This window comes from Haloterrigena turkmenica DSM 5511, from assembly GCF_000025325.1.
Lineage (GTDB): Archaea > Halobacteriota > Halobacteria > Halobacteriales > Natrialbaceae > Haloterrigena > Haloterrigena turkmenica.
On record NC_013743.1, the window covers coordinates 1,514,996 to 2,419,113 of the forward strand.

A 904,118-nucleotide genomic window follows, 5' to 3' on the forward strand; every position below is an offset into this window, starting at 1 on the left:
ACAAAGAGTTCGGCGAGGCGCTCGCCGGCGGCCTCCGGGATGCCAGCCACGGCGCGCTCACCATCTCGACGTCCGAAACGAAATTCCTCGAGCGGCACGTCACCGGCTCCGAGCGCGACTACTCGGTGTTCGTCGGGGAGATCACGGGGACGCCCGATCCGGACACCCATCTCTACCCGACGTTCCACGAGAACATGACCGGCGTGACGAACGGGACCTTCTACCGCGAGGACGCGGTCATGGAACGGCTCGCGTCGGCGCGAACGACGACGGATCGCGAGCAGCGGCGCGATCTCTACGAGACGGCGATCACCCGATTGCTCGAGGATCGCGTCTGCCTGCCGATCTGCTCGTTCGAGAACAGCTTCGCCGTGGATGCGGGCGTCGAGAACTTTCGCGTCCACCCGATCGCGCGGGTCAATCCCCGGCTCGTGTGGGAGGACGGCGTCGTGACAGTGGGGTCGGAATCATGAGCGACGACGGAGACGACGGGGGCGGAGACGACGGATTCGGCGTCGGAACGGCCGTCGCGCTGGGCGTCGGCGGTATCGTTGGCGGCGGCATCTACGCGGCGATCGGTATCGTCGTGGCCGCCGCGGGGATCCTGACCTGGTTCGCCTACAGTCTCGCGACCGTCGTCGTCCTCTGCTGTGCCTACTCGTACGTCAAGCTCAACGACGCGACCGACAGCAACGGCGGCTCGGTCACATACATCGAGGAACTGACCGGTAGATCGACGACCGCGGGTGTCGTCGGCTGGACGCTCGTCGTCGGCTACATCGGGACGATGGCGATGTACGCCTACGCGTTCGGGATGTACGGCCAGATGCTGATCGGCTTCGAGTACGTCTGGGGGCTTCCGATCCGGCAGTTCCTCTCGGTCGGGATTCTCGCGATCTTCATCGGACTGAACCTCCTCGGCGCGGGATCGTCGGCGGCGGTCGAGCGGTATCTCGTGTTCGTCCAGGCGGGGATCATCGCCGTCTTCGGACTGATCGGCCTGTGGTACGGCGCGGCGAACTTTCAGCTGCGGACCGGCTTCGCCGAACTCGGACTCAATCCCGTAATCGCTGCCTCGGTCGGCTTCGTCTCCTTCGAGGGCTGGCAGCTGCTGTTCTACGATCAGGAGCAGTTCGACGATCCGGACGAGACACTCGCGAAGGGCGTGTTCATCTCGATCCCGATCGCGGCCGCGATCTACATCCTCGTCGGATTCGTGATCACGACCCTCCTACCCGAAGAGGTGATCGCCGCCCAGCCCGAACCGGCGCTGCTCTACGGCGGTCTGCTGATCTCGAAGTGGCTCGCGCTGGCGGTCGGACTCGCCGGGCTCATCTCGACCGCCAGCGCGATCAACTCGACGCTGTTCAGCGAGGCTATCTTCGCCAAGAACCTGATCGGCGACGACATCCTCCCCCACGAGATGGGCGATCCGGACGCCGACGCCGCACCGAAGCGGACCGTGATCGTCATCGGCGTCCTGACGGCCGCCTTCGCCGTCCTCGGGAGCCTCGAGGCCGTCGTCGAGTTCGCCTCGCTGGCCTTTATCGTCGTCTTCGGCACGATGTGTGCGCTGGCGCTGACGGTGCGCGATTCCGACGACGTCGACGTCAATCCGATTCCGCCGCTGCTCGGCGCGATCGGTTCGGCCGCCTTCTTCGTCATGCTGACGTGGTACCTCTACTCACAGCTCCCGGCGGTCTTCTGGCTGGTCGTCGTCATCGCAGTTGCGGTCTTCACGGTCGAGGCGCTGTACTTCAAGCGGGAGACGCTCTCGGAAGGAGTTCGAACGGTCGAAAAACGGATCTGAAGCCAGTTCGGACTACGCCTTCGCCTGCCAGGTTCGGACTCGATCGGCGCTGACGCCGTCGACGTCCTCGGCGACCGCGTCCGGATCGGCCTCGGTCAGATCGTCCAGGCTCTCGATGCCCGCGTCCGCGAGTTTCTCGACGGTCTTGGCGCCGACGCCGTCCAGCGCCTCGAGGTCGGAGCCGGAGTCGCTCTCGCGGGCCTGAAACTCCTGGTAGTTGCAGATCGGACAGCCCAGTTCCCAGGGGTCGTCGCCGCTGTGGACGACCAGTTCGGGCAGGCCGTGTTCGTCGCAGCGCTCGTCGGTGACCTCGATCTCGCCGCGCCGGGGCAGCGGCAGCGAGTACTCGCAGTCGGGGTAGCGCGTACAGCCCACCAGCCGAGAACCGCTCTGGAGGGTCTTGACGGCGAGTTCGCCGTCGTGTTCGTCTCCGCATTCGGGACAGGTTCCCAGCACGGGCCCTTCGCCGGCGTCTTCGGCCTTACAGAGCGGACAGCCGTGGACGAACGTCTGCCGCCCGGCGAGCATCTTGACCTCGTTCAAACCGTGGTCCTCGCACTCGCTCTCGAGGATGAGCGGCTTGCCCGTCGAGGGCAGCGGAAGGGTGTTCTCGCAGTCCGGATAGCCGTCGCAGCCGACGAAGTAGGAGCCGTGGCGGCTGCGCCGGACGAGCAGGTCCTCGCCGCACTCGGGGCAGGGACCCAGCCGCTTGTCGTCCTTGAGCGACTTGCGGAGGTGGTCACCGATCTCGTCGCGCGAGTCGGCGAGGTTCGCGAAGATCTCTTCTAGCATCTCGCGGGACTCGTCGGTGACGTCGTCCAGCGTCGCCTCGCCGCTGGCGATGGCGTCCATGTCCTGCTCTAGCTGGGCCGTCATCTCCTCGCTGACGACGCGGTCGGCGTAGTTCTCGGCCGCGTCGACGACGGCCATCGCGAGCTTGGTCGGCCGCGGCGGGTCGCTCTCGATGTAGCCCCGGTCGTACAGTTTCTCGAGGGTGTTGTGTCGGGTCGACTTCGTCCCGATCCCCATGTCCTCCATGGTCTCGATGAGCCGCGACTGGCCGTAGCGTCGGGGCGGCTGGGTCTCCTTCTCCTCGAGTTCGACGTCGGTCAGCGCGAGCTCCTCGCCCTCGGTGACGTCGGGGACGTAGTTCTCGGACGTGCTGAAGTAGGGGTAGACGTCGTGGTAGCCGGGCTCGACGAGTCGCTTGCCGTTGGACTTCATGCGGTAGTCGTCGACCTCGGTGACAACCTTGAGGTGTTCCCAGACGGCGGCGTCGGCGACGGTCGCGTAGAACCGACGGACGACGAGTTCGTACACCTCCCACTCGTCGTCGCTCACGTCGCCGCCGCGGCTCGGGATTTCGCCGGTCGGGTGGATCGGCGGGTGGTCGGTCGTCTCCTCGTCGCCCTCGGTGGGAACGATCTCGTCGGCCTCGAGCAGCGACTCGGCGGACTCGCCGAGCGTCGGATGGCTGACGAAGTCGTCGAGCAGTTCCTCGGGATCCAGATCGTCGGGGTAGACGGTGTTGTCGGTCCGCGGGTATGTGATGTAGCCGGCGGTGTAGAGATCCTCGGCGATCGACATCGCCCGCTTGGCGGAGTAGCCGATAGCGCCGGCCGCGCGGATGAACTGGGTAGTGTTGAACGGCTCGGGCGGCGTGTCCGTCCGCGTCCGGCGGTTGACGTCGACGACGGTCGCGCTATCGCGCTCGGCGAGGGTCTCGTAGACCTCGTCGGCGACGGCCTCCTCCCAGACGCGCTCGGCCTCGTTGTCGTCCTCGTCGCGGTAGAAGTACTGGGCCTCGAACGTGGTGTCTTCCTTGGTTAAGTCGCCGAACAGCTCCCAGTAGGTCTCGGGATCGAAGGCCTGAATCTCGCGCTCGCGGTCGACGATCAGCTTCAGCGTCGGCGACTGCACTCGCCCGACGGAGATGAAGTCGTTGCCGAGCTGACCCGCCGACAGCGAGAGGAAGCGGGTCAGGGCGGCGCCCCAGACGAGGTCGATGATCTGGCGGGCCTCGCCCGCGGCCGCCAGATCGAAGTCGAGGTCGTCCGGGTCGTCGAAGGCGCTCTGGACCTCGTTTTCCGTGATCGAAGAGAACCGAACGCGGCGGATAGGGACCTCCTCGTCGACGTCGCGGACGATGTCGTAGGCCTCCTTGCCGATGAGTTCGCCCTCGCGGTCGTAGTCGGTCGCGATGGTGACGCGGGTGGCCTTTCGCGCGAGGATGCGCAGCGTCGCGACGATGTTCTCCTTCGTCGCCGTCTTCTCGACGCTCGCGTCGATGAGTTCGACGGGTTCGACGTCGCGCCAGTCCGAGTACTCGTCCGGGAAGTCGACGCCGACGACGTGGCCCGACAGCCCCACGCAACGCTTGCCGCCCCACTCGTAGACGTTGACGCCGTTTTCGCGACTCGAGTCGTAGGTCCCGCCGCTCAGAATGTCGGCGATCCGTCGCGCGGCGTTGTCCTTCTCCGTGATTATCAGCTCCACGACGGGTCACCTCCTCGAGCGATCGGTTCCGGTACGGACGGGCGAGTGTCCTGCATCGTCGCTCGCTACGACCGAGGATCTGATAACGCTTTCGCCGAAAAACGACCGACAGCGCGGGTGTGCGTGCGGTGTGCGCGGTCGTGCGGTCGCGCGTGTGCGAGGACCACTTGTGTCCCCTTCGTGATCGAGCGGACGCCGATCACGGTGGCGAGGCTGCGGTCACGACGGCCGCGCTCCGTCGTCGTCCCGACCGAGCAGTCGCGAGACGTGTCCCGACGGTCCCGTCGCGGCCCGCGCGGCCACGAGGATCGGGTTTCGGTTCGATCGATGCCGACCGAGATACTCGCGCGTGACCGAGAAGCCGAATTCGGTCAGTATCGCCTCGAGTTCGTCGGTGTTCTCGTGAGGTTCGACGTAGACGCGGCGCGGGGCGCCGTTCGACAGCGTCGACTCGAGGCCCGCGAGCACCGCCGGGCCGGCGCCCTCGGCGTCGATCTTCAGCACGGTCGGTTCGGGCAGCGTTCCGTCGTCGACGAGGGTATCGCCGCGACGGACCGGTACCGTCACCGTGTCGACGATGTCCGCGGACTCGCGACGGTCGGGGGCCAGCGTGTGCTCCTGCGAGCCGGGTTCGTCGTCGTAGCGCACTGCCAGTTCGGTCGTTTCGTCGGCGTTGCCGAGCGCGAACGGGACGACAGTCGCGTCGACGTCGTTCCGGCGAAGGTTCCGTTTCAACAGGTCCACCGTCGGCGGATACGGCTCGAACGAGACGACGGCACCGTCACCTGCGAGCCGCGACCCGACGAGACAGCTGTAGGTGCCGGCGTTGGCGCCGACGTCCCAGAACACGTCGTCCGGGCGGACGTGCTCGAGGAGGTCCCGATAGATCGGCCGTTCGACCGTCCCCGCGACGCTCAGAACGCCGAGGGCCGACCGCGTCGGCACGGCGAACGTCGTCGTTTCGCCGCCGATTCGGAGCGTTTTCTCGCCGCCGTTGAGCGTCCGGTAGCCCGCCCAGAGTCCCCACTCGAGGAGTTCGTTGATCCCCGTCGCGTGGGCCGCTCGCTTGACCGGCCCCCTGTAAACCGTCTGGAAAAGCCGTTCGATGGAGTCGATCGCCGCCATAACCGACTCACGCGGTCGCGATCCATAAGCGATAACCACGAATAGTACGCGTCAGTCGCACGCAATGACGGTCGTCAGTCGGTGACGGTTCAACGAAAAATGGGATGGGTGGAACTAGGTCAACCCGAGTGTGATCGTCGCCTCGAGTATTCGTCGGTGGGCCAAATCCGGGCTCGGACACCCGACCGAGTTTGGGCCCGTCCGGGCCGATCACCGACGACGGCTACCGACGCGCGAGCGAGCGATCACAGCGGGACGAACGGGAGCGTCGCCAGCGAGTCCGCGTCGTACGCGAGCGCGTCGGACTGATCGACGCCCGGTGGCGTCAGGTGGTCGATGATCCGCGGGGCGTTCTCGATCGCGTCTTCGCGTGCGCCGCCGAAAACGTAGCCCTCGGCCTCGACGTCGACGGCACGGAACGTCCCGCGGTCCTCGGAGCCGACCACGGGGACGACCTCGGCGTTCGCGATGTCCACGCTGAGCGTGCCTTTCTCGACGGAGAGGATGGCCGTGTCGCTCTCGAAGTCGACGACGGTCGTCGGCGATCCGAGGCTGGTACCGGCCGCGTCGACGACGCTCGAGCCGAAGCCGCTGGCGGCGACGCGGTAGTGCCAGGGCTCTTCGAAGGCGGCGGTGACCTCGAGGTCGCCGAGTTCCGTCGTTCGGCCGCCGTCCCGGGACGGATCCCGGAGATAGACCGCGAAGTAGTGGGGCGAGAACTCCCCGCCGAAGGTGTCGTAGAGCTCCTCTACTTCGAAGACGAACCGATACGCGTCGTCGGCCTCGTAGACGGCGAACGAGCGCAGGTCGAACGCCCCGTCCCGGAAGTCGTCGCTGGTCGGGTAGGTGTACTCGCCGGGACCGTGGTCGTCGCCGGCCGGATCGTCGAACTCGGCGACGAGGTCGCCGGGGGCGACGGTGACCGTTTCGGACGCGAGGACGGTCCCATCGTCCGGGTCGCGCAGGACGACGTCGTACGTGCCGATCGACGTGATCGCGTAGCCGAGCTCGACGGTCTCGTCGGTCGCTCCGGGCGAGAGCCGGACGTTGTCGACGGTCTCGCGCTCGCCGTCGATCTCGATCGCGACCGTCGTCCCGCCGACGAAATCGCCGTCGTTCGAGCCGGTGGCCGCGATGAACGGCTCGCCGAGTCCCGCCTGATCGTCGATCTCGTAGCGCACGTCCTGGGTAGGGCGCTCGTAGGTCGGGAGTCTCTTGCGCTCCGTCCCCGTCGCGGGGCGGAGCCGGATCGCGGTCCCGCCGCTGCGGGCCATCGAGGCGAGGACCGTCGCGCTCGGATCGACGACGGCTTCGTCGATCCTGACGGCCTCGGGATCGGACTCGTAGCCGCCGCCGAGGCCGTCCGAGTAGATCTCGGCGACGTACTTGGGTTCCTTGGGGCCATTACCGTGCCCTTTCGATCCCATGCCGCGCCCCTGACAGCCCGAATTCCCCGGAGCGAGGAACTCGAGCGGCACGTCGACCGCGCGGCCGCCCTCGTCGGTCATCGCGCCGACGTACCACTCTTCGCCCTTTCGGCGGGCGGTGACGACGTAGTCGCCGATCTCGCTATCGACGACGTTCGTCTCGTCCCAGCCGGCCGCGGGAACCGACTCGATGAACTCGAAGGCGGGTTTCGCGTCGAAGTTCTCGTTCTCGGGCGTGTAGCCCTCGTACTCGGCCGGCATCGGGGACCGATCGCCGGGTTCGGTGATCCCGATCGTGTTGAGGTTGAAGCCGCCGACGTCGCCCTCGAATTCCTCGCCGTCGTCGTACTGCAGTTCGATCGCGACCTCGTTGTCGCCGTCCTCGAGGTCGATCTCCGTCGTGAAGACCTCCCACTGGTCCCAGTAGTCTGTGAAGTCTGGGTTGATGGTCGTCGTCTCGCCGTTGACGCGCAGCGTCGCCTGAGTTTCGCCGGCCTCGACGACTCGCTGGGCGTTGTCTTCGGGCGCCGCCGCGTATCGGAGATGGAGTTCGTGTGTCCCCGCGTCGGCGTCTTCGACGATGAAGGAGACCGACGATCCCGACGGAACGCGATTGGGGTCGACCGCGACGTAGTTCGTGCCGAAGGCGTTTCGCCACTCGTCCAGCGTGACGAAGCCGTCGATGTCGCCCGAGGCGGCCTGCAGACACTCACCGACCGCGAGGGTCTCGTCGACGTAGGCCTCGACGCGGTCGGCGACCATCTGCAGCCCGCTCAGGTAGTTCGGGTAGAGGGCGAGTTGCTTCGCCCGCGTCGTCTGGATCTGTCCGCCTCGATCGTCGTTGAACGTGATGTCGAAGATGCCCGGCTGGTAGCTGACCGGACCGGCCAGGTTCCGGGTGAACGGCAGCGTGACGTGGTGATCCGGAGCGACGTCCGCGCTCAACTGCTCGAAGCCGTCGTACTCCTGGGCTTTCACGACCTCGCGGTTGGCCACGTTGGGGTAGGTCCGGATCTCTCCGGTCGGCTTGATCCCCTCGTGGATCTCGAGCAGCTGGCGATTGGCCGCGGCGGCTTCGATGACCAGCCGGTGGTGGTTGACCGCCAGCTGATTGTGCTGGTTGTGCGTCGGCTCGGCGCCGTCGCCCTCGATGCCCAGCCCCTCGTCGGAGACGTAGCCGTTCTTGATCGAGTGAATGCCGACGTCCTCGTACTGCCGGAAGATGTCGTCGTTCAGGAACTGGTCCTCGTAGTGGGGCAGCGCGCCCGCGGTCTCGTTGTGGATCGTCATCTCCACGCCGGACTCGAGCGAGCGCCCGAAGTCGGTCACCTCGCGGACGTCGAAGTCCGGATAGGAGTCGTCAACGCCGAACTCGAGGCCCGTGCCGTCGCCGGGGTAGGTGTCCCAGCCCTCGTTCCACCCTTCGACGAGGACGCTGTCGATGCCGTTCTCCGCCGCGAAGTTCATGTACCGCTTCATCCGCTCGGTCCGGGCGCCGTGGACGTATCCCGCCGCGTCCTCGGGACTGTCGAACGAGTCGTCCGGCCGGTACTCCCAGTTGGCGGAGCCCGCGATCATCGTCCACCAGATGCCGACGTACTTTCGCGGCTCGATCCAGTCGGTGTCCGGCTCGCCGTCGACGGTCGGCATGGCCGACTCCTCGAGTTCGGCGCTCAACAGCGGAATCAGCTCCGACTCGATCAGGTCGCCCGGTCGGCGGCCGATCTGAATCGTCCGCCACGGCGTCGCGTTCGGGAGCGAAAGCGACGCCTTCGTCCCGTCCGGTAGCGGCGTGAGTTCCGTGACGAGCTCCGTTCCGCCCTCGTCCGATCGCGGCGCGAGCGTCGCGGCCGCGTAGTCCTCGAGGTCCGCCTCGTGGACGCTCAGGTAGACGTCGCCGTCGCCGGCCTCGACCGTCAGCGGCGTGTGCGCGCCGTTTCGCATCGGCGTCCCCGTGGGTCGAGTCTCCCGCGAGCTGCCGGGAATCTCGCTGAGCGGCGTCTCCTCGTACTCCTGTTCGAACCGGGGGTTGGTGACTTCGTTTCGGATCCACCAGGCGGTGTCATCGTCGGCGAACGCGAACGCGGTGTTCTCCGACGTGACGACGGCCCGTCCGCTGTTGCTCGCGAAACTGTCGCCGAACACGACTCGGAGACCGACCCCGTCGTCGAAGACGCGGACCTCGAGGTTCGCCGACCGGCCCGGTTCGGCCGTCTCCTCGAGTCCGATGATCAGCGCGTTGTACTCGGCGCTCACGCGGTCGTACGAGCCCCAGACGGGCTCCCAGACCTCCGTTTCCGACGCGCGCTCGCTTCCGGTGACCGCGACCTCGGAACCGGTCGTGCCGTCCGCGCTCGCTCCGAACGACGGCTGGTTCCGGAAGTCGAATCCGACGGTCGACGGCTCGAGATAGGTTGTGCCGTCGACCGCCACCGCGTAGCGGGGGGTCCCGTCGGAGACGTCGACGGTCATCTCGACGGTGCCGTCCGGCGAACTGACGCGCTGGACGGCGTCGTCGTCGCCGTTCGAGACTCGCGCCGCCGCGCGTTCGGGGACGGCTCGCGTGTACGCTGCCGCGGCTAGCATCGCCGATACGCCCCCGAGGAACCGGCGCCGACTCGCGTGTGAGCACGGCTGTTGTAACATTTCATCACGCATTCCAGGTAGTGCCTGTCATACCCTCGCACATAAATGTGATGGATGTTCACAACTGCTGTACTCCTCGTTTCGGTTCGCGAACTCTAGCGGTCGGGACTCGAGTGTGGGCTCACCGCGAAGCGGCAATCCGCTCGCGGGGGCGAGCCCTTTTCACTCGAGTCGGCGACTCTCGAACGAGAGGCGACACGTGGCAGAGACTGACTCGCAATCTGATCGCAAGCGCGTCGACATGACGACGGGGCCGATTCCCCCGAAACTGACGCGGCTCGCGTGGCCGCTGGTGCTGGGGAACCTGCTCCAGACCGTCTACAACCTCGCCGATATGTTCTGGGTCGGTCGCGTGAGCAGCGAGGCCGTCGCCGCCGTCTCCCTGATGTTCCCGCTGTCGTGGCTGTTCGTCTCGACGGCGATGGGGATCACCGCGGCGACCATCGCGCTGGTCTCTCAGTACGTCGGCGCCGGCGACGACCGGACGGCCGACCGCGTGGTCGCTCAGACCGTTCTGCTGACGCTGGCGGTCTCGGCGATCCTCGCCACCGTCGGCCTCCTCTTCCGGCGGCCCCTGCTGACGCTGATCGGCGCCCGCGGGACGGTGTTCGCCGACGCGCTGGCGTACATCGAGGTCATCTTCCTCGCCTTACCGTTGACGTTCCTCTTCTTCGCGTTCCGGTCGTCGCTGCAGGGCGCCGGCGACACGAAGACGGCGATGTGGCTCGTCGTCGTCTCGGCGGGGATCAACGTCGTCCTCGACCCGTTCCTCATCCTCGGCTGGGGGCCGTTCCCCGCGTGGGGGACCCGCGGCGCCGGCGTCGCGACGTTCGTCTCCCGCGGGTTCGCCGCGCTCGCCGGCATCTACATCCTGCTCGACGGGCGCTTCGGCGTGCGCCTGCGGCCGCGGGACCTCGCGCCCGACTCGAGCGTCCTGAAGCAACTCGTCGACGTCGGCTACCCGTCGACGATCGACGGCTGGGCGCGCAGTTTCGCCTCGGTCGCGATGGCCGGACTGGTCGCCCGCTTCGGCGCGACGCCGACGGCGGCCTACGGGATCGGCGTCCGGCTGATGTCCGTGACGTGGGCGGTCGCCGGCGCCGTCGGCAACGCGACCGCGACCGGCGTCGGCCAGAATCTCGGCGCGGAGACGCCCGAGCGAGCGGCGGCCGTCGCTCGGACCGCGACCGCGGGGACGATGGTCCTGATCGGCGCCGTCGCGGGAGTCCTGATCGCGTTTCCGGCCCAGGCGATGCGGATCTTCGTCGCCGACCCCGACGTGATCGCCGAGGGCGTCGTCTTCTTGCGCATTATGGCGCCGTTCTGGACCCTCTTCGCGGGCGTCATGGTCGTCCAGGGCGCCTTCCGCGGCGCCGGGAACACGCGGGAAGCGATGGTCCTCTCCTTCCTCTCGCGGTGGATCTTCCGGGTCCCCGTCGCGCTCGTGCTGGCGTTCGCGTGGACGGTGACCGTTCCCGGTCTCGGCCTCGAGATCGCCGGCCTCGGCTGGGGCGTCGAAGGCATCTGGTGGGCGTACTCGTTCGGGATGGTCGCCTCGTTCGTCGTCGCCATCGTCTGGTTCCGGCTGGGAACGTGGCGCGAGGGCGTCATCGACGACGCGGGCGACGAGGGGCCGGTCGACACGCCGACTCGAGACGAATCGGCGACGGGCGAGAGTGACACGGACCCGACGGACGATTGAGTTCCTCGCACCCTGTATCGCACGCATCTCCCGTTGCTGGAAGAGACCAGTCTCATCAGATACGACAGGGAACGAGATTTCGTCACGGTCACGGACCGAATAGACCAGTGTGTGCGCCACTTAGAGACGATCCGGAGCGCGGAACCTCGAGAGATACCGGCCGAGTGAAGTACCCATCCGCTTACTTCGAGGAAGTCTGGACAGCCCGTAAACGGCACGAGAACGGCAACTGAGAGGAAAGAACGACTATCCTACGTAACCCTCCCTAGTCGTCAGCATTCGGATGAATAGAGGCGACGGCAGATACTATCATCACGGTTAATTACTGACATATGCCCGTAACACGTCTGATAACTGAATATCCGTGGCTCATCACGATAGACTTTTCACCACGCGGTGCTACCACCAAGTTGTATGAGCGAATTCGAGCAGTTCAGTCAGGTGGGAGAGGCCGACGTTACCCGCGCGATCGGACAGGAGTGGACCGAGGAGTTCATGGACTTCTCGGACAGCGACGTCATCATCGTGGGCGGCGGGCCCTCGGGACTGACGGCCGCGAAGGAACTCTCCGAGCGCGGCGTCAAGACGATGGTCGTCGAGAAGAACAACTACCTCGGGGGCGGCTTCTGGCTCGGCGGCTTCCTGATGAACAAGGTCACCGTCCGCGACCCCGCCCAGCAGATCCTCGACGAGCTCGACGTCTCGCACAAACAGTCCGAGGACAGCGAGGGGCTCTACATCGCCAACGGCCCCGAGGCCTGTTCCGGCCTCATCAAGGCCGCCTGCGACGCCGGCGCGAAGATGCAGAACATGACGGAGTTCACGGACATCGTCATCCGCGAGGACCACAAGGTCTCGGGGATCGTCATGAACTGGACGCCGGTCCACGCGCTGCCCCGCGAGATCACCTGCGTCGACCCGATCGCCGTCGAGGCCGACCTAGTCATCGACGCGACGGGCCACGACGCGATGGCCGTCAAGAAACTCGACGAGCGCGGCGTCCTCGACGCCCCCGGTATCGCCGACGCGAAGGAATCGGCGACGGGCATGGACCAGACCGACGACGACACGTACGGTGCGCCCGGCCACGACTCGCCAGGACACGACTCCATGTGGGTCGGCAAGTCCGAGGACGCCGTCGTCGAGCACACCGGCCTCGTCCACGACGGCCTGATCGCGACGGGGATGGCCACCGCGACGACCTACGGACTCCCGCGCATGGGCCCGACCTTCGGCGCCATGCTCGTCTCCGGCAAGCGCGCCGCCCAGGTCGCGCTCGACGAACTCGAGGTCGACGCCGAACCGGTCGACATCACCTCGCGCGCGGCGACGCCGGCCGACGACTAACCGCCCCTGCGAATATCGTATTTTTCGGCCGTATCGACGCTTGCCCAGTCGTTGGTCCAGCCGTCGTCGGATAGGGATTCTTCGCAGTACTCGCCGACGTCTCTCTCGGCCAGGAGCCGCGTCCCGCACGACGGGCAGTTGGTTTTCGATTTCGGCGCCGCGTCGCCGTCTCCGTCGCCCTTCATCCGCCAGCGCTGGAGCGATCGCCCCATCACTCTCGTTCACTCGAGCCCACACGTTCGCCGTCGATCGCAACTGTTTCACTCCATGGTACAACTAGGTTGTATATGGTCGATACTGTCGTCTGCTATCGCGCTCCCTCGACCGTCGCCGACGTCGACGCGATCGGCGACTGGCTCGAGGCTCGCATCGACGCCTCGGTCTCGGTCCGCGACCGATTCCTCGACGTCCACCGAACGGACAACCTCGCCGAGCGGTTCGCCGAGGCGCGAGTTCCCTCGCCGTACGACCGCAAGACCGGCAACACGATGCTCGGAACCATCCGCTACGAGGAACGGGCCCTCGAGCACCCCGAGCGCGAGGGCGGCGTCCTCTACGACGGCGCGCAGGTCCAACGGGCGCTCAACAGCGCGCTCCCGGCGGCCGAACGGGACCTCGAGACGCTCCACGTCGCGATTCTGGACCGCGCGATCGGCACGTGGGGCGACCACGACGGCCGCTGGCACAAGCGCGTCAACGTCCTCGGCCAGCCGGCGTTGATCTCGGTTCCCGGGCTCTACGAGGCTCCCGCGAAGCCGGAAGAATACTACAAGGAAAAGCAGCGCCACGCGCTGCTATCGGGCGACGCGCCGCCCCGCGAGGTTCTCGAGAACCAGGTCGAGGGCGAGTTCCTGATCGAGGACGACCCGCGAACGACGGACGCGCTGAAGGGGTACGTCCTGCAGGCGTACCACTACCTCGAGACGGGCGAGGCCTTCTGCGCCCAGGAGGGCTGTCGCCTCTACAACGCCCACTACCACGAGGACCTGATCGAGGCACAGTTACGCGAGCCGGCGTTCTGTACGGCACACGCCCGCCTGTACGAGCAGCGGGAGGCGTGAGCGGCGGTTCCGCTATGACGCGCGAGAGCGCCGCTCGGAATTGCCAGAACCGCAGTCCTCTTTTGTGACAGCCGACTTCGAAAACGTACAATGAGTGCTCCGTTTACCGTCTCGGTTCCCGTCCGGTATCGCGATCTCGATCCGCTTGATCACGTCAATCACGCCGTCTTCGCGACCTACCTCGAGATCGCGCGCACCGACTATCTGGAATCGGTCGTCGACATCGCCGCCGAGGAGATCTCCTTCGTCATCGCGAATCTCGAGATCGACTACGAGCGGCCGATCGTCAAAGGCGACGAGCCCGAGGTCTCCCTCCGCGTCTCCCGGCTCGGCGACTCGAGTTGCACGATGACCTACGAGATCCGCGTCGGCGACGACGTCGCCGCGACCGCGGAGACGACCATGGTCTATATCGACCCTGAGACGAAACGACCCGCGCCGTTCCCCGACGAGATCCGCGAGCCGATCGCGGCGTACGAGGGCCTCGAGACGATGGCCTGAGGCCGCCTTCGCGGTCGATATTTCCCGTTCGTCACTGAGACCTACGCGTCGATCGCCTCGAGGACCGTCTCGTCCAGTTGTTTCGCGTCGGTGAACACGTACCGACTGACCAGCAGCGTGCTCGCCGTGCTCGTCAGGCCGGCGGCGGCGAACAGCATGAGCATGATGACGAACTGGTACTGCGCGGCGTAGATCGGATTCTCGCCGGCGATAATCATCCCGGACATCAGGCCGGGGATCGAGACGATGCCCAGACTCTTAATCTTGTCCAGCACCGGGATGAGCGCGCCGTAGACGCTCGTGGAGACGTACTCGCTCACGACGCGCTCCGGCGGCGCGCCGACGCTCAGGACGGCCTCGATCTCGGCGCGGTTCGACGCGAGTTCGCCCGTAAATCGATCGAGTGCGAGCGAGTTCGTCTTCATCGCCATTGCGATCACCATGCTGCCGATGACGATCAGGTCTCGCATCGTCCGCTCGATCGCGCCGGCCAGCGCCATCGAAGCGATGACGACGCCGGCTCCGAAGCCGATCGCTACCAGCGAGGCCCGGAACGCGCCCGGAATCGCCCGCCCTCGTTTGTGCGATATCCGCGCCGCCGCACAGACCATGAACGCCAGCACGACGCCGGCCCACGCGAGGTGGGCCGCCAGCAGAATCCCGATCACCGCGCCGGCCGCGAGGATCTGGACGAGCCCCCGCCCCGCCGTCGTGACGATCTCGCGGCCGAAGCCGAGGTCCCGCAGGTACGTGACGGCCAGCACGACCGCGGCGAGGCCGACCGCGATGGCGATCTGCAGGAATCCGGTCAGCACCACGGGCTCGCTCGCGTACTCGAGGAACGTCGCGAGCGCGTCCTCGCTCATCGCATCACCTCCTGTGGCGTCCCGACCGCCGTGACGCGTCCGTCCTCGAACGCGACGATCCGATCCCCCAGCCGACGAGCCTGATCGGTATCGTGAGTGACGACGACGCAGGTGAGATCGTCCTCCCGGATCAGTTCCGCGAGCAGCCCTTCGATCCGCGCCTCGGTCTCGGAATCGAGGTGGGCGGTCGGTTCGTCGAGCAGCACGACCTCGGGATCGACGTACAGCGTTCGGGTGACCGCCACCCGCTGGCGCTCGCCGCCGGAGAGGTCGTCGACCCGTTCGTCGCGATAGCCGTCCAGTCCGACACGCTCGAGGAGCCGATCGATACGCCGGTCGTCGACGGGCTCGTCGCGCAGTCGGTCACCGATCCCGACGTTGTCAGCGACCGTGCCGGACTGCAACGCGGGCGCCTGCGGGACGAACCCGACACGGCGCCGTAACCGCAGCGGATCGATCTCGCGGTAGTCGCGACCGTCGAGATACACCGTCCCTGCAGTGGGCTCGTCGAGTCGATTGAGCAACCGCAGAAACGACGACTTGCCGGCGCCGGACGGGCCGACGACCGCCGTCACCTCGGCGGTGGGGACGCGGACGGAGACCGAATCGACGATCCGCTCACCGTCGACGACCCGCGTGAGGTTCTCGGTCTCGAGTTTCGCCATTCTAGCCGACGTACGGTCGCTGGATACAAGTGCTACTCGAGGTCGCGGCGGCTACCGCCCGACGGCCGTCCGTCACTCGAGTTTCCCGCCGGTCAGTCGCACGACGCCGAAGACGTGGCGCTCGTCGGCGACGGCCGTCGACCGCTCGCGGAGGCGCGCGTGAGCCGCCCGGATCTTCTCGTCCAGTCTGCGGTGTGGGTCGTCCTCGTAGCGCAGTTTCGTCGTCGGTGGCGTCGAGAGCACGACGATCGCTCGGAAGACCGCGTTGACCGGCGGCGCGTACCACTCGCGGCTCGAGGCGGCGTTGGCGAGGACGACGCGGCCGCCGGGACCGACGAGGTCGCACCAGTCGTCGACCGCGCCCGCGGGATCGGCGAGCATGCCGACGACGAACGTCGCGAGGACGGCGTCGACGTCCGAATCAGCGGCCAGCGGCGGCTGCGTCGCGTCGCCCCGAACGACGTGGACGTTGTCGTACTCGGCCGTCAGCTCCCGGGCCCGCTCGAGCACCGGGCCAGTAAAATCGATCCCGACGACGGTCCCCTCGGAGCCGACCTGCTCGCGCAGATAGGGGAGGTTCGCGCCCGTTCCACAGCCCATCTCGACGACGGTGTCGCCGGGCTCGAGACGGCAGGCGGCGGCTCCGCGCCGTCGAAGCTTCGGAATGCCGGGTGTCCGGCGCGCGACGAGATCGTAGAGGTCGGCCCAGCGGCCGTAGAACTCCTGGGCGCTCTCCGCGTCGGCCTCCCGACGCAGCGTCCGGAGCCGCGAGCGCAGTCCCGCCATCTCAGAGCAGCGAGCGGACCGCGTCCGCGACCGATTCGGCGTCCGATCCCAGCACGTAGATCAGCGGTTCGATCCCCATGCCGCCGGTCTGGTAGAGCACCGTCGCCTCGGGCTCGTCCTCGATCGCGGCGCCCACGCTCGAGGCGACGTCGCTGGATTCGTCGAACTCGGCGGTCACGTGACCCTGTTCGGTGAGTTCGGCGAGGAGGTCCGGATCGTAGCGGATGTTGATCGCCGCCGACGCGTTCGCGCCGTGCTCGCGGGCGGCCAGCAGGACGCTCGCGACGTGTTCGGAGACGCCGAACTCGGGATCCGACGGCACCGTCGCCTGCCCCTTGACGTCGAAGATCCGGCCGGGGACGCCCGCGACGTCGTCGACGTCATCCGCGTCGGGCGTGCAGGCGACCAGATTGGAGCCGACCGCCGGGATCAGGGTCGCGAAGCCGCCCGCGTTCTCGAGGATGCGCAGTCCGCGACGCAGCGACGAGAGGACGCGTTCGCTGGTTCGCAGGTCGTTCTCGGGGTCGTGGACGCGGAAGCTCGCGCCGTGGTCGGCGAGTTCGGGAACGGCTTCCTCGTGGAGTTGGGCCAGGAGGTCGCCGCCGCTCTCGAGGTCGCGCACGAGGACTTCGATCTCGATCAGCGCCTGGACGGGCGTGACGTCGCCGGCCGCGAGCCCGTCGGCGAGTTCGGAGACGAGCGCCTCGACGCGCTCGTCGTCGGCGATACGTTCGTTGGTGGTGACGTCGCCGTGGGCGTACTTCGAGACGGCGCTCTGGCTGATGCCGAGAACGTCGGCGACCTCGCTCTGGGTGAGCCCGCGGTCGCGGAGCTCCCCGGCGAGCAGCGACCGGACCGTCGGGAGGAACTCGTCCACGACGATTTCTTCGACGAATTGCATTTGCGACCCCTATGTCCGCCGGCGGAATAACTTGTGGGTCACGAACCCGGTATGCGCCTGAGAGACACGGAGCGGACGCAGAACGGAGACCGGTCGATCGCGATGGCGCGCGCCGCGTCGCGACGAGCGGTAGCGAGGCGCTCACTCCGTTCGCGCCTCGGAATGCGAATAGCGCGGGACCGACGGGAGCCGTGAGCCAAGCGAGGCGCGGCGCAAAGCCGTGCGAGGATGAGCGAACGAGCCCGTGAGTGAGCGAATCGGCTGGGGAGGATGTGGCACTCCCCGGTGCCACGATAGCAGGGGCACTCGTGTTGATGACCGCAACGGTGCAACGAACGGGCCGTGCTCTATCGGTATCCCACAGAATTCAGAATTCAGTACCGAACCCGAACTACTCGCGCTCGAGTTGGTCGCCGCCGAACTCGTGGTCGCTCTGGATTCGGGAGGCCTGCGGGCCGTCCTGATCCTGATACTTCGAGCCGCGCTCGCTGCCGTACGGTCGCTCCGCCTCGGTCTTCAGTTCGGTGAACGTCAGCTGGGAGATCCGCATCCCGGGCGTGAGCGCGACGGGCGCGGTGCCGAGATTCGACAGCTCGAGGGTGATCTGCCCGCGGTAGCCGGGGTCGCACAGTCCCGCCGTCGCGTGGACGACCACGGCGAGGCGTCCCAGGGACGACCGGCCCTCGACGTGGGCGATCAGGTCCGGCGGGATCTCGACGCGCTCGTGGGTGGTCCCGAGCACGAAGTCGCCCGGATGCAGGATGAAATCGTCGCCGTCCTCGACGATGGTTTCGGTGACGTACTCGTCGACCTCCTGTTCGGAGTTCGGGTGAATACATGGGATGTTCGTCCGCTGGAACTCGAGGAACTCCCGGCCGAGTCGGAGGTCGATGCTCGCGGGCTGGATCTGCAGTTCGGGGTCGTCGAGAGGGTCGACGACGAGGTCGCCGGCCTCGAGTCGCTCGAGGATGTCCGCGTCGGAGAGGATCATATCGAGTAGGGGCGGCCCACGGGTTCCTAAATCACCCGATCCGATTCGGCGGCCCTCCGGACCGTGACGGAAATCCGAACATTCTGTGTTCAATTACACCTTCGAATACACTTTCCGGCTCGCGGCCCGAATCAATTAGTAGGTGGTACCCCGAACGGGTTCCTATGGAGGGGAAACAGGAGCGGTTCAACGGCGATGCACGGATCTTGCATCAGCGAGCGGTCAGAGTCCCGCTTCCCGACATGGAGGCCGAGCGTGTCTTTCACGAGAACATGCGAACCATCGCGGAGGCCCACGAGCGGAAGGCGGACCTGCTCGCCGATCCGGACGTCCCGTTGCTCACCGCCTACGAGGAGGAGTACGCACACGCCGCCGAGAGCTTCGAGCGGCGACTGAGACGGGTCGCGGGCGACGACTACGACGAGGTCGCGATGGCGTACTTCCGGGGTGACCGCGACGACCGGGTCGCGAAGATCGCCGCGTACTACGTCGAGGGGGGCTGGCGGGTCCAGCAGTGGGCCACCGTGACGGAGATGGTCTACGCCCCGCTGGTCCTCCGCTATCCGGACAGTTTCACGGTGAACGTTCGCTTCGCCAGCGGCTACACCACGCCGACGGCGATCTACTACGAGTCGCCGGAGCACTCCTCGGAGGAGTTGGCCGACGAACACGCCGAGACGTACTACGAGGAGAGCCAGTACACGCAGCGACAGGCGGCGGAGTACGTCCGGGGGACCGCGGACCTCATTCGGGAGGAGTTCCCGGATCCGGACGAGACTCCCCTCGAGGAACGCAAGTACGGCGGCGTAGCGTTGGCGGGAGGACGGCGGGGATCGGTCTTCTCGGAGCTCTCAAAGCGCGTCGCGCCCGACCCCGATCGGTTCTCCGAGTCGATTTCGAAACCGACGCTCGTCGACGCGGGGCCGGAGGCCCGGCGAACCGAGTGCGAGTTCGGCCTCGAGAGCGAGATCGTCCACTGATCGCGATAGTCAGGGATAAAGGCGTTCCCGTCCTCTCCTCGGCCATGAAACAGGCCATCGTCGCCCGCACGGACATCGGCATGGGACAGGGAAAACTCGCCGCGCAGGTCGCCCACGCGTCGCTGTCGGCCTACGAGAAAGCCGACACGCAGCTTCGCGACCAGTGGAAACAGGGCGGCCAGAAGAAGGTCGTCCTCAAGGGCGAGAGCGAGCGCCAACTCCACGAACTCGCCGCGATCGCCGACAGCGAGGGTATCCCCAACGCGATCGTGCGGGACGCGGGCCACACGCAACTCGAGCCCGGAACGGTCACGGCGCTGGCCGTCGGTCCGGCGGGAGACGACCGCGTCGACAGCGTCACGGGCGAACTCTCCCTGTTCTGAGACTCCGTCGAGCCGATCACCGACTCGGAGTCCGCGACGACGCCGACCGCAGTAGCGAGGGCTGAGCCGTTGCCCGTCAGGCCGCCAGCCAGAGCGCCGCCCCGACGAGTCCGCCGCCCACGACGATCGCGCCGATTCGCGCCGTCCGCGCCTCGAGCGGCCCGTCGATGCGCTCGAACGCGATGATGGTGATCGGAACGAGGCCGATTCCGAGCAGGAACCCGAATCTGGGCCAGTCGCCCGTCGCGAGCGCCACGAGCCCGATTCCGATCGCCAGGCCGGCCGATAGCTCGAGCGGCCGCCGGAGGTCGGCCGCGTCCATACGACTGCGTTCGGTCAACAGTCCAATAACTCGTTCGATCACCCGTCTCATCGCTCTCCGGTCGACTCGCTCGCGTTCCGCTCGAGGCGAGAACGAACCGATTTATCCCCGGCCGCCTAAGCGCCGCCATCCAGCATGCGCCCGGCACATCCCACGGAGCAGGCCGTCGGCATGGCACACTACGTCACCGATACCGACGGCGTCGGCGGCCGCCTTCGCGAGGACGACGATCACTTCCGCGTGCGCGAACGCGAGCGCTTCGACACCCAGCCCGTCGACGCGGCGACGGACGCCTACCCCTACCTCGTCGTTCGCGCGACGCTGTCGGGCTGGGACACCAACGACTTCGCCGGCCGGCTCTCGGACGCGCTCGGCGTCTCCCGCGAGCGGGTCAACTGGGCCGGGACGAAGGACAAGTACGCGGTCACCACGCAGCTGTTCTCGATCTACGGCGCCGACCCCGAGGACCTCCCCGAGGTCCGCGGCGCCGACATCGAGGTCGTCGGCCGGGCGGGCCGGTCGCTCGAGTTCGGTGACCTCGCGGGCAACGAGTTCGAACTGATCGTCAGCGACGCCGACGCCCCCGAGAATGCGACCGCCATCACCGAGGAGCTGCACGCGTTCGGTGGCCACGAGGAGAGTGATGCCGATGCTGCCGACGGCTCGAGCACCGCCGTCGGCGTCCCCAACTTCTTCGGCCAGCAGCGCTTCGGCAGCCGCCGCCCGGTCACCCACGAGGTCGGCCTCGAGATCGTCCGCGGCTCCTGGGAGGGGGCCGTGATGGCGTATCTCGGGAACCCCACCGACGCGGAGCCCGAGTCCACCCAGGAAGCCCGCAGATTTATCGAGGAGACCCGCGACTGGCAGGAGGCCCTCGAGCGCTTCCCGAATCGCCTGCGCTACGAGCGCTCGCTCTGTCACGGCCTCGCCGAGGTCGACGGCGACCCCGAACCCGACGACTTCCGCGCGGCCCTCGAGCGCCTGCCCTCCAACCTCCAGCGGCTGTTCGTCCACGCCGCCCAGTCGTACGCGTTCAACCTGATGCTCTCGGCGCGCCTCGAGCGCGGGCTGCCGTTCGACGAACCCGTCGCGGGCGACGTGGCCTGCTTCGCCGACACCGACGCCCCCGCGGGTCTCGAGTTGCCCGACACCGACCGCCTCCAGCGGGTCACCGACCGTCGCGTGCGCTCGGTCCGGCGTCACTGCGAGCGCGGCCGGGCGTTCGTCACGGCGCCGCTCGTGGGCACCGAGACGGAGCTCGCCGACGGCGAGCAGGGCGAGATCGAACGCGCCGTCCTCGACGACCTGGGCCTCGAGCCCGCCGACTTCGACCTCCCCGGCGAGTTCTACTCGAGTGGCACCCGGCGCGCGATCCTGGTGCGGACGACCATCGAACTCGAGACCGACCCCCTCACGCTCTCGTTCGCGCTGCCGAAGGGGTCGTACGCGACGGTCCTCCTTCGGGAGTACCTGAAGGTCGATCCGGTCGACCTGGGATGAAGCGGAGGTTTTTGAGGCCGTGCGGCGAAGCGGATATATGACCTCGGGAGGCCACGGATTCGTCGCGGATCGAAGCGACCGGAGCGACGGTACCGACGGGAGCGATCGCAACGAGCGCCACGTCCGACGGGGTTCGAACGATAGCGGCGTGATCGGCACCGGCGAGGACCGCGAACTCGTCGACTGGCGTACGCTGGAGGTCGACGGAACGACAGTGTACGAACTCGAGTATGACCGACCGGCCCCGGAGCCGACGACCCGCGCGCCGACGTTCGGGCCGACCAGCGGCGGGACGGTGCCCTGCCGAGAACAGTCAGTTCGGCTGCCCGACGGCGAGCGGATCCCCGCGACCGAAGCGGCCTCCGAGGCCGAGGGGACGACGCTGCGCGTCCGCCGCGACGATCCGTCGATTCTCGCCCGCCTTCGTCGGTTCGTTCCGTGGTAACTGGGCCCGTGTCCGTCTCTCAGGCGAGCGCGTCTCGAAGGACGATACCGAAGCCGGCGGCGCCGACGCAGAGCGAAATCAGACCGCCGATTCCGGTCAGCGCGAGCGCCCCGTTGAGGACGGCGGCGACGAGTAGCGGCGTCAGCCAACCGTCGGTGTGGCCGACCAGCCGATCGGCGATGGCGAGGTAGCCGACGGCGGCGCCGACCGCCCACACCAAGTAGGCGACGAGGATGAGCGGAATTGCGACCAAGATACCGATGATCGTGATGACCAGCAGGACGGTTAGGAGACCGAGGGCGAACAGCGAGAGGATCCCGTAGAGAAAGCCGCCGACGGGGTTCTCGAGGACGGCGGCCATCATCCGCTCCGTGTACCCGGGAGCGATTGCGACCAGAATCGCGCCGACGACCAGCGTCGTCAGGAACGCGCCGACCGCGCCGCCGACGAGACCGACCGGCGTGCCGACGTCGACGTCGACTCCCGGGTTCGGATTTGCCTGTGCGATCGAGACGGCCATTGTGACGGACTGAACGAAATCGATCATGCGTCCCGTAGGACGCCCTCGAGGGTAAAGTGGTGCATTCGATCAGTGAGTGCGAACGTCTACTCGGCGAGCGGGTCTCGAGCCGTGAACGACGCCCGCGGCGAACCGCGATCCGCGACGGCGTAAGCGACGGCCGCTAACAGGCTTTTGTCCGCTCGAGTCCTACGGACCCCATGCGCAGAACATCCGCGCGAAGCACGCGACTGCAACGGGAGATCGACGAACTCGTCGCCCGCGGCTGGACGATCGAAGAGGAAGCGCCCGACCACGTCGTGATGATCGATCGGGAGTTCGGGTCGCTGGTTTCGCACCTGCTGGTCGCGATCCTGACGTTCTGGTTCTCGATGGGGGTGGGAAACGTCGTCTGGGGCGCGTACAACTACGTCTCGAACTCCCGACGACGCGTCCTCTGGGAGGACGGCCGGGAGTGTCCGAACTGCGGCGCCGGCGCCTCGCCGGAGGCCGCCTACTGTCCGGACTGCGGCGAGGAACTCGCGAGCGGGCGCGACTCGAGCGCCACGGTCGCCTGTCCCGACTGCGAGGCCGTCGTCGACGCGGGCTCGCGGTACTGTCCGAACTGCGGGACGAGACTCGACGACGCGGTCGGTGACGTGGCTGACGCGCTCAACGGCGATTTTTGAGCCGCCCGCGGACGCGTCGCCGCGGAACCGAACCCGATAGGTAGCTCGCCACTCTTTCCACGCGTACGACGAATGGATCCCCACGACACACCCCACGTCCTCCTGACGAACGACGACGGGATCGACGCGCCCGGCATCCGGGCGCTGTACGACGCCCTGACCGAGGTCGCGACGGTCACCGTCGTCGCGCCCGACCGCAACCGGAGCGCCGTCGGCCGGTCGCTCTCCTACGGGCGGACCGGTTCCGAGAGCGACGACTTCTCGATCGACCTCGAGGCCGACGGCTTCACCTCGCCGGTCCCCCACGCCGACCACGAACTCGGCTACGCCGTCGACGGGACGCCCTGCGACTGCGCCATCGTCGGTGTCAACGCTCTCGAGCCCCGACCCGATCTCGTCGTCTCCGGCTGTAACTCCGGGGCGAACCTCGGTGCCTACGTCTTCTCGCGGTCGGGCACCGTCAGCGCCGCCATGGAGGCCGCCTTCCTCGGGACGCCCTCGATCGCCGTCTCGATGGACACGCTGGGCATGGAGTCGGAACTCGAGCCCGCGGACTTCGCCCACACCGGCGAGATCACCGCCGCGCTCGTCGAGGGCGCGCCCGGAACCGGCCTGTTCGACCGCGTCGACTACCTGAACGTCAACGTCCCGCGGCCGGACGTCGAGAGCGAGGGGGTCGAACTCACCCGCCCGACAGAGGTCTACGAGATGGACGCCGCCCTCGAGAACGGGGAGTTCCAGCTCACCAATCGGCTCTGGCAGCAGATGGCCAACCGAGACATTCCCGACCCCGAGGACACGGATCGCCACGCCTTACTCGAGGGAGCGGTTTCGGTGTCGCCGATGCGGGTCCCCTACGACGTCGTGGACACGGACGCGGTTCGGACGATTCTCGAGGACGTTCTGTAGCGGCCGCCGGTCCGCAGAACGAGGGAGTGCGGAGCGTTGCCGACGACGCGTCCCGTCGTCGGAAGCGGGTCGTGAACCGAACGTGGTCGAAAACGCGCCTGTTTTACATCCGTCAGCCGAACGGCCGTTATGGAGTGTCGTCACTGCGCATCGCCGCTCGAGAAACCCGGCGATTTCTGTCTCGTCTGCCGGGAAGCCAACACGGAAGCGATCGTTCTCGAGGCGGCACGCGAACGCGCGACGCTGACGATGCTCGCGGCCGACGGTGACGGCGGTGACGGCGACGACGGACCGGCGAGACGGGACGACGATCCGATTCTGGGCGAAACGACGATCACCACGATGCCCGAAGACGGCGAGAACGAGGTCGTCGAGCTTCGGAACTTCGCGGGGTTGATCGGCGACGAGATCCGCCGGAAACGCCCCGAAGAGGTCTACGCCGGCGGCGACCGTGCGGTGATTCAGGCCGTTCGCGAGGACATCCACCACCAGTTCTACCGTGTCGAAGACGAGGATCCCGTTGAAGCCGTCCTCGAGCGGCGGAGCAACCGCGCGCTGGACGTCGTCCAGACGCCGCCCGCCGAAAAGATCGGCGGCAGCCACTCGACGCTGATCGGCGGCCGGACGGGCATGCGGGCGATCCGAACCGTCGCCGGCCACCCCCACGTCAAGAAGGTCATTCCGGGTCCGATCGACGCCGGCGGGAAGGGCTCCCAATCGGGGCTTCGCGCAAAAGTTACCCGCGCCGACGACGGCGGCAACGTTCGCATGCTCCTGCGAGACGGCTCGAGCGTTCAGGAGAACCGCGTGGTCACGACCGCGCGCGATCGGGAGATGGGCGAACGGATCCGCGAGGATCTCAACGAAGTGCTGACGGACGCCGAGTTCCAGTAGCTCGCGCCCTCGTCCGCTGCGAGCGTCCGGTATCACCGTCGCCGTTATCGTAGCCGGAGGGCTGTCGGCAGTGACGGCCGCGCCTGCTCTTGACGTCTCCCGCGTAAATATTGTCACTACCTGATGGAAGAGACACTCTCTGCTGGTTCTCGGGTCCTTATCCGACCGGGTGTAATTAGATATAATTAGCCATGTTCGAGCGTCCCGACGCCGTGCTGACTGCGATTCCGCTGCTCGCGTTGAGTGGGCTCGCCCTCCGATCAGCCATCGCGCTGACGGGCATCGGGACGGGACTGCTGGCCGCTCCCCTCGCCCCCGTCGGCTACCTCGCCGCGCTGTCGCTCGTCTTCCGGGAGCTGTTCACCGGGCCGGTCGCCGAGGAGGCGACGGAGTGACCGCGGGTGGGTCGACCGCCGCCGTCGCGTTCGCCCCTCACGCGGCGCGTTCGAAGCCGGCCGAACTCAACAGGTTTAAGAATCCGCTGCCGATAGCTAGCCCTACTATGGCCAAGAAAGGAAACGTCGGTAGCGCGGGCCGGTTCGGTGCACGCTACGGTCGCGTCGCCCGACGTCGCGTCAGTGAGATCGAAGACGACATGCAGAGCGCCGAGGTCGACGGCGACGACGTCACCCGCGTCGGCACCGGCATCTGGAAGAACGAGGAGACCGGCGAGGTCTTCACCGGCGGCGCTTACCGCCCGGAGACCCCCGCCGGCCGCACCGTCAAGCGGTCGATTCGCGCGGCGCTCGCCGAAGACGAATCCGACGAATAACTCCTCTCGTACACTCAGAATGAGTTACAAATGCTCCCGCTGTAAACGCGACGTCCAGCTCGACGAGTACGGTGGCGTCCGCTGTCCCTACTGTGGCCACCGCGTACTCCTGAAAGAGCGCAGCCGCGACGTCAAGGAAGTCGACGTCCAGTAACCGCGCGTGCCTTCTCACGACGCGACCCTCGAGTTCGACTACGAGACGCCGTCTCGCGCACGGCTCGTCGCCGAGAGCGTCGCCCGCGAAATCGGCGAGATCGACGACGAGCGCTCGCAGACAACCATCGACCGCGACGGCTCGGTCGTCCGGATCGAGATCGATGCCGCGGACGTGATCGCCCTGCGAGCGGCGCTGAACACCTGGTTTACGCTGGTCGACGTCGCCGAGCAAGCGGCCGATATCGGAACGGCGGCCCTCGAGTCGTAGGTGGCTGCAACCGGTACTGCAGGCGCTGCGATCGTCGTCGGCTGCGACAGCGCCGCTACCGACGGTGCAGGTGCCGGTTTCCGATTTTTCCCCGTCGACGCCGACGTATCGGTATGGCGACGGCTGACAGCCTGCGACGGCGACTCCTGCTTGCGGGGGGAACGATCGGCTTCGGATTCGGCGCCGTCGTCGACACCGTGCTCTTCCACCTCACGTTACAGACCCACCACCTCCTGTCGGGCTACTACGACCCGTACAGCCTCGACGGCTACCGGACGAACGTGTTTTTCGACGGGCTGTTCCTGATCGCCACGCTCACCATCACGTGCGTCGGCTTCGGACTGCTCTGGCGCGTGGTCAACGGCACGGACCGCCGCTTCTCGACGACGTACTTGCTCGGCTCGATCCTCGTCGGCGCGGGCGTGTTCAACGTCTTCGACGGGATCGTCGACCACTACGTGCTCGACCTGCACAACGTCGTCCACGGGACCGAAGCGTGGAACCCCCACTGGGTCGTCGTCAGCGTCGTCATGCTCGCACTCGGGCTGGGCCTCCTGCGAGTGGCCGACGGCGCCGTTCGCCCGAGAAACGCCGACGCCGGGCACCTAGAGTGAGAAATCGCGGCGCGTCGACCGTCATTGACAACGCATCGAACGCCACACTCGACGCACCAACCCACACTTAGGGCGCGTCGAGCGCCATCGTCACCGAATCGCCCTCGAGAAACGCGGTTTCGTACCCCTCGTGGCGGGCCACCTGCGGCGGCGTCTCGAGGTCGATCGCGAGTTCGTGGCCGTCCTCGACGAGGATCGGCTCGACGGCCGTCCGGTAGCAGTGGCCGAGCCGGGCGTCGAGCGCCGCCTCGAGTTGCGCGCTCGCGACTCGCTCGCCGTCTCGGGAGACCGCCGCGGAGAGCGAGGCAAAGGGGAGCGGATACGCGTTGTAGGCCGTTCGCGCCGTCACCGCGAGCGTCGGCCGGTCCGCTCCGGATCGATCGGCGCCGAGGAGCGTCGCGGTGTACTCGATGTCGCCGCTCGTCTCGCTGCCGAGGACCCCGGACTGCTCGTGGGTTCGGTCGTCACCGTGTCCGGAACTGACGGCGTGGTCCATCGGCTCGAGCGCGTTGGCCTCGCCGCGGCCCTCGTCTTCGTCGATCAACCGGCGCTCCACGTTCTCGATCTCGTCGGTCCGGAACTCGAAGTCGATTTCGACGCTCGTCTCAGCCTCGAGACCGTCGGCGATGCCGCCGATCGCGTCCGCGGTCGTCGCCCCGACTCGAATCGTCACGGTGTACGGGCCGTCGCCCTCGAGCGAGACGTTATCGCCGTAGTGGGGGCCCATCCGCTGAGAGAGCATCGGCCAGAGCGATCGCTCATCGACTGTGGCGTCGGCGGCGTTAGTGGCGTCGGCGGTGTCATCGCGAGCGTCTGTCGCGTCGCCGCGTGTCCGAATCGCCGTCCGCACCGACGCCGGGACGAAAGTCCCGGTCTCGGCGTCGCGGACGGTCACCATCAGGTGGACGTCGTGGCGGGAACGGATGTCCGCCCGATTGCGTTCGGCGTCGGTGACGATCCAAAAGGAGTGCGGGCGGGACGCCAACAGGGCGATCTCGCGTCCGCCGGCGGTCGCGGTCCCGTAGGTCACCATCCCGTCAGCGTGGGGCGGGACGTAGACGCCCTCGGGCGGATCGACGACGAGTTCGCGCCAGGCGTCCTCCCGCCGAAACGTCTCGAGACAGCCGGCCGACAGTCCTGCGAGGAGGGAGCTACCGGTCGCGAGCGCCGTACGTCGTCGCATCGGCCCTTCCACGCCGCCGCAACGGATAGGCCTGCGGGCTGCCCTTGCCGACTTCCCGGCCGATGTCAAAGCTTGGCTTTATCAGTCCGGAGGGCGACGGTCGAGACATGCAGGGTAATCTGCCGCCGGAAGCACAAGAGAAAATCGAACAGCTTCAGGACCTTCAGGAGACCGCACAGCAGGTCGCCGTCCAGAAGCAGGAAGCCGAATCGAACCTCACCGAAGCCGAGAACGCTCTCGAGGAGCTCGACGAGATCGACGCCGAGACGCCGATGTACCGAAAGGTCGGCGAACTGCTCGTCGAGACCGAGTACGACGAGGCCGAGGAGGACCTCGAAGAGAAGGTTGACTCCCTCGAGATCCGACTCGAGACCCTCGAGAAGCAGGAAGAGCGCGTTCAGGATCAGTTCGAGGAGCTCCAGGACGAGCTCGAGGAACTGCTCGGCGGCGCCGGCGGCGGCATGGGCGGCCCGGCCGGTCCGGGCGGTCCGGGCGCAGGCGGCGCGTAAATGTCGACTGACGAACCGACTGACGAGGAGGTCGTCCAGACGGCCTCCGACGCTGCGGAAGGCTACGTCTTCTCGCAGTACAAGCAATCGGCGGTGCGCGATCTCGACGTCACCGTCACCTTCGAGGACGGCGTCCTCGAGGTCGACGTCTATCTGAACGCGCCCGGAGGACCGGACGAGGACGATCCCGACCCCGAACGGGTCGCCGACGACGCCGCGCTCGTCGCGCGGAACGCCGTCGACGAACTGTTCGGCGAGTAACGGCTCGGAACCGTCCCCTTCTCGATTGCTCTCTCGACGGCGAGCGACCGCTATCGCGGTCACTCATCGGTTCAGCGGTTCGCTGGCCGGTAGCTGGTACGGTACCACGTGTCGTCCGAAACGGTGCCGATATCCACGCGGCCACTCGCGTCGGCGACCCGAGGCGACCGAAGCCGGTCAAAACGGGTGAGAGAACCGTCGGACGGTCGAAATCGGAACGCGGGACGAAACGATCGGCTACAGGCGGAGCAGGCCGAGGCGGTTCACTGCATCGCCTTGACCCAGCCGGGGACCGAGGCCATGCCGTCTTTGTCCTCCCAGCCGTTCTCGCGGAGGTACGACTCGAGGTCGGTGAACGCGAAGCCGAATCGCTCCTCGAGCGCGCCGATGTCGGCGTCGTAGCCGACCTCGTTGAACCACTCGCACATGACGGTGAACTCCTCGCCGAAGCTCTCGTAGGCGTCCTCGATGGGGACGTGAACCGGTTCGACGTTCTCGCCGGTGACCTCGGAGAGTGTCTCGGCGGTCTCGGCCAGCGTCTTCTCGTCGCCCGCGAGTTCGATCCGTTCGCCGACGAACTCGTCGGGGTTCGCGAGCGCGACCGCGGCCGCGCGGCCGACGTCGTCGGTGTCGATCATCTGGAGCGAGACGCCCTCCTCGAGGGGCAACGCCAGCTGTCCGTCCTCAACGACGTCTTCGGCGAAGGCCTCGAGGTTCTGGAAGAAGAACACGGGCTGGAGGACGGTCAGCGGGAGGTCGAGTTCCTGAGCGTATTGGTCGATCTCCCAGGCGGAATCGAAGTGCGGCACCCCGGTATCGCGCTCGTGGCTCCCGACGCCGCTGAAGACGAACTGCTCGACGCCTTCCTCGCTCGCGACCTCGGCGAGGTTCTTCCCTTGTTGGACCTGGCCGTCGTACCCCTCCGTCCAGAAGTTGGTGACCGCGAAGACGGCGTCGACCTCGGCGACGTGGGGCGCCAGCGACTCCTTGTCGTTCAGGTCGCCTTCGACCATCGTCACGCCGCGGTCGGCGAGTTCCTGCGCCCGTTCGCTCGAGGCGTCCCGCGTCAGTCCGGAGACGTCGAACTCGGTCTCTGACGCCAGCAGGTGGTCGACAACCGAGCCGCCCTGATTGCCGGTCGCGCCGGTGACGAGTACGCTGGTCATCTCAGTTCGCCTCCGTCCGCTTTCGGTCGGTGGTCGGTGCCGGTACGGTCGGGATCGAACCGTCGTTCGAAGCTGGTTGCATCACGTTATCTGGTTCGGCTCCGTAGCCATATATAAGCGTGGCAACACTAGTACTACTAACTGACACCAGTGTTACCGACACCCATGCGATGGAACACATCGGCGAGGATCCTCGAGACAATTGCATCGCTGGCGAACGAGAGAGAAAGCGACAGATGAGAGACTGAACGGTAGCGAAGCGTATCGGCCGGATCGGCCGACGAGACGACTCGAACCGGTCACCGACCTGTCTCAGACTCGAGTCGCCCTACTGAGACTCGCAGATCTCGAGGAAGTTCTCGAAGATCTCGTCGCCCTCTTCGGTGTGGGCGACCTCCGGGTGCCACTGGACGCCATAGAGGTCGCGGTCGGTGTCGCTCATCGCCTCGACGCCACAGACGTCGCTCTTGGCGGTGAGTTCGATCCCGTCGGGCAGTTCTTTGACCTCGTCGGCGTGACTCGCCCAGACGCGCGTCTCGGGGTGGAGCGACCCGGTCAGCGGATCGTCGTCGTCGACGATTTCGACGTTCACGTCGGCGTAGCCGCCGTACTCGCCGCTGCCGACGCGGCCGCCGAGTTCTTCGGCGATCAGTTGCATGCCGAGGCAGATGCCGAGTACCGGGCTGTCCTCCTCGAGGTAGTCGGCGGAGCGGCCGATACGGTCCATGTCGGGGCCGCCGGAGAGGACGACGCCATCAGCGTCGACGTCTTCGGGCGGTGTCTCGTTGTCGATCAACTCCGTGTCGACGCCGAGGTCGCGAAGGGCCCGGCGCTCCAAGTGGGTGAACTGTCCGTGGTTGTCCACCACGACGATCTTCGTCATTGGAGGAGCCTAGCCAGTCACCCGGTAAAAACGGACCGGAAACCGTCGTCGCCGCGCGCCGGTCGCCGTCCGTCCTGTCGTTCGCCATCACCCGATCGATGGTTTACTTTCTCAAAATATACTGGCATTATGCTCGACCTATCGACAATAGTGGCCAAGAATAAGAAGAGTTCAACCACTGTATCATTCTATACCAAAACGTTCATACATACTCCTAGTGTATCATGTACTATGACACTCGAGGCCGAATCGGTCGGAAGTGTGTCGGTGACCGACGGCGACGTCGTCGCCGCGATCGACGAGATCGGCGGACAGCCACACCTCGTGATCGCCGATATCGGACGGGACGACGTCTGGCTCTCGATGACCGAGCGGGACGCCGTCTCGCTGGACGAGTGGCGATAGCGCCACGCTGTGGGTTTTCTGTACGATGACAGTGTTCGGTTCGCAACTGCCAGCAACTAGTTCCGGGTTCCGGTACGCTTATACGCGTCTCACCGGACGGTACCAGTATGGCAATCGATCTCAGTGAGTTCGATCATCCGGCGTGGCTCACCGCGGCCGGCGCGGGTATCGGATATCTGCTGATCCTCGCCGTGCTCACGGTCGCCCTGTTCATCGTCCCGTACGTCGTCTTTACGGCGCTGTAGTCGGTTTGCGCCCAGATTCGGACCCACACGTTACGGTTTCGCGTCGCTGCTCTGGTTCGATGTTGCATCCTGCTTTTCGAAGTCGTAGCGCGGCACTCGAGGCAGCGTGCGTTCGAATCAAGATCTCAAAACGCGTCGCTCTCGAGGGGTGAAAACGGAGAGAGAAACTCGTCTAGGCGAAGGTCTTCGAGACGTCCTCGGTCTCGTCCGAGTCGGCTTGGACCTTGTCCCAGGCGCTGTGGAAGTCCTCCATACGGATTTCCGTGCGGTCGTCGCGGATAGCGAACATGCCGGCCTCGGTGCAGATCGCCTTGATGTCGGCCCCGGAGGCCTCCTCGACGTCCTCGGCCAGTTCGCCGAATTCGACGTCGTCGGCGACGTTCATGCCGCGGGTGTGGATCTTGAAGATGATCTCACGTCCCTCGGCGTCGGGCTTGGGGACCTCGATGAGGCGGTCGAACCGACCGGGCCGGAGGATCGCGCGGTCGAGCATGTCGAAGCGGTTGGTGGCGGCGATGATGCGGATCTCGCCACGTTCTTCGAAGCCGTCCATCTCCGAGAGGAGTTGCATCATGGTCCGCTGGACCTCGGCGTCGCCGGAGGTCTTGGACTCGGTCCGCTTGGCGGCGATGGCGTCGATCTCGTCGATAAAGATGACCGCGGGCTCGTGCTCGCGGGCGACGTCGAAGAGGTCGCGGACGAGTTTCGCGCCCTCACCGATGAATTTGTGGACCAGCTCGGAGCCGGCCATCTTGATGAAGGTGGCGTTGGTCTCGTTAGCGACGGCCTTGGCGAGCATCGTCTTGCCAGTCCCCGGCGGGCCGTACAGCAGGACGCCACTCGGGGGATCGATCCCGACGTCGTCGAACATCTCGGGCTTCTCGAGGGGCATCTCGACGGTCTCGCGGACCTCCTGCATCTGCTCTTCTAAGCCGCCGATGTCCTCGTAGCTGACTTCGGGGCTCTCGGTGACTTCCATCACGCGGGCGCGGACGTCGGTCTCGTTCGAGAGCGTCTTGACGATCGACAGCGAGTTGTTGACGGCAACTCGGTCGTCGGGGCCGAGGTCCTCTCGCATCTCCTCGGTGACCTCCGTCAGCGCCTCCTGGTTGTTCCCGTGCTGTTTGATGATGACGCCCTCGTCCGTGAGCTCCTGGACGGTGGCGACGAACAGCGGCGACTGCTTGAGTTTCTTGTTCTCGTGGGTCAGTCGCTCGAGTTTCTGCTGGTACTTGTTGTTCTCGGCGTTCGCATCGAGGAGCTTGTCACGCATCTCCTCGTTTTGCGACTCGAGGACCTCCAGCCGTTCCTCGAGCGCCTGGATCTTCTCCTGTTGGGACGCCTCGTCCTCGTCGTATGGGAGGTCGACGTCGTCCACAGTGTCGCTCATCACCCGACCTTTGGGGGCTGGTTCATAAGAGGCTTCGGGTAGGTACACTCGTCTCGGAATATGAACGTCGCGCATTTTTTGAAACAGAAAATATTATCAGCCTGTATTCGAAACGGGAAGGTGATGAGTGCTTCAGAATCGCTTCGACAGGAGCCCGAGGAGCGGGGAACGTGGGACGACGTCAGAGAGCTTCCGCCGAGTGCCAAACTCGTCGCGAAGGTCCTCGAGTACAACGATACGATGACCCAACAGCAGATCGCCGACGAGACGCTGCTGCCCTCCCGAACCGTGCGGTACGCCCTGAACCGCCTCGAAGAGGAGAACGTCATCGACTCCCGGTTCTCGTTTTCCGACGCCCGCAAGCGTCTGTACAGCCTCGAGATCGAGTCCTAAGTCGTACTCGGACTACTCCGGATCGATCGGCGCGTCGGCGTCGGCCCGCTCTTTCGGCTTTCAGTTCTCCCATTCGCTATCGCGCTGATCTCGAGTCGTTTGATCGGCAGTTACTGCGACACCGGCCGTCGAACTGGATGCGACTGCTTCGAAGTAGCGATCCGCGGTGGCGCGCGCTGTCGATCGCGTTTGAGCGATAGTGAAGACCGATCGACGACACCGTGCGAGCGAATCGGTTGGGGAGGGATGTGGAAACCTCTATTGTCACGATAGCAGACATGACGAGGATCACGTGAATGGGGAAGCGACGGTGAAACGGGAGTTCTGCTTACCCTGGCAACCGGGAGTTACCACGCCCTCCCCAACCGATTCGTTCGGTCGCTTTGCTCCCTCACTCATCCACTGGAAGACGCGCCGCGTCTTCTAAGCCTTCGCTCACTCCGTTCGCGAAGACCTCGCACGGTGTTATCGTCCGACCGAACGGGAGTGAGGGCGGACGAAAGCGCGCGCCACCGCACCGCTGCACTACTCCGTCTCCGGTGAATCACACTCCTAACTCCTCCCCTGTCTCCCCGAGCGAACTGTCCCGTTCACTTTCACGTCGGTCACGGAACCCCTTTAGGGAGCGCCTGCCAACGACTGTGCAATGACGCGGGTTATCCATACGGGCGATACCCACATCGGGTATCAGCAATACAACTCTCCACAGCGCCGGGAGGACTTCCTCGAGGCCTTCCGCTCGGTCGTCGAGGACGCGGTCGCCGACGACGTCGACGCCGTGGTCCACGCCGGCGACCTCTTTCACGACCGGCGCCCGGGACTGGTCGACCTCCAGGGCACCGTCGAAATTCTCCGGACGCTCGCCGACGCTGACATCCCCTTTCTGGCCGTCGTCGGCAACCACGAGTCGAAGCGCGATGCTCAGTGGCTCGATCTCTTCGCGGATCTCGGGCTGGCGACCCGACTCGGCGCCGACCCCGAGGTCGTCGACGGCGTCGCCCTCTACGGACTCGATTTCGTCCCCCGGTCGCGCCGCGACGACCTCGAGTACGCGTTCGAACCGGTTCCCGACGAGGCCGAGCACGCGACGCTCGTGACCCACGGCCTCTTCGAGCCCTTCGCCCACGCTGACTGGGACACCGAGGAAGTACTCGAGGCGTCGACCGTTGACTTCGACGCCGTCCTACTCGGGGACAACCACAAACCCGATACCGCGGAGGTGCTCGACACATGGGTCACCTACTGCGGGTCGACTGAGCGCGCGAGCGCAAGCGAACGCGAGGACCGGGGCTACAATCTCGTGGACTTCGACGAGGACGGTGGCGTCGCGATCAGTCGCCGCGGGCTCACGGACACCCGCGAGTTCGTCTTCGTCGACGTCGAACTCGAGGCCGGCGAGGGCGTCGACCGCGTCCAGGAGCGGGTCCGACAGCACGATCTCGAGGACGCCGTCGTCATCGTCACCGTCGAGGGCGAGGGGAAGGCGATCACCCCCGCGACGATCGAGGAGGCCGCTATCGACCGCGACGCGTTAGTCGCCCGGGTCAACGACCGCCGGGAACTCCCCGACGAGGACGAGGAGGTTTCCGTCAGCTTCGCCGACCCCGACGCGGCGGTCCGCGAGCGCGTCCGGGAACTGGGGCTCAGCGACGCCGCCCGGAGCATCGACGAGACCGTCCGCGACGACGATCTGGTCGACTCGAACGTCCGCGAGACCGTCGAGCGCCGCGTCCGCGACCTGCTCGAGGACGACGAGTCGGCGTTCGATCCCGCGCCCGAACGCGCCCCCGAGGACGAGGACGTGACGACCGTCGCGGACGAACTGGTCGGCGACAACGGCGCAGGCGAAGATTCCTCGGCGGCCGCCGATTCCGAATCGGTAGCCACGAACGGCGGGGAACCCGAAGCCACGAACGGTGGCGAATCCGTAGCAACGGCCGACGGCGACACCGCCGAAACCGACGCCACCAAACCCGACGCCGTCGACTCCGACGCCACCGAATCCGCTCCCGCAGCGGAGGACTCGAGCGAAGAGCCAACGGACGACTCGAGCGAGGAACCGACGGACGACCCGGCCGACGCCGACACCGCTTCGCTGGGTGATTTCGCGTGAGGGTCGACCGCGTCCGCCTGCTGAACTTCAAGTGCTACGGCGAGGCCGACCTCGGCTTGGAGCGGGGCGTCACCGTCGTCCACGGCGTCAACGGCAGCGGGAAGTCGACGCTGCTCGAGGCGGTTTTCTTCGCGCTCTACGGCTCGAAGGCCTTAGACGACCGCACGCTCGACGACGTGATCATGACCGGCGAGGAGGAGGCCGAGGTCGAACTCTGGTTCACCCACGACGGCCGCGAGTACCACGTCGAGCGACGGCTCAAGCTCCGCGGCGATCGAGCCACCACGACGAAGTGCGTCCTCGAGACGCCGACGGAGACGTTCGAGGGCGCCCGCGACGTCCGCCGCGAGGTGACCGAACTCTTGCGGATGGACGCCGAGGCGTTCGTCAACTGCGCGTACGTCCGACAGGGCGAGGTCAACAAGCTCATCCACGCCTCACCGAGCGATCGCCAGGACATGATCGACGACCTCCTCCAGTTGGGAGCGCTCGAGGAGTACCGCGAGCGGGCCAGCGACGCCCGCCTCGGCGTCAAGACCGTCCTCGACGGCCAACGAGAGGTCCTCGAGGACCTCCACAAGCAGGTCGAACAGAAGGAGGAGAAGGATCTCCACGAGCGCCTCAACGGGCTCGAGTCCCGCCGGGCCGACGTTCGTGAGAAGATCGACCGCTTCGAGGAGCAACGCGAACAGGCCCGACAGACCCTCGAGACGGCCGAAGACGTCCTCGAGCGCCACGAGGAGACCCGCGAGGAGATCGACCGGCTCGACGAGGAGATCGAGGAGCTACGGTCGAAGATTACTGAGACCGAACGCAAGCGCGAGAACGCGAAAGACGAAATCCGAGATCTCGAGTCCCGACGGGAGACCCTCGCCGACGAACGCGAGGAGTTGCTGGCCGAGGTGGATCTCGAGGATACGGACGGAGCCAGCGACAAGGCCGTCGAAGACCGAATCGAGGACCTCGAGGCCCGCGACGAGGAGCTTCGGGACGAACTCGAGGAGGTCCGGGTCGCGATCACCGAGACCAACGGCGAGATCGAACGCCTCCGCGAGGAGGCCGACGACCTCGAGGGACAGGCTGCGGACGCCCGCGAGGAGGCCGCCGATCTCGAGTCGAAACTCGAGGCCGACGAGGAGGCCATCGCGGACCGCGAAGGGAAACTCGAGGAGCTCGACGAACAGATCGAGGCGGCGCGCGAACGGTTCGCGGACGCGCCGGTCGACTTCGGCGACGCAGCCGACCACCTCGAGTCCCTCGAGAGCGAACGCGACGAGCTAACCGGCGAGATCGGCGACGTCACCGCCGACATTCGGACCGTCGAGAACGCCATCGAGGAGGGCGAACGCCTCCTCGAGGAGGGGAAGTGTCCGGAGTGTGGCCAGCCCGTCGAGGACTCGCCCCACGTCGACGTCTTAGAGGAGAAACGCGAGGAACGCGACGAACTCGAGGAGCGACGCGACAAACTGGAAGACGAGCGCGACGACGTAGACGAGCGGATCGAACGCGCCGAGGACCTCCGCGAGGCCGAGCGCCGCGTCGACCGCCTCGCGGAGAACCGCGAGAACATCGAGCAGTTGCTCGCAGAGAAACGCGAGACCCTCGAAGAGCGCCGAGAGCAGCGCGACCGACTCCGCGAGGAGGCTTCGGAGTATGAGGACGAGGCCGCAGAGAAACGCGCGCAAGCGGACGATCTCGAGGAGGAGATAGCCGACCACCGCGGCGAGCTCGGCGCGATCAACACCGAGCGCGGCGAGATCAAGGAGTCGCTCGAGTCGCTGCGCCGTATCGCCGAGATCGACGACGAGCGGACGGAGCTCGCAGCCGAGGTCGAGAATCGACGGGAGCGCCGTGACGACTGGCAAACGATGAACGACGAGCGCCGCGAGACGCTCTCGAGCAAACGCGAGCGCAAGCGCGACCTCGAGTCGGAGTTCGACGAGGAGCGTATCGAGACGGCCCGCGGGGACAAGGAAAACGCCGAACAGTACATCGCGAAGGTCGACGACAAACTCGAGGAACTCGAGGAGAAACGCACCGAGATCCAGAACGCCATCGGCGCCGCCGAACGGGAACTCGAGGAGCTCGAGGAGCTCCGGGACCGGCTGGATACCGTCGAAAATCGGTGTGACCGCCTCGAGTCGCTGTACGACGAGGCCGAGACGCTGCAGGCGACCTACGCGGACCTGCGGGCGGAACTGCGCCAGCGCAACGTCGAGACCTTAGAGCGGCTGCTCAACGAGACGTTCGATCTGGTCTATCAGAACGACTCCTACGCGGGGATCGACCTCGACGGCGAGTACCGGCTGACGGTCTACCAGAAGGACGGCGAGGCCTTAGAGCCCGAACAGCTCTCCGGCGGCGAACGAGCGCTCTTTAATCTCAGCCTGCGGTGTGCCATCTACCGGCTGCTCGCGGAGGGCGTCGAGGGATCAGCACCGATGCCGCCGCTGATCTTGGACGAGCCGACGGTCTTCCTCGACTCGGGCCACGTCACGCAACTCGTCTCGCTGGTCGAGTCGATGCGCGATCTGGGCGTCGAACAGATCGTCGTCGTCAGCCACGACGAGGAACTCGTCGGCGCGGCCGACTCGCTGGTCCGCGTCGAGAAAGACGCCACGTCGAACCGCTCGCGACTCGAGCGCGGCGAACCGCCGGAAGTCGAACTGCTCGCGTCGGACTGAGGAGCGTCGGTCGAGTCACGGTCGCGACGACCGGGATCGAACTCGAGGCCAGCGACGATGGACTCGAGTCCGAGCCGCGCCGCTCGAGGCGGACGACGTATTGACCAAAACGAGCTGTGCTCCTTCCCTAGGAGGCGCTATCGGGTGCCTCGCTCGAGGCGGGACTCGAGGGCTCGACCGCGTCCTCGGACGCGTCGATCGCGCCGATTTCCTCGAGCGCGCGCCGGCACTCGTCGGTGATTCGATAGCCACGCTCGCCGGCGACCTCGGTCTCAGCGAGCAGTCCCGCGGACGTCAGGACCGTCAGTCGGCCGTGGAGGTCGCTCTCGCAGAAGGCATCGACATCGAGGATCGTTCTGACCCCCAGTGGCCCACGCTCGGCGAGTTCGACCAGGAGTCCGAGGGTCGCCTCGTCGTGGACGGTCGTCAGCAGCGTCCGCACCGGCCCGGAAACGGTCCGGGCGGCCGTCTCGAGGGGCGACTCGTCGACGTCCTCGAGGCGGTCGTTCTGGACGTAACACTCGTTGCCGTTCCGTGGATCGCGCACCAGGCTCGCGTGTTCGGATCGCTTGAGAAGCAGGTATCGTTTGCCGGTGTCGTCTTGGACGGATTTCATGATCGATCGATATCGCCCGGTGGCTGGTGTTGGGAGAGCCCGACTGAAGTAGTTTCGGCTATGTTCACGAATGACAATAGAGCGTTATGTATCGTCGTTCGTCTCGGGAGCCGCCGCGTCTCCGGCGTCGCTCGAGGCGTCGGACTCCGATTCGTCGTCGTTGGCGTCGACGTACCGCTGGTAGTGTCGATACCGGCGCGCGGTGAAGACGGTACAGGCGAGTCCGATCGCGAAGAGCATGCCGGCGGTTCTCGTCGCGCCCTCGAAGACGAGAAACAGCGCGGCGAGCGCGTACGTGAGCACCGCCCCGTTGACGAAGAGAACCATCGCCCAGAAGGTTTCGCGTAGCTCCGTCGGGACGTCGGTCTCGTCGGTCGAAATATCCGGTTCGGCGGGCTCCTCGGACTCGAAATCCTCGCGAATATCCGACCAGATCCCGCCGCCCGCGTCCTCGGTCGACACGCGGGGAATCGTGAGGGAATCGCTCTCGGGGTCGCGAAACTCCTCCTCCGGATCGTACTCGTCGTGTTCGTCGTCGGGCCGGTCGGATCCCACATGTCGACGGTGGAGCAGCCAGCAAAAAAGGGTTCGCGTTCGGAGCGATCGGCCGGGCGGCGCGGCCGGGAACGGGGACCGTCAGGCCAGTTCCGACAGCGTGAGGGTTCGAGAGGTCTCCACCCACGCGAGCGGGTTCTCGGCGTCGTAGAAGACGACACCGTCCTCGATCTCGTAGGACTCGATCGTCGCGGTGCCCTCGGGCTGGCTACGCGGCTCGCTTCGATCCGTCATGTCGTCTGCGTTGGTGGACACTTCGATCACCTGACCTCATGGTATGTGTTACCACATTATATGTCTTGTTGCTCTTGCAAAACTCAGAGACGCGCTCGGGAAGCGCGGCGGTCGGCCGAAGTGTGGGGGTTTTTATTCGGCGACTGCCAACCCCGATACCATGACTGAGGCGGGCCAATCCGGACTCACGGACTTCGGCGGCGAGTCCGACGACGCGGACGAGCGGCCGGAGGAAGAGGCGGTTGCCGTCGCCGGCAACGGCGGCTCGAGCGCCGCCGAAGTAATCGACGTAATCGAGGAGACCCTGCCCGAATCGCAGGGGGAACTCGAACTCGCGGTGATGCAGGTCGATTACACCATCGCGGGCTACGGCGACGAGGAGCGGCCGATCATGCACGTCTTCGGGCGCACGCCCGACGAGACGCTCGAGCACGTACAGATCGTCGGCTTCCAGCCGTACTTTTACGCGCCGACGGACAGCCTCGAGCAAGCGCCCGAGGAGCAGTACGACCGGCTGACGGGCAGCCGAGAGGTCGGCGAGGACGGCGAGCCCTACGAGAGCATCCGGGGAGAGGAACTCACCAAAATATTCGGCCAGACGCCCCGGGACGTCGGACAGATCCGCGATGATTTCGAGCACTACGAGGCCGACATCCTCTTTCCCAACCGGTTCCTGATCGACAAGGACATCCGCAGCGGGATGCGGGTGCCCGAACGCCGCGCCGACGACGACTCGCTCGTGGTTCCCCACGATGAGGTCGAGGCCGTCGACGTCGACGCCGAGCCCCGCGTCAACACGTTCGACATCGAGGTCGACGACCGCTCGGGCTTCCCCGAGGACGGCGAGGAGCCGATCGTCTGTCTCACCAGCCACGACTCCTACCGCGACGAGTACATCATGTGGCTCTACGAGGCCCCGATCGGCGACGGCCCGATCCCCGAGGAAATCGAGGAGTACGACCCGATCGAGGGCGAGATCGATCACGAGGTCCGCGCCTTCGAAGACGAAGAGGCGATGCTCGAGGCCTTCATCGAGTACGTCGAGGAGACCGATCCCGACGTCCTCACGGGCTGGAACTTCGAGGACTTCGACGCGCCGTACTTCCTCGACCGCCTCGAGGAACTCGAGGGGCCCCACCACGACTACGACCTCTCGATCGACCGCCTCTCGCGGGTCGACGAGGTCTGGCGCAGCAACTGGGGCGGTCCGGACATCAAGGGCCGAGTGGTCTTCGACCTGCTGTACGGCTACCAGCGGATGGTCTTCTCGGAACTCGACTCCTACCGGCTCGACGCCGTCGGCGAGGAGGAGTTGGGCGTGGGCAAGGAACGCTACGCCGGCGACATCGGCGACCTCTGGGAGGACGACCCCACGAAACTGCTCGAGTACAACCTCCGGGACGTCGAACTCTGCGTCGAACTCGACCGCCAACAGGAGATCATCCCGTTCTGGGACGAGGTGCGATCGTTCGTCGGCTGTAAACTCGAGGACGCCCCGACGCCCGGCGATGCGGTCGACATGTACGTCCTCCACGAGGCGTACGGCCGCTTCGCCCTCCCCTCGAAGGGCCAGCAGGAGGCCGGCGAGGAGTACGAGGGCGGCGCCGTCTTCGAGCCGATCACGGGCGTCAAGGAGAACGTCACCGTGCTCGACCTGAAGTCGCTGTACCCGATGTGCATGACGACGATCAACGCCTCGCCCGAGACGAAGGTCGACCCCGACGAGTACGACGGGGAGACCTACGTCGCGCCGATCGGCGACGACGAGATTCACTTCCGGAAGGAACCGGACGGCGTCATGCGCGAGATGATCACCGAGTTGCTCGCCGAGCGCGAGGAGAAGAAGGAGCTGCGAAACGAGCACGAGCCCGGGAGCCTCGAGTACGAGCAGTACGACCGCCAGCAGGGCGCGGTGAAAGTCATCATGAACTCGCTGTACGGCGTCTCCGGCTGGGAACAGTTCCGGCTGTACGACAAGGAGGCCGCTTCGGCGATCACCGCGACCGGGCGCGAAGTCATCGAGTTCACGGAGACCGCCGCGAACGAACTCGACTATCAGGTCACCTACGGCGACACCGACAGCGTGATGCTCGAGCTGGGCCCCGAGATTTCGAAGGACGAGGCCATCGAGCAGTCGTTCGAGATCGAGGAGCACATCAACGGCCGCTACGACGACTTCGCGCGAGAGGATCTGAACGCAGAAGCCCACCGCTTCCAGATCGAGTTCGAGAAGCTCTATCGGCGGTTCTTCCAAGCGGGCAAGAAGAAACGTTACGCCGGCCACATCGTCTGGAAGGAAGGCAAGGACGTCAACGACATCGACATCGTCGGCTTCGAGTACCAGCGCTCTGACATTGCGCCAATCACCAAGGAGGTCCAACACCGGGTCATCGAGATGATCGTCCGCGAGGGCGACGTCGAGGGCGCCAAGGAGTACGTCAACGGGATCATCGAGGACGTCCGCACGGGCGACATTTCCCTCGAGGAGATCGCCATTCCGGGCGGGATCGGCAAGCGCCTCGATAACTACGACACCGACACGGCACAGGTTCGCGGCGCGAAGTACGCGAACCTGCTGTTGGGGACCAACTTCCAGCGCGGGAGCAAGCCCAAGCGCCTCTACCTCGACCGCGTCGATCCGTCGTTCTTCGCGCGACTCGAGGACGAAGGGAAATTCGACGCTCGAACCGATCCCCTCTACGGCGCGTTCAAGCGTGACCCTGACGTGATCTGCTTCGAGTACGAGGATCAGATTCCGCCGGAGTTCGAAGTCGACTACGACAAGATGCTCGAGAAGACCCTGAAGGGACCGATTTCGCGGATCCTCGAGGCGCTGGACGTCTCGTGGGACGAAGTGAAAAGCGGCCAGGAGCAGAAAGGCTTAGACAGCTTCATGTAGGCGATTACGCCCCCTCAGGGCGTTAGTGTGTTTGAATAGCTGGTATTCGACCGGCTGGAACTCGAGATCGAGAGACCCGCTCGACCACAACGTGAGTTTCCCTTTCAGAAAATTATTTTGCTAATGTGGAACAGTATCCAAATGGATACGAAACCGTTATCAGTCATACGACCCACTCTTCGGACGAGCGAATACTATGGCACGTCTCGAACTATCCAACCTGCACGCGGAAGTGGCGGAGGGCGACGAGAAAATTCTCGAGGGCGTCGATCTCGAGGTCGAGTCCGGCGAGATCCACGCCCTAATGGGCCCCAACGGCTCCGGGAAGTCGACGACCGCGAAGGTCATCGCCGGTCACCCGGCCTACGAGGTCACCGAGGGCGAGGTCCTGCTCCACCTCGAGGACGAGGAGTTCGGCGAGGACATCGAGATCGACGAGGACCAGCGAACCTGGGACCTGCTCGACCTCGAGCCCAACGAGCGCGCCGCGCTCGGTATCTTCCTCGGCTTCCAGTATCCCGCCGAGATCGAGGGCGTCACGATGACGAACTTCCTCCGCACGGCGCTGAACGCCAAGATCGAGGAGCGCGAGGAACTCTTCGAGGAAGAGGAAGGCGAAGAAGCGGAGGAGGAGGACGAAGGCTTCGAGTCCTCGCCGATGGAAGGCCCCGCGGACGAGGGCGAGGTCGGCGTCGCCGAGTTCCAGCAGATCCTCCAGGAGAAGATGGAGCAACTGGACATGGACGAGAAGTTCGCCCAGCGCTACCTCAACGCCGGCTTCTCCGGCGGCGAGAAGAAGCAGAACGAAGTGCTGCAGGCCGCCATCCTCGAGCCCTCGATCGCCGTGCTCGACGAGATCGACTCCGGGCTCGACATCGACCGACTGCAGGACGTCTCGGAGGGCATCAACGCCCTGCGCGACGAGCAGGGCACCGGCATCCTTCAGATCACCCACTACCAGCGCATCCTCGACTACGTCGAGCCCGATCACGTCCACGTGATGCTCGACGGCCAGATCGCAAAGAGCGGCGGTCCCGAGCTCGCCGAGAAGCTCGAGGACAAGGGGTACGACTGGGTCCGCGAAGACGTCTACGGCACCGCGTAACCGGATTCGACTAGAACAACCGTAATAACGCTACAGCCGTAACCATAAACCACATCAACCAATGAGTTCCGATCAAGACCACCTAAAAGAGACAGACACTGAGGCCCGGTTCGAGTTCAAGAAAGAGGAGAACTCCGCGGTCAGATCCGGCAAAGGCCTGACTGAAGAGGTCATCCGCATGATCTCCGAGGACAAGGACGAGCCCGACTGGATGCTCGAGCGACGCCTCCGCGCGCTCGAGCAGTACCAGAACATGCCGATGCCGTCCGGCTGGCCCGGCATGCCCGACCTCTCCGAACTGGACGTCGAGGAGATCATCCCCTACATCCGCCCGGACGTCGACAAGCGCGAAGGCGTCGACGACTGGACGGAGCTGCCCGACGAGATCAAGGATACCTTCGACAAGCTGGGCATTCCCGAGGCCGAGAAGAACGCGCTCTCCGGCGTCGGCGCCCAGTACGAGTCCGAGGTCGTCTACCAGAACATGCAAGAGCAGTGGGAGGAGAAGGGGGTCATCTTCTGTAACATGGACAAGGCCGTCCAGGACCACCCTGAGCTCGTCAAAGAGCACTTCATGACGACCTGCGTGCCGCCGAGCGACAACAAGTTCGCCGCGCTGCACGGCGCCGTCTGGTCGGGCGGCTCGTTCGTCTACGTCCCCGAGGACGTCACCGTCGAGATGCCCGTCCAGGCCTACTTCCGCATGAACTCGGAAGGGATGGGCCAGTTCGAGCACACGCTCATCATCGCCGAAGAAGGGTCCGAGGTCCACTACATCGAGGGCTGTTCGGCCCCGAAGTACGGGACCCACAACCTCCACTCGGGCGGCGTCGAGGTCTTCGTGGGCGAAGACGCCCACGTCCAGTACTCGACCGTCCAGAACTGGTCGAAGAACACGTTCAACCTGAACACCAAGCGCGCCATCTGCGAGGAGAACGGCACGATGGAGTGGGTCTCGGGCAGTATGGGATCGAAAGTGACCATGCTCTACCCGTGTACGATCCTCAAGGGTCGCGGCTCGACGGACACCCACATTACCATCGCTCTGGCGGGCGAGGGTCAGGACATCGACACCGGTGCGAAGGTCTACCACAACGCGCCCGAGACGAGTTCGACAATCGAGTCCAAGTCGATCGCCAAGGACGGCGGCCGTACCAACTACCGCGGTCTCGTCCACATCGCCGATGGCGCCGAGAACTCGAGCACCGCCGTCGAGTGTGACGCCCTGATGTTCGACAACGAGTCGACCTCGGACACCATGCCGTACATGGAGATCGAGGAGTCGAAGGTCGACGTCGCTCACGAGGCGACCGTCGGCAAGATCGGCGACGAGGACATCTTCTACCTCCAGTCGCGCGGACTGGACGACGACGACGCCAAGAAGATGATCGTCGCCGGCTTCATCGAGCCGATCACGGAGGAACTGCCGATCGAGTACGCGGTCGAACTCAACCGTCTCATCGAACTCGAGATGGAGGGGAGCCTCGGATAATATGAGCGCAGGAACACAGGTACACGCCAATCTGACCGAAGAACAGGTACGCGAAATCAGCGGCGATCTCGACGAGCCCGAGTGGCTCTTAGAGACCCGTCTCGAGGCCCTCGAGGCTCTCGACTCCCTCGACATGCCCGACGTCATCAAGACGCCGGGACGGGAGTGGACGAACCTCCACGAGCTGGACTTCGAGTCGCTGGTGGACCCGCTGAACGCGGCCGAGAATAAGGACCAGGTCGGTCCCGACGAGGCGGACGTCCTCTCGTGGGCCGACGCGGTCCAGGAACACGAGGAGCTCCTCAAGGAGCACTTCGGCAGCATCGTCGATCCCCAGGAAAACTACCTGACGGCGCTCTCGACGGCGCTCTTTAGCACCGGGACGGTCATCTACGTCCCCGAAGGCGTCGACGCCGAGGACGTCGCTATCCGAACCGAGCAGAACTCCCGCTCGCTGTTCAACTACACGCTCGTCGTCACCGAGGAGTCGTCCTCGGTCACAATCCTCGAGCGACAGTCGACCGGCGAGGAAGCCGAGGAGCAGTACTACAGCGGCGTCGTCGAAGTCGCCGCCGGCGAGAACAGCTACGTCCAGTACGGCAGCCTCCAGAACCTCTCGGAGGAGGCCTACAACTTCACCGTCAAGCGCGGCGTCACCGACACCTACGCCACGATCGACTGGATCGAGGGCAATCTCGGCACGCAGCTGACCAAGACCGAGGTCTCGACGGAGCTTCGCGGCGACTCCTCGGAGACGCAGATCGTCGGGGCCTTCTACGGCCACAACGATCAGCACTTCGACCTCGATGCGAAGGTCTGGCATCGTGCGGAGCACACGACTGCAGACCTAATCACCCGCGGCGTCATCGACGACATCTCCCGATCGGTCTACGAGGGCGTCCAGGACGTCGGTGCCGACGCCTGGGACACGAGCTCGTACCAGCGCGAGAACACGCTGATGCTCTCCGACGAGAGCGAGGCCGACGCCTCCCCCCAGCTGATCATCAACAACCACGACACCGAGGCCAGCCACTCCGCGACGGTCGGCCAGATCGACGCGGAGGACCTGTTCTACATGACCTCCCGCGGTGTCGACCCCCGCTCGGCTCGCAACATGCTCGTCGAGGGCTTCTTCGTGCCCGTCCTCGAGGAGATCGACGTCGACGAACTCCGCGACGATCTCGAGGAACTGATCGGCGCGCGTCTTCGCCAGCGCGACTAACCGCCGGGCGATAGCGCGGTTTTTGCGTTCTTTTGTTGTTCTTTCGACTCTCGAGCCGCGGCTGCGTTCCGTCGATAGCGTCTGACGACTACTTTTATAGGATGATCGGCTATCCGGAGACGATGCAGGCCCTCTCCATCGAACTCGAGGACGAGACCGTCGACGCGCTCGAGGCCGAGCGGGAACTGTTCGGCTTCGAGAGTCGACAGGCGTACGTCCGGTGGATCGTCGAACACCGCGGCTCGATCGAAGCCGGACAGGGGAAGCGGCCTGACCGCGGTCGGAAACGGGAGCGCGATCGCCTGCTGGCCGACCACCGCGAGCGTATCGCTCGCCTCGAGGAGCAGGTAGCGACGCTCTCGCAGGCGGTCGAGAGCGACGGCGCGGACGGCGAGCCTCGAGCGGCCGACGACTCGGCGACTGCGACCGACGACGAGGGCGCCGAACGGGCAGCTGATGGGAACGAGACCGAGGGCGACGAGCGAGACCGACGGACTGAGGGGACGCCGGTGAACCGCGAGCCGGTGCTCGAGGTCCATGGATCGCCCCGAACGGTTCGGCGGGGGCCCGACTCGGCCCCTCGAGAGGAACCGACGGAGGCCGACGCGACGGCTCGAGCGCAACGAGACGACGGCGGAGACTCGAGTCCGACCGCGGACGAGACGCACGATTCCGAGTCGGACGATGGGAAACCCGCCGGCCTGTCTCCCGAACGCGTCGCGCGCATTCGGGAGGACCCGGTCCACGAGGACGCCGGCGTGCTCGGCTCCGTCGAGACCGAACGACTCGACGAACTCTCCCGGCGCGCGGTTGCGACCACGCGAAAGCGCCTGAACCGGGACGTCCAGACCGGCCTCGAGTACACGTCCTCGACCGGACTGGCCGGCGCCGGCGTCCGGCCCGGGGAGGACATCACCGATCTCGACGATCTGTCGATTCCGGGTCGATCGGCCGAAACGATCGAGAAGCGCCGCCGCGCTATCGGGCGGGCGCTGGCCTACCTGCGAGACGAGGACGAGGCGCGTCGTTCCGATTTCGTCGACACGCTTTACGGGGAGTGTCCGGCCGGCTACGACACGAGCGACGGTTGGTGGCGCTGTGTCAAGGAGGGGCTCAAACAGGTCGATGCGGTCGAGGGCGGTGAGGGAACGCGCGTCTGGCGGTACCGGGGTTGAACGGGTCGTTCAGCGGAATCACTCGCTGTTGAGTCGTTGGTCGTCGCCCGTCCACCGGCGGACGCCGATATCGAACCGCTCGAGTAGGGAGGGTTAAGTATCAGCGGCCCTGACGACGTGATATGAGTCTGGGACAGCGCGTCTCGAGCGACCACCAGCTAACCCGATTGCTCCAGATCGGGGTCGTGCTGGAGGAGGTCGTCGAGTCACGCGCCGCCCACCACCTCGATTCGCTGCCCCCCGAAGAGCGTGCGGCAATCGACGAGGAGGTGCGGGAGTTGCTCGAGGAGGCCGCCGACGAGTCGGCCGACCACCGCGAGCGGCTCGAGGCGCTGATCGACGATCTCGAGGCCGACACCGTCGCGTACGAGGAAATTAATGCGTTAGTCGACGCCCAGTACGGGCCGCCGGAGGACACCGACGGCGTCCTCTACGATCAACTGGCCAACGAGGAAACGGCCTACAAGTTCTACGACGACCTGATCGATGCGATCGAAGCCTCCGACGGCGAGTTCGCCATCGAGCGCGAGCGCCTCCTCGAGACCCTCTACGAGATCCGCGAGGAGGAAAAAGAAGGCGTCGAAGAAGTGACCGAGATCATGGAGCACAGAGCATGATCAGGACGGCGGCAGTGCGGTCCCCCGCAGGTCCGACGCCGTCTCCACGCATCGAATCCCGGACACGGGAACGCCGGCGAGGGAGCGACGCGGCACCGAGCGGTACTGACGGAGGGATGCAATGAACACTGCAGACCAATATCTCAAGGCGATCTATCTGGCTCAACGCATCGAGGACGGCCCCGCATCGACCGGCACGCTCGCGGACTTGCTCGAGGTCAGTCCGGCCAGCGTCAATGAGATGATCGGCAAACTCGAGGACCGGGGACTCGTCGACCACGAGAAGTACAAGGGCGCGAGTCTGACCGACGAGGGACTCGGGCGCGCCCACGACGCCCTCCAGACCTACTGTATCATCGAACGCTTTCTCGCGAACGTCCTCGAAGTCGAGGAGTATCAGGACGAAGCTCGCGCCTTAGAGAGCGTCATCGACGACACCGTCGCGGAGCGCCTCGACACGATCATCGACCGACCCGGCGAGTGTCCCGACTGTTTCGACGCCGACCGGGACGCCTGTGAGCGACTCGAGGTCGGCGACGGCTGTGCGGACTAACGTGGAGCGACTGGTTTTCGCCGATAGGCAGTATTGATATGGACCGATACCGGGTGGGTGTAACTTTCCGAGCTACCGGCGCGAGCGGACTGCTCACCGCAGTCTAGTTTCGATAGCGACTGCGCGACACGCCCCTCAATGTGGATCGCCGAACCGAACGTACCGACGCCCGACCAGCGCCGCGAGGGCGAGCGCGGCGATAACGGCGAGCGCGACACCCACGGTAAGCCTCGACCGACCGTTGTCTCCTTGCCAGTCGGCCTCGAACACGTCCGCGTAGTAGCCCGCGATCTCCTCGCCGTGTAGCGCCAGCACGACCTCGCGATTGTTCCGAAACGAGTTGTCGTTCCAGTTGGCGCTGCCGACGACCGCGACCTCGCGGTCGATCACGACGCCCTTGGCGTGAATCTTCTCGAAGGTGTCTGTCTCCTCGACCAGTTCGACCTCGAGCGGAATGGACTCGTCGTCGGCGAGTCGCTCTAAGTCTCGCGCCAGTGCCGCGTTCTCGTCGGCGTTGTACTCTGCCGATCCGAGCAGGATACGGACGTCAACGCCGCGACGGGCGGCCTCGAGGGTCGCCTCGAGCAACGACACGTCGTCGGCGATCGACGGCTGCAGGACGAGGATCTCGTCGTCGGCGCTCTCGAGCAACGAGCCGAGACGACGTTCGGCGTTGTCCGGTGCGAGCAGGAGTTCGGCTGACTCGACGGGGACCGTCGACGGCCCGTGAGTCGTCGGGAACTCGGGGTCGGGCGCGGAAAAGACCGGGCCGTCGTCTGCGAACGTGGTGTTTCTGCGATAGGCCGCCCCTGAAGTCGTATCGTGTCCCTCGAAGTCCGCGTCGAAGACGGTCGCGAGATCGGCCGCGAGGGACTCGGACTCGAGGCGCACACCCCAGCCGCGGCTGCTCTCGCCGCCGACGCCCGACGGCTTCCAGTTCTCGGTCGTGACCAGCACGCGGTCGTCGGCCACCGCGTACTTGGGGTGGTGATAGCGGTACCGCGAGTCGGCGCCGCCGATAACGCGAACGTCGACGCCGCCGTCGGTGAGCGTCTCGAGGACGTCTTCGGTCGCCGCGGGCGTGCCGCCGACGGGGCTCGCCTCGAGGAGGACCGCGACGTCGACCCCGCGGTCGGCGGCGGCGACGAGTTCGTCGGCGACCGCCTCGGACGTAAACGTGTAGCCGGCCAGCAGCAGGCGGTCGTCGGCGTCACGGAGCGTCTCGAGGGGGACCGCGGGCGAGTCGGGGAGGACGAACGCGGTCGCGTTCGTGACGGTCGCGGTCGAGACCGGAAGGCAGGTCGCGCCGCGGGGGTGCCAGTCACCGGCTGCGGGGTTGCCGGGGGTCGAATCGGTAGTCTCGCCGTCGCTGCGGTACCACCGTTCGGCCGTCGGCGCTCGATCGTACGCGACCGCGTCGACGGTCGTCGTCTCGTTCCGGAGTTCGAGCGTGTCCCCGTCGACGGCGAGTCGAAGCGTCCCCTCGAGTTCGACCACCGGATACTCGGTCAGTCCGTCGGTGACGTTCGGCGCTGTGCTCGCAGCGACGCGGCCGGAGACGGTCTCGTTCGGCAGTCCGGCGGTCGTGTGTCCGTCAGTGAGCGTCCAGTTCTCGAGTCGGGTCTCCGGTGAGACCTCGAGGACGAGATACTCGCCGACGTTGTCGCGAATCGTCGGATTCGGGTAGAGTTCGACGATCCGCGGCGCGGTACCGGTCGCGTTCGCCGGTCGGTTATCGGCGTCGGCGTTCGGGACCCTCCCGTTGCTGTCGGTTAGGCCGTCCGACGAGGGCGGTGATTCCATCGCACCGATCGGACACGCGGGGCTGGTCCCGTCGCCGTTAGCGTCGGCTCGAGAGAGCGCTGCGTCACCTCGAGACGTCACGTCCCCGGGATGACCGTCGCTCGTCGCGGTATCGACGGCAACGATTCCGAACCCTAGCAGGGCGCCGGCGGTGAGGCCGACGCTCACGAGCGCGACGAGGACCGCACGCCGATGCTCCATCGGGCGCTCTGGCCGCGCATTCGGATATAAAGGTCAGGTTGAAAACGGAACGGAGGATTCAGAAGCGGGGCGGAAATCGGTCCGTCGTACGTTCGCTTCGCGTCGCGTTCAGGCCGCGGGCTCGGTTGCGGCCTTCTCGGCCTCGGCCTGGACGAGATACGCGCGGTCGTCGCCGTAGTCGGCGACGATCTCGAGGGCCTCGGCGGTGCCGATCTGGTTGAGTGCCCAGGCGGCACTGGCGCGGACGCGGTCCTCCTCGTCGTCGGCCAGCACATCCGCGAGCGGCTCGATGGCGCGGGTGTCGCCGATCAGGCCGAGCGCGCGGGCGGCCCAGCTGCGGACGTCCGGTTCGTCGGCGACCAGCTGCTGGGCGAGCGGCTCGACGGCGTCCTCGGCGCCGACCTCGCCGAGCGCGCGGAACGCGGGCCGCTGGAGGTTGGGGTTCGAGTCGACGTAATCGATCAGCGCCTCGACGACCTCGTCGTCGGCGATGCCGATCTTGCCCAGGATGCGCATCGCAGCCTGGTCGCGGCGACCCGCCTTCTGGATCATGGGTTCCATGGCCTCCTCGGGGCCCATGCGTTCCAATGCCTCGAGGCAGTGCTCCTCCATGTAGTCGGAGTCGAAGGTCTCGTAGGCCAGCAGGATCTGATCGACGTTACCGCGTTTCTCGTGGACCTTCAGCGCGTGCCACTCCGGCGGGAAGTCCTTGACGTGGTCGAGCACGTCGTAGAACCCCTCGCGGCGCAGTTGCTCGCGGATCTCGAGGTCGGTCCACTCGGTCGCATCGTCGATATCGGACTCGAGGTCGTCCGTGGCCTCGAGCAGGCCGGCGATCGTCTCGGCGTCGTCGTCGGCGTCGAGTTCGGCGTCCTCGACGGCCTCGGCCGCGCGGTCGAGAGTCGCATCAAGCTGGTCGGGGACCGCCTCGCCCTCGTTGCTCAGCGTGACCGAGGTGCCGAGCAGTTCGTTCAGGTCGTCGAGGAAGTCGTCGACGGCTTCGATCAGTTCGGCGTTACCCTCTTCGGTCCAGCGGGTGCCCGTGATCGTCCCGCTGGCGCTGTTGATCTCGCTGACGACGTCCTCGCCGTAGGGACCGCGCTGGTCTTCCAGATCGGACTCGAGGTCCGAGACGTCGCTTTCGATCTCGTCGTAGCGCTCCTGGAGTTCCTCCTCGGGCGTTATTTCGTCTTCCTCGTCCTCGTCGTCTTCGTCCTCGGTCTCCGGCGGGTCGGGGATCTCGATCTCCTCGAACTCCTCGCGGAACGACTCGATGTCGGCCTCGACGACGTCGAGGTCATCCTCGGTTTCGGCGGCCTCGAGGTCGCTCTCGAGGGCTTCGACGTCGTCCTCGAAGGCCGCGAGGGCCTCGCGGATGGCCTCGAGGTCGACCGGCTCTCGCTGATCGTCGTCCGCTCCGTCCTCGGCTGCCTCGTCATCGCTCATGGTACCACCCGGTCCTGGCGCTGGACCCGGAGATGACGCCGACGCGTGGCAGTGTACATACCCTACGGTCGTCCCAGCAGCGCCCTAAGCGTTTCCATGCGCGTCGGGCGCCGTCGTCTGGCGCTCCTCGCGCCAGTAGAACCAGGGGCTCAACGTCATGTACGCGACACCGAGCGTCAACAGCGCGTAGGGGAACGTACGACCGGCGAATTCGGGGATCAGGACCGCCAAAACGTGGACGACGCCCATGATGGCCGCGTCGCGAGCGAGCAGGTCGGGGTACTCGATGCGCGAGACCATCAGGTAACAGAACGCGCCCGTCACCGCGAGGACGAGCTTCGGGTGAGTCTCCCCGGCCAGAATCGCCGCGCCGAGGATCGTCGCCGCCAGCGTCGTCTGGATGCCTTCGGTGTAGTTACCGCTGACATCGAAGGCCGTGTACATGCCGAGCCGGGTGACGGCCATCGCGACGAACAGCGCACAGATCCCGGTCACGAGGAGGAGTTCGCCCGTCACCGCGTCGAATCCGAGCGCGAGGCCGTCGGTGATGACGACGAAGGCGACGACCGCGGGGGCGACCGCGAAGGAGGCGACGTCGGCCAGCGAGTCGAGGTAGGGACCGGCGTCGGTGCCGCCGTAGCGGCGGGCGAGGATCCCGTCCAGCCCGTCCGCGACCGCCGCCAGTAGAATGAGCCGCGCGGCGAGCGCGATGTCGACGAAGGCGACGACCACGGCGATAAACCCCAGAGCCGCGTTGGAGACGGTCACCGCGTCGGCGACGCCCAGTCGCCCGACGAACCGGGGGAGCATACTCCCGGATTCGGCGTGGAGGTCCCTTACGTGTTTTCGTTTCGCCACCGAACCGGGGCGCTACTCGAGGTTTCGACGATCGAACCGGGGCGGTTATATTCGGATGCTCCCAAGTCGCTGGTATGAATCGGCGCGTCTATCTCGCCGCCGTCGGCTCCGCCGTTTCGGCCGGACTGGCGGGCTGTTCGGCCGTCACCAGCCCTTTCGAGAACGACGATCCCTGTGACGGCCAGGGATGTACCATCGGGATGAACCGGAACGCGTTCCTCCCCGACGAGTACGAGGCCAGCGTCGGCGAGACCGTCGTCTGGAAGAACACCAGCGAAGCCATCCACACGGTGACGGCCCGCGAGGCGAGCCTCCCCGAGGGCGCCGACTACTTCGCGACCGGCGGCTTCGAGGACGAACAGACGGCGATCGACGCCTGGCACGAGTCCCAGGGCGGGAAACTCGAGACCCGCGAGACGTTCGAGCACACGTTCGAGGTGCCGGGAACCTACACCTACATCTGCGAACCCCACGTCAACGCCGGGATGACCGGCCAGATCATCGTCTCCGAGTGAGACGGTCGACGGACGCGCGTTCTGCCATCGTTCTGGGCCGCCCTCGAGCGCACGTCTCTCGAGAACCGATCTGTGGCCCATCGATCCGGATGTAGCCCGTCGACGCTGGTCGATACGGCCCTGTGAGAGGGATCGGTATCGAACCGATTGCTCTCGCGTAGAAATTATTTCGGTTTCGAGTATCTTCCCCATTTGTATCTGGTTTCGTATATTTTGCGGGAAGTCGACGAATCACCTACACACCGCCACTGCGGCCCGAAATCGGTGCTCTTCCACAGTGATTGGTGAAGACGTGACACACAGCGAGAAGAATCCTTCATGTTTATACATTGCGGCGATGATGAGTTACGTATATGTCCGAAACCGGGGCGGAGACCCGTCCGCTGGTCCGAGAGCTTCCTGACCCGACGACAGCGTCGAACGTGCGGTACGACCCGTCGTTCGAGGAACTCCGCGACCTCGCGGCCGACGACGAGACGACGACCGAGTTCGGATCGCCGTCGTACGTCAGTGAAACGCGATCCCGCAGCGCCGATCTGACGAAAAACGCCGTCGACGCCGCGTTCGACGAGCGCGACCACGCATTCGTCGACGACGCGATCGCCCGCGCGGGCGACCGCGAGATGGTCTGCGTCGATCGGCTGATGGGACGCCATCCCGATGCGACCTTCTGTTGCCGACTGTTCATCCCCGTCGAGCACGCTCACATCGCACTGGGCTGGCGGGACCTGTTCGAACCGTCGGACGGTCGAGAGCCCGACCTCTATACGGTCATGGACCCCGACTACGACGAGACCGCCGTCCGCGTCCTTCCCGACGAGGGCTTTACGGCCGTGCTGGGGACCGATTACATCGGCGAGGCCAAGAAGTCGTTCCTCCGGCTGTACATGTACCGGATCAAGGAACAGGGCGGCCTCGGCCTCCACGCGGGCAGCAAGCGCGTTCGCGTTCGTAACGAGGAGGGGGACCTCCAGACCGTCGGTCAGGTGTTCATGGGCCTGTCGGCGACCGGCAAGTCGACGCTCACCTCCCACGGCTGCTGGCTCGAGGACCCCGAAGACGCCACGATGCTCCAGGACGACGTCTGTGGCCTCCTGCCCGACGGCACCGTCGCCGGCAGCGAGGGCGAGGGGCTGTTCATCAAGACCATCGGCCTCGACGACGAGGAACAGCCCGAACTCTACGAGGCCGCGACCCACGAGTCGGCCGTCTTCGAGAACGTCGCCGTCGACGACGACGGGACGGTCCACTTCGACGAGGATCGCTACACCTCGAACTCCCGAGCGGTCGTCCAGCGCGACCGACTCGAGAGCGCCGACGAGAAGATCGACCTCAAGCGGATGGACCAGGCCTTCTTCATCACCCGAAATCCGCTGATGCCGCCGGTCGCGAAGCTCACGGACGATCAGGCGGCCGTCGCCTTCATGCTCGGCGAATCGATCGAGACCAGCGCCGGCGATCCGTCCCGCGCGGGCGAGTCGATCCGCGTGGTCGGAACCAACCCATTCATCATCGGCCCCGAGGGCGAGGAGGGCAACATCTTCCGAGACCTCATCGAGGCGCTGGACATCGAGTGTTACGTCATCAACACGGGCTATCTCGGCGAGAAATCCAAAGACATCGGCGTCGAGGAGTCCGTGACCGTCCTCACCGAAACCGCCCGCGGAACGATCGAGTGGACCGACGACGACCGCACCGGACTGACGATCCCCGAGAGCGTGCCCGGGTTCGACATCGGCGAGTACTACGTCCCCGACCACGTCGAGGACTACGACGAGGCCGTCGCAGAGCTGCGAGCCGAGCGTCGCGACTACCTCGAGCAGTTCGATGAACTCCGCGAGGAGATCGCGGACGCCGTCTACTGATCGGGACCGCCGACAGAGCGAGTCTCGCGTCGGTTTCAGTGGTACCGGTTTCAGTTCGGACTCTCGTTTTCGGTTTTCCGGTGTCGCAGTTCCCAGCGTGCGATCGCCTGCCCGCTACCGACAGGCGCGTGACCGCTGGGACCATCTCTCACCGTCGGTCAGAAACTCTCGAATCAAAACTCGCTCGAGACGGAGTCAGCCGACCGATCCTAACCGGAAAGCTATTTACTCAGAACTGAGTATTCATTGTATGTCCTGGCAAGATCTCGTCTTTCTCGGCGGCAGTGTACTCACTGTCGTCGCATTGCTCCCGACGTTACGCGATCTCGACGCGCGAATTCCGCTGGCGACCAGCGTTCCCAAGTTCGCGCTCGCGGTGATCTATACCGGGACGTTCTACTCGCTGGGGATGACGTTCTCGGCGATCGGATTGCTCGGGACCGCAGTGATGTGGGCGCTCGTCGTCCGATACCGCTCCCCAACGGGGCGATACTCCTCGATCGGTCGGTCGGAGACACCGATCGACGGCGCGACGGTCGCAGAGCCGAGCCAGCGTCTCGGTGCCGATGGCGATCGGCTCTAAATCCCGCTCGAACATTTCGCACGGTCCACGACGAACGCTCGAGCGCTGTTATCGGGCCTCGAATTTTAAATTCTGTAATGATCGTGAACGAATCTGGGGCAGAAGTTGCCGCACACGGATAGTGTTATATGCGTTCAGTTCCCACGGTCGATAATGAGCGCGCAAGTACAACCGCCGACTGCCCGCGTCTGCGAACGGTGCGGTCGAACCGAGCGATGGGATGACAACCTCGAGGCCTGGCAGATCGCTCGCGAGGATGGCGAAAAGCAGGTCGGAAATCCACACTGCATTCACGAGTGGGACATCAACGGAACGTTCAATCCCGTCACCGGTAACGTAAACGCGGACTGAGGAGGGCGCGGCCGTCCGGACCGATGCGGATCTCCGGTGCTAGAGCTTTGCGGTCATCTCGTGACGACGGCGTCACGGGACTTTTCTCCGTCTCGAGCGTAGCCGACGACACCCATGCCGACGGTCTACATTACGACACCACCGGCCGAAGCCGACCGGATCGCTGAGACGCTCGTCGAAGACCGACTCGCGGCCTGCGTTAATCGGCTGTCGACGACCTCGACTTACCGCTGGAAGGGCGAGGTTCACCGCGACGACGAAGCCGTCCTGCTCGCGAAGACGACCGCCGACGCCTACGACGATCTGGTCGACTGCGTCGAAGAGCTCCATCCCTACGACGTCCCCTGTATCGAACGCTTCGACGAAGCGCACGTCCTCGAGTCGTTCGCCGAGTGGCGGACCGAAACCGTCGAGTGACGGCCGAGCCGCGAGGCGCACGACACCGTATCACAGACTTCACTGCCCGAATTAGCAACCCTTAAAACTCGCGCACGGGTTGTGACGGGTATGGCTGGAACCATCGAAGTGCTCGTTCCGGGTGGCCAGGCCAACCCTGGCCCACCGCTCGGTCCCGAGCTCGGACCGACCCCTGTCGACGTGCAGGCGGTCGTACAGGAAATCAACGACCAGACGGAAGCGTTCGACGGGACCGAGGTCCCCGTCACCGTCGACTACGAGGACGACGGATCGTTCTCGATTGACGTCGGTGTCCCACCGACGGCCGAACTGATCAAGGACGAGGCCGGATTCGACACCGGCAGCGGCGAACCCCAGAAGGACTTCGTCGCCGACCTCTCGATCGAGCAGGTCAAACAGATCGCCGAGCAGAAACTCCCCGATCTGCTCGCCTACGATCCGAAAAACGCGGCGAAGGAAGTCGTCGGCACCTGCGCCTCGATGGGCGTCACTATCGAGGGCGACGACGCTCGCGAGTTCAAGGAGAAGGTCGACGCCGGCGAGTACGACGACGTACTCCTCGAGGAAGCCGCAGCGTAGTCGGCGAGCGCTTTATCGTTCTTGCAGTCGACGCCACCGTGTAGTTGCGAGTGCTCGGACCACGAGCAGAACGAGTGTGTCGGAGTGTTTCGGTGACGGATCGACGGTGTACCCGACGATCCCTCGAACCGCGAACGCACCGAGTATTCTTCGTTCGTATCGCCGACCGATAGCGTACCCCCCGGCAGTCGAACATGGGCCGTTTACTCGGCGATTACGGCTATTTTGCCGGTCCCTATCCGTATCTGTACGCCGATCTCCGGGACGCCGACGGTGGACGACCGGGACCGTAGCCGTGACCTATCCCGCGTTCGGGTGGGCGTACCGGTTCATATTGTGGTAATAACAAATGATTCGTGGCTGTTGGAGGTTCGGTATGCGAGTGACCTATCTCGAGTCGGCAGCGATCCTCGTCGAAGACGAGCGGACATCGATTCTCTGTGATCCCTGGCTGGTGGACGGCGCGTACTACGGCTCGTGGGCGCACTATCCCGAACCGGAGTTCGACCCCGAGGACTTCAACGACGTCGACTACATCTACATCTCGCACATCCATCCGGATCACTTCGATCCCGACACGCTCGAGCGCATGGACACGGACATTCCGGTGCTCATCCACGACTACCGGTGGGACTACCTCCACGACGCCATCGCCGCACTGGGCTTCGACGTGATCGAACTGTCCCACGGCGAGCGCACGCCGCTCGAGGGCGACATGCACATCAACGTGCTCGCGGCCGACGGCTGCGATCCGGAGCGCTGCGGGAACTACTTCGGCTGTACGTGGTACGATGACGAGGCGGAGGACCCGGGCTCGACGCAGGTCGACTCGATGGCAGTCATGGATAACGGGGAGCAGACGGTCGTCAACACCAACGACGTGCCGTTTTCGATCGCCGAGTCGGTCTGCCGGACGGTCGCCGACGAGTACGGGACGGTCGACCTCCTCTGTCACCAGTACAGCGCGGCGCAGTTCTACCCCCAGGCCGTCACCGACTACAGCCACGAGGAGAAGATCCGCGAGCGCGACCGCGTTATCCGCGAGAAACACGAGCGCGCGCTCGAGTTCATCGACATCTTCGAACCCCGCTACTACATGCCCTTCGCTGGCGAGTACGTGCTGACGGGCGATCTCGCCCATCTCAACGAGTACACGGCAAACCCGCCCCGCGAGGAGGCGCTCGAGTTCTTCACCGAGGCCGTCGATCCCGACGACCACGAGTGCGTGTTCTTGAACTCCGGCGAACACATCGACCTCGAGACCGGCGAGCGATCCGCGCCGTTCGAGCCAGCGGATCCGGAGGCGAAGCGCCGCTACATCGAGGAAGAGTTGGCGCCGCGATCGTTCGAGTACGAGAGCGATCCGATGCCGACGCTGTCGGAGCTCCAGGCGTACGTTCCCTACGCCTACGAGAGTCTCGAGGAGAAGCGCGAGCGGATCGGGTACAGCACCGAGACGACGGTCCTGATATCGCTAGTCGACGACGTCTACCTCGAGCTCTCGATGAACGGCGGCGGCTACCGGTACGTGTCAGATCCGCGCCCCGTGGAGTACGACGGCTACGTCACACTCGAGGTCGACGCTCGACTCCTGAAACGACTGTTCGAGGGCCCCCATAGCGCCTACTGGGCGGACGCGAAAATCGGCTCGCACCTCGGGGTCCAGAAGGAGCCGGACATCTACGAGCGTGGGTTGTACCTCTGTCTCGGATCGTTCCACACACACGGCCACGACGTGCCAGTCGAGGCGGACGCGACAGCGAGTGCGAAAGCGACACAGGAGTAGTCACGGCGTCTGCGGCGACGGTCGGGTGTGACGTCTCGGCCGTCGATCGACTGCTGCGGTCAGATCTTGTTCGCGGGAGGGACGGTGCGGTCGTCGGGCTGAGACGTGCCGCCGGTGGCCATGACCACGCGCACGCCCGCGCCGATCCCGAGGGCGCCGGCGAGACCGGCCACGACGACGGTCAGCGCCAGCGAGAGACCGGCGACGCCGGCGAGCACACTGCCGAGGAGGATACCGACCGAGAGCCGGTCGCAGCCGAGCCGCGCCGCGAGCGATCGTCCGAGCGCGACGAAACCGAGGTCCGTGAACGCGGGCACGATCGTCCCCCCGAAGACGATCATCGGAATCCCGAAGAACGGCCCCAGATCCGTATCGAGTATCAGGTATCCCGTGCTGCCGAGCCCGACGACGACGAGCAGGCTCGGCAGGCCGACGCAGATCGAAATGACCGGACTCCGGCGGGCCTTCGTCACCGTTCGCGGGGCGTACCCCTGGAGCAATCCGAGCACCACGGCCGCGAACACGAACGTCCCGGCGAACAGGAACCCCGCTCGCTCGAGCGAGCCGACCGTTTCCAGCGCCTCAAGGCTGATTCCGCCGACCGTTAGCGGCGTGATCGTCCCGGTTCCCGTCGCCCAACTAACACTATATAAATCTAATGGCCACATATACGAAATGTACACAATCACAAATTATAATATTTTCGCTCGTCGGCTAGATTTCTGCGCCTCTCGTCGAGACGAGCGTCGCGTTTCTCGAGCGAACCGGAGAGCGCGGGGTTCGTCAGCTATAGTAGCCGCTGAAAGTCAATGCACACCTGATCGCACGACGGTGTTGCGATCAGTGTGTGAATAGTTTCAGTGGCTACTATAGTGGCATGAGCGGTCCGGACACTCACGGACAGCGAGGGGGCCAGCGCTGGCAGTTCGACGGGTTTAAGTTCGCCATGGCACTCCGTTCAAAGGAGACAGGCCTCGCCTGTTTCACTGACCCGTAGGAGCACTCCTGCGTACTACGGAGGTGAACGATGGCAGATTCGGATATTGAAACAGCAGTCGCTCGCGCACTCGAGGACGCCCCCGATCGGAACTTTACCGAGACGGTCGACCTCGCGATCAATCTGCGCGACCTTGACCTAAACGAACCGTCGAACCGAGTTGACGAGTCTATCGTCCTGCCGTCCGGAACCGGCCAGGATACGCGAATCGTCGTCATTGCCGAGGGAGAAACCGCCGTCCGCGCCGAAGAGGCCGCGGACGAGGTGCTCTCGGTGGACGACGTGGCCGATCTGGACGATGACGACGCCAAGGACATGGCCGACGAGACGGACTTCTTCATCGCCGAAGAGGCGATGATGCAAGACATCGCCCGGCACCTGGGTACCATCCTCGGTCCCCGAGGGAAGATGCCGGACCCGCTCGCGCCCGACGACGACGTCGTCGAGACCGTCAACAGACTCAAAAACACCGTGCAGCTTCGCTCCGGCGACCGACGAACGTTCCACACGCTCGTCGGCTCCGAGGAGATGGACGCCGAGGACGTTGCCGACAACATCGACGTCATCCTGCGTCGCCTGCACGCCGACCTCGAGAAGGGGCCCCAGAACATCGACGCCGTCTACGTGAAGACGACGATGGGGCCGTCCGTGGAGGTGGCCTAACATGAGCGCACAGGCCGAACGCAAGACCGAGAACCTTCCCCAGTGGAAGAAAGAGGAAGTCGACGAGCTCCAGGAGATCATCGAGAGCTACGACAGTGTCGGCATCGTCGGCATCACCGGCATTCCGAGCAAGCAGCTCCAGGATATGCGCCGGGATCTGCACGGGACCGCCGAGCTCCGCGTCAGCCGCAACACTCTGCAGGTCCGCGCGCTGGAGCAGTCCGGACTCGAGGACCTCGTCGAACACGTCGAGGGCCAGGTCGGAATCGTCGGCACGAACGACAACCCGTTCACGCTCTACAAGGAGCTCGAGGCGTCGAAGACGCCCGCCCCGATCAACGAGGGCGAGGTCGCCCCGAACGACATCGTCATCCCCGAGGGTGACACCGGGGTCGACCCGGGGCCGTTCGTCGGCGAACTCCAGAGCATCGGTGCCAACGCACGGATCGAAGAGGGTTCGATTCAGGTCATGGAGGACTCGACGGTCCTCGAGGCCGGCGGCGAAGTCTCTGCTGATCTGTCGAACGTCCTCAACGAGCTCGGGATCGAGCCCAAGGAGGTCGGACTCGACCTTCGCGCCGTCGTCGCCGACGGCGTGCTCTTCGACCCCGAGGACCTCGACATCGACGTCGAGGCCTACGAGAGCGACGTGTCGACCGCCGCGGCTCGCGCACGGAACCTCGCGATCAACGCGAGCTTCCCGACCGCGTCGACGGCGCCGGCGCTCATCGCCAAGGCCACGGGCGAGGCCAAGAGCCTCGGCCTGCAGGCCGCGATCGAGGACGAAGAGCTGATGCCCGACCTCGTCAGCAAGGCCGACGCACAGCTGCGTGCGCTCGCGGCTCAGATCGACGACGAGGAGGCCCTGCCCGAGGAACTGCAGGGCGTCGACGCGGCCGCTGAGCCGGCCGCCGACGAGGGCGACGAGGAATCGGCTGACGAACAGGACGACACCGAACCGGACGCCGACGAGGCCGACGCCGACACCGACGATGACGACGACGACGGCGGTGACGGCGGGGCCGGTCTCGGCGAGATGTTCGGATAATCACTACTGGAGGACACTACAATGGAATACGTATACGCTGCACTCATCCTGAACGAATCGGGCGAAGAGATCAACGAAGACAACCTGACCGACGTGCTCGACGCTGCCGGCGTCGACGTCGAGGAGTCCCGAGTCAAGGCGCTCGTCGCCGCGCTCGAGGACGTCGACATCGACGAGGCAGTCTCCGAGGCCGCCGCGGTCCCCGCTGGCGGAGCCGCCGCAGGCGGCGCCGCAGCCGGTGACGCCGGTGGCGACGAAGGTGGCGACGAGGAAGAAGCCGAAGAGACCAGCGACGTCCCGGACACGACGGACGAGGACGACGACGAAGACGACGACGCCGGCGGCGAGGGCCTCGGCGAACTCTTCGGCTAAGTCGCGACGCGACGATTTCAGCAATCCCGTTTTTCTTTCGACGCCATCACCGACAGCGACGGCTGTCCACATCCCGTCCGAGCGGCACTCGAGTCATGTCTGACAGCGATCCCCGGCGTACCAATCACCACCCTCGAGTTTATCCGACGGGACGCGGCCAGAGGGAGCGATGGCCGCTGTCCCCGCGTCGGTCGAGTTCCTCGCCGAGCCGTCGCTGACGCTGGGACTGCTCGCGTGGATCCTGGCCGGCGCGGCGCTCGGCTGCTGTAGCGGGCTCGTTCCGGGGCTCCACGCGAACAACTTCGCCCTCCTGCTCGCCGGCTTCGCGCCGTCGATCCCCGGCCGGCCGCTGTTCGTCGGCTGTGCGATGCTCGCGGCGGGGGTCGTCCACACGTTCGTCAACGCCGTCCCCGCGATGGCGCTCGGAGTGCCCGACGCCGAGATGGCGATCACCGCGCTGCCGGGTCACCGGCTTGTCCTCGAGGGCCGGGGCTACGAGGCGATCCGGCTCTCGGCGCTGGGCAGTCTGCTCGCGGTCCTCGCGGCGGTCCCGCTCGCCGTCCCGGTCACGCGGGGCGTGACGGCCGCATATCCGACGATCCGGACCCACCTCTCCGTCGTGCTGGCGATGGTCGTCGTCGCGCTGATCGCGTCGGAACGGACGTGGCGGACCCGCCTCGGCGGCCTGGTTTCGTTCGCGCTCGCCGCGACGCTCGGGGTCCTGACGCTCGATCTCGCGACGGACGCGCCCCTCGAGGCCGGCGGGATGCTCGCGCCGCTGTTCGCGGGCCTGTTCGGCGCGCCGGTGTTGATCGACGCGATCCGCGGCGGCGGGGTGCCGCCACAGCGCGACGAGTCGATCGCGATGTCGCGCCCGCTCGTCGGCGCGACGGCGATCGCCGGAGCGCTGGCGGGCGCCGTGGTCGGCTACATCCCGGGCATCTCGGCGGCGATCGCCGCCGTCGCGGTCCTGGTGGTCGTCCCGGGCCGATCCGGCGACCGCGGCTACATCGTCGCAACGAGCGGCGTCGACACGGCGAATACGATTTTCGCGCTGTTCGCCCTGGCCGCCATCGGTCAGCCCCGGACCGGCGTGATGGTCGCCTTCGACACGGTGAACGCTCCCCTCGAGTTGCCGGTGCTGGTCGCCGGAATCGTCCTGGCCGGCTGCGTCGGTTTCGTCCTCGTGATCGTCGTCGGCGACGTCTATCTCGACTTCGTCGGTCGGACGGCCTACTGGAAGATCTCGGTCGCCGTCCTCGCCCTTCTGTGCTGTCTCTCGTATCTCTTCACGGGATTCGTCGGGATCGGCGTCTTCGCCGTCGCGACCGCGATCGGGCTGGTCCCGATTCGCGTCCGCGCTCGACGCGTCCACCTGATGGGCGTGCTGATCGGTCCCTTGCTGATCGGGAGCTAATCGGCCATCGAGTCCCGGCTCGAGACCAGCGCTTTGACGCGCTCGCGCGAGACGGGATTCGTCGTCTCGCCGCCCTCCTTCAGCGCCGTGCCGACGATGACGCCGTCGGCGCCGGCCGCGAGACAGTCGCCGACGGTCTCGCTCGTGACGCCGCTGCCGACGAACACGGATGTGCGCCCGGCGGTTCCGGCTCCGTCCAGCGCAGCCGCGACCCGTTCGACGTCCTCGAGTGCGGTCTCGTCGCCGGTTCCGGGGCCCGAGACGATGACGCCGTCCGCGCGGCCGCGCTCGACCGCCTCGAGGGCCGCTCGGTCGATCGAGCGGTCGCCGATCGGCGTCGCGTGCTTGACGTGGACGTCCGCGAGGATGGCTACGTCGGCGTCGATTCGGTCGCGGAGTCGGAGCGTCTCGTGGGCTCGGCCCTCGAGGACGCCCTGATCGGTCGCCGCGGTGCCGACGTGGACGTTCACGCGGACGAATTCGGCGTCGACGGCCGCGGCGATCGAGAGGGCGGCATCGGCGTCGTTCCGAAGGACGTTGATCCCGAGAGGGACATCGACGGCGTCGGTCACTGCCGTCGCGACGGCGGTCATCTCCGCTACGACGTGCTTGGGGACGTCGTCAGGATAGAACGGCGCGTCGCCGAAGTTCTCGAGCACGATCCCGTCGACGCCGCCGGCCTCGAGGCGACGGGCGTCCTCGAGGGCGCGGTCGCGGACGGCGTCGCGGTCGCCTTCGTATCCCGGTGCACCCGGAACGGGCGGGAGGTGGACCATTCCGACGACGGGCCGATCGGCGTCGAACCGCGTACGGAGCGGCGTAATCGCGGGCATAGCGGTCTTGACACCGCCAGCGAGATAAGTGGTCGTAGATAGCCTCGGCGCAGCGTCGGACCCCGACGCGAGTCGGTCCGTGCTCTCCGCCGCCGAACCGGGTGACGGAGGGCTTAACTGGGGGACCGGGCTCTCTTCGAGCATGCAGATCGAGGGAACCGCACTCGTCACCGGCGGCTCTGGCACGGTGGGGCGGGCGATCGCGACGGAACTGGCTCGAGCGGGCGCGGACGTCGCGGTCGGCTACCACACCGACGAGGCCGGTGCGGAGCGGACCGCCGACGTCGTCGAGTCCAGCGGGCGAACGGCGACGGTCGTCGGCGGAGACGTCGCCGATATCGACGACGCAAGGGCGCTGGTCGACGGCGCCGCCGAACTGGGTCCGCTGTCGACGGTCGTCAACGCCGCCGGCATCGTCGCCCCGGGTCCGGCCGAGTCCGCGCCGTCGCGAGTCGGCGACGTCCTCTCGACCAATCTCGAGGGGGCGATCAACGTCGCGGCGGCCGCGGTCGATCCGCTTCGCGAGACCGAGGGGGCGATCATCAACGTCGGCAGCGTCGCGGCCGAACTCGGAACGGTCGACGTCACGTACGCGGCCTCGAAAGGAGGCCTCGTGGGAGCCACGCGAGCGCTGGCTCGCGAACTCGGTCCCGACGGGATCCGCGTGTCGGCAGTTGCACCCGGCCCCGTCGACACGCCGATGAACGACGAGATCACCGAATCGCTCGAGGAACGGCGCTTCCGGGGCCATCACACCGTCGACACGCTCCTCGATCGCTACGAGGCGACGCCGGCGGAGGTCGCGACGGCGGTCCGGTTCCTCGCGACCCACGAGTTCGTGACGGGAGAGGTGCTCCGCGTCGACGGCGGCATGTCGATCGACTGAGCGGTACCGGCGGCGCTACGCCGGATCGTAGGTGGTCGTCTCGTAGAGGAACGACGCGAGGTACGTCTCGTGGGTCTCCCGGAGGTCGACGCTCGCGGGATAGCCGCCGCCGTAGACCTTTCTGAACGCGGGCGAACGAACCAGCCGCCGTTCGAGGTCGTCGTCGCCGATCGCGACCGCGAGGTAGGCGCCCTCGAGGCAGTCCGGCAGCGCCGACCGCTCGCGTTCGGTCACGCCGACGAACGGGAACGGGAACTCGGGCACGAGTTCGTCGGTTCGGAGGACGGTGGGTAGCAGTCGGGCGGCGCCGGCCCGCTCGACGAGGCGCGTCTCGCGGTCGGCCGCGGTGACGTCCGTTCCGTCGATGGCCGTGATCGCGTCGTCGATTCGGACGGCCGCCTCGCGATCGACGAACCCGGGAACGTCGGTGCGCTCGTCGTGAAGCGGGCCCGCGTCGGCCTCGGCCAGCCGATCCGCCACTCCCTCGGCGAGGGCGTCGGGATCGCAGTCCCCGGTCGCGACGATACGGGTGAGATTGAAGCAGGCCCGTCCACCGGCGCGGCGGACGCCGCGGGCCAGCGTGTCCAGTTCCCGGTCCGTCGGATCGCGGCCGAGGATCGCGATACTCTCTCCGGGCCCGTACGTCTCGACGGTCGGATCGTCTCGAAACGGCGCGACCGCCTCGGCGCCGCCGAACGCGAGGGCGTGGTCGGCCTCCCGACAGATCGTCTCACCAACGGCCCGATCGCCCGGCAGGACGTGGACCGCCGTCGGCGGGATCCCGGCGGCGAGCAGCGCTCGAGCCAGCCGGATCGCGGTGAACGGCTCCCGATCCGAGGGACGGAGGACGATCGGAATCCGCATCCCGAGCGCCAGCGCCGGCCACGCGTAGACGGTGGGATCGTTCGCCGGCATCGACGCGCCGAGGGCCCGGACGCGTGGGGTGAACGCGAGTCCCACGGTCGTCTCCCGCGTGTAGGTCGGATCGCCGTAGACGTCGAGTTCGCCGGTCGGCGACTGCGCCCGGAGCGACTCGGCGGCGTGTCGGAGCCCGACGGCGAGCCAGTGGGCGCTCGTTCGGACCCAGCCGGCCGGCAGCCCCGTCGTCTCGGTGACGCGTCGGCGGTACGTCTCGAACGGCTCGAGCGAATCGGTGCTGGCTGACGGAGCGCCCTCGCCGAGGAACAGCGCGCCCGCGGTCGCGAGGCGGTCGAGCAGTTCCGCGATCGGAACGTCTGCGAGGGCGTCGAACCCCGCCTCTCGAGCGATCGAGAGCGCGTCGTGGACGCGGACGGTCGGCGCCCGCGCCGCCTCGGCGACGGGACCGTCGGTCCCCTCGACCGTCGTCGACCGGACCGTCTCCCGCTCGCCGTCGGAGACGACCGGGAGCACGTCAGTACACCCCTTCGACGGCGTCCTCGCTCGCTCGGTCGCTCGTACCCGGCGTGCGGACCCAGTCCCACGGCAGGTCGCCCGCCCCTTCGATCCGGATCGCCGCGTCGCGCTCCGGCAACAGTGGGAGGAAGAACTCCTCCGTCAGGACGGTGAGTCGCACCGTTCCCCGCTCGCCGTAGGGGACGACGTCGCCGTCGTCGTCGACGATCTCCGGGACGAAGTACGGGTAGCAGGGGACGTAGTCGAGGTGGTACGCTCGCTCGGACGGCGCTCGGAGCGACGGCGGCGCCTCCGGGGCGACGCCCATCAGCGTGTTGCCGTACTCGCCGGCGAGGGCGACGTCCGCGTACCACTCCTCGCGGAAGACGCGGTGGGTGTCCCGATCGAGCGCGGTGCCGCCGTGGACGATCCCCTCGATCGAGGAGTCGGCGACGAGGTCCCGAACGCGCGGCCGCTCGAGCAGACGCGCCGTCGTGAACAGCACCGCGATCGGCTGACTCTCGAGGACGCGCTCGGCCTGCTCGAGGAGGTGGTCGACGTAGTCGTCGAACTCGCGGTCGTCGGGTCGCTCGGAGAGGCGCTTGGCCCATCGGGGGTCCATCGTCACGTGGTACGGCAGCGCGTCCCATTCGTGGGCGAGGTGCTGGACGAACGTGCCGGCGTTGTTCGCGCCGCCCGGCGGGGCCAGTCCGAGGACGTTCCCGGTCGGGAACTCCCACTCCGCCAGCAGACGGGCCGTCCAGCGGGCCTGCTCGCGCCAGTAGTCTCGCATGACGACCCGCTTCGGCGCGCCGGTCGTCCCGCCGGTCTCGTAGACGCGCCGATCGCCGTCGAGCGACTGCGGCGCGAACTCCGCGGCGGAGAGCGTTCGGAGGACGTCCTGGTCGAACGGGTCGAAGACGTCCCGGAGGTCCGCGAACGAGTCGACGCGTTCGCGAACGTCGATTCCGCGGTCGTCCTGCCACTCGAGCCAGTAGGGGGTGCCGCCGTCGGGATCGAAGTGGGTCGCGACCACGGTTTCGACCCACTCGTCGAGCGTGGCGTCGGTCGGTGCGTGCGGGTTCGTGTACGTCGTCTCCATCATGATGGTGAGTGTGATCGTCTGTTCGTGACGTGAGGTGGAGTCAGGACCTGTTCGTCGCTACGAGCGCGGTCGTCTTCGACTGCGCTGAAAGCAGCGATCCGGCGACGAGGGCGCCACAGGCGACGAGCAGCGCGGGGACGAACGGGAGGAACGCGAACGACGGCGCGGGACCGAACTCCGCCGCGACGAAGTACGCCTGGCCGCAACACACCGACGCCAGCGCGCCCCACGCGGAGGCCCGCCGCCAGTACAGCGCGCCGAGGAACGCCGGAAGCAACAGCGCGTTCCCCTGGATGAAGTAGACCGCGAGGTCGATGATAGTCCCCTGCTGGACGAGCGCGATCGCCAGCCCGAAGCCCAACAGGACGACCGCGGTCAGCCGGCCGACCCACGTCTCCCTGCCACTGCTCGCGTCCGGGTTCAGGTGGGCGCGATACAGGTCTCGGGAGACGATCGACGACAGCGTGAGCACGAGGCTGTCGGCCGTGCTCATCATCGCCGCGAGGGCGCCGCCCATGACGACGCCGAAGATCCACGGCGGCGCGTGCGCCGAGAGCAGCGCCGGCAGGATCGCGTCCGGGTCCTCGAGGCCGGGAATCGCCGCGGCGCCCCACACGCCGAGGAGGACGGGGACGAGCGCCGCGACGACGACCATCACGGGCCACCAGACGAGCAGCGACCGAAACGCGCGCTCGTCCTCCGCGGCGAGGAACCGCTGGAACATCTGCGGGTAGGCGATCATCGCCATCGCGTTCATCAACAGGAACGAGACCCACACGCCGGGGGTGAAGAGGCCGAGTTCGCCCGCCGGCGTCAGCAGCTCGGTCTCGCCGGCCAGCTCCGCCGTCACCGCGGCGGGCTCGAGCGCGGGGAGCAGGTAGCCGATCGCACCCCCGAGGAGGACGACGACCGCGACGCCCTGCAGGACGTCGGACCAGGCGACGCTCCGAAGCCCGCCGAGCGTGAGATAGATTCCGGTGACGACGGTGAGCAGGACCGCGCCCTGCGTGAACGTGATCACACCGTCGGTGATGGACTCGAACAGCAGGCCGCCGCCCATCGCCTGGATCGCGAGGTACGGAATCGCCCAGACGAACTGCGCGACGAGGACCGCCAGCTTCACCGCGTCGCTGTCGTAGGCCGTACCGATCAGTTCCGTCGGCGTGAGAAAGCCCCGATCGCGGCCGACCCGCCACACGCGGAGGCCGATCAGCGCGAGCGGGATCCCGGCGACCGCCTCGACGCCGAGGAGCGCGAACCACCCCATTCCGTGCTGGTATCCCCAGCCGGCGCTCCCGAGGAAGATGAAGGCGCTCATCAGCGTCGCGAACATCGTCAGCGGGAAGACGACCCGTCCGAGGGTTCCCCCCGCGAGGAAGTACTCGGCCGGCGTCGTCCCCGTCCGGACGTATCCGTACCAGCCGATCGCCAGCGTCGCGACCAGATAGAGGCCGACGATGGCGAGGACTGTTCCGTTCATCGTCCCTCACCCGGCCAGCCGTAGCCGATTCCCGCGATCGCGGCGACGACGACGGTCGCGAGCATTGCGAGCAACGCCACCATCGACCAGAGCGGAAACACGCCGACGATCGGTTCGACGGGCGCGTACACCGACGCGGCCATCACCGCAAACAGTCCACCGAAGACGATCCAGAGACCGCGCTCGAGGCGGCCGTCAGTCGAAGTCTTCATAATTGAGTTGTATAACCGCGTTTGGACGATTTGAATCTGTTGACCGGCGCGTCGCTCGATCGCTCCCGCGGAACGGACGTGCGGTGGTCACGGCCGCGAGACCGACGAGTACGCGCTGCGCACGGACCGCGTCACGCCGATATCCAGGCGGTACAAACCGGCTCGCGCCGCCGCGCCGCTGCGCCTTCGAAACGGGCAATCCCCGCTCCCTCCACGGTCGTTTTCCCGCCGCCGTGAGTACTACCGCGCCGATGTCAGAGTTGTTCTCTCCGCTTTCGCTGCGCGACCTCGAGATACCCAACCGACTCGCCGTCTCGCCGATGTGCCAGTACTCCTGCGACCCCGACGGCCTCCCGACCGAGTGGCACCGCGTCCACCTCGGGAGCCGAGCCGTCGGCGGGGCCGGGATCGTGATGACCGAAGCGACCGCCGTCGAGCCCCGCGGACGGATCACGCCCCACGACCTCGGCATCTGGAGCGACGAGCACGCCGAGGCGCTCGAGCCGACCACCCAGTTCATCCGCGAGCAGGGTGGGGTCCCCGGCATTCAGCTCGCCCACGCGGGCCACAAGGCCAGCAAGCGGCGCCCGTGGGACGGCAACGTCCCGATCGCGCCGGACGAGACCGACCCCGACGGCGCGGACGGCTGGGAGGTTCTCTCGCCGTCGCCCGAAGCCTACCCGCCGTTCGACGGCGATCGGCCGGCGATTCGGAAGGCCGATTATGACGACATTCAGACCGTGATCGACGCCTACCGCGAGGCGGCCGAGCGCTCGCTCGCGGCCGGCTTCGAGATCGCCGAGGTCCACGCGGCCCACGGCTACCTGCTCCACGAGTTCCTCTCGCCGGCGACGAACCGCCGCGAGGACGAGTACGGCGGCAGCTTCGAGAACCGCACCCGACTCGTCCGCGAAGTCGTCGAGGCGGTCCGCGAGGTCTGGCCAGACGACAAGCCCGTGTTCGTCCGCATTTCGGGCACCGACTGGCTCGATGACCGCGAGTCCTGGGACATCGACCAGTCGGTCCGGCTGGCCCGGGAGTTCGCCGACCTCGGCGTCGATCTGGTCGACGTCAGTTCCGGCGGGCTCCACCCCGACCAGCGGGTTCCCGGCGGGCCGAACTTTCAGGTCCCGCTGGCGGAAGCGGTCCGCGAGGGCAGCGACGTCGCCGTCGGCGCCGTCGGCGGCGTCACCGAACCCGCACAGGCCGACGCCATCGTGCGCAACGGCCGTGCGGATCTCGTCCTCGTCGGCCGGCAGTTCCTCCGGGACCCGTACTTCGGACTGCGCGCGGCCGGCGAACTCGAGGACGACGCCGCCCCGCACTGGCCCGTCCAGTACCGGCGCGCCGTCCGGTAGTCGACCGAGGTTCGAAACCGGTCGCGTCCGGCCCCGTCGTCTCGACCCCGAACATGGTCGAACGTACTCCCACCCTCCGGGAATATACGTCCCGCTCAATGTCTCCTAGTCGGTACTGTTCGGTGAAGCTACCATGACCGAACACACTCGACGGACCGTGCTGAAGGCCGCCGGCGCATCGACGCTCGCCGTCGCCGTCGCCGGCTGTACGGGCGGTGACGACGACAGTGACGACGAGAACGGTGACGAGAGCGGCGACGACACCTACGAGATCGACGCCGGCGAGACGATCATGCTCGAGGCACAGATAAGCGGTTGGAAGGGGCTCCAGCCTGCAGCGATCGAGAACGTCGAGAACCCGACGCTCGTCCTCGAGGCCGACGCCGAGTACGAGATCAGCTGGGAGCCGGGCGACAGCGCGGAGCACAACATCGAGCTCTGGGACGAAAACGAGGAACTCGTCGACGAAGCGTACAAACTCGAGCTGACCAGCGACCCCGACGAGACCCTCTCGTTTACGGCCAGCGAGGATATCGCGTACTATCGCTGTAACCCCCACAGCAACATGCAGGGGGAGATTCAGGTCGAGTGACGATCTCGACCGCGACGCGTCTGCCTGCCGTCCGCTGGGTTTCGCCGTGATCTGTCGTCGGTCGAATCCCGTTTTCCGACCGTCCATCGCATCCGTTCTCCGACCGACCGTCGTCCCCGTTCTCCGACCGTCGGCCCGCTCGAGCCCGCCGGTTCAGTCCTCGAGCGGCGAGACCGCGCTCCCGCGATCGATGCCGCCGTCGACGGGGAAGCTCTCCTCGCGCGGCGCGTGGACGCGATGCGGGTAGGGGATGTCGATCCCCTCGCGCTCGAACGCCGTCGTGATCGCCTCGATAACGTCCGTCCGCGCCTGGTGCCTGCGCCGCATCGTCGGATCGGCGATCCAGACGCGACACTCGAGCAGGATTGCCGACTCGCCGAACTCCGTCGCGATCACCTGCGGGTTCGGGGCGTTCTTGACCGGCTCGAGGTCCTCGGTCGCGTCGACGACGACCGATCGGGCGCGGTCGATATCGGTGTCGTAGTCGATGCCGACCTCGACGTCGACGCGGAGCTGGTCGTTCTGTGAGTAGTTGATCAGCTGGCTGTCGGTCACCTCGTCGTTCGGAACGAGGACGTGTTTGTCGTCGAACGTCTGGATCTTGGTGGTGAAGATGGTGACGTCGGTGACGATCCCGGTGGTCTCGTTGACCTCGATCCAGTCGCCGACGTAGAACGGCCGCGAGAACAGCAGGATGAAGCCGGCGAGCATCGCCGTCAGCGTCTCGCGGGCCGTCAGCGCGACGACGGCCGTGATCGCCCCCGCGCCGATGAAGATGTTCGTTAAGTCGATCCCCCACAGGGTCAGGATCACCGTGGCGGCGAAGGCGACGATCGCGACGTCGGAGACGTGGTAGGCCACCTCGCTCTGGTGTTTCGTGAGCGCCCGCGTCTGCGCGAGCTTGTCGATCGAGCGGTTGACGAACCGCATCGCGAGGTAGGCAGAGAGGGCGATCGCCAGTGTGACCAGTTGCTGGGCGGCCAGCCACCGGTCGATCATCATCGCTGAAAGGGTGTACTCGAGGACGTACGTGACCCGCCAGATGACGCTGAAGCCGTAGACGCCGCCTGTGACGAGGCCGCCGAGGACGAACACGTAACTCGCCTCGGCGATCTGTCGGCCACGCCGTCGGCGGGCGAGGTCTCGCACCCGGGAGGCGACGCCGATCCCGGCGATGAGGAGCGCGACGAGGAGTACAGTCGCGAGGAGTTGGACTCCCGGCAAGTCGAGGTACGTTCGCTGCAATTCCGGGATCGGCGACGGTCGAAGGGAAAACCCGACCACGAGAAGGACTGAAGCGAACCAGGCCATTCGTCCTCCGTGATAGGAATGCAAGCGCCCTTAACGAACGCCCGGCAATCGCAACCCGTCGTCGCGACCGCGTTCACAACTGCCTAAAGCGGTCGTCAGTTCCGATCGGCGATCGGTCGGCCGCTCGAGGCGGTTAGCCGTCAATCGTGCGAGGAAATCGGTCGTCGGTCGATCGGTTTGAGTAGTCAGTCCGCCGAGACAGTCAGTCGTCGGTCCACTTGATCGAACAGCCCTGCGACGGTTGCCACTCGAGGTCGACGGACTCGTCAGCCAACACCGCGTCGATGGCTTCCCGGATCTGGAACCGCGTCGGTTCGTCGTCGGGGTTCAGCGCGTCGTCGAGGCGGCCCTGATAGACCAGCTGGAACTCCTCGTCGGCGTCGGACCACGCAAAGAGGAACGGGTCCGGCGTACAGACCGCGCCGTACGCTCGAGCGACGGCCTGGCTCTCGTCGCGCAGATAGGCGTCGTACCGGATCGTTCCGTCCTCGACGTACTCTCGCATCTTCGCTATGGAGTCGTCGGGGTACTCGTCGGCGTCGTTGGGGTTGATGCCGACGACGGCGACGTCGTCGTACTCGTCGGCCAGCTCGTTCAGCAGGTCGAACTTCGCCTTCGCGTAGGGACAGTGGTTACAGGTGAAGACGACCAGCAGCGCCTCGTTGTCGGCGAACTCCTCGAGTGCGTGCATCTCGCCGTCAGCGCCCTCGAGTTCGAAGTCGGGGGCCGGATCGCCGGCGTCGAGTTCGGTGTCGGACTCTTTCAGTACCATATCTGATAGTTCGGTTTCCCGGCCCTTAACGGTCCCGTTCGTCGCAATCCGCGGGACCAGCAGCCCGATGTCGGACGACACCCGGAGATCGTCCCCGGGTCGGCGGCCCCTCCGCCCGGCGTGCTCGAGCCGCGCTCCGACGTGACGACTTACCTATTAGTACCCCCGGCCGCATCGACTGCATATGCAAACGCTCGAGGTCACTGACGAACAGTACGCGGTCATCCAGCAGCTTCGCGAGGAGATCTCCGAACAGGTCGTCGGCAAGTACGGCTTCGTCCGCGAACGCGACGCGGTCCAGTTTCTGATCGACAACCTCGAGGGCAACCCTGACCTCGACGTCGATATCGACACGGATCTGGACTCCTCGGCAACCGATGACGTTGCCGCCTCGGTCGGCGCCGCCATCGACGGCGAGTCGGCTTCAGACGACCTCGAGGAGGTCACCTACATCGAAGACGACTCCGTCGACGCCGACGGGACGGCGGCCGACGCCGAGGCGGATGCGAATGTAGATGTCGTCGATCCCGACTCCGAGCCGGAACCGGAGTCCGACGCCGAGGGCGGAGACGAAACGGCCGACTCGAGCGACGAGGACGCCTCGAGCGAGAACGACGACGGTGAACCGACGGGCGCCGACGACGACGGGGACGACGACTCGAGCGACGGCTCGGCCGACGACGACGATATGCTGGACGAGATGATGAGCCTGCTCGAGACCCACGACGACAAGTGGTCGGAATCGAACTCCGCGGACTACCGCTACGAGGTCGAACTGCCGGACGGCACGACGGAGCAGGTCCAGACGAAAGACGACGTGCGGGCGCTCCTGTTCAAGAACTACCGGTAGCCCCATTCCCGTCTCTTCTCTCTCGAGACGCCGATACCCGTCCGAGAGCCGTCGGTCCCTCGAACCCGGCCGTCGACCGACTGGTCGCCGCTTGATACTGTTTGATATACCGTAATATGATTTATCATAGGGGCCGTGGTACCACCGACGACGATGAGTCGAGCATACCGATTTCAGTTGGAAGAGGACATCACCTGCCCCGATTGCCAGTCTCGAGTCCCCGTACAGGCACAGATCTGCCCGCGCTGCGAAGTAGCACTCCATTAGTCTGCCGTGCGGGTCAACGGCTTGATCCGCCGAGCGAACAACGTTAGAACTTTACTCGCGGTCGCGCTTCGCGTTGGTATGAGCGAACGCGAGGTGCTCGAGTTGCTTCGTGAGAACGCGCGGTACTCGACGGCCGATATCGCGCGAATGACCGACCTCGAGGAGGACGAGGTCGAAGCAGCCATCGAGGAACTCGAGGCAACGGGCGTCGTCCGCGGCTATCAGGCGGTCGTCGACTGGGACAAGCTCGAGGACGAGCGCGTCCGCGCCGAAGTCGAGTTGAACGTGCGCCTCGACCGCGAGACTGGCTACGACGACATCTCCCAGCGCCTCGCACGATTCCCGCAGGTCAAAGCGCTGCGCTTGGTCAGCGGCGACTACGACTTCGATATGGAGGTCGAGGGCGACTCCATCCGCGAGGTCTCGCAATTCATCAGCGAGAAGGTCGCGCCCGTCCCCGAGATCACTCAGACGGTCACCCACTACGTGATGACCTCCTACAAGGAGAACGGGATCGAGTTCGGCGACGGCGAAGACGACGAACGGCTCTCGTTCTCACCCTGACCATGACGTTCGAACTGTCCGATCGCGTCCAGACGGTGCCGCCCTCGGGGATTCGGCGGTTCTTCGAGATCGCCGAGGAGCGCGACGACGTCATCTCGCTGGGCGTCGGAGAACCCGACTTCGCGACGCCGTGGGCGGCCCGCGACGCCGCGATCACGTCCCTAGAACAGGGGAAGACCTCCTACACGGCCAACCGTGGCCGACGCGACCTCCGGGAGGCGATCGCCGACTACGTCGCCGACCGGTTCGACCTGGGCTACGACCCCGACGAGGAGATCATCGTCACCGCTGGGGCCAGCGAGGCCGTCGACCTGGCCTTCCGGTCGTTCGTCGACCCCGGCGACACCGTCGCCATCGCCCAGCCGTCGTACATCTCCTACGAACCCGGCGTGATCTTCGCTGGCGGCGAGGTGCTTCCCGTGCCGACCTACGAGGAAGACGACTTCCGGCTTACCGTCGAGGGTCTCGAGGAAGCGGGCGCCGACGAGGCCGACATGCTGGTCCTCTGTTACCCGAACAACCCGACGGGGGCGATCATGTCCGCCGAGGACCTCGAGCCGATCGCCGAGTTCGTCCGCGAACACGATCTGATGGTCCTCTCGGACGAGATCTACGCCGAACTCACCTACGACGGCGAGCACACCTCGATCGCGACTTTCGAGGGGATGCGCGAGCGCACCATCGTCTTCAACGGCTTCTCGAAGGCCCACGCGATGACCGGCCTCCGACTCGGCTACGCGCTCGGGCCGGCCGAGGCCATCGGCGCGATGAACAAGATCCACCAGTACACGATGCTCTCGGCGCCGACGACGGCCCAGTACGCCGCCCTCGAGGCCCTAGACTCCTGTGAGAGCGACGTCCGAGAGATGGTGGCCCAGTACGATCGGCGCCGCCAGTTCGTCCTCTCGCGGTTCCGCGAGATAGGGATGGACGTCTTCGAGGCCAAGGGCGCCTTCTACTGCTTCCCCGAGGTGCCCGAGGGCTTCACCGCCGAGGAGTTCGCCGAAGAGGTTCTCCGCGAACAGGGCGTCGCCGTCGTCCCCGGCGACGTCTTCGGCGCCGGCGGCGACGGCCACCTCCGGATCTCGTACGCGACGGGCCTCGAGGACCTCCGTGAGGCGCTGGCTCGCATCGAGGCGTTCGTCGACGGACACGCCTGAGACGGGCGTCGTCCGTTCGATCGCCCGCTATCAGTCCCGCTCGGGGCCTGCGAGGTATCCGACCACGCTGTAGGCTTCCCATTCGGTAGCTTCTTGCTCCGCGACTAGTTACTATACCATCATGAGTCCGTTGCCACGCCGCGAAGTGTACCTGTACTACGTTTCGATGGCCGTCTGCGGTGGCTCTCTCGGCTTCATCGGGCTCTCCGGACTGCTCTCGGGCGGCCTCGGCGTCGTCCCCGTCCTGCTGACGATCGGCGGCCTCGGAATGGTCGCCGGGTCGGTTTTCGAGGCGCTCTCGGGGGCGCCGAAGAAATCGGTTCCGGATCGGCGACTGCTCTGGCTCACCGTCGCTGGCGCGGTCCTCGCGATCGTCGGGGGTGTACTGATCGTGCTTGACTGACGGACGGCCCGCTGAACGCGCCTCGAGTCGCTACGCGTCGATGCGATCACGAAGGGTTTTCCCGGTCGCCCTCGCTCACGTTCGCATGGTCGACTACCGTCCCATCACGGACGAACGGGACGTCTTCCACGAGTACCGTAGCTACGCGTTCCAGCCCGAAGACGGGGTCCCGGCGTACGATCCCGACGAGCACGAGATGCCGCGGGCGACGCTGGGCTCCCGGCGCGGCCTCTACGCGAGCGAGGCGGCCGACGACGCGGACCCTCGCTGTGTCTGTCGGCACTACTGGCTCGAGTCGCACGTCCGCGGCGACGTCCATCGGACCGCCGGGCTGGCGTCGGTCGCGACGCCCCCCGAGTATCGACGCCGAGGCCACGTCCGGCAGTTGCTCGCCCGCTCGCTGGCGGAGTACCGCGACCACGACGTCCGCTTCTCGGTGCTGTGGCCGTTCCGCTACCGCTTTTATCGGCAGTACGGCTGGGACACCGCCAACCGGGTCCACGCTCACGAGTTCGAGCCGTCACTGCTGTCGGTCGCGGCGGACGCGACCGGTGTAACGAACGCCGAGGACGCCTCCTTCCGTCGACTCGAGGCCGACGAGTACGACCGACTCGAGGCGGCCTACGCGACCCACGCGGACCGCTACGGGCTGGCCCTCGAGCGCGACGCGGACTGGTGGCGCTACCGCATCTTCGGCGGCAGCGACCGGGATCCGTTCGTCTACGCGTACGAGCGCGACGGCGACATCGCGGGATATCTCGTCTACACGATGGACGGCGAGCAGGGCGACCGGCGGATGGACGTCTCCGAACTCGTCTTCGTCGATCACGACGCCCTGCTATCGCTGCTGGCGTTTTGCTACCGACACGAGTCACAGGTCCAGCGCGTTCGCTTCGACCTCCCCGCTGACGTCCCGCTGCGCGACCTCGTTCGCGATCCCGATGAGATCGAGACGTCGGTCTCGGACGGTCCGATGGTCCGCATCGTCGACGTTGCAGCGACGCTGTCCGCGCTCTCCTATCCCGGCCGCGACGCTAGCCTGACGATCGCCGTCGAGGACCCGCTGGCCGACTGGAACGACGGACCGTTCGCCCTCGAGATCGCGGACGGGACCGCTACCTGCGAGCGCACCGACGACGGAACCGACGCGGCCGACGTCCGCCTCGAGATCGGCGCGCTCTCCCAACTCGTCGTCGGCACCCGATCGGTACGGGATCTCGAAGGAACGGGCCGACTCGAGGTCGGTGATTCGGCGGCGCCCGAAGCGTTCGAAACGCTCGGGACGCTGTTTCCCGAGACCGACGTCTACCTCGGCGAATTCTTCTGAAGGCGGGTCGCCGCCGACTCGTCGGTCCCATGCGGTCGTCGGCTGATCGTGCGGTCGGACGGCCGAAGGGTCGCCGTCGGCCGGCATCGGCCGCCGTCGCGTCCACACTGAAGTACTCGAGCGCCGATGCTCGACTATGGTTCGCGTGCTGTCGGACGGCGACGTCGCGTCGGTCCTCGACCTCGAGGAACTGCTGCCGGTCGTGGCCGACGCCTTCGAGAAGCAACGCGCGGGCGAAGTCGAGCGGCCCGAGCGGCCCCACTACCCGATCGGAACGGGGCTCGACCCGGACGCCCCGGACGACCCCGCCGGAACCGGACTCTGCATGCCGGCGTACGTCCACGGCGCCGACTACGCCGCGACGAAGCTCGCGACCGTCGTCGAGGACAACCCCGAGCGCGGACTGCCGACGGTCACGGCGCAGATCGAGGTGATCGACGCCGAGACCGGCCGGTCGGTCGGCTATCTCGCCGGAAATCGAGTCACCAGCGCCCGGACGGGCTGCATCGGCGGGCTGGCCGCCCGCGAACTCGCCGTCGACGGCCCGCTCGAGGTGGCCGTCATCGGCGCCGGTACGCAGGCCCGCTGGCAGATCCGAGCCATCGCCGCCGCGGCCGGCGTCGACCGCTTCGAGTCGATCCGCGTCTTCTCGCCGAGCGACTCCCGGATCGACTGTGCCCGGGACCTCGAGTCAGAACTGGGCGTCGCGGCGACGCCGGTCGAGAGCCCGCGGGAGGCCGTGACGGACGCCGACGTCGTCGTCACGGCGACGACGAGCACCGAGCCGGTCTTCCCGGGCGAGGCCCTCGCCGACGGAGCGCTCGTGGTCGCGGTGGGCGCGTACACGCCCGAGATGCGCGAACTGGACGACGAGACGATCGCCCGCGCGGCTCGCGTCTTCGCCGACGTCCCCGACGAAGCCCGCGAAACCGGTGACCTGCGCGGGCACGAGGACCTCGAGGTCCGACCGTTCGGGGACGTGGTGGCCGGCGCCGACGGCCGCGAGTCGCCGGCGGAGATCGTCGTCCTCGAGAGCGTCGGGACGGCGGTTCTCGACGCCGCTACCGCCGAGTTCGTCTTCGACCGGGCCGTCGAGCGCGGCCTCGGAACGACGGTTTCGCTGTACGAGCGGGTGTGACGTGCCAATGCTCGGCCACGACACTGAAATACGCGGTCCGCGAAGGAAGGGAACAACTGGCTGTCGATGATCGCAACGAGGGTGCGAGCCGATCGGCTCGCAGAGGGAGGTATCGTCGCGCCGTCACCGACCGGAAACGGGGGTGGACAGTCGTGACGCTGCGATCCGTACCGATCGTCGACCGAGTGACCGACGCCTTCTTCGCGCTCGATACGGACTTTCGGTTCACGTACGTAAACGAGCGCGCCGAGACGCTGCTGAAACGCTCCCGCGAGGAGCTGATCGGCCGGGTCATGTGGGACGAGTTCCCCCAGACCGTCGAGACGCAGTTCCCCGACGGCTTCCACCGGGCGATGGACGAACAGGTCCCCGTCTCCTTCGAGATCTACCACGCGCAACTGGAGACCTGGTTCGAGGCGCGGGCCTACCCCTCCGAGAGCGGCCTCTCGGTCTACATGCGCGACGTCACCGACCGGAAGGTCCAGGAGACGACCCTGGCCCAACACGCCGCCGTCGTCGAGGCCGTCAACGACGCCGTCGTCACCCTCGATCGGTCCCGAGAGATCGTCACTGTCAATGACGCCACCGAGACGGCCCTCGGCATCGACCGCGCGGAGCTGGTCGGCGAACACGTCGAACGGCTCATCGACTGCGCGGGGATCGCCGCCGAGGACGCCGTCGAGATCGGCCGCGCGATCACCGATATCGACATCGGCAGCGCGGTCGAGCGAACGCTCGAGGTCCCGTTTACCGACGCCGACGGTATCGATCGGATCGGCGAGTTCCGCTTCGTTCCGATCGAGGACGACGTCGCGACCGTCGCCGCCGTGATCCGCGACGTCACCGACCGCCGCGAGTACGAGCGCGTCGTCACGTCGCTCCACGAGGTGACTCGCTGGCTGCTCGAGTCCGACGACCCCGAGGAGATCTGTGCGATCGCGGTTCACTCCGGGAGCGACCTGCTCGAGCTGCCGATCAGCGGCGTCTGGCTGTTAGAGGAGGAACACGGCTATCTCGACCCCGTCGCCGGGACCGCAGGGGCCCACGACGAGTTCGGCGGCCTCCCCCGATTCAACCCGGGCGAGGGGCTCGTCTGGGACGTCTTCGAGTCCGGCGACGTCGAGCGGTTCGACGACCTCCGGGAGGTCGAAGACATTTACAACCCCGACACGCCGATCCGGTCGGAGATCATCGCACCGATCGGCACCCACGGCGTCCTCATGACCGGCTCGCTCGAGCCCCACCGGTTCGACGAGACCGACGTCGACCTCATCTCGACGCTTGTCGAGAACACCCGCGCGGCCCTCGACCGGGCCGACCGGGAGCAGGTCCTCCGGGAGCGGACCGCCGAACTCGAGCGCCAGACCGAACGCCTCGAGTCGGTCGCGAACGTCCTCTCGAGCGATCTCAAAGCCCAGCTGTCGACCGTCGCCGACGCCCTCGAGAGCGACGGCTCCCGCACCGGCACCGACGGTGAAACCCACGAGGAGTGGGAGTTCCCGCTCGCCGAGGACTCCGTCGAAGCGACGCTCGACCGGGCCGAAGGGCTCGTCGACGACATCCGCGAGTTCGCCCGCAACGCCTCGACCGTCGGCACCCGCAGCCGGATCACCCTCGAGTCAGCGATCGACGAGGCGCTGGAGCGCTCCCGGCTCGATTACGACTCGGTCGTCGTCGAGGAGCCGGCGACGCTGCGGGCCGACCCCGACCGGTTCGTCCACCTCCTCGAGACGGCGTTCGACGACGCCGCGGCCCGTGCCGACAGCGAGGTGACGATCCAGGTGGGGCTCGTCGGCTTCGAGAACGACGATCGCTCCCGCGGCTTCTTCCTGCACGACGACGCCGCCGAGATCCCGCCGGCCGCTCACGAGCGGGTCCTCGATCCGACGACCGGTCCCGACGGCGTCGAGACCGGCGACGCGGTCGCGACCGACGGGCTGGGGCTGGCCCTCGTTCGAGCGATCGCCGAAGCCCACGACTGGGAGCTGTCGATCGACAACGGCGAAAACGGCGGCACGCGACTCGAGGTTCGGGACGTGACGACCCTCGAGCGCGACTCCTGATCAGTCCGAGTCCTGAAGACGCCTGATCAGTTCGACTCTTGGAGGATCGAATCCCGCGCGATGTCCTGACAGAGCTGTCGGTAGCCGTCCTGCTCGAGCAGTTCCTCCATCGTGTCGTTGACCTGGACGCGAAGCACCGCGAGCCGGTCCCGAAGCTGCGCGTACTCCTGACTGGACTTGAGCTCGGCGTCGGTCTTCTGGGCGTCCAGCAGCGCCTTCTTCGAGGCCAGCGCGAAGAACTCCTGGAGCTGTGCGTCGTAACTCGAGCGCAGGGTGAGCTGGTCGACGATCCGCCGCAGCTCCGCCTTCGAGACGGGTTTGACCAGGTAATCGTCGAACCCCATCTCGATGATGTCGAAGTCCGGTTCGACGGCCGTGACCATCGCGACCCGGCAGTCGAGCTCGCGGTCGCGGATCGTCTCGAGGATCGTATCGCCGGACAGCCCCGGCATCCGCCGGTCGAGGAGGACGATGTCGACCGTCTCGTCGATGGCGTCGAGCGCGGTCTCGCCGTCGTAGGCCGTCTCGAGGTCGCAGGTGTCGCCGAGCCAGGCGGCGTAGAGGTTCGCGAGATCGGGCTCGTCTTCGACGATCAGGACGGACGGGGTATCAGTGGCCATTGACGGTGTCCTCCGGTGTAGCGATTCGTGGAAGCAATTGTACCGGGAGTATATCAAGATATCGGCAGACCGCAAGAGGAAGCGACTCCCCGACCGGACCTGACGGCGTCGAGATCGGTCGGCCGCGACGGACGCGACCTCGTCCGTCGGCTCACTCGAGTTCGCGCTCGATCGTCTCGCGTCGCTCGCGGATGGCGGCCGCGTCAGTTTCGATCGTTCGGTCGCCGACCGTCACCTCGAGTCGACCGTCGTCGGTCGCCGACCCGAGTTCGACGACGGGTGCGACACCGTCGAACGCCTCGCGGACCGCATCGGGCGAGTCGGTCTGGATCAGGGCGCGACCGGGCTGTTCGTGGAATAGCGCCGCGGCGGCGGCCGTCTCGTCGGCCGATTCGGGGACGGGAATCGAGACCTCGAGGCCCGCGTCGTCGGTGACCATCTCCGCCAGCGCGACCGCGAGGCCGCCGTGGCTGACGTCGTGGACCGCGCGGGTGGCGTCGTCGTCGGCCACGTCGGCGAGGGTTTCGACGACGCTAGCGGGGTCCTCGGGGAGTTCGGGGAAGGCGTCGCTGCCGTCGAACCGGGCGAGGTACTCGGAGCCGCCCAGTCGGGCGTCGCCCTCGAGGCCGAGATCGCCGACCAGCAGGAGGTCGCTGTCGTCCTCGGCGTCAACGGCCAGCGGCGGCGCGTCGTAGCCCGCTTTCGTTCCGACCATCGCGAGCGTCGGCGTCGGCGGAATCGGTCCCGCCACGGAGTCGTTGTACAGCGAGACGTTCCCGCCGACGACCGGCGCCGACAGGCGCTCGCACATCTCGGCGAGGCCGTCGACGATGCCCGTGAAGCCGCCGTAGACGTCGGGCTTCTCCGGGTTCCCGCCGTTCAGGCAGTCGACGGCCGCCAGCGGCGTCGCACCCTTGGCCGCGATGTTCGTCGCGTTCTCGAGGGCTACCGCGCGGGCGCCCTCGTAGGGTGCGGTGTCGGTCCAGTTCGGTGCGGCGCCGGAGGAAATCGCGAGCCCCTGCCCGGCTTCCCGCACTGCGACGATCGCCGCGTCGTCGCCCGGCCCGACGCTCGTGCGGACGCCGACCTCGTGGTCGTACTGGCGGTAGATCCACCGCTTCGAGGCGGTGTTCGGACTCGAGACGACGGCGTCGAAGGCCTCCTCGAGGTCGACCTCGGGGAGGTCGGTCTCGGGCTGTTCGGGCTCCTCGCTGGGGAGGTCGTTCATCGGCGCACCCTCGCCGAGGAAGTAGGCGTCGACGTCGACGACGGTCTCGCCCTCGAAGGTGCAGGTGTAGTTGCCCTCGGTGACCTCGCCGATGACCGAACAGCCGAGGTCGAACCGCTCGGCGATCTCCGCTACGCGATCGACGTTCTCGGGCTCGACCTCGTAGCACATCCGCTCCTGGGACTCGGCGAGCAGGATTTCGAGCGCGTTCATGTTCGGTTCGCGCTGGTGGACCCGCTCGAGTTCGATCTCCGCGCCGAGGCCGCCCTTGGCGACGAGCTCGCTCGAGGCACCGCCGAGACCGGCGGCGCCGAGGTCGCGGGCCGACTCGATCAGGCCTTCGTCGACGAGTTGCTCGTTGGCCTCGATGAGCAGTTTCTCGGTGTAGGGGTCGCCGACCTGCACGGCGGGTCGGTCCTCGGTCTCGGCGTCCTCCGCGAGGTCCTCGCTGGCGAAGGAGGCGCCGCCGAGGCCGTCGCGACCGGTGCCGTTCCCGACGAGGACGAGTTTGTTGCCCGGTTCCTGCGCTTCGGCGGTGACGAGTCGCTCCTCGTTCGTCAGGCCGACGCAGGCGACGTTCACGAGCGGGTTCCCCTCGTAGTCGGGGTGGAAGTCGACGCTGCCAGCAACTGTGGGAACGCCGATGCAGTTCCCGTAGTGGCTGATCCCCTCGACGACGCCCTCGAGGAGGTACCGGGAGTGATCGGCGTCGAACTCGCCGAAGTACAGCGAGTCGGCCAGCGCGATCGGGTAGGCGCCCATCGAGAGCGTGTCCCGGACGATCCCGCCGACGCCCGTCGCGGCGCCGTCGAACGGGTCGACGTAGGAGGGGTGGTTGTGGCTCTCGATTCCCATCGTGATGTACGTCTCGTCATCGAGCGCGACGACCGCCGCGTCGTCGCCCGGCCCGACGACGACCTGCTCGCCCTCGCTGTCGAACGCGGAGAGAAGGGGTCGCGAGGAGCGGTACGCGCAGTGTTCGCTCCAGAGGTTCTCGAACAGCGCCGCCTCGGCCGGGGTGGGCTCCCGGTCCAGTTCCTCGACGACGAGTTCGCGGTCCGAATCGGCAAGACTCATTCACGTCAGTGGTGGAAGTCGGGGAGTAAAGGGGTTTCCATATACACGTTCGTGTATCGACTTCGGCACCCGATCGAACCGCCGCGGCGGTTCGCGATTCGGTTTTGGGGCGAGAACCCGCCGCTCGGCCGCGGGCGTTCCCGGCGGCACCGTCGCGATGGTCGCCGCGTCCGTCCCGGTTCTCAGGAGTTCTTCATTCGGGTGATCGTGACGTCCCAGTCGGGATACGAACGGTCGGTGTAGCAGCAAAACGACCGCTCGAGGTCGACGTCGTGGTCGTGCGCGACCTCGAGTATCGGCCGCAGCGCGTCCGCCACTGTCTCCGCGTCGAGGCCCGTCTCACCCGCCGCTTCGGCGTCGACCTCTTCGAGTCTCGCCTGCTCGAGCCACGCTCGCTTCGGGAGGTCGTTCCAGAACCGGATCGTTCCGGTCCGGGGATCGAAATCGACGATTCCGTGGGCTTCCAGTTTGGGGAGGTGCTGGTGGCGGAGCGTCCGCTCGACGTCCGTCAGGTAGTCGTCCGTCGGTTCCGTTTCGGGCGGCGTCTGCCAGTCACCGACCGTCGATACGAGTTCGTCGAGCGCCACGACGTCGGTGGCGGATCCCTGCAGATAGTACACCACGTATCGCCGTCGTTCGTGGGACAGTACGTCCATCAGTTTCCCGAGTTCGAGTCCACCGTCCGACACGAGCGGCCGCGTACCGGCGTCTTCCCGCTCGGAATCGCGGCCCTCACCGTCCGGTCCGGTGGCCGGCGGTTCCGGGTCCTCCTCGGGCGATCTTCGGTCGTCGGTCATCGTACGTGGGGTACCGGGCCGGATAGTAAAGTCGCCGGGCCTAAAGAGAACGATACTCCGGCTCGCCGTCACGAACTCTCCGACCCTCGACCGGAACGCTCTCACGGGGGCCGTGGCGGCCGATTTGCGATTGAACGAACCGTAACGGCGATTATGATTTCCGTATTGCACTCGGCCGGCGATGGACGATCCCGGGACGGACGGCGCCGACCTATACGAATTGGCCGCCCGGCGGAATCGGGGTTCACGTGCCTGCCACCGGTCTGACCCGGCGACGAGCGTCAGAATCGTCGGTAACGGGATTTGATCGGCCGCGAGGTGACTCCCGGCACCCGATATACTTTGGTCTCCCGTCGTTCTCCGGTCCCGATCTGCGCTCCCGAAGCGGTCGGCCGAACCGTTTGAATTCGTCGCCCGCTCGATCGGTGCGGTCCGCGCGGCCCGACCGTCACGCGGCCGCGGCGCCTTCGATCAGCGTTTCGACCAGCTTCTGAACCCCCTCGCGAATGTGCTGGTGGAACGTCGCCGGTGCGACGTCGAGCGAATCGGCCACGTTCTCGCCGGAGCTGTCCCGCGGCCACTCGAAGTAGCCCGCGTAGTACGCCGTCTCGAGTACCGTCCGCTGGCGTTCCGTGAGCAACTCCTCGAGTGCGGTCCGGAACTCCCGACCGGTGTGGACCGATCGCTCGCGTTCCCGCTTGCCGACGAGTTCCGTCCGAGCGAACGTCGACCGGGCGGCCTCGACGACCTCCCTGACGTCGGCCGTCTGAGAGAACGCCGAGACGCAGGTCCCACGTCCCTCCGCGAACCGTGCGGACCGGACAGTGCCCCCGTATTCGGCGAGCGCGGTCGCCAGCGACGAGTCACCGACGATGAACTCGACGAGCGCCCCGTTCTCGTCCTCGTCTTCGGCGACGATGCGAGCGCGCTCGATGCCGGGCTCGTCGCCGGCGCGTTCGAGCACGCGGTCGGGCTTGCACCCAGTGACGGTGAAATACTGGAGATACGTCCCGTCGGACTGCGACGTGATGCCCTCCATTTCGAATTCGACCCCGAGCTCGTCCGACGCGCTCACGAAGAACACGTCCGGATCGCGGATCTCGAACTCGAGTTCGACGACCGCGTCGGTGAGCAGCGCCGCCTTCCGTTCGACGGCGTTGATCGCGAGTCCGATCGTCTTGCCGAGTTCGAACAGCACGGCCTGCTCCCTGACGCTGAACGCGTTCGCGCGCGACGAGTACGCGACGAGCACGTCGTAGACCGTCTCCTTGTAGATCAGCGGAATCACCGCTGCGGACGAGTGCTCGCTCTCGAAGGCACCGTTGGGACTGGCGTCGGTCACGGGAAGTTCCTCGGGGAGCGCCGCGACGTTCCGGATGAGCTGGATATCGCCCGATTCGACCGCCATCGAGATCGCGTCGACCGCGTCGATGTCGAACGACCGATCGATCGACGCCGTCTCGAGCCCGTCGTCCGTCTTCGGGGTGACCTCGCGGGTCCCGGTATCGACTTCGCCGGTCCACGCCGCGTGATACAGTTTCGAGTCGGTGAGCGTCTCGCAGACCTCTCGTTCGATCGCCGCTCGGTCGGCCGCCTGCACTACCCCCTGGTTGATGCGTCGGATGACCGTATTGATCTGGTTGAGCGTCTCCAGTTCGTCGCGCTGACGGCCGAGTTCCAGCTGCTGTTCTTTCACCTCGGTGATGTCGTCGATGACGCCGACGAACCGGTACACGTCGCCGTCGTCGTTCTGCAGCGGGAACGCGAAGCTGGTGACCCACCGGATGCTGCTGTCGGGCTGGACGATGCGGTACTTCTCCTGAAACCGGATCGCGGTGCCGTCGTTCCGGGGCGTTTGCGTCACTTCCTGCATCGCCGTTTCGACGCGGTGTCGGTCCTGCGGGTGGACGTCGTCGAGGTGGTTCATCAGGTTGTCGTACACGGAGTCCCGCGAGCGGCCGGTGATGTTCTCGTAGGCGGGATTGATGTACAGGATCTCGCTCAGGTCCGCGTCCGCCATCCAGATGGCGCTGTTGATGTTCTCGGCGATCTGACGGAGTCGCGCCTCGCTCTCTCGCAACCGCTTCTCGCGCTCCTTGCGGTCGGAGATGTCCGTCGCGATGACGACCGCTTTCTCGACGTCGCCGCCCTGGTTCTCGATGGGCGCGATGCTGAGCGCCGTCCAGACGCGCTCCCCGTCGGGACGCTCCAGTCTGAACTCGGAGTTGAGAACGTGTTCGCGGTCCTCGAACACCCGGCTCAGCAGGTCCTCGGGCTGTACCTGCTGGCCGCTCGCGCCGTAGAACCTGCGCTGAGTGACGTCGAGCGTCTGATTCGTGATCTCCCCGATCGTCAGCCCCAACAGCTCCTCGGCCCGGTCGTTGACGCGGGAGATGTCGCCGTCGGCCGTGATCACGCCGATACCGACGGGGCTCGTCTCGAGGATGTGCTCGATGACGTCGCGTTCCTCCCGGAGCGTCTCCTCGCGCTCCTTCCGATCCGTGATGTCCGTCGCGATGATCGCCGCCTTCTCGACGTCGCCGGCGGCGTCCGTCATCGGTGCGATGCTGATGGAGGCCCAGACCTGGTCGCCGTCGGGTCGCTCGAGGGCGAATTCGGTGTCGATAACCTCTTCGTGGTCGTCGAACACCCGGCTCAGCAGGTCTTCCGGCGAGATCCGATGGCCCTCCGAATCGTACAGCTTCCGCTGGGAGACGTCGAACGTCTGGTCGGAGAGTTCCTCCATGGTCAACCCCAGTAGCGCCTCGGCCCGGTCGTTGACGCGGGAGATATCGCCGTCGGGCGTGATCACGCCGATGCCGACGGGACTCGTCTCGAGGACGTGTTCGTTCAACCCCCGTTCTTGCCTGAGTTCCTCGGCGCGTTCCTTCCGATCGGAGACGTCGCGGACGATGCCGACCGTGCCGCAGTCCGTCCCTTCGGGCTCGATCGCGGTCACGCGAGCCTCGCAGGGGATCGCGTCACCGTCGGCGGTGTGCGCGGCGAACTCGACGGTGACCGTCCGCGGTTCCCCGTCAGTGAGCAGTCCCTCGACGGCGCTCCGACACTCCGGGAGGTCGTCCTCGTCGACGACTGCCGACGCGTGCTCGCCGAGCAGTTCGTCTCGAGAGTAGCCGAGCGCGTCGACGATCGTGTCGTTGACCATCTCGAAGCGCCCGTCGCGATCCAAGTGATAGACGCCGTACTCCGGGATCCCGGTGATGGCGTCGTAGCGGTCGATCGTTCGCTCCTCCGGCTCGCGCGCCGACGAATCGCGAATCACCGCGGTATAGTACCGTTCGCCGTCGAACTCGAACCCGCGAACGTCGATGCGGGCGCGGACCGTCTCGCCGTCCGCGCAACGCAGGCGCCCGTCCAGTCGGTCGCGGGTATCGTCAGCGGGCGCGATAGCCGACCCGTCCGCGTCGACGACGAAGTCCGCGAACGGTTCGTCCGCGAGCTCGTCCGGCGAGTAGCCGAGCACGTCCGCGACCGATTCGGTGGCGAACACGACGGTCCCCTCGCCGTCGACGACGATCGCATCGATCGGCGCGGCGTCGATCGCGGTCCGGACGAATCGTTCGCCGTCGCCCAGTTCGGTGCGGATACCGAGGCCGGCGCGCTCGTTGGCCCCTCCGCTATCGGTCGATGGAGTCTCGGTCATTACCGTGCGTCGTGACGCGACGAGGCCGTAAAGAGATATATTGCCGGTACCGTGAAAGTCGCCGACCCTTGAACGACGCCGCTCGACCGACGGAGACGTGACGGGATCTCGCTCCGATCGCGGACTGCGTCGATCGGCCGATCTACCGCAAGCGCGAGCGACGGCGTCGGGCCCGCTCGAGCCGTCGACCTCGACGCCCAGCGTCGCTCAGTTCTGGCAGCTCTCGAGCCACGAGCCGGCCCAGCACTCGATCTCGTCGAAGACGGGCTCGAGGGACTCGCCCTTGTCGGTCAGGCTGTAGTAGGTCGCGATCGGGGCGTCCTCCTCGAGGCGGCGTTCGACGAATCCCATCTCGCCCAAGTCGTCGAGTACGCGCGAGAGGGTGCGGGCGTTCGCGCCGGTCGAGCGCTTGAGTTCGTTAAAGCGCTGTTCGCCGGAGAGCAGTTCGTGGAGGACCGCCAGCCGCCACTGGGAGCCGATCTGCTCGAGCGATTCGATGACGGGGCAGGCGTTGGGGCCGTCGTTCTCGGGCGTCTCGACCGTCTCGTCGCTGGGTTCGGTCTGCGGGGATGACATTCGATTCGGCCTACGACGGGAACCGCTTTAGCAGTTCGGATTCGAACCAGCTAACACGAGGTCAGTAGCTTCGACGCGTACAGTAGGCCGTCTCGAGCGTCGTCGCCCTCTCACAGGTCGTCGACCCCGAAATCACTTCGATCGTCCCCGGCGATACCTGACGGGACGGGAGACGTGAACGAGACGACGGAGAGACGGCTGGCGGTGAGTCGCTACGCGCGGACCGAAGCCCGGTTCGGACCCGAACGGCCACGTAGCGGGCAGTGACGATAGCAGTTCGAAAAGCCCCCAGCGGTTCCGCTGGGTGACTCCAGCCAGAGGCGGTACTGAGGGTGAAGCGTCCCTGCGAAGCTAACGCTGGCACCGCGATCGGCTATCGGAGACGGTGACGGAACCGTGTCGAATAGACCGTGCGTCTCTCGCCCCACCGTTCCATTGGATTAGTTGGCGATAATCCGGGCGAGTAAGACGATCGGGATCACCGGAATGGCTAACCCGGTGACCAGAAGTACGATAGCGATCACGACTTTCTCCGCGCGGCTCGAGTCGTGCCATATCGACTGCCACATCTCATCGATTGCCTGTGCTGTTCGCTGGAGTAATCCGGCCATAGGCGGTGCTGAAGGTAGATAGATGGAAAACCCCACGGCCTGCCATCGATGCCACCTGAAGAGATTATCCCGCTCGACCACCGAGGGCCGGTATGCAGTGGTGCGACCAGCCAACGAGATCGTCCGGGAGCGAGAGTGTGAGGGTCTGGAACCGAAGCCCGAAGGGTAACCTGGCATGACCGACGACCCTCTCCCGGCCGAACACCGCTCGCCGCTCGCCGCGCTCGTCGACGAGGTACTCGCGGGGTTCGGCTACGAGGTGGCGGCCGCCACCGACGCCATCGACGACGCCGTCCCCGGGTACGGCGGTCTCTTTGACCCCGAGACCTCCCCAGACGAGTTACGTGCCGCGCTCGAAAGCGTACTGGACTCGGGACTCTCCCGGCCACCCGTCCCCGAGCCGACGAGCGACGCGTTCGTCCTCTACGTCGACGGCAGTTCACGCGGGAACCCCGGCCCCGCAGGGGCGGGCGCCGTCATCATGGACGCCACGGAGGACCAACTCGCACGTCTCGCTCGCCCCGTCGGCTCCCGGACGGGGAACAACACCGCCGAATACGTCGCACTCCAGCTCGGGCTCTCTGAACTGTTGGCTCGCTACGAGCCGCGCAGGCTGGACGTGCGCATCGATTCGATGACGGTCATCCGAGACGTCTGGGGCGGCGACGACCCGACGGAACCGGGCGTCGAGACGTACAGCGAGGGCGTCGCGGCGGCGCTCTCGAGCGTCCCGGACCACCGGTACACGCATCTGGCCGACAGCGACCCGAACCCCGCCGACGCGCTGGCGACGGTGGGCGCCGATATTGCGGCCTTCGGACCGGGATAGGAGCGGTACGTCGCGTCTCATTCGAAATTCCGTCACCGTCGAAATCCACAGCAGCGACTAGAATTCACTCGATCCCTTCTTGCTCGAGCACCTCCTCGAGTCGCTCGAGTGCGCGCAGACAGACGGGCGCGTAGCCGGTCGCGGTCGGGGGCAGTTCGAAGGCGATCCGACAGCGGTTCGCGCCGAGGTCGTCGACGCGGTGGCCGGCACCCGGCAGTCCGAGCACGCGCCAGCTCCAGCGCCGTTCCGCGGGGACGTACGCCGTGATGCGAAACGGGACCCACGCGCCGGGGATCCGAACGCGACCGCTCGTGTCCAACTGGATCCGCCGCTCGGTCGCCTCGACGCCGGTCACGAGGGGCGACCACTCCGGCCAGCGGGTGGTGTCCACGAGCAGGTCCCACGCGTCGGCCGCCGGGGCTTTGACCACGTGGGAGGCCTCGAGTCGCCGGCCGTCGGGCGTTCGCGTCCGCCGGAGACGAGTCATCGTAGGCGTCGCTACGGCGGCCTCGACAATGGGGTTTTCCCGGGACGTTCAGGGGCCACTAGACTTTACTGGGGTGGCTCCCTCCCTCGGGTAACGAATGGCGATACTCGAAGTCGACTCCCTCCGCAAAGAGTACGGCGGCTTCACGGCCGTCGAAGGCAGTTCTTTTGCAGTCGAACGCGGTGAGGTCTTCGGCGTCGTCGGTCCCAACGGCGCGGGAAAGACGACGACGCTGAAGATGCTCGCCGGGCTCATCGAACCGACCGCCGGCGCCGCCGTCGTCGCCGGCCACACTCCCGGCGAACCCGCGATGCAGCGTCGACTCGGCTTTCTCCCCGAGGAGTCCCCGCTCTACGAGGAGATGACCGCGAACGGCTACCTCGAGTTCTTCGCGGACCTCTACGACGTCCCCGCCGAGGCCGCCCGCGAGCGGATCGATCGCACGCTCGAGCGCCTCGATCTGGAACACCGGGATCGACGGCTGGGCAACATGTCGAAGGGGATGAAACGGAAGGTCGCAATCGCGCGGGCGCTGGTCAACGATCCCGACGTGCTCATCTTCGACGAACCCGCGTCGGGCCTCGATCCGCTCACGACGAACTACATCATCGAGTTCACGCGCGAACTGAGCGACGAGGAGAAGACGATCCTCTTCAGCGCGCACAACCTCTTTCACGTCGAGAGCGTCTGCGACCGGATCGTCATCATGAACGACGGGCGAATCGTCGCCCGCGGGACCGTCGACGAGATCCGCGACGCCCACGGTGGCACGGAGTACTACGTCTACGCGACCGTCGACGCCGACGGCGACCCCGTCGCGGGCGAACCGATCGACGACGACCGCCGCGACGGCGACGCGGCGACTGAGTACTGCCACGTCGTCGGCGATATGGCCGCCGTCGAGGCCGTCCGCGAGACCGTCGAAGGGGCAGGCGGACGCGTGACCGACATCCAGACGGAGACGCCCAGCTTAGAGGAGATCTTCCTCGAGGTCGCCAGCGAACCGGCCGGGAACGGCGACGGGAGCGCGAGCGACGGTCCAGCCGGACGAACCGGAACGGACGCCGCGGAGCGGACGGACGACGAGGCGGTGACCGAGGACGCGGCGGAGGCGGAGACGTGAGCGACGAGGCGGACCCCGATTCGGACCGTCGGTCGCGGCGTCGTCGACTCCGCGGTGCGCTGGCGCGGACGGCTCGGATCGCCCGCTGGGAGGTCTCTCGGAGCGCCGGCACCGTCGATCGGAAGACGGTGCTCGTGCTGGCGGCGCTGGCGCTCGTCGTCGGCGTCGTCGGCTTTTCGGCCGCCGGCGAGGGGCTCGGCCTCGAGGACGAGATCTACGTCGTCGCGGTCGACGAGGACAGCCGGTACCACGACGTCGCCGTCGAGAGCGAGGCGTTCAGACCGATGCCCCTCGACGAGCTCGTGATCGAGAACGGGGACGACGCCAACGCCGACGTGGTACTGACGCGAAACGGCGAACTCGCCCACTACGGCCCCCACGGGGAGGCCGCCCACGACGCGTTCATCGATGCGATCGACTCGTACAACGAGCAGCGGTTGCGCCAAGAGGCCAATCAGACGGCGGCCTATCCGGTCCACGTCGAACTCGACTACCAGAAGCGCGATTTCGACGGATCGGCGGAGCCGGACGAAAGCGACGGGGCGTCGAGCGACGGCTCGGACGACGGGACGGACGCCGGCTCCGGAACCGGGACCGAGACGACCGACGGGTCCGGCGGCGAGGACTCGAGCGACGGCGGCTCCGGCGACGATACCACCAGTGGAGGCGCTACCGGTGGGGACGCCGACGGTAGCGGTCAGAGCGACGGGACCGACGATAGCGGTGACGGTCGACTGCAGGTGCCGAACGTCGGCGCCAGCGGCGCAGTCGACGGGACGTCCGGACCGCCGGGATCGATCTCGCCGCCGTTTCCCTTCCAGTCGCTCCTGTTGGCGTTCCTCTTCGTCGTCCCGATGAACTTCGTCATTCAGGCCTACGGGAGCACGATCATGGACGAGCGGGTCAAGCGCCGCGGCGAACTGCTGCTCGTCTCGCCGGCCTCGAGACGCGAAATCGTTGCCGGGAAGACGCTGCCCTACCTGCTGGGGCTGATCGCCGTCGCGGTCGGGATCACCGTCGCGGTTCAGGGTGGCCTCCTCTCGATCGCCGCGGCGATTCCCATCGCGCTGCTGTTCCTCGCGGCGACGTTCGCCGGCGCGATGCTCGCCCGCTCGTACAAGGAACTGACGTTCGTGACGGTCACGATCAGCGTCTTCCTCACGACATACACGTTCATCCCGGCGGTGTTCGCCGACGTGAACCCGATCGCGCTGATCTCGCCGCTGACGCTGATCGTGACGAATCTGCAGGGCGAGTCGGTCTCCCTCGGGGAGTACGTCTTCTCGACCGCGCCGTTCTACTGCAGTGCCGCGGTCTGTTTCCTGCTCGGAATCGGCGTCTACCGCGAGGAGGACATGTTCGCCCAGAAGGCGCTCCCGGCGAAGGTGCTCGACGCGATCGCGAGCCGCCTCCATAGCTATCGGAGCGTCGCCGTCCTGACGATGCTGTTCATCCCCTTCGTTTTCGCCGGCCAGTTGCTCGCCGTCGCTGTGCTGTTCGCCGTCCCCGAGCAACTCGCCGTGCCGATCGTCATCGTCCTCGCGGCGGCCATCGAGGAGGTCGCCAAGAGCGTCCACGTCTACGCCGGCTTCGTCCGCTCGCGGTTCGACGCCTCGCTTCGCGTCGCCGCCGTCCTCGGCGTCTGCTCCGGCGCCGGCTTCTTCCTCGGCGAGAAGGTCACCCACGTCGTCCAGTTCGTCGGCCTCCCCGAGCTGACCGTCGGCGCCGCCGCGTTCGGTCCCGACCCCTCTGGGGGACCGCTCGTGCTCGTCGCGGTCTTCCTCGCGCCGCTGGTCTTGCACGTCGTGACGGCCGTGATATCGGCGATCGGCGCGAGTCGCGGGCCGAACGCGTACTCCGTCGGATTCCTGATCGCGACGCTCGTTCACGCGGGCTACAACCTGGGGGTGATCGCCCTTGTCGCGTGATCGCGATCGAAGCGACGGCCCCGCTCGCTCGAGCGACGAGTCGACGCCGATCCGACGCGGGCCGAATCCGCCGACGCCGACCGACGACGGCGACTCCCGCTTCGGTCTGCCGTTCGGTCCGCGCTGGGCCGTCGCCCGCCGCGAACTCGGCTCGCTGCGCTCCGAGAAGACCATCGTACTCGCGCTGGCGATCCAGCTGGTCATCGCGGCCTTCTCCTCGTTCCTGGTCGTCGGGCTCGTCTCGCTGTACGATCCGGGCTCCGTCGACGGCTACGGCAACCGGGTCGCCATCACCGGTGTGAACGAGGCGGATGTCGAGCGACTCAGCGGTCTCGCCAGCGAACAGGAGGGGCTCGAGCCGACGGTCGCCCAGTCCAGGGCCGACGCGTTCGCGGCCTTCGACGAGGGACAGGTCGCGGCCGTCCTCGAGGTGAGCAGAACCGCGGACGGGCGGCTGGTCGTCGACGCGACCGTCCCCGACGGGGGACTGGAGACAACGCTGCTGATCAGCCAGCTCCAGGAGCTGCTCGAGACCCTCGAGCACGAGGAGCGACTCGCCAACGCCGACGCGCTCGAGGCGCCGCCGCTCGACGTTCCCGACGAGGTCGGAGCGAGCCCGTACCTCGAGTTCACCTACACGATCCTCGTTCCGCTGTTGCTGTTCCTGCCGGTGTTCATCAGTGGCTCGATCGTCGTCGACTCGCTGATCGAGGAGCGCTCCCGCGGGACCCTCGAGTTGCTCCGAGTCAGTCCGCTCTCGCTCGTGGACGTGGCCGACGCGAAGCTCCTGACGATCGCCGCGCTGGCGCCGCTACAGGCGGTCGCCTGGCTCGCCCTGCTCGCGTTCAACGGGACCGTGATCGCCGCGCCGGCGGTGCTGATCGTCCTGGTCGCGGCGCTAGCGCTCACCGTCACCGCGGCGGCGGCCGGCGTCGCGCTCGTCGCCCCCGACAGGCGTCAGGCCCAACTCGCCTACTCCGGCGGGATCGTCGGCGCGCTGGTCCTGTCCACGTTGCTCCCCGAGCACCCGGCCAACACCGTCGCCAAGTTCGCCATCGGTAGCGCCACGGCGACGACGTGGCTGTCGCTCGCGACCTACTGTCTCGTCGCGGTCGGCGGCTACCTCGCGGTCAGGGCCGGTATCGAGCGGCTCAACAGCGACTCCCTGTAGCGTATTCGCCGTCGCTCACGGGATCGGCCGCGTATCTGATTTCGGAGCGCGGAACGAGATTCGAATTCGGATGTCGGCGGTGAACCGAGGTACGGCGGCGCGGTGGCGCGCGCCGGGCCGCGGTGAACAACCAGTGAACCGCGGCGTGAAACCGTGCGAGGGATGAGCGAGGGAGTGAACCGACCGAGCGAATCGGGTGGGGAGGATGTGGAAATCCCCGTTGCCACGGGTGCAGCGTGATCGAACCGTCTCGCAGCGTCGACAGCAGATCCCGTCCAGTCACACGGAACTCGGTCGAAGTCGTCCGCTGAAGTGTTCGAAGGGTCGTTCGGTGTTCTGCTATCGTGGCAACGGGGATGGCCGTGCCCTCCCCAACCGACTGCGGTCCTCGCTCCCACTGGTCGCTGCGGTCCTCGACCCTCGCGCGTCTCCGTGCCGCCGTACGTCGATTCCACGGTTCGGAGAACACCGTCTCGAGACCGTACTGCGCACAGTTCGAGCCGCTCGAGCCTACTCGTGATCACTGACACGGGAAAAACGATGAAAAACGGCTGAAACGGCGATAATGGCGGCCGGTTCAGTCGTTGCGACTGAACACGCTCTTGATTCGCGAGACGATCCCACTGTCGTCGTTGCGGTTCGCGTCTCGGTCGGTATGTTCGTCCGCCATAGGCGGGCGGCAGTACGATACGATCGAACTAAAAAATAACGGGGATCCGACCTGTCGCGTTCGCTGTCGGTCGTCTCGAGGTGGCAGTTGCCCCAGCACGTACTGTTTTTTCGACGGCGGCCGTCCACCCGGTATGGAGTACACCACGCTCGGTTCGACCGGCATGGAAGTCAGTCGCCTCTGTCTGGGTTGTATGAGCTTCGGCTCGAGCGACTGGCGCGAGTGGGTCCTCGAAGACGAGGAGAGTAAAGCGATCATCGAGCGGGCGATCGATCTCGGGATCAACTTCTTCGATACCGCGAACATGTACTCGCGGGGCGAGTCCGAGCGGATTCTGGGCGAGGCCCTCGAGGGCCACCGCGAGGAGTCGGTCGTCGCGACGAAGGGCTACTTCCAGATGCGCGAGGACGATCCGAACTCGGGCGGACTCTCCCGGAAGGCGATCGAGCAGGAACTCGCGGCCAGTCGCGAGCGTCTCGGGATGGACAGTATCGACCTCTACCAGATCCACCGCTGGGACGACGACACGCCGATCGAGACGACCATGCGGGCGCTCGACGACGCCGTTCGCCGGGGTCACGTCCGCTATCTCGGCGCCTCCTCGATGTGGGCACACCAGTTCGCCGAGTCGCTGCACACGAGCGACCGGCTGGGGCTCGAGCGGTTCGTCACGATGCAGAACCACTACAACCTCGTCTACCGCGAGGAGGAGCGAGAGATGTTGCCCCTCTGCGAGAAGGAGGACATCGGCGTCGTCCCGTGGTCGCCGCTGGCGCGGGGCTACCTCACGCGCCCGCACGAGGAGATCGACGCGACGACCCGCGGCGAGACGGAAGAGCACCTGTACGACCACCCCTACCGCGAGGGCGGCGGCCGGGAGATCAACGAGCGCGTCGCCGAGATCGCCGCCGACAAGGGCGCGACGATGGCCCAGATCGCGCTGGCGTGGCTGCTCCACAAGGACTGGGTCGATGCCCCGATCGTCGGGACGACCAGCGTCGAACACCTAGAGCAGGCCGTCGAGGCGCTCGAGATATCGCTGTCGGCGTCGGACATGGCCTACCTCGAGGAGCCCTACGAGCCGGTGTCGGTGTCGGGCCACAGCTGAGGCTGCGGCTGAGAGGGCGACGCCGGCTCGGGCTTACGGAATCTCCGTGAGGACCTCGCGTAGCTCGTCCTCGGTCCGCCACTCGTAGAGCCGCCCCTCGGACTCGAGCAAGTCGAAGACGCCGTCCTCCATCCAGCCGTAGGGATGGCGCTCCTCGGGGTACTCGCGCTTGAGCACGTGAGTTTTCTCGAAGTACTCCTCGGTGCCCGCGAGCAGCCCCTGTTCGACGAGGAAGCCGCTGGGTTCCCTCTCGGCGACGCCGACCACGTGGCTCACGAGGTCCGCGATCAGGCAGAACTTCTGGATGCCGTTGTCCCAGCCACCGTTCACGTCGTTCATCCGGAAGGCGTAGGCGTCCCGACGGCGGTTGAGCCGGTCGACGACGAGGTCGAGACGGCCCATCGGCTCGGGGTCGTAGTTCCCGAGGACGAAGTACGAGCGGTCGGTCTCGTAGATTGGCGTCAGCTCGCTCAGGGCCCGGAGGATCTCCTCGTTGTCCGCGATCGAGAGCTCCTCGGCCTCGAGTCGCTCCGTCGCGCTCGTGAGCACTGCCTCGGGAACTGGCGGCGACTCGTCGGTCATATCGCTCGATTTAGCGGAGACGACAATAGGGTTTTCTCCACCGTTTCCGTTTCCGAAACACGACCCCGTTTCGGAATCCACACGGCCAGTAGTTCACTCGGAGGTAATTTAGTCCAGGGTAAACTACTTGGTCGCGGGATCCGTACGCACTCGCATGAGCACCGACGTGGGTACGGCCAGCGGGACGGAGACGCGGGAACTCCTCCACTTCGTCACCCAGGAGACCCGGTTCGCGCTCGTCGCCAACATCCTGCAACACCCCGAGGGGCTGCCCTCGATGTACGAACTCGAGGAGCTAAACCCGAGCGTCAGCGAGGCCACCGTCTACAAACACGTCCAGAAGCTGATCGACGTCGGCATCGTCGAGGAGGTCGCGCTGCCCGACGACGAGCGCCGCCAGGGCTACCCCTGGAAGTTCTACGGCCTAACCGACGAGGGCCGGGCGTTCCTCGAGCGACACAACCTGCTGCAGGCCGAGGCAACGCTTAAACGTATCTACGGGACGATTTCCGATAAATCCGAAAAGATGGAGAAGTACGAGAACGCGCCCCGGCCCGAGCGCGACTGAGCCCGAGACGATTACCGACGCGTCTTCGACCGTTCGAGAGCCGGCCGCTCAGCTCATGAACAGCCGCCGGCCCGCGCGCTCGTGGCGCATCCCCATGATTTCGGCCAGCGGTGCGAACGAAACCATCGCTTCCGGCGCGTCGTCGACGTGGCGCTCGCAGACCGCGGTGATCACCGACTCGAGGTCCGCGAGCACCGACTGGATCTCCGTGTGGCCGAACCGGCCGAGCCGCTGGGCCGCGCCCAGCAACCCCGTCACGAACGAGTGGGCGTGGGCCAGGCAGGCCTCGCGCCGCGAGAGGCCCCGCGCCTGCGCGACGACGCCGAAGGCGATCGGGTAGTGGCCCGGCGTCTCGCCGGCCGCGACGGCGTCGGCGAAGGCCGTCTCGAGGCCGGGTCCGTCGACATCTGTCCCGTCGGAACCCTCGGCGTCGACATCGTCGCCGTCGGTCTCGGCCAGCAGCTCGCAGAGCTTCGCCCCGGCTTTCGTCGAACTCTCGCGGAACTCGCGGGGCATCGTCACCGCGTGGAGGCGCCCGTCGACCGCCAGCAGCGCCTCGAGATCTCCCGCCGCGCTCGCCGCGTGGGCGTTGGCCAGCGCCACGGTCTCGCAGGGGCCGACCACGCGCCGGAGGTAGGCCGCGATCAGCTCTCGGAGGTCGTCGCCGTCCGCGATCCGATCCTCGTTGATGTACTGCTCGAGGCCGTAGGAGGCCGTGTATCCGCCGACCGGCAGGAACGAGTCCGAGAGCCGAAGAGCCGAGAGGAACGCGCTCGCGTCTGCACTCGAGTCCGGTGTTCGGTCCGAGTCCGCGTTCGGATTCGCATCCGCGTCCCGGTCAGTGGTCATGGTCGTGTTCGCGGGAGTGGTCGTGGCCGTGACTGTGCTCGGCGCGCTCGTGGCCGCGTCCGTCGTGTGCGTGGGAGTGTTCGCGATCGCCGCCGTGCTCGTGAGCGTGATCGTGCCCGTGTTCGTGCTCACCGCCGTGACTGTGCTCGTGGTCGACGTCGTGAGCGCCGGCATCGTCGATATCCGTCACGAACAGGTCCGCCTCGACGGTCGTCTCCCGGATCTCCGAGCCCGGGACGACGTCGGCGACGACGCGCTCGACGATGTGGCGGTCGGCCTCGAGCGGGACGTAGACCACCCCGTCTTCGACCGCCAGATCCCAGTGCTGGTTGCCGATGCGGTGGCCGAGTTCGACCGCGGCCTCGAGCGCCTCGTCGGTCGCGTCGGGCAGCGAGACGGCCAGCGCGTCCCGCGGTTCGAAGGCGACGACGATCATGCGGTCGTCCTCGACCAGTAGTACGTCACCGGCCGAGACCGCGGCCGTGTCCACGACAACGCCGACGTCCGTTCCGGCATCGGTCGTCGCTCGAAATCGCGAACGCCGGCGGTTGTCCGCGTCGATGACGACGCGCTCGAGGGTCCCGCGCTCGTCGTGTTCCGCCCGTAACGCGGCCAGTTCGTCGTCGGCGTGGACGTTGCCGACGACGCCGTCGATGCGCTCCATCAGTATCGCCGGTCGGCGGGCGCGCCGACCCCCAGTAGCCGCCGTCTGGTCTCGTCCCACGCGGCCCGCAGCGTCTCGGTCACGTCGGCCTCGCGGTCGCCGAGGATACGGACGATCGCGCCGACCTCGTGGGGAAGCGTGGAGACGCCCGCTTCGACGTCGTCGCGGTCCGAGAGACGCTCGTGGATACCCTCGATCAGGGACTCGAGGAGATCCGACTCCTCGCTCGAGGCGGGCGCGAAGACATACAACGAGCCGACGACGCCGTACTCGCCGACGCTGGCCGGATCACGGGGCTCGCGCTCACTCGGCCGGAGGTCGACGGCGTCGGCACAGACCAGTCGGCCGTCGTGCTCGGCCTCGACGCGCGCGTGGTAGTGGTCGAACCCGAACGGCTCGTGGTCGGTCAACCCGTCCGGGACGAGCACGTCCGCGACGACGACGCAGGCGTCGTCGGCGAGGTCGACGTCGATCGTCTGGAGACACCGCGCGTCCTCGTTGACGATCGTCGGGCCGGGGAGGTACTCGAGGTAACTCCCCGACTGCGCCCGGAACGAGGCGTCGAGGTGGGCGTAGTTGGCGTCCATGCTGTGGACCTTCGTCGCGCTCTGTGTCGTCACGTGCGCGCGAGCCCCCTCGCGGGTCTCGACCCGCAACCGGTGTCGGTCGCCCTGCGCCACGCCGCCGGTGGGCTCCTGCGCGACGAGGGTCGTCAGTCCCGGCGCCGGATCGGTCTCGAGGGTGCCCGTCAGGTGGTAGGGGACCTTCACGCGGTCGCGGATCAGCCGGGTCGGGCCGTCGCCCCGCCGAGCGAACGTCGCCTCGAGCAGCCCGTTCTTCCCCGGACCGCCGGCGGGCGCCTGCGCGAGGGATTCGCCGGTGTAGCCCTCGAAGGCCGGCGGCAGGGGCGTCCCCTCGTCCGGCGTCGGAGAGCGCCCCGCGCTCACGCGAACAGCACCTCCTGCTCGACGTGCTCGAGCACGGCGTCGATCCCCTCGGCGTCCTTGCAGTCGGTGAAGACGAAGGGGTCGTCGCCGCGCACTTCGCTGGCGTCGGCCTCGATCACGTCCAGATCAGCGTCGACGTGGGGCGCGAGGTCGGTTTTGTTGACGACCAGCAGATCGGCCTGCGTGACGCCGGGCCCGCGCTTGCGCGGGATGTCCTCGCCTTCCGCGACCGAGATGACGAACAGGAAGTAGTCCGCGAGTTCGGGGTTGAACGTCGCGGCGAGGTTGTCGCCGCCGCTCTCGATCAGGACGATGTCCAGTTCGGGGTGGCGCTCGGTGAACTCGTCGACGGCCGCGAGGTTCATCGAGGGGTCCTCGCGGATGCCGGTGTGCGGACAGGCGCCGGTTTCGACCCCTTCGACGAGGTCCGCGGGCAGCAGGTCGGCGAACGTCTCCCGGAAGACGTCGGCGTCCTCCTGGGTCATGATGTCGTTGGCGATGACGCCGACCTCGTAGTCGCGCTCGACGAGTTCCGGCACGAGTCGCTTGACCAGCGCCGTCTTCCCGGAGCCGACGGGACCGCCGAGGCCGACCTTCGCGACGTCTCGGTACCCCATTATTCGACCTCCCCCTCGAGGTCCTCGCCGGGGCCCGGATCGACCGTCTTGAGTTGCTCGGGGCCGTCGGCCCGGATCGGGTCGTGGATCGTCACGAGCTTGGTGCCGTCGGGAAAGACGGGTTCGATCTGGATCATGTCGACCATCTCGGGGATGCCGTCCATCACGTCCTCGCGGGTGAGCAGCTGGGTCGCCTCCGAGCGGATCCGCGAGACGGACTTGCCCTCGCGAGCGGCCTCGCAGGCCCAGTCGGAGATGTAGGCGACCGTCTCGGGGTGGTTGAGCTTCACGCCGCGGTCCTTGCGTCGCCGGGCGAGTTCTGCGGCCATGAACACCGTGAGCCGCTCCATCTCCTTCGGCGAGAGGTTCATTCCCATCGAATCACCTCCCGGGACGGGTGTCTCGAGGCTGGTCGCGTCGGCGATACCGTCGTCGCGGGTGTCGTGGCTGTCGTGTCGTAGACCATAGGTTAGAGTAGGTAGCGCTGTGCGAGCGGAATCTCGTCGGCCGGATCGCAGGTGACGTGTTCGCCGTCCACTTCGACCTCGAACGTCTGGGCGTCGATCTCGATATCGTCCGGACAGTGGTCGTTGTGGACCATGTCGGACTTACAGACCTCGCGCGTGCCTGTGACGGGTCGAACGGGCGTTTTCAGGTCGTAGGCGTCGCCGACCTCGTTCTCGTAGGCGGCCTCGCTGACGAACGTCACCGAGAGGCCGTGTTTCGCCCGGCCCTGCGCGCCGGCGCGCTCACGGCCGATCACCGGTTCACAGGTCATCAGCGAGCCGTTGGCCTCGCCCATCTGGGACCAGACCGGGAAGCCGCCCTTGATCACGGCCTTCGGCTTGACGCCGAAGAAGGCCGGATCCCACAGGGCGATGTCGGCGAGTTTGCCGGGCTCGAGCGAGCCGACGTAGTCGTCGATCCCCGCCGTAATGGCGGGGTTGATCGTGTACTTGGCGACGTAGCGTTCGATGCGGGCGTTGTCGGCGTCGGTCCCCTCGTCGGCGGAGAGCGGGCCGCGCTGGGCCTTCATCTTGTGGGCGGTCTGCCACGTCCGACTGATTAGTTCGGCCATCCGGCCCATCGCCTGGGAGTCGGTGGTCATCATCGAGATGGCCCCCGTGTCGTGGAGCACGTCCTCGGCGCCGATCGTCTCCGCGCGGATGCGCGACTCGGCGAAGGCGACGTCCTCGGGGATGTCCGGATCGAGGTGGTGACAGACCATCACCATGTCGAGGTGCTCGTCAAACGTGTTCTCGGTGTAGGGCATCGACGGGTTCGTCGACGACGGCAGCATGTGCTCGTGGCCGATCAACTCGAGGACGTCCGGCGCGTGGCCGCCGCCGGCGCCCTCGATGTGGAAGGTGTGGATCGCGCGCCCGTCGATGGCGTCGAAGGTGTGCTCGACGAAGCCCGACTCGTTCAGCGTGTCCGTGTGGATGCAGACCTGAACGTCCTCCTCGTCGGCGACCTCGAGGCAGGTGTCGATCGCGGCGGGCGTCGACCCCCAGTCCTCGTGGAGCTTCATGCCGCAGGCGCCGGCCTCGATCTGCTCGACGAGCGCCTCGGGCCGGCTGCTGTTGCCCTTCGCGTAGAAGCCGACGTTGACGGGCCACTCTTCGGCGGCCTGCAGGAACCGCTGGATGTTCCGCGGCCCGGGCGTACAGGTCGTTGCACCGCCGCCGAAGCCGCCGCCGAGCATCGTCGTGACGCCCGATCCGAGCGCGTGATCGACCAGTTGCGGGCTGTTGAAGTGAACGTGGATGTCCAGCGCGCCGGGCGTCGCGATCAACCCGTCAGCGGGGATGGTATCGGTGCTCGGACCGATTACCATGTCGACGCCGTCCATGGTGTCTGGATTGCCGGCCTTCCCGACGCCGACGATCTTCCCGTCGCGGACGCCGATATCGCCCTTGCAAATCCCCAGCACGGGATCGATTATCACGACGTTCGTAAAGGCCCAGTCGAGGGTCCCTTCGGCCTGGGTCGTTCCCGACTGCATCCCCATCCCGTCGCGCATCGTCTTCCCGCCGCCGAAGACGGCCTCCTCGCCGGGAACGCCGTAGTCGGTCTCGATCTCCGCGAAGAGGTTCGTATCGCCGAGTCGGAGGCGATCGCCCTCGGTCGCGCCGAACAGTTCCGTGTACTCCTCGCGGGAAAGGTTGCGGCTCATTCGTCGCCCTCCGTCGCATCGTCGGTCACCGGAGCTTCCTCTGTCGTCGACTCCGTGATGTAGCCCCGTTCTCGAGCACGCTTTATCGCCCGCGCTTCGATCGCCTCGTCGTCGAGGTCGCCGCCGACCAGTCCGCCCATGCCGTGTACGATCCGGTCGCCGCCGATGGCGACGAGGTCGACCTCGCGCTCGCAGCCGGGTTCAAAGCGGATCGCAGTTCCCGCCGGAATGTCGAGTCGCATGCCGTAGGCGGTTTCACGATCGAACGTCAGACCGGGGTTCACCTCGAAGAAATGAAAATGCGAGCCGACCTGTACGGGCCGATCGCCGGTGTTCTCGACGGTCACCGTTCCCGTCTCGCGGCCCTCGTTGATCCGAACCGGTTCCTCGGCCGGGCGCAACTCGCCCGGAACGAACCCGCTCATCGGTCGATCACGCCGGCCGGCCGGCCGCCAGGTTGACGAAAACGATAGTTCATCACGGCGCAAAATAGGAGGACGAACGACGTAAATAGCTTCGGGAACAACAATACTTGCCCATCCGATTACGATATTCTACCACGATAGTCTAAATACCCCGTTCCTCAAATATCCACTCATAAAGGATATATTAGGATTGGGCGTTCGTTCGTCACCTCGCTCGCCGACGCGGCCCGACTCCCGCCGTCAGCGCCGGCTATCGCGCGCGATTCGTCTCGCCGCCTGCGGTATCGGAGTGTGGTCGCTATCGGAGCAGATCACCGCCTGCGAGTCCCGAGCGGCCGATCGAACCAACTCGTGCGGTGACGTTCGCCCGGATTCGGCGAATTTGACAACCCAGCAGAATAATACGGTGATTGGAGCGCCGGTACAACACCATCGTCCTAAAACGGTCACATCGACCGCGGACGGACGATGTGGTACTGTGGACGAATCTGATGACCATTCATCGAATATTATCGCCATCGACTTCAGTTCGTCAATCGAATCTCGAGTCAGATCCGTTCGTTCGATCTCCCCTCGAACGTGAACGTTCGATAAATCTGCTCGTAGAAGCCGAGGATCGGGAGAGTACCGACGGTTAGGCGGAATACTACTAGTCAATGAAAAGTAACGGTCCTCGGAGATTTTCGTCGAATCACGGACGCTACCGGCTGCCTTCGACCGATCGAGTATAATTTGACGATCGTCGAGACGGAGACTACCGGTTCGTGACGGCGAAATCTGGCCTATTCGCCGAACGTTTGCAGCTATATTCGGACCGAACCGGATATTCGTCTGGAATACTAGGGACTACTGTCCCATTGCGGACGTTTACCCAGTTCCCAATACCACTATAGCGATTGTACTCTCTTGAGACAATCCTTTTATACCTGCTCTATTTTCAAGTATTCAGTGATATGATCGGACAATCGTTGTCCACAATCCGGAATCAGTTCGGGAAGAGCGGAGGAACGAAGTCGACGGTCGACGGAGGGAGGCCGAGATGAGCGCGTCGACCGATTCGACGGGTGTGACCGGCACCGGTGATCGCGCGTGACCGGCCGTCGGTGCTCCCGACGCGACGTTCTCGCCGGGGGCTCTGCGAGCGTCCTCGCCGGACTCGCCGGCTGCGTCGCAGAAGGCGGCCTCGTCGGGCTCAGCGACGGCTCGAGCGGCCCGACGGTCGCCATTCTCGAGGACCGCTCCGGAACGTTCGCGCTGACGGGGACGGCCAAGTACCGGACGACGAAGCTGGCCATCGAGGAGATCAACCGCGACGGCGGGATCTTGGGCGAGGAGATCGAGGTCTTCGCCCCGGACCCGCAGTCGGACAACATGCGCTACCAGGACCTCACCCGGTACGCGATCTATCGGGAGGACGTCGACGTCATGTGGGCCGGCTACTCGAGTGCGACCCGGGAGGCGATCCGGCCGATCGTCAACGAACACGAGCAGCTGTACTTCTATACGACCCAGTACGAGGGCGGCGTCTGCGATGAGACGGTGTTCCCGCTGGGCGCGACGGCCCGCCAGCAACTCGGCGCGGTCGTCCCCTACATGATCGAGGAGTACGGTGACGAGATCTACACGATCGCCGCGGACTACAACTTCGGACAGCTGTCGGGCGACTGGGTGAAGATCATCGCCGAGGAACACGGCGCCGAGGTCGTCGGCGAGGAGTACATCCCGCTGGGCGAGTCGCAGTTCGGCTCGACGATCAACGACATCCAGTCGGCCGATCCCGACTTCGTGATGTCGATGCTCGTCGGCCAGGACCACTCCTCGTTCTACGAGCAGCGACTGGCCAGCGGGCTCACTGACATCCCGGTCGGGACGTCGACGAACATGGCACAGGAGCGCGAACACCTGCGGATCGATCCGCCCGCCCTGGAGGACGTCTACGCCGGCGTCAGCTACATGGAGGAGCTGCCGACCGAACGCAACGAGGCGTTCGTCGAGCGCTACTACGACCGCTGGGACGACGCCGAGTACATCAACCAGGAGGCCCAGAACAACTACTTCTCGGTCTACCTGTACAAGGAGGCGGTCGAACGCGCGGGCACGTTCGATCAGGAGGCGGTGATCGAGGAACTGGAGGGCGGAATCGAAGTCGAAGCGCCGGAGGGCGACGTCACGCTCGATCCGGCGACCCATCACGTCGAACACAACATGCGAGTCGCACACGCGGACGAGACCCACGAGATTACCTTCGACGACGAGCGGACGATCGAACCGTCGTTCCTGCACGACGTCGGCTGTGATCTCACGAGCGAAGCCGAACAGACCCAGTACGAACCGGCGGACTATTACGAGGTGATCTGACCGTGGCGACACCGGAACTCCTGAACCTCGGCTTCGAGTTCGTCGAGATCTTCGCCTTCATCGTCCTCGCGACGGTGGGACTGGCGGTGATCTTCGGCATGATGGGGATCATCAACCTCGCCCACGGCGAGTTCATCCTCGTCGGCGCCTACGCGACCTCCTTCGCCGTCGCCGCCGGCCTGCCGCTGGCGGTCGCGATGGCCGTCGGCGTCGTCGCGACGGCCGCCTTCGGGCTCGTCCTCGAGCGGCTGATCATCCGCCGGCTCTACGGCCGGCTGCTCGATTCGATGGTCGTCACGTGGGGGATCAGCCTCGTGATGATCCAGCTAACCCGGATCGCCTTCGGCAACACCGCGCCCGGCGTGGGGATCCCGTTCGGCCAGCTCCCGGTCGTCGACGGGCCGGTCTACTACCTCGTGCTCGCGGTCGTCGCGGTCGGCGTGCTCGGCGGGCTGTACGCGCTGTTCACGTGGACCGACTTCGGCGTCCGCGCACGCGCGACGATGCAAGACGAGGAGACCGCCCGCAGCATGGGCGTCGACACCGACCAGATGTACATGTCGACGTTCGCCATCGGCTCCGGGCTCGCCGGACTGGCTGGCGCGCTGTACGCGCCCGTGATGACCGTCACGCCCGAGTACGGGACCAGCTTCCTCGTCGAGTCGTTCGTCGCCGTCGTCGTCGGCGGCTCCTCGGTCCTCCTCGGGACGATCCTCGCAAGCGGGTTCCTCGGCACGGTCAACGCCGCGTTCACGAACATCGCCGGGACCTTCATGGGACAGGTCGCGATGCTGGTCGCCGCCATCGTCGCCATCCGTCTGATGCCCGACGGGATCACCGGGCTGCTGTCCGATCTCCGCGAGAAGTGGGGTGAGAGCGAATGAGCATCGGCTCGAGCGACGGACTGCTGGCCGGGCTCCGCCGGCCGTTCGAGGGGCCGAACACGATGGGGAACACGCCGGGCTTCTGGCTCGGATTCGTCGCCGCCGTAGCCGTCCTCGCGGCGCTGCCGGCCCTCTTCGGCTACTACGCCGCCGAGATCGGCGCCGTGTTCCTCGCGTACGCCCTGCTGGGCGTCAGCCTCGCCTTTATCTGGGGCTACTGCGGAATCTTGAGCTTCGGCCAGGTGGCGTTCTTCGGCATCGGCGGCTACGCGTTCGGCGTCGTCGCGATCAACGTGCCGACGCTGACCGGGGCGACGCTGGGGCTGCTGGCCGCGGTCGCCGTCTCGACGCTCGTGGCCGCCGCGCTGGGCTACTTCATGTTCTACGGCGGCGTCCGGGACGTCTACGTGACGATCTTAACGCTCGTCGTCGCGCTGGTCCTCTATACGTTTATGGGCCAGACCGCCGGCGGCGAGTGGGCGATCGGCGACGCCCGTCTCGGCGGGTTCAACGGGATGAGCGGCGTCCCCGACCTCGGGATCGGAATCGGTTCGATCGGCCTCGAGATCGGCATCGTCGGCCACTACTACGTGACGCTGGGCGCGCTCGCGGCGACCTACCTCGGCCTGCGCGCGCTGGTCAACAGTCGGTTCGGGTACGCGATGGTCGCGACCCGCGAGGACGAGAGCCGGACCGAGATGTTCGGCTACAACACGACGTTCATCAAGTTCGCCGTGTTCACGATCGGCGGTGCGATCGCCGGCCTCAGCGGCGTCCTGTTCACCACGCAGAACAACTACATCGATCCGAGCGTGTTCGGCATCACCGCCGCCGCCCTGCCGGTCGTCTGGGCCAGCGTCGGCGGCCGGACCTCGCTTCTGGGCACCGTCGGCGCCGCGCTCGCGATCCAGTTCGTCGACTATCAGCTCGCGCTCTCGGGCAGCGAGTGGGCGCTGGTGATCATCGGCTCGCTGCTGGTGTTCGTCGTCCTCGTGATGCCCGAGGGGGTCGCGCCGCGGCTCCGCGATCTCGTCGTCGACTACCGCTCGTCCGAGCCGACGCCGGCAGACGCGCCGGCCGGCACTGAGGAGGTGAGCGACTGATGGGGGCCAGTGATCCGACCGTCATGACGACGCAGGCCGTCGACGAGACCGGCGAGGGCTCCTCGCGGATCCTCCAGACGCGGGATCTGCGCAAGGAGTTCGGCGGCCTCACCGCGACCGACGATGTCGACTTCAGTCTGGAGGAAGGGGAACTGCGCTGTCTCATCGGTCCCAACGGCGCGGGGAAGAGCACCTTCCTCAACCTGCTGACGGGCCAACTCGAGCCCACGGCGGGGGCGATCTATTACGACGGTCACGACATCACCGACCTGCCCTCGTACGAGCGGGTCGACCGCGGCATCAGCATGAAGTTTCAAGTGCCGAGCATCTACGAGGGGCTGACCGTAGCACAGAACCTGCGGATCCCGCTCCAGCAGGTCGCCGACGGCGACGCGTTCGAGGCGCGAACGAGCGAGATCCTCGAACGCTTCGACCTGCTCGCCGAGCACGGCACCGTCGCCTCGAACCTCTCGCACGGCCAACAGCAGCGACTGGAGATCGGGATGGCGATGGCGCTGGAGCCGAACCTCATGTTGCTGGACGAACCGGTCGCCGGCCTCTCGGTCGAGGAGACCGCCGAGATCGCCGACCTGCTGCGGGAGATTTCGGACGACGACGGCGTCGCGCTGATCGTCATCGAACACGACATCGACTTCGTCGAATCGATCGCGGATCGCGTCACCGTCCTCGATCAGGGCTCGATCTTCCGAGAAGGAACCATCGAGGCGGTCGAGAACGATCCCGAAGTCAAGCGGATTTATTTGGGGGAAGATCACTGATGCTCGAACTCACGAACCTGCGCGCGTCGTACGGCAAGACACCGATCCTCCGCGACGTCGACATCACCGTCGACGAGGGGGAGATCGTCGGCATCATGGGGAAAAACGGCGTCGGGAAGACGACGCTGATCAAGGCCGTCATGGGCCTGCTCGAGGCCGACGAGGGAACCATCGTCTTCGACGGCGAGGACGTCACCGACGAGCCGGCCGACGTCCGCGCCCGCCGCGGGATGGGCTACATTCCGCAGGGTCGGGACGTCTTCCCCGAGTTGACCGTCGAGGAGAACCTGCGGATGGGCGAGACGATCAACGAGGGCAACGACTGCCTGCAGTACGAGGCCGTCTACGACTACTTCCCGATCCTCGAGGAGCGCCGCGAGCAGGAGGCGGGGACGATGAGCGGCGGTCAACAGCAGATGCTCGCGATCGGGCGCGCACTGATCGGCAACCCCGACCTGCTCCTCCTCGACGAGCCCTCCGAGGGCGTCCAGCCTTCGATCGTTCAGGACATCACGCGGGACCTGCGGGGCGTCAACGAGGAGCTCGGGACGACGATCTGCTTCGTCGAACAGAACCTCCACGTCGTGCAAAACCTCGCGGAACGCTGCTACGCCATCGACAAGGGAGAGATCGTCGACGAACTCGGACCCGACCGCCTCGAGTCCCGCGACGCGGTGACGGAGTATCTCGCGGTATGACCCGCGAACTCGAGCGTCGACGAGAGGAACCGCCAACTCGAGGACTGACCGACTAGGAGAACCGCGAGGCGATGTCGGCCTCGGTGATGATCCCGACCGTCTCGCCGGCCTCGGTGATCATCACGGCCTTGTAGTGTTCGAGCAAGTTGCTGATTTCGTCTAGCGTCGCGTCCTTCGACACCGTCGGGAAGCTCTCACTCATGTGTTCTTCGACGGGTTCGTCGCGGGCCTCCGAATCGAGGTGGACGAGGTCGCCCTGGCTGATCGAGCCGACCGGAATGCCGTCCTGAATGACGGCGAGCTGGGAGTAGGCTTCCTCCTCCATCTTCCGGGCGGCTTCTTTGACGGCGTCGTCGGGGGCGACGTTGACGACGGCCTCGTTCATCAGGTCCTCGGCGCGGACGACGTCGCTCTCGGCCTTCTCTAAGGCGTTGACGATGCGGCGCAGCGTCGAGAGCCGTGGGTCGACGTCCCCGCCCTCGATTCGGGCAATCAGCGGCTGGGAGACGTCGGCCGTCTCCGCGAGTTCGCTCTGGGTCAGCCCGAGTTCGGTACGGCGCTGGCGCAGATCCGCGGGCGTCGGAAGTTCCATACGGATCAATAACTGCGGGTTATCAAAAATACTTTGGGTCGGTCGACGCGCCCGTGACGGTCGGCCGATACCGCCGATCGACCGCCGAGGCGCGCTCAGTCCTCCTCTTCCGTCTCGATGATGTCGACGACCGAGAGGGGAACGTCACGCAGCGCGCCGCCGACTTCGCTCTTGGCGATTCGGGAGGCGTGTTCCTCGCTGTCGGCGTTGTACACTTCCATCTCGAGGGCGAGGCCGACGAGCGCGGTGTCGGCCGCGATGAACGCGGAGTCGAAGGGTTCCCCGCAGGCGGGACAGCCCGTCGCGCCGACCTCGACCTCGACGTAGTCCATGTCTTCGCTGTTGAGTCGTTTCCCGGCTTCGCTGACGGCGACGCCGATCGCGTCGTCGATCTCTTCGACGTCACGAACGAGCCACGCGGCTTCCATCGCGACGAGATAATTGCCCATACGTGGTGGTCGTTCCGGGGGGTTTCCTGTCTTGCGGTTCGTCGCCGGCAAACGGCCGCGTTCTCGAGCCCGGTTCGTTCTCGACGAACTCGCGACGAGCGCCGGGTGGAGGGCGTCCGCAGCGGCGCGCGACCGCCGCGGGCCGGGTGCGCACGTGAGCCGAATCGTTCCCATAAGTTACGAGAATTGACCGGGTCAATTGCCGCCTGCATAGCCGTACATCGACTCGAGTGCGCCTCGAGTGGTTCGAACTACAACTACAGTTGAATCGCAAGACTGCGTCGACCTTAAACACGATTATCGATCGTTATAGTCAGTGAATTACGAGAAGATTTATATATCCCCATAGTCTGGCCATGGCTGAACGTCGATGATATCCCGCGTGTACCACGCGACCCTGTTCGCCCTGTACCAACTGTGCATCCTGATCGGCATCGTCGCGATGCCGCTCGCGATCGCCGCCCGCCAGGCCGGCGTCACGCTCCCGATCCACCGCGTCCTCGCGAACGTCGAGGACGCTCTCGAGGCCCGCCAATCCGAGGAGTAATAGAATCCAACCGAACTGACGACGAATCGCCGTTTCTGTGGGCTCTCGACTCGAGAGCCACCGGTCCGAAAAGCGGAAACCCCCGAGGTGACCGCCGGTGTTTTATACCGTGCCGGTCGTAACGTTTCGTCAATGCGAGCACCTCAGCATAATTCGGACTTCTCCCGTACCGTCGACCAGTTGGCCGACGATCCGAACCCCTACGAGCCCGAGATCGGCTCGATGCCCCAGAACGACCTGACGCGGGCCGACCTCGACAACGTCAACAAGACCGGAACGACGACGATCGGCATCTCGACGGCCGACGGCGTCGTCATCGCGACGGACATGCGCGCCAGCCTCGGCGGCCGGTTCGTCTCGAACAAGAACGTTCAGAAGGTCGAGCAGATCCACCCGACCGGCGCGCTCACGCTCGTCGGCTCGGTCGGCGGCGCCCAGTCGTTCATCTCGAGTCTCCGTGCCGAGGTCAACCTCTACGAGTCCCGACGCGGCGAGCAGATGAGCATCGACGCGCTCGCGACGCTGGCGGGCAACTTCGCTCGCGGCGGCCCGTTCTTCGCCATCCACCCGATCCTGGGCGGCGTCGACGAAGAGGGCAGCCACGTCTACAGCATCGACCCCGCTGGCGGGGTCATGGAGGACGACTACACCGTCACCGGCTCCGGGATGCAACTCGCCTACGGACACCTCGAGCAGGCCTACGAGGAGGACATGTCCAACGAGGAGGCCGTCTCGGTCGCGGCCCACGGCATCAAGTCCGCCGTCGAGCGAGACACCGGCTCCGGGAACGGCGTCTTCCTCTGTGAGATCACCGACGAGGGCGTCGACATCCACGGCCACCACGACTTCGACGAAGTCCTGTAAGTCGGCTCGAGACGAGCGGGATCCGATTTTTCGCTGTTACAGTGGGCAGAGCCGCGGCTCCGTTCAATGCAGTAACCGTTTGGTATCGATCGTCGCAGGACTGAGAGAGAAATTCAGAGCCGAGACGGACCTACGCGGTCACTCGAGTCGGGTCGCCTGCTCGAGCTGGAACTCCGAGACCTGTGGTTCGGCGAGCTCGGTCGCGCGTCCCGTCTCGCTCGAGCGGTAGATCGCGTCGATGACGCGCTGGACGGTCAGGGCCTCCTCGACGGTGTTCGTCTCGGGCGTCGCGCCCGCGGCGATCGCCGCGAGGAACTGCTCGTCCTGTTCCGCGTAGCCGGTCACCGACTCGTCGCCGGTCATCGTCACGTCGGCGTAGTGATCGCCGCCCGCGGTGCCGGCCTCGAGGATGTTGAGAGTGGTGTCACCGATGTCGAACTGCGCGCCGGCGTCGGTCCCGCGCACGCGGAAATCCATGCTCTCCTCGCGGTTGGTCGCCCAGGCGGCCTCGAGCGAGATCGTCTGGCCCTCGGCGGTGCGGATGAAGGCGCTGACGGAGTCGTCGACCTCGTAGGTCTCCGCTTCGGCGTCCCAGTTGTCGCCGAAACCGTCGGGGTCGGCGTACTCCGTGTCGGTGCCGAACGTCGTCCGGGTGACGCCGGACACTTCGGTGATCTCCGGGAAGTCGAGCGCGTAGAGGGCGAGATCGAGCGCGTGAACGCCGATGTCGAGCAAGGCGCCGCCGCCGGCAAGTTCGGGGTCGGTGAACCAAGAGCCGGGGCCGGGGACGCCCCGCCGGCGGACGTAGTTGGCCTCGACGTGGGTGAGGTCGCCGAAGCGGCCGCGGGCGTGTTGTTCGTCGAACATCGCCATGGACGCGGCGTGGCGGTTGTGGAAGCCGACCATACAGATCCCGTCCGCGCGCGCGGCGGTGCGGGCGACTCGCTCGGCGCTCTCTATCGTGTGAGCCAGCGGCTTCTCGACGAGCACGTGACAGCCGGCCTCGAGGGCGTCGACGGCGATCGGTTCGTGAAACCGGTTGGGCGTCGTCACGATGACGGCGTCGACGTCGTCTTCGACGACCATCTCCTCGTGGGTCTCGTAGGTTCGCGCGCCGAACTCGTCGGCGAAGCGCCGTCGCTGCGCCTCGACGAGGTCGGTGCCGGCGACGACGTCGGCACCGAGATCGGCGATGCTACGCGCGTGCAGGTTCCCCATCCCACCCAGACCGACGATCCCGACGCCGATACCGTCGCCGATCATCGCGAAACCTCCGATTGATGAAGAGTCCAGGAGGAGATGGTAGCGGAAACGAGCGATTTCGAGGGCATTTGTGTGCGGTCCCAGTCCATAGAGAGAAGCAGTCGGCGATCGAAATAAGGTTTGTGACCGATTAATCTGTACAATTGTCCTGTGGTTCAGTAATAGTTATACGATCGCTGTCTGACATCGGGGAACCAGTCCGAATAATCGTATCGTTAAGCCGAACCGTCACAGGCCAGTATCACCTCAGCTAAGGGCGTTCGTGACGATAGCCGTTCGATGGCCGACGTTACGATCTGGAACGAGTACCGCCACGAGCGCGAGGACGACGACGTCGCGGCCGTCTATCCGGACGGCATCCACGCGACGATCGCCGACGCGCTGGACGACGGCGGCGACGAGCGAGACGACGGGCCCGATCACGAGATCCGTACCGCGACGCTGGACGACCCCGAACACGGCCTTCCGCCGGACGTCCTCGAGGAGACCGACGTCTTGCTGTGGTGGGGCCACGAGGCCCACGACGAGGTCTCGGAGGCGGTCGTCGACCGCGTCCAGCAGCGGGTGCTCGAGGGGATGGGCCTGGTCGTCCTCCACTCGGGGCACTACTCGAAGGTCTTCAAACGACTCATGGGGACGACCTGTAGCCTGCAGTACCGCGAGGACGGGGGGACCGAACGGCTCTGGGTCGTCGACCCCGGCCACCCGATCGCCGATGGGCTCGACGAATCGATCGAACTCCCCCGAACGGAGATGTACGGCGAGCCGTTCGACGTCCCCGAGCCCGACCGGCTGGTGTTCACCAGCTGGTTCGAGGGCGGCGAGGTGTTCCGCAGCGGCTGTTGCTACCGGCGGGGCAGCGGCAGGATCTTCTACTTCCGGCCGGGCCACGAGGAGTATCCGATCTACGAGCACGAGGACGTCCGACGGGTGCTGCGCAACGCCGTCGACTGGGCGACGCCGACGGAGGGGGCGCCCCGGACGTTCGGCGAACGCGATTGAATTCGGGCGAATTCCGCCCAAGCGGGCGCCATCGGGTTAGAACGTCTGTCGTCCCTCGTCGGTGACGACGCTCTCGAGCAGTTCGATTGGCGTCGCGTCGTAATTGGGGTTTTCGACGGCGAAGCCCTCCGCGGGTTCCGGCATCACCTCGCTTCCCGGCCGAAACTCGTTTTCGAAGACGAACCCCTCACTGACGATCTTCGACGCCGAGCCGAGGACGGTGACGGGGACGTCCAGTCGCGCGGCCGTCGACGCGATCGGGAACGTGCCGACGCGGTTGTACAGCGTGTCCTCGACGATGCAGTCCATGCCGACGACGACGCGGTCACACTCCTCGAGGTAGACCCCGTGGGCGCTGTCGGTGATCAGCGTCGTCTCGACGCCATCGAGGTCCGAGAGCGCTCGCGCCGTCTTGCGCCCGATGAAGCGCGGTCGGGCCTCGGTGATGTAGACTTCGAACTGCTTGCCGTCGGCGGTCGCCCGCTCGAGGGCCTCCAGCACCGTCGAGGAGTAGTCGTGAGTCAGCAGCGTCGCGCCGTCCGAGAGGAACTCGGCGGCGTTCTCGGCCGCGAGTTCCTTCCCGGACTCGACGCGGGAGACGACCGCGTCGATCTTATCCTGAGTGTACTGTTTGGCCTCCTCGACGCTGTCGGGGTCGGCGTCGGTGACGTCGTCGACGACCTCCCGGACCGCGTTCTGCAGCGAGGCGTGGGAAGGGTTCGCTCGGCGAAGCACCGAGCCGTTGCGCTCGAGGGCACGCGTGTACTCCTCGACGGTAGCGAACTCCCGCTCGAGTAACTCCTCTAGGGCCCGCGTCGCGCGGACGGCCACCACCGAGGAGCTGTGGGTCTGCATCTCCTGGATCTGCTCGACCGTCTCGTCGATCATACCTGCACGAATTCCCGTCAAGGAGAAAGGTGTTCGGGTGTCGGTAGCGGCCGCGGGCGCGGGGTCAGGCGTCCGGTTCGAAGCCGAAGATCCGCTGCAGTTCGGTCTCGATTCGAGTGGTGAGTTCCTCGAGGACGGTATCGAATCGCTCGTCGTCGCCGACGGCGGCCCGGACCTCCTCGACGCGCTCGTCGGGGAGGGCGACGCGGAACTCCCCATCGCCTTCGTAGAACGGTTCGCTCTCGCTCAGGACGTTCCGGTCGATCGCTTTGAGAATCGCTGAGTCGTATCGGCCGTGGAGTTGATTGTAGGCGTTCGAGTAGGCCTCCTGGAGTTCCTCGAAGTAGTGGACGTACTTGTCCTCGAACTTCTCGGGGTCGAACTCGGTCATACTCGGGCCTTGAGCAGCAGGCAGGTAAACGGTTCGGGACGACAGAGACGTACAGATACGAGCCAGCGACCGACTGCTCGTGGACGTGTCGATTCCGCTCTGCTATCGTGGCACCAAGGGATCGCCTCGCCCTCCCCAACCGGTTGCGGTCCTCGCTCCCGTCAGTCGCTGCGGTCCTCATCCACTGGAAGACGCTTTGCGTCTTCCAAGCCGTCACTCGCTTCGTCTTCGCGCGGCGTCGCCGCGCGAACGGCCCGCGGGACCTTCGGTCCCGCGCTGCTCGCGACGACCTCGCACGGCATCGTCGGCCGGTCTCGTCGTCACTCGACCGGCCGACAGCGCGCGCCACCGCACGACGACAGCGGGGGCCCGGGACCGAAACCCACGAACCGCGTTTGGCACCGCTGACCGCAGACTTACGTCCTCGAGTCCCCTAGATCCGCCGATGACCGTTACCGTTCGCTACACCTGTCCTCACTGCAACGCCGTCGTGAGCCTCGAGCGGCCGCCGGATCTGGCGGATCGGTCGGTCACGAAGCGCCCACAGCCGGGGTGGGAGTACGCCGACCCGGACGATCCGGACCGCGAGTCTGCTGATGGAATCGAATTCCTCTGTGGCGAGGACGGTCCCGTCACCGACCTCGAAGGCGAGCCGGTCGAGGGCTGTGGACGGCCGTTTTATCTGAACTTCGTGCGCTACGAACAGGGGGTCGAACTCGAGCCGGATCCGCCGACCTACGGCGGGCCGCGGTTCGATTTCAACGCCTGAGACGGGTTCGCGGTCAATTCGCGGATCGGCCTGGGACCGGCCCGTACCGAGTCGTCGCCTCGAGAACGACAGGGGCCTATACCAGCAGTTCGGACCCTCGAGTCGAGTATGTCCTGGTATCTCTTGGTGCTCGCGGGACTGTTCGAAATCGGCTGGGCGATCGGGCTCGGGTATTCTGACGGGCTCTCGAGGCCGCTCCCGACGCTCGCTACCGTCGTCTCCCTCGTCATCAGCATGGGGCTGTTGGCCCTGGCCGTTCGGGACCTGCCGGTGGGGACGGCCTACGCGGTCTGGACGGGGATCGGCGCCGTCGGAACCGCGTCGCTCGGAATCGTCCTCTTCGACGAACCCGCGTCGGCGACTCGAGTCGCCTTCCTCAGCGTGATCGTCGTCGGCATCGTCGGACTACACCTCACCGGGGGCCACTGACGACCGACCGACGGCGGGCCGCGGGTCGAGCGAACGAAGTGAGCGAGATCGTTCGAAACGGCGGAGCCGTTTCGTGGGAACACAACCCTTTTCGACGCCCGGAAGTAGCTAGTGACATGGACGAAGCCGCCGTTCGCGACCGACTCCGGACGGTTGAAGATCCGGAACTCGGCGACGATATTGTCTCACTCGGACTCGTCAACGACATCACCGTCGACGGCGAGCAGGTCGATATCGATCTCGCGCTGGGGGCGCCCTACTCTCCCACCGAGACCGATATCGCCGGCGAGGTGCGCAGACTACTCGAGGACGAGGGTCTCGAGCCGGACCTCTCGGCGAGCGTTCCCGACCGGGACGACGTCGCCAACGAGGACCAGGTGCTGCCGGGCGTCAAGAACGTCATCGCCGTCGCCTCCGGGAAGGGCGGGGTCGGCAAGTCGACGGTCGCCGTCAACCTCGCGGCCGGCCTCTCGCGGCTGGGCGCGACCGTCGGCCTGTTCGACGCCGACGTCTACGGCCCGAACGTGCCGCGGATGGTCGACGCCGACGAGCCGCCGATGGCCACCGAGGACGAGACGCTCGTGCCCCCCGAGAAGTACGGCGTGAAGCTGATGAGCATGGCCTTCCTCACCGGCGAGGACGACCCCGTCATCTGGCGCGGCCCGATGGTCCACAAGGTCATTACCCAGCTCACTGAGGACGTCGAGTGGGGCCATCTCGACTACCTCGTCATCGACCTCCCACCAGGGACCGGCGACACCCAGCTGACGATGCTCCAGACGATGCCCGTCACCGGCGCCGTGATCGTCACGACGCCCCAGGACGTCGCCTTAGACGACGCCCGCAAGGGCCTCGAGATGTTCGCCAAACACGACACCGTCGTGCTCGGTATCGCCGAGAACATGTCGACGTTCGCCTGCCCTGACTGCGGCGGCGAACACGACATCTTCGGCTCCGGTGGCGGCCGGGAGTTCGCCGACGAACACGAGCTGCCGTTCCTGGGCTCGATCCCGCTCGATCCGGCCGTCCGCGAGGGCGGCGACGGCGGGAAACCGACCGTCCTCGAGGACGAGAGCGCCACCGGCGACGCCTTCCGGACGATCACCGAGAACGTCGCGAACAACACCGGGATCGTCCACCGGCGCGGCGTCTCCCAGGCGAGACGGAACGAGGCGGCCTCGGCCGATCGATGACGGCGGACGACGACGCCGGTTCGGCGAACGGAAACACCGGATCGAGCGACGGAACGGACGCTGACGCACCCGAGTTCGAACCCGATCCCGAACGCGTCGCGGCGCTCCGCGACGTCGCCGACGACGTCCGCGGCGAGACCGGCGAGAGCAAACAGCTCGCCAACATCCTCTATCGGACCAGCGACCTCTACGATCCCGACGAGGAGACCACGCCGGAGGAGATCGTCCGCAACGTCAAGTTCATCCTCGAGGTCACCGAGCGCGGCGGCCTCGATCGCTGAACGGCCGCCGAAGCGCATGACTCGGCTGGTCGCCGATGTCGAGTATGTGTTCGTCACGCGCGAGCGATGATTCGGGGACGACTGCCGTACTCGCAGATATCGGACCACCCGTACTATCGTTGACACTGCGACGGAAAACCGCTAGCTGTAGCTACGATGATGTATTTCCCCATTCTGTGGTATCAAATGGTGTCTAAAACCATTTAGGGGTGTCACTTATCCCGCTGGCGGTTGTCGGTAGAGATAGCGATGACCGACGCCACCACACCGATCGAAGCCACGTTCGAGTTGCAGCGCCAGTCGATCAGACAGAGCCAACAGCTGTTCGAGCAGGGCATCGAGTTCCAGGAGAACGCGATGGAATCGTTCCTGCGCAACGGACTCGCGGCCCAGCGAAGCGCCCAGCGGCAGGGAACCGAACTCGCCCGTCGGTTCCTCGACGCCCAGCTCGAGGCCCTCGAGGACGCCGTCGACGAGGACGCCTACGACGTCCGATCGACCGTCGACGACGGGTTCGAAGAGGGGACGGCACAGACCAAGCAGGCGTTCAACGAGGGATTTGATCAGCACGCCGACCTCGTCCAGCGGATGCTTCACGCGCAGTTCGACGCCCTCGAGTCCATCATGGACGGCGACGAGTTCAACGTTCGCTCGGCCGTCAACGACGGATTCGACGAGTTCGAACGGACCCAAGACGAGACCTGGGATGAGTTCGAGGACGGGTTTATCGAGGCGGTCGGCGAACTGACCGACCAGCAACAGCAGGTGCTCGCCGACTCGACGCAGTCGATGCTCGAGGCCCACGAGGAGACCGAACAGCAGACCGTCGAGGGCGTCCGCCGCGCCGAGGAGGCCGCCGAGACGGTCCAGCAGCAGACCGAAGACGTCGCCGACACCGTCCAGCAGTCGACCGAAGCGGTCGCACAGACGGCCCAGGAGTCCACCGAGTCGATCGCGGAGACGAGCCAGCGCAACGCGCAGGATCTGGTCGGCGAGGCCGCCGAAGCGACCGAGGACCTCGCGGTCGAGACGACGGACGCGATCGAAACCGCGACCGAACGGGGCGACAACGCTGAGGAACAGAACCTGCAGTCTCTCGAGGGCGTCGGCCAGACCTACACCGACCGTCTCGCCGAGGCAGGCATCGAGACCATCGCCGACCTCGCCAGAACGGAAGCGACCACCGTCGCAGAGGCCGCGGAGATCTCGCAAGCCCGCGCGGCCGACTGGATTCAGGCCGCCCAGTCCCAGGCGTAGTCGGACAGCCGAGCGCGCTGAAATCGCCGCCGTGACCGTTCGTTTTTCGGGCGACGCTCCGTCGACGTGAGCCGCAGCAGCCGCGTCGTTTTTAGGTCCCTCCCTCGAGACTCGAGTGTGGACGCGAATCAACAGTCTCGGGTGAACCCGTTCGGCATGGACGAGGAGTGTCGGAACTGTCCGGCGCTCTGTGAGACGCGCACGCAGGTCGTCCACGGCTACGGCGACGTCGACGCGGACTTCCTGTTCGTCGGCGAGCGACCGACCGCGAGCGCGGACGCGATCGGCGTCCCGTTCGCCGCGGGGACGGAAGACGGGACCGCGGCCGACGGCGCCGAGTCCGAAACGACGCTCCGGCGAATGCTCGAGCGCCTCGGGCTCTGCGACGCGACGTCGCCGGCGGACGAGCCGGTCCTCGAGAACGTCTACCTGACGAATCTGACTCGCTGTCGCGACCCCGACCGGCGGCCGACCGACGAGGAGATCGGCAACTGCGATCCCTATCTCAACGCCGAAATCCGGATGATCAACCCCGAAATCCTCGTCCCCGTCGGCGAGCGACCGCTGCGGGAACTCGGCGTGGAGTACACGACGACGCCGGCCGACGACCTCGCGCTGCCGGACGACCACGCGCGGCGAATCCGCGGGCGCGGGTTCGAACTCGTACCGATGGTCGATCCCCGCGAGCAGTCCGACGCGCAGACGCAGGCGTGGCTCGAGGAGTTCGTCGATCTGATGGCCTCGGACTACCGCCAGACGAAGGGGCGACGCGAGCGGTAAGCGGTCGACTCGTCACCAGTAGGGGTTGGCGAGCCACTCGCGGGATCGCGCGCCGAGGGCGGCCAGCGCGCCGACCGCGACGACGACGACCGCGAGCATGCCGAGCAGCGGCGCGAGGTAGTCGCCGGACCCGATCAGATTGCTGTCGACGAAGCTCCAGGCGCCGAGCGCCGCCAGCAGGACGACCGTCAGGACGCCGAGTAAGCCGACCGACCCGGGAATCGATCGCGGGAGCGTTTGGTCTTCCATGGCCGATAGCTGTCGGTCCACCACCATAATTCGTCCGCCGCCGGCGCGAGCGGCGGGGGCGCGCTGCCGAAAGCGCCGCGTTCAAGGGTCGCGTCCGCGGAGAGCCGTGTATGATCGTCGTCGTTCCGGTCGATCCGCCTCGAGAGGGTCTCGTCCTGTCGTCGCTCGTCGACGAAACGCCACTGTCGGCCGCCGACGCCGTCGCGCTCTACGAGGCCGCCGTCGCCGACGTCTGCTGGGCCGTCGCCGAGAGCGGCGGCGACCTGCTGGTCAACTACCGCGACGCGGAGACGCTGCCCGACGAGTTCGCCGCCGACGACGCCGACCCCGAAGCCGAGGTCCGCGCGCTCGTCATCGACGCGCTCGGGGAGGACGCCATCGCCGGCGACGGTGACCGCGACGAGGGCGTCCGATTCGAACGTCAGGTCGGCTCGAGTCGCGCCGCGCGAGTCGGCAACACCGTCACGCACCTCCTCGAGCGCGAGGGCGCCGACAGCGTCGGTGTCCTCGAGCCGACGGCCCCGCTGGTTCGGCGCACCGAGATCGACAGCGTGGCGATGTCGGTCCGGCGCCACGAGGTCGTCCTCGGGCCGTCCGACGAGGGACGGACCTACCTCGCCGGCTTCCGGGAGGCGATCGATTTCACCGACGCGTACGCGACGCCGGAGGTGACCACGCTGGCCGCTCGAGCAGCCGACGCGGATTTCGGGGTCGGGTTCGCTCCGATGCTCCCGACCGTCGATACGCCCGCGGGACTGCGCTCGACGCTGACGCTGCTCGAGGCGCGACGCCTCGCGGACCAGCCGGGCAGCGAGGCGACGGCCGCGGTCGTCGACGAACTGGGGCTGGCGGTCGGGGACGACGGCTCGCTCGAGCGATCGTAACCGACAACACTTTTTGAACGTACGGAGAAGGTGACGATGAGGTGGGGTAGCGAAGCGGCCTAACGCGCCTGCCTTGAGAGCAGGTGGCTTCTAGCCTCATGGGTTCGAATCCCATCCCCACCGCCTTCTCGCGAGTACTATACGACGAGCGAAGCGTGGCGCGTAGCGCCACGGAATAGCGAACGGCGAAGCCGTGAGCGAAGCGAGGAGTCTCGCGAGCGAGAAAGCGACACGTTGGGATTCGAATCAGGGAGTGAAGCGAACGGAGTGAGCGGAACGACCGTGGTTCGAATCCCATCCCCACCGTTGCTGTCGCGAACAATCTCGTGAGCGACAGCGAGACGGTTGGATTCGAAGAACGGAACGAGGGAGCGAAGCGACCGGCGTTCCGGTAGTTCGAATCCCATCCCCACCGTCTTCTCAGGAGCATCATACGGCGAGCGAAGCGAGGAGTAGCGCGAGTGAGACGACGACACGCCGAAAGACGAATCGGAACCGGCCACGACTGGCGTCGGTTCGTCGCCTGTACTCGCAGGTGGAACACACACTCGCGTCCGATGTGAACACTCCGCAATGAGCGACGCCGACGACTCCGGACCGGATACGCCCGGAACCGACCAAGAAGAGATCGACGAGGACGCCAGACTCCTCGGCAACGAGCCCGATGAGGAGGCGATCGACGAACCGACCCGAAGCCAGGAGCAGGAGGCCCAGGAGACCTACTGGATGGTCAAAGAGATGGTGGCCATCGGGATCTTCTCGATTCTCGGCGTCATCCTGCTCGGGTTCGGACTGCTGCAGGCGGGGGGACTCGTCGAGATACCGGGCCCGTTCGGCGACTGGATCACGTTCATCGCGCTCGCGGCGCTCCTCGTCGCGGCGTTCGCGTGGACCCAGCGGGGAACGTAAAGCCGTTCGGACCGGTCACGGTCTCGAGGCGTACGCCTCGCCTACGCAGACACGGAGCGCCCGCGGTCGGACGCCGATCTCGACGCGGTCGTACTCGCGGCGCTCCCCGTCGAGACTGAACCGCACCGGGTCGTCCTCGAGAGCGACGACCTCGAGTTCGGACGCCTCGATCGTCGTGACGTGGGGCGTCTCTCGATCGAAGAGTCGCCGTTCGACGGCTTCTGCGATCGCGTCTGTGGGCGGGAGTCGATCGACGACCGTCACCTCGAGCCGTCCGGTTTCGGCGTTCGACGGCTCGTCCGGACCGGTGAATCCTCGAAGGGTGCCGACGAGCAGGCAGAGCGCCTCTCCCTCCCAGATGTACTCCTCGCCGTCGGCGACGGCGTCGACCGCGACCTCGAGGCCGTCGAACTGCCGCGCGGTCTGGACGCCCTCGATCACGAACGCGAGCGTGCCGATCCGCTCTTTGAGCTCCCCGGAGGTGCTCGTGCTCGCCGACGCCGGCAACCCCGCGATGGCCGAGAGCACGAACGGTTCCCCGTCGGCGACGCCGAGGTCTAGTCGTCCCGTGGTCCCTCGTCGCGCGGCCGCGAAGCCGTCGTCGATGCTCTCGATTCCGAGGCCCGACGCGTAGATGTTGGCCGTGCCAGCCGGGATCACCGAGAGGGTCACGTCCTCGAGCGCGTCGGCCGCGACGAGCCCCTGGACGACCTCGTGGATCGTTCCGTCACCGCCGCAAGCCGCGAGGAGGTCGACGCCGTCGGCCGCCGCTGTGGCTGCGAGTTCGGACGCGTGACCGGCCCGCTCGGTCTCGACGACCGAAAAGCCGTGCTCGGCAGCGAGTCGCCGCACTCGCTCCGCGTGATCGGCCTCACCGCTCGTCGGGTTGAGAACGAGACGGTGCGTGCGTTCGGCCGCCCCGCCCGTCGGAGCCCCGCCACGATTGATCACGCCGGTATCGAACGGGATCGACGCTCAAGTACGCTCGGCCGGACTCGGCCGGGCGGCGACGGTTCGCCGCGTCGGTCACCGGCGGTCAGTCGTCGGACGAGCGCGCTCCTTCGACCTGCGCGATGTGACTGAACGTGACGAGACCGAGTCCGCCTATCACGTTTCCGGCCGTCACGACGACGGTCGTCGTTCCCAGCGCGCCGACGCCGATATCGGCGCCGAACCGCATCCCGAAGAAGACGTGGAGAACGGTGACGATGACGTGATCGAAGGGGCCGAGCGCCAGCAGGATGCCGACGATGTACGCCACAGCGATCCGACCGCCGACGCCGTCGACCGCCGCGAGGAGGTGGGAGAGCAACGCCACGAGCGCACCGCCCGCGATGGCGTCCGCGAACACCCCTCTCGGCTCCCGGTGGACGATCTCCTCGGCGACCGTCACCAGCGCCTCGCCCGTTCCGGAGGGTAGCGCGCCGGGAACCGACAGCACGAGCACCATGAGGGCGCCGCCGACGAGATTTAAGGCGAACGTGACGGACCACAGGCGAAGCAGCGGTCCGATCAACCACGAGTCGTCTCGTTCGATCGCCGTCGCGACGGGATCGAAGAAGTTCTCGTTGAACAGCTCCGACCGCCCGACGACCAACATCACGAGGGCGAGGCCGAACGCGAGCGATCCCGGGAGTTTCGCGACGTCACCGGCCCGCGGTTCGACGACCGAGTGGACGATACCGAGCGCCGCGAGGCCGAAGACGATCGTGAACCCGGCGATGAACCCGGTCGAGATCAGTTCGAGCAGCGACTGATCGAGGCGACGCTCTCCCTCTTTGGCCGCGCGATGGAAGATCTCGGAGGGATCGGGCGCGATAGGCATGGACTGACAATCGTTGCATCTGACAGGAGAAATAGGACGTGCCTGCGTCCCCGTACACGTATCACTCGACGGGAACGCCCGGCTACCTCGTCGCTCGAAGCCGGTGTCCCGGGTCGCCGGTCGATCGGTCGAAGCAGGTGCCTCGAGTCGGCGGTCGACCGTCCGCGACGCCCTCGCTCGTCTCGATCGTCTGGGGCCGGGCCCTCCGAACGGACGATCGAGAGCAGAGAGGGGTCGAGTGGTGTTCAAATACTTATAATTTACTGTATGAAATCAATCTTCTCGAGCGATATAAGCTGCTTTCGTAAACGCGCGCGAGCTTTTCAACTCCACCTCGACTATGGGGTGTGATGGCAGAGCACACGCGAACGCTGGACTTCAAGATCGCCTTCGCGATCGGTCTCGGGACGATGATCGCAGCGGGGATCTTCTCGCTGTCCGGGGCCGCCGTCGCGATGATCGGCTCGAGCGCCATCATCGCGTTCGTCATCGCGGCCCTCGTCGCGGGCATTACCGCCGCCAGCTACTCCGAGTTCGCCTCCATCTACTCGGAGAACGGCGGCGGCTACCTGTTCAACTCCCGGACCTTCGAGGAACGGCGGCTGCTGACGTACGGAGTCGGAGCGTCGCTGTTCCTCGGGTACACGGGGACGACCGCCTTTTACCTGGCGACGATGGACGAGTGGTTCGTTCGGTTCATCATTCCCGAGTCGCTGCACTGGCTCCCGCACGGGACCGCCGGCGTGGTGACGGCGGTCCTGCTGGGCGTGCTCAACGTTCGGGGGACCGAGGAGTCCGGGACCTTCCAGTTGCTGGTGACCGGCGCGAAGGTGGCGGTCCTGCTGGCGTTCATCGCCGGGGCGTTCGCCTATCGCGGGCCGGCCACGGCGACGGCGAACTTCGCCGGCCAGTTTCAGGCCGACGCCGTGGGGATCGTCACGGTCGCGGCGCTGGCGTTCATCACGTTCTTCGGGTTCTCGGCTATCGCCGCCAGCGCCGGCGAGATCATCGAACCCCGTCGGACCGTTCCGAGAGCCATCGCCGCCAGCATCGTCACGGTCACGATTCTGTACGCGCTGGTCATCGTCGCCATGACGAACTCGACGGTGCCGCCGGAGATCGTCGCCGAAGAGGGCGAGACGGCGATGGGGCTGGTCGCGGAGGGGTTCCTCGGTCCCCCCGGGCAGGCGCTGATCGTCGCCGGGGCGGTGTTCTCGATGGTGTCGGCCTCGAACGCATCGATCCTGGCCGCCACCGGTATCGGCTCGCTCATGGCCCGGCGCGGCCAGGCCCCTCGCCCGCTCTTTCGCATCCACTCCGACTACGGGACGCCGTTCTGGAGCGTCGTGACCGTCACCGCGACCATCGTGGCGATGATCGTCTTCTTCATCGGGCTGTTCCCCGCGGAGAACGCGCCGCTGGGACTGGACCTCGGGTTGACGGCGCTGACGGGGTTCGCGACGCTGAACCTCCTATTGCCGCTGTCGGTGGTGAACGCGGCGCTGATCGTCCATCGCCGGCGGTTTCCGGACGTCGAACGGGGCTTCCGGGTCCCCGGGGTCCCCGTCGTCCCCGCCCTCGGCATCCTGGCGAACCTCGCACTGATCTACAACCTACCGGTCCGGGGCGTCGTGACGGGGATCGCACTCGTGGCAGTCCTCCTGGTCGCGTACCTCACGTGGGGCGGTGCACCGGAGGTCGAAGAGCTACTCCGAGAGGTCGTGCCAGCCGAGCGCGGCGGGACCGAACCCGCGACCGCTGCGGGCGAGAGCGGATCCGGGGCGAATCCGGCGACCGAGGGCGCGGCCGAGACGTCCGAAGAGTCCGAGACTTCCGGCGAGCGATTCCGCGTACTCGTGCCGATCGCGCGTCCGGAACGGGCCCCGGGATACGTGCGGCTGGCTGCAGCACTCGGCCGGGGTCGCGAGCGCGAGCCGTTCGTACAGGTGCTCAACGTCACCGAGATCCCGGATCAGACGCCCCACGAGGTGGTCGCAGAGACGGCCCAGGGACGCGCCGACCGCATCGCGGACGCCCTCGCCGACGAATCGCTCGACGTCGAGTACTCGGTCGAGGGTCACACCTCCCGAGATGTCGCCTTCGACGTCGTCCAGACCGCCCGAAACGGCGACGCCGACCTGATCCTGATGGGGTATCCCGACGAACACCCGGGGCTCACCGAGGCGGTCGAGTACGATGCTCCGTGTGACGTGGTGTTCGCCGCGGGGTTCGACGACGTCGATCCCGATTCGATAGCGACGGTGACCGTCGGCGCGGGCGGGGGTCCGCACCACCGCGGATCGCTCTCAACGGTCCGATCGCTCATCAAACGAGGGGGCGACGTGCAGGTCGTCTCCGTCACGCCGGGCGACGGAGGCACGCCGGAGGACCCTGCCGACACCGTCGCCGCCCTCGACGGGGTGGACGTCGACGTCACCGAGGTAGCGGCGGCGACGGTCGCCGACGGGCTGGTCGAGGCCGCCGAGACCGACGGCGGCGTCCTCGTCGTCGGTGCGTCTCGCGACCGTCGCCTCAGCCAGTGGGTGTTCGGAAGCACGCCCGACCGGGTGGTCGACCGCGCCGAGGAGGCCGCCGTTCCGGTGCTGGTCTACGCCAGCGCCAGCGGTGTCCCCGGGCGAATCGAGGACTACCTCTTCCCCGTCTACCGGTACCTGCGCAGACGACTTCGCAACGCCGGTATTCGCCCGTTCCGCAGGTTCGATCCGAGTCACGCCGACTGAAGAACCGGAAACCATCCCGTCTGTCCGTCTCCGCCTCGGCTACGTGTCGGAACACCTTCGAGGAACGGAAGACGCGCAATCGCCGAGAGCGGGAGCGAAGTCGCGTGCGCTCACCCCGCGCCGCGGACGACGTGGCTGTACTTCAACAGGCCGACGAACACGCCGCCGCCGACCGCGTTCCCGAGCGTCGAGAGGGCGAGGAACGCGACGTAGTCCGCGAGCGTGACCGACGGTGAGAGGGCGAGGCCGAACAGCACCTCGACGTTCCCGACGATGGAGTGGGGGAGGTGGAGGATGCCGATCGAGGCCGTGACCATCCAGACGATCAGCACGCGGCTCAGCGTCTCCTGTGCGGCGGTGACCAGCCACGCCAGCAGGCCCATCAGCCATCCCGCGAAGATGCCGGCGACGAATAGCCAGCCGAGGCCGTGGTCGACGAGTTTGTGCGCGATCGTCACGAACGCCGCCGGCGAAGCGACGCCGAGGTTCGGCATCAGGGTGACGACGAGCACCGTGAACACCGCGCTGCCGACGACGTTGCTGGCGTAGACCAGCCCCCAGAGTCGCCCCAGTCCGCGGACCGATGCTCGACCGTCGAGGACCGGCATCACCGCCACGGTCGTGTGCTCGGTGAACAGTTCCGAACGGCCGATGATGACGAAGATGAACCCAACCGAGTACGCGCTCGCCAGCAGTAGCTCGGTCTGTAGGTCGCCGTAGCCGCCGGTCGAGAGCGTCAGCATGACCGCCATCAACAGCGGACCGAATCCGATGTCGAGACCCGCCGAAAACCCGGAGAGGACCAGCCCGGTCGTCTCGCGGTAGATCTCGTGTAAGCCGCTGTCGATCAGCGACTCGAGGACCTCCGGCGTCGGGGTCTGTTCGGTGACGATCGAGCCCTCAGGGATCTGCTCGGAACCGGAGTCGACGTTCGAGTCCGCCTTCGACTCCGGGCTGCCGTCGCTCACGGAATCACCACCGAGGACAGACGAGACGTGCGGTCGTTCGGTCGATCCGTCCGCGGTTAATGGTCGGCTCAACGGTCCCCACAGCATTGGATTTGGTGTTTCACGTGTCACTTTCCGTGCCACCGCGACTCGCCCCGTCCAGCGAGCTCGCCGTCGCCGACGTCGTTTCGCCGCTCGAGCAGCTCGCTTGCAGCGAACCGAAGGCGGTCCCGATCGAACGGCCCGTATGGAACTGTGGTCAGCGACCGCGGGACAGCCGTCGCCGATCGATATCCTCTCGACATCGAGTGCCGCGTTCGGCATCGTCGACGCGCTCACCGCGACGTTCGCGATCGGCCTCGCGCTGGTCCACGTCTTCGCCGGGCGACTCCGGTTCCTCGAGGCGATCCCGCGCAGCCGATGGCTCTCGGTCGCGGGCGGGGTCTCGGTTGCGTACATCTTCGTTCACCTCCTGCCGGAGGTCGGCGCCGCCGCGGCCGCCATCGACGAGAGCGGGACGGTCCTCGCTACCGTCGACCGCCACGTCTACCTCGTGACGCTCGCTGGATTCGTCGTTTTCTACGGCCTCGAGCGGTTCGCCGTGATCGGAACCGACGCCGACGACGCGACCGGGACGGAAACCGACGGCGGCGACGAACCCGAACGGTCGCCGGACGACGTCTTCTGGGTCCACGCGAGTTCGTTCGCCGCCTACAACGCGCTCATCGGGTACCTCCTCGTCCACCGCGAGGAGCCCGGCGTCGCGAGCCTGACGTTCTTCTTCGTCGCGATGGCGCTGCACTTCGTCGTGAACGACTTCGGGCTCCGCGAACACCACGGGCGAATCTACCACCGGTACGGCCGGTGGCTGCTCGCGGCGGCGGTGCTCCTCGGCGCCACCGTCGGCTACGTGACGCCCGTGAGCGAGTTCGTTCTCGCGCTCCTCCTGGCCTTCCTCGGCGGCGGCGTCATCCTCAACGTGATCAAAGAGGAGCTCCCCTCGAAGCGTCGCAGCCGGTTCTGGGCCTTCGCCGTCGGCGCCGCCGCGTACACGCTCCTCTTGCTCGCCGCGTAGGTCGAAGGGACGCCGTCGGAGCCGCACCGACCCGTTCGCGGCGACGCTCTGGCTCGGACGCGTGCAGTCGCACGCCGGACGTTTTTGCACGGCGCCGTCGGAGCCGTACTATGTCCGCGCTCCGCGGCTGGGACGGCCGTCGCGCCGTCTGGGTCGGCCTCGGTTTGCTCATCGCCCTCGCGATCGGATTCGCCCTCTATGCCTACGTCGGAACGGTCTTGTTCGCGATCTTCCTCTACTACGCCACGCGACCGTTCTACCGCCTGCTCGATCGACGCCTCGAGCATCCGAACGTGACGGCGACGGTCACGATCCTGGCCGTCGTCGTCCCCATGTTCGTCGTCGTCGGCTACGCGGGACTCGTGGCCCTCCAGGAGCTCGACCGGTTCCTCGCCGCGAGCGATCTCGAGGCCTATCGGTCGGCCCTCCAGCCGTACCTCTCGATCGCTCGAGAGCGGAACCTAGATCGGCTCCGACGACTGCTCACCTCCGATACGGGCCGGTCGATCACCTCGGTCCTTCGTCGGGGCCTTCCCGGGCTCCTCGAGCGGCTCTCGACGATCGCGGGGCTCGTCTTCTCTGTCCTCGCGCGATTTTTCCTCATGCTCACGTTCCTCTTTTACCTGCTGCGCGACGACGAGACGCTCCGACGGTGGTTCGCTCGGAGCGTCGACGGCGACGAGCAGATCGTCTCGTTTCTCGAGGCGGTCGACGACGACCTCGAGACGATCTTCGTCAGCAACCTCGCGATCGTCGGCGTGGCAGCCGCCATCGCCGCCGTCACCTATCTGGCTCTGAATATGGTTGCGTCGGGCGGAGCGGTCGTCGGAACGCCGGTGTTGCTCGCCGTCCTGATCGGGGTCGGGACACTGATTCCCGCGGTCGGCATGAAGATCGTCTACGTCCCGTACGGCCTGTACCTCCTCGGCCTCGCGCTCGCGACGCCGACGCCGATCTGGCAGCCGATCGCGTTCTTCGTCCTCTCGTTTACCGTCGTGGACACGATTCCCGACTTCTTCGCCCGATCGCTGCTCTCGGCGCGCAGCGGCGTCCACATGGGGCTGGTCCTGCTGGGATACTTCCTCGGGACGCTCGCGTTCGGCTGGTACGGGCTCTTCCTCGGCCCGATCGTCGTGGTGCTGGCGGTCCACTTCGCCGATCGAATATTCCCCGACCTCGCGACCGCGCTGCTGGCTCGCTGAGTCGAGCCGGCCGCGACGGCCGTCGAGCGCCGCGCCGTTGCAGCTGTCACCCGCGTAACTATGTGGTCGGCGTCACGAGTGCCGTGTATGATCGCTGCTGCCACTGCGTCCGCAGTCGGTACACGCTCGTCGGCTCGAGGGGCCGGTACGAGCGCGGCCTCCACCTCGAGTCCGCGCGTCCCGATCCCGGACCCGACGCCGACGGACCGCGGGTGTTCGGACCGAGACCGAGGCACCGCTCGAGTCGGGAGGGAACGACGATGGTAGACCTCGTCGTCGACCTCGCGCGGCTGTTGGGAGCGTTCGTACTGGTCGCCCTGAACGGCTTCTTCGTCGCCGCGGAGTTCGCCTACGTCCGCGTTCGCTCGTCGGCCGTCGAACGGGCGGTCGCGGAGGGGAAGACCGGGGCGACGCTCCTGCAGGAGGCCGTCGACAACTTAGACGACTACCTCGCGACCACCCAGCTGGGAATTACCCTCGCCTCGCTGGGGCTGGGGTGGCTGGGCGAACCGGCCGTGGCGGCCCTCCTCGAGCCGGTGCTCGCGCCGGTTCTCCCGGCGAGCCTGCTCCACCTCGTCGCCTTCATCATCGGATTCAGCTTCATCACGTTCTTGCATGTCGTCTTCGGCGAACTCGCGCCGAAGACGATCTCGATCGCCCAGGCCGAACGCGTCGCACTGCTGGTCTCGCCGCTGATGAAGTTCTTCTACTTCATCTTCATCCCCGGGATCATCGTCTTCAACGGGACGGCCAACGCCTTCACGCGACTGATCGGGATTCCGCCGGCCTCGGAGACCGACGAGACGCTCTCCGAGGAGGAGATCCTGACCGTCCTGAGCAGGTCCGGGAACGAGGGCCAGATCGACGCGGAGGAGGTCGAGATGATCGAACAGGTCTTCGAACTCGACGACACGACCGTCCAGGAGGTGATGGTGCCCCGGCCCGACGCCGTGACGATCACCGACGACCTTCCGCTCTCTGACCTTCGCACGCTGATCCTCGAGGAGGGACACACTCGCTATCCGGTGCTCGACCCCGACGGGGACGATCAGGTGATCGGCTTCGTCGACGCCAAGGACGTGCTGCGAGCGGGCGAGTCCGCGGGCGACCTCGCGGACGTGACCGTCGGCGAGGTCACCCGCGAGATGCCCGTCGTGCCGGAGACGACGCCCGTTACCGATCTCCTGGAGCAGTTTCAGGGAGACCGGGCACAGATGGCCGCGGTGATCGACGAGTGGGGCGTTTTCGAGGGAATCGTCACGGTCGAGGACCTCGTCGAGCAGATCGTCGGCGACCTCCGCGACGGGTTCGACGCCGACGAGCCCTCGATCGACCGGCGGGGCGACGGTTCCTACGTCGTCGACGGTGCCGTCACCGTCTCGGACGTCAACGAGCGACTCGACGCCGACTTCGAGTCCGACGAGTTCGGCACGATCGGCGGGCTCGTGCTGGATCGGCTGGGTCGGGCCCCCGACGTCGGCGACCACGTCGAGGTCGACGGCTACGCGCTCGAGGTCGCCGCCGTCGAGGGCGCACGAATCTCCTCGCTGGTCGTTCGCGAGAACCCGAAGGCGGAGGAGACGGCCGAATGAGTCGTCAGTCGTCGGTCGAGAAGTCCCGGTTCGGGAATCGGGCTGTCAACCTGTCAGGGAACCGTCGAGCGTCACGACGGGGAGATCCGGGTCGAGTCCGAGCTCGGTGACGGATCGACGTTCTCCGTCACTCCACCCTCCAGTAGCGAACCAACGGTATCGATGTCTTACCGATCTATCCGCGCTTACAGAGCGATTCGATCCGGTGCCATTATCGGGCCGATTTCGCCATTTCCGTCCGTGCCGGCGATTGGTCGACGGTGAGCGCTTCGACCTCCCGCTCGAGCCTGTCGGCGTACCGGAGTCGGAGCCACTGTGCTCGCCCTCGGGACATCTGAGACGTGTTGCCGAGTTCCGCCGAAATGGGACGATAGGCGGTCGTATCGAAGCCCATCGTTTCCAGATATCGCCTGACGGCGGGCGCTTCGAGCCCGCGGTCTATGGCCAAACTCACGTACTGCTGCAGCCGATCGAACGCTGGCACCGAGACGGTCGACGCCGTGACACCAGCGCGTCCACCGATCTCGACTCGCCTATCCGCGACGAGGTTCAGGATGTCCCGGACGTCTTCGACGAGTCGCAGGATCTGTCCGGGTAACGCGATGTCCGGCGCCCGCCACTCGATCGTGCCAAACTTCTCGCGCAAGCGAACCGGCGCCCAGATCGAGTCTTCCGGCGTGAAGTGCGTATCGAACGTCGCCGGTTCGACGCCGAGGCCCAGCGCCTGTCGACGGAAGCGATCGAACGTGGCGTCGATTCGATCGTCCCACTCGGCGACGTCCTCGACGTAGGGCCATAACTGGCCGAGCCGGGGATGGTCGCCGTAGCACGCTCGCCGGTAGACGTGGGATCGCGCGCAGGCAGCCACGTTGTGCCCCTGGTCGTACGAGGAGCTCGCGACGAGCGCAAACGCCGGATCCAGTGCGGTCAGCAGGTTCAGCTGATCGGTTTCGGCACCCTCGATCTGGTCGACGTGCAGATGTGTGCCGGCGCAGTGGGTGGCATTGTCGAACGCCTCACCGAGGACCTGTCGCTGAATCCGCGTTCGGGGGCCGTCGCTCGTGCTGACCGAGGCGGCGCCGAGCGGCGTGCCGAGCGGGACGAGGTGGCGTCCCTCTTCCCGAGCGACCTCGATCACCTCTCGGAGTCTGACGGTGACCTCCTCCCGGAGTTCGGGCACGTCGATACAGGGATCGGTGACGACCTCGAGCATCGGGTCAGCGCTCTCGGCGTGGAGATCATCGATGCGGTCGAGCACCGGCCTCGCTGACGCGAGCGCTCCCGTATCGTCGACGGTCCAGTATTCGAGTTCGAGACTGAGTTGCATGGTATCGATGGTGTGCCGCACATCGGGGTTTCGTTTCACAACGTCGCCGACGCGGGATCGGTCCCGAAAATCGTCAGTCGATCGTATCTACTCTAGTCGGCTGAACGCGAAGACGTGACCGCCGAAGTACGTAGGTCGGACGCCGCTACGTCGTGAATACGGTCGAGTCAACATCGGCGAGAATACGAGTCGAAACCGATGTACTGAGAGCGCGAATCGACGCCCGGTCTCGAGGCGCGAGTGCCGTGAGAGCGCCTACTCGTAGGACAGTTCGAGTTCGAGCGTGCGCTCGAGCAGTTCGTCGTCGTAGTATTCTTCGGTCTGGCCGGAGCGCATCTCGTGGATCGCGCAGACCTGTTCGACGGTGTTCACGAAGTTCTTGAACGTCGCCTCGTCGACCATCTGACCGTCGAGCGTGACCGCGCCGGTGCCCTCGCGCTTGGCCTCGTTGAACCGCTCGATCTTGCTCACGTCGCGCTCGAGTTCGTCGGGCGTCGGCATGTGGATAGTGTTGGCCTGGATCGTCTGCTTGGGGTACAGCGACCAGGAGCCGTCGAGGCCGAGCCGGGCCTCGTGTTCGACCTGATCCGCGTACTCGTCGGCGTTGTAGTAGGTCAGCCCGGCGCGTTCCTTGAACAGGTCGTCGAAGGGACCGCCGATCGAGACGAGGCCGGCGGCGCTGGCCTCGTTGGACATCGCCTCGAGAAGGCCGTCCCAGCGCGGCCGGCCGTCGCCGAGGTCGCGGCCGCCGAGTTCAGCGGTGTAGTCGACGGGGCCGAAGACGAGCCCGGTGAGTCGGGAGTCCTCGCCGAACTGGGCGATCTCGCGTAAGTCCGAACGGGCGCGGCCGGTCTCGACGATGATCGAGAGGCCGATCGAGCCGTCGTCGTAGCCGTGTTCGGCCTCGGCCTCGGCGACGGCCTCGGCGGCGCGCCGGACGTCCTCAAGACGGCCGACCTTGGGGACGACGACGCCGTCGATTTCGTCGCCGATCTCCGCGACGAGGCGGTCGATCTGGGCCCGTCCCTTCTCGCGGTACTCCGCGTCCTCGTAGCTCCACTCGACGCGGGGCCAGATCTCGCCGGGGAAGTCGTGTTCGGGCACGTTCTCGATGGTGTTCTCGAGGCCCTCCGCTTTCATGTTCGGCGCAGTGCCGTCCTCCATGTCGGGGACGAGCCAGTCGGGCGCCTGGAACCCCTCCGCGGTGAGCGCGGAGACGAGGTACTTCGCCGAGTCGTCTTTCGGAACGGCGGCCGGTGCGGTCTGGAAGGTTCGACAGAGTCGGATGTCGTCGGTCATGTGTCTGGATCTGGGTGGATCTGCGGTCGGTATCGGTTGGTTGCGGTCGACAGCGGTCGGTATCGGTCGTTGGCAGTCGGTATCGATCGTTCGCGGTCGGTTCCCTGTTCAGTCTGATCAGCCGGAGCGCTTCCGGATCTCCGCGGTTCGCGTGCCGGAGTAGACGGGTTCGTCGTCCTGGTTGAACGCGATGTGCTCGAATTGGACGGTGCCCGCCTCGTCGCTCGAGGCAGTATCTTCGGCCTCGAGCACGCGCGTGAACGCGTAGACGGTGTCACCGACCGCGACGAACGTGTGGAAAGATTCGTTGTCGAAACCGACCTCGCGCCAGGTCTCTTCGTCCGAGCGGGCGTGACCCAGCGCGGTCGAGCGGGTCACGTCGCCGTAGGTGACGATGTCGCCTGACGGCGAGTCGCTCATCACGTCGACGTTGTGGTGTTGTTTGGCCGTGTTGAGGGTCGCGAGGGGAAGGGAGGCGACGGTGACGTCGTCCTGCGTGCGGCCGCGCTCGTGGCGGTAGGCGACGGCCGCGTTCTCGTCGTCGGCCTCCTCGAGCGCTTCCACGAAGTCCTCGAAGTAATCGCCCTCGGGAGCGACGAACTCCTCGGGGAGGTCGGGACCGTCGTCTTCGCTCTCCTCGGCGGCCGCGGCACTGCCACTACCGTCCGTCGCCACGGGCTCGCGCCGCGGGATCATGTTCGTCCGCTCGTAGGAGCAGAGCACTTCGCCGGTCTCGGCGTCCGTCCCGCGAGTGCGCCAGGAGACGATGCCGTACTCCGGCCGGGAACTCGAGATCGCGCAGTTGACGACCTCGCTCTCGACGTGGAGTTCGGCGCCCGCGTAGACGGGCGTGCCGGGGAACCGGACGTCGGTGCGCCCGAGGAAGTAGCCGCCCTTCTCGCTCAGATCCTCGACGGTGATCCCGAGCGTTGCGGCGGTGAGGTAGTCCGGATGGATCGGCGGCTCGTCGAAGCCGCGGGCTTCGGCGGCGTCGGTCCGCCAGTAGGCGGGATCGTGGTTGAGCGTCTGGCTCATCCACTGCTCGTTGCCGAACCGCGTGAGGGTGAGGCCGGGATCGTGTTCGATGACATCCCCCTCTTCGAAGTCCTCGAAGCAGTTTCCCTTCTCCCTGGTCTCGGCCTGCTCGAGCGCCCGTGCGAACGTGTCTGGGTCGGTCCACTCAGTCATCTGCGGTCACCTCGTCCGTCTCGCTCCCGGGCCGTCGCTGTTGGCGATTCCGTCGTGCGATCGTCCGTCGCATCTCGTTTTCGACGATCATGTAGCCCTCGTCGAAGCCCATCCCGGGCTTGGCCAGCACCTGCGCAGCGTTCGTCGCGAGCGCGACGTGGGCGCAGGCCCGCGCGGAGGTCTCCGTCTCGTTGCAGGTCCCGCCGAGGTAGGCGCGGGTCTCGGTCCCCTCGCAGTAGCGAACCGCCTGTCCGCTGCGATGGATGCCGCCGAGATCGGGGGTCTTGACCTGCACGAGGTCCGCGGCCTCGGCGTCGACGAACGCCCGCACGTCCTCGAAGGTGTTACACCACTCGTCGGCGACGATATCGACCCCGACGCCGGCGTCCGCGAGCCCCTCGCGGAGCTCGACCATCGCCGCGATCTGGTCTTCGCGGTTGCCGACGTCCATCGGTCCCTCGATCTGGATCGGGTACGGTGCGGCCGCGTCCTCGAGGTCAGCGAAGTAGTCGACCACCTCGTCGCGGTCGTAGGGCGCGCCGAAGACCTCCCCGATCATCCCGTAGACGTCGATGTGGAACCGGGGCTCGTAGCCGTCCGGTCCGAGTTCCTGTGAGCGCCCGGTGAGCCACTCCACGTACTCGAGCAGCGTCTCGCCGTTCTCGCCGATCTTCTCGACGCTGTTGATGAGCGCGTGGGGCAGGACCGGGACGCCCTTGACGAACATCTTCTCGGTGTTGTTGTAGCGGTCGTCGCCGGACTGGCCGAAGACGGGCACCGGCTCCGTCGCGGGCTCGGTGCCCAAGGCGTCGGCCAGCACGTCCGTTCGCGTGGTGTGCTGCGCTTCGGCGGCCGCGGACAGCAGGGCCTGCGAGACGCCGTAGCGGATCGCCGTGTGGAGCCGGTCGCCGTCTACGTGCATGTTCTCGAGCGTCTCCGCATTCTCGAGGAAGTCGGTCGCGTCCCGTCCCTCGAGTTCGTCGGCGACGGGGCCCTCGATGACGGGGGCGTACTCGTCGGCCTGAAAGAGCGGATCGCGTCCGCCAGCGCCGGAGTACTGGACTGCGGCGCAGTCGCCCCGAACCACGGTGCCGTCGGCGAGTTCGATGTCGACGATGATCGTCTCGCCGGCCTGACGAATCTCGTCGAAGCCGTCGGTGACGGGCTCGCCCTCGTAGGTGAACCCGTCCTGCTGTGCGCCTCGCTTGATCGCGCGCTGGTCGTCGAAGAAGAACCCGGAATAGCCGGGCGTCGCGTGAATGCCTGTGAGTTCCATGTTAGACGTCACCCGTTGACTGCGGTCGGCCGATGAGCTTGCCGTCGCTGATCGCGTCAACGTCGTCCGCGACCATGCGGAACGACTGTTTGCGGCCCTCGGTGTCGGCCCGGCGCGAGAGCCGCGCCTTGTGGATCTCCTTGATGTCGTCGTCCATCTCGAGGTCGGCCCACTCGAAGATGCGGACGCGACCGTCGTCGTCCCGCGCGGGGAGGACGGCGCCCTTCGCGCTATCGCTGGGGGCGAAGGGCACGTCAAGCGCGCCGGAGTCGAAGGCCTCGATCGTGCCCTGAACGACGTCGCCGTCGCCGTGCTCGAAGATGGTGTCCATCAGACACCGCGTTTCGCGCTCGATCAAGTCCTGTTCCTCCGCGATGCCGTCGATGTCGATCTGTTGCTCGATGGCCATGTCGATGACCTGCCGCGTGGTGCGCAGGCCGGCGGAGTTGGCCTCTTTGGTCGGCACGCCCTGAAACTCCTGTGGGGACTTGGTGATCACCTTGTCCGGCTGGGCGATGGCGGCGGTCATCCCGCCGAGGCCGATCACGCCGTTGGCGCGGGCCTCGTCCGGCGGGAACCCGCCCATCCACTCGTGGAAGACCGTCGTGACGACGACCTCGTCGGGGAGGTACTCGTTGCCCAGCTTCTTCAGCGCGTTCAGGGCGGCGACGTCCTGGACGACGTTGCCGACCTGCCCGTAGCCGAGCGTGATCGACCGGACGCCCTGCGTGGCCGCGAGCTGGCCCTCGACGATCATGATCGCGATGGCGATCGACGGCGGGACGAGGGTGCCGGTGAGGGGGCCAAAGGGCTCGCGGTTGATGCGAACGCCGCGTTCGGTGTAGGCGCCCGCCAGCCGGTCGACGAACTGCCACTTCTCGATGGTCTCCTCGAGGCCGTGGCGTTTCGTATAGGGGATGTTGTACGAAATCGGGCCGCCCTCGAAGCTCTGGAAGCCGCCGGCGAAGGTGATCGCGGCCAGCAGCCGGGCGTCGGGCGTCCCGTGACGGACCTCGATCGGCGCGTCGATCGAGTCGATCAGCTCGCGGCAGCCGTCGACGCCGTGGTTGACCGCCGGAAACCCGTTGAGGGTGTCTTCGCCGGTCTCGCGGGCCTTCTCGAGGCCCTCTTGGGCCTTCCCGTACTCGTTGTCGCGCGTGTACGAGTCGATAGTCGTCGGCAGGAGGTCCGCCTGCCCCTCCCGGTGGAGGTACTCGAGGAGTTCGATCTGGTCGTCGAGCCGGGGGACGCCGGCCCGTGGTTGGAGGAGCGGTTTGTCGGCCGACTCGAGGACGTCCGCGAATCGCTTGCCGTCGGGCAGCGACTCGTGGTAGGCGATAGCGTCCTCGAAGTCGACCGCTTCGCCCGTCGACCAGTTCGATCGGATTTCTTCGTCGATACGCCGTAGCTCGTCGGCGGGAATGCGTTCGTCTCGTATCATCTAGGAACTGATGGTAGCCCGTTCGGACTCGGTCGGTCTGATCTGCAGGTCCTCCCGCAGCGCCGCGATCGCGTCTTCGGGATCCGTCTCGGAGTCGAAGACTCGATCGAAGCCGAGCTTCCGGAAGGTGCGCCGGGTCCGCTCGAACTCGTCCTGACCGACGGCGAGGTTGCCACCGATGTAGGTGACGGCGTCGACCCCGGCGTCCTCGAGGACCTCGTGGAATCCCTGGCAGTCCTGCTCGGCGTGGCCGTAGAGCGAGGAGACCAGTACGGCCTCAGCGTCGTGTGCTACGGCTGCCTCGGCGAACTCCTCCTGGGAGGTCTGGACGCCGAGGTTGATCACGTCGAAGCCCGCTGCGCTGAAGGCCTGTTCGAGGATTGTGATTCCAACGACGTGGGCGTCGGAGCCGATCACGCCGAGGACGACCGTTTGGGACATCGTATGAAGAACCATGAGGAACTGCACTATAAAGTTAATGATCTTCCATGATAATACACCTTAACCGTCCTAATAGCGTCCCTATGTGACTGTGGCACAATGTACATGATCGATGATAAGGTTTAGGTGCCGCCCTGAAAAAGGGTCCGGTACATGGGAGCGCTTTCGAACCTGCGCGTGCTCGACCTGACCCAGGTGCTGGCCGGGCCGTACTGTACGATGTTGCTCGCGGACATGGGCGCGGACGTCGTCAAAATCGAGCGGCCGGGCGGCGACATGATCCGCTCGAACCCGCCGTTCGTCGACGACCCCGAGACGGAGGCCTACGGCGGCTACTTCCAGAGCGTCAACCGCGGCAAGCGGAGCCTCGAGCTGAACTTAGGCGACGAGGACGACCGCGCGGACTTCCTCTCGCTGGTCGAGGAGGCCGATATCGTCGTCGAGAACTACCGCTCGGGGACGATGGAGAAGTACGATCTGGGCTACGAGACGCTCAAAGAATACAACGAGGACCTCATCTACTCCTCGATCCGCGGCTTCGGCGACCCACGGACGGGCGAAACGGAGCGGCAGGGTCAGCCCTCCTTCGACCTCATCGCGCAGGCGCTGGGCGGGGTCATGGAGACCACCGGCCAGCCCGACGGCCCGCCGACGAAGACCGGCCCCGGCGTCGGCGACCTCTTCACCGCCACGCTGAACTGTATCGGCATTCTGGCGGCGGTCAACCACCGCGAGCAGACCGGAGAAGGCCAGTACGTCGACACCGCCATGTACGACTCGATGCTCAGCTTCACCGAACGCGCCGTCTACCAGCAGTCCTACACGGGCGAGGCGCCGACTCGACGGGGCAACTCCCACCCCACGCTCTTCCCCTACAACGCCTTCGAGACCGCCGACGGCTACGCCGTCATCGCCGCGTTCAACGACAACCACTGGGCCGAACTCTGCGATGTGATGGGCCGCGAGGAGCTGGCCGAGGAGTATCCGACGACCGCCGAACGCCTCGAGCACCGTGAGATCCTCCGCGACGAGATCGCCGACTGGAGCCTCGAGCAGACCAACGACGAACTCGTGAGTAAACTCGAGGGCCGCGTCCCGGCCGCCAAGGTCCAGACCACCGAGGAGATCTTCGACGACCCGCACGTCCACGCGCGGGACATGCTCGTGCCGGTCGAACAGCCCGGCGCCGACCGCGACGTCGAGATCGCGGGCAACCCGATCAAGATGAGCGAGACCGAGCCCAGGCCTCGCGGTCGCGCGCCGCTGTTAGACGAGCACCGCGAGGAGATTTTAGGCGAGAAAGCGGAGCGGGCGGCCGACGACTGAGCGACGATATCGATCGAACAGCCGATTCGAACCCTACAGAATCTTCCGGAGCACGCGCTCGAGGTTCCGCTCTAACTCCGAGGCCTGCAGAATCGTCACCGGATTCTCAGACTGCTCCTCGAGCGAGGGCGGCTCGTCGTCGCGGTCCTGGACGACGAGGAGCCCGTTCCACCCCGAGCCGAAGTAGTCCGCTTCGTCGGGACCGAAGACGTGCTCCTCGTTGACCCGGAGGAATGCGAGGTACTCGAGCGTCTCCTTGACCCTCGACGGATCGTGTCGACGTTGGTGCTGTTTTTGACCTCCACGATCAGGTACTCGTGCTGATCGTCGTCCTCGGCGATGACCTCAAGGACGATGACGTCGGGACGGCCGGTGTGATTCCGGAAGTCCCGTTCGAAGTAGTCGCCGGCGATCTCCTGGGCCTCGAGTTGGACCTTGTCCGTTCGCGAGAGATGGGTCGCGTCTTCGTCGGGTTCAGCGACGAACGAGAGGTTCCGATCGCCCGCGGAGTTGTCGTGATAGAGGACGATCTCCGTGTCGTCCTCGAACCGGGCCACCTCCTGTCGACCCGTCGCGATCGTTTTGTACTCCGGCTGGCTCTCTCGAAGGCGCTCGAGCGTCGCGACGAACCGGAAGAGGACGAACAGTTCGAACAGCGAGTCCTGATCGTCGGGGGCGATGACGGAATCGGGCCTGAGACTGGATGGTGAGTCACGTTTTCTCGGGCCTTTCGAAGCCGGCCTACTCGAGTCGTGCTTCCTCGAACGACGCGCGAGGGCGACCACTGCACAGGCGCAGCGGCAGATTCCCGTCATCGGCCTATCCGCGGCAGAGAGTAACTCTTTTGCGGGACCCCTGCACACGTCGGAGTATGAGCAACGATTGGCCCGTCGATCCCGACGGCGAGGAGGGCAGCGAGGGGATGCGCAAGTACGACATGCGGATCATCGCGGACAAGGTCGACGAGGAGGAGGACTTCCCGATGGAGCGCGACGAGTTCGTCGCGGAGTACGGCGACTACCCGATCCGGATCAACTACAAGCGCGTCGTCCCGATGCGCGAGATCTTCGAGTACGTCGAACCCGAGCGCTTCGAGACGATCCTCGACATGCACAAGGCCGTCGGCGATGCCATGCGCGCCGGCGACTTCTGGGAGTACCACCCGCAGGGCAAGAACCCCGAGCGGAAACACGCCTGAAGCGGCCGCCGTCGCGTCTCGCCTCCGTTCTCGACTCGAGACCCGTTCCCTACTTGAGAGTTCCCTCGAGTCTCCCGTTCGTGCCCCCATCACGAATCTGGATTACGTATCGCTTATACGACGGCGTTCGAAACCCACTGCTACCGTGACTAATACGCAGGTTACGCTCGTTCAGATCGACAACTACGGGCCGTGGACGGTCACACCGGAGCCGCGGCGGGAGGCCGACCTCCAGACGATGCAGTCTCGGCTCTACGCCGACATCTCCCAGTTCGTCGGCAACCGCGGCGGCTACACCTTCTTCACTCGCTTCGACAACATGATCGCCGTCACGAACGGCCTCGACCTCGAGGATCACGCGCTCCTCCAGGAGTCCGTCGGCAACCGGTATCCCGTGACGCTCAGCCTCGGCGTCGCCGCCGACGCCAGTCCCGTACAGGCGCTGGCCGACGCGACCGCGCGCGTCCAGGACGCCGGCAGCGCACAGGACGAGGACCGACGCGAGTGCCTCGAGGGCCGGGCCGTCGACGCCACCGACCGAACCGCAGAGGACGTCCAGATCGCCCACTTCGACGTCATCAACGCGACCGGCACCTACACCGACGAACTCAACGCCTTCGACACGTTCATCGAGATCGAACAGGGGTACGCCGAACTCATGCGGCACATGCGCCACGCCCACGAGAGCCTCTCCTTTTTCGTCGGCGGGGACAACATCATCGTCACCTGCCCGGACCTCGACGAAGGCGACTACGAAGAGGCCATCTACCACGTCGAGGAGGCCGTCGATGTCGAACTGCAGGTCGGCGTCGGCCGCGGGGAGTGCGCCCACGATGCCGGCTTCGCCGCGAAACACGCCCTCGAGACCTGTCGGTCCGACGGGACCCGCGTCGAACTCGAGTGGTAATCGAGTCGAGCGACGGTGCCGGGAGGGCGACCGTCCGACGGCGGGTAAACGCCGGCGCAGCGGACAGTTTCTCGCGGTAGAACGGCCGAGAATCCGGATCACGAAACTTCGACCCCGATTCGCTTAAGGGTGGCGGGAGTAGCTTTTAGCCAGTGTGTGGTTATCGTTCACACATGGAATCGGAACTGTCGGTCAGGGAGGTCCTGACGAACGACTACGTCGGCGTCAGCGAGTCGGACACGGTTCGCGGCGCCGTCGAACTCATGCGCGAGGAGCGCTCGAGTTGCGTTCTCGTCGTCCGCGGGAGTGAGCCGGTCGGAATTATGACCGAGTGGGACGTCCTCGACGTCGTCGCCGACGAGCGCGATCCGTCCGAGACGACCGTCGGCGACGTCATGAGTTCGCCGGTCATCACGTTCGGGCCGGACCGGTCGCTCACCGACGTCGCTGACGCGATGGCCCGCGAGAGCATCCGCAACGTCGTAGTCGAGGACGACGAGGGCGTGGTTGGCCTGCTCACCCAGCGCGACGTCATCGCCGCCGCGGGCTCGTTCCAGGCCACGATGACGCCCGGGCGAACGGCCAACACCGCGACGGGACTCGAGGGCGCGCAGCCGTCGGACGAGCGCTCCGCTCAGTCCCAACCCGCCGGCGAGAGTCTCGACTCGCGGATGCTGGCCAACGGCGGCGACGAGTACACGACTCAGGGCGTCTGTGAGGCCTGCGGGTCGCTCGCCGACGCGCTGTGGGACGCCAACGGCCAACTCGTCTGTGCGGACTGCCGAACGGTGTGACCGCCGAGTCGCCAACGGCGGTCCGCACCGCACCGAGTGGACGCGTACCGATCCGTGTCAAACAGTAGCGTGATACAGTCACTGACAGCGATTTCTCCGATGGAAAGACCTTTCGGGGGCCGCGGTGCACCCATGGATAATGATCGATACCCTCGACGACCTCGACGTCGAAGGGACCACCGTCGGCGTCCGCGTGGACATCAACAGCCCGATCGGCGACGACGGTACCCTCGCCGACGACGCCCGACTGCGTGCCCACGTGGACACCCTCTCGGAACTACTCGAGCGCGGCGGCCGGGTCGCCGTCCTCGCCCACCAGGGTCGACCCGGCGGTGACGACTTCGTCTCCCTCGAGTCCCACGCCGAGCGGCTCTCGAAACTGCTCGAGCGGCCCGTCGACCACGTGGACACGACGTTCAGCGACGCCGCCTGCGAAGCCGTCCGGAACCTCGAGAACGGCGACTGCCTCGTCCTCGAGAACACGCGCTTCTACAGCGAGGAGTACATGGAGTTCGACGCCGAACGCGCCGCCGAGACCCACCTCGTGGAGGGGCTGGCGCCGGCGCTGGACGTCTACGTTAACGACGCCTTCGCCGCGGCCCACCGCTCCCAGCCCTCGTTGGTTGGCTTCCCGACCGTCCTCCCCGGCTACGCCGGCCGCGTGATGGAGTCCGAACTCGACGTCCTCGGGACGATCGAGGAGACCCCCGAACCGCGGATCTACGTCCTCGGCGGGGCGAAGGTCCCGGACTCGATCGACGTCGCCTGGTCCGTCCTCGAGAAGGGGCTGGCCGACCACGTCCTCACCGCCGGCGTCGTCGGTAACGTCTTCCTCATCGCCGACGGCGTCGACGTGGGCGACGCCAGCTCCGACTTCATCTACGATCAGGGCTACTGGGACGAGATCGACCGCGCCGCCGACCTGCTCGACGCCTACGGCGACAGTATCGCGCTCCCGCGGGATGTCGCCGTCGAACGCGACGGCGAGCGCCACGAACTCGGCGTCAACGCCCTCCCACCGGGCGACGAGGAGGCCGCCATGGACATCGGTAGCTCGACACTGGCCTACTACGAGCGCCTGCTCGAGGACGCGGGCACGGTCATCCTCAACGGCCCCGCCGGCGTCTTCGAGGAGGAGGCGTTCGCGACGGGCACCCGACAGCTCTACGGCGCCGCGACCGACGTCGAGATGAGCATCGTCGGCGGCGGCGACACCGCCTCCGCGCTGCGCAGTCTCGGCGTCGACGGCTTCACACACGTCAGCACCGGCGGCGGCGCCGCCCTGCGGATGCTCACCGCGGAGCCGCTGCCCGCCGTGACCGCACTCGAGGATGGACCCAAACGACAACAGCCGGCCGACGATTGAACGCGCCACCGCCGACGACGTCGAGACGGTCGCGGACCTGTGGGTCCGGCTGGCTCGAGACCAGCGCCGGCACGACTCCTACGTTCACGCCGACGCCAACCGGGAGACGATGCGGGACACGCTCGCGGCCCACCAGGTCAACGACGGGCTGCTCGTCGCCCGCGACGGCGAGACCGTCATCGGCTTCGCCTCGTTTTCCGTCGAGCGGGGCTCGCTCCAGCTCGACGCCACCCGCGGCGTGCTCTCGAACATCTACGTCGTTCCCGCCGCCCGCGAGAAGGGCGTTGGAACGGCGCTGCTCGAGGCCGTCGAGGACGAACTCGCGTCCCAGGGCGCCGAGGTCGTGGTGCTCGAGGTGATGGCCCGCAACGAGGCCGCCCGGCGGTTCTACGAGCGGAAGGGGTACGAGACCTATCGGGTCGCGATGGAGCGCGACCTCGAGGACGACCGCTCCGAAAACGATACACATTCAAAGGAGGACGGCTAACCCGAAACTGCGCCAGGGGAGCATGGGTGGTTCATGCACTCGACTTGTAATCGAGACTCCCGGGGTTCAAATCCCCGCCCTGGCTTACTGACGCGAACAGATTCGTGAGCGTCAGCAACGAGACGGGATTTGAATCAGGGAGCAGCTCTGCTGCGACCGTGGTTCAAATCCCCGTCCTGGCTTGAATCCCTAGGCTCAAATCCTCTACCGACAGGTATCGTTACTTCCAGAATTAACGGAGATTCCGGCAGATCCCCTCTCGAGCAACGAGAATCGTCCGCAACAGGCACGACTCACGGCTCGAAACGCCCCGGACTCTTATTACAGACTCGCCAATACTGGATACTGTCCGGGTCACACCTCCCTGAGAACGCCAGATCTCACATCCACTCCCAAGCCCCCTTCGACTCGGACACTTCGGTATCGGCACGTAGTGTCACCCAAAACGCCGACGGAAGTCGGCGGCGGAACCCCCCTTTCGACTGGTGATGTGTCAATCGGTCGGGGTTGCGATCGAGAGTAACTAGTGACGTTGGAGCGATCTCGATCGGTGGCGGGCGATGTGGTCGTTTCGAATGTCTCAGTTCGAACGGTAGCCGTCGGCAACGACGGACTCCCCATCCCGCCACTCGAGTATTCGACTATCGCGAATTAAGCCTACTGGCCGGGTAGTCGAAGGCTGGCGCCGGATTTCGGAAGATCCAGAACGCGCCGAGTGACAACGCAGCCAGTCGATCGGTCGCAGCCGTCGCCGACGCGTTCGGAGACGGATACTCAACAACTTCTGGTGATTCGCTCGTTCACGACCGGATCACCGACCGGCCCGTCCGCGTCGACCGACTGCTCGAGGTGATAGATCGTCACTGACTCGAGGTCTCGATCCGACGCCTCGCAGACGTACGCCGCCGCCGGCTCGTACTGCGACTCGCCGGCGTAGCGCATGTCGACGCCGTATCGGTGCCAGAGCGTCGTCGGGTACGTCTCGGCGGCGTCCGGCGGGCGGTCGAACGCGACGTCGCCGCCGTCGACCGCGTCGATCGTCTCGCCCGACTCGAGGGTCGCCTCGATCGCGTACCAGCTCGAGGCGTCCGGCGGGTTCGGCGCGAAGAACGACCAGCTCACGTCCGAGAGCTCGCCGTCCAGATCCGGAGTCGAGTCCTCAGCGATTCCGAGACTCGCCGCCTGCCAGAGGAGTATCGCGACGAACGCACCGACGAGCAAGGCGGTGCTCCCGACCCGGGCTGCCCGCCGAACGCGAGGGAAGCGTGGCCTCGAGTCGGGCAGTATCCGTCCGACCTCGCCGGTTCGATCTGCCCGAATCGAGGACGGGAGCCGGTGACGGAAGGCTGGACCGACGGTTGCTGTGGCCCCCTCGAGTCGGTCCCAGACCGGCGCCGGGAAGAACAGGAGCAGGCCAGCGATCATGACAAAGGGGAAGACGCCCAGCCGCATCGTCGCGGCCATCCCGAGATGGGCGCAGACGAACGCGGCTGCGAGTGCGGTCCGCGGCCGGCCGGTATAGCAAATCAGGAACGGCGAGACGGAGAGCATGGCGACCCAGAGCCAGTTGATCGCGGTGAGCACCGCCCCGAACTCGGCGAGGGACGGTCCGAGCAGCACGGTGTACTCCTCGAGGTGGAAGATTCGGGGCACCGCCGTCCCGGACAGCCACGCCTCGCTCTGGAACTTGTGGACCGCGCTCGCCGCGTAAATAGTCACGAAGTGGACGCAGAGGATCGCCGTCCCGAGCGAGTAGACCGGTCGGCCCCGGCCGCGGCCCTCGTCGCTCCGCCGACCGCCGCCAAGCGACCAGCGCGCCTCGAGGGGCAGGAACAGGCCCAGAAACAGGAGCGTGAGCAGGATGGTGTCGCCGCCGTTGACCACGTACGGGTTCCGGGCGAACAGCGAGGCGAGCAGGAGCAGGGAACACCCCAGCGAGAGCTTCGTCCGGTAGCCGGCGAGGAGACACGCAGCGGCGACGCCGGCGATCGCGAACAGTAACCCCTGTACCCACGCCGCGCCGGACACCGCGTGGAGCGACGCGGCCGCGAACGTCGGATAGGCGTCGGCGAGCGCCGATCGCGGGAAGACGCCGTCGTCGGTGTAGAAGGTCACCAGTCCCGGCGCTCGGAGGAACGCCAGATCGGCGAGCAAGAGCACTCCCAGCACGATCCGAAACGCGCCGAGCGCTCGCGGATCGACGCCCAGGCGCGGCCTCGCGAGCGCGTAGAGTCGCTCGAGCGCCGCGCGGGATCGATCGGTCGGTTTCGAGTCCTGTGGTGACGAACTCATCGGCGAGTGACGTTCGGCAGATTCGAGTGCTAGTATAAGTGCTTTGTAGTGTCATCCTGACCGTCACGTTGTGGCGCTATCGGAACGGCCCGAGAACGAACGAAACGACGGCCTCTCGAGACGGACGAACGCCGCAGCGACGATTACCCGAGGGGACCCGCTCAGCCGACTCGGCTCGAGCGAACGGAGTCGACACTCGCTGGTGGTCGGGTAGGTACCGATTCGGGCGCCTGAAAAAGTCGGCTGGCGAAGGCCGACGGTGGAACGGTGATAACCGAGGACGAGGGAACTGTCTCAGAGTCGGAACCCCCCTACTGGCAACGACTAGGCGTTCCTCCCTCGTCAGTAACGTGAACGTCCCAGATACTGATAGCTCCATTGCCAAACTGTGTAGGTGGTGATACGGTGGGACGGCGTCCCGAACTCGTTGCTGGCCGACTCGAGTCGGAACGCGGCGGAATAGACGGCGACGCGCCTCCGGCCTGACCGGTAGTATCACGTGCCCGGTTACTCGGGTCGCGTCGCGGTTCGCGCCTCGCCCGACACGGCGTCGACGTGGACGTGGACGGTATCGGTCGCCGTCCCGAGGGGGACGATCCAGGAGGCGCTGGTTCGGTGGGGCTCCTCGAGGACCGTGATCTCCGCCGGGTCGAGCGAGCCGTCCTCCTCGGCGAGCGCCTCGCGGGCGATCCGCGTCGCCTCGTCGGCGTCGTCGATCCGGACGTTCTCGGTGAGGCGAACGGTCACGACCGGCACGTCGGCCATCCGGACGACGCGTTCGGTGACGCTCCCGACTAGCACGCGATCGAGGCCGGTCCGGCCCTGTGTTCCCATGACGATCATGTCGACGTCGTGTTCGTCGGCGTACTCGAGGATTTCCTCGTGGGGAACGCCCTGCTCGACCGCCGTCACGACGTCGACGCCCTTGCGGGCGGCCTCCCGCTCGACGCGCTCGACGGCGCGGTCGGCGGCGGCGATGGCCGTATCGTTCTGCAGCGTCCCGAGCGGCCCCTCCGGAACGACCGACAGCGCGTGGACGGTCGCCCCGAACTGCTGTGCGATGGCCATTCCGTGGTCGATCGACCGGCGGGTCCCGTCGCTCCCGTCCGTCGGAATGAGCACGTCCTGATACATGGTATCGGACGTTAGGAATCCGGACGTATATAGCCTCGAGTCGCACTCTCGGGGACTCGCGTCGCCGTTCCGGTGCCTAGCTATTTATCGATCGATGTGGTCACATCCATCGAGTATGGTACCTGTTACCGACCTACAAGAGATGTACGAGGCCATGGTAACGGCGCGCCACTACGAGGAGCGCCTCCAAGAGGAGTACCTCGAGGGAAAGCAACCGGCGTTCGACATCTCCGCCGGGCCGATTCCCGGCGAGTTACACCTCGCTGCGGGTCACGAGGCCTCGGGCGCGGGCGTCTGTCAGCACCTGCGCGACGACGACACGGTGACGGCGCCGCACCGACCCCACCACATCGCCGTCGCGAAGGGCGTGGATCTGAAGCGGATGACCGCCGAGATCTTCGGCCGTGAGACGGGGCTGAGCAAGGGGAAGGGCGGCCACATGCACCTCTTCGATCCCGACGTCAACTTCGCGTGTAGCGGGATCATCGCCGAGGGCTGTCCGCCCGCGGTCGGCGCCGGCCTGGCCGCGAAGAAGCGCAACACCGACAGCGTCGCGGTCGCGTTCCTCGGCGAGGGGGCGATCGATCAGGGCGCCTTCCTCGAGTCGCTTAACATGGCGGCCGTGCAGGACCTCCCCGTCGTCTTCGTCGTCGAGGACAACGACTGGGCCATCAGCATGCCCAAAGAGCGGGTCACCGACGTCGAGAACGGCGCCCAGCGCGCCGGCGGATTCGATCTGCCGGGAACCCGCGTGGACGCCGACGACGCCGTCGCGGTCTACGAGGCCGCGCGGGAGGCGATTGGCCGCGCTCGAGACCGAAACGGCCCGTCGCTGCTCGAGGTACAGGTCCACCGACGGATGGGTCACTTCATGGGCGATCCACAGGCGTACCGCTCCGACGAGGACGAGGAGGCGGCCCAGCAGCGCGACTCGATCGACCGACTCGAGGCGGACCTGCGGGCCCACGGCGTCGATAACGAGACGGTCGCCAGCCTGCGCTCGAGCGCTCAGGAACGCGTTGAAGAGGCGATCGAGTGGGCCAAAGAGCAACCGGAGCCCGAGCCGGCGGACGCCCACGAGGACGTGTTCACGAATCCGCCGTCGGGCGTAACGGACAGCGAACCGAACGCTGCGAAAACGGAGACCGGAGGTGACGACTGATGGCACAACAGGAGACGGATCCCGAGACCGAACGGCAGACCGACCGATCCCTGACGATGAGCCGGGCGATGGTCGAGGCGATCGCCCACGAGATGCGCGAGGACGAGGAGGTCTTCTACATGGGCGAGGACGTCGCCGACTACGGCGGCATCTTCGACAGCACCGAAGGGCTGCTCGAGGAGTTCGGCTGCGACCGGATCATGGACGTCCCCATCAGCGAGACGGCGTACCTCGGCGCCGCAGTGGGCGCGGCCCAGGCGGGAATGCGGCCGATTGCCGAACTCATGTTCGTCGACTTCTTCGGCGTCGGCATGGACCAGATCTACAACCAGATGGCCAAGAACACCTACATGAGCGGCGGCTCCGTCAGCGTGCCGATGGTGCTGACGGCCGCCGTCGGCGGCACGTACAACGACGCCGCCCAGCACTCCCAGACCCTCTACGGGACGTTCGCCCATCTGCCGGGGATGAAGGTCGTCGTGCCGTCGACCGCCTACGACGCGAAGGGGCTGATGCACAACGCGATCCGCGACAACGATCCGGTCGTCTACATGTTCCACAAGCGGCTGATGGGGATCGGCTGGCTGCCGGCGCCGGACGGCCCGAAGACGCCCGTTCCGGAAGACGACTACACGATTCCCTTCGGCAGCGCCGACGTCAAGCGCGAGGGGGCGGACGTGACCGTCGTCACGCTCGGCCTGCACGTCCACCGCGCGCTCGAGGCCGCGGACGACCTCGCGGACGACGGGATCGACGCCGAAGTGGTCGACCTCCGAACGCTGGTGCCGCTCGACACCGAGACCGTCCGCGAGTCGGTGGCCAAGACCGGCCGCCTCGTCGTGGTCGACGAGGACTACCGCTCGTTCGGCGTCACCGGCGAGATCGTCGCGCGAGTGGCCGAGGACGGGCTTGCCGACCTCGAGGCCGTCGAGCGGGTGGCCGTTCCGGACGTCCCGCTTCCCTACGCGCGGCCGATGGAGAACGAGGTCGTCCCGGACGCCGAGGACATCACGAGCGCCGTCCGTGCGGCCCACGGTGACGAATGAGTACGGACGACGACCGCGTCGCCGTCGACACCGGCGACGTCTGGCCCGAGGACACCGACGAGGACGAGGGCGTCGTCGTCAACTGGTTCCTAAGCGAGGGCGCCGGCGTTGAGGCGGGCGACGACCTCTGTGAGTTTCAGGTCGAGAAGGTCAGCGTCGACGTCCCGGCGCCGACGGACGGCACGATCGACGAGATCGTCCTCGAGGAAGACGACGAGTTCGAGCGCGGGGCCGTCCTCGCCTGGATCACCCCAGCGTAGCGGCGCCGCGTTCGACTCCTCTCGACAACTGATCCCAGATGCCACCGACCGATACAGAATCCGACGGGAGCGACGAACGGGAGACCGAGACGAACGGCGACGGCGGAGCGGAGAGCGACGACGAGACCGCGAACGCCGACGAAACGGACCGAACCGTCCGCGAGGAGCGATCGCTCTCCCCGATGCGGCGGACGATCGCGAACCGCCTGCAGGACAGCTATCGGAACGCCGTCCACGTGACCGCCAGCCGGGAGGTCGACGCCGAGGCGCTGTTCCGTGCGACCGAGACCGCGACCGACCGCCTCGAGGCGGACGTCTCGCTGATCGATCCCGTGCTCTGTGCGCTCTCGGCGACGCTCGAGGAGCATCCGGCGTTCAACGCGACGTTCGAGGACGAGACCCACCGGCTGTACGAGGAGCACAACGTCGGCGTCGCGGTCGATGTCGAGGCGGGACTGGTGACGCCGGTCATGCGCGATATCGGCTCGAAATCCCTCGGCGAGATCGCGGCCGAACGGCGCCGGCTGACCGAGACCGTCCGGTCCGGCGAGTACACGATGCGAGACTTCCGCGGCGGGACGTTCACCGTCACGAACCTCGGCGTCCTCGGCGTCGACTCGTTCACGCCGGTCATCAACCCGCCGGAGGTCGCGATCCTCGGGATCGGCCGGGTGCGAGAGCGCCCGCGACGGAGCGGCGACGGACTCGAGTTCCGTCGCGAGTTGACCTACGACCTCAGCTTCGACCACCGGGTCGTTGACGGCGCGGACGCGGCCCGGTTCCTCGAGACGCTCGCGGAGTACACCGAAAGCGCCGAGCGGTTCGGTCCCGACGGCTGATCCGACACGGCGGTTTCGTCGCCGCCCACGATATGGTTAGGGATCCGACAGGAATATATATTCAGCGAGACTAGGGTGGAATATGCGCGAACGATATCGCAACGGACTGGCCGTGATCGACGCCAGTCTGGACGTCTTCCGCGCCCGCCCCCGGCTCGCGGTCCTCCCGCTGTTGAGCCTCGCGACGGTCGGAACCGCGTACGCGGCGGTCGGCCTCGCGTTCCTCCACTACGGGCTGCTCGAGGCGGTCCTCGAGAACGAGTTCGTGAAGTACGGCGCGCTGTTCGCCGCTCTCGCGATCTCCTCCGGCGTCGGCGTCTTCTTCAACGCCGCGGTGGTCCACTGCGCGACACGACAGTTCGACGGGGAGGAGACGTCGGTCCGCGACGGCCTCGCCGCCGCGTGGGACGCCCGCCGGGAGATCGCGAAGTGGGGACTCGTCTCCGCGACGATCGGGACCGCCCTCTACATCGCCGAGGACAACGTGCCCGGCGTCGGATCGCTCATCCAGTCGATCCTCAATCTGGGCTGGAGTCTGCTGACGTTCTTCGTCGTCCCGGTGATCGTCACGGACCGAACGGGATCGCTCCGGTCGGAGATCCGGAAGAGCGGCGACGCGTTCGCCCGGACGTGTGGCGAGTCGATCACCGCAGCGTTCGGGATCGGACTGGCGCTGCTTCCGGTCACGTTGACCGGAATCTGCATGCTCGCCGTCGCTTACGTCTCGGCGACGGGCCTCACTGCGTACGCACTCGGTGCGCTCGGCGGCGTCCTCGTCGTCGCGACCCTCGTCGTCACGCAGGTACTGGGCATGATTGTCCGGGCGGCGCTCTACCGGTACGCGACCGACGGCGAGCGCGTCGGACCGCTCGCGGAACTCGATCCGGACGGGATCTTCGTCGATAACTGACTCGCTCGGATCGGCCGGTCGCGGTCACCCGTTCGCACCAATCACCAGTCGACCCGATTCTCGCTCGAGGACGGTCGACCGCGGTCGGCGAACCGGAACGATCCGCTAACACTGACTGTATTGATTGGGTGAGTGGTTACCGTCGGAAAGTTGGACTCGGGTACTTCTTTGACAATCTTTTTTACGGTACACGGAAACGTATCGCACGGAGCATGACAAATCTTGTCACTAACGTCGCGGACGCCGTCGAGGACCACGGCGAGAACACCGCGATCGGCTTTCAGGGCTCGGAGACGAGCTACGAGGAGTTCTGGGGTCAGACCGGGGCGTTCGCCACCGCGCTCGAGGAACGGGGGCTGGGTGCCGACGATCGGGTCGCGCTCTATCTACCGAACGTGCCGCCGTTTCTCATCGCGTTCCACGGGACGTTGCGGGTCGGCGGCGTCGTCGTGCCGATGAACCCGCAGTACAAGTCCCGCGAGATCGGTCACCTTCTCGGGGACAGCGAGGCCGAGGTCGTCGTCGCGCTGGCCGATCTGGTCCCCTTCGTTCGGGGGGTAGAGGACGAGACGAGCGTCGAACACATCGTCAGCGTCGGCGGCGACGCCGAGGGCGCCACCGCGTTCGAGGAGTTCCTCGAGCCGGGCGATCCCGGGATCGCCGAGCGCGACGACGACGACGACGCCGTCCAGCCGTACACCTCCGGGACGACGGGCCAGCCGAAGGGCGTCCAGCTCACCCACGGGAACCTCGCGTCGAACGCGAACGCGGCGTCGAAACTCATCCCCGACGGGATCCGGCCGGACGACAAATCGCTCGGCGTGTTGCCGCTGTTCCACATCTACGGGATGACCGTCGTGATGAACGCGTCGCTGTTCAACGGCGGCGCCTACTACCCGATGGCCTCGTGGGACGCACAGGAGGCCGTCTCGCTGATCGAGGACGAGGAGCTGACGATTATGCACGGCGTGCCGGCGATGTACAACGACGTCATCAATCAGCCCGACGCCGAGGAGTTCGACATGTCCTCGCTGCGCCTCTGTGGCGTCGGCGGCTCCGGGATCCCGGTCGAGGTCCTGCGCCAGTTCGAGGAGCTCTACGAGCCGAAGATCTACGAGGGGTACGGCCTGACCGAGACCAGTCCGATCACCCACTTCAACAGCCCGATCGAGGGCCGGCGCGTCGGCAGCATCGGCAAGACCGTTCCCGGCGTCGACTCGAAGGTCGTCGACGACGACTTCGAGGACGTGGATCCGGTCGAGGAGGGACCGGTCGACGAGGAGGAGGCCGACCTCCACGAGATCACTGGCGAGATCGTCGTCGCCGGGCCGAACGTGATGAAGGGCTACTACGGCCTGCCCGAGGCCAACGAGGAGGTCTTCACCGAGGAGGGCGGCCGTCGCTGGTTCCACACCGGCGACGTCGGCTACCGCGACGAGGACGGCTTCTTCTACGTCGTCGACCGCGAGAAGCACATGATCGTCACTGGGGGCTACAACGTCTACCCGCGGGAGGTCGAGGAGCTCCTCTTCGAACACGAGGACGTCGCCGACGCCGCCGTCGCGGGCATTCCCGACGAACGTCGCGGCGAGACCGTCAAGGCGTTCATCGTCCGCACGCCCGACGGCGACGTGACCGAGGACGAGATCAAGGAGTACTGTCTGACCAACCTCGCGGAGTACAAACACCCCCGCGAGGTCGAGTTCGTCGAGGAACTACCCCGGACGACCACGGGCAAAGTCCAGAAGTTCAAGCTCCGTGAGCAGGACCAAGAGAGCGAAGCGGAGGCCGAATAATGGCGCTGGGCGAGGCGGTCCACCTCGAGATCGAGGCCGACGGTCCCGCGACGATCACGCTCGATCAGCCGGATCGACGCAACGCCCTCTCCGCGGAGATCAGCGCCGGGATTTCGGAAGCCCTCGACGAGATCGAGGACAGCGACGCCCGCTGCGTGCTCGTCCAGGGCTCGGGCGGGTCGTTCTCGGCCGGCGGCGACATCGAACGGATGGTCGAGGGCATCGAGAACGACGTCCCCGCCGACGAACGGGTGCGTCGACTCGAGCGCTCGACGAACGCGCTCATCGGGCGAGTGGTGGAGTTCCCGATCCCGACGATCGCGCTGGTCGACGGCCCCGCCGTCGGCGCCGGTGCGAACCTCGCGATCGCCTGCGACGTGCAACTGGCCAGCGAAAACGCCGTTTTCGGCTTCGTCTTCCGGCAAGTGGGACTGAGCGTCGACGCCGGCACGTCCTACCTGCTGCCCCGTATCGTCGGTGAGAACGTCGCTAAGGAACTCGTGTTGACCGGCGACATCATCGACGCCGACCGCGCCGAAGAAATCGGCCTCGTCAATCACGTCTACGGCGCCGAGGAGTTCGACGAGCGGGTCGACGAGTTCGTCGAGAAGGTCGTCTCCGGGCCGCCGATCGCGCTGCGACACGCGAATCGGCTGGTCGGTGAAGGGCTGGACAAATCGCTCGAGCAGGCCCTGACCGACGAGGCGACGGCCCAGGGGATCGTCTTCGACACCGCGGATCACGCCGAGGGGGTCGAAGCCTTCTTCGAGGACCGCGATCCGGAGTACGAGGGCCGGTAATCGGTCACAGCTCGGTTTCGGCCGTCTCGTTCCGTTCGTTATTGAACGCTCTGTCCGTTCCGAAGGGGTACTTCCGGAGTTCAGTCTGTCGCGTCGTATCGTTCGTGAGACGGTAGGTGGCCGAGTAGATGAACTCCTCGGATTCGGACGGTTGCCATGAGTCGGTGACCCCACCCTGACACTCCAACTGGACGTGAAATCCGTCCATACTAGCGTTCGAAACTGAGATCGAGGTACAGTTGGCTATCACTCGTTCATCGGCCTCGAGACGGTGGTTCTGGCTCGCGAGTAGGTCGTTGTAGAACAGGCGCTCTTCGTACGTACCAGCGTAGTCCGCGACGTTCGAGGCGGTCAACGGGGTCGGTCTCTCCGGATCGACCGGATAGCTCTCGACATGCGCGACATCCTCATTCGTCGCATTCGGCCCTCCAAGAAACATGGTGATGAGACCCATTCCAACGAGAAGTAGCGTGAGAAGGAACCCGAGCGAAACGAGTCCCCGATTCGAATCCATTAGTTCAAGTCACACTCCTAATATGATAGCTGTTATGCAGTTCAGGAATCGTCGTACCGAGGGTTACGTCCACCGCGTCAACCGCCTCTACCGTGCGGTCGCGTCGATCGCACCGGGCTATCGCGACCGAGAACATCGGTTCGCTCGAGAACGGCTCCGATCGATCGCGTGAACGCGACGGGGTGCCGGGATCCTACTCGGACCGAGGGGATCCCCCACCGACCGCACCGGACGGGACCAGCGTCGAGACCCGCGCGTTCTCCTTGATCCGCAGGCCGCCGTCGGCGACGGTCAGCGGGATCAGCGGCAGGTGCGACGCGACCAGCATCGAGGGGTGGGAGCCGCCTCGAGCCAGCAGTTCGTTGCGCGGCTGCAGCTGGACGGGCTCCTCGAGGTCGGTCAGGAACTCGTTGTGCTGGAGGACGTACTGGCCGCCCTCGAGATTCCACCAACCGTACTCGTCGTCCGGATCCCGGAGCTCGGTGGGCACCGGCTCGAGGTCGGCGTCCTCGAGTTCGTCGCCGCCGAAATCCAGTCGACCGGGCGCGGCGACCTCGTAGATGGCGCTGACGGTCAGATCGATACCGTGCTCATGGACCTGTGCGGGTTCGTACACGAGGTTGTCGACGACCTCGGCGAGCGGATGCTCGGCGGACATTTCGGTCGGAGTGATGGTTTCCCAGCGCAAAAAACGTGTCCTCGTCGCATCGAATATCGTCGGCGCATCGAGCGCCGTCGGAGCCAGCGGGACCCGGGCCCCGATCGAGGTACCCTCGCCGTCGATTTGAATCACGACTGGCGGCTCGCTGTCAACCACAGTGACTTTCCACTATTCTTTCCAAAACGAACACATCTAAAAGTTAGGCCGTCAACAGTAGGGCCGATGGTACACCTCGAGCGGATTCGGATTCGGCCGGTCGCGTCCCTCGATGCGGTCTCGGTTTCGGAACGGACGCTCGTCGACCGCGGACCGGAGTGGAATCGGCGGTATACGATCGTCGAGCGAACGCCGGGAAGCGACGCCCGACCCGCGCCGGTCACCGAGGAACGCGACCCCCGTCTCCGCAGGCTCGAGACGACGTACGACCTCGAGCGAGAGACGGTGACGGTCCGCGAACGAGGAAGCGACGAGACCGCGACCTTCCACCTCGACCTCGATCGGGAGTGTTTCGCCTCGTGGCTCTCGGAGTTCCTCGACTACCCGGTCGAAATCGTTCGCACCGACGAGAGCGGCGGCCCGGACGCCGCGGCTCCGTCGGGACTGACGGTCGTCAGCGCCGAGACGCTCGAAACGGTCGCCGAGTGGTACGACGAGATCGACGCCGACGAACTGTGCCGTCGCGTCCAACCGACGCTCGTCGTCGGCGGCGCCCCGCCGTTCTGGGAGGACCGACTCTACGGGCGGGCCGATCGGATCGTTCCCGTCGAGGTCGGGTCGACGACGCTGTACGGCATCGGGCCGTCGCAACTGAGCGGCGTCTCGGCGCGCGACCCCGAAACCGGCGCGCAAACCGACGGGTTCCGAGAGACGTTCGTCGAGCGCCGCCGGGCGACGCTGCCCGACTGGGCGACCGCGGTGCGGTTCGACCACTACTTCCGGCTGCTGGCCGAGACGCAGGTCCCGCAGGCATCGGTCGGAACGACGCTCTCGGTCGATGAGCCGATCACCGTCGGGGAGCCTGTCCCGTCTCCAACGCCGGCCGACTGACTCGAGCGTCACGGCCGATGCGTCGCTATCCGATGATCGGAGTGGCGAAGCGAAACTGCCGTCTCTCGGCCGAACACGGCGAGACGCGTCCGCACTCGATTTTCACATCTGGTATTCGGAGCCAAAGCTCAAAGAGGGCGCTCTGATTTGCCGGTGTCATGGGAACGGGTCTCGATATCGGACCGGGAGCGCTCAGGGTGGCCGCGGAACCGGCCGGGGACGCGATCGAATCGGTACCGCCGGTCGTCGTTCCGGTCGACGACGCTGCGGCGAGCGATCTGACGGATGACGGACTGTCCGTGGAGCGAGAGGGAACGACCTACGCAGTCGGCGAGACAGCCGAGGCGGTCGCCGATGCGACCGGCGCGGCGCCCGAGTCGCTGTTTTCCAACGGGGTTCTAACGGTCGACGGCTACGCCGAACCGGCCCTCGAGGCGCTGCTCGAGGACGCGCTCGAGAGCGACGCGAGCGACGGGCGACTCTGCTATACGACGCCGGGAACGCTGGTCGACGCCGCGGAGCCGACCGAGGCCCACCGCGAGGCCGTCGAGTCGGTCGTCGCCGAGCACGCGGCCGACGCCACGCCGATCAGCAGGGGCTTCGCCGTCGTCTACGACCAGCTGGCCGAGGACAACTACACCGGGCTCGGCATCTGCATCGGCTCGCAGACCACCAGCGTCGCGCTGGCCTACTACGGCGTGCCCGCGCTGGCGTTCTCGCTCGCGAAGGGCAGCGAGTGGATCGTCGAGCGAGCGGCGGCCGAAACCGGCCGCGAGCCGGCACAGGTCGCGTCCGTCCTCGAGGAGTTTACGCTCGATCCCGACGCCGCGTCGGGAGAAATCGAGAGCGCGCTCGCGCAGGCCCACGACGCGCTGATCGGCGACCTCGCCGACGCGATCGCGGCCGAGGCCGACGAGAACGACGTGCAACAGGGGCTGGCCGTCCCGATCGCGGTCGCCGGCGACGGCGCGATCGAGGGCCTCGAATTCCTGCTCGGCGGGCGGTTCGACGCGGCGGCGCTCCCGTTCTCGGTTCGCGGCGTACGGCTGGCCGACGACCCCGCCGGGAGCGCCGCCCGCGGCGCGCTCGCGGCCGCCGAGGACGACGTCGACGCCTACGAGGACGTCACCTGGTCGACGGCCGAGACCGACGGGGACGGCGGCGACGAGCCGAACGGAGTTCCGGTCGGGTCCGACGCGAGCGGTTCGACGGCGCTCTCCTTCGACGAGGACCTCGGCGGCGGGGCCGACGCGGACCGCGACCGCGCGGACGACGCCATCGAGCAACTGTTCGACCGGCTCGCCGACCGCGACGCAGAGATCGAATCGGTCCGAACCGACCTCGAGTCGGCGTTCGAGGACATCGCGTACGTCGAGGAGCGGACGGCCGAGGCCGAGACAGTCGCGAAACTCGACGAGCGCCTCGAGGCGTTCGCCGACGACCTGCGCGACCTCGAGGCCGAGAGCGAGACGCACGCGAGCGACGAGGCGGTCGACGAACTGGGCGACGATCTCGAGGGGCTCTCGACGGCCTTCGAGGACTTGGAGGCCGACGTCGACGGGCTCGCGACCGAGCTGGAAGCTGACCTCGAGGCGGTCGAATCCGGGCTGGAGGACGACATCGACGAGTTGGAAGCCGAGCTGGCGGACAACCTCGACGAACTGGAGTCCGGACTCGAGACTGACCTCGAGACGCTGTCGGAGACGACGGCAGACGAACGCGCGGCCCTCGAGGAGCGGCTCGAGGAGCTCTCCGACGATCTCGAGGGAGTCGCCGACCGGGCGGGCTCGCTGGACGAGCGACTCGAGACGCTCCGAACGGAGCTGGAACGCCTCGAAACGGAGACCGCGTCCGCGGCCGATCTCGAGGACGCGATCGAGACGATCGATCGACTGGACGAGACGCTCGCGGCGATCGACGAGGATGTCGACCGGATCGATACCCGTCTCGACGATCTAGACGACGGCCTCGAGGAGCAGGCGACCCAGATCGACGGCGAACTCGAGTCGGTCGACGACCGGATCAGCGACGTCGACGACCGGCTTGAGGACGTGATCGATGACGTCGACGATCGAATTCGGGGCATCGACGATCGACTCGAGACAACCAGGACGGACCTCGAGGGCGTCGAGGAGGATCTCACGGTCGTCGACGATCGCCTCGAGGCCACGGATGACCGCGTCGAGACGGTAGCCGACGACATCACCGACGTCCGCGAGACGCTGAGTGCCCGAGCCGACGATCTGGAGGCGCGCCTGGAGAGTGCTCGGGAGACGGTCGGAGGCCTCGAGGCGACGGCGGCCGACGACGAGCGGGTCGACGCCGTCGAAGACGATCTCGAGGCCCTCGAGACGGATCTCGAAGAACTCGGAGACGGTGTCACGAGCGTCTCGGAGCGACTCGAGGACCTCGCGGAACGGACGGCGCTCGAGGACACCGTCACCGCACTCGCGTCCGACCTCGACGCCGCCGAGAGCGAGCTCGCCGATCTCGGCGACGCGTTCGACTCGCTCGAGACCGATGTCGACGACCAACTCGAGGCGACGACCGCCGAGTTCGATGCCACGGCGACCGAACTCGAGGCGCGACTCGACGACCGGACGGACGACGTCGAGACGAGACTCGAGGGCGCGGTCGGCTCGATCGAGGACGATTTCGCGACCCTCGAGTCGCGCCTCGATCGCCTCGACGAAGCGGCACCGGAGGCTGACGCGGTCGACGAACTGTCCGATTCGCTCGCGGAGACGCGCGAAACGGTCGAATCGGCGACGGCGGAGGTCGACGCCCTCGCGGAGGATCTCAACGCGCTCGAGTCGCGGTTCGGGGAACTCGAGACGGCGCTGACCGATCGGATGGACTCAGTCGAGACGGAACTCGACGACGTCGCGTCCGATCTCCGATCGACGGTAGCGGACGAGACCGACGCGCTCGCGGACCGTCTCGAGGGGCTCGGTGACGAGTTCGACTCGCTCGAGGCGGACGTCGAGACCCGACTCGAGGACGTCACCGAAACCGTCGACGGCGTCGACGCCGACGTCGAACGAATCTCGGCGCGCGTCTCAGAATTCGACGAGCGCTTCGAATCCCTCGACGAGACGGCCGCGTCCGCGGACGCCGTCGCGACGCTCGAGGAGTCAATCAGTACGCTCGAGGGAGAACTCGAAACGCTTCGGGCAGCGTCCGACGAAACGCACGAGGCGATCGCGGCGCTCGAGGCCGACCGCGAGGCGGCGCCGGCGGACGTCGCGGAACGTCTCGAGCGCGTCGAGGACCAAACTGACGATCTCGAGAACCAGACCGATGTGCTTGCGAACCGAGTCGGTCGACTCGACGACCTCTCGACGCGGGTCGATGACCTGGCCGACCGCGCGGACGGACTCGACGACCGGACGAGCGAACACGGGTCGCGGCTCGATCGGCAGGGCGATTCGCTCGCGGCCCACGACGAACGCCTCGAGTCGGTCGCGAGCGAGGTCGACGACCTCGCGACGGCCCTCGACGCGACGCCAGACGAGGCAGCCCTCGAGTCGACGGACGATCGACTGGACGCGCTCGCGGATCAGGTGGACGGACTCGAGTCGGCGCTCGACGACGTGGAGTCGGAGACGGTTCGCGGGGAGCAACTCGAGGCACTGCAGGCCGACGTCGCCGAGTTGCGAGAGCGCGTCGAGACGGAAGCGCGACCCCACGAACAGAACGAGTCGTCCGGGATAGCGGAGACGGTCGTTCCGATCGCTGCCGGCGGGGGCGGCGCCGGTGTCGTCGCCGGCGGCTCGCTCGCGCTCGCGGGCGACGGGACGATCGGCGCCGTCGCCGTCGTGCTCGGGGCCGTCCTGATCGCCGGCGCTATCGCGGCGAGTCGGTAAGGAGATCCGCGTGGGTCGCTCGCGCAGTCGCTCCTTCTCGAGGATTTTTCGCGGTCGCGAACGCTGACGCTACGCGTACGGAACCGCGGGAAAACGGTTCCGTCGGTCGTCACGAGGGCTGCGATCGCTCACTCGCGGATCGGATCGACGTTCCGCATCTCGCCCCCGCAGCGCCGACAGGTGCTGACAAGCGCGTCGGCGACCGTCTCGCGGTGCCCGCACGCGACGCACTCGTACTCGAGTTGCTCGGCAACCGTCATGTGCTAACGTTTGTAACGGGTCGTGTTAACTCTTTCCACGGTAAACGGTATCGGTGACTGTCATCGAAGGCGACTACTCGAGCAGCCAGAGTACGGCGCCGAGCGCCGTGGCGGCAGCGACCGACGCCGCGAGGAGGACGAAGGCGGGCCGAAAACCGACGAGTTCCGAGAGCGTGCCGACGATCGCGGGGGCGATCGCCCCGGCCGCCATCAGCATCGTCCGGACGACGCCGAGCCCGCCGCCGGCGACGTCGTCGGGGATCGCCGACATCAGGTAGGCCCCTCTGACGGGCCGGAAGCCGTGGGAGCCGATCCCGACCGCGACGAGCGTCGCGCCGAGAACCAGCGGCCCGGCCGTCCCGGTCAGCGCGATGAGGGCGGTCAAGGCGATCGACGCGAACCCGAGCGTGCCGACGATGAGCGGGAGTCGCCCGACCCGGTCGCTGAGATCGCCGGTGACGAGTTGGACCAGGCTCGCGAGGAAGAGGGCGCTGTAGAGCAGGCTCGCCGTCGCGTCGGTCAGCCCCGCCTCCTGCGTGAGATACAGCGGGGCGAACGCGACGAACCCGTTGTAGGTAAACGAGAACAGCACCGTCAGCAGCGCGAACACCGCGAACCGCGGGTCGCGAAGGAGCGTCGTGTACTGTCCGATGCCGCCGGCCGAGACGGCGGCCGTGGCAGCGTCGCCCGCGGAGTCGTTCGGCAGTCGTCGCGGAACACGCACTCGAAACGCCGCGCCGAGGCCGAGTCCGAGCACTCCGGCGCCCAGGAAGAGCAGCCGCCAGCTATCGCCCAGCGGGAACGAGACGCTCGCGACGGCGACGATCACGGCCGGCGCGACGACGCCCCCGAAGGCGCCGAACGTGTCGAGCACGCCGAGGGCTCGGCCCGTTCGCGCGGGGTAGGCCCGCGACAGCAGCCGAACGGCGACGGTCTTGTGCGCGCCGGTGCCGGCGCCCATGACGAGCATCGCGCCGACGAGGACGAGAAACGGCGAGTCGACGACCAGCGCGAGCGCGGCGACGGCCGCCACGACGACGCCCGCCGTGATGACGCCCACCGAGCCGAAGCGATCCGCGAGCACGCCCGAGGGAAACTGCATGGCCGCGTAGACGAGCATCAGCCCGGTGTAGGCGGTCCCGAGCACTGCGTTCGAGGCGCCGTAGCTCGCCCCGAACGAGTCGAACAGCGGCGGGAAGGCGTAGCGGAGGAACTTCGCGAGAAACCAGATCGTCGCCGTCAGGACGAGGACGTCGTAGCCGCGGAGCCGATCGACCGTCTCGCGAAGCGCCATGTGGGTCGGGGATATCCGAACGAGCGACGAATACCCACCGATTTCGGCGCCGCGATCGAAGCGGGAGCGGCGGGTGCAGTGACTGCGACGGGGTCGGTCGACAGCGGTCACGACTGATCCCGGGCAGTCTCGTAGCCGATGTCATTTCGTAGTCGATCGTCCCGTAGTCGGTCGTCGCCCCGCTGTGTTCGGCCTCGAGTCCGCTCGAGTCGGCCGCTTGTCGCTGCCCCCAGCGTCGAATACCGGCGGCGCGTCGTCACTGCGGTATCCCCACACTGGGTAATTGGACGGACGTCTACCGATAGCGTTCTCGAGCCATCGATCAACGCGATAGTATCCGTCTGACTGCGCTGAATCAGGGACCTGAACGATTAGATTCTGCTGTCGGCGGCATCGAGGACAATCGGACAAGCGAACACTATTCTAGGAGATCTATCCAAGTATGATTGTGGAATGGGGTACTATCCGTACCAGCACAACGCTTTTTCGTGGTAAGTTATCTCATTCCACCATGGTACTCCCTGCCCCACACGCGCCGGATCGATCGTACTACGAATGCCGTGACTGTGGCTACCGGGAGATGACCGACTCGCTCGAGTCCTGTCCCGAGTGCGACGGGCGAACGAGAAACATCGCGGTCGCCCGAGCGTAGGGCGACGTCGCGTCGGTCCGCGGCAGTAGCTCACGCGTTTCTGTGCCGGTAGCGCGGCCCCGACGGCCGCCGTCGTCAGTCGAAGTCCGGGAGATCCTCCGGCGGTTCGTACTCGGCCTCCCAGTCGATGTACTCCTCTTTGAGGATCACCGAGACGACCTGACCGAACTCGGTCAGTTCGGCGTTGATCGAGGAGACCGTCCCCCACGTATCGAGGCCCGGGTGATACTCCCGTGCCTGCCAGTCCTCGGGGATGCCGGGCGCGTGGTAGCCGACCCTGTCGGCGAAGTCGTCCCAGAAGAAGTCGAAGCCCGCGAAGAGATCCATCTCGCGGGCGATCTCGTACTCCCGTTCCTCGAGATCGGTGTCCTCGCGCCACTCCTCGAACGCCTCCTCCCAGGCGCCCGTCTCGAGGAACTCCTGGAGTTCCTCGCGCCGATAGTCGACGTCCCCGTCGGCGCTGATCGTCGCGTCCTCGTACTCGTTCGGGTCGACGAAGTTCAGTTCCGGCGGCTCGGGGGGTTCGACCTCGAGTGTCATGGCCGGACGTAGGACGGGTTCGCGGATAAGAATTCCCACCTCGGCGTCGCTCCAGGGCGCTCGGCCGGCGACTCGTTCGCCTACTCCCAGTCGTACCCGAACTCCTCGCTCCCCCGATGGATGTAATCGTTCTCGAGCACTTCGCTGACCGTCCGCGCGAGGTCGTCCAACTCCTCTTCGACGTCCTCGACGTCGTCCGACTCGAGACCCCCGTGAGCCGCGAACAGATCCTCGGGGACCGGTGGAACGCGGTAGCCGACGTCCTCGGCCGCCGGATTCCAGTAGAAGTCGAGTCGGCGGAGCAAGCCCGCCTCGCGGACGATCCGAAACGCCGCGTCAGACAGGTAGGTCCGGTCAGACCAGTCGTCGAAGGCGTCCTCCCAGGCGCCCGCCTCGAGCAGGTCGGCGAGGTCCTCGCGGTACGTGTCGTCGCCGGTTCGCTCCTCGGGTTCGTCGACGGCGTCGTAGTCTCCCGGATCTTGCGGTCCCCGAAGCGCGGGGGGATCGGGAACCTCGGTATCGAGCGTCATATCCGACCGTTCGGTCGACAGCGTGATGTGGATTGCCCCGGCGAGGGACCGGGTTCTCTCACAGAGTGTCCCCGCGATGGCCCCCACCGAACCGCGCGACGACCGCTGGCGCGGACGGACACGCTCCGCAGTCCCGCACAGTTATTTCGAACGACACCCAACTGTCACGTATGGGCAGCGAGAGCGGCGGCAGCTACACGCTGACGGAAATCTTCGCCATCAAGTTCGTCCTGGCCGACGTAGTGATTATCGCCGCCTTGCTACTGGCGGGGCCGCTGTGGGCGCTCGGACTCACCGCGCTGTTCGTGGCCAGCACGTTCCTCATCTGGTATCTCACCCGCCGCAGCGAGCGCGCCGACGCCGACCGTGCGGCCGAGCGAGACGCCGCCGAAGCCGCGTCCGAACGCCCGGAGGATACGAGCGATCCCGTCACGAGGCTGCAGGAGCGGTACGCCGACGGCGAACTCTCCGAAGCGGAGTTCGAGGCGAAACTGGACCGGCTGATCGAGTCCAACGAGCGGGCCGACGCCGCCGGAATCGAGACCGAAGAACTCGAACTCGAGCGATCGAACTGATCGGCGTCGCTCGACTGCGGGCCATCCCAACACTCAATCGCCGCCCGGCCGTAGTCCCGGCCGATGACCGACTACGAGGCGGCGATCCTCGACGTCGACGGCACGATCGTCCGCGGTGAGGAGTTGCTCCCGAACGCCACCGACGCCCTCCGCGACCTCGAGGACGTCGGCGTCGATCGACTCCTGTTCTCGAACAACCCGACGCGGGGCAGCGATCACTACGGGACGAAACTCGAACCCCACGGGATCGACGTCGATCCGGCGACCGTCCTCACCTCGGCGACGGTCTCGGCGGAGTACCTCGCGACGACCCATCCGGACGCGACGGTCTACCTCGTCGGTAGCGATCGGCTCCGGGCCATCCTCGAGGACGCGACCGTCGGACTGACCGACGACCCCGACGCCGCGGACGTCGTCCTGGGCTCGTTCGACGACGAGTTCTCTTTCGGCACGCTCTGGGAGTCCCTGCGGGCCCTCGAGGGGGACGTGCCCTTCTACGGGACCGATCCGGACGCGACGATCCCGATCGACGACGGCGAGATCCCCGGCTCCGGGGCGATCCTCGCCGCGATGGAGGCCGTCGCGGGCCGAGAGCCCGACGCGATCCTCGGGAAACCCTCGTCGGTCGCCGCGGCGGCGGCGATGGACCGCCTGAACGCCGCTCCCGACCGAACGCTGGTCGTCGGCGACCGGCTCAACACTGACATCGCACTGGGAGAGCGAGCCGGCATGACGACGGCGCTCGTGTTGACCGGCGTGACCGACCGAGCCGACGTCGAGTCGGCCGAGATCCAGCCCGATTACGTCCTCGAGTCCCTGGCCGACGTCGCGACGCTGCTATAGCGGCGCGATCGGCGACCGTTCGGTGTGAAATCTCCGGAATGGCCTCGAGTCCACCCTGATCGAGCCCGGAGCGACGATTCCGAAAATCGCGTGCTCGAGAGACATATTTATGAGTGACAGTAACGAACATCAAGCTATGAAACAGCGAATCAAGCACGTCTTGCTTCGAGCTCGGTACGCCGCAATCGGCGCGGCCGTCGGGGCCGCGATCGGCTCCGTCTTCAGTCGAAACGCCGCGAGCACCGGCGGTGCGATCGGTGCGATGGCCGGTGCGACCATCGCCGACACCCGTGAAACGGTGACGGCGATCCTCGACGAGGCGAAAGAACGGGATCTCGGTCCGCTGTCGGAAGACGCCGATACCGATCCGAACTAAGTCGGTTCCGTTTTCGCTGTGCGGCCGAGTCGACTGTTCGTTCGTCTCGATTCCGATCGTCAGGTCCGTTTGTAGCGTCGACTCCCGGTAGCATCCACTTCCCGCGGTCTCGAGCGACGGCGCTCACGGGCGGACACCCCGATCGCGGATGTAGGCCGTCGCTGCTCCGGCGGAGCCGCTCGGAATCGGTCGATCGCCGACGGACTCCACGCCGACGTTCGTCCCGGCTGCTCCGTCCTCGATCAGCGGTCGCTGTCGCTCTCGAGGGCCGCCTGCCGTAACGCTACCTCCTGTTCGCTGTCGGTGGTCAGGTCGGGCACCGTCGTCGGATTCTTCTCGTCGTCGATCGCGACGTAGACGAAGTACGATTCGGTCGTCGTCTCCCGCTCGCGCGTCCGCAGATCCTCGCGCTCGGCGACCAGCCGGACCTTCACGCTCGAGGTGCCCGCGTCGTAGACGTAGGCCGTGATGTAGGCGGTGTCGCCGACGTGGATCGGCCGCTCGAAGTTCATCCGATCGACGCGGGCCGTCACGCAGGTTTCGCCCGAAAACAGCATCGCGGACATGGCGCCGACCTCGTCCATCCACTTCATCACGTTTCCTCCGTGGGCCGTATCGAGCATGTTGGCGTGATTTGGCTGGACCATCTCGCGGTTCTCGACGAGCGTCTCGATGAGCGCAGTCATCGACCGTTCGTTCGGGACGGGCACAAACAGTCTTGTCGCCGCCTCGGCCCGCGATTATCCAGAGGGGCCGCTGCGGAAATCAATTATGTGCAATCGGATTGAAATCGGAATTATTATTTCCACCGGCTTCGATACTGGTAAAAGTCGTCGCCGAGTTGAACCGCTAATGAGCGATGCAGGTGACGCCGATGTGCCGGCGCCCCCCGACCCACCGGACGACGACCAGGGCACCGTCACCGTCCTCGGGACAGCCCATGTCTCGCAGTCGAGCGTCGACGAGGTCCACGAAACGATCGATCGCGAGCAACCGGACGTCGTCGCCGTCGAACTGGACGAAAACCGGTACCGCCAGATGCAGGGCGGTGCGCCGGACGACATCGAGGCGGGCGACCTCCTCTCGGGGAACACCGTCTTCCAGTTTCTGGCCTACTGGATGCTTTCCTACGTCCAGTCGCGGCTCGGCGACCAGTTCGACATCGAACCCGGCGCGGACATGCGCGCCGCCATCGAGGCCGCCGAACGCAACGGGAGCGGCGTCGCGCTGGTCGACCGAGACATCCAGGTGACGATCCAGCGGTTCTGGCGCGGGCTCTCGATCACCGAGAAGCTGAAGATGGTCGGCGGGCTCGCGCTGGGGGTCACCGATCCCCGAACCATCGGGCTCTCCTTCGGCGCCATCGGCGGCGCCCTCCTCGGGCTCCTCTTCGGCGCGTTCCTCGCCCCGCTGCTCGGACTGGGCGACACCCTGTTGCTCGGCATCACCGGCTCGACGACGCTGGCGGCCGCCGGCGCCGTCACCGCCGGTTCATTCGGCGGCGCCCTCGTCGGCCTCCTCTTTCTCCCCTCGCTCGAGTCGGTCGGGAGATCGAACGGCATCGCCGGCGGGTTCACGATACGGATCCTCGCCGGGATCGGACTCGGAATCGCTGCCTGCCTCGCGCTCGTCGCGGCGGAGGTCTCCGTCGGGCCGTTCTCCGCGGGGGCCTTCGAGAGCGTCGGTACCTACGCGGTCCGCGGGACGGTCGGTCTGTTGGCCGGCCTCGGCGTCGGCGTTCTCGTCGGCGCCGTCGTCGGGCTCTTCCTCGACGGCGTCAGCGGCGACGTCGACGAGATCGACGAAGTCGACATCGAGGAGATGACCGACGGCGACGTCGTCGCGGCGATGATGGAGGAGTTTCGTCAGTTCAGCCCGCGCGGCGCCAACGCCCTGATCGACGAACGCGACGCCTACATCGCCACCCACCTTCACCAACTCCGCGAGCAGGGGTACGACGTGCTCGCCGTCGTCGGCGCCGGGCACAAGGCCGGCATCGAGCGCCACCTCGAGAACCCGTCGGAAATCCCCTCCCTCGAATCGCTGTCGGGGACGACCTCGAGCAGCCGGTTCTCGCCGCTGAAGATCGTCGGCTACCTGCTGACGCTCGGCTTCGTCGCCTTCTTCTTCCTGCTGGTCATGGCCGGCGTTCAGGACACCTTCCTGCTCCAGTTGTTCGGGGCGTGGTTCCTGATCAACGGGATCTTCGCGTTCACGCTCGCTCGTCTCGCCGGAGCGCGCTGGATCAGCGCGGGCGTCGGCGGAGCCGTCGCCTGGCTGACGAGCATCAATCCGCTGCTGGCTCCGGGCTGGTTCGCCGGCTACGTCGAACTCAAATACCGGCCGGTCAACGTCCGGGACATCCAGACGCTAAACGAGATCATCGACGACACCGAGCGCCCGATCGAGGAGGCCTTCGCCGACATGTTCGAGGTGCCGCTGTTCCGGCTCATCATGATCGTCGCGCTGACCAACATCGGGAGCATGATCGCGAGCTTCCTGTTCGTGGTCGGCGTGTTGCCGTGGCTGGCGCCCGAAATCGGCGGTATCAACGCCCTGTTCGATGAACTCTTCCGCGGGGCCGAGAACACGCTCGAGTTGCTCCGGGGGCTGTTGACATGAGCACGCGAACGCGACAGCGGGCCGGGTCCGGCCCGGAACTGACCTTCAGCGACCGGGAGCTGATCGATCTCGCCGTGGCGTGGCTGACGCTGTCGGTCGCGTTCTCGCTGATATTCGTGCCGATCCACCGCGGCGGGAGCAGCGTCGGCTACTTCCTCGGAATGGTCGGATTGAGCCTCGTCACCGTCGGCGTCGCCTTCCTGTTACACGAGCTCGCACACAAGGTCGTCGCGATCGAACACGGCCAGCTCGCCGAGTTCCGCGCGGACTACCAGATGCTGTTTCTGGCGCTCATGGGCGCGCTCGTCGGCTTCCTCTTTGCCGCCCCCGGCGCCGTCTACCACCGCGGTCGGATCACCCAGCGGGAGAACGCAATGATCGCTCTCGCCGGACCCGTCACCAACCACCTGCTCGCGGTCATGTTCCTGCCGCTGGTGCTCCTGCCGGCCCCGCTCGGGACCATCGGCCAGATGGGCGTCTGGATCAACCTCGTGCTGGCCGCGTTCAATATGATCCCCTTCGGTCCGCTGGACGGCAAATCGGTCTACGACTGGCACAAGGGCGTGTTCGCGCTCGTGTTCGTCCCGAGCGTCCTGCTCGCGGGGTACGTAGTCCTGTTCGTCAATCCGTTCTGACGGCGATCGGCGATCCGTTCGGCGCCGAATCGGTTTTTCCGCCCATGGACGGTCTCGAGTCGGACAGCCCCCAGCGTCGACCGTGACGACGATCGACGGCGAACGACAGTGCCCGCGGCGACGGTTGCTGTGGAGACGCGGACTCGCGGTCGCTCGCCCGGACCGGTGACCTTTTGCTCGCCCCGGGAGGTCGTTCAGACATGACCGATTCAGCGGACGACGGGAGCGAGGAACGACTCACCTACGCGGAGACGGGCGTCGACATCGAAGCCAGCGAGGACGCGACCGCGGCCTTGCTCGAGGCCTTCGGCAGCGACCTGCGGACCGAGTACGCCGGCCTAATCGACATCGGCGACCGCTATCTGGCGCTGGCGACCGATGGCGTCGGCACCAAACTGCTGGTGGCGGAAGCCATCGAGGACTTCTCGACGATCGGCATCGACTGCATCGCGATGAACGTCAACGACCTCGTGGCCGCGGGCGTCGAGCCCGTGGCCTTCGTCGACTACCTCGCGATCGACGAACCCGACGAGGAGCTCACGAATCAGATCGGCGAGGGGCTCGCCGTGGGCTTAGAGGAGGCCGATCTGACGATGCTCGGCGGCGAGACGGCGGTCATGCCCGAGGTCGTCAAGGGATTCGATCTCGCGGGGACCTGCGCCGGCCTCGCCGGGAAAGACGAGATCTTCGAAGGCGAGGCGCAGGTCGGCGACGTCCTCGTCGGCTTCGCCTCGAACGGGATCCACTCGAACGGGCTCACCCTCGCCCGCGAGGCCGCGACGCGGGAGCACGACTACGCCGATCCGTTCCCGCCGAACCCCGAGCGGACGATCGGCGAGGAACTGCTCCGGCCGACCCGAATCTACACGGACTTGCTCGAGCCGATGCGCGACCACGGCGTGCGCGCGGCGGCCCACGTCACGGGTGGCGGCTGGACCAACCTGCACCGAATGGGCGAGTTCGAGTACGTCGTCGACGACCCGTTCCCCGCCCAGGCGGTTTTCGAGTTCGTCCAGGAGGAAGGGAACGTGACTGACGAGGAGATGCACCGGACGTTCAACATGGGAACCGGGTTCGTCGTCGCACTGCCCGAGGATCGCGCCGAGGACCTCGCGGCCGCCACCGACGGACGGATCATCGGCCGCGTCGAGGAGGGCGATTCGGTCGAGATCCGCGGGCTCTCGCTGTCCTGATCGAGACCCACCGCTCGGACTCGAGCGGTCGAGACGAAGAAGCGATCGTCGCGGCGCGATCAGAGCGTCGTGACCGGCGCGCTGGCGTTGCGGGCGACCGACTCGGGGACCGATCGGAAGACCGGCCGGAACGCCGTCGGCGGGTGGTCCGCGATGACGATGTGGTCGACCCCGTGCTCCGCCGCGTAGTCGGTGATCTCCCTCGCCGCGCCGCCCGAGCGGACGACCGGTTCGATCTCTCGGTCGTGGCGCTCGGCGAGTTCGTGCGCGCGGGAGAGGACCTGCTCGGCCCGTCGGCACTGGGCTCGCGTAAAACGATCCGGCGTCGGGAGCAGTTCCGCGCTCCGTTCGGCAGTCAGTTCGGGGATCACGTACTCGCAGGGATCCCGGCCGCCGAACCGGGCGAGCGGACCCGCCGCGTCGGTGACGTGGAGCACGGAAATTCTCGCCACGGGATACTCTCCGAACGCGTACTCGAGCGCCGCGTCCGACGCGTCTGTCCTGCCCATCGCCACCAGTACGTGCCGCCCCATACGCTCGGCTTCGAGCACCGGTGAGTTATTTGTTCCCGACAACAGATGGCGTCTTGAAGGCGGACGGACGAGAGCCCGGCTCGAGCGGACAGCGGACGCGTCGACGTGATGTGCGGCGATATCGCCCTGAACGACGTCGAACGCCGCGCGCACGGGCACGGCGTCGACCAGTGTGAGGGAGTGGTCCGAGCTCGCACGTACCAGTCGGTTCCCAGAGAGTTAGGCCGACCAAAACCTTTTTAGATTTAGGTATACCTAACTCCACGTGATGGACGTACCCGCCCGCAGGCAGGATTCCGACGCCGACGAAGAACCCGAGGAGCAGGCAGCGGTCGTTACCAGCCACGAGACGCGCCCCGGCAAGACCGTCTTCACCGAGCGCGACAACAACGACGGCTGGATCGCGACCGACCTCACCGTCGACCTCGAGCGCTGACCGTCGGGACGGGTCCGACACGACCTCCACGGCTCGACCGCACCGCTCGGCCGTCGCTGACCCGACGGACCGAACCGCCACGCCGACTGACCTCGGCAATGGATCCTCCCTCTTCGGTTTTGACGCCAGATAGCGTCTGCGAGGCGTCATCTTCAGTCCCCCGTTTCGGTTGGATTCGAGACCGAATCGGCTAGAGAGAGCCGAATGCATCGGTTCGTTCTTCGTACCGTTCGCGGTCCCGGCTTCGGTCACCGACTGAAAGCGGCTCGAACGATGCAGCGTTCTGCTACTTTCGCTGACACTGGGGATCTCCACACCCACCCCATCCGATTTCTGCTCACGGGCGCGCAGCGCCCTCTGCTCACGGCCTCCGGCCGTTCGCACGGTATGCGAGACCGCCGGTCTCGCACTATTCGCATGGTCCGCGGAACCGTTGGTTCCGCGCTACGCTCGTTTCACTCACTCGTTCCTCCGCACCATCGTCGGCCGACCTCGCAGTCGCTCACGGCTCCCTGTGGTCACCGTTCGCTTTCCGAGCTGCGAGCAGCGCGAGCATCTCGCGTCGCTCGGCCGACCGACAGCGCGCGCCGACCGTATGCCGGTTCAGCGGTTCGAAATAATACGTTGCGGAACGGACTCCGGGTATCGGTGTCACCCCTCGAGTGCAGAGGCTACTCGCTGACGTCTCGAGACGTCGTCGAAAAAACGCGGAGTCGATCGGCGACGCGGTTCGGTGACTGGCGATTCCGTCGCCCGATTACTTCGTGGCCTCCTCGAGGACGAGCGTGTCGTCCTCGAGGTAGTGTTCGAAGTGGTGGCCGTCTTCCTCGAGGTGGACGAGGATCTCGCGCAGCATCTCGCCGGTGGCGGGGTCGCCGAGGTTCTCGGCGAGTTCGATGCTGCCGCGCATCGACTCGATGATGTCACCGTACATCTCGAGGTCGTTCTCGAACATCGTGCGGACGTCGTAGACGTCCTCGCCCTCGAACTCGACGGTGGCGCGCTCCTCGAGGTTCGACGGGCCGGAGACGGGAACGCCGCCCAGCGCCTGGGCGCGCTCGGCGATGTGGTCGGCACCCTCTTCGACGTGCTCGTAGGCCTCTTCTAAGAACTCGTGGAGCGGCAGGAACTCGGCGCCCTCGACGACCCAGTGGTGCTTCTTGAGCTGGTGGTAGAGGACGTACGAGTTCGCGAGCTCCGTGTTCAGCGCGTCGACGATCTGTTCGGACTTCTCCTGATCGAGTCGGAGTTCGTTCCCCTCGACGCTGTCTGCCGACTGGCGGACGGTCTCTTGAGTGCTCATTGTATCCGAATAGACGCGCGCGTTCCCCTTAAAGATTTCCCATGCAAGAACATTTTTTCCGTAATCGAAAAGCACACTTCATCATATGCGCCATAGATTTTGGTCTACCTAACAACCACGCGTTACCGACCGAGGGCATCAACACCTACGTTATTTTTTCAACCATGAGTAAACTCTTTCAGTATGGCCCTCCAAGAGATAGGTATGGCAACGAGAGCCGCACAGCGGAGAGAGCGACTGTACATCGACGGTGAGTGGCTCGAGACCGAAAACGCGATCCCGGTCTCGGATCTCGCCGACGGAGGCACCTTCGCACAGGTGACCGCTGCGGATCCGGCTGCGGCCCACGCCGCCCTCGAGGCAGCCCACGAGATCAAGCCGCGCATGCGCGAGACGACGGTCGTCGAGCGCGCGACGTGGTGTGAAACGATCGCCGAGGGGCTGCGCGAGCGTGAGGAGGAACTCGCGGAGGTCATCGTCCGCGAGGCCGGGAAACCGATCTCCTCGGCCCGCGGCGAGGTCGGGCAGGCCGCCGAGCGATTCGACCGCGCGGCCGAGGAGGCTCGCAACGTCGTCAGCCAGGGCGAGTACCGGGAGGGCTCGACGGCCGGCCACGAGGGCTGGCAGGCGATCGTCAAACACGAGCCGATCGGCGCGGTGCTGTGTATCACGCCGTACAACTATCCGTTGGCGACCACGGCATTACAGGTAGCCCCTGCACTCGCCGCCGGTAACAGCGTCCTGCTCAAACCGGCCAGCAAGACGCCCATCTCGGCGGCGATCCTCGCCGACGTCATCAGCGAGGTCGACGGCATCCCCGACGGCGCGTTCAACTTCGTCCCGGGTGAGGCCAGCGAGATCGGCGACGTCCTGTCGGGCGACGACCGCGTCAACGCCATCGCGATGACCGGGTCTTCGGGCGCCGGCAAACACGTCGCCCGCGAGAGCGGCATGGTCAACCTGCACATGGAACTGGGCGGCAACGCCCCGGCGATCGTCTTCGAGGACGCCGACCTCGCCGACGTCGCGGGCAACTGCGCCAAGGGCTCGTTCAAGTACGCCGGCCAGCGCTGTTCGGCCGTCTCCCGGGTGCTCGCCCACGAGTCGGTCCACGACGAGCTCGTCGACCTGATCGATGGCCAGATGGACGCCTGGACCGCCGGTGACCTCTTCGAGGAGGACACCGCCTTCGGCCCGCTGATCAGCGTCGATCAGGCCGACTGGGTCGAAACGCTCGTCGAGGACGCTGTCGAGAAGGGCGCCGACCTCGTCCGCGGCGGGAGTCGCCACGCCCCCGAGGGCGTCCCGGATGAACTCGGCGACCAGTTCTTCGAGCCGACGCTGCTGGCGAACGTCCCCCACGACGCCCGCATCGTCGACGAGGAGCAGTTCGGCCCCATCGCCGTCGTCACGACCTTCAGCGACGAGGAAGAGGCGATCGAGATCGCCAACGGCTCCGATCTGGCCCTCGACGCGGCCGTCTTCACGAACGACCACAAGCGCGCGATGAACGTCGCGAACCGCGTCGACGCCGGCGCGGTCCGGATCAACGGCGCGCCGAGCCACGGGCTGGGCGACATCCCCTTCGGCGGCAACAAGGACTCCGGTATCGGCCGCGAGGGCCTCGACGCCTCGATCCACGAGATGATGCGCGAGAAGAGCATCATTCTGTAAGGCGACACCGATCTCTCTACGCTTTCTCTCGTTTCGACCGGCCGCTCGAGAGCGATAGCGCCGGCGCCGCTGCCAGCGTCGCGCCGCCGACGATCCGCCAGCGCTCGGTATCCATAAACCGCCGGCCGACGGATACGCAGACATGACTCGCGACGTACTCGTAGCCGGCGAGACGCTGATCGACTTCATCCCTGAGCGCCCCGGACCGCTCGAGGACGTCCCCGGTTTCGACCGCCGGCCCGGCGGCGCGCCGGCCAACGTCGCCGTCGGCCTCGCGCGACTCGAGGACCCGCCGCTGTTCTGGACCCGCGTCGGCGCGGACCCGTTCGGTCGGTACCTCGAGGGCGTCCTCGCGGACGAGGGACTCCCCGATCGGTTCGTCGAGCGCGACTCCGACGCGAAAACGACGCTCGCGTTCGTCACCCACGACGAGACCGGCGACCGCGAGTTCACCTTCTACCGCGAGGACACCGCCGACACCCGCTTCGAGCCCGGCCGGATCGACGACGCGACGCTCGAGTCCCTCGAGTGGGTCCACGCGGGCGGCGTCACCCTCGCCAGCGAGCCGGCTCGCGAGGCGACGCTCGACCTGCTCGAGCGGGCCGCCGCCGCGGGCTGTACGACCTCGTTCGATCCGAATTTCAGGCCCGAGCTCTGGCCCGACGAGGAGACGTTCGCCAGCGTCGGCCGCGAGGCGCTGGCCCACGTCGACGTCTGCAAGGCGACCGTCGGCGAACTCGAGCGGCTGGGCTTCGAGGCAACCGCTGACGGGTCCCGCTCGGCGCCGGACGCGATCGCTCGAGGGGTCCTCGAAGGCGGGACCGGCGGCGACGGACCGCACACCGTCTTCGTCACGCGCGGGAGCGAGGGCGCCGTCGCGGCCGCGTCGGAACGCGCGCCGTGGACCGACTCGCCGGGGAACGCCGAGTCGAACGTGCGCGTCGCGAGCCACGCCGGGTTCGACGTCGACGTGATCGATACGACCGGTGCGGGCGACGCGTTCGTCGCCGGCGCCATCGCCGCGTTTCGCGACGGCAGGTCGCTCGAGGAGACGCTCGCGTTCGCGGGCGCGGTCGCCGCGACGGCGACGACTGACGCGGGGGCGATGGCCGCCCTGCCGACCCGAAGCGCGGTCGAGTCGCTGCTCGAGGACGGCCCGAACTCGTAACGGAATCTCCGATTACCGGCGTCGAGGGAAATCCACACGGTCGCTGCAAGCCGACGGCATATCGCCGTTCGGGTCCCGTATGTGCCTATGTCTACGGATCTTCGCGACGGCCTCTCCTTCGGGAAGACGGTCGTCGGCGGTATTCAGGAGAAGAACGTGCCGTTCATGGCGGCGAGCATCGCCTATCAGGCGTTTATCTCGCTACTGCCGCTGCTCGTGCTCGTGTTCTTCCTCGTCACGTTCGTGGGCGGCGACGCGTTCGCCGATCAGGTCTCGACCGCGACGGAGGGCTTTCTCCCCGATAGCGGTCAGTTGTTAATCGAGAACGCGATCGAGGACTCACCGGCGTCGGCGGGGTCGACGATCATCGGTCTCGTCGTGCTGCTGTGGGGGTCGCTGAAGATATTCCGCGGGCTCGACACGGCGTTCTCGGAGATCTACGGGACGACCAACGAGAACTCGTTTTTCGACCAGATCCACGACGCGCTGATCGTCTTCGGCGTCATCGGCGGCGCACTCATCTTCGCGGCCGTCGCGACCGCGATCGTCGCGCTCCTGCCGGAGATCCCCTTCCTCGGCGTCGCGCAGTCGATCCTGCTGTTCGTCGTCCTCGCGATCGCGTTCTTCCCGATGTACTACTACTTCCCCGACGTCGGCTCCTCGAAGCGACAGGTGATCCCCGGCGTCGTCGTCGCGGCCCTCGGCTGGACGCTGCTCCAGTCGCTGTTCCGCGTGTACGTCTCTTTCGCCTCCAGTTCGGAATCCGCGGGCCCGCTTGGCGCCATCCTCCTGCTGTTGACGTGGCTCTACTTCGGCGGGATGATCCTGCTGGTGGGCGCCGTCATCAACGCCATCGGGACGGGCTACCTCGAGCCCGGCGCCGACGAGGAGGCAGCGGATGAGACCGGCGACGAGACGGCCGCTCTCGAGGAGGACTCGATCGCCGCGACCGACCGCGACCCCTTCGTCGACGACGGCGCGCGGGAGCGCGAGCAACTCGCCGCCCAAGTCGAGACCCTCCGGCGCGAGCGCGACCAACTGGAAAACGACCTGAACGCCCAGCGCGAGCGCCGCTACCGGCTCGAGGATCGCGTCGACGACCTCGAGGCGAGCGCGGAGCGCCTGGAGGCGACGGTCGAGAACCTCGAGACCGAGAACGAACGCCTGCGTCGCGAACTCGAGGAGCGACGGGAGACGGAGCCGGCGTGGCGACGCGGGGCTCGAACGGTGTTGCGCCACGTCCGGACGCTGAACGTCGGCACCGTCGAGCGACGGAAGTAGCGACTGTCAGCCGTCGATCGAACACACTCTCTCCGTTCGACGGGAGAGTCGAGACATCTTAGTGATTCCCGCCGCCACTCACACTCGTGTCGCATCCGGTTCGAGACGCGCGCCGTCGGATCCAGACCGAACACGCCCCGGTCGTCGAGGCGATACAGGACTGCGCCGACCGGATCGCCGAGCCCTGGGATACGTCGCGGACCACCGACCGGACAACCGTCACCGACGGCCTCCGGTCGGAACTCGAGGCGTCCGGGCTGCTTGAGCGACTGCCGGTGGTGCTGGCCGACGTCGTCGCGGCGACGGGCCACGAGCTGTCGGCCCAGCCGGTCGCCGGGCCGCCGTACGTCGTCGTCACGAGCCGTGGCCCCGTCCTTCGGGCGACGATCGGTCCCGGACGCCTGGTGATCCGCTTCGACGTCTTCGACGTCGTCCGCGATGCCGACCCCGGCCAGCCACCGGCGTACCGACGCCACAACGGCGTCGAACTCGGCGTCTCGCTCGAGTGAGTCCGCCGATTTTCGCGGAGTCATTTCTCGTCGTTCGGTTTCCTCGCCACCGGAACCCGCTCGTCGCTCGGTTAGTAACAACGCCCCCTATAGCTACCTCGAGTTAATAACTCGCATCAGTGGTATAATAACGCTTTTATCCGACCGGACGTATTTCCGGATATGAACCGAACACGGCGGTCGCTGCTGGGTGCCGGTGGGACCCTTCTCGCTGCGAGCGCGTTTGCCGGCTGTCTCGACGATTTAGACCTCGCAGAACAGGAGTACGACACGGGGTACGCCGCCCTCTTTAGCCTCTGGGACTGGGCCGATCAGGTCAGCGGCGAGACGATGACGTTCAAGAACCCGGTAGGAACCGGCGAGTCGGGCCACGGCTGGAGTCCGCCGGGCGACCTCACCCGCGACGTCGCCGACGCGGGCGTCTTCGTCTATCTCGACACGCCCGAGTTCTCGTGGGCCCAGGACATCGCGTCGACGCTCGAGGGGGACTACGACGACGTGATCGTCGTCGACGGCTTCGCGGGACTCGACGATCAATTGCTCGAGTGGGACCACGAGACCGGGTCCGACGGACACGATCACGAGAGCGATAACGAGACGCACGAAGACGGTGAGCACAGTCACGAAGACGAGAACCACAGCGAGGACGGCGACCATGAGCACGATCGCTCTTCGTTCGATCCCCACGCCTGGCTCGATCCCGTCCTCGCGCGGGACATCCTCGAGAACATCGTCGACGGCCTCGTCGAGGCCCATCCCGACGAAGAGGAGACGTTCCGAGCCAACGCCGACGAGTACGCCGCTGTCCTCGAGGACGTCGATCAGCAACTCGAGGCGCTCGTCGAGGACGCGGAGCGCCAGACCGCCGTCTTCGCCGGCCACGATTCCTTCACCTATCTCGAGGAGCGCTACGGCTTCGAACTGCACACGCCCGTCGGGGTCTCCCCCAACGAGGAGCCGAGCCAGGGAGAGATTTCGGAGACCATCGATCACATCGACGAGAACGGGGTCGACACGATCCTCTACGACGCCTTCGACGCCCCCGAAGGCCAGTACCCTCCTCTCGTCGAGACGCTCCTCGACGACAGCGACGCGACCGACGCGATGCCCCTCTCGACGGCTTCGGGGACCCTCGCCTCGTGGGAGGACGAAGGCTGGGGCTACCGTGAGCAAATGGAAGAGATAAACATCCCCGCGTTCAGAGAAGCACTAGACGCACAGTGACCGTCGTCGACATCCAGAACGTGACGTTCGCCTACGGTGACCAGCCCGCGGTCCGCGACGTCTCCTTAGCCGTCGAGGAGGGCGATCTGCTCGGACTGATCGGCCCCAACGGCTCCGGGAAGACGACACTCTTGCATCTCATGCTCGGTCTTCTCAGCCCCGACAGCGGCCGGATCGAACTCTTCGGCGAACCGGTCGACGAGTTCGACGACGGCGAGCGGATCGGCTACGTCTCCCAGCAGGCGACCAGCGGCGGCGGGACGATGCCGGTCACCGTCCGCGAGGCCGTGACCATGGGTCGGTTCGCCCACGTCGGCCACGGCCGGATTCGGGAGGAAGACCGCGAGATCGTCGCCGACGCCATCGAGACGGTCGGCATCGAGGACCTCGCCGACCGACAGGTCAACCAGCTCTCGGGCGGCCAGCGACAGCGCGCCTACATCGCGCGGGCGCTGGCCTCCGAGGCCGATCTGCTCGCACTCGACGAGCCGACCGTCGGGGTCGACGCCGAGTCCCGCGACGCCTTCTACCAGTTGCTCGAGTCGCTCAACGAGGACGGGATCACGATCATCCTGATCGAGCACGACATCGGCGTCGTCACGGACCGCGCGAACCGAATCGCCTGTATCAACACAGAACTGTACCACCACGGCGACACCGAGTCGTTCGTCGAGAGCGACGCGCTCACCGAAGCTTACGGGGCGACGGGACAGGTCGTCCACCACCACCATTGAGACGCTGATATCGAGAGACTGAGATACGAGTTATGCACCGCGAGACGAGACTTCGGCTGGAACTGATCGGAATCGGCGCGACGGGACTGCTGGCGGCGGTTATGATCGGCTTTCTCGCCCTCGACTATCTGCAGGACTACACCGTCGCGGGAGCGCTGTACGAACAGTACCGCATCGCCGGCCGGCTGCTGGACTACGTCCTCGGGACGAACGTCTTCAGACATCCGTTCATGTGGCGCTCGATCGCGACGGGGGTCCTGATCGGGATCGTCGCGCCGCTCGTGGGGACGTACCTCGTCCACCGCGAGATGGCGCTGATCGGCGAGACGCTCGCCCACACGGCCTTCGCCGGCGTCGCGATCGGCTTGCTGTTCAGCGCCACGACGGATCTGGGCGTCTCGCTGCTGCTGGCGGCGCTGGTCGTCGGGATCCTCGGCGCGCTCGGCGTCCAGTGGCTGACCGAACACACCGACACCTACGGCGACGTGCCGATCGCGATCATGCTGACCGGCAGCTTCGCCGTCGGGACGCTCATCATCAGCTACGGTCGGGGCATGACCGGGATCAACGTCGAGGACTACCTCTTCGGGAGCATCTCCGTCGTCACGCCCGGCGGCGCGCGGCTGATGGCCGTACTGAGCGTCCTCGTCGTCGCCGTCGTCGTCGCGACCTACAAGCAGCTCCTCTTTATCACGTTCGACGAGCAGGCCGCCCGCGTCGCGCGGCTCAACGTGACCTGGTACAACACCCTGCTGATCGTCATGACGGCCGTGGTCGTCGTCGGCGCGATGCAGATCCTCGGCGTCATCCTCGTCGCCGCGATGCTCGTCATCCCGGTCGCGGCCGCCACGCAGATCGCTCACAGCTTCCGCGAGACGCTGTTCTGCTCGATCCTGTTCGGGCAGGTGTCGATCCTCGGCGGCTTCGCCGTCTCGATCGGCGGCAGTCTGCCGACCGGCGGCTCGATCGTCGTCGTCGCCATCGCCTGTTACCTGCTCGCGATCGCCGCCTCGAGTCGGTCGACGGCGGCGATTTCGACGCACTGACGACCTCAGGCGCGGCTATCGGAGCGAAATTCGTCGACGAGTTGGACGACCGCGCCGAGCCCGGAAGCGATAACGCCGATCGGAACGAGCAGGAGCCCGATACCGACGACGGAGCCGAGGGGGAGGAACAGGTCGAACACCAGCGAGGCCAGCATGGGAACGACCAGCAGAACGATCGAGAGGCCCCCGGCGACGGCTCCCAGCGTGAGTAACCGTCGCGGCAGATTCGTCGGATCACGGAAGTGAGTGACCAGGAACAGGAGTCCCGCCTCCGCGATCGTCAGGACGCCGACGATCGCGCACAGCATCACGAAGAGACCGGTGAGACCGGCCGCGAACCCGTCTCCGGGGGGATTGTCTGGAATCGTCTCGAAGAACAGCACCGCGGTCAGGAGGCTGATCGCACCCAGCACCGCGGTGCCGGCAGCGATCGCGCGGGGACGGTGAACGGACATCGGTTGAACGTGTTCCATTCCCTACAGGTAGGTGTTAAACGTTCGCATCGTCGCGTCCGGCGGCACCGAACACGGTCGTATCGATCCCCCGATCGCATGCGGGCGTCGGCGATCAAGTTGCGGATCTTCTCTCCCCGCTGGAACAGGCCCCACCCTTAACACGCCGCTGGGCGAAGCCTCGAACGATGGGACGGTTAGCCGAACTTTTCGACCCCGAGACCGTCGCCGTGGTCGGCGCGACCGACCGCGAGGGCGCCGTCGGCCGCGCGATCACCGCGAACCTGCGAGACCGGTTCGACGGCGAGGTCGTGCCGATCAATCCCGGCCGCGACGAGGTGCTCGGGCTCGAGTGCTATTCGGACGTGTCGAGTGCGCCGCCGATCGATCTGGCGGTGGTCGTCGTACCGCCCGACGCGGTGATCGACGCGCTGAACGATCTCGGCGAGGCCGGGACGCGAAACGTCGTCGTCATCACCGCCGGCTTCTCGGAGACCGGCGGCGAGGGGGCCGACCGCGAACGGCGGCTGCGCGAGGTCGCCGAGGAGTACGACCTCAACGTCGTCGGCCCCAACAGCCTCGGGGTCATGGCCACGCCGAGCGGCATGAACGCCACCTTCGGCCCCGAGCACGCCCTCGAGGGCTCGATCTCATTCATGAGCCAGTCGGGCGCGTTCATCACGGCCGTCTTAGACTGGGCCAACGAGCAGGAGATCGGCTTCCAGGACGTCGTCTCGCTCGGGAACAAGGCCGTGCTCGACGAGACGGACTTCGTCCGCGAATGGGGCGACGACCCAGATACCGACGTCATCATCGGCTACCTCGAGGACATCGACGACGGGCAGGAGTTCATCGAGGCCGCCCGCGAGGTGACCGACGACACCCCGATCGTCCTCGTCAAGTCCGGCCGGACCGACGCCGGCGCGCAGGCCGCCTCCTCGCACACGGGCGCGATCGCCGGCAGCGAGCGCGCCTACGAGGCGGGGCTCGAGCAGGCCGGCGTCCTCCGCGCCCGCTCGGTCCAGGAGCTGTTCGACTACGCGCGAGCGCTCGCGGGACTCCCCGAACCCGAATCCGACGGTGTCGCCGTCGTCACCAACGCCGGCGGGCCCGGTGTGCTCACCACCGACGCCGTCGGCGACTCGACCCTCGAGATGGCCGGCTTCACCGACGAAACGATCGACCGACTCTCCGAGGCGATGCCCGACGAGGCCAACGTCTACAATCCGATCGACGCCATCGGCGACGCCGACGTCGACCGGTTCGGCGAGGCCTTAGAGATCGCACTCGAGGACCCCAACGTCGGCAGCGCGGTCGTCGTCGCGGCGCCGACGGCCGTCCTCTCCTACGACGAGTTGGCGGAGACGGTCATCGACAAGCTCGAGGCCCACGACACGCCCGTCGTCACCTGTCTGATGGGCGGCGGGCGTGCCCGCGACGCCGAGGAGACGCTGCGCGAGTCGGGGATTCCGAACTACTTCGACCCCTCGCGGGCGGTCTCCGGACTGGACGCCCTCGCCCGGTTTCGGGACATCCGCGAGCGGACCGTCGGCGAGCCCGAGCGGTTCGACGTCGATCGGAAGCGTGCCCACGAGATTCTCGAGCGCGCCCGCCGACGGGACGACAACCGGCTCGGCGTCGAGTCGATGGAGCTGCTCGAGGCCTACGGAATCCCGACGCCCGACGGCGAGATCGTCGACGATCCGGATCGAGCGCGCGAGGTGGCCGAGTCCATCGCGGGCGACGTCGTGATGAAGATCGTCAGCCCCGACATCTCCCACAAGTCCGACATCGGCGGCGTCAAGGTCGGCGTCCCGGACGACGAGGTCTACGACGCCTACGAGGACCTCGTCGCTCGTGCGCGCAACTACCAGCCCGACGCGACGATCCTCGGCGTTCAGGTCCAGGAGATGCTGGACCTCGAGACCGCCACCGAGACCATCGTCGGAATGAACCGCGACCCGCAGTTCGGCCCGCTGTTGCTGTTCGGCCTCGGCGGTATCTTCGTCGAGATCTTAGAGGACACGTCGGTCCGCGTCGCCCCGATCGGCGAGAGCGAGGCCCGCGACATGATCGACGAGATCCAGGCCGCGCCGCTGTTGCGTGGCGCCCGCGGGCGCGAGCCCGCCGACGTCGAGGGCGTCGTCGAGACGATCCAGCGGCTCTCGCAGCTGGTGACCGACTTCCCGGCGGTCCTCGAACTCGACGTTAACCCGCTCGTGGCGGGGCCCGATGGCGTACAGGCAATCGACCTGAGACTCACCGTCGATCCGGACGAACTCCCGGACGAGACGGACACGGAGGACGAATACGTATGAGCGACACTGACCCCACTGACACCGACACCACTCCCGACGACACCGAGACGACCGACGGTCGGCAGCCCGACGAGCAGCAGGGTGACCGACGGTCGACTGACGCCGCCACGACTGCGAGTGACACCGATACGATCCTCGTCAGTTCGCTCGCGGAGAGCACCGGCAAGACGGCGATCACGCTGGCACTGGCCCGGCTCGCGGCCGAGGAAGGCGACAGCGTCGGCTACATGAAACCGAAGGGCACCCGACTCGAGAGCAACGTCGGAAAGACCCTGGACGAGGATCCGTTGCTCGCACGCGAACTGCTCGACCTCGAGGCCGAGATGCACGATCTGGAGCCCGTCGTCTACTCGCCGACGTTCGTCGAGCAGGCGATCCGCGGCCGCGAGGACCCCGACGAGATCCGCGAGCGCGTGGTCGAGGCCTTCGAGACGCTCGCCGACGGCCGAGACCGCATGTTCGTCGAGGGCGGCGGCGAGTACGACGTCGGCGGTATCGTCGACCTCACCGACGCCGACGTGGCGGAACTTCTGGACGCCCGCGTCGTCCTCGTGGCTTCCCACGAGGTTCCGGGCGATATCGACGACGTGCTCGCCGCGGTCGACGCCTTCGGCGACCGACTCGCCGGCGTCATCTACAACGACGTCGCGGACGCCGTCTACGATACGCTCGAGACCGACGTCGTCGCCGCGCTCGAGGAGCGCGGGATTCCGGTCTTCGGCGTGCTCCCTAGCGAGCGGACGCTCTCGGGGGTCACCGTCGGCGAACTGGCCGAAGAGCTCGGCGCCTCGATGCTCGTCGAAGACGGACGGGACGCCTACGTCGAGCGGTTCAGCGTCGGCGCGATGGGCGCCGACAGCGCCCTGCGCCACTTCCGCCGGACGAAAGACGCGGCCGTTATCACCGGCGGCGACCGCGCCGAGATCCACACCGCCGCGCTCGAGGCGCCGGGCGTGCGCTGTCTCATCCTGACCGGCGGCCACCGCCCGTCGGGCGCGATCATCGGTCAGGCCGCCGAGAAGGGGATGCCGATCCTCTCGGTGCAGACGGATACGCTGACGACCGTCGAACGCGCCGAGGACGTCGTCCGGAGCGGCCGCACGCGCGACGCGGAAACCGTCGACCGGATGGCGGAACTGCTGACCGACCACACGGCGGTCGACTCGATTCTGGACGGTTCTCGCTAGGGCCCTCGAGTCTCGGTTCGGCCGTCGATCACACCTGAACGGATCGTTTACGGCCGGCGTCGGGTCACCGAGAATTGACCCACCCGAATCGGGGAGGAGGTGCCGTCTCCGCTGTGGCGTCGTCCGGCATCAATTCGAGGAGAGTCCGATCGTTCTTGGCACCCTACTTACATGTGAGTGATACACAACCGATCCAAATCGTGTTGGGAAACCGCTTATCGCCCTGTAACGACATTCACTGGATACGGAACAGAAACCGATACCCTCTCACTCAGACTTCGCTGCCCAGTGGCGCCTGAATGGCAGAACACACTAATTCAGGACCATACGTAACGATATCCCATTCGTTTTAATTAGATACATCCATAGTAACATTTTGGTCATGAGGGGCAAACAGAAGGTTTACGTATCCTTGGTTTTCTTCTGAGAATGTACGATATGATGCCCAAAACAGACCGCCGCTCCTCCACGGGCACGCCCTCCCACGACCCTCCGTCCGACGAACCCGAAGCACTCTCGCCGGACGATATCTTTCACATTCTCCAGACGAACCGCAGACGAGACGCGATCTCGTATCTTCTGGACCGGGAGGGACCGGTCAAGATGAGTGACATCGCCGAGCACGTATCGGCGAAGGAACACGAGACGACCGTCGCGGAGTTGACGTCGACCCAACGGCAGCGCGTGTACATCCCGCTCTATCAGTCCCACCTCCCGAAACTCGATGAGAAGGGAGTCATCGACTACAACAAGCCCCGCGGTATCGTCCGGCCGACCGAACGCATCGAAGTGTTCCGACCGTATCTCGAGGCCGCCGAGTCGAACGAGAGTCCGGATCAGCCGGACGCCGACGATGGACTCGTCGATCAGTTGTTCGATGGCACCCACGCGATGTTCGTCGGGGCGAGCGTCGGCCTGCTCGCGGCGTCCGTAAGCGGACTCCTCGTGATTCCCCAACTGACGCTCGTGGCCATCATCGGGCTCCTGTTCGTCCTGACGACGATCAAGACGAATCTAGTCGACTCCGCCGCGACGAAGCACACCGGCGACGGACGACTCTCGTAGTGACGAGCGCTCGAGCCGAACCGGTCCGATCGGCTCGTACACGAGTCGCGGACCACTCACTCCGTTTTGCGCATCGATTCAGGAGTCGGTAGTATCGTGGTCGAAACCAGCTCTCGATTTCGTGCAGGGTCTCGACAGCGGAACGTCTGACCAAGAATTAAGAGTCCGCCCTGCATGAGGCCAGACATGGACGACACTCCCCAGGAAATCACTTCCCTCGTTGGACGCGAGGTCTATTCGAACAACGGCGTTTTCGTCGGCGAAGTCGAAGACCTGCGGCTGAACGTCGACGGACAGGCCATCACCGGACTCGCGCTCGGCAACCTCAACTCCGAACTGTTCACCGATGCCACCCGCAGCGGGCAGGGCGTCATCGTTCCCTACCGCTGGGTCCGCGCCGTCGGTGACGTGATCCTGATCAACGACGTCGTCGAACGCGTCCGCCAGCCCGACGAGGAAGAAGAAGAGCTGATCGCGTAGGTTCGATTGGCACGCGGTTCGTCTCCGCTTCCGCAGTTCCCGTCCGCTGAGCGATTTGTCTCTCGGTTCGCGGTCGTTTTCGCGACGTCGACTCGCCGTCCCTGCGTGTCACTCGAGACGAGCAGCCGGTGTGCGGTGGCGCGCGCTGTCGATCGTCGAGTGATAGCGAGGGGCGATCGATGAAACCGCGCGAGGTCGTTGTGAGTAGTGCGAGACCGCCGGTCTCGCCGACCATGTGAACGAACGCTTCTCGCCCGTGAACAGACGGCGGCAAAGCCGCCGTGAGCAGCAATCGGTTGGGGAGGTCGTGGCACTCCCCGTTGCCACGATAGTAGTGCACTTCTTTTCAGTACTACTCTCTTCAACAACACCGGTCCATGCACCTGCGAGTGGAACATTGCGGACGGATCCACCATCCGCGAGCGAAGCGAGCGGTTACCCGCCGGAGCGGGGTGAAACCCCGCGGAGGCGGCCTTTTGGCATCAACGGGTTTTGCCGAGGGCATCGGCGAGCGTCAGAGACGCTCGCCTCAACCCCGGCAAAAGAGGTTGCTGTACTGAACGATCTGTCCAACTCTATAGGAACCCGAAACACACCCGCTCGAACTCGAGAGAGCCGATCGTCAGCTCCCGTTCGACCCCTCGCTGCTGCTGCCCTCGACGCCCATCGCGTCGAACAGCGTCCGTTTGACCGCCTCCTCGGTCAACTCGAGCAGCGTGTCGCGGGTGTCGTCGGAGATCTCGATCCCGGTGAAGATGCCGAGCGGGATCTCCGCGCTGGCCTGGGTCGAGTGGCCGGCCGTCTCGCCCATTTCGCCGTAGGCGTCCTCCAAGACCTTCCCGATGTTGATGCGGATGTCCTTTGATCGACCGGCGAGGAAGATGGTCTCGTCGGCGATGCCGAAGACGGCGGTGGTGGTGACGCCCTCGAGGTTCAGCAGGTGGCTGGCGGCCTGGGTCAGGGCCTCGCGGTCGCGGACGAAGCCGGCGTTGGAGACGAGGTGGCTCCCCTGAACGTCGCGGTTGGTGATCGCCTCCGCGAGGACGTCGAGCGTTTCGGGGGACATCGACGGCGACTCCACCTGCTCTAAGGTATCGTGGTTCGCGAACGGGTAGAGATAGGCGGCTGCGGTGAGGTCGGCGGGGGTCGTATCGCGTTTGAAATCCAGGGTTTCGGCGCGGATGCCGTAGAGGAGCGCCGTCGCAACCTCCTCGGAGACGTTCATGTCGAACTCCTGGATGTACTTCGTCATGATCGTCGACGTCGAGGACATGTTCGGGCGGATGTCGACGAACTTGGGTTCGAACTCCGCCTCCGGCTCGTGGTGGTCGATGACGACGTCGACGGGCAGATTCATCTCGCCGGCGGTCCCGTGGTCGACCAGCGCGACGGTGTCGTAGACCGCGTGGTCCTCGATCTCGTCCCACTGGACCAGATCGATCCCCAGCAGGTTGACGAACGCTCGGTTCTCCTGGTGGCCGACGTCGCCCAGGTAGATGATGTCCGACTCGATGCCGAGGTGGCTCGCGATCGCCTGCAGGGCCGCCGCCGACGCGATCGAGTCCGGATCGGGGCTGTCCTGGGTGACGATCGCCAGCCGCGTCGAGGTCTCCTCTAACAGCTGGGCGAGTTTCCCCGCGTTGTACTCGAGTTCGCCCGACTCGAGGGCGCGCAGGGCGGACTCGGCGATCACCGAGGAGGGGTTGATGACGATGTCGGCGCCGAGTTCCTCGAGTTCGTCCCCGGAGACGGGGTCGCTCGCGCGGGCGACGACGAACTGGGTGTCGTCGACCGCGCGGATGTGTTCGACGGCGCGTTTGTTCGATTCGACGTCCGAGGCGAGGATGAGGACGACGTCCCGGTCGGCGACGAGGTCGGCGGCTTCTGGCTCGCGAATGTCGGCGGTGCGGGCGTCTAAGTCCTGGTCGCGCAGCGATTCGACGCGGCTCTCGTCGCGGTCGACGATGAGGACGTCCTTCCCCTGCTCGACGAGTTCCTCCGCGACCGCGTAACCGACGCTTCCACAGCCGAGAATCGCGTAGTCAGAGATCGACGAGATCGTAACCCCCGTACTCATTACATCTGTGGTCGGAGCGACCACACTTAACGCTCCCGAAGATCCTTATTCTGCGTAGTCCCGGGAGAGAGCGGACTCGAGGACGGTGTCGTGGTGTGTGTCCGTCCGTACCACGACGCAATCCAAAGGAAACGTATTTTAACGGCCGACGAAAAGTCGTAGGTACAGGGCCGGTAGCTCAGTCCGGCAGAGCGTCTGACTCTTAATCAGACGGTCGCGTGTTCAAATCGCGCCCGGCCCGCTTCTCGCCGCGAGCAAATCCGTGAGCGACAGGTAACGGACCCGAAGCGATTTGAAGTAGACCAGAAAGGCGCAGCGGAGCGAGCATTTCTGGGCGTAGTTCAAATCGCGCCCGGCCTGCACCGTCCCAGTTCCTAACTCGCCTTGAATACGCAGCGCTACTGTCAATTATATTGAGTAGTGGACCCCTCATTTAAGAGTCCTCGAGTGAACAGTTCGACACATGTCAGCCATACAAGTGGATGGTCTGACCAAGCGCTTCGGCGACGAGATCGCCCTCGAGGGGCTCGATCTCGCCGTCGAGCGGGGTGAGGTGTTCGGCTTTCTCGGCCCGAACGGCGCGGGGAAGTCGACGACGATCAACCTGCTGCTCGACTTTATGCGCCCGACCGCCGGCAGCGCGTCCGTATTGGGGATGGACACGCGAACCGAGACCGAGGCGATCCGCGCCCGGACCGGCGTCCTCGCGGAGGGGATCGACCTCTACGGGCGGCTGACCGGCCGGCGCCACCTCGAGCTCGCCCTCGAGTGGGCCGACGGAAAGGAGACCCCCAAAGAACTGCTCGAGCGCGTCGGGCTGTCGGTCGCGGACGCCGACCGGAGCGTCGACGAGTACTCAACGGGGATGAAACAGCGTCTCGCGCTCGCGATGGCGCTGGCCGGCGATCCGGACCTGCTCGTGCTCGACGAACCTTCGGCCGGGCTCGACCCCAACGGCATCCGGACCATGCGCGAACTCGTCCGCGCGGAAGCGGCGTCGGGGACGACCGTCTTCTTCTCGAGTCACGACCTCGGACAGGTCGAGGCCGTCTGCGACCGCGTCGCGATCCTCAACGACGGCGAACTCATCACGGTCGACACCGTCGACGGGCTCCGGGAGGCCATCGGGGCGCGCTCGGAGCTGTACCTCCGCCTCGCCGACGAGCCCGGTGCGGACCTCTCGGCGATCGACGGGATCGCTGACGCCGAGTACGAGGACGGCCGGCTCGTGGTGACCTGTGCGGATCCGCGCGCGAAGGCCCGCGCCATCGGGCGGCTCCTCGACGCGGGCGTCGAAGTGCTCGACGTCGACGCGTCGTCGGTCGCCCTCGAGGACGTGTTCGCGGCCTACACCGACGACGAGGTGGATATCGTCCGCGAGGAAGAGACCGCAGCCGACGATAGCCGCGGCCGCCTCTCGGGGGTGCTGGGATGACCGTCACGTGGCGGGACGTCGCGCGCAAGGACTTCGAGGACGTCGTCCGGTCGAAGCTGCTGTGGGCGATCACCGGCGGTTTCGTCGGCCTCCTCGCGTTCTTCCTGCTCGTCGGCTACGTCTCCGGTAATACGGACGAGGCCTCGATGAGCGACCTGTTGGCCGTGATGGGGCAGTTCGTGATCTTCTTTATCCCCCTGATCGCGCTGATCGCGGGCTACATGGCGATCGTCGGAGAGCGTCGGTCCGGGAGCCTGCGCGTCCTCCTGAGTTATCCGTTCTCGCGGGCGGACGTGGTCACCGGCAAGGTCGTCGGACGCAGCGTCGTCGTCGCGGCGACGATCCTGGTCGGATTCCTCGTGGTGACCGCTCTCGGCGTGCCGCTGGCCGACGAATTCTCGGCCGTGGAACTCGCGCAGGTCACCGGACTGACGATCGGACTCGGCGTGACGTTCACGGCGCTCGCCGTCGGTATTTCCGCAGCCACGTCCTCCCGGGGAACCGCCCTCGCGTGGGCCGTCGGCGTCTTCATCCTCCTGCTGGTGATGTGGGAGGCCGTCGCCGTCGGGATCTACTACCTCGTCGCCGGCGCCCGTCCGGGCCTCGAGGTAGAGGCGTGGTACTTCGCGCTCTACCAGGCGAACCCCCTCGAGGCCTACCGGTTCGCCGTCGATCAGGTGACGGGCAACTACGTCTGGCCGATGGTCCAGCTGGGCCTCGAGGACGTGTCGTTCGCCGAGGCCGGCGCGGCGGACCTCCGCGTCGAATCGCGCGTCGACGGCGATCTGCCCGTCTACCTCCGGCCGTGGACCGCCGCGCTGGTATTCGTCGGCTGGATCGCGGTTCCCCTGGCGATCGGCTACCGGCGGTTCGACGCGGCGGACCTCGAGTGACCGACGATCGAAACGGCTTAGTCCGGTTCGTCGGACGCTCGGATATGAACGCTGACGGGCTCGATCCACAGGCGAAGGCGGCCCTCGAGCGTCAGGGGCGACTCCCCTTGCCGCACAATCGCTACGGTCTGAAACTCCTCCGGCTTCTCACCGGCCCGATGATGCGGCTCCGGAACCGAAACGGTCCGAATGTCGGGCGAACGATCGACCGAACGATCCCCGGTCCTGCGGGCGATCTCGACGCCCGCCTCTACCTCCCGGCCGCGTCCGGACCGTACCCGACGATCGTCTTCTTCCACGGCGTCCACGAGAGCGGAGCTCTCGTGCGGTCCATCAGAACTCTTCGATTTCTGAGGAGGGCGGATTCGTGCTGGGGAGTATCGAGACGCACGACTGGCTCTGCCGACACCTGACTCGAGAGAGCGGCTGCGCCGTCCTTTCGGTCGACTACCGTCTCGCCCCCGAACACCCCTTCCCCGCGGCGGTCGAAGACGCCGTCGCCGCCGTCGAGTGGGCCGCCGCACATCCCGACGCAGTCGCCGGGGACGGGCAGGTCGCGGTCGCGGGCGATTCCGCCGGCGGGACGCTCGCCGCCGTCGCCGCGCTCATGGTTGCCGAGCGCGACAGCCCCGAGATCGACTATCAGACGCTTCTCTACCCGGCCGTCGGTATCGACGCGGACCAGCCGTCCGTCAAGGAGCACGCCGGCATCGTCCTCAACGAGGACGACATGGAGTGGTTCAACGAGTGCTACTACCGGACCGAGATCCACAGGCGAAACCCATACGCCGATCCGACGAACACCTGCGACGTCTCCGGAGTCGCCCCGGCGACGATCGTCACCGCCGGCTTCGATCCGCTTCGCGACGGCGGGAAGGCCTACGCCGAACAGCTCGTCCGCGACGGCGTCCCCACGCGCTACGAGAATTATACGGACATGCCACACGGCTTCATGACCCTCCGCGACGTCGACCGCGCTCGCGACGCGATCGCGGCCGTCGCTGACGATCTCGCCGACGCACTTGGGGGCGACTGACCGCACGATTGCACGGTCGAAGTGCGGTCGACTTGCGCCGGCGAGGAACCGCCCACAACGAGCGAACCGACCGGTTCGTTACCGGTCGTCGCGCACGCCGTCCGGGAAGTCGTTGTTCGCGAGTGACACGGACCCGGAATCGCTCGTGATGCGGAGGGAGTTGCCGTCCTCGAGCGAGTGGCTGTAACAGTCCTCGATCTGCACGCCGCTCCCGCCGTTGACGACGATGGGCGTCTTCGTCGTCTCGAACTCGCTGTCGGCGACGAGGTAGTCCTCACCGCGGAGTTCGAGTCCGCGTCGCTTGTCGTCTCCCGGTTGATCGACCGAGAGGCCGACGAACCGACACCCGTCGCGCTCGCAGTAGATCGCGTGGCGGTTCCGGGTTCCGCTCGCGTCGCCGGTGATACGGACGTTCTCGACGTCGGCACCGGTGCCGTCTCCGCCGATCAGACGGATTGCGTTGGCGCTGCCGTGGATCTCGATATCGGTATTCTCGATTGTCACCGGTCCGGCGGCGGGATCGACTCGAATTCCGGCGCTCGGCCGGTAGCCGACCTTGATCTCCGAGTCGGAGATCACGGTGTTCTCGACGTCGTTCATGATTCGTATCGCGTCGCCGTTCGGCTGCGGCGTGTCGACGGTGACGCCCTCGAGCTCCTGCTCGCCGCCGTCGAGTCGGATCGCGTGCTGCCCCTTCGCGTCGTGGGGGTTCTCGTTGACGACGGCGACCGCGTTCCTGATCACGCCGGTCGTTCCGGCGAGGCGGATCGACGCGGTGGCGCTGTTCTCGAACCAGCCCCGCTCGATGCCGACCCGTCCGGTTTCGTTGGACGCGTAGAGTCCGTTGTCCGGGAAGCCGCCGAGACTGCAGTTCTCGAAGACGAGCGTGCCGCGGTGGGGTTGGTTGACGACGATGCCGGTCGGGCCGCGCCACATATTCCCCTCGTTGGGGGTATCGTCGGCGTGGAGGCCGCCGTCCGACGCGCGGAAGGAATAGACGTGCCCCTCGCCGTCGGGGTCGAGGACGTTGAACAGTCCCGGCCCCCACGTCCCGCTGTCGTGGACGCCGTGGATCGTGATTCGCCGCACGGAGAGGCCGTCCTCGACCTCGGCGCTGATGACTCGAATCCCCGTCTCGTCGGCGGTCTGGTCGACGTCGAAGCCCTCGAACCGGAGGTCCCGGCCGGGCCGATCATTGGTTCCCAGCCGGAACAGGCGATACTGCGGCCCGTCGAACTCGTGGTAGTCGGCCGGGACCAGCGTCGCGTCGTAGCCGACGAAACCGACGTTCTCGAAGTCCGTGAACCGCAGCTGTTCGTCCATGTAGTACCGGCCCTCGGGGAACTTCAGGAGCGTGTCGTCGTCGACGAGCTCCTGCAGAACAGGCGTGACGGACTCGTTCCCTTCGGTATCCGCCCCCGCTTCGGCCACGTCGATGACGGTCCCGTAGTGCTCCTCGAGCGGGTGCGCTGACGCCACTCCCGCGACCGAAAGCGCCCCGAGCCCGGCGAGACAACTACTCAGGTACGTTCTTCGACCGATCCCCCGACTTCGTGAATCGTCTGAAGTCACGGCTCTCCGTCGTCTACAATCGGTCTTACATATAGGCTGAGTAATGGATCCGAAACGGTCGCAGCAGCCGACCGACTCTCGGAAGCGGTTCGACGACGGAGCACCCGTTCAATGGCGTTTTAACGCGCCGATCGGCGAGACTTAGCGGCAAACTAAGCGAATCGCCAAGATGTCGGCGACGTGCACAACAGTTGCACTGGCTCGAAGAGTACGGTCTCGAGGCGGTTGCGTCGGATGTCCACCGAGACCGTCGGTCGGCGCTCCCGCGGTCGTAGCGGATGAGTAATAGTACGGCGTCGCGATCGGCGCGACGACGGCACCGAGCTATAAGCCCGCCGTTCCCGTACGTTCGAGCGGCCATGTCCACGACATACGAGGAAATCACGTTCGAGCGGCTGGGCCACGCGAGCAAGCGCATCGAGACTGCTGACGGAACGGTCATCTACGTCGATCCGTGGGGCGAGCAACTCGAGGGGGAACCCGGCGACGGCGATATCGTCTTCGTCACGCACGACGACTTCGACCACTACGATCCCGAAGCGATCGACGCGGTCGCGGGGCCCGCGGTCACCGTCGCCGCCTACGAGGCGATCGACACGAGCGACCTCGCGTCCGACGTGATCGATCTGCCCCTCGAGGGCGAGGTGACCGTCGACGGGATCGACGTCGAGACGGTGCCCGCGTACAACGATCCCGACGGGGAGCACGTCGACGAGGACGGCGAGCCGTTCCACGCCGAGGGCGAGGTGATCGGCCTCCTGCTGGACCTCGAGGAGACGACCGTCTTCATTCCGTCGGACACGGACTTCCTCCCGCACCACGAGTCGATCACCGCGGACGTGTTCGTCCCGCCGATCGGCGGCCACTTCACGATGGACCGCCGCGAGGCCGCCGACTTCGCCCGGAGCGTCGAGGCCGACCTCGTGCTGCCCGAACACTACGACACCTTCGACCCGATCGAAACCGACGCCGACGCCTTCGCCGCCGACCTCGAGGCCGACGGAATTCGCGTCGACCTGTTTTGATCGGGGGTGCAGTGCCGGTCGTCCGCGAGCGATCCGCGGACCCACGGGCTCGTCCGGTTCGTCGTCTCTCGGGTTCGTCGACGCTGTCGGAGACCTTCCGAACGGACTTACAGTCGGCATCGAGTATCGATGTCCGCTGTGAGATGTGTGGACGTACCGAACGGCGGACTCGACGGATCGAAGGGAAACCGAAGTGTTCTGCTATCGTGGCAACCGGGAATCGCCACTCCCTCCCCAGCCGATTCACTCGCTCCCGCTGGTCGCTCGTTCACCACTGGAAGACGCTTCACGTCTTTCAAGCCATTCGCTCGTGCGACTCGCGAAGACCTCGCACGGCTTCCCGCCGCGTCTTCGCTGTGCTCAGACGCGCCGTAAGCGCGCGCCACCACCACTGGATCGGCGCTCTCGAGCCGCTCTTCCCACCCCGTGGGAACTCTCGACGGGTGAAATACCGGTCCGCCGTGTACGAACGGATATGACCGACGAGACACCGCGGACGGACGAGGAGATCAGACGAGCGGTCGTCGATCGGGTCCGTGAGGTCGAGATCATGGGCGGCGATCCGATCGGCGAGCAGTTGATCGAGGACGTCGACGTCGCGGACGGGATCGTCACCTTCACCGTCGACTTCGAACCGGTCGGTCGCGTACTGGCCGACCGGTTGACCGACCAGCTTCGGGGCGCCGGGCTGGCGACCGACGGCGTCATCCACGTCCGGGTCGAGGCCGCCGGCTCCGACGTGCCCGAGACCGGGTTGCCGGTGTCGGGCGTCGACTCGATCATCGCCGTCGGCAGCGCGAAGGGCGGCGTCGGCAAGACGACGATCACCGCCGCGCTCGCGCGGGCGCTCGCCGAGGACGGCCTCGACGTCGGCGTCTTCGACGCGAACGTCTACGCGCCCGACGCGCCGGACCTCCTCGAGGCCGACGGGCCGGTCGCGACGTCGCCGACGGGGAAGCCGATGCCCGTCGAAACCGACGACGGCATTCAGGTCGTCAGCATCGAACTGATCGCCGAGGACGGGCCGGTCGCGTGGCGCGGGGCGATGGTCCACGACGTCGTCAAGGACCTGCTGGGCAACGCCGCCTGGGACGACCGGGACGTGCTGCTCGTCGACCTGCCGCCGGGGATCGGCGACGCCGTCTACACGATCGTCCAGCAGGCGCCGCTGGACGGCGGTCTGCTGGTCTCCACGCCGACCGACGAGTGCGTACGGGCGACCCGACGGACCGCGGCGCTGTACTCGGCCAACGACGTGCCGTCGATCGGCGTCGTGCCCAACATGGTCGGCGCGGCCGAGGGCGAGTCGACCCCCTTCGACGGCGACGCGCTCGCCGAGGACGTCGCCGAGGCGGCCTACGCCGAGATCGACCCCGTCCCGTTCGATCCGGCGCTGCGCGAGCCGACCGCGCGCTCCTTCGCCGACCCCTCGAGCGCCGGCGAACGCGCGATCGATTCGCTCCGCGAGACCGTCCTCGAGTTCATAGAGACGGAGGGCGGACCGGCGGTCCCCGAGGACGCGGTCGACCTGCGCGGGCTCCCGCCCGAGAGCTGCCAGCGGCAGGTAGTCACCGAGTTCGGCGTGGCCGACGAGGAGCCGGTGTCGGTGGTGTTGCGGGGCGATCCCGACGACCTCGTCGACGTCGTCGACGAGAGCCTCGCGCGCGACGGCCGCTCGCTCGAGCGGACCGATGTCGACGATCTGGGCTACGACGGCTGGCTGGTCGAACTCGAGGCGGCGGGTCGGTCGGCGGTCGAGCCGGCGACCTGAGGGCGGCCGGCGACCGACCCAGGAGGCGCGAGCGAACGGCGCCGGTGTGAGACCGTCTCACGGCCACGGGAGGATCCAGAGGAGATCGATGAGACGGTCGAGCCACGATCGGTCGTCGTCCGAGCCGTCGTCTCCGCCGGCGGTTGTGGAGGACATAGTTTTGTTTTTGACACATCGAGAAATAGGTTTTTCTCCGTCCGAACGCGATCGGCGACCGGACCGACCCGTCGAACTACCGTCGGCGATCCCTCGCGGACGAACCGCGTTCCGTCGAAATACTCCTCGAGGCGAGGACGCTGCGGGACGTTCGGGGCGAGGACACTGCCATCGGTTTTCCCGCAATTTTCTCGTCGACTCGAGCGGTACTTCGGCCTCCGCCGACCCCGTTTTAAAGACCCACTATTCAGAGGATTTCGGCCGCAGCGTCCCCAACGCGTGGGAACGGGCGGATCTGGTTAATGAGTGGCTGCGTGAGTATCGACCGTGATGGCATACGGACGACCCACGGACGATCCGCGCTATCCGAACCGCTCACTGAGGGGTTCAGCTGGTGACGATCCGCGCACCACGCGTGCGGGGTGGTACGATGAGTGACGAGGAACCCGACGGGCTCGAGCTGACCCGTCGGGAACTCGGCGCCGCGGCGGCGGGTATCGCCGGCGCGTCCGGCCTCGGTTTCCTCGGCTACCGGCGGCTGACCGGCGAGGAAACCGCCGACGAGGACGGCGAGGGACCGATGAACCCCCTCGAGGAGTACCCAAACGAGGAGTGGGACCAGAAGTACCGCGACATCTGGGAGCCCGACGACTCCTACATGCTCACGTGTACGCCCAACGACACCCACAACTGCTACCTCGAGGCCACGATCAAGAACGGCCAGATCACGCGCCTCGGTCCCTCGATGAACTACGGCGAGGCGACCGACCTCGACGGCAACCAGGCCTCCCAGCGGTGGGACCCCCGCGTCTGTAACAAGGGGCTGGCGATGGTCGAGCGCTTCTACAACGAACGGCGCGTCAAGGCCCCGATGATCCGTCAGGGCTTCAAGCAGTGGGTCGACGACGGCTTCCCGCGCGATTCCGACGGCTCGATGCCCGAGGAATATGCCCGGCGCGGAGAGGACGACTTCGTCGAGGTCTCCCACGAGGAAGCCCACGAGTACGCCGCCCGCACCTTCCTCGAGCTCGCCGACCAGTACAGCGGCGAGAGCGGGATCCAGTCGCTGCTCGATCAGGGCTACGACGAGCGCGTCGTCGAGGAGACGCAGGGCGCCGGCGTCCGGACGATGAAGTTCCGCGGCGGGATGCCGCTGCTCGGCGTCATCAAGCTGTTCGGCCAGTACCGAAACGCCAACTCGATGGCGTTGCTGGACAACTACGTCCGCGACGTTAGCGAGGACGAAGCCCTGGGCGCGATGGGGCTGGACAACTACTCGTTCCACACCGACCTGCCGCCGGGCCACACGATGGTCACCGGTCAGCAGACGGTCGACTTCGACCTCGCGAGCATCGAGTACGCGGACCACATCGTGCTCGACGGGATCAACTACCTGACCTCGAAGATGGCCGACTGTCACTGGCTGACCGAGGCCAAACTGAAGGGGTCGAAGGTCACCGGGATCTTCACCGACTACAACGCGACGGCCTCGAAGTGCGACGAACTCATCACGGTCCGGCCGGCGTCGGACACGGCGCTGTTCCTCGGCGCTGCGCGCGTACTCATCGAGGAAGAGCTCTACGACGAGGAGTACGTCCGGCAGTTCACGGACCTCCCGCTGCTGGTCCGCATGGACGACAACGAACTGCTCCGCGCCAGCGACCTCTCCGCGGACTACGAGCCCGCGGACTTAGAGAAGACCGACGCCGTCGCCGACGACGCGGACCGCCCCGGCGTCGACGTGACGAACATCGACGATCAGGTCATCACGGAGGAGCTCCGCCGCGAGTGGGGCGACTTCGTCGTCCACAACGCCGAGAGCGGCGAGTTCGAGCCGGTCACGCGCGACGACATCGGCGACGACTTCGACGTTCCCGCGACGATCGAGGGCGAGTTCGAGATCGAGCTCGCCGACGGCGAGACCGTCGAAGTGCGGACGGTGTTCGACCTGATCAAGGAACACCTCGTCGGCACCTGGGACCTCGAGTCGACCGCCGAAGTCACGGGGACCGATCCGCAGGCGATCGAGAACCTGGCCCAGGACTTCGCGGACAACCAGCAGAGCACGATGCTGCTGACCGGGATGGGGCCGAACCACTACGCGAACGCCGACCAGCACGGCCGTGCGGTGTTCCTGCTGGCGTCGCTGACGCGGAACGTCGGCTACCAGACGGGGAACGTCGGTTCCTACTCCGGGAACTACCGGATGGCGTACTTCAACGGCGTCGGCCAGTACGCCAACGAGGATCCGTTCGACGTCGAACTCGATCCCGAGGAGCCGGCCACCACCGAGAAGCGCTGGGACGCCCACTCGGCGCACTTCTACACGAACCTCGACAAGCCGCTGAAGGTCGACGGCGAGTACTTCCAGGGCGACTCGCACATGCACACGCCCACGAAGTCGATCTGGGTGTCGGGGTCGAACTCCATCCTCGGCAACGCGAAGGGGACCTACAAGATCATCGAGAAGGCCCTGCGCACCGGCGACATCGAGGCCTTCTTCACCAACGAGTGGTGGTGGTCGATGACCTGCGAGTACTCCGACATCGTCTTCCCGGCGGACTCGTGGGCCGAACACCACGTCCACGACATCACCGCCTCCGTCACGAACCCCTTCATCACGACGATGCCGGAGACGGAGATCGACCGGATCTACAACACGCTCAACGACACTCAACACTACAAGGGCGTCGCCGAGAAGCTCGCCGAACTCACCGGCGACAGTCGCTTCGAGGACTACTGGGCGTTCATCGACGAGGAGGAGTACCAGGCCAAACCCTACATCCAGCGCATCTTCGATCACTCCAACGCCGTCAAAGGGTACGACGTCGAGAACCTGCTGGAAGACGCCCGCGAGGGGACACCGGCGATCATCATGACCCGGACCTACCCCAAGCACGTCGGCAACGAGCAGACCCAGGACTCCCAGCCCTGGTACACGAAGACCGGGCGCCTCGAGTTCTTCCGCGAGGAGGAGGAGTTCGCCGAGGCCGGCGAGCACATCCCCCTCCACCGGGAGCCGATGGACGCGACGCCCTACGAGCCGAACGTCATCGTCGACGACAGCGACAGTCCGGTGATCGCGCCCGAGACCCCCGGCGACCGCGGCTGGGACAGCGAGGCGAAGGCCCGCGACACCAACGACCGACAGGTCCGCAATGAGATCCGGTCGCCGTCGGAACTGGTCGACACGACCCATCCCCTGACCGATGTCGACGACGGCTACGACTACGTCTACATGACGCCGAAGTACCGCCACGGGACCCACACCTTCGGCGCCGACCTGAAGGACATGGCCGTCTGGTGGAGCAACTTCGGCGACATGGGCCGGGAGACGGAGCGCGACTCCTTCGACCAGCGCAAACCGTTCGTCGGCGAGGGCTACGTCGAGATGAACCCCGAGGACGCCCGCGAGGAGGGGCTCCAGGACGGCGATTACGTGTGGGTCGACGCCGACCCCTCGGACCGTCCGTACCCGGGCTACGACCCCGACGACGAGAAGACTGAGTACACGCGGGCGATGATGCGAGTCCGCTACCAGCCGAGCATCCCGCGAGGGGTCACGCGGAGCTGGATGAACGTCAGCCAGACCTCCCACAAGTCCTACGAGGCCCAGGAGGAACGCGAGGACGGGAAGGCCCAGTCCGAGGACACGAACTACGTGTCGATGTACCGCAGCGGCGGTCACCAGTCGATGACCTCGACGTGGCTGCGACGGACCTGGCTGACCGATACGCTGCCCCGAAAGGGCATGTTCGGACAGAACGTCGACGTCGGCTTCGAGCCCGACGTCCACGCCGCCAACGGCGCGCCCAAGGAGTCGTTCGTCAAGATCGAGAAGGCCGAAGACGGCGGCGTGAACGAGGACGGCGAGCCCGATGGTGACTGGCGACCAGTCGGAGAGGGCGTCCGTCCGACCCAGGAGAACGACCGGATGAAACAGTACCTAGAGGGCGGTTTCACGAGCGAATCAGACTGAGGTGACTCACAATGGCAGAAGTTTACAACTGGCAGATCGGCCGCGAGATGGAGTACCCGTACCCGGAAGCGCGTCCGGAGAAACAGTGGGGCGCAGTGTTCGACCTGAACAAGTGTATCGCGTGCCAGACGTGCTCGCTGTCGTGTAAGACGACCTGGACCAACAACGAGGGCCAGGAGCACATGTTCTGGAACAACGTCGAGACCAAGCCCTACGGCTCCTACCCGCTGCAGTGGGACGTCGAGATCCTCGACCGACTCGGCGTCCACGAGTGGGGGTCGGACGGCGTCTACGACGGCGACACGATCTTCGAGGCCCGCGACTTCGACTGGGAGTCGATGGCGGCCGACGACGATCCGGAAACCATGCACAGCGAGGGGATCGAGGGCTTCCGTCCCGACGACGAGGACTGGGCCCAACCGAACCTCGGCGAGGACGAACCCACCGGTCAGGAGTTCGAGTCGGATACCCACATCGACGAGGACCACCACCCGACGTGGTTCTTCTACCTTCCCAGAGTCTGTAACCACTGCACGTTCGCCGCCTGCGCCGGCGGCTGTCCCGTCCAGGCCATCTACAAGCGCCAGGAGGACGGTATCGTCCTGCTCGACGAGGACAGCTGTCAGTCCTTCCAGGAGTGCGTTCGCGCCTGCCCCTTCGGGAAGTCGATCTACAACTCCGTCGCGATGAACTCCCAGAAGTGCGTCGGCTGCTACCCGAAGGTCGAGCAGGGGAAGGTCCCGCAGTGCTTCGAGAACTGTCTCGGCAAGATCCGGATGCACGGCTGGGTCAACACCCCCGAGAACGCCGACACCTCCGCGCCCGTCGACTACATGGTCCACGACGCCGAGGTCGCGCTCCCGCTGTACCCCCAGCTGGGGCTCGAGCCCAACGTCTACTACATCCCACCGATCAACGTCCCGACGGACTACTTGGAACAGATGTTCGGCCCGGGCGTCGAGGAAGCCCAGGAGACCTACCGGAAGGCCCGCCGCGGCGACGAGGAGTACCGCAAGCTCCGCGGCGTCTTGCACCTGATGGGATCGACCGAGTGGCGCATCGAGGAGTTCGAAGTGACCGACGAGGAAGCGATCGGCTACGACCAGGACGGCCACACGGTCGCCCGCGTTCCGATGGAGGAACCGACCTACCAGCGCGATCGCTTCGACAGCCAGCACGACGCCTACCGGCTCGACATCGCGTAACGACTACGAACCCACCATAGCCACACCAATGTCACGACCAGACCACCACGTTCACCGCGCGCGACTGTACAAGCTCGCGTCGATGGCGTTCGACCGGCCGACCGACGACCTTCGCGAGGCGATCCGCTCCGACGAGTTCGACGACCAGCTCGTCGAGTCCGCCGCGGCGCTCGGCGACGACGACCTCCGCGAGCACGCCGAGACGGTCGCCGAGTTGAGCCCCGACGACGCCGACGAGATCGAGGACTGCTACTCGACGTACGCCGCGCTGTTCGGCTTCGAGCAGGGCGGCGAGATTCAGCAGTACGAGGTCGAGTACGGTTCGGGCACGCTCGTGACGAACACCGACACGCTCGCCGACATCGCCGGCTTCTACGGTGCGTTCGACCTCGACCTCGAGGACGGCAACCGCGAGCGGGTCGACCACCTCTGCATCGAACTCGAGTTCGTCTCCCACCTGGCCCTGCAGACGGCCTACCTCGAGCAGTCGGACGATCAACAGGGCGTCGACATCGTCTCGAACGCCCAGGCGGACTTCCTCGAGGATCACCTCGGGCGCTGGGTCCCGCGGTTCCGAGAGACGGTCCACGACGACGCCGACGACCCGTTCTATCGGGCGCTCGCGGATCTCGTGGTAGCGCTGGTCGAGACTGACGCCGACCGGTTCGGGATCGAACCGGACGTCTTCCCCGAGGTGCCGCCGGCGCCGACCGAGGGGCTCACCGGCGGCGGCGACGGGGACTTCCGGTGTGGAACCTGCGGCTCGAACGGATCGGGGACGCCGACCCCCTCGCCCGGCAGCGCCGAGATGCCGATGGGTGACCGCGACGGCCCGCACTGACGGCGACAGCGGCCTCGCGGCGGGGCGTCCGTCGAGCGGCGTCGTCGACCCGGTCTCGAGTGGCAGCGCCGTCACGCCGTGACCCGCACCCGTCTCGTGCCACAGTTCGGGTGAGCGCCATCGCCGCCGCTGACCGGAACGACGATACCCGCGACGGCGCGTGCCCGCGTCGAACGAGTCTTCCGTTCGTCCCCCGAAGCGACCCTACCAGAGATGAGTCAGGAGCCACCGTTTCGCGTCGTCTGTCTTGCCGGGCCGAGCGATTCGGGGAAGACCACGCTCGTCGAACGGCTCGTTCCGCGACTGGCCGATCACGGCCGCGTCGCGACGGTCAAGTCGATCCACCACGACATCGAGATCGACACGCCGGGCGCCGACACCCACCGCCACCGAACCGCGGGCGCCGAGACGGTCGTCGGCGTCACCCCCGAACTCACGTTCGACATCACCGCTCGCGGCAAGCGCGACCCGCCGGACCGATCCGACGGTGACGCCGTGCTCGAGGGCGAGGCCGACGATCCGGAGCTCCGAGCGCTCGCGAGCACGCTCCAGCGCCTCGAGGAGCGGGGATACGCGTTCGTCGTCGTCGAGGGGTTCTCGGCGGCCCCATTGGCGACGATCCTCGTCGGCGACCGCGACCCGAGTGCGGTCGGCGGCCCCGTCGTCGGCCGCGGCGCAGACGACCTCGAGGCGCTCGTCGAGACGATCCGCGGGCTCGAGCCCCTCATCAAGCGCGAGTGACCGGGCCTCCGCTGGCCGACGGCGACGAACGAACGTGGGTCGACAATCGAACTCGTGCCGATCGTCGATCTACCGCCACCGCGGGCCGTCCCGCGATCGAGTACCGGGCGTTCCTCGGATCGATCGAGTACCCGCTATCGAAACCTGTTTCGGTTATCTTCCCGCAAAATAGGAACGAGAACCAGTTATATTGAACGGCGGGTTCGAGTGAGACGTATGGTGACTCGCGGCGACGATCCCCGGACGAAACGCGGTGCCGGACCGGCCGGCGGCGGTCGCCGGGCCTTTCTCGCGGCCGCGAGCGCGACGGCGGCCGGCATCGTCGGGACGGCCGGCTGTCTCGGCACGGCCGACCGCGTGCGGGTCCTCTCGGCCGGGAGCCTCGCCGTCGCGCTCGAGGAGACGGTCGGTCCGGCCTTCGAGTCCGAGATGGGACGCAGCTATCAGGGCGAGTACCACGGGTCGACCGTCGTGATGCGGATGATCGAGGAGGGGACCAAACACCCTGACGTGGTCGTCAGCGCCGATACCGAGCTGTTGCGAGACCGGCTCTACCCCGAGCGGACGGACTGGGACGTCGAGTTCGCCGCTAACGAGGTCGGCATCGCCTACGATCCCGACACGGCCCTCGGCGGCCGACTCGCGGGGGACGAGCCGTGGTACGAGGTCATCGTCGATGCCGGTGCGAACGACCTCGCGATCAGCGATCCCGACCTGGACCCGCTCGGCTACCGGGCCGCCCAGCTGTTCGAACTCGCCGAGCGTCGACACGATCTCGAGGGGTTTCGCGAGGCGATGCTCGATACCGCCTCCCGCGAGCCCGACGAGTCGAAGCTACTGACCGGCGTCGAGGCCGGAAACCGCGCCTGTGCGGTCGTTTACCGGAACATGGCCGTCGATCACGAACTGCCGTTCTGCGAGTTGCCCGACGCGTACAACTTCGGGGATCCGACGCACGCCGAGACGTACGCGACGGCGACGTACACGACCGACGAGGGGTACGCGGCCCGCGGTCGGCCGGCGGTCTACAACGCGACGGTCCGGGCCGACGCCGACAACCCCGACGCCGGCCGGGAGTTCGTTTCCTTCCTGCTCGAGGAGCCCGCGCTCCTGGAGGACTGCGGGCTCCGCGTCGGCGATGCGCTCCCGCGATCGAACGGGAACGTGCCGGAGGCGATCGAGCCGTGACCGATATCGGTGCGCGGACGGACGATGCGAACGCGTCCCCGTTCGGGAGCGGCCTCGAGCGCCTGACTGACGGGATGGCCGTTCCGGCACTGCTAGGCGCGGTGTTGCTCGCGTACTTCGTCGTCCCGTTCGCCGTGTTCTTCGCGCAGGTGGGCTCGGTCGACGTGATCGGCGGCCTCGCCGACCCCGCCACGCGAGACGCAATCAGGACCTCGCTGGTGACGGCACCGATCTCGACGGCCGCCGCGACCGTCTTCGGCGTCCCGCTCGCGTACGTCCTCTCGCGGGCCAACTTTCGCGGCAAGCGCCTCCTCGAGGCCGCCGTCTCGCTGCCCCTAGTCCTGCCGCCGATCGTCGGCGGCGTGATGCTGCTGACCGTCGTCGGCCGGTATACGCCGATCGGTTCGACGGCGGCGGCGCTCGGCGTGCCGCTGACCGACAGCTACGCCGGCGTGATCCTCGCCCAGACGTTCGTCGCCGCGCCGTTTCTCGTCGTCACCGTCCGCGCCGGCTTCGACGACGTCGATCCGCGCGTCGAGGAGGCCGCCCGGACGCTGGGGTACGGGCGCCTCGAGACGGTCCGACTGGTCTCGTTGCCGCTGGCGCGAAACGCCATCGCTGCGGGGATCGTCCTGACGTTCGTCCGGGCACTCGGCGAGTTCGGCGCCACGATGATGGTCGCGTACAACCCGCGGACGATGCCGACGCGCATCGACGTCTTGCGAATCGCCCGCGGTCTCGAGGCGATCGTCCCGATCGCGCTGGCGCTACTGGTTATTACAGTCGGCGTGGTCGCGCTCGTTCAGGTGCTCGTCGGGTCAGCGCGTCGGTACTGACGGTGAACCGGTAATAGCTTATGGAAGACGTGCTTGCAAGATACATCAGTAATAGTGTAATTCGGTTTCATCACCGCTAATCTCTTTGGAAATGGGGTTATTGGGATCCCCGTCGTACTCATGGTTGAACTCATGACATCGATCGCAGACATCGAGATTCCGGCCGACGGAACCGGAACCGGCGAGCTGTTCGAGGCCGTCCCCTCACTGACCTGTGAAATGGAGCGCGTGATCGCCTCGAGCGGCCACGGCCTCTGGCTGTCGGGCCCATCCCAGGAGGATATCGAGACGGCGCTGAACGACGCCTCGGCGATCGGTGCCTACGCGCTGATCAACAGCGAGGACGACCGGTGGCTCTACGACATCGAGTTCGAACCGGACACCATCGACATCTTCGAGCTGATCCTCGAGGAGAACGGCACCGTACTGAGCGCCTCGGCCTCGAGTGACACGTGGCTGCTGAGCATTCGGTTCGCCGACCGCGAGAGCGTGAGTTCGCTCTACGACCGGTTCGACGAGGCCGGCGTCACGCCGACGATCGTTCGCCTGTTCGATCTCGCAGAGGAGACGAAAAGCCAGTGTGGCCTCACCGCTCGGCAATACGAGACCCTCGTCGCGGCCATCGATCACGGCTACTTCGAGATCCCCCGTGAGGTCTCGATGCAAGAGCTGTCGGAGGAGCTCGGCATCTCCCACCAGGCGCTCTCCGAGCGCCTCCGCCGGGCCTATCGCGCGCTCGTCACCTCGGAGCTAAACGTCTCCGAGGACGAGACCGTGGCCCCGCCGGTGCCCTCGAACTGAGCAGGTCAACACTGGTCCAGCCGACTCGCGGTTCCGCCGGCCACTTCCGGCGGCACTCGATGTTTTCGCATCGGCATCACACGGTTCTCGCAGTTTGACACCCGTTGATCTGTTGGGCGCGTAGCGGCGTCCTCCGAGAGGTGTAGCCGTTGTATTCAGCGTTCCGTGTGTGCTGTTGAATTCAGCGTCCCGCGTAGACCGTTCATCCTGTAGACGACTGACAGAACCGAGGTCAGAGAGACAACTGGAACGCGTCGGAGAGTGGTGGGACAGTCGGCACGCTTCGGTCCGCGTGAGCGACGAGTAACGCGTTCCGTATCCGGGACGCTTCTCCGTAGGATAGAATGTTACATCACTGGTTCAATTGGCCAAACATCATCACAAATTCCATGTAAAATCCATTTCGTTCGTTGAACCAGAACGGAGTTACGAAGTCGTGAATAACAGCCAGTGATGGCAACAGAGGATCAACGGTCGAATCGAACTACCACCGATCGCACCGAATCGAATCGTAAGATCGTCATTACACGGAATCGGGTATTTCGGTTCCTATTCACGAATAAAAACGTTCAGCACGCGGTCAACCTGATTACGGTCGCGATTTTCTTCTACGCGATCTATCGGGCCGCGGTGGGCCCGACGGACTCGAGCGCGAACTTCGGGAACGTCGCCTTTTTCGGCCTCTGGTGGGCCCCAGTCATGGTTCTCGGCCTCGTGTTTCTCGGACGGATCTGGTGTTACGTCTGCCCCATGGGAGCCATCGTTCGGTTCACTCAGCGATTCGGTCTCCACCGTCACTTCCCGATGTACACGCGGAAATGGCTCGTCTTCGGGCTCCCCGTCTCCGTTCTCTCGCTGACTGCGCTTACGTTCGCCATGGCTCGGTGGCCGATGTACAAAGTGGGCGTCGCGTACACGCCGCGACTCATCCCGGTGTACTGGCTCACCATCCTGGGCGTCGCCGTCGGCGTCAGTCTCGTCTACCAGCGACAGGCTTTCTGTCGGTATATTTGCCCCGCCACGGGCGTGATGAGCGTGACCTCGAAGTTTTCGCCGCTCGAGATCGCTCAGAACAGGGACACCGGCGTCGCCTGTGCCACCCTCGAGTACAAGAGCGACTTTCTGAGCACTGACCGCCGGTGTACGGCATGTATGAAGTGTACGACCGAACAGCCCGAGGAGGACGTGGAGTTGCGGTTTCGCTGGCCGGGCGCGAAAGTCGTCACCGAACGCATTCCGCTCGTGGACGAAGCGCTTATCGCGCTGCTCATTTGGGCCGTATTCCCAATCGATCACGTGCTCGGTGACGCCGTCGAGGGGATGGCGGTCGTTCAGCGGTTGCCGGGAGTGCTCTCGCCGACCGCGGCCTACCTCATCAGCATCGCGGCGACGATTATCGGATTTACCGCCGTCAACCGACTGGCGAGCGGTTGGGGCGGTATCGACTGGGAGCGGTCGTTCACGAAGTTCGGGCTCGCCTACGCCCCGTTGGGCATCATGTTCACGCTCGGGTCACACGCCATCGGCGGACTGCTCGAAGACGGCGGGCACGCGTTGAACGTGTTCGCTCGAGGACTCGGGCTTCCACTGGGTCTCCCCGCGGGAGCGAGCCCAGAACTCGTCTCGGCCTGGGAGCAGTTTTTCGTCACCGGCTGGCTCTGGCTCGCCGTCCTCTGGAGCGCGCTAATCGCCTGGCAGGTAGCGAAAACGATGACCGATTCGAGAGAACGCGCACTGAAAGCGTTCGCGCCCCACGCTGCACTGATGACGGGGAGTACCTACGTCGTCGCCGCCGTCCTCGCAACGCACTGATACCGATCCGCGCTCGTCGCTTTCCCTCGAGACACGGACTAGTCATCGTTATGAATCCGGCGACTGACATTCGAGTATGCACGTCGACAGCGACGACGACGTTCTTCGGATCGCGTTCGACCGGCCGGCGGCGCTCAACGCCATGACGAAAGCGATCGCCACGGAGCTAGCCGACACGATCGAGGCGGCCTCGCCGGCGGAGTACGACGCGATCGTCCTCACCGGCGAGGGCGACGCCTTCAGCGCCGGCGGCGACCTCGAGGCGCTGGCGGAACAGCCCGAGTCGGCCCGCGAGGCGTATACGGAGGTCGAGGAGAGCTTCGGCCGCGTCGTCGAGGCGATGCTCGAGTGCCCCCTGCCGATCGTCGCGAAGGTCAACGGCGACGCCATCGGCGCCGGGCTGTCGCTCGTCGCCCTGGCGGACATCGCCTACGCCGCCGCCGACGCGACCTTCTCCTGTGCGTTCGTTCGGATCGGCCTCGTCCCCGATACCGGCGGGACGTTCATGCTGCCCCACATCATCGGCCTCAGAGCCGCCAAGAAGCTCGCGTTCACCGGCGAGTTCTTCGACGCCGAGCGGGCGGCCGACCTCGACCTGATCAACGAGGCGGTTCCGCCCGAGGAACTCGACGACCGCGTCGACGAGACCCTCGAGCAACTCCGGGGTCGCCCGACGGAGATCATCGGCCTGATGAAAGGAGCCATGCACGAGAACATGGCTCGCCACTGGTCGGAGGCGCTAGACCACGAGAACCTGTTGCAGGTGCAGGCGCGTACCTCCGACGCCCACGCGGAGGGGGTCGCCGCGTTCCTCGAGGACCGAGAGCCGGAGTTCGACGACTGACGGCGGGGCTCGGCGTCCACCAGTGAAGAACTATCACGACTCGAACCGCAAGCCACCGCAAGCACCACCGTCATCCTTTTCTTTGGTGTCTAGTTTATTGCAATGTCCCCACAGTTTACCGACGACGATATCGGCAAGACCGTCGTCAACGCGAACGGCGAGGAGGTCGGCCTGATCGCGGACGTCGAACACGGTACCGCGCACGTCGAACCGGATCCGGGAATCACAGACACGATCAAAGCCAAACTCGGCTGGGGCGGAACCGACGAGGACACCTACCCGCTCCAGGAGGGCTCGGTGGCCCGCGTCACGAACGACGAGGTCCGCCTCGAGAGCGATCTCTCCGGCAGCGCCGGTGGCGGCGCGACCAGCGCCGGCGGCGCGACGGATATGGACACGGATCGGACCACGACGACCGACCGTAGCGACGACGACCTGATCGGTGACGACGACGACCGTCGCTCCGACGACGACGGCCTCATCGGCGACGATAACGACGATTCGCTGATCGGTGACGACAACGACCGTCGCTCCGACGACGACGGCCTCATCGGTGACGACAACGACCGTCGCTCCGACGACGACGGCCTCATCGGCGACGACAACGACCGCACCTCCGATGATGACGGACTCATCGGTGACGACAACAACGACGACTCGCTGATCGGTGACGACAACGACCGTCGCTCCGACGACGACGGCCTCATCGGCGACGACAACGATCGCCGCACCGATGACACTGATCGTCGTACCGACGATGACTCGCTGATCGGTGACGACGACGATGACGGTCTCATCGGTGACGATGACGACGATGATTCGCTGATCGGTGACGACACCGACCGCGACTCCGACGATGACGACGATCGCATCGGCAACGACACGCGCTAGTCACGCTCGCCCGACCCATCCTCGCTGAGCCCTCGCGATGCTCGAGCAAGCGGGGCCTCACGACCCCGCGGTCGATATCGCTACTCTTCTGTTTCCTCGAGTGAGTCGCTATCGGTGTCCTCGTCGGTCTCGTTTTCGCTTCGCTCGGCCGAGGGCACCGTGTCGTCCTGTGGCGTCTCGTCGGGATCGGCGTCGTGTTCCGCGTCGGTTGGAGACGATTCGAACCCTCGCGTCGGTGATTCACCCTGTCGGCCCTGTTCCTGCGCGATCGACTGACGCTGTCGGCCGCGGTCGCCTCCGCGCCGGTCGGTGTCGATTCGCTGTGAGTACTGCTCTCGAGACTGGCCCTGCTGGGACTGCGGCTGGGTCTGCGTCCGCTGTTCGGTTCGCTGCGGCGGCTGGTGTCGTCCCTGCTCCTGCTGGGACGACCGGAATTGCGAGCCCCCCTGGTCGTGCTGAGACGACTGGAAGCCGCGCTCCTGCTGGCCGTACTGACCCTGCGTCTCGGACGGGCTCTGCATGGGCGTGCGGATCGACGGCCCTGCTGTGTCTCCGTTTCCATCTGTTCGCCCTGTGACGGACTCCGATACCCGGGCTGACCCTGTGACTCGTAGCCGGTCTCCGACTGGCCGGACTGGGGCTGGTTCCGTCCCATCGTTCCGGCCGCCTCGCCGCCGTAGGTCTGCTCCTGGGAAACCCACTCGCCGGTCTGTGGATACTGTTGCCGTGTCGACTGCTGGCTGCGACCGCCCATCTGCTGGCCAGTCGGCTGCTCACCCGTCCGTTGGCTACCCATCTGCTGTGAGCGATCGCCCATCCCCTGACTCGAGTGGCCGGGTTGCTGGCTTCCCATCTGCCGGCCGCCCGTCGGTTGGTTGGTCATCCGACCGCCGGTCTCCTGTGGGTTCCACTGGCCACCCGTCCGACCGCCGGATTGCTGGCCGCCCATCCGCTGTCCGTTCGGCTGCTGGCCGCCCATCTGGTGACTGCTCGTTCCCGTCGGCTGCATGCCGCCGGTCATTCCCTGCTGGCCCACGCCCTGGCTCGCGTGCTCCATTTGCTGTCCGGCCCGCTCCATCTGCTGGCCCATTTCCATCCCCGGCTGGGCGGCGGCCTGCATTCCCTTCTCCATCGCTCGCTCCATGTCCGGCACGACGGCCTCGAGACCCTGCAGATAGCTCTGCATCATCGACTGGGTGAACTGCTGGCCCGGAAACCCCTGCATCATCGACTTCGTCATCTCGAGGCCCTGCTGCTGGGCCGTCTCCTGCCACTGCATCGCGCTCAGGGCCATCCGGGCCATGTTCCGCTGGAGATCGATCGCCTGCTCGATGGCCTCCTGGCCCTGATTCATCGTCGTCTGCTGTAGTCGCTCCGTCGACTCCTGGGTGGACTGCTGGTGATCTGTCATGGTGTACTCGAGGAGTTACTCCTCGCCGGCACGGGCGACGGAACTCGCAATAAAGGGCCTCGTCAGTTCCGCGCAGTAGGCCGCGACCAACTCCTGAAACAGCGTTCCGTGGACGAACGAGGGCGAGAAACGAGGCACAAGGAGCGCGCCGCACCGCCGAACGCGTCGCGCAATAGTGTTATTGTGCCATCATGAACGAGGCAGGCGATAATCGGCCACGATAGCGACGGTCGTCGCGGTAATATGCGCTTGGATGGCCCGCTCGAGGCAAGGTGAGCGGACTACGACTCGGAACTCGGTTCGCCGTGGGTGACCCCCTCTCGCTCGTCGGCCCGCCGCCGTCGCAGCGCCGCCCGTGCGTTGCTGGCTTCGTAGCCGAAGAAGACGCCGTTTCCGTACTCCTCGGCGACCTCGAGGGCGTGGATCAGGTTGTCGACGTCGACGTTTACCGCGTACAATTCGATATTGAACGGCGTTTCGAGCGCGCTCTCGAACCCCTTCGCGATCGTTTCGAGCCAGTAGGTCGTTTCGTAGGCGGTATCGTAGAGCGGGACAACGAACTCGTCGACGTACTCCTCGATGGCCTCGAGGTCGATGCCGGCCCGCTCGTAGAGGTGGCCGGGGTAGGGGTCGGGGTAGAGAGTCATGTAGACGTCGCCGGGGATGCGGTCGGCGGCCTCGGCGACGAACTCGGTGATGACGCTCGCGCGCCACTGGTCCCGGTCGTCATACTCGCTTTCGGCGAAGCGCTGCTCGCAGATGCCACAGCGACAGTACTCGGCCCGCGGGAAGCCGATATCGTCGAGTCGGACGTCCGGATTCGCCTCGACGCAGTCGTCGATAATCTCGAACAGCCCCTCGCGGTAGTCCTCTCGGGAGGGACAGATGTAGGCCCAGTCGAAGTACTCCCGCTCGCGGTCGGCCGGTCGGCCCATATCGTCGACGGGGACCAGCGACGGGTCGGCGTCCGCGGCGGCGTTGTCGCCGAAACAGGAGACCATGTTCACGCCGTCCTCGATGGGGTCGGCGGACCGGCCGGTCACGTCCTTGACCTCGTAGAAGCCGCGGTCGAACTCCGGCCAGCGGACCTCTTCAGCGTTACGCGTGACGACGCCGTACATACCTCCGCGTACGGCGCCGTTCCTGTAAGCCGTTCGGATTCGAACGAAAATCTAGCCGGCGAGTCGCGGGCTCGAGGAGAAACCGTCGGTAGTCGCCGAGCGACGAACGCCGACTCGCCCTCGAGCGGTAAACGGGATTATTCGGCCGGTTCGTACTCGATTTCCTCGATATCGACGTCAGAAGAGCCGCCACTGACGACTTTCCAGAGGACGACGATAGCGAACAGGGCAACCAGGAGCTTCACTGTACGGGACATGTACAGTATACCGGTCGCTCGGCAACCACTTAGATATTCTGGATAACGCTCTAGAAATGAAGAAACGATTGCCGGTTCTAGGGAACCGTCGCCGTTCGGCGAGACACCGGTAGCGGGCCTCAGGTGTCGATCAGCGCGGCGATCTCGTCCCGAACGATCGTCCCGCAGTAGTCACACCGCACGCCCTCCTCGAGCACCTCGAACCGGGAGTCGACCGGCTCGCCGCTGGTCGTGATACAGCCGGCGTTCGGACAGGACAGCACCCCTTCGACGATCTCCGGCGGCTCGACGCGGTGTTTCTCGATCACCTCGTAGTCGCGAACGATGTTGATCGTCGCATCGGGCGCGATCAGCGAGAGCACGTCGACCTCGTCCTGGCTCAACTCGCGGCCCTCGACCTTCACGATGTCCTTGCGCGCGAGTCGGTCCGACGGGACGTTCATGCCGACGGAAACCTCCTCGCCCTCGCTGCCGTCGATGCCGAGGATCGCCAGCACGTTTAGCGCCTGTCCCCCGCGGACGTGGTCGATCACGGTCCCGCTCCGGATCTTGCTGACCCGCAGTTCGTGCTCGTCGCCGTCGTGGTGGTCGTGATCGTCACTCATCGGACCCACCTCCGAGTCGGTCGGCCGCTCCGTCGTCGCTCAAGAGCAGATCCAGCAGCGCCATCCGGACCGGCACGCCGTTGTGGGCCTGGTCGAAGTAGGCCGCGTGGTCGGTCTCGTCGATCTCCGGCGCGATCTCGTCGACGCGGGGCAGCGGGTGCATGATCGTCAGGTCGTCGCCGGCCGCCTCGAGCGTCTCGGAACCGATCTGGTACTCGCCGGCGACCTTCTGGTACTCCTGCTCGTCGGGGAACCGCTCGCGCTGGATCCGGGTGACGTAGAGGACGTCCAGCGACGGGAGGACCTCCTCGAGTGACTCGTGTTCGCGGATGCCGGCACCGCCGTCTTCCTGGTGGAGGTCGTAGACGACCTCGCGGGGCAGTCGGAGGCTCTCCGGGCTGATGAAGTGCTGCTGGGCGTCGAAGTTCGTCAGCGCGTGGGCCAGCGAGTGGACGGTTCGGCCGTACTTCAGATCGCCCATGATCCCGATCGTGAGGTCGTCCAGCCCAGCGTTCTCCCGGATGGTGTATAGATCGAGCATCGTCTGGCTGGGGTGATGGCCCGCCCCGTCGCCCGCGTTGACCAGCGGAACGTCGACGAACTCGCTGGCCATCGTCGCCGATCCCTGCTTGGGATGGCGCAGGACGAGCGCGTCGGTGTACCCCTCGATGACCCGGACGGTGTCGGCGAGTGTCTCTCCCTTCTTGACGCTCGAGGACTCGACCGACCCCATGTCGACGACGTCGCCGCCGAGCCGTTTCATCGCGGTCTCGAAGCTCATCTTCGTGCGCGTGCTCGGTTCGAAAAAGAGGAGGCCGAGCAACGTGTTCGTGTGCCGGTCGGCGACGGCCGACGGATCGGCGTCGATCTCGGCCGCGCGGTCGAGGATGGTCTCGATATCCCCCCGCGTGAGTTGTTTGCTCGTGATGAGGTGATCGTGGCGCATTCGTTCGTGTTGGGACCTGCCTCCACCTTGAATCTCTCCCTTCGGCGACGATCCCATCGCGAACCGAACCGATCCCGCGACAGTCTCTCGATCGCGAACTAAACGGAAGCCAAAGAGTTATGCGGCCGCTGCGGTAATTGGTCTCAATTGTATGGTCGGTCGGCTGGACACCGGAATCGACGTGCTGGACCGAAAGCTCGATGGCGGGCTCCCACCGGGATGTATCGTCGCGTACACCGCCGATCCAGCCAGCCAGTCGGAGCTGCTCCTCTACGAGCTCACCGCCGCCCGAGGCACCCTCTATCTTACGACCGAGCGCTCCGACGACGCCGTCCGCCACGCGATCGAGAGCTCCCCCTCGGAGGTCGGCAGTCCGACCGTCCGCCAGGTCACCGGCGACGCCCCTCTCGAGGAGGCGACGCGGCTCATCGGCGCGCTCCCGGACGGCGCGAACCTCATCATCGACACGATGGACGTCTTAGAGCGGACCGACACCGACGACTACATCGAATTTCTCAACGAGCTCAAGTCGCAGATGCTCGAGACCGGCTCGATCGCCGTCCTCCACTGTCTGAAAGGCGGTGACGAGCCGGCGAACCGGTCGCGGACGTACCACGCCGTCGACGCCGTCTTCGACCTCCGAACCGAAATCGCCGGCACGGAACTCGAGAACCACCTCACGGTCCCGAAGTTCCGCGGCGGCAGCCAGCCGACCGAGGCGATTAAACTCGAGTTGACCGAGGAAGTGGCAATCGACACGAGCCGCGACATCGCCTGATCGGGGGCCGAACGCGGCGGGGCCAGCCGTCCGCTACACCTCCTGTTCGGGCGTCGTGAACGGCGTGATCGCGGCCGTCCGCTCGGTCACCGTCGCCGTTCGCAGAATATACGCGAACAGCAGCGCGAGGGGGAACGAGCCCACCGCCGCGGCGATCGGAAACACGATCCGCTGGAGCGGTCGCCCGAACGTCGGCCCCGACAGCCCGGTCCGGTTCATGACCGACTCGACCGCCTCGCGGTAGGCGACGGTCTCCTCGATTTCGGACTCGAGGTCGCCCGGCGACTGCAGCTCCCGCGAAAGCAACAGCTGATTAATCGAGACGACGACCGTGATCAGCGTGAAGTTCCCCGAGATCAGCCCACTGAATGCGTAGAACAGCGACTGGGGGTCGGCCAGCGGCGCGAGGTTGCTGACCGTGAGGGACAGCAACGCCAGCGCGAACGCGGCCGCGAGAACCGCCGCGAGCAGGAACCGATTGCCGTCGAGCAGGATCCACTGTTTCAGATCGTCGATCCCGATGCCGGAGACCGGATTCGCGTCGCTCTCGCCAGTCGAATCGACCATCCGTCGGTGACGCGGTACGGGCCTGCGGGCGAAAAATCCGATCCGCGCACGTGCACGTCCGGGTGTCGATCAGGGACCGCAAAACGACGGTCGGTTACGGCGCGATACGAAATCGAGAGCGGACGAGCGGTTACTCCTCGGCGCCTTCGAGCTCTTCGACGATCTCGTCGGCGTCGACGTCGGCGTCCTCGAGGGCTTCCTCGATGTCGCCGCCGCCCATGCCGCCCATACCGCCCATCATACCGCCCATTCCGCCCATGCCCATGCCGTCGATGACTTCCTGGACGATGACGCGGTCGACGCCGATCTGGTCGATGATCTGCTGTCCGATCTGCTGTTTGCCCATCATCCACTGCTGGTTCATCGTCATCTGGGGCGTGGCCTCGAGGTAGAGCGTCTCCTTCTCGACGGTTTCGGTCTCGAACTCGGGCTCTGCGTCCTCGTCGTCCTCGTCGGGCTCGACGGGGACCTCTTCCTCGACCTCGTCCGTCTCGATCCAGAGCTCGGGCTCCATCCCGAGGAACATCTCGAACAGGCCGGCGGCCTGCTTCTCGCGGTCGTCGACCTCGCCGAGAATCTCGTACTCGTACTCGACGTCCTCGCCGGCGAGCGGGTGGTTGAAGTCGACGCGGGCGCGGCCGCCGATGATCGTGCTGATGTAGCCCTGCTGGCCGTCGATCTGCACGTTCGCACCGGGGTAGCGGTCGTCCTCGTCGATCTTCTCGGCGCTGACGGTCTGGACGTCGTCGGGGTCGTACTCGCCGAAGGCCTCCTCGGCGGGCACGGTCACGGTCCCCTCGTCACCGGGCTCGGAGCCGATGATGTCGTCTTCGACGGCCCCGAAGATGTGGCCCTCGCCGAGGACGATCGTCCGCGGCTTGAACTCCTGGCCCTGGTCGTCGACACCTTCCTCCTCGGCGACCTCGGGATCGGTCGTGTCGACCAGCTGGTCGTCGTCGGCGGTGTACGCGGTATACTCTAGTTCGACGAAGTCGCCCTCCTGAAGCCCCTCGGCCTCGTCGGCGCCTTCGTCCTCTACTTCTGCTTCGACGTCATCGGCCTGCTCCTCGAGCTCGGCCTCCTGTTCCTCGGTCATACGTTGTACGTCCCGCCGTCTACATTTAAGGACGACGCTTTTGCGCGAGCGGGAGAACGACCGATACTTACGGCCGGTCCGCGTGCGCTCACCCATGTACGAGGTCGAAGTGAAGGTTCCCGCGGATCTCGAGGCCGTCCGGGATCGCCTCGAGGATCTCGGCGCGACTCGAAAGCGGACCGTCGTGCAGGCGGATACGTACTACGACGCGCCCCACCGGTCGTTCCCCGAGACCGACGAGGCCTTGCGCATCCGACGGGAGTCGTCCGACGGCGCGGGCGCCGAGAGCCGGATCACCTACAAGGGACCGCTGCTGGACGACGAGTCCAAGAGCCGCGAGGAGTTCGAGACCGGCGTCGGCGACGGCGAGACGATGGACGCCGTCCTGACGAGCCTCGGCTTCGAGGCGGCCGCGACGGTCCGCAAGGAACGCGAGCGTTACGGGCTCGAAGGCTACACCGTCACTCTCGACGCGGTCGACGACGTCGGCGAGTACGTCGAGGTCGAGACCGAGGTCGCCGAGGAGGTCGACCTCGAGTCGGCCCGCGAGGGGGCCTACGAGATCCTCGAGCGACTCGAGCTCGATCCGGACGACCAGCTCAGGACCTCATATCTGGGGCTGTTGCTCGAGTCCTGAGTCGACCCGTTTGTGACGGCTGGACGCACGATAACTCCTGTCAGTTATGATCGGACTGTGAAATCATATCCGCAAGTTATAGAACGACGCTCCGCCAATCCCCGGTAATGAGCGAGCGGAACATTCGGGTCGAGTCGATCGACCGTCAGGCAGTGGAAGACCAGGAAGTCGAAGTCGTCGAGCGAAAGGGGATCGGCCATCCCGATTCGATCTGTGACGGGGTCGCCGAGGCCGTCGCCGGCGCGCTGGCCCGCGAGTACATCGACCGCGTGGGAGAAGTGCTGCACTTCAACACCGACGAGACGCAACTCGTCGCCGGCCGGGCCGCGCCCGCCTTCGGCGGCGGCGAGGTCGTCGATCCCATCTATCTCCTGATCGTCGGCCGCGCGACCAAGAGCTACGAGGGCCAGACCATCCCCGCCGAGACCATCGCGCTGCGGGCTGCCCGCGACTACCTGTCGGAGACGATCCCGCAACTCGAGCTCGGCGAGGACATCGTCGTCGACGTCAAGCTCGGCGAGGGCAGTGGCGACCTCCAAGAGGTCTTCGGCGAAGACGAGGTGTCCGTCCCGATGGCCAACGACACGAGCTACGGCGTCGGCCACGCCCCGCTGACCGAAACCGAGCAGATCGTCCTCGAGACCGAGCGGCGGCTCAACGGCGAGTTCGCAGACGAGAATCCGTATCTGGGTCCCGACGTGAAGATCATGGGTAAGCGCGAGGGCGACCGGATCGACGTCACCGTCGCGGCGGCGATGATCGACGAGTACATCGCGGACATGGACGCGTACGCCGACGCCGTCGACGAGGTGCAGGCGTTCGTCGAGGAGATCTCCGGGGAGTACACCGACCGCGAGGTCGCCGTCCACGTTAACAACGCCGACGACTACGACGAGGGCTCGATCTACCTCACCGTGACCGGCACCTCCGCCGAGCAGGGCGACGACGGCTCCGTCGGCCGGGGCAACCGCGCCAACGGCCTGATCACGCCCAACCGATCGATGTCGATGGAGGCGACCAGCGGCAAGAACCCCGTCAACCACATCGGGAAGATCTACAACCTGCTCTCGACGGAGATCGCCGAATCGGTCGTCGACGACGTCGACGAGATCCGCGACCTGCGCGTCCGACTGCTCTCCCAGATCGGCCGCCCGATCGACCGGCCCCACGTCGCCGACGTCGAGCTGGTCACCGAGGAGGGCGTCGCGGTCGGCGACGTCGAGGACGACGTCGAGGCCATCGTCGACGAGGAACTCGCCAACGTCACGGACATCACTCGCCGCGTGATCGACGGCGAGCTTTCGACGTTCTGAGACGGTCGATTCGCCTCTTTGCGGATCGATATTCGGCCGCTCGAGGCGGTCTCTACCGCCGGTTCCGACAGATCCTTGAGCCCCAACGCGTTGCTATGTAGGTAGCGACTACCGAGATTCTCGAGAGCGATCGCCAGTGAAACTGCCCTCCACCGTCACCGGTTCCAATCGCGTCGTCCTCGCCGTCGTCGCCAGTACCTTCTTCGTCGGCTTCGGCGGCGGCGTGGTCTTTCCGATCCTGCCGAACCTGGGTACGGTACTGGGTATCTCTCCGTTTCTGGTCGGCCTGATCCTGAGCGCCAACCGGATCACGCGGCTCGTGGCCAACGCGCCGGCGGGCGTGCTCATCGATCGCATCGGCACCCGAACGCCGTTCGTCGCGGGGCTGGCGATCGAGGGGTTGGCGACGTTCGGCTACGTCGTCGCCATCGTCTCGTCGTTCCCGGAGGGCTGGTTCATGCTCGCCCGCGTGTGTTGGGGGATCGGCAGCGCCCTCGTCTTCGCGACCGCCTACACGATCACAGCGGACGTCAGCGAGGCCGACTCGCGGGGGACCAGCATGGGAATCGTCCGCGCGGGAATTACCTTCGGCTTCCCCGCGGGGCTGGTCATGGGCGGGGTCGTCAGCGACCTCTGGGGGAACGTCGAGGCGTTCGTCCTCGCGGCCTCGTTCGCTGGCCTGGCGAGTATCATCGCCTACCTGATCGTCCCCGAGACCCACGTCGAGGGCGAACAGCGCGCGGTCAAACCCTGGGACGTCGAGCGGAGCCTCCCGGCGCTGACGATCGGCCTCGTCAACTTCGGGCTCTACTTCGCGTACATCGGCGTCCTCTTCTCGACGCTGGTGCTCTTGATCGACGTGCGCGCCATCTCCATCTTCGGGCTCGACGCACAGGGCTCCTCGGGGATGCTGATGGCCGTCACCGTGCTGTCGGGGTCGGTGTTCACCCTCGGCGGCGGCGCGCTCTCCGACTCGGTCGGCGCGCGCGTCCCCGTCATGCTCGGCTTCCTCGTCACCTCCTGTGTCGGCTTCGCCGTCCTCGCCTTCGGCTCGAGCTTCGAGGTGCTGGTGCTGGCCTGCGTCCTGATCGGCGCCGGACAGGGCGGCGTCGGCGGCCCGCTGACGGCGCTGCTGGCCGACCTCACGCCCGAGGAGCGGGTCGGCCGCGCGATGGGGACGAACAACGTCTTCGGCGACGTCGGCGGCGCGCTCGGGCCGCTCGTCTCGCTGCCGCTGATACAGGACCTCGGGTTCGGGTTCGACGGCCTCTACGCCGCCAGCGCCGTCATCCCGATGCTCGCGGGGATCGTCCTCGTCGCCGGCATCTACGTCCACACCGGCCACGTGAGTCCGACCGTCGGCGAATCGGTGAGTTGAACCCTCGGATGTGCCCTCGAGTCCGTGCCTCGTAACCCCCTTATAGCTACGACCTGCTATCCACGTTCATGTCCCCCCCGGGAGCCGATACCGTCCTCGTTCGTCACGGGGATCTCAACACCAAGAGCAACACCGTCAAGCGGTACATGGTGGACGTCCTCTGTGAGAACCTCGAGGCCCTCCTCGCGGACCGCTCGATCCCAGGCGACGTCGAGCGCAAGTGGAATCGACCGCTGATCCACACGACCGAGGACGCCGTCGAGGAGGCAACCGACGCGGCCACCGACGCCTTCGGCGTCGTCTCGGCCAGCCCCGCCCTGACCGTCAGTACCGAGAAAGAACGGATCATCGAGGCGCTGACCGAGGCCGCCCGCGAGTGTTACGACGGCGGAGCGTTCGCGGTCGACGCCCGCCGGGCGAACAAGGACGTCCCCTACAGCAGCGAGGATCTGGCCCGCGAGGGCGGCGACGCCGTCTGGGCCGCCGTCGAGGACGAGTTCGAGCCCGAAGTCGACCTCGACGATCCCGACGTCACCTTCGGCGTCGAAGTCCGCGACGAGTGCACCTACGTCTACCTCGAGAAGCGCCCCGGACCGGGCGGACTACCGCTCGGTTCCCAGGAGCCCGCGGTCGCGCTGGTCAGCGGCGGGATCGACTCGCCGGTCGCGGCCTACGAGATCATGAAGCGGGGGAGCCCGATCGTGCCGGCCTACGTCGACCTCGGCGACTACGGCGGGATCGACCACGAAGCGCGCGCGATGGAGACCGTCCGGCTCCTCTCCGAGTACGCGCCCAATTTCGACATGGACGTCTACCGGATTCCCGGGGGCGAGACGGTCGACCTGCTGGTTCGAGAGATGGACAAGGGGCGGATGCTCTCCCTGCGCCGCTTTTTCTACCGGGCCGCCGAGACGCTGGCCGAGCGCGTCGACGCCCATGGGATCGTCACCGGCGAGGCCGTCGGCCAGAAGTCCAGCCAGACCCTCCAGAACCTCGGCGTCACCAGCCGCGCCGCCGACCTCCCGATCCACCGCCCGCTGCTCACCCGCGACAAGCAGGACATCGTCGCCCAGGCCCGCGAGATCGGCACGTTCACCGACTCGACGATCGACGCCGGCTGCAACCGCGTCACCCCCGACCGCGTCGAGACCAACGCCCGCCTCGAGCCGCTGCTCGCACACGAGCCCGACGACCTCCTCGAGCGGGCCGAGGAAGCGGCGAAGAACGCGACGCTGGTCGCGCCCTGATCGCGAGTCCACTTGACGCCGTCCAACGCCGCGCATCGATCGCGCTGAACTCGGAGCCGAAACCCACATTACGGCCACGGGCGGATCACAACGTAGTGACTCGCGTCTGTCTCATCGGGGACCCCGACTGTAACCTCCAGTACGAACTCCTCTCCCGGGAGACCTCCCGCGAGGCCCTCGCGACGTACGATCTGCGCCGCCCGTTCGAGAACTCGATTTCCCTGCGGACGGTCAGCGTCGGCGCGGCCGTCTCCCTGCTGAACGATCTGAACTGGTATCTCACCCGGTTCGTCGACGAGGCGCTCGTCCAGGAGCCGAGCGTCAGCGAGGACGAGTGGCTCTCGCGAGCGCTCGCGACGGAACTCCGCAACGGCGACCTCGAGCCCGCCGACACCGCCGAGTTCTGCAAGATCTACGGCCTCGAGCGGGTCGGCCCGGACCCCGACGCCGAGACCGAGGCCGACGGCGATACCGCCGCGTCGACCGCGAATGGAGGGAATACCGCGACCGGAGATACCGCCAAGTCGGACGAATCGGCGGAAGCGGGCGAGACGCGCGACACCGCGACGAACTGGCGACTCGTCGAACCGCTGTACGTGCGCCGGACCGGCGGCGAACTCCCGACGTACGATCTCCGGGACGTCGAGGAGACGCTCGTCGTTCGTCTCACGGAAGCGGAACACTCGCCGTGAGTTTGTATCGGTTACTACCGCTCTCACATACTCGTCGCGAATCTCACGCTCGAGACGCACAGCCGTCGGCGTCGTCAGCAAACGCCAGCGACTGTCCTCGGTCGCCTCCGTCCATCGTCAGGCGTCTTCGTCCGGTTCGGGCGCCGATTCGCTCGAGCGCTCGACGGTCATGGTGAATCCGTGTGAGTCGCCGTGGTGGTCGACGATCGACGCAGCGGCCGTAGTCACCGGTTCACCATCGAACGTCACCCGGACGAGCTTGCCGACGGAGATCACCTGGGTTCCCCCGACGTCGTTCGATTCCTCGCCGTCGGCCGCCTCGGTGACCACCGCTTTGATGGCGAGGCTCGCTCCGTGAGCTTCCTCGCCGTCTTCCGTTTCGTCGTCTCCCCCCTGGTCTGCCGGCGCGTCGAGCGCGACCGTCTCGAGTTCGAGTTCGTAATTTAACTGCGGCGCTTCGGCCTCGAGGGCCAGCAAAATAGAGTCGTCGAACAGGGTATCGTCGACGAAATCGACGTACTGCTCCTCGTCGAGCCCGCGCTCTATGAGCCAGCTATCGGCGCCGCCGGCGTCGACGAAGAGTTCACCGGTGGGATCGACGGCTTCGTTTCGCGTATACGAGACGGTGTCGTACGTCTCGATACTGCTCGGCTCGGTTCCGTCGTCGGGATCGTCGTCGCCCGTTGCCCCCTCGGGGTCGTCGTCGGGATCGCCGTTCTCCGATGCGACGTCCATCTCGTCGAGACAGCCGGCAGTGAGGGCGAACAGTCCAGCAGTGCCACACAAGATCGTCCGCCGCGATCGATCTGTCATTACTCGAGGGGACACCCGGATACCTCAAAGGAGTTCGCCAAGGTAAAAGAGCGATTTCCGCGTCCCGAAAGGGCTAGTCGAACGGCGACGCGAGCAACCGACGTCAGTCGAACAGGCCCGTCGAGAGGTAGCGCTCGCCGCTGTCCCAGAAGACCGTGACCACGAGCGGGCAGTCGTCGACCCGGCCCCCGTCGGGCTCGGGCGCGGCCGCCGGCTCGTCGAACGCGCCCGGCACCTCCGGACACTCGAGGCCGGGTTCGGCGATCTCGTCGGCGATCCGCTGGGAGACCAGGCTCGTCGCGCCGCTGGACTGGCCGACGAGGACGCCCTCGTCGCGGGCGAGGCGTCGGCACTCGTCCTCGGCGTTCTCGAGTTTCACGGTCTCGACGCGGTCGATCAGGTCGAGATCGAGGTTGTCGCTGACGAATCCCGGCCCCATCCCCTGGAAGTCGTCGCTGCCGGACTCGCCGGTCGAGAGGACGGCATTGCGCGCCGGCTCGACGGCAATGATGTCCATGTCGGGGAACTCCTCACGGAGCCGCCGGCCGGTGCCGGAGATCGTGCCGCCGGTGCCGACGCCGGCGACGAAGGCGTCGATCTCGCGGTCGCCGACCTGTTCGAGGATCTCCTCGCCGGTCGTCTTGTAGTGGGCCTCGGGGTTGGCGGGATTCTCGAACTGGCCGAGCTGGATCGCGCCCTCGGCCTCGAGTTCGTCCGCTCGAGCGCGGGCGTCCTCCATGTTGCCCTCGACCAACTCGAGTTCGGCGCCGTAGGCGGCCATGATTCGGCGCCGCTCTTCGGACTTGTCCGCCGGCATGACGATCGTCAGATCGTAGTCGCGGGCGGCCGCGACCAGCGCGAGCCCGATGCCGGTGTTGCCGCTGGTCGGTTCGACGAGCCAGTCGCCGGGTTCGATCCGCCCCTCGCGTTCGGCCGCCCGGATCATCTCGCGGGCCGGCCTGTCCTTCGCCGAGCCGCCGGGGTTGAACGATTCGATCTTGGTGGCGATCGTCGCCCCTTCCGGCGAGTCGACCTGGACGAGCGGCGAGCCGATTGTGTCCAGGATGCTGCCTTTCATTGGCGACCCCTAAGAAGTCGAGCCATATACTGTTTATTGTACCGAGTTACGCGAATTCACCGATAGTCGGTGAATTCGCTCACCGACGTACGATAATCGGTATAAAACCAGTTCTGGACTCAGGCAGGACGGGCCGGCTATTCGTTCCCGTGACGGAAACACCGTCGTTAAGCCCCCGGACGCGCTATCGGGAAGTATGAGTCTCGAGACCATGGAGCCCAATCCCGCGTGGGACGAGGCCTCCTACGAGGACGCGATCGACACGCTCGAAGCGCACAACGACGAACTGGTGTACAAGGTCTGGGGCGGCGACTGGTGTAAGGACTGCCGGAAGCTTCTGCCGGATTTCGGCGCGGCACTGGACGCCGCGGAAGTTCCTGAGGATCGCATCGAAGAGATCGCGGTCGACGAGGACAAGCAGGGTCCCGGCGTCGAGGAGTACGGTATCGAGTACATCCCGACGGTCGTCGTGCTGGATGACGACGGCGAGGAAGTCACGCGGTTCGTCGAAGAGGAGGACCAGCCGCCGGCGATCTGGCTGGCCCAGCGACTCGAGGACGAACTGGCGTAAGCGATTCAGGTCGGTCCGGCCGTTTCGCTCGCGTTTTACTGGCGTTCGAACGCTCAGTCAGCGGCGCGTCTCGTCTCCGAGCAGGGACCAGCACTATCCGTTCCGGCGTCGGACGTGAACCGTCATGACAGGCGACAGCGATGATCCGGTCTACTACGTGATCAGCGACCTCCACATCGGCGGCGACGAACAGCTCGGCGAGGTCGACTTCCTCGGGGAGTTACTCGACTTTCTCGAGCGGCTCGCGACGACCGACGAGGACGCAGAGCTCGTCATCAACGGCGACGCGTTCGGGCTGTGGGAGTTCACCGAAGTCGACGGACTGGCGAAGTTCGACGTCCTGACCGATCGGTATCCCGAACTGTTCGACCAGTTGCGCGAGACCGGCGACTCGATCCCGATCACCCTGTTGCCGGGCAACCACGACAACGAACTCGCGGCCTACGACGAGTACGTCGAGCGGTTGAGCGAGTACAACGTCGACCTCGTTCGGGCCGAGTCGATCACCAGACCGGTCGGCGATCGGGTGATTTACTTCGAACACGGGCACCAGCGCGATCCCAACAACCGGTTCGAGGACTTCGGCAATCCCTACGAGACGCCGCTCGGCTACTACTACAACACCAACGTCACGAGCAGGGCCGGCCGGCTGTCCGAACGAGGGCGATTCAACTGGTTAAAAGACGTGCAGGCGGTGACGCCGACCGAACGGGTCCCCCGCTGGCTCCTCTCGAAGTACTTCTACCGCGAGATGAACCCCCTCCTTCGCTACGCCGCGATCCCGATCCTCCTCTTGCTCAATATCAGCGTCCTGCTCGCGGCGCTCGCCGGACTGGACGTGGCCGGCGTCTGGACGATGCCCGTCGAGACGGCGGACGCGGTGCTCGCCCGGCTGGGTCTCGTCGGGGAGGCGGTTCACTTCCTCCTCGTCGTCAACGCGGCGATCGCGGGCGTGTTGGTGCTCGCGGGCGTTCCGCTCTACTTCATCCTCCGCGACGTCGGTACCACGGTCGATCGGTTCGGCGTGTTCGAGACGGATCTCACCGTCGACCCCGACGAGCCGTACACGGCGGCCGCCCGCGAGCTGTTCGCCGAGCGGCCCGAGACGGCGGTCTTCTGCTACGGACACACCCACCGCCCGCTGCTGAAGGAGGTCGACGACCGGGCGCTCGTCAACACCGGGACGTGGTTGAAGCGCCTCCACCGCCGGGACGTCGTCGCCGGGGTGCTTCCGCCGGTGTTCTATCCGTCCTATCAGCTGTGCGCCGTTCGAATCGCCGCCGAGTCCGACGGCGTGGCCGTCGAGTTCGAGGAGATCGAGAAGGCCGATCCGAGCGCGGACGAGATCACCCGCACCGAGCGCCTGCTCACGCTGGGGCGGGCGCCGACGCAGACCCTCCCAGACCGAACGGTCGTCGCCGACGCGGGCCCCGAATCCGCCTCTGCACCGGACGAGTGAGGGGACTCGAGCGAGCGGGGATCCCCCTCAGAACGGGCTCTCGTCGTCGCCGAGCGACGGGTCGTCCGCGCTCGATCCCTCGACCGCCGCGTTGTCGCCCAGCCACTCGAGGGCGTCCTCGACGTCGTGGGTCGGCGGCGAGCACGTCCGGTCGCGACAGACGTACAGCGTCGGCTCGCCGTCGCGGGCCTCGCGACCGGCCCAGATCGCCGGCGGTTCCTCGAGCCCTAACTGATCGAGCCAGGCCTCGAGTCCCTCCGCGGTCGGCGGTCGGAGTGCAAACAGCCGATCGGGGTGGTACTCGTCGGCGAAGCGATCGCGCCACTCCGCGGGCAACTCGTCGGCAGCGACGGTGACCTCGAGCGCGCCGGCCTCGAGGCGGTCGGCGGCCAGACACAGCGAGGCGTGCTCCAGGGAGTTGGCTTCGATCTTGTTCGCGTGAGTCTCGAGGACCGTTGCGGCGATTTCTCCGAAGTCGTCTTCCGCGAACTCGTCGAGCGCAAGCAGTGTCTCGACCGCGACGCCGGCCGCCGACGGCGTCGACTGATCGGTGAGTTCCTGCGGGCGCGTCACGAGCGACTCGCCGCTCTCGGGGGTGAAGTAGATTGTGCCCTGCTCTTCGTCCCAGAACTCGGCTTCGATGGTCCGAGCGAGATCCAGCGCGAACCCGAGGTGGTCGACGTCGCCGGTGGCCTGATAGCAGCCGAGGGCTCCGCGAGCGAGGAAGGCGTAGTCCTCGAGATAGCCGTCGACCTTGACGTTTCCGTCCTTGAAGCGGCGCGAGAGGCGCTGTTCGTCCTCATCCCAGAGTCGGTCGCGGACGAACTCGAGGGCATCGACGGCCTGGTCGGCGTACTCGTCGTTCCCGACGACGAGCGCGGCCTCCGCGCACGCGTTGATCATGAGGCCGTTCCAGCCGGCCAGCACCTTCTCGTCGCGGTTGGGGCGCGGGCGCTGTTCTCGGGCCTCGAACAGCTGCTCGCGGGCGTCCTCGAGCCGGTCTTCGATCTCGGCTTCTGCGAGGTCGTACTCGTCGGCCAGCGACTCGAGCGAGCGCACGCGGTTGGGCTGGTTCCGCCCCTCGAAGTTGCCCGACTCGGTGATGTCGTAGCGGGCACAGAAGAGGTCGGCCGTCGTTTCGTCCTCGAGGACCTCGCTGACCTCGTCGGGCGTCCAGACGTAGAACACGCCCTCCTCGCGCTCGCCGGTCTCGGGGTCCTCGCTCTGGGCGTCTAAGGTGCTGAAGAAGCCGCCCTCGTCGTGAGTGAGTTCGCGCTCGAGGAACGCGAGGGTCTCGTCGACGACCTCGGCGTAGCGCTCCTCGCCAGTGAGCTGGTAGCCGGCGAGAAAGGCCCGCGGAATCTCGGCGTTGTCGTACAGCATCTTCTCGAAGTGGGGGACCGTCCAGTCCTTGTCGACGCAGTACCGGTGAAAGCCGCCGCCGACGTGATCGTAGAGCCCGCCCGCGGCCATCGCGTCGAGCGACTCCTCGACCACCTCGAGGTACTCCTCGCGGCCGGTTCGGTCGTACGCGCGAGCGAGGACGTGGAGCCGCGAGGGCTGTGGGAACTTCGGGCCGCCGGAGCCGAAGCCGCCGTACTGGCGGTCGGCACTGCGGAGGGCCGCGTCCGCCGCGGTCTCGAGAACCTCGCTCGAGGGCGGTTCGGCGGCGCCGCCCGCGGTCCCCGCATCGTCTGGGGTCTCCTCGAGGCGGTCCTTCGCGGCCTCGGTCCACTGGTCGGCGCGGTGTTCCATCTCCTCGCGGTCCTCCCCGCTCTCCCAGGAGTCGCTGATCCGCTGGCAGAGCTCGAGGAAACCGGGCTGGTTGCGCTGGCTCTCCTTCGGGAAGTAGGTCCCGACGAAGAACGGTTTCCCCTCGGGCGTAAGCCACGCCGACAGCGGCCAGCCGCCCCGTCCGGAGACGAGCTGGGCGACGGTCATGTAGATGCTGTCGATGTCCGGGCGCTCCTCGCGGTCGACCTTGATCGGGACGAAGTTCTCGTTGAGCACCGCGGCGACTTCGTCGTCCTCGAAGCTCTCGTCTTCCATGACGTGACACCAGTGACACGCCGAGTAGCCGATCGAGAGGAAGATGGGCACGTCGCGTTCCTTGGCGGCCTCGAGAGCGTCCTCGTCCCAGGGCTGCCAGTTGACGGGGTTGTCCGCGTGCTGGCGCAGGTAGGGACTCTCTTCGTCCTCGAGCCGATTGCGCGTCGTTGGATCGGTCATGTCACTCTCTACGGCCGGCCGTTGTAAAAGGTCGGCGTGCGACGCTCGAGGACGTCCGTCAACGGTGGGGCGAACTCACGCCACGGACAGCGGTTCGCACGAACGTCGCCGATCATTCTTTCAGTTCGGATCCGGGCCTCGGCCGGTCCGGGTCGGTGCCACGGGGCCCGGTCGCGGAATCGTCAGTACGGGTCGGTATCGGAACCAGATCCGGTCTCACCGGTCGACTCGTTGGTTTCGGGTTCGGATTCGAGGTCGGAATCGTCGGTGGGACCACCGCGACCCATCATGCTCGACGGATCCAATGGGACGAGCGGCCCGGCGATTTCGCCGCTGGGGTTCTCCTCCGTGTGGATGTTCACATATGCCTCGCCGGCCTCGATCTTGCCGAGCAGGTCTTCGACGGTCTCCGATTCGGCCTCCGACACGCGTCCCTCCGCGACGGTCTCGTCGGTGATCGTCCCGGCGTCCAAGAGACCGGAGAATCGCCCCTCCTCGAGGCGCTCGCCTTGGGTGTGGAAGTCGTACAGCCAGACAGCGATCGGGCCGAGAGCCTCGTCCTCGTGAATGTGACCCATAAACGCGTTCTCGAGGTTCGAGACTTGAACGACGAACTTCAGCCCGTCATGACGTTCCTGGACCATCGCCATTCCTCGCGCGTCCGTTTCGACACCCTCCTGCGGCTCGAGATGGGCGACGAAGAGGCCGGTAGGGGCTGCTTGCCCGTCGTCTCCGGAAGCGTTATCGTGGTGTTCGTCGGCCGTCGCAACGCCGATACCGGTCGTACCGACGCCGAGAAGGGCGAGCCCTTTTAGCGCTGTCCGTCGAGTGGAAGCGTGATCTTGCATCGTTTTGACACCTCCTGCCGAGAAACGACGGGCTCCGACATAGTTCTCTCACGCCTACGCAGAACGCCCGCCGGTAATGCGGCGTTCACCGCACCGAACTCGATCGTTTATCGCCGCGCCCGCCGGCAGATGGACCACGACGCGGTTCGAACCGCGACCCGAAGACCGGAACCGTCGGTCTCGACGTCGCTACTGCGTTTCTTCCTGCAGCAGCCGCCGGAGCACGAGGTGAAGGACGCCGCCGTTCTCGACGTACTCGACTGCCATCGGGGTGTCGACCTGTGCGGTCACGTCGAACTCGGTCGTGTCGCCCTCGTCGTCCTCGGCAGTGACGGTCAGTTCTGCGTTGGGCTCGAGACCATCTTCGAGTCCCTCGATCTCGAAGTACTCGTCGCCCTCGAGGCCGAGTTCTTCCCAGCCCTCGCCGTCTTCGAACTGGAGGGGAAGGACGCCCATCCCGATGAGGTTGTCGCGGTAGATGCGCTCGTAGCTCTTGCCGATGGTCGCGCGGATCCCGAGCAGGTCGGTCCCCTTCGCGGCCCAGTCGCGACTCGAGCCAGTTCCCAGTTCCTCGCCGGCCATGACGATCAGCGGCGTGTCCTCGGCGCGGTAGCGCTCGGAGGCCTCGAACACCGTGGTCTCCTCGCCCGTCGGATGGTGGATCGTGTAGCCGCCCTCCTTGCCGTCGAGCAGCTCGTTTTTGATGCGGACGTTGGCGAACGTGCCGCGCATCATGACCTCGTGGTTGCCGCGTCGCGAGCCGTAGGTGTTGAACTCGTGGGGTTCGACGCCGCGTTCTTTGAGCCACTGGCCGGCGGGCAAGTCCTCGCCGAAGAGGCCGGCGGGGCTGATGTGGTCGGTCGTGACCGTGTCGCCGAGCGTCAGCAGCGCGCGGGCGTCTTCGACGTTCTCGACGCCGGGGGCCTCGAGCGGGAAGTCCTGGAAGAACGGCGGCTCGCGGATGTACGTCGACTCGTCATCCCAGTCGTAGACGTCGCCGGTGGGTGCGTCGAGCGCCTCCCAGCGGTCGTCGCCCTCGTAGACGCTGGCGTACTTCTCTTCGAACATCTCCGGCGAGACGCTCTCGTGGATCGTCTCGCGGATCTCCTCGCTGTCCGGCCAGACGTCCTCGAGGTACACGTCTTCGCCGTCGTCGTCGGTGCCAATCGGTTCGTTCTCGAGGTCGATATTCATCTTCCCCGCGAGGCCGTAGGCGACGACCAGCGGCGGGCTGGCGAGGTAGTTGGCCTTGATCTTCGGGTGGATGCGGGCCTCGAAGTTACGGTTGCCCGAGAGGACGCTGGTCGTCCAGAGGTCGTGCTCGTCGATGGCGTCCTCGATCGGCGCGGGCAGCGGTCCGGAGTTTCCGATACAGGTCGTACAGCCGTAGCCGACGACGTGGTAGCCGAGTTCCTCGAGGTCGTCGAGCAGGTTCGCCCGCTCCAAGTACTCCGTGACGACGCGGCTGCCGGGCGCGAGGCTCGTCTTGACGTAGTCGGGCACCTCGAGTCCCCGCTCGGCCGCGTTGCGCGCGAGCAGGCCCGCGGCGACCATCACCGACGGGTTCGAGGTGTTCGTACAGGAAGTGATCGCGCTGACGAGCACGTCGCCGTGGCCGATCTCGATCTCCGTGCCGTCCTCGAGTTCGACGGGGACCGTCTCGTTCAGTGAGAGGCCGGGGCCGGACGCGGTCGAGTCCGCAGCGGACGCGCCACTCCCGTCTCCGATCGCGGGTTCGCCACCGGGACCGATCACGCCCTGCTCTTCGAGCAGGCTCGGGAAGTGCTCGTCTAAGTCGCCCATCGGGATGCGCTGGTGGGGCTTCTTGTGGCCCGCGAGACTCGGTTCGACCTCGTCGAGGTCGAACTCGACGGTTTCGGTGTACTCGGGCTCCTGTTCGCCGAAGAGGCCCTGGGCCTCGAGGTACTCGCGGACGAGTTCGACGTGATCCTCGTCGCGACCCGTCAGTTCGAGGTACTCGAGGGTCTTCTCGTCGACGGGGAACATGCTGATGGTCGAGCCCTGTTCGGGCGCCATGTTCGAGATGGTCGCCCGGTCGGCGACCGAGAGCTGCGAGACGCCGGGGCCGAAGAACTCGACGAACTTGTCGACGACGCCGACCTCGCGGAGCTTCTCGGTGATGTGGAGCACCAGGTCCGTCGCGGTCGCGCCCTCGGGGAGCTCGCCCGACAGGCGGACGCCGACGACCTCCGGCAGCGACATGTTGATCGGCTGGCCGAGCAGCGCGGCCTCGGCCTCGATGCCGCCGACGCCCCAGCCGACGACGCCGATGCCGCCGATCATGGGGGTGTGGCTGTCCGTGCCGACGAGCGTATCAGGCAGGAGCCACTGCTCGCCGTCGACCTCGCGCTCGTGGACGACGCGCCCGAGGTGTTCTAAGTTGACCTGGTGGACGATTCCCGTCCCCGGCGGGACGACGTTGAAGTCCTCGAAGGCCCCTTCGGCCCACTTGATCGCACGGTAGCGCTCCTCGTTACGCTCGTACTCGATCTCGACGTTCTTCTCGTAGGCGTCCGCGCTGCCGAAGTGGTCGACCTGCACGCTGTGGTCGATCACGAGGTCGCAGGGGACTTCGGGCTCGACGACCGTCGGGTCGACGCCCTCGCGTTCGGCGGCCGAGCGCAGCGCCGCGAGGTCCACCACAGCCGGCACGCCGGTCAGGTCCTGCAGGACGACCCGCGAGACCGTAAACGGAACCTCGGCGTCCGGCACGTCGGGCTCCCACGCGGCCGCCGCGCGGACGGCGTCGGCGTCGACGGTGTCGCCGCCGGTCGCCGCGTTTCGAAGCACCGACTCGAGCAGTACTCGGACGCTCACGGGCAGTTTCTCGAGATCGCAGAGGCCCTGTTCCTCGAGAACCGTGAGATCGGCCATTTTGTACGTCTCGCCGTCGCGTTCGAACTCCCGAATGGCGTTCGAGAGCGGATCGGTTGACATTACGTCCCGTAAGGGACCGCGACATTTGAATCTGCCTAGATGTGGCAGTAGAGCGTATATACACCCGCAATATGGCGGTACTCGCGACTCGATACGATACCACCGGCGATCGACTCGAGCGTTCACTTTCGGTTCGGGGCGACGGCTCTTGGTCGTGGAGCGGCTACGGATGGCGAACGTGTGATATTCGTTACCAGAAAGGATAATGGACGGTGCTGGTGGACGTTCGCACATGCCCAAACGCCGCACCATCGCCGTCGCGGGAATGACCTGCACCGGCTGCGAGGACAACATCGAGAACGCACTGAAGAACGTTCCCGGCGTCCGTCGCGCCGAGGCGAATCACGACGACGAATCGGTCGAGGTCGTCATCGAAGACGACGTGGACGATCAGCGAATCGGCGACGCAGTGTACGACGCCGGCTACGAGTTCGTCGGCTGAGTCAGGACGAACGCCGGACGTACTCGACGAACGCGAAACCGTCGCGGTCGTCTCGAGAAACGTCGTCGAACGACGCTCGGTCCCAGTCGGGGAAGTACGTGTCCCCGTCGGGTTCCTCGTGGACTTCGGTCACGATCAGCCGGTCGAGCGCGGACAGGAACTGCTCGTAGACCGTCGCGCCGCCGGCGACGAAGATCCGATCCGCGGCGTCGTGTCGTTCGCGCGCAGCCGTCTCCGCCGCCTCGAGTGCCTCCTCGAGACTCCTCGCTGTGACGGCGTTCTCGGGAGTCTCGAGGTCCCGACTCGTCAGAACCACCGTCGTTCGGCCGGGCAGCGGTTCGCCCAGCGCCTCGAGGATCCCCTCGTAGGTGACCCGGCCCATGATGATGGGATGATCCATCGTGGTCTCCTTGAAGTGCTTCAGGTCCGCGGGAATGTGCCACGGCATGTCGCCGTCCTTCCCGATGACGCCGTTGTCGGCGACGGCGACGATACCCACGAGTTCGCGGTCGGTCTCGACGGGAGCGGAGTCGTCGATCGCGGTCATTCGGCCACGGCGAACTCGATGCCCTCGTGGGACTCGTAGTTCTTCAGTTCGACGTCCTCGTAGGCCAGTTCGTCGATCGAGACGTCGGCGACCTCGAGCGTCGGCCGCTCGAGCGGCTCTCGCGAGAGTTGCTCGAGCAGCCCCGGAACGTGATCGAGCCGCTCGTCGCCCTCGGCTTCGTCGGGGGCTGCGGACTCGAGCCACGACTTGACCTCGAGGTAGTCCTCGCGGTCTTCGACATCGTTGAGACGGGACTGAAGTGTCTCGAGGTTATCGGCGTACCACTCGCCGCGGTCGCCGCGGCCGCAGTAGACGTGCGTGTCGACGACGGTGTGGGCGAACGTGCCGGGCTTGAAACCGGTCTGCTGGGCGATGACCTTGGTCAGCAGCGCGTAGGCCGCGATGTTAAACGGAATCCCCAGCGCGGTGTCGCCCGAGCGCTGGGTCAGGTGGCAGTTCAGGCGGTCGCCCTGCGCGTTGAAGACGAAGGAGTAGTGACACGGCGGGAGCGTCGAGACGGCCGCGTTGGCGGGGTGCCACGCATTGACGACGAGTCGGCGTGAGTTCGGCGAATCGGAGAGCGTGTCGATGACATACTGCAGTTGGTCGAACGTTCGGCGGCCGTCCGCTTCTTCGGTGACCCACTGGTGAGTCTCGTCGGGCCAGGACTCGCCCTCGAGTTGCGCATCATCTTCCGGAATCGGGAACCGCCGCCAGAAGCGACCGTAAGCGGTGTCGAGCCGACCCTCGTCGTCGGCCCACGCGTCCCAGATCTTGGTCTCCTCACGGAGGTCGCGAATGTGTTCCTCGCCGGAGAGATACCAGCAAACTTCGTGGAGCATCGAGTTCCAACGGTAGCCGTCCATCTGCTTCGTGGTGAGCAGCGGGTAGCCGTCCTGAAGATCGACCTCGTAGTGCTCGCTGAACGACGAAATCGTGTCGACGCCGGTTCGGTTGGGCTTGTAGGTGCCCTCCGAGAGGACCGTGTCGACTAACTCGAGGTACTGTCGCATTGAGAGTGACGTTCAGACCGTGCGAATTTATCCGTATCGGTCCCGCGTATCGCGCCCGTCGAGGGACGAAGAACGTCTCACCGCCTCTCGATTCGTCCGCCAGCGCCCACTGCGAGCGTTCACCGCACACCCACTGTGAATCCGGCTGCGGATTTTAGTGGCTGCACGTCGGGCTAACAGGTTGTGGCGCTCGATGGTCTCGTTCACGACGAGCGGACGAACGCCGTCGTCGGCTGGCTACTGCTCGGTATCGTGACTGTCGATGCGGTCGAAAATCTCCTGCGAGACGTTCCCCTGTGGGGCGGGTTCGAACTCTTCGTCGTCGCCGTCGCATCGGTGCCGGCATTGGTGACCCGCGACTGGACAGCGATGGTCCCGTGGCCGATCCTCTCGATCACCGCGTTCGCGGTGCTCGCCGGGACGACCGTCGTTCCGTTCGAAACGACCGTCTATCTCGCCATCGCGTCGCTCGCGTTCGTCGTGGTCGTCGAACTCGAGGCGTTTACGTCGGTGCGACTGACCTCTCGATTCGCGGTCGGCTTCGCGGTGCTGACGACGCTCGCGCTGCAGGCGCTGTGGACGATCGCGCAGTTCTACTCGGACGCGTGGCTCGGGACCGACTTCCTGCGCACGCAGACGGAACTCCAGTGGGACTTCGTCGTCGTCACGGCCGTCGGACTCGTGCTGGGGGCGATTTTCCAGTGGTATTTCGTCCGATTCGAATCGGTCGGCACCGCCGGCGAGCGAACGAACGGGACGGGATCGCGATGACGCTCAGCGATCGGCTGGGGCTGTCCGATTCGCAGGAGCGACGCGCCGTTCGGCTCCTCCAGCTCGCATTGGTCGGACTCGTCGGGTACGGACTGGTGTCGATGCGGTTCGCCATCGCCGCGACCGGCGGATTCGCGCTCGCGATCACGCTCCTGCCGGCGGCGTTGCGCCGGGAGTACGGCTACTCGATGGACGTCGGCCTGGTCCTCTGGATCACCGTCGCCATGATCCTCCACACCGTCGGCTCGATCTGGCTGTACGCGTGGTTCCAGTGGTACGACGAGATCACACACACGGTCTCGGCGACGATCATCGCGGGGATCGGCTACGCCTCGTTTCGGGCGTTCGAGTTGCACTCCGACGACATCGACGTCCCGCCGGCGTTCCGAGCGGTATTCATCGTCGTCTTCGTCCTCGCGGCCGGCGTCGTCTGGGAAGTGCTGGAGTTCGCCCTCGGTGGGGTCGTCACCGTCTACGGCATCGACGACATCGTCACCGATTTCGTCTTCAACGCGGTCGGGGCGGTGATCATGGCGGTCTGGGGGACCGGTTACGTCGGCGGTCTCGTCGGGTTCTTCCGCCGCCGGCTACGGTCCGACGCCGAGGGCTAGGCGAGCCACCGACGCCGAACACCTTCACTTCCACTCCGGTGTCCAAACCCTCTTTGTCGCCGCCCGCCTCCCGACCATCAATGACCGCTCGAGCCGGCGTCCGCCTCCTCGCCCTTCCGCCGTCGGCGCTGGCCAATCGTCCTATCGCGACCCTCGAAGACCTCGATCGAACCCTCAAGCCCGACGCCGTCTGGGTGCTGGGGCCGGCCCGCGAGCCGCAGGCGTTCGCCCGGGCTCGCAGCGCGTTCGACGCGCCGGCGTTTCACCCGCCGCTCGAGACCGGCGGAAGCGAGCCGGTTCACCGGCGCGTGATCGCCGACAGCGATGGAACCGAACTCGAGATCGCCGTCGCCCAGAGTCTCCGAGCGCTTCGGTCCGCGCCCGAAGCCGCCTCGAGCGCGCTCGGCGATGGGAACGACCGCAGTGCGCTCGTCTGCGACGACGTGACGACGACCGTCCGGCCGACGGCCCTCGAGACTCGCCTCGAGGGCGCCGAGACGCTAGCCAGTGCGCTTCCGGCGGGAACGGTCACGTCCGTCCTGACGGGGTCCGAGCCCGCGGAGTACGACGAGTTGTGGCACCTTGAGCCCGAAACCGGCGCGGTCCGTGGCGTCGACCACGAGTTACGCGCCGAGGTCGGACCGCTCGACGAGGACTGCGTCTCCGTCCGCGTTCGGGGTGCCGGTCCCGTCGAGGGGTACGGTCGTTCCCGATCGATCGCGGTGCTGACGCTCTCCGCGGACGGCGTTGAGCGCGTCGAGACGCACGACGTGACCGACTTCGGCCTCGAGGCCGTCTCCGGAATCGGACCGAAGACCGCGGAGCGACTCGCAGAGCGCGGCGTGACGACCCGTACGGAACTGCTCGAGACGCCGCTGGAGACACTCGCGGCGCTGCCGAACGTCGGCCGCGACGGCGCCCGGACGATGCACGAACACGCGCGAGTCCTCGAGACGGGCGAGCCACGACGGCGTACCGACGAGTCGCTGCCGGGGGAGGACTGGCACGAGCCGCCGCTGTGTGTCGACATCGAGACCGACGGCCTCTCGCCGACGATTATCTGGCAGATCGGCGTCTACGACCCCGTCGCGGACACCTACCGGGCGTTCGTCGAGCGCGACGATCCAACGGACCCAGGGTCGGTGCTCGAGGCCTTCTGCGACTGGTTGCTGGGAATGCACCCGAACCGTGCGCTGCTCACGTGGAACGGCTGGGGATTCGACTACCGACATCTGGGCGCCTTTATCGCGAAGCACGTCCCCTACTACGCCGACGAGTGGGAGTCGATCCCCAAGTTCGATCTCTACCTCTGGGCCGTGAAAAACGACAACGCCCTGCTGCCCGGCCGGACCAACAAACTCGAGGCCGTCGCCGACGCGCTCGGCTACGAGGACGCGGCGACGGGACTCGACGGCGCGGCGACGGCGGCGGCCTATCAGCGGTTCATGCGCACGGGCGCGGAACTCGAGTGGGACCGCCACGAGGCCTACTGCGAGGACGACTGCCGGGCGCTCTGGCACGTCTACGAGCGCCTGCGGGAAGCGACGACGCCCTCAGAATCGTCGTTCGAGGGCGGTTCGGTCCCGAGTCGGACCGACCCGAGCGGTTCGGCCTCGTCGGCTGCGTCCTCGCGCACGAGCGCATCTGGGTCCGGGGCGACCGACTCCGGATCGAGAGGAACAGCGACGCAACGCGACGCGAGCAGCGATACCGACAGCGAACAGACCGGACTGAGTGATTTCTAACGCATGAGTAGCGACCACGAATCCGAACGGTACGACACCGACGGGGCGGACGTCCCGGTCACGGGCGACGAACTGGTCGACACCTTCCCCGGCTACCGCGACGAGGGCGATATCACGGTCCTCGAGCGTCCCGGCCGCGAGGCGTCAACGGTGCCCAACGAGCGCGCGCTCCGCCCCGAACTGGCCGAACCGCTCGAGCACGACCTCTACGCCCACCAGGCCGAGGCCCTCGAGGCGCTGGCCCGTGAAGAGAACGTCTGCGTCGCGACGAGCACGTCCTCGGGGAAGACCCGAATCTACGCGCTCCAGATCGCCAGGAACTACCTCGAGGCCCGCGCTCGGGGCGAGGACGCCACGGCGTACGTTCTCTACCCGACGAAGGCGCTCTCGCGCGATCAGGAGCGCGAGTTGAACGACCTCTTCGACCAGTTGGGCCTCGAGATCACGGTCCGCGTCTACGACGGCGACACCGAGCGCGGGAGCAACCGCAAGCGGATCCGCGAGGAGGCCGACGTCATCATCTCGAACTTCGCGGGCGTGAACACGTACCTCCACGACCACGACCGCTGGGCGCGGTTCCTCTCGGCTTGTGACCTCGTCGTGATCGACGAGTCCCACACCTACACGGGCGTTCACGGGATGCACGTCGCCTGGATCGTCCGCCGGCTGAAGCGGGTCCTCGAATACTATGACGCAGACCCGCAGTTCGTCCTGACGAGCGCGACGATCGGCAACCCGGGCGAGCACTCCGCGGCACTGATCGACGAGTCCGTGACCGTCGTCGACGAGGACGGCTCGCCGACGGGGCCGCGGGATCTGGTGCTCTGGAATCCGCCGCCGCGGGCCCGCGAGGACGAGCGAAGCGAGTCCTCGGAGACGCGAACGGGAGCGACGCGGGCCGAGCGCAGCGAGGGCCGCGAGGATTCAGACGACGAGCGAGACGAATGGGGCGAGAACGATGCCGACACCGAATCGGACGACCCCGCGGACGCCGTCGTCGAGCGCGTCCCCGCCACCGTCGAGGCCCCGCGAATGCTCTCGCATCTGACCTACCACGACGCCCAGACGCTGCTCTTTGCCCCCTCGAGGAAGCTCGCCGAACTCTCGGTCAAGCGGGCGTCGAAACACCGCCACGACAACCGGCGCTACTACGCGAATCCCGACCGCGGCAGCGCGATCGAGCCCTACCACGCGGGTCACTCGCGGAAGAAGCGCCACGGGACCGAACACCAGCTCAAGACCGGCGTGCTCGACGGCGTCGCCTCGACCAACGCCCTCGAGCTGGGGATCAACATCGGCGAGATGGACGCGACGGTCCAGCTCGGCTACCCGGGACAGCGCCAGTCGTTCTGGCAGCAGATCGGCCGCGCGGGTCGCGGGACCAAGCGCGCCCTGTCGGTGCTCGTGGCCGAACACCGCACCCTCGACCAGTACGTCGTGAACAATCCCGACTACCTCCTCGAGTCCGACGTCGAGGACGCGGTCGTCGACGTGGACAACGACGCGGTGTTCGCCCAGCACCTGCGCTGTGCGGCCGACGAACTCGCCGTCGACGACTCAGATATCGGCGGGCTCGCCGACCGCGAGCGCCTCGAGCGGGCGATCGAGATGTGGCGACGCGCGGGCCAGTTGCGAGGGAGTCTCGAGACGGGCGTCTCCTACGTCGGCCCGCCGCGACCACAGCAGACGATTTCGCTGTACGCGACGACGGGCGAGGAGTACGAGGTCGACCTCGCGGACGGCGTCGACGAACGCCACGATCCGGGAATGGAGCCGCTGGCGAGGGAGCGCGTGCTGCGGGACTTCCACGAGGGCGCGGTTCGGCTACACCAGGGCCAGCAGTACGAGGTCGTCGACGTCGACCACGACGCGCCTCGGCCCTCGGTGACGGTCCGCCCGACGGACGTCGACTACTACACGCGGACCCGGACCGACGTCACGGTCCTCGACGCGGTCTCGGAGGAGTCGCGGGACATCGGCAACTTCACGCTGCACTTCGGCCGCGGGCGGGTACTCGTCTACCATGGCACCTACGACAAGGTCGCGGTCCACGGCGGCAAGCGCAAAGAGCAGGGGATTCCCACGGAGAACCCGCCGCTCGAGATGGAAACTCAACTGTGCTGGCTCGAGGTACCACAACGAATCGAGCGGGCGCTGATCGAGAAGTACCGAGAGTTCGAGGTGCCCGAACTCGAGGACGGCCTCGCCGGAACAGCCCACCTCGGCTACGCGGGCGGGCTCCACGCCGCTGAGCACGCGACCATCGGCGTCGCCCCGCTCGAGTTGATGGTCGACAAGCGCGACCTCGGTGGACTGGCGACGCTGACGATCGACTCGCATCTCGATCAGGACGCGGGCGCAGATAGCGGGGGCGGTATGGGTCCGGGTACTGGGCCCGCGGGCGCGAGCGGCGACGGCGCACCGCGAAACATCGCCGCGGCCGAGGCCACGGTCCGGGAGATCGCACAGGGCCTCGAGCGCACCCCCGCCAGCGGCTGGTTCATCTACGACGGCATCGAGGGCGGGCTGGGCTTCGCGCGGGCGATCTACGAGAACTACGAGGCCGTCGCCGAGCGCGCTCGAGACCTCATCGCGGACTGCGACTGCGGGAACGTCGACGGCTGTCCGGCCTGCGTGATGGACGATCAGTGCGGCAACGACAACCAGCCGCTGCACCGCGACGCGGCCGTCGATGTACTGGATCAGTTGCTGGGTGAGGCGGACGAGACCGCGCTCGAGGCACACCTCCCAGACGAGGAGTACGGCGGGGACCGACGGCCGCCGCTGTTCTACGCCTGACGGAGGTGCTCACGGTCCGTTCGCCGCCAGCCACTGCAACGTCCACGGACTTGTGAATCCGTTCGGTACGTAAGATATGGCACCCCACGTTCTCGTTCCGTACGACGACCCGGAGCTAGCCGCTGCCGCGCTGGAGCACGCGTTGACCGAGTTTTCGACCGGGGAAATCACGGTCCTCCACGTGTTCGAGCCGGCGGACAACTACGACGGGACGAACACGGCGGTGGTCTCCGAAGCGGAGACGGAGGACGAATCCCTCGACGAGGGCGACGACTCGATCCTGAGCCGGGCTCGAAAACGAGCGATCTCACAGGACCGAACGCTGCTGACGGCGCGAACGGCGGGTGATCGACCGAACGCCGTCCACGAGTACGCCGCCGAACACGACATCGATCACATCGTCGTCGGTGGCCGAGAACAGGACGGCGAGAGCCAGTTTCTCGAGCAGCAACTCGCGGACGACGTCGCCTCCGGGTCGCCGGTCCCGGTAACGATCGTCTAACCCATCCACAATCGTGTATACTTTTAGCTCACGGAAAGAGCAACGCTTACAGGTTCGTGCGTCCCGCTTTCGATCATGCGAGAGAACGTGCTCCTGATCGGCGGCGGTGGCCGCGAACACGCCATCGCTCGCGCGCTCGAGGACAGCGAGGCCGACCTCTACGCCTGTGCGGGGAACCGAAATCCGGGCATCGCGGAGATCGCGACCGACTTCGAGACGCTCGAGACGACGAATCCGAAGGCCGTCGTCGAGTACGCGGAGGACGTCGGCGCGACGATCGCCGTCATCGGCCCCGAGTCGCCGCTGGAAGCCGGCGTCGCGGACGAACTCGAGGCCGCGGGGGTCTACCCGTTCGGCCCGAAGGAGGAAGATGCCCGAATCGAGACGGACAAGGCGTTCCAGCGCCGGTTCATGCAGGAGAACGACGTCCCGGGCTGTCCGGACTTCGAGACCTTCGACGACATGGACGCGGCCTGTGACTTCATCGACGAGTACGACGGCGACCTCGCGATCAAGCCCGCCGGCCTCACTGGCGGGAAGGGCGTGAAGGTCATCGGCGATCAGGTCACCGCCGAGGAGGGCAAGGAGTACATCCGCGAGTCCGACTACGACCGGATCGTCTTAGAGGAGCGGCTGATCGGCGAGGAGTTCACGATCCAGGCGTTCGTCGCCAACGGCGAGTTCCGCACCGCGCCCGCGGTTCAGGACCACAAGCGCGCCTACGAGGGCGACGAGGGGCCGAACACGGGCGGGATGGGAAGCTACTCCGACGCGACGACCCACCTCCCCTTCATGACCGAGGACGAGTACGACGAGGCCGTCTCGATCATCGAGGCGACCGTCGACGCCCTCGAGGACTATCGGGGCATCCTCTACGGCCAGTTCATGCTGACCGAGACCGGCCCCCGCGTCGTCGAGTTCAACGCCCGCTTCGGCGACCCCGAGGCGATGAACACCCTGCCAGTCCTCGAGACGGACTTCCTCGATGTGCTCACCGCGGCCCGGGACGGCGAGGCCCCCCCGGAGCTCGAGCTCGCCTCCCAGGCGACGGTCTGTAAGTACGCCGTCCCCGAGGGCTACCCGACCGATCCCGGGGCCGGCGCGAAGGTGCAGGTCGACGAGGACAGCGCCGGCGACGCCCTGCTCTACTACGCCAGCGTGAACGAGCGCGACGACGGCATCTACACGACCACGTCGCGCGCGTTCGCCCTCGTCGGCGTCGCCGACTCGATCACCGAGGCCGAGGAGATCGCGGAGGACGCCCTCGAGGTCGCCGGCGACGAGGGGCTCCACGTGCGCCACGACATCGGCAAACCCGACCTCGTCCAGCGCCGCATCGATCACATGAACGAGATCCGCGGGGAGTAACTCGCGGGTCGTCGCGCGCGGTTCCCTGATAGAACCGCTTCTCTGCGGGCCGAGAGAACGGACCGCCGACGCACGCGCGATCGGCGAAACGGTGTCGGCCGCAGTCCTACGCCTGTTGATCCTGCCCGCCGGTGAATTCCTCGGTCTCGTCCGACACCGACGACTGGACGTCGTCCGTATCGACGGGCGATCCCAGTTCGTCCTGGTTGATCGCGTCGTCGAGCGTCTGCGTGTCGGTTACGGCCTGCAGGCCGTCCTCCTGAACGGCCGATTTGATCGACTCGGCGTCGATGGCCGAATCGAGCGTCGCGTCGTCGGCGTTGGTCTGCGATTTCAGCGCGCGGCGAACGGCGACGTATCCGGCCAGGACGATCCCTCCCGACGCGATCGCGCCCGGAATGCCGTACCGTTTGTACCCGAACTTCACCGCTTTCTTGCCGACCGTGAATGCGCCGATCATTGTACGCCGTGTTCGCACGGACGGCGGAAGTGCAGCGGGCTTTCGTACGACGACGTGCGGATTCAGCCGCCCGACGACGGGCCGTCACTCGAGTCGCGACTCGGCGTCCGCCATCGCCTCGAGCAGCAGCTCCGTTCCAAGATCGATCTCGCGTTCGGTGACGGAAAGCGGCGGCAGCAGGCGCAGCGTCTTGTAGCCACAGCCCAACGTGAGCAGCCCGCGCTGGAAGGCCGCCTCGAGGACGGCCTCGCGGCGCTCCTTGGTATCGAACTCGACGGCGAGCATCAGTCCCCGACCCCGGACCTCGAGAGCGCCGGGCGCGTCGCCGTCAGCGATGGCGTCCTCGAGGCGCTCCCGTAACTGTCGGCCGCGCTCGCGGGCGTTGGCAAGCAGGTTCTCTTCGTGGATGGTATCGATCGTCAGCGCGCCCTGTAGCGAGGCGATGATGTCGCCGGCGCCCCACGTCGAAGAGAGGCGGCTCTTCTCGGCGGGAAACACGTCCGATCGGGATATCGTCGCGCCGACGCGCAGCCCCTTCCCGGCCGTGATGACGTCCGGCGTGAGATCGAGGTGGTCGACGGCCCATAGCTCGCCCGTCCGGCCGATTCCGGACTGGATTTCGTCGGCGACGATGTTGAGATCGTACCGATCGCGAAGCGCCTCGAGGTCTCGCGCGAACTCGGGGTGGGCGACCCGGTAGCCGCCCTCGCCCTGGATCGGCTCGAGGATCAGGTAGGCGACCTCGTCGGGATCGATCACGCCGCGCTCGGGGTGGAGTTTGTCCGCGACGACGTTGCCGCCCGGACCGTCGGTGCGCCAGCGACGCTCGTACTCCCCGTCGGTCGAAGGGTAGGGAACGCTGACGACGCCCGGAATCTCGGGGTATCCTCGGCGGTGGACGGCCTTCGAGCGGTTCAGGGAGAGCGCGCCCAGCGTACGGCCGTGGAAGGCCCCGTCGAAGGTGAATGCGCGGTGGCCGCCCGCGGCGTAGCAGATCTTGATGGCGTTCTCGACCGCTTCGGCGCCGGAGTTCGAGAGGAAGACCCGATCCATATCGAACTGGTCTGTCATCGCGACCAAGCGATCCATCAACTGGGTCGGCCCCGGAAAGTCGGGGTCCTCGGGGGCGCCCCCGCCGCTGACGTAGAAGTCCTGACCGGCGATCTTCAGCGGATCGACGAGATCGAATTCCTCGAGTTTCTCGCGGACCGCGGGGTGGTTGTACCCCAGCGGCGCCGCGGCGACGTGACTCGTGAAGTCCAGCAGGACGTTGCCGTCGACGTCGGTACAGAACGGCCCGACGGCCTCGGCGGTCGCGTCCCAGACGAACTCGTAGACGTATGTACTCGGCGCGGCGAACTCGTGGTGGTAGTCGGCCCACTGTCTGGCGCGTTTGTCGGGGATCGTCCCGACCTGCGGTTCGACCGTATCGCGGTCCATACCCTGTGTTATCACGCGAAAGTGAAATAGGCGCCGACGGACGAAGGCATCTGAGACCGGACCGCCCTGCGCCGACGGTTCGTTCGCGACCGGAACGGTCGCGCTCGGTCCGCTGATCGACGATCACCCGTTCCACGGCCGGCGATGGCTGAACTCTCAGGCTGTGTACTGTGTTAACATCCCGTATATCTTCGGACGGGGTGGGAGACAATGGCAGAAACGACATCGGATCCGAAGGGCCTCGCGGAGGAATACGCGGCGATCTGGAACGAGCAGGAGTTCTCGCGGCTGTCAAACGTCGTCGCCGACTCGTTCACGTTCACGTCGCCGACCAGCGGGACAATCGAGGGGCGCGAGGACTTCGAAGCGTACGCGAGAGAGACCGTGGCGGCGTTTCCGGACTTCGAGATCACCGTTCACGAAATGCTTGCCGGAGAGGACCTCGTGATGGCGGAAGGGACGCTCTCGGGAACCCACGAGGGGGAGTTCGACGGGATCTCACCGACCCACGAGACGTTCGAAATTCGAGACATGGCGCGGTTCGTCGTCGAAGACGGCAAGCTACAGGAAGAGCGCGCGTTCTTCGATCGGCAGGAACTCTTCGACCAGCTCCGGCTCCTCGAGGAGTGACGGCGGTCCCCTTTTCCCATTTGTCGCTCGGATGCTCACGTTAGACGACGATCGCGACCGTCGCGAGCGCACCGCCGAGCAGCAGTAGGCCGCTGTAGATCGCCACCTGATTGCGGAAGCCGTCGTTCGAAGACGTCGACGCGAGCAGGGCCTTGACGACGATGCTCGAGACGGTCGCCAGCAGGATGGCGATGGTCGCCTCCGCGGGCCCCAGCTGGCCGCCCCGATAGAGGACGACCGCCGAGGTAGTCGCGCCGGCGCTCGAGACGAAGCCGCTGGCGACGGCGGTGGCGTAAAAGCCGAGCGTCCCGAACCAGGTCTCGGCCAGCGACCCGAAGACGAGTACGACGAGGAAGACGGCGCCGAAGGCGAGGGCGTTCTTCATCGAGAAGGGGCTCTCGAGTTCGATCGGGCCGGACTCGTCCCAGTCGGCGGTCCAGGCGGCGACGGCGAACGCGACCAAGATCACCGCGCCCAGCGGGACGATCGCCTCGAGGAGGACCGGGGTCCCGCTGCCGACGGTGAACCCGACGGCGATGGCGAGGTTGCGAACGGCCATCGCCGCGTTGGCCAGCAAGATCGCGGCGACGGCATAAGAGGCGGCCTCGGGGCGCTGATTGACGTGATCGAGCATCGTCCCGACGACGGCCGTCGAGGAGGCCAACCCGCCGAAGAACCCGGTCACGGCGATGCCGCGGCCGCCGTAGGTGGAGACGATCGCGTAGTTGGCGATGCCGATGCCGGCGACCGCGACGACCATCAGCCAGATCACCTGGGGCTCGAGCGGGATCGAGATGCCGCCGACCTCCGCGGTGACCTTGGCAGGGAGGACCGGGTAGATGACGAACGCGAGGATGGCGAACTCGATCGTCGAGCGCATCTCCTCGTGGGAGAGCCCCCACGCGAACTCGTGGAGCTCCCGCTTTAACACCAGTAGGAGCGACGAGAGGACGGCGACGGTGACCCCCTCGATGATGAAGCCGGCGGCGACCAGCACGCCGACGCCGTAGGACATGAGCATCGAGACCGACGTCGTCAGCGAGAGGCCGGCGTCATCATCGCTCATCAGCCCCTGGACCGCCAACAGAACGCCCTGTACGATCACGAGCAGGCCACCGAGGACCAGGAGGGCCTCGCCGACCTCGCTCTCGAAGACCAGGATGGTAAAGACCGCCCCGAGGAGACTGATCAGCGAGAACGTCCGGATCCCGGCGGACTTCTGGGACCACTCCCGCTCGAGGCCGAGGAACATCCCCAAGGCCCCGGCCAGCGCGATTCGGACGACCGTCTCGTCCAGCGGCGCGTCGGCGATCTGCAACGCAATCTCGTTCACTGTCGGTCGTTCACGGCGAATTACCATAAACGGCGCGCTGACTCTCGCGGCGACCGTCGCCTCGAGAGGCGGACGGAAACGCGCAAAAACGACGCGAGGTTCGAGAGCAGCAGGTGACGAGGCGACCGGCTACGCCGAATCGCGAACCCGCGAGCGAAGCGGTCGGGCGCGATCGAGCCACGCGTTTCGTGCTACGGAGCGGACGGCCCGTCGATCACAGATCGACGTACTGTCCTTCCCACTCGCGACGGGCCTCGAGTTCGCGGCGACCGCGCCGGGTCAGCGTATAGAAGTTCGTCCGGCGGTCGCGCCGCCCCTTCTCGACGAGGCCCTTGTCGACGAGGGTATCGAGGTTCGGGTAGAGTCGACCGTGGTGGATCTCCTTCTCGTAGTAGTTCTCGAGTTCCTCCTTGATCGCCAGTCCGTGGGGCTCCTCCTCGCCGGCGATGACGTACAGCAGGTCTCGCTGGAATCCTGTCAGGTCGTACATTGGGAAAGTACCAGTTGCACTTACTGTCGAAATTTAATAAGGCTATCGGGTTGTTTCGATCGAAACAGGGATATTACCGACGGACCGCGTCGTCTGCGTTCGGTTCCGAATAGATAACAGCCGTGATGGGTTTTCACTCTACTTCACGTAACGTGTAGTTCATGTTTACACACCGTCTGTATCGTTTCGGTATTTTTATGCTATTGAAGTACGAGAAAGTCGGATCCGATTGGCAGTGAGTATCGGCTGTGATCGAGAACGCAGTCGCTCTGAGACGTACGATCGAAACAGGAAAGCAGATCGCGTGACGGGAAAAGTGTCACGCGATCGCTTGCCGCCCTGAATTGGTCCCCGCTGACGCTTCGGCCCTCCAAGCGAAGCGTCATCTGAACGCTTTCGCCGAGTGTACTTAAAAGTAACGACACCGGATCGGCGTTTGATACGTTCCGCGGCTCAGATGTGCTCCTCCTCGAGCACCCAACCGATGGCGCGCTTGTAGTGGGTGAACATCTGCCTGACGCCCTCGTGGCGCATGTCCTCGCTCTCGAGGTGTTCGGTGAGGAACTCGTACTGCTCGCGGATTTCTTCTTCGTCGCGCATGCTCGACGCTAGGGCCGGAGAACGGAAAAAACGGTCGCCGGAGGGAACCGTCCGTTCGAAATCGCCCGTCGCGTCGGCCTCGAGCGATCGACGAACCGAACGGTAACTGGGGATTGAGACGGCGGACGGTACGCCGACGTCGACACTTTCGTCGATAAGAATGCGATTGGCGAACGACAACAGTTTACGAACCGTTTGCGGGTGGGCTCGATCGTTCGGACGGAGACCGCCGGATCTGAATTCGTCGCCGTCGCTCCGCGACGAGCGTCTGAAAAAGCGATGGGACACGACGACTGCGGTCGATCGCTCGGTTCCTATCGGATGCCGCTACGCGCTGTCGACCGATCTGCGTCGACCGATCAGAGTCCGTCGTCGGAGTCGTTGGATTCGTTGGACTCGTTGGACTCGTTGCCTTCGGTCTCGTTACCCATGCCGCCGTCCTCGCCGAGGGTCAGCGTTACCTCCTCGTCGTCGCCGTCGATTTCGACGTCGTCCTCGGCTTCCTCGCCTTCGCTCTCGGCAGAGACGGTGTACTCGCCGTCCTCGAGTTCGTCGAACTCGACTTCGCCGTTCTCGTCGGTCTCATCCTCTCGCGGCCACTCCTCCTCGCTAGTGCCGAGTCCGCCGTCCTCGCTCTCGTTACCGGTCTCGTTGTCCGACTCGTTTTCTCCGCCGTTGCCGCCCAGCATGTCGTCGTCGGACTCGTTGGACTCGTTGTCCTCCTGGACGAACGAACCGACTTCCGACTCGTTGGACTCGTTGTCCGATTCGTTGGATTCGTTGTCCGACTCGTTTTCTCCGCCGTTGCCACCCAGCATCCCGCTGTCGGCCTGCTCGAGCATGACGGTCGCGCCCTCGACGGGCTCCTCCTGATCGTCCTCGACGGTGACCGTCAGGGAATACGTCTCGTCTCCCGCCCCGTTCTCGGTCTCGTTACCGTTGCCCGCTCCGGTGTCGTTCGTCTCCTCTCCGTTCTCGGTCTCGTTGTCTCCTCCGCCGGGTCCGCTGTCCGCACAGCCAGCGAGTACGAGCGCGCCTGCGGTACCTGTCGCGGCGACGAACTTGCGTCGATTGAGTTCTGAATCGGACATATTCCTGGAAAGGACGTTCCATGTGGTTGCAGTGTGGCCTGCAACTGCCGCCTGTTAATCACCTATTGAACGTCCACTAGCCCTTCGTGAGCGTCATCGATTTCATACCGTTCGACCGGTAAATCCGACGGTAGGCGGTAGAACTGTCAGAATTCAAGGTTTCAAGTCAACGAACGGACCGATCGTGGACGCGTCTCGCTCGCGTCGGTTCCGGGACTCGGGCGGGGCGGCTCAGACGGTCGAACGGATGGAACGCCGTCACCCGGTTCGCGTGTGAAACGGACGACCATCCCCGCAGTGTTCGGTCGACTCCGGTGTGATTTTGGGTCGTCCGCGCGTAGGATCGTCCATGAAGATCAGGGGCGAGCGCGAGTGCAAGGAGTGCGGGACGCGGTGGTCGTACTACGAGACCGGCAGCGTCGGCTGTCCGGCCTGCGGGAGCCTCCACAGCGTCGGCGTCGATGACCGGACCGAACACACCGATCTCCAGGTCACGTTCGATCTCACGGCGATCCGCAACGCCATCGACGACCAGCCCATCGACGACCTCGCCGAGCAGGCCCGCGAGGAGTGTCGGGAGTACGTCCGGCGGCGCGGCTTCGTCAACGCGGGCACGCTCCGGGAGCTCGACGACGACTATCTGGCCGCGAACGAACTCCTCCACGTCGCCGATATCGTCCGCCGGGAGATCGACCTCGAGGAGCGCGAAGAACTCTACTTCCTCTCGTTGCTCCGGGACGCCGACGGCGGGGGCCCGCGATCCGACGACGGTCAGCGGCCGCCCGCCGAGGAGGTTCCACCGGGTCTCCGGAGCGCGCGCGGCCTCGCCGCCGCGAACGCCGTCCGCGACTACCGCCGAGACGTCCGCACTTGGGCCGCGGATCGCGACCTGACGGCCGCCGAACGCGGCGCCCTCGAGACGCTCGGCGAACACGTCACCCGCATCCGGATGCTCGACGGCGACGTCGATCCCCGGACCGCCCATCGGCTGATCGAGGCCGCCCGCGATCTGGCGAACGGCCTCCGCGGCGACGAACTCGCATTCACTCGCGCACGAGACCGCCTCGAGGACCTCGAGTTCGGAACCGGGGGTTCGGACGGCCGGTTCGGGGACTGAGTCGACGACCGCGACGGGACCGGAAGCACCGACCGCACGAACGCCGGGCACATACCTGTTAATTATCCTATCGGCTAGTCGTAAATCTTTCCGCTCTTATACCGTCGATCGAGAACGTTCCAACTGAACGCATGGACCGCCCTCGATCGGCTCGGATCGCGTGACGGAACGGGTTCCCGCGCGAGCCTGCAGCGGCCGACGCGAGCGACCGCTCGCGGGGGTCCTGCACAACCACACTATGGCGCACGGACCATCCGAAGAGAAACCGGACACGAGCGAGAGTCGCACAGCGCGCGAACGGGCGGAACGCGGGCCGTCGCCGTACGTCCCCGCGGGGAGGAGCGTGGCCGAACTCACGATCAAGGCGGTCGCGATCGGCCTCGCGCTCAACGTGGTGATGCTGACCGCGAACATGTATCTCGGGATGCGCTCGGGCATGACGATCAGCGCCTCCATCCCGGCGGCGGTCATCAGCATGGGTCTCTTCTACGGACTCCGGCAGGCCGGGATCGGCGGGACGATCCTCGAGAACAACATCGTCCAGACGATGACCTCCGCAGGCGAGGCGCTCGCGGCGGGCGTCATTTTCACGATCGCGGGCGTGACCTTCCTCGACCAGCCGATCGACATCGTCAACACCGCGATCGTGGCGGTTCTGGGCGGCCTGCTCGGGGTCCTCTTTATGATTCCGATGCGCCGCTACCTCATCGTCGACAAACACGAGGAGCTTCCCTATCCGGAGGGGACGGCCTGTGCCGACGTGCTCGAGGCGGGCTCGCGCGGCGACGAGGGCGTGAGACTCATCTCCTTCGGCTTCCTCGTGAGCTTCGTCTACATGTGGCTGGCCAGCGGGATGGCCGCCTTCCGGACGACGATCCAGACGGCGTTCTCGGTGGGTGAAACCGACGGGTTCGCCATCGGCGGCGACTTCACGCCCGCCCTGATCGGCGTCGGCTACATCATCGGGCCGCGGATCGCCGGCTACGTGTTCGGCGGCGGGCTGATCGCCTGGATGATGCTGATTCCGCTGCTCATCACGGGCGGGTTCGTCCCCGAGTCGGCCGCGGACGCGGCGCTGATGACCCAAGCCGAGGCGGTCTGGGACGAGTACATTCGCTACGTCGGCGCGGGCGCGATGATCGTCGGCGGGTTCTACGCCATCCTCTCGATGCGCAGGACGATCGCCGACGCGCTGGGAACCGCAGTCGCGGAGATTCGCGGTTCCGGGGCGGCCGCGACCGGGGGTCGGAAACGCACGCAGCGGGACCTGCCGATGAAGGTCGTCGTGGTCGGCGCCGTCCTGATCGCGCTCGCGCTGGTCGCGGTCCCGCAGGTCCAGGTCGGCTTGCTGGGCGGGTTCATCGCCGTGATCGCCGCGTTCCTCTTCGTCGCCGTCTCGGCGTACCTGGTCGGGGTCGTCGGCAGCTCCTCGAACCCCGTCTCCGGGATGGCCGTGGCGACGATTCTGATCGCCGCGCTGGCGCTGCGATCGACCGGCGTCACCGACCCCGTCGTGGTGCTGGTGACGGCCTCGGTCGTGGCGATCGCCGCAGCGGTCGCGGGCGACACCTCCCAGGACCTGAAGACCGGCTACCTGCTCGGCGCAACCCCGCGGAACCAGCAGATCGCGCAGATGATCGGGATTGCCCTTTCGGCGCTCTTTGCCGGCTGGGTGCTGTACTTCTTCCACCAGGCCTACGGCATCGGGAGCGAGACCATCCCCGCGCCACAGGCCGGGATGATGGCGCTGATCTCCGAGGGCGTCCTCACGGGCACCGCCCAGTGGGGGATGATCCTCATCGGCGCCGTCTTTGCGTTCGTCCTGATCCTCATGGACGTCCCCGTCCTGCCCTTTGCGGTCGGAATCTACCTGCCGATCACGCTCGCCACGCCGATCTTCCTCGGCGGCCTGCTGCGGGCCGGCATCGACCGCTACGTCTCGCGACGGGACGACGAGGACGGATCGCTCGCCGAGCACACGACCTCGAGGGGCCGGATCGTCGCGGCCGGACTGATCACCGGCGAGGCGATCATGGGGATCGTTATCGGCGCGCTCTACATCACCGGGACCGGGAACGCCGAGGGCGCGCCGTTCCCGCTCGGACTCGGTGGCCAGACGCAGACGATCCTCGGCGTCGTCGCGCTCGCCGCTCTCGTCGGTCTCTTCGCCACCAGCGTGCTCCGGAATGCTCCCGACGCGGCGGACCAATGAGTTCGCACGGGCCGACCGCCGTCCCGATCCGGACCGCGGACGACTGGACGGAGACGGTCGTCGACGGCGAGCCTCGAGTCACCATCTACTGGACGAAAACCCCGCGGAACCGGCTCGACCGGTTCCTGTTCGAGCTCCTCGGAACGAGTCGGGAGCGGGAACTCACGCTGGATCCCGTCGGAATGACCGTCTGGCGCCACTGCGACGGCGACCATACCGTCGCCGAGATCGCATCGGTCGTCGCGGACTCCCACGCCGACGAGCGCGTCGCCCCCGTCGACGAGACGCTCGCGCACTTCCTCATGCAACTCGAGGAACGCGGGCTGATTCGGTTCGACGACGGGTGAACGGAGAGACGAGTCCAAGCCCCACGGTCGAGCGACGCACCCGAGCGCCGGGTTCACAGCGGGCTCGAGAACGATCCGGCGGCTCGAGGAGAACAGAGTACTGAAGCCTCGAGAAACCAGTCAGGGATCGATCGCGTCGTCCGATCAGGGCAGGTCGACGTCGACGTCTTCCTGCAGGCTCGCGGCCTTGACCGTGTTGTAGAGTAACATCGCTCGCGTCATCGGACCGACGCCGCCCGGGACGGGCGTGATCGCGCTCGCTTGTTCCTTCGCGCTCTCGAACTCGACGTCGCCGACGAGTTCGTACCCCTTCTCGTTGTCCGCGTCGACGCGGTTGACGCCGACGTCGATCACGACGGCACCCTCGCCGATCATCGAGCCGTCGACGAGTTCCGGTGCGCCGGCGGCGGCGACGACGATATCCGCGCTTCGGGTCTTCGCGGCGAGATCGTCCGTTCGGGAGTGACAGACCGTCACCGTCGCGTTGCCGTCGTCGGCCTTCTGGATCAGTAGGTTGGCCAGCGGCTTGCCGACGATGTCCGAGCGGCCGACGATCGTCACGTCCTTGCCCTCGGTGTCGACGTCGGCGGACTCGAGCAGTTTCTGGACGCCGTGGGGCGTGCAGGGACGGAAGCGGGCGTCGCCGGCGACGAGCCGGCCGACGTTCTCCGGGTGGAAGCCGTCGACGTCCTTCGCGGGGTCGACCCGACGGATGACCTCGCGGTAGTCGACGTGGTCCGGGACGGGCGCCTGCACGATGTAGCCGTGGACGTCGTCGTTCGCGTTGAGATCGGCGATTTCGTCGTACAGCGTCTCGGGCGAGGCGTCTCCCTCGACGTCGACGTGGTAGCTCTCGATGCCGACCTCCTCGCAGTCCCGTTGCTTCATGTTCACGTAGGTCTCGCTGGCGGGATCGTCGCCCATTAGCACCGTCGCCAGCCCCGGTCGCGCGCCCGCGTCGGCGAGCGTCTCGATCGCGTCGGTCAGGTCGTCTCGAATCTGACTCGCGACGGCGTCGCCGTCGATGTTCTCGGTCATTACTCGAGTGGGCGACCGCGAGGCTAATCAACCCTCGGATTCGTGCCCAGAACGACCTCCATCACGGTACCGAATGCGCACGAACGTGGGTATCGATCCGACTGGAGCCGTGCGGCGGGGCGCGGTCGGATCGCCTCGGAATCCGCGACGTCGCTCGAGAATCGAGTCGCAAGCCGCCTCCGGTTCGGGGTTCGGTCTCAGCTCCGATCGGCCGTGTCCGGCTCCGAAACCTCCCACTCGGCGGTGTCACGCTCGGCGGTGACGACCGGCTCGTACGTCGCCTCGAGGTCGCCGTACTCGGTCGTCTCCGCGGCGTCGATCAATCGAAGCGCCTGTCGCTCGTGACACTCTCGCGCGGCCTCGAGCGCGTCCGGGTCGACGTCGACGGCGTTCGACTCGAGCGCCGGCCTCAGTCGCTCCGTCCACGCGCCGTCCGCGAGCAGAATGACCGCTCGATCGTCGACCGTCAGGGGCGGTTTGCCGGCGATGTGATCGTCCGAGCCGACGATATCGTGGGTTTCGATCCCCTCGAGGATCGCGACGACGTCGGCTTCGGGAACGTCGGCTGGGGCCTCGGCCATGACCTCGTCGAGCACGAGCGCGTCGATCGGCGCGTCCATCGTCTCGGGGCGGGGCGTCGGATCGCCGTCGCGCTCGTGAGCGATGGTCTCCTCCGCGACGGGGTCGCTGTCGTCGGGCGTCTCCGGCAGCGGTTCGGGACGGTACGGGTCGCCGTCGTCGAACCGGACCGGTACGAGGCCGATCGTCTCCGCGGCGGTCATCGCGTCGAACAGGAGCGGTCGATCGGCGTCGTACGACTCGAGATCGAGTCCCAGTCCCTCGGGCGGGACGGCACGCACTAGCGGGTCGGGAACGGGCGCGACGATTTCGCCGTCTTCCTCGCGAAGCTGACGCGGGTACGGCGCATCGCCGGTCTGCGGGTCCGGGATCGCACTGAGAACGAGCATCGGTTCGTCCTCGTACTCGTCGACGCCCCAGTCGACGTGATCGCCCGGCTCGGCGCCCATGGACTCGGCGACCGGCGTCAACTCGAGGGCCAGCTCCGAGGCCGGCGTCTCCTCGGTCTCGCGAAGCTCGAGCAGTCGATCGTCGTCGAGAACGGTTCCGGTCGGATTCGTAGCCATCGACGGCGGTACGTCCAGCCGGTGGAAAAGCCGCGTGCCGGCGAATGACAGGAAACTCCGAAATCGAGCGGCCGCGGCGTCGTTCGCTTATTCGTACAGCGGGTTCGCTTCACACAGCGTCGCGACTTCCCTCGCGGACCTCCTCGAGGACGGCCTCGTCCTCGGGGGCGTCGACGACGCGGGTGATCAGGTCGGCCACCGTACGGCAGTCTTCCTCGTCGAAGCCGCGCGAGGTCAGCGCGGGGGTGCCCGCGCGGATACCCGAGGGATCGAACGGCGAGCGCGTCTCGCCGGGAACCGTGTTCCCGTTGAGGACGATGTCGGCCTCCTCTAAGGCCTCCTCGGCGTCGCCGCCGGAGGTGTCGGGGTGGCTCTCGCGGAGGTCGACGAGCACGAGGTGGTTGTCCGTGCCCTCCGAGACCAGCGAGAAACCGTTCTCCGAGAGGCGCTCGCCGAGCGCCTTCGCGTTGGCGACGGTCTGTTCGGCGTAGTCCTCGAACTCCGGCTGGAGAGCCTCCTTGAAGCCGACGGCCTTGCCGGCGATGTTGTGCATGAGCGGGCCGCCCTGCCCGCCGGGGAAGACGGCGGCGTCGATGTCGTCGGCGTACTCCTCGTCGCACATGACGATGCCGCCCCGACCCGATCGGATCGTCTTGTGGGTCGAGCCGGTGACGAAGTCGGCGGTGCCGACCGGCGAGGGATGGACGCCGGTGGCGACGAGGCCGGTGATGTGGGCGATGTCCGCGAGGTGAAGCGCGCCGACGCTGTCGGCGGCCTCCTGGATACGTTCCCACTCGATTTCGCGCGGGTACGCGGAGTAGCCGGAGACGATGATGTCCGGCTCGAACTCCTCGGCGTGTTCGGCCAGCCCCTCGTAGTCGAGGTAGCCCGTCTCGGCGTCGACCTCGTACTGCTCGACCTCGTAGAGCTGTCCGACGAAGTTCGCCGGGTGGCCGTGGCTCAGGTGGCCGCCGTGGTTGAGATCCAGCGAGAGGATTTTGTCGCCGGGCTCGAGCATCGCGAAGTAGACGGCCTGGTTGGCCTGCGTGCCCGAGTGGGGCTGGACGTTGACGTGCTCGGCGCCGAACAGCTCCGTCGCGCGGTCGATGGCCAGCTGCTCGACCTCGTCGGCGTACTCGCAGCCGCCGTAGTACCGCGAGCCGGGATACCCCTCGGCGTACTTGTTCGTCAGGGCGCTGCCCTGCGCATCGATGACCGCCTGACTGACGTGGTTCTCGCTGGCGATCATCTGCAGTGTCTCTCGTTGGCGGTCGACCTCTCCCTCGAGTGCATCGGCGACGGCGGGATCGACGTCCCGTACGTGGTCGTGCTCCATGTCCGATGTGGCGGCTGGCGACTGTATAAGTGTACCCGTCTTCGGCGAATCTCACCGCTGCAACCGATACCCCGGGACGACACGATCCGACCCCAACCGGCAGAAATTGCCCAAACGACGACCGCTCTCGGCATCTCGTCGGAATTATCAAAATTTTGCCACCCGATACAACTAACTTTCCCGGGGAACATTCAGCGTACCGAATGATAGAGTGGGCGGTAGACGACGGGGCGCTCCGCGTGACTGACGCCGACAACGCCGAGCTGTCGGTCCGCGGTGGCGACCTCGTCGTCGGCGGAACCGGACCCGATATCCCACGTCCCGTCGACGAGACGGTCGTCGTGACGACGGACGAACTCCGATTCCCCCACGCGGTCGCCTACGCGTTTTCGCTCGGATCGGACGCACAATACGAACTCGATCCCGACGGCGCGCCGCTCTCGCTGTCCCCCGGCGAGTACGTCGTCGACATCGACACGGAGATCAAGACGTACCTCCGGTTTTCCGGGACGGCGACGATCGAGAAGGCCGGCGGTTACGAGGAGACCGTCGTCACGTTTCCCGACCGCGTGCGCGTGATCGTCGGCTTCCGGAGTCGCCACGAACTCCCCGCGGGAACCATCACCGTCCCCGACACGCCCGAGGGAATCGCGACCGGTCTCACGCATCTCACCACCTCCCACAAGACCGACGGCCCGGATCGCACCTATCCGACCCTCCGAGGTCACCCCTCGCTGCTCGAGCGCGGCGACAGTCTCGAGATTCCGGACTGCATCCGGGATGACTTCTCGCCGTCGGGGATCGAACTGATCGTCCCGGCCGACTACGAGTCGCTGTTCGTCGTCGCGCCGCTGGCCTACTACCTGCAGGCGACGATCGAACCCCGCGAGCGTCCCGCGACCGGGCCGAACCACGCGATGCTTCGGGTCCCGGAGTACGCCGTCGAGAAGCGGCTGTCGCCGATGCCCGGTCTCGAGCGCGACGTCGATCGGCTGCTCCGGAAGGCCTTCTTCTTCGACTGTCTGGTCCGCAACGCCGGCCCATACGGGACGAACCTGGCCGAGCAGAGCATGCTCGAGGTCCTCGGTTTCGACGCCGAGGAACTCTACGAGGCCAGCCCCCAGCGCCGGCTCGCGACCTACCTCGAGGTGCCCGACGCCGCCATCGATCACCGCCTCCCCGATTGGCACCTCTCGACGTACGTCCGCCCCGAGTACGACAGCGTCGAGGCGTTTCCCTTCCTGCTCGACCGCATGAGTCTGATCCACATGCCCCGGACCTCCGAACTCGAGGGGAAGGAACTCGTCGAGCGCTCCCTCGAGGACTTCTACCGCGGCGGAAGCGGCGACCACGATGGAAACGACGGCCGCGACGGTCACGGCCGGGCGAGCACCGGACAGGTCGCGTCAGTCGACATCGTCAAACCCGAACTCCGCAGCGGACGGGTCCACGGCTGGCTCGCCGACGGCGTGCCGATCGACGTCTTCAAGACGACCCAGGAGGCCTACCACAACCGACTGGACTACCTCGAGCGCGCGACCGACTCGACGTCGATCGCCGTCGTTCTGAACGATCCCGAGATGGCCGGCGAACACGACGATGTCGCCGAAATCTACCGCCAGCGATCCGAGGAGCTCTCGATGGAAGTGACCGTCGACGAATCGCTCTCGACGGCCGACCTCGCGAGAATCTTCGAGGACGACCACGACTTCGTCCACTACATCGGTCACTGCGAAACCGACGGCCTGCGCTGTCCCGACGGCTACCTCTCGACCTCGAGTCTCTCTCGCTGTAACACCCAGACGTTCTTCCTCAACGCCTGTGGCTCCTACTACGAGGGGATGGGGCTCATCGAGCGGGGGAGCGTCGCGGGCGCGGTGACCTTCTCGAAGGTCCTCAACGACCACGCCGTCAAAGTCGGCTCGACGTTCGCCAAACTCCTCGTCCACGGGTTCAGCATCGAACGCGCGATGGGGCTCGCACGCAGGCGCATCATGATGGGGAAAGACTACGCCGTCGTCGGCGACGGCACGCACTCGCTGACCCAGGGCGAACACCGCGTCCCGACCACGCTCACGCTCGAGGAACTCGAGAACGAGCGCGCCGAGTATCTGGTCACGTTCGACTGTTTCTCTACGCGGGTCACGGGCTCGTACTACTTCCCACACGTCGAGGGCAACGAGTTCGCCTACCTCTGTGGCACGCAGTCGAATTTCACCGTGACGAAGCCGGAGCTGGCCACGTTACTCGAAGAGACGAACGCGTCGGTGATTTTCAACGGCGACGTCTACTGGTCGACGGAGTTGGCGTCGCACTTTGTCGAGTGAGTCCTACGGACCGCCGTACGTGCTGATGCGCTTGGCTCGCATTGCCGGTCGATTCGCTCTATCGGCCGTCTGTACCCGATAACAGAACTCACGCGTGACCCACCACAGTCGATCAAAACTGACACCCATACAAACCTACAATAACAGATCGATACTATATATTTATCGCCAGTTTTCCCGCTCGTTCACGAGCGGCTGTCGGCCCCATCGCCGTGCCGTCTGACGGTTCTAGACAGATTTCCGACAAGACATCGATTCGGCGCAATCTCGTCGGAGAACTGACGAGAGTGCGGACAAAAATTACCGTCGTTGTCGTCGCACGCGATGTTCTGGTGTGGAATCGGCCACCAAAATTAAGTAATATCCGCACGTTTACTTCTGTATAGACATGACCTCGAATTTACTCAACCACCAGATTGACGATATCCTCGACTCCGTTCTCGAGGACGCGACCGGGGACGTCTACATGGTCAACCCGTCGGGGGACGCCATCGAAGAGTTCGTTTCCGTCGCGACCGCGTTCGACGGCGACCGGCCGTCCGTTCACATGCTCGCCGACGAACGAACGCTGAAAGACGTCATGGACGACTTCATCGTCGCCTCGAACGCCGCGGACCTCATCAGCGAGGACGCGCTCGCACTCCGCACCCTCGAGGAAGCGCCCGAGAACTCACTGCTGGTCACCGAGGACCGCGTGATCGCCATCGTCCACGCCGGCGACCGCGTCGGCGGCCTCGTCACCGACGACGAGAGCTTCGTCGACGACACCTACGACACGTACGCGGCCCGCTGGGAGGCTGCCTCGCAGTTCAACCTCCGGACGCCGCCGATCACGGCCGTCCGCGAGACCCTCTCCGAGGAGATCAGCGCCGACGCCGAAGAGGACTTCACGTCGATCCTCAACTCGCTCGAGACCGCCCGCGGCGACGGTGACGGGCTCGACGAAGTGACGATCTCGCTGCTCGTCGCGGCCAAGAACGAAGCCCTGCTGTACGACATCAGCAAGTGGGGCGAGGACGTCGGCATCGCGAGCAAGGCCACGTTCAGCCGCACGAAGACCAAACTCGAGGACATGGGCCTCATCGACACCGAGAAGGTCCCGATCGACGTCGGCCGCCCGCGCCTGCGCCTGAAGATCGGCGACGACCGACTCCAGGAAGCGGATAACGGGCAGCTCGCGACGGTCGCGCAGTCCATACTCAACTAACAACCTTTTACGCTGCGATCTATCGCGGTCGCGAACCGCCGCGACCGCGATATCCCTCGGTAAAAGGTTGATCAAAAGCACTCCTCCTTCCGTTCGTTCGTCCCTCCAGTCCTCACTCACATCAGTCGTCGGCCCGCTCGCTCGGCCTTCGGCCTCGCTCGCGGTTGCTAGCGGGTGATAGCCTGCCCTTCCCCGGGTCGCGCGTCTCTCGCAACGCTCGAGACGCGTTCCCGGCCACGTGATTTTGCGAACGACTCGACGCTGAGTACCGTCGCATGACGCAAACCCCAAGTCGCCGCCGCGAGACGACTCGAGTATGTACGAGGCCGTCCACGCCCGCCCCGACGGAGCAAGCACGGTCGCCCGGTTCGCGAAAACGGCGGCCGACTACGGCTTCGAGGGCGTGGTCGTGCGCAACCACCACGACTCGCGCGCAGAGTACGACGCCGAGGCGATCCGCGAGGAGTACGGGATCGACGTCGTGGAGGGCCTCGAGATCCGCGCTGATGACCCGCAGGAGGCCAGCGGCTCCGTCGGCAACTACCGGACGACCGAGACGATCGTCGGGGTCCACGGCGGGACGAACGCCATGAACCGATTCGCCGTCGAAAGTGAGAAGGTCGACGTGCTCGCCCACCCGATGGCCGACAACGGCGACGTGAACCACGTGCTGGTGAAGGCGGCGGTCGAGAACGGCGTCCGCCTCGAGTTCGACCTCTCCGGGGTGCTCCGGACCAGCGGCGGACGTCGAGTCAGAGTTCTCCAGTCGCTGCGCAAACTCGAGGAGATCGTCGGTCATTACGACGCCCCCTACGTCGTGAGTGCGAACCCGCGCTCGCACCTCGAGTTGCGCGCCCCTCGCGAACTGACGGCGATCGGCGAGGAGATCGGTCTCTCGACGGCGTTCGTCGAGCGGGGGCTAGAGGAGTGGGGCCGACTCGCCGAGCGCAATCGCCACATCCAGTCCGAGTCGTTCATTGAGCCCGGGGTCGAACGGGGCAGGTATGAAGAAGAGCCTTGAGGATCACGCCACCCGATTCGACGAGAAGGCCGGCGAGTACGACGAGTCGAAGTCCGACGAGTACCGCGCCTGTGCGAACCTCGTGATCGAACACGCCGCGCCGGAGGTCGACGACGTCGTCCTCGATCTCGGAACCGGAACCGGAGCCATCGCGCTCGCGCTCGCCCCCGACGCCGACCGCGTGGTCGGCCGCGACATCAGCGAGGGGATGATGGAAGAGGCCGAGCAGAAGGCCGACGACGAGGGCCTCGAGAACCTCGAGTTCGAGTACGGGACTTTCCGCGAGCCGGAGTACGACGGCCCCGTCGACGTGGTCACCTCGAACTTTGCCATGCACCACCTCTCGGACGACGAAAAGCGCGAGGCGATCGACGTCATCGCCGGCCTCGAGCCGCGCAAGTTCGTCCTCGGAGACGTGATGTTCTTCGGCGAGCCGGATTCCGACGCGCCGTTCTACTCGCCCGAGGTCGACGATCCCGCGACGGTCGGCGCGCTCGCAGACGCCTTCACCGACGCCGGCTTCTCGCTGACCGCCGTCGAACGCGTCCACGACCAGGTCGGCGTGCTGGTCGCCGAGCGATCGCCGACCGCCGCCGACGCGGACGAGGTCGGCGATCCCGACGACCCCGCCGCGGACGCATGAAACACCTCCCGAAACACCTCCAGCCGCGCTGGCGGTATCTCGCCGTCGAACTCGAGACCTGGCCCGACGCCGAGATCGACCGCCGGGCGTTCCAGCGCGAGTGCTGGTACGCGGCCCAGAACCTGCTGGGGGATCCGGGTAGCGCCCGCGCCGATATGACCGTCGTCAGGTTCGCGTTCGCCGGCGAAACCGGTGAGGCGATCGTTCGCGTCCGCCGCGGTGAGACCGAACCGGCCCGCGCGGCCATCGCCTGTATCGACGAGATCGACGGCGCTGCGGTCGGCCTGCGGGTCTGCGGTATCAGTGGCACGATCCGTGCCGCTGAAGAAAAGTATTTAGGACGCCGCGGGCAAGATTCCGAAGAGAGAAACGTCGTGTTCGGGAACGAGGAGCGAGTCGCCGTCCTGCGGGAATGCGTTGCAGACGTGCGACTCGATGAGGCGTTCGCGGGTGCGACAGACCTCGATTACGATTTAGCGTGATACTATGCAGGGACAAGCCCAACAGCAGGCGTACGACCGCGGCATCACGATCTTCTCGCCCGACGGCCGACTCTACCAGGTCGAGTACGCTCGCGAGGCGGTCAAGCGAGGAACGGCGAGCATCGGCGTCCGAACGAGCGACGGCGTCGTGCTGGCCGTCGACAAACGAGTCCCCTCCCCGCTGCTCGAGGACTCGAGCGTCGAGAAGATTCACAAGGCCGACGACCACATCGGCATCGCCAGCGCGGGCCACGTCGCCGACGCCCGCCAGCTGATCGACTTCGCGCGCCGCCAGACGCAGGTCAACCAGCTGCGCTACGGCGAGCCGATCGGCGTCGAGACGCTGACCAAGGAGGTCACCGACCACATCCAGCAGTACACGCAGGTCGGCGGCGCTCGTCCGTTCGGCGTCGCGCTGATCGTCGGCGGGATCCAGAACGGCGAACCGCGCCTGTTCGAGACCGACCCCTCGGGGACGCCCTACGAGTGGAAGGCCCTGGCCGTCGGCGCCGACCGCGGCGAACTCCAGGACTACCTGGAAGAGAACTACGACGAGGAAGCCGACCTCGACGGCGGCATCGCGCTCGCACTCGACGCCCTCGCGTCGGTCAACGACGGCTCGCTCCTCCCGACCGAGGTCGGCCTCGCGACGGTCGACGTCGAGACCGAGTCCTTCGAGCAGTTCGACTACGACCGGATCGAATCCCACTTAGAGGAGAACGACATCCTCGACGAGGGCGACGACGCAGCCGACGTCGCGGACGAAGAAGAGTAACCGACCGACTCGCTCGGCTCGGGTCCGACTCGAGTACCGCCGTTCGTCCCGTGCGTCGACGACGGGTTCGATCCCCGGAACGATTCGCTTCTTCCGTCTTCCACGTGTCTACACGCGTAAGCGTGCGAACTGTCTTTGTGCGCTCGAGCTTCGACCGCGATGGATGACCCGATCCCTGCCCGCTCAGCGGCGGTGTTCGCGAGCGGCGGCTCGCCTCAACCGAGCGGGCGTCGCCGGTTCGCGGCGGGCTCGAACCCGGAACCATGCCGTGATATCGGGAAACACTCTTTTCACTGGCGGGGGAAGCAACCGATATGATATCGCTCGACGAGGCGGTGACGGCGCGACTCGAGTCACACGGGGCGCGCTTCGAAGTGCTCGTAGACCCGGACGCGGCACTGGCGATCAAACGCGACGAGTTCGACGGCGAACTCGAGGACGTGATCGCCGCCGAGGACGTCTTCGAGGACGCCTCGCGGGGCGACCGACCCGCCGAGGACGACCTCGAGACGGTCTTCGACACGACCGATCCCCTCGAAATCATCCCCGAGGTGATCAAGGAGGGAGAGATCCAGATCACGGCCGATCAGCGCCGCGAGATGCAAGAACAGAAACGAAAGCAGTTGATCGACACCATCGCGCGCAACGCGGTCAACCCGCAGATGGACAACGCGCCCCATCCCCCAGAGCGCATCGAGAACGCCCTGGAGCAGGCCGGGTTTACAGTCGATCCGATGGAACCCGTCGAGAGCCAGGTCGACGACGCGCTCGACGATCTGCGGCCCGTGATCCCGATCCGCTTCGAGGAGGTGACGATCGCCGTGCAGATTCCCGCCGAGTACGCCGGCAGCGCGCAAGCGCAGGTCCGCCAGTTCGGCGACTTAGAGCGCGAGGAGTGGCAGGCCGACGGCTCGTGGGTCGGCGTCATCACCTTCCCCGCGGGGATGCAAAACGACTTCTACGACGTCGTCAACGAACACTCCAGCGGCGAGGCCGAGACGGAGATCATCAAGGACAAGGACGACCTGAAGACGCGGTAGGGCGTTTCAGTAGGGGGATCTTCTCAGCCGCGGTGGTAGCCGATCAGGAAGCCGCTGGCGAATCCGGCCCCGACCGAGACCATCGAGAGCACCGATACGAGCCAGTGAACGCCCTCCTGTGCGCGGTCGCCCGTCTTGAGCAGTCCCGCGGAGAGGCGGTTCCAGTCGACCGTGACGATGTCCTGGGACTCGAGGTAGCGAAAGGCCATCAACTCGACTCCGACGATGATCGCGAGCAGTTTCGCGATCTGTTTCGTGGCGAATCCGAGCAGTCCTCCAACGACCGCGCTGCCCCCGAACTCGAGGCCCATCGTCGTCGGATCGACATCTAGCATCACGGCTTCGTATTCGAGTCGTCTCCAATGACTGTTATGGCTTCGTGATTCTTCGAACGACTGATGTTCGCTTTCGATCTGGACACACTGCTCGCCGCGGATCGAGTCGCGTTCCGGTGCGTCGACTCCGCCGCGCGGCCTGCGGACACGCCACGGGATTCAAGACCGTTGGGGGCGTACGGGAGACTATGTGCCGCACGCGTCGAGCAGTAACGGAGGTGTTCGGCCGCCATCCGTAGCGCGATCGAGCAGCCGCGGTCGCGAGCATCGAGCCGCCGTACCCAGCCCGTGGGACCGACGGGCCGTCGGGTCGCCCAGCGATCCGTCTCGCGTCGTCTCGAGGGTTCTTCTCCGAGCAAGAGCTACGAGCACGTCTTTCCATCCGCATGAGAGCAATCATCGCCAAGCGCGTCGATTCGGGAACGCCCGACACGAGTGAGATCCGCGACCTCGCCGCGGCGGCGGGGTACACCGTCGTCGGTGAGATCACCCAGTCCCGGAAGGCCGACCCCGCCCTCCAGCTGGGCGAGGGGAAAGCCGAGGAACTCGCCGACGAGGTCGCCGCGACCGACGCGACGACCGTCATCTTCGACAACCGGCTCGGCCCCTACCAGACGTACAACCTCGGGCAACTGCTCCCCGAGGGCGTCGAGGTGATCGACCGGTTCACGCTGATCCTCGAGATCTTCGGCCAGCGCGCCCAGACCCGCAAAGCCCAGCTGCAGGTCGAACTGGCCGAACTCCGGTACGAACTACCCCGCGCCGAGGCAAAGACGAGCCTCGCCAAGCGCGAGGAACACCCCGGCTTCATGGGGCTCGGCGAGTACGACGAGAGCCGCGAGCAAGACATCAAAGACCAGATCAGCCGGATCAAAGACGAGCTCGAGCGGATCGAGCAGACCGAGCAACACCGCCGGGAGCGCCGGCGCGACTCCGGCTTCGATCTGGTCGCGCTGGCCGGCTACACCAACGCCGGCAAGTCGACGCTGCTGCGGCAGCTCGCGGATGACCTCACGGTCGAAGAAAACGAGGACCTTCACCCGGATCTGGACGCGACCGCCGAGTCACAGGACAAACTGTTCACGACGCTGGGGACGACGACCCGCCGCGCGGCCATCGAGCCCCGCGACGTGCTGGTGACCGACACCGTCGGCTTCATCAGCGATCTGCCCCACTGGCTGGTCGAATCGTTCAAGTCGACGCTCGACTCCGTCTACCGGGCCGATCTGGTGTTGCTCGTCGTCGACGTCAGCGAGCCGATCGACGAGATCCACGAGAAGCTCGTCACCAGCCACGACACCCTCTACGAGCGCAACGAGGCACCGATCGTGACGGTGTTGAACAAGATCGACACGGTCGACGACGCGGAGCTCGAGGAGAAGCGCGAGGCCCTCTCCGCACTCGCCCCAAACCCCGTCGCCGTCAGCGGCCGGGAGGGAACGAACGTCGACACCCTGCTCGAGCGCATCGACGAGGAACTGCCCGACTGGGAAGAAGAGCGGCTCCTCCTGCCGATGACCGAGGACACGATGAGCGTCGTCTCGTGGCTCCACGACAACGCCCACGTCGAGGAGGTCACCTACGGCGACGAGGACGTCGTCGTCTCCTTCGAGGCCCGGCCCGCGGTCATCTCGCAGGCGCGTTCGCGCGCGAGCGAGTTGCGGACGGCGGCGGCCGAATCGGCCTGATCGAACGGCACGAGACAGTCGGTCCGTCCTCCTCCCGGCTCGGTTCCGGCCGGTGACATCGCGGTTTCGGAGTGCTAACCCCACCTTATAAATCGGAGACTCGAGTCCCCTAGGTTATGGAACGTGTTGCAATCATCGGTGCGTCGATGACGCAGTTCGGGCAACGCGAGGGGGAGTGGGTCCTCGACCTCCTCGCGGAGGCCGGCCTCGAGTGTCTCGAGGATTCCGGCGTCGACGCCAGCGACGTCGAGCACCTGTACGTGTCGAACATGGCAAGCGGCGAGTTCGAGGGCCAGACCGGGATTCCCAACGCCCTAGCCCATGACATCGACGCGATACCCGCGTACACCCAGCGGGTCGATCAGACGAGTTCCAGCGGCGGCGCGGGCATCTACGCCGCCTGGCAGTCGGTGGCGAGCGGCGCCAGCGACATGACGATGCTCGTCGGCGGGGAGAAGATGACCCATCGGACGACCGGCGAAGCGACCGACGTCATCGCGTCGCTGACCCATCCGGTGGAGTACAAACACGGCGTGACGCTCCCGTCGTTCGCGGGGCTCACCGCTCGACACTACTTGGAGCGGTTCGACGCGCCGCGAGAGAGTCTGGCGAAGGTGGCCGTCAAGAATCACAAGAACGGCGTCGACAATCCCCACGCCCAGTTCCAGAAAGAGATCGACGAGGAGACCGCCCTCGAGTCGCCGATCGTCGCCGATCCGCTCCGGCTGTACGACTTCTGTCCGATCACGGACGGCTCCGCGGCGCTGATGCTCTGTCCGGAGTCCGTCGCCGAGGAGTACACCGACGACTACGTCGTCATCTCCGGTATCGACGGCGCGACGGACACCCACGTCGTCCACGAGCGGGAGGATCCGACCGTGATGGGCGGCGTCGTCGAGAGCGGAAAGGGCGCCTACGAGATGAGCGGCTACGGCCCCGACGACATCGACGTCGCCGAACTCCACGACATGTTCACCATCCTCGAGTTCCTCCAGATGGAAGGGCTCGGATTCGCCGAACAGGGCGAAGCCTGGGAACTCGTCGAGGACGGGTACACCGAGCGCGACACGGGTGAACTGCCGATCAACACCTCCGGCGGGCTCAAATCGAAGGGGCATCCGCTGGGCGCCAGCGGCGTCGCACAGGGCGTCGAGATCTACGAACAGCTGATGGGCGAAGCGGGTCCCCGACAGGTCGACGCCGACGTCGGCCTCTGCTGTAACGTCGGCGGCTTCGGCAACTGCGTTATCACCACCATCATGGAGGCGGCACGATGACTATGGAAGCGTACAAGTACGAGGACGGTTCGATCAGCTACCCCGGCCATCCGCGCGGTCCCGGCGGCACTGAACCGGTAGACACGATCGATCTCAGCGAGTATACCGGCGAGATCGTCACGTGGACGACGAGCACGGCGACGCCGCCGGGCGTCCGCGAACCGAACACGCTCGCCATCGTCGAATTCGATGTGGAAGGTGAGACGGTCCGTGCGCTCGGCCAGGTGACCACTGACGACGTCGAAACCGGCGACGAGGTCGAGCCCGTCTACGTCGAGGAGCTCCGCGAGCCCGGCGCCGGCATCCGCGAGCCGGAGAGCCAGGACTGGGACGGGTACCGGTTCCAACCGGTCTAGGCCGCGTCGGAACCGTTTTCGCTCGAGTCGGAATCGTCGTCATCAGCGGCGGCGCCGTCGTCGTTAGACGCGTCGGATTCAGCGCTATCGTTCTCGCCGGAGTCGTCAGCGTCGGCGTCGTCGTGCCCGTACTGATCCTTCAGGGTCTCGAGTTCGGCGTCGACGTCGACGCTCGGATCCGGTTCCGGGTCCGGATCCCGCTCGTCGTCGCCCGTCGCACCGTTGCGCGGGTCGCCGTCCTCGATATCGATTCGGACTGCGTCCGTCGCGTCGGTCGATCGGCGCTCGAGGTCGTCAGCGGCGTCCCGGAGCCGTCGGTCGACGTCGTCGCGCAGTTCGCGGGCCTCCGAGAGCAACTCGCGAGCGCCCTCGTCGGCGGGGAGGTCGCCGTCCGACGCCGCCCGCTGGAGTTCGGCGAGAACGGTGTCGAGTCCGGAGAGTGTCGACCGTCGGAGGTCGTCGGCGCGCTCTCCGGCAGTCTGCGTGGCGTCGGTCGTCCGATCGCGAACGTCTCGTTCGGTCCGGGCGAGTTGCAGGACTCGCTGGAAGCCGGAGAGCGCGCGGACGCTGGTCTCGAGAGCCGCGATCGCGGCGGGGATCGCGACCTCGTCGGTAAACGCGAGGAGTTCCCGCGGGGTCGGCGGTCGGGGCGCCGGCGGGCGAAACGGCGGCCGGCGTCGGGTCGACTCGAGTTCCGACCGGAGTTCCTCGATCGTCCGTGTGAGTTCGCGGACGGCCTCGGCGAGTTCGTCGTCGGGATCGGCCATAGTTCAGCTACGGCGGCCGAAAGGAAAAGCCGGGCGATCAGATCGACCGCTAGTATTCGCTCGGCAATCGTGTAGGTGGATCCCGGCCGCAATATTTATTATAGTACCGCGAACTCGATATAAAGTATGGGAACTGAACGAGGGGGCGTCGCGGTGGGGCAAGCCGACTTCGCCCAGACGCTTGCGAGACTCAAGCGCGACGGGAGCAACGTTTTGCTCGTCGGCGCGGAGACGACCGACATCCATACGGCGCTCTGTCATCGGCTGCTGGGAGAGACGGACGACGGTGCGCGATATCGACTGTTCGTAACCGACGGTTGCGAACCGCTCGCGAAAACGAACGACGAAACGGACGAGCGAACCGTCCGAACGATCGACTACTCAGCGCTCGACCCCGCCGCGACCGCCGACGCCGAACTGCGCGGTCGCACGCCGCTCGGGACGCTGGGGATCGAGATCGCCGACGCGATCGACGGCTTCCAGGGCGACGCCGACGGCCTCGAGCCGTCCCAGCTACGGGTCTGCGTCGACTCGCTGGTGGCGCTGCTCGAGGAACACACGGTGGAGAAAGTGTTTCGACTGTTGCACATGACGACGTCGCGGGTGGATACGCTTCAGGGGATGGGACACTACCACCTGCCGCTCGATCGAGATCACGAGGCGGTCCACCTCTTCGAACCGCTGTTCGATGCGGTCGTCGAGACCCGCGTCCGCGACGGCGTCGCCGAACAGCGGTGGGAACTCAGGGATCGAGAGGCGCCGACCGACTGGCTCTCCGTCTGACCAGATTCGCATCGGACCGGTAGATTAGCGGCGACGGCGGAGCCTCCTCGATCGTTCTCTCGCGTCCACAGTCACGAAAACAAGAGAGTTATCGACGCTGTCGATACGACTGTAACCTAATGACCGTAGAGTGATAATAACGATCAGACTAGAAACGGATAATGGCCCAGAAATCGCGTGTAGCTCCCGTCTTCGGCCCGTATCGCTCCAGGAATATTGGTGTTACGGCACAAGGACTATATACGGAACGACCTATCGGATTAGAGAGTACAATATATGGAAGTCAATGCTGAGCTTCTCGGTGGAGCCGCCATCACCGTCTTCCTCGCGCTCCTCTTCTTCGGCGTCGTCGTGCTGTGGGACGTCGCGCTGGCGTTACGGAGTGTCGGGGACAAGATCGACAAGCTAGAGGACAATATCGACGACGATCTGACGGATATCGGCCACTCATTGGACAACATCTCGAACGGTCGAGGCGGCGGTGGCGGGACCCAGCTGCACCTCAGCGGCGGGACCATCAGCTCCGGCCCGAACCCCCGACAGGCCCAGGGACAGCCGGCACAGGCGACACAGAGCCCGGGATCGCAAGCAGCCGGCGGGCCACAGCCCGCAGAACCGCGGCAGGCGGCCCAGCACTCCCCCAATGGGAACGGTGGCGCCGCCGCTGACGCGACGACGGCGACGGCTCCCGGTGCCGAAACGGGTCCGACGAGAGCCGATACCGCGGCGGGAGCGGCGCGCGATACCGGCGGCGTCGAAGTCGGATCGGCCGACGCTCGTGCTGCCGATCGAGCCGCCGACAGCGGAACCGAAACGACGGCCAACGGCACTGATGTTGCCGCGGTCGACGAACCGTCGGCGGAACCGGCCGGGACAGCAGCTGAGTCCGACGCTGACGACGGCGAGCGCGACGTCGATGTAAACGACGTGGCCGACGAACTGGACGACGATTCCGGCCACGAGACGGCGACGGACAGCGACGTCGCGACCGACGAAGCGGGGAGCGATCAGGTGGCCCACAACCAGGGCCGGTTCGTCACGCACTCCGACGGGACGGCGTGGTACGCGGTCCGGCTCGATCGCGACGCGATCGCCGACCCGGGACCGACGATCGCCGGCGAGCTAACCGACGGCTCGGAGACGGACGACGACGCGGTCATCGCCGCCGGCCCGGTCGACTCGAGCGCGACGAGCGAGACGGTCGTGGCAACCGCGGACACCGACGAGTCCGAGACCGACGAGACCGATTCGGTCGTGGCGGCGCCGCCGGCCGAGCCGTCCGAAGACGACTCCCTCGAGCGGGAATCGACAGCGTCGACGACCGACGACCCGCCGAACGACGATCGCGAAGCGGCCTCGATCGACGCCGACGCGGAAATCGATGAGACGGACGACGGTGAACCCGCTGTCGACTCGGACGGGGACGATTCCGTCGCTGACGGTGACGATCCCGCGACCGACGAGGGGGAGTCCGAACCGGGCGACAACGAGATAGCCTCGAACGCTTTCGCGTTCGAGGAGACCGATTCGGTTGCCGAGTCGCCGTCGGACGCGGCGGTCGAGGCGGAGGCCGACGAGGAAGACGAGAGCGAGACAGACGAAGCTGCTCCGGACGATCGGCCGACGGCGGAGATGGGCCTCGAGCTCGACGACGCTGAGACGGACGAAACGGATGCTGGAGTGGCCGAGACGGACGCCGACGGCGAGAGTGGGAAGTCAGATGAATCCGGTCTGGAAACCGTCGACGACGTTTCGGGCGACGAGGCCGACAAGTCCGACGACGAACCGACGGTCGACGCGGCCGATCCGCTCGCCGGCGACGTGGCCGCCTTCGAGTTCGACGACGAGGACCTCGAGGACGTGACCGTCGAGGAGGCCGTCGACACGATCAACGAGGAGGCGCCGGCGCCAGAGCTCTCGAGCCACCGGTTCGACGTCTCGGCGGAAGTCTACGGGGCCGACGAGGACGCCGACGGAACTGCTCCCGACGGCGTGGAGCGCGACGACGGCGGCGAAAACACCGTTCTGACTTACGAGTTCGAGACGGACACCGTCGAGATCAGCGGCTCGACGAAGCGGCTGCTCCAGTACCAGCTGCGGAGCTTCGCCGACCGCGACGCGACACCCGAGGCCGACGTGACGATCGGTCGAAATCGGATCGTCATCGAACTCCCCGACTCGGACGGCGACGCCGTCCAGCGCTGGAGCGAGGCGGCCGTCGATATCATCGATCGGACGCTCTACCTCTCGGACAACAGCTCCGACGACAGCTGAGATACGACTCCGACGATATCTTCTTCTCACTTCGACTCTGACGACGTTCGATTCTCGGTCTGGCGCGTCGTTCGATCCCGCTGCCGTGCGGTCGTTCGATCGATCCGTCGCCGTCGATCCAATCGCTTTTAGTTCGCTCGCCCCCCTCGAAGTGGTGTGCGAATCGAGAACAGTTTCATTCCCGTCCGCGGTGTCGGGGAGACCACCGAACGCAAACTCTGGCAACACGGAATCACCCACTGGGACGAGTTCGACGGCAGCGTCGTCGGCGACACGTTGGCCGACCGCATCCACTCGTTCATCGAGGAGGGACGGACCCACCTCGAGCGCGGCGACGTCGCCCCGTTCGCGGAGCAGCTGCCGGCCGCGAGCCGCTGGCGGTGCTACGAGAACGTCCGCGAGGAGACCTGCTTTCTGGACATCGAGACGACCGGACTCGACGCCTCCTGCGAGGACGTCACGACCGTCAGCGTCCACCGCGGCGGCGAGACCGAGACCTTCGTCAAGGATCGAGATCTGACCGCCTGTCGGCTCGAGACCGAACTCGAGGAGTCGTCGCTGCTGGTCACCTTCAACGGCCAGCGGTTCGACGTCCCCTTCCTCGAGACGTGCTACGACATCGACGTGACGACGCCCCACGTCGATCTCATGTACCCCTGCAAGCAACTCGGACTCGACGGCGGGCTGAAGGCGATCGAGCGCGATCTGGGCATCGATCGAGACATGCCCGACCTCAGCGGTCGGGACGCCGTCCGGCTCTGGCACGAGTACGAGCGTGGCGACGACGGCGCTCTCGAGACGCTCGTGGAGTACAACCGGGCCGACACCCGGAATATGGAACCGCTGATGGAGATCGTCGCGGATCGGCTCCACGAGACCGTGTTCGAGGCGGCCTGTGCCGACGAGTAGCGCCGTCGTCACGCTGTCCGAAGCCGGACCCGCCTCTCGTGTCCGATACTCGTCGATACGCAGTCGAACGGTCGACTACGCGGGGTGGGGCGGGAACGAGGCGACCAGCACCCGATGCTCGCCGCTGACGGGATCGCTATCCGCCTCGGTCGAACGACCGATTATCGACCGCCCTTTTCCTCGAGAACGTCGACGTCACCGTCGCTGGTGACGACGACGTGATAGCCACAAAAGACGAATTCTACCCGCCCGGAGCCTCGGCTCGTGCCGTCCTCTCGGGGCGCAAAGAGGGAATCGAGCGCCTCCGGATTGATGACGTCGTACAGCGCGTCGTACTCCGGCGGCTCGATGTCCATCGGATCGATCCCTTCCTGCTCGGCGACGGCACTGATAACTTCAAAACTGAGTGAGTGTACGGCGGTCGCATCCGATGAATCGGCTGAGAGTAGCATTGCCCGGACCGTTACAGTCGTCGAATATAAATCCACCGGCCCTAATGGAGGGTTGTCGTACATAAACAAGCAGTAGTGAGCGGAAATATACATCAGCGAATATTTTTAGTGTGAGTTCCAGTTTAATGTTATCATAGAGCTATGATCTGGAACGATTCAGGGAGTAATTTTCACGACACAGGCGTCCCTTGCGAACGGTCGGAATTCGTTTTCAGGCAAGAATTGTGAGGGTGAGCGGATCGAATTCGAGTGGGCGAACCGCGGCTACTGCGTCCCGTCCTATCGAGTTCCAAGTCACGACCCGACGGAAGCAACGGGGAATATGTTCGGGAGAGGGTACTGGACCGATGCGGCCGTTTTCGCTACCGTGATGAATCCCTTCACTCGGTCCACGACGCCCGGCGGCGACGGATTCGAACCGTGGGACGCCTTCGATCCGGACCACGCACCGGCTCCCGGCCCGTTCCTCGAGGGTCACGACGTGCTCGCGGGCGACGACCACCTCGCCTTTCACCGGCTCACCCGCGAGCTGTTCGAGGAGCGGGGCGTCTACGACGCGACGTTCGGCTACAACCTCGCGCGGCTCAACCTCGACCGGCGCCACCCCGAGGCCGGCTTCCGGTACGCGGTCGACGCCGACGATCCGTCGATCCTGCGCGCGGAGTTCACGCCGACGACCGAGTTCTGCCCGCAAGCCGAGGCGCTCGTCACGGGCGCGTTCCGGGCGTGGAACGGGCTCGCAGACCGCCACGAATACGAACTCGTGCGCGTGCGCGCCCACCCGTCGCACCATCAGTCCGACGCGCTCGACGCCGAACTCGAGCGACTCGAGACCGAGTTCCGCGAGACGGGAACCGTTCCGGGCGCGGAGGCAGACGCCGATGCGGCTACGGACGACGGGACGACCCCGCAGTCGCCGTTCTAATTGCGCTTCGGCTCGCGACCGACCGTTTCGAGTCGTGCACTCTCCTCTTTTGGGCGAATAAACTCGATTCCGTGGACCTCGCGACGGGTTCTACCACTGATCCTCGATGTGGACAACCGAGCCCGCACCGGACTTGCGAAGGACGGGAAGACGTTGATGCGATTACTTCTGGACGGGACAGTTAACCGGTCGCGGGGTCGGTGACTCCGAGGCGCGAGCGCGGCGGATCGAACGGGCCGCGAGCGGCGGTCGGGACAGCACCCGAGCCGTTCGGTTCCCGTCGTCGTCGGTGATCGCCGACGACGGCGTAGACGACGTCACCGTCTGTTAGGCCGCTCGAGGACGATACCGACGGCCCGACCGGTTACACGCGCAGTCGCGGTACGGGTCCCCGATCTGCGCGCACCGAGCCGACCCGGAGTTTCAACGATGTCAGACGACGACTCTACGCCCATCGAACGAGACGAGGAGCAACCGCAAGCGACCGACGGCGGCGAGACCGACGAGTCCCGCTCCGACGCCGAATCCGGTCAGGCCGGAACCAGCCGCGACGACGATAGCGACGAGAACAGCAAGCAAGAGCAACTCGACGAGGTCCGCGAGAATCCCGAGGGCGAACGGCTGACCAGCGACCACGGGGTCAAGATCAGCGACACGGACAACTCCCTGAAGGCCGGCGAGCGCGGGCCGACGATCATGGAGGACTTCCACTTCCGGGAGAAGATGACCCAGTTCGACCACGAGTCGATCCCGGAACGGGTCGTCCACGCCCGCGGCAGCGGCGCCCACGGCTACTTCCAGCCCTACGAGGACCCCGACCTCGGCGACGAGTTCGACGACATCGAGGAGCTAACGAAAGCGAAGGTGTTGACCGACCCCGATCAGAAGACGCCCGTTTTCACCCGGTTCTCGACGGTCGTCGGCTCGAGAGGGTCGCCCGACACGGTTCGGGACGTCCGCGGGTTCGCGACCAAGTTCTACACCGAGGAGGGGAACTGGGATCTCGTCGGGAACAACATTCCGGTCTTCTTCATCCAGGACGCGATGGAGTTCCCCGATCTGGTCCACGCGATCAAGCCCGAGCCCGACGACGGGGTTCCTCAGGCCTCAGCGGCCCACGATACCTTCTGGGACTTCGCCTCCCTCAAGCCCGAGGTCACCCACATGATTATGTGGGTGCTGTCGGGACGAGCCCTGCCCCGCGCCTACCGCATGATGCAGGGCTTCGGCGTCCACACGTTCCGGCTGGTCAACGACGAGGGCGACGCGCGGTTCGTCAAGTTCCACTGGACGCCGGCACTCGACACCAGCCAACTCGTCTGGGACGAGACCCAGAAGATCGCCGGCAAGAACCCCGACTTCAACCGAATGGACCTCTACGACGTCATCGAGGCGGGCCACGAACTCGAGTGGGAGCTGGGCGTCCAGATCTTCGACGAGGAGGACGCCGCCGAGTTCGACTTCGACGTCCTCGACCCGACCAAGATCGTCCCCGAGAGCGAGGTTCCGGTGCGTCCGATCGGGAAGATGGTCCTCAACGAGACGCCGGGCAACTTCTTCGCGGAGGTCGAACAGGTCGCGTTCCACCCGGGGAACGTCGTGCCCGGAATCGACTTCTCGAACGATCCGCTCCTGCAGGGGCGGCTCTTCTCCTACCAGGACACCCAGCTCAACCGCTTCGGCAGCGCCAACTGGGACGAGATCCCGATCAACCGACCCGTCACCGAGCGACACAACAACCAGCGGGCCGGCTTCATGCGCCAGGAGATCAACGAGGGGAAGGCCTCCTACAAGCCCAACTCGATCGGCGACGACGATCCTCAGGAGGTCCCCGAAGGTGAGGGCGGGTACGAACACCACGCCGAGAAGATCAACGGGAAGAAGATCCGCAACCGCTCGGAGAGTTTCCAGACCCACTTCGACCAGGCGCGGCTGTTCTGGAACAGCATGACCGAGCCCGAGAAGGAGAACATCATCGACGCCGCCCACTTCGAACTCGGGAAGGTCGACCGGGTGGAGATCCGCGAGCGGATGGTCTACGACCTGTTCAACAACGTCGACCACGAGTTCGCCGAGCGGGTCGCGGAGGGTATCGGCGTCGAGCCCCCCGAAGAGCCCGGCGACGAGATGCCGACGCACGACCGCGAGGACTCGCGCCTGAGCATCGAGGAACGCCGCGACGCCGACTCCATCGAAACCAGAAAAGTCGCCGTTCTCGTCGACGACGGCTACGACGGCGAAGCCCTCGAGACCGTCAAATCGACGCTGGAAGACGAGGGCGCCCGCGTGAAGATCGTCTCGAAGATCCTTGGCGACAAGACGTCCGAGAACGGCGACATGGTCGAGGCCGACGAGAGCCACGTGACCACCGAATCGGTGCTGTTCGACGCCCTCTTCGTCCCCGGCGGCGAGGACAGCGTGGACGCGCTCGTCGAGCAGGGCGACGCCAAGCACTTCGTCGCGGAGACGTTCAAACACAAGAAGCCGATCGCCGCCGCCGGCGCGGGGACGGAACTCCTCGAGGCGGTCGAACTACCGGACGTGGAGATCGCCGACGACGGCGAAACGATCACTTCGGACGGAGTAGTGACGGGACAGGGAGACGACCTCGAGGAGTTCGCCGAGGCGTTCGTCGACGCAATCGCCGAACACCGTCACTGGGAGCGCAGTCCGAAAGAAGTGCCCGCGTAACCGTCCGCTTCGGCGAACTATCGGAGCGAGCGGCTCACTCGCGGGCTTCGGCCCGTTTCTCGAGCCAGCGGACCGCCGGCGTCGCGGTGATCCCGTGGACGACGATGGAGATGAGAACGACGGCGCCGACGACCGCCCACAGGCGGTCGGCGTCGGGGAACGCGGCCTGATTGAGGCCGTAGGCGAGGTAGTAGAACGAGCCGATCCCGCGGACGCCGAAGGCGGCGATCGTCGCCCGCTCGGCGATATCGCGTTCGAAGCCGAGGAATCCGACGATGCCGGCCAGCGGCCGGACGAGGAAGACGATCGCGACCGCCGCGGCGATCCCCTCGAGCGTCAGCGGTTCCAGGAGGCCGCCGACGATCGCGCCGCCGAAGAAGAGCATGATCAGCCCCATCATCACCTGTTCGGCGAACTCGCTGATCTCGTGGAGCGAGCGGTTGTAGTCGTGGGTGCGCTCGTAGTGGCGGACAATCAGGGCCGCGACGAAGACCGCGATGAAGCCGTAGCCGCCGACGAGTTCGGTCGCCCCGTAGACCAGCAGGGTTCCGGCGATCGCCTCGAGACCCTGTACCGACTCCGCGACGGGGGTGTCGGGCTCCGTCGCGAAGACGAGCCGCGCGGTCAGGTAGCCGAGGACGACGCCGGCGATTACGCCGACGACGATCTTGTAGCCGACGTCGATCAGGAGCCACTCACCGAGCCAGTTGCCGGGCGCGAGGCCGACGAGCGCGAACGCGATCGCCAGGTTCGTAAACGGGAAGGCCAGCCCGTCGTTCAGTCCGGCCTCGGAGGTGAGCGCGAATCGAACCTCGTCTTCCATCCCGGCCGTCTCTTCGGCCTCCTCGGCCTCGCTGCCCATCCCCGGACCGCCGACCTGCACCTCCGACGCCAACACCGGGTCAGTGGGGGCGAGACACGCGCCGAGCAGGACGGCCGTCGGCACGACGAGACCGAGCCACCAGCCCAGCAGCGCCGCGCCGGCGATCGATAACGGCATCGTGATCGCGAGCAGCCGCCACGTCGACGCCCACGCGCGCAGTCCGGGGACCCGATCGATCTTCAGCCCGACGCCCATCAGGGCGACGATGACGCCCAGTTCCGCGAGGTGTTCCGTCGTCGTCCCCTGCTCTAGGGGATCCGGCGGGGGGAGTCCGATCGGCAGCCCGAAGGCGAGCATCCCGAAGCCGACGAAGAAGATCGGCATCGAGATCGCCCGATCGGAGACGAACCGGGGGAGGACGGCGATACCGAACAGCGCGATCCCGAAGACGACGAGGCCGACGTTGTACAGCTCGAGTGCCATCTGGGACAGTCGTGGGCGCGTCTACGGCAAATCGGTCCTTTAGCCCGATGCCGGCGTTTGCCGAACGAATTCCTTTGCCCTGAGACAACGAAGGACGCGTATGAAGCGGTCAGCGTCGGAGTCAGCGGATCAGACGAGCCGGCGACGGCTGTTGCAGACGAGTGCGGTCGCCGCGACCGTCGGCCTCGCCGGCTGTATCGAGGAGATGGGAACCGAGTTCCCGCAGAACACGGAGTGGCCGGTGTCGGAACGAGTACCCGATCTCCCCGTCCGCGAGCGGATCGAGATCGTCGAGGAGCGAATTCACGAACTCGCGGAGGAGGACATCGCCGGCCCCGACGAACTCGTCTCGGCGCTCGAGGAGTACGATCTGACGGTCGAATCGATCGAGCGCGATCGGGACGTGCTGGCGCTCGAGTACGTCAACACGGATCGCGACGACGAGGGGGACCTCCACGACGTCGGGCTGCTCGCGGGCGGCTACGCGGCGCTGATCGACGGGGGGTTCGAGGCCGCCGCGTTGGGAGCGACGATCCTCGACGACGCGCCGGCGTCGTACGGCTCGGCGACGGTCGAGACGCCGTGGGCCGTCGAGTACAACCACGGCGAACTGACGGCCGCCGAGTACGGCGAACACGTCGCGGGCACGATCGAATCGCAGCGGTACGAGCCGGAAGTCGGGGTCGACCCCGAGAAGTAGGACCCGTCCAGTGTCGCCGCGGTCCGAGCCCGGGAACGGTCACCGCTCCGGCGCGGGATCGACGTCGAGTTCGGGGTCGCCGCCGGTTCCGGCGCCAGCCGTCGACTCGCGGACCCCTGTCAGGACGCCCGCGAGCCCGTTCGGCCCGTGGCGGTGAATCGTTAGAAGCACGTTCGCCACGAACAGGCAGAGCCCGAGCGCCGCGAGCGCGGTCCCGGCGGTCGCGACCGCCTCGGGGAGATCGAACAGCGGAGCGGCGGCGATCCCGAGGAAACCGACCGCGGTCAGCCCGAAGTCCGCGCGCTCGAGACGGTCGTCGTAGAGGTCGTCGATCATCGGCACCTGCTCGAAGCCAAGCCGGTCGCTGTAGCGCTCGTGCCAGATGATGAAGGGGACGATGTGGTACAGCGAGCCGACGACGACGAAGGCGAAGACGCCGACGACCAGCACGGCGCCGCCGTCGGGGTGGCCGAACAGCGTGCCGTACTCGAGCGGCTCGAGCCACCACGCCGGCGCGGTCAGCGCCAGCCAGGCCCACAGCGACGCGACGACGACCCAGTAGCGGTCGATCATCGGCGAGCGGTCGACCGTTTCCCCCAGAAGCTGGCGGGCGACGACGACGGTGAACGCCGCGAGGCCGACGAGAACGGCAACCGCGCCGACGCGAGCGAGCGGAAGCGACTCGAGGCCGCGCCCGACGGCCAAGACGACCACGCCGACCGGGAAGGTCAGCTGCTCGAGGCCGAGCAGTCGCTCGTCGACCGCGGTTCGGTCGGTCTGGGTGAACATCGTCGCGAGCTGGGCGAGGGCGCCGACGATCGTCGCCGTGATGGCGCCGAGCAGCGCTAGCGTTGCGTGGACGAGCAGGACGTCGCCCCGCGTCAGCGCGGTCGCGTCGAAGACCGGCGTCGTGAAGTCGACGGCCAGCAGGAAGCCCAGCGGAACGACGAGCGCGAAGGCTCCGAGCGCGACCGCGAAGTGGCGTTCCGTGAAATCGAGCGGGCGGGCCCGCCACAGCGTCCGACCGACGTTGTAGACGAACGTCCAGATCCCCAGCAGGAGCGCCGCGCCGGCGACGGGGAGGACGGAGAGCGCGCCGGCCAGCAGCGCCGCGCCGAATCCGATCAGTCCGGCGGCGACGAGGACGAGTTGGACGACCGCGAGCCGCCTCGAGTACAGCGACACGCCGGACCAGACGGGGACGAACTGGGTCATCGCGCCCATGATGGTGATCGCGATCCAGCCGATCAGGAGGACGTGGACGTGCGCGAGGCTCGCGAGTCCCGGCAACGTCGTGACCGCCATCGCGATCGCCGCGCCGATTCCGACGACGAGGAAGGCGAGTCCGAGGACGAAGTGCCCGAGAGGGATCGCCATCGGGGGCTGCTGATCGGTGCGGAGACCGCCAGGAATTCGGTTCATATCCGTCGGTAGGCGCTCCACCGCCGTCCCGTTGGACCCGAACATGTTCGCAGCAGAAGGGTTGCTCGTCGCGGCCGTACGATCGCGTATGACCGCCGAAACAACCGAGGCGACCGAGACGGCCACAGGCGAGGCTCGAGAGCGACGAACAGCGCAGGGAGAGTCGACTGGGACGACGCCGCAGACGACCGTCACCGTCCGCTGTACCGGCCACGTCCGCGACGCCGTCGGCGCCCACGAACTCGAGTACACCTTCGAGGGGACGCGTCTCCGGGAGTTCCTCGAGGCCTTCTTCGACGACTACGACGTCGAGGAGCTGCTGATCGCGGAGACCGAAGCGGACGCGACCCACAGCGGCTGGGCGCCGGTTCCCGACGACCTGCCCGGCACGTGGCGCAAGAACCCAGAAGGCGAACAGACCCGGCCGTTCGCCCGCGTCTGCATCAACGGCCGGTTCAACGAACATTTCGAGGGATTCGAGACGGAACTCGAGGACGGGGACCGCGTCGCGCTGATCTATCCGTTCATGTTCTGCTGCTGAACGGGAACCGCGTCCGATCGCGCCAGAACCGACGACCGCCGTCGGTCGCGGACCGAACGAGTTCGTCTCAGCCCTTACGTCCGCTCGAGTCCGACGAACGCGTATGCGCAACAGTAGTGCGGATCCCGACATCGAGCCCGTCACCCGCCGCGAACACGACGTCTCGTGGTCGGCGAACCTCGAGAAACCCCGCCACGCGGCCGACCGCGACCTCGTCGTCTCGCAGGCCGAAGACGCGGTCGAAGCGACCGCCGCGGGTACCCACGTCAACCTCGTCACGCACGGCGACCACGGCCGGCCCGAGAACTATCTCTGGGACGAACTCGAGGCCGCGTTCGAGGGGATCGACCTCGAGTACGTCGATCGCTGTGGCTGCGGCGGCCACGTGACGCGAGTGCACGTCAGCGAGTGAATCGTGGTCACGTCGACGGCGTCCGAGCGGATCGGCCGTCGGTACTCGGTTTCTCGGTCCGCGACCGCGGAATCGCGACGGAAAACGTCGAGCCCTCGCCGGGTTCGGAGTCGACGCGAATCTCACCGCCGTGACGCTCGACGATGCGTTTGCAAACCGCCAGTCCGATCCCTGAGCCGACGCTTTCCTCGACCGAGTGGAGCCGCTGGAAGAGCGCGAAGATCCGGTCGGTGTCCGCGGGATCGATTCCGATCCCCTCGTCGCGGACCGAAATCACCCACTCGGAGTCGATCTCCGCCGCCGACACGGCCACGCGTGGCGGGTCGTCGCCGCTGTACTCGAGGGCGTTCGACAGCAGGTTCTGGAACACCTGCCGCAGTTGGCCGGCGTCGCCGGTCACCGTCGGGAGCGGGTCGCGAGCGATCGCGGCGTCGGTCTCCTCGATCCGAAGCTGGAGATCGGTGAGCACGTCGTCGAGGACCGCCTCGAGATCGACGGGTTCGAACGGATCGCCCTGCGTCTCGACCCGCGAGTACTCGAGTAAGCCGTCGATCATCGCGCGCATGCGGTCGGCGCCGTCGACCGCGAACTCGATGAACTCCCGGCCGTCCTCGTCTAACTCGTCCGCGTACCGGCGCTCGATCAACTGGAGGTAGCTCGAGACCATCCGCAGGGGCTCTTGCAGGTCGTGGCTGGCCGCGTAGGCGAACTCCTCGAGGCGTTCGTTCGAGGCCTCGAGCAGAGCGTTGGCGCGCTCGAGCTGCGCCTTGGTCGCCTCCAGTTCGTCGTTGCGCCGCTCGACGGCGTGTTTCTCCTGCAGTTCCTCGTTCTGTCGCTCGAGCGTTCGGGAGTGGGTGATCGCGCGGGCCTCGTGGACGCCGACGGCCAGCCCGACGATCGACCCGGTCGCGACCGACGCCGTCTGCGTGCTAACGGTGAACGTCACGTCGACGTCGGGATCGGCCGCGCGCAGTGCGATCAGGCCGACCATCACCGCGATTCCGCCGACGATCCACGCGGCGATCCGCGGATGGAGGTCGGCGTCGATATCGGTCCCCGGGAGCCAGACGCCGACGGACAGCAGTACCAGCCCCGGGGCGCTGATCAGGAAGACGTCGAGCACTGTCTCGAGGACGGTCCCGCCGTCGGCGAGCGTCGCGGCCGCGGTGGCGAGCGCGACGACAACGAGGACGAGCCCGGCTACGGTGATTACGCGGTGCCAACGGACCATCGTCGACGGTAGGAGACCCGACAGCATCAACGGTGTGGATAGCGGGGCTGAACGTCGCGAAACGGAGAGTATTGCCGTCGGCGCTCAGTCGGCGGCGCCGCCCGCGACCGATCCCGGGTGCTCGCCGCGGATCTCCTCGTCCCGGAGGTAACACTGCGGGTCCGGCGCGAACAGGTCCCCCGTCGTCGCGAGCGCGCGCAGCCGCGACGCGCCCCGACAGATCGACTTATATCGACAGTCCGCACACTTCCCGGTGAGCCGGTCTTCGCGCTCGCGCAGCGCCGACAGCAGCGGGTTCGACTCATCCTCCCAGATCTCGCCGAACGGCCGGTCGCGGACGTTGCCCAGGCTGTAGCCCTGCCAGAACTGCGTCGGATGGACGTTGCCCGCGTAGTCGACGTCGGCGATCCGCTCGCCAGTCGGATCGCCGCCGTTTCGCTCGAGGTAGTCGTAGACCGCTCGCGCCTTCGCCTCGCCGAACTCCTCGCGGGCGTACTCGACGAGGAAGGCGGCATCGGCGTAGTTGCCCACGAGCAGGGTCTCGATCTCCTCGCCGCGGTCGTGGTACTCGATCGTGAGGTCGGCGACCTGCTCGATGGCCTCGCGTTTCTCCTGCGGGGAGAGGTCGACGTCGACGATTTCGGCGCCGCGGCCGCCGTAATCGAGGTGGTAGAAACAGAACCGGTCCAGCCCCTTCTCGACCAGCAGGTCCACCACCCCCTCCAGGTCCGGGGCGTTGGCCTCAGTGATCGTGTACCGCAGGCCCGTCTTGAGGCCGACGTCAAGACAGTTCTCGATGCCGCGGACGGCGGCCTCGAACGCGCCGTCCTTGCCGCGGAACTCGTCGTTGCGGTCGGGCAGGCCGTCGACGGAGATGCCGGCGTACTGCAGGCCCGCTTCGTTGAGCGCCTCGGCCTTCTCCCGCGTCAGCAGGGTCCCGTTCGAGGAGAGCACCGGGCGCAGGCCGAGATCGGCGGCGTAGTCGACCAGTTCGGTCAGGTCGTCACGAACGAGCGGTTCGCCCCCCGAGAAGAGGATGACGGGCGCGCCGAAATCGGCCACCCCCTCGAGGAAGGTCTTCGCCTCGCGCGTCGAGAACTCGCTGGGGGCCGCCTTGAGATCGGCGCCGGCGTAGCAGTGCGAGCAGTAGAGGTTGCACCGCCGCGTGGCGTTCCAGACGACGACCGGCCGGCGCTGTTTCTCCTCGGTGATCTGGGGCTTCGAGGAGCCGTCGGCCGCGTCGTAGCGCAGTCCGTCCCCCTCGGCGTCGAGATCACAGAGGAGTTTACTGATCGAGATCACAGGCTGTTCACCTCCGAGGCGCCGGCGGTTTCCTTGTAAACGCGCGGTTCTCCGTCATCGCCCTCGCGGTCATCGTCTCCGTCACCGTCGTCGGCATCGGTACCGTCGCCATCGTCGTCGGATCGCTCGGCCTCGGACTCGAGGCCGCGCGTCGAGTACCGCCCGACCGCGTCGGCCGGGCAGAGCCAGACGTCGACGGCGTACCAGCCGAACAGCCGCGAGGCGTGTTCGTGGGCCTCGCTCTCGCTGCCGGCCGCCACGCTGCCGACGTGTCGCAGCGGATCGCCGGGCTCCTCGCGCAGGAACACTTCCCACTGTCGCGTCGGGTTCCCCCGTTCGTCGGCCTCGACCCGATCGCGTCGTGCTTTCTCGACCATACCGGCTCGTAGGAACCGGTGCCGTAGAACCGTCCCTCAAACTCCCAGGCCGTGGGAACACCTGCCTGCGCCGCCGAATCCGTTCGTCGTCGTTCCCGCCGGCCGGGAAGTCCGGCGACCTTTTCGACCGTTTGGCGCCGACTCCCGATAATGCGCCCCGGCACTCTCGATACGTCCGACCGACCGATGGTCCTCATCTGGGAACTCACCCAGGCCTGCGGGCTGGCCTGCGATCACTGTCGGGCCGACGCCCGGCCGAACCGCCACCCCGACGAGCTCCCGACCGCCGAGGGGAAACGCCTGCTCGAGGACGCCGCCGAGTTCGGCGACGGCCAACTGGTCGTCCTCTCGGGCGGCGACCCCCTCGTGCGCGACGATGTCGAGGAGTTGATCGCCCACGGCGACGACCTGGGACTTCGGATGACGATCACGCCGAGCGGCACCGGCTCGCTGACCGCCGACCGCATTCGGGCGATGGCCGACGCCGGGCTCAAGCGGATGGCCGTCAGCATCGACGGCGCCACCCCCGAGAGCCACGACGAGTTCCGCGGCGAAACCGGCAGCTTCGAGGAGACCATCCGCGCCGTCGAGGACGCGAAGGCGGCGGGACTGCCTGTCCAAGTCAACACGACGGTCTGTCGCCAGACGGTCGGCGAACTCCCCGAAATCCGGGACCTCCTGCGGGAAATCGGCGCCGTGATGTGGAGCGTCTTCTTTCTCGTTCCCATCGGCCGCGGCCGGATCTTAGAGCCGATCAATCCCGACGAGGCCGACGCCGTGATGGCCTGGCTCGACGAGGTCAGCGACGAGGAGCCGTTCGGGCTCAAGACGACCGAGGCGCCCCACTACCGGCGCGTTTCGATGCAACGACAGCGCGCTCGAGCGGACGAGAACGGCAAAGACGATGGCAGCGACGGCGGACCACCCGCGCAGGGAATCAAGCGCCGCGGCGGGATCGTCGCCGGGGACGGCTTCGCCTTCGTGAGCCACACCGGCGAGGTCTTCCCCTCCGGCTTCCTGCCGGAATCCGCCGGGAACGTCCGGCAACGACCCGTTACCGAACTCTACCGCGAGTCGGAGCTCTTCCGAAACCTTCGCGACCGCGATACCCTCACCGGCAAGTGCGGAGCCTGTCCGTACCGCCACGTCTGCGGCGGGAGTCGCTCGCGGGCGTTCGCGACGACCGGCGACCCGTTCGCGAGCGACCCGCTCTGTCCGTACGTTCCCGACGACTACGACGGGCCGCTCCCGTGGGACGGCGACAATGAGTGGGACACTGCAGTCGGGGACTGACCTCGAGTCGGCAGCCGGCGGCGAGTCGTCGCCACACCGGTTCCGTTCGGCGCAGGCGCATATTCTAATACGGAGAGGGTATCAGAGAACTGGTCTCATACCCACTACGCGGGCATCCTGATTCGATAAGTACAGGGAACGAACTGTTTCCGCCTCGGGTTCGCCTCAGCGAACCACTCGGCGCAAAAACGTCGATGAAAAAGGCCGACGGTTCGGCCTTCGACCTCACCGTCGGTGAACCGCTCGCTTCGCTCGCGGATGCACAGTGTTCGATACGCACATCTACGTATCGGTCAATTCACCACCGGAGTGAGTGTGATAAAACCGAGAGAGGAATTCTATGACACCCTCGTACGGAGCCGAGGTTCGAAACCGAAAAAACCGGAGCCGCGGGCGAAAGCCCAATGACTGACCAGAGTCCGTCGGATTCGGGCACCACCCCGAACCGACGTGGCTCCACGCCGCGAGTCGTCCGGCTCGAGACCGTATCGACGCGCTGACCGTTCCGTCGCCGATCCGGTCGCGCGGTCCCGGTACGGGAGCGGTCCCGAACGCGTCGGAGCCGCGCGTGGGACCGTTCCGATGGCGGCTACTTGGCGGTTCGTCCGCACATATTCACCGATGTCGTACGGGGTCGACACCCTCGAGCGAGCGACGGCGTCGCCGCTGCCCGATCTCGAGGCGAAAACGGAAAAGTCGACCGCGCGGGCTTACTCGAGGACGACCAGCGTATCGCCCATATCGACGCTCTGGTCTTCCTCGACGGCGATCTCGGTGACAGTGCCGCCCTTGGAGGCGACGATGTCGTTTTCCATCTTCATCGCCTCGAGGACGACCAGCACGTCGCCGGCGGCGACCTCGTCGCCGACCTCGACCGTGACGTCGAGGATGGTGCCCTGCATCTCGGCGTCGACGGTCTCGCCGCTGCCCTCGAGTTCGTCGCCGCCGCTGGAGCCGCCGCCGGGTTGTGGCCGTTCGGCCTGTCCGCCGCCGACGTCGACGTCGCCGGCCGGGATGGCTGGCGCGCCGTGTTCCTCGAGTTCGACCTCGAAGCGCTTCCCGTTGACCTCGACGGTGAACTCGCGTTCGACGGACTCCTCGTCGTCGCCGGCTCCGTCGCCGGTGTCGCCGCCCCACTGTTCCTGGGCCTCCTCGATGCGGGTCTCGTCGAGTTCCTCGTCTAGGTACTTCGTCGTGTGCGTGCTCGCGACGAACTCCTCGTCGGTGAGCATCAGCCGGTGGAACGGGATGATCGTCGGGATCCCCTCGATCTCGTACTCTCGCAGCGCGCGCAGCGAGCGCTCGATACACTCGTCGCGGTCCTCGCCCCAGACGACCAGTTTCGCGATCATCGAGTCGTAGTCGGTGACGAGGTCGTCGCCCTGCCGCAGGGCGTCGTCGAGTCGGACGCCGATCCCGCCCGGCGGGTCGTAGGTCTCGAGGGTTCCGCCAGTCGCGGGCGCGAAGTCCTCGGCCGCGTTCTCGGCGTTGATCCGGAACTCCATCGCGTGGCCGTCGATGTCGACGTCGTCCTGTGCGAAGTCGATCTCCTCGCCGGCGGCGACCTGAATCTGGCGCTTGACGATGTCGATCCCGGTGATCTCCTCGGTGACCGTGTGCTCGACCTGGATCCGCGTGTTGACCTCGAGGAAGTAGAAGTTCGCGTCGGGACCGAGCAGTTCGCCCGCCTCGCGGTCCTCCTCTTCGACGAGGAACTCGACGGTGCCGGCGTTGGTGTAGTCGGCCGCAGCGACGCCGCGGCGGGCGGCCTCGCCGATCTTCTCGCGGAGTTCGTCCGAGAGGGCAGCCGACGGCCCCTCCTCGATGACCTTCTGGTGACGGCGCTGGAGCGAACAGTCCCGCTCGCCGAGATGGCGGACGTTACCGTGTTCGTCGGCCAGAATCTGGACCTCGATGTGACGGGGTTGCTCGAGGTAGCGCTCGAGGTAGACCGAATCGTTATCGAAGTAGGCCTCGCCCTCGCGCTGGGCGCTCTCGAGTTGGTCCTCGACTTCGCTTTCCTCCCAGACGACCTTCATCCCGCGGCCGCCGCCGCCGCCCTCGGCCTTGATGGCGATCGGGTAGCCGTGTTCTTCGCCGAACTCTTTGACCGCTTCCGGATCGGTGACGGGGTCCGTGGTCCCGGGGACGATCGGCACGTCGGCCTCGCGCATGATCGTGCGGGCCTTGGTCTTCTCGCCCAGCGACTCCATCGCCGAACTCGAGGGACCGATCCAGGTGATGCCCTCCGCCTCCTCGACCTTGCCCGCGAACTCGGCGTTCTCCGCGAGGAAGCCGTAGCCGGGGTGGATGGCGTCGGCGTCGGCTTTCCGGGCGGCCTCGATGACGGCCTCGTGATCGAGATACGAGTCGGCCGCGCGGGCCGGCCCCACGTTGTACGCCTCGTCGGCGTAGCGGACGTGTCCCGAGTCCTTGTCGGCCTCGGAGTAGACGGCGACGGTCCCGATGTTCAACTCCTCGCACGCGCGCATCACTCGAACCGCGATCTCCCCGCGGTTCGCCACGAGAACCTTCCGAAACATTCCTGATTAAACCACATGCGAACCCGCTACGTTACTTTTTCGCAATGGGTCGTATATTGACGAGAGTCCGCGAAAACGACGGGTGTCGCCGCCGAACGCGGCGCTTCTCGGGCGAAAAGTACCGAAAGGGACGTGGACGAGGGAGAGGCGGACGCGGGCGAGAGGTGCTCGTTCCCGGGAACGAGCATGCGACGGGCCGGAGCGACGCGCAGTTGCCGGTCGTGACGTGAAAAGCGCCGTAAACCGGCATCCGGACAAATGCCGTGACGGAATAAAAAGTCAGCGGTCGCCGAACCATCTCCGATCGAATACGTCACGAAACGTGATGACTCGAGCAACCACGTTGCCGAGAGCGGGTCTACTCCGTGAGGAACGAAGTGCGTACCGAGCGACGAACTGTCGTCCGCGACGGCACAACCTCCGTTACAGGCGTCGGTCCCGCAGCGCCGGAAACTCCTCGCGAATCCGGTCGACCGCGCCGAGGTCGAGGTCGGCGACGACCAGCGTCGGATCGTCGCCGCTCGAGGCCAGGGTCGTCCCCCACGGGTCGTAAACGGTCGAGCGACCGAGCAGCGTCGCGTCTTCGTCAGGGAACCGACCCGAGCCGTTGATCGTCGCGACGAAGGCCTGATTCTCGATCGCCCGCGCGCGCGAAAGCGTTTCCCAGTGTTCGATCCGCGGGTAGGGCCACGCGCTCGGGACGAGGACCAGTTCCGCGCCGGCGTCGATCAGCCGCCGGTACAGTTCCGGAAACCGCAGGTCGTAACAGGTCGTCGCGCCGACGGGGACGCCGGCGACGGTCGCCGTCTCGATGCGCTCGCCGGGGACGAGCAGCTCCGACTCGGCCGACTGGTAGCCGAAGAGGTGGTGTTTCCGGTAGACCAGTTGCAACCCGCCGTCGGCGTCGAACAGCGCCGCGGTGTTGGCGAGCCCCTCCTCGGCCGGGGTGTCGGCGGTCTCGGTGGCCGCGAGGTCCTCGACGATACTCCCCGCCAGGACTGCGATCTCGTGGTCCGCCGCGGCCTCGCGAAGTCGCGTGAGCGTCTCCCCCTCGAGGGGTTCGGCGAGACGGTTGTAACTGTCGAACGCGAAGTAGCCGACGTTGAACAGCTCCGGGAGCGCGACGAGGTCGGCGCCCCGCTCGGCGGCACGGGAAATCGCCTCGAGCGCCCGCTCGACGTTTTCGTCGACCGCGGTCGGTTCGACCTCGAGTTGGGCGAGCGCGAGTCTGAGCGTCTCGTCGGTCCCCCCGGTCATGGTTCCTCGGAGGGCGACGACCGCAGGTCTCGCTCGAGCGCCCGCTGGAGGTTCCGGAGCTCGTCGTCCAGATTGCGCTTGAAGAACTTCTCGACGCCCGGTAGTTTACCGTCGACGATGAAGCGGTTCTCGAGGCGGGTGCCGTCGTCGGTCTCGACGATCTCGTGTTCGCCGGTGACGTCCATCACTTTCGAGTTGCCGACGAACTTGACGTACGACGGCGGCTCGCGCGTGACGTCCTCGGTCTCGACGGCGATCGTTTTCCGGACGAGCGGGATCGGGAGCTCGACGTGCCAGGTGACCCGTCGGGCCTCCGAGTCCTCGACGGTGTACCGCTGGACCACGCTGATCGCCCGGGCCCGGTTCTCCGGATCGGCGATGAACTCCCAGACGCGCTCGGGCGAGGCGGCGAGTTCGAACGAGCGGTCGACGCGTACAGTCATGGCACTACGTGGGACAGTCGGTAATAAAAAGACCGCGGACCGGGAGTCAGCCGTCGTCTGGGTCGACTCCCGCTCCCGACGCGAGCGGGCCGCGGGCGAGGTCAACTGAGGGAGACTTTCCAGGTCGTCGACCGAGCACGTCCCCATTTCTCGATGTCGACGTCGTCTGATTTCTCCGCCAGATGGGGGAGTCGCACGCCGACCTGTTTCGACGAGAGTCCGATCGCGTCCGCGATGTTCTTCGCCCGGAAGTACTGTTCGCCTCGGGCGGCACTCTCCCGGAGGTACGAGAGAATTCGCTGCTCTTCGTCGGAGTAATCGGTCATCGTCCGTATCTCTTCGTAGGGCGTCAGTGCTCTTAACTGTTAACGGTTGTTTCGGTCTCGATCGCCCTCGAGACGCCCCCGACTCGAGTGCGATCAGTCCCAGTAGAGGTGGATGCCGACGACGGCGAGCGCGCTAAAACCAATCGCTGCAGCGAATCCCCAGGCGGCGGTGACGTCCGGCGCGCCGGTAAACATCACCAGCGCACCGATCGTCGCGACCGCGCCGAGTGCGAGCGCCAGTCCAACACCCATGTCCGTCGTTGACTCGGTTTCCGTGGCCATGCCAGGGATTTGCGTATGGGGTCTCTTAAGCGCACTCATTCAGCGTCGACGAAACGAACGGCGAGTCGCGTTCGCGGCAAACGATGTCGCTCTCGAGGGGCGGACGAACGGAGGGGCGGCGGCCAGAACCGATCATAACGGTCAGAACCGGTCGGTGCGACCGGCGGCCGTCCACGGATCGGTCGGCGCCTCTCGCGGGACGCGGACGGTCCGGTGTTGCTGGGAGCGGATACGACCGGCGAAGGACCAGCGTCTGTCGTCCCAGGTCTCTTCGCCGTTGGCCGCGGCAGCCGCCGCCGCGAGCGCCTGATCGTGGAGGTGGGCGCCGATCGCGGCCGCGATCGCCGCGGTCTCCTCGTCGCTCGCATCGTCGGGAACGTCGAGTTCGACGTCCGAGAGGAGATCCTCTGCATCGGGCACCGCGTCTGCGGTCGCGGCGTCGCCCGACGCTGCGGTCGTGTCGGCCGGCCCCTCCTCGAACTCGACGTTCGACTGGTTGGCGGTCATTGCTTACAGCGGGATATTGCCGTGTTTCTTGTCCGGGTTCTGTTCGCGTTTGGTCTCGAGCATCTCGAGATCGTCGATCAGCCGCGGCCGCGTCTCGGTGGGAACGATGACGTCGTCCAAGAACCCTTTATCCGTTGCAGTGTACGGGTTGGCGAACTCCTCGCGGTACTCCTCGATGAGTTCGTCCCGGAGCTCGTCGGGGTTGTCGGACTCCTTGAGCTCTTCCCGATAGAGGATGTTGACCGCGCCCTGGGGCCCCATGACCGCGATCTCGGCGGTCGGCCAGGCGTAGTTGACGTCGGCGCCGAGGTTCTTGGATGCCATGACGCAGTAGGCGCCGCCGTAGGCCTTCCGTGTGATCACGGTGAGCAGGGGGACGGTCGCTTCCGCGTACGCGTAGAGAAGCTTCGCGCCGTGACGGATGATCCCGCGGTGTTCCTGATCGGTGCCGGGCATGTAGCCCGGGACGTCGACGAAGGTGACGATGGGGATGTTAAAGGAGTCACAGAAGCGGATGAACCGCGACCCCTTCATCGAGGAGTCGACGGTGAGCGTGCCGGCGTTGACGCGGGGCTGGTTGGCGACGAGGCCGACCGAGCGCCCGTCGAGGCGGCCGAAACCGACGACGATTTCCTTGGCGAAGTTGCCCGCCACTTCGAAGAACGAGCCCTCGTCGACGACGCTGTCGATGACGTCGACCATGTCGTAGGGCTTCTGGGGGCTCGGCGGGACGATCGACTTGAGTTCCTCGTCGCGCCGATCGGGGTCGTCCCACGGCTCGACGCGGGGCGGGTCTTCCATGTTGTTCTGCGGGAGGTAGGAGAGCAGGCGCTTGATGTCGTCCAAGGCCTGTTCCTCGCTCTCGCAGGCGAACTGGGCGACGCCGGTCTTACCGGCGTGGGTCATCGCGCCGCCGAGCTCCTCGTGGGTGACCTCCTCGCCGGTGACGGTCTTGGTGACGCCGGGCCCGGTGATGTACATGTGGCTCGTGTCCTTCACCATGAAGATGAAGTCGGTGATCGACGGCGAGTACACCGCGCCGCCGGCGCAGGGCCCCATGATGGAGGAGATCTGGGGGACGACGCCGCTGGCTTCCTGATTGCGCCGGAAGATCTCCGTGAATCCGGCCAGACTCTTGACCCCCTCCTGAATTCGGGCGCCGGCGGAGTCGTTGAGCCCGACGACGGGCGCGCCGACCTCCATCGCCATGTCCATGACCTTGCAGATCTTCTCGGCGAAGACCTCGCCGAGCGAGCCGCCGAAGACGGTGAAGTCGTGGGCGAAGACGAAGGTGGTCCGCCCGTTGACCTCGCCGTAACCCGTGACGACGCCGTCGCCGGGGATCTTCTTCTCCTCCATCCCAAACTGGCTCGTCTGGTGGGTTCGAAGCTGATCGAACTCCGTGAAGGTGCCCTCGTCGAGGAAGTAGTCGATCCGCTCCCGAGCGGTCATCTTCCCCTTGTCGTGTTGCTTCTCGATACGGGCCTCGCCGCCGCCCAGTTCGGCCTCCGCGCGGAGGTCCTGGAGTTCGTCGATGCGGTCTTCCATCGTCATTGTTGATGAACCCTCCCGCTCATTGCCCGAGGAAACGACCACATCCCCCAAAAACGTTCGGTAAATCTGAGTGATATCCCGCCGACGGTGTGCGAAATTATGCCACAATGGTCCGGTTACGCTTACCGTCGGCTTCGGTGACCCGTGAACGGACGCGATCGTCGCCGCGGACTCGTTGCGGCACAAACATCTATATAGGATACCTTGTCACTATTACCCATGGTACGGCAAGTCAAACGGAGGTGGGTACTTAGTGGGATCGGTAGTGCAGGTGCGATCGGTCTCGCCGGATGTATCGGCGACGAAGGGGCCGTCGAAGGAGGCGGCCCGGCCGTCCTGAACATCATCGGCTACCCGGAGAGCGGCATTCAGATCTTCCGGGACTTCTACGCCGACTTCGACACCGGGACGGAGATCATCGTTCCCGACGGCCTGCAGGACGGCGATCTCCCCGACGAAGTCGGGAACGACATGACGAACGTCACCGGCACCGCGCCGGCGTCCCAGGGCCCGCACGAAGACGCCTTCGCAGAGCTCTACGAGGACGAGTACGGCGAATCACCGGGCGTGTTCACCTCGCACACGTTCGACGCCGTCGCGGTGTGTACCCTCGCGAACGTCGCGGCCGGCGAGAACGACGGCCAGACGATCCGAGATCAGATGCGCCGGGTCGCGAACCCCGGCGGCGACGAGTACGGACCCGGCGAACTCCAGGAGGCCGCCGAAGCCGCCGCGGCCGGCGACGAGATCACCTATCAGGGCGCTTCGAGCGCGGTCGACTTCGACGACGTCGGCGACCCCGCGGAGGCCGCCTACGACGTCTGGGGGTTCAGCGACGGTGACATCGAAACGGTCGATACGATCACTTTCGAGGGGGACGGCCCCGGCGGCGAGATGGCCGACGAGTCGCCCGGCGGGACCGGTCGCGACGTGATGGTCGCGATGTTGCTCCCCGAGACGGGGGACCTCGGCGAACTCGGCACCCCGATGATCGACGCCGGCCGCCTGGCCATTCAACGGATGGAGGGAGTCGACCTCACGTTCGATCTGCAGGTCGAGGACACGGAGACCGACGAGGACACGACCCTCAGCAACGGCGGGGCGCTCATCGACGCAGGGTATCCCGCGATCGTCGGCGCCGCGTCGTCCGGCAACTCCGTCCCGCTGGTCGGCGAGACCAGCAGCGCGGGCGTCGTCCAGTGTTCGCCGGCCAGTACGGCGCTGTCCCTGTCGAACGTCGAGGATGACGGCTACTTCTTCCGGACCGCGCCGAGCGACCTGCTGCAAGGGCAGGTGATGGCGGAGGTCTCCGCGAATCGCCTTGAGGCGGACCAGGTGGCCACGCTGTACGTCAACAACGACTACGGGCAGCAACTCTCGGAGCAGTACGTCGAGTCCTTCGAGAACGATCAGGACGGCGAGGCGCTCAACGAGGTCTCGTTCGAGCCCGGACAGGGCACGTACACCGGCGAACTCGAGTCCGCACTGGCCGAGTAGTAACGCGGCGCCGCGGTGGCCGGTCACGACCGGACTCCTCTTTCGTCGCCCGCCGATACGCGTCGATACCTCCCGACGACCGCCGAGTCGCGCGCGGACCGCGAGCTACCCGCCGAGGAACTGCTGGCGGACCTCGTCGTCGTTCAGCAGAACCTCGCCGGCGTCCTCGTATCGGTTCGATCCCTGAACGAGGACGTAGCCCCGGTCGCAGCGGCGCAGCGCCTCCTTCGCGTTCTGTTCGACGACCAGGACGGCGGTGCCGCTGGCGTTGATCGCGTTGACATGGTCGAACATCTCGTCGACGAGGTCGGGGGCCAAGCCCGCGCTGGGTTCGTCGAGCAACAACAGGTCGGGATCGAGCATCAGCGCGCGCCCCATCGCGACCATCTGCTGTTGGCCGCCGCTCATCGAGCCCGCCTTCTGATCCTGTCGCTCGCGTAGTACGGGAAACTGATCGAATACGCTCTCGAGTGCCGCCTCCGGTACCTCGTCGAGGATGTACGCGCCCATCTCGAGGTTCTCGCGGACCGTCAGTGACGGGAAGACGTTGTCGTTCTGGGGAACGTAGCCGATTCCCTCGTGGATGATTTCGTCGGGCGAGCGGCCGGTGATGTCCCCCCCTTTGAACTCGACCGTCCCCCCCATGTACGTCGTCAGTCCGAAGACGGACTTCATGGCCGTCGACTTCCCGGCGCCGTTGGGGCCGACGATGACCACGTACTCGTCTTCGGCCACCTCGAGATCGACGCCGTGCAGGATCTGCAAGTCCCCGTAGCCGGCGTCGAGGTCAGTGACGTCGAGCATCGCCATCAGACCTCACCTCCGAGATAGGCCTCGATGACCCGCTCATTCGAGGTGATCGCTCCGGGGGCCCCCTCGGCCAGGACCGATCCCTGATGCATGACGATGACGCGCTCGCAGTTCTCCATGATGAGGTCCATGTCGTGTTCGACGATCAGGAACGTGTACCCCTCCTCGCGGAGGTCGTGGACGTGCTCGAGCAGCTTCTTCTCGAGCGTGGGGTTGACGCCCGCGAACGGCTCGTCGAGCAGGAGCATCTCCGGGTCGGTCATCAACGCGCGCGCCAGCTCGAGGAGCTTCCGCTGGCCGCCCGAGAGGGTCCCCGCTTTCTCCTCCGCGAGGTGCTGAATCTCGAAGAACTCGAGGGAGTCCCATACGCGCTCTAAGAGTTCGCGCTCCTCTCGGACGACTTCTCGGCGGGTGACCGGCAACACCGATCGCCAGAGCGCTTCGCCCCGCTGGCGCTTCGCCGGCAGCATCAGGTTCTCGAGGACCGTCATGTTCGCCATCTCGCGGGCGATCTGGAACGTCCGAACGAGCCCGTATTCGGCGCACTGGTAGGGCCTGATGCCCGTGATGTCCTCTCCCTGGAACGTCACCGTTCCGGCGTCGGGTTCGTGGATCCCCGTGATGCAGTTGAACGTCGTCGACTTCCCGGCGCCGTTGGGACCGATCAGTCCGGTCATCGATCCCGACTCGACTTCGAACGTCGCGCCGTCGACGGCCGTGATCCCGCCGAAGCGCTTGACCAGGCCGTCGACGGCCAACTCGACGTCGTCCGTCGGTCGATCCGGGCTCTCGCTCGTCAGGGAGCCGGTCGGTTCGGCGGTCGTATCGCTCACTGGGAATCACCGCCGTGATCGGAATCTGTCCCTCCGGGACGGGGTCCGGCACCGGTCTCGGCGGCGGGTCGATCCGTCAGGGGGATCGCCGCCGCCGTCTCCTCCCGATGGCCGAGCAGCCCGTCGGGCCGTCGATGCATGAGGAGGACGAGCGCGACGCCCATCAGCACGAACTGCAGCGTCAGGAACTCGTCGAAGGTGTAGCGCAGGAACGGCGCCGGGTTCGCCGAGAGCAGCGGCGCCACGGCGCCGGCGAACGTGTTCGGCGCGTCGCCGACCGTGATGACCTCCTCGATCAGGCGGCGCACGTAGCGTGGTCCCTCGAACAGCACCGCGACGAAGAGCCCGGAGCCGAGGACGCTGCCGGTGTTCGAACCGGCGCCACCGATTATCAGCGCGATCCAGATGTAGAACGTGACGTGCGGTCGGAACGCCGTCGGCGTCACGCCGGTACGGCGGACCCGCCAGAGGATGCCGGCCAAGCCCATCAGGGCACAGCCGAGCACGAACACCTTGATCTTGAATCGGTTCGTGTTCTTCCCGAGCGATTGGGCGGCCTCTTCGTCCTCGCGGATCGCTTTGAGGACGCGTCCGAACGGCGACCGACTGGTCCGCTGGATGAGCCAATAGAACCCGATCAGGACGAGCACGAGCACGATCGAATAGACCAGCGCCCGCGCCTGCGTCGGCCCAAATCCGAACAGGGCGTTCGTGAGGTCGACGAACGAGGAGAACGCCTCGAGCTCGAAGATGACGTTCATCGGATCGCCGTAGTTTCGAGTGAGACCGCGACCGCCGCCGGTCCCCAGTTCGGCCCCGAGAACGCTGAACTGCTGGGCCATACCCGAGGTGAGCCCCAGCCGGACGATCTCCGCGAAGGCGATCGTCGTGATCGCGAAGTAGTCGGCCCGGAGGCGCAACGCGGGGATCGCGACGACGAGGCCCGCCAGGCCGGCGGCGACGACGCCGCCGGCGATCGCGATCGGCATCGGGAGCCCGAGCCCCGGGTACTGTGCGGCGCCGGTCGGATCGACCGGTTTCGCCAGCATCATCGTCACGTACAGACCGATCGCCATGAACCCCGCGACGCCGATGTTGAACAGACCGGTGTACCCCCAGTGGAGGTTCAGCGCCAGCGTGACCATCCCGTAGACGGCGATCAGATAGGTCATCCGCCGCAAGGTGTTGACGATCCCGTCGAGGGAGTAGCCGAGCGCGAGTCCGATCGCCGCGTAGACGAGATAGATCGCCGCGAAGGCCACGAAGATCTTCACGGCGTCCCGCTCCCAGAGCGCTTCCAATTGGGTCCGTTCGTCCGTCGCGTTCGCGGTCGTATTCGCGCTCATGCCGTCGTCTTCCCTCCGAAGAGTCCGGACGGTCTGATCAGCAGGACGAGGATCATCAGCAGGAACGCGGTGATCGTCGTGAAGTCACCGCCGGGGAGCCAGATCATCGACATGTGCATGCCGACGCCGATGACTAGACCGCCGAAGATGGCCCCGTAGATCGAGCCGATCCCGCCGAGGATCACGGCCGCGAAGATCAGCAACAGCAGCAACCACCCGAACTGCCAGTCGATGGTCCCCGTCCACAACACCATGAGATAGCCCGCGGTGCCGGCGAGTCCGCCGCCGATCATCCAGGTCCACCGGATCACCCGTTCGGTCGGGATGCCGGTGACGAGGGCCAGGTCGCGGTTGTCCGACATCGCTCGCATCGCTTTCCCGAGTTTCGTCCGCTGGAGCAGGAAGTGAACGCCGAGCATCAACGTGACCGCGGCGACGATCAACGTCGCGTCGTGGGCGCCGATCGACACGTAGCCGTCGACCAGTAGGAAATCGACGGACGGTACGCTCGCGGTCGTGCCACGCGTGCTGCTCGAGTAGACGAACACGAGGACGTACCGGAGCGCGAACGCCACGCCGACACTCGTGATCAGCAGCGGAATACCGCCCGATCCGCGGACCGGTTTGAAAGCGAATCGGTCGATCAGCAGCACGAAAAGCGCCGTCGCGACGCCGGCTACGAGTAGGCCGGCGAGGACGGCGATCGGCGTCGCGGTGATCGCGACGTCGAGTTGCGCTCCGGAGACCTCGCGCTGAGGTGCGACGAGGACGAGCGGACCGACGCTCGCAACGCCCCAACCAGCGACGAGGTACGTGACTCCCCACCCGAAAAACGCCCCCGTCGTCACGTAGTCCCCGTGAGCGAAGTTCGCGAAGTTGAGGATGCTGTAGGTCATCGAGAGCCCGATCCCGGCTAGCCCGATGATCAGCCCGTAGAGAATACCTTCCGTCACGTATCGGGCGACACGTGAGATGCTGTACGTCCCGCTCGCGAGGCCGAGAATCAGGTCCCCCAGCAACGCCACGGCACCGATCCCCACGACCAGTAGCAGGAGCTGCTCGGACGAGAGACTTCGACCCCGATCGACCGCCTCATCTACTGTAGACATGCACAGGCCTCCGTACGAGTCGATACTTTCAGCGTACCGTGTTATACGTTATGGAGGACCTTGATAATGTATGCCAATCCGACGGCGAATAAGACAATTTCCTTACAGATATACACGTGAGAAAACGTTCGAGAGGGTCCGCGGTCGGTGTTTCCCCGCTACTGCCCTAGATGCAGGCCTGTCGAAGTGTTCACCGCCAATTTCACGATTTATTATGAAGATTGTTCATTATCAGCGATGATAAATTCGGACTGCGAATGTAAGTCTTTAGGACCCCGGGGGGCAGTCGCATAACGTATGGCACAACGTGAATCATGGGCAACGCGAGCAGGGTTCATCCTCGCTGCGGTCGGGAGCGCAGTGGGGCTCGGAAACATCTGGCGATTCCCGTATCAAGTCGGAGAATACGGCGGCGCAGCGTTTCTCGTCGTCTATCTCCTGTTGGTCGCACTGATTGGATTCCCGGTAATGCTGGTCGAATTTACGATCGGGCGACGCACAGAACGCAATCCCGTCGGGGCGCTCAAACAGATCGGTGAAGGTGCGTGGACGAAAGTCGGATGGGTGTTCGTTCTCGCCGGATTCGTCATTCTGTCGTACTACAGCGTCGTCGCCGGCTGGATTCTCCGGTACACGGCTATCGGACTGCAGGGCAATTACGCGGCCGGCGGTGCCGGCGCACAGTTCATGTCGGTCGCCGGTGGGATGGATTCTGTCGTGACCCACGCCATCTTCATGGCTGCCATCGTCACCGTCGTCGCGTTCGGCATCCAGCAGGGTATCGAGTTCTCCGTGAAGCTCATGGTCCCCGCGATCATCGCGCTACTGATCGGCCTGGCGGTGTACGCCGGAACGCTCTCCGGTGCCGGAGAAGCGTACGCGTACTACCTCTCTCCCGATCTGGGAACGATCGCGGCGAACTGGACCGAGATCCTCCCCGCGGCGGCCGCACAGGCGTTCTTCACGCTGTCGCTCGGGATGGGCGTGATGATCACCTACGCGTCGTATCTCGGCGAAGACCGGAATCTCGCCAAGGACGGTACCATCATCGTCGCGCTCGACACGGCGATCGCGTTTACCGCCGGTCTGGTCGCGTTTCCGGTGCTCTACACCGCCGAGTTGACGGACGTCGCCGCCGGACCGAGTTTCATCTTCGTCAGCCTCGCCCAAGCCTTCAGTAACATTCCGTTCGGCGGGATCATCGGCGCCATCTTCTTCGCCATCGTCACGATCGCCGCGCTCTCGAGTGCGATCAGCATCATGGAAGTCGTGGTCTCGTACCTGATCGACGAACACGGGGTCGACCGCCTCCCGGCGACGATCGCGCTCGGCGTCGTGATCTTCGTCGTCGGTCTCCCGGTCGCCTACGAGCCGGAGGGGCTGAACTGGCTCGTCGTGTACGACGGGTTCGCCAATTCGATTCTGCTCATCCTCGGCGGCCTGCTGCTCGCCATCTACATCGGATGGGTCGCGACCGACCTCGGAATCGAGGAACTCGGCAAAGGTATTCACAATCTCGGATCGTGGGGAATGGTCTGGATCTGGACGCTCCGAGTGCCGGTCATCATCGTGCTGCTCATCGTCCTCACGCAGAACACGATCGGCTACTACGAGAGCCTCGTCGGTATCTTCGGCTGAGCGGCGACCGGCCGCCGAGCCGCTTCGGTATCGACGTCTACAGTTTTCAGAACTAGTGACCGTGCGTGCGCCGCTCGCATCGAGCGATTGCCGTTCGCGGCAGTGTCGGATCGATGATCGCACGTCGCGCACAGTCCGTCTACCGTCGGCGCGAGCGTTCTCAGGCCTCGCCGTACACCGGCACAGCGGCGCCGGTCGTCACCGCCGCGCCGTCGCTACAGAGGAAGGCCATCACGTCCGCGATCTCGGTGGGATCGACCCACGAGTCGTGGTCCGCGTCGGGCATCATCTCGCGGTTCATCGGCGTGTCGATCACGCTTGGCATCACGCAGTTCGCGCGGACGGTTCCTTTGTTCTCCTCGGCCAGCGTCTCCGTCAGCAGCCGGATCCCGGCCTTCGTGATCCGGTAGGGGCCGTCGCCCTCACCGCCCTCGAGCGACGAGCGCGCGCTGACGCTCACGATCGAGCCCTCGCTGTCATGCAGGTGCGGGAGCGCGTGTTTCGAGGCCAGAAACGCCGTTTTGAGGTTGATATCGACGAGCAGCTCGAACTCCTCGAGGTCGGTCTCCTCGATGTGGTCGCCGCCGCGCCACGTTCCGGCGATGTTCACCAGATGATCGAGCCGACCGTGATCGTCGACGACGGCAGTCATCAGTTCCTCGACGTCGCCCTCGTCGGTCAGGTCGGCCTCGTAGAAGTGCGTCTTCGAATCGGGCTCGAGCAGGCTGTCCTCGTCGTCCGGCGCGACGACGTCGACGGCGCAGACGGTCGCGCCGGCCGTTCGGAACCGCTCGACCGCGGCGCTGCCGAGCGCGCCGCTCGCGCCCGTAACTACGGCGACGGTATCGTCGAAGTCGACGGAGTACGCTGTCGTCGGTGCCATGCTCTAGCGTTCGACGGCGGGCGACGTAATAACGTGGCCTCCGTCAGTCGAAGACGAGAAGTAGCGCCGAGGGCGTCGGCTCGATCACGCCATCATCGGCGGCAGCGCGGCCCGCTGGAACCAGAAGTCCGCGACGGCCTCGACCATTCTGGTGTACTCGACCGGATCGGTCGGCTTGGTCAGGTAGGCGTTGGCCGCGAGCTCGTAGCTCTCGTGGACGTCCTCGATGGTCTCGGAGCTCGTGAGGACGAGGACAGGGATGCGAGCGAGCTTCGGTTCCTCCTGGATCGACTCGAGGAACTCGAGGCCGCCCATCCGCGGGAGGTTCAGATCGAGGAGCACGAGGTCCGGCAGCGGGGCGGTGCCGTCGTCGCATCGCTCCGTGAGGAAGTCGATACCCTCGTCGCCGTCGGTCGCGACGTGAATCGTCGTCTCCGTGGACAGTTGCCGGAACGCTTCCTGAGTGAGGCGGACGTCGCCGGGATTGTCCTCCACCAGGAGGATATCGATCTGCTCGTCGCGTCGATCGTTCATGGGTTGGTTACCTCCAGCAGCGGTCTTGTCGCAGTTGATGAGAATGCGGTCGGGACACTAACGAATGTTCGTAGCAGGAGTACCCGTATAACAGTACTTGCTAAAGGCTTTGGAACCCGCGACGATTCGGGCCCTAGAGGGACTGAGAGAGCCGATTGTCGCAACCGATGCGAACCGCCCACAAGCGATAGCTCGGAACCACCGGCTCGCGAGCGCGCGTGAGAATCGGCGACCGACTGAAGCCGCTCGCCGTCCTTCTCTCGCCCAATGCGTCTGATCGCCCACCGCGGATTCGCCGCGGCGGCGGCCGAGAACACGATCCCGGCGCTCCTGTCGGCGGCCGATTACGCGGACGCCGTCGAGTTCGACGTCCGTCGCTGTGGCTCGGGCGAACTCGTCGTCGTCCACGACGAGACGATCGACCGCGTGACCGACGGCACCGGCGCGGTCGCCGACAGCAGCCTCGACGCGCTCACATCTCACACCGTCCTCGATTCCGGCGAGCCCATCCCGACCCTCGAGGAGGTGCTCGAAGCGCTTCCGCCGTCAGTCGAGATCAACCTCGAACTCAAAGACGCCGGTATCGCGGCGGACGTTCTCGAGGTCATCGACGGCGCGGAGAACCGGGTCGTCGCGACGTCCTTTCTGACGTCCGAACTGCGGTCGATCCGCGAGCTCGATCCCGACCAGTCGATCGGGCTGCTGGTCGACCGTCACGTCGAGACGCCGGTCACGACCGCCGTCGAACTCGATTGCGACGTCATCGGCGCGAGCTACTGGCGCTGTCTCGTGACGGGGCTGGTCCCGCGAGCCGACGTCGTCGGCCTCGAGATCCACGCGTGGACGATCGAGCGGCCCGCGCTGGCGCGACTCCTCGAGTGCCGCGGCGTCGACTGCGTCTCCGTGGATCGGCCGATTCCGGTGTGATCGGGTACGGATCTCGAGTCTGACTGGCTATTTTCCGGCGGTCGTCAGTCTGACTGGCTACTCCCCGACAGTCGTCACGGAGACCGACCGCGTCCGCGGCCCGTCACACTCGATCAGCAGGACGGACTGCCACGTGCCAAGCGCCGGCTCGCCGTCTTCGACCGGAATCGTCACGTCCGGCCCGACGAGCGTCGCTCGGAGGTGCGAATCCGCATTGCCGTCCAGCCGGTCGTGCGCGTGGCCCTCGTCGGGAACGAGATCGCGGAGGAACGTCTCGAGGTCGCCGCGCAGCCGCGACTCGTTCTCCTGAACGGCGAGTCCGGCCGTTGTGTGCCGGACGAACGCGGTCGCGGTGCCCGACTCGAGGTCGTCGGGGACGGCTGCGGCGACGCGGTCGGTCACATCGACGGTCGTCAGGCGCGCGTCGGTCTCGACGGAAAACGTCGACTGGCTCATACTCGACTCGAGGCGGGCCGGCCACCACTGTCTTGCGGTCGCGCGCCTCGCCTACGCCGATGAGACCTGATCCAGCGCCCAGCTCGCCCGCTCGCGGACGTCCGGGTTCGGATCCTCGTGGGCCAGCGTCGAGAGTCGGTCCGCGGCCGCGTCGACGCGGCCGTGCCCGAGCGCGACGGCGGCGTTGGCCCGCACGCGGTCGTGGTCGTCGTCTAACCGCTCGAGCAACGGCTCCCGGACCGGCTCGAGAACCGACGTGAGCTCCGCCGTCACGCGCGCGATCGCGACGGCGGCGTTGGCCCGGGTCTCCCCGTCGTCGTGCTCGAGTGCGGTCGCGAGGGCCGGAACGGCCGGTTCGACCGCGGTGGGCGTCCGGCGGGCGACGTCGGCCAGACAGCCGACGGCGTTCCGGCGGAGTGGGACGGCGTCGTGGTCGACGAGTTCCAGGGCCGGGTCGACGAACTCGAGGGTCGGCAGCGGCGTCTCCGACCGGGCCAGGCGGCCGACCGCCGACAGCACCGCCACGCCGTGGCGCTCCGGATCGTCCTCGAGGGCCGCGGTGAGAAGCGGGACCGCGGACTGAATCGCGCCCGGTTGCGCCGCCGAGAGCTGCTGGAAGATCTTCAGCCCCCGGTGATCGTATCCGGAGCGGCGATCGATCACGTCGGCGATCGCGTCGGCGTGATCGACGACGGCCGAGGGCTGGTCGGCCGTGATCGTCGCGAGACAGCGAAGCAACTCGGCGGTCGCCGGCCGTTCGGGGTTCTCGACGGCGAACGCGACGATCTCGTCGGTCGACGGCGCGACGTCGGCGGTCGATTCGGTCGCGAGCTCGGCCAGACAGTAGGCGACCTCCTCGTGGAAGTCGACGTCGGCGTCGCCGAGCAGCCGACGCAGTTTCGGGACGGTCGGAAGACAGACCGCCGGATCGTCGGCCAGCGTGTCGCGAACCGCCGCGACGGCGGCTCGCTGCTCGTCGCGATCGTCCGTATCGAGTCGTGCGAGGACGGCCGGCAGCTCGAACGCGTCGTCGGACTGTGGCGTTCCGACTGTCCGGCCCCCTTCCCCATCCATTGTATCCCGAGGATGTGCGATGGGGAGTAAAAGCCTTCCGAGTGTTTTATGCGCAGATGAAAATTCGAAACGAATATTAGGCGAGCCACTCGTCCGGTTTCGTGTCGTAATCGACGTCGTCGGCGGCGAGGTGGTCGACCTCCTCCCAGGGGACGTCCTCGACGGTCACCTCGTCGCCGTCGTACCGGATCAGTTTCCCGCGCTCTTCGGGTTCGGGTTCGCGGTTCCGGCGCTTGGCGACCTCGATGTCGTGGTCGTCGACCTCCTTGACGATCGTCAGCAGGTTCACCGGCCGGCCCCAGAGCTCGAAGATCCGTTTCAGGGTCTCCCTGGCCTGACCGAGATCGAGCATGACGCCGTTGTACTGGTGGCCGAGCAGGAGTTCGTTGGCGTTGTTGTAGTTGCCGTCGTAGACCGCGATCGTCGGCTTCCCGAAGTTGGTGAACTGCAAGAGGAGTTTCTTCTTGACGTCCTCGGCGGCGTCGCTGGCGACGTGGAACTGGCCGGTCGCCTGCGAGTGCTCGTAGGTGAAGTAGTTGTTCTCCGTGATGAACTCCTGAGTGAGGAACTCATCGAGGAAGGTCACGTCGTTGTGGTTCTCGCGGATGTCGAACATGCGGTCCCAGCCCGCGCTGAAGTCGATGTCCGCGAGCGCCTCCTCGACGGTCTCGTAGCGGGCGTCGTCGAAGAGATAGCGGCCGATCTGCTCGAGATCGTTCTGACTGACCCGAGTCAGGAACCCGCGGTGCTGGCGCTTGACCAGCGAGTAGTGGCGCCGGGCCAGCCCCTCCCCGGTCAGGACCTTCCACGGATACTTCGCGACGTCGATCTCGCCCTCGCGGGCGGCCTCGAGGGCCTCGCGGTCGACGTACTCCTCGGGGACCTCCTCGAGCGCGTCGAGCGTCTCGGGCGTGATCGTGTCGATCGCTTCCGGCGGCTCGAGCCGTTCGAGCACCGCATCGAAGTCGACGACGTCCATTAGGTTCCGCCAGGAGATGCCCTCGACGCGCAGCAGGTGTTCGAGGACCTCGCGGCGGTTCGTCCGGTTCTCGACGTACTCCCAGAGCTCCATCCCGAGGCTGTAGGGGTTGAGCCCGCCCGAGGCGAGGACCTTGGCCATGTGATCGGCGTAGTTCATGAACTCGTCGTCGCCGGCGAAGGCCTCGTCGGTCATCATCGTCGACTCCCAGTAGGCCGCCCACCCCTCGTTCATCACCTTCGTCATCTTCTGAGCGGCGAAGTAGTAGGCCTCCGCGCGCATCATGTCGAGGACGTCGCGTTGCCACTCTTCCATCTCGACGGCGCGACCGGCCTCGCCGTCGTACTGCTTGCCGTGCTCGCGGACGAACGCGAGCACGTCCTTCTGGGGCTCTTCGGGGAAGCTGACGGACTCGTCCGCGTCCTCGAGTTTCTCGAGCCACTCCTCGTCGAAGACCTCGCCCTTCACCTCGTCGGAGAGGCCGAGTTCGTCGAGTTTCTCCGCGAGGTCGTCGTCCAAGTCGTCGACCGGCCCGTCGACGTCGAGGCGGCGCTCGAAGACGCGGTGCTGGTCGATGTTGTCCTCGAGCGAGAGGCAGTGGTCGATCCACTTCTCGACCTCGGCGCGGTCGATCTCGGGGTCGGCCATGTACTCGTCGATCGCCCGCGCGTGGCGCTCGAGCATAGCGGCGGCGTTGACCTGATCCTCGTCGGCGCGCCCGCGGGTGAACATGCCGAACCACTCGTTGTTCGCGAAGAAGTCGGAGTGGGCCTCGACGTGGGTGATGACCGCCTTCTGGTCGGCGATCGTGTTCGACTCCTGGAGGAACGCGTGGGCCGGATTGTCGTTGTTGACGATCTCGAAGGCCTTCCCGCCGCCGTACTGGCCTTGCTTTTGCTGCTTGTCGTACTGCATCCCCCACCGCCAGTGGGGGTATCGCGACTGAAAGCCCCCGTAGGCGATGAGTTCGTTCATCTCGTCGTAGTCGATGATCCAGTACTTCACCGGGTAGGGATCGAGGCCGAGCTTCCGGGCCAGGTTCCTGGCCTCCGAAACCGGTTCCTCGAGTTCGCCGGCGATCGCTTGCTTGCGGAATCGGTCCGCGTTGGAGTTTCGTTTACTCATGAAAACCACCGCTTTTCGTGAGTTCGATGCGCGCTTTGCGTGCATCGGTCCTCGCGCTCGCGCGAGGACCAGAAGCGAACGGAGTTCACTTCGTTACTCATCTGCTTCGCCCTCCGTCGAGAGGATCTCGTAGATCGCGTCGGTCACGTCCTCTTTGCTGTTGACGTAGGCCACGGCCACGTCGTCGGCGTCGGTGCCGAAGTGGCGTTCGAGCTCCTCGGCGTGGGTGGCGTTGATCGCGTTGCCCGACGGCTGGGTCTCCACGTAGGCGTGGAGGTTCGCCGGGATCTTCTCCATCATCGGGATCACGCGCTCTTCGGTGTCGTTCGAGGAGTTCTCGGAGTCGCCCGCGGCGAACACGTAGCGGTTCCAGTCGCTCCAGGGGTACTCCTCTAACAGCTGATCGGCGAGTTCGTAGGCGCTCGAGATCTTCGTCCCGCCGCCGCTGCGGATGCCGAAGAAGTCGTCGCGTTCGACCTCCCAGGCGTCGGCGTCGTGGGCGATGTAAACGAACTCGGCGTTGTCGTACTTGCCTTGGAGGTACCAGTCCAGCGGCGTGAAGGTCCGCTCGACGAGTTCCCGCTTCTTCTCGCGCATCGAGCCGGAGACGTCGCGGATGTTGACGACCACGACGTTCTTCTCCTTCTCCTCGATGATCTCCGGGTGGCGGTAGCGCTCGTCCTCGCGGCGGAAGGGGACCTGCTTGATCCCCTCCCGGCGGATCTTCTGCTGGACGGTCTCCCGCTCGACGTTCTCTTCGACCTCCTCGATGGAGTCCCACTTCCCGCGCTCGTCGGAAACGTCGCCGTAGGCCTCCTCGACCCAGGCCATCGAGACCGGGAGGTTCTCGCCGCGAGCCCACTCGAAGACCTCGCGAGGCTCGATCCCCTCGACCTTGCAGAGTTCGCGCAGGAACTCCTCGTCGAAGTCCATCGTGAGCTTCCGCTTGAGACCCTCCTTGAACATCCGCTCGAAGTCGAGCGTGCTGTCGGGGCCCGTCCGCGTCATGTCGGTGAAGGGACCTTCCTTCTCCTCGATGACCTTCTTCCCCTTCGGATCGAGGTCTAAGCCGAGTTCCTCGTCGAGTTCCTCGGCGAACTCCTCGGGGTCCATCTCGTAGTACTCGTGGTCGCCGCCCTCCTCGCCGGGTTCGCCGTCCTCGCCGTCGCCGTCGCCCGGTTGGGGCTGGGGCTGGCCGACCGGCTGGCCGGGCTGGGGCGTACCGTCCTCGCCCTGTCCGACGCCGCCCTTGTCCCGCTGATCGTACTCGAACTCGGGCAGCGAGACGATCTTCACCGGGATCTGGATGTCGCTGCGGCCGCCACCGCTCAGATCGCCGTACTGGATGAAGTCGGCCAGATCCTCGCGGCGCTGTTCGCCCACTTCGCGGAATCGCTCGAGGTCGTCTTTCAGTCCCATCTGTAGCTCACCTGTCCCATGACGTGTCGGCTGGTTAGCTCGGCCGAGGCCTCCGAGTAGTCGAAGAGGTCGACCATCGTCTCGATCGTTCGCTCCTTGACCGACGCCGTCTGCGTGCCGCTCGGCGGGTCGTCCCACTGGCGCGGATCGAAGTCCTCGAAGGTCCGCTGAACGTCTTCCCAGTCGTGGCTCTCGAGGACGGTCTTGATCACCGGGATCGCCGTCAGGTCGACGTCCTCGACCGAGAAGTCCTCGTTGCGGTGTTCCCACGCGTGGCGGTTCAGCGAGGTGATCACCTTCTCGCGGCGGAAGTTCCGGACGCTCTCGCGGGGGAGGTTCCCCTCGTACTCGCCCTCGGAGAACCGGCCGAGGTGTTCGATCTCGAACAGCTTCATCTTTAGCGGATCCGGCTCGACGCGCTCACCGCGGTCGTTGTACAGCGGCTCCTCGGTCTCCCAGGCGTAGACGTGCTCGACGTACTCGGCGACGGTCTCCTCGTCGACCCGCTTGTCGTGCATGATCGCCTCGATGACGTCCGATTCCTGCTGGTCGAACAGATAGTTCTTCACGGGCACGATTCGGTTCTCGAACTCCGAGCGCTCGCCCGTCGAGAAGACGGGGGCGTCGGCCAGTCCCTCGGCCATCGCGTTCAGGACGTCCCGTGGCATGACGACGTTCTCGACCGGCAGGTCGGGGTGGTGGCGATCCCGCTCGGTCTGGAGCAGTTCGGCGAGGGTGTCCCGCGTGTAGGTCACCGGGATGCCGTGTTCGCCGTCGTGGGCCTCGCCGTCGAAGTCGAACTCGTCCTTCTCGCGGCGGGAGTCGCCCTCCTGGAGGTAGCCCTGGTCGTAGATCAGGGCCTTGTCGACGAGGTCCAGCCCGTTGGGGAGGTTCTCTTCGTCGAGGCGCGTGGCGACCGCGTACAGGCCGGCCGCCTCGATCGCGTGGGGCGCGAACTCTCGCGTGTGCGTCTCGCCGTCCTGATCCCTGATCGTCACCGACACCGGTTCGCGGATGCGATCCTCGAGTTCGTCGTAGCTCTCGGCCTCCCAGACGGACGTCTCGTTGGTCAGTTCGCGCCGGATGAGTTCACACTCCAGCGAGAGGTTCGTCAGGTAGCCGAACTGGTGTTTGTCCAGTCGGCGTTTGAGGGCTTTCAGGGGGTCCATGCCGTTGCGGTCGGAGTGCTGGTTGAGCTGGGCCTCGAGGTCGGGGTTCGAGATGATCAGCAGCTGCGAGTCGACGTCCATCCCGATCCCCTTGTCCAGTTTCACCGACTGCTCGTCGGGGACGTTCAGCAGCTTCTGTAGGAGGTCAGCGTGTTGGGCCGCGTCCTCGACGATCGTGAGGACGCCGTTGCCCTGCGAGAGCACGCCGTCGTAGCTGAATGCCTGCGGGTTCTTGCGCCCGCGCGAGTCCAGTTCCTGGAGCATGCCGTGCATCCAGGAGCCGACGAGCCGTTCCTTGGGTCGACCCTCGTCCTCCGAGTGGAGGACGCCGACGCCCTGACCGATGTCGACGACGTAGTTCTTCACGCGCAGGTGGTCGTCGTCCGTGATCGCCGAGAACAGTTCCGCCTCGCCAGCCCGGCGGTAGCGCTCCTCCAAGAAGTCGTACGCCTCCCGGGAGAAGGGGTCGAGTTCCGCGTCGACCTGGACGGGGACGTGGTCGTCGAGTTGGCTATTGAGGTCCTCGAGCAACCGCTCGCGGACGTCCTGGGGAAACACCGACAGTGGGTGGGTCTGGACGGGGCTCTCGTACCAGTGCTGGTCGTCCGTCGCGGTCGGGTCGCCGCTGCCGTAGCTCAGGCCGCGGTCGTCGGACTCGGCGGTCGTGACGTTCCACTCGACCGTGTACCGGCGTCCCGCCGGCGTCTTCGAGTACTCGCGCAGCCCGTTGACCAGACAGCGCTTGAGTTCGGACTTGCCCGTCGCCGTGGGCCCCTCGAACCAGATGATCTTCTCGTCTTTCGCCCGACCCGCCGCGATCGAGCGGAGGTCGTCGACGAACCCGTTTAGGACCTCAGTGTTACCGAGGATGGCGTGTTCGCCGTCGTTGTGCGGATCGTCGAAGAAGCGGTACCGCTCCTTCTCCTCGCCCTCCTCGACGACGGTCCGCGTGCCGGCGGCCTCGATCGCCTCGAGCAGGTACTTCGAGGCGTGGGAGGCGATCGTCGGGTTCTCGAAGATCCGATCGACGTAGGTCGCGAGGTCCATCGGCTCCTCGTAGGTCTCCTCTAAGGTCCGGTCGGCCTCGGTGACGTAGTCGTCGCCGGTCATGTTAGTCGACCCCGATCATGTTAATCGTCCATCTCCGCTTTGGCGACCTCCGCGCCGGCGAACTCGAGCACTTCCTTGGCACCCTCCTCGGAGTAGCCCTGCTCCATCAGGGCGTCGATCCACGCGGAGCGCTCGTCGTCGTCGAACTCGTTGGCGCTGACCAGCGCGGAGAAGTTGATGTTGTGCTTCTTGTCCTCCCAGAGTTTGCGCTCTAACGCGCGGCGCAGGCGTTCGTTATCCTGCGGGTTGAACGCCTCGCCCTCGCGGGCCCGGCGAGAGACCCAGTTGGAGACCTCCTGGCGGAAGTCCTCCTTGCGGTCTTCGGGGATGTCGAGTTTCTCCTCGACGCTGCGGAGGAACGTCTCGTCGGGCTCCTGCTCGCGGCCCGTGAGGTCGTCCTCGATGGTGTCGTCGTCGATGTAGGCCATCACGTGGTCCATGTACTTCTCGCCCTGGCGCTGGATCTCGTCGATGTCGTAGGCCAGCGCGTGGCGGACGTCCTCGATGGCCCGCTCCTTGTACTCCTCGCGGACCGTCTCGAGGTAGCGGTAGTACTTCTCGAAGTTGTCCTCGGGGATGGAGCCGTGGTGCTCTAAGTTCTCCTCGAAGAAGTTGAACACCGTCAGCGGCGAGAGGAACCCGCGCTGGCGGTGTTTCGAGTCCATGATGGCCTCGGCGATCTCGTCACCGATGAACCGGGGCGAGACGCCGACCATCCCCTCGCCGATCTCGGCCTTCTGTTCGGCCTCTTCGCGGAGCTTCTTGACGTCGATGTCGTCGCCCTCGTCGATCTCGCCGTTGTAGGCCTTGGCCTTCGAGAGCAGATCGATCGTCTCGGTGTCGGGCTCCTCGATGCGCGTGAGGACGCCGAACAGCCCCGCCATCTCGAGCGTGTGTGGCTCGACGTTGATGTCGGGGACGTCGGCGTTGGAAAGCATCTTGTTGTAGATCTCGGCCTCGTCCTCGTAGGAGAGGACGTACGGGAAGTCGATCCGCTTGGTGCGGTCGTTGAAGGCCTCCATCTTCTCGTCGCCCTTCTTGTCCTTGTACTCGGGCATGTTCGTCCGGCCGACGATCACCTGGTCGATGTCGATCCGCGGGTTGTTCTTTGGCTTGATCGTCTGCTCCTGGGTCGCGTGCAGGAAGTCGTAGAGGAACTCCCGCTGGAGTTTGAGCAGCTCCTCGCCGGAGAAGATGCCGCGGTTGGCGTTACAGAACGCCCCCGAGTAGTCGAACGCGCGCGGGTCGGACTCGCCGTAGATGGCGATCTTCGAGTAGTTGACGTCGCCGGTCAGCTCCGTCTCGTCCTGGTTCTTCTTGTCCTTGGGCTCGAAGGTCTCGAGTCCCTGGCGCTTGTTCTCGTCGGCGACGAAGCGGACGATCTCGACGTGGTTCTCTAAGACCTGCTGGAGGTCGTCGTCGTAGTAGGCCAGCAGCTTGTCCATGTAGAACTCGCTTTCCGGATCCAGCGCCTGCTCGTTCTGGATCGTGTACGGCGCGTCCAAGTTCTCGTTGAGGTCGTCGATGACCCGCTGGCGCTGCTCTAAGGGCAGCAAGACGAGGGGATCCTGGTTCATCGGGGACCGGACGGTGTCGTCGGACGGATCCTGGTCCTGGATGACGTCACAGAGGTTGGTCCACCGGAACGTGTACATCCGGCCCTCCTCGCGGAGCGTGTAGTCCTCGAAGTACTTGCGGACCTGCTTGTCGAAGTGGGACTTCCCGGAGCCGACCGGTCCGAGCAGCAGCTTGATACGCCGCTCGGGGCCGAGTCGACGGGCGCCCGACTTGACCTTGTTCACGAACTCGTGGATCGACTGGTGGATCACCCGTCCGTAGAAGGTGTTCTCACCGTCGTTCAGCGGATCCTCGCTCGCGAGGAGGTACTCGACGACGCCCTCGGTCTCGTCGTAGGTCGTCCCGTAGTAGTCGAACATGTCCGCGACGCGCTGGTGGGCGTTGCGGGTGATCTTCGGGTCCTCGTAGCACTCCTCTAGGTACCAGTCGAAGGACTTGGTCTCCCGCAGGTCTGCGGGCATCGATTCCTTGTAATCCGTGCTGAGCGTCTCGAGTGTCTCGATGTCACCGGTCATGGTATCATTGCCAGTTACGGGTCCCCCGTCTGCAGCGTCCGTTGTCACACGGACCGTCAGTTGCGCGGACGTCGTTCGACCAGCCGTGGCGTCGTGGCCGAACCGTCGGAATCCGTCGAACCGCGTCACCCGACAGCGTGACGTCGCTACCGCCGTTGCGTCGCTCCGCGAGCGGGGCGCTCTCGGAACGGACCGAACGGCGGCGGGCGGCGATCTGTCGTGTCATGTGTGGTCGAGTACCACTCTCCGTTGCGCGACGAGCGCGTCGGGGACTCGGGCAACGGTGCGCCGGGGACGGACGCGGAGTGGATCGGTCCGGCGAACGGATACCGATAGTATTTAATGAGTGAGTAATCCAGCTACTTAGCCTTGGCCCCAAAAGATATTTATCGGGACTTTATTGCAGGCAAATTCTACCAGTATCGTATTATGATACTCGATACCACACCTCATCTTCGAAGGTTAGCGGCATAAACCACTGCCCAGCAATGGCCAGTGACGCTCGCGCGCGCCGACCGCGCGGTTCGCGCGACACGATCTTGTCGCCGTATCTGCATGAAACCGGACCGATCGCCGCCGAATCGGCGGCCGACGACGAGGCTTTATGAGTGCCGTCCGTAGCGTCGGCCATGACCGATCCGGCTGTCGACGCCGATTCCGACGCGCTGTCGCCGCTTCCGGACGGCTGGGACGTCTGGAACCGGAGCGAGGACGGACGACTCGTGCTCGCCTACCGACCGGACGTCTTCGACGGCGACGCGTTCCCGGCGGCCTGTCTGCCCACGCTCTACCTGACACACGGGAAACGGACGCGTCGGCCCGGCACCAACCCCGCCAGCCGAGCCGATGACGACGACTGGTACGTCAACCTCTACCTCGAGCCCGACGTCTCGGCGGACACCGAACGGTTCGCGACGCGGGAGGCGGCGCTCGAGCGAGCCGGCGAACTCGCGCGGGCGTTCGACGGCGGCGAGATCGACTACCGCGGGCTCTACCAGGTCCCGCGCGAGACGTACTTCGAGCGACTAGACGAATTGACGGGCGAGGACGAGGCCGACGCCGCGTCTGCCGAGTGATCGCGCGCGAGCCGGTCACTGATCGACCGCGGCAGACCGCCAGCGACCGATTACGGCGGGCCGAGGATCCGTTCGGTATCGGACATCGACGACGACCGAATCCGTTCGGTATCGGAGCGGCTAACGCGTGAGTCTTAACCGCTACCGCCGACTACGTAGCGCTATGTCGACCGTCACGCTCATCGGAACCCGGCTGGCCGAACCGGGAACCGAGTTCGTCTACCACGGCGAGGCCGACGCCTGCGCCGGCTGTCCATACCGCAGTCAGTGTCTCAATCTCGAGTCCGGCACCAAGTACCGCATCACGTCCGTTCGGGAAAACGCCCAGACGCTCGAGTGTGCGATGCACGACGGCGGCGTTCGCGCCGTCGAGGTCGAACCCGCCGACGTGCGCGCGAACATCACCTCGAAGGGCGCCTTCGCCGGCAGCAAGACCAGCCTCCCCGGCCCCTGTCCCTACGTCGAGTGCCCCAGCCACGAGTACTGCGAACCCGACGGCGCCGAGTTCGACGAGGAGTATCGCATCCGCGAGATTCTCGGTGAACCGCCACACGACGTCTGTCATCTGAATCGGGCACTCGAGTTGGTCGAACTGGATACCGACGACTGACGACGACCGCATCGATCCGCTCGTCGCGTCCCGCGGGACGGCGTTCCGTCGCTCCTGAGGATCTTCTCTTCCGTTTCGATTCACCTTGCTCGATCACGGCCGAGTCAGCGTTCGAGCTCGGAGCCGTTTCGTTGCGCCCCGTCTCACTCGAGCCACAATGTATCATGCGGTGGCGCGCGCCGTGCTGCGCCGAACGGAGAGTGAGGCGCAGGTCGAAGCTGCGCGAGGGATGAGCGAGCCTGCGAGTGAGTGAATCGGCTGGGGAGGGAGTGGCAATTCCTTGTTGCCAGCAGCAGTAGTCTACTCGTTTTATCACGGTTGCCTCGAGTAGAGCGATCGGTTCTAGCAGTATTGAACGGCGGACTTGAAGCGATCGAACGTGAAGATGAGCGTTCTGCTACCGTGGCAACGGGGATTTCCACCTCCTCCCCAGCCGATTCGCTCGCTCCCGCAGTCGCTCGCTCATCCCTCGCGCACTGTCGACGGCAGCCCTCACTGTCGTTCGGTCCGCCGACAGCGCGCGCCACCGCACCTCGGTGTCGCGTCTCGAGTCGATTGTGGCGTCTCGAGTGAGACGGCGGTTCCGCTCGTCTGTACGCGGAGGACACTCGCCGGAACCAGTTACAGTCGCAGTCGAAGCGGACGCGACTCGTCCGTGCGGACCGAGGTGTTTTTGATCGATCCACCCTAACGCCGAGACAGACACGTGCTGTCGGTTGAACTCCACACTCACTCGTCGCTGTCCTACGACGGCCGCGACCCGGTCGAACTCATCCTCGAACAGGCCGACGCCGTCGGGTTGGACGCGATCGCCGTCACCGACCACGACGAGATCGACGCGAGCCTCGAGGCCGCCGAACGCGCCGCCGACTACGGACTGCTCGGGATCCCCGGCATGGAGATCTCGAGCAAGGCCGGTCACGTTCTGGGCTTCGGCCTCGAGGAGGCCGTCCCGCCGGGACTCTCCTACGAATCGACGCTCGAAGCGATCTGGGAGCAGGGCGGTCTCGCGGTGATCCCCCATCCGTTCCAGGAGTCGCGCCACGGCGTGATGGCCCGCATCTCCCGCGAGGAACTCGCTCGGGGCGACGCCATCGAGGTCTACAACTCCCGGCTCCTGACCGGTCGCGCGAACCGACAGGCCGAACGGTTCGCCCGCGCCCGCGACCTGCCGATGACCGCCGGTAGCGACGCCCACATCAGCGAGATGGTCGGCCAGGCCGTCACCCGCGTCGACGCCGAGGAACGCTCCGTCGACGCCGTCCTCGAGGCGATCCGCGAGGGTCGGACCACCGTCGAAGGGAAGCGGACGCCCTGGCACATCAGCTTCCGGCAGGCCGCCGGCGGCGTCACTCGCCGCGTCAGAAACACCATGCTCGGGCTGTTCCGATGACGCTGCGCGGCGCCGCCCCCGAGACCGTCCGCACGGCCCTCGAGACCGGCGATCCCCTCCCCGGGACGAGCGGTTTCGCCGGCGAACTCGAGGGAACGCTCGTCCGGGACGTCCTCGGCCGCGTGCCGATCTACGTCGAGGCCGACGGTGAGGCCGACGCTCGAACCAAAAGCGACAGCGGGAGTCGCGAGTGGGCCTTCGAACCCGGCGCGCTCGAGACACCGGAGCTCCTTCCGGCGGGGACCGCGCTCGATCTCACAGTCCCCGACGCCGCGCCCGAGCGTCGCTGGACGCTGCCCGACCCGACCCCAGAGAGCGACGAAACGGCAGCCCTCGAGGCCCTCACCGACGCGATCGAGACCGCTGCGACCGACGCGCTCGCTCCCGATCGAGAGATCGCCGTCGCCTTCTCCGGCGGCGTCGACTCGGCGCTGGTCGCCGAACTGCTGGACGCGCCGCTGTACGTCGTCGGCTTCTCCGACAGCCACGACGTCGAGGCCGCCCGGACCGCTGCCGACGCGATGGGCCGGGAACTGACCGTCGTCGACCTCGAGCCGGCCGATTTGGAGCGAGCCGTCCCCCGCGTCGCCGCGGCGACCGGGCGCACGAACGCGATGGACGTCCAGATCGCGCTGCCGCTGTACCTGGTCGGCGAGCGCGTCGCCGCCGACGGCTTCGACGCGCTGGCGGTCGGCCAGGGCGCCGACGAGCTGTTCGGCGGCTACGAGAAGGTCGTCCGCCTCGATCACCGCGTCGACGCCGAGACGACCCGGGCCGCGGTCCGCGAGCAGATCGCCTCCCTGCCCGACCAGCTCCCCCGAGACGTCCGCGCGATCGAGGCGACCGGCCTCGAGCCGGTCGCGCCGCTCCTCCACGATACCGTCGTCGACGCGGCGCTGCGGCTCCCGGACTCGCTGCTGGCCGACGAGGACGAGCGGAAGCGCGCGCTTCGACGCGTCGCGGCCGGTTATCTGCCCGAGGAGGTCGTCTCGAGGGAGAAGAAGGCCGTCCAGTATGGAAGCCTTGTCGCCCGCGAACTCGACCGCCTCGCCAGGCAGGCCGGCTACAAGCGGCGCATCGACGACCACGTGACGAAGTACGTCCGCTCGCTGACGCCGGGCGTCGGGGCGCCCTCACCACCGACCGAAACCGAGTCCTGACTGTCTCGAGCGTTGATAGCTCACCGGACGAACGCTCTCGACGGCGGCCCTGCCTGCCGATTCCCAGCCAATCTATTTACATCCGCTCGGTGGCCGTTCAGCCATGGCTGAGAAAACCGCCAACGAACAGACCGTGACGCGAGAAGAGGCCGCGGACCTCGTTCAGGAGCTCGCTCGCGAGTTGCGAAACGAGGGCGCCGCCGAAGTACGAGTCGGGAACAAGATGCTGACGCTCTCGCCGACGCCCGAAGTCGAGTACGGGATCGAAGTCCAGGAGCGTTCGCCGATGCTCGGCGGGCCCCGAGAGGAGATCACGGTGACCCTCGAGTGGGAGGTCGAAGAAGAACCGTCGCCGTAACCGCATCGCACGGACGTCCCGCACCGCATTGCGCGGGCGTTCCGAATCTCGAACGCCGACGTCGTTCGACCGAGCCGTTAGTCTTCGGTCTCGGTCGGCAGCTGGTTGTCCGGACCGCCCTCGACGTTGTCGGCGACGCGCTGTCGATTGGTCATTCCGACGCGGTCGGAGACGTCCGCGACGAGGTCCGAGAGGGTCTCCTGGACCTCGCTCGTCTCGTCTTTGACGAGCGCGCCCTCGCTGCCCTCGGCGCCGAAGTCGGGGTGGATCGGGATCTGAGCGAGCAGCGGCGTGTCGTACTTGTCGACGATCGTCTGTGCGCCCTCGGTGCCGAACAGGCCGTGCTGGTCGCCACAGGACGGGCAGATGAACGAACTCATGTTCTCGACGACGCCCAATACGGGCGTGTCGTGCTTCTGGAACATCTGGATCCCCTTTCGGGTGTCGTCCAAGGACATCTCCTGGGGCGTCGTGACGACGACCGCGCCGGTCACCGGCATCGACTGCAGGAGGTTCAGCGTCGCGTCACCCGTCCCCGGCGGCAGGTCGACGACGAGGTAGTCGAGGCGACCCCACTCGACGCCCTCGAGGAACTTCAGCATGAACTTGTTGACCATTGGGCCGCGGAGAATCGCGGGGTCGTCCTCGTCTTCGGTCAGCATGCCCATGCTGATGACGCGGACGCCGTCCGAACGGGGCGGGACGATGTCTTCGTTCGGCGTGACGCCGGGCTCGCTCTCGGGCGGGAGGATCCGCGGGATGTTCGGCCCGTGGATGTCGGCGTCGAGCAGGCCGACCATCGCGCCGCGCTTCTCGAGGCCGGCCGCGATGTTCGCGGCGACCGTCGTCTTGCCGACGCCGCCCTTCCCGGAGGCGACGGCGATGACGTTGCGAACCCGCGGGAGGACCTCGTCGTCGAACCCGTGTTCCTCGCCGACGTGGGCCCGCAGATCCGCCTCGAGGCCGGCCTCGTCACAGACCTCGCGGATCCGGTTGCCCAGCTCCATCTCGGCGGGCGCGTAGGGCGCGTTCAGCGCGAGGTCGATCCGCGCCGTTTCGTCCTCGATGCGGACGTCGTTGACCAGGCCGAGCGAGACGATATCCTCGCCGAGATCCGGATCCTCGATGCCCTCGAGTTTGATCTTGAGTTCGTGCTCTGTGATGCTCATAGCGGATGTTACTGCACGTAAGGCATCGGAACGGGATACGTGTGATGGTTCGATACTCGAGTCGCGCCGCTGGCGTCGATTTCCGTACCGGTTGAGGGGGTTGGGACACCGTACGGATCGATATCGCCGATCGCTTACTGCCCCGGTAGTTCGCCGAAGAAGACGAGCCCGAGTATCACCGTGAGAACGAGCATTGAGACCCACATCGACGTGGTAATGCCGACGAGATACGAGACGCCGAGCAGTCCCGTCCGCGTGTCGCGCGGGGTGCCGACGAACCACGCGACGAGCATCACGTAGATCGGGACCAGAATGACCGCGAAGATGATCCAAGTCCCCTCGTTAGCGAAGCCGGTCCAGCCCTGTGTCCCCCCGTAGCCGTGATAGAGGACCGTCGCCAGCGCGTCGACGAGCGTCATAGGGGAGGTTTTCCGTTCGACGGGGTCGTGGTTTCCCCTGCCTGTGCATGGTTGTCATAGCACACTGCGCATCCGTCGCTCGCGGACGTCGATGACGAGCGAACCAAAAAAGCGAATCGCGAAATCGGAGCCTCGAGCGGTCTTACGGCCCGGGGGCGCCGATGGGTTCCGGCGCGCCGCCGTAGAAGACCAGCCCGATGATCACGGTCAGCACGAACATGCCGATCCACATCGACGAGGTGAGCCCGACGAGGTAGGAGACGCCGAGCAGTCCGCTTTTCGTATCGCGGGGTTCGCCGGTAAACCACGCGACCAGCATGATGTAGACCGGGACCAGGATGATCGCGAAGATGACCCAGGTCCCCTCGTTGACGAACCCGGTCCACCCTTCGGTGCCGTTGTAGCCGTGGTAGAGGAGTTGCTGTGAGAGGCTCATCAGTGACATTAGGCCTTCACCTCCGGTTCAGTAGCGTGTTCATCGTCCTCGCCGTGCTCGTGATCGCCGCGCATGTGTTCGACGGCGTGGAGTTCGACCACGGGAACGAGCTTCGAGAGGTTGAGGAACAACAGCGCGACCAGACCGGCCGTCCCGGCGAGGGACAGCCACTCGATGAGGCTCGGGAAGTACGTCCCGGGCGTCGCCGCGTAGATGTCGAACGTCGGATGCAGGAATCCTTCGACGACGAACAGGACCTTCTCGGTCAGCGTTCCCGTCAGGATGATACCGCTAGCGAGAAGCGCCCGTTTCTTGCTGAACAGCGACGGACGGATTCCCTGCAGGAAGATGAACACGAGCGTGCCGAACATCATCGTCATCGCGACCTGATAGGCCGGGTGCGCCATCTTCGCCTCGGCCGCTTTCTGGCTCGAAAGCGGCCCCATGAACACGCCGTTGAGGACGGACTGGAGCTGGAACCACAGGAACAGCAGAGTGAAGAAGCCCAGCCACAGGAGCAGTCCGCGGAAAATGTCGTCAGTGATGATGTGCTCCCAGTCGTAGGCGCGGCGGAACGAGTAGGAGATGATCATCACGCCGCTGATCGCCGACATCAGCGCGATGCTGAGGAACATCGGTCCCTGAATGCCGCCGGACCAGGCGGGCATCGCCGGGAGCAGCGCGAACAGCCACGGAATGACGCCGCCGTGAAGCAGGAGCGGCGCCATGATGATGACCGCCGCTGCGAGCCACCAGACCATCCGGTCGATGACCTCGTCTTCACGCTCGGTGTAGCCGAGCGTCATCAGCTTGTAGACCGGCTCGAACATGTCGGGCAGATCGTCGCGCAGACGGCTAATGTCGTATCGAAGCGTCAGACCGAGATACGTTGCCGACAGCACGAAGTACGCCGTAATGACGGTCACGTCCCACACCAGCGGCGAGTTGTTGACCGTGATGTGATAGTGACCCAGGACGCTCGTGACCATCCGGTCCGGGCGACCCATGTGGACCAGAATGTAGAACCCGGCTGCCGAGAGGCCACCGATCGTGGTCATCTCCGCGAGTCGGGCGATCGGCATGTATCGATCCATACCGAGCAGGCGAACGGCGGCCGAAAGGATGATCCCGCCGTGTGCCACACCGACCCACCAGATGAACGCGCCGATATACAGGCCCCAAGTCGAACCGCCGCCCGAGCCCCAGTCACCGAGGCCGGTGACGATCAGCCCCTTCTGGAGCTGGTACGCCCAGCCCACGAGGAAGGCCAGCAGCGCCAGGGAGGCGATACCGTACAGGATGAAGTATTTCTTCGTGAGGGTGTTGATCGGTCGGAGGATGTCCTCCTCAGTGGGCAGTTTCGTGCTCACAGCGACCACCCGACGTCACCGACGGTCCCTTCGTCAAGGATCTCCTGACGTTTGTCGACCAGATCCACCTCGGAGCCGTCCGAGCGCTCGTACGAGATATCACTGTACGTCGACGGCCCCTCGACCTGATGGGCTTCCGGACCGGGTTCCTGGCCGATGTACGTGATGTTCGGATGCGTCCCGATGTCTTCGAGCAGCTTGAACTTCGAACTCGGGTTGCCGGCGAACTCCCGGAGCCGAGCGTTGGCGTCGTCTTCTTCGCCGTCTCCGAGTCGCAGTTCCGTCAGCACCTCCTCGCTCTCGAGGTCGACGTACTGTTCGAGCGCATTGAGGGACTCGAGGATCGTCTCTTCGCCCTCGAGGATGCTGTTGTTCTCCTCGTCGCCGGATTCGAGCCCCTCGCTGGCGAGACCGATCGCCTTCATGATGCTGACCACTTCAGCATCGAGCTCGAGTTCCTCGTTCTCGAGCGCGGTCTGGAGGTCGTCGCCCTCGCTGAGCTGCTCGTTGATCGTCGACGGGTCCGGCACGCCGCCTTTAATCTCGATGATCGCGCGGCTTTTGCTCGGGTGCTCGCCGTGCTGATACGCGTCGCTGCGCTCGTCTTTGACGTTGCCGAACTGGATCGCGTTCGGCGGACAGGCGCGCTCACAGGCGGTCGTCCCGACTCTGTCCTCGCCCTGTCGGCCGTCCTGCATCGACGGACACATCGTACACTTGCTCATCGTCCCGCGGGGTGAGCGACTGTCGACCCACCGTTCGGTGCCGTTTTCGTACTCGGCGTGGGTAATCTCTTTGGGGTCTTCACCGTTCTCCCCGCTGATCTCCTCGTGGGCCACGTCGGGTTCGTCCCACTGGAAGTAGTTGACGCCGTAGGGACAGGCGACCTGACAGTAGCGACAGCCGATACAGACGTCGTAGTCGGTCAGCACCAGACCGTCCTTGTCGCGGGTGTGACGGGCCGTGGTCGGACACACCTTCTCACAGGGGGCGTCCGTACAGTGCTGACACGGCCGAACGAGCATATTGTGGTCGCTCGTTCCGCCGACGATGTTGTCGGGCGCCGGAGAGCCGCCGGACGTGAGCTCGTCCTCGAAGGCCATGACGTACATCCAGTTGACGCCCTGGTCCAGATCGTTCTCGCTGGCACAGGCCTCCATACAGGAGAGACAGCCGTCACAGCGCTCGAGGTCGATAGTCATCCCCCACTGGAGATCCTCGTTCTGCTCGGCCTGGGAGCCGCCACCGTGGCCTTTCTCGGCGAGCGAGGGTTGGCCGTCGACGGTGCTACCGAACGCACCCATGCCGACGGCGGCCGCGCCGACCCCCATTTTCTTCATGACGTCGCGGCGACTCTCCTCGCTGTCGCCGTCGAACGCAGAGAGCATGCGGGAGACGGTCCCCTTGGCTTCCTCCTGGGCCGCTTCGAAGGCCTCCTGGGTGGGACGCTGGTCCTCGCCGAACTCCTCCATCACGTCGTCGTGATACATCTCGTGGAACTCGGCTTCGGAGAGCTCGCCCTTCGTGACCCGCATCGCGTCCTGGGCCATCTGCATACCGAGATCCGTATCGTACTCGGTATCGTCGAGCATCTCCTCGAGCTCGCCCTCCCACTCCTGACCGAGCGGGTGGAATGATTCGTCGTCCGTGCTCATGCTGTTAGAACACCTCTGGACGAGAATCCGTACGATGCAAAGCGATTACACGCCGACACGCACGTCAATATGGTCATATATGGATCCTCTACACCGGACTCACAACTAGACGACGTTGAAATATAGAGCCGATTTCCATCGCGTGAGAATCGACGCGAATATGTTCGTGAGTATAATACGCGACTTAATAGCTGTTACTTGTGCTGGCCTGCATTCCGAATCGGGTAGTAGTATAGACGGCTGATATGACGGGTGTCGAAATCCCTCGAAAACTCCGCAAGAGTTTCTCGAGTCGGATCGAGTTCGTCGCAGCTCGCAGTCGGGATACCGGCCGGGATATGGACTCCCGAACCTGTTCGCGCCAGCCCTCACGGGCCTCCGTCCCGTCGAGACGACCGTATGACCGATACCGATCAACTGGCGACGCGGACGGAACGCCGACGCCTCGACGACCTCGAGGAGACCCCCCACGCTCACGTGTTCGACGGCGAGCCGCGGACGGTTCGACTCGAACTCGCCGCCGGCGAGGGGGTGCCGGCGCATCGACATCCCGAACGGACCATCGTCTGCCACGTCCTTAAGGGAACTCTCGAGATACGACTCGGTGACGAGGAGTACGTGCTCGAGGCGGGAGAACTACTCAAATTCGACGGGCGACAGGAGATCGCGCCCGAGGCCCGAACCGACGCGACGGCGCTGCTCGTGTTGGCGCCCAGAGCCGACGACTAACGCGTCGCGAGTTGTTCCTCGAGGGAGTCCCCCTCGACGCCCGGCAGATCTTCGACGAATCGCTTGATGATCGCCTCCTCCGCCCGGTGGAGGGTCTCGCTACAGGTCGACTTCGCGATACCCAGCTGTTCGGCGAGTTCCGTCAACGAGGACTCTCGGGGGGTGTCGTAGTAGCCCTCGTCGACGGCGGCGACGACCACCTCGAGCTGGCGATCCGAGAGCAGTTGGCTCTCGTGGAGCCGCTCGCGGACGTGTTCGATCCGGTACTGCAGCCCGAAGTGCTCGAGCTGTTCGGCGAGTTCGGCCAGCCGGTCTCGCGAGCCGGTCACCTCGATGGTCGCCTCACCGTCGACGATCTCGACGGGGAGTTCAATCGGCATCCCCGAGTCCCGCGAGGAGAACAGCAACAGCGGGGCCGTCGTCTCGAAGTGGACCGTCACCTCGTTGTCGCTGTACTGGGCGAGAGAGAGTTCAGTGATCTGGTCGTGATCGCGCATGTCCTCGACGATGTCCGCGACGTCGGAACCGGCGATGCGGACGAGCGCGAATCCCGTATCGGAGCCGGGAACGGCCGCCAGTACCCGAAAGGTCGCCCCCGGATACGCCGTCGAGAGCTGCTGTATCCAGATCTGTTCGGGCATCGTGATAGTGAGTGTCGCCTGAGCCATACGAACGTGTTCCGTTCGACGGTATATCCCCGTACCGTCGAATATATTCGCCGTAGTTCCCAGGCCGTGGGAACACCCCCAGATCGAACACGTTCGCCCGAATAGCCACGCCCGCTCCGTCCCATAATCGACCTATGGCAACCGATTCCACCGCTTCCGAGACGATCCTCGACGTCCGCGAGATCGACGGCCCGCCGTTCGACGACATCGTGGCCGCCCTCGAGGACCTCCCGGCGGACGGCCGCCTGCACCTGATCGCCCCCTTCGAACCGAAGCCGCTCTACGAGGTCCTCGAGAGCCGCGGGTTCACGCGCGAGACCGAACGGCTCGACGACGTCTGGCACGTCTTCGTCGAGCACGCCTAGACGCGACGGTCCGCCGCTTGCGAGCGAACACGTTCGGACGAACACCCATACGACCGGGATACCCACCACTACCTATGACACGACTCGACGTCAGGGACGTGCCGCCGATGAACCGCCATCCCAAGATCCACGACGCCTTCGAGGAGCTCGAGCCCGGCGAGACGCTGACGATCGTCAACGATCACGAGCCGAAGCCGCTGTTCTACGAGTTCCAGGCGGAGGTCGACGCGTTCGACGCCGACGGCTACGAGGTCGAGCGCGTCGAGGCCGACGAGTTCGTCGCTCGATTCCCCAAGGTCGAGGCGTAGCCGGCCGCGAACCGCGTCGCTCGAGTCCCCGGCTCGGCCGCCTCGCGTCATGTTTCGCGCTGTCTCGAGCGTCTACCCAGCTTCGACGGCCGAACACGTACGGGACGAAAGCGAGGTATCGTCGCCGTGAACGACCACGTATGCAATCGCCCGAGACCGTCGTCGACGGCACCGATGCACCGAGCGACCGACCGCGGACGGTGATCGACGTGCGGTCGCTCGGTCCGCCGGAGCCGCTCAAAAACACCCTCGAGAAACTGGTCGAACTACCCGACGAGACCGTCCTCGTCCAGCGCAACGACCGCGTTCCGCAGTTCCTCTTCCCCAAACTCGAGGACCGCGGCTACGCGTACGAGACCGTCGAGGACGGCGAGGCGTCTGAGGACAGCGAAGGACGAAGTCCCGTGAGCAATCGGACGCAGTCCGGTGACGAGGTCGTGACCGTCATCTGGCGGCCGTAGTCGGTTCGACAGGCGCGACTACGCGCCGTTTTCGAACGTCTCGAGCAACAGCTCCGTCAGTCGGGCCGGTCGTTCGTGTTGCACCCAGTGGCTCGTCTCCGCCAGGAGTTCGAGACGGCTCCGGTGACACCGCTGGTCGCTGTCGACCGCGAGCGGCGTCGTCAAGGCGGTGTCGTCCTCGCCCCAGACGATTAGCGTGGGCGTTTCGACCTGTTCGAGCGGCGGTGACGGCGGATTCCGTCCGTTCGCTCGATACCAGTCCAGCATCCCGCTGATCGCGCCGTCCCGCCGCCACGCGCGGCGGTATCGCTCCAGTTCTACATCGGTGAACGTTCCCGGAGCGGCCGTCTCTCGGAGCGCACGCTCGAGGAACCGGAAGTCGCCCCGACGACAGACGAATTCGGGCACCAGCGGCAGCTGGAAGCACGCCGCATACACGCTTCGCCGAAGCTGGTCGGGGTTGGCGAGCAGGTGCTGGCGATAGACAGTCGGATGCGGCGCGTTGACGATCGCGAGCCGATCGACCGCCGAGGGGCGCCGGAGCGCGAGATCCCAGGCGACCATGCCGCCCCAGTCGTGGCCGACGACGCGTGCGCTGTCCCGTCCCTCGGTCGCGATCAGATCGACGATATCCCGCGAGCACTCGCTAATTCGGTAGGCCCGTACGGCCGCCGGTTTCTCGCTCAGATTGTAGCCCCGCTGATCGGGCACGAGCACCCGATAGCCGGCATCGACGAGTGGCTCGAGTTGGTGGCGCCAGCCGTACCAGAACTCCGGGAAGCCGTGAAGGAGGACGACCAGCGGATCGTCCTCGTCGCCCGCGACGACGACGTGCAACCGGACCTCGTTGACCTCCCGAACGGTCGACTCCGCGTCGACCGTCGACAGTAGCTCCGCGTCCGTCTCGGTCCACGTCGACGGCATCGTAGCCATACCTCGACCGACGACGGAGAGCGTGATACCGGTTCGGGGGCGACCGTCGCGAGTCGGCGTCTCAGATCGGAATCCACCGGTCGACCCGGTAGCGCCGCGCTACGTCCAGACGCGGAGGCACTCGCTTGAGCAGAAGTGCAGTTCGACCCGCTCGTCCGGCGCGTCCGCGACGTGGGTCGTCAGCGTGTAGGCGACCTCCTCGGCTCGGCAGTTGTCGCAGTTCATACGCGACCGGTTGCTATCGATGTCTTTCAGTATACGGTTACTATATTCGGTTCGTGTCGGTTAGCGGTGTAATAACTCGAGTCAAGCCGGTATTGACGACCGACCGTGATCGACGGCCGGCGGCGCCCTGAACGGGTCGAGCCCACACGCTCCGTCTTCGATCCGCAACGACGGTATCGAAACCCTTACTCTCTGCCCGCCGGTTCGAGCAACCATGAGCGACGACGCCGTCAGCCCCGAGGAGGTCCGCCACGTCGCGGGACTCGCTCGCGTCGACCTCGACGACGACGAGGTCGACCGGTTCGCGCGACAGTTCGCGGACATCCTCGAGTACTTCGAGACGCTGGACGAGGTGCCCGAGGTCGACCGCGAGGCCGACCTCACGAACGTGATGCGCCCGGACGAGGAACGCGACTCGCTGGACCGCGAGGCGGCCCTCGAGAACGCCTCGGAGTCCGAAGACGGCTACTTCAAAGGCCCCAACGTATCGTGATCATGTCGGAGAACATCTACATCACCGAGGAGCGAATCGAGGGGACCGACGACGGGCCGCTTTCGGGAACGACCGTCGCGGTCAAGGACAACATCTCGACCGAGGGCGTCCGGACGACCTGCGGTTCGAAGATGCTCGCCGAGTACGTCCCTCCCTACGACGCGACGGTCGTCGAACGCCTGAAGGAAGCGGGCGCGACCATCGTCGGGAAAGCGAACATGGACGAGTTCGGGATGGGGACGACCAACGAGACCTCGTACTTCGGGTCGGTGGACAACCCCGCCGCGCCGGGTCGCGTCCCCGGCGGCTCCTCCGGCGGTTCCGCGGCCGCGGTCGCCGCCGGCGAGGCCGACGTCGCGCTGGGCTCGGACACCGGCGGCTCGGTCCGCTGTCCCGCCGCGTTCTGCGGCGTCGTCGGGATCAAGCCCACCTATGGGCTGGTCTCCCGATACGGGCTCGTCGCCTACGCCAACAGCCTAGAGCAGATCGGCCCCTTCGGCGAGACCGTCGAGGACGCCGCGCAGTTGCTCGACGTCATCGCCGGCGACGACGAGCGGGACGCGACGACGCGCGAACTGCCCCTCGACGAAGACGAGACCTACGCCGACGCCGCGACGGGCGACGTCGACGGCCTGCAGATCGGCGTCCCCACCGAACTGCTCGAGGGTGCCGACGAAGGTGTCGTCGAGACCTTCTGGGACGCTATCGCCGAGTTGGAGGACCGCGGCGCGGAGTACCACGAGGTCTCCCTGCCCTCCGTCGAGCACGCCGTCGAGGCCTACTACGTGATCGCGATGTCGGAGGCCTCTTCCAACCTGGCGCGGTTCGACGGCGTCCGCTACGGCCACTCGGCCGACGCCGAGGGCAACTGGAACGAGACGTTCGCCCGGACCCGCGAGGAAGGGTTCGGCGACGAGGTCAAGCGTCGAATCCTGCTGGGCACCTACGCCCTCTCGGCGGGCTACCACGACAAGTACTACAAGAAGGCTCAGGACGCCCGCGCCTGGGTCAAACAGGACTTCGACGAGGCGCTGTCGGAGGCCGACGTGCTCGCCAGCCCGACGATGCCCGTCCCGCCGTTCGAACTCGGCGAGAGCCTCGACGACCCGCTCCAGATGTACCTCGCCGACGCGAACACGGTTCCGGTCAATCTGGCCGACCTCCCCGCGATCTCGGTGCCGGCCGGCGAGACCGACGGCCTCCCCGTCGGGCTCCAACTGGTCGGTCCCGCGTTCGGCGAGCGGCGGCTGATCCGCACCGCGAGCGCGCTGGCCTGAGCCGCGACTCACGTCTCGAGTCGGAAGATAGCTTTTTATACTGATTTTGCTAACAGTACCCATAGCTAACCGATCGCTCGGTGACCGTTCAATGCAAATTACACACAATCAACAGGTCGAATTCGACGAGTTCTCTCGGGCGTGTGATCTCGTCGAAGGCTACTTCGGGGAGACGGTCGACGACGTCGCGCTGCACGCGCCGGTCTCGCGGCGCCAGCTCGTGGCCGTCCTCGCGCGAGCACAGCTGTCGGGACGCCAGCTCGCGATCGACGGGCTGACCGAGGAGGGAGAGGTCGTCTACCAGTCCAACGACGAGACGCTGCTCTGGCTCGACGGTGGGTTCTGGAACGACATGCGGGGTCGACACCACTTAGAGCCCGACGAGGGCCGGGCCGCACGCGAGGTCCACCGTCGGCTCATCGAGGCCATCGACGGCGACGTTCCCTACTACAACCGCGAGCGGGATCCGTTCGTCCTCATCGAGCGGTTCGATCCCTACGAGTAGCCGTCGCTGGACGGTCGAAGAAGTCGAAAACTGCGTGCTCGAGGCCCGAGCGATCCTCGATTCGGCGTCGGTCGCTAGTCCTCGTAGGCGAGGTTCATGATCCACTGCGAGAAGGCGTCGCTGTTGGGATCGACCTCCTCCTCGCCGATAAACGGCGAGAGCATGTCGCCGGCCATCAGCAGCGTGAAATCCAGGTCTCGAGCGGTCGGCGCGATGTAGTAGGTGTTGTGACCGTCGTAGACCGTGTCCTCACGGTCGACGAGTTCCTTCTCGACCAGCGACTCGACGATTCGGCTGCCCTTTCGCGAGGAGACGCCCAGTTCCTTCCAGAAGTCGCTCTGGTGGATGCCGCCGGTCTCGCGAACGAGTTCGAGCCCGGCGCGCTCGTCCTCGGAGAGTTCCGCTTCGGCTGTCGACATGCTCACGGTGACCACCTCTCCGTACTCGTCGCTAGCGGCAGGAGTGCGTCCATGTGCGTATGAGATGGACGGAGGCGCATGAATCTACCGCTCCCCGGTTCAGTCCACCGCCGGCCGCGCTCGAGGACGGCGACTCGACGAACGTTATCCCCGCCCATCGGAGGCGAGATCGGTCTCGAGGGAGACGGGTTCGTACGCCGTCTCGCAGGGCGGCCCCGGTGCGAACTCGTAGCGAGGCCCTGCAGGACCGAGCGCGATCAGCGACGACGACCGCGTCCCGAATCCGTTGCGATGGATGCAGACGCCGTACTCGTGGTCGCCTAAGACCTCGCCGGCCCGCTCGAGCCACTCGTCGACCGATTCGTCGGCATCGTCGTCATCGTCGCCGCGGTCCCCATCGCCGTCGACCGACAGCGCCTCGCGGACCCCGCGGGCGTTCGCGGCCTGCATTCGCCCCGCGTCCGCCCGGAACTCGGGCACGTCGACCGTCTCGTCGACCGCGACGTTGACCACGACGTGAACACCGGGGTCGAAGTCGATCCGCTCGAGGGTGCCGTCCCAGTAATAGCAGTACGCGTCCGTCTCGTCGGCGACGACGAGATAGAACCCGTCGTACTCGTAGTCGTCCGTCTGGGCCTCGACGATCGCACCCGCCTCGGCGGCCGACGCCGCCTCGAGGACGTCGGCGACGAGCAGGCCCCGCGAGCGCTCCCCCGCGAGATCCGCGTCGGTCCACTTGTTCGTGATCCCCGCGAAGACGCCGCGCTCGTTGTAGCCGATCCACGTCCCGCCGGCCTCGGCGTCTCTGGGCGCGACGGTCAGCGGCTCCTCGCGGTAGACGCCCGGCGGGAACGACTCGCGGCCGACCGCCTCGTCGCGGTTGGCGGCGACCGCGACCGGCGCGTCCTCGAAGACCTTCCAGGCGAGGGTCAGTGTACACACGGCTCGAGATACGGACGCCAGCGGTTTAACTTCCGTTTCGGCGGCAATCCGCTTCGGTGGTTCCCCGCCGTAGACCGCCCCGTGAGATGCGATATCACCCCTGTATCAGGGGTCGAGACGAAGGGTATTTCAAGAACTAGCCGCGGGATTGGAGACACATTTGATGGTAGCTCGCGAGCCTGCGAGTGACGGCGGTGTGCAGTTGAACAACTGCTCCAGAGACGGTCGTATCGAGGGGACCAAGCGATGAACGCGGCGAAAATCCTCGGTCTCGAGGAGGCGTCCTGGCCGGAACGAGCCCTCTTCGCCGTGACGATGTGTGTGATGCTCTCGCTCGGGGCGGTCGGATTTTTGCGCCCGTCGGCGCTGAGTAGCGCGCTCACTGGCGCGAAGGGGTGGATACTTACCTACTTCGGCTGGTGGTTCATCCTCCTCGGATTCGTGCTGCTCATTGCCGTCTTCGCATTCACTGCCTCGCGATATGGCCGACTCCGTATCGGCGGCCCGGACGCCGAACCGGAGTTCGACAGGTTCTCGTGGCTCTCGATGGTGTTCACCGTTGGCTTCGGTGCCTCGGTTCTCATCTGGGGCGTCGCGGAACCGGTGTCGATCGCCCAGCATCCGCCACCGGATCCGGCTCCCGTTCAGGGCGCGTCCGTCGAGTCGATGGCGCTGGCGTTCATGTTCATCCACGAGGTGTTCCCGGGGCTGGCGATGTGGTATCTCCCCGTCGCGATCGCCTTCGGGATCGTGGTCTACACGGAGGGCGTCGGTGACTACAAGATTAGTTCGATGCTCACCGGCATCGTCGACGAGGATCGCATTCCCGGCCTCTACTGGCTGGTCGACTTGGCGGCGCTCGTCGCCACGATCGGCGGTATCTCGACGACGCTGGGCTTCAGCGCACAGACGATGTCGGCAATCCTCGGGCGCGTGTTCGGACTCGAGGCGACGATCCTGACGTACGCGGTGTTCGCCCTCATCGGCGTCGTCTTCCTCGGCGACGTCTGGCTCGGCCTCCGGAAAGGAATCCGCAACGCCGCGCGCGCGACCGTAGTTCTCATCGGCGTCGCGATGGCCCTGCTCGTGGCGGTCGGACCGAGTCTCTACATGGTCGAACTGAGTCTGGACGCGACGGGCGTCTGGCTCAGCAATATGTTCCGGTTAACGCTGTACACTGCGCCGGAATCCGGCGGGAACTGGGCGGCCAACTGGACCGGCTTCTGGTGGGCCTGGTGGGCCGCCTGGAGCATCTTCGTCGGGAGCTTCGTCGCCCGCGTCTCGAAAGGGCGGACCATCCGGGAGATGTTCGCCGTCCTCGTCATCGTCCCGACCATGTTCACTTGGATCCAGCACGGCCTCATCGGCGGCTGGGTGCTCGCGCCGGGATATCAGGAACCGGTCGCCGAAGCGATGGCCTCGGGGGGGAACCCCGCAGCGATTGCGACAGCGCTCCAGATCACCCCGTTCGGAACGGTGCTCGCGGTGCTGTTCGTCTTCATCATCGCCGGCTACATCATCACGTCGCTCGACTCGGCGGTATTCATGATCTCGGCCATCACGCTCGGCGACGAGAATCCGAACGCGCGGAACCGAGCATGGTGGGGTGCACTGCTCGCGCTGTTCGGGATGCTGTCGCTCAGGCTCGAGGAGTTCAGCGCCATCGAGTCGCTCTCGGTGACGATGGCGCTCCCGTTCTCGCTGTTCCTGCTGCTCGTTCTGTACGGGAGTTACGTCGTCGCCCGGGACTACGTCCGTGAAGGCGAGGACGAGATGCCCCAATCGGACCCGCAGACGTCCCGTCCGCAGTCGGCTGATCACGGCGTTCCCGACGACGATTGAGCGCCGCCGGCGATCGGCTCGATCCCGTTTCTGTGACCGAGATTACATCGACTCGGTTACGTCGATTCCGTCCTCGAGCAGTCGCTCCCGGACGGCCGCCCGGTCGACGGTCCCCGACGCGGTCCGGGGGAGCGCGTCGATGGTTCCGATCGTCTTCGGACGTTTGAATCCCGCGAGCCGCTCGTCGCAGTGGGCGAGCAGCGACTCGAGATCGATCGCGTCGGTCACGCTGGCGGCGCCACTCGCGGCGTCGGCAGCAGGGACGATCAACGCAGCGACGCGCTCGCCCCACTCGGGGTCCTCGAGGCCGACGACCGCTGCCTCCTCGATGTCCGGATGAGAGCGCAGCGCCGCGAGCACCTCGCCGGGATCGACGTTCTCGCCGCCGGTGACGATCCGGTCGCTCCGCCGGTTGAGGATCCAGAGTCGACCGTCCTCGTCACGGTAGCCGATATCGCCGGTGTGCAAGCCGTGCTCGCCGAACGCCGCCTCGGTCTCCGCATCGGAGAGGTACCCCGGAGTCACCGTCGGCCCGGCGACGACGAGTTCGCCCGATTCGCCCGCCGGAAGCGGGGCACCGCTCTCGTCGACGACCGTCACGTCCGTACAGACGAGCGGGCGGCCGACCGTCCCCTCGTGACTCGCGATCTCTTCGGGCGTCGCCGTCGCGATCTGGGAGGCCGTCTCGGTCATCCCGTAGGTCGGGTGGACCGGCACGCCGGCCTCGAGACAGCGCTCGAGCAACTCGCTCGAGGCGGGCGCACCGCCCAGCAGGACGAAGCGAAGCGAGTCGGGCGGGCTCCAGCCGGCGTCGAGCAGCCGCTTGCACATCGTCGGGACGAGCGAGACGCCCGTGATATCGTCGGCGTCGAGAACGCGGGCGGTCGCCTCGGGATCGAACGACCGCTGAATCACGACAGGCGTCCCGTAGAGCGTCGAGCGGACGACCGGAGCCAGCCCGCCCATATGGTACATCGGGAGACAGCAGAGCCACCGGTCGTCGGGCGTGACGCCGAGCCGGAACGCCGAGGCGGTCGCACTCGAGACGAGGTTTCCGAGGGTCAGCCGAACGATCTTCGGTTCGCCCGACGTGCCCGATGTGAACATGAGCAGGTGGGTCCGGTCGCGCTCGAGCGCGACCGGCTCCAGATCCGGCTCCGGCGTCGTCCCGCTATTCGAGCGGAGCGAGTCCACGCCGTTGCGTTCTGGATCGTCGACCGAGACGACGGGACAGTCCGCGACCTCGAGCGACAACCCCTCCGTTCCGGCCTCACAAACGAGCGCGTCGAGGTCAGTCCGCCGGACCTTCGACTCGAGTTCGGCGGCCGTCTCGCGGACATTCAGCGGGACGACCGTGACGCCCCGGCGCATCGCAGCGAAGTAGAGTTCGGCGAACTCGACGCGCGTCTCCATCAACACGCCGAGTCGGTCGGGGCCGTCGGATCGTCCATCGGAGTCCGTGAGGAGCGACTCGAGGCTGGCGGCGACGGCGTCGACCCGCCGATCGAACGCCCCGAACGTCCACGACTCGTCGGCGTCGGCGTCGATCACGGCCGTCGCGTCCGGCGTCGTCGACGCGCGGTGGGCGAGGAGGTCCCGCGTCGGCCAGTCGACCGGCCCGGGCGTCACTCCTCCCACACCCCCTCGACGCCCAGCCCCTTCGCCTGCGGGACGACCGCGGACCCCTTCTCGAGGAGGACGGGATCCTTGCCCAGATCGTCCGCGAGCAGGTCCGCGGTGGCCAACCCGCAGGCCGACACGTCGGGGATCGACGCGGCCAGGTGGACCGCCCCCGTCCGAGCGACGACGGCGTCGATCGTCGTCGTCACGATCGGGTCGATGTCGAGTTCGCTCACCCACGCCGCGACCGTTCGGGCGACGTCGACGCCGCCCAGCGCCATCGGCTTCAGGACGAGGGCGTCGGCCGCCTCGGCCTCGCAGATCGCGTCGACGCCGTGCTCGAGCAGCCCCTCGTCGAGTGCGATATCGACGCCCTCGCCCCGGTCGTCCGTCCGGAGGTCGGCGTGACCCTCGAGGGCCCCCGCGGGGAGCGGCTGCTCGAGGATCGCCACGTCGAACTCGGCGGCGGCCTCGAGCGCTGTCGCCGCCTCCTCGTACGTCCAGGCCTCGTTGGCGTCGACCCGCAGTTCGACGTCGGGGCCGACGGCCTCGCGGACGCGCCGGACGCGTTCGATGTCCTCCTCGACGCTCCGCCGGCCAGCTTTGAGCTTACAGCAGTTGAACCCGCGGTCGACGGCGTCGGTGGCCTCCCGGACGGTCTCGACCGTCGGGCCGTCGCCGATCGTCGCGTTGACCGGCACCCGGCCGACCATCGGCCCCTGTCCGATGTACCGGTACAGCGGCGTCGACTCGCGTCTCGCGGTCAGATCCGTCAGCGCGAGCCCGACCGCGTGTCTGGCCGCGACCTGCTCGTCGACCGCCTCGATCGCCGCGGCCGATCCGGACTCGATCGCCTCGGCGGCGCGGGCGAGCGCCGCCTCGCAGTCGGCGTGGGACTCCGTCCAGCCCTGCAGCGGCGTGGCCTCGCCGTAGCCCGCGGGACCGTCGTCGGTCCCCTGCTCCGTAATCCGAACGAGGAAGCCGTTTCGGGAGTCGATCGTCCCGTCGGCCGTCTCGAGCGGGTCCGCGAGATCCAGCGAAAACGGCCTGTACTCGAGTTCGAGATCCCGGTCGTCGTCGGACATGCTACGTCGCCACCCCCGCGGCGAACAGGATCGCGTAGATCGCCAGCAGTTTGCCGGTTCCCTCGAGGGCCGGGTTCAGCGCCTCGCCGTCGGTCCGCGTACAGACCGTTCGGGCGACGACGGCCGCGTAGGGCAGCGAGGCGAGCGGGAGCAACACGCGCGGGCCGAACCCTTCGGCCAGCCAGAGCCACGGCGGTACGAGGTAGGCGAGTCCGAGCAGCGCGACGTACTCGACGCGGCTCCAGCGGTAACCGATCCGAACCGCCAGCGTCCGCTTGCCGGTCTCGGCGTCGGTCTCGCGGTCGCGGATGTTGTTCACGACGATGATCGCCGTCGAGATGCCGGCGACCGGGAGACTCGCGAGGAACGCCTCGCGGGTAACGGTTCCCTCGGGGATCGTCGTCGTCAGCGGTTCGGCGACCGTCGCCGCGGCCTGGACGTAGAACGTCCCCATCACGGCGACGAGTCCGAAGAAAATGAAGACGAACAGATCCCCGAGGCCGTGGTAGCCCAGCGGATAGGGGCCGCCGGTGTAGGCCCAGCCGCAGACGACGCTCGCCAGTCCGACGACGAGGATCGGCAGGCCGCCGACGTAGACGAGGTAGGTTCCCGACAGGATCGCCAGCGCGAAGGTGACGAACGTCGCCAGCTTCACTTGTTCCGGGGAGATAATCCCCGCCTGGGTGACCCGCGTGAATCCTTCTCGGTCGTCGGTGTCGGCTCCCTTGATCGCGTCGTAATAGTCGTTCGCGAAGTTGGTCCCGATCTGAATCAGCGCCGCGCCGACGAACGCCAGCAGCGCCGGTAGCGGGGCGAACACGCCCTCGTGGATCGCGACCCCCGTCCCGACGATCACCGGCGCCGCGGCCGCGGGCAGCGTCTGTGGGCGTGCGGCCATCAGCCACGCCTTCGTCCGTGAGATGTCGACCTCGGCCGTACTCATTGCTCGAGTGTCCCACTCGCGGGAGTGTCAACGTTGGCATTGCGATCGACCGACGCCGCTCGAGCGGGTCGCTACCGGAGACCTCCCGCGGACGGTCGCTCACCGCGATCGTCGGGCCCGCAGCCAGAGCGCCGCACCGAGACCGGCCAGTCCCGAAAGCGGCGTCAGTCCGGGGACGGGATCCTCGAGACCGCCGTCGCTCTCGTCGCCCGCGGCGCCGTCGACGACCAGCGTCGCGTTGCGTTCGATCGGGTCGACCGAGTAGCCGCTCGGGAACATCGCCGAGTCGTTCGTGATCGCGAGGGTCTCGTTGGTCGTCGACGCGTCGTCGCTGACCTCGAGGGTGATCGTCGACGTCGTCCCGGTTCCCTTCGTGCCGTTTCCTGGCGGAGTCCGCTCCTGCTCGACGGTTATCACGCCGCTTTCGTCGTCGATCTCGACGTCGCCGTCGACCGTCGCGTTCTCACTCCCGTTCTCGCTTTCGTCCTCGTCTCCGCCGGCCAGCATCGATCCCTGTTCGACGTCGGTCACGGTGAGTACGTCGGGATCGTACTCGATCGCGTAGGAGAGCCCGCTGATTCCGTTGCCCGCGGGGTTCCCGTGCGTGCTCGCCACGAGATCGAGCGTCACGGTCTCGCCGGCCGCGACGTCGAGTTCCGTCGTGTCGTCGTTGAACCCCTCGGAGTCGAAGTACAGCAGCGTCGCGCTGTCGATGGCGCCGGCCGGCGCGGAGACGACCGCGAGCGGGGCGAAGAGGAGCCCGCAGGCGACGGCGGCCGCCAACGCGGCCGAGATGACGGCCGCGAGGCGTTCACTCGGCATCGTCACTGCCCTCCGGCACCCGCAGTTCGATCGGCGGCATTTCGAGGAAGGCCGTGTCGTACCCCTGGTGGCGGGCGACCTGCGGCGGCGACCGAATCGTCAGCGTCACCGTATCGCCGGCCCGGAGATCGACGTCCTCGAGCGACGCTCCGTAGTGGAGCCCGTACTCTCCGTCGATGGTCTGCTCGAGGGAAACCGGTTCGGCGGTGACCGACTCCCCGTCGCGTTCGATCGTCGCGTCGAGGCTCATGTTCGGAAGCGGGACGCGGTTGTACGGCGTCCGCGGCGAGACGAGCAGGGAGCGCCCGTCACCGCCGGTCAGTCGGTGGTCCGACTCGAGGACGGTCGCGAGAAACGCCGCGTCGCCGCTTCGGGGCAGTTCGGCCGTCGATTCGGGACGTCCCTCGCGAATCTCGCCGCTCTCGTCGGTTCCGACGAGGAGCGTCCCGGGGAACGCGTCGACCTCGGGGAGCCGTGAGTAGGGAACGTGATCGTGAGCCATCGGCTCGAGGGCACTGCGTTCGCCCCACCGCTGCTCGTCGAAGTAGTCGACGTCCGAGACCGTCTCGCGAAAGTCCTGATCGTAGTCGAACTCGAAGGTGGCCGTCTCGCTCTCGTCGAATCGGCCCGCGAGGTCGCCGGTCGTCCGCGCCGACAGCGGTGGCAGTTCGACCTCGACCGTATAGGTGCCGTCCTCCTCGAGGGGGACGTTGTCGCCGAAGTGAAAGCCCATCTCCTGGGAGAGCATCGGCCACATCGACTGCGGGGACCCGACCCGTTCGCCGTCTCGAGAGAGCCTGACGACGTTGCCGCTGTCGACCGGCAGGATGACGCCTGTCTCCGCGTCCCAGAGAGCGAACATCATGTGGACGCCCCGCATCTGATCGGGCGGAACGTGCTGGACGTCGTCCTCGCCGTCGCCGGTCACGAGCCAGAACGGGTGGGGGTACGATAGCATCGGCGCGAGCCGGTAGTCGCCGGCCGCAACCGGCTCGAGAGCGCGCATCGACTCGCGGTGGGTCGGCACGTAGACCGCGTCCGGTTTGTCCTCTATTTCGGGAAGGCGAGGCCCGACGTTGGCGGTCTCGTCCGATTCCTCGCCGGTTTCGTTCCCCTCACCGTCGGATTCGTTTTGCTTCTCGCCGTTTCCGTCGTCGCCGCCGAGTCCCAGACAGCCAGCCAGCGCGAGCCCGCCGGTCGCCGCCCCCCAGCCGACGAACGTCCGTCGATCGATTTCGTGGCCCATGTGGATGGTCGTAGGTCGTCGTCTCCGATTTCGTCCTCGCGTCCTCGAGTCGTCACTCCGTCTCCGTCGGGTCCGCCGGCGGCAGCGCCCGCAGCAAACGCGGCGGGACCAGATAGTTTCCGCGCCGATTCACGAAGATGTAGCCAGTGATGCCGTTGTTCAGGTTGGTCACGGAGAGGTCGTCACCCTCCATCGCCCGGCGAACGCGGACGAAGTCCTCGATCCCCTCCTGAAGGGCGAGGAAGTGGATCCCCGGCCGGTCGTCGTCGACCGTGCTGAAGTCGCGGCGCAACAGCGGCGGTTCTCCGTCCACCCGCCCGCGAGCGGCCTTCTGGGCGTGGCCGACGACGCCGCGATCGCTGGCGTCGGATTCGGTCGCCGCGATGCGCTCGTCGGTCAGGCCGTTGGTCGTCGTCAGTTTCTCACCGGTCGCGCCGACCGCGTCCTCGTCGGCGTGTTCCGGGCTGAACATCTTCTGAACGCGCTGGTGCTGGCTGTCCTGTTCGAACCACTGGCGGAGGTTGAGTCCCATCGAGGAGACGTGCTGAGTCGTCGCCCCCTCGAACGGTCCTTCCGTGATCGTCACGCGATCCTCGGTGGCCTGGCTCTCGGTGAAGCCCGACCGAAAGCCCATCAGCGACGGCGCCTCGTCGGGGATCGAGTCCGGGACGCCGTCGAGATCGGTGTGGTTAGCCGGCAGCCCTTCCCCGATGAACCCGGTCCGGCGCCGCTCGTCGACGCGCTCGAAGACGCCGGTCAGGTCCGTCTCGATCCCGCGGCCGTTGTACGCGTCGCGCTCGCCGAACAGCCCCTGCTCGGCCTCGAGGGCGACCTCCGGGTGGTCGCTGGCGAGGTGGAGGACGGCGTCGAACTCGTCGAACCTGTCGGCGTCGCCGACGACCGGCTCCGGGTCGGGGAGATCGACCGAGTCGGGCAGTGAGCCGTCGAATCGATCGAAGTACGCCGGCGTGTAGCCCATCGTGAAGACCAGCCCCTCGTTGCTCCACTCGTAGGCGCGCTCGAGGGCCCGAAGCGCGTCCTCGACCTGCGTTCGAGCGTCGTCGGTCGGCTCCGCCTCGAGCGACAGCGCTACCAGCACGTGGTGTTCCGGCAACTGGACGTTCCCGTCGTCATCCGTCGAGAGGAACTCGTTCCAGGCGTGCTGTCGCGACGGCAGCGAGTCGGGATCGTCGGTCCCGGACGGGACGTCGACCTCGTCGTCCCCGCCGTTCTCGGAGAGACAGGCGCTGAGCGCCGACGCGCCGCCGACGGCCACCAGCGCTCGGAGGTAGTCCCGGCGGGACAGCGCGGACCGATCGGGAAGTGTCACTGGTCGGAAGTCGGGTGCCGATGTTCAAATGGTTTTCTCCCTTGATCGCAGGGTCGAAGAGATGGGACTCGAGGAGTGTTGTCGACCCACACGAAAGTGCTCTTGACTGGCGATCCGACGTTCGGTGGCGCGCGCTGTCGGCGAGACGCGACCGAAGGGAGCGCCTCGAAACGCGAATCGCGCGGGACCGACGGTCCCGCGAACCATACGAACGGGCGCGGAGCGCCCGTGAGTAGACGGGGAACGAAGTGATCCGTGAGCGAGGTCGGCCGAACGCCAGTGAGGGCGGACGACGATTCGTGCGAGGGATGAGCGGTGAGTAGCGCGAACGAGCGAATCGGCTGGGGAGGGTGTGGCGCTCCCTGTTGCCAGTAATAGCAGAATGTTCGAGTCACCTCCCGTACGGCCGAAACCCGATCTGAGACGTTCCTCGACCGAATAACGCGTTCAGACGTTCAGTAGTGCCACGGGAAGTCGTCGAAATCGGGATCGCGGCCCTCGACGAAGGCGTCCCGGCCCTCCTTCGCCTCGTCGGTCATGTAGCCCAGTCGCGTCGCCTCGCCGGCGAAGACCTGCTGGCCGATCATGCCGTCGTCGGTCATGTTGAAGGCGTACTTGAGCATCCGCATCGCCGTCGGGCTCTTGGCATTGATGCGCTCGCCCCACTCGAGGGCCGTCTCCTCGAGTTCCTCGTGGGGGACCGCTTCGTTGACCATTCCCATCTCAGCGGCTTCTTCGGCGTCGTACGTTTTCCCGAGGAAGAAGACTTCGCGGGCCTTCTTCTGGCCGATCTGTTTCGCGAGGTAGGCCGAGCCGAAGCCGGCGTCATAGCTGGCCACGTCGGGATCGGTCTGGAGGAACTTCGCGTGCTCCTCGCTCGCGAGCGTCAGGTCGCAGACGACGTGCAGCGAGTGGCCGCCGCCGACGGCCCACCCGGGAACGACGGCCACGACGACCTTCGGGATGTGGCGGATGAGACGCTGGACCTCGAGAATGTGCAGACGACCCTGCTCCGACGCCCGTTCTTCGTCGCCCTCGTACTGGTAGCCGTCCTCGCCGCGGATGGTCTGGTCGCCGCCCGAACAGAAGGCCCAGCCGCCGTCCTTCGAGGAGGGGCCATTGCCGGTCAGCAGGATGCAGCCGACGTCGGTCTGGCGCTTGGCGTGGTCCAAGGCGTCGTACAGCTCGTCGACCGTCCCCGGCCGGAAAGCGTTGCGCACGTCGGGCCGGTCGAAGGCGATCCGGACCGTGCCGGAATCGACCGCTCGATGGTAGGTGATGTCCCTGAACTCGTCGTTCAGCTCCGCGACCGGCTCCCAGCGCTCGGGGTCGAACAGTTCCGAAACCATTGGCTCGACGTTGGTCCGCGGGCTGTGAAATAGGTTCGCGTCGCGCTCGAGGGGCTTGCGGATGCGGTTACGGTTTCGGTGTGACGCCCAAGCAACCGGTCCGCTGTGTTCGAGCCGTCGTTTCGTTCGGGCGACCCGAATCAAGTCACTCTCGAGTCGCGTTCAGTCCCCGCTGGATATCGACCGCGTAGGTGTCGTCGATCTCGATCGGTGCGGGACTGTTCCGGATCGTGTTCGTCGCGACGACGCCCGCCTCGCCCGAGCGGATCCGGATGCCGGCGTCCGCGGCGTCGCTGATCGCGTTCCCGGTTACGGTGAAGCTGTAGGGACGCTCCGTCTCGCGGGCGACCTCGTCGTCGGCGTCGGCCGGGACGGTCCGCGCGAGCACGCCGACTGGACAGTTGTCGACCTGATTGCCGGAGATCGTGATATCGTACGAACGCGCCAAGGGCGTGCCGGCGATCTCCTCGCGGACGTGGGTCTCCTTGTACTCGATCTCGATGCCCGCCTCGCCGCCGGGATCGGGGGCGTACTCCTCGAGGTCGCGACAGACGTTCCCGACGATCGCGCCCTGCTGGGCGGGCGAGCAGGCGATGAGGCTGTGGCCGCCGTCCTCGACGACGTTGCCGTAGATGGTGAAGTTGCTGACGTTGTAGGTGGCGATGTTGTTGTAAGTCACGCCGGCGACGTAGTTGCGCGCGACGACCACGTTCTCGGAGCGGCGCAGATCCCGCTCGCCGCCGGTCGGCGCGGCTCGGGCGGTGATGCCGTACCAGTTGGGTTCGAGCACTTCGTTGCCGACGACCTGCACGTTCGTACACCGCGAGAACGAGATGGCCATCTGGAAGCCGTCGACGGTGCGGGTGTTCGCCACCAGCAGGCCGTCGCAGTCGTCGGCCTGGACGGCGTGGTTGTCGAGTTGCGTTCCGTTCGCGTCGAACTCGATATTGGCGACCGTCGCGTCGTCGCCGCGGACGCGGATCAGGTCGTGGCCCGACGGTTCGTCGGTCGTCGCGGGGTCTTCCCCGTCGGCGACGACGAACCGCGTTCCCTGCTGGCCGATCAGCGCCGTGTCGTCGCCGACCGTGGCCGGGCCGCCGAAGCGGAAGTCGCCGCCGCCCGCGACGACGGTGCCGCCGCTCGAGGCGAGTTCGTCGAAGGCGTACTGGAACGCCTCGTCGGCGGTGCCGTCGGTCGAGAACGCGACGCGACCGGACCCGGCCTCGAGGACGAGGTAGCTGGCGCCGTCCTCGTCGCGGCCGCGTTCCGAACCGCGGTTCCACCACCCGCCGCGGCCGTTCGGTCCGCGGCCGTCGCTGCGGACGACGTAGTAGCTCGCACTCGAGAGCGCGCCGGCGTCGCGTCCTCGCGCTTCACCGAGTCCGGTCAGCGCGCCGAGTCCGGCGGTCGCTCCGAGACCGCCGAGGAACGTCCGTCGCGTCGACCGTCCGAACCGCCGGCCGCTGGTGACGTTGGTGTCGTTGGACATCACCCGTCACTGTCAGCGTATCAGTCATATTATCTTATAATACATCTATAGTTGAATTTCATCGTACCTTGCCCGGAACATGCTGGTCCCGAGAAGTGTATAGCGGTCTCGATTCAATCGCCTCATATCGATTCGAACAGCGCCAGCGGCGGTCGCGACGTCGTCCCCCGGCCTCGAGTCGCGGCTCGATCGAGCGCTGCAGTCGGAGGAGACACGGCTCGCCGGTCGCCAACCGAGGCCGTCGCTTTCAGACGCCAGATCCTCCGATATCGCCGTCAGAGCGGCGAGACTCCGTCTCTGCCCCACCCTCGATTTGATATAGCGTTATACAATACATAAGTCCGAAATACGACGCAGCGGAACGGCGCTTTCAGTTTCCAGCCCGCGCTCGAACGGCGATCACCTAAGCCGATTGATTTTTCAGCCGGCCGTTCGATTCCGCAGGCGATGGGCGAGACGTACTACGAGGTCCTCGAGGTCGATCCGGACGCGACTCGCGAGGAGATTCAGACCGCCTACCGCGAGCGCGTCCTCGAGACCCATCCAGACCACAACGACGCGCCCGACGCCGCCGAGCAGTTTACGCGCATCTCGACGGCGAAGTCGGTGCTGACCGACGGCGCCGAACGGGCTCGGTACGACCGCCTCGGGCACGAGTCCTACGTTCGTCTCGCCGACCACGCCGGCGGCGATGGGAGTTCGGACGACTCGAGTGCGGCGAGCGATTCGGACGCCGCGACGGCGAACGAGTCAGACTCGTCGACGACCGGTGACTCGAGTACCGATGCGAGTGCGAATGCGGCGGGGTCGAGAACGACACAGCGTACGAACTCGAGCACGGGATCGAAGCGCGGCCGGCGTCGGACGAGCAATCGAACCGCCGCCGACTCGAGTCGGGCCGACTCGGGACGCTCCGGCTCCCAGCGCGGTGCGCGAACCGAGAGCCATCACGCGCGACAGCGCAAGCGACGACGTCAGCAGCGGGCCCGACGACGGGCGACGAGTGGCCGGTCGGTCGACGACGAGACGACGGCGTCGGCGTCCTCGACCCGCGGCGGGTCGAGCGCGACGGCCACCGGAGCCGACCGCGACAGCGAGGCGTCGGCGTCCCGGTACGCCGTCCACGACTGGACGGACGACGTCGACCTCGAGTGGGAGGGCCAATCGCTCGAGTACTCGACGGCGGTGACGATCGGCTGTTGCTGGCTGCTGTATCCGGTGTTCGTCGCGACGGTGCTGACACCGGTGTTTTCGATCGCGGTCAGCGCCATCGTCGCCGCCTGTACGCTCGGCCTCGTCGGCTACCTGCTCACCAGACCGCGAGTCGCGGCTGTGGTGTTTGGCTCCTGGAGCGTACTGTTCCCGGTCGGGATCTACTGGCTGGCACCCGTGTCGCAGTTCTCGCTGGTCGGGCTGGTCGCGCTCAGCTTCGCCTGGATCCCCTTCGGCTACGCCCTCGCGCTCTGGTGGGCCCTTCGTCCCTGATCGCTTGGGTGCTCGTTTTCAATCGGTATCCGACGCAATACGCTCGGATCCATTTTCGTGGGGACTACGTAGAAACTGGACACTCGAGCGTTTTGCTCACGCTGGCAACGGGGAATCGCCACACCCTCCCCAACGATTCGCTCGCTCCAGAGAGTCACTCGCTCATCCCTCGCACGGCTTCGTGCCGTGGTTCGTCTCAGGCTCGCGGGTCACTCCGCTCCCCGCTCGCTTCTCGAGGCGCTCGGTTCCCTCGCGCCTCGCATCCCTCACCGCGGCACGGCGCGCGCCACCGTAGGCCAGAGCAAATGCAGGAAAATCTATAGCGAACCTACGCGTCCTCGCCACGGAGTTCGTCACGAACTCGCTCTGCGAGCACGTCTCGGCGTCGATGACTCTCTTCCGAGTCGAATTCGACCGCGAGCACCTGCGTCCCCGCGGACTCGAGCGACCGCCGGTAGGCGCTCGCGAAGTCGGCGGGAGCGACGCGCTCGAACGCGAGGTCGTAGCAGTCGGCCAGCGCGTCGAACTCGAGGCCGTGGGGCGTCTTGAACTGATCCGTAAAGGGCGGTTCGAACTCTTCGATAGGGAGTTCGTGGAAGATGCCGCCGCCGTCGTTGTCCAGCAGGACGATCGTGGCGTCGACGCCGCAGCGGTCGACGGCCAGCAGCCCGTTGGAATCGTGGTAGAAGGCCAGATCGCCGGTGACGAGCACGAGCGGCTCGTCGGTCGCGCTGCCGGCGCCCAGCGCCGTGCTCGTGATCCCGTCGATTCCGCTGGCGCCGCGATTCGAGAGCACCGTCAGGTCGGCGTCGCGGGGCCGACCGAACCGGTCGGCGTCCCGGATCGGCATGCTGTTGGACACGAAAACCGTCGCCGGATCGGGTGCGCCTTCGAACACGTCGGCGAGAACGGCTCCCTCGAACGGCTCGGACTCGAGCCTATTCGGCTCGAGGGCCGCGTCGCGAACCGACCAGTGGCGACGCTCCGCATCGGCGAAGGCGGCCAGCCACTCGTTTTCGGAGCCCGTTTTCGACCCAGTGTCGACCTCGAGACGCTCACACAGCCCCTCGAAGACGGATCCGGGCGCGGCCGCGAGCAAGTCCGTCGCGGTGAACGTCGCCTCGCGCCAGTCGCCCGCGGGGTCGACCAGAAACTGCCGCGCGTCCGAATCCCGCAGCGCGTTCCGCAGGGGTTTCGAGGTCGGCGACGCGCCGAACCGGACGACGACATCGGGCGCCGGCAGCAGGTCGATGTAGGCGTCGTAACCGCCGTACACCGGCCCCGTCGCGGACTCCCGGTTGACGTGCGGGCCGAACCGCAGGTTCGAGAGCGGATCCGCGAGGATCGGCGCGCCGACGCGCTCGGCGACGGTCACGACGTGGCCGGCCTCGAGCGCGGGCAGATCGGCGGGATCGGCCGGTCCCGCGACGATCAACGGTCGGTCTGCGTCCGCGAGCGCCTGGACGAGGTCGGCGTACTGCGCGTCCGCGAGCGAGCGCGTTCCCGACTCGGTTTCGACGAACGCGCCGTCGCGTCCGCGTCCGGCGGGCGTCTCCGCGAACGAATCGGGGACGGCGTCGGGAACCTCGGTCGGCTCGAGGGGCTTGCGAAACGGACAGTTCAGGTGGACGGGTCCGGGGTCGACGCCGCCGGTCTCGGCCAGCGCCCGGGCGGCGGTCGTCCGGAGGCCCCGGACCTTGCGCTCGTCGGCCTCGGGATCTGGGAGTTCCGAATACCAGCGGACCGCGTCGCCGTAGAGTTTGACCTGATCGACGGTCTGGTTCGCGCCGCTGTCCCTGAGTTCGTGCGGCCGGTCGGCCGTGAGCACGAGCAGCGGGACGCGGGCCTGATCGGCCTCCATTACGGCCGGATGAAAGTTCGCGGCCGCCGTCCCGGAGGTACAGACCAGCGCCGTCGGTTCGCCGGTCCGGCGCGCCCGCCCGAGCGCGAAGTAGGCCGCCGAGCGCTCGTCGAGGTGGGAGTAGACGTCGACCGCCTCGTGTGCGGCGAAGGCGACCGTCAGCGGCGTCGACCGGCTGCCGGGGGCGATACAGACCGCCTCGAGGCCGCCCTTCGCGAGTTCGTCGACGAGCACGCGGCCCCACAGCGTCGCGCGGTTCGGTGCGCTCATCGGTCGTCCAGTTCGTCGAGGATCGGTCGGAACTTCAGCTGTACCTCCTCCCACTCCTCGTCGGGGTCGCTGTCGGCGACGATACCGCTGCCCGCAAAGAGCGTGACCGTCCGGTCGGTCGCGATCCCCGAGCGGAGGCCGACCGCGAACTCGCCGTCGCCGGCGGCGTCGAACCAGCCGATTGGTGCCGCGTACCAGCCGCGATCGAACGTCTCGGCGTCGCGGATCGTCTCCCAGGCCGCCGCGGGCGGCACGCCGCCGACGGCGGGCGTCGGGTGCAGCGCCTCGACGATTTCGAGGACGTGGCGATCGCCCCCGAGGGTCGCTTCGATCGGCGTCTGGAGGTGTTGAATGTTCGCCAGCCGCCTGATCGTCTGCTCGTCGATCGTCAGGTCGCTCGCGAGGGGCGCGAGTTGCTCGCGGATCGCGTCGGCGACGAGGCCGTGTTCGCGCTGGAATTTCTCGCTGTCGCGCATCTCGTCGGCGTAGGCTCGATCCGCTTCGGGGGTCTCGCCGCGAGGGACCGACCCCGCGAGCGCCTCCGTCTCGACGCGGTCGCCGCGCTTGGCGACGAGCCGTTCCGGCGGCGCGCCGAAGAACGTGCCGCCGTCGTCGCGACCGATCAGGAACCGGTAACAGTTCGGATACCGACGGCGCAGTCGCTCGAGCGTTTCGGGGACGTCAACCGGCCCCTCGAGGTCGACCGACAGCGCCTGCGCGAGGACGACCTTGGTGAGTTCGCCCCGACCGATCCGTTCGAGGGCGGTCTCGACCTGGGCGGTCCAGTCCTCGCGCGACGTGGTTCGCCGGGTCGATTCGACGCCGGGGCCGTCGCCGCTCGGTCGCATCGTCGGCAGCCCCCGGAGCCGGTCGGTCCAGCGCTCGAGTCGATCCGCCGCCGTCTCGGGGTCCGACGCGACGGCCGTCAGCCAGGTGTCCGCGTCGCTCCGGACGACGAGTACCCGCGGAACGACGAACTCGGCCGCCCGAAACCCGGACCACGGCGGCGTCGGCTCGTGGCCGTCGTGAAAGGAGAGGCCGCCGAAGGCCCGCGGCCGGGCGACGCGCGGGCCGTCGTGTTCGAGGCCGTCGAATATCCGGTTCGCGCGAGCCCGGAGTCGGTTGAAGCGCTCGATTCCGTCGGCAGTGAGGCGTGCGGCGACGCCGCGGCCGACGATCTCCAGTCCGTCGGGCGTCGACCAGAGCACTCGCGACTCGTCGTCGGCGTCGATGACCGCGCCGAACGACACGTCCTCGAGTTCCCGGCTGGCGCTGACGAGGGGGGTCGCGTCGGCGTCCGGCAGCGAGCCGGACTCGCTCGCGAGCCGACGCTCACCCGACGATCGATCCATCGAACGCAGTTCGGGACCGCCGCGCCTTCAGCCTAACTATCCCGGGCGCCGGCCCGCGCCTCCCGCTATCGATTCCCGCTCGCGTCTAGCTGTACCGCTCTTCCTCCCACGGGTTCGCCGTCTCCGAGTAGCCGCGTTTCTCCCAGTAGCCCCGCTGGGCCTCGGTGAGGAACTCGACGCCGTCGACCCACTTCGCCCCCTTGTAGGCGTACTTGTGGGGGGTGACGACCCGCAGTGGCCCGCCGTGGTCTTCCGGGAGATCCTCGCCGTCGTAGGCCCACGCGAACAGGACCTCCTCGCGCATGCAGTCCTCGAGGGGCAGATCGGTGGTGTAGCCGTCGAGCGCGGAGAACATGACGTGGACCGCGTCGTCGTAAACGCCCGCGCGCTCGGCGAGAGCGGGGAAGGAAACGCCGGTAAACCGGCAGTCGAACTTGCTCCAGCCGGTGACGCAGTGGAAGTCCTGCTGTTGGGTCTCGCTGGGCAGGTCGCGGAACTCGTCCCACGAGAGCGAGAGCTCCTCGTCGACGGCGCCGGTGACGGTGAACTCCCACGTCTCGGGATCCCAGTCGGGCGTCCCGCTCTTCGAGAGCACCGGAAACGCTGAAGTCTCCCGCTGGCCGGGCGGCAGCCGCTCGTCGCCGAACTCCCGGTAGAGATCCGTGACGTCGATGGCGTCGTTGGTCATACGCGTGCGTACGTCCCGACGGACGTAGATGTGACGCCTTCGTCGAGCGGGCGAGCCGACGACCCATCCGTCGACGTGTCGCGTGCGACGGAGACACACCGCTCGAATGAAACGATCGTCGACACGTAAGCCCGTATTTCCGGGCCGGTAGCGGGGGTGAAACGAACTGTAACAGTCGGCTCGACATCACAATTCAGGGCCTTCTTCGCGAAACCCTCGCCATCCCTTAGTACAGTCTCGACCACGCTCACCTGTATGGCGAGCAAACCGCAGATAGCCGAACGAGAAGTCACCGAACAGGCAGCAGAAGAAGTCGGCGAAGAGGCCATGGGCCCCGCGTTCGTCGCGTCGGCCGCGTCCGTCGGACTCTCACTGTACTACTACTTCATGCGCGGAGAGCGCCAGCTCGGCACGTTTATCGGTCTCTGGCCGCCGACGATCCTCGCGTTCGCGAGCTATTTCAACCAGCGAAAGATGCTCAACCAGCTTCAGTCGGTCACCCAGCCGGGGACGACGCTGAAGAACGCGTTCGACTCGATGATGGGCAACCGCTAACGGAATCGAACGAGACCGATAACCGCGACTGCGATCGCGATTCGATCGCTGCGACTGCGACGCCGTCAGCGGTCCTTTCTGGACGAGCGCTACTGACCGTCGATCACCGACGGTTCTCCGATCGGTCGAGCACGGTGAGACCACTGACCTCCCGACTCGAGATCGGTCACAGCGAACTCGAGATGACCGAAATCCTGATTCGCGAGCGGTGACGACGGCCACGACCTCCGGCGCCGGGATCGCCGATTGGGGGCGATTCACAGCGTATGGAGTCCCCGTCAGACCTAAATACCCCCTCGCCGAAAGCCGAATCAGATGCCGAAAGTAGAGATCACCATCCCGGAACACCTCGAGATGCAGATCGCCCAGATGGTCGAGCGCGGCGAGTTCGTCAACCGCGAGGAGGCGATCGAAGACCTCCTCTCGACGGGGATCAAAGCCTACAAGACCAGTGGACCGATGGACGAGGAAGAGGGGACGAGCGGTGGTACCGGCCTCGAAGACGACGGTATGATGGGTCACGACGACGAGTACGTCTTCTAACGTCGCCGATTTTCGCTCTCGACCACTCAGTCAGACCGTGAGCAACGGGATTCCGAACGCGACGGCCAGACCGAGAAGGGCGACGACGAGGCCGATGCCGACCTCGCGCAGTCCGTACTCGCTCATCGGTGCGGTCGTCCGCTCGGCCTCGAGGTCGTGGCCGACGTCGGCGCCCGTATCGCCGTCTTCCGTCTGGTGCGTGTCGTCTGCCATACTCAGCTGTTGCCGACTCACCGCCTTAAAGACACCTCTCTCGTCGGCGAGCGGGCGCCTCGATCGTTCCCCGAGGTCGTCGAACGGTCGGTAGGCGCGACTCAGCGTCTCGCAACGAAACGCGTCGCGCGGGGCGAGCGCTCCCGCATCGCGTCACGTCAGTCACTACGTATTTACACTCCGGCTACCAATACGGTGTCGATGCCCTCCACATCGATCTCTCGCCGGCGACTGCTCGCAGCGGGCGGCGGCTGTCTCTCGGCTGCGTTCGCCGGCTGCGTCGAGTTCAGCGAAGGGGAATCGGTTTCCGGCCACTCCTCCGAGGGAGGCACGTTCGAGTCGACCCACGAGTACGAGTCGCTGTCGATCCGCTCGGCGGACGATACGCCCGTCGCCTACTCGAGCGAGGACGCCGCTGAAGACGGCGACGAGAACCGAGAGCCGCGACATCTCGATACGGTCTTCGTCACCAACGAGGACGACGCCACGGCGCTGTGGTTCACCGACGCCGCCGCGGACGACGACGTCGACACCGCTCGAGCGTTCGTCGAGGAGACCAACTTCGAGAGCGAGACCGTCGTCGTCGACCAGCGCTCGATCGACGACTGCTATCGCCGGCACCTGCTGGGCGTCCGCGCGGCGGACGACGAGTTTCGGACGAGCTACTGCCGAGAAATGAAAGCCGCGACGGAGCCGTGCGAGGCCGACAAGACCGTCGTAGAGGCGATATTCGTCCGCGTTCACCGGCCCTACGGCGATCCCCCCTCGAGTCGGGGGAGCTCCGAACGCACCACCTGCCCGAGCGATGCCGGCGTCGCGAACGGCTCCGCGGCGAACGAAACGGACGGAAACGGCACTGAGACCGGCGCGGACGGAACCGGAACCGAAAACGAGACGCACGAACCCGACACCTCGAGCACGGAGGGCCAGCGATGAGAGGAGACGGTCGAAGCCATCGCCGGCAATTCCTCGTGGGACTCGCCGCGACCGGCAGCGCCGCGCTCGCCGGCTGTAGCGCTCTCTCGTGGATCGACGACGGCGGGTCGTCGTTCACCGCGGCCGACGCGGCCGACGTGCTCGCCGACGGAACCGAGGCGCCGGAGATCGAGTGGCCGGCGCCGGTGGTTCCGGCGTCGGACGCCATCGACGACGGCCTCGAGCGCGTCGAGACCCTCCTGGCGGACGTTCCAGACCCGCTCGAGGCCGAGACGGTCCCCAACGGCGTCGTTCGGCAGTCGATCGGCGAGCGTCGGGACGAGGCCCGCGACCGCCGCGACGAGGCCGCTGCGGCGACCGGGGACGATCGCTACCGCGCGCTGCGGACGACCCGCGAGGCGCGCGACGCCGCGCGGGCGGCGACGACCACGCTCGACGCCATCGACGCCGAGAACGAAGCGATCATCGCGGACCTGCGCGAGGAGCGTACCGAGACCCGCTCGAGCGTTCGCGATCGGCTCGAGTCGATCGCCTATCGGGGCGACGGCGCCGGGGACGAACTGCTCCGCGCGGCGCTGTTCTACGCGCGCCGGGAATCGGACCTCCGACGTGCGGCGGATCGGCTCGGTCGAAATCGGTGGGAGGTCGACGGGGACGCCACCGTCATCGACATCGGCGACGGTGCCGGTGCGGTCGAGTTCGGGACGGCCACGCGGACCGTCTGGGAACACCTCGCGGAGCGCTTCGACGAGCGAACCGACGAGTCGACGGATCTGACGCCGGTCTTCGAGGCCGCCCTCGAGGCGTCGACCGAGCGCGTCGAGAGCATCATCATCCCCGACCGATCCGACGAGGACTGGCTCGACGGCATCGTCGACGGGGAACTCGACCAGCACACGGAGCAGGTGCTCTGGCGGACGGTGGATCCGGTCTCGAGCGCGGGGGACGGCCTGAACCGGGCCATCGAAGACGGTAACACGGGTATCGCACTCTACGAGGCCGTCCGGTTCGAGGTGCTGTACCGGGCCTTCGAACGCATGCGCGGTCGAATCGACGGCGGGACGCTGGCAACCCCCGAATCGGCCGCGGAGCTCCGCGCGGAGCGAACGGCCGCGATCGAGGCGGCCGACGCAGCCGCCTCGTCGGTGACCGAGCCGTCGATCGGCGCGTACGTCCTCGCAGAGACGCTTCGGTCGCTCGAGTGGACCGACGAGAGCGTCCGCCGGGCCGCGGACAACGATCCAGAAGTCGGTGTCTCACTGTTCACCGAGTACGGAGATTACGCGCGCATCCGGGCCCAACTCGAGGCGCTTCCCAACGCAGTCGAGACCTTCCGGGAGCGACTGCGGTCGGCGTGAGGGCGGCGCCGTTGCGACGGCAGTGATAACTCGCCATCGGGACGGAGACCCGTCCGTCGCTCGAGACACCGATGGGGACCACTTTACTATCCCGGGTTCCAAGGCTCGCACAACGACCACATGCTGACAAAGCGAATCATTCCGTGTATCGACGTGGACTTAGACGAGGACGGGAACCCGGCAGTCTACACCGGCGTCAACTTCGAGGACCTGAAGTACACCGGCGATCCGGTGGAGATGGCCAAAGCGTACAACGAGTCCGGCGCCGACGAGTTCGTCTTCCTCGACATCACCGCCTCCGCGGAGGGCCGCGAGACGATGCTCGACGTCGTCGAGCGCGTCGCCGACGAGGTCTTCATTCCCCTCACGGTCGGCGGCGGCATCCGCACCACCGACGACATCAAGGAGACGCTGCGGGCCGGCGCCGACAAGGTCTCGATCACGACCGGTGCGCTCGAGCGCCCCGAACTGATCAACGAGGGCGCGAAAGCCTTCGGCAACCAGTGTATCGTCATCAGCGTCGACGCCAGACGGCGCTTCGACGAGGAGGGCGAACACTACGTCGAGATCGACGGCGAGTCCTGCTGGTTCGAGTGCACCAAGAAGGGCGGCCGCGAGGGGACCGGCATCGACGTCCTCGAGTGGGCCCAGGAGGCCGAGTCCCGCGGCGCGGGCGAACTGTTCGTCAACTCGATCGACAAGGACGGCACCAAAGACGGCTACGACCTGCCGCTGACGAAGGCGGTCTGTGACGCCGTCGACACGCCCGTCATCGCCTCCTCGGGCTGTGGCGGCCCCGAGGACATGTACGACGTGTTCACTGAGGCCGGCGCCGACGCCGGCCTCGCGGCCTCGATCTTCCACTTCGACGAGTACTCGATCGAGGAGACCAAGGAGTATCTGGACGAGCGGGGCGTTCCGGTTCGGCTCTGAGCCGCGAGCGAACGTAACGGCGAACGGCCGTCGGCCGTGAGCCAGTGAGGGAGTGGCTTTTTGGTGCAGGTTTTTGTGCGAGTGGTGGCGTAGCCACCTGAGCGGAAAAAGGTGCCAACGGAGTATCTGGACGAGCGGGGCGTTCCGGTTCGGCTCTGAGCCGCGATTCTCGCACGAGGCGACGCAGGCCGTTCGTTCCGACTTCCAACACGCTTATATCGACACGGTTGTGCGTTACGACCAGTGAAGTGGCGGTGCACGTGGTGTGGGAAACCGCACGCGGAAAACGACCCTCCCTGTGACAACTGCGGACACAACACCTTCGAGAAGGCGGTCGTCCGCGAGGGCGAGAGCGAAAGCGAGGCCGAGCGAAACGAGTCCGCGAGGGCGGCCTCGAGCGACCCGGCCGTCGATACCGGCGTGACTCGAACGGAGACGGTCGACACCGGCACCACCTACGTCTGGCGCTGTCAGGACTGCGGTCGCGACCACGTCAAGTACAACCCGCCATGCTCGCGCTGTGGGAACCACGACCTAGAGAAGATCGAGCAGCGCTATGACGACGTCGACGGCGACCTCGAGACGTCCAGTTGGCTCGAGGTGGCCAAGCCGTACGCGCCGATTCTGGCGGTCATCGTCGTGGTCGCCGCACTGTTCGCGACCGGCGTCGTCCCGCTGTCGATTATCCCGGGCGTCGGCGAGCCGTCGCCGCCAGATGCGCCGGGTGAGGGCAGTCAGGCCGCGGGAATCGACCTCGAGGCGACCGAACTTGAGGTTCACGACCGACTCGAGGCCGAACGCGATAGCGCGCGCTCGTACGACGACGGGCTCGCGGCCTACGCCGAGTACAACAACCGCGCGCACGTGGCGAGCCAGCACGACGGCACGGGATCGGAGGGAGTCGAGCCCGGCGATTTCGGCGCCGATTGCGGTAGCGCAGGTGCCAGCGGCCAGTTGACGCCCCCGCTATCGATCGACGACTACGACGACGAGGCCGCCCTCGCCGACGACATCGCCAGCGGACTCGAGACCAGCGACGCGGTCACGGATCCCGACCTCGAGCGCGAGGGACTCGACCTACACGTCCTCGAGGGGGCGGTCTACGTCCACTACGCGGCCTGCTAGACTCTTTAATAATCCGTTGGAGTTTTGCTGAAGGGAAACGCTACAAGACCTACTCACGCTGGCGACAGGGGATCGCCACGCCCTCTCCAGCCGATTCGTTCGCTCACTTCGTTCACTCTCCTCGAGAGACGTTTCCGGTGAGAAGACGAGGACTTGAGCCCCCGAGATCGGGTGTCGAAATCGTTCAGGCGGCCGCTTCGAACGCCTCGCGGAAGGAGACGGCCTTCTCGCGGACGTTGACTGCCGCATCCTCGAGGGCCTCGAGCGGATCGACGCCGCCCTCGGTCTTGATGGTGAGGATGGGTTCGGTCTGGCCGCCCGACTGTTCTGGGTTGACGTCGTAGGTGGCCGCGCTGACGTTCTCGTGCTCGAGCAGCGCGCCCTTGAGGACGTTCATGAAGGTGTGATCCTCGCCGGCGATCTCGATCGAGAGTTCGGTGTCGGTGCTCTCGGTGACCCGCAGTTCCATGTCCACCGTTCCGGTCGTCGGCCGCTTGTAGCTTTCTGTTCGGGCTCGAGGGTCGGCGATCGGTGGTGGGTGATCGAACGTGCGTGCGTGATCGACACTCGCGCAACTGCGATAGGACGAACCTAAACCCATATACAGTCGCGGCCGAACCACTGGATATGCGCTCCCAGGAGGCCCTCCTGACGATCGCGCTGTCGGTCGTCGTCCCGCTGTTCGTGGTGGCCGCGGTGCTCGCCTCCGTCGCCGTCGTCCGCCGACTCCACGGTCCCGCCCGCCGCTGGGGCGACGTCGCCCGCTCGCGGCTCGTGATGGGGGTCCCGTGGGGATCGTTGCTTGTGATCGCGCTGGTCTACTGCGTCTACCTGTTCGTCCAGGACGGAATCACCGCGTTCGGGAACCCGGTAACGCTCCCCTACCGGGCGTATTCGTACTTCTACCCGCTGGGGATGCTGACGGCGTCGTTCTCCCACGCCGGACCGGGCCACCTCATCGGGAACCTCGCCGGCGCCGCCGTCGTCGCGCCGATCGCGGAGTACGCCTGGGGCCACTACCCCGACGAACGGGGCGAAACGGCGTTCGCGTCGTGGCGGACCGACCCGTGGATCCGCGCGCTGGTGATCTTTCCCCTGATCGTCGTCGCGATCACGATCGGCTCGAGCCTGTTCGCGCTCGGCCCCGTGATCGGCTTCTCAGGAGTCGTCTTCGCCTTCGCCGCCTTCGCGCTCGTCCACTATCCGATCGTGACGCTCGTCGGCGTGCTCGGCGTGCAAGGCGCGCTGCTGACGCTCTACCGCGCGCTCCAGACGCCGATCGGCGTCTACGTCTCCCAGTCCCGCCCCCCGTCGGCGCCCTCGTGGGCGGGCATCGCCATCCAGGGCCACGCGCTGGGGTTCTTCATCGGGCTCGTCCTCGCGATCGGGCTCCTCCGGCGGCGGGGGCGCCGTCCCGATGCGCTCCGGGTCTGGATCGCGATCCTGCTGTTCGGCTTCGCCCAGGGCCTGTGGCAGATCTACTGGTTCGGCAGCGCGAACGTCTACTACCTCTTCCAGGGCCCCGGCGTCCTAATCGTCGTCGCCCTCGCGCTCGTGGTGACGGTCGCGATAACGGCCTCGGAGCGACCGGTCGTCCCCGCCCGACTCGAGCGCCGCCTCGCTCGATTTGGCGGGTCGGGTTCCGGATCATCAGATGGCCCGACCGTCGCACGGCCGCTCGAGCTCGCCCGCAGTAGCGATCGGCGGTCGACCTCGTCCCTCGAGCGGATCGGCGAGATCGCGACGGCGGCGGCCGATCGCGGATCGACGCGGCTCTCGTCGGTCACGCGGCGCAAGACGGCACTGTTGGCCGTGTTGGCCGTCTTCGCCGTCGTCGCCGGCACGGCGGTCCCGGTCAACCTCTTCGTGATCGAGGACGCGACCGTCTCCTCCGAGTCGGCCGTCGAGATCGAGGACTACACGATCCAGTACGCCGAAGAGGTCGAGAACCAGAAGGTCTCGCCGGTCCAGGTGGGACCGCTCGCGGAGGCCGTCTCGCTCGAGTCCAGCGGGGTGATCGTCGTCAGCGAGGAGCGCCAGCTCTGGGTGGAGGTGGTTCCGGCCAACCGGCTCGCCTTCACCGGCGAGGCGGAGGTCGTCGTCGGCGGCCCGGGCTGGCGCGAGACCGTCCACGTCGAACGGACCGGCTGGGAGCCGGTCGGCAACGACACCGTCTATCAGGTCGAGATCTGGCCCGACGGTGGCGACCGACGGCTCGCCCACGAGTCGGAGGGCTCGCAGGCGGACGTCCGTATCGACGATCGAAACGTCACGATCGAGTCCCAGGACGGCGAGTTCGTCCTCGCGGTCGAGTCCCAGGATGGCGAGACCGTCGAGACGACGCCGGTGCCCGCCGCCGGCGAGTCGGAGACCGCGGGCGGACTCACGCTCGAGCGAGTCGACGACACGATCTACGCGAGCGCCGACGGAACCAGGGTCGCAGTCGCGAGCCGAGAGACGTACAGATAGGTCCGACGGACCGCGCGGAACAGTCGTTTCTCCCGTCTCCTCGTAGCGCCGACACCGCCCCCGTAAACCGATTCGTACGGACGACAGTCAGTAATACGTTCACGTTTCGACCGCCGAGCGCCGGGGCTCGAGCGCGTATCGCTCGCGTTCTCGAACAATCAGGTCTCGATAACGGTGCGTTCGTGAAGACGTTCTTGCGGCGATCACAACGTCCGTTAACGACCGCGTGGCTTCGGGAAGCCGGAGAGAAACAATGACCCGCTGCGTGGTCCGTTCGATCGAGTTGACCTACGGACCGATGAGCGACCATGCACTCCGGCGGACGACCCCCCAGGCCGGCCCGACGACCACCGACGAGCGCGAATCGCCGACGGCCGTTCGCCTCGAGGACGTCACCCACGAGTACGGCTCGAGCGGCGGCCGCGGTCGCTCGAGCGAGGACCGGACGGTGACGGCGCTTCGAGACGTCACGCTCGAGGTGGGCGCGGGCGAGACCGTCGGTCTCGAGGGGCCGAGCGGCAGCGGTAAGTCGACGATCCTCCACGCGGTCAGCGGACTGCTGGTGCCGACCGCGGGGCGGATCCAACTGCTCGACACGGCCGACCTCACGTCGCTTTCGGACCGCGAGCGAACGCGGCTGCGACGCCACCATGTCGGCATCGTCTTCCAGCGCTTTCACCTCTTGCCGTCGCTGTCGGCCCGCGCGAACGTCGCCCTCCCCCTCGTACAGGCCGGGATCGGCCGATCGACGCGACGCGAGCGGGCCGAGTCGCTGCTCGAGCAGGTGGGCCTCGGCGATCGGATCGACCACTCCCCGGGCGAACTCAGCGGCGGCGAACGCCAGCGCGTCGCGATCGCCCGGGCGCTCGTGACGGATCCGGACGTGATCGTCGCCGACGAGCCGACGGGGGAGCTCGACACGGCCACCGGCGCGGACGTGCTCGATCTCCTGACGGACATCGGACGCGACCGGACCGTGCTGGTCGCCTCCCACGACGACGCGACGCTGGCCGTCGCCGACCGCGTGGTCACGCTTCGCGACGGGTGGGTGGTCGACGATGGCAGGTGACGATCGGTTCGAGACGACCGCGGGCAGTCGCCGCGCCCGCTGGTGGGGGGTCGTCACCGTCTCGGTCGTCCGCCTCTGGAAGCGCGCGACGGGGACCAAATCGCGGCGGCTCGCGGCGACGACGGCCGCCGTCGCGCTGACCATCGCTCTCCTGATCGTCGTCACCGGAATCGCGCTGGGGCTCGCCGACGGCGCCACCGTCGATCAGGACGACGCCGACGTCCGCGTCGCTCCCGCGGAAAGCGACTCCCTCGCGGCGGTCGACGGCGTCGAGAAGTCCCAGCTCGGCGAGGCCAACGCGCGCGCCGAGCGGATCCGGAATGGGGACGGCGTCGACCACGCCTCGCCGGTGCTCGTCGAACCGGTCGCGCTCGAGTCGCCCGACGGCGAGTCAAAGCGCATCCTGCTCGTCGGCGTCGTTCCCGACGACGAATCGCGGACCGTCGCCGGGCTCCCCACGGACGAACTCGAGGCCGGCGATCCCCACTACGCCGACGGCTCGTACGACGGCCCGCGTCGGGGCGAGATCGTGCTCTCGGCGGCCGCGGCCGATCGACTCGAGGCCGAGGCCGGGGACGAACTCACGCCGGGCGGCGAGCAACTGCCCGACGGCGCGGCGCCGTCGTCGACGGTCGCCGCGGTCGAGACGGCCGGCGACGGCGAGGCGGAGACGCCGGTCGCGCTGATCCACCTGAGCGAACTGCAGACGCTGTCCGGGGCGTCCGACGGCGAACTGGCCGACCAGGTGCTGGTGTGGGGCGACGGCGCCGCCGCAGAGTCGGCCGCCGCCGACGCCTATCCCGAGGCGACCGTCGAGTCGGTCGACCGAACCAACCCCTCCTCGCTGTTCGAGGATGAACTGGCCTTCGCGACGAGCCTGCTCGCGCTGATCGTCGGCGTGGCGATCTGCGCCTCGTTCGTCGCGACGACCATGGGGATGACCGTCAACGAGGACCGGCGGACGCTGGCCGTCCTCGAGTCGGTCGGCTTCACGACCCGCAGCCGGCTCGCGATCGTCGCCGTCTCGACGCTGTTGACGACCGTCTGCGGCGCGCTCGTAGGGGTCGCACTCGGCGCGGGCGGAATCTACACCGTCAACAGGATTGCCACCGCGACCGTCGCGCCCGGTGCCGTCGCCGAGATCCATCCGCTGTTCGTTCCCTACGCCATCGGCGTCGCGCTCGTTGCGGGGCTGGTGGCCGTCCCCTACCCGCTCGTCGTCGCGGCTCGCACGTCCGTCCTGACGGAGGTGGGGCGATGAGCCCGCGACTGCGCCGCGCGGCGGTCAGAGCGCGGGCCGTCGTCGGCCTCGCGTTCGCACAGCTTCGCCGATCTCCCGGTCGGACCGCGCTGACCGTCCTCGCGGTGACACTGGCCGTGCTGTCGGTGACGCTGCTGGCGAGTCTCGGCGTCGGCGTCGTCGAAACGGGAGAGAACGGCCTCGAGAACGCCGGCCGGGACATCTGGGTCACGAGCGAATCGATCGATCCCGAATCCAGCGACACGGCGAACCCGATCGTCGGCGCCCACGGGATGTCGGCCGAGATGACCCAGCGCGACGACGTCAGCTCCGCCTCGCCGATCGCGATGCACGAACTCTACGTCGCGACGGACGACGACGTGGTGCGGACGACGGCGGTCGGGGTCCACGAGACCCACGACGGCTTCGGCTTCGAGGCCGGCGGCGGGTTCGAGACCGAGATGAACCACTCGGACGGCAACTACTCCGCCGCCGACCGACCGAGCGAACCGACGACGGAGGAGATCGTCCTCGACCCCGGAACGGCCGAGTCGCTGGGCGTCTCGGTCGGTGATACGGTCTCCATCGGGACCAGCCGTCAGACGGCCCGGGACAACGAGTTCACCGTCGTCGGCATCGCGTCCTACTACTCGCAGTTCCTCGGAACGGACGTCGAGACGGTGCCGCTGACCGACCTGCAGGCGGTCGCCGGCACGACCGGCACCGACCGGGCGACGTTCGTCACGGCCAGCGTCGAGGACGGGGCCGACCGCGACGCCGTCGCCGCGGACCTGGACGCGGCGTATCCGGGCTACGACGTCCGCACCAGCGACGAGCAGATCGGGTCGATGGTCGAGGAACGGCCGCTCGTCCTCGCCAGCGGCGCGACGCTGGTCGGGCTCTCGCTGGTCGGCGGCGTCGTCCTGACGGTCAACCTGTTCGCCCTCGTGGCCTACCAGCAGCGGGACGAACTCGCCGCGCTCCGGGCGGTCGGCCTCTCGAGGTGGGTCCTCGCGGGGACGATCGGCGTCCAGGGGCTGGTCATCGGGCTGATAGGCGGCGTCGTCGGGCTCGCCGCGACGCCGTTGCTCACGCGTGGGCTCAACTATCTCACCGAAACGGTCGTCGGCTTCGAGTCGCTCCTGCGGACCCCCCTCGAGGTGTACGCCGTCGGCCTCGCTCTGGCGATCGTCGTCGGGACCGTCGTCGCGCTCCTGACGGGCTGGCGAGCGGGTCGGTACGCCCGGCTCGAGCACCTCGAGGCCTGACGACGGTTTCTAGGGTTTCTTTCTCTCAAGATGTTACAATCGATGTGCGGTGGCGTGCGCTATCGGCTGCTCGAGCGATAGCGAGGGGAGCCGACGAAATCGTACGAGGGATGAGTGAGGGAGCGGAGCGCGGCGCTTCGCGCCGCGGAACGGCGAACGGCACAGCCGTGAGCCAGCGAGCGAACGAATCGGTTGGGGAGGGAGTGGCCACTCACCGTTGCCACGATAGCAGAACGCTTCTTTCTGACCACCCTTCCTCGAGCACACCGCTCAATGATCAGTCTCCCGTTACGTAGCTCACCACTCGATCCGGAACACTTCCGCCTCGAGCGTCGCCTCCGCCTCGGTGTGAAAGTCGAACCGCTTCGCGATCGGGAACTCGGCCCGGAACGCGTGGGTCACGTCGGCACCGGCGTCGGCCGCGTACGACTCGACGAACGCCTGGCTGCCCTCGTTGTGAATCGTATAGGAGACGCGTGCGATCGAGCGGGCGGTCTCGAGGAACTCGCGGTCGGCGTGGCGGTTCCCGCGCTGGGCGCCGAAGGGCGGGTTCGAGAAGACGGTGACATCGCTATCGAGGTCGCCGGCAGAATCGTCAGAATCCGGTGAGAGAGGAGGTCGAGTCGCATCGCCGCGAACCCACTCGAGCGGACCGTCGCTGCCCGCCTCGTCGATCCGCGCGGCGTTGGTCCGGGCCAGTGAGAGAGCCTCGGGATCGACGTCGATCCCGACGACGCCCTCGGCGCCGGCCAGCGAGGCGGCGATCGCGAGCATCCCGGTTCCGGTCCCGAGATCGACGGTCCATCCCTCGAGATCGCCCTGTATCCGCGCCTGGTGGGCGATGTGGGCGGCGATCTCCGGCGGCGTGAGATACTGCTCAAGGGCGGGTGACGGATCGGCGAAATCGGCGAGCGCTTCGAGCGCTCGAGCGAGCGTGCGCCGCGACGGACCGGACATGCCGACGCGTTAGGCGTCGATCGTAATAGGCCCCTCGAGTTCGAGCGCGAGCCCCTCGCGTTCGGCCCGTTCGGCACACGCCGCGAGCGCGGGGCGGACCTTCGCCGGATCGGCGACGTCGTCGATGCGAACCGTTACGCTCCCGACGCCGAGGAACGAGCCCGCACGCACGTAGCCGCGCACGCGTTCGATCTCGTCCTGGGTGGCCAGCGAGCAGTCCTCGTCGAAACAGGCGTCGACGGAGAGGCGGGCCGGGACCAGTCCCTCGTCGGTCAGTTCGCGTTTCAGATCGCGGAGGTACTCCGGCGCCGTCGAGTCCAGCGTCTCGGCCTCGAGCGTGACGGGGGTGGCGTCTGCGGGTCGACAGCGGTCGATCGTCGATTCGAGTTCGGGAGTCGATGACGTACTCATTGCGATCGGATACACTAGTTGCATACAAAAACCTTTGTAAATGTTCAGTAGTAATACCACGTGAATTGACTCGGCGACGAGCCGGCGCTTCCGACGGTCGAAATATACTTTTTCGTGATAGTTTCGAATAGAGTTAAGGAGAGTCCGTGTGAGTGAGTCGGATATGAACTGTCCACGGTGTCAGGGCTCGCTCGAGGAACTCTCGTTGGGCGACGTCTCGACGACCATGTGTCCCCACTGTGGATTCGCGGACATCCCTGTCGAGCACATCCGGGACGGGGAGGAGCCGGAATCCTGGCGCGACGCGTTCAACCGGTTCTACGAGCGCTGAACGTCAGTGGGGGCCGTCGAACTCGAACGCGAACTCGAACCGAGTGCGTCGATACGACAGGCTGAACGGTGAGAATCAGACGGAAAGAAACGGTAACGAGGGCGACTTACTCGGCTTCGGCTTCCGCTTCGACGTCCTCGTCGGCCTCGTGGTCGACGTCTTCGTCGGATCGGGCGGCGACGAGGCCACCGCGTGCGACGCTGTAGAGGGGTTCGTTTGCGTGCGTGACGCCGCTGATCGAGAACGGAATGTTCGCGTCCTGCAAGTGGTCACGGAACAGCGCCTCGAAGCCGCTGGGGCTCGAGGTGCCGCCGGTGACGACGACGGGGACGTCCAGTCCTTCCTCGACGTCCTCCTCGTCGACTTCCTTGACGATGTTCTCGATGACGTAGTCGAGCAGGTTCTCGTAGTAGATCGAGAGCGCGCCCTCGACGCCGCCGACATCGGTCGTGAAGTCGAGTTCGAAGTCGTCCTCCTTGATGGAGGTGACTTTGTCGACGGGCGTACCCGTCGCGCGGGCGGCCTGCTCGTCGACCCAGTCGCCACCGCGGGCGACGGAGAACTTCATGACGGGCACCGCGTAGTAGGCCAGACAAACGTTCGTCATGCCGGCCCCGAAGCTGATACCCAGCCCGGTGAAGTTGTTGTCCGCGAGTTCGCTGTAGATGACGGACATCCCTTCGTTGATCGGTTCAGAGTCGTATCCCATGTCGTCGAGGAACGACTCGATCGTTTTCTGGTGGTACAGCGTCGAGAGATCCGAGTCGATCGGATCCGCCGGAGAGGAGAAGTAGAGCTTCTCGTCCGGATACGCGGGCTCGCCGACGACCTGCTCGATGATGAGCTTCATCATCGGGATCGCGCTTTTCTCGTCGTTCGAGAGGATCCCGTGTTTCATCGGTCGGCGGGTCTCCTTGTTGAAAATGTTCGCGAAGTTGAGTGCGTCGTCACCGACGACGTACACCTTGTCGTCCTTTCGGATGTGGAGAACTTCACTTCGCGAGAGCATCTGCTCGGCCATATCCGAGTACTCGATTTCTACGAAGGAGTTACGCTGCTGCACGAATACCGTGTCGTTCCCATCCTGCTGTGCTGACAGGATGTTCATCGTTCCAACGTCTAGGCCTTTCGCCATAGTTGGCCAAGGTGGCCCACGGATTATAAATCTATGTGAATTGCTTACAGATCAAACTACGTGGCAATAAGGATATTTTAACAGTGGGTAGCGAAGGATTACTCCCGACCCAGTAGCTGACGTAACCGGCCGAACAGGCCGGACAGCGGTGACCCGTCGTCGTCGGCCGTCGCCATCTCCTCGGCCCGCTGCTGCTCGCGGAGTTCCTTCAGTTTCGCCGTCTGATCGTCGACCGTCGATTGCGAGGTCGTTTTCTTCGTCTCGCCGCCTTTCAGCCCCTTGAGTCCGGCGACCTGCGCGTCGACGCCGGTCGAACGGGTCGTCTTCGTCCCGGCGTCGGCGTCGATCGAGACCTCGTCCAACTCATCCTCGGAGAAGCTCAGACGCTTGTGTTCGGTCTTCTGGACGCCGCCCCAGGAGAGTTCGACGTCCTCCATCGCCTCGTCGATGTCGCCCCGAACGTCGGCGTCGGTGAGTTCGTCTTCCTCGTCCCCGTCGTCGGTCTCGACGGCCTGGACGCGCTGGGCCATATCGAGATAGTGGGCGATCAGCGCCGCACCGGTCGACGCTGTCAGTCCGGCGAGACCGATCGCGTAGATCGCGACGATCTGTGCCGTGTAGTCCGCTCCATAGCCGTTCCAGTCGTCGGGGTAGGCGTACAGGAAGCCGCCAACGGCCACGAGCGTGACGACCACGCCCGCCACCGACGTGTACAGGACCCGGCGCTCGGATGGCAACAGGACCACGATCCCGAGCATGAGAAGCGGGAGTGCGATCATGACGATACCATACGCGGGTTCGGCCCACGTTATGTGGGCCGCGCTACGGGCCTCGAACGTACTGCTCCACAGGAAGAGCAACAGCGCGATGCTCGCCAGGCCGATGCCGCCGAGGAACAGACCGAAGCCGACGTAAACGTCGGTCCGATCCTCCGGCTCGCCGATGTACCGACGGTAGAGGTCGAAGAAAAATCCGTCTGGAGACTGTTCCGCTGACATTAGCTCCCCGTTTACACTCCAGTACTATGACTGTTGGGTCGCGAAACCAATCCGTTTTGGCAGGGTTCTGAGGTTACATCGAAGCCACCAACCGCGGCCAATTTTTCCCTTTCGCGCGCCCGCACAGGAACGCGCAAACACTCTCAGTATCGCCGACAGCGGACCCCGCACGGAGCCGTCCAACGACGGGTCGAAAAGCGCGGCCGTTTTACGTCCGTGGCCGCTAGGACTGCTAATGAGTCAGGAGTCGGAGTACACCGAGGGGGACCTCCGGAACACCGGAATGCAGCTCAAACACGACCGCGAGTGGGACTACGAACTCGAGCAGATCGTCGAAGCCATCGAGGAGCGAGACGCGAAGAAGGTCGGCCTGCAGTTCCCGGAGGGACTGAAACGGCGCGGCCCGGCCGTCGCCGACGACCTCCGCGAACTGTCCGACGACGACGTGACGTTCATGCTCTCGGGTCAGCCCTGTTACGGCGCCTGTGATCTCGACACCTATCTGATGAAGCGCACCGACGTGTTCGTCCACTTCGGCCACTCGCCGATGAAGAACACGGACAAGGTGATCTACGTGCCGCTGTTCTCGAACGTCGAGGTCACGCCGATCATGGAGGAGGCCCTCGACACCTTAGAGCCGCCCGAAGAGACCGAGGACGTCGGCCTCGTGACGACCGCCCAGCACATGAACCGCTACGAGGAGATGAGCGAGTTCCTCGAGGAGCGAGGCTACGACGTTCACAGCCGTCGCGGCGACGAGCGGCTGACCCACGAGGGGCAGGTGCTCGGCTGCAACTACGCGAGTGCGGACGTGCCCGCCGATCAGGTCCTCTACGTCGGCGGCGGCAAGTTCCATCCCCTCGGACTGGCGATGGAATATCCCGACAAACACGTCGTCATCGCCGACCCCGTCAACAACGTCGTCACCGTCGCCGACACGGAGAAGTTCATGAAACAGCGGTACGGCGCGGTCCACCGCGCGATGGACGCCGAGAAGTGGGGCGTCATCTTCTGTACCAAGATCGGGCAGGGTCGCTGGGAGCAGGCGCAGGAGATCCTCGCGGACAACGACGACGCCTACCTCATCACGATGGACGAGGTGACGCCGGACCGCCTGCGCAACTTCGACATGGACGCGTTCGTCAACACCGGCTGTCCGCGGATCACGACCGACGACGGCCCGCAGTTCCACAAGCCGATGCTCACGCCCGGCGAGTACGAGATCGCCGTCGGCAACAAGTCCCTCGAGGACCTCTCCTTCGACACGTTCCACGGAACCTGGTAGCGGCCCGGCCGCCGTCGCGACGAGTTCGATCGGAGCGTTCCCGCCGTTGTCGCAATCATTCCTCTCATCTCGATACTCGACGGTATCCAACTCGACAGACGGGTACCTGAGGCTGATAGTAATCGGCCATCTATACCACGAGCGCGACCGTCACGAGCGCTTGAACTCCATCGTCGAATGTACTATTATATATACAATACCGAAATTCGGTTCTACTATTTTCGGGAATTTAGAGGTATAATGAAGATATTCAGGAAAAGGATGGTAATCTGGCACTGATTCCAAAGTGGTTTGGAGCAGTTCTTTAGCCCCCTTAGCACAGACCAGTAGTTGATGAGTAATCTTGGTGTTAGCGGACGACCGATGTCTCGAGACGAGGTTTTCGATGCGCTCGCCGACGGAACCCGGCGCGAAGCCCTCCGTATCGTTCACGAGCGATCGCCGGGCGGCGTCGCGAAAACGGACCTTGCCTACGAGCTCGCGGCGGTAACCGATGATAAACCGCTCGCAGCGGTCACCGAGGACGACCACCGGCGCGCGCGCCTCGACTGCACCCACCGCATCCTGCCCGCCCTGCTCGGGGCCGACATCCTCGTCGAGACGGACGACGGCCGACTCGTCACGGCCGACCGTCCGCTGTTCGACGACGCCGAACTCGCGGCCCTCCTCGAGCTCGAAACGACCGATTACGCGGGCGATCTCGACGGGCTGTTCGCCGCACTTTCGGACTCGCGACGCCGGACGATCCTCACCGTGCTGGCCAACCAGTATCACCCGATCTCGGCCGAGACGCTCGCTCGAGACGTCGCGGCCCGCGAGGACGGGACGGCCGAGCGAGCGGTGTCCCGGGAGCGCGTCGACGAGGTTCGACTCTCGCTGCACCATCTCCACCTGCCGCTGCTGCGCGACGCCGGGCTGATCGGCTACGACGGCGAGAGCGAGACCGTCTCCTACGAAGGCCACCCCGATCTCCGCGTCGAGTGGCTCGAGACCGACGCCGACGGCGCGGACGAGACTGCGGTCGACCCCGGAGCCGACAGCGAGAACGAACGATCGGCGACCGACGAGTCAGCGGCCGACTCGAGCGACAAGGGCGTTCGCACGCTGGAAGGCCGCGAGCGGATCGTCGCGACCGGCCAGTCGCTGTGCGAGCGGGCCGACGACGAGCTGTTCATGATGTTCACGACGACGGGCCTGCTCGAGGAGGGCTGTATCCGCCGGATCGAGGATGCGCTCGACCGCGGCGTCGACGTCTACGTCGGCTCGCCCGACCCGCGCGTGCGCGAACTCGTCCGCGAGCGGGTGCCGGAGGCGACCCTCTGGGAATCCCAACTCGACTGGCTCGACCTGCCGGCGAACGGCGAGTCGGTCGGCCGGCTCGTGTTCGCCGATCGCGAGGCGGTGATGCTCGGAACCCTCGGGACGCCGGCCGGCGACAACGAGTACGACGAGACGGCGATCCTCGGCGAGGGGCCGGGGAACGGGCTCGTCGTGCTCATGCGACAGCTGCTGGGTTCGCGACTCGACAGTCGGGACGCGATCGACGAGACCGTCGAGTTCGAGATTTCGCTGTAGCAGCGGTCCGATCCGTCGACGGTACCCTCGAGGCGGTCGATACCGCTGCACAGGGCCCTGAAAGCCCGCATCGATCGTCCCGTCTCGATCGCGACACCACCGATTACTCTTCGTTTCCGGCTCCCACTCCCCGGTAGACTCGAGTCCCTTCGCGTCCGTCGAGACAATAACACTTACCCAGTCGGTCCTCCCACCCTGGCACATGGTTCAAAGTGATTGGGGAGACTGGCTCGTCCGCGACATCGAAGACGCCTCGCCCGATAGCGTCGGGATCTGGTATCTCGGCTGCAACGGCTTCGTCCTCAAGGGACGGGAGGGAACGACCGTCTACATCGATCCGTACCTCGGGCTGGGCACGCCGCCGCGGACGATCCGGATGATCCCCGTGCCGTTCGACCCCGAAGACGTCACGGAGGCCGACGCCGTGCTCGCGACGCACGAACACTCCGATCACGTCCACGGCGAGAGTCAGGCGCCGATCCTCGAGTCGACGGATGCGCCGTTCTACGCCCCCGACGACAGCCTCGCGGTCGCCCGCGAGGAGAACTGGACCGACGAGTGGGAGCTCGACGACGACCAGTTCGTCGACGTGAGCGAGGGCGAGACGATCGAAATCGGCGAGTTCACGGTCCACGTGGAAACGGCGCACGACCCCGACTCGACCCAGCCGGTCAGCTACGTCTTCGAACACGAGACCGGGACGATATTCCACGGTGGTGATACGAAGCCGAGCGATGAGTTCGATCGACTCGGCGAGGAGTACGACATCGACCTCGGTATCCTCGCCTTCGGCACCGTCGGAATGATCCCCGACAAGGAGACCGGCGAGCCGAAGCGGACGCGCTGGTACAACGACGAGAACCAGATCATCGAGGCCGCCGAGTCGCTCGAGTTCGAGCGACTCCTGCCGAGCCACTGGGATATGTGGAAGCGACTCACGACCGATCCGACGGTCCTCCACCACCACGCCAAGAGCTTCGACCATCCACAGGAATTGGCGATCGTCGAGATCGGCGATCGGATCGATCTCTAGACCGTCGTCGCCGGCCACGGAGTTCGTGAACAGATCTGATACTGTCCGTATCATTTATAGTAATGCTGTGGTAACGTTGGCCTCATGAGTAGCACCGCCGACACGGACGACGAAGTCGAAGTCAGCGCCGACGGATTGTCCGTTCGGAAGACATTTGCGGCGGACGAGTTTCCCGTCCCTGCAATCCGGTTCGAGATCGAATCGGATCGCGAGGATCAGGTCGAATTTCGTCTTTCCGAGGAGATCCCGGAATCGTTCCCGATGGACAAGGTCGGGTTCCACCCCGAGTATCACAGCGACGACTGGACCGCGTTCCAGGACAACCACGTCGAGTTCACCGGCAGTCTCGAGGCGAACGAACAGCTCGTGACGGTCTACGGTATCCGAATCGAAGACGAGAGCGAGGCCACCGAGTTCCTGACGAAGCCGGAACTCGTCGAGGTCAGCTCCGACGCCGAGAGCGACACCGAGGCCGAGGAGGTCGACGACGACGTCATCGGTAACATCGTCTCCGACGACCGGAATCAACCGGTCAAGGACATGATCGCCGGCGACTCGGAGTCGGTACCCGGACTCGAGGAAGCGGACGACGACGCGGACGCTGCGGCCGACGATACCGAGGACGAGGGCGACGATGCTGACGACGTCGAGGACGAGACCCTCGAGGGCGACTCCGTCGACGACTCGTCCGGCCTCGATCTGAACCTCGACGACGTCGACCCCGAACCCGACGACTCGGTCGTCGACGAGCACGACGCCGAGGATGCGCCGGACATCGATCTCGGCTTCGAAGAAGAGGAGATTCCCGGCCCCGAGGACTCGGCCGCGGATACTGACGAGGAGACCGAGGAGCCGGACACGGAAGTCGAACTCGATCTCGGAGCCGACGAGACGGACGAGACCGATGAGGAAACCGTGGCGGACGAGGACGACGTCGACGGCGCGGCCGATGAGACGGACGAACCCGAGATCGAACTCGATCTCGAGGCCGCTGCGGCCAGCGCCGAGACGGACGACGCCGATGCGGCGGGGGTCGACCTCGGAACCGCCGAGCCGGACGACGAAGCCGCCGAGCCGGACGTGACCGACGACGAGGGCGAGGAAACGACCGAACCGACTACCGGCGAGAGCGACGAGGACACACCCGAGATGGAGGCGGACGAAACCGACGACGGGGCGACTTCGCTCGAGGACGACGAGGCGGAAGCGAGCGAACCTGACGCCGAGCCGGCCCCCGCCCCAACGTCGACGGCGGATGCCGACAACGCGGAACCTGAGCCCGCGACCGTCGAGGGATCGATCGGCGCACGTCTCGCGGCCGAGATTCGCGAGGACGAACTCGAGGACGACGATCTGGCGGCCCTTCGCTCCGCGCTCGACCTCGAACCGTCGGGGCCGGAGATCGCGAAGGTCGACCACCTCCAGTCGCGCGTCGAGGAGGTCCTGGCCTACACCGACGCCCTGGAAGCCTTCCTCGAGGAGAACGGCACCGGCGAGCAGCTCATCGAGGAGCTCCAGTCGGATCTCGCGGCGCTCGAAGACGAGTTCGACGCGATGGGGACTCGAGTCGAGGACACCGAGGAACGGCTCGACGACGTCTCTGAGGACGTTACCGCCGTCGAAGCGGACGTCGAAGAAGTCGCGGACGACGTCTCGGCCGTCGAGGGCGACGTCGACGAACTCTCGACCGACGTAACCGACCTGGAGACGGACATCGAGACGGTCGAAGCGGACGTCGAGGACGTTTCGGACGATCTCGACGATCTCGAGGGCGAGGTCGACGACCTCGAGGAGGACATCGAGGACGTCCGCGCCGACGTCACGGACATTCAGGACTGGCGCGACCAGCTCGGTTCGATGTTCTCGGAGTAACGGGCTCGTCACCGTTCTGCTGGAAACGCAACTCGTTTATCCGTCGGCGGTCGAGAACGGAGCGATGGGCGAGACGATCCCGATCGCAGTGCCACGGAAAGGACGACCCCTCGAGTCGGTGCTGGACCGACTCGCGCGTCGACTCGACGTCCCGGAGCTCGCGGACGACATCACGTCGACGCTCCGCCACGAGAAGGCGGTCACGAAGGGAACGGTCGATTCTGAACCCGACGCCGAAGAACACGTCTACCATCGTCTCGCCGACTACAGCGCCGTCGACGATCCCACCGAACCGGAGTACACCCTGTTGCGCGACGACCGCGCCGGGAAACCCCGCCGGATCGTCTTCGACAGCGTCACGATCCCGCTCGAGGGCGTCGACGGCGTCCCCGACGACGCGGCGGTCCAGTTGATCGGCCGCGAGGAACCGTTTCGAGCGCTGCGGACCCACGAGTTCGCGCTCGGGTTCGACAGCGCCGACCTCATTCTCGAGGAGGTCGTCGAACTCCGGCCGGAGCCGCTGGATCGGATCGCCGATATCAACGCTCGGATCGACCCCGCGGACACGGACGTCCGCGTTGTCACCGGTCTCGGCGACACCGTCTACCACACGCTGATGGCCACGCCCGACGTCGCCCCGTCGGGCAACTCGCTCGACCGGTCGTTCCTCGAGTCCTACGAGGGACCGCTGTGTATCGAACCGCGGTACGAACGGCTCGTCCAGGCCGTCCTCGGCACCCGAACCCTCGATGGCGTCGGCTTCGAGTATCCCGCGGAGGGCCGCGAAGAGGAGGCCGCGATCGCCGACACCGGACTCGGGGTCTATCTGACCGTGACGGGGTCGACGGCACGGGAGCACGGCCTCCTGCTGGGCGAGCAACTGTTCCCCAGCGAGACCGTCCTGCTCGAGACGGGGCCCGAAGTGACCGACACCGCAGCGGCCGTTCGGGCGCTGCTGAACGGAGCCGACCTCGAGACGGAACTCGCGGTCGAGACCTGACTCGAGGTCAGTTCTCGAAACGGACGACCGCGTACAGCCGTCTCGCGTGCGGTTTTCCGACTGGAGGGATCGAACGGTTCGGTCGCGATCAGTACCAATTGGATATAGCCACATACAATTTATGAGACTGGTTTCGGACGTTACGAACAACTACTCGAGTAGTGATAGTTCATCATTACCTCGAGCGGCGTGACGAAATTCGCCAGTAGCAGCCGTCAGCGGGCCAGCGACACGATAGCTAACCTCCGCCGTGAGACGGTCGAACTCAGAATATGATCCGCCTCAGGGCGTCACGGAATAGATGTGCTCGAGGTAGGTCTCCCGGACGCGGTCGCCCCAGTTGTGGGTGTAGGTGTCGATCACGTCGCTGGCGACGTCGCCCCGGAGGTACTGGACGATCCCGCGGTCGCCCGTCCGATCGCGGAGGTGGGTCGTGAAGAAGTGCCGGAAGTAGTGGGGCGTCACGTTCTCCGCGGCGCCGCCGCCGGTGCGGTACCAGCCGCGGTCTCTCGCGTACCCTTCGACCACGTGATGGACGATATCCGGCGTGAGTCGCTCGCCCCAGCTGTCGGCGGTACCGACGAACAGCGGCCCCGTCGCAGGGGCTGACGGCGCGCTCGAGGGCGTCTCCGGACGGACGGCGAGCCATCGAAGCAACGCCTCCTTCAACTCCTCGTCGATCGGGACGACGGTCTCGCGTTTCCGTTTGTTCGATGCTGTCCGCCGCTCGCCGCCGGATTCGCGTCCGTAGGTGTGCTCGGTCGCGATAAACAGCGAATCCGGGCGGCCGGCGATGTGGGCCCGCGGCTGCCAGCTCTGGGCCTCGTGGTCGATGTGGAGGTCGATCAGGTCCAGATTGCAGAGTTCGCCGGCCCTGATCCCGGTCTTCAGCAGCATCGTCACGATAGCCCGATGCAGCGGGTGACGAATCTCCCCGACGAACGACCGCATCTCGGGCAGTGTCACGTCGCGTCGAGTCGGGTTCGACTCGATCGACTCGTTCATCTCCTCTAGGACGACGGTCATCGGGTTCTCGTCGGTGTGTCCGACCCGCTCGAGGTAGCTGTAGAACCGGTTGAGATACGAGGCGTACGTCGCGACGGTGCTTTCGGAATGGGTAGCACGAAGTTCGTGCACCCAGGCCATGCAGTCCCGGTAGCTCGCCTCCGGTGGGGTCTTCTCGAATCGAGCGGCGAGGAACTCTTCGTAGTCCGAGAGGACCCGTTCGTAGGCCGCTGCGGTCCGTTCGTTCCGGCCGTGGTGCTCGATGTCCTGTAGGAAGTATTCGACCGTGTTTGGCTCCTGACGGCCCTCACTCATCGTCGGTCACCACGTAGCCGCCGTCGCGACCGCTGTAACGGATCCTGTTCTCGTCCTGTAGCCGCTGGAGTTCCGCGTCGAGGTCGGCCTCGACGTCGTCGATCAAGGCGTCGACGAGGTCGTCCCAGTCGAGAACGCCGCGACGCTGGAGCACCTCGAGAATCCGATCCGCGAAGTCGTCGCCACCGGCGGCGCCGGCGTCGGAGCCACCCTGCTCGGTCGTCCCGTCCGTCGGTATCTCGTAAGACGTGCGTCCCGCCTGCACCATCGTCCGGACGAACTCGCTTTGACTCATCTCGAGTTCCTCGGCCTGGGCTTCCCAGATCTCTTTCTGGTATCGCGGCACGTAGGTCTTGACGGCGACTCGTTCGTCGTCGGCCATACGGGGTGGCTCTCAGCGGAGCCATATCAATCTATCCCACATTCACAAATAAGGGCATTTATTTGTACTCGAGGGACCTCGTCAACGGCCATCCAATAGTATTATTTGTGCGAATGTGCCTCCAAAATCCCCCATCGTAGTCCCACTCTCGGGAATAAAGAAATGGTCCGAATGAGGTGCCGAGGAGCAGAGAGAAAGACAAGATAGAAGAGCAACATGAACGAGTGGCTCGTATCGAGAGGTTCGACGAACTGGTTCGAATCGGAGTTCGTTTGATTCAGCTCTAGACTAGAACCGGCAAAACTTGAACGGCATTCTCCTGGGTTAGACCCTTGGGGTTATGACTCGAAAACAGGGTTCCAGAATGATTTTCTTCCACTGAATAATAATTGGGTTTTTAATATGATAGCAGAGTGTGAGTGAGTAACGCGATATGTCATCATCGGATGGATGGCTACCGGATCGGTGACGGTCACGCAACTACCGCCGATCCCTGGTCGGACTCGACTCGAGGCATCGGTTGGACCGAGTGAGAAGACACGATCAGGTCTCCTTGTCACGGCGTCCCGTGTCTCCGCGAACGGGGACTGAGAGGAAACGAACGGAACTCGTGACGGGGCAGTACTACTCGAGTCCGAGAGACGGTGCTCAATTTCACTCGAGGCCACCCGTTCCGAAACAACCGAATGAGGTCGTCGGTGGTTCTCGGTCGCGACCGGTCCCCGTGATTGGAGGAGAGACTCACGTCGAACGGCGAATGGTGAGTCCCCAACTGTGCAACGTCCGCGTACCGGATAGTCCCGTTCGTGTCTCCCGCGGAATGTGGAATCGCTGGGCGGCTCCCAGAAGTCGGTATTCGGCCGCCGCCGCTGTCGCATTCGACGTGAGAATTGGATTTGATGGCTGCCTGGTGTCTCGAGAAAACGGACTCAGCGGCAGCTCAGGGTGAATGCACGGGGCGGGTGGAACCGTGAACCGTCGGCAGGGTGAGCGGCGTGAGCAGAACTGACCTGAGACGGTGGGACCACTTTACTGGGTACGGGACCATCCCGAATCACGTGACGATTGCTCGTAGATCCAACCGAATCTCGCCGGCTCACGGGCGGGTTGTGTCGGTTGATCGATAAACGGGGTCGCTGTCAATCCCGACACCAACAGGTCGCCTGATTGATCTAGACTGTTCGAGAGGAGTCAGCGTGGCTCTCCGCTCAGACCGGTATTGAAACGAGGGGTCCGTTGTCGACCCTGCCCCGCTGTCCGCTCACGAGCGCTATACGCTCGTTCGCCTGCTCTCGAGGTCGTCGTTGCCGAACTCTTCGAGCATCCGGGAGCGCGGCCGTCAATTCCGTTCTGGTTGCGCTCGGAAATCGCGGCGCGACGTTCGAGCCTAGCGGGATCGAAGAATTGGGATGGCAGCGAGTTATCTGTAGCCCGTATTCTTCGCGGCCACCAGACACCGTCCGGCGGCAGCTAGAAATTTCCGCACTGTTACTTGTGTCGTCAGCGTGATTTTCGTAGCCGCAGTTCACGTACTCGAGGCCTCATATCGTGGCTATCGGACGGCGTGAACCTGCGGTGTGAACCGCTGCACGCGTTCTCGAGATCTGCTTGCTCGACTGCGATATCGTGTTCGGTTGCCCGTGCTCAGCTATCTCGAGCCCACCAGTCGAACGCCTACTCGTCCCCCGTGACGCTAATGCGTTCACGAACAGCAACCGGCCCGTCGGACAGGGAACGGTGCTCGCGAAACTCGAGGAGCGACTGCGATCGACGAACTGAATCCTCCGACAGCAACAAACTTCGAACCCGTACGCGAATGGACGGACAACGATTCGCAGTCGATCTCGAGTCGGTCGAGCGATCGCGATCGAATTGGTGTCGCTGAAGCGGTTGTGGGATTCGATGAATGGTACTTGTGATATGGTATCTCATCCCCTAGTCTGGTCGAAGGACGACGAATAAATTCTATAGCGCTATATCGAATGTCCAGGAGACGCCTACCGAACACGGCCGGCGATACAACCCGTCTCGAGGGTAGCAACGGCTACAGCCGGTTTCGACCGTCCTCGTTGACTCGATGGAACCGCTGGATTGCACCCGCCATATCCGGGAAATTCGTCTCTCTGCTCGAGTCAGGCATCGAACTCCGGAACAGGCTCGTCGATCCATCCGACGACGAAACTCGAGGCCCGATCGGACGATCGCTGGGTCGAGTCGAGGAGCGATCCCGATCTCGAGGCCATACTACCGTCACTGACGAAATCAACGACAAAATCGAGGGGTCCGCGAGTCGACCGTCGCATGAACACACGTGACACGCCCGGTGGCGCACACGAAACACGAGTCGCAGCCGGTTTCCAGTCAGAAAACGAGAGTGGACCGAGTTCGCCGCTCGGTCTTAGTGCGTCGTCGTCGTTCGGACGTCGTTGACGCGATACAGGTCGTCCGTGAGTCCCTCACCGTCGCAGTCCTCGTTCGGACACTCGTAGTGCCATCCGTCCTGCGTGGCGTCGCCCTCCCGGAATCGCTCGCCACATACCTGACAGAGGAGCTGTCCCTTTCGACACGTATCGCGGTGAAGTTCGAGGGCGAGTTCGGTCTGGAACGACTGGTTGCAGTTGCGACAGGTGTGCATATTTCGTCAGACGCGAGCATTCGCCAAAACTGCTTGGGTTTTTTATTCCGCCAGATAGCGGCCTGATACGGCTTCGATACCCCGATTTGCCGGCAAATGATCGGGAAAAAAGACAGACCGAACGGGGTGATTACTCGGTCTCGAGTATTCCGTCGGTTGGTAGATCGACCGAACAGTGTTCCCTGTGAACGCGGCCACTGGAATGGTGTCACATCACTGGTAGTACGGTCGATAGTTCTGATTTCGCTCGGCCATAATTTCCCCGAGCGATTTGTGTGCGGAGAGTCAAAGCCGAAGTAATGAACTCGCTCGTCATCGGTGGGCGGCTGTTCGCAGGCGTCTTGCTCATTCTGGCGAACGCCTTCTTCGTCGCCATCGAGTTCGCGCTGACCCGTGCGCGACAGTTCACGGAGGAGGAGTTCGTCGACGGCAACCCCAAACTGGAGCGGGCGTGGGCGATGACCGACGACCTCGAGCTCTACCTGACGACGTGTCAGGTGGGGATTACGGCCTCGAGTATCGCCGTCGGGATCGTGGCGGAACCGGCGCTGGCGGCCATCTTCGAGCCGCTGTTCGAGAACACGGTACTGGCCACGGTCGGAAGCGGCGCGATCCTCGCGTTCCTCATCATCAACCTCGTCCACCTAACCCACGGCGAACAGACGCCGACGTATCTGGGCGTCGAACGCTCGCGGCTGGTCTGCCGGTACGGTGCCACGCCGTTGTACTGGTTCTACCGGATCATTTCGCCGGTCATCACCCTCGGCGACGGGGTCGCGAAACTGACGCTCAAGCTGTTCGGGATCGAGATGACCGGCGCGTGGCTCGAGACCGAGGAGGACGTCATCGAGTCACGAGCGGACCTCCGGAATCGGCTGGGTTCGATCCTCGAGAAGGGCGACCTCTCGGACGAGCGCCGCGAGGAGGTGATGAACGCCTTCCAGATCGGCGAACAGTCCGTCAGCGAACTGATGGTACCGCCCGAGGAAATCGTCGCACTGTCGACCGAAGACGATACCGAAGAAAACTTCCGGAAGATGGAGGAGCGACCGCAGACGCGGTATCCGTTGGTCGGCGAGGAGCTGACTGACTTCCGCGGGATCGTCTACACGCCGGTTTTCGTCAGACACCGCGAGGAGTTGGCCGAGGGCGATATCGACTTCACCGAGCTAGCGGCGCCACCGATGACGCTCTCACCCGACGCGGACGTCAGCGACGCGGTCGACCAGTTTCAGGCCGAGAATCAAGAACTGGCGCTGGTGATCGAAGACGGTGAGGTCGTCGGGCTGGTGACCGTGACCGACCTGCTCGAGGCAGTGATGGGCGATATCGAGGACCCGCTCGACGAGGGGCGAATCGATCCGATCGACCGCTGATCGTCGCGGGCGACCGGAATGAGAGGGTGCACACTCGTCAGCGAAACGGAGAACGGACAGATCAGTCGTTTCAGTCGTCCTGTCCGAGGATACCGCGCTCGGTCATCTTTCGGGGGTCGAGGACCTCGTCGGCCTCGTCTTCGTCTAAGTAGCCCTTCTCGAGGACGACCTCCCGAACCGTTTTGTCCTCCTTAAGCGCGGTCTTAGCGACCTCGCTGGCCTTGTCGTAGCCGATGTGGACGTTCAGCGAGGTGGCCATCGCCATCGACTCCTCGACGCGCTCGGCGCAGTACTCCTCGTTGGCCTCGAGTTCGGCGACGAAGCGCTCAGCGAACACCTGGCTGGCGTTCGAGATGAGCTCGGCCGACTTGAGGAAGTTGTGGGCCAAGACGGGCTTGTAGAGGTTCAGATCGATCTGGCCCTCGGCGGCGCCGGCGGAGACGGCGGCGTCGTTGCCGACGACCTGCTTGTGGACCTGGTTGACGGCCTCGGCGACGACCGGGTTGATCTTGCCGGGCATGATCGAGGAGCCGGGCTGGTTCTCGGGCTGTTCGATCTCACCGAGGCCGTTGCGCGGCCCTGAAGCGAGCAGGCGCAGGTCGTTGGCGATCTTGTTCAGCGAACCCGCGACCACGCGCAGGGCACCGTGGGCCTCGGACATCGCGTCGTGGGCGGCCTGGGCCTCGAAGTGGTTGTCGGCCTCGCGGAACTGGACGCCGGTCTCTTTCGTGATGTACTCGGCGGCGCGGCCGGGGAACTCCTCGTGGGTGTTGAGTCCCGTCCCTGTCGCGGTGCCGCCAAGCGCGAGCTCCGCGAGGTGTTCGCGTACTTTGTCTACGCGCGCGAGGCCCTTCTCGACCTGCGTGCGGTAGCCGGAGAACTCCTGGCCGAGCGTGACCGGCGTCGCGTCCTGGAGGTGCGTGCGGCCGGTCTTGACGACGTCGTCGAACTCCTCTTCTTTCTCCTCGAGTGCCTCGCGGAGAGTATCGAGGGCGGGAATGACGTCCTTCTCGACGGCCTCGAGGGAGGCGACGTGCATCGCGGTCGGGATGACGTCGTTGGAGGACTGGCCGTAGTTGACGTGGTCGTTGGGGTGGACGACGCGGTCGCCGATTTCGCTGCCCATGATCTCGGCGGCGCGGTTGGCGATGACCTCGTTGGCGTTCATATTCGAGGAGGTGCCGGAGCCGGTCTGGAAGACGTCGACCGGGAACTGGTCGTCGTGCTCGCCGGCGATGACCTCGTCGGCGGCCTCGACGATTGCCTCGGCGACGTCGTCGTCGACCAGACCGAGGTCGCGGTTGGCCTGCGCGGCGGCCTTCTTGACGACGCCGAGTCCCCGGATGAACCGACGGCTGAACGAGATCCCCGAGATGGGGAAGTTCTGAATGGCCCGCTGGGTCTGGGCGCCCCAGTAGGCATCCGCGGGGACTTGCATCTCGCCGAGACTGTCGCGTTCGACTCTGTAGTCCTCACTCATGTGCGGAGGATTGACGGGCGGGTGCGTAAAATCCACCGGTCTGATCCGGGGTGCGTCGTGACCGTATTACCGTGTGGCATCGCGGCGTTTCTGGTGGAAGCGGCACCGTTCCCCCTGTTCAGTGGATTCACTCAGAATGTAATTAATTATGGAAACTATTAAGTGGTACTCGGGCTATTAATTGTGTGTGATTCAGAGTGTCCGATGGTAACAAGATACCACGAAGGACGATGCTTAAGGGTGCAGGGATAGCAGGGACGGCGAGTCTCGCGGCTCTCGCGGGCTGTACCGGCGGTGGCGGCAGTACGCTCGAGGTCCTCCACGGATGGACCGGCGGCGACGGCGCCGAGGCCGCCGACGCGCTCTTCTCGGCGTTCGAAGAGGAGCACTCGGACGTCGACTACAACGAGAAGCCGATCGGTGGCGGTGGGAACACGACGCTCGACCAGACGGTCGCCAACCGCCTCCAGGGCGGCGACCCGCCGAGTTCGTTCGCCGGCTGGCCGGGTGCGAACTTAGAGCAGTACGAGGACGCCGTCGGCGACATCGAGTCGGAGGTCTGGGACGAGGCTGGCCTGAAGGACGCCCACGTCCAGGAAGCGGTCGAACTCTGCCGGCACAACGACGGCTTCTCGGCGGTCCCGCTCGGCTCCCACCGCCTGAACGACCTCTTTTACAACGTCGAGGTCGTCGAGAGCGCCGGCGTCGATCCGAGCTCGATCGACAGCGCCGACGCGCTGATCGACGCGCTGGACGCCGTGGAGTCGGAGACCGACGCGACGCCGTTCGCGTTCTCGCTCGCGCCGTGGTGTATCCTCCAGACGTGGGCGCAGACGATGCTCGGCGAACACGGCTACGAGGCCTACATGAACTTCATCGAGGGCAACGGCGACGAGAGCGCCGTCCGCGACACCTTCGAGAAGCTCGAGCAACTCCTCGGCTACATTAACAACGACGCAGCCTCCGTCGACTTCACCGAGGTCAATCAGGACATCATGAGCGGCGACGCCGCGTTCATCCACCAGGGCAACTGGGCCGCCGGCGCGTACATCTCGGGCGACCAGGATATCGAGTACGGCACCGACTGGGACGCGATCCGATACCCCGGGACGGAGGACTACTACACCCTCCACATCGACTCGTTCATCTACCCGAGCGACAATCCGACGCCCGACGACACCGCGACTTGGCTGCAGTTCGTCGGCTCCGAGACGGCACAGGTCGCGTTCAACCAGTACAAGGGGTCGATCCCGACGCGGACGGAGGTGTCCACCGACGAGTTCAACGCCTATCTCACGGACACGATCGAGGACTTCGATAACGCCTCGGAGAAGCCGCCAACGCTCGCACACGGACTCGCCGTGGATCCGAGCACACAGGCCGACCTCGAGGACGTCCTCAACAACAGCTTCGCGGACCCCTACGACGTCGACGGTGCGACGAGCGGGTTCATGGACGCCGTCTAATCCGTTCCATAAACATGAAACGTTTTTTAGCATTACTGCGTAGCGTCCGGCGTAAACGAGACGAGGGCGACGAGCACCGCGTCAGGACGGACGGAGGGACCGCCGAGGAGCGCTCGACGCTCCGACGCTGGCTCGACAGCGACATCGTGCAGTCGTCGCCGTTCTGGCTGCCACCGTTCCTGTTGATGGGCTTTTTCGTCTACGCCGCGATCGGCTGGAACCTCCTGCTCTCACTGACGGAGTACTCCGGATTCGGAGATCCCGATTACAGCAACCTCGGTCTGCACAACTACCGGGCGATGCTGGACGATCCGGGGATGTGGGCGGCGACGCGAAACACGTTCGTCCTCCTCATCGGATTCACGGTCGTCTGTCTGATCGTCGGCCTCCTGCTGGCGCTGCTGCTCGACCGTGAGATCCGGTTCAGCAGGTCGTTTCGGACGATCTATCTCCTCCCGTTCGCCCTCTCGTTCATCGTCACGGCCCAGTTCTGGCGATGGATGTACAACGTGAACAACGGTATCGTCAACCAATTCATCGGGCTCTTCGGCCTCGGGCCATACAACTGGCTGGGGAGTCCCCGTCTCGTGTTGGGGGCGGTGATCTTCGCGCTCGTCTGGCAGTTCAGCGGGTACACGATGATCATCTACCTCGCCGCGCTCCGGTCGATCCCGAACGACCAGTACGAGGCCGCGCGAGTCGACGGAGCGAACACGCTTCGGATGTATTGGCGCGTGATTATTCCGCAGTTACGGCCGGCGACGGTCAGCGCGTCCGTCGTGTTAGTGCTGTTCGCGCTGAAGGCCTTCGACTTCCTGTACGCGACCTTCGACGGCTACCGACCCCGTCGTGGGGCCGACATCCTGGCGACCAAGATGGTCCGCGAGTCGTTCGGTCGATCCGAGTGGGCGTACGGGTCGTCGATCGCGATCATGTTGTTCGTAGTGTCGCTGGCAGTCATCGCGCCGTACCTGTACAATCAGTATAAGCGAGGGAATCTATGAGCGAGAAAACAGTTACCACCGAACAGGCGGCGTCGACGGAACACGAGACCGGCGGGATTTCGATCGGCCACGTCGGACTGTACGCGACGCTGATCGGTCTCGTCGGGTTCTACCTGCTCCCGATCGAGTCCGGACTCGTGACGTCGATCAAAACGCCGACCGCACTCCAGGAGACCTTCCCGTTCCTGCCGCCCCTCTCCGCGAGCGGGGTTACGGTCGAGAAGTGGCAGGTCGCGTTCGAGTACCTCGCGCCCGGGATGGTCAACAGCGTGCTGTTCACTATTCCGTCGACGATCCTGTGTGCGATCCTCGGCAGCATGGCCGCCTACGGACTGACGCTCGTCAATTGGCGCGGTCAGATCGCCGTGCTGGCGCTGTTCATCGCGGGCATCTTCGTCCCGTACCAGGCGGTGATCGTCCCGCTCTTCCAGTTCTGGAGTCAGTACATGCAACTGAGTGCACGGCTCTCGTTCCTGTGGGGCCTCCCGCTGCTCGAGCGACACCACGCGACGATCCTCGAACTGATCATCACGCACACGGCATACGGGGTTCCGATCGTGACGCTGCTGTTCCGATCGCAGTACAAGACGATGTCCGGGGAGATGATCGAAGCCGCGAGACTCGATGGCGCGTCGGTCTGGCGGGTCTACCGACGGATCGTCCTGCCGCTGTCGATACCGATGTTCGCGGTCGTGTTCATCTTCCAGTTCACCCAGATCTGGAACGAGTTCCTGTTCTCGCTGACGATCATCGGGAGCGTCAACAATCCGGCCGCGTCCGCGACCCTCATCCTGTCCGGACTCGGCCAGTCGCTCGAAGGAACCGACTACCCGCTCCGAATGGCGGGCGCGTTCATCACGGCACTGCCGACGCTGCTCGTCTACGTGCTGTTCGCCGACAAGTTCGCGGAGGGGGTACAGACATGATCGACCGACGACTACTGGTACGAAACCGGAGGATCTGACGATGGCAGAAACCCAACTCGACGACGTACGAAAAGTATTCACAGAAGACGACGGCAACGAGATCGTCGCCGTCGACGACGTATCGATCGACATCGAGGACGGGGAGTTCCTCGTCCTCGTCGGCCCCTCGGGCTGTGGCAAGTCGACGACGCTGCGGATGATCGCGGGACTCGAGACGATCACGGACGGCGAGATCCGCCTCGACGACCGGGTGATCAACGACCTGCCGGCGAAAGAACGGAACATCGCGATGGTGTTCCAGTCCTACGCGCTGTACCCGCACATGACTGTGCGGGAGAACATGGCGTTCGGACTCGAGGAGTCCACCGACCTCTCGGACGACGAGATCGCCACCCGAGTCGAAGAGACCGCCGAGATGATGGGCATCGATCCCCTGCTGGACCGGAAACCCGAGGAGCTCTCGGGCGGCCAGCAACAGCGGGTCGCGCTCGGCCGCGCGATTGTCCGTGAGCCGGCCGTGTTCCTGATGGACGAGCCCCTCTCGAACCTCGACGCCAAGCTCCGCGCGCAGATGCGGACCGAGCTCCAGCAGCTCCAGGAGCAACTCGAGACGACGACGGTCTACGTCACGCACGACCAGACGGAGGCGATGACGATGGGCGACCGGATCGCCATCCTCAACGACGGCGAACTCCAGCAGGTCGGCACGCCCCTCGAGTGCTATCACGAACCCGCGAACGCGTTCGTGGCGGACTTCATCGGCGAACCGGCGATGAACTTCTTCGACGTCACGCGCCGCGACTCGGACGGCGACGGAGCCGTCCTCGTCGGCGAGACCCTCGAGTACGCCGTCTCGAACGACATCGCGACGGCGATCGGCGATCGGAACGAGCTCGTCCTCGGCGTGCGGCCGGAGGATATCGACATCGAACACAGCGAGGGTGAGCCCCGGCGCGCGGACGGCCACACCGTCCCCGCGACGGTCACCGTCGTCGAACCGACCGGCGACGAGAACATCGTCTACCTCGATCTCGGCGAGGATCGAAGCGAGACGGCCATCGTGACGATCGACGGGATGAGCCGGATCGAGGCCGGCGACCGCGTGGTCGCGCACATTCCCGAGGACGCGATTCACGTCTTCGACGGGAAAACCAACGAGGCGCTCCACAACCGCCGCGTCGAGAGCAGCGAGCCTCGAGCGCCGAACATCTGATCGACGACGACCGACCCACCGGTTCTCGAGACTGGTGACAGCGGCTCCTTCTCTCGAGGCGGTTCGACGTTCGATCGGCCGTTCCTATCCGATCCGATTCTATCTCGGCCGGCCGCCCGACACTCGAGCGTAGCCGACGCCGACGGCGCGGGCGCCTGCGACGACGGCGTAGGCGGCGGCCCCCGCGGCGAGCAACCCCACCACGTCGCCGCGACGGACGGCCGTGACGACGAGCCACGCCGCGAACACGACGAACGAAAACCCGACGGTCCACCGCAGGAAGTACGTCGGATCGGTCAACGCGGGCAGTACCGTCTCGCTTTCGACGGCCGCACGCAGCCGGCCGGTCGAGACGCTCGCCGCCACGGCGGCCGGATACGCGTACGCACACGCGGCGAAGAAGAAGATCGCGATCGTCGAGGAGACGAGCGAGAACAGTCCCAGTCCGGCGCCGTTCTCGCTCGCGAGCGCTTCCGGCGTCTCGATCAGCGACCGCGTCAGCAGGGCGATCGCCGGGACGAGGACGACGACCGACAGGGCGAGCGCCTCGAGACCGGGGCGGACGACCGCCCGCACAGACGGCAACGGGCGTCGGTCGTCGGAGCCAAGGATGACGGCCGTCGTTCCGAAGAGGACGACGGCGCCGAGGAGCGCGACGGCCGCGGGGACGAGCGCGACGATCGACGGCGCGACCGCGACCGCGTACCGCACCCCGACCGCGAGCGCGACGACGCTGACACCGCACCTGAGCAGCGCCGCTCGTCCGAGCTCGTCGCTGACCGGGTACCGAAGCGCATCGCGAATCATGTCCGTCCCCGATGGCGCTCCTCGGTCGGTCGATCGGTGCGATCTGAAGCCATACTCGGCGAGTCGAACGGTCGGGGCAAAAACGTCGTGGTCCCTCGCGGCACCGCGGCGGCGCCGGACGCCGGCTCGGGTTCGGTGTCGGCGCGGCGGCTCACGGTCGGTCGCCGGGATCCACCGGGAGCCCGACGTCGTCTCCGGCCCGCTCTCGCAAGGCCGTCTGCAGTCGCTCGCCGCAGGTTTCGTGGAGCGTCCGCGCCGTCTCGAGATCGATATCGTCGACCGTCGGTTCCGACCAGGAGAACGTCTGGGAACTGGCCGTATCGACGACCAGCGACGCGAGGCCGAGGCGACGCTGGAAGACCGATCGCCGCGTCGAGACCGTCTGGACGCGGTAGTAGGGGATCACGGTCGTCCGGCGCCGCCAGAATCCGCGCCGAATCACGATGTGATCGTCGTCGACGTGGTAGCCGATGTTGACGTATTTGAGGTGTGCCGCGGGCGGTACCGCCGCGACGACGACCGCGGCGAGATACCAGCGCTCGAGGCCCGTCACTCGACTGGCCCCGAAGGCGAGGGCGACGACGCCGACGGCCAGCAGCGAATAGCGCACGAGGTACCGACGCCGGGCCAGCGGCGACGCGCCGCGAAAGTCGGGGCGGTCGGCGCCGGTCAGCGCCGTCGCGAAGCGATAAATCCGGGAGCGGGCGGCCATCGGAACGGCCGACTGATTTCCGCTGGTGCTCTCGGGCCCGTAGCCGGCGGTCTCGATCCAGAGACCAGCGTAGCCGACCAGCCGCTGGAGCGGGTTGTCGGTGATCGTCACCGACTGGATCTTGTCGGTCGGGATCGACCCGCTGTAGCGCTGGAGCAGGCCGCGTTCGTAGAGCAGGTCGTTCCCCTGCCGGCCGAGTCGGAACCCGTAGTAGTTCACGATCGTGTAGAGCGCGCTGGCGACGTACGTGGCGACGAACCACTGCAGCGCGGCGACCGCAGCCAGGACGAGGAGCGCGTCGACCGTGGCGCCGTCGATCGATCCGGGGCCGCCGACCGCCCGGGCGGTCTCGAAGACGAAGTCCGGAACGAAGCCCGCGCCCGAATCGGCGTCGGTCAACAGGGTCACCAGCAGAATCGGGAAGACCGCGGCGCCCCACCGGAACGCCGTCGCGGCGTAGACCAGCAGTTCGCCGACCTCGAGTTCGAACAGGAGCGTCGTCGACCGGTCGCCTCGAGCGGCGCCACTATCGCTTCGGGGCGCTGCGACGTCTGCGTTCGCAGTCTCAGAGGCCGAATCGGTCGCCGCGGCTCCCTCGGCCGCGCCGCTCGCGTCGTCGACCGCGGCCGTCCGCCGGCGGATTTCGGAGCGGATGCGGTCGGCCTCGTCGTCGCTCACGAATCGCAACGTCGCCTCGGTGCTGCCGCCGCCGGCGGTCTCGACGGAGACGACGGCGAGGCCGAGCAGGCGCTGGACGATCCCCTGCGAGACGTCGACGTTCTGGACGCGGCGGTAGGGGATCTCGCGGGCGCGCTGGGAGAACACGCCCGACGTGACGTCGAACGTGTCGGCGGTGAGCGCGTACGTAAAGCGATAGTAGTACGCGAGGCCGTAGCCGGCACCGACGACGAAGCCGAGCGGAACGGCGACGAACATGAGGTCGACGGCGAAGTCGACATCGACGCCGAGGACCGTCGGGACGATTCCCGTGAGAAACACGGGGATCGAGAGTCCCGTGACGCCTCGCTGGAGGGCCATCATCGCCCCGCTGAGCGGGTGGAGACGGTTCGTCTCAGACGCCATCGTCGGCCTCGCTTTCGACGGCCAGTTTCCGAAGCGTGTCCTGCAGGTCTCGGGCCCGATCGGGGGTCAGTCCCGGAATGCGGACGTCCGCGTTCCGGGAGCCCGCCGTGTAGACGACCACGCTCGAGAGCCCGAGGGCGCGCTCGATCGGCCCGAACTGCGTGTCGACGTGCTGGACGCGAACGAATGGCACCGAGGTCTCGACGAAGGTGAGGACCCCCCGTTCCAGGTAGAGCGCGTCGGACTGGACGTCGTACTGCCAGACTCGATAGAGCCGGACGGCGTAGGCGATCCCGAGGCCGAGACCGAGGAGCACGACGGCGCCGATAGCGACGAGCGGAACGTCGGTTATCCACCGGTCCGCGGCGGCGAGCGCGACGCCGAGGGCGATCGCCCCGATCGCTCCCTTCGCGATCCAGAACAGTCTGATGCGGGGATGGAGGGCTTCCATACGAGAAAAATGTTATCGTGGTTAGATAAATTCTCGGGAATCGACGCGAGTCAGGTGAAGTCAACGGTGAGTCCGGGACCGCCGTCGTCGGCCCGAGCGCGCTCGCGAAGGGCCGTCTGCAGGCGTTTTCGACCGGTGCCGTGGACGTCTCGCGCGTCCTCGAGATTGACGTCGTAGATCGTCGGCGACGCCCGGGAGAAACTGCGCGAGCTCGCGGTGTCGACGACCAGCGACGCGAGTCCGAGGCGACGCTGGAAGATCGATCGCCGGGTCGAGACCGTCTGGATGCGGTAGTAGGGGATCACGGTCGTCCGTTGCTTCCAGAACCCGCGGCGGACGACGAGGTGATCCTCGCCGACGTAGTAGCCCAGGTGGACGTACTTCAGGTAGGCCGCGGGCGGGACTGCGACGAAGACGACGGCGGCGACGTACCAGCGTTCGAGGACCGTTACCCGCGTGACGGCGAACGCGGCCGCGACGACGACCGTTGCGACGATGGCGTACCGGACGAGATACCGTCGGAGCGCCGTCGTCGGTGGGCTCCGAAAGCGCGGCGATTCGACGCCGGTAAGCGTCTCGGTGAATCGGTGGACGCGACCCCGTTCCGCCAGGGGCACGGCGGACTGGCTGCCACCGCTGTCGCTGTCGGGGCCGTAGCCGGCCGTCTCGACCCACAGCCCGGCGTAGCCGAGCAGCCGTTGGAGGGGGTTGGCACTCACCGTCACCGACTGGACCTTCTCGACGGGAATCGACCCGCTGTAGCGCTGGAGCAGCCCGCGCTCGTAGACGAAGTCTCCGCCGGCCCGACCGAGCCGGAAGTCGTAGTAGGCGGCGAACGTGTAGACGACGCTCAGCACGTACGCGGTCACGACGCCGTTGACGACCGACACGACCGTGAGGATGCCGTAACTGGTCGGCGATCCCTCGCCCAGATTCGCGGGACCGCCGAACGGCCGCGCGGCGCTCACGAGCAGGCTGATAGCGAGGTCGGTCGCGAAGAAGAACAGCCCCAGGAGGGCCGCGGCGGCGGCGGGACGGAACGACGTAAACGAGTAGAGCAGGAGTTCCCGCGCCTCGAGTGCGAACAGGTGCTGTCGACGCGGTCCCCGCGAGTCGGGTCCGGCGACGCGATCGCGACTGTCCGAGACCGGTCCCGAGTCGCTCGTTGTCGTACCGTCCGTCGAGTCGGGTTCCGCCGCTGATTCCCCGGCGTCGGGTACCGGTTCGTCAAGGTCGGTCGTGGCGTTCGTCCGCTCGGTCTCGGTGTCGCTCGAGGCCTCGTCGATCGTCCGTTCGTCGGTCGTCGCCGACGCGTCGCGCCGCCCGCGCTCGTGCCGGCGATCCCTCACATCGGCTGTCCGCGTTCGGATCTGGTGTTGCAGTCGGGTGGCTTCCGATTCGCTGACGAAGTTCAGCGCCGCCTCGGTGCTGCCGCCGCCGGCGGTCTCGATCGAGACGACGGCGAGGCCCAGCAGTCGCTGGACCACTCCCTGCCGGACGTCGACGTTCTGGATGCGTTCGTACGGGATTTCGCGCGATCGGCGAGCGAACACGCCCGACGAGACGTCGAACGTGTCCGGAGTGATGCCGTACTCGAACCGGTAGAAGTAGGCGATCCCGTAGGCCGCGCCGGCGACGAGTCCCACCGGTGCGGCGATCGGAACCCAGGCCGAATCGATGGGACCGAAGATCCCGCCGAGGACGAGCGTGAGGATCGTCGCGGCCGACAGCCAGAGGAACCCGTACTGGAGGGCGTAGGCGGCCGCGCTGAGTGGGTGCAGACGGTTCATCGCGATCAGACGGCGTCGGTGGCGTCGCTCTCGGTGGCCAGTTGACGGAGCGTGTCCTGAATCTTCTCGGCTCGATCCGGCGTCAACCCGGGGATGCGGACGTCAGCGTTCCGCGAGCCCGCCGTGTAGACGATCACGCTCGAGAGGCCGAAGACGCGTTCGACCGGGCCGAACTGCGTGTCGACGTGCTGGACGCGGACGAACGGGACCGCGGTTTCGACGAACGTGACCACGCCCCGCTCTAAATAGAGCGCGTCCGATTCGATCTCGAACCGCCAGACGCCGTAGCGCCGGACGGCGTAGGCGACGCCGAGGACGAAACCGAACGCGACGACGCCGCCGAGGGCGGCCGTCGGAACGTCGACGAGCCACCGGTCGACGGCCGCGAGTCCGACGCCGAGAGCGATCGCCGCGAGCGCCCCCTGTGTGATCCAGAGCAGTCGGACGCGGGGGTGAAGCGATTCCATACGGGTATCTTTCAGGAATGGCGGATAAAACTGGGGTTCGGCCGTTCGGCGTCGCGGCCGACGGTCAGGGGATCGCCAGCCATGGCAACCCGTCGGTTAGCCCTCGTACTCCTCGTATTCCTCGGGCGTGTAGGTCGACAGCTCGAGGGCGTGGATGTCGGTCGTCATGTGGCCATCGAGGGCGTCGTAGACCTGCTGGTGTTGCTGGACCAGCGGCAGCCCCTCGAACGCGGGCGAGACGACCGTCGCCGCGAGGTGGTCGTCGTCGTGTTCGTCTCGCGCGTGCGTGACCTCCGCCTCAGCGTCCTCGAGGTTCGATTCGATGAGTTCCTCGACGTCTGCCAGTTGCATGGTCGAAACGACGGGCGCTCGAGGCAAAAACACGGCGGTCCCGATACGTCCGAGCGAGCGTCCCGACGACCGAGTAGTCCGGGAGCGAGCGAGCCGACGATCGGACGACCCGCGATCGGCGAACGGCGTCGTATTTATTGTGTCGGCCGCCCCGATGGGCGGTATGTCACTGGCCGCCGAGACCCGACGCACGGCCGAGGAGCATCCGTTTCTCGTGACGGCGCTGCGCGCGGGAATCGTCAACTACACCGCTGCCGCTCGGTTCCTCGAGGTGGACGGCGAGACCGACGCGATCGCGACGGCGCTGCGCCGCTACGCCGAGGAGTTGTCGGCTTACGAAACGGACTCACGCGACGTTCGCGTGCGCATGGAAAGCGGAATCGGGTCCGTCGTCGGCGACGCAGAGGCGGAGGCGCTGCTCACCGTCGGCGGAGCGGCCTTCGGTCCCGAGGGCGGCGATCATACGGCGATCATCGCGGCCGGGGCCGTCGACGCGGCCGCGCTCGCCGCAGTCCTCCAGCGGTTGTCGCTCGAGGAGATCGCACCGATCGCGGCCGGCGTCGGCGAAGGGACGTTGCTGGTCGTCGTCGATCGGCTAGCGGGAGCGAACGCGTTGCGGGCCGTCGAGGACGCGCTCGCGGCCGTGCCGACCGAATAGCTGCTCGCGTTGCCGTACATATATTTACAGGAGGACGTTGGCTATCGTGGTTGCTGGATGACTTCTCGCACCACGGCGACGCGCACGAACCGAGTACCGACCCGATCACTGGTTCGACGGGCCGAGCGAAACGGCGGCGCGGGGGCCCTCACTCGACGACCAGGCGGGTGTGATGGCGGATGAGCGACGAAAACGCCGACGCGAGTCGGCCGGACGCGACGCCCGAATCGACGGCGGACTCGAACGGGCCGCGACGGATCGCGATCGCCTGTCAGGGCGGCGGGAGCCACACCGCATTCGGGGCAGGTGTGCTCCGCGAGCTCCTCGCGAACTGGACGGCGGGCGAGGAACGGTTCGAACTGGTCGGTATCAGCGGCACCTCCGGCGGTGCCGTCAACGCGCTGGGCGTCTGGTACGGGCTGCTCACCGGCGGCCCGTCGACGGCGGTCGAGATCCTCGACGGGATCTGGAGCGATCTCGCGGCGAGCGACGCGTTCGATCGACTCCTCAACGACTGGGTCCGGATCTATACCCGTCTCGACAGTATGGGCGTCGGGCTGCCGAGCGTGAGTCCGTACCGCCTCCCCTACGACGACGCGGCACAGCGACGACTGGCCGAGATCCTCGAGCGGTACGTCGACTTCGACGCGATTCCCGAACTCAGCGGCGCCAAGCGAACGGAGCTCGTCGTCGGCGCCGTCAACCTCGAGCGCGGCGACTTCGAGACGTTCACCAATGAGGACGTCACCGCGTCCGCGGTGCTCGCTTCTGCGGCGCTGCCGACGTTTTTCGAAGCCGTCGAGATCGACGGACAGCACTACTGGGACGGGCTCTTCTCACAGAATCCGCCGGTGCACGACCTGATGTCGGTCCCCGGCGATCGGACACCCGACGAGCTCTGGGTCGTCCAGATCAACCCCCAGCGACGGTCGGAGACGCCGACGACGCTCACGGAGATCGCCGACCGGCGCAACGAACTCGGCGGAAACATCTCGCTGAATCAGGAGCTTCGGTTCATCGAACGGATCAACGAGTGGATCGAGGCGGGCCACTTCGACCATCCCGACTACACGGTGACGACGATCCACCGGATCGAACTCACGGGGTATCACCACGCGACCAAACTCGATCGCGATCCCGATTTCCTCGAGGAACTGATGTCGCGGGGAGAGCGGCAGGCCGCGGCGTTCCTCGCCGATCGGACCTAAGCTCGCCACCGTCGATCGCCGACGCGTGCGCCCGGGGTTTCGGCCGTCACGCTCCCGAAGGAGGTCAAACGCTTTAACTACCGGCCGCGGGAAGTGTCGCTAATGACCCTGCACGTGACGAACACGTTGACGGGCGAGAAGGAGCCGTTCGAGCCACGGGATCCCGAGAGCGTCCTGCTGTACTACTGTGGCCTGACGGTCTCCGACCCGCCCCACCTGGGCCACGCGCGGTCGTGGGTCCACGTCGACGTCATGCACCGCTGGCTCGAGTACATAGGCTACGACGTGCGTCACGTCGAGAACTTCACCGACATCAACGAGAAGATCGTCGCCCGTGTCGGCGAGGACGACCTGGGCGAGGACGAACTCCACGTCGCCGAGACCTACATCGAACGCACCCTCGCGGACATGCGCTCGCTGAACCTCCTGCGGGCCGAGGTCTACCCCCGCGTCTCCGAGCACGTCCCCGAGATCATCGACCTCGTCGAGACCTTGGTCGAAGAGGGCTACGCCTACGAGTCCAACGGCTCGGTCTACTTCGACGTGACGAGCTTCGAGGAGTACGGCAAGCTCTCGAACCAGGAACTCGACGAGATCGAGTCCCAGGGCGACCCGGACGAGCGCTCGGAGAAGCGCCACCCTGCGGACTTCGCGCTCTGGAAGGCCGGCGGCGTCGACGAGAGCGCGATCGAGGAACACCGCCACGAGGGCGCGGCGCCGGCCGAGGAGGCCTGCGAGACGTCCCAGACGTGGGAGTCGCCGTGGGGCGAGGGCCGACCCGGCTGGCACATCGAGTGCTCGGCGATGAGCATGACCCACTTAGACGAGACCTTGGACATCCACGTCGGAGGACGGGACCTCGTCTTCCCCCACCACGAGAACGAGGTCGCCCAGTCCGAGGCCGCCACGGGCCAGGCGTTCGCGAACTACTGGCTCCACTGCGAACTGTTCCAGATGGACGACGAGAAGATGTCCTCGAGTCTGGGCAACTTCGTGACCGTCGACGACGCGGTCGACCAGTGGGGGACGAACGTCCTGCGGACGTTCCTGACCGCGGGCTCGTACAACAGCAAACAGCTCTACTCCGACGAGACGATCGCCGAGGCCGAAGAACGCTGGGATCGCCTCGAGCGCGCCTACGAGGCCGCAGTCGAGGCGGTCGACTCCCCCGATGCGCGAACGAAAGTCGAGGACGCGTCGTTCCGCGACGAGATCGAGACCGCCCGGGAGTCGTTCGTCGCGGCGATGAACGACGACTTCAACACGCGCGAGGCCCAGTCCGCGCTGCTGTCGGTCGCGACGGCGATCAATGCTCACCTCGAGGACCGCGCGGAGTACGATTACCGCGGGCTTCGGGACGCCGTCGACGTCCTCGAGGAGCTCGGCGCCGTGCTCGGCCTCTCCTTCGCCGGCGAGACGACCGGGACGGCCGACCTCGCGGGCGACGTCGTCGACCTCGTCCTCGAGGTCCGCGAGCGCGAACGCGAGGCGGGCAACTACGAGCGCGCCGACGACCTGCGCGACGAACTGCAGGCGCTGGGAATCGAGGTCCAGGACACCGACGACGGCGCGACCTATCGGCTGCCCTCCGGCGAGTAGCGGTCGGCCGACGGTCCGCGAACCGTCGATTCCGACGCCGGCGTCCGTCTCTCCGTTCCACGACGTGACGAAGACCACGAAATTTATACTTCAGAATACGGTCGACCAGAATAGTATGAATCGACGACGTTTCCTCGCCGCGGCTGCAGCCGGTGCCGTCGGCGCATCGGCGGGCTGTCTCAGCGATCTCATCGACGACGCCACGACGTTCGAGGCGTCGCCGATCCGCGTCAGCGAGGACGCGGCCGGCGAGGCCGGCTACGAGTACAAGGGAACCGAAGAGCTCGTCGAAGAGCGGGAGTTCGCCGGCGAGTCGGTCGAAGTCACGAACTACATCACCGAGTACACGCGGACCATCGACTTCCCGCTGGACGCGCTCGGCGACGACCCGGAGGCCGGCGTCTTCGCGCTCGTCTCGACGCCGCAGGTCTCCGTCGCCGGCGAGGAGTTCAACCCCGTCGGGGAGATGTCCAAGGCCGAGCTCGTCGAATACCTGCAGGGACAGTACGAGGGCCTCGAGGTCGGCGATAACGTCGGCGGCCGGGCCATCACCAAAGACGAGATCGACGGCCTCGACGCGGCGGTGCGGTTCGACACGTGGGAGGGGACGGCGACGCTGCAGGGCGAAACCGAGGTCGACGTCTACGTCGACGTCGCCCGGGCCGAACACGGCGGCGACCACGTGGTCGTCGTCGCCGTCTATCCCGACGACGAGAACGTCCCGATGGAGTCCGAACAGGACCGCGCCGATACCATGACCGCCGGAATCCAGCACGGCGACGACGTGGACGTCGATCTCAAGGACAGCGACGAGTAACTCGAGCGGACCCCGATCGTACTCGGTCCGAGCCGGTGTAATTCAGCGCGATTCGTTTTCCCGCAGACTAGCATTCTCGAGGCCGGAGCGGCCGCCAGCCGCGATCAGAGGCCGAGCGCCGTCGCCAGCGAGAGCCCGCTCGCGAGCGCGCCGATCAGGTAGCCGGCGATCGCACCGCCGTTGAGCAGCGGCAGTCCCGCGTGGGGTCGCCCCTTGAGAACCATGTGCATGAGAACGAGTAGGCCGGCGATCGTTCCGAGCAGCGCGCCCAGCGCCGGGACGTTCAACGTGATCACGGGGACGTCGATCGTCCCGACCTCGAGGAAGTACGCCGCGCTCGCGACGAGGACGGTCGGGATGACGGCGTCGCCGAGTCCGATGAAGAGTGCGTCGCGCTCGAGAGCGCCGTCCCCGTCGGCCGCCGGGTCGGCGTCGGTCTCGTCCGCCGCCGACGCGTCGTCGGGACGCGACCCGCCGTCGGTGCTCGAGGCGGTGGCTGGACTCGAATCGCCGGCGCCGCTCGAATCGCCGGTGTCGCTTCCAGCGTCGGCCTCTTCGTGGCCGTCGACGACGCCCTCGGTGCTCTCGGGGTCGAGGTAGGAAAACGAGAGCGTCGTCGGGACGACGAGGACGACGGGGATCTTGAGGGCCATCACGCCCTCCGCGAGGTCGAGCATGTGCTCGGTGCCGTAGACGCTGATCGCGTCGTAGACCGCGAGGACGGAGAGCAACAGCAGTGCGGGAAGGAGCCCGAAGCTGATGCCGAACAGCGCGGCCGCACCGGCGCCCATCACGACGCCCGTGATGTCGATGACGTACCACTCGGGATACAGCAGGAGGGCGCCGCCGACGGCCACGGCGGCGGCCGCGGCGACGGCGTTAACCGAGCCCACCGTGATGACGGACGGGACGAGTTCGGCGAAGACGTACCACGAGATCATTACGCTGACGCCGATGATCATGGCCTTGATGAGCCACTCGACGTCGTACTTGATGGTGACGAGCATGAGCGCGGTCGCGACGAGAATGATGCCGAAGTAGACGAGACTGTTGGTCGGATCGTCGGGATTCTCGACGGACTGGTGGCCACCCTCGTAGAAGGGCTGGACCAGCGCCAGCGCGCCGAGTTGGACGCTCAAAAAGAGCGCGACCGTCAGTCCGACGGCGAGGAGGACTCGCGTCCGATCGTTCATAGCCCGCGGTTCGCACCCGCCTCCTATGGGTGTTTTCCTCTCCCCTCGAGTCGGTTCGAAGAATCGCCGACGCGAGGCTGAGACGACGCTACCGCGCGTACAGCGTCGATCCGACCAGCGATGGCAGATGGACGTCGTCGTCCGGCGTCACCGCGAGATACGGGCGGTCGACCGGGCCGAAGACGTCGACGACGCGACCGACCGACTCGAGCGAGTCGTCGAGGACCGACGTCCCGATCTCGTCGCGGAACCGGTCGCCGGAGTCGCCGTTCGATCCGTCGTCGGTGTCCTCCGCCCGCAGGACGGCCAGTCCCTGTGCGGTGCGGACGACGGAGCCGATCCGACGCACGTCAGTCCCGCATCGCGACGACGTACGCCGCGACGGCCTGAACGAGGTCGTTTTTCGTCGAGTCGTCGGCGCCGCGGACGACGACGCGACCGCGATCGGCCCAGTGCTCTCGAGAGTAGGCCTTGTCTCGCTCGATCGTGGCGTCGTAGCCGATCTGCTGAACGGCTTTCGCGATTTCGTCGACCGTCGGTTCGTCGACCGCGAGGTCCTGGGAGACGCGCCGCCCCTCCGAGCGGGTGCGGTTCGCGTCGAGATAGGCGGGCCAGATGACGTTTTCGACCATACGCTCATCTCGGCGGTCCGACGGGTAAATGCTTTTCAAAACGGGGCGCCGGGGACGGCGATTGCGGTTCGGCGGCTATCGACGGCGCGCGAGGGCGCCGACGGCGGCGAGCGCCGCGGCGACAGCGACGGGTGCCCCGAAGCCGGGGATCGTCTCCTCGCTCTCCTCACCGTCGGCGCTCGTCTCGTCCTCCTCTTCCGCTTCTGCCGCCTGTTCTTCGGCGGCCTGTGCGAGGCTCTCGACGATCTCGACGATCATCGGTCCGGGCTGGCTCATGAAGTTGTCGTTGACCGCGACGGTGTTCCCGTTCTGATAGGCCGCCGTCGACTCGACGGCGTCGGGAACGGGCGGTTCGTCCTGGTAGTCCGGGTAGACGATCAGATCCGGATCCGCGTCGACGACCGACTCGGGGTCGATCTCGCCCCAACCCTCGACGCCGGCCTCCTCGGCGATGTTCTCGAGTCCGGCGGCCTCCAGCACGTCGTGGTTGAACGTTCCCGGGCCGGCCGTGGTTCCGTCGTCGCCCATCGCGTAGTACGCGGTCGGCGCCTCGTCGACGTCCGGCTCGATAGCGTCGAGGCGCTCCTTCATGTCCTCGATCGTGTCGTTCGCACCCTCGCACTCGCCCGCGAGCTGTCCGGTCACGGCGACGTTGTCGTAGACGTCGTCGATCGACGTCGCCTGGTCGACGACGTAGACGGTCAGGCCCGCTTCGTCGCGGAGCTGCTCGATCAGCCCCTCCTGGTACAGCGCCGTGTTGGCCGCGATCACCACGTCCGGCTCGAGGTCGATTACCTGCTCGGAATCGACGCTCGACCCGTCGTCTTGGCTGATATCGGTCGCGTGGTCTTCGACTTCGAGATAGTCCGTGTACTGGCTGATCGGCATCCCGACGACCTTCGCTTCGGCGCCGATCGCGTAGGTCGTCTGGGCGTCGCTCGGCTGTAACGCGACGATCTCTTCGGGCGGTTCGTCTATCGTGACCGTTTCGCCGGTCGCATCAGTGAGCTCGAGCGGGTACTCGCACTCCAGGTCAGCGTCCTGTTGTGCCGACGCACCGTCGGTGCCGACGGCGGCGCCGCTTCCGGCAGCTACGGCCGGAGCGAACGCTGCAGTAGCAACGAGCAGCACGACGAAAACGGATAATACAGTTCGCATACCTCGAGTTCTAGGGGTACTTCAACAAATATTTGCCTAAACCAACCGTGGTTGGATCCATGTACCAGCGAGGCCGCGTCGTCGCGTGGTCGACCGGCTTGATCGCGCTACTGGCGGCCGTCGTCGTCGCCAGCGCCGCGCTCGGCTCGGTCCGGATCGAGCCGGCGACGGTCGCGATGGCCGTCCTCAACGCGATCGCCGTTCCCGTCGGCCTCACGGTCGAGAGCGCGACGATCCCGGGAATCGGCGTCGGGGTTCCGGTCCCCGGCCTCGAGTACGCGCCGCTCTTCTCGTTCGACGTGCAGTCCTCCCACCAGATCATCGTCGAAGACATTCGGCTGCCTCGAATCGCCCTCGCGGCGACGGTCGGGTTTTCCCTGGCGGCCGCGGGAACGGTGATGCAGGGCTTTTTCAGAAATCCGCTGGCCGATCCGTCGATTATCGGCGTCTCGTCGGGGGCCGCGGCGGGCGCGGTCGCGGCGATCGCGTTCCCGGCGCTGGTCCCGTTCGGGAGTCTCCATCTCTCGGCGTTCGTCGGCGCGCTGGGAACGGCGTTTCTCGTCTACGCGATCGCGACCGAGGGCGGCCGGACGCCGGTCGCGACGCTCCTGTTGGCCGGCGTCGCCGTCCAGGCGTTTCTCGGCGCGATGATCTCGTACATGCTCGTCCACAGCGGCGACGACCTCCGCCAGGCCGTCATCTGGATGATGGGCCACCTCAGCAACAGCACGTGGGGCGACGTGAAATTCGCGCTCCCGGTGACGGTCGTCGGGGTCACAATTTTGCTGGCCTACGCTCGGGACCTGAACGTCCTCCTGCTGGGCGAGGAGGACGCTCACCACCTCGGCGTCGACGTCGAGCGGACCAAACTCCTCCTGCTCGCGCTCGCGAGTCTCGTTACCGCTGCGGGCGTCGCCGTCGCCGGCGTCATCGGCTTCGTCGGCCTCGTCGTGCCCCACGTCATGCGGCTGCTCGTCGGTCCCGACCACCGGGTTCTGTTGCCCACCAGCGCCCTCGCCGGCGCGTCGTTTCTGGTCGCGACCGATACGATCGCGCGACTCGGGACGCTGCCGCTGCCCGTCGGCCCCGCGATCGACACGCCGATCGTTCCCGTGGGCATTATCACGGCCGCGCTCGGCGCGCCCTTCTTCCTGTTCCTGCTGACCCGTCGGGAGGTGCATTCGGTGTGAGCCTCTTCGGGGACGAGCATCGGACCAGCGATGACGGACGGCGAAACGACAACGACGGGCAGCGAACCGACGACGTCGACAGCGAGTCGCCCCTCGAGCCAGCGTCGATCGCCGTCGAGGACGTCTCGCTTTCGTTCGGCGACCTCTCGGTGCTCGAGGATGTCTCCCTGACCGTCGACCCCGGCGAGTTCGTCGGCTTCGTCGGTCCCAACGGTGCCGGGAAGACGACGCTCCTGCGGGCGATCAGCGGCGCGCTCGAGGTCAATTCGGGAACGGTCACCGTCGACGGCGTCGACGTCCACGACGTCCCTTCGAAGCGCTCGAGTCAGTTGATCTCGGTGGTGCCACAGGACACGACGCTGTCGTTTTCCTTTCCCGTGCGCGACGTCGTCGAGATGGGGCGCCATCCCCACCGCTCGCGGTTCTCGGGGCCGACGCGCGAGGATCGAGCGGCGGTCGAACGGGCCCTCGAGCGCACGCGGACCGTCGAGCTCGCGGACCGACCGATCGACGAGGTCAGCGGGGGCCAGCGCCAGCGCGTCGTACTCGCGCGGGCCATCGCGCAGGCGACGCCGGTCATGCTGCTCGACGAGCCGACGGCCAGCCTCGACGTCAACCACCAGCTCGAGACCCTCGAGCTGGTCCGCGAGCTGGTCGCGGAGGGCCGGACCGTCTGCGCAGCGATCCACGACCTCGAGCTGGCCGCGCGCTACTGCGACCGGCTGGTGATGCTCGCCGACGGCGAGGTCTATCGGAACGGACCGCCGGCAGACGTCCTGACCGGCGAGTCGCTTTCCGACGTCTTCGACGCGACGGCGGCGGTCACGCGGAATCCGATCACGGGGACGGAGACGGTGACGGCGTTCCCGAACGACGCCGGAGTCGAGGTCCGCAGCGAGGACGGAACCGACCGTCGCATTCGCGTCCACGTCCTCGGAACCGGACAGGCCGCCGCGGGCGTCGTCGCTCGACTCGCGACGGCGGGAGAGCGGTTCGACGTTTCCGTCGGCCCCGTCACGAGCGGCGATACGGCGGCCGAAACCGCCCGTTCGCTCGAGATCGATCGGCTCGAGGTGGCGCCGTTCGAGTCGCTCTCGCCGGCCGACCTGACGGCGTTCGAGGACCGCGTTCGGAACGCCGACGCGACGGTCGTGACCGAGAGCGTGGTCGACTCCGATGGCGCGGGGACGCGGCGGCTCCTCGAGTCGGTCGAGACGATGGCCGACGCGGTCGTCATCGCGACGCGGGCGGAAGACGACACGTCTCGAGGGGGACCGACCGCGTCTCCGGAACGGGAGCGAGGGGTCGTGGCGACCCCGGAGACGGTCCTCGAGGCGATCCGGAACGCGCTCGAAAGCGACCGGAACTCGGCGCGCTCGGTCGTCGATTTCGACTCGTCGGAGACCGGCTCGAGTTCGTCGGACGGCGACTCGGGTTCGGGCGTGTCGGCCGAGTCCTCGAACGACTGAACCGGTCGGTGACGCCGACCGCGACGACGCCGACGCCTACTGACGCTGCACGTATTTCCCGATCGATCGAACGCTCGGGAGGTGGGAGCCGCCGATCTCGATCGCACCGACGCGATGTGCCCCGATATAGACGACCAAGGCCCCGAAGAAGGTCGCCGGAGTCAACACGAAGTGCCACAGGAGCGTGGTTTGAATCTCGTATCCCATTCCCTCGAGCACGTCGGCCGTCGTCTCGAGCGCGAACAGAACGGCGGGATGCGCGACGTAAACGCCGACGGCGTACTTCCCCCACGCGGGGAGCGGCGTCCGCGCGCCGAGCGTCGGACGTGACAGGAGAAACAGGAACAGCGAGAGCGTGACCAACGCCGTCGCGATCGTGTAACTCGACGTGTAGACGCCGTGACCCAACGTCTCGTCCGCCAAGACGTATCCCAGAACGTATCGTTCGCCGACGTGGAGCGCGCCGAAGAGGACGGTCGCGCCGAGAAAGAGCGCGCTTCGATCGGAACTCGGTCGCCACTCGCTCGAGTGGAGCGCGTACCCGAGGCTGGTGTAAAAGAATCCGAAGAACAGCGCGTCTCTGATTTCGAACGGAACGTTCGCGAACATCGTGTAACTCGAACCGAGGAGGCCGACGACGTGGAAGCCGAGCGAAATCGGAATCAGGTATCTCGTGGCGCCGAAGACGACGAACGAACAGATGATCGCGAGCGAGAAGAGCAGCGCTGGAAGAAACCAGAGGATCTCACTCACCGAATTGCCGTAGTACAGGAGCGCGAGCGGCGAGACGAACTCGGTCAGTTTGAGTACAGCGGTGCTCGCGATGTCTCGATTCTCGATACCGGCGCGGACGACCGTTCCCGCGAGGAACACCGGCGCAGAGAGCAAGAGCCCGAACACGTAGATCGACGAGATCGTCGCCGCTCGCTTGGCGAAATAGCTGACCGGATCCCGGCGAGCGATCTTGCGGGCGAAAAAGTATCCGGACGTCACGAAAAAGAACGGAACCGCGAATCGCGCCGAGGAATCTATAACGAAGTTGAGAATATTGCCGTACGCGCCGACTCCTCTGAATGGGTCTGTGTGTATTGTGACAATAAACGCCATCGCGACGATGCGCATTGCGTCTATACTGTAGATGCGCTCGGACATTGTCCGGGCAGATTTCGTTCTGATATATTGCTTTTGGGCCTCAATTACGAGATTTTCAGACCAGCAAACAGATGTGGTGGGACGCACCCCACCTATTACCTAACTCACTTGACTGGATTTCGGTGGAAAGCCGCCCCGTTCGATACCGCTGCCGATACTTCCCATTACGTAATCCGATTATGACATAATTTTCTGACGGAAGACCGGGCGACCGTCGAGTCGCAGTCGGACCGAGCGCGATCGCGGAAGATACCGATCGATCCCGCCGCCGACCGAGAGTATCGCTGTCGACCGAGAACACTCGAAACGCGCACGCGCTCGAGCGGAAATCGCGGCCGTTTCGCCGAGCTAGAGATAGTTTACCACAGTTTCGCGCACAAATCGCACGCTAACCGGAAACAGAACGTCGTTTCTCGAGAGACGGGTGCGTGGCTTTTTTTCCGGCCGCCGGATCTCGCGACCCAATGAGGGACCACGATCCGACCCGACGGACGGCGCTGCGGCTCATCGGTGCGACGGCCGCCGCGAGCGGACTGGCGACTGCGGCGACTGCCCAAGAGAACGAGAGTAACGAGAGCGACGCGGACGCTCCCGGGGGCATGGGTGACGACGCCGACCAGAAACCGATCATCCTCGCCGGCCGGAGCGAGTACTGGTACGGCATCGCACCCGAGGAGATCGAAGGCGAGGAGAACCCGACGCTGGACCTCGCGGAGGGGACGGAGTACGAATTGGTCTGGATAAACGTCGACGGCGCCGAACACGAACTGATCATCGAGACCGAGGGCGGCGAGGAACTCGAGGAGTCCGACTCCTCGGAGGAAGCGGGCGAGGCGGTGTCGATGACGTTCGAAGCGAGCGAGGACGCCGCGGAGTACTACTGCGAGTACCATCCCGAGGCGATGCGCGGCGACGTCGAACTGGGCGAGGGGTTCGACTTAGCGTCCCACGAACACGAGGGGCACGGTCACGGAATGGAGGGCAACGAGTCGGCGGCCGAGAACTCGAGCGAGTGATCGAACGGGCGGAGTCGCGGTCGCCACTCGTTCGGCGTGATCTCCCTCGAGTGTCGAGTGCGGGCGTTCCAGCGGGGTCCTCGAGCGACTGCGCTCAGTGCCCGAGGACTCGGAGGATGATGCCGATCACGATCCCCGAGATCCCGACGACGATGCCGACGCCGGGGATGACGGGGATCGGGATGAGACCGATACCGAGGACGATCGCGAGCACGATGACGATCGTGGAGAGTCTGACCATACTCGAGTGAGCGGACAGCGGGGCGTAGCCGTTGGGCTTGCTCGTGCGACGGCAACGCGGCGATCAGCCGACGATCTCCCCCTCGAGACGGAGCGATCGTTCCGTCCGCCTCGCCTCCGGCCCCGCTTCGACGAGCGTCGGCACGTCGACCGGTTCCGAGAAGCGATCCGAATCGGGCTCGACGCGCTCGAGTATCGCGGAGAACACCGATCCGCGACGACCGCCCGCCGAGACGATGCCGCCGTACTTGCGCTCTTCGAACGTCGTTTCGTCGGGGTCGGGGAACTCCTTGCGGATGATTTCAGCGGTTTCCCTGAGATACGTCGCTGCTCGCCGCTGGGAGTAGCGGCTCTCCTCGTAGTAGGTCTCGGCGTAGTCGTCGGGCAGTTCGTCCGACGAGTGCTCCGGTGACTCGTAGCGGATCGACTTCGGCGTGGTGTACCCGCCGGCGAATCGGATGTTCGTCGTGAAGCTGTCGGGGTAGCGGAGGATAAGCGGCGAGAACAGCATGTCCGTCACGGTCGTTCGCTGCTGGATGCGCCAGAGCCCCTCGACGTAGTACGCGGCGAGTTCCCCGAGTCGATCGTCGCGCTCGCCGCGGTGGTGGGCCATGGCGACCTCGCGGTAGTCGTCGCCGACGATCCGGCGGAGCCGCCGCTCGAAGCTCTCGGCGACGCGCTCGAGTTCCGCCTCGTAGGCGTCCAGCAGCGGGACGTCGGGGTCGGCGAGCAGGTCCGCCTTCCGCTCGCGGGCCGCCGCGACGGTCATCATGTTCTCGTGGAACACCCGCTCGGCCTCGAGGTTCGGCAGCGGCGTTCTGACCGCGCGCTGATGGAGAACTCTCGTGTCCCCGTTGAATCGGTCCCGTTGCCCCATGATAGGCAAGCGTACGTCGGAACGCGCTAATGAATGTACCGCTCCCTACTTCGCTCGTTCCGCAGACCCGCTCGTTGAGGAAGGTGCTGCGTCAACTCGAAGAAACACACGAACCCGTGCAGAGGCCTCGAGTCGATCGGCACACGGGAGTCTCCGACGAGGGACGAAACGGGACCACCGTCGGTCCGACCGTAACTGGACGGTTTTTTACCGTTCCGCCTCCGAGTGGCCGTCAATGAGCGAGTACGATTACGACGAGCTCGGACTCGTCGCCGGGCTGGAGATCCACCAGCAACTCGACACGGCGACGAAGCTGTTCTGCCAGTGTCCGACCGAGCTCCGCGAGCCGGAGGAATCGACGCGCAGCTTCACGCGCTACCTCCATCCGACGCGGAGCGAACTGGGCGAGATCGACCAGGCCGCCTTAGAGGAGAGCAAGGTCGACCGCGAGTTCGAGTATCTCGCGTACGACACGACCTGTCTCGTCGAGGAGGACGACGAACCACCCCACGAGTTGGACGCGGAGGCCCTCGAGACGGCCCTCGAGATCGCCCAGCTGATGGACATGAAACCGGTCGATCAGGCCCACGTCATGCGCAAAATCGTCGTCGACGGCTCGAACACGACGGGGTTCCAGCGCTCGACGCTGATCGCCACCGAGGGCGCGATCGAGACCAGCGAGGGCGCGGTTGGAATCGAGGACATGCTGCTCGAGGAAGAGAGCGCCCAGCGCGTCGAAGAGACCGAGGACGGGGTGCGCTACAGCCTCGATCGGCTGGGGATTCCGCTGGTCGAGATCGGCACGAGTCCGGACATCTCGACGCCCGAACAGGCCCTCGAGGCCGCCGAGCGCATCGGAATGCTGCTTCGCTCGACGGGAAAGGTCAAGCGCGGACTCGGGACGATCCGCCAGGACGTCAACGTCTCCATCGAGGAGGGCGCCCGCGTCGAGATCAAGGGCGTCCAGAGTCTCGACGACATCGACGACATCGTCCGCAACGAGGTCGCCCGACAGGCCGAACTCGTCGACATCGCCGAAGAACTCACCGAGCGCGAGGCCTCCGTGGGCGAGGTCCAGGACGTGACGGACGTATTCGAGGACACCGAGAGCGGCGTTATTTCGGGGGCGCTGAACTCGGGCGGCTCCGTCACCGCAGTGCCGCTCTACGGCTTCGACGGCATCGTCGGCCGCGAGATCGCGCCCGACCGCCGTCTGGGAACCGAACTCTCCGATCACGCCAAGCGCCACGGCGCGGGCGGGATCTTCCACACCGACGAGTTGCCCGCCTACGGCGTGACGGAAGACGAGGTCGACAACCTGCGGGACGCGGTTGGTGCCGGTCCCGAGGACGCCGTCGCCATCGTCGCCGCCGACACCGACGTGGCGGAGGCGGCCATCGACGCCGCCGCCGAGCGCGCCGCGACCGCCCTCGAGGGCGTCCCCGAGGAGACCCGCGACGCGAACGACGACGGGACGACCCGCTACCTCCGTCCGCTCCCGGGCGCGGCGCGGATGTATCCCGAGACGGACGTTCCGCCGGTCGAGCCGGATCCGAGCGAGGTGCCCGAGCCCGAACTGCTGACCGAGAAGGTCGAACGCTACCAGGACGAGTACGGCCTCGGCGAGGGGCTGGCCGAGCAGGTCGCCTACGGCGAGTACATGCCGCTGTTCGAGGACGTCGTCGCCGACGGCATCGATCCGACGCTCGCGGCGTCGACGCTCGAGTCGACGCTGACCGAACTTCGGCGGGACGATGTCCCCGTCGAGAACCTCGAGCGGGAGCACCTCGAGGGCGTGTTCGAGATGGCCGAGAGCGGCGACCTCCCCAACGAGGGCGTGCCGGACCTGCTGACCGCGCTGGCCGAGGAGCCGAACCGAACGGCCGAGGAGGCAGCCGAAGAAGCCGGCCTCGGCGGCGCCGACGAGGAAGAGGTCCGCGACGCCGTCGTCGACGTCGTTGAACGTAACGAAGCGCAGGTCGAAGAAGAAGGAATGCAGGCGTTCTCGGGCCTCATGGGCGAGTGCATGGGCGCGCTGCGCGGGAAGGCCGACGGCGACCTCGTGAGCGAACTGCTCCGCGAGGAGATCCAGAAGCGCGCGTAGGAACCACGCCTCGAGTCCGTCTCAATTCGGGTTCCGTACTTCGGCCGGGTCCAGTCGATTCTCACTCGTCGGTTAGCTCCTCGAGCAGCGTCTCCAACTCGTAGCTCTGGAGCGCGTCCCGTTCCTCGATCGCCGAGATGACGAACGTCGAGTCGGTCCGCTCGACGCCCTGGATCTGCTCGAACTCGGCGATCAATCGCTCGACCATCTCGCTGCCGCTCAACCGCGCGACGACGATGAAGTCCGTCTCGCCCATCGTGAAGTAGACGTTCGTGACGCCCTCGACGGTCAGCAGTCGGTCCGCGAACTCCTCGTACGACCCCTGATAGTCGGCGTGAACCTCGACTAAGACGGTGACGCCGAGTCCGAGTTCCTCGAGATCGATCTCGTAGCGATCGTTCTCGATGATCCCTTCTTCTCGGAGATTGTTGAGCCGGTAGTGGATCGTCGAGACCGGGATCCCGGTCGCCTCGTGGAGCCGCTCCGGGCTCCCCGTCTCGAGTTCGGCAATCGCCTTCAGCAGGCGCACGTCCCGTTCGTCGATGGCCATGGATCGGCGTTCGGTAGCCAGCGAAATGTGTCTTGTGACCGATGTAATTAGAGATATCTACAAGAGAGTGACTGGATATAGGCAGTCATTCGGAATACATCCATATGTGTGGTTTCCCATTCAGAGAAATCGGCTCGCTTGTAGAAGGGTCTAAATATAGCGACGATTTCCGAAGCGGATATGAAACTGTTCGATTCAGTGCCGAACGGGTACCGCGAAGCGGTGCTCTTTTCGATGCTCGCGCTCTGCTGGGGAACGTCGTTCGTGGCGATCGAGATCGGACTCGAGCACGTGCCGCCGCTGCTGTTCGCCGGGCTCCGCTACGCGGTTGCCGGCGTGATCGTCTTCGGATACGCGGCCGTCGTGACCGATCGCACGCGGCCGCGAGGTCGGGCGGAGTGGCTGGCGGTGACCGTGGCCGGCGTCTTCGTCATCGCGCTCTATCACGGACTGCTGTACCTCGGCGAACTGTACGTCTCGGGCGCGGTCGCGGCGACGCTCGTCAGTACGGCCCCAATCCTCACGGCGGCGTTTGCCGGCGTCGTCCTTCCGGAGGAACGGCTCTCGCTCGGCGGCGTCGTCGGCTTCGTCCTCGGACTGGTTGGCGTCATCGCCGTGGTCCAGCCGTCGCCCGGGTCGCTCGGCGACGACGTCACCGTCGGGGCCGCCCTGGTGTTCGCCTCGGCCGTCGCGTTCGCCCTCGGCAGCGTGTTCGTGCGACCGATCGACTCGGAGCTCCCGCTCGAGACGCTTCAGGCCTGGGCGATGCTCGTCGGCGGCGCGGTGCTGTTGGGCTGGGCGGCCCTGCGGGGCGAATCGGTCGCGGCGATCGATCCCACCCTGTCGGCGCTGGTCTCCTACGGCTACCTGACGGTCGTCTCCGGCGTGTTCGCGTTCCTCTGTTACTTCGAACTGCTCGATCGAAGCGGGGCGACGCAGGTCAGTCTGGTCAGCTACGCGGAACCGGTCGTCGCGATGGGCGTCAGCTGGGTCGCCCTCGGCTACGTCGTCGACTCGGTGATGCTCCTCGGGTTAGCGACGATCCTCGCGGGCTTCGGCATCGTCAAGCGCGGCGCGCTCCGGACGCTGTTGCGGTCGGCGCTCGAAACGCGCTCGACCGCGGCCTCGAAGTAGGGGTGTCCCGCCGGCGAAAGAGGGGAAAATACCGTCCGGTTCCGATTCTCGTCGAATTTCGACCGAGACGAACAGTCTCGCTGGATGGCTAGTGTCGGATATCTGCGGCGTCGATAATCTTTATCAGGACACACGTTGGTCGAACGAACACTGAATCAATGACGCCAGACACACAACCAACCGAGATCACGGCCGTTTGCCACGTTCGAGCGCCGCTGCTGCTCGAGCCGGTCGACAGGCAGGTCGAGACCCTCCGCGCCTGCGAGTCCGAAGGCGCAGTCGACGATCTACTCCTGCGCAGTTGGCCCAAGGAGGTCACGCTGACCGACGAGACGCCCTATCAGGAAGCCCTCGAGAGCGTCGAGCGATTCGAGGGGTGGGCGGACCGCCGAGGCGTGAGCATTCGACCGCCGTTCCGAGAGCGCACCGCGACCAACCAGATCAGCGGCGAGACGACCGACGTGCTGATCATGCCGATGCTCTGTCTCGAGCTCTACGCGGACGACGAACTGGTCGGCGTGTTCCCCCACACCGACGAGAACGCCGACGAGACGTACACGACCGACGAGGCTATCGCCGCGCTCCGAACCGGGGAGCTACCCACGCCGCTCGGCGGCGAGCCAGAAGAAACAACGGAGTCGACGCCCGCGGATGCGGGGGCAGGGGCCGACGACTGTCCGGACTGCGGCGCCGCGCTGGTCGACGGCCAGGGGCTGTTCGCCTGCCCCGAGTGCGGTTGGCTCGGAACCGTCAGCGAGACGGGTCAACTGGTCGCCAAGGAGGAAGCGCCTCGGGTGACCGAACGCGAGACCGCGACTGCCGACTCCCAGTAAGACGTTCGGCTCGGCGGTCCGAGGGATTCGGCGTCCGAATCCTGTTTCTCGAGTCGGGGCGGTCGCCTCGCTGGTCGCGTCCGACGTCAGAGATCGCCGTCGTACTCGGCGTTGATCGACGCCACCGGTCCGTCTCGCACCACATCGACGGTGTCGGCCTCGGTTCCGAGCGACGACTCGAGGCGGTCGACGTCGACGCGATCCTCGGCCGCGTACGTGACGATGGCCCCGGCGCGAGCGCCGTTGTCGTCCGCGAGGGCGAGGTGCTGGTGGGCACCGTTTGCGCCCTCGAACGGGCCGTACTCGGACTCGAGGGTATCGGTTCCGTCGTCCGACTGATCGGTTCCGAGCCACGTCGCGTCGAACTCCTCGGCGTCGGTGTAGATCCCCGTCGTGATGCCGCCGTTGTGACCGGCCCGGAGCAACCACTCGAACTCATCGTCGGTGGCGTGTTTCGGCTCCCGCCGTCCGACCGCGGTCTCGAGCGTTCGTCGAACCGCGGCGGTCGGATCGAACTCCGAACCCCCCGCGTTCGGGTTGGGGAAGGCGAACACCGCGTCCGTGACGCCGACGACCCCGCCGGTCTCCTCGTGAACGTAGATCGTGTAGCCATCGTCGGCCACCTGCGTTGCGTATCCGTCCTCCTCGAGCGTCGCCTCGAGGCCGTCGCGATCGTATTCGCCATCGATCGCGTAGATGCCGTTCGCGTACACGAGCGTACTCTCTCCGGCCGGCGTTTCGTCGTGCGTACTGTACGCGTTCGCTGCGGGCGAGTCCCTGAGCCGCGTCAGACCGTCGAAACACAACAGGGCGATGACGACGGGGTTGACGACGAGCGGATCCGTCGGATTCTCCCCCGATTGGACGTCTTTCTCCTCGAGAAGCGTCACCATCGTCTCGATGTCGATAGCCCCGTAGAAGTATTCGGACCGGCCGAGGTCGGGAAGCAGCGACGCGTACGACGGGAGCGCTCCGGCTTCGATAGTTCCCTCGTACTCAGTGGTCTCGCCGGGATCGGCGGGTTCGTCCGCGCCGTCGTCGGGCGTTTGATTGGTCGGATCGTCTGCAGTACCGTCGGACTCGTCAGACGAGGTCGAGCAGCCGGCCAACGCCGTCATCCCCATTCCCGTGAGATACAGTGTCTGCCGTCGATTGATCTCGGTCATTTACTCGTATTGGCCACTACCCCGATATCACTGTGGTGGCCACGTGACGGCGGAGGAAAACGACTGCAGGGCGATCACGGGTGCTCTCGAAGGCGAGTTGCGTCGCGACGCGTTCCGAATTCGCGGTCGGCTCGAGACCGGTGCTCGCGCTCGGTCAGTTCTCGGCGGGTCGTTCGGTCGCTCGGCGGAGGATGCCGAGCAGCGTGTTCGCCTCGCGTTCGGTCAGATCCGCCCGGCCGAACACGCGCCGGAGCATCCGCATCGTCTTGTCGCGTTTCTCCTCGGGATGGTTGATCTCGGCGAGTAAGTCCGCCCACTGGTCGTAGAGGCGATCGACCGTCGGTTCGGGAGCCCGGACGCGTTCGACGTCCGGCAGTTGAGTCTCGTCGTCGGCGAGGGTCAGCGAGCGCAGTTCGTACAGCGTGATCGTCGCGGCCTGGCCCAGGTTGAGAACGGGGTACTCGTCGCTGGCCGGGATCGAACAGATCTCGTCGATGCGGGCGAGTTCCTCGTTGGTCAGCCCGACGCGTTCGCGCCCGAAGACCAGCGCCGTCGGCGCCTCGACGGTCGGGAGTCGCTCTGCGAGGTCGGCGGGCGTCGAGAACGGGAACCGGACGTGGCTGCGGTCGTCCTCATTGGTGACCGCCGTACAGCCGATGGTGTGGTACTCCGTGACGAGCCGGTCGAACGAGATTTCCGTCGCGTTCGGAAGCACGTCCTCGCGGGCGTGGCCCGCGAACCCGTAGGCCTCGCCGTCGGGATCGAGTTCCGGCGGATCGACCAGCAGGAGGTCCTCGAATCCGAAGTTCTTCATCGCTCGAGCGATGGTACCGACGTTGCCCGGGAACTGGGCGTCGACGACGGCGACCGCTGGCGGGGTCCGATCGGACGGCGGCTCGGTCGCGGACGGCTCGGGAGTCATCGTTCGATGGAGGATATCGACTCGAGGAGCCGTGTATCCGTTTCGGTTCCGTCCGTTCGCAGACGTCGGCATGGAAGTCTATCGCTCGAGGCGACAGACCGAGAGGGCGGCGACTCGAGAGACGTGTCGGTCATACCTCGACTATCTGCTGCGGTGGCAAAAGGGACGCGTTCGGGAGTCTGGGAGTTCCGTTCGGAACGGTGTTAGAACCGACTCGGAAGGAGCACACTGACGGCTACCTTGACCCTATTTTGTCTATCACTCTTTATCGACCTACTTTGTCCACTCTACTTTGTCTACTACTCTACTTTATCTACCCTACTTTAGTTCTAGACTAGCTAGAACTAGATCTAGATGCGGTCGAAGCCGATTCATCGATCTGTTTGATCCGTGTTTCTGGGAGTCAGTTGGTTCTCTGGAGTCGGTTGGATCCCTGTTTCCCGACGTTGTGGTTTCTCTGTGCAGTTCTGGACTGATACGTCCTCGAGCGATCGGGTATCGGCCGAGTTGTTGAGGGGACACACACCCCCATCGCGTTTGTAACGCCGTCTAGGTGTGGGGGTCTCTTCGTGGAACACACCAGTGTCGCGGATGTAAATTTGGGGAATCAGTGGCCCGAATCTCGTCGAAATCCGGAATAATTCTGCATCCCCCTCCCCACCTTCCCCGTTACAAACGCGACGGGGGTGTGTGTCCCCTCCGTGTCAGACGGACGTCTCACATGGGGCAAAATGACCCGCTATCCGGGCTCTCGGACGGGTTCTTCTCACTTCCGTGATGTCTCCGCTCGGTTTTCCCGACTTCGACGGCGAATCGAAGTTCGGCGGCTGACCAATGTCAGCGTTACATCCGCGACGGGGGTGTCGGTGTTTGACACGCTCGAGTCACCGTCGTGGTTAGAAGCGCGAGGCCGCCGTTTCCTGTCAGAACGATCTATGTGGGCACAGACGGCTGCCTTACGGCTGTTCCGCCGCCATTTACATCCGCGAGCGATCTCCATACCTTTATTTCAATCCAGCGGGAAGGCACGGGGTACCGCAATGTCCGCAGACGACGATCGAGACCCGCTCTTTCGGTACGACGATCCGGTCTTCGCCGACGAGCGCCTGCTCGAGATTACGCACCTGCCCGGTCCGGATCGGATCGTCGGGCGCGACGAGCAGATGCAACGGGTTGCGGACGCCCTGAACCCGGCTATTTTCGGGAGCGAACCCAACCACCTGTTCATCTTCGGCAAGACCGGCACCGGCAAATCACTCATTTCCCGTTCGATCACCCAGCGGGTGATTTCCGAAGCACAGCGCGACGACATCACCGTCAAGTACGCCTTCATCGACTGTGGCGAGCAAAACACCGAGGCGTCGATCGTGAAGACGATCGCTCAGATCGTCAACGAGCCCGATCGGAGCGGCATCTCCGTCCCTGATCGCGGCCTCGGCACCGGTGACTACTACAAGCGACTCTGGCAGGCGATCGATCACTGCACCGACGTCACCATCGTCATCCTAGACGAGATCGATATGCTCGAGGACGACGAAGTCCTCCGGAAACTCTCTCGCGCGGGGGAAAACCGGCGGATCTCGGACTCGAGTATCGGTATCATCGGCATCTCCAACAAGATCGACTTTCCCGACCACCTCTCGGAACGCGTCAAATCCAGTCTCTCCCGCGACGAACTCGTCTTCTCGCCGTACGACGCCAACCAGCTGGTCGAAATCTTGGAGAAACGTCGCGACGCCTTCCACGACGGCGTGCTCTCGGACGACGTCATTCCCCTCACGGCGGCGCTGGCGGCCCAGGAACACGGCGACGCACGCAAGGCGATCGACATCCTCCGCAACGCCGGTCGCATCGCGAAGAAACAGAACGCGACGCGGGTCACTGCCGATCACGTCCGCGACGCCAAGGAGAAGACCGAGGCCGATCGCTTCAACGAACTCATCGAGGGCTCGCCCCAGCAGGCCAAGGCGATCCTCTACTCGCTGACGCTGCTGACCGAGAACAGCACGGAAAAGGAGTTCCCGACGAAGATCATCTACAACCAGTACAAGGAGGTCGCGCGGCAACTCGACTTCGACGTGCTCTCCGAGCGGCGCGTCCAGGAGATCCTCCAGGAGCAGAACTTCCTCAACGTCATCCAGTCCGAACGCGAGGGTCGCGGACGCGGCCGCGGCGCCCACGCCAAACACCGACTGCTCGAGAACCCCTCGATCGTCAAGAAGGTACTCCTGCGGGACTCGCGGCTGGCCGTCCTCGAGGACGACGGGGGCGAGGCCACGTAGTCGTCTCGCGGAGAACGCAAAGTCAGATGCGTGGTGAATACCGCAGCCGGATGCTTTGGGATGCCGGAACCGGGGCTCATTTCAGTCTCTGCTTCTCAGGTCGGATATGCACAACGTCGACGCTGCGGGGCTGGGGATCGGTGACGACTACCCGCCCCGCATTATGGGCGTGTTGAACGTCAGCGAGGAGTCCCCCTACGACCCGAGCGTCTATGACGACCCCGGCGAGGCGGCCCGATACGTCGACGAGGAACTCATCGGTGACGGCGCCGACATCGTCGATATCGGCCTCGAGTCGGCGAACAAACGGTTCGACGTGCTCTCCGCCGACGAGGAACTCGAGCGCCTCCATATCGCTCTGGAGACGATCGAGAGCGTCTCCGGGGACGCCGTCTTCTCGATCGAGACCCGCTACGCCGAGGTGGCCGACGCGGCCCTCTCGAAGGGGTTCGACATGGTCAACGACATCGCCGGCTTCGCGGACCCGGAGATGCCGGTCGTCTGCGAGGAGTACGACGCCGCCGTCGCGAAGATGGCCAGTCCGCCGAACCTCGAGCGGCCGGGGGCCGTAGAGGAAACCGACTGGGCCGCGCGCAAGTCGGTGGACTGGGCCGAGCGGGCCGACTACGTCGATCAGGTCTACGAGGCCCTCAAGCAGAACGGCCTGACCGACAAGACGATCGTCGACCCCGCCTTCGGCGGCTGGAGCGAGGCCCAGACCCTCGAGAACGACCGCGAGACCTTCCGTCGACTGCGCGAGTTCCGCGCGCTCGACCGGCCGATGCTAGTCTCGATCAACCGGAAGAACTTCCTCGGTGAGGTCGCCGGTCGCGAGACCGACGAGCGGCTCCCGGTCAGCCTCGCGGCCACGTCGATGGCCGTCGAGCGCGGCGCGCACGTGATCCGGACCCACGACGTCGCCGAGACGCGGGACGCGGCCCTGATCGGCGACGCGTTCACCGAGCGCTCGCGGACCGTCGACGACGACCTCTCGGTGACCCGACTCGACGTCCACTCGAGTCGGGAACTGCGAACGTACCTCGACGAACGCGGCGTCGATCCCACCGTCGCCGACGACTGGTACGCGCTCGCGATCGAGGTCGAGGGACTCCGGAGCGAGGATCGGGACCGTATTCGGTCGATCGTCGACGACGCCGACGCGTCCGTGTATCGTGGTACCAATAATCAGATATTGATTGTCGGCTCGGTAACCGGAATTTCCGCCGTCAAAACGCGTCTCCGCGACGAACGGGGAGATCTGTCTTCGGTCGGGGAGTCGCTCGCGCAAATGCTTGAGTAAGAGAAAGCTTATACCGGAGGCTTCAAAAAGAGGGAGTGGACGCCGGGCGGCCTCCCGGGTAGGGGTACTTTGGAGGCGACTCCCGGCCCACAACACGGAATTATTGTGGCCTTACGTCGACCAGTGACGACTCGACTGGGCCGACGGTTCTCGTACCGGCCAGCGACGAGTCCGAACACGGATAGGACTCCGGCCGTCAGTACGACCATGGAGTTCGACGAGTGGGAGCCCGTCTACGAGGCGATCTGTCGCGATTTCGGCTACGATCGAACCGACGACGAACGAGCCCGCGACGTCCTGGCCTCGCTGACCGACGACTTCGATCTCGACCGCCTCTCGAGCCTTCGAGACGCCACGGTAGCGGTCACCGGCGCCGGCCCGTCACTCGAGTCGGAGTCGGCCCTCGAGCGGGCGCGGGCGGCCGACGCCGTCGTCGCGGCTTCGACGGCGGTCGATACGCTGGCGGCGAACGGGATCGACACCGACTGCATGGTGACGGATCTGGACAAGAACCCCGAGACCGTCCGCCGGTTGACCGACGCGGGGACGCCGGTCGCGATCCACGCCCACGGTGATAACGTGCCCCTCGTTCGGGACGTCGTCCCCGACTGCGCGAGCGAGTTCGTCCTCCCGACGACGCAGGCCGCGCCGCACGGGCCGGTCCGAAACGTCGGCGGGTTCACCGACGGCGATCGGGCGGCCTTCCTCGCCGACCACCTCGGCGCCGCGGAACTCGTCTTCGTCGGCTGGGACCTCGAGGACCCCGCCGTCGCCCCGCCCAAAGCGCGCAAACTCGAGTGGGCCGAGCGACTGCTCTACTGGCTCGAGTCGCGGCGTGCCGAGCGTTTCCCGGTGCTGGACGGCCGGCGGGACGCGATCGACACGAGTGCCCTCCCCCTCGAGTGACGGCTCGTTCGACGCGGTCGACCGCGTTCGTCACTCGATTCGGTACCGCGCGACGCCGTCGCAGCCACAGGTCGGACAGGACACGCCCTCTAACTCGCGGGTCGTCCCGCAGCGCCGACACTCCTCGATGACCCTTTGTCCGTCATCGCGCCCGAAAACGGTCTCGAGTACGATTCGCAGTCCCGTCGATGCCGACTCCCAATTCGGTCTCCCCTGACCTCGCATACCCATCGCTCCCATCATATCCGATTTCGTTATGGTCCTGTTACCGTGAATAACACGAATATTGATAGAAGTGTGGACCCAATACCCACGCTATCCGTTACGTAATGCGGCGCTTACCCCGTCGTACACCGCCGAACGACGCCGATTCCTTTCGGTTTCGATTCGGTACGACGTTCCCCTCTCTCGAGTCGCCGATGTTCTCGGCTGCGTGTCACTGCGAGACGGCGCGAACCTATCGGAACGACGGTAATAACGGTTAAGACGAATAGGTCGCCATCGTAGTACGTGGATCCCCGACTCATCGTCACGGTCCCGGTACTGACGTACTACGTCATTGTAGGGTTGTTCGCCCTCGCCCAGTCGACGGTGGGCGCGACGTTTACGCAGGGCCAGCCCGCTTTTCTGCTGGTCGTCGGCGTCGTCGGCCCCCTGGTCGCGCTCGGACTGATATGGCTGCGAAACTACATCTACGGAGCGCCGTTGCTCGTGGGCGCGTTGTTGCCGACCGCGTGGTTCGTCTGCTACTTCTTCTTCGTCCACGACAACCCGGCGAACGTGTTCGCAGTCGGCGGCGACGGATCGACGGCGTATCTGGCGGCGACGTTCGGAATCGTCGCCACGTCGCTGATCGCCGCGGGCGTCAGTTGCTGGCTCTGGTATCAGGTGAGCCCGCAGTTCCGGACCGCGGTCGATCGGTTCATTCGTCCCGAGGCCGCCGAGTAGTCGGCCGGCATCGCTCCGACGATGTCTCTCCGGACTCGAATTTCGTCAGACGCTCCTCGACGGCCGATTTCAGAACGGCGAAATACCGTCGTTTGATGGCTTCTAAAGGTGCTTTGTCACGTGGGTTTGAGAGCCGCTACGCTTATCGGGCCGTTCGATGTAGCGACGGCTATGTCCGCTTCGTCCGACCCGTCGTCCGATGCGGTGGCACCCAGCCAGGCCGTCATCGAGGCGATCGCCGCCCACGAAGGCGTCGACGTTACCGACGTCGAACCGCCGGCGTACGAGCCGCTGTACACGGTGGTCAACCCCGAAGCGTTAGATCGACTGTTTCAGCCCGCTGCCGGTTCGACGACCGCCCGAGTCGTCCTCGAGTACGAGGGGTACGAGATCACGGTCTTCAGCGACGGGCGCGTCGACGTGAGCGACCGATCGGTCGCCGACGGCTCCATCGAGTTCTCGCTGGAAGACTAGGCACGCACTCGAGACTCGGGGACCGCCCTCCTAGTCGGCCCAGTAGGCCTCGCCCGGCTCGGTCTCGAAGATCGCTCGCTCGAGCAGGTCGACAGCCTTCTCTAAGCCCTCCCGGGAACTGGTCAGCGAGTCCTCGTGCTCGATCGAGAGGGCGCCGTCGTAGCCGACCATCCGCAGCGTCGAGACGATGTCCTTCCAGTGGCCCTCGCCGTGGCCGTAGCCGACCGAGCGGAAGAGCCACGAGCGGTTCGGCTCGTCGTCGTAAGCCGTCGTGTCCAACACGCCCTTCTCGCGAGCCTGCGCGTCGTAGATCTTGGTGTCCTTGGCGTGGACGTGGTGGATCGCGTCCCGCTCGCCCAGATAGCGGATCGCGTCGGTGATCGTGATCCCCTGCCAGTAGAGGTGCGATGGATCGAAGTTCGCGCCGATACGCTCGCCCGTCTCCTCGCGCAGCCGAGCCATCCCGTGGGGTTCGTAGACCAGCATGTTCGGATGCATCTCGATCGCGACATCGACGCCGTGCTCGTCGGCGTAGTCGTTGATGTCGCTCCAGTAGGGTATCGCTTGCTCCCACTGGTACTCGAGGGCCTCTTCGTGTTCCGGCGGCCAGGGGGCCGTGATCCAGTTGGGGACCTCGTCGTTCGGTCCCCCGGCGGGGAGGCCGGAGAAGCAGGTGACGGCGTCGACGTCGAGCTGGCCGGCCAGTTCGATCGCCTCGCGCAGTTCCGTGTCCGCCCGCTCGGCTCTCTCGTCGTTCGGATGCAGCGGATTGTTGTGCGTCGCGAGCGCGCTGATCCGCATATCGTACTCCTCGAGGAGGTTTCGCACCTGCTGTTGTTCGGCGTCGTTGTCGAGGTACTCGGCCCGCGAGAGGTGGTCCTCTCCCGGATGGCCGCCGACGCCCGGTTCGATCGCGCTCACGCCGAGGCCGTCGAGGTACGAGAGGGCCCCCTCGAGCGATTCGTCCGCCAGCGGCGGGGTGTGTACGCCGATGTCCATATCGACCACCAACTACGGCGGGAGAGATAAAACGCGGGCCAGCAACGCGGGGTCTCGATTACCGGGATTATCGCGGCCACCGGAGGGAGTTCGATCCGTCTCCGGCGGAGCGAGACGACGCTGTTCGGTTCGTTCAGTTCTCTGTCTGGCACGCTACCGGGTGGCGTGCTATCTCGTCGGCGGACCGACCCGCCGCGGCCGCCGGTCCGTCGTCGACCGCGGGATCGCGCGGACGAGCGTCGACGCCGATCGGTAGCGGACCCGTTCGGTCGGCGACTTGGTCGCGACGAGTTTCCAGAAGCCGGGCGAGCGAAACGCGATCTCACACCGGCCGCGGCCGTCCGTTTGCTTTCGCTTCGAGCCGGCCTCGACGAGCGCCCCCTCGATCGGGTTGTTCCCCTTGTCGCGGACACGGACGGTGATCGGCCGTCCGACGGGCACCTCGTGGCGGCTGATCTCGAGCACGAGGGATCGTTCGATCTGCATGCGAGTTACTACCACGAGTGCGGAGAAAACGGCGTATCTGCAATCGCAGGCACCGGCGTCGACGCCGCAGTTCACTCCTCGATCGTGATCGTGTGGCCGTCGTCGCTGGACCGGTAGATCGCGTCGATGATCCGCTGGACGGAGAGCCCGTGTTCGACGCTTCTGTCGTCGGGATCGTCCCGGAGGATCCGATCATAGAACTCCTCCTGTTCCGCCGAGTGCGTGTCGTTCTCCCGCGTCTCGATGGACGTGTTCTCGAGGTGGTCGGGCCCGGCGGTGCTCGCCGAGTGGATGGTCAAATCGCCCTCGAGCAGGTCGAACCGCGCGGCCGCCTCGGTGCCTCGAACGACGAACTCGTGGTTCGCCGGCCGGTTGGTCGCCCACGCGACTTCCAGCGAGATGGTCCGGTCGCCCCTACACCGGATGAACGCGCTGGCGGAGTCGTCGACGTCGAAGCCGGCCGGACCGGCGTCCTCGCCCCACATGTCGAGGTAGGCGTACTCCTCGTCGGACCCGAACTCGCCGCGGGCGACGCCGGTTACCTCCGAGACGGGAGGGAACTCCAGCAGGTAGAGGGCCAGATCGATGGCGTGGACGCCGAGGTCGATGAGCGACCCGCCGCCGGCGATCTGTCGGCGAGTGAACCACGAGCCTCGCCCCGGTATGCCTCGGCGTCGGACGTAGTTGGCTTCGACGTGGGTTACCTCGCCCAGGTCGCCGCGTTCGATCCGGTTGCGGACGATCCGGACCGTGTTCGAGAACCGATTGTTGAAGCCGACCATCGCGTGGCCGTCCGAGTTGGCGGCGGCGTCGGCGATCCGTTCGGCGCTCTCGAGGGAGTGTGCGAGGGGCTTTTCCAGCAGGACGTGCAGATCGCGCTCGAAGGCGTCGACGGCGTACTCCTCGTGGTACTTGTTCGGCGTCGTGATGACGACGGCGTCGACGGTATCGTACAGTTCGTGGTGGTCTTCGTACACGTCGACGTCGTAGCGCCGGGCGAACCGCGACCGCGCTTCGGCGGCGACGTCCATCCCTCCCACGAGCGGCACGTCCAGTTCGATGAGACGTTCCGCGTGATACTGGCCGATGTTCCCCAAGCCAACGATTCCCGTTTTGATGTCGCTTCGATCTGTTGTCATCGGAGTGTCGATAGCTGCAGTCTGTTCTCGGACTGATACACCCAATACCGTGATATTGAACCTTTGTACTCGAACGTCTTCTGTCCGTTGCCAAACGGCAGCGGCTGATACGCCGATCGGCGATCGCTCGCCGCTGACGGTCGAGGCGGGTCAGCTATCGGCTTCCGTCGGCGTCGTCCCGGGCTCTCGTTCCGAGCGGTCGGTCAGGCCGTGGAGCAAGGCGTCACCGGTCGCGGTGTCGAAGAGGTGAATCTTCGATCGATCGAGCACGACGTCGACGTCCTGGCCCGCCTCGATCTCCGTATCGGGGGTGACGCTCATCAGCAACTGGTTCGGCGACGTGGCGGGATCCTGATCCATCGAGCCCGTCGCCGCTTCGGAGAGCAGCAGATAGACGAAGACCTCGTCGCCCATCGGCTCCAGGACGTCGGTCCGGGCGTCGATGGGATCCGTCGCCGCGGCCAGCGAGTCCGCGTACTGGGTCAGGTGGACGTCCTCCGGTCTGACCCCGAGGGTGACCTCGTCGCCGATCGACACGCCCGAAAGCCGGCCCGGATCGAGGTCGATGATAAAGTTGTTCGTCTCGAGCCCGCCCTCGATGAGCGTCCCCTCGACGAAGTTCATCGACGGCGAGCCGATGAAGCCCGCGACGAAGAGGTTCGTGGGTTCGTTGTAGCAGACGAGCGGCGGCGCGATCTGCTGGAGTTTCCCGTCGTTCAAGACGGCGATGCGGTTGGACATCGTCATCGCCTCGGCCTGATCGTGGGTGACGTAGATGACCGTCGCGTCCAGCTCCCGGTGGAGCCGCTGGAGCTCCGTCCGCATGTGGACCCGGAGTTTCGCGTCTAAGTTCGCCAGCGGCTCGTCCATCAGGAACACGTCCGGGTTGCGAACGATCGCGCGGGCGATGCCGACGCGCTGTTGCTGGCCGCCGGACATCTCCGCCGGCATCCGATCGAGCATGCCCTCGAGCTGGACGATGTCGGCGGCCTCCTCGACGCGCTGACGGATCTCCTCGTCGCTGTACTTGCGCAGTCTGAGGCCGAAGGAGATGTTCTCGTAGACGTCCATGTGGGGGAACAGCGCGATGTTCTGGAAGACCATCGCGACCCCGCGATCCTTGGGGGCGAGGCCGGTGACCTCGTCGTCGCCGATGTAGACCCGACCCTCGGTGGGCTGGGTCAGCCCCGCGACCGTCTCCATCGTCGTCGACTTCCCGCAGCCCGAGGGGCCGACGAAGGTGACGAACTCGCCGTCCTCGACCTCCAGACTGATGTCGTCCACTGCCGTTTCGTTTCCGTATCGTTTCGTGATGTTCTCGAGTCGTACTCGTGCCATTGTGTTACTCCTTGAGTGCTCCTGCGGTGAGTCCGCTAACGATCTTCTCCTGTGCGATGACCACGAGTATCGCGACCGGAATCACTCCGATGATACTCGCGGCGGCCATCAGATGGTACAGCACCTCGTACTGGCCCTGGTAGGCCAGGATCCCGTCGAGGATCGGCGCCCAGTTCTGGGGCTGGCCGTCGGTCATCAGGAACGAGAAGAAGAACTCGTTGTAGACTGCGATGAACGTCAGCACGCCCGCCGTCGCGACGCCGGGGGCCGACAGCGGGATGATGACCCGGAACAGCGCACCGAGTCGGGTCGTTCCCTCGACGCGGGCGGCGTCCTCGAGCCCGTCGGGGATCTGCGAGTAGAAGGTCGTGAGGATGAATATCGCGAGCGGCATGAAGATCGCCGACAGCGGCGTCACCAGTGCGAAGGGAGTGTTGTAGAGCGTCCCGTCGCCGGTGATCGGCTCGAGGAAGAAAAACGACGTGTTGAACAGGTCGTTCAGCGGGATAAAGAACGCCGCCGGCGGGAAGAAGGAAATGATCAGCACCAGCAGCATGAGCGGCGTCCGACCGGTGAACTCGAGGCGACCGAAGGCGTACCCCGCGAGGCTGGCGACGACGAGGACGACGGCCGTCGAGGCCAGCGCGATCACGAAGCTGTTGAACATGTAGACGTGGAACGGGATGACCTCGAAGACCTCGATGAAGGCGCCGGGGTTGAACCCGTTCGGCGTGAAGACGATGTCCTGGAGCTGTCCTTCGGGCGTCAGCGCGACCATGAGCAGCCAGTAGAACGGGAACAGCGTCGTAAAGAGGAAGAAGATCGCCGCGACGTAGAACAGCGCCCGGTAGACTCGTTCGGGGTTCTCGATGGAGTTGGCGGCCCACTGCTGGAGCGGGCCGCGGTCGAGCTCCGCGTCGCGGCCCTCCTTGAGGACGTTCCTGCCCCCGTCGGGGCGGCGGAGCGTCGGATCTCTCGGTCGGTCACCGTCGTCGGTACCTCTGGCGTCGTTCGGATCGGTGGGTTCGTTCGGATCGGACATCAGTACATCCCTCCTTCGGTGTCGCGGAAGAGCACGACGTAGCCGCCGATGATCAGGCCGATGACCAGCGCCGTCGAGAAGGCGACGGCGGCGGCCGTCGCGTAGATTCGCGTGCCGCCGAACATCGCCTCGACGACGAGGCAGGTCAGCGACGGCACGGTCGTACAGCCGGCGGTCGACTCGATCAGTCCGAAGACGCGCATCGCGTCCATGGTTCGGAACAGCATCGCGACCAGCAGCGCCGGCATCACCAGCGGAAGCGTGATCAGTTTGAACCGCTGCCACGGCGAGGCCCCGGCCACGCGGGCGACGTCGTACAGACTCCGGTCGACGCTCTGGAGTCCCGCGAGGATCAGCAGGGCCATGAACGCCGACGACTTCCAGATGTCTGCCACGAGGATGATGACGAACGCGTCCCGGCTGTTGGCCAGCGGCGTCGAACTGAAGAGCCCGATGCTCTGCATGAGATCGGAGCCGAACCCGACCGTCGGCTGGAACATCAGGAAGAAGATCATCCCCTGGATGACGATCGGCACCGCCCACGGGAGGATGATCGCGACGCGGACCCAGCGGCGCCCCGTGAAGTCCTGATCGAGCACGTAGGCCTGTCCGAACCCGATCAGCGTCTCCACGATGACGCTGATGATCGCGAACGCGAGCGTGACGAACAGTGCCTGCTGGAAGAACGGCGTCCCGAGTTCGATAAAGGGGAACGAACCGGTCAGCCCGACGTCGAGGAACTGCCGAGCCAGCCGCGCGTTCCCGGTGAGGATGTCGACGTAGTTCTCGATGCCGACGAACCCGCCGAGCGGGTCCATGCCCCGCGTCTGGTCGGCCTGGAGCGACATGACGAACGTCCGAATCATCGGATAGAACGCGACGAGCGTCAACAGCGCGAACGCCGGCAGCAACAACAGGTACGCGTAGGCCCCCTCGCTCAGGCCCTCCATCCAGTTGATGACCGCATTGCCGGTCCGCTCTCGATCCTGGCTCCGTCCGGATTCACCGCCGGTCAACACGTCCGTGTCGGTATCAGTTGCCATTCGTTTGCACCTCCGATTCGCTCTGCTGGAGTTCTTCCGCGAGATCGTTCATCGCCGCCTCTGGCGCATTTGCGCCGCGGTAGGCCGAATTGACCGACTGATAGATCAGCGCCGACTGCTCGGGCCAGAGGTCGGTCGCCGGCCGCGGAATCGCGTTGTCGCTGGCCGCCTGCACGACGTCGCCGTAGCGGGCGACCGGGCCGACGTCGTCCGGGCTGGCCTCCGCGACCAGGTCGAGATTCGGCGGGAGGTATCCCCCGAGTTCGAAGATCGTGAGCATCACCTCTTCGTTGGCGAACGCCTCGAGGACCTGCAGCGCTTCCTCCTTGCGATCCGAGAACGGGCTCACGACCAGGTTCCAGCCGCCGAGCGCCGCGGCGGTGCCGCCGGTGCCTTCGAACTCGGCTTCCTCCTCGGGGACCCCGACCGGACTCGTCGTGACGCCGAGGTCCTCACCGAAGGCCTCCTCCGCGCCGGTCTGGGCGATCGCGAACGACCAGTTCCGGTTCGAGACGGCGTTGCCGGCGTCGAACGGGCTGAGCGACTCCTGTTCGGTCCACTGGACGATCGGCGACGGACTGATCTGGGCGTAGCCGTCGAGAGTGTTCTGATTCTCGCCCTCGATGAACGAGCGCATCATTCGAATCGCGTCGATGACCGGCTGTTCGTTGACGGTGACCGGGCGGTCGCCCGCGGTGAAGAGGTTGTCCACGCCGCCGTAGTACGCTCCGCCCCAGCTCGTCATCACCTCGTTGAACGTACAGCAGGACAGCCCCTCGTAGGCGGCCGCCTGCGTCGTGTACCCGTAGTTGAGGTCGGCCTGGTCTCTCGCGTCGCTGACCGCGTTCGCGAACTCTTCCCACTGCGGCGGGTCCGTCCCCCAACTACTGGTGTCGTAGCCGGCGTCCTCGATCAGGTCCTGTCTGTAGAGAGTGAACCCGAGGTCCGGGAACAGCGGCAGCCCGTGGAGGTCGCCGGACTCGGGGTGGCGAGCCGTCTCGAGGATCGCGTCGAGGTAGTTCTCGTTGACGAACGAGACCGTCTCCTCGGGGAGCTCTTCGGTCAGGTTGACCGTCTGATTGCGCAGAACGAACGGGACCGTCCAGCCGCTGTCCATCATGTGGATGTCCGGCGGGGCGCGACCCGCCTCGAGGGCCGACTGGGCCGTCTGCATCCGCGACGCGGAGTCGCTGACGACGGTCTGAATCTCGAGGCTGATGTCGTCGTCGAGACCGGCGTCCCAGAGCGCCTGCTGGACCGAGGGCCCGTCCCCGTCGCTGTGTATGATCCCCTCGACACCCGAGTCTGCGGTCATTACCACTGTCCCCGGTTTTCGACCCCGGCCGAGACAGCCGGCAACGGCGACCGTTCCGGCCGCAGCGGACGCTGAGGCGGTCTTCAGGAACGATCGCCGCCCGAGCCGATCCCGGCCGTTGCGACCGGCAGTATCACGTCCCATGACCTGTGGGCCGTCCACGGTTGGTAACTTAGCTGTTGGCAATAAATGACATACTAAGGAGTGAGAGTCCGGTTCGCGGCTCCATTACGCCCTCCTTGTCAGTAACGACGAACCGAGGGATGTAGGTGGGTAAGTTAGACAACAGTACCGCACCGTCGCCCAATCAGCCATTGCCGACTGACAGTCGGCAGATGCCGGCCGTCGAGCGATGTACTAGCCGAATGACACCGGTCGGGTCAGTTCCGTCTCGAGAATCAACGACGAATTCGAATTCGAACCGCCCGTGACGGAAGCGAACCGTCGACGATGTGGGCCGTCGACGGCGCCGACGATCAGCCCTCGAGCGTCGGGGGCTCGTTGCGGCCGATGTGGATCTCGTGGGCTTCGACGTCCTCTAAGGCGGCGACGCGACCGCCGACGGTGACCTCCTCGCCCTCCTCGGTCTCCAGGGTGAGGCTGGCGACCTCCTCGCTGACCTCGAAAGAGACGTCGAGGATGCGGCCGCGGACGACACACGGACCACCGACGTCGACGTCTCGGCCCTCGATCGTCGCGTAGAACTCGCCGCCGGCCTCCATGATGTCCTTGACGCAGCGACGGATCGTTGCGTACTTGCGCGGGTACGTCCGCGAGCTGCCGTCCTCGCCCAGGGTCCGTTCGGCGGTCGTCCAGAGGACGGTTCCGAAGAAGCCGGAGACGAGAAAGCCCAGCGCCGAGCGGTTGAAGATGACGCCGTAGCGGTCCTGATCGTCGCGCAGGGCGTCCTGGGTCGCGTAGATCGAGTAGTTACCGTCGGCGACGGCGATCACCGGCGTCGTGATCCCGCGTCGCGCGCGGGCGGTCGTCGCGATCTCGCGGTAGTCGAACTCGGCCGGATCGGGCGCCTCGCTGGCCGGCGTCACGATCAGGTCGACGCTGACGCCCGCCTCGACGGCCGCCTTCAACTCGTCCTCGAATCGGGTCAGCAGATCCGGCGTCAGCGACAGGGAGAGTTCGTAGTCGGCGGCGTCGATGACCTCCTCGAGGTAGCGCAGGATCGTCGAGCGCGATTTGACCAGCGAGACGGCCTCCGTGTCGCGGGCGGGCGCGGTGTACCGGGCCTCGAGTTCGTCGATCATCTCCGAGAGGGACTGCTGGACGTTCTCGAAGGCCTCCTCGGGATCGATCGCGACGACTTTCATCGGGCGGGACTCGCGGAGTTCGACGAGCCCGCGGTCGCTGAGACTGCGGACGGTGTCGTAGACCCGCGGCTGCGGGATGTCGGTCCGATCCGCGATTTCGCTCGCGGTGAGCTGTCCCTGCTCGAGAACGGTGAGATAAGCGTCGATCTCGTACTCGCCGAGATTGAATCGCTCGCCGACCCCTTCGACGGTCGAGCGGAGCTCGTCTGGTGCCATACGAGCCCCTACGCTCCCGACGGATATATGATTTATTATAACCCGAGTAGCACCTGTTTTCGAAATCGGGTAGTTTCGGTCAGTGAGAGGCGTTCTCAGTTGGCAAGGTGTCCGTGACAGTCAGAACTCTTAACCACAGCGGTCCAGAGTGTGCTGCTATGCGCGGGGTGTTACAGGGAAACGAGAGCGAGGCCAGCGAAGCGGCCGAGGGAATACGAGGTATGTTGCCGTTCTCCGTCTCGCAAACCACGGTCAATATCGTCCTCTCGCTTCTCGTGGTCGTCGCCGGCTGGTACCTTTCGAAGTACGTCGTTCGGATCGCCGGACGGACAGTCGCTCGCCGGATCGAACGCCCCAGCGTCACTCGGACCGTCCTTCGCGCCGTCAGACTCTCCGTGCTGTTGTTCTCCCTGTTCATCGCCGCGGCCATCCTCGGCGTCGGCGACACGCAGATCCTCCTCTCGGTGACCGTCATCTCGGCGGTCGTCGCCGTCGTCCTCGCGCCGCTGGTCGGCAGCCTGATCAACGGTTTCTTCGTGCTCGCCGATCGCCCCTACGAGATCGGCGATATGATCGAAATTCCCGATCAGGGCCACCGCGGGTTCGTCGAGGACATCACGATCCGGTACACCAAGATCTTCACCCTCCAGAACACGTTCATCGTGATCCCGAACTCCGCGATTCAGGAACGGGACGTAATCAACTACTCCGCGGAAGACGAGCGAACGCGGATCTCGCTCTCGTTCGAGGTCACCTACGGGAGCGATATCGAGGCCGCGCGCCGACAGGCCGAACGAGCCGCCAGAGCCGTTGGAACGGTTATCTCCGGTGGGCCGGACATCCGAATCGGTAGCGCGCGGTACGGCGCGGCGCCCCTCTGTAACATCGAGGAGTTCGCCGATCACGGCGTCGTCCTCGAGCTCTTCTTCTGGGTCAAAAACCCCTACAAGCTAAACGTCGCCCGGTCGGCAGTACAGACGGAGCTCCGTGAGCGGTTCGCGGACATCGACGCCGAGTTCGCCTACCCGCGGCGCCATCACGTCTTCGACGAGACGAGCGGCGTCGCTCGCATGTCCATCGAGGAACGGGGCGTCGAGCGGCCGGCGCCCGAGTCGTCGGTCGAACGGGGCCCGCAATCCGAGGGTGAGGGCAAAGGGGGTGACGGGGCCGACGTCGGCGAACCGGCCGATCAGTGACGCCGGACCGATCACCCGCACCGTCCATCTGGTGAGAAACTACCGCCGCGGGAGAACTGTGACCGTCTTTTATCCGGGTTCCCGTCTAAGTCTGCGGTAGCCGACGATGTACGACGACATCCTCATTCCGACCGACGGGAGCGAGACGATCGCCGAGACGCTGGCCCACGGCCTGCCGATCGCCGAGCACAACGACGCGACGGTCCACTCGCTGTACGTGGTCGACAGCCGCGTCACCGCCGCGGCGACCGACGAGACGGGGGCCGAACTCGAGTCCTCCCTCGAGGACGAGGGTCGCGAGGCCGTCGCTGACGTCGCCGAGCGGGCCGAACACCGGGGACTCGAGGCCGCCACCGACGTCCGGAAGGGGACGCCGTCGAAGGCGATCCTCGAGTACGCCGACGAGCACGGCATCGACCTCATCGTCATCGGGACGCGGGGGAAAAGTCCGCGGGAGAAGATCGCCTCGCTGGGCAGCGTCTCCGAGCGGGTCGTCGACAACGCCGAGATTCCGGTGTTCGTCGTCCGCGATGCGGGCGGGACCGACTAACGGACCGTCCGGACGATAACAGTCAGCAGTAACGCGAGAACCGATGGAGAAGAACCGCGACGCGGTCGAGTCGCCGTCGCTACGCGCGGGCGCCTTCGATCGTAATGACCTCGCACTCGAGGTGACTCCGCAGGTACTGGTCGATATCCGGGTTGTCGGTAAAGCGCCGGAAGAGCCGGCGGAGTCGGCTCGCCTGCTGGCTGCCGATGACGACCGCGTCGGCGTCCTCCGCCGCCACCTCGTCGAGGATGCTCTCCTCGACGAGGAAGCCCGTCCGTACGACGTAGCGAGCGTTCTCGAGGTGGCCGAACGTCCGCTCGACGGCGGTCTTCAGGTCCACCCGCGTCACTTTCCGTCCGTTCTGATAGAGATCGACGTGGAGGACCGTCAGCGCCGCCTCCCGCTCGCGAGCGATCTCGATGGCTCGCTCGAGCGTGCGTTTGGAGCGTTTCGACAGGGGATACCGAACGGGGACGACGACCAGCGACATTACTCAAGCGAACGGCACCCGCCCGGGTAAACCTTTCAGTTAGGACAATCACGACTGTGAATGTATATCACGATCGGTCGCGACCGCTCTCGGAGTTCCGAGCGCGGAAGACGGAAGGACAGTCATTTATCTCGAGCGACGATAGCTGGTGGTATGCAATCACGGTCCACTACGGACGGGACGACCGTCTACGTGACGGAGACCGAGGGCGACCGCGGCTCGAAGGGACCGTTCCTCGTCGCCTACGAGTCTCCCGACGCCGACCGACGGTACGGCTGGTTCTGTACCAACTGCGAGAGTTTCGACAACGCGATGGATTCGATGGGGCGGATCAAGTGCAACCAGTGTGGTAACTTCCGGAAGCCGACCGAGTGGGACGCCGCCCACGAGTAACGACTGTCTCGCGCACGTACCGTTCGGCGGCCGTCGTCCGGACGTCAGTGGACGACGCGGACGACGGCAAGCGACGGCCGATCGAACGCGACTGCCCGCGACCCGTCGATTCACCACGTTTCTGTAGAGTTGGTCGGTTTCCGACCACTGATCGGCGAAATACTGTAGCGCTTATCGTCAGTTAGACACACGAGGCACTGTTCGTTGGAGAATCGCGCACCCCTTGGTACGGACTAACATTTATGGTGGGGGCCGTCGTATACGGTAGTGAATGGGTCCTGTTAACATGCGACTCGTCGAGCAGGCCAGGTCGATCTTCGCAGAGCTCGGTTACACCGTCGAAGGAACCGGCCCGACGTTCCGCGCCGAACGCGAGTGGAAAGTCGTCCACGTAAACACCGTCCTCGAGACAGGGGAGTTGCCGTCCGAATCGGGGCAGTTCCACTGTTTCGTCGCTGAACCCGAGGACGCGGACGACCTCGAGAACAAGCTCCGGAGCCGGAACCCGGACTACGAGTGGGCTATCATCGTCGTCGACGGGGAAGACTATCAGGTCGAACGAGCCCCGCCAGGACCGCGCGTCACCGCGTAACGACGCAGACGAGAATCCGAACCGCTTTTTTCGCCGCTACAGCGCGTCTCGAGTCGCCGACACGCCGGCGCCGGGATCGACGTCCGCACCCATCGACTCGAGAACGTCGCCCAGCGCCGTCACGACGTAGATGACGTTCTCCGGGCACGCGGAGTGACCCATACAGCCGATGCGGAAGATCTCGCCGTCCAGATCGCCCAGCCCGCTGGCGATCTCGAGATCGTACTGCTCGAGCAAGGCGTCACAGACCGCGCTGTCATCGATGCCGTCGGGGACGCGGACGGCGTTTAAGCTGGGCAGCCAGTACTCGTCGGGGGCGTTCATCTCGAGGCCCATCGCCTCGACGCCGGCTTTCAGCGCACCGGCCAGCCGCTCGTGGCGCGCCCAGCGCTCCTCGATTCCCTCTTCGGCGACCAGCCGGAGCGCCTCCCGGAGCGCATAGACGTTCGTGATCGGCGCCGTGTGGTGATAGGATCGCTCGTCGCCCCAGTAGCCCTCGAGCAGGGAGAGGTCGAGGTACCACGAGCGGGGCTCTTCGTCGCGCGCGAGAACCTTCTCCATGGCCTCGTCCGAGAGCGTGAGGGGGCTGGCGCCGGGCGGACAGGAGAGACACTTCTGAGGCCCCGAGTAGGCGACGTCGATATCCCACTCGTCGACCCGTAGCTCCACTCCCCCCAGGGAGGTGACGGTGTCGGCGATGACGAGCGCGTCGTGATCGTGGGCCGCTGCCGTCAGTTCGGGGACATCGGGCTGGAGGACGCCCGTGCTCGTCTCCGCGTGGACGAACCCGAAGACGTCGGGATCGTGCTCGGCCAGTGCGTCCGCGACGTCGTCGGGATCGAGGGGCTCTCCCCACGGCGCGTCGACTTCGACGACCTCGCCGCCGGCTCGGCGGGCCATCGACGCCATGCGGCCACCGAAGTAGCCGTTCGTGGGCACCAGCATGGTGTCGCCCGGCTCGACGACGTTGCCGATCGCGGCCTCCATGGCCGCCGACCCGGTCCCCGAGACCGGGATCGTCCACTGGTTGTCGGTGCGGAACGTGTAGCGCAGCAACTCTTGAACCTCGTCCATGATCTCGACGAACGACGGATCGAGGTGGCCCACGAGCGGCGTGCTCATCGCCCGGAGCACGCGCGGATTCACGTCGCTCGGTCCGGGCCCCATCAGCGTGCGATCCGGAGGAGTGAGTTCGCCGACGGACGGCGCGCGAGCCGACTCGTTCAACGGAGTCTGAGCCATATGGACGTGTGCTCGAGTGCCACTCGCAAAGGCCTACCGGCATCGGAAGTTCTGGACGCCGGACGGCGAATCCCGTCTACTCCCGGCTATACCCCGATCGAGCGAGCGTTGCGGGGGCTCGAGAACTGCGGGACGGTAGCACAGTTCGCGGCTGCGAGCCGTTTAAGACGACTCGACACATAATCGAGCCATTGTGTTCGTCGGTCACGCCCTCCTCGCGTTCGCCGTCGCAGCGCTGGTCGCCGACTGGCGAGGCTGGGAGCGTAGACCGGCGCTGGTCGTCGGCGTCGTTGCCGGCGCATTCGCCGCGATTCCCGACGTCGACGTCGCGTACGCGTTCGTCGGTCTCCTCCGGTGGCAGGTCGCCGACGGTGTCCTCGGTGCGTCAACGGCCTTCTGGGACGCGAGCCGGGTCGTCCACCGCTCGGCCACCCACTCGCTGGTCGTCGGCGCCGTCGCCGCGCCGGCGTTCGGACTGCTCGCCGTTCGCGGCCGCTCCGATCGCGCTCGAGTCGCGTATCTAAGTGCGCTCGCCGTCCTTACGGCGCTCGTCGCGGTCGCGCTTCTCGCCGACGGCCCCCTGGCCGCGGTCGTCGTGGTCCTGTTCGCGGTCAGCGGCGCTCTCGTCGCCCGCGGCGTCGCTCGACGGACGACGCTCTCTCCGTCGACGGTCGCCATCGCCGCGCTCTGGGGTCTCTGGTCGCATCCGTGGGGTGACCTCGTTACCGGCTCGCCACCCGACTGGTTCTTCCCCTTCGATTCCCCCATGCTCGAGTCGCGGGTCGTCCTGCACCCGGACCCGACGCTTCACCTGCTCGGCGCGTTCGCGATCGAACTCGCGACGATCTGGCTCGCCGTCGCGGTCATCTGTCGGCTCACCGATCGGGCCATCCTCGCGTCCGTCGATCGGCGTGCCGGCGTCGGTGCGGCCTACGGCCTCGCCGCGCTCGCGGTCACGCCGCCGACCCTCGACGTCTCCTACCACTTCGTCTTCTCGATTCTCGGTGTCGGCCTGCTCTGTGGCGCCGTTCGGGGGACGCGCTCGATACCCGTCCGTCGCCCGCGACGCCGACGACTGCCGCGACCTCGGGCGGAGTCGACCCTCGAGGTCGCGCTCACGGCACTGGCCGCCGTGACTATCGCGCTCGCGGCGTACGCCGCAGTGTACTTCTTCGTCACGCCGGTCGGGTAGCGACGGAGCGTCCCCCGCGCCGTCCGCTCCTTTCAATCCAAGCCGAAATACGCTTTTGTGAGAACGGTCTGTACCAGTCACTGTGTCTCAAACTCCACTCGAGGAACTGCTCGCTGACGGCCGCACCAACGCGGTGATCGCGTGGACGCTGGTCGTCGCGATCGCGGTCGTCGGCATCAGCGAACTGGTGACCGGCGGGTTCCTGTGGGCGACGTTCGCGGCGGTGCTCGTCGCGCTGGCAGTTCTTCCTCCGGCCACCTATCGATCGTCACTCGTGATGCTCCCCTGGGAAGTCTTGCTCATGGCGGCGCTGCCCGTGCTCGGAATGGCGATCGGTGCGGAGCGGTTGACCGGCCACTTCGCGTCCTACCTCTCGGTCGCGGCTATCGCACTCGTTCTCGCCGTCGAACTCCAGTCGTTTACGACCGTCCGGATGACCTCCGGCTTCGCCGTCGTCTTCGTCACCGTGACGACGATGGCCGCGGCGGGGCTGTGGGCGCTGCTCCGGTGGAGCGCCGCCCAGACGCTCGGTATCCCGTTTACGGCGGACCACGACGCGGTCATGTGGGAGTTCGTCTACTCCGCCGTCGCCGGACTCGGCGCCGGCGTCGTCTTCGAGCTGTACTTCAGGCGGTACGCTCGCCCGGAACGGCGCGTTCCGGCGACGGTCCAGCCGATCGCGGAGGGTGACGATGCGTAATCTCGTCCGCGAACTCTCGTCTCAGCGCCGCCAGCGCCAACTCACCTACCTCATGGAGATCGGGCTGATCGGCATGCTGTTCGTCGGTATCGAGCGCGGCAACGGCGGGATCGTGATCAATACCGGCGTGGCACTGATCGTCACCCAGCTTCCCCCGCTGCTCGAGCGCGACTACGAGATTCCGATGGACCCGCGACTCACGCTGTGGATCACCGCCGCCGTCTTCCTCCACGCCTTCGGGACCGTCGGGCTGCCGGGCGCTACCGTCACGCTCTACAGCCAGATCTGGTGGTGGGACCACATGACCCACGCGCTGTCGGCTTCGCTGGTCGCCGGCGCGGGCTACGCCACCGTCCGCGCGCTCCACGAGCACGCCGACGGGATCCACTTCCCCCGGCGGTTCGTCGCCGTCTTTATCCTGCTATTCGTCCTCGCGTTCGGCGTCCTCTGGGAGATCCTCGAGTTCGCCATCGCACTGGCGGCGCAGGCGCTGGGGACCAGAGCCGTGCTCACGCAGTACGGCCTCGAGGACACGATGCTCGACTTCGTCTTCAACTCGATGGGTGCGATCGTCGTCGCGTTATGGGGCGGCGCCTACCTCGCGGACGTCTCCGGGGCGATCCGCGAGCGACTCGAGGCGCGGGCCGACTGACGGCGGGCCGATATCTCGGGCCCGATTCACGTGCCGAAACTGACGACCAGCTTTACGTCCGCGTACGGTGTAGCGATCCGGGCCATGGTCTTCAAAAAGATCACCCTGATCGGCACGAGCACGGAGAGCTTCGACGACGCGGCCGACAACGCGATCGATCGCGCGGAGGACACCCTCCAGAACCTCTACTGGATCGAAGTCGACGAACTCGGCGTCGAACTCGCCAGCGTCGAGGATCGACAGTACCAAGCGGAAGTCACCGTCGCGTTCGAACTCGAGGAGTAGTCGTCGACCTGCCGGTGCCCACGCAGCTGTCGCGTCCGGTCGGTAACGCACCGGCACACCGGCCAGCGTAGCCCGTCCGAGCGACAGCCGGTATCGACGGACGGCCGCTTTCGACCGACGGCCTCCCGCGGCGGTCCCGCCGCTGGTCGAGCGTGCGAGACCGCAGCGAACGGACGGCGAGAAGCGTCGACCGGCGTTACGTTCGGAACGATTCGCCGCAGCCGCACTCGCTGACGACGTTCGGATTCTCGACGTGGAACCCCTCGGCCTGCAGGCCGTCCTCGTAGTCGAGGACGCTGCCCTCGATGTACTTCAGGCTGGCCGGATCGACGAACACCCGCAGGTCGTGGTGTTCGTAGATCGTGTCGTCCTCGTCGGGCGCGTCGTCGAAGCGCATCCCGTAGGACAGTCCCGCACACCCGCCCTGCTGGACGAACAGGCGCAGCCCGGCTTCGCCGTCGTCGAGCCCTTCTCCCTCGAGCAGCGACAGTGCCTGCTCGGCCGCGTCTTCGGTCACTTCGATCTCGGGACGCGTCTCCGTCTCCCCGCCATCCATGCTGTCCGTGCTCATGTGTATTCCGTACCGGCGCTACGATGTTAACTGTGACGCCACCGGTACCGCTCCTCGACCTGTGATCGTCCGGAGAGACATTCGATACAGCCCGCCTCGAGTGTGGTCGTCGGGTCGGGGTCGGTGACGGACGCCGCGGGGCTACTCGCCTTAGCCGTTCGCGTGTCGTTTCACTGTCCGATAGTACGTCCCGAACTGCCGTTCGTCGTTGCGCGACAGTTCGATGTCGTGTTCCGCCAGTAGCTCGAGCATTCGCTTTGGCTCGCAGTCGTACCACATCGACAGGAGCCGGACGTTCTTCTGCGCGTAGTCGTAGTTCCGCTCGAGCACGCGTCCGTCGGTCGGATCGACCACCGACTCGCGATCGGGCTTACGGTCGCGCTCACGCCGTGCCATCTCGACTCGTACTTGCGGATCCAGCACCGTAAAAACTCGGTTGGACGTTCCCAGAACTCGGGCGGCGGCTGTAACTGCTGCTTACGCCCCGTCGCCCTCGCGATCTTCGAGTCGCTGTCGAACGCTTTCGGCGTGGGCCTCGAGCCCTTCGGCGTCGGCCAGCGTCGTGATCGTGTCGCCGATGTCGGCCAGTCCCTCGGCGGACAGCCGCTGGACCGTCGTCGACCGGAGGAACGTCTCGATCGAGAGGCCACCGGTCACGCGCGCGCCGCCGTTGGTCGGCAGGACGTGGTTCGTTCCGCTGGCGTAGTCGCCCGCGGCGACCGGCGTGTTCGGCCCGAGGAAGACGCTGCCCGCGCTGTCGATTCGCTCGAGGATCGACTCCTCGTCGTCGGCGATAATCGAGAGGTGTTCGGGGGCGTACTCCTCGGTGAACAGGATCGCCTCGCTCATCGACCGGGCGAGCAAGACGCCGCTCGCGTCGTTCTCGAACGCACCGCGTATCACGTCCTCTCGCTTGCGCGCTTCGGTCTGCCCGTCGACGGCCGCGGCAACGGCATCGGCGGTCTCCGCGTCGTCGGTGACGGCGACCACGGACGCGTTCGGGTCGTGCTCGGCCTGTGCGACCAGTTCCGCCGCGACGAGGTCCGGATCGGCGGTCTCGTCAGCGACGACGACCACTTCACTGGGCCCCGCGAGGAAGTCGATCTCGACGTCGCCCCGAACGGCCGCTTTCGCGGCCGTCACCCACTTGTTGCCCGGACCGACGATTTTCTGAACCCGCGTGATCGTCTCGGTGCCGTAGGCCAGCCCGGCGATCGCCTGCGCGCCGCCGACGCTGTAGACCGCGTCCGCGCCCGCGACGTGGATCGCCGCCAGCGTGACGGGGTTCAGTTCGTCGGCCGGCGGCGTGACGACCGCGACGTGGTCGACGCCCGCGACGACCGCCGGGACGACGCCCATGATCGCACTCGAGGGGTACGCTGCCGACCCGCCAGGCACGTAGACTCCGACCCGCTCGATCGGCCGAAACCGCCGGCCGAGTTCCCGTCCGGGACCGAACTCGCGGCGCCAGTCCTCGGGGAGTTGGGCCTCGTGGAACTCCCTGACGTTGTCCGCGGCCGTCTCGATCGCCTCCCGAACATCGCCCTCGAGATCCTCGTACGCGCGCTCGCACGCGTCAGTGATATCGATGTTGCCCAGCTCGACGTCGTCGAACTCGCTCGTAAACTCGCGAACCGCGACGTCGCCTTCCTCGTGTACGCGGTCGACGATCTCCCGTACGTCGTCGCTGATCGCGTCGATACCGGCGTCACGGTCGAAGAACGCGGTCCGATCGGCCGGTCCGAGGTCGGCGAGTTCCCGTACGTCCACAGTCATACCATCCGATTCGTGGGGTGGCGGAAAAACGGTTTCCTTAGTCCCGCCTCAGGCCTCATCGTTCTCGACCGTCCAGACGCCGACCGCGTCCAGCGTCGCCCGGACGAACAGGTAGACGACGATGAGAAAGCCGACGACCGCGAACGGCGCCTGGAGCAGTTCCGCGACGTCGCGGCCGAGGACCAGCTGGCCGAACCCGCGGACGAAGAAACTCAGGACGACCAGTCCGATCCCGGCGACCGCGAGTTTGACGAACCCCGATCGATCCATACGCGAGCATACGACGCCGATCGGTAAATCGTATCGATTAGCCGGAGTCCAGTTCGACTGCCCCGCGTTCCATCACCCATATGAGTCCGTGACGCGTTCAGTTGCTCCGTACAGCCCGAATCGCATCTCCGAGCGCGGTAAATCGACCGTTTCGAACGGCAGTACGGTATCGCGATCGTCCCAGCCAGCGATACGTTTCCTCCGACCGATAGCGCGCGGACAGTCGGCCGCGCGGTCAACAGGCGCTGCATAACTATTCACTCCCCACCGCACCGCCCTCGTATGTGGCCGTGGGAACACGCGATCGTCGCCTACCTCGCCTACTCGACGTTTTGTCACGCGATCTATCGGGACTCGCCCTCCGGACTCGAGGCGATCGCCGTCGTCTTCGCGTCGGTCTTCCCGGATCTCGTTGATAAACTGCTGGCCTGGGAATTCGGCGTCTTCGACGCCGGCTACGCGATCGGTCACTCCGTTTTCGCCGCCGTTCCGATTTCGATCGGTATCGGCCTTGCGGCTCGCTCGGTCGGTCGCTCTCGAGCGGGAATCGCGTTCGGGCTCGGCTACCTCCTGCACCTGCCCGCGGACGTGCTCGATTCGTACGTCCGCGAGGGGATCTTTCAGCCGGAACTGATGTTCTGGCCCGTGGTCGTCGTCCAGGGTCACGGTGCGAACCAGGGGTTCGTCGAGCAGTTCCTGCTGTTTTTCTCCCGGTATCGGGACGAACTGCTCGCGGGGAACCTCACGACGTACCGCTGGCTCCAGATCGCCCTCGCCGTCTTCACCGCCCTCCTGTGGCTCTACGACGGCGCACCCGTACTGCGGGACTTCCTCCGTGGCTGTCGTCGGCTGCTCCTCGGAGCGATCGGCTCGAGTCGCCGACTCGATGAGTCCACTGGCCGCCGCTAGCGTCTCCAGACCGTACCCCGGCCCCGACAGTTTCGTCCTCCTGACAGTCCCTCGGTACTGATCAACGTACGACAGACGTCTCTCGAGACGACGGCCTTATATATGTCCCCGGCTTCCGTCACTAATGCGAACGACGTGGCCCACGCCGCCACGTCCCCTCCGGCCGTATTCCGGCGCGGAGGTAGGCACAATATCCCACCTCTCGTCGCGAGCCATCGATTCGATCGATTGGTTCGCTCGAGGGCACGCGGATCACTTCGCGATCGACGCCGACCGGCGTCGTGAGACGACGGCCTTATATGGGCTGGCGTCGTACACTGAAGTACGCGAAACCCGATGCCGGATGTGGTTTCCGGGGTTAGGTTGATCCGATGCCCTTAAGTGTATGAGGGCGTTGGGATATGAACGCAAACGCGTGATCGACGAGACGTTCAACTCGTCCCGTCATCCCGGGCCACTCGAGTCCGAAGGGGTTAAGTACCCTTCGTGGCTTACGAGTAGGTCCGAAGGAGATGAGGATTCCACCCCTGCGGTCCGCCGTACAGATGGGATCTGATGTTAGCCTTGGTAGTTCGGTGACGCCCGATCGGTCGGCGATCTGTGGTCACCGAACGTGGACCCATGTGTGAGTGTGTATCTTAACATTCACCGCCAACAAACCCTCCCCAACATTGGGGAGAACATATAGCATTCCGGTTGATCCTGCCGGAGGTCATTGCTATTGGAGTCCGATTTAGCCATGCTAGTTGCACGAGTTCAGACTCGTAGCAGATAGCTCAGTAACACGTGGCCAAACTACCCTATGGATCCGAATAACCTCGGGAAACTGAGGCTAATTCGGAATACGAATCCCAGGCTGGAACTGCCGGGATTCCGAAACGTTACGGCGCCATAGGATGTGGCTGCGGCCGATTAGGTAGACGGTGGGGTAACGGCCCACCGTGCCAATAATCGGTACGGGTTGTGAGAGCAAGAGCCCGGAGACGGTATCTGAGACAAGATACCGGGCCCTACGGGGCGCAGCAGGCGCGAAACCTTTACACTGCACGCGAGTGCGATAAGGGGACTCCAAGTGCGAGGGCATATCGTCCTCGCTTTTCGCGACCGTAAGGTGGTCGCAGAATAAGTGCTGGGCAAGACCGGTGCCAGCCGCCGCGGTAATACCGGCAGCACGAGTGATGACCGCTATTATTGGGCCTAAAGCGTCCGTAGCTGGCCAGCCAAGTCCATCGGGAAATCCGCGCGCTTAACGCGCGGGCGTCCGGTGGAAACTGGATGGCTTGGGACCGGAAGACCAGAGGGGTACGTCCGGGGTAGGAGTGAAATCCCGTAATCCTGGACGGACCACCGGTGGCGAAAGCGCCTCTGGAAGACGGATCCGACGGTGAGGGACGAAAGCTCGGGTCACGAACCGGATTAGATACCCGGGTAGTCCGAGCTGTAAACGATGTCTGCTAGGTGTGACACAGGCTACGAGCCTGTGTTGTGCCGTAGGGAAGCCGTGAAGCAGACCGCCTGGGAAGTACGTCCGCAAGGATGAAACTTAAAGGAATTGGCGGGGGAGCACTACAACCGGAGGAGCCTGCGGTTTAATTGGACTCAACGCCGGACATCTCACCAGCATCGACAACGTGCCGTGAAGGTCAGTGTGATGAGCTTACTGGAGCCGTTGAGAGGAGGTGCATGGCCGCCGTCAGCTCGTACCGTGAGGCGTCCTGTTAAGTCAGGCAACGAGCGAGACCCGCACTCCTAATTGCCAGCAACACCCTTGTGGTGGTTGGGTACATTAGGAGGACTGCCAGTGCCAAACTGGAGGAAGGAACGGGCAACGGTAGGTCAGTATGCCCCGAATGTGCTGGGCGACACGCGGGCTACAATGGCCAAGACAGTGGGATGCAACCCCGAAAGGGGGCGCTAATCTCCGAAACTTGGTCGTAGTTCGGATTGAGGGCTGAAACTCGCCCTCATGAAGCTGGATTCGGTAGTAATCGCGCCTCAGAAGGGCGCGGTGAATACGTCCCTGCTCCTTGCACACACCGCCCGTCAAAGCACCCGAGTGGGGTCCGGATGAGGCCTCTGTAACAGAGGTCGAATCTGGGCTCCGCAAGGGGGCTTAAGTCGTAACAAGGTAGCCGTAGGGGAATCTGCGGCTGGATCACCTCCACAGACCGAGACCAGGCCGTCGTGCCTGGCTCACCACGCGTGGCGCGTTGCGCCACGCACTCCACGTTCGATCGACCATCCGTTTGGCCGATCGGGCACCTTAGAACTACCAAGGCTAACACTTTCGCGCTCTGTCCACCCTCCGGGGTGGACGTGGGCCCATAGCTCAGTGGTAGAGTGCCTCCTTTGCAAGGAGGATGCCCAGGGTTCGAATCCCTGTGGGTCCATGACTCGGAGCGGATCGAGACCGTGTCCCTTAAGTGGGACAGGCGTCTTCGATCTAATCCGAACGAAAACCGATGCACCAGCCCGTGTAAACGTGGCTGGGAAGGGTTAATGCATGCCGCGTCTACGGCGTGCAGATGAGACCGTGTGTACGTGTAGTCCAGGCGTCCACTGGACCCGTTCCCGGGTCACATACCATTGCACTCTGTGCAATGCCGATCCGATGAACGTGGCTACTGTGCCAGCTGGTGGATCGCTCGGCTTGAGAGCTGAAGAAGGACGTGCCAAGCTGCGATAAGCCTGAGGGAGCCGCACGGAGGCGAAGAACTCAGGATCTCCGAATGGGAATCCCCACCGCAATTGCTTCGCGCAATGGGGAACGTCGAGAATTGAAACATCTTAGTATCGACAGGAAAAGAAAGCAAACGCGATGTCGTAAGTAATGGCGAATGAACGCGACACAGTCCAAACCGAAGCCTTCACAGGCAATGTGGTGTTCGGACTGACGATCACTTCCCGAAACATGACACGAAGTCTCCTGGAACGGAGCACGAAACAGGGTGACAGTCCCGTATTGTCCTGAAGTACGGAACGAGTCAGCTCCAGAGTATCGGGGGTTGGATATCCCTCGTGAAGATCGCGGGCATCGACCGCGAAGACTAAACACTCCTCAAGACCGATAGCGAACAAGTAGCGTGAGCGAACGCTGAAAAGCACCCCACGAAGGGAGGTGCAATAGGGCGTGAAATCAGTTGGCGATGGAGCGACAGGGCATACAAGGTCCCGGACATAATGAATCAGGTGCAAACCTGTAGTAAGCAGTTTGGGAAGCCGGTGTTCTGTCGTACGTTTTGAAAAACGAACCAGGGAGTGTGCCTGTTTGACGAGTCTAACTCGATTATCGAGGAAGGCGTAGGGAAACCGACATGGCCGCAATGCTTTGCATGAGGGCCGCCGTGTTCAAGCGCGGGGAGTCAAACGGGCACGACCCGAAACCGGATGATCTAGGCGTGGGCAGGGTGAAGCGTGCCGAAAGGCACGTGGAGGCCCGATAGCGTTGGTGTCCTACAATACCCTCGCGTGACCTACGTCTAGGGGTGAAAGGCCCATCGAATCCGGAAACAGCTGGTTCCAACCGAAACATGTCGAAGCATGACCTCTGCCGAGGTAGTTCATGGGGTAGAGCGACGGATTGGGGGACCGCACTCCGAGAGGAGTGCGCCCCCCTGTCCAACTCCGAACCTATGAACGCCGTTTGACGCAGGGAGTCCGGTGCACGGGGTAAGCCTGTGTACCGTGAGGGAGACAACCCAGAGCTGGGTTAAGGTCCCCAAGTGTAGACTAAGTGCGATCGAAGGTGGTCGCAAGCCCTAGACAGCCGGGAGGTGAGCTTAGAAGCAGCTACCCTCTAAGAAAAGCGTAACAGCTTACCGGCCGAGGTTTGCGGCGCCCAAAATGATCGGGGCTCAAGTCTACCACCGAGACCTAGCGGCACTCTTGATCGAGTGATCCCGTAGGTTGGCGTTCTGTTCGGGTGGAAGCACGGCTGAGAAGTCGTGTGGACCGTTCAGTAACGAAAATCCTGGTCATAGTAGCAGCGTTAGTCGGGTGAGAACCCCGACGGCCGAACGAGTAAGGGTTCCTCAGCAATGCTAATCAGCTGAGGGTTAGCCGGTCCTAAGTCAGCCCGTAAGTCGAAGCTGACAACAGGGAAATAGGTTAATATTCCTATGCCAGTGTGCACTCAAAGCCGACGCTTTGGGGCCGCCTCTCCCGAGCTTTCGCTCGGGCGAACAGTCGAAATTCGTGGAAGCCGTAATGGCACGAAGCGAACGAATGGCTGAATAGCGCAAGAGAGGTCAACCTAGAGCCCGTGAAAAGGCAAGCACACTGTCCGTACCGAGATCCGACACAGGTACTCGTGGCGGCGAAAGCCAAGGTCTGTCGGGATCAACCGACGTTAGGGAATTCGGCAAGTTAGTCCCGTACGTTCGCAATAAGGGATGCCTGCCTCGCAACGAGGCAGGTCGCAGTGACTCGGGCGCTCCAACTGTCTAGTAACAACATAGGTGACCGCAAATCCGTAAGGACTCGTACGGTCACTGAATCCTGCCCAGTGCAGGTATCTGAACACCCCGTACAAGGGGACGAAGGACCTGTTAACGGCGGGGGTAACTATGACCCTCTTAAGGTAGCGTAGTACCTTGCCGCTTCAGTAGCGGCTTGCATGAATGGATCAATGAGAGCGCCACTGTCCCAACGTTGGGCCCGGTGAACTGTACGTTCCAGTGCGGAGTCTGGAGACCCCCAAGGGGAAGCGAAGACCCTATAGAGCTTTACTGCAGGCTGTCACTGAGACGTGGTCGCCATTGTGCAGCATAGGTAGGAGGCATTACACAGGTACCCGCGCTAGCGGGCCACCGAGCCAGCATTGAAATACTACCCGATGGTGACTGCGACTCTCACTCCTGGCGGAGGACACTGGTAGCCGGGCAGTTTGACTGGGGCGGTACGCGCTTGAAAAGATATCGAGCGCGCCCCAAGATTTCCTCACCCGCGTCGGAGACGCGGGAAAGAGCGCAAGAGCATAAGGAAGTCTGACAGTGTCCGGCACAACGACGGACGCTGACGCGAAAGCGTGGTCTAGCGAACCAATGCGGCTGCTTGATGCGGCCCATTGCTGACAGAAAAGCTACCTTAGGGATAACAGAGTCGTCACCCGCAAGAGCACATATCGACCGGGTGGCTTGCTACCTCGATGTCGGTTCCCTCCATCCTGCCTGTGCAGAAGCAGGCAAGGGTGAGGTTGTTCGCCTATTAAAGGAGGTCGTGAGCTGGGTTTAGACCGTCGTGAGACAGGTCGGCTGCTATCTATTGGGGGTGTTACGGTATCTGACAAGAACGTTCGTATAGTACGAGAGGAACTACGAATGGGTGCCACTCGTGTACCGGCTGTCCGAGAGGGCACGTGCCGGGCAGCGACGCACCACGGGGTAAGAGCTGAACGCATCTAAGCTCGAAACCCACTTGGAAAAGAGATACCACCGAGGCCACTCGTAGAAGACGAGTTCGATAGACTCGGGATGTACGCACCAAGGCAACGAGGTGTTGAGTCCGCGAGCACTAACCGGCCAAGCCACACACTCATAACTACAATCGCATTGGATCCGTGACGCGGTGAACGGGTCCGGACGCAAACTGGACTACACGTATACTACGGTCGACCACCACCGATATTGGCATGATCACGGTTCGATTCCGTGAATCGGCGTTCGGCGGCCACAGCGGCGGGGAACCACCCGTACCCATCCCGAACACGGACGTTAAGCCCGCCTGCGTTTCGGCGAGTACTGGAGTGCGCGAGCCTCTGGGAGAGCTGATTCGCCGCCACCACTCATACTTCATCATCAGGCCCCACACAGCCGCTGCTGTGTGGGGCTACTCGTATTTACCCCAGTAGTGGCATCACTATCAATCGAGGAGATCGTGTTTGTCTCTAGCTCTGGGAACGATGGTCGCCGTACAATCGTACCAAATATTTTTGGAACGGGGCTTATTCGGATGTGTGAAAAACTGGGTGAATATGAAAACAGAACGTCCTTCCTTGGACGCCGTATACGGACTTCTCTCCGAGTCGCGCTGTCGATACCTCCTGTACTACTTTTTAAAGAGCAATCACGCGAACATCGAGAGCGTTTCCTTACAGATCGCTGCTTGGGAGCAGGGTGAGTCGATCGAAGCCGTCACCGAGGCGCAAAAACAACGTGTGACGACATCGCTGGTCCACAGCCACCTTCCGAAACTCGAGGACCACGGTCTCATCGAGCACGACAGTCGGACGGGTGACGTGATCGTTAGCAGCGAGTTCGACGAGGTCAGCGAGACCGTTCGTCAGGCGCGGGCAAGCGAAGACGAGATCACGATAACAGGATCATCGATGGAGTCGTTCCTGTACAGCGAATCGGTTCCCTCGTCAAACAGAGAGCGACAGTAGCGCACGGGTGACTCGGTTTGCGGTCGAAAACCGTGAGTGTCCACCACGAGTCGGGCGGCGGAGACGGTTGTCCAAGGGAAATGGAGCGTGTGGGTGTGTTACCCACAGTGATGAATGTTAACACACAGGGTATTACACGTTTTCTCGACTTGCAGCGGATGAAAGCAGAGCTGCTGGTCGAAATCGGTATCGCCCGGAACACTAACGTCCAGCCTCATCCCGTGGCGGCGTGCCGCGTCGGCTGGCTAACCCTCGTGCCGGGCGGAGGTGCAATCGTGCTCCTCGAACGGGTGGGCGAGGCCCACCGAATATCGCGTGCCCGGGTTCGCCGTGCTGTCATCGCACCCGGATGGGTAGACTCGGACGGGGACTAAAGGCACGCACTCGCCCTATGAGGTCGTCCGGTTTAACTCTTCCACCGTCCGATCGATATCGGATCCGTCTCAGTCGGGATCCGGCGCTTCGGCGACGGTCCCCTCGTTTTCCGAAAGCCATTGGTCGTAGGTTTCGGAGTCGACGACCACGATCTCACCTTGCATCCGTGAGTGGCCGGCGCCGCAGAACTCCGCACAGACCACGTCGTAGCGGCCGGGTTCGTCGACGATGGTCCGTGCGCGAGTGTAGTCGCCGGGGAACGCGTCCTGTTTGACGCCCAGATCCGGGACGAAAAGCGAGTGGATGACGTCGTCACTAGTCAGCCAGAACGTCACGTCCTCATTGGCGGGGATCACGATCTGATTTTCCGTCGTGACGTTAGCCTCGGGATAGGTCGCTTGCCACTCCCACTGATAGCCGCGGACGTGGACCTCCTCGTCGCCGGTATCGGGAAGGTCCTCGAAGGAGTCAAACCCCTCCTGACTTTGGTTGTCGGTATCGAGCGCCTGCGACGGCGAGATATAGGGATTGACGAGAACGGAGTAGCCGGAGAGGCCGACGAACAGCAGGATAATCGCCGTCGCGGCGGTCCAGGTGATCTCGAGCGAGGGATCCTCGGTCGTCGGCTGCGGATCGTCGTTGTCGTGGAACTTGACGGCCGCGTAGATCAGGATCATCAGGACGAACAGCGTCAGCGGCAGCGCTGCGTAGAGCAACTGATACTCGAGGCCGTCGATGAGTTCGCGGTTGGGTGATTGCGCCGCAACTGTGCCGGTCAGCGCGAGGAGCGTCGAGAGCGCCGCGGCGGTGAACGCGACGGTCGTGCGACGACTGCTCATTGACGGCGGTTCAACGACCGGTGTGATATATGTCGTTCATCGTTCCGTGAACAGTCACTGTTTCGGACAGTTTTGAACGGATACTGGAGTTCGAAGGAATGTCAAAATCGACGACAGTCACTCTCTCATCAGTTCATATTTATTGGGATCGGTGGTGAGCCTACCGCTATGTACGGCGACGAGCGGTGCGGTCGGATCGGCGGTGGTGGGCGTCGATGAATCGCGCGCTCACGGAGGTCTCGTTGTTCGCTGTCGTCGTCGTCGGCTGTCTCCTGACGATCGTCCTGGCGCGGCGAGCTCGAGGCGAGCCGTCACCGGACGGAGGGTACGCGACGGGCCACCGTCGCGAACTGAGTCTGGCCGAGGCGAAGGCAGCCGCGGTTCGCTGGACGACGACGACGAATCACCGCGAAATCGGGCTGCTTTATATCGCCTTTGGCACCGTCGCGGCGATCTGGGGCGGAATCGACGCGATGATGATTCGGACGCATCTGTTGACGCCGGAGGCGAACCTCTGGACGGAACAGACGTACAACGAACTGTTTACGATGCACGGGCTGACGATGCTGATCTTCTTCGTCACGCCGGTGTTCTTCGGGATCGGGAACTACTTCCTGCCGCTGCTGATCGGCGCCGACGATATGGCGTTCCCGCGGCTCAACGCCATCGGCTTCTGGCTCCTCCCGCCGTCGCTGTTGCTCGCCCGACTGGGAATCGTCGCCGAAGTCACGGGAGCGATGCTCGCGGTCGTCGTTCCGGGCGAATGGCTGTCGGTTCTGCTGGCGTTCCAGGAGCCGGCGATCGGGTGGACGATGTATCCGCCTCTGTCGCTGGCGCCAAATCCCCAGACGAACTTCCTCCTGTTGGGCCTCCACCTGAGTGGAATCGCGACCACGATCGGCGGGATCAATTTCATCGCGACGGTCGTCTACGAACGCGACGAGTCGATCGGCTGGGCGAACCTCGACATCTTCTCGTGGAACATGCTCATCACGAGCGCGATCGTCATCTTCGCGTTCCCGCTGCTCGGGACCGCGTTGCTCATGTTGTTGCTCGACCGCAACTTCGGGACGACGTTCTTCACGGTCGAGGGCGGCGGGCCCATCCTCTGGCAGCACCTGCTGTGGTTCTGGGGCCATCCCGAAGTGTACATCATTTTCCTCCCGGCGACCGGCCTGATGAGCCTCATACTCCCGAAGTTCGTCGGCCGGAAGCTGTTCGGGTTCAAGTTCATCGTCTACTCGACGATCGCGATCGGCGTCCTCTCGTTCGGCGTCTGGGCCCACCACATGTTCGTGACCGGCGTCGATCCCCGAATCCGGGCGAGTTTCATGGCGACGTCGATCGCGATCGCCGTCCCCAGCGCGATCAAGGTGTTCAACTGGATCACGACGATGTGGAACGGCGATGTCCGGCTGGCCGCGCCGCTGATCCTCTGTGTCGGCTCCGTCGGCCTGTTTATCGTCGGCGGCGTGACCGGTATCTTCCTCGCGGTCATCCCCGTTGACGTCATCTACCACGGCACCTACTACGTCGTCGGTCACTTCCACCTCATCATCATGGGGATCATCCCGTTCATGATGTTCGCGGCCAGTTACTACTGGTACCCCCTGATTACCGGTCGGATGTACGACCGTCGGCTCGCGATCTTTCAGTCGTCACTGCTGGTCATCGGCTCCGGACTCACGTTCATGACGCTGATGGCGCTCGGCTTCCTCGAGCACCCCCGTCGGTACGCGACCTACCCGGCGGAGTACTCGGGGCTGCACGTCGTCGCGACCGTCGGTTCGTTCATCATCGGAATCAGCGTCCTCATGTGGCTTTATAACATGCTCTGGTCGTACTTTCAGGGGACGCCGGTCGAGACCGCGGACCCGTGGGAGCTGAAGGCGACCCAGCAGTTCACGCCCGAGTGGCAGTGGTTCGAGGACCGACTCGAGCGCAAGCACGGGATTCCGCCGAGCGAACCCGAGGAAGTCCGGCCGTCGTACGTGCCCGCCCAGGAGGAGCGGCCGCCGTCGCTGTACGGTCGGATCGTGCCGGTCGCTCGACGCGCCCTGAGCGACGCGGGCGCGGGCGCGGCCGGCGGTTTCGTCGGCACGGTACTGATGACCGGCGTCCTCCTCGTCGCGGTCGCGCTGGGCGTCTTCGACCCCGAGTCGTTCGCGAACCTCGCGACGCTGGTCGGACTACCGGCGAACCTCGCGCTCGGCTACAGCCTGTTCCTCTTCGCTGGAATGACGGTCTGGCCCCTGCTGTTCCTCTCGCTCGGGGAGTACCTGCCGGGCGAACTCACGTTCATCACTGGGCTGTGGTACGCGACGGTCATCGCCTCGGGGTTCGTCATCGCCTTCTACACCGGCCAGACCGGGCTCGAGCTGGTGACCTACCTCGTCTTCGCACTGCTCGCCCACTGGATCTACGGGCTGGGACTCGCCGGGATGATCACGTATCTCGGCGGTCGTCGACCGACGTCGTCGGAGGGGCCGCGATGAGCGACGACGCCTCGCCGTCCGACGCGGACGAGCCGTCGGCCACCGACAGCACCGGACCGGTCGAGCCGACCGCGTCGTCGGAGTCGCTCGTGTTGACCTACGCCGCCCCCTTTCTCGGGGTCCTCCTGATCTCCGTCGGTCTCCCGCTCTCGATCGTCGGCGGCTACGTGGTCGTCCAGGACGGCCTCGGGCTGTGCGGCGAGCCGGCGATCACGGCGACGCCCGCCGACGAGTACGACGACTCGCTGGCGACCATCGAAGAGATCCCCGCCGAGCAGCTTTCGTCGGCCGAACGGGAGGCGCTCGAGGAAGCGATCGACAGCCCTCTACAGGAGGGACGAGTTTCGGGCGAGCTCGAGAACCGGGCAGCGTTGCTCGAGGGGGTCGTCGTCGAGTATGAGGGGACGCATTACTACGTCCAGATCACGTCCCAGAACTCCTGTCTCGAGGTGCAGCCGTTGCTGTTCCCGATCGGTGCGGTGGCAATCCTCATGGGGATCGGCGGCGTGTTGACGCCGCCGATCTACCGAAAACTGGCTGGTTTCGAGGAACGGATGCGGCGATAGCGCGGACGATCGGCGGTCCTCGTCGCTGCGGTCGCGGAGACGCTTCGACAGGGGCCGCGTGACGGTTGGTCGCGCTCGGCTTACTGGTTCGAGTCGGTCGCGTTCCCGTCGGACGAACTCGAGTCGCTCGTCTCCGAGATGCCGGTCGCGTTCGAATCGCTGGCGGCGGACTCGTCGGGCCGGTTCGGCGTGTCGTTCGTCATCGGGCTCGGTTGCGGGGCGATGACTTCTCCGTCACCCGGCTGCTCGGGGAGATAGGAGAACTGCCCCTTGCCGTCCGGCGACTCGCCCTGCGTCCAGGGGTAGCTGGGGTCGGGCTGCTGTTCACGTCGGGTCGACATGAACGCGTAGTTGAACTCCTGGTTTTCCTGTTCCTGCGGGAAGCTCGCGGGCACCGGCACCGGGTCGTCGAGCGACTCGAGGGCCTCGAGCCACTGGTTCTGGTGCATTGTGTCCCGGGCGATGAGATAGGAGAGCATGTCCTTCATGCCGGGATCGTCGGTGTACTCCCAGAGTCGCGTCGCGAGGGTGCGACCGGTCGCCTCGGACATCACGTTCGCGTAGAGGTCGCCCGCGAGGTTGCCGGACGCGACGATGTAGTTGCCGGTGAAGGGGACGCCGTTGCTGTCGACGGGCATCGCCGACTCGCCCGCCGAGAGGAACTGGCGGGGATTCTGCCCGGTCATCGCCGCGGCTGTCGCCGCGGTCTCCTCGGCCTCGTCGCTCATCTGCTTGGCCGAGCCGCGGAGGTTCTTGGTGACCGCGGTGGCGAGCATTTCGATGTGACCGAGTTCCTCCGCTGCGGTCTCCATCAGGAGGTTCCGATACTCCTCGTAGCCTTCGGGGAGCGCCCACGCCTGGAACATGTACTGCATCGCGACGCGCATCTCACCTTCCTGTCCGCCGATCGCCTGCTGGAGAAGTTTCGCGAAGTGCGGATCTGGTTCTTCGACGGTAACCTCGTACTGGAGTTCCGGTTCTTGGAAGAACATCCGGGGATCACTGGCCAGAGCCACTGAAATAATGCTGTCACTTGCCAGTGCGTCGTTGTGTCAGCATGGGAAACAATTATCCCATCGTCGATGGTCGAGAGCACGGAGCGTACTCATGCGTCAGGATACGTCAGGATCGACGACGCGGCGAACGTTCGTCAAGTGTGGTCTCCTGTCGAGCGGAGCGCTCGTCGGCACCTCGAGTACGGGGACGGCCGACGGGTCGCGGACCGAGTCGACCGAGAGCGCGGTGCGACCGATCGAGCAGGGAGTGATGCGTTCGTACCAGCACATACCCAACAGCGCGGTCACGGTCGGAGAGGCCGTCGACTGGCGGCCCCAGGGACTCGACGAGGCGGCCGGTCGTGTGGTCTCGTACGACGCCGCACCCTCCTTCCGCGCGCTCCTGTTTACGACCGCCGGCGGTGGCGGCGACGGCGACGACGGCAATGACAACGACGGCGGATCCGGTCCTGATCTCCTCCAGCCGGGCGGTTCGCTCTCACTGGGTTCCGTCCGCGGGTCGCCGGAGACGGCGACCTCGCAGTACGTCACCGTCGACCTCGAGGTCGACGAGACCGTCGGTTCGACCGCCGACTGACCGTCGACGAGCGATTTGATCCCGCACCCGCGGCGGCCGGGCCACCGGGGTTTTTCCACACTGGCCCTCGTACGCGGACTCGAGGTGATATCAGTGGTCGAACACGACGAGCGGCGGCGTGCCGCGGCGAAGTGTGCGGGCTGTGGTCGGATCGGGATCGTCCACGTCTGGCCCGACGGCACGCATAAACCGCTCGGGCAGACGACCTTCTGTGACTGTCCCGACCCGACGCTCCGACTCTTAGAGGAAGAGCGCGAGGCGGGCGACGACCTCCCGTAGCGACGGAGACGCCCGTCGGGGACACGAGGTAGCGCGACGGTGGTAGCGAGTGCATCCTCGCGCGACCGAGTTCGCCGGTCAAACGGTCGCGCCCACGTAGAGGACGAGCACGAGGAACACCCAGACGAAATCGACGAAGTGCCAGTACAGCGAGACGGTCGCGACAGAGGTGTCCCGATCGGGGCCGTAGTGGCCGCGGAGCGCGCGCCAGCACAGCACGGCGATCCCGCCGACGCCGAGCGCGACGTGAAAGCCGTGGAGCCCGGTCAGCCCGTAGAAGGCCGTCCCGAAGACGCCGCTGGTGATCGAGAACCCCTCGTGGGCGACGAACTCGTAGTACTCGTAGACCTGGCCGCCGAGGAAGACGATCCCGAGGACCAGCGTCGTCCCGAGCAGTCCGAGGAAACGGCGGTGGTTCCCGTCCTCGAGCGCTTCGTGTGCGTAGTGGAACGTGACGCTGCTGGCGAGCAGGATCGCGGTGTTGACGATCACGAGCGATCCCAGTAGCGGCGGTAACTCCTCGGGAGGCCACGTGCCGATTCTGACGAAGAAGTAGTAGATGAACAGCGCGCCGAACGTCGAGACGTCGGTCGTCAGAAAGAGCAGCGTCGTCCAGACGTACGACTCTCGAGACGACCCGCCGACGGCTCCCTCACGCGCGGGCGCGAGAAAGACCTCGTCGACCCAGCCGGCGATGCCGGCCAGCAGGACGATCGTCCCGACGACGGCGAGACCGACGCCCACGAGCGGCGGTAGCAGGCCCGTTTCGTTCCTGAGGATGGCGATCGCGGCGCCGCCGTAGAGACCGCCGGCGCCGACGGCGGCGACGAGCGGCCAGCGGCTGCGGTGTTCATGCTCGTCGTGGTCGATGTCGGGTTGATGGGGGCTATCGGGGCCGACGGGCCCGTCCGGATCGTGCCCGGCCGTCGAGCCGTCGCTCGAGACGCCGTGGCTACCGCCGTCGGTTCGAACCGGAGCCGTCTCGAGCGACGCGGCGACGTCGTCGCCCGAATCACTCGCGTCGGTGCGCCAAGTCATACCCGAAGTTCTAACGTCGAGCCGGAAAAAGGATCGCCGCTTACGCGCCGGTAGGGTGTTCGTATAGTCCCACGAGTGTTTGCGATTCGGACATCCCTCGAATAGCCGTCACACGTCCGTTCCTCGAGCGTCAGTCGGTGCGGGGGTTCGATTCTCGGTCCGTCGTCCCGCGGTCGTCCGTCGCGGCGGGGAGCGTAAACGAGAACGTCGTCCCCGCGCCGGGTTCGGAGTCGACCCATATCTCGCCGCCGTGGCGCTCGACGATGTGCTGACAGAGCGCCAGGCCGATCCCGGTCCCCGACTGGTCCTCGGTCGCGTGCAGCCGTTCGAAGATCCGGAAGATGCGATCGGCGTCGTCCGGATCGATCCCGATCCCCTCGTCCGCGACCGAAATCACCCATTCTTGGCCGTCGCCGCTCGGTCCCGTGGCGTCCGCGGGCGCGCCTCGCGTGGCTACCGGATCGCGAGAATCGTGCTGTGGTTCTCGAGCGCGTGTCGACCCCCGTCTCTCGGCGGAAACGCGGATGCGGGGCGGTTCGTCGCCGCTGTACTCGATCGCGTTCTCCAGCAGGTTCTGGAACACCTGCCGCAGCTGGCTGGCGTCGCCCTCGACCCGCGGGAGGTCGCCGACGGCGAGATCGGCGTCCCGCTCCTCGAGTTTCACCTGCAGGTCCTCGCGGACGTCCGCCAGGACGGCGTTCAGGTCGATCGGGTCCAACGAGTCGCCCTGGGTCTCGACGCGCGAGTACTCGAGCAGTCCCTCGATCATCTCGCGCATGCGGTCGGCGCCGTCGACGGCGTAGTCGATGAACTCCTCGCCATCCGCGTCGAGGCCGTCGGCGTACCGATCCTCGATCAACTCGAGGTAGCTCGAGACCATCCGTAACGGTTCCTGCAGGTCGTGGGAGACTGCGTAGGCGAACTGCTCTAAGCGCTCGTTCGAGGCCTCGAGCCGTCGCTGGTACGTGATGAGTTCAGTGATGTCTTGGCACATCAGGAGGCCGGCGAACACCTCGCCGCGGTCGTCCGTGACGGGGATCGTCCGAACGAGCCAGTGTCGGCCCGCACACTCGATATCCACCCGTTCCCTGTTGCCGTCCAGTGCGGCCTGAAGGGCCGGTTCCACCGCCTTGGCGACCTCCGCTCGGAACACCTGATGCGGAGCTTTCCCGTCGAGGTCGGCGGGATCGAGCGGCAATTGATCGAACGCCTCTCCCGCCGAGAGGTAGAACGTCGGCTGCTCGTCGAACAGGGCGACGATCCCGTCGGGGAACCGCTCCGCGAGCGTCCGGTATCTGCGTTCGGACTCCGAGACCCGGTCGTACATCCGCTGGAGCTCTCGTTCCCGCGCCCGGAGCTCGTCGGTGTGTCGCTGTCGGCTGGCGTTGTAAACGCCGACCCCGAACGCGGCGACCACCCCGAAGAGGACTCCGTTGAGCGCGAGCACGTACGGCTTCGGCTCCTGCATGACGCGAAGCTGGATGGCGACGATCCACAGGAACAGCGCCGCGATCCCCCCACCGACGAGGAGGTTCCACTTGGCGACGGTCACGACGTACTTGCTCTCCCAGTCCAGCCGGACGATCCACACGCCCGCGAGCACGAGTCCGCTCGCGAGCACGAGCAGCGCGCTGTTCTCGAGCAGCGTCCAGAGCAGTCCCCACGAGAGATTTCTGAGGTCGTCCCAGATATCGTAGAGGGGAACGAGCAGGATGAGGAGCCCGAGTCCGGAGACGCACGCGCCGGAGAGATACCGACGAGTGCGGTCGCTGTCGATAGCTAGCACGTGTCCCCATACGATCCGCCTCCCCCTAAGTGCTGGTTTCCCTACAACTGGCTGGGAACACGAAATCGCGGGCGAACCGAGGCGAGCGGAACGCGAGACTCAGTAGAAGTACTCGTCCTCGCGCAACTGGACGTAGCCGCCGTCGCGGTAGGCGAACTTCCGGCGCTTGTACTCGAGAAGGACTTTCGAAGCGCCCAGCCCGGCGGAGTAGCCGCGGCTGACCAGGCCCTCGACGTCGTCACCCTGCATTCGGTTGACGATCTCGAACGTGCGGTCCCAGTCGGCGGGCTCGTACTCCTCGACGATGTCGGCGAAGGCGACGTTGCGCAGGATCTCGTCGCCGATGGCTCCCTTCCAGACGTCGTTGTAGTTCGCAAGCGAGTCGGTTGCGGCGAGTCGGCCGGCGATCTTCCCGGTGCGGACGGCGACGTGGTAGCCGCCCTCGTGGAAGGCAGAGGTGGTACCCATCGCGCCGCCGGCGACGGCGATGTTGGCGCCGACGGGTGACTCGATCGGTCGCGTCGAGGAGATCGGGTACGTTTCGGTCCCCTTCGACTTCCCGCGGTCCTCGACGCGCGGGATGTCTTCCGCGATGTCGTACTTGTCGCCGTACTCGCGCTCGAGCAGGCGCCGGATGTACTCCGCGCCCGAGGGGAGCTTATCGTCGTCGGGCTCGAGCAAGGCGTAGGCGGCGGGGTTTTGGACGTCCTCGAGTTCCATCCCGATGGGCATGGTCAGTCCGACGCGGGCGACCGTGCCGTCGTTGGGGAAGACCCACGGATAGGCGGTCTCGCCGGGCATGTACCCCCACCAGAACTTGAGGGTGTCCTCGAACTCCTCGAACAGTTCCTCCGGGAACTCTCGGTACTCCTGGTAGGCGATGTGGTTCGCCTCTGGGGGCGAGAGGTAGTCCGAGACGCTTCGGCCGGGCGCGGTGAACTGGTCGAGCGCGTCCAGCGTGATTCGTCGCTGCGGGCCGTCCGCGAGGACGACGTACTGGGCCTCGAGTTCGTCGCCGTTCGAGAGGGCCAGCGTGTGAGTCGGTCCCTTCGGGCTCGAGGCGCGGAGGTCGGTCTCTACGTCCTTGACACCCGTGCCGACCCTGAGGTCGGCGCCGGCGTCCTCGGCGCGCTCGTAGAGCCAGTCGTCCATGCGCGCGCGGTGGAAGGTGTAGCCGAAGTTGGGGTAGCTGGCCTCCATCCCCGTACTCGTCAGTTCGACCGACGTCGATGGGCCGACGAACTCGGTGGACTCGAGCTCTCGGAGGATGACGTCGTCGGGAATCTCCCGGTAGTCGAACTCCATGATATCGATCCAGTAGTCGAGCATGCCGGCGGCGTCGGTCGAGTCCGGCCCGAGGCCGTCGCGGTCCTCCCGCGGGACGCCCTGTTCGAAGAGGACGGTCTCGGCGCCGTGTGCCGCGGCCCGTTCGGCCGCGGAGGCCCCGGCGGGTCCGCCACCGACGATCGCGACGTCTACGCGTTCCATACTTCGTTGGGACTCAACGGCCCATTATTAAATTGCCTGAACGTCCCGCTGATTGGAACGGCTCTCGAGGCCGCGCTCCGCGGCTTCGCAGTCTTCTCGCGGGCTGGGGGACGGCGAAGCCGTCCCGTTCGAGGCGGCAAAGCCGCCTCGCAGCCCGCTCGAACGGTACGTGGAGCGTTGCTCCACGCAACTCCGCCTCGAGATCCTGCGGACCTCGCACCGCTCGCGGGCTGTCACAGTGCGTTCCGGGAGACGAACGCTTTTGGGACCGCTAACCGACGCCACGGATATGAGCGACAGCGACACCAACCAGCCGGACGTACTCGTCCTCCGGAAAGGAACTCACGGGATGCCGGTCGAACAGTACGCGGACGCGCTCCGTGGGCGACTCCCCGATCGAACGGTCGAACTCGCCCGCACGCCGACGGCGGAGCGCGACCGTATTCGAGACGCCCGCTTCGTCACCGGGATGACCCTCGAGGACGAACTGCTCGAGGCCGCCGAGAACCTCGAGGTCTTCGCCTGTGCCTACGCGGGGACCGGCCACCTGCCCCTCGAGGAACTCGAGGCCCGCGGCGTCGCCGTGACGAACGCCTCGGGCGTCCACGGCCCCAACATCGGCGAGCACGTGCTGGGCGCGATCCTCCGCTTTACCCGCCGGTTCCACGTCGGCGCGCGCCAGCAGCGCCGTCAGAAGTGGCGCCACTATCAGGCCGAGGAACTGCAGGGGTCGACGGTGACGATCGTTGGCCTGGGCGCGATCGGCGAGTCGGTCGCCGACCGCCTCGAGCCCTTCGGCGTTGAGACGATCGGCGTCCGATACACGCCCGAGAAGGGCGGCCCGACCGACGAGGTGGTCGGCTTCGAGGGCGAGGGGTTCGAGGACGCCCTGGCGCGGACCGACTATCTCGTACTCGCGTGTCCGCTCACGGAGACCACGCGGGGGCTGATCGACCGCGAGGCGTTCGTGACGATGGATCCCGGCGCGGTCCTCGTCAACGTCGCCCGCGGGCCGGTCGTCGACGCCGACGCGCTCGTCGAGGCCCTGCGCTCGAGTTGGATCCGCGGCGCATCGCTGGACGTCACCGATCCCGAACCGCTGCCGGAGGACCACCCGCTGTGGACCTTCGAGAACGTCCAGATCACGCCCCACAACGCCGGCCACACCCCCGAGTACTACGAGCGACTCGCCGATATCGTGGCCGGGAACGTCCGCCGGTTCGCCGACGACCCCGACGCGGCCCTCGAGAATCAGGTCCGGCCCTGAACGCCCGGGGTCCCGACCCGTCTGCGGTCTGCAGTTTTTTCACGTCACCGTCCGAACTCCAGGTATGGAACCGACAGTCACCGGCCGGTCCCGTCGTCGTCTCCCCGATCGACCGTCACCTCGTGCGAAGCGCGATCGAACGGGTGGTGGCCGATGACGCTGTCGTTCGACGGACCGATCCTCGTCCCCGTCGCGACCCCCGAAGACGGCGAGCGGACGGCCGCGGCGCTCGCCCCGTATCTCACCGACTCGAGTCGGGCGATCGTCGTCAACGTGATCGAGAAGGCCGGCGGCGCGCCCGACAAGGCCGGCGTCGAACAGCGCGAGGAGTACGCCGAGGAGATCTTCGACCGCGCACGGGGGCCGCTCGAGGCGACCGACGCGACCATCGAGACGGAGGTCCTCTACGGCACCGACGTCGTCGAGCGGATCTTCGCCGAAGCGGAGGACCGCGAGGTCGACGCCGTCGTCTTCGCGGCTCGAAAGGGGAACCGGCTTGCGGAGCTACTGACCGGCGACGTGGCGCGACGGATGGTCAAGGAGGCGGCCATCCCGGTCGTCGCCTTACCCCACGACGAATCCTGACCGGGAACGGACCCGTCGGCTGCTCGGCGGGAAGCAGACGTGCGTAGATAGCCGTCCGTCCGTGATTGTCAGCGGACGGCCGAACAACGGTAGCAGTACCAGCGGAAGCGGACGTTCGCGTTCCGATCTCTCGAGTTACGGCGCCGTCGTTTCGGCGACCCGGTCGGCTGGTTTCGCATCGGTTTCGGCGTCGTCGTCGGCGTCCTCGCCGCTTCCGTCGATCGTCTCGGCTCGAGCGAGCAACCGCTCACCGCGCTCGGTCAGCGCGACGGTGTTGGTCTCGTGGTCGAACGCGACGGCCCCGGCGTCCGCCAGCTTCGGCACGTGGCTGTGTCGGAGCGTGATCGCAACGCGTCGCCGCGTCCCGAACAGGGCGTCGCCGCAACTGGCCAGCGCGCCGCCGTCGCCCGCGTCGGCCTCGAGCACGAGGTGATCCGCGAGGTCGGACAGCGAGACGGACCCCTCGTCGCGGGCGTCCAGATATCGGAGGACGGCCCGGCGACGCCGATCCGCGAGCGCGTCGAACTGCGGGCCGTCGCCGGCGGCCTCGCCGGTAACGGGAGTCAGCGACGCGGGATCGGAGATGACTGGGAGCATACCCGTCGTAGGGGTCGTCCCTACTTGTGCCCCCCGCCAAATCAGTCAGGTATTCTCGCGAACGGACCGATCGAAAAGTCGGAGCTCTGCGGGCGAACAGCGCTGGCGGGTTAGATGTAACCCTGCTCGAGCAGCAGTTCGCCGTTCAGGACGCTCGCGCCCGCGGCACCGCGGATGGTGTTGTGCGCGAGGCAGTTGTACTGGAGCCCGAAGGGCGTCTCCTGGAGGCCGCCCGCGGCGATGGCCATCCCGTCGCCGAGCGTGCGGTCCATCCGGGGCTGGGGCCGATCGGGTTCCTCGAAGACGTGGATGAGCGGCTCGGGCGAAGAGCGCAGGTCCAGCGAGGGGTACTCGCGCATGGCCTCGGCGGCCGCGTCGACGGTCAGTTCCTCTTCGGTCTCGACCCAGACGTTCTCGAGGTGGCCGTCGATCGTCGGAATGCGGTTACAGGAGGCCGAGACCGCCATGCTGTTGTGGCTCAGTTCGGCGCCGTCGAACTCGCCGAGGAGCTTGCGGGACTCGGTCTCGAGCTTGTCCTCCTCGCTGCCGATGTAAGGGATGGCGTTGTCGATGATCTCCATCGAACTGACGCCGTCGTAGCCCGCGCCGGAGACGGCCTGCAGCGTCGAGACGTGGACCTTCTCGAGGCCGAAGTCGGTCAGCGCGGCCAGCGTGGGGACGAAAGTGATCGTCGAGCAGTTGGGGTTCTTGACCATCGCGCCGTCCCAGCCGCGCTCGTCGCGCTGGACTTCCAGCAGGTCGATGTGCTCGGGGTTGACCTCCGGGATCACGAGCGGGATGTCGTCGTCCATCCGCCCGTTCGAGGAGTTCGAAGAGACGACGTAGCCTGCCTCACAGAACGGCGGTTCGACCTCCGCGCCGACGCTCGAGGGGAGCGACGAGAAGATCAGGTCGACGTCGTCGGGGACCTCGTCGGGGTCGGTCGCCACGACGGTCATGTCGGCGACGTCGTCGGGGATGGGGCTGTCGACGCGCCACTTCGCGGCCTGCCGGTAGCTCTTGCCGGCGCTGGATTCGCTTGCGGTCAGTGCTGCGATCTCGAAGTCGGGGTGGGGATCGAGAAGCTGGATTAGTCGTTGTCCCACGGCACCGGTCGCGCCGAGGACGCCTACTCGTACTGCCATTTTCCCGCACTCAGTTGCGTGTCCGCAAAACCGTTTGGGTTTTCGTCGCGCGCGAGCGGCGACCGAGCGACGACGCGCATAGAAGACGTTAAGAAAACGGAGTGAAATTGATTCACCGATGCACACGCAATACGTTCGATCCGGCTCGGACGCGGGGTGGTCCCGATGACGAGTTCGACCGCGAACTCGAGCGGCGTCGGCCCGTTCGACGGCGGGTTCCAGGTCGGAGCCGCAGTCGTCTCGGCGGTCCTATTCCTCGTCGCCATCGTGTTCGCCTGGACGGGGTTTCAGGGCATGCAACTGTTCGTCGTCGGCACGCAGATGGACATCATCACCGGCGCGGTCGGGTTCATGCTGACCATGTTCTTCGCCATCGGCGCGCTCATCGTCGCCCTCTTCATGGACTCCGGCTTCGACCACTGACCGTTCTGCCGACTCGAACTCGACGCACCGTCCGTTCGTCGACGGCGCCCGACCGCCGTCCCTCTCTCTATTGACGTCATCCGTTCCTGGTGAGTCATCGCGATACCGGCGGCTCGCGGCCGCGAAACTCGAGAGAAGACGCTCCGATTACGCTGCGGCTGCCTGCGAACTCTTCTTGCGGGTGACGTAGCCCGCGATGCGGTTGCGAACGCCCTTGGATTCGACGTTCGTGAGCTTCTCGACGCTTTCCTTGTTCTGCTCGAAGTCGGTCGTGAACGCGTCCGGGTACCGCTCCAGGAGGATGGTCCCGGTCTTCTTGACGTAGGCCGGTTTGATTGCCATGTAGGAAGGTTCCGTCCAGAGGCTCTTAATGCCTTTCTCTTTCGCTGTCGGTCGAGGAGGGAACCGCGGGTCGACGACGACCGTCTCGCGGAGCAGTCGATCTCACCACGATGAATGCTCGCGCACGCGCTCGAGCGCCTCGCGCTCGCGCGGGTCGCCCGCCCGGTCGACGACCGAGGCGTAGTACTCGAGGCGCTGGCGGAGTTTCGCGTCATCGTAGCCGGCGACGCCCAGCCGCGAGGCGGCGACGGTGGCCTCGACGACGGCGCCGAACCCGCGGTCGATCGTCGGCACCGTCGTCGATTCGATGGCGGTCTCGACGGGCCGGAGGGCCCACCGTTCCCACTCGGTTCCCTCGTCGACGCCCGTCTCGAGGGACTCGACGGAAACACGGGCCCACGCGTTCGCGGCGTCCGGGACCGGTCCCTCGCGCTCGACGATCGAGAGCGCGGCGTCGGCGAAGAGGACGGGATCGTCGACGAACAGGACGTATCCTTCGCCCTGCCGGCGGAAGTTGCCGCGAGTGCGGGTGGAACCCCACGTGCGCGCGGTGACGGGATTATCGCCACTGCCGTCACCGTTCGATTCGCCGTCCGAATCCGGCGCGAACAGGCCGAGCGCGGCGAGGTTCCACAGTTCGTTCGGCCCGCGCGTGGCGACGATAGTCTCGGTAACCCCCGATAGCGAGACGGGCCACTCGACGATGTCGGCATCCCCACCGCTCGTCTCGAGCGCGTCGGACGCCTGCTCTGGCTCCCGCTTTCGTCCCCGCTCGTCGCCGGTCATACGTCGATCGCCTCGTGCTCGAGGGCGACGAACAGCCCCGCAGCCGCAATGTCGGCGGTCGTCCCCGGGTTGACGCCGCGAGCGACGAGCTCCTCGGCGAAGACCTCGACAGCTTCGGGGTCGGTCTCGAGCGCGTCGCGCTTGACTAGCTCGGCCGCGCGGTCGGTGACCTCCCGCGCGACGGCCTCGCCGCTGCGGTTCGCGACGAGCGTGTCCGGCCGCTCGGCGAGTTCGGAGAGAAAGACGGCCGCGGTTCGGTCGCCCAGCGGGCCGTCGGCCGCGGCGAGGCGTTCGGCGGCCCGGAAGGTGCGCTCGAAGCCCTCGACCCACTCGCGCGCGACGTCGTCGCCCGGGACGCTCCGGCTCATGATATCCAGCAGCGTCAGGCCGCGTTCCTCGAGGACGGGGACGGCGTCGCTTCCGCGGCGGACGTCCAGCGGCTCCATGTCCGCGGGCGGATCGTCCACGAAGACGTCGACGTGGTCGAACGCTCGGTAGAAGTCCGCCGCGTCGGCGACGGTAGTGTCCTCGCAGACGGCCTCGACGACGGGCCCGGAGAGGTCCTCGCGGGCCGCGCGTACGAGCGGGACGAGCAACAGCAGCGAGCCGAACTGGGTGTTGCCGCCGCGCTGGCCGGCCATTCCCGCCACGGCGCGCTCGAAGGCCGCGCCGACCGCGCCGCCGTTCGCCGCCGTCTCGAGGCCGTCGCGGGCGCCGACGGCCCCCGCGAGGAAGTGTTCGAATCGCAGGTCCTCGAGGTCCCGGTGCCGGTCGACGTTGCCGGGTTTCGGCGTGCCCGCGACCTCGAGGAGGAGAGCCAGTTGTGCGTTTGCGGCTGGCGTTTGCATACGTCTCGCTACGTACGGGGAGGGTTTATGGATGCGCTTCTTCGGCCGGATTTCTGCGGCTGACCGTCCTCGGTGGCACGGATGGCCGTCTGTCTCGGAACTGAAACTGACTGTAGAGCGGGAACCGAATCTAAGGCGTGCCGCTCACGCTGACGGTTAGGGATCTCCACGTCCTCCCCAACCGACTCGTTCGCTATCCGCGGCGCAAAGCGCCGCGCTCTCGCTCACTCGTCCCTCGCACAATTTCGGCGTCACACGCTCGTAGATATTCGGGTGCGACGCCAGCGCGCGCCACCACAGATGGTTTACCGATTCAGAGTCGTACTTCGCTCGTCCCGGTAGTCCTAGAAGAGCACGACTCGAGACGCCCACCGGAGAACGCGCGATTATCGGTAGATGTTCTGGTAGGCTTCGCGATACTCCCGGAGCGCGATCCGCGCCCGCCGCCGCGAGGAGAAGCCGAATCCGGCCGACGGACAGTCCTCGGTGGGACACGCCCAGAGGAACGTCTCCGAACCGGCATCCCTGGTGACCGGTACGTCCGCATCGCAGCGGGGACACTGCCAGCCCCACCGCAGGTCGCCTGCGTAGTCGTTCGGACGGCCCATATGGTACTACGTCGAGATTGTACCGATACCTGAAAAGGGGCCGTCTACACGGATCGCCGTTTTATAAGCCGGATCGCGTTACCGCGACGGGGGTTCCTCGAGAGCGAGGTGTCGATCCACGGCCTCGCGGACGCGCTCGAGGACGACCGGGTTGTCGCTGGGGCGGCCGACGCTGACCGCGTCGGCGCCGTAGTCGACGTACTCGCGGACGGTCGCGTCGTCGCGGACGCCGTTGTTGGCGACGACGAACAGGTCGGTGGCCGCGGCGATCTCGCGGACGATCGACTCGGAATCCATCGCGTCGACGTGGAGGTAGTCGGCGCCCGCGGTCTCGATCGCGGCCGCGAGCGCGGGGAGGTCGACGCCGGGGACTTCGGCGCGGACCTTCACGCCGACGGTGGCGCCGGTGTCGGCGGCCCGCCGGACGTAGTCGCACAACCGCTCGCGGTCCCGCAGGAGCGTCTCGCCGCAGCCGGCCGCGCAGAGTTCGTCCTGTCGGCAGTGGGCGTTGATCTCGAGAAAGGCGTCCCGGTCCCGACAGACGCGAGCGGCGTCTGGGATCGGATCTGGCGTCGCGCTCCGGACGTTGAACGCCGGCTGGATCGGAACGTCCTCGAGGGCGGCGAGCTGTCGGTCGATGAAGGCGATGGGGTCGTCGGGGAGGAACTCGGTTCGGTCGCGCGCGACGAGTTCCCGCGCGGCTGCGCGGGACTCCGCGTCGATGGCGATGCCGCCGAGCACGGCGGCGCCCGCGTAGTCGGCGCCCGCTCGAGCCCACTCGGCGTCGGCTTCCCCGCTGAGGCTGGCCAGAGCGAGCGGCGGCGTGAACATACTCGAGCGTCGGCACCGAGGGCCCTTGAACGTAGTCGTTCGTGGCTAGCGGTCGACTGCGATCGGTCGGGAAGCTGCGACGAGGTCGACGCTCAGTCGACGATGTCGATCGCTTCCTCGACCGTCCGGGCGACTCGCGCGGCGTCGTCCGAGGAGTCGATCCTGATGTCGGTCTGGATCGTCGGCCGGTCGAACTCGGCGTCGTCGTCCTCGTCGATGACGAAGGCGTCGGCGAACGGATACGCCGTCGCGAGCCCCTCGGTGCTGGGGTCGGCGTTGACCGCCGACATGAGATCGCCTGCCGGCCCGGAGAACGCGTCGTCACCGAGGAACGGCGAGACCGCGACGACCGTCGACTGGTTGAGCGCGTCGGCGACCCCCGGCAGCGTCAGCATCGGTCCGATGCTCGTGACGGGGTTCGAGGGACCGATGACGACAGTGTCCTCGAGCGCGTCGATGACGCCCGGCGCGGGGTCGGCCTTCGACGAGCCCCGGAACTCGACGGTCTCGACGGTCGGCTCGCCGCGTCGGGCCACCCAGTACTCCTGGAAGTGCATCATCCCCTCGTCGGTGTGGACCAGACTCGCGACGGGATCGTCGCTCATCGGCAGGACGTCGATCGTCAGCCCGAAGGCGTCCGCGAGTCGCGTGGTCGCCTCGCTCAGCGTGTAGCCCTCGTCAAGCAGGCTCGTCCGTGTGATGTGGACGGCCCGGTCGCGGTCGCCGATCGTCATGAACTCGGCGACGCCCGAGAAGCGCCGCCAGTCGGCGAGGTCGCGTCCCTCGGTCTGTCGCTCCTCCGAGAGGTACTGCGGGCCGTCGGGCAGTCCCGCGGCCGCGGCGATATCCGACAGCGCGGCGTTGGTCCGGTGCGTGTCGCCGTCGATTCCCCACCACGTCTCGCGGTCGAGCACCCCGCCGCCCTGGAACAGCAGCGTATCGACGTCCGGCGAGACGAACAGCCCACCGATCTCGATGTCGTCGCCCGTGTTGGCGACGACGGTGGTCTCCTCCGGCGAGAACGCGGCGGCGGCACCGTCTAACAGCTTCGGCGTTCCGGTGCCCCCGGAGAGGAAAGTTACCATACCCAACACTCTCGAGCGTGAATACTTAATCACTTGTGGCTGGTTCCGAGGCGATCTGGCGCCGCGCTGGGGCGGTTGCGCCGAAATCGCGTCAGTCGTCGCCGACGCTCCCGCTGCTCTCGGCGCCGACCGCGGCGCCGGTTTCGACCGACGCCGAATCGAGCCAGTCGCCCCAGTTGAACCAGGCGTAGGCGATCACGCCGCCGATCACGGTCGAGACCGCGAATGCGGCCCAGACGCCGTTCGAGCCGACGGCTTGGGCTCCGAACCACGCGAGCGGGAAGCGGATCACGCCGAGAGTGAGCACGGAAATCGCCGCGGCGATAAGCGTCTTGCCGGCCCCGCGGAATCCGCCGCTATAGGCCCGCATCACGCCCATAAAGCCGAACGTCAGGGCCGTATAGCGGAGAAAGGTCGCGCCCTCGGCGACGACCGCGGCGTCGGTCGTGAACACCGAGACGATCGGCGCGGCGGCCAGGAAGACCACGGCGCCGAGGCCCGTGAGCGTGACCAGCATGACCTTCGCGCCGAAGTGGTTCGTCCGCTCGGCGCGCTCCCGTTTCCCGGCGCCGATGTTCTGGCCGGTCATCGTCTCGATTCCCTGAGAGAAGGCGATCGCGGGGAGGAAGATCACCGAGAACACGCGGGTCCCGATCCCGAAGGCGGCGACGACCGTCTCGGGGAACATCGCGATGATGACCAACAGCAGGTTGATCGAGAGGGCCCGTGCGGTCCCCTCGACCGACGCCGGCGTCCCGATCTCGACGAGTTTCCGCGCGTACTCGAGGTCGGGTTTCATCTGCGAGAGGCGGATCCGGACGCCGTGCGTGCCCCGGAACATGATCGCGAGGCCGACGGCGAAGGCCAGCGCCCGCGAGAAGACGGTCGCGATCGCGGCGCCCTCGATCCCCGACCCGGCGTAGCCGGTGGCGGCGAGCAGCTCGCCCTCGAGGCCGCGGAGACCGAGGTAGCCGAACAGCGGGTTGCCCTCGAACCCGAAGATGAGGAACGGGTCGAGGACGATGTTGAGTACGACCGAGCCGAACATGACGAGCATCGGCGTGACGGTGTCGCCGTACCCCCGCATGAGCGCGAGGAAGACGAGGAAGCCGAAGACGGCCACCAGCCCGACGGAGTAGACCTCCATGTAGGCGGTGACCAGCGGCTCGATGTCGGCCTCGGCGCCGAACAACGCGAGGATGTCTCCGGCGAAGACGTAGCCGACGGCGCCGAGCGCGAGCGACGCGAGGATCGCGTACATGATCGTCTGTGAGGCGGCGTACTCCGCTCGCTCAGGGTTGTCCGCGCCGGTGTGCTGGGCGACGAGGACGCTCCCGGCGACGGAGACGCCCAGCGCCAGCGCGATGAGGAAAAAGACCATCGGGAACGCGAAGCTGATCGCCGCCAGCGACGTCGTGCTGTGCTGGCCGAGCCAGAACGTGTCCGCGAGGTTGTACGTGACCTGCAACACGTTCGTGATGATCAGCGGAATCGAGAGGTAGATCAGCGGCCGCGCGATCCCGCCCTCGGTCAGGTCGAGTTCGTCGGCCGATTTGAAGATCGCCTCGAGGTGATCGCGCACCGTCACTCGAACTGTGCCTCCGGATCGTCGGTATCGTCTGCGACTAGTTCGCGGCGGACGTAGGTCTCGAGCGCGTTCCGGGTCCGCTCGAGCGGGTGATCGACGGCCACGTGGCGCGTCTGGGCGCCGTTCAACACGGTGACGATGAACTCGGCGGTCTCGTCGGGGTCGACGTCCGACCGGAAGATGCCTTCGTCGCGGCCGTCCTCGATCAGCGATCGGATCCGTCCGCGGAGCATCCGGTCGAACTCGGCGAGTTCGGCCCGAAAGCGGTCGTCGTACGGCCCTTGGGCTTTGATCTCGAGCAGCGCGGTCCGGAACTCGGGAAGCGAATCGTCCGCGGCGGGCTCGAGGTAGCTGTCGACGAGCGCCAGAATCTGTTCGGCCGCCGTCTCGCCCTCGAGGGTCTCGATCTGCTCGGCGAACGAATCGGTGAGATAGTCCAACAGCGCGTAGAGGAGGTTCTGCTTGCTCTCGTAGTGGTAGTGGAGAGTGGCCTTGCTCTTGGATGATTCGGCGGCGATGTCTCGCATCCGGAGCGACGCGTAGCCGTGCTTGCAGAGCGCGGCGTAGGTCGCCTCCATGAGTTCGTCGGTAGTTGCTGTCGTCTCAGTCATTAGAATCCTCGGGTCCGAAGGCAGTTGTTCTCGTCGTAACTGACTGGCCAGTCAGGGAAGTATTTTGGGGTTCGAATTCGGCCACCGAGCGGGCTGCGAGCGCTTCTCACGGCTGATTCGCCGACTGGAAGGAGGGGCGATGAGCGTTCGGCGCCGCCGGCCGTTCGAGCCGAGTCACGCGACCGAAGCAACGAATCGCCCGCTTCGAGACGGGTCGAAGAACTACCGGATCGAGATCGTTCCGAGAAACTGCCGGAAACGAGACGGTCTCGAGGTCTCGACGGACGTGGCCGATCTCGAGACCCGACTAGTCGCCGATCCAGTCGGCGAAACTTCCGTCGAGGAGCGTCTCCGACTGTCGGTGGATGTACGCCTGCTGCATCGCCTCGATCGCCGCGTCGAGGTCGGCGCCGTCCGCGAGCGCCGACCGAACCCGCTCGCGTTTCCAGCTGGCGGGCGTCACCGTCTGCCGGACCCGTCGTCGGAGCGGATAGAGGTACTTCGCGGCCTCTTCCTCGCTCAGGCCGCGGTTCGTCAGCCCGTCCTCGGCGTGGGCCAGCAAGTCCTCGTAGAGCGCGAGCGTATCCGAGGTCTCCTTGCCGTCGTTGGTGATCCAGTTCAACTCGGCCTCGAGGCCGTCGACCATCGCCGCGTAGAAGTTCTCCCGAGCGCGCTGCCAGTCGAGTTCGAGGACGGGGTGCTCGAGGCGGGTCAGGCTCTCCATCAGGCCGGCGAAGGCGGCGAGGAAGGCCACGGAGTCCCGGACCGTCGGCTGGGCGGGGATGGGACGGAACTCGATGCGGGCGTTGGCGGCCGAGCGCGTCGGCCCGCCGAACACCGGTCGAATCCACCGCCAGTAGGTGCCGTGTTTGCGGCTGAAGTGGGGAAACTGGTCGTCGAAGCGCTCGCCGGCTTCGATAGGCATCGGGACGATGGTGTCGTCGTCGGCGATCCGATCGATCGCCTCCTCGACGGTCCCCAGATCGCGGGGGAAGCGGACCTTCCCTTCACCGGTCGTGGGATCGTTGAGCACGGTCTCGAAGACGCTAATCCGGTGTTCCATCCAGCCGTCCCGGAGGATCTCCTCGGGGGTCGCCTCGTCGTCGTAGAGGTCGGCCGGGAAGAACGGCGAGTTGACGCCGAGCGCGAGCAACGGCCCCGCGATGCGCAGCGCGTAGTTGAAGTAGTCCGGGAGATCCGGCGCGTGGGCCACCTGATAGTGGGGCTGGATCGAGGTGATGAGGCTCTCCGGCATGACGGTGTCGGCCTGGAGCGACACGTGGGGGGCCTGAATGCACATGCCGGCGGACTCGGCCTGATCCGTGTTAGCCATCGCGTGGTAGCGCGCGGAGTCGCTCATGTTCGTCGCGATGCGAAACGAGCGCTCGGTGCCGTCGTCGTCGGTCGTCGTCCGCTCGACGCTGTCGGTGAGGTACGTCGTCGCGTCCTCGCCCTCCGGCGGCAGCGTCCAGAGCGCGTCGCTGACCAGCCGCATCCGCTCGGACTGGGTGACGTTCAGCGCCGTCTGCAGTCGCGCCTTCACTTCCGACTCCTGGGCCGCCAGCCCGTGGGCGTTCATCGGCTGCGGACTGGTCGTCATCTCCGCGTTGTGCAACCCGAGTTCTTTCTCGAACCCGATCAGCTCGAGCAACCGGCGGGGAACCCGCCGCAGCGCGCAGTCGTCGTTCTTGACCGCGTAGAACTCGTACTCGAGGCCGACGATCGCCTGCGGGTTATCGAAGACGCCCTCGTCGACGGCCTCTTTGATCACCTCGGCGTCCGCCTGGGCCTGCTCGCGAAACCCCGCGGCGTCGACGGTCAGCACGTCGGCGACTCGCTCGGCGAGCTCCTCCTCTGGCATACCTCCGAGTGCGAGCGCGATTGTCTTTAAAGCACAGCCTCGCGCCCGCACCGCGGCGCTCGGGACCCGTCACTCGAGCGGTCTCAGAACCGTTTTACTCCCGCCGCCGGTACACTCCGCCGATGGAGTTCGCCACGTTCGCCGACCGCGCCGCCGCGATCGAAGCCGAGCCGGCCGACCTCGAGATCGTCGCTCGAACCAGCGAGTTGCTCGCGGACGCGGGCGACGACAGCGAGGACCGACGCTCCGCTGGCTCTGCGGTAGACCCGCAGACCCTCGAGGTCGTCGCCCGGTTCGTCCAGGGACGTGTCTTCCCGGCCTGGGACTCGACGAAACTCGACATCGGCCCGACGACGTGCTACGAGGCGATCGCCCGCGCGGCGGGGACGAACGTGGGAAGCGACGACGTCGAGGAGCGACTGGCCGAGGTCGGCGAGATCGGCGAGGTGGCCGCGAGCTACGACTTCGGCGGCCAGCAGGGACTCGGCGCGTTTACGGGCGGCGGTGGCGGAAACGGTGCCGGCGGCGCCGCCGGGAACGATCTCACGGTCCGCGAGGTCTACGAGACGCTCGCCGACCTCGCCGCCGCGGAGGGATCGGGGAGCCAGGACCGCAAGATCGACCTGCTGTTCGGTCTCTTCAATCGCTGCTCGAGCGAGGAGGCCCGCTACCTCGCGCGACTCGTCCTCTCGGAGATGCGCATCGGCGTCGGCGAGGGCTCCGTCCGGGACGCGATCAGCGAGGCGTTCGACGTACCCGTCGAGCATGTCGAGCGCGCCCTGCAGGTCTCGAACGACTACGGGCAGGTCGCCCGAGTCGCCCGCGACGAGGGCCGCGAGGGGCTCGACGCGATGGATCTCGAGGTCGGCCGGCCGGTCCAGGCGATGCTCGCTCAGGCGGGAACGGTGACCGACGCGCTCGAGGAGTGGGACGAAGCCGCCGTCGAATGGAAGTACGACGGCGCTCGCGTGCAATTGCATCATCGGATCGGCGATGACGGAACTACCGAGACCTGCGTCTTCTCGAGAAACATGGAGGAGGTCACCGACGCCTTCCCCGAGGTCGTCGAGTTCGCCGACGAAACGCTCGAGGAGCCGGCAATCCTCGACGGCGAGGTCGTCGCGATCGACGAAGACGACGAGCCGCTGCCGTTCCAAGAGGTACTCAAGCGCTTCCGCCGGAAACACGACGTCGCGAAGGCCCGCGAGGACGTGACGGTTCGGCCGGTGTTCTTCGACTGTCTGCACGCCGGCGGCGAGGACTTACTCGAGGAGCCGCTGACGACGCGCCACGAGCGGTTGCGGGCGGTGCTGGCCGATGCCGACGATAGCAGCGACGCGACCGTCGAGGACGAGCGCGACATCGAGGCCCTCTCGCTGCTCTGGACGACCGACGATCCCGACGAGATCGAGGCGATCGACGCCGAGGCCCTCGAGGCGGGACACGAGGGGATCATGCTCAAAGACCCCGACTCGGCGTACTCGCCGGGCCGGCGGGGCAAACACTGGCGCAAGCGCAAACCCGACGTGGAGACGCTGGACTGCGTGGTGACCGGCGCGGAGTGGGGCGAGGGCCGGCGCGCGACGTTCCTCGGCACCTTCGAACTCTCCGTGCGCGCGGGCGACGACTTGGAGACCGTCGGCAAGGTCGCGACGGGAATCACCGACGAGAAACTCGAGGAGCTCACGGCGTTGCTCGAGCCCCACATCGCCACCGAGGAGGGCCAGGCGGTGGACATAGAGCCCGCGGTCGTCTTCGAGGTCGGCTACGAGGAGATCCAGAGCTCGCCGACCTACTCGTCGGGCTACGCGCTTCGCTTCCCGCGGTTCCTCGGCGTTCGCTCCGACAAGGACCCCGACGACGCGGACACGCTCGAGCGCGTCGAACGGCTGCGAGCGTAGCGAGCGATAGGGGAGGCATCGTCGAGGACGACCCAGAGAACTAGTGTACTGACACTTCCGCTTTCGGAACGCTTGAGAGCGACTGTCGGAAAGCGTGACCGTGTCCCGCACCCGACTCTTCGCGTCTCTCTGCGGTCTCGTCTTCCTCCTCAATCTCGCCAGAATCGTCTTCGCTCCGCTGCTGGACGTCTTCATCGCTGAGTTCGCGATCGGCGAGGCGACGGCGGGACTCATCGTGACCCTCGTGTGGGTCGGGAGCGCCTCTCCGCGACTCCCCACCGGCTGGCTGCTCACGAAAGTCCCGAGACATCAGGTCGCGATCGGCTCCGGATCGGTTCTCGCGGGCTCCTCGGCGCTCGCCGCGACCGCGACGACCGTTCGACACCTGATGGTCGGCGCCTTCCTCATGGGCATCGCCTCCGGCGTCTACTTCGTCGCGGCGAACCCGCTGCTGAGCGAACTGTTTCCGTCGCGGGTCGGTCGCGCGATGGGGATCCACGGCGCCGCCGCTCAGATCGGCGCGGTGGCCGCCGCCCCGTTCGTCGCGCTCACGCTGGTGGTCGACTGGCGACTCTCGCTGTGGACGATCGCCGCCGGCGCGGCGCTGCTGACGGCCGTCACGTGGGCCGCCGCGCGCCGGACCGAGATGCCGACCGCGGGCGAGGCCGACCGCGACTTCGTCGCCGGCGCGCTCTCGGAATGGAAACTCATCGTCACGGCGCTGGCGATCGTCGGCGCGGCCTCGTTCGTCTGGCAGGGGCTGTTCAACTTCTACGAACTCTATATGCAGTCGAAGGGTCTCTCGGCCGGCACGGCGGGGACGCTGCTCACGATCGTCTTCGCCGCCGGCGTCCCCGCGTTCTTCTTCAGCGGTGATCTGGCCGATCGGTTCCCCCACGTGCCGTACCTGCTCGGCGTCGTGGGGACGTTCGCCGCGACGTTGCTCCTGTTGACGGCGGTCGAGGGCTTCCTCGCGCTGGCCGTCCTCAGTGCTGCCGTCGGGATCGTCATCCACGCGCTGTTCCCGGCCACCGACGCGTACCTCCTCGATACGCTCCCGGACTCGACGCGGAGCAGCGCCTACGCCGTGTTCAGCTCCGCCTGGATGCTCACGCAGGCGCTGGGCTCGTCCGCCCTGGGGTGGGTCCTCGAGCGTGGCTACACCTACGACGGCGTGTTCGCCGGCGCCGCGCTCCTCCTCGGGGCCATGGCCGTCGTCCTCCTAGGTCTCGAGCGAATCGGGCGGCTTCCGAACTGAACCGGCGCCGTTCGGGGGCCTCGGCCACCGGGACGGGGAACTCCCCGTCTCGGGGACAGGTAAGCACCCTTAAGACCCACGCCCGACAGGATGCTCGTATGCAACCGCGCGACCTGTCCGATCACGTCGCCTACGAGGCGGGTCGAGGCATCGAGGAAGTCGCCCGCGAACTCGGGCGTGACCCCTCGGAATTCGTCAAACTCGCCTCCAACGAGAACCCGCACGGCCCCTCCCCCGCGGCCGCCGTGGCGCTTCGCGACGCCGCCTCGAGCGTCAGTTCCTACCCGAAAGCCGCCCACGCCGACCTGACCGCCGCTGTCGCCGACCGCTGGAACGTCGGCGACGAGCAGATCTGGCTGGCCAACGGCGGCGACGGGGCGATCGACTATCTCCACCGGGCGACCCTCGAGCCCGGCGACACCGTCTGCGTCCCGACGCCGGGCTTCGCCTACTACGGGATGAGCGCCCGCTACCACCACGGCGAGGTCCGGGAGTACGCCATCGAACGCGAGACCGATTTCGAGCAGACCGCCGAGACGGCCCTCGAATCCTACGATGGCGACCGCGTCGTCTGGGTCACCAGCCCGCACAACCCGACGGGGTCGACGATGCCACTGGCCGAAATCGAGCGACTCGCCGACGAGACCAACGACGAGACGCTGCTCGTCGTCGACGAGGCCTACGGCGAGTTCGCCGACCGCGACAGCGCCGTCGCCCTGATCGAGGGCCGCGAGGGGTACGACGCTCGCGACGATATCGCCGTCCTGCGGACGTTCTCCAAGGCCTACGGGCTGGCCGGCGTCCGCCTCGGCTACGCCGTCGTCCCCGAGGAGTGGAGCGAGGCCTACGCCCGGGTGAACACCCCCTTCGCGGCCAGCGAACTCGCCTGCCGGGCCGGCCTCGCGGCCGTCGACGACGAGGAACACGTCGAGCGAACCGTCGAGACCGCCCGCGAATCCCGCGAATACATGCGTGAGACCATCGACGCCCACGTCTGGGAGAGCGAGGGCAACTTCGTCCTCGTCGACGTCGGCGACGCCAGCGCGGTCGCCGAGGAGATGCAACGGCGCGGCGTCATCGTCCGCGACTGCTCGAGTTTCGGTCTCCCGGCCTGTATCCGCATCACCTGCGGCACCGACGAGGAGACCGAGCGCGCCGTCGAGACGCTCAACGACGTGCTCGCGGATCTCGAAACCGACGGCGACACGGACGCCGACGGCGAACCCGCGATGGACCCGGAAGCGGAGGTGTCCGACACGTGAGGATTGCCGTCACCGGGACCCCGGGCACCGGGAAGACCACCGCGACCGAACTGCTCGAGTCGCGGTTCGCGGACGACGACGCGACGCCCGACCTCGACGTCGTCCACCTCAACCGCGTTCTCGAGGACGAGGGCCTCTACACCGAGGTCGACGCCGACCGCGAGAGCAAGATCGCGGACCTCGACGCACTCGCGGCCTGGCTCGAGGGCCGGGGCGACGTCGTGATCGAGTCCCATCTCGCCCACCGCTTCGCGGCCGACCGGGTCGCTGTCCTGCGGTGTGCGCCGGAGCAACTCGAGGCGCGACTCCGCGAGCGCGGCGAGACCGAGGCGAAGGCGACCGAAAATGCCGAGAGCGAGGCGCTGGACGTCATCCTCTCCGAATCGGTCGACGAACACGGCCTCGAGTCGGTCTACGAGATCGATACCACCGATCGCGATCCCGAGGCCGTCGCGGACGCCCTCGAGGCGGTCGCGACGGGCGAGCGAGAGCCGAGCGCCGGCGACGTCGACTACGTGGGGTACCTGGCATGACGCTGGACAAACTCAGACCGTACGTCTCCCGATTCTTAGATCCGTTCGTCAAAGGCTTCGACCGCGTCGGGCTGACTCCCGACGGCGTGAGCGTTCTGGCCTTCGGCATGGCCGTCCTCGCGGCGGCCGCGTTCATGCTGGGCGGTCGCGCCGATCCGATCTGGTACGTCGCGGCCGCGACGCTGGTCTTCCTCAACGGCTGGCTGGACATCATCGACGGCGCGCTCGCCCGCGAACAACAGGTCGCCTCCGCGGGCGGCGACCTCCTCGACCACGTCCTCGACCGCTACGCCGACATCGTCGTCATCGCCGGCCTCGCCGCGGGCGTCGACGACTACCTGCTCGGCTTCCTGGCCGTGACGGGGGTCGTGATGACCTCCTACCTCGGCACGCAGGCCCAGGCCGTCGGCCTCGACCGCGTCTACGGCGGTCTCGTCGGCCGCGCGGACCGGCTGGCGATCATCGGAATCGTCGGCTTCGTCGCTTACCCGCTGGCCGACCTCGAGGCGGGCGGGCTCACGGTGATCGGCTGGCTGCTCGTCTTCCTCGCGGTCGTCGGACATCTGACCGCGCTCCAGCGGTTCGCCTACTCCTGGGCGGCGCTGGACTGATTTCCGCGCTCTCGAGGCCGCGTTCCGCTTTTCGATGTCTCGTTTTCGTGCGTCTCGCTCGAGTTTGCAGTCGCTCTCGAGTCGCAAGCAGCGACCGACGCGTCACAGACTACTGAGTCACCAGTGTCAACTCCAACCCATCGAGACCGCGCCGCATGGTTTATGACTCGCCGGGATATACGTACCTCCATGGTCCAGTGCGAGATGTGTGGCGCCGAGACGTCGTCTCCGAAGACAATCAAGGTCGAGGGCGCGAAGCTCGACGTGTGTTCAGACTGTACCGATTTCGGTACCGAGGTCAAGCAGACCTCCAGCTCGAGCTCCTCGACGAAGTACTCGACCGGCTCGAGTTCGTCGTCCAGCTCTGGGGGTAGTTCGGGTGGCTCTGCATCGAGTTCATCGTCCCGTTCGGGCGGCTCGAGTTCCCAGCGTCGGTCGGACATGTTCGACGACATGGACGAACTCGCGACCGACTACGACGACCGCGTCCGCAACGCCCGCGAGCAGAAGGGGCTCAGCCAGTCGGATCTGGCCAACGAACTCAACGAGAAGGCGAGCCTGATCCGCAAGATCGAACGCGGGGATACGCTTCCCAGCGACCGCGTCCAGTCGGAACTCGAGAGCTTCCTCGAGATCGACCTGAGCGCCGAGGGAAGCTCCGGCGACGATTCGGAGTGGTCGGGCGGGTCGGCCTCGGGCAGTTACACGCTCGGCGATGTCGTCAAGCGAAAGGACTGACGGACGGCCGATCCGCGCGCCGACGCCGATTCGCGGCGACGACTCGCAAGCTATTTCTTTCGGGCGGCTGGCTGTGCTCGTATGTTCGTTCTCGTTAACCTGAAGACGTATCCCTGTGATCCCGTCGCGGTCGCCGACGCCGTCCGCGACGTCGACGAATCGACCGACGCGCGCCTCGCGGTCGCGCCCCAGGCGGCCGACCTCGCACGCGTCGCCGAGACGGGCGTCGAGACGTGGGCCCAGCACGTCGACCCGATCGAGCACGGCAGCAACACCGGCCACACGCTCGCCGAGTCGGTCGCCGACGCGGGCGCGGTCGGGACGCTGATCAACCACTCCGAGCGGCGGCTGAAACTGGCCGACATCGACGGCTCCGTCCGCGCCGCCGAGCGCGCGGGCCTCGAGACGGTCGTCTGCGCGAACAACCCCGAGCAGATCGGCGCCGCGGCGGCGCTGGGTCCGGACGCGGTCGCCGTCGAGCCGCCGGAACTGATCGGCACCGGAACGCCGGTCAGCCAGGCCGATCCCGATATCGTCGAGGACGCCGTCGAGGCGGCCGACAACGTCGATAGCGAGGTCTCGGTCCTCTGTGGCGCCGGCATCAGCACCGGCGACGACGTCGTCGCGGCCGGCGACCTCGGCGCCGAAGGCGTCCTGCTGGCCAGCGGCGTCGCGAAGGCCGACGATCCGCAGGCGGCGCTGGAGGACCTCGTCGACCCGCTCTGAGCGGGTCCCGATCGATTCGGCGGCGACGGCTCCGAACCGACGACTTTTCCCCCTGGTCGCGGTATCACCCAGCATGACCGACGAGCGTCCTCTCGACGTCGCGCTCGAGAACCGCCTGATGGGGAAGGGAATCTACGTGACAGACTGCGAGTACCGCCCGTCCGACGGCGACGTGGACGATGCCGACTCGCCCGATAGCGACGCGGGCGACAACACGGATTCTCCCGACGCGGACGACGATCTCGAGCCGTCCGGCGACGGCGTCGTCACGCCGCCGGACGGCACCGGACTCGCCCTCGAGTACGAGACTGTCGCCGAGACCGATGCGATCGGCAGCGGCGAGGTCGGTACCGTCGTCCGGACGCTGCTCGACGTCGCCGCCGAGCGCGAGTGGGCGCCGGGCCGCCTCGAGGCGACGTCGCTGACGACCGACGGGGACGTTCGGGGCCGCTGGCACGTCGAACGGGACTGGTTCGATCGGCTCGGCCTCGGGTTGGACGACCTCGAGTTCTCGCAGCGCGTTCTCGAGACGAGACAGCCGGAATCGGCCGACGAGTAGATAGATTAATAATATCTCACACACCAGTCGTCGTCAATTCGCCGATGACCGGAGAACAGATCTACGTCTCGCACGCGCCCGGCGACCTCGATCTCGTCCAAGAGCTGTTCTCGACGGTCAAGAACTTCCCATTCGGCGTCCACATCGCCCTCGAGGAGGTCGAATCCGGCCGCTCGCGGAAACGACTCGAGGGACGACTCGCGAACAGCGACGTCGTCGTCGCGGTGATCACCGACGACGCGGCGACCGACCGGTGGATCAACCAGGAGATCGGCTACGCGGTGGCCAAGGGGATTCCGGTGCTCCCGCTCTACGAGGACGAACGCCAGCGGGGCGGGTACGTAAGTGACATCGACGGCGTGACGATCGATCGGGAGAACCCGTCGTTTACGATCTTCAATCTGCTCAGTCGCCTCCGGAGCGAACTCGCGCCCCTTGGGGCGCTCTCGGTGCCCAACTGGTACATCCGGTTTCCCTGTACGATTCCCGACTGCGGTCACCCGGTCACGCTGGATATCGAACAGGACCAGACGAAGCTGTGGAAACAGTACAACCACGGGAAGCTGTTGACGGCCTCGTGTGCGGACTGTCGCTCGACGTACTACTTCGATCCGGCGACGATCGGCTTCGTTCGCCGAGAGGAGCGGCCCCAATAGCGGTCGTTGGGGTCGCCCGGAGCTCACCTCGCCCGGCTCGAGTCAGGTTCGATCGACGAACTCGACGATGCGCTCGGCGATCTCCTCACCGGCGTCCTCCTGTAGGAAGTGGGCCGCGTCGTCGATCCAGACGTCGGGCTGCTCGGTCGCGGTCGGGATGTGGTGTCGGAGCGGATCGCGGTCGTGGGACGTGATCGGATCCTCCCTTCCGAACAGCACGAACGCCGGTTTCTCCCACTCGCCGAGGCGCTCCTGTGTTTCGGCCATCAGCTCCGCCCCGGGGTCGTCGGGCGATGTCGGGACGAGGCCGGGGAACGTCCGTGCAGCCGCCATATACCGCTCGTTCGGGAACGGCGCGCGGTAGGCGTCGACCACTTCCTCAGAGAGCTCCCGATAACAGCCGTTCCGGACGAGTCTGCCGATGTCGAGGTCGTCGGCGGTCGCCACCATCTCGGCGAACTCGTGCCACCGGTCGCTCATCTCCTGGGTCCCGTCCGGAACGCCGGTGTTCATCGGGACGAGACGCGCGAACCGCTCGGGCCGGTGGACTGCGAGCGGGAGTCCGAGGACGCCGCCCCAGTCCTGGCAAACGAGCGTGACATTCGTCAGATCGAGTTCCTCGACGAACGTCTCGAGCGCGTCGTAGTGCATCTCGATCGAGTAGGCGTCGCGGTCCTCGTACCTGTCGGAGCGCCCGCAGCCGATCAGATCGGGGACGACGACACGACCGCGCTCGGCCAGGATCGGCATCATCTTTCGATAGAGAAACGACCACGTCGGTTCGCCGTGGAGGCAGAGGAACGTCTCCTCGTCTCCGCCGTCGTCCCCGTTCCCGCCGGCTTCGACGTACGCCATTCGCAACTCGCCGACGTCGACGTACTTCGGCTCGTAGTCGAAATCGGGCACGTCGGCGAATCGTTCCTCCGAGACGCGAACTACCATGAACAGTGTGACCACACAGCAATATTAAACGGTTGGGGAACCGACGTGAACGGGCTGCGCGTTGTCAACGCTCAAGCCCCCGAATCTCGAAACGGAACGCATTCGTACGGCGCTCTATGGGACGCAACCGACGCTTTCAGACGCTCGCTCCGTCCGTTTTCTCTCGAAGCGAACATCCAAAAACGTTATATTTTCGTTAACCACCTCTAGGAGTGTGGTTTACGAGACGAACAACCGGACGGTCGACGACGCGCTCGAGCGGGTACTGGCCGGCGAGCGGCTCGATCGCACCGACGGGCTGGCGCTGATGGCGCAACCGGTCGAACCGCTCGCCGAGGCCGGCGCCGTCGTGCGCGACCGCTTCGGCGACGGCACGGTCGACGCCTGCTCGATCGTCAACGCGAAGGCCGGCAACTGCGCCGAGGACTGCGGCTTCTGCGCCCAGTCAGTCCATTTCGACACCGGCATCGACACTTACGGCTTCCTCGGCCCCGAGAAGATCCTCGAGGCCGCCAAGCGAGCCGAGGCCGACGGCGCCCAGCGCTTCGGTATCGTCGTCGCCGAGAAGGGCGTCTCGAAGGAACACCGCCCCGAGGAGTGGGCGGAAGTCCTCGAGTCCATCCGGCTCGTTCGCGACGAGTGCGACCTCGAGGTCGATGCCTCTCTCGGAATTCTGACCGAAGAGGAGGCCGCGATCCTCGCTGACGAAGGGATCAACCACTACAATCACAACATCGAGACCTCGCCGCGGTACTTCCCCGAGATCGTCGACACCCACAGCTTCGAGGATCGGGTGGCGACCCTCGAGGTGGCGAAGGAAGCGGGGATGGACCTCTGTGCCGGCGTCATCCTCGGGATGGGCGAGACACCCACCGACCGCGTCGAGGCCGCGATCGCGCTCCAGGACATCGGGATCTCCTCGCTACCGGTGAACGTGTTGAACCCGGTCGAGGGGACGCCGCTGTACGAGCAGGGCGCCGACATCACGACCGAGGAGATCGTGAAGACGGTCGCGGTCTACAAACTGCTCCACCCCGAGTCGCGGGTGCGCCTGACCGGCGGGCGCGAGGCGAACCTCTCGCCCGAGGAGCAACACCTGCCGTTGGAGGCCGGCGCCGACGGCCTGCTGACGGGCGATTACCTGACCACGGAGGGCCAGTCGCCCGGCGACGACCTCGAGATCGTCGAACGGGCTGGACTCGAGCCCAACATGGAGGCCAACGAGTTCGATCCCGAGGCGGTCAAAGCGCGCCACAGTGACGCGGCGGAGTCGTCGACCGAGACGGCAGCGAGCACGAACGCGGGCACTGAACCGAGCGACGACTGACGATTGCGAATTCAGACAACTATGGACGAAGTCACGTTTGCAGTACTTGGCACGGGAGGTATCGGCCGACGAGCGCTCGAGGTCAGCCAGCACAAGGATCATCTGACGCCGGTCGCGGCCTGCGACCGTCACGGCACCGCGATCGACTTCGACGGGCTGGACGTCGACGAGCTCCTCGCTGCAACTGAGGGCAACATCGACAACGAAGTCGCAACCGACGGCGGTGAGCGAACCGACGGTTCACGATCCTCGTCAGAGCTTCGATCTGACGGCGGATCCGGCGCGACGACCACCGAAAGCGGGGACGGCGTCAAACAACACGGCGAGGACAGGGGCGTCGTCGCCTCCGAACAGGCTCGGGCCAGCGACGATCCCATCCAGGACGTCATCGATCACGGTGACGGGATCGACGCGGTCCTGCTCGCGCTGCCGAACTACGAGCACGACTTCATCCCGCGGGTCGCCGACCGCTTCCTCGAGGGCGGCTACTCGGGCGTGCTGATCGACGTCCTCAAGCGCTCGCGCGTGATCGACATGCTCGACGAGCGCAGCGAGGCGTTCGAGGACGCGGGAATAACCTTCATCTGCGGCGCTGGCGCGACGCCCGGCCTCCTGACGGGCGCCGCGGCGCTCGCCGCCCAGTCGTTCGTCGAGGTCACGGACGTCGACATCTGGTGGGGCGTCGGCCTTAAGTCGGGCTACGAGGACAACCGCGGCACCGTCCGCGAGGACATCGCCCACCTCCCCGAGTACGACATCGAAACGGCCCGCGACCTCTCCGACGCGGAGATCGAGGCGATCATCGACGAGCACGACGGCGTCATCGAGTTCGAGGACATGGAGCACGCCGACGACGTCCTGCTCGAGCGCGCCGGCGTCTGTGACGCCGAGGACGTCACGGTGGGCGGAATTCTCGACGTGCAAAGCGACGAGAAGCCGACGACCACGACCGTCCGCGTGACTGGCCGAACGTTCGACGGCGAGACGGCGACGAACACGTTCCAGCTCGGCGACGAGACGAGCATGGAGGCCAACGTCAACGGGCCGGCGCTCGGCTATCTAAAGGCCGGGGTTCGTCGCAATCGCGCGGGCGAGTACGGCGTCTTCGGCCCGGCCGAACTGATGCCCGGGTTCTGAACCGTGGATCCGTACCGCCTTCGAGCTCGGACGCTGACACGTCAAGCGCACCGTTTGAGCGGCTGTATCCGTAGCGAGCGCCGGGAACGACCGCGCTGAACGGAACCGTGAGAGTCATACCATGGCACTGTTACCCTTTAGCCGAATGGAAGATCGCGGGTTCGACCTCGAGGGCCGACTCGACGACCTCGAGGACGCCGATCTGAAACGCACGCTGTCGCCCGTCGACCGGGTCGCCGAGCGGGGCTATTTCGCCCCGCCCTCGGGGAGCGAGCTACCGGTTCTCGACTCGACCGAAGCGCTGGTCTTTGCCTCGAACAATTACCTGGGGCTGACCGACGATCAGCGCGTCGAGAACGCCGCCCGACAGGCCGCCGCGACCGTCGGCACGGGCGCCGGTGCGAGTCGGCTGGTGACCGGCGATACGATGGTCCACCGGGACCTCGAGCGCCAGCTCGCCGAGACGAAAGGCGCCGAGCGCGCGCTCGCCTTCTCCTCGGGGTACGCCGCCAACGTCGGGACGATCACGGCCCTCGAGCCGGACGTGATCTTCTCCGACGAGTACAACCACGCGAGCATCATCGACGGCTGTCGGCTCGCGGACGCCGAGACGGTCGTCTACGACCACTGCGACGCCGCGGACCTGCGATCGAAACTCGAGGAGCGGGCCGACCGCGACGGCGCGAGCGAGGAGTCATGGCTGCTCGTCACCGACTCCGTGTTCAGCATGGACGGCACCGTCGCGCCTCTCGAAGCAATCTGCAACGCCGCCGAGGCCCACGGCGCGTGGGTGATGGTCGACGAGGCCCACGCGACCGGGCTCTACGCCAACGGCGGCGGGGTCGTCCAGGCGGAGGGTCTCGCGGATCGCATCCACATCCAGTTGGGGACGCTCTCGAAGGCGCTGGCGAGTCAGGGCGGCTACGTCGCGGGCAGCGAGGACCTGATCGAGTGTCTCGTCAACGACGCCCGCTCGTTCGTCTTCTCGACCGGCCTCGCACCGCCGGCCGCCGCCGCCGCCAGCGAGGCGCTACACATCGCTCGCCATAGCGACGTCCGCGAACGACTCTGGGAGAACGTCGCCCATCTCCGGGACGGCCTCGAGTCGATGGGCCTGGAGGTACTGGGCGACTCGCAGATCCTCCCCGTCATCGTCGGCGATCGAACCGATGCGCTCGCGCTCGCGGAGGGCGTGCGAGAACGAGACGTCGTCGCGCCCGCGATCAGGCCCCCCACCGTCCCCGAGGGGACCAGCCGCATCCGTGTCGCTCCGATGGCGACCCACGACCGCGACGACATCGTCGCCTGCCTCGAGGCGTTTCGGGCGACCGGGGACGAACTCGGACTCCTATGACCGACCCCATCGCAGTCGTCGGCACCGGAACCGGAATCGGAAAGACCGTCGTCACCGCGGGGATCACCCGCTGGTTTCGCGAGCGAGGCGTCGACACCCGAGCGATCAAACCCGCCCAGACGGGGCATCCGCCGGACGACGACGCTGCGTTCGTCGCCGACGCCTGTGGGGACTCGGAGGCGGCGACCTGTCCCCGCTATCTCGAGCCCGCGCTGGCGCCGCGCGTGGCCGCCGAGGTGGACGATGCGGAACTCTCCTACGACGAAATTCGAACGGCCTGCGAGGACGCCGTCGCCGAGACGCGCGCGCCGATCGTCGAGGGGATCGGCGGCCTCCGCGTCCCGCTGGCCGGCGACCGCGAGGTGATCGACCTCGTCGCTGACCTCGAGGCGACGGCCGTCGTCGTCACCCGGTCGGGGCTGGGCACGCTGAACCACACCGCGCTCTCGATCGAGGCCTTAGAGCGCCGCGGCGTCGACATCGCGGGGATCGTCTGCAACGAGTACGCCGGTGCGACGGTCGCCGAGCGGACGAATCCCGCCGAACTCGAGCGCATGACCGGCTACAGTGTCGAGACGGTGCCGCCGCTCGACGGCGAGTCGCCGGCGGCGTTGGCCGCCGGTGTCAGTGACGCGCTCTCTACGTCGTTCCTCGAGGGACTCTCGAGTGCGGGCGACTGACTCTCGGCTTGGTTCGCTGACGCGGGTAGAACAGAACGGGACCCTCAGTCGGCCGACGGCGCCTGTCGGTCCTCTCCGACGACCGCCGGATCGCCGTCGACCCGGCTCCCGGCGCCGGCGTCGTGCAGGTCGACGAACTCGGCGACGATCTCCGACTTCCGGTGTTCGACCTCGAGGTGAACCCGGAGGCTCGTTCGATCGTCGTACGTCTCCGTACAGAGGGGACAGGGGCGTTGGCCAGTCATTCGGTCGGTCACCGAAAGTAACTGTCGTCGTTCTCCGAAGTAATAGTGACGGTCGTACTATGTATTGATATGTCGCCCTCGAGGATCGTTCCGAGAGCCGGAACGGCGGCGTTACATAAAGTCGCTGAGCCCCGACTGATCGTCGTCGGGTTCGGCGTCATCGGTGTCCGGCTCCGACTCGGCGGTCGTCGCGTCGTCGGTAGAGCCGGCCGCCGCGAGGGTCTCCTGACCGTCGTCGCCGCTCGAGTCCGTGGCGTCGGGCTCGTCGCCGTCGTTCGCGTTCTCCGCCCCGTCTCCGGCGTCGAAGAAGGCACTTCCGGAGTGTTCGACGGTCTCCTCGGTTCGCAGCTCTTCGGCTTCCTCGACGATGGACTCGACCTTGTTGGTGTCCTTCCCGCTGCCGGTGACGAACGAGACTTCCTTCTCGTCGAGTTCGTACACCGCGGCCATTCGGACCGTCAGATCGCGGTTCTTGCAGTGGTGGGTCATCGCTGAGAGGAACGGGAGGATCTCCCGCCGGGCGGTCGCGACGCTGGTGCCCTCACGTTCTGCGATGCGCTCCGCGATGGCGTCGCGGGTGTTCCGGGTGCCCTTGGTCCGGCCGAGTTTCGACCAGTAGCTCGGCGGCCCGTAGCGGGTCCAGCCGCCTTTGGGCTCGCGGCGGGAGGCGGCGACCCCGGCGGTCATGTTGTCGGTCGCGTAGCGCCAGTAGGAGTAGTCCTGGGTCGCCCGTACGCGGCCCAGCCAGCGGTCGGCGTTTGCGAGGAATTCGTAGGCGTCCGCGAGTTCGCCGCCCGCGTAGTCCTTGGGAACGTTGTCCTCGATCCAGTTCAGCATCTCGTCGGGGTTCTCATCGACATCGTACGACGCGCGAAGGGCGCCCTCGGCGTCTTCCTCCTTGATGAGCGCGTCGAGGAAGTCGAAGATCCCCTCCGTGGTGTCGCGCTGGCCGGTGACGACGTCTTCGACGGTCAGTCGCTCGGCCTCCTCGGCGACCGCCTGCAGGTCGTTGACCGCCGACCGCAGGTCGCCGCTGGTGTCCTCGGCGATCTTCTCCAAGGCCTCCTCCTCGAACTCGACGTCCTCGCGCCGGCAGATATCGCGCAACACGGGGACGATCGAGCGCTTCGAGACGTCGCGAAATTCGATGGTCTCGCAGCTGTTGCGCAGCGACTGACTCATGTCGTAGAACTCGTTGGCCACGAGGACGATCGGCTGGTTGGCGTCCTTGACGACCCGCGTGACCTCGGCCGAGCCGCCGTAGTCGGCGTTGCCGTGGAAGTTGTCCGCCTCGTCTAAGATCACCAGTCGCCGGCCGGCCTCACCGCCCGTGAGCGTGCCGCTCTTCGAGGCCTCGCCAGCGATGCGCTCGATGACGTCGGCCCCCCGGCTGTCGCTGGCGTTGAGCTCCATCACCGGCCACCCCATGTCGCCGGCCAGCGCGTGGGCCGCGGAGGTCTTCCCCACGCCCGGACTCCCGTGGACGATCACCGCGTCCCGGTGGCCGTCCCACGTCTCGGCCCACTCCTCGAGTTTGTCGCGGGCCTTGTTGTTTCCGCGTACCTCCGACAGCGTCGTCGGGCGGTACTTCTCCGTCCAATCCATTGAGGGAGCATTGGTTCGACCCGCGTTTAGTGGTTGCGGGTCTACCATCAATGCCGTTCGCCGAATCAGACCGCTTGGTTCGATTCTGAGACGACTCCGCCGAAGTGGGGCTCGTTCATACTGGGAAGTCACACAGGCGTGTCGGGCAGTGGCTCTACACGGCCGGCCGGGTCAGACTCGTTCCGAAGGAGGTAACCGATGCCCACGTGGGCAAGTGCTTGTCCCCCGGAGAGGACGACGGCTGACCAAGCCATACGGGCCTCCGAGAACAGTCCGAACTGGGCGAAGAGAGCAGCCTGTACGAGCATCACGCAGAAGACGGCAGGAGGGGCTAGCAGGAGCAGACCGAGGTACCGCGAGTGGATTCCGGTCCGAAGGCTGGCAACGCCAGTCCCGACGTATGCCAGAATCATCGCGACACCCGACAGGAGGATGATGGCACCCCCGAACGCACCTATCTCTTCGAGTGCAGGGAGAATTCCGGCGGCCTCGATGAGAGCGAACACCGTGATTAGTAACCACCCTACCGCGGCGACCGCTGCTCCGGCGGCACTGACGCGCGCCAGTCGAGGGACCCGGTCAGCGAGAGCCGGATAGATCCCGAGCAGACCGACCATTGCCAGGAAAAATCCGGGAGGTCCGAAGATGTCTTCCGGGGCGGATATGTCCGTGAGAGCCTCATAGCCGAGGAGCGCCGCGAAAACGACCAATGACGCTCCGGCGACGAGGAACGCCGTCGGACTCCACTGTTCGAGCGATTTCCCTCGGGTCGTACCGGTGGTCATATCAGCCATGGCGGACCTCCCCCGGAGCGGGCTCGAGACGGCCGGATAACTGAGGACTGGACCGGAGAACGTACCCGATGGCTAGCATCGCCAGCGCGTCGCCGATGACAATAGCGAGGGTGAGCGTCGCGGCTTCCAGCCCTGCGACGAACCTGAGGATGTTCGTGGCGACCAGAATGGCCGGAACGAGCAGGAGGACGCCGAGCGTTCGGGAATAGGCATCGGTCCAAAGACTGGCGACACCGAACGCGACGAACCCGAGGACGCTCCCAACCAACACTCCCGGGATGAAGAACACACCAATCGAATCGAACTCCCCGGCCAGGATCCCTACGTAATCGACGAGCGATACCACGGCCATGACCGCGAAGGTCACCACGCCGATACCGGCGAATACGACGCCAGCGCGGGACAGCCAGCGACTCCGGTCGGCAAGCCCGGGATACAACCCGAGCAATCCGATAAGCGCGCCAGTCCATGCAGCCCCGACGAACGCTTGGCCCAGGACGAGAAAGCCTTCTTCGCCCGTGACGATGTTCGTCGCTACGATGGCTGCGTCGACGACCATCAGGAGACCGGCGACTAGAAACGCCGTCGCGCTCCATTTGGCGAACGACCCCCATTGTGGTTTGGTAACACTCGCCATAGTGTAGCTCCGCAGACTGAGACGATAGTTTTTTCGATTCGTTAACAATATTCGAAATATCACACACGGTGGTTCGTGATACGGTCGCGTTCGCTCTTGCCGTCGTCCCTACGGCCTCGGAGAGTTGACCGGCGATCGGACTCGTCATTTAACTTTGACGGGATGCTTACTTGCTGTGGTAAGTGAGGAGGGAGACCGAGGCGAGGACCACTGTATTAGAGGTACATCGATTGTATATTGGTTATATCACAATTTCCGTCCAGTCGGTCATCGTGACGTCCTTGGGGTGTTCGGCGTGTAGTGGTTGGGGAGGGCACGTACGGACGCCATGCCATCGTCGGCGACGAACCTGACGCCAAGCAGTAAGCGGCTCGAGACCGAATCTCACGACATGGAGGATCACTCGAGCCACGGGTCGAACGACGCGAATCGGGGGGACGCACCGCCGGGACACGCCGCGCTCGGCGGGCTGGCGCTGGCCGCGAACGGACTCCGTCTCGAGCCGTCGGAGACGCGGTTCGAGCCGGGAACGCCGGCCCACTGGACGTTCCGCGTCACCGACGGGGACGGGGACGTCGTGACCGAGTTCGAGGAGGTCCACGGACGGCCGAGCCATCTCGTCGTGGTTCGGCGGGATCTGACCCGGTTCCAGCACCGCCATCCGGAACTGCAGGCCGACGGAACGTGGCTCGTCGAAGACCTCGCGGTGCCGGATCCGGGCGTCTACCGCGCGTTCGTGGACGTCGTCGTCGACGGACACCCGACCACGCTCGGCTTCGATCTGCTCGCATCCGGGACGGGGACGCACGACGCGCGCCCGGACTCGTCGCGCCGCGCGTCGGCGGACGGATACGAGGTCGAACTGCTCGCCGGCGACGTCACCGCCGGCGAACGCGAGCGACTGTCGTTCGCGGTCCGACGCGACGACGATCCGGTGCCGGAACTCGAGGCGTACCTCGGTGCGCGCGGTCACCTCGTCGCGCTCCGCGAGGGCGACCTCGCGTATCTGCACGTCCATCCCGAGGCGACGGCTCCCGACAGCGGCCGCGTCGAGTTCGAGGCCCGATTCCCGACCCCGGGTCGGTATCGGCTGTTCTTACAGACCAAGCCGGAGGGGAACCTGATCACGGCGCAGTTCGACGTTCGCGTCGATCCGTAGCGCCGATTCGGCGCGTCGGAGCGGCCGGTCACCGTCGCGGCGATAGCAACGGGACGCGGCGCAGGTTCCGGCGGACGGTCACACCCCGGTTTGATGCAACTGGCTCGAGTCGGTTCCGTAATGGCGGATCCCGTCGCCCTCGTCGCTCGGTCGCTGGCCGACGAGACCCGACGCGAGTTCGATCGGCGCGTCGATCAGCAGGCCGCCCAGCTCACCGACGCCCTGCGGGCCGGCCGGCTCGACAGTCCCGGCTTCGGACTGGGGCTCGAACTCGAGGCCTACGCCGTCGACGAGGCGGGACGTCTCGCTCGCGTCCCGGACGCCGTCTTCGAGGGCCGCTGCGAGCGGGAACTCGGGCGACACAACGTCGAGTTCAACACCGAACCGACGCCGTTCGACGGGTCGGGTATCGCCGTGCAGGCGGCGCAACTCGAGCGTCGCGTCCGGAAGGCGCAATCGGACGCCGAAGCGGACGGCCTCGAAATCGTGCTGGACGCGATGTGGACGCGACCGCCGCCGGAGGGCGCTCGCGAGTACCTCGCGGCCACGACGGAGCGCGAGGGCGTGGCGCTCGCCGAGAACATGACGGAATCGGCGCGATACTACGCGATCGACAACGACGTGCTGGCGCGAACGGGGGGCGAAATCGCGCTCTCGGTGCCGGGCGTCGAGGAGACGTTCCCGTCGCTCCTGTTCGAGTCGCTAACGAGTTCCGTCCAGCCCCACGTCCAGATCCCCGACGTCGAGGCGTTTCCACGGTACTACAACACCGCGCTCGGGACCCTCGGTCCGGTGCTGGCGCTCGCGACGAACTCGCCGCTGTTGCCGCCCGATCTATACGATTTTGAGAAACGGGACGAGTCCGCCGGTCCCACTGATCCGTACGCGCTCCTCGAGGCGACCCACCACGAACTCCGGATCCCGGTGTTCGAACAGTCCGTCAATCGGGCCTGGGAGAAGGTTCGCGTCCCCCGGCGGATCGAGCGCACGACAGACGCCATCGACAGGCTCGTCGCCGACCAGACCTGTGCACCGTTCCTCCGCGAGTGGCTCGCCGACGGCGATCGAGAGGAGTTCGCCGATCGGTTCTGGGAACTCGACCACAAGCGCGGGACCTACTGGCGGTGGCTCCGCACCGTCGTCGGCGGCCAGCCGGTCGCGGAGGGGGATCGCTGGTCGGTCCGACTCGAGTACCGACCGCTGCCGACCCAGCCGACGGTCGCCGAGACCGTCGGCCTCCAGTGTCTCGTCGCCGGCCTCCTCCGCGGGCTCGTCGGGGCCGCCCATCCGATCGCGACCCTCGAGCGCGAGGCCGCCGCGGCGAGTTTCTACGACGCGGTCGCGAACGGTCTCGAGGCCGATCTCGCGTGGATCACCGCCGACGGCGATCGCACATCCGATCGGGACGTGATATACGACGAACTGTTCGCGTTCGCGCACCGCGGCCTCCGGGAGCAGGGCGTTTCCGACGGGACGATCGAGACGTATCTCGGCCCCTTCGAGGCCCGCTGGCGCGAGCGAACGACGCCTAGCCGCTGGAAACTCGAGCGCGTACGGGACGAGCTCGATGCGGGCGAGCGGTTCGCCGATGCGGTCCACGAGATGCAGGCCGCGTACGTTCGTCGAGCGGGAGCCGGCGAGCCGATAACGCAGTGGTCCTGATCGCGGCGCTGGTACGGGTTCGGGATCGGCGATCCGGCGTCGCGACGACGGTTCCGCGGGCGGAGCGGCTAACTGACTCGAGGTCGAACGGCGGCTATGCACGTCGCGATCGTCACCGTCGGCGACGAGTTGCTGGCCGGAGCGACGACGAACACGAACGCCTCGTGGCTGGCCGAGCGGATCACCGAGCGCGGGAGCACCGTCGATCGCATCCTGACGATTCCCGACGACCGAGCGCTGATCGCTGACTACGTCGCCCGCTGGAACGACGCCTTCGACGCCGTGATCGTCACCGGCGGGATCGGCGGCACGCCCGACGACGTGACCGTCGAAGCCGTCGCGGACGGCCTCGACCGCGAGTTCGTCGTCTTCGATCGGATTCGAGAGCGGTTGTTCGAGAAGGCGGCCGAGTTCCGCGACGAGAATCCGGACCTGGTCGAGGAGTACGACCTTGAGCTCGATCTCGACGCCGCGGCGTCGCTGCCCGAAGGCGCGACGCCGATCGCGACCGACGCGGGCTGGGCGCCGGGCTGTATCGTCGAGAACGTCTACGTCTTCGCCGGCATCCCCGACGAGATGCGGGCGATGTTCCACGCGGTCGAAGACGAGTTCCGGGGCGACGCCGTCGCCGAGACGATCTACACGCCCGCTCCCGAAGGGTCGCTGCACGAGGTGCTCGAGGAGATCACCGAGGCGTTCGACGTCAGCGTCGGCAGCTATCCGCGGGGCGAGAATCGGCCGGGTCGGATCCGCGTGCGAGGGACCGACGAGGCGGCCGTCACGGACGCGATCGCCCGGCTCGAGGAACGCGTCGAGACGACCGAGCCGCCGTCGACCGAGTAGTCACCGGTACAGCGAGACGTAGAGCATGCCGAAGCCGACGATAAACGGTACCGTCTCGACGACGCGAAACAGCGTCATCGGATCGGGGAACTGCGAGACGATCGTCGTGAATCCGACGCCCATACTGAGAAACGCGAAGCCGATGAACGCGGACTCGAGGCGCTTGGACTGGCGTTGGCGGTAGGACTGGAAGCTGATGAGCGTCAGCCCGAGCGAGAGCGCGAAGACGGCCATCTGCATCACCATGAGCAGCGCCTGACTGAGCCCGGCGACGGTCATCGGGCCTCACCGACGCGCCGAGCGGGTGTCGCTGTGTCTCCTGTCATGCTGTCTCGAGTCGCTATTTCACGCCGAGTTCGTCCCAGAGCTGGGAAAACCGGTCGGGGAGGTTCTCCTCCCGGAAGATACGAACGTCGTACTCGTCGTCGTCGAGCGAGATGACCGTGCTGTTGAAGTTACACGTGTACTCCTTGTAGTGGTTCCCGTCGTCCGCGACGAGGGTGCGATACTGGATGAGATCGTTCGCTTCGAGGAGTTCGAGGCGGCGATAGATCGTCGGTTGGGAGAGATCGAGCCGTTCGGCCAGCTCCTTCGCGGAGCCGGGTTCGCGGCTGATCGAGGCGAGGACGGTCCGGGCGTGCTCGTCCCCGATCGTGTTGAGAATCTCCTCGATGGAGGATTCGTCGTCCATACGTGACCGCTTTGGAGATTCATTGCTAAAGGTTTTCCGAGTAGAAGAGACTGTATCTGTGATTGATATATCGTATCGCCCGTCACCGTCTTCGCTCGAGGACGGTGTGAAACGATCGCAACAGCGTCGTTTTCGCCGACGAACCGACTGGGTTCGATTCGTCTCGAACTGTCACCGCGAGCGTCACGTCGCGTTTTCAATTTGCGAAAACACCTATATATACCCCTTCTCCCGCTCCGCAGTCGCTGTCAACGATATATGCGGATGCAGTGTGAGAACCGGGTATGGCAACGACGAACGGCGTATCAGACGGGATGACCGAACCGTGTGCCGTCTGCGGAACCGATACACTCCACGAGATTTCGATCCAGCTGATAACCGAGGGCGACGATGACGAAACCGCTCAGTACTCCCGCGAACCCTACCGCGTCCGCGAGTGCTCACGCTGTGGCAACCGCGAGAGCAAGCGGATGAACAACGCGTGACGTAACCGATGGGGCGCTGACCGGTCGGTCGCGTCGATTCGCTTCGGCTCGAGGATTCGATTCGCGACCATCTGAAGCCTGGCGACGACGAGACGAGTTATTCTCCCGGTTGGCGACCGGGACTGTTCGTTCGGCTCCCGACGTGATTTCGCTGGGTAGTAGCGTACTGCAGATCGCGTACTCCGCCTTTTCCGTCGTTCCGCGAACCGGGCATCGTCGACCGTTCGGTCGGCCGTCTCGAAGACGACGAACGTCTTCGATTAGTTCCGGCTGGCCACCCGTCAGTGGGTTCCGTTTCGGCTGGTCGGTTCCGTGACGTATCACAAACAGAATACACTGTCTCGAGGAGGTGACAAAAGCATGGACGATAATTATATATAGACACTGTCTGTATTTGCTTCGATTGGTTCAGTGCCCCACTCTCGTCCTGCGATTAGCAACGTGGGATGTTGAAATAATATAACCTGTATTATCGTAACTAGTCGGGAACGCGGCCAACCTATCGATTTCGAGACGCGCGATAATGAACTCATAAGTTATGCGAATCCAGCACGCTATATACGGATGAGAAATAGATCCAGTATCGGCTAATTATGGAAAACGCTTATATGCCTATTCCTCATATCATAGTATAGATTATGACTGGATATTACGACATTGTTCTCGGCCTCATCCCAGTCGCACTGCTCGGCATTACCGCAGCCCTCTCGCTCGTGGGACTCTCGTTGACGGCTGCGGTGCCTGTCGGCGCGTTCGTCGCGATGGCGATCATCGGGCACGCGATGTTCGTCAACACGCCCGCAGACGGTGCGGACGAACCCAAGTCCACGCGGCCGCCGATGAACGCCGACTGATCTCCGTCTCGTCTCCCCGGTTTTTATCTCCGCTCGCGTTCCGTTTTCGTTCATGACTGCGACCCTGTTTCTCTCCAGTGAGGACGTCAGTGACCTCGCGGCGCCGGCCGACTACGTCGACGCCGTCCGCGAGGGCTACCGCCAGCGCGGTGAAGGCGCGCCGGCCCAGCCGCGGTCGAAGTTCTTTCGTGCCGATCCCGAGGGGATGCTGACGAGTTACGCCGCCGTGCTCCCCGAAACCGGGGCAATGGGCGGCTACATGTACAGCGCCGGCTTCGGCGCCGGAGACGCGTGGTTCATGACGCCGCTGTTCGACGCCGCCAGCGGTGCGCCGCTCGCGCTGCTCGACGGCGCCAGCATGAATCCCCACAAGACCGGCGCGGCGGGCGCCGTCGCTGTCGACGAACTCGCACGCGAGGAGGCGGACACTCTCGCGGTCATCGGCAGCGGCGCGCAGGCGCGGGGCCAACTGCGCGCGACGGCGACCGTCCGCGACTTCGCCGAGATTCGGGTCTACTCCCCGACCCCCGAGAACCGCGAGGCCTTCGCGGCCGACTTCGACGACGACCTCGAGGCCGACGTCCGGGCCGTCGACTCGAGTACGGCCGCCGTCACCGGCACAGACGTCGTCATCACGGCGACGAAAGCCAGCGAGCCGGTCTTCGACGGCGACGACCTCGAGCCGGGCACCCACGTGACGGCGATGGGCCAGTACTCGCCGGACAAGCGCGAGGTGGACACGCGGACGGTCGAGCGGGCGACCTACGTTCCCGACCTGCGAGAGCGGGCAACGTTCGACTCGGGTGAGTTCATGACGGCACTCGAGGAGGGGGCCGTCACCGAGGACGATATCCACGCGGAACTGGGTGAGGTCGTCGCCGGCAAAGAGCCCGGACGGACGAGCGACGACGAGATCACGCTCTTCGACAGCGGTGGGACTGGCATCGAGACCGTTGCCGCGGCGCACATGCTCTACGAGCGCGCCGAGCGCGAGGGCCGCGGGCAGACGATCGAGTTTGCGCCCGCGAGCGAGGCGCTGACCGGCGACTGAACGGCTGGTCGGGTACCTCTTCGTTGTACGAGAGCAGACTCACTTCCGTCGAATCGAGGGTCCATTCCGCGGTCATGACGTAGCGACCGTTCGCTCGAACTGTTGGATCGCGCGGTCGCTCCCCGCGACGATCACTTCGTCGTCGGCCTCGATAATGATGCGTTCGTCGGTACGGACGGTACCGTCGCGCTCGACGCCGACCACGGTCCATCCGCGCTCGGTGTTGCGACGAGCGTCTGCCAGCGACTCGCCGGCGAAGGGGGCCGCGTCGGCCTGAATCAGTCGGATTTGACTCGTCGGAGCCATCACTCGTTCACCGTAAACCTCTGCCGCGACCAGTCGAGCGGATATCTGCTGGGTGGAGAGAACGTAGTCGGCACCCGCTCTGAACGCCGGCTTCGTCTTCTCCCTATCGGTCACCCGCGCGAGAATCTCGATTCCGCTAGAGAGCGAACGGGCGATAGCGATCGTTAACAACGCGACCGAATCGTCATCGACGGTGACGATCAGCGCCGAGGCGTCATCGGTGTCGGCTTCGCGGAGCGTTTCGGGTTCGGTGACGTCTCCGACGATGTCTGGATCCAGTTCCGCTGATTCGTCGATAGTCGTCACCGAAACGTCCTCCGGAAGCGCTTCGGCCGCCGCGGTTCCGCCCTCTCCGTACCCGGCGACGATGATCTGTGAGGGGGATCGGATGCGGCGCGACCGGACGCCCGCGATCTCGTTCGTTATTTCGTCGAGTTCGCTCTCCGGACCCGCGACGACCAGAACGGTATCGGGGGCGAGTTCGTCGTCGGGCGACGGCGGCAGACGCAGTTCCCCGTGGAACCAACCGGCGACCAGCGTCAGGTTCGGATGGTTCGCGATCGGTGAATCGCGCACCCGAACGCCGTGAAGCGGACTGTCTCGCCTGACGAGTATCTCGCTGACGTCGACCTCGTCCTCGTCGGACCAGTCCCTCGAGAGGGGGATCGTCGCCTTCTCAGCCAGTCGCTGGCCGATCAGTGCGTGCGGGGCGACGCTCCGATCCACCCCGACTTCCGCGAGCGCGGCTTCTCTGCGCGTCGACTCCGTGAAACTGACCACCCGCAGCTCCTCGTTGGCCTCCAGCGCGGTCAGGACGATGCTCGCGGTCCTATCGGCGGCGTCGGTGATGAGCAGCGACGCTCGCTCGATATCGGCACGCTCGAGGTCGTCCCGATCCTCGGGGTCGCCGTTGATAGCCTGATAGCCGTCATCCGAGAGGCGTTTCGCTTCCTCGTCGTCCGATTCGATGAGAACGTAATCGATGTCGAGTTCTTCGAGTTCGTCGAGGAGCAGGTCGGTATCGCGCTGGTACTCAGCGATGACGACGTGGTCGTTCTTGGTCGTGAGGCGGTCGTCGAGGTTCAGCGGCGTCCGCTCGAACAGCGGGATGACCAGGACGCGCAGCGTAACGAAACCGATGACGACCCCGGTCACCTGGATCGTCACCATCAGCACGTTCATCGCCGGCGTCGCCCAGGGCGAATCCGCGCCGTACCCGGTCGTCGTCATCGTCTCGACCACGGTCTGGAACGATCGGAAAACGGACTGGGGACGGTTTTCGAGCGCTCGCATCCCCCAGTTGTAGATACCGGTGTAGAAGAGGACGACCGAGACGAGACCGACCACGAAGAGCACCAGTAATCGCTGGCGTTTCGTGAGATCGCGCGGATGCAATCCCTCGATATCTCTGAGTTCGCGCATTCGGTACCCTCCAATCACCCACGATAGGCCGTCTGACCGATTAAGTAGTCTGCTTGAGTCAGAACGCACCACGGATGAAGCCGCTTTTCGGCCGGTCGCGAACTGACGACGGCTCACTCCGCGGGTCGGACCTTGAACCCGTAGCGGGTCACGCCCTCCTGGGTGTAGACGCGGCGGATCGTCGTCTCGATCCGTTCGCCGACCGCGAACTCCTCGGGGGCCGCGTCGGTACCCATCGCGGAGATGCTCACCGACCCGGTTCCGGCCTCGTCTTCGAGCGCGACTATCGCCGCCGCGTAGTCGCCCGAACGGGCCTGCTGCTCGGCGAATTCCGGTGGGGCGCCGCCCTGGGAGATGGTCGTGATGGCCTCGACGGTTCCCGTGCCGGGCAGCTCGACCGGCTCGTACTCCACGAGCGACCCACAGTCGGTGCAGGCCCCTTCCGGTGGGAACGAGAGCGCGCCGCAGTCGGGACAGCGGCCGGCCTCGAGGCGGTAGCGCTGGGGAATCGAGCGCCGCCACGAGGGGACGCTGACGTAGGCGCCGCCGCCCGAGGGCGGGCCGGTCGTGACGACGCCGCGCTGGCGCAGGTACTCGGCGTAGGAGAGGGTGTCGCCGCCCTCGAGCGCCGTTTCCGCGGGAACCTCACCGCTTGACTCCACGACGAACGCGTCCGCGCCCGCGCCGCTACCGTGGGAGACCGCGAGAACGGAGTCAAAGCCGTCCTCGAGGGCAGTCGCCAGCGAGACGGGAACGCTCGCGGCGCCCAGATCACCCAGTTCGTGGACCGTCGCGGCGGCCTGGATCTCGTCGGTGCCGACGCTCGCCGCGCCGGCAGCTCGGTACGGAAGCTTGCCGTCGGGCGCCTGAATCGCGACGGCGTCGGGGTCGGGATCGGTCTCGAGGCCGTCGATGGCGCCGCCGACCGTCTCGGTGAACGCGGCGCGGTCGTACTGGGTGACGCCGAGCCCTCGCGTCTCGTCCTCGCCGGTGTTTCGGAACCTGGTTCCCGGGTAGGGCGTCGCGTACTCGGCGCGGTCGACGATCTCGGCGGGGCCGCCGGGCTCTACGACGAACGCGGCCGCACCCGCTCCGGCGGCGTGGCCGACCCCATCGTCGGGATCACCCTTCGGGGCGTCGGCCGCGACGACGAGGCCGGCGGTGGCGTCGGCGCCGATCGCGTCCATGCCGGCCCAGAGCGCACGCGTCCCGGCGCGCGTACTGCCGGTGAACAGCTGCCGGGTCGCGGACTCGTCGAGGGCGAGCATCGCGCCCAGCCGGGCCGTCAGGTCCTCCTCGGCCTCCGGCGGTCGCGAGGACGCGAAGGCGAGCCAGTCGACGCTCGAGGGGTCGACGGCGGCGGCCTCGAGCGCCCGCGTGGCGGCCTCGTAGCCCATCGTCAGCGCGTCCTCGTCGGCCGCGGGAACGGCCTTCTCGGTGATGCCGGCCGCGTGGAACTGGCCCCAGGCCTCCTCGAAGGCCTCGGCCGTGATGCGGAACCGCGGCGCGTAGGTGCCGACACCGGTGATCGCGGTCATCACGCGCTCACCTCCCGTTCTTTCTCAAATACGTGCACGACGGCCGCACCGCCGCTGCCGCCGACGTTATGCGTGAGTCCGCGTGTCGGGTCCTCGACCTGTCGCTCGCCGGCTTTTCCGGAGAGCTGTTTGAACGCCTCGACGACCTGCCCGGCGCCGGTCGCGCCGATCGGGTGGCCCTTGGACTTGAGCCCGCCGGAGGTGTTGACGGGGAGCTCGCCGCCGAGTTCGGTCGCGCCGGAGTCGATCAGCTCACCCGCCTCGCCGCGCTCGCAGAAGCCCAGATCCTCGTAGGCCAGCAGTTCGGCGATGGCGAAGCAGTCGTGCACTTCGGCGAAGTCGAGGTCGTCCGGCTCGACGCTGGCCATTTCGTAGGCCTGCTCGCCGGCCCGGCGGCTCGCGGGGACGCCGGTGTAGGTGTCGCGCTGGAAGAGCCCGACGTTGTCGCTGCCCGCGCCGACGCCGGCGATTCGGATCGGGTCCGACGTGTACTCCTCGACGACGTCTTCGCTGACGATCAGCGCGCACGCCGCGCCGTCGGAGGTCGGACAGCAGTGATAGAGGTTCAGCGGGTCCGCGACGACCGGGGCGGACTCGGCGTCCTCGAGCGAGCACTCGAACCCCAACTGGGCGTGGGGGTTCTTCGCGCCGTTCGAGTGGTTCTTGACGGCGACCCGCGAGAGCTGTTCGCGAGTAGTGCCGTACTGCTCCATATGGACGGAGGCCATCTGGGCGTAGACGCCGGAGAACGTCGTTCCGGAGAGGCGCTCCCACTCGGTCTCGCCGGAGACGCCGAGCCAGTACTTCGTCGCGTCGGAACTCGTGTCGGACATGACCTCGAAGCCGCCGGCCAGCACGACGTCGGCCATCCCCGACTTGACCGCCTGGACGGCCTGGCGGACGGCGAAGCCGCTGGCCGCGCAAGCGTTCTCGACGCGCGTACAGGGGACGCCGTCGAGGCCGACGTGTTCGGTGACCGCGGGCCCGGAGAGGCCGAGCTGTCGACCGCCGACCCCCAGGTGGCCGACGAAAGCCTCGTCGATCTCCTCGCCGTCGATCCCGTATGGTACGCTCTCCGTCGCCGTTTCGAACGCCGTCCGGAACAGGGACCGGTAGCTCTCCTCGGGGAATGCCCCGTAGTCCGACTGCCCCGCGCCGACGAGATACGCGTCTCGCATAGCCGTGAATGCGGTTTCCAACGTGAAATAAGTGCGCACCCGAGCCGAAAACTGTTAAGCAACGAGACGGGACGGCGTCGGCTTTGGGAACGCAGTGCCCTCGGTCGACAGTGTCCGCTCGAGGAGACTATCGGTCACGCCGAACCGAAACAGCCCGAAACCAGTCTCTCGCAGTGCGGGTCGACACGGGATTCAAGCGGCTCGCACCCGTATTCCGTTTCATGTCCCGCGCAGACGAACTCGTGGCCGTCCTCGAGACGGTGGAGTCGCTGGCGATCGTCTGCCACGACAACCCGGATCCGGACTGCCTGGCCAGCGCTCTGGCCCTCAAGGCGATCGCGATCGACCACGACGTCGAGGAGGTGACGATCGCCTACGGCGGCGAGATCTCCCACCAGCAGAATCGGGCGCTCGTCAACATGCTCGACATCTCTCTGCAGGCGCTCGAGGACACGGCCGTCGACGACTACGACTGCATCGGCTTCGTCGATCACTCCCAGCCGGGTGCCAACACCGAACTCCCGACGGAGATCGAGCCCGGGATCATCGTCGATCACCACCCCGGCGAGCCGGTCGGTGCGCCCTTCGAGGACGTCCGGACCAGGATCGGCGCGACCGCGACGATCTTCGTCGAGTACCTCTGCGATCTCGAGATCGAGTTGACGACGCGGCTCGCCTCGGCGCTGCTGTTCGCGCTCCACCGCGAACGGCTCGACTTCGTCCGCGAGCCGACCCGCCGGGAGTACGAGGCGGCGCTGGCGGTCTACCCGCACGCGGACTTAGAGACCCTCGAGCAACTCTACAGCAGCGCGTTCTCGCCGGGGACGCTCGACGCGATCGGAAAGGCGATCGCGAGCCGCGAGCGCCGGGGCTCCTCGCTGGTCGCGAGCGTCGCCAAGACGACCGAGACCGACGCCTTACCCCAGGCCGCGGACTACCTGCTGAACCTCGAGGGCGTCGACACGGTGCTCGTCTACGGGGTCGTCGGCGACTCGATCCGGTTGAGCGCGCGGTCGATCGATCCGCGGATCCACATCGGCGAGACGCTCCAGGCCGCCTTCGACGATCTCGGACAGGTCGGCGGTCACCACGACATGGCCGGCGGGCGGATCGAACTCGGCCTCTTCGCCGACGAGGCCGACGACACGGACGCGCTGCTCGAGTTCGTCGACGGTCGCCTCACGCGTCGGTTCTTCGACGCCCTGAACCTCGACGACGACCGGTGAGCGCGCGCCAGTCGATCCGCGCACACACCTGATGGCGCGGCCGGCGTGATCCGTCGGTGGGTGTCGGCTGTGGCATCGCTCGTCAGTCGATGTCGATCGTCCGCGTCTCGCCGTCCGACTCCAGTTTCGGGAGCCGAACCGTCAGGACGCCGTTGTTGACGGTCGCGGTCGCGGCATCGGTGTCGACGGGATCGGGAAGTCGAACCTGTCGGCTAAACGACTGCAGTTCGCGCTCGCGGCGAATGTAGGTTCCCTCGGGCTCGCTCGTCTCGTGTGTCTCGTCGCGCTCGGTCGTTTCGGGCTCGCCTTCGAGGTCGTGCTCGCTTCCTTCGAGGCCGCCGTGCTCGTCAACCCCGTCGCTCTCCTCGAACGTTTGCTGGCGTTCGCCGCTGATGGCGAGCGCGTCGTCGCGGAGTCGGATCTCGAGGTCGTCGCTCTCGTAGCCGGGGACGTCGACGGTGGCGACGAACTCGTCGCCGTGGTCGGTCAGGTCCAGCCGGATCCCCCCTCCGCTCATCGAGAGGTCGAGTCGACTACGGTCGTCGATCTCCGACTGCCAAGTCCGGGCGGCCGTCTCGAGCCGGCGGTTCAGTTGATCGAACAGTTCGTCGAGACCGTCGAACGGAGTAGGGCGATCGGACATGGTATAGTGTAACATACTACGCGGGTGGCGAAAAAGGCCACTCTCGTCGTCGCGGATTGTCACGCGAGCGGACGTATCGCGGCGAAACATTGCGGCAGAACCGAGGGGTGGGCTGGTCGTTTTTAGGCTCCGTCCCGTACGGAGGCGTGTGAGTTCTGCACTGTTCGTCGTCAGCGAAGAGGGGTATTGGGGAGAAGAATGCGTCGAGCCGCTCGAGTCGCTCTCGGAGGCGGGCTTCGAGATCACGGTCGCGACGCCCTCGGGGAAGCCGCCGTCGGTCGACGAACGCTCGATCGACCCCGATGAGGTCGGCGAGGAGACCGCCGAGCACGTTCGAGAGGTCCACGAGAACGACGAGCGACTGAACGATCCGATCCCGACGGCTCAGGCCGAGGCCGAGGGCTACGATGCGGTCGTCTTCCCCGGCGGCCACGGCACCGAGTGGGACGTCAATCAGGACAGCGACGCGCGACGCCTCCTCCGCGAGGCCGTCGCCGGCGACGACGGCAAGGCGCTGGTCGTCTGCCACGCCGTCGGCATCCTCGCGTTCGCCCGCGACCGACAGGGCGCGTTCATCGTCAACGGCCGCGACGTCACCGGCTTCCCCAACGAGTGGGAGGAGGGCATCGTCGACGAGAACGACCTGATGCCCAGCGGACGCAAGCTCCCCTACTGGGTCGAAGACGAGGTCAAGGCGGCCGGCGCCAACTGGGACGCCGAACTCGACGCGGACACCAGCGTCACCGTCGACGGCGACCTGCTGACCGCCCGCGGTCCCGGCTCCTCGAGCGCGGCGGCCGAGACGCTGCTCTCCGAACTCGGTGAGTAACGGCCCCACCGTACGCACCGACGACCCGATAGCGTCCGTCGATATCCGATTTCCACCCTCGGTCGGACGACTCTCGTGTGACCGTTCGCGGCTCGGGCCAGTCCGGATCGACCGCCGACCGAGCGAGTTATCCCCGCTGGTTCCCGAGCACGACTGTGGTCCCCGCTGAATCGAACCCGTCCGCAGAAGTCCGCTTAGAGAGCCGTAGCTACCGAATTACGGTCGACGACGGCCGCGAGTCGTTCTTCGCGCTCAGCATCGAAGACGCCGCCAACGAGGACGCGTGGCTCATGTCGGACACCGTCGTCGCCCTCGAGAACATGCGATAGTTCGACCGTGCCGTACTCGGCGGACGGTCGCATCGGGTCGCTCGAGTCCGTCCCACGTCGGTCGCGACGTCGCGCGTCGTCGATGGGAAAGCGCTTCAAGCGGGACGCCGTTTTCCGATCCGATGAATCGTCGGACCCTGCTGGCCACCGGCAGCGTTGTCGCCGGAATGGTTACCGCTGGCGTCGCGAGTCAGCCGTCGGGTAACGACCGGCTGCTCGCGGCCGCTCGAGCGCCGAGCGACGCGGGCGAGGCTGAGACGCACACGGAACGACTCCTTCCTGATACCGATCACGAGACGCCGCTGTACGAAATCGAGTCGCCGCGGGACGGTCCGACGGCGATGGTGTTCGGCGGCGTCCACGGCGACGAGCGAAGCGGGATCGCGGTCGCTCGCGAGGTCGTCGACTGGCGTCCCGACGCGGGCACGCTCGTCGTCGTCCCCGAAACGAACCGCGTCGCCGTCGAGAACGACGAGCGGGAGGGCCCCGACGGCGATCTGAACCGCCAGTTCCCGGCCGGGCAGGAGCCGACGAGCGAACTCGCACGCGGGATCTGGGACGCCGTCGAACGCCGCGAGCCGGACGTCGTCCTCGACCTCCACCGCTCGCTCGGCGTCTACGGACTTCACCGGGAGTACGTCGGGCAGGCGGTCTTTCACTCGCCGGACGCCCGCGGCGACGAACTCGCCGACGCGCTCGATACGGACGGCGTCCCTTGGTATCTCCCCTTCCACCGGTTCACGGCCCGGGAGACCGACCTCTCGAGTCCCCTGCTCTTTCAGAAGGCCGCCCGCGAACTCGAGTCGACGGCCTACCTCTTCGAGACGACTGAGTTCTTGCTCGACCGCGAGACGAGGGTCGAACTGACGCGGTTGGCAGCGGCACACGTCCTCGCGATGCACGGCCTGCTCGAGGTCGAGGCCGGAGGTGCCGAATGACGACCGAACGCGAGCGTCCGAGGGACGGTGCGAGTGCTGCGCTCGAGCGGTACCTGCCGGCGTCGCTCCGCCGGGCCGTCGCGAGCCCCGCGACGTTCGTCGCCTTCGCGGCGCTGGTCGTCCCCTTCGCCCTCGGTTGGCTCGAGACGCGGTTCTTCTCGCCGCTCGCGCTCCCAGGATATCTGCTCTACAGCGTCGGAACGGCGATCGGAAACGCCCTCGCGCCGCGCTTCGAGTTCTGGATCTACTGGGTGCCGTTCCTCGGCGCGAACTATGCGATCGCGGTCACCGTCGGGTACGGATACGAGCGGTGGCGCAACCGGGCGACGAACGCGAACGACTGAATCAGTCCCTTTTTACGCGACGGCGGGGAACCATCGGGTATGAGCTTCGAGGAAGACGATCGCGTCGTCCTGAACGACGAGCACAGCGAGTTCGACGGACAAACGGGCACCGTCAGCCAGACGATGGAGTCAATGTTCGGCGACGTCACCTACACCGTCAGCTTCGAGGACGGACAAGAGACCGGCGTCCCCGAGGACGACCTCGAGGCGGCCGACGAGGACGAGGACGCGGACGAAGACGAGGAATAACGACGCCCCCGATCGCGCGGTTCGGCGCGACCGGTTCACGGACACGAACGCGAACAGCTTCAGATGCCACAGATCCCGCTTCACTACGTCGACTTACGCACGTTCTGCTACGCCACCGAGGACGAGAAACGCGTCGAGGAGGCCCTGCGCACGTTTCTGCCCGACGGCGACGATGACGAACCGTTCGAGATCGAACGCGCCGAGAGCGAAGGCCACTACGGCGACCGCATCCTGGTCCTCTCGGCCCGCGTCGAGAAGGCCGACGACGTCCGCCACGTCCTCTCGCGGCTGGCCGACCTCGAGAGCTTCGACGACGTGATCGACGAACTCAACGAGCGGGTCACCGAGAACACCGAACTCTTCTTGCGACTCGACAAGCAGGCCGCCTTCGAAGGGGACGTCCGGCTCGGCGACGGGATCACCTTCCGCGGGAAGGTCGAGGCCTATCCCGCCAAGAAGGAGCAGGCCGTCGACAATGCCCGCGAGGTCCTCGAGCGACTGCGCGAGCAGGACTGATTCCGATTCTCGCCGCCGTCGAGCCGTGATCGCTCGTCGTCGGTGAGGCGATTTTGCCCCGTACGGCCGACCGTAGTCGTCCGGTTGCGAAGCCCTTTTGACTGGCCAGTCAGTAAGTTCGGGTAACACGATCTCGAATGTCCGACGATACCGTCGACGATCTCATGGAGGCGACGTACCGGGCGCTGTGCAAACACGGCTACGCGGAGTTGACGATGCAGGATATCGCCGCGGAGACGGACAAGAGCAAGGGCACCTTGCACTACCACTTCGACGGCAAGGCCGATCTCCTCGAGTCCTTTCTCGGCTTCCTGCTCGATCGGTTCGAGGACCGACTTGAGACGCTCGCCGGCGAGACGCCGGCCGAGCGGCTCCACGCGCTGTTCGACGAGTTGCTGACGGCGAGCGACGACGACGCCGAGGAGTTCCGGACGGCGATCCTCGAGATCAAGTCCCAGTCGCCGTACAACGAGGCCTACCGGGAGCGGTTGACCGAGTTCGACCGGACGATGCACGACCGAATCGCGGACTTCGTCGGGGACGGAATCGAAGCCGGACAGTTCCGCGAGGACGTCGATCCCGACGAGACCGCCGAGTTCCTCGTCACCGTCTTCCACGGCGCCCAGACGCGCGCGGCGGCCGTCGATCGGTCCCTCGAGCGGACCCGGCGGTACGTCCACGCGTACATCGACGACCTGCGGGTCGACGACTCGAGTCCGGACGGAGATGACGCGTCAGCGGCCGACGGGACGGCGGACGCCTCGTCGGCCGCCGAGACCAGCGCGACGGCGGAGGACGGCTCGGAGAACGCGGGCGGAGACGAGTCGGAGGGGGAATAGATGAGCCTCGCGGACCGCCTCTCGACCCTCTTTAAAGGCCGCGAGGAGTTCGACCTGACCGAGGGCGGGATCGCGCGGCCGCTGTTCTACCTCTCTTTGCCGATCATCGTCACGAACCTGTTGCAGACCGCCTACAACCTCATCGACACGTTCTGGCTCGGCCAGTACAGCACGGACGCGCTGGCGGCGATCAGTTTCGCGTTCCCATTGGTCTTCCTGTTGATCTCGGTCGGGATGGGGCTGTCGGTCGCCGGGAGCGTCCTCGTCGCCCAGCACATCGGTGCGGACGAAGAGAGCGAAGCGGAGTACGCCGCCTCCCAGACCGTCGCGCTGTCGCTGCTGGGTGCGACCCTCATCGGGGTCGTCGGGTTCGGCTTCGTCAGGGAACTCCTCGGGCTACTGGGCGCCTCACAGGCCGTGTTGCCGCTGGCGACCGACTACATGCGGGTCATCTCGCTCGGCATGCCCTTCATGTTCGGCTTCTTCGTCTTCATCGCGCTCATGCGGGGGTACGGTGACACGATCACGCCGATGCTCGTCATGTTCGGCTCGGTGTTGCTCAACGTCGTCATCGACCCGTTCCTGATCTTCGGCTGGGGGCCGTTCCCCGAACTCGGGATTCAGGGCGCGGCGATCGCGACCGTCTTCTCCCGGGGGCTCGCCCTCGTCGTCGGCCTCGCGATCATGTTTCGCGGCGCGAGGGGCGTCGAGATTCGACTACGGCAGATGCGCCCGGACCTCTCGTACGCGCGGAAACTCGTCGAGATCGGCATCCCGGCGTCCGTCGAGGGGATGGGCCGGGCGCTGTCGATCAACCTACTGCTGGTTATCGTCGCCTTCTTCCCGGACACGGTCGTCGCCGCCTACGGCGTCGGAACGCGGGTGTTCTCGGTCATCTTCCTGCCGGCGGTGGCGGTCGCCCGCGGCGTCGAGACGATGACCGGCCAGAACGTCGGCGCCGGCAAACCGGACCGCGCGGCCGACGCCGCCAACTTCGCGGCTCGAGTCATGTTCGTCGCGCTGGGCGCCCTCGGCGTCGTGGCGTGGCTCGGCGCGCGGCCGATTATCGCCGTGTTCACCACCGATCCCGAGGTCGTCGACATCGGGGCGACCTTCCTCCGGTACGTCGCGCCATCGTTCGGCTTCATCGGCGTGATGCGGGCGTACAACGGGAGCTTCCGTGGAACTGGCAAGACGCTCACGGCGGCAGCGATCGTCCTCGTGATCTACGCCGGCGTCCGACTGCCGATCGCGTACGGGCTCTCGACTGCGACGGCGATCGGCTACGAGGGCATCTGGATCGCCTTCGCCGTCTCGAACGCCGTCGGCGCCGCCCTCGCCTACGGCTGGTACCGACGGGGCACCTGGCGGGACGCCGACGTGCGCGATGCCGATGCCGACCCCGGGCCCGAAGGGATCGGCGACGAACTCGAGGTCGGGGAGACGAGTACCGATGACTGACGGTCGAACCCCCGTCAGTGAAGTGTCCGAGAGACGACGGATAGAACTGAGTGGTGTTGCTATGAGCCGCGAGGATCAGCGGATACGCCACCGTCTCAGCGGGCAGGCACAGGGACGTGGCCGTCTCGTCACCGGAGCGAGGTGGTGACCGATGGTCGAAGCCGTCCAGATCGACATCCTGAGCCTCCTGCTCGTTCTGACGGTCGCGTGGATCTTCGGCGCGGTCGCCGAGCGCTTCGGCTACCCGACGATGATGGGGGAGCTGTTCGCCGGCATCGTGTTCGGGCCGCCGCTGCTCGGGCTCTTACACCCATCGGAGCTGTTGACCGTCCTCGCCGAACTCGGCGTGTTCCTCCTGATGGTGTTCGTCGGGATGGAGGTCGACCTCCGGGAACTGTTCCGGCTCGGGCCGCAGTCGCTGCTGATCGCCTTCGGCGCCTTCGTCATCCCGTTCGGGCTCGGGTACGGCGCGGGGATCTGGCTCGACGTCTCCGTCGGCGCGGCCCTGTTCCTCGGGCTCGCGATGGCCGCCACGTCGCTGGCCACGAAGTCCCGGATCCTCGCGGACCTCGAGCTTCTGGACACGCGGATCGCGAACGTGTTGCTCGGCGGGGCGTTGGCCTCCGACGTGGGGGTGCTCGTCGCGTTCGCCGGCGTCGACAGCTACGTGACCGCGGGCGCGTTCGACGCGACCGAGATCGCCCTGATCCTCGCCAAGGCGCTCGGCTTCTTCGTGATCACGCTGGTGCTGGGCTACCGCTTCCTGCCCGTCGCGTGGCACCACATCGAACGCCAGCGCGAGCGGTACGGCTTCGTCGATCACACGACCGCGTTCACCTTCGCCTTGCTCGTCTCGCTGCTGTTCGCCTACCTGGCGACGCTCGCGGAACTGCACATGATCATCGGCGGCTTCATGGCCGGCATGTTCCTCCGGCAGGCCGACGTCGAGCCCTCGCTCTACGAGCACATGCACACGGTCATCTACGACCTCGCGATGGGACTGTTCGCGCCTATCTTCTTCGTGACGGTCGGGTTCGACATCACGTTCGGCGTGTTCTCCGACTCGCTGGGAATCCTCGTCGTCCTCGTCGCCATCGCCTTCCTCGGGAAGATCGTCGGCTCTTGGCTGTTCTCGCTGCCGACGTCGCTGACCTCGAGAGAGGGACTCGTCGTCGGCTTCGGGATGAACGGACGGGGGACCGTCGAGATAATCATCGCCACCGTCGCCCTCGAGGCCGGCGTCATCGACACCGAAATGTTCTCGATTCTGGTCTTCATCGCGATCTTCACCACCGCGCTCGTCCCCGTGACCGTCACCTGGGGCGTGCGCCTGCTCGAGCGGGCCGACGAACTCGTCTACGTCGACGCGGACGCCGCCTCGAGCGACTGATCGAACTCCGTTCTCGAGCGACCGATCGGTTCGAGACTCGTTCTCGAGTCGCTCTCGGTTCTCACGTGGGCGGTGTCGAATCGTCGCTCGAGGGCGCTGGTTTATTTCGTTTGGGCCAAGCGTTATTCGGTTCGGTACCGTATCTCATATATGACACCACTCCCGTTCGATCCCTTGCAAGTGGGTGCCGCAGACCCGCTCCTGTTCGTCGGCGCGCTGGTGCTCGTCGTCGTGATCGCCACCGTCTGGTCGATGGTCGAAATCGTCGACGCCTACGACAGGGGCGCGCTCACCGTCCTCGGCGAGTATCGCAAACTGCTCGAGCCCGGACTGAACATCGTCCCGCCGTTCGTCTCGCGGGTCTACGACTTCGACATGCGGACCCAGACGCTCGACGTGCCGAGTCAGGAGGCGATCACGCGCGACAACTCCCCGGTCACCGCCGACGCGGTCGTCTACATCCGGGTGATGGACGCCAAGCGCGCGTTCCTCGAGGTCGACGACTACGAGCGCGCCGTCTCGAACCTGGCCCAGACGACGCTGCGCGCCGTGATCGGCGACATGGAACTCGACGACACGCTCTCCCGCCGCGAGATGATCAACGAGCGGATCCGGCAGGAACTGGACGAACCCACCGACGAGTGGGGGATCCGCGTCGAAAGCGTCGAGGTCCGCGAGGTCACGCCCTCGAAGGGCGTCAAGGGCGCGATGGAGGAACAGACCTCCGCCGAGCGACGCCGCCGTGCGATGATCCTCGAGGCCCAGGGTGAACGCCGCAGCGCCGTCGAGAAGGCCGAGGGAGACAAGCAGTCGAACATCATCCGCGCCCAGGGTGAAAAACAGAGCCAGATTCTCGAGGCCCAGGGTGACGCGATCTCGACCGTCCTGCGTGCGAAGTCCGCCGAGTCGATGGGCGAACGCGCCGTCATCGAGAAGGGGATGGAGACGCTCGCCGAGATCGGCCAGGGCGAGTCGACGACGTTCGTCCTCCCGCAGGAACTGACCTCGCTGGTCGGCCGCTACGGCAAGCACCTCTCGGGGAGCGACGTCGAGGCCGACGGGGCGGACCTCGAGAGCCTCGAGTTCGACGCGGAGACCCGCGAACTGATCGGGCTGGACGATATCTCCGAGATGCTCGGCGAGATCGAGAACGTCGAGATGGACGTCGAGGCGATGGAACAGGAGGCCAAGGCGATCCAGGAGGGCGAGGACATGCCGGAGGCGGGCGGCGAGACGATCGACATCGCGGAGACGCGCCAGGAGACGGACGGCGACGGCGATTCCGACGACGACTGACACCGACGCCCTCGCGATACTCGCGACCGATCGCGACCGAGCGCGGCCCTTTTGATGCCGGCCTGTGAGTAATTCGGTATGAACGTACACGTCGTCGGTGACGATCCGGTCCGCGAAGCGGTCGTCACCGCGCTGGGAGACGTCGACGTCACCGTCGAAGACGCGACAGCCGACGACCTCGAGGACGCCCGCTTCGCGGTCGTCAGCGACGTGGCCGGCGCGGCCACGTTCCGGCGAGCGAACGCCGCCGCGCGCACCGGCGGCACGCCGTGGATCGCCGTCGAGGTCGGCGGCGTCGGCGGCCAGCCACTCGCCGGCGTCGACTCGGCCGTCTCGGGCTTCGCGCCCGCGACGGGCTGTTTCGACTGTCTCCACCAGCGCGTCGCCGCGAACCTCGAGGAGGGCGAGCGAAGCGACCGACCGCAGGCCGACCGCAGCACGGCCCGTCTCGCCGGCGCGCTCGCGGGCCGGGAGTGCGTCCGGGTCCTGTCGGGCGACGACCGGTCGGTGATCGGCCACGTCGTCGAACTGCCCCATGCGAGGCGGCGGGTCCTCCCCGTACCCGGCTGTGAGTGTCAGAACGAACCGCGGGATCGGACCCTCGAGCGGGACGACGACGCGCTCGCCCTCGATGCGGCCGTCGAGCACGCCGAGGAGACGATCGACGACCGCGTCGGGATCGTCAGGACCATCGGCGAGATCGAATCGTTCCCCGCGCCCTACTACCTCGCGACGACGACCGACACGCAGGGGTTCAGCGACGCGAGCGCGCCGACGCAGGCGGCCGGCGTCGCCGACGACTGGAACGCGGCGCTGATGAAAGCCGTCGGCGAGGGCCTCGAGCGCTACTGCGCCGGCGTCTACCGGGACAGCGAGTTCGTTCACGCAAGCGAGGACGACCTCGAGAACGCGGTGTCCCCGACGGATCTCGTGCGGCCGGACGACGCGCCCGCCTACGACGCGAGTGACGAGCACCGCTGGGTACCGGGCGAGAATCTCTCGACCGGCGACGACGTCCACCTGCCGGCCGCGGCGGTCCAGTTCCCTCAGCCCGGCGAGGCGCTCGTTCCCGGCATCACGACGGGACTCGGACTCGGCTCGTCGACCGTGGACGCCCTGCTGTCGGGCCTGACCGAGGTCATCGAGCGGGACGCGACGATGCTCGCGTGGTACTCGACGTTCGAGCCCCTCGGGCTGACCGTCGACGACGACGGCTTCGGCGTCCTCGAACGCCGCGCCCGCGGCGAGGGGCTGTCGGTGACACCGCTGTTGGTCACGCAGGACGTCGACGTCCCCATCGTCGCCGTCGCCGTCCACCGCGATCCGGACGCTCTCGAGGGGGCCGTCGAGCCGACCGCCGACGAGTGGCCGGCGTTCGCCGTCGGCTCCGCCGCGGACCTCGACGCCACGGCCGCTGCCCGGTCGGCCCTCGAGGAGGCGCTGCAGAACTGGATGGAGATCCGGAACCTCGGCCCCGAAGACGTTTCCGACGCTTCGGGCGCCATCGGGGAGTACGCGGCGTTCCCCGAGGCCGTTCGCGGGTTCGTCGACGTCGAGCGGACGGTTCCAGCCGAAAGCGTCGGTCCGGAGACCGCGCCAGAGGGACGGGCGGCACTGACGGAACTCCTCGAGCGGACGACCGACGCCGACCTGACGCCGTACGCGGCGCGGCTGACGACCCGAGACGTCGCGGAGACCGGCTTCGAGGCGGCCAGAGTCGTCGTCCCCGGCGCCCAACCGCTGTTCACCGGCGAACCGTTCTTCGGCGAGCGGGCGCGGACGGTTCCGGCGGACCTCGGCTTCGAACCGCGCCTCGAGCGCGCGTTCCATCCCTACCCCTGAGCGATCGGGGGAGCGGGTGAGTGCTCTGGGGCCGGTGTCCGGAGCGAGCGCTCGGGGATCGGCGTCCTCGTCGAGAGAATCAGTGTCGACGCGAGGCGTCGATCGAGTTACTCGTCGGCGCTGTCGGGGTCCGCATCGGTCTCGTTCCCGTTTGCCGTCTGGTTTTCGCTCGCATTGGATTCGGTTTCGGTTCCGTTCGCGGCCGTTTCGTTCCCGCTGGCAGCACCGTCCTCGCCGTCGACGATCTCAGTATCGCCGTCCTCGAACTCGAGTTCGACCACGAGATCGTCGTCGTAGAGCCGAATCATCACGAGATCGGTCTCCGGCGTCACCGACGCGGTCCTGACGGTCGTCACTGATTCGTTTTCGACCTTGGAGACCTGAAAACTCTGTTCCGTCTGGTCGAGGTGGGGCGCGCTGACGGTCTCCTCCGGCGTGACGGAGTAACTCTGCTCGTAGCTCTGGCGGCCCGACTCGCGTTCGCGCGACTCGAGGAGGATGTTCTGCGTCTCCTCGGCTTCGCTCTGGATCTCGACGGGGATGACGCCTTGGAGCCCGAAGTGCTCCTTGACGCCCTCGATACAGCCCGCGAGCCCTGCGAGGGCCGATGTCGCGGCGAATCCGAGTACCGTACGGCGGTTCACACTCGGTGCTCGGGAGCGGACGACCGTATGCGTTTCTCTTCGCGTACCGTCAGCGCTCTCCATGACTGTGCGTGGTACAGTATAGCGTGGCATTTTATGCCGTTTCGGGTGAATGTGCCGCTATGGAGAAGACCGCGATCGACGACGTCGAGATCGAACGCAATCCGATGGAGGTGCACTCCGTCAGACGGCCGATCTCGCAGGCGCTCGGCTTCACGGATTTCGCGATGAACTACTTCGAACTCGAGCCCGGCGAATCCTTCTCGGGCGGACTTCACACCCATCACGACCAGGAGGAAGTCTTCTACGTGCAGGCGGGCACGGTGACGTTCGACACGTGCTCGCCGGACGACGAGACGGACGCGCGGGAGGTCACCGTCGACGCCGGCGAGGTGATCCGCTTCGCGCCGGGAGAGTTCCAGCACGGCTACAACGATTCCGACGAAACGGTCGTCGGCTTCGCCTTCGGCGCACCCGACGCGAGACACGACTGGGACCAGCTCGAGTCGCTGCTCTACTGCCGGGAGTGCGAGGCCGAGGTCGGCCACGGCCTCGAGCTCACCGACGAGGGGACCTTTCGCATGACCTGTACCGAGTGCGGCCATTCGTTCGTCGCCGACTGATCGCCGGTCATCCGATCCGCCGGTAGTCGCCGCGCGCTTCTCGCAGCTCGAGGCGCTGGACTGGTTCTCGAGGGCGGCCTCGAGCCCGCTGTTGACATGTTAACGAGCACTTTCTCGGGAGTCTGTGATGCGATATTACGTATCACGGCAGTCGGTGGCGTACGACGGCATGTCGGGCGACGACGACCCGCTGTGGTGATAGCTATGGGCCGGGGCTCGGTCCCGGTAGGGTTGACCGCAACTACGGTGACACGGATCAATGGCACGAAATACCACGATGGCTGCGATCGGTGTGCTCTCGTTGGGTGCACTGGCAACGGCGAGTCTCGAGTTGTACAGGGCGTTCTCGGTCGTCGCGGCGGCGCTCATCCTCGCGGTGATCGCCTCGGCGACGATCGAGCGAGGGACCGGCGATCCCGATCTGGAGCCGTACACGGCGCTCATCGGCGCGCTGGCGGCCTTTTTCCTGATCGGGCTGGCCGGCATCTGGCTGACGTGGGAACCTGGGGTCGTCGAGTACAGCTACGTCCTCGGCGTCCCGGTTCCGACGCTGCTCTACTTCGCGTTCATCTGGCTGTTGCCGCTGACCGCGGCGATCTACTACTCGCTGCTCTTCGACCGGATCGCGGGCGAGGAGATCGTCGACGACATCATCGAGTCGGCTCGCGAACGCCAGCGCCGCGAGTCGTTCCCGCTGGCGCCGGAGCAACCGTCCCGGAGCGCCGAAGTGGCTGACGGCGGCGAAGTAGCGGACGGAGGTGAGGTCGATGAGTAGCCCGCTCGCGCCGCTGCCGCTTCAGGAGGGCGGGATTCCCGTCGCCGACGACCCCGTGATTCTGGGGTTCGGGGCGGCGTATCTCTTCATCGTCGTACTGATCGGCGTCTGGGGCTGGATGCAGACCGAGTCGACGAGCGACTTCCTGATCACGGGCAAGAGCGTCGGCACGTGGGTGCTCGCGATGACCGCCTTCTCGGTGATTCAGTCAGGGTTCGGCTTCGTCGGCGGCCCCGAACTGGTCTACGCGTACGGAACGACCGCGCTGTGGATCTTCTTCACCGCGCCGATCGGGTTCCTGCTGACGTGGATCGTCCTCGCCAAGCGGATGCGACTGCTCGCGGACGTCCGCAACGTGTTGACGCTGGCCGACGGGATGTACGTCCGCTACGAGAGCGACACCGTGCGGGGCCTGACCGGCCTCGCGGTCATCGTCGGCGTGATCGCCTACCTCGCGACGAACCTCGCGGCGCTGCAGTTCGTCATGCGCGCCATCTTCGGCGTCCCCGTCATCTGGGGGCTGCTCGGCGGCGCCCTCATCCTGCTGCTCTACAGCATGCTCGGGGGCATGATCGCCGGCGTCTGGACGGACTTCCTGCAGGCGCTGACGATGATCACGGGCGCCGTCTTCGTCTTCGCGTACGCGCTCTCGTTCGGCGGCGGGATGGAGAACATCTCGCGGAACCTCGCGAGCGCGGACCCGAACCTGATCTCGCCGTTCGGCGCGATGGGCGGCGCGACCACGGCCGTCCTCGTCGGCGTCGCGTGGTGGATCCTGTTCTCGGTCGGATCGGCCGGCCAGCCCCACCTGATCACGAAGTTCTACATGAGCCGCGACATGAATATCCTGAAGTGGGGCGCCCCGATCGCCGCCATCTCTTACGCGATTTCGAGCCTGATCGCCTTCTCCGCGGGCCTGTCGATGCGCGCCATGGTCGAGGCCGGCGAGATCGGGGAGACGTTCAGCGCCAGCGAGGTCGGGCCGGTGTTCGTCTTAGAGCAGACGCCGAGCGTCGTCGCGGGGCTGATCCTCGCGGCGCTGCTGGCGGCGATCATGTCGACCAGCGACTCCTTCCTCAACATCGGCGCGGCGGCCGCCTCGCGGGACATCCCGCGGGCGCTGGGTCGGCCGATCGAGGACGACAAGACGGAACTGCGCGTGACGCAGGTCGCGCTGGCCGGGTTGACGATCCTCTCGACAGGGGTCGTCTACTTCTCCGATACGCTCGTCGGTATCCTCGGAACGATCGGCTGGGGCTTCTTCGCCGCCGCGTTCGTCCCCATCGCCGTCTTCGGGCTGAACTGGAAGGGCGCGACCAAGGAGGGAGCGATCGTCGCTGTCCTCGGCGGTCTCGCCGTCAACATCGTATTCAGTGCGCTTCCGATGGCCCTCGAGGTCGCCGGCCTTCAGGGGATCGCAGACGCGATCATGACGTTCTACGTCTTCCCCGACGTGTTCCCCGTCGGGACGGTCGCGCTGCTGGTCGCTATCGTCCTGTTCGTCGGCTTCTCGCTGCTCACCCAGTCTCGACGGACCGTACCCAGCGATCTCCACGCCCTGCTCGAGCGATGACGGCCGATACATCCACCGACGCCGAGGCGAGGACGGACCGGAAATCCGATCCGGTACCTGAGACCGACGGTCGCGGCGAAACCGAACTCGCGCGGCTCACGCAGTGGCTTCGCCAGCGACCGAACTCGATCGAGCTGTGGGAGCTCGTGGTGACCGACGAACGCCTCGTCTGGTGTTTCGTCGGCGAGTCCTACCGCTCGATGCTGCTGCGGGCCGACATGGGGCAACGCGACCGCGCGCTCGTCGACGACAGCGGGCTCGAGGAACTGCTCGACCTCGACGAGGCGAACTTCGCGGTCCCCCTCGAGCGCCTCGAGTCGATTCGACTGACCGAGGGGACGCGGTTTCGCCGCGCTAGGCTCGAGATCGAGTGGGACGACCGGGCGGGCACGCGCTACGACGGCTCGGTGACGCTGGTCAGCACCAGCGATGCCGACTCCCAACGCGAACGGGTGGCCGCGCTGGCCGAGGAGCCGCGACTCGAGGGCGTCGCGGTCGGAGTCGAGTCGCCGCGCTGGTCGCTGTTCTGACCGGCGCTCGGCCCCGAGCGGTTCGGTGTCGTCCCACAACGAACGCGAGAGTCGCATTATTTTTCACCCTGAACCGAGAGCGGGCACACATGTCCACGGGAGCGACGACGACGGTCGAGATCGATACGACACTGTTTATCACCGTCTCCGGCCCGCCGGGCTGTGGCGCGACGACGCTCTGTGAGCGACTCGCCGACGCGATGGGCTGTCCGTACGTCTCGGGCGGGGAGGTCTTCCGCGAAATCGCCGAGGACCGGGACATGAGCCTGAACCAGTTGACGGCGAAGGCCGACGAGAACGACGAGATCGACCGCGCGATCGACCAGCGTCTCCAGCAGATCGCCGAGAAATGGGGGATGGCGAACAAACCGTTCATCCTCGAGTCCCGGCTGGCGGGCTGGCTGGCCGGTGAGCGCGCAGACCTGCGGATCTGGCTCGACGCACCCGAGGACGTCCGCTTAGCGCGCATCGAGGAGCGCGTCGAGACCGAGGCCGAGATGCGGGTTCGCGAGGTCAGCGAGGCCGGTCGCTATCAGTCGTACTACGATATCGATATCGACGACCGTGAGTTCTACGACCTCAATATCAACACGGCCCGGTGGGGGAAGGAGGGCGTCTTCAACCTCGTCCGCACCGCGCTCGAGGAGTACGACCCCGACGTCGACGAGGGCGCGTTCTCGACACCAAACCTGAACCCGTAGCGATTTTCAGTCGTTTTCGTTGAGTCGTGATCGAGTGGTCCGTGTAGCCAGCGGACCCGATACTGGCGACAGTTCTTTCTTGTCGTGTGTGGGCAGCTAGCACGACATGGCGTACACCGTCACGCTCGAGGGCGAGACGTACGACGCGGCGTCCGAATCGTTCGCGTGGGACGTGCCGGACGAGTTCAACGCGGCCGCGGATCTGGTCGGGAAACACGACGACGGCGAGCGGGTCGCGCTGTATCAGGTCGACGACGACGGGGGTCACGAGGAGTACACGTTCGACGATCTCGACGAGCGGTCGAACGCCGTCGCGACCGCGCTCGCGTCTCGCGGTCTCGAGCGCGAGGACCGAGTCGCGGTCGTCGTCCCGCAAAAGCCCGCGAACGTCCTGACGCATCTGGCCGCCTGGAAACTGGGCGCGATCTCGCTGCCGCTATCGGTGCTGTTCGGCGACGACGCGCTCCGCTATCGGCTGACCGACAGCGAGGCCCGCGTCGCCGTCGTCGACGCGAGCCAATGGGAGACGATGCGTGAGGTCGCGCCCGACTGTCCCGCCCTCGAGTACGTGTTCGTCGTCGACGACGGAGAATCAGTCGACGGAGACGCGGACGAGGCGGCGCTCGAGGACGTAACCGTCGAACGATTCGACGAAGCCATCGACTGGGACGAGACGGCGTTCGACCGCGCCGACACCGACGTCGACACGCCCGCGATCGTCATGTACACCAGCGGAAGCACCGGCGAACCGAAGGGCGTGCTCCACACCCACGGCGTCTGGCTCGGCCACTGTCCCGCGTTCCAGATGTACTTCGAGCGCGACGTCCGCGACGGCGTCTACTGGACGCCCGCCGACTGGGCCTGGATCGGCGCACTCGGCGACCTCGTCTTCCCCGCCTGGCACTACGGGCAGCCGGTCGTCGGCTACCCGATGGGCTCGTTCGATCCCGAGCAGGCCTACGAACTCATGGCCGAGTTCGACGTGACGAACGCGTTCGTCCCGCCGACCGCGATCCGGATGCTCATGAACGTAGCGGACCCGACCGACCGGTACGACCTCTCGCTCGAGGCGATCTGTTCGGGCGGCGAACCCCTGACTCGGGAGATCCTCGAGTGGGCCGACGAGGAACTCGCCGGCGTGGTCGTCAACGAACTCTACGGCCAGACGGAGGCGAACCTGCTCGTGACGAACTGCCGGGAGTGGTTCCCCGCGAAGCCGGGCAGCATGGGGCAGCCGGTGCCGGGCCACGACGTCGCCGTCCTCGATCCGGAGACGGGCGAGCGGGTCGAATCGGGTGAGATCGGCGAGATCGCGGTCCGCCGCGGCGACGATCCCGTGATTTTCGAGGAGTACTGGAACGCCCCGGAGAAGACGGAGGCGGTGACGCTTAAGGACGGGCCGGACGGGACCGTCTGGCACCTGACCGGCGATCTGGCCAAACGTGATGAGGACGGCTACTGCTGGTTCACCTCGCGGGACGACGACCTCATCATCACGAGCGGTTACCGGGTCGCGCCGCGGGAGGTCGAGGAAACGATCCTCGCACACGACGCCGTCGAACAGGTCGGCGTCGTCGGCGTCCCCGACGAGACCCGCGGGGAGATCATCAAGGCGGTCGTCCAGCCGGTCTCGGGGGAGACGGGGTCGGACGAACTGCGAAGCGAGATTCGCAATCGCGTCCGCGAGAAGCTAGCCGAGTACGAGTATCCGCGCGAAATCGAGTTCGTCGACGAACTGCCGACCACGACGACCGGCAAAATCCGGCGAACGGAACTGGTCTGAGTCGGCGAGCGGGCGGCGTCGGATAGCGCTCGAGGACGTGTGGCCTCGAGCGACCGGGCGCTACTCGAGACAGACGGCGTTACTCGCTGTCGGGCGAGTAGTTGGGTGCCTCGTCGGTGATGACGACGTCGTGGGCGTGGCTCTCGGCCTGACCGGCCGAGGAGACGCGGACGAACTCGCTACGCTGCTTGAACTCGGGAATCGTTTCCGCACCGACATAGCCCATGCCCGACTGCATTCCGCCGGCGAGCTGGTGGAGTTCGGACTTGAGCGTGCCCTTGTACGGCGTCGCGGCCTCGACACCCTCGGGGACGTACTCGTCTTCCTCGTCGGGTTCGTCCTTCAGATAGCGGTCGCTGTCGCCGGACTTCATCGCGCCGACCGATCCCATGCCGCGGTACTGCTTGTACTTCTTGCCGTTCATCGTGACCACGCGGCCGGGCGCCTCGTCGGTGCCGGCGAAGTAGGAACCGAGCATGACCGCGTCCGCGCCGGCGGCGACCGCCTTGATCGCGTCGCCGGAGTACCGGATGCCGCCGTCGGCGATCACGGGGACGTCGTTCTGGCTCGCGACGTCGGCTACCTGGGAGACCGCCGTGATCTGGGGCATGCCGGCGCCGGAGACGACGCGGGTCGTACAGATCGAGCCCGGGCCGATACCGACCTTGAGTCCGTCCGCGAAGTCGACGAGGTCCTCGGCCGCCTCTCGAGTGCCGATGTTGCCGACGACGACGTCCGCATCGACGGACTCCTTGATTTCGCGAGCGCCCTCGACGACGTTCATGTTGTGGGCGTGTGCGGTGTCGATGAAGAGGATGTCCGCGCCAGCCTCGTCGGCGGCCTCGGCTCGGTTCTGCTCGAACGGACTGACGGCGACGCCGCAGCGGAGGCGACCGTCCTCGTCGCGGACGGCCTCCTGGTACTCGCGGCGCTGGAGGATGCCCTGCATCGTGACGAGTCCGACCAGGAGGTTCTCGTCGTCGACGACCGGGACGCGCTCGATCTTGTGCTCGTACATCAGGTCGAACGCGTCGCGGGCGTCGATGTCCTCGTGGGCCGTGATGACCTCGTCGGTCATCGCTTCGGTCACGGGGTCGTCCTCGTTGACCTCGAGGTGGGGCCGGATGTCCGTACTCGAGATGATCCCTAGAACTTCGCCGTTAGTGTTGACGACCGGCGCGCCGCCGACGCCCTGGCGGGCCATCCGTTCGTCGACTTCCCGAACCGTCATCTCGGGATCGGCGGTGACGACCTCGTCGAGAGGGATGATGAGTTCGTCGGCGCTCTTGACGCGCTCGATCTCCTCGACCATCTCGTCGATGTTCATGTTCCGGTGGAGCACGCCGAGACCGCCGTGGCGGGCCATCGCGATGGCCATGCCGCTCTCGGTGACGGTGTCCATCGCGGCCGAGAGGATCGGGACCGACACCTCCACGTTCTTCGAGACGCGCGAGGTGAGGTCGGCGTCGTCGGGTTCGACGCGGCTTTCCTTCGGCCGAAGGAGTACGTCATCGAACGTCAGCGCCTCTGGTACGTCCAGTTTTGCAGAATAGGGCTCGTGCTCAGGAATGTCGTTCGCCATGTAAATCGTCCGGCCCCGTCGCGGAAAAACGTTGCGAGTTAGCGTCGGATGAGAAGGGGTACCGGGGCTCTCGAGGGCGGACGCGGTCGACGCGGTCGATTACGGGCTGGTGCGGTTCCAGCTTGCCCGTCGCTCGGTAGCCGACCGCACTCGAGGTGAGGTCGGTCATCCGAACGGCGACCGAAGGTCGTCACCCCGGTCCGCAACGATGTACATCTTCGCCCGCATCTGGTTTCCAGTGTCCGGAATACGGCGGGTTGTGGGACCATGTCCCACACAACGTTTATTGAGAGTCCAGTCATCCATTCGGGTATGATCGCTGTGAGTTTCAGTGCACCCCGAACCGCTGGTCGGACGAGCGTCGAGAGCGACGCCGCCAAATTCCAGTTCGGGAACTTTACACAGAAACTCACAGCGCGAGGCCGCGGTCCGAACCCCACGAATTGGTGGCTCGCCCACCAGTCCGTCCGGGATCGTCCACCCTATTACCCACCGGCCTCGGGTCATGGCCACCAGCCCTGACCGATGAGTACGTCACGACACCCGGTCGCACTCAGTCTCGAGCGCATCATCGGCGGTGACGCGAAGCTGTTGGCGCTGGTGATGATGCTGCCGCTGATCGACGGCGTCTTCCCGGCACTGATCCTCGCGGGCGCCCTGAACGACCCGCTGGGGGCCGTTCAGGTCGGCCTGCTGATCTTCGGCGGCAGCGCCACCGTTGCGGTGATCCTCGCTGAGATGTCCGGCACGCCCCGCGAACAGGCGGCGATCGTCCTGCTGGTCGGCATCCCGCTGATACTGCTGTCGGCCGTCCAAGCGGCGCTGGCGCCGTCGTTCGAGAGCCTGATCGACATCGTCATCTTCGAACGCTTCGCCGCGCTGGTCATCGCCGCCATCGCGGCCAAGACCGCCAGCGCGACGATCGGCGAGTACCTTCCCAACCCGATCGTCATCATCGGGCTGGGCCTGGTCGCCAGCGTCGACCCCAGCGGGGCCACGTTCACCGTGATGAACGACCCCGCGCTCGTCGCGAACGCGACCCTCGCGGCGGCCATCGGCGTCGCCTTCGCGCTGACGATCGCGCTCGGCGCGCCGTACCTGCGCGGCTGCATGGATATCGACCGCTTCCGCTTCGGTAGCGCGGTCGCGCTCGGCCTGCTCCCGCTGTCCCTGCTCGGGATGGCCTTCGGACAGGCTCCACTGGCCGCCCTGATAGTCGCCGCCATCTTCGCGATCGATTTGCCGCTCGAGCGCGACTCGAGCGACGCGGCGGATGACGGTCCCGCGATGGCCGTCGATCCGGTCGCCGACGGCGGTGACGCCGACGAGGGCGTGGAACTGGACGTCGAACCGGTCGAGGAGCCCGACGACGCCGACGCGGGAACGTATCCGGGTGACGATACGACGGACACCGAAGGGCGCGCCCCGTGGCTGTAGGACGGTTCGGAATCGAAACCACTTTAGGCGGGATGGCCCAACTGGAGAGCGAGGGGTCGTGGCCAAGCCCGGCATGGCGACTGACTCCAGAGGCAACGCGCCCGGGACGAAACTCCAGACTGATATACTGATCGGGCACCTGATCAGTGTCCGTGTGATGACCCTCTGGAGTTCCGAGGCGCACCGGAGATATCAGTCGATCGGGGGTTCAAATCCCTCCGACCCCATCTGAAATAAAAACCGAAGAGCGACTTCTCTCGGATTCTCGATACACTCCGAACACGGGGTGGTCGGCGTGACGGTCGCACCGTGGCCGTCGGCCGGCAGCGAGTCGGTATGCGAACACTGCGGAGCGTACGTCTCGGATCAATTCTGCCGCGTCTACGGCGATAACAGCGACCGCGTTCACCGCTGTCCCGAGTGCGATACCTACTGTCGGTTGACCCGTGGGTCCGCTGCTGGGATCGACGTCGCGATTCCAGACCCGGAGACGTCACCTGGTCGCCACGGAGGTGAGGCCGATGTCTGAGGCGTTCGTCCCCGCGAGCGAACGCTACGACGTCGGGAGTCGGACGCTCATCGCCCATTCGGCTCATCAAGCGACCGATGCCGAGGTTCGCCGCGCGCTCGAGCAGTTAGAGACTTGGGCTGGATTCTCAATCCGTGCGAATACAGCTTGCATGCGGGGGGATCGATGACGGTCGCCGAGAACCGCGAGCGCGGCCACAACGTCGAGACCGCCGCCTGTGATCGCTGGCCTCTCGAGCGGGTCGCCGATGATCGCGCCGAGTGGTACGACCTCGAGTTCGTCGCGGACGTCGTCGATGAGCTGGCCGGGACGATCGCGACGGTCGGCGACGTCGTCGAAGCGAAGTCCTGTTACGCGACCTACGACGGTCGCGCGGGCCGCTGGTGGATCCGTCGAGAGAACCACGAGCGTCTCGTCGACGACGGCGGCTGGTACGTTCTCGTCGTCCTCGAGCGCGACGACCTCACTTACGAGCAGCGCACGGAGATCGCTGAGACACTCTCGACGAGAGCGACGACCTTCGAAGCAGAACAGTCTGGGGACGTCGATCGAGATTAGAAACAGTAGATAGGAACACGGTTTCTTTATTCAGCGTGGCTCGCGAAACTCGCGGTAAGTACAGGTGAAGCATCTAACGGAGTATCGATCGATTCAGGACTACATCATCCAACTTTTGTCATCACTGAAAAGTCCGACAGAACCTGCTGTCTATCGCTATCGATAGGCGCTTACCGGTCGTGTGAGCGGACAGTCAACTCGTCACCTTCAAACAAAATCCGATAGCGGTCAAAAGTAAAGGAGACGGTGACCTGCTCGGGTTTTTGATCCCGGACGAGCCCATCGAGTGCGTCCGGGTCAACGTGATCGTATAAGGTGGTTTCGAGCTCAATGGCAAGCTCGGTTGGATCGATACCCGTGACGGTTCCGAGAGCGGTGACTGTGGCGATGCTCGGTGGTGTGGCCGACCAATCGTACGCTCTTTGGAAGTGAATAGTGGTCAAATCAGATCCGTGCCCGTCGCTCGCTTGGGTGTCCTCACCCATAGTCTGCCTATGCCAATAAACTCCATAAATGTACTGTGATTTTCCGAGTGAAGGCCGATGTGAATTCACGCTGCTTGTTCTCCGTTGAGTCGCCACGTGAAGATCGCCCGGAGGACGACAACGAGACTATTTCGATCGCCTGCGCCCCAGATTGCCGTTTCTTCGATCTCATTAGCGCCGCTGGAACCATTTACGAGAGCACTGACGAGTGCCGTCTTTTCGTCAGTGATCAACAGGCTCCCGGCGGGCGTATCCCGCCATTCCCATAAGGTTTCGAATAGTTCTGCTGACGGTATTATTTCCTGAATTTGATCTTGAACATCGTCTGAAATTCCTGCGAGATAGATGTCTACTCCACGGTCATCGGCGGCCTGAAGCTGATCGAGATGATCGTCGGTGAGTAATTCATCGACGGTCATGTAGACGATTTGCTCGTCTGCGTCGGCGATGAACTCGTTGACACGAGACGCTACCGCCTCCCGACCGGTCACCGTCCAGACACCGAACTGTTCGCGTTGTGGTTGGGCTGGTCCGATTACCTCCAAACACTCCGCAAGTTCAGTAATCGTGTTTTCACGTTGGGTATTGAGCATGCGGATGATCGTCTCCTCCGAGATTACCGTGAATTTCCGTGGCGTCGTATGCTGGATGTCAATGAAGCCCAGTTCGTGGAGCCGATCAGTCGCCTCGTACACGCGAGTACGGGGGACACCATTAATGCGGGTAATGTCCTGTGTGGTTCCTGTACCGAGGCGAAGGAGGTTGATTAGTGTCTGGGCTTCGTATTGGGATAACCCGAGATCTTGTAATCGATTGAGAGCCTCAGCTTCAGCCTGCTCTTCGTCAAATGATACCATGTCTGGTGGTATGGCACGGAGTCGAATAAAGCCCGCCCGACGCTCAAACAGAGGCCGAGCAACTCCCTCCGACCCCATTCCTCATCGCGAACACCATCGTGAGCGATGCGTATTGGAAACGGAGGATTTGAATCAGGGAGCAGCGCGCTGCGACCGTGGTTCGAATCCTGACGCGTTCGAACGCGAAATCGAGAGGAAGGTTGATAAACGGTCACACAGCTACGAGTGACCGCTGTGATTGAGCACGAGTGATCCACCGGCGCGTGTATCGCACTCGGTAGCTCGTCGTGGAGTCGGCATCGAGCCGACACGCTACGTTTCTTTCTGTCCAACAATAAAGCTGTTCCTCGAGGTATATTCAGCACTATCTGGGATATTGGTGGTCATACGGTCCATAGCTCCCATATATACTAATCAATTGGACATAGTTCGGTTGATAGGCAGAGAAAAATAGTCGTCTGTTCGACTCGCGTCTCGAGGTCGGACCGGTGAGACGAGCCCAGCGACTACGGATCGATCGCGGTCGGCCGCAACTCGCCGGTCAACTCCGCGCTGACGAGCGCGGCGTGACACCGGCGGAGCCGTTCCGACAGCGCCTGGTGTGAGACGTCGAGTTCCGCGGCGAGTTCCTTGAGCGTGATCCGGCGCGGAACCTCGAAGTAGCCGAGCTCCTGGGCCGTCCGGATCGTCTCGTACTGGGTCTCGGTGAGCGGCGTCCCGGCGCTCGCCAGATCGTCGATCCCCGTCAGACGGGTCACGTCGACGCCGAACTCGTACTGCTCGAACAGCGAGTAACACGCCGACAGCGAGTCCCGATCATGGAAGAGCAACGTCACCGACCACGATCCGGCACTCCCGCTGGCCTCTAAAATCGCCCCACCGTTCTCTGCGACGATCCGTTCGAAGAGTTTGAACCGGTCGCCGAAGACGAGGCGGAACAGCCACCGCTCGCGGTCGTCGGTCTCGTCGGTACTCGACCGGTCGGGTTTCGTCTCGTCGGTCACGCTCGCGATCACGTCGATCGAGGGATCGGTCTCGAGTGCCGCCCGGACGGTCTCCCGATCCGGACCGGAGAGCCAGACCAGCGGGGGCGCGTCACCGATCGTCCCGCCGATCTGGTACTCGAGTTCCGGTACTCGTTCGAACGACCGAGCGGCCGCGAGACGGTCGGCCGGGATGTCGAGTTCGACGACCGTCGTCATTACCGTCATCAACCACGACGGGGCATAGACTCGTTGGGTTTCCGGTAGCCTTTCCCGCCACCCAGACGCCGTGACAGTCAGGAAAGACTGAATACAGTACCCCGATCGGATAGACGAGATTATCGCGGACTACGAGCAACCCCTATCAGCGGTTGCACTTTCTGAAACCACCGAAAAACTATAATATTAGTGGCCGTCAATAGTTATCCGGCCAAGGTGTCGAGCTTGGTCGACAGGGAATGCAGGCCGGCTTGTGCTGCGTTTTCTTGGGAACCTCGCCCGTCAAGCGCTGCTTGTAGCCGATACTACCGCTCGGTTTGGCGACCCGGCGTCGCCGTCGAGAGACGTCAGTGACGGCCGACGGGTTCGGCGGCTCGTCAGGCGCTGGCAGTTGCCGACCCCGTCGATCGGCGGCCTCCGACGATGCTGCCGGCGGCCAGCAGCGCGACGAGGGCGCCGGCGATGACGTTACTCCAGAGGACCCGGTCCAGGGTCACCTCGAGCACGAAGGGAGCGGCCACCACCCAGAGCCCGAGGAGGACGACGAGCGCCGGCGCAGCGATACTCGGGAGCCGACCGCCGTCTGGCCATCCCGCGGTGTAGGCGGCGAAGAAGGCGATCGCCGCCCCGAAGACGGCGTTGTTGACGACGACCAGTCCAGTAGCGGTCAGCACGACCCCTGACCAGAGAATCCAGGCGCCGATCGCGGCGGCCAGTCCGACCAGTCGTTCCGGCAGCGGCGAACGGGCGTCGGTCGTTCGGCTGGTGCTCATACGCGCTCGTACGTGCGCCATCGGTCTAAATGATACCCACGCATTATGCCACGCGGTGACGAGCGTCCGTTTCCCGACGCCCGAGCGAGACGGCCGCGTTCCGTCGGCCGAGATACTTGTCCGCGGGCGGCACCCGCGTCGTTTTATGGTCCGGCGCGAACTATGCTCTATGACCAGCGGCAACGACAGCATCGAGGACGTAATCGACATCTTACTCGTCGAGCCGAATCCGGGTGACACCCGGCTGTTCACGGAGAACTTCAGGGACGCGAAACTCATGAACACCGTCCACGCCGTCTCCGACGGCGACGCCGCTCTCGATTTCCTCCACCAGCGCGGCGAGTACGCCGACGCGTCTCCGCCCGACATCATCCTACTCGAGCCACAGCTCCCTGGCACCAGCGGCATGGACGTCCTCGCCGAACTGGACGGCGAACCGATCCTCGCCGACATTCCCGTCGCCGTACTCACGAGTTCGGAGATGGGTGAAGCGATCGTTCAGTCCCACGGCCTCGAGGCGGACTTCTACGTTCGAAAGCCGGTCGAGCCGGCGGACTTCGTCTCGTTCGTCGACGAGATCGAGGAGTTCTGGTTCGCGATCGTCCGCGAACCGTCGGAAACGTGACGAACTTCGGGGCCGCGACGGCGACTGATGCGGTCTCGCCGCGGGGGTGCGGACCGGCGTCGGTGGACGGGACCACGCACCGAGTGTCAGGGAGAATCATGACTGTCAGCCGCTGACGTGGTCGAAATCGAGCGGCAATCCTTCTCGGGGCCAACACCGTTTTTACCGTTCGGCAGCTAGCGTTGGTGATGAACTCCACCGTTACGGACACCAGCCGACCGCCCGATAGCAAAACCCTGCTGTTTTGCTTCGAGTGCGGCCACGAGAGCGCGGTCGACGGCGACTGGAACCTCGAGCAGTGCGGCGACCGAGAGCACTACAGCTGTCCCGAGTGCGGGACGACGATCACCGCTCGCCCGGCGGACGAGAGTGCGCCGGCGGCGGACTCGAGCGGCTCCCGGTCGTACTGCGCCGGCGACTGATCGCTGACCGGCCGACGGCCACGGGTGTGCCCACTGGCAACCCGTCTGAACACGTGTTCTTCGTTTCTCGATAGGATACTGGACCGGATGCCTCATCTGGAGGGATCGGGTGCTCATCTCGAGTTCCCACTCGCGGGTCACGTATCGACTCACGAGATTCAACCAGTATCGCTAAACCGCCGGTACAGCACGTACGAGTGTGCGAAGACCGAGGGTCTCGCGGATGACGCAGGCCGATGACCGTATCCTCGAGACCCTCGCGGACAGCGGTCTCGTCCTCTCCCCGCGCGTTCTCTCGGCGAATACGGACTACTCGCGTCACTACCTGAGCACGCGACTCGGAAACCTTCGAGACGCCGGGCTCGTCGACCGTATCGACGAGGGACTCTATCGGATCACCGATCTCGGCCGTGCGTACCTGGAGGGAGACCTCGAGGCCGACGAGTTGGAAGAATAGCAGTAGACGGTAGCACAGTTTCGTTATCGGAATTCCCCACGAAACTCGCGGTAAGTACGGGGGACGCCGTTATCGAACTCGGTCGCCACAGCGAGACCGCTGCTCACGTTTCAAACGGAAGACCTTCGAGAAACTCGTCACTCTGATAATCGAGATGGTCCAATCGAGCACCGAGCAGTTCGCGGGTGAGGACCACCAGCGGATTGGTTCGTCCCTCTCCGATCATCGCGACCTCCGTTTGCGCACCGGTGGCATCCTCCTCCCAGAGGCCGACGACGACGGTCTCTCGATCGGCGACGATGAGCCGGCTCACCTTGGGATAGTTCGCCTGCTCGTACATCCAATCCATCTGTGGCTCCCAGATCGTCGCTTCCGGGAGACGCTCCCGAAAGAACTCTCGAGCGTCTCGGTTTTTCGTCCCGGCGTAAAGGTCGACGCCCCGATCGATGGCGTTCTCCGCGTACGGGAGACACTCCTCGTCGAGTAATTCGTCGGACGCGTAGATCAGAAAGAGTTCGTCGTCGGCTCTGTCAGCCAGGTCTCGGCAGTAGTCGTACACCGCTTCGCGACCCTCGAGCCGTCCGACAGTACCCTCGTCCGGTCTCCGTCCTGTCCCGAACTGCGAGAGCAGTTCGTCGAGCGCTTCGACGTCCATCCAGTCGGCGTCATCCGTCGAGCGATGGCCGGTGGTGACGATATTTTCATCGTGGTCGTACGCGACGAGTCCGGCTTCGTCGAGTCGGGGCAGGTAATTGTGGTGTAGCGAGATGATCGTCTGGTCGAGTTCCGTCTCGTCCGCCGAAGAAAGTTGTCCAGCGATCTCCGTTACAGAGAGGCCGCGAGGGGTACCATTGAGAGCTGTTAAAATTTCACGATTAGTGGGATCTGTAAGTAGTCGAATGATTTCTTCGTCTTCCGAATCCATTACTGATGGATATTCCTGCGTGGGTATTAAGAAGCAGGCTTCAATATTACACCATGGCAGGATTATAGCTTATCAGTTTCCATTGTAAGTCGTCGCTTTTCGGTACTCAGTTCGTACCCTCTATGTAACGAATCCACCTATTCAGATTCAGCCTCAGTATTGAATGAAGAAATCATATCACTAACTACTGATAGCGTCCGAAACTCGATTCTACTCCGCCGTTTCAGACCGAACCCGATACCGGGGCTGTAATCCGAGCGAGCGAGCAGCGTCTGCCGAGATCGTCACCGTTCGGTCACCGGACGTCACCGGTTCCTTCGCGATGTCTTCGATGAACGCGGCCAGTTCGTCGCGGTAGGACTGCGAGCGCTTCTCCTGAATCTGAACCGTGTCCTTCGTCCGCTGGTGGATCGCCCGGTTCGCGAGGTACGCCAGGACGAACATTTCGCGCACTTCGAACGGGGCGTCGTCGAGATACTAGGGCAGCGAGAAATCCTCGAGTTGCGCTTTCGGACCGGCCGGCGCACCGAGGACGGCGAGCGTCCGCCCGAGCACGGTCGCGTCTTTCGCGGGCCGAACTTCGGTCGCCCTCGAGTCGTCGTCCACGCGGTAGAAATCGTACTCGACGCCGGTGGCCTCGAGCGCGTCGATTACGTGGGTGCGGTGGTCGCGATGGTTCAACGCGAAGGACGGGACGAAGTTCGCTTTCGCGATCGGCCGCCGGAGAACACGTTCGCGACGAGCGTGTTCAGCGCCTGGAAGACGTCGTCGCGATAGGTCGCGTCCAACCATCCGTACTCGCGGGCGGTTTCGATCCCGCGCATCGCGTCCGGTTTTCCATCGGCGTCGACCCAGCCACGAACGCGACCGCGGGGCAAATCCAGTGCGCTCGAGATCGCGGACGATCCCTTGTTCGGGTGGGTGCTCGAGTACCGAAGCACCGCCTGGTAATCGAGGACGGCGGTCCACGGATCGCTGTACGCCCCGCCGTCGTAGGTGCGCGCGAGGTCGCGCTCACCGATCACCGGCTGGTCCCAGTCCATAGCTGGCGGTCACATCGGATGGCCAAAATCTTTATCGTCCATCTCGGTCGGTTTCAAAATCGCAGGACTGCGCGGCTTCAAGGTGGTGCTGGAAGCGTTCTATACCCCCTTGATTATCACTACTGAAACCGATTCGTGAATTTCAATATACACGAACATTCTTACTATCGATTAATTATATATACCCTGAATTCTCTGGTTGCTATCAGCACCGGACGACGGGAAGAAGCCGACGCCGAGGATCAATCCAATCCCCCTCGAGCGCCACCGGGTGCCTACCACAGACCCCAGAATAAGTCTTCCCACCGTTCACGGGTGCGTGAAAGAACACAACTATGGATCTAAGCAAATACAGAAACAAGCTGATCGGAAGCGAAGAAGAACGGGCAGTCTCGCCTGTTATCGGAGTCATCCTCATGGTCGCGATAACTGTCATTCTCGCGGCTGTGATCGCAGCATTCGTACTGGATATGGGCGACGATCTCGGTAGTGAGGCACAGGCGGGTTCCCAGATGAGCTTCGACGAGGACAAGGGTGTGATGTCGATCGAGCTCACCTCTGAGGGTAACGCAGACACGTACGAACTCCGGGGAGACTACCGATATAACGCTACATCCGGGAATAATGAATCGGTAGGATCCGACGAATACATTGCACTCTCAGGAGCGGGTGACACAGTGACGCTTGAATGTGGCGCTCAGAACGAATATAGTACATCAGACGGTACTACGAACAAATACGTGCTGAATGAGTCTACTCCTGAGAGCGGTACGGTGACCTTTGTTGCCTCGAACGACGGTGGCGACAGTTGGACCAACGTCGGTAGCCAGGAGTGGAGTTGCTAACATGGATCTACGCAAATACAGAAACAAACTTGTTGGATCGGAAGACGAGCGGGCGGTGAGCCCGGTCATTGGAGTTATCCTGATGGTCGCAATAACCGTCATTCTGGCGGCAGTCATCGCGGCATTCGTGCTGGATATGGGTGATGATCTCGGTAGTGAGGCTCAGGCAGGAGCACAGATGAGCTTTGACGAAGGAGACGGCGTGTTCTCTACCGAACTTACTTCCGAAGGCAATGCGGATAGTTACGAGCTCCGTGGAGATTATGTCTACAGCACCAATGGTACCTCAGTGAGTAGCTCCGATTATATTGAACTTGATGGTGCTGGTGATACGGTGACGCTGGAGTGTGGTTCGAGCAATAAATACGACGGAATAAACTACCAACTGAATGATTCCGCTAATGAAAGTGGGACTGTAACATTCGTCGCTTCGAACGACGGTGGCGATTCGTGGACAAACGTTGGGAGTCAGGACTGGAGTTGCTAACGCAGTAACACTCCACCATCGATATTTTTCGCGCCTTCACGGCAGTAAGGGCTATATTTTAGTTGTATTGAACATTATCGGTGGAATACCTGGCTCTATTCAAAATCCGTAGATAGTCGAAGTAAACCGATTACGGGTGCGTTATAGTTCTCTTCTAACATGCCTGAATCAAACCACAGGGAATCAAGATCTGGTTTTATGGCACTCGGTCATCAGTCTGTGCCCACTCCGAACTCAAGGCCGGCGAGTTCACGCGCGTGCTCGAGGTCGTCGGCTTCTTCGAGGAACTGGGCGGTCGCGTCGCGGACGACGTACGGTATCTGTACGCGGAGTTCGATCACGGCCATCGCTTCCCGCCCAAGTTCGCGACGGTGCTCCCGCTCGGCCTCCAAGAGGTGATCGTCGACGCCGGTCATGGCTCGATCCTCTCGACTAACTCGAGGGTCCATTCGCCATCGCCGATGTGGCGGACGTGCAGATAGTTCTCGCCGTCGACGTCGCCGTGTTCGTCAAGAAGTCCCTCAAGGCGGAGGTCGTCTTTCGGGAGGGTGATGCCGGCGGAGTTCTGGTCTAACTGTCTGAGTTTGTTCAGCGCCATGAGATGGGCGGCAACCCACCTTGGTATAAAGTTCGGTGAACCTTAGTTTTCCAGACCTTTTCGTCGGGCCGGGTTATTCGGCTGGTCGTATGGCACTGAGCCTCCCGCAGAACATGGTTCCCGACTCAGTACGTCGGGAAAACGGAATTGATCTGACAGACAGTATCCTCGCGCCGCTGTTCGTTCTGGCGTCGATCTCGGTCGGCGCCGTCGGGACGCTTCAGTTCTCGGCGCCGCTGAACTTCTCGCTGGTCGACGCGCTTTGGGCGTCCAACGGGACGGAGGTCACGTACGCCTTCATCCTGAGCATGGGTATCCTGCTCGTCAGGTGGCTCACGAACGAGTCGACGCCGGAGGACTGGACCGACGTCGAGACCGTCGTGGCCGCGCTCGCGGTTCTCGGCGACCGTCATCGGCCGCCTCGCTCGCGTTCAGTGGCCAAGTGTAGTGCTTGTCCAAAATAATTAGGGCTGAACCTGAATATCCAGAGCAGTGTATTGATAAACTGGGTGAATACGATGGCAGACCCCGAACGGGTCGTCGCCGTTTGCGACTGTTGTGGATCAGTGTACGCTGCAAAGGTCCTTCTATCGGGCCAAATTCGTCCGATCGGAACAGAGCACTGTTCGTGTGGAAGTGGGGACTTCCGAAAGCTCCAGTGATCAGTATCGCTTGAGGCGGTACCACCGTCAGTTCGAATCTCCCGCTGCTCGAGCGCGCGGCGAACCTCGGCATCGGTCGCGTGATGGGCTGGATGGGCGATGGGCGTCCGACTCTCGACGTCGTAGCGTTCGCTCGCGGGGACGAACGCCTCAGACATCGGCCTCACCGCCGTGACGGCCGGGCGACGTCTCCGGGTCCGGGATTTCGACGTCTTCGCCGGCAGCGGGCCCGCGGCTCAGTCGGGCGTACGTATCGCACGCTCCGCAGCGATGGGCTCGGTTACGGTTGTCACCGAAAACCCGACAGAACTGGTCAGAAACGTGCGCTCCGCAGTGTTCGCACGTCGACTCGGTGTCGACCGCCGGCCACGGGGCGATCGTCACGCAGACCTCCCCGTGTTCGGAGTGTATCGAGAATCCGAGAGAAGTCGCTTCTCGGTTTCTATTTCAAATGGAGTCGAAGGGATTTGACCGCGATGCGGTCATTGGCCGGAACGACCAAGTTATTAACCGGCCCCGCCGACACGTCTCCTATCAACGATGGCGAACACTGCGTCCCGAAGCGGGTGCACCGACGCGGGACACTCGTCGCGAGGAGCCGAACCGAACGGCGAACAGTCGTCACTCGAGCCGGACGATATCTACCATATCCTCCAGACCAGCCGTCGGCGCCACGTGCTCCGATACCTCCGGCGCGCCGGCGAGCCGATGACGCTTCGCGACCTCGCCGAGCGGATCGCCGCCGACGAACACGAGACGACCGTCGAGAACCTGACCTCGGACCAGCGCCAGCGCGTCTACATCTCCCTGTACCAGTCGCACCTGCCGAAACTCGACCAGCGCGGGATCGTCGACTACGACAAGGATCGCGGGATCGTCGAGTCGACGCCGATGGCCGCCCAGTTCGATCCGTATCTCTCGGGACTCGAGGCGGGGTCGACCGATCCGTGGCCGCGTCGGTACGCGGGAACGGTAGGCGGCTGTGCGCTGTTCGTGGTCGCAACGGCCGGCGGCCTGTTGCCGATTCCGTGGCTCGCTACCTCGTCGGTCGTCCTCTTGGCGGTCGCCGCCGTAACGGCGGTCCACTGGTATTCGGAACTGATCGCGTCGTAAGCGGCACGCGGAAGCGTCTCACCGACGGCTATCGGGTGTATGAAAGTACGATCGAAAACGCGGCGGCGCTCGACGGAGTCGACGACCGTCAGTCGGCGCGGGAGCCGAGCGCCGTCGCGTTCGGATCGGCGGCGATCTCGGTCTCGAGGGCGCGGTGGGCGTAGAAGACGACCGAGAAGTCTTGCGGACTGGGAACCGAACAGGCGAGCCAGCCGATCGCGACGGCCATCGCGATCGGCGAGTCGGCCGGGATGGCGCCCCCGAACCCGGCCGCGAAGACGGGGACGGCGAGGAGGACGGGCGCCAGCGCCGCGGCGCGAAGGTGGACCGCCGGTTCGCGACCGGTCGGTCGGGGCTCGACGACGGCCCACGGACAACACGTCAGCAGGCCGATTATTCCGTCGGTTCGGTCGGGGAGGTAGGTGATCGTGTGATCGATCCCGGCGAGTCGCAAGAGGAGGGCGTGGGCCCACTCGTGGACCGCCAGTCCGACGACTACTGCGAGGGCGAGGGCGGGGGCGGCGACGACCACATCCGTACCGATCATAGGGGAGAGACGTGAGATGCACACCTGTTCGCTCGACCCGAACCGGGTCGAGAGCCACCTCACGCAACCGGTGAGACGAACCAGTCGAGGAAGTCGATCCGGATTCACCTGTTGGTCCATTAAGTCCAGTGCGATGCCGTGCGCCGTCTCCACCCTGTTTTGCCGCCGGCCGCTGCCGCTCGCCAAGGGTTAAGTACTGTTATGTGGCAACATCCACCATGGTATCTTCCCAACCACTGGAGTTCGACCACGACGACCGGAGACGGATCTACGAGTACGTCGAGCGCCACGGGGCGGTCGATCCGGACGACGCCCAGTCGGAGCTGCGCATCGATCCCAGCGGCTTTCGCCACCACGTCGCGATCCTCAAACGCGACGGGCGCCTCGAGGCGGCGGACGGAACGCTCCGGGTGGTTCTCGACGCGGGCGCCGAGGAGGAGTACGTCGCCGACGACCTCGAGTTCCACGTCCGGCCGGCCAAACAGGAGGACCTCTCGGGGATCGTCGGCGCGATCCGGCAGGTCGCCGAGGAGAAGACCTACATCGAGGCCGAGAGCGTCGCCGACGAGATCGACCACGAGGAGGCTCTGCTCCGGCACAACGAACTCGAGTCCCGGATGTTCTTCGTCGCGACCGTCGACGCGGACGTCGTCGGCTGGGTGCACCTCCACGCGCCGGAACTCGAGAAGCTCTCGCATACGGCTGAGCTCACCGTCGGCGTCTTGGAGGAGTACCGCGGCCACGGGCTCGGCTCGCACCTCCTCTCGCGGGGCCTCGAGTGGGCCGGCTCCCGCGGCTACGAACGGGTCTACCAGAGCGTCCCCTCGAGCAACGACGACGCCATCGCCTTCCTCGAAGAACACGACTGGGAGATCGAAGCGATCCGCGAGGATCACTACAAACTCAACGGTCACTACGTCGACGAGGTAATGCTGGCTATCGAGCTCTGAGTCGACAATTCGTTTTATATAACCGTCCCTGAAACGGGGAGGTATGCGTTTTGCTACCCTCGCTCGGTTCGACCGGGTGGATTGGGGCGAATCGACCGCCGCGATCGTCGCCATGGGGCTCGTGCTGGCGGTCGCCGGGATCGTCCGGACACTCGAGACGCCGGTCTCGCAGCCGGTCGTCGCGTTCGAACTGTTCGTCTCGTTGCTCGTTCCGACCGGGCTGGCCACCGGCGGCTACTGGCTCGCCAGCCGGAACGTCTCGTCGGATCTCCGCTGGCGAGCCGTAACGCGGGTGTCGATCGGGATCGTCGTCGCCTGCGGGCTCGCCGCCTGGCTGACGGTGTACGTGGCCCTCGAGGGCGGCGCGGTTCGCGATCCGCTCTCGCTGACGACGACGCTGGCCGCCGTCGGCGGCGCGACCGGCTTCGCCACCGCCGTTCGGGAGCCATTGGGCGTTGCAACCCCCGATTCTCTCGGCTCGAGCGTGCCCGCTCACACGGCCGAGACCGAGTCGCCAGCCACGGCCGAGTCGGCCGACGCGACCGCGCGGTCGTCGACGGCGGGAGCCGACGCGTCGCCCGAACCGACGATAGAACGACCGACGGCGGCCGCTGCCGCCACCGTGACGACCGCGCTCGGGTCGACGCCGACCGATATCGTCCCGGCGAGCGATCGGTCGACCGACGGTGCGACGGCGGATTCCGATGCGTCGACGATCGCTGGGACGGCAGCTGATTCCGAGGTGTCGAAGACGACCAGCACGCCGACCCCTTCGGAGTCGGAGGCGGGAGCGTCGCCCGCCATCTGGGACGACAGCAGCCCCGAGGGTCGAACCGCCGCTCCCGCGCGTCCCGTGGAGCCGCCCGAACCCACGGCGGGCGACGATTCCGGCTCCGAGACGTTCGAGATTCCGGGTCGCGACGCGTTCGACGACGGTGCCGACTCGCCAGACCCCCTCGAGTCGCCGACGCCGAGACGGGATCCAGGCGTCGGCGCCGTCGCGGCCGTCCCGTTGACGGCGGAGACGGTCCTCGACGTTCTCCGAAACGAACGCGTCCGACTCGCCCTCGCAGTCCTCTACCACGAGTGGGACGGCCAGGCGCGCTCGGTCGACGCGCTCGCCCGCGCCGTCTCGTCTCACACGGACGACTCCGCTGACGCAGTCGCGGCCGGACTCAAGCACGCGACGCTTCCCCGACTCGCCGAGATTCGGGCCGTCGACTGGGATCCCTACGCGGATCGCGTCTCGGCGCCGGACCACGCCGTCTTCGAAGAAGGCGTTCGCGAGGCGTCCGCGCTGCTCGAGTCGTTCGAACCGGGAACGAGATAGCGATCGCGACCGGCGGCCGGTTCGCGTCGCTCCGCTACGCGGGATGCTCCTCTTCTTCGTCGGCGATTTCGAACAGCTGCTCATAGCCCTCGTCGTCGGGCAACTGCCGTTCGACGTCCTCGAGTTCGCCGCTGGTGACCGCCTCCGCGACGACGCTCAAGTCGTCGTATCGGATATCCGACAGTGGCGTCGTCGCGGGGAACGCCGTGATCCCTTCAGGCGACGGTCGACCGATCAGCGCTCGTCCGCGGGCGCCGTCGGGCCGTCCGACGCCGCGGGTGCGTCGCCGTCTGGTACCCGCTGGCCCCAGAGGCCGTCGTACTTTCGGACCTCGAGATCGCCGTCGACCCGCGTCTGGCACGACAGCCGGAGGCCGCCGTCGGGATCGTGCGGGGGGAGGGAGAGACGGCGGCGTTCGGCCGCGGTCGGCTCGCTCGCGTCGCCCTCGATCGCGACGGCGCAGGTCCCGCAGGTGCCGTGTCCGCGACAGTTGAGCCAGTTCGCACGACCGTTGTGCGGCGACTCGCCTGCTTCGAGGAGGACGTCCCGGAGGATTCGTCCGCGTTCACACTCGATTTCCCGTCCGCGAAACTCGATCGTTGGCATGGCAACCAGTAGGACACGCGGCGGCTTCGTTCTTTGCCGCCCGCGACCTCTCGGATCGGGTCGCCTCTCGACTGGTAGCGCCCACCGTCGGAGAATCCCCAATCGAAAGGCAATTTTGCGCCACGCGAGTACCGAACGGTATGCTTTCGATCGCGCTTGCCGGGAAGCCCAACGCCGGCAAGTCCACGTTCTACACCGCGGCGACGATGGCCGACGTCGACGTCGCCAACTACCCCTTCACGACGATCGACGCCAACCGCGGCGTCAGCTACGCCCGGACCGACTGTCCCTGCCTCGAGCGCGAGGAGCGCTGTAACGCCGACAACTGCGAGGACGGCAAGCGCTACGTCCCGATCGAGCTAATCGACGTGGCGGGGCTGGTGCCGGGCGCCCACGAGGGGAAGGGGCTGGGCAACCAGTTCCTCGACGAACTCACGAACGCGGACGTGATCGTCAACGTGATCGACGCCTCCGGCGGGACCAACGAGAAGGGCGAACCCGTCGACATCGGTGAGCACGACCCACTCGAGGACATCGACTTCGTCGAGGAGGAGATGGACCTCTGGCTGGCGGGCATCGTCGAGCGCAACTGGGAGTCCGTCGAGCGCAAGTCCCGCTCTCCCGATTTCGACATCGACGACGTCCTCGCGGACATGCTCTCGGGCTTCGGCGCCTCTCCCAAACAGATCGCTATCGTCCTCCGAGAGCTCGACTACCCCGAGGACCCCATCCAGTGGGAGGACGCACACCGCGAGGAGCTCGCGCGGCTGGTCCGCGAGCGGACCAAGCCGATCGTCGTCGCGGCGAACAAGATCGACGTCGCCCCCGAGGAGAACGTCGAGAAACTGCTCGACCTCGACAAGCCGGTCATCCCCACGACCGCCGAGGGCGAACTCGCCCTTCGACGAGCCGCCGACAACGGGTTAGTCGACTACGACCCCGGCGACGAGACCCTCGAGATCGGCGACGACGTCAACGACGCCCAGCGCGACGCCCTCGCGGACTTGGCCGAGACGATGGCCGAGCACGGCGGCACCGGCGTCCAGGGCGCGCTGAACTACGCGGTCTACGACCTGCTCGAGCACCTCACCGCCTACCCGGTCGAGGACGCCGCGAAGTGGTCCGACGGCAGCGGCAACATCCTGCCCGACGCCTTCCTGCTGCCCGACGGCTCGACGCCGGTCGATCTGGCCTACGCCGTCCACTCCGACATCGGCGACGGTTACCTCCACGCCGTCAACGCGAAGACGAACCGGGAGATCGGCGAGGAGTACGAACTCGAGGAGGGCGACGTGATCAAGATCGTCAGCACAAACTAGCACGGCTATTTTTCTCTGTGTTTTAACCGACTGCGGTGATCAGTACAGGGAACGCACTTATTGTGAATCATTGAACAATTTTCACTATGGGATCATCGCCACCGACTCTCTGTCCGCGTTGTGGCAAGCGAGAGACGTATTCAGCTCGATATACGACACCAGGATGGCGAATACAATTCTACGAATGCGATAATTGCGGTCGAAGATATGACCCGTATCTCGACGCAGAATACAGCATAGACCGATGAAAAGTTCGCATCTATAGTGACTACGGAAGTCAGTCGAGGGTAGATTGGAATTTATGAATTGTGTATATCCTCGGGGTAGTAATCAGCGTCATTATCGTCGGCTATCTCCTGTCTGTTCGAGATAAATTCGACTGAGAACTGCGGCCCGTTCGATAGCCCTCCGTCGTCAGGCATACGACTTATTGCGAGATCCGTGGGACCATCGAACATGGTAGATAAGACACTCGCTGCCGAGGAACTCACTCGCGACGAGGCCGCCGAACGGCTTCGAGAACTGGCCGACGCGCTCGAGGGCGACGGCCCGGCGTCGGTCCGGACGGGGAACAAGACGGTCTCCCTCCGGCCGTCGCAGTCGATCGCCTACGAGCTGGGCGTCCGCGAGCGGTCGTCGATCCTGCGGGGCTCGCGCGAAACGATCTCCCTCAAAATGGACTGGAAGCCGCCGAAGTCGTCCGGCGAGGAGTGAGCAGCGCCGCCGCCGACTCGCTTCGCGATCCGCTCACGGGAACCCGACGCCGGCGAGCGGCTCGAACCAGACCGCGGTGACGAGCACGGCCAGAAAGACGTAGGAGCCGCGGACGAGCAGCATCGTGGCGAGCGTGGGCTCCGCGCGACGCGCGACGAGCGCGACCGCGCCGAAGGCGAGCGCGGCCAGCGCCGTCGTCGGCGGGAAGACGCGAGCGACGGCGAAGGCGAGGACGGCCAGCAGGGCCGTCAGCATCAGTCCGTAGGCCAGCGCGTACGCGCGATCCGGACCGACGGCGACGGCGACGGTGCGCTTCTCGATCGACCGGTCGTAGTCGTAATCCTGGGTGTCGTCGATGACTTTGATCCCCGACAGGAGCACGAGGAAGACGAGGGCGAACCCCGCCGCGACGGCGCTGATCGTCCCGGCCTGCACGTAGAACCCGCCGAGGATCGCGAGGGCGATGCCGAGCGGGTAGCCCGTCGTCGCGGTAAGCGGGTTCGTGTCCAACTGCGGCGCGTGGTGGTACGCGATCAGCCACGTCGGCAGCGTCAGGACGACCGCGACTGGATCGACGAGCACCCATAGTAGCACGCAACAAGCGGCGAAGACCGTCGTCGAGAGCGCCAGTCCCACGCGACACCCGCGCTCGGTCAGCGGGTGCTCGTCGTCCTCGCCGCGGATGTGGAAATCGACGTAGCCGTCCTTGACGTGGGCCGTGTAGACCGCGGCGAAGATCGCGACGGCGTGGATCGCCGCGATGGCCGGATCGATCCGCCCGACGAGGACTGCACCGAACAGCGCCGCTGCGACCGGCGGCGTCATGAAGACGGGGTGGACCTGCGACAGGAACGCTCGCACCGTCGCTCGCGGGCCTGTGCCGGTTCTCGCGAGGGCCATACTCGAGCGACAACGAACTGATACATAATACCCGTGCCGGCACGACGTTCGCTGCGGGTCGGGCGCCCTCGACCCCTCGATGGGCGCCGCCGTGGGTGCAGGTCGGCACTCCGTGCAACCGGCGCGCCACTCCGTAACGCACAGTTTGATGTGCCGTCCCGTGCCACTGACGGGCATGACAGCGGGCTATACCGGAGCCGATCTCTTCACGGACGCGCTCGAGTCCTACGGCGTCGACTACGTCTTCGGGAATCCGGGAACGACGGAGCTGCCGATCATGGAGGCGATCGGCGAGAGCAACCTCGAGTACCGGCTCGGGCTCCACGAGGACATCGCGGTCGGGATGGCCGGCGGCTACGCCCAGCGGCGTCGGTACCACGCCCACCACGACGACTCGATCACGCCGGTCGGGGTGGCGAACCTCCACATCGCGCCGGGGCTGGCCCACGGCCTCGGAAATCTCTATGCGGCCAAGGTCGCCGGCGCGCCGCTGGTCGTCACCGCGGGCAACCACAGCACCGACTTCCGCCACGAGGAGCCGATCCTCTCGGGCCGACTCGCCGACATGGCCCGCCAGTTCTGCAAGTGGTCCGACGAGGTGCTCGACGTCGCCGCGCTGCCGACGATGCTGCGACGGGCGTTCAGAGTCGCGATGACGCCGCCGACCGGCCCCGTCTTCCTCGCGCTGCCGCTCGACGTCACGATGGCCGAGACCGACGCCGAGCCCGAGCGGCTGGGACCGATCCCGAACGCCGGCAGCGGTGACCCCGTGCAACTCGAGCGCGCCGCCGATTTGCTGGCCGAGGCCGACGATCCGGTGTTGGTCGTCGGCGATCACGTCGCCCGCTCGGGCGCCGATGCCGTCGCCGCGGCGGTCGAGCTCGCGGAGGCGACGGGGGCCCGCGTCCACGGCGAGATCCTCTCCTGCGAGGTCGACTTCCCGACCGACCACGATCAGTGGGTCTCCTACCTGCCGACCAGCGAGGACGCGGCCGCAATGTTGATGGACACCGATACGATCTGCTTCGCCGGCGTGTCGACGAACACGACGCTGACCCGCCACGAGGAGGCGCTGGTCGATCCGGAGACGACCTGCATCCACCTCAGTGACGACGCCTGGGAAGTCGGCAAGAACCAGCCCGCCGACGCGGCCGTCGTCGGCGATCCCGGCCTGGTCATGCAGGAACTGACCGAGCGCGTCCAGGGGAAGCTCTCCGACGACGTCGTCGCCGACCGCCTCGAGTCGGTCGCCCAGATGAAGGAGCTGGTCGAATCGAAGATGTCTGGCTACGGCGAGGGCGACGGCGAGGACGACCCGCGCGCCTCGAAGGCCGAGTTAGTCGACGCGATGGAGCGCGTCGCCGGCGACGCCGCCATCGTCGACGAGGGCGTCACCTCGAAGTACGCCATGCTGACGCGGTGGGAGTTCGCGCCCGAACAGTACATCTCGAACAAGGGCGGCGGCCTCGGCTACGGGCTCCCGGCGGCGGTCGGCGCAGCCGTCGCGGAGGCCCAACGGGACGACCCTCGCGACGTGGTCGGCTTCATCGGCGACGGCTCCTACCAGTACTACCCCCACTCGATCTACAGCGCCGCCCGCTACGACCTGGATCTGACGGTCGTCATCTCGGACAACCGCAACTACCGCATCCTCAAGGACAACACCCTCCACCTCATGGGCGGCGAGGAGGAGGATTACGAGTTCGTCGGCATGGACTTCGAGCCCGGCGTCGATCTCGTGCGAAACGCCGAGAGCCACGGCGCCCGCGCCGAACTCGTCGAAACGCCCGACGAAATCGACGAGGCGCTCGCGGACGCGCTGGCCCGGGACGGCCCGGACGTCCTCGACGTGCTGGTCCACGACTGAGCCGAGCGCCGAACGGCCCGGTCCTCGAGGCCGGGCGACGACTGCTCGAGGCCCCGGTCGCATCAGTCCCGCAACAGTAGGCCGGTAGACACTTAGCCGTCGTCGGTGCAGAGAGAGGTATCACGGATGGGCTGGATCATCAACCCGTACAGCATCGTGCTGTTGCTGTCTCTCGCCGTCGCCGTCGGGACCGCGGTCGCGGCGTGGCGATCGCGTCCGGCCGCCGGTTCGGTCCCCCTCGCCGCGCTGATGGCGAGCGTCGCGCTCTGGCTTGGGATGCACGTCCTCGAGATCGAGTCGACGGCGTTCGTCTGGAAGGCCCGCTGGGCGGATCTCCAGTGGGTGTCCGCTGCTATCATCCCGTCGCTGTTTCTCGTCTTCGCTCTCGCGTATACGGGCCGAGACCGCTGGCTCACCCGCCGCCGACTCGGGCTGTTGGCGATCGAACCGCTGGTCATGGTCGGCCTGTTGGCGCTCAACGGCCGGACCCGCGTTCTGTGGGGGCCGCCGCACGAGGCGATGGTCCCGCTGAACGTCCCGTGGGCCCAGCCAGCGACGGTCGTCACCGCGGAGCCGAACGTCGGGCTGTTCGTCCACCTCGCGTACGCGACGCTCTGTCTCGCGGCCACCGCGATCGTCGTCCTCGACGTCGCGGTCCGGAGCAACAGCCTCCACCGCTGGCAGGGGATCGCCGTCCTCGTCGCGGTGGCGGTTCCGTGGGCGTCGGCCGTCGTCGCGAGTTCGTCCCTCGAGATCATCGGGACGACCCCGATCGGACTGACGATCACCGGGCTCGCGATCACGTTCGGCCTCTACCGCTACCGCCTGCTCGAGCTCGCGCCGATCGCGCGCAACGAGGTCGTCGCCAACCTCGAGGACGGCGTGCTCGTCGTCGATGCCGACCGGCGGATCATCGACAGCAACCCGGTCGCACAGCGGCTCTTCGACCGGGACCGTGATGCGCTCGTCGGCACCCCCGTCGTCGACGTCGTTCCGACGGTCGACGTCGACGCGGTAATCGATGCATCCGCCGACGGCGGCGACGGTCACGACGCCCAGTTCTCGCTCGGCGACGGCGCTGAGCGTCGCATCTACGAGCTCTCGGCCTCGCCCATCGACGGCCGCGGCGGCCCCCTCGGCTGGACGCTCGTCGTCCACGACGTGACCGACCGCGTCCGACGGGAGCGCGAACTCGAGCGCAAGAACCGAAAGCTCGACGAGTTCGCCAGCGTGGTCAGTCACGACCTGCGCAACCCGCTGACGGTATCGAAGGGGTACCTCGAGTTACTCGAGGAGGAGTACGATCCCGAGCACGTCCGCACGATCGCCCGGTCCCACGAGCGGATGGAGGAACTGATCGACGACGTCCTCACCCTCGCCCGCCAGGGGCAGGCCGCCCTCGAGCCCGAACCCGTCGCCCTCGGGCCGGCGGCGAGGACGGCCTGGGAGACAGTCGACACGGGCGACGCCGCGCTTACGGTCGCCGACGACCGGACGATCCGTGCCGACCCCGCGCAGTTCCGCCAGTTGCTCGAGAACCTCTTTCGGAACAGCGTCGAGCACGGTTCCACGAACCCTGACCCGCGGGCTCGTCAGGACGACGAAAGACGCTCCACGTCTTCCGAGCCCTCGGTCGCTGACGCTCCCGAGGACACTGTCGAGCACGGCTCGACGAGCAGTCAGCGCGAGAACCGCTCCGACGACACTGTGGAACACGGCTCAGCGTCCCTCGAGTCGCGGCCTCGTCAGCAGATCGAACGCGATGGCGTCGCCATCACCGTCGGCGCGCTCGAGGACGGGCTCTACGTGGCGGACACGGGTCGGGGCTTCGAAGACGAACCCGATCGCCTCTTCGAGCCGGGATACACGACCGGCGACGGGGGAACGGGACTCGGACTATCGATCGTCGCCGACGTCGTCGACCACCACGGCTGGTCGATCGCGGCGAGCGACGCCGACGGCGCGCGGTTCGAGATTACCGGCGTCGAGTTCGTCGATTCGGACACGGACCCAGATCCGACTCCGAACTCGAGCGACGAGCAGCGGCCGTCGTGACTCGAGTCGCCGCGCTCAGCGCCGCGGCTCCCGCACGCCCTCCCCGTCTTCGGTCTCCGGAAAGAGTTTGCCCGGGTTCAGCGTTCCCGTCGGATCGAGCGCGTGTTTGATCGACCGCATGGCGTCGACGGCGCCCGCGCCGTGTTCCGGCTCGAGGTACTTCCGTTTCCCCTGGCCGATGCCGTGTTCGCCGGTCGCGGTGCCGCCCATCTCGATCGCCAGTTCGACGACCTCGCGGTAGACTCGTTCGCCCCGCTCGAGTTGGTCGGGGTCGTCCGGATCGACGAGCGGGCTGTAGTGGAGGTTGCCGTCCCCCGCGTGCCCGTAACAGGGGACGAGGAGGTCGTGTTCGTCGGCGAGCCGTTTGACCTCGCGGACGATCTCGGGGTAGGAACTGATCGGCACCGTCACGTCGCCGGGGTGGAGCGGTCCGCGGTCGGGATCGTAGCTCCGCATGGCGTACGCCAGTTCCCGCCGGGCCTCCCAGAGATCGGCCATCGCCGTGTCGTCGGCGCTCACTTCGAACTGGCGGACGCCGTGGCCTTCGAAGATCGTCCGACAGAGGTCGATCTCCGTCTCGATCCCGTGGTTGGCGTGGAACTCGAGGAAGACCATCGGCGCGTCGGGGAGATCGCTGCCGAGGTAGCGGTTCGCCATTCGGGCGCTCAGCCCGTCGACGAGTTCGATCTTGGCGACGTCGACCTCAGTGCGCACCGCCTCGGAGATGGCCTCGGCCGCGTCGTCGAGCGTCTCGAAGATCGCCCGGCCGCCGCGGATCTGTTCGGGGCGGCCCGCCAACTCGAGGGTGGCCTCGGTGACCACCGCCAGCGTTCCCTCGCTGCCGACGAGCAGGTCGGTCAGGTTGTAGCCGCTCGAGGTCTTGCTCGCTCGCGACCCGGTCTCGATGACGGTCCCGTCCGCGAGGACGGCCTCGAGACCGAGCACCCAGTCGGCGACCTCGCCGTACCTGACCGTCTGCATCCCGCTGGCGTCGGTCGCGATCATCCCGCCGATCGTGGAGATGTCGCCCGAGGAGGGCAGCGGCGGGAAGAAGAGGCCGTCCGGTGCGACGTGCTCGTCGACGGCCGAGCCGATGATCCCGGGCCCGACGTCGATTTGGAAGTCGTCGGGCCGATAGTCGACGATATCGTCCATCCGCGTCAGATCGAGGCTGATCCCGCCGCGGGCCGGGACGGCGTTGCCCTCGAGTCCCGTGCCGGCCGCGTAGGGCGTGACGGGAACGCCGTGTTCGGTCGCGGCCTCGAGAACGGCCGAGACGTCTGCCGTGCGTTCGGGGTAGACGACCGCGTCCGGGAACACGCCGCCGCTCTGCTCGGTGCCGAAATCGGTCGCGTGCGAGTCTCGGCGTCCCTCTGCGAACGAGACCTGATCGTCCGCGAGGTCGAGACCCTCGAGGAACGAGCAGTTATGTGTCATACGTGGTCATCATTCACGACTCGTATCAACGTTACCCACCGTCTTGACGAGTACCGAAAGATACCACTACGGGACTCCCCGCCGTATCGGTGCGTATGACCGACGAGTCGCTTCGCGAACGGGCGCAGGAACTCCACCGACACCTCGAGGCGACCGCCGAATTGCCGATCGATCGGACGGCGAACCGGTGGCTCGGCGAGGCCGAAGCCGTCGCGCGCGACGTGGCGACGAGCGACCTCGACGAAGCGACGACCCTCGAGCGCGTCGCGAAGGTCCAGCATCTGCTCGCCGAAGTCAACGAGACCGGCCACGAGGGAGCCGACGATCACCTCGAGGCGGCGAAGGAGGTCTGTGCGGGGATTCTCGAGGACGACGGGTCGACGCCTCCGTAGTCGGTCCAGTCCCGTTCGACGCGGTCCGACCGTGTGACGCAGCGATTCTTTCTTCCATGGAATAGCCGCCGGCACTTATTGCAGGGCGCGCAAAATGGTGGAAGTATGACAGGTTCTCCGTCAGCGCCGGCGCGTACGTTCGAATGGGTCGACGGCGCGATCCCGCGTTACGAGTCGTTCTTTACGGTGGACGAACACCGCGACCGCGACCGGGCCCTCGCGGCCGAACACGACCTCCTCGAGTACGACGAACGCGGCGAGAGCGCGAACGGCGAGACGCTGTGGACGGTGACCGTCGGCGACGGCGACCGGAGCGCGCTCCTGTTCGGCGCGCCCCACCCGAACGAACCGATCGGGTCGATGACGATCGATTTCCTGCTCCACGAACTCGCGACGAACGACGAGTTACGGGGGTCACTCGACTACGAATTCGTCTGTCTGCCGGTCGTCGACCCCGACGGCGTTCGGCTCAACGAAGGCTGGTTCGACGGCCCGTTCACGCTCTCGAACTACGCGCAGAACTTCTATCGAACGCCGCCGGACGAGCAGGTCGAGGCTACGTTCCCGGTCGAACGCGAGGGCTACGTCTTCGACGATCCAGCGCCGGAGACGCGGGTGCTGATGGACCTGATCGAGACCCGCCGCCCGGAGTTCGTCTACAGTTTCCACAACGCCGCGTTCGGCGGCTGTTACTACTACCTCACCGAGCCCCTCGAACGGCTCTACGACGTGCTCTCGTCGCTCCCGGGGGAGTACGACGTTCCGCTCCACCGAGGCGAACCCGAGTGGTTCGCGATGGAGGCGTTCGACGACGCCGTCTATCGGCTCCCGACCTTCGCGGACCGGTTCGACGACATTCGGGACCGTGACGACGTCAACCCCGAAGCGGCGCTCCTCGGCGGCAATTCCTACGATTACGCCGACCGATTCAACGAGGACGTTGTCGAACTCGTCGTCGAACTACCGTACTTCCGCGACCCGCAGATACAGGATCAAACCGAACTCGAGCGCCCTCGCGCGGACGTCATCCGGGACGGGGTTCGAAAACGGCAGACGCTCCTCGAAGAGATGCGAGACGGGGCCGATGCCGTCGCCGAGCACTTACCGGAGACGCCGATGGCCCGGGAGGCGACGGGGGCTATCCCCCACTTCGAGAACGAACTCGAGTCGAAACTCGAGTGGGCGGAATCGACCGCGGAGACGGACAGACCGGCGACAGTCGCCCAGCGCGTCGACGAGCACTTCCTCAGGCAGTACCACCTGCTGACGTACCTGGGTATGCTGTTACGATCGATCGACCGCGCCGCGATGAGCGCTGACGAGGGCGCTCGCGAGACGCTCGCGGAGACGAAAGCCGCACTCGAGGACGTCTTCTTCGAGCGACTCGAGGATATCCGAGCGCGACTCGACTACGAGACGATCCCGATCTGGAAACTCGTCGCGATCCAGGCCCGCGCGGGACTGCTCTGTCTGGACTACCTGCAGAACCGACCCGATAGGTGACGGCGAACGGGAACCGATATCTCGACCCGGACGGGCCGCGTACGCGAACGCCCGCGACTCGCGTCGGGACGATCGGCGTCGCTCGAGCGTTGGGTCGGTGTCTCGGCGATACCGCGAGCGGCTCGTGATCGTCCCGCGATCGGTCGAGCGTGCGGCTGAACGAAAATATCATAATTTTATGTGACTGGCTGTCGCGGTAGCGGACGATGACAGTCAGCCGACCGATTCGACCGCTGTGGAGGGCGGATCCGTGAACGCCGAGTTGGACCTGCTGGTGCGGCTCACCGACTACGAGCGGCCGCAGGACGTCGCCGACCGCGCCGTGCAGGCCGAGGAATTGGGCTTCGACCGCATCACGGTCGGCGAGACGACCGGCTGGAACATCATCCCGCCGCTGACGCTGGCCGCCGACCGCACCGACGAACTGGGCATCTCGAACGACGTCGTCTCGCCGTACGGCCGCTCGCCGGCGCTGCTCGCCCAGACTGCGCTGACGATGCACGACGCCTCCGACGGGCGATTCCGCCTCGGCCTCGGCCCGAGTTCGCCCGCGATCACCGAGCGCTGGCACGGCCTCGAGTTCGACCGGCCGCTCCGGCGCACCCGCGAGGTCATCGAGGTAATTCGGTCGGTCTACGAAGACGGAAATCCCGCCTACGAGGGCGAGATTTTCGACATCGCCGGGCTCAACTACGAGCGCGAGGTGCCCGAGAGCCCGCCGCCGATCGACCTCGGGACGCTCGGCCCGACGGCCACCGAGATGGCCGGTCGCTTCGGCGACGGCTGGGCGCCCCAGCTCTTCACGAAAGCGGGCCTCGAGGACCGGCTGGCGGACCTTGAGCGCGGTTATCAGATGCGATCTGATAGGCCGTCAGAACGTACCCGTTCTGACGACGGTGCCGAACTCGCGGACAAGCGCCTCGAGGACCTGCGCGTGGCCCCGATCGTCCGCGGGATCGCCAGCGAGGACCGCGAGACCGCGCGGGCGAAGGCGCGGTCGACGATCGCGTTCATGCTCGGCGCCTACGGCCCCTACTACGGCGATTCGGTCGCCGAGCAGGGGTACGCCGACGTCGTCGACGAGATCCGGGTCGCCTGGCAGGAGCGAGACACCGACGCGATGGCCGCCGCCCTCCCCGACGACGTGCTGGACGACCTTGCGCCCGCGGGGACGTCCGCGGAGGTCCGCGAGTGGGTCGAGGAGTACGCGAGCCTCGAGGCCGTCGACGCGGTTCGGATCGGCTTCGTCAACGAGATGAGCGAAGCGGAGAAGGAGACGACGATGGAAGCGGTCGCCGATCTCTCATAGACTCCCGCCGCCGGACCGATATCGGCGATATCGGGCGATATACGGCCCATATGCGGGGTATGTGGTCGTGTGTTTCGATCGAACTCACAGGTTGGTTAAATACCTCGCGCCGCCTATAGCGGCTATGACCCCACCCATCAACTCACCGGCGGCGGACCTCGAATTCGACGATTCCAGCGCCGACGCCGTCGATACGGCGATGGGGATCCTGGCGGACCGCAACCGCCGAGCGGTGTTGCGGTATCTCGACCGGTCCGACGGCACCGCCACGCTGACCGAACTCGCAGAGGCGATCGCGACCGACACCCGAAACCCGGATCCGACGACGATCTCTGACCTCGCTGACGTCTCCTCGCGGGACGTTCGAGAGGTCCGCATCTCGCTGCACCATCTCCACGTCCCGAAGCTGGACGCCGCCGGTGCGATCGACTACGACCGGAAGACGGAGACGCTGACGCTTCTCGATCAGGGGCGGACGCTCCTGGAGCGACAGGAGGCCGTCCGCGGTCCGCTCCGATAGCGCCCGCCTCGAGTTCGCTCTTCTCCCGCGATCGGTCCGCCGTTACGGCTCGAGGACCAGCTTCCCGAGGAAGCTGTCGCTCATCACGTCGCGCTGGGCCTGGGCGGCCTCCGCCAAGTCGTACGTCTGTGCGAGTTCGATCGACAGCCCATCGGTCGCCATGAGGTGGGCGACGCCGCGCAGCGGAACGCGCAGGTCCGGCGTGTTGAACATGCTCATGAACTGGTAGCTGACGTCCTTCGAGCGGGCGGCGCCGTCGTTCGAGAAGCCCGGATCGGGACTGTTCTCGCCGATGCCGACGACGCGACAGCCCGTCGCGGCGACGTCCGCGTCGAACTGGAGGTAGTCGTCCAGCCGGTGGTCCAGTACGGCGTCGACGCCGCCGTCGCTGGCCTCGAGGACGGCGTCCGCGAGGTCGTCGCGCGCGTAGTCGAGGACGGTTTCGGCGCCGAGGTCCTCGAGGGTCTCGTGATACTCGTCCGAAGCGGTAGTGATGACCCGGGCGCTGACCGCGTCGGCGATCTGGACCGCGGCGTGGCCGACGCCGCCGGAGCCGCCGTGGACCAGACAGTACTCTGCGGGGTCGAGCGCGGCGTGGTCGACCAGCGCGCGCCAGGCGGTAACGGCGGCGACGCCCGCCGCGCCGGCCTCGGCCAGATCCGCGCCGTCGGGCAGCTGGACCACTCGGTCCGTCGGCACCGTCGCGTACTCGGCGTAGGCGCCCTGGAAACCGCCGTTGCCGATCCCGGTCCCGAAGACGCGGTCGCCCTCCGAAAATTCGTCGACGCCTGCGCCGGTCTCGGCGACGACACCGGCGAAGTCGACGCCCGGGGTGAAGGGGACATCGACCGGCTCGTACGACCCGTCCCGGAAGTAGGTGTCGACGGGGTTGACTCCCGCCGCGGCCACCTCGAGGAGGAGTTCGTCCGCGCCGGGCTCGGGTCGGTCGACGTCGTCTACTTGCAGTACGTCCGCGTCGCCGTGTTCGTGAAGGCGTACAGCGCGCATCTCGTTGGTATCATGCCCGCAGAGGCGTATAAGGCTACAGTTCCCAGTGGCACGCGGAACCGTCCGATCGGGCGAGCCGCTTCGGCTGCACCAGCAAGTCAAACGCTTGTCCGCTCGCCGCGCCTGTTCGAAAATATGGTAGATATCGACGTCGACGGCAGCGAACTCGAGGACGTGACGGTCGCTGTCTTCCTCGCGCAGGAGGGCACCGAGGAGGTGGAGTTCGTCGAACCGACGGACCTCGTCACCGACGCCGGTGCGACGGTCGACGTGGTCGGCAGCGAGACCGGCGAAGGACAGACTGTGAACAACGACTTAGAAGGGAGCGAGAGCTACGAAATCAAGAAGTCCTTCGACGAGATTTCCGCGGACGACTACGACGCGGTGATCGTCCCCGGCGGCACCGTCGGCGCGGACACCCTCCGGACGTACGACGAGGGCGTCGACCTGCTCCGTCAACACGTCGAGGCCGGCAAACCGACGGCCGTCATCTGTCACGGCCCGTGGACGCTGGTCGAGGCCGATGTCGTCGACGGAAAGCAACTGACCTCCTACCACAGCCTCCAGACCGATGTCCGCAACGCCGGCGGCGAGTGGGTCGACGAGGCGGTCGTCGTCGACGACGGCCTGATCACGAGCCGGAATCCGGACGACCTCGAGGTCTTCTGTGAGACGATCCTCGAGGAATTCGCACAGTAGGGAACTGACGGCGTTTTGTTACTCGGTTACTCAAAACAGCGGTCGGCGATGAAAATGTTGCCCGTTTAACGGCATTGGGTGTGTTACGGAAAAACTGGGTGAAACACCGAATGACCGATCGCATGTTCGATGCGCTCGCGGACGGCTATCGGCGGGAGCTGCTGGTCGACCTGCTGGATCACGCGCCACGGCGGGTCTCACAGCCCGCCGGCACCTCGTGGGAGATCACCGAGTCGAACGACGGGCTGCTTCGCAGACACCTCTCGAGTTCCCGAGCGATACCGGACGCCGACGAAGCGCTCCTTCGCGCCCACCACATCCACCTCCCGAAGCTGGACGACTACGGGTACGTCGAGTGGGATCGGGACGAGCACCGCGTGACGCGGGGCCCCCGATTCGACGAGATCAGGCCGATCGTCGAACTCCTGGACGGACGGCGGGACGAACTCCCCGCGGAGTGCCTCCGAGACCCCGAGGAGGCGCCTCGAGTCGTCGGTCGATCGTCGAAGTGACTGGCGGATCGCCGGCACCCACCCCGTTCTCGGATCCTATCGAACCGCTCGCGTCGCGTCGTCGATGATCTCGAGGGCGTCCTTCAGGTCCTCGGTACCCGTCGCGTACGAGAGCCGGGCGTACCCCTCGCCGTGCTCGCCGAAGGCGTCGCCCGGAACCACGACCACGCCGCGGTCCAGCACTTCCTCGCACCAGCCCTCGGGCACCTTCGGCATCGCGTAGAAGGCCCCCGCCGGCGTCGGCACCTCGAGGCCGGCGTCCTCGAGGCCGTCGACGACGAGGTCGCGTCGCCGCTCGAAGGTCTCGACCATCTCTTCGACCGGCTCCTGCGGTCCCGTCAGGGCCGCCTCGGCCGCGTACTGGGCGGGCGCGGAGGCACAGGCCTGGCCGTACTGGTGGACGCGCAGCATCCGCTCGATGCGGCGGTTGGAGGCGGCGACCCAGCCGAGTCGCCACCCGGTCATCGAGTAGGTCTTGGAACAGGCGCTGACGACGACCACGTTGTCGGTCTCGGCGAACTCCATCGGCGAGTGATGTGCGCCCTCGAAGACGATGTGTTCGTAGACCTCGTCGGAGAGACAGAGCACGTCGTGTTCGTCGGCGATGCGGGCGAACTCGCGCATATCCGCCTCGCTCTGGACCGCGCCGGTCGGGTTCGCCGGGCTGTTGACGATGAAGACGGCGGTGTCGTCGGTGATGGCTTCCTCGACGGTCGCGGGATCGAGCGTGAGGTCCTCGCGCAACGGCACCGGTTTGGTCGTCCCGTCTGCGATTTCGGTCAGCGCGTCGTAGGAGACGAAGCCGGGATCTGGGAAGATGACCTCCTCGCCCGGATCGACGTGGGCCTGAAGGACGAGGTGCAGCGCCTCGCTGCCGCCCGAGGTCGCGATGACGTCCTCGGGATCGATCTCGAGGCCGTAGTCCCGGTCGTACTTCGCCGAGATCGCTTCTCGGAGGCTGCGCGTCCCCTTGTTCGACGTGTATGCGTCCGTGCGGCCCGATTCGATCGCTTCGATCGCCCCGCGGCGAGCGTGGGCGGGCGTCGGAAAGTCTGGCTGTCCCAGCCCGAGGTTGATCGCGTCCTCGCTCGCGGCTTCGAACACTTCGCGGATCCCGCTGATCGACACCTGCTCGACTCGGTTGGCGAACTCGGTCATGCCTAAACCGGTGGGGTCGACCCCGATAACGCTTGCTGTGTTCGCCGTCGCCGCCGCGCAGCGGGCCACGCCGATTCGACTAATTTCGCCGCGCTGACAGCCGAGCCGGCCTGCCACAAGGAATATACAGTTGCTGACGAAGGTCAGAATGATGACTACGTTTCGCCGAACGGTTCTCGCGACCGGAGCGACTGGCGCGCTCGCGCTCGCGGCCGGCTGTCTCGATTTCGCGCTCGGAAACGGCCCGCTCGAGGTCACGGCCGAACGCGCGGCACCGACCGACAGCGCGCTCGAAACGGCCGGCTACGAGGAACGCGCGACCGAGCAGCGATCGATCGAGGAGCGCGTCGACGTCGGCGTCGAGCGCGACGTCGAAGCGACGGTCTGGCTCTCGACGTACACGAAAGAAATCGAATTCCGCGGCACCGCGGGCGAGGGCTGTGCGTTCGCCGCGATTTCGATCCCCGACGTCTCGGTCGCGGGCCGGTCGTTCAACCCAATCGGGGAGTTGAGCAACGAGGAACTGCTCTCGGAGTACGGCGGCGAACTCGAGCGCGGCGGCGCCTCGATCGAGAACCTCACCCACCGGGAGTCGTTCGGCCTCGAGATTCTCGGTGACGGACGGTCCGTCGACGTGTTCGAGGGAACGACGACGTTCGAGGGCGAACGGATCGACGTCGACATCGTAGTGACGTCGTTCGCACACGAGGGTGATCGGCTAGTGCTGGTCGGCAGTTATCCGGCCGCGCTCGCCGCGGAGTCGGCGACCGCCGAGGAACTAATGGAGTCCGTCGAACACCCTGTCTGAGCGGGCTGCCGCTCGATATCCGGGCTCGAGTCCATCGAATTAACAGCGAGAGCGATACGTCTCAACCGTCCGAACCACTCGTTCTGTTTCCGTTTTCCAACACGGCGCCGTCGCTCCCTCGATCGCGCGCGAAAAAGTAGGTCGATTCGTCGGCCGTTAGTAGAACTCGCGGACGAGGTCCATCGCGTCCTCGGGCGCACCGTCGGGGATCTCGGACATGTCCTCGGTGACGCCGTGTTTCTCGTGGTACGGGACGGAGTTTTCGTCCTGGTACATGACGCCCTGGTACTCCTTGTCGCTGTCGAGGATGACCTCCTTGGCGGCCTCGTAGTCGTTGGGGTCGTGACCTTCGTCCTGGAGGTCGACGAGGTTGTCGCGGAAGTAGTCGTAGGTGTCGACGTCGTTGAACGTGACGCAGGGGCTGAAGACGTTGACGAAGCCGAAGCCGTCGTGTTCGATCGCTTCCTGGATGATCTCCTGGTGGCGCAGCGCGTCGGAGGCGAAGGACTGGGCGATGAACGAAGCGCCCGAAGCCAGCGCCAGGGCCAGCGGATTGACCGGCGGCTGCTTGGGGCCTTCGGGGGTCGTCGACGTCTCGAAGTCCGACCGCGAGGTCGGCGAGGCCTGTCCCTTCGTCAGGCCGTAGATGCGGTTGTCCATGACGACGTAGGACATGTCGACGTTCCGGCGGACGGCGTGGACGAAGTGACCGGCACCGATCGAGTAGCCGTCACCGTCCCCGCCGGCGGCCATGACCTCGATGTCCGGACGGGCCATCTTGACGCCGGTGGCGACCGGGAGCGCACGGCCGTGGACCCCGTGGAGGGCGTAGCTGTGCATGTAGGTCCCGATCTTGCCGGAACAGCCGATCCCGGCCACCACGAACGTGTTGTCGGGGTCGTTGCCGGTTTCGGCGAGGGCTTTCATCATGCCGTTCATCGTCCCGAAGTCGCCGCATCCGGGACACCAGGTCGGCTGCTTGTCGGATTTGAAGTCGGTGAATCGTACGTCTGAGCTCATTGTGCAGGCACCTCCGCGGAGAGTTGCTCGGTGATCTGTTCGGCGAGTTCGTCCGCCTTGAAGCGGACGCCGGTGTACTTGTTGATGCGCTTGACGCGGGTAAGCACGTCGTGTTCGATCAGGTCGGCGAACTGACCGGTCGCGTTACATTCGACGACGATCACATCGTCGGCGGCCTCGATCTCCTCCGAGAGGTCGGGCCGCGGGAAGATGTAGGGCACCGAGATCACGCGGACGTCGATCCCGTCGTCCTCGAGGTAGTCGAGCGCTTCGACGAGCGCGCCCTCGTTCGAGCCCCAGGAGATGATGAGGTTGTCGGCGTCTTCGTCGCCGAACTCGCGGTAGTCCCAGTCCTCTTCTTCCTGTGCGGTCTCGACCTTTCGGTAGCGCTTGTCGACCTGCTGGACGCGCTCGTCCTGATCCTCGGTCCGCCGACCGAGCTCGTCGTGCTCGAGGCCGGTGGACATGTGAGCGCCGTCGACCGTGCCGGGGATCGCGCGCGGGCTGACGCCGTCGTCGGTGACGGCGTGGGCGCGGAAGTGACCCTGCGCGTCGAGCCACTCGTCGACCTCGTCGTCGTCGACGAGTTTGCCGCGGTCGATCTCGACGTCGTCCATGTCGAAGGCTTCCGGCGGGAACGTCTGCTCGGTGACCGACATCGCCAGGTCAGAGACCAGGAACACCGGCGTCTGGTACTTCTCGGCGAGGTTGAACGCCTCGACGGTCTTCCAGAAACACTCGGTGATCGACGTCGGCGTGATGACGAACCGCGGCACCTCGCCGTGGCCGCCGTACAGGGCCATGTTGAGATCGCCCTGTTCCTGCTTCGTCGGCATCCCCGTCGAGGGACCCGACCGCTGGACGTCGGCGATGACCAGCGGCGTCTCGCTGGTCGCGACCAGTCCGAACGTCTCGGTCATCAGGTCGATCCCGGCGCCGGACGTCGCGGTCATGGATCGGGCGCCGGCTCGCGCGCCGCCGAGCGCCATGTTGATCGCCGACAGCTCGTCCTCGGCCTGGACGACGTGACCGCCGTAGTCCTCGATACGCCCGGTCAGGTACTCCATGATCGACGTCGCGGGCGTGATCGGGTAGCCGGCGTAGAACCGGCAGCCGGCGGCGATCGCACCCATGCCGATCGCCTCGTTGCCGTTGAGCAGGACGTAGTCGTTGTCCGTGGTCTCGACGCTGTAGCCGAGATGCTCGAGGTCGTAGTTCTCCGCGACGTACTCCTGGCCGAGGCGGGCGGCCTCCTTGTTGTTCTCGACGATCTGCGAGCCCTTGCCGCCGAAGCGCTTCTCGAGGGCTTCGTCGAGGTACTCGACGTCGAAGTCGGTGATCTCACACGCGGCGCCGAGCGCGACGATGTTGCGCATGATCGCGCCGCCGGCGTCCTCGGCCAGCGACTTCAGCGGGACGTCGACCGCCGTCATCTCGTCGGGAATCTCGGCCTCCCAGGAGCGCTCGCCGTCGTAGATGATGGCGCTGCCCTCGTGGAGTTCGTCGAGATTCTCGTCGATCGTTCGCTGCGTGAGCGCGACCAAGATGTCCAGGCGATCGACGACGCTCTGGACCTCCTCGACGGAGGTTCGAATCTTGTAGGCCGTGTAGCCACCGCGGATACGCGACGCGAAGTCTTTCGACGTGAATACGTGCCGTCCGGCTCGGGCGAGTGCCTGAGCGAAGATCTTGCCCGTGGAGTCGATACCGTCCCCGGCCTCGCCTCCAACCGCCCAGTTGAGGTCCTCAGCCATGTTATGTCGACCCTTGCTCCCAGTAAATGAAAAGGCTTCTGAAAGCACAGCCGGACCGCCGCAACAGTCGCTGATATGTTCGGCCCGGAAGGACAGTTTTTCTTACTCAGTACCGAATTAATCGTAGAAACGCAACACGGACTCGAGTGACAGAAGTCATGGCAGAGGTGTTCTAAAGCCGGATTCGTGTTATCGTTCCGGGTGCGATCCGCGGTCGATCGAATCCCTCGGTCTCGGTGGTCGCGAACGGCGACTCGTCGGGGAACGGAACGCCTTTTCGACCGGCCGGTAAACGTAGACGACATGCCAATCGAGGGGACGCCAGTCACCGTCGAATCGATCCGCGAAGTAGGTCCCGACACCGTCGCGCTCGAACTCGAGACGCCCGACGAGTTCGACGCCCACCCCGGGCAGTTCGTTCTGCTCCGAGCTGTGCCCCGGGACGTCAACGACGACGAGACGGTCGACGACGACGAGGTCGTCATGCGCCACTACACGCTCTCGTCGCCGTCTGTCGACGAGACCTTCGAGATCACGGTCGGGATCGACCCCGAGGGCAACCTCTCGCCGTGGCTTGCCGACCTCGAGGGCGGTGAGACCGTCCACGTCGAGGGGCCGTTCGGGACGATCGCCTACGAGGGCGACGAGGACGTCGTCGCCGTCGCGGGCGGCCCGGGCGTCGGCCCCGCGGTCGCCATCGCCGAGGCGGCCCACGAGTCGGGCCACGACGCGGTCGTCATCTATCAGGCCGACGTACCGGCCCACACCGATCGCCTCGAGGCCCTCGAGGACGCGGGCGCGGACGTCGTCGTTCTCGACGGCGACGACGACGCGGGGCTCGAGGACGCGCTCGAGCGCCACCTCGAGGACGGTCGGATCTACGCGTTCGGCTTCGAGGAGTTCGTGACGCTCGTCGCGGACACCATCGAGGACGCCGGCGGAGATCCCGACGACGCGCTGATCGAGAACTTCGGCTGAGGTCGGAGGCGGCGGGGGAGACGCTCAAAAGCGAGACCGGTCGCTCGCAAGCAGTGAGGCTACGCGCACCCGCGTGCTAGCACGGCTATGGTAGACGAGGACCTCGAACTCGAGCGCGACATCGGCGAGGCGACGATCGTGTACGACGAACACGACGAGACCGTCGAGAAGTCGGTACCCAACGAACACATCGCCTACTTCCAGGACCACTGGATCATCAAGACCGGCGAAGACAACGAGGGCCGGGATATCGTCCGTCGGATTCCGGCCCAGCGCGTCCACTACGTTGAGCGCACCGTCGACGAGTTCGCGGAGGAAGTCGAGACGCTGGTCGATCAGGTCCAGTCGTTCGCCAGCGAACTCCGGACGAAGATTCCGGTCGGCGGGAACGGCGGCGAGAGCGAGCGGCCGGAACCCCACCGCATCGACGTCGACCGCGGTGAACCGGGCGAGAGCGAGAACCGACTCGAGTAGCGTCGATACCCGTCGCTTCCCGCTCGTTCCATTCCATCCCGTCCCGTTCTGTTTCGCACTCAGTGTTCGACCAGTTCGATCAGAATCCCCCCGGTGTCCCTGGGGTGGAGGAACGCGACCGAGTGGCCCCACGCGCCGGGTCGCGGTTCGTCGTCGATCAACGCGACGTCGTGTTCGCGCGCGGTCTCGAGGGCCGCCTCGATATCGTCGGTCGCGAGCGCGAGGTGGTGGATTCCGGCGCCGTTGTCCTCGAGATAGCGCGAGATCGTGCCTTCCTCGAGAGGCTCGAGCAGTTCGAAGTAACCATCGCCGCACTCGAGGAAGACGACGCGCAGTCCGTCGAACTCCTCCTCGTGGGCGACCTCGAGGCCGAAGAGGTCGCCGTACAGGTCGGCAAGTTCCCGTACGTTCTCCGTCGCGATCCCTGCGTGATCGAAGTGCATGGGTGCTCTTTTCTCGGGATCGACAAATAGCGCTATGGTTCTCGGCGATTAATCGTTTTATTTCAGGTTCAGGTAGTCTCTCGAGTCCAATCTGAACGATGGAATCGAACGGTACTACGTCACGAACGCGTATCCATCAGGATTGTGGCAACAGGGAATCGCCACACCCTCCCCAACCGATTCGCTCGCTCCGAAGTCGCTCACTCATCCCTCGCACGGGATCATCGGCCGCCCTCACTATCGTTCAGGCGGCCGACAGCGCGCGCCACCGCACACCGTCGGTCGGAGCAGTCTGTAGGCCGACGAAATTGATCGTTCGACCCGAGAAATCTCTCACCGCAGTCCGAGCGTGACAGCCAGCTGATCCCAGAGTCCGTCGCCGACGTCGGCGACCGCCGCCAGCTCGTCGTCCGAGAGTTCGAAGTCGAAGATGTCGGCGTTCGCTTCGATGTGCTCGCGGCTCGAGGCCTTCGGAATCGCCGCCACGCTGGGCTGCTGGACGAGCCAGCGCAGCGCGACCTGCGACGCCGACTTGCCGGAGGGATCGCCGATCTCGGCGAGTCGGTCGTCGCCCGGAACGGTCCCCTCCGCGAGCGGGCTGTACGCCGTCAGGCAGACGTCGTGCTCGACGCAGTACTCGAGCAGGTCGTCCTGGTGGTGATACGGGTGGTACTTCACCTGGTTCGCGACGATCGGCGTCTCGGACAGCTCGCGGGCCGACTCGAGTTGCTCGACGGAGAAGTTGCTGACGCCGACGTGATCGACGGCTCCCTCGTCCTGCAGGTCGTTCATCGCGGTCAGCGTTTCCTCGAGGGGCGCGCGGTCGCTCGGCGCGTGGAGCAAGAGGAGATCGACCGCCTCGAGTCCGAGTCGCTCGAGGCTCTCGCGGGTCGATTCGAGGACGTCGTCGCGCGCGGCGTTGTCGGGGTGGACCTTGGTGACGACGAAGACGTCCTCGCGGTCGACGTCGCTGGCGGCGAGGGCCTCGCCGACGGCGCGCTCGTTGTCGTACATCTGGGCGGTGTCGACGTGTCGGTAGCCGACCTCGAGGGCGGTCTCGACGGCCCGCCGACACTCGTCGCCGGTCATTCTGGCGGTGCCGAATCCGAGCACCGGAATCTCGGCGCCCCCTGCAGTAACGGTCGCTGTCGAGGCGGTCTCGCGCATGGCTCTGTTTTTCACGTCGGGAGCCATCAACCCCGGGCCGGCGAACGGAGCCCGCGGTTGTCCACAGTTCGAGGACGGGCCTCGCCCGGTGACTCGAGGGCGGTCCTCGAGCATGACCAGCCTCGAACCGGCGAGCATGGGCGATGCGGCGACGGCGGGATCAGGCGCCGTCGGCGGTCACGTTCTCGCTCAGCGTCTCGTTGTCGGTCGCGTTCTCACCGTCAGTGACGTTCTCGTCCGCGACGCTCTCGTTGTCCGTGGCGTTCTCGGCGATCGATTCGTTCTGAGTGTCTTCGGTCGCGTTCTCGTCCGTCTCTTGCTCCTCGGGTTCGACCGCTTCGTCCGCTTCGAACGGTTCCAGCGACTCGCCCTCGCCCGGTGGAACGATCTCGAAGACCGTGCCCGTGTCGCCCTCCGGAACGCCCACCTGATTTGCGAGCACGTACACGTTACCGTCGAGGTCCTGACCGAACTGCCGGACGAAGTACGGAAACGAGCCGTCTTCGGAGCCGGCGAGCTGGAGTTCCTCCATATCCCAGAGTTCGTCTCGCGGAACGACCTGCTCTTGGCCGCCACCGCCGACGTCCGCCGCGCCGTCGTCGGGCGTCTCGTTGGTCGCGTTGGTCGCGTTCGTCTCGTTCTCGAAGCCTTCGCCTTCGATACCCTCTTCGTCGGGCGTCGCGTTCTCCGGCATCTCCTGGTCGTCGGGACTCATCCCTTCGGTCTGGTTGCCACCGCCGTCGCCGGTCATCCCTCCGGCCCCGTCACTCGGCTCCGAAGCGGCGAGGATTCGCCCCTGCGGGGACTGTCGCGCCGGATCGGCCGTCCAGTCGCCGAAGACGTACTTCCCGTCGAGGTCCCCGATATCGCCGGCCTCGTAGACGTGGCCGCCGATGATCGTGATGCCGACCACCTGTTCCTGGTACACGTGGGGATACTCGACGATGGGGTCTTGCAGTTCCTGCCCGTCATACGGCGCTTCGTCGGGCGCCGAGTCGGGGCAGTCCTCCGGCGGCTGGCTGGGACTCTCAGTGCTGAAGCAGTGGGTCCCCTCCTTGACGTTCCAACCGTAGTTGCCGCCAGCCTCGACGAGGTTCGCCTCCTCGAAGAGGTCCTGGCCGGCGTCGGAGACGAACAGCCGTCCGTCGCTGTCGAAGGAGATCCCGAAGGGGTTTCGGAAGCCCCACGCGTAGTGTTCGTCGAGTCCCTCGTCCGAATCGACGAGCGGGTTGTCCTCCGGGATGGCGTACGGTCGGTCCTCGCCCTCCTCGTCGGCGGCGTCGCCGCTTCCGTCTCGAGACGTCTCCGACATCTCGCTATCGACGTCGACTCTGAGGACACTTCCGAGGAGGTTCTCGCTGACGTCCTGTCCGTTCCCGCCCTCGTTCCCGTCGTACCAGTCCTCGACGTGGCCTTCCATGTTGTCGTTGGCACCGCCGCCGTCGCCCATCGGGACGTACAGGTAGCCGTCGGGGCCGAACGCCATCGGTCCGGCGTCGTGGTTGTACTGGGGCTTCTGGAACTCCATCAGAACCCGTTCCGAGTCGGGGTCGCCGGCGCTCAGGTCCTCGGTAGCCTGCAACTCGGAGACGACCTCGACGTGGCTCCAGCCCTCCGGCGTCTCGTCGTTCGGCGGCGCGCTGTAGTGGACGAAGAAGCGGCCGTTCTCCGCGAACTCGGGATGGAACTCGACACCGAGCAGTCCCCGCTCGTCGTAGTCCTGATTCGGATCGGCGTAGTCGCCCTCGAACGTGCCGAGTTCGACCAGCCGGTCGCTGACGTCGAGGAACGGTTCGTCCTGCAGGCCGTCTCCCGTAACGACCCAGAGCTCGCCCGTCTGGTCGGCGACGAAGTACCGCTCCTCGTCCTCGTCGGCGACCGCCATGTCCGTCGGCGCCGTCATTCCCTCCGCGAGCGTTCGTACGCCGATCTCCGCGCCGGGATCGAAGAAGGCCTCGGGCTCTTCTTCGGCCGCTTCGTCTTGCTCCGCCCCGCCCCCACCACCGTCGCCGACCGAAATCTCCCCGCGCATCGTCGCCGAGTGCGGTTCGCAGTAGTACTCCGCCATCTCGCTCGTCGCCTCGAACTCGAGGGTCTGCGTCTCGCCCTGTTCCATCAGCAGGTCGGTTCGCTCGAGTTGCTCTCCGCCCTCGCTCTCGATGACGAAGTTGTGCGGTTGCCCGTCGAGGTTCTCCCACGTGAGTTCGTAGGTCGTTCCCGCCTCGAGTTCCAGCGTGGGGTTCGTCTCGCCCGCGATGTCGTCGGGCGCGACGCCCTGCCAGCCGCTGGTCTCGCCGCCCAGTTCGATCGTCTCTACCCCCTGAGCGGCCGCGAGATCGCCCAGCGCGACGACGCCGCCGGCGGCCGCGGCGGCCTTCAACAGGTGCCGACGGGACGTCGCGGTATAGTCGGTCGCTGATTCGGGTACCGGATTCGGCCGCTCGTCAGATCGCTCGCTCATGGGTGACTCACGGCACCGCCGTCGGCCGATATTCGGATAAATAGAGCCCACCGTTTCCTCGAGTTCCCCGCTCAACGGAGTGTTGCCTCCGAATCGCCCGACGGAAGCGTCTGTAAACGAGTGTTACTCGAGACACATCGGTAGCGTTACTCGAATCAACTCGTAGGTTCAGTTCGTCAAACCGTGCCGCCGGGCTGGTACTCGCCGAACTCGTCGCGCATGACGTTACAGATCTCGCCGACCGTCGCGTACACCTTCACCGCCTCGATGATGCGGGGCATCAGGTTCTCCTCGCCCTGCGCGGCCTCGCGCAACGCCTCGAGTTTTGCGTCGACGGCCTTGTCGTCGCGCTCGGCGCGGACCGTCTCGAGGCTGTCGATCTGGCGCTGCTGGTCTTTCTGGGTGACTTCCTCGACGTCCATCTGGGGGTCCTCGTCGACTTCGAACTCGTTGACGCCGACGATGATCCGCTCTTTCTCCTCGATCTCCTTCTGGCGGTCGAACGCGGTGTCCTGAATCTGGCGCTGAACCCACTGCTGCTCGACGGCCTCGAGCATCCCGCCGCGCTCCTCGACCTCCTCGAGAATCTCGTAGGCCTCTTCTTCGACCTCGTCGGTCAGCGATTCAACATAGTAGCTGCCCGCCAGCGGGTCGATGGTGTCCGCGGCGCCGGACTCGTGGGCGAGGATCTGCTGGGTTCGCAGGGCGGTCCGAACCGATTCCTCGGTGGGCAGCGCGAGCGCCTCGTCCTTGCCGTTGGTGTGGAGGCTCTGCGTGCCGCCGAGCACCGCGGCCAGCGCCTGATAGGCGACGCGGACGACGTTGTTCTCGATCTGCTGGGCGGTCAGCATCGAGCCCGCGGTCTGGGTGTGGAACTTCAGCTGCTTGGACTTGGGATCGTCCGGATCGAACCGCTCCTCGATGATGTCGTGCCACATCCGCCTCGCGGCGCGGAACTTCGCGACCTCCTCGAAAATGTTGTTGTGGCCGTTGAAGAAGAACGACAGCTGCGGAGCGAACTCGTCGACGTCGAGGCCGGCTTCGATGGCCGTCTCGACGTACTCGATGCCGTCGCCCAGCGTGAAGGCCAGTTCCTGTGCGGCCGTCGAACCCGCCTCGCGGATGTGATAGCCCGAGATCGAGATCGTGTTGAACTTCGGCGTCTCCGAGGCGCAGAACTCGAAGATGTCCGTGATGATCCGCATCGACGGCTCGGGCGGATAGATGTAGGTGTTGCGCGCGATGTACTCCTTCAACAGGTCGTTCTGGATCGTCCCCCGGAGCTCCGAGCGGTCGACGCCCTGCTGGTCGCCGACCGCGATGTACATCGCCAGCAGCACCGACGCGGGCGCGTTGATCGTCATCGACGTCGAGACCTCATCGAGCGGGATGCCGTCGAAGACGGTCTCCATGTCCGAAAGCGAGTCGATGGCGACGCCAGCCTTGCCGACCTCGCCGGCGGCCATCGGATCGTCGGAGTCGTAGCCCATCTGGGTCGGCAGGTCGAAGGCCATCGAGAGCCCAGTCTGCCCCTCGTCGAGCAGGTAGTGGTAGCGCTCGTTGGTGTCTTCGGGCGTCGAGAAACCGGCGTACTGGCGCATCGTCCACAGCCGACCGCGATACCCCGTCGAGTACACCCCGCGCGTGTACGGCGGCTCGCCGGGATTTCCCAGATCCTCCTGATAATCGAGGTCGGCGACGTCGACGGGCGTGTAGAGTCGATCGACCTCTTGGCCCCCGGTATCGGTAGTGAACGTCTCCTTCCGCTCGCCGAAGCGCTCGAGGACGGGCGCGACCTCCTCCTCGTGCCACTCCGCCTTGCTGGCACGGATCTCCTCGAGATCGTCCTGATCGAACATTATCGTTACTGATCGACGGGCTGGGGCTTGAAGGTTCATGAAGGCGGCCAGTATCGTCTCGAGTCGCGACGGCGATTCGGCGAAATCGCCTCGAGTGGCGCGACTGTCGCCTCGCACACATCCGATTTCGTGACCGTCGCCTGTCCCGGCACGACCGTTTTTCAGCGATGCCGTGGTAGGGCCGCTATGGAGCCGCCGGTACCGACCACCGACGACCGGAACCGCCGTCGAGCGGCGCTGTACGTCGCCCCGTTTCTGGCGATCGGGCTGGCGAACCTCGTTCTGTTACTCGGATGGGGACTGGATCCGCTCTGGGGGTTCGCAATCTTGCCGCCGATCCTCGCCGTCTCCGCGATCGCGTGGGTCGCGTTCGCCCACGGCTTCGACAGGCAGCCACAGCAGTTGCACGATCGGCGCGACTGAGCCGTCGTCCGATTCTGGTCGAGACCGAGCGCGCTCGAGGACGGCGTCGCGGCGCTACCGCCCCGTATCGTACTTGTAGGTCGCCGATTCGGTGTCGATCCCGAAGTCCTCGGCCGACTCGTCGTTCGACACGTCCTCGCGGCCCTCGGGAGCGCGTTTGAACGCCTCACGGAGTCGGTCGGGCATCCGGAACTGATCGACGTCGATCGCGAGCGGCACGGCGTCCGGATCGACGCCCTCGCGCTTGTCCTCGAGTCGGTCCTGCAGAACCGCCGGCAGTTCCGACTCATCGATGCGTTCGAAGCCGAACTGGGCGAGATAGGCCCCCTCGCCGGTCAGTACGTAGACGGTGTCGAACCCTTCGTCGCCAGCGTACTCAACGAGCCGTTCGACGACGTGGGCGCCGACGCCCTGTTCGCGCCAGCCCTCGAGCACGCCGATACTGGTCAGTTCGCAGACGTCGTCCGCGCGCCCGCTGGCGCGATCGGAGTCGGTTTTGTGGATCCGGATCCGTCCGAAGCCGGCCTTTTCGCCCGACGCTTCGTCCACTGCGACGACGTAGTCGCGCGAGCGGAACGCCGTCTCGTCGAGCCCCATTGCCTCGATGTGATCGAGCAACCAGACCTCTTCCCTGTTTTTCGCGTCCCGCACGTACATGATTCGAGGTACGACCCGTGCAGCCAAAAGTATTTGCGGGTTCGCGGGCGGCCGATTCGGCCTCCCGTAGCGCGAACGGTATCGTTCGTCGCATCGATCGAACCCGTTCCTCTCCCCCTATGGATGGACAATCGAACCATTTTATCGATATATGGCCTAACATTGACCTATAGTTCTTCGATAAGGGTATCGGACTAGCTAAGAACTCTCGAATACATCAATATGTGGGAAACACTTATACTGTCGTGTGGTGATGGTTGGCACACAATGGTCGAATGTGAACGCTGCGGTGACGAGGTATCCCGTCTCTTCGAGCACCGAACCCGAACGGAGACCATGACTCATCGGCGAACCGAGCGCGTCTGTGCGAGCTGTCACCCGACGCTGCCGGCCAAACGAGCGCGAGCGGACGCGTGAGCGCGCGGTCACCGACGGCGGCACGCGCGTCAGTTCCTGCCCGACCTGTTCGGGAACGACGATCGACGACGGCGGCGTTCTCAGGTGCGTCGATTGCGGCTGGACCGGTGTGTGAACGGGCTGTCCCGTCCGATTCTGTCGAGTCCCTTCCTCGAGTCATCTCACCGGCCGCTCTTGTTCGCCGATAGTCACTCGTCGCCCGAAACGCGGTCTCGAACGGCTCGAGACGATCGTCGCTTCCGCTCTCTGATTCTACGCCTCCAACGGCCCTGCTACAGGATCGTTTTCGCGACTCCGGGCCGACTCGAGGCGCTTACTGAACCCGCTGCGGTCGGCCGTCCGACGAACCGGTCCGCGCCCGTTCGACCAACCGTTCGACCCGCTCACTCGTGTCGGGGTGCGTCGAGAACAGCCGCGTCCAGTCGTCCTCCTCGGTGTGGACGTACAGCGGCGAGAGCAGCCCTCGGCGCGGATCGGCCACGCGCTGGATCTTCCGGAGCGCGCGAGCGAGCGCGAGCGGGTTCCCGGTGACCGCGGCCGCGCGGTCGTCGGCGGCGTACTCCCGCCGGCGCGAGTGGGCGCGGACGGCGAGGGTCACCAGCAGGAACGCCAGCTGGACGCCGCGCTCGAGACGCCGGAGGAGGCGACCGAAGATCGTGTGCGGCCACGCACCCGGGCGGCCGCGCATCCACGCGATCGCTCGCGCGGCGCCGACGGTCGCCAGCAGGAGCGGCGAGACAAGCAAGAAGAGGAATCCGGCGACCGTCTGGAACACGCTCAGCGCCAGCGTCTGGACGAACGCGTCGTACCCCTCGAGGTGGGCCAGTTCGTGGGCGAGCAGTCCCTCGAGTTCGTCGACGGTCAGGAAGCGAAGCAGCGATCGGTCGAGGACGATCGCACCGCTGCGCGCCGAGCCGATGGCGAACGCGTTGGGCGCCGGGAGTTGAGCGACGTAGAGTGTCGGCGCGTCGACGCCCATCCGGTCCTCCAGACGGTCGAGGCGGGAGTAGAGTTTCGGGGCTCGCGACCGCGGGATTTCGACGGCCTCGAGCCGCGAGAGGACCGCTGACGTGCCGAACCGGTAGCTCAGGTAGCCGACCAGCAGTCCGGCTCCGACGACGACGAGCGTGGTCGTCGCGGGGTCGGGGGCCGCCCGCCAGAGGGCGGCGAGCGCCAGGTAGCCGATCCCGGCGACCCCGAGATACGTCAGGAGGAGCAGGCAGCCGATGGTGACCATCAGGAATCGGGTGCCCGTCGAGCGGGAACGCATGGCTGTCGGTCGGTAGGACCGGCTCTCGGAAACGGGTATCGGATTTCGCGGCCGTGATCGTCGGCGGCGGACGGTACCGAACGGGCGACCGCCCGCTGGCGCCGGGTCGGGTCAGTTCGGATCCGGTCCGGTTCGCTCGGATCAGCTCAGCTCAGACCGGGGTGGGTCGGGCACCGTCGGACCGGGAAACTACCCCGTCGTCAGCGCCTCCTCGAGACGGTCCTCGAGCGCCTCGAGGTCGTCGGCCAGCGCCTCGCCGTCGGCGTCCGCGAGTTCGTCGATGCGGTCGGCCAGCCCCTGCAGCCGCGAGTACTTCTCGTCCTCGTCGACGCCGATCTTCTGGACGTAGACGTCCTCCTCGGCGTCGAACACCGCGTCCTCCTCGAGGTCGGTCACCGAGAGGACGACGTCGAGTTTGTCCGGATCGACGCCGAGGACCCACTCGCGGGGGATCCCGCGCTCGTCGAGCGCGGCGAGGACGGTCTCGTCGTCCTTCGGACGGCGACGAGTGCGGGTCGTCCGCCGGACGGTCCCGAAGCGGCCGTGGAGCTCCTGGTCGGGGCCGAGTCGCTCGAGCAGTTCGTCCCGAGCCGTCGCGCGGACCCCGTCGGCGCCGCGCTGGACGTCCGAGGCCATGACGTAGTAGTCGGTCAGGGCGTCGGTATCGAGCGACTCGAGGGCGGCGTGATCGTCGACGTCCAGGTGTTCGACGAGGTGGGCCAACAGGAGGGCGTCGTCGTGGAGCCGCTCCGGCGGCGTTCGCGCGTCGGCCGCCGAGACGAGAAACGGGCTCTCGCCGCCCGTCGCGTCCTCGTCTCTGACGATTGCGTCATCCTCGACGGCATAGGAGTCAGAGAGCGTGAGGACCGTCGCGTAGGGTTCGACGCCCGGCTGCAGGTCGTCGACTGCCATCCCCCGGTCCTCGAGCTGGTCGTCGAAGACGCCGAACTGCTCGCGCCAGAGCGGGCGTTCCTCGGTGCTGTCCGCGAAGCGGACGACGATCCGGTCCTCGGCGGTGGTCTCGATTCGAAACGGCCGCTCGGACAGCGGCGTCAGGAGCTGCGAACCGGACTCGAGGGACGTACACTGCGATCGAAGGTCGGTCCAGTCGTCGTCGTTCATAGCGCTCGCTCCCACGCTCGAGCGCAAAAAGCGATGGCCGGAATCTGCGGCGAACTCGAGCGGTCACCCCGGTCGGATCGTGTTAAACTCCCGCATAGTGTATTGTTCCCTGACAGTTCGTGGGAAACCGTTACACACCTCCTCGGCGCACGGCCAGCTATGGACTGTCTCTTCTGTAACGCGGCGGTGCCGTTCACCCAACATAAAATGGCGTATCACATCTTTGAACTCGCCGACGTCGACAATCGGTGGCGGCTCTGTCGCGACTGTGCCGAGTTCCGGACGGCGGGCGAGGAGTACACGGGCGCCGGTCACCGGAGCACCGGCAGCCAGCACGGACCCGGGACCTGCGTCGACTGCGACGAGGACGCGGCGTACGGCGTCGCGCTGTTCAAGGAGACGCCCGCGGGCGATATCGTTCCCGGCGACAGCGTCTACCACGTCCTCTGCGAGGAGCACGTCGAGGAACGCCGGGCGTGACCGGAGTGACGTCGGCGGTGATCGGGCCGATAACGGCGGTGACCGGGCCGATAAGGGCAGCGGCTGGTCGACGATTGCAATTCGTCAGAAGCGAACGCTCGATTACTCGAGGGCCGCCGGTAACTGGGTGAGCGAGGCCAGCCGGTAGGTGGGAGCGGCGTCGGGCGACTCCGCCGTCCCCATCTCCATCTCGTCGTCCGCACGCGCGACCAGCGCCGAGTCGATGCCCGCGTTGTGGGCCGCCTGCACGTCCACCGGTCGATCGCCGACGTACAGCGCCGACTCGGCCTCGAGGGAGTCCATGGCACGTTCGATGTTGGTCGGATCGGGCTTGCGCCGGGCGAGGCCGTCGGGGGTGAGCGGACAGCCGTAGACGGTTTCGAACAGCGACCGGAGGCCGAAGCGATCGAGCAGTCGCGAGACCACGGTCGGGTGGTTGTCGCTGACGACCCCCAGCGGCGCCTCGAGCGATCGCACGGCGGCGACGTCGTCGTACATCGAACGTAGGCCGCGCTCGACGTCCGCGAGCTGGGTTCGGATCATTTCGCTGGCCGCCTGCGAGCAGAAGGTATCGGTGTCGACCTCGAGCCGTCGGCAGCGGTCGGCGATCGATTCGAAGTCGCCGCTCAGTATCTCCTGGACCGTCTCCGCGGCGGGATCCGAGCGGCCGAGCTGCTCGTAAGTCCGCGCGAGCGCGTCGTACATGCGCCGTGGCGAGGGGTTCTCGACCACGACGCCGTCGAAGTCGAACAGAACGGCGTCGTACTGCATTCTTGCAGGTTGTTATGCAGTCGAGACCAAAAAGATATATGTGTGAAAGTTACCCACGCCAGAGCGGCACGCTCCTCGAGTCACGGGGCTCACGGACGAGAAGTGGAGAAAATGCGGCGAATCCGAGAGCGGGGTCGGTTCCGACGCGAACCGCGAGTCGTCCCCGCTCCCGGTGAACTGACCGGTGAAAAGGTTGCATCGTTCGTTGCGTCTCGACGGAACCACGGAAACGGGCCGCGCGATAACGGGTCCGGAGCGACGATGGACGCCCGTTGCAATACGCCACGAAGGTGCGCGGCCCGCCGTCGAGTACGGTGCTCCCATCGGCCGTCGGACTTGCTATCGCCCGACTGTACCAGACATTGGGACTGCCACGATCATAAATCGTACGGGTGACATACTCATGCACGGGCGGTAGCGAGGCGATAGCGCCAAGTCTCAACGGACTGCTCACTGTCTGCGTTCCGAAGCGGATCGAAGAAAACGGACTCGAGACGGGTTCCGCGGTGACCGAGGCGAGTGACTCGGACGCGGCGACAACGAGGTTATGACGGTGTTAGCCGGTCCCACAGCGACTTCATGTCCGAGGCCGTCTCCATCGCGGACAGTTCGCGGTAGGTCGACTCCTCCTCGTCGTGGTTGGACTTGAGGGGTTTCTTGATCTCGTTGTCGTACCCGATCTTGTTCGCCATCGTCGTGAGGCCCTCATAGGACGTCATCTCGATGCGCTCGGTCATCATCGCGGCGTTCAGATAGGCCATGTTGAGCATGTCGTCGTCCTCGATGGCGTCCTCGAGGGTCGCCCGCTCCTGCTCGAGCGCGTCGAGGACGGGATTCTCCCGTCGCTCCGCCGGCCGGTCGAGAGCCGCGAAGACCTCCTCCAGGCGCTGGACGTGCGTCCGGGTCTCGTCGCGGTGGTCCGCGAAGCCCTCGCTCATCCGATCGTTGCTCGCGTTGATCGCCATCTCGTCTAACGCCTCGACGAGTTCCTGCTCGGTGTAGTACATCTGGGCGAGTTTGTGGTGGAACAGTTCCTCGAGGTCGTCGATGTGGTCGACACTAGTTGTTCCCATACGTGAACGGGCGTCGAGGATTCGCTTAGTCGTAGGGCCCGAACACGCAGGCCTCGTTCCGTCGCCATCTCGAGTTCCGAAATAACCCCCCTCACGGCTGGTATCGGCCGATCAGTTCAACGGAGGAACTGCCGCGCGTCGCTCGCTCCGACGCGAGTCACGGCACGTCGTCCGGGACGTCGAAGTCGTGGAAGTGCTCGCCCTTCTCCTTACTGAGGATGTCCAGCGCCGCCGAGGCGCCGTCGCCCGCGGCGATGACGGCCTGCCACTCCTCGTCCCGGACCATCGCACCCGTCGCATACAGGTCGTCGACGCTCGTCTCCGTGTCCAGGTCGACGGCGACGGTGCCGTCCTCGTCGAAGTCGACCTCGAGATCCTCGGCCATCGATCGGTCGGCGCCCGTCGCGAGGACGACGTAGTCGGCTTCGTAGGTGTCCGCCTCGTCGACGGCTTCGCCGTCTGCTCGTTGCGTCTCCGACGCAACGCTGGTCTCGACGCTGAAGCCGTCGCCGTCGGGGTCGACGTCGGTCACTTCCTCGCCGACGCGGACGTCGGCGCCGCGGTCGCTGACCTGCCCGCGGGTCAGTTCCATGAACTCGCTGCCGCTGATGCTTCGGATGCCGGGATAGTTGAACAGATGGGCCTTGTGCATCCAGGTCTCGTCGGTGTCGAAGACGACGGTCTCGAGGTCGTTCTTCGCGGTGAACAGCGCTGCGCTCAGACCGGCGGGACCGCCGCCGACGATTACGACGTCTGGCATGGTCGGAACGACGATGAACGACGGGATAAAAATTCTTACAGAGTACCTGACTGTGTCGAATTCCGTACGTTCGCCGCTTCGTACCGGCCAAAACGTTTGCCGATACCGGTGGAAGCGCTCCCCATGACGACACTCGAACTCGCGGAGTTCGTCCAGGCAACCGACTACGAGGACCTCTCGCCCGACGTTCGCGACGCGCTCAAACGCCGCGTGCTCGACTCGGTCGGCATCGCCGTCGCCGCGGAGGTCGCCGATCCGACGCAGGTGGTGTTCGAGACCGTCCGGGACCTCGAGACGGACGGAGCGTGCACGCTCTGGGGACGGGACGGCGACGGCGCCTCGCCGGTGCAGGCGGCGATGCACAACACGGCGCTGACCCGCTACCTGGACTACATGGACTCGTTTCTCGCGCCCAACGAGACGCCCCATCCGAGCGACAACGTCGGCGCCGTCGTCGCCGCGGGGGAGTACGCCGACCGGTCGGGCGAGGACCTGCTCGCGGGGCTGGCCGTCGCCTACGAGATCCAGGGGGAACTCGCGTGGAACGCACCCGTTCGCGACCGGGGGTTCGACCACGTCACCCACACCGTCGTCTCGGCGGCCGCCGGCGCGTCGAAGCTCCTCGGCCTCGATCTCGAGGAGACCCGGAACGCCATCGGCATCGCGGGGACGGCCCACAACGCCCTGCGGGTGACCCGGACGGGCGGGATCAACGAGTGGAAGGGGATCGCGTCGGCGAACGCCGCGCGGAACGCCGTCTATTCCGCGATGCTCGCGAAAAACGGGATGGAAGGACCGCGGGACCTCTTCGAAGGCCAGAAGGGGTGGCAGGACGTGATCTCGGGGGCGTTCGACGTCGATCTGACGCCCGGCGAGCGCGTTCACGACGCAATGACCAAACGCTACGTCGCGGAGACGTACGCCCAGTCGGCCGTCGAGGGTGTGATCGAACTCGCCGAGCGGGAGGACCTCGACCCGGACGACATCGCGGGGGTCAAACTCGAGACGTTCGCCGGCGCGAAGCTCATCATCGGCGGCGGCGAGGGGAACCGGTACGAGATCGATAACCGGGCGCAGGCCGACCACTCGCTGCCGTACATGCTCGCGGCGGCGCTGATCGACCGTGACCTCTCGCTCGAGCAGTACGAACCCGATCGCATTCGGCGCGAGGACGTCCAGGAACTGCTTCGAATCGTCGACGTGAGCGAGGACTCCGAACTCACCGAGCGCTTCGAAAACGGCGAGATGCCGGCCGTCATCGACGTCACGACGGACGACGGCACCACCTACCGGATCGAGAAGGAGGCGTTTCACGGCCACCCGCTCGACCCGATCGGCTGGGAGGGGCTCGAGGCGAAGTTCGACGCTATCGCGGGCGAGCACCTCGAGGACGACCGCCGCGACGAACTCGTCGAGACGATCAGGACCCTCGAGGACCAGGACGTGGCCGATCTGACGGCGCTGTTGGAGTAGCGCGCCGCCGACTCGGTCCGCGTCGTCGACTCGATCCGCGCCGTGGACGGGGATCCCCGGCGGCCCGCCGTCGCGCCGAGCCGGGGGACCCTGTCAGCTTGAAGTCGCTGCTCGTGGTTCGACGCTCCGTATGTCCGACCGCGCGTTCGACTTCCTGCACGTCAACGACCGCGAGGAAAAGCCCCGAACGAACGGCATCACCGAAATTCGCGGGCCGTACTACGATCCCATGGGCCCGCGAGAGCTGCGTGACATCCTCGAGACGATGGGCGCGTACGTCGACATCTACAAGTTCTCGGGCGGTTCGTTCGCGCTGATGCCCGAAGACGCCGTGCGGGAACTGATCGAGGTCTGTCACGACCACGACGTGCTGGTCTCGACGGGCGGTTTCATCGAACACGTGCTGATCCGAGACTACGAACAGGTCGACCGCTACGTCGAGGAGGCCGCCGACATCGGCTTCGACATCGTCGAGGTCTCGAGCGGGTTCCTCGCGATCGACGTCGACGACATGGTCGCGCTCACGGAACTCGTTCAGGACCACGGCCTGAAGGCCAAACCGGAGATCAACGTCCAGTTCGGCGCCGGGGGCGCCTCGAGCGTCGAGGAACTCGAGTCCGAGACGACGATCGATCCGACGAGCGCCATCGAGGAGGGGCGGCGCCACCTCGAGGCCGGCGCGTACAAGATCATGGTCGAGTCGGAGGGGATCACCGAGCAGGTCCGCGACTGGCGGACCGACGTGGCGTTCAAGATCGCCGACGGCCTCGGCGTCGAGAACTGCGTCTTCGAGGCCGCCGATCCCGAGGTCTTCGAGTGGTACATCAAGCAGTTCGGCCCGAAGGTGAATCTCTTCGTCGACAACTCCCAGATCGTCGAACTCGAGTGTATGCGGTCGGGGCTGTGGGGCAAGAAGTCATCGTGGGGCCGAATCGCGAGCTACGAGCGCGATGGCGAGTGACCGAGCGGTGTCAGAGCGGGGCGGTCAGTCGTCAGTGGGGTCGACCGTCGCGGATTCGGTCTCCCCGACGCCCGCCTCGGGAACGGCGTCGAACAGCGGGCTCGAGGGGCCGGGGACGAACGTGTTGAGCGCGAGCCCCGACAGCGCGGTCACGATGACCGGCTGGCCGAAGAACAGCTCGGCGCGGCTCGGCAGCCCCGCGAGGGCATCGGGCGTCGTCGCGACGCCCAGTCCGAGGCCGATCGAGGTGGCGACGATGACCGTGTTCCGGCGATCGAGATCCACGTGCGTGACGATCAGCCGGAACCCGCTCGCGGCGACCATCCCGGCCATCAGCAGGACGGCGCCGCCGAAGACCGCGCTGGGGATCGTCGTGACGGCGGCGCCCACTTTGGGGCTCAGACCGAGGACGGCGAGGAAGACGCCGCCGATGCCGACGACGTGGCGGCTCATCACGCCGGTGAAGTTGACGATGCCGACGTTCTGGGAGAACGAGGTGATCGGGAACGCGCCGAAGATCGAACCGATCGAACTCAGCAGCCCGTCGTTGAACAGGCCGCCGCGGAACTCCTCGTCGGTCGGATTGCGGCCTTCGGCGGCCGTGACGCCGGACATGTCGCCGACGGTCTCCATCGACGAGACGAGAAAGAGGACGGCGAACGTGGCGATCGCAATCGGCTCGAACTCGAAGCCGAAGCGGGTGGGCGAGGGCAGCTCGATCCACGCGGCCTCGCCGACGGCCGAAAAGGTGACGAGCTCGAGGCCCGTCGCGACCGTGAGGGCGATGGCGGCCGCGTAGCCGACGACGATCGCGACCAGCACGGACAGCAGTCGCGTGACGCCGCGCGTGAACATGTTGAGACCGACGGCGATCGCCAGCACGAGCGCGGCGAGTCCGATGTGGTGGAGGGCGCCGAAGTCAGACGCGCCGACCCCGCCGGCGGCGTAGTCCATCGCGACGGGGATCAGGTAGAGCCCGATGATGACGACGACGAGGCCGGTCACCAGCGGCGGGAAGAAGGGTTTGATGCGTTTGAACTGCCAGCCGATCAGGCCCTCGACGACGAAGCCGGTGACGAGAATCGCGCCGAAGACGGCAGCCATCCCGAAGCTGGCGCCGATATCGATCGTCGCGCCGACGAAGGTGAAACTCGAGCCCATGACGATCGGCAGCCGAGCGCCGACCGGGCCGACGGTGTAGGCCTGGACCATCGTTGCCAGCCCGGAAAACAGCAGGACCATCTGGACGAGATAGGCCGCGTCTGCCTCGAGACCGACCCCGTTCGCGACGACGTAGGCCACCGCCGTCGCCGGCACGATCATCACCGCGACGTGTTGCAAGCCCAGCAGGATCGATTTCGGTAACGGCGGTTTGTCGTCGACGCCGTACTCGATCTGAATGCCCCCATCAGTTTCGTTCGACATACTATACCCACCCCGTTGCGAATCGATGTACAAAAACTCTCGTATATGCGCCCATCGAGCGGTCGATTAGGGGTTAATCTACCCACAATCGTGCATAGAAATGCGATATCAGCGACGCGGAACCGCCGCTACCCACTGCTCTCGTGGGACGAACGACGGACACGAACGAGCGCCGATCAGTGGACGGTCACATCGCCGTCCTCGACGGTGATGTCGAGGAGGCTCGTGGCATCGAACTTCGTGTCGTCGAGCGCGGAGTCGCCGACCTTCCGAAGCACGACCACGATGTCGACGATCTCGGCGCCGATGTCGTCCAGCGCGGTGCAGATGGCCGCCAGCGTCCCGCCGGTCGACAGCATGTCGTCGACGATCAGAACGCGGTCGCCCTCCTCGACGTCGTTGATGTACATCTCCGACTCGGAGTAGCCCGTCTGCTGGTGGAGCGACACCTCGCCCTCGAGGCCGTAGGGTCGCTTGCGGATCACGACCAGCGGAATGTCGGTCTGCAGGGAGAGGGCGGTCGCGAGGTGGATCCCCATCGCCTCCGGGGCGACGATCTTGTCGACGTCCAGGTCGGCCGTCTGCATGACCTCGACGACGACCTCGCGCAACAGGTCGGGGTCGAGCATCGGGACGCCGTTGCTGATCGGGTGGACGAGGTACTCGTAGCCGTCCTTGTCGATGATCGGGGCGTCGGAAAGCGATTCGATGAGCTTCTCCATACCGCCGATTGGGGGAATCGGTGCAAAAACGGATCGTTCTCCGGTTCGGTCTGCAGCGGTCGGCCCGCAGAGTTCAGTCGTCGGCCTGTTGCGGGCGCTCTTCGCCCCCGAACGCGCTGGTTATCGTCCCGACGCTCCGCTCGAGGAGCAGCCGGAACTCATCGCGTCGGCGGACGAACAGCACCAGGCCGAGGACGATGTAGACGGCGCTGTAGATCAGTAACATTTCGTAGGTCGTGATCGGAAGCGCGACGACCTCGCGAATGACGGCGAACTCGAGCAGGACCTGCGAGACGAACAGCACCAGCAGTGTGACCGCCTCGCGGGCGGTGATCTCGAGGTCGATCAGGAGGGCGAGCGCGAAGAACGACTGGGCGGCCGTGAGCCAGATCTCGCCCGACTGTTTCTGGTCGAAGGGCAACGCCCCGTATTGACCCAGCGCGAGCGAGTAGACGACGACGAGCGTCCCGATGAGCAGCGTCCACTGGTTGAGCTTCGACGAGATGAGGGCGTTGAAGCCGGCCGTCGACCGCGCCTTGTTCACCAGGTAGGCGACCACGATGAGTTCCGGCGACTCCGAGGCCAGCGGCGCGATCCACTGGATCATGAAGAACGGCGGGATGCCGGCTTCGGTCCCGAGGTCCTCGAGGCCGTGGGCGAACGGTTCGACGGCGACGAAAATGACGAACCCGGAGTAGACGAACAGCAGGACGACGCTGGCGATCCGCTTGGGTCTCGAGAGCGCCTGAAGCGCGGCCGGCACGCCGGTGTGGACGTCCTCGGGCTCGATGTCGCCGCGGATCACGATCCCGATGTACGCGACGTAGAGGCCGACCAGAACGAGCATGTCGAAGATGTCGATCCCGCCGTTCAGCGGCACCAAAAACGCCCACAGCGTCGCGAGCAGGAGGAAGACGATCTCGAGGCTGATGTCCGGGTCGATCGAGACCGCGTCCCGCAGGAATCCCGCGCGGTCCGTTACGGCGGGATCGACGTCCGACTCGCGACGGAACATGGTAAACAGCGCGATGCCGGACCAACCCAACCCGATGAGGATGCGGTTCGCGCCGGTCATGTTCGCGACGGCGAGGTTCCCGGCCTCGATGCCGCGCTCGGTCCCCGCGAACTGGCCGGCGTTCCAGGCGTAGAGGGCGTCGACCGCGTACTCCGGCGCGACCGCCAGCACCGCGAGGATCGCGATCGCGAACGCGCTCGGGACGTCCTTCTCGGCGGTCTCGGCGGCCCACGCGAGCAGGAACGCGGCTCCGAGGATCGAGACGCCGCTGATCGCGACGGTCGCGAGCGTCGGCGGGTGCGCGAACAGCGCCGGATCGTATCCGACGGCGGGGAGACCGACGGTCAGCATCCAGACGACGACCCACGGCACCGTCAGGGCGACAGCCACCGCGATCGTTCCCAGCAGTCGCCTCTTCACGGCGAACGCCCCCGCGCGACGTCCCATCTCAGCGGACCGCCTCGGCCAGCGATCGGACCGGAACCAGCGTCGGCTCCGTCTCTGCCGCGACGCGTCGGCCGCCCCATCGGGCCGGACGCGAGTAGCCCACCCGGAGTCCGTCCTCGATCACTGGTGTGTCGGCTCTGTCGCTGCTGCTCGCACATAGATACACTCTGATCCACGAGTGAGTAATACCTGCCGCCTGCTACTCCGCGCTCGAGCCCGCGACCGAACGCGAGCGACCGTCGCGAAGAGAGCCACCGTTCCGACTGCGAGGCGAGCGTGCGTTATCACCCCACACCCCTTTTGTCCCGAGTGTCGATAGCACGAGCCGTTGATACCCCATGTCGAATGATTTCGACCCCGAATCTGCGTCCCCGCGCCCGGAATCGCTGTGGCTTGCCACGACGCCGACCACCGACTACGACCCGCTCGAGGGCGACCTCGAGGTGGACGTCGCCGTCGTCGGCGGCGGCATCACCGGGCTGACCGCCGCGATCGAGTTACAGGAGGCCGGAAAGACGGTCGCGGTCCTCGAGTCGGACCGCATCGTCGAGAGCACGACCGGCCACACGACGGCTAAACTGACCTCCCAACACGGGCTGATCTACGATACGCTCGTCTCCAAATTCGGACGGAAGCGGGCCGGACAGTACGCCCGGGCGAACGAGGCGGCGATCGACGCCGTCGAGCGCCGCGTCGAGGAACACGATATCGACTGCGACTTTCGGCGGACGCCGGCCTACACGTACGCGGCGTCGTCCGACGACGTCTCGAAGGTCAGCGAGGAAGTGGAGACGGCCCAGCGGCTCGGGCTCCCGGCCGAGTACGTCGAAGAGACGCCCCTCCCGTTCGAGACCGACGGGGCAGTTCGGTTCGACGAGCAGGCGGAGTTCCACCCGCGGAAGTACCTGCTCGCGATCGCCGAGCAGATCCACGAGGATGACGGTGACAGCGCCGTCTTCGAGGAGACTCGCGCGGTCGATGTCGATCCCGGCGAGCCCTGTCGCGTCGAGACCGAACGCGGCGCGGTCGTCGCCGACGACGTCGTCGTTGCCACGCACTTCCCCGTTTTCGATCGGGTCGGCTACTTCTCGCGGATGCACCCCCACCGGGCCTACCTGTTGGCGGTCCGCGTCGACGAGGAGCCGCCCGAGGGGATGTACTACAACACGGCGTCGCCGCCGGCCACGATTCGAACGCAGCCGGCCGAACCGGCGGACGACACCGACGAACCAGAGGAACTCGTTCTCGTCGGCGGCCAGAGCCACAAGCCGAGCGTCAGCGGGCCACCGACCTCCGAGCGGTATCGCCGCTGCGAGCAGTTTGCCCGCGAGCACTTCAGCGTCGAATCGATCGAGTACCGGTGGTCGACGATGGACTACTCGCCGGTCGACAAGGTACCCTTCATCGGGCAGATCGATCCGCTGGCCGAGCACGTCTACGTCGGCACCGGATTCAACGGCTGGGGGATGTCCGGCGGCACCGCCGCGGGGATGATCCTCGCCGACCTGATCGTCGACGGCGCGAACCCCTGGGCCGACGTGTTCGACCCCCAGCGGTTCACCCCGAAGGCGTCGGCCAAGAGCTTCCTCGAGGAGAACGCGAAAGTCGGCGGCAGTTTCGTCGGCGACCGCATCAAGTCCTTCCTCGCCTCGCTGGGCGCCGACGGGAGCGATATTCCCGACCCCGGCGAGGGCGGGATCGTTCGCCGGACCGGCCGCCCGATGGGCGTCTACCGCGACGAGGGGGGCTCGGTCCACGCCGTCTCCGCGGTCTGTCCGCACATGGGCTGTCTCGTCCGGTGGAACGACGCCGAGCGGACGTGGGACTGCCCCTGTCACGGCTCGCGGTTCACCCACGAGGGGGACGTGCTCTCCGGGCCCGCGCTCGAGGGACTGCCGTACCGGAAGCTGTGAATTCCGCGGCGTGAAGTCCACAGAAGAGATCAATCTTGAAACAGTCCCTGAACACCGCCCGTCGGTAAGGGATATCCGTCGAAATCGACGCTGTGCGGCCGTCACGGCGAACGCCCGGTTCCGATAAACTGGTGCGATTATTCACACTACGTCAACGATAATCCTTATGCGCGCCGAGTTGGTTCGCTGAGACAGCATGGCACGTGAGAGTTGGGCGAGTCGCGCCGGATTCATTCTGGCCGCGGTCGGAAGCGCAATCGGATTGGGGAACATCTGGCGGTTCCCGTGGATGACCGCGGAGAACGGCGGAAGCGCCTTTCTACTGTTGTATCTACTTATCGTCCTCGTCGTCGGAGTGCCGGGATTGCTGGCCGCGTTCGTGATCGGTCGGCGGTCGAATCGGAACCCGGTCGGGGCGTTCAAATCGCTCGCCGGATCGCGCTTCTGGACGGCGTTGGGCGCGCTCTGCGTCGTCACCTCGATTCTGCTGATGTCGTTCTACAGCGTCGTCGGAGGGTGGATCCTTCGGTACTTCCTCGAGAGCGCGACGGGCGCCTATTTCGCGGCTCCCGAGACCCACTTCGCGGCGATCAGCTACGGTGCCGAAGCGTTCGGCTACCAACTCGCCGTCCTCGCGGCCACGTCGTTGATCGTCGCCGCGGGGATCAGACGCGGTATCGAGGCGACGACGAAGGTGATGATGCCCGGCGTCGTCGTGTTGCTCATCGGACTCGCGATCTGGGCGGCCCGACAGCCCGGCGCTGCCCAGGGATACGAGTTCTACCTCGGGTTCGACGGCGCCTACCTCGCTGAGAACTTCCTCTCGGTGCTGGCGTCGGCCGCCGGCCAGGCGCTGTTTACCCTCTCGATCGGCAGCGGAACGATGATCACCTACGCCTCCTACGTCGACGACGACCGCTCGCTACCCCTCGACGCCTCGGCCATCGCCGTATTCAATCTCGGCATCGGCATCCTGGCCGGACTCGTGGTCTTCCCACTGCTGTTCTCGTTCGCGCCGGGACCGACCGAGGGCGGCCCCGGCGCCCTGTTCGTCGGGATCGCCGGCGCGTTCGCGAACCTACCCGGCGGGCGACTCCTCGGCGCGGTCTTCTTCCTCGTCGTTCTCCTCGCAGCCTTAACGAGTCTGATCAGCATGCTCGAGATCCCGGTCTCGTTTCTGGTCGACGAGTTCGACCTCGAGCGGTCGACGGCGACCTGGGGGCTATTCGCGCTGGTCGCAGTTACCGGCGGCGTGAACGCGTTCAGCCCCGCGGTGTTCACGCTGTTCGCGGACCAACTCGTCGATCTCCTCTTGGTGCTCGGCCTGACCGGGTTCATGGTGTACACGGCCTGGGTGCTCGGTCCGGCCGCGATCGAGGAGTACCTCGAAGGCGCGGGACCGATCTCGAGCCCGCTGGTGATCCCGTGGCGGTACGCCATCGGGACCGTCTTCCCGGCGTTCCTCCTCTTTACGTTCTACGCCGATGTCGCGGCCTTGACCGGGCTCTCAACGGGAACTGGGCCGTTGTTGGTCGCGACGCTGCTAACGGTGCTAGTGCTCGTCTTCGTGGCCCGCCGTTCCGTCTCCGAAAACCGACCGGAACCGAGCGAGAGCGCGGACTGACGATCTGTCGATCACGTCAGTTCCCTAAACGGTCGTTCGAACGCGACCCTTTTGCGCGGAGCGATCCACCACACGCTACTCGAGGAAAACGAGTCAGAGTCCGACGTCGCCGAGATCGATCCGCGTCGGTTCGGGTACAGTCCCGTCGCCACTTGAGTCCGAGACGGCGTACGCGCCGCGCTCGACCGCCGTCTCGTCGGTATCGCCGGTGAGGACGATGGCCCCGTCTGCCAGCAGCGGCGCGAGCACGCCCGCCGCGACGGCTCGGGGGTCGGAGAGCGGCGCCCGAACGACTACGCGGTCGCCCGCCTCGAGTCCGTAGTCGTCGACGACTTCGCGAGCGGCCTCGAGGACGTCGGCGTGACTCGCCGTCCGGTCGCCGTCGGTCAGCAGCGCGGTCTCGGGGTCGATAGAAAGCGGCGGGAACGAGGGGTTCTCGCTCCAGAGGCCGGCGTCGAAGTGGTGGACGTCGGGCTCGTCGGGTTTCGCGCCGTAGCCGACGCGCTGGGCGCCCGGCGGCAGGTCGTAGACGTCGGACTCGAGGTCTCGAACCGGCGCCACGAGCGCCCGAAAGTCCTCGGCGTCGGCGAGGTCTGCGGGCGGATCAAAGCGGGTGGTCCCCTCGAGCAGCGCCGTTCCGAAGAAGGCCAGCAGCGGGAGCGGGGCCTCCCCGACGACGCCGACGGTGACGCCCTCGCGAACGCCCGCGTGTCGCAGGAAGTTTCCGGCCTTCCACGCGGTCGTACACAGCCAGTGGTGGTCGAACTCCCGTCCGGTCGCGTCGACCAGCGACGTGTGCTCGTCCCGGAGTTCGCGCGTCAGCAGGTCGTCGACTGTCGCGGCGGTCATACTACTACCTCGCGAGTCGGTCGAAAAAAGCGCGCCGACTCGAGTCGGCGAGCGACCGTCAACGGCCGTCGTACGACGGGACCGTCGCTCGTGCGCGCCGAGCCGTCGTCAGTCTGCGCTCGCGAGTACAAGACGTCGTCAGTCGTCCGCGGCGGCCGGCGCGGCGTCCGCGTGATCGATCTCGGTGCCGAGCACGTCGAGGAATTCAGCGAGCCAGTCGGGGTGGTCCGGCCAGGCCTGTCCCGTCACGAGGTTGCCGTCGCGCGTGACGCCATCTTCCCACTCGCCGCCGGCGATCGTCACGTCGACCTCGAGCGCCGGATAGCCGGTGCAGGTCCGTCCCTCGAGGACGTCCGCGGCGGCGAGGAGCTGGACGCCGTGACAGAGCGACGCGACGGGTTTCTCCGCCTCGAAGAAGTGCCGGACGATCTCGATGATCTCGTCGTAGGTTCGGAGGTATTCGGGTGCGCGGCCGCCGGGGACGACCAGCGCGTCGTACTCTGACGGATCGACGGCGTCGAAGTCGTGGTTCAGCTCGAAGTTGTGGCCCGGCTTCTCGGTGTAGGTCTGGTCGCCCTCGAAGTCGTGGATCGCCGTCGGACAGGTATCGCCGCTCTCCTTCTCGGGACAGACGGCGTGGACCTCGTGGCCGACCATCTGGAGCGCCTGGAACGGGACCATTACCTCGTAGTCCTCGACGAAGTCGCCCGCGAGGAGCAGAATCTGTTGTGACATGGGTATCCCCACGTGTTCGTTCGGCGACAGTCGCCATAGCTGTGTCGGGTGTTCCCGTGACCCGTACGGGCGGCGACGCTCGAGTCGACCGTATCGATGGTGTTCCAAAGAAAGACTGTGACCGGTGTCCCGGTCATTCAGTCGTCGCTCGGCGCCGCGGCCTGCTGATCCCTGACGTGGTCGACGATCTCCTTAGTCTCGGAGACGAACGTCTCATGGTCGATCTCCGCACCGTGTAACACCGTCGAGAAGTATCGCACGCTACTGGCGACCCCGATCGCTTCGGACAGTTCCTCGTCGGTCACCTCCTCGAGTTTCGCCTCCTCCCTGTGGAAGTGCACGCAGTACGGACACTGCATCGCCGACGCCGCGCCGAGGGCGACCAGTGCCTTTTCCCGCCCTTCGAGTTCGGTCTCTTCTAACTCGAGGTCGCGGACGATTCCCCAGCTGTGGTCGGCGGCCGGCTCCGGAAGCGCGTCGATCCAGCTCGGAACGCGTCCGAGGTACTCTTCGATCTCCGCTCGCGTTTCGGTTGTTACCATTTTCTCCCTCCTGTGGATCTCCCGCATCGTTTCGAACTGCCCCGACGCTGCGATACGATACCGGGGATATCCGTCTATACTACGCGCCGCGAGGTGATGAACCCGACACACAAGTATCCGATAGCAGGAGTCAGAGAGTTACGACGAGTCGTGCTGACGAGAAAACCGGTCTCGTCGATGACGCGTTCGGTGGTGGATCGACGAAACTAAGACGGATTCGCCGACGGGTCGGAACGACGCTGTCGCGATGGCGATTCGGAGCGAGGAACTGTCTGTGCGTCGCGTCCGCCTAGAACGCTCGCTTGATCTTCTCGAAGAAGCCTTCGTTGACCTCGATCTCGTCGCCGCCGGCCTCGGCGAACGCCTCGAGGGCCTCGCGCTGTTCCTCGTTTAAGCTCTCGGGGGTAACGACCTGCACCTGCACGTGGAGGTCGCCGTGCCCGCGGCCGCGCAGTCGGGGCATCCCCTCGCCCTCGAGACGGAAGGTCTCGCCGCTCTGGGTTCCCTTCGGAATGTCGAGTTCGACGGCGCCGGAAAGCGTCGGGATTTCGACGGTGTCGCCGAAGGTGGCCTGCGGGAACGAGATGGGGAGCCGGTACTGGAGGTCGTCGCCCTCGCGTTCGAACTCCTCGTGGTCCCGAACCGAGACGTCGATCAGGAGGTCGCCGTGCCGGCCGCCTTCGGGACTCGGCGCGCCCTCGCGCTCCATCCGAAGCGTCTGGCCCTCCTGAATACCGGCGGGGACTTCGACGGTCAACTGGGCCTCGTTGCGGACGTAGCCCTCGCCCCGACACTCGTCGCAGGACTCGGAGTACAGCGTTCCGTCGCCTTCACAGCGCGGACAGGTGGTCGTCTGCTGGACTCGGCCAAGCGGCGTCTGCTGGACCTGCGTCACCTGACCCCGGCCCTGACACTCCGGGCAGGTCTGGGAGTCCGCCTCCGGCGGATGGCCCTCGCCCTCACAGACGTCGCACTCCTCGGGTCGCTCGACGGTGAACTGCTTTTGAACGCCCTCGTAGGCCTCCTCTAAGTCGATCTCGAGTTCGGTTCGCAGGTCCCGACCCTTGCGCGGTCGCCGGCGGCCGCGCCCGCCGCCACCGCCGCCGAAGACCTGCTCGAAGATGTCGCCGAGACCGCCGCCGCCCATGCCGCCACCGCCGCCCATCCCGCCGAACGGGCCGCCGCCCATCCCGCCGGCACCGCCCTCGCTGGCGTCGAAGCCGTGTTTCTCGGCCTGCTCGTAGCGGTCGTGGCCCATGCGGTCGTACGCGCTGCGCTTTTCCTCGTCGGTGAGGACCTTCTTCGCCTTCTGGATCTTCTTGAATTTCTCCTCGGCGTCGGGGTCGTCGCTCACGTCCGGATGATATTCGGTGGCCTTCTGCCGGTAGGCCTGTTTGATCTCCTCGGCGGACGCGTCCTGGTCCACACCGAGTACGTCGTAGAAGTCCTCGCTCATTCGTTGTACACCGATTGTCGATTGAGACACTTGAAACGAACGTTCCCGGAGTATGCGGTCTAGTTCGATCTCTCGGCTCACGATCGACCGTAACAGTACTGGGTTCCACGCATTCCCGTTTCAACTGAGAAAACCGTTTTCTCGTACGATAACGCATGATCGATTTGACCTTGCAAAGTGTGGGAAATAGCTAATAGTTCGGTAAATCATTAGTCGATTGGACTGCGACCGTATCATGTCGCCAGTTGCTATCAAAACACATATCGGTAGTTCTAACAGCCTGACTACCACAAATTGGAGAGCAAAAGAGCACTGGAAATGGGTGGTACGGACATTGCCATATTATATTTTCGAACGAGGTAATAGCTTATCCTTCGATCCAGACATACCATATGACTGCTGCGAAGACACTTGCAAATATAATTGAAGTCCAAATTGCTTCTGCTATAGATAATCCTCTAGAGATATTGGCTATGAATGACACGCAAAAAGTTATAGAAAAATATAATATTGCCTTTCTCAACCTATTAGAATAAAACTCGCCGTTTGATTTCTGATCAGACATCAATGGTGAATTCATAGTGGGTCCGTTAACGACTCCTACACGACGCAGCGCAATTCGGCTTACGGTTGATGAACCGCAAGAGTCGGTTAGCAGAACCCACCTTCTTCACAAAGGTTTTCGTGCTTAAGGCTATCGCTGACAGTACAGTCATTCGGGACTGCAACATGAGCGCAAATCATCGTCGCAGCAACCCCACAGCCGATCCCGAGCAGAGGCGTACCGACGAAACTGACTCCTGCACAGATAAGTCCCGTATTGGCGCTGCATCCAACCCTACACAATTCCTTCATTATCGTTGTACATTGGCCACAGCTAACACCATTCCGACCCGAAGGAGTCACAAGTCCATCACGATCACTAATGGAAGTGATAATCCTACCATTTTCCAATGTGGCTTCAGTAGTTGTCTTCTTTATCTCTCCATTATGTAGTCGAAATTCAGTTATTTCGTATGTCTCTTCGGCTATGGGCTCCGACATCAACGCTTTAGAGTATATGATAGATTCATCTTCAAGAGTGAATGTAAGGTCAGCATCGACCGATGAATCAGAGAACTCTAATGGAAACGAAACTATCGTTCCTGTTCTATCTTCTGCAGTTTTACTATCCGTTATTTCATGGACGGATGGATCGTCTAGAATATCGATTCGACCATGATTGTCGAAGTACTCATCATAGGCCCTATATTCGTTTGATTGGCGAACTCTTGACACGATATTTGTTTTCTTATATTCATTTATTTCTTCTATCTCACCGGTTATATCACCTACGGAACCAGCACCTATACCACTGAATGTGCCTATAGCAACTGAACTTGCTGCAGTGCCTTTCAAAACCTTCCGACGAGTGAGTGGGGAGCTCTTTTCGCTATCTTCTGGCATACAAATATCGATTTCTGGAACAGATATTTAAATTCTCCTAAGTAGTTGAATTATCCGACTACCGGACTTGTCTCCGAGTTCAAAAATCCACTCTGTTCAGTTTCGAAACTCGATGGTCCCGTTCACAACTCGGGTGCTCCTTCGTCATATCTTGCACCGCTCTTCCATCGGGCCGAAGAAAATGACTTCTCGCGTTATCGTCGTCTTCGTCAAATTCGAAAACTCACTGCGTTCGTTTTCGAAACTACGATGGACTCGTTGCACTCGTCCATCGAGCCCAAGAAGACGACTCCTCGCGTTACTCGTCGTCGTCTTCTTGGACGTCTTCGAAGTCGGCGTCGACGAACTCCTCGTCCTCGCCGCCGGCAGCCGCGCCGGCGTCGGGACCGGGGTTCGGACCGCCGCCCATGCTGGCGCCCGCTGCGCCACCGGCCGCACCACCAGCGCCGCCGGCGCCCGCGGCGCCGGCCTCCTGGTAGATCTGCTTGCCGATTTCCTGGAGTTCCTTGCTCAGGTCCTCGGTCGCGGCCTCGATGTCCTCGGCGTCGGCGTCGCCGTCGTCGATCGTCTCCTCGAGATCCTCGATCGCGGCCTCGATGTCGGCGCGGAGATCGTCGTCGACCTCCTCGTCGTTCTCCTCGAGGAGGGTCTCGGCGCGCTGGATCGTCGCCTCGGCGGTGTTGCGAGCCTCGATACGCTCGCGCTTCTGCTTGTCTTCCTCGGCGTGTTTCTCGGCCTCCTCCTGCATCTTCTCGATCTCGGAGTCGGAGAGCCCGGCGCCGCCCTCGATGGTGATCTCCTCGCTCTCGCCGGAGCCCTTGTCCTCGGCGGAGACGTTGACGATCCCGTTCTCGTCGATGGAGAACGTGACCTCGATCTGGGGCGTTCCGGCGGGGGCCGGCGGGATGCCGGTCAGGTGGAACTCGCCGAGCAGTTCGTTCTTCTCGGCCAGTTCGCGCTCACCCTGGAAGACCCGGACCTGCACGGAGGTCTGGTTGTCCGCCGCCGTGGTGAAGATCTTCGACTCCTCGGTCGGGATCGTCGTGTTCTTCTCGATGAGGCGCTCGAAGAGACCGCCCTTGACCTCGATACCGAGCGAGAGGGGCGTGACGTCGAGCAGGACGATGTCGTCGACCTCGCCGCCGAGGACGCCGCCCTGAATCGCCGCGCCCAGCGCGACGGCCTCGTCGGGGTTGACGTTCTTCTGGGGCTCCTTGCCCGTCAGTTCCTCGACCTTCTCCTCGACCTGGGGCATTCGCGTAGAGCCGCCGACGAGGAGGACTTCGTCGATGTCGTCCTTCTCGTAGCCCGCGTCCTCGAGGGCCTGCTCGGTCGGTTCGACGGTGCGGTCGATGAGGTCGCTGGTCAGCGACTCGAACTTGGCGCGAGTGAGCGATTCCTCGAGGTGGATCGGGCCGTCGTCGGTCGCCGTGATGAACGGCAGGTTGATCTCGGTCTCCTTGCGCGAGGAGAGTTCGATCTTGGCCTCCTCGGCGGCGTCCTTGAGCCGCTGGAGAGCCTGTCGGTCGTCACGGAGGTCGATGCCGTGTTCCTCCTCGAACTCCTCGGCGAGCCAGTCGATGATGGCCTCGTCCCAGTCGTCGCCGCCGAGGTCGTTGTCACCGTTGGTCGCGACGACCTCGTAGACGCCGCCGCCGAGATCGAGAATAGAAACGTCGAACGTGCCGCCACCGAGGTCGTAGACGAGAACGGTCTGGTCGGAATCGTCGTCGAGGCCGTAGGCCATCGAGGCGGCCGTCGGCTCGTTGATGATGCGCTCGACCTCGAAGCCGGCGATCTCGCCGGCGTCCTTGGTCGCCTGGCGCTGTCGGTCCGAGAAGTACGCCGGGACCGTGATGACGGCCTTCTCGATCTCGTCGCCCAGATAGTCCTCGGCGTCGCGCTTGATCTTCTGGAGGATCATCGCCGAGATCTGTTCGGGCGTGTACTCCTCGTCCTCGATCTCGACGGTGTAGTCCTCTTCGCCGATGTGGCGCTTGATCGACTGAATCGTCTTCTCGGGGTTCTGAACGGCCTGGTTCTTCGCCGGCTTCCCGACGAGTCGCTCGTCGTCGGTAAAGGCGACGACGGAGGGCGTCGTCCGTTCGCCTTCGGAGTTGACGATGATCTCCGGATCGCCGCCTTCCATCACCGCGAAGGCGCTGTTCGTCGTCCCGAGGTCGATTCCGAGAATTTTGTTGCTCGCCATCGTGGGCGGCTATTGTGCGCACTTTGTTTTAAAGGTTACTAGGGAATATCGTAGGCCGAATAAAATCTCCCGACCGGGACGTAGAAACCACTCTAACGTCCAAAAACGGGGCCTTGTGAATTCGTCACGAAGTCGAAAATCGGTCGATAATCGACGCAAAATCGGCGGGAAAACTGGCAGTTCGCTATCCGGTCGACGACCTCACTCCGAGTCGGCGGTCGCTTCGTCGGACTCGGTTCCGCCGTCCTCGTCTGCGACCTCACCGCCGAGTTCGATCGCACCCTCGCTCTCGTCGTCCGACTCGTCCGATTCGTCCCCGTCGGAACCGGCCGTCGATCCGTCGTCCGCAGCCTCGTCGCTCTCGCCCGTCCCGTCGTCCGCGCCGTCCTCGAGTTCGCCGTTGGAAACGGTCACCTGCGCGTTCTGGATGACCTTGTCGCCCATCTCGTAGCCGGGGGTGTAGACGTCGGCGACGGTCCCTTCGGGCTGGGCGCTGTCGACTTGCATCATGACCTCGTGGCGCTGTGGATCGGTCTCGGTACCGGGGTCGGGGTCGATTTCCGAGACGTTCTCGTCCTCGAGGATGCGGTCGAACTCCCGGAGGGTCATCTCGACGCCCTCGCGGAGGCTGTCGGCGTCGTCGCTGTCCTCCTCGAGGGCGCGTTTCAGGTTGTCCCGGACGCCGAGCAGTCGCTCGACGAGGTCCTCGGTCGCGCGGTCTTTGATCTGCTCCTGGCGCTTCTTGGCCCGCTTCTTGTAGTTCTGGAAGTCGGCCTGTTTGCGCTTCAGCCGGCTCTTCAGGTCCTCGACCTCGTCTTCGGTCTCCTCGAGTCGCTCCTCGCGGGCCTCGAGTTCGTCCTGAAGCTCCTCGATCGTCGCGGCCTGTTCCTCGACGCGTTCGGTCAGGTCCTCGAGTTCCTCGCGCTGGTCGGAGACGGTCCCGTTCAGCTCCCGGGCCTCCTCGACGATCGCGTTGACCTTGTGCGCGAGTTCGTCGTCGTACTCCGTGACGCGATCGAGGAGTTGCTGGACGTCGTCGCTCGTTTCGGGTCGCGACGCCGTCTCGCCGGTCGCGTCCGCGCTCGATTCGTCGCCCGCGTGCTCCTCCGAGCCCTCGCCGGCGGCCGACGAGTTCGACGAGTCGGTCTCCGTCTTCGTCGCGTCGGCGTTGACGGCCGATTCGTCGGCGTCCGTCGTCGATTCGCTGTCGGACGGATCGGCGTCGCCGGAGTGGTCCTCGGACGGGACACCCTGGGCGGGAGCGTCCGTGCCCTCGTCTTCGCTCATGTGGCTGTCAACGAACAGCGGTAATAAAAGGGTTGAGGTACGGTGATCGTCGTCCCGCCCGTCGCCAGTCCGACAGTATTTGGTCGTCCGGCCGCGAGTGGGGACCGTGACGCGGCCCCAGAACGACCGTCCGGAGTCGCCGCCGATCGCGCTCCGGTACGAGGACGGCACCGTCCGGATCGACGGCCTCGAGAGCGACGCGCTCACCGCCGTCCGCGAGGCGGTTCCCGACCTCGCGGCCGATCCGCGCACCGACGGGCGGCGCGTTCCCGCGTTTCGCTACGCCGACCTTCGGGCTGCCCTGGTGGACGCGACAGAAGACACCGACCGAATCGACGACCGAGTGCTGGAACTCGAGTCCCCTCCGAATCTCCACTCAGCGTACGAACTCCGCGAGTACCAACGCGAGGCGCTGTCGGCGTGGCTCGAGACGGACCGCTGGCGCGACGGCCTCGGATCCGGGGCCGATCCGGCCCCGGAACGAGCGCCCGCGGGCGTCCTCGAACTCCCGACGGGCAGCGGCAAGACGGTCATCGCGCTGAAGGCGATCGAGCGGCTCGCCGTGCCGACGCTCGTCGTCGTGCCGACGATCGACCTCCTCGAGCAGTGGCAGCGCGAACTCGAGCGAGAGTTTCGGTGTCCGATCGGACGCTTCGGCGGCGGCGAGCAGCGACTCGAGCCGATCACGGTCTCGACGTACGACTCGGCGTACCTGAAGGCTGACTCGGTCGGCGACCGCTTCGGACTGGTCGTCTTCGACGAGGTCCACCACCTCGGGGGCGAGGGCTACCGCGAGATCGGGCGCCTGCTCGCGGCGCCCGCCCGCCTCGGGCTCACGGCGACGTTCGAACGCCCCGACGGCGCCCACGAGGTGATCGCGGAGATCGTCGGGCCGCTCGTCCACCGCGTCGGGGCCGACGAACTGGCAGGCGACCACCTGGCGAACTACGATATCAAGCGCCTCGCGGTGTCGCTCACCCCCGACGAACGCGAGGCCTACGAGCGTAACCAGGAGGTGTTCACCGACTACCTCGCCCGATCGGGGATCCAGATGCGCAGCGGCTCGGACTACCAGGAACTGGTCAAGCGGTCGGGATCGGATCCGGAGGCCCGGGAGGCCCTGCTCGCTCGCCAGCGCGCACGAGAGATCATGTTCGGCAGCGCGGCCAAACTCGAGGCCCTCGATGAAATCCTCGACGACCACCGCGGCGAGCGGACGATCGTCTTCACGGCCCACAACGACCTCGCGTACGACGTCAGCGAACGATTTCTGATACCGACGATCACCCACCAGACCGGCGCCGCCGAGCGACGGGAGATCTTAGAGCGCTTTCGGGAGGGGACCTACACCCGAATCGCGACCTCGAACGTCTTGGACGAGGGGGTCGACGTCCCCGACGCGTCGGTCGCAGTGGTGCTCTCGGGCAGCGGCAGCGAACGGGAGTTCACCCAGCGACTCGGTCGAATCCTCCGCCCGAAAACCGACGGCGGTCGCGCGCTCCTCTACGAGGTCGTCGCCGAGGACACCGGCGAGGAACGGATCGCGAGACGGCGCCGTGACTGACGGTCAACGAGGACGGTGAACGCGGTTAGTTCGAAACCGAGCGGGGCTGTACTCGTTCGTGGAGGGAGGCGAGATAGCGGGCGACCTCGCGCTGCGTGTGGGAGCCGACGAGGTGCGTCTCGAGCGTCTGGTCCAGTTCGAGCGTTTCCCGACAGAGCGGACACTCGACCGGCGGTTCGTATGGCATTTGCTTACTCTCCGTCGGTTCGAGACAAATCGATGCAGCATGCATACGCTCGTCCCTCATCCGTTTCGGGCGACGCGTCGATGAGACTCGAGCGATACGGCGTCGATCCGTCTTTACCGCTCGGTTTCGGGCGAAACGGCGAGAGTGGGTTCGTACTCAGTCCGTCGTTCGCCACCGGACGGCTCAACCTCGAACTCCGGTTTCGGTATCGGCAGAGGCGGTCGACCGGAGTTGTCCCCGAAGGTACCGCTCGCCGCGCCGCGTCAGCCGATACTTGCCCCGTTCGACCTTTTCGACGAACCCGTGGTCCGCGAGTTCGATCAGGCGCCGGTTCACTTCCTTCCGGCTGAATCCGGTGTTGAAGGCGACGACCGCCGGCGTCAGCACGAGCTCAGTGCCGTGGAGCGCACCGAGGATTTCGTCGTCCATCGGCGTCATCCACCCGGCCGGCCGCCGGACCCGCGACGGTTCGCTCAACAGCACGCGCTCCCACTCCGTCGTTCGCACGTCGTTCGTCACGGGATCGTAGAGACCGTAGACGACCAGCAACGCGGCCGTGCCGTGAACCCAGTGGACCAGCTGCGGCGCCACCAACTCGACGATCGGGCCGCCGATCACGGCCAGCACCAGCCCGGCGACGGTGACGAGCACGAACCGACGGTACGCCGTCACCGACTCCTCGAGCGAGAGGAGGTACAGGAGCTCGAGGGAGACGACGACGCCGATCGCCAGGTTGTAGCCGACGACGGGGGTCAGTCCGTCCACGCGGCCTCACCTCCCGATCGATCGCGTCGGAGCTGCCGGTGTCGGAGTATCAGCAGGCCGATGAAGATCGCGACGATCGTGTTCGCCGCGCTTCGGAGAACGTCCAGGACCGGCGATGCCGGCTCGACGACGAGTAACATCGTGTGGTAAATCGTCAGCGCGACCATCCCGACCGAGAGAAGCGCGATCGCCGTGCCGAAGGGCGAATCCCGGAAGATTCCCCAGGACAGGAGCGCGAACACTCCGGCCCCGGTGCCGGCGATGATCGCGAACGGAATGCCGAGGAGGTGGACGACGGAGTGGGTCACACTGCGGGCTTCAGTTTCGGCGGTCGTTAAGCTGCGGCATGGTATTTCATCGGTGCGACGACCGAGTCGATACCGTCTCTAACGCGGGACGATAGCGGCCAGCAATGGCAGCGATCCTCGACGAGCCTGTCGTCGGATCCGCGGTAATCGTCCATGAACCGCTCCTCACCGATCGGCCATCCCGCGGTTCCCACCGCGGGTATCGATCCTCACCGTTCGGTCGGATCGCCGTGGCCTGTGGATAACAAAGCCGGTCGCCGGCGCTCCTTCAATCGCAATGGCACTGACTCAGATCGACCACGTCAGCGAGAACGAGAAGATGCAGGAGTGCATCGACAACTGCTTCGAAGCCGCGCAGGCCTGCGAGTGGTGTGCCGACGAGTGCGCCGGCGAGGGCGAGGAGATGGCCGAGTGTCTTCGACTCTGTCGCGACGTCGCCGACTTGACGACGATGCACGCGCGGTTCATGGCCCGCAACTCGAATTACAGCGCGGAACTCGCCGAAGCCTGCGCCGGCGCCTGTGAGGAATGCGCTGAGGAGTGTGAACGCCACGACGCCGAGCACTGTCAGGTCTGTGCGGACGCCCTCCGCGAGTGCGCGGAGACCTGCCGAGACATGGCGTCGGCCTGATCGGAGCGGCCACGTGCCCCGAATCGGCGACTACGAGTGAGACTGCCGTTCATCGAGCCACGATCCCGGATCATGGACGCGACAACGAAAGTGACCGCCGGCGGGAACGGGATACTCGGGGGCTGGCTGATCGCGGCCCCGTTCGTCTTCGGGGCACCAGCGGTCAGTCGCTGGAACGACGTTGTCGTCGGCACGGTAGTGCTGCTCGTCGTCGGCTACGACCGCATTGGAACCGACGGCCGAGGTCCCGCGAGCGCGACCGGTGCGAGACTCGTCGCGATCCTCGGGCTCTGGCTCCTCCTCGCCCCGTTCGTCCTCGGCTTCGGGGGGCTGCCCCTGTGGAACGACGTCGCCGCGGGGACCGTCGTGACGAGTTTCGGCAGCTACGACGCGTACGCTTCGGCCGCCGGCCACGAGCGGTCCGTTCGCGGCACCGCCGAATAGTGCCCGCCGAAGCGATAGCGAACCGAACGCCGACCATGCCGACCATGACCGCATTCTCGCGGTCGGATTGCGGCTCTGGAACCGACTATTCCGAGGCGGAACCGTCCCGACTCTCGTCGTCGGGCTCGAGCCTTCGGTGTCGCTCGAGGAGCTGTCGGACGCCGGCCCGGAGGGCTTCGCTCCGGGAGTGGTAGACGCCGTCGTCGACGAGCGACTCGAGGGCCGCGAGCTGCTCGTCCGTGGCACGGAAGGTGACACGGTCGAGCGTTGGACCGTCCTCGAGTCGAGAGTGAGTGGGCTCGGCGACGATATCGTCGGGCGACGAGCTACGCGACACTATCGGTCACCTCATTGGGGTCGCGACCGACTCGCGAGTCGGCTGTTCGTTCGTCACCCGTCGCTGCGTGTCCCATGCTCGTTTTCGTGGGGACCATACGCTGGGGAGGGGATCGCCAGTAAAAAGGACTCGCGTACCGAAGTGAAAGTGAAACTGAAGGGTTCGGAGCGAGCTGACGTGGAACGTCGGTTTTCAGTCACCGCGAACCACCGGTCGATCGCCGTCGATCCGTCGGGTCGGACCGTGTGATTTCGGTGTCCGGCGGACAGCGTTATGCCCGTCGGACCCCTGTACGTGACGCGGGCAACCGCAGAAACCAACCATGCCCGAAGATACGCATTCATCCGCCACGAGTAGTGCAACTGACACCGATCGATTCGAACGACTCGAGGGCGCCGACTACGACCGCGTCACCGAGTTCCTTCGCGACCGCGTCGCCTTCACGGCCCGCGAGTGGGCGGTCGCTCGCCTCTGTGCCGACTTTCGAACCGGGACGGGCGTCGAGATGACGACTATCGGGGAACACCTTCCCGACCTCGTCCCCTTCATGGACGACCAGTACACGCGTCAGGCCGTCTACCAATCTCGGCGATCCTTCGAGGACAAGGTTCGTGAAGCGGGCGCGACGTTCCTCTACGGCGCCTACGCCGACTTCTTCACGGCCGACGAGGTCGACGATATCGTCTACGAAGCGACGGAGGTCGCGCGGTTTCTGATCGAAGTCGAAGGAGCTTCCCTCTCACCGACCGGCGAATCGGACGCGGAAGAACGGATTAAAGCGGCGATGGAAGCCGTCCACCGCTCGAGTCGCGACCTTCGATACGACCGCTGTCCGAACTGCGGCGAGCGACTCGGGGAGGACGCGATCGAATCGGAGTGAAATGATAGAATCGAGGTTCACGAGACCGTTACCGAGGTCAGTACTGCTCCCGACTGATAGGACGATGCTCCGAGCGAAACGGGACGACTGACCGTCGGTACGAGCGAATTCCGCTCGAGACAGTGACTTCGGATCGGCCACAGGATACTTACCGCTAAGGCAGAGTCTCTCTGCATCGAATGGATTCTGAGGGCGATATTACTCGACGGCGGCTGCTCCGAACCGTTCCAGTGGCCGGCAGCGTCGGCCTCGCCGGCTGTGCCGAGCAGACCGGCGACGAGACTGGCAACGGAACAGATACCACTGGGAACGAAAGCGACGAAGAACCGACGCAAACCGAATCCGAGACCGAAACCGACGACGAACCCGAGGAAACGCCGGATCCACCGAACGTTGAGAGTCAGATCATCCAGCGGGACAAGCCAGCGATAACGAACGTCCGCCACGTCGTCGAAGGGACGATGACGTGGCCGTCGATCGGCTGGGAAGACCTCGTCGATTCCGATCTCCTCGGCGTCTGGGAAACGACGGACGAACGGCTCTACTTCTCATACAATCGTGAGTTCGTCGTGAATGGGGCAGATTACCAGTACAGTGGCGGGTACGCCACACGGAACGGCTATCTCTATCTCAAATACGAGTCAGGGGCCTCGCAGGAGTTCCAGTACCGAATCGAGGGCGGTCGATCAGCACCGATCCTCGAGCTATACCAGAACGGGGAACGCAAGGCCACGTACGAACAGACGGAGACGGAAGACGATCAGCGAGGTCCAGTTGCGGTAGCCGAAGATCAGATCGCCGTTCCCGAACAGAATGCGACCACGAAACGCGAAGACGTCCAGACCGGTGCAGTGGGATCAGGCTTTATCGTCTCGCCTGACGGTACCGTCGTCACGAACGCACACGTCGTCGGCGCGCATCAAAACTCGGAAGAGACGGCGTACGAGCGGTTCGCAGTGAAGCAGAGCGAAGCGCTCCGACAGGACCTCTCGTCGAGTGGAAGCTTGACCGACGAGCAGGTGGAGGAGACGGGTCGGATACTGTACGAGGAGATAATGGGCTACTACGAGGAAAACGGAACCCTCCGAGACGTCTCCGAGTCGGTACACGTCCTGAACGGGAAGGCGACGACCGACGACGACCTCGAAGTCGAGAGCTGGTCCGCCGAGGTCGAGACCGCGGGGACCGTCTACAAGGAGGACGACGGAGAGCCGTCGATGGGCCGCGACATCGCGGTACTGGACATCGACGGGGAGAACCTCCCGACGGTGACGCTCGGTAGCGCGAACGACCTCAGCACCGGCGAAAACCTCTACATCATCGGCTATCCGGACATCGGTATCAGCGAGTTCTTCGATACCACGAACACTACTCTCGAGCCCACGATGACGACCGGCATCGTCAGTGCGCGGCGCGAACTCAACACCGGAATCAACTCGATCCAGACCGACGCGGCGATCAACGGCGGCAACAGCGGCGGTCCGATGTACAACAGCGACGGTGAGGTCGTCGGCGTCGCGACGTTCAGCCCCAACGATGCTCAGATCCAGGACATCCAGTTCGGCCTCCCGATCGAAATCACGACGGGATTCCTGACCGAACTTGGCATCGAGAACACCACGGGCGAGATGCAGTCCGCCTACGAAGCGGGTCTCGATGCCTACTGGCGTGGCGACTGCGAGACGGCGACGGCGAAGATGGAGACCGCCCTCGATCTGTATCCAGATCATCCGCAAGCGCAGTCGTACATCACGGACTGCGAGAACGGCGAGGCGCCCGGACAGGGGTCGTAATTACGAGTACGTTTCTGGGTTCCACTCGCCACCGAGTTCCGTCCGTTTAGTGGTCTCGAACGAGCCGCCTTCGAAGATCGTCACGCGACCGGTCTCCTCGCTCAGCGTCAGCGTCGAGATCACGTTCGTCCGTCTCGAGGTGTCCAGCGCGCTCATGTGCCGGGACCCCATCCACTCCTCGTACTCGTCTCTCTGCTCGTCGAGGGTCTCGAGTTCCTCGGGCATCAGATCGGTAAAGCGGACCATCTGTTCCTGCACGACGCCGTCGACGCTGACGACGAGCGCGCCGTCCCGCGTCATCGCGACCTCGCGGGCCGTCTCGTAGAAGCTCTCCAGATCCAGACAGACGTCCCGGCAGCGGTCGGTCGGCCACGTGTTCCGCCCCATCGGGTCCGCGAAGTCCGCGACCGACGGGCCCGTGACAACCGCGACGTACATCCCCGGCCCCTTCACGTACTGTTCGCCCCACCGATCGAAGTTCAGGCTGATCGACTCGAGCGCGTGGTGGAGACAGTCGATCAGCTCCCGGACCCCGTCGTGGGTCTCGTAGGCGATTCGCAGCTCGTCGTCCATACCGGCTTTTGGGACCGGCACGCCGTAACCCCGGTGCCTGAACGGCCCCGTCGGGTCCGTCGGGCGGTTCGGGAGCGGACCACTTTTTGCCGCGCCGCGCCGATAGCGACCGAATGCTGACCAAGGACCTGCTCCGCGTCTCGCGGGCCGGAGGCGGCTACCACCTCCAGTTCGCCGATCGGGAGCACCGTCCGCTCGCCGCCCGCGTCATTGGGACGTATCAGGGCCACGTCGGCGAATCTCGCGCGGAACTCGAGGCGGCCGTGACTGAACTTGAACGCGGTGCGGACGATTTCAAGCTCGTCAGAGGGCTGTCGGCGCTGCTCGAGCGCGACGCGACGTTCGAGACCGACGCCGAGATCGATCCCGAACGCGCTCGTCGGGCTGCCTTCGAGGCCGCCGAGGCCGTCGGCGTCGTGACCGAGGACGAGCGTGCGATGGCCCTCGTTCGCGCCGGCGAGTCGCTGGGCGTCTCGGCCGACGACGTCGCGGGGGCGCTGTACGCCGACCTCGAGGAGCGGCAGGTCCTCATCGAACTGGCGTCGCGGTGGGAGCCGGACGAGCTGGTGGCCCAGTACAACCTCTCGCTGGCACAGACCGCCCTTTTCGACGCAACCGAGCTTCGGGTCCGCTCGAGCGATCCGAAGGCGCTCGTTTCGGCGATCAAGCGACTGCGACTGATGTACGAAATTCGACGGCTGGAGAACGACGAGGTCGGCGAAGCGCCCGATCGAGGCATCGCCGAGCGCGAGGTGATCGTCACCGGGCCGACCCACCTCTTCCGGGCGACCCGCCGGTACGGCACTCGGTTTGCCCGCCTCTTGCGGACGGTCGCGAAAGCCGAGGAGTGGCGCCTCGAGGCGACGATCGACGACCGCGGGACCGAACGGACGCTCCGTCTGTCCCACGAGGATCCCGTCCGCGTCCCCGACGCAGAGCCAGTTGCCGAGGTCTCCTTCGACAGCGGCGTCGAGGCCGATTTCGCCGCGCGCTTCTCGACTCTCGATCTCGAGTGGGATCTCGTGCGCGAACCCGCGCCCCTCGCGACGGGAACGCGGGTGATGATCCCCGATTTCGCGTTCGACTATCGTCCTGGGGGCAGCGCCCGCAGGGACTCGTCGGACGAGTCCGACGGAGGGCACAGCGAGTTCCGCGTCTACTTCGAAATCATGGGCTTCTGGACGCCCGAGTACGTCGAGAAGAAACTCGCACAGCTGTCGGACCTCGAGGACGTCGAACTGATCGTCGCCGTCGACGAGTCCCTCGGCGTCGGCGAGGAAATCGCGGCCCGAGACTTCCGGGCGATCCCCTACTCCGGAAGCGTCCGGCTGAAGGATGTCGCCGGCGTCCTCCGGGAGTACGAGCGCCAACTCGTCGCCGAGAGCGCCGCCGCGCTGCCGGACGAACTGTGCCCCGACGAGGACGTACTCTCGCTCGAAGCGCTGGCCGGCCGGCGGGGCGTCAGCGAGGACGCGCTGGTCGACGTCGCGTTTCCGGACCACGTGCGGGTCGGCCGGACGCTCGTCCGGCCGGCCGTCCTCGAGTCGCTGGCGGACGAGATCGAGGCCGGAATGGCGCTGGCCGACGCCGAGAAGATCCTCGAAGCGGCCGGATTCAGCGATTCGAGTGCGATCCTCTCGGAACTCGGTTATCGCGTCGAGTGGGAGGGGCTGGCCGGCGGGACGCTCGTCGAGCGGTAGTCGGACCGTCGCGTCGTCGGTGCGAACGACGACGTACGGAAGCCTCGAGCGCATTGGAGCGGCGGTTCGAGAGGTGTTCGCGGATCGATAGCTCGGATCCCCAACTCGAAATCTACTAGGATTCCGAGAGATGCCCCATCAACATCATCTTTAGTTATATACGTTTTTTCGGTCGGCTTCGTCGGGTCACGTTCACACGTGTCGGACTCCGGAGAGGGTTCGATCCAATTTCTTTAGTACGCAGACTTAACCGAGTGAGGTGTCAAAGAAGGAATGTGCATCCCTGTGACCAACCACCGTGATACCGAGCCGATACAGATCCTGCTCGTCGAGGACAATCCCGGTGACGTTCGGCTGGTGGAGGAAGCGTTCCGCGAAGCGGGCGTCGAGACGACGTTCCATACGGCCCACGACGGCGATACGGCCCTCGAGTTCCTTCGCGATCAGCGGGCCGACGTCGACCCCTCCGACCTGAGTCTGGTCCTCCTCGATCTGAACCTGCCCCGGACGAGCGGGTTCGACGTCCTCGAGGCGATCAAGACGGAGCCGGACGTGAGTGCGCCGCCGGTGCTCGTGCTCACGAGTTCGGAGGCGACCGAGGACATCGCCCGGAGCTACGAGCTCTGTGCGAACGCCTATCTCACCAAACCGAGCGATCCCGACGAGTTCACCGAGATCGGCCGAGCCGTCGAAGCCTTCTGGTTCGACGAGGCGACGTTACCCCCCGCGTCCGCGTGACTCCGTTCTGCGAGCGCCGACCGTCGATCCGACCGCCAGCCGAGCGTCGGCCCCAGCGTTATCCCGCCCGCCGTCCTACGATCGACTATGCCGACGGCAACTCCCGGCCTCCACCACGTCACCGCCATCGCGAGCGACCCGCAGCGAAACTACGAGTTCTACACCGAGACGCTCGGCCTCCGACTCGTTAAACGGAGCGTCAATCAGGACGACGTCTCGGTCTATCACCTCTTCTACGCCGACCACGAGGGGACGCCGGGGACGAGCATGACTTTCTTCCCCTACACCGACGCCCGCGACGGACAGGTCGGCGCGGGCCAGGTCAGCGCGGTGTCGTTTCTCGTCCCCGACGGCTCGATCGACTACTGGCGCGAGCGACTCGCGGACGCCGGCGCCGACCCGGACGAACCGCGCGAGCGGTTCGGTGACACCGTCCTCTCGTTTACCGACCCCGACGGGTTGCCGCTGGAACTGGTCGCTCGTGCGGACGCGCCGGCGGCGAACCTCCCGGAGAGCCCCGTTCCCCACGCCCACGCGATTCGGGGCTTCTTCGGCGTGACGCTCTCGCTGACCGGCGCCGATCCGACCGGCGACCTGCTGAAAGAGATGGGCTACCGCCAGACAGACCGCGACGGCACGCGCAAGCGATACACGGCCGATGGCGACCTGGGCTTCGTCGTCGACATCGTGGAGGATCCGCAGGCGCGACGCGGGATCCCCGGCGCGGGCACCGTCCACCACATCGCGTTTCAGGTCGCCGAGGACGAACAGGACGAGTGGCGCCAGTTCCTGATCGATCACGGCCTGCGACCGACCGAGATCATCGACCGCAAGTGGTTCAAATCGGTCTACGCTCGCGAGTACGGTACCGTGCTCTTCGAGTACGCCACGAAGGAGCCGGGGTACACCGTCGACGAGGAACTCGAGGACCTCGGCGACCGACTCGTCCTCCCAGAGTGGCTCGAGGACCGACGCGAGGAGATCGAGACCGGATTGCCGGACCTGTCCCATTGACATCCTCCCCGCGCTAAAGCGCGAGGATTCTTCCGTTGGGAGCTCGGCTATACCGATTCCACGGAGGCAACTTGCGGGTTTGTGCGCACTTCTCTGGGACTTTCGTAACCGTCGGAACGTGATTTCGGGATTCGTCGAGTCGCGACACTCGTGGTCGGACGGAAAACACGTCCACGATTCACGTCGCCCGCGCACGAGTCGTGACGTAGATCCCCGCCAGTACGACGACGCCACCGAGAACCGTCACGACTTCCGGAACCTCCCCGAGCAACGCGAGCGCGAGAATCGCGCTCCCGACGGGTTCGCCCAGTAACGAGACGCTCACGACGCTCGACTCGACGTACTTCAGCGCCCAGTTGATGACCGTGTGCCCGAACATTCCCGGTACGAGCGCCATCGCGAGGAAGAGCCCCCACTCCGTCTGGGAGTAGCCGAGCAGCGGCTCACCGGTCCCGACGGCGAGGAAGCCGAGGGCGACGGCACACGCAGCGTAGACGACGAACGTGTACGCGAACAGCGAGAGCCGCTGGCGAAGCGAGCGTCCCGTGAGGGTGTAGACGGCGCCGACGACCGCGCCGGCGAGCGCGAGGGCGTTGCCGTAGAGTTGGGTCGAGCTATCCGCGAACGCGGTGGCGAGCGCCGCGACGATGTCGCCGCCACCGAACAGCGGGCCGACGACGAGCGGACCGACCGACATCGCGAACGCGCCCGCGAGCGCGACGGCCATCCCGCCGACGATCCGCGGCGTGAGTCGTTCGTCGAGGAGGGCCGCCGCGCCGGCGCCGACGAATATCGGCTGGGTGGTGATCAGCGTCACTGACGCCGCCACCGTGGTCCACTCCAGACTCTCGAAAAAGCTCGCGAAGTGGGCGGCGAGCGCCAGCCCGGAGCCCGTAGCGAAGACGAGGTCGCGTCTCGAGATCGCCCGGAGGTCATCGACGTCGCGGAGCGCGAACGGCGCGACCGCGGCCGTCATGAATAGCACGCGGTAGAACGCCTTCACGACGCTCGGCGCCCCGCTCCACCGGACGAGAATCGCGCTCGTGCTGATGGCGGTGATCGCGACTGCGACGCCGAGCATCGGGTCGACCCGCTCTTCCAGCGGGAGCGATGCCGTCCACCGAGTCATACCGTGAGTGGGTATCGGCCCGCCCTAAGTGTGCGGACTTCGAGACCTGAGAGGTTGACCGTGCGTAGTACGCGCGTATTCGCCGGCGAGATGCTATTGACGCCCACGGCGACCGGAGGTGAGTCGACTCGCGGCGCTACGGCACGGGCGCGTCCAACTGTTTTACCCGCCGGCGATGACCCTCGACTCGAGAGGATTCGAATGGGAGCCGAACTGACGCGACGATTCGACACCGGACAGTTCGACGACCGGTACCCGTACGTCCGCGTCGGCCACGGTCCGGAGACGCTGCTCGTGATCCCCGGCATCGGCGACGCGATGTTCGACGGGGAGTACGGCCGTACCGACGCGGTGACGACCGCCGCGACGTTCCGTCGGTTTCTCGCCGACTACACCGTCTATCTGGTCAGCCGGCCGCGCGGACTCGAGGACCGCCGGTCGATCGACGCGATGGCTCGTGACTACGAACGCGTCCTCGCGGATCACGTCGGAGCGGCGTCCGTGCTGGGACTCTCGATGGGCGGGCTGATCGCCCAGGAGCTCGCCCGCGAGCGGCCCGACCTGGTCGAGCGACTCGTCCTCGGCGTCTCGGGCTGTCGGCTCGCGGAGGGCGGTCGGCCGATCGTCCGCGAACTCCACCGCCTCGCACTCGAGGGCGAGTGGACGGAGATCCGCGCCCGCCTTTACGAGGCGATGTTCACCGGAGCGTGGCGACGGATCGTTCCGACGCTCTCGCAGGCGGTCGGACGGATCCGGCCGCCGGACCCGGCCGAACCGCGTGACGTGCCGATCTCCTTCGACGCCGTCCGCGACTACGACGGCACGGATCGCCTCGAGGAGATCGAGCCGCGGACGCTGGTCATCGGCGGCACCGCAGATCCCTTCTTCCCCGCGGCGATCCTCCGCGAGACCCACGAGGGGCTGCCGGACGGTCAACTCGAGACGTTCACCGGCGCCCGCCACGGCGTGTTCCTCGAGCGAAAGGAGGGCTTCGACAACCGGGTTCGGGAGTTCCTCGAGGACGAGGTCACGCAGATTCGGGAGAAATAGCGCGTCTACGGCGTGTTCGTGCTCGCGGCCGCGGTCTTCGGAGTCGGGTCATCTACTCGAATCACCACCGCAGCTCGTTCGCGTTCCTCCTCCAGTTCGCGAGCGCCGTCCCGATCGTGCGCTGGGTAGTCGACGGGGACTGTGGCCCCGCAACTCGAGAGGCAGTTCCATCGGTACAGTCCGAACCGATCGATCTGGACGACGAGCGCCTCCGATCGTTTCCGGGCGCCCGAACGCGTCAGTCCGCGGTGGGTGCGGTACGGGAGGTGCGACCGGTGTCGCGATCGTCGAGGACGTAGGCGTTGCCGTCGACGACGACGCAATCGCCCGCAGCGGACCGACGCCGTGGTTTGTAGCCAGCGACCGGTGCCAGGAGTCGCCAGAGCGACGGGAGCTGACAGAGAGCGAAGCCGAGGACGATCATCCCGAATCCGCCGATCGTCGTGAGCGTGATCGATTCGCCCAGCAGCGCCCAGCCGACGAGAGAGGCGACGAGGGGCGACGCGTAGTTGACGAGGCTGAGCTGGCTCGCGCCGATGCGGTCGAGCAGGAGGAAGTACGCGAGGAACCCGCCCGCAGTGGCGACGACCCCCAGGTACGCGAGCGCGGCGACCGTCGCGGACGTCCACGCCGTCAGTGAAGGGACGGTTTCGCCCGGGTGAGCATAGCTCACACCGTGCAGAATCCCCGCGCCGAGAGCCATCGCCCACGTCTGCAACGACAGTACCGGCAGCGTTCGCTGCAATCGTTCGGTCAGTACCGAGCCCACTGCGAAGGCGAACGCCGAACCGAACAGCAGGCCGACGCCGATCGCCTGTCCGCCGATCGAGCCGCCCGAAAGCGCGATCACGACGACGCCGGCGAGCCCGACGAAGAGCCCGACGACGACGGGTGCACGGAGCCGTTCCTGCGGGAGGAGAGCGAGCGCGAGTGGTGGCGTCACGATCGGTGTTAGACTCAGAACGATCGCGGCGACGGCGCTCGAGACGTACGATTGACCGATGAACAATAGTCCGTAATGAGCGCCGACCATCAGCCCGCCCGCGACGCCGATCGTTATCCAGTCGGTGCGCGTCCGGGGTCGCCACTCGCGTCCGAGGGCGAGGATAGCGCCCGCAAACAGCACTGTCGCGACGTCGAGTCGAAAGGCTGCAAAGAGGATCGGTGGCAGCGTCGCCAGTCCGACCTCGATCGCCGCGAAGGCGGTCCCCCAAGCGATCGCGAGGAGGCTGAAGAGCGTCAGATCTCTCTTTCTAGTCATTTCATATCGAGACGGTTCCCGGACACTTGTATGTTGCTAATATCTCGATACAGGGCCTGTGAGTGCCATATTCGAAGACATGTGTTACCAACCATCACGGTAATCAAGGGCCATGATAATCATTGATAAGATAAGACCGTCGAGGGATCTCGTAGCGGAGCCGCACCGCAGACTGCCGGCGGCGTGTCGGCTCCGCCCGGACGACCGTGATCGATCGACGCTGGAAGAACGTGCCCGTCGAGCCGAACTCCTCAGTGAGGATCAGCTGGTTGATCGCGAGGACGACGCCGGCGAGGAGGAGCGCGGAGGGACGGCGCCGATCGCCATAGAGGGAGAGCCACTGGACGAACTCGCCGGCCTCGAGTCACTCGGCGAGCCCGGTGTCGGACCGGGACGCCGTCGGGGCGTCTTCGCCGCTCATACGGCCGCTACCAGCACCGCTCACTTAGTAGCTAAGATGGCCTTTCAGCCTGTGAACCCCGCAGGATCGCTACCCCGGCTCGAGGCCGTCCGCTACAGATCGCGCTGGCGTCCCTTCGGCACCATCGAGCGCAGTTCGCCGTGGACGTAGAGGCCGATCCCGAGCGGCTCGAGTTCCCCGGCGATTTCGTGGGCTCCGATCAGGTACCCCCAGTCGCCCTCCCAGCGCTCGATCTCCCGGTCCTCGCCGGTCGCGAACGCTCGGGCCTCCTCGCGGTCGAGTTCGATCACGCAGTCGGTCGCGTGACCGCCGAAGCGCTGGACGAAGTCCGTCGTCGGCTTCCAGTGTTCCTGTCGGGTGCGCAGACAGGTCATCCCGATGGCCTCGATCTCGAGGGGCGTCGGCGCCTCGCCGCCGTAGATCCAGATCTTGCCGGCGCCCTTCTCCCAGAACGTGTAGTCGTCGAACGTTTCCGGCGGCATGCTGAACCGATCGCGGAAGTAGTCGACGACCTCCTCGCGGCTGACCCGGCCCTCGACAGTCTGTTCGGCCGGCGTCGCGGGCAGGCGATCGAATCGCTGGCCGTCGTTTCGCTCGAGGTCCCCGGTCGATTCGTCCGCCATTACGCGGTCACCTCCAGTTTCGCGACGAAGAAGCCGCCGGTGTCGTTCTGATGGGGGTAGATCCGCGCCGCCCGCTCGAGGCTCGAGTCGAATTCCTCGCCGTCCCACTCGGTCAGGCCGGGCGCGTACTCGAGGTCGATATCGAAGTCGACGACGCGACAGTCTTCCTCCTCTACGGCGTGCTGGACGACGGCCTCGTTCTCCTCAGGGGCGAAGGTACACGTCGAGTAGACGACGGTGCCGCCCTCGCGGGTGGCCTGTATCGCTCGTCGGAGAATGCCCTTCTGGACGCCCGAGACCGACGCGATGGCTCCCTCCGACCAGTTGTCCAGCGTGTCGGGGTTCTTCCGGATCGTCCCCTCGCAGGTACAGGGCGCGTCGACGAGCGCGCGGTCGAACTCGTCGAAGTCGAACCGGTTCAGGGAGTAGTTGCGCGCGTCGGCGTTCGTGACGGCGAGGCTCGTCGCGCCGAGGCGCTCGGCGTTAAAGCGCAGCGCCGAGATGCGCCCGAGGTTGTTGTCGTTGGCCACGACGGTTCCCTCGTCGCCCATCAGCGCGGCGAGCTGGGTCGCCTTCCCGCCCGGCGCGGCACAGCTGTCCCAGACCCGCTCACCGGGCTGGGGATCGAGGACGACCGGCGGCACCGCCGAGACCTCCTCCTGGCCGTGGGTGAAGCCGTGGAACGAGGTCCACGTCGATCCCGGCGACCCCGTCTCGAGGCGCAGCACGCGGGGGTTCCAGTCGGCCTGCTCGTACGCGAGGCCCTCCTCCTCGAGGACCGCGACCGTCCGCTCGACCGAGGCCTTGATGGTGTTGACGCGGGCGGCATTGCCCAGCGGCCGCTCGCAGGCCTCGAGGAACGCGTCGAAATCGTCGATAATCGGTCGATACCGCTCGAGTGGCTCCATTGCCCGCGGATTCGAACGCCCCGCGTTTGTGGGTTTCGAAGCGCCGGGCGCGGCCGAATCGGTGCCACTCCGTCCCGGGAGCCGCCGCCCTCGATTTTATGGGGGCGCCAGCAGACGTCTCGAACATGGCACAAATCCGCCAGCAGGGGCCCGAGATGGACCTCGAGGAACCGGTTCTCGTCGAGGGCTTCCCGGGACTCGGACTCGTCGGCAAGATCGCGACCGACCACCTCGTCGAGGAACTCGACATGCGCTACTACGCCAGCGTCGACTGCGGGGGGCTGCCCCGCGTCGGCGTCTACCGCGGCGGCGACCGGACGGCCCGACCGCCGGTCCGGATCTACGCCAGCGAGGAGCACGACCTCCTCGCGCTCCAGAGCGACGCGCCGATCAAGTCCGACGCCGTCGGCTCCGTCGCCGAGTGCCTCACCGAGTGGATCGTCGGACAGGACGCGCTGCCGCTCTACCTCAGCGGACTGCCGGCCGAGCGCGAAGACGAACCCGAAATCTACGGTATCGGAACCGGTGACGCCGCCGAGCGACTCGAGGACCACGGGATCGACGTCCCACCAGAAGACGGCGTCGTCACGGGGCCGACGGGGGCGCTCATCAACCGCGCCGCACAGCGCGACTACGACAGCGTCGGCCTCGTCGTCGAATCGAGCCCGCAGTTCCCCGACCCCGAGGCCGCGAGCGTCCTCCTCGAGGACGGCGTCTGCCCGATCGCCGACGTCGATGTCGAAGTCCAGGAGCTACTCGACCGCGCGGCGGAGATCCGAGAGAAGCGAGAACAGTTCGCCCAGCAGATGCAACAGGTCAACCAGGAAGAGAGTTCGCAGGCCCAGCCGCTGCGAATGTACCAGTAGCGAGCGTCGCTCGACTGCGGCTCGTTCTCTCGAGCGTCGTCACCGAGACTGCGCCGTCGATCGGTGACGCCGTGCCGATCGCTCGACGCGTCCGTGTTCGAAGGGGGCGTCTCGGGAATCCGATCGAGCCCCGACCGTGTTCGGGGTAATCACCTTCGACGCGGCACCGCTTTCTCCGATTATATGAGTGTAGGTATGCCCAAACAGTTGGCAGCCGGCGACGACGATCGACACCTCCGGCGAAGTCCCAGTCGAGGCGGTATCGCGTTCGAACCACACACCGCCGCCACTCAGGACCGATGACCGCCGAAATCGACCCGGAGCGACGACTCGGCGCGCTCGTCAGAGACAACCCCGAATTCGCGTCGGTGTTCGAGTCCGTCGGCATCGACTACTGCTGCGGCGGCGACGCCTTGCTCGAGCGGGCCTGTGCCGACGCCGACCTCGAGGTCGGTGCCGTCGTCGAGCGACTCCGCGACGCGCGGTCGGACGGCGGCGACGGAACCGACGACTGGGACTCGCTGTCGGCGCTCGTCGACGACATCGTCGAGAACCACCACGACTACCTTCGGGCCGAGTTGCCGTCGCTCGAGCGAACGGTCCGGAAGGTCGTCCGCGTCCACGGGGACGACCACCCGGAACTCCACGACGTCGAATCGACGTTTCTCGACCTCGAAGACGAGGTCACCCACCATATCGAGGACGAGGAGGAGAACGTCTTCCCCGAGCTCGAACGCCTCGAGGACGAGACGGCGCTGACCGGCGACGAGGAGGCGCAGGTCCGCGAGGCGATCGACCACCTCGAGGACGAACACGACGCGGCCGCCGCCCACCTCGAGCGACTCCGCTCGCTGACCGACGACTACGCGGTCCCGGAGGGCGCGTGTACCAGCTACCGAAACATGCTCGACCGACTGCAGCTCCTCGAGGAGGACATGCACCTGCACATCCACAAGGAGAACAACGTCCTGTTTCCCGACGCACAGGACCGACTCGCGACAGCGGTCGCGGAGTAATCGACCGCGCCGTCGGGAGTCGGTGAGTCACGCGTCGGTCTTCTCCGCGACGATCGCGATCGCGCGGAGCCGGTCGTCGTACGCGTCGAAGATCCGTCGCATCGAGCGGACGCGGTTCCGGGCCGCTGGATCGGTGAAAATGTTGTACGCGATTTTCAACGTCCGGACGACTCCCTCGTCGGCGACGACCCGCCGCGGTTCGAGGAGGCGCATCGGAGCGGTCGCTCGCCAGCGAACGGTGAATCCCGCGTCCTCGAGCAGCGCCACCCACTCCGATTCCGTCAGCGGCCGCGCGTTCACCCTCGACGCGCGCGATAGGTCGTCCCGAACGGCCGATTCGGTCGCCGCGCCCGGTCCGTCGGGACCGATCGCCAATTCGTGGATTCCGTAGACGCCGGTGGTCTTCAGGAGCCGCCGGGCCTCGCCGACGAGTTCGGCCTTCCCCCCGTTCGGCTGCATCGACAACATCGCTTCGCCGTAGACGACGTCCGCGACGCCGTCCGCGAGGTCGGTGTCGGCCGCGTTGCCGACGACGATCTCGCGACCGGGCCCGCCCAGATCGTCCCGGAGCGCCCGCGCCGCCTCGCGGTCCAGTTCGATCCCGGTGTACGAGTTCGGTCCGTACGCCAGTGCGCGTCGCGCCGTCGCTCCGGCGCCGGGCGCGAATTCGACGACGTCGTCGGCCGGCCCGATAGTCAGCGCCTCGAGGAGCCGCCGAGTCAGCGCTCGGCCGACCGGACGGAGCACTCGCTTGCCCAGCGCAGCGAGCACCTCGTGCATCGGTCGGTCCGTCATCGTCGCCGATCGCCGTTTCGTTCGGTCCGCGGTGCTTCGACGACTGGAACCGAATCGTCGGTCGCGGAGAGTACGACACCGAGCGTCGAGCGGTGGGAAATCAGTGGCATCGGTCGGTTCGAGTCCGCCGTTCGGACACGCAGTGATAACTAGGGAACGCAGACCAAGCTGTCCCCGAATATCATCGCTCTCCCCGTCGATCACGGCCGTTTATATGTAAGTATCACTATGAGTGCGACATGGATATTACCGACGCGCGCGCGGAGTGTAACGCCGTCCTCGACGCCGTCAGCGAGAGCGTCATTGCGGACCGCGAGTTCCTCGAGACCGTCCTGCTCGGCGTCCTCGCGCGGGGACACGTCCTTCTGGAGGACGTTCCCGGTACCGGGAAGACCCTGACCGCGAACAGTCTGGCGTCCGCGCTCGGGCTATCGTTCTCCCGGATTCAGTTCACGCCGGATCTGCTGCCGGCCGACGTGACAGGGACCCACGTGTTCGACGAGTCCGAGGGCACCTTCGACTTCACCGAGGGGCCGATCTTCGCGAACGTCGTGCTGGCCGACGAGATCAACCGCGCGCCGCCGAAGACCCAGGCCGCGCTGCTCGAGGCGATGGCGGAAGGGCAGGTCACCGTCGACGGCGATACGCACCAGTTGCCGCAGCCGTTTTTCGTGATCGCGACGCAGAACCCCGTCGAACAGGCCGGAACCTTCCCGCTGCCGGAGGCCCAGGTCGACCGCTTTCTGGTGAAACAGTCGATCGGCTACCCCGACGCGGACGGCGAACGGGAACTGTTGCAGCGCCGACTCGGCCGCACCGAACGGAGTCCGAGTATCGATCCGGTGCTGGACGGCGGCCGCGTCCGCGCGCTCCGAGAGGTCCCCGAGTCGGTCCGGGTCGACGACGACCTCGTCACCTACATCGCCGATATCGCCCGCGGGACGCGCACGCGAAATCAGGTCGACGTCGGCGTCTCGCCCCGGGGCACCCAGCGCTTGCTCGAGGCCGCGCGGGCCCGCGCCGTCGTCGCCGGCCGCGACTACGTGACGCCCGACGACGTCAAGCGCGTGGCCGGCCCCGTGTTGGCTCACCGGCTCGTGCTCACGCCCGACGCCTCGGTCGACGGCGCCTCGAAGGCGGCCATCGTCGACCGGGTGCTCGAGTCCGTCTCCGTCCCGACGCTCGAGTAGCGAGCGACCAGTGCTGACATGACTCGAGCGATCGTCCTTCGCCTGACGAGTCTCGAGCCATCGACGTCGGCTACTCTTCCGTAAAAACGACTATCGCTGCAACGCTGCCAGCAGCAGTATCGCCCCGAACAGCATGGCGATCACGGCCGCGACCGGCTGGCCGCTGGGACCGGCGATAAAGACCGCGTAGCTCCCGACGGCTGCGACTAGCCCGACGACGACCGTGGCGCCGACGTGGGGGAGCTCTGCCCTCGCCGTCGTCGCCTCCCGGCCGAGCTGGTCGCCGACCCCGATCGCGTGGTGGCCGGCGTCCCAGGCCAGCACGGTCGCGGTGACGCTCGCGAGCATCGGGACCGTCGGAATTCCCTGCACTCCGCCCGCGAGCAGCCCCGCGAGCGCGACGGCGGTGCCGATCGTGACGGCTCGACGGGAGCCCGTCCAGAGCCCGCCGCCGAGGAGTACCAGCGCGGCGGCCCCGCCGACGAGCACGAACGGGGAGTAGAGGGCACTCGAGAGCACCCCGAGGCATAACGCGACGATCGAGAGCCCGCTCGTCAGGACCGCGGGCCGATGGTCGGGGTCGACCGCGTCGACGTCGGTGCTCACGCCGACCACCGCCGTCGACTGCGCTCGAGCGTCGCCGCCAGCGAGTCGTCCGCCGGCCAATCGACGACCCTGATGCCCGCCCCCCTGAGCGTCGAGATGCGAGCCGCTCGTTCGACCACCCCGAGCCGTTCGCCGGGCGCGTCGCGTCCAGTCGGATCGGGACTAATAACGGTGACGAGATGGCCGTCGGCCTCGAGCAACTGCGCGGTACGCACGATGTCGTCGTCGCACAGCGGCGTGAACAGGATCACCTGCGAATCAGCGGGGATCCGCGAGCGGAATCGCTTGCGCTGGACGTACAGCATCGACGCCGACGACTCCGGCGGGGACAGTTCGAACGCGGAATCGGTCGCGAGCAGTCGGCGGGCCGACGCTCGATGGTCGGGCCCCGAGCCCGGTGCCAGCCACTCTGTGTGCGGTCCGAAGCTGGCGAGGCCGACGTTGTTGCCGCCGGCATCCAGCGCGTCGAGCACGGCGACGGCCGCCTCGATGCTGCGATCGACCGCATGACGACCCGTCTCGTCGGGTCGACGGTACGCGTCCGTGCGCGTGTCGACGGCGAGCATCACCGTCGCCGACCGCTCCTCGCGGAACGTGACGGTCGTCAGCTCCTGACCGCGAGCCCGGCGGTTCCAGTCGATCCGCGAGAGCGGATCGCCGCGTCGGTACTCCCTCGTCGAGTGGAACTCGAGGCCCTCGCCGCCGACGTCGGTCTCGACGCGGCCGGTCAAAGGCAGCGTCAGCGACCGCAGCGGGAGGTCGGTCTCCGCCTCGGCGGGCGGACAGCGGAGTTCGGTGTCGACGCGGATCCGCTGGACGCGCTCGGCGTCGCCGGTGAACCCTCGCGCGACGACGGCTATCGGTTCGAACGCGTGGGTGCCCTGGCGAGCGGTCACCGCGTAGGAGAACGTCTCCGTCTCGCCCGGCCGGAGCGCGGTGCCGCGTCTCGGGGAGCCGTCGGTGACGACGAGTTCCGACGGCACGCCGTCGACGAGCCGGAGATCCGGCAGGAGTTCGTCCCCGTCGTTGCGAACGCGTACCGTCACGCGAACGGGCTCACCCGGCTCGAGGTCGTCGTCCTCGAGTTCGCGGCTGATCGAGAGCGTCGGGGTCGGCGGCCGACCGGCCCGGGCGTAGGCCGCGTACGCGATGCCGACGACCGCCGCCAGCAGCAGCGCCGGCGACGTGACGATAACGCCGGCGCCGCCGAACACCGAGGCGACGGCGGCGACGCCTGCCCAGCGGTTCGTCTCCCGGACGCTCGAGTCGACGACGACCGATTCCGGGGCGTCTTCGGTCCCGGAATCGCCGTCTGCGGGCTCGCCGGCACCGTCGGGATCGGGGTCGGTATCGTCGTCAGTACTGTCGTCCGTCTCGGTGTCTGTGTTAGACGTAACCTCGGCAGCGGCGCCGGCTTCAGCCTCGGCAGCGTCGGGCTCAGTCTCGGCGTTCGTTCGACTACCGGTACCGACGTCGGGGCCGGACTCGGAGCGAGTCTCCGTCTCGGTTCCGGCGACCTCGCCGCCGTCGGCTCGCTCGCTCCGGCTGTCCGCCGATCGTCCGTCGTCGTCTCTGTCCGTCATTCGTCGTCGTTCACCCCCGCAATTCGTGCGATCTCGGCCGCGGCGCGTCTGGCGCGGCGGGGACGGTCGCGACGCACCGCCGTCCGAACGCGGACGCGCCACGGCGCCCAGTCGGGAATCGTATTCGTGAACTGGGCCGCCGCCAGCGGATCGTCCGTCCAGGTCCCGTCCTCGAGGGCCTCTCGGGCCTCGTCCTCGGTCAGCCCCTCCGCGAGCACCAGCGCGTCGACGGCCGCCTGCTCGAGTCGCTCGTCGAGCTTCCGTCCCTGCCGTCCGAACGTCACGACTCCCGATTCGATCGCCGCGTCGATCTCCTCGCCGGGAGTCGGCAGCTCCTGTGGCCGTTCCGGCGTCGGCAGTTCCGTCTGCCCGACGTCGGCGTGTCGGCGACCTTGCACCGTTCGAAGCCCCTGGAGGAGCGCGATCACGCCGATCACGGTCACGATCGACTCACCGAGATCGAGGGGGCCGGTCAGTTCCGGGACCGCCACGAACGCCAGACCGAGCAGGACCAGTCCGGCGCCGACTATCGCGTACTTGTTCATGGGTATCCGTTCATCGTGTGGCTCCGTTCTCGCGGTCGCGATCGTCGTCGGCATAGGTCGCTTCGATCCGTCTGAGTAGCTCGACGGCGCGGCGCTCGCGGTCGTCCGTGACCGGTCGGTCGCCGTAGCGGACGTCCTCGAACATCGTCCGCAACTCGTCGACGTGGGACGGATCCAGCCCCGCGTCCCGCGCCGCGGCCGCGAACTCGCCGGGCGTACTCGAGTCGGGCCGGTCGACGGAGAGCGGTTCCGTCATCTCGCGCCAGGCCCGATAGATGTCGTTCTCGAAGTCGTCGCCCTCCTCGATTCGGTCGGCGGCCTCACCGGCCGCGCGGCCGAGTGCGCCCCGCTGTACGGTGTCGTCCGGCTCCGCGACCGGGTCTGTCGATTTCTGCCCCTCGTCGTCGCCGCCGTAAAACAGCGCCGTAACCGCTCCGACGACCGTTACCAGGAGAACGGTCAGCACGAGCAGCGAGGGCAGGGTCGGTCCGGACACGGGACCGTCGCCGTCGCCGCCGCCGAGCGGACCGCCGGATTCGTTCTCCGTGGGCGGCTGTATATCGGCCGGGGGAGCCGGCGGGTCGAGGGTTTGGGTCCCGCAGCCGCCAGTGAGGACGACGAAGACGAGCACGACCAGCGGGAGCAAGGCGACCGAGAGCATGAGCGTCACTCTGGTATCGTACGACCGGGTCGCCAGCGCGGCGATTCCGACCGCGCCCAACACGAGCGCGAGGAACCCGAGCTCCGAGTCGAGGGCGGCGATGCACAGCCCCGAGAATTCGAACGCCTCGTCCCCTTCGGTGCCGGAATCGGCCGCCGGAGGCTCATCCTCTTCCTCGACATCGCTGGCGCCGCCGTCGGCGCCGCCGAACCCACCGCCGCTCCCGCCGTTCTCGACCATCGACGGCAACGTCGCCGCTGCGAGCACGACGGCGAGACAGCACAGGACGGCGATCGCCACGACGCGACCCGTATCTCTGTCCACGCCCGTTCTTTCTTGTAATACCTGAAATGTTTTACTCTTGACCGGACCGACGCGAACTCGCGTCGAATTCGCGGTGCCGGGGCTCGGTGCGGACGGCTCGTCGATGCGTGTCCCCTGGTATTGAATCGCATGAGGGCATCCGGTATACACTACTGCAAACACAACTCCTTTTCGCGCGCTGTCCCTCCCTCCGCACATGGGAACGGAAGACGCCGAAACCGTTGCGCCCGGAACGTGTCCGACCGCGAACGGCATGCCGATGCTCGGGTTCGGCACCTGGCAACACGACGATCCGGACCAGTGCGTCGAGAGTATCCAGACGGCCCTCGAGGCGGGCTACCGCCATATCGACACCGCTCAGGCCTACGATAACGAGGCGGCCGTCGGCGAGGGGATCGCGGCGGCCGACGTCGACCGTGAGGACATCTTTCTCGCGACCAAGGTCTGGCGCGACAACCTCGCACACGACGACGTCCTCGAGACGACCCGCGAGAGCATCGACCGGCTCGGCGTCGACTACCTCGACATGCTGTACATCCACTGGCCGACCGGCGAGTACGAGCCCGAGGAGACGCTGTCGGCCCTCTCGGAGCTGTACGACGAGGGACTGATCGAGAACGTTGGGATCAGCAACTTCCTGCCCGAGCAAGTCCGGGAGGCCGTCGACGTCTGCGACGCACCGATCCTGGCCAACCAGGTCGAACTCCACCCGCTGCTCCCCCAGCCCGACCTCCGAGAGGCCTGCGAGAACGCCGGCGTCGAGGTCGTCGCCTACTCGCCGATCGCCCGCGGCGAGATCTTCGACCAGTCCGAGATCCAGGACGTCGCGGAGAAACACGGCGTCAGCGAGGCCCAGGTCAGCCTCGCTTGGCTGCGCGAGAAGGGCGTCACCGCAATCCCGAAGGCGACCGGCGAGGAGCACATCCGCGACAATTGGGCGTCCCTGACCCTCGAGCTGGATCGAGAGGACATCGACAAAATCGATAGTATCGACGAAACGCAGCGGCAGGTCGACCCCGGCTTCGCGCCCTGGAACTGAGACCTCTCGAGCGGTCGACATCGGCGCTAACCGCCGTCGAGGTGGAAGCGGCCGTCGATTGCGACCTGTTTCTCGCGCGGAAAATTCAGGAAAGCTTACGGTACACCGGCTTTATGGCTCGCGTATGTCCACCCGCTCACGACAGCGTGGCGGTGGTGGGTTCGTCGGCGCGATCAAGGCCGACGTACAGCGGTTACACGGGGCCTGGATGGAACTCGTCTTTCCACGCCAGCGTGGCCGCGGCCACTCCGTCATGGGGAAGTGGAAGCCCGAGACCCTCCCCCAAAAGGTCGGCTACAACGCCTGGAGTATCCTCGGGCTATTCGGCTTACTGCTCCTCTACCCACTGACCGTCATCGGACTCGCAACCCGCTACTACGCGGCGAAACTCGACTCGACGCGCACCCGCCTCGGTATCGTCGGCGTCACGGGCGTCGCGCTGCTCGGCTGGGGGCTCCTGACCGTCGCCTGGGGAGCGATGTCGTACATGGAGCAGGTCGACATCCCGATCGACTCGGTCCTCGCCGTCGCGGCGGCGAGCGGCGTCGCGACGGTGTCGACCGCGCTCGCAGCGGCGTGTACCAAGGCCGGCGGTCGCGCGGTGACGGTGATCTTCGCCTACCCGTTCGCGATGACAGCGCTGTTCCTTCCGCCGGTCGTCGCGGCCCTCGTGACGCCGTCGCTGCACCCCTACATTCTCGACCCCAGTTACGAGTTCGCTGCCTGGGCGCTCGACAACGTCCTGACTCTCGGCGGCGTCAACGAGTACCTGCGATCGAACTACCAACTCGAGGGCGCCGCCTACGCGGCGATGTGGCTCGGCATCTCGATTCCGCTGGGCTGGTTCCTCGGGATCGTCGTCGCGCTGGCGAACCTCGTTCGTCCATCGCAGTAGCCCTTTTCCGTCCGTTCAATTCTCCTGAACGGACTGCCGATTCCCGATACCATTAGGCGGCCGCTTCCCAAGGGCCGCACATGGAGTTCGACCTTCCCACGACCGCGGCCGCGTTTATCGCCGTCATCGCGATCGGCGTCGTCGGCTTGATCGGCGCACCGATGATGACCACGAACACCGTGTTGATGATGGTCGCGCCGTCGATGATCGTGTTCGGACTGATCATGCTCGGTATCGGCATCAAACACGGCGAGTATCGCGCGACGGGCCGATAACGACGGCAGATCTCGGCGCTATCGCTACTGGTTCGTCGCGACCGTTACGATTTCGACCGCACCAGCGGCGGCGCTCGAGCGAACGGAACCGAAAAAACCGGTGGTGAAAACTCAGCCGGCGATCGACCGCGAGCGGCCTACATGTAGCCGAGGTCGCGCAGGCGCTCCATCAGGTCCTCCTTGTCCTGGGCGCGGCCCGCGCGCTCGGTCGTTCCCTCGAGGTCCTGCAGCCAGGCGGGGTCCTCGTCGCTCTTCTCGGTGCTGACTTCGCTGCCCAGCGAGCGGAAGCCGGCGAAGTACTTCGGCGAGATCGGGATGTCCTCCTGTTCGACGCCCTCGGGGAGGTCGTCGTCGGACTGAGGCACGTGGCCCTCCTCGGGGAAGTTCTCGACGGTGTCCGGAACGACGAAGTTCCAGAAGGCGTTCCAGACGGCGGCCTCGTCGAACTGCAGGATGGGCTGGATGCGGTCGTGGGGCGGATAGATGTCCGGGTCGTGGCGCGGCGAGAAGAACGTCTCGTCGGCGCGAGCCTCCTGTTCGTCCCAGCGGACGCCGGAGATGACGCCGTCGATGTCGTGCTCCTCGAGCGCGTCGTTGAGCGCGACCGTCTTCAGCAGGTGATTGCCGACGTAGGTGTCGAGCAGGAACGGGAACTCGTCTTCCTCGTACTCGAGGATGTTCTCGACGTGGTGCTGGTTGTGCTCGGAGAGTTCGTCGATCTCGATGTCGTCGCCCGGCTCGAGGCCGTGCTCGTCGACGTACTCGCCGACGTCCTCGTTGCGCGCATAGATGACTTCGAGGTCCCACTCGTCGGCCCAGTGGTCGACGAAGTCGTGGATCTCGTCGAAGTGCTGGTAGTGGTCGATGAACACCGCCGGCGGTACCTCAAGGTCGAAGCGGTCGGCGACCTCCTTGATGAAGTACAGCGTGAGCGTGGAGTCCTTGCCGCCGGTCCACATCACGGCCGGGTTCTCGTACTCCTCGAGACCCTCGCGAGTGACCTCGATGGCCTTCTCGATCTTGTCCTGAATGTGGGGATAGTCCTCGGGATCCTCGCCGTCGCCGTCCTCGTAGTCGACGTCGACGTACTCGGGGAAGTTCTCGCTCATGTGGTGTAATTAGATATAATTAGGAGGGATAAACGCTTTGGGGGAGCGGAAACGTCTGTCGGAACCTGCGACGATCGGTCGGCGATTGATGATGTCGCGCGCCGACGCGGGTCCGGTTCGACGAAGTGAGTCGGGAACTGGACTTTCAGCCTCTGTACTCTGTGAACGATGGCGTCCCACTGTGATCGATGAGCGGCGTCTCGAGTCCAGTGTCCCGTGTGGTGTGTTCACTCGAGGGCCGGGACGGCGGCGTGATCGCGGCGCTGGTCGTCCGATGGGGCGGCGCAATACTTGCCACGATCGATTGCCGTCAGCACTACTGTTGGCACCGATGACCGTCGGGGCCAACGGAAGCCACCGCTGTTCGGTACGCGGGTCGTCCGAAAGTAGGCTCCAAGAATCGTTCGTCGGCGATACGGGTTCGGCCCCCGGGTCGGCCGGGCTGCGCAGCGGTGGCGCGCGGCCGGACCGGACGGCGAACTGGACGGCGTCGTCGCGGTTACTCTTCGTCTTCCTCGACGACTTCGGGGTCGCTCATCGCGCTCTGGAGGCTGTCCAGCCCGTTGATCCACTCCGTGACGAGACCGTACTCGAGGCCCTCCGCGACGGACATGTCGAGTTCCTCGCCGTCGATGATGAGTGTGCCCGCTTGTGCGGCGTAGCCGAGCGCGGCGTCGAGATCCTCCTCGGCCTCGGCGTCGGCCGCGGCGCCGAGGTAGTCGCCGACGCTGCCCTCTTCGGCCGGGCCGCCCGCGATGTACTCCTCGGCGGCGAAGAAGACGCAGACGAGGCTCGTCTGGACGCCGTCGACGAGGATCAGTTTCTCCTCGTCCTCGATGTCGACCTCGCCGAGAACGATCTCGCGAACGTCGTTGATCTCCTCGAGCGCTTCCTCCTCGCCGAGTTCCCCGTCGTCGTAGGCGGCGACGATCTTGGCGATCGCGATCGCCGTGTCGTCCTGCAGGTTCAGCAGGAGCCGGGCCGAGTCTTCGTCCTCCGGATCGATGTCTTCGTCCTTGATGCGGCCGATCCAGTTCTGCCAGCGTTCCTCCGAGTAGAACTCGGTCGGGGGATTGCTCATACAGACACCTACACCGGCCGCTTGAAATGCCTTTCTCTACTCTACGCCGAGCTTACTGAACCGAAACGTCGGCTTTAGGCCCGCTCGAGCGTCGCTTCCGTGTCGATTCCGTATACGCGTTCCGGCGTCTCGACGTGGGCGATCCGGACCGCCTCGTCGCGACCGTTCTCGAGCAGCCAGCGGACCCGACGCGGCACCGTCTTCGGCCCGAGGACGGCGCCGGGGCGGTCCGGATCGTCGATGTAGTCGGTCTCCATTAGGAACGGCTCGCCGCGCTCGGCGGCGGTCTCGAGGCGATCCTTCTCGCTCATCACGCTCGGGATCGGGCCCTCGAGGCGACCGCTCGCGTAGTGTTTGACTACCCGATCGGACGGCAGCCCCGCTTCCTCGGCCCAGTCGGTCACCTCGGTCATGTCCTCGCTGGCCTCGGCGTGCAACTGGACGGCACAGTCCAGTTCGGCGCCGCGCTCGAAGGCTCGGCGCATGACCGCGTTCGAGGCCGCCCACACGTCGTCGTCGACCTCGTAGTGGGGCCGCCCCGACTTCAGGGCCAGCGCCTCGCCGGACTCGACGTACTCCGCGGCAACGTCGATTCCCGCCTGCATGAGGTCGCGCGCCTCGTCAGGGCTGAAGCCGCGGTCGTCGACGAGCCGCGTGATCAGTCCGGGGTGAACCCCCAGGACGGGCCAGGCCCGCCCGTCGAGTTCGCTCGAGGCCTCGTCGACGATTTCGATCGTCCGCTCGAAGACCGCGCGGAAGTCCTCGCCGGTCTCGGCCTCGACGCCGAGATGCCAGGAGGGTTTGTTCACGACGAGCAGGTGGGTGCCGCCGAGGCGAGCGAAGTCGCGGACGGCGTCGATGCCGCGGTGGTTGTCCGGATCGAGGTGGAGGTGGTTGTCGAGGACCGGCGTCTCGTCGTCGAGCATGTCCGCTAGTGGGTCGGCAGACCGTGAAAAATCTCCGACTTCGCTCGGTCGCGGGATCCCGAGAGGTCTAAATCGCCCGTCGATACTTGCAGTGCGGGCAGTAGACCGTCCGCTGGCGGACGATCAGGAGCGACTCCCCGCACTTGCACGGGCCGCTGACGTCCACCTCGTTCGTCTCCCGAACGATCCCTCGTAGCGTGTTCTCCAGCCGAGCGATCTGCTGTTCGGCGTCGTCGAGTCGATCCTCCAGGTCGCGGAGCCGTCGAGAGTGCAGGTGGCGTCCTCTCATGGGGGTCGGGCTGGACCGGCTTCTGTGATCCATGACCCGAGTAACGACTCGCGAGCGATTAAGCGTATGGGGGCAAGTGGCAAGCAGAGTGGCTGTGATTACGGGTTCGGCGCTACCGCCGGAAGCATTACGGTGAACGTCGTCCCCTCGCCGGGCTCGGAGTCGACGCCGATCTCTCCGCCGTGGTTGGCGACGATCTTCCGGCAGAGCGCGAGGCCGATCCCGGTGCCGGGAAACTCCCCGATCGCGTGGAGGCGGTTGAAGACGTCGAAGATCTGGTCGTGATACTCGGGGTCGATTCCGATCCCGTTGTCCGCCACGGTGAGTCGCCACTCGGAGCCGCGCTTCGTCGCGTCGACCTCGATGCACGGCGGCTCGTCGCCGCGATACTTGATCGCGTTGCCGATCAGGTTCGAAAAGAGCTGCTCGAGTTGGGTCCGGTCGCCGCTGACCGTCGGGAGCGAGCCGATTTCGACCGTCGCCCCGCTCTCCTCGATCTGCACCTGGTGGTCGGTGACGACGGTCTCGACGACGTCCTCGCAGTCGACCCGCTCGAGGGTCGTCTCGCCCGTCTCGATCCGGGAGAACTCGAGCAGCCCGTCGATCATCTCGCGCATGCGGTCGGCGCCGCCGACGGCGAAGTCAATGTACTCCCGCGCGTCCGCGTCGAGGCCGTCACGATAGTTGCGCTCGAGCAACTGGAGATAGCTCGAGACCATCCGCAGCGGTTCCTGGAGGTCGTGGGAAGCGATGTAGGCGAACCGCTTGAGCTGGTCGTTGGACTCCTCGAGCGCGTCGATCGTCTCGTCGCGTTCGGCTTTCGCCGTCGTTCGCTCGTGAAGGGTGCCCAGCATTCGATCGACCTCGCGGTCCGGACAACCGTCGTCGAAGAACTCCGACGGCGGAGTGTAGTAGAAGTTGTGACAGACGGCGCCGTCGTAGACGAGGTGTGGATGGGTCCGGACGATATCACAGAGGATCTCGGCCGGAATCACGTCTCGGTCGTACTGACAGAGGGCGATGCAGTCCGCGCCGTCAAAGAGGTCGTTGACCCGACTCTCGTACTCCATGAACTGCTCGAGGCTCGTTCCCTCGTCCAAGATCCACGTCGTCTCGGCGCTGATGCGCAGGCCCTCGTAGTCGGCCGTCGCCTCCTCGATGGCCGACTCGTAGCGGTCGAGCATGTCGTCGGGATCGAACCGGCCGTTCCTGAGATAGGTCTCCCGAACGGTGTGGAAGGTGAGCGCGCCGGTCTCCATCGCCGCGTCGACGTCGATGCCGCCGTCTTCCATCGCGGCGATCATCTCGGCTTCCGCGTGTTCGTTGACCACGTACATGCAGCGCTCGCCTCGCTCGAGGCCCTGGCGCATGAACGGGACGACGGCCGCGAGCTGCTCGTCCCGGTTCTCGTAGATCACCGCGAGGTGTTCGTTCGGCTCGTGCTCGCCGAGGGACTCGACGGGGCCGCGAAACTCCGGGCTCGAGCGAAGGGCGTCGAGTCCGCTCTCCAGACCGAGCGGGCCGTTCGAATCACCGCTCTGGACGTCGACCGCAGTCTGTTCGTCGTGGCCGAAAGAACACATGTTCCCCTCTTAAAATTGGAGCGAGCATGAATCCTTCGTGGAGCGTATCAGCCGCTGAGACGGTCATTATCTGCGTCAGTCGCCGAGCGTGATCGCCTCGTCTGCCGCGTTCCGCAGGGCGTCCGAGCGGCCGTACGTCCCGGGCGCGATGGCGACCGTCTCGACCCCGACGGTGCCCGCGTACTCGAGGACGGGCTTGAAGTCGGTGTCGCGGGAGCCGATCGCCAGCCGGTCGATCGTGCCGTCGCTACAGAGTGCGGTCGCGTCGACGGCGAGTTTGACGTCGACGTCGCCGCTGGTGACGATCACCTCGAACCCGCGGGCCTCGGCGGCCTGGATGAGCCCCGGCGTCGCGTGTTCGTCGAGATAGAGCCGGATGACGCCGACGCGACCGAGGTCTCGCGCGGCGTCCCGCAGGTCGTTCAGATCGACGTCGAACTCGTCGCGGAAGACGTTCGGCCCGTCGACCAGCAATCCCACCGTCGGCTCAGTCTCGGCTGGCGGGCCTGCGAGGGTGGCGAGACGGGCGCGAACGCGGTCGAACATACACTGGCCGTTTCAGCGGGCCCGAGATAGGTGTGACGGATCGGAACGAAGGGCCCCTCGAGGGCGGGACCGAGGGGAAGTGGAGGGAAACGCGTCGGTCGATTGATCCAACGTCGGCCCGGCGGTTGACATCGTCGCACCGGACACTGACCTCTTCTCGGCGGTCCCCTGGGACGACTACGCGCGGATCTCGGGGACGTCGATGGCGGCGCCGGTCGTTGCCGGCGTCGCGGGCCGGGTTGACGCGGCCGCGGCCGTCGAGACGGCGCCGTCCCCCGGTCGCGAGGCCAAGACGGACGCGACTCGCGAGACCGACGATACCGTCTCTCCTGTGACCGCCGCTGACACGTCCGGTGAGTGAGGAACTGACTCCGACCGCGTTCCCGCTCGCTGTCTCACAGGTGCGAGAAACCGACGCCGATCGCCGTCAACGGCCGGTCAGTTGTTCTCGATCGAGCGACCCCACATAATCGAACACCTGACCATATTCTCACTTTATTAGGAGGAATATTTTCCTTCTGACAGCATTTTCGAGAGATGATATTGAACAAACCTGCCGCTGTTCGATAAGAGTTTACTAATTTCAGGAATTGGAGACTGTCACTCCATGCCACAGAGTGGTCCCCCGGACGAAGACGCGGACGACGGCTACGACAGACGAACGGTCCTGACCGGCGCCGGTACGCTCGCCGCGGGCGGGTTGATCGGCTCGAGCGGGGTGGCCAGCGCGACCCCGGAGCGCGAACCCGGGCCGAAGAAAGACGAACTCGTCGTCGGCATCTCGGCGTCGGCGCCGGACGTCGCCCGCGAGGCGCGCGCGGCCGTCCCCGGCGACGCGGACGTCGTCCACGCCAACGAGACGATCAGGTACGCGACGATCAGTTTCCCCTCCGAAACGCCGGCCCACGCCCGCGAGCGGTTCATCGAGGCGATCGAGCGGGCCGAACACGTCGAGTACGTCGAACGGAACGCGACCGTCCAGTCGTTCGGCGAACCCGACGACACCTACTACGGCTACCAGAGCGCCCCACAGCAGGTCAACTGCGAGGCCGCCTGGGGGACCACGACCGGAAGCGAGGACGTCTGCATCGCCACTATCGATCAGGGCGTCCAGTACGACCACCCCGACCTCGAGTCGGCCGTCGACGACCGGGTGGGCGAGGACGTCGCCGGGCGCGGGAGCGATCCGTACCCGTCGGACAACGGCGAACAGCACGGGACCCACGTCGCCGGCATCGCCATCGCCGAGACGGACAACGGCCGCGGCACGGCGGGGATCAGCGACTGTTCGCTGCTGGCCGTCCGCGCCCTCGACGCGAACGGGCAGGGCTCGCTCTCGGACATCGCCGACGGGATCCAGTGGGCCGCCGACGCCGGCGCCGACGTGATCAACCTCTCGCTGGGCGCCTCCGACGACTACCGGACGCTGACCGCGGCCTGCGAGTACGCCGAAGAGCAGGGAGCCCTGGTCGTCGGGGCCGCGGGCAACGCGGGCGACGACGGCGTCGCCTATCCCGCCGCCTACGAGGACGTCATCGGCGTCTCGGCCCTCGAGGGCGAGTCGCTGGCCGACTTTTCTAATACGGGGCCGGAGATCGATCTCGCCGCGCCGGGAGCCGGTCTCGTCTCGACGGTCCCGTGGGGCGACTACGGTCGGATGACCGGAACGTCGATGGCGACCCCCGTCGTCGCCGGCGTCGCGGGGCTCGCGCTGTCGGCCCATCCCGACCTCTCGCCGCTGGAACTCCGCGAGCACCTCACGACGACGGCGACCGACCTCGGCCTCGAGGCGAGCGCACAGGGCGCGGGCCGAGTCGACGCGGCCGCGGCTGTCGAGACGGATCCGTACCCGGACCAGAACGCCGACGAGAGCGAGGATACGGACGAATCCGGCGAATGCGGCGACGAAACCGTCGTCGCGAGCGCCGACGGCTCCCTCTCCGGCGGCTGGTGGGGCGAGAGCGATCGGTACATGTATCGACCTCGCACGAGCGATCCGTGTTCGGCGACGCTCTCGCTCGAGGGTCCTTCGGGAGGCGACTTCGACCTCTATCTCAACGTCGACGGCGAGTCGCCGACGCGATGGGACCACGACGAGTCCTCCGCGGGCGACGGCGCCAGTGAGGCGATCGAACTTGCGCTCTCGGGCGACGAGGACCTGCGCATTCAGGTCCACGCGAACACCGGTAACGGGTCGTACACGCTGCGGATCGAGGAACGCGGTCGGTAGGTAGCCGAGCGGTTCGGACTCGAGACGACCGGGCGCCTCGCGGCGAGGCACCCGTCGAACGGGCCCGGTATCGGGAGGTCGATCGTTTGAACTTCCCTCGAGACAGCTCTCAGGCGTAGTGTTCTTCCAGATACTCGACGATATCGTCGCTCTCGTAGAGCGCCTCCTCCCGCTCCGTCTCGACGAGGTACGGGATCTGATCTTCACCGCCTAACTCGGTCAGCTCTCGATAGGTCCGTTCGTTGAGCACGTCGCCGCCCTCGTCGCCCGGCAACCGGGGATTGTGTACGACGTACGAGACGCCGAGCCCGGTCAGCTTCTCTCGACCTTTCGCACAATAGGGACAGCCCTCCGCTCGGTACAATTCGAGCATTTCGGTGTGTGAATCGAGACAGATCGTCGTTAAAATTTGCCTGGTGGGTCGCTTTCGAGAGGGAAACGCCCGGCTGAACGGATGCGTAGCGTGGATGCTCCCGCTCCGAGCGACGAAAAGACATTACTACTCCGCCGGCGAATCACTCGAGCATGCCGCTTCAGACGCCGCCGTTGCGTGGGCTCCACGACGAGCGTGGCGCGAAGTTCACGGAGTTCGGCGGCTGGGACATGCCGGTCGAGTTCGATTCGATCCAGTCGGAACACGCGGCCGTCCGCGAGGCCGCCGGGATCTTCGACGTCTCTCACATGGGACAGATCCACGCTACCGGGCCGGACGCGACCGAACTGATGCAACGGCTCACGACCAACGACGTGACCCGCCTCGCCGTCGGCGACTCCCAGTACGCCGCGATCACCGACGAGGACGGGACCATCATCGATGACACCGTCGTCTACCGACTGCCAAACGAGACCGACGACGGGGCTCGAGCGGACGAGGACGGCGAGCCGACCTACCTCTTCGTCCCCAACGCCGGCACCGACGAGTCGACCCACGAGCGCTGGATCACCCACCGCAACGAGTGGGACCTCGAGGCGACCGTCGACAACCGGACCGACGAGTACGCCATGTTCGCCGTGCAGGGCCCCGAGGCCGCCGACCTGGTCGACGACGCGACCGCGGAGTCGATCACCGCGCTGGACCGGTTCGAGGCCCAGTACGCGACGGTCGACGGCGTCGACTGCTGGGTCGCCCGCACGGGGTACACCGGCGAAGACGGCTTCGAACTGATCGTCCCGTGGTCGGAGGCCGAGCACGTCTGGTCGCTGTTCGACTGCCAGCCCTGCGGGCTGGGCGCCCGGGACACGCTCCGGATCGAGGCCGGCCTCCTGCTGGCCGGCCAGGACTTCGATCACGACTCCGACCCGCGGACGCCCTACGAGGCCGGCATCGGCTTCACGGTCGCCCTCGAGACCGAGTTCGTCGGTCGGGACGCCCTCGCCGAACTCGAGCGCGAGGGAATCGAGGAGAAGCTGGTCGGCTTCCAGTTGATCGATCGGGGCGTCCCACGACACGGCTACGACATCACGAACACCGACAGCCGCGTGATCGGCACCGTCACCAGCGGCACGATGAGTCCCTCGCTCGAGCAACCCATCGGACTGGGCTACGTGCCCGTCGAGTACGCCGAACCGGGGACGACCCTACAGGTCGTCGTCCGCGGCCAGTCCAAAAAGGCAAGAGTTGAAACGACACCGTTCATCGATACCGTATAACCATGAGCTTCGACGTTCCCGACGACAGACGCTATCTGGAATCGCACGAGTGGGCACTCGAGATTGACGGCACCGTCCGAGTCGGCATCTCCGACTTCGCACAGGACGAACTCGGTGACGTCGTCTTCGTCGAACTTCCCGATGAGGGCGACACCCTCACTCAGGAAGAGGAGTTCGGCGTGGTCGAGTCCATCAAGGCCGTCTCCGATCTCTACGCGCCGGTCAGCGGCGAGGTCACGGCCGTCAACGACGACCTCTTCGACGCGCCGGAACTGGTCAACGACGACCCCTTCGGCGACGGCTGGATGCTCGAGATCGAGGCCGACGACGCGAGCGAACTCGACGACCTGCTCACCGCCGACGAGTACGAGGACCAGATCGCCTGAGAAGCGCCGCCGACGGCCGTCGCGTTTCGTCTCCGATCATCGCCGCGTGCTCTCTCCTTTCCGTAGCGCGTCGACCCGACGCGATCACTCGAGGCCGACGAGATACTCGAGCATCCCGTCGAGATCGGTGTTCGTCACGGCCAGCGAGTAGCCGTCGATGCGGGCCAGATCGGCGGCGTGATCCCAGAGGTCTTCCTCCTCGATCCCGTGGAGGACGACCGCGTTGGGCGTCGGATTGACGACCCGCAGGGCGACCAGCGGCGACTCGCCGCGGGAAACGCCCGTAAACACCAGCACGCGGTTCGTGCTCTGCCCGTAGAGCCGGAAGAACTCCTCGCTCGAGAGGCGCGTGATCGCCTGGATGCTGTCGATGACCGTGTGGCCGCTGATGCGATCGGTGCTTCCGGCAGTGATCTGGGTCGCGTCGATATCGTCGTACAGTTTCTCGAGCGGAATCGAGGTGGCGTACTCCCGCAGGTCGTGGACGACGTCGCTGTCGAAGCCGGCCGAGAGGACCCGGCCGTACTGCCGGATGCGGTCGCCGCCTCGCCGTTCGTCGATCGAGAGCAGTCCGTCGACGAGCCGGCGGACGACGCCGATGCCGGGGCTCTCCCGGCGCCCGCTCTCGTAGTCGGAGATGACCGACGACGAGACGTCCAGCTCGGTGGCGAGATCCGTCTGCGAGATGTCGAAATCGGTACGCCACTTCCGCAAGGTCGCGCCGGGATCGTCGCTCAGCGTGATTTCCCCGGCGATCTTCTCCGCGAGTTCCCGTTTTGGCCCACGTCCGCCCATACGCGAGGGGTCGTGTGGTCGACTCAAGTAGCTACTGGAGACGCCGCGGCCCGTGACTGCATTGCATGCGGCTATTTATCACGGCATTGTGTCCCAAAGAGAACGGGCAGCGCGTAACTATGCGGTCCCCTTCCGGCCTGCGACGGTCGCGTATCCGACGCGCCAGCCGACCAGCAGGAGGAACCCGAACCCCGTGATCACGAGCGGGAACGGCCAGACCGCCGAGTCGCCGAACAGTCCCTGCCGGAGGAGCAACCCGACGTTCGCCGCGCCGAGCCACACCACCGCCGTCAGCCGCGCCGCTCGGGACGGCGCCGCGCTGGCCGACCGCGTGTAGAATCCGGCCAACGCCGCGACGACGATCCACCCAACCACGAACGGGGCGACCGTCTCGAGCGTCGAGAGGGGCTGTGCGAGCGGATTCGCCTCGTGGCTGAGCTGGCCGTAGACCAGCAACCCGGCGATCAGGCCGACGTCGCCGACGCCGAGGGCGAGCGTCGTTCGGTCGACCGCCTCGGTCCGGCCGTCCGTTCGAACTGCGGTGTCCATAGGTCCCTCTCGCGGCCGGATCACTATTGATGTCCCGGTTGCCGCCGTACCGTCGCGGGACGCATCTCGAGTCGGACCGGCTTCGCGGGAGACGGTGCGGGGCATCACCACTGATGCCCGACCGTTCGTCGGCTGTTTGTCAAAAGAAAACTAATTAAGGAGGAATCCGAACGTGGCGCTAATGGCTGTGGCCGACGACCGTCAGGCAGGCTGTGAGGGGTGTGGCCGAACGGTGCCGCTCGAGGACCTGACGACGGTGACGATGCCCGACGGCGAGCGGGTCGCGTGCTGTCCCCGCTGTGAGCCACACGCACGCGAGGCCGCGCGGAAGTGCTCGTCGCTCGACCAGCGGCGGGCCGCCTGCGACGGCTGTACCGGAACCTACCTCGAGACCGAACTCGAGGACATCGTCCTCGAGGACGGAACCGTGCTCGCGTGCTGTCCGTCCTGTGCGAGGGAGGCACCGGAGGGCGACGCCGACACGGCGAGCGCGGAACACGGGGAGCACGCGGCCGCCGACCGCGACGACGAGGCCGAGGGGAGCGGCGAGGAAACCCTCTGTATGCAGTGCAACGAGTGGGTTACCGCCGAACTGTTCCGCGTGACGACCATCGACGACCGGACCGAGAAGTTCTGTCCGACCTGCAAGGAGCGTGCCGAGGAAGACGGCATCGTCAAGGACGTCGACATCCGGAAGACGAACGCCCGGGAGGTGCTCGGCGTCGAGGCCGATGCGACCGACGACGAGATCAAGGCGGCCTTCCACCGACAGGTCAAACGCGCCCATCCCGACCGGGAAAGCGGCAGCAAGTCGGCGTTCAAACTGGTCCGGGAGGCCTACGAGCGACTGACCGAAGACGACTGACGACCGCCGAACCGGAGCGGCACGGTCGGTCGCGTTGTCCGGTATCTCGGCACCTCCTTCTCGAGTCCCACCGCTCGCCCCCTAGTTATCGGCATCGGACTCGAGTGAACCGCCCTCGAGACTCGGCGAGGGGCCCGTTGAAGCGCCTTCGTGCCCGCGTGGTGGTACTCGAGGAGACCGTCGCTCTCGTCGCTCCTGGCTTCACTCGTGGTTTCTTCTCGCACACAAGCTGTCGTCCCGCGGCGTTCGTGCCGGCACCGTGATCTGTCTCGCCGCCTGATTTTCTGAACTGTCTTCCTCCTCACGGTATAACTGTATATTTGCAAACTTTCCATCGTGAACTAACCGGTGACGGCCGTCACGCTAATACGCTTTCGACGAGGCCCGCCGAGAACGAAAAAATTCCGAAAGTTAAAGTCATGCGATTATGTACGTTCAGAGAAGAACTTCATGACTGATAGTACGATGAACGCAAATTCGGGTGAGGGCGCGCTCGACGTCGGGGGGGCCGACGAGCTGTTCGGCGACCTCGAGGAGGAATCGCTCGAGGAGGGGGCCGCCGATGGGGAGTCGTCCGACGAGACGGCCGAGGGGGCCTCGAGCGGGGCGGGCGCATCCGAGACCGTCGAAGATCAGACGGCTGCCGCGGTCTTCGGGCAACTGCAGGACTCCGTGGCCGACACCGCCGATATCGACGACGTGCTCGAGGACGAGAGTCCGGACGACATCATCGCGAGCGCGGACGAGCCGGAGCCGGCCGCCGAATCGGTCGACGACGACCTGCTCGTCGACGAGGACGCGCTCGAGGATCTCCTGTTGACGGATCGGACCAAAGACGAGGAGTTCCTCTGGGTCGAGACCGACGACGGGACGTCCGACGCTGACGACGAAACCGACGAGTCGTCGAACGCGGCGTCCGATGACGCCACCACCGACGCTGATGCCGATAACGACGTCGAGATGGACGATCGCGGTTCGGAGCCGTCGATGCTCGAGTCCAACGAGTTCGAACCGACGATCGATTCCGACGGCGACGCCGAACCGACGCCGCTCGAATCGGATGACGGCGATAGCGACGAGAGTGCCGTCGAGACGGGCGATCACGACGGCGACACCGCGTCGACCGAGACCGAAACCGACGCCGACGCTGATTCCGACGCCGAATCGGCGGCCACATCGACGGACGTCGCCCAGCCCCTCGAGGCAGACGACAGTTCGTCGGCCTCGGTCGATGACATGACGACCGACGATGCCGCAGAAGCGCCGGACACCGAGACCGAGACGGCGGCCGAACCCGCCGAGTCGACGGCCGCAGACGAAGTAGGCGACGAAGCGGACGTCGAAGAGACCTCGATCGCTCCCGACGAGAACACGGACGTTCCCGCGACGACGGACGACGACGGCTCCGGCGGCCTGCTCGGCTGGCTGCGCTCGAAGCTCGGTGGCCTGTTCTAACGGTCGACTCACCCGCGACGCCCGCACTACGTTTCGTTCTCTTCGATCCGTTCGATGATTCGGTCTCGACTTGATTCAATCTCGAGTCGATCGCTCTGCGCTCTTCGCTCGAGTTTCCGCGCCCGTGGACGTGCTGGCTAACACGCCGGATGCCACGCGAGATCCTCCCGGCGGACCGTGTACGGACGGCTCCCGCACTCGGGACAGCCGGTCCCCCCGCGGTCCATATCCGGCCGTTCGGGGATCGTATGCGCGGTTCCACACTCGTCACACACGATGCTGACGGGCATACACGAACGGACGGCCGGCTCCCGCAAGGGGGTGTTGCCGGGATCTGCGCGTTCCGACGAGTCGACGTGCGCTACGGCTGCGCGACTGCTCGGCCGAGATGCGCAGAAGCACTCGAAAAAACGGCGGCCGAAACCGACGACGATCGGTCCTCGAGTCGCGACTCGAGAGATTCCCGACCGATCGCGGCGTTACGCGAGGAACTCTTCGATGTGGTCGGCGACTTCCTCGGGCGTGTCGCCGACGGGGACGCCCGCGTCGTTGAGGGCGCTGATCTTGCTCTCGGCGGTCCCGGTCCCGGAGCCGGAGACGATGGCGCCGGCGTGGCCCATCCGCTTGCCCGGCGGGGCGGTGCGGCCGGCGATGAAGCCGGCGACCGGCGTGTCGACGTAGTCGTCGATGAACGCGGCGGCCTCCTCCTCGTCCTCGCCGCCGATTTCGCCGCACATGACGATGGCGTCGGTGTCGGGGTCGTCCTCGAACAGCTCGAGGGCGTCGACGAAGTCGGTGCCGATAATCGGGTCGCCGCCGATACCGATGGCCGTCGTCTGCCCGATGCCGCGATTGGTCAGGCTGTCGACGACCTGGTAGGTCAGCGTCCCCGAGCGGGAGACGAGTCCGACGTTCCCCTCGGCGAAGATGTTACCGGGGAGAATGCCGAGTTTGGCCTCGCCGGGGGTGATGAGACCTGGACAGTTCGGACCGATGAGTCGGGTGTCGGTCTCGGTGAGGCGCTTGTTGACTCGAGCCATGTCCTGGGTCGGAATGCCCTCCGTGATCGCGACCGCGAGGTCGAGATCGGCGTCGAGCGACTCGAAGACGGCGTCGCCGGCGAACGCCGGCGGGACGAAGATGACCGAGGTGTCGGCGTTCTCCTCCTCGACGGCCTCGTGGACCGTGTCGTAGACGGGAACGCCCTCGACCTCTTGACCGCCTTTGCCGGGGACCGCGCCGGCAACGACGTTGGTGCCGTACTCCATCATCTGCTTGGCGTGGAACTTGCCTTCCCCGCCGGTGATGCCCTGTACCACGACGCGCGTGTCGTCGTCGACTAGAACGCTCATTATTCGTTCACCTCCCCAGCGTACTCGACTGCACGCTGTACCGCATCCTCGAGGGTCTGTTCGACCGTCACGAGGTCTTCGTTGAGAATTTCCATGCCTTCCTCCCAGTTGGTGCCGGCCAGTCGAACGACGACCGGCTTGGGGATCTCGTCGAACTGCTCGAGCGCTTCGTTGATCCCGCGGGCGACCTCGTCGCCGCGCGTGATCCCGCCGAAGATGTTGAAGACGACCGAATCGACGTTGTCGTCCGAGAACACCATGTCGAGCGCGTTCGCGATGCGCTCGGCCTTCGCGCCGCCACCGACGTCGAGGAAGTTAGCGGGCTCGCCGCCGTAGTGATCGACGAGGTCCAGCGTCGTCATGACGAGACCGGCGCCGTTGCCGATGATGCCGACGTTCCCGTCCAGACGGACGTAGTCGAAGTCGTACTCGTCGGCCTTCTGCTCGAGTTCGTCGCCACCTGCAGCCTCCTCTTCCATCTCGGCGAGTTCGGGCTGGCGGAACAGCGCGTCCTCGTCGATGTTCATCACGGCGTCGGCCGCGATGACCTCGTCGTCGCTGGTGACCATCAGCGGGTTGATCTCGGCGTCGGAGCCGTCGCGGTCGTCCCAGAGCTGGTAGAGCGTAGTGAGGACGCTCGAGACGTCACGTGCGATTGATTGATCGACGCCCGCGTCGTAGACCGCCTTGCGGGCCTGATACGGGTGCATTCCGAATGCGGGATCGATGTGCTCGCGCGCGATGGCGTCGGGGTCCTCCTCGGCGACCTCCTCGATGTTGACGCCGCCTTTCGTCGAGACCATCGCGACGGGCTTGCCCTCGCCGCGGTCCATCGTGATCCCCACGTAGAGTTCGTTAGTGAAATCGACCGCTTCCTCGACGAGGACGCGATCGACGTGGTAGCCCTTGAGATCCATCCCCAGAATCTCGTCGGCCGCCTCGCGCGCTTCGTCCTCGTCCTCGACGAGTTTGATTCCGCCGGCCTTGCCGCGGCCGCCGACTTGTACCTGCGCCTTGATCGCGACTGGATACCCGATCTCCTCGGCCGCGGCGACCGCGCCGTCGACGTCGGAGGCGAGTTCTGATGCCGGCGTCGGGATGCCGGCGTCGGCGAAGACCTGCTTCGCCTGGTACTCGTGCAATTTCATAGCCATTCGAACGGCCGTTCCGACCTTGCTTAAATCCTGTTAGTTTCCACTCGCGACGGAAAATCGATCGATGACCGGAAACTCCATCGCGTTCGTCCGAGTCGAACGTCTTTCCAGCCGACTCCTTTGTGGAGATTTTCAACTAGGGGCGGTAAACAGCTTTCCACTCGTCCGAACTCATCGGCACTTTCCTCCCCCGAGTACCCGATTTTGTAATTCGATCAATCGTCGGCGAACGTGGACTCGTCGGGCGGGGAAGCGCTGTGATTCCGGCCGTCTCCGTTCGAATCCGCCTCCGGCGTCTCCAGGCGCGCGACGTCGACGATCAACACGTTGTCGGTCGGCTGGATGGCGTCGATCACGCCCGCCAACAGCAGCTCCGTTCCGGGGGAGATCCCGACCGCGATCGTGTCGCCCTCGTCGAACTCCTGGACGGACTGCTGGAAACGGAGGTGTGCCCGACACAGGTCAGGGTGGTGGACGTTCGTAAAGCGAACCTCGTCGACGACCGCGTCGGCACGGTCGAAATCGCGGGCCAGCACGCTCGGTTCGGGATCCTCGTCCGGTCGTCGGCCGAGCACCGAGTACGCGATATCGGTCGGCCGGTATCCACCCTTCGGTCCCCGAACCCCTTCGACCAGATTCAGCTCTCGGAGGTGGCCCATCTGCCGGCGGACGCTCTCGGTCTCGAGCCCGAGTTCCGCCGCGATAGTTTTCGCCCGCACGGGAGACTCGATCGACTGATACTCGTTGACCAGCGCAGTCACCGTCCGTCGCTGCGCCGTCGTCAACGTAATCTCTGCCATACCGGAAGTAGTCAACGCCGCTACTTATCCGTGCGGGTGCGCGGAGACACCGAGTGAACCGGTCCCTCGAGACGCGGTATCACCTCACGGAAACACCCCCTCGAGTCGAGGCGATCGGCCCGTTTCGGGGCCGTTCGGTCCGTGCCAACACAGCATTCAAGCGTCTTCCATCCCACGTTTTCCCACGGTCGTGGCCGAACCCGTGAGCAATTCGATCGCATCGCGCCGAACTCGACGCTGGCTGTCGTCGCTCCAGTCGGCCCTCCGCCTGTTCGTCCACAGTAACCTCTTCATTTCGCTGTCGACGACCAGCGTCGTCGTCACGACGCTCGTCCTCGCGGAGTTACCTCTCGAGGCGCTCCCGCTCTTTATCGTCTTCGCGACCACGCTGTTCGTCTACACCGTCAACCGATTCACCGACCTCGAGGAGGACGAGCGAAACGTCCCGGACCGCGCCTCGTTTACGAAACGGTACGGTCGACTGCTGCTCACCGCGGGCGTTGGCCTGTACGTCGTCGCCATCGCCGTCGCCGTTGCCCTCGGACTCCCTGGAGCGATCTATCTCTTTCTCCCGCCAATCGTCATTCTGCTCTACTCGGTCGGCGGGATCAAGCGGGTCTTCCTCGTGAAGAACCTGTTCGTCGGGTTCGCCTGGGGCGGTATCCCGCTGGGCGTCGGCTACTACTACTACGACCGCCTCTGGACGCTCGAAATCCTCGCGTTCGCGGTGTATCTGACGGCGATGATAACCGTCGCGGCCGCCGTCTTCGACATCAAGGACATCGAGGGCGACCGCCAGGAGGGGATCGCGACCGTTCCGAATCGGTTCGGGACGGCCGCGACCCGTCGCTACTCCCAGGCCGCGAACCTCGCGATCGCCGCGGCCGTCGTCGCGCTCGTCGCCGGGAGCGACCTCCCCCTCGAGTTCCTCTCCCTGCTCGCGATGAACGGCTACGTCGCCTGTTACATCCCCTTCGCGACGCCCGATCGCGGGCCGCTGTACTACGGGTTCGTCGTCGACGGTGAGCACGTCTTCCTGGCGGCCGTCGTGGTCGGACTCGAGTGGCTGGTCTGGTGAGCAGTGGCGGGCCGCAATGTGGACCCGTGCCTTCTGATTTATGGGCTTCTACGGTATATGATAACACTTGGACCATGTCCGACCAAGTTCACGAGCAAGAGCTCGAGGACTTCCTCATCCTCCGCGATCTGGACGAGACGATCACCGAGACGGAACTGGAGGCGGCCGGCGAGCAATCCGGGGAGGCGCTGGCGACCCTCCGAGACGAGGGCGTCGACATTCGGTGGGTCGAATCCGAGGTGCTGACCACCGAGGACGGCGACGTCACCGGGACGTTCTGTCACTACCGGGCGGAGAGCGAGGCTGCCATCCGCGAACACGCCGACCGCGCCGGACTGCCGGCGACGCGCATCGATCGGCGTGGAGAGCCCCTCGAGGGCGAATAGCCCGCACCGATCGCGGACGAACCGTCGGTGACGCGTCCGCACCAATCGTCGTCTTCGTTGTCCGGCGCGGGTCGTGAAACGCGCGTTCGGACGAGCAAGACACTTACCATCGTTGGGAAAAGCCGTTGTATGGGAACAACCCATCACCGGCGTATCTCGTCGCGACGATTGTCGCGGCAGTCCTGGGGGTCGTTGGAGTGTGGCTCCCGCGGGTTCGGAAGCGTCCGGCCGGCTACAGGGACGGACGGCCGATCTACACCGCAGAATACGTGTCGGGCATGGAGACCGGCCTTCACGGCATCGACCCGTTCGTCGTTTTGCTCGTCGTAGCCGTCGTCGGCGTCGCCGTACTAGCCCGATACCGACCCTGGCGACCGGATATTGCACTCGTCGGCGCTGGCGGACCGTTGCTCTTGCTGTTCGGCAACGCCTTCTACGACTACTGGTCGGTCGAGCGGTATGCGGTCGAACCGGGGTTGTACCTGCTGCTCGTCAGCGGGTTCCTGTTCGTTCTCATCGGTACTGGTGCGCTTCTCAAACGGCGGCTGGTTCCCGGTACGGCTCACGGTCGTGACGCGCGAACCGGGTGATTCGAACGCGTGATTGTCCCGAGTTCGGAACTCGAGCTACTGGCTACCGATCGCCGATCGAAAACGCGGTCGCTGCTCGAGTCGTCGGCCGCAGGCGACGGAGCGCTCAGTCCCGGTCGGCGTCGCTCCAGTCGCAGTCCTGGCACTTCCAGCCGGTGACGAGCTCGGTGACCGACGGCATGTAGGTCACCTCGAGGACGTTGCCGCCGCAGTCCGGACACTCCCGGTCGGCCTCCTCGATGGAGTCGACCTCCATGACGGAGTCGCCTTCGACCATCTCGGCCAGTTTCTCGGCCGTAACCATTCGCCCCTGAACGACGCGGTTCTCGCTCACGGTCGGCGCTACCCGGTGTGGGCCCCTAAGCGTTTTCAACGCCGGTCGCGCTCCGCGCTCGAATCGGACGATTTAACCCGGAGAGGCGACAATCCGCCACTGCGTGCGAGGGTAGCCAAGCGGCCAACGGCGGCGGACTCAAGATCCGCTCGTGTAGACGTTCAAGGGTTCGATTCCCTTCCCTCGCATCGTATGCGGTGCGAAAGCACCGGTAAAGATGCGGAAGATCAACACGGAGCGATCTTCCCTCGCAAACTTCTCCGCGCCGCTCGAGACGACCAGCCGCGGCCCTCTCTGACGGCGGCTCGTCTGGCACGCTCCTGCGCAATAGACATGTTCATTGGTAACGTATATCACCACATGGACACCCATATTCTCGTGCCGTTCGACGGGTCACGGCCGGCCCGTCACGCGCTTGAACACGCGCTCGAGAACTTCCCGGACGCGGAGATCACGGTCCTGACGGTGATCGACGAAGTCGGGTATTCGTCCGAGCACCTGGCGTCCGAGGAGACGGGACAGCTGTTCGCGAGCGCGAAACGACGGCTGGAAACCGCCGAGGCGATCGCCGACGAGTGCGGCGGTTCGATCCGCTGTGTCGCCGATATCGGCCCGACGTGCAAGACGATCACCGAGTACGCCGAGGTTGCGGACGTCGATCACGTCGTTATCGGGACCCACGGCCGAACGGGACTCTCTCGAATTATCGTCGGGAGCGTCGCCGAAACCGTCATTCGGCAGAGTCCGTCACCCGTCACGGCCGTCAAGTAGCGGTTCGAGGGCGATTTTCAGTTCGTCAGCCCGTTCCGGTCGTCTTTCCCGTCGCGACTCGCGGACCCTCCTCGGACCACTGGAGCCGATCGATGCGTCCGCTGTCCCACGCTCGGCTCCCGGCCCGAGCGGAACCTCGAGTATTTACGTCCGAAGAGCCACTGTCTGGACAACCGAAAGACGCGCTGTCTTTCACATGCCGTCCTCGACGACGCGATCGAATCCGTCGGTCGCGGTCTCGAGGCGGTCCGTAGCGGCCGACGGCGGCTGCTGCGACGTGTGAACGGGCTGCTATGATCGGCATTTCCCATGGAAATCGAAATCGCAACAATCGGCGGCTACGAGGAAGTCGGACGGCAGATGACTGCGGTCCGTGCGGGTAACGACATCGTCATCTTCGACATGGGGTTGAACCTGTCGAAGGTACTGATTCACGACAACATCCGTACGGAAGGGATGCACAGCCTGGATCTGATCGACATGGGGGCGATCCCCGACGATCGGATCATGAGCGACCTCGAGGGCGACGTGAAAGCGATCGTCCCGACCCACGGCCACCTAGACCACATCGGCGCCATCTCGAAGCTGGCCCACCGGTACGACGCGCCGGTCGTCGCGTCGCCGTTCACGATCGAACTCGTCAAGGGCGAACTCGCGGACGAACAGAAGTTCGACAGCGGGAACGACCTCGTGAAGATGGACGCCGGCGAGACGATGTCCATCGGCGACTCCGGCAAGGTCGAACTCGAGTTCGTCAACGTCACCCACTCGATCATCGACGCGATCAACCCGGTTCTCCACACGCCCGAAGGCGCGGTCGTCTACGGACTGGACAAGCGGATGGATCACACGCCCGTCATCGGCGATCCGATCGACATGAAGCGGTTCCGCGAGATCGGCCGCGAGGGCGAGGGCGTCCTCTGTTACATCGAGGACTGTACCAACGCCAACAAGAAGGGGCGCACGCAGTCCGAGAACGTCGCCCGCGAACACCTTCGTGACGTCCTCTACAGCATGGAGGACTACGACGGCGGCATCGTCGCGACGACGTTCTCGAGTCACATCGCCCGCGTGAAGAGCTTAGTCGAGTTCGCGAAGGACATCGGCCGCCAGCCCGTCCTGCTGGGCCGCTCGATGGAGCAGTACTCGGGGACGGCGGAACGCATGGGCTTCGCCGAGTTCCCGGACGACCTCGGCATGTTCGGGCACCGAAACTCCGTCGACCGCACGTTCGAGCGCATCATGAACGAGGGCAAGGAGGACTACCTGCCCGTCGTCACCGGCCACCAGGGCGAGCCCCGCGCGATGCTCACCCGGATGGGCCGCGGCGAGACCCCCTACGAACTGGACGACGGCGACAAGGTCGTCTTCTCGGCCGGCATCATTCCGGAGCCGACCAACGAGGGCCAGCGCTACCAGGCCGAGAAACTGCTCGGCATGCAGGGCGCGCGGATCTACTCCGACATCCACGTTTCGGGTCACCTCCGTCAGGAGGGCCACTATGAGATGCTCGACGCCCTCCAGCCCAAACACGTCATCCCCGCTCACCAGAACATGAAGGGGTTCTCGGGGTACGTCGACCTCGCCTCGAATCAGGGGTACAAACTCGGACGCGATCTCCACGTCACGTGTAACGGGAACCTCATCCAGATCGTCTGATCGGGCCCGCCGCGTCCTCGAGCGCGATCCGTTCGTGAGTCGCGTCTCGACACACGTTCCGCTCGAGCGACGCGAGTTCGTACGCCCGGACGGGCCGATACGGTGGGTCCCCCTCCCTCGCGTATGTAAACCTGACGTTTTATCGGCCATCGATCGTCAAAACCTCGCTTTGGGTTCGAAAATTCACACCTCGAGAGCGTCTTCTCCGGCGGGCGGACGGCCGTATCATTTACGAGTTGGAGGTGTCAATCGGGACGGCAATGGGTGAGAGAGCCGAAATCGTCGAGCTGGTCGGGAACTCGACCGAATCGTGGGAGGACGCCGTACAGAACGCGATGGACGCCGCCGACGAGACGATCGATCACGTCAGCGGGGTCGAGATCGAGTCGGAGCGAATCGATCGCGAGGGGAGGGAGACCGAACGGTACGTTGTCACGCTCGAGGCCTCGATCGTCCCGGAGGGTCGCTGAAAGGGCCGTCTGCCGGTCGTCGTCGCCCTCGGCGTGCGCCGCGTCTCGGTTTCGATCGCTTCGGACGGATCGGAGCCGGCTCGGACCGGCCGCAGGCTGGTCTGCGACCGCGGTCAATCGTCCCGCGGCGGCGGCGAATAGTTGCCGCGGGCGAACCTGCCAAAGCACAGTTCGCGAAACGAGAGCACGTAGTTTTGCTCCTGGTACTCGCGTTCGACCGCCTGGAAGTAGTTGACGACTGTTACGAGCAACACGCCGCCGATGGTGTTCCCGAGGAGCACGGGGAGGGCGAAGTCGACCGCGCCGGTCGCGAGCGCCAGTTCGCCGCGGAAGACGAGAAACAGTACTTCGGTCGTCGAGACCACGCCGTGATAGAGGTTCCCCAGCGGGATCGCGAGGAAAGCGATATACACGAGTACCAGCCGCGACGTCGTATCCTGAGACGCGTAGTCGAGCCAGACGACGCCCGCGACGATCAGGCCGGCGAACATCCCCTTGAAGAAGAGGCTCCACCACGGCGTCGCGATCCCCTGCTCGGCGATACCGACCGCCGTGGACATGACCGGTGGGGAGAAGACGCCCGTGTTCGCCAGCACGTACGCGCCCAGCGCGCCGCCGACCAGGTTTCCGAACAGGACGATCGTCCAGACGGTCAGCAGCGCCGGAATACTCGCCAGTCGCTCGAGGACGAGCGCGACCGGCGGCAGCGTGTTCTCGGTGAACAGCTGGTAGTCGCCGATGATGATGTAGACGAAGCCGAGCGGATAGAGGAGCGCGCCGACGATGGGTGCGCCGCCGGTGCCGTCGGTCAGCGACGCGTAGAGCATGAACGTCAGCGTGATCGCGAAGCCCGCCGCCAGCGCGCTGAAAAACAGCTCCCGGATCCCGGTCGTGATCTCGTCGTCGGCCGCGGCGACGATCCGGTGGAAGATTTCGTCCGCCGAGAACCGGTCGCGGACGACGGCGCCGGCGGCCGGAACCCCGCGCGAGGACTGCTCGACGGCCTCTCGGATCGTCTCGTCGTCGAGTGCCTCCTCCGCCTCCGGCTCGTCTCGCCCGCGAGTCTCGCGGGACTGCTCATCGGCGCTCATGGTGGCGAGTACGCGATGGGCCGAATAAAGCTGTCGTCACACGGGTGAAATGAACACTCCTGTCCATCGCCGGCGACCGGCGCGGCGCCGATCACCACTCGGTGAGCGCGTCGGGACCGTGAAACCGCGCCAGCACGACGAGAAACGAGCCGACGCCGGTCAGCGCGAACGCGCCGCCGACGTAGAACACCGACGCCATGCTCACCTCGTACATCAGCCAGCCGCCGAGCAGCGGCGCGACGACGCTCCCGGGCCGCCAGATCAGTTCGCGGATCCCGAAGCTCGAGGCGACGCCGCCGTCGTCGGTCCCCTCGTCGGCGAACAGCGCCATGCTCGCGGGTTCGCGGAAGCTGTCCGCGACGCCGAGCAGCCCCGAGAGCGCGACGAGCGGCAGGAACGCCGGCGAGACGGCGCCGAACACCGGTACCTGCGCCGGCAGTCCGAGCCCCGTTCCGATCGCTGGCGAGAACGGGACGACCAGCGCGACCGCGAGGCCGCCGTAGGCCAGTCCGCCCGACGCCGCGGAGACGCCGGCGTATATCGGCACCCACGTCCGGACGAGCGTGACCGCGAACGCGTACTGGAAGCGAAACGTCGAGAGCGTGAGGATCCGCCGGTTGAGCGCCAGATCGGCGAACGGAAAGCCGCGAACCCGCGTCTCGTCGGGCTCGAGGGAGACGACCGTTCCGGCCCACGCGACGAGCACGATCGCGACGATGATCGCGAAGATCGGGCCGAAGCCGAACGTCTCGTAGAGCGTTCCCGCGCTGAGACTCCCGAGGATCGACGCGGCGAAGCTGGCGGCGTTGGCTTTGCCGATGTAGTTCGCCCGCGTCCCGACGTCGGCGAGTTGCCCGACGAGCGAGAGCGTCATCAGCCCGGTCCCCGTGACGACGATTCCCTGGAACCCGCGGATCGCGATGAACGAGGCGCTCGAGTCGGCGAACGGGAACAGCGCGTAGACGACGACGCCGAGTCCGAGCACGGCGAGCAACACGGTCCGCTTGTCGAAGCGGTCGCCGGCCCAGGCGATCGGAACGACCGCGAGCGTCTGGGCGAAAGTAAACCCCGTCGTGTAGAGGCCGACGATCAGGCCGGCGCTGATCGTCAGCCCGAGGACCGTCGTGTCGGTCGGATCGAGGGCGTTGATGTAGTACGGCAGGAGCGTGATCAGCGTGACGAAGCCGAAGCCCTCCGCGAACCGGGCGAGGTAGAGCGACAGGAACTGCAGGCGGTCCTCGTTCACGGCGGCCGTTTCGGAAGCACCGAAAAAGCGGTTTCGAACCGGTGCTCGAGGAGGGCGCGGTGATGTGGGCTCCCGATCCGCGCGAACGGATTTTAGGAACCGGACGCCGTACCGACGCGTATGGAGTTCACCGTCGTACGGGGCGACATCGCCGCACAGTCCGCCGACGCGCTCGTCAACGCCGCCGGCACGTCGCTGCGGATGGGCAGCGGCGTCGCGGGAGCGCTCCGGCGAGCCGCGAACGGTCCGATCAACGACGAGGCGATGGAGCAGGGGCCGGTCGACCTCGGCGGGATCGCCGTCACCGACGCCTACGATCTCGACGCCGAGCACGTCATCCACGCGGCGGCGATGCCCCACTACGGGGTTCACGAGACTCCATCGGAGTCTCGTGAGCTAACCAGAACCGGAGGTTCTGGTGCTGACGGCCGCGCGACCGAGGAGAGCATCCGCGAGGCGACCCGGAACGCGCTCGAGCGGGCCGACGAACTCGGCTGCGAGTCGATCGTGATCCCCGTGCTCGGCACCGGCGCCGCCGGTTTCGAGTTCCGATCGGGCGCCCGGTTCGTCTGCGAAGCGGTCCGGGACTACGAGCCGTCGTCGCTGACCGACGCCCGTGTGATCGCCTACGACGGTCGCGAGTACGACGAACTCGAGTCGGTCGCCGAGTCGGTGCGGTCGTCGTGACGACCGGCGGCTCCGACCCGTCCTCGAGCGCCGTCGATCCGAATGGTAACGTCTTTTCACGCCGTCGCCCGGACGAATCATCATGAGCAAACACGACGAGGGTGCCGGTCGGGCGAGCGTCGCGGTCCACGCCGCCCGCGCCGGGGCTGACGTCGCCGCGGGCTCCTTTCGCGGCGAACTCGAGGTCGACCACAAGGACGGCAAGACCGACGTCGTCACGCAGACCGACCGCGAGGCCCAGCGGCGCGTGATCGAGGTGATCGAGGCCTCGTACCCGGACGAGCCGGTCGTCGGCGAGGAGGACGACGCGCTGAAGGCGGTCCCCGAGACGGGACCGGCCTGGATCGTCGACCCCATCGACGGGACGAACAACTACGTCAACGGGATCCGCGCGTTCGGGACGGCTGTCGCCGCGGTCCGCGACGGCGACCCCGTCGCCGCGGCCACCGTCTGTCCCGCACTAGGGGACACCTATCGCGTCGGACCGACGGGCGCCGTTCGCAACGGCGACCCCCTCTCGGTCAGTGACTGCGCCGATCCCGAGGCTGCGACCGTCTGCCCCACCTACTGGTGGGACTTCGACCAGCGCGACCAGTACGCCGCGGCGGTCCGCGGCCTCACCGACCGTTTCGGCGACGTCCGCCGCTTCGGTTGCGCCCAGCTCGAGCTCGCGATGGTCGCGTCGGGCGCCCTCGAGGGAACGATCACGAACCTGCGGGCCAACCCGTGGGACACCGTCGCGGGCGTCGCGCTGATCCGGGCGGCCGGCGGAACCGTGACGGATCTCGAGGGGAACCGCTGGCGCCACGACAGCGAGGGACTTGTCGCCTCGAACGGAGCGCTCCACGACGAACTCCGCGCCGCCGCACGGGCGATCGACGAGGGCGGCGACTGACGGCGTCGGGATCCGACCGGCGTCCGATGCAAAAAAATCGGAAACGGTAAGCGGCCCCCGTACAGCTACTCCCGCATGGACGAGTACATCGAACGGTACGGGGCCGAGCGACTCTGGACCGCGACCGTCGCTCTCCTCGCCGCCGCCGTGGCGCTTGCTGCGGTCCTCTTCCCCCAGCGCATCTACGTTGACCTCATCTGGCAGTACTACTGGGGCCCGGTCGTCGCAGACGCCCACGGCTGGAGCTGCGTCGCCTGGGCGGACGGGAATCCGGTCCACTGTAGCGAGGTCGGTCCGAACGCCGGACCGACCGCCGAGCCCGGCTACACGTTCGTCTCCTACGCGGGCTACATTCCGACGCTCGTTCTGATGGCGATCGGGATCCTCTTCCTGGTTCGCCGCCTCGAGATCGAGCGCTACCGCGCGGGGTTCTTCGCGCTGTTCCCGTTCATGCTCTTCGGCGGCGCCCTGCGGGTCGTCGAGGACACGAGCGTCGCCGCCTACCGGGAGACGGGCGAACTCATGATGGAGTTGCCGTGGATCGGCTTCCTGATCAGCCCGCTGATCTACTTCACCGTCGCCCTCCTCACGGTGATCACCGTCGTCGTGGCGGTCTGGCTCGACCGGACCGACCGCGTCTCGGGCTACGAGTACCCGCTCGCGGCGATCGGGACGGCCTACCTGACGCTCACGCTCGCCTATCTGGGGTACGCGTCGACGCAGCCGTACGCGGACTTCCATCCGCTGCTCCTGCTGACGACGCTCGTCGGCGCGACCCTCGCCACGGCGATCACCTGGCTCCTCATCGGGGAGTTCGCCCCCGAGATCAACCGGGGAACGGAGTACATGGGTGTGGTCGTCATCTGGGCCCACGCGGTCGACGGCGTCGCGAACGTCATCGGCCTCGACTGGGCGACCGCCTTCGGCCTCGAGCACAACCTCACGCCGAAACACCCCATCAACGGGGCGATCGTCGACATCACCGGCTCGGTGTTGCCTCCCAACGTCGTCGACACCATCGGCGCCGCCTGGCCGTTCCTGCTCGTGAAACTCGTCGCCGCCACGTTCGTCGTCTGGGTCTTCAACGAGGAAATCTTCGACGAACAGCCGCGCTTCGCCATCCTGATGCTGATCACCGTCGTCGCCGTCGGCCTCGGTCCCGGGACGCGAGACATGCTCCGGGCGACGTTCGGGGTCTAGACGCCGCGGCGGCGATTCGGTCGCTTCCTCGAGGAGCGAGGAAACGGAAACGGCTACGGCGCCTACCTGACAACCGATAGGGTAGTGATGCAAGCCTACTTGTTCGTTCACTTCAGGGAGAAGCGGACGCCGGACGGTGAGCAGGTGTACTTCGGGATCAGCGAGGACGGGTTTCACTGGGAGGCGGTAAACGGCGGCGCCCCCGTCCTCTGGAGTTACGAGGGAGACAAGGGAGTCCGGGACTGTACGATCACCAGAACGACCGACGGGAGGTTCGTGATACTGGGGACGGACCTCAGTCTGGCCTACGGGATGCCCAATCAGTACGACGGCTCGTGGGAAGAGATCACTCGCAACGGGAGTAACTCGCTGGTGATGTGGGAGTCCGAGACCCTGACCGACTGGTCCGACCAGCGGATGGTCGAACTCGGAGACGAGGCGTTCGGCTGCCTCTGGGCGCCGGATATCACCTACGACGGAGCGAACGACGAGTACATCGTTCACTGGTCGTCAGCCCACCGCAGCGACGATTTCGAGGAGAAAGCGATCTACTACGCGCGGACCGAGTCGTTCGCGGCGTTCTCGGAGCCGGAACTGCTGTACCGGAAACCGGACAGCGGCGTCATCGACTCCGCGATGTACGAGGAGAACGGATCGTACTACTGTTTCGTGAAAAGCGAAGCGAACCCCGCCGGGATCATCCTGCTGAAGGCCGACCGTCCCACCGGGCCGTTCACCCGGGTGACGACGTTCGACCGCACCATGGAGGGACTGGAGGGCGAGCGGTACGAGGCGCCGACCGCCGTGCGACTCGAGGACGGCCGGTGGTGCCTATTCGTCGATTACTTCGGCGGCAGCCCGGAGACCCAGGGCTACGTCCCGTTCGTGGCGGAGTCGCTGGAAGAGGAGTTCGTGCGCGCCGACGACGAGTTCTCGTTCCCCTACGGGTTCAAACACGGCACGGTGCTCCCGATCACGGCCGAGGAGTACGACCGGCTGAAGGCCTACGAGAAGGATCCGTCGGAGCGATAGGCGATGCTGAGTTCGTCGGTTCCGCAGGGCGATCTCCGGCGGTCGGATTCTATAACGTAGTTGGTAATATAATTTATTTATCTAGATTGGGATGTGAAAATCGCGTTCAGTATAGATGAAGGCGTTACCGGAGCGGGTATCTACCTCTCTGACAGCTGCCAGCAATGGCGTGCTGACTACAAAGGAAGTTTCCATCAGAACGGGATTCGACCCTATGTGCCAGTACCTATCAACAAGGGATGTGGGACCCAAGCCAGCCCAACAGTGAGCGCACTCGCTGCGTTCAGCTGGCCGGGTCGTGACGGTGCTTGTCGTCCGCTTGGTGAGTGACCTCATCAGAGGTATCAATGTGTTCCGGGTGCCGGTAGAGGAATACTCCGACGGCGACGACCCATATTACACCCGGGATCAATCCGGTCTGGAAGGCCATCGACATGTCGGAGTACCCATGGGCTTGTACGATCGCGAAGGAAAGCGCTCCGATGCTGGCGACAGCGCTCAACCAGCCCATGCCGCTGAACCAGTTGAGACGAACCACCGACTCTGCGCTGGCAAAAAACGCCCCCGCGAAGAGCCCCGCCGCGATGCCAAACATGAACCACTGAATACTGAAGAGCCCACCTTCGATCTGCCGAACTGCGAAGGCCGTCTCGTAGAGCAATTCCTGTTGTTCGGGGTCCGCCGCCGCCCATCGATCAACCATGACCCCAAGCGCAACGCCGTCAACCGCGGCGAAGATGGCGTAGACGCCCGCACACACCATCATTGCCGCACCGCCAAGGGTCGCCCATACCCCGGCAACGTCCCTGCGGAGCCGGAATGCTAGGGCGATGATTGCAGCAGCCATCAAGAGGATTCCGAGGAGTTCCCCCAGGTGGTAGACAGCCCAATATGATTCAACTGCGTAGTCCGAGAAGGCTTCGTGCGTATGGTGCGGCGGCGTCCACGGGTGTAAGTATGCCGACACGCCATAGATCACGAGTCCTGATATTGCGGCTACGGCCCCGACCTTCGAGAAATACCGTTCAGACGGAGTCATCGATCTCCCCCGATTGAGTAGCATCTCCTTCAATACTGCGAGCCCGTGGTTCGGAAGGATGAGTGAGCTGTCGGCGACTGCTCTGGAACAGGTATCGTCCGACGAGACCGATCCAGAGCAATGCAAGCAGATTGCCAAGAACGCCCACTCCGAACAAGAACCCCATGCTCCCCGAGTGCCCCGTTATTTCTCCGAACGGGTCGAGCGCGAGGACGACACCTAACACAACTGTTAGCGGGCCTGCTGCTATGCCCAGCATACCCAACCAGTTCGGAGCCACATCGTCGATGACGAGCGCAACGCCGTAAACGAGGATAGTAAGCCCTAGTCCTACGACAAACATGGCCAGAACGGCGCCTTCGATTTGTCGAACGGCGTACGCTCCCTCGAACAACAATTCCTGAGACTCGGCGGATGTCTCTGCCCACCGATCCACCAGCAGTTTGAGGGCGATGCCATCGATCGCTTGAAGAGCGGCGGCCAGCGTCAGACTCATCACCGTTCCTGCTGCCCCCAGTACGGCCCATCCCGCAGCACGTCCGACGCGCATCCGCCAGGATAGTACCAGCAAGGCACCGAAGATGAGAGCAAATCCGAGGAATTCGAGCAAGTGTGCCAGCACCCAGTACTCGTGAGCGGCGTAGTCGGCGAACGCTACGGGCGGGTTTCCGGGCTCACTCTGCGGGTGAAACTGATCCGAGGCTTGCCGTCCAATCTGAATGGCGACGCCAAGTATGGCTGCAACGGCCCCCACTCGATACAATTGAGTGTCAGATGACGGAATCGATTCGGTCGGCACCAGTCCGGTCTCGTCTGCCGCGGTCATACCCGGTTCACCCCTGCAAAGTGATCATCGATGAGTTCGGTGTTCCCTGTAGCTATCTCTACTTCAACTTGATAACGGATCAGTTGCGTCTTCCCCACATATTTGGTCAATGATGGCATTATTTCTTCCAATTATAATGCTCAACTCGACAGATCCCTCTTTTAATATGAGTCTGTTGCGAGCACTGGTATTCCTATATGACGCGCTCTGTGTTAGATGTTACCAAACACCAAGAAAAACAGGGATCTCATGAGAGATTTGTGCCCTGTATTCAGCATGACTCCCCGGACATCATTGAAAAACTGTCAGGAACCTCAACGGTATGTCCGCAGACGCACTTACCGAATTGCCCACTCAGTTCAGGTATAATTCTGAATAAAGAAATCGCGCTACGATCCACTGTTAATCGGTATGCTTTCAAGAGAAACTAGAAAAGAACAACGCGATGTATCTCGTCATCGTTGGGGCCGGCGATATCGGGACGCCGCTCATCGATATCGCGACCCGCTCGGGCAACGAAGTCGTCGTTATCGAGAACGACCCCGAACGGGCCGACCGGGTCGCTGGTGAGTACGACTGCTTAGTTCTCAACGACGATGCGACGGCCCACGGCGCTCTCAGGGACGCCGGGATCGAGCGAGCGGACGCGCTGATCAGCACGACGGACCGGGACGCGATCAACATCATGGTCTGTCTGCTCGCGAAGGAGCACGATGTCCCCTCGATCGTCTCGGTCGTTCACGACCCGGAGCACATGAACGTGTTCCGCCAGATCGGCGTCAACACGATGGAGAATCCACAGGAACTCATCGCCGAATACCTCTATCGATCGGTGGATCGCCCGGCGATCGTCGACTACATGCGAATCGGCGAGGAGGCGGAAGTGTTCGAGATCCGGGTCACGGAAGGCGCACCGATCGCCGGGAAGACGCTCATCGAGGCCGCAGACGAGGATCTGCTCCCCGACGACGTCCTGATCGTCGCGATCGAACGCGAGGGTCAGGATCCGCCGATCACGCCGAGAGGGAGGACGAGGATCGAGGCCGACGACTTACTGACCGTCTATTCGGCGTTCGGTGCGGCTCCCGAACTCACTACCGTATTCGGTCACACCGAGGACTGAACGCCATGAGGTGCGAACCGAATGCACGAGACGCCGACGTTCGATATCCACAGTACTCGGCGAGCAGCGGGCCGCGCACGTCCCGTCGGCGTTTCGACGGGCGGGCGAACGCAGATCGGACGGTGATGGACGGATGAACGAGGCGCTGGAAACGATCGGCCGGGACTTGGGCCGCATGTTCGAGGCGCTGGCCGGACTGCTGTTCGTCTCGCTGCTCGTGCCGCTCGTCTGGGGCGAGTACTGGGCGATCCCGGCGCTGGCCGTCTCCGGGCTGGTACCGTTCGCCATCGGCTACAGCCTGACCTCGCGGTTTCGCGAGGCGACCCGGCCCGGAAAGCTTCACGGTATGATCATCGCCGCCGTCGGCTGGCTCTGCGTCGCGATCTTCGGATCGCTGCCGTTCTTGCTCATCGCGTGGACGGTCGAACTCGGCGTCCCGCTCCTCGAGACGCCGTCCCGGACGTCGACGCTCGCGGCGTTCACCGATCCGCTCAACGCCCTGTTCGAGAGCATGAGCGGCTTCACCGGAACCGGACTGACGATGACCGACAACGAGGAAGTGCTGCCGCGGACCCTCCAGTGGTGGCGCTCGTTCATCGAGTGGGTCGGCGGCGTGGGCGTGATCGTCCTCACCACGGCGGTTCTCTCCCGCCCGGGGAGCGGTTCCCTAACCCTCTACGAGAGCGAGGCGCGCTCGGAACGGATTCACCCGAGTATCGTCTCGACCGTCCAGACGATCTGGTGGATCTTCCTGCTGTTCACGTTCGTCTCGATCCTCCTGCTGTGGGCCGTCGGGATGCCCCTCTGGGGCGCGATCAATCACGGAATGACCGGGCTCGCGACCGGCGGGTTCTCGATTACGGACAACTCGATCGCGACCTACGATAGCGCCGCGATCGACTTCGCGCTCCTGCCGGTCATGCTCCTCGGAAGCATCGCGTTCCCGGTGCACTACCTCATCCTGCAGGGCGATCTGCGAAACCTCTATACGGACCTCCAGACGCGATGGGTGTTCATCTACATGAGCCTCGGCACGCTCGCACTCACGATGTTCGTATACGCCGCTGGCACGTACGATACCCTATTCGGAGCGTTCCGATACGGTTCGTTCCAGTTCGTCTCGGCGGCGACCTGCGCCGGCTTCCAGACCGCCGTCGATGCGACCAACGTGGCGCTTGGCCGATGGCCAATTCAGGCCCAACTCACCGTGACGTTCGGCATGGTCATCGGCGGCGCGGCCGGGTCGACGGTCGGCGGGATCAAACTCATCCGGGCGCTGACGCTGCTGAAAGGGATCCGGTTCCGTATCGCAGACGTCTTCTACCCCGAAAGCGCCGTTCGACGGCTGAAAATCAACGGTCGCAGCCTCAACGAGCGGGAACTCCGCCAGGAGTTCGAGGAAGCGGCGATCATCGCCACGCTCTGGTTCGTCTTCCTCGCCGTCGGGACGTTCGTGCTCCTGCTCATCCTTCCGCCGGGCGAGTACACGCTCGAGAACGTCTTCTTCGAGGTAGCGAGCGCGCAGGGCAACGTCGGCCTTTCGGCGGGGATCACCGGTCCCGAATCGCTGCCGACGCTCGGCAAGATCACGTTCCTGTTCAACATGTGGATCGGCCGCCTCGAGATTATCCCGGTGCTGGTAACGCTCCGGGCGGTGTTCGATCGCGGGGGGCTCTACCAATGACGCTCCGCGAGATACCGGTTGTCGGCGAACTCCTCGAGTCGGGCGCGGAGGATCGAGTCTTCGATACCCTCTTGCTGATCGGTCCCGGTATCATCCTCGTTATCGCTCTCCTCGGCCGATCCCCGCTCACGCTCGGTATCGCGATCGGCTATCTCGTGTTCTTTCTCGCGTACGTCCTCTATCGAGGCGTACAGCACTGAGGGCGGCGGGATCGATCCTCACAGCACGCAGACGGAAGTTTCGGCGCTCGTATCCCGTATGAATCGTCGTCAGACAGTCGGCCTGCACGCCGTCGCTCGAGACGGCTCCCGCTCGAGCGCCTCACCGCTTCCAGAACGCCCCGGTGAACAGCACGAGCGCCGGAATGATCTCGAGGCGGCCGATCCACATGAGGAAGATCATCACGAGTTTCGAGGTCACAGGGAACTCGCGGTAGCTACCGAAGGGGCCGAGGTCGCCGAAGCCCGGACCGATATTCCCGATCGTCGCGATGCTGGCGCTGATGGCGTCGATCGGCTCGAGCGAGACCGCGCCGCGGGTCGAATCGACGGCGATGAACACCGTCGCGATCACGAAGATGAACAGGTACAGCAGCGTGAAGCCGAGAACGCCGCGGATGACGTCCTCGTCGACGACGTAGCCGCCGAGCCGAATCGGCTGGACGGCCTCGGGGTGGGCGGCGGTGAACAGCTCCCGGCGGGCGACTTTCAGGACGACCAGCCAGCGGATGATCTTGACGCCGCCACCGGTCGAGCCGGCGCAGCCGCCGATGAACATCGCGATCAGGAGGACGGTCTGTGCGATCGGGTCCCACTGCGCGAAGTCGCTCGTCGCGTACCCCGTCGAGTTCAACAGCGAGACGGTCTGGAAGGCCGCGTGGCGCAGAGCGCTCTCGCCGTATCCCTCGGTCGCTCCGCCCAGTTCGCCCAGCGCTGGGGCGCTGCCGCTGTAGAGCAACGCGGCCACGATCGCGGTCACGACGGCGATCGCACCCGCGTAGGCGCGGAACTCGGTGTTCTGGAAGAGTCGTCGCGGTTCGCCGTCTAAGACGTACCAGAACAGCGCGAAGTTGGTCCCGGCGACCGCCATGAAGGGAATGATGATCCACTGAACGACCGCGGAAAACGCGGCGACGCTGTCGGCTTCGGGCGAGAACCCGCCGGTCGGAAGCGTTGTAAATCCGTGGGCGACCGCGTTGTAGAAGTGCATGTTCGGCGCCAACCCGACGAGATGGAGGCCATAGAGGAGTCCGATGAGAAGGATCGTGAACCCGAAGTAGACGAGCCAGAGGATGCGAGCCGTTTCGGCGATCTTCGGCGTCAGCTTCTGTAGCTCTGGCCCCGGCGCCTCCGAACGGATCAGCTGCGCGCCGTTGACCGCCAGCTCCGGCAGGATCGCGATCATCAACACGATGATCCCCATCCCACCGAGCCACTGGGTGAGCTGGCGCCACATCATGAGGGCGTGGGAGTGCTGTTCGACGGAGATCGCGGCCATCACGGTCGCTCCAGTCGTCGTGAATCCGGACATCGACTCGAACAGCGCGTTCACCGGATGTCTGAGCGCGGATTCGGTTCCGTAGCCGGCGATGAGATACGGGATCGCACCGACGACCGCGACCACGAGCCACGAGATCGCGACCAGCAGCAACGCTTCCCGGGGACCCAGATCGGAATCTGGATCGGGATCGAGTCGTTCGAGTCCGTACCCGATGGCAACGACGATCCCGATCGTCGCCACGAACACGAAGATATCCTCCTGATAGACGACGGCGACGACGAGCGGCACGAATAGCGTCAGGGCGAGATACTTGAGTACGGTACCAGTCAGCGCGAGGCTCGCCTGCCAATCGACTCGTATATTCATACTCTCAGGCCTGGCTCCGCTCGAGCCAGAATCATGGTCGGGGGAACTCGACGTCACTACATAATTCCACTGAAGTGGTTTGATCACGGAGACCGCCCGGAGTCGCCGGAAGACGCCGATCGCCGTCGCGGTCGAACGTACGGATCGCGACCATGTCAACCGGCCATCTATATACGCTCGCCGCGTAGGTTCGGCCGGCATGGCTCGACTTCCAAGCGTCCGGCACCCGGCCTCGTTCTTCGACGTCTTCACCGTCACTGCCGTGTCGATCGTCGTCGTCGCGGTGGTGCTGACAATCTGGCACGGGACGTTCGTCCGCACCGAAATGGGCGTATTCACCGTCCTCCTCTTCGGCTGGGTCGCCTGGGCGGTCAATCGAATCCTCGAGGAGTCGGTCCAGCGATCGGACCGTACGCGGCGCGACTCGAGGCGCTGAGCCGATTCGCGGACTCGAGACTCGTCTCGGCGGCTGGGCGGCAAACGAACCAGTTAAGGCGCGTGTCCGACATCGCCCGAGTATGTCCGAACAGTCCTCCATACGGCGAGGACTCTCGGTATCGCCGCGTCCCGTCCGCGTTCGCGGTCAGTGATGGGGCGGGTCGAACGCCGGACATCACTTACTACTACAATGAAACGAAGGCTACTGAACGCGTTCACCGGAAGACCAGCGGGGGGGAACCGATGAGCGGGAGCGACGAGGAACTCGCCAAGGACCTCGGACCGCTCGCCGCGCTGACGATCGGCGTCGGGACGATGATCGGCGCGGGGATCTTCGTTCTCCCCGGGGAGGCCGTCGCGGATCTCGGCCCGCTGGCGTCGCTGGCGTTCGTCATCGGCGGCGTGATCGCCCTGTTCACGGCGCTCTCGGCGTCCGAACTCGGCACGGCGATGCCCGTCTCCGGCGGCGCCTACTACTACGTCAATCAGGGACTCGGGCCGCTGTTCGGCTCGATCGCCGGCTGGGGGAACTGGATGGGGCTGGCGTTCGCCTCCGCGTTCTACATGTACGGGTTCGGCGAGTACGTCAACCAGTTCGTGACCGTCCCGGCGTTGACGCTCGGTCCCGTCGGCCTCGAGTCGGCCCAGTTGATCGGGCTGGTCGGCGCCGCCTTCTTCATCACCGTCAACTACGTCGGCGCGAAGGAGACCGGCCGGTTACAGAACATCATCGTCGTCACGTTGGTCGGTATTCTGGGCGTCTTCACGCTGTTCGGTCTCATGAACGCCGATCTGGAGACGCTCCGCCCCGTCGATCCCTTCGGCTGGGCGCCGCTCCTCCCGGTGACGGGGCTCGTCTTCGTCTCCTACCTCGGGTTCGTCCAGATCACGTCCGTCGGCGAGGAGATTCAGAACCCCGGCCGGAACTTACCGCGGGCGGTCATCGGGAGCGTCGTCATCGTGACCGTGATGTACGCGCTGATCCTCCTGACGGTGCTCGCCGCCGTCGAGACCGAGGTCGTCGCGAACAACGAGACCGCCGTCGTCGACGTCGCGCAGATGCTGATGGGGCCGATCGGCGCCGCCGCGCTGCTGTTCGGCGGGCTGTTGGCGACCGCCTCGTCGGCGAACGCCTCGATCCTCGCGTCCTCGCGGATCAACTTCGCGATGGGTCGGGACAAGCTCGTCTCGCCGAAGATCAACGAGATCCACCCGCGGTTCGCGACGCCGTATCGCGCGATCGCGATCACGGGCGCGCTCATCCTGCTGTTCATCGCGCTGGGTAACCTCGAGATGCTGGCGTCGGCCGGCAGCGTCCTCCACCTCATCGTCTACGGGCTCCTCAATATCGCGCTGATCGTCTTCCGCGAGGCGGAACCCGCCGGCTACGACCCCGATTTCGAAGTCCCATTGTATCCCATCACGCCGATCCTGGGAGCGGTGCTCTCGCTCGCGCTGATCGGATTCATGGAACCGACCGTCATCCTCCTCTCGATGGCGTTCGTCGTGTTCGGTCTCGTCTGGTACCTCGGCTACGCCCGGTCGGAGATCGAATCGCAGGGCGTGCTCGCCGACTACGTCCTCGAGCGATCCGACGAACTCCCCGACGCGGCGGTGTCGGCGACGACGGCGGTCAAACCGGAGGGCGGCGACTACCGCGTTATGGTCCCGCTCGCGAACCCCGCCCACGAGAAACACCTCATCACCCTCGCCTCCGCCATTGCGGACCAGAACGACGGGACGGTCGTCGCCGTCAACGTCGAGAAGGTCCCCGACCAGACGTCGCTGACGGCCGCACGCGACCAGCGGGACCACGAGGCGGCCGAACACCTGGTCGAGCAGGCGCGAGCCGACGCCGAGACGTACGGCGTCGACGTGGAAACCCACGTGGTTCTCTCGCACCGCGGCGTCGAGGAAGTGTTCGACGCCGCCACGCGCTACGATGCCGACGTCTGCGTGATGGGCTGGGGTCCGGACTCGCTGGGATCGTCGGGCCGCGTGGAGAGCAGGACCGACGAACTCGCCCACTCGCTGCCGTGTGACTTCCTCGTGTTTCGGGACCGCGGGTTCGACCCGTCCCGGATCCTCCTCCCGACCGCGGGCGGTCCGGACTCCGACCTCGCGGCGGCCGTCGCGCGCTGTCTGCGCGATCAGTACGACGCCGAGGTGACCTTACTCCACGTCGCGGACGATCCCCAGCAGGGACGCGCGTTCCTCGAGTCGTGGGCCGACGAACGCGACCTGTCGGACGCGACGCTCACCGTCGAGACGGGCGACGTCCAGCGCAGCATCGGCGACGCGGCAGCGGACGCGACGCTGCTGGTCATCGGCGCGACGGAGAAGGGCCTGCTCTCGCGGGTCGTTCGCGGCTCGCTCGTGCTCGACGTCCTCGAGGACGTCGACTGTTCGGTACTGCTCGCCGAGAAGCGCCACAAACGCTCGGTTCGCGAGCGGATATTCGGATCCGGAAGCGGCAATCGAAGCGACGCGGAGACGGGCGTGACGACGGAGCCGTCGACGCCGGATCCCGAGTCCGAGACGACGAGAACGGACTGACGACGGGTTCTTCACTCCCTCACGGAGCCGGTTCGCTGTCTCATCGGTTCACCTCACAGCGCCGCCGACACTTCGTCGAGGGCGGCCGCGTCGACGAACAGCACGATGTGGTCGCCGGCCCGTGGGACCGTCGTCCCGCGGGGCGTGACGAGGTCGCCGCCGCGAGAGATCGCGCCGATGACGACGCAGTCGGGCAGCTCGGCCATCGACTCCGCGATCTCTCGACCCGTCAGGGCACTCTCCGGTCCGAGCTCGACCTCGATGACCTCGGCGCGGTCGTGTTCTAACATCGCGATCTTCTCGGTCTGATCCGTCCGCGTAAAGCGGACGATCTCCTCGGCGGTCTCCTCGCGGGGGTTGATCGCGACGTCGATCCCGACGGCCTCGAAGAGGTCGGTGTACTCGGTGTTCTCGATGATCGCGACCGTCCGATCGACGCCGACTCGGTGGGCTAGCAGACAGACCAGCAGGTTCTTCTCGTCGCTATCGAGGGCGGCGACCACGATGTCGGCCTCGTCGATGTGCTCGCGGGTGAGGAAGTCGGTGTCGGTCGCGTCGCTCTGCATGACGAACGTGTCCGGTAGCGCCTCGGCCATCTCACGGGCGCGCTTCTCGTCCCGTTCGATTAGCCGCGGCTCGAAACCGTGAGCCTCGAACTCGCGGGCGGCCTGGAAGCCGATCTCGCTGCCGCCGACGATGACCACGTCGTCGGCGCTCGAAGTCGTGTCCGGAACCATCGCCATGGCGAACTCCTTGACGGAGCTGGGGCTCCCGATGACGACGATCCGGTCGCCGGCGCGGAACTCGGTGTCGCCGCGGGCGACGATCAGTTGCTCCTCACGGAAGACGGCGGCGAACGTCATCGAGTCGTACCGGTCGGCCTCCTCGACGCGTTTGCCGACCAGCGGGCTCTCCGGACCGATCTCGAACTCGGCCATCCTGACGAGGCCGCCGGCGAACGTCTCGACGTCTTGGGCCCGCGGGAAGCCGGAGATCCGGAAGATCGTCTGGGCGACCAGCAGGTCCGTACAGACCATGAAGTTCACGCCGAAGGCGTTCTGTGACCCCTCCCACGTGTTCAGCAGCGTTCGCCGTCGGACGCGCGCGATGGTGAACGCGTCGCTGGCGGTCTTGGCGGTGCCACAGATGACGATGTTCGTCTCGTCGCTATCGGTACAGGCGACGACCAGATCCGCGCGCTCGAGGCCGGCTTCCCGCAGCGTCTCGAGTTCCGTCCCGTCGCCCTGAACCGAGAGCACGTCGTAGGAGTACGTGATGTCGTCGGCGAGTTCGGGATCGCGTTCGACAACCGCGACGTCGTGGGTATCCGCTAAGTTCGCGGCGATCATCTGGCCGACCTGCCCCGCGCCGACGATCAGTACGTACATCGCTGGGACCTCCGTCGCTTGTACATCCTTCTCGGACGTTTTCGGGGCGGACCGATAGGCGTTTCGACGATCGGTCACCACCCCGGAATGTCGGTAACGCAGTCGAAACCGCTCCGCTCGAACGATCGCGACGCGCCGTCTCCGCTTCCCTCCCGCTCGGCGCGTACGGACCTCGGCGTCGTTCGAGAACGCATATACGACCGCGGCCTCCAAGGTGAAGACATGACTGACAGTGCCGGAGCGGACGACGGCTGGTTCGGGGCCCTCGAGTCCGACGGTCCCGAGGCGGCCGCGACGGCGGTTCGCGAGGGGGCCGCCGACGAGCCCCGCGACTGGCCCGCGCTCGCGGTCGAAGCGGGGGTCGTCGGCGACGAGGACGACTACTACGGCGCCCTACGAGCTGCGACGACGGCGGCGGCGAGGGCGGCGGTGACCGAGCGCGAGGCGGCCGACGACCGCCAACTCGTCCACGCGGTGCGCGCGATGGACGACTGCACGCGGACCGCGAACGAGCTCGCCGAACGGCTGGCCGAGTGGGCGGGAACCGTCGACCCCGACGCCGGCACGGGCGTCGACTACGCCCGCGAACTGGCGAGTCGAGACGAGACGCCCGACGCAGCGCCGGACGCGCTCGTCTCGCTGGCCGAGCGCATCGCCGGCCTCGCCGACGAGGCCGACGAACTGCGCGAGTACGTCGAGCGGACCGCGCCGACGGTGGCGCCCAACCTCGCCGCCATGGCCGACCCCGTCCTCGCGGCGCGGCTGATCTCGCTGGCCGGCGGGCTCGAGAGCCTGGCCAAGAAACCCAGCGGCACGGTTCAGGTGCTTGGCGCCGAGGACGCGCTCTTTGCCCACCTGCGCGGGCACGCCCCCTCGCCCAAACACGGGATCATCTACACGCACGACGCGGTCCGGGGCACCCACCCCAACGAGCGCGGCTCGGCGGCCCGCGCGGTGGCCGGCAAGCTCGCCATCGCCGCCCGCGTCGACCACTACTCGGGCGAGTTGAAGCCCGAACTCGAGGCCGAACTCGAGGAGCGCATCGAGAAGATTCAGGCGCGGACGGACGACGGCGCTGGCGACGAAAACGGAGGTGACGACGATGAGTGAGGACCTTCCGGATGGCGTCGAGCGCCGCGCGTTCGACGGAACCGACCGCCTCGCCACCCGCGGCGAACCGGTCTACGGCGAACCGACCGACGGCGAGTGGCGCGCGTGGAACCCGAACCGCTCGAAGCTCGGCGCGATGCTCGAGTTAGGCATGGACACCGGCCTCGAGGGCGGCGAGACGGTCCTCTATCTGGGCGCCGCGAGCGGAACGACCGTGAGCCACGTCGCGGACTTCGCCGGCCCGACCTACGCCGTCGAGTTCGCCGCGCGGCCCACTCGGGACTTGCTCGAGGCGGCAGAGAGCCGGCCGCGGCTCTTCCCGCTGCTCAAGGACGCCCGGAAGCCCGAGACGTACGCCCACGTCGTCGAATCGGACGTCGACGTACTCATTCAGGACGTCGCGACTCGGGGGCAGGCAAGGGTGGCCCTCGAGAACCGGCGCTTTTTGGCCGACGACGGACGGTTGTTGCTGGCCGTGAAGGCCCGGAGCGAGGATGTGACCCGGGAGCCGACGGCCGTCTTCGAGGACGTTCGGGAGGAACTCGAGGAAGGGTACGAAATCGTGGAGACCGAACGGCTCGAGACGTATCACGCGGACCACCTCGGGATCATCGCGCAGCCGCGATGAGAGAAGGTATGGACCACCGCTGCTGGCCCGTGAAATAGATTCGGCGGCTCTGATAACCGACACAGCGCGCCGAACGCTTCGCCGGTGCCTGTGGGACCGCCGCGCTCGAGTCCGCCGCACTCGCGGCGGTCGATCGCGGAGTGGAAGCGGACTGACCGGGGCACGAAATCGGGATTCGAAGCGGTGTTCTGACTGCGCCTCGAGCATCGAGAACGATCCGCCCAGAGGCTGGTAGCTCCGCGATGACTGTGCGGTCGCGAGCAGTGGCGCGCGGATCGCGTAATCGACCGGTCGCGATCGGCGTCGATCACGATGCGAAGCGACCGTCCGACCCCGGCCGAACAGCTATCGCGTCCGCTCCCAGTAGCGAACGGGAACGAGAGAGGAGTTGCGATCCCTCGTCTCGTTCGCTTCGACGTCTCTCGGTTACTCGGACGTCTCGTTCATCTCGTCCTCGAGCGTGATCATCGCGTCGTCGGTCACCGGTTCATCGTCACTCGTGTAGGGGTCGTCGGCCTCGGGGAACTCGTACGTCTCGTTGTCGTTGGTGTCCTGATGGGCCATCGCGATCAGGACCTGGCTCTCATTGAGGGACTCGTTGAGTTCAACAGTCACGTTCTCGTTCTCACCGGGGTCCAGGTAGGTAGAGTTACCCAGGACCGCTCCGGTCTCGTACTCCTCGGAGAGGTTCGTGACGGTCTCGTTCTCGTCCCCATCGACGGGCGCGGCCGCGTGAATGACGGCGAAGCCGCCCTCGGGCAGCGTGGTGTTGTTGACCGTGACTGCCGTCCCGTTGGACGTCTGGTTCTCGAACGTCACTGTGGCCGTTTCGTTCTCCGTCTCGTTGTCTTGGGTCGTCGTGCCGGCGTCGGTCGCGGCGAACGCGAGGCTCGCCCCCGAGAGGAGGACGAGCGCCGCGACGACCGCGACGCCGATAGTTCGTGTACGTGGCATCGGAATCATCGATTTCACTGTCATAATTCAACAAAAACCGGACGTTTCGTTCGAGCGTTTCACGAGTAGAAACGTCCGAATTCGCCGGACGGGACGATCGTGGTAAGAGAGCTGTTCCGACCGTTAGTCTCGCAATCAGGAGCGTAACATCGGGTTCCACTGCGGAGACGTCTCGAGGGAGTCCCCGAATCCACACCAGCGTTCGAGACGGGTTTGAGACGGACAGGAGTCCATGTATCCTCCGGCGGAACTCACGGGCGTTCCGATCGGCCTCGTGATCGCTGAGAGGGCGTGTCGTCGGGACGCTCTGAGTTCGGGAGTACCGCCCCCTCGATGAGCACGGTCGCCCGGTCACGGCGGCGAACGGTGGCGTACCCAACAAAGAATATAAGCGACTTCGTCGTACGCAGCCGTGGTATGTCACAGCACCCCACAATTGGCGACACCTTAGAGCAAACGGTCGACCGCTATCCCGACCGCGACGCGATCGTCTATCCCCGCAAGGATCAGCGGTGGACCTACGCCGAGTTCGACGAGCGCGTGAACCGGCTGGCGAACGCGCTGGCCGACCGCGGAATCGAGAAGGGAGATCGGGTCGCGACGGTGCTGCACAACGGGTCGGAGATGGCGCTGACCGTCTACGCCTGCGCGAAGCTCGGCGCCGTATTCACCCCACTGAACTTCCGCCTGCCGGCGGGCGAGATCGAGTACATCGTCACCGACGCCGAAGCTGAGCTGGTCCTGTTCGAGTCCGAGACGCGGGAGGCGGTCGAGGGGGCGCGACCGAGCCTCGAGACCGTCTCGGAGTACGTCTATATCGACGACGACCGCGAGGAGGCCCCGGAGTACGCGACGGGGTTCTACGACCTCCTCGAGTCGGGCTCTACCGACCGACCTGACGTCCACGTCGAGGAGGACGACGTCTACGCCTTCATCTACACCTCGGGGACGACGGGTCGGCCGAAGGGCGTCGTCCACGAGCACCGCAGCATGGTGGAACATAACCTGCTGTGTATCGCGGAGTTGGACCTCACCCGCGACGACGTCGGGCTGTCGATCATGCCGCTGTACCACTGCGCCGAACTCCACTGCAGCCTGTTCGCGAGGGTCCACCGCGGCGCGACGAACGTCATCCACCACGAGTTCGACCCGGAGGCGGCCCTCGAGGCGATCGAAGCACACGGCGTGACGGTCCTCTTCGCGGCGCCGACCGCGTGGAACGCGCTGTCGCTGACCGCCGCCGAAACCGACGTCGACGTCTCGTCGCTCCGGATCGGGCTCTACGGCGCGGCGCCGATGCCCGAGCGGGTACTCGAGAACTGCATGGACCACCTCTGCGAGGACTACGTTCAGGCCTACGGGATGACCGAAATCGGCCCTGCGGGAGTCTTTCAGCCCCCCGAAGATCAGGTTCCGAAGCAGGGATCGGCCGGTCTGCCCGCGCTCAACCACCGCGTGCGCGTGGTCGACCCCGACGCCGATCCGGCCGCCGCGGTCGAGACGGGCGAGATCGGTGAGATTCTGATTTCGAGTCCGTGTACGATGCGCGAGTACTGGAACCGACCCGAGGCGACCGCGCGATCCCTGCGCGAGGCCGACGGGACGACGTGGTACTACACCGGCGACCTGGGCTACCGCGACGAGGACGGCTACCTCTTCGTCGTCGACCGGAAGGACGACATGATCGTCTCGGGCGGCGAGAACGTCTACCCGGCCGAGGTCGAGGACGTACTGTTCGCCCACGACGCCGTCGAGGAGGCGGCCGTCGTCGGCGAACCCGACGAAGAGTGGGGCGAACGGGTCGTCGCGTACGTCGTCGTCGACGGCGTCGACGCGGCCGCTCTCGACGAGTTCGTCCTCGAGAGTGACCGGCTCGCGGACTTCAAGCGCCCGCGGACGTACTACTTCGTCGACGAACTGCCCAAGAACCCAAGCGGCAAGATCCAGAAGTTCAAGCTTCGCGAGGACGAGGCGGACGTCGATCCCGAAAGCGAGACCGTGGCGTCGTAATCGACGCGTGACGGCGGGGCGACTCGAGACGAATCGAACGGACGTCTCGAGACCGCAGTCGTCGCTGATCCGCGAGTCACGCGGTTCGAACGGCGGCAGGGACCGACGCTATCAAGTCCGTACGGTATTTACCGTCGCGGGCGAAAACGGCAGACGATGGAACGCGGGTCCCGGGATTCGTTTACGCGCATGGGAACGCTGGGAATTGAAGAGGAGTGTTTCGTCGTCGACGACGACGGCCGGCCGACCAGCGGCACCGACGAACTCGTCTACGAACACGACCCGCCCGAGATCCTCGAGGGACGGCTCGACCACGAACTGTTCAAGTTCGTCATCGAGACCCAGACGCCGCTGATCGAGGACCCCGCGGACAGTCGTGAGACGCTGCTCGAGATCCGACGGGCGCTGGTCGACCACGCCACCGACCACGGCTACCGAATCGCCGCGGCGGGGCTGCATCCGCTAGCGAAGTGGCAGGAGCTCGAGCACGCCGAAAAACCGCGGTATCGGTCGCAACTCGACCGAATCCAGTACCCGCAACACCGGAACACGACGGCGGGCGTCCACGTTCACGTCGGTGTCGACGACGCCGACAAGGCGGTCTGGATCGCCAACGAACTGCGCTGGTACGTGCCGATCATCCTTGCGCTCTCGGCGAACTCACCGTACTGGAACGGGTACGACACCGGGCTCCAGTCGGCCCGCGCGAAGATCTTCGAGGCACTGCCGAACACGGGAATGCCGACCTACTTCGAGGACTACGAGGCCTTCGACCGGTTCGAGCGCCGGATGCTCGAGACCGAGTCGATCGAGGACCGGGGGGAACTCTGGTATGACGTACGGCCCCACACCGCCCACGGCACTGTCGAACTGCGGACGCCGGACGGGCAGGCCGACCCCGGGATCGTCCTCGCGTTCGTCGAGTACGCCCATGCTCTCGTAGAGGCGCTGGCCGAAGAATACGAGGACGGCGCCGACGGCTACGGCCGAACGCACCGCCGCGAACTGCTCGACGAGAACAAGTGGCGGGCGATCCGCCACGGCCACGAGGCCAGCCTCATCGACCGCGAGATGGAGGGGACAATCGACCTCGGCGAACTCGTCGACCGCGAGTGCGAGCGCTTGGGAATCGACGGCATCAAGCGCGTCTACGAGCGCGACAGCGGGGCCCAGCGACAGCGGCGTCTGCTCGAGGAGGAGGGTCCCGACGCCCTCTGCGAGTCGCTGCTGCTCGGGACCGAGTGAGCACGTCACCGCCTGATTTCGCCTGGGTCGGCCGCTCGTGCCGACCGACAACAGTTCGTGATACTGACTCCCGCAAAGGTTTACCACTGTAGGAAACCTGGTCTCGGATGAGAGGACATATGGCTTTAGATGACACTGACGAGCGACGGGAAGGCGACGCGAGCGGCCGCCCGCGCGACGACTCGGACGATCCGTTCGACGAATCGGCCCTCGAGTCCGGCGGGGAGGACCCGGCGGAGCCTCGAGACGAGGGCGATCGAGCGGCTGCCGTCGAGGAGGTCGACGGCCGGATCGTCGATCTGCTCTCGTGGATTCTGGATACGGAGACCCGCGCGAAGATCTACGTCCACCTGCTGGCCAACCCGGGCAGCACCTCCGAGGAGGTCGCCACGGGGACCGGTCTCTATCCGAGCACGGTCCGGGAGGCGCTGGCGGAACTCCACGACGAGGAGCGCGTGAACCGGGAGAAACGCGCCAGCGAGGGCGCCGGCAACAACCCCTACGAGTACACGGCCATTCAGCCGAGCGAACTCGTCGGCGGCGTCGTCGATCAGGTCCAGCAGGAGCTGAACACCATCTTCACGCTCGATCGCCTCCTCGATCGCCGCGGGGGATCCGCGTACGGTCTCGAGGGCGGCAACGAACCGGTGACGATCACCGTCGACGACACCGAGCCGCCGGAGCCCGCCGCGACCGGCGCGTCCGAGACGTCGCGCTCGGGTTCCGACGACACCACCTCCGCGGGGCGCGACGCCGACTCGGCCGACCCAGCCGACGAGGACGACGCGACCGAGTCGTCGTCTGATCCCGGCCCCGAGGAGTAACGTCGCCGCGAAACCGTCGCCGGCCACTCGTTGCCCCAGTTCTCTCGACTTCTCGCCTCAGTCCTCGAGCGTCAGCACGGCCGGCCGCTCGAGTTCCAGTTCGAACTCGACGGCGCTGGCGGTCGTCGTCGGCCAGTTGTCCGTGTCCGTCAGCGACTCGACCTCGTCGGCGGTGACGAGGTGGGTATCCTCGCTTTTCGCGCCCTCGACGGTCGGATTCCAGGCGTAGGCCATCGGCGCCGTCACCGGTGCGTCGTGGTCGGGCGTCGCGATCCACTCTCGGCCGGCGAAGCCGGCGGCGCCGCCCTGGTGGTGTCGCTCCCACTCACCCGCGTAGCCGAGCGCGTCGTAGGCGTCCTGAATCGCCGTGAAGACGTCGCCGGCCGTGCCGTCGTCGCCGGCCGCCGCCCGCGTCGCCGCCAGCGCCGTCGTCTCGACGCGGGCCGCGGTCGCGTGTCGCTCCTCGAGCCACGACGGCGGATCGAAGGCGACCGTTCGCGTACAGCTCGCGTGGAGGCCGGCTCGCTGGGTCGTCACCGAGACGAGCGCGTAGTCGCCGAGTTCGGCCTCGGTCGGCGTGTAGTGGCGGTACCGCTGGGCGCGTTCGGAGCCGCCGACGAGGACGACCGGCGCCTCGACGTCCCGGGCGGAGAGTGCGACCCGCAGGGCCGACGCGACCTCGTGTTCCGTGTCCTCGGCCCGGAGTTCCCGACAGACCGACTCGACGGCGGCGGCCGTCTCCTGTCCCAGCCGTCGGTAGCGCTCGCGGTCCCGTTTCGTCAACGGCTGCCGGAGCGGCGTCGGATCGACGCGCTCTAAGCCCGGCACGTCGACATCCGCGGCGGCCCGTTCGCTGGGGTCGACGCGGGCAGCGATGGCCGCTTCGAGCGACGAGTCGTGCCACGGGAACTGCTCGACCGACACCTCGTTGGCGTCGAGGTCCGGCAGCTCCTCGGCGGTGATGCGATCGGCTTCGATGGTGTCCGTCACGACCCTGAGTGTCGTCCCGTCGTAGCCGACGGCGGCGACGCCGGCGTCGGTCTCGCGGTCGACGACGTTGTTCCCTCCGGTCAGCCAGGCGAACGAGTTCGGCCGGGCGAACCAGACCGAATCGAGGTCGTTCGACTCGAGGTAGGCCTCGAGGCGCTCGCGTTTCTCCATGCCGAGTGCTGGCGTGGCCGACTCTTGAATGCGGCGAACGCGAAGCCGTCGGTCGCGGTGAGCGTCCATTCGGTGGGAGCCGTAATCGAGCGCAGTTCGGGGGTTAGCACCCCGATTCCAGCGCGGTAAGAACGACTCGGGTAACCTAAGTACGGGCCGTCCTAAGCCATCGTCGAACGTCCGTGTCGACCAACAGTCAGACCTCTCGTCCGGTAGTTCGTCCGCTGATCGAACGGTTCGGCTTTCCGCATCTGCTCGCGGTGACGCTCGTGATGGTCGCGGCGACGATCCTGCTCGGCATCGCCGCGAAGGCGACCGGGTCGGGTCTTGCCTGCGAGGCCAACTGGCCCCAGTGTGACGCCGGCCCGTACAACCTGCTCCCGGCGAACCTCCCGAGTTTCTACGAGTGGTTTCACCGCTTCGTCGCCATGTTCGCCGGCTTCGCGATCATCGGGACGGCCGTCGCCGCCGTTCGTCTGCCGGACGTCGACCGTCGCGTCGCCGGGCTCGTCGTCGCCGGACTGGTGCTGACGCCGATTCAGGTCGCCCTCGGTCGCGAGACCGTCACGACGTACACGATGGACATTCTCGGACTCCACTTCTGGACGGCGATCTCGATCTTCGTGGTGTTTACCGTCGCGACCGTCCTCGTCTGGGCGCCGCGGCTGACGGCGGGTCACGTCACCGGCGCGCTCACGGTAGGCGCGATCGCGCTTCCGGTTCACGTGGTGGTCAGCCCGACGGTGATCAGCGACATCACGACGTACGGCCCGTCGATGCAGATGTTCCAGTACGGCGTCACACTCGTCATCCTCGCGTCCGTCATCGTCGCCACGATCATCGGCCGCCGCCGGTTCGACGAGCGTCGACTGACCGCGTTCCTGAGCGCGACGGCGGTGCTCGCACTCGCCGTCACCTACCTCGGCCGACAGGCCGTCAACCCCGCGTTCGACACCCTCTACGCTGTCGGCGCCGGCGTGCTCTTCATTGCATTCCTCGCGGGCGTCGGCCTGACGCGCCGCGCCTCGAGGACGTCGCAGACACCGGTGTCCCGATAATAGCGGTCACGTTTTTCTGCCGTTCGTCGCTGCTCTAACCCCATCAGCCGAGCGTCGCGACGATTCCCGCTCCCGCGAGGACCGCCGCGACCCCGACGCCCAACAGGGCGTAGTTGGCCAGCGGGTTCGCCGCCCGGGTCACCGCGAGCGTGTAGCGGCGACTCGAGAGGGGTCAGAGCGGACGGATCCCCATCGGCGTCAGCGCGTCCGCGAGGAGATGCGAGCAGATCGAGAGCGCGCCGACGAGGAAGGCGAAACCGACGAGGCCGGCACCGAAGAGGGGAGAGTCGGCGCCGACGAGCGTCGCGGAGATTCCGGCGAGACCGGCGCCGACCAACAGGGCAAAGGCCAGCGAGTGGGTCGGGCCGCGGTGCTCGACGAGCGGCACTCGCTGGTCGCAGTCGGGGAGCGTCGAGAGCGCGACGCAGGCGAGCGCGCCGAGTATCGCCGCCGTCTCGTGTCCGCCGAGGGCGACGGCGGTACCGAGCGGGGCGTACGCCACCAGCGCCGTCCCGTAGTGGCCGGCCTGATACATATATTCGGCGACACTCTGTGACGAACAATAAACACACCGCTGTAGAGACCGGTCATCCACCGTTCCCGAATCAGTTCGGTCGCGACCGACTCCTTCGTCCACCGATCGACTCGAGCTTCGTTAGATAGTTGCCAGCATTTAAATTACTTCGATACCGAACCCGCCAATTCTTGTAAGCACCTGTGGATGTTTCACCGACGATCCCTCCATGTACTCCGCTACCGGACGGACGGCGAGCGCATCGAGTCGGTCGAATCGAGTTCGACGAACGGACCGCGACGGGCCCGCCGGCCCGTCGACAGCGCGGAGCGAACGATGAGTCTCGTCGCGACGGTCGTGGTCCCGGCGGCGGAGTTCCCGCTCGGATCGATGCTCGAGATGGACGAGGACGTGACGCTGACCGTCGAGACGACGGTCCCGACCAGCGAGTCGGTCGTCCCGTACGTCTGGGCGCCGGCCGACGTCGCCGACGACATCCTCGACAGCCTCGAGTCCGACCGGACGGTCGCCGCCGTCTCGATCGTCGACGAACTCGACGATCACGTCCTCGTCAAGATCGCGTGGAACGACCGGGTCAACGGCGTCCTCGAGTCCATCCGCGAGCGCGACGTGATCGTCACGAGCGCCGTCGGCACCGAGACCCGCTGGACGTTCCGCCTGCGGTTTCCGTCCTCCGAGGACCTGTCGGCCTTCTACAGCAGTTGCCTCGAGCGGGATATCTCGATCGAACTCGTCCGCCTCCACGAGACGGACGGGCCGAGCGGCGGGCGCGGGTTCGGGTTGACGACGGCCCAGCGGGAACTGCTGGTCGCCGCCTACGAGGCCGGCTATTTCGACGTCCCGCGGCGAACCACCTTGGTCGAACTGGGCGACCGCCTCGACGTCTCCGACTCGGCGGTCTCGCAGCGGCTGCGCCGCGGCCTGGCGGCGCTCATCGGCTCGACGATCGCGGTCGCGGCGGATGACGACGGACCGGCATCGCTCTCGGGTCGACTGGACGAGGAACTCGAGGTCGAAACGCGGTCGGATCCGTGACTCGCAACTCGAGTGGGACGGCCGTTTCGCCGCCGGTGCCGCATCGTGAAACGCTGGTTCTGCGGTTCGGATCGTCGTGAAGCAGGTGCTCGGCGACGCCCGTATCCGCCCGTCTGCAAGGGTGAAGCGGTCTCCGATCTCCCCTCGAGTTCTCCGTCGCCACGGCCGGTCGGAGGACGAACGTTTATCCACGGTATGATGGACGTGACCCCATGCGGCTCGTGGAAATACTTATTTCGAAGCAACAGCGCGAAACCGTCGAGGAGACGCTCGAGAACGAAGGTCTCGATTTCACTCTCGTCGAGGAGCAGAGCCGCGACGAACCCTCGGTCGTCATCACGTTCCCGTTACCTGCGCCCGCGGTCGAACCCGTCCTCGACGAACTCCGAGACACGGGACTCGACGAGGATTCCTACACCGTGATCGTCGAGGCGGAAACCGTCGTCTCCGAACGGTACGACGAACTCGAACAGCGATACGCTCAGAACACCGCACGGATCTCCCGCGAGGAGCTGCAGGCGGAAGCGAAGGACCTCACCCCCACGTTCAGCACGTACCTCGTCATGACGATTATGAGCGTGCTCGTCGCGACCGCCGGTCTGCTCCTCGATTCGCCGGCGGTCGTCGTCGGATCGATGGTGATCGCACCGCTGATCGGTCCCGCGCTCGGCGCGAGCGTCGGCACGGTCATCAACGACCGCGCGTTGTTCCGTCGCGGAATCAAGCTCCAGGTGCTCGGGCTCGGTGTCGGCGTCGTCACCGCCGCCGGCTTCGCGGTCGCCGCTCGGACGACCGGACTCGTCTCACCGATGATCGACATCTTCGAAATCTCGGAGATTCAGGGCCGGCTCACCCCCGATATTCTCTCGCTCGTCATCGCGGCCGGCGCCGGCGTAGCGGGGGCGTGGACGCTCACCGCCGGCACGTCCGCCGCCCTCGTCGGCGTCATGATCGCTGCAGCGCTCGTTCCGCCCCTGGGAGTCGTCGGCATCGGTCTCGCGTGGGGGCTCCCGGAGGTCGCGCTCGCCGCGGGCGTCCTCGTCCTCGTAAACATCCTCACGATCAATATCACCAGCCTCGCCGTTCTCTGGTACAAGGGGTATCGTCCGGACAACTGGTTTCAACAGGACGAAGCTCGCGTCGCCACGAAGAAACGCGCCGTCGCACTCGCCGTTACGATCGTCGTCCTTTCGGGATTCCTCGGCGCCGTGACGTACGACACCTATCGAACCGGGGTCTACGAGGAGAACGTCAACGAGGACGTGGCGGCCGTTCTCGATTCACCCGAGTACGCCGAACTCACGCTCATCGACATCACGGTCGAGTACACCGATCCGGTCCCACTCCGCCAGCCGGAACGCGTCGTCGTTCGAGTCGGCTATCCGGTCGGCACCGAGCCGCCGCGGATCAGCGACGAGATACGATCCCGAGGGAGCGTCCGCGCCGAGTCGGCGTTTCACCTGCCGACCGGACCGCTCGTCGACTCTCACCGCGCCGAGGTGGTCGTCTACTACGTTCAGAGGGGATAGATTCGATGCTCGCGCCGCGAGAGACGCATCCTGTTTCGGTGCGCCGCTCCGCCCATCGCCGGGAGTCAGTCGACCACTTCACGGGAGTTCCCACAGCCTAGACTCGATCGCTCGGGACTCTGTCCTCGAGATCGATCCTGCGGAATCGCCTGCGAGTAACCGGGGCGGTTAAGCCGCTCGATAGACTTTCGACAGCCGTGAAGAACGTCACAGAGCGGACGAGCAACCCGTTCGGACTGCGACCGCCGTTCGATCGGACCGGACCCGACGAGCGGACCGCCGTCTTCGGCTACGGCGACGCCAACGCCGACTTCCACCTGATCGGCGACCACCCCGACGTCCACGGCGGGCGGTCGACCGGCGTGCCGTTCACCGGAACCGAGTCCGGCGTCGCGATTCAGGAGGTCGCTCGCGCGGTCGGCTTCGCCGACGGGCCGTTCGACCGACCCGACCTCGAGAACCTGTACTGCAGCTACATTCACATGTGCTGTCTGCCGGCCGGGGAGACGCCGAGCGACGAGTCCTACGCCGACCTCGAGCGGTTCTTCGATGCCGAACTGCGGGCGATCAACGCCCACATCCTGCTACCGGTCGGCGAGCGGGCGACCGATCACGTCCTCCGGGAGTACACCACGCAACGGCACCGGATCGACCTCGATATGGCCGCCCTCCACGCTACCGAGATCCGCGGGCGGGGCTTCCTGATCGTCCCGATTCGGGAGCCGACCGAGTGGGAGGACACCGACGACGAGGCGATCGTCGCGCGACTCGAGGCGATCCTGGGGCGGGATTACCGCCAGACGAAGGGCGTCGCGACGCTGGTCGGCTGAGAGCGGATCTTCAGACGCCCGCGAATTCTGACTGAGACGGAACCCGATCGGAACGCCACTCGAGAACGAATCCTCTGTCGCCCTGATGCTAGCAGTAGTTGGTAATACGGTTTCGTTATTCAGCGTCGGAACCAACATGATCCCTATAGGGACAGTGGAAAATTGCTGTTCTCCGTGATCTGACCGGTCCGCCGAGATTCGTAGTTACGGCCACTTTCAGCGACTGGTTAGCGTACTCGTAGCGCATCCAGTGCGTCGGCAGCGTTCAAGCGACCCGCACCGAGGTCGTCGTCGTTTTGCCCATTGACGAGATCGGCGCCATTCTTGATGGCCTGTTCAACCTGACGCGCGTTAGCGTCGGGGGCGACCTCGTGGACGAGCGCAGCGGCGCCGGTGACCTGCGGGGCCGCCATCGACGTCCCGGCTGCCCACCCGTAACTCGGGCCGGGGAGTGTCGAAAACACGAGGTTGTGCGGGTACGGCCATGGAGTGTCCGTGCTCTCGGTCTTCTCACTTGTCTCGTACCCGCCGCCCGGCGCCCCGACGGCGATGTCATTAGAGCCGTAGTTCGAGTAGAATGCTCGGAGGTCGTCCGGACCGGTGGCGCTGACGCTCATCGCGCCGGCGACGCTGCTCGTGAGGTGGAAGAACCCGCCTTGCTTGAGGTTCGCGTCCTCGTTACCAGCACTCGCGGAGACAAGCAGCCCTCGGCGGACCACGTTATTAACGGTCTTCTCGCGGGCGGCGCGGAGTCCCCCGGCGTTGGCCTGCGGAGGGTAGGGCCCCGCCCCGAGGCTGATGTTTGCTACGTCGGCACCTTGGTCGGCGGCATACTCTAGGGCCAGCAGAATATCGCTCGCAGACGCGAACAAGTCACCCTCTTCCGGGAACACCCGCAAGTTTAGGATGGTGGCGTCCGGTGCCATTCCAGTGACGCTCCCGCCCTGAGCGGCGGCGATCCCCGCGACGTGAGTTCCGTGCCAGTGTACCTGCCCACCGTCGCCGGCGGTCACGTCACCGTCGATGATCGCGGCGCTATTATTGGTGTCCACGTTCTGGAGGTCCGGGTGGCTCGCGTCAATCCCCGTATCGATGACCGCGATCGTGGAACCGTCCCCAGTCGCCGTTTGATGGGCCCGCCTTACGTCGGTGACGTGCTTGTCCCACTGGCGATCCCAAAAAATGGGCTCGTCGAAGTGTTCGTCAGCCGGTTCGGTCGCCACCGGCTCCTCCAGGGCGAATAAGACGTCTCGTGCGGCCGTTCTGACACCCCGGATTCCTTCGAGATCATCAACTGCATCTTCTCTGCCGACGGCAACTACCACAGCACCGCCAGCGAGCACGTTTTTGATTGCGAATTCCGCGGCCTCAAGACGATCACGGGCACGATCGTTTTCGACGGTAACGATATACCGAGCATCGCCCTCAGCACTTGCGAACCCCGCGAACGTTAGTGATACACCCGTTGCACCAATACCCTTGAGTACCGATCGCCTGTTTAGTTCCATGTTCACACACCCCAAATGGGGTCTTTTAGACATCGAACTTCAGATATATAAGTAAAATGTAGTTTATGGGTGGGAAGATAACAGGTAGAGGTCCCTATAGCGTTTCTCCGTCAATCCCGACTTCAGCGGTGATGGGCGTCTGCTTACTCTTTTGATTGTAGGAGAAGACTAATTTTTAGAACGATGGCTAATCGCAGTTAGCCGATTCATTACCCTTCTCGTACTTAGTCGGCGGGCGGATTGGGACTGGGTCACACGAGACCGTTCTTTGTTGGAAGATCTCCGCTGAATACGCGCCCGGTATTCAGCATGACGCGACGTCCCTCACTCGAACCGGATAGAACCCCCGCCGGTCAATACGCATACGTAGTTACTGGTCCGGTTGGTTTCAGTCGCATTGCGAAATCACGCTACTATTCAAGTAATTCTCTCTCCCCATACGTCCGGCGATGGATCGCCGCTCTCGGAACGAATCGCTATCCCAGCATCTCGAGCGAGAGCGACTGCAGCAACAATCGACGGAGAAACGGAACAATTCGCATGTCGGTACTCGAGCGAACGGATCGACCGCTCGACTCGCCAGCTGAAGTGTTCACCACCCGAAGTGTTTCCGGATCGTCGCCCGCAGCGGCAGCCCCAGACCTCCGACGATCGGGAGGACGACGAGCGCCGCGAGATCGACCGCGAGCGTCGCCGCGTCCGCGGCCGCGACCCCGAAGCCGACCAGCGGGGCGAGCACGGGCAAGACGTACAGGTACGACGGTTTCCAGCCCGGGCCACGTCTGGTGTGGCGGACGATGACGGCGAACAGCATCGGCATGAGCACCGCGCCGGCCAGCAGCGGGCCGCCGACGAGGACGGTCGTCGCGGTGACCGCGAGCGCGACCACGATCGTCTCGTCGATCGACACCGGTCCCCAGGTGTCGCCGTCTCGGTAGGCGCGCACGCCGAGCAGCGTCAGGAGCGTCAGGCCGACCGCACCGGCCAGCGCGGCGTACCACATCGTTCCCTCGAGCGGCGGCGCGACGAGCTCGAACGCCGTCAGATACGTGACGCTCGAGTCGATCCCGTAGCGCCCGCTCGAGAGCGTCGTCGCGAGGGCGTCGGGATCGGTTCCGGCGGCGGCCAGTTCGACTCGCAGGGCCTCGAGGCCTGACTGGTTGGCCGACGCGAAGTGGCCGAGCCCGGAGAGGTAGACGACGACCGACAGCCAGATCAGCGGCAGCGAGAAGTTCTGGCGGCGCCACCAGCGGACGACGGCGTTGTCGCCGAACCCGCCGGGTTCGGACTCCGCGCTCGCGTCGGCGTTCGATGCGGACGTTCCCGTGGACCCCGTCGTTCCTGTGGTTCCCGTCGTCGTTCGGCCCGCCGTCCTCGTCCCGGTCGAACCGGTCCCAGTCGTCCCACTGGTCCCCGCGGCATTCGAACTCGACGTCGTGCCCGCACTTGCGCTCGATCCCGCTGTCGACGCGCTCGAGGCGGCGCCCGCACTCGCGCCGGTGCTCGACCGCGAGTCCGTCGTCGACGTCGATCCGCTCTCCCCGGCCGCCGACGCGCCCGAGCCTGCCCCCGCGGTCGCCGTCGCTCGCTCCGGTTCCTCGTCGGCGTCCGACGTCTCGTCGCCCGAATCGCTCGACTGCCAGACGTCCGCCGAGGGGAGGCCGCTGGTTCGTTTCGCGACGTAATCCTCGTGACCGAGGCGGTCGTAGGCCTGGCGCTCGACCGGATCCCCGAGGATGTCGTAGGCTTTCTTGACCGCCGTGAACTGCGCTCGAGCCCGGTCGTCGTCGTTGTGGTCGGGATGGTAGACGCGCACCTGCTCGCGGTAGGCGGTCTTGATCTCGTCCTGGGAGGCGTCGGCAGGAACGTCGAGAAGGTCGTAGAAATCCTCAGTCATGTGGGAGTTAAGGGAGTGTGTTGTCGGATGTGTGTTGTCGTCTCGACATATAATTATCGTGTCGTTCGGTGCAGGATGGTACCTCTCGTCGCTCCACCCAATTGATTATTTCGGCTGCGATGACCGTTCGGACTGGAAGACGTTCACCGATCGACGAAATCGGTCAGCGAGGACTGCCCGTCTTCGGGGTCTCGAGCGGCGTTCGGCGACGCCGGTTCGTCGCCGTCGCCCGAGTCGGACGTAGACTCGGGGTCGCTGTCGCTCGAGTCGTCGTCTGTCGCCCCGCCGCCGTCGGCGCGTCGCTCCCAGCCGTCGAGGCTGGCCTGATCGGCGGCCGCGAACTCGAGGTTGGCGACCCGGACGCCGACCTTGCGGACGGGGTCGGTTTCGAACTCGGTGAAGAGGTCGCGGGCGATGCGTTCGACGAGGTCGGGGTCGTCGACCGGCCCGGAGAGGGATCTCGCGCGCGTGTTGACGTCGTACGGCGGCAGGACGGCCTTGACGCCGACGGTTCGGTACAGCGCCCCCTCGCGCCGGGCGCGGTCGGCGACGGCCGACGCGAGCGTCTCGATCTGCTCGTACTTCGGCTCGGGTTCCGAGACGGGGTCGGCGGACGCCGATTCCCGCGAGAAGCTCTTAGGTTCGCCCTTCGGTTCCACCCGACGGTCGTCGTCGCCGCGGGCGCGGTCGTACAGCTCCCGACCGCGCTCGCCGAAGGCCTCGACCAGCGGCTCCGGATCGGCGGCGGCGACGTCGGCCGCGGTCTCGAGGCCCATCTCCCGTAACTCGCGGGCCGTGACGGGACCGACGCCGTGGAGCAAGTCGACCTCGAGCGGGGCCAGGAACTCCCGCACTTCGCCGGGGCGGACGACCGTGAGGCCGTCGGGCTTGTCGAAGTCGCTGGCGATCTTGGCCGCGCTCATCGTCGGCGCGACGCCGACGCTGACGGTGACGCCTACCTCGCGGCGGATGCGATCCGTGATGTGGCGGGCGAAGCCGTCGGCGACCTCCCAGGCGGTGCGCTCGGTCACGTCAAGATAAGCCTCGTCGATGCTCACCTCCCGCACGACGTCGGCGCAGTCGTGGAGGATGTCGCGGACCTCGCTCGCGACCGACTCGTAGTAGTCCATGTCGACGGGGCGGTAGAAGCCGGTCTCCTCGCGGGTCAGTTCCGGATCGTGGTCGTCGGCGTCCGGATCCAGAGCGGCGCGTCTGGGTAGGTGCTCGAGGGCCGTCGAGATGGCTTGGGCACTCTCGACGCCGAACTCGCGCGCCTCGTAGCTGGCGGTGGCGACGGCGCCGACGGTCTCGCCGGGTTCGTATCCCATGCCGACGACGACGGGTTCGCCCCGCAGGGCGGGCTCGCGCAGCCGCTCGCAGGAGGCGTAGAAACAGTCGGCGTCGACGTGACAGACGATGCGGTCCTCGTCGTCGTCATCCGCCTCGACGCCCGGCAGCCGCGGCCCCTCGGACATTCGTCTACTGGGGGGTTCGCGCGAATCGTTGTGAACGTTGTGTCCGCGCTCGTCCGTCGTTCGATCGGCGACCCGCGAGCGTCGGTCGGAGTTATTCGTCCTGAATTTCCTCCCTCGGCGCCCAGAGTGCACACCAGTCCGACGAGCGGATCTCGCCCGCGACTTCGGTACACGCCCCGACCGCGTCGCCGTCGCGGTCGTCGATGTAGTATGTACAGGTGCCACAGTGGTCCCCGTCCGCGGGCCCGCACTGGTAGCTGGCTTCCTCCTTCGATGCTAACTCGCCCTCCGGCTTTCGCTCGACCCCGTCGATGCTCGTCGCGTTCGCTTCCACGTCCGGGACGGTATCGTCCAACCGGTCGAAGCACCAGTCGGCCGGTCGGTCCACTGACGACTCGCCGCCCGCCTGACTGGTGTCTTCGCCCACGGACACGCACCCGGCGAGGACGACCGCCGATCCCCACCCGGTGGCCCGGAGCACCCGCCGCCGAGACCCTCGCGATGTCCCGTCACCCATGCTCTGTGATATGTGTTACCACATCAAAAATCTCATGTACGTCGATTCCGACAGTCACCTTCACTTAACGGTACGGGGGGTCCGGCGGATCGGCGGCTTTCCCTCACTCGAGGTGAGTCCAGTTGCCGCGTCACGCATCGCACGATGTCTCGTCGCTCTCGACCGAGACGTCACCCCACTCAGGTACCCAGCGATCGCAAGGTGGGTCATTATTCGATCGGAATTCCTCATTTCATGTTATTAGCTAGCATAGGGCGCGGATAACATCACACCGCGGTGGGTGATTACAATGGGTGACAACGAGAACGCGACCGAAGACGGAACGCGTCATCGACTCGAGGACGACTGGCAGACGCGACTCGAGGGGCTGCTTGAGGACACCGACTACGACGCGGAACTCGGGCTCGAGATGGCACAGGACGCCCGACGGGTCACGGCGGGAGAGCTCACGGAGGCCGAGTTCTACGATCGGTACCACGAGGCCGTCGTGGCGGAGTTCGGCAAGGACGACCGACCGCTCGAGCGGCCGGACGACGGGCGCGACGCGGGGACGGGCTCTCGGTTCGGCGTCGACGAGGAATCGCGTCGCGACGTGATGCGCATGGTCGGCGCCGGGGCGGGAGCCGTCGGACTCAGCGCGTGGGCCGCGACGGCGGACGACGATCCGACGCCGTCGGCGGCCGAGGCGGCGGACGCGCCCGAGGGGGACGACGAGGGGACGCAGTGGGGGATGGTACTCGACCTCGAGCAGTGTGACGGCTGTCTCTCCTGCGTCGTCGCCTGCGCCGAGGAACACAACTGGGAGCGGGGGGCCAACTGGATGTACGTCCTCGACTACGAGGACAGTGCGTCCGACGGCCACAATCGACTCATTCGACCCTGCCAGCACTGCACGGACGCGCCCTGTGAGAAGGTCTGTCCGACGACCGCCCGTCACACGCGGGACAGCGACGGACTCGTGCTGACCGACTACGACGTCTGCATCGGCTGCCGGTACTGTCAGGTCGCCTGTCCGTACGGCGTCAACTACTTCCAGTGGGACGACCCGGGCGTCTCGGCGGACGAACTCGAGGACGATCACGTCTACGACGCTCGCGGGCGCCCGGTCGGGAGCCGCGCGCCACGGGGCGTCATGGAGAAGTGCACGTTCTGTGCGACCCGCCAGGACGGCACCAAGGGCGAGGAGTTCGTCGGTCGGACCGCCTGCGAGGACGCCTGTCCGCCCGAGGCGATCCAGTTCGGCGACATGAACGATCCCGAAAGCGACACGCGACGGTACCTCGAGGATCCCGAAGTGGCTCGCGTGCGAGCGCAGAACCCACCAGAGGACGAACTGCAGGAAGCGATCGACGTCCTCTCCGGCGAGACCGACCCGGCCGAGGACGGCGACGACGGGCTGACCGAACGGGAGGCGCGAGCGCTCGTTCGGGCCGAGGCCGGCACCGCCGAGTCGACGTTCCGGCTCCTCGAGGACATCGGGACCGACCCGAACATCGTCTATATCGGGGACGAGCCGGGCGCCGATGCCCATCAGGTCGACGGGCCGATCGACTACGACGAGGTCGGCCACGTGGATAACCGAAAGACCGTCCTCGATCAGGGGACAGTCCGTCTCGACCTGCCCGACTGACCGGCGTTCGAGGGGAACGTCAACGGTGAAAGGACGACGACCGCGCTCCGCGCTGAGACAGCGGATCCCGGCGCGATACCGCGATGCGAGCCGCTTACTCTCCTTCCCCCGCCGGCGGTTCGGGGAACTCGAGCAGCACCTCTTTGCTCTCCGGAGCGAGCTCGTCCCAGCTCACGCTCCCCCGCTCCGCGATCGTCGACGGCTCCAACAGCGGATCCTCATACACCAGTCCCGCGGTGAGTGCCGGCGGTCGAAGCTCGATTTCCTCGCCGCCCATTTCGACCGGCCCCGACGGACCGAACGCCGGTTCGGCCGGCGGGTCGCCGACGACGATCCGCGCGACCATCCCGAAGATCTCGTGGGGCGCACACAGGACGTCGTAGACGCCCGGCTGATCGAAGCGGTAGAGCCAGAACGTTCCCGTGCCCAGCACCGGCGACGAGAACGCCGGGACCCCTTCGGGAACGCGGCGTTGCCGACCGAGCTGCGGATGATACGCGGTGACGGTGTGGTCGGGCGTTTCCAGATTGAAGCGCACCACGTCGCCGGGCTCGACGGCCAGTCCGGTCGGCTGGAAGAAGAACTCCGGCAGCGGCCGCTCCGATTCCGCGTCCGGCGGTCTCGTGATCAGATCGACCTCGTACTGGGGTTGTAGCGGCGCCGGCACCTGCTCTTCGCCCTCGAGGCCCGAGTAGCCGAGTACCGGGTGGATACACTGCGGTTGGGCGCACTCCCGTCGCGCCTGTCCGCGATCGGAACCGTCGGCCTTCTCGCGCTCACCACTGCGCGCGGCGCCGAGTCCGGACGCGAGCGGAATCGTCGACGTTACACCAGCCGCCTTGAGGATCTGCCTGCGATCCATGGCCCCACCTGCTTCCGTCGCGGATTAGTTATGAGGTGACATTGCGCTGATAAACGATTCTTGTGGAAAAACTGTCATCTACAGTTAGAGATTACTATCCGCGTCGACCTGCGGGTCGAACGTCGCGCCTGTCGAGCGGTCGGACAGGGTCGTCGAGTGGCGTGACCGTGAGTCCACGCTCGAGCCCGCGCGATCGTATCGCCAGCGAACACTTTTTAATTCGCCAATAGTATCGTGCGGTATGGACTCCGACGCGACCGACACGCCACCGCCGATCGACACCTACGGGACGGACGCTGACGCGAGATCGGGTTCGAACACGGTCGTCAACGCCCTGATCGGCGGCGGTGTCGGGATCGTGCTGTCGTTCCTCCCGGGATCGACCGTTCTCGGCGGGGGAGTCGCTGGCTACCTCGAGGGCGGCGGGACCGACGAGGGACTGCGGGTCGGCGCGCTTGCGGGGCTCATCATGCTCGTCCCGAAACTGCTGATCGGGTTGTTCGCGCTCTGGTTTCTCGGGATTCTGGGGCCGGGCGGCTTCGGGGCCGTGATCGTCCTCTTCCTGCTGGGCGTCGCGGCGTACACCCTCGTCCTGAGTATCGTCGGTGCGGTGATCGGGGCCGTCCTCGAGAGCGAATTCGACCGATCGCGCCCTCAGTTGTAGCCGCGCCAGCGGTGACCGCACTCGGTGCACTTGAAAAAGCGCGTCGGCGGTTCGTCGGCCGAGGCGGTCTGTTTGAGGGTGTACCACGCCTCCTGGTTCTCGCATTCGTCGCAGACCACATCCGTGGCCTTCGGCTTCCCCTCGAAGTTGGCATTCTCGTCGGACTCGATCACGTCGTCGTCGGTCTGGGACTCGGTGGTGACGAACGCGTCCTCCTGCTCGCGGTCGCGTTCGCTCGAGGCGCCGCAGTCCTCGTTCGTACAGACCATGCGATCGCCCTGGGCTTTCATCATCGAACCGCAATCGTCGCAAAACTGCATGGCCGGACGTAGCGGATCGAGCAGGAAAAGTGCACCCCTCGGCGGGCCCGCAGGGGATTACTGACTCTCGAGCGCTTCGTCTTCCAAGACGACCGGACAGTCGGCGACCCGGAACCGACCCAACGCGGACAGTTCGAGGATGTCGGTTCCCTCGCGGGTACACGCGACGGTCGGCGGCGACGCGAAGTGTTCGCACTGGTGGCAGTAGCCGTCCGTCTCGATCTCGCGGATTTCTCGTTCCTCGTCGCGAGGGGGCGCCGCCGCGTCGTCGTTCTCGAGGCGGTCCCAGAGTCGATCGCGATCGACGGTCGCGACGTCCTCGCGGTCGAACAGGTCGTCGAAGTCGGTCCCGGCGTCGTCTCCGGTCGCGCCTCGCCGCTCGTCGACCGCGGTGGCCAAGTCGCCGAGGGGACCGGTTCGGTCGGTGTCGTCGGATTCCGAGGGTGTCGAACCGCCCGCGGCGTCCGCCTTGTCGTCCGGCGTATCGTCGGTCATCGGACCGTTTCCTCCGACTCGAAGTCGAGGACGGATGCCGTGTCCGAGTCGTCGCAGTCCGTCGCGTCCGCCTCGAGCGCGTCGAAGATGGGTTCCTCCGGCGACGGCGACGACAGTGCATCGTCGACTCGTCCCTCGAGGGCCGGCGGCTCACCGGTCACGAGTGTCGGGGAGCCGAAGAACGAGGTCTTCTCGGCGACGTCGGTGACCGCCGTCGAGCAGTGGGGACAGGCCGGTTCGGCCAACAGCGCGAGGTCGACCGCGGCGTCGCAGGCGTCGCAGACGGCGGTCCGGATCCCCAGCCGGTTGGCCGCGAGTTTGAGCCGATCGGCCGCCGCCCGGCGGCGCTCCCGTTCGGTGGCGCCGTCCCGGCGGTCCCGGAGGTCCACCACGGCGTTCGCGAGCGCGGTCGTTCGATCGTCGAGCACCGCCGTCTCGCCGACGAGGGACTCGAGGACGGTCTCGAAGTTCTCGAAGCCGTCGTCGACGGTCGCCTCGAGGGCCGCGAGGTCCTCGCGGACGGCCGCGAACTCGTCCTCGCCGACGCGGTCGGGGTGGTCGTGGCCGGCCGGCGCCTTCGCGTCGGTCTCGCGTTTGACCTGGACGACGCGGCTCCGGACGTCCTCGAGCAACTCCCGAAACTCCTCGCGCTGGGCGTCGATCCGAGCCCGCACGGCTGTGAGATCGTCGAGATCGCTCGGCTCGATCTCGTCGTCGGTCGCGACGGCGTGGGCCGCCGTGACCAGACGACGGCAGACGTCGTCGCGACTCTCGCCGCGTCGGCTGGCCTCCCGGGCGAGCCAGTCGTCGACCTCGCCGGGCGGGGCGAACGAGATTCCGCCGTCGTCTTCGCTCGACATACGTTCGTTCGATCGTTCGGACGAAACGGGCTTAATGGTTGGTTCGGACTCACCGCTCGATACGCGCCGTAGAGGATCTCTTACCGGATCTTTCGAACGTTACTGATATCGAAGCCGCTGTCGTTGATCGCCGTCTCGAACCGGATGATGTCCTCGTCCTCGAGTCGCGAGAGGACCCCGCGGAACTGTTCGACGACGAGGGTTCGCGCCCGCTCGGAGCCGCCGCTCTCCCACTCGAACAGCAGGGTCCCGTCGGTGGCCTCCTTCAGGCGCCCCAACTCCGTCGGCTCGAGGGCCTCCGCGTTGACCAGCAACAGGATGACGCCGCCCCAGCGGTGGGCGGCGCGTTTGAGCCCCTTCAATAGGACCGTCAGGTCCGACCAGGCCAATCGGTCGTCGGCCGTCGCGACGAGGTCGGTCACGGAGTCGACGACGACGAGGTTCCCCGCCGCGTGCTCGGTCAGGTACTCGCCCAGCGCCTCGAGGACGCCGCTGCGATCGGTCCGCTTCCCGAGGTCGGTGATGTCGGTCGCGCGCTCGGCGTACCAGTCGGTCGGCACCGGCGTCAGCTGGAAGTACGACTCCGCGAGTTCGACGACGGAGACGCCGTCCATCCCCGCGTCGACGAGGTCGCCGTCCATGACCAGCCCCATCTCGTCGGTGATCGCGGCCCGTTCGTCCGTAAACGAGATGTAGTGGACCGCGTCGGGGGGTTCGGTCCCCGACTCGAGGTCGCCGTAGTAACGATCGAACTCGTCGGGCGCCGCGCCGGCGAGGCCGTTTAACACCGCGCTCGTGTAGGCGAACTCCCGCGCGCCGGCCCCGGCCTCGCCCGCGAGCAACACGACGCTGCCGGCGGGCGCGCCTCCGCCGATCATCCGGTCGAGCCGCGAGATTCCGAGGGGAAGTCGGTTCATATGCTCGAGTTCGTTCGAAATCGCTTACGCGTTGTGGCAGTCGAGTCGGAGAATTAGAGCGGACTCGATCGCTGCTTGAATCGGATTCATGGGTGCGATGAACGCGCTGCTCGCGCTGCTCACGCTGGCAACGGGGAATTGCCACACCCTCCCCAACCGATTCGCTCGCTCCTTACGGTCGCTCGCTCATCCCTCGCGCGCTGTCATCAGCCGTCCTCGCTTTCGGTCATGGGTCACTTCGTTCCCCGTTCGCATTCGAGGTGCTCCCTCCGGTTGCACCTCGCTTCGCTCGGCCGGACCGACAGCACGCGCCACTCGGAATTACTCGGTCTATCACTGCCGGTCGCCGTCAGCCCGAACTCGAGCCCCAGCCGTCGCCGGTTCGGTCACCAGCACCCGCCCCTCGAGTCCGTTCTCCGCGAGGGCGTCTCGGGCCGCCGACTCGGCCTCGGCGGCGTGGCTGCGGTCGGTGACGCCGTAGACGACGGGGCCCCACGACGACTGGCCGATGCCCGACAGCACCGGGCAGTCCTCGAGCGCCTCGACGAGCGTTCCCGCGGGCGGGCGGAAGACGCCGCCCTGCGCGTCGGCGTACCACGCACCGTTCTTCCGACCGATTTCGGCTATCGCCTCGCCGAAGGCCTCGAGACGGTCCTCCGCGGCGGCGGGAAGCAGTTTGCGGGTGACGACGCCGGCGATTTCGTCTGCGACGGCGGGGTCGGAACGCTCGACGACCGCGCGCATGCTCGCGTCCTCGTCGTCGCCGCTGCGGCCGGGGTCGGCGTCGGGAACCGCGACGAGGAAGCGCCAATTTTCGGGGAGGTCGTGGCGGGCGACGACCGGCGGGACCGTCCAGTCGCCCTCCGCCGGCGGTTCCGTGGTAAAGCGGTTGGTCGGATGGCCGGCGTCGACGACGAAGCCGCCGTCCTCGAAGGTCGCGACGCCGACGCCGCTGCGCCCGCCCCGGCCCATCGCCGGCGCGAGGTCTCGGACTCGAGGCTCGATGCCGTGTGCCCGCGCCGTCGCGGCGAGAACGGACAGCGCCAGCTGGGTCCCGCTGCCGAGGCCGACGTGGCGGGGCAGCCGTTCCTCGAGCGTGACCGCGACCCCTGGGACGTCGAGGGCGTCGACGGCGCGGGCGGCGTACTCCCGACCCAGCGGATCGTCGCCCTCGACGCCGTCGGCGGGTTCGGCGGTGACCGTCACGCGCGGCGCCTCGAGCCCGACGCCGATCCCGCCGTAGAGTCGTCTGCGAGCGAGCGAGAGGTTCTGGAAGCCGACGTGGAGCCGCGCTCCCGCGCTGACCGTCGCGGTCGTCATGCCCGGCCGTAGGAAGGCCCCCGGGAAGGGGGTTTCGACGGTGGCAACGAACGGTCGAAACGCTCTCTTGCGGTCCGGCGGTTTTGCGGAGTCGGAGTGCCGGCGCCAGCGACGGCTGCAGCGAGAAATCGCCGTTGAGCGGGTCGATCACCGCTCGTGACGATCAGTACGGCGCGTAGAACACCCACCCCTCGGGCGGAACCGAGACCTCGACCCAGCCGTCACCGTTGACGTCGATGTCGTCGGCGTTGCCACTGTAGTCTTTGAGCGTCTCGTCGCTCCAGGTCGTGTACACCCACTTACTTCGCCAGCTGTCGGTATTGTTGTTGAGACCGACGAGCAGGTTGTTCTGCCGCTCGTAGACTGCGAGGTCGGAATCGGTGTGTCGCCAGTAGGTCGTACCGCCGGCGAGGTTCGTCTTGACCCACACCATGTTGGTGATCGCGTCGTCGTCGAGGATCTCGTCGGGGTAGAGATTGTATACCATCGGCGTTCCCTCGATCGTGAGAACGAAGGCGTGTGCGAGGTGGTACTGTGGCGGCGCGCCCTCGTCGTGATTCTGAACGAACGGCCAAGAGTGGAACGGATCCTGGGCGACAACTCCCGCACCGTCGAGTTTGCTCATATCACCATAGTCGAAGACCTCCTCCATGACGAAGTACAGCGGGTAGTCGAAGGCGTTCATTCCGGTATCGATGTAGTTCTGCACGTAGTCGACGCCGCCGTCAAACACCTCTCCGACTCGACTCATGCCGAACTCGTCAGCCCACTGATTGGCGTACTGCTCCCAGTATTCGCGCTCGACGTGTTTGACCGCATCGTAGCGGTAGCCGTCGGCCCCGGTGTCCGCGATCTTTTTCATGTAGTCGTACAGCTGCTCGCGGACGTACGGCGCGGTGTCCTCGTGTCCGTGGTCCTCGAGTTGCGCGAGGTCCTTCAACCCGAGGAGGTTCCCGTGCTCGACCTGGTGTTCGTCGTCCCAGTCGTCGATCGAACCGACGTGAGTGTGGAAGTGTTTCTCCTTGAACTGCGGGAAGTCGTAGCCGCGATTTGCGGCCATGTGGTTCATTACGCAGTCGACGTACACCTCGAGGCCGTGTTCGTGTGCGGTCTCGACGAGCCGGTTGAGGTCCGCTTCGGTCCCGAACTCGCTGTCGAAGGAGCGGAAGTCGACCGGCTGGTAGCCCAACGGCGGATCGTTCCGGCCGTCCTGGTCGCTCCAGGTCAGCTCGCTCTCTTGAGGCGCCTGGATCCAGACGCCGTCGTAGCCGCGGTCCGCAACTGTCGAGAGGGTGTCCGTGATCGTCGGCCACGTCTCGTGGAAGTACTGGAAGAACACCCGTTCGCCGCTGCCCGTGCCCGCCGAGGCGGACCCGACGCCGGTGAGGGAAACACCGGCCATCGCGGCGGTGCTGATGAGGGCTCGTCTACTCATCGCGTCGTCGATTCCGTCACCGGATCGTCGATCGGTATCGTCTGACATGCAATCGTGAGGTATTATTTCATCACAAATAAACCTAGTTGAAGAACATATTACAATTATAATTCGAACTGGTCTGCTACAACCCCGATAGGAACGGAATCTATGGGCCCAGAAACGGCCGCAACGATCGAGGGGTGCGCGGCCGCCGTCTGTATCGGAACGCGAAGCCACGCTTCGACGCGGTGTGTCCGTTTCCGAGCTGGCGGTCGCGGGTTCGACGGTGGTGGCGGTCCGGATAGCGGAGTCGACCCGGCACGGCAGAGCGGTTATATCGCTCGCGCCGACAGTCACCGACGATGTCCGACATGGATGCCTCGGTCGTCATTCCCGCTCGCGACGAAGGATCGCGACTCGAGCGAACGCTGGATTCGCTCATCGCACAGACCTTCGACGGCCGTTTCGAGGTGATCGTCGTCGCGAGCGGCACGCGGACGCTGGCAGTGGCTCGAGCGCATCCGATCGTCGACCGAGCCCTGATCGACGACAGCCGGATGGGACCCGGCACGGCGCGAAACCGGGGCGCGGCGGCCGCGACCGGCGACATCCTGTTGTTTACCGATGCCGATACGGTCGTCCCGCCGCCGTGGGTGCGACGCCACTGTCGCCACTACGCGACGCCGTCGGTCGCCGGTGTCGGCGGCCCGCTTCGTCCCCTCGCCGGTGGACCGGCCCACCGCGTCCGCTTTCGGCTCCTCTCGGACTGGTGGTACCGAATCAGCTGGCCTCTCGGCTTCGTCCAGCAGCCGGGGTCGAACTGCAGCGTGCGCCGGTCGGCGTTCGAGGCAGTCGACGGCTTCGACGAGTCGCTTTCCTTCCTCGAGGACACAGACCTCTCCCTGCGGTTGTGTGAGACCGGATCGGTCGTCTACGACTCCGGTTGCCCGGTCCGAACGTCGGTACGGCGCCACGAGCGAGAGGGCTATCTCCCGCTCCTGCTGGCGTACCTCGTGGGCTACCTCGAGTACGCGCTGCCGGGCCGGTCGCCGATGCGGGATCACTTCTCGTAACCGTCGCACTCGGCGACCGACCGCCGACCCTTTCTCGCCGGTCGTCGTACCATCGGATATGGACGACGACCCGGACCCCAACCTCGTCGACGCGCTCGCGGCCGACGCCTCGCTCACCTGCGTCGTCGGCGCCGGGGGCAAGAAATCGACCCTGTACGAACTCGCCGGCCGCCTCGAGCGCGCCGTCGTGACGGCGACCGTCCGAATTCCGATCTTCGACCGGCAGGTCGCCGCGGTGCGAGTAACTGAGGACCCAATTTCGCTGCTCGAGCGGGCCGATGCCGGCGAAGCCGACGGCGGGACCGAGAACGACCTCGAGTGGCCCCTCGGACTGGTTCCGGCTCAGGAACGCGAGGATCGCTATCTGGGGTACGACACGGACGTCGTCGATCGGATCGCGGCGTCCTCGAGTGTCGATCACGTCCTCGTCAAGGCCGACGGGGCGCGGACGCGGCTGTTGAAGGCGCCGAACGAGCGCGAACCGCAGCTTCCGGAGACGGTCGATACAGTGCTCGCGATCGCCAGCGTCGACGCGGTCGGCCGCCCCCTCGATTCGGACGCCGTCCACCGCCCCGAGCGCGTCGCTGCGGTCACCGGCCGTGAGATCGGGGAGACCATCCGTCCGGACGACGTCGCGACGATCGTCACCAGCCCCGACGGCGGGCTGAAGGACGTACCGCCGGACGCGACGTACGTGCCGGTTCTCAACATGGTCGACGACGCCGACGACCGCGCGGTCGCCCGCGAGATCGCGACGCAGATTCTCGAGCGGAGCGCGGACACCGATGCGGCCGCTCACGATCGAATTCCGCGGGTCGTCCTGACGAGCATGATCGCCGACGAGCCGTTGATCGACGTCCTCGAGGCCCCCTCGAGAGCGTCCGCCGGGGACGAGTGAGAGGCGAGGGCGGTGGTTTATTGGACGATCGGCCGTACCTCGAACCGTGACCAGCGAACGATCCCTGGGCGGCGTCGTCCTCGCCGGCGGCTACTCCACGCGCTTTGGCGAGTCGGACAAGGCCGTCGCCGACCTCGCGGGAACGCCCATGATCCGCCGGGTCGTCGACCGACTCGCGACCGTGACCGACGACCTCGTGGTCAACTGCCGCGACGACCAGCTCGAGGCGATTCGGGCCGCGCTCGCGGGCAGTGATCTCGAGCCCCGGTACGCGACCGATCCCGTCCCGGATAGGGGGCCGCTGGCCGGCATTCAGGTCGGCCTTGAAGCGGTCGACCGCGAGTACACGGCCGTCGTCGCCTGCGATATGCCCTTCGTCGATCCAGCGTTGCTCGAGACGCTCCACGATCGCGCTTGCGGCCGCGACGGCGCCGTCGTCCGCCTCGAGGACGGCTGGTATCAGACGACCCAGGCAGTCTACCGGGCCGACGCGATGGCCGAGGCCTGCGCGGAGACGCTCGACTCGGAGGACAAGCGGATCGTCGCCGCCCTCGAGCGCATCGACATCGTGGAAGTCGGCGAGAACGACCTCGAGGGCGTCTCCGAGCGGACGTTCGAGGGGATCGACACGCAGGAGGCCCTCGCGGAAGCGGAACGGCGGATGAGACGGTAACGAGCGACGGCTACAGTTTCCTGCCGAAGCATCCGCGAGCGTAGCGAGTGGCTTCCCGTCTGAGCGGGCCTCGCCCGCTCAGGCGGCCTTCTTCATCGAAGTTTTTGTACCGAGTGGACCGCCGCAGGCGATCCCGTGGTGGAAACCGTTCGTTAGTCCTGCTTCGCGCCGGGGTTCGTCACGGCGCCGTTGGCCGACGAGCCGAACATCTGACCGTACTTGGCCAGCACGCCCGTCGTGTAGTTGGGTTCTGGCTCGTCGCGTTCCTCGAGGCGCGCCTCGAGTTCCTCGTCGGAGAGGTCCACGGAGAGTTCGTGGTCGTCGATGTCGATAGTGATCGTGTCGCCGTCCTCGAGGGCGGCGATGGGGCCGCCAACGGCGGCCTCCGGTGCGACGTGGCCGATGGAAAAGCCGCGGGTCGCCCCGGAGAACCGACCGTCGGTGAACAGCGCGACGTCCTCGGCGTGGCCCTGGCCCGCCACGGCGCTCGTGACGCCGAGCATCTCACGCATTCCGGGGCCGCCCTGGGGACCCTCGTTGCGGATCCCGATGACGTCGCCGGTCTCGACGTGACCCTCTTGGACGTATTCCATCGCGTTCTCCTCCTCCTCGAAGATCCGGACGGGACCCTCGTGGTGGAGGTGGTCCTCGCCGGTGATCTTGATGACCGCTCCCTCGGGCGCGAGGTTGCCCGTCAGGATGCGGATCGCGCCGCGCTCGTGGATCGGCTCGTCGACCGTGTTGAGGAAGTCCGCGTCGAGGTCCTCGATGGCCGGCGGGTCGATGCGCTCGAGACCCTCGGCGATCGTCTCGCCGGTGACCGTCAGCGCGTCGCCGTGGAGCAGGTCCGCCTCGAGCAGTTCTCGCAGGACGACGGGGACGCCGCCGACCTCGTGGAGGTCGTTCATCACGCGCTCGCCGCCGGGCTGAAGGTCGGCGATCTTGGGCGTGCGGGCGCTGATCTCGTTGAACTCCTCGATGTCGAGGTCGATGCCGGCCTCGGCGGCCATCGCCAGCAGGTGGAGCACGGCGTTGGTCGAGCCGCCGACGGCGACTTGCAGCGCGATGGCGTTCTCGAAGGACTCCTTAGTGAGAAAGTCCGAGGGCTTGCGCTGCTCCTGGACGGCCTGGACGGCGAGTTCGCCGCTCTCCGTTGCGACCTCGTAGCGGTCCTCGTCTTCGGCGGGCGGCGAGGACGAGCCCAGCGGCGCGAAGCCGATCGTCTCGGAGATCGAGGCCATGGTGTTGGCGGTGAACATGCCGCCACAGGAGCCCGCGCCGGGGCAGGCGTTGCGCTCCATTTCGTCGAGTTCGTCCTCGGACATCTCGCCGTCCGCCACGGCGCCGACGCCCTCGAAGACGTTCTGGATCGTGATCTCTCGACCACCGTGCTCGCCGGGCATGATCGAGCCGCCGTAGAGGAAGACGCTGGGCAGATCCGTCCGGATGGCGGCCATCATCATTCCGGGCATGTTCTTGTCACAGCCGCCGATGGTGACCAGCCCGTCCATGCGCTCGCCGAAGGCGACCAGTTCGACGGAGTCGGCGATGACTTCCCGGGAGATGAGGGAGGCCTTCATCCCCTCGGTCCCCATCGAGATGGCGTCGGAGATAGTGATCGTCCCGAACTCGATGGGCATGCCGCCGGCCTCGTCGACGGCGTCGTAGGCCGACCCCGCGACGTCGTCTAAGTGGACGTTACAGGGCGTGATGTCCGCGGCCGGGTTCGCGATGCCGATCATCGGCGAGTCGAAGTCCTCGTCGTCGTACCCCATCGCGCGGAACATCGCACGGTGGGGCGCGCGCTCGACCCCTTCCGTGACCTCGTTGCTCGGCAGGTCGTCCGCTTTCCCCTCCGCGGGCGACCGCTGCTCGGGCTGTTGGCTCATACACCGAAATTGCCACCTCGGCGCTTAAAGTCCTCGGATACCGGTATCGGCCACTGTCAAGCGCGCAGCGAACACCTTCGGGCGATCGGCGGCGGCCCGATTGACGACCGTTGTGACCGATATCGACAGTAAACGCAGCTGTCAGAACTACCGGAAACCGGGTCGTATTCACTCGCTCATGCACAACAATCTGAATTCTAACACCGGCATTCTCGGCCCTGCACACGCTCGCGCCCTTCGATTTCCTGCACGAGTCTTTCCCGCTACTGTCACAGAGTGACTGATAGAGCCACGAATGTACAAGTACTGTCTGGAGTGCGACTGGCAGGCCAGCACCGCCGGGGGCACGACCGAGGAGGAGGTCTCGGAGCGAGCCATCGAGCACTTCGTCGAGACGGGCCACACGATCGATTCGATGCGGCTCCCCCCGCCGGTTATCCTGGAAAACTGACGGGGCGGCCCGCGATTCGGGCCCTCAGCCGCGGCGCTCGAGGATCCGATCGATGATCAGCCGCGTCGAGAGAATCTCGTCTTCGCGTTCGGGCTCGCGGGCGCTCGCGCGTTCGACGGTACAGTCGATCCCGCGGCGCTCGAGTTCGGCCTCGATCGCGTCGTCGTCGTGGTGCTGGTCGTGGCCCAGCGCGATCACGTCGGGGTCGATCGCCTCGATGGGCGCGAAGATGTCCTCCTCGTGGCCGACGATGGCGTCGTCGACGGCCTCGAGGGCGGCGACGACGTCCCGGCGCTGGGCGGCCGGACAGATCGGCTTCTCCTTGTGGTCGACGTTCGACTTCCGGGCGACGATGACGAGCAGTTCGTCGCCCATCGCCGCGGCCTCCTCGAGATAGTGGACGTGTCCGGGGTGGAGAATGTCGAAGGTTCCCTGGGCGATGACCGTTCGCGTCATCGCGCCCTCCGAAGCCCCGTCGCGGCTCCCTCGGTCGTCGGTCGATCGGTTCGTCGTCTCGGTTTCGCAGTCGGTCCGCGGATCGGACCGGGAGTCGTCTCGAGCATCATACTATCGGAGTTCGTCGTCGATATCCGCCTGCGTGAAATCGAAGAAGTCCTCGGTTTCGGGTAGCTCCACGTCGATCACGTTCAGTCGGGTCGGCTCGCCCCCCGAATCGAAGGCCTCCCAGTCCGAGCGGCGATAGGGCGCGCCGATAATGATATGGACGCTGCCCCGACCGAACGTCTCCAGATCCGCGCTGCTCGGGCTGATCACGCCGTTCGGATGCGAGTGGACGCTGCCCAGCGCCTTCACGTCGTTCGGGATCTGGCTCGTCTTGACGGTCGCGCTGACGCTGTTCGACTCGGTGCCGGGAATCACGAGAATATCCGTGATGACGAGTCCGTCTCGGTCCAGTCCCAGTCGATCCGCCTCGGTTCCTCGGAGGAATCCCATGTACTCGTCGGGATGGGCGGCCTCGGAGGACTCGAGGGCGAACTCGAGGGTCTCCTCGGCGATGCCGAGGATCGAACTCGAGCGAAACAGCGCGTCGAACAGCCCCATGACACGACCTGCGTGCTTGCGGTTGCTAAACGTTCCGATGGTCGTTTCGGCGGCGGACGGCACGACGGCGCCGCGGCGAGCGTCGGGCCGGCGGCTGCGGCGTCTCCGATTGTCCGTCCCGATCGTCCGTGATATCTGTCGACCGTCAACTAGGTGTGTATATATTACCTATCTCTACTAGCGCACTGTTTTTCAGACGGCTCTCCGTATCCGCCTTTATGTCACTAGACGACGATTCACTCGAGTACCACCGCGAAGAGCCTCCCGGCAAGATCGAGATCCGCACGACGAAGTCGACGAGCACCCAGCGCGACCTCTCGCTGGCGTACTCGCCCGGGGTCGCCGCGCCGTGTCGCGAGATCGCCGACCGCGAGGACGACGCCTACCAGTACACGGCCAAGGGCAACCTCGTCGGCGTCGTCTCGAACGGCTCGGCGGTGCTCGGGCTCGGCGATATCGGCGCTCAGGCCTCGAAACCCGTCATGGAGGGGAAGGGCGTGCTGTTCAAGCGCTTCGCCGACATCGACGTCTTCGACATCGAACTCGATCACGACGACGTCGACGCCTTCGTCGAGTCGGTCGCGGCGATGGAGCCGACCTTCGGCGGCGTCAACATCGAGGACATCGCGGCGCCGGCCTGCTTCACGATCGAGGAGCGACTGCGCGAGCGGATGGACGTCCCGGTCTTTCACGACGACCAGCACGGCACCGCGATCATCTCCGGCGCGGCGCTGCTCAACGCCGTCGACATCGCCGGCAAGGATATGGAGGAGCTCTCGGTCACGTTCTCCGGCGCTGGTGCGGCGGCCATCGCGACCGCCCGGTTTTTCGTCTCGCTCGGCGTCCCGAAGGAGAACATCACCATGGTCGACATCGACGGCATCCTGACGACCGAGCGGGCCGAGTCCGGCGACCTCGACCCCTACAGCCGCGAGTTCGCTCGCGACGTGCCCCCGGGAGACGTCGCCGACGCGATCGTCGACGCGGACGTCTTCGTCGGGCTCTCCGTCGGCGGGATCGTCTCCGCCGAGATGGTGCGCTCGATGGCCGCGGATCCGATCATCTTCGCGATGGCCAACCCCGATCCGGAGATCGACTACGAGACGGCGAAGAACGCTCGGGACGACACGGTCATCATGGCGACCGGCCGCTCGGACTACCCGAATCAGGTCAACAACGTCCTCGGGTTCCCCTTCATCTTCCGCGGCGCGCTCGACGTCCGAGCCAGCGAGATCAACGAGGAGATGAAGGTGGCCGCCGCGGAGGCCATCGCCGACCTCGCGCGGACGGACGTCCCCGACGCCGTCCGCAAGGCCTACGGCGACCAGCCGCTGCAGTTCGGCCCCGAGTACATCATCCCGAAGCCCCTCGATCCGCGCGTGCTCTTCGAGGTCGCCCCCGCGGTCGCCCGCGCCGCCGTCGAGAGTGGCGCCGCCCGCACCGACCTCGACCTCGAGACCTACGTCGAGGACCTCGAGGCGCGCCTGGGTAAGTCCCGCGAGATGATGCGGACCGTGTTCAACAAGGCCAAGACCGACCCGAAGCGGCTCGCGCTGGCCGAGGGGGAAAACGAGAAGATCGTCCGGGCGGCGGCCCAGCTCGAGGACCGCGATCTCGCGCAGCCGGTGCTGATCGGCGACGCCGAAGAGATCCGGACCACCGTCGCCGACCTCGGCCTCGAGTTCGAACCCGAGGTGGTCGATCCGGAAACCGGCGACTACGAGGAGTACGCCGAGGCGCTCTACGAGCGCCGCCGGCGCAAGGGCGTGACGCGCACTGAGGCCCGGGAACGGATCCGGGACAGCGACTACTTCGCGTCGGTGATGGTTGATCAGGGCGACGCCGACGCGATGCTCACCGGACTCACGAACCACTACCCCTCGGCGCTGCGGCCGCCGCTGCAGGTGGTCGGCACGGCGCCCGACACCGACTACGCCGCGGGCGTCTACATGCTGACGTTCAAGAACCGCGTCGTCTTCCTCGCCGACGCGACGGTCAACCAGGACCCTGACGAGGACGTGCTGGCCGAGATTACGCGCCACACGGCCAACCTCGCGCGGCGGTTCAACGTCGAACCGCGGGCCGCCCTCCTGTCGTACTCGGACTTCGGCAGCGTCGACAACGAGGGCACCCGCAAACCCCGCCGGGCGGCCCAGCGGCTCCGCGAGGACCCCGACGTCGACTTCCCCGTCGACGGCGAGATGCAGGCCGACACCGCCGTCGTCGAGGACCTGCTCGAGGACAACTACGAGTTCGCCGAACTCGACGAGCCCGCGAACGTGCTCGTCCTCCCCAACCTCGAGGCGGGCAACGTCTGCTACAAGCTGCTCCAGCGGCTGGGCGGCGCCGAGGCGATCGGCCCGATGCTGGTCGGTATGGATCGACCGGTCCACGTCCTCCAACGGGACGACGAGGTCAGCGACATCGTGAACCTCGCGGCCGTCGCGACCGTCGACGCGCAGGGTGAGTAAGGGACCGACCCGACTACGGCGCTGCTCTTCGGTCCCGACGGGCCGTTTTCGATGGACGTGCGGGTCACCGAGCTCCCGACGTGACAGACACGCAGTCAGTTCGCCGTCGACGCCGTCGTCGAAGATGTTCTCGAGCCGTCGTCTCCCTTCTTGACAAGGGTTATACGCGACCGGCTCAAACTACGGTTCAAGATGACACGTGAGTCCGCCGGGGAACCCGGCGCAGATGACGGGGATTCCGTCGTCTACGATCTCGCTGCCGAGTGTACGGCAGAAGATGTAGAGCGAAACCGACCGTATCTCGCCGAAATCAACGGTATCGTCGATTACGGCGTCTTCGTCGATCTCTCCGAGTCCGTCTCCGGGCTCGTCCACGAATCGGTCCTCGAGGGCACCTTCGCCGTCGGCGACGAGCTCGTCGTCGAACTCGAGAGCGTCCGGGACAACGGTGACATGGCCTTCGAGCCGGTCGACATCGAGGAGTACACGCTCCAGAACGTCGCCCACGACTACGCCCTGACCGGCACCGATCGGCTCAAGCCGAACATCGGCGATCAGATCCACTTGGAGGGCAAGATCGTTCAGGTCAAACAGACCGCCGGCCCGACGATCTTCCACGTCGCCGACGAGTACGGCGTCGTTCCCTGTGCCGCCTTCGAGGAGGCCGGCGTCCGCGCCTACCCCGCCATCGAGGTCGGGGACGTCGTCCGCGTGACCGGCACGCCCGAGCGCCGCGAGGGCTCGATCCAGATCGAGGTCGACGGACTCTCGAACCTCGAGGGCCAGGACGCCGAGGACGCCCGCGAACGGCTCGAGGACGCCCTCGAGGACCGCGCCGAGCCCCACGACGTCGAGCCGCTGATCGACTGGCCCGCCTTCGAGAAACTGCGGCCGAACCTGCGGGAGGTCGCGAAGCTGCTGCGTCGGACCGTCCTCGAGGGACGGCCCATCCGCGTGCGCCACCACGCTGACGGCGACGGCATGTGCGCCGCCGTTCCCGTCCAGATCGCCCTCGAGCGATTCATCGCGGACGTCCACGAGGACGAGAACGCGCCGCGCCATCTCATCAAGCGCCTGCCCGCCAAAGCGCCGTTCTACGAGATGGAAGACGCCACGCGGGATCTGAACTTCGCGCTCGAGGACCGCGAGAAACACGGCCAGCAACTCCCGCTCCTGCTCATGCTGGACAACGGTTCGACGGCCGAGGACGTCCCGGCCTACGAAACGCTGGCCCACTACGACATCCCGATCGCGGTCGTCGACCACCACCACCCCGACCCCGACGCGGTCGAGGACCTCCTCGACGCCCACGTCAACCCGTACCTCCACGACGAGGACTACCGGATCACGACGGGGATGTGCTGTGTCGAACTCGCGCGGATGATCTACCCCGACCTCGGCGACGAACTCCGACACGTCCCCGCCGTCGCCGGCCTCTCGGACCGCTCGAAGGCCGACGCGATGGACGACTACCTCGAGCTGGCCGCCGAGGAGGGCTACGACGAGGACCGCCTGCAGGACCTGAGCGAGGCGCTCGACTACGCCGCCTTCTGGCTGCGCTACAACTCCGGCGATCAGCTGATTCAGGACCTGCTCCAGATCGATTCGGCCGACGAGGACCGCCACCGCGAACTCGTCGAGTTCTTCGCCGACCGGGCTCGCGAGGAGGTCGACGAGCAACTCGACGCGGCGATGCCCCACTTAGAGCACGAGGACCTGGACAACGGCGCCCACCTCTACCGGATCGACGTCGAGAACTACGCCCACCGCTTTACTTACCCCGCGCCGGGCAAGACCACCGGCGAGATCCACGACCGGAAGATCGAGGAGACCGGCGACCCCGTGATCACGGTCGGCTACGGGCCCGACTTCGCCGTGCTCCGCAGTGACGGCGTCCGACTGGACATCCCCACTATGGTCTCGGAACTCGAGGAGGAGGTCCCCGGCGGCGGCGTCTCCGGCGGCGGCCACCTCGTCGTCGGCTCGATCAAGTTCGTCAAGGGCAAACGCGAGGACGTCATCGACGCCTTAGTCGAGAAGATGGAGGACGCGGAGATCGACGAAGCGCTCTCGAGTGCGGCGCCGATCGACGACTGACGTGCTCGCTCCCCTCGAGTCCGACCGTCGCCGATCGGGCGTCGACCGGACTCGAACCGAGACGGACGCGGTTCCGAGCAGCGGCCATCGATCGACTGTAGCATGATTGTCTCACCCCAGACTGACGAGCACCGTCGTATTGACGAGCGTCATCGGGACCGAGCCACCGGCCTCGAGCGCTCGGTCTCGCCAACGGTCGCAATCGAGAGCGAGCGCCGAAGCGGGCGCTGGGCTCGAGGTGACCGGCGCCGATGATCGACCGCAGCAAAGCCGCGGAACCGGCCGACGTGTTGCTCGTCGAGCCGTCAGACGAGCGCGCTCGCCGCACGAGGGACGGATTTTTGGATATTGGATCGACGACCATACACGAGGTCTCGGACGGCGACGAGGCGCTGGCCTTTCTAGAGGGGCGCGACGAGTACGCCGACGCGCCGGCCCCCTGTCTCGTCATGCTCCGACTGGAGCTTCCGGGTCCCGACGGGCTCGACGTGCTCGAGCGGATGGCCGAGCGAACGGACCTCTCGCGGATTCCGGTCGTCGTGACCGTCGACGATCCTGACGACGACGTCGTCACTGACGCCTACAAACGGGGCGCCAACGCCGTCCTGCCGACGCCGTCCGATCCCGCGGCGCTCGCCGAGACGATGGAGCGAGTCGCCGAGTTCTGGATCGCGACCGCGCGACTCCCGAATCGGATCGATCGACTCTGAGAAACGGTCGTTCTCCGGTATAACCGATTCGAATCGTGGAGGGTTGTGTCGGTTGCAGGAGTCTCTGGACGTTAGAACTGATAGCGCCGCTCGTCGTCCATCGCCGGGTACTGATCCGCGCCGGTCATCTCCTCGAAGGTCATCCCCGAGAGGTACTCGTCGTAGGTGACGTCGTAGGCCGTCCGCAGCTGGAAGTCCAGCTTTCCGGTGTCGATCGTCGACTGGAAGAGCATGTGGATCGCCCGCCGGACCAGTTCGTCCGTCTCCTCGGGCTCGAGGGCGGTCTCGAGCAAGGCGAGTTCGTTTCGCGTCTCCCGGTCGAGCGAGACGGTGAGCTCCTCGTCCAGCGCGCCGTAGGCGTCCGTCACGTCGTCGTTGAGATCGTCGAGGCTCATACGGGAGGGGACTCGAGCCGACGGGATAGGGCTTTCGTGGTCGACTCGCCGTTCGAATCGTCGGTAGCGGAATCGCAGTATCGGATATCAGTCACAGCATAGCTGGCGACACGCGGCCGATACGCACTCGAGAGGTCCGCGACGAACACGTTGCTACCGTGGCAATGGGGATTTCCACGTCCTCCCCAGCCGATTCGCTCAGTCGCGTTGCTTCTTCGCTCATCCCTCGCACGGGTTCGTCGGTCACCCTCACGTTCGTTCGGGCGACTGACAGCGTGCGCCACTGCACTGGCTCGCTGGACGAGCGAGGTGAGAGATGTCGGTTCGCCATCGGAACCGATTCCGAACCGCCACCAGTAAGACCAGCGGGTCGCTAGATCGACCGATGAGTGAGAGCGACGATGATGCCGACGCCGGTTCGGGTACGGGCGACGGGGACTGGTCGCTCCCCAACGACCACGAGTCCGTCCGCGAGGCCCTGATCGCGTGGTACGAGGACGGCCACCGCGAGTTCCCGTGGCGGCGGACCGACGACCCCTACGAGATCCTCGTCAGCGAGGTGATGAGCCAGCAGACCCAACTGGACCGCGTCGTCGAGGCCTGGGAAGGGTTCCTCGAGCGCTGGCCGACGACCGCGGCGCTGGCGGACGCCGACCGAGCGGACGTCGTCGGCTTCTGGACGGACCACAGCCTCGGCTACAACAACCGGGCGAAGTACCTCCACGAGGCGGCCGGGCAGGTGGAAAACGAATACGACGGCGAGTTCCCGACCGCGCCCGACGAACTGCAGGAGCTCATGGGCGTCGGCCCCTACACCGCCAACGCCGTGGCGAGTTTCGCCTTCAACAACGGCGACGCGGTCGTCGACACGAACGTCAAGCGTGTCGCCTACCGCGCGTTTTCGATCCCCGACGACGACGCGGCATTCGAGGCGGCGGCGAGCGAGCTCATGCCCGACGGCGAGTCGCGAGTCTGGAACAACGCGATCATGGAACTGGGCGGCGTCGCCTGCACGCAGACACCGAAGTGTGACGAGGTCGGCTGCCCCTGGCGCGAGTGGTGTGACGCCTACGCCAGCGGCGACTTCACCGCGCCGGACGTCCCGACACAGCCCTCCTTCGAGGGGAGTCGCCGTCAGTTCCGCGGCCGCGTGATCGGCACCCTGCGGGAGTACGACGAACTCGAGTTGGACACCCTGGGCCATCGCATTCGCGTCGATTACGCACCCGACGGCGAGTACGGACGCGAGTGGCTCACGGGGCTGCTCGAAGACCTCGAGTCGGACGGGTTAGTCGACCTCGAGACGGGCGAAGACGGGGCGCTCGTGGCCCGTCTCCGTCGATAGCGCCCGTGCGAAGTCGGCCACGGAACCGATAGTTGCTTTTGTCACCTCGAGTAGGCACGTACACGTACTCGGTTCGCCCTCCGAACCGGATTGTCGTCCCGACCGCCAGGCCCGTCACCGGTTGGACCGCTTATATGTGCCTCGAGGTCGACGAACCGACATGGCAGACGTTCACGTCACCGCAGTCTGTGGGAGTCTCCGCGAGGCGAGTACGACCCGCGCCGCCCTCGAGCGCGTTCTCGAGGCCGCCGAGCGCGGCGGCGCGACGACCGAACTGCTCGACTTGCGCGAGTTCGAGTTGCCGACGTTCGACGCGGATCGAGATCGAGAGGACGCGGGGGACGCCGAGGAACTGGCGACCCGCCTCCGCGAGGCGGACGCGATCGTTCTCGGCTCGCCGATGTACCACGGCTCCTACTCCTCGCCGCTGAAGACGGCCCTCGACTACTGCGGATTCGACGAGTTTCGGGACAAGACCGTCGGACTGCTGGCGGTCTCCGGCGGCGCCTTCCCCGTCACCGCTCTCGAGCACATGCGCTCGGTCTGTCGGGCGCTGAACGCGTGGGTGATCCCCCACGAGGCGGCCGTGCCGAACTCCCACTCGGCGATCGAGGACGGCGCGTTCGTCGACGAGAAACTCGAGGAGCGCGTCGCGACGCTCGGTCGGCGCGCGGTCCAGTACGCGACCATCGAGCCGGATCCGGACTCGTTCCAGAGCGATCAGAACGTCGGCGCTGAAGGCAAGTAATCAGGGGCAGGGCTCGAGGAGTCGTTCGAACCGCCGCTGGTGGGCGAGGAAGGCCATGAGGCCGAAGACGACGACGCCGACCTGCACCGCGTCGACCTGGAGGACGATCGTCGTCACCTCGAGCGACAGCGGCGGCGTGGCGACCGCCCAATCGGTAAACCAGGCCGACGCCAGCAGCGCTGCCGCGCCGACGGCCAGCAACAGGCCGGACGCGATCGGCGCGCGCGACGTCGGAGACGACGACCGGAAACAGAAGGCGCGTTGTTCGAGGATGAACTGCCCGACGAGGAGACTTGTGTGAAGGACGGTCGCGACGGCGATTCCCCCGACGCCCCCGATCCCCTGGGCCACGAGCAGCCAGACGATCCAGCTCCCGGTCAACAGGAGGGCGACGCCGAGCCGCTGGGGACAGAGGACGTCACCGATGTCGCTAACGGTCGCCCCGAACACGCTCGCCCGGAGCAGCGAGCCACAGAACAGGATTCCGAGCGCGGCGAGCGCGGTCGACGCACTCGGCGACCCGACGACGAGCGTAAACCAGAGTCCGACGGCGACCGCTTCGACGGCGGCCGTCGAGAATGCCGCGGTCACCCCGACGACGCGGCGTCGGGTCGTTCGACCGAGGACGCCGGGCTGTCGGATGACACTCATACCACCCTTCGTCACAGGCGAGGCCTTTCGTTATGGGAGTCATTATGTCACATAGTAATGAGTTCGTAACGGCGCGTTCGCCCGAGACGAATTATATACGCCGCTAATAGTTCGTTTCTCCGACCGGTTTCGCGAACGTGTACTCGAACGAACGGACACCGTGACAGATACGTCGCGATCGGCGGACGGCTACGGGCCGGAAAGGACAGCAATAGCGTCTCGGGATCGAAGCCACCCGACGAACCATCGGGCTCGAGACCGCTACGCCGTCGAGTGAAAACGCGGTCTCGATCGCGGTCGACGGTCGCTACGGCGCTCGAGTCGCTGGACCCGAACGTAGGGATCGGTTACGACGCCGTTCGTCGTTCGGTAGCCGCGCCATAACTGGTTGGGAACCGATTCGTTCACTGGAAACGGTGGACAGAACTATTTACGGGGATGTGGTCGGGAGCGATTATGGCCGAAAGCGAGCAACAGGAGAAGATGTTGTCCGAGACTATCGTCAAGGAAGCCGTCGGGCTGGGCATGAAGTCCCCGCTGCGCGACTCGATCGTCGAGGCCGTCGACGAGGCCGGCGGCTCGCAGTCCGGAGGCGGCTCCGGTCTGCCGCTGGCGGGCGCCCTCTTCGGCGCCGGCGCGGCGCTCGGTTTCCTCGCGGGCCGGCAGTCGCCCGAACTCGAGGACACGTCCCTCGAGGACATCGAGGAACCGGAGATCATCGAGGACGTCATCGAAACGGAGAGCGACGAGGACGAGTCAATCACCGAGACAACGGACGAAACGGAATCGGAGGGCGGCTCGAGCCGGCTGATCCAGCTCCTGATCACCGTCGGCGCGATCGCCGCCGTCGCCGTGCTTCGCCGCCGCCTTTCGGGGGGCGAGGAAGAGGAGTGGGAGCCGATCGAGGAGTTCGAACCCGCGACGGGCGACGATATCGGAGGCAGTGACGACGAGGAAGAGGAGGAGCCGGTCGAGGCCGAGGCGGAGTCCGAGGACGCGGACGAGGAAGAAGAATAAGCCGGCTGATTGTTCCCGGCGCTGACCGACGCGCTCGATTTTCGATCGGCGGCACCGTCTGACGAAGAAGCTAAGGGGTCGACGCCGACACGTCAAGGCAATGGAGACGACCCACCGCGTCTTCGTCGGTGACTCCCGGGATCTCGCCGCGATCGACGACGACTCCGTCGAGCTCGTCGTCACCTCTCCGCCCTACCCCATGATCGAGATGTGGGACGACCTCTTTACCCGCCTCGATCCGGCCGTCGGCGACGCGCTCGAAGCCGGCGACGGCCGCCGTGCCTTCGACGCGATGCACGCCCAGCTCGACCGCGTCTGGGACGAACTCGAGCGCGTGCTGGTCGACGGCGGCATCGCCTGTATCAACGTCGGCGACGCGACCCGATCGGTCGACGACAGCTTCCGGGTCTACGCCAATCACGCGCGCGTGCTCGAGGCCTTCGAGTCGCGGGGGTTCGATCCGCTGCCGGACATCCTCTGGCGCAAGCCGGCCAACAGCGCCGCGAAGTTCATGGGCAGCGGGATGATCCCGCCCAACGCCTACGTGACCCTCGAACACGAGTACGTGCTGGTCTTCCGCAAGGGCGGGGAGAGCCGCTCGTTCGAACCGGGCGCCGACCGACGATACGAGGCCGCCTACTTCTGGGAGGAGCGCAACCGCTGGTTCTCCGACGTCTGGACCGACGTTCGCGGCGAACTGCAGGCGCTTTCGGACGAGCACGACGACCTCCGCGATCGGTCGGCCGCCTACCCTCTCGAGATCCCCTATCGACTGATCTGCATGTACTCCGCCTACGGCGACACCGTCCTCGATCCCTTCTGGGGGACCGGGACGACCACGCTCGCGGCGATGTACGCCGGTCGCAACTCCGTCGGCTCGGAACTCGAGTCGTCGTTCCTCGAGGTGTTCGACGACCGACTCGGCGACGTACCGGCGCTCTCGCGATCGGTCGGCCGACGGCGGCTCGAGCGCCACCGGGAGTTCGTCGCTCGCCGTCGCGAGGAGGGGAAGTCCTTCGAGTACCGGGCCGCGAACTACGAGACACCGGTCGTCACGAAGATGGAGCGGAACCTCCAGCTTCGAGAGGTGACCGCCGTCGACGTACTCGCGGACGCAGACATGAGCGAGGGTCCCGCTGACGACGAGACCGCTGCGGACGCGGACGCCGTGCACAGGTACCGAGCCGAACACGTACCGCTGACTCTCGAGTAACGCGTTCGATGGACGTTGTCACGTCCGGTGGGAACTAGCACGTCGATGGACATTTGGGCCGCTGTGTCGAACCGACGGGTATGACGCTCGACGAATATTCCGATGCGGTCGACGCGCTCGAACCGGCCGACGGCGAGGTCGAAACGGCGGAACTGGTCGTCAGCGACGACGTGCTCGTCAAGGCGTTCGCGCTCGGCCCGGACGCCGAACTCGAGGCCCACGACCACCCGGAGAGTACGAACGTCTTCCACGTCCTCGAGGGAACGGTCACGGTGGTACAGGACGGCGAGAGCGAGACGATCGACGCGCCGGGCGTCGTCAGCCACGAGCGCGGCGTCGTCCACGGCGCGCGAAACGAGACCGACGAGCGGGTCGTGTTCACGGCCAGCCTCTGTCCGCTCCCGTCCTGACCGTCGGCGTTCGTCGGCCGGACCTGTCCGCCCCACGAGTTTTTATTCGCGCCGCTCCCATCGACAGCTATGAATCGCGGCCTCGAGGTTCCCGAATCGACCCCGATACGAGCCCTCGCGGTCGGGACGTCGACGTGGTTGCAACGGGCGACGGCGGAGCTCGACGCCGACGACGAGATCACGATTCGCGGGCCGCTCGATCCGGCGACCGAACTCGAAGACGCCGCCCTCAACGAGACGGACTGCCTGCTCACCGACGACCGGGCGGTCCTCGAGCGCGTCGACGGGGAGTGTCCGATCGTCTACGCGCTCGAACCCGCCGAGGACGAGTCGATCGATCGGCTCCGCGCCGACGGGGCGACGGACGTGATTCTCAAAGCCGCGGCCGACCGATCGTCGCTGCTCGCCCACCGTCTGCGACGAACCGCCGAGTTCGCCGTCAGTCACACGGCCGGACGTCAGGAAACGCGATTGCGAGCGCTGCTCGAGCACTCCTCGGACGTGGTGCTCGTCGTCGACGACGACGGCACGGTCTCGGCCGTCGGTCCGTCGGCGGAAGGGATCGCCGGCTACGAGCCCGACGCGCTGGTCGGTTCCCACTATCTGGACTTCGTCCACCCGGACGACGTCGCGTCGATCCGAACGGCGTTCGACGACCTGTGTACCAGCGAGCCGGGGACGACGACGACCGTCGAGTACCGCTGTCAGCACGCCGACGACGCGTGGTACGTCCACGAGGCCGTGCTCACGAATCGGCTGGCCGCCGAGAAACGCGCCGGTGGCGAGTCAGGCGCCGAGATAGACGGTGTCGTCGCGTCGATCCGAGACGTGACGGCCGTCCACCGAGTCGAGCGCGAACTCGAGCGCTCGCTCGAACGGATCAGCGACGCGTTCTACGCGCTCGATTCGGAGTGGCGGTTCACGTACGTCAACGACCGGGCGGGCTCCCTCCTCGGCGTCGATCCCGCCACGGTGATCGGTCGCCCCATCCTCGAGCTGTTTCCGGAGCTCCGAGAGACGCCGTTCCGGACGGCCGCGGTCGAGGCGATGGAAACCCAGGAGCCCACGTCGGTCGAACACTATTACGAACCGACCGACCGCTGGTACGACGTCCGCCTCTATCCGTCGCCGTCCGGACTCTCGGTGTACTTCCAGGACGTGACCGACCGGGTCGAGCGCGAACGGAAACTGCAGGACCGGACGGAACAGCTGGAGACGATCATCCGGAACGTCCCCGTCGTCCTCTTCGAACTCGACGCCGACGGGACGATCACGCTGGCGGAGGGGCGCGCGTTCGAGCGCAGCGAGGCGATCGCCGACGATATCGTCGGCGAGTCGGCGTTCGACGTCTTCGACGACCATCCCGCGATCCGCGCCGACCTCAGAGCGGCCCTCGAGGGCGTGTCGACCCACTCCTCGATCGAACTCGACGACCGAGTTCTCGAACAGTGGTGCCGGCCGATCGTCGAGGACGGCGGGGTCGACCGCGTGATCGGCATCGCCGCCGACGTCACCGAACGCGCCCAGTATCAGACGGCGTTGAACGCCCTCCACGAGGCGACGAGCCACCTGCTGACCGTCGAATCGGAGCAGGCCGCCTGCGAGTACGTGGTCGACGTCGCGAACGACGTTCTCGACCTCGAGACGGTCGTCTATCGGTTCGACGAGCGAGAAAACGAACTCGTGCCGACGGCCTACTCGTCCGGCCTCGAGTCGACGGTCGGATCGCCGCCGAGACTCCGGCCCGGCGAGAGCCTCGCCTGGCGGGCGTTCGTCGACGACAGCCCGGCCCGGTTCGACGACGTCAGGGACGCTCCGCAGGTGTTCGACCCGACTACGGACGCTCGCAGCGGTCTCTACGTCCCGATCGGCGAACACGGCGTCCTCGTGGCTCTCGATCCCGAACCGGGGCGCTACGACGAGGAGACGTTCGAACTCGCCACACTGTTCGCCAGAACGGCCGAGGCGGCGCTCGATCGCATCACCCGGACGCGCCGGCTCCACGGCCACGAATGGGAGCTCAAGCGCCAGAACGAACACCTCGGGCGACTCAACGAGGCCAGCCAGGTTCGCCAGGATCTCGAGCAGTTGCTCCTGATGGCCAACTCCCGCGCCGAGATCGAACGCGGCATCTGCGAGCGCCTCGCCGACCTCGAGTGCTGTTCGTTCGCCTGGATCGGCGAACCCGATCCGGGCGGGAATCAGCTGTTACCTCGCCGACAGGCGGGCCACGAGCGGGAGTATCTCGACGCGGTCTCGGTGACGACCGTCGACGACTCCGCGACCGAACCGGCGGGTCGAACGGCGCGGACGCGGTCGCCGGTCCTCGTCGAGAACGTCGCCGATTCGATCCGCGAAGGGACTTGGCGCGGCGACGCCCTCTCCAGGAGCTTCCAATCGGTCTACGCCGTGCCGCTCGTCTACGACGACTTCCTCTATGGGGTCCTGACGCTGTACAGCGACGACCGAGACGCGTTCGACGAACCGCTCCGGTCCATGCTCGCCGAACTCGGCGAAACCATCGGCTACTCGATCGACGCCGTCAAACGAAAGTCCCCGCTGGACGGCGAGAGCGTCCCCGTAGTCGAACTCGAACTCGCTCTCGAGGGACCGAATCCGCTGGGTCGGCTCGCCGATCGACTGGACGCGCGCGCCGAATTCGAGGGCGGGGCGATCCGCGACGACGGGACGCCGACGGTGTTCGCGGTCGTCGACGAGACGGATGACGTCGATCCGGCCGCCCTCGCCGAACTTGAGGGAATCGGCGACGTCTCCGTGATCGCCGACACCGACTCGGAGACGCTGTTGCAACTCCAGTACACGGGTCCGTTTCTCGGCGCCGCCGTCGACGCCCACGGCGGGACGCTGCGGTCGCTAGTCGCCGACGATACCGGGACGCGAGCGATCGTGGAGGTTCCGGAAACGGTCGAAGTCAGAAACGTGCTGTCGCAACTCAATCGCCGCGAGTTCGCGGTCTCGCTCGTCGCCCGCCGCGAGGGTTCGACGCGGACGCGGTCGATGATCGACGCCGCCGCCCGTAACGCCTTACTCGAGCAGCTGACCGATAGACAACGCGAGGTCGTCCAGACGGCCTACCACGGCGGCTTCTTCGAGTGGCCCCGGGAAACGACCGGGGAATCGATCGCCGACTCGCTTGGGATCTCCTCCCCCGCCTTCCAGAAACACGTCCGAGCCACCGAGAGAAAGCTCTTCACCGCGTTGTTCGACGGTCGCTCGGTAGATGGTTAACTGTATAACCCGATCCTATTCGGCAGGTTATACAGATAACGATCAGATTCTTTACGACGACCGGTGAAGGACGGCTGTCTTCCCACAGACCGCACTGGGGGTGCGCGTAATCAATGACTGAGATGACTACACGATCACCGTCCGCACAAGCGGAAGCGGAGTACGTTGCGCAGTACGATCGACTCGATAACGAACCACTGAGCGTCGCTATCGTCAACGCGGTCGCGACGTTCGGCAACGAATCGGTAACGGAACTCGAACCGCTTCACTACACGATCAACACCGACGCGCTCGAGCGACTGTTCGAACCGCGTACGGACGGCGTTCGATCGGGGGGATCCGTCTCCTTCGAGTACCTCGACTATCTCGTCACCGTCACCGCCGACGGTGAGATCCGCGTCGAAGCGGCCTAAATCGACGCCCGCTGACCGGTTCTCCGTCTCCTCTCTGCGACCTCGAGCAGTGCCTACTGGGCGGTCGCGTCGCTACTCGTTTCGAGTCGATAGCCGTGACTGATTCCCGTGAGTACGGCTCCCGGTCGCTGCCGCTCTCTCGAGCGAGCACGAGACCGCCTCGAGTACACGACGTTCCGCTTCGAGCGCTCGTCGGGTCGGCAGTGCCGACCGCTCTCGATCTCAGTCGCCGTGCGACTCCTCCGGCGATTCGCCGTTCGCGTCGGTAAGTTGGTTCGCCGCCGTAATATCGACCGCTCCGGAGCCGTCGACGCGGACGCGATGGCTCCGATACGGGAAGGAAATCGAGAGCGCCGCCTCGCTCGAGTCGACCAGCCGCTCGAGCGCGTCGGGATCGACGACGGCGTAAAGCGGCGGCTCGAGGTCGGCCGGATCGACGCCCTCGATTTCGGCGATCTGCGTTACGATACTGTGACTCGGTTGTGATGAGACCCCCGTCCCCATACCCCGGCATGCTATGGTATGTCGTATAAAACTGATGATGACGCACTCCGAAACGAAGTCCGCTTGCAACGCCCTCGTTCTCGCTCGCCGCTTCTCAGTCTGAATCCGCGATATCGGTGAAAACGGCGGCAGAGGGCTCTGAACCTCCGGAAGCGCTTCGCGCTTCCGTGCCTTCGATCGTTCGCTCCGCTCACTCTCGAGGACCTACGGGTTCGGAGCGACCCGGGCATGCTTCTCAGCGTTATCACTCGTCTTCGACTCGTGATGTCTGTGAGAAGCATGCCCGGGGAGGGCTCCGAACCCTCGATCTCCGCATGTCCCAGGTCCGAGGCTCGGCGGTCCTCGTGGGGGACACGGAGGCTTCCAAGGCGTACCGCACCGAATCTCTGAACCCTATGAGTGCGGCGCTATGTCCAGCTAAGCCACCCGGGCTCACTCTCTGGTAGTGTGCTGTGTTTCTTTAACCTTCTCATTCCAGTCCGCCCTGTAACGCCGACCCACGGATTTATGACACGGCCTTCCCAACTACCCGCGCATGAGCGTTCCGGGAATCGTCCAATCTACTCTCAACGGCGACGAAATCGCGGCTCGAGTCTCTCTGGGCGGCGAAGACGAACTCTTCATAACGTCCTCGAGTACCCTCGTCTACCGCTCCGACGGCATCTTGAGCGACGAATCGGTCGAGGAATACCCCCACGAGGCCGACCGGCTGACCCTCTCGGAGGGCCGGCGCAAGACGAAGTTCACCCTCGAGTACCCTCTCGAGGGAACGAAGGAGTTCACCGTTCCGTCGGACAAGACCGATGCAGTCCTGCATCCCGTCCTGGCCGGCGTGTTGAACGGCAACGGGATCACCGATCCCGGCGAGACGGTCGTCAAGACCTACCGCTTCAGCGAGCTGACGCTGATCATCACCAGCGACCGTCTGGTCAAACACATCGGCGGGGCGGTCTGGGACGGCGACTACGAAGGATACCACTTCGACGACGTGACGAAGCTCGCGTTCGAAGACGGGAGCGTCGCCACCCAGATCGTGCTCACGGTCGCCGGCCGCCCGGAGCGGATCAAAGCACCCAACGAGGAGGCGAACGATCTCCGTGAGCGCCTCAAACGCGCCCTCTTCGAGTACCACGGTGTGACGTCGCTCGCGGAACTCAACGAGACGGTCGGCGGCGACGAGGACGGCGACGACCGGGGCGACGGCGCGGTCGACTTCGGCGACGGCGTCGATCCGCTCGACGCCAACCCGCCCGAACCGGACGACCGGGAGACGGTCGCGGCGACCGAGACGGCAGCCGACTCGGAGGAATCCCAGTCGCAGTCGGCCGATCCGCTCGCGGCCGCTGGCGACCCGCAGCAGTCACAGCGCACTCAGCAGCAGTCCGCCCAACAGCAGTCCACCCAGCGGCAGTCAGCCCAGCAGTCGACGCGCGCCGCCGCGACGCAGGGCGAGTCCTCGTCGGACTCGAGTACGAACTACGCTGGCACCGCGACCGACGACGTCGAGACGGCCTTCGACGGCGCGTCGGACGCACCGGTCGGCGACGAACCGGAGTCCGAATCGACGTGGGACGACAGCGGGCTCGTCGCCGATGCAGCGGCCGAATCCGCGTCCGCAGCGTCCGCCACAGCCGCCGAGACAGATGCCGCCGACTACGATCCGGCCGAACTCGCCGAACGGATCGACTCGCTCGAGGCGGCCGTCGAGAAACAGTCCGAACTCATCGAACGGCAACAGGAGACGATCGAACAGCTGATCGCCGAACTCCGGCAGGGTCGCTGAGCCCTCAGTCCCGCCCCGTCACTTTCCGAATACACGACGAGCCGAACGGTCCCAGTTCGCCCGCGTCGAGGTCGATGAAGTAGCCCGTCGACAGCCCAGACCCGCAGCGCTGGCAGGAAAACTCCCCTTCCTTCGTGATCACGTCCTGATCGAAGCTGACGTACTGGCGGCTCTTCGGGCGGACGATGCCGTCCTCGCGCTCGATGATCCCACGTAACTCCGCCTCGTCGAGGATCGTCCGCGTCACCGTGGGGTCGCTGGTCACCATCTCGATCCGGTCGACGACGTCGGCCAGCGCGAGCGATTCGTGCTCGAGTCGCTCGAGCAACGCCAGTCCGCGTTCGACGCGGTCGTCGCTGGCGTCGGCGGACGTCTCGACCCGACGGTCCTCCCGATCCATCGGTGAGTTGTGGTCTCTCCGACCGAATAAACGTTCTGTCCCGGCCGCCGAGAGACACAAAAGTTTCAACGGTCGGTGGGAAACTGCGATCGATGTCGTCCCTCTCGGTGCGAACGCGCGCGGTCACCGCCGCGGTCGCGATCGGTGCGATCCTCGGTGCGGGCGCGCTCGTCTCGCCGTCGGCGCTGCTCGCGACCGTCGAGTCGGTGTCGACCGATCCCATTCTCTTCGGTCTCGTCGTGACCGGCCTCTACCTCGGGCGGCCGCTGCTGGCCCTGCCGACGACGCCGCTGGCCGTCGTCGTCGGCTACGGCTACGGCGTCGCTGTCGGCGTTCCGGTGGCGCTGGTCGGCGTCGTGGTGACGGTCGTCCCCGTCTTTCTCGCCGTCCGCTGGGTCGCCGCCGGCCCGCCCGACGACGAGGCCGGCGTTCGGTCTGCATCGGTCTCCGAATCGGCTCCCGGTCCGTTCGATTCGATCCTCGAGCGAGCCGGAGCCGCCGTCGGACGGTACTACGAAACGGCCGGCCCGATCCGCGGCGTCGTCGCCTCACGGCTGGCGCCGATCCCGTCGGACGTGGCGACCTGTGCGGCGGCGGTCAGCGGCGTGCGGCTCCGCCACCTCGTGATCGGGACGGCGATCGGCGAACTCCCGTGGACGATCGCCGCGGTCGTCGTCGGCGCGTCGGCGGCGACGATCAGAACCGGTGGGGTCGGCGACCTCGGAGCGGCGCTCACGCTCGCCTGTTTGGTGGCCGCGATCGCCCTGCTGGCGGCGCCAGCGTATCGGCTCGTTCGGGATCGAGGGGAACAAAGTCGAACGACCGGGCGGCCGGCGGACAGGTGAGATCAGCGGTCGCCGTCCTCGACCAGCGACTCGCTCATGTCTTTCAGATCCGCTTCCAACTGCCGGTAGGCGTCGGTCTCCGCTAACTCGTTCGGCGCGTGTTCGTCCTCGAGGGTCTCCATCTTGTTCGACAGGGCGGCGAGCTCGCGCCGGCCGTCGCCACCGTACCGGGACTGGACCCGGAGGTTCTCGATGATCCGCGTCAGCTGCGCTCGAGAGACGGGTTTGGTGACGTAATCGTCGATATCGAGTTCGACGATATCGAGCCCGGGATCGACCGCCGTGACCATGATCGCCCAGCAGTCGTGACCTGCGGCCCGGATCCGGTTGAGCACCTCGTCGCCGGTCAGATCGGGCATGTGCCGGTCGAGCAGGACGACGTCGACCGCTCCGCTCATCGCCTCGAGCGCCGATCGACCGTCGTAAGCGGTGTGCACCTCGTAATCCTCGCTCACCCATGTCGCATAGAGATCGGCCAGTTCGCGCTCGTCCTCGACGACGAGAATCGTCGGTTGCGTAGACGTAGACATACGGATCGTTCGTCCGAGACCACAGAGCGTCGTCTTGTAGCAGTACCGGGCGACTCACGCCTCGAGTCGGGCGCCGAACCGCCCTCCGGTGGGCACGGGAGAATCGGGCCGTCGCTCACGAATCGGCGACCCGGCTCAGGTCCAGAACGTATCCGCACAGTCGAATATGACGCCGTGTTGCGGGCAGACGTACTTGCAGTGGCGTTTGAACAGTTCGCCGTCGCAGTGAGGACAGGTCGGGCCGCTCGACCGGGAGGTCGCCGCCCCGCCGTCCGCGTCGGTCTCGGCCGTGTTCCCGGCGTCGGGTTCGTCGCTGTCGGCTGCCATACGGACCCCATCGATCGGCCGGCGCTAAGTCCTGACGGTCCGCTTGAGCGACTCCGCCGTCGGAATCGATCGCGACCGGAGTCCGACTTTTATGAGGGTGCGCTCGAGTGTCGCCGATATGTCCGATCGGTGGTTGTACGCGTGGGCGCTCGGCTCCGCGGCGTTCGGCGGCGCCTCGTTGATCGTCCCCCTGTACGTCGTCTCGCTCGGCGGGGATCCGGTGACGCTCGGCGTCCTCGCCGCGGTCGCCGCGTTCGTCGGCGTCCCCGGCGCGCTGGCGTTCGGCGGCATCGCGGATCGAACGGGAAAGCGACGCGGACTCGTCGTCGGCGCGCTCGCCCTCGTCGCCGCGATGCTCGCCGTCGTTCCGCTGACGCGATCGATTCCGGTCATGATTGCCGCCAACGCCGTCGTCTGGTTCGCCTCCGCCGCCGTCCTGCCGATCCTCACGCTGCTGGCGGTGGCGGATGCGCCTGACAACCAGTGGAGCGCGCGGATCGCGCGGCTCAACACCTACCAGGGCGTCGGCTGGGCGCTCGGCCTCCTCGCGGGCGCCGTCTGGACCGCCGGCGCGACGCGGATCCTCGAGGTTCGGACGGCCCAACAGGGGTTCCTGCTCGCCTGCGCCGGCTGCGCCGCGGTGAGCGTCCTCGCCGCCGCCCGGCTGTTGCCGCCGGATCCGGGACGGAGCGCGGAACCCGACCCCCGGAAGCTCCGCCAGGCGATCCGGCGAGCCGGCCGGTTCAACGTTCGCGGCGTCACGTTCCCGTTTTCGCCCGCACGCGTCGATCCGCGCGGCCTCCACCCGCGCCGTCTCGCGCATCGCTTCACGCCCGCCCTCACGCTGTACTTCGGCGCGATACTGCTCGTCTTCGCCGGCTCCGCGGCCTTCTTCGCGCCCCTTCCCGTGTTCCTCGGCGATGCCGGCTACGGCTCTGACGGGGTCTTCGTCCTGTACCTCCTCTCGAGCGTGGCGTCGGCGCTCTGCTTCGATCGCGTCGGGGCGTTCGCCGCGACCCACGACGCTCGGCTCGTTCAACTCGCTGGCCTGCTCGGTCGGGCTCTCGCGCTCCCCGTCGTGGCCGTCCTCGGCGCCGCCCTCGGCGTGACGAACGTCGGTCTCGTCGGAACCGCGGTCGTCTTCGCCGCCATCGGCGTCACGTGGGCCGTCATCTCCGTCACGACGGGGACGATCGTCACCCAGCTCGCGCCGGCGTCGATCCGCGGCGAGGCGCTGGGGGCCTACAGCGCGCTCATGGCCTTCGCCGGCGGGCTCGGCAGCATCGCCGGCGGCTGGCTCGCCGCCTCGAGCTACGGCCTCGCTTTCGCCGTCGCCGGCGGACTGGTGCTAGCGGGGGCCGCCGTCGTCTTCCTGCTCTGGTATCGAGCGACGGCGGTCTCGGAGCCGGACCGGTCGATCGCCTGAGTGACGGGTCGATTTCGGTCGACACCGCTGTTCGTCCGGTATCGTCCGTGTCGGAACACCGAACTACCGCCGTCGAAAACGGTGGAAAACGCGTCGACGATAGAAAACAGTTCGAGATATTCGGCTGATTTCAGCCGTTACACCGGCTCAGCACTCGCTCCAGCCGCAGCTCTCGCACGTTTTGCAGCCTTCGGAGAAGTACAGCGACATCGAGCCACAGTCGGGACACTCCGGCGACTCGCCGGCCTCGATGAGATCCTGCGTCGCGTCGTCTTCGGCGTCCGCATCGCCGCCCTGGGCGGCCGCCGCGCCGCCGTCGGTCTTCGGCCCGTCGAACTCGACGGCGTCCGCGTCGGCGGACTCCTCGAGCGTCGCCTGCGTCGGGTACGGTTTGTCGATCTCGTCCTCGAGGTAGCGACGCATCGCGGTGCCGATGGCGTCCGGGATGGACTGGATCTGCTCGCCCTTGTCCCAGGCGACCTTCGGGCTACGGGTGCCACAGAGTTCGTCGACGATCTCCTCGGGATCGACGCCCGAGCGCAGCGAGGTCGAGATGACCTTCGCCAGCGCCTCGGTGAAGGAGTTGGTGAAACCGCCCGAGTGGCCGATATTGGCGAACAGTTCGAACGGCTGGCCGGTCTCGGGATCCTCGTTGATCGTCACGTAGACCTTGCCGTAGCCGGTGTCGATGCGCTGGCTGACGCCCTGCAGGGCGTCGGGGCGCTCGCGCTTCTCGGTGAAGTCGACCTGCACGGGCTCGGCGTCGTCCGCGTCGCCGGACAGCGAGCCGAGATCCGCCTCGAGGACGTCCTGGACGTCCTCATTCTCGAGGAATTCCTCGAAGCCGCCGAAGATCTCCTCGATCTGCTCGGCGAGGGCCTCGGCGGCCTCGGTCTCGTCGGCGAAGTCGGCGTTCTTCGCGCGGGTCGTCAGCACCTGCTTGCTGCGGGTGCCGTCGCGGTAGTAGGTGACGCCCTTGCCGCCGTGCTCGTAGATGTACTCGAAGACGTCCTTGGCGTCCTCGAGCGTGGAGTCGTTGGGCGCGTTGACGGTCTTCGAGATGGCGGAGTCGACGCCCTGCTGACAGGCGACCTGCACGCCGGCGTGCTCTTTCGCGGAGAGGTCGCCGGTCGTGACGAACAGTTCGCCGATGGCGTCGGGCACCGTCGAGAGGCCCTCGACGCCGTTGAACTGGTTGGTCGCCATCTGCTCTTGGGCCTCCTCCTTGACGGCGTCGACGTCGATGTCGTTGTCCTCCAGTACGCGGAGGAAGTAGTCGTCGAACTCGACTAACATCTCGTCGCCCTGGACGTCGTCGGAGACGTTCTTGTAGTAGGCGACGTTGTAGATCGGTTCACAGCCGCCGGTGGTGTTGCCGACCATCGAGGTCGTGCCGGTCGGCGCGATGGTCGTCGTGTTGTGGTTTCGGATCGAGAACCCGTCCTCCCACTCGTCGGCGTCGAGACCGGTCTGTTTCTCGAACCACTCGCGGTACTCGGTCGGGTTCGCGTACTTGGAGTTGTCCCACTCGTCGAAGCTGCCGCGCTCCTCGGCGAGCTCGTGGGACGCCCACTTCGACCCGTGGTTGATGTGGCGCATCAGCTGGCGCGCGACCTCGTTGGAGGTCTCGCTGCCGTACTCCATCCCGAGCTGGATGTACAGCTGTGCCAGCCCCATGATGCCCAGGCCGATCTTGCGCATCTCCCGGACCTTCTGCTCGATCTTCTCGACCGGGAAGTCACTCATCGTGACGACGTTCTCGAGGAACCGCGTTCCCATCTCGATGCGGCGGTCGAACTCCTCGAAGTCGATCGCCTCCTCGAGGAAGGCGTCGACGGCGTCCTCCAGCGAGTCGTACTCCTCGCCGTGCTCGTCGTACCAGACGCGCCAGTCGGGCGCCTCGAGGTCCGCGAGCGTCGAGAGGTTGATGTGGCCGAGGTTACAGGCCTCGTACTCCTCTAGGGGCTGCTCGCCGCAGGGGTTCGTCGCGAGGATGCGGTGGTCGGGGTGTTTCTCGACGTCGAAGGAGTGCTGTTTGTTGACCCGCTCGAGGTAGATGACGCCGGGTTCGCCGTTCTCGTGGGCGCCCTCGACGATGTCGTCCCAGAGTTCCTCGGCCGGGATCGACAGCTCCTCGCCGACCTCGACGTAGTCGCCGAGGCCGAACATGTCGTACAGCTCCTTGGTCTCCGCGGTAGCGATGTGGGGCTCGCCCGTTCGGGGGTTGGTGAACGTGAACTCCTCGCCGTTCTGCAGGGCTTCCATGAAGTCGTCGGTGATACCGACAGAAATGTTGAAGTTCGAGAGGTGGCCCTCGACGGCGTTCCGGAGGTGTTTGGGGACCTTGCCCTCGTCGTCGATGAGTTCACGGGCCTCGTCGAGTGCCTCCTGGAAGGAGTTGTGCGTGAAGTCGTCGGGATCGTTCAGACGCAGCGTCTCGGCCAGCGAGACGTCCTTGTTCTTGGCGTGGATGAACTGGATGACGTCCGGGTGGGAGACGCGCATGACGCCCATCTGGGCGCCCCGTCGGGCGCCGCCCTGGGCGATCGTCTCGCACATCTGGTCGTACGTGCGCATGAAGGTGATCGGGCCGCTGGCGATGCCGCCGGTCGAACCGACCGCGTCGCCGTAGGGACGAAGCTGCCAGAAGGCATAGCCCATGCCGCCGCCGCTCTGGAAGACCTGCGCGGCCTCCTTGGCGGTCTGGTGGATATCGTCGATATCGTCGTCGGGAGAGTCGACGAAACACGCCGAGAGCTGCTGGAGCTCGTCGCCGGCGTTCATCAGAGTCGGCGAGTTCGGCATGAAGTCGAGATTCTCCATCATGCCCTGGAACTCCTCGGCGACGTCCTCGACGTGGGCGCGGATCTCGTCGGGGAGTTCGGGGACGACGGTGTCGTAGGCGAACTTATTGACGTTGTAGATAGAGAGCGTCGCCTCGGCATCGTCGTCTGCGGTGGTGCCCTTCCCGAACACCTCCGTGGCGAGTTCGTCGCGCCGCGGATGGTCGGGCTTCAACTGGTTGGGCGTGACCGTGATCTCGACGTCGCGTTTGCGCGCCTCGAAGACGGCCTCGGCGAGGGCGATGTTCTTGCCGACGCGGTCGAAGAGATCCTCCTGGTCCTCAATGAGTTCGCCGTCGGCGTCCTTGCGCAGGTATCGCGCGGGCAGAATGTTGTGGTAGGCGTTGCCGGTCAGGCGCTCCTCGAGCGTGTCGCCGTCGGTGCGCTTGATCGGGAGGGTCAGATCCTCCGCGGAGAGCTCCGATTCGCTCATGCGCGGGTCACCTCGTAGTTCCCCCGCCGCGGGGTGGCGATTCTAGCGTGGGTCCGAGTGCTGGCTCGCATCATTCGTGACGAAGGTTCGGTAGACAGCGGTCCATCTTAAAACGTGGTGTTGTTGTCCCACTTTTCTTGTATTAGGACAAATGCACTTGTAGAGATGCCTCTGGGGTCCTTTCGTATCCTATCGTTTCGGGTTCGATCACGGCACTCGAGACGGCCGTAACCGCGGCTACTAACACCTACAACGCCGACGGTCTTAACGATTTTCAGAGCGTCCTGAAAGTAGTTTCCAGCGCATATATTCGCCGCGCTGTCGTGTGGTTTCCAGTATCAGGCCGACCTCTCCGTTCGTCGAAGAGTCACGAGATCGATTCGTTCATTCTATCCAGAAAGATTACGTCTCTGCAATACGCAGGGTTTCCCATGGTCGAACCACTGACCTCGTCGACCGTTCTGCTCGTGCTGGCGGGCCTGGCCGCGCTGGCGGTCGCCGTCGTCGCAATCAAGATCGCGATCAAACTGGCGATTCGCATCGGGATCGTTTCCGCTATCGTCCTCGCCGGCCTCTACACGGCCGGCGTCACCGACCTGTCGTTCCTGCCGTTCTTCTAATTCGGTATTGGACTCAGTCCGGTCGGTATCGCATCGAAACGACGGGTTTCAGATTGGATGCTGCCAGTTTCCGACCTCGATACCGTTCGGTCTCGAGCTACCCGTCGATTCTGTCGGAGCCGAACGCGGATAAAACGACACTACGCTACGGCCCGTTCGAGGAGACGGCTCAGTTGTCGATCGACTCGAGGAAGTTCTCGATCACATCGTGACCGACCGCCGTGAGCACGCTCTCGGGGTGGAACTGGACGGCCTCGATCGGATGCTCGCGGTGACGGATTCCCATCACGAGCGTCTCGTCATCGTGTTCCGCCGTCGCAGTGACGTCGAAACAGTCGGGCACCTCGGTCGCGACCAGCGAGTGATACCGACCGGCGCGAAGGCCCTGTTCGAGGCCCGCAAAGACCCCTTTGCCGTCGTGGTCGACGGCGGAGGCCTTGCCGTGGATCGGCGCCGGTGCCCGGCCGACGCTTCCGCCGTACTCGTAAACGGCCGCCTCGAGCCCGAGACAGACGCCCAGGGTCGGCACCTCGGGACTCACCTCTCGGAGTACGTCCATCGTGACGCCGACGTCGCGGTCGTTCTTCGGGTGGCCCGGTCCCGGACTGATGATGATCGCGTCCGGGTCGACCGCGCGAACGTCCTCGAGCGAGGCGGTATTCTTCACGACCGCGGTTTCGGTCCCCTCGTGCTGGCTGACGTACTCGACTAAGTTGTACGTAAAGGAGTCGTAGTTGTCGACGAACAGTACCGTCAGCGGCTCCGCCTCGCCGCCCGCATCCGATTCCTCGGTTTCGGCCGCGTCGTCCATCGTACTCATCGGCTCACCTCCGGCGAGGACTCGAGGTTGTCGACGGCCACGTCGTCCTCGATCGCCTCGAGGGCGGCGAGGACGCCGCCCATTTTCTTCTCGGTCTCCTCGTACTCGGCGGTCGGATCGCTGTCGGCGACGAGACCGGCGCCGGCACGGACGGTGATCCGATCCTGGTCTCCTTCGTCCTCTACGGTGGCGGTCCGGATCACGATCGCGAAGTCCGCGTCGCCACACCACGAGTAGTAGCCGACGCCGCCGCCGTACAGGCCTCGCGGCTCGGCCTCGAGGTCGTCGATGATCTCCATCGCCCGGATCTTCGGCGCGCCCGAGAGGGTGCCGGCGGGGAACGAGGCCCGCGTCGCGTCGAAGGCGTCCGCGTCGCTCGCGAGGTCGCCCGTCACCGTCGACTCGATGTGCTGGACGTGGCTGTACTTGAGCACGTTCATGAACTCGTCGACGCGGACTGAGCCCGCTTCCGAGACGCGGCGCACGTCGTTTCGCGCCAGATCGACCAGCATCGTGTGCTCGGCTCGCTCCTTCTCGTCGGCCAGCATCTCGCCGGCCAGCCGCCGGTCCTCGACTGGACTCGAGCCCCGGTCACAGGTTCCGGCGATGGGATTCGACATGACCTCGCGCCCGCGCACGGAGACCAGCGTCTCGGGGCTCGCGCCAACGACGGTCAGGTCGTCGTGCTCGAGGAGGTACATGTACGGCGAGGGGTTGACCTCGCGCATTGCCTCGTAGAAGCCGAGGGGATCGACGTCGCCGTACAGTTCGCGGGTCCGCGAGACGACGCCCTGGTAGATGTCGCCGTCGAGGACGTGCTCTTTAGCTCGGCGGACGCTCTCTTCGTACTCGGCTTTCGGACCGACGACCTCGTCCTCGCGGACGAACCCGCCGGTCTCCGGCGCCGACGCGGCCCGCAGCGTTTCCGCGACGGCCTCGGCCTCCTCGAGGATGGCGTCGTAGACCGCGTCGGGGTCGTCGTCGGACTCGATGATCGGCGTGCAGTCCAGCGAGACCGTCCCGTCGCGCTCGTCGAACGCGAGCGTCTTCGTCGTCAGAACGAATTCGGCGTCCGGGAACCGCGACTCGGGCCGCTCGCGGCCGACCTCCTCGAGCCAGAGGTCGTAGACCGCGTCGTAGGCGAGGAAGCCGACCAGCCCGCCGGTCAGGTGCTGGCGGTCGTGTTCGGGCGGGTTCGCAAAGCGGACGTCCGGCATCGCCGCCCGGAGCGCGTCGACGGTGTCGCCCTCGGGATCGGTCTCGATCAGATCGCGCGGCGCGTCGTCCGTGAGTCGCTCGACCGTCGTCTCCTCGGGGTCGACCGTGACGACGGCGTCGGGATCGTAGCCGACGTAGGAGTAGCGCGCGTGGCGATCCGCGTCCGCCGAACTCGGTCGGAAGGCGCCGTCCGGATCGCTCGAGGCGGTCTTCTCGGCGCTCTCGAGTAGGAAGGCGTACGGCGACCGTTCCCGATCGCTCGAGGGCGAGCGGCCGGTCAGGGCGGCGTAGGCCTCGAGGGGCGTCGTCTCCACGTCGAGGGTCGCGACGGCGCGGACGACGACCGGGTCCTCGTCCCCAGCCGCGTGCTCGCGGAACGTCTCCCGGTCGACGTCGAGCGTCGGCGAGACGGCGGGTTCGGTGTCAGAGTCACTCATGTGGATCACGGCTCCGCCGTCCGTCGGGCGTTCTTGGCTCGGTCGACGAACGATCTGACGGCGTCGGGATCCTTGACGCCGCCCTCGGCCTCGACGCCGCTGGCGACGTCGACCGCGAACGGCTCCACCGTCCGGACGGCGTCCGCGACGTTGTCGGGCGTGAGCCCGCCTGCGAGGATCAGCGGCGACTCGAGATCCGCGGTCGCCACCCGCGTCTGGTCCCAGTCGTGGGTCTCGCCGGTACCGCCGCCGCCGTCCGCGGCCGGCGTGTCGACGAGGAGGCCGTCGACCACGTCGTCGTAGGTCTCGGCCCGGACCGCGTCGTCGGCGTCGACGGCGAGCAGGAGCTTCGCGTCGACGTTCGCGCGCAGGTACGCCAGATCGCCGAGCCGAATGCTCCCGTGGTACTGGATCGCGTCGGGTTCGATCTCGTCGGCCAGTTCGATCGCGCGCTCGGGGCCGGACGGCATCGTCACGAGGACGGTCGTCACGAACGGCGGCGCGGCGTCGACGAGTTCGCGGGCGCGCTCGACCGCGACCTCCCGCGGGGTGTCGACGGAGACGTCGCAGATGACCCCGAGGGCGTCGGCGCCGGCCGCGACGGCCGTCTCGAGGTCGTCCTCGTTCGTCAGTCCGCAGATCTTCACCCGCGTCATCGTCCCGCGGGTTCGGCTACGTCGCCCCGGAGGTGGTCGAGTTTCGTCGCGGCGTCGCCGGACTCGATCGCCTCGCGGGCGGCGTCAGCGCCGGCCTCGAGCGAGTCGGCTTCGCCGGCGACGTAGATCGCCGCGCCGGCGTTCGCGAGGATGACGTCCCGTTTCGCACCCGTGACGTCACCCGCGACGATTCCGCGCATGTCGGCAGCGTTCTCCGCGGGCGAACCGCCCGAGATGTCTTCGATCTCGTGGGCCTCGAGGCCGAGGTCGGCGGGCTCGAGAGTGTACTCCTCGACGTCCGAACCGGTCACTTCCGCGGCGACGGTCTCGCCGTGGATCGCGATCTCGTCGGTACCCGCGCCGTGGACGACTAGGGCGCGCTCGACGTCCATCCGCGAGAGGGCGTCCGCGAGGACGGGGACGAGGTCGGGGTCGTAGACGCCGACGACCTGTGCGTTCGCGCCGGCGGGGTTCGTCAGCGGGCCGAGAACGTTGAAAATCGTCCGCATGCCGAGTTCCTTGCGCGGGCCGATAACGGCCTTCATCGCGGGGTGGAAGACGGGCGCGAGCATGAAGCCGATGCCGTCGCGCTCGATCGCTTCCTCGACTGCGGGGGGTTCGGCCTCGACGTCGACGCCGACCTCCTCCAAGACGTCCGCGCTGCCCGACGACGACGACACGGAGTAGTTGCCGTGTTTAGCGACCGGAACGCCGGCCCCGGCGGCGACGATCGCGCTGGTCGTCGAGACGTTGATCGTATCGTAGTCGTCCCCGCCGGTGCCGCAGGTGTCGACCAGCGGCTCGCGGTCCGGCGTGATCGTCCTGGCTGCGTTGCGCATCCCTTCGGCGAAGCCGGCGATTTCGGCTTCCGTCTCCCCTTTCGCTCGCAGCGCCGCCAGCAGCGCACCGATCTGTGCCTCCGTCGCGCCCTCGAAAACGGCCGTCGAGGCCGCTCGAGCGTCTTCCTGTGTGAGATCCTCGCCCTCGGTCACCCGTTCGACGTACTCCTGCATAGTGAACACCAATGTACGTAGTTGTCTTGTAATGCTCAAATGAGTACATCGACTTAAGCGTATCGGAGGTCATCGTGCGGTGGAGTCGCGTACGGCGTCCGATTCGAAACCTTCAATTACGGTGGCCAGCAAGGATTGAGTGCAGACGAGGTGGCGACGGACGCCACGCAAGCAAAACCAGGCGGGTTGGTGGTCTAGTCTGGTTATGACACCTCCTTGACATGGAGGAGGCCGGCAGTTCAAATCTGCCCCAACCCATTTCTGACGAAACAACAATCGACGAGCGGAGCGTGGCGATACCGCCACGCGACGCGAGTCATCCGTTTCGTCAGAAATTGTTACAGGAGATTTGAACTAGACGAGTCACAGCCCGGGGAGCGAACGAAGTGAGCGACCCGGAATGTCTCGGCGTAGTTCAAATCTGCCCTCCGCTCTCTTGTTCAACTCGAGAGTAATTCCTCGATTACGCTAGTACTCAGTTCCGTCACTCGAGTGCGAAGACCGGTCGCAGCGCGGGACTGGGAACTGATCGGGAACCCCTTCGGAGTGCCGAACGGACGCTCTACTGGAACAGCTATACCGCTGGCATGCGTACGTTCATCATGACACCCTGTACCACGAGCGAACCGCTCGAGGATCTCGAGTTCCTCGCGCGGTCGGAACACCGCGTCGCCGTGCTCGAGGCGCTGGCCGAGCGGCCGACGAGTCGAGCCGATCTCCGGACGAAGACGGGAGCGTCGGCGTCGACGATCGGACGGACGCTGCGCGCGTTCGACGAACGCAACTGGATCAGGCGGGACGGGAACCGGTACGAAACGACGCAGCTGGGCGCGTTCGTCGCGGCCGGACTGCGGGACCTGCTCGCCCGACTCGAGACCGAGCGGGCGCTCCGCGACAGCTGGCAGTTTCTCCCGGAGGCGAGCGGGTTCACCGTCGAGATGGCCAGCCGTGCGGTCGTGACGGTCGCCGAGCCCGACGCGCCGTACCGGCCGGTGAATCGATTCGCGGCGCTGCTCAGACGAACGAGCCGATTTCGGTTCGTCGGCGCCGACGTCGCCCTGCTCGAGCCCTGCAAGGACGAACTTCGGCGGTCGATCGCCGACGGCATGGAAGCGGAGATCATCGATCCGTCGGCCGTCGCCGGATACATCCTCTCGAACTACCGGGAGCACTGCTCGGCCGCCCTCGAGAGCGGCAACCTCTCGGTCAGCGTACACGACGAGGTACCGCCCTACGGCGTCAGTCTCTTCGACGACCGGATCGCCGTCAGTTGCTACGATCCCGACAGCGGAATGGTTCGGCTGTTGATCGATACCGACGCGCCGGAGGCGCGCGAGTGGGCGGAATCCACATTCGCGTCCTACCAACGTGACGCTCGTCCGCTCGCGTTCGGACCGGTAGTCGGATAGTTCGGTGCCGCCGTCGCAGTGACCACCCAGCCAGGATGGCGCTAGGGGCGGCCGGATCGCCGGCTTGCAGACGATGCACGGCAGTCATCGGCTGCACGAACGGCATCCGTTGCACGAAACCCACTAGATGCCTCCATAGCTCTACGTAGTGTACGCTCTCTCGAGGAGGCGAACGAACTATGGCAAATACGCGACAAAGCGACGAGAAACTGACGGCCCTGGAAGTAGCGTGCGATACCGAAGTGTCGGGCTGCGTCTTCCGCATGCGGACCGAGGTGGACGACAGGGAGCGATTGCTCGAAATCACGTGCGACCACGTCAGCGAACAGCACGGCAAGGAGTTCTCCCTCGAGGAGATCGACGACCGGCACGTGACCGAAGTCGAGGTCTGAGCCGGCACGAGACAACACACGACGACCCGATCTGACTATGAGCACAGACCAAGCAACTGTCGACCACCACGAGACCGACTACGAACTCGGGCGCGGGGTACGAACCGGAGCGGTCCTGATGGCGCTCGCCGGCGTTTCGTTCGTCGGCTACGGAATCGTGTTCCTCGCGAGGACGTTCTTCGGCACCGGCTTCGAACTCGGCGTCGCGACCCTCAACGGCATCACGCCGGCGGACCTGAACGCGATCGATCCGGCGGTCATGCACTACATCAACCACCTGCACGTCGCGACCGCGGCGTTCATCATCGCCACCGGGATCGCTATCACGGCACTGTCGTGGTACGGCGTTCGCGCCGGCCTGCTGTGGGCGTGGGCGACGGCGGTCGTCGCCGCCGTGATCGGCCTGACGATCGCGCTGCCGATGCACTACATGAACCTCTTCGCGCACGACTGGCTGACGCACCTCGGCCCGATCTACCTCGCGACGATCGTGTTCGTGGCGGGCGCCGTCCTCGCGTTCCGTGGACTGCGAGCCGATTCTCGGCCGCCGGAGTCCGACGCGGATACCGGTGTCTAACGGCCCGCTTCGAATTTTCGGATAACCGTCGTTAGCATTCGTTAGAAGGCAGCGAGCGCGGCCTCGAACTGCTCTCCTCTCCGAACCTCGTCCTCGAGTCGGTCGAACCGAACGAGCCCGGCGGCCGCCAACTCGGGAAGGACCACGTGATGAAACTCGTAGACGAGCGTGACGTACCCCTCACTGGAGAGGGTCTCGTCGTCGCGGAGAAGCGGCGTCGCGTCCAGCGGTTCGTCGTCGACGAGGGCAGCGATCACCCGCCGAGGTTGCTCTCGAAGCGCGGTCTCGAGGCGCTCGTTCCGTCCGATCGCCTGACTACGCGTCTCCATACGTCGTCCTCGTCTCGAGACTCGTTTCGCTATGCATCGCTACGTCTACGCCGCCCCCGTCGGATTGGCCTCGATCGTTCCCTCGTCGAACACGGTCACGTCGAATCCCTCGTACCGGAACGAAACGCGCTGCTCGCCGGCGGTCGGCCTCGAGAACAGGCCCTCGAGCGCACTCGAATCGATCGCCGAATGAAGCGGCGGCAGGTCGAAGGGGTCCCGGTGAGCGGCGGCCGCGACCACGGCAACAACTGCCAGACTCGCAGAATCGCGGTCACTGTCGAACATCGCTCGGAAGCGTTCCGCGTCGGCATCGAACTCGACGAACGGCATCGAGTCGACGATTTCGACGGGGCCGAGCGTCTCTGGAGAGGATGTCATCGAGTAAAGAAACGCGCTCGAAGGGGTTGTCACTGGATTTTGCCCACGCAATATCTTTTTAACTCCGATTTATGTCCCCATCATTCCTGAGGTGTTACCACGGTGCTCGCGACGAGCCGCCGAATACCGCGTTGCAACCGCGACGAAACCGCCTGATGGCTGATCTCGAGTTCCTCGGCGAGATCGGCCTGTGTGGCGGCCCGCGGTGAGTCGAAGTAGCCTCGAGAGTACGCCAGTATCAGCGCCGTTCGCTGGCCGTCGGTCAGATCGTACTGTCGGTCCGAGTCGAGCGGCGCGAGCGCGTGCAGTTGGGTGAGCCGGATCGGAATGCCGTTCTTCCGACAGTACGACTGGAATTCGGAGACCTCCTGCTGGTCGCTACTTCTGAGTTCGAACGTCCAGTTCTCGGCCGTCCCGATCCCCGAGAGGAGGGTCACGTCGGTTTCGACGATCGCGGTGAGGACGCTCTCGTGGTCGAGGTTCCAGTCGATACGGACGAACAGCTGTTCGTCCAGTTCGTCGATTACGGTCACGTCGTCGACCCCCTCGTCCCCGGTCAGATCGAGCGTGAGTTCGGTGATGCGCTCCGCGTAAATCCAGAAGTAGGGGATAACGGCATCGCTCGTCGGGACGACGCGGTCCAGTTCGACGGTGGCGTCGGGTAGTTGCTCGAAGACCGCGTTCAGGGGAAATTCGGGTTGATCAACGGTGAATGACGCCTCTATCGCCATAGCATACGTTGGAGACGAACCGTTGTGAACGATCGGCTTACGCTCGTTCTCGATCTACATGATGATTGACGACTCTCTCGAGTTGCAGTGTCGCTCGAGGCCGAATTCAGGCTCAACCGCTTTTCGTCCGGCGACGGAACGGGCCGTATGGACGACCTGCTGTCGAGGGACACGCTTCGCGGGCGAACCGGGGAAAACCCGGTCGCACACTGGTTCCTGCTCGACGCGAACCGTTGGGTACTGGCGGGGCTGCTGTCCGCCGTGGCCTTCGCCACGTTCGTCGTTCTCGGCGCGATATCGCTTCCGATGCGGGAGATGATGGACAGTGGCACGCCCATCGACACGGCGTTTCAGGCGCTGATCGCCGCCGTGCTCACCGGCGTGACGCTCGTCGTCTCGATCAATCAGCTCGTGCTCTCACAGGAACTCGGCCGGCTCGGCGACCAGCAGCGGTGGATGAACGAGGCGATGGCCTACCGCCACGACGTCGAGGAACTGTTCGGATCGGTCGGCCCGCCTGACCCCGCGCAGTTTCTGCAGGCGATCGTACAGACCAGCAGCGACCGCGCCGAAGCGCTCCGCGAGGCCGTCGCCGACACCGACGACGAGACCCTTCGGCAACGGACCGACCGACTGGTCGAGAACGTCTGCCGGAACTCCGACGAGATCGAGTCCCAGCTCGAGACGTCCCAGTTCGGCGAATTCGGCGTCCTCCGGTCGGGACTGAACTATAACTACTCCTGGAAGATCTACGCGGTCCGCCGGCTGCGCGACGAGCACGGGGACAGCCTCGACGACGACCAACTGGCGGCGTTCGACGAGTTGATCGACAGTCTGACGCTGTTCGGTCCGGCCCTCGAGCACTTCAAGTCGCTGTACTTCCAGTGGGAACTCGTCCACCTCACGCGATCGATGCTCTACTCGGGGCTACCGGGCGTCGTCGCTGCGACGGCGACGGTGCTGTATCTCGATCCCGAACTGGTTCGGGGAACGATCCTCGGTATCGATACCATGGTGTGGCTCGTGGGCGCCAGCGCGACGATCACCCTCGTTCCGTTCTTCCTGCTGACGACCTACGTCCTCCGAATCGCGACGATTTCGAAGCGAACGGGCTCGCTCGGGCCGTTCATCCTCCGCCGCGCGGAACGAACGGAGGCGATCGACTGGGACGAATGAGTTCTTCGATCGTCGCTCGAGCGGAGCGTCGGTCACGACCGGCCGGTCGGCGGAGACGAAAACGACCGGCGGGTCAGTCGTCCACCGGCGTCACGTTCACGTTCCGCTCGAGCGCGTTCGAGGCGTCGTACCGCGCCTTGATCGCGGCGAGGCGATCGGAATTGTCGCCGTAGACGCGCTCGGTGACGTCCTCGTCGGCCCGCGGTTCCACGCCGGTAAAGCCGCCGTAGGCGCCGTACCCGCCGAGACGTCGGAAGCGGTCGTCGCCGTCGCGGGCCCACTCGATATTTGCGTCGTCGTCGCCCTCGTCCCAGTTCGCCTCGACCGTGAGCATGTACGCCGCGTCGCGGTGGGGGTACGCGGTCGCATCGGGTTCGACGTCGCCGATCGCCCCGCCCAGCTGCCAGACGCCGACACCGGCCAGCGGCGACGGTGCCTCGTCCGCGTGGGCGATGATCGCGTCGATCAGCTCCTCGGAGAGCTCGTCGACGTAGCACGAGCGGTGAGAGTAGTTGCGCCCCTCGGGGAACATCATCGTCCCGAGCTCGTGGAGCTGGAGGTAGGGCATGGGCTCGCTCATGTCGAGCAGCGGCTCGGAGATCTCGCGGAACGGCTGCAGGGCGTCCATCCCCGCCTCGGGGTCCCCGGCGTAACAGCCCAGGATCGCCACGGCGTCCTCGCCGACGAGGTCGTCCGGCATCGGCGGGAGGTCCGGTACGTGTCCCTTCAGGGCGAGCGTCGTCACCTCCTCGGGGGCGTCGCTCGCGAGTTCGTCGTACGCCGCGAGGACGGCCGCCGCTTCGTCGCCGGGGTAGAACACGCCGAGACCGCCGACGATGGGACCGACCTCGTACAGGTCGAACTCGAAGTTCGTGACGACGCTGAAGTTCCCGCCGCCGCCGCGGACGGCCCAGAAGAGGTCCGCGTTGCGCTCGGGACTCGCGTAAACGAGTTCGCCCTCGGGTGTGACGAGGTCGACCGAGCGGAGCGCGTCGATACCGAGCCCGTGTTTGCGTCGGATCCAGCCGATTCCGCCGCCGAGCGTGGAGCCGGGAATACCGACGTCGCCCGCGCTCCCGGTCGGCGTCGCGAGCTCGTGATGCTGGGTCTCCTGTAGCACGTCGCGAGCGCGACAGCCGGGGCCGACCTGCGCGATTTTTCGCCGCGGATCGACGCGGACGGAGTTCATCTCCGCCAGATCGAGGAGACCCCCTCGTCGACCGTCGAACTGCCGGTCTGGTGGTGGCCGCCGCCGCGAACCGAAAACGGCAGGTCGTGCTCGTCGGCGAAGGCGAGCCCCCTGGCGACGTCGGCGGCGCCGTTGCAGCGAACGATCAGCGTCGGATACCGATCGACGAGTCCGTTCCAGACGGCTCGAGTCTCGTCGTAGAGTTCGTCGTCCGGCGTGACGAGTTCTCCCCGAAGGGATCTCTCGAGATCGGTAATTGTTTCGCTATCCAGTCCAGAAGTGGGCACTTGTTTTGCTCCCATCCCGGAAGAGGTGTTCACACCGATTTGTTATAATGATTCTTGACCGTCACATATTAATACACATTAGTATTTAGATATGTAGCGGCCGGATGAGCGACCGCTTCCTGGTTGTCCGGCCGTACGACTCGAGCAGTGTGAGGGCGTCCCATTGCCGTCAGTAACCGAACGGTAGAAAAGCCCGAGTCGACTCGAGGGCCGTATGGAGCTGTTCGTCCGGTTGTCGGGATTGTTGGTCGTGCTCCTGCTGGGGGCCGGGTTCCGAGCGACGGGGCTACTCGACGCCGGCCGGACGGCGCGGTTGAACGCGGTCGCGTATTACGTCGCCCTGCCGGCGCTGATCTTCGTCTCGACGTACGATCGGGCGATCGGCGAGTTACTGTCGCTGACGCTGCTGGGCGGCCTGCTGTTCGTGCTGTTCGCGACGGTCGGGCTGGCGTGGCTCGTCCACCGCAACCGGGCGTCGGTGGGCCGGCGGAGCGTGGCGGTCGTCCAGTCGTACCACTCGAACCTCGGCTATCTCGGCCTGCCGCTGGTCGCGGCGACCTTTAACGCCGAGGTGACCGCGACCGCGAGCGTCGTGCTGGGCGTCGTCACGCTGATCCAGTTACCCCTGTCGATCCTCCTCCTCTCGACGCTCAACGGGGCCGACGCCGCGCTGGGTCACGAACTGCGAGGCCTGGCGAAAAACCCCGTTCTGGGATCGCTGATCGCCGGACTCGCCGTCGGCTCGCTGGGCCTCACGGTTCCCGGACCGGCCGCGACCGGCCTCGACCTCCTCGGTTCGATCGCCCTCCCGCTGGCCCTCCTCTGTGTCGGCGCGTCGCTCGAGGTGGACCTCCCGTCGATCGATATCGGCGCGACCGGGGCCGTCATCGGACTAAAAATTTTCTGTATGCCCGCGCTCGCGTGGGCCGTCTTCTCGGTGCTCGCCGTCGACGCGGCGACGTTCACCGCGGCGGTCGTGATGCTGGGGACGCCGACGGCCGTCTCGACGTTCGTCTTCGCGGTCGAACTCGGCGGCGACGAGGAGTTCGCGTCGCTGAACGTCTTCGCGACGACGCTGGTCTCGATGCTGACGCTGTTCGTGCTGATCACGCTCGTCAACTAGCGATGACTCGAGCGCGACGCGATCGAACACCCACCTACGCACTCGAGAAACTGAGCAACCGAGAGACCGCTGAATCGCCGGCCGCTAGCCGCCGAAGAACCGTTTGATCCGACCGAGCAGGCCCGGCGAGTCGTCGCCGTCCGCATCGTCGTCGCTCGAGTCCTCGTCGGCGCCGACCGACCCCGCGAGCGGGCCGGCGTCGTCGGGAACGTCGGGCGCCCCGTCGCTTCCGGCCCCGGACGTCGTCGCTGTCTGGGTCGCTTCCAGGTCGTCCATCGAGAGTTCGATCTCGTCGACGTCGGGCGTGGACTCGCGCCCCTCGCCCGCCTCGGCGGCCCGGACGTCCGCTCCGGTGACGGCGCCGTCCTCGATGCGGGCGGCCAGTTCCTCGAGGGAGGCGTCGTCGTCCGAGAGATCCTCGAGCGACGTCGCGGCGGAGTCGATCGACGACTCGTCGGCGCTGCTCCCGGACGTGCTCGCGGAGTCCGTCGTGCTCGCAGCGTCGCTCACGTCGGCGGACGCAGCCGTCTCGGTCGACTCGATCGTGTCCGTCAATTCCGCCGCCGCATCGACCTCGACGTCGTCGGGCTCTCGCTCGTCGGTCGATGGGATCTCGTCCTCGTCGAACGCGGCCGTGACGTCGCCGTCCGTCTGGGTCGTCCCGTCCGTCGCTGCGGCTGTGGCGTCGTCCGCTCCGACCGTTCCATCGGCCGGTTCGCTCACCGCCGCAGCCGTCGGTTCATCAGCCGCCGTCCCGGCGTCGTCCGGCTCGGATTCGTACCCCGCACCCGTTGGCTCGTCCCCAGCTGTCGCGCCCTCGTCCGCGTCCGCGTTCGCCGATCCGGCTTTCGTCGCGTCGAGCGAGTCGAGGATGTCGTCGACGCTCTGATCGGAGACGACTCGCTGCGGGCCGCCGCCCGGCTCGAGGCTCCCGCTCGAGGCGCCGGCGTCGTCGACCGACTCGCTCGAGTCGGACGCCGAATCGGCCGCGGAGGGTTGGTTCGAAGACTCGTCGCTCATTGTGGAGGTCTGGCCGTGCCGAGACCATAATCTTTCCCCCCTGCGGTCGATTCGGCGTCCGGATCCGGCGCCGGCGTCCGAGTCGTCACTCGGCCAGCGGCGGCTCCGAGAGGACGACGTTGAGCACCGCGCCGAAGAGAATGAGCATGCCGGCGAAGTAGAGCCAGGTGACGAACAGCAGGACGACGCCGACGGCGCCGTAGGCCTGGTACTGGCCGGCGTTGGCCGCGTACAGTTGAAAGCCGGCCTGCAGAACCGTCCAGCCGATCGCGGCGACGGCGGCGCCAGGGAGCACGTCGGTGAACTCGACGGGGATCGGCGGCAACACGTAGTAGATCGGGAGAAACACGAGGACGAGTCCGGTCAGCAGGGTCAACCAGCTCAGCACGCCGGCGAAGGGAAGCACTTCGGCGGCGAAGCCGACGATCGTTCCGATCACGATCATCAGGGCTGTCGCGCCCGCGCCCGCGACGATCACGACGAGTCCGTCCCTGAGCTGGTCGACCAGCGACTCCTCGGCGACCTCGTCGTAGACCTTGTCGAAGGCGAGGCTGAGCCCGCGGAAGACCTTCAGCGCACCCCAGGCGGCGACGGCGAGCGCGACGACCGTCGCCTCCGCGCGACCGGATTCGGTCGTCAACGCGTCGGTGACCAGTTCCTCGCCCGCCGCCGGGAGGAAGTCGCCGGCGACCGTGATCAACCGCTGGGCGGCGTCCTCGCCGCCGAGCAGCGACCCGACGACGAGCGCGAGCAACACCAGCGGGATCAGCGAGACGAACGCGTAGTACGCGAAGGCGGCCGCGAGAAAGGAAATGTCGCGGTCGCTCGCCGTTCGATAGACTGCAGTGAGCGTCTCTCGAGCGTCCATACCGGGACGAGAACGGCCACGGGTAAATGGCTATCAATCCTCCGTAGTTTCAGAATCGCTGTTCGGTTCGCCGAATGATAGGTCGACCCGCACGCGTTCCGCTCCGGTCGCGACCCGCCCCCCGGCCGTCACCGCTCGCGACAGAAGTTGTGCGACGCGTAGACCGCGCCGTCGTCGTCGATGTAGACGCCGACGCCGCCGCGATCCCAGTCGGGCGTCCCCTGCTCGAGGATCGCGCGTCGGTGGTCGGTGGAGTTCATCCACTGGTTGACCAGCCCTTCGGCGAGGCCCTCCGCGGTCCGGTAGCGGACGGTCTCGTCGGCGGCCGAGTTGTCGACCGGACGATCGACCCACGTCAGGGCGATGTTCTCGCCGTAGCCCCGACAGTAGTTGTCGACGTCCTGGAACCGATCCATCGGCGCCTCGCCGTCGGGATTGATGTGGGCGAAGTACTCCCGCTGGGCCATGTCGTAGCTGTGGGCGCGGCCGACGGAGGCGATCGTTCCGTCCCACTCCAGGGGCTCGATGCCGTGTTCGGCCCGGCGATCGTTGACCTCGGCGTGGACGAAGTCCTCGACGGTCGCCGAGTCGACGGTCTCGACGTCGGTCTCGTAGCTCGAGTTGCCGGGGTCGTCGGGATCGGTGACGTCAGGGTTGCGCTCGCCCGCCGGCGGCGGGTCCGAACTCGGCGTCACGTCGCTGCCGATACCGCCGGGGCCCTCGAAATCGTCCGTGTCGACGCTCTCGAGGACCGCCGGGGCGAGGACGGCGGTTCCGAAGGCGAGGGCGCCGATCAGGGCGACGGCGACGAGCAAGCGGAGAAGCGATCGCAGAACGGCCCTGTCGTCGGAATCGGCACGATCGGATCCGGTGGTCGACCGGGACCGGGGACACATCGTCTGAAACGACTAGATCACGGGATAAGTGTCCCCTGATCGGTTGCAGCCGCTGATACATTTCTCGGGGAGAGACTGTCTCTATCTCGTACTGTTTTCAAAAGCACCACGTCTCGAGCAGCACGTTCACCGACGACGAATCGAACCGGACGTCCGACTGACACCCGGTCGCGCGACGGCCGTCAGTTCCCGTTCCGTGGCTCGCCGAAGATCGTCTCGTGGATGCCGATCACGAGGCCGGGGACGACCGCCATGAAGAGGTGTTCCTCGAGCGGGATGCCGGCGATATCGATTCCGGTTCGGAGTTTGATGTCGAAGACGCCGACGGCGAGCGTGTAGCGGTCCCAGAGGTAGGCGATCGGGTACAGCGCGAGGATCGTGACGCCGGCTTTCCGGAGCGCGTTCGCCCGTCGGAGGAGGACGGCGGCGACGGCCCCCCAGAACAGTTCCGTCGCGAGGTAGGTGTATCGGCCGAAAACGCTGATATCGGGCACCATACGGGCGATACAACGGCGAGGGCCAAAACGGTCACCCCTGCGCCCACCCGGCTAAAACGTGCGGTATGTTCAAAAGCCCGGCGGCAGTATATTCTCCCAGAAGGATGAATATCGCTGATATCGCCACCACGGAGTTCATCGAGGTCGACGTCGGGACGCGAATGGGGAAAGTCCGATCCATGTTCGAGGACGGCAACCCCAAGGGAATCATCGTCACTGACGACGGGGAGTACGAGGGCGTCATCAGCGAGCGGGAGGTCCTCCAGTCCCACGTCGAAGACGACGCCAAGGTGGCGGCGCTCATGAAACCCAGTCGGAACGCGCCGGCCCCGCAGGTCGACCGCAACGAGGACGTCCGGGAGACGGCCCGCGTGCTCGTCGAGAGCAACGCGAAGGTCGCCCCGGTCTTCGAGAACGGCGATCTCTGGGGCGTCATCACCGATGACGCCATCCTCGAGGCGGTCCTCGAGAACCTCGATACGCTCACCGTCGAGGACATCTACACGGCCGAGCCGGTCACCCTCAAGGAGGACGACGGGATCGGGCGGGCGATCAACCAGCTGCGCGAACACGGTATCTCCCGACTGCCCGTGCTCAACGAGAACGGCTACCTCTCGGGCGTCGTGACGACCCACGACATCGCCGACTTCGTCATCCGCGAGAACCACACGACGACGACCGGCGACCGGGTCGGCGACACCCAGCGCCTGCTCGACGTCCCCGTCTACGACATCATGGCCAGTCCCGTCGAGACGACGACGCTCGACACCACCGCCCAGGAGGCCGTCGAGACGATGCTCGAGAAGGACTACGCGGGTCTGATCGTCACCCCCGAAGACGACGACCGGATGGTCATCGGCGTCATCACCAAGACCGACGTCCTGCGCGCGCTGACGTTCACCGAGGAACAGCGCATGGACGTCCAGATCACCAACATCTCGATGCTCGACACCATCACCCGGGAAGGGATCGTCGAGAACATCGAGGACGTCGTCGACAAGTACCAGGACATGCAGGTCCAGCACGCCCACGTCCGGTTCAAGGAACACCAGGAGAAGCTCCGCGGGACGCCGCTGGTCCACTGCCAGATCCGCCTGCGAACCAACAAGGGACAGATCGCCGGCACCGGCGAAGGCTACGGCTCCGAGAACGCCTTCCGCGTCGCCATCGACAAACTCGAGCGCAACGTCTTAGAGGTCAAGGGCGTCACCAGCGACGAGGAGTACCGCGGCCAGCTGCTCCGGAAGCTCAACGAGCTCTAGAGCGGGTTCGCAGTCGACTCCCGCTCACGAAAGCGTCTCCTCCGCAACCTCCAGAGCGACCGTTTTTCGCACGTCTCGCGCCGAGCGAGCCAGTTCGATCGGATAGGTGTCTGAATCGATCACCCAGCCGTCGGCAGCGTCGTACCGTCCGAGCGCCCGATCCGCGAGGTCGATGTCGACCGTCCGCATCTCACCGGCGGGGACGGCGATCGACTCGAAGCCGGCGAGTTCTCGAGTCGGCCGCTCGATCGCGGCCGACTCGGGGGGCCGGACGTACGCCTGCACCACCTCGCGCCCGTCCCGATCGGCGACGTTCTCGACGGTGAGGCGGACCGTCCGGTCGTCGACGACCGACGCGTCGCGGTACGCGAAGTCGGCGTAGGAGTGTCCGTGACCGAACGGGTAGGTCGGCTCTGTGTCGACCGATTTTCGGTCGAAGTGGCGGTAGCCGACGAACAGTCCCTCCTCGTAGTGCGCTTCGTCGTTGATCCCGGGGTATCGGTGCTCATCGGCCGTCGGGTACGTCCCTTCCGGGGCGAACGTGACCGGCAGGCGACCGGACGGATCGCGGTCGCCGTACAGCACCGACGCGACCGCCGCGCCGTCAGCCTGTCCGGGATACCAGGCCTCGAGGACGGCGTCGACCGCCTCGCGCCACGGGAGTTCGACGGGGCCGCTCGACCGGACCACGACGACCGTCTCCGCGGCCGCGTCGGCAACTGCCTCGACGAGTTCGTCCTGTCGGCCGGGCAACCGCAGCGAGTCCCGGTCCTTCCCCTCGGTCGTCCGGTCGCGGACGAAGACGACCGCGACGTCGGCATCGCCGGCGGCCCGGACCGCGGCGTCGATAGCGGGCTCGTCGGCGTCGATGCCGACCCTCGCGTCCGCGGCCGGCTCGTCGCTCTCCTCGCTCTCGACGAACGGCAGCGCGTCGAACAGCGAGAGATCCGGAATCGGCTCGCAGCCGCGGGCGACCGTCACCGCGCCGTCGGCCCGCGACTCCAGCCCCGCCGCGGGACTCGTCGACCGAAACGGCGTCGTCTCCGAGGAGCCGCCGCCCCCGAGTTTCGCCTCGTGGACGTTCGGACCGACGACGGCGACGTCGGCCTCGTCCTCGAGCGGGAGAACGCCGTCGTTCTCGAGCAGGACGGTCCCCCGGACGGCGATCCGCTCGGCGAGGTCGCGGTGGGCGGGCGTATCGATGGCTCCGGCCCCGTCATCGTCGTCGCCGTCACTTCGAGCGTCGTCAGCACCTCGATCGCCGTCGTCGGCACTCTCGAGGCGGCCGATCCGCTCGAGTTGTCCGAGAATCCGCCGAACCATGTCGTCCAGCCGCTCGGCCGGCACCTCGCCGGCGTCGATCGCGTCGGCCAGCGGGTCGCCGAACAGGTCGCCCTTCGTTCCGTCGGGGAGCCCGCCCATGATCTCGGTGGCCTCGCCCTCGAGGTCGGCCGCGTCGAACGAGCCGTCCTCCTTGTCCCCATCGCCGTCGCCACCGAACCCGCCGTCGATCGCGACCCCGGGCATCTCGAGATCCAGCCCCGCGTTCGCGGCGCCGACGGTGCTCTCGGTGCCGTACCAGTCGGAGACGACGTAGCCGTCGAACCCCCACTCGCCTTTGAGCACGTCACCGACGAGGCGGTCGTGGTCGCTCATGTACGTTCCGTTGACACGGTTGTAAGCGGTCATCACGGAGCCGGCGCCGGCCTCGACGGCCGCCCAGAACGGCCGCAGATACAGCTTCCGGAGCGTACGTTCGTCGACCTCGCTGCTGACCCGGACGCGGTCGGTCTCCTGGTTGTTCGCGACGTAGTGTTTGACCGTCGCGACGACGTCCTCGTCCTGGATCCCGTCGACCGCTCCCGCCGCCGTCTCGGCGGCCAGCAGCGGCTCTTCCGAGTAGTACTCGAAGTTCCGCCCGCAGTGAGGGACCCGGATCAGGTTCGCGCCGGGCGCGAGCAGCGCGTCCTGCTCGAGCGCCCGCGCCTCGCGGGCCATCGCCGCACCCTTCTCGCGCGCGAGGTCGGGATCGAACGTCGCCGCGACGGCGATCGACGCCGGGAACGCCGTCGCCCGCTCTCCCTCGGCGCGAATCCCGAGCGGGCCGTCGACCAGCCGGAAGGGCGGAACGTCGAGTCGCTCGACGCCGGGCAGGTAGCCCGTCGCCGTCCCCGCGGGATCGCTGCGGCCGCTGACGAGACGCAGTTTCTCCTCCCGGGTCATCGATGCGAGTCGCTCCGCGACGCGTTCGGAGCCGCCGTTCATGTCACCAACTGGGTGCGTCCGCCCGGTAACTGTTCGGGAGGCGGCTATCGCGATCGAAAATTCGAATTAATGATGCATCGACTCGTCCCCGCCTTCGAGTCCCCGATCCGTGATCCGGAACTGGACGGACTCGCCGACCGCCTTCGAGCGGTGTTTCTCCAGCGTCGCCCGTCGGTTCCCGCCGCGAAAGCGCTCGAGACGGAGGACGACGCCGGTCCAGTGCTCCAGGGTGTTCCCGCCGAGCGCGCGCGTTCGGTCGGCGTCGGGATCGGCGAAGACCTGGTTCGTCAGGACGACCGCGAGGTCGTGTTTGCGGGCCAGCGAGAGGAGGTGGGTCACCTGTCGGGCGACGCTTCGCAGCGCCTCGCCGCCGTCGCTCTCGCCGGTGCGCTCTAAGCGGTAGAAGCCGGTCGCGCTGTCGAGAACGATCAGGTCCGCGCGTTCGGCGAACTCCTCGGTGTCCCGGACGGCCTCGGACTGTTCCTCGAAGTCGACGGCGTCCTCGATGACGATCCGCGAGGCGACGGCCTCGACGTCTTCGTCGTCGACCCGGGCCGAGAGCAGTTGCTGGAAGCGGTCGACCGAGACGCCCTCGGTGTCGACGTAGACCGCGGTCCCGCCGGCGACGGCCGTCTCGACGGCCGCCGACAGCGCGAGGTTGGTCTTCCCCGCCGCGGGCGGGCCGTACACCTGCGTGACGGTTCCGCGTTCGAACCCCCCGCCGAGTAACTCGTCGACCGGACCACAGCCGGTCGGTATCGCCTCGTCGTTCACGGTTCGAGTTGGCAGGTGGCCCGCAAAAAGCCCCCGGAACGGGCCGGTGAGCGAACGGAGATTTGCAGGTGGACTCGAGCGGACGTGAGACGATCCCGATCGCCGATTCGCGACGGAGGATCGAACGGACGCTTCGGCGGGACCGGTACGCGTTCGCTATCGGACGCGAGAGCGCTCGCGAGAAGACGATCAATCGTTCAGCCGAGCGGGTGAACGACCGATGCCGGTGGTTCCGACGCGACCACAGTTAGGGCAGTTATAGTACGTTTCGGGCCCTCGGTGTGCCGTTTCGCTCCGCTTGATTTCAGCGGATCCGCAGAAGGGACAGTAGCTGATATCGCTGACAGTCATCTGTAGTGGAAAATCGTCGAGCCGGGGTATATACGTTGAGACGATATCGAGCGATGAGCCGCGGAGGGGCGCGTCAAACGACGGTGTGAGCAGTTGCTGTACGTTTATTCCTCCGGAAGACGAACCTCGAGCCGTGATCGTCGTCGCCACGTCAGATTTCGAGGTGTACCACGGTGTCGTCAACGAGCTCCGAGAGCGCGGAACCGAGTTTACGACCGTCGAACCCGACGCGGAGCTCCCGGAGCAGACTGCAGTGGTTGTCACCGGCGCCGACCACGCCGACGACTTCGCGACCGTGACGACCGTCGTCGCCGACCCGGATCATCCGCGACGCGCCGTCGACCAGGCCCTGACCGCGGTCCGAGGAAACGGCGGTCGAACCATCATCGGCGTCGATCCGGGTCGGAAACCCGGCGTCGCCGTCCTCGCTGGCGAGATGGTCGTCGCCGCCTTTCAGGTGCCCCTCTCGGACGCCGTCGACGTCATCCAACGCGAGGCCGACGAAGCCACCGCACCGGTCGTCCGGATCGGCGACGGCTCCCGCCTCGAGAGCGCCAAACTCGTCAACGATCTCGAGAACGTGACGGTCGAACTCGTCGACGAGACGGGGACGACGCCCTACCTGGGAACCGGCTCGCGCGGGATGGGCGACGTCCTCGCGGCGGTCAATATCGCTCGCCTCGAGGGGGAGGTCGTCGACTCGCGAGATATCGAACCGACCACCGGCGAGCTACAGGTGATCAAGGATCGCTCGCGCGAGCAAAGCGAGAAGAACCGAGCGATCGACGAGGTGCTGGCCCGACGGGTCGCGGCCGGCGAGTTGACGATCGACGAGGCGCTCTCGGAGCACCGCACCGATGCCGAGAGTGACGACACCGGCAACCAGACGGACGACACTAGCGACGAGAAGAACGACACTGGCGACGACGCGACGGCGCAGCCGTCGGATACGGACGTAGACGTGGATCGGGAGTAACAGCGGCCGACAACCGGCTTCTGACGTTCGAGACTGATCGGTCGTCTCGGTGAGAGACGGTTCAGTCAGGGTCGTCTCGACTCGAGTCAGCTCGACTCTAATCGACTCGAGGCACTGGATCGGCGACGCGGACGGCGAAGAGAAAAAGCTATCGGCCGGGAATCGCCGTTACGGCGCGATCCAGACGTTCGTCGCGGCGACGGCTGACATCTGGATGTTTTCGTTCTCCTGCATGCTCACCTGCGTCGCGGCGGCGTCCCCGTCGTCCTCGGCGACGGCGATCGCCGAGTGCTGTTCGTTGACGTTCTCCTGGGTCACGAACTGGGTCTGCTCGAGGGCGGCCGTCGCGTCCTGGGTGACGTCGCTGGTCTGCTCGGCGCTGGTGTCGTAGTCGTAGGACATGCCCGGCGCGTCCTCGACGTCGTCACCGCCGACGGTGACGGTCGTACTCGAGGTCTGTGCGGCCGAGTCGTAGTTGAATCCCGGCGACGCGTACACGTTGAGCGCAGCGGCGGAGCCGATCTGTGCGTTGTAGTTCTGCTGAGAGGCCATCTGGACGGCCTCAGCTTCGCTGTCGTTGACCGCGATGGCAACCGCCGTGTTCTGGAGGTTGATGTTGAGCTGCTCGACGGCCTGCTCCTGCTCGACGCTGGTCGTCGCGGTCTGGGTGTCGTCCTTGTCCTTCTTGTCCTTGGACGGCGTCTCCGTGTCGACGACGCTGCTGTCGCCGGCGGACGCGACGTTCATCTCGCCCATCGAGGCGATCAGGTTGGCGGCGTTAGCGGAGCCGACCTGTTCGTTGAGGTTGGTCTGGTCGGTGACCTGGATCGCCGTCGCGGTGCTGTTCTCGCCGACCGCGATGGCGACGGCGGCACCTTGCTCGTTGACGTTCGTCTGTTCGACGGCCTGCTGCTGGGTGAGCCAGGTGTTCGCGCTCTGCTCGGTGTACTCGCCCTGGCCCGCGTAGATGTTCGACGCGTTGGCGGCGCCTTCCTGCAGGTTCTGGTTGTGCTGTTCGGTCTGCTGGAGGGCCGTCGCCGAACTGTTCTCGGCGGCGAAGGCGAAGGCCACGCTCTGCTCGTTGTAGTTCCCCTGCGCGACGTCTTGGGTCTGGGTCACGCTGGCCTCAGCCGACTGCGTGACGGTCTCCTTGTCGCCTTTCTCCGTGGCGACTCCCCAGCCGTTGAACTGCTGGCTGTCGCCGCTGCCCATGACCAGGTAGACGTTGCCGACGTCTTCGAACTGGGTCGTCTGGCTGCTGACGACGTTGTTCTCCGCCGAGGCCTCGCCGGTCTGGGCGTTGGCGTTGAGCTGGTTGGCTTCCTGGATGGCGGTCGCCTCGCCGCCGTCGATCGCGATCGACACCGCCTCACCCTGCTCGTTGATGTTCACCTGATCGACGTTCTGGTGCTGGATGACCTCGGTGTTGCTCGTCTGGTTCGCGTTCAGTTCCTCGGACGCGTGAGCGTCGATGTACTCCTCGAGGCTCATTCCATCGAGATCGGCGCCGAAGACCAGGTAGAGGTCTTCGCCGTCCTCGAGGGCGTGAACCGAATCGGCCTGGACGTCATCGTTGCCGCCCGCCATCGCGGCTGGCGCGCCGGCGGCCAACATCGATATGGAAACGATACAGGCCATCAATACTGTCGTATACCGTGAGCGTCTCGTGTCTTCGTCTGTCATGGTAGCTCTGATTTTCGGTCGTGAGTTTGTTTTGTTGCTGAACGATTCGACGCGAACGGGTCTTTCCCGATGATAGACTTTGTTATCGACAGGTTGGAAAACGTATTAGTCGTCCTACTAACTGGAATTCGATCTCTACTCTCAGAAACTACCGTCTACCCCCGGCTGACGACCGGCTCAGACGGCCGATTACGCGTCGCCGTCCGGAGGAGTCGGCAGATCGATACGCGATACGCCACGACGTCCGACTTACGTTCGAAGTTCTTTGATTCGAGACGCTTCTCTGACAACGAAACCGAAAACTACCGGCGAAAGTTGTGGTCGAATGATCGTTTCATGATCGAAGGGCGATCCAGCGCATGGTAATCGACAATGAGCGTGAACGGTTGCGATCGATGGCGAGGCGACGCCGGCTCCAACGGCGGCCGCGATCGGCACGGCGCGACGGCTGTTGTGAGAGCGACCGCGGCGCCTCCCGACGCGATGCAGTCCGACGCTCGTTCGGACGGTCCGAGAAGAGCACACCGACGATCAGCGCGCGAGACGGGAACCGCGGGTCTCGAAATCGATCGATTCATCGCCGCTGCCGGCCAGCGGCTCTCGCGGGATGAGTTCGCAGTGTGTACACGCGACGATCACGGCATCACGCGGCCTCAGATCGGTGATCAATCGGCTCTCGAGACCGTCCAACCGACGGTCTCGATGAGCGAACGCTCGTTCACGGCGACGAACTGTTCCCGTCACGGAGACTATTACGACGTTGCGATTAAAGTTACAGCCGATCTACACAATCTATTTCGAAGACGGCGTGGAATCAGTTCAGCGGGAAATTCCAGTAGTAGCGACTATCTATCCGCGTCCGAGTAAATATTACGCATTTTTAATTAGATTTACTACACATCCTAACGATTGTAACTGTCCGCAATATCGGCTATACAGCGTAACCGTTGGGCGGTTTAATACGGAACCCGGCTGTTGACCCGACTGGGCAACACGGCGCGTTGGACGCTCGAGACGACCGGCTTCGTACGCTGAGCGACTGCGAATCCGGTCACAGTGGAGTGGTACTCGAGCGTCCATGCGTGTGTGGGTGCCCATGATCAACCATGAAACGCGCAATCTCGATGCTGCTGGCGATCGCACTGGCGTGTAGCTTCGTATTCGCAGGGAGTGCAGCTGCACTGGATATCAACGATGTCGACCAGGACATCGACCAAGACGCGGACCTCTATCAGGACGCGGACGCGGACGTCAAGCAGTACCAGGACGTCGACCAGAAGAACGTCGGCCTGCAGGGCGGTAACGTCGCGTACGCAGCGTACGGAGACGCCACGGCCCAGAACGACCTAGACCAGTCGAACACCAACGTGCAGTACGGTGTCGCTGAAGCCGAGAACGAAGGCGAAATCGACCAGGACGCCGACCAGGAAGCCGAGAACGAGTTCGAGTTCGACGCCTTCTAACTAACTAACTAACTAATCAACAATGAAACGCGCAATCTCGATGCTGCTGGCGATCGCACTGGCGTGTAGCTTCGTGTTCGCAGGAAGTGCGGCTGCACTGGATATCAACGACGTCGACCAGGACACCGACCAAGACGCGGACCTCTACCAGGACGCGGACGCGGACGTCAAGCAGTACCAGGACGTCGACCAGACGAACGTCGGCCTGCAGGGCGGTAACGCCGCGTACGCAGCGTACGGAGACGCCACGGCTCAGAACGACCTAGACCAGTCGAACACCAACGCGCAGATCGGTGTCGCTGAAGCCGAGAACGAAGGCGAAATCGACCAGGACGCCGACCAGGAAGCCGAGAACGAGTTCGAAGTCGACTTGTTCTAGAGAAGCCCGACTTCGTTCACTTATTTTTAGCCGTCCGGATCGCCGCGTACTCACAGTTGTGATCCCGAGCAGGTGGCGATAGGTAGTCAGTCGGAATAGGCCACAGGTAACAGTCTAGTTGCGCTCGAAAGCACAGCGAGAACTCGTTCTTCGATTCGGTACCGTGTTGGATCACGTGCGAATGTGAAAACCGTCGAATAATCCGTTGTATGGCCGTTTCCTACGGAGTTATTGTGAACTAACGTCATCGCGTTAGCCGTCGGTTAGCAGGCGGATATCGGCGAAACGGTTCTATTGATTAATGCCCGAATCTGCCGATGGGTGAGTCACTGGGGACGGGTAACGGCCCTCGGTGTGCTAACTGAACTATGAACCAACGAACCGCGATGGCGCTGGCGATCGGACTCGCGGCAGCGGCGGTCGTCGCCGCGGGTGCAACGGTGATCGCTGCATCCGACGAGCCCGTAAGCGATTCGACTGAAAACACTTCAGAAAACATGACAGAAACCGAATTTTCGTGGGGAACGGTCGTCCACGAAACCGACTCCGAAACCGGCGATACCGACGTCGAGGTGATCGTCGACGCCGACGATGACATCTCGATATCGACGATCGCGGCCCCCGATGCGACGGATGAGTACCGCGACGAAGCGACTACGGCCGATGCAGACATCGAGTCGTTCCCCTGGGGGGCAGTGATCCACGCGACCGATTCCGACACCGATGCGACCGATATCGAAGTGATCGTCGACACCGACGATGACGTCTCGGTTTCCGTGACGTCGGTCTCCGAGAACGGCGTTCAGACGTCGACGTCGTCCGTCACGTCCACGAGCGAAACGAGCGAGAGCAGTACGAGCGTCTCACAGTCGACCGTTTCGTCGACGACGGTCTCCGGCTCGTCGGTTACCAGTAGCTCGACGGACGTTACGCAATCGTCGACCCAGACCGACGGCGAATCGATCGATATCGATATCGATACCGAGACGGATACCGATACCGACGACAGCTAACTCGAGCGGATACTCGCTCCGGCATTCGTATGCGATCTGCGAGCGCCGCCGATTCCGATTTTCTAGTGCCCCTGTTCGTCCAGCACCGTCGCTCCGCTCGACGGGTGACCTCCCGGATCGGGACGTCGGTTTCGCGTGCGACCGCCAGCACGTCGTCGTACTCCGCGCTGACGTCGTAGACCTCGCCGTCCGCGTCGCTCGCGACCTTCACCGTAACCTCGTCCCGTTCGCCGTCGACCTCGAGGGCCACCGTCTCGAACGCCCGATCCGCGATTCATCGGTGGGTCGCTCCGGCGTCCCGAACGCCCAGCGTCCCGGTCTCCTCGGTCAGCGCTCGAGCCACGCGCTGGCGATCTACGGGCTTGCAGAAGCCGAAATCGAGGTCGTAGCCGCCACGCCCGACGAACCGCGCCCGCCGTTGGGAGCGGACGTCGCACTCCACGTCGACCGCAGTGGACTGGTCTCTCAGCGAGAATGGCGTCGACGAACCGATGACGATCCGATCACGGAATCGGCCGCTGAAACGCGTGCGTTCGCAGTATCCTCGAGCGGGCGACGCTGACCGCGGTCGGTCGGCCGTGCAGAGAACCAATGTCGCCGGCGCGCTATTCGACGGTGACGCTCTTCGCGAGGTTCCGCGGCTTGTCGATCGACCGACCGAGCCGATTGGCGACCCAGTAGGAGAGCAGTTGCAACTGGACGTTCGCCAGAATCGGTGTGAGGTGTCGGTGCGTCTCCGGTACCGGCAAGATGTGGTCGGCGTGATGTTCGATGAGTTCCGGGACGTCCGTGATCGCGATAACCGGCGCGCCGCGAGATTCGACCTCCTTCACGTTTCCGAGCATCTTCTCGGGGCTCGACTCGGCGGTGAGCAGGGAGATAACCGGTGTCCGCTCGGTGACGAGCGCGAGCGGCCCGTGTTTCAACTCGCCGGCGGCGAAGCCTTCCGCGTGTTTGTACGTGATCTCCTTCATTTTGAGCGCGCCCTCGAGCGCCACCGGCGCGTTGTAGCCGCGGCCGATGAAAAAGTACGCGTCCGCGTCGACGTACTCGTCGGCGATCGCTCTCGTCTGTGAGCTATCGAGAATAGACTGGACCTGATCCGGAAGGGCGCGTAGCGCGTCGATGAACTCCCCGGAGGACTCTCCCGTGAGCGCGCTCGAGAGCATCGCCAGCGCGACCTGTTGTGAGGCGAACGTCTTGGTGGCGGCGACGCCGATCTCCGGACCGGCGCGGATATACATCGCGTGGTCCGTCTCCCGAGCGGCCGAACTTCCGACCACGTTCGTCACCGAGAGCGTCTCCGCACCGACGCGGTTCGCGCCGCGGATCGCACCGAGGGTGTCGGCGGTCTCCCCGCTCTGCGTGACGCCGACGACCAGCGTCCCTTCCTCGATCGGAATCGACTCGACGTCGTACTCGCTCGCCAAAAAGGCCGTCGCCGGAACGCCCCGTTCCCGAAACAGCCGGGCACCGTAGAGCGACGCGTGGTACGACGTCCCGCAAGCGACGAAGTGGACGCGATCCGGACGCGCCACCTCCGAGAGTTCGTCGATCGAGACGGTCCCGTCCAGTTCCTGCGGTCGGCCGTGGAGACACTCGCGCAGCGAGCGGGGCTGTTCGTTAATCTCCTTGAGCATGAAGTGATCGTAACCGCTCTTTCCCGCGTCTTCCGCGTTCCAGGAGACCGTTTCGACCGGCATGTCGACGCTCGTCCCTCGTTCGTCGGTGATCTCGACGCCCGACGGACGGATCGACGCGAACTGGCCGTCTTCGAGATAGATTACGTCGTCGGTGTACTCGAGAAACGCCGGAACGTCGCTGGCGAGGTAGTAGTCGTCGCGATCGACGCCGAGAACGAGCGGTGATTGATACCGCGTCGCGTAGATGGCGTCGTGGCCGGCGAACACGGCCGCGACCGCGTAGCTCCCGTCCAGCCGATCGATCGCTCGACGGAACGCGGTCTCGGGACTGTCGTTCTGATCGAGCGCCGCTTCGATCAAGTGGGGAATGACTTCCGTGTCGGTCTCGCTATCGAACTCGTGTCCGTTGGCCTCGAGCGCCTCGCGTATCTCGTGGTAGTTCTCGATGATTCCGTTGTGAACGACGGCGACGCGCTGGTCGCAGTCGGTGTGCGGATGTGCGTTCGCGTCCGAGGGCGGCCCGTGCGTGCTCCAGCGGGTATGACCGATCCCCGTTCGCCCCTCGAGTTCTTCTGTCTGAAGTGCGGTCTCGAGTTCCGACAGTTCGCCTTCCCGCTTGTACACCGTCAGCGGATCGTTCGCGATCGCGATGCCGGCGGAGTCGTATCCGCGGTACTCGAGGCTCGAGAGCGCGTTCAACAACACCTCGGAGACGTCACCGTTCGTCCCCATCCCGGTATGACCGATGATACCGCACATCAGGACCGAACCTCCGTTTCCTCGTCGACGATCCCGCGAACCGTCGCACCCGCTTGAATCTCCACGTTCGGGCCCACCAGCGTGCCGGGATCGTAAGTGACGCTACCGCGATCGCGGACGCGATCCGCCAGTAGCGCGCCGAAATCTTCGTCTTCGAAGATGCGGTCTTGGACGCGAACGTCGCTCGGCCCGCCCGGGACGGTCGAGCCCGGACCGATCGCGACGCCGGTACCGGTCACGCACTCGACGACCGTCGCGTTGGCTCCGATACGCGTGTCGGTATCGACGACGCTGTGTTCGACGACCGCGTTCGAACCGATCGTCACGTTTTCGCCCAGACAGACGTACGGACCGACGACGGAGCCCGGTTTGATCACGCAGTCTCGGTCGACGACGACGGGGTCTCGAATCTCGGCGGAGTCGTGAACCGTCGCTTCCTCGTGAACGTTCGCCCCGGAGTCGCCGTCGACGACTCCGGTATCGAACAACTCGACGGAGACGTCGAGAAGGTCCCACGGGTACGTCGCGTCGACCCAGGTTCCCTCGGAGACGGCGCCGCGAACGACGTCCCCGCGCTCGATGAGTTCCGACAGTCCGTCGACGAGGAGGTGTTCGCCGGCCCGCGGCTCGGCGGCTCGAACGGCGTCGAACGCGGCCGAATCGAGGACGTAGATGCCGACGTTGAGGAGGTAATCGCGCCCGTCGGACGGGTCCTCCACGATCGTCGTTATTCGCCCGTCTTCCACGAGGACGCCGCCGTACCCCTCGATACTCGACGCGTACAACAGCCCGACCGTCGCAGCGGCGTCGGAATTGTGGGCCTCGAGGACGTCTCGAACGATTCGACTGTCAGCGATCTGATCGCCGTTGACGACGAGGCACGTCCCGTCAGCGGCGGCTTCGGCCGCGAGCACGGCGTGACCGGTGCCGAGCTGTTTCCCCTGATCGACGTACGTGAGGGAGGCGTTGCGATACGAGGAACCGAAGTAGGACTGGACGCGGTCGCGTCGATACCCGACGACGACGACGATATCGGATATTCCGACGTCGATGAGCTGATCGAAGACGTGCTCGAGAATCGGTTTCGTGGCGGCGGGAAGCATCGGCTTCGGACGGTTTCGGGTGAGCGGCCGCAAGCGGCTGCCTTCCCCTGCCGCTAGCACGATCGCAGTGTAGTCCGAGGGGTGCGTTTTCGATGATTGCGACCTCGAGTCGCATGCCGCTGATCCAGCGCGTGTCATACCAGCGCTCGACGGTGCAGGTTCACTTTTGAATAGCCGATAGTATCATTCGTCAATCCTCAATAGCCTGTGAACACTTAGAATGCGGTTACAATAATCGCGGAAATAGCGTCTCGCGCGCACACAGATAAGTAGCGATCTCGGCGTCGGGATCATCGGGTAACACGGCTGTGGTGTCCGCATTTCTCTCAGCGCAGTCGACGATTCATCGCTGCTGACGGTAGTTTTAACTGGTGTTTGTACACGGAATATCCCTTTCAGCAGCGTTCATATGTTTCGTCTCTAAAATGCACAATGGCCTAGATGTCGGCAGATCGAATAGATGGCAGATCACTGATCGGTAGGTGGAAATAACAGGTTAGCCACAGCCCATCACGAATTACTACTCCGAGTGGGGAACAGAACCGCCAGTGAGGCGATACCAAACAATCGTCGCCACACGTGCGCGCGATCCCGTGGTCGAACATCACTCGATTTCGATGGTCCACTCGTCGGCAGCGTCTACGGTAACGTACCCGACGCCGTCGGTGTGAATCGCGGTTACACCGGCGAATGCCCCGATGGCGTCGAACACCAGCTCCTGCCCGTTCCAGACGAAGTCGTTGTTCTCCGCGTCTTGCGGGACGACGGCGATGCGGAACGGCGATTCGGCGTCGTAGACCGCTCCGACGGTCGCGTCGCCGTCTAACAGGACCGGGCCGATCCAGTCCGTCCCGGAACCGGAGATCGAGACGGGTGGTTCCTCCGCCTCGGTCTCGGATACGCGCGGTTGCCGGACGATCAGTTCCCACGGTCCATCAGCGTCGACGTAAAGCACGTACGCTCCGTCTTCGAGAAAGGCGCCGGTCGATCCGTCGAACCCGCCGATATGACTAAGAAGACGGTACTCCTGTTCGTGTTCGTTCGGAACGGCCCGCACGTCGAACGTCGATGTCCCCTCGTGAACGCCCTCGATCACCGTCGGACCGCCCTCGATTTCGAATTCCTCGGTGACCGTCACTCCGTCGCCACTGAATTCGATCGGATCCGGTTCTTCGCGATCGTCGTCGGTATCGTCCTGAAGTGCGGCAGTGACGGGAGTCGTTCCGAGCGACGTCCCGAGAACGACTCCGCCACTGAGTAACAGTCTTCGGCGTCGCATAGTGGTGGTTCTGAGAATACAGTATTTAGTTCGCTAGGATCGCCGGGACGAAGCAACCAGACACAAACCGGCCTCACTCCCGTTTACTCCCCGTATCAACGTCCAAATGATTACCTGCGCCGCGACCTCGTGACTAATTCGATGTACCCCGTGAAGAAACCATCAGTAATTACTCCCAATTTGGGATTTATAGATATTTGAACAGTGGGTGATACGGACAGTTGAATCGGATCGCCGGTTACAGACGAGATCTGTTCGCCGTATTACCGCCGCAAACCGGTACATGGACCCGGAACCTGTCCTTTCCCGGCTGGATCTCCCTCCCGCGTTCGGTCCCCCGTACTTATCAAACTCCCCACATGAGGAAAGTATATAAGAAAGAAAATCAATTACCTGATACATATAATTCATCTATTATATCTGTGTCATAGAGCCGGACAATAAGGGGACCTCCGATTAAAAGAACAATCGTGGTGTTGCCGATTTAAAAAGAGGGGAAATATGCTATGTAATGGTTATTACTTGCGTTCCTCTGCAGTTCGAGTCGGAATTAACGTGACAACGGTTGGCGGGCAATAAGTGCGAGTGTAAACCCCGATAGATAGAGAGATATGGACCAGATAGGGATTATCGGATTGGGCTACGTTGGATTGCCACTCGCTACGGCTTTTGCGGACGCCGGACACCCCGTCGTCGGATACGACATCAAGCGGCAGAAAATCGAGCGGCTTCGAGCGAAGCCCCCGATGGTGACCGGAGTCGGCCCCGCGGACCGCGCCGAAGGAGTCCCCGAGTTCACCTCGAATCCGGAGCGATTACGGGATTGCGACGTCATCATCACGGCGGTTCCGACCCCGCTGACGGAGACCTCGGAACCGGATCTCTCGAACGTCCGCTCGGCGGGACGGACGATCGGCGAACAGCTCCGTCCGGGGACCACCGTCGTCCTCGAGTCGACCGTGTATCCCGGTGCGACCCGCGAAGAATTCGTGCCGGAGATCGAGCGAGCGTCGGGACTCTCGCTCGGTGACGACTTCGCCGTCGGCTACTCTCCGGAACGACTCGTTCCCGGGGAAGAACGCAGTCTCCGCAACAGCGTCAAGCCGGTCAGCGGCCACACGGACGCCGTTCGATCGGAGCTCATGGACCTCTACGAGAGCGTCGTCGACGAACTCTACCCGGCGCCGTCGATAGAGTCGGCCGAGGCGGCGAAGTGCCTCGAGAACGCGCAACGAGACCTCAACATCGCATTGATCAACGAGTTCGCGATGGCCTGCAACGGCGTCGATTCGCTGGATTACGAGGACGTGCTCTCTGTCGCGGATTCGAAATGGAATTTCGTTCGATACTCGCCCGGACTGGTCGAGGGGCACTGCATTCCGATCGATCCGTACTTTCTGATCGAACGCCTCGAGCGACTCGGCAGGTCCGCGTCTCTCATGCGAGAGGCCAGAGCCGTCAACGAATCGGTCGTCGATTTCATCGTCGGACTGGTCGAGGACGCTCTCTCGGAACGCGACGAACATATCGACGGGACTGACGAGAATCGCCTCCTCGCGTGCGGGCTCGCGTACAAGCCGAACGCGGAGGACCTCCGTTCGGAAGCGAAACGGCGGTTGTTCGACGAACTGCGCGACCGCGGCCTCGAGCCGATCGGATACGATCCGCACGTGGACGCGGCGGACGCGACCGCCGCGTTCGACCTTCCGATGTGGTCTTCGCTAGACGAGGGCGACGCCGTGGGCGTCCTCATGCTCACTGACCACGACGAATTTCCCCCGTTCTCATTCGACGACGTTGCGGCGGCATATTCGGGCCGTCCGATCGTCGTCGACACCACGAGAGTGTTCGACGAGCGATCGACGCCCGGCGTGATCTATCGGAGGTTCTGAACACATGACAGCTCACTACACCTCTCAGACCGACACCGATCGAGCGGCTACCGAGACGGCCACCGCCCCCGCCCAGCGGGATCGACAGGCCCGCGGAATCGGATCGATCGACCGACTCGCCGGTCGACGGATACTCGTCACCGGCGGTGCGGGGTTCATCGGGTCGAACTTCGCGCGCTGGCTCGCTCCGCACGCGCACGTCACGATCCTCGACGATTTCAGGAGCGGTTCGCGGGACAATATCAACGATATCGACGACATTTCGGTCATCGACGGGGACATCCGCGACGCCGGACTCGTCGCGAACGCGGTTCGCGATCAGGACGTTGTCGTTCACATGGCCGCGATGGCGGGCGTCCAGCGGACGCTCGACAACCCGGTCGATACGCTCGAGGTCAACGTCGAGGGGACCAGGACAGTGCTCGAAGCGGCGGTCGAAGCGTCCGTCGATCGAGTCCTGTTCACGTCGACGTCGGAGATGTACGGCGACCTGTTCGAACCGCCGTACAGGGAGGACGGTCCGATCGCTCCCAAGACGAACTACGCCGTCGCAAAGGCGGTGAACGAACGGTACGTCAAATCGTACTGCGAAGCGGCCGGGATTCCGTACACGATCCTTCGCTACTTCAACGTCTACGGGCCGAATCAGGACGGATCGACCGACGGCTACGTCGTTCCCAAGTTCGTCCGCCGCGCGCTCGCTGACGACTCGATCCCCGTCTACGGGAGCGGCGAACAGACGCGGGACTTCACGTACATCGACGACGCGCTGGACGCGACGATCCGATCGCTCGGACCCGCCGGGCGAAACGAGACCTTCAACGTCGGGACCGGGTACGAGTGTTCCATTCGCCGACTCGCGGAGTTCGCCGCCGACGTCGTTGGTCGTGGCCACATCATTCACACGGAGGATCCCCGTCCGTACCGGGTGGAACGACGCTGTGCGGACATCACGAAAGCCAGGGGAGTCCTCGGGTACGCGCCGAGGACGCCGCTGCCCGACGGAATCGCGAAGGTCGCTGCCGCGATGAAACGGTCGGACCGTCAACGCGCACGCGAGGTGTAGTCGATGCGGTCCCCAGTGCTGTTCATCCCCGGTCTCTCAGTCCTCCTCGGGCTCTACGGCTACCTGGTCAAGTCACCGCTGCCGCTCCCGGCGAGCGATGAAACGGAAACGGAGCCGACGGTAGAGGTGTTCATTCCGGCGTTGAACGAAGAGGAGACGATCGGATACGCGATCGCGTCGCTGACGTACCAGACCGTGCGACCGGACGCGGTAACGGTCGTCGACGACGGCTCGACGGACGCGACTGCCGCGGTCGTCGAAGCCGTGCGAGAGCAGATCGACATCGAGATCAATTTCGTCCGGCACACGGACCGAGGAAGCAAGACCAAGCGTCTCAAACAGGTCACCCGGAACAGCGATGCGGACAAGATATTCGTCCTCGACGCGGACACCTATCTCGTCAGCGAGACCTACCTCGAACGGGTAATCGCCGCGCAGGAAGCCGAGGACGTGGCCTGTTCGTTCGGGGTCGTACAGCCCGATACGCGGTCGACGAAGCGGTCGTTCCACCGCGATAGCCTGGAGCCGCTGTTCCCGAACGGCGTCCCAGCCGAGGCGGTTCCGGACTGGATCGAGCGCGATCAATTGGGTCGGGACCGACCGTCGTATCTCGTCACTCGATGGCCCGTCGAACAGTACCGGAGCATACTGTACGCGATCGAGCAGCGCTTCTTCAAGGAGGCCCAGATGCGGCTGATCAGGACGTCGCTGTTTCCGGCGGGTTGCGGGGTACTCTACGATCGTCAGGCCCTCCGATCGGTGTTCGACGACTTCGAGCCCTCGCTGGGCAACCAGTTGACGAACAGCGAAGACATCTTCATCGGCTTCTCGCTCGTCGACCGCGGATTCGCGAACGTGCAGGTCTCGGACGTGAGGATGCGAACGGTCGAGCCGACCCTCGCCGCGATGGCAGATCAGACGTACCTATGGAGTTCGTCGTTCCTCCAGAGCACGTTCTATTACCGGGTGTTCTCCCGATGGCTCCGATCGCAAACCGGCGACGTGACCGACGAGATCCCCCGCGACGAACCCGGCCTGATCGCGGAGGAGACGACCACCGTCGGGACGGACGGAGGGTTCGCGAGTCCGACCGACTCCGAACGCGTCGGGACCCCTCCCACGGGAGCGGGTTCGGACGAACCGACCACCCCCTCGAGCGTCCGGGCCGATCGGAACGAGGAGTCGCCATCGGTCGGCGTTCCGACGTCCGCCGATAGCTCGGCGGAGTCCGCGCCGGACCGGGAGATGGCCGCTGACCGAGACAGCGGCGACGAGGACGACTCGGGATGGTTCGATCGGCGACGCACGCTCAGTGCGGTCGTCGGTTCGCAGATCGTCGACGGACTGTACCCGATCGCACTCCTCGTCGTCGGACTGCTCTCCGTCTTCGGGCTCTTCCCGATCGAGCTACTGCTGGCGGTCGTCGCCGTCGAATTCGGCCTCTACCTGCTCATCGCGGGACTGTTCGCCCATCGCCAGATAACGCTCCTGTCGTTGCTCGTGTCCGTACCCGTTCGGCTATCTCAGTTACCGGTCGGCGTGTACGTCTACGCGCGGGTCGCGACGGATCTGCTCAGGGGAAAACGAAACTGGAACAAGTGACCATGGACGCATCACGACGACGCTGCCTGCGACTCGCCTCCGGCGCGGCGGCGGCCGCGATCGGCGGCTGCCTCTCGTGGGGTTCCACGGAATCGAACGAGGCGACTCCACCGACCGACAGCGGGGGAGAGGGGTTCTCGTTCGATCCGGACGCCTACGAGATCGAGTCGTCGTTCGTCACCGAACGGTTGCACGCGGGGTCGCCGATCGATGAACTCAACGACGATCCCGACGCGTGGCTCGAGTGGAGCGGGACCGTCCGAACGACCGGGGACGAGAGCGTGCGAGGTGACCGGTCGCTGGTCATCGAGACCGATTACCAACAGCAGGAAGGAATCGCCCGAACGCAGTTCGACGAACCCCTGGACCTCTCGGACCGAGCGTTCTCGGTCGCAGTGAAGTGGGACACGCGGACCGAGATCAGCGACAGGCTTCCGATCTCCCTGACGCTGTGGGACGGGTCAGGCGACGGGATCCGGTTCGCCCAGATAGTCGAAAAGCGAACGCTGCGGGGCTGGCACCGGTACGACCTGGGACTCAACGCGATCACCGGCGACCCCGATCTCTCGTCGATCGAGACGATCGACGCGATGGTGTGGACGGGAAACGACGAGGCGCGGGTGTACGTCGACGACTTCCGCACGACGGAAACGGCGTCGGGGAGCTACGTCCTGTTCCACTTCGACGACATCTACGAGGGCGCGTACCGGAACGCGTTTCCGACCCTCGCGGAGTACGGCTACGGCGCGACTGCAGGCGTCATCATCGACGAGCTCGGAGCGGACGAGCACATGAATCGGGCCCAGCTCGACGTCCTCGCCGATAACGGCTGGGAGGTGTGCGGCCACCCGCACGATTCGCAGACGTTCGCCGAGATGAATCCGGAGGACCTCGAATCGACGCTGCAGAGGTACGAAGGCTGGATCTCGGAGCACGGATACGACGGGAGCGAGTACGTCATTTACCCGTACGGCGAGATCAACGACGAAAACATGAGCGTCGTCTCCCGGTATCACGACCTCGCGTTCAAGGTACCGACTGCGGGATACGGCGCGGGGATCACGTCACCGCTGCTCTGCGGGCGCGTCAACGGCGAAGCCGTCGACCTCGTTCGGACGATGATTGATCGAGCGAAGCGCTACAGTTGTGTGGTCCCGATCATGTACCACGACGTCAGCGTCGGTGACGGACGGGGAATCTCCCGACGCAAGTTCGACGAGACGGTTCAGTACGTCGACGACGCCGAGAACGTCGAGGTGATCACGACCGGTGACTGGTTATCGGCACTGAAGGACGGTGAATTTCCGTGACTCGAGGGGATAGACGGTGACGAGCGACGATCGGTCATCGGGGACGCCCGGCCAGCCCGGTTCGGGCCGCGACGACTCGCCTCGCGGCACGCTCGATCGCCTCTCGCGGCGCGGCGTTCTCGGGGGGCTGGGGCTGGCCGGTCTCGGGATCGGCCTCGGCGTCGGCCTCCGACGGGACGAGGGCGACGACGGAACGGACGATGAGAACACTGACCCGGAAGCGGGAGGCGAGAGCGAGGACTCGTGGGAGGCCGACGCTGACGAGCGGATCGAGGACTACCGAACGACGTCGCTCGCGGTCGAAGTCGTCGACGAGGACGATGCGCCGATCGCGGACGCGGAGGTCGACGTCGAGATGAACGGACACGCGTTCGGGTTCGGCACCGCCGTCAACGCGGAGTATCTGGTCGCGGAGTCCGTCCCCGACGACGAGTATCGAACGGCGATCACCGATCTGTTCAACAAGGCCGTCCTCGAGAACCGCCACAAGTGGAACTTCTGGGAACTCCCGGAACACCGCGAACACGCGGAAACGGCGACGTGGTGGCTCCTCGATCGAGGACTCGAGATGCGAGGTCACACCTGTATTTGGCAGCGTCGCGGACAGGGGGCCATCCCCGACGACGTGCTCAAGGCGATGGACGAGGGCAACGCCGACCACGTCGACAACCGCAGCGACGAGCACGTCTCGGCTATCGTCTCGCACCACAGCGGGACGGAGAACGTCACCGAGTGGGACGTCCTGAACGAACAGATCGGGTTCCACGAGATGACCGATCTCATCGACCCGGACGAACCACCGACCCGCGCGCCGAAGATCCGGGACTGGTTCCAGTTGGCCGCCGACGCCGATCCCGACGCGCGCCTCTATCTCAACGAGTACGACGTTCTCCCCGGCGACAAAGACGATCACCGGGACGCGCTCGAGGAACTCGTGACGTGGGCGGGCGAAACCGACGTACCGCTGGACGGGATCGGCATGCAGAGTCACCACTGGGAGACGGACCAGCGACGATCGCCCGGGGAACTGCTGTCGACGCTCGACCGCTTCGCTGAGCACGTCGACTCGATTCAGATCACCGAGTACGACGCGTGGGGCGACGAGTGGACGGAAGAACTCGAAGCGGAGTACCTCTACAAGTTCCTGAAGACGGTGTTCAGTCACCCGGTCGTCGACGGCTTCATGATGTGGGGCTTCTGGGACGAGATCCACTGGCAGGGCAACGCGCCACTGTTTCGCGAGGACTGGTCGGAGAAGCCGGCGTACGACGCGTACACGGACCTCGTGTTCGACCAGTGGTGGACGGAGGAGTCCGGGCGGACCGACGTGGACGGCCTGTTCAGTACCGACGTGTTTCTCGGCGACCACGACGTGACGGTGCGCGCACGGGACGCCAGCGAGACGACGCACGCGACGGCCGAGGATCCGACTGAGGAAGAAACGGTTACCGTCCGGATCGGGTGATCGGCCCAGGTCCGGTCGGCGCGAGCCGTCGGCCGAGAATCGTTCCCATCCGTCTGCATCGGACCGCGTGCCCGACCGCCTGTGTGACGCCAGCCATCGATCACCGGCCCGATTCGCGTCCGTTATCCGGTTCTATGTACCGTCCGGCGGAGCGACAGCGCCTCGTCTGCCGCCCCACAGAGCGCGGCTACGGACTTGGCCCCGAATTGCGACCGGAGACGCGGGCAACCCGCGAATAAGCCCGAGACTGCCGGTCGAAACCATCGATGGGATAAATACCGATGCCGCCCCCGTCCTCTCAGGAATGCGAATACTCTGTGTGGCAGCACATCCGGACGACGAAGTGATCGGGGTCGGTGGGACCCTCGCGAAACACGTCGCCGAAGGCGACGACGTCGAGGTACTGATGCTCAACGACGGTGTGATGGCCCGGTACGAGGCGGAGACGTCCGCCGCTCGAGCGCGCCGCGACGACCGCCGAGAGCGGGCGCGGGCCGTCGCCGACTCGCTCGGCTTCGAGGACGTTACCGTACTCGATTACTGGGGGAATCAGCTCGACGACGAGGCGCTCATCGACGTCGTCCGCGACGTCGAGTCGAAACTCGATTCGTTCGAACCGCACGTGATTTACACACACTACTATGGCGACCTCAACATCGATCATCAGATCGCCGCGCGCGCCGTCCGGACGGCCGCCCGACCGCTCGCCGGGTCGACCGTCGATCGGATCCTCTCGTTCGAGTCGCTGTCGTCGACCGAGTGGGCGATGCCGACCGCGGGTACTGCGTTCCAGCCGACCGTGTTCGTCGACATCGACGAGCATTTCGACCGGAAGATGGACGCGCTTTCGATCTACGAGGACGAACTCAGGGAGAGTCCCCATCCCCGTAGCATGCGAAGCATCCGGAACAACAACCAGCTGTGGGGGGAAAAGGTCGGCCTCTACGCCGCCGAACCGTTCGAGCTGATCATGGAGCGTCAGCGGTAGAACCGGTGCAACACGGACTTAACTCCGATCCCGTGCCGTCCTGTTCACGTATAGGTGCGATTTCTCTTGTAAACGAGCGGTGAGTTATTAACACGACATATAACTATTCGTGCTCATGAACCAGACCGTCGCGGCGTACCAACCACGTTATTTCCCGCGACTTCACTACCTCGCTCGCGTACAGCAAGCGGACGTCTTCGTTATCTACGACGATATCGAATTTTCCCGGTGTTCCCGTCAGCACAGAGCCCTGATCGATTACGACGACCGAAACTGGCTCACGGTCCCGGTTCGCCACACCAGTACTGACGTCCGGATCGACGAAGCGCGGATCGACATGTCTTCACCGTGGCCCGTCCGACACATCAAGACGCTTCGCGGGAAGTACGGTGCCGCGGCCGACGAGTGGAAACCGACTTACGAACGCCTCTGTGTGAGTCCCGTCGCCGTCGAGACGCTCAGAAAACGGCGGGACGAGGTGGCTCGTCACGTCGGGCCGGAACTCGTCGACGAGTGTCTCCGGTTTGACGACGAATTGTGTGCCCGCCGACAGGAGTCGCAGTTGCGAGACCTTCGAGAGCGGAAGAACCGCCTCGCACGGCAGGTCGCCAACCGGAAGCGGACGGATCCGAACGCCGACGTCGCCGATCTCATCGCTCGGTCCGAAACCGTCAAGGAAGAGCTCGCCGCTGCGGAGACCGCTTGTCGCCGTCTCCGGAGACAGCGCGATCAGCTGCTCGTCGATATCGGCGCGTCTCTCGACGGCGAGGCGGATTTCGAGCGCCTCTCGATGGCTCGGCTGTGGGAACTCGAGGGCGTCGCGCCCGGCGAACTGATGGTCGACGTCAGACTGGTCGACCTCACGATCCCGATCCTCCTCGAACTGTTCGATCGATTCGACATCGAGTCGTCGGTGGTCCGCTCGAGCGAGCTTCCGGTCGCGCATCCCGGCGATCCGTCCGAGTACCTCGCTCGCCTCACGGACTATCTCGGCGGCGATCGGTATCTCACCGGCGAGGTCGGGTACGAGAACTACCTCGACGAAACGCCCTTTCGCGAGCGAGGTCAGGAGGTGGCCGTCCAGGACTGGTCGCCGACCTGGGTGGACGGAAACGTCTGTGCGCTCGACGTCCTCTACGAGGCCGAGAATCCGAGCGCGTACCTGAACTACTAACTCGCTGCCGGTCGCGGCGCGGTCGCTCGGATACCGCGTCGCTACCGGACGGACTCGAGGGTATCACCTCGTCACCGTCGACGCGATCGCTCGAGGCGCGAACGCAGAAAAATATCGGAACGGAAGCGCGTCATGAATCGACGCTGTCGGCTCCCGTAATCGTGCGAGTTACGCGCCGAGCCGCTGGTCGATCACGTCGATCAGCGTCTCGTCGCGATCTCCGTAGAACTCCCAGAACATCATGCCACCGTAGCCGTTCTCCTTGACGTACTCGGCTTTGATGGCCATCGATTCGGGGTCCTCGTAGGTGATGAAGACGTTGTCCCGAGCGGAGTAGACGTACGGGACCTTCGCCTCGTCGTCCCAGTACCGCACGTACGACGAATCGTTGTCGATCAGTTCCTGGACGGATCGGTAGTCGGTCGCGCCGTCGGCGACGGTCCAGCCGACGTCGGCCGGTCCGGTGAAGGACTGATAGAGGCCGTTGTTCCGGTCCGGAACGCCTTCGAAGCCGTAGCCGAAGAAGGCCGCGCCGTAGACGAGCTTTTCCTTGGGCATTCCCGCGTCGGCCCAGCCCCGCATTCCGGCGTCACCGTTGAAGTGGTCCGGGCTGGGATCGTCGGACGCGGAGTAGAGCTTGCTGTTGTGGTTCGTCTGAGAGCTCCACGTGCCGGTGTAGTCGTAGTTCATCACGCTGACGTAGTCGACCTGCTCGGCGATTCCCGGGACGTCGAGCTGTGCCGTCTTCTGTGGGTTCGACGCGGCAGCGACGCTCAGTTCGTACTCTTTTCCGTCTTGCTGTTCCGCTTCGTTGAGCTCCTCGCGGACCTCTTGGAGGAGTAAGACGTAGTTCTGCGGGTCCTCCGGACGCTCGCTGTTCCCTTGCGCGCCGCCGCCGTCGGGGAACTCCCAGTCGATGTCGATACCGTCGAAATCGTACTGGCGCATCAGCTTGACCGACGACTCGGCGAACCGCTCTCGGTTCTCCTGCGTCGCTGCGGCGTCGGAGAAGTGCGTCGAGAGCGACCAGCCGCCGATCGACAGCTGCATCTTCGTGTCCGGATGCTGGGCTTTCAGCTCCTGGAACTTGGCCAGGTTCTGCCGATCCGCGTTCTCGTCGCCGTAGGTGACCGTCCCGTTGGGCTGGACGTCCATGAACGCGTAGTTCAGGTGCGTGACCTTGTCGAGGGGCACGTCACTCGGCTGGTAGTTACGGTCGTAGATCGACCAGCTCGTGTAGTATCCGACGACTCGCATGTCGTCTCCGGATTCGACCGTGTCGGTGCCGTCGGTAGACTGGTTGGGTTCGCTGGTGCCGTCGTCGCCGTCGCTCGGCGCCGTATCGGTGGTCTCGTTGGTGCTTTCAGTTCCGTCAGTCTCGTTGGTGCTTTCAGTTCCGTCAGTCTCGTTGGTGCTTTCAGTTCCGTCAGTCTCGTTGGTGCTTTCAGTTCCGTCAGTCTCGTTGGTGCTTTCAGTTCCGTCAGTTTCCTGCTGATCCTCAGTTCCGTCACCGTCGAGGTCCTCGACGTGTTCCCAGACGCGGGAATCGGCGGGCGTGTCGCCCTGGGTCCACCACTGGGCTTCCCAGATACCGCCGTTCCAAACGACGCGGTCACCGCTGCGATACACGTCGCTCTCGTTCCACGCGGGATACTCGGAGTCGGCCGCCGTTTCGGCGCTCGAGGCGGCCACCTCGTCGGACGCGTTCGTTTCGTTCGAATCGCCGCGTACGGTGATCGTCACCGCTTTCGTATCCGTAGCGCCGGTATTGTCAGTTGCGGTCAACGAGACGTTGTAGGTACCGGGTTGGCCGAACCGGTGGGCGGTCCACCAGCCGTTACTCGTCGTCCCGTCGTCGAACGACCACTCGAGGTCGGTAATTCGTGCGTTCGTTGTGTGCGTGTCGGCCATGAATCCGACGCGCTCGTCGACGTCGACGGTTCCGTTGGACACGGTCATGTCTCCACCGTATACGACGAAGTCGGCTGAGACGCCGCTTTCGGCGGTCGGCGACACTGCGGCGCCGCCTACTGACGAGGTTACCAGCAGTAGTGCGACTCCGAGGGCCATATATACGTTCGTATTCATATTAAAATTCTAACTAATAGTGTGCGTACTGATTGGGGTCCGATACTCCCGTTCATGTCGTTGTTCAAGACTTCATCCATTAATCTACTATTTCCAATTCCCACACTGAATTCGATACGAGACAGTCACTATAAAGCTTCTTTTAGATGAATATTTCCTGATTAGAATACTATTAAATGCCTATCTGTTTATTTTCTAGCCGAAGTATACGCTCTCGTGGATGTCGATACTCGCGCTCCTCAGGGCCGTTAGCGGGCGTTTACCGAAAGAGCGATCTTACACGTCCGATCGACCGGGCTGTCGAACTCCGGACAAATCTCCCCGAACTCGACTCTCTCGCTTCGTCGACGAACGGGGTCGTAATACTCTATTACCGGTAGTTTACGACGGAATACCGAGTCGGATGCGGCTCTCGGTACGTTCTCTCCCTCGGGAAATTCCGGAGTTCCGTGTGATCCTCGCCGATCGTGGTATCGCTTGCAAGTCCAGACGTCACCGTCATCGTCGAGCGGATTCGCGAGGGTCTCGGCTGCGAGCGAAGGTGACCTCGTTCTCGTGGAGCGGGGAATCTATGAGGAGAGCCTCGAGGTTTCGACGCCGGAGATCACGATCCGACGCGTCGATCAGAACGGAGTCGTCATCGATGGTGGGCAGAGACGGACACCGAGATTCGATCACGGTCGACGGGATCGCCGTCGAGAACGTGACCGCTCGCTACTACGCGAATACCGCCTTCTTCTGGTCGGACGTCACTAGATCCGGGGCAGCTACTTCACGGTGTAGAATAACGGGTTATACGGATCTTCGCCTACGGATCGTCGGTTCGAGCACAGCTACGCGTCCTGACACCCGGACGCCGGCTTCGACTTCGGTCACAATCGTCCGTTCGAGAGGGCGTCGTCGACGCGACTGCTGAGCACAACAACAGGGGTACTCGGGCTCGAGTGCGGGGAGAACCTGACGATTCGGGACTCGATGTGGCAACATAACAGGTGCGGCATCGTCCTGAACACGCTGGACGAGTCCACGTCTCCGCAGCGCTTCTCTCGAATCGTGGCAACGAAGTGTATGAAAACGACAAAAGCGACGACCTCTCGAGCGATCAGTGGACCGAGGCGCCCGTCCCGTCGACGGGCCGACGATGGACGACTGAACGCATCCGTCATACTCGCCGACAGGACCACGTCGCGAGACGACGGGTGACCGCGCCGTCGGTCCCGGAACCGCTCGCGACCGTCTTACCCCTCCCGACCGCGTTTCTCGTCACCGGTCGCCTCGATTTCGATCGATTCGCAGGCCGCCGTCTCGGCCCGCCGGAGCACCTCCCGAACCGCCAGCCCCGTCTCTCGAGCCACCGCTAGCGCGTCGTCGTACTCCGCGCTCACGTCGTAGACCTCGCCGTCAGCGTCGCTCGCGATTTTCACGGTCACCTCGGAGGTCCCTCCGTCGACCTCGAGTTCCACCGTCTCGAACGACCGATTCGCGATCCACCGGTGGGTCGCTCCGGCGTCTCGTACGCCCAGCGTCCCGGTCTCCTCGGCCAGCGCTCGAGCCACGCGCTGGCGATCCGCGGGCTTACAGATCACCTTCACGAGGTGGCCGGGACGGGACTTCTTCATAGTCACCGGTAGAATCGAAACGTCTCGCGCGCCCGCGTTGGCGAGGGTCTCCTGCAGGCCGCCCAGCACCTCCGGTGTCGCATCATCGAGGTTCGTCTCGAGGACGGCGATGTCGTCTTTCACGAGTTCCCCCTGCGCGTCGCCGACCAGCGCCCGGAGGACGTTCGGGTGGGGGTCGAGGTCGTAGCCGCCGGCACCGTAGCCCACTCCGCCGAGATCGAGCGACGGCAGCGCGTCGACGCCGTCGGCGAAGTGGCCCAGAATGGCGGCGCCAGTGGGCGTCAGCAGTTCGGCGTCGACGGGGCCGCCGCGCAGCGACCAGTCCGCGCGTTCGGCGATCTCGACGACGGCCGGCGTCGGAACGGGGTACTCGCCGTGGCTCATCGAGACGCTGCCGCCGCCCGTCGCGAGCGGCGTCGTGACGATCCGATCGGGCTCGAGGTCGTGGACGAGCAGGACGGCACCGACCACGTCGGCGATGGCGTCGTCGGCCCCCACCTCGTGGAAGTGGATTTCCTCTATGGACTCGCCGTGAACGCTGGCCTCGGCTTCGCCGAGCAGTTCGAAGACGGCGAGCGCGTCGCGTTCGACCGCCGGCTCGAGGCCCATCCCCGCGACGATGTCGCAGACCTCCTGGTAGCTCCGGTGGGGGCCGTGGCCCTCGGCGCGGACGCCGTTCTCCTCGTGGGACTGTCCGTCGCCGTGGGCATGGCCGTGTCCGCCGTGCTCGTGTGCGTGGTCGTGACCCTGACTGTCCTCGTCGCGGTCGGGATCGTCCGCATCGAGAGTGCGGTGGTTCTCGTCGCCGTCGTGCCCGTCGGGGTCCACGGCCGAATCGCCGGTCAGGAACACGTCGACCGTCGTCGACGCGATCCCGCACTTGACCGTCTCGTCGATTTCGTACTCCACCGCGAGGCCGTCCGTCACGGCCTCGAGGACGTCGGGATCGGCGCCGGCATCGAGCAAAGCGGCGAGAATCATATCGCCGCTTGCGCCCATGCGGCCGTCGAACGCGAGGACTTGCATAGCTAGGTCGCCGGGGGGAACGATCAAAAAGGCATCTTCTCGCCGCGAAATAGCCGGCGGAGCGACGGTCACACGCCGTGTCCTCGAGGCGGTGTCGGTACCACCAAAACCGACCGATGCCGGTACATCTATGTACGCTGCCGTACCAGTTAGATGTGGTATCAAGTGGCACAGGCAACGACGTAGGCTAGCAAAAAACCTATCCGCTCACGAAGCGGAATCACTGACATCGCCGTCCATCCCGAATCATGAACGAAGTTCAACTGGAGGTTGCGAAGGCGTACCCGAACGACTCGGGTCGTGGTATCGCCCGACTCGACCCGGACACGCTGTTGCATCTGAAGCTGAGTCCGGGCGACATCATCGAAATCGAAGGCGCCGACACCACCGCCGCGAAGGTGTGGCGCGCCGACCGGCAGGACTGGAACACCGATACGGTCCGCATCGACGGGTTCACCCGTCAGAACGCCGACGTGGGGATCGGCGAACGCGTAACGATCCGCAAGGCGGAAGCCACGAAGGCGGATAAGCTCACCCTCGCACCCCCCGAGGAGGCGTCGGTCCAGTTCGGTTCCGACGCCGCCGGCATGGTGAAACGACAGATCTTGAAGCGGCCGGTCGTCGGCCGCGACATCGTCCCGGTCATGTCCTCGACGAACCATCCGTTCATGCGGTCGCCCGGCCAGGCGATCCCGCTCATTGCCGTCGAGACGGAACCCGAGGGCGTGGTCCTCATCACCGAGGACACCGACGTCGAGCTTCGCGAGGAGCCCATCTCGGGCTTCGAGAAGACCGGCGGCGGCATCACTTACGAGGACATCGGCGGCCTGCAAAGCGAGATCCAGCGGGTCAGGGAGATGGTCGAACTCCCGATGAAACACCCGCAGATCTTCAAGAAGCTCGGCATCGAGCCCCCGCAGGGCGTCCTGCTCCACGGGCCGCCGGGCACCGGGAAGACCCTGCTCGCGAAGGCCGTCGCCAACGAGACCTCCGCGAGCTTCTTCTCGATCGCGGGGCCGGAGATTATCTCCAAGTACTACGGCGAGTCCGAACAGCAGTTACGCGAGATCTTCGAGGACGCGACCGAGGAGTCGCCGTCGATCATCTTCATCGACGAACTCGACTCCATTGCGCCCAAACGCGAGGACGTCACCGGCGAGGTCGAACGCCGCGTCGTCGCCCAGCTGCTGACTATGATGGACGGCCTCGAGTCCCGCGGTCAGGTCATCGTCATCGCGGCGACCAACCGCGTGGACTCGGTCGACCCCGCCCTGCGCCGGCCGGGTCGGTTCGACCGCGAGATCGAGATCGGCGTCCCGGACGAGGTCGGCCGCGAGGAGATCCTGCAGATCCACACCCGCGGAATGCCCCTCTCGGACGACGTCGACCTCGGTCACCTGGCCGACGAGACCCACGGCTTCGTCGGCGCCGACATCGAGAGCCTCACGAAGGAGGCCGCGATGAAGGCGCTCCGGCGCTACCTGCCGGAGATCGATCTCGACGAGGAGGACATCCCGCCGAGCCTGATCGACCGGATGATCGTCAAGCGCCAAGACTTCCGCGGCGCGCTCAACGAGGTCGAACCCTCGGCGATGCGGGAGGTGCTCGTCGAACTCCCGAAGATCTCCTGGGACGACGTCGGCGGTCTCCACAGCGCCAAGGAACAGGTCCAGGAGTCCGTCGAGTGGCCGCTGTCGAACCCCGAGCGGTTCGACCGGCTGGGGGTCGATCCGCCGGCCGGCGTGTTGCTGTACGGACCGCCGGGCACCGGGAAGACGCTCATGGCGAAAGCGGTCGCCAACGAGACCAACGCGAACTTCATCTCGGTGCGCGGCCCGCAGCTGCTCAGCAAGTGGGTTGGCGAATCGGAGAAGGCCATCCGGCAGACCTTCCGCAAGGCGCGGCAGGTCTCGCCGACGGTCATCTTCTTCGACGAGCTCGACGCGCTCGCGCCGGGCCGGGGCGGTGAAACCGGCTCGAACGTCTCCGAGCGGGTCGTCAACCAGCTCCTGACGGAGCTCGACGGGCTCGAGGAGATGGAGAACGTGATGGTCATCGGCGCGACCAACCGGCCGGACATGATCGACCCCGCGCTGCTGCGCTCGGGTCGGTTCGACCGACTGGTCATGATCGGCGAACCCGACGTCGACGGCCGCGAACGCATCCTCGAGATCCACACCGAGAACACGCCGCTGGCCGCGGACGTCACGCTACGCGAGATCGCCGAGATCACCGACGGCTACGTCGGCAGCGACCTCGAGTCGATCGCCCGCGAGGCGGCTATCGAGGCCCTGCGCGAGGACGAGGAGGCGGACATCGTCGAGATGCGCCACTTCCGACAGGCCATGGAGAACGTCCGCCCGACGATCACGGACGACATCCTCGACTACTACGAGCAGATCGAAGAGGAGTTCCAGGGCGGCGGATCGGGCGGCCCCGGACCGACGGGTCGCCGCGACAGTCGGATCGGCTTCCAGTAATCGCGCTATCGGGCTGGACGCTTCATTTTTCGCGGTCTTCGATCGACGAGCAGTCGGCTCTCGGCGCAGTTTTGAAATCGATCCTCGCTACCGACCGGATCCCGGCCGATAGCCGCTCGAGTCTTCCATCTCTCCCGGCCTGCGCCGTACGCGGCCGCGGGGACTCTCGACCGGTCGTCGACTCACTCGCTCGAGGACCGGCCCCACTCCAGTGCGTGCCCGAACTCCTCGCGCAGCGCCCGTCGCTTGACGAGGACGAACCCGACTGCGATGAAGCCGAAGCCGAGGGCCGTCGTCGCGTCGATGACTTCCCCGAGGTAGAGCCAGCCGACGACGGCGGCGACGATCGGTGCGACGTAGGAGACCATGTTGATCTCGACGGCGCCCAGCCGCTCGAGCAGATCGAAGTAGAGCAGAAAGCCGAGCGCGCTGGCGACCAGCGACAGGTAGCCCAGCGCGCCGAGCGCCTCGGGATGGGTCCACGCCGACGGCTCGAGCGGTTCGCCGAGCGCCAGGCTGACGGCGTGCATCAGGAGTGCGCCGCCGATCATCGACCAGGCTTCCAGCGTCTCGATCGGGAGCGAGGCGTCGATTCGGCGCGTGAGGACGCTGCCCAGTCCGAAGGCGGCGGCCGCACAGAAGACGAGTCCCGTCGCGACGGCGTCGACCGACAGCAGGTTCGACGGATCGGGACGCGCGACGACCGCGACGCCGAGCAGGCCGAACAGGAGACCGCCGACGCCGACCGGCGAGAGCGCGTCCGACGGGACGAGCAGGCGCGCGAACCCGGTGGTCAGCACCGGCGAGAGGCTCACGACGATCGCGGCCGCGGCCGCCGTCGTGTGCTGCTGGCCGATGAAGAGGAAGGCGTGGTAGGCCGCGATCAACAGGACGGCGCCGACGGCGACCAGCGACCACTCGCCGCGGCCGCGGGGTCGCCAGTCGTCGACCGCGACGGCGGCGTAGGCGAGCATCAGGACGCCCGCGACGTCGTACCGGAAAGCGGCGAACAACACCGGCGGGAAGTACTCGAGGCCGGCGCTGATCGCGACGAACGCGGAGCCCCAGACGGTCGCGAGCGCGAGAAAGCGAACGAGATCGCGAATGCGGCTCATATCGGCCGTCTCGTCGGCACGGTTCTACGTGTTTCGATTCGAAACTGGGATCGCTGTCCGGAATACCGAAGCTGGGATCGGCGGACGGGAAGCGGAAAAGACTGAACGCTGATCGGAATAGGCGGCCGCGATACGACGAGACACGCTCCTGCGACGTTCGAGGGTTAGAGCGACGGCAGTTCGCGGATTTCCGGCTCCTCCTCGGTCTGCCGGAACTGCTCGAGCAGCGGCTTGATGTCGTCGAACCCGTCGGCGAGCACGATATCGCCGTTGCGGAGGTCGTACTCGATGATATCGTAGTCGGCGAGTCGCGGGAGGTGGTTGTGAACAAGCGAGACGTAGATCCGCTGCCGGTCCTCCTTGTCGATCTCGACCGGGTGGACGTCGAACTCCCAGGCGGCGATTCGGCTCACGACGTCCTCGAGGTGGGCGCCGCGGTTCTCGGCGAGCTGGTAGAGCAGGAATCGGCGTTCGGACTCGGCGAGAAGGGAGCAGGCCGCTTCCATCCGGGTGGCGTTCGCGTCGTTCATACTTCGATGAAGGCGTCCGGCCATATTACACCTACTGCCAACACAGATAGGGGCGATCGGCTGAACAGTCGGCTCGTGCCTCCCCAAAACCCGCCGACTGCGGGCAGGCATCCGATATTACCGAATGGTATCGCCGGAAGATTTCATCCGGCCGGAGCCGCGCGGTTCGACCGCGGTCGATCACGTCCACGAACTCGGACCGGCCGTCCGCTCGGCGGCCGCCCCGTGGAGGTGACAGGCAACCGTATGCGAGCCATCGCCGAGGTCGAGCGCCTCCCGTTCGCAGACGCTCTCGTACTCGGCCCGCAACCGGTCGGCGGCGGCCGCCCAGTCGCCCGCCGCGAGCTCCGCGAGCGCCTCGTCCACGACGGCCTCGTGACGCGGTGGCAACTCGGTCTCGAGTAACCGATTCTTCAGCGCTTCGGTCGCAGCGGGGACGTCCTCGTCGGACGCACCGCCGCCGGCGATATCGGACCGCTCGTCGGTTCCGACGGCTTCGAGCGAGACGTCCCGCCGCGAGATCCGCTCGCGGAGGGTCATGAGTTCGCGGTAGGTCTCCTGCTCGATGTCGAGGTCTTCGGGCGGGATCACCATCGGACAGCGGGTCCGGAACCGGCAGCCGCTGGGCGGGTTCCGCGGCGACGGCACGTCGCCGGCCAACGTCTCCCGGTCGCGCTCGCGCTCGTCGGTCGACGCCCTGGGAACGCTCTCGAGCAGGGCCCGCGTGTAGTGTTTCGGTGCCCCGAACAGCTCGTCGCACGCACCGCTCGAAAACACATAGGTATGGTAACACAAATAGCGAGCGATGACAGTCGGTGACAGATGACTCTCATCGATGCTGAAAATTTTCCCGTTAATATCAGACAGAATATATCAATAAACGGGCCGTACCGTTGTTTGTCACAGTATCACATGGTAACTCAACGTGTGGCATTTGTTATCGTGGACAGAATAGTTAAGTGGTCGAACGGCTTACTCGGTCGTATGGCCGCTCACGGCCGGTCCAACCTGCGGGACCTGTTCGACGAGTCGCCCACACCGCACATCGCCCATCCCCCGCGGACCCACCATCGGGACTTCTACGTCGCCACCGACGGCTCCTTCCGAGAGTCGGGCGGCGGACTGGGCGCTGTCATTGAAACGCGCGACGGCACCCGCGTCGCCCGCGTCGCGACCGCGGACGCGCCCCCGGACAACAACGTCGCCGAGTATCGGGCGCTCCATCTCGGTCTCGACGTGCTGGCCGCTCGCGCGCCGCGAGACGCCTGCGTCGGCGTGCTCGTGGACCACGACTCGTTGGCCAGCAACGTCAACAGCACCATCCTCGCGACGAACCATCCGGACGGCAAACCGCCGCGTCCGGTCTCGATCCCGCCCGCGTCGCGCCACCACTGGCGCGGTATCGAAGCGCGGCTCACCGGGTTCGGCGAGGTCAGGGCCGCACGCATCGACAGCGGACAGAACCCGGCCCACCCGCTCGCGAACGCCCCCGACCGCTACCGGCACGTCAACCAGGAATCCGAGCGCTGCGTCCTACCGGAGACACCGGAACCGGCCGCCGCCGAGTTCCCGCCGCCGTCCCGCGCCGATCGCAACGGCGGGAGCGGTCGCGCCTCGGACTGACGCCGTCCGGGCGACTGCGACCGTCATTGCAACGGCGGCGCGGAACCGCCACCGTTATCTCGCCGTTCCGGCGACCTCATTCTATGAGCCTTCGCGTCGCGGTCGCCGCCCCGTTCATCCAGAACGGCACCCGGCGCCTCCAGGAAAACGAGTTCGTGGTCGCGCTCTCGCTCGACCGCGACTGGTTCTCGCCCGACCAGTCGAAACGCCTGATCGACGTCGCCACGCAAGACGGCCTCCTCGAGCGCACCGACGACGCCCTCGAGGTGACGTTCGATCCCGCCGCGGTGACCGTCCCCGACGAGTTCGTCCCCGACGAGGAGCTCTTACAGGAGCGCTCGGCGTTCGAACGCGTCCTCGATGCGCTCGTCGCCGAGGGAATGGAGAAACACGAGGCGGTCGGCGCCATCAACCAGCTCCAGGAAGAACTGGGCCTGACCATCGAAACCGCCGCGGTCGTCTACGCCCGGCGAGAGGGCGTCGACGTGAGCGACCTGGTCCCCGTCGCGCGCGAGGCCCTCGCCGACGCGGAAGCCGAAGGGCGTTAGTTTCCAGGCCGCCGACCGCCTCCCATGGTCGAAGAGCGGATCACCGACGGCCGCCGCATCGCCGAACTGCTCGCCTCCGAACTCGACGGCCGCGAGGACGACGAACTCGCGTCGATCGAGGTCGCGAACGCCGACCGCGACGTCGAGCCGACGGCCGACGGTGCGCGCGCCTACGACGTGGCGCTCGCGTCCCCTGGCTCGGACGACGCCGAACGGATCGCGCGCGTCTTCGTCCACGAGGACCGGGCCCGACTCGAGTTCGAGACGGGCCAGGATATCGCGGCCGAGGCGGCCGCCGACCTCGAGTTGCGAGTGCGCCCGAAGGCGACGCAGCCGCCGCGAACGCTCGTGTTCGTCGAGAGCGGCGCCGCCGTCAAACGGGCGACGGACGTCGTGAAAGCGGTGAGTCGGGCGGAAAAAACGGAATCGTTCTAGCGCTGACCGCCCACGGTTCGGGCGGCGGCCCCTCGCCGGCTCAGTTCAGTAGTCGTCGGGGGTGATTCGGTCCTGATCGGCATAGACGAACGCCGTCCCCTCGTCGAACGCGAGGTCCGTCACCGATCCCGAGTAGCGGAACCGGTGATAGCCGGCGTCGATCGCGCCGACGGCCGTCCGTCCGTCCCGAATCGAGGCCGCCTCGCTCGAGTCGTCGCCGGCGATCGCTGCGATCCGTCCGTCGACGCTCACCTCGTAGCTTGCAGGCGAGCCGTTGCTGACTATCGTGAGGACGTGGTCGAGTTCCTCGCCGTACTCGTTGGGATCGACCCGCTCGTCGTCGAGGTAGACGCGGGCCGAGCCGTTGATCGTGAGCGACTCGAGGTCGCCGCTGAACTCGAAGGCGTCGCGCCAGCCCCGCAGCGAACCGCTCACGCGCCCGTCCACGATCGACGTATCGTCGTTGATCGATGCGCCCTGGTAGTTCGTCGGTTCGGCATCGCCGCTGACGCGGAAGTCGTAGCTGGTCTCGCCGATGATGCCGACGCCGTCGATCAACAGCGTGTGCTCGGGGTCGTTATCGGCGTGCCACGGCATGTCGCCCTTCCAGCCGTCGCCGGTCGCGCCCGAAAGCGGGTAGCGGCCGAGATACGACGGTCGATCGTCGACGAGCGGCTCGGCCGGGCCGTCGACGGTGACGTCGACGAGCAGCGAGTCGAACTCCCAGGCGTGGCGGCCGTCGACGATGCGGCCCGCGGCGCGCGTGCCGTCGTCGCTGACCCACATGCGGGACTCCTCGACCGTCGCACCGTTGTACGTGGACGGCTCGATAGGCCCTTCTTCGACCTCGAAGTAGTAGTCGGTCGGCTCACTCTCGCCCTCGGCGACGAACTCGTAGGTGTGTTCGAGCGAGTTGTGCCACGGCATGTCGCCCTTCCAGCCGTCGCCGGTCGCACCCGACTGCGGGTAGCGATCGAGGTTCGACGGTCGGTCGTCGACGAGCGGCTCGGCCGGGCCGTCGACGGTGACGTCGACGAGCAGCGAGTCGAACTCCCAGGCGTGGCGGCCGTCGGCGACGCGACCCGCGGCGCGCGTGCCGTCGTCGCTGATCCACATGCGGGGCTCCTCGACCGTCGCACCGTTGTACGTGGACGGCTCGATAGGGCCCTCCTCGACCTCGAAGTAGTAGTCGGTCGGTTCGCTCTCGCCTTCGGCGACGAACTCGTAGGTGTGTTCGAACTCGCGTTCGCCGTCGGTGCTGTCGTCGGTATCGGCGTCGTCGGTGGTCCCGTCGTTGCTGGCGTCGCTCCCGCCGTCGACGGGCTCGTCCGACGATCCGCTGTCGGTAGCGTGCCACGGCATGTCACCCTTCCAGTCGTCACCGGCCGCGCCCGAACGCGGGTAGCGATCGAGGTTCGACTGCCGGTCGTTGACGAGGGGAGTGGCCGGGCCGTCGACGGTGACGTCGACGAGCGGCGAATCGAACTCCCAGGCGTGGCGGCCGTCGACGACGCGGCCCGCGGCGCGCGTGCCGTCGTCGTTGACCCACGTGTACTCCGGTTCGATCGTCGCGCCGTTATACGACGAGGGCTCGATGGGCCCCTCCTCGACCTCGAAGTAGTAGTCGGTCGGCTCACTCTCGCCCTCGGCGACGAACTCGTAGGTGTGCTGGAGGTTCTCGTGGTCGCCGCGGGTTCGCTGCTCGCCGCCCGAGGCCGCAGCCTCGGCCGACGTGGGAACGCCGTCGGGAATCGAGAGATCGGGATCGCTCGAGACGGCGCTGCCGACGGTGACGGTCGAGCCGGCGCCCCGACGGATGTTGCCGCTGTAGCCGCCGCTCTCGAAATTGGCGCGGCCGGGCGAGTTGTTCGCGCCGGCGACCAGCGCGTACGGGTACGGGCCGTCGGAGAAGTTCGAGTCGCGGATGGTCACGGCGCCACCGTTCCAGACCCAGACGGGGCGGCCGTTCGTCTCGCCGTAGCCGCCGTAACCCTGTCCGTAGTCGGTGTTGTCGTTGTACGCGACGCAACCGATGATCGCGTCGCTCCCGCTCGCGACGCGGTACGTCGAAACGCCGTTGTTCTTGCCGAAACAGTACTCGAATCGGGCGCTGCCGCCGTGGGCGGTGTTCGAACAGTAGAAGGCGTTGTTCGGCCACCCCTGTACGTTACAGCGGCGGAACGTCACGTCGGCGCTGTTGTTCCGGTGCATGAAGACCGCGCCGGGCCCGTGAACGAAATCCGCGCCTTCCTTCGTCGATCCGTCGCCGAGATAGACGTTTTCGACGAGCACGTCGCCGCGGCCGGCGTTGATCGAGATCATGAACCCGTCGCCCCGGTGGAGGCCTTTGAAGCCGACGTTCCGGATCGTCGAGTTCGCTCCGTTGACCATCAACAGCACGCTGCTGCCGGTCGTGAGATCGATCAGTTTGTTCTCGAACGTTTCCCCGCTGCCGATGTTGATCGTCTGTCCCTGGGCCCGAATCACGTCGTAGTCGGCCGCGCTCGCAGCTCCGCTCGCTGCGGTCACTGCGGTCGCCGCGGCCGTCGTTGCCCCCGCCAATTTCAGATACGAGCGACGGTCAAGTAACGTGTTATTATCCCCGTAATCTGCACTCTCGGAGTTCGTACCGCTGGATTCACCATCATCCAATACTGCAGGATCGCGTGCCATACGATGCTGTAATTCTCCGTTTCCTATATAAGTCTTCTCTTAATTGTTGAATAAAATTAGAAGAATATCATGGTATCGTGACCAAATGTATAATTATGATTGGATTTATGTAGATATATTTTTAGAAGGAGTGGGTCGGTACGGCGAGAGCCGCCGAGAGGCGTTTGCTCCTCGTGGCGAGCGTCCATCCGAGCGACGAACGAGTGGGGCCGACGGACGTCCGCCCGCGACTAGACGTAGCCGAGCGCGCTCAACCGATCCTCGACCGCGTCGTCGTCGGCATCGGTGGCATCGTCGGCCGCGACCGGCGGTTCCGAGACGATCTCCCGGCGCGTGGCGCCATCGACCTCGAGCCACGGAACGGTCAGCAACTGATCGACGTGGAGTCCGCGCGGGTGGCCGTACAGCCGGATCGGCACGGGAACGCCGCGCTCGCCGATCAGGTTTCCGTGGTCGGCGGTCACCACGCTCTTTCCGTCGAGCGCCTCGAGGAGGGACTCGACGTGGGGCAGGACGATATCGAGGTTCTCCCGGTAGGCGGCCACGACCGTCTCGATGTCGATATCCTGGTCGTGGATGAGTCCGAACCAGGGATTGGGCGCGCTCGAGCGCTCGTCGTCGTCCAGGTGATGCTCGAGTCCCTTGTGCGAGAACTGTTCCCCGGTCGGGCCGAGAAACGGGAAGTGGGGCTGCATGAAGTGGACGATGAGCCGCTTGTCGGGGAACCGGTCGCGGGCGGCGATCGCCTCCTCGACGACCGCGTCCGGCCGGACGGTCCGAGCGTCCTCGTCCCAGCACCGGTCCAGGAGGTCGACGACCGCGTGAAACACGTCGCCCTCGAGTTCGTAGACGTGGGGGTTGGCGGTGACGTACACCGTGTCGTGGAGGTCCTTTCCCGCGAAGTTCGCCTCCATGAACTCCCAGCTGTCGCTTCCCCGGGATCGTTTCCGGGAGAGCGTCCCCTCCAGGTCCGACTGGACGGCGAACATATCGTGCCGACAGCCGTCGAGGATGAGCAGGTTGTCCCAGTCGGCGTCCATCACGTCGACGCCGTCGTCGGTTCCTCGGCGCTCGTTTCGAAACTGGGCCGCCCGCGAGTTGATCCGCAGACCGAGCGTGAACAGTTCCTTCTGGAGGAGCCTGGGATTTCGAACGACCTTCTGGAGGTTCTCGAGCGAGTATCGCTCCGGAAGAACGGATCGAGTAGCCATGTGTTCGAACCCGTGACTCACATCGTCCTTTGTTAGTCTCCCGTGACGATCGGTTATCCGGCTGCTACCTTAGACGTAGCCGAGCTTCTCGAGTCGGTCCTGTACGCCCGCGTCGATGTCGTCGGTCGGGCCGTCGTCGGTGTCCTTGAGCGCCCGCCGCTTGGATTCGATCGCGTCGGTCTCGAACCGGTCGGTCGCCCAGTCGGGGACGGCTCCTCGTGGTTCGTCGCCGCTCGAACCGTCCGCTTCACGCTGGGCCTCGTTCTCGTCGTCGACGCGGCGCTGCCAGCACGGGCGATCGCGGTCGAGCTCGTACTCGCGGCGGTTCCCAAGCGAATCCCAGACGTACTTCGTCGACCCGTCGTAGGCCGCCCGCATCAGCCGATCCCAGTATTCCAGTCGCTCGGTCGGTTCGGGACCCGCGCTCATGCCGACGTGTTCCGCGACGACGCGGTCGGTCGTGGGATCGACGACTTCGTCGCGGGCCATCGCCGCGAGCAGCGACGGCAACTCGAGGTGAGAAACGAACTTGGATTCGGTTTCGGGGTAGCCCTCGGGCGGGTTGACGACGAGCAGCGGCACGTGTAACAGCCCCTCGGAGAGGCTGCTCTTGTGGCGGACGAGTCCGTCCTCGCACTTGTACCCCTGATTCTCGCCGTGATCGGCGGTGATCACGACCGTCGTCTCGCGGGCCGTGTTCGCCTGCACCCAGTCGACGAAGTCAGCGATGGTCCGGTCGAGGTAGTCGATCGCCGCGCCGTACAGCTCGCGGCGCGTCTCGAGGAACTCGCGGTGCTCCTCGGTGGCCTCCATCAGTTCCCAGACGGTCCGATCGGCCGTCGTGAACGCGTTCGACGCCGCGTGAAGCGATTGATCGAACGCACGGAGGTCCCGAAGCGGGGTGTGGGCCTCCATGAACGACCCGAACAGGACGAACGGTTCGTCGGTGTCGTCGATCAGCCGCCTCGAGGTGCGGGCGACGGCGCGCGCACCGTCGTCGAACAGCTTCGGAATCGGCGCGTCCTCGGAGACCGTATCGAGGAAGCCGGTAACGCCGTTGGCGAGGCTGTACAGCGGCTGGTCGTGGGAGAGCGCGGTACGGAGGAAGTCGAGATAGACGGCCGGTCCCGACCGGTCGCTGGCCGAACGAGCGGCGACCGGATCGACTCCCTCCGGAAACCGGTGGGCCTCAGTAATGTCGACGAACTCGTCGAAAAACGCGTCGAAGCCGTACGGCGAGCCGGCGAAGACGTTCGTACTCACCCCCAGCGCCCGGTGTGACTCGAGGTCCCCGAAGAGCGTCTCCGAGCGATCGATCCCGGAGACGTAGGGGTCGTGGGTGTGAACGCCGTGTTCGTGCGGGAGCGCCCCGGTCACCATGCTGACGTAGCTCGGGGCGCTCCAGGAACTCGCGGCCCGACACTGCTCGTACGACAGGTCGGCCCGCCCGTCGAGCCGCCGGGCGTACGCGTCGAACGTGTCCTTCCTGACGGAGTCGAGACAGAGCAAAACGACGTTTCGCATAGCGGTCACTTGCTTCGAACACTCATTGTTACGAACCTGTTATCGGTGATCTCCCGGAGCGGGTGACCTGTTACAGATCGATTATCACGAGTTGCGACGACAGTCATCGTTCGAATACTGACCGCTGGACCGACTGTCGTCCCGCCTCTGCGCGAACCGCCAGCGGCGCGCGGAGCAAAGTGCCGTCTCGAGACCGCGGGGGCGGTAACCGGCCCACTACAAAAGGGATCGTCGGAGAATCAATCGACGATGTCGAACGACTCCGCCGGAATCGCTGATCTCCGCTCCGTTGCCGACGGTGCGTCGCTGCACTATCTCGGCACCGTCGTCGTCAACGTTGTCGGATTCCTGTTGAACCTCCTGTTGACCCGGCTGCTCGGCGCCAGCGTGTACGGGATCTACGCCTACGGGACGATGATCCTCAACGCGGTGTTGCTGTTCGCCACCGTCGGGACCGACGTCTCGATCACGAAGTACCTCTCGGCGAACCGGGACGATCCCGCCTACCAGCGCCGGATGCTGGGGCTGGCCTACCTGACGACGATCGTCGCCAGTCTCGTCACCGCGGCGATCGTCTACACCGCCGCCCCGACGATCACCGCCTCCACGCTCGAGGACCCGATGCTGACGACCGCCCTCCGAATCTTCGCCATCGCGTTGCCGTTTCAGGCGCTCGGCAAGATCGCCTCGAGTACGGTTCGGGGCCTCGAGAAACCGACCGAGAAGACTGTCATCATGGTCGTCGGACCGACGATCAGGCTCGTCGCGATCGCGGCCGCCGTGGCGCTCGGCTACTCGCTGCTCGGTATCGCGGCGGCGTTCGCGGTCGCGGCGGTGATGGCCGCGCTGTTCGGGATCGGCTACTCGCTGTCGCGAACCGATCTCCGGCCGTCCGGACGCTTTTCTCGGTCCGAGACGACCGAGTTTTACAACTTCTCGGCGCCGTTGACGCTCTCGAAGGCCTCGTCGTTCCTGTTCAAACGCGTCGACGTCTTCATGGTCGGCTTCCTGCTGGCCTCGGCCGACGTCGGGATCTACAACATCGCCGTCCTGCTCGCGGGCGTGATCGCGATGCCGCTCGCCGGCTTCAACCAGTTCTTCCCCCCGGTGGCCTCGCGGCTGTACTCGAACGAGGAGTACGACACGCTCGAGTCGATATACGCGACCGTCACCCGCTGGTCGATCACGGCCTCGGTCGCCATCGCACTCCCGTTGTACGTCTACCGGACCGAAGTGCTCACGCTGTTCGGTCCCGAGTTCGTCGCCGGGACGCTCGTCGTCACGCTGTTTATCGCCGGACAGTTGTTCAACGCCGCCGCCGGGCCGGCCAACGACCTCCTGACGATGACCGACCACCAGTACCTCGTGATGGGCAACCACTTCGTCTTCGGCGTCGGTAACGTCGTCCTCAACTACTACTTCATCCTGGAGTTCGGGCTGATCGGCGCCGCGCTCGCGACGGCCACCGTCCTGGCGACCCTGAACGTCGTCCGCGTCCTCGAGGTGTGGTTCCTCGAAGGGCTGTTCGCCTATTCGCTGGCGCTGTGGAAGCCCTGCGTCGCCACCGCCGTCAGCGCCGCCGTCATGTACGGACTCCGGCTGTACCTCGACGGGCTGGTTGGCGTCTTCGCCGGCGGGGCGGCCGGCACCGCCGCCTTCCTCGGAACCCTGTACCTGCTCGGTCTCGACGAGCAGGATATCCAGATCGCGGACGAGTATCTCGGACTGGTCTCCTGAGCGGCGAGAACCGACCGTCAAATCGAGGCCGCCCGCTCGTCGTCCTTACGCGAGGTCGCTAAGAATCGTCGGCAGTTCGGTCGCGATCGACGCCTGTTCGACGTGGGCCACCGCGCGCGGATCGCGGTCGGGGCCGTCCTCGAGGAGGACCTGAATCGCGTCCATGCCGGCGTCGGTCGCCCCGGAGACGTCGGCCTCGACTTCGTCGCCGACGTAGACGGCGTCGCGGGGGTCGACGTTCAGTTCGGCGGCGATGGCCTCGAACGCGCGCGGGTCCGGTTTGCCGGCCTCGAGTTCGCCGGTGACGAGCGCGGCGTCGAAGGCGTCCTCCCAGCCGAGCGTCGCGAGTTTGTCCCGCTGGGCGCGGACGGGGCCGTTGGTGAGCAGGCCGACGCGGTACTCCCCGCGGAGGTCCGCGAGCATCGACTCGACGCCGGGCAGCGGCTCGAGCGCGTCGGCGATCGTCTCCCGGTAGGCGTCGGCGACCGCGGCCGGATCCGCGTCCGTCTCCAGTTCTGCGAGCAGGTCCGCGAAGATCGGTTCGCGCGTCTCGCGCGTGAGGTTCCGACGGTGGGCCGCGAGGTACTCCTCGCGGGAGAGAGACGGCGCGTCGGCGACGGTCGTCGCCTCCGAGAGCAGCGTCGCTCGGTCCCGCGTGGGGACGGCCAGCGTGTAATCGAGGTCGAAGACGACCGCCCGTGGCATAGAGGTCACGGGGGACTCGAGGAGGTTGAAGCTATCCCTTTTCGAACGGGTGGAACCCGAACCTGCGGACCGTCGGTGGTCGTCCAACCGTCGCTCAGTCGTCTCTCGGTCAGTGCTCAACCGCCGCTCAGTCGTCGCTCGACGGCGACGCCGATCCGATCCCCGCCTCGAGTCGCGGGACGACGACGGACTCGATCGTGCTCGAGTACTGCATGAGCGTCGTACCGACGACGCTCATCACCAGGACGTAGCCGACGGCGAAGGCGTAGACGTCCCTCGCGATCGGTTCGGGGAGCGCGGTTCCGGCGCCGGAGAGCGCGAGGCTCGCGATGATCAGCGAGAACTCGCCGCGGGTGGTCATCCCGAGGCCGACCCGGACCGAGCGGCGCTCGCTCAGGTCGTAGATCCGGCCGCCGAGGTAGCCGCTCAGCAGTTTCGTCGGCGTCGTCGCCACCGCCGCGACGGCGATGAGTCCCGCGACGCCGAGGAACAGCGACGGGTCGGTCGACAGTCCGATCCAGAAGAAGAAGATCGCCGCGAAGGCGTCCCGCAACGGCTCGAGCAGGTTCTCCAGGTCGTGGACGTGCTCGGTCGAGGAGAAGGCCATGCCGACGAAGAAGGCGGCGACGGCCTCGCTGACGCCGATCGACAGCGCGAACCCGGAGAGCAACACCGTGATCCCCAGCGCTCGGAGCACGATGAACTCGTGGGAGTCGGTCTCCAAGCTTCGCTGGAACCACTCCGTTCCGAGGTAGACCAGCAAGAGGAGGACGAGGATGAAGCCGACCGCGACGCCGATCCGGCCCAACGCTTCGCCGACGGCGCCGCCGCCGAGCACCAGCGCGGTCGCGACCGCGAGGTAGACGGCGATAAAGAGGTCCTCGAAGACCAGCGACCCGAGCATCGCATCGGACTCGTCGTTGGCGATCCAGCCCAGATCTATCAGCGACTTCGTGATGATCGCGCTCGAGGAGATGTAGACGATCCCGGCGGTGAGGAAGGCGGCGAGGAACGAGCCGAACAGCGCGTAGCCGAGCAGGAGTCCGGCGCCGAAGTTGATCGCGAGATCCACCGTTCCCGCCTTCCCGATCCGTTCTTTCGAGGCGATCAACCGGTCGAGGTTGAACTCGAGGCCGAGGAAAAAGAGGAGGAGGACGATCCCGATCTCGGCGCTGACGTGAACGAAGTCGGTGTTAGCGAGCGCGAGGTCGGATCCGTGGGGGATCGAGTCCGTGCCGAGCAGCGCCGGAAAGTCGACCCTGCCGACGACGTATTCGCTCAACAGCATTCCGACGAGGATGTAAAAGGGGATCACAGACTGGTTGATTCGGTTCGCGACGAGACCGGCCAGCGCGACGGCCCCGAAGAGGATCCCGACGTCGATCAGGGCGGTCGATTCAGCAGTAGCCACTCGCGGTCACCTCCGACGGACCCGTCATCGGGAGATTATACCTCGTCACCCAACAGCGTCTCGAACTCGGCGCACTCCTCGCGCTCGCCGATGACGACGAGCGTGTCGTCCACCTCGAGGACCGTCTCCGGCGTCGGCGGCGAGATCAGGTCGCCGCCGCGCTGGATCGCGACGATCGAGACGCCCGTTCGATTCCGGATATCCGCTTCTTCGAGGGTTTGGCCAGCGATCTCGGCGCTCTCGGAGACGTTGTACCACTCGAGATACGTGTCGTCCGAGAGCATCGTCTCGACCGCCTCGGCCTGCACCGGCTGGAAGTAGGCCCCTTCCAGAATCGTTCCGATCTTCCGGGCGAGGCGATCCGAGACCTCGAACAGCTTGTCCCCGTCCGCGTCCGGATTCGCCTTCAGGTACACCTCACGCTTCCCCGTGTTGTGGGTCACGATGACGAGTCGCTCCCCGTCCTCGAGTTCGACCTCGAACTTCTTCCCGACGCCGGGGAGGTCGCTCTCGTATACGGTCATACGGGAACGTTCGCTGCCCGGATATTAAATGACTGGTTCGATCGGACGCCGCCGTCGTCGTCGGACTCCGTCGACGATTCGGGGCCTCGAGGGGAGCGCAGTCAGTCGGCCAACCCCTCGATGAGAAATTCCGCAGACGAGCGGTTCGTCGCCAGCGCAACGTCGCGGACGTCGCAGATCCGCAGCAGCGCCGAGATGTCTGGTTCGTGGGGCTGGGCTCGCAGCGGGTCCCGGAGGAAGACGATGCCGTCGAGTTTCCCCTCCGCGACTTCGGCGCCGATCATCAGGTCGCCGCCGAGCGGCCCCGACTCCTTGCGCTCGACTTCGAGGCCGGTCTCCTCGATCAGCCGTTTCCCCGTCGTCCCGGTCGCGATCAGTTCGTACTGCCGGAGTTGGTCCTCGTGGGTCTGTGCGAACTCGATCAGGTCGGGTTTCGTCTCGTCGTGGGCGATCAGCGCGACGCGGGTCATAGCGAACGATCGACGCCCGACGGGATAACGCTAGGCTCCGCCGGTCTCGCCTCCACGAGTCAAAACTCCTCGACGTGGGGTCGGAGGTCCAACTCGAGGGTCCACGAGGACCGGTCCTGCGTCACGAGGTGCCAGTAGGAGTCGGCGACGGCGTCCGGGTCGAGGAACTCCGATTCGTCTCGGTCGTCGTCGGACTCGTCGAACCGCGGCGGCCGGATCCCCCCGTCGATCACGACGTGGGCGACGTGGATCCCCTCGGGCCCAAGTTCGCGGGCCATCGACTCGGCCATCCCGCGGACGGCGAACTTGGCCGCGCTGAAGCCGATCGCTCCCTCGCGGCCGCGGACCGCCGACGTCGCGCCGGTGAAAATGATCGTGCCGCCGTCGTCGGCAAGCATGTCGTCGACGGCCGCCTGGGAACACAGCAGCGCGCCGTAGGCCGAGACGCGCCACGCCCACTCGAACTCCTCCGGCGGGATCGCCTGCAGACCCCGCCACGCACCGCCGCTGGCGTGGTTGACCAGCACGTCGACGGGACCGAACGCGTCGCGGACGGTCTCGAACCCCGCCTCCACCTGATCCGGATCGGTGATATCCGTCGGAACGGCGACCGCATCGTCGCCGAGGTCGTCGGCCAGTTCCTCGAGGTACGCTTCCGAACGGGCAAACAGGCCGACTTGACAGCCCTCGGCGACGAATTTTCGGGCGAGCGATTCACCGAGTCCGGGACCGACGCCGGCGATGACGGCCGTACGCGTCATGTGTTCAGCGACGGTCGCGGTGACTACCGTTCGGGGGCCAGCACTCGCGGGGTCCGCTCGACCGATACGGACTCGCGAACGGATCCGGCGGAACGGTCTTCCCGCTCGAGCGGGACCCCGCGGACACGGAACGTCGGATCATCTCGGTCAGCGGCATGTCCTGCGACGGCTGCGAACGAAACGTCGAGAGCGCGGTAACGAACCTCGAGGGCGTCTCGCGCGTCGAGGCCGACCACGAGGGCGACGCCGGCGAAGACGACGTGACGGAAGACGACCTCCACGCCGCCATCCGCGAGGCCGGCTACGAGGTTCCCGGAACCGCGTAGCGAAACCGGTTTCGGCCCGTCAGTCGGCCGCCCGCGAATCGTCTCGGACGGCGAACGACGCGTTGACTCCGTCTCCCGAGAGCAACTGTCCGGCGAAGCTGTTGGCGAGGACGGCCGAGACCGACAGGACCATCGCGATCATCGCGAACACCGGGTGGACGAGCCCCGTCGTCGCCGCCGCGACGCCGATACCGTTGAACGCGAACGCCGTGAGGAGGTTCTGTCGCGTCTTCCGGTAACTCTCGCGTCCGATCTCGTAGGCGTCGACCACGCCACCGAGGCGCTCGCCGACGAGGACGACGTCGGCCGACTCGATCGCGACGTCGGTCCCGGCGCCGATCGCGATCCCCACGTCGGCCTGCGTGAGCGCCGGCGCGTCGTTGATGCCGTCGCCGACCATCGCCACACGGTGGCCCGCCGCTTGGAGTCGGCGGATCTCGTCGCGCTTCTCGTCGGGGAGGACGTCGGCCAGCACGCGGTCGATACCGACCGCGTCGGCGACCGCGCGAGCCGTCCGCTCGTCGTCGCCGGTGATCATCACGGGCGCGATTCCCGCGTCCCGCAACCGTCGGACGGTCGCGGCGGCGTCGTCCTTGATCTCGTCGCCGATTCCGAGCAGACCGATCAGGTCGCCGTCGCGCGCGACGCCGGAAACGGTGAGCCCGCGGTCTCGGAGTCGCTCGAGGTCGCCGGCCGCGCTCGAGACGTCGACGCCCGCGGACGCGAGCCAGTCGGGCTTCCCGACCAGTGCCTCGTCGCCATCGATCGTCGCGCGGACGCCCGTTCCGGTCACCGAGTCGAACGCGTCGGGGTCGTCGTACGCGACGTCCCGTTCGCCGGCGCACTCGAGGACGGCGTCGGCCAGCGGATGTTCGCTGAACGCCTCGGCCGTCGCCGCCGTCGCGAGGACGTCGGTGTCGGTCCGGTCGTCGCCGAAAGACGCGATCTCCGCGACGGTCGGTTCGCCGGCGGTAATCGTTCCGGTCTTGTCGAGGAGGACGCGGTCGATATCGGGCAGGAGCTGGAAGGCGTCGGCCGACCGCAGCAGGACGCCGCGCCTGGCCGCGGCACCACCGCCGCGGACGAGCGCCAGCGGCGTCGCCATCCCGAGCGCACAGGGATAGCCCAAGACGAGGACCGCGAGCGCGGCGAACGCGCCCCGCTGGACGTTCGGTCCCGTGCCGAACGGACCGCCCGACCAGACGGCGGGGACGACCAGCCAGAACAGGAACGAGAGCGCGGCGATCAGGAGGACGCCGGGGACGAAGTACCGAAGGACGCGGTCGGCGAGCCGGACGATCCCGGGTTTCGTCGCGCGGGCCGCTTCGATCTCGCGGGCGACTCGGTTCAGGAACGCGTCGTCGCCCGTCGCGGTTACCTCGACGAGCAGCGTGCCGGTCTCGTTGACGCTGCCGCCGATCACCTCGTCGCCCGGGGTCTTCTCCTCCGGAACGGACTCGCCGGTAGCGACCGACTCGTCGACGGTCGACTCGCCCTCGCGGACCGCGCCGTCGACGGGGACGCTCTCGCCGGGCTTGATCCGGACGCGGTCGCCCTCCTCGAGGTCGGCGACAGGGACCTCCTCGACGCCATCGTCAGTCACGCGGCGAGCGGTGTCGGGCCGCAGCTCGAGCAGGTCTTGCACCGCTCGCGAGGCGCGGGTGCGGACGAGCAGACTGGTGTACCCCGAGAGAACGTGGTAGGTCGTGACGAAGACCGAGACCGCGAAGAAGTGGACCGTCGGGAACGCCGGGAAGACGGTCAGGCCGAGCAGACCACCCAGCAACCCCCCGAAGGCGCCGGCCTCGAGCAGCACGTGCTGGTTGAAGATCCCTCGTCGAAGGCTGTTGATCGCCTTCTCGAGGATGTAGCGCCCGGGACCGAACATCGTTCCGAGCGCGAGACCGAGCGCGACGAGATCCATCGCCAGCGAGTCCGACTCGAATCGGCCGACGACGACGATCATCCACAGCATTAGCCCGGCAGTGACGGCCGAGGCGCCGCCGGCGAGCGCGAGGCGTCGCTTGCCGGCCTCGAGTTCGGCCTGCTGCTCTCGGAACCGCTCGCGCTTGTCGGGGTCGCGGATGGTGTAGCCGAGGTCTCGCAGCGTGTCCTTCAGCTCAATCTCGCTCACCCGGTCGTCGTCGTACCGCACGCGGACCTCTTCGTGGGCGAGACTCACGTCGGCGTCTTCGACGCCGTCGGTGCGGTCGTAGGCCTTCCGGATGCTCTCGGCGCAGAACGAGCAGCTCATTCCGCCGACGGCGAACTGGTCTCGGGAGTCGGCCATCGGTACGTGCTAGCAACCCGAGACTCAAAAGCGGCGGCTCCGGTGTCGGTCCACCGGTGCCGTGGCTGCTATCGGAGAAGACGCCGCCAGACAACCGATTTTTGTCCGTGGCGACCGCAAACGGCGTATGAACGATCCGCCGGAGTCCGACGACCGATCGGCGAGACACGTCTGGTCGGCGGGCCGCTATCCCGCGATGGCGCCGAACATGCTGCCCGCCATCGCGCGCCTGGTCAACGCCGCGGGGATCGATCCCGGCAACCGCGTCCTCGACGTCGGCTGCGGGACCGGCAACGCCGCGCTGACGGCCCGTCGTTCGGGGGCCGACGTCGTCGGCCTCGACCTCGCCCACGACATGCTCGAGCTCGCGCGCGAGAACGCCGCGCTCGCGGGCTACGACGACATCGGCTGGCTCACCGGCGACGCCGAGGCCCTCCCGGTGTCCGACGGCGCGTTCGACGTCGTCCTCTCGAACTTCGGCCACGTGTTCGCGCCGGACTCGACGGCGGCCGGGGCGGAACTGCGCCGCGCGACGAAATCGGGCGGCCGAGTCTGTTTCACGGCGTGGTCGCCCAACGGCGTCGTCGGCGACCTCACCGAGGTGCTGACCGACCACGTCGACGAGTCGCCCGGCGACCCGCGGTCGCACCTCCGGTGGGGCGACCCCGAGTTCGTCCGTGAGGAGTTTTCCGACGTCCCCGATCTCTCGTTCCAGCGGCGCCACCTCGAGTTCCGCTATGCCACGCCCCACCACTTCTGGCGGGAGTTCGCCGAGGAGTCCGGGCCGCTGTCGCCGGTGCTCCGGCGGATGGACGACGACGAGTCCCGCGACGCGCTCCGCCGAGACGCGGTCGCGGCCTTAGAGGAGTGGTTCGGCGACAACGCGATCCGCGTCGAGTACCTGCAGGTGCGGGCCGTCCTCGAGTGACGGCGTTCGAACGCGTCGCGGCGGTCTAGAGCGACCGCTCGCCGGCCACGTCGAGCGTCGCCGCGTAGACGACGAGCGCCGGCAGCACGGTTTCGATCGCGCCGCGATTGAACTGCCGGACGAACTTCCGGAGGTCGTCGATCGTCGCGTCGTCGAACCCGCGCTCGGAGAGCGCCGCCGGCGAAAGCCGCGGCGCGTACGGGAGGCTCTCGAGGTGGTCGTTGACGACCGCGTCGGCGTCGTCGCGACCGCGTTCGAACGCGTCGCTCTCGAGGACGGCGAGGTCCGACCAGGCCGGTTCGAGATAGTTCGGCCACTGCGCGAGACAACGATAGATGCTTGGCAGTCCGCCCTCGAGGCCGTGGAAGTCACGAATCACCTCGACGGTGGACTCGAGGTCGGCGGGAACCGCGTCCCCGTCGACCATCGTCACCGACAGGCCGCGATCGCGGTCGAGCCATTCGGGAAGGGGCGCCGTCCACGGCTCGCCAGTCGGCTCCGGTTCCGGAAGTTCGTCGTTCATCGCCCGATCGCAGACCGCGAACGTGAACGCCAGTCGCGGCGCCACGATGTCGAACGTCGCGACCTGGCCGCGGAGTTCGCGCCACTCGGGCGGTCGGAGATCGAGGTCGGCACACCGGTAGCGCGGGACGTCCGCGGAGGCGTCCTCGAGCGCCGAGAGCACGGCGTCCCTGTAGGCGACGGTGTATCGGCCGAACGCCCGGGTCTGGAACAGCGGCTTGCACTGCGTCCACAGGTACCGCGTGAACGCGGGTTCGTTGGCCGTCAGCGTTCGGAAGAACCAGTTGACGATCGGCGCGCGAAACGTCCGTTTGACGTCCTCGTACAGGCCGCGGCGCCAGCCCGCCGCGTCCTGCTCGTATAGCTGTCTGCTCGTGTCCATGCGGAGTCCCACGACGGAAACGCCCATCAGTTCCGTGCCGGCAGCGGTGTGGAGTAAATCGCACTCGACTCGTCGGGATCGAACTCACCGTCGGGCCAAGCTATTTCGCCGTTCACGGGGTATCGAGACCGTCATGTCGTTCGATCCAGACACAGTTGAGACGCTCGCGTTCGACTCGTACGGCACGCTCGTAGACGTCTCCGGCGTCACCGAGGCCCTCTCGGATCACGTCGACGAGTTCGACCCCTCGCTCGTCGCCCAGGTCTGGCGCCAGCGCTCGCTGGCGAACGCGATGGTCGGCAACGCGATCGGCGAGTACGACGCGTTCTACGAGATGAACCGCAACGCTCTGCGGGTCGCCCTCGAGATGATCGGCGCCGACGTCAGCGAGGACGAGCGCGAGGAGATCCTCTCGACGTACCACGAACTGCCCGTCTTCGACGACGTCCGCGAGGGGATGGAGCGCTTCAACGAGTTGGGGTACGACTGCTATATCGTCTCCAACGGGAACGAGGAGATGCTCGAGTCGCTGGTCGATCACGCGGACCTCGAGGGCGTGATCGAGGAGGCGATCAGCGCCGACGAGATCGAGCAGTTCAAACCCCAGCCCGAGCTGTACCGCCACGCAGCCGACGAGATCGGGACGCCGATCGAGGAGATCGCCTTCACCGGTGCCGGCTGGTGGGACGTGCCGGGTGCGATGAACGCCGGGATGCAGGGCGTCTGGATCAACCGGTCGGACACGCTCTGGGGACCGTACGAGACCGAACCGGATCTGACGATCGACAGTTTCCACGACCTAGCCGGGGAACTCGAGGCGGCCTGACCGGGCGAGACGACGTTCGGTCAGCGGCGCCCTCCGAGAGGACGCGTGTCAACAGTCAGCCGCGAGCGCGACCTACTGCGGCTGGTCTCACAGCGGACGGCTCCCCCCCAACGGAGGACGTAGAGAACCATTAAAGAGGCTCCGCGGCCAGAGACGGACAATGAGCGAACAGGTCGTTCTCACGTCGAATACCGCCCCGGACGCCGTCGACGACGTCCCACCGAGCGCGAAACTGGTGTTGACCGTCCTCGCACACGAGGGTTCTCTTACGCAGTCCCGACTGGCCGAGGAGACCATGCTTCCCGCTCGAACGGTCCGCTACGCCCTGAAGCAACTCGAGGAGCACGACCTCGTCGACTCGCAGATCTCGTTTGCGGACGCCAGACAGCACGTCTACTCTATCAACGCCGATCGGTTCGAGACGGCCGCCTCCGGAGACCCCCGTTCGTGAGTATGCCGATCGGATCGGACTGTTACAGTAGCCACTGAAACTAGTTACATACTGATCGCAACGCCGTCCTGCGATCAGGTATGCATTGACTTTCAGTGGCTACTATCGATCCCGAACGAGGTCCCGACCTGCCTCCAGCGCTGGCGCTCATCCGACGAACACGTCCGTGATCCGACCGACGCCAACCACTAATGGCGTCGGCGTGGCAGCGCGACACGGTATGGATTACGAGACGTGGGCCGACGACCAGGAGACGGCGACCGTCACCGTCGACGAACACGACCTCGAGGTCGCCTACTACGACGACGGCGACGGGGAACCGGTACTGTTCTGTCACGGCATTCCGACGTCGTCGTACCTCTGGCGCGACGTCGCCCCGCCGCTGTCGGACGACTACCGGGTGATCGCGCCCGATATGGTCGGCTACGGGAACTCGGCGATGCACGACGGCTTCGATCGCTCGATCCGCGCCCAGGAGGCGATGATCGACGGACTAGTCGACGAACTGGGCCTCGAGTCGATTACGTTCGTCGGCCACGACCTCGGCGGCGGCGTCGGGTTACGCTACGCCGCGCACAACCCCGACGCCGTCGAGCGACTCGCGCTGTCGAACGCGGTCTGTTACGACTCGTGGCCGATCGAGGCGATCATCGATCTCGGACTGCCGTCGACCATCGCCGAGATGAGCGTCGACGACGCGCGTGAACTGCTCGAGGACATCTTCCGTGACACCCGCTACGACGAACCCGAGGAGGCGTTCGTCGACGGAATGCTGGCGCCGTGGGACTCCGAGGAGGCAGTTATCTCGCTGTCGCGCAACGCGATCGGAACAAACACGAGTCACACGACCGAGATCGATCCGAGCGAGATCACCGCTCGGACGCTCCTGCTGTGGGGCGCCGAGGACGAGTTTCAGCCCGTCGAGTACGCCGAGCGGCTGGAAGACGACATTGCCGACGCCGAACTCGTCGGTCTCGACGAGGCGTCTCACTGGGTCATGGCCGACCGGCCCGACGCCTACGCCGAGCGGCTCCGCGAGTTCCTCGACGTCGACTGAGTCCGTGCCCGCCGTCCGCGAAGAGACGGAAGCGTTTTTCCCTCGGACTCGTACCCTCTGACCGATGACCTCGCTCAGCGCACACCACGTCGGAATCACCGTCGACGACCTCGAGGAGACGCTTCCCTTCTATCGGGACGTCCTCGGACTCGACGTCGTCGAGCGATTCAGCGTCGGCGGCGAAGAGTTTTCGGACGCCGTCGGCGTCGAAGGGGCCCGCGGGGAGTTCGCCCACCTCGAGGCCGACGGGATTCGGATCGAACTCGTCGAGTACGACCCCGAAGCGCGCGGTTCACCCGCGGCGGGGCTCAACCAGCCCGGCGCGAAACACGTCGGACTGACGGTCGACGACCTCGACGCGTTCTACGCGGACCTCCCCGACCACGTCTCGACGATCAGCGAGCCGCGCACGACGGAAAGCGGAACGACGATCCTGTTCCTCCGCGATCCGGAGAACAACCCGATCGAAGTGCTCGAGGCGTGAGGAGAGCGGAAACCGGCCGAACGCCGCGTCAACCGATCGATAACGTCGAGATACGGGCTGGCTACCGGGCGGGCGACGAGTTCAGGTCCGATCGGACCTGCTCGACGGCTTCGTCGCAGTCCGAGCAGGCGGTCTTTTCCGAGTCGATGTAGACGGTCCCGCACCGCGAGCACTGGAAGAGGTTCCCACGGGAGTCCGGCGACGATGCGGCGGCGTCCGCTTCGACGCGGTCGGCATCGACGTCAGCGTCCTCCGCGGACCGGTCGTCGCCCGCGAACAGCGTCGAGCGGATACGGTTGCGAAGTCGACCGAGATGCGAGTTAGATTTCTCGTTGGTTCGAATGGCCATACTGTAGCCGACGATTATAATAGCGAAGTAGCTGATGTCTAAAGTATTTGGAACGGGAACGGTTCGCATTCGGGATATTCCGGCTCGTCAACGCCGAACTCGAGTGATTTTCCCGATCAGATGGACATCTCGATACCCCGCGAGTACCCAGTCGAACCCGTTCGTGGACGGACGAGACTGCGAACGGCCGACGGGATAGCAACCTTTTCGACCGGCGGGAGACCACTCGCAGGCATGAACTTCTTCGATCGCCTGCACGACCGCATTCGGACGGTCGACAGCGTCGTCTCGGTCGGGCTCGACCCCGACCCGTCGCGAATTCCCGACCACCTCGCGGACTACGACCTCCCGCGGTGGGCGTTCAACCGCCGGATTATCGACGCCACCCACGAGCACGCCGCTGTCTACAAGCCAAACGCCGCCTTCTACGAGGACCCCGACGGCTGGCGAGCGCTCGAGGAGACGATCGCCTACGCCCACGGGAAGGACGTCCCCGTCCTGCTCGACGCCAAGCGCGCCGACATCGGCAATACGACCCGCCAGTACGCGCAGCTGCTCGAGCGAGCCGATGCGATCACCGTCAACCCCTACATGGGCCGGGACTCGCTGCAGCCGTTCCTCTCGAACGAGGAGGCTGGCGTCTTCGTCCTCTGTCGGACGTCGAACCCCGGCGGCGCCGACGTTCAGGACCTCGAACTCGAGACGGGCGAAGCCGTCTACGAGCGCGTCGCCGCGCTGGCGGACCTCTGGAACGAGAACGACAACGTCGGCCTCGTCGTCGGCGCGACCAAACCCGAGGAACTCGAGGACCTACGCGAGCAGGTTCCCGACCTCCCCTTCCTCGTCCCCGGCGTGGGCGCGCAGGGCGGCGACGCCGAGGCGGCCGTCGAGTACGGGCTGGCCGACGGCGTCGGGCTGGTCAACTCCTCGCGAGGAATCATCTTCGCCGGCGAAGACGACGGCGAGGACTTCGCAAAAGCTAGCGGACAGGCCGCCAAGCGGCTGAAAAAGCGGCTGAACCAGTATCGGGACTAGGGATCGGAGGGACCGATCACGCGGCCCGCGACGTGGCCGTCGACGGTCCGGCCGAGGATTTCGACCGTGACGGGCTCCGCTGGCGGCCGCTCCTCGAGCAGTTCCAGTCCTTCGACGACCGCGATATCCAGGGGACTCGCGTCGTTGGGATGGTCGGCGACGAGTCGATCGTCGCGCTCCTCGATGGAAAGTCGAAACCGCTCGCCGACGGCCAGCGAGTCGCCGAGGACGTCGCGGATCGAGGTCACGGTGCTCAGAGCCGGTTGATATCGACGTCTTCGGACTCCGACGGCGACGGTTGGGTCGGATCCGCCTGCGCGGCGCACTCGACGCATAGTTCCTTCCCGTCCTCGTAGTGGACGTCACAGGCGAGCGTGCCGCAGTTCCCACACCGCTCCTGTGCGGGCCGGGACTCGCAGATCTGACAGAGGCCGCTGACGCTCATGGTCGAAGTAGCGTTTCGAGCGTCTTGAAACCGCGGCCGGAACACCCCGGCCGGGAGCGAAACGAACGCCGGCGCTGTCGTTAGGAACGCCGGCACTGCCGGTAGTCCGTACACGCGCGATCGCGACCGGCGTCCGGATCCTCGAGTCCGCACTGTCGACTCCGTGGCTAGCGATTGTCCTACGGACACGTACTGTGTGCTGTGTTGCCACTGCACGGGAAGGTTTTTGCCATGTGAGCCGCTATCGAACGGTATGAGCCGTGACCGGGCTCTCCTCGAGCGAGCCCTGGACCGTGGCGAACAGGACGGTGGCAACGTCGAATTCAAGGAACGACTGTCACGTGACGTCCACCTCGAGGGTGGACGACGGGAGAGCCTGGCCGCGCAACTGCGCCACCGACTGCTCTCCGGGGACGGCGAGGCGACGTACGTCGTCGGCGTCACCGACGACGGCGGCCTCGCCGGCATCGACCCCGACACGTTCTCCGAGACGATGGACGTTCTCTCCCTGCTCGCCGAAGAGGCCGACGCCCACATCGACGATGTCCAGACCTGGGGTGTCAACGGCGTTTCGGACTCGGCCGAGTCCGAAGCAGATCGGACGTCGGAGACGTCCGAGCGTGGACTCGTCGGCGTCGCCACGGTACAGGAGGGCGGCGTCCTCGAGACCGACGACGAACACGTCGTCGTCGGGACGGCGGGCCACGTCGATCACGGCAAGAGCACGCTCGTCGGTTCGCTCGTCACGGGCAACCCCGACGACGGCGACGGCGCGACGCGCGCGTATCTCGACGTCCAGCCCCACGAGGTCGAACGCGGGCTCTCCGCCGACCTGTCCTACGCCGTCTACGGCTTCGACGAGGACGGCCCGGTCCGCGTTCGGAACCCGAACCGAAAGCAGGACCGCGCCGCGGTCGTCGAGGAGGCCGACCGACTGGTCTCGTTCGTCGACACCGTCGGCCACGAGCCGTGGCTCCGGACGACGATCCGCGGACTGGTCGGCCAGAAACTCGATTACGGGCTGTTGGTCGTCGCTGCTGACGACGGCCCCACGCGCACGACCCGGGAACACCTCGGCGTCCTGCTCGCGACTGACCTGCCGACGATCGTCGCGATCACGAAGACCGACACCGTCGACCAGGAGCGCATCGAGGAGGTCGAACGCGAGGTCGAACGGCTCCTGCGGGAGGTCGACAAGTCGCCGCTGCGGGTGTCCCGCCACGGCGTGGACGCCGCGATCGACGAGATCAGCGAGCGCGTGGTTCCCATCGTCGAGACCAGCGCGATCACGATGGACGGCTTGGAGACGCTGGACGAACTGTTCGACCGCCTTCCGAAGACCGCCCAGGACACCGGCGAGTTCCGGATGTACGTCGACCGGAGCTACTCGGTGACCGGCGTCGGTGCGGTCGCCTCCGGTACCGTGATGTCCGGCGAGGTCGAGGCCGGCGACGAACTCCTGTTGGGGCCGATGCCCGACGGCCGGTTCCAGGAGGTCGAGGTCCGCTCGATCGAGATGCACTACCACCGCGTCGACAAGGCCCAGGCGGGTCGGATCGTCGGCATTGCGCTGAAGGGCGTCAAGGAGAGCGCCATCGAGCGCGGCATGGTGCTCCTCCCACGGGACGCCGATCCCGACCCCGTCCGGGAGTTCGAGGCCGAAGTCATGGTGCTCAACCACCCCACTCGGATCGGCGAGGGGTACGAACCCGTCGTCCACCTCGAGACGATCGGCGAGGCCGCTGCCTTCTACCCGGAGAACGGCCGCCTCCTGCCGGGCGACACGGGCGAGACCACCGTCCGGTTCAAGTTCCGACCGTATCTCGTCGAGGAGGGCCAGAAGTTCGTCTTCCGCGAGGGCCGCAGCAAGGGCGTGGGGACGGTGACAGACGTCCATCCCGCCGACTGAGTCGGGCTCCCCGTCCAGATCGGGCCGATAGCTTTCTCGCCGTCGCGCCGACGCCTCGAGCGATCGAAACCAAAGTTGGTATGTCCGCCCCGGCACCTCGGCTAGAGCAAGATGGTGCAGACGAGCGTTATCGGTTGTGGAAACATGGGAAGCGCCCTGATCACGGGCCTCTGGCGGGCCGGGAACCACACGATCGTCGCGTGTGATCTCGATCCCGACGCACTCGCGAGAGTCGAAGACTACGTCGAGCGCACGACGTCGGACGTCTCCGAGGCGACCGACGCCGACGTGGTGATCGTCGCGGTGAAACCGGACATCGTCGACGCAGTGCTCGATGAACTCGATCTCTCTCCCGATCAGACGCTGCTCTCTATCGCTGCGGGCGTCTCGACCGACTACGTCGAAGCGCGAACCGACGCGAACGTCGTCCGGATCATGCCGAACCTCGCCGCCGAGACGGGAGACATGGCGGCGGCCGTCACCGGCGACGAGATTCCCGACGAGGTGCGCGAACTGCTCGGCGACGTCGGCGAGTTCGCCGAGGTCGACGAACGACAGATGGATATCGCGACCGCCGTCAACGGGAGCGGCCCGGCGTTCGTCTTCTACCTCATTCAGGCAATGGCGGAGGCTGGCATCGAGGGCGGCCTCGAGTCCGACGACGCCGAACGGCTGGCCGCCCAGACGTTCAAGGGCGCGGCCGAGACCGTCCTCCGGTCGGACCGCAGCACCGAGGAACTGATCGACGCCGTCTGCTCGCCCAACGGGACGACCATCGAGGGGATGGAGGTCCTGTGGGATAGCGACGCCGACGCGGCCGTCGCCGCGGCGGTCCGGGCGGCCGAGGAACGAGCCGCGGAACTGACCGCCGAGTTCGGCAATGAGAACGATGCGTGAGGGACTCGAGGAACCGAGCATCGGGGCGGCGCGACGGCTCGCGGCCGACGCCGACCGGGTGATCGTCAAGGCCGGGACAAACTCCCTGACCGACGCGGACTCGAACTTGGACGACGAGAAACTCGACAAGCTCGTCGACGACATCGAGGACCTCCTGAAGCGGGACAAGGAGGTCATTCTCGTCTCCTCGGGTTCGATCGGGGCCGGCACGGGCCGGATCGAACAGTCAAGTGGGACCGTCGAGGAGTCCCAGGCCCTCTCGACCGTCGGCCAGAGTCTCCTCATGCACCGCTACACCGAGAGCTTCGACCGCTACGACCGGAAGGTCGCGCAACTGCTCTTGACCCAGCACGACCTCGAGAACCCCGAGCGCTTTACGAACCTGCGGAACACGATCGAGACGCTGCTGGACTGGGGCGTCGTTCCGATCATCAACGAGAACGACGCCGTCGCGACCGAGGAGATCCGGATCGGCGACAACGACATGCTCTCGGCGGCGACGACGATGGGCGTCGACGCCGACCTGCTGGTGACGCTGACCGACGTCGGCGGCGTCTACACCGGCAATCCGAAGGACGACGACGACGCCGAGCGCATCGAGGCCGTCGGTACCAACTACGACGAGGTCCAGGAGATCATCAGCGAGACCACGACCGACGGCTTCGGCGGCATCCAGACGAAAGTCGAGGGCGCGCGCGACGTCAGCGAGCACGGCATTCCGGCCTACATCGCGAAGTCGACGGAACCCGACGTGCTCGAGAAGATCGCTACTGCCAAACCCGTGGGAACCATATTCGTTCCCATAAACGGTGTGAGCGATGACTGAGACCGACATCGAACGCGACGTCGACGAGGCACAGACCGCGGCCCTCGAGCTCGCGAAACTGTCTGACGGGGATCGGAGCGCGGCGCTTCGCGAGATCGCCGACGCGATCGAAGCGCGGACCGACGAGATCCTCACGGAAAACGAGACGGACGTCGAGGAGGGCGAGCGGCTCCTCGAGGAGGGCGAGTACACGCAGGCGCTGGTCGACCGACTGAAACTCTCGGAGTCGAAGATCGAGAGCATCGCGGAGATGGTCCGCAGCGTCGCCGAGCAGGAGGATCCGCTCGGGAAGACGCTCGCCGCCCGAGAACTCGACGAGGACCTCGAGCTCTACAAGGTCGCCGTCCCGATCGGCGTCGTCGGCACGGTCTTCGAATCGCGGCCCGACGCGCTGGTCCAGATCGCCGCGCTCGCCCTGAAATCGGGGAACGCGGTGATCCTCAAAGGCGGGAGCGAGGCGCTGCACTCGAACCGAATCCTGTTCGAGATCATCGAGGAAGCCGCGGCCGACGCCGGAATCCCCGACGGCTGGGCACAGCACGTCGAGGCTCGCGAGGACATCGACGCCTTACTCGAGATGGACGACGCGATCGACCTCCTGATGCCGCGTGGCAGCTCCGCGTTCGTCAGCTACATTCAGGACAACACGAGCATCCCCGTGTTGGGCCACACGGAGGGAATCTGCCACGTCTACGTCGACGACGAGGCGGATCTCTCGATGGCCGAAGACATCGCCTACGACGCCAAGGTCCAGTATCCCGCGGTCTGTAACGCCGTCGAGACCCTGCTGGTCCACGAGGACGTCGCCGACGCGTTCCTCCCCGCGATCGCGGACCGCTACGAGACCGCCGGCGTCGAGATTCGCGGCGACGAGGCCACCCGCGAGATCGTCGACGTCGCGGCCGCGACCGAGGCCGACTGGGACACCGAGTACGGCGATCTCGTCGTCTCGATCCGGGTCGTCGACTCGCTCGAGACCGCGATCGATCACGTCACCACCCACGGCTCGAAGCACACGGAATCGATCGTGACCGAGGACGCCGACCGCGCGAGCACCTTCATGCGCAGCATCGACTCCGCGAGCGTCTTCCACAACGCGTCGACCCGCTTTGCCGACGGCTATCGGTTCGGACTCGGCGCCGAGGTCGGCATCAGCACGGGCAAGATCCACGCCCGTGGTCCCGTCGGCCTCGAGGGACTGACGACGTACAAGTACCACCTCGAGGGCGACGGCCAGCTCGTCGCGACCTACGCCGGCGAGGACGCCCGGCCGTTCTCCCACGAGGAACTCGACGCCGAGTGGTCGCCCGGCCGGCTCTCGGACGAATAACCCACCCTTTCTATTCGCACGCGGGCGCGGTCCGGTACCCGCCGTCCGCCCGTTCCACGAGCTCCAAGAGTACCGCCCACTCGAGGAGTCGTTCGACTCGTTCCGGGTCGATCCGGTTCCGGCGGGCCCGTCGCTGGTCGCCCGCTCGACCGTCGCGGAGCGTCTCGACGAGCTCGGCGACAGCGGGCCGTCGGCGTCTTCGAGCGTGGTACACACCGCGTCGGCGCCGTAGACGCGCTCTCGGAACGCCTCCTGGAGTCGTCGATCCCGGACTCGAGCGACTCCGCAGGCGGCGGTCGCTCGGTCACTCGACGGTGGCCGGCCGACTCCTCAGTCACGAGGTCGAGCGCTCGCAGGAACACCAGCTACGTCTCCGCCGCGTCGCGGGACTCGAGTCGGGTTTCGGCGACGAGGCGTCCACAGCAGTCGTCGACGGCCCTGCCCGTTTCCGGGACGGCCTCGAGATCGGCTGGCGGTTCGGGAACCGGTTTGAACCGTACGGTCAGAGGCCGAACGAGTCGACGAGCAGCTCCTCGTCGGTCTCGCCGTGAACGTAGGTCGGGCCGCCGACCACGTCGATCGTGACCTTCGCGGGCGCGAAGAGATCAGCGGGGACTTCGGCGAAGTTCCACTCGAGGTCGTCGAAGACCTCGCCGAACGGCCGGCCGTGGTCCTCGGCGGCCGTCGAGGGGACCGAATCGAAGACGTCGGCGTCCTCGCGGACCGTGAGGTGGGCCGTGCCTCCGTAGGCGATGGCGTCGTTCGTGCGGGCGATCGCCGTCTGCTCGTCGCCGGCGACGGGAGCGACCGGCGCCCGGCCCGTCGCGGAGACGATGTCGAGTGGGTCGTAGCCCAGTTCCGAGAGGCGGAACGTCGCGAGTTCGGCGGTTCGAGCGGCGTTCGTGACGGAGCCGACGAGGCTCGCGGTCGGGTAGGCCAGCAGGAAGACGCTGCTGGGTTCGACCTCCGCGAGTTCGGCGACCTGGGCGGCGGCGGCCGCGGTCGGATCCTGCTCGGTCTCGACGGCCAGCGCCGTCAGGTCGAACGCGTCCGTGTAACCGACGCGGCGGAACTCCTCTTCCTCGGCGACAAGCGCCCGCGCGGGACCGCTCCCGAGTCCCTCGAAGTCCTCGGTGGTCAGCTCCCAGCCCGCCTTCTGCGAGCACAGCAGCGACAGCGCCGGCTGGTCGGTCGCGAGCTGGATGTACGGGATCGGAGCGTCGCCGATCTCGCCCAAGTGGTGACTCGGCGTCGCCATTCCCGCCGTCTGGATCTCCGTCAGCAACAGTCCCGCCTCGATCCCGCCCTCGAACTCGAGGCCGAAGTCGAGTACCGTGGCCTCGTTGTCGAGGTCGTAGCCGCCGATATTCAACTCCTCGGCGTAATCGAGGGCCTCGTCGACCAGCTCGATCGCCATCCGGTTGAGACTTTCCATACCGACGCGTTCGCCCTCCGCGGTAAAACAGTTTGTTAGTTCGGAGCCGCGGCGTCGGCCGACGAGCGCGGTCGCCGACCGGTTCGAGGCCGCCGAACCTGTCGTCGAGCGATCGGTCGCCCTCGGCAGGGTGTCGCTCGGCGGCGCCGCTCAGTCGGTCGTCCTCGCCACCGATCGACCGGTGACCGCCGTCCCGGCGTGAGCCGCGGCCCGCGCGATCGGCCCCGCCCGCTTCGCTCGCGTTCGCTCTCCACCCGCGTCGCGACCGCCGCCAAGGCGTTACTCGCCAGGGTCGGGATCCTTATTCGTCGGCGGGCGTCCCAGCTCTTCTTCGACGGCCTCGATCTTATGTTCGGCAGAGACGTCGCGCGTCCGCCTGTCGTCGATCTTCAGCACGGTACTGACGCGATCGGCGTCGACCGCCTCGTGGGCCGCCTGCGCGGCCGCGAACAGTTCGCCGATCTCGTCGGCCTCGATCACCGTCCCCATCGGATTCGTCTCGTACTCGACGTCGTACTCCTCGAGCGCGTCGACGGCCTTGGCGACCTCGCCCGACATGCTGTCCTCGATCACCGGTGCGACGCTCAGTAGTGCGATCACCGTCATAGGCGACAGTAACGACGAGGAGGGTCCTAAATCCGGGCCCTGGACAGTGCCGATCGCCGTGGGTGCGGCTCTGCGGGATGAAAACAAACTGAGCCGCTGAAAACGGCAGAGGCCGTGGCGCCGATCAGTCCGCCCGTGGGTGGGGCGACTCCGTCGGCGGGTAGATGATCACGTCGCCGTTCGCGTAGACGTACACCTCGTGCTCGAGGGCGGTGAAGGCGATGTGCCCGCCCGTGCGTTCGGTGCCGTCGGCCTTCTTGCTGAAGATGCGATCGAGGGCGTCGGGGTCGACGCTGTCGTAGAGAGAGAACTCGCCCTGCGAGACGTCGGTGTCCGCGATCGAGGCGAGCGCGTGGACGATCGTCGTCGTGATCGTCGCGGTGCCGTCGGGGTCGTGGTTGAAGACGTAGCGGTCGTTGGTCTGGTCGTACTGCAGGTCGTCGGCGTCGGCGGTTGAGAGTTCAGTTTGCATAGGAGGTCTCGGAGTTCAATCGTCTATTGATTCGTAGTTACTCGGAGTATAAAAGCCAATCGCAGACAATATTGGTAAACGAACGCGATTAAACATCCGGGGAATAGCTCAAACACCGTTATTCTCGACTACGCATGACAGTCGAGTACGGGAACTAGTCGCAGAACCGATACCGAGACGGCGTCGACGTAAGAGCGAATTACTCGCCGCCAAGCGACCGATATCGCGTCTAATCGTTGATTGCCGACGATTCTCTCCCGACGGGGATCGCCGACTGATCGAGCAGCGACGGACGGAGAGAGTATTTACTCGGCTTCGAGTCTAACTGTCGGTACTTCGGCACGAAAAATGACTCTGAGCGATCGTCGACGCACGACGTCGGTCGCCACCGCGCTACGCCGGTTGTCGGTGAAACGACTCGAGGATGTCGAGTCCGCGCTGGGTCTTGGCGAACGCCGCGATCGGTCGTTCCGACCCGCAGTGGTCGCACCGGAACCGGTTTCCGGGCGCCGGGAGGGCGGCCGGATTGGCGGTCCACTGTTCTCCGCAGTCGGCGCACTCGAGTCGAATCCAACCCTCTCGCATACGGGTGCTAGTACGTGATCTATCGACTTAATCCTCCCTCGGACCCGGCGGTTGGCGCCGCCGATGGCGGCTTGCCATCGCCGTCCACGAACGTATTCCGCCGCGCGCCCGACGACGGTGTATGGCTACTGGTTCGACCGACGACATCGAATCCGCCCTCGAGGAGTTCGGCAATGACCTTCCCGCCGAGGTCGACGAGGCCGCGATCAACCGCATGCAAACCGTCGCCCGCGTCCTCGACGAGGGGCTCAAGCTCCCCGGAACGGACTTTCGATTCGGACTGGACCCGATCGTCGGGATCCTCCCCGGCGCCGGCGACACCGCGACCGCGTTCGTCTCGCTGTACATCGTCGCCGAGTCCGCCCGCATGGGCGTCTCCCAGTCGACGCTCCTGCGCATGCTGGCGAACATCGCCGTCGACACCATCGGCGGCTCGGTTCCCATACTCGGCGTCATCTTCGACGCCTTCTGGAAGTCCAACAAGTGGAACGTCAAGCTAGCAATCGAGGAACTCGCCGACTCGAGCGAGGGATCGACGTCCGGGCCGGAAACCGTCGTCATCGACTAACGACTCGCGTTCTCGCCGTTCCCGGCGCTCGTCTCTATCGACTGCTACCACCGTTCTGCGTCTCGAGATGGATAGTAGACAGCACGGAAAATCCAGTGTCAACCGTTGAGAAGTGCGCTAGCAGGGATTTGAACCACGCCAGAGAACCTGCTCGCTCGCGCTCGCAGAACCTCGGTCTGATTCAAACCCAGAACGATTTTTACTGAACAGACGACTCGCTCCGCTCGTCGATGTTGTTCAGTGAAAATGCGCTGGCGGGGATTTGAACCCCGGTTGTGACCATGGCAAGGTCACGTGATACCACTACACTACCAGCGCGCACACGTGCACTCGGTCTCGAGTACGATCAAACAGATGGACCACGATCACTTATAAATGTCGAAAGCGAGAGTGTCAAGGCAGCTATCTTCGAGAGTGAGATGCGGACTCGAGAGTGGATACAGGAGTTGTACCAGCCGAATTGTGATCGAAACCCGATCACCCGTCCCGAGATATCTCCGAATCGCTACTGAAAGCGCTGAGTGAAACGTTCACACCGCTACGGAGCATTCCGAGTAGGATAATCGAAGGGACGCGCCGGTTGGAACGTGGACTGCGGTCGAGAACCGAGTCGCTCGCGGGTTGAATTCAGAGAAGTGCGCTGGCGGGGATTTGAACCCCGGTTGTGACCATGGCAAGGTCACGTGATACCACTACACTACCAGCGCCCTGTTGCACTTACACCTACACCGGGATGGATGTATAAGGGTTGCGAATCGACCCGGTATCGATAGGGAAACACACGCTTTCGACTCCGACGCCGCGGTTCGAAATCGGATGACGGGCGGACGGTGCTCACGGCTCGTGTTCGTCCGCAGCCGGCAGCGTCACCGTGAACGTCGCCCCCTCGCCGGGCTCGGACTCGAGTCGGATCTCGCCGCCGTGGCGCTCGACGATCCGCTCGCACAGCGCGAGTCCGATGCCGGTGCCGTCGTGCTCGCCCTGGGAGTGGAGGCTCTCGAACACCTCGAAGATCTCGTCGGCATCGTCGGGATCGATCCCGATCCCCTCGTCCCGGACGGCGATCTCCCAGCGGTCATCTCTACCCGCGCGTCGCCGGGCGGAGACGTGGACCCGCGGCGGCTCGTCACCGCTGTACTCGAGGGCGTTATCCAGCAAATTCTGGAACAGCTGGCGCAACTGATCGCGGTCGCCCGTCACGTGCGGCAGCTCCTCGGTGGTGATCTCAGCGTTCGTCTCCTCGATCCGGACCTGAAGATCCTCGAGTGCGTTTTCGAGAACGTCGTCCAGAGCGACGGGTTCGAACGGATCGCCGCCCGTCTCGACCCGGGAGTACGCCAGCAGGCCGTCGATCATGTCGCGCATGCGCTCGGCGCCGTCGACCGCGAAGTCGATGAACTCCCGTCCGTCCGCGTCCAAGACGTCCGTGTACCGGCTCTCGATCAACTGGAGATAGCTCGAGACCATCCGCAGGGGCTCTTGCAGGTCGTGGCTGGCCGCGTAGGCGAACTGCTCTAAGCGCTCGTTGGACTCCTCGAGTCGCTCGACCAGTTCCTCGAGTCGTCGCTCGCGTTCGACCTGCTCGGTGATCTCCTGTGCGAGGCTCAGCCCGGCGAAGATCTCACCGTCGGCGTCCCGTAGCGGCGCCGCCCAGATCTGCCAGTGCTCGCCGTCGAACGTGATCGTCGTGCTGTCGGTCTCGCCGTCCTCGATGGCGGCCCGGTAGAGCGGGATCAGTTGCCTGCTGACGTCGTCCGGAAAGACCGCCGACATTCGTTCGCTCTCCATCTGCTCTGCCTCGGGCAGCGTGTCGCCCAGGACCGCCCCCTCGATCAGCGTGTACCGGAAGTTCTCGTCGTACACGCCGACCGCGCCGTTCGGGAAGTGTTCGGCCAGCGTCCGGTAGCGGCGTTCGGACTCCTCGAGTTGCCGTTCGCGACGTTTTAGCTCGGTAACGTCCGAGACCGCTCCGTTCAGTCGGACGGGGGTGCCGTCGTCGTCGTACTCGACCTCGCCGCGAGCGACGACCCATACGAGGTCGCCGTCCGCGTCCCGAACGCGATATTCGGCCTCGAATTCGCCCGTCTCCTCGACGGCGCGCTCGAGTTGCTCTCGCGTCCGGGTCCGGTCGTCCTCGTGGATCGATTCGTAGAAGGCGTCCATCGGCGCGCCGTCGGCGGCCAGTTCCGGATCCATCCCGCACGTCGACGCGAAATAGTCATCGGCGGTGACGACGTCCCCCCGAATGTCCCAGGTCCAGATCCCGACGGACGCGGCTTCGGTCGCGACGTCCAGTTGCGTTCGGACCGCCTGCAGATCCCGTTCGCGCTCCCGTTGCTCGGTGATGTCCCGAACGAGGCAGATGAGTTCGCCGTCGTCGGTCTCGGTCAGCGAGTGCTGGGAGAGGAAGGTGGTGCCGTCACTGCGCACGCAGGTCGTCGTCCCGGACCACTGTCCCTCCGCCGAGATGCGCGGCAGAATGTCGTCGACGAAGCGGGACGGATCGGCTTCGATCCCGAGGTCGTCCCAGTGTTCGCCGATCATCTCCTCGGGCTCGTAACGGAACGTCTCCGCGTACGCGTCGTTGACGTAGATGAACTCGCCGTTCTCGTCGAGCAGGCTGATCCCTTCGCGGGCGGCCTCCAGCGCCCGCACGACGCGTCGACGCTCCTGTTCTCGGCGCTTCCGTTCGGTGATGTCCCGGACGACGCCGATCTCCTCCTGTCGGCCGTCCTCCGTCCGTCGCGTCGCGAACGTTCCCTCGACGGGAACGCGATCCCCGTCGGGCCGCTGCAGTTTCGCTTCCATGGCCGGGTTCTCGGTATCCGCCCCTCCCTCGCGCTCCGTCGTCAGTCGCTTCTTCGACTCTTCGATCGCGGCCTCGTCGACGACGAGGGAGGCGTGTTCGCCGACCAGTTCCTCGCGCTCGTAGCCGGTCATCCGAGCGTACGCCTCGTTGACCATCGTGAACCGGCCGTCCTCGCCTTTCACGTAGATCCCGTCGGACATCGTCTCGACGATCGTCTCGTACTTGGACAGCTCCCGGTCGCGTTTCTTCCGCTCGGTGACGTCGCGGCCGATACCCGCCAGAACGCGCTTCCCTTCGGGATTCTCGAGTCCGACCGCGACGAACTCGTAAGGGATCCGCTCGCCGCCTTTGGTCAGCAGCTCCACCTCGAGTCGCGCGCTTCCGGTTTCGAAGACCCCCTCAATCTCCGTGACGGTTCGCTCGCGGTCCTCCTCGACGATGAACTCCAGCGGGCGCATCGACTCGATCTCCGCGTCGGTGTAGCCCGGTGACCGCGTTCAGCGTCTCGTTCCACCGCTGGAAGTCGCCCGTCTCGTCGACGACGTAGAACACGTCGTCGACCGCGTCGAGGATGCCGTCGGTGTACTCCGTGTACCGCTCGAGTCGAGCCTCGCGCTCGCGCAGGCGTCGGTCCTTCTCTGTGCGGTCGATCGCCCCCGCGATGACGTTCGCGACGCTGCGGAGGAACGTCGCATCGCGCTCGGAGAACGTCCGCCGGTCGCTCGAGTAGACCCCGAGAGCGCCCCACGGCTCGTCCTCTGAGCCGACAGCGACGGTAATTCCGCTGGTAACGTCGTGACCGGCGAACAACTCGGCCTCGAAGACGGCCCCGTCGGACCGACGGTCCTCGACGATCACCGGGTCGTCGGTACGCAGCGTGACGCCGACCAGCGACTCTCGATCCGCGGGGACGGTCGCCGATCCGACGACCCCGGAACGCCAGCCGACGCCCTCTCGCAACGAGGCCGCGTCCCCGCCCCAGGATTCCTCGAACACGCCGCAGTACTCGGCGCTCAGCGCGTTGGCGACGGCCGCGGCTGCGTCGTCGATCAGCCGGTCGAGATCGGCCGTGTCCAGCGCCCGCTGGCCGAGCTCCGCGACCACCTCCTGTTGCCGAAGTCGGCTCTCGAGTTCCACCTCGGTCGGCGAGGGCGATTCCATTCTACCGTGACCGTCTGTGACATAGCGGTAAAATTCCTCGGTATGGTTCGCTCGGCCCGCCGCGGTAACGATCCGCTGCTCGCGAGCTCATAACGGCCGTCGGCGGCGTGTTGACGACGACCTATCACTGACAGTGAGTGTGTGCCCGCACGGCACGAATTCGGGGGTGTGAGCCCTTGTCAGCCGCAATCGAATCCGCTATCCTTTTAAGATCCCCTCCGCAAGACATCGCTACAGTCTAGTGACGCGGCGCCGAAGCGTTTCGGCATGACCGTCAGCGTACTCGTTCCGTCGTCACTCACCCGGGAAGCCGAGGACAAACGCGAGGCAACTCGCAAACTCGGATACGTCGCCCGCGCGGCGACGATCTTCCGGGCCGATCGCCTGATCGTCTACCCAGACCGGGACGGCGAAACCGGGCGATTCGACGGCGGGTTCGTAAGCACCGTCTTGCGGTACGCCGCAACGCCCCCCTACCTTCGCAACGAGGCCTGGGGGATGCGGGACGAACTGGAGTACGCGGGCGTCTTGCCGCCGCTCCGCGCCATGTCACAGACCGGCTCCGAATCTACCGGTTCGGGGTCGTCAAGACAAGGGATCGTGACCGAGGTCGGACCTGAAGGGCGCGTCCGGGTCAATTGCGGATTGCAACACCCGATCTCCCTCAACGTACCGCCGAAAATGGCGGTCGAGGAGGGGGAGCGCGTGACCGTCAGGATCTCTTCGCGACGACCGGTCCGGGCGAAACTCGTCGACGAGCCCCTCCCGGGGCTGTCGGTCGAGCGGACGGACCTGCAGACAGCACTCGGCCGTGAGGACGCCGGCGTCCGCATCGCGTCGTCCCGGTACGGTGAAGAACTCACCGTCGGGCGACTCGAGACGCTGGCCGGACGCATCGAGGGCGACGGGATGACCGTCGCCTTCGGCGCGCCCGAGAGAGGGCTGCCTGCTATCCTCGGAATCGAGGCATCGGCCATCGAAGCGTCGTCGGGACAAGGCGACGCGATCGAATCGTCGTCCGACCGGGACGACGCAGCCGATGACGGAGTCGAACCCACAGCCGATCCGGGGTTCGACCTCTGGCTAAACACGGTTCCGGACCAAGGGAGCGAGGTCGTGCGAACGGAGGAGGCTCTGTTCGCTACCCTCGCGCCCCTCTCACTGAGAGAGTGATAGAATGCCACAAGCAAATTCACCACGCAAAGGCTCACTCGGGTTCGGCCCACGAAAGCGTGCGACCAGCGAGGTCCCGCGCTTCAACTCGTGGCCGGACGACGAAGGACAGCCGACGCTCCAGGGTTTCGCGGGCTATAAGGCCGGCATGACCCACGTCGTCATGGTCGACGATAAAGCGAATTCGCCGACCGAGGGGATGGAACAGACCGTCCCCGTGACGATCGTGGAGACGCCGCCCATGCGCGCCGTCGCTCTGCGAGCGTACGAAGAAACGCCGTACGGCATGAAGCCGGTCACCGAGGTATGGACCGACGAGTTCGTCCCCGAACTCGATCGCGTCCTCGACATCCCCGGTGATGACTACGACACCGACGCCGCCGAAGACGAGCTTCGCGGCCTCCTCGAGCAGGGACGTGTCGACGACGTTCGCGTCATCACGCACACGGTTCCGTCCGAGATTCCCTCGGTCCCCAAGAAGAAACCGGACGTGATGGAGACGCGCGTCGGCGGCGGTTCCGTCGAGGACCGCATCGACTTCGCGCTCGAGACCGTCGCAGACGGTGGCGAGCACGTCATGAACGACGTCTTCCGCGCCGGCGAGTACGTCGACGCGAGCGGCGTCACGAAAGGGAAAGGGACGCAGGGTCCCGTCAAGCGATGGGGCGTCCAGAAACGAAAGGGCAAGCACGCCCGGCAGGGATGGCGCCGCCGCATCGGGAACCTCGGTCCCTGGAACCCGTCCCGCGTTCGGTCGACGGTCCCCCAGCAGGGGCAGACCGGCTACCACCAGCGGACGGAACTGAACAAGCGCCTCGTCGACATCGGCGACGGCGCCGACGCGACGGTCGACGGCGGCTTCGTCAACTACGGCGAAGTCGACGGACCGCACGCGCTGATCAAGGGCTCGCTCCCCGGACCACAACAGCGCCTCGTGCGCTTCCGTCCGGCGATCCGACCCGGAGACCAGCCGCGCCTCGATCCCGAGGTCCGGTACGTCTCCACCGCATCTAACCAGGGATAACACATGGAAGCAACAGTACGCGACCTGGACGGCGCCGAAGCGGGCTCGGTCGAGCTCCCGGCGGTCTTCGAGACCAACTACCGCCCGGACCTGATCGCCCGCGCCGTTCGCGTCGCCCAGGCAAACCGGAAACAGGACTACGGCGCCGACGAGTTCGCCGGCCTTCGAACGCCGGCCGAATCGTTCGGTAGCGGCCGCGGGATGGCCCACGTCCCCCGACAGGAAGGACGCGGTCGCCGCGTTCCCCAGACCGTCAAGGGACGCAAGGCCCACCCGCCGAAAGCCGAGAAGGACCAGTCCGAATCGATCAACACGAAAGCAAAGAAGCTGGCCGTCCGAAGCGCCATCGCCGCGACGACCGACGCCGAGATCGTCGCCGAGCGCGGCCACGAGTTCGACGGTGACCTCGAGCTGCCCGTCGTCGTCGACGACGAGTTCGAGGACCTCCAGAAGACCCGTGAGGTCGTCGACTTCCTCGAGGCAACGGGCCTCGCGGACGACATCGAACGCGCAGACGAGGGTCGCAGCGTCCGTTCTGGCCAGGGGAAAGCCCGCGGCCGGAAGTACAAGACGCCGACGTCGATCCTCTTCGTCACCTCCAGCGAGACCGGCCCGTCCCGCGCGGCCCGGAACCTCGCCGGTGCCGACGTGACGACGGCCGCGGAGGTCAACGCAGAGGATCTCGCACCCGGCGCACAGCCGGGTCGACTGACCGTCTGGACCGAGAGCGCACTCGAGGAGGTGGCCGACCGATGAGTTCGATCATCGAACACCCCCTCGTGACCGAGAAGGCGATGAACGACATGGACTTCGAGAACAAGCTCCAGTTCGTCGTCAACCCGGACGCGTCCAAGCCGGAGATCCGCGACGAGATCGAAGAGCGCTTCGAGATCTCGGTACAGGACATCAACACGCAGGTAACGATGAAGGGTAAAAAGAAAGCGGTCGTCCGCCTCGATGAGGAGGACGACGCACAGGAAGTCGCTTCGCGAATCGGGGTGTTCTGAGAATGGGACGACGCATTCAAGGACAGCGACGTGGCCGCGGGACCTCGACGTTCCGCGCCCCCTCGCACCGCTACAAGGCGAAACTCGATCACAAGAAGCCCGAGGACGACGACGTCGTTCGCGGGACGGTCGTGGACATTGAACACGACCCCGCGCGGTCGGCGCCCGTCGCCGCCGTCGAGTTCGAGGACGGCGAACAGCGCCTGATCCTCGTTCCCGAGGGCATCTCCGTCGGCGAGGAGATTCAGGTCGGCGTCTCCGCGGAGATCAAGCCCGGCAACACGCTGCCGCTCGCGGAGATCCCCGAAGGGGTTCCGGTCTGTAACGTCGAGGCCAACCAGGGCGACGGCGGTCGATTCGCCCGCGCTTCGGGGACCAACGCGGACCTGATCACCCACGACCGCAACGCTGCGGTCATCCAGCTTCCCAGCGGCGAGGTCAAGCGCCTCGATCCGCAGTGTCGAGCCACCATCGGCGTCGTCGCCGGCGGGGGCCGCACGGAGAAGCCGATGGTCAAGGCAGGGAACAAGCACCACAAAATGAAAGCTCGGGGCACCAAGTGGCCCCGCGTCCGCGGTGTCGCGATGAACGCCGTCGACCACCCGTTCGGTGGCGGCGGCCGACAGCACCCCGGCAAACCCAAGTCCGTCTCGCGGGACGCCCCGCCGGGACGGAAGGTGGGTGACATCTCCTCGCGTCGTACCGGCCGAGGTGGAAACAAATGAGTCAGGAGTACCGAACCGGCCGCGAAGGTGAGTTCACCTACCGCGGTCACACGCTCGAGGAGCTGCAGGCGATGGAGCTCGAGGAAGTCGCGGAACTGCTCCCCGCTCGCCAGCGGCGAAGTATCGAACGCGGTCTCTCCGTCGAGAAGCAGAAGCTGCTCGAGGAGGCCCGCGAGAAAGAAGAGGAGGAGACGGCGAACGCGCCGATCCGAACGCACCTGCGGGATATGCCGATCCTGCCGGAGTTCGTCGGGCTGACCTTCGAGGTCTACACCGGCCAGGCGTTCGAGCGCGTCCGCGTCGAGCCCGAGATGATCGGACACTATCTCGGCGAGTTCCAGCTGACCCGCACGTCCGTCGAGCACGGACAGGCCGGGATCGGCGCGACTCGATCCTCGAAGTTCGTCCCACTGAAGTGATCATCGTATGGGAATCAACTACTCAGTCGACGCGGACCCGGACAAGACCGCGAAAGCGATGCTCCGGGAGCGTCACATGAGCAACAAGCACAGCAAGGAGGTCGCTCGCGCGATCAAGGGTCGCACCGTCGAGGAGGCCCAGGAGTATCTCCAAAGCGTCATCGACGAAGAGCAGTCGGTTCCGTTCAAGTCCCACAACGCCGGTGCCGGTCACCGATCGGACATCGACGGCTGGGACGCCGGCAAGTACCCCGAGAAGGTCTCGGGGGAGTTCCTCGACCTCCTCGAGAACGTCGAGGCCAACGCCGACCACCAGGGATTCGACGGCGCCTCGATGGAGATCGTCCACGTCGCCGCCCACAAGGTCGGCGAGTCCGTCGGCCGCAAGCCCCGTGCGATGGGGCGGGCGTCCTCGTGGAACACGCCGGAGGTCGACGTCGAGATCGTCGTCGAAGAAGTCGACGAAACAACGGAGGACGATAGCTAATGGCTGACGAACACCAATTCATCGAGAACGGCCTGCAGCGGTCCCAGATCGACGAGTTCTTCCAGGAAGAGCTCGGCCGCGCGGGCTACGGTGGCATGGACGTCGCCAAGACGCCGATGGGAACCCAGATCGTCCTCAAGGCCGAGAAGCCCGGGATGGTCATCGGCAAAGGTGGCGAGAACATCCGGAAGGTCACGACGGCCCTCGAGGAGAAGTTCAACCTCGAGGACCCCCAGATCGACGTCCAGGAGGTCGACGAACCTGACCTCAACGCACGGATCGTCGCGGACCGACTGGCCAACGCACTCGAGCGGGGCTGGTACTTCCGGAAGGCCGGTCACACGACGATCGACCGGATCATGGAAGCCGGCGCACTCGGCGCCGAGATCGTCCTCTCCGGGAAGGTCACCGGCGCCCGATCGCGCGTCGAGAAGTTCAACCGCGGCTACATCAAGCACAACGGCGAGCCCGCCGAAGAGGTCGTCGACCACGGCCAGGGCGTCGCGGTCATGAAGCTCGGCACCATCGGTGTCGACGTCAAGATCATCCCGCCGGGAGCCGAGCTCCCCGACGACTTCGAGATCCACGAAGAGATGGACCCCGAGGAACTCGTCCCCGATGCCGTCGAGGCCAACGAGGCCGAGGGCGTCGAGGAACTCCTCGAGGGCGAACCCGAGGACGCCGAGGCCAGCGCCGAAGGCGCCGAAGCCTCGGCCGACGAAGCCGCCGAGACCGAACCCGAGATCGACGAGGAATCCGTCGAGGAAGTCATCGAGGAAGAGGTCGCCGGCGAGGACGAGGAAGACGTCGAGGTCCCCGACGAGTCGCCGATTGAAGAGGACCTGGACGAACTCGAAGAGGACGTCGAAGCCGAGGCCGAGGAACTCGTCGCCGAGATGGACGAGGAAGAGGCCGACGCTGACGCGGACGAAGACGAGGGAGGTGACGCCTGATGGCGATCCTCCACGTCGAAGAGATCCGCGACATGACGCCCGCCGAACGCGAAGAGGAGCTCGAGGAACTCGAGACCGAACTGCTGAACCAGAAGTCCGTCCTCGCCGCCGGTGGCGCCCCGGAGAATCCGGGCCGCATCGGCGAGCTCGGTCGCACCATCGCGCGGATCAAGACGATCCAGCGTGAAGAGGGCGACCTCGAGGGCGAAGCGGACGACGAATAACGACACACAATGGCACTGACACCCGAGACACTGCCGCGACACGAACTCAACGGACTCCCCGTGCGAGTCGTCGAGAGCGACGACTCCTCGCGGGTGGGTCTGGAGGGTCGAGTCGTCATCGAGACGACTAACACCCTCTCCATAGAAATCCGTGAGAGCGGCGAGTCTCGGGTAGTGATGGTGCCGAAATCGGGCTCGACGTTCGAGTTCGCGATCACAGATGACGCCGCCGACCTCGAGAAGGGGTCGGGGACCGCGTCCAAACTGGCCAACACTCAACCTGTGGAGACCGAGCAATCGGACACCGCAGACGGAGCTGTCGGTGATACCGACAGCTGTCGTGGCGATGGTCCCTCGCGAGACCACCGCCACGCTGCTGGCGAGGACGTGGCCTACGTTACGGTCGATGGATCGCGACTGCTCTCACGACCCGCCCGACGCACGGAAACGAATGGTGACTCACCATGGCAATAGGACTAGACGTTGAAACCCCTCCGGAACCAGAAAACCCGGAGGAATACGACTACGAGAAGTGTCCGTTCTACGGCGACCTTCCCGTTCGAGGGCAGATCCTCGAGGGAACCGTCGTCTCGACGGACATGGACAAGACCGTAGTCGTCGAACGAGAGTACGACGTAGCGGTTCCGAAGTACGACCGCTACATGAAGCGACGCTCGCGCATCCCGGCTCACGTGCCGGGCGTGCTCGAGCCGCTCTCGGTCGGTGACACGGTCAAGATCGCAGAGACCCGACCACTGTCGAAGACCAAATCGCACGTGGTCGTCGAAGTAACCAAAGAAGCGACCGCGGAGGACGTCGCCGACCTCACCGGCCAGGCCGAACCTGAGCCGGAGCTGTCGGCCGAGGACTTCGCGGGCGACGACGAGGGTGATCAGTGATGGAGGCGATGAAAGCCGACGTCACCCAGGGTCTGAAGAAGGGATCCCTGATCACGTGCGCCGACAACACTGGCGCGCGTGAACTGAAGGTCATCAGCGTCTCGGGCTACCACGGCACCAAGAACCGCCAGCCGAAGGCGGGACTCGGTGACAAGGTGACCGTCTCGGTCACGAAGGGTACCCCCGAGATGCGCCGCCAGGTCCTCGAGGCAGTGATCGTCCGCCAGCGGAAGTCGATCCGCCGGCCCGACGGCACCCGCCTCAAGTTCGAGGACAACGCGGCCGTCATCATCGACGAGAACGAGGAGCCCCGCGGGACGGAGATCAAGGGGCCGATCGCCCGCGAAGTCGCAGAACGCTTCGGAGCAATCGCCTCTACGGCGACGATGATCGTATAGATATGAGCGAACAACCATCCAAACAGCGAAATCAGACGGAGCGTGCACCGCTGCACAAGCGACAGAAGCAGCTCCACGCGACGCTGTCCGACGAGCTCCGAGAGGAGTACGACACCCGTCGAACCCGCGTCAACGCGGGCGACACGGTCGAGGTCCTGCGCGGCGACCACGCCGGCGACGAAGGCGAGGTCCTGCGCGCGATCCTCGAGGACGGAACGATTCACGTCGAAGACGTGACGGTCGAGACGGCCGACGGCGAAGAGGTGCCGCGACCGCTCGACCCGTCGAACGTCCGTATCACGGAGCTCGACCTCGAGGACGAGCGTCGCGAGGCACGCCTCGAAGGTGATAGCGAATGACGAAACACCAGAAACGACTGTCAGTACCGAAGTCCTGGCCGGTCGAACGCAAGACGGAGACGTTCACGGTCAAGGCCGGCGCCGGCCCGCACGGCGAAGAGGGCGTTCCCCTCGTCGTCTTGCTGCGGGACGTCCTCGGCTACGTCGACTCGAAGAAGGAAGCGCGATACGCCCTGAGCGAGGACGCGATCCTCGTCAACGGGGAGCCGATCAACGACGAGAAGCGACCGATCGGCATCTTCGACATCGTCGCGTTCCCCGGTCGTGAGGAGTACTTCCGCGTCTTCCCCGACGAGGGCGGTCGGCTCGCGCTGACCGAGATCGACGAGGACGCCGCCGGAAGCCGCCTCGGCAAGATCGAGGGCAAGCAGCAGGTCCCCGGCGGGGACACGCAGCTGACCCTCCACGACGGGACCAACGTCCTCGTCGAGGACGGCAGCGAGTACGACACGACCGACTCGATCGTCGTCGACAACGACGACAAATCGATCGTCGCCCACTTCCCGTTCGAGGAGGGCGCGCTCGTGACGGCCGTCCGTGGCAACCACGGCGGCAAGATCGGCGAGATCGACGCGATCGACATCACGCCGGGCAGCGGTCCGAACACCGTCGGCGTCTCGACGGACGACGACGGGTTCGAGACGATTCAGGAGTACATCGTCGTGATCGACGAGAACTTCACGGGTGATGACGAATGAGCGAAGCTGACGCCGGCGAGTTCCACGAGATGCGCGAACCGCGCGTCGAGAAGGTCGTCGTCCACATGGGCGTCGGTCAGGGCGGTCGAGAACTCGGCAAGGCCGAGGACATCATCGAAGAGGTCACGGGTCAGGAGAGCGTCCGGACCCAGGCGAAACGGACCGAACCCGACTTCGGCATTCGCCAGGGCGACCCGATCGGCACGAAGGTTACCCTTCGCGACGACGACGCCTACGACTTCCTCGAGACGGCACTGCCGCTCGCGAACATCTCGGCTAAACAGTTCGACGACACGGGCAACTTCAGCTTCGGCGTCGAGGAACACACCGAGTTCCCGAGCCAGGAGTACGACCCGAACGTCGGGATCTACGGGCTGGACGTCACCGTCAACATGGTGCGCCCGGGCTACCGCGTCTCCAAGCGCGACAAAGCCACCCGCTCGATCCCGTCGCGACACCGACTGACCCCCGAGGACGCCATCGCGTTCCTCGAGGCGAACTTCGACGTGACCGTCGAGGAGGCAGACGATGAGTGAAAGCGAAACCGAAAGCGACGTAGAAAACGAGCGCACGGGCGAGCACGCCGCAAAGCGCACGGGGCAGGAAGAGGCCTGCCAGCGCTGTGGTCGCAAGCAGGGGTTGGTCGGCAAGTACGACATCAACCTCTGTCGGCAGTGCTTCCGTGAGATCGCTCGCGACATGGGATTCAAGAAGTATCGATAACATGACTGGAAACGATCCACTCAGTAACGCGCTCTCGGGGCTCGACAACGCCGAGAGCGTGGGACATCTCACCCACGAGGTAACGCCCGCCTCGAACGAGATCGGCAGCGTGCTCGAGGTCTTCTACGACCGCGGGTACATCGACGGCTTCGAGTACGTCGACGACGGTAAAGCCGGTCAGTTCGAGGTCGAATTGAAAGGAGCGATCAACGAGTGTGGCCCCGTCAAGCCCCGCTACAGCGCCGGTGCCGAGGACTTCGAGAAGTGGGAGAAGCGCTATCTCCCCGCTCGAGACTTCGGTGCGCTCGTCGTCACGACGAGCAGTGGCATCATGAGCCACTACGAGGCGCGTGAGCAGGGAATCGGCGGCCAGGTGATCGCATACGTCTACTAACAATGCGAGTTGAACTGGAAACCCCTGACAACGTAACCGTCGAGATCGACCACCTCGACGTAACCGTCGAGGGACCGGAGGGGAGCGTCACGCGACGCCTCTGGTACCCCGACGTGACCGTCGACGTCGAAGGCGACAGCGTGGTTATCGAAAGCGAGTCCGAGGACGCGAAGACGAACGCGACCGTCGGCACCTTCGAGAGCCACCTCACCAACGCCTTCCACGGCGTGACCGAGGGCTGGGAGTACAAGATGGAAGTCTTCTACTCTCACTTCCCGATGCAGGTCCGCGTGGAGGGCGACGAGGTCGTCATCGAGAACTTCCTCGGCGAAAAGGCAGCGCGACGAACGACTATCCACGGTGACACCGAAGTCTCCGTCGACGACGAGGCGCTGACGCTCTCCGGTCCGAACAAGGAGGACGTCGGCCAGACGGCGGCAGACATCGAGCAGCTGACACGCGTCAGCGGCAAGGACACCCGCGTCTTCCAGGACGGGGTCTACATCACCGAGAAACCCGCGACCGGAGGTGCCTGATAGATGGCAGACGAAGAACCACAGGAACTCGAGGACATCAGCGGCGTCGGCGCGAGCAAGGCCGACGCGCTGCGCGATGCCGGTTTCGAGTCCATCGAGGACATCAAAGAGGCCGACCAGGACGACCTGGCCGAGGCCGAGGGCATCGGGAACGCACTCGCTGCACGTATCAAGGCCGACGTCGGTGACCTCGAGGTCACCGAGGAGACCGAGGCCGAGATCGAAGACGAGGGCGCCGAGGAAGAAGAGCCGGAGGAGGACGTCGAAACGGAGCTGCAGCCCCGTGGGCTGACCGAGAAGACGCCCGATCTCTCCGAGGAAGAACAACGGCTGCTCAACCGCCGCAAGAGCGAGGGCAAGCCGCAGTTCAACCGACAGGACTACCACAAGAAAAAGCGGACGCCCGAATCCTGGCGTCGACCCCGCGGCCAGCTATCGAAGCAGCGCCGCGGCATCAAGGGCAAGGGTCCGAAGGTCCAGGCCGGCTACCGCACGCCGAAGACCGTTCGGGGCAAACACCCCAGCGGCTTCGAGGAAGTCTACGTCGAGAACACGGACGACCTCGAGGGCGTCGACGGCGACACCGAGGCGGTCCGAATCTCCTCCTCGGTCGGCGCGCGCAAGCGCGAACGGATCGAGGAACAGGCCGAGGAGCAGGGCGTTCGCGTCCTGAACCCGACCTACGAGGAAGTCGAGGTGGAATCCAATGACTGATCTCTCCGCACAGAAGCGACTCGCAGCCGACGTCCTGGACGTCGGAGAGAACCGCGTCTGGCTCGACCCCGAAGCCCAGAGCGACATCGCCGAAGCGATCACTCGCGACGAAATCCGCGAACTCGTCGACGAGGGTCGCATTCAGGCCGACGACGCCAAGGGCAACTCCCGCGGCCGCGCTCGAGAACGCAACGAGAAGCGCGCCTACGGCCACCGCAAGGGCCCGGGCAAGCGCCGCGGCAAGAAGGGCGCCCGCCAGAACGAGAAGGAAGAGTGGCAGGACAAGATTCGCGCACAGCGACGGAAGCTGCGTGACCTCCGCGACAAGGGCGAACTTACGCCCACGCAGTACCGCGAGCTCTACAAGAAGGCTGGCGGCGGGGAGTTCCGTAGCGTCCGGTACCTGATGAACTACATCGACGAAAACTACGGTGACCAATAATGGCGACAGGACCACGATACAAAGTTCCGATGCGGCGTCGCCGTGAGGTCCGGACGGACTACCATCAGAGGTTGCGCCTGCTGAAATCGGGCAAACCGCGCCTCGTCGCTCGCAAGAGCAACAAGCACACTACGGCGCAGCTGATAACCCCCGGACCACAGGGCGACGAGACGCTCGCGAGCGCACACTCGAGCGATCTCGAGGAGTACGGTTGGGAAGCCCCCACGAGTAACATTTCCGCGGCGTACCTGACCGGCCTGCTGGCCGGCCAGCGAGCCGTCGAGGCCGGCGTCGAGGAAGCGGTACTCGACATCGGTCTCAACACCGCGACACCCGGCAACAAGGTGTTCGCGGTGCAGGAGGGGGCCATCGACGCCGGCCTCGAGATCCCGCACAACGACAGCGTGCTCGCGGACTGGTCGCGTACCCGCGGCGAACACATCGCCGAGTACGCCGAGCAGCGAGACGAGCCGCTCTACAGCGGCGATTTCGACGCAACGGACCTACCAGAACACTTCGACGAGGTACGAGAGGCGATTCTCGAATGAGTGGAAACAACTACAACGACAGCGGATGGGAACCCGTCACCCGTCTCGGTCGGATGGTCCAAGAGGGCGACATCGACACGATGGACGACGCCCTCGCCTCGGGTCTCCCGCTGAAGGAGCCCGAGATCGTCGACCAGCTCCTGCCGGGACTGGACGACGAGGTGCTGGACATCAACATGGTCCAGCGCATGACCGACTCCGGACGCCGCGTGAAGTTCCGATGTGTCGTCGTCGTGGGCAACCGCGACGGCTACGTCGGCTACGCGGAAGGCCGAGACGATCAGGTCGGCTCCGCCATCCAGAAGGCGATCGGTATCGCGAAGCTGAACATGATCAAGGTTCCCCGCGGCTCCGGGTCGTGGGAGGATCGTTCGGACCGGCCCCACTCGCTGACTCGACGGACGACCGGCAAGGCCGGCTCCGTCGAGGTCGAGGTCATTCCCGCCCCCGAAGGGCTGGGCCTGGCCGCCAGCGACACGGTTCGACACGTCCTCGAGCTGGCCGGCATCGAGAACGCCTGGACCAAGAGCCACGGCAACACTCGAACGACGGTCAACCTCGCGAAAGCGACGTTCAACGCACTCGAGAACGCGTCCCAGTCGCGCCACCCGCGACGGCGTCCCAACCGAGAGGAAGCCGAGGTGGGTGAGTAATGAAGGCTGTCGTGCAGGTACGCGGTGAGGTGAACCGCCAGGAAGACGTCGAGGACACGCTGCAGATGCTCAACATCCACAGCGTCAACCACTGTGCACTCGTCCCCGAGACCGACACCTACACGGGGATGATCCACAAGGTCAACGACTACGTCGCACACGGCGAACCCGACGCCGAGGTGCTCGAGACCGTGCTCGAAAAGCGCGCCGAGCCCCTCGAGGGTCGACAGTCCGACGTCGACGAGGAGTGGCTGGCCGACAACACCGACTACGATGACTTCGGTGCACTGGCCGACGCGCTGCTCGCCGAGGAGACGACGCTTCGCGAGCAGGGGCTGTCGCCGACGCTGCGACTCCACCCCCCGCGTGGCGGCCACGAGGGAATCAAGAAACCGACGGCCGAGGGCGGCCAACTCGGAAAGCATACAACGGGTCAGATTAACGACCTGCTAGAATCGATGCGATAACCATGACGAGTAAAAAACGACGCCAACGCGGATCGCGCACCCACAGCGGTGGTTCCCACAAGAACCGACGCGGTGCGGGCCACCGCGGTGGCCGCGGCCGTGCCGGACGCAGCAAACACGAATTCCACAACTACGAACCGAAGGGGAAACACGGCTTCAAGCGCCCCCACGACATCCGCGAAGAGGTCGCGGAGATCGACGTCCAGAAACTCGACGAGGACGCGATCCTCTACGTCGCCGAGGGGCAGGCCGAAGAGACCGACGACGGCTACGCGATCGACGCACGCGATGTCGTCGAGGACGGCCACGAGGTCGACAAGGTGAAAGTCCTCGGTTCGGGCCAGGTCCGCAACGCCCTCGAGGTGACGGCGGACGCCTTCTCGGATGCAGCCGAGGAGAAACTCGAGGCCGCCGGCGGCGAGGCGCTGCTGACGGAACGAGCGCAGGACGACGCCGAGGACGACTCCGAAGCGGACGCTGACGCTGAACAGGACGAGGAATAACATATGGGATGGAAGGAAGCCGCCGAACCGGTCTTGACGCGGATGCCCACAGTGCGCCGTCCAGAGGGACACGTTCCCTTCAAGCGCAAGCTCATGTGGTCGGCCGGCATCCTCGTGTTGTACTTCTTCCTGACGAACATCGCCCTGCTCGGGGTCCAAACCGGAGGCGCCAACGACCTCTTCGGTCAGTTCCGTTCCGTGCTGGCCGGCGAGATGGGCTCGATCCTGCAGGTCGGTATCGGACCGATCGTCACCGCGAGCATCGTCTTGCAGTTGCTCGGTGGAGCGAACCTGCTCGGGCTCGATACCGACGACCCCCGAGATCAGGTGCTCTACCAGGGGCTGCAGAAGCTGCTCGTCGTCATCATGACGGCGCTGACCGCGCTCCCGATGGTGTTCGCCGGCGACTTCCTTCCGGCTATGCAGTCGCTGAGTCTCGGCGGTCTCGAATTCAATCAGACGCAGGTCCAGGTGCTGATCTTCGCCCAAATCTTCGCCGGCGGGATTCTCCTGCTGTACATGGACGAAGTCGTCAGCAAATGGGGCGTCGGTAGCGGGATCGGCCTGTTCATCATCGCCAGCGTGAGCCAGAGCCTCGTCACCGGGTTCCTGCAGCCGACCCAGGGCGGGTTCTTCTACAACTGGTACCTGATCTTCACCGGTGAAATTCAGGTCGGTTCGCTGGTCTCCAGCGACGGGCTGATGACGCTGCTGGTCACCGACCAGGGCGGACAGCTCATCGCGCTGCTGACGACGCTGCTGATCTTCGGGATCGTCGTCTACGCGGAGTCCGTGCGGGTCGAGATCCCGCTCAGTCACGCCCGCGTCAAGGGTGCTCGCGGTCGCTTCCCCGTGAAGCTCATCTACGCGAGCGTCCTGCCGATGATCCTCGTTCGCGCGCTGCAGGCGAACGTGCAGTTCATCGGACAGATCCTCGCCACGCAAGGTGGCGCTAACGGCGAAGGGCCGATCCAGCTGTTCGGCCAGGAACTCGCGTGGCTCGGCACGTACTCCAACGGCCAGCCTGTTAGCGGGTTCTTCTACTACGTCGCGCCGATCTACTCGCCACAGGACTGGATGTGGTTCATGGGAGGCGTCACGCAAGACGCCTGGCAGGTGTTGATCCGGATGTCCATCGACGTGACGTTCATGGTCGTCGGCGGCGCAGTGTTCGCTATCTTCTGGGTCGAGACGACCAACATGGGCCCCGAGGCCACCGCGAAACAGATCCAGAACTCCGGGATGCAGATCCCCGGTTTCCGACAGAACGTCGGCGTCATCGAGAAGGTCATGGAGCGGTACATCCCGCAGGTGACCGTTATCGGCGGCGCACTGGTCGGCCTGCTGGCCGTCTGGGCGAACATGCTCGGTACCATCGGCGGCGTCTCCGGGACCGGCCTGCTGCTGGCCGTCTCCATCACCTACAAGCTCTACGAAGAGATCGCTGAAGAGCAGATGATGGAGATGCACCCGATGATGCGCGAGATGTTCGGCGGCGGCGACTAACGGACTCCATTTCTTCTCGCTGTTCGTCAACTCACCAGCGACGGCGCTCGAGTCAATGCGGTTCGCACGCCCCGAGTGCCAGCGTTCCGCCTCGAGGTGATTGTCGGCAGAGCAGTCGGTTCGATCGGTACCGAAACGGCAGTAAATAGCTGCCGAGGCGTCTCACCTGTTGTCGCAAGGCCGTGTTTTTACACCGAACTTCGTCTTACTCGGTTCACGGGATGACAACAGCGCAAGATGTAGCAATCATCGGCGCATCGATGACGAAGTTCGGGCAACGCGAGGATGAGTGGGTGCTCGACCTCCTCGCGGAAGCCGGCCTGAAGTGTCTCGCGGACGCGGGTGCCGACGCCGGCGACGTCGACCACCTGTACGTCTCGAACATGGCCAGCGGCGAGTTCGAGGGGATGACGGGCGTGATGAACGCCCTCGCTCACGACCTCGGCGCGATGCCGGCGTACACGCAGCGGATCGATCAGACGAGTTCCAGCGGCGGCGCGGGCATCTACGCCGCCTGGCAGTCGATCGCCAGCGGCGCCAGCGACGTGACCCTGCTCGTCGGCGGGGAGAAGATGACCCATCGGACGACCGGCGAGTCGACCGACATCATCGCCTCGGTCACTCACCCCGCCGAGTACAAACACGGCGTCACGCTGCCCTCCTTCGCCGGGCTAACGGCACGCAACTACCTCGAGCGGTTCGACGCGCCCCGAGAGAGCCTCGCGTGGGTCGCCGCCAAAAACCACAAGAACGGCGTCGATAACCCTCACGCGCAGTTCCAAAAAGAAGTCGACGTCGAGACGATCCTCGAGTCGCCGATCATCGCGGATCCGCTGCGGCTGTACGACTTCTGTCCGGTCACCGACGGCTCGGCGGCCCTCCTGCTCTGTTCCGAGGAGACGGCCCAGGAGTACACGGACGACTACGTCGTCATTGCGGGCGTCGACGGCGCCACCGACACCCACGTCGTCCACGAGCGGGAGGATCCAACCGTGATGGGCGGCGTCGTCGAGAGCGGCAAGGGCGCCTACGAGATGAGCGGCTACGGTCCCGACGACATCGACGTCGCCGAACTCCACGACATGTTCACTATCCTCGAGTTCCTCCAGATGGAGGGGCTGGGCTTCGCCGAACAGGGCGAAGCCTGGAAACTCATCGAGGAGGGGTACACCGAGCGCGACACGGGCGAACTGCCGATCAACACCTCGGGCGGACTCAAGTCGAAGGGCCACCCGCTGGGTGCCAGCGGGATCGCACAGGGCGTCGAGATCTACGAACAGCTCGTCGGCGAGGCCGGCCCGCGGCAGGTCGACGCCGACGTCGGCCTCTGCTGCAATGTCGGCGGCTTCGGCAACTGCGTTATCACCACCATCATGGAGGCAACACAATGAGCATGGACGCCTACGAGTACGAGGACGGCTCGATCAGCTACCCCGGTCACCCGCGCAGTCGCGGCGGCGCGGAGCCCGTCGGAACGATCGATCTCAGCGAGTACACCGGTGAAGTCGTCACCTGGACGACGAGCACGGCGACGCCGCCCGGCGTCCGCGAACCGAACACGCTCGCCGTCGTCGAATTCGACGTTAGCGAGGCGTCTGACGTCGCCTCGAGTAGTCGGACGCAGTCCGGCGACGGCGAGTCGGTCCGCGCGATCGGTCAGGTGACGACCGACGATATCGAGACCGGCGACGAAGTCGAACCCGTCTACGTCGAGGAACTCCGCGAACCCGGCGCCGGCATCCGCGAACCGGAGAGTCAGGACTGGGACGGCTACCGATTCGAACCGGTCTGAGGACCGGCGTTCCTCGAGGATTTAGAGAACACGCATGGCTCGAGACGATCGAAGCTGAATGGATCTCGAGCCGAACAGAATTAAACGCTGATAGCGGACGATACTGGGATTCCAGGACCGTCGTCGGTAACGGCGAACGCGATTACTGGATGGAGTAGCCCGCCGCGATGGTCAGCAGGAAGACCATGAATACGGCGGTGGCCATCATGTAGCTGATCGACCGCGGCTCTTCCTTCAGGTGTTGGAAGTAGCCGGCGATCAGTCCGACCTTGATGATCGCCAGAATGATCGTTCCGATCAGCGCCATCTGGTAGCTGAACGCGTCGAAGTGGAAGAAGACGAACTTCCCCGTAGCCAGCGCCACCAGTGCGATGTATATGAGGGTGTACGTCCGAATATCAGCCATTGGTGTACAATGCGGATGACGGCCACTTATACCTTCCTCAAACGATCGACGGCGGCGAGTCACGGTCCCCTTTCGACGTAGCTTCGCAGCCGGTTCTCGAGGGAAGCGACACGTAGATGGGAGCCCAGTCCAACTGGTTACTAATGAGTGAACGTTCGGTGTTCGCCCGCCGGGTCGGGATCGCCTGTGCGCTCGCAGTACTGGCCGTCGGCGCCGGCGCCGGCGTCGTCGCGGCGAGTAACGTCGCGGCGGGACTCGGGGGCAGCCGGGGAGATACGTCGGTGCCGACGTGGCTGTACCTCGCGACCGGCGGCGGCGTCATCGGCGCGTCGGCGGTGCTGACGATGCTCGTGACCGACCGGCGGACCATCGGCCGGTACCACGACGATACGCTCTCCCTGCCGCTCGAGCGGCTCCGAACGGCCGGGTCGTTGCTCCTGGGAACGATCGGCGTCGGAGCGCTCGCGTTCGTCATCGTCGTCGGACTCTTCGGGCCGCCGAACGGCAGTTTCAGCGCGGCCGTGCTGGTGACGTTCGTCGGCGGCCGTGCGCTGTTGACGCTCTTCACGTACGCCGTCGGTAACCCGTGGCCCGTGCTCAACCCGTGGCGCCGAATTGCGACTGTGCTCCCCAACGGCTACGCGACGTATCCCGACCGGCTCGGATCCTGGCCCGCCGTCGGCGCGTTGCTCGCGCTCGTCTGGGTCGAGCTCGTCGCGCCCCTGAGTAGCTCGCCGCGCGCGCTCGTGGCCGTCGTGGTCGCCTACTCGACGTTCACGATCGGTGGTGCGGTCGCCTTTACCCCCGAGATATGGTTTCGGAAGGGAGATCCGCTCTCGGTCTGGTTCCGGCTCTACGGCGCCGTCGCACCGATCCAGCGGACCGACGACGGCCTCGAGTTGCGGTATCCTGGCTCGAGGCTGGGCGAGGACGACGTGGTGACCGACGTCTCCCTGGTCGCGTTCGTGCTCGCGTTGGTCTGGGAGCTGACCTACAGCGGCTTCGTCGTGACCGCCCCCGGCGCCCGAACGGTCGAGGCGCTGGTCGGACTCGGCTTCCCGCCGCGGCTCGTCTACCTCGTGTTGTTGCTGGCCGGGTTCGGCGTCTTCTGGGCGGTCTACTGGTTCGCCGCGGAACGCACTCGGGAGCGCGCCGAGACGTACCTCTCGCGGCGATACCTCGGACTCCGGTTCGCGGCGCCGCTGCTCGCGATCGCCGCGGGCTATCACTTCGCCCACTACGCCGGTTTCTCGATCTCGCTGTGGCCGTCGCTGATCGACACCGTCGCCGCGCCGCTGAACCCGCCCGAGAACCCGACGGAGTACGCCCTGACGTCGTGGTTCGGCTACGTCGAAATCGCCGGAATCCTGATCGGCCACATCCTCGCGGTCTGGCTCTCTCACACCGTCTCGTTCGACCTGTTCCCCGGCAAACTGCAGGCGATCCGGAGTCAGTACCCCTTCATCGTCGTCATGGTCTTCTTTACGATGATCAGCCTGTATCTGGTCTCGGTACCCGGTGCGGAAGCGGTGTACGTGCCGAGCTAAGCGGTCTCGTCTCCGACGCGTCCCACAGCGATCGCGCTCCACGCCGTATCGAACACCGGTAGACACTTCTTCGCGTGCTCCCAACGCGAGGCCAACGAATGACCGCCGGGCAACTCACCGACGTCGATCTGCACCCCGAGCCGGTGACGGAGTACGAGTACGACGTTCCGAGCGACGAGGAGCCCGAAACGACTTGTCCCTACTGCGGGCGACCGTTTCGCGTCCAGCGGTACGCGACGTACCATCTCGACGTCGCCCACCCCGACGAACTGAGCGACGAGGAACGGGCGGCCGTCGAGGACGTCCGCGACGACGAGGAGCACGAACTCTTCACGTTCCACGTCAAGGCGGCCGTCTCCGTCTTCCTCACGTATTTCCTGTTCACCTTCATCTACGCGCTCGTCTGGGCCGGCTGACCGATTCAAACGCTGACTCACGACGTCGTCCGCCGATCGGTCCGATTCGAAGACAGTCGGTTCTCCAGAACATTGTTATTCGACGGCTGCCTCTGACGGTATCATGGCGCCTTCTCTCCCGGACTCGAGTCCGGGCTCCGATCGGCTTCGATCCGTCGTTCTCGTCTGTCTGGTACTGACGATGACGCTCTCGGCACCCGTTCTCGCCAGTGGTGGCGCTCTCGCCGGCGGTGTCGGCGCGTCGTCGGTCGACGGACACGCCGGCAACGAGACGACGGCCGACGAGTCGATCAGAATCGACGACTCCCTCGAGTCGTCCGACGGGACGGTCGAGATCGTGGTTCGACTCGAGGAGCCGGCAGTTCCCGACGCGGTCCCGACCGACGATGCCGACGCGCACCTCGCGGACCACGCCGAAGAGAGCCAGGAACCGCTGCTCGACTACGCCGACCGAACCGCGGGGATCAGCGTCGAGACCGAGTTCTGGGTGGCCAACGCCGTGTTGCTCACCGTCGACACCGAGCGGGTCGACCTCGAGACGTTCGCTCGGTTCCCCGCGGTCGAGGCGGTCCACGAGAACTTCGAACTCTCCATCCCCGAGCGGCCGCCGTCGAATGCGACCGCACTGGGGGCGACGAACGGAGGGGAATCCACGACAACAGACGTCACCACGACCGCTACCGATCCGCAACCGACCGCTGGACTCGAGTTACTGAACGCGCCCGCCGTCTGGGAGGAGTACGGAACGCGGGGCGAGGGGGTCCGCGTCGCCGTCCTCGATACCGGAATCGACGCGACGCACCCGGACCTCGACCTCTACACCGACGATCCGTCGGATCCGACGTACCCGGGCGGCTGGGCCGAGTTCGACGGCAACGGGAACCGCATCGAAGGATCGACGCCCTACGATTCCGGAACGCACGGCACGCACGTCAGCGGCACCATCGCCGGCGGAACCGCGAGCGGCGCTCGAATCGGCGTCGCTCCGGAGGCGGAGCTGCTCCACGGGCTCGTCCTGCGCGAGACCAGCGGCTCGTTCGCACAGATCGTCGCCGGCATGGAGTGGGCGCTCGCGTCCGAGGCCGACGTAATCAGTATGAGCCTCGGATCGAACGGCAGACACGACGCGTTGATCGATCCGGTTCGAAACGCCAGGGACAGCGGCGCCGTCGTCGTCGCGGCGGTCGGAAACGAGGGCGTCGAGACGTCAAACTCGCCCGGGAACGTCTACGACGCCGTCAGCGTCGGCGCCGTCGACGAGAGCGGTGTCGTCCCCGCGTTTTCCGACGGCGAACGGATCAACCGATCCGAATGGCAAACGTCGCTGCAATCGTGGCCGTCGTCGTACACCGCTCCCGACGTCGTGGCCCCAGGCGTCCGGGTTACGAGCACCGTTCCCGGCGGCTATCAGTCGCTGCCGGGGACGTCGATGGCGACCCCGCACGTCTCCGGAGCGGTCGCCTTGCTCCGCTCGATCGATCCGACTGCAACGCCCGACGACCTCAAGGACGCGCTGTACGGGACGGCCTGGATACCCGAGACGGCACAGGCACGGTCGGAGACGGAGATCCGCTACGGCCACGGGATCGTCGACGCTGAGACGGCGGCGGACGCGCTCGTCGCGAGCGATCGGCGCCCCGTCAGAACGACCGCCGGCGAATCCGCGGAGACGCCCACCGATGAGACGTCGGCGGGGCTCGTTACACACTTCGGCGGTGTGGTGATCGTCGTCGTCACGGTCGGCCTCTGGACCCTCCGTTCCGGGTTCTCGTTCCCTCGCGATGACCCGTGATCGCGCCGATCGGTTTCGGCTGACGGTCCGACGGCGGCGAGAACTGTGACACCCTGGCTCCGCTCACTCGAGTGACAGCCCTTGCTGGTATGCTGAACGCTTCCTTCCTTCGGCCGCAGTCGAACGGAGACGAGACGGCCAATGACGAGATAGTGAACTGGGCGAGACGGTCGCCACTCGCGATGGTGATATCCGATTAGCGCCTCGAAAAAATCAACCGAATCGGGTAGCGGGCCGCGGAGCCGCTACATCAGGTAGAACAGTGGGAAGAGGAAGACCCAGACGATGTCGACGAAGTGCCAGTAGAGCCCGAAGAACTCCACCGGTCGGTGGTCCTCGAGGTAGGCATCGACGGTGACGATCCGGTAGATCATGAACAGCGCGACGAGCACGCCGAGGATCACGTGGAGTGCGTGCAGCCCGGTCGTGACGAAGTAGATCGAGTAATCGATCCCGCTGAACCAGTAGTGACCGTCGGCGAACTTGCTGCTGTACTCGAAGGCCTTGACGCCCATGAAGACGAACGCCAACAGGACCGTCGCGACCATCGAGCCGAGCATGGCCTTCTTGTTCTGCCGCTCAGCGAAGGCCAGCGCAAGGATCACCGTGAAGCTCGAGGTGAGCAGGACGTAGGTGTTGAACAGCCCCGCCATGGTGATCGTATCGAGGTGCCAGTTACCCCAGCCGCTGTGGAGGCGCATGAAGACGTACGCCCCGATCGCGCCGCCGAAGACGACGACGTCAGACGCCAGGAAGACCCAGACGCCGAGTTTCGTGTTGCCGACGCCGCCGAACGGCCAGCGTTCGGCGACCGCCATCTCGGGCACGTTGAACTCCTCGACGCCGAACTTGAACAGCGTGACACCGAGAATTCCGACGCCGAGAAGCGACAGAATCGGATACGTGATACTCGGTTCGGCCGCGGCGCTGGCGAGGTGTTCCGGCGGGTGCTCGGTTCCCTGAATGAATTCGTGGACGTACGGCGTCATTCCGGACAGACCGAGGAAGAGGACGAACGTGCCGATCCCGATGCCGAAGGGCCAGATGCTGGCGTGGTCGGCGTGTTCCTCGTGGGTCGTGTCCGCGGCCGTTGCTTCGCCATGTCCGGTCGCAACGCCGCCGTCGGTCGCCGCCGCGGCGTCGTCGACGAACTCGAGGCGGCCGCTGGCGTAGCTTGGCCGGTCGGTCCAGTTCTCTAGCGGCGGCGGCGAGGGGATCGCCCACTCGGCGGTGCGGGAGTACTCCCATGGGTTGTCGGGTGCGTCGGGACCCGTGAGCAGACTCTTCCCGAGCGTGAAGAACATGATCAGGAACGACGCGCCGAGGACGAAGGCCCCGACGGTCGCCGCCTGGTGGTAGATCTGTGCACCCTCGCTGTAGTGGAAGACGCGTCGCGGCGTCTCCCAGGCGAGGAACATCGGGAAGTACAGCAGGTTGAACCCGATGAAGTAGACCGCGAAGTTGAGCTTTCCGAGGGCCTCGGAGTACATCTTCCCGGTGATCTTCGGCCACCAGTAGTAGATCCCGGCGACCAGCGCGGTGACGCCCGAGACCATCACGTAGTGGAAGTGAGCGACGACCCAGTAGGTGCCCCGGAACTCGTAATCCAGCACGACGGCGCCGAGGAAGACCCCAGTGATACCGCCGAGGATGAACAGGACGAGTGCCCCGAGACTGAACAGGAACGGCGTGGTAAACCGCACGCGTCCCTTGACCATCGTGTAGATCAGCGCGAAGACCATCAGGTCGAACGGCAGCGAGATCCCGATCGTCGTCGCCATGAACAGCGTCTTGATCTCGAGGTTGATCGCCGTCAGGAACATGTGGTGCATCCAGACGAGGAACGACTGGACCGCGACGAGGACCATCGCGATGATGACCCACTTGCGGCCGACGAGTCGTCGTCCCGTGAACGTCTGGAACGTCTCGAACATGATCCCCAGCGCGGGGAAGAAGACGATGTACACCTCCGGATGCCCGAAGAACCAGAACAGGTGCGCCCACAGCAGACTCGAGCCCTGATCGGTCGCGAAGTACTGCGTGAGCATGATCCGATCGATCGAGAGCAACAGGAGCGCGGCCAGCAGCGCCGCGAACGCGAACAGCATCATCCAGATCGTCAGCAGCCACGACCAGGTGAACATCGGCATGTTCCACAGGCCGAGGCCCTCCGCGCGCGAGCGGTGGATCGTGACGAGGAAGTTCACCGTCCCGATCGTGATCGAGATGACGAACAGCAAGAGCGCGAGCACCGTCGCGTTCCCGCCGGCCGTCGCCTCCATTACCGTGTTGAACGACGGCACGTTCAACGGCGCGTACATCGTCCAGCCGCCGGCGAACGCTCGGCCCTGGAAGAAGGAGACGCCCATCAGAACGCCCGAGAACAGGTAGAACCAGTAACTCAGGGCGTTCAGTCGCGGGAACGCCAGATCCTTCGCGCCGATCTGGAGCGGGACGAAGTAGTTCGCGAACCCGGACGCGATCGGCGAGAGGAACCAGAAGACCATCAACAGCCCGTGGGCCGTGACGGCCTGGTTGAACTCGACGTTCTCGAGCAGTCCCGTTCCGCCGGGCACCCACAGGTGCGCACGGAAGAGCAGCGCGAGAACGCCGCCGAGCAGGAGGAAGAACAGGGACGTCGCGATATAGAGGATCCCGACGTCCTTGTGGTTGGTCGTCACTAGCCACCGCTTGACCGACGTCATCGGCGGTAGATCACTCATTCGCCGTCACCTCCATCGTCGCTCTCGTTGGTTCCGTTTCCATTATCCGATTCGTTGGCGCTTCCCACCGTGAAGGTCTCGCTCGAGGGACCACTGATATCGATCGTCTCCTCGATCGTCTCGTACTGGTCGTCCTCGAACGTGATCGTCACGTTGTACTCACCGCCCTGCTGGAGATCCTCGTGATCGAGACTGATCGTCCCGTTCTCGTCGAAATCGTCGGCGGTGTACGTGTGCACGAGGTCCTCCTCGTACTGGTCGTTCTGAGTGTGCTCGAGGGTCATCTCGTAGCCTTCGGTGACCGGCTCTTCGTTCTGGTCGACGATCTCGACGTCGAGCGTCAGTTGACCGTTGAGCCACTCGTTGAACGCCTCTTCTTCCATGACCTGCACGTTGCCGGTCATAGCCGTGTGTGACTCACCACAGAGTTCGAAACACTTAATTTCGTGTTCGCCGGGTTCGTCAGCCATGAACCACGTCTCGTCGTACTCACCCGGAATTGCGTCGGCTTTCACCCGTAAATCGGGTATGCCGAACGTGTGCCAGACGTCTCCTGACGTCGCCTCGATTGCGACCGGGTGATCAGCCGGAATGCGCATCGTACTGATCGATTCGACGCCGTTCGCGTACTCGAAGTACCAGGCGAAGCCCTGGCCGGTGACTTCGATTTCGACCGGCTCCTCGTCGAACTCGTCCTGGGGATCCTCGACGTACAGGAGCATCCCGTACGTCCAGATCACCAGCGAAATGACGATGACGGCGCTGATACCGAACGATAGGAACAGCTTCTTTCCACCCTTTCCACCTGTCGGTAGTTCCCCGAGCGTGGGCAGCGACTCGTCGTCTTTCGGCTCGCCGTCGTCTCGATACTTGTACGCGTTGTACAAGACATACGAGACCACGACGACGCCGACGAGCGTCCCGAGTCCGAGAAACACCAGGAAGATGTCACTGAACACGTCGACGCGTGTCTGCTGCAATGGCATCGGGGTCGTTAGTGCGCTGTAAATTGTGTTCACCTCGTTTGAAGACCGCTTATATGTCGGAGGATGATGGCCGGGTGCACTTATCTATTTGGAAACGGCCCGGTTGTCGCCGCTCTCCGGTCGTCCGTCCAGCGAATCCAATCGTCTCGTCTCCGTTGCATCGTGCCATCTCCTCTCAGTCCCTCAACATTCGGTTAGAGTCGAGGGTCTTTTTTCTGTCGTTGTCCGTCGAAATCGTGTTCTTGCGCGGACAGCTTATCGACCGATTTCCCGCTCGAGAGCGAACGTGTTCGGCCCTCAGACATCGTGGCCTGCCGTGACAAATTCCGCGGTCGGAGAACGGTCGCATATTGGCACTGATCGACGAACCGGTTCGTGCACGCGCGACCTGTACGTGCGGAATACTCTATAGCGTTCGAACCATAGGTCACCTATGCCGGAAGACGTCCTCTTCAAGTTCGAACGGCGGATGGATCGAACCGAGATCGCCGACTACCTGCGAACGGTTGCCGACAGCCTCGAGCGCGGCGAGCCGATCAATCTCGAGGCCGGCGGGGACTCGGTGACGATGACGCCGCCGTCGCGCCCCACCTTCGAGATCAAGGCCGAACGCGAGACCTCGAGCTCGGCGCCCGAGGGCCCGGGTGAACTCGGACTCGAGTTCGAACTCGAGTGGGAGGAAGGCGAGGATCGATCCGACGACGGAACGCTGACGATCGAGTAGCGATCGGGCCGACCGACGTGCGACGCGGGGACGCGACGAGCCCCGGATTAGAGGTCGACCACCCAGACCCGCACGTCTTCGGGGAGTTCGTACACGCGCTGGAAGATCGCGTCGAGACACTGGGCGATCCGGTTCGGGTCGGCCTTCGCGCTCACCCGAACGTTGACGCCCTCGGCGTCCTCCGGCCGATTGATCTCGTCGATCTTGAACGCCGGAAACTCTCCGAGGACGGATTTGAGTGTGTCCAGTTCGTCGTCCGTACAGTCGACGTTGATCGTGCCGTCGGCGAACTGGATCCAGGGGGCGCCGAGTTCCGAATCGGCCGTCTCGGCATCGTCACCCTCGCTCTCGAAGCCGGCCGCGTCGGCTTCGAAGGTCAGGAAGCCACGTCCGCGCTCGCGGTGGGCGGTGATAGCGTCGACGTACAGTTTTCGTCGGTCGGTCGCCTCCGTTGCGTCGAAACGGGTCATACCGGAACAGACGTGGTCGTTTCTTTAAGCCTTTATGTGACGCCGGTGAACGAGCGAATATGGCACAGCCACGAATTCTGATCCTGGGTGCGCCCGGGGCAGGCAAGGGAACTCAGAGTGCACGGATCACCGAGGAGTTCGACGTCGACCACATCACCACCGGCGACGCCCTCCGCGGGAACAAGGATATGGACATCTCCGATATGGACACGGAGTACGACACCCCGCGAGAGTACATGGATCGGGGCGAACTCGTCCCCGACGCGGTCGTCAACGCCATCGTCGAGGAAGCCCTCTCCCAGGCCGACGGCTTCGTCCTCGACGGCTACCCGCGGAACCTAGAGCAGGCCGAGGAACTCGAGGGGATGACCGATCTCGACCTCGCGCTCATGCTCGATGTCAGTCAGGAGGAACTGGTCGACCGACTCACCGGTCGCCGCGTCTGCTCGGAGTGTGGCACCAACTATCACGTCGAGTACGACCAGCCCGAAGAGGAGGGCGTCTGCGACGAGTGCGGCGGCGAACTGATCCAGCGCGACGACGACACCGAGGAGACCGTCCGCGAACGCCTCGAGGTCTACCGCGAGAACACCGAACCGGTCATTGAACACTATGAGGAACAGGGCGACCTCGAGCGCGTCGACGGCGAGCGAGCGCCCGACGAGGTCTGGGCGGACGTGAAGGCGACGATCGAAGACGCGGCCTAGGTCGGTCGGTAGTCAGTCGTTTTTGATCTCGATTTCGTATTCGGTGAGGTTGAGATAGGTCAACTGTGGCGCGGGTTCATATCCCTCAGGGATGACGTCGACCTCGGAGTCTTCTAATCCCGCCATCTCTACGTAGTTCGTGTTTGATTTGAAGTAGATCGAATTAGCGATGATCGCTCCCTCGAAGGTCATTCCGCCACCACCCTTGAAATTGATCTGATAATCTCCGTTGTCGGGATTGAATTTGTCGCTTGCTACGTAGAGCAGGCCGCGGAACGTGCTACTCGAGTCGTGAAAGTCTACACTAGACGTCGACGTACCGTACAGTTGAATGGTTTCGATGGGTGCGTCCTCACAGTCGCCGATCGGCTTCACGTCGTCGTGGAGCGAAAAGTCACCCGTTGCGTAGATGCTGAGTGTGTACTCTCCGTTACCACAACCAGAGACTGTTATTCCGTCGCCATCAGTCGTCACGCTGCCGTTAACGACGACAGTCGCGTTCTCATTCTGTAGGTCGAAATCGTACGAGCCGTCGAGTTCCTCGGCATAGTATTCACCGCCTGAGTTAGAACTCGTCGTGCTCAGATTCTCGGACGCATTCCCGTCGTACTCGGTTACCATCTGTTGGATGGTTTCGTCCAGCGGTGTGTACTCCGCTTCTTCGATATCATCAATTGGGTGACCATTACCGGTACCCGATTCGATGTTGTCTTCGCTCGGTACCGCTGCACCCGACGAGAAGGCATTGGTGACATCATTGTATCCGAGTCTCACTTTCACCGTCCCTTCTTCGTTCCCGCCACCGTAACACGGCTCCTGAAGGGTCGTATCGCCCGCTTGCTCTACGAAGTACTGCTGCCATCCACGACAGTACTCGCTGTGGATTTCGACGAACACGTGATCGTTCTGAATGTAATTAGTCGGTTCGCGATCGACGTTGGTCTGTTTGATCGTGATATCCCCGGAGTTGATCGTTTTGTCCTCGGTGAGTCCGAAGACGGAGAACGATAGCGTACTCGTCTCGTGATTGTAATCAATCCAGGGAGACGAAAGGACTCGCGTTTGTCTCCCCGTTTCGCGGAAGACGGCACCACCCTCGTACGCGATCTTCGTCCCGTCGTCGTCCTTGTACTCGATAGTCCCGATCGAACCGTTTGCGACTATCGTACTGTTTGTTTTGTTATAGTTCTGCGTCCAGACTTTATATGTCGCCGAGTCGTGGTGGGCGATCGCTCCCTGATCGCCAGCGTGTAATTCCATCGACTGCGAGACGTCTCCGGACCCCGCAGACGATGAGATGCTGTTGCTCAACTCGACGAAGGCCTGTTCGATTCGCTCCTGCTCGGACTGCTGTTCCGCATCGGTGATCGCGTCGCCGGCAACCAGAAAGATCCCGAGGCTTCCGGCTGCGACCATCCCGATCAACAACACGACCCCCATCAGCGTCGATTGGCCCCGCTCTCTCGATGTTGTCGTCCCGACCCCACGCGACGCACTCATATACCCTTAGTTGACTGTCACCCTCATAATACAATCGATCGAACATACATTTCAAAACAGTTTATATTATGCGTTATGATGGTGTTTTTATCCGGTTATGGCTGGACGATAGGGGTGGTCGTACCGTAGCCGGCGCATTCGCCCGGGCACGGTCCGCGTTCTATCAAGTAGAGGATCAATCGGCCTACCGAAGATAAACACTTGTATACCGAACGGGACCTAGTCCAAAGCAGATGACGCGTACAGCGGAGAAAATCAACGACCTCGTCCGGGAGGACTCCTCCATGACGGCGGCCCTCGAGGCCATTCGCGAGGCTGCCGACCGGAACGGGGGCGAGGTCCACTGGGCCGACGTCAACGACGACTTGACGAGCGGTCAATGGGGCCGATTGATCGAGAAAGGAGTACTGGTCGACGGCGACGACGGGTTCGAGATCGCCGACCGCGAGGCGTACGACAGAGCCCTCGACGGAGACGGCGACGGTGGAAGCGCCGCCGCCGACGCCGACGTCGACATCGATGACGAACAGTCCAAGTGGTCGCAGTGGGACAAACTGGCCGGCATGGGCTCGCTGCTGTTGATGTTCGGGTACTGGATCGATTCCGTCCAGCAGACCGTCGGTAGTACGATCAATATCGTGCTCGGTCCCCTGGACGCGGCGCTGCCGTTTTACGCCGTGATCCTTTCGGTCGCCCTGCTGACGGGACTGTACTCGACGCTGCTGCAGGCCAACCTGATGAATCCCGAAGTGATGGGCAAGTACCAGGAGCGCATGCAGGCCATGCAGGAGAAACAGAAGGACGTCCGCGAGCGCAAGCAGGAAGCCGAGGAGCGCGGCGCCAGCGAGGCCGAAATCGAGCGCCTCGAGGACGAGCTCGAGGAGGTTCGCGAGGAGCAGATGGAGGCCATGGCCCAAAACCTCGGGATGTTCAAAGAGCAGATCCGACCGATGGTCTGGATCATGCTGTTGACCATCCCGCTGTTCCTCTGGATGTACTGGAAGGTCCAGAGCGGCGGGCTTGAGGGCAGCGACGCGTCGGTTATCATGCCGCTGGCCGGTGAGGTCAAGTGGAACTCGACCCTGTTCGGTCCGCTGCGGGCCTGGATCGTCTGGTACTTCCTGTGCTCGATGGGCTTCTCCCAGCTGCTGCGCAAGGCCCTGAACATCGATATGTCGCCCTCGAGCGCCTGACGCGATCCGGCCTGAAACCGACCGGGAATCGCCTCGGGCGATCGATGTAACCTCGTTTTCGATCCGATTCTCGATTCGGCATCCGCCGGAAACGCGTCCGCCACGCCGGATCGTCGAACGATTCAAAACCCATTTTACCCGGCCCCGCGCAGATGGAATATGTTACTGACCGTCTCCGGTCCACCGGGAAGCGGCAAGAGCACCACAGCGGAGCTGCTTGCCGATCGATTCGATCTCGAGCACGTCAGCGGCGGCGACATCTTCCGCGAGCTCGCCGAGGAACGCGGCTACACGCCCCTCGAGTTCAACAAGCTCGCCGAGGAGAACGACCAGATCGACCGCGACCTCGACCGTCGGCTCTACGAGATCGCCGTCGAACGCGACGGTCTCGTCCTCGAGTCCCGGCTGGCGGGCTGGCTGGCCGGCGAGCAGGCTGACTTCCGGTTCTGGCTGGACGCCCCGCCTCGGGTCCGCGGCGAGCGGATCGCCGAACGCGAGGAGAAAGATCCCGCGCGGGCGACCGAGGAGACGCAGGCGCGAGAGGCCAGCGAGGCCAAACGCTATCAGGAGTACTACGGGATCGACATCCGCGATCTGACGATCTACGATCTCTCGGTGAACACGGCCCGCTGGGGACCCGACGCCGTCCTGGACATGCTCGTCACCGCCGTCGAGGTGTACGAGGCCGACGCCGACGAGGGCCAGGCCTACGTCGAGATCGACGACGAGTTCTGATCGATGGCCGATCGCTCTCGCCTCCGCGGTCCGCCCGAGGACCGCACGCCCGCGGAACTGCTCACGTTCGGCGTCGTCAACCTCGACAAGCCGCCGGGACCCTCTTCGCACCAGGTCAGCGGCTGGTTGCGCGACGCGGTCGACGAAACGCTGGCCGACCGCGCCCCCGACGCGACGATCGAGCAGGCAGCCCACGCCGGGACGCTCGATCCCAAGGTCACCGGCTGTCTCCCGGTCATGCTCGGCGAGGCGACCCGACTGGCCCAAGTCTTCCTTGAGGGCCACAAGGAGTACGTCGCCGTCCTCGAGTGTCACGCGCCGGTGCCGGCTGACGCCGAATCGGTCGTCGCCGAGTTCGAGGGACCGATCTACCAGAAGCCCCCACGCAAGAGCGCGGTGGCCCGACGCCTGCGCGTGCGCGAGATTTACGACCTCGAGGTCCTCGAGACCGACGAGCGTCGGCTCCTGTTGCGCATCCGGTGTGAGAGCGGGACCTACGTTCGGAAGCTCTGTCACGATCTGGGGCTGGCGCTGGGCACCGGCGGCCACATGGGCCACCTGCGGCGGACGGCGACCTCGCCGTTCGACGACCGGGACCTGCACTCGGCCCACGACTTCCTCGACGCGCTGGCGTACTGGCGCGAGGACGGCGATCCCGAGGTACTGCTCGACGTGGTCGACCCCGCCGAACGCATCCTCGAGGGGCTCCCCGGCGTGGTGATCGCCCCAAGCGCGGCCCGGGAGGTCGCCAACGGCGCGCCGGTGTACGATCCCGGCGTGCTCGAGGTCGACGACGAGGCTCGTGCGGGTGAGCTGGTTGCCTGCTACACGCCCAACGGGGCCGCGGTGTGTCTCGGCGAGTTCGTCGACGATGCGAGTCGCGACGTGACGGTGGACCTCGAGCGCGTGCTGGTCTGACTCGAGCGGATCCACGTAACTTCATGACGCACTCGACTCGAAACGACACCCTTAAACGGCAGACGGGCTTCGGTCTACATGCGGGACCGTGGGGTAGTGGTATCCTCTGCGGATGGGGTCCGTAGGACCCGAGTTCAATTCTCGGCGGTCCCACTTCTTCGACGTCGCGAACAACGGAGCGGAGCGACTGTTGTGAGCGAGGAGCAGGCGTGGGAGCAGGGAGCAGCCTCGCTGCGACCGTAGTCCCACTTCGAATTCTCCAAGTGTTCAACTCTTAGCCGCTCGTACCCTCGAGCCGGCCGAAAATCCAATTCTCGGATTTGGTATATTACCACGTAGCCGACAGACTGCCCGGAGGTGGTCCGCGTGACGGTCGCTCCGTGGCCAGCGGTCGGTAGCGAGTTGACGTGCGAGCACTGCGGAGAACACGTTTCGGATCGGTTCTGCCGGGTTTTCGGCGACAATCAGAACCGCGCTCATCGCTGTGGCGAGTGTGACACTTACGCCGCCTGAGTCGCGGCTCCGCCGCAGGCGAAGATGTCACGATTCCTGATCCGGAGACATCGCCCGGCCGGCCCATCAAGCGACCGATGACGATGTTCGCTGTGTGCTCGAGGATCACGAGAGTCAAGCCGACGGTGGTAACGCCTCAAGCGATATTTGCTGGTTCGATAACGATGTCTCTGACCGCAAGAAAGTACTACTGGCGGGGGTGAATTTTCTCTCTCGATTCAATAGCGTCGAGATAGCGGTCGATGATCTCGAATTTCTGGTGCTCTACATGGAGATGAGAGCGGACGTGATCGTGATGCTCACATCTCTTTCGACAGAGCGGGCAGATGCTTTCGGTGTTCATTGAACCTCTGTACTGGGCAACTGGATTTTACTATCTCGCCTAAACAGGTTGGAGCAGACGGAGAGCGTGCTGCAGGAGTTGATACTGAGCAGTCTAGGCGGTGTTCGGTCTCTCTCTGGTGGATTCTGTTCCGAACTCAACGGGTCATACGTATTTCCCAGGTTGTTCTTCGAACTCATCTCGATGGTCGGTCGAACAGAAGTGGTAGTTCTTCCCCTGATAGAGAGTTACGATCTGTTCTTCCCGACCCTCATAGAGCTTCTCGCCACAGACGGGACACTTATCCATGTGAATTCCTCTGTCAATGGATTTGCGAACCGTGAGCAGGAACACTTTCCCTGCAACCACAAGGTGTCCGTAACGATCGGTCACTACATGCGGCTACTGAACGCGAGCGGGGTGACCGATGAGTCGCTCGGGTCAGTCACGCTGCCTCGAGAGAAACCGGCGATCGATCCGAGACGGTTGTTCTCGTCGACATCTGCGAGATCGTCGCTCTCGCCATATGCGTCCTCGATGTATGACCTTGCCATGGGCGATGGGCCGTGCGGGATCGCGTCGGTCCGCTACTCGTTGGTCGCCCAGTCCCACTCGACACTCGAGACGGCGTACTCCGAATCGCCGTCGTTCATGATGACGGAGACGTCGCCCTCGTCGGCCAGCGTCTCGTCGGCGTCGAGGGTCATGCTGTCGCCGGAGTCGTCGAGCGGCCCGAGCAGGACCTCCTCGCCGTCGCCGATCTCCTCGACGGTGAACGTCACCGTTCGGTTGTGATCGTCGACGGTCGTATTCACGGTCGCCATCGCCGTGATGGGCACCCTGTTTCTCGTCCTCCTGATTCCGCTGTTTTACACCTCGCGGTCGTCGTCCCGATAGCGACCGCGCTCGCGGCCGAGACGGACGACCCGACGTTACGGACGTGGATACGCCGATTCGTCGTCGCTGTCGGCTGTGTCCTCGGCGACCGCACTGCTATCCGCCGTTTCGGACGGTCGGTCCCCGATCACGTCGAACGACTCTCCCCCACAGGAACACGCGGTCCCCGTTCCGATCGGCCGAATCGATCCGTCGGTCTGGATCCGTACCGCGAGGGCGGTGCCGCACTGCTGACAGATCGCGACCGATCGGTCTCCCCTGACAGGCATGTCCCGCCGTATTCCGAGGCGTTATTTCAACATTTCGAAGGGGAGCGACCGTCGAATCCGTCGAATTCGGCTGTGCGTCCGATATCGATCACCGCCTCGACGGCTCCGATCCGCCGGGCGATCGGTGCGGTTAGGGTCGTCCGGCGCACACTCACGCGTGATGACGGTCGTCCTCGCCGGCGTCGGTGCCGACACCACGAACCTGGGCGCGCTCGCCCCCCTGTACGACGATGGGCGCTTCGAGTACGTGCCGATTCCCGAGAAGATCCCTGACACCGACGAGGCCGAAACGCTCGGCTCGTGGGACCTACACGGGACCGACGGCACCGCCGCGGACCTCACGAACCGGATCGCTCCCCAGCCGATCGGCGACGCCGACCGGACCGTCGCCGGCGACGCCCTCGAGTCGTGGCCCCTCCACCGCGACCCGAACTTCGCGGCGCTGACCTACGGCGAGCACCGAACCAGCGGCTACGTCGAGCGCCTTCGGGCCCTCGAGCCCGGCGACGTCGTCGGGTTCTATACCGGTCTGCGACGTCCCGGTGGCGACCGCGCTCACCGCTATCTGATCGGCTATTTCACCGTTGATCGGGTCGACGTCGCCGACCCCGACCAGCCCCGGGCCGACCGCGAGGCGATGCTGGCGGCCCACTCAGACAACGCCCATGCGAAACGCGCTCAGGACGGCGAGCTCTACCTCGAGAAACCGGTCGTTCTGATCGACGGCCGCGAACCCGGCGGCCTGTTCGACCGCCACCCGATCCGGCTCAGCGACTACTACACCAAACCGGGGAACGAACGATCGCAGTATTACCTGCGCGAGGAGATCGCGACCAAGTGGGCCGTCCGCGCCGGCGGCGAGAACATGATGTACAAGCCCGCCTACCGGTGTGCGCTCTCGGGAGCGGCGTTTCGTCGCCGCGTCGGCCCGCTGAGCGGTCGAACGGCCGAAGACGCCGACCCCCTCGCCGACGAAGCCGCCGTCGAGACGACCGACTGACCGCCGTCCAACAGAGACGATCGATGGACTGTCGCCCGACCTAAACGCGTGGCGGCTCGATCGGTTCGACGTAGGGCTCGAGGTCCGCGAAGTTCGGTCCGGTGGTCACGACGTCGCTCGAGCGATCATAGACGATGACGTCGTACTCGGCGAGTCGCGGGAGGTGGTTGTGAACCAGTTGGACGGTAATCCTGTCCCGTTCGCGCGTGGCCAGTTCTGCCGCCTCCCAACTCCAGGCTGCGAGCCGCTCTGCGGCATCGTGGACCGTCGTTCGGTCGACGGTCGAGAGATGACACAGCAGGTACTCGCGAGTCCGATCGGCGAGCAGTGAGTGGACGGTCTCCCGCTCGAGTGACGCAGGCTGGGCCGGCATGATAACTGCCACAATGGAACGACTCAGAACAATCATTGTGCCTCACTGGTTAGGGATCGAACAGTTGTACTAGGAACCGAACAGTGTCGGAAACGGATCGGTCAGTGAGTCGTCTCGACTCCCCCGCCACGAGACGAGTCGGAGTCGGCCACCGGCGGGATGGTCGGCACCGAAGACGACCGGCTCTGCGCCGCGTCGATCGATCGGTTTCATGTAGTGATACCGCATACGGTTCGGCAGTGACTGACGAGACGGACTCGCGCCACGACCGCATCCGGCACCATCCGACCGCGGGGCCGGGCAACTCGCTCGCCGACTGGACTCGGGCGCGCCATCCGCTCCGGGTCGCCGTTTCCTACGTCGCCGTCTGGCTGATCCGAATCTCGCCGAGCCTCCGCCTCAAGCGGTGGCTGTTGCGCCGACTCGGCGCCACCGTAGGTCCCGGCGTCTCCTGGGGGCTCGAGGCCACGCCGGACGTCTTCTGGCCCGAGTTGATCACCGTCGAACGCGAGGCGATCGTCGGCTACGACGCGACGATCCTCTGTCACGAATTCCTTCAGGACGAGTACCGCACGGGCGAGGTCGTGATCGGCGAACGCGCGATGATCGGCGCCGGCGCGATCGTCCTCCCGGGCGTCGAGATCGGCGCGAACGCGCGGGTCGCCGCCAACTCGCTTGTCACCCGAGACGTGCCGCCGGGAACGACCGTGGCCGGCGTCCCGGCCGAACCGGTCGGCTCGAGCGCCGCGAGCGACGCGAGCGCCGAAGCGGCTGCCGATTCCGATCCCGGAGCCGACGATAGCGAACCGGGAGACGACGCGACCGGTTCCGGAAACGTCGATGCCGGATCCGCCGACGGGACCGACGCCTGACCGACGACGGAGACCGACCGCGAGTCGGAGCAGAAGACGTACGCTGGTCGCTCGCAGCCACGCAACGATGGCGACGGTGACGACCGGTGGAAAAAGCAGGGGTCGAGATCTGAGTCGAGACGTCGATCGAGTCGCCTACAGCGACGACCAGGACTTGCGGGCCTCGTTCCAGGAGGTGATGTCCGCGATCCAGCGGGCCGCGATCATCTTTTTGAGGTTCTTCGCGGGGGCGCCGCCGAACGTGTCGACGGGCAGGGAGATGCCGAAGGCCGGCTTGACCTCGTGGGCGACGGCCTCGTCGCCGACGGAGATGACGGTCCCCTTGTCCTCGTGTTCCCAGGTCCGCAGCGGGCGGTTCTCGATGGCACGGGAGATGTTCTCGCCGGCGACCTCGGCGGCCTGCCAGGCGGCCTGGGCGGTCGGCGGCGCGGGCTGGTCGCCCTGGTTGATGATCGCCGAGTCGCCGATGGCGAAGACGCGCTCGTCGGAGGTCTGGAAGTTGGCCTCGGTGTTGACGCGGTTGTGTTCCTTCTCGAGGTCGGCGTTTTCCATCGCGTCGCGGCCGGTGATGCCGCCGGTCCAGACGAGGACGTCGTGATCGAGGGGTTCGCCCTCGTCGAACTCGATGTGGTCCTCGGTGGCCTCGGTGATCGGGTCGTCCGTGTGGATCTGGACGCCGGCGTCCTCGAGTAAGTCGCGCAGCGCCTGCTGGATCTCGGGGTCGTTACCGGGGAAGATCTCCTCTAAGGCCTCGACGAGGTGGATCTCGATGGGGGCGCGGTGGTTGTCGCGGAACTCCGCGATCTCGCCGGCGGTCTGGATGCCCGAGAGTCCGGCGCCGCCGATGACGACCTGTGCGGGTTCGCCGCGGGTCGCTTCCTGGCTGGCTTCCTTGACGGCGTCGTGGATCTCGAGGGCGTCGTCGAGACTCTTCAGCGTCAGCGAGTGTTCCTCGAGGCCGGGAATGCCGTAGTAGGCGGTCTGGCTGCCCAGGCCGACGAGAACGTAGTCGTAGTCGACGTCCTCACTGTCGGCGAGTTCGACGACCCGTTCGTCGACGTCGAGGCCGACGACCTCGTCCTGGATGAACCGGGTCGACGGGTCGGCGATCTGGGTGACCGGGAACGTGATGTCCGAGCGGACGTCCGGGTCTCGAATGACGCGGTGGGACTCGTGAAGAACCAGATGATAGTCGACGTCAGCGATCCAGGTCAGCCGTGCATTACCCCCGAGCTCCGACTGGAGTTTGTTGATCGCACCGGCACCGGCGTAGCCGGCTCCGAGTACGACGACGTTCTCAGTCATATCTCCTACTGCGAAACCCTCCGATACAAAGGTGTTGGAACGTTCACGCACGTGGTAGGTATTCTCACGCAACGTATAGTTGCCGGACACTGTCTCCGGGACGATAATTGATCTCAGAGGATCCGGTTCCCGAACGCGCTCGCGGTGAGTTCGGCCGCGATGGTCGCCGTCTCGTTGCCCTCGTCCAGGATCGGGTTGACCTCGACGACGTCCATCGATCGGAGGATCCCCTCGGCCGCGTGACGTTCGGAAACCGTCTCGAGTGCGGCGTGGGCCTCCCGGTAGGTGACGCCCCCCCGGACGGGCGTGCCGACCCCCGGCGCGGTCTTGGGATCGACCCAGTCTAGGTCGAGACTGACGTGGACGCCGTCGGTGCCGTCGGTCGCGACATCGAGGGCGTCCTCGACGACGGCGGTCATCCCGCGCTCGTCGATGTCGGCCATCGTGTACGCCGTCATCTCGCTGTCGCGGACCAGTTCGCGCTCGTGCTCGTCGATGCTCCGGAGTCCGACGTAGGCGATCGACCCCTCGCGGACGCGCGGCGCGCGGGCCCACGACAGGTCGCCGAAGGCGCCCCGCCCCAGCGTCGCGGCCAGCGGCATCCCGTGGACGTTGCCGCTGGGCGAGGTCTCGGGCGTGTTGAGGTCCGCGTGGGCGTCGAACCAAATCGCGCCGAGGTCCGCTTCGCGGGCCGAACCGCGCATCGAGCCGATCGCGACCGAGTGGTCCCCGCCTAGGACGAGCGGAAACTCGCCGTCTGCCAGGGCGTTCGCGACGCGCTCTTCGAGTCGCGTACTGACGTCCTCGACCTCGCGGAGGAACTTCGCCGTCCCCTCGATCGGCCCGTCGGTGTTCGGATCGCGCTCTTCGGCCCGCGGAATCAGGAGGTCGCCGTCGTCGACGGCGGTGACGCCGGCGTCCGAGAGCCGATCGGCCACCTCGGCGTATCTGATCGCCGACGGTCCCATGTCCACGCCGCGACGATCCGCCCCGTAGTCCATCGGCGCGCCGATGATTCTGACGGTCGTAGTCATACGTCGCCTTCGTTTCCCGGCGATTTGACAGTGGCGATAGAGACGGCGACAGCTTTAGGGTTAGACCCGTCTAAATCCGACCACGATGATGCTGAGCGACGTGATGGAGGACTACCTCAAGACGATCTATCAGCTCCAGCGCGAGACCGACGACCGGATCAAGACGTCAGCCATCGCCGACGAGCTGGACGTCACGTCGCCGACCGTCACCAGCATGCTCGACAAACTCGAGGAGCGCGGGCTCGTCGACCGCGAAAAGTACAAGGGCGTCACCCTGACCGACGAGGGCGTGACCGTCGCGCTCGAGGTCGTCCGCCACCACCGGCTGCTCGAGGCCTATCTCACCGAACACCTCGACTACGACTGGGCAGAGGTCCACGAGGAGGCCGATCGACTCGAGCACCACATCAGCGAGGACTTCGAGGCCCGCGTCGCGGACGTCCTCGGCGAGCCGTCGGTCGACCCCCACGGAGCGCCGATCCCCGGCGCCGACCTCGAGCCGCCCGAACGTCCCGAGGGCGAATCCGTCACCTCGTTCTCGGCGGGCGACACCGTGATCGTCGAGGAGGTCGCCGACCGCGACGCCGACGTCCTCTCTTATCTCGCCGAGCACGGGGTCAGACCCGGCGTCGAACTCGAGATCGTCGAGGTCGCTCCCTTCGGGATGATCACCGCCCGCTCGAGCGACCACGACGCCGACGTCTCCCTCCCCGAGTCCATCGCCCACCATGTCCGCGTTACCGAGCCTCCGGAAGTCGAGCAATAGTCTACTGTTGTGGATGCACGTACACTAGAACCACCGTTCTCTCCCTCGATTAGATTGGATCTAACGGATATTTCGTGGAAAAGCTATAATCTTAGCCTTCTCTAATCGTCTTTCGATGAGGCGTCGAGTTCGCGACGACGGCGCCGGCAGAGGTGACCTCGAGTCGTGACTCGGCCATCGCCATTGACGGTGCCGAAATGGCTGCAGGCGGTCGGGCCGGTGGCGGTTCTCGGCGCGATCGTCACCCTTCTCGCGACCACCTCGCCGTTCGAGATGCTCGCCGTCAGCGACGGCGCGACGACCCTCGAGATCCTCTGGACCGTCACGATCATCGGCACGATCGCGGGCATCGTTCCGGTCCTGATCGGGATGTGCTGGTTCCCGATCATCCGGGAGCTCGACCCCCGGTATCTCCACGGCTTCATGACGCTCGCCGCCGGCGTCCTCGCGTTCATCGCCCTCGAGATGTTCGAGGGGATCGTCGGCTACGGCGCCGCCGCCGACCGGACGGCACTCGCCGCCGCGCTGGTGGTCGTCGGGCTCGGCGGAACGTTCCTCGCGATGTCCGCCGCCGGCGAGTGGCGACAGCGGGAGCTGGCCAGTCACGAGAATCGCGGCCTCCGGATCGCCTACCTCGTGGCGCTCGCGCTCGGCCTCCACAGCCTCGGGGAGGGGCTCGGAATCGGCGTCGCGTTCGTCCAGGGGAACGCGACCCGGGTCACGCTGCTCGTGCTGGCGTTCGTGATCCACAACGTGACGGAGGGACCGACGATCGTCGGCGCGGTCGTCCGAGACCGATCGACGCCGCTGCGGCGTCACTTCGCCCTCATGGGCGTCCTCGCCGGCGGCCCGGTCGTGCTCGGCGGCTGGCTCGGGAGCTTCGTCAGCTCGCCGCTGCTGGCCGTGCTCTGCTATGCGGTCGCCGTCGGCGCCATCGCCCAGGTGCTCATCGAGGTGGCGGACCTCATCCGGTTCGACGCCGAGGCCGTCTTTACGCGAACCAACACCGCGACGTTCGCCGTCGGATTCGCCCTCATGTTCCTCCTCGAGGACGTCTTCGTCGGCCTCCTCGAGTCGTGGCTCGTCGCGGGCTGAACGGCCGGACGGACCGGCGAACGCGTCCGGCCGTCGATCGGCGAAACAAAACACCTTACTAGGGCGCGTTCGAACGACGGAATCACCGCGTTACTCCCGGCTCACCCGTCGGGTTTAAGGAAATCAATTACGAACAACTCAGTATGTCATCCATCGAACTCACCCCCAGCCAGAAGAAAATCCTCCGTGCACTGACGAATCTGCACAAGGAGTCCGAAGCCGCGATTAAAGGCGAGGATATCGCCGAACAGGTCGACCGCAACCCCGGGACGATCCGTAACCAGATGCAGAGTCTCAAAGCCCTCCAACTCGTAGAGGGCGTCCCCGGCCCCAAAGGAGGGTACAAACCCACCGCTTCCGCCTACGAGGCTCTCGAGATCCAGCAGATGGACGACCCGGCCTCGGTCCCGATCGAACACGAGGGCGAACCCATCGACGACGTCATCGTCGAGGAGATCGACCTCTCGAGCGTCCACCACCCCGAACTCTGCCGCGCCGAGATCCACATGCAGGGTTCGATGGGCGAGATCCACGAGGACGACGCCGTCACCGTCGGCCCGACCCCGCTGTCGAAACTCCTCATCGAGGGCCGCGTCGACGGCAAGGACGACACGAACAACATCCTCATCCTGCGGATCGAAGACATGGTCGCCCCGGCCGAAGAGCCGTCCCACTAACGGCGACCGACGATCGCTCTCGATATTTTTCGCTCTCTTCGCGTTCCAGCGACCCGCCCGCTCGCGTGATGTTCTGTCGCACGACGGCGCATCGAGTCGCGACTCGCGACGGTCGCTCGAGCGACGAAAAATAGCGACGGTCCTATCGCGTTCGACGGGGTCGATACCCGGCCGGGCTACCGGCTGCGGCTGTCAGTTCTCTTCGGCGTCAGTGGGAACGTCAGCGTCGGCATCGGCGTCCGCATCGACGTCGCCCGTCGCGGCCGCCGGGATGTCGTCGACGCTGGCGACCGCGTCGCCGTCCTCGACGTCCATGACGATCACGCCCATCGTGTTGCGCCCGACCGTCGAAATTTCGTCGACGCGCGTCCGGACGATCTGCCCGTCCTCGCTCATCATCACCAGCTGATCGTCGTCGTCGACCGCCTTGACGGCCGTCACGGGCCCGTTTCGGTCGCCCGTCTTGATGTCGATCAGTCCCTTGCCGTACCGCGACTGGGTGCGATACTCCGAGAGTCGGGTCCGCTTGCCGTACCCGTTCCGGGTGACGGTCAACAGGGCCTGGCCGTCCGCTTCGTCGGTCGCGACCAGTCCGGCGACCGCGTCGTCGTCCTGGAGCTTGATCCCGTTGACTCCGCGGGCGTTGCGGCCCATCGCGCGGACCTCGTCCTCGTCAAAGCGGATCGTCATGCCGCCCTCGGTGGCGATGACCAGATCCTGCGAGCCGTCGGTGACCTCGACGTCGACGAGTTCGTCGCCCTCCTCGAGATCGGCCGCGATAATCCCCGTCGAGCGAATGTTGTCGAACTCCTCGCCGCCGGTTCGTTTGACGTAGCCGTGGTGAGTGGCCATCGTCACGAACTCGCCGTCGCCGAAGGCGTCGGTGTCGACGATGGCCGTGATGTCCTCGCCGGGGTCGAGATCGAGGATGTTGACCGCCGACTTACCGCGGGCGGTCCGGCCCATCTCAGGGATCTCGTAGGTCTTGAGCTGGTAGACCTTCCCCTGGTTGGTAAAGCACAGGAGATAGTCGTGGGTGTTCGCGCGGAACACCGTCGAGACGCGGTCGCCCTCCTTGACGTCCGCGCCGATGATGCCCTTGCCGCCTCGACCCTGGGGGTCGAACTGGTCGATGGGCATCCGCTTGACGTAGTCGTCCTCGGTCATGACGACGAAGACCTCCTCTTCGGGGATGAGGTCCTCGTGGGTAACCGTCCCCTGGTCCTCGATGATCGAGGTACGCCGCTCGTCGCCGTACTCCTCCTTGATCCCGCGGAGTTCGTCCTTGATGACCGAGAGCAACTCTTCCTCGCTCTCGAGGATGGCGTTCAGGCGTTCGATCTCGGCCTGGACCTCCTCGTACTCCTCTTCGATCTCGGTGGTCTCCATCGAGGTGAGGCTCCCGAGTTGCATCCGGACGATGTGATCGGCCTGATCCTGCGAGAAGTCGTAAGCGTCCTGCAGGTTCTCCTTCGCGTCCGATCGAGTCTCGCTGTTGCGGATCAGTTCGACGACGTCGTCGGCGTTCTCGACGGCGGTCAGCCGTCCCTCGAGGATGTGGGCTCGATCCTCGGCCTCCTCGAGGTCGTACTCGCTGCGCCGGCGAACGACCTCGCGGCGGTGGGCGACGTACTCCTCTAGGGTCTCCTTCAGGGAGAGCACCCGCGGCTGGCCGTCGACCAGCGCGAGATTGATGACGCCGAAGGTTCGCTCTAAGTGATTCTCGAGCAGGCGGTTCTTGACGACCTCGGTGTTCGCGCCGCGTTTGAGTTCGATAACGATGCGGACGCCGTCGCGATCGGACTCGTCGCGCAGGTCCGAGATGCCCTCGATCTCGCCCTCGTTTACGTCCTCAGCGATGCGCTCGACGAGGCGAGCCTTGTTGGCCTGGAAGGGCAGTTCGGTGACGACGATCCGTTCGCGACCCGACTTCCACTCCTCGACCTCGAACTCGGCGCGGACGCGGATGCGACCGCGGCCGGTCTTGTAGGCGGAGTATATGGCGTCACGGCCGACGATGTTCGCGCCGGTCGGGAAGTCGGGGCCCTTGACGTGGTCCATCAGGTCCTCGACCGTCGCGTCGGGATCGTCGATCAGTTCGATCGTCGCGTCGATCACCTCGCCCAAGTTGTGTGGCGGGATGTTCGTCGACATCCCGACCGCGATCCCCGAGGAGCCGTTCACGAGGAGGTTCGGAAACGCCGCGGGGAGCACGTCGGGCTCCTGCAGGCGGTCGTCGTAGTTCGCCGAGAAGTCGACGGTGTCCTTGTCGATGTCGGAGAGCAGTTCTTCCGAGATCGAGGACATCCGGGCCTCGGTGTACCGTTGGGCGGCGGCCGGGTCGCCGTCCATCGAGCCGAAGTTCCCCTGGCCGTCGACCAGCGGATAGCGCATCGAGAAGTCCTGGGCCATGCGGACCAAGGTGTCATAGATCGCGCTGTCGCCGTGAGGGTGGTAGTCACCCATCGTCTCCCCGACAATCGAGGAGGACTTGCGGTGGGAGGAGCCGCTCGAGACGCCCATTTCGTGCATCGCGTAGAGGATGCGCCGGTGGACGGGTTTCAGGCCGTCCTCGACGCGCGGGAGCGCGCGACCCGCGATGACGGACATCGCGTAGTCGATATACGACTGCTCCATCTCGTCCTCGATGCGGACGTTCTCTACCGCTCGTGCCTGTACGTCAGTCGGATCGGGTACGTCTGAGCTCATGTGTCATTGGATTCCGTGTGTTCCTTGGTTGTGGGTTGGTTGTCAAGCACTGCATCCGTGAGCGAGTTCGCTGCGCGAACTCGCGAGCGGGCCGACGAGCGACCATCGGGAGCGAGGAGTGCTTTTCATCGACGTTTTGCCGAGGGCGCGCCTCCGGCGCGCCCGCAGAGCAAAAGGTCGGTCGTTAGATGTCAATCCACTCGGCCTCCGGCGCGTTGTCCTTGATGAACTGCTTTCGGGGTTCGACGGCGTCGCCCATCAGGACGGAGAACATCTTGTCCGCCGCCGCGGCGTCCTCGATGGTGATCTGTTTCAAAATCCGGTTGTCCGGGTCCATCGTCGTATCCCAGAGCTGTTGGGGATTCATCTCACCCAGTCCCTTGAACCGCTGGACCTGCGACGGGTTGCCGTCGCATTTCTCCGCGACAATCTCGTCGCGTTCGGCCTCCGTCATCGCGTCGTAGGTCTCGCCGCGGTACCGGATGCGGTACAGCGGCGGCTGGGTCGCGTAGACGTAGCCGCCCTCGAGCAGCGGGCGCATGTGCCGGTAGAAGAACGTCAACAGCAGCGTCCGGATGTGGGCGCCGTCGACGTCGGCGTCGGTCGCCATGATGATCTTCTTGTAGCGGACGTCCTCGACGTCGAACTCGTCGCCGATCCCCGCGCCGATGGCGGTGATCATGTTCCGGATCTCGTCGTTCTCTAAGATGCGATCCAGTCGGTGTTTCTCGACGTTGAGGATCTTTCCCTTGATGGGGAGGATGGCCTGGAAGTCGGGGTTGCGGGCCTGTTTGGCGCTGCCGCCGGCGGAGTCACCCTCCGCGATGAACAGTTCCGCCTCGTCGGGGTCCTTGGTCTGGCAGTCGGCCAGCTTTCCGGGCAGCGACGTGGACTCGAGGGCAGACTTCCGCCGCGTGAGCTCCTCGGCCTTCTGGGCGGCCTTGCGGGCCTTCGCGGCCTCGACGGCCTTCGTGACGATGGCCTGAGCGGTGTCGGGGTGTTCCTCGAAGTAGGTGCCCAGCCCCTCGTGCATCGAGCTCTCGACGATGCCCCGCACTTCCGAGTTACCGAGTTTCGTCTTCGTCTGCCCCTCGAACTGCGGATCAGGGTGTTTGACCGAGATGACGGCGGTGAGGCCCTCGCGGATGTCCTCGCCCTTGAGGTTGTCCTCTAAGTCGCCGAGCATGTCGTTGTCCTTCGCGTAGTCGTTGACCGTCCGGGTCAGCGCGGTCTTGAAGCCGGTGAGGTGGGTCCCGCCCTCGCGGGTGTTGATGTTGTTCGCGAAGGCGTGGATCGACCCCTGCAGTTCCTCGGTGGCCTGCATCGCGACTTCGACCTGGATGTTCTGTTCCTCGGCCTCGAAGTAGATGACGTCGTCGTGCATCGCCGAGCGCGTCTCGTTTAGGTACTCGACGAACTCGCGGATGCCACCTTGATACTCGTAGGTCTCCTCGACGAGGTCGTCTCCTTCGGTCGCCTCCTCGCGTTCGTCGCGGAGCGTGATGTGGACGCCCGAGTTGAGGAAGGCGAGTTCGCGAAGCCGGTTCGAGAGCGTCGAGAAGGAGAACTCGCCGGACTCGAAGATGCCCGTGTCGGGCCAGAATCGGATCTGCGTGCCGGTTTCCTCGTCGGGCTCCATGTCGCGGACGCGCTCCATGTCGCCGACGGGCTCGCCCGCCTCGAAGGCGTGGCGGAAGACGGAACCGTCGCGTTTCACCTCGGCCTCGAGTCGCTCGGAGAGGGCGTTGACCACGCTCACGCCGACGCCGTGGAGTCCACCGGAGACCTGGTAGGACTTGTTGTCGAACTTGCCGCCGGCGTGGAGGACCGTGAGAATTACCTCGAGGGCGGGGCGGTCGTACTCGTCGTGTGTGTCGACGGGGATGCCACGGCCGTCGTCGGCGACGCTCACCGATCCGTCGTCGTTGATGGAGACGGTGATGTCGTCGCAGTGACCGGCCAGTGCCTCGTCGATCGAGTTGTCCACCACCTCGTAGACTAGATGGTGAAGACCTCGAGAATCCGTAGAGCCGATGTACATCGCCGGCCGTTTCCGCACGGCCTCCAGGCCTTCTAAGACCTGGATTTGGCCTGCGCCGTACTCGCTTTCCTGGGACATGTAAAACCTGCTTTCGGATAGCCGCCCGGCACTAATAAAAGTCACGTGTACGCGCTCGCGCGCGAGGCGATTGGCGGGGCGAATAGCGAACCGCGACGACGAGAGAAACCGCCGCGGTCGTCCCTAGATGACCGCGTCGAAGTCGTTGTGGCCCTGAATGTCGACGCCCTCGCCCGTGACCGCGGCGAGGAAGACGCCGTTCCCGGAGCCGGTGTCGCGCTCGACGGCGCTCTCGATCGCGCGGGCCGCGACCGACTGCGCCTCCTCGAGCGAGAGACCCTCCTCGTACTCCTGTTCCAGGAGCCCGTAGGCCAGTTGCATCCCGCTGCCGGTGACCGTGTAGTCGTCGGCCATCACGCCGCCGGCGGGGTCGATGCTGTAGACGTGGCTTCCCTCCTCATCGACGCCGCCGAGGATGGGGTTGATCGCCCGGAACGGGCCGCCGCGGGCGAAGTTGCCCGCGAGCGTCGCCAGCGCCTCGATAGGCATCGGCTCGCCGCGCCGGGATTCATAAAGGTTGACCTCGGCGCGCAGCGTTCGGATGAACGACTGAGCGCCGCCGACCGAGCCGACGAGCGTGAGCGCGCCGGTCGGGTGGATCTGCTCGACCTTCTGGACGTTCTTGTTCGAGACGAACCGGCCACCGAGGCTGGCGCGCATGTCCGTCGCGATGACGACGCCCTCGTCGGTCGTGATGCCGATCGTCGTCGTTCCGGTCTTGTTGACGGTGTCGCCGTGGTCGTCGCTCTGACTGCCGTCGGGGAGCGAGCCCAGTTCGGGCGCGTACGGCGACGGATCGGAGCCCTGCGGGGTCGATCCCTGACTCCAGTTATTCATCGCTCTCCTCCGCGTCCGGCTGGTCGATCTCCGCGACGATCGACTCGAGTCGCTCCTGGGAGACCGTCTGGAACGTCTCGTCGTCCGTATCGATCGTCGCGAGGTCGACGTTTTCGGCGTCGACCGGCTCGTCGTCGGCCGCGCCGAGCGCGCGGAGCGCGAGCTCGATGCCCGACTCGAGGTCGGCGTCGGGGCGGTAGTTCTCCTCGAGGAACTCCTGAATCTCGTTGCGGTTGCTGCCGATGGCGGCGGCCTGCCACTCGTAGTCCGTCCCCGAGGGGTCGGTCTCGAACAGGCGCGGCTCGCCGTCGTCGATACCGCCGACGAGCAAGGCGACGCCGAACGGGCGCGCGCCGCCGGTCTGGGTGTACTCCTGAATGTGATCGGTGACGGCCCGCGTCAGCGTCTCGACGCCGATCGTCTGACCGTATCGGAGCTGTTCGCCCTGCGCGCGTCGTCGCGCGAGGTCGACGAGCTGGCGCGCGTCGGCCACGTGGCCGGCGCTCGCGATACCGACGTGGTTGTCGGCCTTGTGGATCTTTTCGACGCTCGAGGGCTCCATGAGCGACGAACTGACCTGACGGTCTGCTGCGAGCACGACGCCGTCCGGCGTGCGAATACCGACGCTCGCGGTGCCGCGTTTGACGGCCTCGCGAGCGTACTCGACTTGGTAGAGGCGTCCGTCCGGGGAGAAAATCGTGATCCCGCGGTCGTAGGCCTGCTGTTGGGATTGCCCTTGCATTGGTTCTCTGGTCGTGGGAGACCTTCACCTCGGGTAAGGGGCCCCCATATATAAGAATTCTTGACACACGGCTTGGAGGTGGCAATTGTCTCTGGTTTCGAGCGAAGCGACGCGGCGGACGACTCGCGGAGCCGCGATTCCGTCGCCGATTCAACGAGCGAACCGGAAAGATTCGCCGACGACGACCGCCTCGAAACTGGGACGCGGCCGGCGGTCAGTAATCCCCGAGGACGCCCAGCCGTCGCGCGCGCCTCGTCGCCAGTCCGAACACGGCGTAGCCGAGCGCCAGGTAGCCGACGGCCGTGGCGACCAGGACAGCGAGCGCCGCGGGGTCGAACTCCCAGAGCCGAGCCCCGCTTCGCATCGCCGACTGGAGCAGCGCACTCCCCTGAACCAGGGGCAGCGCGGCCAGCCACGGGACGTCGAAGACGGGCGCCGAGATCAGCCCGACGAACGCGAAGCCGAGGAGGTTGACCACGCTGGAGATCCGCTTGTACAGGACGCTCAGCCCGCCCATGGCCAGTCCGAGGCCGAGCGTCGAGGCGATCGCCAGCGTCGCCACGGGGACGACGGTCAGCAGGTGTACGTCGAGTCGCGTTCCGGTCGCCAACAACATCGCCGCGAGGACGACCGCCGACGTGAGAAACGTTCGGAAGACGATTGCCACCGCTTTGGCGAGGACCACCGGTCCGAAGCCGAAGGGCGTAACGAAGTGGCGCTCGAGGGTCCCCCAGCCGGCCTCGGCCTGAATATCGTTGACGATCCCCGAGTACGCGCCGGTCGCCAGCGTCCACAGGAAGTAGCCGACGATCAGCCCCTCGAGAGAGTCGGCCATCGCCTGGCCCGCCAGCAGCGTCCCGCCGTAGAACAGCATCCCGAAGAACAGCAGGTTCATGAACAGCTGGAGTCCCGCGTTGACGGGATAGCGGACCCAGATCAGTAGATCGCGGACGACCACGGCCCGCAGCAGGTGGTAGTAGCCGCCCGTCCGCCCGGGCCGAGAATCGACGCTCATCGCGTTGCACCCTCGTGAGGCTCGTCGCTCTCGCGGTTCGGTTCGGCGTTTCCGTTTCCACCGGTCAGTTCGACGAACGCGTCCTCGAGATCGGGCTGGACGGTGTCGACCGCCACCAGTTCGAGCCCGTGGTCCTCCAGCGCGTCGGTCAGCCGGTAGAACGTCTCGGAGTCGGCCGCCACCGCGAACCGCGTCCGATCCTCGAGGCGCTCGACGTCGGTCACGTCGAAGCGCTCGCGGAGGGCGGCGAGGGTCGACTCGTCGGCGCCGCGAACGGTGAGTCGGTACCCCTGAGTCTCGAAGGCCGCCAACAGGTTCTCGACGGTGTCGTCGACGACGACCCGCCCCTCGTTCATGATGACCACGCGGTCGCAGACGGCCTCGATGACGTCCATGTCGTGACTCGAGACCACGAGCGTCAGGCCCCGCTCGTCGGCGAGCCGGACGAGTTCGCGCCGGAGCGTCAGCGAACTCTCGACGTCGAGCCCCAGCGTCGGTTCGTCGAGGAAGGCCACGGAGACGTCCCCCGCGAGGACGCTCGCGAGGGACACCTTCTGTTTCATCCCGCGCGAGAGTTCTCGAACCGGCGTGTCGGCCCTGTCGGCGAGGTCGAGTCGCTCCAGCAGTTCCTCGTGGCGGTCGGCGAGGGCGTCGGGGTTCCGGCCCCGAATCGCCGCGAAGTACCGCAGGTTCTCCCGGACGGTGAGTCGCCAGTAGTCGTTGCGCGCCCCCTCGAGCATGGCGTCGACGTGATCGTAGGCCGCTCTGGGGCGGTCGTAGACGTCGATTCCGTGGATCCGAACCGCGCCCTCGTCCGGGAGGAGCAGTCCCAGAATCGACTTGATCGTGGTCGTCTTGCCGGCGCCGTTAGGGCCGAGCAGTCCGATCACCTCGCCCGGCGCGACGGAGAAGGAGACGTCCTCGACGGCCGTAACGGCCTCGTCCCCGCTCCCGAACGTCTTCGAGAGCCCCTCGACGGCCAGCGCGGGTTCCTCTCGGTCGCGCGTCGCGGAGTCGTCCGCCGCTCCCGACTCGAGGTCGGCATCGCTTCCGACGGCGTCGCTGCGGTCGGCCCCGCGTACGCCCTCGAGATCCGTCGACTCACTCGTCATTGGCGTGTTGACACGTTTCGTAGCTCCGCCGGAGGCAAGACGTTTGTGGTCCGCTCGAGGCACGCCACCGTCTCGGCACGAACAGTTGCTATTGCGCTGTGCGGTTTATCACCCGCTCGAGGCGGGCGACGCGACGGCGTCTCGAGTTCCGTAGACAGGGTCGCTCGAGCGCGATGAACTGGCGGTGTACGAGTTCGCGGAGATAGTCTTCTCGCGCCAGCGACCCTGGCCGGCTCCACGCAGCGGCGTGATATGCCGCCTTCATCTGCCGGCTGGCGACTCTCCTTGCTGGACGCTCCCAGATAGAGTGAGGCGAATCACGCGACGCGTTCGTCGAATCGGCGCATGCGATCGCGCTCGGTTCCGACGGGAGACGACAGGTGCGTCTCTCGCGTACTGACACATGAAACGTGCATCCGTTCGAACGACGGCATCGTGTACGAGTACCCCTTTTCGATCACGCCGGCCTGACCGGCCGGCCGTCGGGAGTCCGCAGTCGACGTCGGATCGTTGTCCGCTCGAGGCGACAATGACCGGGACTGCGGAGGTGGTCGCGAATGAGTGAGAAGTCGGCGTCGTCCTCGACGTCCGCGGTCGTCGACGCCGTTCCCGGCGGCGAGGCGATCCACGGCGCCCTCTATCGGTACGGGCTGGGCGTACTATTCGCTGCGAACGTCTTCGGTGCAGGATCGGTCTATATCCTCGCCGACGCCGGAGCGAACTTCGCCTTCTCCCTGCTGTGGGTGCTCCCGCTGGCCTTCCTCATCGACATCGCACTCCACGACATGAGCGCCCGCCTCGCGGTGGCCGACGAACCGCTGGCGGACTACATCGTCGACGCGGTCCCGATCGGCGGGCGAGCGCTCGTGATCGCGATCTCGCTGATGTCGGCGCTGTGGGCCGTCTCGAACTACGCCGTCGCGGGCGCGGCGCTGGCGTGGCTCCTGCCGGGACTGGACAACGTCATCGTCGGCATCGTCCTCGCCGGCGGCACAGGGATCGCGATCGTCCAGCTGAAGGTCTACGACCGCATCGAGGCGGCGATCGCGGCCGCCGTCTTCGCGGTCTTCGGCTCGTACGGCCTCCTACTGGCCGGCCTCGACGTGCCGTGGCAGTCGGTCGCCGCCGGGCTACAGCCCGCGCTGAACAGCGACATCGGCTACCTCACGACGGTCATCGCGCTGCTGGGAACGACCGTCTACTGGCCGAATTTCTTCATCCAGTCGAGCATCCAGCCGACCAAGGAGTGGACCGACGTCTGGAAGTACCGCCGGGACAACGCCGCCGGCATCGCGACGACGCTGCTGATCGGCAGTTTCGTGATGATCGTCTCGGCGGTTACCCTCGCCCAGGGCGATATGACGCTGACCGGCCCCGGCCAGCCGCTGGCGGACATCATCGGCCAGGGCGCGCTCCTCGTGTTCATGATCGCCGTCTTCCTCGCGAGCATCACGTCCGCGACCGGGACGCTGTTCGGCGCCGGGTTCATGATCCCCCAATCGATGGGCGCCCACACCGTGTTCGGCGACTTCCGGTTCCGCCGCACGGTCATCGGACTGATCACCGTCTCGGCGGCGACCGCTCTCCCGCTGCTGGTCTACACCGGCTTCGGCCCCGTCGAAATGGCCATCATCATGCCCGCGGTCAACGGCGCGATCGGGTTGCCGGTGACCGTCTTCGCGCTCATCGGCGCCGTCAACCGGTTCTACGATATCGAGTGGTACGAAAACGCCGCGTTCGTCGCGGCGGGACTCGTCTTGCTGATCGGTAGCGCGACGACGATCCAGTCGCTCTACGAGACGATTGTGGGCATCCTCTGAGAGACGGAACCGGATTCGAATCGAACTCGAGTTACATTCGAGTCGCCACTCAGTCCGACTCGAGTCCGACGTGAGACAGCGAACACCTCGACGGAGTACACTCGAGAGTTGCGTTCTCATCCGAACCGTTGGAAGCCACCGGTAGCCGTGCCATCCAAACAGAAGAGTCACAACCTCCGGCCGAATCGACCCGATAACGCCCCGCGATGCTCGGACTTCCCTTCGACCTCTCCCTCGTCTTGTTGCTCGTGTCGATCGCCTTCTTCTCGGGGATCGGCATCACGACCATCGGTCCGGGCGGCATCTTCGTGACGATCGCGCTCTACTCGCTGACCCCGCTGGCCTCGAGCCAGGTCGCCGGTACCGCCCACGCGACGTTCGTCGTCACCGGCCTCGTCGGTAGCGCCGCCTACCTCCACTCCGGCGAGATGAGGACCGGCGAGAGCCGCGCCATCGCCGTCGTCCTGAGCGCCTCGAGCATCCTCGGGGCCCTCGTCGGCGCCTCCGTCAACGCGTTCGTCCCGCGGTCGCTGTTCGGCGTCCTGCTCGGCGGCGTCTCGACGACCGTCGGCGCGGTCATCCTCTACCGGGAGCGACGCGGGTTCAACCCCTTCTACGATCTCGAGCCGCTCGAGCGCCGGGGTCAGTTCGCGCTGGCCGGCCTCGGGTTCGCGCTCGGGATCTGCAGCGGGCTGCTGGGAATCGGCGGGCCGGTGCTCGCGGTGCCGGCGCTGGTGCTGGTCGGCGTCCCCATGCTGCTGGCCGTCGCCGTCGCGCAGGTCCAGTCGATCTTCATCGCGACCTTCGCCGCTGCGGGCTACGCCCTCCAGGGGAACGTGCTCCTCCCGCTGGCGGTCGTCATCGGAACGCCGCTGTTGCTGGGGGTCGTCACGGGCTGGAAGGTCGCCCACATGATCGACCCCGAGCGACTGAAGGTCGCGCTGGGCGTCGTGCTCCTCGGCGTCGGCCCGTACCTCGCGCTGTGAGCGGGGAGGCCGGAGGTCGTCCGACCCTCCGTTCCGGTACAGGACTCAAGGCGTTGGGGCGCAATACCGTATCTACCCCAATGTCGCGCATTCTGGTCCCCTTCGACGACTCCGAGCGTGCCCGCGAGGCCCTCGAGTACGCCGTCAACCTGTTTCCGGACGGCGAGTTCGTCGCGTTGACCGTCGTCGACACCTCGTCGGTGCCCGCGATTCCAAACACCGCGTCCGGCGACGAGGACGAGGTCTCGGAGACGGTCGAACGCGTCTTCGGCGACGTCGAGGAGCGCCTCGCGGTGCCGGAACGGATCGCTGCCGAACGCGGCGTACCGATCGAGACCCAGACACGACTCGGTGCTCCCACCCAGGAGATCGTCGAGTTCGCCGAGACCGAGGCCGTCGACCACATCGTCATGGGAAGCCACGGTCGCTCGGGGGTCAAACGGTTTCTGCTGGGCAGCGTCGCCGAGGTCGTCGTGCGCCACTCGCCGGTTCCGGTGACGGTGGTCCGCTGACGCCGTCGATATCGTCGACCGCCCTCAACGGCGGCCTCGAGGGCGAGCGACCCGACGAGTCGCGTCGGAACCTTGCATTGATGGGCCACAGCCTCTTCGAGCCGGGACGCGTAGCACCGGTGGAGAGACATGGGCGAACGGGCCGGGCGACCGGGGTCACGGCGCGCGAATCACGACGAGCGCTCCCCGGCGGGAGTCGCCCCTCCTCGGCGTCTGGCTGTTTGCTCAGCGGCTGTTGTTTGCTCGAGCGGTCCGACTCGGTTCGTGGGGTAGTTCTCGAGGAGACCTGTTGCCACGCAGTCGAATTCGCTGCTTACTGTCACCTTCGAGCGTCGAAACAGACGGTTACTCCATAATTGACTTACTGCCGGTGCTACTAGTCCCAGTTCAATGCTTCCGCTCGTCGCGTTCGCGTTCGTACTCATCGCACTCGCGGTCGCCCTCGAGATCGTGTCGTACGCGTCGCTCAAGCGCATTCCCGCAGTGGCGACCGAGGAGTTCCCGGAGATCGACCGGGAACTGCTGGGCAAGTTCAGCAGTTTCGACCCCGAACTGGGCTGGGTGCCACAGCCCAATCAGGAGAAACAGAAGGACACCGGCGACCACCTCCCCGGCGAGGAGCTCCGGACGGTCGTCACCTACTCGACCGACGAGTACGGGAGCCGGGTCTGCTACGCGGCTGATCGGGACGAAGACGCGGACGTCACCGTCTCCACATACGGCGACTCCTACTGTTTCTGCCGGGAGGTCAACGACGACGAGACCTTCCAGCACTACATGGCCCAGGAACTGGACACGCACGTCGCCAACTACGGCGGCGGCAACTACGGGCTCGATCAGGCACTGCTGCGCATGCAGCGCCAGTATCCCGAGGAGGAGACCGACTACGTCTTCGTCGTCGTCACCGCCTCCTCGATCGCCCGCATCCTCTCCGTCTGGAAACACTACCAGGAGTTCGGCAACATCCTCGCCGTCAAACCCCGGTACGTCCTCGAGAACGGCGAGTTAGAGCGGATCGACAGCCCCGTCGACGAGAAGGAGGACCTGCTCGATCTCGAGTCCAAGGCCGACTTCCTCCGGGAGTACGACTTCCACTACGACCACTGGTTCAAACCCCACTTCGCGTCGGTGCCGTACACGAGCGACTTCCTCGACGACCCCGAGTACCTCCGGTACGCCGCGATCACGGGCTGTAAGGAACTCGAGCGCCGAGTCGGCCGCTCGATTCCGGGCGTCGACTTCGACGCCGCTCAGACCGAGTCGGTCCTCCGGATGGAACAGCCCCGCGTGCGCTACCACGAGCGGCTGTTCGAGACCCACGAGTACCTCTTCGACGCGCTGATCGAGGAGTTCGTCGACTACGCCGACGAACAGGACTTTCAGCCCGTCTTCGTGATGGTCCAACAGCTCCGGTACGCCAAGTACGAGTCCGAACACGGCCCGATCTACGGCGACCTCGTGGATCGGTTGGGCGAGAAGTACGACGCCCTCGAGACCGTCGACATGGCTCGCCATCTCGATCCTGACGACGGCGTCGAGTCGCTGTACGTCGAGCGCGGCGAAGGCGGCCACTACAGCCCCGAGACGAATCAGGAGATCGCCGAAGTGCTGACCGACATCGTCGAGGAGGACTAGGTTCGCCGGCTCTTTCTTCGTCGATCCGTTCTCAGCTCGCCACTCAGTGTATTCCGACGCTACCGACCCGTTAGTCTACGGGTGTGGTGGCGCGCGCTGTGTCGCGGTGAGTGGACTCGAACCGCGACACGAAGCCGTGCGAGGGATGAGCGAACGACCGCAGGGAGTAAGCGAATCGGTTGGGGAGGGAGTGGCGATCCCTCGCTGCCAGCATGAGCAGAACGCTCGTCTTCGTCATCAGTAGCTGTATAGAGAGTAGAGAAGCCCACTACTTGGGACCGAAACCACGCAACCGCGCTGCTATCGTGGCAACAGTGACTGCCACTCCCTCCCCAACCGATTCGCTCGTTACACTCGCTCATCCCTCGCACAGTGTCGTCGGTCGATCCTCGCTTTCGTTCACGGCTCACTCCGTTCACCGTTCACTTTCGAGGTGCTCACTCCGTTCGCACCTCGCTTTCCTCGGATCGACCAACAGCGCGCGCCACCGCATGCCGGGTGACCGAAAGTAAAAACCGAACGACAAGCGATCGAACGTGAGGATCAGGCGTCGACGGCGGGCAGCGCAAAGGAGAACGTCGTCCCCTCGCCGGGTTCGGAGTCGATCCAGATGGTCCCTTCGTGGCGCTCGATGATGCGCTGACAGAGCGCGAGCCCGATCCCGGTGCCGTCGTACTTGTCGCGGCTGTGCAGGCGCTCGAACACCTCGAAGACGCGGTCCTGATCGTCGGGATCGATGCCGATCCCGTTGTCCTCGACCGAGACGATCCACTTGGACCGCGCCCGCTCGGCCGTGATCTCCACCTGCGGCGGCTCGTCGCCGCTGTACTCGAGAGCGTTGCTCACCAAGTTTTGAAACACCTGCTGGATCTGGCTCTCGTCACCGCGAACGCGGGGCAGCGACTCGGCGGTGATCTCGGCGTCGGTCTCCTCGATTTTCATCTGCAGGTCCTCGCAGACGGCGTCGACGACGGTGTCCAGATCGACCGGCTCGAACGGCTCGCCCTGCGTGTCGACCCGGGAGTAGGCCAGCAGGCCGTCGATCATCTTGCGCATGCGCTCGGCGCCGTCGACGGCGAACTCGATGAACTCCTCGCCGTCGTCGTCGAGTTCGTCGCTGTACCGACTCTCGAGCAGTTGGAGGTAACTCGAGACCATCCGCAGGGGTTCCTGCAGGTCGTGGGAGGCGGCGTAGGCGAACTGCTCTAAGCGCTCGTTGGATTTCTCGAGTTTGCGCTGGTACTCCTTGCGCTCGGTGATGTCGTGGAAGTAGATCGACAGTCCCGACTCGGAGGGGTAGACGTTGTACTCGAGCCAGGTGTCGAGATCCTCGGCGTACACCTCGAAGTTGACGGGCTCTTGGGTCTCCATCGCCTGCTGGAACTGCTCCCGGTAGATCCCCTCCGCATCGTCGGGGAACGTCGTCCAGACCTTCCGCCCGAGGACGTCGTCCCGGGACTGCTGGAGGGTCTCGGCGGCCTGCTCGTTGAGGTGGGTAAAGCGCCACTCGTCGTCGAGCGCGTAGAACGCGTCGGAGATCCGGCCGAGGATATCGCTCAGTTCGGTCTCGAGTTCGCTCTTTCGCTGCTCGAGCTGGCGCTCGCGGCGTTTCAGCTCGGTGATGTCCTCGGCGGCCGTCACGACGCGTTCGACCCCGCCGTCGGGGCCGTGCAGCGGCGTCGCGTTCACGCGAAATTGGAGCAGCTCGTCGTCGGGGGGATCGACGACGAGTTCCTCGTTGAACACTGGGTTGCCGGTCTCTAGGACCCGCGCGGCCGGCATCTCGTTCGTCGGCAGCCGCTCGCCGTCCGAGTCGTAGATCTCCCACTCGCCGACGTCGTCGGATTCGCCGATGAACTCCTGGTCGGAGAGACCCAGCGACTCCTGTGCGCGCTGGTTCGTCAGTATCGTCTCGCCCTCGGCGTTCTGGACGGCGATCGCGATCGGCGCCGTCCGCAACAGCTTCTCGGTCTGGTTGTACTCCCGACGGAGGAGCCGTTCGCGCTCCTTCTGGTCGGTGATGTCGTCGATCGCGACGACGATCCGTCCGTCCTCGGCCTGATCGTCGTCGAGCGGTGCGGCGTTGAGCGAGAGCCAGCGGCGGCCGATTCCCGGGACTTCGACCTGCCGCTGGGCGTCGTACACCGGCTCGCCGCGCTCGCGGGCGCGGGCCCACGGCTGCTCGTCGGCCGGGATCGGCTCCCCGGCGGCGTCGTAGAGCTCCCACGACTCGAGGCTGTACGTCTCGATGGCCGAGTCCTCGATCGCGAAGTGCTCGAGCATCCGGCGGTTCGCGCGGACGAGCGCGTTGTCCTCGGTCACCACGCCGATCGTGATCGGCACGGTCTCTAAGATCCGTTCGGTGAGGTCCCGTTCCCGGCGGAGTTGCTGTTCGTACTCGCGGCGCTCGGTCATGTCGCGGGTGACTTTGGTAAAGCCCCGCAACTGACCGCCGTCGTCCCGAATGGCGGTGATGACGACGTTCGCCCAGAACCGCGTGCCGTCCGAGCGGACGCGCCAGCCTTCGTCCTCGGCTCGTCCCTCCGCCGCCGCGGTCTCGAGGTTCGTCTGGGGGACGTCGTCGGCCATGTCTTCGTCGGTGTAGAACGTCGAGAAGTGGTTGCCGACGATTGCGTCCTCCGAGTAGCCCTTGATTCGTTCGGCCCCTTCGTTCCAGCTGGCGACGGTGCCGTCGGGATCGAGCATGAAGATGGCGTAGTCTCGGACGGCGCTGACGAAGGCGGCGAACTCCTCCTGTTCGGACCGCCGGTCGGGGTCCGCGTTCGCCATCTCGTCAGGCCACCAGATCCGGGTCGAGTCGTCGATCCGCTTGACGCGGAGTTCACCCCGATCGACGAGTTCCTCGAGTCCCTGGCGCGCGGGACCCGGGGAACAGTCCAACCGATCGGCGACCTCGACGGTCGTGAGGGGAGTGGGAGACCGCTCGGAGTGCGAAAAAGCTCGCCGGACGTCCTCCCCCGACACGCCCGCCGAATCTGAAGATCCCATATATTCTACTATCGATACCGATCCATAAGACTTCGCTGTCCGGTCCGCCATACGTCGGGTCACGTGGGGTCGAAACCGACGGGAAAGTACTGGCGCCGATCGGGGAGAAACCGGCGTCGGTTGGCCGCGCCGTGAAAAAACCGCGTCAGTAACCGGGCCATCGTTGACGGGTGTCCTTCCGGTAGAGGGTGGTAATGCAACCGCTGTATCTCGTCGTCGGCATCGGCCTGTTGCTCGCCGCTTTCGTCGACATCCTCTGGACGACGCTGTGGGTCGACGGCGGCTCGGGCCCCCTCTCCGGACGCCTCACGACCGGCGTCTGGTACGGACTTCGAACCCTGACTGGAGACCGAAATAAGGCGCTCAGCCTCGCCGGCCCGCTCATCCTCACTCTGACGCTCGCGATGTGGATCGGACTCATCTGGGTCGGCTGGACGTTCGTCTTCGCCAGCTACCCCCTCGCACTGGTCAACACCCGCACCGGCGGCACCGCCGACTGGGCGGGCCGGTTCTACTACGTCGCGTACACGATGTTCACCGACGGCAACGGCGATTACTCCCCCACCTACGGCGGCGACGTCTGGGAGATCGCCAGCGCGTTCACGACGGCCACCGGCATGGCGTTCGTCACCCTCGGTGTCTCCTACGTCCTCACCGTCCTCGGGGCCGTCGCCGACAAGCGCTCCTTCGCCAGCACCGTCACGGGACTCGGCGACCGGAGCGAGGCGTTCGTCCGCGCCGGCTGGAACGGCGAGAACTTCGACGGCCTCGAGTTGACCCTCGAGTCGCTCAGTTCCGATCTGAGCAAACTCGCCGAGCAACACAAGTCCTACCCGATTCTGCACTACTACCACAGCGAACAGAGCGAACAGGCATCGGCCGTGGCCGTTGCCATCCTCGACGAGTCGCTCACCCTCTTTCGGTACGCCGTCGACGACGAGCACGGCCCCGACCCCGCCATCGTCGAGAGCGCGCGCTCGAGCGCCCGGAGCTACATCGACGCGCTCGACGAGTCGTTCATCGAAGCCCAACCGGCGGTCCCGCGCTCGCCGGATCTCGATCGCCTCCGCGAGGACGACATCCCGACCGGCTCGGACCAGGAGTTCGCCGAGGCCCTCGCGGAGTTGACCGACCGGCGGCGGCACCTGCTCGGCGTGGTCGAAGCCGACGCGTGGGAGTGGCCGCCCGTCGAGGAGTAGCGGCCACACGTCGAGGAAGGGCGACCGCCATCCCGCTCGAGGCCGCTCACCGATCGATCTCGTCGTCCAGCCCGATCACGACCGAACCGTCGCTGACGACGGTCACCAGTGCGCCGCGGTACTCGAACGAGGCCGATCGCAAGCCGTGTCGGTCGCGTCCGGAATCAGCCTCGAGGAGGCGGTCGAGGGCCTCCGGATCGACGACGTCGTAGAGCGGGCCGCGATCGCGTTCGTCGTCGAAGACGGTCTCGATGACGTCGACGACGGCGACGCTCGGCGCCGTCGTCTCGAAGTCGTACTGCGCTCGGTACCGCCGGGACTCCACGTCGAACTCGACCGGACCGCTCGCATTACTCATCGGTCTCGTTCTCGTCGACTAACTGCTGGCCGAAGTGGTCGAACGGCTGTTTGTGGAAGCTCTTCAGGATTTTCGAGTTGACGACGTCGAACCCGAGCTCGCTGAGTTCGTCGCTCACGCGGGCGATGTCGTCGGTGTCGGTCCCGACGGCTTCGATCTGGACGTTATCCTTTCCGTTGAGCACCTCCTGTATCGTGACGACGCCGCTGACCTCGCGGGCCTCGCGGGCGAGTCGCTCGCGCTCCGGGTTCGGGGCCGAGCAGATGAAGAGAACGTGCAACTGGAGTCCCGCTTTGTCGTAGTCGACGTCGGGATGGTAGCCCCGGATGATTCCCTCCGATTCCAGTTGCTCGATACGGTTCCGAACGGTGCTGGCCGAGACGCCGATCTGCTCGGCCATCTCCTGGGTCGTGATCCGGCGTGCATCCTGTTGGAGAAGATACAGTACGGCCTTGTTCGTCGCGTCGAGATCCATCTCTCAGTTCCGCAGATGTGTCCCACTACTTTGTTCTTTTTGCAACGCATTCCGATTGATACTGCTTATTTAGCAATAGCTCAGATAAAACACAATCTCTTCCGCCCTCTCAGCTGTGGAAATAGCAACCCGTCTTCGACGCTATCAGAGCTCGAGGACGGTGGCTCGGCGAGACAATCGTTGACCACGTTCACTTCCGCTCCGGTAGCGCACACCTTTTAGCCCCGCCGTTAGTATGGAGGGACAATGACGTCGTTTCAGTCGACACTCGGTGACGAGGCGGGGATCGCCGAGGAGCTGGCCGAGAACCAGCAAGCGATCTCCATCGCCGAGTTCTTCGAGAAGAACAAGCACATGCTCGGCTTCGACAGCGGTGCTCGAGGCCTCGTCACGGCCGTCAAGGAGGCCGTCGACAACGCCTTAGACGCCGCCGAGGAGTCGGGTATTCTCCCGGATATCTACGTCGAGATCGAGGAGGCCGGCGACTATTACCGGCTGATCGTCGAAGACAACGGGCCGGGTATCACGAAGGAGTCGCTCCCGAAGGTCTTCGGGAAACTGCTCTACGGCTCCCGGTTCCACGCCCGCGAACAGTCCCGTGGCCAGCAAGGGATCGGGATCTCCGCCGCCGTCCTCTACTCGCAACTGACGAGCGGGAAACCCGCCAAGATCACCAGCCGCACCCAGGGCTCGAGCGAGGCCGAGTACTTCGAGCTCATCGTCGACACCGACAGCAACGAGCCCGAGATCAGCGTCGAGGAGACCACCTCCTGGGACCGCCCCCACGGGACCCGCATCGAACTCGAGATGGAGGCGAACATGCGCGCCCGCCAGCAACTGCACGACTACATCAAGCACACGGCGGTCGTCAACCCCCACGCGCGCCTCGAGCTCCGCGAACCGCAGGAACACTTCAAGTTCGAGCGCGCGACCGACCAGCTCCCCGAGGAGACCGAGGAGATCCGACCGCATCCCCACGGGGTCGAACTCGGGACCGTCATGAAGATGCTGACGTCGACGGACTCCCAGACCGTCTCCGGGTTCCTCCAGGAGGAGTTCACCCGCGTCGGAAAGAAGACGGCCGACTCAATCATCGACGAGTTCCGCGACCGCCACTACGGCCGCGAGATGCGCTGGCGGCCCCCAACGGCGCACGAGGACGTCGATCTCGAGGCCGCGGTTTCGGACGCCACGTCGAACAAGGGCGCCGACGCCACGGCCGCCTTCGCCGCCGCCATCGCCGCGGGCGTCGACGAGACGGACCGGATCGCCCACCACGAACTCCTCGAGGTCGTCGATTCGGCCGCCGACGAGGTCGAAGCCGAGCACGGCACGACGTTCGGCGACACCGTTCAGGAGAACGCCGTCGACGTCGTCTGGCGCGCCCTGATCGACGCTCGAGAAGACGGGGCCGACGACGCGGAGCGCGGAGACGACGACGCGCCCGCGGAATCCCGACTCGTCGCCGACTGCTACGACCTCGCCGACGAGGCGACGAGCACCCGTAAGGACGACGAGGTGATCCACGCCTTCGCCGACCGGCTCGCGGCGAAGTTCGACGACGAACTCGAGGGAGAAGAGGAGAACCACCGCCACCGGCTCACCCGCAAGCGACTCCGCGCACACGTCGACCGCGCTGCGGATCTCACTGAGGAGTACGACGACGTCTCCTTCGGCGATACCGCTCGTGAGAACATCACCGAGGCCATCTGGGACGTGATGGCGACCGTCCCCGACGATCCGCCGCTGGTCCGCGAACTCGCCGGCGACCGGGACGCCGCCAGCGACCTCGTCGACGGGATGCGCGCGACCGACATCATGGCGCCGCCGACGCGGTGTCTCTCGCCGATCTCCGAGGAACTGATCAGCGCCGGCCTCGAGAAGGAGTTCGACGCCGACTTCTACGCTTCTGCGACCCGCGACGCCGAGGTCCACGGCGGCGATCCGTTCATCGTCGAGGCCGGCATCGCCTACGGCGGCGACTTAGAGAGCGAAGGAAGTGTCAACGTCATGCGCTTTGCCAACCGCGTCCCGCTGGTCTACCAGCGCGGCGCGTGTGCGACGACCGACGTCGTCAAGTCGATCGGCTGGCGCAACTACGGACTCGACCAGCCCGGCGGCTCCGGTCTGCCGAAGGGACCGGCCGTGATCATGGTCCACGTCGCGTCGACGAACGTTCCCTTCACCAGCGAGTCGAAGGACGCCGTCGCGAACGTCCCTGAGATCGAAGACGAGATCGAACTCGCGATCCGCGAGGCCGCGCGCGAACTGAAGAGCTACCTCAACAAGCGCCGCTCGATGCAACAGCGCCGGAAGAAACAGAACGTCCTCGGGACGATCCTCCCCGAGATGGCCTCGAAAGTCGCCGAGGTCACCGGCCGCGACGAACCCGACATCGACGACGCCATCGCCCGAATCATGAACAACGTGCTCGTCGAGCGCAGCGTCAAGGAAAACGGCGACGGCCAGGCCGTTTCGGTCACCGTCGAGAACAACTCCGGGACGAACGAGTCCCTGGAGATCACCGACATCGTCTCCGCCGAGCCGACAAGCCTTCCCGACGACGCGACCGTCGTCGAGATGGACGGCGAGTGGTTCGTCAAGTGGGAACCCGAGGTCTCGAGCGACGACGAGGCCACCCTCGAGTACGAGGTGGCCGACGGCGCGGAGTACGATCTGGACGTAAAGGGCGTCGAAACTGAGAAACTCACGGTGAAACAATGAGCGCAGACAACGACAACGAGCAGGCCCGAAAGCAGTTGATCGATCTCGCCGCGCAGTTCTACGATCAGTTCGAACTGGGCGAGATCCCCCACATGTCCGTGCCGACGCGGACGAAGAACAACATCGAGTATGACGAGGACGAGGAGGTCTGGGTCTACGGCGACCGCGAGTCCACGCGATCGGCGAACTCGGTTCGGGGCGCCCGGAAGCTCCTCAAGGCCGTCTACACGATCGAGTTCCTCGCCGACCAACTGGAGGAGGACCGCTCGTCGACCCTGCGTGAACTCTACTACCTCTCCGAGAGCTGGGACAACGACGAGGCCCAGTTCAACGATCAGGACGAGTCTAACAGCATGGTCGAGGACTTAGAGATCGTCTCGGGGGTCACCCGCGAGGACTTCCACATGCGACCCGAGGAGTCGGGCGCGACGATCATGGGCCCGCTGCATCTGCGAGAGCAGACCCGGCGGGGCGAACGCGAGATCCACTGCCAGGAGGACGTCGGCGAGGGCGGCTACCAGATCCCGAACAATCCCGACACGATCGACTTCCTGGACTGCGACGCCGACTTCATTCTCGCCGTCGAGACCGGTGGGATGCGCGACCGCCTCGTCGAGAACGGCTTCGACGAGGAGTACAACGCCCTGATCGTTCACCTGAAGGGGCAGCCCGCACGCGCGACCCGACGGATCACCAAGCGCCTCCACGACGAACTCGACCTGCCGGTGACGGTGTTCACTGACGGCGACCCGTGGTCGTACCGCATCTACGGCTCCGTCGCCTACGGCTCGATCAAGTCGGCCCACCTCTCGGAGTACCTCGCGACGCCCGAAGCCAAATTCATCGGCATCCAGCCCGCCGACATCGTCGAGTACGAACTGCCGACCGACCCGCTCTCGGATTCGGACATCAACGCCTTAGAGAGCGAGCTCGAGGACCCGCGGTTCCAGACCGACTACTGGGAGGAACAGATCGAGCTCCAGCTCGACATCGAGAAGAAGTCCGAACAGCAGTCGCTGGCGTCCCACGGGCTCGACTTCGTGACGGATACGTATCTGCCCGAGCGGCTCGACGATATGGGCGTCCTCTAGACGCCCGTCGAACCGCCGTTCAGCGGAATCCGCTACCAGTAGTTGGAGAGACGATTTCTTTGCTGAGAGTGGCTGCGGAACTCGAGTTCAGTAAAATCGAATCGTCGACACTCCTTCCTGCTCGTCAAAGAGGTATTACGATGTCGCCACTTACGCCACCCATGGTAGACGTAACGGAGGTGACGCTCCGGTTCGTGCAATTATACGGCCCGCTCGCACTGTGCCTGTTTACCTTCCTCGAGGCGTCGATGCTGTTTCCGTTTCTCCCGAGCGAAGCCGTGGTTCCGGCGGCAGCTGCACTGCTCATCAGCGATCCCGTCTCGTTTTTCGTGTTCGTGCTCGCGGCCGGCGTCGGCGGGACGGTCGGAGCGTTCGTTCCGTTCTACGTGTTTCGCGGCTCTCGAGTCCGTGAGAGTGACTGGATCCGGGATCGAATCGCCGTTTCAGACGAGCGCATTGCCCGAGGACAGGCATGGTTCCGGCGATGGGGACAGTCGTCGGTCCTTTGGGGACGGTTCTTCCCCGTGTTACGCTCTGTAATCTCTATTCCGGCTGGGTTCGCCGACATGACGCCCGTAAGATTCGGCGTCTACACGGTAATCGGAACGATCGGATTCTACGCTGCCGCCGGAGGTGTCGTCTACTACGGACGACAACGTTCGCTCTTCGAAGCAGCGTTCACCGCCGCCACCGCCAGCCCGATCCTCACCGTCGGAGGGATACTCGCACTCCTCGGAATCGGACTGCTCGTTAAGAGCCGATTCCGACGTTCGGCACTCTCGGAGTGAACGCACTATATCGGTCGATTTGCAGACGCAGTTACCGAATCGGCCGACATCACTCCAGTTCTGATTTCGGACAAAATAACTCGCGCCCCGATCCGCTACGAATCGCCTCGAGGCGAGATCAGTCGGATTCGCTGCGCTCCAGCACGGTCGACTCGGTCGCGGTCCGCTCGCCGGGTTCGGGCGTCTCGGCGTTCGCACATGCCCGGCAGTAGTAGTTGCGCCCCTCGGAGATCGTCAGCGGGACACCGAGGGCGCAGAACTCGTCCCGATAGATCCGCTCGAGACCGCGTCCGACGGGGTCCGCGCAGGCGGCACACGGCCGGTCGGGAGCGACGACCGTCCGCTCGTCGACCGAACGGACCCGGCCGTTTGACCCAATCGAGTGTCGGCCCTCGAGGCGGCGTCGAACCGACGGCAGAGCGCTCGCACCCAGCATCGCGAAGAGGGCGGCGAGCACGACCAACACGACGGTCGCCGCGGGTCCGCTCGGCCTCGCCGCCCTCGACGCGGTCGGCTCGCAGAATCAGCCGCTCGGCGTCGCCGAAGTACCGGTAGGCGCCCCAGAGGACGTTGCCGATCCCCATCGTAAACCAGACAGTGACCAGCGCGACCGCGAGGTGCTCCGTCGCGTTCCCGAACGTCCGGCGCACCATGACGGCGCGGTCGCCGAAGTCGTGCTCGAGTTCCCAGCCCGCTCGCGAGGCCCGCTCGATCCGGTATTCGAGGAGGTCGCGATCGGTCGTCTCCGTCGTCGATCCCGTTCGCCGCTCGACTCGGTCGCCGCGGGTCGTGACGGCGGTCCGCCTCCGTGATTCGGCGGCCGACCGATCGTTCGAGGCGCCACAGTTCGGACAGTAGTTCATCGTCCCCTCGAGACCGGTGCCACACTGCGAGCAGTACCGGGACGCGGCCCCGTCCCGACCTGACCGACGATGGCCTCCCATACGATGGTGGTCGGTGGCGGCGGCACTAACGCTTTGGAGCGGTCAATGCGGCAGTATGTCACGATAGCCGACCGATAGCCGTCGGCGATCCGACAGCGATCAGCGCGGTTTCGATTCGTCGAGGACGACCGGGACGCCGCGGTTCGCGACGTCGACCACGAACGCGTCCGCGTCGGTCTCGATCGCCTCGAACGTATCGTAGTGGACCGGGAGGACGAGATCCGGCTCGAGTCGCGCGGCGAGGTCGGCGGCTTCCCGGCGGTCCATCGTGAACGTGCCGCCGATCGGCGGGAAAAAGAGGTCGACGGCCAACTCCTCGTGGACGGGGAGCGCGTCGGTGTCGCCGGGCCAGAACGCGGTGACGCCGTCGACCGTGACGCCGAAGCCACAGCCCTCGCCCTCGGGATGGTAGGGTTCGCCGTTTTCGTCGACGTGCGGTCCCGCGGGATCGTTGTAGGCGTGCGTCGTGAACAGATCCAGCGGCCCGAGGACGAACGATTCGTCGGCGCGGACCCGTTCGACATCGTAGGGCAGGTCCTCGGGTCCCTCGTCGACCCGATCGATCTCCGCGGCGTCGATCGACTCGTGGACGAGGACCACGGCGTCCTCCCTGGCCACCCGTCGGACCGAGTCCGGATCGTAGTGATGGTCGTGGGAGACCAGTATCAGATCGCCGTCTCGCGGCTCGCCCTCGAGCGCGTCGTACCCCTCCGGGCCCGGATCGACGTAGACGACGGCGCCGGTCCGGCCCTCGAGGCGGATCGTCGCGAGGCCGAGCCAGTCGACGGTCACCGCACCGAATCGAACGGTCATGGCCGCCGCTACGCGCGAGCGACTCGAAAAAGGTTCGGCTGTGGTCGGTCGGCTCGAGGCGTCGGCGCGCTCAGGGCCGCCGGATGCTGTGCTCGAGCGTCCCGACGCCTTCGACCTCGATCTCGACCTCGTCGCCGTCCTCGAGGGGGCCGACGCCCTCGGGGGTCCCGGTCGCGATCACGTCGCCGGGCTCTAAGGTCATGTAGGTCGTGATCTCGGCGATCAGCTCCGGAATGGGGAAGATGAGCTGCTCGCGGGAGCCGTCCTGTCTGAGGTCGCCGTTGACCCGGGACTGGACGGTCGCGTCCTCGGGCACCTCGTCGGGCGTCGCCAGCACCGGCCCCATCGGCGCGGCGCCGTCGAAGGCCTTCCCGCGGATCCAGTTTTGTTCCTCGTTCTGATCGTCGCGGTTCGAGACGTCGTCGATGCAGGTGTAGCCCTCGACGACGTCCATTGCGTCCGAGACGGGGACGTGGCGACACTGCTCGCCGATGACGACGCCGAGTTCGGCCTCGTAGTCGATGCGCTCCTTGCCGGCAGGCGCGGTGACGGTGTCACCGTGGGCGGCGACGGCGTTCGGCCCCTTCAGGAAGAGCAGCGGTCGGTCGGGCAGGTCCGACCCCATCTCGTCGGCGTGGTCCGCGTAGTTGCGCCCGATGCAGACGATCTTCGACGGCTCGCAGGGCGGCAGCACGTCGATCGCGTCGTCCTCGAGGGCGTAGCTTTCGTTTCCGAAGTGAACGAAGCCGTCTTCGTACTCGCCGCGTCGAACAGCGCCGGCCGGATCGCGAAATCGAACGTATTTCATGTGCGAGTCGTTGTGTTGCGGGGTCAAAAGGATTGAGAAGTCGGCGTCGTTCGCGGATCGACGAGAAAACCGGCATTTGAAGGGATGAAGGGATACTATTCGGCGTTCATCGGCTCAGAAATAAGGGCGAGAACATGACAATGGTCCGACCGAGTGAGGGCGTGCCATTACGGCCGCGGAACGGAACGTTTTTTACTAGGCCTCGGCAACGACCTATTGCGTTCGACGCACGCTCCGTTGGTGTAGTCCGGCCAATCATTTCGGCCTTTCGAGCCGATGACCTGGGTTCAAATCCCAGACGGAGCATTTTGCTGCAAACAATACGTGAGTAGCAAAAGCAACTCTGGATTTGAAGTAGAGAAACGCGAGTGTAGCGAGCGTTTCGCGTGGTTCAAATCCCAGACGGAGCCTCCGTCTGAAACGGCTGGTTACTAACGAATTCGTGGAACGGGCTCCGTATGCGGGCAACGAATGCGAGGGCGGTCGCCACAACGTATTTATCGACGGTGGCGTATCCCCGCTATCGTGTCCATCAGCCGGGGGACCGTCGATACACGGTTGATAACGGTCGCGCACGACGGAGCGCACTCCGGATTACCGAACTCGAGGCCGGGAACTATCGGCTCGTTTGCGACCGCCGGTATCGATAGCTGGCGTTTCAGCGGTGGGATCGACCGGTCGCAGTATTATCTCGCCGCGAAAACCGTACGCCCTATTTTAGGACTCGCTACGCGAACCTGAGGCGTACGATGAGGGACGAACTCGAGGAGGCGACCCAAGACGAGGTCGAGGAGGCGATCGAGCGGACTGAAGCGGACGACGACGACGAAGACGACCTCGTGGTCGGTTCGTAGTCGGTCCGAGGGAGGGCCGCAACTGGCGTCGCGGCTGACGGCGACGGATCTCTCTTCACGGATCGCCGATAGCGGAGCACAAACCGCGGGCGGAAGCGTCTCACTCGAGTTTTCGCAGACAACCGTGACAGAACGAACCGACCGAATCGATTTCCGTTGCACACGTCGGACAGCGATCAGTGCGACTCGTCGGCTGTGAGTTGGCCGACGGCGAAATGAGGCTCTTTTGTGGGTCCGTGTACGCGTCGACGACGTCGTTCCACGTGACCGCCGGATCGGGGTCGCCCACGTGAGCGCTCGTCCGAGTCACGAACGAACTCCGTTGCATGCGACCTAACCCGTACCAGAATCCGAGAAAGACCAGCGACGGCAGGAAGCAGAGCGAGAGGACTGCCCCGACGAGGAGGATGGTCATACGGGCCGTTTCGGCCCATCCGCTATCAGTACGGTCGTGAAGTTGTTCGCGAGTAAAATACCCCACTGCGCGGCCGCTCCCGGCTCCCGTCACTCGGCCGCGGGCAGCGTAAACGTGAACGTCGTCCCCTCGCCGGGTTCGGAGTCGATTCGGATCTCGCCGCCGTGGCGCTCGACGATTCGCTGACACAGCGCCAGCCCGATGCCCGTCCCCTCGTACTCGTCCTGGCCGTGCAGTCGGTCGAAGACGGTGAACACGCGCTCCTGATCCTCGGGAGCGATACCGATTCCCGCGTCGCTGACCGCGATCTCCCACTGCTCGCCCTGCCGTTGCGCATCGACGGAGACTCGAGGCGGGTCGTCATCGTGGTACGTGAGCGCGTTATCCAGCAGGTTCTGGAACACCTGTCGCAACTGGCTGGCGTCGCCCTCGACGGTGGGGAGGGCGCTGAGTTCGAGCGCTGCGTCGGTCTCGTCGATCTGAAACTGCAGATCGTCGATCACGTCGTCGATGACGCCCTCGAGATCGACCGGTTCGAGCGGATCGCCGCGCGTTTCGACGCGGGAGTACGCGAGGAGGCCGTCGATCATCTCGCTCATCCGTTCGGCGCCGTCGACGGCGTAGTCGAGGAATTCCTGTCCGTCCCCGTCGATCGCGTCGCCGTACCGGTTCTCGAGCAGTCGGAGGTAACTCGTGACCATCCGCAGGGGTTCCTGCAGGTCGTGACTGGCCGCGTACGCGAACTGCTCCAGGCGTTCGTTCGATTCCTCGAGTTTGCGCTGGAACTCCCGGCGTTCCGTGATGTCTGTCAGCGTCACGACCGCGCGGGTCACCTCGCCGGACTCGTCCGTGACGGGCATGCCGTGTTGCATGATGACTCGCCGATCGCCATCGAACGCGTTGATCTCGTAGATGTTGGGCTCCGTCACCGCCTCTCCGTCCAGCACTCGGACCATCGTCCACTCATCGAGATCGACCGGCTCCCCAGAGTCCGCCCAGACCGCGTCGAACTTCGCGTACTCGTCGACGGACGCCGCGTCGAAGACGTCGCCGCCCCAGATCTCCCGCGCGGTGTCGTTTGCCGTGCGCAGCGTGCCGTCGGCGTCCGCGACGACGGCGCCGACGGGCAGGACCTGAAACAGCGTCTCGAGTTGCTTTCGTTGCTTCTCGGCCTCGAGTTCGGCCTGCTTTCGGTCAGTGATGTCCGTCAGCGCCCCGGGGAACGTCTTCGGGTTGCCGTCGTCGTCGGCCTCGACGGTCCCGCGGGCGACCACCCATCGGACCTCGCCGTCGGCGTTTCGGACGCGGTACTCCTCCTCGTACTCGGCGCAGTTCTCGACGGCCGCTTCGATCCGCCGTTCGACGCGGTCGCGGTCGTCCTCGTGAACCGACGACAGCAGCGACTCGAGGGGGACGCCGTCTCGCGCCGCTTCCGGATCGATGCCGAACGTGCGGGCGAAGGAGGGGCCGGCGACGAACTCGTCTTCGGGGATGTGCCACTCCCACGTTCCGACCGCACCGGCGTCGGTCGCGGCCTCGAGTTGGGCTTTCGCGTCCTCGAGGTATCGTTCTCGCTCCTTGCGTTCGGTGACGTCGCGGTCGGAGACGATGATCGACACGACGTCGCCGTCGTCGTCCGTGACGGGTCTGAAGACGCCGTTAATCGTGTATCGCTCGCCGCTCGGTCGGGTGAGATCCGTCTCGAACTCAACGTACTCGCCCTCTGCCGCCCGGTTCGTCCACTCTTCGACGTCCGCTCGGGCGTCGTCCCCCCGTCCCCACCACGGCGTCTCCCAGAACGGCTCTCCGGTGACGTCTGCGAGGTCGGCGTCGATGTACTCCATGGCCGTCCCGTTGATGTCGAGGACCGTGCCGTCCGGATCGAGCAGCCCGACGAGGATGTTCGGGTCCTCGAAGATCGCTTCGAACCGTCGTTCCGTCCGCGCGTTCTCGACCGCGGAGGCGAGCACGGTGGCGACGCTGCGGAGAAAGGCCGCATCGCGGTCGGAAAACGCTCGCCGCTCGGTCGCGTGCGCTCGCAGGAGTCCCCACGGCCGCTCGTCCGGACCGACGCTAACGCTGAGCCCGCTCTTGACCCCCCGTTCGCGCAGTTCGTCGGAGTCGGAGAACCGGTCGTCGTCGTCGAGATCCTCGACGACGACCGGTTGCGCGGTGCGAAGCGCCGCTCCCGCGTACGAACTCGAGTGTGCCGGTATCGTCGCAGTTCCGACCAGATCGTCGGGCCAGCCGACGCCGCGTCGAAGGCGGAGTTCCTCGCCGCTCGGGAGCAACTCGAGGACGCTCGCGTACTCGGCGTCTACGGTCTCGGCGACGGCGGCGGCGGCGTCGTGCAGTAACTCGTCGAGATTGTCGGTTTCGAGGGCCTGCTGTCCGAGATCCGCGACGACCTCCTGACGGCGGATGCGGGGACCATTGTTCGATTCGCTATCCGCATTCGGGGAGGTAGTCATTCAAGCCACATATTAGCGGGTGCGGTATAAGATCTTCTTTCGAATTCCGACAGCGATACTCAAACCACGAGCGTCCGTGAGTCGGTTCGACTCCCGCCCGCGAATCAGCGATCGACTCGGATCCCTCGTGCGGCGGTCGCCTTGAACGAAGCGGCGATCTCGCGCCCGGGCACCAACTCGAGGCGCTCCGAACTGGCCTTCGTGACCAGCGCCTGGAGCGTCGGGTCCCCCTCGTCTCCCTCGAGATCGACGGTCACTCTGGTGATCGACTCGCCCGGCTCGAGGCGATCGACGGTGCCCCGAAACTGGTTGCGCAGACTGGTGCCGTCGGCCTCGGGGGCTTCGTCGGGATCGGTCAGGACGACAGCGTCCGATCGAACGGTAACCTGGACCTCGCTCGCGCCGTCGGGAACGAGCGCCAGAATCGGGCCGATCCCCGTCTCGACGGTCGCGAGCTCCCCGGTTCGGTCGCGGACGGTGCCCGCGAAGACCGATTCCGTCACTCGAGCGACGCCGTCGAGTTCGGCCTCGTGGCGGTCGAACTGCCGGCGCAACTCGCGGGCGGTCGCGGTCAGTTCGGTCCCGCCGCCGCCGCTGCCGCCGCGCCGGCGCTCGGTGATCGGACCGACGGCGTCCTCGATCTCCACGACGCGGTTCTGGAGGCGGGCGTAGGACCGGCCCAGCTCCTCGGCGGCGCGGTGCATCGATCCGTACCGGTCGATGGCGTCGAGCATCTCGATATCGCGCCGATCGATCGTGACGTCGTCGACCGCGAGTTTCGTGGTGTATTCCTTTTCGATCGTCATGGCGGCCTCGAGCGGTAGTCGGCGGGTACGTGGCGGCTCTCCATGGTGGTCAATATATCAGTTCGCCGTCGATAAATTGCCGGGTCCGGTCGTCGCGCGGGTCGTCGAACACGCGTTCGGTCCGGTCGGCTTCGATGATTTCGTCGCCGAGCAACACGGCGGTGCGGTCCGCGACGCGCCGGGCCTGGTGCATGTCGTGGGTCGCGACGACGACGCCGATCCCCCGATTTCGGGCCTGATCCACGGCGTTCTCGATGACCGCTGTGTTCCGCGGGTCGAGATCGGACGTGGGTTCGTCCAGCAGGAGGATTTCGGGGTCGTACGCCAGCGCTCGGGCGAAGGCGACGCGCTGGGCTTCGCCGCCCGAGAGCGAGTCGGCGTCCTGATCGACCTTGTCGGCCAGCCCGACGGTCTCGAGGGCCTCGATCGCGTCACCGGTGCCGTTTCGCTCGCCGACGAGTTGCGCGAACCCGTGACGGATCCGGTCGGGCCACGACCGGCGAACGCGGAGGCCGTAGGCGGCGTTTCGGCGGACGCTCGCGTCGAAGAGGCTGGCGTCCTGAAAGACCATGCCGATACGGCGGCGGTACTCGAGTCGCCGGTCGTCGGACTGTCGCCAGACGTCCTCGCCGTCGTAGCTGATCGTCCCCTCGTCGGGCGCGTCGAACAGCGCGAGCAAGCGGAGCAGCGTCGACTTGCCGACGCCGGAGGGGCCGATAATCGCGACGACCTCGCCGGGCGAGACCGACAGCGAGACGTCGTCGAAGACGGGGTCGTCCCCGTAGCCGTGGGAGACGTCGATCGCCTCGAGGGTCATCGGTACCCCCCTTCATCGCTGCCCAGACGGATGACGACGCCGTTGACGACCAGCACGATCGCGAGCAGGACGGCGCCGAGGATCATCGCCGTCTCGAACCGTCCCCGCTGGGCCTCGAGCTGGATCGCCGTCGTCAGCGTCCGCGTCTTCGACGTGCCGTCGGCCCTGGCGATGTTCCCGCCGACGATGAGGACGGAGCCGACCTCGCTGATCGCCCGTCCGAAGCCCGCGAGGACGGCAGTCGCGATCCCGTAGCGGGCCTCCTTGATGGTGACCAGCGCCACGTCGAGGCGGGTCCCGCCCATCGCGTACGCGGCGTCGCGGACGTTTTGCTCGACGCTGCTCACCGCGGCGAGACTGACGCCGGTGATCACCGGGGCGGCGAGGACGAACTGCGACATGATCATCGCCTCGCGCGTGAAGACGAGTTCGAGCGAGCCCAGCGGGCCCTCGTTGGAGACCGTAAACAGGACGGCCAGTCCGACGACGACGCTCGGAAACCCCATGCCGGTGTTGATGATCGACGTCAGTACCCCCTTCCCGCGAAACTCCGCGAATCCGACGGTGAGCGCGATCGGGAGGCTGAACAGCGTGCTCAACGCGACCGCGGCCACGCTGACGTACAGGGAGACGACGATGATGCTCCGGACGTAGTTCCACTCGAAGGGAAACTCGGCGAGCAGCGGAACCGTCGTCGCGCTCTCGAGGGACATTAGTCGTCCGACGAGTCACTCGAGTTCTCGGCGCTATCGGCGCTCCACCCCTCGGAGACGTACTGCTGGAAGTTCGGCTCCTCGGAGAGGGCCTCGGGGTAGAACAACTGCTCGCCGTTGGCGGTGTAGTTCTCGATGAGGTCCTGGCCCTCCGGGCCGGTGATGAAGCCGATGTAGGCCATCGCGAGTTCGTACTCGACGTTGTCGTGGACCGCCGGGTTGACGGCGACGATCCCGTAGGGGTTCGCGAGCAGTTCCGGGCCGCCTTCGATGGGTCCCTGCACGTGGATCTCGAGGTCGACCTCGTCTTCCATGTCCAGATACGTCCCGCGATCGGACAGCGTGTAGGCGCCCTGCTGGTTGGCCATGTTGATGACGTCGCCCATCCCCTGGCCGGCCTCCTGGTACCACTCGCCGAACCCGTCGACGCTGCGTCCCGTCTCGTCCCAGATCTCGAGTTCCTTCGTGTGCGTTCCGGAGTCGTCGCCCCGGGAGACGAACGAGGATTCCGAGTCGGCGATGGCGTTGAACGCCTCGGTGACGTCGTCGCTGCCGCCGATCGATGCGGGGTCGTCGGAGCTGCCGATGACGACGAAGTCGTTGTACATGAGATCGCGCCGGTTGACGCCGTACCCCTCCTCCATGAACTCGTCCTCGAGCGACCGGGCGTGGACCATCACCACGTCCGAGTCGCCGTTTCGCGCGGTCTCGAGGGCCTGCCCCGTCCCCTGGGAGACGGCGTCGACGGAGACCCCGTAGCGGTCCTCGAAGGGCGCGTTGAGTTCGTCGAGCAGTCCGGTGTTGTACGTGCTCGAGGTCGTCGTCAGCGTCAGCGTCTCGCCGCTGATCTCGGCGTCGCTGTCGTCGCCGGTCATCGTCGAACAGCCGGCGAGTCCGGCGGCGCCGCCGGCGGCGAGCGCGGCGACGAACTCGCGTCGTTGTATCGTCATGGATACCACGATGAACGGCGGGGAGAAATAGCTTTGGTTCGCCGAATAACCGCCGTCGGTTACGCCGAGGGAACACAATCGCTCGAGGCGCACGGCCGCGGTAGTCTACCACTTGACGATAACTAGAACCGGTTATTCCGATCGCGCGACGGGGGTCGATGTCGGTCGCGCGGCCGTAAACTCGAATTCGCTTATTTCGCCCGCCTCAAATACCGAAATAGATGTCGAACGGGGATTTCCTACGTGAAGAGACGACGGGGTGCTGTTAGAACTGGATATTCGTAAATACCATATATATGGAGGGATTCATAGTATACAAATGACCTACGAACACCTGGACACTGATCTGGTAAACGAACTGCTCGGCGACGGACGCGCGAGTCTCCGCAGTCTCGCGGAGGAACTCGACGTCTCGGTGACCACCGTCTCGAATCACCTCTCGGACTTAGAGGAGGAAGACGTCATTCAGGGGTATACGCCGATCGTCGACTACGACGCCCTCGGCTACGACGTCACCGCGATCATGCAACTGAAAGCCGAAGGCAGCGCGCTACCGAAGATCACCGAGTCCCTGAAGGACCATCGACAGATGATCTCGGTCTACGAGGTCACGGGCGATTACGACGTCATCGCCATCGGGAAGTTCAAAGACACCGACGACATGAACGATCAGATCAAGCAGCTGATCACTGATCCCGACATCAACCAGTCGAACACCAGCATCGTCCTCAACGCCGTCTCGGAGAACGAACAGTTCGAACTCGACCCCGACGAGGATAACTGACTGACCGGCCGATTCGGCCGCCGAACCGTCGGCTCTCGTTCGCGATCCGTCGAGCGGGACCGGGGCGGCCTCAGACGGCCGACGCTGCGTAGTACTCGGTGTACGTGACGAGGTCGCAGCCCTCGAACGCATCGGCCGTCGCTCCGTCGGCGTCGTCGACCGCCGCGTCGGCCGGGGCGTCGGTCAGGAGCGGTACCTGCGCTTTCGCGTCCGCTTCGAGTTCGTCGTAGTGGCGAATGCGGCAGTCGGACGGAATCTCGTCGACCGGCTTGAGCGAGATATGTTGACTCACGGTTGTGGCATTAGCCATAGACTGTGCGCTCTTCAGATTTACGCCCCGATAAGAGATCATTCTCAGGAAATGGGCCACAAGAAGCAGAGATAGTTGACGAACGTCTACGACGGGGTGCAGTCCGTCGTCCGAGCGTCAGTGGTCGATTCCGGGGCGCTGGAAGGTCGTTTCGTCCGACAGCGGCTCCTCGAGGGCGTCGTCGATCTCCGACGCCGCGAGCACGTCGTTCCGGTCGGATTCGCCGGGCCGTCTGAAGTAGTAGGTGTCGGCACAGCCGGCGACCATCGCCGAGAGCGGTTGCTCCTCATCGTGAACGATCGATACGAGGTCGCCCGTGACCGCGATCAGCGCCGCATCGTCGGGTTTCCGAAGGTGATCTCGAAGCTCGGCGGCGGTACAGTCCTCGGGCAGTTGCAGGTGGACACCGTCGACGGTCGCCCATCGCGTCTCCATATCTCTTCGATGGGTCTTCGCGACCTATACCGTTGGGCCCGCAACTACAGGCCGCACACCGGAGACGGCCCGTTCAGGCCGTCAGCGGCCGTCGATCGACCCGCAAGCGCTGAAACCGATCTCAGGTAGCGTTCTCGTCGAGTTGTTCGGGATCGTACCGGCGACCGCAGTTGACACACTGGTAGTCGCCCTCGATGTGCTCGTAGAGACGCTCCCCACACTCCCGGCACCGCCAGCGGGGATGGTTCATCTGGTCGATGGTGGAGAACCGAACCCGAATAAGTACTCTGGTGGCTCGCTGGCGGTCGTCTCGCAGCCGGCGACGGAATTACCCGTCCGCCGCTCCAACTCGGCGTATGGACGAGCACACCAGCGACCCGACCGTCGCGCCGCCCCCGGGGCTCGAGACGCCGACGGGCTGGCAGCCCGAGGCGGGGCGCTGGGAGCACGCGACGCTTCGTCGGGCGACGGTCCACGGTGTTCGGCTCTTCAACGCCGGCGCCTACCACGAGAGCCACGACTGCTTCGAACTCGAGTGGTACAACTACGGCCGCGGGAGCACCGAGAGCGCGTTCTGCCACGGGATGGTACAGGTCGCAGCCGGCGCGTACAAGCGAGTCGACTTCGACAACGACGACGGACTGCGCTCGCTCTTTCGAACCGCACTCCGGTACCTTCAGGACGTCCCCCGTGACTACTACGGCGTCGACGTCCTCGAGGTTCGGACCGTACTGACGAACGCCCTCGAGGAGCCGAGCCGCGTCGACGACTGGCGGCTCCCCATCGACGGCGAGCGGCCGACCGCCGGGCCGGCCGATTTCGAGTACGCTGAGACACTCGAGGAGTGACAGTTCCGTCCGCTCGCCGACTCGATACCGGTCGTACCGGCGGGCAGCGTCGTGGTAACTAGACCCACGGGTATCGGACGGAATGGTCTCGTTTGTGAGAGACCGAATCGCCTTTGGCCACAGAGCCCAATGGGATGATAATGAGAGTTGCACAGCTCGGATCAGGAACGCCGGAGATCGCAGTCGTCGCGGGCGTTCACGGGGACGAACCCTGTGGCGTTCGCGCCGTCGAACGGTTGCTCGACGAACGTCCGACCGTCGAGCGGCCGATCAAACTCATCGTCGCCAACGAGGAGGCCTTAGAGCGGCGGGTCCGGTTCGTCGACGAGGACTTGAACCGCGCGTTCCCCGGGGACCCGGACGCGAAGACCCACGAGGGACGACTCGCGCATCGGCTCATCGAGGAACTCGACGGCTGTCTGACGTTCTCGATGCACTCGACCCAGAGCCACGGCGAGCCCTTCGCGATCGTCAACGGCGTCAGCGAGACCGCAAAAGAGATCGTCCCCCAGCTTCCGGTGGCGGCGATGGTCGAGACGAGTAACTTCGCGGAGGGACGGCTCTTCTCCGCGATCGACACGGTCGAAGTCGAGTGCGGTCTACAGGGCTCGGAGACGGCCGCTCAGAACGCGGACCGACTGACCCGCGCGTTCCTCACGGCCGTCGACGCGTTACCCGGGGATACGATCCGCAGCGATCTGCCCGTCTACCGGCTCACTGACGTCATCCGCAAGCAGGACGCCGACACCTACGAGGTCTTCGTCGACAACTTCACCGAAGTCGACGCCGGCGATCCGTTCGCCGCCGCCGACGGCGACACGCAGGTCGCCGACGAACCGTTTTATCCAATCCTGATGTCGCCGAACGGCTACCGAGACGTCTTCGGCTACGCCGCCAAAAAGCTCGACGTTTTGACGGCGCCGCCGGCCGCGGACTAGCGGTCGCGATCCGCACACGGCGCCGTCCCGTCGCGGATAGCGATCGAAGGCTCAGGCAGTGCTTTCATGCGTAGTCATCTCGAAACGGGAGTGATGAGCGATGCATCAGGTCGCTCGAGGGGGACGATAGACGTGCTGTTGGTCGAGGATAACCCGGGAGACGTCCGCCTCGTCGAGGAGGCCTTTCGCGACGCCGGCGCGGACAGCGAACTCCACGCCGTTACCGACGGCGAGGAGGCGCTCGACTTCATCTACCGACGCGACGGCCACGCGGACGCACCGCGGCCGGATCTCGTCATTCTCGACTGGAACCTGCCTCGGACGAGCGGCGAACAGGTGTTGATGGAGTTAAAAGAGGATCCGGAGCACAAGCACATTCCCATCACCGTCCTCACCGGCTCCCAGGACGAGAGCGACGTCCTGCACTCGTACCGAAAGCACGCGAACGCCTGTCTCAAAAAGGCCGTCGAGCCCGACGAGTTTCTGGAATCCATTCGGGCCTACGCGGAGTTCTGGTTCTCCACGGCGCGGCTGCCGAACGGCGAGTAACGCCGCCGGCAGTCGGTCGACCGGAGTCCGTTCCTCGACTCGAGGCCGATCAGTCGGCCTCCAATCGTCGACCCGGGGTTTCTCACCGTTCCGTCCCGCAGTACGCGTATGTGCTCTCCGACGCGCCGACGCCTGCTGGCGGCGACCGGAGCCGCGGTTCCCGCGCTCGCGGGCTGTTTCACGGAGTCGGGATCCGACGCGACGGAACTCGCGACGCCCGAGTCCGTCCCCGCCGACGACTGGGTCAAACCCGACTGGCGGCCGGCCGACGCCGTCCCGAGCGAGGACGACGTCGCGGCGACGACGGTCGTCTCCGATCTCGCGATTCCGTGGGATCTCACCGTCGCCGCCGGCGACGCCTTCGTCACCGAACGCGACGGCGGCGTTCGTCGATTCGATGCGGACACGCTGGCCGAAGACGCCGATCTGGGACCCAACGACGGCGAGACACTCCTCGAGAGCGCGTCCCTCCCCGATCGCGCGTCGCCCGGCGAGGGCGGGACCCTCGGCGTCGCGGCCCACCCCGACTATCCCGACACCCCCGACCTGTTCGTCTACTACACGGCCGACGACGGGGGCGTCTCGAACCGGGTCGTCCGCTACGACCTCGAGGCCGACGCCCTCGAGACGATCCTCGAGGGAATTCCGGGGTCGTCGGTCCACAACGGCGGGCGGATCGCGTTCGGCCCCGACGACCACCTCTGGGTGCTGACGGGCGACGCGAGGGAGCCGGCGCTGTCGCAGGATCCCGGGTCCCGCGCGGGTGCCGTCTTGCGGGTGACGCCCGACGGCGAGCCCCACCCCGAGAATCCCGACTGGGGCGACGACGGCGACCGACGCACGTACACGCTCGGCCACCGCAACCCGCAGGGACTCGACTTCACGCCGCAGGGAACGCCGATCCTCGCCGAACACGGGCCGGGCGCGCGGGACGAACTCTCGATCCTCCGGCCGGGCGGCAACTACGGCTGGGATATCGTCCGCGGCGGGCCGGACGACCCCGAGTACGGGAGCTACGACGAGTACGAGGCGGCGACGCCGCCGGTCGTCAACACCGGCCCCAAAACGACGTGGGCGCCCTCCGGACTGGCGTTCTATGACGACGACGCGATCGGCCCGTGGGAGAATACCGTCCTCGTCTGCGGGCTCACCTCGAGCGCGCTGTCCGTCGTCGGGCTCACGCCCCGAAGCGACTCGGACGGCGACGACGAGGCGAGTTCTGACGACACCGACGGCGTCCGGTACGACGCCGACTGGCTCGACGATCGCGTTACGGCGACGGTCCATCGGCTGTTCGCCGACGAGTGGGGTCGCCTTCGACACGTCGAGCCCGGGCCCGACGGCTCGCTGTACCTGCTCACGTCGAACCGGGACGGTCGCGCGGACGGCCCGTTTCCCCGGACGAACGACGACCGGATCGTCAGGCTGGACCCGCGGTAGGAGCGTCGTCTCTGGCTCCGTCGGTACCGCGGACGCAAGGCCTATCCCTTCTCGTTGCCATATGACTGATATGGAATTCCCACCGAACCAGGGTCTCGATCAGGAGGAGGTCGACGAGCAAGTCGAGGACGTCATCGAAAACAACGAAGTCGTCCTCTTCATGAAGGGGACCGAGCTGATGCCCCAGTGTGGCTACTCCCGGAAGGCCCTCGGCCTCATCGACAGCCACCGCGACGAGTTTGAGACCGTCGACGTCCTGGACTCGCTGGGTGAGTTCCGGACTGCCCTCGAGAACCACAGTGGCTGGGAGACGATCCCCCAGACGTTCGTCGACGGCGAGTTCGTCGGCGGCTCGGACGTCCTCGAGGAACTCGAGGAACGCGACGAGCTGGCCGAGACGCTCAACGCCGAATAATCACTCCGAACCGCGCCGATGAATTAATCCGAACGCATCGGCCACGTATCCAATAGCAGGTCATATAAGTCACGCGCTCGTACTAGGAACCCAGCGACTGTCGCCGCAGATCATCCCACCATGTCAACAGAGGAATCCAGACACGTTTATCGGCTGCATTCGACGCTTGAACTACCCCTCGAAGACCTTCGGGAACACATCGAGGAGGCAGAGTACCCGGACGGTATCACCGACGTGGAGATAACGCGGCGCAACAACACGCTCATTCTCAAGGCCGTCGCCGAGGACGAATCGGTCAGCAAGTACACGCCGACCGCCCAGCTCAAGGCCAGCGTCACGGAGAACCGGGTCTACGAGGAGGATCCCGACGAGCGGCGCAACGCCTTCCGCTGGGACGAGGAGGAAGAAGAGGAGATCGAATCCGAACTCGTCGAGTTCGCGGCGTTCAAAGGCGACCGCGAGACCGTCCTCCAGAACTCACTGTTGCAGTACCAGATGTTCCTGGTCCTCTGTGGCATCGCCGAAGCCGCCGAGAAGGGGACGCTGACGGCGATCTCGGAGCGCGACGGCGAACTCGAGGCGACCCGCATCGTCGAGGGCGAGCCCCGACCGGCAAACATCGAGGTCGTCGAAGGACCGCGAGACCACAACTCGGGCGAGGGCGGCGTCAACTGGCGGGACAACAAGTTCATCTCGGACTGATTGGCGCCCGACCTCGCGTACAGTTTCATCGATCCGATAGCGACTGCGTTCTCGATCGCTCGCGTTGATTTTGACCCCGGCGAGCGAACGCGACCGGCCGCTTCGCGGGCTGTCACGACTGGACGAGCGGTAGGTGTTTTGCCGCCGCCGCAGTACCACTCGGTATGGCAGACATCGGCACGCTCGAACTCGTCGGCCGGCTGGCCGTCGCCGCGTTCGTTATGATCGCACCCACGCTGCTCTTTCTCGGACTGGTGCGGGGCCTCGAGAAGCTCCGCGACGACGCGTTCATCGACCGGTGGCTGCAGGAACAGGGCCACGAGATCGAGGACGACGTACTGACCGTGCTCGCGAGCGGAATCGGTATCGAGCCGGAGACCGACTCGAGCCACCGGTGTCCGGTCTGTGGAAACCCGAACGCGTCGTCGGCGCGGTACTGTCACGAGTGCCTCGCCAGACTCCCCTCCTGAGGACCGAGGCGTCGCCGTAACGGTCACGTACTCCCGACAGTCGCCGAGTCGTCACCGTCCGGCGGGCGCTCGACCGGCGCCCGAGCGAGCGGCCGTTCGACGGACGCGGGATCGGTCCGGTGGACGCACGCCTCGAGGTCGCGGTCGAACGTCGAGTCGGCGTCGACGGCGAGGGTGACGGTCTCGCCGTCGACCGTGGTGACGGTGAGCAGCGTCTCGCGACGGCCGTCGATGCCCAGCCCGTCGAGTTCCGTGCGGTGGCCGGCGGCGTAGACGACCAGTCCGAGCCCGGCGAGCGTCACGAGCCCGTAGAGCGGCGGCGAGACGGTGGTCGTGAAGAGGGCGACGCCGAGGGGGACGAGCAGCGCGAGGACCCCCGCCCCCACGGCGATTTGATCGGCCGCGCGACCGATGCCCGGTCGCGTTCGCAGTGACTGCACGGCCGCCGCGAGAGCGACGGTCGCGGCGGCGAGCGCGGCCGTGGCGACCCCCTGAACCGCACTGACACCGGTCGTAGCGACGGTCCCGACGACGAGAACGGCGAGGGCGGCGAGTCCGCCCAGAAGACGCAGGGATCGGTTCGGACCGGCCGCGGATCGGTACTCGACGCGCGTTTGCTCCCGGCGCCGAATCGAGCAGACCCAGTCGTATCTGACGTCGACGAACTCGCCGGCGTCCGAGACACAGAGGAGTCGGCGGTCGGTCGCGCCGATCGTCGCTCGCCCGCGAACGGCGTCCCCGAGGAGCCGTCCCGACGCGAGTGCCCGCACCGATTCGTCTTCGACCAGATGGCTCCGGAACCGCTCTTCGACACGTCGCATGCGCGGTGACGTACCCCGACGCGCCACATAGTAAGCCACAGCTTTCAGTCGGACGGCCGCCGGCGAATCGTCGCCGCGGGCGGCCTCCCACCCCCCGAAACCGACGGCGGACTTCGACCGAAACCCTCGGGCCGAGCCCCGCGAACGAGCCCGCTACCCGACGGCCAGTACACGTTTACACTATCAGCGGCATTCACGGCTATGGCATTTCGGCGAGACGAGCGCGCGGTAACCGTCCAGATCGGAGCGGTGTTGTTGCTCGCGATCGTCTTCGCCGCGCTGGCGCTCTATCAGCTCAACGCGGTCCCCGCGGAGAACGAACGGGTGGAGTTCACGCATAACCAGGCGGTCCACGACGAGTTACAGGAGCTCCGAAACGCGATCAGGAACGTCGGTACCGACGGCGGAACGCGGTCGACGGCCGTCACGCTCGGCACCCGGTACCCGTCCCGAACGGTCGCGGTGAACCCACCCGCGCCGATGGGCCGACTCGAGACGACGGGGACGGCGACTGTCAGCATCGAGGCCCAATTCGCCGGGAACGAATCGGCATACGAGGGGAATCCGCACAACCTGACCGGGAACCACTCCACGACGACGCTCGCCTACACCCCCGCGTACGGGGAGTACGACTCGGCGCCGACGACGCGGATCGAACACGGCTTCGCGTTCAACGAGTTCGGCGACGCGCGGGTCTCGCTGACCGACCAGCCGCTGCTCTCCGACGGGACGATCAGGCTGGTCGTGCTCGAGGGCGAGTTCTCGCGGTCGGGTAACGGCGCGGTGACGATCGATCCGACCGCGCTCAGCGGGCCGTCCGATCCGGTCCCGATCGAGGACGAGGGCGACGAGAACGTCACGATCACGGTACCGACCGCCGCGCCGACGGCGTGGAACGACACGCTCGGCACGACGTTCGGCGACGGCGAGTCGGACGCGCGAGTGACCGCCTACGACGCGACGGACGAGGAGCGCGGCTCGCTCACGATCGAACTGGCCGCCGGCGAGTACGAGCTGCAGGTCGCTCGAGTCGGGATCGACGACGGCGGCGAGCGGAGTTCCGAGTACGATGTGAGAGAGCGTGACAGCGGCGAACGCGGTGGTAGTGGCGGCGCGTACGACGTCTCCTGGGCAGACCACGAGAACGCGCGGCCGTGCGACGGCGGTGAGCGCTGTGACTACCGCGTGTACTCGGAGGAGACTGCGACGTTCGTCGCGGAGGCGTCAGTCGAATCCGCGACGTTCGATTTCGCGTACCGGACCGACGATCCGACCGTTTCCGCGTTCGACGAGAGCGATCGAGCGGTCGATTTCGAAGCCGAGGGATCGGGATACGTCGATCTCTTCGTCTCGAGCGGCGGAAGCAGCGAGACGCTCGTCGTGTTCGTCGAGCACGACGAGATACCGCCCTCGATCGAGCGGTTCGACGCGGTCAGCGAGAATCACAACCGGCACGCACGAATCTCCGTCGATTGGGAGGCGTCCGCCGGTGACGCGGGGATTACGCGTGGCGAACTCGAGTTGATCGACGACACCGGGACCGTGGTCGATACGTGGGAGCGCTCGTACGCGGAGGAGGAGCGCGTCGCCGAAGACGGAATCGAACTCGAGGAGAAAGGCGGGTCCGGAACCGAGTACGAGATTCGACTCACCGTCGACGACAGCAACGGCAACAGCCGTAACGAGACGATTACGCGGACCGGATGATCGGTTCGAAACCGGTGACAGCTCACGCCAACGACTGAATCTGCCGTCCACATAATACGGTCTCGACGACTGTCGAACTTTCCATCGACACTACCATATGGCTTCTCACCCAATACGGGGGTATGACTGCAGTCGGTATCGACGCCATCGAAATCTGGACCGGGAATCTCAAACTCGACTTACCCGGCACGTTCGCCCCCGAGAAGGGCGAAGACCCCGAGAAGTACACGAAAGGGCTCGGGCTGAACGCCAGTTCCTTCCCCGACAGCTACGAGGACATCGTCACGATGGGCGCCAACGCCGCCCACCGACTGATGGAGCGCAAAGGGCTCGAGCCCGACGACATCGGTCGGATCGACGTCGCGACCGAGAGCGCCTTCGACAACTCCAAGCCCGTTTCGACGTACGTCGCCGGCTGTCTCGAGCAGGTCTTCGAGGGCGACTTCCATCACGCCAACAAGGGCGAGCGGAAGTTCGCCTGCATCGCGGGCACCCAGAGTCTGGACGACGCGTACAACTGGATCCGCGCGGGTCGAAACCGCGGTCGCTCGGCGCTGGTCATCGCGACCGACACGGCGCTGTACGCCCGCGGCGACGCCGGCGAGGCGACTCAGGGCGCCGGCGCCGTTGCCATGCTGATCAGCGAGGACCCCAATCTGGTCGAACTCTCCGCCGAACAGGGGTACGGCTCGGCCGACGAGACCGACTTCCTCAAACCCAACCAGCAGTTCCCCTCCGTCGACGGTAAACGCTCCGTGCAGGTGTATCTCGCCCGGATGCGCGAGGCCCTGAAGGACTACGAGAGCGTCGCCGGCGACGTCCACGAAGCGGACTTCGCGTACGCGCCCTTCCACACGCCGTTCCCGGGGATGGTCCGAAAGGCGGCCCTGCTGGCCTACCGCCACGTCATCCGCGATACGACGCTCGAGGACGACCTGGCCGATGAGATCGGTCGCCAGCCGCGTCCCGAGGCGTTCGATACCGACGACGACTACCGCGACGCGCTGCGGGAGTACATGGACCTGCTCAAGGAGACCGAGGCCTACCAGGAGTGGTACGCGGAGACGATCGATCCGACGCTGTCGATCTCCCGCGAGGTCGGCAACTGGTACACCGGCTCCGTCCACGTCGCCCGCGCCAGCGCGCTCAAACACGCCCTCGAGAACGGTCGCGATATGACCGGCGAGTCGCTGCTCGTCGCCTCCTACGGCAGCGGCGCCCAGGCCGAAATCCACTCCGAGGTCGTTCAGGAGGGCTGGGAAGATGAGATCGAGGCGCTGAACGTCGACGAACAACTCGAGGATCGGTACGACATGAGCTGGGACGACTACGAGGAGGTCCACGACGTCCACAACCACGACATGGACGTCGACGTCGAGGAGTTCACGGCCCCCGAGTCGGAGTTCGTCTTCGACGGCTGGGGCCGCATGGGCGAGCGAAAGTACCGCTACGTCGAGTAGGCAGTTCGGAGCGGTTTTTTAGCGTAGATTTTTGCGAGCGAACGTTCGCGCGACTCGTTTCTTCCACCGAGACGCAGGTCAGTGGACTAATCTGTCGGGACGTTGCAGTCGGGGATATGCCAGAGCGCCCAGAGCCGCCGGCGTGGGTCGTCGAGCAACCCGCCCTCACCGCGCTCGCGCTGATCGCCATCGTTCTCGGACTCCTCATCGTCCTGCCGTACCTGCAGTACGTCCTCTTCGGGGTCGTTCTCGCGTACATCCTCCTGCCGCTCCAGAAACGCCTCGAGGAGCGCGTCCGACCGATGATCGCCGCATTCGTCAGCGTCATCGTCGCGCTGCTAGTCATCGTCATCCCGCTCCTCTACATCCTCAGCGTCGCGTTCCAGCAGTCGACGCTGCTGGTGGAGGCCATTCGTGAGGGCGAGATCGACCTCCAAATGATCGAAGGTGCGCTGGCCGACCGGGGGTATCCGGTGGATCTAACCGGCCTGTACGAATCCTATCAGGACGCGATTTCGACCGGTCTCCGCGGCCTCGCGAACAATGCGCTCGATATCGTCGGCGGGCTACCGGGGATTCTGATCGGGTTGACGATTACGCTGTTCGTCTGCTTCGCGCTGTTGCGGGACGGGGATCGCCTGATCGACTGGCTCTATCGCGTCGTCCCGATCGACGACGAGATCCAGCGGGAGCTATTTACCGAACTCGATCACCTCATGCAGGCGTCGGTCATCAGCAACGTCCTCGTTGCGGCCATTCAGGCGGTGATGCTCGGGGTCGGACTCGCAGTGCTGGGTATCCCCGCCGTCGTGTTGCTCACCGTCCTCACGTTCGTGCTGACGCTCCTCCCGCTGGTCGGCGCGTTCGGCGTCTGGCTTCCGGTCTCGATCTATCTGGTCGCCATCGGTCGTCCCGTCGCCGCCGCAGCGCTCGCGGTCTACGGCCTCTTCGTCACCGTCTCGGACACCTATCTCCGACCCGCCCTCATCGGACGAACCAGCGCTATCAACTCCGCGATCATCGTCGTCGGTATCTTCGGCGGCCTCATCACCTTCGGCGCCGTGGGGCTGTTCGTCGGCCCCGTCGTCCTCGGCGGTGCGAAGGTCGTGCTCGACATCTTCGCTCGAGAGCGCACCGACGGGACGGGGACCGGAGCCGGGATCACGACCGACGCGCCGCTCGAGCGGTCGCGATCCGGGGCCACCGACACGGAGGCAGCCGACCAAACGGCGTCGAACGCCGACGCGGAGCGTGACGATGGCGTCGATTCCGATGCCGACGACGGTTCCGGCGCCTGATCGGCGGCCCCTCAGTCGTTCTTCCAGTCGCCCGGCTCGACGCCGTGGATCTCACCTTTCGCCTTCCGTCCCCCCGGAAACAGGCCGATCGCGATTACGCACGCGAAGAAGACGGCGAGCAGTACCGCCACGGCCGTACCGGGGACCCCTGGCAGTTCGGCGGCTTCCGTCCACTGCTGTTCCGGAGTGAACAGCGTGATCTTGAAGACCCACCCGATCCCGGCGACAGCGAACAGGAGCCCGTATACGCGTCGGATGCGACGAGACAGGGTCTCTCGAACCGAGACCTTGAACGTCGGGTTTCGGAGGTCGTCGCTCAGCTCCTCGCGCCAGGCAGGGTGTTCGACCCCGATCGGTTCCAGCGCGTTCGCGAACACGTTCTCCTGGACGAAGCGGACGCGGGCGCGCCAATGGTCGTAAAAGCGGTAGCGACGCACCTCGAAGAACAGGAAGATCGACAGGACGAAGATCCCGATCAGGAGCAGGAAGGCGGGCATGCTCCGACTCGAGAAGACGAGCGACAGCAGGGCGGCGAGCAGCGTGATCGCCCAGTCGGTCGTCCGGTCGATCCGATCCTGCGCGCTGTTGGCCTGGCTGACCTCGCCGCGGTAGAAGTGCGGCAGGACGTCGAGCAGGAACTCGGATTCGCTTGCGACCGCCGCGCCGATCTCCTGATCTTCGCGACCGAGCGGACCGTCTCGGCCGGTGCGTTCGTTCCTTTCGTCTGCGTCATCGAGGGGGTGTTTTCGATCGTCGCGTTCGGTCGCCTCGGCGTCGTCGCGTTCGTCGACCATGCGACCCCCCGACACCGCCGGTCAGCTTAGTGGTCCGTGTAGCGACTGCAGGGGTCGTTACGGTCACGTCCATCGGCGGCTACCCGATAGCCACGCCGAAACGAGTGCGTTCATTACCCCCTACCCGCTAGAGGCGAGTATCGTGCCTCGGATCGAACGCCGCTGTCGACGCGGGGGGAGACGGATCGACTCGATCGATCGAGATCACGCTTAGCCATGCACGGATCACACACCACGGGGAGCCCGTACGCTCCCCACACGGAGGAGGACCGCTCGGCGATGCTCGAGGCTGTCGGCGCCGAATCGGTCGACGACCTCTTCGACATTCCCGACGCCGTCGAGTTCGACGGGGAGTTCGGAATCGACGCGCGATCGGAACGAGAGACGAGGCGACTCGTCCGAACGATACTGGGACGCAACGACGACCTGACGGAGCTGCTCGGGCGGGGCCACTACGGCTACTACGTCCCGTCGCTGGTCGACCACCTCGCGGACCGCTCGGAGTTTCTCACGTCCTACACCCAGTACCAGCCCGAGATCTCGCAGGGGTTCTTACAGGCCCTGTTCGAGTACCAGTCGCTGCTGGTCGAGCTGACGGGGCTGGAGGTCGCCAACTGCTCGATGTACGACGCCGCGACGGCGCTGGGCGAGGCCGCCACGCTGGCCGAGCGCGTCCGCGACACCAGCGGCCACCGCGTGCTCGTCCCGGATCTCTTACTCGAGGGACGGCGCTCGACGCTCGAGAACTACGTCGCCGGCACGGACCTCAAGGTCGAAGAGTACCCCACCGACGACGCCAACGTGGACCTCGCGGGGCTCGAGGAGCTGATCGACGAGGAGTGCGTCATGGTCTACGCCGAGAATCCGACCGTTCGGGGGGCGATCGAGGAGGGCCTCGAGTCGGTCGGCGAGTTGGCGACCGAACACGACGCCCTGTTCGTCCTCGGCTCGGACCCGGTCGCGCTCTCGCTGTTGCAGCGGCCGGCGGACGTCGGCGCAGACGTCGTTGTCGGCGACGCGAGCGTGCTCGGACTGCCGACGAGCTACGGAATGGGACTGGGGCTGTTCGCCACGACGGAAGACTATCTCCGACAGGTTCCCGGGCGACTGGTCGGCGCCAGCGAAGACGCGACCGACCGGCGGGCCTACACGCTCACCTTGCAGACTCGCGAACAGCACATCCGTCGCGAACGGGCGACGAGCAATATCTGTACCAACCAGGCATGGGTCGCGCTGCGAACCGCGATGCACGCCGCGTACCTGGGGCCGAACGGGATGGTCGACCTCGCCGAGCGCGGGGTCACCCGCGCCGAGAACCTCGCCGAGCGCCTCGACGACCTCGTCGGCATCAAAGCGCCGGTCCACGACCGCCACCACCTGCGGGAGTTCGTCGCCCGCGTCGACCAGCCTGCGCCGGCGATCGCGGACGACCTCGAGAAGCACGGCTTCGCGGTCCACGTCGTCGGCGACCACGAACTGCAGGTCTGCGTCGCCGGCGTCCCCGACGAGCGGATCGATCCGTTCGTCGCGGCGTTCCGGGAGGTGATTCGATGAGCGACCGAGACGAGAGCGGCGACGATCCGCGATCCGAACAGGTTCGCTACGATCAGGCCCGATACGTCGAGAACGGCCAGTACGAGCCCCTGCTCTCGGAGAAGGACCAGACTCGCGTCGAGATCGGCGGAGGCGACGGGGACGCCGGTGACGGATCCGGGGACGGCGGCTCTCCCCTGCCCGACGACCTGACCCGGGACTCTCTCGAGTTACCCGAACTCTCCGAGCCCGAACTGGCTCGCCACTACACGCGGCTCTCCCAGATGATCTACGGGATCGACAGCGGTCCCTACCCGCTGGGCTCGTGTACGATGAAGTACAACCCCAAGTTCACCGAGGACGTGGCCGCGCTCCCGAAGGCGGCCGTCCACCCCGACCGGTCTGAGCGATCGACCCAGGGATCCCTCGAGCTCATGTACCGGCTGCAGGACTACCTGGGCCGGATCGGCGGGATGGACGCGGTGACGCTCCAGCCCCCCGCGGGCGCGGCCGGCGAGTTCGTCGGTATCCGCGTCGCCGCGGCCTACCACGAGCACAACGGCGAGGGCCACCGCAACGAGGTCATTATTCCGGAGAGCGCCCACGGAACCAACTTCGCGAGCGCGGCGCTTGGCGGCTACGACGTCGTCTCGCTGCCCAGCGACGACGGCGGCCGGGTCGACCTCGAGGCGCTCGAGGCGGCCCTCAGCGAGAACACCGCGGCCCTGATGCTGACCAACCCGAACACGCTCGGCCTCTTCGAACGCGACATCGAGGAGATCGCCGAGATGGTCCACGACGTGGGCGGCCTGCTTTACTACGATGGGGCGAATCTCAACGCCCTGCTCGGTCGAGCCCGGCCGGGCGACATGGGCTTCGACGTGATGCACTACAACGTCCACAAGACGTTCGCGACGCCCCACGGCGGCGGCGGCCCGGGCGCGGGCCCGGTCGGCGTCGTCGACGAACTGGCGCCGTTCCTGCCGGCGCCTCGCGTGCGAGAGAACGGCGAGAGCAAGAGCGAACCGGGCTACGAGCTGTTCGACCCCGAACACACCATCGGTAAGGTCCACGGCTACCAGGGCAACTGGCTCGTCCTCGTCAAGGCCTTCGCCTACATCGCGCGACTGGGCGACGAGGGGCTCACCGACGCCAGCGCGACGGCAGTCCTGAACGCGAACTACCTCGCGAGCCGGATCGAGTACGAGGTTCCGTACGAGCCGTTCCACCACGAGTTCGTCGCCAGCGCGGGCGAGCAGGACGCCGCCGACGTCGCGAAGCGGATGCTCGACTACGGCGTTCACCCGCCGACGACCAAGTGGCCCGAGATCGTCCCCGAGGCGCTGATGACCGAGCCGACGGAAGTCGAGGGCAAGGAGACGCTCGACCGGCTCGCCGCGGCCTTCAACGCGGTTGCGGGAGAGGACGACGAGACGCTCGCGGACGCGCCGGAACGGACCACCGCACGCCGGATCGACCAGACTAACGCGGCGCGGTCCCCGCAGCTCTCGTGGCAGGCCCTCGGGTCCGACGAGGAGTGACCGCCACGGTCGGTTTCGTGGACTGTTGAGTTCGAGGTCGGTCGGTTCCGAAGGCAGTGGCTACCCGAGTTCGAGTCACCGACGTTCGAAAAACGGATACGGAATCGAAATCGTCGCGTCTGGCCGTCAGTTACGCGCTCGAGTCGACGGCGGTGCCGTTGTCGCCGATTTTCACGAAGCCGTAGTCGCACTCCGGGCAGTGCCACTTGACCTTTTTGCCGAGGTGCAGCGTCGTACTCGCCGCGCGGTAGAAGGTCTGTTCGGTGCCGCAGTTCGGGCACTCGTGATCGAGTTCCATGGCCATGCGCGGCGATTGGGCGCCGCGGGTGTAAAACGTACTGGTTGCGCCACGGCGGACGTCCGAACTCGTTCGGTCCGTCTGCGTCGGCGTCCGATCGAGCGCTCGAGCGACGGTCGGCGGGGATTAAGTGCGTCTCGTCCGTTCACTCGGACATGTCGATCTACACAGGTCGCGGCGACGACGGGCAGACGGATCTCCGGGACATGACCCGCGTCTCGAAGGCCAGTCCGCGCATCGAAGCCTACGGCACCGTCGACGAACTCAACGCCCTCGTCGGGACGATCCGCCCGACCGGTCACGACGACGTCGACGAGCGACTCCGGGAGATCCAGAACCACCTCCACGTCGTCCAGGCCGACTTCGCGAACCCCGATCCCGACGAGGATGACCCCGCGGTCCGCGCCGACCACATCGAGACCGTCGAGGACTGGATCGACGAGTACGACGAGGAACTCGAGCCCCTGCAGTCGTTCATTCTGCCGACCGGCAGCGAGCGCGGTGCGCAACTCCACCACGCCAGGACCGTCTGTCGACGCGCCGAGCGGCGGGCGGTCGCGCTGGCCGCCGAGGAGGAGATTAACGAACAGGCCGTCCAGTACCTGAACCGGCTCTCGGACGGCCTGTTCACCTTCGGTCGCGTCGTCAACGCCCGCGACGGCGAACCGGAAGAGTCGCCTCAGTACTGATTTCGCGGATCCGGCTCCTCGAGGCCAGTGACGGGCGATCCGCGTTTCTGTCCCCTGCGAAAGGACTATATTGACTGCTCGCCTCTCTATGGAAGAGAATCACATGAACAAACACTTCCACGACAGCCGGTACTACCTCGCTCGCTCAGCCGAACACGCGAAACTCGGACTCGGCGAGACGCTCACGCCCTACGCGACGCGGCTCCGCGCGGCCGTCGGCCGGGACGAAGAGCCGGAGGAGGAACCGACCCGACTCGAGGCGGTCCGCGAGGAATTACTGGACCTCGAGCGGAAAGCCGAGGCACAGGCCCGTGAGGCGGCTGGGAGCGCTCGAGCGACGCTCTCGAGGCCCGGAGCGGACGAGCCAGTCGACGCCTAGTGAAAGGAAGTCTTAAGTCGGACGCACTGATACAACCCCCTGCGGGTTGGTGATCTAGTCCGGTTATGATACCTCCTTCACACGGAGGAAGTCGGCAGTTCAAATCTGCCCCAACCCACTACTTCTGTCGCGAACAAATCCGTGAGCGACAGAATCGTTACGTTGGGCAGTTTGAACTAGACCGAGGTTCTGCGCCGAAGGCGCAGAACCTCGGACGTAGTTCAAATCTGCCCCAACCCAGGAACTTCCACATCGGTTTCGCAGGATCCCACAGGAGAGTCGTCTTTCGACTTGCCTGGTGATTGCAACTCACGTCGTCCACACCGCTTTTCGTCCGAGCCCGGTGTCGGACTGCGGTTCGCTCAATCGAACTCGCTCGAGGTCGGGGAACCGATCGTTCGGTCAGAGAGACATCTCACCCGTCAATTGCTGTCACCAGCTCGAGACTACCGAATCGGGAGCCTCGTACCGGCCGGTATCGGTGACACTATTCTCGAGCGTATCCATCGCAGCGAATAGTCTCGGTCAGGTTTCGAACGGAAGGTCGCTGAAGAACTCGTCGCTCTGGTAATCGAGGTGATCCAGTCGCGGACCGAGCAGTTCCCGGATGAGGACGACCAAGGGATTGGTCGGTCCGTCGCCGATCATCGCGGTTTCCGTTTTCGTCCCGTCGGGGTTCTCGTCCCAGAGACCGACGACCACGTGCTCCCGATCCGCGACTATCAACCGACTCACCTTCGGATAGCGCGCCTGTTCGTACATCCAGTCCATCTGCGGCTCCCATATCGTCGCTTCCGGAAGGCGGTCACGAAAGAACTCTCGAGCCGCTCGGCTTTTCGTCCCGGCGTGGAACGCGACGCCTCGCTCGATGGCCCTCTCCGCATGGGGGAGACAGGCCTCGTCGAGCAATTCGTCGGAGGTGTAAATCAGAAACAGTTCGTTTTCGGCCGTATCGGCCAACCTCCGACAGTGATCGTACACGTCTTCCCGACCCTCCAGTCGTCCGACGGTACTCTCGTTCGGTCTGTGCCCCGTTCTGAGCCGTGAGAACAGTTCGTCGAGTAGCGCGACGTCCATCCATTCGGCGTCACCCGCCGAGTGGTTCGCGCTCGTGACGAAGTTTTCGTCGGGGTCGTACGCGACCAGGCCCGCTTCGTCGAGCCGAGGGAGGTGATTATGATAGAGTGAGACGACCAGCTGCTCGTTGTCCTCGTCGGTCTCCGAAGCGAGCCGTTCGGCGAGCTCGGTCACGGAGAGGCCGCGAGACGCATCAGTGAGAACGGATACTACCGCTCGATTAGTGGCCTCCGTCAAGAGCCGGATTATTTCTTCCTCTTCCGAATCCATTACCAGTGGATATCTCGGTGACGATAATAAGCAGAAGGTTTCAGTTTGGTCACATAATTATCGAATATTAGCCCATCAATTTTTGTTATATGTGAAATTTCATTGAGAATCAACGAGTATCTACAGTATCGAATCTCCTTCGGTGATTCCTTGCGAGCCGATCAACTCCTTTCAGGCGACGGTCGATCAGTTCGACTGATCGTCTCGTTCCCGACCGTGACGAACGCTTAAGATGACCCTCGTGGCACGATATAGTATGGCATACAAGCTCCAGTGCGACAGTTGCGATCTCGAGCGGGAGTGTACCGACTGGGCCGACGCCAATCGCGACGCCAGGGACCACGAGGCCGAGTACTCCGACCACTGGGTGACCATCCACGAGTTACAGCGGGCCTGACGCGGTCGCCCGGCACCCGGCAGTAGTTCCCCTTTCCACAGGCTCTTGTTCGCACACCACACTGACAGCAGTATGCAGTACTATGAGGACATCGAGATCGGAGACACCCAGGAGTGCGGCGAGTACACCGTCACGAAGGAGGAAATTCTCGAGTTCGCCGAACAGTACGATCCGCAGCCGTTTCACACCGACGAGGAGGCGGCCGCGGAGTCCGCGTTCGGCGAACTCGTCGCCTCGGGGTGGCACACCGCGTCGATCTGCATGCGGCTGCTCGTCGACGGCTCGATTCGAGATCAGGCCAGCATGGGCGCTCGCGGCGTGGACGAACTCCGCTGGAAGCGGCCGGTCAGGCCCGGCGATACGCTGTCGGTCCGGACGGAGGTCGTCGACAAGCGCGTCTCCGAGAGCGATCCGAAACGCGGCTACGTCGACAGCCGCCTCGAGGGAATCAACCAGAACGACGAGGTCGTCATCTCCTGGATCGGACTGGGGATGGTCGAGCGCCGGAATCCGGACGCGTAGCCGGCGCCGCCGAGAGCGGCCACTGCAGCGCAGCGACACCGGATCGTCCGACGCGGCGCACTCGAGACGGACCGTTGCCGACCGCCGGCGTCACCTCACTCTGCCGGACCCGCCTCGAGATGGGCGGCGAGAATCGCCGTCTGAACCGTCCGCAGGTCGGCGTCCTGGATGGTGGCGGCGGCCCGGAACCGCTCGCGAACGTCGGTGACTCGAGTCGGGTCGGCCGCGAGGTGGACGAGATCGAACGCGTCGGGATCGGTCCGTTCGGCGGCCGCGAAATCCGCCCGATCGTAGAGGTCGGCGAAGGCGTCCACGACGTCCGCGACGAGGTCGTCGGTCGCGTCGGCGCCCGGATCGCCGACGGGGACCGAATCCGCGGTCTCGTCGAAGTAGTCTCCGACGTCGAGGACGCCCGCTTCGTCGTACAGGTACTCCTCGAGCGCGTCGGTCACTGGCGCCGAGAGATAGACGCCGAACACCTTGTATCGGTCGTCGCCGGTCATGGCCGGTTGTTCGGCCTCGAGATACAAATAAGGACGATTGACGGTCGACTCGATCGAACACAGGGCGTCGATCAGAATCGCCGTCGGAGCTCCGTCCGCACCGTCGGCGGGAGGTCCAACGCCGCCAGCAGTTCGTCCCGCTGGGCTGGATCACCGTGTCCGGCGGCGAACCCGTTCAGTCGGGCGACGACCGTCGAGTCGACGAACGCGTCGCTGTACAGCGCCTCGAGTTCGTCGCCGACGACCGGCGTCGAGCGGAGTTCGTACTTCTGGTGGTACTCCTCGGCGCGGGTGAACTCCTCGAGCCGTTCGACGTCGGTCGCGGCCGACCGTCCGGCTCGGTCCTCGAGCGCGGTCCGCCGGCTGACGGCGGTCTCGTACTGGTCGTCGTCGCCTGCGAGGACGACGCTCCGGTACTGGCGTTTCGGCGCCGTCGACGCCCAGTCGTGGATCGACCAGTAGGTCTCGAGCAGGTCGTCGTAGGACAGTTCGTCCGGGTCGTACTCGAGCTGGACGACTTCGGTGTGGTCGCCGAGCGCGTAGTAGCTGGGCTCCGGCGTCGTGCCGCCGGCGTAGCCGACGCGCGTTCGGACGACGCCCTCGACGGCGCCGAACCGCGCGTCGGGTCCCCAGAAACAGCCCGCGCCGAATGTCGCCGTCGCCGTCTCGTTCGACGGCACCGTGCCGGCGTCGCGCTCGAGAGATTGGATCGTCGACGCCGTCCCGTTCGCGTTCGAATCGGCCATATCGAATCGAGGGGCTCGAGACGGATGCGTTCGTCGCCGGCGCCGTCGCTGTGCACCCGTGCGTTGGTCGACTAACCGCCCACCATCGGCCCCGCTCAGAACTCGTAGTGAGCGATCTCCGACGAGCCGCAGGTCGAACACGCCTCGGGCTCGTGATTGAACTTCTCGCCGCAGTTCCGGCACTCGTAGAGCTCTCCCTCGTCGCCGACGAACTGCTTAATTTTCGTAACGACCCCCATCCATCCACCCGTTCGGGAGAGACGACCATTAATCAACGGGCCAGCATTGTTCGCGGGCTATCACGTCCGATGACCGTCACAGTAGTACGACTTATCGGGAAGCGATCTTCAGTGCCGAAACCGGTTCGTCCGCCCGAATAAATCATTAATACATTATCAATACAAAAATAAGGTAGGTTATCGAAGCGTACCGACAGCAGAATTGGAACTACATTGGTATTTAGCGGCTTTAGTCATCTAATATCTCACTAAACCCCTTTTATATCCACATATGGACGCTATCCACTCGAAATATGAACAATCGTTGATATATGTAGTTAATGTGGAGTGAAAACGATAGGCGGACGGGGTGATGATCGAAACTCTGCAGATCAGGGCATAGAACCCTCGAATAGATGGTCATTCGTCACTACCTAGTTATATACAATATTTTATATAACTCTAAATTTAACTGTCTGTTCTCGTATGCTTCTTCACTCTATCCAATTGTCCGATATCCATCGCCCTGTCCGTAGCGATCGCCGATCGAAAGGTCTCGCTCGAGGACTGTCGCCGCATCGAAGTCGACGGAGAACCGGGATCGCAAGGGCGAGGGGCGTCGTCGCGCCGAATTCAGATCTCCGTGACGTAGGCGTAGGTCTCCGGGAGTGCCTCGGCGTCCTCCCGGAGGAGCGCGACTACGAGGTAGTCGACGTACTCCTCGAAGTAGTCGACGAGCGCGGCGATGCGATCGGTGTCGATCGCCTCGGGCGAGTCTAGCAGGACGAACGGGACCGTCTCGTGGGCTTCGTGGACGAGAAAGACGGCGAGCGCGAAGATCAGGCCAGTGACCTCGCGTTCGCTCTCCGAGAGGTGCTCGATCCGGTCCTCGCGGCGTTCGAGTTCGTCCTCGATCAACGCGAGTCGGTCCTCGAGATCGCGACGCTTGCGAACCGCGTCGGACCGCGGGACGGCGTCGTCGGTCAACGTCCGATACAGGTGGTCGACGTCGGCGTCGGAGACGGACTCGCCCGCGTCGTCGAGCGCCGCCCGGACCACGGCGCGGTTGAACGCGGCCGCGGGGTCCCGGAGACTCCGCCGTTCGGTGCCGTCACCGATCCACTCGGCCTCCAACCGCGCGTCCCACTCGTCGAGACCGTAGTCGTCGATGACGCGTTCGACCTTGGTTCGCCGCCCGCTAGCGTCCTCGCCCATATGAGTGAAGAGTCATTCGACAAACACAGGTGTTCCGACCGATTCCACGACCGTCCGGCGAACCGACTCACCTGCCATTACAGGCATATGTCTGTAATTCCGGGCTGCGTTCCGTCTGACTGAACGACGGAATTCGTCGATATCCTCGCTCATCCCCTCATCCGTCGGGTAGGACGCTATCTCCCGGATGATACGCTCGTTCAGGACTGGTGAACGTCCCCGTGCGATCGACCCCGGTCAGTCCGAGAAAAGAAGGTTGACCTCGATCGTGTTCGCCGCGGAGAGCAATTGATCGCGTAGCTCCTCGTGGTCCCACTCGCTCTCGAGTCGGTGTTGTGGCCCGACGACACAGATAGCGCCGTAGACGGTGCCGTCGTTGCCGTGAATCGGCGCGCCGATGGCGCTGATCCCGGACAGGTACTCGCCTCGGTTGTAGGCGACTCCCTCCTCGCGGATCTCCTCGAGTTCCGCGACCAGGGTCTCGTAGTCCGTGATGGTCTCGTCGGAGAACGCGGGCAGCCCCCAGTCGTCGACGATTCGATCGACCTTCTCGTCGTCGAAGTGGGCGAGCATCGCCTTGCCGATCGCCGAGCAGTGGAGGTACGTGGGGGTTCCGACGTCGATATTCGAGGAGACGGAGCGCTCGCCGTCGTGGGCGCCGATGACGATTCCGAGCCCGTTCTGCTCAGTCGAACAGAGCACCCGCTCGCCGGTCCGGTCCGCTAGGTCCGCCATGGGCGTTTCCGCGGCGTGGTACAGCGGCTCGGCGTGTTTGACGTGCTCGCCGAAGGAGAGAAATCGGAGGCTCAGCCGGTATTCGTCCCCGTCCTGGACGACGTACCCCTTCGAGCGCAGCGTCGTCAGGTGCGCGTGAACTGTACTCTTGGCCAACCCCGTCCGCTCGGTCAGTTCGGTCACTCCGGCCCCCTCGGCCTGCCACAGCGCCTCGAGGATGTCGAGGGTCTTGACGACTGCCTGTACCCTGTTCCCACCTTCCGCGTTCGTTGTTGCCATACATCATCTTCACCGGACGGAGTGATATAATTGTTCCACCCTACTGAACAGCGGTCCTGCCGGTTCGGTCGCGGCGACCGGCGAGTCGGCCGGCCGAGATATGTGTCATGGTAACACTTATAGGGCACGTTCTGTCATATGGCCTATGGACTTCAGCGAACCGTCCGAAGCGGTGCAGATCAAGAAGGCACTCGACGGCTTCATCGAACGGGAAGTCGCCCCGCTCGAGAACGAGTACGATCAGTTCCTCGGCGCCGACTACGAGAAGCACATCGTCGACGAGAACCACCGACAGGTCCCCGAATACCGGAACGTCGTCGAACAGATCCGGAAGAAATCGGTCGAGGCGGGCTTCTACGGAATGACGATGCCCGAAGAGGTCGGCGGCGGCGACGTCGACATCCTCACGCGGGCGATCGTCGGCGAGCACATGTCGAACCGGCCGCCGGGATTCCACAGCGCCGTCTTCGGCGGCGCCGGTGGGCCGACGCCGATCCTGCTCGAGTGCGACGACGAGCAACGCGAGGAATACCTCTACCCGCTGATGGACGGCGAAATCACGACCTGCTTCGCGCTGACTGAGCCCGGACACGGCAGCGACGCCCACTACATGGACACTCGAGCCGAGAAGGACGGCGACGAGTGGCTCATCAACGGCCAGAAGGTGTACATCACGAACGGGCCGTACGCGGACTTCGCGATGGTGTTCGCCCGGACGAGCGGCGACGACGGCGACCTCGAGGGGATCACCTGCTTCCTCGTCGATGCCGACAACCCCGGCTTCGAGGTCGGCACGATCCACCGCGCAATGGGGATGACCCCCGGCACGCACGCTGAACTCCACTTCGATGACTGCCGAGTCTCGGAGGATCAGGTGCTGGGCGAGGTCGATCAGGGGTTCCAGTCGGCGATGAGCTGGATCGGCGGCGGCCGGATCAACATCGCCGCGGGGTCGGTCGGCACCGCCCAGTTCCTGCTGGACATGTCAGTCGACTACGCCCGGAACCGAGAGACCTTCGACGAGCCGATCGGCCACCGACAGGGCGTCTCCTTCCAGCTGGCCGAACTCGCGACGGACATCGAACAGGTCCGCCAGCTCTACCGCTACGCGGCCTGGAAGATGGACAACGGCGAGCGCGCCCGCAAGGAGGAGTCGATGGCGAAGCTCCGCGGCGCCGAACTCGCCAACGAGGCCGCAGACATCGCGATGCAGGTCCACGGCGGCGCCGGCTTCATGAAGGACCTCCCGATCGAGCGCAACTACCGCTCGGCCCGCGTCTTCCGCATCTTCGAGGGGACCGACGAGATCCAGAAACGAACGATCGCCCGCGAACTCATCTGAGCGATGAGTACGCCGACGGATCGCGCATCGGGGTCGGTCTCGATGCCGATCACGCGACTCGATTTCGACATCGAATGGCCGCCGAAACACGCCGCTGCGTATCTCGTCGAGACGCCGGCACCGGTGCTCGTCGACACCGGCGATCCGGCCGACAGGGCCGCAGAGACGATCCGCGAGGCGCTGGCCGAGCAGGGCCACGAACTCGCGGACGTCGAAGCGGTCGTCGTCACCCATCCCCACAGCGATCACATCGGTCAGGTACCGCTGCTCCGCGACGCCGGTGCGACCGTCTACGCGCCCGCGCCGGCGCTCGAGCGACTCGAGCGCGACGCCGACGAACTCGCCGCCGGCGTTCACGAGATCGGCCGGTCAGTGGGCTACAAGGGCGAAGCGATCGAGCGCGAGGCCGAACGCGCCCGGGATTCGCTGCACCGAAACCGGCGCCTGCTCGATCCGGACGAGGCCGTCGGGTTCGCGTTCGACGACCCGATGACGGTCGCGGGACTCGAGTTCGAGCCCATCCACACGCCCGGTCACCAGATCCACCACGCGAGCCTCGCGGCGACGATCGATGGCCGGCGCGTCCTCTTCAGCGGGGACGCGCTCATCGAGCCGTTCCGCCCGGGGGCGATTCACGTGGGGATCGATCACGGGGCCTACGATGCCGTCGACGCGTTCCACGAGGCGATGGACCGGCTCGAGGGCAGATCGTTCGATCGGGTCTTCCCGGGCCACGGCCCCGTCTTTACGGACGCCAAGCGGGCCGTCGAGCGCACGCGCAGCGAGCTCGAGTCGCTGACCGCGGAGGCGCTCGAGGCCGTCGTGACGGTCGGACCGGCGACGCCGATCGAGGTCACGCGAAACCGCACCGGCGAGATTCGATATCCGGCGCAGGTACTCGACACACTCGGCGCGCTCGGCACGCTGGAGCGGCGAGAGCGGGTCCAGTACAAGGACCGCGACGGCGTCCGCCACTACTCGGTCAGGAAGGCCGGGCCGTGATCGAGCGACGGACCGACGGGACACAGCATGCGAGCGCTCAGACGACCCTGTTCTCGAGGTCCTCCCCGCTTCGGAACCGGTCGTAGTTCCGCAGGAAGACATCGGCACACCGCTCCCAGTAGTGGGGCGTCGATCCCGCCATGTGGGGCGTCACGAGCACGTCGTCGCGGTCCCACAGCTGGGACTCCTCGGGCAGCGGTTCCGCCTCGAAGACGTCGAGCGCGGCGCCGCCGAGTTCGTCGCCCTCGAGCGCGTCCACGAGCGCCGGCTCGTCGACGACCTCGCCGCGGGCGACGTTGACGAGCACGGCGTCGTCGTCAAGCGTCGCCAGCGCCTCGGCGTCGATCAGTCCGCGGGTCTCGTCGGTCAGCGGGCAGGCGAGGACGAGATAGTCGCTGTCGGCGAGGACGGACTCGAGGTCGTCCGGCCCGTAGACGGCGTCCAGCGCCGCGGGCGCGTCGGTCGGATCGCGTTTCGTGCCGACGACCCGCGCGTCGAAGGCGGTGCAGTAGTCGGCGACCTGCGAGCCGATCGCCCCGACCCCGACGATGCCGATCGTTCGATCGCCGAGTTCGCCGCCCGTGTAGCGCTCCCACTCCTGCTGGCGCTGCTGAGCGATCGCGCGATCGAAGCGGCGTTCGAAATGGAGCAGATATCCCATCACCTGCTGGCCGATCGGCCGCGCGTGGATGCCCGAAACCGTCGTCAGCGCGACGTCGCGGGCGGCGAGCGCGTCGTGATCGTACATGTCCGTGCCCGCGCTAAGCGCCTGAACCCACCGCAGGTCGTTGGCCGCGTTCAACACATCGTCGGGGAGCCGTCCGGTCACGACGACCTCGGCGTCCACGACCGCCTCGAGCAGCGCGTCCTCGTCGGTGACGTGCTCGAGGTCGATCCCGGGCCGACGATCGCGAATCTCGTCGATGAGTCGCGGACTGTCGTCCCCGAAGAGATGCGGCGTTACGACGACGGTCATCGGTCCTCGCGATCGGATGTGCGTCGTACGCGTGCGGTGACTCTCGGTGGACGACAGTGTGTGCGAGGCAGCATGCTCGTACCGATCATTGCGCCGACGAGAACAAAATAGTACGTGTCGGTACTCCCGCTCAGGGATGACGGCGAACCGGTCGCTCGGTTCCGTCGGCTCTCCGCTCCTCGGACGGGATCGGAGAACGCGCGCAGACCGAGGACAGCGGCTGTCGACCGTCGACGGTGCGCTCAGCGCGGCCGAACGGCGTTCCGGAAACCGGCCACAGCCGCGAAGCTTTCATGTCCGCCCGCCCCATATTGGCAGATAATGTCACGCGTGTGGAGGTCGATCGCTCGGGTGCGCACGTGGCTTCCCGTGGTGGCCGTGGCGCTCGCCGCGGGGCTCGCCGCCGTAGGCGGGTCGTACCTGTCAGTCGGTCGGCGGCCGGCCTTCGTCGCGACGCCGGTGGACCGCGTCGTCATCGCGGCTAGCCCCGAGGCACTCGTGACCGTCGCGATCACGCAGTTAGGGACGCTCGGCCACCAGGTGGCCTTCCTGACGGCCATCGCGCTGACGTGTCTCCTCTTCGGGCTGTCGGCGCTGCCCGGCGTGTTGCTCCTCCGGTGGCGCGAGCCCGTCCCCGACGCGCTGGCCCGCCGGAGCGTCAGGACTATCGGCGGCGTGATCGCCGGGACGGTCCTGCCGGGCGCGCTCGCGTTCGGGCTGACGCGGTCGCCGGTCTCGAGCGCCGGCACCGCCGCAGGGGTCGGACTCGTCCTGCTGGTGACGGCCGGGACGGGTGTACCCGGCGCCGGCGCGGACGGCCCCCTTGGATCGCTGGGACGGCGGCGCGTCCTCGGGGCCGTCGGGTCGGCGATCGGCCTGAGCGCGGTCGGACTCTTCGTCCGCGGAACCGGCGAGGAGTCATTTCCGCCGGGCCTCGAGATCCCCGAGGACGCCCGTCCCGAGGTCCGGGAGCTGCTTACGCGGGCGAAAGATCAGTCCCTCGCCGTCGAGGGGCTCGAGCCGCTGGTCAGCACAGACTTCTACGAGGTCGACATCGCCAACGTGAACCCCGACGTCGACCGCGGGGCGTGGTCGCTCTCGATCACGGGCGCCGTCGAGGAGGAAGCGGAGTACGATGTCTCGGACATCGAGGCCATGGAGCTGGAGGATCGGTTCGTCACGCTGCGCTGCGTCGGCGATCAGTTGAACGGCCGGCAGATGGACACCGCCCTCTGGGGCGGCGTTCCCGTCGAGCGACTCCTCGAGGAGGCGAACCCTCGAGGCGACCGCGTCGTCCTGCACGGGGCGGACAGCTATTACAACGAGTTCCCGATCAACGCGCTGTGGCCGGGGCTGTTGGCCTACCGAATGAACGGTCGCCCGCTGCCGCGGGCACACGGCGCGCCGGTGCGCGCGCTCGTCCCGGGCCACTGGGGCGAGATCAACGTGAAGTGGCTGACCGAGATCGAGGTCCGCGACGAGGACACGATGGGCTACTGGGAACACCGCGGCTGGCACGGCACCGGTCCGGTCGAGACGGTCGCCAAGCTCTGGCAGGTCAACCGCCTGGGCGGCGGCCGCGTTGAGGTGGCCGGTCACGCCTACGCCGGCACCAGAGGGATCGAGGCCGTCGAGGTCTCGACCGACGGCGGCGACACGTGGGACGACGCCGAACTGTCCGATCCCCTCCCGGGCGAGGACGTCTGGCGACAGTGGCGCCACGAGTACGGAGCGTCGGGAACGCACGAGATGATCGTCCGGGCACGCGACGGTGACGGGGACCACCAGATCCCCGAGGAGGACGGTCCGAAGCCCGACGGGGCCACCGGCTGGGTCTCCAAGACCGTCGGACCGCAGTGAATACGGAACCGACGGCCGGGAACCGAGAGCCCGATACGACGCCGTCCCTTCGCTGCGTCCCGCTGCAGATTTCGGCGGGCAGCCGGCCTGCTACATAATAGCGCCCCGTAATAGCAGCCAAGAATACCGGAGTAATCTCAGAATAAATAATGAGGTTTTATATGGGTGGTTCCTGTTAGCACTGTACGTGCGTGGATTGATCACAGATGTCGAAAAGCAACTTCAATAGACGTCAGGTACTGACGGGAACCGGTGTCGGAGTGGCGGCAGCCGTGGCGGGCTGTCTGGGTGGCGGTGGCGGCGACGGTGACGTCCACTTCATCACGGACTACTACAACAGCCAGTGGGAACAGCTCTGGGGAGAGCTCGAGTCGGAGTTCGAGGACGAGACTGACATCCCGATGAACATCGAGGAAGGGGGAATGTCCGGCACCCAGGAGGGTCGACTCGCCCAGTTAATCCAGTCGGGTAATCCGCCGGACGCCAACACATCGACGTTCGACCAGGTAGCCGACATCTGGGAAACCGGTCAGCTCGATACCGTCAACGACGTCGTCTCGTCGATCGAGGAGGTCAACGGGGAGATCAACACTAACGCGTTCCTCGGTGAGGGCGACGAACTCTACCAGATCCCCCACGGCCTGTACGTCTCGAACTTCCAGTATCGGGCGGACATCTACGAACAGCTCGGGCTGGAGGAACCGAAGACTTTCCAGGACGTCCTCGACAATGCCCAAGCCATCGACGAGGCGGACGACGTGGACGCCCGCGGGTACGGACTGGCCGGGATGCCGACCGGCAAGAGCCAAGACGAGTTCCTGGTACTCCTGGCGAGCGCGGGCGTCTCCGGCATCGGCCTCCGCTGGAAGGACCCTGACGCGCGCGAGGAACTCGAAATACACTTTCCCGAGGAGGAGGTGACGACGGTGCTGCAGTATATGAAGGAGCTCTCCCAGTACTCGCCCGACCCGACCAGCATCGGCTGGGCGGAGTCGCTCAGCCAGTGGGTCCAGGGTCAGTACGCGCAGTGCTATCACCTCAACGCCTGGCCGGTCGGCGTCACTGCGCTCACGGCCGAGGCCCAGGACAGCGACGCCCTCCGCGGGCTGGCCGAGGCCACCCAGGTCCGGGCGTACCCGACCTGGGGAGAGATCGACAAGGACGAGAACTGGTTGTCCGCACCGGCGCCGGACGGCTATCACGTCTTCTCGAACGGCGACAGGCCGGAGGACGTCAAGCAGTGGTTCGAGTGGCTCTACGCCGACAGCATGGAGCGGACCGTGCGGTTCTACGAGGCGGATCCGGGCCGGTTCCTGCCGACCTACTCCGACGTGATCGAGTCCGACGCGTTCCAGAGCCAGGGCATCTTCGAGGCCCACCCCCACCTGCTCGAGAAGCTCCAGTACTGTCAGGACGAGATCTGGGGCAACCACTACGGCAGCGTCGACGAGGCCAACATCTCCTCGCCCGAGTCGCTGTACATGCAACGCCAGTGGTTCTACGGCGAGATGGTCAACAGCGTCGTCACCGACTCGATGACCGTCCAGGAGGCCTATGAATGGGGTCTCGGGCAGCTCGAGCAGGCGTTCCAGGAGGCCCAGGAGACGTTCGGTTGATTGACCGCGACGGCATCGATCCCTCATTTCCCGCGTTCGGCGTGGAACGAACCGTTTACGGGCGACCGTGACATTAACATACATGGGTGAAGAGGATTCCTAGATATGGCCAGTGAAACCGGAGAATCGATACGACCCCGCGGGGCGTATATCCCGTGGGACCATTTACCCGTTGAGCGGGAGACCGTTGCCGGAGTCGCTACCGTTCTCCCCGTCGTCGTACTGTACGTTCTCATCGCGGTGTTCCCGATCGCGTTCGCGTTCTGGGCATCGTTACACAACATCCACACGCTCAACCCCGAGTGGAAGTGGGTCGGCCTCGAGAACTACCGCGAGGTCATGAACATCGCCACGTTCTGGGGCTCGCTGTGGCGGGGGATCGTCTACATGGTCGGCAGCACGCTCATCCAGCTCGTCGTCGGGCTCTGGATGGCGCTGGTGCTCAACCGCATCACCCGCGGTCAGAAGCTCCTCACCGCAGTGGTCTTCACGGCCTATCTGATCCCGACGATCATCGTCTCGCTGGTGGCGCTGCGAGTGTTCGATCCGCCCGGCGGCGTGTTCCAGATGATGGGCGCCGAGTGGTTCAACCTGTGGAGCAGCCAGACGGCCCCGCTGGGCTCGCGCGGCTGGGCCATGCGGCTGCTGATCCTCATCGGGAGCTGGAAGTTCGCCGTCTTCGTCACCATCTTCACGCTCGCGCAGCTGCGCGCGATTCCCGACCGGTTCTACGAGGCGGCGAAGATCTGCGGCGCGAACCGGTGGCAGATGTTCCGCGACATCACCCTGCCCCGCCTCATGGGGATCGTCCTGGTCGTCGTCCTACTCCGGTCGATCTTCATGTTCAACAAGTTCGACATCATCTGGCAGCTCACGCAGGGCGGCCCCGGTAACGCTACGACCACGCTCCCCGTGCTCGCCTACAAGACCGTCTACACCGATCAGGCGTACGGACTCGCGAACGCGATCGCCGTCGTCATGTTCCTGTTTCTGCTGGCGTCGGCGGTCGTCTACTTCAAGATCTTCAATCCCAGCGAGGAGGTGGAGACGACCACATGAGCCAGAAAGAACCACCGGGAGGCATCTTCGGCCTCTCGTACGACCGTGAGACTGGCCTCTTCGAGGCGCTGAAACTCGTCAGTACCGCGATTATCGTACTCGTCGGCGCCTGGCCGATCTACTGGATGACCCAGCTCGCCTTCACCGAGTACGGGACCGTCGAGAACAGGATCACTGTCTTCCCCACGCCCGACATATTCACGCTGAATAACTTCACGGTCATCACGGAGCCGGAGATGTACACCTACATGTTCAACACGGTCGTGGTGGCCATCGGGACCATCGTCACGGTCGTCATCGTCTCGCTGCTCGCCGGCTACGGCCTCGCGCGACTCCAGTTCCCGCAGAAGGAGAACTTCGCGCGGATCCTCCTGATCGGCTACCTCTTCAGCCCCATCGTCATCGGCATCCCGCTCTACCAGATCTGGCGGTCCATCGGGTTGCTCGGCACCAGAGTCGGGCTCATCATCGCGCTGTCGGCCGTCTCGATGCCCTTCGCGGTGTGGCTGATGTGGAAGTACATCATGACGATCCCGGAGGCCCACGAGGAGGCGGCCTGGGTCGACGGCGCCTCGCGCTGGCGGGGCTTTCGCGACGTCGTCGTGCCCCAGTGCCGACCGGCGATCATCGCCGCGGCCCTGTTCGCCTTCGCGCTCGCGTGGAACGACTTCACGTTCGCGCAGATCCTCCTGCCCCAGACCGATACCACGACGTTCGCCCCCGGCATCCTCCGGGCGATGGGACAGGCGCAGTTCCTGCCGGACGCCTACCTGATGGCGATCTCGCTGGCCATGACGCTTCCACCGCTGCTGTTCGCCTACTTCATGCAGAGCTACCTGCTGAAGGGGTTCCAGGTCAGGGCCCTCTGAGAGCGTACCGAATCTATAATTAACACCACGAGACACACCAACACATGCCAGACATCGAGATCCGGGATCTGACGAAAGTGTACGAGGAATCGGGCAACAGAATCGTCGCGGTCGACGACGTCGACCTCACCATCGAGGACGGCGAGTTCGTGACGCTGGTCGGGCCGTCAGGCTGTGGCAAGACCACAACGCTGCGCTGTGTCGCGGGGCTGAACAAGCCGACCAGCGGGACAATCAAGTTCGGCGACCGCGACGTGACGGACAAGCCGGTCCAGGAACGCAACATCGCGTTGCTCTTCCAGGATATCGCGCTGTACCCGCACATGAGCGTCGAAGAGAACATGGCCTACGGCCTCAAGATCGCCGGCTTCTCGCGGGAAGAGCGCATGGCCCGCGTCGAGGAGGCCGCGGAGCTGCTCCAAATCACGGACCAACTGAAGAAGATGCCCGCGGACCTCTCAGGCGGACAGCAACAGCGCGTCGCGCTGGGTCGATCGCTCGTGCGCGACCCGGAGATCTTCCTGTTCGACGAGCCGATGTCGGATCTGGACGCCAAGCTCAAGGCCGAGCTGCGGCCGGTCGTCGAGAAGGTGACCGACGAGATCGGCTGTCCGACGCTGTACGTCACCCACGACCAGGAGGAGGCGATGACCATGTCCGATCGCGTCGCGGTCATCAACGACGGCAAACTCGCGCAGGTCGCCCCGCCGAAGGAGGTGTACGACGAACCGGCCTCGCAGTTCGTCAGTCAGTTCATCGGCCAGCCGTCGACCCAGTTCTTCGACGGGAACGTCAGGGCCGTCAACGGGACCGCCGAACTCGCGGTCGGCGGCTACGAGTACGACCTCGCCCGCGACGGGCTCGAGGGGTGGGCCGGCGAGAGCGTCCGCGTGGGCCTTCGCCCGCAGTACATCACGGTCAGCAAGGATCCCGCGGCGGGCATCCCGGCGACGCACCTGCTGGACGAGCCGCTGGGCGATGCGACCCACAGCTTCTTCGAGACGGAGTTCGGCGAGATCGTCGTCGTCACCGACCCCGACTTCGAGGGCGAGGGCAAGGAGTACAGCCTCGTTTTCCAGGACGAATACATCCAGTTGTTCGACACCGACTCGGGCGTCCGAATCGCCTGAGCCTGCGCCTCGACCGTGGCGGTCAGCTCTCTCCGTTCTCGCCCGCTCGAGCGGCCGCGCTCGTGTCCGCGTCGGCCGAGACCGCCGCGTCGCGATCCGTCGGCGCCGTCGAGCGAACGACGACCGTCTCGGCTGCGTGGTCGCCGAGGCGGCGTCCGTCGGTCAGGAGGGCCGACACGGCGCCGATCACGAGCGGCGGCACGCCGAGGAGATCGACGTAGCGCAGGAGGTTCCGCAGGGCGCTAGCGTGGTACGTACACGGCCGACCGTCCGCCATGACGACCAGCAGGTCGCGGTTGACCTTCCCCGGCGTCCGGCCGTAACGCCACTCGAGGACGAAGGAGTAGGTGGCGTAAATCGGCAACAGCGCGAGCAGCGAGAGGACGACGACGTAGCCGCCCAGTTCCTCATAGGGCTCGCTGAACGCGAGACTCAGCGCGTAGATCAGTGGGAACTCGATCAGGACGTAGCAGACGAACAGGTCGATCGCCGCCGCGGCGCCGCGGGCGAACAAGACGTCGCGGTCGTCCGCGGACTCCAGTACCGGCGCCGGTTGCCGCTCCGTGGGCAGGAACCCGTCTAACTTCCAGTCGATCACGTTTCCCTCGCCCCGCTGTTCATGACGGATGCATTCGTCAGCGCGCACAAAATACCTGCCGTCAATCGACACCGGGGGCGGCGGCTGCGGTCACTCCATCGAGACGTCCGAACGGAGCGTCGCGAGAAAGTAGATCAGCATGAGAAGGGTGATCCCGCCGAACACTTGCGAGTCGATCGACAGGTAGCCGTCGATCCGATACAGCAGGACGCTGGTGACCGCCAGCACGACGATGGCGCCGGCGGTCCGCCACCGCTCCCAGACCTTCTCTACGGTCACCGCAGCCGTTGACTTCTCCACCGCGTCCGACGCCTCGCGGATGTTTTCGAGACCGCCGCTCTGCGAATTCCGTCGCGTCGTATCTCCGCTCATATACACCGGTATTCCGGTCTGAGCGTAAATAGCTATGGGTATTGATGACATTGATCAGGCGCCGGTCGCTGCACCCGATCGTCGTTGTCGTCATCATCATCATTGTCGGCCTCTCGGGACCCTCGAGGTCGACGGCGAGGACGACCACTTCGGCCCCTTCCCGCGCGAGGACGCGACAGTCTTCGCTTCCGATCCGTCCGGATACCGCGGTCCGACCCGGTCCTCACCGACTGAGTGGTTCATGCGACCATCCACCGTGGTAAATATCCGCAACCTATTTGGAAGGGGTCGGAAAAACGAGGGGTATGAACGGACGAACCCGACAGAGGGAGCGCCGTGGCTGAGCCGATCGTCGCCGGCGTCGCCGAGAGCGACCTCGGAGCGACGCCCGATCGAAACTGGCTCGACAACGCCGGGATCGCGACCGTCCGCGCCCTCGAGGACGGCGGGCTGACCCTCGCGGACGTCGACGGCGTCGCGGTCGCCGGCGGAGACGACTACATGCCCGCGCTGGTGCTCGCGGAGTATCTCGACCTCGAGAAGCCGTCGCTGCTCGAGGGTACCGAGATCGGCGGCTCGTCGTTCGAGAACTTCTGCGGCCACGTCGGCGACGCCATGGCCCGCGGCCGGGCCGACGTCGTCGTAATCGCCTACGGCTCGACGCGCAAGACCGGCCCGGGACGGGACCGGTCGCTCGAGGTGACCCACCCCGTCGACGGCTTCGTGCGGCCGACCGGGCTCTTCCGCCCGCCCGGCGCCTACGCGATGGCCGCACGTCGGCACATGCACGAGTACGGAACGACGGAGGCGCAACTCGCCGAGATCGCCGTCGCGACCCGCGAGTGGGCCGCGATGAACCCCAAGGCCGCACATCGGGATCCCATCACCGTCGAGGACGTCCTCGAGTCCCGGCGGATCGCCGAGCCGTTTAATCTGCTGGACTGCTGTCTGGTCTCGGACGGCGGTGGGGCGGTCGTGCTGGTGTCGGAGGCGAAAGCCCGTGAGCTCGGAGTGCCCGAAATCGCGGTGGCGGGGATCGCCTCGACGAGCACCCACCGACAGGACATCAGCGAGATGCCCGACATGACGACGACCGGCGCCGCCGTGACCGGGCCGAAGGCGTTCGACGAGGCCGGGATCACCCACGACGACGTCGACGTCGCCCAGCTCTACGACTCCTTTACCTACACCGCGCTGGTGACGCTCGAGGACCTCGGCTTCTGCGAGAAGGGCGAGGGCGGCGCGTTCGTCGAGGGCGGAACGACCGCGCCCGGCGGCGAGTTGCCGATGAACACGCAGGGCGGCGGGCTCTCGTACTGCCACCCCGGCCACTTCGGCGTGTTCGTGTTGATCGAGGCGACGCGGCAGTTACGCGGCGATTATACTGGTGACCGGCAGGTGGATGGCGCTGAAGTTGCCGTTGCGCACGGAACCGGCGGTGTGCTGTCCTCGAGTAGCACCGTGGTCTTGCGGAGGGAAGCATGACTGCCGACGAGTCGGCACCGACCGCGTCCGTCGAGGATCGCCGCGAGGAGTGGGCGGGACCGGTTCCGGTCCCGACCGGCGCGAACACGGAGTTCTGGGCAGCGACCCTCGAGGGCGAGTTGCGCTACCAGCACTGCGACGAGTGCGGGACCGCGCAGTTGTACCCGCGGGCGGTCTGTACCGGCTGTAGTGCCGTCGATCCGCCGTTCGAGCCGAGCGAGGGCCGCGGGACGGTCTATTCCTATACGGTGTGTCACGTGCCGGGCGAGCCCGGGTTCGGAGACCGGACGCCGTACGTCGTCGCCGCGGTCGACCTCGCGGAGGGACCGCGGCTGCTCGCGCTCGTGGACTGTGAACCCGAAGCGATCGAGATCGGCGATCCGCTCGAGGTCCGGTTCTGGCAGGTCTCGGACGAGGCCGCGCTGCCCGTATTCGTTCCCGAGTGAGGGACGTCGGTTCGGTCGGATTCTCGATTTTCCGTGATTCGCGAGGGCTCGAGCGAACGACTCGCACTGGCGACGGGGATTTCCACACCCTCCCCATTCGATTTCTGCTCGCGGGCCGATGCCAGCTTGCACGGTTCGCGGAACCGCCGGTTCCGCGCTACCGTTCGCTCCCGTCGGTCGCTCACTCATCCCTCGCACGTCGTCGACCTCCCCTCGCATCGCCCGGGAACGTCACCAGCGCGCGCCGCTGCTATGGACGTCTCGGTGAGCAGTCCCACACGAAAGACGGACCGAATCGAGACCGCGCTCAGTCGTCGCCCAGCGCCGCCGTCGCCGACCCCGTCAGCAGCGTCTCGCCGCGCTGGTTAGTCGCCTCGAGCTCGATCTCGACAACGCCGTCGTCGGCCCGTCGGTCGACGATCTCACCGGTCGCGACGATCGCGTCGCCGGGGAAGATCCGCGACTGAAAGCGCACGCCGAACGAGGCGACCGACTCGAGATCGAACCAGCCGGTGACGACCCGCGAGGCGACGCCGGCCGTGAACATCCCCTGCCCGAAGACGCTCTCGTTGCCCGCCGAGCGGGCGTAGGGCTCGTCGTAGTGGATCGGGTTGAAGTCGCCGCTCGCGCCGGCGTACTTGACGAAGTGCTTGCGCTCGAGGTCCTCGACGACGACCGTCGGGCCGGTATCGCCGACGGTGACCGCGTCGATCGAATCGACCGCATCGACGCTTTCGGCGGCGGGTACCTGCCCGCCGTTGGCCGCCGCTTCCGGGTCGCTCGCCAGGTCCGCGTCGTCGGCATCCGAGCCGTCGGCCTCGTCGCCGCTCTCCGAACCGTCCTGCACGGCGCCCGAGGTCTCGATGGCGGTCGCGCGATCGGTGAGCGCGAGGTCGCCGCTCTCGTCGCGGTACTCGGTCTCGTAGACGGCGAAGGTCATCGTCCCGGCGCGGCCGCCGTCGCGCTGGTAGACGTCGACCAGCGTCGTCTCTCCCGTCAGGACGTCGCCGACCGTCAGCGGGCGCTCGTACTCGTAGTGCTGCTCGCCGTGGAGGACGTACTCGGGCCGGAAGCCCAGATCGAAGCCGTACCCCTCGAGGTCCTCGGGGCGATACCGCGGGAACCGACTGACGCGGGCGTACGTCGGCGGCGCGGGGACGTCCTCGTACCCGCGTTCGCGCGCGATGTCCGCGTCGCGGAACAGCGGATCCGTCTCCGTGATCGCCCGCGCGAACTCCTCGACTTTCCCGCGTTCGATCCGGAACTCCTCGGCGGTGACCGTCGAGTCGCCAACCATCGCCTCGAGTTCGTCCATCGACTTAGTCGGCACGCCGACCACCTCGTGCGTCGGAGCGTCGCCGTCCGTTTCGTCCGCGTCGATCCGCCGGCCACGACCGGGGCGTCGGCCCGATCCGGGTTCGCGTCATTGCCACGAGAGTTTTGCGACGAGTTCTATAAGCGTATTCCTCACGGTCGATCGAGAGGTACCGACGGCGTCGCCGTCGCCGTCGAGGCCACGACGCCCGAGGCACCACCGAGCCGACGACGCTCGAGCCGAGGGCGTTCGAGAGGCAGCGTTCGACCGACGATCTCGAGCCCGCCGCCGGCGAGCGCGCGCCGGAGCGAACGGACGAACCACTTAACAGATCGGTCGTTGAACCTCGCTACGTAGTATGTCAGCGAACACCACGGCGGCGACGGTAGCGGCGGTACTGACTCGAGCGGTCGGAAGGCGGTCGCGATGACGACGGCCCAGTTCAGCCTCGAGGGACAGACGGCCGTCGTCACCGGCTCCTCGAGCGGTATCGGGAAGGCGATGGTCGAGCGGTTCGCCGACGACGGCGCGAACGTCGTCGTCACCTCGCGGGAGCTGGAGAACGTCGAACCCGTCGCCGAGGCGATCAACGAGAGCGAGGCCGACGGGCAGGCGCTGGCCGTCGAGTGCGACGTGACTGACCGCGAGGCGGTCGACGAACTGATCGCGCGGACCGTCGACGTCTTCGGCGGGCTCGATACCCTCGTCAACAACGCCGGGGCGAGCTTTCAGGCGCCGCCGGCGGAGATCAGCGAGAACGGCTGGAAGACCATCGTCGACATCAACCTCCACGGCACGTTCCACTGCTCGCAGGCGGCGGGCGCGTACATGCGTGAGCACGACGGCGGGAAGATCATCAACGTCGCGAGCGTCGCCGGACAGCGCGGCTCGCGCCAGATGAGCCACTACGGTGCCGCGAAGGCCGGTGTGATCAACTTCACCAAATCGGTCGCCGCCGACTGGGCCGAGGACGACGTCTGGGTCAACTGTATCGCGCCCGGACTCGTCGCAACGGAGGGCGTTAAGTCCCAGATGGGCGTCGACGACGACGCCGACGCCATCGACCGGACGACGGCCGACCGGACGATCGGCACCCCCGAGGAGGTTGCCGACCTCGCGCAGTTCCTCGCGAGTCCGGCCTCGTCGTACATCGTCGGCGAGACGATCACGATCACGGGGACGCCCCGACTGGAGTAGCGCCGTCTGAATCCGTTCCGTGTTACCAGTACCCATATATTTTTCAGGGAGATCGTCAAAGTACGCCCCATATGGACCGCGAGCTCGTCCCGGCGGAGTCGCTGCTGTCGCCGCCGTACGACGGCAACGTCGCCAATCTCCTCGAGCGGACGCTCACGGAGTACCCCGACGAGACGGCGATCGAACACGACGGCGAGGCTGTCACCTACCGCGAACTGGACGCGACGATCGACCGCTACGAGCGCGGGCTCCGCGCCGCCGGCCTCGAGACCGGCGACCGGGCCTGCGTCTACGTGCCCAACGGCATCGACTTCTGTGCGGTGATCTGGGCCTGCTGTCGGGCCGGGATCATCGCCAGCCCGCTGAACCCGGCCTATCGGCGCCGCGAGATCGAGTATCAGGTCGACCACGCCGCCGCGGCGGCGATCGTCGTCGCCGGGGACCCCGTCGACCACGTCGTCGACGCCGTCGCCGACCTCGAGGCCGAGATCCTCACGACTGCGCTGGCCGGCGACGTCGACGGCGAGTGCGACTCGCTCGCTGACCTCGGCGACGAACCCGTGGGCATCGTCGCCGGGGACGACAGTGGGGCAACGACCAGCGACGGCGACGGCGGTGCCGCGACGACCGCCGACAGTCGTTCGGTCGAGATCGTCGATCGGTCGGACGACGACGTGCTGCTCCAGCCGTACACCTCGGGGACGACCGGCGACCCGAAGGGCGTCCTACTGACCCATCGGAACTTCCGCGTCCAGATCGCCACCAGCGTCTCGGGGTACAGCGCCAGCCCCGTTCAGGGCGACGCACTGATCATCCTCCCGATGTACCACATCACGGGGCTGCTCCAGATGATGGCCGCGCTGTGTGCCGGCCGGACGCTCCACCTCGTGCGGCCCGACCGGTGGGACCCCGAGCGCGTCCTCGAGTTGCTCGACGAATACGACGTCCCGTCGTTCGTCGGGGTCGCGACGATGTTCAACGACCTGCTCAAGGCATACGATCCCGAGGCGTACGACCTCGAGTCGCTCCAGAAAGCGGGACAGGGCGGTGATAAACTCCCCGAGCCCGTGCAACGGGAGTTCGAGGAGACGTTCGACGCGCCGCTCTTGGAGGGGTACGGCCTCACGGAGACGACCGCGACGACGCACACGCTCCGCCGGTCGACGCTCGGGATCCGCGCCGGCAGCATCGGGCAACCGCTCGGCCACACGCGCTCGAAGATCGTCGACGAGAACGGCGAGGAGGTCGACGTCGGTGAAGAGGGCGAGATCCTCGTCGATGGCCCACAGGTGATGAACGGTTACTATAAGAACCCCGAGGCGAACGAGGAGGTCTTTACGGAAGATGGCTTCTTCCGGACCGGCGACATCGGCTCCCGCGACGAGGACAACTACTACTACGTCAAGGGCCGCGAGAAGGAGATGATCCTGACGGCGGGATACAACGTCTATCCCCGAGAGATCGAGGAAACGCTGTACGATCACCCGGGCGTGCTCGAGGCGGCGGTCTTCGGCGTTCCCGACGACCGACGGGGCGAGACGGTCGCGGCCGCCGTCGTCACGGGCGACGGCGCGGACCTCGACGAGGACGAGATCGAGGAGTACGTCCTCGGGGAACTCGCGCCGTACAAACACCCGCGGTACGTCGAGATCCGCGAGGAACTCCCCAAGACGGGCAGCGGCAAGGTGCGGAAGACCGTCCTCCGCGAGGAGTTCCGGGAGGCATACGTGAGCGGATGACTCGATAGCCTCAGCCGGACGGACCCGGAGCGTCGAGCGACTCGGCGCCCGAACGGCAGTTTGGGAGGACGGACGTACGGATCGATCTGATCCCGGGCGAACCCCCGCACAGCGACCGATCACAACGTTGAACACGGCATGACCGAAATCACACACCGACTTCGATGACCGACGACGCGACGCCGGACGACACGTACTCGACCGGCGAGATCAGGACCGTCGCCCTCGCGGTCATCGCCGGGATCTTCTTCGGCGGCGTGGCCACCGGCGTTGCCTTCCCGACGCTGCCGCTGCTCGACGAGCGGCTCGTGATCAGCACGGTGATGCTGAGCGTGATCCTCTCGGCCAACCGCATCGCGCGGCTATTCATGAACACGCCGGCCGGGACGGTCATCGACCGCGTCGGCGCGCGAACGCCGATGATCCTCGGGCTCTTCACGCAGGCGCTCGCGCCGTTCGGCTACATCGCAGGCCTCCGGACGCCGCCGATCATCCTTGGGACGATTCCCGGGTTCGGCGAGGTGTCGCTCCCGGGCGTCGTCTTCGTCCTCGCGCGGACGTTCTGGGGGCTGGGAAGCGCGTTCGTGTTCATCGGTGCGTTCGCGACGATCACGTACGTGACGACCTCGGAGAACCGCGGCCGCTGGGTCGGCTACATGCGCGGCGGCCAGTCGCTGGGGTTCCCGACCGGTCTCATCCTCGGCGGCCTGCTGACCGACGTCGCCTCGATGGAGATCGCCTTCTTCACGGCCGGGATCCTCGCCCTGATCGCCGGCACGGTCGCGACGTTCGTCCTCCCTGACGTCCACGCCGGTGCCGACACGAGATCGGCGAAGCTCGGCGAGGTGCCGGCCCTGCTGCGCGGACAGCCGACCGTGTTGCTGATCGGGTTCGGAAACTTCACCGTCCGCTTCCTCTGGGGCGGGATCATCCTCTCGACGCTCGCCCGCTTCGCGGACTTCCACGGCCTCGAGCTCGCCGTCCTCGAGGCCGCGGGCATCAGCGGCGTCGTGATGGGCGTCGGCGTGCTCACGATGGGCGGGACGACGGTCGGGACCGGCTGGATCTCCGATATGGTCAGCGACCGGACGCTGCTGACGGTGCCCGCGTTCCTGTCGATGGGGGCGGGTTTCCTCCTGATCGCGTACGTGCCGACGATCGAGTCGCTGTTCGGCGCGCTGGTGTTGATCGGCGCCGGCATGGGCGCGGCCGCCCCCGCGATGCTCGCGATCCTGGGCGACCTCACGCCTGGCGACGAGCTCGGACGGATGGGCGGCGTCTATCAGGTGTTGGGCGACGTCGGCCTCAGTCTCGGCCCGCTGATCGCGCTCCCCGCCGTCGACAGCTGGTTCGGCTATCAGCTGACCTACGTCCTCTGTGCGGTGCTGGTCTGTAGCTGCCTGCTGATCGTCTCGCTGCCGCTCCTTCGGAACCCGGACGTCACGACGTCGACCGCGAAAGCGGACTGAACGGCGCTGTTTCGTTACGCGTGAAAAGCGAGGCGGTGCGATTTTGTGGTGCTCTATGCCAAGAATCGACCGAATCAGTGGGTGTAGTGACTGGCTTGATTTGAGTTTTGTGGAGCGAGAACGGACACCGCGTCAGTTGATGGAGCTCGGTATTCGACTCTATCTCGCGTATCTCTCGCTTTCAAATACAGTTCGGAAATTATAGGGTTTCGGTGTCAACCGCAGTCGCAAGACAGTCCACGATTGGGTTCACAAGTGCGATCTACAGCCGGCAGCTGACGAGAGCCCGAATCACGTCGCGCTTGACGAGACGGTGATTCAACGTGACGAACACCGCTATTGGCTGTACACTGCGGTTGATCCGCAAGCGAACAAAACACTCCATACATGGCTGTATTCAACGACTGCGACCGCGTTGACAGAACGATCCCTGCAAGAACTCACGGCGAAACATGATCTTGCTGCTGCTGTGTTCCTCGTCGATGGATCGAAACATCTCCAGACTGCACTCCGTCGATCCGGGCTCCGATTTCGATACGAAAAACATAGAATCGGAACGCTGCTGAACGTATCTTTAGTGATATAAATTGACGGTTCTCTTCGTTCTCAAACTGTTTCAGCCACGCAAAACCGTCAACAGCCGAATCGTGGCTCCAAGCCTTTGCCGTCCGGTACAATTCGACGAACTAAGCACGACCGACTGAACCGATCGAAACTGTTATCGAAGGTTGTGTGGGTTATGATATCATGGATCACAAAGCGGCGGCCGTCGTCGGCGGCGGTATCATGGGCGCCGGCATCGCACAGGTACTGGCCCGCAACGGCTACGAGGTCCGCGTTCGCGAGATCGACGAGGAACTGGCTACGGAGGCCCGCGAACGCGTCGTGTCGGGCAACTACGGCCTCGAGGATGCCGTCGAGGGCGGCTATCTCTCCGAGGACGAGATGGAGTCGGTCTTAGAGCGGCTGACGTTCACGACGGACCTCGACGAGGCGACTGTCGGCACCGAGTTCGTCATCGAGGCCGTCACCGAGGACCTCGCGATCAAGGGTCAGGTCTTCCGCGACCTGGATGAGGTCACCGACGACCAGCCGCTGTACTCGAACACGAGCGGGTTCTCGGTGACGTCGATCGCCAACGCCGTTTCGGCCCCCTCCCGCGTCGCCGTCACGCACTTCTTCAACCCGGTACCGATCATGTCGATGGTCGAGATCGTTCAGGCCCCCGAGACCGACGAGGCGGTCGTCGAGCGGGCGGAGGAGCTCGTCGACGAACTCGGCAAGACCAGCGTCACCATCGACGACGACCCCGGCTCCTACGGCTTCATCGCCAACCGCTGTCACGCCGCGATGCGCGAGGAGGCCCAGAAGATCGTCGACGAGGGCATCGCGACCGAAGAGCAGGTCGACAAAGCGCTCGAGGAGGGATACAACCTCCCCGTCGGACCGTTCTCGCTGCGCGGTATCGGTGAGGAGTGGGACTGACGGAACGATGTAGTCGTATCGCTCCGGGCCGGGGACTCAGCGCGCACCACCGCCACTGCACGCCATTCCCCGCGCTGAGCGTGGAGTAAAATGGGCGTCTCGAGTAGCTACTTTCCTTCGAACTCGGGTTCGCGGTCCTCGTCGAACGCGGCCGCGCCCTCCGCGTGGTCCTCGGTCTCGAGCAGTTCCCGGAAGAGTCGATTGTCGTAGCGCAGCCCCTCCTCGAGTCCCGACTGCACGGCCATGTGCGCGGAGTCCTTGATCGCCTGGACGGCCAGCGGCGCCTGGCCGGCGAGGTCGGTGACGAACGCGTCGACCTCTTCGTCGAACTCGTCGTCGTCGTAAACGTGATTGATGATCCCCTCGTCAGCGGCCCGCTGGGCGGAGATGTACTCGCCGGTCATGGCCAGTTCCTTCGCGACCGCGGGGCCGGCCAGCTTCGTCACGTACTGGACGCCGCCGGCGCCGGGGAGAAGCCCGAGGTTGACCTCGGGAAAGCCGAGCGTACTCGACTCGCTCGCCAGCCGGAAGTCGCAGGCGAGCGCAGTCTCGAGCCCGCCGCCGAGACAGTAGCCGTCGATCTTCGCGATCACCGGCGCCGGGAAGTTTCGGATGAACTCGTAGTGGCCTCGCTCGGAACTCGCGCCGGCCGACTCCTCGGAGAAGCCGCCGACGTCCGCGCCGGCACAGAACGCCTTCTCGCCGGCGCCCTCGAGGACGACCGCGCGCAGCGCGACGCCGTCGGCGTCCTCGTTTTCGGCCTCGAGACGCTGCAGGCCGGCGATGATGTCCGCCCGAAGCTGGTCGTTCAGCGCGTTGAGCGCGTCCGGCCGATTCATCGTGACCGTGCCGACGCCCGTCTCGCTGTCGAACGCCACTCGGGCCGCGTCGAGATCGTCGTCCATACCCGATGATCGCTACTGAGCCCCAAATAAGTGCACGGAGTCGCTCGAGGAGCGTCTGAGTGACGGGGAACATCTCGAGCGGCAGTGACGCTCTCAGCCGGGCGGAACGACTATCCCGTTCGCCGTGTGATGGTGCCACATGAACGACGCGGTCATCGTCGACGCGGTCCGGACGCCGTTCGGCAAGCGGGACGGCTCCCTTCGAGACACCCATCCGCAGGATCTGGCGGCGAAACCGCTCGAGGTCCTCGAGGAGCGAGCCGGGTTCGATCCCGAGGTGATCGAGGACGTAATCTACGGCTGCGTGACGCCGATCGACGAGCAGGGGCTCAACATCGGCCGCATCGCGCCGCTGGTCGCCGGCTGGGGCGACGGCGTTCCCGGCGTTCAGCTCAACCGGATGTGCGGCTCCGGCCAGCAGGCGGTCAATTTCGCGGCGACGAACGTGATGGCCGGTCAGCACGACGTGCTGGTCGCCGGCGGCGTCGAGCACATGACCCGCGTCCCGCTCGGTTCCGACGGTGCCGACGGCGTAGACGGCGAAGGCGCCGTCACGGACACCTACTTCGAGCACGTCGACGAACTGACCCACCAAGGGGAGGGCGCCGAGCGAATCGCCGAGGAGTACGGCTTCGACCGCGCGGAGCTCGACGAACTCGCCGTCGATTCCCAGCGGCGCTGGGGCGAGGCCTGGGCGGAGGGGAGATACGACGACCAGATCGTTCCCGTGGAGACGGAACTGGACGGGGAGGGCGAGTCGCGAAGCGACTCGGAGAATCGAACGGGGAGCGAAGCGACCCGTGAGACGACCGTCGTCGAGCAGGACGAACACCCGCGACCGGAGACCGATCTCGAGACCCTCTCGAATCTCCCGCTGTCCTTCCGCGAGGAGGGAAACGGGGTTCACCACCCCGGCAACTCCTCGGGGATCGTCGACGGCTCGAGCGCGCTGCTGATCGCCAGCGAGGCGGCCGCTGAAGAACACGGGTGGGAGCCGATGGCCCGCATCGTCGCGACCGAGGTCGTCGGCGTCGACCCCGTGACGATGTTGACGGGACCGATCCCCGCCACGGAGGGGGTGCTCGAGAAGACCGATCTGGAACTCGAGGACATCGATCTCTTCGAGGTCAACGAGGCCTTCGCCTCGGTCGTCGCCGCGTGGCTCGAAGAGACCGGCGTCTCCTGGGAACAGGTGAACGTCAACGGCGGCGCCATCGCCCACGGCCACCCGCTGGGGGCGACCGGCGCGGCGCTGCTGACGAAGTTGGCGCACGAACTCGAGCGCACGGGCCAGCAGCGGGCGCTCTCGACGATGTGCATCGGCTTCGGGCAGGGGATCGCGACGATCATCGAACGGGTCTGAGTCGTCGAAATACGAGGTAGTGATTCGAGATGTCTGATCTACTGGCCTGAAACCAGCGACTGAAGTCTCGCGGTCGGAACTCTGCTATCGTGGCAACAGGAGTAGCCACTCCCTCCCCAGCCGATTGCGGTCCTCGCTCCCCGAAGTCGCTGCGGTCCTCATCCCTTGCGCACTGTCGTCGGTCGCCCTCACGTTCGTTCGGTCGACCGACAGTGCGCGCCACAGCATGGACGGACTGAACCCAGCTAATACCTACGAAAAACGCTGCCAACGGTACGGCGTCCGTTACTCGTCGAGCGCGTCGATGCGCAGGTCCTCGTCGAACTGCAGCGCGTTCTCGATCTCGGTCTCGTCGACGTCGTCGAAGGCCCAGCGGGCGATCGAGCGGCGGTGGACCTCGTCGGCACCGTCGACGATCCGGAACGCGCGGACGTTCTCGTAGAAGTGCGCGATCGGGAGGTCCTTCCCGATCCCGTTGCCGCCACAGCACTGCAGGGCGAGATCGATGGTGTCCTGCGTGACGTTCGCGGTGAACATCTTCGACATCGCGACCTCGATACGGGCGTCGCTTCGGTCGAGTTCGCGCGCGGCGTGGCGGACCATACAGCGGGCGGCGTGCAGGCGCGTCTCGGCGTCGGCGATCCGGTGGCGCAGCGCCTGTTTGTCCTCGAGTTTCGTCCCGAAGGCCTCCCGTTCCTGCAGGTAGGCCTTCGCGATCTCGAGGGATCGCTGGGCCATCCCGGAGTAGCGCATGCAGTGGGTGAGTCGGCCGCCGCCGAGGCGCATCTGAGCGATGCGAAAGCCCTCGTTCTCCTCGCCGATCGTGTTCTCGACGGGGACGCGAACATTGTCGAACTTCACTTCGGCGTGGCCGCCCTCGCGCTCGGTGATGCCATGGCCGCCGAGGTGGGGGACGTTCCGCACGACCTCGACGCCGTCGGCGTCTCGCGGAACGAGGATGATCGAGGTGCCCTCGTAGGGATGGGCGTCCAGATCGGTCCGGGCCATCACGAGGTAGAAGTCGGCGTCCAGCCCGTCGGAGGTCCACCACTTGTGGGCGTTGACGACCCACTCGTCGCCGTCCTTGACGGCCGTGCTCTGGAGCATCTTCGGGTCCGATCCGCCGCCCTGTTTGGGCTCGGTCATCGCGAACGCCGAGGAGAGCTCGCCCTGCACGAGCGGGCGGAGGTACTCCTCTTTCTGTTCTTCCGTGCCGACCATCTCGAGGGTGTGCATGTTCCCCTCCTGGGGCGCGTTCGCCCGAATCGCGAGCGCGCCGATCAGCGAGCGACCGACCTGCTCGAAGGAGGGGAGCATGTCGCTGAAGTCCAGCCCCTGCCCGCCGTACTCCTCGGGGACCTGCGGCGCGAAGAGGTCGCGCTCTCTGGCCTGCTCCCACAGGTCCTCGATCTCGGCCATCGAGATCTGCTCGCCGGTAGCGAGTGCCTCGCGTTCGCGCGGGATGACGACCTCGTCCATGAAGTCCGCTACGCGACCCGCAATCGCCGTCGCCGTCTCTGAGTCGTGGTACTCCATACCGGGGAATGTACACACAACATTGTAAATGTATATCAAAGAGATTGGATACAACGTTGTGAAGTGAATGCGCCTCAGCGTCAATTGGTTCGAGAGAGCGAAACTCTCTCGTCATCACAAGACGGCTTCCCGTCTCGGACGACCCCGAGGCTTCCTGCTTCGATGACGCGACTTGCAGACACGGACTCAAACTGAGTCGTGTCCGTAGCGGTCGCAGTCTCCACAGGCGTGTCTTCGGGCCATCCCAGCCCTAGTTCAGAAAAGCCTCTCTGTAGCACATTCAACGCCGCATTCGCGTCCCTATCAGTTTCAAAGCCACACGACGGGCACGAGTGGTCACGCACCCAGATAGGTTTCGCTGTCTCCACACCACACTTAGCGCACTCTTTCGTTGTTCCATGAGCAGCCACTTGCACAACGTGCGTGCCGTACAGATTGCCCTTGTATTCGAGAAGTGTAATGAACTGTCGCCACGCTGCATCCTGCTTGTTCCGAGCGTTCCCGTTCTGTTGGAGCATCCCAGCTACGTTAAGGTCTTCTACGAATACGGCATCGTACTCTTTGACGAGCCACGTCGTTATCTTGTGCTGGTAGTCCAGCACCTTCCGACGGATATGTCGCTTGACTTTTGCCACTTTCCGGCGTTGTTCCTCGTAGTTGTTCGACCCTTGCTCCTTGTGAGACAACTTATGTTGCTCGCGGCGGAGTCGCTCGTACTTGTCTTCGAGGTCGAGCCAGTCCACGGTCTTGCCGTCGCTAGTGTGGATGTAGTTCTGAATGCCGAGGTCGATTCCCACACTGTTGCTCGCATCGAGCGAGTCCACATCGGGTTTCTCTGGGACGTGTTCGTCGTCGGTTTCGAGACTGAACGTGACGAACCACTCACCAGTCACTTCCTTTTTGAACGTGACTTCCTTGATAGAAGCGTGTTCGGGGAGTTGACGGTGATAGCGTATCTTCATCCAACCGATTTTGCTGAAGCGCACGTAGGCGAACCCGTCTCGGCCCCTCTTGTTATCGAGGTCGAAACCTGACTGGTTATACGTGATGCTTCGGTACTCGGATGGAGATTGCCGTTTGAGACGACCAACGTTGTATCCTTTCTTTTTCTTCTTGCGAAGATTGGAGAGGTTGCGGTGGAAGCGTGCGACGGTGGCTTGTGCGGCTTTCGAGTGGATTTCCGCAAACATCGGCACTTGCGCTTCCACTCGGGGAGTTTGTTGTTCTGGTCGTACTCGCGCGGTTTGTCGTCTTCGGGACTGTTAGTGTAGTCCCATCGAACGTGGTTGTAGAGTTGGCGATGAACATCGAGGTGATGTTCAGCAGCCGCCGCTACCTCGTCACTCGGATAAGCATGGTAACGGTGACTATGTTCCACGCTATCTGTTAGTTAAGAATACTTTTACTTAATGGATTATATCTGTTCTGCCTAGCGGATTCATCCTCAGAGTCAGGTCTCAAGGTATTCTCCTATACCGTTTGATAAAGCTAGAGTTCTGTTCAAGTCGTCGCTTCGCTACTCACTCGAGCGACTCCTCTCGCCGGTCGAGACGGTCGCTACAGCAGGAACCCGCCGACCATCGCCAGCACGAAGACGGCGGCGACGACGGCCAGCGCCTCGTACCGGTACCCACCGTCGTCGGTGACGTCCGGCGTCGCGAAGACGACCCCGAGGAGGCCACCGACCGCGACGAGGAGCACCGCCACGGCGTAGATCGAGTACAGGAGGTCTGCCATAAGATAGCATACGACGCGAAGCGACGTAAATCCCCCGCGGAGGCGTCGGATTTCCGACGGACTCGAGCGGGGAACGGGCTCGAACCGTCGACTATCGACTCGAGTCAGGGCGTTCGAGTGTGTAACTCGAGCGAGCGGAAAACCGACCACTGCGGTCAGTCGTCGGCCTCGCTGGGGCCGTCGTCGCGAGTCGACCCGCTCCCGTCCGCGGCGGGCGTCCGTTCGGTCGGTCGCTCCCGCTCCCGGCGCTGACGCATGTACCGCGCCCGAAGCACGTTGCCGAACACCGAGAGGACGAGTCCGACGAGCAGCACGAAGATTCCGATGTTAATGCCGATCGTCCGGAGGACGCTCCCCTCGTCGAACACCAGCGAGTCCGGCACCGGGTAGCCGCCGTACTCGAGGCTGGCCATCATCACGCTGACGATGCCAACGACGACAAGCACGCCCATCACGTTCGTCGCCCACCGCCACGAGGACTTGCGCCGGAGGCGTTCGATCCCGGTCGTCTCGTGGTCGTCCGGATCGCCGTGGAAGTTCGGGGTGTGCTCTTTCGGCAGGAACGCCTTCATCTCGACGGGGTAGAACGCCGGGTGGAAGCCGTGCTCGAAGGTATGGAACATCACGCCCATCAGCATGATGACCCCGAGCAGGCCGTGGAAGGCGACGAAGGCCATCACGACCGACTGGGAGTCGTAGAAGTCGATCAGCCAGGTCTTGCGCCAGATGAGCAGCCCCGAGAGCATCAACAAGAGCAACTCGACGGTGAAGATCCAGATGACGCCCTTCCCGATGTAGGAGATCAGCGGCACCTCGTCGGCCTTGTAGCCCGCGAACTGGCGGGCCGCCGGGTGGCGCTCGTCGGCCCGTCCCAGCGCGAACTTGACGTCCTGAACGAAGGCCGTCACGTCGGACGGAGCGGGCAAGATCGACCGGAAGTTGGACCGACTGGCCGATCGAAGCAGCATGTAGGGCACCCAGAACCCGGTCAACGCGATCAGCGCGAAGCCGGCCAGCCGGTGGATCGAGAGCACGCCCTGGTTGCCGCCCATCAGTTCGACGAGCCACCACAGCTCCGTATTGAAGGCGATGGCGTACCCCGTGAAGAACAGGATGAACACCGTCAGCGCCAGCAGCGAGTGGAACATCGTCGTCACCCGCGAGAACTTCCCGTGATCGAGGTTCGTCATCGGTGATCACCTCCGCCATCGCCAGACTTGCCGTCTTCCGGCGTTCGTCTCGCTGCGTTCGGCTCACCGACGTCAGACCTTCGGTCTGACGAGGATCGCGGTCCTGCGGACCGCTCACTTCCGAAAGATTCGCCGTCTTCCGGCGTTCGCCTCACTGCGTTCGGCTCACCCCCGTCCGTCGCCGCGGCGCTCTCTCTGGCGCGACTCGAGCCCGCGGGTGGGCGCATCCGCGTCGCCAGCCGGCGGAACGCGGCCCAGTGGATGAACACCATCAGGAGGATGAAGATCCCCATGACGACGTCAGCCAGGTGGACCAGGGTGATGGCGGCCTCGAGGATCGGACCCGTGTTGCCGACGACCCAGTCGGCGCCGACGCCGCCGCCCTCGATGGTCGGGCGAACCCGCATGACGTCCTCGAAGAACGGGGCGCGCCCGGTGACGAACGCGGCCGCGCCGACCGCCAGCGCGAGGCCGAACAGGGCGCTGAGCCAGAAGGCGATTCGGCCCGACCGACCGCCGCCCCCGTCGCCGCTCTCGTCGTCGCCGTCACCGCCGCTCCCCTCGCCGGTGGCCGGGCCGGGCCCGGCGTCCGCTCGCTGTTCGTCGGACGGTACCCCATCCTGTGCCTCGCGTTTCCGGGCACTCGAGGTGGCCTCCCGATCGACCGCATCGGTCGTCCGCTCGCGCTCCCTCGCGGCCCGGACATCGTCGCCTGCGTGGTCGTGTGTGTCCGCTGATCGGTCGTCGCTCATGGTCACTGGAACAGTTGGGCGTCCTCCTCGCCGAAGATGATCGCCATGGCCTCGTCGTTGAAGAACGGCTGGCTGTCGCGGGCCTCGAGTTCGTCGGCGATCTCGCCGGCGCCGCCGACGAGGATGGCGTCGGTCGCACACTCCTCGGCGCAGGCCGGCCCCTTCTGGACCTCTTGGCGTTCGCGACAGCCGGTGCACTTGTCCATGATGCCGCCGGTGCCGAAGATCTGGGCCGCGCCGTCGTTGCTGTCGGGAAACTGCGGCGCGCCGAACGGACAGCCCGATAGACAGTACTGGCAGCCGACGCAGAGGTCCTCGTGGACCGATACGAAACCGTCGTCTTCCTTCTGGAGGGCGTTGGTCGGACAGACCGAGACGCAGGGCGCGTTCTCGCAGTGGTAACACTGCATCGGCAGGCTGGTTTCGCCGGGGTTCTCCCCCGCGGCCAGCCGGCCGGTCTTGTCGGCGTTCTCGCCCTGCGGGCCGGCGACGCCCTCGGCCATGGTCGTGATGTCGATGCGCTGGTTGTCGATCTCTCGGTCCCAGGTGCGCTTGCAGGCGACGACGCAGCCGCCGCAGTCGATGCACGCCTCGACGTCGGGGAAGATCCGCATCCCCTCGCCGGTGCTCATGACGCCTTGACTCATCACCTGGCCGGAGGATTCGTCCTGT

880 protein-coding genes, 13 tRNA genes, 3 rRNA genes and 16 pseudogenes (2 of these 912 running past the window's edge) are annotated in these 904,118 nt (G+C 65.9%); 501 read left to right on the forward strand and 411 right to left on the reverse strand.

What is annotated here, in order from left to right; genetic code table 11:
• Together HTUR_RS07145 and HTUR_RS07150 are read left to right on the forward strand one after the other, a co-directional pair.
• Positions 1–473 carry the end of an ABC transporter substrate-binding protein gene (locus HTUR_RS07145; RefSeq protein WP_012942647.1) on the forward strand. 1,126 nt of this gene lie to the left of the window's left edge, so only the last 473 of its 1,599 coding nucleotides appear in the window; its start codon lies off the left edge, out of view; its stop codon occupies positions 471–473.
• Complete coding sequence (locus tag HTUR_RS07150) at positions 470–1,810, forward strand: APC family permease (protein ID WP_012942648.1); 1,341 nt, start codon at positions 470–472, stop codon at positions 1,808–1,810. The genes HTUR_RS07145 and HTUR_RS07150 overlap by 4 nt, the downstream gene beginning before the upstream one ends.
• A 12-nt stretch (positions 1,811–1,822) precedes the next feature.
• Here the strand turns inward: HTUR_RS07150 and HTUR_RS07155 are convergent, their stop codons facing one another.
• The 3 genes from HTUR_RS07155 to HTUR_RS07165 form a co-directional block, all read right to left on the reverse strand.
• Complete coding sequence (locus HTUR_RS07155) at positions 1,823–4,306, reverse strand: DNA topoisomerase I (RefSeq protein WP_012942649.1); 2,484 nt, start codon at positions 4,304–4,306, stop codon at positions 1,823–1,825.
• Between the two features lie 219 nt (positions 4,307–4,525).
• The gene (locus HTUR_RS07160; RefSeq protein WP_012942650.1) at positions 4,526–5,431 is read right to left on the reverse strand and encodes an FkbM family methyltransferase; all 906 of its coding nucleotides are present in this window, start codon (positions 5,429–5,431) and stop codon (positions 4,526–4,528) included.
• A 245-nt stretch (positions 5,432–5,676) separates the two neighbouring features.
• A complete protein-coding gene (locus tag HTUR_RS07165) occupies positions 5,677–9,516 on the reverse strand; it encodes a glycoside hydrolase family 97 catalytic domain-containing protein (protein WP_049941650.1) in 3,840 nt (1,279 codons plus the stop codon).
• Between the two features lie 229 nt (positions 9,517–9,745).
• On the opposite strand from HTUR_RS07165, the gene HTUR_RS07170 reads away from it, so the two are divergent.
• A complete protein-coding gene (locus HTUR_RS07170) occupies positions 9,746–11,206 on the forward strand; it encodes an MATE family efflux transporter (RefSeq protein WP_049941651.1) in 1,461 nt (486 codons plus the stop codon).
• 414 nt (positions 11,207–11,620) lie between these two features.
• A complete protein-coding gene (locus HTUR_RS07175; protein ID WP_012942653.1) occupies positions 11,621–12,553 on the forward strand; it encodes a sulfide-dependent adenosine diphosphate thiazole synthase in 933 nt (310 codons plus the stop codon).
• Here the strand turns inward: HTUR_RS07175 and HTUR_RS27300 are convergent.
• The gene (locus HTUR_RS27300; RefSeq protein WP_187291476.1) at positions 12,550–12,738 is read right to left on the reverse strand and encodes a hypothetical protein; all 189 of its coding nucleotides are present in this window, start codon (positions 12,736–12,738) and stop codon (positions 12,550–12,552) included. The genes HTUR_RS07175 and HTUR_RS27300 overlap by 4 nt on opposite strands.
• 102 nt (positions 12,739–12,840) lie before the next feature.
• Between HTUR_RS27300 and HTUR_RS07185 the strand changes: the two genes are divergently transcribed.
• Positions 12,841–13,614 carry a DUF7001 family protein gene (locus tag HTUR_RS07185; protein WP_012942655.1) on the forward strand — a complete coding sequence of 258 codons (774 nt, stop codon included), beginning with the start codon at positions 12,841–12,843 and terminating at the stop codon, positions 13,612–13,614.
• Positions 13,615–13,704: 90 nt separating this feature from the next.
• On the forward strand, positions 13,705–14,115 hold the full coding sequence (locus HTUR_RS07190) for an acyl-CoA thioesterase (RefSeq protein WP_012942656.1): 411 nt from the start codon (positions 13,705–13,707) through the stop codon (positions 14,113–14,115).
• Between the two features lie 41 nt (positions 14,116–14,156).
• On the opposite strand, the gene HTUR_RS07195 is transcribed toward HTUR_RS07190, so the two are convergent.
• The 5 genes from HTUR_RS07195 to dcd all read right to left on the reverse strand — a co-directional run bounded on the left by HTUR_RS07195 (position 14,157) and on the right by dcd (position 18,324).
• A complete protein-coding gene (locus HTUR_RS07195; RefSeq protein ID WP_012942657.1) occupies positions 14,157–14,981 on the reverse strand; it encodes an ABC transporter permease in 825 nt (274 codons plus the stop codon).
• Entirely contained in the window at positions 14,978–15,646 is a 669-nt protein-coding gene (locus tag HTUR_RS07200) for an ABC transporter ATP-binding protein (protein ID WP_012942658.1), read from the reverse strand. Before HTUR_RS07200 ends, HTUR_RS07195 begins: the two co-directional genes overlap by 4 nt.
• A gap of 72 nt (positions 15,647–15,718) precedes the next feature.
• Complete coding sequence (locus HTUR_RS07205; protein WP_012942659.1) at positions 15,719–16,432, reverse strand: class I SAM-dependent methyltransferase; 714 nt, start codon at positions 16,430–16,432, stop codon at positions 15,719–15,721.
• Position 16,433: 1 nt separating this feature from the next.
• Positions 16,434–17,333 carry a thiamine-phosphate synthase family protein gene (locus tag HTUR_RS07210; RefSeq protein ID WP_012942660.1) on the reverse strand — a complete coding sequence of 300 codons (900 nt, stop codon included), beginning with the start codon at positions 17,331–17,333 and terminating at the stop codon, positions 16,434–16,436.
• A 391-nt stretch (positions 17,334–17,724) separates the two neighbouring features.
• Complete coding sequence (gene dcd / locus HTUR_RS07215; protein WP_008896724.1) at positions 17,725–18,324, reverse strand: dCTP deaminase; 600 nt, start codon at positions 18,322–18,324, stop codon at positions 17,725–17,727.
• Positions 18,325–18,488: 164 nt separating this feature from the next.
• On the opposite strand from dcd, the gene HTUR_RS07220 reads away from it, so the two are divergent.
• Positions 18,489–19,304, forward strand: a complete 816-nt coding sequence (locus HTUR_RS07220; RefSeq protein ID WP_012942661.1) for a hypothetical protein — start codon at positions 18,489–18,491, stop codon at positions 19,302–19,304.
• Positions 19,305–19,348: 44 nt separating this feature from the next.
• Positions 19,349–19,687, forward strand: coding sequence for a peptidyl-tRNA hydrolase Pth2 (gene pth2 / locus HTUR_RS07225; protein ID WP_012942662.1), 339 nt, complete (start codon positions 19,349–19,351; stop codon positions 19,685–19,687).
• A 76-nt stretch (positions 19,688–19,763) separates the two neighbouring features.
• Here the strand turns inward: pth2 and HTUR_RS07230 are convergent, their stop codons facing one another.
• A complete protein-coding gene (locus HTUR_RS07230; protein ID WP_012942663.1) occupies positions 19,764–20,009 on the reverse strand; it encodes a hypothetical protein in 246 nt (81 codons plus the stop codon).
• 135 nt (positions 20,010–20,144) lie between these two features.
• Between HTUR_RS07230 and truD the strand changes: the two genes are divergently transcribed.
• Positions 20,145–21,509, forward strand: a complete 1,365-nt coding sequence (gene truD / locus HTUR_RS07235) for a tRNA pseudouridine(13) synthase TruD (protein ID WP_012942664.1) — start codon at positions 20,145–20,147, stop codon at positions 21,507–21,509.
• A 37-nt stretch (positions 21,510–21,546) separates the two neighbouring features.
• The gene (locus tag HTUR_RS07240) at positions 21,547–21,954 is read left to right on the forward strand and encodes a hypothetical protein (RefSeq protein ID WP_012942665.1); all 408 of its coding nucleotides are present in this window, start codon (positions 21,547–21,549) and stop codon (positions 21,952–21,954) included.
• Between the two features lie 19 nt (positions 21,955–21,973).
• Here HTUR_RS07240 and HTUR_RS07245 read toward each other — a convergent pair whose 3' ends face one another.
• Entirely contained in the window at positions 21,974–22,501 is a 528-nt protein-coding gene (locus HTUR_RS07245; protein WP_012942666.1) for a hypothetical protein, read from the reverse strand.
• 173 nt (positions 22,502–22,674) lie between these two features.
• Between HTUR_RS07245 and HTUR_RS07250 the strand changes: the two genes are divergently transcribed.
• The 8 genes from HTUR_RS07250 to HTUR_RS07285 all read left to right on the forward strand — a co-directional run bounded on the left by HTUR_RS07250 (position 22,675) and on the right by HTUR_RS07285 (position 26,755).
• The gene (locus HTUR_RS07250; RefSeq protein WP_012942667.1) at positions 22,675–23,142 is read left to right on the forward strand and encodes a zinc ribbon domain-containing protein; all 468 of its coding nucleotides are present in this window, start codon (positions 22,675–22,677) and stop codon (positions 23,140–23,142) included.
• A 72-nt stretch (positions 23,143–23,214) separates the two neighbouring features.
• Positions 23,215–24,051, forward strand: coding sequence for a 5'/3'-nucleotidase SurE (surE, locus tag HTUR_RS07255; protein WP_012942668.1), 837 nt, complete (start codon positions 23,215–23,217; stop codon positions 24,049–24,051).
• A 129-nt stretch (positions 24,052–24,180) separates the two neighbouring features.
• Positions 24,181–24,945: a DUF2103 domain-containing protein gene (locus HTUR_RS07260; RefSeq protein ID WP_012942669.1), complete on the forward strand. Its 765-nt coding sequence runs from the start codon at positions 24,181–24,183 to the stop codon at positions 24,943–24,945.
• A 191-nt stretch (positions 24,946–25,136) separates the two neighbouring features.
• Complete coding sequence (locus HTUR_RS07265; RefSeq protein WP_012942670.1) at positions 25,137–25,340, forward strand: hypothetical protein; 204 nt, start codon at positions 25,137–25,139, stop codon at positions 25,338–25,340.
• 107 nt (positions 25,341–25,447) lie between these two features.
• A complete protein-coding gene (locus tag HTUR_RS07270) occupies positions 25,448–25,717 on the forward strand; it encodes a hypothetical protein (RefSeq protein ID WP_012942671.1) in 270 nt (89 codons plus the stop codon).
• Between the two features lie 19 nt (positions 25,718–25,736).
• Positions 25,737–25,871 (forward strand): DNA-directed RNA polymerase subunit P, encoded by a 135-nt coding sequence (locus HTUR_RS07275; RefSeq protein WP_006181151.1) that lies wholly within the window; start codon positions 25,737–25,739, stop codon positions 25,869–25,871.
• 6 nt (positions 25,872–25,877) lie between these two features.
• Positions 25,878–26,141 carry a KEOPS complex subunit Pcc1 gene (locus tag HTUR_RS07280; protein ID WP_012942672.1) on the forward strand — a complete coding sequence of 88 codons (264 nt, stop codon included), beginning with the start codon at positions 25,878–25,880 and terminating at the stop codon, positions 26,139–26,141.
• A 113-nt stretch (positions 26,142–26,254) separates the two neighbouring features.
• Positions 26,255–26,755 (forward strand): DUF2243 domain-containing protein, encoded by a 501-nt coding sequence (locus tag HTUR_RS07285; RefSeq protein ID WP_012942673.1) that lies wholly within the window; start codon positions 26,255–26,257, stop codon positions 26,753–26,755.
• Positions 26,756–26,822: 67 nt separating this feature from the next.
• On the opposite strand, the gene HTUR_RS07290 is transcribed toward HTUR_RS07285, so the two are convergent.
• Positions 26,823–27,938 carry an iron transporter gene (locus HTUR_RS07290; RefSeq protein ID WP_012942674.1) on the reverse strand — a complete coding sequence of 372 codons (1,116 nt, stop codon included), beginning with the start codon at positions 27,936–27,938 and terminating at the stop codon, positions 26,823–26,825.
• Between the two features lie 107 nt (positions 27,939–28,045).
• Between HTUR_RS07290 and HTUR_RS07295 the strand changes: the two genes are divergently transcribed.
• Positions 28,046–28,447, forward strand: coding sequence for a prefoldin subunit beta (locus HTUR_RS07295; RefSeq protein WP_008896740.1), 402 nt, complete (start codon positions 28,046–28,048; stop codon positions 28,445–28,447).
• Positions 28,448–28,708: a DUF3194 domain-containing protein gene (locus HTUR_RS07300; RefSeq protein WP_012942675.1), complete on the forward strand. Its 261-nt coding sequence runs from the start codon at positions 28,448–28,450 to the stop codon at positions 28,706–28,708.
• Between the two features lie 263 nt (positions 28,709–28,971).
• On the opposite strand, the gene HTUR_RS07305 is transcribed toward HTUR_RS07300, so the two are convergent.
• Positions 28,972–29,874: an NmrA/HSCARG family protein gene (locus HTUR_RS07305; protein ID WP_012942676.1), complete on the reverse strand. Its 903-nt coding sequence runs from the start codon at positions 29,872–29,874 to the stop codon at positions 28,972–28,974.
• A gap of 328 nt (positions 29,875–30,202) precedes the next feature.
• Complete coding sequence (locus HTUR_RS07310; RefSeq protein WP_012942677.1) at positions 30,203–30,757, reverse strand: GMP synthase subunit A; 555 nt, start codon at positions 30,755–30,757, stop codon at positions 30,203–30,205.
• Positions 30,758–30,988: 231 nt separating this feature from the next.
• Between HTUR_RS07310 and HTUR_RS27305 the strand changes: the two genes are divergently transcribed.
• Together HTUR_RS27305 and HTUR_RS27310 are read left to right on the forward strand one after the other, a co-directional pair.
• Positions 30,989–31,162, forward strand: a complete 174-nt coding sequence (locus HTUR_RS27305) for a DUF7556 family protein (RefSeq protein ID WP_012942678.1) — start codon at positions 30,989–30,991, stop codon at positions 31,160–31,162.
• 107 nt (positions 31,163–31,269) lie between these two features.
• Positions 31,270–31,407: a hypothetical protein gene (locus tag HTUR_RS27310; protein WP_012942679.1), complete on the forward strand. Its 138-nt coding sequence runs from the start codon at positions 31,270–31,272 to the stop codon at positions 31,405–31,407.
• Positions 31,408–31,579: 172 nt separating this feature from the next.
• Here the strand turns inward: HTUR_RS27310 and pan1 are convergent, their stop codons facing one another.
• Positions 31,580–32,797, reverse strand: a complete 1,218-nt coding sequence (gene pan1 / locus HTUR_RS07315; RefSeq protein WP_012942680.1) for a proteasome-activating nucleotidase Pan1 — start codon at positions 32,795–32,797, stop codon at positions 31,580–31,582.
• A 123-nt stretch (positions 32,798–32,920) separates the two neighbouring features.
• On the opposite strand from pan1, the gene HTUR_RS07320 reads away from it, so the two are divergent.
• From HTUR_RS07320 to rad50, 3 genes are all read left to right on the forward strand, one after another.
• On the forward strand, positions 32,921–33,190 hold the full coding sequence (locus HTUR_RS07320; protein WP_008896746.1) for a MarR family transcriptional regulator: 270 nt from the start codon (positions 32,921–32,923) through the stop codon (positions 33,188–33,190).
• A gap of 646 nt (positions 33,191–33,836) precedes the next feature.
• Positions 33,837–35,303, forward strand: coding sequence for a DNA double-strand break repair protein Mre11 (mre11, locus tag HTUR_RS07325; RefSeq protein WP_012942681.1), 1,467 nt, complete (start codon positions 33,837–33,839; stop codon positions 35,301–35,303).
• Positions 35,300–37,987 (forward strand): DNA double-strand break repair ATPase Rad50, encoded by a 2,688-nt coding sequence (gene rad50, locus HTUR_RS07330; protein ID WP_012942682.1) that lies wholly within the window; start codon positions 35,300–35,302, stop codon positions 37,985–37,987. The genes mre11 and rad50 overlap by 4 nt, the downstream gene beginning before the upstream one ends.
• A gap of 127 nt (positions 37,988–38,114) precedes the next feature.
• Here rad50 and HTUR_RS07335 read toward each other — a convergent pair whose 3' ends face one another.
• The 3 genes from HTUR_RS07335 to HTUR_RS07345 all read right to left on the reverse strand — a co-directional run bounded on the left by HTUR_RS07335 (position 38,115) and on the right by HTUR_RS07345 (position 39,422).
• Entirely contained in the window at positions 38,115–38,603 is a 489-nt protein-coding gene (locus HTUR_RS07335) for a DUF7346 family protein (RefSeq protein WP_012942683.1), read from the reverse strand.
• Between the two features lie 84 nt (positions 38,604–38,687).
• On the reverse strand, positions 38,688–39,158 hold the full coding sequence (locus HTUR_RS07340) for a DUF7322 domain-containing protein (RefSeq protein WP_012942684.1): 471 nt from the start codon (positions 39,156–39,158) through the stop codon (positions 38,688–38,690).
• Between the two features lie 81 nt (positions 39,159–39,239).
• Positions 39,240–39,422 carry a DUF7331 family protein gene (locus HTUR_RS07345; RefSeq protein WP_049941652.1) on the reverse strand — a complete coding sequence of 61 codons (183 nt, stop codon included), beginning with the start codon at positions 39,420–39,422 and terminating at the stop codon, positions 39,240–39,242.
• Between the two features lie 130 nt (positions 39,423–39,552).
• Here HTUR_RS07345 and HTUR_RS07350 point away from each other — a divergent pair, with 130 nt between their 5' ends.
• The 7 genes from HTUR_RS07350 (at position 39,553) to HTUR_RS07380 (ending at position 48,455) form a co-directional block, all read left to right on the forward strand.
• Positions 39,553–42,291 (forward strand): DNA-directed DNA polymerase, encoded by a 2,739-nt coding sequence (locus HTUR_RS07350; protein WP_012942686.1) that lies wholly within the window; start codon positions 39,553–39,555, stop codon positions 42,289–42,291.
• A gap of 196 nt (positions 42,292–42,487) precedes the next feature.
• A complete protein-coding gene (locus HTUR_RS07355) occupies positions 42,488–43,396 on the forward strand; it encodes an ABC transporter ATP-binding protein (RefSeq protein WP_012942687.1) in 909 nt (302 codons plus the stop codon).
• A gap of 61 nt (positions 43,397–43,457) precedes the next feature.
• Positions 43,458–44,888 (forward strand): Fe-S cluster assembly protein SufB, encoded by a 1,431-nt coding sequence (gene sufB / locus HTUR_RS07360; RefSeq protein ID WP_012942688.1) that lies wholly within the window; start codon positions 43,458–43,460, stop codon positions 44,886–44,888.
• A gap of 1 nt (position 44,889) precedes the next feature.
• Positions 44,890–46,110: a Fe-S cluster assembly protein SufD gene (sufD, locus tag HTUR_RS07365; protein ID WP_012942689.1), complete on the forward strand. Its 1,221-nt coding sequence runs from the start codon at positions 44,890–44,892 to the stop codon at positions 46,108–46,110.
• Between the two features lie 122 nt (positions 46,111–46,232).
• Positions 46,233–47,285 (forward strand): hypothetical protein, encoded by a 1,053-nt coding sequence (locus tag HTUR_RS07370; RefSeq protein ID WP_049941845.1) that lies wholly within the window; start codon positions 46,233–46,235, stop codon positions 47,283–47,285.
• 122 nt (positions 47,286–47,407) lie between these two features.
• Positions 47,408–47,902 (forward strand): tumor suppressor TSBF1-like protein, encoded by a 495-nt coding sequence (locus HTUR_RS07375; protein WP_012942691.1) that lies wholly within the window; start codon positions 47,408–47,410, stop codon positions 47,900–47,902.
• Positions 47,903–48,023: 121 nt separating this feature from the next.
• Entirely contained in the window at positions 48,024–48,455 is a 432-nt protein-coding gene (locus tag HTUR_RS07380; RefSeq protein ID WP_012942692.1) for a metal-dependent transcriptional regulator, read from the forward strand.
• 135 nt (positions 48,456–48,590) lie between these two features.
• On the opposite strand, the gene HTUR_RS07385 is transcribed toward HTUR_RS07380, so the two are convergent.
• The 3 genes from HTUR_RS07385 to HTUR_RS07395 form a co-directional block, all read right to left on the reverse strand.
• Positions 48,591–50,459 carry a phospholipase D-like domain-containing protein gene (locus HTUR_RS07385; protein WP_012942693.1) on the reverse strand — a complete coding sequence of 623 codons (1,869 nt, stop codon included), beginning with the start codon at positions 50,457–50,459 and terminating at the stop codon, positions 48,591–48,593.
• A 108-nt stretch (positions 50,460–50,567) separates the two neighbouring features.
• The gene (locus tag HTUR_RS07390) at positions 50,568–51,905 is read right to left on the reverse strand and encodes a HEAT repeat domain-containing protein (protein WP_012942694.1); all 1,338 of its coding nucleotides are present in this window, start codon (positions 51,903–51,905) and stop codon (positions 50,568–50,570) included.
• An 84-nt stretch (positions 51,906–51,989) separates the two neighbouring features.
• Positions 51,990–52,715: a protein sorting system archaetidylserine synthase gene (locus tag HTUR_RS07395; RefSeq protein ID WP_012942695.1), complete on the reverse strand. Its 726-nt coding sequence runs from the start codon at positions 52,713–52,715 to the stop codon at positions 51,990–51,992.
• Positions 52,716–52,837: 122 nt separating this feature from the next.
• Here HTUR_RS07395 and HTUR_RS07400 point away from each other — a divergent pair, with 122 nt between their 5' ends.
• The 7 genes from HTUR_RS07400 to HTUR_RS07430 all read left to right on the forward strand — a co-directional run bounded on the left by HTUR_RS07400 (position 52,838) and on the right by HTUR_RS07430 (position 58,859).
• Entirely contained in the window at positions 52,838–53,278 is a 441-nt protein-coding gene (locus HTUR_RS07400; RefSeq protein WP_012942696.1) for a cupredoxin domain-containing protein, read from the forward strand.
• 353 nt (positions 53,279–53,631) lie between these two features.
• Positions 53,632–55,143, forward strand: a complete 1,512-nt coding sequence (locus HTUR_RS07405; protein WP_012942697.1) for a phosphoenolpyruvate carboxykinase (ATP) — start codon at positions 53,632–53,634, stop codon at positions 55,141–55,143.
• A gap of 250 nt (positions 55,144–55,393) precedes the next feature.
• Entirely contained in the window at positions 55,394–55,726 is a 333-nt protein-coding gene (locus tag HTUR_RS07410; protein WP_012942698.1) for a hypothetical protein, read from the forward strand.
• 153 nt (positions 55,727–55,879) lie between these two features.
• The gene (locus tag HTUR_RS07415) at positions 55,880–56,077 is read left to right on the forward strand and encodes an HEWD family protein (protein WP_008896765.1); all 198 of its coding nucleotides are present in this window, start codon (positions 55,880–55,882) and stop codon (positions 56,075–56,077) included.
• Between the two features lie 114 nt (positions 56,078–56,191).
• Positions 56,192–56,494, forward strand: a complete 303-nt coding sequence (gene cutA, locus HTUR_RS07420) for a divalent-cation tolerance protein CutA (RefSeq protein WP_012942699.1) — start codon at positions 56,192–56,194, stop codon at positions 56,492–56,494.
• A 90-nt stretch (positions 56,495–56,584) separates the two neighbouring features.
• Entirely contained in the window at positions 56,585–57,073 is a 489-nt protein-coding gene (locus tag HTUR_RS07425) for a 50S ribosomal protein L11 (RefSeq protein WP_012942700.1), read from the forward strand.
• Between the two features lie 376 nt (positions 57,074–57,449).
• Positions 57,450–58,859: an MBL fold metallo-hydrolase gene (locus HTUR_RS07430; protein ID WP_012942701.1), complete on the forward strand. Its 1,410-nt coding sequence runs from the start codon at positions 57,450–57,452 to the stop codon at positions 58,857–58,859.
• A gap of 59 nt (positions 58,860–58,918) precedes the next feature.
• On the opposite strand, the gene HTUR_RS07435 is transcribed toward HTUR_RS07430, so the two are convergent.
• On the reverse strand, positions 58,919–59,527 hold the full coding sequence (locus HTUR_RS07435; protein WP_012942702.1) for a hypothetical protein: 609 nt from the start codon (positions 59,525–59,527) through the stop codon (positions 58,919–58,921).
• A 359-nt stretch (positions 59,528–59,886) separates the two neighbouring features.
• On the opposite strand from HTUR_RS07435, the gene HTUR_RS07440 reads away from it, so the two are divergent.
• The 4 genes from HTUR_RS07440 to HTUR_RS07455 all read left to right on the forward strand — a co-directional run bounded on the left by HTUR_RS07440 (position 59,887) and on the right by HTUR_RS07455 (position 63,356).
• A complete protein-coding gene (locus tag HTUR_RS07440) occupies positions 59,887–60,519 on the forward strand; it encodes a 50S ribosomal protein L1 (protein ID WP_012942703.1) in 633 nt (210 codons plus the stop codon).
• Between the two features lies 1 nt (position 60,520).
• Positions 60,521–61,567, forward strand: a complete 1,047-nt coding sequence (locus HTUR_RS07445; protein WP_012942704.1) for a 50S ribosomal protein L10 — start codon at positions 60,521–60,523, stop codon at positions 61,565–61,567.
• Positions 61,568–61,588: 21 nt separating this feature from the next.
• A complete protein-coding gene (rpl12p, locus tag HTUR_RS07450; protein ID WP_012942705.1) occupies positions 61,589–61,939 on the forward strand; it encodes a 50S ribosomal protein P1 in 351 nt (116 codons plus the stop codon).
• A gap of 169 nt (positions 61,940–62,108) precedes the next feature.
• Positions 62,109–63,356, forward strand: a complete 1,248-nt coding sequence (locus HTUR_RS07455) for a tripartite tricarboxylate transporter permease (protein ID WP_012942706.1) — start codon at positions 62,109–62,111, stop codon at positions 63,354–63,356.
• Here HTUR_RS07455 and HTUR_RS07460 read toward each other — a convergent pair.
• Entirely contained in the window at positions 63,353–64,189 is an 837-nt protein-coding gene (locus HTUR_RS07460) for a BtpA/SgcQ family protein (RefSeq protein WP_012942707.1), read from the reverse strand. The two genes, HTUR_RS07455 and HTUR_RS07460, sit on opposite strands and share 4 nt — an antisense overlap.
• 142 nt (positions 64,190–64,331) lie before the next feature.
• Between HTUR_RS07460 and HTUR_RS07465 the strand changes: the two genes are divergently transcribed.
• Positions 64,332–65,075: an SDR family NAD(P)-dependent oxidoreductase gene (locus HTUR_RS07465; protein WP_012942708.1), complete on the forward strand. Its 744-nt coding sequence runs from the start codon at positions 64,332–64,334 to the stop codon at positions 65,073–65,075.
• Positions 65,076–65,090: 15 nt separating this feature from the next.
• Here the strand turns inward: HTUR_RS07465 and HTUR_RS07470 are convergent, their stop codons facing one another.
• From HTUR_RS07470 to HTUR_RS07485, 4 genes are read right to left on the reverse strand one after another with little or no spacing between them, the layout of a single operon-like run.
• On the reverse strand, positions 65,091–66,467 hold the full coding sequence (locus tag HTUR_RS07470; protein WP_012942709.1) for an aldehyde dehydrogenase family protein: 1,377 nt from the start codon (positions 66,465–66,467) through the stop codon (positions 65,091–65,093).
• Between the two features lies 1 nt (position 66,468).
• Positions 66,469–67,554 carry a hypothetical protein gene (locus HTUR_RS07475; RefSeq protein ID WP_012942710.1) on the reverse strand — a complete coding sequence of 362 codons (1,086 nt, stop codon included), beginning with the start codon at positions 67,552–67,554 and terminating at the stop codon, positions 66,469–66,471.
• Between the two features lie 40 nt (positions 67,555–67,594).
• A complete protein-coding gene (locus tag HTUR_RS07480) occupies positions 67,595–69,034 on the reverse strand; it encodes a sodium:solute symporter family protein (protein ID WP_012942711.1) in 1,440 nt (479 codons plus the stop codon).
• Positions 69,031–69,246, reverse strand: coding sequence for a hypothetical protein (locus HTUR_RS07485; protein ID WP_012942712.1), 216 nt, complete (start codon positions 69,244–69,246; stop codon positions 69,031–69,033). The genes HTUR_RS07480 and HTUR_RS07485 overlap by 4 nt, the downstream gene beginning before the upstream one ends.
• 251 nt (positions 69,247–69,497) lie before the next feature.
• Here HTUR_RS07485 and HTUR_RS07490 point away from each other — a divergent pair, with 251 nt between their 5' ends.
• Positions 69,498–70,604 (forward strand): NADH:flavin oxidoreductase/NADH oxidase, encoded by a 1,107-nt coding sequence (locus tag HTUR_RS07490; protein ID WP_012942713.1) that lies wholly within the window; start codon positions 69,498–69,500, stop codon positions 70,602–70,604.
• Between the two features lie 133 nt (positions 70,605–70,737).
• Positions 70,738–71,196, forward strand: a complete 459-nt coding sequence (locus tag HTUR_RS07495) for a cupredoxin domain-containing protein (RefSeq protein ID WP_012942714.1) — start codon at positions 70,738–70,740, stop codon at positions 71,194–71,196.
• Between the two features lie 153 nt (positions 71,197–71,349).
• Here the strand turns inward: HTUR_RS07495 and HTUR_RS07500 are convergent, their stop codons facing one another.
• Together HTUR_RS07500 and HTUR_RS07505 are read right to left on the reverse strand one after the other, a co-directional pair.
• The gene (locus HTUR_RS07500; protein WP_012942715.1) at positions 71,350–72,507 is read right to left on the reverse strand and encodes a mechanosensitive ion channel family protein; all 1,158 of its coding nucleotides are present in this window, start codon (positions 72,505–72,507) and stop codon (positions 71,350–71,352) included.
• 202 nt (positions 72,508–72,709) lie between these two features.
• Positions 72,710–73,279 (reverse strand): thioredoxin family protein, encoded by a 570-nt coding sequence (locus tag HTUR_RS07505; protein ID WP_012942716.1) that lies wholly within the window; start codon positions 73,277–73,279, stop codon positions 72,710–72,712.
• Positions 73,280–73,463: 184 nt separating this feature from the next.
• Between HTUR_RS07505 and HTUR_RS07510 the strand changes: the two genes are divergently transcribed.
• From HTUR_RS07510 to HTUR_RS07540, 7 genes are all read left to right on the forward strand, one after another.
• On the forward strand, positions 73,464–74,129 hold the full coding sequence (locus tag HTUR_RS07510) for a hypothetical protein (RefSeq protein ID WP_012942717.1): 666 nt from the start codon (positions 73,464–73,466) through the stop codon (positions 74,127–74,129).
• Between the two features lie 345 nt (positions 74,130–74,474).
• Positions 74,475–74,960, forward strand: coding sequence for an Lrp/AsnC family transcriptional regulator (locus HTUR_RS07515; RefSeq protein ID WP_012942718.1), 486 nt, complete (start codon positions 74,475–74,477; stop codon positions 74,958–74,960).
• Between the two features lie 2 nt (positions 74,961–74,962).
• A complete protein-coding gene (locus tag HTUR_RS07520; RefSeq protein ID WP_012942719.1) occupies positions 74,963–76,120 on the forward strand; it encodes a pyridoxal phosphate-dependent aminotransferase in 1,158 nt (385 codons plus the stop codon).
• A gap of 121 nt (positions 76,121–76,241) precedes the next feature.
• The gene (locus HTUR_RS07525; RefSeq protein ID WP_012942720.1) at positions 76,242–76,523 is read left to right on the forward strand and encodes a hypothetical protein; all 282 of its coding nucleotides are present in this window, start codon (positions 76,242–76,244) and stop codon (positions 76,521–76,523) included.
• An 85-nt stretch (positions 76,524–76,608) separates the two neighbouring features.
• Positions 76,609–77,850 carry a GNAT family N-acetyltransferase gene (locus HTUR_RS07530; RefSeq protein WP_012942721.1) on the forward strand — a complete coding sequence of 414 codons (1,242 nt, stop codon included), beginning with the start codon at positions 76,609–76,611 and terminating at the stop codon, positions 77,848–77,850.
• Positions 77,851–77,986: 136 nt separating this feature from the next.
• Positions 77,987–78,988: an ornithine cyclodeaminase family protein gene (locus HTUR_RS07535; RefSeq protein ID WP_012942722.1), complete on the forward strand. Its 1,002-nt coding sequence runs from the start codon at positions 77,987–77,989 to the stop codon at positions 78,986–78,988.
• Positions 78,989–79,140: 152 nt separating this feature from the next.
• The gene (locus tag HTUR_RS07540; protein WP_012942723.1) at positions 79,141–81,051 is read left to right on the forward strand and encodes a PAS domain-containing sensor histidine kinase; all 1,911 of its coding nucleotides are present in this window, start codon (positions 79,141–79,143) and stop codon (positions 81,049–81,051) included.
• Positions 81,052–81,077: 26 nt separating this feature from the next.
• On the opposite strand, the gene HTUR_RS07545 is transcribed toward HTUR_RS07540, so the two are convergent.
• The 5 genes from HTUR_RS07545 to HTUR_RS07565 all read right to left on the reverse strand — a co-directional run bounded on the left by HTUR_RS07545 (position 81,078) and on the right by HTUR_RS07565 (position 89,013).
• Positions 81,078–81,671 carry a HalX domain-containing protein gene (locus HTUR_RS07545; protein WP_012942724.1) on the reverse strand — a complete coding sequence of 198 codons (594 nt, stop codon included), beginning with the start codon at positions 81,669–81,671 and terminating at the stop codon, positions 81,078–81,080.
• Positions 81,672–81,822: 151 nt separating this feature from the next.
• A complete protein-coding gene (gene purL / locus HTUR_RS07550; protein ID WP_012942725.1) occupies positions 81,823–83,976 on the reverse strand; it encodes a phosphoribosylformylglycinamidine synthase subunit PurL in 2,154 nt (717 codons plus the stop codon).
• Between the two features lie 182 nt (positions 83,977–84,158).
• The gene (locus HTUR_RS07555; protein ID WP_012942726.1) at positions 84,159–84,773 is read right to left on the reverse strand and encodes a DUF7344 domain-containing protein; all 615 of its coding nucleotides are present in this window, start codon (positions 84,771–84,773) and stop codon (positions 84,159–84,161) included.
• A 448-nt stretch (positions 84,774–85,221) separates the two neighbouring features.
• Complete coding sequence (locus HTUR_RS07560; RefSeq protein WP_012942727.1) at positions 85,222–88,437, reverse strand: PAS domain S-box protein; 3,216 nt, start codon at positions 88,435–88,437, stop codon at positions 85,222–85,224.
• A gap of 207 nt (positions 88,438–88,644) precedes the next feature.
• A complete protein-coding gene (locus HTUR_RS07565) occupies positions 88,645–89,013 on the reverse strand; it encodes a winged helix-turn-helix transcriptional regulator (protein ID WP_012942728.1) in 369 nt (122 codons plus the stop codon).
• A 786-nt stretch (positions 89,014–89,799) separates the two neighbouring features.
• Here HTUR_RS07565 and HTUR_RS07570 point away from each other — a divergent pair.
• A complete protein-coding gene (locus HTUR_RS07570; protein WP_012942730.1) occupies positions 89,800–90,453 on the forward strand; it encodes a ribonuclease HI family protein in 654 nt (217 codons plus the stop codon).
• Between the two features lie 64 nt (positions 90,454–90,517).
• Here the strand turns inward: HTUR_RS07570 and HTUR_RS07575 are convergent, their stop codons facing one another.
• Positions 90,518–90,940: an SRPBCC family protein gene (locus tag HTUR_RS07575; protein WP_012942731.1), complete on the reverse strand. Its 423-nt coding sequence runs from the start codon at positions 90,938–90,940 to the stop codon at positions 90,518–90,520.
• Positions 90,941–91,037: 97 nt separating this feature from the next.
• Between HTUR_RS07575 and HTUR_RS07580 the strand changes: the two genes are divergently transcribed.
• The 4 genes from HTUR_RS07580 to HTUR_RS07595 all read left to right on the forward strand — a co-directional run bounded on the left by HTUR_RS07580 (position 91,038) and on the right by HTUR_RS07595 (position 96,940).
• A complete protein-coding gene (locus HTUR_RS07580) occupies positions 91,038–92,063 on the forward strand; it encodes an ABC transporter ATP-binding protein (protein ID WP_012942732.1) in 1,026 nt (341 codons plus the stop codon).
• Positions 92,060–93,991 (forward strand): ABC transporter permease subunit, encoded by a 1,932-nt coding sequence (locus tag HTUR_RS07585; RefSeq protein WP_012942733.1) that lies wholly within the window; start codon positions 92,060–92,062, stop codon positions 93,989–93,991. The genes HTUR_RS07580 and HTUR_RS07585 overlap by 4 nt, the downstream gene beginning before the upstream one ends.
• Positions 93,981–95,162, forward strand: a complete 1,182-nt coding sequence (locus tag HTUR_RS07590) for an ABC transporter permease (protein ID WP_012942734.1) — start codon at positions 93,981–93,983, stop codon at positions 95,160–95,162. The genes HTUR_RS07585 and HTUR_RS07590 overlap by 11 nt, the downstream gene beginning before the upstream one ends.
• 803 nt (positions 95,163–95,965) lie before the next feature.
• Positions 95,966–96,940 carry an aldo/keto reductase gene (locus HTUR_RS07595; RefSeq protein ID WP_012942736.1) on the forward strand — a complete coding sequence of 325 codons (975 nt, stop codon included), beginning with the start codon at positions 95,966–95,968 and terminating at the stop codon, positions 96,938–96,940.
• Positions 96,941–96,973: 33 nt separating this feature from the next.
• Here HTUR_RS07595 and HTUR_RS07600 read toward each other — a convergent pair whose 3' ends face one another.
• Positions 96,974–97,522 carry a hypothetical protein gene (locus HTUR_RS07600; RefSeq protein ID WP_012942737.1) on the reverse strand — a complete coding sequence of 183 codons (549 nt, stop codon included), beginning with the start codon at positions 97,520–97,522 and terminating at the stop codon, positions 96,974–96,976.
• A 154-nt stretch (positions 97,523–97,676) separates the two neighbouring features.
• On the opposite strand from HTUR_RS07600, the gene HTUR_RS07605 reads away from it, so the two are divergent.
• Complete coding sequence (locus HTUR_RS07605; RefSeq protein WP_012942738.1) at positions 97,677–98,090, forward strand: helix-turn-helix transcriptional regulator; 414 nt, start codon at positions 97,677–97,679, stop codon at positions 98,088–98,090.
• Between the two features lie 48 nt (positions 98,091–98,138).
• Here HTUR_RS07605 and HTUR_RS07610 read toward each other — a convergent pair whose 3' ends face one another.
• From HTUR_RS07610 to HTUR_RS07640, 7 genes are all read right to left on the reverse strand, one after another.
• Positions 98,139–98,939, reverse strand: a complete 801-nt coding sequence (locus HTUR_RS07610) for an urease accessory protein UreF (RefSeq protein WP_012942739.1) — start codon at positions 98,937–98,939, stop codon at positions 98,139–98,141.
• Complete coding sequence (ureE, locus tag HTUR_RS07615; RefSeq protein WP_012942740.1) at positions 98,929–99,603, reverse strand: urease accessory protein UreE; 675 nt, start codon at positions 99,601–99,603, stop codon at positions 98,929–98,931. Before ureE ends, HTUR_RS07610 begins: the two co-directional genes overlap by 11 nt.
• On the reverse strand, positions 99,603–100,550 hold the full coding sequence (locus HTUR_RS07620) for an urease accessory protein UreD (RefSeq protein WP_012942741.1): 948 nt from the start codon (positions 100,548–100,550) through the stop codon (positions 99,603–99,605). Before HTUR_RS07620 ends, ureE begins: the two co-directional genes overlap by 1 nt.
• Positions 100,547–101,167 carry an urease accessory protein UreG gene (gene ureG, locus HTUR_RS07625; RefSeq protein WP_012942742.1) on the reverse strand — a complete coding sequence of 207 codons (621 nt, stop codon included), beginning with the start codon at positions 101,165–101,167 and terminating at the stop codon, positions 100,547–100,549. The genes HTUR_RS07620 and ureG overlap by 4 nt, the downstream gene beginning before the upstream one ends.
• Complete coding sequence (locus HTUR_RS07630) at positions 101,167–101,544, reverse strand: urease subunit gamma (RefSeq protein ID WP_012942743.1); 378 nt, start codon at positions 101,542–101,544, stop codon at positions 101,167–101,169. The genes ureG and HTUR_RS07630 overlap by 1 nt, the downstream gene beginning before the upstream one ends.
• Before the next feature lie 92 nt (positions 101,545–101,636).
• A complete protein-coding gene (gene ureC, locus HTUR_RS07635; RefSeq protein ID WP_012942744.1) occupies positions 101,637–103,343 on the reverse strand; it encodes an urease subunit alpha in 1,707 nt (568 codons plus the stop codon).
• Positions 103,340–103,768, reverse strand: a complete 429-nt coding sequence (locus HTUR_RS07640; RefSeq protein WP_012942745.1) for an urease subunit beta — start codon at positions 103,766–103,768, stop codon at positions 103,340–103,342. Before HTUR_RS07640 ends, ureC begins: the two co-directional genes overlap by 4 nt.
• A gap of 1,089 nt (positions 103,769–104,857) precedes the next feature.
• On the opposite strand from HTUR_RS07640, the gene HTUR_RS07645 reads away from it, so the two are divergent.
• The 5 genes from HTUR_RS07645 to HTUR_RS07665 are packed head-to-tail and all read left to right on the forward strand — an operon-like array spanning position 104,858 to position 109,590.
• Positions 104,858–106,126, forward strand: coding sequence for an urea ABC transporter substrate-binding protein (locus HTUR_RS07645; protein ID WP_012942746.1), 1,269 nt, complete (start codon positions 104,858–104,860; stop codon positions 106,124–106,126).
• 2 nt (positions 106,127–106,128) lie between these two features.
• Positions 106,129–107,010, forward strand: a complete 882-nt coding sequence (gene urtB / locus HTUR_RS07650) for an urea ABC transporter, permease protein UrtB (RefSeq protein ID WP_012942747.1) — start codon at positions 106,129–106,131, stop codon at positions 107,008–107,010.
• Complete coding sequence (locus HTUR_RS07655) at positions 107,007–108,113, forward strand: ABC transporter permease subunit (protein WP_012942748.1); 1,107 nt, start codon at positions 107,007–107,009, stop codon at positions 108,111–108,113. The genes urtB and HTUR_RS07655 overlap by 4 nt, the downstream gene beginning before the upstream one ends.
• Complete coding sequence (locus HTUR_RS07660; protein ID WP_012942749.1) at positions 108,113–108,892, forward strand: ABC transporter ATP-binding protein; 780 nt, start codon at positions 108,113–108,115, stop codon at positions 108,890–108,892. Before HTUR_RS07655 ends, HTUR_RS07660 begins: the two co-directional genes overlap by 1 nt.
• Positions 108,892–109,590, forward strand: coding sequence for an ABC transporter ATP-binding protein (locus HTUR_RS07665; protein ID WP_012942750.1), 699 nt, complete (start codon positions 108,892–108,894; stop codon positions 109,588–109,590). Before HTUR_RS07660 ends, HTUR_RS07665 begins: the two co-directional genes overlap by 1 nt.
• 52 nt (positions 109,591–109,642) lie before the next feature.
• Here HTUR_RS07665 and HTUR_RS07670 read toward each other — a convergent pair whose 3' ends face one another.
• The gene (locus HTUR_RS07670) at positions 109,643–110,182 is read right to left on the reverse strand and encodes a CBS domain-containing protein (RefSeq protein ID WP_008896826.1); all 540 of its coding nucleotides are present in this window, start codon (positions 110,180–110,182) and stop codon (positions 109,643–109,645) included.
• Between the two features lie 95 nt (positions 110,183–110,277).
• On the reverse strand, positions 110,278–110,631 hold the full coding sequence (locus HTUR_RS07675) for a DUF555 domain-containing protein (RefSeq protein ID WP_008896827.1): 354 nt from the start codon (positions 110,629–110,631) through the stop codon (positions 110,278–110,280).
• A 370-nt stretch (positions 110,632–111,001) separates the two neighbouring features.
• On the opposite strand from HTUR_RS07675, the gene HTUR_RS27315 reads away from it, so the two are divergent.
• Together HTUR_RS27315 and psmB (HTUR_RS07680) are read left to right on the forward strand one after the other, a co-directional pair.
• Positions 111,002–111,178 (forward strand): hypothetical protein, encoded by a 177-nt coding sequence (locus HTUR_RS27315; protein WP_012942751.1) that lies wholly within the window; start codon positions 111,002–111,004, stop codon positions 111,176–111,178.
• A gap of 132 nt (positions 111,179–111,310) precedes the next feature.
• The gene (gene psmB / locus HTUR_RS07680) at positions 111,311–112,042 is read left to right on the forward strand and encodes an archaeal proteasome endopeptidase complex subunit beta (protein WP_012942752.1); all 732 of its coding nucleotides are present in this window, start codon (positions 111,311–111,313) and stop codon (positions 112,040–112,042) included.
• Between the two features lie 138 nt (positions 112,043–112,180).
• On the opposite strand, the gene HTUR_RS07685 is transcribed toward psmB (HTUR_RS07680), so the two are convergent.
• On the reverse strand, positions 112,181–113,305 hold the full coding sequence (locus HTUR_RS07685; protein ID WP_012942753.1) for a Gfo/Idh/MocA family protein: 1,125 nt from the start codon (positions 113,303–113,305) through the stop codon (positions 112,181–112,183).
• Between the two features lie 279 nt (positions 113,306–113,584).
• Here HTUR_RS07685 and HTUR_RS07690 point away from each other — a divergent pair, with 279 nt between their 5' ends.
• Complete coding sequence (locus HTUR_RS07690) at positions 113,585–114,307, forward strand: ThuA domain-containing protein (RefSeq protein ID WP_012942754.1); 723 nt, start codon at positions 113,585–113,587, stop codon at positions 114,305–114,307.
• 36 nt (positions 114,308–114,343) lie between these two features.
• Here HTUR_RS07690 and HTUR_RS07695 read toward each other — a convergent pair whose 3' ends face one another.
• The 3 genes from HTUR_RS07695 to HTUR_RS27320 all read right to left on the reverse strand — a co-directional run bounded on the left by HTUR_RS07695 (position 114,344) and on the right by HTUR_RS27320 (position 115,888).
• Positions 114,344–115,195 (reverse strand): translation initiation factor eIF-2B, encoded by an 852-nt coding sequence (locus HTUR_RS07695; RefSeq protein ID WP_012942755.1) that lies wholly within the window; start codon positions 115,193–115,195, stop codon positions 114,344–114,346.
• 64 nt (positions 115,196–115,259) lie between these two features.
• Positions 115,260–115,586, reverse strand: a complete 327-nt coding sequence (locus HTUR_RS07700; protein ID WP_012942756.1) for a DUF5783 family protein — start codon at positions 115,584–115,586, stop codon at positions 115,260–115,262.
• A gap of 161 nt (positions 115,587–115,747) precedes the next feature.
• Positions 115,748–115,888: a hypothetical protein gene (locus HTUR_RS27320; RefSeq protein WP_187291477.1), complete on the reverse strand. Its 141-nt coding sequence runs from the start codon at positions 115,886–115,888 to the stop codon at positions 115,748–115,750.
• Between the two features lie 143 nt (positions 115,889–116,031).
• On the opposite strand from HTUR_RS27320, the gene HTUR_RS07705 reads away from it, so the two are divergent.
• The 6 genes from HTUR_RS07705 to HTUR_RS07730 all read left to right on the forward strand — a co-directional run bounded on the left by HTUR_RS07705 (position 116,032) and on the right by HTUR_RS07730 (position 120,295).
• Positions 116,032–116,355 carry a hypothetical protein gene (locus HTUR_RS07705; protein ID WP_012942757.1) on the forward strand — a complete coding sequence of 108 codons (324 nt, stop codon included), beginning with the start codon at positions 116,032–116,034 and terminating at the stop codon, positions 116,353–116,355.
• Between the two features lie 108 nt (positions 116,356–116,463).
• Positions 116,464–116,784 (forward strand): quaternary ammonium compound efflux SMR transporter SugE, encoded by a 321-nt coding sequence (gene sugE, locus HTUR_RS07710; RefSeq protein WP_012942758.1) that lies wholly within the window; start codon positions 116,464–116,466, stop codon positions 116,782–116,784.
• A 116-nt stretch (positions 116,785–116,900) separates the two neighbouring features.
• The gene (locus tag HTUR_RS07715) at positions 116,901–117,977 is read left to right on the forward strand and encodes an Mrp/NBP35 family ATP-binding protein (RefSeq protein ID WP_012942759.1); all 1,077 of its coding nucleotides are present in this window, start codon (positions 116,901–116,903) and stop codon (positions 117,975–117,977) included.
• Complete coding sequence (locus HTUR_RS07720) at positions 117,974–118,258, forward strand: hypothetical protein (RefSeq protein WP_012942760.1); 285 nt, start codon at positions 117,974–117,976, stop codon at positions 118,256–118,258. Before HTUR_RS07715 ends, HTUR_RS07720 begins: the two co-directional genes overlap by 4 nt.
• Positions 118,259–118,507: 249 nt before the next feature.
• A complete protein-coding gene (locus HTUR_RS07725; protein WP_012942761.1) occupies positions 118,508–119,515 on the forward strand; it encodes a helix-hairpin-helix domain-containing protein in 1,008 nt (335 codons plus the stop codon).
• A gap of 156 nt (positions 119,516–119,671) precedes the next feature.
• Complete coding sequence (locus HTUR_RS07730) at positions 119,672–120,295, forward strand: uracil-DNA glycosylase (RefSeq protein WP_049941653.1); 624 nt, start codon at positions 119,672–119,674, stop codon at positions 120,293–120,295.
• A 12-nt stretch (positions 120,296–120,307) separates the two neighbouring features.
• Here the strand turns inward: HTUR_RS07730 and HTUR_RS07735 are convergent, their stop codons facing one another.
• Positions 120,308–120,544 (reverse strand): hypothetical protein, encoded by a 237-nt coding sequence (locus tag HTUR_RS07735; protein WP_049941654.1) that lies wholly within the window; start codon positions 120,542–120,544, stop codon positions 120,308–120,310.
• Positions 120,545–120,654: 110 nt separating this feature from the next.
• On the opposite strand from HTUR_RS07735, the gene HTUR_RS07740 reads away from it, so the two are divergent.
• From HTUR_RS07740 to HTUR_RS07750, 3 genes are all read left to right on the forward strand, one after another.
• Positions 120,655–121,428 carry a hypothetical protein gene (locus HTUR_RS07740; protein ID WP_012942764.1) on the forward strand — a complete coding sequence of 258 codons (774 nt, stop codon included), beginning with the start codon at positions 120,655–120,657 and terminating at the stop codon, positions 121,426–121,428.
• 40 nt (positions 121,429–121,468) lie between these two features.
• Positions 121,469–121,551: transfer RNA gene (locus HTUR_RS07745), tRNA-Ser, on the forward strand.
• A gap of 450 nt (positions 121,552–122,001) precedes the next feature.
• Positions 122,002–122,337: a hypothetical protein gene (locus HTUR_RS07750; RefSeq protein ID WP_012942765.1), complete on the forward strand. Its 336-nt coding sequence runs from the start codon at positions 122,002–122,004 to the stop codon at positions 122,335–122,337.
• A 15-nt stretch (positions 122,338–122,352) separates the two neighbouring features.
• Here the strand turns inward: HTUR_RS07750 and HTUR_RS07755 are convergent, their stop codons facing one another.
• The gene (locus HTUR_RS07755; RefSeq protein ID WP_012942766.1) at positions 122,353–123,288 is read right to left on the reverse strand and encodes a diacylglycerol/lipid kinase family protein; all 936 of its coding nucleotides are present in this window, start codon (positions 123,286–123,288) and stop codon (positions 122,353–122,355) included.
• A gap of 85 nt (positions 123,289–123,373) precedes the next feature.
• The gene (locus tag HTUR_RS07760; protein WP_012942767.1) at positions 123,374–124,162 is read right to left on the reverse strand and encodes a formate/nitrite transporter family protein; all 789 of its coding nucleotides are present in this window, start codon (positions 124,160–124,162) and stop codon (positions 123,374–123,376) included.
• A gap of 350 nt (positions 124,163–124,512) precedes the next feature.
• Between HTUR_RS07760 and HTUR_RS07765 the strand changes: the two genes are divergently transcribed.
• Positions 124,513–126,903 carry an amino acid permease gene (locus tag HTUR_RS07765; protein WP_012942768.1) on the forward strand — a complete coding sequence of 797 codons (2,391 nt, stop codon included), beginning with the start codon at positions 124,513–124,515 and terminating at the stop codon, positions 126,901–126,903.
• Positions 126,904–127,013: 110 nt separating this feature from the next.
• Here the strand turns inward: HTUR_RS07765 and HTUR_RS07770 are convergent, their stop codons facing one another.
• Positions 127,014–127,958 (reverse strand): formate/nitrite transporter family protein, encoded by a 945-nt coding sequence (locus HTUR_RS07770; protein ID WP_012942769.1) that lies wholly within the window; start codon positions 127,956–127,958, stop codon positions 127,014–127,016.
• Positions 127,959–128,097: 139 nt separating this feature from the next.
• On the opposite strand from HTUR_RS07770, the gene HTUR_RS07775 reads away from it, so the two are divergent.
• The 4 genes and pseudogenes from HTUR_RS07775 to HTUR_RS28545 form a co-directional block, all read left to right on the forward strand.
• Positions 128,098–128,925 (forward strand): membrane protein, encoded by an 828-nt coding sequence (locus HTUR_RS07775; RefSeq protein WP_012942770.1) that lies wholly within the window; start codon positions 128,098–128,100, stop codon positions 128,923–128,925.
• 110 nt (positions 128,926–129,035) lie between these two features.
• Positions 129,036–130,127: an AI-2E family transporter gene (locus tag HTUR_RS07780; protein ID WP_012942771.1), complete on the forward strand. Its 1,092-nt coding sequence runs from the start codon at positions 129,036–129,038 to the stop codon at positions 130,125–130,127.
• Between the two features lie 260 nt (positions 130,128–130,387).
• The gene (locus tag HTUR_RS07785; RefSeq protein ID WP_012942772.1) at positions 130,388–131,719 is read left to right on the forward strand and encodes a hemolysin family protein; all 1,332 of its coding nucleotides are present in this window, start codon (positions 130,388–130,390) and stop codon (positions 131,717–131,719) included.
• A gap of 21 nt (positions 131,720–131,740) precedes the next feature.
• Positions 131,741–131,983, forward strand: a pseudogene (locus HTUR_RS28545) (ATP-binding protein); the annotation flags it as partial.
• Here the strand turns inward: HTUR_RS28545 and HTUR_RS07790 are convergent.
• The 6 genes from HTUR_RS07790 to glmS (HTUR_RS07815) form a co-directional block, all read right to left on the reverse strand.
• Positions 131,931–133,046 (reverse strand): glutamate-cysteine ligase family protein, encoded by a 1,116-nt coding sequence (locus HTUR_RS07790; RefSeq protein ID WP_012942773.1) that lies wholly within the window; start codon positions 133,044–133,046, stop codon positions 131,931–131,933. The pseudogene HTUR_RS28545 and the gene HTUR_RS07790 sit on opposite strands and share 53 nt — an antisense overlap.
• A gap of 255 nt (positions 133,047–133,301) precedes the next feature.
• Positions 133,302–134,345 carry an L-malyl-CoA/beta-methylmalyl-CoA lyase gene (gene citE / locus HTUR_RS07795; RefSeq protein ID WP_012942774.1) on the reverse strand — a complete coding sequence of 348 codons (1,044 nt, stop codon included), beginning with the start codon at positions 134,343–134,345 and terminating at the stop codon, positions 133,302–133,304.
• A 117-nt stretch (positions 134,346–134,462) separates the two neighbouring features.
• Positions 134,463–135,533: a 2-methylfumaryl-CoA hydratase gene (gene mch, locus HTUR_RS07800; RefSeq protein ID WP_012942775.1), complete on the reverse strand. Its 1,071-nt coding sequence runs from the start codon at positions 135,531–135,533 to the stop codon at positions 134,463–134,465.
• Entirely contained in the window at positions 135,526–136,809 is a 1,284-nt protein-coding gene (locus HTUR_RS07805; protein ID WP_012942776.1) for a methylaspartate ammonia-lyase, read from the reverse strand. Before HTUR_RS07805 ends, mch (HTUR_RS07800) begins: the two co-directional genes overlap by 8 nt.
• 1 nt (position 136,810) lies before the next feature.
• Positions 136,811–138,250: a methylaspartate mutase subunit E gene (locus tag HTUR_RS07810; RefSeq protein ID WP_012942777.1), complete on the reverse strand. Its 1,440-nt coding sequence runs from the start codon at positions 138,248–138,250 to the stop codon at positions 136,811–136,813.
• On the reverse strand, positions 138,251–138,706 hold the full coding sequence (gene glmS / locus HTUR_RS07815; protein WP_049914774.1) for a methylaspartate mutase subunit S: 456 nt from the start codon (positions 138,704–138,706) through the stop codon (positions 138,251–138,253). It lies immediately after the preceding gene.
• Between the two features lie 138 nt (positions 138,707–138,844).
• Here glmS (HTUR_RS07815) and mct point away from each other — a divergent pair, with 138 nt between their 5' ends.
• Positions 138,845–140,017, forward strand: coding sequence for a succinyl-CoA:mesaconate CoA-transferase (gene mct / locus HTUR_RS07820; protein ID WP_012942778.1), 1,173 nt, complete (start codon positions 138,845–138,847; stop codon positions 140,015–140,017).
• A 33-nt stretch (positions 140,018–140,050) separates the two neighbouring features.
• On the opposite strand, the pseudogene HTUR_RS25510 reads toward mct, so the two are convergent.
• Positions 140,051–140,700, reverse strand: a pseudogene (locus tag HTUR_RS25510) (hypothetical protein); the annotation flags it as partial.
• Between the two features lie 188 nt (positions 140,701–140,888).
• On the opposite strand from HTUR_RS25510, the gene HTUR_RS07830 reads away from it, so the two are divergent.
• From HTUR_RS07830 to HTUR_RS07855, 6 genes are all read left to right on the forward strand, one after another.
• Positions 140,889–141,215 (forward strand): DUF5785 family protein, encoded by a 327-nt coding sequence (locus HTUR_RS07830; protein ID WP_012942780.1) that lies wholly within the window; start codon positions 140,889–140,891, stop codon positions 141,213–141,215.
• Positions 141,216–141,360: 145 nt separating this feature from the next.
• On the forward strand, positions 141,361–142,122 hold the full coding sequence (locus HTUR_RS07835) for a GTP cyclohydrolase III (protein WP_012942781.1): 762 nt from the start codon (positions 141,361–141,363) through the stop codon (positions 142,120–142,122).
• 173 nt (positions 142,123–142,295) lie between these two features.
• Positions 142,296–142,916, forward strand: coding sequence for a CBS domain-containing protein (locus HTUR_RS07840; RefSeq protein WP_012942782.1), 621 nt, complete (start codon positions 142,296–142,298; stop codon positions 142,914–142,916).
• A gap of 139 nt (positions 142,917–143,055) precedes the next feature.
• Entirely contained in the window at positions 143,056–144,282 is a 1,227-nt protein-coding gene (locus tag HTUR_RS07845) for a phosphoglycerate kinase (protein ID WP_012942783.1), read from the forward strand.
• Entirely contained in the window at positions 144,248–144,769 is a 522-nt protein-coding gene (locus HTUR_RS07850) for a GNAT family N-acetyltransferase (RefSeq protein WP_012942784.1), read from the forward strand. The genes HTUR_RS07845 and HTUR_RS07850 overlap by 35 nt, the downstream gene beginning before the upstream one ends.
• An 11-nt stretch (positions 144,770–144,780) precedes the next feature.
• A tRNA-Thr gene (locus HTUR_RS07855) sits at positions 144,781–144,854 on the forward strand.
• Positions 144,855–145,543: 689 nt separating this feature from the next.
• Here HTUR_RS07855 and HTUR_RS07860 read toward each other — a convergent pair.
• Together HTUR_RS07860 and HTUR_RS07865 are read right to left on the reverse strand one after the other, a co-directional pair.
• Positions 145,544–147,061, reverse strand: a complete 1,518-nt coding sequence (locus tag HTUR_RS07860; RefSeq protein WP_012942785.1) for an HTTM domain-containing protein — start codon at positions 147,059–147,061, stop codon at positions 145,544–145,546.
• Positions 147,062–147,568: 507 nt separating this feature from the next.
• The gene (locus tag HTUR_RS07865; RefSeq protein ID WP_012942786.1) at positions 147,569–148,195 is read right to left on the reverse strand and encodes a universal stress protein; all 627 of its coding nucleotides are present in this window, start codon (positions 148,193–148,195) and stop codon (positions 147,569–147,571) included.
• Positions 148,196–148,337: 142 nt separating this feature from the next.
• On the opposite strand from HTUR_RS07865, the gene HTUR_RS07870 reads away from it, so the two are divergent.
• The 7 genes from HTUR_RS07870 (at position 148,338) to HTUR_RS07900 (ending at position 155,008) form a co-directional block, all read left to right on the forward strand.
• Positions 148,338–149,357, forward strand: coding sequence for a thiamine pyrophosphate-dependent dehydrogenase E1 component subunit alpha (locus HTUR_RS07870; protein ID WP_049941656.1), 1,020 nt, complete (start codon positions 148,338–148,340; stop codon positions 149,355–149,357).
• Positions 149,357–150,403: an alpha-ketoacid dehydrogenase subunit beta gene (locus HTUR_RS07875; RefSeq protein ID WP_012942788.1), complete on the forward strand. Its 1,047-nt coding sequence runs from the start codon at positions 149,357–149,359 to the stop codon at positions 150,401–150,403. The genes HTUR_RS07870 and HTUR_RS07875 overlap by 1 nt, the downstream gene beginning before the upstream one ends.
• Positions 150,400–150,663 (forward strand): lipoyl domain-containing protein, encoded by a 264-nt coding sequence (locus HTUR_RS07880; protein ID WP_012942789.1) that lies wholly within the window; start codon positions 150,400–150,402, stop codon positions 150,661–150,663. Before HTUR_RS07875 ends, HTUR_RS07880 begins: the two co-directional genes overlap by 4 nt.
• 38 nt (positions 150,664–150,701) lie before the next feature.
• The gene (locus tag HTUR_RS07885; RefSeq protein ID WP_012942790.1) at positions 150,702–151,502 is read left to right on the forward strand and encodes a 2-oxo acid dehydrogenase subunit E2; all 801 of its coding nucleotides are present in this window, start codon (positions 150,702–150,704) and stop codon (positions 151,500–151,502) included.
• Positions 151,503–151,584: 82 nt separating this feature from the next.
• On the forward strand, positions 151,585–152,412 hold the full coding sequence (locus HTUR_RS07890; RefSeq protein ID WP_012942791.1) for a DUF6159 family protein: 828 nt from the start codon (positions 151,585–151,587) through the stop codon (positions 152,410–152,412).
• 212 nt (positions 152,413–152,624) lie between these two features.
• A complete protein-coding gene (locus HTUR_RS07895) occupies positions 152,625–154,208 on the forward strand; it encodes a long-chain-fatty-acid--CoA ligase (protein WP_012942792.1) in 1,584 nt (527 codons plus the stop codon).
• Positions 154,208–155,008 (forward strand): enoyl-CoA hydratase/isomerase family protein, encoded by an 801-nt coding sequence (locus tag HTUR_RS07900; RefSeq protein ID WP_012942793.1) that lies wholly within the window; start codon positions 154,208–154,210, stop codon positions 155,006–155,008. The genes HTUR_RS07895 and HTUR_RS07900 overlap by 1 nt, the downstream gene beginning before the upstream one ends.
• Positions 155,009–155,012: 4 nt before the next feature.
• On the opposite strand, the gene HTUR_RS07905 is transcribed toward HTUR_RS07900, so the two are convergent.
• Together HTUR_RS07905 and HTUR_RS07910 are read right to left on the reverse strand one after the other, a co-directional pair.
• Positions 155,013–155,363 carry a hypothetical protein gene (locus tag HTUR_RS07905; RefSeq protein WP_226377491.1) on the reverse strand — a complete coding sequence of 117 codons (351 nt, stop codon included), beginning with the start codon at positions 155,361–155,363 and terminating at the stop codon, positions 155,013–155,015.
• A 352-nt stretch (positions 155,364–155,715) separates the two neighbouring features.
• Positions 155,716–156,180 carry a dCTP deaminase gene (locus tag HTUR_RS07910; protein ID WP_012942795.1) on the reverse strand — a complete coding sequence of 155 codons (465 nt, stop codon included), beginning with the start codon at positions 156,178–156,180 and terminating at the stop codon, positions 155,716–155,718.
• Between the two features lie 225 nt (positions 156,181–156,405).
• Here HTUR_RS07910 and HTUR_RS07915 point away from each other — a divergent pair, with 225 nt between their 5' ends.
• Both HTUR_RS07915 and HTUR_RS07920 read left to right on the forward strand, forming a co-directional pair.
• Positions 156,406–157,230 carry an MOSC N-terminal beta barrel domain-containing protein gene (locus HTUR_RS07915; RefSeq protein ID WP_012942796.1) on the forward strand — a complete coding sequence of 275 codons (825 nt, stop codon included), beginning with the start codon at positions 156,406–156,408 and terminating at the stop codon, positions 157,228–157,230.
• Positions 157,231–157,388: 158 nt separating this feature from the next.
• A complete protein-coding gene (locus tag HTUR_RS07920) occupies positions 157,389–161,096 on the forward strand; it encodes a chromosome segregation ATPase-like protein (protein ID WP_012942797.1) in 3,708 nt (1,235 codons plus the stop codon).
• Positions 161,097–161,224: 128 nt separating this feature from the next.
• On the opposite strand, the gene HTUR_RS26670 is transcribed toward HTUR_RS07920, so the two are convergent.
• Both HTUR_RS26670 and HTUR_RS07925 read right to left on the reverse strand, forming a co-directional pair.
• Entirely contained in the window at positions 161,225–161,356 is a 132-nt protein-coding gene (locus HTUR_RS26670) for a rubrerythrin-like domain-containing protein (RefSeq protein WP_008896873.1), read from the reverse strand.
• A gap of 73 nt (positions 161,357–161,429) precedes the next feature.
• Positions 161,430–162,650, reverse strand: a complete 1,221-nt coding sequence (locus HTUR_RS07925; RefSeq protein ID WP_012942798.1) for an MFS transporter — start codon at positions 162,648–162,650, stop codon at positions 161,430–161,432.
• Between the two features lie 511 nt (positions 162,651–163,161).
• Here HTUR_RS07925 and HTUR_RS26675 point away from each other — a divergent pair.
• Positions 163,162–163,302: a rubrerythrin-like domain-containing protein gene (locus HTUR_RS26675; RefSeq protein WP_148225326.1), complete on the forward strand. Its 141-nt coding sequence runs from the start codon at positions 163,162–163,164 to the stop codon at positions 163,300–163,302.
• Between the two features lie 75 nt (positions 163,303–163,377).
• Here HTUR_RS26675 and HTUR_RS07930 read toward each other — a convergent pair whose 3' ends face one another.
• Positions 163,378–163,842: a hypothetical protein gene (locus HTUR_RS07930; protein WP_012942799.1), complete on the reverse strand. Its 465-nt coding sequence runs from the start codon at positions 163,840–163,842 to the stop codon at positions 163,378–163,380.
• A gap of 80 nt (positions 163,843–163,922) precedes the next feature.
• Positions 163,923–164,372 (reverse strand): hypothetical protein, encoded by a 450-nt coding sequence (locus tag HTUR_RS07935; RefSeq protein ID WP_012942800.1) that lies wholly within the window; start codon positions 164,370–164,372, stop codon positions 163,923–163,925.
• A 170-nt stretch (positions 164,373–164,542) separates the two neighbouring features.
• On the opposite strand from HTUR_RS07935, the gene HTUR_RS07940 reads away from it, so the two are divergent.
• The 3 genes from HTUR_RS07940 to HTUR_RS07950 all read left to right on the forward strand — a co-directional run bounded on the left by HTUR_RS07940 (position 164,543) and on the right by HTUR_RS07950 (position 166,166).
• Positions 164,543–164,947, forward strand: a complete 405-nt coding sequence (locus HTUR_RS07940; protein ID WP_012942801.1) for an SHOCT domain-containing protein — start codon at positions 164,543–164,545, stop codon at positions 164,945–164,947.
• 63 nt (positions 164,948–165,010) lie between these two features.
• Positions 165,011–165,790 (forward strand): HAD-IIA family hydrolase, encoded by a 780-nt coding sequence (locus HTUR_RS07945; RefSeq protein ID WP_012942802.1) that lies wholly within the window; start codon positions 165,011–165,013, stop codon positions 165,788–165,790.
• Positions 165,791–165,926: 136 nt separating this feature from the next.
• Positions 165,927–166,166, forward strand: a complete 240-nt coding sequence (locus HTUR_RS07950; protein WP_012942803.1) for a glycine zipper 2TM domain-containing protein — start codon at positions 165,927–165,929, stop codon at positions 166,164–166,166.
• A 242-nt stretch (positions 166,167–166,408) separates the two neighbouring features.
• Here the strand turns inward: HTUR_RS07950 and HTUR_RS07955 are convergent, their stop codons facing one another.
• Complete coding sequence (locus HTUR_RS07955; protein WP_012942804.1) at positions 166,409–166,852, reverse strand: acyl-CoA thioesterase; 444 nt, start codon at positions 166,850–166,852, stop codon at positions 166,409–166,411.
• 166 nt (positions 166,853–167,018) lie between these two features.
• Here HTUR_RS07955 and HTUR_RS07960 point away from each other — a divergent pair, with 166 nt between their 5' ends.
• From HTUR_RS07960 to purM, 3 genes are all read left to right on the forward strand, one after another.
• Complete coding sequence (locus HTUR_RS07960) at positions 167,019–168,788, forward strand: TraB/GumN family protein (protein WP_012942805.1); 1,770 nt, start codon at positions 167,019–167,021, stop codon at positions 168,786–168,788.
• Entirely contained in the window at positions 168,785–169,423 is a 639-nt protein-coding gene (locus HTUR_RS07965; protein ID WP_012942806.1) for a metalloprotease, read from the forward strand. Before HTUR_RS07960 ends, HTUR_RS07965 begins: the two co-directional genes overlap by 4 nt.
• Before the next feature lie 200 nt (positions 169,424–169,623).
• Positions 169,624–170,616 carry a phosphoribosylformylglycinamidine cyclo-ligase gene (purM, locus tag HTUR_RS07970; protein ID WP_012942807.1) on the forward strand — a complete coding sequence of 331 codons (993 nt, stop codon included), beginning with the start codon at positions 169,624–169,626 and terminating at the stop codon, positions 170,614–170,616.
• A 59-nt stretch (positions 170,617–170,675) separates the two neighbouring features.
• On the opposite strand, the gene HTUR_RS07975 is transcribed toward purM, so the two are convergent.
• Positions 170,676–171,149: a universal stress protein gene (locus HTUR_RS07975; protein WP_012942808.1), complete on the reverse strand. Its 474-nt coding sequence runs from the start codon at positions 171,147–171,149 to the stop codon at positions 170,676–170,678.
• A 268-nt stretch (positions 171,150–171,417) separates the two neighbouring features.
• Between HTUR_RS07975 and HTUR_RS27325 the strand changes: the two genes are divergently transcribed.
• A complete protein-coding gene (locus tag HTUR_RS27325; protein ID WP_012942809.1) occupies positions 171,418–171,585 on the forward strand; it encodes a DUF7331 family protein in 168 nt (55 codons plus the stop codon).
• A 757-nt stretch (positions 171,586–172,342) separates the two neighbouring features.
• Here HTUR_RS27325 and dpsA read toward each other — a convergent pair.
• Positions 172,343–172,888: a DNA starvation/stationary phase protection protein DpsA gene (gene dpsA / locus HTUR_RS07980; RefSeq protein WP_012942810.1), complete on the reverse strand. Its 546-nt coding sequence runs from the start codon at positions 172,886–172,888 to the stop codon at positions 172,343–172,345.
• Between the two features lie 204 nt (positions 172,889–173,092).
• Between dpsA and HTUR_RS07985 the strand changes: the two genes are divergently transcribed.
• From HTUR_RS07985 to HTUR_RS08015, 7 genes are all read left to right on the forward strand, one after another.
• On the forward strand, positions 173,093–174,562 hold the full coding sequence (locus tag HTUR_RS07985) for an aldehyde dehydrogenase family protein (RefSeq protein WP_049941848.1): 1,470 nt from the start codon (positions 173,093–173,095) through the stop codon (positions 174,560–174,562).
• 142 nt (positions 174,563–174,704) lie between these two features.
• Positions 174,705–175,730: a carbohydrate kinase family protein gene (locus tag HTUR_RS07990; RefSeq protein ID WP_012942812.1), complete on the forward strand. Its 1,026-nt coding sequence runs from the start codon at positions 174,705–174,707 to the stop codon at positions 175,728–175,730.
• 87 nt (positions 175,731–175,817) lie between these two features.
• Complete coding sequence (locus tag HTUR_RS07995; protein WP_012942813.1) at positions 175,818–177,011, forward strand: YihY/virulence factor BrkB family protein; 1,194 nt, start codon at positions 175,818–175,820, stop codon at positions 177,009–177,011.
• Positions 177,012–177,097: 86 nt separating this feature from the next.
• The gene (locus HTUR_RS08000; protein WP_012942814.1) at positions 177,098–177,520 is read left to right on the forward strand and encodes a hypothetical protein; all 423 of its coding nucleotides are present in this window, start codon (positions 177,098–177,100) and stop codon (positions 177,518–177,520) included.
• Between the two features lie 162 nt (positions 177,521–177,682).
• The gene (locus HTUR_RS08005; protein ID WP_012942815.1) at positions 177,683–178,744 is read left to right on the forward strand and encodes a metal ABC transporter substrate-binding protein; all 1,062 of its coding nucleotides are present in this window, start codon (positions 177,683–177,685) and stop codon (positions 178,742–178,744) included.
• Positions 178,741–179,478, forward strand: a complete 738-nt coding sequence (locus HTUR_RS08010; protein ID WP_012942816.1) for a metal ABC transporter ATP-binding protein — start codon at positions 178,741–178,743, stop codon at positions 179,476–179,478. Before HTUR_RS08005 ends, HTUR_RS08010 begins: the two co-directional genes overlap by 4 nt.
• A gap of 32 nt (positions 179,479–179,510) precedes the next feature.
• Entirely contained in the window at positions 179,511–180,524 is a 1,014-nt protein-coding gene (locus HTUR_RS08015) for a metal ABC transporter permease (protein WP_012942817.1), read from the forward strand.
• A gap of 5 nt (positions 180,525–180,529) precedes the next feature.
• On the opposite strand, the gene HTUR_RS08020 is transcribed toward HTUR_RS08015, so the two are convergent.
• Positions 180,530–180,997 carry a hypothetical protein gene (locus tag HTUR_RS08020; RefSeq protein ID WP_012942818.1) on the reverse strand — a complete coding sequence of 156 codons (468 nt, stop codon included), beginning with the start codon at positions 180,995–180,997 and terminating at the stop codon, positions 180,530–180,532.
• 167 nt (positions 180,998–181,164) lie between these two features.
• On the opposite strand from HTUR_RS08020, the gene HTUR_RS08025 reads away from it, so the two are divergent.
• The 4 genes from HTUR_RS08025 to HTUR_RS08040 all read left to right on the forward strand — a co-directional run bounded on the left by HTUR_RS08025 (position 181,165) and on the right by HTUR_RS08040 (position 186,026).
• Positions 181,165–183,294 (forward strand): acetate--CoA ligase family protein, encoded by a 2,130-nt coding sequence (locus tag HTUR_RS08025; RefSeq protein WP_012942819.1) that lies wholly within the window; start codon positions 181,165–181,167, stop codon positions 183,292–183,294.
• Complete coding sequence (locus tag HTUR_RS08030) at positions 183,291–184,481, forward strand: phosphotransacetylase family protein (RefSeq protein WP_012942820.1); 1,191 nt, start codon at positions 183,291–183,293, stop codon at positions 184,479–184,481. The genes HTUR_RS08025 and HTUR_RS08030 overlap by 4 nt, the downstream gene beginning before the upstream one ends.
• A 441-nt stretch (positions 184,482–184,922) precedes the next feature.
• The gene (locus tag HTUR_RS08035; protein WP_148225381.1) at positions 184,923–185,546 is read left to right on the forward strand and encodes a DUF7344 domain-containing protein; all 624 of its coding nucleotides are present in this window, start codon (positions 184,923–184,925) and stop codon (positions 185,544–185,546) included.
• Between the two features lie 186 nt (positions 185,547–185,732).
• On the forward strand, positions 185,733–186,026 hold the full coding sequence (locus HTUR_RS08040; protein ID WP_049941657.1) for a PRC-barrel domain-containing protein: 294 nt from the start codon (positions 185,733–185,735) through the stop codon (positions 186,024–186,026).
• A 622-nt stretch (positions 186,027–186,648) separates the two neighbouring features.
• On the opposite strand, the gene HTUR_RS08045 is transcribed toward HTUR_RS08040, so the two are convergent.
• Positions 186,649–188,103 carry a DHH family phosphoesterase gene (locus HTUR_RS08045; protein ID WP_012942823.1) on the reverse strand — a complete coding sequence of 485 codons (1,455 nt, stop codon included), beginning with the start codon at positions 188,101–188,103 and terminating at the stop codon, positions 186,649–186,651.
• A 167-nt stretch (positions 188,104–188,270) separates the two neighbouring features.
• Here HTUR_RS08045 and HTUR_RS08050 point away from each other — a divergent pair.
• The 4 genes and pseudogenes from HTUR_RS08050 (at position 188,271) to HTUR_RS08065 (ending at position 191,467) form a co-directional block, all read left to right on the forward strand.
• Positions 188,271–188,344 (forward strand) — tRNA-Lys (locus HTUR_RS08050).
• Between the two features lie 222 nt (positions 188,345–188,566).
• Positions 188,567–189,538: an ABC transporter ATP-binding protein gene (locus HTUR_RS08055; protein WP_012942824.1), complete on the forward strand. Its 972-nt coding sequence runs from the start codon at positions 188,567–188,569 to the stop codon at positions 189,536–189,538.
• Entirely contained in the window at positions 189,535–190,431 is an 897-nt protein-coding gene (locus tag HTUR_RS08060) for an ABC transporter permease (protein ID WP_012942825.1), read from the forward strand. The genes HTUR_RS08055 and HTUR_RS08060 overlap by 4 nt, the downstream gene beginning before the upstream one ends.
• 44 nt (positions 190,432–190,475) lie before the next feature.
• Positions 190,476–191,467 (forward strand): annotated as a pseudogene (locus HTUR_RS08065) (alpha/beta hydrolase).
• 78 nt (positions 191,468–191,545) lie between these two features.
• On the opposite strand, the gene HTUR_RS08070 reads toward HTUR_RS08065, so the two are convergent.
• Positions 191,546–192,946: a hypothetical protein gene (locus tag HTUR_RS08070; protein WP_012942826.1), complete on the reverse strand. Its 1,401-nt coding sequence runs from the start codon at positions 192,944–192,946 to the stop codon at positions 191,546–191,548.
• Between the two features lie 452 nt (positions 192,947–193,398).
• Between HTUR_RS08070 and HTUR_RS08075 the strand changes: the two genes are divergently transcribed.
• The 12 genes from HTUR_RS08075 (at position 193,399) to HTUR_RS08135 (ending at position 209,129) form a co-directional block, all read left to right on the forward strand.
• Positions 193,399–194,064, forward strand: a complete 666-nt coding sequence (locus HTUR_RS08075) for an MBL fold metallo-hydrolase (RefSeq protein WP_012942827.1) — start codon at positions 193,399–193,401, stop codon at positions 194,062–194,064.
• A 475-nt stretch (positions 194,065–194,539) separates the two neighbouring features.
• Positions 194,540–195,835, forward strand: a complete 1,296-nt coding sequence (locus HTUR_RS08080; protein ID WP_012942828.1) for a P-loop NTPase — start codon at positions 194,540–194,542, stop codon at positions 195,833–195,835.
• A gap of 586 nt (positions 195,836–196,421) precedes the next feature.
• On the forward strand, positions 196,422–199,970 hold the full coding sequence (locus HTUR_RS08085) for a molybdopterin-dependent oxidoreductase (protein ID WP_012942830.1): 3,549 nt from the start codon (positions 196,422–196,424) through the stop codon (positions 199,968–199,970).
• A gap of 11 nt (positions 199,971–199,981) precedes the next feature.
• On the forward strand, positions 199,982–201,175 hold the full coding sequence (locus tag HTUR_RS08090) for a 4Fe-4S dicluster domain-containing protein (RefSeq protein ID WP_012942831.1): 1,194 nt from the start codon (positions 199,982–199,984) through the stop codon (positions 201,173–201,175).
• A 28-nt stretch (positions 201,176–201,203) separates the two neighbouring features.
• Complete coding sequence (locus HTUR_RS08095) at positions 201,204–202,016, forward strand: TorD/DmsD family molecular chaperone (RefSeq protein ID WP_012942832.1); 813 nt, start codon at positions 201,204–201,206, stop codon at positions 202,014–202,016.
• A 213-nt stretch (positions 202,017–202,229) separates the two neighbouring features.
• Positions 202,230–202,757 carry a molybdopterin-guanine dinucleotide biosynthesis protein B gene (mobB, locus tag HTUR_RS08100; RefSeq protein ID WP_012942833.1) on the forward strand — a complete coding sequence of 176 codons (528 nt, stop codon included), beginning with the start codon at positions 202,230–202,232 and terminating at the stop codon, positions 202,755–202,757.
• A gap of 216 nt (positions 202,758–202,973) precedes the next feature.
• Positions 202,974–203,945, forward strand: coding sequence for an extracellular solute-binding protein (locus HTUR_RS08110; protein ID WP_012942834.1), 972 nt, complete (start codon positions 202,974–202,976; stop codon positions 203,943–203,945).
• Entirely contained in the window at positions 203,942–204,781 is an 840-nt protein-coding gene (locus HTUR_RS08115; RefSeq protein ID WP_012942835.1) for an ABC transporter permease, read from the forward strand. The genes HTUR_RS08110 and HTUR_RS08115 overlap by 4 nt, the downstream gene beginning before the upstream one ends.
• Before the next feature lie 132 nt (positions 204,782–204,913).
• Entirely contained in the window at positions 204,914–205,582 is a 669-nt protein-coding gene (locus HTUR_RS08120; RefSeq protein WP_049941851.1) for a helix-turn-helix domain-containing protein, read from the forward strand.
• 630 nt (positions 205,583–206,212) lie between these two features.
• Positions 206,213–207,394, forward strand: a complete 1,182-nt coding sequence (locus HTUR_RS08125) for a 4Fe-4S binding protein (RefSeq protein ID WP_226377494.1) — start codon at positions 206,213–206,215, stop codon at positions 207,392–207,394.
• A 76-nt stretch (positions 207,395–207,470) separates the two neighbouring features.
• Positions 207,471–208,238 (forward strand): enoyl-CoA hydratase/isomerase family protein, encoded by a 768-nt coding sequence (locus HTUR_RS08130; protein WP_012942838.1) that lies wholly within the window; start codon positions 207,471–207,473, stop codon positions 208,236–208,238.
• Positions 208,239–208,340: 102 nt separating this feature from the next.
• Positions 208,341–209,129 (forward strand): hypothetical protein, encoded by a 789-nt coding sequence (locus HTUR_RS08135; protein WP_012942839.1) that lies wholly within the window; start codon positions 208,341–208,343, stop codon positions 209,127–209,129.
• A gap of 80 nt (positions 209,130–209,209) precedes the next feature.
• Here the strand turns inward: HTUR_RS08135 and HTUR_RS27915 are convergent, their stop codons facing one another.
• Positions 209,210–209,650, reverse strand: coding sequence for a hypothetical protein (locus HTUR_RS27915; RefSeq protein ID WP_012942840.1), 441 nt, complete (start codon positions 209,648–209,650; stop codon positions 209,210–209,212).
• Between the two features lie 308 nt (positions 209,651–209,958).
• On the opposite strand from HTUR_RS27915, the gene HTUR_RS27920 reads away from it, so the two are divergent.
• A complete protein-coding gene (locus HTUR_RS27920; RefSeq protein WP_049941659.1) occupies positions 209,959–210,498 on the forward strand; it encodes a hypothetical protein in 540 nt (179 codons plus the stop codon).
• Between the two features lie 323 nt (positions 210,499–210,821).
• Here HTUR_RS27920 and HTUR_RS08150 read toward each other — a convergent pair whose 3' ends face one another.
• From HTUR_RS08150 to pyrB, 3 genes are all read right to left on the reverse strand, one after another.
• Positions 210,822–211,661 (reverse strand): hypothetical protein, encoded by an 840-nt coding sequence (locus tag HTUR_RS08150; protein ID WP_012942842.1) that lies wholly within the window; start codon positions 211,659–211,661, stop codon positions 210,822–210,824.
• 376 nt (positions 211,662–212,037) lie between these two features.
• The gene (gene pyrI, locus HTUR_RS08155) at positions 212,038–212,523 is read right to left on the reverse strand and encodes an aspartate carbamoyltransferase regulatory subunit (protein WP_012942844.1); all 486 of its coding nucleotides are present in this window, start codon (positions 212,521–212,523) and stop codon (positions 212,038–212,040) included.
• The gene (pyrB, locus tag HTUR_RS08160) at positions 212,516–213,469 is read right to left on the reverse strand and encodes an aspartate carbamoyltransferase (protein WP_012942845.1); all 954 of its coding nucleotides are present in this window, start codon (positions 213,467–213,469) and stop codon (positions 212,516–212,518) included. The genes pyrI and pyrB overlap by 8 nt, the downstream gene beginning before the upstream one ends.
• A gap of 151 nt (positions 213,470–213,620) precedes the next feature.
• Here pyrB and HTUR_RS08165 point away from each other — a divergent pair, with 151 nt between their 5' ends.
• Positions 213,621–214,247: an RAD55 family ATPase gene (locus HTUR_RS08165; RefSeq protein WP_012942846.1), complete on the forward strand. Its 627-nt coding sequence runs from the start codon at positions 213,621–213,623 to the stop codon at positions 214,245–214,247.
• 33 nt (positions 214,248–214,280) lie between these two features.
• Here HTUR_RS08165 and HTUR_RS08170 read toward each other — a convergent pair whose 3' ends face one another.
• Positions 214,281–214,814 carry a hypothetical protein gene (locus HTUR_RS08170; RefSeq protein ID WP_012942847.1) on the reverse strand — a complete coding sequence of 178 codons (534 nt, stop codon included), beginning with the start codon at positions 214,812–214,814 and terminating at the stop codon, positions 214,281–214,283.
• Positions 214,815–214,944: 130 nt separating this feature from the next.
• Positions 214,945–215,910, reverse strand: coding sequence for an FKBP-type peptidyl-prolyl cis-trans isomerase (locus tag HTUR_RS08175; RefSeq protein WP_012942848.1), 966 nt, complete (start codon positions 215,908–215,910; stop codon positions 214,945–214,947).
• A gap of 94 nt (positions 215,911–216,004) precedes the next feature.
• Here HTUR_RS08175 and cyaB point away from each other — a divergent pair, with 94 nt between their 5' ends.
• The 5 genes from cyaB (at position 216,005) to HTUR_RS08200 (ending at position 221,177) form a co-directional block, all read left to right on the forward strand.
• Positions 216,005–216,547: a class IV adenylate cyclase gene (gene cyaB, locus HTUR_RS08180; protein ID WP_012942849.1), complete on the forward strand. Its 543-nt coding sequence runs from the start codon at positions 216,005–216,007 to the stop codon at positions 216,545–216,547.
• A gap of 107 nt (positions 216,548–216,654) precedes the next feature.
• Positions 216,655–217,860, forward strand: a complete 1,206-nt coding sequence (locus tag HTUR_RS08185) for a methionine adenosyltransferase (protein ID WP_012942850.1) — start codon at positions 216,655–216,657, stop codon at positions 217,858–217,860.
• A 136-nt stretch (positions 217,861–217,996) separates the two neighbouring features.
• Positions 217,997–219,238, forward strand: a complete 1,242-nt coding sequence (locus HTUR_RS08190; protein ID WP_012942851.1) for an MFS transporter — start codon at positions 217,997–217,999, stop codon at positions 219,236–219,238.
• A gap of 68 nt (positions 219,239–219,306) precedes the next feature.
• Positions 219,307–220,485 carry a tRNA sulfurtransferase gene (locus HTUR_RS08195; RefSeq protein WP_012942852.1) on the forward strand — a complete coding sequence of 393 codons (1,179 nt, stop codon included), beginning with the start codon at positions 219,307–219,309 and terminating at the stop codon, positions 220,483–220,485.
• Between the two features lie 95 nt (positions 220,486–220,580).
• Positions 220,581–221,177 (forward strand): DUF5804 family protein, encoded by a 597-nt coding sequence (locus HTUR_RS08200; protein ID WP_012942853.1) that lies wholly within the window; start codon positions 220,581–220,583, stop codon positions 221,175–221,177.
• Between the two features lie 117 nt (positions 221,178–221,294).
• Here the strand turns inward: HTUR_RS08200 and HTUR_RS08205 are convergent, their stop codons facing one another.
• Positions 221,295–221,990, reverse strand: coding sequence for a hypothetical protein (locus tag HTUR_RS08205; protein WP_012942854.1), 696 nt, complete (start codon positions 221,988–221,990; stop codon positions 221,295–221,297).
• A 103-nt stretch (positions 221,991–222,093) separates the two neighbouring features.
• Entirely contained in the window at positions 222,094–223,068 is a 975-nt protein-coding gene (locus HTUR_RS08210) for a PLP-dependent cysteine synthase family protein (RefSeq protein WP_012942855.1), read from the reverse strand.
• A 196-nt stretch (positions 223,069–223,264) separates the two neighbouring features.
• On the opposite strand from HTUR_RS08210, the gene HTUR_RS08215 reads away from it, so the two are divergent.
• The gene (locus HTUR_RS08215) at positions 223,265–223,639 is read left to right on the forward strand and encodes a TlpA family protein disulfide reductase (protein WP_012942856.1); all 375 of its coding nucleotides are present in this window, start codon (positions 223,265–223,267) and stop codon (positions 223,637–223,639) included.
• A 124-nt stretch (positions 223,640–223,763) separates the two neighbouring features.
• Positions 223,764–225,098, forward strand: a complete 1,335-nt coding sequence (locus HTUR_RS08220; RefSeq protein WP_012942857.1) for a metallophosphoesterase — start codon at positions 223,764–223,766, stop codon at positions 225,096–225,098.
• Between the two features lie 27 nt (positions 225,099–225,125).
• Here the strand turns inward: HTUR_RS08220 and HTUR_RS08225 are convergent, their stop codons facing one another.
• The 3 genes from HTUR_RS08225 to acnA form a co-directional block, all read right to left on the reverse strand.
• Positions 225,126–227,327, reverse strand: coding sequence for a thioredoxin domain-containing protein (locus HTUR_RS08225; RefSeq protein WP_012942858.1), 2,202 nt, complete (start codon positions 227,325–227,327; stop codon positions 225,126–225,128).
• Between the two features lie 182 nt (positions 227,328–227,509).
• Positions 227,510–228,175: a CHRD domain-containing protein gene (locus HTUR_RS08230; protein ID WP_012942859.1), complete on the reverse strand. Its 666-nt coding sequence runs from the start codon at positions 228,173–228,175 to the stop codon at positions 227,510–227,512.
• 189 nt (positions 228,176–228,364) lie between these two features.
• A complete protein-coding gene (gene acnA, locus HTUR_RS08235) occupies positions 228,365–231,133 on the reverse strand; it encodes an aconitate hydratase AcnA (protein WP_012942860.1) in 2,769 nt (922 codons plus the stop codon).
• A gap of 232 nt (positions 231,134–231,365) precedes the next feature.
• Here acnA and HTUR_RS08240 point away from each other — a divergent pair, with 232 nt between their 5' ends.
• Positions 231,366–231,575 (forward strand): heavy-metal-associated domain-containing protein, encoded by a 210-nt coding sequence (locus HTUR_RS08240; protein WP_012942861.1) that lies wholly within the window; start codon positions 231,366–231,368, stop codon positions 231,573–231,575.
• A 1-nt stretch (position 231,576) separates the two neighbouring features.
• Here HTUR_RS08240 and HTUR_RS08245 read toward each other — a convergent pair whose 3' ends face one another.
• Complete coding sequence (locus tag HTUR_RS08245) at positions 231,577–232,122, reverse strand: dihydrofolate reductase (protein WP_012942862.1); 546 nt, start codon at positions 232,120–232,122, stop codon at positions 231,577–231,579.
• A complete protein-coding gene (gene thyA / locus HTUR_RS08250; protein ID WP_012942863.1) occupies positions 232,119–233,135 on the reverse strand; it encodes a thymidylate synthase in 1,017 nt (338 codons plus the stop codon). The genes HTUR_RS08245 and thyA overlap by 4 nt, the downstream gene beginning before the upstream one ends.
• Positions 233,136–233,318: 183 nt before the next feature.
• On the opposite strand from thyA, the gene HTUR_RS08255 reads away from it, so the two are divergent.
• The 6 genes from HTUR_RS08255 to purD all read left to right on the forward strand — a co-directional run bounded on the left by HTUR_RS08255 (position 233,319) and on the right by purD (position 240,931).
• A complete protein-coding gene (locus HTUR_RS08255) occupies positions 233,319–233,906 on the forward strand; it encodes a hypothetical protein (RefSeq protein ID WP_012942864.1) in 588 nt (195 codons plus the stop codon).
• Positions 233,903–234,517, forward strand: a complete 615-nt coding sequence (locus HTUR_RS08260) for a hypothetical protein (RefSeq protein ID WP_012942865.1) — start codon at positions 233,903–233,905, stop codon at positions 234,515–234,517. Before HTUR_RS08255 ends, HTUR_RS08260 begins: the two co-directional genes overlap by 4 nt.
• Before the next feature lie 80 nt (positions 234,518–234,597).
• The gene (locus HTUR_RS08265; protein ID WP_012942866.1) at positions 234,598–236,262 is read left to right on the forward strand and encodes a ribonuclease H-like domain-containing protein; all 1,665 of its coding nucleotides are present in this window, start codon (positions 234,598–234,600) and stop codon (positions 236,260–236,262) included.
• 3 nt (positions 236,263–236,265) lie between these two features.
• Positions 236,266–239,061: a DEAD/DEAH box helicase gene (locus HTUR_RS08270; protein ID WP_012942867.1), complete on the forward strand. Its 2,796-nt coding sequence runs from the start codon at positions 236,266–236,268 to the stop codon at positions 239,059–239,061.
• A 76-nt stretch (positions 239,062–239,137) separates the two neighbouring features.
• Entirely contained in the window at positions 239,138–239,563 is a 426-nt protein-coding gene (locus HTUR_RS08275; RefSeq protein WP_012942868.1) for a universal stress protein, read from the forward strand.
• 75 nt (positions 239,564–239,638) lie between these two features.
• Positions 239,639–240,931, forward strand: coding sequence for a phosphoribosylamine--glycine ligase (gene purD / locus HTUR_RS08280; RefSeq protein ID WP_012942869.1), 1,293 nt, complete (start codon positions 239,639–239,641; stop codon positions 240,929–240,931).
• A 106-nt stretch (positions 240,932–241,037) separates the two neighbouring features.
• On the opposite strand, the gene HTUR_RS08285 is transcribed toward purD, so the two are convergent.
• Entirely contained in the window at positions 241,038–241,391 is a 354-nt protein-coding gene (locus tag HTUR_RS08285; RefSeq protein ID WP_012942870.1) for a hypothetical protein, read from the reverse strand.
• Between the two features lie 84 nt (positions 241,392–241,475).
• Entirely contained in the window at positions 241,476–242,831 is a 1,356-nt protein-coding gene (locus HTUR_RS08290; protein WP_012942871.1) for an aminotransferase class III-fold pyridoxal phosphate-dependent enzyme, read from the reverse strand.
• Positions 242,832–243,041: 210 nt separating this feature from the next.
• On the opposite strand from HTUR_RS08290, the gene HTUR_RS08295 reads away from it, so the two are divergent.
• Positions 243,042–243,461, forward strand: coding sequence for an ester cyclase (locus HTUR_RS08295; RefSeq protein ID WP_012942872.1), 420 nt, complete (start codon positions 243,042–243,044; stop codon positions 243,459–243,461).
• Between the two features lie 40 nt (positions 243,462–243,501).
• Here the strand turns inward: HTUR_RS08295 and HTUR_RS08300 are convergent, their stop codons facing one another.
• The 4 genes from HTUR_RS08300 to HTUR_RS08315 form a co-directional block, all read right to left on the reverse strand.
• A complete protein-coding gene (locus HTUR_RS08300; RefSeq protein ID WP_049941660.1) occupies positions 243,502–244,794 on the reverse strand; it encodes an MgtC/SapB family protein in 1,293 nt (430 codons plus the stop codon).
• Between the two features lie 214 nt (positions 244,795–245,008).
• The gene (locus HTUR_RS08305; RefSeq protein ID WP_008895436.1) at positions 245,009–245,284 is read right to left on the reverse strand and encodes a PadR family transcriptional regulator; all 276 of its coding nucleotides are present in this window, start codon (positions 245,282–245,284) and stop codon (positions 245,009–245,011) included.
• A 453-nt stretch (positions 245,285–245,737) separates the two neighbouring features.
• On the reverse strand, positions 245,738–245,884 hold the full coding sequence (locus tag HTUR_RS27330) for a hypothetical protein (protein WP_008895435.1): 147 nt from the start codon (positions 245,882–245,884) through the stop codon (positions 245,738–245,740).
• Positions 245,885–246,243: 359 nt separating this feature from the next.
• Entirely contained in the window at positions 246,244–246,975 is a 732-nt protein-coding gene (locus HTUR_RS08315; protein ID WP_012942874.1) for a hypothetical protein, read from the reverse strand.
• A gap of 349 nt (positions 246,976–247,324) precedes the next feature.
• Between HTUR_RS08315 and HTUR_RS08320 the strand changes: the two genes are divergently transcribed.
• The 3 genes from HTUR_RS08320 to HTUR_RS08330 all read left to right on the forward strand — a co-directional run bounded on the left by HTUR_RS08320 (position 247,325) and on the right by HTUR_RS08330 (position 250,651).
• Positions 247,325–248,092 (forward strand): DUF7117 family protein, encoded by a 768-nt coding sequence (locus HTUR_RS08320; RefSeq protein ID WP_012942875.1) that lies wholly within the window; start codon positions 247,325–247,327, stop codon positions 248,090–248,092.
• A gap of 238 nt (positions 248,093–248,330) precedes the next feature.
• Complete coding sequence (locus tag HTUR_RS08325; RefSeq protein ID WP_012942876.1) at positions 248,331–250,304, forward strand: OPT family oligopeptide transporter; 1,974 nt, start codon at positions 248,331–248,333, stop codon at positions 250,302–250,304.
• Positions 250,301–250,651: a PqqD family protein gene (locus HTUR_RS08330; RefSeq protein ID WP_012942877.1), complete on the forward strand. Its 351-nt coding sequence runs from the start codon at positions 250,301–250,303 to the stop codon at positions 250,649–250,651. The genes HTUR_RS08325 and HTUR_RS08330 overlap by 4 nt, the downstream gene beginning before the upstream one ends.
• Positions 250,652–250,795: 144 nt before the next feature.
• On the opposite strand, the gene folD is transcribed toward HTUR_RS08330, so the two are convergent.
• From folD to glyA, 3 genes and pseudogenes are all read right to left on the reverse strand, one after another.
• Complete coding sequence (gene folD / locus HTUR_RS08335; protein WP_012942878.1) at positions 250,796–251,689, reverse strand: bifunctional methylenetetrahydrofolate dehydrogenase/methenyltetrahydrofolate cyclohydrolase FolD; 894 nt, start codon at positions 251,687–251,689, stop codon at positions 250,796–250,798.
• Between the two features lie 197 nt (positions 251,690–251,886).
• Positions 251,887–252,834 (reverse strand): hypothetical protein, encoded by a 948-nt coding sequence (locus tag HTUR_RS08340; protein WP_012942879.1) that lies wholly within the window; start codon positions 252,832–252,834, stop codon positions 251,887–251,889.
• Between the two features lie 87 nt (positions 252,835–252,921).
• Positions 252,922–254,170: pseudogene (gene glyA / locus HTUR_RS08345) on the reverse strand (serine hydroxymethyltransferase).
• A 203-nt stretch (positions 254,171–254,373) separates the two neighbouring features.
• Here glyA and HTUR_RS08350 point away from each other — a divergent pair.
• From HTUR_RS08350 to HTUR_RS08380, 7 genes are all read left to right on the forward strand, one after another.
• Complete coding sequence (locus HTUR_RS08350) at positions 254,374–256,497, forward strand: hypothetical protein (RefSeq protein ID WP_012942881.1); 2,124 nt, start codon at positions 254,374–254,376, stop codon at positions 256,495–256,497.
• Between the two features lie 388 nt (positions 256,498–256,885).
• Entirely contained in the window at positions 256,886–257,704 is an 819-nt protein-coding gene (gene tbsP, locus HTUR_RS08355; RefSeq protein WP_012942882.1) for a transcriptional regulator TbsP, read from the forward strand.
• Between the two features lie 316 nt (positions 257,705–258,020).
• Entirely contained in the window at positions 258,021–258,725 is a 705-nt protein-coding gene (locus tag HTUR_RS08360; RefSeq protein WP_012942883.1) for an RNase P subunit p30 family protein, read from the forward strand.
• A complete protein-coding gene (locus tag HTUR_RS08365; RefSeq protein ID WP_012942884.1) occupies positions 258,709–259,368 on the forward strand; it encodes a class I SAM-dependent methyltransferase in 660 nt (219 codons plus the stop codon). The genes HTUR_RS08360 and HTUR_RS08365 overlap by 17 nt, the downstream gene beginning before the upstream one ends.
• Positions 259,365–259,850, forward strand: a complete 486-nt coding sequence (locus tag HTUR_RS08370) for an Rpp14/Pop5 family protein (RefSeq protein WP_012942885.1) — start codon at positions 259,365–259,367, stop codon at positions 259,848–259,850. Before HTUR_RS08365 ends, HTUR_RS08370 begins: the two co-directional genes overlap by 4 nt.
• A gap of 4 nt (positions 259,851–259,854) precedes the next feature.
• Positions 259,855–260,625 (forward strand): archaeal proteasome endopeptidase complex subunit alpha, encoded by a 771-nt coding sequence (psmA, locus tag HTUR_RS08375; protein WP_012942886.1) that lies wholly within the window; start codon positions 259,855–259,857, stop codon positions 260,623–260,625.
• Positions 260,626–260,939: 314 nt separating this feature from the next.
• Positions 260,940–261,665, forward strand: a complete 726-nt coding sequence (locus HTUR_RS08380; protein WP_012942887.1) for a ribosome assembly factor SBDS — start codon at positions 260,940–260,942, stop codon at positions 261,663–261,665.
• Between the two features lie 23 nt (positions 261,666–261,688).
• Here HTUR_RS08380 and HTUR_RS08385 read toward each other — a convergent pair whose 3' ends face one another.
• A complete protein-coding gene (locus HTUR_RS08385) occupies positions 261,689–262,000 on the reverse strand; it encodes an FUN14 domain-containing protein (RefSeq protein ID WP_012942888.1) in 312 nt (103 codons plus the stop codon).
• A gap of 386 nt (positions 262,001–262,386) precedes the next feature.
• Here HTUR_RS08385 and hflX point away from each other — a divergent pair, with 386 nt between their 5' ends.
• The 3 genes from hflX (at position 262,387) to HTUR_RS08400 (ending at position 265,321) form a co-directional block, all read left to right on the forward strand.
• Entirely contained in the window at positions 262,387–263,688 is a 1,302-nt protein-coding gene (hflX, locus tag HTUR_RS08390) for a GTPase HflX (protein WP_012942889.1), read from the forward strand.
• Positions 263,689–263,804: 116 nt separating this feature from the next.
• Positions 263,805–264,965 carry a thiolase family protein gene (locus HTUR_RS08395; RefSeq protein ID WP_012942890.1) on the forward strand — a complete coding sequence of 387 codons (1,161 nt, stop codon included), beginning with the start codon at positions 263,805–263,807 and terminating at the stop codon, positions 264,963–264,965.
• On the forward strand, positions 264,962–265,321 hold the full coding sequence (locus HTUR_RS08400) for an OB-fold domain-containing protein (RefSeq protein WP_012942891.1): 360 nt from the start codon (positions 264,962–264,964) through the stop codon (positions 265,319–265,321). Before HTUR_RS08395 ends, HTUR_RS08400 begins: the two co-directional genes overlap by 4 nt.
• Here HTUR_RS08400 and HTUR_RS08405 read toward each other — a convergent pair.
• Complete coding sequence (locus tag HTUR_RS08405) at positions 265,318–266,088, reverse strand: DUF7547 family protein (RefSeq protein WP_012942892.1); 771 nt, start codon at positions 266,086–266,088, stop codon at positions 265,318–265,320. The two genes, HTUR_RS08400 and HTUR_RS08405, sit on opposite strands and share 4 nt — an antisense overlap.
• A gap of 126 nt (positions 266,089–266,214) precedes the next feature.
• Between HTUR_RS08405 and HTUR_RS08410 the strand changes: the two genes are divergently transcribed.
• The 3 genes from HTUR_RS08410 (at position 266,215) to HTUR_RS08420 (ending at position 270,054) form a co-directional block, all read left to right on the forward strand.
• Positions 266,215–266,871: a DUF7504 family protein gene (locus HTUR_RS08410; protein ID WP_012942893.1), complete on the forward strand. Its 657-nt coding sequence runs from the start codon at positions 266,215–266,217 to the stop codon at positions 266,869–266,871.
• 276 nt (positions 266,872–267,147) lie between these two features.
• On the forward strand, positions 267,148–269,145 hold the full coding sequence (locus HTUR_RS08415; protein WP_012942894.1) for a hypothetical protein: 1,998 nt from the start codon (positions 267,148–267,150) through the stop codon (positions 269,143–269,145).
• Between the two features lie 156 nt (positions 269,146–269,301).
• Positions 269,302–270,054, forward strand: a complete 753-nt coding sequence (locus HTUR_RS08420; RefSeq protein ID WP_012942895.1) for a ribonuclease H-like domain-containing protein — start codon at positions 269,302–269,304, stop codon at positions 270,052–270,054.
• Positions 270,055–270,215: 161 nt separating this feature from the next.
• Here HTUR_RS08420 and HTUR_RS08425 read toward each other — a convergent pair whose 3' ends face one another.
• Complete coding sequence (locus HTUR_RS08425; protein ID WP_049941662.1) at positions 270,216–270,506, reverse strand: HalOD1 output domain-containing protein; 291 nt, start codon at positions 270,504–270,506, stop codon at positions 270,216–270,218.
• 322 nt (positions 270,507–270,828) lie between these two features.
• Here HTUR_RS08425 and HTUR_RS08430 point away from each other — a divergent pair, with 322 nt between their 5' ends.
• Positions 270,829–271,431 (forward strand): hypothetical protein, encoded by a 603-nt coding sequence (locus HTUR_RS08430; protein WP_012942897.1) that lies wholly within the window; start codon positions 270,829–270,831, stop codon positions 271,429–271,431.
• Positions 271,432–271,860: 429 nt separating this feature from the next.
• The gene (locus tag HTUR_RS08435) at positions 271,861–274,122 is read left to right on the forward strand and encodes a catalase (RefSeq protein ID WP_012942898.1); all 2,262 of its coding nucleotides are present in this window, start codon (positions 271,861–271,863) and stop codon (positions 274,120–274,122) included.
• 34 nt (positions 274,123–274,156) lie between these two features.
• On the opposite strand, the gene HTUR_RS08440 is transcribed toward HTUR_RS08435, so the two are convergent.
• Positions 274,157–275,428 carry a cation:proton antiporter gene (locus tag HTUR_RS08440; RefSeq protein ID WP_012942899.1) on the reverse strand — a complete coding sequence of 424 codons (1,272 nt, stop codon included), beginning with the start codon at positions 275,426–275,428 and terminating at the stop codon, positions 274,157–274,159.
• Between the two features lie 100 nt (positions 275,429–275,528).
• Between HTUR_RS08440 and HTUR_RS08445 the strand changes: the two genes are divergently transcribed.
• Entirely contained in the window at positions 275,529–276,128 is a 600-nt protein-coding gene (locus tag HTUR_RS08445) for a hypothetical protein (protein WP_012942900.1), read from the forward strand.
• A 39-nt stretch (positions 276,129–276,167) separates the two neighbouring features.
• Here the strand turns inward: HTUR_RS08445 and HTUR_RS08450 are convergent, their stop codons facing one another.
• Positions 276,168–277,550, reverse strand: a complete 1,383-nt coding sequence (locus tag HTUR_RS08450; protein WP_012942901.1) for a hypothetical protein — start codon at positions 277,548–277,550, stop codon at positions 276,168–276,170.
• A gap of 88 nt (positions 277,551–277,638) precedes the next feature.
• Between HTUR_RS08450 and HTUR_RS08455 the strand changes: the two genes are divergently transcribed.
• Together HTUR_RS08455 and HTUR_RS08460 are read left to right on the forward strand one after the other, a co-directional pair.
• The gene (locus tag HTUR_RS08455) at positions 277,639–278,091 is read left to right on the forward strand and encodes a MoaD/ThiS family protein (RefSeq protein WP_012942902.1); all 453 of its coding nucleotides are present in this window, start codon (positions 277,639–277,641) and stop codon (positions 278,089–278,091) included.
• Between the two features lie 103 nt (positions 278,092–278,194).
• Positions 278,195–278,503, forward strand: coding sequence for a CGCGG family putative rSAM-modified RiPP protein (locus tag HTUR_RS08460; protein ID WP_012942903.1), 309 nt, complete (start codon positions 278,195–278,197; stop codon positions 278,501–278,503).
• Positions 278,504–278,510: 7 nt separating this feature from the next.
• Here the strand turns inward: HTUR_RS08460 and HTUR_RS08465 are convergent, their stop codons facing one another.
• The 3 genes from HTUR_RS08465 to HTUR_RS08475 all read right to left on the reverse strand — a co-directional run bounded on the left by HTUR_RS08465 (position 278,511) and on the right by HTUR_RS08475 (position 281,413).
• The gene (locus HTUR_RS08465; protein WP_012942904.1) at positions 278,511–279,734 is read right to left on the reverse strand and encodes a sensor histidine kinase; all 1,224 of its coding nucleotides are present in this window, start codon (positions 279,732–279,734) and stop codon (positions 278,511–278,513) included.
• A gap of 84 nt (positions 279,735–279,818) precedes the next feature.
• On the reverse strand, positions 279,819–281,036 hold the full coding sequence (locus HTUR_RS08470; RefSeq protein WP_012942905.1) for a TIGR04347 family pseudo-SAM/SPASM protein: 1,218 nt from the start codon (positions 281,034–281,036) through the stop codon (positions 279,819–279,821).
• Entirely contained in the window at positions 281,033–281,413 is a 381-nt protein-coding gene (locus HTUR_RS08475) for an Htur_1727 family rSAM-partnered candidate RiPP (RefSeq protein ID WP_012942906.1), read from the reverse strand. The genes HTUR_RS08470 and HTUR_RS08475 overlap by 4 nt, the downstream gene beginning before the upstream one ends.
• A 150-nt stretch (positions 281,414–281,563) precedes the next feature.
• Here HTUR_RS08475 and HTUR_RS08480 point away from each other — a divergent pair, with 150 nt between their 5' ends.
• Positions 281,564–282,706: a TIGR04053 family radical SAM/SPASM domain-containing protein gene (locus HTUR_RS08480; RefSeq protein WP_012942907.1), complete on the forward strand. Its 1,143-nt coding sequence runs from the start codon at positions 281,564–281,566 to the stop codon at positions 282,704–282,706.
• Positions 282,707–283,416: 710 nt separating this feature from the next.
• On the opposite strand, the gene HTUR_RS08485 is transcribed toward HTUR_RS08480, so the two are convergent.
• From HTUR_RS08485 to HTUR_RS08515, 7 genes are all read right to left on the reverse strand, one after another.
• Positions 283,417–285,249 (reverse strand): acetyl-CoA carboxylase biotin carboxylase subunit, encoded by a 1,833-nt coding sequence (locus HTUR_RS08485; protein WP_012942908.1) that lies wholly within the window; start codon positions 285,247–285,249, stop codon positions 283,417–283,419.
• A gap of 423 nt (positions 285,250–285,672) precedes the next feature.
• Positions 285,673–286,506: a carbon-nitrogen family hydrolase gene (locus HTUR_RS08490; protein ID WP_012942909.1), complete on the reverse strand. Its 834-nt coding sequence runs from the start codon at positions 286,504–286,506 to the stop codon at positions 285,673–285,675.
• Entirely contained in the window at positions 286,503–286,949 is a 447-nt protein-coding gene (locus HTUR_RS08495; protein WP_012942910.1) for an SRPBCC family protein, read from the reverse strand. The genes HTUR_RS08490 and HTUR_RS08495 overlap by 4 nt, the downstream gene beginning before the upstream one ends.
• Before the next feature lie 101 nt (positions 286,950–287,050).
• Entirely contained in the window at positions 287,051–287,275 is a 225-nt protein-coding gene (locus HTUR_RS08500; protein ID WP_008895392.1) for a DUF7123 family protein, read from the reverse strand.
• A gap of 93 nt (positions 287,276–287,368) precedes the next feature.
• Positions 287,369–287,557, reverse strand: coding sequence for a DUF7525 family protein (locus HTUR_RS08505; protein ID WP_008895391.1), 189 nt, complete (start codon positions 287,555–287,557; stop codon positions 287,369–287,371).
• Positions 287,558–287,698: 141 nt separating this feature from the next.
• The gene (locus HTUR_RS08510) at positions 287,699–288,064 is read right to left on the reverse strand and encodes a hypothetical protein (RefSeq protein WP_012942911.1); all 366 of its coding nucleotides are present in this window, start codon (positions 288,062–288,064) and stop codon (positions 287,699–287,701) included.
• Between the two features lie 3 nt (positions 288,065–288,067).
• Positions 288,068–289,612, reverse strand: coding sequence for an acyl-CoA carboxylase subunit beta (locus tag HTUR_RS08515; RefSeq protein ID WP_049941853.1), 1,545 nt, complete (start codon positions 289,610–289,612; stop codon positions 288,068–288,070).
• A 225-nt stretch (positions 289,613–289,837) separates the two neighbouring features.
• Between HTUR_RS08515 and HTUR_RS08520 the strand changes: the two genes are divergently transcribed.
• Positions 289,838–291,115 carry an ABC transporter substrate-binding protein gene (locus HTUR_RS08520; protein WP_012942913.1) on the forward strand — a complete coding sequence of 426 codons (1,278 nt, stop codon included), beginning with the start codon at positions 289,838–289,840 and terminating at the stop codon, positions 291,113–291,115.
• A gap of 105 nt (positions 291,116–291,220) precedes the next feature.
• Here HTUR_RS08520 and HTUR_RS08525 read toward each other — a convergent pair whose 3' ends face one another.
• The 4 genes from HTUR_RS08525 to HTUR_RS08540 are packed head-to-tail and all read right to left on the reverse strand — an operon-like array spanning position 291,221 to position 295,213.
• Entirely contained in the window at positions 291,221–291,925 is a 705-nt protein-coding gene (locus HTUR_RS08525; RefSeq protein ID WP_012942914.1) for an ABC transporter ATP-binding protein, read from the reverse strand.
• Positions 291,925–292,725: an ABC transporter ATP-binding protein gene (locus HTUR_RS08530; RefSeq protein ID WP_226377498.1), complete on the reverse strand. Its 801-nt coding sequence runs from the start codon at positions 292,723–292,725 to the stop codon at positions 291,925–291,927. Before HTUR_RS08530 ends, HTUR_RS08525 begins: the two co-directional genes overlap by 1 nt.
• A 29-nt stretch (positions 292,726–292,754) precedes the next feature.
• Positions 292,755–294,104: a branched-chain amino acid ABC transporter permease gene (locus tag HTUR_RS08535; RefSeq protein WP_012942916.1), complete on the reverse strand. Its 1,350-nt coding sequence runs from the start codon at positions 294,102–294,104 to the stop codon at positions 292,755–292,757.
• Entirely contained in the window at positions 294,101–295,213 is a 1,113-nt protein-coding gene (locus HTUR_RS08540) for a branched-chain amino acid ABC transporter permease (RefSeq protein ID WP_012942917.1), read from the reverse strand. The genes HTUR_RS08535 and HTUR_RS08540 overlap by 4 nt, the downstream gene beginning before the upstream one ends.
• Before the next feature lie 297 nt (positions 295,214–295,510).
• Between HTUR_RS08540 and HTUR_RS08545 the strand changes: the two genes are divergently transcribed.
• On the forward strand, positions 295,511–296,851 hold the full coding sequence (locus tag HTUR_RS08545) for a sodium-dependent transporter (protein ID WP_012942918.1): 1,341 nt from the start codon (positions 295,511–295,513) through the stop codon (positions 296,849–296,851).
• A 160-nt stretch (positions 296,852–297,011) separates the two neighbouring features.
• On the opposite strand, the gene HTUR_RS08550 is transcribed toward HTUR_RS08545, so the two are convergent.
• Both HTUR_RS08550 and HTUR_RS08555 read right to left on the reverse strand, forming a co-directional pair.
• A complete protein-coding gene (locus tag HTUR_RS08550) occupies positions 297,012–297,734 on the reverse strand; it encodes an SDR family oxidoreductase (protein ID WP_012942919.1) in 723 nt (240 codons plus the stop codon).
• Between the two features lie 84 nt (positions 297,735–297,818).
• Positions 297,819–298,268, reverse strand: a complete 450-nt coding sequence (locus HTUR_RS08555; RefSeq protein ID WP_012942920.1) for a response regulator — start codon at positions 298,266–298,268, stop codon at positions 297,819–297,821.
• Between the two features lie 267 nt (positions 298,269–298,535).
• Here HTUR_RS08555 and HTUR_RS08560 point away from each other — a divergent pair, with 267 nt between their 5' ends.
• Entirely contained in the window at positions 298,536–299,195 is a 660-nt protein-coding gene (locus HTUR_RS08560) for a glycerophosphodiester phosphodiesterase (protein ID WP_012942921.1), read from the forward strand.
• A gap of 57 nt (positions 299,196–299,252) precedes the next feature.
• Here the strand turns inward: HTUR_RS08560 and HTUR_RS08565 are convergent, their stop codons facing one another.
• The 6 genes from HTUR_RS08565 to HTUR_RS08590 all read right to left on the reverse strand — a co-directional run bounded on the left by HTUR_RS08565 (position 299,253) and on the right by HTUR_RS08590 (position 308,620).
• On the reverse strand, positions 299,253–299,651 hold the full coding sequence (locus HTUR_RS08565; RefSeq protein WP_012942922.1) for a secondary thiamine-phosphate synthase enzyme YjbQ: 399 nt from the start codon (positions 299,649–299,651) through the stop codon (positions 299,253–299,255).
• Between the two features lie 51 nt (positions 299,652–299,702).
• Positions 299,703–300,725, reverse strand: coding sequence for a HEAT repeat domain-containing protein (locus HTUR_RS08570; RefSeq protein ID WP_012942923.1), 1,023 nt, complete (start codon positions 300,723–300,725; stop codon positions 299,703–299,705).
• A gap of 76 nt (positions 300,726–300,801) precedes the next feature.
• Entirely contained in the window at positions 300,802–302,829 is a 2,028-nt protein-coding gene (locus tag HTUR_RS08575; protein ID WP_012942924.1) for a SpoVR family protein, read from the reverse strand.
• A gap of 93 nt (positions 302,830–302,922) precedes the next feature.
• Positions 302,923–304,248 carry a YeaH/YhbH family protein gene (locus HTUR_RS08580; RefSeq protein ID WP_012942925.1) on the reverse strand — a complete coding sequence of 442 codons (1,326 nt, stop codon included), beginning with the start codon at positions 304,246–304,248 and terminating at the stop codon, positions 302,923–302,925.
• Entirely contained in the window at positions 304,239–306,527 is a 2,289-nt protein-coding gene (locus HTUR_RS08585) for a PrkA family serine protein kinase (RefSeq protein WP_012942926.1), read from the reverse strand. The genes HTUR_RS08580 and HTUR_RS08585 overlap by 10 nt, the downstream gene beginning before the upstream one ends.
• 20 nt (positions 306,528–306,547) lie before the next feature.
• A complete protein-coding gene (locus HTUR_RS08590) occupies positions 306,548–308,620 on the reverse strand; it encodes a PrkA family serine protein kinase (RefSeq protein WP_012942927.1) in 2,073 nt (690 codons plus the stop codon).
• Between the two features lie 629 nt (positions 308,621–309,249).
• Here HTUR_RS08590 and HTUR_RS08600 point away from each other — a divergent pair.
• The 5 genes from HTUR_RS08600 to HTUR_RS08620 all read left to right on the forward strand — a co-directional run bounded on the left by HTUR_RS08600 (position 309,250) and on the right by HTUR_RS08620 (position 313,217).
• Positions 309,250–309,696 (forward strand): DUF5820 family protein, encoded by a 447-nt coding sequence (locus HTUR_RS08600; RefSeq protein WP_012942928.1) that lies wholly within the window; start codon positions 309,250–309,252, stop codon positions 309,694–309,696.
• A gap of 163 nt (positions 309,697–309,859) precedes the next feature.
• On the forward strand, positions 309,860–310,306 hold the full coding sequence (locus HTUR_RS08605) for a UPF0179 family protein (RefSeq protein ID WP_012942929.1): 447 nt from the start codon (positions 309,860–309,862) through the stop codon (positions 310,304–310,306).
• A gap of 706 nt (positions 310,307–311,012) precedes the next feature.
• Positions 311,013–311,699 (forward strand): PHP domain-containing protein, encoded by a 687-nt coding sequence (locus HTUR_RS08610; RefSeq protein WP_012942930.1) that lies wholly within the window; start codon positions 311,013–311,015, stop codon positions 311,697–311,699.
• Complete coding sequence (locus HTUR_RS08615) at positions 311,696–312,859, forward strand: asparagine synthetase B family protein (RefSeq protein WP_012942931.1); 1,164 nt, start codon at positions 311,696–311,698, stop codon at positions 312,857–312,859. The genes HTUR_RS08610 and HTUR_RS08615 overlap by 4 nt, the downstream gene beginning before the upstream one ends.
• Positions 312,860–312,962: 103 nt before the next feature.
• Positions 312,963–313,217 carry an amphi-Trp domain-containing protein gene (locus tag HTUR_RS08620; protein ID WP_012942932.1) on the forward strand — a complete coding sequence of 85 codons (255 nt, stop codon included), beginning with the start codon at positions 312,963–312,965 and terminating at the stop codon, positions 313,215–313,217.
• A gap of 77 nt (positions 313,218–313,294) precedes the next feature.
• Here the strand turns inward: HTUR_RS08620 and HTUR_RS08625 are convergent, their stop codons facing one another.
• The 5 genes from HTUR_RS08625 to HTUR_RS08645 form a co-directional block, all read right to left on the reverse strand.
• The gene (locus HTUR_RS08625; protein ID WP_012942933.1) at positions 313,295–314,386 is read right to left on the reverse strand and encodes an Mrp/NBP35 family ATP-binding protein; all 1,092 of its coding nucleotides are present in this window, start codon (positions 314,384–314,386) and stop codon (positions 313,295–313,297) included.
• A 134-nt stretch (positions 314,387–314,520) separates the two neighbouring features.
• Entirely contained in the window at positions 314,521–314,805 is a 285-nt protein-coding gene (locus tag HTUR_RS08630) for a hypothetical protein (RefSeq protein WP_012942934.1), read from the reverse strand.
• 142 nt (positions 314,806–314,947) lie between these two features.
• Positions 314,948–315,250 (reverse strand): hypothetical protein, encoded by a 303-nt coding sequence (locus tag HTUR_RS08635; RefSeq protein ID WP_012942935.1) that lies wholly within the window; start codon positions 315,248–315,250, stop codon positions 314,948–314,950.
• The gene (gene nrfD / locus HTUR_RS08640) at positions 315,250–316,611 is read right to left on the reverse strand and encodes an NrfD/PsrC family molybdoenzyme membrane anchor subunit (protein ID WP_012942936.1); all 1,362 of its coding nucleotides are present in this window, start codon (positions 316,609–316,611) and stop codon (positions 315,250–315,252) included. The genes HTUR_RS08635 and nrfD overlap by 1 nt, the downstream gene beginning before the upstream one ends.
• Positions 316,608–318,266, reverse strand: a complete 1,659-nt coding sequence (locus tag HTUR_RS08645) for a 4Fe-4S ferredoxin N-terminal domain-containing protein (RefSeq protein ID WP_012942937.1) — start codon at positions 318,264–318,266, stop codon at positions 316,608–316,610. The genes nrfD and HTUR_RS08645 overlap by 4 nt, the downstream gene beginning before the upstream one ends.
• A gap of 399 nt (positions 318,267–318,665) precedes the next feature.
• Between HTUR_RS08645 and HTUR_RS08650 the strand changes: the two genes are divergently transcribed.
• Positions 318,666–318,995: a cupin domain-containing protein gene (locus HTUR_RS08650; protein WP_012942938.1), complete on the forward strand. Its 330-nt coding sequence runs from the start codon at positions 318,666–318,668 to the stop codon at positions 318,993–318,995.
• Here HTUR_RS08650 and HTUR_RS08655 read toward each other — a convergent pair.
• A complete protein-coding gene (locus HTUR_RS08655) occupies positions 318,992–319,663 on the reverse strand; it encodes a helix-turn-helix domain-containing protein (protein ID WP_012942939.1) in 672 nt (223 codons plus the stop codon). The genes HTUR_RS08650 and HTUR_RS08655 overlap by 4 nt on opposite strands.
• A gap of 134 nt (positions 319,664–319,797) precedes the next feature.
• Between HTUR_RS08655 and HTUR_RS08660 the strand changes: the two genes are divergently transcribed.
• The 3 genes from HTUR_RS08660 (at position 319,798) to HTUR_RS08670 (ending at position 320,797) form a co-directional block, all read left to right on the forward strand.
• A complete protein-coding gene (locus tag HTUR_RS08660; RefSeq protein WP_012942940.1) occupies positions 319,798–320,028 on the forward strand; it encodes a DUF2249 domain-containing protein in 231 nt (76 codons plus the stop codon).
• A 74-nt stretch (positions 320,029–320,102) separates the two neighbouring features.
• Positions 320,103–320,336, forward strand: coding sequence for a DUF2249 domain-containing protein (locus HTUR_RS08665; protein ID WP_012942941.1), 234 nt, complete (start codon positions 320,103–320,105; stop codon positions 320,334–320,336).
• A gap of 140 nt (positions 320,337–320,476) precedes the next feature.
• Positions 320,477–320,797 carry a DUF2249 domain-containing protein gene (locus HTUR_RS08670; protein ID WP_012942942.1) on the forward strand — a complete coding sequence of 107 codons (321 nt, stop codon included), beginning with the start codon at positions 320,477–320,479 and terminating at the stop codon, positions 320,795–320,797.
• Between the two features lie 18 nt (positions 320,798–320,815).
• Here HTUR_RS08670 and HTUR_RS08675 read toward each other — a convergent pair whose 3' ends face one another.
• Together HTUR_RS08675 and HTUR_RS28430 are read right to left on the reverse strand one after the other, a co-directional pair.
• Positions 320,816–321,730, reverse strand: coding sequence for an alpha/beta fold hydrolase (locus HTUR_RS08675; protein WP_012942943.1), 915 nt, complete (start codon positions 321,728–321,730; stop codon positions 320,816–320,818).
• A 99-nt stretch (positions 321,731–321,829) separates the two neighbouring features.
• Entirely contained in the window at positions 321,830–321,955 is a 126-nt protein-coding gene (locus HTUR_RS28430; protein WP_012942944.1) for a hypothetical protein, read from the reverse strand.
• 214 nt (positions 321,956–322,169) lie between these two features.
• Between HTUR_RS28430 and gatC the strand changes: the two genes are divergently transcribed.
• From gatC to HTUR_RS08690, 3 genes are all read left to right on the forward strand, one after another.
• A complete protein-coding gene (gatC, locus tag HTUR_RS08680; RefSeq protein ID WP_012942945.1) occupies positions 322,170–322,448 on the forward strand; it encodes an Asp-tRNA(Asn)/Glu-tRNA(Gln) amidotransferase subunit GatC in 279 nt (92 codons plus the stop codon).
• Positions 322,449–322,450: 2 nt separating this feature from the next.
• Positions 322,451–323,725 carry an Asp-tRNA(Asn)/Glu-tRNA(Gln) amidotransferase subunit GatA gene (gatA, locus tag HTUR_RS08685; RefSeq protein WP_012942946.1) on the forward strand — a complete coding sequence of 425 codons (1,275 nt, stop codon included), beginning with the start codon at positions 322,451–322,453 and terminating at the stop codon, positions 323,723–323,725.
• A gap of 91 nt (positions 323,726–323,816) precedes the next feature.
• Positions 323,817–324,230 (forward strand): hypothetical protein, encoded by a 414-nt coding sequence (locus HTUR_RS08690; protein WP_012942947.1) that lies wholly within the window; start codon positions 323,817–323,819, stop codon positions 324,228–324,230.
• 74 nt (positions 324,231–324,304) lie between these two features.
• Here the strand turns inward: HTUR_RS08690 and HTUR_RS08695 are convergent, their stop codons facing one another.
• Positions 324,305–324,655, reverse strand: a complete 351-nt coding sequence (locus HTUR_RS08695; protein ID WP_049941854.1) for a helix-turn-helix transcriptional regulator — start codon at positions 324,653–324,655, stop codon at positions 324,305–324,307.
• A gap of 138 nt (positions 324,656–324,793) precedes the next feature.
• Positions 324,794–325,591: an NRDE family protein gene (locus tag HTUR_RS08700; RefSeq protein ID WP_012942949.1), complete on the reverse strand. Its 798-nt coding sequence runs from the start codon at positions 325,589–325,591 to the stop codon at positions 324,794–324,796.
• A gap of 246 nt (positions 325,592–325,837) precedes the next feature.
• On the opposite strand from HTUR_RS08700, the gene HTUR_RS08705 reads away from it, so the two are divergent.
• Positions 325,838–327,433 carry a BCCT family transporter gene (locus HTUR_RS08705; RefSeq protein WP_012942950.1) on the forward strand — a complete coding sequence of 532 codons (1,596 nt, stop codon included), beginning with the start codon at positions 325,838–325,840 and terminating at the stop codon, positions 327,431–327,433.
• 42 nt (positions 327,434–327,475) lie between these two features.
• Here the strand turns inward: HTUR_RS08705 and HTUR_RS08710 are convergent, their stop codons facing one another.
• From HTUR_RS08710 to HTUR_RS08745, 8 genes are all read right to left on the reverse strand, one after another.
• Entirely contained in the window at positions 327,476–329,062 is a 1,587-nt protein-coding gene (locus HTUR_RS08710; protein ID WP_012942951.1) for a class I adenylate-forming enzyme family protein, read from the reverse strand.
• The gene (locus tag HTUR_RS08715) at positions 329,059–330,138 is read right to left on the reverse strand and encodes a mandelate racemase/muconate lactonizing enzyme family protein (protein WP_012942952.1); all 1,080 of its coding nucleotides are present in this window, start codon (positions 330,136–330,138) and stop codon (positions 329,059–329,061) included. Before HTUR_RS08715 ends, HTUR_RS08710 begins: the two co-directional genes overlap by 4 nt.
• Position 330,139: 1 nt before the next feature.
• Positions 330,140–331,081 carry a 1,4-dihydroxy-2-naphthoate polyprenyltransferase gene (locus HTUR_RS08720; RefSeq protein ID WP_012942953.1) on the reverse strand — a complete coding sequence of 314 codons (942 nt, stop codon included), beginning with the start codon at positions 331,079–331,081 and terminating at the stop codon, positions 330,140–330,142.
• A gap of 99 nt (positions 331,082–331,180) precedes the next feature.
• A complete protein-coding gene (locus tag HTUR_RS08725) occupies positions 331,181–331,903 on the reverse strand; it encodes a cohesin domain-containing protein (protein WP_012942954.1) in 723 nt (240 codons plus the stop codon).
• Positions 331,893–333,149, reverse strand: a complete 1,257-nt coding sequence (locus tag HTUR_RS08730; protein WP_012942955.1) for a DUF7350 domain-containing protein — start codon at positions 333,147–333,149, stop codon at positions 331,893–331,895. The genes HTUR_RS08725 and HTUR_RS08730 overlap by 11 nt, the downstream gene beginning before the upstream one ends.
• 52 nt (positions 333,150–333,201) lie before the next feature.
• Positions 333,202–334,479 (reverse strand): DUF7405 family protein, encoded by a 1,278-nt coding sequence (locus HTUR_RS08735; RefSeq protein ID WP_012942956.1) that lies wholly within the window; start codon positions 334,477–334,479, stop codon positions 333,202–333,204.
• 455 nt (positions 334,480–334,934) lie between these two features.
• Positions 334,935–335,828, reverse strand: coding sequence for a 1,4-dihydroxy-2-naphthoyl-CoA synthase (locus HTUR_RS08740; protein ID WP_012942957.1), 894 nt, complete (start codon positions 335,826–335,828; stop codon positions 334,935–334,937).
• Positions 335,829–335,973: 145 nt separating this feature from the next.
• Complete coding sequence (locus HTUR_RS08745; protein WP_012942958.1) at positions 335,974–337,317, reverse strand: right-handed parallel beta-helix repeat-containing protein; 1,344 nt, start codon at positions 337,315–337,317, stop codon at positions 335,974–335,976.
• A 447-nt stretch (positions 337,318–337,764) separates the two neighbouring features.
• Between HTUR_RS08745 and HTUR_RS08750 the strand changes: the two genes are divergently transcribed.
• Positions 337,765–338,802 carry a J domain-containing protein gene (locus HTUR_RS08750; RefSeq protein ID WP_012942959.1) on the forward strand — a complete coding sequence of 346 codons (1,038 nt, stop codon included), beginning with the start codon at positions 337,765–337,767 and terminating at the stop codon, positions 338,800–338,802.
• Between the two features lie 328 nt (positions 338,803–339,130).
• On the opposite strand, the gene menD is transcribed toward HTUR_RS08750, so the two are convergent.
• The 3 genes from menD to HTUR_RS08765 form a co-directional block, all read right to left on the reverse strand.
• Entirely contained in the window at positions 339,131–340,933 is a 1,803-nt protein-coding gene (gene menD / locus HTUR_RS08755) for a 2-succinyl-5-enolpyruvyl-6-hydroxy-3-cyclohexene-1-carboxylic-acid synthase (protein WP_012942960.1), read from the reverse strand.
• A complete protein-coding gene (locus HTUR_RS08760; RefSeq protein WP_012942961.1) occupies positions 340,930–342,285 on the reverse strand; it encodes an isochorismate synthase in 1,356 nt (451 codons plus the stop codon). Before HTUR_RS08760 ends, menD begins: the two co-directional genes overlap by 4 nt.
• Before the next feature lie 85 nt (positions 342,286–342,370).
• Entirely contained in the window at positions 342,371–342,973 is a 603-nt protein-coding gene (locus tag HTUR_RS08765) for a sulfite oxidase-like oxidoreductase (RefSeq protein ID WP_012942962.1), read from the reverse strand.
• A 255-nt stretch (positions 342,974–343,228) separates the two neighbouring features.
• Between HTUR_RS08765 and HTUR_RS08770 the strand changes: the two genes are divergently transcribed.
• Positions 343,229–343,528: a hypothetical protein gene (locus HTUR_RS08770; protein ID WP_012942963.1), complete on the forward strand. Its 300-nt coding sequence runs from the start codon at positions 343,229–343,231 to the stop codon at positions 343,526–343,528.
• Positions 343,529–343,843: 315 nt separating this feature from the next.
• A complete protein-coding gene (locus HTUR_RS08775; protein ID WP_008895334.1) occupies positions 343,844–344,071 on the forward strand; it encodes a ribbon-helix-helix domain-containing protein in 228 nt (75 codons plus the stop codon).
• A gap of 30 nt (positions 344,072–344,101) precedes the next feature.
• Here the strand turns inward: HTUR_RS08775 and HTUR_RS08780 are convergent, their stop codons facing one another.
• Positions 344,102–344,284, reverse strand: a complete 183-nt coding sequence (locus HTUR_RS08780; RefSeq protein WP_012942964.1) for a DUF7550 family protein — start codon at positions 344,282–344,284, stop codon at positions 344,102–344,104.
• A gap of 201 nt (positions 344,285–344,485) precedes the next feature.
• Here HTUR_RS08780 and HTUR_RS08785 point away from each other — a divergent pair, with 201 nt between their 5' ends.
• The 4 genes from HTUR_RS08785 (at position 344,486) to HTUR_RS08800 (ending at position 348,636) form a co-directional block, all read left to right on the forward strand.
• Positions 344,486–345,220, forward strand: a complete 735-nt coding sequence (locus HTUR_RS08785; protein ID WP_012942965.1) for a hypothetical protein — start codon at positions 344,486–344,488, stop codon at positions 345,218–345,220.
• Positions 345,217–346,578, forward strand: a complete 1,362-nt coding sequence (locus HTUR_RS08790) for a hypothetical protein (protein ID WP_012942966.1) — start codon at positions 345,217–345,219, stop codon at positions 346,576–346,578. The genes HTUR_RS08785 and HTUR_RS08790 overlap by 4 nt, the downstream gene beginning before the upstream one ends.
• Positions 346,579–346,698: 120 nt before the next feature.
• On the forward strand, positions 346,699–347,511 hold the full coding sequence (gene hisF / locus HTUR_RS08795; RefSeq protein WP_012942967.1) for an imidazole glycerol phosphate synthase subunit HisF: 813 nt from the start codon (positions 346,699–346,701) through the stop codon (positions 347,509–347,511).
• Between the two features lie 243 nt (positions 347,512–347,754).
• Positions 347,755–348,636 carry a hypothetical protein gene (locus tag HTUR_RS08800; RefSeq protein ID WP_012942968.1) on the forward strand — a complete coding sequence of 294 codons (882 nt, stop codon included), beginning with the start codon at positions 347,755–347,757 and terminating at the stop codon, positions 348,634–348,636.
• A gap of 184 nt (positions 348,637–348,820) precedes the next feature.
• On the opposite strand, the gene HTUR_RS08805 is transcribed toward HTUR_RS08800, so the two are convergent.
• The gene (locus HTUR_RS08805) at positions 348,821–349,105 is read right to left on the reverse strand and encodes a DNA-directed RNA polymerase subunit L (protein ID WP_012942969.1); all 285 of its coding nucleotides are present in this window, start codon (positions 349,103–349,105) and stop codon (positions 348,821–348,823) included.
• Positions 349,106–349,263: 158 nt separating this feature from the next.
• Here HTUR_RS08805 and HTUR_RS08810 point away from each other — a divergent pair, with 158 nt between their 5' ends.
• The 4 genes from HTUR_RS08810 (at position 349,264) to HTUR_RS08825 (ending at position 354,682) form a co-directional block, all read left to right on the forward strand.
• Positions 349,264–351,105 (forward strand): rhomboid family intramembrane serine protease, encoded by a 1,842-nt coding sequence (locus HTUR_RS08810; RefSeq protein ID WP_012942970.1) that lies wholly within the window; start codon positions 349,264–349,266, stop codon positions 351,103–351,105.
• A gap of 298 nt (positions 351,106–351,403) precedes the next feature.
• Entirely contained in the window at positions 351,404–352,174 is a 771-nt protein-coding gene (locus HTUR_RS08815) for an ABC transporter ATP-binding protein (RefSeq protein WP_049941855.1), read from the forward strand.
• Positions 352,164–353,435 carry an ABC transporter permease gene (locus HTUR_RS08820; protein WP_012942972.1) on the forward strand — a complete coding sequence of 424 codons (1,272 nt, stop codon included), beginning with the start codon at positions 352,164–352,166 and terminating at the stop codon, positions 353,433–353,435. Before HTUR_RS08815 ends, HTUR_RS08820 begins: the two co-directional genes overlap by 11 nt.
• Positions 353,432–354,682 carry an ABC transporter permease gene (locus HTUR_RS08825; RefSeq protein WP_012942973.1) on the forward strand — a complete coding sequence of 417 codons (1,251 nt, stop codon included), beginning with the start codon at positions 353,432–353,434 and terminating at the stop codon, positions 354,680–354,682. Before HTUR_RS08820 ends, HTUR_RS08825 begins: the two co-directional genes overlap by 4 nt.
• 297 nt (positions 354,683–354,979) lie before the next feature.
• Here HTUR_RS08825 and HTUR_RS08830 read toward each other — a convergent pair whose 3' ends face one another.
• Together HTUR_RS08830 and HTUR_RS08835 are read right to left on the reverse strand one after the other, a co-directional pair.
• Positions 354,980–355,639, reverse strand: coding sequence for an METTL5 family protein (locus tag HTUR_RS08830; RefSeq protein ID WP_012942974.1), 660 nt, complete (start codon positions 355,637–355,639; stop codon positions 354,980–354,982).
• 9 nt (positions 355,640–355,648) lie between these two features.
• Complete coding sequence (locus tag HTUR_RS08835; RefSeq protein ID WP_049941663.1) at positions 355,649–356,050, reverse strand: hypothetical protein; 402 nt, start codon at positions 356,048–356,050, stop codon at positions 355,649–355,651.
• Between the two features lie 163 nt (positions 356,051–356,213).
• Here HTUR_RS08835 and HTUR_RS08840 point away from each other — a divergent pair, with 163 nt between their 5' ends.
• Complete coding sequence (locus HTUR_RS08840; protein WP_012942976.1) at positions 356,214–356,381, forward strand: TFIIB-type zinc ribbon-containing protein; 168 nt, start codon at positions 356,214–356,216, stop codon at positions 356,379–356,381.
• A gap of 106 nt (positions 356,382–356,487) precedes the next feature.
• On the opposite strand, the gene HTUR_RS08845 is transcribed toward HTUR_RS08840, so the two are convergent.
• The gene (locus HTUR_RS08845; protein WP_012942977.1) at positions 356,488–357,516 is read right to left on the reverse strand and encodes a hypothetical protein; all 1,029 of its coding nucleotides are present in this window, start codon (positions 357,514–357,516) and stop codon (positions 356,488–356,490) included.
• Positions 357,517–357,614: 98 nt separating this feature from the next.
• A complete protein-coding gene (locus HTUR_RS08850; RefSeq protein WP_012942978.1) occupies positions 357,615–358,514 on the reverse strand; it encodes a DUF7139 domain-containing protein in 900 nt (299 codons plus the stop codon).
• 235 nt (positions 358,515–358,749) lie between these two features.
• Between HTUR_RS08850 and dph2 the strand changes: the two genes are divergently transcribed.
• The 5 genes from dph2 to HTUR_RS08875 all read left to right on the forward strand — a co-directional run bounded on the left by dph2 (position 358,750) and on the right by HTUR_RS08875 (position 365,279).
• Positions 358,750–359,799 carry a diphthamide biosynthesis enzyme Dph2 gene (dph2, locus tag HTUR_RS08855; protein ID WP_012942979.1) on the forward strand — a complete coding sequence of 350 codons (1,050 nt, stop codon included), beginning with the start codon at positions 358,750–358,752 and terminating at the stop codon, positions 359,797–359,799.
• A gap of 363 nt (positions 359,800–360,162) precedes the next feature.
• Entirely contained in the window at positions 360,163–361,374 is a 1,212-nt protein-coding gene (locus HTUR_RS08860; protein WP_012942980.1) for a DUF7344 domain-containing protein, read from the forward strand.
• Between the two features lie 202 nt (positions 361,375–361,576).
• On the forward strand, positions 361,577–362,407 hold the full coding sequence (locus HTUR_RS08865) for an MBL fold metallo-hydrolase (protein WP_012942981.1): 831 nt from the start codon (positions 361,577–361,579) through the stop codon (positions 362,405–362,407).
• Between the two features lie 84 nt (positions 362,408–362,491).
• A complete protein-coding gene (locus tag HTUR_RS08870; protein WP_012942982.1) occupies positions 362,492–364,279 on the forward strand; it encodes a hypothetical protein in 1,788 nt (595 codons plus the stop codon).
• Between the two features lie 64 nt (positions 364,280–364,343).
• Positions 364,344–365,279, forward strand: coding sequence for a hypothetical protein (locus tag HTUR_RS08875; protein ID WP_012942983.1), 936 nt, complete (start codon positions 364,344–364,346; stop codon positions 365,277–365,279).
• 282 nt (positions 365,280–365,561) lie between these two features.
• Here the strand turns inward: HTUR_RS08875 and HTUR_RS08880 are convergent, their stop codons facing one another.
• From HTUR_RS08880 to HTUR_RS08890, 3 genes are all read right to left on the reverse strand, one after another.
• Positions 365,562–366,599: a tyrosine-type recombinase/integrase gene (locus HTUR_RS08880; protein WP_012942984.1), complete on the reverse strand. Its 1,038-nt coding sequence runs from the start codon at positions 366,597–366,599 to the stop codon at positions 365,562–365,564.
• Positions 366,592–366,981, reverse strand: coding sequence for a DUF5805 domain-containing protein (locus HTUR_RS08885; protein WP_012942985.1), 390 nt, complete (start codon positions 366,979–366,981; stop codon positions 366,592–366,594). The genes HTUR_RS08880 and HTUR_RS08885 overlap by 8 nt, the downstream gene beginning before the upstream one ends.
• A gap of 2,398 nt (positions 366,982–369,379) precedes the next feature.
• On the reverse strand, positions 369,380–369,616 hold the full coding sequence (locus HTUR_RS08890) for an HVO_2901 family zinc finger protein (RefSeq protein ID WP_012942986.1): 237 nt from the start codon (positions 369,614–369,616) through the stop codon (positions 369,380–369,382).
• A gap of 299 nt (positions 369,617–369,915) precedes the next feature.
• Between HTUR_RS08890 and HTUR_RS08895 the strand changes: the two genes are divergently transcribed.
• A complete protein-coding gene (locus HTUR_RS08895) occupies positions 369,916–370,992 on the forward strand; it encodes a hemolysin family protein (protein WP_012942987.1) in 1,077 nt (358 codons plus the stop codon).
• 70 nt (positions 370,993–371,062) lie between these two features.
• Here HTUR_RS08895 and HTUR_RS08900 read toward each other — a convergent pair whose 3' ends face one another.
• The gene (locus tag HTUR_RS08900) at positions 371,063–372,472 is read right to left on the reverse strand and encodes a class II fumarate hydratase (RefSeq protein ID WP_012942988.1); all 1,410 of its coding nucleotides are present in this window, start codon (positions 372,470–372,472) and stop codon (positions 371,063–371,065) included.
• Positions 372,473–372,702: 230 nt separating this feature from the next.
• Between HTUR_RS08900 and HTUR_RS08905 the strand changes: the two genes are divergently transcribed.
• From HTUR_RS08905 to HTUR_RS08920, 4 genes are read left to right on the forward strand one after another with little or no spacing between them, the layout of a single operon-like run.
• The gene (locus tag HTUR_RS08905; protein ID WP_012942989.1) at positions 372,703–373,938 is read left to right on the forward strand and encodes an ABC transporter substrate-binding protein; all 1,236 of its coding nucleotides are present in this window, start codon (positions 372,703–372,705) and stop codon (positions 373,936–373,938) included.
• Positions 373,939–373,952: 14 nt separating this feature from the next.
• Positions 373,953–374,942 carry a carbohydrate ABC transporter permease gene (locus HTUR_RS08910; RefSeq protein ID WP_012942990.1) on the forward strand — a complete coding sequence of 330 codons (990 nt, stop codon included), beginning with the start codon at positions 373,953–373,955 and terminating at the stop codon, positions 374,940–374,942.
• Positions 374,939–375,868 carry a carbohydrate ABC transporter permease gene (locus HTUR_RS08915; protein ID WP_012942991.1) on the forward strand — a complete coding sequence of 310 codons (930 nt, stop codon included), beginning with the start codon at positions 374,939–374,941 and terminating at the stop codon, positions 375,866–375,868. Before HTUR_RS08910 ends, HTUR_RS08915 begins: the two co-directional genes overlap by 4 nt.
• Before the next feature lie 40 nt (positions 375,869–375,908).
• On the forward strand, positions 375,909–377,081 hold the full coding sequence (locus HTUR_RS08920) for an ABC transporter ATP-binding protein (protein ID WP_012942992.1): 1,173 nt from the start codon (positions 375,909–375,911) through the stop codon (positions 377,079–377,081).
• Positions 377,082–377,180: 99 nt separating this feature from the next.
• Here the strand turns inward: HTUR_RS08920 and HTUR_RS08925 are convergent, their stop codons facing one another.
• The 6 genes from HTUR_RS08925 to HTUR_RS08950 all read right to left on the reverse strand — a co-directional run bounded on the left by HTUR_RS08925 (position 377,181) and on the right by HTUR_RS08950 (position 382,742).
• Positions 377,181–377,888, reverse strand: a complete 708-nt coding sequence (locus HTUR_RS08925) for a DUF4013 domain-containing protein (protein ID WP_012942993.1) — start codon at positions 377,886–377,888, stop codon at positions 377,181–377,183.
• Positions 377,889–378,039: 151 nt separating this feature from the next.
• Positions 378,040–379,683, reverse strand: a complete 1,644-nt coding sequence (locus tag HTUR_RS08930; RefSeq protein ID WP_012942994.1) for a PH domain-containing protein — start codon at positions 379,681–379,683, stop codon at positions 378,040–378,042.
• Positions 379,673–380,134, reverse strand: coding sequence for a PH domain-containing protein (locus tag HTUR_RS08935; protein ID WP_012942995.1), 462 nt, complete (start codon positions 380,132–380,134; stop codon positions 379,673–379,675). Before HTUR_RS08935 ends, HTUR_RS08930 begins: the two co-directional genes overlap by 11 nt.
• Before the next feature lie 50 nt (positions 380,135–380,184).
• A complete protein-coding gene (locus tag HTUR_RS08940) occupies positions 380,185–381,924 on the reverse strand; it encodes a PH domain-containing protein (protein WP_012942996.1) in 1,740 nt (579 codons plus the stop codon).
• A 5-nt stretch (positions 381,925–381,929) separates the two neighbouring features.
• Positions 381,930–382,391 carry a PH domain-containing protein gene (locus HTUR_RS08945; protein ID WP_012942997.1) on the reverse strand — a complete coding sequence of 154 codons (462 nt, stop codon included), beginning with the start codon at positions 382,389–382,391 and terminating at the stop codon, positions 381,930–381,932.
• A 96-nt stretch (positions 382,392–382,487) separates the two neighbouring features.
• Complete coding sequence (locus HTUR_RS08950) at positions 382,488–382,742, reverse strand: BolA family protein (RefSeq protein ID WP_012942998.1); 255 nt, start codon at positions 382,740–382,742, stop codon at positions 382,488–382,490.
• A gap of 163 nt (positions 382,743–382,905) precedes the next feature.
• On the opposite strand from HTUR_RS08950, the gene HTUR_RS08955 reads away from it, so the two are divergent.
• The 4 genes from HTUR_RS08955 to HTUR_RS08970 all read left to right on the forward strand — a co-directional run bounded on the left by HTUR_RS08955 (position 382,906) and on the right by HTUR_RS08970 (position 387,024).
• Positions 382,906–383,400: a DUF7523 family protein gene (locus HTUR_RS08955; RefSeq protein ID WP_081443494.1), complete on the forward strand. Its 495-nt coding sequence runs from the start codon at positions 382,906–382,908 to the stop codon at positions 383,398–383,400.
• Positions 383,401–383,579: 179 nt separating this feature from the next.
• Positions 383,580–384,608, forward strand: coding sequence for a patatin-like phospholipase family protein (locus HTUR_RS08960; RefSeq protein ID WP_012943000.1), 1,029 nt, complete (start codon positions 383,580–383,582; stop codon positions 384,606–384,608).
• A gap of 102 nt (positions 384,609–384,710) precedes the next feature.
• A complete protein-coding gene (gene cysS / locus HTUR_RS08965; protein WP_012943001.1) occupies positions 384,711–386,207 on the forward strand; it encodes a cysteine--tRNA ligase in 1,497 nt (498 codons plus the stop codon).
• Between the two features lie 115 nt (positions 386,208–386,322).
• Entirely contained in the window at positions 386,323–387,024 is a 702-nt protein-coding gene (locus tag HTUR_RS08970; RefSeq protein ID WP_012943002.1) for a DUF6517 family protein, read from the forward strand.
• 104 nt (positions 387,025–387,128) lie between these two features.
• Here the strand turns inward: HTUR_RS08970 and HTUR_RS08975 are convergent, their stop codons facing one another.
• The 4 genes from HTUR_RS08975 to HTUR_RS08990 all read right to left on the reverse strand — a co-directional run bounded on the left by HTUR_RS08975 (position 387,129) and on the right by HTUR_RS08990 (position 390,007).
• The gene (locus tag HTUR_RS08975) at positions 387,129–388,217 is read right to left on the reverse strand and encodes a presenilin family intramembrane aspartyl protease PSH (RefSeq protein ID WP_012943003.1); all 1,089 of its coding nucleotides are present in this window, start codon (positions 388,215–388,217) and stop codon (positions 387,129–387,131) included.
• Positions 388,218–388,305: 88 nt separating this feature from the next.
• A complete protein-coding gene (locus HTUR_RS08980) occupies positions 388,306–388,566 on the reverse strand; it encodes an H/ACA ribonucleoprotein complex subunit GAR1 (RefSeq protein ID WP_012943004.1) in 261 nt (86 codons plus the stop codon).
• A 1-nt stretch (position 388,567) separates the two neighbouring features.
• Entirely contained in the window at positions 388,568–388,849 is a 282-nt protein-coding gene (gene srp19, locus HTUR_RS08985) for a signal recognition particle subunit SRP19 (protein WP_012943005.1), read from the reverse strand.
• A gap of 75 nt (positions 388,850–388,924) precedes the next feature.
• The gene (locus tag HTUR_RS08990; protein WP_012943006.1) at positions 388,925–390,007 is read right to left on the reverse strand and encodes a PGF-CTERM-anchored ABC transporter substrate-binding protein; all 1,083 of its coding nucleotides are present in this window, start codon (positions 390,005–390,007) and stop codon (positions 388,925–388,927) included.
• A gap of 59 nt (positions 390,008–390,066) precedes the next feature.
• Between HTUR_RS08990 and btuC the strand changes: the two genes are divergently transcribed.
• On the forward strand, positions 390,067–391,197 hold the full coding sequence (btuC, locus tag HTUR_RS08995; RefSeq protein WP_012943007.1) for a vitamin B12 ABC transporter permease BtuC: 1,131 nt from the start codon (positions 390,067–390,069) through the stop codon (positions 391,195–391,197).
• Entirely contained in the window at positions 391,194–392,666 is a 1,473-nt protein-coding gene (locus HTUR_RS09000) for a heme ABC transporter ATP-binding protein (protein WP_012943008.1), read from the forward strand. The genes btuC and HTUR_RS09000 overlap by 4 nt, the downstream gene beginning before the upstream one ends.
• A gap of 36 nt (positions 392,667–392,702) precedes the next feature.
• Here HTUR_RS09000 and HTUR_RS09005 read toward each other — a convergent pair whose 3' ends face one another.
• A complete protein-coding gene (locus tag HTUR_RS09005; RefSeq protein ID WP_012943009.1) occupies positions 392,703–393,818 on the reverse strand; it encodes an acyltransferase in 1,116 nt (371 codons plus the stop codon).
• A 464-nt stretch (positions 393,819–394,282) separates the two neighbouring features.
• Between HTUR_RS09005 and HTUR_RS09010 the strand changes: the two genes are divergently transcribed.
• Complete coding sequence (locus HTUR_RS09010) at positions 394,283–394,834, forward strand: plastocyanin/azurin family copper-binding protein (RefSeq protein WP_012943010.1); 552 nt, start codon at positions 394,283–394,285, stop codon at positions 394,832–394,834.
• Between the two features lie 94 nt (positions 394,835–394,928).
• Here the strand turns inward: HTUR_RS09010 and HTUR_RS27335 are convergent, their stop codons facing one another.
• Both HTUR_RS27335 and HTUR_RS09015 read right to left on the reverse strand, forming a co-directional pair.
• The gene (locus HTUR_RS27335) at positions 394,929–395,075 is read right to left on the reverse strand and encodes a hypothetical protein (RefSeq protein ID WP_012943011.1); all 147 of its coding nucleotides are present in this window, start codon (positions 395,073–395,075) and stop codon (positions 394,929–394,931) included.
• 63 nt (positions 395,076–395,138) lie between these two features.
• Positions 395,139–395,951, reverse strand: coding sequence for a hypothetical protein (locus HTUR_RS09015; protein ID WP_012943012.1), 813 nt, complete (start codon positions 395,949–395,951; stop codon positions 395,139–395,141).
• Positions 395,952–396,186: 235 nt separating this feature from the next.
• On the opposite strand from HTUR_RS09015, the gene gatE reads away from it, so the two are divergent.
• Complete coding sequence (gene gatE, locus HTUR_RS09020) at positions 396,187–398,055, forward strand: Glu-tRNA(Gln) amidotransferase subunit GatE (RefSeq protein WP_012943013.1); 1,869 nt, start codon at positions 396,187–396,189, stop codon at positions 398,053–398,055.
• Positions 398,056–398,116: 61 nt separating this feature from the next.
• Here gatE and HTUR_RS09025 read toward each other — a convergent pair whose 3' ends face one another.
• Positions 398,117–398,599, reverse strand: a complete 483-nt coding sequence (locus tag HTUR_RS09025; protein WP_049941863.1) for an Lrp/AsnC family transcriptional regulator — start codon at positions 398,597–398,599, stop codon at positions 398,117–398,119.
• 186 nt (positions 398,600–398,785) lie between these two features.
• On the opposite strand from HTUR_RS09025, the gene HTUR_RS09030 reads away from it, so the two are divergent.
• Both HTUR_RS09030 and HTUR_RS09035 read left to right on the forward strand, forming a co-directional pair.
• Positions 398,786–399,739: a DMT family transporter gene (locus HTUR_RS09030; protein ID WP_012943015.1), complete on the forward strand. Its 954-nt coding sequence runs from the start codon at positions 398,786–398,788 to the stop codon at positions 399,737–399,739.
• 158 nt (positions 399,740–399,897) lie between these two features.
• The gene (locus HTUR_RS09035; protein WP_012943016.1) at positions 399,898–400,572 is read left to right on the forward strand and encodes an HTH domain-containing protein; all 675 of its coding nucleotides are present in this window, start codon (positions 399,898–399,900) and stop codon (positions 400,570–400,572) included.
• Positions 400,573–400,658: 86 nt separating this feature from the next.
• Here the strand turns inward: HTUR_RS09035 and HTUR_RS09040 are convergent, their stop codons facing one another.
• On the reverse strand, positions 400,659–401,738 hold the full coding sequence (locus HTUR_RS09040; RefSeq protein ID WP_012943017.1) for a hypothetical protein: 1,080 nt from the start codon (positions 401,736–401,738) through the stop codon (positions 400,659–400,661).
• Between the two features lie 154 nt (positions 401,739–401,892).
• Positions 401,893–402,660 carry an RNA methyltransferase gene (locus tag HTUR_RS09045; RefSeq protein ID WP_012943018.1) on the reverse strand — a complete coding sequence of 256 codons (768 nt, stop codon included), beginning with the start codon at positions 402,658–402,660 and terminating at the stop codon, positions 401,893–401,895.
• Positions 402,661–403,700: 1,040 nt separating this feature from the next.
• Between HTUR_RS09045 and HTUR_RS09050 the strand changes: the two genes are divergently transcribed.
• From HTUR_RS09050 to HTUR_RS09075, 5 genes are all read left to right on the forward strand, one after another.
• Positions 403,701–404,942, forward strand: a complete 1,242-nt coding sequence (locus tag HTUR_RS09050; protein ID WP_012943019.1) for a Cdc6/Cdc18 family protein — start codon at positions 403,701–403,703, stop codon at positions 404,940–404,942.
• A 106-nt stretch (positions 404,943–405,048) separates the two neighbouring features.
• On the forward strand, positions 405,049–406,242 hold the full coding sequence (folP, locus tag HTUR_RS09055; protein WP_012943020.1) for a dihydropteroate synthase: 1,194 nt from the start codon (positions 405,049–405,051) through the stop codon (positions 406,240–406,242).
• A 207-nt stretch (positions 406,243–406,449) separates the two neighbouring features.
• A complete protein-coding gene (locus tag HTUR_RS09060; RefSeq protein WP_012943021.1) occupies positions 406,450–407,148 on the forward strand; it encodes a 6-hydroxymethylpterin diphosphokinase MptE-like protein in 699 nt (232 codons plus the stop codon).
• A 510-nt stretch (positions 407,149–407,658) separates the two neighbouring features.
• Entirely contained in the window at positions 407,659–408,096 is a 438-nt protein-coding gene (locus tag HTUR_RS09070; RefSeq protein ID WP_012943023.1) for a hypothetical protein, read from the forward strand.
• A 171-nt stretch (positions 408,097–408,267) separates the two neighbouring features.
• Positions 408,268–408,570 (forward strand): HalOD1 output domain-containing protein, encoded by a 303-nt coding sequence (locus HTUR_RS09075; RefSeq protein ID WP_012943024.1) that lies wholly within the window; start codon positions 408,268–408,270, stop codon positions 408,568–408,570.
• Between the two features lie 30 nt (positions 408,571–408,600).
• Here the strand turns inward: HTUR_RS09075 and HTUR_RS09080 are convergent, their stop codons facing one another.
• The 8 genes from HTUR_RS09080 to trmB all read right to left on the reverse strand — a co-directional run bounded on the left by HTUR_RS09080 (position 408,601) and on the right by trmB (position 417,473).
• Positions 408,601–409,569, reverse strand: coding sequence for a sugar phosphate isomerase/epimerase family protein (locus tag HTUR_RS09080; RefSeq protein WP_012943025.1), 969 nt, complete (start codon positions 409,567–409,569; stop codon positions 408,601–408,603).
• Positions 409,570–409,737: 168 nt separating this feature from the next.
• Positions 409,738–410,055, reverse strand: coding sequence for a hypothetical protein (locus tag HTUR_RS09085; RefSeq protein WP_012943026.1), 318 nt, complete (start codon positions 410,053–410,055; stop codon positions 409,738–409,740).
• 71 nt (positions 410,056–410,126) lie between these two features.
• Entirely contained in the window at positions 410,127–411,206 is a 1,080-nt protein-coding gene (locus tag HTUR_RS09090; protein WP_343122706.1) for a Gfo/Idh/MocA family protein, read from the reverse strand.
• A 138-nt stretch (positions 411,207–411,344) separates the two neighbouring features.
• The gene (locus HTUR_RS09095) at positions 411,345–412,532 is read right to left on the reverse strand and encodes an ABC transporter ATP-binding protein (RefSeq protein WP_012943028.1); all 1,188 of its coding nucleotides are present in this window, start codon (positions 412,530–412,532) and stop codon (positions 411,345–411,347) included.
• 4 nt (positions 412,533–412,536) lie between these two features.
• Positions 412,537–413,574, reverse strand: coding sequence for a carbohydrate ABC transporter permease (locus HTUR_RS09100; RefSeq protein WP_012943029.1), 1,038 nt, complete (start codon positions 413,572–413,574; stop codon positions 412,537–412,539).
• Entirely contained in the window at positions 413,574–414,617 is a 1,044-nt protein-coding gene (locus HTUR_RS09105) for a carbohydrate ABC transporter permease (RefSeq protein ID WP_012943030.1), read from the reverse strand. The genes HTUR_RS09100 and HTUR_RS09105 overlap by 1 nt, the downstream gene beginning before the upstream one ends.
• Positions 414,607–416,076, reverse strand: a complete 1,470-nt coding sequence (locus tag HTUR_RS09110; protein ID WP_049941671.1) for an extracellular solute-binding protein — start codon at positions 416,074–416,076, stop codon at positions 414,607–414,609. The genes HTUR_RS09105 and HTUR_RS09110 overlap by 11 nt, the downstream gene beginning before the upstream one ends.
• A 332-nt stretch (positions 416,077–416,408) precedes the next feature.
• Complete coding sequence (trmB, locus tag HTUR_RS09115) at positions 416,409–417,473, reverse strand: HTH-type sugar sensing transcriptional regulator TrmB (RefSeq protein ID WP_012943032.1); 1,065 nt, start codon at positions 417,471–417,473, stop codon at positions 416,409–416,411.
• Between the two features lie 158 nt (positions 417,474–417,631).
• Between trmB and HTUR_RS09120 the strand changes: the two genes are divergently transcribed.
• Positions 417,632–418,669, forward strand: a complete 1,038-nt coding sequence (locus HTUR_RS09120) for a mechanosensitive ion channel family protein (protein WP_012943033.1) — start codon at positions 417,632–417,634, stop codon at positions 418,667–418,669.
• Positions 418,670–418,775: 106 nt separating this feature from the next.
• Positions 418,776–419,219, forward strand: coding sequence for a universal stress protein (locus HTUR_RS09125; protein ID WP_012943034.1), 444 nt, complete (start codon positions 418,776–418,778; stop codon positions 419,217–419,219).
• A 79-nt stretch (positions 419,220–419,298) separates the two neighbouring features.
• On the opposite strand, the gene HTUR_RS09130 is transcribed toward HTUR_RS09125, so the two are convergent.
• Positions 419,299–419,709 (reverse strand): universal stress protein, encoded by a 411-nt coding sequence (locus tag HTUR_RS09130; RefSeq protein WP_012943035.1) that lies wholly within the window; start codon positions 419,707–419,709, stop codon positions 419,299–419,301.
• Positions 419,710–419,862: 153 nt separating this feature from the next.
• Between HTUR_RS09130 and HTUR_RS09135 the strand changes: the two genes are divergently transcribed.
• Together HTUR_RS09135 and HTUR_RS09140 are read left to right on the forward strand one after the other, a co-directional pair.
• A complete protein-coding gene (locus HTUR_RS09135) occupies positions 419,863–420,102 on the forward strand; it encodes a DUF5816 domain-containing protein (RefSeq protein ID WP_012943036.1) in 240 nt (79 codons plus the stop codon).
• A gap of 286 nt (positions 420,103–420,388) precedes the next feature.
• The gene (locus tag HTUR_RS09140; RefSeq protein WP_012943037.1) at positions 420,389–420,694 is read left to right on the forward strand and encodes a DUF7116 family protein; all 306 of its coding nucleotides are present in this window, start codon (positions 420,389–420,391) and stop codon (positions 420,692–420,694) included.
• 36 nt (positions 420,695–420,730) lie between these two features.
• On the opposite strand, the gene HTUR_RS09145 is transcribed toward HTUR_RS09140, so the two are convergent.
• Positions 420,731–421,936 (reverse strand): pyridoxal-phosphate-dependent aminotransferase family protein, encoded by a 1,206-nt coding sequence (locus HTUR_RS09145; RefSeq protein WP_012943038.1) that lies wholly within the window; start codon positions 421,934–421,936, stop codon positions 420,731–420,733.
• Positions 421,937–422,129: 193 nt separating this feature from the next.
• Here HTUR_RS09145 and HTUR_RS09150 point away from each other — a divergent pair, with 193 nt between their 5' ends.
• The 4 genes from HTUR_RS09150 (at position 422,130) to HTUR_RS09165 (ending at position 424,765) form a co-directional block, all read left to right on the forward strand.
• Complete coding sequence (locus HTUR_RS09150; RefSeq protein WP_012943039.1) at positions 422,130–423,128, forward strand: metal-dependent hydrolase; 999 nt, start codon at positions 422,130–422,132, stop codon at positions 423,126–423,128.
• Positions 423,129–423,210: 82 nt separating this feature from the next.
• Positions 423,211–423,828, forward strand: coding sequence for a hypothetical protein (locus HTUR_RS09155; RefSeq protein ID WP_012943040.1), 618 nt, complete (start codon positions 423,211–423,213; stop codon positions 423,826–423,828).
• Positions 423,821–424,480, forward strand: a complete 660-nt coding sequence (locus tag HTUR_RS09160) for a hypothetical protein (protein ID WP_012943041.1) — start codon at positions 423,821–423,823, stop codon at positions 424,478–424,480. The genes HTUR_RS09155 and HTUR_RS09160 overlap by 8 nt, the downstream gene beginning before the upstream one ends.
• An 84-nt stretch (positions 424,481–424,564) precedes the next feature.
• Entirely contained in the window at positions 424,565–424,765 is a 201-nt protein-coding gene (locus tag HTUR_RS09165; protein WP_012943042.1) for a dodecin, read from the forward strand.
• Between the two features lie 196 nt (positions 424,766–424,961).
• Here HTUR_RS09165 and HTUR_RS09170 read toward each other — a convergent pair whose 3' ends face one another.
• The 4 genes from HTUR_RS09170 to HTUR_RS09185 form a co-directional block, all read right to left on the reverse strand.
• Entirely contained in the window at positions 424,962–425,336 is a 375-nt protein-coding gene (locus HTUR_RS09170) for a HesB/IscA family protein (RefSeq protein WP_012943043.1), read from the reverse strand.
• A gap of 150 nt (positions 425,337–425,486) precedes the next feature.
• The gene (locus HTUR_RS09175) at positions 425,487–425,732 is read right to left on the reverse strand and encodes a hypothetical protein (protein ID WP_012943044.1); all 246 of its coding nucleotides are present in this window, start codon (positions 425,730–425,732) and stop codon (positions 425,487–425,489) included.
• An 81-nt stretch (positions 425,733–425,813) separates the two neighbouring features.
• Positions 425,814–427,112, reverse strand: a complete 1,299-nt coding sequence (hisD, locus tag HTUR_RS09180) for a histidinol dehydrogenase (RefSeq protein ID WP_012943045.1) — start codon at positions 427,110–427,112, stop codon at positions 425,814–425,816.
• A 48-nt stretch (positions 427,113–427,160) separates the two neighbouring features.
• Positions 427,161–427,382 carry a hypothetical protein gene (locus tag HTUR_RS09185; protein WP_012943046.1) on the reverse strand — a complete coding sequence of 74 codons (222 nt, stop codon included), beginning with the start codon at positions 427,380–427,382 and terminating at the stop codon, positions 427,161–427,163.
• Positions 427,383–427,664: 282 nt separating this feature from the next.
• Here HTUR_RS09185 and HTUR_RS09190 point away from each other — a divergent pair, with 282 nt between their 5' ends.
• From HTUR_RS09190 to HTUR_RS09215, 6 genes are all read left to right on the forward strand, one after another.
• Entirely contained in the window at positions 427,665–428,291 is a 627-nt protein-coding gene (locus HTUR_RS09190) for a metal-dependent hydrolase (RefSeq protein WP_012943047.1), read from the forward strand.
• A gap of 689 nt (positions 428,292–428,980) precedes the next feature.
• A 16S ribosomal RNA gene (locus HTUR_RS09195) occupies positions 428,981–430,455 on the forward strand.
• A gap of 154 nt (positions 430,456–430,609) precedes the next feature.
• Positions 430,610–430,681, forward strand: a tRNA-Ala gene (locus HTUR_RS09200).
• 222 nt (positions 430,682–430,903) lie between these two features.
• A 23S ribosomal RNA gene (locus tag HTUR_RS09205) occupies positions 430,904–433,824 on the forward strand.
• A 126-nt stretch (positions 433,825–433,950) separates the two neighbouring features.
• A 5S ribosomal RNA gene (gene rrf / locus HTUR_RS09210) occupies positions 433,951–434,072 on the forward strand.
• The 16S, 23S and 5S rRNA genes sit together here with 1 tRNA gene alongside, the layout of an rRNA operon.
• A 190-nt stretch (positions 434,073–434,262) precedes the next feature.
• Complete coding sequence (locus HTUR_RS09215) at positions 434,263–434,673, forward strand: DUF7344 domain-containing protein (protein WP_049941864.1); 411 nt, start codon at positions 434,263–434,265, stop codon at positions 434,671–434,673.
• A gap of 443 nt (positions 434,674–435,116) precedes the next feature.
• On the opposite strand, the gene coxB (HTUR_RS09225) is transcribed toward HTUR_RS09215, so the two are convergent.
• Positions 435,117–435,887 carry a cytochrome c oxidase subunit II gene (coxB, locus tag HTUR_RS09225; RefSeq protein WP_012943050.1) on the reverse strand — a complete coding sequence of 257 codons (771 nt, stop codon included), beginning with the start codon at positions 435,885–435,887 and terminating at the stop codon, positions 435,117–435,119.
• Positions 435,888–436,102: 215 nt separating this feature from the next.
• Here coxB (HTUR_RS09225) and HTUR_RS09230 point away from each other — a divergent pair, with 215 nt between their 5' ends.
• Both HTUR_RS09230 and HTUR_RS09235 read left to right on the forward strand, forming a co-directional pair.
• Positions 436,103–438,382 (forward strand): DUF6789 family protein, encoded by a 2,280-nt coding sequence (locus HTUR_RS09230; RefSeq protein ID WP_012943051.1) that lies wholly within the window; start codon positions 436,103–436,105, stop codon positions 438,380–438,382.
• Positions 438,379–438,948, forward strand: coding sequence for a hypothetical protein (locus tag HTUR_RS09235; RefSeq protein ID WP_012943052.1), 570 nt, complete (start codon positions 438,379–438,381; stop codon positions 438,946–438,948). The genes HTUR_RS09230 and HTUR_RS09235 overlap by 4 nt, the downstream gene beginning before the upstream one ends.
• Positions 438,949–439,028: 80 nt before the next feature.
• Here HTUR_RS09235 and HTUR_RS09240 read toward each other — a convergent pair whose 3' ends face one another.
• Positions 439,029–439,940 (reverse strand): manganese catalase family protein, encoded by a 912-nt coding sequence (locus tag HTUR_RS09240; RefSeq protein ID WP_012943053.1) that lies wholly within the window; start codon positions 439,938–439,940, stop codon positions 439,029–439,031.
• 115 nt (positions 439,941–440,055) lie between these two features.
• On the opposite strand from HTUR_RS09240, the gene HTUR_RS09245 reads away from it, so the two are divergent.
• Together HTUR_RS09245 and HTUR_RS09250 are read left to right on the forward strand one after the other, a co-directional pair.
• Positions 440,056–440,541, forward strand: a complete 486-nt coding sequence (locus HTUR_RS09245) for a hypothetical protein (RefSeq protein WP_012943054.1) — start codon at positions 440,056–440,058, stop codon at positions 440,539–440,541.
• A gap of 93 nt (positions 440,542–440,634) precedes the next feature.
• Positions 440,635–440,820: a hypothetical protein gene (locus tag HTUR_RS09250; protein WP_049941673.1), complete on the forward strand. Its 186-nt coding sequence runs from the start codon at positions 440,635–440,637 to the stop codon at positions 440,818–440,820.
• 78 nt (positions 440,821–440,898) lie between these two features.
• Here HTUR_RS09250 and HTUR_RS09255 read toward each other — a convergent pair whose 3' ends face one another.
• From HTUR_RS09255 to HTUR_RS09265, 3 genes are all read right to left on the reverse strand, one after another.
• Complete coding sequence (locus HTUR_RS09255; RefSeq protein WP_012943056.1) at positions 440,899–441,858, reverse strand: cytochrome c oxidase subunit 3; 960 nt, start codon at positions 441,856–441,858, stop codon at positions 440,899–440,901.
• A 130-nt stretch (positions 441,859–441,988) separates the two neighbouring features.
• Positions 441,989–443,644: a sensor histidine kinase gene (locus HTUR_RS09260; protein WP_012943057.1), complete on the reverse strand. Its 1,656-nt coding sequence runs from the start codon at positions 443,642–443,644 to the stop codon at positions 441,989–441,991.
• 99 nt (positions 443,645–443,743) lie between these two features.
• Positions 443,744–445,132 carry an NAD(P)/FAD-dependent oxidoreductase gene (locus tag HTUR_RS09265; protein WP_012943058.1) on the reverse strand — a complete coding sequence of 463 codons (1,389 nt, stop codon included), beginning with the start codon at positions 445,130–445,132 and terminating at the stop codon, positions 443,744–443,746.
• Positions 445,133–445,421: 289 nt separating this feature from the next.
• Here HTUR_RS09265 and HTUR_RS09270 point away from each other — a divergent pair, with 289 nt between their 5' ends.
• Entirely contained in the window at positions 445,422–446,399 is a 978-nt protein-coding gene (locus HTUR_RS09270; protein WP_012943059.1) for a D-2-hydroxyacid dehydrogenase, read from the forward strand.
• A gap of 153 nt (positions 446,400–446,552) precedes the next feature.
• Positions 446,553–446,984: a universal stress protein gene (locus HTUR_RS09275; RefSeq protein WP_012943060.1), complete on the forward strand. Its 432-nt coding sequence runs from the start codon at positions 446,553–446,555 to the stop codon at positions 446,982–446,984.
• A gap of 135 nt (positions 446,985–447,119) precedes the next feature.
• Here HTUR_RS09275 and HTUR_RS09280 read toward each other — a convergent pair whose 3' ends face one another.
• Positions 447,120–447,581, reverse strand: a complete 462-nt coding sequence (locus tag HTUR_RS09280; RefSeq protein WP_012943061.1) for a DUF7344 domain-containing protein — start codon at positions 447,579–447,581, stop codon at positions 447,120–447,122.
• Between the two features lie 110 nt (positions 447,582–447,691).
• Entirely contained in the window at positions 447,692–448,726 is a 1,035-nt protein-coding gene (gene asd, locus HTUR_RS09285; RefSeq protein WP_012943062.1) for an aspartate-semialdehyde dehydrogenase, read from the reverse strand.
• Between the two features lie 165 nt (positions 448,727–448,891).
• On the opposite strand from asd, the gene HTUR_RS09290 reads away from it, so the two are divergent.
• Positions 448,892–449,149, forward strand: a complete 258-nt coding sequence (locus HTUR_RS09290; RefSeq protein WP_012943064.1) for a hypothetical protein — start codon at positions 448,892–448,894, stop codon at positions 449,147–449,149.
• Between the two features lie 147 nt (positions 449,150–449,296).
• On the opposite strand, the gene HTUR_RS09295 is transcribed toward HTUR_RS09290, so the two are convergent.
• From HTUR_RS09295 to HTUR_RS09335, 9 genes are all read right to left on the reverse strand, one after another.
• Positions 449,297–449,491 (reverse strand): 30S ribosomal protein S17e, encoded by a 195-nt coding sequence (locus HTUR_RS09295; protein ID WP_008895224.1) that lies wholly within the window; start codon positions 449,489–449,491, stop codon positions 449,297–449,299.
• A 102-nt stretch (positions 449,492–449,593) separates the two neighbouring features.
• A complete protein-coding gene (locus HTUR_RS09300) occupies positions 449,594–450,277 on the reverse strand; it encodes a DUF447 domain-containing protein (RefSeq protein ID WP_012943065.1) in 684 nt (227 codons plus the stop codon).
• The gene (locus tag HTUR_RS09305) at positions 450,274–451,125 is read right to left on the reverse strand and encodes a triphosphoribosyl-dephospho-CoA synthase (RefSeq protein WP_012943066.1); all 852 of its coding nucleotides are present in this window, start codon (positions 451,123–451,125) and stop codon (positions 450,274–450,276) included. Before HTUR_RS09305 ends, HTUR_RS09300 begins: the two co-directional genes overlap by 4 nt.
• 386 nt (positions 451,126–451,511) lie before the next feature.
• On the reverse strand, positions 451,512–451,733 hold the full coding sequence (locus HTUR_RS09310) for a hypothetical protein (protein WP_012943067.1): 222 nt from the start codon (positions 451,731–451,733) through the stop codon (positions 451,512–451,514).
• Positions 451,734–451,811: 78 nt separating this feature from the next.
• Positions 451,812–452,564 (reverse strand): tRNA-dihydrouridine synthase, encoded by a 753-nt coding sequence (locus tag HTUR_RS09315; protein ID WP_012943068.1) that lies wholly within the window; start codon positions 452,562–452,564, stop codon positions 451,812–451,814.
• Between the two features lie 92 nt (positions 452,565–452,656).
• Positions 452,657–453,649, reverse strand: a complete 993-nt coding sequence (cofD, locus tag HTUR_RS09320) for a 2-phospho-L-lactate transferase (RefSeq protein ID WP_012943069.1) — start codon at positions 453,647–453,649, stop codon at positions 452,657–452,659.
• Positions 453,650–453,740: 91 nt separating this feature from the next.
• Positions 453,741–455,237, reverse strand: a complete 1,497-nt coding sequence (locus HTUR_RS09325; protein ID WP_012943070.1) for an MATE family efflux transporter — start codon at positions 455,235–455,237, stop codon at positions 453,741–453,743.
• Entirely contained in the window at positions 455,234–455,848 is a 615-nt protein-coding gene (locus tag HTUR_RS09330) for a TetR/AcrR family transcriptional regulator (protein WP_012943071.1), read from the reverse strand. The genes HTUR_RS09325 and HTUR_RS09330 overlap by 4 nt, the downstream gene beginning before the upstream one ends.
• 307 nt (positions 455,849–456,155) lie before the next feature.
• Positions 456,156–457,709, reverse strand: a complete 1,554-nt coding sequence (locus tag HTUR_RS09335; RefSeq protein WP_012943072.1) for a hypothetical protein — start codon at positions 457,707–457,709, stop codon at positions 456,156–456,158.
• Between the two features lie 122 nt (positions 457,710–457,831).
• On the opposite strand from HTUR_RS09335, the gene ligA reads away from it, so the two are divergent.
• The 9 genes from ligA to HTUR_RS09380 all read left to right on the forward strand — a co-directional run bounded on the left by ligA (position 457,832) and on the right by HTUR_RS09380 (position 465,953).
• The gene (ligA, locus tag HTUR_RS09340) at positions 457,832–459,610 is read left to right on the forward strand and encodes an ATP-dependent DNA ligase LigA (RefSeq protein ID WP_012943073.1); all 1,779 of its coding nucleotides are present in this window, start codon (positions 457,832–457,834) and stop codon (positions 459,608–459,610) included.
• 100 nt (positions 459,611–459,710) lie between these two features.
• Positions 459,711–460,868, forward strand: a complete 1,158-nt coding sequence (locus HTUR_RS09345) for an MFS transporter (RefSeq protein WP_049941868.1) — start codon at positions 459,711–459,713, stop codon at positions 460,866–460,868.
• Positions 460,869–460,966: 98 nt separating this feature from the next.
• Positions 460,967–462,130, forward strand: a complete 1,164-nt coding sequence (gene hisC / locus HTUR_RS09350) for a histidinol-phosphate transaminase (RefSeq protein WP_012943075.1) — start codon at positions 460,967–460,969, stop codon at positions 462,128–462,130.
• The gene (locus HTUR_RS09355) at positions 462,127–462,663 is read left to right on the forward strand and encodes an adenylate kinase family protein (protein WP_012943076.1); all 537 of its coding nucleotides are present in this window, start codon (positions 462,127–462,129) and stop codon (positions 462,661–462,663) included. The genes hisC and HTUR_RS09355 overlap by 4 nt, the downstream gene beginning before the upstream one ends.
• Entirely contained in the window at positions 462,660–463,274 is a 615-nt protein-coding gene (locus tag HTUR_RS09360) for a CDP-alcohol phosphatidyltransferase family protein (protein WP_012943077.1), read from the forward strand. Before HTUR_RS09355 ends, HTUR_RS09360 begins: the two co-directional genes overlap by 4 nt.
• Before the next feature lie 189 nt (positions 463,275–463,463).
• Positions 463,464–464,012: a multiprotein bridging factor aMBF1 gene (locus tag HTUR_RS25520; RefSeq protein ID WP_012943078.1), complete on the forward strand. Its 549-nt coding sequence runs from the start codon at positions 463,464–463,466 to the stop codon at positions 464,010–464,012.
• Positions 464,013–464,093: 81 nt separating this feature from the next.
• Positions 464,094–464,738 carry a triose-phosphate isomerase gene (gene tpiA, locus HTUR_RS09370; RefSeq protein WP_012943079.1) on the forward strand — a complete coding sequence of 215 codons (645 nt, stop codon included), beginning with the start codon at positions 464,094–464,096 and terminating at the stop codon, positions 464,736–464,738.
• A gap of 73 nt (positions 464,739–464,811) precedes the next feature.
• The gene (locus HTUR_RS09375) at positions 464,812–465,297 is read left to right on the forward strand and encodes a hypothetical protein (protein WP_012943080.1); all 486 of its coding nucleotides are present in this window, start codon (positions 464,812–464,814) and stop codon (positions 465,295–465,297) included.
• A 44-nt stretch (positions 465,298–465,341) separates the two neighbouring features.
• Complete coding sequence (locus HTUR_RS09380) at positions 465,342–465,953, forward strand: toll/interleukin-1 receptor domain-containing protein (protein WP_012943081.1); 612 nt, start codon at positions 465,342–465,344, stop codon at positions 465,951–465,953.
• 42 nt (positions 465,954–465,995) lie between these two features.
• Here the strand turns inward: HTUR_RS09380 and HTUR_RS09385 are convergent, their stop codons facing one another.
• Positions 465,996–466,895 carry a haloalkane dehalogenase gene (locus tag HTUR_RS09385; RefSeq protein ID WP_012943082.1) on the reverse strand — a complete coding sequence of 300 codons (900 nt, stop codon included), beginning with the start codon at positions 466,893–466,895 and terminating at the stop codon, positions 465,996–465,998.
• Positions 466,896–467,109: 214 nt separating this feature from the next.
• Here HTUR_RS09385 and bioB point away from each other — a divergent pair, with 214 nt between their 5' ends.
• The 4 genes from bioB (at position 467,110) to bioD (ending at position 471,393) form a co-directional block, all read left to right on the forward strand.
• On the forward strand, positions 467,110–468,222 hold the full coding sequence (bioB, locus tag HTUR_RS09390; RefSeq protein WP_012943083.1) for a biotin synthase BioB: 1,113 nt from the start codon (positions 467,110–467,112) through the stop codon (positions 468,220–468,222).
• 21 nt (positions 468,223–468,243) lie between these two features.
• Positions 468,244–469,359: a hypothetical protein gene (locus tag HTUR_RS09395; protein WP_012943084.1), complete on the forward strand. Its 1,116-nt coding sequence runs from the start codon at positions 468,244–468,246 to the stop codon at positions 469,357–469,359.
• Positions 469,360–469,504: 145 nt separating this feature from the next.
• A complete protein-coding gene (locus tag HTUR_RS09400) occupies positions 469,505–470,713 on the forward strand; it encodes an aminotransferase class I/II-fold pyridoxal phosphate-dependent enzyme (RefSeq protein ID WP_049941869.1) in 1,209 nt (402 codons plus the stop codon).
• Complete coding sequence (gene bioD, locus HTUR_RS09405; RefSeq protein WP_012943086.1) at positions 470,710–471,393, forward strand: dethiobiotin synthase; 684 nt, start codon at positions 470,710–470,712, stop codon at positions 471,391–471,393. The genes HTUR_RS09400 and bioD overlap by 4 nt, the downstream gene beginning before the upstream one ends.
• Positions 471,394–471,437: 44 nt before the next feature.
• Here the strand turns inward: bioD and HTUR_RS09410 are convergent, their stop codons facing one another.
• The 4 genes from HTUR_RS09410 to HTUR_RS09425 form a co-directional block, all read right to left on the reverse strand.
• Positions 471,438–471,638, reverse strand: coding sequence for a hypothetical protein (locus HTUR_RS09410; protein ID WP_012943087.1), 201 nt, complete (start codon positions 471,636–471,638; stop codon positions 471,438–471,440).
• Positions 471,639–471,749: 111 nt separating this feature from the next.
• Positions 471,750–473,243 (reverse strand): replication factor C large subunit, encoded by a 1,494-nt coding sequence (locus HTUR_RS09415; RefSeq protein WP_012943088.1) that lies wholly within the window; start codon positions 473,241–473,243, stop codon positions 471,750–471,752.
• Positions 473,244–473,371: 128 nt separating this feature from the next.
• The gene (locus HTUR_RS09420; RefSeq protein WP_148225331.1) at positions 473,372–474,037 is read right to left on the reverse strand and encodes a hypothetical protein; all 666 of its coding nucleotides are present in this window, start codon (positions 474,035–474,037) and stop codon (positions 473,372–473,374) included.
• Positions 474,030–474,674, reverse strand: coding sequence for a hypothetical protein (locus tag HTUR_RS09425; protein WP_012943090.1), 645 nt, complete (start codon positions 474,672–474,674; stop codon positions 474,030–474,032). The genes HTUR_RS09420 and HTUR_RS09425 overlap by 8 nt, the downstream gene beginning before the upstream one ends.
• A 391-nt stretch (positions 474,675–475,065) precedes the next feature.
• Here HTUR_RS09425 and HTUR_RS09430 point away from each other — a divergent pair, with 391 nt between their 5' ends.
• The 3 genes from HTUR_RS09430 to HTUR_RS09440 all read left to right on the forward strand — a co-directional run bounded on the left by HTUR_RS09430 (position 475,066) and on the right by HTUR_RS09440 (position 478,338).
• Positions 475,066–475,833: a hypothetical protein gene (locus HTUR_RS09430; protein WP_148225332.1), complete on the forward strand. Its 768-nt coding sequence runs from the start codon at positions 475,066–475,068 to the stop codon at positions 475,831–475,833.
• 120 nt (positions 475,834–475,953) lie between these two features.
• Positions 475,954–477,495: a hypothetical protein gene (locus HTUR_RS09435; RefSeq protein ID WP_012943092.1), complete on the forward strand. Its 1,542-nt coding sequence runs from the start codon at positions 475,954–475,956 to the stop codon at positions 477,493–477,495.
• A 96-nt stretch (positions 477,496–477,591) separates the two neighbouring features.
• Entirely contained in the window at positions 477,592–478,338 is a 747-nt protein-coding gene (locus HTUR_RS09440) for a competence/damage-inducible protein A (protein ID WP_012943093.1), read from the forward strand.
• Here HTUR_RS09440 and HTUR_RS09445 read toward each other — a convergent pair whose 3' ends face one another.
• Together HTUR_RS09445 and HTUR_RS09450 are read right to left on the reverse strand one after the other, a co-directional pair.
• Positions 478,339–478,617 (reverse strand): DUF7521 family protein, encoded by a 279-nt coding sequence (locus HTUR_RS09445; protein ID WP_012943094.1) that lies wholly within the window; start codon positions 478,615–478,617, stop codon positions 478,339–478,341. It lies immediately after the preceding gene.
• Between the two features lie 61 nt (positions 478,618–478,678).
• A complete protein-coding gene (locus HTUR_RS09450; protein ID WP_012943095.1) occupies positions 478,679–479,029 on the reverse strand; it encodes an ArsR/SmtB family transcription factor in 351 nt (116 codons plus the stop codon).
• Between the two features lie 284 nt (positions 479,030–479,313).
• Here HTUR_RS09450 and HTUR_RS09455 point away from each other — a divergent pair, with 284 nt between their 5' ends.
• The 3 genes from HTUR_RS09455 to HTUR_RS09465 all read left to right on the forward strand — a co-directional run bounded on the left by HTUR_RS09455 (position 479,314) and on the right by HTUR_RS09465 (position 481,419).
• Positions 479,314–479,514, forward strand: coding sequence for a DUF7835 family putative zinc beta-ribbon protein (locus HTUR_RS09455; RefSeq protein WP_008895190.1), 201 nt, complete (start codon positions 479,314–479,316; stop codon positions 479,512–479,514).
• A gap of 638 nt (positions 479,515–480,152) precedes the next feature.
• On the forward strand, positions 480,153–480,368 hold the full coding sequence (locus tag HTUR_RS09460; protein ID WP_012943096.1) for a hypothetical protein: 216 nt from the start codon (positions 480,153–480,155) through the stop codon (positions 480,366–480,368).
• A gap of 52 nt (positions 480,369–480,420) precedes the next feature.
• Positions 480,421–481,419, forward strand: coding sequence for an ornithine cyclodeaminase family protein (locus HTUR_RS09465; protein WP_012943097.1), 999 nt, complete (start codon positions 480,421–480,423; stop codon positions 481,417–481,419).
• Positions 481,420–481,491: 72 nt separating this feature from the next.
• On the opposite strand, the gene HTUR_RS09470 is transcribed toward HTUR_RS09465, so the two are convergent.
• The 3 genes from HTUR_RS09470 to HTUR_RS09480 all read right to left on the reverse strand — a co-directional run bounded on the left by HTUR_RS09470 (position 481,492) and on the right by HTUR_RS09480 (position 485,863).
• Complete coding sequence (locus tag HTUR_RS09470; protein ID WP_012943098.1) at positions 481,492–483,147, reverse strand: potassium channel family protein; 1,656 nt, start codon at positions 483,145–483,147, stop codon at positions 481,492–481,494.
• A gap of 113 nt (positions 483,148–483,260) precedes the next feature.
• The gene (locus tag HTUR_RS09475) at positions 483,261–484,685 is read right to left on the reverse strand and encodes a zinc ribbon domain-containing protein (protein WP_012943099.1); all 1,425 of its coding nucleotides are present in this window, start codon (positions 484,683–484,685) and stop codon (positions 483,261–483,263) included.
• The gene (locus tag HTUR_RS09480; protein ID WP_012943100.1) at positions 484,685–485,863 is read right to left on the reverse strand and encodes a thiolase domain-containing protein; all 1,179 of its coding nucleotides are present in this window, start codon (positions 485,861–485,863) and stop codon (positions 484,685–484,687) included. Before HTUR_RS09480 ends, HTUR_RS09475 begins: the two co-directional genes overlap by 1 nt.
• Before the next feature lie 221 nt (positions 485,864–486,084).
• Between HTUR_RS09480 and HTUR_RS09485 the strand changes: the two genes are divergently transcribed.
• On the forward strand, positions 486,085–487,089 hold the full coding sequence (locus tag HTUR_RS09485; RefSeq protein ID WP_012943101.1) for a DHH family phosphoesterase: 1,005 nt from the start codon (positions 486,085–486,087) through the stop codon (positions 487,087–487,089).
• Between the two features lie 82 nt (positions 487,090–487,171).
• Here HTUR_RS09485 and HTUR_RS09490 read toward each other — a convergent pair whose 3' ends face one another.
• Complete coding sequence (locus HTUR_RS09490) at positions 487,172–487,732, reverse strand: Hsp20/alpha crystallin family protein (protein WP_049941870.1); 561 nt, start codon at positions 487,730–487,732, stop codon at positions 487,172–487,174.
• A 148-nt stretch (positions 487,733–487,880) separates the two neighbouring features.
• Here HTUR_RS09490 and HTUR_RS09495 point away from each other — a divergent pair, with 148 nt between their 5' ends.
• The 11 genes from HTUR_RS09495 (at position 487,881) to HTUR_RS09545 (ending at position 497,765) form a co-directional block, all read left to right on the forward strand.
• Positions 487,881–488,561 carry a type 1 glutamine amidotransferase domain-containing protein gene (locus tag HTUR_RS09495; RefSeq protein ID WP_012943103.1) on the forward strand — a complete coding sequence of 227 codons (681 nt, stop codon included), beginning with the start codon at positions 487,881–487,883 and terminating at the stop codon, positions 488,559–488,561.
• Between the two features lie 77 nt (positions 488,562–488,638).
• Positions 488,639–488,890 (forward strand): hypothetical protein, encoded by a 252-nt coding sequence (locus HTUR_RS09500; protein WP_012943104.1) that lies wholly within the window; start codon positions 488,639–488,641, stop codon positions 488,888–488,890.
• A 122-nt stretch (positions 488,891–489,012) separates the two neighbouring features.
• Positions 489,013–489,828, forward strand: coding sequence for a succinylglutamate desuccinylase/aspartoacylase family protein (locus HTUR_RS09505; RefSeq protein WP_012943105.1), 816 nt, complete (start codon positions 489,013–489,015; stop codon positions 489,826–489,828).
• Positions 489,825–490,172 carry a hypothetical protein gene (locus tag HTUR_RS09510; protein ID WP_012943106.1) on the forward strand — a complete coding sequence of 116 codons (348 nt, stop codon included), beginning with the start codon at positions 489,825–489,827 and terminating at the stop codon, positions 490,170–490,172. Before HTUR_RS09505 ends, HTUR_RS09510 begins: the two co-directional genes overlap by 4 nt.
• A gap of 39 nt (positions 490,173–490,211) precedes the next feature.
• Positions 490,212–490,421 carry a hypothetical protein gene (locus HTUR_RS09515; RefSeq protein WP_012943107.1) on the forward strand — a complete coding sequence of 70 codons (210 nt, stop codon included), beginning with the start codon at positions 490,212–490,214 and terminating at the stop codon, positions 490,419–490,421.
• Positions 490,422–490,484: 63 nt separating this feature from the next.
• Positions 490,485–490,937, forward strand: a complete 453-nt coding sequence (locus HTUR_RS09520) for an RNA-binding protein (RefSeq protein WP_012943108.1) — start codon at positions 490,485–490,487, stop codon at positions 490,935–490,937.
• Positions 490,938–491,074: 137 nt separating this feature from the next.
• Positions 491,075–491,776 carry a TetR/AcrR family transcriptional regulator gene (locus HTUR_RS09525; protein ID WP_012943109.1) on the forward strand — a complete coding sequence of 234 codons (702 nt, stop codon included), beginning with the start codon at positions 491,075–491,077 and terminating at the stop codon, positions 491,774–491,776.
• Entirely contained in the window at positions 491,777–493,237 is a 1,461-nt protein-coding gene (locus HTUR_RS09530) for an MATE family efflux transporter (protein ID WP_012943110.1), read from the forward strand.
• A 151-nt stretch (positions 493,238–493,388) separates the two neighbouring features.
• The gene (locus tag HTUR_RS09535) at positions 493,389–494,627 is read left to right on the forward strand and encodes a cation:proton antiporter (RefSeq protein ID WP_012943111.1); all 1,239 of its coding nucleotides are present in this window, start codon (positions 493,389–493,391) and stop codon (positions 494,625–494,627) included.
• Between the two features lie 150 nt (positions 494,628–494,777).
• A complete protein-coding gene (locus tag HTUR_RS09540; RefSeq protein ID WP_012943112.1) occupies positions 494,778–495,923 on the forward strand; it encodes an SPFH domain-containing protein in 1,146 nt (381 codons plus the stop codon).
• A gap of 78 nt (positions 495,924–496,001) precedes the next feature.
• The gene (locus HTUR_RS09545; RefSeq protein ID WP_012943113.1) at positions 496,002–497,765 is read left to right on the forward strand and encodes a YcaO-like family protein; all 1,764 of its coding nucleotides are present in this window, start codon (positions 496,002–496,004) and stop codon (positions 497,763–497,765) included.
• Positions 497,766–497,872: 107 nt separating this feature from the next.
• Here HTUR_RS09545 and HTUR_RS09550 read toward each other — a convergent pair whose 3' ends face one another.
• Positions 497,873–498,409: a hypothetical protein gene (locus tag HTUR_RS09550; RefSeq protein WP_049941675.1), complete on the reverse strand. Its 537-nt coding sequence runs from the start codon at positions 498,407–498,409 to the stop codon at positions 497,873–497,875.
• 122 nt (positions 498,410–498,531) lie between these two features.
• Between HTUR_RS09550 and HTUR_RS09555 the strand changes: the two genes are divergently transcribed.
• From HTUR_RS09555 to HTUR_RS09580, 6 genes are all read left to right on the forward strand, one after another.
• On the forward strand, positions 498,532–499,032 hold the full coding sequence (locus HTUR_RS09555; protein ID WP_012943115.1) for a cupin domain-containing protein: 501 nt from the start codon (positions 498,532–498,534) through the stop codon (positions 499,030–499,032).
• Between the two features lie 259 nt (positions 499,033–499,291).
• The gene (locus HTUR_RS09560) at positions 499,292–499,807 is read left to right on the forward strand and encodes a hypothetical protein (protein ID WP_049941676.1); all 516 of its coding nucleotides are present in this window, start codon (positions 499,292–499,294) and stop codon (positions 499,805–499,807) included.
• Positions 499,800–501,380 carry a sodium/proline symporter gene (locus HTUR_RS09565; RefSeq protein WP_012943117.1) on the forward strand — a complete coding sequence of 527 codons (1,581 nt, stop codon included), beginning with the start codon at positions 499,800–499,802 and terminating at the stop codon, positions 501,378–501,380. The genes HTUR_RS09560 and HTUR_RS09565 overlap by 8 nt, the downstream gene beginning before the upstream one ends.
• On the forward strand, positions 501,377–501,910 hold the full coding sequence (locus tag HTUR_RS09570) for a hypothetical protein (RefSeq protein WP_012943118.1): 534 nt from the start codon (positions 501,377–501,379) through the stop codon (positions 501,908–501,910). The genes HTUR_RS09565 and HTUR_RS09570 overlap by 4 nt, the downstream gene beginning before the upstream one ends.
• Before the next feature lie 89 nt (positions 501,911–501,999).
• Positions 502,000–502,611: a (d)CMP kinase gene (cmk, locus tag HTUR_RS09575; protein ID WP_012943119.1), complete on the forward strand. Its 612-nt coding sequence runs from the start codon at positions 502,000–502,002 to the stop codon at positions 502,609–502,611.
• A gap of 106 nt (positions 502,612–502,717) precedes the next feature.
• On the forward strand, positions 502,718–504,394 hold the full coding sequence (locus tag HTUR_RS09580) for an AMP-binding protein (protein ID WP_012943120.1): 1,677 nt from the start codon (positions 502,718–502,720) through the stop codon (positions 504,392–504,394).
• 79 nt (positions 504,395–504,473) lie between these two features.
• On the opposite strand, the gene guaB is transcribed toward HTUR_RS09580, so the two are convergent.
• Positions 504,474–505,976: an IMP dehydrogenase gene (guaB, locus tag HTUR_RS09585; protein ID WP_012943121.1), complete on the reverse strand. Its 1,503-nt coding sequence runs from the start codon at positions 505,974–505,976 to the stop codon at positions 504,474–504,476.
• Between the two features lie 525 nt (positions 505,977–506,501).
• Here guaB and HTUR_RS09590 point away from each other — a divergent pair.
• The 4 genes and pseudogenes from HTUR_RS09590 to HTUR_RS28790 all read left to right on the forward strand — a co-directional run.
• Positions 506,502–507,413: a DUF5794 domain-containing protein gene (locus tag HTUR_RS09590; RefSeq protein WP_012943122.1), complete on the forward strand. Its 912-nt coding sequence runs from the start codon at positions 506,502–506,504 to the stop codon at positions 507,411–507,413.
• A gap of 52 nt (positions 507,414–507,465) precedes the next feature.
• Positions 507,466–507,640 (forward strand) — tRNA-Trp (locus HTUR_RS26685).
• Positions 507,641–507,699: 59 nt separating this feature from the next.
• On the forward strand, positions 507,700–507,942 hold the full coding sequence (locus HTUR_RS27925; protein WP_081443458.1) for a DUF7563 family protein: 243 nt from the start codon (positions 507,700–507,702) through the stop codon (positions 507,940–507,942).
• A 444-nt stretch (positions 507,943–508,386) separates the two neighbouring features.
• Positions 508,387–508,500 (forward strand): annotated as a pseudogene (locus HTUR_RS28790) (DUF7692 domain-containing protein); the annotation flags it as partial.
• A 170-nt stretch (positions 508,501–508,670) separates the two neighbouring features.
• Here HTUR_RS28790 and HTUR_RS09600 read toward each other — a convergent pair.
• From HTUR_RS09600 to HTUR_RS09615, 4 genes are all read right to left on the reverse strand, one after another.
• Positions 508,671–508,985 (reverse strand): HalOD1 output domain-containing protein, encoded by a 315-nt coding sequence (locus HTUR_RS09600; RefSeq protein WP_012943124.1) that lies wholly within the window; start codon positions 508,983–508,985, stop codon positions 508,671–508,673.
• A 65-nt stretch (positions 508,986–509,050) separates the two neighbouring features.
• Positions 509,051–509,842: a TrmB family transcriptional regulator gene (locus HTUR_RS09605; RefSeq protein ID WP_012943125.1), complete on the reverse strand. Its 792-nt coding sequence runs from the start codon at positions 509,840–509,842 to the stop codon at positions 509,051–509,053.
• Between the two features lie 506 nt (positions 509,843–510,348).
• Entirely contained in the window at positions 510,349–511,044 is a 696-nt protein-coding gene (locus HTUR_RS09610) for a helix-turn-helix domain-containing protein (protein ID WP_049941677.1), read from the reverse strand.
• Positions 511,045–511,421: 377 nt separating this feature from the next.
• Complete coding sequence (locus HTUR_RS09615) at positions 511,422–511,817, reverse strand: SPW repeat domain-containing protein (protein ID WP_012943127.1); 396 nt, start codon at positions 511,815–511,817, stop codon at positions 511,422–511,424.
• Between the two features lie 169 nt (positions 511,818–511,986).
• On the opposite strand from HTUR_RS09615, the gene HTUR_RS09620 reads away from it, so the two are divergent.
• The 3 genes from HTUR_RS09620 to HTUR_RS09630 all read left to right on the forward strand — a co-directional run bounded on the left by HTUR_RS09620 (position 511,987) and on the right by HTUR_RS09630 (position 513,321).
• The gene (locus tag HTUR_RS09620) at positions 511,987–512,442 is read left to right on the forward strand and encodes a response regulator (RefSeq protein ID WP_012943128.1); all 456 of its coding nucleotides are present in this window, start codon (positions 511,987–511,989) and stop codon (positions 512,440–512,442) included.
• A gap of 188 nt (positions 512,443–512,630) precedes the next feature.
• Positions 512,631–512,864 (forward strand): hypothetical protein, encoded by a 234-nt coding sequence (locus HTUR_RS09625; protein ID WP_012943129.1) that lies wholly within the window; start codon positions 512,631–512,633, stop codon positions 512,862–512,864.
• Positions 512,865–513,087: 223 nt separating this feature from the next.
• A complete protein-coding gene (locus HTUR_RS09630) occupies positions 513,088–513,321 on the forward strand; it encodes a hypothetical protein (RefSeq protein WP_012943130.1) in 234 nt (77 codons plus the stop codon).
• Positions 513,322–513,424: 103 nt separating this feature from the next.
• On the opposite strand, the gene HTUR_RS09635 is transcribed toward HTUR_RS09630, so the two are convergent.
• Positions 513,425–514,246 (reverse strand): DUF7344 domain-containing protein, encoded by an 822-nt coding sequence (locus HTUR_RS09635; RefSeq protein ID WP_012943131.1) that lies wholly within the window; start codon positions 514,244–514,246, stop codon positions 513,425–513,427.
• Between the two features lie 210 nt (positions 514,247–514,456).
• A pseudogene (locus tag HTUR_RS09640) lies at positions 514,457–515,289 on the reverse strand (hypothetical protein).
• Positions 515,290–515,624: 335 nt separating this feature from the next.
• Here HTUR_RS09640 and HTUR_RS09645 point away from each other — a divergent pair.
• The gene (locus tag HTUR_RS09645; RefSeq protein WP_012943132.1) at positions 515,625–516,134 is read left to right on the forward strand and encodes a type IV pilin; all 510 of its coding nucleotides are present in this window, start codon (positions 515,625–515,627) and stop codon (positions 516,132–516,134) included.
• A gap of 1 nt (position 516,135) precedes the next feature.
• A complete protein-coding gene (locus tag HTUR_RS09650; RefSeq protein ID WP_012943133.1) occupies positions 516,136–516,621 on the forward strand; it encodes a type IV pilin in 486 nt (161 codons plus the stop codon).
• Positions 516,622–516,833: 212 nt separating this feature from the next.
• Here the strand turns inward: HTUR_RS09650 and HTUR_RS09655 are convergent, their stop codons facing one another.
• Together HTUR_RS09655 and HTUR_RS09660 are read right to left on the reverse strand one after the other, a co-directional pair.
• The gene (locus HTUR_RS09655; RefSeq protein ID WP_012943134.1) at positions 516,834–517,037 is read right to left on the reverse strand and encodes a hypothetical protein; all 204 of its coding nucleotides are present in this window, start codon (positions 517,035–517,037) and stop codon (positions 516,834–516,836) included.
• On the reverse strand, positions 517,034–517,219 hold the full coding sequence (locus tag HTUR_RS09660) for a hypothetical protein (RefSeq protein WP_012943135.1): 186 nt from the start codon (positions 517,217–517,219) through the stop codon (positions 517,034–517,036). The genes HTUR_RS09655 and HTUR_RS09660 overlap by 4 nt, the downstream gene beginning before the upstream one ends.
• Before the next feature lie 89 nt (positions 517,220–517,308).
• Here HTUR_RS09660 and HTUR_RS09665 point away from each other — a divergent pair, with 89 nt between their 5' ends.
• Positions 517,309–517,683: a hypothetical protein gene (locus HTUR_RS09665; protein WP_012943136.1), complete on the forward strand. Its 375-nt coding sequence runs from the start codon at positions 517,309–517,311 to the stop codon at positions 517,681–517,683.
• Between the two features lie 348 nt (positions 517,684–518,031).
• Here the strand turns inward: HTUR_RS09665 and HTUR_RS27930 are convergent, their stop codons facing one another.
• Positions 518,032–518,265 carry a DUF7563 family protein gene (locus HTUR_RS27930; RefSeq protein WP_012943137.1) on the reverse strand — a complete coding sequence of 78 codons (234 nt, stop codon included), beginning with the start codon at positions 518,263–518,265 and terminating at the stop codon, positions 518,032–518,034.
• Between the two features lie 156 nt (positions 518,266–518,421).
• Here HTUR_RS27930 and HTUR_RS09675 point away from each other — a divergent pair, with 156 nt between their 5' ends.
• Positions 518,422–518,994: a DUF7344 domain-containing protein gene (locus tag HTUR_RS09675; RefSeq protein ID WP_012943138.1), complete on the forward strand. Its 573-nt coding sequence runs from the start codon at positions 518,422–518,424 to the stop codon at positions 518,992–518,994.
• An 88-nt stretch (positions 518,995–519,082) separates the two neighbouring features.
• Here HTUR_RS09675 and HTUR_RS09680 read toward each other — a convergent pair whose 3' ends face one another.
• Positions 519,083–519,541 carry a hypothetical protein gene (locus HTUR_RS09680; protein WP_012943139.1) on the reverse strand — a complete coding sequence of 153 codons (459 nt, stop codon included), beginning with the start codon at positions 519,539–519,541 and terminating at the stop codon, positions 519,083–519,085.
• Positions 519,542–519,759: 218 nt separating this feature from the next.
• Here HTUR_RS09680 and HTUR_RS09685 point away from each other — a divergent pair, with 218 nt between their 5' ends.
• Both HTUR_RS09685 and HTUR_RS09690 read left to right on the forward strand, forming a co-directional pair.
• Positions 519,760–520,491, forward strand: coding sequence for a GNAT family N-acetyltransferase (locus HTUR_RS09685; RefSeq protein WP_012943140.1), 732 nt, complete (start codon positions 519,760–519,762; stop codon positions 520,489–520,491).
• Positions 520,492–520,534: 43 nt separating this feature from the next.
• Positions 520,535–521,821, forward strand: a complete 1,287-nt coding sequence (locus HTUR_RS09690) for a hypothetical protein (RefSeq protein ID WP_012943141.1) — start codon at positions 520,535–520,537, stop codon at positions 521,819–521,821.
• Positions 521,822–521,855: 34 nt separating this feature from the next.
• On the opposite strand, the gene HTUR_RS28435 is transcribed toward HTUR_RS09690, so the two are convergent.
• Positions 521,856–521,981 carry a hypothetical protein gene (locus HTUR_RS28435; protein ID WP_264183001.1) on the reverse strand — a complete coding sequence of 42 codons (126 nt, stop codon included), beginning with the start codon at positions 521,979–521,981 and terminating at the stop codon, positions 521,856–521,858.
• 74 nt (positions 521,982–522,055) lie between these two features.
• Positions 522,056–522,427: a 2Fe-2S iron-sulfur cluster-binding protein gene (locus tag HTUR_RS09695; protein ID WP_012943142.1), complete on the reverse strand. Its 372-nt coding sequence runs from the start codon at positions 522,425–522,427 to the stop codon at positions 522,056–522,058.
• Between the two features lie 140 nt (positions 522,428–522,567).
• Here HTUR_RS09695 and HTUR_RS09700 point away from each other — a divergent pair, with 140 nt between their 5' ends.
• Both HTUR_RS09700 and HTUR_RS09705 read left to right on the forward strand, forming a co-directional pair.
• Entirely contained in the window at positions 522,568–523,746 is a 1,179-nt protein-coding gene (locus HTUR_RS09700; RefSeq protein WP_012943143.1) for a redox-regulated ATPase YchF, read from the forward strand.
• A gap of 456 nt (positions 523,747–524,202) precedes the next feature.
• On the forward strand, positions 524,203–524,460 hold the full coding sequence (locus HTUR_RS09705; RefSeq protein ID WP_012943144.1) for an amphi-Trp domain-containing protein: 258 nt from the start codon (positions 524,203–524,205) through the stop codon (positions 524,458–524,460).
• A 33-nt stretch (positions 524,461–524,493) separates the two neighbouring features.
• Here the strand turns inward: HTUR_RS09705 and HTUR_RS09710 are convergent, their stop codons facing one another.
• Complete coding sequence (locus tag HTUR_RS09710; RefSeq protein ID WP_012943145.1) at positions 524,494–525,360, reverse strand: UbiA family prenyltransferase; 867 nt, start codon at positions 525,358–525,360, stop codon at positions 524,494–524,496.
• A 175-nt stretch (positions 525,361–525,535) separates the two neighbouring features.
• Here HTUR_RS09710 and HTUR_RS09715 point away from each other — a divergent pair, with 175 nt between their 5' ends.
• Together HTUR_RS09715 and HTUR_RS09720 are read left to right on the forward strand one after the other, a co-directional pair.
• Complete coding sequence (locus HTUR_RS09715) at positions 525,536–527,227, forward strand: thiamine pyrophosphate-binding protein (RefSeq protein ID WP_049941679.1); 1,692 nt, start codon at positions 525,536–525,538, stop codon at positions 527,225–527,227.
• 126 nt (positions 527,228–527,353) lie between these two features.
• Positions 527,354–529,282, forward strand: coding sequence for a histidine kinase N-terminal 7TM domain-containing protein (locus HTUR_RS09720; RefSeq protein WP_012943147.1), 1,929 nt, complete (start codon positions 527,354–527,356; stop codon positions 529,280–529,282).
• 15 nt (positions 529,283–529,297) lie between these two features.
• On the opposite strand, the gene HTUR_RS09725 is transcribed toward HTUR_RS09720, so the two are convergent.
• The gene (locus HTUR_RS09725) at positions 529,298–530,719 is read right to left on the reverse strand and encodes an FAD-binding oxidoreductase (RefSeq protein ID WP_012943148.1); all 1,422 of its coding nucleotides are present in this window, start codon (positions 530,717–530,719) and stop codon (positions 529,298–529,300) included.
• A gap of 95 nt (positions 530,720–530,814) precedes the next feature.
• Between HTUR_RS09725 and HTUR_RS09730 the strand changes: the two genes are divergently transcribed.
• The 4 genes from HTUR_RS09730 to HTUR_RS09745 all read left to right on the forward strand — a co-directional run bounded on the left by HTUR_RS09730 (position 530,815) and on the right by HTUR_RS09745 (position 534,443).
• Positions 530,815–531,111, forward strand: a complete 297-nt coding sequence (locus HTUR_RS09730) for a hypothetical protein (protein WP_012943149.1) — start codon at positions 530,815–530,817, stop codon at positions 531,109–531,111.
• Positions 531,112–531,216: 105 nt separating this feature from the next.
• Positions 531,217–532,614, forward strand: coding sequence for a M14 family zinc carboxypeptidase (locus HTUR_RS09735; protein WP_012943150.1), 1,398 nt, complete (start codon positions 531,217–531,219; stop codon positions 532,612–532,614).
• 250 nt (positions 532,615–532,864) lie between these two features.
• Positions 532,865–533,923 (forward strand): LLM class flavin-dependent oxidoreductase, encoded by a 1,059-nt coding sequence (locus HTUR_RS09740; protein ID WP_049941871.1) that lies wholly within the window; start codon positions 532,865–532,867, stop codon positions 533,921–533,923.
• 124 nt (positions 533,924–534,047) lie between these two features.
• Positions 534,048–534,443, forward strand: a complete 396-nt coding sequence (locus HTUR_RS09745; protein WP_012943152.1) for a DUF7344 domain-containing protein — start codon at positions 534,048–534,050, stop codon at positions 534,441–534,443.
• A 42-nt stretch (positions 534,444–534,485) separates the two neighbouring features.
• On the opposite strand, the gene HTUR_RS09750 is transcribed toward HTUR_RS09745, so the two are convergent.
• On the reverse strand, positions 534,486–535,451 hold the full coding sequence (locus tag HTUR_RS09750) for an NADPH:quinone reductase (RefSeq protein ID WP_012943153.1): 966 nt from the start codon (positions 535,449–535,451) through the stop codon (positions 534,486–534,488).
• A gap of 135 nt (positions 535,452–535,586) precedes the next feature.
• Here HTUR_RS09750 and HTUR_RS09755 point away from each other — a divergent pair, with 135 nt between their 5' ends.
• Together HTUR_RS09755 and HTUR_RS09760 are read left to right on the forward strand one after the other, a co-directional pair.
• Positions 535,587–536,150, forward strand: coding sequence for a type 1 glutamine amidotransferase domain-containing protein (locus HTUR_RS09755; protein WP_012943154.1), 564 nt, complete (start codon positions 535,587–535,589; stop codon positions 536,148–536,150).
• Between the two features lie 110 nt (positions 536,151–536,260).
• Positions 536,261–536,662 carry a hypothetical protein gene (locus HTUR_RS09760; RefSeq protein ID WP_012943155.1) on the forward strand — a complete coding sequence of 134 codons (402 nt, stop codon included), beginning with the start codon at positions 536,261–536,263 and terminating at the stop codon, positions 536,660–536,662.
• Positions 536,663–536,698: 36 nt separating this feature from the next.
• Here HTUR_RS09760 and HTUR_RS09765 read toward each other — a convergent pair whose 3' ends face one another.
• Positions 536,699–537,820 carry a pyridoxal phosphate-dependent aminotransferase gene (locus tag HTUR_RS09765; RefSeq protein ID WP_012943156.1) on the reverse strand — a complete coding sequence of 374 codons (1,122 nt, stop codon included), beginning with the start codon at positions 537,818–537,820 and terminating at the stop codon, positions 536,699–536,701.
• 148 nt (positions 537,821–537,968) lie between these two features.
• Between HTUR_RS09765 and HTUR_RS09770 the strand changes: the two genes are divergently transcribed.
• Complete coding sequence (locus HTUR_RS09770) at positions 537,969–538,628, forward strand: DUF6517 family protein (protein WP_012943157.1); 660 nt, start codon at positions 537,969–537,971, stop codon at positions 538,626–538,628.
• 156 nt (positions 538,629–538,784) lie between these two features.
• Here the strand turns inward: HTUR_RS09770 and HTUR_RS09775 are convergent, their stop codons facing one another.
• Positions 538,785–539,648 carry a 2-oxoacid:ferredoxin oxidoreductase subunit beta gene (locus HTUR_RS09775; RefSeq protein ID WP_012943158.1) on the reverse strand — a complete coding sequence of 288 codons (864 nt, stop codon included), beginning with the start codon at positions 539,646–539,648 and terminating at the stop codon, positions 538,785–538,787.
• Complete coding sequence (locus tag HTUR_RS09780; RefSeq protein ID WP_012943159.1) at positions 539,645–541,402, reverse strand: 2-oxoacid:acceptor oxidoreductase subunit alpha; 1,758 nt, start codon at positions 541,400–541,402, stop codon at positions 539,645–539,647. The genes HTUR_RS09775 and HTUR_RS09780 overlap by 4 nt, the downstream gene beginning before the upstream one ends.
• A 303-nt stretch (positions 541,403–541,705) precedes the next feature.
• On the opposite strand from HTUR_RS09780, the gene HTUR_RS09785 reads away from it, so the two are divergent.
• Positions 541,706–542,380 (forward strand): ferredoxin--NADP reductase, encoded by a 675-nt coding sequence (locus HTUR_RS09785; protein ID WP_012943160.1) that lies wholly within the window; start codon positions 541,706–541,708, stop codon positions 542,378–542,380.
• A gap of 87 nt (positions 542,381–542,467) precedes the next feature.
• Positions 542,468–542,854, forward strand: a complete 387-nt coding sequence (locus tag HTUR_RS09790) for a hypothetical protein (RefSeq protein WP_012943161.1) — start codon at positions 542,468–542,470, stop codon at positions 542,852–542,854.
• Positions 542,855–542,913: 59 nt separating this feature from the next.
• Here HTUR_RS09790 and mce read toward each other — a convergent pair whose 3' ends face one another.
• From mce to HTUR_RS09810, 4 genes are all read right to left on the reverse strand, one after another.
• Positions 542,914–543,297: a methylmalonyl-CoA epimerase gene (mce, locus tag HTUR_RS09795; protein WP_012943162.1), complete on the reverse strand. Its 384-nt coding sequence runs from the start codon at positions 543,295–543,297 to the stop codon at positions 542,914–542,916.
• A 333-nt stretch (positions 543,298–543,630) separates the two neighbouring features.
• On the reverse strand, positions 543,631–544,464 hold the full coding sequence (locus HTUR_RS09800; RefSeq protein WP_049941680.1) for an aldo/keto reductase: 834 nt from the start codon (positions 544,462–544,464) through the stop codon (positions 543,631–543,633).
• 160 nt (positions 544,465–544,624) lie between these two features.
• Positions 544,625–546,925, reverse strand: a complete 2,301-nt coding sequence (locus tag HTUR_RS09805; protein WP_012943164.1) for a PQQ-dependent sugar dehydrogenase — start codon at positions 546,923–546,925, stop codon at positions 544,625–544,627.
• Between the two features lie 176 nt (positions 546,926–547,101).
• Complete coding sequence (locus HTUR_RS09810) at positions 547,102–548,784, reverse strand: acyl-CoA mutase large subunit family protein (protein ID WP_012943165.1); 1,683 nt, start codon at positions 548,782–548,784, stop codon at positions 547,102–547,104.
• A 186-nt stretch (positions 548,785–548,970) separates the two neighbouring features.
• On the opposite strand from HTUR_RS09810, the gene HTUR_RS09815 reads away from it, so the two are divergent.
• The gene (locus tag HTUR_RS09815; protein ID WP_012943166.1) at positions 548,971–549,207 is read left to right on the forward strand and encodes a hypothetical protein; all 237 of its coding nucleotides are present in this window, start codon (positions 548,971–548,973) and stop codon (positions 549,205–549,207) included.
• Between the two features lie 54 nt (positions 549,208–549,261).
• On the opposite strand, the gene HTUR_RS09820 is transcribed toward HTUR_RS09815, so the two are convergent.
• From HTUR_RS09820 to HTUR_RS09835, 3 genes are all read right to left on the reverse strand, one after another.
• On the reverse strand, positions 549,262–549,864 hold the full coding sequence (locus HTUR_RS09820) for a GNAT family N-acetyltransferase (RefSeq protein ID WP_012943167.1): 603 nt from the start codon (positions 549,862–549,864) through the stop codon (positions 549,262–549,264).
• 730 nt (positions 549,865–550,594) lie between these two features.
• Positions 550,595–551,551, reverse strand: coding sequence for a M48 family metallopeptidase (locus tag HTUR_RS09830; RefSeq protein ID WP_012943168.1), 957 nt, complete (start codon positions 551,549–551,551; stop codon positions 550,595–550,597).
• Between the two features lie 189 nt (positions 551,552–551,740).
• Positions 551,741–552,673: a hypothetical protein gene (locus tag HTUR_RS09835; RefSeq protein WP_012943169.1), complete on the reverse strand. Its 933-nt coding sequence runs from the start codon at positions 552,671–552,673 to the stop codon at positions 551,741–551,743.
• Between the two features lie 159 nt (positions 552,674–552,832).
• Between HTUR_RS09835 and HTUR_RS09840 the strand changes: the two genes are divergently transcribed.
• Positions 552,833–553,153, forward strand: coding sequence for a hypothetical protein (locus tag HTUR_RS09840; RefSeq protein WP_012943170.1), 321 nt, complete (start codon positions 552,833–552,835; stop codon positions 553,151–553,153).
• A gap of 102 nt (positions 553,154–553,255) precedes the next feature.
• On the opposite strand, the gene HTUR_RS09845 is transcribed toward HTUR_RS09840, so the two are convergent.
• From HTUR_RS09845 to HTUR_RS09855, 3 genes are all read right to left on the reverse strand, one after another.
• Entirely contained in the window at positions 553,256–553,924 is a 669-nt protein-coding gene (locus HTUR_RS09845; protein ID WP_012943171.1) for an HAD family hydrolase, read from the reverse strand.
• Between the two features lie 545 nt (positions 553,925–554,469).
• Positions 554,470–554,997 (reverse strand): YciE/YciF ferroxidase family protein, encoded by a 528-nt coding sequence (locus HTUR_RS09850; RefSeq protein WP_012943172.1) that lies wholly within the window; start codon positions 554,995–554,997, stop codon positions 554,470–554,472.
• Between the two features lie 157 nt (positions 554,998–555,154).
• A complete protein-coding gene (locus HTUR_RS09855; protein ID WP_012943173.1) occupies positions 555,155–555,757 on the reverse strand; it encodes an NAD(P)/FAD-dependent oxidoreductase in 603 nt (200 codons plus the stop codon).
• Positions 555,758–555,880: 123 nt separating this feature from the next.
• On the opposite strand from HTUR_RS09855, the gene HTUR_RS09860 reads away from it, so the two are divergent.
• The gene (locus HTUR_RS09860) at positions 555,881–557,230 is read left to right on the forward strand and encodes an MmgE/PrpD family protein (protein ID WP_012943174.1); all 1,350 of its coding nucleotides are present in this window, start codon (positions 555,881–555,883) and stop codon (positions 557,228–557,230) included.
• A gap of 130 nt (positions 557,231–557,360) precedes the next feature.
• Positions 557,361–558,191: a phosphosulfolactate synthase gene (locus HTUR_RS09865; RefSeq protein ID WP_012943175.1), complete on the forward strand. Its 831-nt coding sequence runs from the start codon at positions 557,361–557,363 to the stop codon at positions 558,189–558,191.
• A 24-nt stretch (positions 558,192–558,215) separates the two neighbouring features.
• Here HTUR_RS09865 and HTUR_RS09870 read toward each other — a convergent pair whose 3' ends face one another.
• From HTUR_RS09870 to HTUR_RS28440, 4 genes are all read right to left on the reverse strand, one after another.
• Positions 558,216–559,616 (reverse strand): uracil-xanthine permease family protein, encoded by a 1,401-nt coding sequence (locus HTUR_RS09870; protein WP_012943176.1) that lies wholly within the window; start codon positions 559,614–559,616, stop codon positions 558,216–558,218.
• Positions 559,617–559,792: 176 nt separating this feature from the next.
• Positions 559,793–560,338, reverse strand: coding sequence for a hypoxanthine/guanine phosphoribosyltransferase (hpt, locus tag HTUR_RS09875; RefSeq protein ID WP_012943177.1), 546 nt, complete (start codon positions 560,336–560,338; stop codon positions 559,793–559,795).
• A gap of 73 nt (positions 560,339–560,411) precedes the next feature.
• Complete coding sequence (locus HTUR_RS09880) at positions 560,412–561,773, reverse strand: sodium:calcium antiporter (RefSeq protein WP_049941873.1); 1,362 nt, start codon at positions 561,771–561,773, stop codon at positions 560,412–560,414.
• A 28-nt stretch (positions 561,774–561,801) separates the two neighbouring features.
• On the reverse strand, positions 561,802–561,924 hold the full coding sequence (locus HTUR_RS28440; protein ID WP_264183019.1) for a hypothetical protein: 123 nt from the start codon (positions 561,922–561,924) through the stop codon (positions 561,802–561,804).
• A 214-nt stretch (positions 561,925–562,138) separates the two neighbouring features.
• On the opposite strand from HTUR_RS28440, the gene HTUR_RS09885 reads away from it, so the two are divergent.
• Together HTUR_RS09885 and HTUR_RS09890 are read left to right on the forward strand one after the other, a co-directional pair.
• Positions 562,139–563,713 (forward strand): FAD-dependent oxidoreductase, encoded by a 1,575-nt coding sequence (locus HTUR_RS09885; RefSeq protein ID WP_012943179.1) that lies wholly within the window; start codon positions 562,139–562,141, stop codon positions 563,711–563,713.
• A 196-nt stretch (positions 563,714–563,909) separates the two neighbouring features.
• Complete coding sequence (locus tag HTUR_RS09890; RefSeq protein ID WP_012943180.1) at positions 563,910–565,337, forward strand: sodium-dependent transporter; 1,428 nt, start codon at positions 563,910–563,912, stop codon at positions 565,335–565,337.
• A gap of 93 nt (positions 565,338–565,430) precedes the next feature.
• Here the strand turns inward: HTUR_RS09890 and HTUR_RS09895 are convergent, their stop codons facing one another.
• The 7 genes from HTUR_RS09895 to grpE all read right to left on the reverse strand — a co-directional run bounded on the left by HTUR_RS09895 (position 565,431) and on the right by grpE (position 573,861).
• The gene (locus HTUR_RS09895) at positions 565,431–566,186 is read right to left on the reverse strand and encodes a hypothetical protein (RefSeq protein WP_012943181.1); all 756 of its coding nucleotides are present in this window, start codon (positions 566,184–566,186) and stop codon (positions 565,431–565,433) included.
• 138 nt (positions 566,187–566,324) lie between these two features.
• Positions 566,325–566,921, reverse strand: a complete 597-nt coding sequence (locus HTUR_RS09900) for a DJ-1/PfpI family protein (RefSeq protein ID WP_012943182.1) — start codon at positions 566,919–566,921, stop codon at positions 566,325–566,327.
• A gap of 137 nt (positions 566,922–567,058) precedes the next feature.
• Complete coding sequence (locus tag HTUR_RS09905; protein WP_049941681.1) at positions 567,059–567,463, reverse strand: carboxymuconolactone decarboxylase family protein; 405 nt, start codon at positions 567,461–567,463, stop codon at positions 567,059–567,061.
• A gap of 289 nt (positions 567,464–567,752) precedes the next feature.
• Positions 567,753–568,919 carry a molecular chaperone DnaJ gene (gene dnaJ / locus HTUR_RS09910; protein WP_012943184.1) on the reverse strand — a complete coding sequence of 389 codons (1,167 nt, stop codon included), beginning with the start codon at positions 568,917–568,919 and terminating at the stop codon, positions 567,753–567,755.
• 651 nt (positions 568,920–569,570) lie between these two features.
• A complete protein-coding gene (locus HTUR_RS25535) occupies positions 569,571–570,365 on the reverse strand; it encodes a halocin C8-like domain-containing protein (protein WP_012943185.1) in 795 nt (264 codons plus the stop codon).
• A gap of 298 nt (positions 570,366–570,663) precedes the next feature.
• Positions 570,664–572,574 (reverse strand): molecular chaperone DnaK, encoded by a 1,911-nt coding sequence (gene dnaK, locus HTUR_RS09915; protein WP_012943186.1) that lies wholly within the window; start codon positions 572,572–572,574, stop codon positions 570,664–570,666.
• Between the two features lie 201 nt (positions 572,575–572,775).
• Complete coding sequence (gene grpE, locus HTUR_RS09920; RefSeq protein ID WP_012943187.1) at positions 572,776–573,861, reverse strand: nucleotide exchange factor GrpE; 1,086 nt, start codon at positions 573,859–573,861, stop codon at positions 572,776–572,778.
• 97 nt (positions 573,862–573,958) lie between these two features.
• Here grpE and HTUR_RS09925 point away from each other — a divergent pair, with 97 nt between their 5' ends.
• The gene (locus HTUR_RS09925; RefSeq protein ID WP_012943188.1) at positions 573,959–575,425 is read left to right on the forward strand and encodes a DEAD/DEAH box helicase; all 1,467 of its coding nucleotides are present in this window, start codon (positions 573,959–573,961) and stop codon (positions 575,423–575,425) included.
• A gap of 25 nt (positions 575,426–575,450) precedes the next feature.
• On the opposite strand, the gene HTUR_RS27340 is transcribed toward HTUR_RS09925, so the two are convergent.
• The 3 genes from HTUR_RS27340 to HTUR_RS09935 all read right to left on the reverse strand — a co-directional run bounded on the left by HTUR_RS27340 (position 575,451) and on the right by HTUR_RS09935 (position 576,685).
• Positions 575,451–575,612, reverse strand: coding sequence for a hypothetical protein (locus HTUR_RS27340; RefSeq protein ID WP_187291445.1), 162 nt, complete (start codon positions 575,610–575,612; stop codon positions 575,451–575,453).
• 183 nt (positions 575,613–575,795) lie between these two features.
• Positions 575,796–576,377: a hypothetical protein gene (locus HTUR_RS09930; RefSeq protein ID WP_012943190.1), complete on the reverse strand. Its 582-nt coding sequence runs from the start codon at positions 576,375–576,377 to the stop codon at positions 575,796–575,798.
• Positions 576,365–576,685, reverse strand: coding sequence for a hypothetical protein (locus tag HTUR_RS09935; protein ID WP_012943191.1), 321 nt, complete (start codon positions 576,683–576,685; stop codon positions 576,365–576,367). Before HTUR_RS09935 ends, HTUR_RS09930 begins: the two co-directional genes overlap by 13 nt.
• Before the next feature lie 277 nt (positions 576,686–576,962).
• Here HTUR_RS09935 and HTUR_RS09940 point away from each other — a divergent pair, with 277 nt between their 5' ends.
• Together HTUR_RS09940 and HTUR_RS09945 are read left to right on the forward strand one after the other, a co-directional pair.
• Positions 576,963–577,316: a four-helix bundle copper-binding protein gene (locus HTUR_RS09940; protein ID WP_012943192.1), complete on the forward strand. Its 354-nt coding sequence runs from the start codon at positions 576,963–576,965 to the stop codon at positions 577,314–577,316.
• 72 nt (positions 577,317–577,388) lie between these two features.
• The gene (locus HTUR_RS09945; protein ID WP_012943193.1) at positions 577,389–577,760 is read left to right on the forward strand and encodes an SPW repeat domain-containing protein; all 372 of its coding nucleotides are present in this window, start codon (positions 577,389–577,391) and stop codon (positions 577,758–577,760) included.
• Positions 577,761–577,845: 85 nt separating this feature from the next.
• On the opposite strand, the gene HTUR_RS09950 is transcribed toward HTUR_RS09945, so the two are convergent.
• Complete coding sequence (locus HTUR_RS09950; protein WP_012943194.1) at positions 577,846–578,097, reverse strand: ribbon-helix-helix domain-containing protein; 252 nt, start codon at positions 578,095–578,097, stop codon at positions 577,846–577,848.
• A gap of 322 nt (positions 578,098–578,419) precedes the next feature.
• Between HTUR_RS09950 and HTUR_RS09955 the strand changes: the two genes are divergently transcribed.
• Positions 578,420–578,977 (forward strand): DUF5806 family protein, encoded by a 558-nt coding sequence (locus HTUR_RS09955; RefSeq protein WP_012943195.1) that lies wholly within the window; start codon positions 578,420–578,422, stop codon positions 578,975–578,977.
• A 179-nt stretch (positions 578,978–579,156) separates the two neighbouring features.
• On the forward strand, positions 579,157–580,770 hold the full coding sequence (locus HTUR_RS09960; RefSeq protein WP_012943196.1) for a S1C family serine protease: 1,614 nt from the start codon (positions 579,157–579,159) through the stop codon (positions 580,768–580,770).
• Here the strand turns inward: HTUR_RS09960 and HTUR_RS09965 are convergent, their stop codons facing one another.
• Entirely contained in the window at positions 580,771–581,343 is a 573-nt protein-coding gene (locus tag HTUR_RS09965) for a diadenylate cyclase (RefSeq protein ID WP_012943197.1), read from the reverse strand.
• A 113-nt stretch (positions 581,344–581,456) separates the two neighbouring features.
• Here HTUR_RS09965 and HTUR_RS09970 point away from each other — a divergent pair, with 113 nt between their 5' ends.
• From HTUR_RS09970 to HTUR_RS09980, 3 genes are all read left to right on the forward strand, one after another.
• Complete coding sequence (locus tag HTUR_RS09970; RefSeq protein ID WP_012943198.1) at positions 581,457–583,043, forward strand: DUF790 family protein; 1,587 nt, start codon at positions 581,457–581,459, stop codon at positions 583,041–583,043.
• Positions 583,044–583,316: 273 nt separating this feature from the next.
• Positions 583,317–583,781 (forward strand): response regulator, encoded by a 465-nt coding sequence (locus HTUR_RS09975; protein ID WP_012943199.1) that lies wholly within the window; start codon positions 583,317–583,319, stop codon positions 583,779–583,781.
• Positions 583,782–583,868: 87 nt separating this feature from the next.
• Positions 583,869–584,795, forward strand: a complete 927-nt coding sequence (locus HTUR_RS09980) for a VOC family protein (protein ID WP_012943200.1) — start codon at positions 583,869–583,871, stop codon at positions 584,793–584,795.
• A 178-nt stretch (positions 584,796–584,973) separates the two neighbouring features.
• On the opposite strand, the gene HTUR_RS09985 is transcribed toward HTUR_RS09980, so the two are convergent.
• A complete protein-coding gene (locus HTUR_RS09985) occupies positions 584,974–585,924 on the reverse strand; it encodes a DMT family transporter (RefSeq protein WP_012943201.1) in 951 nt (316 codons plus the stop codon).
• Between the two features lie 201 nt (positions 585,925–586,125).
• On the opposite strand from HTUR_RS09985, the gene HTUR_RS09990 reads away from it, so the two are divergent.
• On the forward strand, positions 586,126–586,974 hold the full coding sequence (locus HTUR_RS09990; RefSeq protein ID WP_012943202.1) for an alpha/beta fold hydrolase: 849 nt from the start codon (positions 586,126–586,128) through the stop codon (positions 586,972–586,974).
• A 238-nt stretch (positions 586,975–587,212) separates the two neighbouring features.
• Here the strand turns inward: HTUR_RS09990 and HTUR_RS09995 are convergent, their stop codons facing one another.
• Positions 587,213–588,235: a DMT family transporter gene (locus HTUR_RS09995; RefSeq protein WP_012943203.1), complete on the reverse strand. Its 1,023-nt coding sequence runs from the start codon at positions 588,233–588,235 to the stop codon at positions 587,213–587,215.
• A gap of 112 nt (positions 588,236–588,347) precedes the next feature.
• On the opposite strand from HTUR_RS09995, the gene HTUR_RS26690 reads away from it, so the two are divergent.
• Positions 588,348–588,806 carry a hypothetical protein gene (locus tag HTUR_RS26690; protein ID WP_012943204.1) on the forward strand — a complete coding sequence of 153 codons (459 nt, stop codon included), beginning with the start codon at positions 588,348–588,350 and terminating at the stop codon, positions 588,804–588,806.
• On the opposite strand, the gene HTUR_RS10000 is transcribed toward HTUR_RS26690, so the two are convergent.
• Together HTUR_RS10000 and HTUR_RS10005 are read right to left on the reverse strand one after the other, a co-directional pair.
• Positions 588,749–589,279, reverse strand: a complete 531-nt coding sequence (locus tag HTUR_RS10000; protein WP_012943205.1) for a DUF7122 family protein — start codon at positions 589,277–589,279, stop codon at positions 588,749–588,751. The genes HTUR_RS26690 and HTUR_RS10000 overlap by 58 nt on opposite strands.
• Entirely contained in the window at positions 589,279–590,187 is a 909-nt protein-coding gene (locus HTUR_RS10005; protein WP_012943206.1) for an RsmB/NOP family class I SAM-dependent RNA methyltransferase, read from the reverse strand. The genes HTUR_RS10000 and HTUR_RS10005 overlap by 1 nt, the downstream gene beginning before the upstream one ends.
• 125 nt (positions 590,188–590,312) lie before the next feature.
• Here HTUR_RS10005 and HTUR_RS10010 point away from each other — a divergent pair, with 125 nt between their 5' ends.
• Entirely contained in the window at positions 590,313–591,053 is a 741-nt protein-coding gene (locus HTUR_RS10010; RefSeq protein ID WP_049941683.1) for a proteasome assembly chaperone family protein, read from the forward strand.
• A gap of 299 nt (positions 591,054–591,352) precedes the next feature.
• Positions 591,353–592,069: an iron-sulfur cluster repair di-iron protein gene (gene ric, locus HTUR_RS10015; RefSeq protein ID WP_012943208.1), complete on the forward strand. Its 717-nt coding sequence runs from the start codon at positions 591,353–591,355 to the stop codon at positions 592,067–592,069.
• 27 nt (positions 592,070–592,096) lie between these two features.
• Here ric and HTUR_RS10020 read toward each other — a convergent pair whose 3' ends face one another.
• Entirely contained in the window at positions 592,097–592,864 is a 768-nt protein-coding gene (locus HTUR_RS10020) for a class I SAM-dependent methyltransferase (RefSeq protein ID WP_012943209.1), read from the reverse strand.
• Between the two features lie 239 nt (positions 592,865–593,103).
• Between HTUR_RS10020 and HTUR_RS10025 the strand changes: the two genes are divergently transcribed.
• Positions 593,104–594,054, forward strand: coding sequence for an AAA family ATPase (locus tag HTUR_RS10025; protein ID WP_012943210.1), 951 nt, complete (start codon positions 593,104–593,106; stop codon positions 594,052–594,054).
• Between the two features lie 90 nt (positions 594,055–594,144).
• Here the strand turns inward: HTUR_RS10025 and HTUR_RS10030 are convergent, their stop codons facing one another.
• From HTUR_RS10030 to HTUR_RS10045, 4 genes are read right to left on the reverse strand one after another with little or no spacing between them, the layout of a single operon-like run.
• Entirely contained in the window at positions 594,145–594,660 is a 516-nt protein-coding gene (locus tag HTUR_RS10030) for a DUF7519 family protein (RefSeq protein WP_012943211.1), read from the reverse strand.
• Positions 594,657–596,243, reverse strand: a complete 1,587-nt coding sequence (locus HTUR_RS10035; protein ID WP_012943212.1) for a DUF58 domain-containing protein — start codon at positions 596,241–596,243, stop codon at positions 594,657–594,659. Before HTUR_RS10035 ends, HTUR_RS10030 begins: the two co-directional genes overlap by 4 nt.
• Positions 596,240–596,788, reverse strand: a complete 549-nt coding sequence (locus HTUR_RS10040) for a DUF7269 family protein (protein ID WP_012943213.1) — start codon at positions 596,786–596,788, stop codon at positions 596,240–596,242. The genes HTUR_RS10035 and HTUR_RS10040 overlap by 4 nt, the downstream gene beginning before the upstream one ends.
• Before the next feature lie 10 nt (positions 596,789–596,798).
• Positions 596,799–597,773, reverse strand: a complete 975-nt coding sequence (locus HTUR_RS10045) for a DUF4129 domain-containing protein (RefSeq protein ID WP_049941685.1) — start codon at positions 597,771–597,773, stop codon at positions 596,799–596,801.
• Positions 597,774–597,969: 196 nt separating this feature from the next.
• On the opposite strand from HTUR_RS10045, the gene HTUR_RS10050 reads away from it, so the two are divergent.
• The 3 genes from HTUR_RS10050 to HTUR_RS10060 all read left to right on the forward strand — a co-directional run bounded on the left by HTUR_RS10050 (position 597,970) and on the right by HTUR_RS10060 (position 599,982).
• Positions 597,970–598,812: an aldo/keto reductase gene (locus HTUR_RS10050; protein ID WP_012943215.1), complete on the forward strand. Its 843-nt coding sequence runs from the start codon at positions 597,970–597,972 to the stop codon at positions 598,810–598,812.
• Between the two features lie 124 nt (positions 598,813–598,936).
• Entirely contained in the window at positions 598,937–599,707 is a 771-nt protein-coding gene (locus HTUR_RS10055) for a hypothetical protein (RefSeq protein WP_012943216.1), read from the forward strand.
• Between the two features lie 80 nt (positions 599,708–599,787).
• Positions 599,788–599,982 carry a DUF7333 family protein gene (locus tag HTUR_RS10060; protein ID WP_012943217.1) on the forward strand — a complete coding sequence of 65 codons (195 nt, stop codon included), beginning with the start codon at positions 599,788–599,790 and terminating at the stop codon, positions 599,980–599,982.
• Positions 599,983–600,119: 137 nt separating this feature from the next.
• Here HTUR_RS10060 and HTUR_RS10065 read toward each other — a convergent pair whose 3' ends face one another.
• From HTUR_RS10065 to HTUR_RS10090, 6 genes are all read right to left on the reverse strand, one after another.
• Positions 600,120–601,091 carry a phosphoadenosine phosphosulfate reductase family protein gene (locus HTUR_RS10065; protein WP_012943218.1) on the reverse strand — a complete coding sequence of 324 codons (972 nt, stop codon included), beginning with the start codon at positions 601,089–601,091 and terminating at the stop codon, positions 600,120–600,122.
• Positions 601,092–601,590: 499 nt separating this feature from the next.
• Entirely contained in the window at positions 601,591–602,172 is a 582-nt protein-coding gene (locus HTUR_RS10070; RefSeq protein WP_012943219.1) for a DUF2150 family protein, read from the reverse strand.
• A 74-nt stretch (positions 602,173–602,246) separates the two neighbouring features.
• The gene (locus HTUR_RS10075) at positions 602,247–603,098 is read right to left on the reverse strand and encodes a TatD family hydrolase (protein WP_012943220.1); all 852 of its coding nucleotides are present in this window, start codon (positions 603,096–603,098) and stop codon (positions 602,247–602,249) included.
• A 67-nt stretch (positions 603,099–603,165) separates the two neighbouring features.
• Complete coding sequence (locus HTUR_RS10080) at positions 603,166–603,420, reverse strand: hypothetical protein (RefSeq protein ID WP_226377437.1); 255 nt, start codon at positions 603,418–603,420, stop codon at positions 603,166–603,168.
• Between the two features lie 65 nt (positions 603,421–603,485).
• Positions 603,486–604,970 carry a sensor histidine kinase gene (locus HTUR_RS10085; RefSeq protein WP_012943222.1) on the reverse strand — a complete coding sequence of 495 codons (1,485 nt, stop codon included), beginning with the start codon at positions 604,968–604,970 and terminating at the stop codon, positions 603,486–603,488.
• Between the two features lie 75 nt (positions 604,971–605,045).
• Positions 605,046–605,516 carry an NYN domain-containing protein gene (locus HTUR_RS10090; RefSeq protein ID WP_012943223.1) on the reverse strand — a complete coding sequence of 157 codons (471 nt, stop codon included), beginning with the start codon at positions 605,514–605,516 and terminating at the stop codon, positions 605,046–605,048.
• Positions 605,517–605,634: 118 nt separating this feature from the next.
• On the opposite strand from HTUR_RS10090, the pseudogene HTUR_RS28550 reads away from it, so the two are divergent.
• Together HTUR_RS28550 and HTUR_RS10095 are read left to right on the forward strand one after the other, a co-directional pair.
• A pseudogene (locus tag HTUR_RS28550) lies at positions 605,635–605,877 on the forward strand (S8 family serine peptidase); the annotation flags it as partial.
• A gap of 246 nt (positions 605,878–606,123) precedes the next feature.
• Positions 606,124–607,746 carry a S8 family serine peptidase gene (locus tag HTUR_RS10095; RefSeq protein ID WP_012943224.1) on the forward strand — a complete coding sequence of 541 codons (1,623 nt, stop codon included), beginning with the start codon at positions 606,124–606,126 and terminating at the stop codon, positions 607,744–607,746.
• Between the two features lie 109 nt (positions 607,747–607,855).
• Here the strand turns inward: HTUR_RS10095 and HTUR_RS10100 are convergent, their stop codons facing one another.
• A complete protein-coding gene (locus tag HTUR_RS10100) occupies positions 607,856–608,119 on the reverse strand; it encodes a glutathione S-transferase N-terminal domain-containing protein (RefSeq protein WP_012943225.1) in 264 nt (87 codons plus the stop codon).
• Positions 608,120–608,271: 152 nt separating this feature from the next.
• Here HTUR_RS10100 and gcvT point away from each other — a divergent pair, with 152 nt between their 5' ends.
• On the forward strand, positions 608,272–609,396 hold the full coding sequence (gcvT, locus tag HTUR_RS10105) for a glycine cleavage system aminomethyltransferase GcvT (RefSeq protein ID WP_012943226.1): 1,125 nt from the start codon (positions 608,272–608,274) through the stop codon (positions 609,394–609,396).
• A gap of 2 nt (positions 609,397–609,398) precedes the next feature.
• Positions 609,399–609,782, forward strand: coding sequence for a glycine cleavage system protein GcvH (gcvH, locus tag HTUR_RS10110; RefSeq protein WP_012943227.1), 384 nt, complete (start codon positions 609,399–609,401; stop codon positions 609,780–609,782).
• 84 nt (positions 609,783–609,866) lie between these two features.
• Here gcvH and HTUR_RS10115 read toward each other — a convergent pair whose 3' ends face one another.
• Both HTUR_RS10115 and HTUR_RS10120 read right to left on the reverse strand, forming a co-directional pair.
• Positions 609,867–610,577, reverse strand: a complete 711-nt coding sequence (locus HTUR_RS10115) for a helix-turn-helix domain-containing protein (protein ID WP_012943228.1) — start codon at positions 610,575–610,577, stop codon at positions 609,867–609,869.
• Positions 610,578–610,694: 117 nt separating this feature from the next.
• Positions 610,695–611,126: a DUF3054 domain-containing protein gene (locus tag HTUR_RS10120; RefSeq protein WP_012943229.1), complete on the reverse strand. Its 432-nt coding sequence runs from the start codon at positions 611,124–611,126 to the stop codon at positions 610,695–610,697.
• Positions 611,127–611,307: 181 nt separating this feature from the next.
• Between HTUR_RS10120 and HTUR_RS10125 the strand changes: the two genes are divergently transcribed.
• Both HTUR_RS10125 and HTUR_RS10130 read left to right on the forward strand, forming a co-directional pair.
• Positions 611,308–611,991: a J domain-containing protein gene (locus HTUR_RS10125; RefSeq protein WP_012943230.1), complete on the forward strand. Its 684-nt coding sequence runs from the start codon at positions 611,308–611,310 to the stop codon at positions 611,989–611,991.
• Positions 611,992–612,441: 450 nt separating this feature from the next.
• Positions 612,442–613,446 (forward strand): hypothetical protein, encoded by a 1,005-nt coding sequence (locus HTUR_RS10130; RefSeq protein WP_012943231.1) that lies wholly within the window; start codon positions 612,442–612,444, stop codon positions 613,444–613,446.
• 137 nt (positions 613,447–613,583) lie between these two features.
• Here HTUR_RS10130 and HTUR_RS27345 read toward each other — a convergent pair whose 3' ends face one another.
• The 4 genes from HTUR_RS27345 to HTUR_RS10145 all read right to left on the reverse strand — a co-directional run bounded on the left by HTUR_RS27345 (position 613,584) and on the right by HTUR_RS10145 (position 616,752).
• Positions 613,584–613,736, reverse strand: a complete 153-nt coding sequence (locus HTUR_RS27345) for a hypothetical protein (RefSeq protein WP_012943232.1) — start codon at positions 613,734–613,736, stop codon at positions 613,584–613,586.
• Between the two features lie 189 nt (positions 613,737–613,925).
• Positions 613,926–614,798, reverse strand: coding sequence for a succinate--CoA ligase subunit alpha (sucD, locus tag HTUR_RS10135; protein ID WP_012943233.1), 873 nt, complete (start codon positions 614,796–614,798; stop codon positions 613,926–613,928).
• On the reverse strand, positions 614,798–615,946 hold the full coding sequence (sucC, locus tag HTUR_RS10140) for an ADP-forming succinate--CoA ligase subunit beta (RefSeq protein ID WP_008895037.1): 1,149 nt from the start codon (positions 615,944–615,946) through the stop codon (positions 614,798–614,800). The genes sucD and sucC overlap by 1 nt, the downstream gene beginning before the upstream one ends.
• A 221-nt stretch (positions 615,947–616,167) precedes the next feature.
• Positions 616,168–616,752 carry an Rrf2 family transcriptional regulator gene (locus HTUR_RS10145; protein ID WP_012943235.1) on the reverse strand — a complete coding sequence of 195 codons (585 nt, stop codon included), beginning with the start codon at positions 616,750–616,752 and terminating at the stop codon, positions 616,168–616,170.
• A 190-nt stretch (positions 616,753–616,942) separates the two neighbouring features.
• On the opposite strand from HTUR_RS10145, the gene HTUR_RS10150 reads away from it, so the two are divergent.
• The 3 genes from HTUR_RS10150 to HTUR_RS10160 all read left to right on the forward strand — a co-directional run bounded on the left by HTUR_RS10150 (position 616,943) and on the right by HTUR_RS10160 (position 618,806).
• Positions 616,943–617,830, forward strand: coding sequence for a UbiA family prenyltransferase (locus HTUR_RS10150; protein WP_012943236.1), 888 nt, complete (start codon positions 616,943–616,945; stop codon positions 617,828–617,830).
• Between the two features lie 74 nt (positions 617,831–617,904).
• On the forward strand, positions 617,905–618,216 hold the full coding sequence (locus HTUR_RS10155; RefSeq protein WP_012943237.1) for a DUF4242 domain-containing protein: 312 nt from the start codon (positions 617,905–617,907) through the stop codon (positions 618,214–618,216).
• 278 nt (positions 618,217–618,494) lie between these two features.
• On the forward strand, positions 618,495–618,806 hold the full coding sequence (locus tag HTUR_RS10160; protein ID WP_012943238.1) for a hypothetical protein: 312 nt from the start codon (positions 618,495–618,497) through the stop codon (positions 618,804–618,806).
• A 106-nt stretch (positions 618,807–618,912) separates the two neighbouring features.
• Here HTUR_RS10160 and HTUR_RS10165 read toward each other — a convergent pair whose 3' ends face one another.
• Positions 618,913–619,140, reverse strand: a complete 228-nt coding sequence (locus HTUR_RS10165; RefSeq protein ID WP_012943239.1) for a DUF5795 family protein — start codon at positions 619,138–619,140, stop codon at positions 618,913–618,915.
• A gap of 105 nt (positions 619,141–619,245) precedes the next feature.
• On the opposite strand from HTUR_RS10165, the gene HTUR_RS10170 reads away from it, so the two are divergent.
• The 4 genes from HTUR_RS10170 to HTUR_RS10185 all read left to right on the forward strand — a co-directional run bounded on the left by HTUR_RS10170 (position 619,246) and on the right by HTUR_RS10185 (position 622,040).
• Positions 619,246–619,328, forward strand: a tRNA-Leu gene (locus HTUR_RS10170).
• Between the two features lie 172 nt (positions 619,329–619,500).
• Positions 619,501–619,911 (forward strand): universal stress protein, encoded by a 411-nt coding sequence (locus HTUR_RS10175; RefSeq protein ID WP_148225333.1) that lies wholly within the window; start codon positions 619,501–619,503, stop codon positions 619,909–619,911.
• Positions 619,912–620,220: 309 nt separating this feature from the next.
• Positions 620,221–621,570, forward strand: coding sequence for a ribonuclease J (locus HTUR_RS10180; RefSeq protein ID WP_012943241.1), 1,350 nt, complete (start codon positions 620,221–620,223; stop codon positions 621,568–621,570).
• A 260-nt stretch (positions 621,571–621,830) separates the two neighbouring features.
• The gene (locus HTUR_RS10185; protein ID WP_012943242.1) at positions 621,831–622,040 is read left to right on the forward strand and encodes a dodecin family protein; all 210 of its coding nucleotides are present in this window, start codon (positions 621,831–621,833) and stop codon (positions 622,038–622,040) included.
• Between the two features lie 131 nt (positions 622,041–622,171).
• Here the strand turns inward: HTUR_RS10185 and HTUR_RS10190 are convergent.
• Both HTUR_RS10190 and HTUR_RS10195 read right to left on the reverse strand, forming a co-directional pair.
• A pseudogene (locus HTUR_RS10190) lies at positions 622,172–623,131 on the reverse strand (formate/nitrite transporter family protein); the annotation flags it as partial.
• Positions 623,132–623,222: 91 nt separating this feature from the next.
• Entirely contained in the window at positions 623,223–624,377 is a 1,155-nt protein-coding gene (locus HTUR_RS10195; protein ID WP_012943244.1) for an MFS transporter, read from the reverse strand.
• Positions 624,378–624,497: 120 nt separating this feature from the next.
• Here HTUR_RS10195 and HTUR_RS10200 point away from each other — a divergent pair, with 120 nt between their 5' ends.
• The 4 genes from HTUR_RS10200 (at position 624,498) to HTUR_RS10215 (ending at position 628,191) form a co-directional block, all read left to right on the forward strand.
• On the forward strand, positions 624,498–625,064 hold the full coding sequence (locus HTUR_RS10200) for a macro domain-containing protein (protein ID WP_012943245.1): 567 nt from the start codon (positions 624,498–624,500) through the stop codon (positions 625,062–625,064).
• Between the two features lie 82 nt (positions 625,065–625,146).
• Positions 625,147–625,959 carry an inositol monophosphatase family protein gene (locus HTUR_RS10205; RefSeq protein ID WP_012943246.1) on the forward strand — a complete coding sequence of 271 codons (813 nt, stop codon included), beginning with the start codon at positions 625,147–625,149 and terminating at the stop codon, positions 625,957–625,959.
• Between the two features lie 75 nt (positions 625,960–626,034).
• Positions 626,035–627,159: a DUF63 family protein gene (locus HTUR_RS10210; RefSeq protein ID WP_012943247.1), complete on the forward strand. Its 1,125-nt coding sequence runs from the start codon at positions 626,035–626,037 to the stop codon at positions 627,157–627,159.
• An 87-nt stretch (positions 627,160–627,246) separates the two neighbouring features.
• Complete coding sequence (locus HTUR_RS10215) at positions 627,247–628,191, forward strand: glycoside hydrolase family 43 protein (RefSeq protein WP_012943248.1); 945 nt, start codon at positions 627,247–627,249, stop codon at positions 628,189–628,191.
• 283 nt (positions 628,192–628,474) lie between these two features.
• Here the strand turns inward: HTUR_RS10215 and HTUR_RS10220 are convergent, their stop codons facing one another.
• Positions 628,475–629,230, reverse strand: a complete 756-nt coding sequence (locus HTUR_RS10220) for a hypothetical protein (protein WP_012943249.1) — start codon at positions 629,228–629,230, stop codon at positions 628,475–628,477.
• Positions 629,217–630,056: a hypothetical protein gene (locus HTUR_RS10225; protein ID WP_012943250.1), complete on the reverse strand. Its 840-nt coding sequence runs from the start codon at positions 630,054–630,056 to the stop codon at positions 629,217–629,219. The genes HTUR_RS10220 and HTUR_RS10225 overlap by 14 nt, the downstream gene beginning before the upstream one ends.
• Positions 630,057–630,501: 445 nt before the next feature.
• On the opposite strand from HTUR_RS10225, the gene HTUR_RS10230 reads away from it, so the two are divergent.
• The 3 genes from HTUR_RS10230 to HTUR_RS10240 all read left to right on the forward strand — a co-directional run bounded on the left by HTUR_RS10230 (position 630,502) and on the right by HTUR_RS10240 (position 633,063).
• Positions 630,502–631,179 carry a potassium channel family protein gene (locus HTUR_RS10230; RefSeq protein WP_012943251.1) on the forward strand — a complete coding sequence of 226 codons (678 nt, stop codon included), beginning with the start codon at positions 630,502–630,504 and terminating at the stop codon, positions 631,177–631,179.
• 133 nt (positions 631,180–631,312) lie between these two features.
• Complete coding sequence (locus tag HTUR_RS10235) at positions 631,313–632,863, forward strand: TrkH family potassium uptake protein (protein ID WP_012943252.1); 1,551 nt, start codon at positions 631,313–631,315, stop codon at positions 632,861–632,863.
• Positions 632,860–633,063, forward strand: coding sequence for a hypothetical protein (locus tag HTUR_RS10240; RefSeq protein WP_012943253.1), 204 nt, complete (start codon positions 632,860–632,862; stop codon positions 633,061–633,063). The genes HTUR_RS10235 and HTUR_RS10240 overlap by 4 nt, the downstream gene beginning before the upstream one ends.
• Before the next feature lie 121 nt (positions 633,064–633,184).
• Here HTUR_RS10240 and HTUR_RS10245 read toward each other — a convergent pair whose 3' ends face one another.
• Positions 633,185–634,729: a TrkH family potassium uptake protein gene (locus HTUR_RS10245; RefSeq protein WP_012943254.1), complete on the reverse strand. Its 1,545-nt coding sequence runs from the start codon at positions 634,727–634,729 to the stop codon at positions 633,185–633,187.
• A gap of 199 nt (positions 634,730–634,928) precedes the next feature.
• Here HTUR_RS10245 and HTUR_RS10250 point away from each other — a divergent pair, with 199 nt between their 5' ends.
• Complete coding sequence (locus HTUR_RS10250; RefSeq protein WP_012943255.1) at positions 634,929–635,165, forward strand: hypothetical protein; 237 nt, start codon at positions 634,929–634,931, stop codon at positions 635,163–635,165.
• Between the two features lie 245 nt (positions 635,166–635,410).
• Positions 635,411–637,723, forward strand: coding sequence for an amino acid permease (locus HTUR_RS10255; RefSeq protein WP_012943256.1), 2,313 nt, complete (start codon positions 635,411–635,413; stop codon positions 637,721–637,723).
• Positions 637,724–637,776: 53 nt separating this feature from the next.
• Here the strand turns inward: HTUR_RS10255 and trkA are convergent, their stop codons facing one another.
• Entirely contained in the window at positions 637,777–639,111 is a 1,335-nt protein-coding gene (gene trkA / locus HTUR_RS10260; protein WP_012943257.1) for a Trk system potassium transporter TrkA, read from the reverse strand.
• A 222-nt stretch (positions 639,112–639,333) separates the two neighbouring features.
• On the opposite strand from trkA, the gene HTUR_RS10265 reads away from it, so the two are divergent.
• Complete coding sequence (locus HTUR_RS10265; RefSeq protein WP_012943258.1) at positions 639,334–640,221, forward strand: NOP5/NOP56 family protein; 888 nt, start codon at positions 639,334–639,336, stop codon at positions 640,219–640,221.
• Positions 640,214–640,849 carry a fibrillarin-like rRNA/tRNA 2'-O-methyltransferase gene (locus HTUR_RS10270; protein WP_012943259.1) on the forward strand — a complete coding sequence of 212 codons (636 nt, stop codon included), beginning with the start codon at positions 640,214–640,216 and terminating at the stop codon, positions 640,847–640,849. Before HTUR_RS10265 ends, HTUR_RS10270 begins: the two co-directional genes overlap by 8 nt.
• Before the next feature lie 426 nt (positions 640,850–641,275).
• Here the strand turns inward: HTUR_RS10270 and HTUR_RS10275 are convergent, their stop codons facing one another.
• Positions 641,276–641,812 (reverse strand): DUF7282 domain-containing protein, encoded by a 537-nt coding sequence (locus HTUR_RS10275; protein WP_049941876.1) that lies wholly within the window; start codon positions 641,810–641,812, stop codon positions 641,276–641,278.
• Positions 641,813–642,220: 408 nt separating this feature from the next.
• On the opposite strand from HTUR_RS10275, the gene HTUR_RS10280 reads away from it, so the two are divergent.
• From HTUR_RS10280 to HTUR_RS10290, 3 genes are all read left to right on the forward strand, one after another.
• Positions 642,221–643,813: a fatty acid--CoA ligase gene (locus tag HTUR_RS10280; protein WP_012943261.1), complete on the forward strand. Its 1,593-nt coding sequence runs from the start codon at positions 642,221–642,223 to the stop codon at positions 643,811–643,813.
• Positions 643,814–643,969: 156 nt separating this feature from the next.
• Positions 643,970–645,058, forward strand: a complete 1,089-nt coding sequence (locus HTUR_RS10285; protein ID WP_012943262.1) for a glutamate--cysteine ligase — start codon at positions 643,970–643,972, stop codon at positions 645,056–645,058.
• Between the two features lie 119 nt (positions 645,059–645,177).
• Positions 645,178–645,882, forward strand: coding sequence for a helix-turn-helix domain-containing protein (locus tag HTUR_RS10290; RefSeq protein WP_012943263.1), 705 nt, complete (start codon positions 645,178–645,180; stop codon positions 645,880–645,882).
• Between the two features lie 57 nt (positions 645,883–645,939).
• Here HTUR_RS10290 and HTUR_RS10295 read toward each other — a convergent pair whose 3' ends face one another.
• Positions 645,940–647,043 carry a M24 family metallopeptidase gene (locus HTUR_RS10295; RefSeq protein ID WP_012943264.1) on the reverse strand — a complete coding sequence of 368 codons (1,104 nt, stop codon included), beginning with the start codon at positions 647,041–647,043 and terminating at the stop codon, positions 645,940–645,942.
• A 182-nt stretch (positions 647,044–647,225) separates the two neighbouring features.
• Here HTUR_RS10295 and HTUR_RS10300 point away from each other — a divergent pair, with 182 nt between their 5' ends.
• On the forward strand, positions 647,226–648,101 hold the full coding sequence (locus tag HTUR_RS10300) for a cytochrome oxidase assembly protein (protein WP_049941688.1): 876 nt from the start codon (positions 647,226–647,228) through the stop codon (positions 648,099–648,101).
• 43 nt (positions 648,102–648,144) lie between these two features.
• On the opposite strand, the pseudogene HTUR_RS10305 reads toward HTUR_RS10300, so the two are convergent.
• Positions 648,145–648,636: pseudogene (locus HTUR_RS10305) on the reverse strand (metal-dependent hydrolase).
• A gap of 186 nt (positions 648,637–648,822) precedes the next feature.
• Here HTUR_RS10305 and HTUR_RS10310 point away from each other — a divergent pair.
• From HTUR_RS10310 to HTUR_RS10320, 3 genes are all read left to right on the forward strand, one after another.
• Positions 648,823–649,671 carry a helix-turn-helix domain-containing protein gene (locus HTUR_RS10310; protein WP_012943267.1) on the forward strand — a complete coding sequence of 283 codons (849 nt, stop codon included), beginning with the start codon at positions 648,823–648,825 and terminating at the stop codon, positions 649,669–649,671.
• Between the two features lie 212 nt (positions 649,672–649,883).
• A complete protein-coding gene (locus HTUR_RS10315; protein WP_012943268.1) occupies positions 649,884–651,200 on the forward strand; it encodes a TIGR00341 family protein in 1,317 nt (438 codons plus the stop codon).
• A gap of 197 nt (positions 651,201–651,397) precedes the next feature.
• The gene (locus HTUR_RS10320) at positions 651,398–652,030 is read left to right on the forward strand and encodes a uracil-DNA glycosylase family protein (RefSeq protein ID WP_012943269.1); all 633 of its coding nucleotides are present in this window, start codon (positions 651,398–651,400) and stop codon (positions 652,028–652,030) included.
• A gap of 227 nt (positions 652,031–652,257) precedes the next feature.
• Here HTUR_RS10320 and HTUR_RS10325 read toward each other — a convergent pair whose 3' ends face one another.
• The 4 genes from HTUR_RS10325 to HTUR_RS10340 all read right to left on the reverse strand — a co-directional run bounded on the left by HTUR_RS10325 (position 652,258) and on the right by HTUR_RS10340 (position 657,427).
• Positions 652,258–653,538, reverse strand: coding sequence for a S8 family peptidase (locus tag HTUR_RS10325; protein ID WP_012943270.1), 1,281 nt, complete (start codon positions 653,536–653,538; stop codon positions 652,258–652,260).
• 592 nt (positions 653,539–654,130) lie between these two features.
• Positions 654,131–655,435 carry a J domain-containing protein gene (locus tag HTUR_RS10330; RefSeq protein WP_012943271.1) on the reverse strand — a complete coding sequence of 435 codons (1,305 nt, stop codon included), beginning with the start codon at positions 655,433–655,435 and terminating at the stop codon, positions 654,131–654,133.
• A 143-nt stretch (positions 655,436–655,578) separates the two neighbouring features.
• A complete protein-coding gene (locus tag HTUR_RS10335) occupies positions 655,579–656,910 on the reverse strand; it encodes a DNA polymerase Y family protein (RefSeq protein WP_012943272.1) in 1,332 nt (443 codons plus the stop codon).
• Between the two features lie 91 nt (positions 656,911–657,001).
• Positions 657,002–657,427, reverse strand: a complete 426-nt coding sequence (locus tag HTUR_RS10340) for a high-potential iron-sulfur protein (RefSeq protein ID WP_012943273.1) — start codon at positions 657,425–657,427, stop codon at positions 657,002–657,004.
• A gap of 289 nt (positions 657,428–657,716) precedes the next feature.
• Between HTUR_RS10340 and HTUR_RS10345 the strand changes: the two genes are divergently transcribed.
• Positions 657,717–659,057, forward strand: coding sequence for a 4Fe-4S ferredoxin N-terminal domain-containing protein (locus tag HTUR_RS10345; RefSeq protein WP_012943274.1), 1,341 nt, complete (start codon positions 657,717–657,719; stop codon positions 659,055–659,057).
• A gap of 94 nt (positions 659,058–659,151) precedes the next feature.
• On the opposite strand, the gene HTUR_RS10350 is transcribed toward HTUR_RS10345, so the two are convergent.
• Positions 659,152–659,919, reverse strand: coding sequence for a cupredoxin domain-containing protein (locus tag HTUR_RS10350; protein ID WP_012943275.1), 768 nt, complete (start codon positions 659,917–659,919; stop codon positions 659,152–659,154).
• Between the two features lie 241 nt (positions 659,920–660,160).
• On the opposite strand from HTUR_RS10350, the gene HTUR_RS10355 reads away from it, so the two are divergent.
• Positions 660,161–660,583 carry a DUF5518 domain-containing protein gene (locus HTUR_RS10355; protein ID WP_012943276.1) on the forward strand — a complete coding sequence of 141 codons (423 nt, stop codon included), beginning with the start codon at positions 660,161–660,163 and terminating at the stop codon, positions 660,581–660,583.
• Here HTUR_RS10355 and HTUR_RS10360 read toward each other — a convergent pair.
• From HTUR_RS10360 to HTUR_RS10385, 6 genes are all read right to left on the reverse strand, one after another.
• A complete protein-coding gene (locus HTUR_RS10360; protein ID WP_012943277.1) occupies positions 660,574–660,903 on the reverse strand; it encodes a transcription factor S in 330 nt (109 codons plus the stop codon). The genes HTUR_RS10355 and HTUR_RS10360 overlap by 10 nt on opposite strands.
• Before the next feature lie 57 nt (positions 660,904–660,960).
• Positions 660,961–661,398 carry a hypothetical protein gene (locus HTUR_RS10365; protein WP_012943278.1) on the reverse strand — a complete coding sequence of 146 codons (438 nt, stop codon included), beginning with the start codon at positions 661,396–661,398 and terminating at the stop codon, positions 660,961–660,963.
• Positions 661,395–662,258, reverse strand: a complete 864-nt coding sequence (locus HTUR_RS10370; protein ID WP_012943279.1) for a hypothetical protein — start codon at positions 662,256–662,258, stop codon at positions 661,395–661,397. Before HTUR_RS10370 ends, HTUR_RS10365 begins: the two co-directional genes overlap by 4 nt.
• A gap of 80 nt (positions 662,259–662,338) precedes the next feature.
• Positions 662,339–663,175: an RAD55 family ATPase gene (locus tag HTUR_RS10375; RefSeq protein WP_012943280.1), complete on the reverse strand. Its 837-nt coding sequence runs from the start codon at positions 663,173–663,175 to the stop codon at positions 662,339–662,341.
• 333 nt (positions 663,176–663,508) lie between these two features.
• Positions 663,509–664,495, reverse strand: a complete 987-nt coding sequence (locus HTUR_RS10380) for a beta-ribofuranosylaminobenzene 5'-phosphate synthase family protein (RefSeq protein WP_012943281.1) — start codon at positions 664,493–664,495, stop codon at positions 663,509–663,511.
• A 163-nt stretch (positions 664,496–664,658) separates the two neighbouring features.
• Entirely contained in the window at positions 664,659–665,978 is a 1,320-nt protein-coding gene (locus HTUR_RS10385; protein ID WP_012943282.1) for an alpha-amylase domain-containing protein, read from the reverse strand.
• Positions 665,979–666,283: 305 nt separating this feature from the next.
• Here HTUR_RS10385 and HTUR_RS10390 point away from each other — a divergent pair, with 305 nt between their 5' ends.
• The 3 genes from HTUR_RS10390 to mobA are packed head-to-tail and all read left to right on the forward strand — an operon-like array spanning position 666,284 to position 668,556.
• A complete protein-coding gene (locus HTUR_RS10390) occupies positions 666,284–666,985 on the forward strand; it encodes a glycosyltransferase (protein ID WP_049941880.1) in 702 nt (233 codons plus the stop codon).
• 58 nt (positions 666,986–667,043) lie between these two features.
• Positions 667,044–667,883, forward strand: coding sequence for a selenium cofactor biosynthesis protein YqeC (yqeC, locus tag HTUR_RS10395; protein ID WP_012943284.1), 840 nt, complete (start codon positions 667,044–667,046; stop codon positions 667,881–667,883).
• 46 nt (positions 667,884–667,929) lie between these two features.
• Positions 667,930–668,556 (forward strand): molybdenum cofactor guanylyltransferase, encoded by a 627-nt coding sequence (mobA, locus tag HTUR_RS10400; protein ID WP_012943285.1) that lies wholly within the window; start codon positions 667,930–667,932, stop codon positions 668,554–668,556.
• Positions 668,557–668,708: 152 nt separating this feature from the next.
• Here mobA and ilvD read toward each other — a convergent pair whose 3' ends face one another.
• Positions 668,709–670,445 (reverse strand): dihydroxy-acid dehydratase, encoded by a 1,737-nt coding sequence (gene ilvD / locus HTUR_RS10405; RefSeq protein WP_012943286.1) that lies wholly within the window; start codon positions 670,443–670,445, stop codon positions 668,709–668,711.
• A 295-nt stretch (positions 670,446–670,740) separates the two neighbouring features.
• Here ilvD and HTUR_RS27350 point away from each other — a divergent pair, with 295 nt between their 5' ends.
• Positions 670,741–670,896 carry a hypothetical protein gene (locus HTUR_RS27350; RefSeq protein ID WP_012943287.1) on the forward strand — a complete coding sequence of 52 codons (156 nt, stop codon included), beginning with the start codon at positions 670,741–670,743 and terminating at the stop codon, positions 670,894–670,896.
• A 24-nt stretch (positions 670,897–670,920) separates the two neighbouring features.
• On the opposite strand, the gene HTUR_RS10410 is transcribed toward HTUR_RS27350, so the two are convergent.
• Positions 670,921–671,352 carry an adenylyltransferase/cytidyltransferase family protein gene (locus HTUR_RS10410; protein ID WP_012943288.1) on the reverse strand — a complete coding sequence of 144 codons (432 nt, stop codon included), beginning with the start codon at positions 671,350–671,352 and terminating at the stop codon, positions 670,921–670,923.
• A 111-nt stretch (positions 671,353–671,463) separates the two neighbouring features.
• Positions 671,464–671,958, reverse strand: a complete 495-nt coding sequence (locus tag HTUR_RS10415; protein WP_012943289.1) for a Mov34/MPN/PAD-1 family protein — start codon at positions 671,956–671,958, stop codon at positions 671,464–671,466.
• Positions 671,959–672,176: 218 nt separating this feature from the next.
• Here HTUR_RS10415 and HTUR_RS10420 point away from each other — a divergent pair, with 218 nt between their 5' ends.
• The 3 genes from HTUR_RS10420 to HTUR_RS10430 all read left to right on the forward strand — a co-directional run bounded on the left by HTUR_RS10420 (position 672,177) and on the right by HTUR_RS10430 (position 677,236).
• The gene (locus HTUR_RS10420; protein WP_012943290.1) at positions 672,177–674,429 is read left to right on the forward strand and encodes an NADP-dependent malic enzyme; all 2,253 of its coding nucleotides are present in this window, start codon (positions 672,177–672,179) and stop codon (positions 674,427–674,429) included.
• Positions 674,430–674,621: 192 nt separating this feature from the next.
• Positions 674,622–676,526 (forward strand): DHH family phosphoesterase, encoded by a 1,905-nt coding sequence (locus HTUR_RS10425; RefSeq protein ID WP_012943291.1) that lies wholly within the window; start codon positions 674,622–674,624, stop codon positions 676,524–676,526.
• 251 nt (positions 676,527–676,777) lie between these two features.
• Positions 676,778–677,236 carry a response regulator gene (locus HTUR_RS10430; protein WP_012943292.1) on the forward strand — a complete coding sequence of 153 codons (459 nt, stop codon included), beginning with the start codon at positions 676,778–676,780 and terminating at the stop codon, positions 677,234–677,236.
• A 71-nt stretch (positions 677,237–677,307) separates the two neighbouring features.
• On the opposite strand, the gene HTUR_RS10435 is transcribed toward HTUR_RS10430, so the two are convergent.
• Positions 677,308–677,631 (reverse strand): hypothetical protein, encoded by a 324-nt coding sequence (locus HTUR_RS10435; RefSeq protein ID WP_012943293.1) that lies wholly within the window; start codon positions 677,629–677,631, stop codon positions 677,308–677,310.
• 385 nt (positions 677,632–678,016) lie between these two features.
• On the opposite strand from HTUR_RS10435, the gene HTUR_RS10440 reads away from it, so the two are divergent.
• Both HTUR_RS10440 and HTUR_RS10445 read left to right on the forward strand, forming a co-directional pair.
• Positions 678,017–678,976: an A/G-specific adenine glycosylase gene (locus tag HTUR_RS10440; RefSeq protein WP_012943294.1), complete on the forward strand. Its 960-nt coding sequence runs from the start codon at positions 678,017–678,019 to the stop codon at positions 678,974–678,976.
• Between the two features lie 160 nt (positions 678,977–679,136).
• Positions 679,137–679,724, forward strand: a complete 588-nt coding sequence (locus tag HTUR_RS10445) for an NADPH-dependent FMN reductase (protein ID WP_012943295.1) — start codon at positions 679,137–679,139, stop codon at positions 679,722–679,724.
• On the opposite strand, the gene HTUR_RS10450 is transcribed toward HTUR_RS10445, so the two are convergent.
• Positions 679,725–680,375: a hypothetical protein gene (locus HTUR_RS10450; RefSeq protein ID WP_012943296.1), complete on the reverse strand. Its 651-nt coding sequence runs from the start codon at positions 680,373–680,375 to the stop codon at positions 679,725–679,727. It abuts the gene before it with no gap.
• Between the two features lie 456 nt (positions 680,376–680,831).
• Between HTUR_RS10450 and HTUR_RS10455 the strand changes: the two genes are divergently transcribed.
• The 5 genes from HTUR_RS10455 (at position 680,832) to HTUR_RS10475 (ending at position 686,677) form a co-directional block, all read left to right on the forward strand.
• Complete coding sequence (locus HTUR_RS10455) at positions 680,832–681,392, forward strand: hypothetical protein (protein ID WP_012943297.1); 561 nt, start codon at positions 680,832–680,834, stop codon at positions 681,390–681,392.
• Positions 681,393–681,492: 100 nt separating this feature from the next.
• Positions 681,493–682,605: a DNA-methyltransferase gene (locus tag HTUR_RS10460; RefSeq protein WP_012943298.1), complete on the forward strand. Its 1,113-nt coding sequence runs from the start codon at positions 681,493–681,495 to the stop codon at positions 682,603–682,605.
• Between the two features lie 80 nt (positions 682,606–682,685).
• Positions 682,686–683,015, forward strand: coding sequence for a cupin domain-containing protein (locus tag HTUR_RS10465; RefSeq protein ID WP_012943299.1), 330 nt, complete (start codon positions 682,686–682,688; stop codon positions 683,013–683,015).
• Between the two features lie 69 nt (positions 683,016–683,084).
• Positions 683,085–686,264 carry a PAS domain-containing protein gene (locus HTUR_RS10470; RefSeq protein ID WP_012943300.1) on the forward strand — a complete coding sequence of 1,060 codons (3,180 nt, stop codon included), beginning with the start codon at positions 683,085–683,087 and terminating at the stop codon, positions 686,262–686,264.
• Positions 686,265–686,377: 113 nt separating this feature from the next.
• Positions 686,378–686,677: a HalOD1 output domain-containing protein gene (locus HTUR_RS10475; protein ID WP_012943301.1), complete on the forward strand. Its 300-nt coding sequence runs from the start codon at positions 686,378–686,380 to the stop codon at positions 686,675–686,677.
• Between the two features lie 222 nt (positions 686,678–686,899).
• Here the strand turns inward: HTUR_RS10475 and HTUR_RS10480 are convergent, their stop codons facing one another.
• Positions 686,900–687,181, reverse strand: coding sequence for a HalOD1 output domain-containing protein (locus HTUR_RS10480; RefSeq protein ID WP_012943302.1), 282 nt, complete (start codon positions 687,179–687,181; stop codon positions 686,900–686,902).
• Between the two features lie 280 nt (positions 687,182–687,461).
• Positions 687,462–687,613, reverse strand: a tRNA-Met gene (locus HTUR_RS26700).
• 103 nt (positions 687,614–687,716) lie between these two features.
• Here HTUR_RS26700 and HTUR_RS10485 point away from each other — a divergent pair.
• Positions 687,717–688,964, forward strand: coding sequence for a DUF7115 domain-containing protein (locus tag HTUR_RS10485; RefSeq protein ID WP_012943303.1), 1,248 nt, complete (start codon positions 687,717–687,719; stop codon positions 688,962–688,964).
• 4 nt (positions 688,965–688,968) lie between these two features.
• Here HTUR_RS10485 and HTUR_RS10490 read toward each other — a convergent pair whose 3' ends face one another.
• Positions 688,969–689,364, reverse strand: coding sequence for a DUF5830 family protein (locus tag HTUR_RS10490; RefSeq protein ID WP_012943304.1), 396 nt, complete (start codon positions 689,362–689,364; stop codon positions 688,969–688,971).
• A 92-nt stretch (positions 689,365–689,456) separates the two neighbouring features.
• Between HTUR_RS10490 and HTUR_RS10495 the strand changes: the two genes are divergently transcribed.
• Positions 689,457–690,209 (forward strand): VTT domain-containing protein, encoded by a 753-nt coding sequence (locus tag HTUR_RS10495; protein ID WP_012943305.1) that lies wholly within the window; start codon positions 689,457–689,459, stop codon positions 690,207–690,209.
• 2 nt (positions 690,210–690,211) lie between these two features.
• Here HTUR_RS10495 and HTUR_RS10500 read toward each other — a convergent pair whose 3' ends face one another.
• Together HTUR_RS10500 and HTUR_RS10505 are read right to left on the reverse strand one after the other, a co-directional pair.
• A complete protein-coding gene (locus HTUR_RS10500) occupies positions 690,212–690,739 on the reverse strand; it encodes a response regulator (RefSeq protein ID WP_012943306.1) in 528 nt (175 codons plus the stop codon).
• 135 nt (positions 690,740–690,874) lie between these two features.
• Positions 690,875–691,066 carry an HVO_2523 family zinc finger protein gene (locus tag HTUR_RS10505; RefSeq protein WP_012943307.1) on the reverse strand — a complete coding sequence of 64 codons (192 nt, stop codon included), beginning with the start codon at positions 691,064–691,066 and terminating at the stop codon, positions 690,875–690,877.
• Between the two features lie 118 nt (positions 691,067–691,184).
• Between HTUR_RS10505 and HTUR_RS10510 the strand changes: the two genes are divergently transcribed.
• Positions 691,185–692,492: an MFS transporter gene (locus tag HTUR_RS10510; RefSeq protein WP_049941881.1), complete on the forward strand. Its 1,308-nt coding sequence runs from the start codon at positions 691,185–691,187 to the stop codon at positions 692,490–692,492.
• Positions 692,493–692,639: 147 nt separating this feature from the next.
• On the opposite strand, the gene HTUR_RS10515 is transcribed toward HTUR_RS10510, so the two are convergent.
• Positions 692,640–695,768: an adenosylcobalamin-dependent ribonucleoside-diphosphate reductase gene (locus tag HTUR_RS10515; protein WP_012943309.1), complete on the reverse strand. Its 3,129-nt coding sequence runs from the start codon at positions 695,766–695,768 to the stop codon at positions 692,640–692,642.
• Positions 695,769–696,199: 431 nt separating this feature from the next.
• On the opposite strand from HTUR_RS10515, the gene HTUR_RS10520 reads away from it, so the two are divergent.
• Complete coding sequence (locus HTUR_RS10520; protein ID WP_012943310.1) at positions 696,200–696,388, forward strand: hypothetical protein; 189 nt, start codon at positions 696,200–696,202, stop codon at positions 696,386–696,388.
• A gap of 169 nt (positions 696,389–696,557) precedes the next feature.
• On the opposite strand, the gene trpG is transcribed toward HTUR_RS10520, so the two are convergent.
• The 4 genes from trpG to trpD are packed head-to-tail and all read right to left on the reverse strand — an operon-like array spanning position 696,558 to position 700,532.
• On the reverse strand, positions 696,558–697,208 hold the full coding sequence (gene trpG, locus HTUR_RS10525; RefSeq protein ID WP_012943311.1) for an anthranilate synthase component II: 651 nt from the start codon (positions 697,206–697,208) through the stop codon (positions 696,558–696,560).
• On the reverse strand, positions 697,205–698,863 hold the full coding sequence (gene trpE, locus HTUR_RS10530) for an anthranilate synthase component I (protein WP_012943312.1): 1,659 nt from the start codon (positions 698,861–698,863) through the stop codon (positions 697,205–697,207). The genes trpG and trpE overlap by 4 nt, the downstream gene beginning before the upstream one ends.
• Before the next feature lie 5 nt (positions 698,864–698,868).
• On the reverse strand, positions 698,869–699,519 hold the full coding sequence (locus tag HTUR_RS10535; RefSeq protein ID WP_012943313.1) for a phosphoribosylanthranilate isomerase: 651 nt from the start codon (positions 699,517–699,519) through the stop codon (positions 698,869–698,871).
• Entirely contained in the window at positions 699,516–700,532 is a 1,017-nt protein-coding gene (trpD, locus tag HTUR_RS10540; RefSeq protein WP_012943314.1) for an anthranilate phosphoribosyltransferase, read from the reverse strand. The genes HTUR_RS10535 and trpD overlap by 4 nt, the downstream gene beginning before the upstream one ends.
• A 183-nt stretch (positions 700,533–700,715) precedes the next feature.
• Here trpD and HTUR_RS10545 point away from each other — a divergent pair.
• The 4 genes from HTUR_RS10545 (at position 700,716) to HTUR_RS10560 (ending at position 702,910) form a co-directional block, all read left to right on the forward strand.
• Positions 700,716–700,790: transfer RNA gene (locus tag HTUR_RS10545), tRNA-Val, on the forward strand.
• A 344-nt stretch (positions 700,791–701,134) separates the two neighbouring features.
• On the forward strand, positions 701,135–701,941 hold the full coding sequence (locus HTUR_RS10550; protein WP_081443498.1) for a helix-turn-helix transcriptional regulator: 807 nt from the start codon (positions 701,135–701,137) through the stop codon (positions 701,939–701,941).
• Between the two features lie 179 nt (positions 701,942–702,120).
• Positions 702,121–702,333: a hypothetical protein gene (locus tag HTUR_RS10555; protein WP_012943316.1), complete on the forward strand. Its 213-nt coding sequence runs from the start codon at positions 702,121–702,123 to the stop codon at positions 702,331–702,333.
• A gap of 37 nt (positions 702,334–702,370) precedes the next feature.
• On the forward strand, positions 702,371–702,910 hold the full coding sequence (locus HTUR_RS10560; RefSeq protein WP_012943317.1) for a hypothetical protein: 540 nt from the start codon (positions 702,371–702,373) through the stop codon (positions 702,908–702,910).
• Positions 702,911–702,951: 41 nt separating this feature from the next.
• Here the strand turns inward: HTUR_RS10560 and HTUR_RS27940 are convergent, their stop codons facing one another.
• From HTUR_RS27940 to HTUR_RS10575, 3 genes are all read right to left on the reverse strand, one after another.
• The gene (locus HTUR_RS27940; RefSeq protein ID WP_012943318.1) at positions 702,952–703,239 is read right to left on the reverse strand and encodes a hypothetical protein; all 288 of its coding nucleotides are present in this window, start codon (positions 703,237–703,239) and stop codon (positions 702,952–702,954) included.
• Positions 703,240–703,284: 45 nt separating this feature from the next.
• Positions 703,285–703,617 (reverse strand): HalOD1 output domain-containing protein, encoded by a 333-nt coding sequence (locus HTUR_RS10570; protein WP_012943319.1) that lies wholly within the window; start codon positions 703,615–703,617, stop codon positions 703,285–703,287.
• An 80-nt stretch (positions 703,618–703,697) separates the two neighbouring features.
• Positions 703,698–704,348, reverse strand: coding sequence for a helix-turn-helix domain-containing protein (locus HTUR_RS10575; RefSeq protein ID WP_012943320.1), 651 nt, complete (start codon positions 704,346–704,348; stop codon positions 703,698–703,700).
• Positions 704,349–704,495: 147 nt separating this feature from the next.
• Between HTUR_RS10575 and HTUR_RS10580 the strand changes: the two genes are divergently transcribed.
• On the forward strand, positions 704,496–705,524 hold the full coding sequence (locus HTUR_RS10580) for a hypothetical protein (protein ID WP_012943321.1): 1,029 nt from the start codon (positions 704,496–704,498) through the stop codon (positions 705,522–705,524).
• A 73-nt stretch (positions 705,525–705,597) separates the two neighbouring features.
• Here the strand turns inward: HTUR_RS10580 and HTUR_RS28445 are convergent, their stop codons facing one another.
• Positions 705,598–706,713, reverse strand: a complete 1,116-nt coding sequence (locus HTUR_RS28445) for an FAD-binding oxidoreductase (RefSeq protein WP_264183027.1) — start codon at positions 706,711–706,713, stop codon at positions 705,598–705,600.
• On the reverse strand, positions 706,710–707,015 hold the full coding sequence (locus HTUR_RS28450; protein ID WP_264183028.1) for an FAD-binding protein: 306 nt from the start codon (positions 707,013–707,015) through the stop codon (positions 706,710–706,712). The genes HTUR_RS28445 and HTUR_RS28450 overlap by 4 nt, the downstream gene beginning before the upstream one ends.
• Positions 707,016–707,214: 199 nt before the next feature.
• Between HTUR_RS28450 and HTUR_RS10590 the strand changes: the two genes are divergently transcribed.
• Positions 707,215–708,123, forward strand: a complete 909-nt coding sequence (locus tag HTUR_RS10590) for an AEC family transporter (protein ID WP_012943322.1) — start codon at positions 707,215–707,217, stop codon at positions 708,121–708,123.
• Between the two features lie 84 nt (positions 708,124–708,207).
• On the opposite strand, the gene HTUR_RS10595 is transcribed toward HTUR_RS10590, so the two are convergent.
• The 4 genes from HTUR_RS10595 to HTUR_RS10610 form a co-directional block, all read right to left on the reverse strand.
• Positions 708,208–709,143 (reverse strand): hypothetical protein, encoded by a 936-nt coding sequence (locus HTUR_RS10595; protein WP_012943323.1) that lies wholly within the window; start codon positions 709,141–709,143, stop codon positions 708,208–708,210.
• An 85-nt stretch (positions 709,144–709,228) separates the two neighbouring features.
• On the reverse strand, positions 709,229–710,011 hold the full coding sequence (locus HTUR_RS10600) for a YihY/virulence factor BrkB family protein (RefSeq protein ID WP_012943324.1): 783 nt from the start codon (positions 710,009–710,011) through the stop codon (positions 709,229–709,231).
• Positions 710,012–710,139: 128 nt separating this feature from the next.
• Complete coding sequence (locus HTUR_RS10605) at positions 710,140–710,907, reverse strand: CAP domain-containing protein (RefSeq protein ID WP_012943325.1); 768 nt, start codon at positions 710,905–710,907, stop codon at positions 710,140–710,142.
• A 182-nt stretch (positions 710,908–711,089) separates the two neighbouring features.
• Positions 711,090–711,404, reverse strand: a complete 315-nt coding sequence (locus HTUR_RS10610) for a lycopene cyclase domain-containing protein (RefSeq protein WP_012943326.1) — start codon at positions 711,402–711,404, stop codon at positions 711,090–711,092.
• A 104-nt stretch (positions 711,405–711,508) separates the two neighbouring features.
• Here HTUR_RS10610 and HTUR_RS10615 point away from each other — a divergent pair, with 104 nt between their 5' ends.
• Positions 711,509–712,666, forward strand: a complete 1,158-nt coding sequence (locus HTUR_RS10615; protein ID WP_012943327.1) for a CBS domain-containing protein — start codon at positions 711,509–711,511, stop codon at positions 712,664–712,666.
• A gap of 24 nt (positions 712,667–712,690) precedes the next feature.
• On the opposite strand, the gene HTUR_RS10620 is transcribed toward HTUR_RS10615, so the two are convergent.
• On the reverse strand, positions 712,691–714,931 hold the full coding sequence (locus tag HTUR_RS10620; RefSeq protein WP_012943328.1) for a beta-glucosidase: 2,241 nt from the start codon (positions 714,929–714,931) through the stop codon (positions 712,691–712,693).
• A gap of 66 nt (positions 714,932–714,997) precedes the next feature.
• On the reverse strand, positions 714,998–715,705 hold the full coding sequence (radB, locus tag HTUR_RS10625) for a DNA repair and recombination protein RadB (RefSeq protein WP_012943329.1): 708 nt from the start codon (positions 715,703–715,705) through the stop codon (positions 714,998–715,000).
• A 484-nt stretch (positions 715,706–716,189) separates the two neighbouring features.
• On the opposite strand from radB, the gene HTUR_RS10635 reads away from it, so the two are divergent.
• On the forward strand, positions 716,190–717,032 hold the full coding sequence (locus HTUR_RS10635; RefSeq protein WP_012943330.1) for a hypothetical protein: 843 nt from the start codon (positions 716,190–716,192) through the stop codon (positions 717,030–717,032).
• 168 nt (positions 717,033–717,200) lie between these two features.
• On the opposite strand, the gene HTUR_RS10640 is transcribed toward HTUR_RS10635, so the two are convergent.
• A complete protein-coding gene (locus HTUR_RS10640) occupies positions 717,201–718,646 on the reverse strand; it encodes a hypothetical protein (RefSeq protein WP_187291446.1) in 1,446 nt (481 codons plus the stop codon).
• 1,175 nt (positions 718,647–719,821) lie between these two features.
• Here HTUR_RS10640 and HTUR_RS10645 point away from each other — a divergent pair.
• The 3 genes from HTUR_RS10645 to HTUR_RS10655 all read left to right on the forward strand — a co-directional run bounded on the left by HTUR_RS10645 (position 719,822) and on the right by HTUR_RS10655 (position 721,570).
• Positions 719,822–720,178, forward strand: coding sequence for a toxin transporter (locus HTUR_RS10645; RefSeq protein ID WP_012943332.1), 357 nt, complete (start codon positions 719,822–719,824; stop codon positions 720,176–720,178).
• 22 nt (positions 720,179–720,200) lie between these two features.
• Positions 720,201–720,557 (forward strand): hypothetical protein, encoded by a 357-nt coding sequence (locus tag HTUR_RS10650; protein WP_012943333.1) that lies wholly within the window; start codon positions 720,201–720,203, stop codon positions 720,555–720,557.
• Between the two features lie 368 nt (positions 720,558–720,925).
• A complete protein-coding gene (locus HTUR_RS10655) occupies positions 720,926–721,570 on the forward strand; it encodes a hypothetical protein (RefSeq protein ID WP_012943334.1) in 645 nt (214 codons plus the stop codon).
• Positions 721,571–721,658: 88 nt separating this feature from the next.
• Here the strand turns inward: HTUR_RS10655 and larC (HTUR_RS27955) are convergent.
• From larC (HTUR_RS27955) to HTUR_RS10670, 4 genes and pseudogenes are all read right to left on the reverse strand, one after another.
• Positions 721,659–721,937 (reverse strand): annotated as a pseudogene (gene larC / locus HTUR_RS27955) (nickel insertion protein); the annotation flags it as partial.
• A gap of 238 nt (positions 721,938–722,175) precedes the next feature.
• The gene (glmS, locus tag HTUR_RS10660) at positions 722,176–723,972 is read right to left on the reverse strand and encodes a glutamine--fructose-6-phosphate transaminase (isomerizing) (RefSeq protein ID WP_012943335.1); all 1,797 of its coding nucleotides are present in this window, start codon (positions 723,970–723,972) and stop codon (positions 722,176–722,178) included.
• A complete protein-coding gene (locus tag HTUR_RS10665) occupies positions 723,972–725,213 on the reverse strand; it encodes a sugar phosphate nucleotidyltransferase (protein ID WP_049941690.1) in 1,242 nt (413 codons plus the stop codon). The genes glmS (HTUR_RS10660) and HTUR_RS10665 overlap by 1 nt, the downstream gene beginning before the upstream one ends.
• A 466-nt stretch (positions 725,214–725,679) precedes the next feature.
• Complete coding sequence (locus tag HTUR_RS10670; RefSeq protein ID WP_012943337.1) at positions 725,680–726,354, reverse strand: hypothetical protein; 675 nt, start codon at positions 726,352–726,354, stop codon at positions 725,680–725,682.
• 611 nt (positions 726,355–726,965) lie between these two features.
• Here HTUR_RS10670 and HTUR_RS10675 point away from each other — a divergent pair.
• The 7 genes from HTUR_RS10675 to HTUR_RS10705 all read left to right on the forward strand — a co-directional run bounded on the left by HTUR_RS10675 (position 726,966) and on the right by HTUR_RS10705 (position 735,851).
• Positions 726,966–728,246 carry a nucleotide sugar dehydrogenase gene (locus tag HTUR_RS10675; RefSeq protein ID WP_012943338.1) on the forward strand — a complete coding sequence of 427 codons (1,281 nt, stop codon included), beginning with the start codon at positions 726,966–726,968 and terminating at the stop codon, positions 728,244–728,246.
• Positions 728,247–728,250: 4 nt separating this feature from the next.
• The gene (locus HTUR_RS10680; protein ID WP_012943339.1) at positions 728,251–729,312 is read left to right on the forward strand and encodes an NAD-dependent epimerase/dehydratase family protein; all 1,062 of its coding nucleotides are present in this window, start codon (positions 728,251–728,253) and stop codon (positions 729,310–729,312) included.
• A gap of 3 nt (positions 729,313–729,315) precedes the next feature.
• A complete protein-coding gene (locus tag HTUR_RS10685) occupies positions 729,316–730,914 on the forward strand; it encodes a glycosyltransferase family 2 protein (protein WP_012943340.1) in 1,599 nt (532 codons plus the stop codon).
• 2 nt (positions 730,915–730,916) lie between these two features.
• Entirely contained in the window at positions 730,917–732,224 is a 1,308-nt protein-coding gene (locus tag HTUR_RS10690; RefSeq protein WP_012943341.1) for a polysaccharide deacetylase family protein, read from the forward strand.
• Positions 732,225–732,240: 16 nt separating this feature from the next.
• Entirely contained in the window at positions 732,241–733,689 is a 1,449-nt protein-coding gene (locus HTUR_RS10695) for an endo-1,4-beta-xylanase (protein ID WP_012943342.1), read from the forward strand.
• 319 nt (positions 733,690–734,008) lie between these two features.
• Positions 734,009–734,677 carry a PIG-L deacetylase family protein gene (locus HTUR_RS10700; protein ID WP_187291447.1) on the forward strand — a complete coding sequence of 223 codons (669 nt, stop codon included), beginning with the start codon at positions 734,009–734,011 and terminating at the stop codon, positions 734,675–734,677.
• Positions 734,678–734,792: 115 nt separating this feature from the next.
• Complete coding sequence (locus tag HTUR_RS10705) at positions 734,793–735,851, forward strand: WbqC family protein (protein WP_012943344.1); 1,059 nt, start codon at positions 734,793–734,795, stop codon at positions 735,849–735,851.
• Between the two features lie 168 nt (positions 735,852–736,019).
• Here HTUR_RS10705 and HTUR_RS10710 read toward each other — a convergent pair whose 3' ends face one another.
• Entirely contained in the window at positions 736,020–737,810 is a 1,791-nt protein-coding gene (locus HTUR_RS10710; RefSeq protein WP_187291448.1) for a glycosyl hydrolase family 18 protein, read from the reverse strand.
• 1,367 nt (positions 737,811–739,177) lie between these two features.
• Complete coding sequence (gene larC / locus HTUR_RS10720; protein ID WP_012943347.1) at positions 739,178–740,584, reverse strand: nickel pincer cofactor biosynthesis protein LarC; 1,407 nt, start codon at positions 740,582–740,584, stop codon at positions 739,178–739,180.
• Positions 740,585–740,832: 248 nt separating this feature from the next.
• Between larC (HTUR_RS10720) and HTUR_RS10725 the strand changes: the two genes are divergently transcribed.
• A complete protein-coding gene (locus HTUR_RS10725; protein WP_012943348.1) occupies positions 740,833–743,064 on the forward strand; it encodes a CDC48 family AAA ATPase in 2,232 nt (743 codons plus the stop codon).
• A 182-nt stretch (positions 743,065–743,246) separates the two neighbouring features.
• Here the strand turns inward: HTUR_RS10725 and HTUR_RS10730 are convergent, their stop codons facing one another.
• The 3 genes and pseudogenes from HTUR_RS10730 to HTUR_RS10740 form a co-directional block, all read right to left on the reverse strand.
• Complete coding sequence (locus HTUR_RS10730; RefSeq protein WP_012943349.1) at positions 743,247–744,179, reverse strand: DMT family transporter; 933 nt, start codon at positions 744,177–744,179, stop codon at positions 743,247–743,249.
• Positions 744,180–744,343: 164 nt separating this feature from the next.
• Positions 744,344–744,709: a DUF7344 domain-containing protein gene (locus tag HTUR_RS10735; protein ID WP_012943350.1), complete on the reverse strand. Its 366-nt coding sequence runs from the start codon at positions 744,707–744,709 to the stop codon at positions 744,344–744,346.
• Positions 744,710–744,889: 180 nt separating this feature from the next.
• A pseudogene (locus tag HTUR_RS10740) lies at positions 744,890–745,474 on the reverse strand (oligopeptide/dipeptide ABC transporter ATP-binding protein); the annotation flags it as partial.
• A 219-nt stretch (positions 745,475–745,693) separates the two neighbouring features.
• On the opposite strand from HTUR_RS10740, the gene HTUR_RS10745 reads away from it, so the two are divergent.
• The 3 genes from HTUR_RS10745 (at position 745,694) to HTUR_RS10755 (ending at position 747,315) form a co-directional block, all read left to right on the forward strand.
• Positions 745,694–746,332, forward strand: coding sequence for a hypothetical protein (locus tag HTUR_RS10745; protein WP_012943351.1), 639 nt, complete (start codon positions 745,694–745,696; stop codon positions 746,330–746,332).
• Between the two features lie 83 nt (positions 746,333–746,415).
• The gene (locus tag HTUR_RS10750) at positions 746,416–746,880 is read left to right on the forward strand and encodes a DUF2240 family protein (RefSeq protein ID WP_012943352.1); all 465 of its coding nucleotides are present in this window, start codon (positions 746,416–746,418) and stop codon (positions 746,878–746,880) included.
• 24 nt (positions 746,881–746,904) lie between these two features.
• Positions 746,905–747,315: a hypothetical protein gene (locus tag HTUR_RS10755; protein ID WP_012943353.1), complete on the forward strand. Its 411-nt coding sequence runs from the start codon at positions 746,905–746,907 to the stop codon at positions 747,313–747,315.
• Positions 747,316–747,360: 45 nt separating this feature from the next.
• On the opposite strand, the gene HTUR_RS27355 is transcribed toward HTUR_RS10755, so the two are convergent.
• The 3 genes from HTUR_RS27355 to HTUR_RS10770 form a co-directional block, all read right to left on the reverse strand.
• The gene (locus HTUR_RS27355) at positions 747,361–749,988 is read right to left on the reverse strand and encodes a hypothetical protein (protein ID WP_012943354.1); all 2,628 of its coding nucleotides are present in this window, start codon (positions 749,986–749,988) and stop codon (positions 747,361–747,363) included.
• Between the two features lie 230 nt (positions 749,989–750,218).
• On the reverse strand, positions 750,219–751,199 hold the full coding sequence (locus HTUR_RS10765) for a hypothetical protein (RefSeq protein ID WP_012943355.1): 981 nt from the start codon (positions 751,197–751,199) through the stop codon (positions 750,219–750,221).
• Positions 751,200–751,268: 69 nt separating this feature from the next.
• Complete coding sequence (locus HTUR_RS10770) at positions 751,269–752,723, reverse strand: sulfatase-like hydrolase/transferase (protein ID WP_012943356.1); 1,455 nt, start codon at positions 752,721–752,723, stop codon at positions 751,269–751,271.
• Positions 752,724–752,972: 249 nt separating this feature from the next.
• Between HTUR_RS10770 and HTUR_RS10775 the strand changes: the two genes are divergently transcribed.
• A complete protein-coding gene (locus tag HTUR_RS10775; protein ID WP_012943357.1) occupies positions 752,973–754,460 on the forward strand; it encodes a flippase in 1,488 nt (495 codons plus the stop codon).
• Positions 754,461–754,505: 45 nt separating this feature from the next.
• Here HTUR_RS10775 and HTUR_RS10780 read toward each other — a convergent pair whose 3' ends face one another.
• From HTUR_RS10780 to HTUR_RS10800, 5 genes are all read right to left on the reverse strand, one after another.
• Complete coding sequence (locus tag HTUR_RS10780; protein WP_012943358.1) at positions 754,506–755,165, reverse strand: HAD family hydrolase; 660 nt, start codon at positions 755,163–755,165, stop codon at positions 754,506–754,508.
• 127 nt (positions 755,166–755,292) lie between these two features.
• A complete protein-coding gene (locus HTUR_RS10785) occupies positions 755,293–756,576 on the reverse strand; it encodes a cation:proton antiporter (protein ID WP_012943359.1) in 1,284 nt (427 codons plus the stop codon).
• Between the two features lie 35 nt (positions 756,577–756,611).
• Positions 756,612–757,100, reverse strand: a complete 489-nt coding sequence (locus tag HTUR_RS10790) for a cation:proton antiporter regulatory subunit (protein ID WP_012943360.1) — start codon at positions 757,098–757,100, stop codon at positions 756,612–756,614.
• Positions 757,101–757,201: 101 nt separating this feature from the next.
• Positions 757,202–757,570: a methylglyoxal synthase gene (locus HTUR_RS10795; protein WP_012943361.1), complete on the reverse strand. Its 369-nt coding sequence runs from the start codon at positions 757,568–757,570 to the stop codon at positions 757,202–757,204.
• Between the two features lie 59 nt (positions 757,571–757,629).
• Complete coding sequence (locus HTUR_RS10800) at positions 757,630–758,331, reverse strand: SDR family oxidoreductase (RefSeq protein ID WP_012943362.1); 702 nt, start codon at positions 758,329–758,331, stop codon at positions 757,630–757,632.
• 140 nt (positions 758,332–758,471) lie between these two features.
• Here HTUR_RS10800 and HTUR_RS10805 point away from each other — a divergent pair, with 140 nt between their 5' ends.
• A complete protein-coding gene (locus HTUR_RS10805) occupies positions 758,472–758,657 on the forward strand; it encodes a heavy-metal-associated domain-containing protein (protein WP_264183109.1) in 186 nt (61 codons plus the stop codon).
• 19 nt (positions 758,658–758,676) lie between these two features.
• Here HTUR_RS10805 and HTUR_RS10810 read toward each other — a convergent pair whose 3' ends face one another.
• On the reverse strand, positions 758,677–760,947 hold the full coding sequence (locus HTUR_RS10810) for a heavy metal translocating P-type ATPase (protein ID WP_012943364.1): 2,271 nt from the start codon (positions 760,945–760,947) through the stop codon (positions 758,677–758,679).
• 127 nt (positions 760,948–761,074) lie between these two features.
• Between HTUR_RS10810 and HTUR_RS10815 the strand changes: the two genes are divergently transcribed.
• On the forward strand, positions 761,075–761,875 hold the full coding sequence (locus HTUR_RS10815; protein WP_012943365.1) for a class I SAM-dependent methyltransferase: 801 nt from the start codon (positions 761,075–761,077) through the stop codon (positions 761,873–761,875).
• Positions 761,876–761,900: 25 nt separating this feature from the next.
• Here HTUR_RS10815 and HTUR_RS10820 read toward each other — a convergent pair whose 3' ends face one another.
• Positions 761,901–762,806: a halocarboxylic acid dehydrogenase DehI family protein gene (locus HTUR_RS10820; RefSeq protein ID WP_012943366.1), complete on the reverse strand. Its 906-nt coding sequence runs from the start codon at positions 762,804–762,806 to the stop codon at positions 761,901–761,903.
• 106 nt (positions 762,807–762,912) lie between these two features.
• Here HTUR_RS10820 and HTUR_RS10825 point away from each other — a divergent pair, with 106 nt between their 5' ends.
• From HTUR_RS10825 to HTUR_RS10840, 4 genes are all read left to right on the forward strand, one after another.
• On the forward strand, positions 762,913–763,605 hold the full coding sequence (locus tag HTUR_RS10825) for a haloacid dehalogenase type II (RefSeq protein WP_012943367.1): 693 nt from the start codon (positions 762,913–762,915) through the stop codon (positions 763,603–763,605).
• Between the two features lie 160 nt (positions 763,606–763,765).
• Positions 763,766–764,056 carry a MarR family transcriptional regulator gene (locus tag HTUR_RS10830; protein ID WP_012943368.1) on the forward strand — a complete coding sequence of 97 codons (291 nt, stop codon included), beginning with the start codon at positions 763,766–763,768 and terminating at the stop codon, positions 764,054–764,056.
• Between the two features lie 220 nt (positions 764,057–764,276).
• The gene (locus HTUR_RS10835; protein ID WP_012943369.1) at positions 764,277–765,113 is read left to right on the forward strand and encodes an alpha/beta fold hydrolase; all 837 of its coding nucleotides are present in this window, start codon (positions 764,277–764,279) and stop codon (positions 765,111–765,113) included.
• Positions 765,114–765,177: 64 nt separating this feature from the next.
• On the forward strand, positions 765,178–765,597 hold the full coding sequence (locus HTUR_RS10840) for a VOC family protein (protein WP_012943370.1): 420 nt from the start codon (positions 765,178–765,180) through the stop codon (positions 765,595–765,597).
• A gap of 61 nt (positions 765,598–765,658) precedes the next feature.
• On the opposite strand, the gene HTUR_RS10845 is transcribed toward HTUR_RS10840, so the two are convergent.
• Positions 765,659–765,946: a hypothetical protein gene (locus tag HTUR_RS10845; protein WP_049941696.1), complete on the reverse strand. Its 288-nt coding sequence runs from the start codon at positions 765,944–765,946 to the stop codon at positions 765,659–765,661.
• 234 nt (positions 765,947–766,180) lie between these two features.
• Between HTUR_RS10845 and pyrF the strand changes: the two genes are divergently transcribed.
• Positions 766,181–766,981 carry an orotidine-5'-phosphate decarboxylase gene (gene pyrF, locus HTUR_RS10850; protein ID WP_012943372.1) on the forward strand — a complete coding sequence of 267 codons (801 nt, stop codon included), beginning with the start codon at positions 766,181–766,183 and terminating at the stop codon, positions 766,979–766,981.
• On the opposite strand, the gene HTUR_RS10855 is transcribed toward pyrF, so the two are convergent.
• Together HTUR_RS10855 and HTUR_RS10860 are read right to left on the reverse strand one after the other, a co-directional pair.
• Positions 766,978–767,229, reverse strand: a complete 252-nt coding sequence (locus HTUR_RS10855) for a hypothetical protein (RefSeq protein WP_012943373.1) — start codon at positions 767,227–767,229, stop codon at positions 766,978–766,980. The two genes, pyrF and HTUR_RS10855, sit on opposite strands and share 4 nt — an antisense overlap.
• A gap of 5 nt (positions 767,230–767,234) precedes the next feature.
• A complete protein-coding gene (locus HTUR_RS10860) occupies positions 767,235–767,426 on the reverse strand; it encodes a hypothetical protein (protein ID WP_012943374.1) in 192 nt (63 codons plus the stop codon).
• 253 nt (positions 767,427–767,679) lie between these two features.
• On the opposite strand from HTUR_RS10860, the gene HTUR_RS10865 reads away from it, so the two are divergent.
• The 4 genes from HTUR_RS10865 to HTUR_RS10880 all read left to right on the forward strand — a co-directional run bounded on the left by HTUR_RS10865 (position 767,680) and on the right by HTUR_RS10880 (position 772,388).
• A complete protein-coding gene (locus tag HTUR_RS10865) occupies positions 767,680–769,335 on the forward strand; it encodes a GTPBP1 family GTP-binding protein (protein WP_012943375.1) in 1,656 nt (551 codons plus the stop codon).
• 111 nt (positions 769,336–769,446) lie between these two features.
• Positions 769,447–770,232, forward strand: coding sequence for a pyrroline-5-carboxylate reductase (gene proC / locus HTUR_RS10870; protein ID WP_012943376.1), 786 nt, complete (start codon positions 769,447–769,449; stop codon positions 770,230–770,232).
• Positions 770,225–771,058: a glutamate 5-kinase gene (gene proB / locus HTUR_RS10875; protein WP_012943377.1), complete on the forward strand. Its 834-nt coding sequence runs from the start codon at positions 770,225–770,227 to the stop codon at positions 771,056–771,058. Before proC ends, proB begins: the two co-directional genes overlap by 8 nt.
• A complete protein-coding gene (locus HTUR_RS10880; protein WP_012943378.1) occupies positions 771,051–772,388 on the forward strand; it encodes a glutamate-5-semialdehyde dehydrogenase in 1,338 nt (445 codons plus the stop codon). Before proB ends, HTUR_RS10880 begins: the two co-directional genes overlap by 8 nt.
• Positions 772,389–772,890: 502 nt before the next feature.
• Here the strand turns inward: HTUR_RS10880 and mch (HTUR_RS10890) are convergent.
• The 4 genes from mch (HTUR_RS10890) to HTUR_RS10905 form a co-directional block, all read right to left on the reverse strand.
• The gene (gene mch / locus HTUR_RS10890; RefSeq protein ID WP_012943379.1) at positions 772,891–773,823 is read right to left on the reverse strand and encodes a methenyltetrahydromethanopterin cyclohydrolase; all 933 of its coding nucleotides are present in this window, start codon (positions 773,821–773,823) and stop codon (positions 772,891–772,893) included.
• A gap of 279 nt (positions 773,824–774,102) precedes the next feature.
• Positions 774,103–774,429: an MTH1187 family thiamine-binding protein gene (locus HTUR_RS10895; protein WP_012943380.1), complete on the reverse strand. Its 327-nt coding sequence runs from the start codon at positions 774,427–774,429 to the stop codon at positions 774,103–774,105.
• Positions 774,430–774,553: 124 nt separating this feature from the next.
• Positions 774,554–774,901 carry a HalOD1 output domain-containing protein gene (locus HTUR_RS10900; RefSeq protein ID WP_012943381.1) on the reverse strand — a complete coding sequence of 116 codons (348 nt, stop codon included), beginning with the start codon at positions 774,899–774,901 and terminating at the stop codon, positions 774,554–774,556.
• 393 nt (positions 774,902–775,294) lie between these two features.
• The gene (locus HTUR_RS10905) at positions 775,295–775,486 is read right to left on the reverse strand and encodes a DUF7836 family putative zinc-binding protein (RefSeq protein WP_012943382.1); all 192 of its coding nucleotides are present in this window, start codon (positions 775,484–775,486) and stop codon (positions 775,295–775,297) included.
• A gap of 121 nt (positions 775,487–775,607) precedes the next feature.
• Between HTUR_RS10905 and HTUR_RS10910 the strand changes: the two genes are divergently transcribed.
• Positions 775,608–776,054, forward strand: a complete 447-nt coding sequence (locus HTUR_RS10910; protein ID WP_012943383.1) for a DUF4112 domain-containing protein — start codon at positions 775,608–775,610, stop codon at positions 776,052–776,054.
• Between the two features lie 247 nt (positions 776,055–776,301).
• Here HTUR_RS10910 and HTUR_RS10915 read toward each other — a convergent pair.
• From HTUR_RS10915 to HTUR_RS10930, 4 genes are all read right to left on the reverse strand, one after another.
• Positions 776,302–776,372, reverse strand: a tRNA-Gly gene (locus HTUR_RS10915).
• A 318-nt stretch (positions 776,373–776,690) separates the two neighbouring features.
• Positions 776,691–776,761: transfer RNA gene (locus tag HTUR_RS10920), tRNA-Gly, on the reverse strand.
• 127 nt (positions 776,762–776,888) lie between these two features.
• Positions 776,889–779,321: a PAS domain S-box protein gene (locus HTUR_RS10925; protein WP_012943384.1), complete on the reverse strand. Its 2,433-nt coding sequence runs from the start codon at positions 779,319–779,321 to the stop codon at positions 776,889–776,891.
• The gene (locus HTUR_RS10930) at positions 779,263–780,024 is read right to left on the reverse strand and encodes a GAF domain-containing protein (protein ID WP_012943385.1); all 762 of its coding nucleotides are present in this window, start codon (positions 780,022–780,024) and stop codon (positions 779,263–779,265) included. The genes HTUR_RS10925 and HTUR_RS10930 overlap by 59 nt, the downstream gene beginning before the upstream one ends.
• A gap of 267 nt (positions 780,025–780,291) precedes the next feature.
• Between HTUR_RS10930 and HTUR_RS10935 the strand changes: the two genes are divergently transcribed.
• The 27 genes from HTUR_RS10935 to HTUR_RS11065 all read left to right on the forward strand — a co-directional run bounded on the left by HTUR_RS10935 (position 780,292) and on the right by HTUR_RS11065 (position 796,668).
• On the forward strand, positions 780,292–781,197 hold the full coding sequence (locus tag HTUR_RS10935) for a putative RNA uridine N3 methyltransferase (RefSeq protein ID WP_012943386.1): 906 nt from the start codon (positions 780,292–780,294) through the stop codon (positions 781,195–781,197).
• A gap of 4 nt (positions 781,198–781,201) precedes the next feature.
• The gene (locus tag HTUR_RS10940; RefSeq protein WP_012943387.1) at positions 781,202–782,221 is read left to right on the forward strand and encodes a 50S ribosomal protein L3; all 1,020 of its coding nucleotides are present in this window, start codon (positions 781,202–781,204) and stop codon (positions 782,219–782,221) included.
• A gap of 3 nt (positions 782,222–782,224) precedes the next feature.
• A complete protein-coding gene (rpl4p, locus tag HTUR_RS10945) occupies positions 782,225–782,977 on the forward strand; it encodes a 50S ribosomal protein L4 (protein ID WP_012943388.1) in 753 nt (250 codons plus the stop codon).
• Positions 782,974–783,228, forward strand: coding sequence for a 50S ribosomal protein L23 (locus tag HTUR_RS10950; protein WP_012943389.1), 255 nt, complete (start codon positions 782,974–782,976; stop codon positions 783,226–783,228). Before rpl4p ends, HTUR_RS10950 begins: the two co-directional genes overlap by 4 nt.
• Before the next feature lie 2 nt (positions 783,229–783,230).
• Positions 783,231–783,953, forward strand: a complete 723-nt coding sequence (locus tag HTUR_RS10955; protein WP_012943390.1) for a 50S ribosomal protein L2 — start codon at positions 783,231–783,233, stop codon at positions 783,951–783,953.
• The gene (locus tag HTUR_RS10960) at positions 783,950–784,372 is read left to right on the forward strand and encodes a 30S ribosomal protein S19 (protein WP_008894891.1); all 423 of its coding nucleotides are present in this window, start codon (positions 783,950–783,952) and stop codon (positions 784,370–784,372) included. The genes HTUR_RS10955 and HTUR_RS10960 overlap by 4 nt, the downstream gene beginning before the upstream one ends.
• Positions 784,373–784,379: 7 nt before the next feature.
• Positions 784,380–784,859 (forward strand): 50S ribosomal protein L22, encoded by a 480-nt coding sequence (locus HTUR_RS10965; protein ID WP_008894890.1) that lies wholly within the window; start codon positions 784,380–784,382, stop codon positions 784,857–784,859.
• Positions 784,859–785,812, forward strand: coding sequence for a 30S ribosomal protein S3 (locus tag HTUR_RS10970; RefSeq protein WP_012943391.1), 954 nt, complete (start codon positions 784,859–784,861; stop codon positions 785,810–785,812). Before HTUR_RS10965 ends, HTUR_RS10970 begins: the two co-directional genes overlap by 1 nt.
• Positions 785,812–786,036 (forward strand): 50S ribosomal protein L29, encoded by a 225-nt coding sequence (gene rpmC / locus HTUR_RS10975; RefSeq protein WP_012943392.1) that lies wholly within the window; start codon positions 785,812–785,814, stop codon positions 786,034–786,036. Before HTUR_RS10970 ends, rpmC begins: the two co-directional genes overlap by 1 nt.
• Before the next feature lie 9 nt (positions 786,037–786,045).
• A complete protein-coding gene (locus tag HTUR_RS10980; RefSeq protein WP_012943393.1) occupies positions 786,046–786,510 on the forward strand; it encodes a ribonuclease P protein component 1 in 465 nt (154 codons plus the stop codon).
• On the forward strand, positions 786,501–786,935 hold the full coding sequence (locus HTUR_RS10985; RefSeq protein WP_012943394.1) for a 30S ribosomal protein S17: 435 nt from the start codon (positions 786,501–786,503) through the stop codon (positions 786,933–786,935). The genes HTUR_RS10980 and HTUR_RS10985 overlap by 10 nt, the downstream gene beginning before the upstream one ends.
• Positions 786,935–787,333, forward strand: a complete 399-nt coding sequence (locus HTUR_RS10990) for a 50S ribosomal protein L14 (protein WP_008894885.1) — start codon at positions 786,935–786,937, stop codon at positions 787,331–787,333. The genes HTUR_RS10985 and HTUR_RS10990 overlap by 1 nt, the downstream gene beginning before the upstream one ends.
• A 2-nt stretch (positions 787,334–787,335) precedes the next feature.
• Positions 787,336–787,692 carry a 50S ribosomal protein L24 gene (gene rplX, locus HTUR_RS10995; RefSeq protein WP_012943395.1) on the forward strand — a complete coding sequence of 119 codons (357 nt, stop codon included), beginning with the start codon at positions 787,336–787,338 and terminating at the stop codon, positions 787,690–787,692.
• Positions 787,689–788,390: a 30S ribosomal protein S4e gene (locus HTUR_RS11000; protein ID WP_012943396.1), complete on the forward strand. Its 702-nt coding sequence runs from the start codon at positions 787,689–787,691 to the stop codon at positions 788,388–788,390. The genes rplX and HTUR_RS11000 overlap by 4 nt, the downstream gene beginning before the upstream one ends.
• Positions 788,387–788,926: a 50S ribosomal protein L5 gene (locus HTUR_RS11005; RefSeq protein ID WP_012943397.1), complete on the forward strand. Its 540-nt coding sequence runs from the start codon at positions 788,387–788,389 to the stop codon at positions 788,924–788,926. Before HTUR_RS11000 ends, HTUR_RS11005 begins: the two co-directional genes overlap by 4 nt.
• Positions 788,919–789,113, forward strand: a complete 195-nt coding sequence (locus HTUR_RS11010) for a 30S ribosomal protein S14 (protein ID WP_008894881.1) — start codon at positions 788,919–788,921, stop codon at positions 789,111–789,113. The genes HTUR_RS11005 and HTUR_RS11010 overlap by 8 nt, the downstream gene beginning before the upstream one ends.
• Before the next feature lies 1 nt (position 789,114).
• Positions 789,115–789,507, forward strand: coding sequence for a 30S ribosomal protein S8 (locus HTUR_RS11015; RefSeq protein ID WP_012943398.1), 393 nt, complete (start codon positions 789,115–789,117; stop codon positions 789,505–789,507).
• Between the two features lie 2 nt (positions 789,508–789,509).
• A complete protein-coding gene (locus HTUR_RS11020; RefSeq protein ID WP_012943399.1) occupies positions 789,510–790,043 on the forward strand; it encodes a 50S ribosomal protein L6 in 534 nt (177 codons plus the stop codon).
• Positions 790,044–790,046: 3 nt separating this feature from the next.
• Entirely contained in the window at positions 790,047–790,757 is a 711-nt protein-coding gene (locus tag HTUR_RS11025; protein WP_012943400.1) for a 50S ribosomal protein L32e, read from the forward strand.
• Positions 790,750–791,199 carry a 50S ribosomal protein L19e gene (locus HTUR_RS11030; RefSeq protein WP_012943401.1) on the forward strand — a complete coding sequence of 150 codons (450 nt, stop codon included), beginning with the start codon at positions 790,750–790,752 and terminating at the stop codon, positions 791,197–791,199. The genes HTUR_RS11025 and HTUR_RS11030 overlap by 8 nt, the downstream gene beginning before the upstream one ends.
• Positions 791,199–791,747 carry a 50S ribosomal protein L18 gene (locus HTUR_RS11035; protein ID WP_012943402.1) on the forward strand — a complete coding sequence of 183 codons (549 nt, stop codon included), beginning with the start codon at positions 791,199–791,201 and terminating at the stop codon, positions 791,745–791,747. Before HTUR_RS11030 ends, HTUR_RS11035 begins: the two co-directional genes overlap by 1 nt.
• On the forward strand, positions 791,744–792,400 hold the full coding sequence (locus tag HTUR_RS11040) for a 30S ribosomal protein S5 (RefSeq protein ID WP_012943403.1): 657 nt from the start codon (positions 791,744–791,746) through the stop codon (positions 792,398–792,400). The genes HTUR_RS11035 and HTUR_RS11040 overlap by 4 nt, the downstream gene beginning before the upstream one ends.
• Positions 792,400–792,867: a 50S ribosomal protein L30 gene (locus HTUR_RS11045; protein WP_012943404.1), complete on the forward strand. Its 468-nt coding sequence runs from the start codon at positions 792,400–792,402 to the stop codon at positions 792,865–792,867. Before HTUR_RS11040 ends, HTUR_RS11045 begins: the two co-directional genes overlap by 1 nt.
• 2 nt (positions 792,868–792,869) lie before the next feature.
• Positions 792,870–793,370: an uL15m family ribosomal protein gene (locus tag HTUR_RS11050; RefSeq protein ID WP_012943405.1), complete on the forward strand. Its 501-nt coding sequence runs from the start codon at positions 792,870–792,872 to the stop codon at positions 793,368–793,370.
• 3 nt (positions 793,371–793,373) lie between these two features.
• Entirely contained in the window at positions 793,374–794,876 is a 1,503-nt protein-coding gene (gene secY / locus HTUR_RS11055) for a preprotein translocase subunit SecY (RefSeq protein WP_012943406.1), read from the forward strand.
• Between the two features lie 221 nt (positions 794,877–795,097).
• The gene (locus tag HTUR_RS11060; RefSeq protein WP_012943407.1) at positions 795,098–796,267 is read left to right on the forward strand and encodes a thiolase family protein; all 1,170 of its coding nucleotides are present in this window, start codon (positions 795,098–795,100) and stop codon (positions 796,265–796,267) included.
• Entirely contained in the window at positions 796,264–796,668 is a 405-nt protein-coding gene (locus HTUR_RS11065; protein WP_012943408.1) for a hypothetical protein, read from the forward strand. Before HTUR_RS11060 ends, HTUR_RS11065 begins: the two co-directional genes overlap by 4 nt.
• A gap of 142 nt (positions 796,669–796,810) precedes the next feature.
• Here HTUR_RS11065 and HTUR_RS11070 read toward each other — a convergent pair whose 3' ends face one another.
• Entirely contained in the window at positions 796,811–797,074 is a 264-nt protein-coding gene (locus HTUR_RS11070) for a cytochrome C oxidase subunit IV family protein (protein WP_012943409.1), read from the reverse strand.
• Positions 797,075–797,190: 116 nt separating this feature from the next.
• Between HTUR_RS11070 and HTUR_RS11075 the strand changes: the two genes are divergently transcribed.
• The 3 genes from HTUR_RS11075 to HTUR_RS11085 all read left to right on the forward strand — a co-directional run bounded on the left by HTUR_RS11075 (position 797,191) and on the right by HTUR_RS11085 (position 800,829).
• Positions 797,191–798,621, forward strand: coding sequence for a hypothetical protein (locus HTUR_RS11075; RefSeq protein ID WP_012943410.1), 1,431 nt, complete (start codon positions 797,191–797,193; stop codon positions 798,619–798,621).
• Between the two features lie 98 nt (positions 798,622–798,719).
• The gene (locus HTUR_RS11080) at positions 798,720–799,037 is read left to right on the forward strand and encodes a DUF7410 domain-containing protein (protein ID WP_012943411.1); all 318 of its coding nucleotides are present in this window, start codon (positions 798,720–798,722) and stop codon (positions 799,035–799,037) included.
• 103 nt (positions 799,038–799,140) lie between these two features.
• Positions 799,141–800,829, forward strand: a complete 1,689-nt coding sequence (locus HTUR_RS11085; RefSeq protein ID WP_049941700.1) for a S8 family serine peptidase — start codon at positions 799,141–799,143, stop codon at positions 800,827–800,829.
• Between the two features lie 245 nt (positions 800,830–801,074).
• Here HTUR_RS11085 and HTUR_RS11090 read toward each other — a convergent pair whose 3' ends face one another.
• Together HTUR_RS11090 and coxB (HTUR_RS11095) are read right to left on the reverse strand one after the other, a co-directional pair.
• Positions 801,075–803,552 (reverse strand): cbb3-type cytochrome c oxidase subunit I, encoded by a 2,478-nt coding sequence (locus HTUR_RS11090; RefSeq protein WP_012943413.1) that lies wholly within the window; start codon positions 803,550–803,552, stop codon positions 801,075–801,077.
• A complete protein-coding gene (gene coxB / locus HTUR_RS11095; RefSeq protein WP_012943414.1) occupies positions 803,549–804,538 on the reverse strand; it encodes a cytochrome c oxidase subunit II in 990 nt (329 codons plus the stop codon). Before coxB (HTUR_RS11095) ends, HTUR_RS11090 begins: the two co-directional genes overlap by 4 nt.
• 433 nt (positions 804,539–804,971) lie before the next feature.
• Between coxB (HTUR_RS11095) and HTUR_RS11100 the strand changes: the two genes are divergently transcribed.
• Positions 804,972–805,262 carry an amphi-Trp domain-containing protein gene (locus tag HTUR_RS11100; protein WP_012943415.1) on the forward strand — a complete coding sequence of 97 codons (291 nt, stop codon included), beginning with the start codon at positions 804,972–804,974 and terminating at the stop codon, positions 805,260–805,262.
• A 47-nt stretch (positions 805,263–805,309) separates the two neighbouring features.
• On the opposite strand, the gene HTUR_RS11105 is transcribed toward HTUR_RS11100, so the two are convergent.
• A complete protein-coding gene (locus tag HTUR_RS11105) occupies positions 805,310–805,732 on the reverse strand; it encodes a hypothetical protein (RefSeq protein ID WP_012943416.1) in 423 nt (140 codons plus the stop codon).
• Between the two features lie 59 nt (positions 805,733–805,791).
• On the opposite strand from HTUR_RS11105, the gene HTUR_RS11110 reads away from it, so the two are divergent.
• A complete protein-coding gene (locus HTUR_RS11110; RefSeq protein WP_012943417.1) occupies positions 805,792–806,439 on the forward strand; it encodes an adenylate kinase in 648 nt (215 codons plus the stop codon).
• Between the two features lie 12 nt (positions 806,440–806,451).
• Here the strand turns inward: HTUR_RS11110 and HTUR_RS11115 are convergent, their stop codons facing one another.
• Positions 806,452–807,939, reverse strand: a complete 1,488-nt coding sequence (locus HTUR_RS11115) for a DUF7289 family protein (protein WP_012943418.1) — start codon at positions 807,937–807,939, stop codon at positions 806,452–806,454.
• Between the two features lie 233 nt (positions 807,940–808,172).
• Between HTUR_RS11115 and HTUR_RS11120 the strand changes: the two genes are divergently transcribed.
• The 6 genes and pseudogenes from HTUR_RS11120 to HTUR_RS27360 all read left to right on the forward strand — a co-directional run bounded on the left by HTUR_RS11120 (position 808,173) and on the right by HTUR_RS27360 (position 811,644).
• The gene (locus HTUR_RS11120) at positions 808,173–809,132 is read left to right on the forward strand and encodes a DUF106 domain-containing protein (RefSeq protein WP_012943419.1); all 960 of its coding nucleotides are present in this window, start codon (positions 808,173–808,175) and stop codon (positions 809,130–809,132) included.
• A gap of 159 nt (positions 809,133–809,291) precedes the next feature.
• The gene (gene cmk / locus HTUR_RS11125) at positions 809,292–809,867 is read left to right on the forward strand and encodes a (d)CMP kinase (RefSeq protein ID WP_012943420.1); all 576 of its coding nucleotides are present in this window, start codon (positions 809,292–809,294) and stop codon (positions 809,865–809,867) included.
• Between the two features lie 3 nt (positions 809,868–809,870).
• A complete protein-coding gene (locus HTUR_RS11130; RefSeq protein WP_012943421.1) occupies positions 809,871–810,785 on the forward strand; it encodes an RNA-guided pseudouridylation complex pseudouridine synthase subunit Cbf5 in 915 nt (304 codons plus the stop codon).
• An 82-nt stretch (positions 810,786–810,867) separates the two neighbouring features.
• A tRNA-Pro gene (locus tag HTUR_RS11135) sits at positions 810,868–810,938 on the forward strand.
• A gap of 204 nt (positions 810,939–811,142) precedes the next feature.
• A pseudogene (locus tag HTUR_RS27960) lies at positions 811,143–811,360 on the forward strand (DUF7563 family protein); the annotation flags it as partial.
• Positions 811,361–811,392: 32 nt separating this feature from the next.
• Positions 811,393–811,644 (forward strand): hypothetical protein, encoded by a 252-nt coding sequence (locus tag HTUR_RS27360; protein WP_049941701.1) that lies wholly within the window; start codon positions 811,393–811,395, stop codon positions 811,642–811,644.
• A 141-nt stretch (positions 811,645–811,785) separates the two neighbouring features.
• Here HTUR_RS27360 and HTUR_RS27965 read toward each other — a convergent pair whose 3' ends face one another.
• The 3 genes from HTUR_RS27965 to HTUR_RS11155 all read right to left on the reverse strand — a co-directional run bounded on the left by HTUR_RS27965 (position 811,786) and on the right by HTUR_RS11155 (position 812,786).
• Complete coding sequence (locus HTUR_RS27965) at positions 811,786–812,013, reverse strand: YHS domain-containing protein (RefSeq protein ID WP_226377438.1); 228 nt, start codon at positions 812,011–812,013, stop codon at positions 811,786–811,788.
• A 194-nt stretch (positions 812,014–812,207) separates the two neighbouring features.
• Entirely contained in the window at positions 812,208–812,435 is a 228-nt protein-coding gene (locus HTUR_RS11150) for a hypothetical protein (protein ID WP_187291450.1), read from the reverse strand.
• A gap of 117 nt (positions 812,436–812,552) precedes the next feature.
• On the reverse strand, positions 812,553–812,786 hold the full coding sequence (locus HTUR_RS11155) for a hypothetical protein (protein ID WP_012943425.1): 234 nt from the start codon (positions 812,784–812,786) through the stop codon (positions 812,553–812,555).
• 160 nt (positions 812,787–812,946) lie between these two features.
• Between HTUR_RS11155 and HTUR_RS11160 the strand changes: the two genes are divergently transcribed.
• Positions 812,947–813,786, forward strand: a complete 840-nt coding sequence (locus tag HTUR_RS11160; RefSeq protein ID WP_012943426.1) for an Nmad3 family putative nucleotide modification protein — start codon at positions 812,947–812,949, stop codon at positions 813,784–813,786.
• 40 nt (positions 813,787–813,826) lie between these two features.
• Here HTUR_RS11160 and HTUR_RS11165 read toward each other — a convergent pair whose 3' ends face one another.
• The gene (locus HTUR_RS11165) at positions 813,827–814,159 is read right to left on the reverse strand and encodes a DUF7344 domain-containing protein (RefSeq protein WP_012943427.1); all 333 of its coding nucleotides are present in this window, start codon (positions 814,157–814,159) and stop codon (positions 813,827–813,829) included.
• Positions 814,160–814,398: 239 nt separating this feature from the next.
• On the opposite strand from HTUR_RS11165, the gene HTUR_RS11170 reads away from it, so the two are divergent.
• Positions 814,399–815,031, forward strand: a complete 633-nt coding sequence (locus HTUR_RS11170) for an acyltransferase (protein ID WP_012943429.1) — start codon at positions 814,399–814,401, stop codon at positions 815,029–815,031.
• A 135-nt stretch (positions 815,032–815,166) separates the two neighbouring features.
• Here the strand turns inward: HTUR_RS11170 and HTUR_RS11175 are convergent, their stop codons facing one another.
• Both HTUR_RS11175 and rocF read right to left on the reverse strand, forming a co-directional pair.
• Complete coding sequence (locus tag HTUR_RS11175; RefSeq protein WP_012943430.1) at positions 815,167–816,336, reverse strand: NAD(P)/FAD-dependent oxidoreductase; 1,170 nt, start codon at positions 816,334–816,336, stop codon at positions 815,167–815,169.
• Positions 816,337–816,449: 113 nt separating this feature from the next.
• Positions 816,450–817,370 (reverse strand): arginase, encoded by a 921-nt coding sequence (rocF, locus tag HTUR_RS11180; protein WP_012943431.1) that lies wholly within the window; start codon positions 817,368–817,370, stop codon positions 816,450–816,452.
• A gap of 85 nt (positions 817,371–817,455) precedes the next feature.
• On the opposite strand from rocF, the gene HTUR_RS11185 reads away from it, so the two are divergent.
• The 3 genes from HTUR_RS11185 (at position 817,456) to HTUR_RS11195 (ending at position 819,908) form a co-directional block, all read left to right on the forward strand.
• Positions 817,456–818,136: a metal-dependent transcriptional regulator gene (locus HTUR_RS11185; RefSeq protein ID WP_012943432.1), complete on the forward strand. Its 681-nt coding sequence runs from the start codon at positions 817,456–817,458 to the stop codon at positions 818,134–818,136.
• 189 nt (positions 818,137–818,325) lie between these two features.
• A complete protein-coding gene (locus HTUR_RS11190) occupies positions 818,326–819,231 on the forward strand; it encodes a ZIP family metal transporter (protein ID WP_012943433.1) in 906 nt (301 codons plus the stop codon).
• Between the two features lie 143 nt (positions 819,232–819,374).
• A complete protein-coding gene (locus HTUR_RS11195) occupies positions 819,375–819,908 on the forward strand; it encodes an Rrf2 family transcriptional regulator (RefSeq protein ID WP_008894829.1) in 534 nt (177 codons plus the stop codon).
• Between the two features lie 192 nt (positions 819,909–820,100).
• Here HTUR_RS11195 and gyrA read toward each other — a convergent pair whose 3' ends face one another.
• From gyrA to HTUR_RS11230, 7 genes are all read right to left on the reverse strand, one after another.
• A complete protein-coding gene (gene gyrA / locus HTUR_RS11200; RefSeq protein WP_012943434.1) occupies positions 820,101–822,617 on the reverse strand; it encodes a DNA gyrase subunit A in 2,517 nt (838 codons plus the stop codon).
• A 184-nt stretch (positions 822,618–822,801) separates the two neighbouring features.
• On the reverse strand, positions 822,802–824,736 hold the full coding sequence (gene gyrB / locus HTUR_RS11205) for a DNA topoisomerase (ATP-hydrolyzing) subunit B (protein ID WP_012943435.1): 1,935 nt from the start codon (positions 824,734–824,736) through the stop codon (positions 822,802–822,804).
• 123 nt (positions 824,737–824,859) lie between these two features.
• The gene (gene psmB / locus HTUR_RS11210) at positions 824,860–825,573 is read right to left on the reverse strand and encodes an archaeal proteasome endopeptidase complex subunit beta (RefSeq protein WP_012943436.1); all 714 of its coding nucleotides are present in this window, start codon (positions 825,571–825,573) and stop codon (positions 824,860–824,862) included.
• Positions 825,566–826,315, reverse strand: a complete 750-nt coding sequence (gene psmA / locus HTUR_RS11215) for an archaeal proteasome endopeptidase complex subunit alpha (RefSeq protein WP_012943437.1) — start codon at positions 826,313–826,315, stop codon at positions 825,566–825,568. The genes psmB (HTUR_RS11210) and psmA (HTUR_RS11215) overlap by 8 nt, the downstream gene beginning before the upstream one ends.
• A 214-nt stretch (positions 826,316–826,529) precedes the next feature.
• Positions 826,530–827,330: an ABC transporter permease gene (locus HTUR_RS11220; protein WP_012943438.1), complete on the reverse strand. Its 801-nt coding sequence runs from the start codon at positions 827,328–827,330 to the stop codon at positions 826,530–826,532.
• Positions 827,327–828,442 (reverse strand): ABC transporter ATP-binding protein, encoded by a 1,116-nt coding sequence (locus HTUR_RS11225; protein ID WP_012943439.1) that lies wholly within the window; start codon positions 828,440–828,442, stop codon positions 827,327–827,329. Before HTUR_RS11225 ends, HTUR_RS11220 begins: the two co-directional genes overlap by 4 nt.
• A 317-nt stretch (positions 828,443–828,759) precedes the next feature.
• Positions 828,760–828,972, reverse strand: a complete 213-nt coding sequence (locus HTUR_RS11230; RefSeq protein WP_049941704.1) for a hypothetical protein — start codon at positions 828,970–828,972, stop codon at positions 828,760–828,762.
• A gap of 27 nt (positions 828,973–828,999) precedes the next feature.
• Here HTUR_RS11230 and HTUR_RS11235 point away from each other — a divergent pair, with 27 nt between their 5' ends.
• The 4 genes from HTUR_RS11235 to HTUR_RS11250 all read left to right on the forward strand — a co-directional run bounded on the left by HTUR_RS11235 (position 829,000) and on the right by HTUR_RS11250 (position 833,395).
• Entirely contained in the window at positions 829,000–830,262 is a 1,263-nt protein-coding gene (locus HTUR_RS11235) for a divalent metal cation transporter (RefSeq protein ID WP_012943440.1), read from the forward strand.
• 206 nt (positions 830,263–830,468) lie between these two features.
• Positions 830,469–831,248 (forward strand): sulfite exporter TauE/SafE family protein, encoded by a 780-nt coding sequence (locus HTUR_RS11240; RefSeq protein ID WP_012943441.1) that lies wholly within the window; start codon positions 830,469–830,471, stop codon positions 831,246–831,248.
• 80 nt (positions 831,249–831,328) lie between these two features.
• Entirely contained in the window at positions 831,329–831,760 is a 432-nt protein-coding gene (locus HTUR_RS11245; RefSeq protein ID WP_012943442.1) for a universal stress protein, read from the forward strand.
• Between the two features lie 390 nt (positions 831,761–832,150).
• Positions 832,151–833,395 (forward strand): hypothetical protein, encoded by a 1,245-nt coding sequence (locus HTUR_RS11250; RefSeq protein WP_012943443.1) that lies wholly within the window; start codon positions 832,151–832,153, stop codon positions 833,393–833,395.
• Positions 833,396–833,938: 543 nt separating this feature from the next.
• Here HTUR_RS11250 and HTUR_RS11255 read toward each other — a convergent pair.
• Positions 833,939–836,404, reverse strand: a complete 2,466-nt coding sequence (locus tag HTUR_RS11255) for a PAS domain-containing sensor histidine kinase (RefSeq protein ID WP_012943444.1) — start codon at positions 836,402–836,404, stop codon at positions 833,939–833,941.
• Between the two features lie 194 nt (positions 836,405–836,598).
• Here HTUR_RS11255 and HTUR_RS11260 point away from each other — a divergent pair, with 194 nt between their 5' ends.
• Positions 836,599–837,603 (forward strand): hypothetical protein, encoded by a 1,005-nt coding sequence (locus tag HTUR_RS11260; RefSeq protein ID WP_012943445.1) that lies wholly within the window; start codon positions 836,599–836,601, stop codon positions 837,601–837,603.
• Positions 837,604–837,649: 46 nt separating this feature from the next.
• On the opposite strand, the gene HTUR_RS11265 is transcribed toward HTUR_RS11260, so the two are convergent.
• Both HTUR_RS11265 and HTUR_RS11270 read right to left on the reverse strand, forming a co-directional pair.
• Positions 837,650–837,961 carry a HalOD1 output domain-containing protein gene (locus tag HTUR_RS11265; protein WP_012943446.1) on the reverse strand — a complete coding sequence of 104 codons (312 nt, stop codon included), beginning with the start codon at positions 837,959–837,961 and terminating at the stop codon, positions 837,650–837,652.
• Positions 837,954–838,436 carry an Lrp/AsnC family transcriptional regulator gene (locus tag HTUR_RS11270; RefSeq protein ID WP_012943447.1) on the reverse strand — a complete coding sequence of 161 codons (483 nt, stop codon included), beginning with the start codon at positions 838,434–838,436 and terminating at the stop codon, positions 837,954–837,956. Before HTUR_RS11270 ends, HTUR_RS11265 begins: the two co-directional genes overlap by 8 nt.
• Before the next feature lie 246 nt (positions 838,437–838,682).
• On the opposite strand from HTUR_RS11270, the gene HTUR_RS11275 reads away from it, so the two are divergent.
• From HTUR_RS11275 to HTUR_RS11285, 3 genes are all read left to right on the forward strand, one after another.
• The gene (locus HTUR_RS11275; RefSeq protein ID WP_012943448.1) at positions 838,683–841,160 is read left to right on the forward strand and encodes a DNA topoisomerase VI subunit B; all 2,478 of its coding nucleotides are present in this window, start codon (positions 838,683–838,685) and stop codon (positions 841,158–841,160) included.
• Positions 841,157–842,251, forward strand: a complete 1,095-nt coding sequence (locus HTUR_RS11280) for a DNA topoisomerase IV subunit A (RefSeq protein ID WP_012943449.1) — start codon at positions 841,157–841,159, stop codon at positions 842,249–842,251. Before HTUR_RS11275 ends, HTUR_RS11280 begins: the two co-directional genes overlap by 4 nt.
• 161 nt (positions 842,252–842,412) lie before the next feature.
• Entirely contained in the window at positions 842,413–843,039 is a 627-nt protein-coding gene (locus HTUR_RS11285; protein WP_012943450.1) for a DedA family protein, read from the forward strand.
• A 118-nt stretch (positions 843,040–843,157) separates the two neighbouring features.
• On the opposite strand, the gene HTUR_RS27970 is transcribed toward HTUR_RS11285, so the two are convergent.
• The 3 genes from HTUR_RS27970 to HTUR_RS11300 all read right to left on the reverse strand — a co-directional run bounded on the left by HTUR_RS27970 (position 843,158) and on the right by HTUR_RS11300 (position 845,604).
• Positions 843,158–843,505, reverse strand: coding sequence for a hypothetical protein (locus tag HTUR_RS27970; RefSeq protein ID WP_012943451.1), 348 nt, complete (start codon positions 843,503–843,505; stop codon positions 843,158–843,160).
• 577 nt (positions 843,506–844,082) lie between these two features.
• Complete coding sequence (locus HTUR_RS11295; RefSeq protein ID WP_012943452.1) at positions 844,083–844,796, reverse strand: MBL fold metallo-hydrolase; 714 nt, start codon at positions 844,794–844,796, stop codon at positions 844,083–844,085.
• 70 nt (positions 844,797–844,866) lie between these two features.
• A complete protein-coding gene (locus HTUR_RS11300) occupies positions 844,867–845,604 on the reverse strand; it encodes a fumarylacetoacetate hydrolase family protein (RefSeq protein WP_012943453.1) in 738 nt (245 codons plus the stop codon).
• Positions 845,605–845,835: 231 nt separating this feature from the next.
• Between HTUR_RS11300 and HTUR_RS11305 the strand changes: the two genes are divergently transcribed.
• Positions 845,836–845,910: transfer RNA gene (locus HTUR_RS11305), tRNA-Glu, on the forward strand.
• Between the two features lie 648 nt (positions 845,911–846,558).
• Here the strand turns inward: HTUR_RS11305 and HTUR_RS11310 are convergent.
• The 6 genes from HTUR_RS11310 to HTUR_RS11335 form a co-directional block, all read right to left on the reverse strand.
• The gene (locus tag HTUR_RS11310) at positions 846,559–846,873 is read right to left on the reverse strand and encodes a hypothetical protein (RefSeq protein ID WP_012943455.1); all 315 of its coding nucleotides are present in this window, start codon (positions 846,871–846,873) and stop codon (positions 846,559–846,561) included.
• Between the two features lie 89 nt (positions 846,874–846,962).
• The gene (locus tag HTUR_RS11315; RefSeq protein WP_012943456.1) at positions 846,963–849,344 is read right to left on the reverse strand and encodes an ATP-binding protein; all 2,382 of its coding nucleotides are present in this window, start codon (positions 849,342–849,344) and stop codon (positions 846,963–846,965) included.
• A 104-nt stretch (positions 849,345–849,448) separates the two neighbouring features.
• Positions 849,449–850,150 (reverse strand): TOBE domain-containing protein, encoded by a 702-nt coding sequence (locus HTUR_RS11320; RefSeq protein WP_012943457.1) that lies wholly within the window; start codon positions 850,148–850,150, stop codon positions 849,449–849,451.
• 49 nt (positions 850,151–850,199) lie between these two features.
• Positions 850,200–850,967 (reverse strand): amino acid ABC transporter ATP-binding protein, encoded by a 768-nt coding sequence (locus HTUR_RS11325; RefSeq protein WP_012943458.1) that lies wholly within the window; start codon positions 850,965–850,967, stop codon positions 850,200–850,202.
• Entirely contained in the window at positions 850,964–851,680 is a 717-nt protein-coding gene (locus tag HTUR_RS11330) for an ABC transporter permease (protein ID WP_012943459.1), read from the reverse strand. Before HTUR_RS11330 ends, HTUR_RS11325 begins: the two co-directional genes overlap by 4 nt.
• Positions 851,680–852,630 carry a substrate-binding domain-containing protein gene (locus tag HTUR_RS11335; protein ID WP_012943460.1) on the reverse strand — a complete coding sequence of 317 codons (951 nt, stop codon included), beginning with the start codon at positions 852,628–852,630 and terminating at the stop codon, positions 851,680–851,682. Before HTUR_RS11335 ends, HTUR_RS11330 begins: the two co-directional genes overlap by 1 nt.
• A gap of 319 nt (positions 852,631–852,949) precedes the next feature.
• On the opposite strand from HTUR_RS11335, the gene lrp reads away from it, so the two are divergent.
• Positions 852,950–853,414, forward strand: a complete 465-nt coding sequence (lrp, locus tag HTUR_RS11340; RefSeq protein WP_012943461.1) for an HTH-type transcriptional regulator Lrp — start codon at positions 852,950–852,952, stop codon at positions 853,412–853,414.
• Between the two features lie 70 nt (positions 853,415–853,484).
• On the opposite strand, the gene HTUR_RS11345 is transcribed toward lrp, so the two are convergent.
• From HTUR_RS11345 to HTUR_RS28455, 3 genes are all read right to left on the reverse strand, one after another.
• Positions 853,485–853,724, reverse strand: a complete 240-nt coding sequence (locus tag HTUR_RS11345; protein ID WP_226377440.1) for a hypothetical protein — start codon at positions 853,722–853,724, stop codon at positions 853,485–853,487.
• A 117-nt stretch (positions 853,725–853,841) separates the two neighbouring features.
• Positions 853,842–854,159: a hypothetical protein gene (locus HTUR_RS11350; protein ID WP_012943463.1), complete on the reverse strand. Its 318-nt coding sequence runs from the start codon at positions 854,157–854,159 to the stop codon at positions 853,842–853,844.
• Between the two features lie 121 nt (positions 854,160–854,280).
• Positions 854,281–854,409: a hypothetical protein gene (locus HTUR_RS28455; protein WP_012943464.1), complete on the reverse strand. Its 129-nt coding sequence runs from the start codon at positions 854,407–854,409 to the stop codon at positions 854,281–854,283.
• A 106-nt stretch (positions 854,410–854,515) separates the two neighbouring features.
• On the opposite strand from HTUR_RS28455, the gene HTUR_RS11355 reads away from it, so the two are divergent.
• The 7 genes from HTUR_RS11355 to HTUR_RS11385 all read left to right on the forward strand — a co-directional run bounded on the left by HTUR_RS11355 (position 854,516) and on the right by HTUR_RS11385 (position 859,521).
• Positions 854,516–855,007, forward strand: a complete 492-nt coding sequence (locus HTUR_RS11355; RefSeq protein WP_012943465.1) for a DUF309 domain-containing protein — start codon at positions 854,516–854,518, stop codon at positions 855,005–855,007.
• A 140-nt stretch (positions 855,008–855,147) separates the two neighbouring features.
• Positions 855,148–855,945 (forward strand): succinylglutamate desuccinylase/aspartoacylase domain-containing protein, encoded by a 798-nt coding sequence (locus HTUR_RS11360; RefSeq protein WP_049941706.1) that lies wholly within the window; start codon positions 855,148–855,150, stop codon positions 855,943–855,945.
• Positions 855,946–856,038: 93 nt separating this feature from the next.
• Positions 856,039–856,494: a response regulator gene (locus tag HTUR_RS11365; RefSeq protein ID WP_012943467.1), complete on the forward strand. Its 456-nt coding sequence runs from the start codon at positions 856,039–856,041 to the stop codon at positions 856,492–856,494.
• Positions 856,495–856,602: 108 nt separating this feature from the next.
• Positions 856,603–857,934: a PQQ-dependent sugar dehydrogenase gene (locus tag HTUR_RS11370; RefSeq protein WP_012943468.1), complete on the forward strand. Its 1,332-nt coding sequence runs from the start codon at positions 856,603–856,605 to the stop codon at positions 857,932–857,934.
• Between the two features lie 70 nt (positions 857,935–858,004).
• Entirely contained in the window at positions 858,005–858,349 is a 345-nt protein-coding gene (locus HTUR_RS11375; protein WP_049941707.1) for a glutaredoxin family protein, read from the forward strand.
• 120 nt (positions 858,350–858,469) lie between these two features.
• Positions 858,470–859,051 carry a DUF7110 family protein gene (locus HTUR_RS11380; RefSeq protein ID WP_008894793.1) on the forward strand — a complete coding sequence of 194 codons (582 nt, stop codon included), beginning with the start codon at positions 858,470–858,472 and terminating at the stop codon, positions 859,049–859,051.
• Between the two features lie 164 nt (positions 859,052–859,215).
• Entirely contained in the window at positions 859,216–859,521 is a 306-nt protein-coding gene (locus HTUR_RS11385; RefSeq protein ID WP_012943470.1) for a zinc ribbon domain-containing protein, read from the forward strand.
• 23 nt (positions 859,522–859,544) lie between these two features.
• Here HTUR_RS11385 and HTUR_RS11390 read toward each other — a convergent pair whose 3' ends face one another.
• Positions 859,545–860,342, reverse strand: a complete 798-nt coding sequence (locus HTUR_RS11390) for a hypothetical protein (RefSeq protein WP_012943471.1) — start codon at positions 860,340–860,342, stop codon at positions 859,545–859,547.
• 201 nt (positions 860,343–860,543) lie between these two features.
• On the opposite strand from HTUR_RS11390, the gene HTUR_RS11395 reads away from it, so the two are divergent.
• The 3 genes from HTUR_RS11395 (at position 860,544) to HTUR_RS11405 (ending at position 864,807) form a co-directional block, all read left to right on the forward strand.
• Positions 860,544–862,049 (forward strand): hypothetical protein, encoded by a 1,506-nt coding sequence (locus HTUR_RS11395; RefSeq protein ID WP_012943472.1) that lies wholly within the window; start codon positions 860,544–860,546, stop codon positions 862,047–862,049.
• A 122-nt stretch (positions 862,050–862,171) separates the two neighbouring features.
• Positions 862,172–863,509, forward strand: coding sequence for a hydroxymethylglutaryl-CoA synthase (hmgB, locus tag HTUR_RS11400; protein WP_012943473.1), 1,338 nt, complete (start codon positions 862,172–862,174; stop codon positions 863,507–863,509).
• A gap of 116 nt (positions 863,510–863,625) precedes the next feature.
• The gene (locus tag HTUR_RS11405; protein ID WP_012943474.1) at positions 863,626–864,807 is read left to right on the forward strand and encodes an AI-2E family transporter; all 1,182 of its coding nucleotides are present in this window, start codon (positions 863,626–863,628) and stop codon (positions 864,805–864,807) included.
• An 11-nt stretch (positions 864,808–864,818) separates the two neighbouring features.
• On the opposite strand, the gene HTUR_RS11410 is transcribed toward HTUR_RS11405, so the two are convergent.
• Entirely contained in the window at positions 864,819–865,601 is a 783-nt protein-coding gene (locus HTUR_RS11410; RefSeq protein ID WP_012943475.1) for a DUF2270 domain-containing protein, read from the reverse strand.
• Positions 865,602–865,817: 216 nt separating this feature from the next.
• Here HTUR_RS11410 and gcvPA point away from each other — a divergent pair, with 216 nt between their 5' ends.
• Both gcvPA and gcvPB read left to right on the forward strand, forming a co-directional pair.
• Positions 865,818–867,155: an aminomethyl-transferring glycine dehydrogenase subunit GcvPA gene (gene gcvPA, locus HTUR_RS11415; protein WP_012943476.1), complete on the forward strand. Its 1,338-nt coding sequence runs from the start codon at positions 865,818–865,820 to the stop codon at positions 867,153–867,155.
• Positions 867,152–868,675 (forward strand): aminomethyl-transferring glycine dehydrogenase subunit GcvPB, encoded by a 1,524-nt coding sequence (gcvPB, locus tag HTUR_RS11420; RefSeq protein ID WP_012943477.1) that lies wholly within the window; start codon positions 867,152–867,154, stop codon positions 868,673–868,675. Before gcvPA ends, gcvPB begins: the two co-directional genes overlap by 4 nt.
• Positions 868,676–868,805: 130 nt before the next feature.
• Here gcvPB and HTUR_RS27365 read toward each other — a convergent pair whose 3' ends face one another.
• Positions 868,806–868,979, reverse strand: coding sequence for a DUF7838 family putative zinc beta-ribbon protein (locus HTUR_RS27365; RefSeq protein ID WP_012943478.1), 174 nt, complete (start codon positions 868,977–868,979; stop codon positions 868,806–868,808).
• 149 nt (positions 868,980–869,128) lie between these two features.
• Here HTUR_RS27365 and HTUR_RS11425 point away from each other — a divergent pair, with 149 nt between their 5' ends.
• The 3 genes from HTUR_RS11425 to HTUR_RS11435 all read left to right on the forward strand — a co-directional run bounded on the left by HTUR_RS11425 (position 869,129) and on the right by HTUR_RS11435 (position 870,159).
• Positions 869,129–869,662: a cob(I)yrinic acid a,c-diamide adenosyltransferase gene (locus tag HTUR_RS11425; RefSeq protein ID WP_012943479.1), complete on the forward strand. Its 534-nt coding sequence runs from the start codon at positions 869,129–869,131 to the stop codon at positions 869,660–869,662.
• An 88-nt stretch (positions 869,663–869,750) separates the two neighbouring features.
• Positions 869,751–870,041 (forward strand): DUF7553 family protein, encoded by a 291-nt coding sequence (locus HTUR_RS11430; protein WP_012943480.1) that lies wholly within the window; start codon positions 869,751–869,753, stop codon positions 870,039–870,041.
• A 43-nt stretch (positions 870,042–870,084) separates the two neighbouring features.
• A tRNA-Val gene (locus tag HTUR_RS11435) sits at positions 870,085–870,159 on the forward strand.
• A gap of 407 nt (positions 870,160–870,566) precedes the next feature.
• Here the strand turns inward: HTUR_RS11435 and HTUR_RS11440 are convergent.
• Positions 870,567–871,388 carry a DUF7344 domain-containing protein gene (locus tag HTUR_RS11440; RefSeq protein WP_012943481.1) on the reverse strand — a complete coding sequence of 274 codons (822 nt, stop codon included), beginning with the start codon at positions 871,386–871,388 and terminating at the stop codon, positions 870,567–870,569.
• Positions 871,389–871,644: 256 nt separating this feature from the next.
• Here HTUR_RS11440 and HTUR_RS27370 point away from each other — a divergent pair, with 256 nt between their 5' ends.
• Complete coding sequence (locus HTUR_RS27370; RefSeq protein WP_187291451.1) at positions 871,645–871,785, forward strand: hypothetical protein; 141 nt, start codon at positions 871,645–871,647, stop codon at positions 871,783–871,785.
• 45 nt (positions 871,786–871,830) lie between these two features.
• The gene (locus HTUR_RS11445; RefSeq protein WP_343122701.1) at positions 871,831–872,307 is read left to right on the forward strand and encodes a MaoC family dehydratase; all 477 of its coding nucleotides are present in this window, start codon (positions 871,831–871,833) and stop codon (positions 872,305–872,307) included.
• Positions 872,308–872,402: 95 nt separating this feature from the next.
• Here HTUR_RS11445 and HTUR_RS11450 read toward each other — a convergent pair whose 3' ends face one another.
• The 6 genes and pseudogenes from HTUR_RS11450 to HTUR_RS11465 all read right to left on the reverse strand — a co-directional run bounded on the left by HTUR_RS11450 (position 872,403) and on the right by HTUR_RS11465 (position 876,003).
• A complete protein-coding gene (locus tag HTUR_RS11450) occupies positions 872,403–872,810 on the reverse strand; it encodes a hypothetical protein (RefSeq protein ID WP_012943484.1) in 408 nt (135 codons plus the stop codon).
• Between the two features lie 71 nt (positions 872,811–872,881).
• The gene (locus HTUR_RS11455) at positions 872,882–873,556 is read right to left on the reverse strand and encodes a peptide-methionine (S)-S-oxide reductase MsrA (RefSeq protein WP_012943485.1); all 675 of its coding nucleotides are present in this window, start codon (positions 873,554–873,556) and stop codon (positions 872,882–872,884) included.
• Between the two features lie 95 nt (positions 873,557–873,651).
• Positions 873,652–873,795 carry a hypothetical protein gene (locus HTUR_RS27375; protein ID WP_012943486.1) on the reverse strand — a complete coding sequence of 48 codons (144 nt, stop codon included), beginning with the start codon at positions 873,793–873,795 and terminating at the stop codon, positions 873,652–873,654.
• A 612-nt stretch (positions 873,796–874,407) separates the two neighbouring features.
• Positions 874,408–874,665 (reverse strand): annotated as a pseudogene (locus HTUR_RS28795) (archaea-specific SMC-related protein); the annotation flags it as partial.
• A 45-nt stretch (positions 874,666–874,710) separates the two neighbouring features.
• Positions 874,711–874,989, reverse strand: a pseudogene (gene rdfA / locus HTUR_RS28800) (rod-determining factor RdfA); the annotation flags it as partial.
• 237 nt (positions 874,990–875,226) lie between these two features.
• Positions 875,227–876,003, reverse strand: coding sequence for an IclR family transcriptional regulator (locus tag HTUR_RS11465; protein WP_012943488.1), 777 nt, complete (start codon positions 876,001–876,003; stop codon positions 875,227–875,229).
• A 145-nt stretch (positions 876,004–876,148) separates the two neighbouring features.
• On the opposite strand from HTUR_RS11465, the gene HTUR_RS11470 reads away from it, so the two are divergent.
• Together HTUR_RS11470 and HTUR_RS11475 are read left to right on the forward strand one after the other, a co-directional pair.
• Positions 876,149–877,345 (forward strand): acyl-CoA dehydrogenase family protein, encoded by a 1,197-nt coding sequence (locus HTUR_RS11470; protein WP_012943489.1) that lies wholly within the window; start codon positions 876,149–876,151, stop codon positions 877,343–877,345.
• A gap of 3 nt (positions 877,346–877,348) precedes the next feature.
• The gene (locus HTUR_RS11475; protein WP_049941708.1) at positions 877,349–878,347 is read left to right on the forward strand and encodes an MBL fold metallo-hydrolase; all 999 of its coding nucleotides are present in this window, start codon (positions 877,349–877,351) and stop codon (positions 878,345–878,347) included.
• 37 nt (positions 878,348–878,384) lie between these two features.
• Here the strand turns inward: HTUR_RS11475 and HTUR_RS11480 are convergent, their stop codons facing one another.
• Positions 878,385–879,323, reverse strand: coding sequence for a D-2-hydroxyacid dehydrogenase (locus HTUR_RS11480; protein ID WP_012943491.1), 939 nt, complete (start codon positions 879,321–879,323; stop codon positions 878,385–878,387).
• A 321-nt stretch (positions 879,324–879,644) separates the two neighbouring features.
• On the opposite strand from HTUR_RS11480, the gene HTUR_RS11485 reads away from it, so the two are divergent.
• The 5 genes from HTUR_RS11485 to HTUR_RS11505 all read left to right on the forward strand — a co-directional run bounded on the left by HTUR_RS11485 (position 879,645) and on the right by HTUR_RS11505 (position 885,857).
• Complete coding sequence (locus tag HTUR_RS11485; protein ID WP_012943492.1) at positions 879,645–881,183, forward strand: molybdopterin-dependent oxidoreductase; 1,539 nt, start codon at positions 879,645–879,647, stop codon at positions 881,181–881,183.
• Between the two features lie 260 nt (positions 881,184–881,443).
• A complete protein-coding gene (locus HTUR_RS11490; RefSeq protein ID WP_226377441.1) occupies positions 881,444–882,799 on the forward strand; it encodes an ABC transporter substrate-binding protein in 1,356 nt (451 codons plus the stop codon).
• A 105-nt stretch (positions 882,800–882,904) separates the two neighbouring features.
• Positions 882,905–883,858 (forward strand): carbohydrate ABC transporter permease, encoded by a 954-nt coding sequence (locus HTUR_RS11495; protein ID WP_012943494.1) that lies wholly within the window; start codon positions 882,905–882,907, stop codon positions 883,856–883,858.
• Entirely contained in the window at positions 883,855–884,727 is an 873-nt protein-coding gene (locus tag HTUR_RS11500) for a carbohydrate ABC transporter permease (RefSeq protein ID WP_012943495.1), read from the forward strand. Before HTUR_RS11495 ends, HTUR_RS11500 begins: the two co-directional genes overlap by 4 nt.
• 44 nt (positions 884,728–884,771) lie before the next feature.
• On the forward strand, positions 884,772–885,857 hold the full coding sequence (locus tag HTUR_RS11505) for an ABC transporter ATP-binding protein (RefSeq protein ID WP_012943496.1): 1,086 nt from the start codon (positions 884,772–884,774) through the stop codon (positions 885,855–885,857).
• 22 nt (positions 885,858–885,879) lie between these two features.
• Here HTUR_RS11505 and HTUR_RS11510 read toward each other — a convergent pair whose 3' ends face one another.
• Complete coding sequence (locus HTUR_RS11510; RefSeq protein ID WP_049941710.1) at positions 885,880–886,455, reverse strand: RDD family protein; 576 nt, start codon at positions 886,453–886,455, stop codon at positions 885,880–885,882.
• 90 nt (positions 886,456–886,545) lie between these two features.
• A complete protein-coding gene (locus tag HTUR_RS11515; protein ID WP_049941711.1) occupies positions 886,546–886,827 on the reverse strand; it encodes a hypothetical protein in 282 nt (93 codons plus the stop codon).
• 336 nt (positions 886,828–887,163) lie between these two features.
• Between HTUR_RS11515 and HTUR_RS11520 the strand changes: the two genes are divergently transcribed.
• Together HTUR_RS11520 and HTUR_RS11525 are read left to right on the forward strand one after the other, a co-directional pair.
• Positions 887,164–888,312, forward strand: coding sequence for an acetyl-CoA acetyltransferase (locus tag HTUR_RS11520; protein WP_012943499.1), 1,149 nt, complete (start codon positions 887,164–887,166; stop codon positions 888,310–888,312).
• Positions 888,309–888,758, forward strand: coding sequence for a Zn-ribbon domain-containing OB-fold protein (locus HTUR_RS11525; protein ID WP_012943500.1), 450 nt, complete (start codon positions 888,309–888,311; stop codon positions 888,756–888,758). The genes HTUR_RS11520 and HTUR_RS11525 overlap by 4 nt, the downstream gene beginning before the upstream one ends.
• Before the next feature lie 307 nt (positions 888,759–889,065).
• Here the strand turns inward: HTUR_RS11525 and HTUR_RS11530 are convergent, their stop codons facing one another.
• Positions 889,066–890,073 carry an FAS1-like dehydratase domain-containing protein gene (locus tag HTUR_RS11530; protein WP_012943501.1) on the reverse strand — a complete coding sequence of 336 codons (1,008 nt, stop codon included), beginning with the start codon at positions 890,071–890,073 and terminating at the stop codon, positions 889,066–889,068.
• Positions 890,074–890,499: 426 nt separating this feature from the next.
• On the opposite strand from HTUR_RS11530, the gene HTUR_RS11540 reads away from it, so the two are divergent.
• From HTUR_RS11540 to HTUR_RS11555, 5 genes and pseudogenes are all read left to right on the forward strand, one after another.
• The gene (locus tag HTUR_RS11540) at positions 890,500–891,270 is read left to right on the forward strand and encodes an SDR family NAD(P)-dependent oxidoreductase (RefSeq protein ID WP_012943502.1); all 771 of its coding nucleotides are present in this window, start codon (positions 890,500–890,502) and stop codon (positions 891,268–891,270) included.
• A gap of 71 nt (positions 891,271–891,341) precedes the next feature.
• Positions 891,342–893,009: a class I adenylate-forming enzyme family protein gene (locus HTUR_RS11545; RefSeq protein WP_012943503.1), complete on the forward strand. Its 1,668-nt coding sequence runs from the start codon at positions 891,342–891,344 to the stop codon at positions 893,007–893,009.
• A gap of 164 nt (positions 893,010–893,173) precedes the next feature.
• Positions 893,174–894,478, forward strand: a complete 1,305-nt coding sequence (locus tag HTUR_RS11550; protein ID WP_012943504.1) for an MFS transporter — start codon at positions 893,174–893,176, stop codon at positions 894,476–894,478.
• Between the two features lie 55 nt (positions 894,479–894,533).
• Positions 894,534–895,168 (forward strand): annotated as a pseudogene (locus HTUR_RS25555) (IS6 family transposase).
• A 57-nt stretch (positions 895,169–895,225) separates the two neighbouring features.
• Positions 895,226–895,963, forward strand: a complete 738-nt coding sequence (locus tag HTUR_RS11555) for a 3-hydroxyacyl-CoA dehydrogenase family protein (protein ID WP_012943505.1) — start codon at positions 895,226–895,228, stop codon at positions 895,961–895,963.
• A gap of 107 nt (positions 895,964–896,070) precedes the next feature.
• Here HTUR_RS11555 and HTUR_RS11560 read toward each other — a convergent pair whose 3' ends face one another.
• On the reverse strand, positions 896,071–896,868 hold the full coding sequence (locus tag HTUR_RS11560; RefSeq protein ID WP_012943506.1) for an enoyl-CoA hydratase/isomerase family protein: 798 nt from the start codon (positions 896,866–896,868) through the stop codon (positions 896,071–896,073).
• Positions 896,869–897,007: 139 nt separating this feature from the next.
• Between HTUR_RS11560 and HTUR_RS11565 the strand changes: the two genes are divergently transcribed.
• Positions 897,008–898,231, forward strand: coding sequence for a thiolase family protein (locus tag HTUR_RS11565; RefSeq protein ID WP_012943507.1), 1,224 nt, complete (start codon positions 897,008–897,010; stop codon positions 898,229–898,231).
• 285 nt (positions 898,232–898,516) lie between these two features.
• Here HTUR_RS11565 and HTUR_RS11570 read toward each other — a convergent pair whose 3' ends face one another.
• The 6 genes and pseudogenes from HTUR_RS11570 to HTUR_RS11595 form a co-directional block, all read right to left on the reverse strand.
• Positions 898,517–899,767, reverse strand: coding sequence for an acyl-CoA dehydrogenase family protein (locus HTUR_RS11570; RefSeq protein WP_012943508.1), 1,251 nt, complete (start codon positions 899,765–899,767; stop codon positions 898,517–898,519).
• Positions 899,768–899,847: 80 nt separating this feature from the next.
• Positions 899,848–901,145: pseudogene (locus HTUR_RS11575) on the reverse strand (RNA-guided endonuclease InsQ/TnpB family protein).
• Between the two features lie 179 nt (positions 901,146–901,324).
• Positions 901,325–901,504 carry a hypothetical protein gene (locus tag HTUR_RS11580; RefSeq protein WP_012943509.1) on the reverse strand — a complete coding sequence of 60 codons (180 nt, stop codon included), beginning with the start codon at positions 901,502–901,504 and terminating at the stop codon, positions 901,325–901,327.
• A gap of 155 nt (positions 901,505–901,659) precedes the next feature.
• Positions 901,660–902,694 (reverse strand): cytochrome b/b6 domain-containing protein, encoded by a 1,035-nt coding sequence (locus HTUR_RS11585; RefSeq protein ID WP_012943510.1) that lies wholly within the window; start codon positions 902,692–902,694, stop codon positions 901,660–901,662.
• Positions 902,691–903,446: a hypothetical protein gene (locus tag HTUR_RS11590; protein ID WP_012943511.1), complete on the reverse strand. Its 756-nt coding sequence runs from the start codon at positions 903,444–903,446 to the stop codon at positions 902,691–902,693. Before HTUR_RS11590 ends, HTUR_RS11585 begins: the two co-directional genes overlap by 4 nt.
• Positions 903,447–903,448: 2 nt before the next feature.
• On the reverse strand, positions 903,449–904,118 hold the 3' portion of the coding sequence (locus tag HTUR_RS11595) for a 4Fe-4S dicluster domain-containing protein (protein WP_012943512.1). 5 nt of this gene lie beyond the right edge of the window; only the last 670 of its 675 coding nucleotides appear in the window; its start codon lies off the right edge, out of view; its stop codon occupies positions 903,449–903,451.

Coding starts and splice junctions, on each gene's coding strand:
- HTUR_RS07150 (WP_012942648.1), top strand. CDS start 470: ATGAGCGACGACGGAGACGACGGGGGCGGAGACGACGGATTCGGCGTC.
- HTUR_RS07160 (WP_012942650.1), bottom strand. CDS start 5,431: ATGGCGGCGATCGACTCCATCGAACGGCTTTTCCAGACGGTTTACAGG.
- HTUR_RS07165 (WP_049941650.1), bottom strand. CDS start 9,516: ATGCGTGATGAAATGTTACAACAGCCGTGCTCACACGCGAGTCGGCGC.
- HTUR_RS07170 (WP_049941651.1), top strand. CDS start 9,746: ATGACGACGGGGCCGATTCCCCCGAAACTGACGCGGCTCGCGTGGCCG.
- HTUR_RS07175 (WP_012942653.1), top strand. CDS start 11,621: ATGAGCGAATTCGAGCAGTTCAGTCAGGTGGGAGAGGCCGACGTTACC.
- HTUR_RS27300 (WP_187291476.1), bottom strand. CDS start 12,738: ATGAAGGGCGACGGAGACGGCGACGCGGCGCCGAAATCGAAAACCAAC.
- HTUR_RS07185 (WP_012942655.1), top strand. CDS start 12,841: ATGGTCGATACTGTCGTCTGCTATCGCGCTCCCTCGACCGTCGCCGAC.
- HTUR_RS07190 (WP_012942656.1), top strand. CDS start 13,705: ATGAGTGCTCCGTTTACCGTCTCGGTTCCCGTCCGGTATCGCGATCTC.
- HTUR_RS07195 (WP_012942657.1), bottom strand. CDS start 14,981: ATGAGCGAGGACGCGCTCGCGACGTTCCTCGAGTACGCGAGCGAGCCC.
- HTUR_RS07200 (WP_012942658.1), bottom strand. CDS start 15,646: ATGGCGAAACTCGAGACCGAGAACCTCACGCGGGTCGTCGACGGTGAG.
- HTUR_RS07205 (WP_012942659.1), bottom strand. CDS start 16,432: ATGGCGGGACTGCGCTCGCGGCTCCGGACGCTGCGTCGGGAGGCCGAC.
- HTUR_RS07210 (WP_012942660.1), bottom strand. CDS start 17,333: ATGCAATTCGTCGAAGAAATCGTCGTGGACGAGTTCCTCCCGACGGTC.
- dcd (WP_008896724.1), bottom strand. CDS start 18,324: ATGATCCTCTCCGACGCGGACATCCTCGAGCGACTCGAGGCCGGCGAC.
- HTUR_RS07220 (WP_012942661.1), top strand. CDS start 18,489: ATGGAGGGGAAACAGGAGCGGTTCAACGGCGATGCACGGATCTTGCAT.
- pth2 (WP_012942662.1), top strand. CDS start 19,349: ATGAAACAGGCCATCGTCGCCCGCACGGACATCGGCATGGGACAGGGA.
- HTUR_RS07230 (WP_012942663.1), bottom strand. CDS start 20,009: ATGGACGCGGCCGACCTCCGGCGGCCGCTCGAGCTATCGGCCGGCCTG.
- truD (WP_012942664.1), top strand. CDS start 20,145: ATGCGCCCGGCACATCCCACGGAGCAGGCCGTCGGCATGGCACACTAC.
- HTUR_RS07240 (WP_012942665.1), top strand. CDS start 21,547: ATGACCTCGGGAGGCCACGGATTCGTCGCGGATCGAAGCGACCGGAGC.
- HTUR_RS07245 (WP_012942666.1), bottom strand. CDS start 22,501: ATGATCGATTTCGTTCAGTCCGTCACAATGGCCGTCTCGATCGCACAG.
- HTUR_RS07250 (WP_012942667.1), top strand. CDS start 22,675: ATGCGCAGAACATCCGCGCGAAGCACGCGACTGCAACGGGAGATCGAC.
- surE (WP_012942668.1), top strand. CDS start 23,215: ATGGATCCCCACGACACACCCCACGTCCTCCTGACGAACGACGACGGG.
- HTUR_RS07260 (WP_012942669.1), top strand. CDS start 24,181: ATGGAGTGTCGTCACTGCGCATCGCCGCTCGAGAAACCCGGCGATTTC.
- HTUR_RS07265 (WP_012942670.1), top strand. CDS start 25,137: ATGTTCGAGCGTCCCGACGCCGTGCTGACTGCGATTCCGCTGCTCGCG.
- HTUR_RS07270 (WP_012942671.1), top strand. CDS start 25,448: ATGGCCAAGAAAGGAAACGTCGGTAGCGCGGGCCGGTTCGGTGCACGC.
- HTUR_RS07275 (WP_006181151.1), top strand. CDS start 25,737: ATGAGTTACAAATGCTCCCGCTGTAAACGCGACGTCCAGCTCGACGAG.
- HTUR_RS07285 (WP_012942673.1), top strand. CDS start 26,255: ATGGCGACGGCTGACAGCCTGCGACGGCGACTCCTGCTTGCGGGGGGA.
- HTUR_RS07290 (WP_012942674.1), bottom strand. CDS start 27,938: ATGCGACGACGTACGGCGCTCGCGACCGGTAGCTCCCTCCTCGCAGGA.
- HTUR_RS07295 (WP_008896740.1), top strand. CDS start 28,046: ATGCAGGGTAATCTGCCGCCGGAAGCACAAGAGAAAATCGAACAGCTT.
- HTUR_RS07300 (WP_012942675.1), top strand. CDS start 28,448: ATGTCGACTGACGAACCGACTGACGAGGAGGTCGTCCAGACGGCCTCC.
- HTUR_RS07305 (WP_012942676.1), bottom strand. CDS start 29,874: ATGACCAGCGTACTCGTCACCGGCGCGACCGGCAATCAGGGCGGCTCG.
- HTUR_RS07310 (WP_012942677.1), bottom strand. CDS start 30,757: ATGACGAAGATCGTCGTGGTGGACAACCACGGACAGTTCACCCACTTG.
- HTUR_RS27305 (WP_012942678.1), top strand. CDS start 30,989: ATGACACTCGAGGCCGAATCGGTCGGAAGTGTGTCGGTGACCGACGGC.
- HTUR_RS27310 (WP_012942679.1), top strand. CDS start 31,270: ATGGCAATCGATCTCAGTGAGTTCGATCATCCGGCGTGGCTCACCGCG.
- pan1 (WP_012942680.1), bottom strand. CDS start 32,797: ATGAGCGACACTGTGGACGACGTCGACCTCCCATACGACGAGGACGAG.
- HTUR_RS07320 (WP_008896746.1), top strand. CDS start 32,921: ATGAGTGCTTCAGAATCGCTTCGACAGGAGCCCGAGGAGCGGGGAACG.
- mre11 (WP_012942681.1), top strand. CDS start 33,837: ATGACGCGGGTTATCCATACGGGCGATACCCACATCGGGTATCAGCAA.
- HTUR_RS07335 (WP_012942683.1), bottom strand. CDS start 38,603: ATGAAATCCGTCCAAGACGACACCGGCAAACGATACCTGCTTCTCAAG.
- HTUR_RS07350 (WP_012942686.1), top strand. CDS start 39,553: ATGACTGAGGCGGGCCAATCCGGACTCACGGACTTCGGCGGCGAGTCC.
- HTUR_RS07355 (WP_012942687.1), top strand. CDS start 42,488: ATGGCACGTCTCGAACTATCCAACCTGCACGCGGAAGTGGCGGAGGGC.
- sufB (WP_012942688.1), top strand. CDS start 43,458: ATGAGTTCCGATCAAGACCACCTAAAAGAGACAGACACTGAGGCCCGG.
- sufD (WP_012942689.1), top strand. CDS start 44,890: ATGAGCGCAGGAACACAGGTACACGCCAATCTGACCGAAGAACAGGTA.
- HTUR_RS07370 (WP_049941845.1), top strand. CDS start 46,233: ATGCAGGCCCTCTCCATCGAACTCGAGGACGAGACCGTCGACGCGCTC.
- HTUR_RS07375 (WP_012942691.1), top strand. CDS start 47,408: ATGAGTCTGGGACAGCGCGTCTCGAGCGACCACCAGCTAACCCGATTG.
- HTUR_RS07380 (WP_012942692.1), top strand. CDS start 48,024: ATGAACACTGCAGACCAATATCTCAAGGCGATCTATCTGGCTCAACGC.
- HTUR_RS07385 (WP_012942693.1), bottom strand. CDS start 50,459: ATGGAGCATCGGCGTGCGGTCCTCGTCGCGCTCGTGAGCGTCGGCCTC.
- HTUR_RS07390 (WP_012942694.1), bottom strand. CDS start 51,905: ATGAGCGATGACGAGGCAGCCGAGGACGGAGCGGACGACGATCAGCGA.
- HTUR_RS07395 (WP_012942695.1), bottom strand. CDS start 52,715: ATGCTCCCCCGGTTCGTCGGGCGACTGGGCGTCGCCGACGCGGTGACC.
- HTUR_RS07400 (WP_012942696.1), top strand. CDS start 52,838: ATGAATCGGCGCGTCTATCTCGCCGCCGTCGGCTCCGCCGTTTCGGCC.
- HTUR_RS07405 (WP_012942697.1), top strand. CDS start 53,632: ATGTCCGAAACCGGGGCGGAGACCCGTCCGCTGGTCCGAGAGCTTCCT.
- HTUR_RS07410 (WP_012942698.1), top strand. CDS start 55,394: ATGTCCTGGCAAGATCTCGTCTTTCTCGGCGGCAGTGTACTCACTGTC.
- HTUR_RS07415 (WP_008896765.1), top strand. CDS start 55,880: ATGAGCGCGCAAGTACAACCGCCGACTGCCCGCGTCTGCGAACGGTGC.
- cutA (WP_012942699.1), top strand. CDS start 56,192: ATGCCGACGGTCTACATTACGACACCACCGGCCGAAGCCGACCGGATC.
- HTUR_RS07425 (WP_012942700.1), top strand. CDS start 56,585: ATGGCTGGAACCATCGAAGTGCTCGTTCCGGGTGGCCAGGCCAACCCT.
- HTUR_RS07430 (WP_012942701.1), top strand. CDS start 57,450: ATGCGAGTGACCTATCTCGAGTCGGCAGCGATCCTCGTCGAAGACGAG.
- HTUR_RS07435 (WP_012942702.1), bottom strand. CDS start 59,527: ATGTGGCCATTAGATTTATATAGTGTTAGTTGGGCGACGGGAACCGGG.
- HTUR_RS07440 (WP_012942703.1), top strand. CDS start 59,887: ATGGCAGATTCGGATATTGAAACAGCAGTCGCTCGCGCACTCGAGGAC.
- HTUR_RS07445 (WP_012942704.1), top strand. CDS start 60,521: ATGAGCGCACAGGCCGAACGCAAGACCGAGAACCTTCCCCAGTGGAAG.
- rpl12p (WP_012942705.1), top strand. CDS start 61,589: ATGGAATACGTATACGCTGCACTCATCCTGAACGAATCGGGCGAAGAG.
- HTUR_RS07455 (WP_012942706.1), top strand. CDS start 62,109: ATGGCCGCTGTCCCCGCGTCGGTCGAGTTCCTCGCCGAGCCGTCGCTG.
- HTUR_RS07460 (WP_012942707.1), bottom strand. CDS start 64,189: ATGCCCGCGATTACGCCGCTCCGTACGCGGTTCGACGCCGATCGGCCC.
- HTUR_RS07465 (WP_012942708.1), top strand. CDS start 64,332: ATGCAGATCGAGGGAACCGCACTCGTCACCGGCGGCTCTGGCACGGTG.
- HTUR_RS07475 (WP_012942710.1), bottom strand. CDS start 67,554: ATGATGGAGACGACGTACACGAACCCGCACGCACCGACCGACGCCACG.
- HTUR_RS07480 (WP_012942711.1), bottom strand. CDS start 69,034: ATGAACGGAACAGTCCTCGCCATCGTCGGCCTCTATCTGGTCGCGACG.
- HTUR_RS07485 (WP_012942712.1), bottom strand. CDS start 69,246: ATGAAGACTTCGACTGACGGCCGCCTCGAGCGCGGTCTCTGGATCGTC.
- HTUR_RS07490 (WP_012942713.1), top strand. CDS start 69,498: ATGTCAGAGTTGTTCTCTCCGCTTTCGCTGCGCGACCTCGAGATACCC.
- HTUR_RS07495 (WP_012942714.1), top strand. CDS start 70,738: ATGACCGAACACACTCGACGGACCGTGCTGAAGGCCGCCGGCGCATCG.
- HTUR_RS07500 (WP_012942715.1), bottom strand. CDS start 72,507: ATGGCCTGGTTCGCTTCAGTCCTTCTCGTGGTCGGGTTTTCCCTTCGA.
- HTUR_RS07505 (WP_012942716.1), bottom strand. CDS start 73,279: ATGGTACTGAAAGAGTCCGACACCGAACTCGACGCCGGCGATCCGGCC.
- HTUR_RS07510 (WP_012942717.1), top strand. CDS start 73,464: ATGCAAACGCTCGAGGTCACTGACGAACAGTACGCGGTCATCCAGCAG.
- HTUR_RS07515 (WP_012942718.1), top strand. CDS start 74,475: ATGAGCGAACGCGAGGTGCTCGAGTTGCTTCGTGAGAACGCGCGGTAC.
- HTUR_RS07520 (WP_012942719.1), top strand. CDS start 74,963: ATGACGTTCGAACTGTCCGATCGCGTCCAGACGGTGCCGCCCTCGGGG.
- HTUR_RS07525 (WP_012942720.1), top strand. CDS start 76,242: ATGAGTCCGTTGCCACGCCGCGAAGTGTACCTGTACTACGTTTCGATG.
- HTUR_RS07530 (WP_012942721.1), top strand. CDS start 76,609: ATGGTCGACTACCGTCCCATCACGGACGAACGGGACGTCTTCCACGAG.
- HTUR_RS07535 (WP_012942722.1), top strand. CDS start 77,987: ATGGTTCGCGTGCTGTCGGACGGCGACGTCGCGTCGGTCCTCGACCTC.
- HTUR_RS07545 (WP_012942724.1), bottom strand. CDS start 81,671: ATGGCCACTGATACCCCGTCCGTCCTGATCGTCGAAGACGAGCCCGAT.
- purL (WP_012942725.1), bottom strand. CDS start 83,976: ATGAGTCTTGCCGATTCGGACCGCGAACTCGTCGTCGAGGAACTGGAC.
- HTUR_RS07555 (WP_012942726.1), bottom strand. CDS start 84,773: ATGACCGACGACCGAAGATCGCCCGAGGAGGACCCGGAACCGCCGGCC.
- HTUR_RS07560 (WP_012942727.1), bottom strand. CDS start 88,437: ATGACCGAGACTCCATCGACCGATAGCGGAGGGGCCAACGAGCGCGCC.
- HTUR_RS07565 (WP_012942728.1), bottom strand. CDS start 89,013: ATGTCATCCCCGCAGACCGAACCCAGCGACGAGACGGTCGAGACGCCC.
- HTUR_RS07570 (WP_012942730.1), top strand. CDS start 89,800: ATGACCGACGACCCTCTCCCGGCCGAACACCGCTCGCCGCTCGCCGCG.
- HTUR_RS07575 (WP_012942731.1), bottom strand. CDS start 90,940: ATGACTCGTCTCCGGCGGACGCGAACGCCCGACGGCCGGCGACTCGAG.
- HTUR_RS07580 (WP_012942732.1), top strand. CDS start 91,038: ATGGCGATACTCGAAGTCGACTCCCTCCGCAAAGAGTACGGCGGCTTC.
- HTUR_RS07595 (WP_012942736.1), top strand. CDS start 95,966: ATGGAGTACACCACGCTCGGTTCGACCGGCATGGAAGTCAGTCGCCTC.
- HTUR_RS07600 (WP_012942737.1), bottom strand. CDS start 97,522: ATGACCGACGAGTCGCCGCCAGTTCCCGAGGCAGTGCTCACGAGCGCG.
- HTUR_RS07605 (WP_012942738.1), top strand. CDS start 97,677: ATGAGCACCGACGTGGGTACGGCCAGCGGGACGGAGACGCGGGAACTC.
- HTUR_RS07610 (WP_012942739.1), bottom strand. CDS start 98,939: ATGACCACTGACCGGGACGCGGATGCGAATCCGAACGCGGACTCGGAC.
- ureE (WP_012942740.1), bottom strand. CDS start 99,603: ATGGAGCGCATCGACGGCGTCGTCGGCAACGTCCACGCCGACGACGAA.
- ureG (WP_012942742.1), bottom strand. CDS start 101,167: ATGGGGTACCGAGACGTCGCGAAGGTCGGCCTCGGCGGTCCCGTCGGC.
- HTUR_RS07630 (WP_012942743.1), bottom strand. CDS start 101,544: ATGGGAATGAACCTCTCGCCGAAGGAGATGGAGCGGCTCACGGTGTTC.
- ureC (WP_012942744.1), bottom strand. CDS start 103,343: ATGAGCCGCAACCTTTCCCGCGAGGAGTACACGGAACTGTTCGGCGCG.
- HTUR_RS07640 (WP_012942745.1), bottom strand. CDS start 103,768: ATGAGCGGGTTCGTTCCGGGCGAGTTGCGCCCGGCCGAGGAACCGGTT.
- HTUR_RS07655 (WP_012942748.1), top strand. CDS start 107,007: ATGAGCATCGGCTCGAGCGACGGACTGCTGGCCGGGCTCCGCCGGCCG.
- HTUR_RS07660 (WP_012942749.1), top strand. CDS start 108,113: ATGGGGGCCAGTGATCCGACCGTCATGACGACGCAGGCCGTCGACGAG.
- HTUR_RS07665 (WP_012942750.1), top strand. CDS start 108,892: ATGCTCGAACTCACGAACCTGCGCGCGTCGTACGGCAAGACACCGATC.
- HTUR_RS07670 (WP_008896826.1), bottom strand. CDS start 110,182: ATGGAACTTCCGACGCCCGCGGATCTGCGCCAGCGCCGTACCGAACTC.
- HTUR_RS07675 (WP_008896827.1), bottom strand. CDS start 110,631: ATGGGCAATTATCTCGTCGCGATGGAAGCCGCGTGGCTCGTTCGTGAC.
- HTUR_RS27315 (WP_012942751.1), top strand. CDS start 111,002: ATGATATCCCGCGTGTACCACGCGACCCTGTTCGCCCTGTACCAACTG.
- psmB (WP_012942752.1), top strand. CDS start 111,311: ATGCGAGCACCTCAGCATAATTCGGACTTCTCCCGTACCGTCGACCAG.
- HTUR_RS07685 (WP_012942753.1), bottom strand. CDS start 113,305: ATGATCGGCGACGGTATCGGCGTCGGGATCGTCGGTCTGGGTGGGATG.
- HTUR_RS07690 (WP_012942754.1), top strand. CDS start 113,585: ATGGCCGACGTTACGATCTGGAACGAGTACCGCCACGAGCGCGAGGAC.
- HTUR_RS07695 (WP_012942755.1), bottom strand. CDS start 115,195: ATGATCGACGAGACGGTCGAGCAGATCCAGGAGATGCAGACCCACAGC.
- HTUR_RS07700 (WP_012942756.1), bottom strand. CDS start 115,586: ATGACCGAGTTCGACCCCGAGAAGTTCGAGGACAAGTACGTCCACTAC.
- HTUR_RS27320 (WP_187291477.1), bottom strand. CDS start 115,888: ATGCCGTGCGAGGTCGTCGCGAGCAGCGCGGGACCGAAGGTCCCGCGG.
- HTUR_RS07705 (WP_012942757.1), top strand. CDS start 116,032: ATGACCGTTACCGTTCGCTACACCTGTCCTCACTGCAACGCCGTCGTG.
- sugE (WP_012942758.1), top strand. CDS start 116,464: ATGTCCTGGTATCTCTTGGTGCTCGCGGGACTGTTCGAAATCGGCTGG.
- HTUR_RS07715 (WP_012942759.1), top strand. CDS start 116,901: ATGGACGAAGCCGCCGTTCGCGACCGACTCCGGACGGTTGAAGATCCG.
- HTUR_RS07720 (WP_012942760.1), top strand. CDS start 117,974: ATGACGGCGGACGACGACGCCGGTTCGGCGAACGGAAACACCGGATCG.
- HTUR_RS07725 (WP_012942761.1), top strand. CDS start 118,508: ATGACCGACGCCACCACACCGATCGAAGCCACGTTCGAGTTGCAGCGC.
- HTUR_RS07730 (WP_049941653.1), top strand. CDS start 119,672: ATGGACGAGGAGTGTCGGAACTGTCCGGCGCTCTGTGAGACGCGCACG.
- HTUR_RS07735 (WP_049941654.1), bottom strand. CDS start 120,544: ATGGAAGACCAAACGCTCCCGCGATCGATTCCCGGGTCGGTCGGCTTA.
- HTUR_RS07740 (WP_012942764.1), top strand. CDS start 120,655: ATGATCGTCGTCGTTCCGGTCGATCCGCCTCGAGAGGGTCTCGTCCTG.
- HTUR_RS07750 (WP_012942765.1), top strand. CDS start 122,002: ATGAGCGACGCCGACGACTCCGGACCGGATACGCCCGGAACCGACCAA.
- HTUR_RS07760 (WP_012942767.1), bottom strand. CDS start 124,162: ATGCCTATCGCGCCCGATCCCTCCGAGATCTTCCATCGCGCGGCCAAA.
- HTUR_RS07765 (WP_012942768.1), top strand. CDS start 124,513: ATGGCAGAGCACACGCGAACGCTGGACTTCAAGATCGCCTTCGCGATC.
- HTUR_RS07770 (WP_012942769.1), bottom strand. CDS start 127,958: ATGCTGTGGGGACCGTTGAGCCGACCATTAACCGCGGACGGATCGACC.
- HTUR_RS07775 (WP_012942770.1), top strand. CDS start 128,098: ATGGAACTGTGGTCAGCGACCGCGGGACAGCCGTCGCCGATCGATATC.
- HTUR_RS07780 (WP_012942771.1), top strand. CDS start 129,036: ATGTCCGCGCTCCGCGGCTGGGACGGCCGTCGCGCCGTCTGGGTCGGC.
- HTUR_RS07785 (WP_012942772.1), top strand. CDS start 130,388: ATGGTAGACCTCGTCGTCGACCTCGCGCGGCTGTTGGGAGCGTTCGTA.
- HTUR_RS07790 (WP_012942773.1), bottom strand. CDS start 133,046: ATGCAACTCAGTCTCGAACTCGAATACTGGACCGTCGACGATACGGGA.
- citE (WP_012942774.1), bottom strand. CDS start 134,345: ATGACCGACGACATCCGACTCTGTCGAACCTTCCAGACCGCACCGGCC.
- mch (WP_012942775.1), bottom strand. CDS start 135,533: ATGACTGAGTGGACCGACCCAGACACGTTCGCACGGGCGCTCGAGCAG.
- HTUR_RS07805 (WP_012942776.1), bottom strand. CDS start 136,809: ATGGAACTCACAGGCATTCACGCGACGCCCGGCTATTCCGGGTTCTTC.
- HTUR_RS07810 (WP_012942777.1), bottom strand. CDS start 138,250: ATGATACGAGACGAACGCATTCCCGCCGACGAGCTACGGCGTATCGAC.
- glmS (WP_049914774.1), bottom strand. CDS start 138,706: ATGGTTCTTCATACGATGTCCCAAACGGTCGTCCTCGGCGTGATCGGC.
- mct (WP_012942778.1), top strand. CDS start 138,845: ATGGGAGCGCTTTCGAACCTGCGCGTGCTCGACCTGACCCAGGTGCTG.
- HTUR_RS07830 (WP_012942780.1), top strand. CDS start 140,889: ATGAGCAACGATTGGCCCGTCGATCCCGACGGCGAGGAGGGCAGCGAG.
- HTUR_RS07840 (WP_012942782.1), top strand. CDS start 142,296: ATGGAATCGGAACTGTCGGTCAGGGAGGTCCTGACGAACGACTACGTC.
- HTUR_RS07845 (WP_012942783.1), top strand. CDS start 143,056: ATGATCGATACCCTCGACGACCTCGACGTCGAAGGGACCACCGTCGGC.
- HTUR_RS07850 (WP_012942784.1), top strand. CDS start 144,248: ATGGACCCAAACGACAACAGCCGGCCGACGATTGAACGCGCCACCGCC.
- HTUR_RS07860 (WP_012942785.1), bottom strand. CDS start 147,061: ATGAGTTCGTCACCACAGGACTCGAAACCGACCGATCGATCCCGCGCG.
- HTUR_RS07865 (WP_012942786.1), bottom strand. CDS start 148,195: ATGTATCAGGACGTGCTCATTCCGACGGACGGGAGCGACGGGACCCGC.
- HTUR_RS07870 (WP_049941656.1), top strand. CDS start 148,338: ATGTACGAGGCCATGGTAACGGCGCGCCACTACGAGGAGCGCCTCCAA.
- HTUR_RS07875 (WP_012942788.1), top strand. CDS start 149,357: ATGGCACAACAGGAGACGGATCCCGAGACCGAACGGCAGACCGACCGA.
- HTUR_RS07880 (WP_012942789.1), top strand. CDS start 150,400: ATGAGTACGGACGACGACCGCGTCGCCGTCGACACCGGCGACGTCTGG.
- HTUR_RS07885 (WP_012942790.1), top strand. CDS start 150,702: ATGCCACCGACCGATACAGAATCCGACGGGAGCGACGAACGGGAGACC.
- HTUR_RS07890 (WP_012942791.1), top strand. CDS start 151,585: ATGCGCGAACGATATCGCAACGGACTGGCCGTGATCGACGCCAGTCTG.
- HTUR_RS07895 (WP_012942792.1), top strand. CDS start 152,625: ATGACAAATCTTGTCACTAACGTCGCGGACGCCGTCGAGGACCACGGC.
- HTUR_RS07900 (WP_012942793.1), top strand. CDS start 154,208: ATGGCGCTGGGCGAGGCGGTCCACCTCGAGATCGAGGCCGACGGTCCC.
- HTUR_RS07910 (WP_012942795.1), bottom strand. CDS start 156,180: ATGTCCGCCGAGCATCCGCTCGCCGAGGTCGTCGACAACCTCGTGTAC.
- HTUR_RS07915 (WP_012942796.1), top strand. CDS start 156,406: ATGGTACACCTCGAGCGGATTCGGATTCGGCCGGTCGCGTCCCTCGAT.
- HTUR_RS07920 (WP_012942797.1), top strand. CDS start 157,389: ATGGGAACGGGTCTCGATATCGGACCGGGAGCGCTCAGGGTGGCCGCG.
- HTUR_RS26670 (WP_008896873.1), bottom strand. CDS start 161,356: ATGACGGTTGCCGAGCAACTCGAGTACGAGTGCGTCGCGTGCGGGCAC.
- HTUR_RS07925 (WP_012942798.1), bottom strand. CDS start 162,650: ATGGCGCTTCGCGAGACGGTCGATCGGCTCCGCGGCTACGACGTCCTC.
- HTUR_RS26675 (WP_148225326.1), top strand. CDS start 163,162: ATGGTACTCCCTGCCCCACACGCGCCGGATCGATCGTACTACGAATGC.
- HTUR_RS07930 (WP_012942799.1), bottom strand. CDS start 163,842: ATGACACTCGAGGTCGAACCCCCCGAGCCGCCGGAACTGAACTTCGTC.
- HTUR_RS07935 (WP_012942800.1), bottom strand. CDS start 164,372: ATGACGCTCGATACCGAGGTTCCCGATCCCCCCGCGCTTCGGGGACCG.
- HTUR_RS07940 (WP_012942801.1), top strand. CDS start 164,543: ATGGGCAGCGAGAGCGGCGGCAGCTACACGCTGACGGAAATCTTCGCC.
- HTUR_RS07945 (WP_012942802.1), top strand. CDS start 165,011: ATGACCGACTACGAGGCGGCGATCCTCGACGTCGACGGCACGATCGTC.
- HTUR_RS07950 (WP_012942803.1), top strand. CDS start 165,927: ATGAAACAGCGAATCAAGCACGTCTTGCTTCGAGCTCGGTACGCCGCA.
- HTUR_RS07955 (WP_012942804.1), bottom strand. CDS start 166,852: ATGACTGCGCTCATCGAGACGCTCGTCGAGAACCGCGAGATGGTCCAG.
- HTUR_RS07960 (WP_012942805.1), top strand. CDS start 167,019: ATGAGCGATGCAGGTGACGCCGATGTGCCGGCGCCCCCCGACCCACCG.
- HTUR_RS07965 (WP_012942806.1), top strand. CDS start 168,785: ATGAGCACGCGAACGCGACAGCGGGCCGGGTCCGGCCCGGAACTGACC.
- purM (WP_012942807.1), top strand. CDS start 169,624: ATGACCGATTCAGCGGACGACGGGAGCGAGGAACGACTCACCTACGCG.
- HTUR_RS07975 (WP_012942808.1), bottom strand. CDS start 171,149: ATGGGGCGGCACGTACTGGTGGCGATGGGCAGGACAGACGCGTCGGAC.
- HTUR_RS27325 (WP_012942809.1), top strand. CDS start 171,418: ATGGACGTACCCGCCCGCAGGCAGGATTCCGACGCCGACGAAGAACCC.
- dpsA (WP_012942810.1), bottom strand. CDS start 172,888: ATGAGCACTCAAGAGACCGTCCGCCAGTCGGCAGACAGCGTCGAGGGG.
- HTUR_RS07985 (WP_049941848.1), top strand. CDS start 173,093: ATGGCAACGAGAGCCGCACAGCGGAGAGAGCGACTGTACATCGACGGT.
- HTUR_RS07990 (WP_012942812.1), top strand. CDS start 174,705: ATGACTCGCGACGTACTCGTAGCCGGCGAGACGCTGATCGACTTCATC.
- HTUR_RS07995 (WP_012942813.1), top strand. CDS start 175,818: ATGTCTACGGATCTTCGCGACGGCCTCTCCTTCGGGAAGACGGTCGTC.
- HTUR_RS08005 (WP_012942815.1), top strand. CDS start 177,683: ATGAACCGAACACGGCGGTCGCTGCTGGGTGCCGGTGGGACCCTTCTC.
- HTUR_RS08015 (WP_012942817.1), top strand. CDS start 179,511: ATGCACCGCGAGACGAGACTTCGGCTGGAACTGATCGGAATCGGCGCG.
- HTUR_RS08020 (WP_012942818.1), bottom strand. CDS start 180,997: ATGGAACACGTTCAACCGATGTCCGTTCACCGTCCCCGCGCGATCGCT.
- HTUR_RS08025 (WP_012942819.1), top strand. CDS start 181,165: ATGGGACGGTTAGCCGAACTTTTCGACCCCGAGACCGTCGCCGTGGTC.
- HTUR_RS08030 (WP_012942820.1), top strand. CDS start 183,291: ATGAGCGACACTGACCCCACTGACACCGACACCACTCCCGACGACACC.
- HTUR_RS08035 (WP_148225381.1), top strand. CDS start 184,923: ATGCCCAAAACAGACCGCCGCTCCTCCACGGGCACGCCCTCCCACGAC.
- HTUR_RS08040 (WP_049941657.1), top strand. CDS start 185,733: ATGGACGACACTCCCCAGGAAATCACTTCCCTCGTTGGACGCGAGGTC.
- HTUR_RS08045 (WP_012942823.1), bottom strand. CDS start 188,103: ATGAGTACGGGGGTTACGATCTCGTCGATCTCTGACTACGCGATTCTC.
- HTUR_RS08055 (WP_012942824.1), top strand. CDS start 188,567: ATGTCAGCCATACAAGTGGATGGTCTGACCAAGCGCTTCGGCGACGAG.
- HTUR_RS08060 (WP_012942825.1), top strand. CDS start 189,535: ATGACCGTCACGTGGCGGGACGTCGCGCGCAAGGACTTCGAGGACGTC.
- HTUR_RS08075 (WP_012942827.1), top strand. CDS start 193,399: ATGTCCACGACATACGAGGAAATCACGTTCGAGCGGCTGGGCCACGCG.
- HTUR_RS08080 (WP_012942828.1), top strand. CDS start 194,540: ATGACCGACGAGACACCGCGGACGGACGAGGAGATCAGACGAGCGGTC.
- HTUR_RS08085 (WP_012942830.1), top strand. CDS start 196,422: ATGAGTGACGAGGAACCCGACGGGCTCGAGCTGACCCGTCGGGAACTC.
- HTUR_RS08090 (WP_012942831.1), top strand. CDS start 199,982: ATGGCAGAAGTTTACAACTGGCAGATCGGCCGCGAGATGGAGTACCCG.
- HTUR_RS08095 (WP_012942832.1), top strand. CDS start 201,204: ATGTCACGACCAGACCACCACGTTCACCGCGCGCGACTGTACAAGCTC.
- mobB (WP_012942833.1), top strand. CDS start 202,230: ATGAGTCAGGAGCCACCGTTTCGCGTCGTCTGTCTTGCCGGGCCGAGC.
- HTUR_RS08110 (WP_012942834.1), top strand. CDS start 202,974: ATGGTGACTCGCGGCGACGATCCCCGGACGAAACGCGGTGCCGGACCG.
- HTUR_RS08120 (WP_049941851.1), top strand. CDS start 204,914: ATGACATCGATCGCAGACATCGAGATTCCGGCCGACGGAACCGGAACC.
- HTUR_RS08130 (WP_012942838.1), top strand. CDS start 207,471: ATGCACGTCGACAGCGACGACGACGTTCTTCGGATCGCGTTCGACCGG.
- HTUR_RS08135 (WP_012942839.1), top strand. CDS start 208,341: ATGTCCCCACAGTTTACCGACGACGATATCGGCAAGACCGTCGTCAAC.
- HTUR_RS27915 (WP_012942840.1), bottom strand. CDS start 209,650: ATGCAGAGCCCGTCCGAGACGCAGGGTCAGTACGGCCAGCAGGAGCGC.
- HTUR_RS08150 (WP_012942842.1), bottom strand. CDS start 211,661: ATGTACGGCGTCGTCACGCGTAACGCTGAAGAGGTCCGCTGGCCGGAG.
- pyrI (WP_012942844.1), bottom strand. CDS start 212,523: ATGAGTGACGATCACGACCACCACGACGGCGACGAGCACGAACTGCGG.
- pyrB (WP_012942845.1), bottom strand. CDS start 213,469: ATGCGCCACGATCACCTCATCACGAGCAAACAACTCACGCGGGGGGAT.
- HTUR_RS08165 (WP_012942846.1), top strand. CDS start 213,621: ATGGTCGGTCGGCTGGACACCGGAATCGACGTGCTGGACCGAAAGCTC.
- HTUR_RS08170 (WP_012942847.1), bottom strand. CDS start 214,814: ATGGTCGATTCGACTGGCGAGAGCGACGCGAATCCGGTCTCCGGCATC.
- HTUR_RS08175 (WP_012942848.1), bottom strand. CDS start 215,910: ATGACCGAGGAACAGGAGGCCGAGCTCGAGGAGCAGGCCGATGACGTC.
- cyaB (WP_012942849.1), top strand. CDS start 216,005: ATGTACGAGGTCGAAGTGAAGGTTCCCGCGGATCTCGAGGCCGTCCGG.
- HTUR_RS08185 (WP_012942850.1), top strand. CDS start 216,655: ATGAGCGAGCGGAACATTCGGGTCGAGTCGATCGACCGTCAGGCAGTG.
- HTUR_RS08195 (WP_012942852.1), top strand. CDS start 219,307: ATGTCCCCCCCGGGAGCCGATACCGTCCTCGTTCGTCACGGGGATCTC.
- HTUR_RS08205 (WP_012942854.1), bottom strand. CDS start 221,990: ATGACAGATCGATCGCGGCGGACGATCTTGTGTGGCACTGCTGGACTG.
- HTUR_RS08210 (WP_012942855.1), bottom strand. CDS start 223,068: ATGAAAGGCAGCATCCTGGACACAATCGGCTCGCCGCTCGTCCAGGTC.
- HTUR_RS08215 (WP_012942856.1), top strand. CDS start 223,265: ATGAGTCTCGAGACCATGGAGCCCAATCCCGCGTGGGACGAGGCCTCC.
- HTUR_RS08220 (WP_012942857.1), top strand. CDS start 223,764: ATGACAGGCGACAGCGATGATCCGGTCTACTACGTGATCAGCGACCTC.
- HTUR_RS08225 (WP_012942858.1), bottom strand. CDS start 227,327: ATGACCGATCCAACGACGCGCAATCGGCTCGAGGACGAAGAGAGTCCC.
- HTUR_RS08230 (WP_012942859.1), bottom strand. CDS start 228,175: ATGCAAGATCACGCTTCCACTCGACGGACAGCGCTAAAAGGGCTCGCC.
- acnA (WP_012942860.1), bottom strand. CDS start 231,133: ATGTCAACCGATCCGCTCTCGAACGCCATTCGGGAGTTCGAACGCGAC.
- HTUR_RS08240 (WP_012942861.1), top strand. CDS start 231,366: ATGCCCAAACGCCGCACCATCGCCGTCGCGGGAATGACCTGCACCGGC.
- HTUR_RS08245 (WP_012942862.1), bottom strand. CDS start 232,122: ATGACCGCGATCGACGACTCCGCTCCCGTCGAGACCGACCGCGAACTC.
- thyA (WP_012942863.1), bottom strand. CDS start 233,135: ATGCGACAGTACCTCGAGTTAGTCGACACGGTCCTCTCGGAGGGCACC.
- HTUR_RS08260 (WP_012942865.1), top strand. CDS start 233,903: ATGACGCTCAGCGATCGGCTGGGGCTGTCCGATTCGCAGGAGCGACGC.
- HTUR_RS08265 (WP_012942866.1), top strand. CDS start 234,598: ATGACCGCTCGAGCCGGCGTCCGCCTCCTCGCCCTTCCGCCGTCGGCG.
- HTUR_RS08270 (WP_012942867.1), top strand. CDS start 236,266: ATGAGTAGCGACCACGAATCCGAACGGTACGACACCGACGGGGCGGAC.
- HTUR_RS08275 (WP_012942868.1), top strand. CDS start 239,138: ATGGCACCCCACGTTCTCGTTCCGTACGACGACCCGGAGCTAGCCGCT.
- purD (WP_012942869.1), top strand. CDS start 239,639: ATGCGAGAGAACGTGCTCCTGATCGGCGGCGGTGGCCGCGAACACGCC.
- HTUR_RS08285 (WP_012942870.1), bottom strand. CDS start 241,391: ATGATCGGCGCATTCACGGTCGGCAAGAAAGCGGTGAAGTTCGGGTAC.
- HTUR_RS08290 (WP_012942871.1), bottom strand. CDS start 242,831: ATGGACCGCGATACGGTCGAACCGCAGGTCGGGACGATCCCCGACAAA.
- HTUR_RS08295 (WP_012942872.1), top strand. CDS start 243,042: ATGGCAGAAACGACATCGGATCCGAAGGGCCTCGCGGAGGAATACGCG.
- HTUR_RS08305 (WP_008895436.1), bottom strand. CDS start 245,284: ATGTACGACCTGACAGGATTCCAGCGAGACCTGCTGTACGTCATCGCC.
- HTUR_RS27330 (WP_008895435.1), bottom strand. CDS start 245,884: ATGCGCGACGAAGAAGAAATCCGCGAGCAGTACGAGTTCCTCACCGAA.
- HTUR_RS08315 (WP_012942874.1), bottom strand. CDS start 246,975: ATGTCCGATTCAGAACTCAATCGACGCAAGTTCGTCGCCGCGACAGGT.
- HTUR_RS08320 (WP_012942875.1), top strand. CDS start 247,325: ATGAAGATCAGGGGCGAGCGCGAGTGCAAGGAGTGCGGGACGCGGTGG.
- HTUR_RS08325 (WP_012942876.1), top strand. CDS start 248,331: ATGGCGCACGGACCATCCGAAGAGAAACCGGACACGAGCGAGAGTCGC.
- HTUR_RS08330 (WP_012942877.1), top strand. CDS start 250,301: ATGAGTTCGCACGGGCCGACCGCCGTCCCGATCCGGACCGCGGACGAC.
- folD (WP_012942878.1), bottom strand. CDS start 251,689: ATGACCGAGAACATCGACGGCGACGCCGTCGCGAGTCAGATTCGAGAC.
- HTUR_RS08340 (WP_012942879.1), bottom strand. CDS start 252,834: ATGGCTACGAATCCGACCGGAACCGTTCTCGACGACGATCGACTGCTC.
- HTUR_RS08350 (WP_012942881.1), top strand. CDS start 254,374: ATGATAGAGTGGGCGGTAGACGACGGGGCGCTCCGCGTGACTGACGCC.
- tbsP (WP_012942882.1), top strand. CDS start 256,886: ATGACCTCGAATTTACTCAACCACCAGATTGACGATATCCTCGACTCC.
- HTUR_RS08360 (WP_012942883.1), top strand. CDS start 258,021: ATGTACGAGGCCGTCCACGCCCGCCCCGACGGAGCAAGCACGGTCGCC.
- HTUR_RS08365 (WP_012942884.1), top strand. CDS start 258,709: ATGAAGAAGAGCCTTGAGGATCACGCCACCCGATTCGACGAGAAGGCC.
- HTUR_RS08370 (WP_012942885.1), top strand. CDS start 259,365: ATGAAACACCTCCCGAAACACCTCCAGCCGCGCTGGCGGTATCTCGCC.
- psmA (WP_012942886.1), top strand. CDS start 259,855: ATGCAGGGACAAGCCCAACAGCAGGCGTACGACCGCGGCATCACGATC.
- HTUR_RS08380 (WP_012942887.1), top strand. CDS start 260,940: ATGATATCGCTCGACGAGGCGGTGACGGCGCGACTCGAGTCACACGGG.
- HTUR_RS08385 (WP_012942888.1), bottom strand. CDS start 262,000: ATGCTAGATGTCGATCCGACGACGATGGGCCTCGAGTTCGGGGGCAGC.
- hflX (WP_012942889.1), top strand. CDS start 262,387: ATGAGAGCAATCATCGCCAAGCGCGTCGATTCGGGAACGCCCGACACG.
- HTUR_RS08395 (WP_012942890.1), top strand. CDS start 263,805: ATGGAACGTGTTGCAATCATCGGTGCGTCGATGACGCAGTTCGGGCAA.
- HTUR_RS08400 (WP_012942891.1), top strand. CDS start 264,962: ATGACTATGGAAGCGTACAAGTACGAGGACGGTTCGATCAGCTACCCC.
- HTUR_RS08405 (WP_012942892.1), bottom strand. CDS start 266,088: ATGGCCGATCCCGACGACGAACTCGCCGAGGCCGTCCGCGAACTCACA.
- HTUR_RS08410 (WP_012942893.1), top strand. CDS start 266,215: ATGGGAACTGAACGAGGGGGCGTCGCGGTGGGGCAAGCCGACTTCGCC.
- HTUR_RS08415 (WP_012942894.1), top strand. CDS start 267,148: ATGGAAGTCAATGCTGAGCTTCTCGGTGGAGCCGCCATCACCGTCTTC.
- HTUR_RS08425 (WP_049941662.1), bottom strand. CDS start 270,506: ATGCTACTCTCAGCCGATTCATCGGATGCGACCGCCGTACACTCACTC.
- HTUR_RS08430 (WP_012942897.1), top strand. CDS start 270,829: ATGTTCGGGAGAGGGTACTGGACCGATGCGGCCGTTTTCGCTACCGTG.
- HTUR_RS08435 (WP_012942898.1), top strand. CDS start 271,861: ATGTCAGACGACGACTCTACGCCCATCGAACGAGACGAGGAGCAACCG.
- HTUR_RS08440 (WP_012942899.1), bottom strand. CDS start 275,428: ATGGCACTCGAGCTGTACAACGTCGGCCTCGTCGTCTTCGGGATCGCG.
- HTUR_RS08445 (WP_012942900.1), top strand. CDS start 275,529: ATGAAGCGGTCAGCGTCGGAGTCAGCGGATCAGACGAGCCGGCGACGG.
- HTUR_RS08450 (WP_012942901.1), bottom strand. CDS start 277,550: ATGAACCGAATTCCTGGCGGTCTCCGCACCGATCAGCAGCCCCCGATG.
- HTUR_RS08455 (WP_012942902.1), top strand. CDS start 277,639: ATGACCGCCGAAACAACCGAGGCGACCGAGACGGCCACAGGCGAGGCT.
- HTUR_RS08460 (WP_012942903.1), top strand. CDS start 278,195: ATGCGCAACAGTAGTGCGGATCCCGACATCGAGCCCGTCACCCGCCGC.
- HTUR_RS08465 (WP_012942904.1), bottom strand. CDS start 279,734: ATGGTCCGTTGGCACCGCGTAATCACCGTAGCCGGGCTCGTCCTCGTT.
- HTUR_RS08475 (WP_012942906.1), bottom strand. CDS start 281,413: ATGGTCGAGAAAGCACGACGCGATCGGGTCGAGGCCGACGAACGGGGG.
- HTUR_RS08480 (WP_012942907.1), top strand. CDS start 281,564: ATGCGCCCCGGCACTCTCGATACGTCCGACCGACCGATGGTCCTCATC.
- HTUR_RS08485 (WP_012942908.1), bottom strand. CDS start 285,249: ATGTTTCGGAAGGTTCTCGTGGCGAACCGCGGGGAGATCGCGGTTCGA.
- HTUR_RS08490 (WP_012942909.1), bottom strand. CDS start 286,506: ATGACCGGGGGGACCGACGAGACGCTCAGACTCGCGCTCGCCCAACTC.
- HTUR_RS08495 (WP_012942910.1), bottom strand. CDS start 286,949: ATGACTGTACGCGTCGACCGCTCGTTCGAACTCGCCGCCTCGCCCGAG.
- HTUR_RS08500 (WP_008895392.1), bottom strand. CDS start 287,275: ATGACCGATTACTCCGACGAAGAGCAGCGAATTCTCTCGTACCTCCGG.
- HTUR_RS08505 (WP_008895391.1), bottom strand. CDS start 287,557: ATGGCCACGGAAACCGAGTCAACGACGGACATGGGTGTTGGACTGGCG.
- HTUR_RS08510 (WP_012942911.1), bottom strand. CDS start 288,064: ATGACCGCCAACCAGTCGAACGTCGAGTTCGAGGAGGGGCCGGCCGAC.
- HTUR_RS08515 (WP_049941853.1), bottom strand. CDS start 289,612: ATGGAAGACCGCATCGACGAACTCCAGGACCTCCGCGCGGAGGCCGAA.
- HTUR_RS08520 (WP_012942913.1), top strand. CDS start 289,838: ATGGTACGGCAAGTCAAACGGAGGTGGGTACTTAGTGGGATCGGTAGT.
- HTUR_RS08525 (WP_012942914.1), bottom strand. CDS start 291,925: ATGGCGATGCTCGACGTCACTGACCTCGACGCCGGCTACGGGGACTTG.
- HTUR_RS08535 (WP_012942916.1), bottom strand. CDS start 294,104: ATGAGCGCGAATACGACCGCGAACGCGACGGACGAACGGACCCAATTG.
- HTUR_RS08540 (WP_012942917.1), bottom strand. CDS start 295,213: ATGTCTACAGTAGATGAGGCGGTCGATCGGGGTCGAAGTCTCTCGTCC.
- HTUR_RS08545 (WP_012942918.1), top strand. CDS start 295,511: ATGGCACAACGTGAATCATGGGCAACGCGAGCAGGGTTCATCCTCGCT.
- HTUR_RS08550 (WP_012942919.1), bottom strand. CDS start 297,734: ATGGCACCGACGACAGCGTACTCCGTCGACTTCGACGATACCGTCGCC.
- HTUR_RS08555 (WP_012942920.1), bottom strand. CDS start 298,268: ATGAACGATCGACGCGACGAGCAGATCGATATCCTCCTGGTGGAGGAC.
- HTUR_RS08560 (WP_012942921.1), top strand. CDS start 298,536: ATGCGTCTGATCGCCCACCGCGGATTCGCCGCGGCGGCGGCCGAGAAC.
- HTUR_RS08565 (WP_012942922.1), bottom strand. CDS start 299,651: ATGAGCCAGTCGACGTTTTCCGTCGAGACCGACGCGCGCCTGACGACC.
- HTUR_RS08570 (WP_012942923.1), bottom strand. CDS start 300,725: ATGGATGGGGAAGGGGGCCGGACAGTCGGAACGCCACAGTCCGACGAC.
- HTUR_RS08575 (WP_012942924.1), bottom strand. CDS start 302,829: ATGAGTAAACGAAACTCCAACGCGGACCGATTCCGCAAGCAAGCGATC.
- HTUR_RS08580 (WP_012942925.1), bottom strand. CDS start 304,248: ATGGGACTGAAAGACGACCTCGAGCGATTCCGCGAAGTGGGCGAACAG.
- HTUR_RS08585 (WP_012942926.1), bottom strand. CDS start 306,527: ATGACCGGCGACGACTACGTCACCGAGGCCGACCGGACCTTAGAGGAG.
- HTUR_RS08590 (WP_012942927.1), bottom strand. CDS start 308,620: ATGACCGGTGACATCGAGACACTCGAGACGCTCAGCACGGATTACAAG.
- HTUR_RS08600 (WP_012942928.1), top strand. CDS start 309,250: ATGACCGATCCGGCTGTCGACGCCGATTCCGACGCGCTGTCGCCGCTT.
- HTUR_RS08605 (WP_012942929.1), top strand. CDS start 309,860: ATGTCGACCGTCACGCTCATCGGAACCCGGCTGGCCGAACCGGGAACC.
- HTUR_RS08615 (WP_012942931.1), top strand. CDS start 311,696: ATGACGCTGCGCGGCGCCGCCCCCGAGACCGTCCGCACGGCCCTCGAG.
- HTUR_RS08620 (WP_012942932.1), top strand. CDS start 312,963: ATGGCTGAGAAAACCGCCAACGAACAGACCGTGACGCGAGAAGAGGCC.
- HTUR_RS08625 (WP_012942933.1), bottom strand. CDS start 314,386: ATGAGCATCACAGAGCACGAACTCAAGATCAAACTCGAGGGCATCGAG.
- HTUR_RS08630 (WP_012942934.1), bottom strand. CDS start 314,805: ATGACGCTCGTCGACGCGCTGGCGACGGTCCTCTATCACGGCTACGGG.
- HTUR_RS08635 (WP_012942935.1), bottom strand. CDS start 315,250: ATGTCACTGATGAGCCTCTCACAGCAACTCCTCTACCACGGCTACAAC.
- HTUR_RS08645 (WP_012942937.1), bottom strand. CDS start 318,266: ATGAGCACGGACGACGAATCATTCCACCCGCTCGGTCAGGAGTGGGAG.
- HTUR_RS08650 (WP_012942938.1), top strand. CDS start 318,666: ATGACCGATACCGATCAACTGGCGACGCGGACGGAACGCCGACGCCTC.
- HTUR_RS08655 (WP_012942939.1), bottom strand. CDS start 319,663: ATGGCTCAGGCGACACTCACTATCACGATGCCCGAACAGATCTGGATA.
- HTUR_RS08660 (WP_012942940.1), top strand. CDS start 319,798: ATGGCAACCGATTCCACCGCTTCCGAGACGATCCTCGACGTCCGCGAG.
- HTUR_RS08665 (WP_012942941.1), top strand. CDS start 320,103: ATGACACGACTCGACGTCAGGGACGTGCCGCCGATGAACCGCCATCCC.
- HTUR_RS08670 (WP_012942942.1), top strand. CDS start 320,477: ATGCAATCGCCCGAGACCGTCGTCGACGGCACCGATGCACCGAGCGAC.
- HTUR_RS08675 (WP_012942943.1), bottom strand. CDS start 321,730: ATGGCTACGATGCCGTCGACGTGGACCGAGACGGACGCGGAGCTACTG.
- HTUR_RS28430 (WP_012942944.1), bottom strand. CDS start 321,955: ATGAACTGCGACAACTGCCGAGCCGAGGAGGTCGCCTACACGCTGACG.
- gatC (WP_012942945.1), top strand. CDS start 322,170: ATGAGCGACGACGCCGTCAGCCCCGAGGAGGTCCGCCACGTCGCGGGA.
- gatA (WP_012942946.1), top strand. CDS start 322,451: ATGTCGGAGAACATCTACATCACCGAGGAGCGAATCGAGGGGACCGAC.
- HTUR_RS08690 (WP_012942947.1), top strand. CDS start 323,817: ATGCAAATTACACACAATCAACAGGTCGAATTCGACGAGTTCTCTCGG.
- HTUR_RS08705 (WP_012942950.1), top strand. CDS start 325,838: ATGAACGCGGCGAAAATCCTCGGTCTCGAGGAGGCGTCCTGGCCGGAA.
- HTUR_RS08715 (WP_012942952.1), bottom strand. CDS start 330,138: ATGTCCGACGACGACCGGGATCTCGAACTCGAGTACAGGCCGTTTTCG.
- HTUR_RS08720 (WP_012942953.1), bottom strand. CDS start 331,081: ATGAGTACGGCCGAGGTCGACATCTCACGGACGAAGGCGTGGCTGATG.
- HTUR_RS08725 (WP_012942954.1), bottom strand. CDS start 331,903: ATGCCGAGTGAACGCCTCGCGGCCGTCATCTCGGCCGCGTTGGCGGCC.
- HTUR_RS08730 (WP_012942955.1), bottom strand. CDS start 333,149: ATGGGCCACGAAATCGATCGACGGACGTTCGTCGGCTGGGGGGCGGCG.
- HTUR_RS08740 (WP_012942957.1), bottom strand. CDS start 335,828: ATGGTTTCGGAACTGTTCGACCCCGAGCGCTGGGAGCCGGTCGCGGAG.
- HTUR_RS08745 (WP_012942958.1), bottom strand. CDS start 337,317: ATGTCCAACGACACCAACGTCACCAGCGGCCGGCGGTTCGGACGGTCG.
- HTUR_RS08750 (WP_012942959.1), top strand. CDS start 337,765: ATGGGCGAGACGTACTACGAGGTCCTCGAGGTCGATCCGGACGCGACT.
- menD (WP_012942960.1), bottom strand. CDS start 340,933: ATGAGCGCACCGAACCGCGCGACGCTGTGGGGCCGCGTGCTCGTCGAC.
- HTUR_RS08760 (WP_012942961.1), bottom strand. CDS start 342,285: ATGGATCGATCGTCGGGTGAGCGTCGGCTCGCGAGCGAGTCCGGCTCG.
- HTUR_RS08765 (WP_012942962.1), bottom strand. CDS start 342,973: ATGACCAACGACGCCATCGACGTCACGGATCTCTACCGGGAGTTCGGC.
- HTUR_RS08770 (WP_012942963.1), top strand. CDS start 343,229: ATGGCGAGCAAACCGCAGATAGCCGAACGAGAAGTCACCGAACAGGCA.
- HTUR_RS08775 (WP_008895334.1), top strand. CDS start 343,844: ATGCCGAAAGTAGAGATCACCATCCCGGAACACCTCGAGATGCAGATC.
- HTUR_RS08780 (WP_012942964.1), bottom strand. CDS start 344,284: ATGGCAGACGACACGCACCAGACGGAAGACGGCGATACGGGCGCCGAC.
- HTUR_RS08785 (WP_012942965.1), top strand. CDS start 344,486: ATGCCCTCCACATCGATCTCTCGCCGGCGACTGCTCGCAGCGGGCGGC.
- HTUR_RS08790 (WP_012942966.1), top strand. CDS start 345,217: ATGAGAGGAGACGGTCGAAGCCATCGCCGGCAATTCCTCGTGGGACTC.
- hisF (WP_012942967.1), top strand. CDS start 346,699: ATGCTGACAAAGCGAATCATTCCGTGTATCGACGTGGACTTAGACGAG.
- HTUR_RS08805 (WP_012942969.1), bottom strand. CDS start 349,105: ATGGAACTGCGGGTCACCGAGAGCACCGACACCGAACTCTCGATCGAG.
- HTUR_RS08810 (WP_012942970.1), top strand. CDS start 349,264: ATGCGCTCCCAGGAGGCCCTCCTGACGATCGCGCTGTCGGTCGTCGTC.
- HTUR_RS08815 (WP_049941855.1), top strand. CDS start 351,404: ATGAGCGACCATGCACTCCGGCGGACGACCCCCCAGGCCGGCCCGACG.
- HTUR_RS08820 (WP_012942972.1), top strand. CDS start 352,164: ATGGCAGGTGACGATCGGTTCGAGACGACCGCGGGCAGTCGCCGCGCC.
- HTUR_RS08825 (WP_012942973.1), top strand. CDS start 353,432: ATGAGCCCGCGACTGCGCCGCGCGGCGGTCAGAGCGCGGGCCGTCGTC.
- HTUR_RS08830 (WP_012942974.1), bottom strand. CDS start 355,639: ATGTCCGGTCCGTCGCGGCGCACGCTCGCTCGAGCGCTCGAAGCGCTC.
- HTUR_RS08835 (WP_049941663.1), bottom strand. CDS start 356,050: ATGAGTACGTCATCGACTCCCGAACTCGAATCGACGATCGACCGCTGT.
- HTUR_RS08840 (WP_012942976.1), top strand. CDS start 356,214: ATGAACTGTCCACGGTGTCAGGGCTCGCTCGAGGAACTCTCGTTGGGC.
- HTUR_RS08845 (WP_012942977.1), bottom strand. CDS start 357,516: ATGGCGAAAGGCCTAGACGTTGGAACGATGAACATCCTGTCAGCACAG.
- HTUR_RS08850 (WP_012942978.1), bottom strand. CDS start 358,514: ATGTCAGCGGAACAGTCTCCAGACGGATTTTTCTTCGACCTCTACCGT.
- dph2 (WP_012942979.1), top strand. CDS start 358,750: ATGAGTCAGGAGTCGGAGTACACCGAGGGGGACCTCCGGAACACCGGA.
- HTUR_RS08860 (WP_012942980.1), top strand. CDS start 360,163: ATGTCTCGAGACGAGGTTTTCGATGCGCTCGCCGACGGAACCCGGCGC.
- HTUR_RS08865 (WP_012942981.1), top strand. CDS start 361,577: ATGGTTCAAAGTGATTGGGGAGACTGGCTCGTCCGCGACATCGAAGAC.
- HTUR_RS08870 (WP_012942982.1), top strand. CDS start 362,492: ATGAGTAGCACCGCCGACACGGACGACGAAGTCGAAGTCAGCGCCGAC.
- HTUR_RS08875 (WP_012942983.1), top strand. CDS start 364,344: ATGGGCGAGACGATCCCGATCGCAGTGCCACGGAAAGGACGACCCCTC.
- HTUR_RS08880 (WP_012942984.1), bottom strand. CDS start 366,599: ATGAGTGAGGGCCGTCAGGAGCCAAACACGGTCGAATACTTCCTACAG.
- HTUR_RS08885 (WP_012942985.1), bottom strand. CDS start 366,981: ATGGCCGACGACGAACGAGTCGCCGTCAAGACCTACGTGCCGCGATAC.
- HTUR_RS08890 (WP_012942986.1), bottom strand. CDS start 369,616: ATGCACACCTGTCGCAACTGCAACCAGTCGTTCCAGACCGAACTCGCC.
- HTUR_RS08895 (WP_012942987.1), top strand. CDS start 369,916: ATGAACTCGCTCGTCATCGGTGGGCGGCTGTTCGCAGGCGTCTTGCTC.
- HTUR_RS08900 (WP_012942988.1), bottom strand. CDS start 372,472: ATGAGTGAGGACTACAGAGTCGAACGCGACAGTCTCGGCGAGATGCAA.
- HTUR_RS08905 (WP_012942989.1), top strand. CDS start 372,703: ATGCTTAAGGGTGCAGGGATAGCAGGGACGGCGAGTCTCGCGGCTCTC.
- HTUR_RS08910 (WP_012942990.1), top strand. CDS start 373,953: ATGAAACGTTTTTTAGCATTACTGCGTAGCGTCCGGCGTAAACGAGAC.
- HTUR_RS08915 (WP_012942991.1), top strand. CDS start 374,939: ATGAGCGAGAAAACAGTTACCACCGAACAGGCGGCGTCGACGGAACAC.
- HTUR_RS08920 (WP_012942992.1), top strand. CDS start 375,909: ATGGCAGAAACCCAACTCGACGACGTACGAAAAGTATTCACAGAAGAC.
- HTUR_RS08925 (WP_012942993.1), bottom strand. CDS start 377,888: ATGATTCGCGATGCGCTTCGGTACCCGGTCAGCGACGAGCTCGGACGA.
- HTUR_RS08930 (WP_012942994.1), bottom strand. CDS start 379,683: ATGGCGTCTGAGACGAACCGTCTCCACCCGCTCAGCGGGGCGATGATG.
- HTUR_RS08935 (WP_012942995.1), bottom strand. CDS start 380,134: ATGGAAGCCCTCCATCCCCGCATCAGACTGTTCTGGATCGCGAAGGGA.
- HTUR_RS08940 (WP_012942996.1), bottom strand. CDS start 381,924: ATGAACCGTCTGCACCCACTCAGCGCGGCCGCCTACGCCCTCCAGTAC.
- HTUR_RS08945 (WP_012942997.1), bottom strand. CDS start 382,391: ATGGAATCGCTTCACCCCCGCGTCCGACTGCTCTGGATCACACAGGGG.
- HTUR_RS08950 (WP_012942998.1), bottom strand. CDS start 382,742: ATGCAACTGGCAGACGTCGAGGAACTCATCGAATCGAACCTCGAGGAC.
- HTUR_RS08955 (WP_081443494.1), top strand. CDS start 382,906: ATGTCACTGGCCGCCGAGACCCGACGCACGGCCGAGGAGCATCCGTTT.
- HTUR_RS08960 (WP_012943000.1), top strand. CDS start 383,580: ATGAGCGACGAAAACGCCGACGCGAGTCGGCCGGACGCGACGCCCGAA.
- cysS (WP_012943001.1), top strand. CDS start 384,711: ATGACCCTGCACGTGACGAACACGTTGACGGGCGAGAAGGAGCCGTTC.
- HTUR_RS08970 (WP_012943002.1), top strand. CDS start 386,323: ATGAATCGACGACGTTTCCTCGCCGCGGCTGCAGCCGGTGCCGTCGGC.
- HTUR_RS08975 (WP_012943003.1), bottom strand. CDS start 388,217: ATGAACGATCGGACGCGAGTCCTCCTCGCCGTCGGACTGACGGTCGCG.
- srp19 (WP_012943005.1), bottom strand. CDS start 388,849: ATGGTCGAAAACGTCATCTGGCCCGCCTATCTCGACGCGAACCGCACC.
- HTUR_RS08990 (WP_012943006.1), bottom strand. CDS start 390,007: ATGCGAACTGTATTATCCGTTTTCGTCGTGCTGCTCGTTGCTACTGCA.
- btuC (WP_012943007.1), top strand. CDS start 390,067: ATGTACCAGCGAGGCCGCGTCGTCGCGTGGTCGACCGGCTTGATCGCG.
- HTUR_RS09005 (WP_012943009.1), bottom strand. CDS start 393,818: ATGTCCGAGCGCATCTACAGTATAGACGCAATGCGCATCGTCGCGATG.
- HTUR_RS09010 (WP_012943010.1), top strand. CDS start 394,283: ATGAGGGACCACGATCCGACCCGACGGACGGCGCTGCGGCTCATCGGT.
- HTUR_RS27335 (WP_012943011.1), bottom strand. CDS start 395,075: ATGGTCAGACTCTCCACGATCGTCATCGTGCTCGCGATCGTCCTCGGT.
- HTUR_RS09015 (WP_012943012.1), bottom strand. CDS start 395,951: ATGGGGCAACGGGACCGATTCAACGGGGACACGAGAGTTCTCCATCAG.
- gatE (WP_012943013.1), top strand. CDS start 396,187: ATGAGCGAGTACGATTACGACGAGCTCGGACTCGTCGCCGGGCTGGAG.
- HTUR_RS09030 (WP_012943015.1), top strand. CDS start 398,786: ATGAAACTGTTCGATTCAGTGCCGAACGGGTACCGCGAAGCGGTGCTC.
- HTUR_RS09035 (WP_012943016.1), top strand. CDS start 399,898: ATGACGCCAGACACACAACCAACCGAGATCACGGCCGTTTGCCACGTT.
- HTUR_RS09040 (WP_012943017.1), bottom strand. CDS start 401,738: ATGACCGAGATCAATCGACGGCAGACACTGTATCTCACGGGAATGGGG.
- HTUR_RS09045 (WP_012943018.1), bottom strand. CDS start 402,660: ATGACTCCCGAGCCGTCCGCGACCGAGCCGCCGTCCGATCGGACCCCG.
- HTUR_RS09050 (WP_012943019.1), top strand. CDS start 403,701: ATGTCCGCAGACGACGATCGAGACCCGCTCTTTCGGTACGACGATCCG.
- folP (WP_012943020.1), top strand. CDS start 405,049: ATGCACAACGTCGACGCTGCGGGGCTGGGGATCGGTGACGACTACCCG.
- HTUR_RS09060 (WP_012943021.1), top strand. CDS start 406,450: ATGGAGTTCGACGAGTGGGAGCCCGTCTACGAGGCGATCTGTCGCGAT.
- HTUR_RS09075 (WP_012943024.1), top strand. CDS start 408,268: ATGTCCGCTTCGTCCGACCCGTCGTCCGATGCGGTGGCACCCAGCCAG.
- HTUR_RS09080 (WP_012943025.1), bottom strand. CDS start 409,569: ATGGACATCGGCGTACACACCCCGCCGCTGGCGGACGAATCGCTCGAG.
- HTUR_RS09085 (WP_012943026.1), bottom strand. CDS start 410,055: ATGCAGATCGAACGATCCCTCGTGCTCGAGATCAGCCGCCACGAGGTG.
- HTUR_RS09095 (WP_012943028.1), bottom strand. CDS start 412,532: ATGGCACGAGTACGACTCGAGAACATCACGAAACGATACGGAAACGAA.
- HTUR_RS09100 (WP_012943029.1), bottom strand. CDS start 413,574: ATGTCCGATCCGAACGAACCCACCGATCCGAACGACGCCAGAGGTACC.
- HTUR_RS09105 (WP_012943030.1), bottom strand. CDS start 414,617: ATGGCAACTGATACCGACACGGACGTGTTGACCGGCGGTGAATCCGGA.
- HTUR_RS09110 (WP_049941671.1), bottom strand. CDS start 416,076: ATGGGACGTGATACTGCCGGTCGCAACGGCCGGGATCGGCTCGGGCGG.
- trmB (WP_012943032.1), bottom strand. CDS start 417,473: ATGGCACCAGACGAGCTCCGCTCGACCGTCGAAGGGGTCGGCGAGCGA.
- HTUR_RS09120 (WP_012943033.1), top strand. CDS start 417,632: ATGCGCGGGGTGTTACAGGGAAACGAGAGCGAGGCCAGCGAAGCGGCC.
- HTUR_RS09125 (WP_012943034.1), top strand. CDS start 418,776: ATGTACGACGACATCCTCATTCCGACCGACGGGAGCGAGACGATCGCC.
- HTUR_RS09130 (WP_012943035.1), bottom strand. CDS start 419,709: ATGTCGCTGGTCGTCGTCCCCGTTCGGTATCCCCTGTCGAAACGCTCC.
- HTUR_RS09135 (WP_012943036.1), top strand. CDS start 419,863: ATGCAATCACGGTCCACTACGGACGGGACGACCGTCTACGTGACGGAG.
- HTUR_RS09140 (WP_012943037.1), top strand. CDS start 420,389: ATGCGACTCGTCGAGCAGGCCAGGTCGATCTTCGCAGAGCTCGGTTAC.
- HTUR_RS09145 (WP_012943038.1), bottom strand. CDS start 421,936: ATGGCTCAGACTCCGTTGAACGAGTCGGCTCGCGCGCCGTCCGTCGGC.
- HTUR_RS09160 (WP_012943041.1), top strand. CDS start 423,821: ATGCGTAATCTCGTCCGCGAACTCTCGTCTCAGCGCCGCCAGCGCCAA.
- HTUR_RS09165 (WP_012943042.1), top strand. CDS start 424,565: ATGGTCTTCAAAAAGATCACCCTGATCGGCACGAGCACGGAGAGCTTC.
- HTUR_RS09170 (WP_012943043.1), bottom strand. CDS start 425,336: ATGAGCACGGACAGCATGGATGGCGGGGAGACGGAGACGCGTCCCGAG.
- HTUR_RS09175 (WP_012943044.1), bottom strand. CDS start 425,732: ATGGCACGGCGTGAGCGCGACCGTAAGCCCGATCGCGAGTCGGTGGTC.
- hisD (WP_012943045.1), bottom strand. CDS start 427,112: ATGACTGTGGACGTACGGGAACTCGCCGACCTCGGACCGGCCGATCGG.
- HTUR_RS09185 (WP_012943046.1), bottom strand. CDS start 427,382: ATGGATCGATCGGGGTTCGTCAAACTCGCGGTCGCCGGGATCGGACTG.
- HTUR_RS09190 (WP_012943047.1), top strand. CDS start 427,665: ATGTGGCCGTGGGAACACGCGATCGTCGCCTACCTCGCCTACTCGACG.
- HTUR_RS09215 (WP_049941864.1), top strand. CDS start 434,263: ATGAAAACAGAACGTCCTTCCTTGGACGCCGTATACGGACTTCTCTCC.
- coxB (WP_012943050.1), bottom strand. CDS start 435,887: ATGAGCAGTCGTCGCACGACCGTCGCGTTCACCGCCGCGGCGCTCTCG.
- HTUR_RS09230 (WP_012943051.1), top strand. CDS start 436,103: ATGAATCGCGCGCTCACGGAGGTCTCGTTGTTCGCTGTCGTCGTCGTC.
- HTUR_RS09235 (WP_012943052.1), top strand. CDS start 438,379: ATGAGCGACGACGCCTCGCCGTCCGACGCGGACGAGCCGTCGGCCACC.
- HTUR_RS09240 (WP_012943053.1), bottom strand. CDS start 439,940: ATGTTCTTCCAAGAACCGGAACTCCAGTACGAGGTTACCGTCGAAGAA.
- HTUR_RS09245 (WP_012943054.1), top strand. CDS start 440,056: ATGCGTCAGGATACGTCAGGATCGACGACGCGGCGAACGTTCGTCAAG.
- HTUR_RS09255 (WP_012943056.1), bottom strand. CDS start 441,858: ATGACTTGGCGCACCGACGCGAGTGATTCGGGCGACGACGTCGCCGCG.
- HTUR_RS09265 (WP_012943058.1), bottom strand. CDS start 445,132: ATGGAACGCGTAGACGTCGCGATCGTCGGTGGCGGACCCGCCGGGGCC.
- HTUR_RS09270 (WP_012943059.1), top strand. CDS start 445,422: ATGAGCGACAGCGACACCAACCAGCCGGACGTACTCGTCCTCCGGAAA.
- HTUR_RS09275 (WP_012943060.1), top strand. CDS start 446,553: ATGACGCTGTCGTTCGACGGACCGATCCTCGTCCCCGTCGCGACCCCC.
- HTUR_RS09280 (WP_012943061.1), bottom strand. CDS start 447,581: ATGCTCCCAGTCATCTCCGATCCCGCGTCGCTGACTCCCGTTACCGGC.
- asd (WP_012943062.1), bottom strand. CDS start 448,726: ATGGCAGTACGAGTAGGCGTCCTCGGCGCGACCGGTGCCGTGGGACAA.
- HTUR_RS09290 (WP_012943064.1), top strand. CDS start 448,892: ATGACGAGTTCGACCGCGAACTCGAGCGGCGTCGGCCCGTTCGACGGC.
- HTUR_RS09295 (WP_008895224.1), bottom strand. CDS start 449,491: ATGGCAATCAAACCGGCCTACGTCAAGAAGACCGGGACCATCCTCCTG.
- HTUR_RS09300 (WP_012943065.1), bottom strand. CDS start 450,277: ATGACCGGCGACGAGCGGGGACGAAAGCGGGAGCCAGAGCAGGCGTCC.
- HTUR_RS09305 (WP_012943066.1), bottom strand. CDS start 451,125: ATGCAAACGCCAGCCGCAAACGCACAACTGGCTCTCCTCCTCGAGGTC.
- HTUR_RS09310 (WP_012943067.1), bottom strand. CDS start 451,733: ATGGGCCGTCCGAACGACTACGCAGGCGACCTGCGGTGGGGCTGGCAG.
- HTUR_RS09315 (WP_012943068.1), bottom strand. CDS start 452,564: ATGTTCACGCCGCCGCTCGCTCTGGCCAGCCTCAGCGGGGAAGCCGAC.
- cofD (WP_012943069.1), bottom strand. CDS start 453,649: ATGGTAACTTTCCTCTCCGGGGGCACCGGAACGCCGAAGCTGTTAGAC.
- HTUR_RS09330 (WP_012943071.1), bottom strand. CDS start 455,848: ATGACTGAGACGACAGCAACTACCGACGAACTCATGGAGGCGACCTAC.
- HTUR_RS09335 (WP_012943072.1), bottom strand. CDS start 457,709: ATGCCAGAGGAGGAGCTCGCCGAGCGAGTCGCCGACGTGCTGACCGTC.
- ligA (WP_012943073.1), top strand. CDS start 457,832: ATGGAGTTCGCCACGTTCGCCGACCGCGCCGCCGCGATCGAAGCCGAG.
- hisC (WP_012943075.1), top strand. CDS start 460,967: ATGCAACCGCGCGACCTGTCCGATCACGTCGCCTACGAGGCGGGTCGA.
- HTUR_RS09360 (WP_012943077.1), top strand. CDS start 462,660: ATGACGCTGGACAAACTCAGACCGTACGTCTCCCGATTCTTAGATCCG.
- HTUR_RS25520 (WP_012943078.1), top strand. CDS start 463,464: ATGGTCCAGTGCGAGATGTGTGGCGCCGAGACGTCGTCTCCGAAGACA.
- tpiA (WP_012943079.1), top strand. CDS start 464,094: ATGTTCGTTCTCGTTAACCTGAAGACGTATCCCTGTGATCCCGTCGCG.
- HTUR_RS09375 (WP_012943080.1), top strand. CDS start 464,812: ATGACCGACGAGCGTCCTCTCGACGTCGCGCTCGAGAACCGCCTGATG.
- HTUR_RS09380 (WP_012943081.1), top strand. CDS start 465,342: ATGACCGGAGAACAGATCTACGTCTCGCACGCGCCCGGCGACCTCGAT.
- HTUR_RS09385 (WP_012943082.1), bottom strand. CDS start 466,895: ATGGTAGTTCGCGTCTCGGAGGAACGATTCGCCGACGTGCCCGATTTC.
- HTUR_RS09395 (WP_012943084.1), top strand. CDS start 468,244: ATGGACGAAGTCACGTTTGCAGTACTTGGCACGGGAGGTATCGGCCGA.
- HTUR_RS09400 (WP_049941869.1), top strand. CDS start 469,505: ATGGAAGATCGCGGGTTCGACCTCGAGGGCCGACTCGACGACCTCGAG.
- bioD (WP_012943086.1), top strand. CDS start 470,710: ATGACCGACCCCATCGCAGTCGTCGGCACCGGAACCGGAATCGGAAAG.
- HTUR_RS09410 (WP_012943087.1), bottom strand. CDS start 471,638: ATGACTGGCCAACGCCCCTGTCCCCTCTGTACGGAGACGTACGACGAT.
- HTUR_RS09415 (WP_012943088.1), bottom strand. CDS start 473,243: ATGGATTGGACGGAGAAGTACCGCCCGACGACGCTGTCGGAGGTACGC.
- HTUR_RS09420 (WP_148225331.1), bottom strand. CDS start 474,037: ATGGCTGATATGACCACCGGTACGACCCGAGGGAAATCGCTCGAACAG.
- HTUR_RS09425 (WP_012943090.1), bottom strand. CDS start 474,674: ATGGCGAGTGTTACCAAACCACAATGGGGGTCGTTCGCCAAATGGAGC.
- HTUR_RS09430 (WP_148225332.1), top strand. CDS start 475,066: ATGGAGGATCACTCGAGCCACGGGTCGAACGACGCGAATCGGGGGGAC.
- HTUR_RS09435 (WP_012943092.1), top strand. CDS start 475,954: ATGGCGGATCCCGTCGCCCTCGTCGCTCGGTCGCTGGCCGACGAGACC.
- HTUR_RS09440 (WP_012943093.1), top strand. CDS start 477,592: ATGCACGTCGCGATCGTCACCGTCGGCGACGAGTTGCTGGCCGGAGCG.
- HTUR_RS09445 (WP_012943094.1), bottom strand. CDS start 478,617: ATGACCGTCGCCGGGCTCAGTCAGGCGCTGCTCATGGTGATGCAGATG.
- HTUR_RS09450 (WP_012943095.1), bottom strand. CDS start 479,029: ATGGACGACGAATCCTCCATCGAGGAGATTCTCAACACGATCGGGGAC.
- HTUR_RS09455 (WP_008895190.1), top strand. CDS start 479,314: ATGGCAACGACGAACGGCGTATCAGACGGGATGACCGAACCGTGTGCC.
- HTUR_RS09460 (WP_012943096.1), top strand. CDS start 480,153: ATGACTGGATATTACGACATTGTTCTCGGCCTCATCCCAGTCGCACTG.
- HTUR_RS09465 (WP_012943097.1), top strand. CDS start 480,421: ATGACTGCGACCCTGTTTCTCTCCAGTGAGGACGTCAGTGACCTCGCG.
- HTUR_RS09470 (WP_012943098.1), bottom strand. CDS start 483,147: ATGCGCGAACTCAGAGATATCGAGGGATTGCATCCGCGCGATCTCACG.
- HTUR_RS09475 (WP_012943099.1), bottom strand. CDS start 484,685: ATGACCGCGATCACCGGTGTCGGCACCTACGCGCCGCGGTTCCGCATC.
- HTUR_RS09480 (WP_012943100.1), bottom strand. CDS start 485,863: ATGCGAGACGCGTATCTCGTCGGCGCGGGGCAGTCGGACTACGGGGCA.
- HTUR_RS09485 (WP_012943101.1), top strand. CDS start 486,085: ATGTCCCGCGCAGACGAACTCGTGGCCGTCCTCGAGACGGTGGAGTCG.
- HTUR_RS09490 (WP_049941870.1), bottom strand. CDS start 487,732: ATGTCCGATCGCCCTACTCCGTTCGACGGTCTCGACGAACTGTTCGAT.
- HTUR_RS09505 (WP_012943105.1), top strand. CDS start 489,013: ATGAATCGTCGGACCCTGCTGGCCACCGGCAGCGTTGTCGCCGGAATG.
- HTUR_RS09510 (WP_012943106.1), top strand. CDS start 489,825: ATGACGACCGAACGCGAGCGTCCGAGGGACGGTGCGAGTGCTGCGCTC.
- HTUR_RS09515 (WP_012943107.1), top strand. CDS start 490,212: ATGAGCTTCGAGGAAGACGATCGCGTCGTCCTGAACGACGAGCACAGC.
- HTUR_RS09520 (WP_012943108.1), top strand. CDS start 490,485: ATGCCACAGATCCCGCTTCACTACGTCGACTTACGCACGTTCTGCTAC.
- HTUR_RS09525 (WP_012943109.1), top strand. CDS start 491,075: ATGTCCGACGATACCGTCGACGATCTCATGGAGGCGACGTACCGGGCG.
- HTUR_RS09530 (WP_012943110.1), top strand. CDS start 491,777: ATGAGCCTCGCGGACCGCCTCTCGACCCTCTTTAAAGGCCGCGAGGAG.
- HTUR_RS09535 (WP_012943111.1), top strand. CDS start 493,389: ATGGTCGAAGCCGTCCAGATCGACATCCTGAGCCTCCTGCTCGTTCTG.
- HTUR_RS09540 (WP_012943112.1), top strand. CDS start 494,778: ATGACACCACTCCCGTTCGATCCCTTGCAAGTGGGTGCCGCAGACCCG.
- HTUR_RS09545 (WP_012943113.1), top strand. CDS start 496,002: ATGAACGTACACGTCGTCGGTGACGATCCGGTCCGCGAAGCGGTCGTC.
- HTUR_RS09555 (WP_012943115.1), top strand. CDS start 498,532: ATGGAGAAGACCGCGATCGACGACGTCGAGATCGAACGCAATCCGATG.
- HTUR_RS09560 (WP_049941676.1), top strand. CDS start 499,292: ATGGCACGAAATACCACGATGGCTGCGATCGGTGTGCTCTCGTTGGGT.
- HTUR_RS09565 (WP_012943117.1), top strand. CDS start 499,800: ATGAGTAGCCCGCTCGCGCCGCTGCCGCTTCAGGAGGGCGGGATTCCC.
- HTUR_RS09570 (WP_012943118.1), top strand. CDS start 501,377: ATGACGGCCGATACATCCACCGACGCCGAGGCGAGGACGGACCGGAAA.
- cmk (WP_012943119.1), top strand. CDS start 502,000: ATGTCCACGGGAGCGACGACGACGGTCGAGATCGATACGACACTGTTT.
- HTUR_RS09580 (WP_012943120.1), top strand. CDS start 502,718: ATGGCGTACACCGTCACGCTCGAGGGCGAGACGTACGACGCGGCGTCC.
- guaB (WP_012943121.1), bottom strand. CDS start 505,976: ATGGCGAACGACATTCCTGAGCACGAGCCCTATTCTGCAAAACTGGAC.
- HTUR_RS09590 (WP_012943122.1), top strand. CDS start 506,502: ATGAGTACGTCACGACACCCGGTCGCACTCAGTCTCGAGCGCATCATC.
- HTUR_RS09600 (WP_012943124.1), bottom strand. CDS start 508,985: ATGGGTGAGGACACCCAAGCGAGCGACGGGCACGGATCTGATTTGACC.
- HTUR_RS09605 (WP_012943125.1), bottom strand. CDS start 509,842: ATGGTATCATTTGACGAAGAGCAGGCTGAAGCTGAGGCTCTCAATCGA.
- HTUR_RS09610 (WP_049941677.1), bottom strand. CDS start 511,044: ATGACGACGGTCGTCGAACTCGACATCCCGGCCGACCGTCTCGCGGCC.
- HTUR_RS09615 (WP_012943127.1), bottom strand. CDS start 511,817: ATGAGCACCAGCCGAACGACCGACGCCCGTTCGCCGCTGCCGGAACGA.
- HTUR_RS09620 (WP_012943128.1), top strand. CDS start 511,987: ATGACCAGCGGCAACGACAGCATCGAGGACGTAATCGACATCTTACTC.
- HTUR_RS09625 (WP_012943129.1), top strand. CDS start 512,631: ATGAACTCCACCGTTACGGACACCAGCCGACCGCCCGATAGCAAAACC.
- HTUR_RS09630 (WP_012943130.1), top strand. CDS start 513,088: ATGACGCAGGCCGATGACCGTATCCTCGAGACCCTCGCGGACAGCGGT.
- HTUR_RS09635 (WP_012943131.1), bottom strand. CDS start 514,246: ATGGATTCGGAAGACGAAGAAATCATTCGACTACTTACAGATCCCACT.
- HTUR_RS09645 (WP_012943132.1), top strand. CDS start 515,625: ATGGATCTAAGCAAATACAGAAACAAGCTGATCGGAAGCGAAGAAGAA.
- HTUR_RS09650 (WP_012943133.1), top strand. CDS start 516,136: ATGGATCTACGCAAATACAGAAACAAACTTGTTGGATCGGAAGACGAG.
- HTUR_RS09655 (WP_012943134.1), bottom strand. CDS start 517,037: ATGACCGGCGTCGACGATCACCTCTTGGAGGCCGAGCGGGAGCACCGT.
- HTUR_RS09660 (WP_012943135.1), bottom strand. CDS start 517,219: ATGGCGCTGAACAAACTCAGACAGTTAGACCAGAACTCCGCCGGCATC.
- HTUR_RS09665 (WP_012943136.1), top strand. CDS start 517,309: ATGGCACTGAGCCTCCCGCAGAACATGGTTCCCGACTCAGTACGTCGG.
- HTUR_RS09675 (WP_012943138.1), top strand. CDS start 518,422: ATGGCGAACACTGCGTCCCGAAGCGGGTGCACCGACGCGGGACACTCG.
- HTUR_RS09680 (WP_012943139.1), bottom strand. CDS start 519,541: ATGATCGGTACGGATGTGGTCGTCGCCGCCCCCGCCCTCGCCCTCGCA.
- HTUR_RS09685 (WP_012943140.1), top strand. CDS start 519,760: ATGGTATCTTCCCAACCACTGGAGTTCGACCACGACGACCGGAGACGG.
- HTUR_RS09690 (WP_012943141.1), top strand. CDS start 520,535: ATGCGTTTTGCTACCCTCGCTCGGTTCGACCGGGTGGATTGGGGCGAA.
- HTUR_RS09695 (WP_012943142.1), bottom strand. CDS start 522,427: ATGCCAACGATCGAGTTTCGCGGACGGGAAATCGAGTGTGAACGCGGA.
- HTUR_RS09700 (WP_012943143.1), top strand. CDS start 522,568: ATGCTTTCGATCGCGCTTGCCGGGAAGCCCAACGCCGGCAAGTCCACG.
- HTUR_RS09705 (WP_012943144.1), top strand. CDS start 524,203: ATGGTAGATAAGACACTCGCTGCCGAGGAACTCACTCGCGACGAGGCC.
- HTUR_RS09710 (WP_012943145.1), bottom strand. CDS start 525,360: ATGGCCCTCGCGAGAACCGGCACAGGCCCGCGAGCGACGGTGCGAGCG.
- HTUR_RS09715 (WP_049941679.1), top strand. CDS start 525,536: ATGACAGCGGGCTATACCGGAGCCGATCTCTTCACGGACGCGCTCGAG.
- HTUR_RS09720 (WP_012943147.1), top strand. CDS start 527,354: ATGGGCTGGATCATCAACCCGTACAGCATCGTGCTGTTGCTGTCTCTC.
- HTUR_RS09725 (WP_012943148.1), bottom strand. CDS start 530,719: ATGACACATAACTGCTCGTTCCTCGAGGGTCTCGACCTCGCGGACGAT.
- HTUR_RS09730 (WP_012943149.1), top strand. CDS start 530,815: ATGACCGACGAGTCGCTTCGCGAACGGGCGCAGGAACTCCACCGACAC.
- HTUR_RS09735 (WP_012943150.1), top strand. CDS start 531,217: ATGACAGGTTCTCCGTCAGCGCCGGCGCGTACGTTCGAATGGGTCGAC.
- HTUR_RS09745 (WP_012943152.1), top strand. CDS start 534,048: ATGACCCCACCCATCAACTCACCGGCGGCGGACCTCGAATTCGACGAT.
- HTUR_RS09750 (WP_012943153.1), bottom strand. CDS start 535,451: ATGCGCGCTGTACGCCTTCACGAACACGGCGACGCGGACGTACTGCAA.
- HTUR_RS09755 (WP_012943154.1), top strand. CDS start 535,587: ATGGTAGATATCGACGTCGACGGCAGCGAACTCGAGGACGTGACGGTC.
- HTUR_RS09760 (WP_012943155.1), top strand. CDS start 536,261: ATGACCGATCGCATGTTCGATGCGCTCGCGGACGGCTATCGGCGGGAG.
- HTUR_RS09765 (WP_012943156.1), bottom strand. CDS start 537,820: ATGACCGAGTTCGCCAACCGAGTCGAGCAGGTGTCGATCAGCGGGATC.
- HTUR_RS09770 (WP_012943157.1), top strand. CDS start 537,969: ATGATGACTACGTTTCGCCGAACGGTTCTCGCGACCGGAGCGACTGGC.
- HTUR_RS09775 (WP_012943158.1), bottom strand. CDS start 539,648: ATGAGCTCAGACGTACGATTCACCGACTTCAAATCCGACAAGCAGCCG.
- HTUR_RS09780 (WP_012943159.1), bottom strand. CDS start 541,402: ATGGCTGAGGACCTCAACTGGGCGGTTGGAGGCGAGGCCGGGGACGGT.
- HTUR_RS09785 (WP_012943160.1), top strand. CDS start 541,706: ATGCCAATCGAGGGGACGCCAGTCACCGTCGAATCGATCCGCGAAGTA.
- HTUR_RS09790 (WP_012943161.1), top strand. CDS start 542,468: ATGGTAGACGAGGACCTCGAACTCGAGCGCGACATCGGCGAGGCGACG.
- mce (WP_012943162.1), bottom strand. CDS start 543,297: ATGCACTTCGATCACGCAGGGATCGCGACGGAGAACGTACGGGAACTT.
- HTUR_RS09800 (WP_049941680.1), bottom strand. CDS start 544,464: ATGCGCGAGACCGCCTCGACAGCGACCGTTACTGCAGGGGGCGCCGAG.
- HTUR_RS09805 (WP_012943164.1), bottom strand. CDS start 546,925: ATGAGCGAGCGATCTGACGAGCGGCCGAATCCGGTACCCGAATCAGCG.
- HTUR_RS09810 (WP_012943165.1), bottom strand. CDS start 548,784: ATGTTCGATCAGGACGATCTCGAGGAGATCCGTGCCAGCAAGGCGGAG.
- HTUR_RS09815 (WP_012943166.1), top strand. CDS start 548,971: ATGGAGCCGCCGGTACCGACCACCGACGACCGGAACCGCCGTCGAGCG.
- HTUR_RS09820 (WP_012943167.1), bottom strand. CDS start 549,864: ATGTACGTGCGGGACGCGAAAAACAGGGAAGAGGTCTGGTTGCTCGAT.
- HTUR_RS09830 (WP_012943168.1), bottom strand. CDS start 551,551: ATGCGTTCCCGCTCGACGGGCACCCGATTCCTGATGGTCACCATCGGC.
- HTUR_RS09835 (WP_012943169.1), bottom strand. CDS start 552,673: ATGAACGACGACGACTGGACCGACCTTCGATCGCAGTGTACGTCCCTC.
- HTUR_RS09840 (WP_012943170.1), top strand. CDS start 552,833: ATGGACTGTCTCTTCTGTAACGCGGCGGTGCCGTTCACCCAACATAAA.
- HTUR_RS09845 (WP_012943171.1), bottom strand. CDS start 553,924: ATGCAGTACGACGCCGTTCTGTTCGACTTCGACGGCGTCGTGGTCGAG.
- HTUR_RS09850 (WP_012943172.1), bottom strand. CDS start 554,997: ATGGGAACAACTAGTGTCGACCACATCGACGACCTCGAGGAACTGTTC.
- HTUR_RS09855 (WP_012943173.1), bottom strand. CDS start 555,757: ATGCCAGACGTCGTAATCGTCGGCGGCGGTCCCGCCGGTCTGAGCGCA.
- HTUR_RS09860 (WP_012943174.1), top strand. CDS start 555,881: ATGACGACACTCGAACTCGCGGAGTTCGTCCAGGCAACCGACTACGAG.
- HTUR_RS09865 (WP_012943175.1), top strand. CDS start 557,361: ATGTCCGACCGCGCGTTCGACTTCCTGCACGTCAACGACCGCGAGGAA.
- HTUR_RS09870 (WP_012943176.1), bottom strand. CDS start 559,616: ATGTCGAACGAAACTGATGGGGGCATTCAGATCGAGTACGGCGTCGAC.
- hpt (WP_012943177.1), bottom strand. CDS start 560,338: ATGGAGAAGCTCATCGAATCGCTTTCCGACGCCCCGATCATCGACAAG.
- HTUR_RS09885 (WP_012943179.1), top strand. CDS start 562,139: ATGTCGAATGATTTCGACCCCGAATCTGCGTCCCCGCGCCCGGAATCG.
- HTUR_RS09890 (WP_012943180.1), top strand. CDS start 563,910: ATGGCACGTGAGAGTTGGGCGAGTCGCGCCGGATTCATTCTGGCCGCG.
- HTUR_RS09895 (WP_012943181.1), bottom strand. CDS start 566,186: ATGACCGCCGCGACAGTCGACGACCTGCTGACGCGCGAACTCCGGGAC.
- HTUR_RS09900 (WP_012943182.1), bottom strand. CDS start 566,921: ATGTCACAACAGATTCTGCTCCTCGCGGGCGACTTCGTCGAGGACTAC.
- HTUR_RS09905 (WP_049941681.1), bottom strand. CDS start 567,463: ATGGTAACAACCGAAACGCGAGCGGAGATCGAAGAGTACCTCGGACGC.
- dnaJ (WP_012943184.1), bottom strand. CDS start 568,919: ATGAGCGAGGACTTCTACGACGTACTCGGTGTGGACCAGGACGCGTCC.
- HTUR_RS25535 (WP_012943185.1), bottom strand. CDS start 570,365: ATGCCAGAAGATAGCGAAAAGAGCTCCCCACTCACTCGTCGGAAGGTT.
- dnaK (WP_012943186.1), bottom strand. CDS start 572,574: ATGGCGAGCAACAAAATTCTCGGAATCGACCTCGGGACGACGAACAGC.
- grpE (WP_012943187.1), bottom strand. CDS start 573,861: ATGAGCGAAGACGAGGGCACGGACGCTCCCGCCCAGGGTGTCCCGTCC.
- HTUR_RS27340 (WP_187291445.1), bottom strand. CDS start 575,612: ATGCCATACGAACCGCCGGTCGAGTGTCCGCTCTGTCGGGAAACGCTC.
- HTUR_RS09940 (WP_012943192.1), top strand. CDS start 576,963: ATGGCACTGACTCAGATCGACCACGTCAGCGAGAACGAGAAGATGCAG.
- HTUR_RS09945 (WP_012943193.1), top strand. CDS start 577,389: ATGGACGCGACAACGAAAGTGACCGCCGGCGGGAACGGGATACTCGGG.
- HTUR_RS09955 (WP_012943195.1), top strand. CDS start 578,420: ATGCCCGAAGATACGCATTCATCCGCCACGAGTAGTGCAACTGACACC.
- HTUR_RS09960 (WP_012943196.1), top strand. CDS start 579,157: ATGGATTCTGAGGGCGATATTACTCGACGGCGGCTGCTCCGAACCGTT.
- HTUR_RS09965 (WP_012943197.1), bottom strand. CDS start 581,343: ATGGACGACGAGCTGCGAATCGCCTACGAGACCCACGACGGGGTCCGG.
- HTUR_RS09970 (WP_012943198.1), top strand. CDS start 581,457: ATGCTGACCAAGGACCTGCTCCGCGTCTCGCGGGCCGGAGGCGGCTAC.
- HTUR_RS09975 (WP_012943199.1), top strand. CDS start 583,317: ATGTGCATCCCTGTGACCAACCACCGTGATACCGAGCCGATACAGATC.
- HTUR_RS09980 (WP_012943200.1), top strand. CDS start 583,869: ATGCCGACGGCAACTCCCGGCCTCCACCACGTCACCGCCATCGCGAGC.
- HTUR_RS09985 (WP_012943201.1), bottom strand. CDS start 585,924: ATGACTCGGTGGACGGCATCGCTCCCGCTGGAAGAGCGGGTCGACCCG.
- HTUR_RS09990 (WP_012943202.1), top strand. CDS start 586,126: ATGGGAGCCGAACTGACGCGACGATTCGACACCGGACAGTTCGACGAC.
- HTUR_RS09995 (WP_012943203.1), bottom strand. CDS start 588,235: ATGACTAGAAAGAGAGATCTGACGCTCTTCAGCCTCCTCGCGATCGCT.
- HTUR_RS26690 (WP_012943204.1), top strand. CDS start 588,348: ATGATAATCATTGATAAGATAAGACCGTCGAGGGATCTCGTAGCGGAG.
- HTUR_RS10000 (WP_012943205.1), bottom strand. CDS start 589,279: ATGGCGGACGAATCGACCGGGGACCTCGAGCGAAACGACGGCCAGCGA.
- HTUR_RS10005 (WP_012943206.1), bottom strand. CDS start 590,187: ATGGAGCCACTCGAGCGGTATCGACCGATTATCGACGATTTCGACGCG.
- HTUR_RS10010 (WP_049941683.1), top strand. CDS start 590,313: ATGGCACAAATCCGCCAGCAGGGGCCCGAGATGGACCTCGAGGAACCG.
- ric (WP_012943208.1), top strand. CDS start 591,353: ATGACCGCCGAAATCGACCCGGAGCGACGACTCGGCGCGCTCGTCAGA.
- HTUR_RS10020 (WP_012943209.1), bottom strand. CDS start 592,864: ATGACGGACCGACCGATGCACGAGGTGCTCGCTGCGCTGGGCAAGCGA.
- HTUR_RS10025 (WP_012943210.1), top strand. CDS start 593,104: ATGGATATTACCGACGCGCGCGCGGAGTGTAACGCCGTCCTCGACGCC.
- HTUR_RS10035 (WP_012943212.1), bottom strand. CDS start 596,243: ATGACGGACAGAGACGACGACGGACGATCGGCGGACAGCCGGAGCGAG.
- HTUR_RS10040 (WP_012943213.1), bottom strand. CDS start 596,788: ATGAACAAGTACGCGATAGTCGGCGCCGGACTGGTCCTGCTCGGTCTG.
- HTUR_RS10050 (WP_012943215.1), top strand. CDS start 597,970: ATGGGAACGGAAGACGCCGAAACCGTTGCGCCCGGAACGTGTCCGACC.
- HTUR_RS10055 (WP_012943216.1), top strand. CDS start 598,937: ATGTCCACCCGCTCACGACAGCGTGGCGGTGGTGGGTTCGTCGGCGCG.
- HTUR_RS10060 (WP_012943217.1), top strand. CDS start 599,788: ATGGAGTTCGACCTTCCCACGACCGCGGCCGCGTTTATCGCCGTCATC.
- HTUR_RS10065 (WP_012943218.1), bottom strand. CDS start 601,091: ATGAGCGAGAACTTCCCCGAGTACGTCGACGTCGACTACGAGGACGGC.
- HTUR_RS10070 (WP_012943219.1), bottom strand. CDS start 602,172: ATGAGCAATCCCCCGACCGAGTTCTACTCGGAGGAACGCTGGCAGAAC.
- HTUR_RS10075 (WP_012943220.1), bottom strand. CDS start 603,098: ATGCTCGACGACGAGACGCCGGTCCTCGACAACCACCTCCACCTCGAT.
- HTUR_RS10080 (WP_226377437.1), bottom strand. CDS start 603,420: ATGGATCACAGAAGCCGGTCCAGCCCGACCCCCATGAGAGGACGCCAC.
- HTUR_RS10085 (WP_012943222.1), bottom strand. CDS start 604,970: ATGTGTTCTTTCGGCCACGACGAACAGACTGCGGTCGACGTCCAGAGC.
- HTUR_RS10090 (WP_012943223.1), bottom strand. CDS start 605,516: ATGTTCGACCGCGTTCGCGCCCGTCTCGCCACCCTCGCAGGCCCGCCA.
- HTUR_RS10095 (WP_012943224.1), top strand. CDS start 606,124: ATGCCACAGAGTGGTCCCCCGGACGAAGACGCGGACGACGGCTACGAC.
- HTUR_RS10100 (WP_012943225.1), bottom strand. CDS start 608,119: ATGCTCGAATTGTACCGAGCGGAGGGCTGTCCCTATTGTGCGAAAGGT.
- gcvT (WP_012943226.1), top strand. CDS start 608,272: ATGCCGCTTCAGACGCCGCCGTTGCGTGGGCTCCACGACGAGCGTGGC.
- gcvH (WP_012943227.1), top strand. CDS start 609,399: ATGAGCTTCGACGTTCCCGACGACAGACGCTATCTGGAATCGCACGAG.
- HTUR_RS10115 (WP_012943228.1), bottom strand. CDS start 610,577: ATGGGCGGACGTGGGCCAAAACGGGAACTCGCGGAGAAGATCGCCGGG.
- HTUR_RS10120 (WP_012943229.1), bottom strand. CDS start 611,126: ATGGACACCGCAGTTCGAACGGACGGCCGGACCGAGGCGGTCGACCGA.
- HTUR_RS10125 (WP_012943230.1), top strand. CDS start 611,308: ATGGCTGTGGCCGACGACCGTCAGGCAGGCTGTGAGGGGTGTGGCCGA.
- HTUR_RS10130 (WP_012943231.1), top strand. CDS start 612,442: ATGACTGATAGTACGATGAACGCAAATTCGGGTGAGGGCGCGCTCGAC.
- HTUR_RS27345 (WP_012943232.1), bottom strand. CDS start 613,736: ATGCCCGTCAGCATCGTGTGTGACGAGTGTGGAACCGCGCATACGATC.
- sucD (WP_012943233.1), bottom strand. CDS start 614,798: ATGAGCGTTCTAGTCGACGACGACACGCGCGTCGTGGTACAGGGCATC.
- sucC (WP_008895037.1), bottom strand. CDS start 615,946: ATGAAATTGCACGAGTACCAGGCGAAGCAGGTCTTCGCCGACGCCGGC.
- HTUR_RS10145 (WP_012943235.1), bottom strand. CDS start 616,752: ATGGCAGAGATTACGTTGACGACGGCGCAGCGACGGACGGTGACTGCG.
- HTUR_RS10155 (WP_012943237.1), top strand. CDS start 617,905: ATGTCCGACCAAGTTCACGAGCAAGAGCTCGAGGACTTCCTCATCCTC.
- HTUR_RS10160 (WP_012943238.1), top strand. CDS start 618,495: ATGGAGACCGGCCTTCACGGCATCGACCCGTTCGTCGTTTTGCTCGTC.
- HTUR_RS10175 (WP_148225333.1), top strand. CDS start 619,501: ATGGACACCCATATTCTCGTGCCGTTCGACGGGTCACGGCCGGCCCGT.
- HTUR_RS10180 (WP_012943241.1), top strand. CDS start 620,221: ATGGAAATCGAAATCGCAACAATCGGCGGCTACGAGGAAGTCGGACGG.
- HTUR_RS10185 (WP_012943242.1), top strand. CDS start 621,831: ATGGGTGAGAGAGCCGAAATCGTCGAGCTGGTCGGGAACTCGACCGAA.
- HTUR_RS10200 (WP_012943245.1), top strand. CDS start 624,498: ATGGAGTTCACCGTCGTACGGGGCGACATCGCCGCACAGTCCGCCGAC.
- HTUR_RS10205 (WP_012943246.1), top strand. CDS start 625,147: ATGAGCAAACACGACGAGGGTGCCGGTCGGGCGAGCGTCGCGGTCCAC.
- HTUR_RS10210 (WP_012943247.1), top strand. CDS start 626,035: ATGGACGAGTACATCGAACGGTACGGGGCCGAGCGACTCTGGACCGCG.
- HTUR_RS10215 (WP_012943248.1), top strand. CDS start 627,247: ATGCAAGCCTACTTGTTCGTTCACTTCAGGGAGAAGCGGACGCCGGAC.
- HTUR_RS10220 (WP_012943249.1), bottom strand. CDS start 629,230: ATGACTCCGTCTGAACGGTATTTCTCGAAGGTCGGGGCCGTAGCCGCA.
- HTUR_RS10225 (WP_012943250.1), bottom strand. CDS start 630,056: ATGACCGCGGCAGACGAGACCGGACTGGTGCCGACCGAATCGATTCCG.
- HTUR_RS10230 (WP_012943251.1), top strand. CDS start 630,502: ATGTATCTCGTCATCGTTGGGGCCGGCGATATCGGGACGCCGCTCATC.
- HTUR_RS10235 (WP_012943252.1), top strand. CDS start 631,313: ATGAACGAGGCGCTGGAAACGATCGGCCGGGACTTGGGCCGCATGTTC.
- HTUR_RS10240 (WP_012943253.1), top strand. CDS start 632,860: ATGACGCTCCGCGAGATACCGGTTGTCGGCGAACTCCTCGAGTCGGGC.
- HTUR_RS10245 (WP_012943254.1), bottom strand. CDS start 634,729: ATGAATATACGAGTCGATTGGCAGGCGAGCCTCGCGCTGACTGGTACC.
- HTUR_RS10250 (WP_012943255.1), top strand. CDS start 634,929: ATGGCTCGACTTCCAAGCGTCCGGCACCCGGCCTCGTTCTTCGACGTC.
- HTUR_RS10255 (WP_012943256.1), top strand. CDS start 635,411: ATGAGCGGGAGCGACGAGGAACTCGCCAAGGACCTCGGACCGCTCGCC.
- trkA (WP_012943257.1), bottom strand. CDS start 639,111: ATGTACGTACTGATCGTCGGCGCGGGGCAGGTCGGCCAGATGATCGCC.
- HTUR_RS10265 (WP_012943258.1), top strand. CDS start 639,334: ATGACTGACAGTGCCGGAGCGGACGACGGCTGGTTCGGGGCCCTCGAG.
- HTUR_RS10270 (WP_012943259.1), top strand. CDS start 640,214: ATGAGTGAGGACCTTCCGGATGGCGTCGAGCGCCGCGCGTTCGACGGA.
- HTUR_RS10275 (WP_049941876.1), bottom strand. CDS start 641,812: ATGATTCCGATGCCACGTACACGAACTATCGGCGTCGCGGTCGTCGCG.
- HTUR_RS10280 (WP_012943261.1), top strand. CDS start 642,221: ATGTCACAGCACCCCACAATTGGCGACACCTTAGAGCAAACGGTCGAC.
- HTUR_RS10285 (WP_012943262.1), top strand. CDS start 643,970: ATGGAACGCGGGTCCCGGGATTCGTTTACGCGCATGGGAACGCTGGGA.
- HTUR_RS10290 (WP_012943263.1), top strand. CDS start 645,178: ATGGCTTTAGATGACACTGACGAGCGACGGGAAGGCGACGCGAGCGGC.
- HTUR_RS10295 (WP_012943264.1), bottom strand. CDS start 647,043: ATGGAGAAACGCGAGCGCCTCGAGGCCTACCTCGAGTCGAACGACCTC.
- HTUR_RS10310 (WP_012943267.1), top strand. CDS start 648,823: ATGTTTCACCGACGATCCCTCCATGTACTCCGCTACCGGACGGACGGC.
- HTUR_RS10315 (WP_012943268.1), top strand. CDS start 649,884: ATGCGGCTCGTGGAAATACTTATTTCGAAGCAACAGCGCGAAACCGTC.
- HTUR_RS10325 (WP_012943270.1), bottom strand. CDS start 653,538: ATGGAACTAAACAGGCGATCGGTACTCAAGGGTATTGGTGCAACGGGT.
- HTUR_RS10330 (WP_012943271.1), bottom strand. CDS start 655,435: ATGACTGAGGATTTCTACGACCTTCTCGACGTTCCTGCCGACGCCTCC.
- HTUR_RS10335 (WP_012943272.1), bottom strand. CDS start 656,910: ATGTCCGAGGGGCCGCGGCTGCCGGGCGTCGAGGCGGATGACGACGAC.
- HTUR_RS10340 (WP_012943273.1), bottom strand. CDS start 657,427: ATGGGTGACGGGACATCGCGAGGGTCTCGGCGGCGGGTGCTCCGGGCC.
- HTUR_RS10345 (WP_012943274.1), top strand. CDS start 657,717: ATGGGTGACAACGAGAACGCGACCGAAGACGGAACGCGTCATCGACTC.
- HTUR_RS10350 (WP_012943275.1), bottom strand. CDS start 659,919: ATGGATCGCAGGCAGATCCTCAAGGCGGCTGGTGTAACGTCGACGATT.
- HTUR_RS10355 (WP_012943276.1), top strand. CDS start 660,161: ATGGACTCCGACGCGACCGACACGCCACCGCCGATCGACACCTACGGG.
- HTUR_RS10360 (WP_012943277.1), bottom strand. CDS start 660,903: ATGCAGTTTTGCGACGATTGCGGTTCGATGATGAAAGCCCAGGGCGAT.
- HTUR_RS10365 (WP_012943278.1), bottom strand. CDS start 661,398: ATGACCGACGATACGCCGGACGACAAGGCGGACGCCGCGGGCGGTTCG.
- HTUR_RS10370 (WP_012943279.1), bottom strand. CDS start 662,258: ATGTCGAGCGAAGACGACGGCGGAATCTCGTTCGCCCCGCCCGGCGAG.
- HTUR_RS10375 (WP_012943280.1), bottom strand. CDS start 663,175: ATGAACCGACTTCCCCTCGGAATCTCGCGGCTCGACCGGATGATCGGC.
- HTUR_RS10380 (WP_012943281.1), bottom strand. CDS start 664,495: ATGACGACCGCGACGGTCAGCGCGGGAGCGCGGCTCCACGTCGGCTTC.
- HTUR_RS10385 (WP_012943282.1), bottom strand. CDS start 665,978: ATGTCAGACGATACCGATCGACGATCCGGTGACGGAATCGACGACGCG.
- HTUR_RS10390 (WP_049941880.1), top strand. CDS start 666,284: ATGGATGCCTCGGTCGTCATTCCCGCTCGCGACGAAGGATCGCGACTC.
- yqeC (WP_012943284.1), top strand. CDS start 667,044: ATGGACGACGACCCGGACCCCAACCTCGTCGACGCGCTCGCGGCCGAC.
- ilvD (WP_012943286.1), bottom strand. CDS start 670,445: ATGAGCCAACAGCCCGAGCAGCGGTCGCCCGCGGAGGGGAAAGCGGAC.
- HTUR_RS27350 (WP_012943287.1), top strand. CDS start 670,741: ATGTACAAGTACTGTCTGGAGTGCGACTGGCAGGCCAGCACCGCCGGG.
- HTUR_RS10410 (WP_012943288.1), bottom strand. CDS start 671,352: ATGACGCGAACGGTCATCGCCCAGGGAACCTTCGACATTCTCCACCCC.
- HTUR_RS10415 (WP_012943289.1), bottom strand. CDS start 671,958: ATGGGGCTGTTCGACGCGCTGTTTCGCTCGAGTTCGATCCTCGGCATC.
- HTUR_RS10420 (WP_012943290.1), top strand. CDS start 672,177: ATGTCACTAGACGACGATTCACTCGAGTACCACCGCGAAGAGCCTCCC.
- HTUR_RS10425 (WP_012943291.1), top strand. CDS start 674,622: ATGACACGTGAGTCCGCCGGGGAACCCGGCGCAGATGACGGGGATTCC.
- HTUR_RS10430 (WP_012943292.1), top strand. CDS start 676,778: ATGATCGACCGCAGCAAAGCCGCGGAACCGGCCGACGTGTTGCTCGTC.
- HTUR_RS10435 (WP_012943293.1), bottom strand. CDS start 677,631: ATGAGCCTCGACGATCTCAACGACGACGTGACGGACGCCTACGGCGCG.
- HTUR_RS10440 (WP_012943294.1), top strand. CDS start 678,017: ATGAGTGAGAGCGACGATGATGCCGACGCCGGTTCGGGTACGGGCGAC.
- HTUR_RS10445 (WP_012943295.1), top strand. CDS start 679,137: ATGGCAGACGTTCACGTCACCGCAGTCTGTGGGAGTCTCCGCGAGGCG.
- HTUR_RS10450 (WP_012943296.1), bottom strand. CDS start 680,375: ATGAGTGTCATCCGACAGCCCGGCGTCCTCGGTCGAACGACCCGACGC.
- HTUR_RS10455 (WP_012943297.1), top strand. CDS start 680,832: ATGGCCGAAAGCGAGCAACAGGAGAAGATGTTGTCCGAGACTATCGTC.
- HTUR_RS10460 (WP_012943298.1), top strand. CDS start 681,493: ATGGAGACGACCCACCGCGTCTTCGTCGGTGACTCCCGGGATCTCGCC.
- HTUR_RS10465 (WP_012943299.1), top strand. CDS start 682,686: ATGACGCTCGACGAATATTCCGATGCGGTCGACGCGCTCGAACCGGCC.
- HTUR_RS10470 (WP_012943300.1), top strand. CDS start 683,085: ATGAATCGCGGCCTCGAGGTTCCCGAATCGACCCCGATACGAGCCCTC.
- HTUR_RS10475 (WP_012943301.1), top strand. CDS start 686,378: ATGACTGAGATGACTACACGATCACCGTCCGCACAAGCGGAAGCGGAG.
- HTUR_RS10480 (WP_012943302.1), bottom strand. CDS start 687,181: ATGGGGACGGGGGTCTCATCACAACCGAGTCACAGTATCGTAACGCAG.
- HTUR_RS10485 (WP_012943303.1), top strand. CDS start 687,717: ATGAGCGTTCCGGGAATCGTCCAATCTACTCTCAACGGCGACGAAATC.
- HTUR_RS10490 (WP_012943304.1), bottom strand. CDS start 689,364: ATGGATCGGGAGGACCGTCGGGTCGAGACGTCCGCCGACGCCAGCGAC.
- HTUR_RS10495 (WP_012943305.1), top strand. CDS start 689,457: ATGTCGTCCCTCTCGGTGCGAACGCGCGCGGTCACCGCCGCGGTCGCG.
- HTUR_RS10500 (WP_012943306.1), bottom strand. CDS start 690,739: ATGTCTACGTCTACGCAACCGACGATTCTCGTCGTCGAGGACGAGCGC.
- HTUR_RS10505 (WP_012943307.1), bottom strand. CDS start 691,066: ATGGCAGCCGACAGCGACGAACCCGACGCCGGGAACACGGCCGAGACC.
- HTUR_RS10510 (WP_049941881.1), top strand. CDS start 691,185: ATGTCCGATCGGTGGTTGTACGCGTGGGCGCTCGGCTCCGCGGCGTTC.
- HTUR_RS10515 (WP_012943309.1), bottom strand. CDS start 695,768: ATGAGCGAATCGGAGCTCTCCGCGGAGGATCTGACCCTCCCGATCAAG.
- HTUR_RS10520 (WP_012943310.1), top strand. CDS start 696,200: ATGGTCGAACCACTGACCTCGTCGACCGTTCTGCTCGTGCTGGCGGGC.
- trpG (WP_012943311.1), bottom strand. CDS start 697,208: ATGAGTACGATGGACGACGCGGCCGAAACCGAGGAATCGGATGCGGGC.
- trpE (WP_012943312.1), bottom strand. CDS start 698,863: ATGAGTGACTCTGACACCGAACCCGCCGTCTCGCCGACGCTCGACGTC.
- HTUR_RS10535 (WP_012943313.1), bottom strand. CDS start 699,519: ATGACGCGGGTGAAGATCTGCGGACTGACGAACGAGGACGACCTCGAG.
- trpD (WP_012943314.1), bottom strand. CDS start 700,532: ATGCAGGAGTACGTCGAACGGGTGACCGAGGGCGAGGATCTCACACAG.
- HTUR_RS10550 (WP_081443498.1), top strand. CDS start 701,135: ATGACACCCTGTACCACGAGCGAACCGCTCGAGGATCTCGAGTTCCTC.
- HTUR_RS10555 (WP_012943316.1), top strand. CDS start 702,121: ATGGCAAATACGCGACAAAGCGACGAGAAACTGACGGCCCTGGAAGTA.
- HTUR_RS10560 (WP_012943317.1), top strand. CDS start 702,371: ATGAGCACAGACCAAGCAACTGTCGACCACCACGAGACCGACTACGAA.
- HTUR_RS27940 (WP_012943318.1), bottom strand. CDS start 703,239: ATGGAGACGCGTAGTCAGGCGATCGGACGGAACGAGCGCCTCGAGACC.
- HTUR_RS10570 (WP_012943319.1), bottom strand. CDS start 703,617: ATGACATCCTCTCCAGAGACGCTCGGCCCCGTCGAAATCGTCGACTCG.
- HTUR_RS10575 (WP_012943320.1), bottom strand. CDS start 704,348: ATGGCGATAGAGGCGTCATTCACCGTTGATCAACCCGAATTTCCCCTG.
- HTUR_RS10580 (WP_012943321.1), top strand. CDS start 704,496: ATGGACGACCTGCTGTCGAGGGACACGCTTCGCGGGCGAACCGGGGAA.
- HTUR_RS28445 (WP_264183027.1), bottom strand. CDS start 706,713: ATGAACTCCGTCCGCGTCGATCCGCGGCGAAAAATCGCGCAGGTCGGC.
- HTUR_RS28450 (WP_264183028.1), bottom strand. CDS start 707,015: ATGGGAGCAAAACAAGTGCCCACTTCTGGACTGGATAGCGAAACAATT.
- HTUR_RS10590 (WP_012943322.1), top strand. CDS start 707,215: ATGGAGCTGTTCGTCCGGTTGTCGGGATTGTTGGTCGTGCTCCTGCTG.
- HTUR_RS10595 (WP_012943323.1), bottom strand. CDS start 709,143: ATGAGCGACGAGTCTTCGAACCAACCCTCCGCGGCCGATTCGGCGTCC.
- HTUR_RS10600 (WP_012943324.1), bottom strand. CDS start 710,011: ATGGACGCTCGAGAGACGCTCACTGCAGTCTATCGAACGGCGAGCGAC.
- HTUR_RS10605 (WP_012943325.1), bottom strand. CDS start 710,907: ATGTGTCCCCGGTCCCGGTCGACCACCGGATCCGATCGTGCCGATTCC.
- HTUR_RS10610 (WP_012943326.1), bottom strand. CDS start 711,404: ATGGTGCCCGATATCAGCGTTTTCGGCCGATACACCTACCTCGCGACG.
- HTUR_RS10615 (WP_012943327.1), top strand. CDS start 711,509: ATGAATATCGCTGATATCGCCACCACGGAGTTCATCGAGGTCGACGTC.
- HTUR_RS10620 (WP_012943328.1), bottom strand. CDS start 714,931: ATGAACGGCGGCTCCGAACGCGTCGCGGAGCGACTCGCATCGATGACC.
- HTUR_RS10640 (WP_187291446.1), bottom strand. CDS start 718,646: ATGTTGGCCGCCGGCGCGCCAGCCGCGATGGCGGGCGGCAACGATGAC.
- HTUR_RS10645 (WP_012943332.1), top strand. CDS start 719,822: ATGAAACGCGCAATCTCGATGCTGCTGGCGATCGCACTGGCGTGTAGC.
- HTUR_RS10650 (WP_012943333.1), top strand. CDS start 720,201: ATGAAACGCGCAATCTCGATGCTGCTGGCGATCGCACTGGCGTGTAGC.
- HTUR_RS10655 (WP_012943334.1), top strand. CDS start 720,926: ATGAACCAACGAACCGCGATGGCGCTGGCGATCGGACTCGCGGCAGCG.
- glmS (WP_012943335.1), bottom strand. CDS start 723,972: ATGTGCGGTATCATCGGTCATACCGGGATGGGGACGAACGGTGACGTC.
- HTUR_RS10665 (WP_049941690.1), bottom strand. CDS start 725,213: ATGACACGCGCTGGATCAGCGGCATGCGACTCGAGGTCGCAATCATCG.
- HTUR_RS10670 (WP_012943337.1), bottom strand. CDS start 726,354: ATGCGACGCCGAAGACTGTTACTCAGTGGCGGAGTCGTTCTCGGGACG.
- HTUR_RS10675 (WP_012943338.1), top strand. CDS start 726,966: ATGGACCAGATAGGGATTATCGGATTGGGCTACGTTGGATTGCCACTC.
- HTUR_RS10680 (WP_012943339.1), top strand. CDS start 728,251: ATGACAGCTCACTACACCTCTCAGACCGACACCGATCGAGCGGCTACC.
- HTUR_RS10685 (WP_012943340.1), top strand. CDS start 729,316: ATGCGGTCCCCAGTGCTGTTCATCCCCGGTCTCTCAGTCCTCCTCGGG.
- HTUR_RS10690 (WP_012943341.1), top strand. CDS start 730,917: ATGGACGCATCACGACGACGCTGCCTGCGACTCGCCTCCGGCGCGGCG.
- HTUR_RS10705 (WP_012943344.1), top strand. CDS start 734,793: ATGAACCAGACCGTCGCGGCGTACCAACCACGTTATTTCCCGCGACTT.
- HTUR_RS10710 (WP_187291448.1), bottom strand. CDS start 737,810: ATGACCGTGTCCAACGGAACCGTCGACGTCGACGAGCGCGTCGGATTC.
- larC (WP_012943347.1), bottom strand. CDS start 740,584: ATGCAAGTCCTCGCGTTCGACGGCCGCATGGGCGCAAGCGGCGATATG.
- HTUR_RS10725 (WP_012943348.1), top strand. CDS start 740,833: ATGAACGAAGTTCAACTGGAGGTTGCGAAGGCGTACCCGAACGACTCG.
- HTUR_RS10730 (WP_012943349.1), bottom strand. CDS start 744,179: ATGAGCCGCATTCGCGATCTCGTTCGCTTTCTCGCGCTCGCGACCGTC.
- HTUR_RS10735 (WP_012943350.1), bottom strand. CDS start 744,709: ATGAACGACGCGAACGCCACCCGGATGGAAGCGGCCTGCTCCCTTCTC.
- HTUR_RS10745 (WP_012943351.1), top strand. CDS start 745,694: ATGGCCGCTCACGGCCGGTCCAACCTGCGGGACCTGTTCGACGAGTCG.
- HTUR_RS10750 (WP_012943352.1), top strand. CDS start 746,416: ATGAGCCTTCGCGTCGCGGTCGCCGCCCCGTTCATCCAGAACGGCACC.
- HTUR_RS10755 (WP_012943353.1), top strand. CDS start 746,905: ATGGTCGAAGAGCGGATCACCGACGGCCGCCGCATCGCCGAACTGCTC.
- HTUR_RS27355 (WP_012943354.1), bottom strand. CDS start 749,988: ATGGCACGCGATCCTGCAGTATTGGATGATGGTGAATCCAGCGGTACG.
- HTUR_RS10765 (WP_012943355.1), bottom strand. CDS start 751,199: ATGGCTACTCGATCCGTTCTTCCGGAGCGATACTCGCTCGAGAACCTC.
- HTUR_RS10770 (WP_012943356.1), bottom strand. CDS start 752,723: ATGCGAAACGTCGTTTTGCTCTGTCTCGACTCCGTCAGGAAGGACACG.
- HTUR_RS10775 (WP_012943357.1), top strand. CDS start 752,973: ATGTCGAACGACTCCGCCGGAATCGCTGATCTCCGCTCCGTTGCCGAC.
- HTUR_RS10780 (WP_012943358.1), bottom strand. CDS start 755,165: ATGCCACGGGCGGTCGTCTTCGACCTCGATTACACGCTGGCCGTCCCC.
- HTUR_RS10790 (WP_012943360.1), bottom strand. CDS start 757,100: ATGACCGTATACGAGAGCGACCTCCCCGGCGTCGGGAAGAAGTTCGAG.
- HTUR_RS10795 (WP_012943361.1), bottom strand. CDS start 757,570: ATGACCCGCGTCGCGCTGATCGCCCACGACGAGACGAAACCCGACCTG.
- HTUR_RS10800 (WP_012943362.1), bottom strand. CDS start 758,331: ATGACGCGTACGGCCGTCATCGCCGGCGTCGGTCCCGGACTCGGTGAA.
- HTUR_RS10810 (WP_012943364.1), bottom strand. CDS start 760,947: ATGGCCGACTCCCGAGACCAGTTCGCCGTCGGCGGAATGAGCTGCTCG.
- HTUR_RS10815 (WP_012943365.1), top strand. CDS start 761,075: ATGAACGATCCGCCGGAGTCCGACGACCGATCGGCGAGACACGTCTGG.
- HTUR_RS10820 (WP_012943366.1), bottom strand. CDS start 762,806: ATGGGCGTTTCCGTCGTGGGACTCCGCATGGACACGAGCAGACAGCTA.
- HTUR_RS10825 (WP_012943367.1), top strand. CDS start 762,913: ATGTCGTTCGATCCAGACACAGTTGAGACGCTCGCGTTCGACTCGTAC.
- HTUR_RS10830 (WP_012943368.1), top strand. CDS start 763,766: ATGAGCGAACAGGTCGTTCTCACGTCGAATACCGCCCCGGACGCCGTC.
- HTUR_RS10835 (WP_012943369.1), top strand. CDS start 764,277: ATGGATTACGAGACGTGGGCCGACGACCAGGAGACGGCGACCGTCACC.
- HTUR_RS10840 (WP_012943370.1), top strand. CDS start 765,178: ATGACCTCGCTCAGCGCACACCACGTCGGAATCACCGTCGACGACCTC.
- HTUR_RS10845 (WP_049941696.1), bottom strand. CDS start 765,946: ATGGCCATTCGAACCAACGAGAAATCTAACTCGCATCTCGGTCGACTT.
- pyrF (WP_012943372.1), top strand. CDS start 766,181: ATGAACTTCTTCGATCGCCTGCACGACCGCATTCGGACGGTCGACAGC.
- HTUR_RS10860 (WP_012943374.1), bottom strand. CDS start 767,426: ATGAGCGTCAGCGGCCTCTGTCAGATCTGCGAGTCCCGGCCCGCACAG.
- HTUR_RS10865 (WP_012943375.1), top strand. CDS start 767,680: ATGAGCCGTGACCGGGCTCTCCTCGAGCGAGCCCTGGACCGTGGCGAA.
- proC (WP_012943376.1), top strand. CDS start 769,447: ATGGTGCAGACGAGCGTTATCGGTTGTGGAAACATGGGAAGCGCCCTG.
- proB (WP_012943377.1), top strand. CDS start 770,225: ATGCGTGAGGGACTCGAGGAACCGAGCATCGGGGCGGCGCGACGGCTC.
- HTUR_RS10880 (WP_012943378.1), top strand. CDS start 771,051: ATGACTGAGACCGACATCGAACGCGACGTCGACGAGGCACAGACCGCG.
- mch (WP_012943379.1), bottom strand. CDS start 773,823: ATGGAAAGTCTCAACCGGATGGCGATCGAGCTGGTCGACGAGGCCCTC.
- HTUR_RS10895 (WP_012943380.1), bottom strand. CDS start 774,429: ATGACGGTGATCGCACTACTGAGCGTCGCACCGGTGATCGAGGACAGC.
- HTUR_RS10900 (WP_012943381.1), bottom strand. CDS start 774,901: ATGCAAACTGAACTCTCAACCGCCGACGCCGACGACCTGCAGTACGAC.
- HTUR_RS10905 (WP_012943382.1), bottom strand. CDS start 775,486: ATGCGAGAGGGTTGGATTCGACTCGAGTGCGCCGACTGCGGAGAACAG.
- HTUR_RS10910 (WP_012943383.1), top strand. CDS start 775,608: ATGGCTACTGGTTCGACCGACGACATCGAATCCGCCCTCGAGGAGTTC.
- HTUR_RS10925 (WP_012943384.1), bottom strand. CDS start 779,321: ATGCGCCCGCTGGAGTTCATCGTCGAGGAGGACCGCGAGCGAACCGTC.
- HTUR_RS10930 (WP_012943385.1), bottom strand. CDS start 780,024: ATGGAATCGCCCTCGCCGACCGAGGTGGAACTCGAGAGCCGACTTCGG.
- HTUR_RS10935 (WP_012943386.1), top strand. CDS start 780,292: ATGACCGTCAGCGTACTCGTTCCGTCGTCACTCACCCGGGAAGCCGAG.
- HTUR_RS10940 (WP_012943387.1), top strand. CDS start 781,202: ATGCCACAAGCAAATTCACCACGCAAAGGCTCACTCGGGTTCGGCCCA.
- rpl4p (WP_012943388.1), top strand. CDS start 782,225: ATGGAAGCAACAGTACGCGACCTGGACGGCGCCGAAGCGGGCTCGGTC.
- HTUR_RS10950 (WP_012943389.1), top strand. CDS start 782,974: ATGAGTTCGATCATCGAACACCCCCTCGTGACCGAGAAGGCGATGAAC.
- HTUR_RS10955 (WP_012943390.1), top strand. CDS start 783,231: ATGGGACGACGCATTCAAGGACAGCGACGTGGCCGCGGGACCTCGACG.
- HTUR_RS10960 (WP_008894891.1), top strand. CDS start 783,950: ATGAGTCAGGAGTACCGAACCGGCCGCGAAGGTGAGTTCACCTACCGC.
- HTUR_RS10965 (WP_008894890.1), top strand. CDS start 784,380: ATGGGAATCAACTACTCAGTCGACGCGGACCCGGACAAGACCGCGAAA.
- HTUR_RS10970 (WP_012943391.1), top strand. CDS start 784,859: ATGGCTGACGAACACCAATTCATCGAGAACGGCCTGCAGCGGTCCCAG.
- rpmC (WP_012943392.1), top strand. CDS start 785,812: ATGGCGATCCTCCACGTCGAAGAGATCCGCGACATGACGCCCGCCGAA.
- HTUR_RS10980 (WP_012943393.1), top strand. CDS start 786,046: ATGGCACTGACACCCGAGACACTGCCGCGACACGAACTCAACGGACTC.
- HTUR_RS10985 (WP_012943394.1), top strand. CDS start 786,501: ATGGCAATAGGACTAGACGTTGAAACCCCTCCGGAACCAGAAAACCCG.
- HTUR_RS10990 (WP_008894885.1), top strand. CDS start 786,935: ATGGAGGCGATGAAAGCCGACGTCACCCAGGGTCTGAAGAAGGGATCC.
- rplX (WP_012943395.1), top strand. CDS start 787,336: ATGAGCGAACAACCATCCAAACAGCGAAATCAGACGGAGCGTGCACCG.
- HTUR_RS11000 (WP_012943396.1), top strand. CDS start 787,689: ATGACGAAACACCAGAAACGACTGTCAGTACCGAAGTCCTGGCCGGTC.
- HTUR_RS11005 (WP_012943397.1), top strand. CDS start 788,387: ATGAGCGAAGCTGACGCCGGCGAGTTCCACGAGATGCGCGAACCGCGC.
- HTUR_RS11010 (WP_008894881.1), top strand. CDS start 788,919: ATGAGTGAAAGCGAAACCGAAAGCGACGTAGAAAACGAGCGCACGGGC.
- HTUR_RS11015 (WP_012943398.1), top strand. CDS start 789,115: ATGACTGGAAACGATCCACTCAGTAACGCGCTCTCGGGGCTCGACAAC.
- HTUR_RS11020 (WP_012943399.1), top strand. CDS start 789,510: ATGCGAGTTGAACTGGAAACCCCTGACAACGTAACCGTCGAGATCGAC.
- HTUR_RS11025 (WP_012943400.1), top strand. CDS start 790,047: ATGGCAGACGAAGAACCACAGGAACTCGAGGACATCAGCGGCGTCGGC.
- HTUR_RS11030 (WP_012943401.1), top strand. CDS start 790,750: ATGACTGATCTCTCCGCACAGAAGCGACTCGCAGCCGACGTCCTGGAC.
- HTUR_RS11035 (WP_012943402.1), top strand. CDS start 791,199: ATGGCGACAGGACCACGATACAAAGTTCCGATGCGGCGTCGCCGTGAG.
- HTUR_RS11040 (WP_012943403.1), top strand. CDS start 791,744: ATGAGTGGAAACAACTACAACGACAGCGGATGGGAACCCGTCACCCGT.
- HTUR_RS11045 (WP_012943404.1), top strand. CDS start 792,400: ATGAAGGCTGTCGTGCAGGTACGCGGTGAGGTGAACCGCCAGGAAGAC.
- HTUR_RS11050 (WP_012943405.1), top strand. CDS start 792,870: ATGACGAGTAAAAAACGACGCCAACGCGGATCGCGCACCCACAGCGGT.
- secY (WP_012943406.1), top strand. CDS start 793,374: ATGGGATGGAAGGAAGCCGCCGAACCGGTCTTGACGCGGATGCCCACA.
- HTUR_RS11060 (WP_012943407.1), top strand. CDS start 795,098: ATGACAACAGCGCAAGATGTAGCAATCATCGGCGCATCGATGACGAAG.
- HTUR_RS11065 (WP_012943408.1), top strand. CDS start 796,264: ATGAGCATGGACGCCTACGAGTACGAGGACGGCTCGATCAGCTACCCC.
- HTUR_RS11070 (WP_012943409.1), bottom strand. CDS start 797,074: ATGGCTGATATTCGGACGTACACCCTCATATACATCGCACTGGTGGCG.
- HTUR_RS11075 (WP_012943410.1), top strand. CDS start 797,191: ATGGGAGCCCAGTCCAACTGGTTACTAATGAGTGAACGTTCGGTGTTC.
- HTUR_RS11080 (WP_012943411.1), top strand. CDS start 798,720: ATGACCGCCGGGCAACTCACCGACGTCGATCTGCACCCCGAGCCGGTG.
- HTUR_RS11085 (WP_049941700.1), top strand. CDS start 799,141: ATGGCGCCTTCTCTCCCGGACTCGAGTCCGGGCTCCGATCGGCTTCGA.
- HTUR_RS11090 (WP_012943413.1), bottom strand. CDS start 803,552: ATGAGTGATCTACCGCCGATGACGTCGGTCAAGCGGTGGCTAGTGACG.
- coxB (WP_012943414.1), bottom strand. CDS start 804,538: ATGCCATTGCAGCAGACACGCGTCGACGTGTTCAGTGACATCTTCCTG.
- HTUR_RS11100 (WP_012943415.1), top strand. CDS start 804,972: ATGCCGGAAGACGTCCTCTTCAAGTTCGAACGGCGGATGGATCGAACC.
- HTUR_RS11105 (WP_012943416.1), bottom strand. CDS start 805,732: ATGACCCGTTTCGACGCAACGGAGGCGACCGACCGACGAAAACTGTAC.
- HTUR_RS11110 (WP_012943417.1), top strand. CDS start 805,792: ATGGCACAGCCACGAATTCTGATCCTGGGTGCGCCCGGGGCAGGCAAG.
- HTUR_RS11115 (WP_012943418.1), bottom strand. CDS start 807,939: ATGAGTGCGTCGCGTGGGGTCGGGACGACAACATCGAGAGAGCGGGGC.
- HTUR_RS11120 (WP_012943419.1), top strand. CDS start 808,173: ATGACGCGTACAGCGGAGAAAATCAACGACCTCGTCCGGGAGGACTCC.
- cmk (WP_012943420.1), top strand. CDS start 809,292: ATGTTACTGACCGTCTCCGGTCCACCGGGAAGCGGCAAGAGCACCACA.
- HTUR_RS11130 (WP_012943421.1), top strand. CDS start 809,871: ATGGCCGATCGCTCTCGCCTCCGCGGTCCGCCCGAGGACCGCACGCCC.
- HTUR_RS11155 (WP_012943425.1), bottom strand. CDS start 812,786: ATGCCTGTCAGGGGAGACCGATCGGTCGCGATCTGTCAGCAGTGCGGC.
- HTUR_RS11160 (WP_012943426.1), top strand. CDS start 812,947: ATGACGGTCGTCCTCGCCGGCGTCGGTGCCGACACCACGAACCTGGGC.
- HTUR_RS11165 (WP_012943427.1), bottom strand. CDS start 814,159: ATGCCGGCCCAGCCTGCGTCACTCGAGCGGGAGACCGTCCACTCACTG.
- HTUR_RS11175 (WP_012943430.1), bottom strand. CDS start 816,336: ATGACTGAGAACGTCGTCGTACTCGGAGCCGGCTACGCCGGTGCCGGT.
- rocF (WP_012943431.1), bottom strand. CDS start 817,370: ATGACTACGACCGTCAGAATCATCGGCGCGCCGATGGACTACGGGGCG.
- HTUR_RS11185 (WP_012943432.1), top strand. CDS start 817,456: ATGATGCTGAGCGACGTGATGGAGGACTACCTCAAGACGATCTATCAG.
- HTUR_RS11195 (WP_008894829.1), top strand. CDS start 819,375: ATGTCATCCATCGAACTCACCCCCAGCCAGAAGAAAATCCTCCGTGCA.
- gyrA (WP_012943434.1), bottom strand. CDS start 822,617: ATGAGCTCAGACGTACCCGATCCGACTGACGTACAGGCACGAGCGGTA.
- gyrB (WP_012943435.1), bottom strand. CDS start 824,736: ATGTCCCAGGAAAGCGAGTACGGCGCAGGCCAAATCCAGGTCTTAGAA.
- psmB (WP_012943436.1), bottom strand. CDS start 825,573: ATGAATAACTGGAGTCAGGGATCGACCCCGCAGGGCTCCGATCCGTCG.
- psmA (WP_012943437.1), bottom strand. CDS start 826,315: ATGCAAGGGCAATCCCAACAGCAGGCCTACGACCGCGGGATCACGATT.
- HTUR_RS11220 (WP_012943438.1), bottom strand. CDS start 827,330: ATGAGCGTCGATTCTCGGCCCGGGCGGACGGGCGGCTACTACCACCTG.
- HTUR_RS11225 (WP_012943439.1), bottom strand. CDS start 828,442: ATGACGAGTGAGTCGACGGATCTCGAGGGCGTACGCGGGGCCGACCGC.
- HTUR_RS11235 (WP_012943440.1), top strand. CDS start 829,000: ATGAGTGAGAAGTCGGCGTCGTCCTCGACGTCCGCGGTCGTCGACGCC.
- HTUR_RS11240 (WP_012943441.1), top strand. CDS start 830,469: ATGCTCGGACTTCCCTTCGACCTCTCCCTCGTCTTGTTGCTCGTGTCG.
- HTUR_RS11245 (WP_012943442.1), top strand. CDS start 831,329: ATGTCGCGCATTCTGGTCCCCTTCGACGACTCCGAGCGTGCCCGCGAG.
- HTUR_RS11250 (WP_012943443.1), top strand. CDS start 832,151: ATGCTTCCGCTCGTCGCGTTCGCGTTCGTACTCATCGCACTCGCGGTC.
- HTUR_RS11255 (WP_012943444.1), bottom strand. CDS start 836,404: ATGGGATCTTCAGATTCGGCGGGCGTGTCGGGGGAGGACGTCCGGCGA.
- HTUR_RS11260 (WP_012943445.1), top strand. CDS start 836,599: ATGCAACCGCTGTATCTCGTCGTCGGCATCGGCCTGTTGCTCGCCGCT.
- HTUR_RS11265 (WP_012943446.1), bottom strand. CDS start 837,961: ATGAGTAATGCGAGCGGTCCGGTCGAGTTCGACGTGGAGTCCCGGCGG.
- HTUR_RS11270 (WP_012943447.1), bottom strand. CDS start 838,436: ATGGATCTCGACGCGACGAACAAGGCCGTACTGTATCTTCTCCAACAG.
- HTUR_RS11275 (WP_012943448.1), top strand. CDS start 838,683: ATGACGTCGTTTCAGTCGACACTCGGTGACGAGGCGGGGATCGCCGAG.
- HTUR_RS11280 (WP_012943449.1), top strand. CDS start 841,157: ATGAGCGCAGACAACGACAACGAGCAGGCCCGAAAGCAGTTGATCGAT.
- HTUR_RS11285 (WP_012943450.1), top strand. CDS start 842,413: ATGGTAGACGTAACGGAGGTGACGCTCCGGTTCGTGCAATTATACGGC.
- HTUR_RS11295 (WP_012943452.1), bottom strand. CDS start 844,796: ATGACCGTTCGATTCGGTGCGGTGACCGTCGACTGGCTCGGCCTCGCG.
- HTUR_RS11300 (WP_012943453.1), bottom strand. CDS start 845,604: ATGAAATACGTTCGATTTCGCGATCCGGCCGGCGCTGTTCGACGCGGC.
- HTUR_RS11310 (WP_012943455.1), bottom strand. CDS start 846,873: ATGACCATCCTCCTCGTCGGGGCAGTCCTCTCGCTCTGCTTCCTGCCG.
- HTUR_RS11315 (WP_012943456.1), bottom strand. CDS start 849,344: ATGACTACCTCCCCGAATGCGGATAGCGAATCGAACAATGGTCCCCGC.
- HTUR_RS11320 (WP_012943457.1), bottom strand. CDS start 850,150: ATGACGATCGAAAAGGAATACACCACGAAACTCGCGGTCGACGACGTC.
- HTUR_RS11325 (WP_012943458.1), bottom strand. CDS start 850,967: ATGACCCTCGAGGCGATCGACGTCTCCCACGGCTACGGGGACGACCCC.
- HTUR_RS11330 (WP_012943459.1), bottom strand. CDS start 851,680: ATGTCCCTCGAGAGCGCGACGACGGTTCCGCTGCTCGCCGAGTTTCCC.
- HTUR_RS11335 (WP_012943460.1), bottom strand. CDS start 852,630: ATGACGATACAACGACGCGAGTTCGTCGCCGCGCTCGCCGCCGGCGGC.
- lrp (WP_012943461.1), top strand. CDS start 852,950: ATGACCTACGAACACCTGGACACTGATCTGGTAAACGAACTGCTCGGC.
- HTUR_RS11345 (WP_226377440.1), bottom strand. CDS start 853,724: ATGGCTAATGCCACAACCGTGAGTCAACATATCTCGCTCAAGCCGGTC.
- HTUR_RS11350 (WP_012943463.1), bottom strand. CDS start 854,159: ATGGAGACGCGATGGGCGACCGTCGACGGTGTCCACCTGCAACTGCCC.
- HTUR_RS28455 (WP_012943464.1), bottom strand. CDS start 854,409: ATGAACCATCCCCGCTGGCGGTGCCGGGAGTGTGGGGAGCGTCTCTAC.
- HTUR_RS11355 (WP_012943465.1), top strand. CDS start 854,516: ATGGACGAGCACACCAGCGACCCGACCGTCGCGCCGCCCCCGGGGCTC.
- HTUR_RS11360 (WP_049941706.1), top strand. CDS start 855,148: ATGAGAGTTGCACAGCTCGGATCAGGAACGCCGGAGATCGCAGTCGTC.
- HTUR_RS11365 (WP_012943467.1), top strand. CDS start 856,039: ATGAGCGATGCATCAGGTCGCTCGAGGGGGACGATAGACGTGCTGTTG.
- HTUR_RS11370 (WP_012943468.1), top strand. CDS start 856,603: ATGTGCTCTCCGACGCGCCGACGCCTGCTGGCGGCGACCGGAGCCGCG.
- HTUR_RS11375 (WP_049941707.1), top strand. CDS start 858,005: ATGGAATTCCCACCGAACCAGGGTCTCGATCAGGAGGAGGTCGACGAG.
- HTUR_RS11380 (WP_008894793.1), top strand. CDS start 858,470: ATGTCAACAGAGGAATCCAGACACGTTTATCGGCTGCATTCGACGCTT.
- HTUR_RS11385 (WP_012943470.1), top strand. CDS start 859,216: ATGGCAGACATCGGCACGCTCGAACTCGTCGGCCGGCTGGCCGTCGCC.
- HTUR_RS11390 (WP_012943471.1), bottom strand. CDS start 860,342: ATGCGACGTGTCGAAGAGCGGTTCCGGAGCCATCTGGTCGAAGACGAA.
- HTUR_RS11395 (WP_012943472.1), top strand. CDS start 860,544: ATGGCATTTCGGCGAGACGAGCGCGCGGTAACCGTCCAGATCGGAGCG.
- hmgB (WP_012943473.1), top strand. CDS start 862,172: ATGACTGCAGTCGGTATCGACGCCATCGAAATCTGGACCGGGAATCTC.
- HTUR_RS11405 (WP_012943474.1), top strand. CDS start 863,626: ATGCCAGAGCGCCCAGAGCCGCCGGCGTGGGTCGTCGAGCAACCCGCC.
- HTUR_RS11410 (WP_012943475.1), bottom strand. CDS start 865,601: ATGGTCGACGAACGCGACGACGCCGAGGCGACCGAACGCGACGATCGA.
- gcvPA (WP_012943476.1), top strand. CDS start 865,818: ATGCACGGATCACACACCACGGGGAGCCCGTACGCTCCCCACACGGAG.
- gcvPB (WP_012943477.1), top strand. CDS start 867,152: ATGAGCGACCGAGACGAGAGCGGCGACGATCCGCGATCCGAACAGGTT.
- HTUR_RS27365 (WP_012943478.1), bottom strand. CDS start 868,979: ATGGCCATGGAACTCGATCACGAGTGCCCGAACTGCGGCACCGAACAG.
- HTUR_RS11425 (WP_012943479.1), top strand. CDS start 869,129: ATGTCGATCTACACAGGTCGCGGCGACGACGGGCAGACGGATCTCCGG.
- HTUR_RS11430 (WP_012943480.1), top strand. CDS start 869,751: ATGGAAGAGAATCACATGAACAAACACTTCCACGACAGCCGGTACTAC.
- HTUR_RS11440 (WP_012943481.1), bottom strand. CDS start 871,388: ATGGATTCGGAAGAGGAAGAAATAATCCGGCTCTTGACGGAGGCCACT.
- HTUR_RS27370 (WP_187291451.1), top strand. CDS start 871,645: ATGGCATACAAGCTCCAGTGCGACAGTTGCGATCTCGAGCGGGAGTGT.
- HTUR_RS11450 (WP_012943484.1), bottom strand. CDS start 872,810: ATGACCGGCGACGACCGATACAAGGTGTTCGGCGTCTATCTCTCGGCG.
- HTUR_RS11455 (WP_012943485.1), bottom strand. CDS start 873,556: ATGGCCGATTCGAACGCGAACGGGACGGCGTCGACGATCCAATCTCTC.
- HTUR_RS27375 (WP_012943486.1), bottom strand. CDS start 873,795: ATGGGGGTCGTTACGAAAATTAAGCAGTTCGTCGGCGACGAGGGAGAG.
- HTUR_RS11465 (WP_012943488.1), bottom strand. CDS start 876,003: ATGGCAACAACGAACGCGGAAGGTGGGAACAGGGTACAGGCAGTCGTC.
- HTUR_RS11470 (WP_012943489.1), top strand. CDS start 876,149: ATGGACTTCAGCGAACCGTCCGAAGCGGTGCAGATCAAGAAGGCACTC.
- HTUR_RS11475 (WP_049941708.1), top strand. CDS start 877,349: ATGAGTACGCCGACGGATCGCGCATCGGGGTCGGTCTCGATGCCGATC.
- HTUR_RS11480 (WP_012943491.1), bottom strand. CDS start 879,323: ATGACCGTCGTCGTAACGCCGCATCTCTTCGGGGACGACAGTCCGCGA.
- HTUR_RS11485 (WP_012943492.1), top strand. CDS start 879,645: ATGTCACGCGTGTGGAGGTCGATCGCTCGGGTGCGCACGTGGCTTCCC.
- HTUR_RS11495 (WP_012943494.1), top strand. CDS start 882,905: ATGGCCAGTGAAACCGGAGAATCGATACGACCCCGCGGGGCGTATATC.
- HTUR_RS11500 (WP_012943495.1), top strand. CDS start 883,855: ATGAGCCAGAAAGAACCACCGGGAGGCATCTTCGGCCTCTCGTACGAC.
- HTUR_RS11505 (WP_012943496.1), top strand. CDS start 884,772: ATGCCAGACATCGAGATCCGGGATCTGACGAAAGTGTACGAGGAATCG.
- HTUR_RS11515 (WP_049941711.1), bottom strand. CDS start 886,827: ATGAGCGGAGATACGACGCGACGGAATTCGCAGAGCGGCGGTCTCGAA.
- HTUR_RS11525 (WP_012943500.1), top strand. CDS start 888,309: ATGACTGCCGACGAGTCGGCACCGACCGCGTCCGTCGAGGATCGCCGC.
- HTUR_RS11530 (WP_012943501.1), bottom strand. CDS start 890,073: ATGGACGAACTCGAGGCGATGGTTGGCGACTCGACGGTCACCGCCGAG.
- HTUR_RS11540 (WP_012943502.1), top strand. CDS start 890,500: ATGACGACGGCCCAGTTCAGCCTCGAGGGACAGACGGCCGTCGTCACC.
- HTUR_RS11545 (WP_012943503.1), top strand. CDS start 891,342: ATGGACCGCGAGCTCGTCCCGGCGGAGTCGCTGCTGTCGCCGCCGTAC.
- HTUR_RS11550 (WP_012943504.1), top strand. CDS start 893,174: ATGACCGACGACGCGACGCCGGACGACACGTACTCGACCGGCGAGATC.
- HTUR_RS11555 (WP_012943505.1), top strand. CDS start 895,226: ATGGATCACAAAGCGGCGGCCGTCGTCGGCGGCGGTATCATGGGCGCC.
- HTUR_RS11560 (WP_012943506.1), bottom strand. CDS start 896,868: ATGGACGACGATCTCGACGCGGCCCGAGTGGCGTTCGACAGCGAGACG.
- HTUR_RS11565 (WP_012943507.1), top strand. CDS start 897,008: ATGAACGACGCGGTCATCGTCGACGCGGTCCGGACGCCGTTCGGCAAG.
- HTUR_RS11570 (WP_012943508.1), bottom strand. CDS start 899,767: ATGGAGTACCACGACTCAGAGACGGCGACGGCGATTGCGGGTCGCGTA.
- HTUR_RS11580 (WP_012943509.1), bottom strand. CDS start 901,504: ATGGCAGACCTCCTGTACTCGATCTACGCCGTGGCGGTGCTCCTCGTC.
- HTUR_RS11585 (WP_012943510.1), bottom strand. CDS start 902,694: ATGACGAACCTCGATCACGGGAAGTTCTCGCGGGTGACGACGATGTTC.
- HTUR_RS11590 (WP_012943511.1), bottom strand. CDS start 903,446: ATGAGCGACGACCGATCAGCGGACACACACGACCACGCAGGCGACGAT.